Origin of the sequence: Ornithinibacter aureus, from assembly GCF_009858245.1 — a bacterium.
Taxonomy (GTDB): domain Bacteria; phylum Actinomycetota; class Actinomycetes; order Actinomycetales; family Dermatophilaceae; genus Fodinibacter; species Fodinibacter aureus.
In genome coordinates this window covers 1,886,066-2,795,515 of record NZ_VMSB01000001.1, presented here as the reverse complement: position 1 = coordinate 2,795,515, position 909,450 = coordinate 1,886,066, and the positions used below count along the sequence as shown (strand labels likewise).

Genomic DNA, 909,450 nt, shown 5'->3' with positions numbered 1-909,450 from the left:
GGGTCGCGATGGAGCGCCGGTGGAGCCAGCCGAGCACGCCGAGCGCCACGATGGCCAACGTCTTGAGCAAGACAAGAGCACCGTAAGCCGTGAACAGCGCGCCCAGCGAACCGAGCCGGATCCATGCCTGCTGCGCCCCGGTGACCGTGACGAGCGCGAAGCACCAGACCGCGACGGTGGAGTAGCGCGAGACGGTCACGCCGAGGTCATCGCCGAGGGTGGGCCGCATCGCGACGAGCGCGATGAGCCCGCCCACCCAGACCACAACCCCGATCAGGTGCAGACCGAGCGCGTTGACCGCGTCCTCGTGGCTCGCGGACCCGGCGGCGTGCCCCGTGAGCGCGAGAATGACGACACCGACCAGGGTGAGCACGGCGAGCCACGCCATCGGGGCGCGCCGCGTCGCGACCGTCGCCGATAGGGCCACGATGACTGCGACGAGCGCGCTGATCAGCAGCACCCGTGTCGTCTCAAGTGTCCAGGCGAACGACACCAGCTGGGGCAGGAGGTCAGGGGTCAACAGTGAAGTGCCTGCGAGGGAGGCGAACGTCAGTACGACCTCGAGCAGGGCGGCGACCGCCCAGAGGGAGGCGGCCCGAGCGGCATACCGCGTGGCCGTGACCCGACGGTTCGTGCGCACACGCTCGGGCACCAAGAAGGCGGCGAGCCCGAGGAGCCCGACCGTGGCACTCGCAGCCAGGGTGCTCACGGTCGACACGAGAGGGAGCCCCCAACGCACCAGCGGGCCCGGGTCAGCCAGGGCGAGGGCAGCTACCGCTCCTGTCAGCGCCGCGGCGAGCGCGGCCGCCACGAGACCTGCTGCCACTGCGATCCCCAGGGGCCGCCCGAGCGACCGGGTCTCGGGGGTGGCCATGCCGACCAGCGTAGTTCGCGTGCCTGTGAAGGTGCCCTCGGGGGCACCTTGCTCGATGGCGTGGATGTGGGCACCAGAGCATTCGTCTCACCAGCTGCCGTGAGCGCGACACGGCGGGTAGTGCCGAACCCTTGGATGGGGTTCGCAGAGAGGACGATCGGAGAACAGTCGGGCTTGCCACATGTCCCCGGCTGCGCCAGCAATTGGCTGTGCGAACGCGTAGTCCCTCAGGCGGCGGAGGGTCTCGCAGCCGGTCGGAAAAGGCGAAGTCGGGACGAGGGAGGTCGCCAAGGTCCTAAGGAATCACTGATTTTCTCGGCTGGCCGGGGCGTCTTCGGCCTTGGTGGGTGGGGTCCCGGGAGAATGGGGTGTGGATATCGATCAGCCCAGTTTCACCGACATTGAGTACGGCAACCGGCGGCGTGTGTCGCGTCGGGAGAAGTTCTTGGAAGCGATGGACGCCACGATCCCGTGGGCGTCGTGGGTGGGGGTGATCGAGCCGTTCTACTACGCGGATCGTGCGGGTAAGCGGGGCCGTAAGGCCAAGCCGGTGGAGACGATGCTGCGGATGTACCTGCTGCAGGTGTGGTTCTCCCTGTCCGATGAGGGCGTGGAGGACGCGGTGTACGACTCGTACGCGATGCGCCGGTTCATGGGGTTGGACTTCGCGGTCGAGCAGGTCCCGGACGCCACGACGCTGCTGCACTTCCGGCACTTGTTGGAGGAGCACCACCTCGGGGAGAAGCTGTTGGCGGCGCAGAACGAGGTGTTCGCGCAGCAGGGCTGGATCATGCGGGGCGGGTCCATCATCGACGCCACGATCATCGCGGCGCCGTCATCAACGAAGAACGCCACCGGCACCCGCGACCCGGCGATGCACCAGACGAAGAAGGGCAACCAGTGGCACTTCGGGATGAAGGCCCACATCGGCGCTGATGCCGGGACCGGGTACGTCCACACGGTGACCGCGACCGCGGCGAACGTGCATGACCTGGACGAGGCGGTGCACCTGGTGCGCGCCGATGACGAGGTTGTGTACGCCGACGCCGGGTACCAAGGAGCTGCGAAGCGGCCCGAGATCGCCGAGAACGAAGACCTGTCACAAATCACGTGGCAAGTCGCCCCACGTAAAGGGGTGCTCAAGACGATGCCCGAGCATGACCGCGCCGTGGCATCACGCCAGGCGTCGGTGCGGGCCAAGGTCGAACACCCGTTCCTCATCGTCAAGCGTGACTTCGCCTTCACCAAGACCCGCTACCGCGGGATCGCGAAGAACCTCAACCACCTCAACGTGTTGTTCGCCTCCGCGAACTGGTTGATGCGCGCCAGGGCCGCCGCCCTCATGGGGTGACGGCCAGGCTTCAGCCTGCCCGCAACCGCTAGAAACACCCCGAGACCCGGGGGTCAAGAGCCCAACCCACCGGGCGAAACGAGCCCCCGGGGAGTGCCCCCGACCCCGCCGGGCCCCCGCACCAACCAACTGCCCCCTTGATCAGCGCTTCCCTAAACGTCGGAGGCGCGGAAACGAGCATCGCGTGAGGCACCAAGGGGCTCTGGGGGATCAGCCCGGCCTCCACGCCTGGGCTCAGTTGACGGTTACGTGGACGTGGTCCATGTGGTTCTGGGTGGGTGAACCACGGTCCTCCATCATCCTCCAGGAACGCCCGGGCGCCCAATAGCGCTGCCGCCAGATGAGGTACTTGACGTCGTACGTCCCGATATTGGCCTGGACGAAAGCGGCGACCGCGTCACCTTGGCTGCGTGAGGAGATCATCAGGTCCAGTGCCTGACCGGTGCCGTGTTCGCCCGCCCCTGCCCGGAACCCGCCGATGCTGCCGAGCCCGAATCGCTGTTGGACCGCAGTGCACAAGCGGGCCGCGTTGGACCGCACGCCCAAGCCACCGCACTTGGCGGACACGCCGCCGGACCCGGAGCTCGCACGGCTGCTCGAGGCGGTCGACTGGCCCGAGGGTGCTGTGTTTACGGGGTCGGGCTTGGGCTTGGGCTTGGGCTTCGGGATGGCTTTGACCCCGGAGACCCCGACCGGGTTGGGTGCGGCTGGGGCAGCGCCGGTAGGCGCAACTACTGCCGGGGTGACGGCCACTCGAGCCAGCGACCGTGAAGCACTGCCTGCATCGTCGCGTGTGCCGACGGTTACGACGGCAGCCGCCTGCGGCAGTTCCAGGCTGGAGTTGCTCGGCGCCACGGTGAATGCGGTCGCACCCGCCACGACACCAGCAACGGCGACTCCCTTCGCCGCCCAGACCGCGCTGGCTCGGGCGGCCCCGTCTGGCAGTCGACGAACAGGGCCTTGGGCACGGCGTCGACCGGGCGCGCGGTGGCGAGACATGTAGGTGGGGTGCCTTCCGGGGCGGAAACAAGAAGCCCCAACGTACGTCATGACCGCCAACAAAGTCACATTCTGGTAACGACGCGCCATCGCCGCATCCTCGCGTGCGGCCGCAGCGAGCCGCCCGGAACAGGGTTTGGACTCCCCTGACAACGCTGATGGTCGGCGGCTGAGGACTCTCCCAGCGAAGTGAGTTGAAACGCGAAGCTGCCGTCGCCCCTTTCATTGGCCATGTACGCTATCATCGCTTTATGTCGATGCTAGATGGGACGTCCTCGAGTCGGTTAACCAACCCGCTGGACGCGGCGGCGTTGTTCCACGGGTTCAGCGATCCCTCACGGGTGTCGATCCTTCGGCATCTGGCGTTGGGTGAGCATCGCGTGGTGGACCTGACCGCTCACCTGGGTTTGGCGCAGAGCACCGTCTCTGCGCATCTGCGGTGCCTGAGTGACTGCGGGCTGGTCTCCGGGCGCGCCCAGGGACGGGCGACGGTGTACTCGCTGCAGCATGCGCAGGTGCTCGAGGATCTCTGGGAGGTGGCCGAACGGCTCCTGGAGCGCACCGGTCATGCACCGGCGTTCTGTCCCAGCAGCGGCAAGGCCGCAGCGGCGGACGCGTCATGAGCGTGCCGGCCCCCGGGACCACTGATCCGGCTGGCGTGTCTGCCGCGGAGGTGGAGGCGCTGACGCGGCGGGCGTTGCGGCTGTCCCAGTTCACGGTGGCGTACAACGTGGCTGAGGGTGTGGTCGCGGTCGCCGCGGGGCTGATGGCGGGGCTGGTGTCCTTGGTCGGGTTCGGGTTGGACTCGGGGATCGAGTCGGCGACGGCGGTCCTGGTGGCGTTGCGCCTGTCCGCTCGGCTGCGCCTTGGGAAGGCCGATGAGGCCAAGGAGCGGCGCACCCTGCGGGCTGTCGCGGTGACGTTCTTCGCCCTGGCCGGTTACGTGACGGTCGAGGGAATCCGGTCGTTGGCCGCCGGTGACCCACCGGAGCACTCGACGGTGGGGCTGGTGCTGCTCGTGCTCTCCGTGGTCATCATGCCCGTGCTGGCCCGGGCCAAGCGCCGCGTGGGCGGCGCCCTGGGCGGGGACCGGCTCATACTGGCCGACGCCGCCCAGACCAGGATCTGCGTGCTGCTCAGCGTCTCCACCTTGGTCGCCCTCGGCCTGTACGCACTGACCGGCGCAGCCTGGCTGGACCCGGTGGCCGGGTTCGTCATCGCGGTCTTCGCCGTGCGTGAGGGCCGCGAGGCGTGGGAAGGCGAGCTGGTGGAGGAAGACGATGACGACCACTGACCCTGAGACTGCACTGGCGTGGTGGGCCCTGGCCCTGTTCGCGGTCTACCTCACGCTGGGGTTCGTGCTCCGCTCGGTGCTGCATTACCGGGCCACCGGCGACACCGGGTTCCGGGGCATCTCCGGGCCGGTGGGCTCACCCCGGTGGTGGGCCGGTGTGCTGTTCGTCCTCGCCCTGCTGACCGGGGTCCTCGGGCCCGTCGCGGCACTGGCCGGCATGGAGCCGATCGGGGTGTTCAACGACCCGGACGTGCAGGCCGCGGCCGCGGTGGCCGCGGTCGTCGGGATCGTTCTCACGGTGCTCGCTCAGCTGGGGATGGGCTCCGCCTGGCGGATCGGGGTCCGTGAGGGCGAACGCACGGCGCTGGTGACGGTGGGGTGGTTCGCGGTGGTGCGCAACCCGATCTTCAGCGCCATGGCTCTCACGGGGGCGGGGCTGGCCTTCATGGTGCCCAACCTGGTCTCCATCGCGGGGCTGGCTCTACTGCTGATTGCCCTGCAGCTTCAGGTCCGGATTGTCGAGGAACCGTACCTGCGCGCCCAGCACGGTCCGGCGTACACCAGCTATGAGCAGTCCGTCGGACGGTTCGTCCCGTTTCTGGGACGTCGCCGGCGCACCCGGGCCTGAGTGTCCACCGCCCGTCCACGGTGACCGGCGCCCGGGGGACCCCGCTCCCGGGTTTTACCCTGGTCTCCCTGTGGGGCTGGTCAGGACATGTTCACCTGCCGGCGATGTTCGCGATCGGTGTGGGTGGTCCCGTCTGCTTGACGTTGAAGTTGCCCTTGCCGCGCTGACCGTTGACCGCTTGGGTGCTCTGGGCGAGGGAGATCGTGGCGTGAGCGGCGGCGTCACTCATCTGATCGAGCGCCACCGGGCTCAGGTTGTCGATGTCATCGCAGGAGAGGTGGTAGCAGGGGTCGTACTGTTCGCCAGCCTGGCCGCCATAGACGGCCGCCTCTTCTGCCGTCTTGATGCCCTCGGCACCGGTGAACAGTCCCCCGGCCGGGATGCCGGCGTCGATGAACGGCCCGTAGTCCGACCGTCCGTCGAAGGCGGTGGGTTCGGTGGCCAGACCCTGGCTGGCGAAGTAGTCCAGGAACAACGTCTCGATGGCGTCTGACCCTGCCGGCGCGCCGCCGGGCGGCGGGGTGGAGTCGGACAGGTCGCCGTCGTAGACGAAGCGCACGAAGTTGGACGACCCGACCATGTCGAAGTTCAACATGGCGGCGATATGCGACCTCTCCTCGGGCGACAGGCCTGCCACGTAAGCCTCAGCCCCGAGGAGGCCGGACTCCTCGGCGCCGAACCAGATGAAGCGGACCTTGTTGCGGGGGTTCACCTTCGCCATCTGCTCGGCGATCTCCAGGGTCGTCGCCGACCCTGACCCGTTGTCGTTGAGTCCCGGCCCGACACCCACCGAGTCCAGGTGGGCACCGACCACGATCACGTTGTCGGGGTCGCCGCTGGTGCTCTCGGCAATGACGTTGCTGGTGGTGTACGTGCCGGGAGCCCAGTCGATCTTGAACCGGGCGGTCTGACCGGTGTCCCCGCTGAGCACCCCGTTCGCCAGCTCCGTCCCGGTCTCCACCGTGGCGGCGAACGTCGGGATGTTGATGCCGTCGAAGTTGAACCACAACGGCTCCGTGCGGCCCGGCTGCCCTTCGTTGATGAACACCATCGCTGCGGCACCAGAGGCGTCAGCCCGCAGGAACTTCTCGGCGAAGGGGCAGGTACCGCGCTGCACGATGATGATCGCCCCCGGGGGCATCCCGGTGTAGTCCGCGTCCTGGCAGCCGCTGGTGCTGGTGTTCGCTGGCCCCACCGCAGGCAGGGCCAGGTCGATGGCCCACACCGGGGCGGTGACGTCGATGCTGTACGGCGTGGACTTGAACATCGAGCCGAAGTCACCGCCAAGGCTCGCCCCGGCGATCCCGCCAACGAACTCGGTGCCACCCTCAATGCTCAGCACCGGCGCCTCGAAGTCAGCCAGGAAGTCCAATGTGTACTCGAAGTCCTGCACCTCGACGTCGAACCCGGCCGCCGCGGCCCGCTCTGCGACGTAGTCCGCGGATCCGTCGTACCCCGGTGCCCCGGACAGCCGGTTCCCGGCTGCAGCATCAGAGATCGCCTGGAAGGCCTGCTCGTGCTCGAGGATCCCCGCCACGGTCACGGCCGCACGGAGCTTTGCCGAGTTGTTGTTGTTCGGATTCGCCGCCGCTGGGACGGCCCCCACGAGCAGGACGGCGCACACCAGGAATGCGCCACCGACCGGCATTGACCGCTTCATCTTCCGCCTCCGACATCCATGGCGAGCCACGAAGAAAGTCGGTCCCCAGCATCGCCCTCCACCCACGGAGCGTCAAGGGCTCGACCGCAGCGCCTCCGACGAGTGTGTGACCGAGCTCGAGCTTGGCTTGACCCTGTGCGTCAGGCTGTGGTGAGACACAACGACTGAGTTCCTTCCCTTGCACGGGGTGAGAAGCGAGTAGCAACCGATGACGATGACTTTGGCTGATGGGGCCGTTGATGATGGGGTCATGGGACCTCGAGCTGACCGGCCCAAGCGGCGGGTGTTCACGGCGGAGTACAAGGCGCGGATCCTGGCCGAGTACGACGCTGCCGAGCATGGGGCGCGGGGTGCGGTCCTGCGACGGGAGGGGTTGTACTCCTCGCACATCGTGGAGTGGCGCCGAGCTGCTGAGGCTGGTGCGCGGGCGGGGCTGGGCCCGGTCGGGCGGGACCGGCGGGACGCGGAGATTGCGGCGCTGACGGCCCGGGCGGAGCGGGCCGAGGCCGAGCTGGCTAGGACCCGGGCGGCGCTGGACCTGGTGGGAAAAGCACACGCGCTCTTGGAGACTCTCTCCGAGAGCGCGGAGCCGACCAAGCGGTCGCCGCGGTGATCACCCCGCTCGTGGACGAGCTCGCCGTGCACACCGGCGTGAAAGCCGCGTGCGCGCTGCTGGGACGGGCACGAGGCAGCCACTACCGCGCCAAAGCCCCTCGCCCAGTTCGGGACCGGGCGCAGCGGCCGGCCCCACCCAACGCGCTCACTGACGCCGAACGGCGTGAGGTGCTGTCGGTGTTGACCAGCGACCGGTTCATCGACAAGTCCGTGGCCCAGACCTGGGCGACGCTGCTGGACGAGGGCACCTACCTGTGCTCGCGCTCCACGATGCACCGGATCCTGCGCACGAACGACGCCGCGGGTGAGCGCCGCGCCCAGGCCACCCACCCGCCCCGGGTCAAACCCGAGCTCGTAGCGACCCGGCCCGGGCAGGTGTGGTCCTGGGACATCACCAAGCTCCGAGGACCCGAGCGTGGGGTGTACTACCACCTGTACGTCGTGATCGACATCTTCTCCCGCTACGTCGTCGCGTGGACCGTCGCCGCCTACGAGGACTCGGTCCTCGCCGAGAGCATGCTCGAGGAGGCGATGGGTGTGCATGGGATCCCCGACGTGGTCCACGCGGACCGGGGTACCTCGATGACCTCCAAACCCGTGGCACAGCTGCTCGTCGACCTGAGCGTGACCCGTTCGCACTCCCGCCCGCACGTGTCCAACGACAACCCCTACAGCGAGGCCGCGTTCAAGACGTTGAAGTGCGCCCCGGTCTTCCCTGGCGAGTTCGGGTCCCTGGCCGACGCCAGAGCCTTCTGCGAGACGTTCTTCGGCTACTACAACCACGAGCACCGCCACGCCGGGATCGGGCTGCACACTCCGGCCTCGGTCCACTACGGCACCGCGAGAGAGGTCCGCGCCCAGCGACAGGTCACCCTCGACGCCGCGTACGCGACCCACCCCGACCGCTTCGGCCGCCGCCGGCCGGCACCACCGAAACTGCCCACCGCCGCGTGGATCAACCAGCCCTCACAGGAGGCCCTCATACAAAGCGCCTGACCGCAGATGTCTCAAACAGCTTGACACCTTCCGTGACGCGCCTGAACAACACTTGTCGAATGGTCACTCTGGCCGACGCGCAGGCACGGGACCTGAGGGATCTCGCACCACTGAACCTCAAGGAGAGGCATGATGTCCTTCCTTCGCGGAACTGGTCAGTTGCGGTGGGCACGGAAGGAGGATCATGACCCTGGCGGTGACGGTGCTGTACTTCGAGGGTTGCCCGAGCTGGCGGACCGTGCTCGATCGGTTGCCGCCGGCGGCGGCCCTCGTCGGTGTCCGGATCACGGTGAGCACCCAGCTGGTCCAGACGCCCGAGGATGCCGACCGGTTGGGGTTCACCGGGTCGCCCACCATCCTCATCGGCGGGCACGACCCGTTTGCTGAGCGAGGCATGGTCCCGGCGATGGCGTGCCGGGTGTACGCGACACCGCAGGGTCTGGCCGGATCGCCCACGGTCGACCAGCTCGCCGAGGCCCTCAGGTCGAGCGTCAACTAACGCGCCGTCCGGCTCTCTGGCCACGGACGCCCATGTGGGCGACCATTGTGTTGTCATGGACACCGCACAGGGAGCCTCGGCCCAGACCCAACCGTCCTGCTGGTGCTGTGGCAACGCCTTCGACGACACGGACCTGACCCGCTTGGGCGCCCACCCAGAGGTCGGCCTGTGCGCTGGCTGCGCCCGGTGGCTCAACCGGCGGGCGCGCTCCACGGCCGACCAAGGACGTCGCTCCCCGGCTGTGGTGCTGCGCCGCGGCATCGGCGCCGCCCGGGAAAGGGTGATGACCGTTGGCGCTCACGCCTGGCCGCTTGTCGGGCCGCTGCTGACGCGTCTGGACAGGCACCTTCCCTGACGGGTCGACAACGCATCGGTCGCGCCGCGCTCAGCAGTCGCAGCCGGAGTCGGTGCACGTGTCCTGGATGCTGCCTGCTGGCCGAACCCCGGGGCGCAGCAGTCCTCTCCCCGCCAGCTCTCGAGTCCCTCGCGGACCGCGACCGCGGCGATGACCAACGCGGCGACCGAGTCGAGCCACCACCAGCCCAGGATGGCGTTGGCAAGCAACCCCAGCAGGAGCACGGCGGACAGGTAGGTGCACAGCAGGGTCTGGGTGGAGTCCGCGACGACCGAGCCCGACCCCAGCTGGCGTCCGGTGCGGCGCTGCGCCCAGGACAGCAAGGGCATCACGGCCAACGAGGTCGCAGCCAGCGCGATCCCGAGCGGGGCGGTGTCTGGTCGCTGGCCGGTGGCCAGCGCCGTCAACGAGTCGGCCGGGACGTACGCGGCCAGGGCGAAGAACGACACCGCGATCAGGCGTCGTGCGGTGTGCTCGCGCGACTCGGGCACCTGGTGACGGAACTGCCAGAGGATGACCAGCCCGGAGGCGACCTCCACGGTGGAGTCCAGGCCGAAGCCGACGAGCGCGGCCGAGTCCGCCGCCCTGCCCCAGCTGATCGCCAGGACGGCCTCGATGACGTTGTAGGCCACCGAGGCCCCGGCCAGGAGCTGGGCTCGAACCGCCAGCTGAGCTCGGCGGGCCGCGACGGTCGGCGGTGACACTTCTTGCCGTGCGGGCCCGGTCACCAGTTCACGCCCAAGCACTGACGGTCGCGGGTGGTTTCCACCTGAAGCGTCGCGTGGGCGATCGCGAACTGGTCGTGCAGGACGGCCCGCGCCGCGGCCAGAACCTGTTCGGGGTCGCCGGCCTCAGTGACCAGGTGTGCGGTGGCGACGTCCATGCCCGAGGTCAGGGTCCACACGTGCAGGTCGTGGACCCCGGAGACGCCGTCCACGTTCTCCAGGGCGGCCAGCATCTCGGTGGGTTCGATTCCGGCCGGGGCGTGCTGGCCGAGCACGGCCAGGACCTCTCGGCCGAGCATGACCGCGCGCACCAGGACGAACACGGCGATGGCCAGGGCGATCACCGTGTCCCATACCGCTGAACCGGTCGCGGACACCAGCAGGGCCGCGGCGATGACACCCACCGAGCCCAAAGTGTCGGCGATGACCTCGAGGTAGGCGCCCTTGACGTTCAGGCTCTCCCCGGCGCCGCCGCGGAGCAGGAAGATACAGATGACGTTGATGACCAGTCCGATGGTGCCGACGACCAGCATCGTGCCGGAGGCAACCTCTGCCTCGGTGCCGATGCGGCTGACCGCCTCGACGCCGATGTAGACCGCTACGCCGATCATCAACAGCACAGCCAGCCCGGAGGCGAAGACCTCCGCCCGGTAGGAGCCGAAGGTGCGGCGCCCGGTGCTGTCTGGGCGGGTTGCGATCCGGGTCGCGACCAACGCCGCTCCCAGCGTCACCACGTCGGCGGCCATGTGCCCGGCATCGGAGAGCAGCGCCAGCGACTGCGAGAGCACTCCCGCGACCAGCTCCACCCCGAAGAATCCCCCGACCAGGGCGAACGCGACCGCCAAGCGCCACCGGTGCCGGCCACCGGCGTGCCCGCCGCCGTGTCCGTGTCCGCCGCTCACGTGGGACCCACCCCGGAATGGTCAACGACTGCGCCCGCACCTGCGCCTGCACCCGAGTCGTGCACGGTGTGCTCGCGGGTCACGTCCAGCAGCATCCGCACGTGCGCGTCGGACAGACGGTAGTAGACGTTGCGTCCCTCACGACGGCCGGTGACCACGGACGCGGCCCGCAACAATCGCAGCGCCTGACTGACCGTGGTCTCCGTCGTCCCGGTCGCCGCGGCCAGGTCGCACACGCACAGCTCCCCGGCCTCCAGCAGGGCGTAGAGCAGCTTGGCCCGGGTCGGGTCGCCGAGCAGCTTGAACACCGCGGCTACGGCCACGATCTCCTCGGGCCGCGGCGCGTTCTCGGCCACCAGTCGCACTTTTTCCGGATGCACGCACTCCACAGCGCACCCGTCGAGCCCCAGAACCGTCGCCATCGTTGTCCTTCATCTGAACAGGTGATCAGGTGTTACTGTGGTCCCTCGCGACCGGCCTGTCAACTGGGCTGAGTCACCGAAGGCTCCAGGTGGCCATCACGGCACCCTGGAGCGCCTCGTCACCATAAGGGGAGTCCGTTCGTGGCCAAGCGCAACACCATCCTGTCCGTGCTACTGGTCCTAGCGCTGGGCGTGCTCGCCACGGTCATCGTGCTCGCGGCTCGCCCCACAACCTCGGACGCGCAGGCCGGGGATGACGTGACCACCTCCGGCGTCGTCGTGCGCGAAGACAGCCACCGCCTGTCCACCGCGCCCCCGGGGGCCCCGGTGTTCGTGGAGTTCCTGGACTTCGAGTGCGAGTCCTGCCGCGCGGCGTTCCCGAGCATCGAGAAGCTGCGCGCCGAGTACGAGGGCCAGGTCAGCTTCGTCATCCGCTACTTCCCCATCGACAGCCACGCCAACGCGATGAACGCCGCCAAAGCCGTGGAGGCCGCGGCCGCCCAAGGCAAGCTCGAGCAGATGTACACGATGATGTACGAAACCCAACCCCAGTGGGGAGAGCAGCAGGATTCTCGCGCCGGCCTGTTCCGCGAATTCGCCTCAACCCTCGGACTGGATCTGGCCGCCTACGACGCCGCCGTGGCCGACCCCGCCACCGAGGCCCGCATCGAGAAGGACCGCCAGGACGGGCTGGCGCTGGGCGTGCAGGGCACCCCCACGTTCTTCCTCGACGGCACCAAGATCAACCCCTCCAGCGAGGAAGAGCTGCGGGCCGCATTGGACGCCGCCATCGCCCAGTGAGCCCCACCGCCATCCCGACGCCTCGCGCCACCGCCGACGCCCCCTCACCCGGGCGCGAACCAGGGGCTGCCAGTGAGGGGAGGTGGATCGCCATCGCAATGATCGTCGTCGGCACCGCTGGCGCGTTGGCGTCCGCCGCCCTGATCATCGAGAAAGTCGCGGTACTTGCCGACCCCACCCACGTCCCTGCCTGCAGCATCAACCCCGTGATCAGCTGCGGGTCGGTGATGATGTCCTGGCAGGCCGAACTCCTCGGGTTCCCCAACCCCGTCCTCGGCCTGGCCGGCTTTCCCGTCGTCGCCGCCTCCGGCGCGGCCCTCCTCGCCGGTGGCCACCTGCGACGCTGGTACTGGATCGCCCTGCTCGCCGGATCCCTGGCCGGTGTGGGCCTCGTGCACTGGCTCATCTTCCAGAGCCTGTACCGCATCGGCGCCCTCTGCCCCTACTGCATGGTCGTGTGGGTGTGCGCCGTGACCACGCTCGTGGCGGTCTCCGCCCTGCTCGCCACCCGCGGCATCCTGCCCGCATTCATCGCCCGGTACGCACCCACGATCCTCATCGCCTGGCTGGCCGTCGTCGCCACTTTGGCCACCATCCGATTCCGCGACTACTGGGCAACACTGCTCTTCTAGCCTCCTCGGCCACCTGCTGCCCGGCAGTCCCGCTTCTTGTGTGTGCCGTGCCTAGCGGCGGATCGCCTCACGCTGCGCGAGGGGAGTACATGATGACGGCAACCCCCACCAGGCAGATGAGAGCTCCGGTGATGTCCCACCGATCGGGGCGGAACCCGTCCGCGATGACTCCCCACAGCAGAGACCCGGCGACGAACACCCCGCCGTATGCAGCGAGGATCCGGCCGAAGTGAGCGTCCGGTTGCAGCGTGGCCACGAAACCGTACGCTCCCAGGGCGATGACCCCCGCACCCACCCACACCCAGCCGCGGTGCTCACGCACTCCCTGCCAGATCAGCCAGGCCCCACCAATCTCGGCAATGGCGGCCAACACGAACAGAAAGAGGGATCGCGCCACAGTCATGCGGTCATGGTGCCAGCGTGGACAAGGGTGGCGTCTCACCCCGAACGCCAGAACGGAACCCCACGCTAGGCGAGTGCCCAATAGGGGGCCATGTTGGTCAACGCGTCCAACTGGGCTAAGGAGCACAGCACTGTGCGATGAGACGCATGCTCATCGACACCACGCCCAGGGCCACACGGCGGCACGTCCGGGAGACCACCCGCACGTAGACGACCAAGGATCGTGCATCTCAACCGCGGTCGCCCTGTGCGTCGCTCGAGGGTTTGGTCGGAGTGCTGTTGATGAGGTGTTCGAAGGTGGTGGCGGCGCCGCTCGCTTGGTCGTCCAAGACGTGCGCGTACACGCGCAAGGTGATGGCGGGGTCGGCGTGCCCGAGCCGTGCGGCGACGACATGGACCGGGACGCCGGCCTTGAGGAGGAGGGTGGCGTGCAGGTGGCGCAGGTCGTGCAACCGGATCACCGGCAGCGGTGGGGTGCCGGCCTCGACGGCGGCGGTGTTGTGCTGGCGCTGCAGCTTGGCCATCAACGCGGTCGGGGTGTCGGGGAACAGCGGTTCGCCGAGCTCACGGCGAAAGACGTGGTCCCCGCCCACCCACAACGCACCGGCCAGGGCCCGTTCGGCCTCCTGACGTTGGCGGTGCTCGGCCAGGACCGCGGCGGTGCCGGCGTCGATGCTGACGGTGCGTTCGCGCCCGCCCTTGGTGCTACCCTCCACCCGGACCCCGCCGATGACCGACACGGTCCCGCGCAGCCGTACGAATGCGCCCTGGCCGTGTTCGTCACCGAGGTGGACATCGGCCCAGCGCAGGTTCATCAGCTCCCCACGCCGGGCGCCGGTGTACGCGGCAAGCCGGAAGTAGCCGTGCAGCCGGTGCCCCATCGTCGTGGCCAGGAAGGAGGCCAGGTCGTCAGCGGTCCACATGACCACCGCAACAGCCTGCTCCTTACGAGGTCGCTTGGCCCGCTCCGCCGGGTTGGTCGTGAGGATCTGGTCGTTGCGCACGGCGTCGGCGAACGCCTTGCGCAGCACTGCGTGCACGTACTCCACCGACCGCGCCGACAGCGGCTTGCCGCCCCGCCCGCCGGACTCCATGAGCTGCCGGTACAGCGTGCTCAGATCGGCCGGGCGCAGCGCCTGCAACCGGATCCGCCCGATCCGGGGCGCCACGTAGGTGTTGATGATGTGTTCGTAGCCGGCGCGGGTGCGGGGCTTGACTTCGAGGGCGTGCGCCATGAGCCACCGGTCCAGGTACTCCCCCACAGTCACCGTGCTGCGGTCGACGAACTCCCCCCGGCCGGCAGCGATCCTCGCCTCGTCCCGGGCACGCTTGGCCGCGGCCTCGGTGGGGAACCCGCCCACCCAGCGGGGCTTGCTCACCCCGGCGCTGTCGGTCACCCGGATCACGTACGACCAGCTGTTCCCGCGCCGGATCACCCCGTTCCGCAGCTTCGGCGCCGCACCACCCTGGCGGGCGCTGCTCATCGGGCACCCGCCAGCCGAGCAGCCGGCACGAGTTCGAGGGAGTCGACGTAGGTCGCGAGGTCCTCACCGCGGACCCAGCGTGAGCCGCCGATCCGCACCGAGGGCAGCGCCCCGCAGCGGACCAGCTCGTAGACCTTGCTGCGGCCCACACTCAACGCCGCCGCGACGTCGGTCAGCGTGTACAGCATCTTGTCCTCCATGGTCTTCCCCTTCCCTCGTAGAGCCCGCCACGCCGTGATCGGGTGCGGGCCGACTGACATCCGAAAGCGTCCAAGGGGGCTCTTGTGGACACCGCGCCTTCCGTGGTTTCGTAACCACCGCACGGATCCGGGCCCGGGCGCGATGACCGCCCAGACCCACGGTCTTGCTAACGCTTTGCTAACCGCACACCGAACAGACCCAGCTTCATCCGCACGATTCGAGGAGGCCGTGAGCACGAAACGTGCTCCCAAAAACGTTCTGGGACAGCCCGTCTCGAACTGAAAATCGGAAGGTCGGCGGTTCGACCCCGCCCCTGGCCACCAGCAGCGCCGCAGCCCCCCGAGCCGCAGGTCACCACCGGTGAACCTGCGGTTTCGTCGTTTCCTGGGGCTGGTCACATGCGGGGGCTGGTCACATGCGCGGGGTGCTCATCAGGATGGCAGGCCCAGCTCACCGCGCCAGGTCGCGAGGCGGCCGGCCCGGCTGATCGCCCGAAGCCGCCGCTCGACCCCGGGCCGCTCGGAGTCGGTGACCGCCAGCAGCAGGTGGTCACCGCGACGCAGCATCGTCGACGGTTTCGGTGCGAAGAGGATGCCGTCACGCAGGATCAGCGCGACGGTCGCGTCCCCGGGCAACCTCAGTTCGGAGATCTCGACCCCGTGCAGCCGCGACCCCTTGGGGATGTCGCAGGTGAGCATGCTCGCTCCGATGTCCTCGAACGGTGCGTGTTCGATCTCCAGCTCGGCGGTGATCTCCGGCTCCGTGACGGCCAGCCGCGACGCCGCCCAGGGCAGGGTCGGCCCCTGGATGACGGTGAAGACGACGACGAGCAGGAAGGTGACGTCGAAGATCTGCTGTGCGTTCGGCACCCCGGCGGTGATGGGGAAGGTGGCGAGCACGATGGGAACCGCACCGCGCAACCCTGCCCACGAGGTGAACGCCTGCTCGCGCCACGGCATCCGAAACGGGATGGAACACAGCGCGACCGACAGGGGGCGCGCCACGAGGGTCAGGGCGACCCCGACGACGATCGCGGGCACCAACGCGTCGGCCAGCCGGCTCGGCGAGGCGAGCAGCCCCAGCACGACGAACAGGCCGATCTGCGAGAGCCAGGCCAGCCCCTCGGCGAACCCCAGGGTGGCCGCCCGGTGCGGCAGGTCGGCGTTGCCGAGCAGCAGGCCTGCGAGGTAGACCGCCACGAACGGGCTCCCACCGACGACCCCGGCGACGCCGAAGCCGAGCATGGCGAACGTCATCGTGGCCAGCGGGTACAGGCCGGTGGCCGGCAGGGCGACCCGCGACAGCACGAACCGCCCGGCGAACGCCACGACCACCCCGGCGACGACCCCCAGCCCCATCTGCTGGACGAACCCGAACAGGGCCGACCACCCGTCGAGGTCCTCCCAGGCCGAGGAGACGACGAGGGTGACGAGGATGATGACGGGTGGGTCGTTGAGCCCCGACTCGGCCTCGAGCAGGGCCCGCGTGCGGCGGTTCAGCGGCAGCCGACGCATGACGGCGAACACCGCGGCCGCGTCGGTGGAGGACACGACGGCCCCGAGCAGCAGCGCGGTGCGCACGTCGACGTCGAGCAGCAGCCACGCAGCCGTCGATGTCACGGCCACGCTGATCGCGACCCCGACGGTCGCGAGGACCCCTGCGTGCAGGGCCACCGGGCGGATGACGTGCAACCGGGTCGTCAGACCCCCTTCGGCGAGGATGACGGCCAGCGCCACGGTGCACACCGTCTGCGCCACGGCGGCGTCGTCGAACCGCAGACCCAGACCCGCTTCACCGATGGCCAGCCCGATGCCCAGGTAGAGCAGCAGGCTCGGCAGGCCGGCGCCCGTGGACACGCGAACCGCCGCCACCCCCAGCAGCAGCACGGCCGAGACGACGAGGACGACGACCTCGAGACGGTCAGGCGACATGTCCCAGGGCACGGCCGACGGCATCCATGGACCAAGCCTGACACGGCGCCATCACGGGCACCATGGCGGCAGGACCCCATTTCCGGCGCCGAGGCGGCACGCCTCACAGCATCCCTCGACGCACCCAGCGGTAGCCGCGGGGTTGCTCCGACGACTGTCAAGGGGTGGCGAGGAACCCGTGGGCCTGGGCGCTCGTGTCGTCCAGGTGGTCGCCGACCTTGTCCAGGGCGGCCCCGACTGCGCCAGCCTTGCGCCGTTCACGACCGCTGTCAATGAGACTCGGCCGCAGCAGGGTGCTTCACGTCGTCGAGCCGGTGGCGGGCCACGAACCGGAAGCGGTCCCCACGAAACAGCGACCTGGTCCACTCGACCGGCTGGCCCTGCGCATCCCAGGCCGTGCGGTGCACGAGCAGGAGCGGCAGACCGGTGTCGACGCCGAGGAGGTCGGCGACCACCGGGTCGGCGAGCGTGGTCTCGACACTGTCCTCGACGGCATCCACGACGCGGCCGTAGGCCTCGGCGAGCGTGCGGTAGAGCGACCCCTTGGCGGCCAGGTGCTCGGCCAGGCCGGGGAAGACTCCCGGCAGGTGGGCCACCTCGTGGGCGATGACCTCGTCACCGCGGGTGCGCAGCCGTTCGACCCGCTGGACGGGCTGGCCCGGTTCGACCCGCAGCGGCCCGACCATGGCGTCGGTGGCCTCCTCGACGGTGACCGACAGGATGCGGCTGCCCGGGCTCCAACCCTCGGCGGCGAGGTCCTGGCTGAACGACGTGGCCTGGCGCACCTGCATGAGCTTGGGTTGGGAGACGAAGGTGCCGCGCCCCTGCGTGCGTTCGAGGCGTCCCTCGATGACGAGCTCGGCGATGGCCTGGCGCACGGTGGTGCGGGAGGTGTCGAACTGCTCGGCGAACTCACGCTCGGTCGGGACGGCCGCTCCCGTGGGCAGGTCGGCGATCAACGCGAGGATCTCGCGCTTGACGCGGTAGTACTTCGGGACCTTCATCGCACCTCTTGACGCCGACCGGCAGACACCCCTGCGAGGGTGGTCTACACCAATCTACGTCATGACGTGGTCAGCGCACACGTCCCCCGGGTCGCGAGGCAGCGTCAGGGGCGGCGACCGGCCTTCCCGCGAGGGGCGGTGGGGCCGGTCAGCAGAACTGCGCCTCGATGACCTCGATCTCGGTGTCGGTGAGCTCGAGGTGCACCGCCTGCGCCGAGTCGGTGATCGACTCGGGTCGGCTCGCACCCGGGATAGGAATGACGTGCTCGCCGAGCGACAGCTCCCACGCCAGCACGACCTGCTGCGGGCTCACGCCGCGCGCGAGACCGATCTCGTGGAAGGCGGGGTAGGTCTGACCCACCTGCTTGCTGGCGGCGCCGGTGCCGCCGAGCGGGCTCCACGGCAGGAAGGCGATGCCGCGCTCCCCGCAGAACTCGAGCTCGTCGCGGCTGGACCGGAAGCGCGGGGAGAACTCGTTCTGGACACTGGCCAGGAATCCCTCGCCGAGCACCTCGATCGCGACCTCGATCTCCTCGACGTTGGCGTTGGAGATGCCGACGGCGCGGACCTTGCCTTCGTCCTGGAGGGCCTTGAACGTCTCGACGACCTCGCCGTAGAGCCGCCAACGGTCTGGTCGGTGCCACTGGTAGAGGTCGATGACGTCGCGATCCAGAGCCCGCAGCGACGCCTCGACCGCGCTGCGGATGTACTCCGGCGACCCGTCGCGACCCCAGGACTCCCCCGGGCCGCGGGTGATCCCGCCCTTGGTGCCGACGATGATGTCGCTCGTGTCGCCGTAGGACGCCAGCGCCTTCGCGACCAAGCGCTCGTTGTGACCCATCTGGTCCCACGCGGGGGCGTAGATGTCGGCGGTGTCGATCAACGTCACCCCGGCGTCGAGGGCGGCGTGCACGGTGGCGATCGCCCGCTCCTGCGCCGGCTGGTCGTTGGCGCCCATCGACATCGGCATGGCACCGAGGCCGATGGCGGAGACGGTGAACGGTCCGAGTCTGCGGGTCTTCATGACGTCCACCCTAGGTCGGCTCGAGGAGTCAAGACGTGCCCGGGATCCCGCGATCTCCTCTGCATGTCTCGACTCCTCGACCCCTCGGCCCTGTCACCCCGCGAGAAAAGTTCAGCACCCTCTCTTGACGACTCGATTGGTCTATGCCAATCTGAACTTGGTCTAAACCAATCCACGCCATTCGGAGGGCGCGATGAGCACGGTCGTCGACACCAACCCGCCGCTGGAGAAGCCAGCGGAGAAGCAGGGGCTGCGCATCCCCGGCTTCGCACAGCTCCAGCGGCTCGGCAAGAGCCTGATGCTTCCCATCGCCCTGCTGCCCGCGGCCGGCATCCTGCTGCGTCTGGGCCAGGAAGACCTGCTCGGTCAGTACGACTGGCCGGTGCTCGGCCCGTTCTTCGACGCCATGAGCGCTGCGGGTGGCGCGATCTTCGCCAACCTCCCCCTGCTCTTCGCCGTCGGTGTGGCCATCGGCTTCGCCCGCAAGGCCGACGGCTCGACCGCCCTGTCGGCCGTCGCCGGCTACCTCGTCATCTCCGAGGTCTTCAAGGCGATGTCCCCGGTGGTGCTCGAGGGTGAGACCACCCCCGGCGGCGACCAGGCGATGATCAACTACAGCGTCTTCGCCGGCATCCTCGTCGGCCTCGTGACCGCCTACCTGTTCGACCGGTTCCACACGATCCAGCTGCCGCCCTACCTTGGCTTCTTCGGCGGCCGCCGCTTCGTGCCGATCGTCGTGTCGTTCGCGTCGCTGTTCATGGGCTTCGCCCTCAGCTACTTCTATCCGATCTTCACCGCGGGCCTGACCGGTCTCGCCGAGTTCATCGCCGGGGCTGGCGCGTTCGGCGCCTTCGTCTACGGCTTCGTCAACCGCATGCTCATCCCCCTCGGCCTGCACCACATCGTCAACACCTACATCTGGTTCCTCTACGGCGACTACACCGTCGGCACCGAGGTCTACACCGGTGAGCTCACCCGCTTCGCCCAGGGCGACCCCGAGGCCGGCCGCCTCACCTCCGGCTTCTACCCGATCCTCATGTTCGGCCTGCCGGCCGCCGCGCTGGCGATGATCCACGCCGCGAACAAGAACCAGAAGAAGGTCGCCATCGGCATCCTGTCGGCCGCGGGCCTGACCGCCTTCCTCACCGGCATCACCGAGCCGCTCGAGTTCGCCTTCATGTTCGTCGCGTTCCCGCTGTACGTCCTGCACGCGGTGCTCACCGGCCTGTCCCTGGCCATCGCCTACCTGCTCGACATCCACCTCGGCTTCTCGTTCTCCGCCGGCCTGATCGACCTGCTGCTCTACGGCACGGCACCCGCAGCCAAGAACATCCCGCTGCTCATCGTCATGGGCCTGGTCTTCTTCGTCATCTACTACGTGGTCTTCCGCTTCGCGATCACCAAGTGGAACCTCATGACCCCCGGCCGCGACCCCAAGGGCGCCACCGACGACGACCTCGAGGCCGCCGCTGCCGCGTCCACCGGCACCGGCACCGGAGCGGGCACCGACCGCGCCCAGCAGCTCATCACCGCCTTCGGTGGGGCCGACAACCTCAAGAACGTCGACGCCTGCATCACCCGCCTGCGCATCGAGGTCGGCGACAAGTCCCTCGTCGACCAGGGCGCCCTGAAGGCCCTCGGCGCCGCCGGCGTCATCGAGGTCGGCAACAACGTCCAGGCCATCTTCGGCACCCAGGCCGACGGCCTCAAGGAGGAGATCCGGGCGGCCCTCGCCGGTGGCTCCGTCGCGGCATCCACCGCAACCCCCGCCACGGCATCCGCCTCACCCACGGCCCCGACGGCACCCGCCGCGGCCGCTGCGGTCACCGCCCCCGGAGCCCGCGTCGCCGTGCTCTCGCCGATCGCCGGCACCGTGGTCGACCTCGCGGACGTTCCCGACGCCACCTTCGCCAAGGGTCTGGTCGGCCCCGGCCTGGCCATCGACCCGCCCCGCGAGGTCGTCGACGCCGTGGCGCCCATCGCGGGCACCATCGTCAAGCTGTGGCCGCACGCCTACGCCATCCAGTCGCCCGAGGGCGTCGGGGTGCTCGTGCACCTGGGCATCGACACCGTGCAGCTCGACGGCGCAGGTTTCGACCTGCTCGCCGCCCAGGGCGACACGGTCGAGCTCGGCCAGCCGATCCTGCGCTACGACGTGGCCGCGGTCGAGGCCGCCGGCCGCAACCCGGTCGTGCCCGTGATCGTCCTCGAGCGCAAGGCCCACGACGTCACCCTGCGGGGCCTCGAGGCCGGCGACCAGGTCCGCGACCTCGAGCTGCTCCTCACGGCATCCGCCACCAAGACCAAGGTCGGTGGCTGACATGGAGGTCGTCATCCTCGACGACGCACGCGACCTCGCGTCGGTCGCCGCGGACGCCATCACGGCCCTGCTCGCCAGGAAGCCGGATGCCGTGCTCGGACTTGCCACCGGATCGTCACCGCTCGCCGTCTACGACGAGCTGACGGCGCGCCACGGGCGCGGCGAGGTGAGCTTCGCGCAGGCCCGCGCCTTCACGCTCGACGAGTACGTCGGCCTCCCGGCCGGGCACCCCGAGCGCTACCGCACGGTGATCGACCGCGACTTCGTCACCCGGGTCGACTTCGCCCCGGATGCCGTCCGGGGCCCGGACGGGCTCGCCGACGACATCCCGGCGTCGTGCGCCGCGTACGAGCAGGCCATCGCGGATGCCGGTGGGGTCGACCTGCAGATCTTGGGCATCGGCTCGGTCGGGCACATCGCCTTCAACGAGCCGGGGTCCTCGTTCGCCTCCCGGACGCGGATCAAGACGTTGACCCGCCAGACCCGGCTGGACAACGCGCGCTTCTTCGACGGCGACGTCGACCAGGTGCCGACCCACTGCCTCACCCAGGGGCTCGGCACGATCATGGCGGCCCGGCACGTCGTGCTGCTGGCGACCGGTGCGTCGAAGGCCGAGGCGGTGCACCAGCTCGTCGAGGGTCCGGTCAGTGCCCTGTGGCCGGCGACGATCCTCCAGCACCACCCGCACGCGACCGTGCTGCTCGACCCGGCGGCTGCCGGTCGGCTGCAGCTCGCGGGCTACTACCGCGAGACCTTCGCGGGCAAACCCACCTGGCAAGGAATCTGACCGATGCTCCTCACCGCTGCCACCGTGCTCACCGGGGAGCACTCCCACTCCCCCGGCTGGGTCGAGGTCGACCACGGCGTCATCTCGGCTGTCGGATCCGGCGTCCCTCCGCGACCGGCCGATGCCGACCTGGGTGATGTCGTGCTCACCCCCGGCTTCGTCGACATGCACGTGCACGGTGGCGGCGGTGGGGCCTACTTCGAGGCGACCGACGAGGCGATCACGGCATCCGTGACGCTGCACCGCAGCTTCGGGACCACGTCGACGATCGCGTCCCTCGTCTCCGACCACCACGACGTGCTCATCGCTCAGGTGCGCGCGCTTGCCGACCACGTCGAGTCGGGTGAGCTGCTCGGCATCCACCTCGAAGGCCCGTGGCTGTCACCGCACCGCTGCGGAGCCCACGAACCGAGCGCCCTGCGCGACCCCGACCCGGCCGAGGTGGCGGCACTGCTCGAGGCCGGACGGGGCACGATCCGGATGGTCACCCTGGCGCCCGAACTGCCCGGCGCGACCGAGGCCATCCGCCGCATCGTGGACGGTGGGGCGGTGGCCGCCATCGGGCACACCGAGGCGACCTACGAGCAGGCCCGGGCCGCGATCGATGCGGGGGCCACGGTCGCCACCCACCTGTTCAACGCGATGCGCCCCGTGCACCACCGCGAACCCGGCCCGGTCGTCGCGGCCCTCGAGGACCCCCGGGTCACGGTTGAGCTCGTGACCGACGGGGTGCACCTGCACCCTGCACTGCACCGCCTGGTCACCGCCGACGTCGGCCCCGACCGGGTGGCCCTGGTGACCGACGCCATGGCCGCCGCCGGCGTGCAGGACGGTTCCTACCGTCTGGGGTCCCTGGCCGTCGACGTCGTCGACCAGGTGGCGCGCGTGGCTGGCACGGACACGATCGCCGGCAGCACCGCGACCATGCAGCGCCTCGTGGCGCAGACGGTCAACCACGGCGGGCCGGACCGTGCCGAGGCGCTGCGCACCACCATCCGCCAGGTCACGCTGAACCCGTTGCGCGCCCTCGGCCTGCCGGCGCCGGGCCTGTCCCCCGGCGCACGGGCCGACCTCGTCGTGCTCTCCCCTGATCTGGAGGTCGTGAAGGTGATGCACGCCGGCTCGTGGGTCGCCCAGCCGGGGTGAGCTCACCGGCGTCGCGGCGATGCCCACACCACACCGGGCACGGGTCAGAGCAGGCCCCGCACGGTGTCGATGGTGTCGGCGTCGGCGGCGGTCTTGTCGTCGCGGTAGCGCAGCACCCTCGCGAACCGCAGCGCCACGCCGCCCGGGTAGCGGCTGGAGCGTTGCACCCCGTCGATGGCGATCTCGACGACCTGCTCCGGCTTCACCGGAACCACCCACCCGTCGGTGCCGTCGACGGCGAGCTCGGTGAAGCGCTTGGTCTGCCACGCCAGCACCTCGTCGGTCATGCCCTTGAACGTCTTGCCCACCATCGTGAACCCACCGGTCGCCGGGTCGCGTGCCCCGAGGTGGATGTTCGACAGGCTGCCCACCCGCCGCCCTGACCCCCACTCGACCGCGAGCACCACGAGGTCGAGCGTGTGCACCGGCTTGACCTTGATCCACCCGCTGCCGCGTCGCCCGGCGGCATACGGGCTGTCGGCGTCCTTGACGACGACACCTTCGTGCCCGGCGGCCACGAGGTCGGCGAAGAACTGCTCCGCGGCGGCGCGGTCGTCGGTCAGCAGCCGTGGGACCAGCAGGTGCGGCGCGAGGTCGAGCAGCACCTCGTGACGCACCCGGGCGCTCTCGTCGAGCAGGTCGCGACCACCCACGTGGAGGACGTCGAAGAGGAACGTCGTGAGCGGCATCCGCGCCTGCAGACCGGCGAGGTCTGCCGAACTGGCCGTTCGCGCCCCGGTGACCTGGAAGGGCTCGGGCCTGCCGTCGCCCCGCAGCACGATGGCCTCGCCATCGACGACGAGGTCGCCACCCGGCAGCGCCGCGACGGCCTCGACGACCTCCGGCACGCGGTCGGTGATCTCGTCGAGGCTGCGCGTGTAGACGCTCACCTCGCCGCCGCGGCGGTGCACCTGGACCCGGATGCCGTCGAGCTTGCCGTCGACGATCAGGCCGCCACCGCCCATGCTCTCGGCCGCTTCGCCGGTGGTCTTGGCGGATGCCGCGAGCATCGGTCGCACGGGACGCCCGACGACGAGCGCGACCTCCTCCAGGGCACGGTGCCCTCCGGTCGCCGCGAGGGTCGCGACCTCGGCGGCGGTGCCGGCGAGCATGGCGGCGCGGCGGACCGTGGCGGCCGGGATGGCGTAGGCGGTGGAGATGGCGGCGAGCACCACCCCGTCGAGCGCTCCCTGACGCAGGTTGCCGGTCATCAGGTCGCGCAGGAACTGCTGCTCGGCGCTGGTGGCGCGGCTCATCAGGGTGCGCAGTTCACTGCGGCGGGATGCCGTGGAGCCGGTTCCGTGGGCGCTCGCCAGGCGCTCGAACGCGGCATCGACCTCGAGCACCGTGAGCGTCGGGGTCTGCGCCGCCTCGGGGAGGTCACGCAGGGACCGGAACCCCACGCCGAGGCGGCGCTGGGGCAGCACGCCCGACAGGTGCGACACGACCGTCCCCACCTCCTCCGGCGTGCACCGGGTCAGCAGGTCGGCCAGGGCCTGGGTCTTGGCCGTGCGCGAGTGCGTGGCGGCCACCGCTCGGGAGGCCTCCACGACGTCAGCGAGCATGACCTCGGGGCGCGACTCGTCCATCCGGCCATCCTGCCTCGCACCACCGACACCGGGCGGAGTCAGTGCTCGGCGCGTTCGACCAGCCAGTCGATGGGCGTGCACGTGCCGTTGTTGGACTTCTCGGCCGAACACGCGGTCACCCCGACGACCACCGGCATCCGCGCCTCGATCGTGAAGCGGTCGCCCGGGTGGGTGGGCGGGGGATCGATGTGCAGCTCACCGCGGGCGTCGGTCCACACGTCCATGAAGACGTTGAGCGTCGACCCGATCGTGTCCGGGTCGACGCCGAAGGGTGTCAGGGCTCCGCACAGGTTGGCGAAGCACGACGGGTGGGGGGCACCCCCGAACTCCGGGTAGAGCAGGTCGAACGTGGCCTGGCTGCACGGGGTGAGGGTCAGGTCGTGCACGCCCACGGTGTCGTCGACGACGTCGGCCATGACCCGGCTGCGGTTGGACCACAGCTGCGACCCGGTCGAGACGTAGATCGAGTTCCCGAAGTCGGTCGTGCGGCCGGCTGAGAACACCTCGGCAGGGTCACCGGCTGCCACGAGGTAGAGGTCGCTGACCTGCTCACCCAGGGGGTCGAGCACGGTGAGCCGATCGCCCGGCTCGAGCTCGACGGCGACGCCGGTCTGCGGGGCGATCCGTGACCAGCCCGGCGCAGAGCCGGAAGCGGTTCCGGCGTAGGTCGGGGCAGCCGCATTGCGCGGGAAGCGGGTACGTGCCGGGTTCACTGCGGCGTCTCCGTTGCATCGTCTTCAACCGTTGCGTGGAAGGGCGCCGACCACCGGTCAGGAACGGCGCGCCCTGCGTACTGGCGAGCCTCGGACTCCTCGCCGTGGTCGCGCACCATGGGGTTGAGGGACCCCTGGAGGTTGGTGTCGCGGCGTCGAATGGTGTCGCGCATCCGGTCGAATCGACCGTCGGCTCTCAGCCGCTCGAACTGCTCGTGGAGGTTGAACACCAGGGTCGGCAAGGGGGTGCGACGCGCGACGCGTGAGCTGTTGGGATGCAGCCCGACCACGAAGAACGCCGTGCCGGACAGGCTGAACGCGAAGTGCGGGCTGTCGGGGTCGGCGGCGACACCGTCAGCCCACGGCTCGTCGTCCTGGTCGTGCAGGTGTTGAAGCGCACCCCAGAGCAGGTCCTCGAACTCGCGCTCGTCCTTCGGAACTGGTTCACGGAAGCAGGCGACGAACGACACGAGGTCTCCCTCGACGTCGACCTCGTCGACGTAGCGGGCGAGGGCCGCAGCCAGGAGGTCGAGGCTGCCTCCGCCGCTGGTGTCGGAGAGGTCGTCGAGGACGACGAGGGTCGCAGCATCGCGCCGGAACACCGACCGAGCGCCGAGGCAGGGGTACTCGGGGTGGGCCACCATCTCCTCGACAGCCTCGATGATGTCGCGTGCTGGGCCGTCGCCAAGGTCTTCGGCGCGCTCCTCGAGCAGGTCCCTGAGGCGCTCGCTCATCGGACGGCGGCAGAACGGGCGGGCACGGCGACTCCTTAGTGTGGGACCTTCACCGTGACACAGGCCAGACGGGCGTCGGGCTTTAGCACCCGACGGATTGATGAGCGCAAGGTCACGCGGCGGTGTCGCACAGGTCGGGCGGGCGGGTGATGTGGGTGCGCCCTGAGGGGGTGGTCCACGTGCAGACCCCCTCTGGTGTCATCGTCACACCCCAGCCGGCGTGGTGCTTGAAGCCGTGGTGCGCGGGGCAGAGCGCCTGCAGATTCGCCTCCTCGGTCTGCCCTGCCGGAAAGGCCACGACGTGGTCGAGGTGGCACCGCCGGGCCTGGACCGAGCACCCCGGGAAGCGGCAGTGCCCGTCGCGCGCTCGCACCTTCGCCGCGAGAGCGGCATGCGGACGATAGGTGCGCCGCTGCGGGAGCCCCCCATCCGCCGACCCCGGGGTGCCGTCGATGATCCGCACCCCCGTGTCGGGATCGTTGAGCAAGGCGGCCACCCGGTCGGGCAGCAGTGCACCCACTCCCGGCGTCTGGACCAGCCCCGGGACGAACCACACCGGCGCACCGGTCAGGTCGGTGACCCGCGGCGGCGGACCGGGATCCGCCGGTGACGGTGGTGGCGGGCGGTGCGACAGGAAGGGGTTGGCCTCCGTCTCGAGCCAGGCCCCCACGGATCGGCCGTGGGCGCGCTCCAGCGCCCCCGCGTCGAGGGTGTGGCGCGTGACCGAGCCCAACACCAGGTCGATCACGACCGCGTCAGCACCCTGAACACGCCCGTCACCACCCTGCGGACGCCCGTCGCCAGCCAGTGGATGCTCGTCACCGCACTGCGGACGCATCGCAGCCTCAGCAGCAGCACGCTCTGCGACCCGGTCGACGAACGACGGCGGCACGGCGCTCGCGACCGGGACCACGAGCTCGACGATCGTCTGCACGGTGGCGTTGCCCAGCACCAGATCAGCCAACGCATCAACCTGGGCCTGCTCCACCGTTCGTCTGACCCCTCGCGCAGCAGCCTTCATCGACGGCGCACCCACACCATCAGCAGCCAGGTACTCCTGGGCCAGGGCGTCGATCGCCGCGAACATGCGCCGAGACACCTCGTCAGGCAGATCCGCCGTCCACCGCATCACGCCCGGCACCTGCGACGCACCCACCCGCAGACACCAACGCCTCGGCGCCCTGGCCTGGCCTCGTGCGACCGACTCGGCGTCAGCCCGCGCCGCCGCCGACCGCGCCCGCTCGACCAGACGCGGCTTCGGCAAGGCCGCCACGTCGCCGGCGAACAACCGCGCCTCGAACTCCACCAGGTGCTTGGCGTCGACATCAGCGGCAGCCGCCACCACGGCATCCACCCGCCACGGCTCCAGGTCGCCCGCCAACGCCAGCCCCAGCGTCGTGGGCAGCTCCATCAACCAGCGCGCCCGGTTCAACCGCGTGCGCATCGTGCGGGGGCTGATCCGCAGCTCAGGAGCCAACATCGACGCCGCGACCTGCTCGGGCTCCGGCAGCGCGATCGCGCCGCGATCCCCGCGCCACACCCCACCAGCGGCCTCGACCTCCGCACGCTGCGCGTCGCGCGCGCTCATCAGGTCGGCCGCGTGATGCTCCTGCGCGTCGAGCACGTGATCAGCGAACCGGTCGACAGCCACCGCCTGCATTGCGGCCGCCCAGGACGACACCCGCTGGGTGGCCAGGACCACCGCCTCGGCGGCGTCAACGCCCAGCCCGGACACGGCATCCGCACTCATCGTGGACAGCCAGACCGCAAGCTCACCCGGCGGCGACTGCCGCACCTGAGTGACGCTCGGGAACCGGTCGATGTCCATGCACTGACACTACGGACGACCACCGACAGGCCGTCTGACCTGCGCAAACACCGATCAGGCGCCGGTGAACTCCGCGGGACGCTTGGCGAGGAAGGCGGCGACCCCCTCGCGGTAGTCGGCGGTGTGGCTGAGCGCGGCCTGCCCGACCTCCTCGCGCGCCAGGGCGCCTTCGACGTCGACGGATGCCGCGTTGACCGCCATCTTCACCTCCGCCAACGCGGTGGTCGCCCCCACCGAGAGGGCCGCCAGCAGCTCGTCACAACGCGCCGAGAACGACTCGGCGGGAACGCATTCCGCGACCAGACCCCACTCGGCGGCCGTGGCCGCGGGCAGCTTCTCGCCCGTCATGGCCAGCCGCATCGCCCGCGCCCGTCCGATCGACGCAGCCACGAGGGCCGTCGCCCCACCGTCGGGCATGAGCCCGATCCGGGTGAAGGCCAGGACGAAAGATGCCGCGTCACTTGCCACGACGTAGTCGCACGCGAGCGCCATCGGCACCCCGATACCCGCGGCCACCCCGCCCACGAGGGCCACGACCGGCGTGCGCGAGCCGAGCACCGCGCGAACCAGTTCGGCGCCGGCATCCAACACGCCCATGTTCGCCCCGTCGGCCGACAGCGGGGCCCCCGAACAGAACCCCCGGCCGGCGCCGGTGAGGGCGATGACGCGCACCGCAGGGTCGGCATCGAAGGCGCGCACGGCATCCGATACCGCCGCGCACATCTGTGGGTCGACGGCGTTGAGGCGCTCGGGAGCGTTGAGGGTGATCCGGCCGATGGCGCCGGTGGTCTCGACGAGGACGGTGCTGACGCTCTGCGAAGGGCTCATCCCGCCATCCAACCCCACGGGGTCAGGCCTGCACCACGGCCCCGGACGTGATGAGCGCCTCCACCTCGTCGGCAGCGAAGCCGTGGGCGAGAAGGTAGGAGCGGGTGTCCGCACCCGGCACGGGCTCGAAGCCAGGTGCTCGCAGCGGCGTGTCCGAGAGCCGCGGGCCGGGTCGCGGCACGGGGTGGCCGTTCACGTCGGCGACGAAGGAGCCACGACCGACGGCGTGCGGGTGCGTCGGGGCCTCGCGCAGGGACAGCACCGGAGCGACGCAGGCGTCGGTGCCCTCGAAGTGCTCCGCCCACTCGTCGCGCGAGCGCGTGAGGAAGGCCGCGGCGAAGGCTGCCCGCTGGGCCTCCCAGGTGTCCGGGTCGTACTGCTCGCCGGGCAGGTCGATGCCGAGCCCCGTCACGAGCTCGGCCCAGAACTCGGGCTCGAGCGCGCCGACCGCGACGAACTTCCCGTCAGCGCACTCGTACACGGCGTAGAAGGGAGCCCCACCGTCGAGGAGGTTGGCCTCACGCTGGTCGCGCCAGGCACCTGCCCCGAGGAGTCCGTGGACCATGGTCAGCAGGTGCGCAGCGCCGTCGACCATGGCGGCGTCGACGACCTGGCCGCGACCGGTCGTGCCGCGGGCGATCAGGGCGGCGAGCACCCCGACGACGAGGTACATCGAACCGCCGGCGAAGTCGCCGATGACGGGCACGGGGGTGACCGGGCGAGCCGCCGGGCCGAGCGCGTGCAGCGTGCCCGACACCGCGGCATACGTGATGTCGTGCCCCGCGCGCTGCGCCCATGGCCCGGTCTGCCCCCAGCCGGTCATCCGCGCGTGGACCAGCCGCGGGTTGCGGGCCAGGCACTCGTCGGGCCCGAGTCCCAGCCGCTCCGCCACCCCGGGCCGGAAGCCCTCGACGAGCACGTCGGCCCCGTCGACGAGCCGTTTGACGACGTCGCTGCCGGCCGAGGACTTGAGGTCCACCGCGATGCTCGGCCGGGACCGCCGCAGCCCCGCGGCCAGGGCGAGGGGGTTGCGCTCACCCGGGCGGTCGATCCGCACGACGTCGGCGCCCAGTTCGGCCAGCATGAGACCCGCGAACGGGGTCGGGCCTATGCCTCCGAGCTCGATGACCCGGATGCCGTCCAGCGGCCCCGTCACGCGGGCACGCCGCGCACGTTGACGGCGGCGGGTCGATCGCCGCGGATCGACGCGACCATGTCGACGACCCGGCGGGTGGCCCGCACGTCGTGGGCCCGGAACACCGTCGCGCCGAGCCAGGCGGCCACCGCGGTGGCGGCCAGGGTGCCCTCGAGCCGGTCATCAGCCGGCAGGTCGAGCGTCTCGCCGACGAAGTCCTTGCGCGAGAGCGCCTGCAGCACGGGGAAACCGAGCGCCACGACGGCCTCGGTGTGCCGCAGCAGCGTCAGCGAGTGCGCGGTCGTCTTGCCGAAGTCGAGCGTGGGGTCGACGAGCACGCGCTCGGCGGGCACCCCGGCATCCACCGCCCGCGCGGCGCCGTCGCGCAGCGTCCGCAGGGCATCGGCGACGACACCGAGCGGCTCGGGCGGGTAGGTGACCGCGACGGGGTCGGTGCGCGGCGGCAGCCCGCCGGTGTGCGACACGACGTAGCCGGCACCGATCTGGGCTGCGACGTGCACGAGGTCGCGGTCGTGGCCCGCCCAGGTGTCGTTGACGAGGTCGATGCCGGCCTCCTGCGCCGCCTCCCGTGCGACCTCGGCGCGCCAGGTGTCGAGGCTGAGGACGAGGTCCGGATGCCGGTCGCGCGCCTTCGCGAGGAACGGCACCACCCGCTCGACCTCCTCGCGGGGGGTCACCACCGGCCCTTCCTGCCCGGCCCGGACGCCGCCGACGTCGACGATGTCGGCTCCCCGGGCCACGGCCTCGTCGAGGGCGTCCAGCGCCGAGTCGAGATCGGCGTGCCGGCTGCCCGACCAGAAGGAGTCGGGAGTGCGGTTGACGATGGCCATCACGGCCGGGTGACCCGCGTCGAAGGTGCGGCCGCGCAGCCGCAGCACAGCCGGTGCAGCCGGCACCCGTGCGGGGACGTGCCCACTCACCGCGATGTCGTCGCTCACCGGGCTGCCGGCACCAGTTCGCGCACCCCGGGCAGCACCTGCTCGGCGAAGGTGGACAGGAACCGCTCCTGGTCGTGCCCGGGCCCGTGGACGACGAGGTGGTTGAAGCCGAGGTCGGTGTACATCCGCAGCGCCTCGACGACGTCCTCGGGGCGGGAGGCGACGACCCAGCGCCTGGCGACCTGCTCGATGGGCAGCTCGTCGGCCGCGCGCTCCATCTCGGCGGGGCTGTGGATCGAGTGCTTCTGCTCGGCACTGAGTGACAGCGGGGCCCAGAACCGCGTGTTCGCGAGGGCCTGCTCGGGGTCGGGGTCCCAGCTGACCTTGATCTCGATCATCCGGTCGATGTCACCGAGGTCGCGCCCGGCCTTGCCCAGGCCCTCGTCCACGGCCGGCACGAGCTGGTCGGCGTAGAGCTCGCGCCCCTTGCCCGAGGTGCAGATGAACCCCTGCGCGACCCGCCCCGCGTACCGGGCGACCATCGGCCCCCCGGCGGCGACGTACACCGGAACGGGAGCGTCCGGGCGGTCGTAGATCGCGGCATCCACGGTTCGGTAGTAGTCGCCCTCGAACGTGACGCTGTCCTTCGTCCACAGCTCACGCATGAGCCGCACCGACTCGCGCAGGCGACCGAAGCGCTCCTTGAACTCGGGCCACTGCCCGTCGGCGACCGACCCGACCGCCACCTCGTTGAGGGCCTCCCCCGTGCCCACCCCGAGCATGACCCGCCCGGGCGCCAAGCACGCCATCGTCGCGAAGGTCTGCGCCAGCACCGCCGGGTTGTAGCGGAAGGTCGGGGTGAGCACCGAGGTCCCCACGAGGACGCGCTCGGTGCGCGCGAGGACCCACGGCATCCATGCCAGGGAGTTCGGCGCGTGGCCGCCCTCGAGGCGCCACGGCTGGAAGTGGTCGGAGATCGTCACCGAGTCCAGGCCGAGCTCCTCGGCGCGCACGGCATACCCCGCCAGCTCGCGCGGGGCGAACTGCTCCGCTGACGCCTTGTACCCGACCCGCAGACCGCGTGGCTCGCTCATGGGGCCATCCTGCACCAGCCCCCCGACCCCACCGAAAGGTTCACCAGCGATAGCGTGGGTGACGCACCGACCCGAGCACGAGGAGTGCCCATGGCCACCGAACTCATCACCCTCGCCGGGCACGAGCAGGTCGTGTTCTGCACCGACCCCGACACCGGCCTGCGAGCGATCATCGCCCTGCACGACACCGCCCTGGGGCCGGGGCTCGGCGGCACCCGCTTCCACCCCTACGCCTCGATGGACCAGGCCCTCGCCGACGTGCTGCGCCTGTCGCGCGCGATGACGAGCAAGAACGCCGTCGCCGGGCTCGACCACGGCGGTGGCAAGGGCGTCATCCTCGGTGATCCGAACCGCGACAAGACCCCCGAGCTGCTGCGCGCCTACGGGCGGTTCGTGGAGTCCCTCGGCGGTCGCTACGTCACGGCCTGCGACGTGGGCACGTACGTGGCCGACATGGACGTCGTCGGTGAGTCGACCCGGTGGGCCACGGGGCGTTCGCCGGAGCGCGGTGGCGCCGGTGACTCCTCCGTGCTCACCGCCTACGGCGTCTTCCAGGGGATGCGGGCGGCAGCGCAGCACGTCTGGGGTGAGCCGACGCTCGCCGGGCGCCGGGTCGGCATCGCCGGGGTCGGCAAGGTCGGGCGGCGCCTCACCGACCAGCTGCTCGAGGACGGTGCACAGGTCGTCGTCACCGACGTGAACCCGGATGCCGTCCGCGACCTCGTCGCGCGGCACCCCAGCGTTTGCGCCCTGAACGACGTCGACGACCTGGTGCGCGAGGAGCTCGACGTCTACAGCCCCAACGCCCTCGGCGGCGCGCTCGACGAGGTGACCGTCGACCTTCTGAGGGCACGGATCGTCTGCGGAGGCGCCAACAACCAGCTGGTCAGCGAGGGGCACGGGGGCACGGCGGAGCGCCTGCGGGAGCGCGGCATCACCTACGCCCCCGACTTCCTCGTCAATGCGGGTGGCGTGATCCAGGTCAGCGACGAGCTGCACGGCTTCGACATGGAGCGGGCCCGCCGGCGCACGGCCACGATCTTCGACCACACCCTCGAGGTGCTGCGCAGCGCGGATGCCGAGGACGTCACCCCCGCGGTCGCCGCCGATCGCCTCGCCGAGCGCCGGATCGCCGCCGGGGGCCCGCGCCCCTGGCTGCCGGCGGGGGAACATCGCGACACCTGAGGCCGTTGTTCGGGACGACGTCGCCGGACCTGCTCCACTCATGTACCGTTGGCGCCACGACATACACACCATTCCCGGGACCGCTCCGCGACATGGGATGACCCCGAACGTCGGGGCCGTCCCATGTGTGGTGCCGCCCCGGCATACGCACGAGGGGGTCACGCCATGGGGCGCGGCCGAGCCAAAGCCAAGCAGACGAAGGTCGCTCGCGAGCTGAAGTACTTCAGCCCCGACACCGACCTCTCCGCGCTTGAGCGCGAACTTCACGGTGTTTCCCAGACGGGCGGCGGTCGCACCTCGACCGACGACCGCGAGGAGGACGACGACGACTACGGGTCGTGGTCTCCGGGCCGGCGTTGACGCCACCCTGACCGCGCCACCTCGTGCGGCCCGCACCCTGCGTGCGGGCCGTCGTTGACCCCTACCTCAGCCGGGTGTCGGGGTCGCTGATCGGCGTGCCCGCGGGCCTATGCTCGCCCCATGACTGACACCACCGTCGCCGCCACGCAGCGGCTGGGGATCGAGACCACGGGCATCGAGATCATCGACGAGTCCGAGCGAACGGCCCAGCCCAAAGACCTGTTCTGGCCGTGGTTCGCGGCCAACGTGTCGGTCTTCGGCATCTCCTACGCGGCGTTCGTGCTCGGGTTCGGCATCTCGTTCTGGCAGGCCACCCTGGTCACGGTGCTCGGCATCGTCACCTCGTTCGTGCTGTGCGGCATCGTCGCGATCGCCGGCAAGCGCGGTTCGGCCCCGACGATGATCCTGTCTCGCGCCGCCTTCGGGGTGACCGGGCAGAAGGTGCCGGGCGTCATCTCGTGGCTGGTGTCGATCGGCTGGGAGACCTTCCTGGCGATCATGGCCGTGCTCGCCACCGCGACCGTGTTCGAGCAGCTCGGTTGGGGCGGTGGCACGGGGACGAAGGTCGTGGCAGCCGTCGTCGTCGCGGCCATCATCGTGCTCGCGTCGGTCGCCGGCTACCACATCATCATGCGGATGCAGTCGGTGCTCACCTGGGTCACCGGCGCCGTGACGATCCTCTTCGTCATCATCGCCGCCCGCGAGATCGACTGGTCAGCCGTCGCCGCGCTGCCGTCCGGCCCGACGCAGTCGGTCATCGGCGCGTTCGTCATGCTCATGACGGGCTTCGGCCTGGGCTGGATCAACATCTCAGCGGACTGGTCGCGCTACCAGCACCGGTCGGCCTCCGGTGGCGCCATCGTCTTCTGGAACACCCTCGGCGGTGCCTTGGCTCCCGTCCTGCTCGTGACCTTCGGGCTGATGCTCTCGGCGTCCAACGAGGAGGTGCTGGCCGGCATCCCGAGCGACCCGATCGGCACCCTCGCGACGATCCTGCCGACGTGGTTCCTCGTTCCGTTCCTCGTCGCGGTGATCATGTCGCTGATCTCCGGCGCCGTCCTCGGCATCTACTCCTCGGGGCTGACGCTGCTCTCGCTCGGGGTGCGCATCCCGCGGCCGGCCGCGGCCCTGGTCGACGGCATCATCCTCACCCTGGGCACGTTCTTCGTCGTCTTCGTGGCGCAGGACTTCCTCGGGCCGTTCCAGAGCTTCCTCATCACCCTCGGGGTGCCGCTCGCGTCGTGGGCAGGGATCATGATCGCCGACATCGCCCTGCGCAAGCGCGACTACGACGACGACGCCCTGTTCGACGTGCGCGGTCGCTACGGCTCGTGGGACTGGGTCTCGATCGCGACGATGGGGGTCGCGTCGGTGATCGGCTGGGGCCTGGTCGTCAACAACTTCGCCCAGGATGCCGCGTGGAACAACTGGCAGGGCTACCTCCTGGAGCCGCTTCGCCTCGGCACGTACGTCGACGACCCGGCCGGTGGGTACTGGGAAGGTGCCTGGCCGTACGCCAACCTCGGGGTGCTGCTCGCCCTGGTCCTGTCGTTCGCGGTGACCTACGTGGCGCGCCGGGCAAAGGTGGAGCAGCAGGAAGCTCTCGTCGATGGCTGACGCGCACGCCCCGAGGGGCTCGGACGGCGCGGGCGGCGACTGGCTCGTCATCGTCGACCCCCAGGTCATCTTCGCCGACCCGCAGAACTCACCGTGGGGGTCGGCGATGTGGGCTGGGACGGTCGATCACATCGCGAGGCTCGCCGCGGCATCCACCCCGTCGCGCACCATCATCACGCGCTTCGTGGCCGACCCGTCGCTCGGCGGCTCGTGGAGGCCGTACTACGAGGAGTGGCCGTTCGCGCTCGTGCCGGGTGACGACCCGCTGTACGCCGTCGTGCCGGAACTGGCCGACGTTGCCGGCCACGTGGTCACGGCGGGCACGTTCGGCAAATGGCCGGTGCTGCGCGACCTCGTCGGCGAGGGCGCCCGGCTGACCCTGACGGGGGTGTCGACCGACTGCTGCGTGCTCTCGACTGCGTTGCCTGCGGCGGATGCCGGGGCCACGGTTCACATCGCGGCCGCCGGGTGCGCGGGGTCGAGCGAGGAGAACCACCAGCGTGCGCTGGACGCCATGTCGCTCTACGGGCCGCAGATCACCATCATCGACTAAGCACGACCAGGGCGGTTCCGGCCACGACGCCCAGGGCGGCTGCCAGCACGCCGGCAATGCGGGCCCCCAGCCACGTCGCCCGGACGGCAACGGCCGCCGCTGCGAAGCCCAGGCACCAGGCGACGAGCAGGCCGGGCAACACGGTTGCAGTGAACTCCGACACCTGTTGGGCGAACGTCCCGGGTGTTCCCCTGTGGGTGAGCACACCGAAGGGAGATCGTCCAGAGCCCACTCGGGCCACGACGAGCGTGAGCACGGTGGCGGTGGCGACCGCCAGGGCACCGCGGGCCCAGCCCATGACGATGTCCGCCCGACCGGCATCCGCGATCTGACGGCGGCTGGTGGGCGCGGTGGGGCGCGCGGCCTCGGACTGCGGGTGCACAGCTGCGGATGTGGGGTGCCAAGCGGCGGATGTCGCGGGGCCAGCGGCGGACATCGGTCGACTCACCGCGGAGGTCGAGGGCGCGGCGGGGTTCCGATCGGCTGTGGGCACACCATGACCCTGACCCCGTCAGGCCCGGGCTGTCATGAGCCCGGGTACTCACCCACCCCAACTTCGTGTGTGGGGGTGGCTGCAGTGCAAGAAGTCGCGGGTCAGGCGGAGGTGGGGTGGGAGCCGACGACCTGGACCGAGCCGCCGTCGACACCCTTGGCGCCGCTGACGACCTCGATGCCGTCCTCGATGGGGGCGGTGGCGGCCTCGTGCACCTCGCCCATCGCCCAGGTCCGGATGCCGCGTGCTTCGAGGAGAGCTGTGGCGGCGTCGACCGAGTCGGCCGGGACCATGGCCACGAAGCCGACCCCCTGGTTGAGGGTGCGCTCGAGGTCGGCCTGCGGCACCGAGCCGAGCCGGCCGACGGTGGAGAAGATCGCCGGCGGGGTCCAGGTGGCGCGGTCGACCCGGGCGTGCAGGTGGTCGGGCAGGACGCGCGCGAGGTTGGCCCCGAGCCCGCCCCCGGTGACGTGCGAGAGGGCGTGCACGTCGACGCCGTCCGCCCGGATGAGGGCCAGCAGGTCGGCGGAGTAGACGCGGGTCGGCTCGAGGAGCTCTTCGCCGAGGGTGCGCCCGAACTCATCGACGTGCCGGTCCAGGGCCCAGCCCGCGTGGGCGATGACCCGGCGCACGAGGGAGTAGCCGTTGGAGTGCAGGCCGCTGCTGGCCAGGCCGAGGACAACGTCACCGGGGGCGACCCGCTGCGGGCCGAGGACGTCGGCGTGCTCGACGACACCGGTGGCGGCACCCGCCACGTCGTACTCGTCGACGCCGAGCAGTCCGGGGTGCTCAGCGGTCTCGCCGCCGACCAGGGCGACGCCGGCCTGCTCGCACGCGCGGGCGATGCCCGACACGATGGCCGCGATGCGCTCGGGCACGACCTTGCCGCAGGCGATGTAGTCGGTCATGAACAGCGGCTCGGCCCCGCACACGACGATGTCGTCGACGACCATGCCGACGAGGTCGAAACCGATGGTGTCGTGCCGGTCCAGCGCCTGCGCGATGGCGACCTTGGTGCCGACGCCGTCGGTGCTCGTGGCGAGCACGGGGCGGGCCATCCGGGCGATCGCGCTGGCGTCGAACATGCCGGCGAATCCCCCGAGGCCCCCGAGCACCTCGGGGCGGGTGGCCCGGCGCACACTGGCCTTCATCAGCTCGACGGCCTTGTCACCGGCCTCGACGTCGACGCCAGCCCCGGCGTACGTGATGGAGGTCTGCTCACGGGGGTCGCTCACGACGTGAAGCCTACTGGCGGCGGGCACTCTCAGCGGGACGGGTGGTCTGCCACCACGCGCATGCACTACGATGCGCTACGTCGCACTGCGCTGCACTGCACGACGCCACCGGTGGGAGATCGTCATGGGCACGAGCACGTCATTCCGTCTCAGCGACAGCGCCCGCAACGCATTGGCCGAGTACGCCGCGCGCAGCGGTGCCTCCGTCACCTCAGCGCTCGAACAGCTCATCCTGGAAGCCACCCGTGCGGCGGAGTACCCGGGGATCGTCTACCGGGGCCCCACGGGCAGCCGTCGAGCAGCCATCGCGGGCGGGCCGGATGTCTGGGAGGTGGTGGCCCGCGTACAGGAGGTCTCGGGGCCGCTGCGCGCCCGAGTCGAGCAGGTGCACGCCGAAAGCGGTCTGGCACCCTCGCTCATCGAGCTCGCGATCGAGTTCGCCGCTGCCCACACCGACGAGGTCACCGATCTCATCGCCCGCCACGAGGCAGCGATCGCCCGATCCCAGGACCTCGTGGCGGCCCGAGACGCGCTGCACGCGTGATCACGGTCCTGATCGACGAGATGCTCCCGGCCAAGGCTGCGGCCCTCGCCCGCGAGGAGCACGGACTACAGACCTACCACGTCAGCGAACTCGGACTCGCCCACACCGACGACGCGGCGATCGCGCAGTTCGCGCGAGTTCGATCGTGGGCCGTGCTGACCGAGAACGTCGCCGACTTCGCCGGTGAGCGCGGGTTCGTCCTCGTCTTCACCCTTCGCCGCACCCTGCCCCCGGGTGGCGCCATGGCCGCAGGGCTCGCTGATCGCCTTGCCCGCTGGGTCGCTGCCAACCCGGAGCCGTTCCCCGGACAGCACTGGCTTCGCTGACGCCACGACCCTCATTTCGCATCGCGGGGTGCTACCTTGTGACGCATGGAACCCGGCGACAGCGTCATCTTGACGCACCTGCGTCGCGGCGCTCTCGAGCACGTCATCCTCGCGATGCTCGACGGCGAAGCGCTCTACGGGCTCGACATCGCCCGTCGGCTCGGCGCCGATGACGTGCTGCTCTCCGGCGAGGGGACGCTGTACCCCCTGCTGGCCCGCCTCCGGAAGCAGGGCCTGGTCGAGACGACGTGGGCGGAGTCGACCGCGGGTCCACCTCGCCGCTACTACTCGCTGACCGACGACGGCCACACCGCTCTCGCCGCGTTCCGCCGGACCTGGACGACGTTTCGCGACGCCGTCGACGCCGCACTCGAAGGGGGACACCCATGAGCAGCACCCACCCGCAGGTCGAGGCCTACCTCGACGACCTCGCGCGCATGCTGGCCGACATCGACCCTGGTGAGCGCGACGACATCCTCGCGTCCGTTCGAGAGCACCTCGACGCCGAGATCGCTGCTGGCCATGGGTCGGATGCCGTGGTGAACGCGACGCTGTTGCGTCTCGGCCCGCCGGAGCAGGTCGCAGCCGCGGCCCGCACCAACGCCAACTCCACCACCAGTTCCACCACCCCGGGGCTCATTCGCGTGGCGAGCCTGGCCACCGCGCTGGCGACGCTGCCAGGGCTCCTGCTCGTGCTCTGGGTCAAGGTCACCGGTCTGCGGCAGGCGGGCGTCACCCCTCTCGAACCCGGCTGGCCCGAGGAGGTGAGCCTCTTCGCCCTCAACGGAGTCGAAGCGCTCTACCTCATGCTTCTCTGCGCGCCCGTCTGGCTGGTCGGGCTGGGGTGCGCCGTCGCCAGCGAAGGCCTCCAGCGCCGCACCCGCCAGCGCCTCATCTGGGCAGGGCCGACCGGCTTCTTCGCTGGGCTGGTGACGCTGCAACCGGAGGGCCCGTCCATCGTCGGAGCCTTTGCCCTGCTGGTGCTGGTCGTTGCCGTCGCCGCAGTCGGCCTCGCCTGTCGAGCCGCGTGGCGCGAAGCCGAGAACCCCGTGGCCCTCGAGCCCTGAGAAAGGCTCAGAGTGCCTTGATGATGTCCTCGACGCGGTCCTTGGCGTCGCCGAAGAGCATCTGCGAGTTCTCCTTGAAGAAGAGCGGGTTCTGCACGCCGGCGTAGCCCGTGGCCATGGAGCGCTTAAACACGATGACGTTCGCCGCCTCCCACACCCGCACGACCGGCATCCCCGCGATGGGCGAGGAGGGGTCTTCGGATGCCGCGGGGTTGACGGTGTCGTTGGCCCCGATGACGAGGACGACGTCGACGTCGGCGAGGTCGTCGTTGACCTCGTCCATCTCGAGGACGATGTCGTAGGGCACCTTGGCCTCGGCGAGCAGGACGTTCATGTGTCCGGGCAGGCGACCGGCGACCGGGTGGATCGCGAACTTCACGTCGATGCCGCGCTCACGCAGCTTGCGGGTGAGGTCGGCGACCGGGTACTGCGCCTGGGCGACGGCCATGCCGTACCCGGGGGTGATGACCACCGACCGGGCGTTGGCGAGCATCTCGGCAGCGCCCTGGGCGGTGATCTCGCGGTGCTCGCCGTAGTCGACGTCAGCGGCCACGGTGCCACCCTCGACGCCGAACCCGCCGGCGATGACGGAGATGAACGACCGGTTCATCGCCTTGCACATGATGTAGGACAGGTACGCACCCGAGGAACCGACCAGTGCACCGGTGATGATGAGCAGGTCGTTGCCGAGCAGGAACCCGGCCGCGGCCGCCGCCCAGCCGGAGTAGCTGTTGAGCATCGACACGACCACGGGCATGTCACCGCCACCGATGGAGGCGACGAGGTGCCAGCCCAGGGCTAGCGCGACCACCGTGATCAGGGCGAGGACGAGACCGCGCGCAAGGCCCGCGTCGTGCGGCATCAGCACGTAGACGAGGGTCAGGACGGCGAACGCCCCGATGGCGCCGAGGTTGAGCCAGTTGCGCCCGGGAAGCATGAGCGGGGCCGACTTGATGCGCGCCGACAGCTTGAGGAACGCGACGATCGAGCCGGTGAACGTCACTGCACCGATGAACACCCCGACCGCGACCTCGACGTCGTGGATCACGGGGTACGGCGTCTTCTCGACCGAGGAGTTCCAGCCCACGAGCACGGCCGCGAGACCGACGAAACTGTGCAGCATCGCGATGAGCTCGGGCATGCCGGTCATCTCGACCTTCTTGGCCCGGTCCAGCCCGATCGCGCCCCCGATGCCCATCGCCGCGAGGATCAGCGCCAGGCCCAACCAGCCGCTGCCGACGGAGGACAGCTCCAGGCCACCGGCGGAGACGGACGTCCCCGCGGTCGCGGCCAGGATCGTCGCCCCGAGGGCGATGCTCATGCCGATGATGCCGAACCGGTTGCCCGACCGAGCGGTCTCGTGCCGGGACAACCCGGCCAGCGCGAGGATGAAGGCCAACCCCGCCACGATGTAGGCCCCCTGCACGAGGGTCACGGGCACGCTCATCGAGCAGGCTCCTCACGCGTGAACATCTGGAGCATTCGGGCCGTCACCCGGAACCCACCGAAGACGTTGATGCTCGCCACGAGGATGCCGATGAACGCGAGCACGGTGACGAGCCAGGTGTCGTGACCGACCTGGAGGATCGCACCGACGACGATGATGCCGCTGATCGCGTTCGTCACCGACATCAGCGGGGTGTGCAGGGCGTGGTGGACGTTGCCGATGACGTAGAACCCGATGACCACCGAGAGCATGAACACCATGAAGTGGCCGAGGAACGGCTGCGGGGAGGCGGCGGCGACCAGTAGGAACAGCGCGGCCCCGACCCCCATCAGGCCCAGACGGCGGTTCGCGCTCATCGGCTCCTTGACCGGCTTGGCCGGGGCGGCCGAGGCGGGCACGAGGTCGGTCGCGGCCGGGGCCGCCGAGACCTGAACCGGCGGCGGGGGCCACAACACCTCACCCTCACGCACCACCGTCATGCCGCGCTGCACGACGTCGTCGAGGTCGAGGGTCAGCTCACCGTCCTTGTCGGGGGTGAGCAGCTTGAGCAGGTTCACCAGGTTCGTGCCGAACAGCTGCGAGGCCTGCGTGGGAAGGCGCCCCGGCAGGTCGGTGTAGCCGAGGATGGTCACCCCATTGGCGGTGACGACCTTCTCGTCGGCGACCGATCCGGCGACGTTGCCGCCGTTGGAGGAGGCCATGTCGATGATGACCGAGCCCGGCTTCATCGACGCCACCATGGCCTCGGTCAGCAGCCGTGGTGCCGGGCGACCCGGGATCAGGGCCGTGGTGATGACGATGTCGACGTCAGCGGCCTGCTCGGCGTAGAGCGCTGCCGCCTTGGCGTCGAAGTCGGCGCTGGTCTCCTTGGCGTACCCGTCGGCGGACGGGCCGGTCTCCTCGACATCGATGCGCAGGAACTCGGCGCCCATCGACTCGACCTGCTCCCCCACCTCGGGCCGGGCGTCGAACGCCCGCACGATCGCCCCGAGGGAGTTCGCCGTGCCGATCGCTGCCAAACCCGCCACGCCGGCCCCGACGACGAGGACCTTTGCCGGCGGCACCTTGCCCGCCGCCGTGACCTGGCCGGTGAAGAACGACCCGAACTCGTGCGCCGCCTCGACCACCGCACGGTACCCGCCGATGTTCGCCATCGACGACAACACGTCGAGCGACTGCGCCCGCGAGATGCGCGGCACGGCATCCATCGCGAGCGCGGTCACCCCGCGCGCGGCGAGCGCGTCGACGAGGTCGGGGTTCAACGCGGGGGCGAGCAGCGAGACGACCACCTGACCCGGGCGCAACCGGGCGATCTCGGCATCCGAGGGGGCGTTGATCTTCAGCAGGACGTCGGCGTTCCAGACGGCGTCGTCGATGACGTCCGCACCCGCGCGCGCGTAGGCGGAATCGTCGAAGCTCGACGCCGCACCGGCCCCGGTCTCGACGAACACCGCGTACCCGAGCGCGATGATCTGCTCAACGGTCTTCGGTGTCGCGGCCACGCGCGTCTCACCGGGACGGGTCTCACGGGGCACTCCGATGCGCACGACATTCCTCTCGGCCTACGGGATCTGTCTCGAACCTATCGGGTGGCCGCGCGCTGGTTGCGAGGTGGCCAGAAGACGGGCGTCAGCCGTCCGCGGGGTGGGCGTCAGCCGTCCGCGGGGCGGAAGCCTGACCGCTCGGCGGCGGCGGCGTCGTAGAACCAGACGTCGGGGTCGGCCGAGTCGTAGCCCGGGACACCCGGCTCGCGGAAGGTCATCGTGTCGCGGTAGGCCTGCACCGGGTGGTCCAGCGGCTGGGCGCCGTCCTCGATGGGGGCGGCGGACCCGACCCCGTAGCCGCCGTCGCGCAGCTCGAGGAAACCGGAGATGCGGCGACCGGCCGGCTCCGGCTCGGGCTCCGGCTCGGGCTGCTCCTCGACGACGGGCTCGGACTCCGGCTCGACGACGGGCTCCGGCTCGGGCTGCTCCTCGACGACGGGCTCGGACTCCGGCTCGACGACGGGCTCCGGCTCGGGCTGCTGCTCGACGACGGGCTCGACCTCGTGCGGGCCGCCCCACTCGTTGGCCGGGATGGCGATGTCCTCGGTGAGCGGGTCCGCCGCGGTGACCTCATCGCGGTACTCGGCTGCTGTGGCGATCCGCTCGGCCTCGGGGTCGCTCCGCGGGACGGGAACCGGCCAGGCAGCCTCGGCATCGTCGGCCGAGTCGTCTTCGGTGCTGCCCTGCTCGACGGCCGGCTCGGCCTGAGCCGCCTCGGCAGCCTCACGGGCCTCACGGCGCTCTGCGCGGGTCATCGCCGCGTCCTCGACCACGACCACTACTGCTCCGCCATCCTCCAGAGCCACCGCGTCCGCAGCTGTCTCCGCGTCGTCCACGGTGTCAGGGACGTCCAGGGTGTCAGGGCCATCGGCATCGGCCGGTTCGGCCGGCTGCTCAGACGCCTCGGCCGAACCGGCGGCCGCTGAAGCACCAGCAACAGCAGCCGGAGCCGCCGCAGCACGAACTGGTTCCGTCCGGTCACCTGCATCCAGCCACTCGGCCTGCGAGCCCACGTGCTGGGAGTGTGAGTGCTGCCCACCCTCTGGCTTGGCGTTGCCCCGGCGCACCACGACGGCGATGACAGCAGCCACCACCAGGACGAGCAGAAGCAGGAGGATCAGTTCAGGGAGCTGCATGGAAATCCTGTCGTTGACGCTGCCCGGAGGGCGATCTCGCGGCACAACCTACTCTGCGGCAGTGCCCGCCGGGCCGAGTCGGTGCGGCTCGATCCCGTCGATCGAGCGCACCGAAAACCTAGGCGTTCACGTCAGGAGTTGCCATTCGGTCCGCGGGGCGTGGGCCGGGACAGCCGGTCGAGCACCCCCACCAACAGCGCTTCGCGCAGAGCTGGCGGGCAGGCATCGAGCAGCGCGTTCACGCCCGCCATCCGGGTGGGCAACGCCAACGACCCGTCAGCGCCCGCGAGCCCGGCCGCCGCGAGGACCCGGGCGAACCCAGCCTCGTCCAGGGACGCAGGGTCCAGGCCCCCGACCACCGCAGCGACACCCGGGTCCACGCGAACCGGGCCGGCCGCGCGGGCCGCCGCGACGGCATCCGAGAGATCGTCGACCAACTCGTCGACCGCGGGCGCGGTCGCTGCCGAGAGGGTGAGGTGAAGGGTCGGCGGCAGGTCACCGAACGACAGCTGCGGCTGCACGTACCACCCCCGCTCGAGCATCTCGTCGGCGACGGTGAAGGCATCGCACGAGTCGTCGGTCGCGAGCGCCAGCAGGGTCGAGTCAGGGGTGACGAGCACCCGCAGACCCGGGATGCCGTCCGCGGCCGTCGCGATCGCGAGCGTCGCCTCGCGCGCCCGCCGGGCGAGCTCGGCGTAGCCGTCGAGCCCGATGCGGCGGGTCACGGCCCACGCCGCCGCCAGCGGGCCACCAGAGCGGGTCGACTGCATCGTCGCGTTGAGCATCGTGTAGCCGGGCCAGGTCGCCGAGGCGAACAGGTGGGTGCTGCGCAGCGCCGCGGTGCGGTGCAGCAGCACCGAGACCCCCTTGGGGGTGTAGGCGTACTTGTGCAGGTCGACGCTGACGCTCGTGACGCCCTCGACCGCGAAGGTCCACGGCGTCGCCACGTCAAGGTGCGGCAGCACCCACCCGCCGATGCAGGCGTCGACGTGACAGCGGATGCCGCGGGCCGCCGCCAGCGCCGCGATCTCGGGCACGGGGTCGATGACGCCGTGCGCATAGGACGGGGCCGAGGCGACGACGAGCACGGTGGAGTCGTCGACGGCCGCCGCCATGGCGGCCGGGTCGGCCCGCAGGGTGACCGGGTCGACGTCGACGAGCACGGCCCGCACCCCGAGGTAGGCCGCGGCCTTGTGGAACGCCGCGTGCGCCGAGGTGGGCAGCACCATGCTCGGGGACGGATGGTCGCTGCCCTTGCGGGCGGCCAGCACGGCGAGCAGGATCGACTCGGTGCCGCCGGAGGTGACCGAGCCGGCGAACCCGTCGGGGGCGTCGAGCAGGTCACCGGCGAGGGCGACGAGGTCGTTCTCCATGATCAGCAGCGACGGGAACGCGGTCGGGTCGAGCCCGTTCGAGCCGGCGAACATGGCCAGGGCCTCGAGGCCGACCGCATCGGCGTCGGCCAGGCCCGAGTCGTAGACGTAGGCCAGGGTGCGGCCCCCGTGAGCGGGCAGATCGAGGCCTTGGAGCATCCGCAGGGTGGCGAGCACCTCGTCCGTCGGCATCGCGGTCATCGGGCCACCTCCACGTCGAGTCGGTACCTGCGCAGGAACACCAAGGAGACCGCGACGAGCACGGCCGGCACCACGGTGAACCCGAGAGCAATCGCGAGCTGCGCCGAATCCGGCTGGCGCGCACCGGCATCCGTCGACGACACGTAGCCGCCGATGGTGAGCACGGCGGCATACAGGAACGGGCCGATCGCGAGGCCCAGCGTCTCCCCGGCCGTCCAGACGCCGGTGTACGTCCCGGCGCGGTCCTCCCCCGTCGCCGCCGTGTCCGCCGCTGCGACGTCGGGCAGCATGGCGAGCGGGAACATCTGGCACGCGGCGTACCCGATGCCGACGACGGCCACGCTGAGCGCCGCCGCGGCCAACCCCACGCGCACCGTGGCCAGCGTCGCCGCGGCCCCGACGAGCAGCAGCACCGAGCCCCACAGGTACCCCGTGCGCTTGCCGCGGGCCTCACCGACCCGCTGCCACAGCGGCGTCACGAGCAGGGCCGGCGCGACGAAGCACAGGAACAGCACCGTCGAGGCCGCTCCCCCACCGAGCAGCACCCGCGCGACGTAGTCGACCCCCGCCAGCATGGCCCCCGTCGCGAGCGCCTGGAGAACGAAGACGAGCAGCAGGGTGCGAAACGGCGGGGATGCCGCGACGACCCGCAGCTGGTCGGCCACACTCCCGCCCGCCGTCGCCGCACGGGACATCGGGGTGTCCCGGGTGCCGCGCCAGACCCCGAGGGTGCCGAGCAGGATCAACGCGCCGACGAACAGCCCCACCCCGCGATAGCCCCACTGCGGCCCGAGCGCGTCACGGATCATCGGCGACAACCCGCCGCTGACGAGGATGGCCAGGGCGAGGATGGCCACCCGCCACGTCATCAGGCGGGTGCGCTCGTCGTAGTCGTCGGTCATCTCGGCCGGCATCGCCACGTACGGAACCTGGAAGAAGGCGTAGGCGCTGGCGCAGACGATGAAGGTCACGACCACCCAGGTCGCGGCCAACCCGCTCGGTGAGGTCGGCCCGTTGAACAGCAGCACGAACGCCACCGCCAGAGCCGTGCCGGACCAGATGAGGAACGGCCGCCGACGACCTCCCGGGTGCGTGGACCGGTCGCTGATCCGGCCGGCGACCGGGTTGAGGACGACGTCCCAGGCCTTGGGCAGGAAGACGATGAGCCCGGCCAGGCCAGCGGCGATCCCCAGCCGATCGGTGAGATAGGGCAGCAGGAGCAGGCCGGGCACCGTGCCGAACGACCCCGTCGCGACCGAGCCCAGCCCGTAGCCGCGGCGCGCCGTCGAGGTGAGCGTCGCTGCCATGCTCGGACCCTAGTGGCGATGATGGCTCCCATGGGTGCGCGCCAGACGTTTCGTGGGCAGATCGCCGGGGTAGGGTCGACGTCCGGCACCCGCGTCGTCGTGGGGTGGTGGCAGGACAGCCCGTTCGGCACCTTCGCCGACGCGATGGTCGAGCGGGCCGACGGCCACCGGATGCTGCTGGCACCCTCCGAGCAGGTCGCCGAGTTGGTGTCGACGACCTACACCTTCGACGAGGTGAGGGTCGAGCCGGTCGTCGTCACTGACGAGGTCCGACCTGGACACTGGGAGTTCACGAGCCCGTCGCTGGCCCTCACCCTCGAGGTCGGTGCTCGGATGCCGCTGGGTCACCTGCTGCGTCTCGTGCCGGCTGCCGTGTCGGCCAGCCCGGCGTTCGCCACCGCTGTCGACCCCGTCGCCAGGGCGGCCCTGCGGGGAGTGCGCACCCGCGGGCAGGCCCGAGCGGGCAGGCGCGAGTACTACGGGGCGCGCGACATGCACGCGGTGACGTCGATGCGGGGGGTGCTCGACGGCATCCCCCTCGGCGACCTGCGGCCCGTGGACCCGCCGTGTCGCTTCGGGTTCTCCTCGACCCCGCGCTCGCCGTCGGTGACCGACGTGGTGACGACGATCGTCGACGCCTGAGGAGCGGCCGGGTCAGCGGGTCTTGATGACCTGCGTGTCGGCGAACTTGTCGTGCCAGCCGCGGAACAACGGGCGGTCGCTGTTGATCGTCACCGCGATGTAGATGACGGCTGCCAGCTGCGCCAGCGACCCGAGGAACCCGAGGATGGGGATGATGGTGAGGAAGCCCAGGGCGATGTAGACGTTGCGCTTGAGCGCCTGCTCCATCGTCGGGTTCTGCCCAGCGAGGTTCTGCACCTTCAGGCCCACGACCATCTTGCCGACGGTCTGGCCGCGCGACGACTCGAGGAAGGCGTAGTACGCCAGCGTGACCGCGGTGGACAGCAGGGCAGCCATGGCCGTGCGGGCATAGCCACTGTTGAGGCCGAACGCCACGAAGGTGGCTACGACGAGGTTGATGAAGAACATCACCACGACGTCGACGAGCTTGGCGAGGAAGCGAGGGACGAGGTCTGCCGGTTGCCCGGCGCCTGCGTCCGAGGTGGGCAGCGGTGCAGGGCCCGGCGCGGGCGGGGGTGCCGGGTAGGCACCGGCCGCGCTCGACGGGTAGGGAGCCGGCGGGGGTGGCGGGTACGACCCGGCAGGCGGCGGGGGTGGGGGCGGTGGCGACCACGCCGGGGGCGCCGGAGGTGGATCCACCGGAGGGGGCGGCGGAGCGCTCGCGGAGTACGACTCGAACGACGGGTCGGACCCGAAGGTGGGATCGGAACCGGACGGGCCAGAGCCGCCGAGCCCCGGTCGAGGGGTCGAGACATGCCGGGTCCCCTCGAGCATCCCGGGCATGTCTTGACTCCTCGATCTGGCTCCGGGGCAGATCGAGGCCAGCACGTCGCCCACTGGGCCTCAGCCGATGGTCAGGGTGGCGGGGTCGAGATCCATGGCGCGGGCGAAGCGGTGGAGCAGCGTGCACCTGCGAGCAGGTCGGAAGACGTCCTCGGCGAAGATCTCGATGACGGTGTAGTCCTCGTCCTCGGCGAGGCCGATGCGGAAGCTGTCGGCGCTGCGGCGCTTCCTGTCCGCGTGATCAGCCCCCTGGTACTCACCGATGACACGGTGCTGGTGCCAGACGAGGTCTCCTTCGAGCAGCCACCCACCGTGGGCATCGAAGACGTCCGAGTTCAGCTGCGGCTCGGGAAAGCCCGCGCGGTGGAACATCAGCCGAGATCTGGTCTCCATCGGCGAGCGCGAGCCCACGCGCACCAGCGCTCCGGCCTCCAGGAGTCGGGCCTTTCCTCGCGGACGGACCCGTGCGTCGAGGGCAGCACGCAGCGCGGCAACACCTCCCGGCTCGAGGCGGTCGGCGATGACGTCACCGACGATGACGAGGTCGTCAACACCCATGTCACCCGGTGCCAGTTCGGCCAGGTCGCACCACGTGTCGGCGAGCCCGACCACTCGCAGGGCACCGAGATCGACGACCTCACGACGTTCCAGCCCACGATGGCCGCGGCACCCTTGGCGGCGAATCCGCGGGTGCGCAGAAGGCCTCGAGATATCCAGGATCTCTGCAGCCTCGAGACCCTGCGGCAACGGCAGCCCGTGCAGCTGGGCCGCGGTCACATGCGAGAAGGCGACGTCGGACGGCATCCCCACCGCGAAGGCGGCCGCCCGCTCGGTCAGCGAGGTCGGCGCCGACCCTGCTCGCACGCCGTACGTCGGTGAGTGCAGCCGGGTGGTGCGCAGGTCGGGCAGGCGCAGCCCGGCCGCCCGCCCCTGCGCGACCGTGAAGGGGCGGGATGCCAGGTCCAGTGGCAGCGCGACATCCCCCATGGGCCCACGATGCCCGGGACCGGCCCGGCCCCCTCGGACTTATCCACAGGCTCCGGCCGTCGCCCGGATCGAGGAGTCGAGACATGCCGGCGCCGCTCGAGGATCCCGGGCGTGTCTCGACCTCTCGATACGACAGGCAGCGTGCGGGCATTCAGAGGCTGGACAGCCAGGAGGCAGGGCAGTCAGGCGCGGGGGGTGATCCGCAGGAGCTGGTCGTCGTCGCCGTTGGTCGTCGTGACGTACAGGGCACCGTCGGGCCCGAGGCGGGCCGCCCGCATCCGCCCGAACGGCCCGTCGGTCTCCTGCGGCACCGCGACCTGTTCGACCGACCCGTCATCGGCCAGGGTCAGCACCAGCAGCTTCGACCCCTTGAGTGCGGTGATGACGAGCGCCCCGTCCAGCGCACCCCACTGGTCTCCCTCGAGGAAGGCCGCGCCGCAGATGGCCTGGGTCCGCTCGCCCGACTGCCACACGGCGGGGACGGCATCCGGGTAGAGCTCGAGGTCGGTCATCGGCACGCTCTCGTCGTACTCGTCGACCATGCCCTTGCGCGAGGGGTCCCAGCCGTAGTTGCCGCCGGCCGTGATCAGGTTGACCTCGTCGTTGTTGCTCGGGCCGTGCTCAGCCGTGTAGATCGCACCTGTGCCCGGCTGCACCGCCACCCCCTGGATGTTGCGGTGCCCGTAGCTGTAGACGTACCGCTCGCGCTCGCCCTCCAGGCTGAAGAACGGGTTGCCGCTCAACGGAAAGCCGGTTTCCAGGTCGAGCCGCAGCACCTTGCCCCCGAGACTGGTGCGGCTCTGCGGCACGTCGGCCTGCGCCACGTCGCCGGTACCGACGAACAGCTCGTCCTCCCCGGAGTCGTTCACCGCGCCCGGGGCGATCGTCGGTCGGCACCCCGAGTGCCTCCCCGTCGAGATCGGCAGGCCGGTCAGCAGGTCGCGCCACTTCTGCGCCGAGGTGCCGTCGGCCGACAGCTTCCACGTGACGAGTCGGACGTCCTTCGGCTGGCCGTTCTCCTGGTGGGTCTGGCAGGTGGTGAACAGGCGCGAGGTCGCGAAGTCGGGGTGCACGACCATACCCATCAGGCCACCCTCCCCCGACACGAAGAGGTCGTCGAGGTCGGCCTCGACCGTCGTCCGCGTCGCACCCTCGCGCAGCCCCGAGACGATCGAGATGCGGCCCGGCCGCTCGGTGACCAGCGCGCGACCGTCCGGCAGGAACCCGATGTCCCACCCGTGCTCGAACCCCTTCGCGACCACCTCGACATCCAACGCGGGCACCTCGGCGCTGCGCGGGGCCGGGCTCGCCGTCGCCCCACCGCTCGGGGAAACACCGTCGGATGCCGTCCGCGTCGGCGTCACGGGCACCTCGCCGACACCGTCGTCACCGGAGCACCCGGCAAGCGTCACGGAGGCGAGCAGCACTGCCGCAGCCAGGGGTGCGATCGATCGGGGGCTCATGCCCCAGTCTCACCCACGAGGTTGCTTCACGCGAGATCGGCGACGGCCCGCTGATACCCGGCCGCGAGCACGGTGAGGTCCGCGCGATACCCGGCGATGCGGCATCCACGGCCGTTGGGTTTGAGAAGGATGCCTTCGGCGGCCCAGCGCTCGCGCACCTCGTCCATGAGCTGCACCGGCAGGTCGCCCGACGCGTTGGTCACGCGCCACCACGTGACGTTCGAGCCGTAGGTCGCCATGATCGTGCCGACCTGGCGAGGGCCGATGCCGACGAGCGCGGCGAGGTCGCCGTACGACACGACCCGCCCGCGGGGCACGAGCTCGACGGCCCGCAGCACCCGCTCCACGACGACGTCGTCCATGCCGCGAGTCTGCCCGACGGCGGGGCACCCAGCTCAACGCAGCACTTCGGAGCGCACGCACCAATTACTGCGTGCGATCCGAGCTTGTGCGTCCGCCGCGCCCGCGCGCACGCTCAGCGACCGATGTCGGCGCCGATCTCCCACGGCGCGATCGGCGAGTTCTCGAGCACCCAGGCCTCGACGTCCTGCATCAGGCCGGTCGCGATGAGCACCCCCATGACGACGAAGAGCACACCGAGCCCACGGCGGAACAGCGAGTGCGGGTCAGCCGCCCAGCGCAGCCGCCGCACCAGGCGCTGGCCGGCGAGGGCGATGGCGAACAGCACGCTGACCAGCCCGATGACGTAGGCCGTGAGCAGCGCCAGCCCGCGGGCCGGTTCGGCGGGCAGCACGGTGACGACGACATACGCGAAGAGCGGGCTGCACGAGGTGAACACCGGCCCGAGCGCCGCCCCGGTGAGCACCGCCCCGAGGGTGCCCCCGCGTTGGTTGGCTGCCGACAGGCCCCGGGCGCTGCGGCTGCTGAGCCCCGTGGCCACCGACACCCGGTCCCACAGCTCGGGGATGACCGCGACGACGCCGAGGGCGATCAACAATCCGCCGCTGATCCACCGCCACACCGACGGCGGCACGTCGATGAGCGCGGTCGTGGCCTTCAGCGCCAGGGTGAAGACGAAGACCGACGCCCCGAGCGAGCCCGTCACGAGCAGTGCCCGACGCACCGCGGCCCCGTCGGACGCACCGGACACCGAGCCGCCCACGATGACGGGTAGCAGCGACAGGGCGCAGGGGGCCAGGGTGGTCAGCGCCCCGGCGAGCAGGGCACCCGTGAGGGCGAGCAGCACGTCAGACCGTCTTGGCCTTGATGTCCGCGCCCGAGATCGTGCCCGTCCACTTCGCGAGCTCGTCGCCGTCCTCGTTCACCTGGACGAACGTGTGCTGCTGGGTGATGCCGTAGGTCTTGCGCAGGTCGGTCTCGGAGTCGAAGTCGATCTTGACGACCGTGAGGCCGGCGGGGATGCCGTCCTCCTCGATGGCCTTCTCGGTCGCCCGGCAGGTCGGGCACCACGAGGCGTGGAAGAAGTAGACGACCTTCGTGCCGGCGCGCTGCGCCATCTGGCTCTGGTACTCGGCCTTGGTCAGGTAGGCGCCGGCCGCCATGGTCTCGCCGGTGGCCGACGGGCTCGTCGACGGCGACGCGGAGGCCGACGGCGTGCTGCTCGCCGGGGCGGATGCCGTGGCGCTCGGCGCGCTCGGCGCGCTGGACGCCGCCGGTGCCGCGGTGTCCTGCGTCGCGGAGCCGCAGGCCGTCAGGAGCAGGGCGCTCACGGCGCCGGTGGCGATCAGGGTCAGGGACGGTCGGCGACGCATGGGTGGCTCCCGGGTGTCGGTGGTGGAGGTGGTGAGGACACCAGTGGACGTCATGGCAGCACGCCCGCGCCATCGCAGCCTGCCCGACGTCATGAGCGGGTAAGACGGTGCGCCGGAAGGGAGAGGGTGACGGTGCATCCGGTGCCGTCACCGCGGTTGGTGGCCACGGCATCCCCGCCGTGGGATCGGGCCACCTCGCGCGCGATGGTCAGGCCCAGACCCATCCCCCGGTCGTGCCGGGACTCGTCGCCGCGCCACCCCGGCTCGAAGACCCGCTCGAGGTCGCCCGTCGCGATGCCGCCGCAGCCGTCGGACACGTCCACGAGCACCTGCCCGCCCCGGACCTGCGTCGTCACGATGACCCGGCCCCCTGCAGGGGTGTGCTGGAGGGCGTTGCGCAGCACGTTGGTCACGGCCCGGGTCACCGCCCGCGGGTCGACCTCCACGGTGACCCCGGCCAGGTCACCCGCGATGACGTCCACGTCGGCGGCGGCGGCCAACGGCGCGACGGTCGCCACGGCATCCGAGACGAGGTCGTCGAGCGCACACCGCCCCGCCCGCGAGGTCGGCTGCGGCCCGTGCAGCCGCGACAGCTCGGCGATGTCGTCGACCATGACGTCGAGCCGGTCGACCTCGTGGACGATGCGGGCGTGCGCGGCCGGCGGGTCGGCGACGGCGCCGTCCGCCAGCGACTCCGCGAGCGCCCGGATGCCGGCGAGCGGGGTGCGCAGGTCGTGCGAGAGCCAGCGCACCGTCTCGCGGCGCGACTGCTCGACCTCGAGGGCGCTCTCGCGCTCGGCGCGCTCGCGGGCCGCCTCGCGCTCCAGGCGAAGCACCCGCCGAGCCAGGACGAGCCCCACGACGACCGCCATCGGCGCGCCGGCGAGGAGCACGAACACGAGCGTGCGGTAGTCGTCCTCGCCGATGAGCATCGAGCGGCTGGCGACGGCCACCCCGGCCGCCACCGCCGCCACGAGCACGACCGGGGCGCCGAACGCCGCGCCCGAGGGCCGCTCGCGCGCCACCCGGGACAGGCCGAGCGCCCCGGCCGCGCCGACCACACTCGTCACCGTCGCCGAGAGGATGACGGCATGTGCCTCAGGACCCACCGGTCACTCCCCGCTCGGCGCCAGTGTCGTCGGCGAGACGGCGGAGAGGTCGGTGGGCGAAGTGAGCTCGATGGTGGCGTGGACCGGTCGGCTCCTCGTCGGTGCGGTCCTCGTGCTGCTCGGCATCTTCAGCCTGCCGCTCACGGCGCTGGTGTTCGACGGGGAGGGCGCCACGAGGCTTCGGGGCGCGCTGGTCGGCGTGCTCGCCGCCCTCGTGGGCGCGGTGATCGGGCTGGTCATGTACTTCATCCTGCTGAGCGGCTTCGACTCCATGTGACCCCGCCTCACCCGGCGGCCGGGTCTGCCGGGTCTGCCGGGTCGGTGCGGTCCCAGCGGTAACCGCGGCCGAATACGGTGACGAGGCGCAGGGGCGCGCTCGGGTCGACCTCGACCTTCTCGCGCAGGCGCCGGACGTGCACCGTGACCGTCGACGCGTCGCCGACCTCCCAGCCCCAGACCTCGCGCAGCAGTTCGTCGCGCCCCCAGACGGTGCCGGGGTGCTGCAGGAGCCAGGCGAGGAGGTCGAGCTCACGCGAGGTGAGTGCCACCGGGGCACCACCACGGGTCACCGACCGGGCACCGAGGTCGACGACGAGGTCCCCGTCGCGCAGGACGTCGTACACCCCTTCGGATGCCGGCGCGCTCGCCCGCCGCAGCACCGAGCGGATTCGCAGCTCGACCTCGCGCAGGCTGAACGGCTTGGTCACGTAGTCGTCGGCCCCGTGCTGGAGCCCTTGCACCCGCTCGTGCTCCTGACCGCGCGCGGTCACCATGACGACGGGCAGGTCACGGCGGATCGAGCGCAGGCGGCGGCACACCTCGAACCCGCCGAGGCCCGGCAGCATCAGGTCGAGCAGCACGAGGTCTGCCGGTGACTCCACGTAGCGCTCGATGGCAGCGTCCCCGGCCGCCACGGCATCCACGGTGTACCCCGAGCGGGTCAGGTAGGCCGCGACGGCCTCGCGAACCGTCGCGTCGTCCTCGACGAGCAGGATGCGCACCACGTTCGCAAGGGTAGGTGGCGACGTGATGCGTGCCACGGCATCCGATAAATCGGTAAGACCCCCGCAACCCGGGCTGACAGGATGGCGTCATGCGGCGGATCATCCAGAGCAAGAAGCTCCAGCACGTGCGGTACGACGTCCGGGGGCCGATCCTCGTGGAGGCCCAGCGGCTCGAGGCCGAGGGGCACGAGATCCTCAAGCTCAACATCGGCAACACGGCCCCGTTCGGGTTCAGGGCGCCGGAGTCGATGGTCGCCGACATCGTGCACAACCTGCCCGACAGCCAGGGCTACTCGGACTCGCGAGGCATCTACTCGGCCCGCACCGCCGTCGCGCAGTACTACCAGTCGCGCGGGCTGACCGAGACCGGCGTCGATGACGTCTTCATCGGCAACGGTGTCTCCGAACTGATCTCGATGGTGCTGCAGGCGTTCGTCGACGACGGGAACGAGATCCTCGTCCCGGCGCCGGACTACCCGCTGTGGACCGGCGCGGTCTCGCTGTCGGGTGGCACCCCCGTGCACTACCGCTGCGACGAGAGCAACGGCTGGAACCCCGACCTCGAGGACATCGAGTCCAAGATCACCGCGAACACCCACGCGATCGTCATCATCAACCCCAACAACCCCACCGGCGCCGTCTACTCGCCCGAGACGGTGCGGGCCCTGGTCGACATCGCCCGCCGCCACGACCTCGTCGTCATGGCCGACGAGATCTACGAGAAGATCATCTTCGACGACGCGGTGCACCACCACGCGGCGACCTTCGCCGAGGACGACGTACTCTGCCTGACCTTCAGCGGGCTGTCCAAGGCCTACCGCGTGTGCGGCTACCGGGCCGGCTGGGTCATGGTGTCGGGGCCCAAGCACCTGGCCTCGGACTTCCTCGAGGGGCTGACCCTGCTGGCGAACATGCGGATGTGCGCGAACGTGCCGGCGCAGCACGCGATCCAGACGGCGCTCGGTGGCTACCAGTCGATCACCGAGCTCGTCGTGCCCGGCGGCCGGTTCTACGAGCAGAGCAAGCTCGCCGCGCGCCTGCTCAACGAGATCCCGGGCGTCTCGTGCGTCGAACCGATGGGTGCTCTCTACTGCTTCCCCCGGCTCGACCCCGAGGTCTACCCGATCGAGAGCGACGAGTCGTTCGTCATCGACCTGCTGCGCGCCAAGAAGATCCTCGTGACGCACGGCACCGGCTTCAACTGGTTCGAGCCCGACCACTTCCGGCTCGTCACGTTGCCCGACGTCGACGTGCTGACCGAGGCCATCGGGCGCATCGCCGACTACCTCGAGACCATCAGGGCCTGACGCTGATGCCGGGAGCGGGCTCGAGGGTGTCCTTCGGGGTGCTCGGCGCCATCGCGCTCGGCGGGGTCATCGGCTCGCTCGGCCGGTACGCCGTGGGCGTGGCCCTGCCGCACGGGGTGGGCGGGTTCCCGTGGGCGACCCTGGTCGTCAACGTCACCGGCGCCTTCGCCATGGGGCTGCTCGTCGCCTACCTCGTCGACCGGCCGGGCGTGCACCGGCTGGCGCGGCCGTTCGTCGGCGTCGGGGTGCTCGGCGGCTGGACGACGTTCTCGGCCCTGGCCATGGATGCCGTGGCGCTCGGTGCCGCTGACCGGGCCCAGCTCGCGCTGGGTTACGTCGCGGCGACCTTCCTCGTCGGGACCCTGGCCGTGGCCGCGGGGTCGGCTGTGGGGCAACGTGTCTGGCCGGGCCCATGACGGTCGTCGACGCCCTGCTCGTGGCCGTGGGTGCGGCGCTCGGGGCCCCTGCGCGCTACCTGACCAACCACTGGGTGCGCGAGCGCCTCGGCGGCACCGCAGTCGCCGGCACGCTGCTCGTCAACGTCGTGGGGTCGTTCGTGCTCGGGCTGCTCGTCGGGACGGGGGCCGACGGTGCGCCGATGGCCCTCGTGGGGATCGGCTTCTGCGGGGCGCTCACGACGTTCTCGACCCTGGCCCTCGAGGTCTGGGACGCGATGGAGGACGACCGGCGGCACCACGCCGTCGTGAACGTGGCGTTGTCACTGGCGCTCGGGTTGGGCGCCGCCTGGCTCGGCTGGGCCCTCACCTCAGCCTGACCTCTGCTCGACCTCTGCTCGACCTCAGCCCGAGATCGAGGAGCCATGACATGCACGGGATCCTGCTGGGGTCGCGGCGTGTCCTGGCTCCTCGACCGCCGTATGCTCGGTGGATGCGCCGCCGCACCCCTCAAGCCGTCCCTGACGTCTTCGAGACCTTCGCCCACCGGGTGGACGACTCGGCGGAGGGCCCGCTCGAGGCTCCCGCCGCCGCAGCCGTGGCGCGCTCGGCCGGCATCGGGCTCGCCCTCATGGTGCTGACGTCGGTCGCCTTCGTCTCCGGGGCTTGGCTCGCGTCCCGCGCACGGCCGGACCTGGTGTTCTCGAACCTGGCGTGGGAGGGCCTGGCCATCGCCGCGTGGTCGCTGCTCTGGGGTGCCCTCGCCGCCGCCATCGTGCTCGCCGCCGGCGTCGTCGCGGTCGGGCTGCCGTGGGTGCGGCGTCAGCGCGGGGCGCGCTCGGCCGCGGGCTCGACACCGACCTCGACCCCGTAGGCCCACCCCGGACGCAGCGAGAGGGTGTCGCCGCTCCAGAACCGGCCCGGGTCGTACCAGTTCATCGGCACGTCGTCGTCGAGGATGCCCATCTCCTCCAGCGTCACGCCGACGACCTCGGCGCAGTAGACGGCCTCGGGGCGCACCGACTTCTCCTCGGCAGCCCGCTTGGACAGGTACGCGTCGCGGCCCTTGAGCCAGCGCCAGGCCATCCCCACGGTCGTGGGAAACGAGACCCCGTTGAGGCGGGCGATGGTGCGCAGCACGGCATCCTCCTGCTCACGCCCGACCTCGGGGGTCAGCTGGCGCACCCAGGCGCCCTGCCCGTACTTCACCTGCCACGTCGTCACCGCCTCGCGTAGGTCGTGAAGCTGCACCCCCCGGTGGTGGTCGCCGGTCCAGTGGTCACGCAGCGACCGGCCGAGCTCGGCGTGCCACATGAGCGGGGGCAGGTCGTCGAGCACCACGGCCATCCCGACGTGGTTGACCGGGGCGTTGCTCGCGGTCTGGATGACCCGGTCGGCGACCGACCCCCCGCGAAAGAGCCACAGGTCGCCCGTGCGGGTGGCCTCGATGGCCTCGTCGAACGGGACGGTGGTCCTGCGGGCGCGCATCGGCATGCAGTCATTGTGCGCGACTGCCAAAGCGGTATCAGCCGTGTCGATCGCATCCATCGGTCATGGGGAACACCGCGCCGCGACTTCAACCGAGTACCTGCTCTGTGCCCGGTACTTCTGTCCATCCGCCTGATAGTCGATGCTGACGCTGGCGAAGCGCGCCTCAGCCACGGTCAACTCCAGCCGGAGCACCAGGTTCGTGTCCCCGTCGCTGGACGCCACCGAAGAGCCTTCCGCCTTCGCCAGCGGAGGCCACGAACTGGCCTCCGCTGGCGGCCAGCCAGGGGCCAGGCCCACAAGTGTCTGGCCCGCGATCGGCACCACGTACGACTCACGCAAGTCAACGCCCTCGGCACCTTCCAACGCGACGCGGGTCATGCGAACGCGTGCACCGGCCTCCACGGACAGGACCTCGTTTCCGAACGTGTACTCACCAGCCCCCGCACTTCGCTCCAGGCAAATGGACCCTTCCCCTTCTCCGAATGACAGCGGGCCGTCCTGTGCCCGCACCCCCTCGTCACAACCTGAGGCCAGGAGCAGGGTTGTGGCGAGCAGCGAGCCAAGGGCGGGTGATCTCAAAGCTTCGCGACGAGGCGACTGGGCGTCCCGCCGGGGTACCCGGTGACGCCACAGAGCCGACGGGTGGCCGTGAACTTGTAGGTGACGGCGGCGTCCGTCTGGTATCCGGTCCTCGATGACAGGTCCAACCCGATCGCGGCCGAGATGTCGACGCCGGCCGTGTTCTGATATGCCGTCGTCCTGTTCTTGGTCACCGTGGTGCCGTTGACGTAGGACGTGCAGTAGTTCGCGGTCGGCACGGTCGAAGGAGTCCAAACACTCGAGCCACCGATGTACGAACGAGGGCGCGCGATGTACTTCATTGATCCGGTACACCCGACGAGGTACTTTCCGTACTCGAAGTTCGTGTAGTAGTGCCGTCGACCCGTGGAACTTGGGAAGTTGATGGTGTCGGAGGTTGAAACCGACGCAGTTCCGCTCGCCTTGAAACTTCCGTACTTGCCAGTCACAGAGACTCCAACTCCAAGCGCACTGTCCGCGCCGCGCACATAGACCAAGTCACCTGTGACGCCGGACGTCGTCGAGTAGGTTCCCCCCACCCACACGGTCCGCGACCCGAGGCTGCCCTTGTAGATGGATCCGCAGGCGGGGGTCTGGAGTGCGAAAGCGCTGGCAGCCGCCTGCGTCGGCGATTGCCCCATGTCAACGAAGTCCGCCAGCAGATCAGCGTCGGTGCCCTTCGGTGCACTCTGAGTGATGACCGTGAGGTCCGGCGTTGCTTCCGCCATGGTCAGAGGCGCGCCTTCGACGCCGCTGTCCGTACTGAGCGACGTCGACGTCGCGGCCGAGCGTCCGTCGGCAGTGACGCTGACAATCTCGAGATTGACATTGCCGAAGGCGTCCGTGAACATCTCCAGGTCTTCTGGCGCGAGGTTCAGGGTGTACGACCCCGCGGCCGAGGTGAGGACCGAGCCGACCGGAAATAGCTGCAACCCACCCCCCTCGGGCGTTGCGGCCACGGCTGCGTTGCTTGGCCACGCGTAAGCAATCACTCTGGCCTGCACCGGAACGCCTGAGCCTGATTGAACGGTGCCTGACGCCACTGTGACGTCCTCCCCCGTCGATGCCGTGACCGGCGTCGCCACCAGGAGAGCCGTGGCGATTGTCAATGCACCTACCGAAAACGACGAAACGAACCTGACACGATTCATCTTCGGAAACCCCCGTGACAAGTGGAAGAACGCCGAGCCCGTCCTAGTTCAGAAGAACTGTTTCGGCGATCCATCCGTGGGACGGCGGCCAGGTGGCCGACGTGCGAGAAACAATGCATCCATCCCAGATGGCTCGCAAACGGAAGCGCAATTTCACTGTGGCGAAGGCCGGCTCGGCTGACACCACACAAACGAGTACCCAAAGGCGCATCGGCCCGGAAACAGTGTGCCCACCGTCGACGGTTGGCGGTGTCCCTGTGATGACCTATTGGTCGATGGAGGGACGGTCGGAGCCCGCGGTGCCGCACCCTTCCCCCCGAGGTGCGCGACGGCCTACGGTGAGGGGGTGCGCACTCGGCGCAGGAAGCAAGGACTCGCGGTGCAGGCCGTGGCCGGCACCCACACGGTGCTGCTCGGGTTCAGCCTCGACGACCCGGCCGGCTGCTTGGGGTTCGCGATCCACCGCACCGACCACACCGAGGGTGAGGCCCGCTGGCTGCGGGGCATGAAGACCTTCGGCAGCGTCGTGCCCGACCCGCCGCCCGGGTCGGACTGGCCGACGAACGCGCACCCGGTGCAGGGCTTCCAGTGGGGCGACTACTCCGCCAAGCCCGGCCACCACTACACGTATGCCGTGTCCGCCCTCGGGGGGCCGCCAGCCACTCCCGTTCCCACCGCGACGGTGTCGCTCACCGTGCGCACCGAGGTCGAGGACGACGGCGAGCACGGGGTCTGGTTCAACCGCGGGGTGGCAGGCTCGCAGGCCTTCGCGCGGCAGTTCGCGGGCTGGGTACCGACGTCGACACCGGACGAGACCCACCCGGCGATGGCCTGGCTCTCCCGTGGGCTCGGGGAGGCGCTGCTCGCGTTCTGCGCGGAGGCCCTGGACGACGAGTGGTCGATCCACGGCGCGCTCTACGAGCTGACGTGGGGACGCGCCCTGCAGGCCTTCGGTGCCGCGCGCGACCGCGGGGCCGACGTGCACCTCGTCGTGCACGGCAGGGACCGGGATGCCGGTGCCGCCAACAACGACCGCACCGCCGAGATGGCCCGTGCGGCGGTCGTCGCCAACGGCGTCGAGGACCTCGTGACCTGGCGCACCGCGCCGATCAAGAGTGCCCTGCACCACCACAAGTTCCTCGTCCTGTCGCGGCGCGGCATCCCCGAGGCGGTGTGGACCGGGTCGACCAACCTCACCCTCGGGGCGATCTACGGACACTCCAACGTCGGCCACGTCGTGCGTGACCGCGCGGTCGCCGCGCGGTTCGAGGCCGAGTGGGAGCGGCTGCGCGACGGCCTCCCCATCGCCGACCTGCGCGCCGTCCACACCGCGGACCCCGCTCCCGAACGCACGGTCCCCGTCGGCGGCGGGGTCAGCAGCGTCTTCTCCCCGTTGACCGGCACCTCGCTGCTCGACTGGTACGCCGAGCTGTTCGACGCGGCGACGAGCTCGGCGCACGTCACCGGGGCGTTCGGCCTGCACCAGGTCTTCCGTGACCGCCTCGCGGTCGACCGGTCACCGGTGACCCGCACGGTGCTCCTGGAGAAGGTGCCGCCCCCGACCGCCGCCATCCCGCGCACCGACGACCACGTGCGGATCTCGACCGGGAGCCATCTCATGGGCGACCCGCTCCAGCAGTGGGCCACGGAACGACTCACCGGCTTCAACACCCACGTGCGCTACATCCACACGAAGATCATCCTCATCGACCCCCTCGGCCCCGACCCGACGATCCTCACCGGCTCCGCGAACTACTCGAACGCCTCGACGTCGACCAACGAGGAGCACACCCTGATCATCCGGGCGGGACGCACGAGGTCGTCCTCGCGACGGGCCGTGAGGCGGGTCGCCGACATCTACCTCACCGAGTACCACCGCCTGTTCATGCACTTCGCCTTCCGCGCGATGGCGCAGGACCGTGAGGTCAACACCGGTGTCTCACAATGGAGTCGGCACCTCGACGAGACCGGCACATGGGCTGACCGTTACTACGTCGACGACTCCTGGCGGGCGGCTCAGCGGCGGCTGTTCTCCGGGTCCTGACACCCTCGCGGACCGTCGCTAGGGTTGAGCCCATGCGCCCCTCGAACCGCGTGTGGAAGATCGCCGGCATCGCCGGGCTCGTCGGCGTCGTCGCGACCGGGGCCCTGGTCGCCCGCAACGAACGCGAACGACGCGCCTACACCCCCGACGAGGTGCGCGACCGGCTCCAACAGCGGCTCGACGAGGCCGAGCGGGCTGCCGAAGGCGAGCGGGCTGGCGAAGGCGAGCGGGCTGGCGAAGCCGGACGCTGAGAGTCCATCAGGCGTGAGCGACGAGGGCCTCGAGCCGCTCGTAACCCTCGGCCATGCCGTGCTCCATGCCCGACTCGACCATCGCGTCGCGCCCTTCGACGGTGCGCCCGATGCTGCGGCCCCGCAGTCGAGTGCGACCGTCGCCGAGGTCCTCGAACCACATGAACTCCAGGGCGACCTCGTCGGGGGCACCGTCGAACTCGAAGGTCTGGAGGGCGAACTCGTTCTCGCGGATGCTGTGGAAGACCCCGCGGAAGCCGAACGTGCCGTAGTCGCTCGTGTGCGTGTAGGAGTAGCCGCCGCCGGTGGTGAAGTCCCACTGGGCGATCTCCATCTGCATGCCGTTCGGGCCGAGCCACAGCTTGACCTTCTCGGGGTCGCGGTGGGCCTCGAAGACCGCCGCCACGGGGGCGTCGAACTCGCGGGTGAAGTCGATCCACGGCACGCCGGCCGGGATGTCGAGGTGCAGGCCGTTGCTCATGAGGGCTCCTTGGGGGTGCGGGGTGCGGCCGGCCGGGTGGTGTCGGCGGTCGCGAGGAGGGCGTCGAGGCGGCGGAACTGCTGCTCGTGGATCAGGCGGTAGCCGTCGATCCAGGCCGTCAGGGCTTCGAGCGCCTCGGGGTTCAGGTGCACCGGGCGGCGCTGGGCCTGCCGGGTGCGGGTGACCAGGCCCGCGTGCTCGAGGACCTGGATGTGCTTCGAGACCGCCTGGAGGCTGATCTCGAAGGGCTCGGCGATCTCGTTCACCGTGGCCGGTCCACGGCTCAGGTGCGCGATGATCGCCCGCCGGACGGGGTCGGCGAGGGCCGCGAAACCCAGGTCGACGGCGGTGCTCGTGTCCGGCATCCCATTATTCAACCAAGCAATTGATCAACTGTCAAGTTGATTACGCTGACTCATTGCGCAGCACCCACCTGGAGGTGCCCGGAAAGTGCCTCCTGAGGTGGCTGCGACGCAATCAGTCGGGGTTGCCGGATGCCGTGGCGCAGGTCGCGCGCAAAACTCGAGTCCCGGCATCCCGACGTCGCGGGCGGGACTCGAGTCCCGGCATCCCCTCTCTCGTCCCCGACTTCGTGCGACTTGGGTGCGGTTCCTGAGCCCGGATGGCCCGAAAACCGTGGGCAAGTCGCACGAAGTCCGATCACCATCAGGCGACTCATTGCGCAGCACCCACCTGGAGATGCCCGGAAAGTGCCTCCTGAGGTGGCTGCGACGCAATCAGTCGGGGTGGTTGGCTACGGCTTGACGACGGTGAGGAGCACGGCGCAGTCCTCGAGGGCGGTCAGGGCGTGCCGGCGCCCCGGGATGATGGTGTGGTCCCCCGCCGATCCCTCCCAGCTGTCCGGCTCGGAGTCGAGCCGCACGCGACCCCGCAGCACCTGCAGGGTCGCCTCGCCGGGGCTCTCGTGCTCGGCCAGCCCGTGCTCGGCCAGGATCGCGATGACGGTCTCGCGCAGCACCCGGTCGTGACCACCGTGGATGGTGCGCGCCGCCCGCCCGCTGCTGCCCTCTCGAGCCGAGTGGAGCAGCTCGTCGGCGAGGTCGGTGAGGGAGATGCTGTCCATGAGTGTCCTTCGGTGGGGTCGAGCCGGATGGATCAGGGCCAGGAAGGTCGGGAGATCGCGGTCGGGAGGTCGCGGTGCCGGATCAGGCGCGCGACGTGGCAGGGAAGGTCGAGCGCAGCGCCTCACTGAGCGCGGCCGGGTCGACCACCTCACCGCGGGCGGCCCGGGCGCCCACCGCGAGCCCGAGGATGTAGGACCCGACGGGTGCCATGGGCCGCGCGAAACCGTGCGCGATGTCCTTGGTGAGGGCGTGGATGCCGGGCACGTCGACGGCATCCGGGTCGACGTCGAGCGCGGTGCAGGCGTCGACGATCCAGGCGTGCCACTGCTGCTCGGCGGCGGCGAGGTCGGTCATCCGGTCCTCCGAAGATCGGCGAGGGCGAGCTGTTCAGTCACTTCTTGGTGAGCTCGGACTTCTCCCACCCTCGCTTGGGTGCGCGGTTGCCCGAGCCGCGACCCGGCCGCTGGTCCTTGGAGCGGTAGACCAGGTAGGGCCGGGTGAGGTACCCAAGCGGCGCCGAGAAGACGTGGACCAGCCGGGTGAACGGCCACATCGCGAACAGGATGAACGCGAGCAGGGCGTGCAGCTGGAAGCCCAGTGGTGCCGCTGCCATGAGCTCGGGCTGCGGCTGGAACGCGAAGATGCTGCGGAACCACACCGAGACGCCCTCGCGGTAGTTGTACTCACCGCCGAACTGCAGGAGGCTGCCGGCCACCGTGTTCCACATGCCCAGGGCCATGACGGTGCCGAGCACGGCGTACATGGCCTTGTCGTTGGTGGTCGTGGCGCTGAACACGGGGCCGGTGGTGCGCCGCCGGTAGACCAGGATCGCCAGACCGGCCAGGGCCGCGATCCCCGCGGGGATGCCACCGGCCAGCGCGATGACGTGGTACGCGTGCGGGCTCAGCCCCAACGCGTTGGTCCACACCTGCGGGATGATCAGGCCGATCACGTGGCCCATGACGACGCCGAGCATGCCGAAGTGGAACAGCGGGCTGCCGATGCGCAGCAGCTTGTCCTCGTAGAGCTGGCTGGAGCGCGTGGTCCAGCCGAACTTGTCGTAGCGGTAGCGCCAGAAGTGCCCGACGACGAACACGGCCAGGCACACGTACGGGACGATCACCCACAAGAACGTGGTCATCGGGGGGCTCCTACCGGGATGGTCGTGCCGAGCATCGCTGTGGTGTCGGCGGGTTCGGGTCGGGGGTTGAGTCGGGGGTCGATGGCGTACGGCTCGAGCCCGACCTCCTCCTGGGGTGGGCCCTGCTCGACGAGCCGCAACAGGGCCTCGGTGTCGCTGCCCTCCAGCGGCGGCAGCGTCGAGCGCAGCGCCTCGAGCACGGGCAGCCAGCGCGAGTCGCGCTGGGCCAACCCGGCCCGCAGCACCTCCACCCCCACCCGGTGGCGGGTCAGCAGGTGCCACGCGGTGGCCCAGTCCTGCATCGCGCCGAACTCGAGCACGACGCACAGGTGGTCGGGCAGCTCGACCTCGCTGTCGAACTCCAGACCGGCCCGGCGGTAGGCCTGCTTGAACTCCACGAGGGCCACCCCGCGCCGTCGCGTGTCACCCGAGGTGAAGTACGTCAGGTGCAGCGAGCACTTGCGGGTGACGTCGAACGTGTCGACGTACTCGCGCTGCAGGGCGCCGAGCCGCGCGGAGGTGAGGTGGTCGAGGAACTCGAGCAACGGCATCCGCTGGGCGTCGGGCAAGCCCTCGACCACGCCGCGCAGCATCGGCACCCGCCCCAGCAGCACGTCGTCGGGGTAGTCGAGCAGCAGCGAGACCACCTGCCAGGTGTCGACGAGGTCCTTCTCCCGGATGCCGGGGCGTGCGTCGCGGTGCCGCCGCCACTTCATCGGTCGGCCCGTTCACCCGAACCGGAGCCGCCACCCGGGAAGATGCCGTCCGGCATCCCCCGCCCGTCCCAGTTGAGCAGGTTGACCCGCCCGCGCAGCGGGTTGTCGGCCGGCAGGGCGTCGACGCTGTCGGCGTCCAGGGCCTCGCGTCGCACCCGCAGGTTCTCGGCCGCGACGGGAGTCGGTGCACCACCGGAGCCCTCGCCGAAGATCTCCTGCCCGCCGCCGTACTGCGACACCGCGCAGTCGGTCGCGATCTCCTCGAGCGAGTGCGCCTGCTCGGCGTGCGCGGTCGGGATGACGTAGCGCTCCTCGTACCGTGCCAGGGCGAGCAGGCGGAACATCTCGTACATGTCCTCGCCCTCCATCCCGACCGCGGCGGGGATCTCGTCGCGGGGGTCGCGCCCGAGGTTGATGTCGCGCATGTACGACCGCATCGCCGCGAGCTTCTTGAGCACGGTGTTGACGGGGGCGACGTCACCGGCGGTGAACAGGTTCGCCAAGTACTCCACGGGGATGCGCAGGGTGTCGATGGCCCCGAAGAGGTTGTCGACGTCCTCGGCGTCGTAGCCGGTGTCCTTGATGACGTCGACGACCGGCGACAGCGGCGGGATGTACCAGACCATCGGCATCGTGCGGTACTCCGGGTGCAGCGGCAGCGCGACCTTGTAGTCCATGATCAGCTTCTTCACCGGGCTGCGGCGGGCTGCTTCGATCCAGTCACCGGGGATGCCGGCCGCCTCGGCCTCGCGCCGGACCTCCGGGTCCTCGGGGTCCAGGAACACGCCCAGCTGAGACTCGTAGAGGTCGGTGTCGTCCTCGGTGGTGGCCGCCTCGAGCACCTTGTCGGCGTCGTAGAGGACGAGCCCGATGTAGCGCAGCCGGCCCACGCAGGTCTCGGAGCACACGGTGGGGATGCCGACCTCGATGCGCGGGTAGCAGAAGGTGCACTTCTCGGCCTTGCCGGTCTTGTGGTTGAAGTAGACCTTCTTGTACGGGCAGCCGGTGATGCACATCCGCCAGCCGCGGCAGCGGTCCTGGTCGACCAGGACGATGCCGTCCTCCTCGCGCTTGTAGATCGCGCCGCTGGGGCACGACGCCGCGCACGAGGGGTTGAGGCAGTGTTCGCAGATGCGCGGCAGGTAGAACATGAAGGTCTGTTCGAACTCGAACTTCACCTTGTCCTCGATGCCCTTGAGCATGACGTCCTTGGCCGCGTGCTCGCGCGAGCCGCCGAGGTCGTCGTCCCAGTTGGCGCTCCACGACACGTTGACCGGCTTGCCCGAGATGAGCGAGTACGGCCGGGCGACGGGGAAGTTCTTCTGCGCGGGGGCGTTGAGCAGCGTCTCGTAGTCGTAGGTCCACGGCTCGTAGTAGTCGCTGATCGAGGGCATCTTGGGGTTGCTGAAGATCGTCAGCAGCTTCTTGAGCCGACCGCCGGCCCGCAGCTGGAGGCGGCCGTTCTTCATCACCCAGCCGCCGCGCCACTCCTCCTGGTCCTCGTAGCCGCGCGGGTAGCCCAGGCCGGGCCGGGTCTCGACGTTGTTGAACCACACGTACTCGGTGCCGGCCCGGTTGGTCCACGCCTGCTTGCACGTGACCGAACAGGTGTGACACCCGATGCACTTGTCGAGGTTCATGACCATCGCCATCTGGGCCATGACGCGCATGTCAGTACTCCACGTTCTGGTTGGCGCGGCGACGGATCATCGTCACTTCGTCGCGGTTGTTTCCGGTGGGCCCGATGTAGTTGAAGAAGTAGGCGAACTGGGCGTAGCCGCCGATCATGTGGCTCGGTTTCATCATGATCCGGGTGAGGGAGTTGTGGATGCCGCCGCGCCTTCCGTTGGTCTCGGTGAGGGGGACGTCGATGAGCCGGTCCTGGGCGTGGTGCATGTAGACGGTGCCCTCCGGCATCCGGTGAGAGACGATCGCGCGGGCCGCGACGACACCGTTGCGGTTGACCGCCTCGATCCAGTCGTTGTCGGCGACCCCGATCTTCTCGGCGTCAACGTCGGAGAGCCAGATCGTCTGCCCGCCGCGCGAGAGGCTGAGCATGAACAGGTTGTCCTGGTACTCGCTGTGGATCGACCACTTGTTGTGCGGGGTCAGGTAGCGCACCGAGACACCGAGGGCGTTCTGCTCGCCGAGCGCGGCCTCACCGAAGAGCTCGGTCATGTTCAGCGGCGGCCGGTACACCGGCAACGCCTCCCCCATGCCGAGGATCCAGTCGTGGTCGAGGTAGAACTGCTGGCGCCCGGTGAGGGTGTGGAACGGCTTCTTGCGTTCGATGTTGATCGTGAACGGGGAGTACCGGCGGCCGCCGCTCTCCGAGCCGGACCACTCCGGGGAGGTGATGACCGGCACCGGGGCGACCTGGGTGTCGGCGAAGGTGATCTGCTTGCCCTCGTGCTCGGCCGCGAGGTCGTGCAGCTGGGTGCCGGTGCGCTTCTCCACGTTCTTGAACCCGTGGGTGGCGAGGTGACCGTTCGTCGTGCCCGACAGGTGCAGGATCGCGTCGGCCATGTGGATGTCGGTGTCGAGGCGGGGCTGGCCGTTGCCGGCGCCGCCGTGGGCGACCCCGTTGCGGTGGCGCAGGATGTCGACCTCGCGCTTGACGTCGTAGGGCACACCCTTGGTGAGCATGCCGACCTTCTCCATGAGCGGGCCGATCGACGTCATCTTGTCGTAGATGGCCGTGTAGTCACGCTCGGCGACGGCGAGCACCGGCAGGGTCTTGCCCGGCACGGGTTCGCACTCGCCGAGGCGCCAGTCCTTGACGACACCGTGCACCGTGGCCATCGCCTCGGGGGTGTCGTGCCACAGCGGCTTGGCGATGACGTCGCGCCGGGTGCCCAGGTGGTCGACGGCGAGCTCGGAGAACTTCTTCGCGACGTCCTTCCACGCCTCCCAGTCGGTCTTGGACTGCCACGGCGGGGAGATCGCCGGGTTGAAGGAGTGCACGAAGGGGTGCATGTCGGTGGTGTTCAGGTCGTGCTTCTCGTACCAGGTGGCTGCCGGCAGGACGACGTCGGAGAACAGCGTCGAGCTCGTCATCCGGAAGTCGATGGTCATGAGCAGGTCGAGCTTGCCCTCGGGCACGTGCTCGGGCCACTCGATCCCGGTGGGGCGCTTGTCCGGCGGGGCCTGCTCGGCGGTGACGGCGTTGTCGGTGCCGAGCAGGTGCTTGAGGAAGTACTCGTTGCCCTTGGCGCTGGACCCCAGCAGGTTGGCCCGCCACAGGCTGAGGATGCGGGGGTGGTTCTCCTCCGCCTCCGGGTCCTCGACGGCGAACTTCAGGGCACCGGACTTCAGCTGGTCGACGACGTAGTCCGCGGGAGCCAGCCCCGCGGCATCCGCCTCGTCCGCCAGCGCGAGGCTGCTGCGGTTGAAGGTCGGGTAGCTCGGGGTCCAGCCCAGGCGCACCGACTGGGCGAGCAGGTCCATGACGCCCTTGCCCGCGAAGACGCCGGTGCCGGCATCCACGTCGTCGGCGGTGAAGGTGTCGTAGCGATACTGGCTGGTGTTGACGTACCAGTACGCCGTCTGGTTCATGTGCCGCGGCGGGCGCTGCCAGTCCAGCGCGAACGCCATGTGCTGGAAGCCCATGATCGGGCGGATCTTCTCCTGGCCGACGTAGTGCGCCCAGCCACCACCGTTGCGCCCCTAGCACCCCGTGATCGTCGTGAGCACGAGCATCGCCCGGTAGATCTGGTCGGAGTGGAACCAGTGGTTGGTGCCGGCCCCCATGAGGATCATCCCGCGACCGCCGGTGTCGATGGCGTTCTGCGCCCACTCACGCGCCAGCCGCACGACCTGCTCGGCGGGCACGTTGGTGATCTCCTCCTGCCACGCCGGCGTCGCCGGGGTGGAGGGGTCCTCGTAGTCGGCCGGCCAGGTGCCCGGCATCCCGGGGCGGGCCACGCCGTACTGGGCGAGCATGAGGTCGAGCACGGTGGTCACCAGGCGCCCACCGATGCGGCGCACCGGCACCCCGCGCATCACGTGCGCGACCTTGCCGTCGTACGCGTCGAACCTCGGCATCACGACCCGGGCCGTCTCGGATGCCGTGCCACCGGCGTCGAGGCCGTGCAGCGTCAGGACGGGGTCGATGTCCTCGAGGTCGAGGTTCCACTTGCCCCAGCCCTCGTCTCCGTAGCGGAAGCCGATGGAGCCGTTCGGGATGGCCACGTCACCGGTGCGCGCATCGAGCACGGCCGGCTTCCACATCGCGTTCTCGGAGGCGGCCTGCGCGATGTCGAGGTCACCGGCGACGAGGTACTTGCCGGGCCGGTAGGCCGGCCCGTCGGCGCCCTCGGCAGTGTCGGCGACGTCCCCGGCATCCTCGAGGGCGACGAGGAAGGGCAGGTCGGTGTACTGCTGGTTGTACTGCGTGAAGAAGTCGACCTGGCTGTCGACGAAGAACTCCTTGAGGATGACGTGCCCCATCGCCATCGCGAGCGCGCCGTCGGTGCCCGGGGCCGCGGCGACCCACTCGTCGGCGAACTTGACGTTCTCGGCGTAGTCGGGCGAGACGGCGACGACCTTCTGGCCGCGGTAGCGCGCCTCGGTCATCCAGTGCGCGTCGGGGGTGCGGGTCATCGGGACGTTCGAGCCCCACATGATGAGGTAGCCGGCATCCCACCAGTCGCCGGACTCGGGGACGTCGGTCTGGTCGCCGAACATCTGCGGCGACGCGTTCGGCAGGTCGGCGTACCAGTCGTAGAACGAGAGCATCGGGGCGCCGACGAGCTCGAGGAAGCGGGCGCCCGAGGCGTAGGAGACCGGCGACATCGCGGGGATCGGCGAGAAGCCGGCGATGCGGTCCGGGCCCCAGCGCTTGACGGTGTAGACGTGCGCGGCGGCGATGATCTCGACGACCTCGTCCCAGCTCGAACGCACCAGGCCGCCCTTGCCGCGGGCGGACTTGTAGCGCCGGGCCTTGTCGGGGTCCTGGACGATGGACGCCCAGGCGAGCACGGGGTCGCCCCCCAGGGCCGCCTTGGCCTCACGGAACATCTCGAGCAGCACCCCGCGCACGTAGGGGTAGCGCACCCGCGTCGGGGAGTAGGTGTACCAGCTGAAGGCCGCCCCGCGGGGGCAGCCGCGTGGCTCGTACTCGGGCCGGTCGGCACCGGTGGAGGGGTAGTCGGTCTGCTGCGCCTCCCAGGTGATGATCCCGTCCTTGACGTAGACCTTCCACGAGCAGGAGCCGGTGCAGTTCACCCCGTGGGTGCTGCGCACGACCTTGTCGTGGCTCCAGCGGTCGCGGTAGAACGCGTCGCCGGAGCGGCCACCCTCGGTGTGGATGGACCGCTTGTCGTCGGACACCTGCGAGCGGGTGAAGAACCGGCGGGTGCCGACGAGGGCAGTGGTCAGCGGCCCGTCGAGGGCGGGGCTGGTGGTCATGCGGTCTCCTTGGTTGCCGTGGCGGAGGTCTTGTCACGGAAGGGGGTTCGGGTGCTCACGTGCGCGACACACGTGGTGGGGCCGACGAAGGGTTCGAGGCCGATCTCGGTGTCCGGCTCGCCGAACTGCTCCATCGAGCCGGTGATCAGGCCGCGGTGGATGCCGCACACCACGGCGGGGTTGTCGACGGCCAGGGCCAGGAACGGGCAGTCCTTGAGGACGAGGCGGGCGGTGCGCCCGCCGTCGGAGGTCGACATCTCCGGGGTGTAGCCCCACTCGTGCAGGACGTCGAGCATCCGGCCGACCTTGCTCAGCCACTGACCCGGCGTGCTCGCGGGCCTGGCTGCCGGGTCGGCCTGGACGTGCTCGAGTGCCCACCGGCGGCCGGTCTCCAGCGGCGTCGGGGCGACACCGCCGCTGCTGTCGGCGAGCACCCCCGCGAGCAGGCCGCTGAGCAGGCGCAGCGCGTCGGCCTCCCCCGCGACGTCGACCTCGGCGAGCGAGCCCTGGACCGGCGCGTAGAGCTTGCGCGGGCGGCCCGCACTGCCGCTGCGGTGGAAGCTGGCCTCGACGAGACCGGCGGCGACCAGCTGGTCGAGGTGGAAGCGCACCGTCGTCACGTGGAGCCCGACGTGCTCCGCAAGGTCTGCCGCAGTCAGGCCCACGGGGTCGGTCGGGTCGTGGCGAGTCGCCGTGGCGTGGGACAGGGCGTCGAGGAGGCGTCGGCGCACGGGCGAGGCGAGCACGGCGGCGGGGCCGAGGTCGTCTGTCGGGGCGCTCAACGCGGGTCGCTCCTCAGTTTGGAGGACAGGATTTCTCCTATCGAACCACACTCGAGTGGCGGGCGTGAAGTCACCAGATCCCGTTGACAGAAGGGCACTTTTCGGTGTACGACGATCCGTCGTAGACATAAGGGTGACCTCACTGGCAGGCTGGTCAGCGGCGGCTGTACCGTCCCATTCGAGATATTTAGATGACTACTCTCATCCAAATGGAGGCCACGGTCATGACCCTGACCACGGAGCCGGACACGGCACCTGCCCATCCCGAGGTGTCGAGCGGCGCCAAGCGCGTCCTCACGATGTCGACGATCGCCTTCACGCTGATGTTCGCGGTGTGGCTGATGTTCGGCATCCTCGGCGTGCCGATCCAGAAGGAGCTGGGGCTGAGCGACCCCGAGCTCGCGTGGATCTCCGCCGTCGCCGTGCTCAACGGGTCACTGTGGCGCCTGCCTGCCGGCATGCTCACCGACCGGGTCGGCGGCCGGGTGGTGACCATCTCCATGCTCCTGCTCACGGCCATCCCGTGCTTCTTCCTCACCCAGGTCTCGGGCTACGGCGCCCTGCTCGTGCTGGCCTTCCTCGTCGGCTTCGCGGGCAACCTGTTCAGCGTCGGCATCGCGTGGAACGCCGCCTGGTGGCCCAAGAAGCGGCAGGGCTTCGCCCTCGGCGTCTTCGGCGCCGGCAACGTCGGCGCCTCGGTGACCAAGCTGCTCGTCGTGCTGCTGCCGACGATCATCGCGAGCACCGCCGGCGCGATGTACCTCGGCATCTTCCCCGGTGGCTGGCGGATCTTCCCCGCGTTCTACACCGTCGCGCTGGTCGTGGTCGCCATCCTGACGTTCCTCATCGTCCCCCGGCACGACAAGATGAACGGCGCAGGCAAGCCGCTGGGCGAGATGCTCGCCCCGCTCAAGCACGTGCGCGTGTGGCGCTTCAGCCTCTACTACGCGGCAGTCTTCGGGGCCTACGTCGCGCTGTCGGCCTGGCTGCCGAAGTACTACGTCGACAACTTCGGTGTCGAGCTCCAGGTCGCCGCTTTGCTCACCGCGACGTTCATCTTCCCGGCATCCCTGCTGCGCCCGGTCGGTGGCTGGTTCTCCGACAAGTACGGTGCCCGCCGCGTCATGTACTGGACCTTCGGGGTGATGCTGGCGACGACCGGCATTCTCATGATGCCCAACGGCCACCTCGTCATCGACCAGGCCGACGGCACCCAGAGCGAGCACCTGGCCTATGCCATCGGCATCGTCCCGTTCGCCCTGCTGGTCTTCCTCCTCGGCTGCGCCATGGGCGTCGGCAAGGCCGCCGTCTACAAGCACATCCCCGAGTACTTCCCCGACAACGTCGGCTCCGTCGGCGGCCTCGTCGGGATGTTCGGCGGGCTCGGCGGATTCTTCCTGCCGCCGCTGTTCGCCTACACCAAGGTCTGGTCAGGCTTCCCGAGCTCGACGTTCTTCGTCCTGTTCCTGCTGACCGCCGCCTGCTTCATCTGGATGCACTGGACGGTCGTCCACATGCTGCACCGCGAGTCGCCCGACCTCGCCCGCCACCTCGAGACCCCGGTCGCCACCGCGACCGTCCGCTAAGGAGACATCGATGAGCACCGCCCCCGCACCGGCCCGCAAGGGTGAGTGGCTGGAGTCCTGGGACCCGGAGAACGAGCAGACCTGGGACAAGTCCCTGGCCTGGCGCACCCTGTGGGTCACGACCTTCTGCCTGACCCTGGCCTTCGTCGCCTGGTTCCTGCCGAGCGCGATCATCCCCAAGCTCAACGCCCTCGGCTACGAGTTCACCAAGAGCCAGCTGTACTGGATGGCCGCGATGCCGGGTCTGGCCGCGGGGCTGTTCCGGCTCGTGTGGATGGTGCTGCCCCCCATCATGGGCACCCGCAAGATGGTGTCGCTGACCAGCCTGCTGCTCATCGCCTCGACGTTGGGCTGGGGCGTGCGCGTGCAGACCCCCGAGGCCCCCTACTGGGAGCTCATGGTGCTCGCCTTCCTCGCCGGCATCGGCGGTGGGGCGTTCTCCGGCTTCATGCCGAGCACCTCGTACTTCTTCCCCAAGCGGATGCAGGGCACGGCGCTGGGGTTGCAGGCCGGGCTCGGCAACTTCGGCGTCTCGTTCGTGCAGCTGCTCACCCCGTACTTCATCGCCATGGGCGCCCTCGCGATCTTCGGCGGCAGCCAGCAGATGACCATTCCCGGCAAGGAGCCGGCGACCGTCTGGTACCAGAACGCCGCCTTCGTGTGGATCCCGCTCATGGTCGTCGGGGCCGTCCTCGCGTGGACGATGCTGAAGTCGGTGCCCGTCAAGGCGAACATCCGCCAGCAGTTCGACATCTTCGGCAACCAGGACACCTGGTGGATGACGTTGCTCTACATCATGACCTTCGGCACCTTCTCCGGACTGGCCGCCCAGTTCGGTCTGCTCATGACCAACCTCTACGGCAGCGGCAACACCGACATCGTCCAGGGCAGTGGCGCGAGCGCCACGGTGCTCGTCGCCGGCTACGCCGTGCCGGATGCCGTGAAGTACGTCTTCCTCGGCCCGCTCATCGGGGCGGCCGCCCGAGTCGCCTTCTCCCCGCTGACCGACCGCATGGGCGGTGCGATCTGGACCCTCATCTCGGGGATCGGCCTCATCGGCTCGATCGCCTGGACGATCCCGGCCCTGACCCCGGATACCTCCTCGGCGGCCGCCCTCGAGGCCGGCTTCGACCAGTTCCTCTACGGCATGCTCGCGATCTTCCTGTTCAGCGGCATCGGCAACGCCTCGACGTTCAAGCAGATGCCGATGATCTTCGAGCGCCGCCAGGCCGGTGGCGTCATCGGCTGGACGGCCGCCATCGCCGCGTTCGGGCCGTTCTTCTTCGGAGTCGGCGTGACGAGCCTCGGGCCGGTCGCGTTCTACTCGATCGGTATCGCGTGGGCCGTCATGTGCGTCGCCATCACGTGGTGGCGCTACGCCCGCCCGGGCGCCCCGAAGCCCGGCTGATCGACTGCTCGATCCCGCTCGTCACTCACCCCCGAGGGCCGCAAGGTCCTCGGGGGTGTCGACGTCTCGGGACGTGACGCCAGTGATCCGCACCTCGAGGTGTGGGAGGGCCAGCAGGGTCTTCGCGGGGATGCCGTGCGCGGGCTCGGGCACGAGGTCACGGGCCGCGGTGGTGCGGTAGACGGCGAGCAGCGGGTTGGCGTGCCCCTCGTCGTCGACGGCCACCGCCGCTGCGGTGTCCGGGCCAGCCGCCGCGAGCGCGTCGGCCAGCTGGCGAAGGCCCGACACGGCATACGGCATGTCGCCAGCCACCACGGCGGTCAGGTCGGTGGTGACCAGGGCGAGCCCGGCGGCGATGCCGGCGAGCGGGCCGCCGCCGGGTGGGTCCTCACGAGTCCAGGTCAGGGGGCGCGGGGTGGGGCGCTGCTCCCCTACGGCGATGACCTCCCACTCCGGCGGAAGGGACGCGAGGAGGTGGTCGAGCACGGTGGTCCCGGCGAGCGGGGCGGCGAGCTTGTCGGAGCCGAACCGGCGGGACTCACCGCCGGCGAGCACCACAACGGTCACTGGGGTCACGTCAGCGTGGCCCGGCGACGTAGGAGGTGCCGCGGCGCTCGACGAGCCTCTCCCGCACCGCGTGCTCGAGCGCCTCGTCCATGCGGGCCTCGATGCCTTGGGTGAGCCGCTTGAAGCCGAACATCGCGAGCACGTCGCGGTGCAGTTCACCCCGCTCCGCGCCACCCGAATCGCTGCAGGCCGCTCGCATCGCGTTGGCGATCTCGCGCAACGGCACGTGATCGACCGGTCGGGTTCCCTCGGGGTCGACGCGGAAGCCGTCCCAGGACGCCGGGTCGACGGCGAGGTCCCACAGGATCGCTGGCTCCCCACCCTTGCGGTGACCGCGGGGGACGACGCCCAGGATCGAGTCCGCACGCTTGGCGTTCACCCGCGCCAGGTCGAAGGCAGCGGCGACGAGCTTGACGAGCCGATCGCGGTGGATCGGGCCCTCGGTGGCGATGGCGTCGGCGACGGCCAGCCCGACCCGATTGCGGGCCGCGGCCGACCGGTCGAGCTGGTCGAGGATGTCGCGTGACCCCAGGAGTCCGACGACCCACGGCCTGAACGCCTGACCACCGCGTAGTCCGTCGGCACCAACAGGGCCGGCCAGCGACGCCTGCAGCGAGTTGCCGAGGACACCGCTCCACACATCGCCGTCGGGTTCCGCAGCCGCCGCGACCGCAGTAGCCGTCGCGGTCGGCGCGGCCGTCGCGGTCGCCACCGGTTGGCTCGGGAGGTGCAGCCCACTCGAGGTGCCCCCGTTGACACCCACGGTCACCGGGGTGCCGGCCAAGGCGCGATCGAGCGACTGCGAGAAGCCGTCCAGCACCCCCTCGCGATCAGCGAGCCACGCGGGCAGCCAGATGCGGGCCACGTGCGGCCACTTGAGCATGCCGCCGAGCACCTCGACGGGCAGGGTGTCGCGGTCGCCGATCGTCGCCCGACTGCTCCACTCCGGCCCGTCGAGCAGCACGGCCGCCACAGGGCGGGCGGGCTCGGTGGCCAGAGCCACGGTCAGGTCGACCCGGAAGTCCGACAGGCCCACATCGGTCTCGACCACGAACCCGCGCTCCCTCAGCGACGCCGCGATGTCCTCGCGATGCAGGTCGTGCTCACGTCGGCGCAGCCGGGCGGACTCCAGCGCGCGGGCGCCGACATCGGCCATCTCGAGGTAGGCCCGCAGGTGCTTCACACCCACGTTCTTCGTCTCCTCGACGCGCAGTTGCGACGGTTCGAACGAGGTGTACAGCACCACCTGGCGCCGGGCACGGGTGATCGCGACGTTGAGTCGGCGCTCACCGCCCTCCAGGGAGAGCGGGCCGAAGTTCAGCGGCAGAACACCGTTGGCGTTGACGCTGAACGCGGTGGAGAAGAGGATGACGTCGCGCTCGTCGCCCTGCACGTTCTCGAGGTTCTTGATGAACAGGCCCTCCTCCTGGGAGGAGTCGAGCGCCTCGATGATCCGGGTGTCACCACCGTCGCGGATGAGCGCCTCGATGAACGCCCGCTGCTGCTGGTTGAAGGTGACGACACCGATGGACGGCACGGCCTCGGGCGAGGCCTCGAAGCGCCGACGGATCTCCTCGACGATGGCCTCCGCCTCCTTGCGGTTGGTGCGCAGCGTCTTGCCCTTGCCGGAGCGCTCGAACACACCTCCCACCCGGACCAGGCTCAACCCGCGATCGCTGTGCCCCCCACCGACGCCGAGACCCGGCGCCGGGAACGAGGACAGCCGACCCTCGTAGTAGTGCAGGTTGCTGAAGGCGATGAGCGACTCGTCCTGGCTGCGGTAGTGCCAGGACAGCCACTGCTGGGGGACCGCGGCGCTCAGGCACTCGCTGAGGATGCTCTCGGCATCGGTGAGTGACTCGGATGCCGTGGCGTCGCTGTCGACGTCGTCGCTGACGCTCGCTTCCCCGAAGGAGGACGGCGGCATCTGCTTGCTGTCCCCGACGACCACGACCGACGAGGCCCGACCCATCGCGCCGATGGCGTCGGCGACCCGGATCTGCGACGCCTCGTCGAAGACGACGATGTCGAACATTCTCGACTCGGCCGGGAAGAACCGCGCCAACGAGTCCGGGCTGACGAGGACGCACGGCATCAGCTGGGTGATGAGGTCGCCGTACTGCGTCATGAGCTCGCGCATCGGGAGCGCCCGACGGGTCTTGTTCACCTCGCGGCGCAGCCCGCCGATGCGGCCCGACTCGCTCATGGCGTTGAAGTCGCGTTGGGCGATCACCTCGCGCGGCAGTGCCTGCTGGAGCAGGCCGCGCACCTGCCGCCCACTGTCGACGTACTGACGCAGGCTGCGCTCGTGGCTGCGGACGTCGAAGGCGTCGAGGTTCTGGCTCACGAGCCGCTCGGCCCGGGACGCCGCAGCGAGCCCCTTCTCGAACGCCTGCGGCGCATCGTCGGCCTCGATGCTGCCGTCGAGCAGCGCAGCCGCTGCCCCGGGCATGCGGGCCCGGTCGAGCGCCGCGACGGTGCGACGCAGGTCCAGCCACCGGCGCAACGAGATGAGGTCGTCGTCATGGCTGGACCGAAGGGCCGCGGTGCCGACCCATCGATCGACCAGGCCCTGCCCACCCAGCCACTGGCGCACGTCGTCGTCCGTGGCTCGGGTGAGCGCGAAGACCTGCTTGAGTGCGGCCGCGAGCGCGGCAACGGCATCGATGGTGCCGGCCTCGGGCGTGAACCCCGACTCCAGGAGGCGTCGCAGCTCGCTCTGGAACGTGCCCCCCGAATCCTGGGGCGCCACGGCTGCGCCGGCCCACTCGAGCCAGTCGAGTTGCTGGGCCACGACGCCGGCGCCCTCCGGGGTCAGCGGGTTCCAGTTCGGCGGAACCCGCACCCCCGGAACGGCCGTCGTGCGGGCCGCGAGGAACTGCACGGCACCCTGCAACTGGACCAGGGCCCCGAGCAGCCCGACGAGTTCCTTGGGCTGCACGACCGCCCCGGGGCGCAGCCCGGGCTGGAGTTCAGCGAGCACGGCCCGCAGCCGCTTCTTGCGTCCGAACCAGCTCGAGGCCGCCGCGGCCTGGGCACGCGCGTAGATGTCGGGCAGCGCGAGCTCGAGTGCCGCGGGGGTCGCCCGGTCGAGCCCGGGGTGGGAGGCCGCCACGAAGGCGTGCACCTCCTGGCGCACCGCCACGCTGTCGGCACGCCACGACTGGCTGCGCGTGCGGTCGAGGGTGTCGAGGGTGATGTTCGGTGCCCGCAGCAGGGCGGCCAGCGACTCCAGTTCCGAGGCGCGGGTGGCCGTTCGAAGCACCCCGGCCAGCGCTGACACCGCCACCAGCCGATCGACAGCCCGGTCGACCTCGACAGCGGCCTGGCGCACCGCCGCGAACGGCGCAGCATCCAGCTCGTCGACACGCACGAAGGCCCAGGGGTTGTTCGGCCCCGGCCGAGCGGGGCCAGCAACGTCAGGCAGGGTGCGAAGCATCGCCCGCAGGCTCTCGCGCTCGGTCGTGGCCTCGTGGGTGAGCAGGGTCCGCGGCACCTCGAAGGAGTACTCCGTGTCGGCCCGGTGCAGCAGGTCGGTCGTCGCCCCGTAGAGCGAGTGCCCGGCCCCGTTCGCCTCGTGGACCCGACGGGCGTAGCGGGACAGCCGCCCGGCGCTGGAGTCGTGCTGCTCGATCGCCACCTTGAGCGCCTGCGGGTCGGCGAAGGGGGTGGCATCCATGGCCTTGCGGATCTGTTCGCGCACCACAGCGGGTTTGCTGCCCTTGTCGTGCAGGTCGAGGGAGTAGGGCCCCATGCCCACGCTGTCGAGGCGGCGCTTGACGACGTCGAGGGCGGCCCGCTTCTCGGCGACGAAGAGCACGCGCTTGCCCTCGGCCATGGCGCGGGCGAGCAGGTTGGTGATCGTCTGCGACTTGCCGGTACCGGGCGGGCCCTCGAGCACGAAGGTGCGTCCGGACACAGCGTCGGCGACGGCCCGCAGCTGGGAGCCATCGGCCGGCATCGGGCACAGGGCCGCGAGTGCGTCGAGGTCGGGGCTGCCCGTCGCGTCGTGAGAGTCGGCGAACGGTGCGGTCGGGGTGTGGACGAGGTGCGAGACGAGCGCGTTGTCGCAGAAGGTCTCCCAGTGCTCGTCGAGGTCCTTCCACAGCCGGAACTTGGCGAACTGCAGGATCGCGATGTCCGCGGTGTCCTCCACGTGGTACCGCAGGCCACGCTCCTGGACCGCCACCCGCACGGCGGTGAACGCGGCGGCGAGATCGATGCCGGCGTCGTCGGCGACCGGGTTCTCGAGGCCGGGGATCGACATGCCGTGCAGCTGCTTGAGCTTCTCGAGCAGACAGTAGTTCGGGGTGCTCTGCCCGGTCTCGTCGATCTCGAGCCGGTAGGTCGACTGCCGCGCACCGGTCACCAGCCGCACCGGCACGAGGATGAGCGGCGACCTCAGCGGCTCCGCACGGCCCTCGACCGACCAGACGAGGGTGCCCAGCGCAAGGTACAGGTTGTTGGCGCCCGTCTCGTCGACGATGGTCTTGGCCTTGTAGGCCAGCGAGCGCATCCTGCTCAGGTAGGCCGCGCTCGTCACGTCGGTGTAGACGGCCTGCTTGGCGGTGACCAACCCCGCTCGTGCTTCTGCGGGCAGCTCGCGCCCGTAGCGGATGCCGCGGGCGCGCATGACGTCGTCGAGCTGGTCGGAGGGCAGGAGGTGGATGGCCTTGCCCGCATGCAGCAGGTCCTCGACGTGACCGAGCGACTCCCCAGGCGCCGCGAGGTTGATGCCGGTGGACTCCCGGTAGTTGAGCAGCCGGTTTCGCAGCGTCAGGTCGAGCAGCGAGTTCTTCCACGTCGTCACGCGGGCGGGCACGGAGTCCTGGTGCGCTCCACGGGTTGCCGCCCTCCCGCCGGTGACGACGAGCACCGGCGTGCTGTGCTCGGCGGGGCTGTACTCGATGATCTGCGGGGTGCCGTCGGCGGCGCGACCCTGTGCCGGCAGCGGGTAGACCTTCCCGAGGCGGGCTTGCCGCACGTCGACGACGCCCTCGATCACGGACAGGTCGGCGAGGTGCCGCTGGCGGGGGATGCTGGTTGCGTGGTCGAAGTCGACCGGGTCGGTGCGCTTGGTCAGCGCCGTCGTCTCGACCAGACCCATGTGGCCCAGGTCGAGGTGGTTCACGACCTCGCTGGCATCGGTGACGACGATCGACCCGAGTGCGCGCTCGTCGCGCCACCACCCGAGGAACGCGTGGCCCTCGATGACCCAGAGCAGCGGGCGAATGCCTGCCTGTTCCAGGCAGGCTGCCATGACCACCGTGAGGTCCAGACAGGTGCCGACCCGCTCCCCGATGACCTCGCGGGGGGTGCGCACCTTCTGGCCGGCGTCCTCCACCCGACCGTGCCAGCTGGCCGGCGGGTTGGCGTAGGCGATGCCCAAGCCCTGGAGGGCCTCGTACACGGCTCGCACGATGTCGTCGACCCGCTCGGCATCGGCTTGGTAGCCCTCGATGGACGGGCTGCCGGTGCGGGCCTCGAGGATGCCGCTCGCGGTCCGCAGCACCTGCGCCACCTCGGGGCTGTTCGGCATGACGTGCGCCGACAGCATCTCCAGGCCGAGGCCGACGGGCAGGGCCGACCAGTGCTGGGCTGCGTGGACGATGACGTCGACCTCCGCACTGCCGACGGGCCAGTCGTCCTCGTCGAGGATCTCGACCTTCAGGCGCCCCGGCCGGTGTGCCTCGACCGTGGCCATCGCGGCCGGATCGAGCGCAAGGGTGAGGTCGCGCAGCACCAAGGCGGCCTCGACCGGGAGGTCGAGCAGTTCGGTGAATGGCTTGCTCAGCCGCCCCTGCGAGTCACGCAGTTCGGCGCGCAGCGTCGCGCCACGCAGTTCGTCGCCGCGGTTCACCACCCGCACGGCGTTGATGACCTGGATGCCGTTGTGCGCCATCGCGTACGTCACGACTGGGATGGCCTCGATCTCGATGGCCACGGTGCCAGCATCCACTGCAGTTGTCTCCTCGTTCAACGAACCGTCGCCGCGACCCTACGGCCCCGCGGTGACACAGGGCGGCGCAGGGTGCAGACCGGGATCTCATCGCGAGAGTCAATTCGGGGGTCCCGGCCATCCCGGGCCGAGGGTGCGACACAATGCCCGAGTCGGCGGGGACGCATCCCCGGGATTCTCGGGTCGTGAGGGAGTGTGCGTGGGATCGTCAGGGGGTGATCGCTGGGTCGAGGTGTCGCCGTCCCAGTTCACCCACGAGACCGAGGGCCTGGCCCTCGTGCGAGCCCTGCTCCCCGATGAGTCGCCGTTTCGGGCCTGGTCGAACTTCGAGTTCCGCGACTCACGCGGCAAGTGGCACGAGGTCGACCTCCTCGTGCTCGGCCGTGGCCGGCTGCACCTCGTCGAGCTGAAGTACTACTCCGGCACGCTGCGCGGCGATGACCACACGTGGCTGCGCGACGGGCGCCGGGCCGAGACCTCACCGCTCAAGCTCGCCCGCCGCAAGGCCCAGTACCTCGCCACGAAGCTGACCGACGCCCTCTACGACTGGGCCAAGGAGAAGCAGGTCACCTTCCAGGACGCGCGCCTCATCGTGCCGTTCGTCCAGGAGTCGGTGTTCCTGCACCACCCCGGCATGCGGTGTGAGCTGTCCGCGAGCAGTGCCCTCGGCCTGTACGGCATCGACGGCGCGAGCGCGACGAGCCACCTCCCCGGCATCTCCGACCTGCTGCTCGAGCAGCCCCACAAGAGCGCGATCGGCCCGAACCAGGAGGCGATCCTGTGCGAGCTGATGGCCAGGATCGGCCTGGTCCAGCGTCGTGAGCGCACCGCGGGCTCGTGGACCATCACCGAGCAGGCCCTCGCCGACGGTCCCGGCTGGCAGGAGTGGCTGGCCCACCACAGCGTCGCGCAGCGGGAGCCGGCCCGGATCCGGTTCCAGGTGACGCCCGCCGGCGCCCCCGCCTCCGAGGAGCAGCGCGTCCGCCGGGTCGCCGAGCACGAGTTCCGGGTGATGTCCCGCCTTCAGCACGACGGCATACTGCGCCCGAAGGATCTCGTGCAGTCCGAGCTCGGCGTCGGTCTGGCTTACGACTACGACGAGTCGTGGCAGCGGCTCGACCTGTGGGTCGCCGAACAGACCCATGGGATGCCGCTCGCGACGCAGTTGTCGATCGTCCGGCAGGTTGGTGAGGCCCTGCAGTACGCGCACGCGAACAAGGTCGTTCACCGAGCACTCACGCCGCGCTCGGTGTGGGTGCGCCCTGTGCCGGGAACTCGCGGCGACGTCAAGGTGCGGGTCGGCGGGTGGGAGGGTGCCGGCATCCTGAACCCGGCCGACCTGACCCGCACCGCGGTCCCCGGGGTCACCGCACTGCACGATGCGGACGGGCAGGCCGGAACCGACCCGGAGGAAGGCGCCTTCGGCGCCCCTGAAGGCCAGTGGAGCCCCACCGCGGACCGCGCCCGCATCGACGTCTTCGGCCTGGGCGCTCTCGCCTTTTACGTGCTCTCCGCCACCGCACCTGCGAGCGGCCGCGGCGAGCTCACCCAGCGTCTGCACACCCAGGACGGTCTCGACCTCGCCGTCGAACTGCCGCAGGTCTCGACCGAGCTGCGCGACCTCGTGCTGCGCGCCACCCGGCCGGCACCAACGAAGCGCACCGGCGACGTCAGCACGTTCCTGGCCCTGCTCGATGCCGCCGAGCGGGCCGCGAACCGGCCCGAGGAGAGCTCCGCCGACCCCCTCGAGGCCACGCCCGGCGCCCTCCTCGGTGCCCGGTTCGAACTCGTCCGCCGGCTCGGCCAGGGGTCGACCGCCGTCGGCCTCCTCGTCGACGACAAGGAGGTGCCCGGGGCCCCCAGCCGGGTGCTCAAGGTCGCCCTGCACGACGACGCGGGCAGACGCCTGGCCGACGAGGCCGAGGTGCTGCGCGCCCTCGACAGCCCGCGGATCGCCCGGCTCGTCGAGGGCCCCATCACGGTCAACGGCCGCCAGGCGCTCCTGCTCGAGAGCGCCGGGGAGCAGACCCTCACCCACGAGCTCCAGGGCCGCACCCGGCTCTCCCTGGACCTCCTCGAGCGGTACGGCACCGACCTGTTGGATGCCGTGGTGACCCTGGACCGCGCGGGCGTGGACCACCGCGACATCAAACCGTCGAACCTCGGGGTCCGCGAGGGGCGAGGCGATCGCACCAAGCACCTCGTGCTCTTCGACTTCTCCCTGACCCGCGCCGCCGCCTCCGCCACCAGCGCCGGCACCCCGCCCTACCTCGACCCCTTCCTCGTCGGCACGCGCAACGCCTTCGACTCCGCCGCCGAGCGCTATGCCGCGGCGGTCGTCCTCTTCGAGATGGCGACCGGGCGGGCGCCGCTGTACGGCGACGACCCGGATGCCGCCCCGGCGACGATCAGCGACGGCCCTCGGGTCACGGCTGACCTCTTCGACCCCACCCTGGCCGCCAGCCTGGTGGCGTTCTTCACCACGGCCCTGGCCCGCGACACCAGCGACCGCCACCACACGGCAGAGGCGATGCGGCAGGCCTGGCGCGAGATCTTCGCCGCCGAGGCGACGACCGAGCCCGACGAGACGGCCGACGCGCGGGCCGCCGCCGCCACCCTGAGCACCCCGCTCGCCGAGAGCGGCCTCACCGCGCGCGCCCTGTCGGCTCTGGAGCCCGAGCGCATCACGACCGTCGGTGAGTTGCTCGCGACCGACCCGGTGCGCATCGCCCGCCTCAAGGGCGTTGCCGACGCCACCCGCAAGCAGATCAACCGACGCATCAAGGAGTGGCGCCAGCGGCTCGGCGACGTGTCTGCCCCGACGCTCGCGGCCGACCGCGCGGCCGCAGCGGACACGTTGGCCGCAGCGGCCGAGACCCTGCTCGCCCCCCTGGCCGGCGAGCGCACGCGCAGCCGCGCCGCCATGGTCCGGCTCGTCCTCGGCATCGGCACCGACCTCGACGCGTTCGCGACCCAGGCCCAGCTGGCCGCTCACCTCCCCGACCCGGTGAACGCGGCCCGCGCGGGCCAGGTGCTGACCGAGCTGCAACAGGCCTGGGCCGCCGACCCGGCCGCGCTCGCCCTCCTCACCCGCCTCGTCGAGCACATGAACGCCACCCTCACGCAGGCGGGTTCCGTGCTCACGCCGGCCGAGGCGACGGCCCGCGTGGCCGCCCTGTTCACCCCGAGCGCGGAGGAGGCCGCCGCGACCGGGCAGGACCTGCGGGTCGCGGCCGGGCTGGTCCGCCTCACCCTCGAACGGATCCGCGAGCTGCGCCGGGCCGACGAGGGCGCCGCTCCACCGCTCGTCATCCGTCGCCGTCAGGGTCGGGTGACCCTCATCGGGCGCGACCAGTCGCTCCTCGACGTCGCCGAGTGGGTCGCCACCAAGGCCGACGAGCTGGTCGCCCGGGCCGGTGACCCCACCACCGCGGTCGTCCCAGCACGACGCGCGGCCGACGAGCTGTCGATGGTGTTCCAGGCGGTGCCCCTCCCCGACGGCCCGCCTGCACCGCTGGCCGAGCCGAGCCGTCTCCTCGAGCTCGCCGGCGCCGTGAGCCCGACGACGGCGACCGCGGCCAACGGCGACCTGCACCACCGCGACCTCGGCGTCGCCACGGCGCTCCGGCTCACCTTCGGCGACGTCTCGAGCCTCCAGGCCCTGTCACCGAAGGAGGTCCGCGACCGGGTGCGGGTGCGCTTCCCCGCCCTCGCCCCGCTCCCCCAGCGTCCGCGTCTCGACGAGCTGGTCCGCGAGGCCGGTCTGCAGTTGCAGTTCGACGACCGGGCGCAGGGGTACCGACCGCTGACCCGCACGGGTGACACGACCGGCCTGGCGTCCCGGCAGCCAACGACGCACGCGACGCCCCTGACCGGTGCCGGGACCAGCGAGGTGACCCGCCGCGTGGAGGAGTCGCTGCGCACCCGCGCGTTCCTCGCGCTCGGTGTGCCGGCCGACCGCCTCGACAAGTTCCAGCGCGGGGTCACCCGGGCCCACGGCGGGCAGGTCGTCGACGTCACAAGCGCCCTGCTCGACGAGTTGCGCGCCCAGGCCGCGCGGCACGGGGTGCCGTGGGAGGCGGTGCGGGCCGCCGACGCGGCCTCCGCGACGAGCCGCGAACGACTGGGTCTCGGCGAACTCGTCAACCGCTCGTGGGCGGCGGTTCGCGCCGTGGTCGACGAGGCCGTGGATGCCGGGGGGCCGGGCCCCGTCGTGCTCACCGAGGCCGGCCCGCTCGCGCGCTACGGCAACCTGGCGTTGCTCGCCCGCTGGTCCGACCTCGGCACCCACCGGGCCCGGGCGGTGTGGCTCGTCGTGCCGCAACTCGCGGCCAACCACGGCCCGGTGATCGACGGCCAACCGGTGCCGCTCGCGACGCCCACCCAGTTCATCACCCTCGACTCCGCGTGGGTCGACGCCCTCGCGTCGGCCGCACCAGCCACCGTGCAGCAGTAGGAACGAAGGAGCCCCCGCGGTGCCCGTGTCACCAGATCTCACATCCGATCTGAAGAAGGTCGTCCTCACCCTCGAGGACGACCTGCGCAGCCGCGTCGAGTCGCGGCCGCACGTGCTCACGCAGTGGCAGGAGCAGCACCGCGAGGCCGTCAAGCGCGACCGCACCGCGATGTCGTGGCAGGAGTGGCGCGACGACCGGGTGACCCAGGCGGCGGTCGCCTGGGTGCTGACGACCGTGTTCGTCCGGTTCTGCGAGGACAACGCCCTGCTCGCGCCGGTGTGGCTCGCCGGCCCGCCCGCCCGCCAGCAGGAGGCCCTCGACGCCGAACTCGCCTACTTCCGCGAACACCCGGAGCACACGGCCCGGGAGTGGATCGGTGAGGCCATCGCCCACCTGCGCACCGTCGAGGCGACGAGGGACCTCGTCGAGAGCCACTCGCCGCTGTGGCTGGTCAGCCCGTCGGGGCAGGCCGCGAAGGCCCTCGTCGACTTCTGGCGGGCCAAGACCGATGACGGCCACCTGGTGCGCGACTTCACCGACCCGAGCCTGTCGACGCGCTTCCTCGGCGACCTCTACCAGGACCTCTCCGACTACGCGAAGAAGACCTTCGCGCTGCTCCAGACCCCGGAGTTCGTCGAGGAGTTCATCCTCGACCAGACACTGGAGCCAGCCCTCGCCGAACGCCCGCTCGAGGGGTTCACCCTCATCGACCCGACGTGCGGGTCGGGGCACTTCCTGCTCGGCGCGTTCACCCGGCTCGTCGACCGGTGGGCGACGGCGGCACCGGGGTTGAACTCGTGGAAGCGGGTGCAGAAGGCGCTCGACGCGATCCACGGGGTCGACCTCAACCCGTTCGCGGTCGCCATCGCGCGGTTCCGGCTCATCGTCGCCGCGCTCCAGGCGTGCGAGCTGACCTCCTTGGAGGCGGCGCCCGGCTTCACCCTCAACCTCGCCGCAGGCGACTCACTGCTGCACGGCAGCCACCAGCTCGCCATGCAGTTCGAGGGCTTCGACGCCGACTCGCAGATCAGCGGGTTCGCCTACGCCACGGAGGACCTCGACGCGCTGCGCCGGATCCTGGCGCCGGGCCGCTACGACGTCGTCGTCGGCAACCCGCCGTACATCACCGTCAAGGACAAGACCCTCAACGCCGCGTATCGCGAGCTGTACCCGACCTGCAAGGGCACGTATGCGCTGACGGTGCCCTTCATGGAGCGGTTCTTCGGCCTGGCGAAGCGGCGCGAGGGTGACCGGCCGGCCGGTTGGACCGGGCAGATCACGTCGAACTCCTTCATGAAGCGCGAGTTCGGCTCCAGGCTCATCGAGGAGTTCCTCGCCAAGCAGGACCTGCGCCTCGTCGTCGACACCTCGGGGGCGTACATCCCCGGGCACGGCACCCCGACGGTCATCATCGCCGGCCGCCCGCAGGCGCCGGTCGGGCCGACGGTCCGCGCCGTTCTCGGGGTGCGCGGCGAGCCGGGCCAACCGAAGGACCCGGCCAAGGGGCTCGTGTGGACCGAGATCGTCGACAACGTCGCGAGGAACGAGTTCGACGGCACCTACGTCAACGTGACAGACCTCCCCCGCGAAGCCCTGACCACCCACCCGTGGAGCCTCACCGGCGGCGGCGCGTCGTCGGTACTTGCAGCTATCGATGGGGCCCCGCGGCAGTTGTCATCGGTGATTCAGCCTCCTATCGGCGGGTCCATTCGCGCGGGCGCCGACGAAGCGTTCATGCGCCCGGTCGGATGGCGGCCTCGGTCGCAGTCACTTGCGCAACAGCTTCGGCCGCTCGTCCTCGGCGACATCGTTCGCGACTGGTCCCTCGCGGTCGACGAGCAGATCTACTTTCCCTACGTCTACGGCCAAGGAGACCCGTTCGTGGGCGCGCTCGAGCAGGAACTATGGCCGTGGCGCGCACTCCTCGCAGATCGTTCAACCTTTCAGGGCAAGATGGCCGACGCAGGGCTCCAGTGGTGGGAGTACATGCAGTTCACCAAGGCGCCTTACCGCACGCCGTTGTCGATTGCGTTTGCGTTCGTGGCGACGCACAACCACTTCGTGCTCGACCGGGGCGGGAAGGTCTTCAAGCAGTCGGCGCCGGTCATCAAGCTGCCGACGGAGGCGACCGAGGACGACCACCTCGCGCTGCTCGGCATCCTCAACTCCTCGACGGCCTGCTTCTGGCTCAAGCAGAACAGCCATAACAAGGGCAACGGCGGGATCGGCGGGGGCATCGGCGACGAGGACTGGGAGCCTCGATACGAGTTCACCGGCACGACCTTGCAGGACTTCCCCCTCACCTCGACCCTGCCGCTTGCTCGCGGGCGCCGCATGGACAGCCTCGCTCAGGACCTTGCAGCGGTTTCGCCGAGCGCTGTCGCCGGGGCGGGAGTGCCGACCGCTGCGGCGCTCGCGACTGCACACGATGAGCACACCTCGCTGCGCGGACGGATGATCGCCGAGCAGGAGGAACTCGACTGGGAGGTCTACCGCCTCTACGGGCTCATCGACGACGACCTCACCTACCAGGGTGAGGTGCCCGAGGTGGCCCTCGGCGAGCGGGCCTTCGAGATCGTGCTGGCCCGCAGGGTCGCCGCCGGTGACGAGGAGACGGCCTGGTTCACCCGCCACGGGTCGACGCCGGTCACGCAGATCCCCGAGCGCTGGCCCGCCGACTACCGCGACCTGGTCCAGCGGCGGCTCGACCTCATCGCATCCGACAAGTCCATCCGGCTGCTCGAGACGCCCGAGCACAAGCGACGCTGGGCTGGGGAATCATGGGAGAAGCAGGTCGACACGGCGCTGCGCTCGTGGCTGCTCGACCGGCTCGAGCAGCGGCACTACTGGTTCGACCAGAACGGCCGGCCGACCCCGACCTCGATCGGCCGGCTCGCCGACATCGTCACCCGCGACGCAGACCTCACCGCCGTGCTGGAACTCTGGTCGGGGCGGCGCGACCAGTCGATCGCTGCCTCGCTCACCGCGCTGCTCACCGACGAGGCCGTGCCCTTCCTCGCGGCGCACCGGCTCAAGGACACCGGGCTGCGCAAGCGCGAGGCGTGGGAGCAGACGTGGCGCCTCCAGCGCAAGGAGGACGCCGGCATCCTGCGTGACGACGAGCGACCGATCCCGGTGCCGCCGAAGTACTCGAGCGCCGACTTCCGCAAGGCGTCGTGGTGGCAGGCCCGCGGCAAGCTCGACGTGCCGAAGGAGCGGTTCGTGCTCTACCCCGGCGCCGGCCGCGAGACCGACCCGACCCTCGTGCTCGGCTGGGCCGGGTGGGACCACGCGCAGCAGTTCCTCGCCCTCGCCACCCTCATCGCCGAGCGCGAGGCGGAGGGCTGGGACGACGAGCGCCTCGTGCCGCTCGTCGCCGGGCTCGCCGAACTGATGCCGTGGGTGCGCCAGTGGCACGACGAGGTCGACCCCACCTACGGCGTCAACATGGCTGACTTCTGCGAGGAGCAGGTGCGCGACCGGGCCGCCCAGGTCGGCAAGACTGTCGACCAGTTGCGGGCCTGGCGCCCCGCCGAACCCACCCGCGGCCGCCGACCCCGAGGAGCCTGACCCATGCCCAACAATGCCGTCACCTTGCTCGGCGCCCTCAAAGAGCGCCTGCTCGTCGTTCCCAACTACCAGCGCCCCTACGCCTGGGAGCAGCGCCAGCTCGACGACCTCTGGCAGGACCTCGACCTGATGGCCGACAACGCAAAGCACTACACCGGCACCCTGGTCTTGAAGGACCACCCCGGTACCGAACACGTCACAGATGCCGGCGACACCCTCGGCCAGTGCGAGGTCGTCGATGGCCAGCAGCGACTGACCACCTGCCTCCTGCTCATCGACCGCCTTCACCGCAAGCTTGCATCGATCCCAACCGACGAGGCCGAGCTGCGGTCGCAGAACCTGATCCGCACGTACGGTCCCATTCTCATCAATGGCCAACACCGGGCCCGACTCCAGCTCGGGACGGAACTCAATGAACACTGGCTCAAGAACATCCTGCTCGACCGTCAACAGCCCTTGAAGCCGATGCGCACCGACGGCGAGCGACGACTGGATGAGGCAGCCGCCTACTTCGACGGTCGCCTCCACGAACTGTGCGACGGTCAGGACGACGACGAGTCGGTTCGTAGGCTCCAACGATTGCAGACTCGCGTCACCAGCGGCCTCCGGTTTCTCGTGTACGAGGTCGACGCGGAATCGGACGCAGGCGAGATCTTCGAGACGCTCAACGACCGCGGTCGGGGCCTCACCGAGCTCGAGAAGATCAAGAACTACCTGTTGTTCCTGGCCCACTCCTTACCGAAGGAACGCCGCGGTGCCTTCACCTCGGACATCAACATGGCCTGGAAGCGTGTCTACGAGTACATCGCCGGGCAACACGCCAATGAGGACCTCCTGCTCCGCGCTCACTGGCTTGCGACGGCCGACCCGGTATCACGCAACTGGGCGGGTGCTGCCTCGGTCAAGAAGAAGTTCTCCCGCGAGCGATTCGTCCCGGGATGGAACCGGCTCTCAGGCGCTGTGCCGGCGTCCTCCGACGAGGCGGAGCAGGTACACGCAGAGCTCGTCTCCTTGGTGGCCGAGTACTTGGACACACTGCAGAGTTGCGCGCTTTTCACGAACGAGTTCATCAACCCCGCCGCGAGCTTCGACTCGTTCGGCCCGTCGGCCGAGCTCGCCAAGGCGAGTTCGGCCCGGCTCCGGCGCACCGGCATCACGGCGGTCTTCCGTCCGCTGATCTTCGCCCTCCGCCTGACGCAGCCCACGAACGGGGACGCCTATAACCGGCTGGTCAACGCCTGCGAGCGCTACGCCGCTCGGGTCTTCATCATTGGGCAGCGGCGCAGCAATACTGGTCAGGCCCGGCTCTACCGGCTGGCGTACGAGCTCTACACAGGCACGTTGACGATCGAGGAGGTCCTCGCCGAGCTCGACGACCTCACGTGGACCCATGGCAACGATGACGTCGTGAGGAGCGGCCTGAACCCGAAAGCCAACTGGTACGGGCGTGCCGGCCACAAGTACCTCCTCTACGAGTATGAGCTGAGCAAGGCGGCCCGGCCGGACGACGTCAAGGACTTCGCGACCTACTCCGCGGGCGCACGAAGCCCCAGGACGACAGAGCACATCCTCCCCAAGCATCCACGCTGGGATCGCCATGAGTGGACAGCCTTCACCCGCGAACAGCACGCAGAACTGCTCCACGGGTTGGGCAACCTCGTGCTGACGGACGACAACTCGGCATACCAGAACTACGACTTCCTGACGAAGAAGGGACAGACCGGTCAGGCTTCGCCCTGCTACAGCGTGTCCGCTCTCGCCTCCGAAAGGGAGATCGCCCTCTTCGACGACTGGACCCCCGAGTCCATCGAGAAGCGGAGGCAGAGCCTTCTTGAATGGGCGCTAATCCGCTGGCCGGTCACGCCACGAACGCTCGCGGTCACGGACGACGATCAAGTCGATGCGACTGAGCCCGAGTCCGATGAACTCGAGGACGCCAGCCCGGCCGCAGCGAACCTAACGCACGAGGAAACGGCGGCATCATCGTGACGCTACTGCTCAAGGACGTCATCCGGATTCCGGAGCACACCGGGGCCGAGGACTATGTGCTGCGCCTCACCGACTCGGTCGGGCACGGCGCGGCATCCACGACCATCGACAGCTACGTCGTGACCCCCGCGATCGCCGAGGCCTTCGACTCCGCCCTTGGCCTCGTCGGTGAGGCGGTGACGTCCGGCGTCAGCCGAGGGGCGTTCCTCGCCGGGTCGTTCGGCTCCGGCAAGTCGCACTTCATGGCCGTGCTGCACGCGCTGCTCACCCACGAGCCGGCGGCCCGCGCCCAACGGGACCTCCAGTCGGTCATCGCCCGGCACGACCCGCAGATCGAGGGGCGGCGCTTCCTGCCGCTCGCGTTCCACTTCCTCGACGCGAAGTCCTTCGACCAGGCCGTCTTCGACGGGTACATCCGGCAGGTGCGCGACCTGCACCCGGAGGCACCGCTGCCGGCCCTGCACAAGTCGGATGCCCTGTTCGCCGACGCCGACAACCTGCGCGAGCGGCTCGGTGACGAGGCCTTCTTCGGCGGGCTCAACCAGGGCACCACCGGTGTCGCCGCGGCCGGTGGTGGGGATGCCGGGGGCGACGTGTGGGGCAGCGTGCTCGGCGCCGGGTCGTGGACCCCCGACACGTATGCGGCCGCGAAGGCCGCGGAGCCGTCGTCGGGTGAGCGGCTCACGCTCACCACCGCGCTCGTCGACACCTACTTCAAGGCGTTCACCCAGCAGGCCGAGTACGTCGACCTCGACACCGGCCTCGACGCCATCGCGACCCACGCCCAGCGGCTCGGCTACGACGCGGTCGTGCTCTTCCTCGACGAGTTGATCCTGTGGATGACCTCGCTCGTGCACGACCGCACCCGTTTCGCCCGTGAGGCGCAGAAGCTGACCAAGCTCGTCGAAGGGTCGCTCGGGGCCCGGGACGTGCCACTCGTGTCGTTCGTCGCCCGGCAGATCGACCTGCGCCGGTGGTTCGCCGACGCTGGTGCCAGCGGCGCCGAGCAGGACATCCTCGACCGGGCGTTCAAGCACCAGGAGGGGCGCTTCCACACGATCACCCTCGGTGACGACAACCTGCCCTTCGTCGCGAGCAAGCGCCTCCTGCAACCCAAGGACGCCGCCGCGGCCCGCACCATCGCCGACGCCTTCGAGCGGATCGACCGGGCGCCGCGCGTCTGGGACGTGCTGCTCGACGGCATCAACATCGACGACCACCACCGCGGCGCCGACGAGGCCGCGTTCCGGATGACCTACCCCTTCTCGCCGGCCCTGGTCTCCACGCTGCGGGCCCTCGCAGCCGTCATGCAGCGCGAGCGCACCGCGCTCAAGGTCATGCAGCAGATGCTCGTCGACCAGCGCGACACCCTCACCGTCGAGCAGGTCATCCCGGTCGGTGACTCCTTCGACTACATCGTGCGCGGCACGAAGGTGCTCGACACCCAGGCGGCAGCACTGTTCCGCTCGGCGAACCGGCTCTACACCGAGAAGCTCTCCCCCCTCATCCGGGCGAAGTACGACGTCACCGCGGCCCAGCTGGAGGACCACCCGGCATCCGTGCCCGCCGCGTACACCGCCGACGACCGCCTCGCCAAGACGCTGCTGCTCTCCGCCGTCGCCCCCAACGTGCCGGCGCTGAAGTCGCTCACCGGCGCCCGGCTCGCATCGCTCAACCACGGCTCGATCGTGTCGCCGCTGCCCGGCAACGAGGCCGGCGTCGTGCTCGCCAAGGTGCGCGACTGGGCCCGTGACGTGCCGGAGATCCACGTCGAGGGCACGGCGACCAACCCGACGATCCGGGTCCAGCTCTCCGACGTCGACTACGAGTCGATCGTCGACCGCGCCAAGGGCGAGGACAACGAGGGCCGCCGCCGCGAGCTCATCAAGACCCTCGTCGCCGAGAGCCTCGGGGTCGAGCTCGGCCAGCAGGACATCCAGGGCGCCCACCAGCACGAGATCGTCTGGCGCGGCTCGAAGCGCATCGTCGACATCCTCTTCGGCAACGTCCGCGACAGTGCCTGGCTCTCCGACGACCACTTCCGTGCAAACCCCGGCACGTGGCGGGTCATCATCGACCACCCCTTCGACGAGCAGGGCCACTCCACCGCCGAGGACCTGCAGCGACTCAACGCCATGCTGGCCCGCGACTTCCACTCCCGCACGGTCGTCTGGCTCCCCTACTTCCTCTCCCCGGAGAAGACCCAGGAACTGCAGCGGCTGGTCACCCTCAACTGGCTCCTCGAGGGCTCGGGCGACCGGTGGCAGAGCCACGCCGACCACCTCAGCGAGACCGACCGCGCCCTGGCCCGCAACATCCTCGAGTCGCACCGCAGCACCCTGCGCCGCAGCCTCGAGGACGCCATCCAGCAGGCCTACGGCGCGGCGAGCGTGCGCCCCGGCACCCTGCTCGACGACCCGGGCCACGACCAGGTGCTCGTCTCGCTCGACCGCGAGTTCGTGCCGCAGCGGCCGGTCGGCGCCACCCTCGGGGACGCCTTCCGGCACCTCGTGGAGCAGGCCTTCGACGCGACCTACCCCGGCCACCCCCAGTTCGAGCCGGGCGACAGCGAGATCCGCCTGCAGATGCTGCGCACGGTAGCCGCCCACGTCCACCGGGCGGTGGCCGAGCGCGACAAGCGCGTCGAGTACCAAGGTGACCACCTCGCCGTACGACGCGTCGCCGGGCCACTCGGCGTCGGCACCGCCGCCGAGATGCACTACATCCTCGGCGACGACCGGTTCACCCCGTGGAGCCAGGAGATCGAGCGGGCCCTGGGGCGGCGCCTCAAGGAGTCGGGTGTCGACGGTGACGCACCGATCACCGTCGGGGAGATGCGTGACTGGATCGACGCGGTCACCCCCGCCAAGGGCCTGCTCACCCCGGTCAGCGACCTCGTCATCATCACCTGGGCCGCGCTGCGCCAGCGGGCGTGGTTCCACCACGGCGTGGCCCTGCCCACACCGCCCGAGCCCGGCGCGCTCCAGCCGACGATGGAACTGCGCTCCCAGGCGATGCCGGACCTTCCCGACTGGACGGCGGCCACCCGCGCAGCGGCCGAGCTGTTCGGGATCTCGGCGTCGACGTACCTCACGCCCCCCGCGGTCGCCGACTTCGTCGGACAGGTCACGGCGCGTGCCGTGTCGCTGACGGCCACCCAGCCGCCGTTGGTCAGCGCGATCGAGGCTGCCTACACCCGGGCCGCCGTGACCGCCGACGGGGACGAGCACCGGCTGGCGACGGCCCGTCTGACCGCCGAGCTCGTGGCGCAGCTCCGACACCTCGACGGAGTCACCCTCGTCGAGCGGCTCGCGCAGGCCGGCTTCGGCACCGGCGCTGCCGCCGCTGGGAAGTCGATGGCCTCCGCCGACTCGGTCACCGCTGCCCTCGGGTCGTTCGAGTGGGACCGGCTGGCCCCGCTGCGCCAGGCGATGGCCAGCGAGGGTCCGCGTGCCGCGTCGGCCGCGGCGATCATCGCCCGCATGCAGGACGCACTCGTCGCCGACGAGATCGTCACTGCCGTCGGGCCGGCACTCAGGCGCGCCGACCGGGAGATCTTCGAGTGGCTCGCCGGGGACCCATCACCGACCCCGCCCCCACCACCGCCCCCACCGCCGCCCGGCGGCAGCGCAGGCTCGGCCCGACGCACGGTCGGGTCGAGCGACGACGAGCTGCTGCGACAGGTGCGCGAGTTCCTCCAGTCGCACGCCGACCGCGACGTCGACGTGACCTGGCAGGTGCGTGAATGAGCGTCCCCACGCTCCTGACCGCCGCGACCACTCCGATGCTGCTCGCCATGGTCGACGCGGCGAGGCACCGCAACTACACCAGCGGCATCCTCGGCGTCCTCAGCCAACCCGCACAGAGCCGGGCGGAAGACGTCCACCACGACGGACAGCTCGTGCGCATCCGACCTGCCGAGTCGGCGCTCGCCGTGCGCGAGGCCCTGCTCGAGCACGTCGAGGGCGACTGGCTCGTCGTCGTGACCGACCGCGACGAGCGGGACCTCGGCGCCGGCATCCTCGCCCACCTCGTCGGCAGCCGGCTGTCGCGACCGGACGCCTGGGAGGCCCTGCGGCAGTCGTTCTCCGCGTCGGGGGTCGCCCCCGCACTGGCCTCCCGCCCCGGCAGCCGCGACCTCGCCACCGCGATCCTCGCGGCCCGCCCCGCGGAGGGGTGGCCGCCCGCGCCGGCGGGGGTGCTCACCCGGGCCCACGCCATGACGTGCGTCGCCCGCACCCACCTCGGCCTCGTCGGCGACGTCGTCGACGCCATCACGGTGCTCAGCTGGTCGGTGCTGCCCCAGGCCGCCGACGCGCTCGCCGACCTGCGGCAGACCTACGGCCCCACCCTCGCCGACGCCCTGGTCGACTGGGTCGCCGAGTCGACCGGCCCGGCGGCCACCCCGGTCCGCAAACTGCTCGAGGCCGGGGCCGTGGCCGACCTCGTGCCGGTGGGGCTCGCGCTGCATCTGATCACCTCCGACGGGCACGACCTCGACGAGAGCCAGGTCGCCAAGCTCGCCGCGGTGCGCCTGGAACAGTCCTTCGGCAAGCCGCTGCCGACACGCGACAGTCTCGCCGCACATGGCTCCGCCGCCGTCGCCGTGGTGGCCGATCTGGCTCGCACCGAGCGCAACGAAGCCCACGTCGCACGCGTGGTCTCCCGCGCCGACACGATCCTCACCTCGCTCGACGCCACCGCGCTCGCCGTGCACTCCGATGTGATGCCGAGCGGCTTCCGGCAACGCCTCGCACTGCTCGCCGCCGCCCTGCGCCGCGGGGTGTCCCTGCACGGCGCGGGCGACCCGATCGCCGAGGCCTCCCACGCCATCGAGACGGCGTGGACGCTGTGCGCCCGGCACCGGCTCGCCCGCCGAGACACGGCGCAGTGGCTGGCCTTCGACTCCGCCGTCAAGCTGTGGCGCTGGCTGACCACCCCCGAAATCCCCGGCAGCGCGGATCTCCCGGCGCGGGTGCGGGCCCACCTCGACCACGGGTCGTGGGCCGACATCGCCATCAACGACGTCGACACCGGCGTCGACGACCCCGACCTCAGCGAGTCGCTGCACGCCGTCTACGCCGCGGCGTTCGCCCGTCGCGACCGCGAGGAGCGCGCCTTCGCCGCCCGACTTGCGGCCCTGACCGCGGCGCAGCCGCGCGGGGCCGTGGTGCCACAAGACCCCGGGGTGGAGCCGATCTGGAACCTCGAGTCACTCCTGCCCTCCCTCGTCATCCCGATGGCGAAGCAGACACCGATCCTCCTCGTCGTCATGGACGGCATGAGCGTTGCGGCAGCGAACGAGGTGCTCGCCGACGTCACCGGAGAGCTCGGCTGGGTCGAGGCCGGGGCGACACCCGGCGCCACCCGCCGCGCCGGCGGCCTTGCCGTGCTGCCGTCGGTCACCGAGGTGAGCCGGGCGTCGCTGCTCTGCGGCTCACTCCAGCAGGGCGGGCAGGGCGTCGAACGCACCGGGTACCAGGCCCTGACCGCCCGGGGCAGCAGGCTCCGTGCAGAGCTGTTCCACAAGAAGGGCATCGACACCACCCGCCCCGGTGCCTTGGTCGCCGACGGCGTGGGGGCGGCCATCGACGACGCGTTGGGCATTCCCCTGGTCACGGTCGTGCTCAACACGATCGACGACGCGCTCGACCGCAGCGACCCGATCGGCACGGTGTGGACCGCGGATGCCGTCAAGCACCTCGCACCCCTGCTCACCCGGGCGCGGGCCGCCGGGCGGACGGTCGTCATGACGTCCGACCACGGCCACGTCGTGGAGCGCCGACGCGGCACCCAGCGTTTCGCACCCGACCTCACGAGCGGGCGCTCGCGGGGGATGTCATCACCGGCCGCCGACGACGAGGTCGCCGTCGAGGGACCGCGCGTGCTCACCAGCGATCACCGGGCGGTACTCGCCGTCAGCGAAGGGCTGCGCTACGGCCCGCTCAAGGCCGGCTACCACGGTGGCGCGAGCGCCCAGGAAGTCGTCGTGCCCGTGGTCGTGCTGCTCCCGGACGAGGCGACCAACGGGCTCCGACTGCCCGCCCTGCCACCCCAGGCACCGTTGTGGTGGTCGACGGCCGAGCCGGGATCCTCCGACCTGCCCACCATGCCCACCCTGTCGACCCCGCCGACCGGCATCCGCCCCACGGACGGTCGCCGGGGGAAACTACCCGACGGACCCACGTTGTTCGACGACCCCCAGCCGAGCGCCGCCGGGGCCGCACCCGTCGCCTCGCTCGGGTCGCAGGTCGTGGCGAGCGAGGTGTACGCCGCCCAGCGACAGGTGCTGTCCCGCCTGCCCATCCGCGACGACCAGGTCGCCGCACTGCTGGACGCCCTCGCCGCTGCCGCAGGCCAGCGCCTGCCGCGCACCGTCGTGGCCGCGACCCTGGCGGTGCCGGCGTTCCGCCTCGACGGTGCCCTGAGCCAGGTGCGCCAACTGCTCAACATCGAGGGCTACAACGTCGTCGGCGTCGACCTCGACGGGCAGACCGTCGTGCTCGACGTGCCGCTGCTGCGCGACCAGTTCGAGGTGCGGTGATGGCCGGCGCCGTCTCCAACCGGCGTCGGGAAGAGGTCATCGGCGCGCTCCGGCGGGGCACGGTGCCCGAGTCGGGCCTCGACCTGCTCGCCGTCGGGCTCGACCGCTTCTCCGTGGCCCTCGACGCGGAGCTCGCCACCGTCGCCGGCGGCGGCGCGATGTTCAAGGCCGTGCGCGGTGAGTACGGCGCCGGCAAGACCTTCTTCACGCGCCACCTGGCCGAGCGGGCCATGCGCCAGGGCTTCGCCACCGCGGAGGTGCAGGTCTCCGAGACCGAGACGCCCCTGCACCGCCTCGAGACCGTGTACCGCCGGATCACCGAGTCGCTGCGGACGTCGTCGATGCCACCCAGCGCCTTCCGGCCCGTGCTCGACTCCTGGCTGTTCACCCTCGAGTCGGATGCCATCGCGGCCGACCCGTCGCTGGAGCACGCCGACGAGGCGTCGGTGACCCAGGCCGTCAACGCCCTGCTCGAACGACGGCTCGCATCGGTCAGCTCCCGGACACCGGTGTTCGCCCAGGCCCTGCGCGGATACCGCACCGCTGTCGTCAGCGGTGACGTCGCGACGGCCGACGGACTCGCGGCCTGGATGGGCGGACAACCCCAGGTGGCAGCATCGGCGAAGCGTGCGGCCGGCATCCGCGGCGAACTCGACCACTTCGGGGCGATGGGCTTCCTCCAGGGGCTGCTCGCCGTGCTCCGCGATGCCGGGCACCCGGGGCTCGTGCTGGTGCTCGACGAGGTCGAGACGCTCCAGCGGGTGCGCGGCGACGTGCGGGACAAGGCGTTCAACGCGCTGCGCCAGCTCATCGACGAGATCGACTCAGGCCGTCTCCCGGGGCTCTACCTGCTCGTGACCGGGACACCGGCCTTCTACGAGGGGCCCTCCGGGGTCGCACGCCTGGCGCCGCTCGCGCAGCGACTCGCGACCGACTTCGCCACCGACGCGCGCTTCGACAACCCGCGGGCCGTGCAGGTGCGCCTGCCCGGCTTCGACCACGACGCTCTCGTCTCCCTCGGTGTGAAGGTCCGCGACCTCTACGCCGGCGGGAGCGCCGCGAGCGCCAGGGTGACCTCGACGGTCGATGACGCATACGTCGCTGACCTCGCCACCGCGGTCGCCGGACGGCTCGGTGGCCGGGTCGGGGTGGCACCCCGGGTCTTCCTCAAGAAGCTCGTAGCCGACGTGCTCGACCGGGTCGACCAGTTCGAGGACTTCGACCCGAGGGCGCACTACGCCCTCACCGTCGGTGTCGACGAGCTGACCACGGAGGAGCGGGTCGCCCGCGGCGGCTCAGGGCTCGACGGTATCGACCTCGACCTGTCGGACGATGACTGACCGCGACCGGGAGGCGCAGTCCTTCGACCTGCTGCACCCGGTCGTGCAGCACCACGTCGTCAACTCGCTCGGCTGGCCAGGGCTGCGGCCGCTGCAGACCGCGTCGATCGTCCCGGTGTTGCGCGGGGACGATGCGCTGCTCGTCGCCCCGACCGCCGGAGGCAAGACGGAGGCCGCGATGCTCCCACTGCTCACCCGCATGGCGAACGATGAGTGGCAGGGCGTGTCGGTGCTCTACGTGTGCCCGCTGAAGGCCCTGCTCAACAACCTGGAACCCCGGCTCGCGACGTATGCCGGCTGGCTTGGCCGTGAGGCCAGCGTGCGCCACGGCGACACCGCTGCCGGTGTGCGTCGCCGACAGGCCACGGCGCGGCCCTCAGTCCTGCTCACGACACCCGAGTCGCTCGAGGCGATGCTCGTCTCGACGCTGCTCGACGCACCGCACATGTTCGGTGATCTGCGTGCCGTCGTCGTCGACGAGGTGCACGCCTTCGCCGGCGACGACCGTGGCTGGCACCTGCTCGCGGTGCTCGAGCGGCTGGGCACGCTGGTCGGTCGCCCACTCCAGCGGATCGGCCTGTCCGCCACTGTCGGCAACCCGGATGCGCTGCTCGAGTGGCTCCAGGGCCGAGAACGCTCGCGACCGCGCACCGTGATCGCGCCACCGACTGCGTCGTCGACAGCACCCGAACTGGCTCTGGACCACGTCGGGAACGTGGGCAACGCCGCGAAGGTCGTCAACGGCATCCACCTCGGGGAGAAACGCCTCGTGTTCGCCGACTCCAGGAGGACCGTCGAGGGGCTCGCAGTTGCCCTGCGTGGGTTGGAAACGCAGACGTACGTCTCCCACTCCTCGTTGTCGGTGGACGAGCGGCGCCGGGCCGAGACGGCCTTCGCCGAGGCACGCGACTGCGTCATCGTCTCCACGTCGACCCTCGAGCTCGGGATCGACGTCGGTGACCTCGACCGCGTCGTGCAACTCGGCGCACCGAACACCGTCGCGTCGGTGCTGCAGCGGCTCGGGCGCACCGGGCGGCGCCCCGGGTCAACCCGCAACCTCACCTTCCTCGCCACCGAGGACGACGAACTGCTCCGCGCCGCGGGTTTGTTGCTGCTGCTGGACGAGGGCTTCGTCGAGCCGGTCGTGGCTCCCCCCGAGCCGCTGCACGTGGCCGCTCAACAACTGCTGGGGTCCGCTCTGCAGAAGGGTCGGATCTCGCTCGCCGAGGAGTCCTCCTGGATCTGCGGGCTCGGCTTGGCCGATGAGGTGCGCGTGGCGGAGATCTGCGAGTGGCTCGTGGAGACCGCCCACCTCGACACCGACCAGGGGCTGGCGTTCATCGGCCCCCGGGCGGAGGCTCGCTACGGACGGCGCAACTTCATGGACCTGCTCGCCGTCTTCACCGCGGCGCCCGAGGTCGTCGTGGTTCACGGCCGGCGGGAAGTCGGCAGCGTCGACCCGATGCTGCTCGTCGCTAAGGTCACCGGCCCGCGGGTCATCGCCCTCGCCGGCCGCCCGTGGCTGGTCACCCACATCGACTGGCGGCGGCGCCGGGCATACGTCGAGCCGAGCGACCGGACTGGTCGCTCACGGTGGACCGGCGAACCTCGCGCCTACTCGCTCGAGCTGTCGGATGCCGTGCGCCGGGTGCTGCTCGGAGCCACGCCCGTGGGTGCCGAGTTGACCACCCGGGCGATGAACCGGCTCGGGTCTCTTCGTGAGCAGTACCGACACCGGGTCGCGCCGGACGCCAGCGTGGTCACCGAGGACGACGGGCGAGTTCGCTGGTGGACCTTCGCGGGGGCAGGCGCGAACGCAGTGCTCACTGCTGCCCTCGACGCGGTGGCACCTGACCTGCTCGACCAGGGCACGTTCGGCAACCTGAACATCACGCTGCGATCCGATGCCACGGCGGTCGCGGTGGGGTCGGCGGTGCGCCGGGCCCGGGCGGAGTTCGGCTCGGACCTCGTGGGCGTGACGCCTCCGGTCAGCGAGCAGGCGCTCGCGAAGCTCAAGTTCGCCGAACTCCTGCCTCCGCACCTGGCGCTTGGCACGCTGTCCGCGCGGAGCACGGACCGCCGGGGTGCAGCGCTTGTCGCCGGCCGTCCCGTGGCCGGAGGCTGAGGAAGGCTGGGGTCAGCCTTGGGCCGGCCCGATGGCGTCGAGGTAGGCCGCGATCGCCTCGTCCCCCCACTGCTCCTCGAAGCCGCGCACGGCCTCGTCGGCGGCGGCGGCGAGGTCACCGCTGGTCTCCTCCCACGGCGTGCGGGTCCAGCCCTCGAGGTAGGCGGTGCTGTCGACCGCGCCGAGGCGCATGGCGGCCTCGTCGATCGCCTCCTGGAAGCGCGGCGGCAGCGGCACCTTGACCACGTCGTCTCCGTCGCGGGCGACCACGAGGGAGGGGAGGCCACACCACCAGGTCACCTGGATCTCAGCAATGGCGTGCATGCTGCCACGGATACGGTGGGGGGATGAAGGCCGTCGTGTACGACCGGTACGGTCCGCCGTCAGTGCTGCGCGTGGTTGACGTGCCCGTGCCGACACCGGGGGCCGGTCAGGTGCTCGTCGAGGTGGTGGCCACGTCGATGAATCTCTCCGACTGGGAGTGCCTCGTCGGCCGCCCGGCGTATGCCCGCATCGGTGGGCTGCGGCGCCCGGCGCGGCCGGTGCTCGGTTCGGACATCGCCGGGAGGGTGGCGGCGGTGGGCCCGGGGGTGACCCGGTTCAGCCCGGGTGACGAGGTCTACGGGGACAACCTCGGCCTCAAGGGCGGCTTCGCGCAGTTCGCGGTGGCACCCGAGTCGGTGCTCGCCCCCAAGCCCGCGTCACTGACCTTCGCCCAGGCGTCGACGCTGCCGCAGGCCGGTCCCATCGCGCTCCAGGGAACGGCCGGGGCTCGGCCGGGGTCGCGGGTGGCCGTCAACGGGGCGGGCGGTGGCTCGGGTTCGCTCGCCGTGCAGCTGGCCAAGGCCGCGGGAGCGCACGTCACAGCCGTCGACAACGCCGGGAAGCTCGACTTCCTGCGGTCGCTGGGTGCTGACGCGGTCGTCGACCATCGGGTGGAGGACGTCACCAGGCTCGGGTCTTTCGACCTCGTGCTCGACCTCGTCGCACACCGCTCGGTGCGTGACTACCGCCGCGCCCTCGCACCCGGCGGCGAGTACCTCGCGGTGGGCGGCTCGGTGTCCACGATGCTGCGCCTGCTGACGGCCGGAACCGTGCTGGGGCGGGCAAGTGGTCGGCGACTCGGCGTGCTAGCCGTCAAGCCCGGGCCGGAGCACTTCATCCCCCTCGAGGCCCGCTGCTCCTCCGGAGAGGTGCGCATCCACATCGACCGCGAGGTCCCATTCGACGAGGTCCCAGAGGCGCTGGCGTCCGTCGGCGAGGGCCGGGTGCTCGGCAAGGTCGTCGTGACGCCGTAGCTCAGGCGGGGAACACGCCGCTGGAGAGGTACCGGTCACCGCGGTCGCAGACCACGAAGACGATCGTCGCGTTCTCGATCTCCTGCGCCACCTGGAGTGCGGTCCAGCACGCGCCTGCCGCGGAGATGCCGCCGAAGATGCCCTCCTCGCGGGCCAGCTGGCGGGCCATCTCCTCGGCGTCCGCCTGGGAGACCTCCACGGTGCGGTCGACGGCCGAGGGGTCGAAGATCCTCGGCACGTATTCCGGTGGCCACGCGCGGATGCCCGGGATCTTGGACCCCTCGGCGGGCTGTGCCCCGACGATCTGCACCCCGGGGTTGCGCGACTTCAGGAACCGCGAGACCCCGGTGATCGTGCCAGTGGTCCCCATCGCGGACACGAAGTGGGTGATCCGCCCGTCGGTCTGGCTCCAGAGCTCCGGGCCCGTGCCGACCTCGTGGGCTCGCGGGTTGTCCGGGTTGCCGAACTGGTCCAGGACCCGGCCGCGCCCTTCGCGCTCCATGCGCGTCACGACGTCGCGGGCCTCTTCCATTCCCCCCGATGCAGGGGTGAGCACGAGCTCTGCTCCGTACGCCTTCATCGTCTGGATGCGCTCGATCGAGGCGTCCTCGGGCATCACGATGACCAGGGGGTACCCGCTGATCGCCGCCGCCATCGCCAGGCCGATCCCGGTGTTGCCGGAGGTGGCTTCCAGCAGGGTGTCGCCGGGCGAGATCTCCCCGCGCTCCTCGGCGCCCCTGATCATGCTGATCGCCGGCCGGTCCTTCACCGAGCCGGCCGGGTTGTTGCCTTCGAGCTTGGCAAGCAGCACGTTGCCGCGGCGTTCGTTCTCCGGCCCCGGAAGGCGCTGCAGACGCACCAGCGGGGTGCCACCGATGACGTCCTCCATCGTGGGGTACGGCCCAGAGTTGCTCACCCGCGGAAGTCTACGGCGGCTACGTTGAGGTCATGCCGCCACGTCGTTCCGCAGGCGAACCGCTCGCGCTCCCGGCGGTGTGGCGGATCGGGTGGGGCGTGACGACCGGGGCGGCCGACCCCGCCATCCTGTACCCGGCTGAAGCAGCCCTTGTCACCCGTGCCCTCCCGGAACGCGTGGCCGAGTTCGCCACGGGACGCGAGTGCGCACGAACCGCCCTGCGCGAGATCGGGGTCGTGACGTCTGACCACCCGATCCTGGCCGACCCCCACGGCGCCCCGCTGTGGCCGGCCGGGGTCATCGGCAGCATCACCCACACCGCGGGCTGGACCGGCGCCGTCGCGGCCCGACAGGGCACGGGCGTGAGGGGGCATCGCACCGGCCTCGCCTCGATCGGCCTGGACGCCGAGGTGATGGCGCCTTTGCCCGACGGGGTGCTCGACGTCGTCGCGACATCGCCCGAACGCGCTGAGCTGCACCTCCTCGACAAGAGCCACCCCGGCACCCCTTGGGACACCCTGCTCTTCGCCGCCAAGGAGGCCACCTACAAGGCGTGGTACCCGCTGACCGGGGTGGTGCTGCACCACGAGCAGGTGCGAGTCCAGCTCACCGCCGACGGCACCTTCCGCGCGGAGGCGAGTGACGGCATCCGGATGCCGTTGCGTGTGCAGGGGCGGTGGCGCGCCGGTCCCGACGTGGTGCTCACCCTTGCTGCGGTGGCAGCTCGGGAAGTTCCTCGCGACGCAGCCACGCGTCGAACAGCTCGCGGTGCGGCGAGCCGCTGACCGACTCGACGCACGCCTCGAAGTCGGCGGTCGTGACGACCTCGTAGCGGTGGGTGTCGACCCAGGTGCGCAGCACGTCGAAGAACATCTCGTCACCGAGGGTCAGGTGCAGGGCGTGCAGGGTCAGCGCCCCCCGCTTGTAGACCCGGTCGTCGAAGACGCGGTCGGCTCCGGGGTCGGTGAGCACGAGGTCCTGGGGCTTGCGGGCGAGCCCGTCGTGGTGGCGGGCGGCCTCCTGCCTGAGCGTCGTGCGCCCGGACGCCTGCGACCACAACCACTCGGCATAGCAGGCGAATCCCTCGTGCAGCCAGATGTCGGCCAGCGAGGCGGCGGTGACGGCGTTGCCGAACCACTGGTGCGACAGCTCGTGCGCGATGAGCCGCTGCGCCGACCAGTCCCGGCTGAGGTGGTTGGTGCCGAACGTCGACAGCGACTGCGACTCGAGGGGGATCTCCAGCGGGTCGTCGGTGACGACGGCGGTGTAGCGCTCGAACGGGTACGGGCCGAACAGCGAGGTGAACACCTCGAGCATGCGCGGCTGGTCGGCGAGCGCCTCACGCACCGACTGCATGCGCGCCGGCGGCCCGACGAGCCACGTCGGCACCGGAGCGCCCGTCTGGGGCTCGGCGTCGTAGCGGCCGATCTGGAGGGTCGCGAGGTACGGGGCCATGGGTTCGCGCTGCTCGTGCACCCACTCGGCGCGGCGCCCGACGCTCTTGTGACTGACGAGGATGCCGTTCGCGACGACCCGGTAGGCGGGGTCGGTCTCGACGCGGATGCGGTAGCGGGCCTTGTCGGCCATCCGGTCGTTGCAGGGGAACCAGGTCGGGGCGCCGTGCGGTTGGGCGGCGACGAGCACCCCGTCGGTGAGCTCCTCCCAGCCGGCCGGGCCGTCGGGGCCGGGCATCGTGCCGGGGTTGCCCCGGTAGGCGATGGTGAGCAGCAGCGGCTCACCGGCAGGCAGGGCATGGGTGAGGCGGATTCGCAACCGCGAGCCCCGGTGCGACCAGCGGGCCACCTTGGCGCCCTCGACGCGCAGGCTGCGCACCTCGAGGCGGTGCAGGTCGACGACGAGGTCGGTGAGGTCGACCACGGCCCGCACCGAGAGCTCGGCGCGGCCCTCGAGGTGGTTGCCGAGCGGCTTGTAGCGCAGGTCGAGGGCGTAGTGCTCGACCTGGTACCGGTCGTCGCCGTGACCGGGCAGGTAGGGGTCGGAGCCGGTCACTCGGGCTCAGCCCACGGGCCGACGGGGTTGCCGATCCACCGGGTCTTGTCGGGCACCGACTCCCCGCGCATGACGAGCGAGACCGGCCCGACGGTGGCGTGGCGCCCGATGCGAGCTGCCGGGAGGATGACGGAGTTGGGGCCCAGTGTGCCCCCGTCTGCGATCGTCACCCGGTCCATCGCGAGGATCCTGTCATGGAACAGGTGGGTCTGGACCACACACCCGCGCCCCACTGTCGCCCCGTCGCGCAGGTCGATGAGGTCGGCCTCGGGCAACCAATAGGTCTCGCACCACACGCCGCGGCCCACCCGAGCCCCCATGCTTCGCAACCAGACGTTGAGCACGGACGTGCCGACGGCGGCCCGGGCGAACCACGGGGCGGCCACGACCTCGACGAAGGTGTCGGCGAGCTCGTTGCGCCAGACGAACGAGCTCCACAGCGGGTGCTCCGACGGTCGAAGGCGCCCGACGAGCAGCCACTTGGCGACCGTCGTGACCCCGACGGCCACGGCGCCCGCGACGAGCAGCACCGGCCCCCCGAACACGATCGCCCACAACGCCCCGGCGTCGACCAGGGCGAGCAGGGCCGCGGCACTGAGCACGATGATGGCCATGTGCACCCACACCGCGACGATGCGGGCGAGTTCGACGAGGGCGCGAGCCACCCGCAGCCGCGTCGGCGGCGCATGGGTACGGGTGGTGTCGCCGCTCTCGGTGTCGCGGCGCAGCGGTCGGGGTGGGCTGCCGAGCCAGGAACTGCCGGCCTTGGCGGTCCCCCGTTGCGGCGCGGCCGACAACACGGCGACCAGGGCGTGCTTGGGCACCTTGCGGCCGGGCGCCGCCATGCCGGAGTTGCCGACGAACGCGCCCTTGCCGACGCGCACGGGCTCGACGCGCAGCCAGCCACCGCCGAGTTCGTAGCCACCGACGAGGGTGTCGTCCGCGAGGAAGGCCCCAGCGCGCACCGTGACGAACGTCGGCAGCATGAGCACGGTCGAGGCCTCGACGTCGGGGCCGATGTCGGCGCCGAGGGCCCGCAGCCACCACGGGGTCAGGCTCGAGGAGTAGAGCGGGAACAGCCAGGTGCGCGCCTCGTCAAGCACCCGCAGCACCGACCAGGCCTGCCACGCCCGCAGACCGTGCACGGGGTGGTGGCCCGGTTCGAGACCGATCGAGAGCAGCCGCACCGTGACGAGCACCAGCCCCACGAGCACGACGAGACCGACGACGGTGGCGACCGGCAGCCACAGCAGCGCCGCGGTCACCAGCCCGGCCAGGTCGGTGGCCGCGGAAAGCTCGGGCAGCGCGACGGTGACGCCGGCGAGCACGGCGAGCACCGGCATCAGCGACAGCACGATGGCCGACGCGGCGTAGGCGAGCACCCAGACGCGGCGGTTCGGCGGACGCTCCGGCGTCCACGGTCCACGGGCCGCTCCCGACGGGCCGGCGGGCGCACCCGACCACGCCTCGTCGGCGGGCACCGGCCCGAACACGGCCGACCCGGGCGCGACCTCCGCCCGGTCGCCGATGTCCGCCCCGGGGAGCAGGGTGCTGCGCGCCCCGACGCGGGCCTCCTCACCGACGGCCATCGCCCCGATGTACACGTGGCCGCCGTCGAGCCAGTGCCCTGCCAGGTCGACTTCGGGCTCGATGGAGCAGCCGGTGCTGAGCGTGAGCAGACCGGTGACCGGCGGGATGCTGTGGAGGTCGACGTGGCGACCCACCCGGCATCCGAGCAGTTTCGCGTAGACGCGAACGAGGGGCGCGGCCGACAGGTTCGTGGCCCCCAGTTCGTCAACCAGTCGCTCGGCGAGCCAGAGCCGCAGGTGCACCCGGCCACCGCGGGGGTAGCGACCGGGGCCGACCCCGCGCAGCACCAGGCGCGCAGCGGCGGCACCGAGAAGCACCCGCCCGAAGGGGTTGATGAGGAGCAGCCATCCGACGAGCACCCAGCCCCACGCGATGCTCGGCAGCCACGGCGCGTCGAGGACCCGGTGCACGACGAGCAGCCCGAGACCGATCCACGTCAGCCAGCGCAGCGCCCCGATCGACCGCACGACGACGGTGCCGAGCACCTGCGCGACCTGGGTGTCGCGCGGGACCGGCGAGACCGAGGCGTTGGTGCGGCCGGTCGGGGCCGCCATGGCATCGAGGGTCTGCGCGAGGTCGGCGAGGACGGGGTGCTCGTAGACGTCGGCGACGGTGACGTCCGGATGCCGTTCGCGCAGTTTGGAGACCAGCTGGGCTGCGCTGAGGCTCCCCCCACCGAGGTCGAAGAAGTCCTCGTCGGGGGCGGAGGGCGGCGAGCCGAGGATGGCGGCCCAGTGCCCGGCGATCCAGGCGGCCGTGCCGTCGAGCTCGAGGTCGGGGGTGCCGGATGCCGTGGCACCGGTTCCGCGGGACGCGCCGGGTGGCGGCCACGGCAGGGCGTCGCGGTCGATCTTCCCCGAGGTGCGGGTGGGCAGGGTGTCGACGACGGCGATGCGCGGGACGAGGGCGGCCGGCATCGACGCGCGCAGCTGCTCGGCCGCGGCCTTGGGGTCGAAGCCCGCGTCGGCGGTGACGTAGCCGACGAGCAGCCGGTTGCCCGCCTCGGTGCGCTTGACCGCAGCGGCGGCTCCGCTGACCCCGGGGAGGCCGAGCAGGGCGCTGTCGACCTCACCGAGCTCGATCCGTCGACCACCGACCTTGACCTGGTCGTCGGCACGCCCCTGGAAGACCAGACCCACGCCGTCGAAGCGGACGACGTCGCCGCTGCGGTAGGCGCGCTCCCAGCCCAGGCCCGGCATCGGGGCGTACACCGCGGCATCCTTCTCGGGGTCGAGGTAGCGGGCCAGGCCCACCCCGCCGATGATCAGCTCGCCCGGCTCGCCGTCGGGCACGCGCTGGCCCTGCGCGTCGACGACGGCGAGGTCCCAGCCGTCGAGCGGGAGGCCGATGCGCACGGGGGGCTGGCCGTCGAGCTGGGCACCGCAGGCGACGACGGTGGCCTCGGTGGGTCCGTAGGTGTTCCAGACCTCGCGGGTGTCGGTGGCCAGGCGCGCGCCGATCTCGGGAGGGCACGCCTCGCCGCCGAGGATGAGCAGTCGGACGTCGGCGAGGGCGTCGGCCGGCCAGAGGGCGACGAGGGTGGGCACGGTCGAGACGATGGTGATGTCGTTGGCGACCAGCCAGGGCCCGAGGTCCATGCCCGAGCGCACGAGGGAGCGCGGTGCCGGCACGAGGCAGGCGCCGTACCGCCAGGCGAGCCACATCTCCTCGCAGCTGGCGTCGAACGCGACGGACAGACCTGCCATGACCCGGTCGCCCGGGCCGATCGGGCGCTGCTGGAGGAACATCCGCGACTCGGCGTCGACGAAGGCGGCGGCGTTGCGGTGGCTGACGGCGACGCCCTTGGGCAGGCCGGTCGAGCCCGAGGTGAAGATGACCCAGGCGTCGTCGGTGAGCTCGGGGTCCTCCTCCGCAGCCTCGTCGGGGTCTGCGTCGGGCCGCGCGGCCGGGCCGGATCGGATGACGAGGTCGGTGCCGACGATCGCGGCGACCCCGGCCTCGCCGAAGACGACTCTCGCCCGCTCGTCTGGGTCGTCGTGGTCGACCGGCACGTACGCCGCACCGGCAAGCAGGATGCCGGTGATCGCGACGTAGAGGTCGGTGGTCCCCGACGGGATGCGCACCCCGACCCGGTCGCCACGCCGGACACCGTCGCTGCGCAGCGCCGTCGCGAGCTCCTGGGCGGCGTCGAGCAGTTCGTCGTAGGTCAGGACCTCGCGGCCGTTGTCGATGGCCGGGGAGTCGGGATGTGCATCGGCGGTGGCGCGCAGGATGTCGACGAGGGTGCGCGGCTCCGGAGCGAGGTGGGCACGCAGCAGCGGGTCGGTCACGTCGAGGTCACGCTGCGAGGGTTCGCCTGACGGCGTCGAAGGCTCCACGTGCCCAGTCTGGCGTGACGAGGTGAACGCCGCGTGACGACTGCGTTCGCCGCGCCGTGCGAGATCCGATCCGGCCGCCGACGAGCACCCACTGGGGCGCGGGGGTGCCAGCCTGGCGCTTCACGACTCCGGTGGCGCGAGCCCCCGCGAGCCCGACGGCGAGGAAGGAGAACGTCACCATGGACACTGCGAAGGACGCCAGGCCGGGTGCCAGGTACTGCACGACCCGCACGCCACCGCGTTCGTCGACGACCTCGTTGCCGACGCGGGCGGACAGCAGCACGAGGAAGAGCAGTGGCAGCCCGATGCTGAGGACCAGGGTGATCGGGGTGCGCGACAACGCGGCGCGCGGTTGTGAGTGATCACTCCCCTCCGGCCGTGCCGCATGATGGCGACAGCGACGTGCTCCCCATCAGCAGCACGAAGGAGGCCGGAATGGACGATCGGGCCGGCGTCCAGGGCACGCTCCGCACCCGCTGGGCGGGCAGTGCCGTGCGGGCCGGGTCCGGGTTCCTGGTGGCAGTGGCGGCCCTCGGGGCCGTGGTCGCCTACGTCGTGCGCCGGCAGCCCCAGCGGGCGTTGGGTGTGCTCGGCGTTAGGGGTCCGGTCCTGTTCGGTGCGCGGTCGCCGGCGCGGCAGGTGGCGATCACCATCGATGACGGCCCCACGCCCGGGCTGACCACTGCGCTGCTCGGGGTGCTGCGGGCTCACCGGGCCCGGGCCACGTTCTTCCTGCTCGGCTCAGGCGTCGAGGCGCACCCTGACCTGGCTCGAGCTGTTGTCACAGGCGGTCACGAGATCGGCAACCACGGATGGTCGGACCGACCTGCCGGGCTGCTGTCGCGGGCTGCCCTCGCCGAGGACCTCAGCCGGACGGCGACGACGATCGAGACCGCGACCGGCATCCGAGCGCGGTTCATGCGACCAGGATCGGGCTGGTTGCGTCCGGGGCAGCTGCGCGACGTGCTGGCAGGTGGGGCCGAGGTCGCCCTGGGGTCGATCGCGGTGCTGGACCTCGAGGTGCGAGACGTCGAGCGCGAACTGGCATTCGTGCTGAGGCGGGTGCGGCCGGGGTCGGTCATCGTGCTGCACGAGGGGCGCCCGGAGCGGGCTGGCGTGGTGCCGCTGCTGGACCGCCTGCTCGGCGAACTGGGCCAGCAAGGGTACGAGTGCGTGACGCTGTCCGTCCTGGTCGATGGCGCAGCGCCGCCTGCAGTCACGCAGAACCGTCCACCACCACCGAGAACCGTCCCGACCACCTAGAGCGTGTCTGCTAATGATCTGGGGCCGGGCCCGGCATCGTTGCGCTCATGCTTCGTGATGGCGTGATCAGTGACGAGTTGTGGGATGTCCTGGAGTCGGTCATGCCGCAGGATGACGGGCGTCGTGGCCGCCCGTGGAATGACCACCGCCGCGAGTGAGGCAGTGGGAGGCCAGCCAGCGCAGAGACGCTATCCTCCCGATCATGACGCGATGGCCCAACCCATGACGCGATGGCCCAACCCATGACGCGGCGGCGACGCCCCTCGACCCAGGACCTCTTGGAGACGGGTAAGCGCCTTCGTCAGCAGACTCCTCGGTCCTCACTGGCCACCTTGTCCACAGGACTTCGTGACCCTCTAGGCATCGTGGCCGAACAGAACGCCGGCCGCCTCCAGGAGCTCATCCCGTTGCGGGCGGAGCGCATGTCGCAGAGCGCCTTCGCGTTCTATCGTGGCACCGCCGCGTTGATGGCGGCTGACCTTGCGGACTGTCCGACCACGGACGTGCAGGTTGCTTCCTGCGGCGACGCACACGTCGCGAACTTCGGGTTCTACGCCTCCCCTCAGCGGACGCTGGTGTTCGACCTCAACGACTTCGACGAGGCGGCCAGCGCCCCCTGGGAGTGGGATCTGAAGCGGCTCGTGACCAGCGTGGTGGTCGGTGGCCGTGACAATGATCGAGAGCCGGACGTTATCGAGCGGGCGGCACGGCGTACGGTCCTGGCCTACCGCAAGGCTCTCCTGAGCAGCCTCGAGCACTCACCCCTGGAGCGCTACTACACGCACATCGATGCTGAGGGTGGGGCGGGACTTCTCGACAGGAAGTCGCGCCGTGCCTTGCTCAACGCGGTCAGGGACGCCAGGAAACGTACAGGCGATCGCGCCCTTCGCAGGCTCACCACGTCCGGTCCGGACGGAACGTTGCGCTTCAACGAGCGCCCCCCGACCATGGGTCCGCTCGATCCGGCACAGGCGGCGTTGGCGCACCGGCACATCGAGGCCTACGAGCGCAGTGCCGCCCCCGACGTCAGGGCCGTGCTCAGCCACTACACCGAGGTGGACACCGCCCGACGCGTGGTCGGAGTGGGCAGCGTGGGGACCCGATGTGCCCTGATCCTCTTCCAGGACGGCGACGGCAACGGTCTGATCATGCAGTCCAAGGAGGCTGGTCGCAGCGTGCTCGAGCAGTACGGTCGAGTCATGCAGCCCGATGTGCTGTCCGAGCTGGTTGCCGAGCACGGGCAGGGTGCCCGGGTGGTCTCATTCCAGCGGATCCTGCAGGCGGTCTCGGACCCCTTCCTCGGATATCTGCGAACGGACGACTTCGATCTCTACGTCCGCCAGTTCCACGACATGAAGGGCGGCATCGAGGTCGGCGTCCTCGACGACGGACCGTTCAGCACGTACGCCGAGGCGTGTGGTGTGGCGCTGGCCCGCGCACACAGCCAGTCGCCGCGGGCGGCGATCGTCGCGGGCTACCTCGGCTCCGGTCGCGCCGCGACCGATGCGATCCTGGAGTGGTCGATGGCGTATGCCGACCTCTCCGAGCAGGACTATCGAGCCTTCCTCGCCCAGGCCCGGTGATGCCTCACCCGGCGTCCAGGACAATGAGCTCCTGGCAGAGGCTCGGGCTGTCGGTGCCCGGGTGTTGGCTTGCTCTGCTCATGGCGGCGTTGTCCTTCCTGCCGTCGCTGATCCCGCGGCCCGCCCTCTATCAGGGGGCCATCACCGGGGTGAATGCCGCGATCGGCTACGGGTTGGGGGTTATCGCGGCCCTGCTCTGGCGTGAGGTGGCCGACCGGGAGCCTCGCTCACCGTCGACCGCCTCGGCTCGAGCGCTCGCCGTGATCGCGCCGCTGCTGCTCGTGGCGTCGGTTGTTGTCGGCGTCGTGTGGCAGCGCGAGGCGGCAGCGTTGGTCGGGCTCTCGCCCGAGGCGCCCTTCGCGGCCATCCTCGTCCTCCCGGTAGCAGTGCTGGTGTTCCTGCTCGTGCTGGGCATCTCACGGCTGGTGCGCAGGGCCACGCGAGCACTCATCGGCTGGCTTCGACGGCTCATGGGGCCGCGCGCGGCGCGAGTCGTCGGCGTGACCGCGGTCCTGCTCACGGTCGCCCTCGTCTTCAACGGTGTCGTCTTCGAGCGTGTCACCACCGCGGTCAATGCGGCCTTCTCTCTCACGAACAACGGCACACCTGAAGGCCTTTCGGCGCCCGTGAGTGCACTTCGGTCCGGTAGCACGAGCTCGCTCATCACGTGGGACTCGCTGGGGTTCCAGGGGAGGGCATTCGTCGGGCAGGGACCGGACGCAGCGCGTATTGCGGAGGTGTCCGAGCGAGCCGGTGAGGATCCCACGCAGACACTCGACCCGATCCGCGCATACGCGGGACTCGACTCCGCCCCGGACGTCGAGGCCCGAGCGACGCTGGCGGTGCAGGATCTGGAGCGCGCTGGGGGCTTCGAGCGGGCCCACCTGCTCATCGTCACCACGACGGGCACCGGATGGGTGGAGCCCACCTCTGTGACTGCCTTCGAGCACCTCACCCACGGCGACAGCGCGACCGTGTCCATGCAGTACTCTTTCCTGCCGTCACCGCTGTCGTTCCTCGCCGACCGGGAGAACGCCCGCAACGCCGGCCGTGCGCTGTTCGACGCGGTGTACGAGCGCTGGAGCCAGCTGCCAGCCGGTGAGCGGCCACGGCTCTACGCGTTCGGGGAGAGCCTGGGGTCCTACGGTGCCGAGGCGGCCTTCAGTGGGGAGTTCGACATGGCGAATCGCCTGAGCGGAGCGGTGTTCACGGGGCCGCCGGGCTTTAACCATCTCTTCGGAGCGTTCGTGGAAGGTCGAGACGACGGCACACCCCAGATCGAGCCTTCATTCCGCGACGGCCGGACGGTTCGCTTCACCCTCGACCCGCGGCGGCCGGCCGGCCCTGCGGACCGGCCGTGGGACGGGGCTCGTGTTCTCTACATGGTCCACCCCTCTGACGCCATCACCTGGTGGAACACCGACGTGATCCTGAGTCGTCCGGACTGGCTCGAGGAGCCCCGCGGAGCCGATGTCCTCGACCAGACCCGCTGGGTCCCGTTCGTGACCTTCTGGCAGCTCAGCGCCGATCTCGGCCTGGCGATGGAGCCAGGCCCCGGCTACGGGCACAACTTCGCAGGTGAGCATGTGGACGCGTGGGCTCAGGTGCTGGGCCTGCAGGACTGGAGCACCGGACGCTCCGATGCGATCCGCGAGGCCGTGCTCACCCAGTCCCGTGATCCTTTCGGTGCCCCCTAGCTCGCAGGAGCCACGCATGCAGTCAACCACCCCAGGAGACGGCTCAATGCGTTCAGGGCTCAGTTCGCTCGTCCGCTCGGCCGAGGGTGTCTACGGCCTGATCCTCGTCGCCGGAATGATCGTTGTCAGTCGCAACCTGACGGGCACCTCCGCGCAGGCACTCCTCTCGGTCGTCGTCACACTGGTCATCTTCTTCGCAGCCCATGTCTATGCAGCCACGGTGTCCTGGATGGCAGAGGGTGAGGATGGCAGCGTGCCCGAGGCGTTGCGGCGGGGAATTCACGAGTCTGCCGGCCTGCTCGTGGTCGGCGCCATTCCCGTGGCGGTCCTGGCTCTCGGAGTCGTCGGTATCCTCCGGAACTCCGACGCTGTCTGGCTGGCGTTGGTCACCGACCTGGTGCTGCTCGGCCTGTTGGGCTGGTTCATCGCGTCGACGCGGACCACGCACCTCTGGGCCCGACTCGGCACCGTCGCGCTCACCGTGACGTTCGGCGCAGTGCTTATCGCGTTCAAGGCGCTGATCCACCACTGAGTTGCTTGACCAAGCACCGAGCCGATCGGCTGGCCGCCGAGCCTCACTCTGCCGCAGGGCCGTTCAGGGGGTTGAGGCAGTGCGCCCACCCACGCGCTTCTTGAGGAGCACGAGGGGCAGGAGCCAGGCTCCGAGGGCAGTGACGATCCACACCACCAAAGTGGCGCTGATCCAGCTCGAGACTCCGCTGATGCGCAAACCCTCAGGGAACCAGGTTGCGATCAGCAGGGCCACGAAGGTCGACACCAGTCCGATCCCGCCCAGCATCGCCGGGGCATACTTGCGCGCCACGTTGAAGATGAAGGGCGCGAGGATGCTCTGCGCCAAAGCGAAGACGGCGACGGCGATGAGGAACCCAGAGACGGACAGGCGCACTCCGGGGACGACCGCGGCCGCAACCAGCAGGCCGAGGGCCGCTGTTCCCAGGAAGATCACCGCGCGAATCAGCATCCGAGTCATGGTGGCACCAATCTCGATTCGCGCGTAGGACGCTCGCGCCTCACCTGTGTCTGGGGCCAAGAGTACCGGCGGCAGAGCGGGCGCGAAGCGCTATGCGGTGAACATCGCACACATGGGTCCACCGTCTGCCGATAGCGTCCGGTCATGAACGCTCTCCTGGGGACCGTGGAGATGACCATTCTGGTCCTCATCGTGGCGATTCTCGCGGGCCCGCTCCTGGGCGCCCGCTTGAGGGTGCCCGGTCTGCTCGCCCTCATCTTCCTCGGCATGATCTTCGGCCCGTTCGGCCTGGGTTGGCTCGGTCGGGTCGATCTCGTCTTCGACCTGGGCTCGATCGGGATCCTGTACCTGATGTTCCTGGCCGGACTGGGCTTCAATGTCAAGGCCTTCAACGACAACAGGACCAGTGCCCTGGGCTTCGGGCTGCTGTCCTTCGTCTTCCCATTCGGACTCAGCATGATCGCCGGTCTTTCGTACTTCGAGACCGGGATCCTGGCCGCGGCGCTGTTGGGGTCGATGTGGGCCTCGAACACCCTGGTCGCCTACCCGGACGTTCGTGCTGCCGGGCTGGAGAACACGCGGGCTGTGCGCGACGCCATGTCCGGAGGGGTGGTGGCCGACGTCCTGGCCCTGCTCATCCTGGCTGTGGCCAGCACGTATGCCGTGGTCGAGATCGCCGAGCCGGATGCGCTCGACACGGGTGCGGCGCCCACGCTTCCGCTGTACCTCAGCATCCCGCTGCTCGTCGCCTTCACTCTGTGGCTCCTGCCGAGGATCGGGGAGTGGTTCTTCGTCCGCGTCGGCCGCTCCCGGGTCCAGCGACTTCTCTTCGCCCTGGCAGGAATGGCCGCTGGTGCGACGTTGGCCGTGCTCGGAGGAATCGCCGGAATCATCGGCGCCTTCCTGGCCGGCCTCGGGCTGAACCGCCTGGTACCCAAGAACAGCGAGCTGATGGACCGCATCGACTTCGTCGGAACCAGCGTGTTCATCCCGGCGTTCCTGGTCTCCATCGGACTGCGGATCGACCCAGTGGCCCTCGTCGACTGGCGGACGATCCTGATGGGAGTGGTCTTCCTTGGCCTTGTCCTGGTCGGCAAGGGGCTGGCGGTCCTCGTGGCGGCGATGTTCTTCGGCTACTCCTCCGCCGAGCGAGGCCTGATCGGATCGCTCAGCATCGGCCAGGCCGCCTCGACCCTCGCGGTGGGTCAGATCGGACTCGAGCTGGGGCTGTTCGAGCAGCGGGTGGTCAACGCCTCCATTCTCACGATCGTGCTCGCGGCGCTGCTCACCAGCTTCGGCACCCAGTTCTACATCAGGCGGATGCCGCCTCCGGCTCCCAGCACCGGCGCCATCGGCGAGCGGGTCCTGGTCGATGTCCGCGCAGCCAGCTCGGCCTTGGCGCCGATGGTGCACTTCGCCGGACGGATCGCGCGCGGCGACGATGGGGTGCAGGTCCCGTTCGCCGTCTCGCCCCGCGCAGACAAGGCGGCCGCTCGGCAGCTCCTCGCCGACGCGGGGGCAGCCGCCGAGGCCGCAGGGCATGACAGTGAAGGCGTGCTGCGGCTCTCCGACTCCTTCCCCGACGGGGTGCTGGAACTGGCCGAGGAGGAGGACGCCACACTGCTGGTGCTCGAGTGGGACGGCCCGAGACCGAGCACCGACTTCCTCTTCGGCAGCGACCTGGACACCGTCGGGGCAGGATCCCCTGCGCCGACCGTGGGAGTCCATCTGAACTCACCGTGGGACCGGGTGATCGTCGTCCCCGGCACCGGCTACATCGCGTGGCACAGCGAGGACGTCCAGCTCACTTTGGACATCGCATGCCGCGTGGCCCCCAGGCGCCAATCCGGGCTGCTCGTGATCGCCAGTGACGAGGCAAAGGTCAAGGAGCACCTCGACCCGCACATCGAATTCCAGTTCGTCGCCGCAGACCGCCCTGGCGATTCCCTCCTCGAGCTGCTACAGCCCACCGACCTCGTCGTGGCCCCCGCATACCTGCTCCCTCAGATGCCCTTCGCGCGCCGCCTGCGCCTGGCCGGGCGCCTTGCCGACCAGAACCTCGCGATCGTCGCCGGCCCGGGTCGACTGACCGTCGCAGCCGGCACCATGCCTCACGCGATGGAGCGGATCCTCGGCCAGCACGCCTGACGGCGCGAGCACTGAGGAGCCACTCCCGCTCACGCCGCTGGTAAGGCACGCCGCACGTCCAGGTCCCCAAATGTGCGGACCGCGTCACGTTTGACGCGAGTAACACAGACTCGCTCGAACCCGACATCACATCGGTCGGGCTGACAGGATTTGACCGGCGGCCCCTTGACGCTGAGCATACCGCGGGCGGGCTTTGCTCCTACGTGCTCAAACCGGCTCTGACGCGAGACTCACGTGAATCTTCGCGCCAGGGGCCACATTCGGTGGTGTCCGAGGGGGGACTTGAACCTGATGGATTCGTGCTCAGGACAACGGCTTTCGCCGTTCCGAGCACGAAATCGCGCTCCGTTCGTCCCCGTTACTCCCTAAGAAACCGGGGGCGTGCCCCCTGGGGGTGCACCGATCTTCAGTTGGTAGACCTCAACCCTACTCGTCTGGCTGAAGGCAGCCGAGGCCTCCTTGCTAAGTGCTGCTCAACGATATCTCAGCCGCAATCGTCGATCTCTCGACGAACCCCACGACGGCTGTCCACAGGCAGGGGTGGACCTGCTGCGTTGTCGAAGAACTTGCCCCGGGACCTGCAGGGCCCTTCACAATCCGCCCTGTCATTTGGACCCCAACCCTCGGGACGAGATCGGGGCCCCGTCCCCTACATCACACCTCGGCTCCCTCTGAAGAACCTCGGGTTGTTGAGGAGGTTCCCCATCGGGCGCCGGAAGGCTCGGAACCGTTGCCGGGCGTGTCCGATGACCTCTTGATGACCTTAGAATGTCACGCCGGTTTGAAGAGTGCGGCGTGCGCATCGCCAGCCGCATCTGCGACCTCGACCGTGCGTCCGCGGCCAGGCAGCACCTTCGCGGGGACGCTTCGGCCATTGCGCGTGCACACGTCGCATTGGAGAAAGCTCCGCCGATGAGCGGCCAGTCAGCGTCAACGAAGCACAGCGCGCTGGTGACAGGCAGATCGCCGACGACATTTCGATCGAGCTCAGGACGGATCGGATTGAGCGGAGGCATTGCATGAGCCTGGACCGCTCGAAGCTGGTCGGCGTCAAGCCCGCCCACGTCTGGGACGTTTCGCAGACCGACGGTTCACCCATCCCCGAGCCGCCGGCCCCGCGGCTGCTGCGCGGGCAGGCACCAGCAGGATTGTGGGATGGGCTCGCGGACCAGATCACCGCTCGCGGCCTCGAGCTGCGTCTGGTCTCGAGCGCGGCCTCGATTGGCGGAGCCAACGGCCTGACCGACTACCTGACGCGGGAGGTCTCGGTGCGTATGGACATCGATGACGCTGCTCAGGTCAAGACGCTCGCTCACGAGCTGGGCCATGTCATGCTTCACGGCCCTGGGAACGCCGATGCTGCCATGCACCGCGGCATCGCCGAGGTCGAAGCGGAGTCGGTCGCGCTGATGGTGGGTGCCGCTCACGGTTTGGCGACCGATGACTACACGATCCCGTATGTCGCATCGTGGGCATCCAGCGTCCCTGGCAGGACAGCGGTGCAGGTCGTGCAGTCCACCGCCGAGCGGGTCCGCGGCGCCGCGGTGACGATCTTGGACAAGCTCGATACGGTGCAGGTCGGTGACGGCAGCCCGCCGGGCCTCGACCGCGAGGGGATCCGCCGCGAGGGCCTTGCCTCCGGGCCCGGCGCAGTCCCGGGACAGGCGCTTGCGCAGCGGCAGGTTGAGACGGTCGGGCTATGAGCATGCTCAACGCTGCCGCGCCGTATCGGCGAGGGGACCGGCAGCTGGCGCGGGCACCGGTGGTGTTGCCGCTGGTCGACGTCGTCGTCGACGAGCGGGGCTACCTGACGGTGAGCCTGGATCGTGAGCCGTACTCCGCCGACGGCGTGTTGATTCGCGATGACCTCCAACGGGTGCTCGATGACATCGCTTCCGACCTCGGCACGGCAGTGCGGGTCGAGGTCCGTGAGGCGGACGGCTCGACCTTCACCGACATCGTCACCCCACGAACGCAGTCGGTGCCCGATGCTGCTCTGGGCGCGCGACCCGCTCTGGCCTCAGCGTTTGGGATCTGCGCTGAGGGCTTCACCGCCGGTGAGCCCGTCGAGGTGTGTCTGGTCGTCGCCCGCCAGATCGCCGATGAGGACGGCACCACGCACCTTCGGCTGCCCCCGGCATTGCTTGACGCCCACCCGCAGGTGGTCCTGCTCGGACGGGCCTCGGGTGTGGTCGCACTCGCGCTCAGCGAGAGTGCGCAGTGAACCCACGCGGGCAAGGAGTCGATGACCAGCTGGTCAACCTCGGGATCCTCCTCATCGCTGCACTGGGCGCCATCGCCGCTCTCCTGCGGCTCGCGGGCACGCTCGCCGCGTGGCTGGCCGGAGCCGCCACCCCGCGTGGTGGGTGGGCTTCAGGGCTGGGCGTGCTCACCCACCCCGCCGACCCAGGCGCCGCGCTCGGCGCCGACGGGATGACTCCATGGGTCTACTGGCTTGTCCTGGCAGTCATGGTGGCCGTCACCGCCGCCGCAGCCACGTCGGCGTGGCGAGGCATCGCCTCGATCAAGCACACCAGCACCAGCGACCCGCACCGCCGTGCCGGAGTGGCCACCGCACGGGACGTGCGAACTGCTGCATCGCGCAAGGCACTGCTCTCACGCGGACGCACCCTGCGCCCATCGCTGCGCAAGGCCCGACCATCCGATATCGGCTACCTCATCGGGAGAGCCTGCGGGCAGCAGGTGTGGGCCTCGGTCGAGGACTCGATCCTGCTGCTCGGCCCGCCACGTTCCGGCAAGGGCCTGCACGTGGTCATCAACGCCATCCTCGACGCGCCCGGCGTCGTCATCACCACCGCGACCCGTCCGGACAACATCGCCGCCACTCTCAGCGCCCGCAGCAAACACGGCCCGGTCGCGGTCTTCGACCCGCAACAGCTCGCAGAAGGCCTGCCCGCCGGCCTTCGCTGGTCACCCGTGCGCGGCTGCCAGGATCCGCTGACCGCGATGATCCGCGCCACCGGCCTGGCGTCGGCCACCGGCCTGTCCACCGGCGGAGTCGAATCCGGCGGGTTCTGGGAAGGCAAGACCCGCACCGCCCTCCAAGCACTGCTCCACGCAGCAGCCCTCGACGACCGCTCCCCGCGCGAGCTGTTCAGCTGGACCCTCTCCCCCTCCGCCGCAGCCGATGCGGTCTCGATCCTGGCCAGCCACCCCCGGGCGGCACCCGGCTGGGCCGACTCCCTCGAATCCACGATCCACGCCGACCCCCGCACCCGCGACTCGATCTGGATGGGCGTCTCCCTGGCGCTGTCCTGTCTGGCCGACCCCCGCGTCCTGGACGCCGTCTCGCCCAAACCCGGCGAGCAGTTCGACCCCACCAGCTTCCTGACCAGCAACGGAACCCTCTACCTCCTCGCAACCGGAGCAGGCGCCGGCGCGTCCTGGTCGCTCGTGGCGGCATTCATCGAAGACCTTGTCGAGACCGCCCGCCACCTCGCCGCCGCCTCCCCCGGGGCGCGACTCGACCCGCCCCTGCTCCTGGCCCTCGACGAGATCGGCAACCTCTCCCCCCTTCCGTCACTGCCCGTCCTCATGGCCGAAGGAGGAGGCACCGGAATCACCACCATGCCGGTGCTCCAATCCCTCTCCCAGGCGCGCGACAAGTGGGGCGACCACGCAGCCGGCGCCATCTGGGACGCCAGCATCGTCAAGGTCATCCTCGGCGGCACCTCATCAGCGCGTGACCTCCAAGATCTCGCCGCCCTCATCGGCGAACGCGACGAACGCACCGACACCATCTCCATCGGAGAGCACGGCTACCGGTCCCTGCAGCGTTCCATCCGTCGCGTGTCCGTCATGCCCCCCGAGGCGATCCGCACCCTTCCCTTCGGAACCGCCCTGGTCCTCTTGCGCAGCGCCCCACCACTGGTCACCACGCTTCGCCCCTGGACCGACCGCGACGCCGCCGAGCAACTGCACCACGAACGCGCGCAGGTCGAGGGCACACTGCGTCGCCGGTGACCACCGGAACACCTGACTCGTGAGAGCGGTCGCCACCCCGGGCACCGCCCGAGGTCAGGAGTCAGCGATGACCATTCCCACCCAGTTGAGCTTGCAGGGGTTCATCGCCGCCGAGCCGCAACTGTCTTTCGGGGAGAGCGGCCACGCCCGGTTCTACTGCCGAGTCGGTATCGAGCAGCACCGCAAAGAGGCCGACGGCTCGTTCACCAAAATCGAGCCGGTCTTCTGCGACCTGGTCCTCTTCGACCGGTCGGCCGAGCGGGCGTACTGCAGGTTCAAGCCCGGCGACCAGATCCTCGCCTCGGGCTACATCCACGAATACGAGCAGGAGCTCCAAGGCGGCGCCAGCCGACTACGGGAGCAGTTCGTCGCCCGCCGCATCGGGCATGACTGCCTCCGCACCCGATACGTCGTAGACCGCGGCCAAGCCATGCCGCCAGAGCGGCGTGTCCGCGAGGCTGCGGTGGCCAACCAGCCTTCCCCCGCCGTCGGCACCTGATCGGCGTCAGCAATGAGCACACGAGTTGAGCCGGCCCAGGAAGGCCTGGACATCGAAGACCTCGAGTTTGCGCAGGGCGGGTTCGACGGGCCCGGTTCCGGGTTTGGGGTCGCCGACGTCAATGACGGCCAGGTCCTGCGTCCGATCAACTGGAACCTGCTCACCGCGGAGGAGGCTCTGCTGGAGTGGGCCGACCTGGACGCCTGGGTCCAGTGGCTTCGCCGTACCTTCGGGCTCCCGCCGAGTGTGGTGCCCCCGCTGTGGCACCGCCACGACGAGCTGGTCTGGGAACTCTCCGCCCTGCATACCCACTGGCTCAACGCCTACGACCCCGACGGCACACCATCAGGACCGATCGGCTGGCTTCGCGACTTCGCCGACGCCCGTCACCGACTCCGCGAGTGGGTCTCCAGCGCCGGCTGTCGTCTCGACCGTGACCGCCCCACCCGGCAGACCGCCTGGCCCGGGGAGGCACCACCCGAGGCCAGCGGTGAGGTCGAGATCCTCGACCGCCAGGCCGACTTCGTGCGGTTCGTCACCGAGGACGTCGCCGCCCGACGCCGCACCGAGGAGTAGGCCCCGAGTCCTGACAGTCCACCTGGTCGCTTCATCTGACCCGGTTGTCCACATCCGTACCGACTCACGTCACGTGAACCGACCCGCCTCTCCCACGGTGGAAGACACCCCTGGCAACCACGGAGGTTCTCATGCTGCTCGCCCACGCGCTCACCGTCGGGCAGGCCCGCTCCCGCCTGGCCGCTTTGGCCGATCGCGCCGTCACGATCGAGGCCTCGAGCGGCTACGAGGGTGTCCTGCTCCGCCTGGACGCCATCCACGGCGAGGACATCCCAGCCATCCACACGGTCGAGACGCATGACCGCGACGAGCTGTTCGCCCTTGCTCAGGGCGCGATCGAGGACCTGACCGGTCATGGCCTGGACCCCCTGACCGTCGAGCTGGTCCTGGACCTGCTGCACGCAGCCAGGGGCCTCGACGAGCCCGATGAGCACTGATGTACGGCCAGAACGCCGGCGTGCTGCGCGAGAGCCTGCGCGAGCTGCTGACCTTCCACCGCATCCAGCACCGCATCGGCGGAGCGGGACCTCGGCACGTGCCGGCGACCACCACAGCTGAGGAGCGCGAGCTGATTGGCGCACAGATCGCCCGTTACCGCCACAGCGTGCTCACCTGGTGCCACCAGGGCCTCTACGCAGCGAACCCGCACATCGACCACCAGACGCTGACCCGACGCACTCGCGGGCCGGTCGACGAGCTGCGCCACCGACTGGGTATCGCGCTCGGCAGTGATCACGCAGGACTACCCACGCTCGAGGAACTGACCACCACCCATCCATTCCTGCTGGTCGAGCTGTGGCGGCACGCCGCCCGCGCCTGCGCTCTCGGTGAGCACGACTTCACCGCGGGGGCCGGCTACGGCAGGCTCTCCAAAGCACAGGCACTGACCCTCGTCCACGACATCGCGGAGGTCACCGAAGCCCTGCTCGCTCTGGACCGCCGCTACGACAGCGTCCCCGGCTGGCAGCACCTCACGAACCCGACCCGACTGGCCCCGCGCGGCGCAGGCCTGCGCGAGCTACTCCCGCTACAGCGACCCCTCCTACTCCATCGACCACCTTGGCTGGGCCCCGCCCGTCCAGCTCGCCGACGAGCCAGCGCTGCCCGGTCTCGCCGGTGTGCTGCAGGCCCAGCACAACCTCCGGATCCACCTGCGCAGCATCCCCAACGCCCACAGCCTGCGCGTGGTCCTCGACTCCCAACGCCGCCTGTCGCATGAACCAGCCAGGCGGCTCACCTTCTCCGACCCTGCAGGCGCTGCCCGCTGGGCGCAGCGGGGCCTGACCTACGCAAGGCTCGTCCAGCAGACTCGCGACATCGGCGGCAACGTCGGGACCGGGGGTCTGGCCGCAGGCCAGGGCTCGATCGCCGCGAGCCGGATCCAGAAACTCCCCCACGACGCACTCACCGACCCCACTCACACCCGGCAGTTCGAACGGATCAGCGCCGACATCGACGAACGCGTCGCTCACGCGCTGCGCTACGGCATCACTCAGCGTCTCTACTTCCAGCGAGCCAACGTCCTCGGACTCCAGAACCGCGACGGGACCCTGGAACACGTCATCCGTAAGAGGTTCATCCCGATGACCGGCCCGCTCAAAGCCACACTCATCGACCTCGCCAGCAACCTGTTGCGACCTCAACCGCCCCGAGACCTCCCACGCCCGGGCGCCGCCGAGAGCCGGATCGACTTCCAGGCCGCCCTGCACCACCGCCGCGGCGACACCCGACCATCGCAGATGCTGTAACCAGTCCGTGCTTGCGGTCAGGCAAGCCGATGAGTCTTCTCCGCCCCCACCACCTCGACGCGCAGCGTCCCACCGAGCTTTCAGGTTCGGCTCCCTCGAGGGGGCCGAGCCGCCGGCGTTGCGCCGTGGGCGCGGATGATGGCCTGCGCGATCGCCATAGAGGCTCGATTAGGGGCCGATCCTCCACAGTCTGCACGGTAAGGGCTGCACACCTTCACTCACGAGGGCAAACCTGTCGTCGAGACCACGAAGGAGCACACGATGAGTACCACCGTCGACACCAGCCACCAGAACATGATCCTGACCATCGACGAGGCGGCGGCCTACCTGGCGATCCCGAAGGCGACGCTGTACACCTGGCGGACCCGCCGGGGTGGGGTTCGGACCTCGCGCCGTGAAGATGGGCGGTTGCCTGCGTTACCGGCGCGCGGACCTCGACGCCTGGATCGTCGAGCACCTCGAGCCAGCAGAAAGCGAGTAGCGCATGGCCAGGCCGCCACTCCCCCTCGGCACCTGGGGGACCATCACCACTGAGAAGATCCGCGACGGCAGCTATCGAGCACTGACCCGGTTCCGTGACACCGACGGTAACACTCGTCGGGTCACCGCGACGGGTCCGAGCAAGGCGGCTGCAGAAAGAGCGCTCCGAGACGTGCTAGAGCGTGTCTGCTAATGATCTGGGGCCGGGCCCGGCATCGTTGCGCTCATGCTTCGTGATGGCGTGATCAGTGACGAGTTGTGGGATGTCCTGGAGTCGGTCATGCCGCAGGATGACGGGCGTCGTGGCCGCCCGTGGAACGACCACCGCACGACGTTGGAGGGGATCATCTGGCGGTTCCGCACCGGGTCGCCGTGGCGTGACCTGCCAGAGCCGTTCGGGCCGTATCAGTCTGTCTGGCAACGGCATCGGCTGTGGTCCACCGACGGCACGTACGGGCGGATGCTCGCGGCGGTGCGCGAGCAGGCGGAGCTGGACAGCGACGAGTTGGAGACGATCCTGTCGATCGACTCCACGATCGTGCGGGCCCACCAGCACGCGGCCGGCGCCCGTCGGGACTCCGTCGTCGGCGGCCCTGCAGGCGACACGGGGGGCAGGATCGAATTACACGAATTCTCGGGTGGTGCCCGGGGAGCCGCCTGACCATGCGTTGGGTCGCTCCCGCGGTGGGCTGAGCACGAAGATCCATGCCCTGGCGGATCAGACTTGCACGCCGGTGATCGCGTTGCTGACCGGCGGCCAGGCCGGGGACAACCCGATGCTGTCCACCCTGCTGGTGGCCTTGGCCGAGAGCGGGCACGAGCAGGACTTCCGGCTCCTGGCTGACAAGGCGTATTCGCACCCGAGCACCCGAACGTTCCTGCGGGGCAGGCGGATCAAGCACACCATCCCGGAGAAGAGCGACCAGATCGCCCGCCGCAAAGCCAAGGGCTCCAAAGGCGGCCGACAGCCCGGGTTCGACAGCGACCTCTACAAGCAGCGCAACACCATCGAACGCTCCTTCAGCCGGTCAAGCAGTGGCGCGGACTGGCCACCCGCTACGACAAGTACGCCGTCACCTACCTCGGCGGCTTCCTCCTCGGAACGGTGATCCTGACCCACCGAGCCCGACCATTAACAGACACGCTCTAGAACGGTGGTTCGCCCCAGTCGGTGGGTGGTGCGCTCACGGGGGGCGTGGCGGATTGGAGCAGGAGTTCGCGGTGAGTGGCCGGTCCTCTGTCCTGGGTTCGGGGCGCCGGTGGGGGTGGTGGCCAGATGGTGTGGTCGGCGTGGGTGATGCGTTTCTTGCCCGTGGGTGAGACCCATTCGACGGTGCCGTCCGGGGTGAGGGTGTAGCGCCACCGGCCGCGTTGCTTGAGGCGGTGGTGCCGCCGGCAGAGCCCGCCGAGGTTGGCCGGGGACGTTTCCCCCTGCGGCCACGGCTTCACGTGGTCGAGGTCGCACGCTCGGGCGGGCCGGTCGCAGCCCCACATCCGGCAGGTGCCGTCCCTGGTGGTCACGAAGTGGGTGATGCCCGTGGTCGGGCGGTACGCTCCCGTCACCGCATCCAGGACGGTCCCGGTGCGCGCGTCGAGCAGGGCACGGGCGACGTCCAACGGGACGGTCTGCAGCAGGGCCTCGATCGTGTCGACGTCGATGACCCCGATCCCGGGCATCTCGCACCCGCTGAACACCGTCGAGATCCGGAACGCCTCGCCCAACCCTTGACCACCCACCGCGGGAGGGAACTCGCCGCCCGACGCGGCATCCGGCGCGGTGGTCTGGGGTGTCGTGTCGGTGATGACGGGGATGCCGAGGGTGACGTTCGCGGTCACGTTCACGTTGCGCAGCATCAGGTCAGCGAACGCGTCCGCCCGGGCCTGGTCCAGCGTGAGCGACTCATCCTTGTCCGCGTACTGCCCACCCACGGTGGTGATCGCCGACCACGCCGCCGCCGACGTCGCCGCCGGCAGCAGCGCCGTCCACCACGTCGCCCCGTCCGGGCCCGGGCGCACCTCCACGAACCGGTCGCGAGCGGTGCGACGGGTCACCGCCGCCAGCTGCTCGCTCGCGACACGGGTGGCGACCCGCCGCGTGAACGCGCCCACCCGGCCCGGGTCGAGATCGGCGAGCTTGCCAGCCATGATCGCGTCGACCTTGGCGCACGCAGCCTTGTCCAACCCCTCGCACACGGTGACGACCTTCTGCACCGTCGCCGTGCACACCTCACCGGCCAAGACCTTGCCCAGCAGCAGCGGGAACCGCTCGCTCAGGGCCGCCCCCAGCGCCACCCGACGGCCCGCGACCCACTGCCCCACCCCCGTGGCCAGCGACACCTCCGTGCCCGCCATCGCGTCGATGAACCCCACCTCGTGGTGCACCTCCACCGGCCCACGCTCGGTGAGCCGGGTCTCGTGGCACGCCGCATGCGCCGCCGCGACCAGCTGGGCACCCTCGCCGCAGTTCAGCACCCCTTGGAGCTCACCGGTGACCTCGAACAACTCCTCCGAGGTCATGCCCTGGGCCTGCTGCGCGAGCAGTTCCCCCACCTGCTGGGCATCGGCGCGTAGTGCGGCGATGCGCTCTCGGAGCTGGGTGCTGGACATACCAGAAGTGTACTCGATCAGACGTTCGACACCAAGCCGAACCGTGTACGAAAACCGCTGTGACACAGCCACTTTCACACAATGTTTTGACCCTGTTCAGGTACCTTCCCGGCCTCTCCCGGAGCCCCTCACCGGCCCGCGCGACGACGTCGAGAGACCCGCCAGAACCGACGCTGCAGGGCGAGCGACTGCCCCCACCTCGGCACCCCCGCTGAGCTCGACACCAGAAGGTTCATGATCGCCGGGGAAATGAAACCTCGGCGAAGGTGAACCTTGTGGCATCGGGCGGGAACGTTGATGAGGCTTTCCTGAATGGCAAAGCGACCCCGGCAGGGACAGACTGGATCCGTGACTGTCACCGAGAACACCGCCGTCCGAACCGCTGCGCAGAACGCCGGCATCAACCTGCGGCTCGCCCAGCTCGGCCTCCCTCTCCCGCAGGGGTTCGAGGACACCGAGGCCGCGCGCCTGGCAGCACCGATCCTGGCCCGCCAGCGCGAGCTCAGTCGGCGGCTGGCCGACCGCCTGTGCGCCGCTGACGGCCGCATCCAGGCCTTCCTCGACGACTACCTCGCCGACACCGGCGAGCAGCCCCAGCTGCCGCGGCGAACCCTCGTGCTGGACGAGCCGGGCCTGGCCCGCGAGCTGTCCCTGCCCTTCGACGGCGACACCTTCACCTCACCCCTGCTGAGCAGCTACCGGCTCGTCAACGGGGTGCTGCACAACCCGGCCAACGACCGCCGCACCACGGCCGGGGTCTTCCACATCGCCGAGGGTGGCCTGCCGATCCCGGACGACAAGATCGCCGTGCCGAAGGCCGTCTTCGCGAAGCTGCTCGGCCTTGCCTTCCAGCCGCCCGAGGTCGACATGGTGCTGCCCTACTCGGCGAACCAGCCGAACCCGGCCGCCTGCTTCGTCTCGCTGCACCTGCGCCCGCTCGTCGCCCCCGAGGTGCCGGGGTCGGTGCGCGAGAAGCGGATGGAGACGCGCTTCATCGTGCCCGGCGGCACCGTCGCGAACCTCGACTTCGTCGAGGGCATCTTCGGCAACGGCGGCGACCCCTACCTCCCGGAGAACGACGCCTCGCTGGCGCCCGAGACGTGGACCGGCCACACCGGCTGCGTCATCCTCGCCCCGCACCTCATCCGCGTCACGAAGAAGGAACTGGGCCTGCCCCATATCGACGACGCCACCGAGCGCCAGCAGCGTGACGGCATGTGCTGGAGCGACGACAGCGAGCTCTACAACGGCGGCAAGGCCTTCAAGATCTGCGCCCGTGACGAGCGAGGCGTCATCGTCACCGTCATCGCCGACACCTACTTCGGGTACTGCAAGAAGGAGGTCAAGACGCAGATCTCCTACTCCGCCAACCTGTTCGGCAACGCCGAGGAGGAGCACTCCGGCGGTGCGCTGGTCTTTGCGAGCTACAACCTCGGTCAGGAGTACTCCGGCAAGTACTCCGGCGTCGCGGATGCCGCTGGCACCACCGATGCCGTGAGCGTCGCCGACGTCGTCGCCCGCGACCCCCAGCGCTTCACCCTCCAGCCGCAGGGCCACGCCGTCGACGGCGAGCAGCCGCACATCGTCATCGTCCCCGCCGAGGCGCGCTTCTCGATGAAGGACATGAGCATCACGTGGGGCGACACGAACGGCATCCCCCTGCGTGCCGACACCGTGTACCTCAGCCCCAGCGGCTACCGGGTCACCGTCGCGCAGCAACCCCACGACCCCAGCACGTGGACCCTCGTCGGCACCGCGGCGACCGCCACGTCGTGCCACAAGCCGGCCACGGTCTCCGGCGGCGGCAAGTCCGAGATCTCCAAGGCCATCACCGACGCGTTCATCGTCGGCTCGGTGTTCGTCGCCGACGTCGACGCCGATCTGGATGCCGTCGCGGCCATCCTCGATCGCGACCTCGCCGACCGCTTCCTCGACCCGGCCCAGCGGGGCACCGACCACCGGCCGATCCTGTCCCCGGAGCGCTCGATCGGGTCGGTCATCAAGCTGCTGACGCCGTCACCCTCGACGTACACCGACGAGTACAACGCCGGGCTGCGCACGATCCCGCCGTACGTCAAGGAGCTCGTCTACGTCGTCAAGCGCTCGTACCAGCCGCACTGGGGCCAGGACTGGCGCAGCCACTTCAGCGTCGCCGAGATCGACGGGCGCACCGGCAACTCGCTGCACCTGGACGGCACGAAGATCACCCTCAACATGCTGCGGGTGGGCTTCGACACCGACGGCCGGTGGCGCCTGTTCAGCCTGCGTCACGACTTCGCGCCCGCGGTGAAGGTGCAGACCCAGGACGACATCACGGCATCCACCGTCGTTCCCGGTGACCAGCTGGGCCTGGACCCGAATCGCTCCTACAAGCTCGTCGAGAACTGCGAGAACCTGCTCTTCCAGCGGCCCGACGACGCCATCCACCGCGGCTACGACTCGGTGGCCGAGCGGGACATCGCGACCCCCGGCACGTTCCTGTCCAACTTCGCCCCGCTCACCCACGCGGATGCCGTGGCGATGCGTGACGACGCCGTCAGCTTCACGGCGTTCACCGAGCCGATGGCCACCCTGATCCGCGAGTTCGCCGACACCCCCGAGGGGGTCGGGCCCGACTTCGTCGTCAGCTCGGCGAACCCGCGCATCGTCGACGGGAAGCCGTCGAAGAACCCGCGCTACCTGCAGCAGCGCCCCGACCTCACCAACGCCAAGGCCACCGCGGTGGCCCAGCTCAGCGAGCGCCTGGCGGCAGGGATGCCGGCGAGCGCCCCGCTCCCCCGGCCCGTGGACGTCGTCGCGGCCGGTCGGCGCAACAACCCGCCCGAGGGCGGCGTCCCCGCCCTGTGCTCGTACGGCCCGCTGCACTACATGGAGGTGCCCGAGCTCTTCATGGAGTTCATCGCGTCGATGACGGGCAAGTCGCCGTCGACGACCGGCGCCGGCTCCGAGGGCGCCCTGACCAAGGGGCCGTTCAACGCGCTGCCGACGATCATCGACCTCAACGCCAACCTGCTCAGCTACGTGCTGACCGGGCACGACGGCTGGCTGTCCGCGGCCGGGTTCGTCGGGCCGCACGTGCGCGTCGACCACGATGTCTCGCTCCTGGTTCCGGAGCTGTTCACCCGGATGACCCCGCAGGAGCGCGATGCGCGCAACCTCATCGCCGAGGGCGCCCTGGAGAAGGTCGAGGACGTCGAGCACGACGGCCAGCGCGTGCCCGCGAGCCGCCTGGGCTACCGGATGACCGAGACGATGGCGACGAAGTACTTCGGCCGCATCTTCCTGCACCCCGAGGTCGTGTTCACCCCCGAGATGCTGCGCCCCGAGCTGCAGGACCCGGCCGTGTTCGCGGAGTCCGTGACGACCATCGCGATGACCCACGAGCGGGTGGCGCGGGCCTTTGTCAAGGACGGCACCATCGACCTCGCGATCCCGCCGCTGCGGGCGCTGCTCGAGATCATGGCCGACGGCGTCACCGCATCGGGGCTCACCCTGGACTCGCCCGAGTTCCGGGAGATGTTCACCCGGGAGTCTGTGCTGGCCTCCGACTGGTACGCCGAGCGCCTGGACGCCAAGCAGGATGCCGCCCGGTCTCGCGCCGACGCGGGTCTCGCCGCGATCGAGAAGTTCGTCTCGACCCCGGGCAACGAGGAGCCGACGCAACGACTCGGGATGCCGGGGCGCGTGGACGCCGCGCGCGCGGAGTCCCAGCGCCTCGCCGGACCGGAGTTCCGGGAGATGCTCGTCGGGACCACGGGGAGCACGCCGCTGTAGGTCGCCTACGCGGTGGGCCCACCTCGCGCAGCCAGGCCGCGACGGTCTCGGGCTGGGCGTCGTTGACCCAGCCTCCGACGCCGCTCTCGGACCCGGCGAGGTACTTCAGCTTGCCGCACCATGACGGGCACCAGGCTCCGAGAGTAAGGGTGCCGGCGACTACGAGCCAGCGATCGCCAACGTCGCCGTGACTGGGCCGTCCATCTCGGCGATCCGCTCGGCGGCGTCGCCCTCCATCCGACCCAGGACGACGATGCCCGTGAAGTACGACTGGTCGCCGTAGTAGAGCACGACGTGGCTGCCCGGAGCGTAGTACCCGAGGTCGCCCACGTCCGGGTCGGCCCCGGCGGGCTGGGCCTCCAGGGACAGCGGCGACGGGAGCGGCCCGGTCTTCTCCACGCCGCCGTGGTCGACCATCTCCACGGTCACCGGCAGCTGGGCCACGAGGTCACGGCTGGCTGCGCTGTCGGCGAGCGTGGCCGTGAATAGCTGGCCGCTGATCCTGATCTCGATCTTCATGACATCCTTCTGGGTTGGTGCAGAGGTTGCAGTGGTGGGGGGCGCGGTGGTGGCGGTGGCAGCAGTGCTGGGGGACACGGCATCCGGCGTCGTCGTTCCTGGAGACGCACACGCGGTGAGCGCGAGCGCGACCAGGCCGAACAGGGCGGCCGCGCTCCTGAGGGGCCCGGGGGTCATGGGCGCAGCAGCGCCTTGATAGCGCGTCGCTCGTCCATCGCGCGGTAGCCCTGCGCGGCCTCCTCGAGCGGCAGCCGGAGGTCGAAGACCTTGCCGGGGTCGATGGTGCGCGTCCAGATGAGGTCGATCAGCTCGGGCAGGAAGCGCCGCACGGGTGCGGGGCCACCGTGCAGGTGCACGCCGGAGAAGAAGAGCTCGTCGCCGGGGATCATCACGTCGTGGGAGACGCCGACGTAACCGACGTGACCTCCGGGGCGGGTGGAGCGGATGGCCTGCATCATCGCCTCCTGGGTGCCGACCGCCTCGATGACGCTGTGGGCGCCGAGACCGCCGGTGAGCTCCTTGACCCGGGCCACGCCGGCGTCGCCGCGCTCGGTGACGACGTCGGTGGCGCCGAAGTCCCGGGCCAGGGACTGCCGGTCGGCGTGGCGGCTCATGATGACGATGCGCTCGGCCCCGAGGTGCCTCGCTGCGAGCACGCCGAGCAGGCCGACGGCCCCGTCACCGACGACGGCCACGGTCTTGCCGGGGCCGGCCTGCGCCGCGACGGCGGCGAACCATCCGGTGCCGAGCACGTCGGACGCCGCGAGCAGCGACGGGACCAGGTCGGGATCGGGGATGCCGGGGGTCGCCACGAGCGTGCCGTCCGCCAACGGGACGCGAGCGAGCTGGGACTGCGTGCCGATGGCGCCCATCAGCTCGGCGTGCACGCACCGCGACTGGTAGCCGGCGCGGCAGATCTCGCAGGTGTTGTCGGAGGCGAAGAAGGACCCGACGACGAAGTCACCGACCTTGACCTCGAGCACCGCGTCGCCGACCTGCTCGACGACGCCGACGTACTCGTGGCCCATGGGCATGGGCTCGGTGACGGCGTCCGCCCCCCGGTAGGGCCACAGGTCCGACCCGCAGACGCAGGTCGCCGCCACGCGGATCACCGCGTCGGTGGGCTCGATGATCGTGGGGTCGGGCCTGTCCTCGACGCGGACGTCGCGGGTGCCGTGCAATCTGACTGCTCGCATGGGGGGTTCCTCTCGGTGGAGTTGGTCGGACGGGGTGGGTCGGAGGTCTTGGGACGGACGGGTCGCCGCCATGAGCGCAGCCACGGACAGCGCGGTCAGGACGAGGACCATGGCGGCCATCGGCACGGCAGTGGCCTCGCCACCGAGGCCCACGATGGGCGCGACGACGCCGGCGGCGCACCACTGGAAGAAGCCGAGCACCGCCGAGCCGGTGCCGGGGTGGTCGGGCACCGATTGCGAGGCGAGCGCACCGGCGTTGGGGCCGATGAGGCCCTGGGCGCTCATGAGGACGAAGAAGCCGACGACGGTCACGGGCAGCGGCATGCCCCAGGCCACGGCACCCACGAGGAGGAGGGCACCGGCGAACCCCGTGCCGATCAGGCCGGTCGCGATGACGGTGCGGGTGGGCACGCGACCCGCCAGCCGTGCCGCGACCAGCGTGGCGATCGTCAGCCCGACGGCGTTCGCCGCGAAGATCACCGAGTACTGCACAGGCGAGAGCCCGTTCATGCGCTGCAGCACGAAGGCCGTGGAGGCCACGTAGGCGAATGTCACGCCCATGGACAGCGCCATGACGACGAGGTGGCCGACGAACGCGCGGTTGCCGGTGACGTGACGGGCCGCCCCGGCCACGGCGGCCAGGCCCCCGCGGTGCCGCTTCCCGGCGGGCAGCGACTCGGGGATCCAGACAGCGACCGCGACGACCATGAAGGCGACCAGGCCGGCAACGACCCAGAAGGAGACTCGCCAGTCGGTCAACTGCAGGAGGGCCGCACCCACGAGGGGCCCGACGATGGGCGTGACCCCTCCGACACCGGCGATGACGTTCAGGTTGCGGACCAGGCGAGGTCCCTCAGCGAGGTCGACGACGACGGCCCGGGCCGTGACCATGGCCCAGCCACCGGCGAGCCCCTGGACGAAGCGGGCCACCATCATGAGCTGGATCGACGGGCTCAGGGCGCAGGCCACCGACGCGACGGCCAGCACGGCGAGCGAGACGACGATTGGCCGGCGACGCCCCCGAGCGTCGGAGACCGGGCCGCCGACGAGCTGCCCCAGCGCCATCCCGACGAAGAACGTCGTGAGGGTCAGCTGCAGCTGGGTGGCTCCGGCTGCGAGGTCCTCGCCCACCCGGGGGAAGGCCGGCACGTACATGTCGGTGGCCAGCGGGGCGATCACGCTCATGAGGACGACCGTCGCGAGGAGGGCACGGCTGATCCCGGCCGCGGATGCCGGGAGCGGGCTCCCCGATCCCGCGCCGGGTCGTTCGTGGTCGACGGTGGCGATGGACATCGGCTCGCTCTCGGGTGTCGGGGGGTCTCGGGTGCCGGGTACGGCGTTCACACCATGGGACCTCACCGGCGAGGGGCGAGGAAGTCACCGTGGAGAGGTGTACCGACAGGGCATCCCACAGCGCGGTGCGGCCCCCTACGGTGGGAGGTGTGAACAACCGTGAGGAGGTCCGCGAGTTCCTCGTCTCGAGGCGCGCGAAGGTCACGCCGCAGCAGTCCGGCATCCCAGACCACGGGAACCGTCGCGTGCCGGGGCTGCGCCGCACCGAGGTGGCCGCGCTGGCCCAGGCCAGCGTCGAGTACTACGCCAAGGTCGAGCGCGCGCACCTGTTCCACCTGGCCCACGCGGCCGACGGCACCAGCGCGGGCATGCGACCCGCCGGCGCCCGACCCGGAAGTGGACTCCGAGGCCGGCCCTCCAGTGGGTCCTGGACGGCATCGCCTCACCCGCGATCATCCGCAACGGACGGATGGACCTGCTCGCGACCAACCACCTCGGGCGGGCGATGCACGCGTCCCTGTACGAGAGCCAACCGGCAAGCCCCCCGAACTTCGCCCGGTTCACCTTCCTCGACCTCGACGCCTCGCGCGGTTTCTACCCCGCCTGAGACCTCGCCGCCGACACGTGCGTCGCGATCCTGCGCGCCGAGGCCGGTCGCGACCCGCACGACAAGGACCTTCACGACCTCGTCGGCGAGCTGTCCACCCGCAGCACCGACTTCCGCCGCCTCTGGGGAACGCACGACGTCCGCTACCACGGCGCCGGCACGAAGCACTTCCACGACCACGTCGTCGGCGACCTCGAGCTCGCCTACGAGAGCATGGACATGGTGTCCGACCCCGGCCTGACCCTCACGATCTACGCGGCGGAGCCGGCATCCGCCACGGCCCACGCACTGGACCTCCTGGCCTCATGGACCTCTGCCGTCGTGGCCGGCGACGCCGACGCCCACGCCGACGGCATGAGCTGACCTCACACCGGCGTTCACCCCGTGAGGAGACCAAGGTCGACAGGCAGGTGGCCGCCAGGACACCGCGAGCCGAGTTCGCCGCTGGGCCCCTGACCTCACCGGTCGAGTCCGGCCCGGGCGAGCCAAGCGAACTGGTGGATGCAGATGACGACATGCGCGCCTCCCTCTCGGTGAGCCCGGCGCCGAGAGGACCATGCGGCGTTTCCGGTTGCGGGGACGGGCATCGTCACTCAGGATGGGTGTCGTGGCCTCAGGGGGGTCGCCACCACCGGGGTGGCGATGCGGTCCGTGACCCAAGGAGAGACATGCGCCGTCGACAGTTCACGTCCGTGGCAGGGCTGGCGGTGATCGGGGCGCTGGTCGCCGGCACGCTGTCCTCAGCCCCGGCGATCGCCCGCACGTCCACCACCACGACGGTGGTGTCGACGGCTGCGACGGCGGCATCCACCGCAGCCGCGGAGGCACGCCTCGTCGATCGGGTGCCCACTCCGCGCCCCACGTGGTTCAACTGCGACCCCTTGAGCGAGGGGGCGAAGTGCGCCATGGTGCCACTCCCCCTGGACTACGACAAGCCGACCGGCGCCAAGACCGAGGTCGCCGTGCTCCGGCTTCCGGCGCGCGACCCCTCCCGCCGCATCGGGTCGCTGTTCCTCAACCCCGGCGGGCCGGGTGGTTCGGGGGTCGAGATCGCCGCGATGGCGCCGTACTTCCTCAGTGACGCCCTCCTCGACCGGTTCGACATCATCGGCTTCGACCCTCGCGGCACCAACTTCAGCGACTCGGTGCGCTGCTGGCCGAACCTGGGCGCCCAGGTTGACGCGATCGAGCCTCTGTTCACCGTGCCCTTCCCCTTCGAGCGGGCCGAGGTGCAGGCATACACCCGCGCGTCGGAGGCATTCGGACGAGCCTGCTCCACGACCGGCACGCCACTGTCTGCATCGATGTCAACCGCCGAGGTCGCGCGCGACATGGATGTCCTGCGCCGCATGACGGGCGACACCAAGCTCACCTACCTCGGCTTCTCGTACGGCTCCTACCTCGGCACGGTCTACGCCAACCTCTTCCCGGCACGGGTGCGCTCGGTCGCGATCGACGGGGTGATCGACCCGGTGGCGTGGGCCGGCACCGCAGCAACGGCATCCGTTCCCCAGACGCAGCGCATCCGCTCCGGGGAGGGTGCCGCCAAGGCGCTCGCCGAGATCCTCAAGCGGTGCACCAAGGCCGGTCCGGAGTACTGCCAGTTCGCCTCCTTCGGCGACCCGGCGACGGTGTACGCCGAGATCAGGGCGTCACTCCAGGCCGAACCGCTCCAGATCATCGACCCGGAGACCGGCGAGAGCTTCGGCGAGCTGACGTACGCCGTGCTGACGGCCTTCCTGCTGAGTGACATGTACTCGCCCGAGGCCGGGTGGATCGTCGACATGGACCTGACATGGGTGTACACCCTGATGCACGGCGAGGCAGAGCCAGGCACCCCGGAGGCAGCCCGCCAAGTGGCCGCCGCTCGAGCACTCGGGGCGAAGGTCACGGCCCAGCGAAGCGCCGGCGCGGATGCCGCTCGCGACCTTCGCGACCGCGGTCGCGCCGTCGGGTGGGCCTTCCCCTACGACAACTCGCCCGAAGCCTTCCAGTCGGTGCTGTGCACCGACGGCCGCAACCCGTCGCGGGCGAGCAACTGGTCGGGCTACGCCGCCTCCACGGACCGCACCGCCCCCGACTTCGGGCGGATGTGGACCTGGGCCTCGGCACCGTGCGCGTCCTCGACGTGGACCGCGCGCGACGAGGACGCCTTCCGTGGGCCGTTCACCGCCAAGACCGCCAACCCCGTACTCGTCGTCGGCAACTACTGGGACCCGGCCACGAACTACGACGGTGCGGTCGCCACCTCGAAGCTGCTGCCGAACAGCCGACTGCTGCGCAGCGACAACTGGGGTCACACGGCCTACGGCACGTCGGCCTGCGCCACCACCACCATCGACCGCTACCTGCTGACCTCGCGCATCCCGCCGCGCAACAAGACGTGCCACGGTGACGTGCAGCCGTTCACCGAGCCCTTGGGCACCGAGGACATGCGACGTGCGACCCCCAGCCGACAGCTTCCGCCGGTGGTGCCGCCCATTCCGGGAGCAGTTCCGCGCACCTGACCCGCAGCACCCGCGGCGGCACCATCACTTCACCGACAGCGTGATCCCGGTGGTGTCGTCGCCCAAGGGTCAGCGTGTCCCCGTCGGCCTTGAGCGCCGGGCCCGAGGTGAGGTAGTCGGCCAGCCACGTGTCCTGCGCCATCAGCGCCTCGTCGCAGGCCATCATCGTGGAGGCCAGCGGTTCCGCGACCTGAAGCGGGTGCTGTGCTCGGGTGCCGCAGGCTCGGCCATCGAGACCACCGTGTCGTCGGGGCGCGCAGCCGCGACGGCGGCCAGCTGCTCGTCGTAGGCGACGAACACCGGGTCGGCCGGGACGCTCACGCGCACGAGGTCCTGGTGGACCGCGGGCTCGATCTGGAAGCGCAAGAGGTACACGAGGCCGGTGACGGCGAGCACGAGCACGGTCGGGATGACGATGAACGAGGCGTAGAAGTGCCACCGCCAGAAGGCGCGGAACAGGCCACTGCCGGTCTTGGCGGGCGCAATCACGGACTGGGGCGGGTCCTTGAGCAGGGACATGAAGGCTCTCCAGGTGGTCGGGCAGCACGGTGGTGCCTCCCGGGCGGTGCAGGGACGAAGGGCGTGGATCCGCCCCCGATCCGGGCGCGGCTCAGACCAGGTGGAGCGGTGGTGCCCGCCCACCGAGGGGCGCGACGACGCGTCCCCGGAGCACCGGCATCCACGTCGTCACCGTTCGCGGGGGAATGCCGTGGGTGACCGGCACGGACAGGCTCGCGAGGGCGACCAACCTGCGGGCCGCGGCGCGCACGACGTCGGCGCCGACCGTGAGGAGCAGGCTCGCGACCACGGTCGCGACGGCGTGCGCGAGGAGCATCGTGCCCGTGACCGACAGGGTCGACGAGCCCTCGGTGGGCACGAGGGGCAGCGGGGCCGCCACCTCGTGGAGGTGCAGGCGCACCGCCGAGCCGGCCGTTCGAGGGGCCATGCCCGTCAGCGCGAGGTGCGCGATGACCTGGCCGAGGGAGGTCGCGACCAGCATGCGCGGCACGCTCGACCGGCGGCGCACGCACAGGCACACGACGGGGCCGACGAGCAGGGTGAGGACCACTGCGGGGATGAGTTGCACTGGCTCGCCGCCGCCCATCTCGTGCGCCCAGCCACCGAACCCGACGACGACCAGGGTCGCGACGAGGGCGCGCAGCATCCGCACCTACTCGCCCGTCGAGGCCGACACCGCCGTCGTCACGACGCAGAACCTAGTGTCGCGGCAGGTTCCGTGGGGCGTTTCGCGCAGTCCGCATCCTGCCCCACCTCTGACAGAGTGGAATGGCCCTGCCCTACCGGCCTTGCACCGCCATCACAGGAGACGACATGCCCCTGGAGTCCCTCCCGATCCTCGACCTGTCGACCCTCGACGACGGGCCGGATGCCGCTGAAGAGTTTCGGGCCGCGCTGCTGGCCGCGACCCACGACGTCGGCTTCTTCTACCTCACCGGGCACGGGCTGACCGATGACGACATCGCCACGGCGTTCGCCACCGCCGAGAAGTTCTTCGCCCTCCCCCTGGAGCACAAGGTGCGCCTGGAGATGGTCAACAGCCCGCACTTTCGCGGCTACAACCGCACCGGTGGCGAGTTGACCCAAGGGCGTGTCGACTGGCGCGAGCAGATCGACATCGCGGCCGAGCGCGATGCCGTGACTGATCCCGCGGCCCCCGCCTACATGCGGCTCGAGGGCCCGAACCAGTGGCCCGGCGGGCTCCCGGAACTGCGCGAGACGTTCACCGTGTGGGAACAGCGCTGCGCCGCCATCGGCTCACGCCTCCTGCGGGAGTGGGCCCTCGCCCTCGGGAGCCCGGCCGACGTCTTCGCCGCCGCCTTCGCCGACCGTCCCTCCACCCTCATCAAGCTCGTGCGCTACCCCGGCCGTCGCGACGACGACCGGGCCACGCAGGGCGTCGGCGCCCACAAGGACCCAGGCGTCCTCACCCTGCTGATGATCGAGCCCGGGAAGGGCGGCCTCCAGGTCGAGCACGACGGCGGCTGGATCGACGCCCCCGCGATGCCCGGAGCCTTCGTCGTGAACATCGGCGAGCTCATGGAGTTCGCCACCTCCGGATACCTCAAGGCAACGACCCACCGCGTGGTCTCCCCCGAACCCGGCGACGTCCGGCTCTCCATCCCGTTCTTCCTCAACCCGGCCCTGGACTCAGAGATGCCGGTCATCGACCTGCCGCCGGCGCTCGCTGCGGACGCGCGCGGGGTGACGCAGGACCCGGACAACGTCATCTCCGGCACCTTCGGCGAGAACATGCTCAAGGCACGCCTGCGGGCCCACCCCGACGTCGCCGCCCGGCATCATGCCGACCTCGTCGGCCGCCCGGCATCCGGCGACGCCTGACCCCGTCGGCGATGCGCCAACCCGGGCACGAGTAAGCCCCCGACAGCGTTTCCGCTGGCCGGGGGCCCGTCGTCTGTCTTAACACAGAGCGCGCCCGAAGGGATTCGAACCCCAAACCTCCTGATCCGTAGGCACGCGAGGGGCCCGAATCGGCGCGAATCGGGACGCCTTGTTCCGACACCAAGGACGACGTTTGCGCAGTTCAAGTGCCTTGTAACGGCTCAGGTCGGCATCCGGCGCATCGTTACGGTATCGACACCAAAACCGAATTTTGGGGCCAATTCTGGGGCCCACGGTGGCGGCCCCGGCGGCGTGACGCAGGGCTAAAGAGGACCGGTCTATGGCCGCCCTGACGGCCTCGACCATCACGGGCAAGTCGCGGTCGACAGTGCTCCGCACGATCGCCGGCTCGACCAGGAGGTATCCGTGGGCGATGCGGTTACGCATCCCCCACATCTGGCTCCACACATCCCCGAACAGCGCCTCGCGATCAGCGGCGCTGAGCCCGGACAGCGCCTCGATCCCCGCCGAGAGCCGCATGCAGATCGCGTCGATCGTCTTCTGGTCCGACAGGTCGCCCGATCCGTAGTCGGACACGACCTCGAAGTGCGCCATCGCCTCCTGAAGCACCTGCGTCGGCTCCCGGCGTCTCACAACGGCACCGCCTCGACCAGAGCACTGTCACGCAGAGCAGGACGGAGGGAGCTCTCAGGAACCAAGTCGACCGGCACCCCGACCGCGGCTGAGACCTCGTCCTCGAGCCGGCCCAGCTCCATCAGGCTGAGCGGCCGCCCCATGACGAACAGCAGGTCGACGTCCGACCCCTCGTCGTCCTCACCGCGCGCCACCGAACCGAACACCCGCACATCCCTGCCCCCGGCCTCCGCGACTGTCCGCAGGACCTCGGCGCGCGACGCACGCAGCCTCCGCGCCAAGGGCGTCGTGCCGTGGAACCGCAGCAACCGAGACACCTCCGGCTGGCTCCGCCCGATCTCGGCAGCAATCTGAGCCTGTGTCATCCCAGCCGCGGCCGCCTCGCGCACCGCCCGAACCAGTTCGTTCCTGGCATGGCGAGTCGCGGCATCGCTCGTGCGAGCAACCTCCGCCAACCTTGCATCCATCACCATACGATAGCAAGTGCTATGAGCGCCGGGGCAAGTGGCGACGTCGGGGCGTCACGTTTCACTCACATGCCGATGGTCGGGCGGTTGTGAATTGGCGCTTGTAGCGCCATAATGGCGCCATGCCGAGTGTTCAGATCAAGGATGTGCCCGAGAGCACCCATGCGGTGTTGCGCCAACGGGCCGCAGCCGCGCACCAGTCGTTGCAGGAGTACCTGCGTTCCCGGCTGATCGCTGAGGCCAGCCAGCCGACTTTGGAGGAGGTCCTCGACCGGGCCGGCGGGCGCTCCGGCGGATCTGTCCCGCTCGCAGACGCGGTCAAGGCTGTGCAGGGGGATCGTGCTCGTCGTTGACGCCAGCGTCCTTGCGGTCGCGTTGGCCGATGACGGCCCGGACGGGGATGCCGCTCGCACCCGGCTGCGGGGTGAGACGTTGGCCGCCCCGGAACTGGTCGACCTTGAGGTCGCCTCTGTACTGCGTCGACAGAACCGTGCCGGGATGCTCGACAACCGCCGGGCGGATCTGGCCATGACAGACCTCGGGGCGCTGCCCATGCACCGCGCCTCGCATCTGGCGCTGCTACCACGCTGTTGGGAGCTGCGGGACAACGTGACCACCTACGACGCCGCCTACGTCGCCCTGGCTGAGGCGCTGGATGCGACGTTGCTCACTGGCGACCGGCGCCTTGCCCATGCGGCCGGCCCCACCTGCACCATCGAACTGCTCAGAACGCCCCGCCGCGGGCGTTGAGCACCGCCCTGATATGCCGCGATGTCGGCGTTTCCTAACGTCGGAATAGGCGACTCCACCGTCGACGGGCTTTGCGGTCGGTCGCCGGCGCCGCGATGGCCTCAGCGGCGTCGCTCTTGGCCACCGCATCCTGTCCGAGGACGATGCCTTGGCGTGAGTTCGCGCGCACGGGGGCCTCGATACCCCCGTGCCTACCGAGCTTGACGGCCTGCACGTTCTTCCACAGGTCGGAGCCGAATCCACCGTTGCCCATTGAGGCACTTCCCTTCGTTGGCTCAGTATTGCGCCGCCGCTCAGGCTCCGCTCGGTCATGCCGCGGATCGGGCGTTCAGATCTGGAACTGCTGATTTTCGGCGGCGAGAGGCCGTACCGTCCTCCCCATGACGAGCGCGGTAGAGGCAGGGCCTGCGGCTACCTCGCCGCAGCGCCCAACGTTTATCAAGAAGCACCCAGTGGTCACTGCGGCCATTCTGGCCAGCCTTGCGGTTACTGCCCTCCTCCTGAGTTGGTTCTTCGCCGCCGTCCCGCTCACTGGTGTGGAGCCAGACGGCAACTTCATCGACTGCGGACCTGCCCTGATTGGGCGACCCTCGCCGTTGCCCCACCCAACGTGCGCCGATGCCTACGGAGGGGTGGTGATTCCACGCCTCTTCTTTGGCCTGGCTGCCGCGGCGAGCCTGGTCGGCTCCGTCTGGCTTCTCGCACGCACCTACGCACACTCCCGGACCTCCGATTAGCGCACGCTCATGCCGCCTTGCGGTAACTCATCAGCTGCATGCGAATGATTGGAATTCGCGGACCGACCCCGTGGTGTACAAGTCCTGGTCGGCCTTCTCGTCGTAGCCGGACAGGTACAGGACCTGGCCGGGCGTCATCTCGCGCAGGCGTGTCCCACTGACCGTCACCGACCCCGTCGAACTGCTGTTGTCGTGGGTCCACCCGTACAGCGTGTATTCGCGGTCCGCCTGCAGTTCGGCGAGATCAAGAGCGGCCGTCCAGCCAGCGTGGGGCCCGTTCAGCGACCATGCGGCGAACGACGTGATCGGTGAGTTGGCAGTCCAGGTGCCGGCGTCGACGCTGCGGTCCTCGGCTGAGGTCGCGGTCGTGTCTTCGTAGTAGAGGGTGGCTCCATCGATGTGCTCGTCGCAGACCGCCAGGTAGCCGACTGGACGCCCTTCCTGGTCGACCCCGATCCCAGCCGACCCCACCACCGGGACGGTGCACCCCGACAGCGCGCCGATGGCGCACAGGGTCACAAGCAGCCGGGTCACGACCGAAAATCTAGGGCGGCGGGTCGTGCACTCGGCCGGGCTGCGGCGATCGTTGCGGAAACGTACTCAACTGCCGCGATGTTCGGAGGGCTAGGGCGGACACCCTCGCGGCTCAGGCGAAGCCCACGGGTTCACGCTGGAAGTCCCACGTGAGTTCTGGGGCGTCGTCCTCCGCCCAGTAGTTGACGACGGCGTAGCGCGGTTCGTTGCCCGGCACCTCGAAGGACTCCGTCAAGGTGGCCCCGGTGTCAGACTCCGCGGTGAGGATGTGCCTTCCCGGCAGGAGGCCCAGAGGGAAGCGGATCCAGTTGTGCTGCCCTTCCACGTGGAACTCACCGTCGACGACCGTGACGCCATCCACGGTGAGCTTCAGACGGACATCGCCGTCCTCGAACGACTGGTTGCTCACGTAAAGGAGCAGGTCTGCATCTGCGTCGCCAACAAGCCGCACCGTCGAACCGGATGCTGTCATTTGAGGGTGTGGCGTTGGGTTTTCGTCACTGCTGCAGGCTGTCACCGCGACTGCAGCGAGAGCCAAGCCGAGGGCAAACGAAACGGGCGAACGCATGGACATAAGTATCCGACGACCGCGGCGGCGACGTCGCTCCTTCGAGGAGTGCCCAGAATCCGCACGCTCATGCCGCGGATCGGGCGTTCAGATCTGGAACTGCTGATTTTCGGCGGCGAGAGGCCGTACCGTCCTCCCCATGACGAGCGCGGTAGAGGCAGGGCCTGCGGCTACCTCGCCGCAGCGCCCAACGTTCATCAAGAAGCACCCAGTGGTCACTGCGGCCATTCTGGCCAGCCTTGCGGTTACTGCCCTCCTCCTGAGTTGGTTCTTCGCCGCCGTCCCGCTCACTGGTGTGGAGCCAGACGGCAACTTCATCGACTGCGGACCTGCCCTGATTGGGCGACCCTCGCCGTTGCCCCACCCAACGTGCGCCGATGCCTACGGAGGGGTGGTGATTCCAAGCCTCTTCTTTGGCCTGGCTGCCGCGGCGAGCCTGGTCGGCTCCGTCTGGCTTCTCGCACGCACCTACGCACACTCCCGGACCTCCGACTAGCGCACGCTCATGCCGCGTTGTTCGGGACTGCTGCACGGATAGGTGACAGGTTGGGTCACGCGGCCTGGGTGGGCTGTGGGTGCGGTGTGGTGTCCATGACCCCCAAAGGCCCCGAACGGGCGCCCCGTGGCCACATCCGACCCAAATTGTTGTCCTCACGACCCCAGTGTCAGCCCACCCGACCCGAGCACCCGGGCGCGAATTTTGGGGCCCATTTTAGGGCCCACGGCATCCGCGGAGACCGTCCGGATGCCGGGCACGAGTAAGCCCCCGGCAGCGTTTCCGCTGGTCGGGGGCCCGTCGTCTGTCTCAACACAGAGCGCGCCCGAAGGGATTCGAACCCCTAACCTTCTGATCCGTAGTCAGATGCTCTATCCGTTGAGCTACGGGCGCAGCGTCACGTCGGAACGCAACGAGAGAGAACACTACCGGAGCGTCCCGCACACCGAGAAATTGAGGGGCAACGACGGCGACGGGCGGGCGGATGCCGTGCCACGGCATCCGCCCCCGCCTGGCACTCCCAGCGCCCGAACGACGGCGTTGACCTGCTCTTTCAGTGCCCTTGCAAGAGTTTTCAGTGGCCTCCATCGCTTGTGAGGAGCCTCATAAGGTGCAAGCGCTTCCGCGGTGGTTACCTGCAAGTACCCCGGCCTACGGTGGAGGAACAGGCTCCCAGCGGCGGGCGCCGAGCCACCGCGTCAGGCGGGCTCGCGGGTTCGCGCAGCGGGGTGGCCACCAGTGAGCAGGACCGGCGGAAGGACCACCATGACCACGCAGGCAGAGCACACGACAGGGACCAGTCACGCAGGCCTCCAAGCCTGGGTCGACGAGGTCGCTGCGCTCACGACCCCGGACTCGATCCACTGGGTCGACGGATCCGACGGGGAGTGGGACGCCCTGACGACCCTGCTCGTGGAGTCCGGCACCTTCACCCGACTGAACCCCGACAAGAAGCCCAACAGCTTCCACGCGGCATCCGACCCGTCCGACGTGGCGCGCGTCGAGGACCGCACCTTCATCTGCTCCGAGGACGAGCGTGACGCGGGCTTCACGAACAACTGGAAGTCCCCCGCCGACATGAAGTCGATCATGACCGACCTCTACCAGGGGTGCATGACCGGTCGCACGATGTACGTGATCCCGTTCGTCATGGGTCACATCGAGGCCGACGTGCCGATGTTCGGCGTCGAGATCACCGACTCCGCCTACGTCGTCGTGTCGATGAAGATCATGGCCCGCATCGGCGCCAACGTGCTCGCGGCCATCGAGGCCAACCCCGACGCCTCTGTGGTCAAGGGCCTGCACTCGGTCGGCTTCCCGCTCACCGAGGGCGTCAGCGACGTCGCGTGGCCGTGCAGCGACACCAAGTACATCGCGCACTTCCCCGAGACCCGCGAGATCTGGTCCTACGGCTCGGGCTACGGCGGAAACGCCCTGCTCGGCAAGAAGTGCTACGCCCTGCGCATCGCCTCGGCCATGGCCCGCGACGACGGCTGGATGGCCGAGCACATGCTCATCCTCAAGCTCGTCTCCCCCACCGGCTCCAAGCACTACATCGCCGGTGCCTTCCCGAGCGCGTGCGGCAAGACCAACCTCGCCATGATCGACCCCACCCTCGAGGGCTGGACCGCCGAGATGGTCGGCGACGACATCGCCTGGATGCGCTTCGGCCCCGACGGCCGGCTCTACGCCGTCAACCCCGAGTTCGGCCTGTTCGGCGTCGCACCCGGCACCGGCGAGCACACCAACCCCAACGCGATGCGCACCGTGGAGAAGGGCAACTCGATCTTCACCAACGTCGCCCTCACCGACGACGGCGACGTGTGGTGGGAGGACATGACCCCCGAGAAGCCAGCGCACCTCACCGACTGGAAGGGCAACGACTGGACCCCCGAGTCCGGCGTTCCCTCCAGCCACCCGAACAGCCGATTCTGCACCCCCGCGAAGCAGTGCCCGATGATGGCCGACGAGTACGACGAGCCCAACGGTGTGCCGATCGACGCCATCCTGTTCGGTGGCCGCCGCAAGACGACCGTGCCGCTGGTCTACGAATCGCGTGACTGGGCCCACGGCGTGTTCATCGGCGCGACGCTGTCGTCCGAGACCACCGCTGCCGCGACCGGCGCCGTCGGCGTCGTGCGCCGCGACCCGATGGCCATGCTGCCCTTCATCGGCTACAACGCCGGCGACTACGTCAACCACTGGCTCGAGATCGGCAAGCAGGCCGACGAGTCGAAGCTGCCGAAGATCTACCAGGTCAACTGGTTCCGCCGCGACGACGAGGACGGCTCCTTCCTGTGGCCCGGCTTCGGCGACAACGCCCGCGTGCTCAAGTGGATCGTCGAGCGCCTCGACGGTTCCGCGGAGGCCGTCGAGACCCCGGTCGGCCTCGTGCCCACCCCCGGCTCGATCGACACCACGGGCCTGGACATGAGCGAGGAGCAGGTCGCCAAGGCCCTCGCCGTCAACGTCGAGGAGTGGCGCGAGAAGGAGCTTCCGCTCATCGAGGAGTGGTTCGCCAAGTTCGGCGACACCCTCCCCACCCAGCTCGCTGACGAGCTGGCCACGCTCAAGGCGCGCCTCGAGAGCGCCTGACAGACGGTCCCCGCCGGACCACGAAGGGCCCCGCCGACTGGTGTCGGTGGGGCCCTTTGGGTGTGCGGGGCGGTTCCGGATGCCGTGTGGCCGCCACCGCGCTCGTCGAGAGTAGGCGAATCGCCGTGCAGTGCTCTGCTCTGACGGCGATTCGCCTACTCTCGACCGCCGACCTAGTCGTTCAGGTGGGCTGGCTGGCGGTACTCAGGTGGTCTGGCTCGTACCGTTGGCGTCGCCCGGGTCGGTCGAGGTGCCGCCACCTGGAAGCTGGCCCTCATCCTGACCTTGGCCGCCCCCGGGGAGCTGCCCCTGTCCCTCGCTGCCGTCGGGAACGTCCCCCTGCATGCCTCGCGGCCCGTGGCCGAGCCCGCCTCGGCCCTCACCGCGGCCCTCGAACCCGGCGCCACCACCTTCGCTGATCTGGCTGCCCCGATCGTCGTGGCCGGCCACCGTTGCGGCCGTCGCCCCGACGACACCGCCGAGCAGCAGCCCTGCGGCGAGCGCGCCACCAGCCAGGGCAAGACGCCCCGTCCACCACGCACCCTTGCCCTTGGTCTTGGCCGGAGCCGCAGCCGCAGCCGCGGGGGTGACAGCGGCGGCCCAGGCCGGCGTATGCACCGCGGGAGGTGCGGCGGGCACCTCGGCCGCGGACGGCATCCGCGTGGTGTCGACGCTCTCGAAGCGCTCGGTGTCGTCCGAGGCCTGCGGGATCAGCTCGGTCCGGTCGGGCAGCTCGGACTGGCCGGTGTTCTCGGGCTGGTCGGTGTGGTCTTCGGGTCGCTTGGCCATGGTGGCGCCTTTCGGTGGAGGTGGTGACTACCTGCCTCGACTGTGACGACGGCGCCTGTGCAGCACCTGTGCCCCCGCCATCGGTGCGCTGGCAAGCATCCAGGGGCCGAACACCACCCGGTGCGACACACAGGAAGCACACAGCAAAACCATGGACCCACCTCAGCGCCCACGACCAGACTGTGGCCCATGACGACCCGCCCCGTGAGTGCCCCCGCCCTGCTCCGCCCTGACGGCTCGCCCGTGCGGGTGCTCGTGGTGGACGACGAGCCCAACCTCACCGAGCTGCTCTCGATGGCACTGCGGTACGAGGGCTGGGAGGTGCGCACCGCGGCCAGCGGGCTCGCGGCGGTTCGCGCGGCCAAGGAGTTCGGCCCCGACGCCGTCGTGCTCGACATGATGCTGCCCGACTTCGACGGCCTCGAGGTGCTGCGTCGCATGCGCGGGGACGACCCCAACGTGCCCGTGCTGTTCCTCACCGCGAAGGATGCCGTGGAAGACCGGGTCGCCGGCCTCACCGCCGGCGGCGATGACTACGTGACCAAGCCGTTCAGCCTCGAGGAGGTCGTCGCGAGGTTGCGCGCCCTCATGCGGCGCACCACCGTCGCCACCGACGAGGGCAGCTCGCTGCTCGTCGTCGGGGACCTCACCATGGACGAGGACAGCCACGAGGTCACCCGCGCAGGTGACGAGATCCACCTCACCGCAACGGAGTTCGAGCTGCTGCGCTACCTCATGCGCAACCCCAAGCGGGTGCTTTCGAAGGCGCAGATCCTCGACCGGGTGTGGAACTACGACTTCGGCGGCCAGGCCAACGTCGTCGAGCTCTACATCTCCTACCTGCGCAAGAAGATCGACGCCGGGCGCGACCCGATGATCCACACGATGCGCGGCGTGGGCTACGTGCTCAAGCCCGCCGACTGATCCGGCAGGCTGATCGGATGCCGTCCCCTCCCTCGCGCTGGACGCTGCGGTCCAAGCTGCTCGCCTCGATGCTGGCGCTGTTCTCCGTCATCATGCTCGCGACCGGCGCGCTCACCCTGCTCGAGACCCAGCGCTACCTCGAGCGGGGCCTGGTCTCCGACCTGTCGACCGTCCTCTCCCGTGTCGACGTCGACCGCGACCGCGACGGCCGCACCCTCCCCCCACGGGGGCGCGGCGACAGGCCGGGGGCCCCCGGCGGCGGGGACGTGCTGGTGCTGGGACTGAAGGCCGACGGCACGGTCGCGACGACGGCATCCGGGGTGGCCATCAATGCCGTGGTGAACGAGGACCGCGAGGACGACGTGCTCGACGCCAGGCAGGTGCGCCGCATCGCGCGGGCGGACGTCGGCACGCAGCCGCGCCGGGTCGAGATCGGCGGGGACGTCGGCACGTACCTGCTCAAGGCCGACACCCTGCCCGGCGGGAGCCGCCTCATCGTCGGGGTGTCGACGCACCCGGTCGACGAGCTGTTGGCCAAGCTGCTCGCCCTCGTGGCGGGCGGGACGATGCTCGGGCTCGTCGCCGTGGGCGTCGGCGGCACCGTGCTGATCCGGCGCAGCCTGGCTCCGCTCGACCGGGTGGCCGCCACCGCGCGCCGGGTCTCCGACCTGAAGCTCGACTCGGGCCAGGTGGCCCTCGCCGAGCGGGTGCCCGCCGACGACGCCGACCCGAACACCGAGGTCGGCCAGGTCGGCCTGGCACTGAACACCATGCTCGACAACGTCGAGTCGGCCCTGCACGCCCGCCAGGAGAGCGAGACCCAGGTGCGGCAGTTCGTCGCCGACGCGAGCCACGAGCTGCGCACGCCGCTGGCCTCCATCCGTGGCTACGCCGAGCTGACCCGCCGCGAGAGCGAGCCGGTGCCGCCGACCGTCACCCACGCCATCGGGCGGGTGGAGTCGGAGGCGCTGCGGATGCAGGTGCTCGTCGAGGACCTGCTGCTACTCGCCCGCCTGGATGCCGGGCGGCCGCTCGAGCGCGAACCCGTCGACCTGTCGCTGCTCGCCGTCAACGCGGTCAGTGACGCGCACGCCGCCTCCCCCGACCACGTGTGGGAACTCGACCTGCCGGAGGAACCGGTCGAGGTGCCCGGTGACCAGGCCCGGCTGCACCAGATCCTCGCCAACCTGCTCGCCAACGCCCGCACCCACACCCCGGCGGGGACTCGCGTGATCACACGGGTGCGCCCCGAGGGTTCGCTCGTGCGGATCTCGGTGAACGACGACGGCCCCGGCGTGCCTGACGCGGTGCAGGCCACCGTGTTCGAGCGCTTCACCCGCGGCGACGACGCCCGTACTCGCAACGGTGGCTCGACCGGTCTGGGCCTCAGCATCGTCGCAGCCGTCGGCCAGGCCCACGGTGGGCGCGTCGAGATGTCGAGCCGGCCGGGCGACACGACGTTCTCGGTGCTGCTCCCCGCAGAGTGAGCGGCGACAAGACCGCGACTTCTTGCACCCCAGCCACCTCAGGGCGTGGCTGGAGTGCAAGAAGTCGCGCTGTCAGGTCAGGTCAGGCGCAGCGAGTACGCGATGAGGTCGACGTCCTCGCGTGGCGACCAGTCACGCTCAGGGCAGCGCACGAATCCGAGCCGCTCGTAGAGCCGGTGCGCGGCGCGCATCGTCGTCGACGAGCACAGCACCACCGCATCGAACCCCCGCTCGACCGCCAGGTCGAGCATGCGGCGCGTCAGCGCCTCGCCGATGCCACGACCCGCGGATGCCGGGTCGACTGCCAGCGTGCGGATCTCCGCCTCACCGGGGCGCGCGACCTCGGCCATCGGCGACCCCGGTTCGACGAAGGTCACCGTGCCGACGACACCCCGCTCGTCGAGCGCCACCCACAGTTGGGCACCCCGGGCGCGCGCGACGGCATCCGAGAGAAACGACAGGTACGGGGAGCCCGGGTCGATGACGCCCCCGGAGACGTAGGCGTCGACGGTGAGGCGCCCCACGGCATCCAACTCATCGGCGTGGGCGGGGCGAATCGTCAGGGGCACGATGCCATCTTGGCAAACCGGGGTCCGCGAGGCGCACTCAGAGCTCGAGGACGACGAAGCTGCCCTCGGCATCCTCGAAGAAGACGACCCCGGTCCACGGGTAGGTGTCGATCTCGGCCGTGCAGACGATCGCCGTCGAGGCGCGCACGGATGCCGTGTCCGGGCACGTGAGCCCGTCGACCTCGTCGTAGTAGTCGAGCAGGACGTTGCCCAGGGCTGCCTCGAGACGGTCGCCGCTGAGGGCCGAACCCTCGGGCAACGCGACGACCTCGCCCCGCAGCGACTCGAAGAACGCACTGTCGTCGAGGTACGGGTCGGAGCTCACTGCGCCGATGATCACGGCCACGAACGCGGTCAGCAGGGCCAGGCCTGCGGCGACGGCGGCGCCGATCGCCCAGCCGAGTGCGGTGCGGGCCTTGCGGAGGGCGGCCTGCCCCTCCGGCTCACCGATGGGCTGTGGCTGGGCCCACCCGCTGTACGCGGCCGAGGGCTGGTTCCACGCCGGAGCACCGTACGGATGGCTGCTGGGGACGGTCGGAGCGGGGGTCGGCTGAGGGGTGGTCGGGGTGGGAGGGGTCGGCGGGACCAAGGGGGGTCCGTCGGGGCTGCTCACGGCATCATCATCTCCTCGCCCGCAACGACGACCGCCACGAGGGCGATGATGCGCGTCGAGTCCCGCTGAGGAGCGGGTGGCGGCGCCTGCTGGGGGACGGCAGTCGCGGTCTGCTGCAGCGCAGGGGGCGCTGTCGGTCCTGCTGGATCCCCCGTGTGGCTCATGGCTGGAGTCTGGCAGCAACCACGGCTGACGGCAGGCCCAAACGAGACAAGGACGGGGTCGCTTTGCCCGCCGGGTGCCCGGACAGTTACCCTGTGCGACGTTGGAGGCGTCGCCTAGTCCGGTCTATGGCGCCGCACTGCTAATGCGGTTTGGGTCTCAAGCCCATCGAGGGTTCAAATCCCTCCGCCTCCGCCACAACGACAACGCCCCGCGAGAGCGGGGCGTTGTCGTTGTGGCGGAGTGCAGAGGGATGCTGGGAGCGGGCGTGGTCGGGTGAGGGACGAACCCGCCCACCCCGCGACTCCCTCCGCCTCCGCGGCTCCCTCCGCCTCCGCGGCTCAGGGCACGCAGCAGTTCGGATCGCACGCCGTAATTGCTGCGTGCGATCTGAACTTCCGCGTCGGTTCGGTCGGTGGGGCGTAGTTGACTGGGGGCATGAAGTCACGCATCGCCCTGCTCGTCGCCGCCCTCCTCGTGCTCGTCGCGGGGGCGGGCGGAGTGTGGTGGTGGCGCCAGCAGGGGTCCGAGCAGGATGCCGCGGCGAAGGCGGCGCTCGCGGCCTTCGCCGCTGCGTGGGTCGCCAAGGACGTCAGCACCGTCCCGTTCGCGGACACCGCGCTGCGTGACACCTTCCCCGACGTGGTCAAGGACCTCGGCGAGGCCCCGGTCGAGGTGACCGTCGGCGACAGCGCGCGTGACGGCGACACGGCATCCGCCGACCTCGCGGTGCGGTGGACCCTGCCGGGCGAGGTGGCCTGGTCGTACAGCGTGCCCACCACGGTGACGCGCTCGGGTGAGACGTGGCAGGTGGCCACGCCGAGCGCCGGCACCCCGTGGCACCCCGACCTGCCACCCGGCGAGACCTTCTCGATGGAGCGCACCACCGGCGAGCGCGGCGACCTCGTCGACCGGGCCGGCGACCCGCTCATGCCGCTCGGCACGGTGCACAACGTGGCGATCGACCCGGTGAACGCCACCCCCGAGGCGGTGGCCGCTCTCGAGCCGATCGTCGACGCGGATGCCGGGTCGCTCACCGACGCGCTCGCCAAGGCGACCGCGTCGGGCTCCAAGGCCCCGATCCCGGTCATCAGCTACCGCGACGCCGACTGGGAGCCGCGGGCGGCGAAGATCACGGCCCTGGCACCGAGCGTCATCGCCCCGACGTCGCAGCAGCCGCTCGCCGTCACCCGAACCTTCGGCCAACCGCTCCTCGGCACCGTCGGCGAGGTCACGGCCGAGGTGGTCGACAAGAGCGATGGCCGTTACGTCGCCGGTGACCGTGCGGGGCTGAGTGGCCTTCAGGCGCAGTACGACCAGCAGCTGGCCGGCGCCGTGGGCCTGCGGGTCGAGACGAGCGGTGGCGTCGTGCTCTTCGAGCAGGCCGCCACGGACGGCACCGATGTCGTCACGACCCTCGACCCCGGCATCCAGGGCGCCGCAGAGGAGGCCCTGGCCGCGGCCGAGTTGAAGGTCCCCGGGGCGATCGTCGCGGTGCACGTCCCGACCGGGGAGGTGCTCGCGGCGGCCAACAGCCCGAGCAGCGGCTTCGACCGCGCACTGACCGGTCGCTACCCGCCGGGCTCGACGTTCAAGGTGGCGACGACCTACGCGTACCTCACGAACGGCATTATCACCCCCACGTCACCGGTGCCCTGCCCCAAGACCACCACCGTCGACGGGCTGGAGTTCGGCAACTTCGGGGGCAGCTCCCTGCCCGGCAGCCCACCGTTCTCCAAGAGCTTCTCGGAGTCCTGCAACACCGCCTTCGTGAGCCTGGCGGACTCGCTGGAGGCCGATGACCTCACCACGGCCGCGAAGACGCTGGGGATCGGGGCGGGGTGGGCCGACACCGTGGGCGTGACCGGCGCCTTCGACGGCAGCGTGCCGGCGACCACCGGCGGCACCGACGCCGCAGCGGCATCCATCGGTCAGGGCCGGGTCGAGGTCTCGCCGCTGGCGCTGGCCGTCATGTCCGGCAGCATCGGGCGTGGCACCTTCCTCGCCCCGGTCCTCGTCAAGGGGCCGGAGGCGACCACGCCGCGACCGAGCCCCATCGACGGGAAGGCTGTCGCCGACCTGCGCGCGATGATGTTGTCGGTCGTCGCGGGCGGGTCGGGCGCGGAGGCCAGTGGAGCACCGGGCGGCCAGCTGCGGGGCAAGACGGGCACCGCCGAGTACGGCACCGACCCGGACGCCCCGCCACGGGTGTGGTTCACCGGCTACCAGGGGGACGTCGCCTTCGCCGTGCTGGTCGAGGAGGGCAGGAGCGGTGGTCTCGTGGCCGCCCCGATCGCCAAGGACTTCCTGACCCGCGTCGCCGCCCTGTAGTCGACAGCGAAAGGCCCCGTCCGGATGCCGGGCGGGGCCTTTCGTGAAGACTCGGGGGTTTCCGGGTCAGATGGGGCGGACCTGGTCCGCCTGCGGACCCTTGGGGCCCTGCGTGACCTCGAACTCGACCCGCTGGGCCTCGTCGAGGCTGCGGTAACCCTGCGTGTCGATCGCGGAGTAGTGGACGAAGACGTCGGGGCCGCCGCCGTCCTGGGCGATGAATCCAAAGCCCTTCTCAGCGTTGAACCACTTCACGGTGCCCTGTGCCATATCTGGGGTGACTCTTTCTGTGTGTAGCACTCGGCCGGCGCACGTCGCACCGACCGTGGATGCGAACTCCAGTTCCCCTTGAGGCACGCGGTAATTCGACTGCCAGGAAGTGCTGATGCTGCAACCGACGCTGAAACTAGCACCAACCAAGGTTACTCGCGCGTCTCGAAATCCGGCGATCATCCAGCGGACGCCGACGGCTTCGGAGCGCCCCACGGGCCGCACTTCGGTTTCGGCGCCATGGCAGCGAGAGGGGCAGCGAAACCGTCAGCGGCCAGGAGCGGAGGGCGTGGGATTCGAACCCACGATGACGTTGCCGCCATAGCGGTTTTCAAGACCGCCGCACTAGGCCACTATGCGAGCCCTCCTGGACTGCAGAGCCATTGTGCAGCACTCGACCCCGGAGCGGCCCTCGGGGCACCAAAGGCCAAGAAGAGCACACCGATCGGTGCGTTGTGGACAGGATCCGGCCCCGAGGGCCCGCCAGGACACCGAACCACACCGAACGGTGCGGTGGCGGCGGGCGCCGCTCCCCGGCATCCGGACCCCTGTTGGCAGGTAGGGTCTGAGGCCGACGACAAGGAGTCCCCATGGCGAAGCTCACCTTCATCGCGGGCCTGGCCGCCGGGTACGTCCTCGGCACCCGCGCCGGCCGGCAGCGGTACGAACAGATTGCCCGCACGTCCGGCAAGGTGTGGCACTCCCGGCCGGTCCAGAAGCAGGTCGCGAACGCCAAGGAGGCCGCGCGCACCAAGGCGGCCCCGGCGGTGGCCGACATCGTCGCGGATGCCGCGCGCGCGACCGGTCAGCGGCTGCGCGCCAGCCGTACCGTGACGGCCGAGACGATCACTTCCAGCCCCAGTACCCCACCGCCCACTGCTGGCGGGACCATGCCTCCGGTGGCGAACGGCAGCCCGACGGCTGCGCCCCGGCCCACCCCGGACCCGTGGGCGGCTGCGTCGCGCACCGACGGCGCCGCCTGAGCCCCTCCACCCAGGCGATCCCTGTCGGCGCGCGACGCGCCTGACGTCGCCCTCCGGGGTACCCGACCCTGCGCCGGCAGCCGGTGGAGGGCTGGCGGCCCGCGCAGCGCGGGCCCCGGAGGGGTCCGTCATCGGGGAAGGAGCGCGCTGGCAACCCGCTGATACCGGATGACCGGAAGAACTTTCCGAGGGCGGGTGTATCAGCACGGGCCGTTCGGCCTCCTGTGCAGTGACGACCATCCTCACTACGCTGGAGCGAGCGCGTTCGCGCCTCGAACCGGCCCCTTCAGGAGCACCGCATGAGCGAGACCACCCCTGACGAGAACGCTCGCCGCGGCGAGGCGGCGAGTGAGCCGAACCCTCCGTTCTTCGCGGTGCCCGCGACTGCGCTCCGACGCTTCGGCGCGACCATCCTCGACCCTGTCACGGCCGACCGTCTGGGCGACGAGCCGGCCCCGCGTCCGGTCGCATACATCCCGAACCGCCTCCTGGTCCCGGGACTGACCCAGGACCAGCTCGAGGCGCCCCTCCAGATGCTGGGCCGCCTGGGGGACGAGATGCAGTTCACCGTCACGGTCGTGGAGAGCAGCCTTCTCGGGCTCGCCAACGAGCTCGAGTACGCCGACGTCCTCGGGAACGTGACCCACTCGGTTGCGCAGATCACTCCCGTACCGGGCCGCGTCGGCCCCCCGCTGGATGCGTGGTCGGTGCTGCAGCAAGCCCGCGTCACGTACGGCCGTGATGAGGTCGCCAGCTGGGGTCTCAACCACGTGCTCATGGCCACGGGGTACATGGGCGGCGTCGCATGGCGGTCGGCTACATGGGCGGCGTCGGCTACATGGGCGGCGTCGGCTACATGGGCGGCGTCGGCTACATGGGCGGCGTCGGCTACATGGGCGGCGTCGGCTACATGGGCGGCGTCGGGGTCCCCGGCACGGCATCCGGACGCGGGCCGGTCACCCTCGCCATGCCCTCACCTCCGAGAACCGGCGGAAGGTCGCCCGTCGTCGCGATCCTCGACACCGGTCTCGGCGAGCACCCCTGGTTCGAGGACCCTGCGTTTGCCGATCGCGACCCGCGACTCAGGGGCACCCAGATCGGGTTGCGTTTCCCGGCCGACGCGAACCCCGAGGGCACGGGGGTCAGCATCGACCTCGTCAACCAAGCCCTGGACCCGCTGGCTGGCCACGGGACCTTCATCGCCGGGATCGTGCGCCAACACTGCCCCGACGCCCGCATCGTCGCGGTGCCCGTGATGTACGGAGACGGCGCCGCGGACGAGGCCGACGTCATCACCGCCCTCAACGCGCTGGCGCTCTGGCACTGGGCAGCACGGGACGGCAAGGTCAAGGGCGATCCTGTCGACGTCGTCAACCTGTCGCTCGGCTACTACCACGAGTCCGCAAACCCGGTCCGCGACGAAGCCGCCCTCTTCAGCATCCTCGACCAGCTCTCGACGGATGGCGTCGCCGTCATCGCCGCAGCGGGCAACGGCGGCACGTCGGAGTGCTTCTGGCCGGCTGCGCTGGCTGGCCGGCCCAGCACGGGAGGCGTTCCCATCACGAGCGTCGGCGCACGCAACCCCACCGGCGACACCGTGGCCCTGTTCTCCAACACCGGTCCCTGGGTAACCACGTACCAGAAGGGGGTGGCCGTCGTGAGCACGATGCCGGTGACCCTCGAGGGCTCCCAGCGCAGCGAGGTGGCTGTGCCGCACGGTACGTACCGTGCGCGGGCGACCCCTGACCCGGACTGCTACGCCACCGGCTTCGGACTCTGGAGCGGCACCTCGTTCTCGTGCCCGCGCTTCGTGGGGAAGGTCGCCGCTGCGCTCTCCGGCAGCCAGGCAGCACTGAACCCCATGGACCGGGTTGCCCAGGTCTCCGAGGCCGTGAAGGTAGCGCTCGGAGACCCGTCGTGAGACAGGCAGGGGCGGATGCCGGCAGCCTGGCCATGCGCGCGGCCAACGCCTTCCGCACCTTCCGGGACGGTAACCCGTCCGGGATGTCCACCCTCGTGGACGAGGTGACACCCCTGCTGTGGCACGTCGCCCGCCAGCAAGGGCTCGCGCACCAGGCTGCGGAGGACGTCGTCCAGAACACCTGGCTCAAGCTCGTGGAGCATTCCCCCTCGATCGCCGACCCTCAGTCGGTCCTCAAGTGGCTCATCACGACCACGAAGCGCGACGCTTGGTCCGCTGTCGCCCGCGGGCACCGCGACGAGCCCTCCGCCTACGCTGACGTGCGAGATCAGGAGAGCGACGCGACGGCACCGTCGCCCGAGGAGGCGATCCTCACCGACGCGGACGTCCGACTGGTGTGGCAGCACTTCTCGACCCTTCCCGAGCGGTGCAGGGCGTTGCTACGGGTCATCGCCTTCGCGGAGAAACCCGACTACGCCAGCGTCGCCCAAGCACTCGGGATGCCGGTGGGAAGTATCGGACCGACTCGTGGTCGCTGCCTTGCCAAGCTCCGTCAAGCCCTCGTCACCGACCCACGTTGGGAGATGCCGTCATGAACGCCACCCCGGACCCCGAGTCCACCCTTGCCCGCGGCACCCTCGACGGCGTCGACACGCACGTGCTCGACCAGGTCCGTCACCTGCACGAGGTCCTGGACCCGCCTCCCGTCGACCTCGTCGACCGGATCAAGTTCGCGATGAGCGTCGCAGCCCTCGAGGCGGAAGTGGCCGAGATCGTCTCGAGCGCGACCTTGCAGACAGTGCGGAGCACCGAGTACGACCGGGCCGACACCGTGACGTTCGCCAGCGATGGCCTCAGTGTCATGGTCAGCATCGAGCACGGTGCGAGCACCACGCTGGTCGACCTCGTCGGGTGGGTGACCGAGCCTGAGGTCGAGGTTGAGCTGCGTGAGCGCGGACGAACTCGGACGACCGAGGTCGACGCAGATGGCCGGTTCACCTTCGCCGCCGTCGAGCGAGGCCTGGTGAACTTCGTCGTGCGCCGTCACTCGGACTCGGCAGCCCCACCGATCATCACCCCCGCCATCGAGCTGTAGGAGGTCTCATCGAGGAGGACCCCATACGACGAGCCGCAGTCCTCTTGGCCGAGGCTCGTCACGCCAACGAGGTCGGCAGGTTCGAGGAGGCCGCGACCGCACTCGATGACGCACTCGAGCAGTTGGCGGAGTCCGGGCACCCCGATGCCCCCAGAACGAGCACGCGCATCCGCATCACGCGTTCGTGGTCCGAGCTCGAGCTCCACGGCCTGGGCTCGGCTCTGGCCATGCTCCGACGCGCTCGTGCGGACGCCGACCGGCTCGACGACCCGATCCTCACCGCCCTGACCTACATCCAAGAGGGCACGCTGCACGGTCGGGCCGGGGACTGGTCGTCGTGCCTCGCAGCCTTGACAATGGTGGGGACACGCGAGGAGAGCCTCGACTCTGCCCAGCAGTGGGCGCTGCACCTCAACCTCGGGCAGGCCTACCTCGGGGTCGGGCGGACAACCGAGGGCGCGAGGGAGTTCGAGCGAGCCCGAGACATCGCGGTCGCGCACGAGCTGGTCGACCAGGAGTTCAAGGCACGGCACAACCACGCCGTCGCGGCGTTTCTCGACGGCGACATCGCCCGCGCCCTCGTCCTGATGCGCCAAGCCGACGCCATGGATGCCGCGGTCTCACGTGACCGGGCCCGGTTGGACCAGGCCGAGGTGCTCCTCGAGGCAGGGCTGGTCGATGGCGCCCGCACCGCCCTGGCCGAGGCCCTCACCGCAGCCCGCATCGAGGGTCACCGGCTCGAAGAGGGCGAGATCAGCCTGCGGCTGGCCCGGTGCGACCTGCTCGCCGGCGACCTCGACGGCGCTCGACGCCACGTCCGCCAGGCGACCGCGGCCTACCGCACCCGCCAGGCGGTCGAGCTGGTGCGCGAGGCCGAGCTCGTGCGGGCCACCGTGGACGTCGCCGACGGGCGCGACCTCCCCGCGGTGGTCGCCGAGATGGCCCGCCGCACCGACCAGACCAGCGCCACCACCACGACCGACAGGGCCGCCGTGCGGCTCGAGGCCGAGGCCCGCCTCCTGCTCGGCGACCTCGACGGGGCAGAAGCCCGACTGGCCGGTCTCGGTCGCTCACACCGTGAGTCGCTGCCCTCCCGACTGCACGAGACGCTGGTGCGCGCCCGACTTGATGTCGCCCGCGGGCGGCACGTCGAGGCCGAGCGCCGGATCACCACCGGCAACCGGCTGCTCGCGGCGCACCAGTTCCAGTCATCGAGCCTCGAGGTTCGCGCCGCCCTGGCCCTGCACGGTCGCCGCCTGGCGCTCTTCGACGTCGAGCGCTCGATCACCGACGGCGACGCGGACGGCATCCTCACCAGTGTCGAGCGATGGCGGGCGATCTCGCACCGGATCAACCCAGTCACGACATCCACCGACCCCGAGCTCACGACCCTGACCCGAGAGCTGCGACGCCTGCGACGGCTGGTGTCCGAGCACGAGGGTCAACCCCCTGCCGACCTCGCGAGCCAGGTGGCCCACCTCGAGGAGGAGGTGTCACAACGCGAGTGGAGCCTGACCGTCGCCGGAGCGTCCGTGACGACGGTGCCCCCGGTCGACTCCGACGAGGCCCGCGGCGCAGCAGCCGACCGGGGCGCCACCATCGTCGAGTTCTTCGAGCACTCGGGCGCCCTGTGGACCATCGTCCTCGAGGACGGACGGCTCGACGTGACCCGGATGACCTCCGTCGACACCGTGCGCAAGCAGGTCACCCGACTGCGCCGCGACCTGCGGGCGCGGGCGATGGTGACCCCCGACTCCCCCATGGGTGCCGTGCTCGCGCGCGCCACGGCATCCTCACTGGCGGCGGTCGACACCACCCTCAACCCGAGCGGGAGGGCGAGCGCCCGGGTCGTCATCATCCCCTCGCGCAGCCTCGCGGCGGTGCCGTGGAGCCTGCTGCCCAGCCTGACCGGCCGACCGGTGACCGTGGCCCCCTCGCTGACCCGCTGGGTTCGGGGCGCCACCCGCGGGGGTTCGGCAGCCGCACCACCGGCACACCGCGCGCCGGTGGCGGCCCTGTACGGACCGGGGCTCGCGCGCACCGGCCCTGAGATCGACGCCGTGCGGGCCGCCTGGTCCGTCAGAGCGAACGGGCCGACGGGGGCGACGGGGGCGACGGGGGCGATCGACGTTGCGACGAGCGATGACGTCATCCGCGCCCTTGACGGCGCCCGGGTGGTGCACCTGGCCGCCCACGGCACCCACGAGGCCCAGAGCCCGCTGTTCTCCAGCGTGCAGATGGCCGACGGACCGGTGTTCGCCCACGAGTTCCCCCGACCGGTGGCCGCGGAGCACGTCGCGCTCTCGGCGTGCGACGTCGGGCAGTTCTCCACCCGCACGGGCGATGAACCCCTGGGCCTGGCCACCGCGTTGCTGTCGCTGGGCGCCACGAGTGTGCTCGCGGCGGTGGCGCCGGTCGCCGACCACGTCGCCGCCGACGCCATGGTCGCCTACCACCGGGTGCTCGCCACCGGCGAGGATGCCGCGACCGCGTGGGCGGGCGCCGTGTCCGCCCATCCCGGCGCCGGGGTCTTCTGCCTCTACGGCTCGGACTGGCGAGCGGTCAGATGAACAGGGCCGGCTCGGCGAACAACGCCTCGTAGGGGTCCTCGCCGGGGCTCCCCGGCATCCTGACCTGGGCCGGGATGCCGGTCGCGACCGCACCGGCGGGCACGGACTTCACGACGACCGAGTTGGCGCCGATCTGCACGTCGTCACCGATCTCGATGTCGCCGAGCACGCGGGCCCCGGCCCCGATCGTGACCCGGTCCCCCACGGTCGGATGCCGTTTGGTCCCGCGCGCGAGCGAGCGGCCGCCCAGCGTGACCCCGTGGTAGAGCATGACGTCGTCGCCGACGACCGCGGTCGCGCCGATGACGACGCCCATGCCGTGGTCGATGAAGAAGCGGCGGCCGATCTGCGCCCCCGGGTGGATCTCGACCCCGGTGAGGGCGCGGGCGATCGTCGACAGGATGCGGGCCGCGGGGCGGGCCGCGGGGTTGAGCCACAGGCGGTGAGCCGCCCGGTGGATCCAGATGGCGTGCAGCCCGGGCGAGTTCACGGCGAGGTCGGCGCGCGACTGGGCTGCGGGGTCACGCAGCATCGCGGCGTCGAGGTCTTCCGAGATCATCGCCCGGGCGGCACGGATCCAGCTCATGTCAGTCGACGAGCCCGTCGAACAGAATGGTCGAGAGGTAGCGCTCGCCGAAGCTCGGGATGATCACGACGATCGTCTTGCCGGCGTTCTCGGGGCGCGCGGCGACCTGGGCGGCGGCGGCCAACGCGGCACCGGAGGACAGGCCGACGAGCAGCCCCTCCTCGGTGGCGGCGCGTCGGGCCCACTGCACGGCCGTGGCGGCGTTGACGTCGATGACCTCGTCGTAGACGGCGGTGTCGAGGATCTCGGGCACGAAGTTCGCGCCGATGCCCTGGATCTTGTGCGGGCCCGGAGCGCCGCCGTTGAGGATCGGCGACTCCTCGGGCTCGACGGCGACGATCTGCACGCTGGGCTTGCGCTCCTTGAGCACCTGGCCGACGCCGGTGATGGTGCCGCCCGTGCCGATGCCGGCGATGACGATGTCGACCGCGCCGTCGGTGTCGTTCCAGATCTCCTCGGCCGTGGTGCGGCGGTGGATCTCGGGGTTCGCGGCGTTGGCGAACTGGCGGGCGAGCACGGCACCCTCGCGCTCGGCGACGATCTCCTCGGCCTTGGCGACCGCACCCTTCATGCCCAGCGCGGGGTCGGTGAGCACCAGCTCGGCGCCGAACGCGCGCAGCAGGGCGCGACGCTCCTTGCTCATCGACTCGGGCATCGTCAGCACGACGTTGTAGCCGCGGGCTGCCCCGACCATGGCGAGCGCGATCCCGGTGTTGCCCGAGGTGCCCTCGACGATCGTGCCGCCGGCCATGAGTTCACCGCTGGCCTCGGCGGCATCGATGATGGCCACGCCGATGCGGTCCTTGACCGAGGCACCCGGGTTCTGGAACTCGAGCTTCGCGGCGACGGTCACACCCTCCGCGGCATCGATGATCCGGTTGATCCGAACGAGCGGGGTGTTGCCGACGGCCTGGGTGACGTCATCGAGGATGGGCATGCGAGGTCTCCAATGCGAACGGGGTGTGACGACTGCAACCTCCGGGCTGCTTATGCGTATTCCAACAGAGCGTTATTCGCTGGCACAACGCGGTCTCGTCAACCGCCCGGCGAGCGGTGGCGTCGGCCCTGGCCACACGGCTGCTGGCTGAACTTCTCCGTCATCCCTGTGACGGCGGAGAAGTTTCGGCGTGGCGGAGATATATCCCCGTCCGGACCAAACAACCCCGCCATCACTGTGATGGCGGGGTTGTTTCGTCAGGCCCCATGAGCCCGACACCCAACGACCCCCGTGGCCACCCGTCCCCCACGCGATCGGCCGCACTGAGGTATCGGCGCGGTTTCCCCTCACCCAGGTCGCTGACCTGCCCGACCTGCACCACGTCGACGACCCGGCCCAGCAAGGTGGTGAGCGCGCCGGCGATGGCCACGGCATCCCCACCCGCGACGCGGGCCACGACCGAACCGTCGGTGGCCTGCTCCACGCTCCAGCCGAGCGCCCCGTGTGCCTGCAACTGCTGGGTGAGGTCGACGCAGGGCACGACCTGCCCGCGGCCGTCGACGAACCTGGTGTGCTCGCGTCCTTCGAGGTCGGCGATCCCCACCCCGCCGTCAGGCAGGCGGACGAGCCGGCCGAAGTCTCCGCACCGGTACCGCACCAGCGGCAGCAGCGGGTTCTCACCAGCAGTCACGACGATCTCGCCGACCTCGCCGTCGGGCACCGGGTCGCCGTCGGGGTCGAGCACCTCGACGAGCACTCGGCGGTCGAGCACCCGGAACGGTCCGTCGTCGAGGCGCACGGCGATCTGCCGGGTCTCGTGCAGCCCGTAGACGTCGAAGACCGGGCAGGCGAAGGCCTCCTCGAGCTCGGCGCGCAGGCCCGCCGAGAGGGCCATCGCTCCCGAGAAGATCGCGAGCGGGCGCACCGCGTCAGCCAGCGTCAACAGTTCGGCCAGGCTGGTCGGGTTGCCGGTGATGACCTGCGGGTCCGCGTCGCGCAGGAACGCCTCCCGGTTGCCCTGCGCGCGCCAGGCAGCCAGGTGCAAGTTCACCCGGGCCATCGCCCGCTGCTCGAACCCGCTGATGACCGACACGTAGGTGAACGCCTGCCGCTGGTGCACGAGCTGGGTGAGAGCCAGCCGTTCACCGTCGGGCTCCCACGTTATCCCCTGCTCCCGCACCAGCTGGACGAGGAGGTGGAACCCGCGCGCGACCTCCTCGACGTCGTCGGGGATGACGAGGGCAGCACCGGTGGATCCCGAGCTCGAGCCGTGCACCATCCGCCCGAAGTCGGCGTCGAGCGGCACGAACGACGCGAGGTCGTCGACGAGGTGGCCACGCCCCACGGGAGGAAAGTCGCGCAACTCCGCCAGCCCCGGCATCCCCCGGTAGTACACCAGCCGCCGCGCGACCTCGAGGTGCTCCTCCAGCCACCCCTGCGTCGGCAGTGGCGACGCGACCCGGGTGATCATGTCGGCGGTCAGTCGGTCGCCGGTGGCGTGGGTCCAGGTGGGGCCGGCCGGATGCCGTCGCCACCGTTCCAGCCGGGCCGCACCGTCCGTGGTGAGCGTGGGCCAGCGCTGCGCGTCGCTGAGGACGGCCACCCGGCCCGGCACGTACTCGTCGAGGGCGAGGGGGTCCGGGACGTCCGGGTCGAACCCAGCGGGCTCACTCACCTCCGACTCACTCACGACCGACTCACTCACTGCTGTACCTCGCGGCCGCCTCCTGGGCGCGCGCCTCGGCGAGGCGGCGCGCCAGGTCTGCGCGATGCCGTTGCACGGCGAAGGCGTCGGCGAGCGCGGCGTCGCGGCTCAGGGAGTCGCGGGCGTCGAAGAGGGAACGCGCCGTCGCGGCATCCTCCCCGGCGGGCAGGAACCCGGACCACAGGAGGTAGGTGCGGGTGGCCTCCTCCCGGCGCTCGTCATCGGCCAGCCAGTCCTGCGGGTCCACGACGGGTGCGAGGCGCAGTGCGAGCGCGTCGACCCCTCGCGGGTGGGCCCAGCGCGCCGACGGGGTGAACGGGCCGATGAGGTCTTCGCTGGCCCGCAGCCACAACCCGATCGCCGCCCCCGTGCGCACCCGCGGGTCGTCGACGAACGGGATGGCCGCGAGGGGCGAGCCGACGACGTCACCGGCGAGGGCACTGATCGAGACGGCGTCGTCGAGGAAGGGGCGGGGCACGGTGGCGAGGCGGGCGGCGACCTCGGCCAGCGGGGGGCCCGGGCGGGCGGCGGCCCAGGCCTCGTCCTCCGAGGTCGCCACGGCGAGCCAGGCCGCGAGCAGGGCAGCGCTGTCAGCCATGGAGCACCTTCGCGAGCCAGGAGCAGATCTCGGGAGCCTGGTCCATGGTGTCGAGGTAGAGCACGTCGTATCCGGCCTCGGCCGCGAGCGCGTCGACGCTGCGCCGGTGGTCGAGCAGGACCAGCGTGGCGGTGGTCAGCTTGGCGCGGGTGTCCTTCGCGACGTGGGCGAACTGCCCGTTGCCGACGCCGAACATCGAGACGAGACCATCGTCGGAGAGGACGACGAGGTGACGCACCATGTCGTCACGGGCACGTGGCAGCGGCCGGTAGCGCGCGTCGAGCAGGTCGAGGGGGAAGCTCGTGCCTCCAGCGAAGAACCACGCGAGGTCGTTGACGATGCCCACGTGGTCGCGACTGAAGTCACTGCCGGCGACCTGCCCGGGTCCTGAGAAGCTCGTGACCCGCACCCGGCCGCCGCCGCGCAGCACCGACAGGGCGAGGATCGTCCCGGCGAGCACCGCCGGTGAGCCATGGCTGGGGTGGGGCATCGAGCCGGAGGAGTCGATGTACAGGTCAAGCTCGAGGCCGGCCTCGTCGAGGAGGGTCGGGTCGTCGTCGAGGTAGGTGAGTCGACGCGTCGTGACCCCCGGGATCACGACACTGCCGGCCTGCAGGGTCTGCGGCCAGTCCAGGTCGGCGAGGTCGTCCCCGACCTCCCAGGCGTCGATCGGGCCGGGAAGCTCGGCCGTCGGCTGTGCTGGCCGCGGCCGGGTGAACGGCCGCACCCACGGCGCCGCCTGGGCGCGGTAAGCGGCGGCGAGGACGGCGGCGGCGTCCGAGGTCGCGTAGATCTCCAGGGTGCGTGCCACCCCGAACCCCTGACCCCCGTCAGGTGCCTCGTCGTCGCCTCCCCGCTGGTGGTGGTCGCCCTGCCGCTGAGCTTCGTCGACGTCGTCGAAGCCCTCCGTGTCACGCGTGGGGACCGGGCCTGACATCCGTCGATCAGCCAGCACCCGACCCACTTCTTCGCCGGTGGCGGGTGCGCCGTCGGCGTTGCACGGGAATGCGGGGGAGGCGCCGTCCACGACGCCGGCGCCGGTGCCGGTTCTCGTGAGTCCCTCCTCGACGAGGTAGGGCGCCGCAAGCACCCCAAATCGCAGCGCTCCCCCGACCGGATCAGCGGCAAAGGTGCGCACCAGTCGAGCGGCGAGTCGGGCGTCGGCCTCGGGGTGGGTCGTCACGAACCGAAGCAGGTCGAGTTGGGCTTGAGCCGTGGCGGCGCGTGCGGCCCGCAGCGCCTTCTCCTGCTCGCGATACCGCTGGGGGATGTCGTCCAGGTCGGGACCGTCCGTGATCGGCGCGGCCCGCAGCGCAGTGTCCGCAGCCGGCGGCTGCCGTGCGGCGAGCGTGCCGGCGGGCAACCCCCACGTGAGCTCGTGGCACCGCACATAGACCCACCACAAGCGATTCGTGGTCTTCAGACCTGAGCGGTAGAACAGGCGCGCGAACCGGACGATGCCGGGCTCCCCACCCGGCCCCCCGGCGGCATCCCGCACCCGCTGCAGGTTGGCGACGCGGGCGTTGACGAGCAGGTCGCTCCACAGGTTAGACAGCAGCGCGAGGTCCTGCTCGCGCAGTGAGGGAGCACCCGCGGCGAGGAGGGCCCGCGCGAGCTGGTGGCGGATCTTCAGCGCGTCGATGCGGGTGCTGGGGGCGAGCACGTGGTGCCCGATCTCGTGGGCGAACACGCTCTCGAGCTCGGCGCTGCCCCCGAACTGCTCGACCATGACCGGGTCGACCGTGATCTCCGGTGGGAAGGTGAACCAGGCAGGCGCACCGTGCGCGAGCCCGGCACCAGGGGCGAGCCGGGCGTCGTGCAGGTGCACTCCCCACAGGTCCAGGGCCGACTCCCACGCCTCACGCGCCGCGCCGGTGAGGGGCACCTCGTGTCGCGCCGGAGCGGTGGCGTTCACGCGGCATCCCGAACGAGCACCCACGCGAGGTAGGAGGTCGGTTGGCAGACGATCGAAACGCTGTGATCGGATGCCGGGTCGGGGGCGTCGTCGAGGCGCGTGAGTCGCGATCCCCACACGTCGGCGTCCAGCCGCCACCAGGTGTCGCCGGCGAGGATGCCGAAGGCACCGGGTTCGCTCAGCGCGAAGCCCCGGGTCGGCGGTGCCACCCAGGCTCCCCCGAGGCCGGCGAACCCGCCGACGGAGCAGACGTAGCCGCGGTTGGCGGCACGCCCCGGCCACCAGAACCGGTCGGTGCGTTGGCGTTCGAGGAAGCTCGCCAGGTCGTCCACGGCCGGGCCCAGAGCCGCTGAGACCACCCGGCGGGAGGTGACGTCCTCGGCCGGAAGCGCCTCGATGCGGGCCAGCGCATCGTCTCGCAACGCCATGGCCCCGGCTCGCCACGCCGCCACCGCCACCACGGTGACGGCCATCTCCCGCGCCATCGCGAGGTCCGCGTGGTAGCCGGCAGCGAATGCCAGGGCGAACCGCGTGGGGTCCCCGTGGGCACGCTCGACGTTGCGGGTGGCCAGGGACAGGTCCAAGCCCAGGACGTCGAGCGCCGTCGCGGACCTGATGCTTCGGGGGATGGCTTCGTTGGCGAGGTGCCCCGGCATCGCCGTGGTGCGCGTCGTGGCGGCGGCTGCGCTCACGACCGCTGCGCCCAGCGCGCGTAGGCGGTGTACCGCTGGTGGAGGTACTTCAGGGTGGTGAGGTCGTCGAAGTCGCGGCCGTAGAGCTTCTTGGTGCGTGACACCGCCCGGATCCGCGACTCGATCTCGGTGATCCGCCGCGAGACCTCGACGGCCGAGACGCCGTCCAACCCGGCATCCAACTGCGCCAGAAGGTCGCGGACCGGGTCCTGCTTTCCGCGGCCGAGTGCCTCGAACTGGCGGCACGACTCGGTGAACAGGTCGCTGAGCCAGCTCATGACGTCGGTGGCCAGTTCGCGCTCGGCCCCGATGTCGAAGCGGGGGTGGGTGGGGTTGGGCAGCAGCTTCCCGCGCAGGACGAACGGGAGGATCGCGGCGACGTCGTCGACCCCCACCTCGTCGGCACGGCGGAACCACGCGATCGCCTTCGCGTAGACGACGAGGGTCTGCAGCGCCCGCACCGACAACCCGTTGATCGTCTGAGCGCCGAGGTCGGTCGCGAGGTCGGCGCCGGTGTTCGCGTCGATGACCTCGCCAACCCGCCCGCCGGCCGTCGTCACGGTGTCCTTGGTGCGGTACTCGAAGCGGCGGCCACCGTGCTGCACGAACTCGAAGTGGCTGAGGAAGAACTCGAGCCTGCGGCGGATCGGCGCCGGGACGGGAACGGCACGGATCTGCGCCCGCATCGCAACCTGCTCCTCGCGGGTGAACACCAGGTCGCCGGGCACGTGCTCCTCGGGCTTCTCCCCGGCCTCGACGCGGGTGATGAGCTCGTCGAGGAAGCGGCTGTTGAAGCTCGCTGCCTGCACGGTGACGTCCATGCGGTCGCGCAGCGCCTGGATGACGGGGAAGGTGCCACCGCCCGCATCGTCGTTGGCGGTGAAGAACCAGCTCTCGACACCCTTGTCGGGGTTGGTCGCGTGCACCTGGTCGTGGCTCTCGACGTAGCCCTCGGCAACCATGGTCAGCAGGGCCGACTGGGTCTTGGTGGGAATCCGGTTGTACTCGTCGATGATCTTGACCGGCCGCGTCAGCCAGCCCTTCCACGCGATGGTGATCTCGCTCAGGCTGGCTGCGTTGATGAGGTCACGCGGCAGCGGGATGCCGACGAGGTCACTGATCGTCAGCTGCGGCTGCCCCTGGCGCACCCCGCGGCGCACCTCGTCGGACGACGACCCGGCGAGCACCCCCATGAGCACCGCCACAGTCGTCTTGCCGCGGCCCGGGCCGCCGATGAGCAGGCACTTGCCGCCCACGGCGAAGGTGAGCAGGGGCAACAGGACGTTGGACGAGTACGAGGCCTCGGTGGGCAGGGTCAGGGTCGCACCGGCATCCCCGAGGGGAAAGGACACCGGCAGACGCGTGGAGAACTCGATGTCGTAGTACGGCGAGATCACCGCCCGGTTGACGATCCAGTAGTACGACTGCCGCAGCTTCTCGTCCAAGGACCTGTCGGCCGGCTGGTCGTGGTCGCGGAAGAGGTCCTCTGCCGTCCACTGGTCGACACCCCCGGAGACGGCCGGCGTCGTGGGTGAGGTGGAGATCTTGAGCCAGCGGTTCGCCATCAACGCAGCCTAGTGGTGGGGATGGGCGTCGCTGCTCTGGGCGGCGTGGCGGGCAAGCGCCACCTGCTCGTCGTGCGGACGCCCTTCGAGGGGCGCGGCGAAGGTGAACCGGCGTGCCATCGCGGCGCGGATGGCGGGGACGGATGCCGTGAGGCGCTCGGTCACGCTCCCCCGCACCTCGAGCCACGGCACGACCTGGGCGGCGAGGACGTCACGGAAGCGCTGCTGCATGTCATGGCGGATGGCTTCACCGTCGCGCAGGCCGTCCTGGACGAACGGGATCTCGTCGCCGGTCAGCACGTAGAGGTCGGGGGTGTGCGCCGCCGCCCGGGCCATCAGCCGGGGTGCTGGGGAGCCGACATAGCGCTCGTGCCACAGGGCCGTGGCGAGCACGTCCGTGTCGCAGACGAGGAGCGGTGTCGGCACCCGGCGCAGGGCGCGCTCCTCGAGGGCGACCTGCCGATCGGTGATGAGGTCGAACTCGTCGCTGCGCCACGGGGCCGTGAGGCCACCCTCTCGGGCCACCGACCACTCGCGCCCGTACTCAGGCACCCACAGCGTGCCGAGGTGGTCGGCGAGCGCCACCGCCAGGGTGGTCGACCCGGTGGACTCGGCGCCGAGCACGACGACCCGGGCCGCGAGCGAGGCCCGCACCGACGGCGCCAACTCGCTCCAGTGGCCGGCGAGGTCAGCGCGGATCGCCGTGCCCGACACTGGGTTCCGCACCCGGCCGGCGTCGACCTGCACCCACTCGGCGCCAAGACGGCGGGCGAGTTCCTCGCCGTACGGGTCGCAGGTGAACACGGCATCCACGGGCTCGTCGAGCAACCCGGCGATGACGGCGACGTGGGCGTCCCACGCGCTGTCGGACTCGAAGTCGACCGGGGCGTCATCCAGCTCGGCGACGACGTGCACGCTCGGGTGCTCCTCGCGGACCCACTCGGCCCGGGTCTGCACCGCGATGGACTCGACCGAGGCCCCGAGCACCTCGACCGTCACTCGCTCGCACTGGCGCTGGGCCTCGCGGATGAGGTGGGAGTGGCCACTGTGCAGCGGGTAGAACTTGCCGATGACGAGTCCGTGGCGGTGCCGGTGGCGCTGCCGCTGCCGCGTCATGCGGGCACGGGGCTCACGGCCGCGGCGGGGGCGACACCCTGGGACTGCTCGACGCGGCGCCAGGCCCGCCACCCGTGGACGCAGAGCCCGACGAACAGGGCGTAGAGCGCGGCGATGACCCAGAGCCCGGTGGCGATGGACAGGGCGACGAAGGCGATGTCGACGGCGATCCACACGAACCAGGTCTCGAGCCACTTCCGGTTGAGCATGTACTGGGCGACCATGCTGCCCGCCGTCGTCGCGGCATCCGCGAGCGCGACCTGCGAGTCGGTGAACGAGGTGAGCACCCACACGAGCACCGCAGTGAGTGCCAGCCCCGCGGCGATGAGCCCCGGCACGGCACGGTGTGGGGTGCGCGCGATGTAGCCGCTGTCGTGCTCGACCCCACGCGTCCAGCGCAGCCAGCCGTGCACCCCCAGCACGAGGTAGAGCACCTGGAGGGCGGCCGCCGCGTAGAGCCCGGCCGGTAGGAAGACGACGAGGAACACGATGTTGTTGGCGATCCCCACGGGGTAGTTCCAGATGTTGCGCCGCGTCGCGAGCAGCACGCACACCGCGCCGGTCCCGAACCCGACGATCTGCATCCACTGCTCGAGCATCCAGTCGATCACCGTTGCACCCTACGAAACACGGCCCGGACGCGGAGGGTGAGCTCACGGCATCCGATGGGTTGACGCCTGTCACAGCTCAGGTGAGCGAGCGCTTACCGCGGCTAGGCTGCGCCCATGTCTGCCGTCCTTGCCTCCACGCCGGTGCACGTCCTGGCCAGCGGCATCGTGCCCACGCCCGACGAGCGCTTCGGTGGCTTCAGCGCCATCCAGGGCGTCGCGCTCGCCCTGTGCTTCGTCATCCCGCTCATCGGGTGGGCGCTGCTGTTCCGCCAGCTCGGCCGGTTCGTCGCGCTGTACCGCCTCGGCCAGCCGGATGCCGGGCGCACGGGTTCGCCGGGCGCGCGCACCTGGACGTTGGCGAAGGAGTTCCTCGGCCACACCCGGATGTCCCGGCTGAAGGTCGTCGCGGTGGCGCACTGGTTCACCGCGCTGGCGTTCCTCATCCTGTTCACCACGCTCGTCAACGCGTTCTTCCAGCTCGTGCAGCCCGACTACCGGCTGCCGATCATCGGGCACTTCCCGCCCTTCGAGTGGCTCGTCGAGGTGTTCGCGTGGGCGGGGCTCATCGGCATCGTCGTGCTCATCGCCATCCGGCAGAGGAACCACCCGCGCTCGGCCGCCGGCGAGGGCGGGCGGCGCTCGCGCTTCTTCGGCTCGAACTTCTGGCAGGCGTACTACGTCGAGGCGACGATCTTCTTCGTCACGATCTGCATCCTGCTGCTGCGCGGGCTGGAGTCTGCGATGGTGGCGCGCCTGGAGCCGGAGACCTCGCTGGCGCTGCACTTCCCCCTCACCGGGTGGATGGCAGGGCTGTTCTCCGGGGTGTCACTGCCCGGGCTGGCCACGTGGGTCTACGTCGTCGCGACCATCAAGATCCTCATCTCGTTCGCGTGGATGATCACGATCTCCCTCCAGCCGACGATGGGTGTCGCCTGGCACCGCTTCCTCGCGTTCCCGAACATCTGGTTCAAGCGCGAGGCCTCGGGGCGCACGGCCCTGGGTGCCGCCAAGCCGCTCACCATCGGCGGCAAGCCCTTCGACATGGAGGCCATGGAGGAGCTCGAGGAGGGCGACACCCTCGGCGTCGGCAAGGTCGAGGACTTCACCTGGAAGGGCCTGCTCGACTTCTCCACCTGCACCGAGTGTGGCCGCTGCCAGTCGCAGTGTCCCGCGTGGAACACCGACAAGCCGCTGTCGCCGAAGCTGCTCATGATGACCCTGCGCGACCACGCAGACGCCAAGGCCCCGTTCCTCAAGGCCCTGGCAGCGAACGACGGCGACGAGGCGAAGGCGCTGGCCACGGTGGGTGGCGGGGCGGCAGCGGCGGGGGCCACGGCATCCGAGGGGTCGGTCATCGACTGGTCGGCGATGGCGCTCGTCGGGGAGACCGGGTACTCGGCCGACTCGCCGCTGTCGGCGTACAACCCCCACGGCCCCGACGCCGTGATCGACCAGGACGTGCTGTGGTCGTGCACCACGTGTGGCGCGTGCGTCGAGCAGTGCCCGGTCGACATCGAGCACGTCGACCACATCATCGACATGCGCCGGTACGCCACGCTCATCGAGTCGGCGTTCCCGAGCGAGCTCGGAGGGCTGTTCAAGAACCTCGAGGGCAAGGGCAACCCGTGGGGCATGGGTGCGCGGGCCCGGCTGGACTGGGCCAAGGACCTGCCTTTCCCGGTGAAGGTGCTGGGCCAGGACGTGGAGTCGGCGTCGGAGGTGGAGTGGCTGTTCTGGGTGGGGTGCGCGGGGGCGTACGAGGACCGCGCGAAGAAGACGACGCGTGCGGTGGCGGAGCTGCTCGACACCGCCGGGGTGACCTTCGCGGTGCTCGGCGACGGCGAGACGTGCACCGGTGACTCGGCGCGGCGGGCCGGCAACGAGCTGCTCTTCCAGACGTTGGCGGCGCAGAACGTCGAGACGTTCGGGGAGTTCGGCGTCACCAAGGTCGTCGTGACGTGCGCGCACTGCTTCAACACGATCAAGAACGAGTACCCGCAGATCGGCGGGAACTACGAGGTCGTGCACCACACCCAGCTGCTCAACCGCCTGGTGCGCGACAAGAAGCTCGTGCCGGTGGCGCGGCCGGCGGACGTTCCGGGGATGTCGACGGCGAAGAACCCCGCGTCGACCGCCGAGACGGTGACCTACCACGACCCGTGCTACCTCGGCCGGCACAACGACGTCTACGCCCCGCCGCGCGAGCTGATCGGTGCACTGCCCGGCGTCGAGCTGCGCGAGATGGAGCGCACCAAGGAGAAGTCGTTCTGCTGCGGCGCCGGCGGTGCCCGCATGTGGATGGAGGAGAAGCTCGGCACGCGGATCAACACCAACCGCACCGAGGAGGCCATCGGCACCGGCGCTGAGCGGATCGCCATCGGCTGCCCGTTCTGCCGGGTGATGATCTCTGACGGCCTGACGGCTGCTCAGGCCGGCGGCGTTGCCGAGTCGGTCGAGGTCGTCGACGTCGCGCAGATGCTGCTGGCTGCTGTTCGCCGTGGGACTGCGGATGGGGATGGCGTTGGTGCTGGCGCTGGCCCTGCGGATGGCGGCTCGTCGTCGGGTGAGGCTGACGGTGGCCGGATGCCGGCCGCGCCGGCTCCCGAGGTCACCGCACCTGCCGCTGCGGCCACCGCCGCTGCCGCGGGTGCCGCTGGCGCCTCCGCGGGTGCTGCCGTCGTGGGTGCAGCCGCCGCGTCCACCCGTACCGAGATCGACCAAAAGGTCACTCCAGGTACAGCCACCACCAACGCCGAAGCCGACCCCTGGGACACCCCAGCCACGTCTAGTCCAGATGCTTCACAGGGTGAGCCAGCCGAGCCGGACCCGTGGGACCAACCAGCGGCAGCAGCACCCGCGGCAGGCGAGAGCGAGCCGGACCCCTGGGACGAATCTGCCGCCCCGGCATCCCCCACGGCACCCGCAGCGGCCGCTGCAACTGAACCCGACCCGTGGGACGAACTTGCCGCGCCGGCATCCGCCGCAGCCGCGACCGAGCCAGACCCCTGGGACGAGCCCGCCGCACCGGCATCCCCCACGGCACCCGCAGCAGCCGCTGCAACCGAGCCAGACCCGTGGGACGAGCCCACCACGCCGGCACCTGCCGCACAGGTGGCAGCCGCGAGCGAGCCCGACCCCTGGGACGAGCCCGCCGCACCGGCATCCCCCACGGCACCCGCAGCAGCCGCTGCAACCGAGCCAGACCCGTGGGACGAGCCCGCCGCACCGGCATCCCCCACGGCACCCTGAACCGCCCCGGTGAGTCGGGAGACTCAGTGGTTTGAGAGCTCCAGTTCCTGCTGGGCTCGTGTTTGAGCGTAGTAGGCGATCTCGAGGTCGGCCGGTGGGATGTCACCGCAGTACTCGTAGAGCCGGCGATGGTTGAACCAGTCGACCCACTCGGCGGTCGCGATCTCGACGGTGTCCAGGGTGCGCCATGGCCCGCGTGGTTTGATCAGCTCGGTCTTGTACAGCCCGTTGATCGACTCGGCCAGAGCGTTGTCGTAGGACGAGCCGACGGAGCCGACCGAGGCGGCGATGTTCGCCTCGGCGAGGCGTTCGGTGTACCGGATCGCGGTGTACTGCGACCCTCGATCCGTGTGCGCCACAACCGATTCCAGCGAACGACCCTCACGTTCGCGCGTCCAGACGGCCTGTTCGAGGGCGTCCAGGACCAGCTGGGTGGACATGCTCGAGCCGCACCGCCAGCCGATGATCCGTCGGGCGTAGGCGTCGATGACGAACGCGACATACACCCACCCGCTCCACGTCGAGACGTAGGTGATGTCGGCGACCCAGAGCCGGTCTGGAGCCAGCGGGGCGAAGTCGCGCCGGACCAGGTCACGCGCCCGCGGGCCGGCTGGGTCAGCGATCGTGGTGCGCTTGACCTTGCCCCGGACCGCGCCGGTAAGGCCGTCCTCGCGCATCAGCCGCTCGACCGTGCACCGTGCCACCGCAATACCCTCGCGGTTGAGCTGGAGCCACACCTTGCGCGCCCCGTACACGCCGTAGTTGCCGGCGTGGACGCGGCGGATCTCGCTGAGCAGCACCGCATCCCGATGCTCCCGCGCGGTGGCTGGCCGGTTCACGTGTGCGTAGTACGTCGACGGGGCGATCGGCAGCCCGTGCTCGGTCAGCACGGTGCAGATCGGCTCGACACCCCAACGCAGGCCACCGTTGTCGCGCTCCTCACGGCGGTCGGCGTGCTCGCGGATGAACTCCACGATCAACGGGAGGGCCGGTCGAGCTCGGCTCCGAAGAAAGCCGCCGCAGCCTTCAGGATCGAGTTTGCCCGCCGCAGCTCGGCGTTCTCTCGTTTCAACCGTTTGACCTCGGCCGACTCCTCGCTGGTGACGCCAGGACGGGCGCCTTGGTCGACCTGGGCCTGGCGCACCCACTTGCGGACGGTCTCTGCGGTGCTCACCCCCAGCAGCTGGGCGACCTTGCCCATCGCCTCCCAGTCCGTGGCGTGATCCTGGCGGATCTCCTCGAACATGCGCACCGCCCGCGACTTCAGCTCAGGCGGGTACCTCTTCGACGTGTTCCCAGACATGACTCCAACCTTCCCAAGGTTTGGAGTCTCCCGACATGCCGGGGCGGTTCACCCGCAGCAGCCGCTGCAACCGAGCCAGACCCGTGGGACGAGCCCACCACGCCGGCACCTGCCGCACAGGTGGCAGCCGCGAGCGAGCCCGACCCCTGGGACGAGCCCGCCGCACCGGCATCCCCCACGGCACCCGCAGCAGCCGCTGCAACCGAGCCAGACCCGTGGGACGAGCCCACCACGCCGGCACCTGCCGCACAGGTGGCAGCCGCGAGCGAGCCCGACCCCTGGGACGAACCCGAACCATCCGCAACGGATGCTTCACCCGGTGAGCCAGCTGCGGTGGCACCCGCTGCAACCGAGCCAGACCCGTGGGACGAACCCGCCGGGCCGGCACCTGCCGCAGCCGTCGCCGCTGCGACCGAGCCGAACCCCTGGGACGAGCCTGTGTCGGACAAGGATGACCAATCGGTCGAATCTGTCTCGGCAAGTGCAGCAGCCGAGGACTCGAAGCCCGCGGCAGGGTTCACCGGGGATGCAGCGCTGCTCGACGAGCCCGATCCCTGGGACTGACCGGCCGCACATCCGAAACAACCCCGCCGTCGCAGTGATGGCGGGGTTGTTTCGTTGTGGCGGAGAAATACCTCCGCCACGTGAGCACCTTCTCCGTCATCACTGGGACGACGGAGAAAGTGTGCCAACGAGCCGAGTTCGTTTCGCCGGGGCAGCGGCCAAGAAGCGGCGGGCCAACCCCTCAGCACAACGCAGCAGTTCAAGGGCCACGCAGCAGTTCGGGGGGCACGCTGTTATTGCTGCGTGCCCCCCGAACTTCTGCGTTGGGGCTGGGCGTCTGCGTTGCTGACTTCTGCGTTGGGGCTGGGCGTCTACGTTGCTGGATGTCTGCGTTGCAGCCGAGCCTCTGCGTCCGCGCCTGGCGGCTGAAGGTCAGCCCAGACCGTTGGTGGTGAGGAACTCCTCGGCCACGGTCTTGGGGTCGGCCTTGTCGATGTCGGTCTTCTTGAGCATCTCGGCGATCGACTCGGTGGTGAGCTTGGCCGAGACGGCGTTGAGCGCGTCCTTGACCTCGTCGGCCCGGTCGGCCCGCACGAGCGGCACGATGTTCTGCGACCCGAAGAGGCGCTTGGTGTCCTCCAGGGCCACCAACCCGTTGGCCGCGATGGCCGGGTCGGTGGAGAAGATGTTCGCCGCCCCGACCTGCCCGTTCTTCAGCGCCTGCACGATGCCCTGCCCGGTCAGCGGACGGAACGACCCGAACACCACGCCGTAGGTCGACTCCAGCCCGGGGATCCCCTGCGGGCGCTCCTTGAACTCCGGCGGTGCCGCCAGCGCGAGGTCCCCGGCGACGGCCTTGAGGTCCTCGATGGTCTTGAGGTTCTTCGACGACGCCGTCTCCGCCGTGACGACGATCGAGTCGTTGTCCTCCGCGGCCGACTTGTCGAGCACGGTGAGCGTGTCCGGCAGCACCTTCTGCACGTGCGCGAACACCTCGTCGGCGTCGGTGCCCGTGAAGGTCTTGTCGTAGTAGAGCGCGAGCGCCCCGGTGTACTCCGGGAACACCTGCACCGAGTTGTCCTCGAGCGCGCGCAGGTAGATCTCGCGCGAGCCGATGTTGAGCTTGGTCGAGGCGTCGACGCCCTTGGCGCGCAGCGCCCCGGCGTAGATCTCGGCGAGCAGGGTCGACTCGGAGAAGTTCGCCCCACCGACGACGATCGGCTCGCCACCGGCACCGCCGGTCGCTGCCGCGGTGGTCTCGGCGGTCAGCGGGTCACTGCCACTTCCGCAGGCGGTCAGACCCAGGATCGAGGCTGCCACGAGGGCAATCGCTGAGGTCGTGCGCTTCATGGGTGGTTCCCTTCGTCGTGGCAAACAGGTCGGATGCCGTGGCGCGTCTAGTCAGATCGGCGCGCGGGTCTCCCCGCGAACCTTTCGCCCTCAACCATCTGGTCAGAGGAATCCTTCCCCGCGGCACTGACATCTTGGCCCGCGCCGTCGAGACCACCCCGACCGCCTCCGCTACCACGGCCACCCCCACGTCCCGGGCGCGTGCCAGCCGTCAGCCCCGGCGACACGACGCGACGCTGCACCAGGGCCAACACCCCGTCGAGCACCACGGCCAGCACCGCGACGAGCAGGGCCCCACCGGCGGCCCGGGGGTAGTCGCCCAGGGCGATGCCGTCGATGAGGTAGCGCCCCAACCCGCCGAGCCCGACCAGGGCAGCGATCGTCGCGGTCGCGACCACCTGCAACACCGCCGAGCGGATTCCGGACAACAGCAACGGCATCCCATTCGGCACTTCGACCGAGCGCACGACCTGCCAGCCGGTCATGCCGACGCCGCGAGCGGCATCCCGAACGGCCGGCGACACGGCCTCGATGCCGGCGTAGGTGCCCGCGAGGATCGGCGGGATCGCGAGGATGACGAGCACGACGATGCTCGGCACGAGAAACGCCAGCTCCCCCGAGATCCGCGGCCCGAGCAGCAGCGACACGGCGAACAGCAACCCCAGCGTCGGCACCGCCCGCACCGAGTTCGTCAGCGACACCAGCCACCGGGCACGACCGGTGTGCCCGACCCACAGACCCAACGGGATGGCCACGAGTGAGGCCAGCACCACCGTGAGCAGCGTGTACCCCAGGTGCTCGAGCAACCGCGCCGGGATGCCGTCCTCCCCCGACCACGAGGCCGGGTCGGTCAACCACGAGATGAGCGAGGGGATCACGGCCGACCCCCTTGGGCCCGCACCCAGGGCGTGAGCGCGCGCGTGCCGGCCTGGATGACGAGGTCGAGCAGCAGCGCCAGCAGCACGCACGCGAGGATGCCGGTGAGCAGCTCACCCCAGATGACCCGGTTGTAGCCGTCGACGAGCAGGTCACCGAGCTGCGAGACCCCCACGACCGACGCGACGCTGACGATGCTGACGTTCGACACGGCAGCCACCCGCAGCCCGGCGGCGATCACCGGCACGGCCAGCGGCAGCTCGACGCCGAACAGCCGGCGCAGGCCGCGGTAGCCCATGGCCGTCGCCGCCTGCTCGACGTGGTCGGGCACCGCCCGAAGCCCGTCGGCGACCGTGCGCACGAGCAGGGCCACCGTGTAGATCGTCATGGCGACGAGCACGTTGACCGGGTCGAGGATCTTCGTCCCGAGCAGCAGCGGCATCATGACGAACAGCGCCAGCGACGGGATCGTGTAGAGCAGCCCGGTGCCGGTGATGATCACCGGGTACGCGCCCGCCCACCGTTTGGCCGCCCACCCGAGCGGCAGCGCGAGCACGAGCCCGATGACCAGCGGCACCCCGGCGAGGTACAGGTGCGAGACCGCGAGGTCGAGCACCGTGCGCCAGTTGTCGCCGAGCCAGGTCACGACAGGCCCTCGTCGCGCTCGGGTCGGTCGGTCTCCTCGATGGCGGTCAGCACCTCGTGGGCGAGCACGGTGCCGCACAGCTCTCCGGCGTCGTCGACGATGACGCCGCGACGGCTCGGTGAGGACAGGGCGGCATCCAGGGCAGCCCGCAGCGACCCCTGCGCCGGCGCCACCGTGCCGCCGCGGTGCAGGTCGGCCTCGGTGACCGCCCGCGCCCCGACCTGGGCCGGTTCGACCCAGCCGACCGGGCGACGGGAGCCGTCGACGACGAGCAACCACGCGGAATCCGATCGTGACGGCACCTCACCGAGGAGCACGGTCGGCTCGGCGCGCAACGGCAGTCGCGGCACCTGCTGGAACTGCAGGGCACGGTACCCGCGGTCGCGCCCCACGAAGTCGGCGACGAAGTCGTCGGCCGGGTGGGCGAGCAGGTACGCGGGCTCAGCGACCTGCGCGAGCCTGCCGCCGACGCGCAGCACGGCCACTTGGTCCCCGAGCTTGATGGCCTCGTCGATGTCGTGCGTCACGAGCAGGATGGTCTTGCCGAGCTCGGACTGAAGCCGCAGGAACTCGTCCTGCAGCTGGTCGCGCACGACGGGGTCGACCGCGGAGAACGGCTCGTCCATGAGCATGACCGGCGGGTCGGCGGCAAGGGCCCGGGCCACCCCCACCCGCTGCTGCTGCCCGCCCGAGAGCTGGGCCGGATAGCGCGCCCCCAGTTCAGGCGCCAGACCCACCCGTTCGAGCAGCTCGGCCGACACGTCGCGGGTGCGCTTCTTGTCCCACCCCAGGAGCCGGGGCACGGTGCCGATGTTGTCGAGCACGGTGCGGTGCGGGAACAGGCCCGCGTGCTGGATGACGTAGCCGATGCCGCGGCGCAGCTCGGCGGCGTTCATGCGCCCGGTGTCCTGGCCGTCGAGGCTGATGGTGCCGCTCGTGGGCTCGATCATCCGGTTGACCATGCGCAGGCTCGTGGTCTTTCCGCACCCCGAGGGCCCGACGAGCACGGTGATCTTGCCGGTGGGCGCGGTGAGGGTGAGGTCGTCGACCGCGATGGTGCCGTCAGGGAACTGCTTGGTCACGGCGTCGAACCGGATCATCGTTCGCTCCCCACGGGTGGTGTCGGCTTCGCTCGCAAACCTAGTCGAGCACACCGACAGGAGGGCGGCAACGACGCAGGGGCACGGCATCCGTCGAACGTCCGTGATACCCATACGGCGTGCCCGACACCTCACCCATCTCCACCACGCCGCCCGCCGACGGCGATCTCCTCGCGCGCGACTCCCGCCGCGGGCAGCTGGTGCTGTCGGGGCTGATCCTCGGCTCGGCGGTGGCCATCCTCGACGGCTCGGTCGTCAACGTCGCGCTGCGCTCGATCGGCAGTGACCTCGGCGCCTCGCTGGCCCAGCTGCAGTGGGTGGTCAACGGGTACCTCCTGGCGCTGGCGTCGCTCGTGCTCGTCGGGGGTGCGCTCGGCGACCGGTTGGGTCGGCGGCGGGTCTACCTCGTCGGTGTCTGGTGGTTCATGCTCGCGTCGGTGGCGTGTGCGGTGGCGCAGAGCCCGGGCCAGCTCATCGGGCTGCGGATGCTCCAGGGGGTGGGGGCGGCGCTTCTCACACCCGGGGCCCTCGCCCTGATCCAGAGCGCCTTCCGCGCCCAGGACCGGGCAGCGGCGATCGGCACCTGGGCCGGGGTGTCCGGGGTGGCGGCGGCCGTGGGCCCGCTCCTCGGCGGCTGGCTGGTCGACCACGCGAGCTGGCGGTGGATCTTCGCCATCAACGTCCCCTTGTGCCTCGCGGCGATCGCGTTGGTGCGCCGCGCGCCGGAGAGTCGGGATGCCGCTGCCACCGGATGCTTCGACGTCCCCGGTGCGGTGCTCACCGTCGTGGCGCTGGGCGCTGCGACCTTCGCTCTGACCGCCACGACGGAGGCGTCGAGCACCGTGCTGGTGGTGGCCTGGGCCGTGGCGGCCCTGGCCGTGGTGGCGTGGATCGCGGTCGAGAGGCGCACGGCATCCCCGCTCGTTCCCCCGAGCCTGTTCAGCTCGCGGGTGTTCTCGGCGGCGAACGCGATGACGGTGCTCGTCTACGGGGCGCTCGGCGGGGTGTCGCTGTTCACGGTGCTGCAGCTGCGGGCGGCCGGGTGGGGGGCGCTCGAGGCAGGGCTGTCGGGCCTGCCGATCACCATCGCGCTGCTGCTGTTCTCGAGTCGGGCGGCGGCGCTGTCGGCGCGCATCGGGCCCCGGATCCCGATGACGATCGGGCCGCTGCTGTGCGCCGTCGGGGCGCTGCTGCTGCTGCTCGTCGCGGGTGGGGCCACGTGGCTTCGGGTGCTGCCTGGCATGGTCGTGTTCTCGCTGGGGCTCGCGCTGCTCGTGTCGCCCCTGACGGCGGCGGTGCTGGCAGCTGCGCCGGGGCGGTATGCCGGGGCGGCCAGCGGAGTGAACAACGCTGTCGCTCGGGCGGGGTCGCTGCTGGCGGTGGCGGCACTGCCCGCACTGGTCGGGCTGAGCGGCGACGACTACCTCGACCTCGACGCGATGACGTCCGGGTTCCGCGGGGCGATGTTGTGGTGCGCTGGCTTGTTGGCGCTCGGCGGGGTCGTCAGCTGGTTCGGCCTGGCGCGGCAAGAGCCTCGCTGACGAACTGTGCGACGGTGTCGTGCCAACGGCCGGCGTGGCGCAGCATCGCGTGGTCACCGCCGTCGACGACGTCGTGGCGCACGTTGACACCCGCGGCGTCGTAGCGCAGGGCGAGGGTCGCGGTGCGGGCCGGGTCGGTGATGCGGTCACGGCTGCCGTGCATGAGCAGGGCGGGGATGCCGGGGCGCGGCTCGCGCGCGTCGCTCGCGATCCAGGGGGCGAGCGCGGCGATGCCGACGACGTCGGGCTCGTCCGCAAGTCGCAGCACGACCCGGCCGCCCATCGAGTGCCCGACGAGGGCGATGGGGATGCCGGGGTGCACCTCGCGGATGCGCGTCAGGGCCCAACGGGCGTCGCGCAGGGGGTCCTCGGCGGGGCCGTTCCAGCCGCGGACTCGGTTCTTCAGGCGGAGCACGGCGACGTCGCCTCGGGTTCGGCTGCGGATGGCCCCGGCGAAGGGCGCCATCCGCAGCACCGCGAGGCGACGCCAGGTGACGGTGTCGGTTCCTGCTTCGGCGCCGCCGTGGACGACGAGGGCGAGCGCTCGAGGGTGCGGCGGGACGTGCCCGCGCAGCTCTGCCCCATCGCCGCCCTCGGGTGAGAGGAGCCTGCGCGTGCTCGCGCCGCTCGGGGTGGTCACACCTCGGCGCGGTGGAAGCTCGCGAAGCTGCGGCTGGCCGTGGGGCCTCGCTGGCCCTGGTAGTGCGAGCCGTAGGTGGCTGAGCCGTAGGGGTGCTCGGCCGGGGAGGAGAGCCGGAAGAAGGCGAGCTGGCCGATCTTCATGCCCGGCCAGAGCATGATCGGCAGGGTCGCGACGTTGCTCAGCTCGAGGGTGACGTGGCCGGTGAAGCCGGGGTCGACGAAGCCGGCAGTGGCGTGGGTGAGCAGGCCGAGGCGACCCAGGCTGGACTTGCCCTCGACGCGGGCCGCGAGGTCGTCGGGGAGGGTGACGGCCTCGAGGGTGCTGCCGAGGACGAATTCTCCGGGGTGCAGCACGAACCCGTCGGAGGGGTCGACCTCGACGAGGCGCGTGAGGTCGGGCTGGTCCTGCGAGGGGTCGATGACCGGGTACTTGTGGTTGTCGAACAGCCGGAAGTACTTGTCCAGGCGCACGTCGATGCTGCTGGGCTGGATCATCGCGGGATCCCACGGGTCGAGGACAACCCGCCCGTTGTCGATCTCGGCCCTGATGTCGCGGTCGGAGAGCAGCACGAGGGGAAGGCTACCCTCGATGCACCCGCCAGCCCCCGCAGAACTTTCCCGCCCGATGCCACTACCTTCAGGTTCGCACCGCTTATTAAGTGGTGTCGACCTGAACCTTCCGGTGCGAACCTCGGATGCCGTCGCCGGTCGGATGCCGTGACGAGCGCCGCACCGCAGTTGGGTTAGACTTCCGACGCCGCTTCGGGCCCCGTCCGGGCGGCGTGCCGATGTAGCTCAATGGTAGAGCGCCAGCTTCCCAAGCTGGACACGCGGGTTCGATTCCCGTCATCGGCTCCACTGCAAAACCGCAGGTCACATGCGGTTTTCGCTTGCACTGGCTGCCTACGAACGGGCAGCCCAAGACACTAACGTGCCAATGCGTGCCAAATGCGCGGGTCAGATCGCACCCACGCAGGAGGCCCCGTGTCTCGCAGGATCAAGCACGAGCGCCCGTTCGGCAGCATCCGCCCGCTCGCCTCAGGCCGGTTTCAGGTCCGTTACACCGTTGATGGCGTTGAATACACCGGCCCGCACACGTTCGACACGAAGCGGAGGGCTGAGGGCTGGCTCGGTATCAAGCTCGCCGAGTTGCAGCAGGATAGCTGGCACGACCCCACGGTGCGGCTCCTCACCGTGAGCGACTATGCGCTTCACTGGCTCGAAGAGCACCAGGGCCTGAGGCCGCGAACGAGGGCCCTTTACGAATCACAGATCACCCGGTTCATCGTTGATCCGCCGATCCGCGCTGGCGAGACCACGGCTTGCCCGGATCTGGGCGACATGCTCCTCCGCGATGTTCGTCCGAAGCACGTTGGCGACTGGTACCGCTGGGTGCGAGACCTGTCGCAAACGGCTGCTGAGGCACGGCTCCACCCTCAGGAGGGTTCGCTCCGGGTCAAGCCCGATGGGGTGGTGTACGAGGGTGATCCCTCGTTGGGGGTGGTTCAGGTGGTGAGCTGGCCGATGAGGGCGGGCTCGGTGACCTCCTCTCGTGAGTTTGCTGCGGTGAGGGCCTCGCGGGTGCGGGTGAGGGCGTCGAGGCTGAAGTAGCGGCGCTGCTCGGCCCATTCGTCGTGCTGTTCGGCCAGGACGGCGCCGACGAGGCGGATGATGGCGTCGCGGTTGGGGAAGATCCCCACGACGTCGGTGCGCCTGCGGATCTCGCGATTCAGGCGCTCGTTGGGGTTGTTGCTCCAGATCTGTCGCCAGATCTCCTTGGGGAACGCGGTGAACGCGAGGATGTCGGCGCGGGCGCCCTCGAGGTGCTCGGCCACCTGTGGGAGCTTGTCGTGCAGCCCGTCCAGGACCCGGTCGAACTGGGCGTGTACGGCCTCGGTGTTGGGCTGGTCGTACACCGAGTGCAGCAGCGCCTTGACCCACCCCCACTGGGACTTGGGGGTGATCGCCATGAGGTTCGCGGCGTAGTGGGTGCGGCACCGCTGCCACGACGCGGCGGGCAGGGTCGCCCCGATCGCGTCGATCAGGCCGGCGTGGGCGTCGGAGGTGACCAGCGCGACCCCGGACAGGCCCCGCGCGACGAGGTCACGGAAGAACCCCAACCAGCCGGCACCGGATTCGGCTGTGGCGCAGTTGATCCCGAGGACCTCACGGTACCCGTCGGCGTTGACGCCGGTGGCGACCATGACCGCAACCTTGACGACCCGACCGCCCTCGCGGACCTTGATCGTGAGCGCGTCCGCGGCCACGAACAGGTACGGGCCCTCGGTCAGCGGGCGGGTGCGGAACGCCGCGACCTGCTCGTCGAGGTCCTTGGCCATCTCGCTGACGGTGGACTTGCTCAGCCCGGTGATGCCCAGGGTCCGCACCAGCTTGTCCATCCTCCGGGTGGACACCCCGAGCAGGTAGCAGGTCGCCACGACGGTGACCAGCGCCTCCTCCGCCCGCCGGCGCCGCGTGAGCAGCCAGTCCGGGAAGAAGGACCCCTCACGCAGCTTGGGGATGGCCACGTCGATCGTGCCGGCGCGGGTGTCCAGGTCCCGGTGCCGGTACCCGTTACGGCGGTTGGTCCGGTCCTGGCTGCGGGTGCCGTACTCAGCCCCGCACACGGAGTCGGCCTGCGCTGACAGCAGCGCGTTGATGAACGTGGTGAGCATGTCGCGCATCAAGTCAGGGCTGGCCTGAGCGAGCTCGTCCTGCAGGAAACGGGCAGGGTCGATACTGGGTGCAGCGGTCATCGTGGTGCTCCAATTCGAGTCGGTTGTGAGAGATCACTCGAAGGATCACGCGGTGACCGCGCCTACCTCAGCAGGACACGCTCACCGTCGTCGTCGTACACCACTCTGCCGGACTCAACTCCGTTCACTGGTGGAGAACGACCTGCTCGAGGCCATCGTCCAACTACCTGGCGGCCTTGCCGAGAACACCGAGATACCCCTGTCCCTCCTGATTCTCAGATCGGACAAGCCTGCGCGACTGCGGGGAAAGGCTCACGTCGTTGATCTCCGCCCCTACATGACGACACAAGCGCGAGGAGCGCGCCGTCGCGTGAACCCGGAAGGCCTAACGACCCTCTGGTCCGCGCTTCAAACCGGGCGCCCCGGACCGAGCAACCGGCTAGTGGACGTAGGCGCGTTTGGGCGGCGCATGGTCCGCGTCTCCCGTCCTGGGCGGGACGACATTGCTTGGCCAGCGGAGGTGGCTGAGGCCGACAGCGATCGGGACGTGCGCCGACGCTACGGCTCGATCCCCGTGGAATGGATCGCGGAAGGCGACAGCACTATCAGCTTTGATGTTGCGCCTCACTTTCCTGAGCCAAGGGACGCGAGTCGCCGAGACATCCCGTCGACTACTCGTCTCTCGGCGTTGCTTGCTGCCCCGCCCGCTCTGCAGTCCATGACGGACGGGGCTGTGGCTGACGGGGAGGACAGCCTCTACGTGCCGACTGGTGCGGGTGCTGCTGCAACGACGCCACCAACCGTAAGTGGAAGGGTCCTCCACTTCAGGGTCGCCCCTGAAAGCATTCACCCCGAGTACTTGGCGGGCTGGCTCAACAGCGACGACGGTAGGTCCTCTCTCGCATCAGCTCTAGACCGGGCAGGAAGCGGAAGCATCATCAGAGCCGTGCGCTCGGACCCTCGGTCTCTTTGGAGGCTCGCAGATGAACTCGTGGTGCCGGTTCGCCCGTTGCCTGCTCAGCGTGACTTCGCAAATGCGCTCTTGGCGCTCCGTCGCGTCGAAAACCTAGTCCAAGAGGCACGGGCAGACCTTTGGACGGGGGAACAGCAAGCGGACCTCGTGGCAGGCCCCTTCGACTCCCTCCTCGACCAGTCACTGGAGCGCTGGACTGCGAGCCTCCCCTACCCTTTCGCCACGGCCCTGTGGACGCTGACAAGCCGCAACGGTGTTGACGCCCGACACCGGCAGATTTTCCACACGTGGGAGTCGTACGCGGCGTTCATGGCCACCGTCCTTCTCTCGGCACTTCGCCAAGATGGGGATCTGGCAGACGTAGAGGCGCCAGTCCTGCGCCGGGCGTTGGTCGGCGCAGGACTTTCGCTTGAGCGACCAACCTTCGGAACATGGAATGCAGTGATCCAGCGGCTCGCGTCGCGGTTTCGCTCGATGTTGGAAGGTGAGGCGGAGGAACGAATCCGCGTCTGCAACCTGTTCGGCGGGCCGCGCGCCGGGGTCCTCGCGGCTGTGCTGAACCCAAACTGCGTACAGCTCCTTGCTGAGGTCAACAGCAGGCGCAACCTGTGGCTGGGCCATTCAGGGGCTACAAGTGAAGCCGCCCTGCAGACCCAAATCGACTACCTCACGAATGCGCTTGAAGAGCTCCGGGCACTCGTCGGGGAAGCGTGGACTCGGATGCCACTTGTACGCGCAGGCAGGGCAAGCCGGCGGCGAGGTGAGCTCACGCAAGAGGTGGAAGTTGTCATGGGCACAAATGTGCCGTTTAGACCGGGCTCGATACGCGTAGGGGAGATCATGGAGGAGGGAGAGCTTTACATCGCCACCGACGGGTGCACACGGCCACTGCCCCTGAGCCACCTCATCGTCCTTCGCTCTTCGCCCTCTAGCGAACGGCACGCGTGCTACTTCTTCAACCGCGCGGAGGGGGACAGCGTGCGCCTGGTTAGCTATCAGATGACTATCTCCGGCGAGATCTACGAACCGAGGGCGGAGTACGACGCCGACCTGGCTTGGCTGTTGACACCCTAGAAGACACCGCCGAACGTCTACCGGCACCCGGGGATCCGTGCGTGTCAGCCGCCCGTCGCTGGCCTGCGCCCCGTGGCTCGGCGCCCGCAAGTCAACGTCTCAGAGACTCACGATCCCCTGACGCACGAAACCAGATGCAAAGCCGACGCCCCCGACCGCGATCGACACGGAGATGACCACCACCAGGATCAGGACCGCGACAGCTCCGAGAAGGACGAGAAGTTGGAGTACCTTGGCCCAGCTACCCAGCGCCGGCGCCACCAACAGCCGGAACTCCCGCGCCAGAGAGGCTGCGTGATCGCCTTCGCGCCTCACGACTTGCTCACCGCCTTCACCTTGCGCGCACGCATACGGCGTGCTCTCGCGGCGTCCTTCCTTGCCGACTCCCGCGCCGCCGTGGAGAAGTCGCCCGTCAGCCAGTACCACCGCTCCACCGAGTAGCCATCCTCGGCGTAGTCAGCTCGCTTGTAGGTGTCGCGGGTTTCAGCCAGACCCACAGCGACCAGTTCTTGGAATCCCTTCTTCGCCGTCGACTCACTGAAGCCGTACCACGAGGCAGCTTCTCCGTAGGTCATGTGAACCTCCTCGTCCTTGCCCGTCTCCTTGAGCAGGATGAGCAGCACGGCCACCCCTGCCAGGCTCAGGCGGTCGAACCAGAGGTCGGCCCAGAAGGCGCCAGGCAGGACGAGGTAGTGATTCGCAGTCGTCTTCCCGTCCGGACGGTCATACACGCCGCGACGGCTCTCGTTACGAGGCGTGATGCGGCTCCGTCGGCGCTCGCGATTCCGCTTCACGAGCTTGAGCTCCACGAGAGCCGTCCACGTCTCGGAGAGGCTCGAGCGCGACCACGTCATGTTGGGCTTGCTGGAGACCGTGAGCGCCCTCAGCCACACAGCGGCAGGCCATGCAGGCCGGGCTCCATCGTCCCAGGCGGTAAGCACGAGGAGATAGAGGATGAGTTCGCGATGCTTCCTCTCGCGGACAAGCTTCCCGAGGGTGGACGCACGGTTCCTCCCCGAGTACTTCTGCACGAGGATGTGGCGGACCGGCGTGTAGCCGCTCCCCGTGGCCTTGACGATTGAGTCACGGGTGCTCTCGGGCGTCGCCTTGACAGCGTCCGGGTCCAAGGCTTCCTCGGACTCGAGGTCCGTGCTGATGTCGCTGGTCATGGGTGAAACGGTACGCCGAAAGTGCCCCTGGTCAATCGCCACGAATACGCCGCCGGATGTCTCTGCAGAGCTGGTGAGTTCTGGTTTCGCACCCCGTATCAGCGATACCTCGGTGCGATCCCAGTGCGAGGCGATGCGACCCCGTGCGAATCCGCATAGATGGTGAGATCTGGCGCCCGGCGCGCCAAGTTCGCGAACTCACCCATCGGCAACTGATTTCGCTGCGGCACGCAGCCAACGCCCCGCGCCGGCGGCCTCAGCAGCCGCAGTGTGGCTGCATGGCTCGGGCAACCGGACCGAGGGAGGAAGGACGAGCCTTGCGGGCAGTTGCATGGCCGCCCCCTCGAGGAGCTAGCTGAGTCGGCTGTGAACGTGACGGAATCAGGACGCCCGACAACCACCTACTCGACCTCCGCCCAGACATACTTCACCCCCCCGACAGAGTCGTTCGTCCCCAGCCGGCAGGTCCCTGAGGGCGTGCCAAGACGTGCCAGATGTGGGCCACCACCCACCCCCTTCAGCGGCTACCCTCGAGCCACTGGCTGAGCACGAAATGTGCTCGGTACAACCCTCTGAAAACCCACATCGTCTGATTCCCAAGCTGGACACGCGGGTTCGATTCCCGTCATCGGCTCTGAACGACATCCGGCCGCGCACCACGGGGCACCTCGCCAGGAATGCCTACCGGCCGCAAGGAATCCCTTCACCGGCGCAAGGACTCCCCCACAGGTACCTGCCCCTCGGCTCTCAGGAACAGGCACACCGCAGCGCCTCAACGAACGGGTCGCCGCTCGGCGAAAGAATGCCGCCCCATCACGACGGGAAGTCGCGCCCGGCATCCAGCCGCAGCCGCAACAGGACGTCCAGCGCCACCGAGTCGCCGTCCCGCCCACCGGCACCGACCTGCATCGGGGCGGCACTCGGTTCGACGTGGATGCCGGACAGCCGGCCGCGCAGGCTCGGCGCCGCGACGAGGACGTACCAGCGACCATCCACCCCCACGGCGTTGCGGCGGTCGCGTCGCACGTACCAGCCTTCGACATCGGTGCGCAGAGTGCCCTTGCCGCTGTAGGGCATCGCCCGCAGCCGGGTGGGCTCGATGCCCGCGGCCCGCATCGCCTCGGCGAAGGCCGCCACCATCGGTGCCGTGGCGTGTGCCTCGGCCTGCGCGGCCCGCTCGGCAGCGAGACGGTGGTACTCGGCGTTCTCGCGCGCCTGCTGGCGGCGGGCGGCTCTGGCGTCTGACGGCTCGATGTCCGGGCTCACCCGCCGATCATCCCAGTCACGTGAGCCCTCAGCCCGGAACGACCCAGCCCAGGGCGGTGACGAACCCGATCACCGCGAACACCACGAACAGCACGGCCAGCACCCACGCGACGAACCACGAGGCGTCGAACTTCCCCTCCTCCTCATCCTCGGCATCAGGAGCGGGAAGAGTCGTCAGCTCGGTGCTCGGCGCAGCCGCAGGCTCCCCGGCCGGGCCGGCGGGGCGAGGACCAACGACGTCGGATGCCGTCCGCGGCGCCTCCGCGTCGACGTCACCTCCCGCTGCGCGGGCCCGCTCGCGCAGCGCCTCGATCCGGCGCGGCATCGGCTCGACCCGAACCGACGCGGGGAGCGAGTGCCACATGAGCGTGAAGTCGTCACGGGACTGCGCCCGCCACGCCGCCACCGCGGCATCCACCTCATCACCCTTGGCGCCGGCGGCGAACCAGATGGCACCGGCCCGCGGCAGGTCCCCCATGGAGGTGTAGACCTCACCGAGCATCGTCAGCACCGCGAGGTCCCGATCGGCCTCGACGTGAGCGGCGAGCAGGTCGCGGGCCCGCCAGACGGCGCCGGCGTCGACGGCGGCGCGCGCCTGTGCGAGCACCTGCGCGGACGTGCCCTCGGCTGCCTCGGTCCCCTCGCTCTGCATGCTCGCCAGACTAGGCGGTGACCGCCTCCCGGGAGTGCAGGCCGTGCTTGGCCACGGCGGAAGGCGAAGGGCTGCGACGGGACGGCGACGAAACTCACCCGGAGGGCGGTGGGCGCGGAGGTGACGCACGCCACTTCCCCCGTGTCACGGCATCCCCCTTGCTTTAGTTACCGGTCGGTAGCACACTGGTAAGCAAGCGCTCACCTGCACCAGCCGCACCCCCGGAGGACACCGTCATGGGCCACTACAAGAGCAATCTGCGAGACATCGAGTTCAACCTCTTCGAGGTGCTCGGCCGCGGCGACGTCCTGGGCACCGGCCCGTACGAGGAGGTGGACGTCGACACCGCGCGCGAGATGCTCAAGGAGGTCGCGCGGCTGGCGCAGAACGAGCTCGCCGAGTCCTTCGAGGACTCCGACCGCCACCCGCCCGTCTACGACCCGACGACGCAGGCCGTGACGATGCCCGAGTCGTTCGCGAAGTCGTTCAACGCCTACCGCGACAGCGGCTTCTGGAGCATTGACCTCAACGCCGAGCTCGGCGGCACCGTCGTCCCACCGAGCGTGCGCTGGGGCGTCAACGAGATGCTGCTCGGCTCGAACCCGGCCGTGGCGATGTTCGCCGCGTCGTACGGCTTCGCCAAGCTGCTCCACGCCCTGGGCAACGACGAGCAGAAGAAGCTCGCCCAGTGGATCGCCGACAAGGGCTGGCACTGCACGATGGTGCTCACCGAGCCGGATGCCGGGTCGGACGTCGGCGCCGGCCGCACCAAGGCGATCGACAACGGCGACGGCACCTGGACCATCTCCGGCGTCAAGCGCTTCATCACCAGCGCCGAGTCCGACATGGTCGACAACGTCATCCACTTCGTGCTCGCCCGCCCCGAGGGCGCCGGCCCCGGCACCAAGGGCCTGTCGCTGTTCGTGCTGAGCAAGTACGAGGTCGACCTCGAGACCGGTGAGCTCGGCGAGCGCAACGGCGTCTACGTCACCAACGTCGAGAAGAAGATGGGCCTGAAGGTCTCCACGACCTGCGAGCTGACCTTCGGCGGCGAGCGCCCGGCCGTGGGCACCCTGCTCGGCGACGTCCACGACGGCATCGCGCAGATGTTCCACGTCATCGAGAACGCCCGGATGATGGTCGGCACCAAGGCCATCGCGACGCTGTCGACCGGCTACCTCAACGCCCTCGACTACGCCAAGCAGCGCGTGCAGGGCGCCGACCTCACGCAGGCCTCGGACAAGACCGCGCCGCGCGTGACGATCACCCACCACCCCGACGTCCGCCGCTCGCTCATGACCCAGAAGGCGTACGCCGAGGGCCTGCGCGCACTGGTGCTCTTCACCGCCAGCCAGCAGGACATCGTCGACCAGGCCCGCCTGACCACCGGCTCCGAGGAGTTTGAGCGTGGCTCGGCCGCCGACATCGCCAGCCGGGTCAACGACCTGCTCCTGCCGATCGTCAAGGGCCTGGGTTCCGAGCGTGCCTGGGTGCTGCTCGGCACCGAGTCGCTGCAGACCTTCGGCGGGTCCGGGTTCCTCCAGGACTACCCGATCGAGCAGTACGTGCGCGACGCGAAGATCGACACGTTGTATGAAGGGACCACGGCCATCCAGGGCCTGGACTTCTTCTTCCGCAAGATCGTGCGCGACAAGGGCCAGGCGCTGACCTTCCTGTCCGCGCAGATGCAGGAGTTCGCCAAGGACCTCGGCGCCCACGACGGCCGCCTCGACCGCGACCGCGAGCTGCTCGGCCAGGGCCTGGAGGACGTGCAGGGCATCCTCGGGTTCATGGTCGGCGAACTGATGAAGTCCGACCCCCGCAACGGCGGCGAGATCACGAACATCTACTCGGTCGGCCAGAACACCTCACGGCTGCTGCTGAGCGCCGGCGACCTCGTCGTCGGCTGGCTGCTGCTGCGTCAGGCCGCGGTGGCCCTGGACGCCCTGGCCGCCGGCGCGTCGGGCAAGGACAAGGACTTCTACGAGGGCAAGGTCGCGGCGGCGCAGTTCTACGCCCGGCAGGTGCTCCCCCGCCTGAGCGCCGAGCGGTCGATGGCCGAGGCCACCGACTCGATGCTCATGGACGTTCCCGAGTCCGCCTTCTGAGCACCTGAACCCGGGGCGGGCGCACAGCCCCTTTGCGTGTGCCCGCCCCGCACCAAGAGAACCGAACGGCCCACCCCGCGTGCGGGGTGGGCCGTTCGACGGTGCGGTTTCACGGCATCCGGGATGCCGTGCGGGCGCTCAGCGGGGGTCGACGTCGGTGCGGTCGATGCGGGTGCCGGTGGCGGGGTCGACGTGCGACTCCCGGGTGGCGGAGTAGCCGGTCGCGGTACGGCGGGTCGCGAGGAAGGAGAGCAGGATCGCCACGGCGCCCGCGGCCATGAGGATGTAGCCGAGGGTGTCGTCACTGACCCCCGGGATGTCGATGTTCAGGGCGAAGGCGAGGATGGCGCCGAGGACGAACAGGACGATGCCGAGTCCGATGTACATGAGTGCTCCTGGGTGTGGGAGAGGTGCCGGGTTCGGCAGGACCCGTCAACGCTACCCGCGGGTAGTGGTTGAACGGTGTTCTCGATGCATGCCGATCGAGCGGGCGAGAACGAGCGGGTGCCACCCGGGAGATCAGTCGGCACGCACGACGTCGGATGCCGCGCTGACGGCGCACGACGGCGCGCGGGCGTTCGGATGCCGCGCAGCACGTCGATGTCCATGGTCACTGCGGGCCAGCCCGGCGTCGGTCAGATGAACGAGCCAGGGTTGAGGATGCCGTGCGGGTCGAGCGCCGCCTTGACGCGCCGGTTGAGCGCCATGACGTCCGGGCCGAGCTGCGCCTCGAGCGAGCCGGCCTTGAGGCGCCCCACCCCGTGCTCGCCGGTGATGGTGCCGCCGAGGGCGATGGCCGCGGCCATGATGTCGTCGAAGGCGAGGCGCGCGCGGCGCTCGGCATCCGCGTCCCCGGCAGGGTAGACGATGGCCGGGTGCGTGTTGCCGTCCCCGGCGTGCGCCACCATCGGGATCTCGAGGTCGTGCCGGATGGCGATCTCGGCCACGGCCGCGAGCAGGGCCGGCAGCTGCGGCACGGGAACGCCGACGTCCTCGGGCAGGACGTGCCCGCGCGCCTCGATCGCCGTGAAGTGCAACCGCCTGGCCCGCACGAACAGCTCGCCCTCGGCCGGGTCGTCCGTCGCGAAGACCTCGCTGGCCCCGGCGCCCTCGCAGGCGGCGACCGCGGCCGCGACCTCGTCGGACCGGGCCGCGCTGGGAGCGTCGGACTGGATGAGAAGGAGCGCCCCTGCATCCCGATTCAGGCCCATCGGCGTGTGGTCCTCGACGGCGTTGATGGAGCTGTGGTCCATGAGCTCGACCATGGAGGCGCGCACGGTTCGGCCCAGGGCGATCACCGCGTCGGCTGCGGCGGCGACGCCGGGGAAGGTGGCGACGACGGTCGCCGGCGGCTGTTGGGCCGGCACCAGGCGCAGCACGGCCCGGGTCACGACGCCGAGCGTGCCCTCGGAGCCGACGAAGAGCTTGAGCAGCGACAACCCGGCGACGTCCTTGACGCGCTTGCCGCCGAGGGTGACCAGCGTGCCGTCGGCGAGCACGACGTCGAGTCCGAGCACGTAGTCGGTGGTGACGCCGTACTTCACGCAGCACAGCCCGCCCGCGTTGGTGGCGATGTTGCCGCCGATCGAGCACATCTCGAACGAGCTCGGGTCGGGCGGGTACCAGAGGCCGTGCTCGGCGGCGGCACGCTTGACCTCGACGTTCAGGGCACCTGGCTCGACGACGGCGACCCTGCTGGCGGCGTCGATCTCGACCGCACGCATCCGCTCGGTGGACAGCACGATGCCGCCGTCCACCGCCAGCGCTCCGCCGGAGAGGCCCGACCCGGCGCCTCGGGGGACGACCGGGATGCCGTGACTCGTCGCCCAGCGCATCGTCGCCACGACGTGGTCGGCGTTCTCGGCGCGCACGACGGCTGCGGGGTGGCCGGCGCGGGCGTCGTGCGTCCAGTCGAAGCGGTACTTCTCGACGGCATCCGCGGTGGCGACGACGACCCCGCTTGGCAGGGCGGCGACCAACTCGGCAACTGCGGGAGCGAGGGAATCGGGCGAGGCGTCCACGGGCCAACCCTCGCAGACTCGGTCTCGGATCCTGTGAAGGCGGGCAAGGGGGTGCTGCCCGAGGTTGTTGCAGCGGGCAAGGAATCCCTTGCGGCGGGCAACAACCAGCCGAACCCCTTGCGCGCGGCAAGAGCTCCCTTGCGGCGGGCAAGGAATCCCTTGCGGCAGGCAACAATCTGCCGGACCGCTTGCGCGCGACACGGGATTCCTTGCGCGCAGCAACGACCCCCACAGGTACCCCCCATTCCCCGCCCGGGGCTTCCGACCTCACACGCACAAGAGCCGGCACGGCTCTTGTGCGTGTGAGGTTCGGTCAGAGGCGGCGGGGAGGTCCGGTCAGAGCCGGCGGTCGCCAAGCACCGGGAATGCCTCGCGGTACTCCGTCGTCGCAGCGAGGTCGACGTCCACCGAGAGCACGCACTCCACCGCGGGCCGGCCGTCACCGCCCGACCCGCGCCCGCCACCGACGGCCTCGGCGAGCACCGCACCGGTGGCCGACACGACCTGGCTGTGCCCGCCCATCTCGTACCCGCCGTGCGACCCCGCCGTGTTGCACTGCACGACCACGGCCTGGTTCTCCACGGCCCGCGCCCGCCCGAGCAGCGTCCAGTGCGCCACGCGGGCCGCAGGCCAGGCAGCCGGGATGACGAACAGCTCGGCGCCCGCGGCCACCTGCCGTCGGTAGAGCTCGGGGAAGCGCAGGTCGTAACACGTCGACAGCCCCGCGGTCACCGAACCGCCGTCACGCAGAGGGATGCCGGTCACGACGACGTCCTCACCGGCCTCCATGAGCTTGGGCTCGCCGGAACCGAACCCGAACCGGTGGATCTTGCGGTAGGTCGCGAGCACCTCGCCATCAGCACCGAACAGCAGCGAGGTGTTCGCCAGGTCATTGCCGTCCACCCCGGCCTGGGGCAGCCGCTCGACGAACGAGCCGGCATGCAGCACGACCTCCGCCGCCCGCGCGGCATCCGCCATCGCCCGGGCCCACGGGCCGTCGAGCCGCTGGGCGTCGTCGTCCCAGCGCGAGTAGTCGAATCCCGTCGCACCCCACAGCTCGGGCAGCACGACGAGGTCGTGCCCAGCCTGGGCCGCGACGAGCCCGGCAACCCGGTCGACCCGCTCCTCGAAGGACTCCTCGTCGCCGTAGGCGAGCTGAATGACTGCGATCCGCATCCACCCATCCTGCCCGACACCGGGCACGGCCTGCGCAGGCTCAGCGCTCGGTCTCCTCACGCAGCTGCGCCAGGTGCTCGTTGTACGCCCGCAACTGCGCGTCGCCGTCACGGTCGGCCTGCCGGTCCAGGCGCCGCGCCTGCGCCTCGTCGCGCCGGAACCACTGCACGGCCACGATCACCGCGAGCACCAAGGTCGGGGCCTCCCCGACCCCCCAGGCGATCTCACCGGCGCGCTGCTGGTCGGCCAGGGGATCCGGCCCCCACGGCAGGTTGAGCTGGGTGAAGAAGTCAGGGGCCAGCAGGGTGTCGCTGCCGGTCAGCGCCACCCCGAAGAAGGCGTGGAAGGAGATCGTCGCGAAGAGGATGACGAGCAGCATGAGCGGGTTCCAGCGCGGCACCCCGGGGTCGATGCCGATGAGCACCCAGGTGAACAGGTACCCGGTGAGCAGGAAGTGGGCGATCATCAGCAGGTGCCCGGTGTGGGTGGTCAGCGAGAGCTCGAACAGCCCGGTCCAGTAGAAGGCGGCCAGGCTGAAGAAGAAGAAGCACGCCGCGACCACCGGGTTCGCCAGCACCTTCATCGCCCGGGAGTGCACCACCTGGAGCAGCACCTCACGCGGCCCCCACGTCTTGTCGGGGCGAGCCTTGAGGGTGCGCAACGCGAGGGTCACCGGTGCACCGGGCACGAGCAGCAGCGGCACGATCATCGCCACGGCCATGTGCATCACCATGTGCACGCTGAACAGCACCCGCCCCCAGATGCCGGGCGCTCCACACGTGGCCCACACGAACAGTGCCCACCCGAGCACCCAGCACACCGTGCGCAGCACCGGCCACGCGTCCCCGCGCCGCCGCAACCGTACGACCCCCGCCAGGTACAGCCCGACGGCCAGGGCCGCGACGGCGAGGAACAGCCAGTCGATCCGCCACGCGGTGAACCAGTCACCCGACGCCATCGGCCCCGGGTCCGGGTACCCGGTCAGCTCGAGGATGCGGCTCGGAGCGGGCGGGGCGTCGGGCACCGGCGGGATGCTGCGTGCGAGCACCGAGGCCAGCCCGGTCGCGGCGCCCATGACGGCGATCTCGACGACGGCGAGCCGGGCGAACGCGCTGCCGTCACTGGGGTTGGCCGTCAGCCGGGTCGCGATCGTGCGCCGGTGCAGCCAGCCCAGCACGCCGAGCGCGATGATCGCCACGGTCTTCATCGCGACGACCGCGCCGTAGGAGGTGGTGATGGCGTCGAACGACCCGAGCCGGATCCACGCCTGCTGGAGGCCGGTCACGGTCACCGCGGCGAAACACCATGCAGCGACCGTCGAGTAGCGCGTCACGGTCGGGCCGAGGTCCGACCCGAGACCGCGGCGCATGACGATGAGGCCGATCAACCCCCCGGTCCACACCACGACGCCGAGGAGGTGGATCGCCAATGCGTTCACGGCATCCTCGTGGCTCGCCGATCCGGCGGCGTGACCCGTCAGCGCGAGGATGACGACGGCGAACAGGGTGAACACCGCGAGCCAGGCCATCGGAGCACGGCGGGTGGCCAGCCGGGCACACGCCGCGACGACCACGGCCACGAGCGCGCTGATGAGCAGCACCCGGGTGGTCTCGAGGGTCCAGACGAACGAGACGAGCTGGTCGAGCAGCTCGGGGCTGGTCAGCGGCGTGCCGGCGAGGTCGGCGAACGCGAGCACGACCTCGAGCAGGGCGGCGATCGCCCAGATCGTGGCCGCGCCGGCGGCGTACCGGGTGGCGGTGACCCGGCGGCTGGTGCGCGACCGTTCGGGCATGAGGAAGGCCGCCAGGCCGAGCAGCCCGACGGTGGCACTGGCCGCGAGGGTGCTGATCGTCGAGACCACCGGCACCCCCCAGCGCACGAGCGGGCCGGGGTCGCCGAGGTCGAGCGGCGCCACGGCGCCGGTGATCAGCGCGGCCACGACCACGGCGACCAGACCGGCTGCGACGGCGAGCCCGAGAGCCCCGTACGGCCCGGCCGGGCCGTGCCGAGCCGCCGACGAGCGGGTGCCGATCGCGGTGTCCTCTCGGGTGGGCATGGGCACCAGCGTAGGTACTGTGGCCGGATGACCCTGCACCCCCCGGCGCCCAGCGACCTCGGCGAGCTCGTCGACGCCTACGCGCACACCGTTCGGGCAGTGATCGACCTCGGTCGAACGACGCGCCCCGGCGACGAGTCACTGCCCACCGACTGCCCCGGCTGGAGCGTGCTCGACCAGTTCGCCCACATCGCGAGCGCCGAGGCGATGGTGGCCGGCGAGCCCCAGCCCGACGTCGACGTCAGCGGCCACGCCCACGTGCGGCACGCCTTCGGCGAGCGCATCGAGCGCTATCTCGAGTCACGCCGCGGGCGCAGCCTCGAGGAGGTGCTCGACGAGCTCGAGGAGCGACGTGACGAGCGCCTGGCGCTCTACCGGTCGGGCACCGCCTGGGCGCAGACCCCCGTGGCCGGCCCGTTCGGCCCCACGACGCTCGGGGCGCTGCTCGGCATCCGCGTCTTCGACATCTGGATGCACGAGCAGGACATCCGCGAGGCGCTCGGCCGGCCCGGAGGGTTGGACTCCGGCGCAGCCGCGCACGCCGTGGCCCAGCTGTTCGCGGCGCTGCCCCGGATCGTCGCGAAGACCGCGGCCATCGAGCCGGGGAACGCCGTCGTGCTCGACCTCACCGGCCCGACGACCGGGCGCGCCGGGGCTCGCGTCGAGGAGCATGACGGCCGCGCCGTCGGTGTCCCCCTGTTCACCGGCGGCGCCGAGGACCACGGGGATGCCGTGGCGACGTCGCTGACGATGTCGACCCAGGTCGCGACCCGCCTCGCCGGCGGCCGGCGCAGGCCTCAGGATGCGCATGTCGTGGTCCACGGTGACGACACCGTCGCGCGGCGCGTCCTGGCCGCCCTGACGATCACCCCGTGACGGGCTGAGGAGGGCGGCACCGTGGCGACGTTCACGACCTCGAACCGCTCGGTGGCCGACGTCACCGCTCAGGTGCACGAGGTGTGGGAGGTGCTCACCGACCCCGACCTGCTCGCACAGCTCACCCCGTTCCTGCACTCGGTCACCGAGCACGGCGAGCACTGGGTGTGGCAGCTGACCAAGGTGCCCGTGCTCGGCAAGAGCTTTTCCTTCACCTTCCGCGAGCTCATGGTCTTCGACGAGCCGCACCGCATCGACTTCACCCACGACCCCGCCCCGGGCGCCGCCGAGACCGCGGGCGTCGTCGGCTACTACGCACTGACCCCACACCCCAGGGGCACCCACCTCGAGACGTCGATGACCATCACCGTCGACCTGCCCTTCCCCGGGCTCCTGCGTCCGGGAGTGACCGCTGCCATGCGCGGAGTCATCGCGATCATGGGGCAGCGCTTCGGTCACAACCTGCTCGCCCACCTCGGCGCGACGAACGCCTGACCCCGCCCCCCGGCATCCGGTGGTGCCGCGAATTCCGTCGTCCCAGTGGTGACGGAGAAAGTTCGCCGAGCCGGGAATGAGGCGCGTCGCCATATAGTTGCTTGACTCATGCAACTATCCACGGAGGGTGATCGGATGCCGTTCACGTCACCGCGGTCCTCGCCCACGGCCATCCTGGGCGATGACCTCATCACGGTGGTGAAGCTGCTGCACCTCGTGCGCCAGCACGCACCACGACAGCACCCGCAGGTCGACCCGATGGCCTACCCGATGCTGTTCCACCTCGTCGCTGCACCCAAGCGCGTGTCAGCCCTCGCCGAGGCGCTGCACTCGGACGTCTCGACCGTGAGCCGCCAGGTGCGCACCCTGGTCGACCTCGGCTTCATCGACCGTGGGCCCGACCCGGACGACCGCCGCGCCCAGGCCCTCACCCTCACCGACGAGGGCCGTGCCCTGCTCCTCGCCATCCGCGACGACCGCGACCGCTGGATGCAGGGCCTGCTCGCCGACTGGGACCCCGACGACGTCGCCCAGTTCTCGACCCACCTGCGCCACTTCGCCAGGGACCTCGAAACCTCCCTGACCACCCTCACCTCAAGGACCACGTCATGAGCACCTCCTCCCCCGCCGCCGACCCGGCGTCCGGAACAGCGTCCGGCACGGCATCCGATGCGGCGTCCGCCACGGCGGCCGATGCCCCGGCCGGGCCGCTGAGCCACCGGCAGATCGTCACCATCCTCATCGGCCTGATGATGGGCATGTTCCTCGCCGCGCTCGACCAGACCATCGTCGCCACGGCCATCCGGACCATCGCCGACGACCTCCAGGGCCTGAACCACCAGGCCTGGGCGACCACCGCCTACCTCATCACCTCGACGATCGTCACGCCGCTCTACGGCAAGCTCGGCGACATCTACGGCCGCAAGAAGCTGTTCATCATCGCCATCTCGCTGTTCATCCTCGGGTCCGTGCTGTGCACGTTCGCCACCTCGATGGGCTCGCTCGCGTTCTACCGCGCGGTGCAGGGTCTGGGCGCCGGCGGCCTGTTCTCGCTGGCGCTGGCGATCATCGGCGACATCGTTCCCCCGCGCGAGCGCGCCAAGTACCAGGGCTACTTCCTCGCCGTGTTCGGCACCGCATCCGTGCTCGGCCCGGTCATCGGCGGGTTCTTCGCCGGCCAGAGCAGCATCCTGGGCATCGACGGCTGGCGCTGGGTCTTCCTCGTCAACGTGCCGATCGGCTTCGCGGCCCTCGCCGTCGTGACCAAGACGCTGCACCTGCGCCACACCCGCCTGGATCACCGCATCGACTGGGCCGGGGCCGCGCTGCTCTCGCTCTCGCTCGTGCCGCTGCTGCTGGTCGCCGAGCAGGGCCGCGAGTGGGGCTGGGGCTCCACGAACGCGATCATCTGCTACGTCATCGGTGTCGTCGCCGCCATCGGCTTCTTCTGGCAGGAGCACCGCATGGGCGAGGAGGCGATCCTGCCGCTCGCGATGTTCCGCAACAAGACCGTCGGGGTGGCCTCGATCGCCTCGGTGCTCATCGGTGTCGCGATGTTCGGCGGCCTGGCCGCCCTGCCGCTCTACCTGCAGATCGTCAAGGGTGCGACGCCCACCGAGGCCGGGCTGCTGCTGCTGCCGATGACCCTCGGCATCATGATCGGCTCGATCCTGAGCGGCCAGATCATCTCCCGCACCGGCCGCTACCGGCTCTTCCCCATCGTCGGTTCGGCCCTGCTCACGATCTCGCTGTTCATCTTCCACTACGTCGCCTACGACACCCCGCTGTGGCAGACGATGATCGTCATGACCATGTTCGGCGTGGGGCTGGGCTTCAACTTCCAGCCGCTCACCCTGGCCGTGCAGAATGCCGTGCCGCCGCAGCAGATCGGGGTCGCCACCTCGACGGCCACGTTCACCCGCCAGATCGGTGGCACGCTCGGCACCGCCGTGTTCCTGTCGATCCTGTTCTCGACGGCGTCGGAGAAGATCACGACCGCGCTGGCCGCGGCCGTACCGACGCAGGAGTTCCAGGCCGCCCTGGCCGACCCGACCAATGCCGCGGTCGCCGAGCAGTTCGCTGCCGCCCAGTCCGGGGGCGGTGCGGCCACCGGTGTGCTGGAGGACAGCTCGTTCCTCACCGGCCTCGACGAGCGCCTGGCCAAGCCGTTCCTCATCGGGTTCTCCGAGGCGATGGACCTGGTCTTCCTCACCGGGTCGGCCGTCATGGTGCTCGGCTTCCTCGTCATGCTGATGCTGCCCAACGTCGAGCTGCGCAAGAGCTCGGGCTACAGCGAGCGCGCCATCGCCGAGTGACCCACCCACCCCCCGGGTCGAGAGTAGGCAACTCGCCGTCTGCACGTGGGTGCAGACGGCGAGTTGCCTACTCTCGACTGGCAGTGGCCGGTGGGTCAGGGGCCGAGCGGGCCGAGCGGGCCGAGCGGGCCGAGCGGGCCGAGCGGGCCGAGCGGGCCGAGCGGGCCGAGCAGGGTCACCGGAGCAGAGCAGGAATGCCGGTGAGGTCCGGCAACGTCGCGTGCGCCCCGGCCTCGCGCAGCACCTGGTCGGAGAAGCTCGTCGTCACCCCGACGACCGTGCCGACCCCGGCCGCGACGGCGGCGACCACCCCCTGAGGCGCGTCCTCACACGCGAGGGCGCAGCCGGCATCCACCCCCAGTCGTTCGCAGGCGAGCGCATACCCCGACGGGTCCGGCTTGCCCACGCTCACGTCGTCGCGGGTGACGACGACGTCGAACCGGTCGATGCCCCCGAGCGCGGCCAGCGCCTTGTCGGCCCACCGGCCCCCGGCTGACGTGACGAGCGCCAGCGGGATGCCGGCCGCGAGCGCCCGCTCGATGCTCGCCACCGCGCCCGGCACGGCATCCGGCAGGCGGTCGCGGGGCACCATGGCGACGATCTCGTGGAACATCTGCGTCGGGTCCCCGCCGCTCCACGGCCCCTCGACGGTGCGGAAGACGTCGTCGGCCCGCCGCCCGGTGAACAGCGAGGCCACCTCACGGTCGAACGCCCAGCCGCGGTGGGCGAACCACCGCTCGAACCCGGCCCGGTGGATCGGCTCGGAGTCCACGAGGGTGCCGTCGAGGTCGAGCAGGAGGGCGTGCGGGCGGCCGGCGGTGGGCTGCTGGCCCGCCGCTGGGTCGCCGCTGCTCACATCAGGTCCTCGATGTCCTCGGCGAGGTTGTCGGCCTCGGGCCCGACGACGACCTGGACGACCGACCCTGCCCGGATGACGCCGTGGGCACCGGCTGCCTTGAGCGCGGCCTCGTCGACGACCGACGGGTCGTGGACCTCGGTGCGCAGGCGGGTGATGCACGGCTCGATCTCGATGATGTTGTCCGCGCCGCCGAGGGCGATCAGGATCTGCTGGGCCTTGCTGCTCATGCCGGGAGGGTCCTTTCGGGCATTCGTCGCGCCGGTGTGATGGAGTCAGCCTCTCACCGACTTGCCTTTGAGGAGGCTCCACCGCCATGACCACGGCTGACGTCGCCGCTGCCGGCCCGGACAAGAAGCGCCTCAACCTGGCGCCGCTGCAGAAGTTCGGCCGCAGCCTCATGTTGCCGATCGCGGCCCTTCCGGTCGCCGCCCTCATGCTGCGCCTGGGCCAACCCGACCTGCTCGGGCGCGACGGCCTGGGCTGGGAGAAGGTCGCCGCCGTCGTCGGTGCCGGCGGCGGGGCCCTGTTCGCGAACCTGCCCCTGCTGTTCGCCGTCGGCGTGGCCATCGGCGTCGCGAAGAAGGCCGACGGGTCGACGGCGCTGGCGGCGGTCGTCGGTTACCTCGTCTTCAAGGGCGTCGGGGATGCCGTATCCCCCTTCATCCTCCCGGCCCCCAAACCGGGTGAGGACCAGGAACTGGTCAACTACGGCGTGCTCGGCGGCATCCTGTGCGGGCTCATCGCCGCCGTGCTGTGGCAGCGCTACTACCGGATATCGCTGCCGCCCTACCTGGCCTTCTTCGGTGGTCGGCGGTTCGTGCCGATCGTCACCGGCTTCGCGACCCTCGTGCTCGCGGTGCTGCTCGCGATCATCTACCCGGCGTTCGACACCGTGCTGACCGGCCTCGGTGAGTGGGTCGCCGCGAACTCGATCATCGGCGGCTTCATCTACGGCACCGCCAACCGCCTCCTCATCCCGCTCGGCCTGCACCACATCCTCAACTCGGTGCCGTGGTTCGTGCTCGGCGAGTACACGCCCGCCGGTGGCGACACCGTGCAGGGCGACATCGCGCGCTTCCTCAAGGGCGACCCGACCGCTGGGGCGTTCATGAGCGGGTTCTTCCCCATCATGATGTTCGCCCTGCCCGCTGCCGCCCTCGCGATCTACCAGGAGGCCAAGCCCAAGGCGAAGAAGGCCGTCGGTGGGCTGATGGCGTCGGTGGCGCTCACGGCGTTCCTCACCGGGGTGACCGAACCCATCGAGTTCGCCTTCATGTTCGTCGCCTGGCCGCTGTACGTCGTGCACGCCGTGCTCACCGGCACGTCGATGGCGCTGGCGAACGCCCTTGAGGTGCGCAGCGGGTTCGGCTTCAGCGCAGGGCTGTTCGACTTCCTGCTGAACTGGAACATCGCCACGAGACCGGCCCTGCTCGTCGTCATGGGGCTGGGGTACGCGGTGGTCTACTACGTGCTGTTCCGGTTCGTCATCCGCCGGTGGAACCTGCGCACGCCCGGGCGTGAGGAGGACGCCGACGACGCGGCGAGCTGACCGGCATCCGACCTCCTCCTCCGACCCTCACACCCGACCCCCGACCCGACTTCGTGCGACTTGCGTGCGACCCCGGCGCGATTCAGCCCAGAGATCCGCACCGACGTCGCACGAAGTCGGGGAAGAGGCGGGGGTCAGTGGTACTCGGCCGCGGCGAGCTCGGCCCGCTCGAGGTGCCGGTAGCGAACCCCGATGATCGCGAAGGCGCACGCCCCCGCGGCGATCGGCACGGCATACGCCGCCTGTGCGCTCCAGGCCTCGATGGCCCAGCCCGCGATGGCCGACCCGAGGGAGATCCCGATGAGGATGCCGGTGATCGCCACCGCCATGCCCTCGGTCACCAGCGCCTTGGGCACCAGTCGCTGAGCGAGGGACAGGCTGGTGATGAGCAGGGGGGCGGTGGCCGAGCCGGCGATGAACATGACCACCGCGAGGGGCCAGAGCCCGTCGACGAACAGGGCCGGCACCTCGAGCAGGAACATCCCGCCCGCGGCGAGCAGCAGGCGGTGGGTCATCGTCGAGCGGAAGACCCCGGCGCCGAAGACCAGACCGGCGATCGTCGACCCCAGCGCGAAGGCCCCGAGCACGATGCTCGAGAACGTCTTGGTGCCCGCCTCGTCGGCGAAGGCAACGGCGATGACCTCGTTGCCGCCGAAGATCATCCCGGTCATCACCAGGGCCGTGGCGACGAGCAGCAGGCCGGGGCGGCGCACCGCGAGCCCACCGGGGCGGTCGGCGTGCGGCACGATCGGCGGCTCGGTGGCCCGCGCCGCAAGGAAGATGAGCATGCCCGCGGTGAAGAGGATCTCGGCCAGGATGAGGCCGGCCTCGGGGAACCACAGGGTCGACACGAGCACGGCCACCACCGGGCCCAGCACGAAGGACGCCTCGTCAGCCACCTGCTCGAAGGACATCGCCGTGTGCAGCTGGTCTGGGTCGTCGCGGAAGATGTGGGCCCAGCGCGCCCGCGACATCGGCCCCGGCTCGGGCAGCACGGCGCTCAGGCCGTAGAACACGAAGAGTGTCCACACGGGGGCGTCGGACCAGGAGAAGTAGGCCGTGAGGGCTCCGGCGCACGACGACAGGAGGATGAACGGCAGGGCCACGCGACGCTGGCCGTGCTTGTCGATGAGCCGCCCGATGACCGGCCCGGCGACCGCGAGGACGGCCACCCCCACGGCCGACACCGCGCCGGCCACCCCGAAGGAGCCCCGGCGTTCGCTGACCATGACGATGACGGCCACACCGAACATCGACCCCCCGGTGCGCGAGAGCGCGGTGCCGGCGATGAAGCGCAGGGCTCCGGGCACACGGAAGAGCGGGGCGTAGGCGGACAACACGACGAAACTCCGATGGCCAGCAAGGGCAGGTGAAAAGCAGGGCATTGAACACAGGGGCAAAGGACCATCCTGCGGCCCGAGGCCCTCGCCGAGCAAACGAGATCCCCGACATGCCATGTACCCCAATCGACCAATAGGTCACTCGGGGTACACCCTGGACGGCCCTGCCCGTCCCCAGATCGACCTATTGGTCACTTGGGGTACACCTCTGGGGCCGTCGCGCGTCAGCGGAAGGCCGACTCCCCCGTGAGCGCCTGCCCGATGACGAGCGTGTGCATCTCGACCGTGCCCTCGTACGTCAGCACCGACTCGAGGTTGTTGGCGTGCCGCAGCACCGGGTACTCCCCGCTCACCCCGTTGGCGCCGAGGATCGTGCGGGCCGTGCGACAGATCTCGATGGCCTTGGTGATGTTGTTGTACTTGCCGACCGAGACCTGCTCGGGGCGCAGGCCCACGGTGTCCTTGCGCCGCCCGAGGTGCAGCGCGAGCAGCTGGCCGAGCTGCAGCTCGGTGGCCATGTTCGCGAGCTTGGCCTGGGTGAGCTGGAACCCGGCGATCGGCCGCCCGAACTGGATCCGCTCCATCGAGTACCGCCGCGCAGCATCCAGCGATGACCGCGCTGCGCCGAGCGCTCCCCAGACGATGCCGTAGCGTGCCTCCGACAGGCACGCGAGCGGGCCCTTCAACCCCGTGACGTCGGGGAACACGGCATCTGCGGGGAGGCGCAGGTTCTCGAAGGTGAGCTCCGAGGTCACCGAGGCCCGCAGCGACATCTTGTGGGTGATCTTGTGCGCCGCGAATCCCGGTGTGTCGGTGGGCACCACGAAGCCGCGGATGCCGCCGTGCTCCTCGCCCGCGTTCGCCCACACCACGGCGACGTCGGCGATCGAGCCGTTGGTGATCCACATCTTCGAGCCGTTCAGCACCCAGTCGTCGCCATCCTTGCGGGCGCGGGTGCGCATCGAGGCCGGGTCGGAGCCGTGGTCGGGCTCGGTCAGGCCGAAGCAGCCGATCGCCTCACCGGGAGCCATCCGCGGCAGCCACTGCTGCTTGTGCTCCTCGGTGCCAAAACGCCAGATCGCGAACATCGCGAGGCTGCCCTGCACCGACACCAGGGACCGGATGCCGGAGTCGCTCGCCTCGAGCTCCAGGCAGGCCAGGCCGTAGTCGACGGCCGACATGCCCGCGCAGCCGTACCCCTCGAGGTGCATGCCGAGCAGCCCGACCTTGCCGAACTCCAGCGCGAGGTCGCGGGCCGGCAGGTCGCCGTCCTCGTACCACTGCATGACGTGCGGGTCGACGACGTCGGCGCACACCTGGCGGGTGGCCGCCCGGATCGCCTTCTCCTCGTCGCTCAGCTGGCTGTCGAGGTCGATGAGGTCGAGCGGGTCGGAGGGGCGCTTCGGCATCGACGATGAGGCACTCATACCCCCCATCATGGCCCCCACCCACTTCGTGCGCTCCAGCCACCCGGATCCGGGTGGCTGAAGCGCAAGAAGTCGGTCAGGGGCGGGCGGAGGCGGCGCCGAGCAGGGCGGCCAACCCGAGCGCACTGCGCGGGTCGTACGCGGCACGCCACAACCCGCCGTGCGCCGCGGCATACGCCTCGTCCTGCCACGGGTGCTCCTGGCGGGGCGAGCCGACGGTGAGGTCGTGCACGAGCAGAGCCGCCATGAGGGTGTTGGCCGTGCCCGGCTCGAAGACCTCGACCCCGAAGCGGTGCGACCCGGCATACGCGGCAGCCAGCGCCCGGTTCTTCACGACCGAGCGGGTGCGGGTGGGCGGGGCGATCTTGAACGAGACCGTGGCCCCCCGCGCCCGGGCCGACGTGGCCCGCCAGCGCTGGATCCGCTTGGCGAGCAGGTAGTTCGGGCCCTGCTGGAGCACCACGGAGTCGTTGATGCCGGGGTCCTCACCGGGTTGGTAGTTGCGGCGCAGCAGCCGCCCGCCCGACAGGGTGCGCAGCGGGCCGCGCAGCACCTTGGAGGTGCGGCGCTGCGCGTAAGACCGGGCCGAGGCATCGACGGCCTCCCCCGGCACGGCGAACACGTCGGTCGGGGTCGCGAGGAACGACAGGGCGGTGTCCGGCCGGGCCAGGCGCACGATCCGGGTCATGGCGTCGACCGCGGTGCTCACCCGCACGTTCGTCGCCCCGTCGGCGTAGACGTAGTTGCCGACGACGAGCTGCCCGGGCAGCCCGCAGACCCAGCCGGTCGCGGTCGGCAGACCCCCGATGAGATCGACCCCGGCCCGTTCGGCCAGCGGGGACGTGCCCGGGGAGGCCGGCACGAGCAGCCGGCCGGCGCTGGATGCCGTGTCGTCGAGGACGCGGGTCCACAGGTCCGGGCGGGGCAGGTCGACCGCGGCGACGGTGGCACCCCAGCGCAGCAGCGAGCGCAGCGGCCCCATCTCGGCCGCCGCCCCGAGCACGACGACGGTGCGCCCCTCGAGCCGCAGCCAGTCGGGGTTGTCGAGCACCAACCCGACGGCCTCGCGCAGGCTCGGCTCGACGACCCCGTCGTCCACCCACGTGTCCAGCCGGCGGCGCAGGTCGTCCCCGGCGAGCCGGGTGCCCCGGTAGGGCACCGTCAGGGCGGTGTCGGGCTCACCACCGCCACCGTGGCTCTGCGTCACGAGGTTGTCGGCGGGGCTGCCGACGACCCCGCCCAGCGCGGCATCCAGGGCGCACTCCGTGCCGTCCGGGTCACGCCACCGCATCCGGTCGTGCACCGAGGCCAGGCCGGCATCCGCGATGGTCACGGCATCCTGCGGGCTGGTCAGGCCCGCCTCCACCAGGCGCCGGAAGTGGGTGAGGTAGCCGCTGCGCCAGTTCGTCTCGCGCTGGGCGGCGGCCGCTCCGACGGGGTCGACGGGGCGCAGCGCGTCGGCCACGATGCCGCGACCTGTCGCGCTGGTCGAGCGGCGGCCGTCGACCTCGGGGAAGACCGCACCGGTGGGGTCGTTCATGTCACTCCTGACGACGTTCGGGCAACGCTGGCCACTCTGCCACGTGCGCGAGGACCAGGGCGGCGAGCGCCGCCGTCAGAGCCCGCGGCCGAGGGTCAGGCCGAGCAGGGCCAGCACCACGCCCACCACGAGCATGCCCACCGCGTTGGCAGCAGCCCGACCCCAGGCCTCCTGGTGCAGGAGTCGAACGGTGTCGACCATCGCCGTGCTGAACGTCGTGAAGCCCCCGAGCACGCCGCCCCCGAGGACGAACAGCCACGTGCCGTCGACCAGCCCCGCCTCGAACGACCCGACGAGCAGGCCGAGCAGGAACGATCCGAGGGCGTTGACGAGGAAGATGCCTGACGGAAAGCCCGGTGTGGCACGCCGCATGACCAGCCCGTCGCCGAGGTAGCGCAGGCAGGCGCCGATGCCCCCGCCGAGGCAGCCGAGGAGGAACACGGGGACGCTCATGCCCGACCTCCCCGCGCCGGGTCGGCACGCCGGTCGGCACGCCGGTCGGCACTCAGCCGCCCGACACGAAAGCCGATCCCCGCGGCGAGGACGCCGAGGACGACGCTCGCCACGGCATACGTCATCGCCAGACCCAGGCGGGAGCCGGCCAGCAGCACGGTGTCCGTCGCCAGGGCGCTGTAGGTGGTGAAACCGCCGAGGATGCCGGTGCCCACGAACAGCCACACCTCACGTCGCCGGGGCGTCTCCGGTTCCACGGCGGCGAGGTGGGCGAGGAGGGCACCGAGCAGGGCGGCGCCGACGATGTTGACGAGGAACACCGACCACGGGATGCCGCCCTCGGCAGGCAGGAGGAGGTGCAGTCCCTCCCGACCGGCGGTTCCGATGGCGCCGCCGAGCAGCACCAGGCCCAGCGGCCGAGCCTCGACCAGCCGATTCGCCTCCACGGGGCACACCCTAGTGAGGGCGCCCCCCGTGGTGGAGGCGACGGAGGCGACGGAGGCGGCGGGCGTTCAGCCCCAGACCAGGGCCCGCCCCGGGTCGGCGAGCAGGGCGGCGACGTCCGCGAGGTAGCGACTGCCGAGCTCGCCGTCGGCGAGCCGGTGGTCGAAGCTCAGCGCCAGCGTGGTCACCCAGCGCGGCTCGATGCTCTCGCTGCCGTCGGCCGCGGTGACGACCCACGGCCGCCGCGAGATCGTGCCGAACGCGAGGATCGCCGACTCACCCGGGTTGAGGATCGGCGTCCCGGCGTCGATGCCGAACACCCCGACATTGGTGATCGTGATCGTCCCGCCGCTCATGTCGGCGGGCTGGGTGCGCCCCTCGCGGGCGGTGGCCGTGAGGGTTCCGATCGCGTCGGCGAGCTCACGCATCGTCATCGCGTCGGCATCCTTGATGTTCGGCACGAGGAGCCCGCGGGGGGTCGCCGCGGCGATGCCGAGGTTGACGTAGTGCTTGAGCACGATCTCCTGGGCGGCCTCGTCCCAGCTGGCGTTGATGCCGGGGTTGCGGCGCACCGCGACACACATCGCCTTGGCGAGCACGAGCAGCGGTGTGACCTTGACGTCGCGGAACTCGCGGTCGGCCTTGAGCCGCTCGACGAGGTCCATCGTCGCGCTGACGTCGACGGTGACCCACTCGGTGACGTGGGGCGCGGTGAAGGCCGACGCGACCATGGCCTGCGCCGTCATCTTGCGCACGCCCTTGACGGGGATCCGCTCCTCCCGGTCGCCGGATGCCGTGGGGCGGCCCGAGCGGGACGCGGCGGGTACGGCATCCGAGATCTCCTGTGCGGATGCCGCGGTACCCGTCGCGCGCGCGGCCGCCGCCTCGACGTCGGCGCGGGTGACGATGCCACCCTCGCCGGTCGGGGTGATGGCGGCGAGGTCGAGCCCGAGGTCCTTGGCGAGCTTGCGCACCGGCGGCTTGGCCAGGGTGCGGGTGCGCTCCCCGGACAGCGGCTGTACCTGTGGTGACCTATTGGTCGAGTCGGGGACCGTCGGTGCTCCCCCGCCGGTGCGCGGGCGGCGCTTGGCCTCGGTCTGCTTGACCCCGTAGCCGACGAGCACCGCGGTGCGTCCCGTCGAGGTCGTGCCACCGATGAGGCCCTCGGCGATCTCCTCGCCCGAGCCACCAGCCGGGGCACCCGCGTCGGATGCCGGGGCACCAGCGGGCGGTGCGGCGGCAGCGGGAGCCGGCGCGGCGGCATCCGAGCGCAGTTCACCGGACAAACCCCCACTGCCCTGGGGAACGCTTGTCGGGGGAACTGAGGGTCTATCGGGTGACCCGATAACGCTGGGGTCGTCGATGGTGATGATGACCGAACCGACGTCGACGGTGTCGCCCTCGGCGGCGTGCAGGGCCGCGACGGTGCCGGCGAAGGGCACCGGAAGCTCGACGAGCGACTTGGCCGTCTCGACCTCGACGACGATGTCGTTGACCTTGACCGTGTCACCGACGGCCACGTGCCACGTGACGAGGTCGGCCTCGGTCAGACCCTCACCCGGGTCGGGGAGCTTGAACTCACGAAGAGCCATCTGCGAGAACCCCTTTCAGTACGCGAGGGAGCGGTCGACGGCGTCGAGCACGCGGTCGAGGTCGGGGAGGAACTCTTCCTCGATGCGGCTGGGCGGGTAGGGCACGTTGTAGCCGCCGACGCGCAGGACCGGGGCCTCGAGGTGGTGGAAGGCCCGCTCGGTGATGAGCGCCGAGATCTCCGACCCCATGCCGAGGAACGTCGATGCCTCGTGGACGACGACGACCCGGCCGGTCTTGCGGGCCGAGGCCAGGATCGTGCCCTCGTCGAGCGGCGAGAGCGAGCGCAGGTCGATGACCTCGAGGTTGCGCCCCTCTTCGGCCGCGGCCTCGGCGGCCTGGAGGCACGTCTTGACCATGGGGCCGTAGGCCAGCAGCGTGACGTCGGTGCCCTCGCGCAGCACGCGCGCCGAGCCGAGCGACCCGGAGGGCCCGTCGCCGACCTCACCCTTGTCCCAGTAGCGGCGCTTGGGTTCGTAGAACACGACGGGGTCGTCGGTCTCGATGGCCTGCTGGATCATCCAGTGGGCGTCGTGCGGGTTGGAGACGGCGACGACGCGCAGCCCCGCCGTGTGGGCGAAGTAGGCCTCGTTGGACTCGCTGTGGTGCTCGACCGCGCCGATGCCGCCGCCGAACGGGATGCGGATGACGAGCGGCATCTTCACGAAGCCGAGGGAGCGCGCGTGCAGCTTCGCGACCTGGCTGACGATGTGGTCGAAGGCCGGGTAGACGAACCCGTCGAACTGGATCTCGATGACGGGGCGGTAGCCGCGCAGGGCCATGCCGATGGCCGTGCCGAGGATGCCGGCCTCGGCCAGCGGGGTGTCGATGACCCGGTCCTCGCCGAAGTCCTTCTGCAGGCCCTCGGTGACGCGGAAGACCCCGCCGAGCTTGCCGATGTCCTCACCCATGAGCACGACCTTGGGGTCGCGCTCCATGGCGGCCCGCAGACCGCTCGTGATGCCCTTGGCGATGGTCGTGGGCTTGGTGGCTGCGGTGCTCATGCCTGCGCCTCCACGAAGGAAGCCTGGTAGGCGGCGAACTCGGCGCGCTCGCGCTCCATGACGGGGTGCGGTGTGGCGTAGACGTGGTCGAACATGTCGGTTCCGGGGGGCTCGGGCATCGACAGGCACCGTTCTCGCACCGAGGTGCCGAGGGCGTCGGACTCGGCGTCGGTGGCGTCGAAGAACGCGGCGTCGGCGCGGCCGGTGGTGAGCAGCCACCGCTTGAAGCGCTCGATCGGGTCACGGTGCTTCCACACCTCGACCTCGGCGCTGACGCGGTACTTCGTCGGGTCGTCGGAGGTGGTGTGGGCGCCCATCCGGTAGGTGTAGGCCTCGATGAACGTCGGACCCTGGCCGGTGCGCGCGGCATCCAGCGCCGCCTTGGTCACGGCATACACGGCGAGGACGTCGTTGCCGTCGACCCGGATGCCGGGGAAACCGAACCCGCGCGCCCGGTGCCAGAGCGGCGCCCGGGTCTGCTTCTCGTTCGGCTCGGAGATGGCCCACTGGTTGTTCTGGCAGAAGAAGACGACCGGGCTGTTGTTGACGCCGGCGAAGACGAGGGCCTCGGACACGTCGCCCTGGCTGGTGGCCCCGTCGCCGAAGTAGGCGATGACGGCGGCGTCGCGCTCGTCGTCGCCGGTGCCGACGGCGCCGTCACGCTGGATCCCCATGGCGTAGCCGGTGGCGTGCAGGGTCTGCGCGCCGATGATGATCGTGTAGAGGTGGAAGTTCTTCTCGTTGGGGTCCCACCCGCCGTGGTTCACCCCGCGGAACATGCCGAGCAGGTTCACCGGGTCGACGCCGCGGCACCACGCGACGCCGTGCTCGCGGTAGGTCGGGAAGGCGTAGTCCTGGGGGCGCAGCGCGCGGCCGGAGCCGACCTGGGCGGCCTCCTGCCCGAGCAGGCTCGCCCACAGGCCCAGCTCGCCCTGCCGCTGGAGCGCGGTGGCCTCGGCGTCGAAGCGCCGGATCAGCACGAGGTCGCGGTAGAACCCACGCAGCTCCTCGTCGCTCAGGGCGTCGACGACGGCGTCGTGCTCGGGGTGCGAGACCCGTTCCCCTTCGGGATTGAGCAGCTGCACCATCTCGGGGCCACCGTCCTGCACGAGGCGGACGGGGTTCTCGGGGGCGGTCGCGCGGCTGACGTGGTGGTCCACGCCGAACGCGGTCTCGAGGGGGGCGACGACGTTGTCGCTCACAGGGCACTCCTTGTCCGGGCGCCCGTGGTGACGGATGCCGCGTCGAGCCGACCGTAGGCGTCGCCGGGTGCGCGTCGTCGCGGTCGACAGGGGTTGGGCGACCGCGATGCTGGGTGTGGCTGCGGTCACTGCCGATGTCGGGACCACCGTACCGGTGGGACGTGGCCGCAGAGAACCACATGAGGTGTGGACGGCCTGCGGAGGGCAACCGCCCACGCAGCACACGGGAATTCTGAGAGGCGGGGGTCGAGGGGTGCCGGTGGGAATCGTTGCCCGCCGCAAGGAATCCCTTCACTGGGGCAATGACTCGTCGGCACACCCTCTTGGGGTGCCGCAGCACCGCCACCGCCGCGCCGACTGAGCCCTGCGCGATCAGGCCCTCAAAGGCGGCGAGCGCTCAGGCGCGGCGGGCAGCCAGGAAGGACCCGGCCACCTCGATGAGCCGGTCGTTGGCCTCACGCTCGGCGATCGTGGCGCGGGCCCCGTCGGTGCCGTACGGGCGCACCGTCAGCCCGGCATCCTGACAGGCCGCGGCGAAGGCCGCCGTGTCCTCACCCAGCCCGAACCACACGAAGTTCGCCTGCGAGTCCGAGAGCTCCCACCCCTGCTCGGCCAGCGCCGCCAGCACCCGTTCGCGTTCGGCCACGAGCTCCTTGACCCGCACCTTGAGTTCGTCGGATGCCGTGAGCGACGCCACCGCGGCGACCTGTGCCAACGAGTTCACCCCGAACGGGATCGCGGCCTGCCGCAGCGCCAGCGCCACCGGCTCGTGGGCCACGGCGTAGCCGACCCGCAGCCCGGCGAGGCCATAGGCCTTGGAGAAGGTGCGCAGGACGACGACGTTGGGCCGCGAGCGGTGGACGGCGACGGCATCCGGGGCATCGGGCGCGGTGACGAACTCGAGGTACGCCTCGTCGATCACCACGACGACGTCCCGCGGCACCCGCTCGAGGAACAGCTCGAGCTCGGCGTCGGTGACGGTGGTGCCGGTCGGGTTGTTCGGCGTGCAGACGAGCACGAGGCGGGTGCGCTCGGTGATCGCGTCGGCCATCGCCTCGAGGTCGTGCCGGTCGCCGGGGCCCAGCGGCACCTGCACCGGCACCGCCCCGGCCAAGGTCACCAGGATGGGGTACGCCTCGAAGGAGCGCCACGCGAAGACGACCTCGTCGCCGGCGTCGCAGGTCGCCGCGATGAGCTGACCGAGGACACCGACCGAACCCGGGCCGAAGGCCAGCCGATCGGGGGGAACGTCGAGGCGGGCCGCGAGCGTCGCGGTCAGCTCGGTGACGCCCATGTCGGGGTAGCGGTTCATCTCGCCCGCGGCAGCCTGCACGGCGTCGAGCACCGAGGGCAGCGGCGGGAACGGGTTCTCGTTGCTGCTGATCTTGTAGGCGGTGACTCCCGGCGGGGCGGAGGCGGGCTTGCCCGGGGTGTAGGCCGGCAGCTTGGCCAGGGCGGATCGCAGGGTCACGACGTCCTCACTCATGACAGCCACTGTAGGCCGGGTCGCCCGGCGACCACCCGCAGCGGCGAGTTGACGCCGAATCCGGCCCACACGGCATCCGGCCTGTCAGACTGCCAGCGTGAAGAACTTCCTCATTCGGGTCGGTGTCAACGGTGTCGCCCTGTGGGTTGCCGCGCTGGTCCTGCCGGGCATCAACCTCGCGGAAGGTGACGTCGGCTGGGGCCGCAAGCTCTGGACGATCTTCTTCGTGGCCGTGATCTTCGGCGTCGTCAACGCCATCATCAAGCCGATCGCCCAGTTGCTATCGCTGCCGTTCATCGTGCTGACGCTCGGGTTGTTCATCTTCATCGTCAACGCGTTCATGCTGCAGCTCACCGAGTGGGTCAGCGGGTGGCTCGACCTGTCGTTCAGCATCGACCAGTTCTTCTGGGACGCGATCTTCGGCGCCATCGTCATCACGCTCGTGTCGTGGGTGCTGAACGTCGTCCTGCCGGAGAACGACTGAACCCCCGATAGGTTGGACGCCATGCGCGTCCTCGTCTCCGGCGGTGCCGGCTACATCGGGTCCCACACGGTCGTCCAGCTCGTCGCGGCGGGCCACGACGTCGTCGTCGTCGACTCCTTCGCCAACGCCAAACCCGCGGTGGTCGGCCGCCTCGAGGCGCTGACCGGGCAACCGCTCGAGGTGCACTCGTTCGACCTCACCGACCACGACAAGACCGAGCACCTGTTCGCGAACGACCGGATCGACGCAGTCATCCACTTCGCGGGGTTCAAGGCGGTCGGCGAGAGCGTGGCCAAGCCGCTGGAGTACTACGAGAACAACCTCGGTAGCACCTTCTCGCTCGTGCGCGCCATGCGCCGGCACGGGGTGACCAAGCTGGTGTTCTCGTCGTCGGCCACGGTCTACGGCGCCGACGCCCCCGTGCCGATGGCAGAGGACCTGCCGACCTCGGCGACCAACCCCTACGGCTGGACCAAGGTCATGCAGGAGCAGATCCTGCGCGACGTCGCGTTCTCCGATCCGACGTGGCGGATCGCCCTGCTGCGCTACTTCAACCCCGTCGGGGCACACGCGTCGGGGACCATCGGCGAGGACCCCTCCGACATCCCGAACAACCTCATGCCCTACCTGGCCCAGGTGGCCGTCGGGCGCCGCGAGAAGCTGTCGGTCTTCGGCGGCGACTACCCGACCCCCGACGGCACGGGGGTGCGCGACTACATCCACGTCGAGGACCTCGCCGCGGGGCACATCGCCGCGCTCACCAGGTTGGATGCCGTGGACGACGCCGTCTCGACGTGGAACCTCGGCACCGGCCACGGGACGTCGGTGCTCGAGCTGGTCGCGGCCTTCTCGCGGGCGTGCGGTCACGACCTGCCGTACGAGATCGTTGACCGCCGGCCCGGTGACGTGGCCGCGTCGTACGCCGATGCCACCCGCGCGCAGGCCGAGCTCGGCTGGCGCGCCACCCGCACCGTGGACGACATGTGCGTCGACACCTGGCGCTGGCAGTCGCAGAACCCGCACGGCTACCCCGACGCCTGAAGCCTGACGCCTGACGCCTGACGCCTGACGCCAGCCCGGCCCGGCTGGGTGGCGACTGCCGCTGCCCGACCCGGCTGGGTGGCGACGGCGGTCGCGAGACCCGGCGGGACGGCATCCGACCGGCACTTCACCCGACAACCCCTCACCTCACCCGAGAAGCGTTGTCCCTCAAAGTGGGGCTTTATCGGGTAACCCGATAAAGCGTTCGGGTGAGGGTACCTTCGTGGGCAGGTTCACACCCCTCGAAGGTTGAACGGATGTGACGGCCCTCTCCTACACGGAGTAGTTTTTGACCTACTACGTCTTGTCGTTTGACTTGCAGGAGCCCTCATGGATGCCGTCGACGTCGCCAGGTGGCAGTTCGCCATCACGACCGTGTACCACTTCTTGTTCGTGCCGATCACGATCGGCATGTCGCTCATCGTGGCGATCTTCCACACGCAGTGGCTGCGCACGCGCAACCCCGAGTACCTGCGACTGACCAAGTTCTACGGCAAGCTCTTCATCATCAACTTCGCCCTCGGGCTGGTCACCGGCATCGTGCAGGAGTTCCAGTTCGGGATGAACTGGTCGGACTACTCCCGCTTCGTCGGTGACATCTTCGGCGCCCCGCTGGCGTTCGAGGCGCTGCTGGCCTTCTTCCTGGAGTCGACCTTCATCGGCATCTGGGTGTTCGGCTGGGGCCGCATCCCCGAGAAGTTGCACGCCGCGTGCATGTGGCTCGTGCACATCGGCACCGTGCTGTCGGCCTACTTCATCCTCGCGGCGAACTCGTTCATGCAGAACCCGGTCGGCTACCGGTTCAACCCGGAGACGGGTCGCGCCGAGATGGCCGACTTCATGGCCGTGCTCACCAACAAGGTTCAGCTCGTCACCTTCCCGCACGTGATCTTCTCGGCCTACATGGTCGGCGGCGCCGTCGTCATGGGCGTGGGCCTGTGGCTGATGCGCAAGCACGCCACCACCGACGACGAGCCGATGTACCGCAAGGCCACCCGCTTCGGCGCGATCTTCGCCCTCGTCGCCTCCCTCGGCGTCATCGTCACCGGTGACATCCAGGGCAAGATCATGACCGAGGTCCAGCCCATGAAGATGGCCGCGGCCGAAGGGCTCTACGAGACCACCACGAACGCCCCGTTCTCGGTGCTGTCCATCGGTTCGCTCGACGGCAGCGAGGCCACTCGGATCATCGAGATCCCGGGCCTGCTCTCCTTCCTCGGCACCGGCACCTGGGACGGCGAGGTCGAGGGCATCAACGAGCTGCGCGTCAGCGAGCGCGCGATGGCCGAGAAGGTCGCCGAGCAGTACGGCCCCGAGGTGGCCGCCCTGGTGCTCGTCGACGACTACACCCCGATGATCCCGCTCGCCTACTGGTCGTTCCGCTTCATGATGGGCCTGGGCTTCGCCACGATGGCCGCCGCCGCCGCGACCCTGTGGGCGATGCGCAAGAACCGGGTCCCCCACGGCTCGGTCTGGACGTGGGTCGCGATCCTCACCCCGCTCGCGCCCGTGTTCGCCAACAGCTGGGGCTGGATCTTCACCGAGGCCGGCCGTCAGCCCTGGATCGTCTACGGCCTGATGACCACCTCGACCGGGGTCTCCCCGTCGGTCAGCGCCACCGAGGTCTGGGTCTCGATGATCGCCTACACCCTCGTGTACGCCGTGCTCGCCGTCATCGAGATCAAGCTCTTCCTCACCTACGTCCGCCGCGGCGCCGACCCCTTCGAGGACCCGGCCGACCACGCGGATGCGGACGAGGACGCCCCGCTCCAGTTCGCCTACTGATCGACGTCAGGACTGAAACGCCATGGACTACGCACTCATCTGGTTCGGACTCATCGGTCTGCTGTGGGCCGGCTACCTCGTGCTCGAGGGCTTCGACTTCGGAGTCGGCGCCCTGCTGCCGGTGCTCGGCAAGGGCACCAGCGACGCGGACTCCGAGAAGCGCCGCCGCGTCATGCTCAACACCATCGGCCCCCACTGGGACGGCAACGAGGTCTGGCTGCTCACCGCCGGTGGCGCCACCTTCGCGGCCTTCCCCGAGTGGTACGCGACGATGTTCTCGGCGTTCTACCTGCCGCTGCTCATCCTGCTCGTCGCCCTCATCGTGCGGAACATGGGCTTTGAGTACCGCGGCAAGCGCGACGACGACACCTGGCGCGCGCGCTGGGACATGGCGATCATCGGCGGCTCCATCGTGGCGCCCCTGCTCGTCGGGGTCGCCCTGACCAACGTCGTGCGCGGCGTGCCGCTCGACGCCGACAGCGAGTTCGTCGGCAACCTGTTCACCCTGCTCAACCCCATGAGCCTGCTCGGTGGCCTCGTCGTGCTTGGCCTCAGCCTCACCCACGGCGCGTTCTTCCTGGCCCTGAAGACCACGGGCGACATCCGCCGTGACGCCCGGACCCTGGGCACCACGCTCGGGCTGGTCACCGCCGGCCTCGCGGTCGTGCTGCTGCTCTGGCTGGGTCTGACCCAGGGCACGCTCTGGTCGTGGATCACCACCGCCATCGTCGCGGTCTCGCTGCTCGCCGCGATCTACGCCAACGTCAAGGAGCGCGAGGGCTGGGCCTTCATCGGCACCGCCGTCACCTTCGCCAGCGCCGTCGCGACGTACTTCCTGACGCTCTACCCGAACGTCATGCCGACGACCCTGGCCGACGGCACGTCGCTCACCCTCGAGAACGCGTCGAGCAGCGAGATGACGCTGAAGATCATGACCGTGGCCGCCCTGGTCTTCACGCCGATCGTGCTGCTCTACACGGCGTGGACGTACTGGACGTTCCGCAAGCGCCTCGGCACCCAGCACATGCCGGCACCGGTCTCGGTCAAGTAACGCGACCCCACGGCATCCCATGAGGCCCTTCGACCCACGACTGCTCCGGGCGGCACCAGCAGCGCGCCGCCCGGTGGCGGTTCTGGCCGTCGTGGGGGTGCTCCAGGGGATCGCGACGATCGGGCTGGCGGTGGCGCTCACCGCGCTCGTCGTCGCGGTCGTCGAGGGGATGCCGTTGCGTGCGCCGGCGCTCTGGCTGGCGGGTTTGTTCGTGGTGCGGGCCGGGCTGTCCTGGGTCTCGGAGAAGGTGGCGGCCTGGGCCGGGGTGGAGGTCACCGCACAGCTGCGCGAGGCCCTGCTCGCCCGCTGGCTGGCCTCGCCGGCGGAGCGCCGCCCCGACCCCGACCGGGCCGTGACCCTGGCCGCACAGGGCGCCGCGAGCGTCGAGCCGTATGCCGCGCGCTTCCTGCCCGCGCTCGTGGCCGGAGCGGTGGTTCCCGCGATGGCCCTCGCCACCTTGGTGTGGGTCGACTGGATCAGCGCGCTCATCGTCGTGCTGACCCTGCCCCTGCTGCCGTTCTTCGCGGCGCTCATCGGCAAGACCACCCAGGCCGACACCGAGAAGCGCTGGGCGGCCCTGTCGTCACTGTCCGGGCACTTCCTCGACGTCGTGCGCGGCCTGCCGACCCTGGTCACCTACGGCCGGGCGCAGCGCCAGGTCGAGGTCATCGGCGAGGTCAGCCAGCAGCACCGGCGCGCCACGATGGCCACCCTGAAGCTGGCGTTCATGTCGTCGGCGGCGCTGGAACTGCTCGCCTCGATCTCGGTGGCGATCGTCGCGGTCAGCGTCGGCATCCGCCTCACCCACGGGTCGATGACCTTGCAGGCGGGGCTGCTCGCGATCCTGCTCGCCCCCGAGGCGTACTGGCCGGTGCGCCGCGTCGGTGCCGAGTTCCACGCCGCGGCCGACGGCGCCGAGGCGATCGACGGCATCCTCGCCGAGCTCGCCCCCGCCACCGCATCGCCCGAGGCGCCGCGCCCGGGCGACGAGCTGGGCGTGGTGCTCGACGGCATCCACTACACCTACCCCGGCGCCGAGGAGGCCGTGCTCGCCGGGGTCACGCTGGATGCCGGGCCGGGCCTGACCGCCATCACCGGACCTTCGGGGGTCGGCAAGTCCACCCTCCTCGAGCTCGCGGCCGGGCTGCGCACGCCCACGGCCGGTACCGTGCGCGCCGGCCGCGCCCACCTCGTCACGCAGCGACCCTTCCTGCCGGCCGGTACCCTGCGCGAGGCCCTCACGCTGGGCAACGACGCCGACGACCAGGCCCTGTGGGACGCCCTGCGCCTCGTCGGCCTCGAAGGGTTCGTCGCCGGCCTGCCGCTCGCGCTCGCGACGCCGCTCGGCGACGACGGGTTCGGCCTGTCCGCGGGTCAGCGGGCTCGCATCGCCCTGGCCCGGGCCACCCTGTCCACCGCGCCCGTGCTGCTCGTCGACGAACCCACGGCGCACCTCGACGAGGCGGCCGCCACCCTCGTGCACGACGTGCTGGCCGGCCTCGGCGAGCGGCGCACCGTCATCGCCGTGACGCACCGGCCCGAGCTCGTCGCCCGGGCCGACCGGCACGTCGTCCTGACCCGCGACGGTGCGGAGGTTCTGGCATGAGCCTTCGACCGACACGGGCCACGATCATCGGCGGGCTGCTGGGAGGTGCCGCGACGGCATCCGGAATCGCCCTGACGGCGACCTCGGGCTGGCTGATCGTGCGGGCCAGCGAGCAACCGGTGATCCTCACCCTGCTGACCGCCATCGTCGGGGTGCGGGCCTTCGGCATTGCCCGGCCAATGTTCCGGTACGTCGAACGGCTCGTATCGCACGACGCGGCGCTCGACGACCTCGCCCGAGAGCGCACCCGCGTCTACCAGGCGCTGGTGCCGTTGACGCCTGCCCGGCTCGGTCGCCGATCTCGCTCGCGCGTGCTCGCGGGGGTGGTCGACGACCTCACCGACGTCGTCGACGCGCAGGTGCGGGTGAGCGTGCCGGTGCTGTCGAGCATCGTTGCCGGGCTGGTGGCGACCCTGCTCGTGGCGTGGTTCTCCCCCGCCGTCGGGCTGGTGCTGGCCGGGCTCCTGGTGGCTGTGGCCGCAACGTGCTGGCTCGCCTGGCTGCTCGAATCCCGTTCTCGTGATGAGCTGCTCGAGGCCCGGGCCGAGGTGCTGCGGGTCAGCGACCTCGTCGCCCGGCAGGCCGGCGAGCTTCAGGCGATCGGGGCGCAGGACACGGCATCCGGCTGGTTGCGCGACGCCCACGACGCGCTGCGGCGGGCGACTCGGCAGCAGAGTCGGGGTCGGGCGTTGGTGGCGGCGACGCTGCTCGTGGCCACTGCCGTGGCGACGGTGGCCGCCGCGTTCCTCGCCGACCCGGCGGTGACCGGGGCGCCGGTTGCGGCGCTGCTCGTCGTCGTGCCGGTGGCCGTCGGGGACGCGTTGGCGCCCCTGGTGGACAGCATGCGGGCGCTGGCCCGGGCCCAGGGCAGCGCCGCCCGCCTCGAGGCCCTGCTCGACCAGGAGCTCGCGGTCAGCGACCCGGTCTCGGTCGGACCCGTCGAGGTCAGCGGCACACACGTCGAGCTCGACGGGGTCGCCGCCTCGTGGACCGGCACCGGCGACCAGCTCGCCCCCACCGACCTCGCCCTCGAACCGGGCCAGCGCGTCGCGGTCGTCGGGCCCAACGGCAGTGGCAAGAGCACCCTGCTCGCCGTGCTCGCCCGTCACCTCGACCCCAGTCGGGGGCGGCACACCGTCGACGGCGTCGACGTGCGTGACCTGCCCCTGGACGAGGTTCGGCGGCACGTCGCCGTCGTCGATGACGAGCCCCACGTCTTCGCCTCCTCCGTGGCAGCCAACCTGCGCCTCGCGGCACCCGAGGCGAGCCACGACGGCATCCGCACCGCTCTCGACCGCGCGGGGCTGGGCGCTTGGGTCGACGCCCTGCCCGAGGGCCTGGAGACCCGGCTCGGCACCGGCGGCCGAGGTGTGTCCGGCGGCGAGCGCACCCGGCTCGGGGTCGCGCGGGCCCTCCTGGCCGACCGGCCCCTCGTGCTGCTCGACGAGCCGACCGCCCACCTCGACCACGCGACCGCCACCGCGGTGCTCGACGACGTCCTCGACGCCACCGATGACCGCGCCGTGGTGCTCGTCAGCCACCGCCCGGAGTCTGCCGAACGTTTTCACCGGGTGCTCGACCTCGGCGTAGCCTCGAAGTTGGCTCAACCCTGAAGGAGTAGTCATGCCTCACTCGACCTCGGCACCCCGCCTCGGTGACCTCGAGCGTGTCGTCATGGAGCACCTCTGGGAGGCGGCCAGCAGTGGGGGCGCGGACTTCGAGGGCGCCACCGTGCGCCAGGTCCACGACCGCTTCGAGGGTGAGCGCGAGATCGCCTACACGACCGTGATGACCGTGCTCGACCGGCTCTCCAAGAAGTCGCTCGTCACCCGGGAGCGGGACGGCCGCGCCTGGCGCTACCTGCCCGCCGACACGCGTGAGGCCCTGACCGCGCAGACGATGCGGCGCACGATGACCGACATGGATCTCACCGACCGGCGAGCGGCCCTGCTGCACTTCCTCGACGGCGCGACGACCGACGAGATCGCCGACCTCAAGGCGGCTCTGGCCGAGATCGAAGGGCGAGCGGCGGATGCCGCGTCGCCGCCGACCGCTCGACGTCGCGGGCTGCGTCGCCCCTGACCCGGGGCCCCGGCCCCCGGCCCCCGGCCCCCGGCCCCCGGCGAACTTTATCGCCCGATGCCTGACGCTTCAGGTGAGCACCACGTCGAAACTGGTGCCAACATGAAGGTTCTGGTGCTGTGCAGGGGGACGTGAGCGTGACCGTGCCCCCTTGCTGCCACCATGGTCGGCGTGATCCCGCTCGCCCTCGCGACCCTGGCCTTGCTGCTGGCCTGGGTCGCGCCTGGCCTCATGGCCCGCCAGAGGCAGTTCCGGCGCGCGCCGCGAGCGTCGCTGGTGGCGTGGCAGGCTGTGACGCTCGGCGGAGTGGTGGCCGCCGTGGCGGTCCCCCTGTCTGCCCTGCCCCTGGTGCTGGACCCCGACGAGCCGATGGGGCGGCCCTGGGTCCTCGTCCCCGCGGTGCTGGCCAGCACGGCGATTCTCGCTCGCCTGCTCTACGCCGGGCACGACGTCGGCACCGAGCTGCGCCGGGTGCGGCAGGACCACCGCCAGCTCGTCGACATCATCGCCGGGCACGACGGTGAGCACACGCAGTTGCGGATCCTCGAGCACCCCACCCCGACGGCCTACTGCATCCCCGGGCGTCACTCACGGGTGGTGCTGTCGCAGGGGGTGCTCGACTCGCTGCCCCCCGCCGAGCTGTCGGCCGTGCTCGCGCACGAGCAGGCCCACCTGCGAGGCCGACACGACCTGCTGCTGGAGTTCTTCACGGTCGTGCACCACGCGGTTCCGTCGCGCCTGCGGTCGGCGGCGGCCCTGGCCGAGGTCCGGCTGCTCGTCGAGGCCCTGGCCGACCGGGCCGCCGTGCGGCGCAGCGGTGAGGTGGCGACGGCCCGGGCCCTGATGGCGCTGGCGGGAAGTCGCACCCCGGCGGGCGACACCGGCGCAACCCTGGGTGTCGGCACCACCGCGCCGGTGCGGCTGCGGCTGCTGGCCGACGGGCCGCCGCACCCGGCACTGCCCGCGGTGGCGTACCTGTATGCCGCAGGGTCGGCGACCCTTCCGGTGGCCCTGCTCGTGGCGGCCTGGCTCTAACTCGCACTTGTTGCAGGTCAGCGGGTCAGGCCCAGCTGGGTGGGGGCGGCGGAGGCGTCGCCCCTTGAGGGGTGACGTCCGGGGCAGCAGGAGCCTGAGTTGGGGGCGGTGGTGCAGCGCTGGGAGGTGCGGGTGGCGGCGGAGGCGGGCTCCCGGCATCCGACGGCGGTGGTGAAGCAGGAGCAGACCCGGCTGCTGCCGCAGCAGCCGCAGCAGCGCCGGGCGGAGGAGGAGGCCCACCGTAGGACCCCGGCGGGGGCGGCGGCGCGGCCGACAGGGTCAACGAGCCGAGCTGGCCGGACGACTCGAGGCCGCGCAGCGCGGCCAGCACCCGGTCACGGTCCTGCGCCGACGACGGCCGACCCGTCGCCTCGAGGTAGGTCAGCACCCCGAGATCTCGCAGGGCCCGGTCGCCAGCAGCCGACGCGGCACCTCCCCCGCCGAACCCTCCAGTGCCGGGTACACCACCGGGGGTGCTGATGCCGGCCTTCTTCATCTCTGCGTCGGCCTTCGCGGCCAGGTCGTTGGCCGCAGCCTTGGCTCGCTCGAAGAAACTCATGGGGGACCTCCCTGACGTGGACCTGAATCCTGATCCGAACACTAGGACCGCGGCCGGGTTCACGCATAGCGTGGGGGGTGATCTCGAGCGAGGGGCCGGGACACGACACGGAAGGTGGCAGCAGCGATGACGATTCACGGGTCCTTGTTCAACGAGTTCAAGGAGAAGCAGACCCAGGACCCCTTCGCGCTGCAGAACAAGAAGCTGCTGCGCATCGACATGCGCTACGGCGAGGTCTGGGCCCGCACCGGCTCGATGGTCGCCTACCAGGGGGACGTGCGCTTCGTGAACAAGGGCTCGGGCGGGATCGGCAAGATGCTCAAGGCCGCTGCGACGGGCGAGGGCGTGAAGATGATGCAGTGCTCGGGCAGCGGCGAGCTGTTCGTCGCCGACGAGGCCTCAGAGATCCAGATCATGTACCTCGAGAACGACGCCCTGTCGGTCAACGGGGCCAACGTGCTGGCCTTCTCCAACTCCATCCAGTGGGACATCCACCGCATCCAGGCCCGCGGCGCCACGATGACCGGCGGGCTGTACAACGTGTCCCTGCGCGGCACCGGGTACGTCGCGGTGACGACCAAGGGCGACCCGATCGCCCTCGACGTCGCGTCGTCGCCGACGTTCGCCGACGCGCAGGCCGTCGTGCTCTGGACGTCCGGGGTGTCGATGGACATCCGCGTCGACACCGGCGGCCTCGGGTCGATGATCCGCGGCGGCACCGGCGAGTTGCTCCAGATGGCTTTCGGCGGGCAGGGGTACGTGCTCGTGCAGCCCAGTGAGTCGGTGCCCCAGGGCGGCCACCAGAGCGGGGGCCAGACACCCGGCGGGATGCTCGGCCAGTTCATGCAGTGAGGTGCGCTCGTCGGTGCGCATACGGCATACGCAACAATCGGTGCCATGACCGCACAGGTGACCGGGACCGACATCCTCGACGTGGCACGCGAGCAGGTGCTCGAACGGGGCGTGCCGCTCACCCAGGAGCAGATCGAGCAGGTGCTGCGCACCGGTGACGACCAGCTCCAGGCCCTGCTGGCGCTGGCCCACGAGGTGCGCCTGAAATACCAGGGCCCGTCGGTCGAGGTCGAGGGCATCGTGTCGCTGAAGACCGGTGGCTGCCCGGAGGACTGCCACTTCTGCTCGCAGTCGGGGCAGTTCACCAGCCCGGTGCGGTCGGTCTGGCTCAACATCCCCGAGCTCGTGCGCGCCGCCAAGGCCACCGCGGCCACCGGCGCCAGCGAGTTCTGCATCGTCGCCGCCGTGCGCGGGCCCGACGACAAGCTCATGGAGCAGATGCGCGAGGGGGTGGCCGCCATCCGCGCCGCCGTCGACATCAACGTCGCCGCATCGCTCGGGATGCTGTCGCGCGAGCAGGTCGCCGACCTCGTCGACATGGGCGTGCACCGCTACAACCACAACCTCGAGGCCGGCCGTTCGTACTTCCCCCAGGTGGTGACGACGCACTCGTTCGATGAACGCTGGGACACCTGCCTCATGGTCAAGGAGTCCGGCATGGAGCTGTGCTGCGGCGGGCTCGTCGGCATGGGCGAGACCCTCGAGCAGCGGGCCGAGCTCGCCGCGCAGCTCAGCGAGCTCGAGCCGCACGAGGTGCCGCTGAACTTCCTCAACCCGCGGCCGGGCACGCCCTTCGGCGACCTCGAACCGATGGAGACCGGCGACGCCCTGCGCACCATCGCCGCGTTCCGACTCGCCCTGCCGCGCACGATCCTGCGCTACGCCGGCGGCCGCGAGCTGACCCTGGGCGACCTCGGCACCCGTGAGGGGCTGCTCGGCGGCATCAACGCCGTCATCGTCGGCAACTACCTCACCACCCTCGGCCGCGACCCGCGCGAGGACCTCGCGCTGCTCGACGAGCTCGAGATGCCGATCAAGGCCCTCAACGACACGTTCTGATCCTCGGGTCGGGCGTGGGGTGGTCTTCGTGACGAACGGGTCGGATGCCGTGGGGCCGGTGTCGCGCGCTGCTCACCCGGGTGCGTGGTGCGGTCAGTGCGGTGAGCCGACGGCCGACGGCATCCACGAGCGGTGTGACCGGCGGGCCGAGCTCGAGCCGCCGCGGTTCTGCGCGCACTGCCGGCGCCGGATGAAGGTGCAGGTGACGCCGGGCGCGTGGACGGCGACGTGCGTGCAGCACGGCACCGTCGAGCAGCCCACCTGGTCGGCCTGACCTCAGGCGCGGCTGCACGGAATAGGCGTAGATAGTTGTTGGTTCAATCACCCATGAGCCTTCACGTCCTCGTTCTCGTCGGCAGCCTGCGCGCCGGCTCCACCAACGCCCAGCTCGCCGATGCCGCCATCGCGCACCTGCCGGCCGGGGTCGACGGCACGGTCTTCGCCCGACTGGCCGAGCTCCCGCACTACAGCGAGGACCTCGACCACGACGACTCCCTCCCCGAGGTCGCCCGCGACCTGCGCGAGGTCGTCGCCGACGCGGATGCCGTGCTCCTGGTCTCGCCCGAGTACAACGGCTCGCTGCCCGGCGTGCTCAAGAACGCCGTCGACTGGGTCTCCCGCCCGCGCGGTGCTGCCGCGATCGCCGGCAAGCCCGCCGCCGTCATCGGCGCCAGCGGCTCTCCGCGCGGCGCCCAGTGGGCCCGCGACGACGGCGTCAAGGTGCTCAAGGTCGCTGGCGCAGCCCCGCTCGAGGACACCGTCGGGGTGGGCTCGGCGTTCCAGGCGTTCCACGACGGCCGCCTCCTCGACTCCGAGCTCGACGGCGCCCTGCGCACCCTCGTCACGGACCTCGTGGATGCCGCGCAGCGCACCTCGGATTCGGACCGCCCCGCCGCCTGAGCTCTGTCCCTGGCGTCCGGCACCTTGGCCGCTCCAGCCGCAGGGGTGCCGGACGTGGGCGACGAGGCCCGACGTGGCAGCGGCACAATGGGCGGCGATGACTGCCTCCCCCGCCCTGCCCCCGCACGGCCCTGACCCGGGCTCCGTCGAGGAGCTGCTGGCGTTCGACCGCGACCACGTCTGGCACCCGTACTCCTCCGCGCTGACCCCGCAGGATCCGTACCTCGTGGAGTCCGCGAACGGCATCCGGCTGCGGTTGCGCGACCGCGCAGGTGAGCCGCGCGAGGTCATCGACGCGATGTCGTCGTGGTGGTGCGCGATCCACGGGTACGCCGTGCCCGAGCTCGACGCCGCAGCGCACGCCCAGCTCGGTGCCATGTCGCACGTGATGTTCGGGGGGCTCACCCACGAGCCGGCGATCGGGCTGGCGAGGCGCCTCGTCGACCTCGCCCCGGAAGGTCTGGAGCACGTGTTCCTCGCCGACTCGGGGTCGGTGTCGGTCGAGGTCGCGATGAAGATGGCGCTGCAGTGGCACCTGGCCGCCGGTCGGCGACGCACCCGGTTCTTCACGGTCCGCGGCGGCTACCACGGCGACACGTTCTCGCCGATGTCGGTCACCGACCCCGTGGGAGGCATGCACAGCCTGTTCCGCGGGGTGCTGCCCGAGCACGTCTTCGCACCTCGCCCGCCCGGCGGCATCGATCGGATGCCGGACGACCCCGAGTTCCTCGCGTGGGAGCGCGAGACGCGCGCACTGTTCGGTGAGCACGCGGCATCCGTGGCGGCGGTGATCGTCGAACCCGTGCTGCAGGGGGCGGGCGGGATGCACGTCTACAGCCCGCACGCCCTCGCGGTGCTGCACGACCTGGCGCGAGAGCACGGGGCGCTGGTCATCCACGACGAGATCGCGACCGGGTTCCACCGGACCGGGCCGCTGTGGGCCGGGGCCGGCCGGCGCCGGAGTGACCTATTGGTCGATTCGGCACCGGACATCCTCTGCGTCGGCAAGGCACTGACCGGCGGCTACCTGTCTCTCGCCGCAGTGCTGTGCACCTCCGCCGTCGCCCGGGGCGTCAGCGCCGGTGAGGCCGGTGGGCTCATGCACGGCCCGACCTTCATGGGCAACCCGCTGGCCTGCGCCATCGCCTCGGCCAACCTCGACCTGCTGGCCTCGCGTGACACGGCCGGAGAAGTGACCCGGATCGAGGGTGGGCTGACAGCGGGACTGGAGCGAGCCGCATCCCTGACGAGCGTCGCGGACGTGCGCGTGCTGGGAGCCGTCGGTGTCATCCAGCTGCGCGAACCCGTGCGCGCCGCCGAGGTGACGGCGGCCGCCCTCGACCGCGGGGTGTGGGTGCGGCCGTTCCGCGACCTCGTCTACACGATGCCGCCCTACGTGACCGCGGACGACGAACTCGCCACCCTCACGGCCGGGCTCGTCGATGCCGTCGAGGACGTCCACGGCTGAGCCACGCCACCCCTCGACGCCACGGGGTCAGCGCCTCAGCCGGCCGCGCTGAACAGCGCCCGGCACGTCCCAGTCAGGGCGAGGCCAGGGCGCGCAGCCGCCCACCGCGTCCTCGCCGTGCGTCGATCGGGCTCTGAGGGTCAGCCGCCAGAGGCCTTCGACCTGACGACCTCAACGGCCTCGTCGGCCGGGATGCCGAGCACCCGCGCGCGGTCGAGGTAGGCCTCGGCCGCCTCCTCGAGCGCTCGCTGCGGGGTCGCGGCCCTGGGAGGGGTCGGCGCGACCCGGGTGCCGCCACCTCGGCGCGACAGGACGTACCCACCGTGCTCGAGCTCGCGGTACGTGCGGGCCACGGTGCCCGGGGCAAGGCCGAGGTCGGCCGCCAGCTGACGCACCGGCGGCATCCGGTCCCCTGTCATCAGCACGCCCGAACCGATGAGATCGGCGAGTTGTCGGCGCAGCTGCTCGTAGGGCGGGGTCGGGTCGAGCACGTCGACCGTGACGGTGGACAGGCTCATCGAACCGGCGCACCCACCGGCGCGGCATCCCCCGACAGGGGTCGGGGCAGGTCGTCGACGCGGATCGACGGAGTGAGTGCGAGCCAGGCGAGCATGCTGAGGGCACCCCCCGTGGCAAGCGGGGCGATGACCCACGCGGCCCAGACGACGACGGATTCCCCGACGCCGAGCGGGCACGTGCCACCGGACAGTGCCGAGGCGATGAAGAGGGCCACCGGGCCCAGCGTTCCGAGCACCGTCACCGTGGCGGCGGTGAGCACGTTGCCCACCGACCAACGGCGCAACATGGTGTCAAGGTCGTGGCTGTCGACGCCCGGCCTCGGCCGGGAGACGATGACGCGTAGCGCTACGGCGACGAGCGCAGCCAGCACGAGAAGAGCGGCAGCGAGTGGGACCGTGTAGAACGACCCGGGCCACGGGCCACGCCCCGAACCCATGAGCACGGGGCCCAGGTCAGGGTCGAGTACGGTGCAGGTCTGGGTGAAGCTTCGGCCTTGTCGGCCCATGTCGTCGGCCGACCCCCACGCGGCACCGATCCCGAGGGCCGCGACGAGCAGGAGCGAGGCCACGGCAAGCACCCCAGCCAGCGCCTTGGGAAGGACCGCCTTCACGGTGCGGGTCTCGACCGTGGCAGTGCGGCGGATGCCGACCGCGGGCCGGGCCGTTAGCTCGCCGGCGATGGTCCCGATGAGGACCCCCGCACCCAGGGCCGCTGGAGCGAGCGCCGAGACGCGGCCCAAGGCGTCCAGCCGCTGGCCGGCTTCCAGCAACGCCAGTGCCGCCACAGCGCCGATGAGGAGCCCGACCATCCGCCACCGCCGGGTGTGCCGGGCGATCTCGACCACGTCACCGTGTTCGGTGGGTGCCACCGTGACCACGACACGGTTGCGCAGAGCGACCAGGAGGCCGATCGCAACACACGGCAGGGCGATGACTATTGCTCGCATGACCACTCCTTGTATCGATTACTTGCTACAAATGGCAGCATCGCGGTCGTGAGCACCTTGTGTCAAGCCCTTGACACAAGCAGTCTTTGCCGGTCCCGCCGCCCGTTCCCAACGCCCTACAGGCACGGGCGTGCGAGGATCGGGCAGGTGAACAGCCCTCTCGACTGGATCCGCGCCGCGGCCGCCTCCCGTGACGCCGCGGGCCTGACCCGACGCCTGGTGACGACGAAGACCGGCGACGGCCTCGACCTCGCGGGCAACGACTACCTCGGGTTGCGCACCCACCCGGCGGTCATCGCGGGGGCCGTCGCCGCGGCCGAGACCTACGGCGGCGGGGCGGGTGCGTCACGCCTGGTCAGCGGCACCCTGCCCATCCACGACGAGCTCGAGGCGGCCCTGACCGCGCTCACCGGCGCCCCCTCAGCCCTGGTGCTGTCCACCGGCTACGCGGCGAACCTCGCGGCCCTGACCACCCTCGCCGATGCCGGCACGCTCATCGTCAGCGACGAGCACACCCACGCGAGCCTCATCGACGGCTGCCGCCTGTCGCGCGCCGCAGTCACGGTCTCGCGCCACAACGACCTCGACCACGTCGCCGACCTGCTCTCGCGCCGGGACGCCCCGCGCGCCGTCGTCGTCGCCGAGTCGATCTACTCGGTGCTCGGCGACGCCGCCCCCGTCGAGGACCTCATCGCCCTCACGGACGAGGTCGGGGCCCTCCTGATCATCGACGAGGCGCACGCGCTGGGGGTCGTCGGGCCCCGCGGTGGCGGGCTCGTCGCGGCGGCCGGCCAGGCCGGGGCCGAGCACGTCGTCGTCACCGGGACCCTGTCGAAGGCCTTCGGATCCCAGGGCGGAGCTGTGCTGTCCTCCCCGGACATCCGCGAGCACCTGGTCAACACGGCGCGACCGTTCATCTACGACACCGGCCTCGCCCCGGCAGCGGCCGGCGCAGCACTGGCCGCCCTGGGCGTGCTCGCCGACCACCCCGAGCTCCTCGACCGCCTCGGCGCCACCGCCGCCCGCCTCGCCGAGGCCTGCGGGGTCCCGACGCCGGCAGGCGCCGTCATGTCGGTGCGGATGCCGGGCCCTCACGAAGCGGTGGATGCCGTCGAGCTGGCGCGCGCGCACGGCATCCGGATCGGGTGCTTCCGGCCCCCGTCGACCCCCGACGGCTCCTCGCGGCTGCGGCTCACCGCGCATGCCGACCTCGATGACGCGGACCTCGAACGGGCCTGCGCCGTGCTCGAGACCCTGGTGCCCGACCATGGCTGACCCGCGCTCGCTGACCTCGGTGGTCTTCGTCACCGGCACCGGAACCGAGGTCGGCAAGACCGTCGCGACGGCCGCGCTGGCCGCCGTCGTGCACGAGCGCGGCAGCAGCGTCGCCGTGGTCAAGCCTGCGCAGACCGGTCTGGAGCCGGGTGAGCCCGGGGACGTCGACGAGGTGCGCCGCCTCGCCGGCGACGACATCGCGGCGCACGAGCTCGTGCGGCTGCGCGACCCGCTCTCACCCGAGGCCGCCGCGCGCCGGGCCGGGGTGACCCTTCCCCCGGTGGCCGTCCACGCCAAGCGGATCGGCGAGATCGCGGCCGAGTCGGAGGTCGTGTTCGTCGAGGGTGCCGGGGGTCTGCTCGTGCGGCTCGACAGCCGCGGCGGCACCCTGGCCGACCTCGCAGCAGGGCTGCGCTACAAGGGAATCGGCGCCGGGGTGGTGCTCGTGGCCAGTGCCGGGCTCGGCACGCTCAACACGGCCGCGCTGACCGCCGAGGCGCTGGCGGCGCGCTCGCTGCCCCTGCTGGGGGTCGTCATCGGCTCGTGGCCGACCGAGCCCGGGCTGGCCGAGGAGAGCAACCTGATCGACCTTCCGCGCGTCACCGGGGCGCCGCTGTGGGGGGCGATCCCGGAAGGTGCCGGGGCCCTCACGGGTGAGCAGTTCCGCGCCGGTGTGCCCGACTGGTTCGACCTCCACTGACCACCCTCTCTCTCCTCCGCGACTCAGTTCTCGACTTCGTGCGACTTCGGTGCGGCACAACGCCGTTTGGGCCCGCTGAACCGCACGCACGTCGCACGAAGTCGGTTGAGAGGATGGGACCATGAGCGAAGCATCCGAGCCGTATCGCGTGTGTGTCGTGTGCTGGGGCAACATCTGCCGTTCCCCCATGGGGGAGTTCCTCCTGCGCGAGGCCTTCGCGGATGCCGGGTTGGCCGACCGCGTCGTCGTCGACTCCGCGGGGACCTCGGCCGAGGAGCTCGGCAACGGGATGCACCCGCGCACCGCCGCCGTCATGCGCCGCAACGGCCACCCCGACACCGGCTGGAGCAGCCACCGCGCCCGCCGCTTCGACACCTCGTGGTTCGACCGCTACGACCTCGTGCTGCCCGTCGACCACATCCACGTCGACCGCCTCGAGCACCTGGCCCGCGGAGCCAGCACCGGCAGCGGCTCACCGCGTGCCACCGTGCGCCTGTTCCGCTCCTTCGACCCGGATGCCGTCGCGTCGGGTGACGTGGGCATGGAGGACCCCTGGTACGGCACCGACCCGGCGTACGACCAGACCTACGCCGAGATCACGGCCGCCATCCCGGGCATCGTCGAGCACGTGCGCGCCGCTCTGGGAGACTGAGCGCATGAGCAGCCTCGCCGCCTCGACCTCGCTCGCCGACGCCCAGCCCCCGATCGCGCTCGGCGCGCTCGACGGGCGCTACCGCGGGGCGGTGGCCCCCCTCGTCGACCACCTCAGTGAGCCGGCCCTGAACCGGGCCCGCGTGCACGTCGAGGTCGAGTGGCTGATCCACCTCACCGAGCGTGAGGTGGTTCCCGGCGTGCGGCGACTCACGGCGTCCGAGATCGAGAGCCTGCGGGAGATGGTGCGCTCGTTCGGCGCGGCGGAGATCGACGAGATGGCCGCCACCGAGCGGGTGACGCAGCACGACGTGAAGGCCGTCGAGTACTTCGTGAAGAAGCGGCTCACGCAGATCGCGCCCGACGACGCCGACCGCGGCCTGGCCGAGCTCATCCACTTCGCGTGCACGAGCGAGGACGTCAACAACCTGTCGTACGCCGTGATGGTCAAGGGGGCCGTGACCGAGGTCTGGCTGCCGCGGGCGACCGCCCTCGTCGAGGCGATCGCGACGATGGCCTCCGACCTGCGCGACGTGCCGCTGCTCGCCCACACCCACGGGCAGCCCGCGACGCCGACGACCATGGGCAAGGAACTCGCCGTGCTCGCGTGGCGCCTCCAGCGCCAGCTCGCCCGCATCGAGGACGCCGAGTTCCTCGGCAAGCTCAACGGCGCCACGGGCACCTACGGGGCGCACGTCGCGGCGGTGCCGGGCGCCGACTGGCAGTCGGTGAGCCGCGAGTTCGTCGAGCACCTCGGGCTCACGTGGAACCCGCTCACGACGCAGATCGAGAGCCACGACTGGCAGAGCGAGCTCTACGCCGACATCGCCCGGTTCAACCGCGTGCTGCACAACCTGTGCACCGACGTGTGGACCTACATCTCGATGGGCTACTTCGCCCAGGTACGCGGCCAGGGCACGGTCGGCTCGTCGACGATGCCGCACAAGGTCAACCCGATTCGCTTCGAGAATGCCGAGGCCAACCTCGAGGTGAGCAACGCCCTCTTCGACGTGCTCGGCGCGACCCTCGTGCAGAGCCGCCTCCAGCGCGATCTCACCGACTCCTCGATGCAGCGCAACATCGGCACCGCCTTCGGGCACAGTCTGCTCGCCATCGACAACGCCACTCGTGGGCTCGCGGGGTTGGATGCCGTTCCCGCCGCCATGGCCGCCGACCTCGACGCGAACTGGGAGGTTCTCGGCGAGCCGATCCAGTCGGCGATGCGGGCCCTCGGGGCGCAGGGAGTGCCGGGGATGGAGGAGCCGTACGAGCGGCTCAAGGAGCTGACCCGCGGGCGGCGCATCGGGCAGGCCGAACTCGTCGAGTTCGTGCGTGGGCTGGGGCTGCCCGCCGAGGTCGAGGAGCGCCTCGCGGCGATGACGCCGGCGACCTACGTGGGGCTGGCACCCGAGCTCGTCGACCACCTGCGGTGAGTCAGGGCGTGGGTCCCGGGGCGCGCCCCGGGCCGCACGGCCCTCAGGTGCAGACGCCCCTGGGTCGCCGAGGCCACCGACGACCCCGCGGCCGGGCTCCTCGGGTCGGTCGCGCTCAAGGAGGTGACCCCCACCCACCTGGAGCTGAAGACCACGCGTGTCACGGCATCCCGCCGGGGTCGTGGGTTGGGTCGGTGCTCGCTCGACCACGCCCTGAACGAGGCGCGCGCGGCCGGAGCGCTGGCTGCGCGACCGTGCCCCGGCGGTCAGCCGTGACCAACCGTGGTGGCCAAGATCCGCGACGGGTGCTCACGGCCGTGGAGTCCGTGGCTCCGGGGGCGTCCGGTGACGGAACGTCTCGTCTTACCCCTCCGACTCTCAGGAATACCCCCTAGGGGTATCATGTTGGGGTGGACATGACGGAGCACCCCACCACCGTCGCCCCCGGCTACGCGGGGCACAAGGACGACCATCTCAAGAGGCTGCGCCGCATCGAGGGGCAGGTGCGCGGGATCGCGCGGATGGTGGAGTCCGACGCGTACTGCATCGACGTCCTGACCCAGGTGAGCGCCGTGACGCGAGCCCTCCAGGCGGTCAGCCTCGGACTGCTCGAGGAGCACATCGAGCACTGCGTCGTCGACGCCGCTCGTGAGTCCGACGAGGCCGCCGCCGTCAAGGTCGCCGAGGCCACCGCCGCGATCGCCCGGCTGGTGAGGAGCTGACATGACCCAGACCACCGACCGCCCGCAGCACGACCACGACGAGGTGCGCGAGGTCGACCTCGCCATCACCGGCATGACCTGCGCGTCGTGCTCGGCCCGCATCGAGAAGAAGCTCGGCAAGCTCGACGGCGTGGAAGCCGTGGTGAACCTCGCGACCGAGAAGGCCACCGTGCGCTATGCCGGGGCGGTCACCGTCGAGGACCTGTTGCGCACCGTGCGCGCCACCGGCTACGGCGCCGAGGTCGTGCGCGGCGGACCGCAGCCGGAAGCCGCCGGGTCGACCCGTACCCCGAGTGACCTATTGGTCGGTACAGGTACGCCCGGCGGCGGATCGGCCCGTACCCCGAGTGACCTATTGGTCGATTCGGGGACGCACGAGATCCACCTCGACCACGCCGTCGCCGCTGAGGACGCCCTCAAGCGGCGGGCCCTCGTCGCGGCGGTGCTCACGGTTCCGGTGGTCATCCTGGCGATGGTCCCCGGCATCCACCTCGACTCCAGCCCGTGGGTGCAGCTCGCCCTCGCGACCCCCGTGGTGCTCTGGGCCGGCTGGCCCTTCCACCGCGCCGCCGCCCTCAACGCGCGCCACGGCGCCTCGACGATGGACACCCTCGTGTCGATCGGCGTGCTCACCGCGTACCTCTGGTCGGCGGTCGTCGTGCTCACCGGGCGCGCCAGCAGCATGTCGGGCATGTCCGACATGGGCTCGGCGAACGGCGTGGATGCCGCTGGCACCACCCACCTGTGGTTCGAGACCGCCACCGTGGTCACCACCTTCCTGCTCATCGGACGCTGGATGGAGGCCCGCGCCACGGACCGCACCCGCGACGCGCTGCGGGGCCTGATGTCGCTCGGCGCCAAGGACGTCGCCGTCGAGCGGGTCGACCCCACCACCAGGGCCACCACGGAGGTTCGGATCCCTGTCGACCAGCTCGGCGTGGGCGACCGCTTCGTCGTTCGACCGGGCGAGAAGGTCGCGACCGACGGCCGGGTCGTCGAGGGCTCCAGTGCCGTCGACGCCTCCCTCGTCACCGGCGAGTCACTGCCGGTCGACGTCGCCACGGGCGACGACCTCGTCGGCGGCAGCATCAACACCACCGGTCGGCTCGTCGTCGAGGCCACCCGGGTCGGGGCCGACACGACCCTGGCCGGCATCGCCCGGCTCGTGGAGCGGGCGCAGACGACCAAGGCGCCCATCCAACGCCTGGCCGACCGGGTCTCGGCGATCTTCGTGCCGATCGTGCTCGTGCTGGCCGCGCTGACGTTCCTCGGGTGGTGGATCGGCACCGGGGACCCCGCACGCGCCCTCGAGATCGCGATCGCCGTGCTCGTCATCGCCTGCCCCTGCGCCCTGGGGTTGGCCACGCCGACCGCGCTCCTCGTCGGCACCGGGCGGGGCGCCCGCCTCGGCATCCTCATCAAGGGCGCCGACGTCCTCGAGGACACGCGCCGCATCGACACCGTCGTGCTCGACAAGACCGGCACGGTCACCAGCGGCGAGATGACCCTCGTCGACGTCGCCACCGCCGGGCGCCTGCCCAAGGACCAGGCCCTGCGAGCCGCAGCCGCCGTCGAGACGGGCAGCGAGCACCCCGTGGCCCGAGCCATCGTGGCCGCGGCGACGAGCCGGGCGATCGAGGCGCCCCGAGCCACCGACTTCGCGTCGCTCCCCGGCGCCGGCGCGCGGGCGGCCATCAAGGGCACCGAGGTCACCGTCGGACGCGCCGACCTCTTCGACGACGTGCCGCAGGAACTCGCACGTCCCACCGTCGACGGCACGACGGTCTGGGTCGGCTGGGGCGGGCGTGCCCACGCATCGCTCACGGTGGCCGACACGGTGCGCCGCAGCTCGCAGCGGGCCGTGCGCGATCTCGCCGAACTCGGGCTGCCGGCGTACCTGTTGACCGGTGACCACGACCAGGCCGCGCTGACCGTGGCCCGTGACGTCGGCATCCCGGTCGGGCGGGTCATCGCCGACGTCCGCCCCGAGGACAAGCACGCGATGATCGCCGACCTGCAGAAGCGGGGCAAGGTCGTCGCGATGGTCGGCGACGGGGTCAACGATGCCGCGGCGCTGGCCCAGGCCGACCTCGGGATCGCCATGGGAACGGGCACCGACGTCGCCGCGGACTCGGCCGACATCGTGCTGCTGCGCTCCGAGCTGCCCGCCGTCGTCGACGCGATCGAGCTGTCCCGGGCGACGTTGCGCACGATCAAGCAGAACCTCGGGTGGGCCTTCGGCTACAACATCGCGGCGATCCCGCTGGCAATGGCCGGGCTGCTCAACCCGATGATCGCCGGGGCCGCGATGGCGGCATCCAGCGTGCTCGTCGTGAGCAACAGCCTGCGCCTGCGCCGCTGGTCACGCGAGGGCTGAGCGTCAGATGGTGACGTCGCCGTTCGGGGTGTCGAACGTGACGGCCATGAGGCCGGGCGTGCCGTGCGGGGAGACGAACTTGAAGTCGATGACCGTCGACGTCGAGTCGGCGGGCAGGCCGAGCCACTCGCGCACCCGGTCGGGGTCGCCGGCGATCTGGAGCGACTCGATGGTCACCTCGGTGGCGGCGTCACCCGAGGGGTGCGGCACCCCCTGCGCCCACTCGATGAAGTAGGGCAGCTGTGGGTCGGACTGCAGGCCCTTGATGCCCAGCTGGCGCCAGCGCAGCTCGACCCCGTCGGGGCGGTGGCGGTTGCCGTCGACGGCCTCGCGGCCGAGGCGGGACTCCTGCTCGGTGATGTCGTCGACCTGCACGACCCAGCCGAGCCAGCCACCGCCGGCCTCGGAACGCGCACGCACGGCCTGACCGAAGGGGGCCTTGTCGCTGGCCGGGTGGTCGAGCACCTCGACGACCTCGACGTACCGCTCGTGGGCGAGCGGAAGGATGATGTTGCGTGTCCCGAAGCGCGGGTGGACCCCCCCGTCGACCGGGGTCACCCCGATCTGCTCCGCGAGACGCTGCGCCGTGGCCTTGAGGCCGTCGCGCTCGGCGGCATAGACGACGTGGTCAACTCGCATGCCGTTCATCGTCGCACACGCAAAGGGGTGCTCTTGACACAGGCCGGGCTCACGCCGACGCCGTGACAGGAGCGTGACCATCCGGCGGTCACACCGACCACGCCCGCCTCAGGAGGAACGCTGGCGCACCGCTTCGTAGATGACGACGGCAGCCGCCGTGGCCGCGTTGAGGGAGTTGACCCGCCCCACCATGGGGATGCGCACCCGCGCGTCCGCGGCCGTCAGCGCCGCGACGGTCAGGCCCTGCTTCTCGGTGCCGACCGCGATCGCGACGCCGCCGCGGTAGTCGACATCGGTGTGCGTGGTGTCGGTGTCGGGGGTGGTCGCGACGAGTCGGATGCCGTGGCGCCGCAACCACGCCACGACCTCCTCGGTGGTCGCAGAGGCCACGGGGACGGAGAAGACCGTGCCCTTGCTGGCCCGCACGACGTTGGGGTTGCCCCAGTCGGTGACGGGGTCGGCGGCGACGACGGCGGCGACGCCGGCGGCATCCGCGGTGCGCAGCACGGCCCCGAGGTTCCCCGGCTTCTCCAGGCCCTCGCACACGAGCACGAGCGGGTCGGGCGGCAGGTCGAGGTCACCGAGCGCCACCCCGGCCACGGGGACGACGGCGAGGAACCCGTCCGGTCCCTCGCGGTAGGCGACCTTCTCGAACGCGCCCCGGCTGAGCCGGATCGTCGACGCCCCGAGGTCCCGGGCCCGCTGCACGATCTCACCCTGGGCGGCAGGGTCGAGCATGAGCTCGGGGCAGTGCAGCACGGTCCGGGGCGCCACACCGGCGTCGAGCGCCAGGGTCAGCTCCTCGTACCCGTCGACGACGGTCAGACCCTCGTCCTCGCGCACCCGGCGGCGGCGCAGAGCCAGCACGGCCTTGAGTCGGGGGTTGGACGCTGAGGTCACGTGCAGCTCGGCCATGGCGGCCCCAGCATCCCACGAGGATGCCGCGTGGCGAGCAGTTCGTCTGTCTCTCGGAGGTCGTTGGGGCACCTGATCGGGGTAGACATGGCCGGTGAATGACACCCTGACTGCCCCTGCGCCACCGACGAGGGCACAACGGCTGGTGCGCGCACTGACGTACGCCCTTCCCGCCGCAGCCGTGCTCTTCGGGGTGGGGCTGCTCGTGCGCAGCGAGTGGGACCCGCTCATCCGGCTCGACGACGCCCTCATCGAGCGTGCCACCGCGTACACGCGCCCGCGCGAGGGGTTGACCGACTTCCTCGTGCGCTGGCAGGAGCTGACCCAGCCGTTCAAGCTCTACCTGGCCGGCACCGCCCTGTGCCTGTGGGCCTGGCTGGCCAAGGGCCTGCGCACCCGGGCCGCGTGGGCCTTCATCACGATGATGCTCGCGTGGATGGTGGGGCTCGGCGCCAAGTACCTGTTCCAGCGGGCTCGCCCGGTGCTCGAGGACCCGGTGTCGACCAGCCCCGGCTACTCCTTCCCCTCCGGCCACGCCCTGAACTCGGCCGCATGGGCGACGATCGTCGTGCTCCTCCTCTGGCCGCTGCTCCGGTCGAGGGCGTCACGAGTCGTCGCCGTCGCGGCGGCGGTCGCGATGGTGACGGTCACGGCATCCGACCGCGTCCTGCTCGGGGTGCACTTCCCCTCCGACGTGACCGTCGGCGTCATCACCGGGGTCGGCCTGGTGCTGGCCTCCTACGCTGGCTACCGACGACAGGAGGGTCAGTGATGGGGTTCCTCACTCGGTGGGACGACGACCAGAGCCGGCCGACGGTCAAGGCCGCGCTGCGTGACCTCGGGGTGCGGGCCGTGCTTCCAGCGACCGCCCTGCTCGCGGTCATCATCGGGTTCGGCTACCTGCTCAAGGGCCCGCTGTTCGAGCTCTCGGAGGACGAGAAGCAGATCAACCGCGAGTTCCAGGACGCACGCGACGGGCTCTGGAATTCGATCACCCACCTGATGTCCTCGATCGGCAACACCGAGTACGTCATCGGCGTGTGCCTCATCGTCGTCGGCCTGGTCTGGTGGCGCACGAAGCAGTGGTGGTACGCCGTGGTGCCCGGCATCGCGATCAGCCTCCAGGCCACCGTGTTCGTCATCGCCACCCACGTCGTCGGCCGCGCCCGGCCGACCGTGGAGCGACTCGACCCGACTCCTCCGACGTCGAGCTTCCCGAGCGGGCACGTCGGTGCCTCGACGGCGCTGTACGTGGCCCTGGGACTGATGGCGACGCGGATCGACAACCCGCTCGTGCGCCGGCTGGCGGTCACGTGGTGCGTCCTCGCCCCGGCGTTCGTCGCGTACGCGCGGCTCTACCGGGGCGCGCACCACGTGACCGACATCGTGTTCGGCATCATCAACGGGGTGGTGTGCGCGGTGTTGGCCTGGCTCTACCTCCGGCGCAGGGCCGCGGTCACAACCGACCGATGACGTAGACGATGCCGGAGGCGCGCGGCAGGCCCTTGGAACGCAGGAGTTCAGATCGCTCGCGGCAATTACTGCGTGCGATCTGAGCTCCTGCGTTTCGCTCAGAGGCGGGCGTACCGGGCGCGGGCGAAGGAGTAGACGCCGTACGACGCGATGCCCGCGGCCACCATCGTCAGCAGGTACGGCCCGAAGGCGAGGTCGCGGATCGTCGTCAGGGCCCCGTCGAGCCCGGCCGCCTCCTCGGAGTCGGCGTGCCAGGCCGCGAGCAGGAACAGCAGTCCGACGACGAAGAGCGCACACCCCTTGGCGACGTACCCGAGTCGTCCGGCCGTCACGGCCCAGTCGCCGGGGTGTTCCTGGAGGTCCTCGAGGAACTTCTTGGACCACCCCTTGTAGACGTGGTACCCGGCGACCCCGAGCACGACGAGACCCACGAGACCCACGATGTAGCGGCCACCCGGCATCCCCATGACCTGAGCGGTGACGTCGTCGGTCTTCGCCTCGTCGGAGTTCGACGCACCGCGCGCGATCGCGAAGGAGGACCAGGCGAAGCTCGTGTACATCACGGCCTTGGCGGCCGACTTGATGCGGTCGCTCGTCTCGCCGCCCACGATCGCTGCGGCCGCCAGCGCCACGGCGAGCATGAGGAAGCCGAGGACCGCGAAGCCGAGCATCAGCGGGCCACCACCGCTGCTCGCGACGGCCTTCAGGGCTCCGGAGGTGTCGGCGTCCCCCGAGCCGCCACCGATGCCCCACGCGAGCTTGAGGGCGATCCAGCCGATGATGAAGTGGATGACGCCGGACATCGCGTACCCGATGCGCGCGCCCTTCTCGACGACGGGGTGGTCGCCGGCCCTGCGGGCGGCGCTGCTGACGTCGGTGCTGTCCATTGCTTCACTTTTCCACCACCGCGGATGCCGTGGCGCGCTACGTGCGCGCGAGTTCGGCTCGCGCTCGTGGCGGCGCCAGAGCAGTGAGGTCAGAGCAGTGAGGTCAGCACGTCGACGAGACCGTCGTCGTCGACGTCCCCGGTCACCTCGTCGGCGGCCGCCTTGACCTCGTCCGGGGCGTTGCCCATGGCCACGCCGCGGGCCGCCCAGCGCAGCATCTCGACGTCGTTGCGCTGGTCGCCGACCGCGACGGTGTGCTGCGGCTCGATGGCCAGCCAGCGCCGGATGACCTCGAGCGCGGCCCCCTTGGAGACCCCCTCCGGGGTGATGTCGAGCCACGCGCTCCAGCCGACGGCGTACTCGACCCCGTGCAGGCCGATGCGTGCGGTGCGCTCGATGAACTCCTCGCTGGTCGCACTGGGGTCGCGCAGCGTCACGCGGGTGACCGGGGTCGACATCAGCTCGTCGAAGGACACGACCTCGGGGATGCCGTCCAGCTCACCGTCCGGGAACGGCGCGCTCACCTTGAAGCCCACGCCGAGCTCCTCGACCGCGACCAGCGCCGAGGGGAAGTGTTCGCGCAGCGCGGTCAGGGCCGGCGCCGGGTCGAAGGTGACCGACTCGACGATCTCGTACCCGGCATCCGACGTCGGGTCCAACCGCAGGGTGATCGCGCCGTTGGCGCACACCGCATACCCGGTGGTCAGGCCGAGTCGGTCGAGGATCGGCAGGGTGCCGATGATCCCCCGCCCGGTGGCGATGGTGACGTGGTGGCCGGCATCCGCGACGGCGGTCACGGCATCGCGGACCGCGGGCGACAGGGCCCCCTCGTGGTTCACGGTGGTGCCGTCGATGTCGAGGGCGATCAGGTGTGGAGTGCTCATCGCGCGCCACGCTACCGGGGGCAGGTGAACGCTCGGGGTCAGCTCTGGGCAGGGGGGTCCTCCCGGCCGTAGGGTGACGTGGCATGGAGACCTTGGTGCTGACGGTCATCAGTGACGACCGACCCGGGCTGGTGGCGACGCTGTCGGCCAGCCTCGCCGCTCGGGGCGCCACGTGGCAGCGCAGCCAGTTGTCGCAGCTGGCAGGCAAGTTCGCCGGCATCGTCGAGGTCGTCGTCCCGGCGGTCGGTGTCGACGGGCTCGTGGCCGACCTCGAGGGGTTGGCGGGTCAGGGCATCACCGTCTCGACCACGCGCACGAGTGCGGCGGCCGAGGCGCCGACTCACCACCTCACCCTCGACCTGGTCGGGGCCGATCGTCCCGGCATCGTCGCCGAGGTGTCGGCACTGCTCTCGGCGCGGGGGATCGGCATCGTCGAACTCGAGACCTTCGTCAGCGAGGCACCGATGGCCGGCGGCATGCTCTTCGAGGCCCACGCCGTGCTGGCCGCGCCGGCCGGAGCGGACGAGGGTGAGCTGCGGGCGGCGATGGAGTCGCTCGCCGACGAGCTCATGGTCGACGTGGCCCTCGCCGAGGACGCCTGAGCGCTCAGATCAGTTCGACGCGGTCGGCCTGCGGGCCCCGGTCGCTCTGACGCACCTGGAAGCGGACCCGATCGCCCTGGTACAGGTGGTCGGAGCCGCGGATGACCGACACGTGCACGAACAGGTCGTCACCTCCGGCGTCGGGAGCGATGAAACCGAACCCGCGGTCAGGGTCGTAGCGCACGATGACACCCTCGCCACCGCGCGTGGGGGTGCTCGAGGGACGTCGCTGATCCGACCTTCCACGTGCTGGCGGCCTGGTGGAGCCAGCGCCCCGACGCGGTGCGCCGCCGGCCAGACGGACGTCGCGAGCCTGCGGGCCCTTCTCGCTGTCGACGAGGTCGAACGTCACCCGGTCGCCTTCCTCCAGCTCGAAGAGCCCGGTGCCGAGGTCCCTCACGTGCGCAAAGACGTCCTGGCCGCCGCCATCAGGCGTGATGAACCCGAAGCCCTTGTCCGTGTCGTACCAGGTCACGGTGCCGTCAGCGCCGTCCGACTGCTCTGCCCGACCTGACGCCCCGGCGGGCTGGGAGGCGTGGGCTGCCTGCGCCCCCAGGGGCAGCAGTGGATCGGCTTGCAGCCCCTTCTCCCCCTCGACGACGAGGAACGCCACGCGCTGGCCCTCCGTCACGACGCCGCCACCGACGATGGCCGATGCGTGGACGAACACCTGGCCCTCTTCGCCGTCGGGCGTGACGAACCCGTAGCCCTTGGTCGGTTCGTACCAGGCGACCGTGCCGAGCACGCCCAGCGGCGCATCGGCGGCGTGGTCGGCCGTGACCCGGACGCGGCGTGCCTGCGGACCGCGGTCACCCTCACCGACCTCGAACTCGACGACCTGCCCCTCGCGCAGCACGCGCACCCCGTCGCTGCTGACGATCTCGGTGGCGTGGACGTACAGGTCGTCGGTGTCCTCACCCAGCGCGATGAAGCCGAAGCCCCGGTCGGCATCGAACCAGCGAACGGTTCCCTCGGTCACGGCTGACTCCTCGTCGAAGCTACGGTCGGTGTGCTGGATCATTGTCGCCGACGAGCCGCAGGCAGGGAACCACGCGCGAGGCGTGAGGCGTCGCGCGCGGGCGCGAGGCGTGATGCCGGAGCCTGGGCGGGCGAGGCCGCCGGGGGGTATGGCCAGCAACCCTTGCGCCAGACAAGGAACCCCTTGCGGGGGACAACCTTCCCGCGGGGGCACCGCCAGCAACCCTTGCACCAGGCAAGGAATCCCTTGCGGGGCACAACGTCCCTGGACAGCACCCCCCACACCCCTTCGACCCACCGGCAGGAGCGCTCGCACCGCCACCCAGGGCGAGCACTGCTCACCTGCTGTCAGGAGCGAGCCGTGCTGGGGTCACCGTCAGGGGCGAGCAGCGCTCGGCTCACCGTCAGGGGCGCGGCTTGCCCAGGGTCCAGTACCCGCACGAGTAGATGCTGCCCCGGTCGACCCCGGCCTCGCGCAGCACGCGCCGCGCCCCGGCAGCCAGAGCCGCCTCACCGCAGGCCCACGCGTACCGCACCGGCCCTCCCCCGGCAGCAAGAGCACCAGCCAGCCCCGGCACCACGGCACTCCCCGGGCGCCCGGAACGCACGTACACCCGCGCATCCCCCAGCTCGTACGCCCGCAGCACGGACACGTCGGCCACCTCGACGTGCACCTCCACGCCCTGGTCGGCTGCGTCACCGGGCCCGCCCCACGACTCGAGGATCGCCGCCACCGACGGCACCGCGCTCTCGTCGGCGACGAGCACCTGGCGGCCGGTCACCTCCAGCCCGCGGTAGAGGGCACCGCTGGCGCGCAACCCCACGGGGTCGCCCGGCCGAACCCGGCAGGTCCACGCCGACCCGGGCCCCGTGTCCCCGTGGGTCATGATGTCGATGTCGATCCGCCCACGCAGCGGGTCGTGCTCGCGGATCGTGTACCAGCGCAGCGCCGGCCGGTCCACAGCCGCGATCGCGGCGACCGAAGCACGCATGTCGACGGCATCCGGGTCGGGCATGACGAGCGGCCGACCAGCCGCGGGCATCACCAACCCCACGTACTCGTCGGGCCCACACGTCACGAAGTCGCGCAACCCCGGTGCCTCACACGTTACCCGGCGCATCCCGCCGCCGAGGTCGGCCACCTCGACGACCGTGGCCACGAACTGCGGCACGTCCTCGCGCACGAGAGGCGTGGCGGCATCCGACGTGCGCGCAAGCCGTCGGGTGGCCATCGACAGGACCTTGGCACCGGCACTCATGACGCTCTCCTTCGGGGGATGACCACGGGGGTTCCGGACTCGGGGTCGACGATGACGCTCGCGGTGACCCCGAAGACCTCGGCGATCACCTCAGGCGTCACCACCTGCGCGGGCGACCCCTCAGCAACGATCCGGCCGTCACGCATCGCGACGAGGTGGTCGGCGTAGCGGGCAGCCATCGCGAGGTCGTGCAGCACCATGACGACCGTCGTGCCGGACTCGTCGCGCAGCGAACGCACGAGGTCGAGCACGTCGAGCTGGTGCGCGATGTCGAGGAAGGACGTCGGCTCGTCGAGCAGCAGCACCGGCGTGTCCTGGGCCAGCACCATCGCCAGCCACACCCGCTGCCGCTGACCGCCCGACAGGCTGTCGACCGGCACCGACGCCAGCTCGACGAGGTCGGTGCGGATCAGCGCCGACGCGACGGCCTCCTCATCGGCACGGCCCCAGCTGCGGAACAGGCCGTGGTGCGGATGCCGCCCGCGCTCGACGAGCTCGAGCACGCTGACCCCCTCGGGAACGATCGGCTGCTGCGGCAGCAACCCCAGACGCCGGGCCACCTCACGCGTCGGCATCGACGTGATCGCCTCTCCGTCGAGCAGCACCGACCCGCCGCGTGGCTTCAGCAGCCGGCCGAGCCCGCGCAGCAACGTCGACTTGCCGCACCCGTTGGGCCCGACGACGACGGTGACCTGACCCGTCGGCACCTCGAGGGTGACCCCGTCGACGACGATCCGCTCGTCGTAAGCCAAGCTCACGGCATCCGCGATCAGTCGAGGCGCGGCCTCCTGCGATCGCTCAACCTCCTGCGAACGTGGGTGAAAACCGTCGGCTGGACGACGATCTTCACCCACGTTCCAGCGAGGGGTGGCAGTCTCTGACACGGTCATCGGCCCTCCGGGGACGTGGTTCGGGAGCGGAGCATCCAGAGCAGGACGGGGGCGCCGAGCAGGCCGGTGACGACCCCGACCGGCAGGGCGGTGCCGGGGATGGCACATGCCGCGGCGTAGTCGGCCGCCACGACGACGACGGCTCCGACAAGAGCGCCGATGCCGATGGCGGGCCGCCCGGGCACCAGTCGGCGGGCGATCGGGCCGGCGAGGAACCCGACGAATGCGATCGGCCCGACGACCGCCGTCGCGGAGGCGACGAGCGCGACCACGATCAGCGTCACCCCCACGCGCAGTGGCCCGACGCGCACGCCGAGACCGGCGGCGAGGTCGTCCCCCAGCCTGAGCACGGGCAGCGCAGACCCGAGCACGAGCAGCAACGGGATGAGCACGGCGTCCAGGACCAGAAGCCGGGCGATCTCGGCCCAGGTGACCGAGTTGAGGCTGCCGCTCAGCCAGATCAGCGCGTCCTGCGCCTGGTAGATGCTCGCGCGCACGAGCACCCAGTGCACGACAGCCGACAGCCCGGCCGCGAGCGCCACCCCGACGAGCACCATCCGGCCGGTCGCCCCGCCACGACCTCCGGCCTGGCTGAGGATGAGCGCTGCCGCCCCGAACGCACCGGCCAGCGCCGCGAGCGTGACCGGCGTGCCGCGCACCCCGAACGTCACGACCGCGATGACGGCCCCGGCGCTGGCCCCGAGGGTGATGCCGAGGACGTCAGGGCTCGCGAGCGGGTTGCGCAGCAGCACCTGGAACGCCGACCCGGCCGCCCCGAAGGCCGCCCCCGCGAGCACGGCCATGACCGCCCGCGGCAGCGTCGACTCCATGAGCACGAACGACGCCCCGGGGATCTGCTCGCCGCCGATGATCGCGATCGCGTCGACGAACGAGACCCGGTAGTCGCCGAGCAGCGCCCGCACGAGCACGAGGGTGACGAGCAGCAGGAGCAGCGCACCGACGACGAGCACGCGGCGGCGGCGAGGGCCCCGCCGGGCGGCGGCGAGGTGGCGGGCAACGTCGCCGGATGCCGTGGTGCCGGATGCCACTGCGTCGGATGCCGTGGTGCCGGATGCCGTGAACGTCGCCATCACAGCCCCTTCACCCGGCGGACGACCGCCACGAGGACGGGCGCCCCGAGCACCGCGCAGACGATGCCGGCCTGCACCTCACCCGGCTGCGCGATGAGGCGCCCGACGACGTCGGCGAGCACGACGAACACCGGGCCGAGGAGGAGCGACACGAGCAGCACCCGCCGGTGGTCCACCCCGACGACGGCGCGCACGAGGTGCGGCACGACGAGCCCGACGAACGCGATGGGCCCGGCCAGCGCCGTGGCGCAGGCCGCGAGCAGCACGGCACCGGCGGCGGCCAGCCCGCGGTGGAGCAGGACGTTCTGCCCGAGCCCGCGGGCCAGGTCGTCACCGAGGGCGACCGCGTTGAGCGTCGGACCGGCCGTGAGGGTCAGCACCAGGCCGACGACGAGGAAGGGGGCGATGTCGATCACCTGGGTGGCGTCACGACCGGCGACCGAGCCCACCTGCCAGAACCGGAAGCTGTCCAGGGCCCCCCGGTCGGTGACGATCACGGCACCGATGAGGCTCTGGGCCAGGGCCATGACCGCGGCCCCGGCGAGGGCCATCGACACCGGGGCACTCGCGCGGGGCGCCATGAGGGTGAGTGACTGCACGAGCACGGCGACGGCGATCGAGCCGACGAGCGCGGCGACGACGTAGCCGGTCACGCTCGACAGCCCGAGGAAGCGGATGCCGATGACCACGGCCAGGGCAGCCCCGGCGTTCAGCCCGAGGATGCCGGGTTCGGCGATGGGGTTGCGCGTCAACCCTTGGAGCACCACCCCGCTCAGGGCGATGGCTGCCCCGACCACGAGCCCGATGACCGTGCGGTCGACGCGGGAGGCGACGATCGCCGCGCTCTCCTGGCTCACCGGCATCCCCCGCAGTGCGTCGAGCACGTCGCCCGCGGGGATGGACTGGACCCCGACGAGCACCGACGTCAACGAGGTGAGCGCGATCAGGGCCAGCCCGGCCGCGGCGACGACGGCTAGCGGGAGGCGGCCCCCCGCCCGGGAGTGCTCACCACCGTGCCTCGAGTGCGGAAGTGGTTGCCGGGGCGACCGCTTCCGCACTCGAGGCTGGGCGAGGGTGGAGGTCACGAGGTGGGCGTGCCGCTCAGCGCCGTGGCGATCTTGGGCAGGAAGTCGTCGACGGCCGTGCGCACCGACAGCGGGCTCGGCAGCGACATGGACAGGGCGATCGCGTTGTCGGCGCTGGCGACGTACTGCTTCTTGCGCAGCGCCGGGATCTGCGAGAGCAGGGCGTTGCCTATGATGTCGTCGGCCTGCGTGCCCTCGGCGGCGTAGAAGACGACGAGGTCGGCGTCGAGGGTCGAGGCCTTCTCGGCCGACAGGTTCACCGAGAACGCCGTCGGGTCGGTCTTGCTCAGCTCGGCGACCGTCGGGGAGTCGACGAGGCCGAACTCACGCAGCATCTGCGGTCGCAGGTCGGCGGTCGTGTAGAGGCCGATCGTCGACAGGTCGGTCGGGCTGAACCACGCCCAGGCCGCACTCTTGCCCTTGATCTGCGGGTTGGCGGCCACGGCATCCGCGATGGTCTTGGTCGTGGCGGCCTCGAGCGCGGCGGCCTGGGTGGGCTGGCCGAGCGCCTGCCCGATGGCCTCGAGTTGGTCCTGCCAGGGCGTGCCCCACGGCGCGACCGTGTAGGGCACGACGGGGGAGATCTTGCTCAGCTTGTCGTAGTCCTCCTTGGAGACCCCCGAGGACAGACCGAGGATGAGGTCGGGCTTGGTCGCCGCGATGTCGTCGAAGGGGATGCCGGCGGAGTCGTCGTAGCGGGCGATGTCGCCGTCCTTGACGCCGAGTTCGGTGGCCTTGGCGTCGAACCAGTCGGTGGAGCCCTTGGCGTTGCCACCCCAGGTGATCTTGGGGGCCCCGACGGGCACGACCCCGAGCGCAGCGACGACGTCGGCGTCGGCCCAGCCGATGGTGGCGACTCGGGTGGGGGCCTGCTCGATCGTCGTCGACCCGTGGGCGTGGGTGATCGTCACGGGGTAGGCCGAGGCGTCGACGGCGGTGCCGCTGGTGCCCGAGGACGCGGGGGCGGTCTCGCTGGGCCCGGTGGAGCACCCGGCAAGGGCGATGAGGGCCAGCGCCGGGGCGGCGGCGAGCAGGTGACGGCGGGACGGCATTCGGGTGACCTCCGGGGCAGCGGGCGTACCAAGGTAAGGCAACCCTTGGTTAGGTAATCCTCACCTTAGTCACACGTCGCTGCGTCCGGCAACTTGGCGCCCCCAGCAGCCAACCCCAAGCGGCGGGCTGCTACTCGGGAGCGGACCAGGCCTGCCGCATCGACAGCCGCCCCTGGGTCTGCAACAGCGAGCGCCGGTACAGCCGCTCGGCCAGCAGCACCACCGCGCCCGCAGCCACCGCGAGGATGCCCAGCGCCACGAGCGGCTCCCACCACTGCGCCGACCCCTCGAGCACCCGCTGCGGCATGAGGATCGCCGACGCCGGCGGCACGTAGGACACCACCGTCTGGGCCGGGCCGTCGAGCAGGAGTGAGCCGAAGAAGATCGCGACGAGCAGCATCGTCACCGGGGTGGAGGTCGACTGCACGTCCTCGGTGCGGCTGGCCAGCGCCCCCGCGACGGCCCACAGGCAGGAGATGAGCAGGAAGCCCAGCAGGAAGAAGACGAGGAACCAGCCGAGCGCGCCACTGATCGAGGGCAGGAACGACGCGTACTGCGTGAACCGCAGACCGATGAGCCCGATGGCTGCGTACAGCGCCATCTGGCCGACGGCGAGGGCCGTGTTGCCGGCGACCTTCCCGGCGAGCAGGTGCCGCACGGGGATCTTCGTCGCGATGATCTCGACGACGCGCGACTGCTTCTCCTCGACGACGCTGTTCGCGAGGGTCATGCCGAAGATGAGCGAGGCCATGTAGAACAGCACCGCCAACGCAAAGGCCATGCCCTGGGCGAACCCGCGTTGGTCGGCGTCACCGACGAGGACGTCGGACGCCAGCGTCGTGCCCGCCGTCAGGGCCGCCACCGACGTGCCTGCGCGGTCGGCGTTCTGGGTGAGCACGGCGTCGCGCACCACCGTCGCGGCCACCGCCTCGAGCCCGCTCGGCACCTCGTCCCTGGCCACGAGCAGCCACGACCCGTCGCGTTCGGTGAGCCAGGCGTCGGCATCGTCCGCACGCACCGCAGCCTCGGCGGCCGCGTCGTCCGCCGCGGGGACGACGGTGACCCGGATGCCGTCGTCGAGCGTGGGCGCCTGGCTCACCACGGCATCCGCCATCGTCTGTGCGCTGGAGGTGACGACGAGGTCGTAGGTCTTCGTCCGCTCGGCCAGCACGGCCTGGAGCCCGGCGAAGCCGATGATCAGCGCCAGCGTCAGCAGGGTGCCGACCAGGAAGGAGCGGTCGACGAGCTTGGTCGCGACCTCGCGGCGGGCCACGAGCAGCCACGGCTGGCCGACGTCCTGGGGGGTGCTCATGCCGTCACCTCTCGGTAGATCTCGGACAGGGGCGGGACCACCCGGGCGAACTCCAGCACCGGGCCCCGGTCGACGGCGGCCCGCAGCACGGCCTGCTCGGCGCCCGGGTCGATCAGCTCGAGCAGCGCCCGCCCACCGTCGACGTCATGGACGTGGATGCCGCGCTGGTCACGCACCCACCCGAGGTCACCCTCCGTGACGAGTCGGTAGCGGGTGGGCCCACCGGCGCGCAGCGTCTCCACGGTGCCCTGGGCGACGACCCGGCCGCGGGCGAGCACGATGAGGCTGTCGCACAGCCGCTCCACGAGGTCGAGCTGGTGGCTGCTGAACAACACGGGCACGCCGGATGCCGCGCGGTCACGCAGGATGTCGGCCATCGCGTCGACGGCGGCCGGGTCGAGACCGGAGAACGGCTCGTCGAGGATCAGCGCGGTGGGGCCGTGCATGAGGGCCGCGATGATCTGCACCCGCTGCTGGTTGCCCAGGCTGAGTGCCTCGACTCGCTCACCGGCCCGGTCACCGAGCGAGAACAGCTCGAGGTGCTCGGTGACGGCGCTCTTGGCCGCCGCCGACGACATCCCCGAGAGCTGGCCGAGGTAGGCGAGCTGGTCGGCGACCTTCTGCTTGGGGTAGAGCCCGCGCTCCTCGGGCATGTAGCCGAAGCGCTGGCGGTCGGCCGCGGTCATCGGCCGGTCCCCCCACAGCACCTCCCCGGCATCCGGTCGCAGCACCCCCATGACCATGCGCATCGTGGTCGTCTTGCCGGCGCCGTTGCCACCGACGAACCCGGTCAGGCCACCGGGGCGCACGACGAGGTCGACGCCGTCCACGGCCCGCACGTCGCCGAAGGTGCGGGTCAGCCCTCGTGTCTCGATCTGTGCCATGCCTCGACGCTAGGCGGCCGGCCGCGGGAGAGGATCAACCCGCGGGGTGAGGTCTGCGGGCGAGGGATCGGGTCAGCCCTCCGCCGGGAGGACGAGACCCGCCTCGTAGGCCACGACGACCGCCTGCACCCGGTCGCGCACGTGCAGCTTGGCCAGGCAGCTCGACACGTGGGTCTTCACGGTGGCCTCGCCGAGGACGAGGTGGGCGGCGATCTCGCTGTTGGACAGCCCCCGCGCGGCCAGCACGAGCACCTCGCGCTCGCGGTCGGTGAGGCGGCTGAGCCCGTCGAGCCGCGCATCGACCGCGGCGCCGCGCAGGCCGGGGGCGCTCTCGGATGCCGTCGCGTTGGATGCCGTCGCGCCGGGGTGCGTCGTCGGCGCACCGGCGCCCATGGCCCCCGATCCGTCCGCGGGTGCTGCGCCGGCCCGGCCAGTTCGGGCCATCCGCTCGATGACCCGACGGGTGACCTCGGGTGCGAGCAGGGCGTACCCGTGACCGACGGCTCGCACGGCCTCGACGAGCTGGTCGGGTTCGGCGTTCTTCAGCAGGAAGCCGCTCGCGCCAGCGGAGAGGGCGTCGAAGACGTAGTCGTCGCGGTCGAACGTCGTGAGGATGAGCACCTTGGCGAGGTCCTCGGCGACCAGGGCCCGGGTGGCCTCGATGCCGTCCATGACCGGCATCTGCACGTCCATGAGCACGACGTCGGGGCGCAGCGCCCGGGCTTGGGCGAGCGCGACCCGGCCGTTCTCGGCCTCGCCGACGACATCGAGGTCGTCCTCGACGGACAGGATCATCGCGAAGCCCGAGCGCACCAGGTGCTGGTCGTCGACGATGAGCACGCGCAGCGGTGGGTGCAGATCAGACACTGTTCTCCCCCAGTGGAATCCGGACCCGCACACGGTAGCCGCCGGTCGGCCGCGGGCCGATCTCCGCTTCACCGCGTTGGCTCGCGGCACGCTCACGCACCCCGAGGTGACCGAGCCCGGAACCCGACGACCGGCCCCTCGGCCGGCCGTCGTCGAGCACCTCGACCTCGGCGTGCGGGCGCGGGCCGTCCTCCTCGACCCGCACCACCACGGTGGCGTGGCGGGCGGTGGAGTGGCGGGTGACGTTGGCCAGGGCCTCCTGCACGACCCGGTAGAGCGCCAACCCGGTCGACGACGGCAGCCGGTCGGCCGCGCCGGGGCTGGACTCGACGACGTCGTAGGAGGTGGCGAGGCCCACGGTTCGCCGCTGCGCCACGAGGGTGGGCAGGTCGGCGATCCCGGGCTCCGGCATCCGGCTCGTCGCGGGGTCCGGCTCGGCGTCCTCGGGGTCGCGCAGGGTCCCGAGGAGGCTGCGCATCTGGGTGACCCCGTCACGCGACGAGGTCTCGATGGCCGCGAGAGCCGTCGCAGCGGCATCCGGGTCACGCGTGAGCACGCGTCGCGCCGCGGCCGCCTGGATGCCGATGACCGAGATGTGGTGCCCGACGACGTCGTGCAGCTCACGGGCGATGCGCAGGCGTTCGTCGGTCACGGCGCGCCGTTGCAGGGTCTCGCTCTGGGTGGCGATGGTCGCGGATGCCGTTTCGAGCTGGGCGCGTTGTCGGGCCGATCGCCAGTCGAGCTGACCCCCGATGACGGCGCCCCCGAAGTAGATGACGTTGATGAGGACGGTCAGGGCGACCGTCGCGGTCACCGGGCCGACGAGCCCGCTGCGCTCGACGCCGCGGGTGTCGTCGATGATCTCCTGCACGCCGCTGCCGAGGAGGAACTGCCAGGCGATCCACACGAACATGCCGACGATGATCGAGCCGACCACGCCGAGCATGAGCCGTCGGTCGCGCGACCAGGCCACCGCCGCGAAGAACGCGATGAAGTAGACGACCTGGAGGGTGAACTGGCTCATCACCGGGGCCATCGTCACGCCGACGACGAACATGTGCACGGCGGCGACCACGGCGATCGACAACGGCCAGCGGCGGCGCCAGGTGAGCAGGGCCGAGGCTGACACGGTGGCGAGCACCTGCAGCCACACCGGCTGGTCGACCGTCTCGAGCAGGCCCATGCTGCGCAGGAGTTCGAGGGAGACCAGGCCGAGCGCTGCGGTGGCCAGCGCGAGGACGACGTCGCCACGACTGACCTGCGGGCGTGGGCGCTGCCAGGGGTCGTCGACGCCGAAGAACTCACCGACGCGCGATGGCAGCGACAGGCGAGCGGACGGCATCCGGCCCGGGCGGTCCAGCGCTGTCGGCGAGGAGTGGTCACCGGACATGCGAGCCAGCCTAGGCAGGACCGGGTGCCCGGCGCCTCCCCCGCGAGGCTGACCTCGCCAGCCGAGGACATCCCACCCGACCGGCACCACCCGACCACCCCAGCCGTACCCACATCGACCAATAGGTCACTCGGGGTACACCGTGGCACCGCCGTCGCGCGCTGACTGACTGAGCGGGCAGTCCGGGAGCCCCTGGGGGGGTGTGTCCAGGGGTCGTTGCCCAGCGCAAGGGACTCCTTGACCCGCGCAACCAGTCCTGACAGCACCTACGGGGTCGGGCTCACAGGAACAGATCCCCGCGAGGGCAACGTGGTCAGGGCGCAGTGCTCACCAACCAGCTGCGCAGCTCATCACCCAGCAGGCGTGAGCACGTCGAGGCCGACGAGTGGGCGCAGCGCCTCGGGCACGATGACCGAGCCGTCGGGCTGCTGGTGGTTCTCGAGGATCGCCACGATCCAGCGCGTCGTCGCCAGCGTGCCGTTGAGCGTGGCCGCGACCTCGTTGCCGCCCTCACCCTTGACCCGGGTGTTCAGGCGCCGGGCCTGGAAGGTCGTGCAGTTCGACGTCGACGTCAGCTCGCGGTAGCGCCCCTGGGTCGGCACCCACGCCTCGCAGTCGAACTTGCGCGCCGCCGGCCCGCCGAGGTCACCCGCCGCGGTGTCGATGACGCGGTAGGGCACCTCGATCGCGGCGAGCATCTCCTTCTCGAAGGTGAGCAGGCGCTGGTGCTCGGTCACGGCATCCTCGGGACGGCAGTAGACGAACATCTCGATCTTGTTGAACTGGTGCACGCGGATGATGCCGCGGGTGTCCTTGCCGTAGGAGCCGGCCTCGCGCCGGTAACACGTCGACTGGCCGGCGTAGCGCAAGGGCCCGGCCGACAGGTCGAGCACCTCGTCGGCGTGGTACCCCGCGAGAGCAACCTCGGAGGTGCCGGTCAGGTAGAGGTCATCGGCCTCGAGGCGGTAGACCTCGTCGGCGTGGTGGTCGAGGAACCCGGCGCCGGCCATGACGTCGCTCTTGACCAGGGTGGGGGTGATCATCGGCACGAAGCCCGCCGCGATGGCCCGCTGCATGGCCAACCCGAGCAGGCCCATCTCGAGGCGGGCACCAGCCCCCTTGAGGAAGTAGAACCGGGCCCCGGCGACCTTGGCCCCGCGCCCCATGTCGATGGCGTCCAGACCCTCGGCGAGCGCGAGGTGGTCACGCGGCTCGAAGCCCTCGGCGGCGAAGTCCCGGGGGGTGCCGACGGTCTCGAGCACGACGTAGTCGTCCTCGCCGCCGCTCGGCACGTCCGGCTCGACGACGTTGCCGATGGTGCGCAGGAGGGTGTCGAGCTCGACCTGGGCGGCGTCGGCATCGGCCTGCAGCGCCTTGACCTGCGCCGCGATCTCCTTGGTGCGGGCGAGCAGGGCCTGCTTCTCCTCGCCCTGGGCACGGGCGACGTCCTTGCCCATCGTCTTCTGCTCGGCGCGCAACTGCTCGAACGCGGTCAGCGAGCTCCGCCGGCGCTCGTCAGCCGCGCGGATGGCGTCGACGACACCCTCGTCCTCACCCCGGGAGCGCTGGCTGGCACGGACGGCGTCGGGGTTGTCGCGCAGCAGCTTGATGTCGATCACCCGGCGAGTTTATCGGCGCGCCGGGACGCGTGCGGATCAGGTGGTCGGGCGGCCGGTGAGCAGCAGCCCGCCACCGAGGGTGAGCATCATCAGCCCACCGGCGCCGCCGACCCGCTCCATCCGCGTGGGGGATGACGCGAACCAGTCCCGGGCCCGGCTCGCGACCAGTGCCACGGCGCCGTCCATGAGCAGTGCCAGCACGGCGAACACCGCGCCCAGGGCAACGAGCTGGGGCAGCACGGCCGAGGTCTGCACGACGAACTGCGGCAGCAGCGCCGCGAAGAACACGATGGTCTTCGGGTTGGTGACCCCCACGACGTACCCGGCCCGCACCGCGTGCAGGCTCGGCGCCGTGACCGGCACCCCGGCCTCGAACGCGCTGGCCAGGGCCCGCCGGTTGCGAATGGCCTGCACCCCGAGCCAGATCAGGTAGCCGGCACCCACGACCTTCAGCGCCGTGTAGGCCACCGTGCTCGCGGCGATGAGCGGCCCGAGGCCGATGGCGAGCGCGCAGATCTGGGTCAGGATGCCCAGCACGTTGCCCACCACCGTGAGCAGCGCCTCGCGCCGCCCGGCGGACAGGGCCCGGCCGATGGTGAACAGCACGCTCGGGCCGGGCATCGCGATGATGATGACCGACGCGACGGCGAACGCGGCGAGGGTGGAGGTGGACGGCATCCGATCAGTGTGGGGGAACCGCGCGACCCGGCGCACCCCTGTTTCGTCCTCGCGAACCCTCGCGACCCCTCGCGCCCCCCAGCCCTCACCCCAGGGCGGATGCCGTGGGCTCACCTCGCGCGGCGTCGAGCCGTCGCATGACCGGAGTCGCGAGCACCCCGTGCAGCACCACCGAGAGCACCACCGTGAAGCCGACCGTCGACCAGAGCCAACGCTCCTCGGGGAAGGAGACCGCCCCGGCCGCATAGGCGACATAGTACAGCGACCCGACCCCACGGACCCCGAAGAACGCGACGACGAGCCGCTCGCGGTGGTCCAGCCCGGCATCCCCGACCTGGGTGCGGTGGCCGAGGAACGCCAGGTATCCCGCGGCGGGCCGGATGACGAGCACCAGCGACACCCCGATGAGCACCCCGCGCCAGTCGAGGTGGGCCAGCAGGCCGTTGGTCAACGCGAACCCGAGGCCGAGCAGCACCACCAGGGTCAGCAGCGTCTCGAGCCGGTCGATGACGTCGTGCATGTGGCGCTGGTAGTCGTGGTCGCGCTCGGCCGCACGCACCGTGAGCGCACAGGCGAACACCGCGAGGAAGCCGTAGCCTCCGGCCACCTCGCTGGCGCCGTAGGCGAGCAGCAGGGCCGCCAGCGCGAGCAGCGGCTCACCGACCTCGGCCAGGCGCAGCGAGCGGGCCGGTGCCCGGAACGCGATCCGCGCCAGCACCCACCCGACGGCCACCCCCACGAGCACCCCGACGACGATCTTGCCGACGAGCTCCCACGCGAGCCACCCCGCCCACCACTGCGACACCGACCCGACCGACGCGAGGAAGATCGCGGCGTACACGAACGGGAAGGCCAGCCCGTCGTTCAGCCCGGCCTCGCTCGTCAGGGCGAAGCGCACCTCGTCGTCCTCGTCGATCTCGTCGACGGCGCCCTCGAGGGTCGGCCCCTCGACCTGGACGTCCGAGGCGAGCACCGGGTCGGTCGGCGCCAGGGCCGCCCCGAGCAGCACCGCCGCGGGTGCCGCGACCCCGAGCGGCCCCCACGCGAGCAGCGCCACCCCCGCGATCGTCAGCGGCATCGCGATGCCGAGCAGGCGCCAGGCCGGTGACCACGACCGCCAGGACTCGCGGCTGCGCCACCGCAACGGCCGGTCCAGGGCCAGCCCCACCCCCATCAGCGCGACGAGCACCGTGAGCTCGGTGACGTGCTCGATGACCGGGCGAGCCGCGACCGGATCGAGCACCACGGCATCCCACGCGGGAAGGAGGCCGATCAGCATGCCCGTCGCGACGAGCACGATCGGCGCCGACAGCGCCCACCTGTGCACCACGCGCGGGAGGACCGCGGCGAGCAGCAGCGAGCCGCCGAGCAGCAGGTAGACCAGCTCAGGGCTCACTCGAGGTCGACTCCGACGTCCCACAGGTGGTGCACGAGGTCGTGCAGCCCGTACTGCCCGAGCGTGGCGACGGTGAACAACGAGCCGTTCGAGCGGATGCCGGTGCGCTCCCAGTCCTCACCCGTCACCCTCGCGTAGACACCCGCCAACCCGGTCGCGGCGTCGGACAGCTCGCGGGCCACGACGACGGGGTCCTGCTCGCCGTAGCGGTCGGCGACGGCGGTCTCGTCCTGGTCCCAGTTGTCGAAGGTTGGCGCGTCCTGCTCGAGCATGAGGCGGGCCCGCTGCTCGAACAGGCGGCACACGTCGCGCACGTGACAGGCGTACTCCAGCGGCGACCAGGTGGCCGGATCGGGCCGAGCCGTCGCATCGCCGCGGGTCAGCACCTGCTCCCACGGCGCGGTGGATGCCGTGACGTGGCGCGCGATGTCGGCCGGCGCGACGTCGGTGGCCAGGAAGCCGCAGTCAGGGCACCGCTCGCGCAGCGTCCACGTCCAGTCCTTGTCATCCGGGGTGATGGCGGGGTCGACCAGCGGCTCGGATGCTGCGTCGGGCGAGGAGAACGTCATGATCCGCAGACTACGGCCGACCTGATCCACCCGGATCGTGCGGTACCTTCCACTCTGTGTCAGACGCGTGGTGGACCTGGGTGGGCATCGCCGTCGCAGTCGTCTTCGTCGGGGTGGGGGCCTGGCTCCTCCTGGCGTCACGCCGCGATGCGCGAGCCGCGGCCAGCCGCCCTGCCCGAGACAGCTTCCGCCGTGAGGAGGAGGCTCCTGCCCCGCCGAAGAAGCGCCTGGCGGTGGTGCTGAACCCCACGAAGCTCGACGGGGACGGGGCTGCGGAGAAGGCCACCATCGCGGGGGTGTGTGCCGACCAGGGGTGGGCCGAACCGCTGTTCCTGCCCACCTCCGAGCACGACGTGGGCTTCGGGCAGACCCGTCAGGCCCTGGCGGAGAAGGTCGACGTCGTCTGCGCCTTCGGTGGCGACGGGACGGTGCGCGCGGTCGCCCAGGAGATGATCGGCACCCGTGTGCCGGTGGGCCTGTTCGCCGGAGGCACCGGAAACCTGCTGGCCCGCAACCTCGAGCTGCCGACCGACGACCTCGCCCGCGCCGTGACCGTCGCACTGACCGGTCGCAACCGCCACATAGACGCCGGCTGGCTGACCCTGGACCCGGACGAGTCCCACCTCGACGAGCACGTCGGCGAGGGGTCGTCGACGGGGCCGGACCGCCACGCGTTCCTCGTCATGGCCGGACTGGGGCTGGACGCCGCGATCATGGAGGACACCTCCGAGAAGCTCAAGGCCAAGATCGGCTGGACCGCCTACGTGCCGGCCGGGCTGAAGAACCTCCTCGCCGAGCGGTTCAAGGCCCGCGTGAGCATCGACGGCGCACCGCCCATCACCGTTCGGGCCCGCACCGTGCTCGTCGGCAACTGCGGCAAGCTCACCGGTGGCATCAACCTCATGCCCGACGCCGAGCCCGACGACGGCACGCTCGACGTCGTCGTCATCGCCCCTCGGGGCCTGGCCGCGTGGGTGTCGGTCGCCGCGCGGGTGCTGGCCAAGAGCGGGCGCTCGACCCAGACCCTGGACCGCTACCGCTGCCGGGAGATCGAGGTGCACGTCGACCGCGACCAGATGGTCGAGCTCGACGGCGACATCATCGGCGAGGCCCGGCACATCCAGATCGAGGTGCAGCCGCGAGCGCTCATCGTGCGCACCGAGAACGGCCGCAGCAGCACCGCCGCCTGAGCGCGAAGCCCGCGCACGGCATCCCGTCCGCCGCGAAGCCCGCGCACGGCATCCCGCCGGCCGCGCGCCCGAGCCGCCCCGGCGGCATCCGACGCGGCAGTTCGGATCGCACGCAGCAGTTCGGATCGCACGCAGCAATTTCCGCCCGAGGTCAGAACTTCTGCGTCGTGCCTGAAGTGCTGCGTTGCCCACGTACCCCTACCGGTAATGCGCCACGAGGAGCATCATGGAGGTGCGGAGCCTGGCTCCCGCAGGCTCCCAGCAGGGAGAACGGCCATGCCACACCTCAGCCACCTCAGCCACCACGAACCACCGCCCTCGACCCCTCAGCCGACACCCCACCGTCGGGGCCTCCCGACACGCCACCGGGCCCGATCACGCGTCACCGCCCTCATCTCGGCGCTCGCCGTGACGGTGGCCGCCGCAGCAGTGACGGCCGACCAGGCTGTCGCCGACCCGGCCACCCCGGTGACCTACCCCGCCGCGTCGTCGGCCACCCGCACGCAGGGCCGGTTCTTCGACACCTGCACCGCTCCGTCGCTGGCGGCCCTGGCCGCCTGGCGGGGCACGTCGCCCTACACCGGGGTGAACATCTACATCGGCGGCCGCAACCGTGGATGTGCCCAGCCCAACCTCACGGCATCCTGGGTGCGCAGCGCCGCAGCAGCGGGATGGTCCCTCGTCCCGACGTACTTCGGCGACCAGCCGTTCTGCGTCTACGGCAGCAAGCCCTACCGGTACACGGCCACGGGTGCGGCAGCCCGCGGCGACGCCGACGGCACCGACGCCGTGGCGAAGGCCAAGGCCCTGGGGCTCCTCCCCGGTAGCGCCATTTACGCCGACGTCGAGCACTACGACCGCAGCAACGCCTCGTGCGTCGCCGCCGTGCGAACCTACGTCTCCCAGTGGACGCGCACCCTGCACCGCAACGGCTACCTCGCCGGCGTCTACGTGCACCAGGACTCCGGGCTGCGCGATCTCGCGGGAAGCTACCTGTCCACCACCCTCGCCCGGCCGGATGCCGTGTGGATGACGCGGTGGGACGGCGTCGCCTCCGTGACCGGCTGGCCCACGGCGAGGGACACGCTGTGGGCCGAGTGGCAGCGCGCCAAGCAGTACCGGGGCGACCACGTCGAGACCTGGGGTGGTGTGTCGATGAACGTCGACAGCGACGTCATCAAGGGTCCCGTCGCCACGGTCGCGAAGGCGTACCGGGTCACGAGCAGCACGCCCCTGAACGTGCGCAGCGCACCCACCACCTCGGCGTCGATCATCGGCCGGCTGCCCGCAGGCAGCACGGTCTCGGTGGTCTGTCAGGCCAGGGGTCAGCGCGTCGGGTCGACCTCGGTGTGGGACCGCACCACCACCGGCGGCTACGTCTCCGACCGGTACGTCTCGACGCCGTCGTCCACCACCTACAGTGCGGCCCTGCCCAGGTGCGCCTCACCCGGGCAGATCACCATCGGAACGCCGGTGAACACCCGCTCGGGGCCGGGCACCGGCTACACGAACCTCAACCGGCCGCTGCAGGGTGGCGCGCTGGCCTACGTCGCCTGTCAGAAGTCCGGATCGCTCGTGGGCACGACGCGCGTCTGGAACCAGCTCGTCGACGGCCGCTGGGTGAGCGACTACTACGTGTCGAACCGGTCGAACACGACGTACAGCGCGCCGGTGCCTCGCTGCCCCTGACCCGGGTCAGAACTTGCGCTCGCGCCAGGCCCGCTCGAAGGGCAGCCGCCACGTGTACGGCGAGATGAGCTGGTGGATCTGGTTCGGTCCCCACGTGCCCTGCGAGTAGGGCCGCACGGTCGGGGGGTTGTCGAGCAGCGGCTGGGAGATCTCCCAGAGACGTTCGATGCCGGATGCCGAGGTGAACAGGGTCCGGTCGCCGCGCACGGCGTCGTAGATGAGCCGCTCGTAGGCCTCGAGCACTGCGCCCGCCCACGACGTCTCCTGCATGGAGAACTGCATCGAGAGCTTGTCGAGCCGAAAGCCCGGGCCCGGCCGCTTGCCGTAGAACGACAGCGACATGCGCGACTTGTCGGCGAGGTCGAAGGTCAGGTGGTCCGGCCCGTTGTCGCCGACGCCCGACCCCGGCGGGAACATCGACTGCGGAGGCTCGCGGAAGGCGATGGAGATGATCCGCGCCCCCTCGGCCATCCGCTTGCCGGTGCGCAGGTAGAAGGGCACGCCGGCCCAGCGCCAGTTGTCGACGAAGCACTTCAGCGCGACGAAGGTCTCGGTCTCGGAGTCGGGTTTCACCCCGGGCTCATCGTGGTAGCCGGTGTACTGCCCGCGCACGACGTCGCTCGGCTGGATCGGCTGCATCGAGCGGAAGACCTTGTTCTTCTCCCGGCTGATGGCACTCGGCTCGAGCGAGGTCGGCGGCTCCATCGCGGTGAACGCGAGGATCTGGAACAGGTGCGTCACGACCATGTCGCGGTAGGCGCCGGTCGCCTCGTAGAAGTCGCCGCGCTGCGTCAGCCCAAGGGTCTCGGGAACGTCGATCTCGATGTGGGAGATGCTGTTTCGGTGCCAGATCGGCTCGAACAGACCGTTGGCGAACCGGAAGGCGAGGATGTTCTGCGCGGCCTCCTTGCCCAGGAAGTGGTCGATGCGGAAGATCTGCTCCTCATCGAACACCTCGTGCAGCTGGGCGTTGAGGGAGACCGCTGACGCGTAGTCGGTGCCGAACGGCTTCTCCATGACCACCCGGCTGCGCACCGCGAGGTCGGCCGTGGCGATGGTGCGCACGGCGGCCAGGGCGGCCCTGGGCGGCACCGAGAGGTAGTGCAGTCGCTGGTTCACCTCGCCCGGCAGGAGCGCCTCGGCCCGCGCCACCGCCTCGCGCAGGGCGTCCGGCCCGGCCGAGATCGACACGTAGTCCAACCGCTGGGCGAACTCGCGCCAGTCGGCGTCGCTGACGTCGCGGGTGCTGTGCTCGCGGATGGCGATCAGTGCCAGGTCCCGGAAGGCGTCGGCGTTCATCTCGTCGAGGCTGGTGCCGACGACGCGCAGGTCGTCGACGAGCCCGGACTGGAAGAGGTGCAGCAGCCCCGGGATGAGCTTGCGCTTGGCGAGGTCCCCCGTGGCACCGAAGAGCACGACGGTCGTGGGTGCGGTCATGAGGCCAGACTGTCGCCCCGAGGCCGCGTACCGCTACCCCCGGTCGTGCATCGGATGCCGGCCACCCGGCATCCGCGCGCGTCCCGCCCCCCCCAGCCGTCCCCAAATCGACCAATAGGTCACTCCGGGTACGCGGGTCAGCTGCTCGGGGTGGCGAGCCGGATCTCCTCCTCGGTGGGCACGCGGTGCTCGCGCGCCTCCGGGGGCAGGCAGTCGACGATCGCGGCCATGATGCGCTTGGTGTCCGCCGCGGGTGAGCGGTACTTCAGCTCGACCGGCTCGCCGACGCGCACGCGGACCTTCGGCGGGTTGGTGACGTTGAGGACGTTCGGCACGGCCGCAGACCGGGGCCACACGTGCTCACTTCCCCAGATGCCGATCGGGATGACCGGTGCTCGCGTGATGGCGGCCAGGCGCGCAGCACCCGTCTTGCCCTTGAGCACGGGGTCGTAGAACTTCTCGCCGCGCGGGATCGTCCCCTGCGGCATGAGCGCGACCAGCTCACCACCCTCGAGGGCGACCGCGGCGTTCTCGAACGAGTCCTGCCCGCTGGTGCCGCGGTCGACGGCGATGCCTCCCAGGGCCGTGGCGATGGCGCCGACGCCGGGCACCTCGAAGATCTCCTTCTTGCCGAGCCCGCGAGCGGTGCGGCCCGAGGCCCGCAGCACCTGGATCATCGTCTGGAGGTCGAAGTACGACCGGTGGTTGGCGACGAGGATCGCCGGGCCGGTGCGGGGGATGTTCTCGACACCGGCGATGTCGAAGCGCGCGTACGGCGTGAGCAGCGGCGGGCTCGCCAGGAAGAGCAGCCGCTGCAACTCGATGCCCAGCACCGGCACCTTGAACACCCCCGGCGAGACGTCGAAGTGCACGATCGGCCACCCGCGCGCCACGGCGTACAGGGTCAGTCGCGGGTCGGGGTTGACCGCGTTGGGTGACCCCACGGCCGAGAGCAGGGGAAGGTCGTAGATCGAGTCGGAGTAGGCGAAGCTCTCGGCGAGGTCGATGCCCTCACGCTCGGCCCACTCGCGCACCGCCGCGATCTTGCCCCGAGACCAGACGAAGTTGCCGGTGATGGAGCCGTCGAACTTGCCCTCGTCGTCGATCGTGTAGCGCGTGGCGATGACGTGGTCGAAGCCCAGCCGATCGGCCAAGGGCTTGATGAGGTGGTACGGCGTGGTGGTCGCGAGCACCACGGGCCGACCGGCGGCCTGGTGCTGCTCGATGAGCGCCAGGGCGAAGGGGTGCACCACCTCGGCGATCGCCTCGGCAGCCGCGACGGCCGCCTCGTCGAACGTGGCCATCTCACGCCCCTTGGCCACCAAGGTCGCCTGCCGGGCCAGGAAGATCGACGGCAGCGTCTCGCCGATGAGGTCGAACATGCCGTACAGCAGCTTCTCGCCGGGCAGCTTGCGGGTGACGACGCCGAGGTCGTACATCGCTCTCGACAGCAACGGCCCGGTGCCACCCTGGAGCAGCGTGCGGTCAAGGTCGAAGATCGCGGCGCCGCTCATGGGGTGAGGCTACCGGGCGGACGCCAGCGTGAGGTGACATGCGCCCGGACTGGCGAACGGCACGAGCCGCACACCCTCCCCCGACCCGCCGTACCCGGCATCCGCACCGCTCACCAGCCCGGCATGGACCTGGCACACCACCTCGGGATGCCGTCTCGCCGCATCGAGCAGCGGACAGGTGCGCAGCTCGACCTCGCGGCCGATGTCGCGGCCGCCCTCGCGGCCGATGTCGCGATCGGGCGTCGGGCGCACGACGGGTGAGAAGCCGAGACGGTGCAGCAGCTCGACCACCCGCTCTCGGGCCGGCCCTGCCGGGCCCCCACCAGCGGCCGCGACGTCTCGCGCCGCGAGGCTCGCACCCCACGCCCGGCCCACGGCCCTGGACTCCTCCGAGGTGTCCACGCCGAGCGCGGCCAGCCGGTCGGCGAAGGCGCCCGCGAGCGCGAGGTACTCCTCCGCCGCGGGGTCACCCTCGACGACGCCGGATGCCGTGCGCCGCCCCTGCGGCGTCACGACGTACCGCGTCGCCGGCCGGCCGCGTCCGCCCGCGTCCGCGGTGTCGGGGACCTGGACCAGCCCCGCGGCGAGCAGGGCCCGCAGGTGGTGGCGGGTGGTGTTGGGGTGGCCGCCGAGCGCCTGCGCCAGCTCGCCCACCGTGCACGCGCGATCGGCCCCGGCGAGCTCTCGCAGCACCCGCAGACGCGACGGATCAAGCGGCGGCGGGGTCGGCTCACCGGCATCCCCGAGCACCCGACTTGGAGAAGGACCCATCGGCGGAGTATTTTTCACAATGTCATTGTAGATAATCAGACACCGGAGGACCAGATGGAACACACCACCCTTCCCCTCGCCGGCGGCGGTCAGCACACGTGCGGCTGCAACGAGAGCGACCACGGCATCCCTGAGCTCGACGTGCGGGCCGTCCCGCACGCCATCCGGCACGCCACGGTGTTCGGTGCGCTCTCCGCGATCCCGAGCGGCGGCTCCCTCGACCTCGTCGCCCCGCACGACCCCAAGCCGCTGCTGGCCCAGATCGCCGACCGCGAGGCCGGAGCGGTCACCGTTCGCTACCTCGACGAGGGTCCCGACGCCTGGCGCCTGCGGCTCACCCGCGCCTGAGCGGCAGGTCGTCGCCGTGTGCTCGTACTGCGGGTGCGAGAGCATCGACGTCATCGGCCGCTTCATGGCCGAGCACGTCGACATCATCAACGCCTGCGGGGTGCTGCGCCGGGCCTGCGAGCACGGCGACAACGCCGCCGTCGTCGCGGCTGCCGACGCCCTGGCCGGGCTGCTCCACCCGCACACGGGTGCCGAGGAGGCCGGCCTCTTCGCGGTGCTCGCCGAGGACGAGGAGTTCACCGAGCACGTGGGCTCCCTGTGCGCCGAGCACACCGCACTGGATGCCGCGCTGGCGGCGGTGCGCGGTGGCGACCACGCGTCCTTCCCCGCCTTCGAGCTGGCCCTGCGCCACCACATCGACCGCGAGGAGAACGGCCTCTTCCCCGCAGCGGCCATCGCCTTCGCGGGCATGGAGTGGGAGCGGGTGACCGCGCTGACCCCGGCCGCCCCCAGCCGACCATGACGACGCCGCACCGGGCCTGGCTGCTGCTGCCGGCCGGGGCAAGCCTCCTCGTCGGGCTCGATGCCGGGCTGCTGCGGATGGGGGTCCCCGCGCCGCTCGACGCAGCGGCGCTGCCCGACGTGCACGGGCCGCTCATGGTGCTCGGCTTCCTCGGCACGCTCATCGCCCTCGAGCGGGCCGTCGCCCTGCGCGCGGCCTGGGGGTACGCCGCACCGGTGCTGCTCGGCCTCGGCGGGGTGGCGCTCGTCGCGCCGGTGCCGCCCCTCCTGGGCCGGATGCTGCTCCTCGACGGGACGGTGGCCCTCGTCGCGGTCCTCGTCGCGCTGTGGCGACGGCGTCGCGACGACGAGGTGCTCGTCCAGGTGCTCGCCGCTTGCCTCGCCGTGCTCGCGGCGCTGGCCTGGGTGCGGGTCGAGGCCTCCGTCGTCGTGCCGCTGCTCGCGGGGTTCGTCGTGCTGACGATCGCCGCCGAACGGGTCGAGCTCGCCCGGTTCCACCTCCCCCGCACCGCAGGGACGACCCTGCTCTGGCTCGCGACCGGGCTCGCCCTCGCGGCGACGTGGGCGCTCGTCGCACCGGGCCCGGGGAGCCGCGCCTTCGGGGTGGCCCTGCTCGCCCTCGTGGCGTGGCTCGCCCCCCGCGACGTCGCCCGCCGCACCGTGCGCTCCACCGGCCTGCCCCGCTTCAGCGCGGTGGCGATGCTCGCCGGATACGGGTGGCTCACCGTGGCCGGAGTCGCCTGGGCCGTCACCGGGGTGCCGACGACCCGCGCGGCCCACGACCTCCTCGTGCACACGGTCTTCCTCGGCTTCGCCATGAGCATGGTCCTCGCGCACGCGCCGGTCATCCTCCCCTCCGTCCTGCGCCGCCCGCTGCCGTACCGACGGGTGCTCTGGGCCCCCCTCGTCGTCCTGCACGCCGGGCTCGCGGTCCGCGTCTGCGGCGACCTCGTCGGCCAGACCCGCCTCGCCCAGGCCGGTGGCGTGCTCACCACCGTCGCCCTGCTCCTGCTCCCCCTCACCGCCGCGGCCTCGGTCGCACTCACCGTCCGCCACCCCCGGAGCGTCCCCGCGTGACCACCCTCGAGCCCCCCGGCACCACGACCGCAGCAGCCCGACCCACCCGCCAGGGCCGCACCGGGCCACCCGGCGCCTCCCGAGGTCGGTGGGCGCTGCGCGACCGGCCGGGCGTGGTCTGGCTCGGCCTCGCCGTCCTCGTCGCCCTCGTCCACCCGTTCGTGCCGGCCGCGAGCTGGCTGATGGTGCACCTCGTGCTCCTCGGTGCCCTCACCCACTCGGCCATGGTGTGGAGCACCCACTTCGCCCAGGCCCTCCTGAAGACCCCGACGTCCCTCGACGAACGGGCTCGGCAGAACGCGCGGATCGGCCTGCTCGTCGCCGGTCAGGCGGCGGTGCTCGTCGGTGTGCCGACCTCGCTGTGGCCGCTGACCGTCGCCGGGGCGGTGGCGGTGTCGAGCGCGGTGGGCTGGCACGGCATCCAGCTGTGGCGGCGACTGCGGCACGCGCTGCCGGGGCGGTTCCGCATCACCGTGCGCTACTACCTGGCGGCCGCCGCCTGCGTGCCCGTCGGCGCGACCCTCGGGGCGTGGCTCGCCCGCGGCCTGGACGACACCACCCACGGGCGCGTGCTCGTCGCGCACTCGATGGTCATGGTGCTGGGCTGGATCGGGCTGACGGTGACCGGCACCCTCGTCACGCTGTGGCCGACGATGCTGCGCACCCGGATCGACGAGCGCGCCGAGCGCCTCGCGCGGCAGGCGCTGCCGGTGCTCGTCACGGCGGTCGCCGTCACCGGGTCCGGGGCGGCGCTGGGCTCGCGCGTCGCAACGTTGGTCGGGCTCGCCCTCTACGCCGCCGGGCTTGGCTGGTGGGGCCGGGCGCTGCTCGCACCGGCACGTCAGGCCCCGCCCCGCTTCTTCGCGACGTGGTCGGTGACCGCCGCCCTCGCCTGGGGTGCGGTGGCGCTCGGGCTCGTCGGGTGGCGGGTCGCCACCGCCGACTCGTGGGCCGAGGTGGCCGACGGGTACGGCGTCGTCGCGGCCGTCGTCGCCGCGGGCTTCGGGGCCCAGCTCCTCGCCGGCGCGCTGAGCCACCTCGTGCCGACGGTGCTCGGCGGCGGGCCGTCGGTCGTGCGGGCGGCATCGGCCGAGCTCAACCGGGGCGCCGTCTGGCGGGTGACCGTCGTCAACCTCGGCCTGCTCGTCTGCCTCCTGCCCGTCCCCAGCGCGGTCCGGGTCGCCACCTCGACCCTCGTCCTCGTGGCGCTGGCCGCGTTCGTCCCCCTCCTGCTGCGCGCCGTGAAGGCGGCCGTCGCGGCCCGCCGGGCCCTCGTCGCCACCGTCGCCGAGCACCCGGTGCGCCCCGAACGGGTCGGGCCCGAGCCGCGGGTGTGGTCACCGGGGCAGCTCGTCGCCGGGGTCGCCACCATCGCCCTCGCGCTGACCCTCGGCGTCGCCGTCGACCCGGCCGCTGCTGGCCTCGGCCCCGCGTCGGATGCCGGTGGCCCGGGTTCGGTCGCCGCGGCCGGCCTGACCGGGGCCGGGTCGGTCACCCCCACCGGTGAGACCACCCGGGTGCGCGTCGAGGCCCGGGACATGGCCTTCTCCCCGGCCTCGATCACCGTGCCCGCCGGCAACCGCCTCGTCATCGACCTCGTCAACGTCGACGAAGGGTCGCCCCACGACCTGTCCTTCGGCGGCGACCTGCGCACCGAGCGCGTGATGCCCGGCCGCTCGACCACCCTCGACGTCGGGGTCGTCGGAGCCAGCGGTCAGGCGTGGTGCACCATCGTCGGCCACCGCCGGATGGGCATGGTCCTCGACGTCGTCGTCGAGGGCTCCGCCGCCGGGGCGAGCAGCCCCGGGGCGAGCAGCGCCGATGGTGCGGTCGCCGCGGAGTCCGACGACGGCATCCGACTCGGCCAGGAACCGGATGCCGCGTTCCGCGCCGTCGATGCCGCGCTACCGCCTCTCGACGGCTCAACCGTTCGCAAGGTCACGCTCACGGTGGAGGAGGTCGAGCTCGAGGTCGCGCCCGGCATCCGGCAGAAGCGGTGGACCTTCAACGGGGGCGTGCCGGGGCCGACCCTGCACGGCCGGGTGGGTGACACCTTCGTCGTGACCCTGGTCAACAAGGGGTCGATGGGGCACTCGGTCGACTTCCACGCGGGCGAGCGGGCACCGGACGAGGTCATGCGCACCATTCCACCCGGGGGTTCGCTCACCTACCGGTTCACGGCGCAGCGGGCCGGCATCTGGATGTACCACTGCTCGACGATGCCGATGAGCGCCCACATCGCGGCGGGCATGCACGGAGCGGTCGTCATCGAGCCCGACGGGCTGCCCGCCGTCGACCGCAGCTACGTCCTCGTGCAGTCCGAGGTGCACGTCGACGGCGACGGGTCCACGGCGATCACGGAGGTCGACGCCGACTCGGCAGCCGCCGACACCCCCGACGCCGTCGTCTTCAACGGCGTGGCCAACCAGTACGACGCGGCACCCCTGACGGCGCGCGTCGGGGAGCGGGTGCGCCTGTGGGTGCTCGCCGCGGGCCCGAACCGCGGGTCGGCCTTCCACGTCGTCGGCGGCCAGTTCGACACGGTCTGGAGCGAGGGCGCGTACCTGCTGCGCCGTGGCGGCGGGAGCAAGGGCAGCGAGGGCGCGGACGGTGGCAGCCAGGTGCTCGGCCTGGCCCCCGCCCAGGGCGGCTTCGTGGAGTGGTCCCCCACCGAGCCCGGCTCGTACCCCTTCGTCACGCACTCCATGGCGGACGCGGAGCGGGGGGCGCACGGCATCCTCGACGTGACCCGGTGAGGTGAGCAGCCAACGTCCGGCAGGTTGGTTGCCCGGACCACCAACCTGCCGGACACAAGCCGTAGGTTGGGGGCATGCCTCGCGACGAGCTCACCGCGTACGTCCTCGGCGGCGGCGGGGTGCTCGGCTCCAGCGAGGTGGGCATGGTGCGCGCGCTGGCCGAGCACGGCATCCGCCCCGACGTGGTCCTGGGCACGAGCATCGGCGCCATGAACGGGGCGTTCATCGCCGCCGACCCCGGGGTCGAGGGGGCCGAGCGGCTCGCTGCCGTCTGGGAGGCCGTGGTCCGCGAGGGGGTCTTCCTCGACAACCCGATGCGCCAGGCCGCCCGGGTCGCGAAGTACCGCACCCACCTGCTGTCCAACGCACCGCTGCGGCACGTCATCGAGCGCTACCTGCCGGTCAGCCGGTTCGAGGAGCTCGAGGTCGCCTTCCAGTGCGTCGCCGCCTGCATCGAGGACTCCAGCGGCCGCTGGTTCGCCGACGGTGACCTCACCGACGCCGTCGTCGCCTCGTGCTCGGTGCCCGGGCTCTTCCCGCCCGTGAAGATCGACGACCGGCACTACCTCGACGGCGGGCTCGTGCACTCCATCCCCATCGGGCGGGCGCTGGCCCTGGGCGCCACCCGCATCTTCGTGCTCCAGGTCGGGCGGGTCGAGCAGCCGCTGAAGGTGCCGACCAAGCCGTGGGAGGTCGCGACCGTCGCCTTCGAGATCGGCCGCCGCCACCGGTTCGTGCACGAGATGGAGTCGGTGCCCGACGACGTCGAGCTGCACGTGCTGCCGAGCGGCGCCGCCAGCAGCCCGAACGTGTCCATCGGGTTGGCGCGCATCGCGAAGATGAAGGAACGCATGGATGCCGCGCACGCGGCATCCGATGCCTACCTCACCGACCTCGAATCTCCCTGACCACCTCGCGGCGCAGCACCTTGCCCATCGCGTTGACGGGCAGCTCGTCGAGCACGACGTAGCGCCGCGGCACCTTGTAGGCGGTCAGGGACTCGCGGGCGTGGTCGTGGATCGTCGTTGAGTCCAGCTGGGCACCCGGGTCGAGCACGACGGCCGCGACGACCTCCTCGCTGCCGCTCTCGGGGTGCATCACCCCGACGACGGCGGCGTCACGCACCCCCGGGTGCAGGCGCAGCACCGCCTCGACCTCGGAGGGGTAGACGTTGAAGCCACCGGTGATGATGACCTCCTTGATCCGGTCCACGAGTGTGATGAATCCCTTCTCGTCCATCGTCACGACGTCGCCGGTGAGGAACCACCCGTCGTGGAACGAGGCAGCCGTCTCCTGCGGCATCCCGCGGTAGCCGTCGAACACCTGCGGCCCCTTGACGAGCAGCTCGCCCCGCTCACCGAGCGGCACCTCGCGGTCGAGGTCGTCGGGGTCGGCGATGCGCACCTGGACGTTCGGGAACGGCACGCCGATCGACCCCGGCCGCCGATCGGTCGTCATCGGGTTGCCGACGACGACGGGGGAGGTCTCGGTGAGCCCGTAGCCCTCGACGAGCAACCCTCCGGTCGCCGCCTCCCAGCGCTGGACGAGCGGGGCCGGCAGCGGCATCGCACCCGACAACCCGTAGCGGATGCCGCGGATGCTCACCCCGCGCCGCTGCGCCTCGTCGACGATGCGCTCGTACAGCGGCGGCACCGCTGGCACGAAGGTCGGCACCGCCCGTTCGATGGCGTCCATCAGCAGGCCCACCTCGGGCTTGGGCAGGAGGACGAGGGTCGCGGCGAGGTCGATGCCGAGCAGCATCCCCACGGTGACGCCGTACGCGTGGAAGAGCGGCAGGGCGAGCAGGAAGGGCGGGGGTGCGAGGCCGCCAACGGGGGCGCCGTGAGCAGCCCGGCCCACCGCAGGGCGCTGGGCGCCGGGGTCGTCAGGGCCGCCCGCGACGCGCGGGCCTTCGCGACCGGGAGCCGCAGGGCCAACCGCTTGGCCAGCGGCAGCTCGGCCGTGAGGTCGACGGCGACGACGTGCTCGAGCGCGCAGTCACCGCGCAGCTCCTCGACGACGGGGACGATCTTGTCCCAGACGATCGCCACCCTCGCGCCGTGGTCGATGAACGGCAGCCGCAGCTCACCGGCCGTGTAGAGCGGGTTGTGCTCGACGACGGTCGCCCCGAGCCACAGCACGGCGCAGAAGGCGATGACGTTCTGCGGGCAGTTCGGCATGAGGAGGGCGACGCTGTCACCCGGGCCGACGCCGAGCCGGCGCAGCCCCTCCGCGACGCGCAGGACCTGGTCGGCCATCGCGGCGTACGTGGTCTTGCGGCCGAGGAACTCCAGCGCCACGCGCTGCGGGTGCGTGGCGGCCGTGCGCTCGAACCGGTCGACCAGGGTGGTGTCACCGGGCTCGAGGTGCAACGGCACCCCTGGTCCGTACGCCGCAGCCCAGTAGGGCTCGGGGGTGCTCATGGCCGGTCGTCCTCACCGCCCGCGGTGTCGGGATCCCGCGGACGGCCCTCAACCTACTCGGGGAGGGGCAACGGCGGTGACCCTTCGACGGCATCCGGTGGGCATCCGGTGGGCATACGCTGACCGCCATGGGCGCCCGCAGCATTCCCCCTCCCCCGCTGGCCGTGCGACGCGTGCTGCACGTGGTGTGGCCGTTCGTCGGGGTGCTCGTCACCGGGCTGATGGTGCCCGTCATCGTCGCTGGTGCCTTCATGGTGCTCGTCGACCGGCGGGCCCGACTCTTTCGGGCCTCGTGCCTGGCCGTCGTGCTCATGTGGGTCGACATCCGGATGCTGCTGGGGTGCTGGGCGCTGTACGCCAAGAGCCCCGACCAGTCGTCGCCGACGTGGCGCGAGGACCACGAGAAGCTGTTCTCGACCGCGCTCGACTCGCTCATGTACTACGCGCGCCGCTGGGTCGGGCTCGAGGTGGTGCTCGAGGACCGGATGCACTTCGGCTCCGACGACGAGCCGCTGCTGGCCCTGGCCCGGCACGCCGGCCCCGCTGACTCGCTGGCCATCGCGTGGCTGCTGTCGCGCACCGCCGGGCGGTTGCCACGCATCGTGCTGGCCGAGGCGCTGCGGTGGGACCCGGGCATCGACACGATCCTGTCGCGGCTGCAGTCGTTCTTCATGCCCGCGCAGGCCCGCCCCGGTGAGGACCGTTCAGCCGGGCTCGCGGAGATGGCCTCGACGATGCAGGACAACGACGTCTTCGTCATCTTCCCCGAGGGGCAGAACTGGACTCCGACGCGTCGGACCGGCCTGATCAAGCGGCTGCGTGAGCGGGGCGACACGGCTCTGGCCCGCCGCGCCGAGGAGCTGCAGTACGTGCTGCCCCCGCGCACCAAGGGCGCCTGGGCGGCGCGGTCGGCCCGGCCGGCGGCGGACGTCATGGTGCTCGCCCACGTCGGGCTCGACCAGCTCGCCAGCCCGCGGATGATGTGGGACGCCCTGCCCTTCCACGACCGCCCCTTCGTCGTGCGGACCTGGACCTACGCCGCCGACACGGTGCCCACCGAGCCGGTCGCCTTCGAGCAGTGGCTCGGCGATCGGTGGGACGAGGTCGACAAGTGGGTCACCGAGCACGGCGGCACGGTGCGGGCGTAGCGCCGCCTCAACCGCGTGACGTCCGGCAGTTTGGTGGCTCTGACCACCGTTCTGCCGGACGCAGGCAAAGGAATCGACTCAGGGACGACCAGTGCGCAACCCCGTCAGCCACGCCCGGGCCGCCGAGAAGTCCTCGTCGGCCGTGAGCGGGGCGATCGTGGCCCGCTGCCGGTCCGCGCGCGGGTAGGACCCGAGGAAGCGCACCTCCGAGCAGATCCGCTTCAGCCCCATGAGCGCCTCCCCCACCCGTTCGTCGAGCACGTGGCCCTCGAGGTCGATGGAGAAGCAGTACGAGCCCATCGACTCCTTCGTCGGGCGCGACTCCAACCGGGTCATGTTGATCCCGCGAGCGGCGAACTGCTCGAGCAGCGCGAGCAACCCGCCGGCGTGGTCGTCGCGCTGGAAGAGCACCACCGTGGTCTTGTCGGCCCCGGTGCGCTCGGGCACGACGCCGGGCCGGGCCACGAGCACGAACCGGGTGACGGCGGCCTGCATGTCGCCGATCCCCTCGGCGAGCACGTCGAGCCCGTGGAGCCGGGCCGCGGCGGGGGCACACACGGCCGCCTCGAACGGCTGCGGCCCCTGTTCCAAGGCCTCCGCAGCAGAGGCGGTCGACAGCGTCGGCACGTACACGGCATCCGGGAGGTTCTCCCCGATCCAGCCGCGCACCTGCGCCCACGCGTGGGAGTGGGTGCCGACGGCCCGCACGGCATCGCGCGTGGTGCCCGGCGCGGCGGCCAGCACGAAGGTGACGGGCACGAGCACCTCGCCGACGACGACGAGCGGGTCGCCGCTGGCCAGGGCGTCGAGCGTGGCGGAGACCCCGCCCTCGACGGAGTTCTCGATCGGCACCATGGCGGCGTCGATGGCGCCGGAGCGCAGGGCGGTCAGCGCGGCATCCACCGACCCGAACGTGACGCGCTCACCCTGCGCGGACGGGCCCCACGCGTCCAGGGCCATCGACGTGAACGTGCCCTCGGGGCCGAGGAAGCCGTAGCGCGTGGTGGGGGTCAGCGAGGTCGAGGCGGTCACACGCGACAGGCTAGGCCGTGGCGAATCCGGGCGCCCGCGCATTCCACGCCCGCACCGCCACACCCCCGTCTCCCGACTTCGTGCGACTTGCGTGCGGGATCCCCCCGGATTTCGCCCGATCTGCGCACCGACGTCGCACGAAGTGCGGGGTGGCGGGATGCCGTGGACCACGTCGGCAGGTGCCGCGCCACGTGCCTACAGTGGATGCCGTGCCTCTCGACCTCGCGACCGTCGCCATCGTCTTCGGGACGATCTTCGTGGTCGAACTCCCCGACAAGACGTTCATCGCCACGCTCGTGATGGCCACCCGGTTCCGGCCGCTGCTCGTGTGGATCGGGGTCTGCCTCGCGTTCTTCGTGCAGACCGCGATCGCCGTGACCGCCGGCGGATTGCTCGCCCAGCTGCCCCGCACCCTCGTCGAGGTCGTCGCCGCGACGCTGTTCCTCATCGGCGGCATCCTGCTGCTGCGCGGGGCCGGCGATGCCGACGAGGAGGAGGCCGAGACCGAGGAGGAGTTCGGCGCCAAGGCCGCCAAGCAGGTCGTGGGCTGGCGGGTGGTGAGCCTGTGCTTCACCATCCTGTTCCTCGCCGAGTGGGGTGACCTGTCGCAGATCCTCACGGCGTCGCTGGTCGTGCGCTACGACGACCCGATCTCGGTGTTCGTCGGGGCCTTCCTCGCGCTGGCTGCCGTGTCGGGGCTGGCTGCCGGGCTCGGGCGCACGCTGCTCACCCGGATGAAGCTGTCGACCATCCGGCGCATCGGTGGCACGGTGTGCCTGCTGCTGGCCGGCTACTCCGCGCTGGAGATCGCCGGGGTCCTCTGACCGTTCGGCTCAGCGGGCTCGGCTGGGTCAGCCGCCTCGTCGCGGGTCACCCACCAGAGCAGCGCCAGTGCCGCGAGCCCTCCGGCGACGTCGGCGTTCTGCAGCAACCGCCCGGGCAGCTCGGGCCAGGTCGGCTGGTTCAGCCACGAGATGCCCCACCACGGCAGCCGACACAGGAAGAACGCCGTCACCCCGAGCCCGGCCCACAGCCGCCGCCGGTCTCGCAGCGGATCGGCCCCGAGCAGGGCGAAGATGACGACGACGATCCAGTGGAAGTGGTGGATCCAGGCCACCGGGGACAGCAGGCAGGCCATCAACCCCACCGCGGCGACCTCACCGATCGAGTCACCCTGCAGGTACAGGCGTCGAGCCAGAACGAAACCCAACCACCCCACGGCGGCGACGAGCACCAACCAGATCACCGTCCCCGGCATCCCCTCGGGTCCGATGCGCAACAGCAGCCCGCGCAGCGACTGGTTGGACGTGCCCATGTTCGGCCCCAACCGAGCGGGGTCCTGGAGCGCTCCACCCCAGAAGGCGAACGAGGCGTGCGGCATGAGCACCCACATCCCGATGGTCACCGCGACCGCCGTGCCGACGGCCGTCGCGGCCTCACGCCAGCGGCGGGTCACCAGGAAGTGCACCACGAACACCCCGGGCGTCAGCTTGATCGCCATCGCCAACCCGACGAGCACCCCGCGGGGCACGTGCCGGAGCACCCCCGGGCGGGGCGAGCGCAGGTCCATGAGGCACGCGAGCACGATGAACGCGTTCACCTGGCCGAAGCGGATGCCGTCGCTCACGGGGTGCAGCCACAGCATCGGCGCGGTGAGGGCGGCCAGCGCGAGCGGCATCCAGCCGTCCGCCCGGTGGATCAGGCGGTAGCCCGCGTACCAGACGATGGCCGTCGTCGCGAGCACCTGCAAGGCGGTCCACAACCACCCGGCCGCGGCAAAGGGCATGAGCGCCAACGGGATCGAGAGCAGCGCCGCGAACGGCGGATAGGTGAACGGCAGCAGCTGCGGGCTCTCGGTGAGCGCCGAGTAGATCGGCCGGCCGGTGAGGATGGACACGCCGGCCTCGCGGTAGACCTCGACGTCGACCTGCCACTGGTCCATCGGCCAGAAGACGAGGTAGCGCAGCACCACCGGGAGCGAGGCCAGGGCGATGAGCACCGCGGCGAGGAGCCACCGGTGCCACGGGACGACGCCGGCTGCTCGGGTGCTCACCGGCCCATTCTGCCGGTCGCGGGGGCCGTCGAGGTCCTCAGCCGTCCAGCGCCCGGCGTTCAGCGACTTCACGGGAGGCGCCCGTAGGGTGTCCCCGTGTTGCGCAGAGCCGTTGCCGTCGTCGTCGCCCTGGTGGCTCTCACCGCGGGTGTCCTCGTCGGCGCCGTGCCGTGGGCCTCGGCGTCGGCCTCGGCGGCCACCGCGGCGGCTCCCTCGGCGACGGCCCCAGCGGCGGCCAGCCCAGCGGCATCCACCCACACGGCATCCTTGGACGATCCCGCCGGCGCGGTCGTCCTCGTCGGCACGGGCGGCATCAGCTGGTCCGACGTCGACGAGAAGACCACCCCGAACCTGTGGGTCCTGCTGCGCGACGGCGCCTCCGCGGCGCTGGTGGCCCGGTCGGTCAACTCCAACACCTGCCCCGTCGACGGCTGGCTCGGCATCTCCTCGGGCAGCCGGGCGGCCGCCGAGCGCACCGGCGATGCCGACAACCCGGCCAACCGCCCGTGCCCGCCGCCGCCCACCGTGAGCCCCGAGGGCGCCGTCAGCACGTGGTCGGACTACGTCTCTGCGGCAGCTGACCGGCGCTTCGTCGCCGACCTGGGTCTGCTCGGCGACACCGCTGCCGCGGGCGGGCGTTGCGTGCGCGCGGTCGACCCCCTCGCCGCGGTAGGTGGTGCGACCGCTGCGGGCACCGTCGAGCAGTACTCGACGTGGTCGCCCGACACCCTGCTCGAGGACCTCAACGCCTGCCCGGTGACCCTCGTCGACGTCGGCTCGGTGCGTGACCCCGACGACGTCGCGCCCGGCGAGGTCGCCCCCGGCAGCCGCGCCGACCAGATCGCCGCCATCGACGCCCGCATCGGCGAGGTCATCGCCGCCGGCCCCAACGGTGCCGAGTACATCGTCGCCTCCCTCTCGGATGCCGGGACGAGCGAGCGTCTTCGGCTGGTCATCGCGCGTGGTCCGCACTTCGGGCCCGGGGTGCTCGTGTCTGGGTCGACGAAGCAGCAGGGGCTGGCCCAGATCCCCGACATCACGGCCACCGTGCTGGCCTCGGTGGGGCTCCCCGTGCCGGATGCCGTCAACGGCGCCCCGATGACAGTCAAGTCCGCGCCCGACAACTCCCAACAGCGGGCCCAGCAGCGGCTGACGACCCTGCGGGACTACGACGAGGCGAGCCACGACGTGCACAGCCTCGTCGAGCCGTTCTTCACCGTCTTCGCGTACGGCCAGCTCGTCATCTACCTCATCGTCCTGCTCGTGTGGAAGGGACGGCTCGGCACCGAGGCGAGCCGGGTGACGGTGCTCTCGCGGGTGCGGGTGCTCGCCGTCGCGGCCGCGAGCGTGCCCGTCTCGACCTTCCTCGCCAACCTCGTGCCGTGGTGGCGCTTCCCGATCGAGATGGTGGCCGTCGTGGCCGTGGTCGGGGTGTTCGTCGCGCTCATCGCCACGGCGGCACTGCGCGGGCCGTGGCGCGTGTTCGCTCTGGGCCCGATGGCGTTCGTGTCGGCGGTGACCATGCTCGTGCTCGCGGTCGACATCATGACGGGGGCGAGGCTGCAGCTGTCGTCCCTCATGGGGCTCCAGCCCGTGGTCGGTGGGCGGTTCTACGGCATGGGCAACACGACGTTCGCCCTCTTCGCGACGGCCACCATCCTGTTGTGCACGGCCGTGTCGTCGTGGCTGGTGCTCCAGAACCGGCGCAGGGCCGCTGCCATCGCCGTGGCCGCCATCGGCGGGGTCGCGACCGTCATCAACGCCATGCCGTTCTGGGGGGCCGACGGCGGCGGGCCGCCTGCCCTCATCCCCGGCATCATCTACCTCGTGTTCGCCGTGCTCGGGATCGCGATGACGTGGAAGCGCGTCCTGCTCATCGGCGGCTCGGTGGTTGCGCTGTTCTTCCTCATCGGCGTCGCCGACTGGCTGCGCCCGGCCGCGTCACGCAGTCACCTGGGGCGGTTCATCCAGTCGATCGTCGACGGCAACGCCCTGGACGTCGTCATCCGCAAGGGCGAGCAGAACCTCGGCATCCTGCTCGGCAACGCCCCCTTGACCCTGCTCGTGCCGGCCGCGCTGATCTTCGTCATCTACGTCCTCGCCCGGCCGACGTCGTGGGGGTCGCGCGCGATGCAGCGCTCCTACGACCAGGCGCCGACGCTGCGGGCCGGGATGATCGCCCTGCTCATCACCCTGACGATCGGCTTCCTCATCAACGACTCGGGAGTGGCGATCCCCGCGGTCGGCGCCACCCTGGCGGTGCCGCTCATCCTCTCGGCATCGGTCACGTACCTGCTCGACGAGGCCCGCGCCGCAGCGCAGACCCGTTCCGCACGCAAGCGCCGATGACGAGCGCCCAGAGCGCCAGAGCGACCCACGGCACCACCCCTGCACGGACCCCGAGCGTGAGCTCCTCGACCTCGGGGGTCATCCCCAGCACCCGGCCCGGGACGTAGGCGATCGAGAGGGCGGTCAGCCGAACCAGGGCAACGAGGTCGACCAGTCCGGGAAGCAGCGCCGGCAGCGCGGCCCACACGAGCAGGTCGTACCAGGGCAGCGAGTAGGGCGCGGCCAGCGAGAAGGCCAACGACAGGCACGCGGTGACCCAGAGCGCGACCGGTGCCACGGCATCCGGGCCGGGGGCAAGGCCCTTCGCGCGGGAAGGTTCACCATCGCCGGGGAACATTTCCGGTGCGAACATGAACCTTGCGGCATCGGGCGAAAAAGTTCGGGGGCGGCTCAGGCGCAGCAGGCACCACGCCAGCACCACGGCCAGCACGGCCGCCCCGAGGCTGATCGCCACCCGGGTCTGCTCGTTCCCCCAGACCTCCCGGCCCCACTCGAGCAGCGGCCGCCACGGGGTCGCCAGCGACACGGCCTGGCGCGAGCGCATCAGCTGGTCGTAGACGTGCGGCCCGGCCCAGGCGTGGAGAACCCCGGCCACGAGGACGAACCCACCGCCGAGGGCCACGAACCGGCGCAGCAACTCGCCCCAGCGCAGCCCCACCAGCCACCAGGCCGCGACGATCCCGGCCCCCACGACGGCATACGTGAACTTCGTCGAGCCGGCCAGCGCCACGACAACCCCGCCGAGACCGGCGCCGACCACCCCCGGACGCGCGACCACCACCGCCACGGCGAGCACCGCGAGGGCAGCGGCGATGAGGTCGATGTGCGCCCCGAGCACGCCGACCCCGAACACCAGCGGATTCAGCGTCCACAGCACGTCGACCCGGCCGTGCGCGCAGGGGTCGAGCACGCGGCGCAGCACCCACCGCACCGCGAGCCACGCCCCGACGATCAGCACCTGCCACACCCAGACCCCCTGGCGCAGCGAGTCGCCCCCGAGCAGTGCCGCGAGCCCGTGCAGCAGCGTCCCGAACGGGCCGTAGACGCTGGGCTCGGTGGTCCACGGGTCCTCGACGCGGCTGGTCACCGGGTCGGTGCCGCCGGCCCAGTCGACCGGTGACTCCACCCAGGGGTTGCCGCCGCCGACGAGGATCCGCCCGTACGCCAGGTAGTTGAGGTGGTCCCCCGACCCGAACGGCGCCGTGAGCAGCGCCAACCCACCCAACCCGACGGGCAGGGCCCACGTGCGCAGCGCCCCGACCCCGGCGCGCAGGCCGAGCAGCACCGCGAGAGCACCGACGAGGTATGCCGTCCACAGCACTGCCGTGACCGCGCCCGGCCCCGGCGTGATCGGCACCAGGGCGCCCGGGCCCCACCCGCGCGGGGCGAGGTCAGGGGTGGCCGCGTTGGGGCCCGTGGTGCCGACGAGCAGGAGCAGGGCGACGGCCAGACCGACGCAGAGCCGGTGGGCGCGGGTCAGCCCCGGTGCCACGGTCGCCAGCCGCGGGCGACCAGGGCGAGCCACACGTCGCGGTACTGGCCGGCCCGGTGCAGCTGCCCGCGCCAGTCCGAGCCGCTGACCCGGTGCTGGAGCTCGCAGGGCACCTCGAGCACGGTGAGACCGGCGCGCAGGACGTCGACCGTGAGCGCGGTCTCGACACCCCAGCCGCGGGCGAGCGGGGTCGCGGCGTCGAAGGCGCGCGGCCCGACGCAGCGCATCCCCGACAGCGGCTGGACCGCGGTGAACCCGGTGAGGTGCTGGATGCCGCCGCGCGCCAGGTTGACGACGAGCCCTCGCCCGCCGCCGGCGGTGATCTGTGCAGGCAGGGTGGCGATCGTCATGTCGGCACTGCCGTCGAGGACGGCCTGCGTGAGCACGCCGAGGTTGGCCGCGGTCTCCTGGAGGTCGCCGTCGACGAACAGCAGGGCACTGCGGACGGGGGCAACGGCATCCGCCTGCCCGTCGGCTCTCTCCAGCTCCCGCACGCGGGCGGCGCCGGTCTCCAGCGCTGCGGCCTTGCCGCGGTTGCGGTCGTGGCGCACGACGTCGGCACCGGCCTCACGGGCCACGCGGGACGTGTCGTCGGTGCTGCCGTCGTCGACGACCACGACCCGCCCCACCTGCGGCAGCGCCGCCACGGCCCGCACCGTGGCCGCGATGCGGTCCGCCTCGTCCTTGCAGGGGATGACCGCGGAGACCTGCGCGGCGAGCGCGCCCATCAGCGCAGGGTCACCTGACGGCTGAGCAGGCCGGAACGGGCGCGGCGCTCGTCGGCGCTGAGCGACTCGGTCGAGGCCAGGGCCGCGGCGTAGCGGGTGGACCAGGCGGTGAGCTCGTCCTCGTAGTCGGCGGCGCCGAGTTCGGGGTCGAGGTCCCACACGGGCACGAGGAGGCCGCAGGCGCGGAAGGCCCCGAGGAGGCGGGTGTCGCCGCCGAGGGTGTCGTCGCCGCTGGCGTGCAGGCGGGCGAGGGCGTCGGTCGCGGCGTCCTCGTCGTCGGGGAGCACGAGGCGGATGTGGGCCCGGTCGCCGATGCGCACCCAGTAGGCCGACGGCAGCGCCGCCATCTTCGTCGTGGGCACCACGGTCTCGTTGGCCCGCTCGAGGGACGCCGCGGCATCCCCTTCGAGCTCCTGGCCCTCGACCCAGAAGTCGAAGCCCTCGTGGACGGTGACCTCGAAGGTGGTGTCGTCGGTGAGCAGGTCCTGCAGGCGCGGGCTGTCGGCGGTGGCCGGGGCGGTCGTCACGACGGGGTTGCCCGGCTCGGCGGCCAGCGCGGCCAGCACCTGCCCGGCGAGGTCGCGGGAGGCGTCGCCGCTGGCGTTGCCCGACTGGGTGCCGACGAACACGGTGCCGTCGGCACGGTGCAGGCCGGGCCAGGCCATCGGCAGCACGGTCGCGACGGTCACCTCGGTGGGCGCCCCGTCCGGCACGTGCTCGGGGCGCAGGCTCACCGTCGCCGTGGCCGCCGGGAGGATCTCGCGCATCGCGACCCAGTCGGTCTCACCGGCCAGGCCCTCGAAGGGGCGGCGCTCGAAGGGCACCGGCCCGGGACGGGAGCGCGCCGTGCCACGCTCGGTTCCACGCTGACGTCGAGATGCCTTGCCCATGCGCGTCACCCTAACGGGCCGGAGCGCCTTCAGTTCGCGCGGCGGCGGCTGGGCCCACCGAGGGTGGCCCACACGACGGTGCCGGTGCGGTCCTCGGTGACGCCCCACTCGTGGGCGATCGACCGCACGATGCGCAGCCCCCGCCCCGACGAGAGCCACACGGTGCGCGGCGCCGGGTGCGGCACGGTGTCACCGCCGGCGTCGGTCACCTCGACCTCGACGACCTCGCCGCGGATCTTCCAGCGCACCCGGATCGTGCCGTCCGACAGGGGCCGGGCGTGCCGCAGCGCGTTCGTCACCAGCTCGGACGCCACCAGCTCGGCCTCGTCGACGAGCTCGTCGGGCATCTCGCGGGCCTGGAGGTCGGCGACGATCTCGCGCCGGATGCGGCCGACCGACGACGGGTCGTGCGGCGGGCGGACGGTGCAGATGATGCTGTCCGCCCCGGGGCCGGAGGACTCGACGACGACCAGCCCGCTCTCGCCGGTGCGCCGGGAGCCGACCTCTGCGGAGTCGTCGTCATCAGCGGAGGAGTGCGACGCGTGCGACGAGTTCGGCGGCGGAGGAGTCATCGAACCAACCTAACCCGATGCAGCGACCCGATCGAGCACGTGTGCAGGCCGGTTCGTGATGATGACGTCGACCCCGAGGTCCAGGCACCGGGTGATGTCCTCGTCGGTGTCGACGGTCCACACGTAGACCTGGTGACCACGGCGTTGGAACGCGCGCACGGCTCGCGGGGTGCGCAGCATCCGCACGTCCAGCCCCACGGCCCCGATGCCGCTGGGCAGGATGCCGTCCCACGTCAGCCGTGGACGCGTCGCGTCGACGAGGTAGACGAGCGGCAGCCTCGGCGCCAGCCGGTGAGCGCGCTGAAGAGCGGTGTGCGAGAACGACATCATCCGCACGTGCGGGCGCCCCGGCAGGTCGCCACCAGCCAGGTCGAAGGCGCGCAGCACCTGCACGAGTGCCTTCTCGACGTCCCCGCCGTGACGCGTGGGGTGCTTGGTCTCGATGAGGGTGACGACCTCCTGGCCGGTGTCGACGAGGGTGTCGAGCAGGCGCCGCAGGGTGAGCAGGTGGCCGCGCTCGGGGTCGGCCTCGGGCAGCTCGGTGTCCCCGGGGCGGTGCGCGGTCTTCCACGAGGCCCAGTCGAGCTCCTCGAGGCGGGCCAGTTCCAGGGCCGACACCACTCCGCGCCCGTTGGAGGTGCGCTCGACCCGGCGGTCGTGCACACACACCAGGTGCTGGTCGGCCGTCAGCCGCACGTCGCACTCGACCCCGTCGGCGCCGTGGGAGAACGCCTTGCGGTAGGCCGCCAGGGTGTGTTCGGGCTCCTCGTCGCTCGCCCCTCGGTGCGCGATGACCAGCGGGCCACCCCGCCGCGGTTCGGGCTTGCTCAGCCCCTCGGACACGACCTCCACGGGGCCACGGTTGCACATCCCGCGCGCGAACGTGGCCGCTCTCGGCATCCGACCCGCCGCGCTCACACATCCGGGCGGCCTACCGTTGCACCATCGTGAGCCTTCCTCCCTTCCAGCACCTCGTCGACGAGCACTGGCGCGACGTCGCCCGGCTCGCGCACGGCCTCGCGCCCGGGCACGGCGACGACGTCGCCCAGCAGGCCTGGGCGCAGGCGCTGGCCGCCTATCCGCGGCTGACCCATGCGCGCAACCTGCGGTCGTGGCTGCTCACCATCACGCACCGCTGCGCGATGGACCACCACCGCTCCGCCCGCCGCACCACCCCCCACGAGGACCTGTCCCTGCTCGACGAGGCCCCGACCCACCCCGCACCCGAGGTGCCGGACGGCGACCTGTGGGCCAGGGTCGCGGCGTTGCCGCAACGGCAGCGGGATGCCGTCGTGCTGCGTTTCGTCGGCGACCTCGACCACCGGGCCGTCGCGGCGGCGCTCGGCACCTCGCCGGGGATGAGCCGCCGCCTCGTCAGCGACGCCATCGCCACCCTCCGCCTCGACCTCCGGGACCAACCATGACCAACCCCTTCGCCGCCTTCGACCCACCGCTCGCCGGCCCGCCCGTGCTCGAGCCCACCGACGTCTCCTACGTGCTCGAGGACACCGCCGTCGGTCGACTGCTCATCGCCGTGCGCTCGAGTGGCGCGGTGGTGACGTGCGCGTACTCCCCGGACACAGCATCCGAGGATCGGTGGTTGACGCGCATCGCCGGCTCGGTGAGCCCGCGGGTGCTGCGTCACCCCTCCCCGACGGATGCCGTTCGCCGGGCTCTCGCGGCGTACCTCACCGGGAGCGCCCGGTCGGTCGACGTGCCGACCGACCTCGCGCTCGCGACGCCCTTCCAGCGCGAGGTGCTGACCGGGCTCGTGGCGCGGATCGGCTACGGCCAGCGCACGACGTACGGCGCGCTGGCGTCAGCCGTGGAGCACCCCGGTGCGGCGCGCGCGGTGGGGACGGCGCTCGGCGGCAACCCGCTGTGCATCGTGCTGCCCTGCCACCGGGTGCTGCCGGCGTCCGGCGGGGTCGGTGGTTACGCCGGGGGCGCCGCCGCCAAGGAGCACCTGCTCACCCTCGAGGCCGCTCACACCTCTCCCCGCGCCTGAACGTCAGCGGGTCATGCCGTGCCGGGCCAGCGGGTGCAGCAGCTCGCGCTCCTCGTAGGCCAGGTGCGAGAGCAGGGTGTCGGTCAGCAGGTCGACGACGTGCCGCAGCCGGTCCAGGGCCCCCGGCTCGTCGGCGACCAACGCCACGAGCGCCCGGTCGACGTCGTCGAGCACGTCGTGGATGACCTCGTGCTCCTCCTCGAGCCGGTCGATGACTGGGCGGGCGTCGGGGTCCTGCGCGCGCAGGTGCGGGAAGATCGCCGCGTCCTCGAGCGAGTGGTGGCCGGTGACGATGCGGCAGTACGACTCGCAGTACGCCCCGAGCGTCCAGTTGTTCTGGCGCATCGTCATCGCGTTGACCGCCGACCGGGCCGCCCCGACCTGTAGCTGCCCCCGCACGACCTGGTCGACGACGTCGCGCACCTGGGCGAGCTCGGCCCGCAGGTGGTTGTGCACGTCGATGAGGTGCTGCGGCACGGCGAGCTGGGCCGGGCCGTACTGCGCCTGCTCCTGCGCGTCGGGGCGGCGCGGGTAGGTGGGTCGGCTCGCCTCGTCCCACGGCAGGATGCCGGTGAGTCGCCTGCCGTCGTCGGGTGTCGGCGTGACGACGGGCCGGTTTTCAAACCCCCCGGCTGGTGCCCCGGAGCCGGCCCCGGGCGCACCCGCGGACGGCTCGACATTCGATGCCGAGGTCTCCACCCGCGAGGGTGAGGCCGCCTCGGGAACGGGCGCCACGGCATCCGAGGGCTGCGTGGCCCGCCGGGCACGTTCCGCCGCGACGAGGTCGCGCACGGCGGGCGCCACCTCCTCACCGAAGCGGCGCACGTCGTCAGGATCGTCCGTCGCGAGGATGTACGTCGCCAGGCCCTCCTCGAGGGTGAGCTCGGCGAGCTGCTCGGCCCACGTGTGAGGGGGGCCCTGGAGGAATCCGGACCCTGAGCCGAAGGTGCCCGAGATGTTGTAGAGCCGGCGCACGGCCTCGGGGGCCCGACCCGCAGCCAGGGCGGCCTCGTCGATGCGGGCGTTCATGGGGGCGAGGGTGTCGGGCGCCGCGTACCCCTGGCTGGGCAGCCAGCCGTCGGCGAGGCGCCCGGTGAGGCGCAGCATCCGCGGCTTGTAGGCCCCCACCCAGATGCCCATCGGGTGCGCCGGGGCGGGGCCCGAGTGCAGGCCGCGGGCTCGATGGTGCTCACCGTCGACCCGCACGCTGCCCTCCCCCGCCCAGAGCGCCCGGGCGATGGCGATCGCCTCCTCGAGGGCGGTCACGGCCTCGCCGGGGGTCAGCCGGGTGCCGCCCGCCGCCTCGATGGCATCCCAGAAGGCGCCCGTTCCCAGCCCCAGCTCGACCCGCCCCCCGGTGAGCAGGTCGAGCGAGGCGGCCGATCGAGCCAGCACCACGGGGTTGCGCAGCGGCAGGTTCGCGACGTTGAGGGCGACCCGCACCGTCGACGTGCGAGCGGCGATGACCGAGAGCAGGGTCCACGCGTCGAGGTGGCGGGCCTGGTACGGGTGGTCCTGCACGCTGACGAGGTCGAGTCCGCTGACCTCCGCCACGTGCGCCAGCTCGAGCGCGTGGTGCGGGCGGGCGGCATCCGGGGTGGGGAAGATGCCGAACTCGAGGTCGTGCCCGTAGTCGCTCACGCCGAGGATTCTGACGGGTCCGTCACGCCGGCGAGGCCGTCGGGTCGGCCGAGTCCGTCGGGTCGGTCGAGTCCGTCGGGTCGGTCGAGTCGGACGGGAGCCGGCCGCTGCCGGCGTACCCTCCGAGCAGCTCGGCCATCGCGAGGTGCGGTCGGGCGTCAGCAGCCCGGCCGAGGCGCTGGAGGGTGCGGCCGAGCACGAGGTTCGCGTAGGCATCGTCGGGGTGGTCGACGAGCACGGCGCGAAGCACCGTCTCGGCGCGGCCGAGCTGTGCGGAGTGGAAGTAGGCCCGGCCCAGCAGCACCCGCAGCTCGGTGGTGCCGTGGATGGGGGGCTCGAGGGCGCTCTCGTCCACGAGGGCACGCAGCGAGTCGGCGGCGGCCTGGTACTCGCCGTGCTCGAACAGGCCGCGGGCCTGCGCATAGCGCTCTGCCATCGACATGGGGGTGTTCACGGGCTGCTCAACGCCTCGCCGCCGGTGGCCATTCCGGGGCCGCACGAGTCGGGCGACGCAGCAGTTCGATCGCCACGCAGCACTTCGCCGCGCGGCCGGCAATTGCCGGGCAGCAACCGAACTTCCGCGTTTCTGCCATATCGACGACGGCCCCGCGGGAGAGGATCGGAGGGTCATGGCCACGAACGACCCCTCCCCGACCCCGCCGGCCTCCGGAGCCCCCGGCAGCCACGGGGTGCCCGGCAGCCACGGAGCGCCCGGCAGCCACGGCGAACCGGGCACTCGCAGCACCCCCGGGGTGCGACAGCGCGTGACCGGAGCAGGGCGCACGGTCGGGCGCGGGGGCCGGGCCGGCATCCGCGCCGTGGGCACCACAGGCCGAGCCGCTGGCCGTCGCTTCCGCACCTTCGCCAGCGCCGACGGCGCCGCAGACACCGGCCTCGCACGGCTGACCGAGCTGCACGCCGTCAACGTCGCCGCGGATGCCGCGCTCACCGTCTCCCTGGCCGGCACCGTGTTCGCGTTGCCCACCGACGAGGCCCGCAGCCGGGTCGCCCTGTTCCTCGTGCTGACGATGGCCCCGTTCGTGCTGCTGGCCCCCCTCATCGGGCCGCTGCTCGACAGGTTCCGGCACGGGCGCCGCTGGGCGCTCGGCACGACACTGGCCACCCGGGCCTTCCTGGCGTGGGTGCTGGCCTCGGCCGTGGTCGAGGACAGCGCGTGGCTCTTCCCGGCGGCCCTGGGCTGCCTCGTGGCGAGTCGTTCGTATGCCGTGGCACGCGCCGCCGCCGTCCCGCGGCTGCTGCCCGACGGCATCACCCTCGTCACCGCCAATGCCCGCCTCAACATCGCGGGGCTGGTCGGCATGGCGCTGGGCGGGGGGCTCGCAGGCGCCCTGTCGCGCATCGGGCCCGACTGGTCACTGCGCCTCGCCTTCGCCGTCTACGTCGCGGCGACCGTGCTCGCCATCCGGTTGCCCGCGCGGGTCGACTCGACCACGGGCGAGGTCGACGTCGACGGCATCCCCGTCGCAAGGGCCCCTCTGCCGACCCTCGAGAGCGGCCCACGACGCCTGCGCGCGTTGCCACCGCTGGTGCGCTACACGCTGTGGGTCACCTGCGGAGCCCGTGTGCTGTCAGGGTTCCTCACCCTCTTCCTCGCCTTCCTCATGCGCGAGCACCCGATCCCGGGATGGTCCGGGCCGCTCGTCCTGGCACTCGTCGCGGGCGCGGCGGGGGCCGGCAACGCGCTGGGCTCGGTCATCGGCAACCGCAAGCGGACACCACCACCCGAGCGGATGGCGACGGCGATCGCCCTCCTCGCCCTGAGCGCCGTCATCGCCACCTCGATCCTGTACTCGGTGTGGGCGCTCGTGCTGCTGGGCCTCGCGACAGGGCTGTTCGGTCAGCTCGCAAAGCTCTGCCTCGACGCCCTGATCCAGCGGGAGATCGCCGATGACGTGCGAGCGCGGGTGTTCTCCTGGTCCGAGACGATCCTCCAGGGGTTCTGGGTGCTCGGCGGAGCCGTCGGCATCGCCATTCCCCTGCGGCCGGGGCTCGGCTTCGGCCTCGTGGCCGCGGTGGTGCTGCTGCTGGGAGCGGTGGCGGTCCGGTCCCGTCGCATCGGCTCGGATCGCTGAGGGCCTCACTTCCCCTCTGGCCTTACATACCCCCTAGGGTATCTTCTAGGCTATCTTCGACACCACTCCTCTACCCCTTGTGAGGTCCTTCGTGTGCAGCCCTGCCACCTGTCACTCCTGCGGCAAGACGACCTGGTCCGGGTGCGGCATGCACGCCGACATGGTCATGGCCAGCGTCCCCGCTGAGGCCCGCTGCTCGTGCCACGAGGAGCCCGCTCCTGCCCAGCCCGCAGGCAACGCCTTCGGCCGCCCCTGACACCGAGGCCCACCCGCCGCTGACCCTCATCACTCTGGGCAGTCGGCCCCTACGCCTAGGCTGACCGGGTGATGAGCACGCGGGCGGCCAGGCTGCGCCTGCTCGGTCTCGTCCTCAGCGTCGCCATCGCCAGCGCTCTCGTCTGGGTCGTCATCGGCGGCGACCTCGACACGGTCCAGTCCACCGTCGAGTCCACGGGCGCGTGGGGGCCCGTGGCCTACGTCGCGCTGCACGTGCTGCTCACCCTCGTGCCCGTCTCGAAGAACCTCCTGGCAGGGGTGGCCGGCGCCCTGTTCGGCCTCGCCGGCGGCATCGCCCTGTCCTGGGTCGGCGCCATGGTCAGTGCCGTCGTCACCTTTGCGATCGCCCGCCGGCTGGGGCGTGCGGCCGTGGCGTCCATGACCGGCCCCCGCATCGACCGGGTCGAGGAGATCATGCGCCAGCAGGGCCTGCTCGCGGTCATCATCGCCCGCGTCACCCCGGTCATCCCCTTCACCGTGGTCAACTACGGCGCGGGTGTCACCGCCGTGAGCACCCGGGACTTCGTGCTGGGGACGGCCATCGGCATAGTCCCGGGCACCGTCGGGTATGCCGCCCTCGGCGCCTCGGCGGGCCGCGACGCAACGACCTTCGTGATCGCCGGGATCGTGGCCGTGGTGCTCTTCGCGGGCTCACTCCTCCTGGGGTGGCGGGCCGCCCGGCACCAGCAGCGCGGCGTTCAGTGAGCGGATGCCGCGTGGTCGCCCTCGCTTGAGCGCATCTTCTTGACCTGGGTCACGATCAGGACGACGAGCGCTCCGACGACGAGACCGATGGCCGCCGAGGCCAGCGTGTTGACCAGCCAGCCCGGGAAGCCACCACCCACGGCCTCCTCGGCGTGGTGGACGAGGTCGTAGAGCCAGTGCCAGCCGAGGTCGTGCACCCCGACGAGCAGGATGTGGCCACCGACCCACAGCATGGCGACGATGCCGACCGTCGACAGGCCCGCGAGCAGCTTGGGCATGAACGCGACGAGACCGCGGCCGACGCGCTGCGAGGCCCCTGACTCACGACGCGCCAGGTGCAACCCGATGTCGTCCATCTTCACGATCAGGCCCACGACCCCGTAGACGAGGACGGTGATGCCGACCGCGACCACCGCGAGGATCACCGCTCGGGAGACGAACGCCTCGTCGGCCACCTCGTTGAGGGCGATGACCATGATCTCGGCGGACAGGATGAAGTCGGTGCGCACCGCCCCGCTGATGACGGTCTTCTCGTGGTCGGGGTCATCGGCCGCGACGGTCTCGACCGCGTGCTCGTGACCGGCGACCAACTCCCAGATCTTCTCGGCCCCCTCGTAGGCCAGGTAGGTGCCGCCGACCATGAGGATCGGGGTGAGGGACCACGGCAGGAACTGGCTGAGCAGCAGGATCGCCGGGAGGATGATGAGCAGCTTGTTGCGCAGGGAGCCCATGGCGATCTTGCGGATGATCGGCAGTTCCCGCTCGGGCTTCAGGCCGTCGACGTAACGCGGGGTGACGGCGGTGTCGTCGATGACGACCCCCGCCGCCTTCGCGCTGGCGCGCCCTGCGGCAGCACCGACGTCGTCGACCGAGGCGGCCGCCAGCTTCGCGAGCGCCGCGATGTCGTCGAGGAGGGCGACGAGTCCACCAGCCACTGGTTCTTCCTTCGGGTCATGGGTCGGTCGCGCTGCGGGTGAGCGCGCGACCGTTTCGGTGCTCACGGTAACGCGATGTGCCCGGATCTCGGTTGCACGCACGCATCCCGGTCCCTGACAGTGAGCCCGTGCAGCGCCATGGGATCAGCCACCTCGCCCACGCCCACCACCCCGTCATGGCTCCCCTGTCGGACGCGTCCGTGGCCCGGCTGCTCGATCGGCTGCTCCCGGCCAAGGGCCGACTGCTCGACCTCGGCTGCGGTCAGGGTGAGTGGATCCGCCGGGCGCTGAGCGTGCGGGACGGCGTCACCGCCGTCGGCGTCGACCTCCACGTGGGGTCGGGTGTCGGCGACCTCGCCCCGACGCAAGCCGCTCGCGCCACCGTGGTCGAGGCCGATGCCGCGACCTGGACAGGTGGTCTGTTCGATGCCGTGCTCGCGCAGTGGGCGCTGGAGCCCGGGCGTGACCCGGCCGACCCGGGACCAGGCCCGACAGGCCTCCCGGGCGCACCGCGAGGCGTGGCTGACGGGGTACCGGGGTGTCCTGGGCTTCGCCACCCTGGTGCTCGTCGACAACCCGGCATCCCATTGATGCTCCGAGGCGGCGTGTGCGCGAGGGCCGTCACGCGGTAGCGTCCGGCGCATGCGCCTGGCCCTCCGCATCGTCGCGGCTCTCCTCGTCCTCGTCATCGCCGCTGCCGTGGGCGGGTACTTCTACGCCCGCCCCCTGCTCGAGACGGGAACGGGGTACGCGGCGCACAACTCCTGCGCCGTGACACTCGTCGCCGGCCGTGACGACCCCGAGACCGACCTGCCCGACAACCCCCTGGTGCCCTTCCTCACCGGGTACGTCAACGAGGCAGGCCGCTCGAGCACGTCGCAGATCCTGTTCACGCTGTCCACGCAGAAGGCCTGGTACACCCGGGGCTACGGCTGCACGGTGGGGGCCGACCGGCCCGAGGACCTCGGAGAGCCCACGAAGGTCCTCTCCGACACCAACCCCCTCTCCACGGCGGAGTCCCCGGAACCCAACGCTGCGGTCGACGCCGCCATCGCTCGAGCCTTCGGTGACGAGCTCGGCACCGTGCGGGCCGCCGAGCTCGGAACCCGCGGCATCATCGTGCTCAAGGGTGGGCAGCTCGTCGGAGAGCGGTACGCCGAGGGCTTCACCCGTGAGACCCCGCAACTCGGCTGGTCGATGACCAAGAGCGTCGCGAACATGCTCGTGGGGCGGATGGTGCACCAGGGACGGATCGCGATCACCGACGACTCGTTGCTGCCCGAGTGGACCGACGAGCGCAAGGGCATCACCGTCGACCAGCTGATGCGGGCAACGAGCGGGCTGTCCTGGGACGAGACCTACTCGCTCGGCACCCCGATCACCCAGATGCTCTACTCCGAGCCCGACATGGCCCGTTTTGCTGCGAGCCAGCCGCTGGCCCACCAGCCCGGCACCTACCAGCAGTACAGCAGCGGCGGCACGAACATCCTGTGCTCCGTGCTCACCGACCTGGCCGACGCCCCGGACGCCGACCTGCCACGCCAGCAGCTCTTCGCTCCGCTGGGCCTCACCTCCGCGACGCTCGAGGTCGACATGACCGGGACCCCGGTGTGCAGCTCGTACCTGTGGGCCACGCCGCGCGACTGGGCCGCCATCGGGCAGTTCGCCCTGCAGGACGGCGTGTGGGCCGGTGAGCGGCTGCTTCCCGAGGGCTGGATGAAGGCCTCCACCACGGTCACCGAGGTGCGTCAGACCGAGGAGCAGGGCTACGCCGCCGGGTGGTGGGCCAACAAGAAGGCCAACGGCACTCTCGTCGACCCCCAGCTGCCCGAGGACACCTACTGGGCGAGCGGCCACGACGGCCAGAAGCTGTACGTCGTTCCGTCGGCCGATCTCGTCGTCGTGCGTCTCGGGTTCACCCCCGAGCTCGAGGCCGACCAGCTGCGCACCGACGAGCTCGTCGCCGAGCTCGTCGCCATGAAGCCTGCCGAGGGCTGACCCCAGCTTTCCCTCCCCATGAGGCAAACCCGAGGTTCGCATGTTGGCATCCCTTGCGAACCTCGGGTTTGCCAGGTGAAGTCCGCGGGCCGCTCAGAGCGAGGCGGTGACCGTCACCGTCCTGGCCTCGGCCACGTCACCGAAGAGCGGGACGCACGAGACGTCCACGACGGCACCCGGCTCACCGCCCGGGGTGGTGCAGACCGTCTCGACCGTTTCACCGCCCGCAGCGGGGAAGCGCATCGTGAACAGCACGGGGAAGCCGTTTGCGTCGCCGAGGGTGGCCTTCATGCCGGTGATGTTGACGATGGGGATGCCGGAGCCCTGCGGCACCAGCGTCCACCCGCCGTCGATCGTGGCGCGCGGCAGCTCGAAGCCGTCACCAACGGTGAGCTCGATGTTCTGCTCGATGTCCGTCGGCAACCCGCTCGGCAGGTCGGTCGGCAGGCCACTCGGGAGATCCGTCGGGAGATCCGTCGGGAACCCGCTCGGCAGGCTCGTGGGAAAACCGGACGGGAAGGTCTCGTTGACGCTGTCGGCCACGCGGGGGGCGAAGAACGCGATGGCTGCGATGACGATGGCGATCAGGCCGAGAAGGACGACGCCGGCTATGAGGCAGCCCTTGGCCAGGCCGCTGCTGCCGCTCTTGACCGGCGGCGGGTAGCCGGCGGAACCCGGTGCGCCGTACCCGGTCTGGGGCTGGCCCGGCGCGTACCCCTGCTGGGGGTAGCCCTGCTGCGGGTAGCCCTGCTGCGGGTACCCGACCGACGCCTGACCGGCGGGCGGGTACGCACCCGGTGCCGCGGCATCCTGACGCGGGAGCGCCTGCGTGCCCGCCACGTCGAAGACCTGCGTGTGGTCGCTGTCCGAGACGCTGTCGCTGTCGGAGAGGGCGTCACCCACGGCGTCCGACGAGCTCGCCCACGACGGCGCGGGTGGGGGCGCGGTCGGGTCGATCGGGGCCGGTGAGCGGAACTGGTCGGTCCACTGGGTGCCGTCCCAGAATCGTTCCTGTCCGTCCGGCTGGAGGTGCCAACCCGCTGGTGCCGACATGGTGCTTCTCCTGGTTCGTGCGGGTGGTCAGCCCACCTTAGCCGGGCTCACTCGCAGACGAGGGAGCCGGCACGCACAGGACCGGCCAGTCGCTCAGGTGGAGCAGCTTGTGGGAGCGGTGCCGGGGGTCGATGTGGGCCAGGCGTTGGGGCAGGGCGTGGCGCCGAGCCATCGACAGGGCCGTTCGGGATGCCGGGATGATCGTGGTCTGCGTGGAGGCGATGGCTGAGGTCGCGACCGACAGCAGCAGCACCCAGTCCCAGCCGCCGAGCACCTCGGTGGCGAGGTCGGCGAAGAGGAGCTCCTCGGAGTCGGCGTTGTCGGTGAGCCACTGGGTGCCGGCGTACGACACCACCGCGAAGGCGACGGAGATGTAGGTGAGGAGCAGGACCACCGTCGACCACACGCCACCTGCGCCAGGATGAGGATGTTCTGGAGCCTCGCCGAGATGTCGGTGCCGAGGATGCACAGCCACGTCATGAGGACGATCAGGCCAATGGCGAGCGGCATCCGGAGGGCCGCGATCGCGCCGATGACGGCCGCGAGCGAGTAGGCCGGGGACGTCGCAGCCAGGCCGATGACCATGGCGTCGAGGAACCCGATCGAGCCGGCCTTGAGTCCGGGGTCGGCGTCGGGCACCTGCGTGGGGGCGGACATGGCGTGCTCCCTTCACCCCTGTCAATCGGTCGGGAGAACTCTCGAGAGCCGGTCGCGCACGTCCGGTCCCCAGCCGGGGGGCTGGGTCAGCGCCGCCCACGAGTCGAGGTTGTCCTGCGCGGAGTACATGTGACCGAACCCGGCCGGCACCTCCGTGCCCGCCGGCATGTCGAGCAGCACCTGCCACATCGTGACGAGCGGGAACCACTCCATGGTGGGCGCGACGTCCGGCCCGCGCTGGCCCTCCTTGAGCCAGTCGGGTTCGCGGAACGTGAGGTTCGGCGAGTAGAACACCGTGGGGTCGGACGCGTACTGGAGGTAGACGACCCGGGTGGGGCCCCACCGCGCCCCGCCACGCTCCAGCCCGCCCTCGGCATTGCCGAAGCGCACGGTGCGGCCCTCCTCGGAGATCGGCAGGGATGCCGGGGAGCCGGGGTCGCGCTCGGCCTCCAGTCGGGCGTGCAGCGGGTTGACGAACGGCGGACCGACCATGAGGGCGCCGTTCACGGGCGCGTTGACGATGCTGATCGACGTCAGCACGCTCTCGACCCCGAGCGACCCGAGCGACAGGCCGTAGAGGTAGAGGTCGGGGCGGTCGTTGGACGGCAGCGTCGACCAGTGCTGGTGCACGGTCTCGAAGACGACCCGCGAGGTGGTCGCGACGGCATCCTGGTCGGCGAGAATCGAGATCCAGCTCGGCAGGTAGGAGTACTGCACCCCGGCGATGGCGGTGTCGCCGTTCCACAGGTACTCGAGCGGGTCGGTTCCGCGGTGGTCGAGGTAGCCCATCCCGGTGGTCGTGGCGATGACGAGGATCTCGCGGTCGAAGGCCCCGGTGCGCTTGAGCTCCTCGAGCACGAGGTCTGCGCGACCCTGGACCGTGTCGGCACTCTGGAGGCCGGCGAACACCCGGATGGGTTCCTTCGCGCCGGGACCGTTGACGGCTTCGAGCTCGGCGACGTCGGGGCCGCCGCGCACGAAGAAGCGGCCGTACTGGCCGAGGTCCTCCCACGGTGACATCGACTCCGGCGAGCCGGATCGCTCAGGCGCCGTCGGGCGGTTCGAGCTGTTGGTGCCGGTGGTGTCCTGGGGTGCGAAGAAGGCGTTGGCACCGGCGAAGAAGCCGTTGACGATGACTCCGGTCCACAGCCCCCAGAGCAGGAAGAGCACCGCCGCCACGCCGAGCACGATGGACAGCCGGCGCGACAGCCGGCGCCCCAGCCACGAGGCCACCGTGCGGGACAGCACGATCAGGCTGCGGGCGAGCAGGACGAGCAGCGTGAACACCAGGAGCGTCACCACGATGACGACGGGCCAGATCGTCGGTGACGTCGACTCCATCCCCATGATCCTGCGGATGTCGTTCTGCCACCCGACGAACTTCCAGCCGCTCACCAGCACGAGGACCAGGCCGATACCGATGACCAGCCCCAGCGCGACGGATCGTGCTCGGCCCCTGAGGCCGGGGATCTGCAGGTAGCGCCAGAGGGCGTGGGTCGCCGCACCCAGCCCGTACCCCACGGCCACGGTGACACCCGACGCCACGCCCTGGAGCCACGGCGCGCGCGGCAGCAGTGACGGCACGAGGGATGCCGCGAACGCCCACGGCACGACCATGAGCCCGACTCCTGAGAGCACCCGCTCGAAGACGCGATCGGCGTCCCCGATGGCCGGCAGGAACGGGCTGCGGCCCACGCGACGGGCGGCCTTGTCGACGATCGCGGGGATCACCGTGCCAGCGTAGGGCCGCGACCGTCGCCGGGCCGACCCTTGCACTCAGCCCGGCGTCCGCGGCACCGCAAGGGGGGGGACCGTGTGGACGGCCGGGTTGCCTGGGCGCGTGCTGGCGAGTGCTGGGGCACGGTGAAAGCCCCGTCGGAGGTGTCGATGCGCCACAGTGGGGCACCTCGACACATGTCGTCGTCCCGACTACGCAGCACTGGTCCGCCCGACCCACTGAGGGCGTCGGGCGGACCAGGTGCGGCGCCTGGCCGGGGCGTCAGGCCGGGGCGTCGGCGAAGCGCAGGTAGGGCTTGACCTCGTCGACGTTGGCGAAGCGCTCACGCGCGTCGTCGGTGGCGATGGTCGGCGCCACGATGACGCGGTCGCCGGGAACCCACTCGGCCGGGGTGGAGATCGGCGCCCGGTCGGTGGCCTGGAGGGCGTCGAGCGCACGCAGGATCTCGGTGAAGTTGCGACCCACCGACTTCGGGTAGGTGATCGTCAGGCGCACCGTGTTGCTCGGGTCGATGAGGAAGACCGAGCGCACGGTCGAGGTGTCACCCTCGCCCGGGTGGATCATGTCGTAGGCCTGCGAGACGGAGCGGTCCTCGTCGGCGATGATCGGGAAGTCGACGTCGACCCCGGCGACCTCGGCGATGTCCGGGGCCCAGCGCAGGTGGTCCTCGACGGAGTCGACGGACACCGCGATCGGCTTGGCGTTGCGGGCGGCGAACTCACCGGACAGGGCAGCGGTGCGGCCGAGCTCGGTGGTGCAGACCGGGGTGAAGTCCGCCGGGTGGCTGAACAGCACGGCCCAGGTGCCCTCCTTCCAGTCGTGGAAGGACAGCACCCCCTGCGTCGTGTCGGCGGTGAAGTCAGGGGCGATGTCGCCGAGACGGATGCTCATGGGATAACTCCTCGTTTGCAGAACGGTTATCCCATGTTATTCGTGATTGAGGGATGCCGTCCCACGGCGACCGCATCGTGGGCACCCCCGCTGCCCCCCGGCATCCTCGCGACTTCTTGCACTCCAGCCACCTGATTCGGGTGGCTGGAGTGCAATCAGTCGCGTATCAGGGTGGGCGACGCGGCGCTCCTCTGGGGTGAACGGCCACGAAAGACCACGAACGACCACCCACTCAGGAGCACACCATGTCCTTCACCGATCCCATCCGCCACAACCCGCGCATCCCCCTCGACCCCCGCTTCCCGAGGGTCCCCACCGACCTCGACCCGCAGGGCCCCGTCAAGGGCCGGCGGGGCAACCGCTGCGGGACCATGGAGGAGCACCGCCAGCTCGTGCGGCTGGACCCCGAGTACCGCTGGCGCCGCGACCAGATCGAGAAGGACGTCCAGCAGTGGATCGACGCCTTCGGTGAGGAGGGGTCGCGCACCGGCATCATCCGCATCCCCGTCGTCGTGCACGTCATCTGGCACACCGCCGCCGAGAACATCAGTGACGCCCAGATCCACTCGCAGATCGACGTGCTCAACGCCGACTTCCGGCGGCTGAACGCGGATGCCGGGAGCGTCCCCTCCGCGTTCGCCGGGGTCGCCGCCGACGCCAGGATCGAGTTCGCCCTCGCCGTGCGCGGCCCGGGGTGCGCGGTCACGACCGGCATCACCCGCACCGAGACCTCGGTCACCGGGTGGACCCGCAACCAGACGGGGATGCTGTCCGCCGCCGGAGGGGGCCACGACCCGTGGGACGTCACGAAGTACCTCAACGTCTGGGTGTGCAACTACACCGACGGGCTGCTCGGCAAGGGCAGCTTCCCCGGCATGCCGAACCAGGGGGTGCGCTGCCACTACCGGGCGTTCGGCTCGACGGGCACCCTCAGCGCGCCCTACGACCTCGGCCGCACGATGGTCCACGAGGTGGGGCACTACCTGAACCTCAACCACATCTGGGGCGACGACGGCAGCCTGTGCAGCGGCACCGACAACGTCGACGACACCCCGAACCAGGCCGACGAGCACTACGGCACGCCGACGTTCCCGCAGGTGTCGTGCAGCAACGGCCCGGACGGGGACATGTTCATGAACTACATGGACTACACCGACGACGCCGGCATGTTCATGTTCACCGCGGGGCAGAGCGCGCGCATGGACGCCACGCTGCACACGGCCCGCACCGGGCTGCTCGCCTCTGACGGGCTGGTGCCGAGCAGCGGTGCCGTCAACGACCTGTGGGCCAAGGACACCTCCGACGACGACGGCGCCGAGCCGAACCCGTCGGGACAGCCGATGTGGGTGAGCGACGACATCTGGGTGCGCAACGACAACAACGGCATCGCGAACCAGGACCACCAGAACCCCGAGCACGGCTCGGGCACCACGTCGGTCTACGTGCGGGTGCGCAACCGCGGGTGCTCCGGCTCGTCGTCGGGCACGGTCCGTCTCTACTGGGCCAAGGCCTCGACGGGTCTGGCCTGGCCGGCGCCGTGGGACGGCAGCGTCACGTCGCCGGCGCTGATGGGCGACGAGATCGGGTCGGCGGCCGTGTCGGTCTCCGCGGGTGACGACGAGATCCTCGCGTTCCCGTGGTCCCCGCCGGACCCGGCCGACTACGCCTCGTTCGGTGCCGACCGCGGGCACTTCTGCCTGCTGGCCCGCATCGAGACCGGTCCGGCCCCGGACTTCGGGATGAGCTCACCCGAGACGGGCAACCTCTACGCGAACGTGCAGCAGAACAACAACATCGTCTGGAAGAACATCACCGTCGTCGACGAGGACACCGACGGGCGTGTCAGTGCCGCCATCGTCGCCAACTACGGGCGCGAGGCCACGAAGGTGCACGTGGTGTTCCGGGCCCCGCGGCGCGAGCGGTCGATGCTCGACTGGGGTGAGGTCTGGCTCGAGCCGACCGACGAGCTGCGCGAGCTGTGGAAGGCCAGCGGCGGTGAGTCCCAGGGGCTGGAGGAGATCGGCGACGGCCGCTTCCGCATCGTCGGGCGCAAGGCGTCGCTCGGCCCGATCGCCCTCGAGCCGGGCCAGCTGGGCGCCCTCGGGCTGCGGTTCGTGCCGACTCGCAAGGAGCGTCTCGGCGCCGGGATCGTCGCGCTCGACGTGTGGCAGATGGAGGCCGACCGAGGTGAGCCCGTCGGTGGGCAGCGCTTCGTCGTCAAGCTGCGGGCTGACCGGCGCGGGATCGTCCTCGACCAGCCCAAGGTGCGCCACGACGGCATCGGCTGGATCCGCCCGCGGTCTGCGAACCGCCTGGGCAGTCTGGTGGGGCGTGTCCTCGGAGGTGGCGGCGGCATCCGCGGCACCACCCACGGCGCGAGGGTCAACAGCAGGGGTGCGAGCAACAGCAGCGGCTCCGACTGCGACACCTGCCACTGACCCACCCTCCCCGACTTCGTGCGACTTCCGTGCGGTTTCTGGCCCGAATCAGGGCGAAAACCGCACCAAAGTCGCACGAAGTCGGGGTGGAGGGCGGACAGAGGGAGGGGTGGGCGGCCGGAGCGCAGCTGACCGTACGATCGCGGGGTGAGTGCCGACCTCGTCGTGAAGAACCTCGCGGGGGGCCACGGCCACCGCACCCTGTTCGAGGGCCTGGGTTTCACCGTCGCCCCGGGTGACGTCGTCGGGGTCGTCGGCGCCAACGGAGCGGGCAAGACCACCCTGCTGCGCATCCTCGCCGGCGACCTGGCTCCGCTCGAGGGGTCGGTGTCGACCGCACCGACCGACGCCTTCGTCGGGTGGTTGCCCCAGGAACACGAGCGGATGCCGGGGGAGACGGTGGGCGCGTACGTCGCCCGCCGCACGGGCGCGGCCGCCGCCACGGCATCCATGGAAGCGGCTGCCGCCGCCCTCGGCGCGGCCGAGGCGACCCGGGCCGACGAGGACGCCTTCGCCAAGGCGCTCGACCACTGGCAGGCCTGCGGCGCCGCCGACCTCGACGAGCGCCTCCCGCCGCTGCTGGCCGACCTGGGGCTGACCGTGGGGGCCGACGCCCTGATGACCTCGCTGTCCGGGGGGCAGGCGGCGCGGGCGGCCCTGGCCGCACTCCTGCTCAGCCGGTTCGACGTCGTGCTGCTCGACGAGCCGACCAACGACCTCGACCTCGCGGGGCTCGAGCGGCTGGAGAACTTCGTCCGGGGCCTGCGGTCGGGAGTCGTGCTCGTGTCGCACGACCGCGAGTTCCTGTCACGGGTGGTCACCCGCGTCGTCGAGCTCGACCTCGCGCAGCACCAGGTGGCGGTGTACGACGGTGGCTACGACGCGTTCCTCGCCGAACGGGCAGTCGCCCGGCGGCACGCGCGCGAGGCCTACGAGGAGTTCGCCGACAAGAAGGCCGACCTCGTGGCCCGCGCCCGCACCCAGCGCGAGTGGAGCTCGCAGGGGGTGCGCAACGCCATCAGGAAGGCGCCCGACAACGACAAGATCCGGCGCAAGGCGTCGGTCGAGTCCTCGGAGAAGCAGGCGCAGAAGGTGCGCCAGATGGAGTCGCGCATCGCCCGGCTCGACGAGGTCGAGGAGCCCCGCAAGGAGTGGGCGCTGCAGTTCACCATCGGCAGCGCACCCCGGTCGAGCTCGGTCGTCGCGACCCTGTCCGACGCGTCGGTGACGCTGGGCACGTTCACGTTCGGCCCGGCATCCGTGCAGGTCAGCGCCGGTGACCGGATCGGCGTCACGGGGCCGAACGGCGCCGGCAAGACCACCCTGCTGCGCCTGCTCCTCGGCCATCTCACGCCGGATGCCGGCCGCGCGAGCCTGGGTGCGTCGGTGGCGGTCGGGGAGATCGACCAGTCCAGAACGGGTCTGGCAGAGGACCTTGCGCTCGGGGATGCCTTCGAGGCGGCCCTGCCGCAGATGACCCCGGCCGACGTGCGCACGCTGCTGGCGAAGTTCGGGCTCAAGTCCGACCAGGTGACGAGCCTCGTGAGGGCGCTCTCTCCCGGTGAACGCACCCGGGCGGCGATGGCGCTGCTGCAGGCTCGCGGGGTGAACCTGCTCGTGCTCGACGAGCCGACCAACCACCTCGACCTGCCCGCGATCGAACAGCTGGAGCAGGCGCTCGACAGCTATGACGGGTCGCTGCTCCTGGTCTCCCACGACCGGCGGATGCTCGACACCGTGCGCCTCGATCAGCGCTGGCACGTCGAGGACGGCCAGGTCACGGTCAGACAGACCGGCTGAGCCGCGCCCGGGCGTGGCCGGCACCTGAGTCGCAGCGCCGTCGTCGTCCTCTCGCGACCGGGTGCGCGCCTGTGTAGGGTCCGAAAGCGTGGGAATCCTCGTGATGATCGTGCTGCTCCTTGCCCTGACGGGCGCATCCCTGGCGACCTGGTTCGCCACCCGACCAGAGGCGGGTGCGAACGAAACGGGTTCGGGTGCAGCGGCATCCGACGAGGGCGCCGACGAGCAAGCGGACGGCGAGGACCCGGCATCCGAGGGCGACGAGGGTGCCGACGACGAGCGGCGGTCCCGATCGCGTGGCCGACCGAGCGTGGACGTGGACGGGCGCCGTGTCCTGCACCGCTTGGCCGGGTTCGCCGCGGTGGGGTTCGCCGTGGTGACCGTGGCCTACACGGCCGCGATGTCGTTCACTGTCGTCCCCGTGCAGCAGGTCGGCATCCCCGTCACGTTCGGGACCCCCGGCAGCCCGATGAACAACGGCATCCACCCCAAGTTGCCCTGGACGACCGTCACCCTCATGGACGGCACGGTCCAGATCGACGACAACCTCGGGGACCGGCGCACCGAGATCCGGCTGGGGAACCAGTCGATCGCGTACGTGCAGAACAACGTGCGCTGGCGGATCCGGCCCGAGGCGGCCGACCGACTGTTCCGGGACCACCAGACCTTCGAGCGGATCGGCACCGCGCTCGAGGAGCCCGAGCTCGCTGCCGCCCTCAACGCCGCGCTGCAGGACTACAACCCGCTGGGCACCGTCACCGGCTCGGAGAAGACCCGCGACGAGATCGCGACCGAGGTGCGTGCGCGCCTGAACGACAAGCTGGGTGACCGGCTGCTCATCGAGTCGGTGACCATCCCGGTCATCAACTTCGACCAGGAGACCCAGGACCGGATCAACCGGTACCAGACCGAGATCGGCAACACCCGCATCGCCGAGCAGCGCAAGCTGACCGCGACGGCCGAGGCCGCGGCGAACTCGATCCTCGCGAAGTCGGTCTCCGACCAGCCCAACGTCCTGGTGTCGCGCTGCCTCGACACGCTCAACGAGATGGTCAGCCGGGGCCAGGCGATTCCGGTCGGCTTCTCGTGCTGGCCGGGCGGATCGAACGCCGGCGGCGTGATCGTCGACAACACCACCGGGACTACCGCCAAGTAATCGGCAACGACGCCCCGTACCTGAAGCCGCAGGACGCGCTCAAGCCCCTCACCGACACCGACAACGTGGGCCTGAGCTACAGCGACTCGATGCTGCGGCCTGGCTGAAGGACACCTCCCCCGCGAAGGTGAGCGAGGCGGCATCCATCATGGCGGGGATGCCGGGTGTCTCGGCCGTGTGGACCCGTGCCGGCGACCGCTACACCCGGGTCTCCCCCGTGCGGTACGACCGGATGACCAACCCCGGGGAGAAGGCATGGTTCGTCCAGCACGCGCAGGAGCTCGTCGACACCGAGGCCGCGGCCTACGGGCCCGAGGTCATCGCCACCCTGGTCGACGACACGACGTACTCGGTGGCCGGTGACCACGGCGGGATCCAGCGTCGCAGCCAGCAGATCCCGATCGTCTTCGCCGGGGCCGACCTGTCACGCACCGACCTGCAGGCGCCGGTGCGCTCGGTCGACGTCATGCCGATGCTGCTCAAGCACATGGGCATCGCGGTCGACCCGGGGCTGGACGGCGTCGGCTACACCCTCCCGACCCGCCCGTCCCGGGGCCGCTGAGGGCGTCAGGCAACGGCGGTCAGTGTGTGCACGAGTTGCTCACCGAGGAGCCCGACACCCGCGAGGATCATCGCGACCCCGGCGACCAGGGCGACGCCGCGTTGCAGGTGCGGCCGCTGGGCCAGGGTGCGCTGCACCGGGTGGGGCTCAGCCCGTCGCCGTGCCTGCGGCGGGTGCGGCGCCTCGAGGAGCGCGGCGTCATCCTCGGGTACTCAGCACGCATCGACCCCGCGGCGGTGGGGCGGCAGTTCGTCGTGAACGTCGACTTCGAGCTGGCCGGACAGGGCAAGGGGTTGCTCCAGGAGTTCGAGCAGGCCCTGGCCTCGTACGACGAGGTCGTGCAGTGCCGGCGCATGTTAGGGCGCCCCGACTACCAGGCCCTCGTCGCCGTGGCCGACCTCGAGACCTACGAGAGGTTCATGACCGAGGAGCTCATGGCGCTGCCGAACCTCGGGCGGCTCGAGTCGCGGTTCGTCATGAAGACGGTGAAGTCGGACCTCACCGTCTGAACCCGGATGCCGGTGCTTCCCGGGCGGACCGCGTGGTCAGGCGTTCTCACGCAGGTAGCGCCCGAAGTGGGGCACGGTGAACGCGATCCGCCCGCGCTCCCCCGAGTAGATCAGCCCCTTCTTCAGCAATGCGTCACGCGCCGGCGACAACGACTGCGGTTTGCGCCCGAGGTGCGCCGCGACGTCGGCCGTGGGCACGGCATCCGAATCGTCGCCAAGTTCGACCGCGACATCAGCCATCGCGCGCAGGTACTCGCGCTCCCCCGGCGTCGCCCGCTCGAAGCGCGAGCCGAAGAACCCGACGGCCAGCTCGGCCTCGGCCTCGGGAGCCGCCACGGCGACATCGGCCGCCGTCATCGGGGATGCCGTGGCCCGGTCCCAGACCGCCTTGCCATAGGCCTGGATGAAGTAGGGGTAGCCGCCGGTGGCGTCGTACATCGCGTCGAGGGCCTCGGGGGTGAAGGCCGCACCCTCGTCCTCGGCGGGGAGCGTGAGGGCGGCGTCCGCGGCATCCCGATCGAGGCGGTCGATGCGCGAGTAGCGAAAGAGCCTCTCCGAGTACGACTTCGACGCCGACAACACGGCGGGCAGGTGCGGCAGACCGGCGCCGACGACGATGACCGGCAGCCGCGACTGCGACAGCTCGTGGCAGGCCGCACACAGAGCGGAGACGTCGTCGGGCATGAGGTCCTGCATCTCGTCGATGAAGATCGCGATGCCGCGGCCGGTGTCGGAGGCCATGCCACCGAGGTCGCTCAGCAGCTCGACGAGGTCGATCTCGATGTCGCCGGAGTCGGCCCGCCCGGTGACCGCGGGCACGGTGATGCCCGGGTTCCAGCGGTCACGCAGCTTCGCGGCCCCGCGGGTGGCGCCCCCACGGGTGGTGCCCCCGCTGGCGGGCTCGCGCTGGGAAAACGCCTTGACCACCCCGAGTGCGTGGTCCCCCGCCCCACCGGCCGGGCCGAGCTCGCGCACGGCCTGGTGCACGGCCGAGGCGAGCGGCCGGCGCAGCGACTGGTCGGGCCGCGCCTCGAGCTTGCCGGTGCCCCAGCCTGCGCGCACCGCGGCCGAGCGCAGGGCGTTGAGCAGCACGGTCTTGCCGACGCCCCGCAGCCCGGTGAGCACGATCGAGCGCTCGGGCCGCCCGCGGGCCACCCGTTCGAGCACGATGTCGAACGCGTCGAGCTGCTCGTCACGACCGGCGAGCTCGGGCGGTCGCTGACCTGCACCGGGGGCGTACGGGTTCCTGATCGGGTCCACGATCGGAGGGTATACGGCTCTCTAGTGTTGACGGCATACATCGGGATAGAGCGATATCGCGTGTCGCACCGGGTGCTGGGCAGGCAGCGCCAGGTCACGACCCGCTGGGATGATCCGGGCCACTCCGAGGCCGCTGCGAGGCCGGGCGCAGTAGCGTGACGGACGTGTTCGAGGCTGCGTTCTGGGGTCTCGTCGGTGGTGCCTCGCTCATCATCGGCGCGCTGCTCGGGCTCGTCCTCAACGTCACGCACCGCACGATCGGGCTCGTCATGGGCTTCGGTGCCGGGGTGCTCATCAGTGCCGCCGCCTTCGAGCTCACCATGGAGGCTTACGAGGCGGCAGGTGGCCCGGCCGCGGCAGCTGGACTCATCGCCGGCTCGGCCACCTTCTTCGCGGGTGACTGGCTCATCGACCGCGGGGGCGGCCACCGCCGCAAGAGCCCCGTGCACGGCGGGATGCCACACCCGCGCGGCCTGGACACCCCTGCGGCAGCCACGGCCGGTGCCGCGACGGCGACCACGGGGGGAGCCGCTTTGGTGCTGGGAGCCCTGCTCGACGGCATCCCGGAGTCCGCGGCCATCGGCATCAGCCTGCTCGGTGGGGCCGGGGTGAGCACGGCCATGGTCGTCGCGGTCTTCCTCTCCAACATCCCCGAGTCGATGTCCGCGTCGACGGGGCTGCGCGCCTCGGGCCGGTCCACCACCTGGATCCTCGCCCTGTGGGCCGGGGTGACCGCGGCATCGACGATCTCGGCGGTGCTCGGCTACGCCCTGCTCGGCGACGCGCCGCACGCGACCATGGGATTCATCCAGACCTTCGCCGCCGGGGCGATCCTCACGATGGTCGCCGACACCATGGTTCCTGAGGCCGTCGAGCACGCTGGCCGGCTCGTCGGCATCGTCACCGTGCTCGGGTTCGCCGTGTCGTTCTTCCTCAGCGCCGCCTGAACCCGGTCAGCGCCGACCCTGTCTAGCGCCCAGGACATACAGCCCGATACGGCGACATCGACAGTCCGGGCGGCGAGCCGAGCGGCTACTTGAGGAACTTGCTCGTGCGCCGATCGGCCAGCGGCTTGCCACCGGTCTGGCACGTCGCGCAGTACTGCAGCGACGAGTCGGCGAACGACACCTCGCGCACCACGTCACCGCACTCGGGGCAGACCTCACCGGTGCGCCCGTGCACCCGCATCCCCGCACGCTTGGCGTCCTTGAGCTCCTTGGCAGGCTTGCCGGATGCCGTGGCCACCGCTGCGGCCAACGTCCCCCGAAGTGCCCGGTACAACCTCTCGACCTCGTCCGGCGACAGGTTGACCGCGAGGGCGAACGGCGACAGCTTCGCCACGTGCAGCACCTCGTCGGAGTAGGCGTTGCCGACGCCAGCGATGATCGACTGGTCGCGCAGCATCCCCTTGATCTGCATGCGGTGCGACGCCGCGATCTGCGAGAAGACCTCGAGCGTGAAGTCGTCACCGAGCGGGTCGGGGCCCAGCGAGACGATGCGCGGCACCGCGCTGACGTCCCCGACGATGTAGGCCGCAAGCGACTTCTTCGTGCCCGCCTCGGTGAGGTCGAAGCCAGAGCCGTCGTCGAAGCGCACCCGCAGCGCGATCGGTGACTTCCCCGGGCGCAGCACCGTCGCCGGGATGGCATCGGACCAGCGCAGCCAGCCAGCCCGGGCCAGGTGGAACACCAGGTGCGTACCGCCGCAGTCGAGGTCGAGGAACTTGCCGTGTCGGGCGACCCCGTCCACGGGCGCACCGACGAGCGCCTGGGGTGGTGGGCTGAACGTCTTCAGCACCGAGATCGACCCGAGCTCGACCCCGGTGACGACCAGGCCCTCGGTGCGAACACGCAGGAAGTCGACGAGGGCCTGCACCTCGGGAAGCTCGGGCATAGCGGGAACCTACCCCCGGCTGACGCCGGGCGCACTCGGCCCGTCAGCCGGATCACTCGCCCAGATGGCCCGCACCTGCGGGGCCAACCCGTAGCCGTCGGGCGCCCGCACCACCGGCACGTCGAGCTCCTCGGTGGGCGCCGGCACGAGGTCGTCGTTGGCGACGGGGATGACGTGGCTGAGTACCTGCTCGCCCGGCGACAGCTCGCGGATGGCGATGCCCCGCACGTGCCCGGGTTTGCGCGACGTGAACTCGGTGTAGATCTTCGGGTCGTGCTGCCCGTCGTCGCCGATGAGCAGCCACTTCACGTGCGGCAGCTCGCGGGCCAACCGGTGCAGCTGGGCGTGCTTGTGCTCCTGCCCGGACCGGAACCAGCCGGTGTTCGTCGGGCCCCAGTCGGTGAGCAGCATCGGCCCCTTCGGGTAACCGTTGCGGCGCAGGAACCGGGTCAGCCAGGGCGAGGTGTTCCACGCGCCCGTCGACAGGTAGATGACCGGCGCTTCCGGGTGCTCGGCGAGCAGCTCGCGGTACATCGTTGCCATGCCCGGCACCGCCTTGCGGGCCCCCTCGGACCGCAGGAACGTGTTCCACGCCGCGATCATCGGCCGCGGCAGCGACGTCGAGAGCACCGTGTCGTCGATGTCGGACACGATCCCGTGCGTCACGTCGTTGCCGATCACGAGCACCGGCACGTCGATGGTCTGCGCGTTCGGCGACCCGACGAAGATGCGGTGCCATCCCGGGGTCAGGCCGTGGCCGCGCACGGTGAGGTCGATGAACCCGCCGCGGTCCGTGCGGGCCGTGGTGATCCGCTCGTTGATCCGGATCGTCACGACCTCGTCGATCGCCGGTGTCGTCAAGAACGCCCGCCACCCGCGCGTCTCGAGCTCGACCGCCCGCAGCCGCGCCGCGTGCGTCGGCTCCTCGGGGTCGTCCTGCTCACCGCGGGTCATGATCACCCGGGCGAACACCCGCAGCTGCGACTCGCTGCCGTACCCGGTGAGCGGCACGATCCGCGTGCTCCACCCCCGTGACCGGAGCATGGCGGACTTGCGCTCGTTGTAGGCGTCCTCGAGCACTGCTGCGGCGTGTGGTCGCGGCATGCCGAAAGCCTAGAGGACGCTCTCGGATGCCGGCGGCATCCGGCCCACCGCGCGCGGTCGCGGGTCAACGGCATCCGACGATCCTCCGACGAGCGCCTCCCGGGCCGACGCCGCGGTGAGCCTTCGATGCACGAGGACGCCGACGGCGAACGCCGGGGAGGACAGCGCCGGCCCGAGCATGCCCGCCAGGGCCGCACCGATGATCGTGGAGCCGAGCACGACTCCGGCGAGGAAGAGCAGCACCGCGAGCGCCCCGCCCCACGTGGGCACATCCCGGTCGGCCAGCCACTGCACGACGGGGACGAACAGCGCACCGAGCACCGCGGCGATGATGAGCGGAACGACAAAACCGGACACGTGCGCGCGCACCCACACCCCGGCAGCGAGCCTGCCGGGCACCCCGAGGATCAGCCAGGACCGGGTGCCCCATCGGCGCAGGTGGGCGAGACGACGTCGTCCACGGGGTGCCTCTCGATGGGTGGTCAGGAGCAGGCACAGGGGATCGCTGCGCAGCGTGGGCACCCGGTGGCGTAGCGCTGAACGGCAGCGGTCAGGTCGACGTCCATCTGGTTCGCGAGCGAGGCCACCCAGGCCAGCACATCGGCGAACTCGTGCTCGCGCTGGGCCTGCGTGCCCTTGCGCACGGCTTGGGCGAGCTCGCCGACCTCCTCGGCGAGCCAGGCCACCGTGCTCGGAACCCCGCGCTCGCGGTCGCGCTCGCCGTAGGTGCGCTCGATGACGTCCTGGAGGGTGGCGAGGTCCATGCGCCCGAACCTACCCGCCCCACCGCCCCGACTTCGTGCGACTTCGGTGCGCCCCAGGGCCTGATTCCGGCGAATTTCGCACGGAAGTCGCACGAAGTCGGGTCAGTTCAGGGAGGGGCCGATGGGCATCGGCGGGGTCGGCACGGCACCGAAGCGACCGACGATCGCCCGCTCCCGCCGCAGCAGGGCCAGCACGGTGCGCAGCCGAGTCGCCGGGTCGCCGCCGTCGAGCACCCGCTGCCGGTCGCTCGGGTCGAGAACCATCGCCTCGACGAGGCGGTACGCCAACTGCCCGGCCGGCGCCTCGATGTCGACGGCCTCGGCGCCGAGGTCACGCAGGTATGCCGCGTGCTCGCCTCTCGCTCGCTCCGCCAGGTCGGCGACCACCGGGTCATCGCCGTGCCCCGGCTGCCCGGGAAGCGGCTCACCGAGGAAGGTGACGTGACCCGTCGTCCAGGACGTCCCGGCATCCGGATCAAGCGAGTCCAACCGGTAGCGCCGCACGCCGGTGGCGACGAGGTGGACCACCGTGCCGATCGGGCTCTCCGCGAGGGCCATGGCGTCGACGCGTGCCTCGCAGCCGATCTCGTAGAGGTCGGCGACGGCATCCGCCCCGACCTCACGCCCTGACCGGATGAGCGTGACGCCGAAGCACCGCTCGCCGTCGGGCAGCTCGGCGAGCGCATGGGCGAGGTCGAGGTAGCGCGGCTCGAACAGCTGCAGGGGTAGTCGGGCGCCGGGCAGCAGCACCGTTCCGAGCGGGAAGAGCGGCAAGGTCGCCATGCCCCACTGTAGGCACCTCACCCTCACCCTCGACAGTTCCCGGCAGGTGGCTGGAGTGCAAGAAGTCGCGAACGGGGGCGATTGGGTGGTTGACGCCGCCGCGCGATAGGCTGAACATTGCTGGCCCGCCTTCTGCCTCGGGCCGCAATCTTTGATGTCGATGCCTTCGCGTCGGGGCCGCAAGCCCTCGACTCGGCGCCGCGGCCCAGAGCCCCGCCCGGCAGAACATCCCGTGTCGCTGACACCGTTGATGGTCAATGCCGACCGAAGCGCTGCGCGACCGCCCTGAACTCAAAGGAATCACCTTGTCCAGCACCACTTTCGGCGCGCTCGGCGTGCCCGCCCCCCTCGTCGAGATCCTCGCCCAGCGCGAGATCACCGTCCCCACCCCCATCCAGGCCGCGACCCTGCCCGACTCCCTCGCGGGTCGCGACGTCCTCGGCCGTGGCCGCACCGGCTCGGGCAAGACGATGGCGTTCGTCTTGCCCCTGCTGACCCGTCTGTCGCGCAGCACGACGCAGCGCCAGTCGCGTCGCCCGCGCGCCCTCATCCTCGCGCCGACCCGTGAGCTCGCGACCCAGATCGAGGACGCCCTCACCCCGCTCGCAGCCCCCCTCGGCCTGACCTCGCGCACCGTCTTCGGTGGCGTCGGCCAGAACCCGCAGGTCACGGCGCTGCGCAAGGGTGTCGACATCGTCGTCGCCTGCCCCGGCCGCCTCGAGGACCTCATCGGCCAGGGTCACGTCTCCCTGGATGCCGTCGAGGTCACGATCATCGACGAGGCCGACCACATGGCCGACCTCGGCTTCCTGCCCGCCGTGCGCCGCCTGCTCGACGCCACCCCCGCGCGCGGGCAACGGATGCTGTTCTCCGCCACCTTGGATGCCGGGATCGGCGTCATCGCGAAGCGTTACCTTTCGAACCCGGTCACCCACGAGGCCGACTCCGCGCAGTCGCCGGTGTCGACCATGGCCCACCACGTGCTGCACGTGACGCCCGAGGGTCACGGCCAGGTGCTGCTCGACCTCGTCGCCGCCCCCGGCCGCACCGTGGTGTTCACCCGTACCAAGCACCGCGCCAAGAAGCTGGCCCGCCAGCTCAACGGCCAGGGTGTCCCCGCGGTCGAGCTGCACGGCAACCTCAGCCAGAACGCGCGCACCCGCACCATGGAGGCTTTCCACTCCGGCGCGGCCCGCACCCTGGTCGCCACCGACATCGCGGCGCGCGGCATCCACGTCGACGACGTCGCCCTCGTCATCCACGCCGACCCGCCGGTCGAGCACAAGGCCTACACGCACCGCTCGGGCCGTACCGCCCGCGCCGGTGCCTCCGGCACGGTCGTCACGCTGATGACCGACGACCAGGTGCGCGACGTGCGCGACCTCACCCGCAAGGCCGGGGTCAAGGCGACGACGACCCGGGTGCACGCCACCCACCCGCTGCTCCAGGAGCTCGCCCCCGGCGACCGCTCGTTCGAGGGTGGCTTCGCTGCCCCCGTGGCGCAGGCGTCGCCGCGTCAGGGATCCGGCCAGCGCCGCTCCGGCTCCGGCTCGGGTCAGGGCTCGCGCCCGGCCTCGGGTCAGGGTCAGCGTCGTGGTGGCCCGGGCTCCGGTGGGTCCGGCGCCAACGGTGGCGGTGGCCACCGCGGCGGTGCGCGTCCGGCATCCGGCGGTGCGCGCCCCACGTCAAGCGGCCGCCCGGCATCCGCCGGTCCCCGCACCGGTTCGGCCCGCCCGGCCCGTTCGGCAGCCTCGTTCAGCGAAGGCGCCCGCCGCACCCGCTGACCGGTGCAGATGTGACCAATAGGTCAGATCTGCACGGTAGGCCTCGGCGCGCGACGGGACAGATGTGACCAATAGGTCAGATCTGCACCGTCGCACGTGAGGCACAGGGTCAGCGGTTACGGTCTGGCGCCATGGACTGGTTCAGCGAGGTGTGGGCGCGCGTGCTGCCCGAGAGCGAGGTGGCGCTGTCCGGTGCCCCCGTCGTCGCCGTGCTCGTCGCAGCGCTGGTGGCGGTGGCGTTCGAGCCGCTCTGGCGCATCGTGCGGCTCGTCGTAACCCTCGTGCACGAACTCGGGCACGCCGGGGTCGGGGTGCTCGCCGGGCGCAGGTTCACCGGGTTCGTCCTGCGCGGCGACATGTCGGGACACGCCGTCACGGTCGGCCCGGCGCGCGGCCCCGGCCGGGTGCTCACCACCTGGGCCGGCTACCCGGCGCCGGCCATCATCGGCGCGGCTGCGATCGTCCTGGCCGTGCGCGGCTGGTCGGCCCCGGTGCTCACGGTGGTCCTCGCGGTGCTCGTCGCCGCCGCCCTGCGCGCGCGATCCGTGCTGACCGCCGTCGTCGTCGCGGTCGCCGTCACCGGTGGCGGCGCCCTGTGGTGGGCCGGCTCCCCGCAGGTTCAGGCGCAGGTGCTCATCGCTGTCGGGGTGGTGCTCATCGTCGGGGCGTGGCGCCACCTCGGGGCCGTCGTCACCGCCCCGGATGCCGGCGCCAGCGACCCCGCCGTGCTCGCTCGCCTCACGCGCGTCCCCCGCACCCTGTGGAACGTGACGTTCGTCATCGTGCTGGCCGGATCCACCTGGGTGGCCGGTTCAGCAGTGCTCGCCGCCTCGGGCGTGTTCACCTGACTGACGAGGGGGGTCAAGGGCGCGATCTGTCGCGCCCTTGACCCCCCCCGCCACCAGAGCGGATGCCGTGCCCCCCAAGGCGTGCCCACGGCATCCGCTGTGGTCGACGGCCTACGACGAGTAGCGGATCTCGACGCGCCGGTTCTGCTGACGCCCCGCGGGGTTGTCGCGCCCGTCCGCGTGCTTGTTGTCCGCGATCGGGTCGCTCGACCCCTTGCCCGAGCTCGTGATGCGGCCCTTGTCGATGCCGGCCGTGACGAGGAAGTCGGTGACGGCCTGCGCCCGCTTCTCGGACAGCGGCTGGTTGACCGCGTCACCACCAAGGCTGTCGGTGTGCCCGATGACCTCGACCTTTGACGACCCCTCGGCGAGGATCGCGGCCACCGTGTTCAGGCTGTCCTTGGCGGTGGGTCGCAATGACGCCGAGCCGAAGTCGAAGAGGAAGCGGTCCTCGAGCTGCACGACCTTCTGGCCGCCGTCCTGCTCGGCCTTCAGGCCCTCCTCGAGTGCCTCGGTGGTGGCTTCCTTGGGCTTGGTCGAGAAGATCGTCACCGAGGTCAGCGGCGTCTCCCAGGCCGTGAAGACCTCAACGGAGGTGAGTGGTGGCGTGAAACCCTCCGGCACGGGCGCGTCGTCGGCGGCCATCGCCGCTGGGGCCGCAAGCATCAGTGCGACGGCGGCGGATGCCGTGGCCCCGGACAGACGGCGCATCACTTCGACCCCACGGGGATGTCGAACGTCATCTGGGACCAGAGCTCCTTGTTCCGGGGGTTGATCGCCGTGAAGTCGAGCGTCAGGGTTCGCGCCTGAGGGCCGACGCGGCCCGCATGCACCAACACGGCGTTGACGCCTTCCCCGCCCTGCAGGACCAGCTGCTTTCCGCTCGCCTGTCCCTGGAACAGGTACTTGAGTCCCTGGTCGTCAAAGAGCTGTGGCCCGGAGAAGTCGCTCGGGAACCAGGCATTGACTTCGCCCGCGCCATCATTGATCAGAGTGACCTCCGTCTCGACGTAGTAGTCGTTGATCACCACTTTGTGCACGGTCAGGGTGACGGCGGCGCGCTCCGTGCTACTGGTCTTCGTCTCGTTGACCTCGATGGTCTGCGCCTTCGCCGGTTCGACGGCCTCGGCCGAGCCGCTGGCCGACCCCGTAGAGCCCTCGGAGCCCTCGGTGGACTGGCTGCTCTGCTGCCCGCCCTCGCTTGCGTCAAAGGTCGCCTTGTCGTCCGACGAGCAGGCGGTGAGCGCCAGGGTCGCCGCCACGGCGAGCGCCGCGACCAGGCTGATGGTCTTCTTCATGGTGTCCCCTTGCTGGTGGTCTTGAGTGGTATCGCAATGACTGATGGTGGCGACGCGTGGCCGGTTGGCCTGACATCGCCTACTTCTCGTAGCGGACCTCGACGCGTCGGTTCTTCTCCCGGCCCTCGGGGTTGTCCTCCCCGCCCTTGGTGTTCGGCTCGACCGGCTTGGTCATCCCGAAGCCCTGCACGTCGAGCTTCAGGCCGGGTTGGGTCGTGGCGATGACCGCAGCCACGGCCTTGGCACGCTGTTCGGAGAGGGTCTGGTTGGCCTTGGCGGTGCCCTTGCCGTCGGTGTGCCCGTAGACCTTGACGGTGGCACCGTTCGGGATGGGCTTGACGAGCGCGGCGATCCACTCCGCCGCGCCATCCGCGAGGGTGGCCTTGCCGAAGGCGAACAACAGTCCGAGGTCAGCGAGATCACCGTTTCCGCACCGTCGGTACTCTCGAGTTCCAGGGGACTGACATTGGCTTCGAGCCCTTTGACGTTGGCGTCAAGCTTCACGACGCTGCTGTCGAGACGCGAGATGCTGGCCACCCACGCACCGGGCTTGAGGGCGTCGATCGTGGCCGACCGGTTCGGGTCGTCGGAAGGCAGGTGCGAAACGCCGCCACCGAGCGGCACCGCCAGAGCGACGACCAGGGCCGCCCCCGCTGCCCCGATCACTGGATGGCCACCTTGGAGGCGGCCGGGGCCCCGTCGACGAGGTTGACCGTCACCGAGGTGACGTCATCGGCCGGGGCAGCGAAGGCGGCATAGGCGTAGAACGTCTGCCCGGGCAGGAACCGCCCCCCATAGGAATCGGTCATGGCTCGACCGGAGCCGAGGCCGAGCGGGTGGTGCCGCGCGAGGTTCGCCGTGTCGACGAGGTACGGCTTCCACTGCGTCCCACCAAGGTAGTTGGAGATGCTCCCCGCCGTGTCGGACGCCGTGTCGGAGATGACCTTGAAGGAGAAGGTCCCGGTCAGCGTCTTGCCGTCCCGCTTCAGGGAGTACAGGGCCACCTCCATGGTGGGATCGGGGTCGCCCTCGACGACGGCCGGCACGACGGCGGTGGCCAGTGGCTTACCGAGGTCCTTGGGGTTGATCTCGGCAGCGGCGGCCGACTGCGTGCTCGCGTCAGCGTTCTCGTCATTGGAGGACTGGCCCTGCTGCGCCGAGGTGGACTGCCCCTGCGACGCGCCGTCGTCGAACGCGGCCTTGTCGCCGCCGGTGCAGGCGCTGAGCGCCAGGGTCGCTGCCACGGCGAGAACCGCTATGCGGTGGGTGTGCTTGGTCATGAGATCTCCCTCAAGGTGGTGTCTGCTTGTCATGAGTACGTCGCGCCAGCGCGGCGGAAAGTTACGTCGCGCCGGAAGTTTCTCCGCTTCAGGATTCGACGACGTTCAGCTGGTGCTCGACGTGCAGCGCCTGGCCGGTGTCATCGGTGGCCTGGACGCTGATCAGGGCCTCCCCTGGGCCACTCGGCGTCAGCGTCACCGACTGCTGGTTCGCGACGAACTCCCCGGTGGGAAGCACCCACACCCACGCACTCACCCCGGTGCGTTCCAGGGTGAACGTCGCGCTTTCGCCGGGTCTGGTGCTGGTCGGCCCGTCGATCGAAATGAACGATTCGTCACGGCTGGAAGGCGATTCGCCATCTCCGCGGAGCGCCCAACCGACGGCGAGGCCGGCGAGTGCGACACCGGCCGCGCCCAGCCCGAGGGTGCGCCGCCCCACCCCAGCCGAGGGCGCCGGCACGGGCACCGGCTCACCGTCGAGCGCTGCCGACGAGCTCGACATCACCGGCGCGACCCGCTCGGGTGCGGCAGGAGCGCCGACGGGTGCCACGGCATCCTCGATCTCGGCGAGCCAGGAACGCACGTCCGGATGCCGGTCGGCCGGGTTGGTGGCCAGGCTGCGTTCCAGCACGGGAGCCACCAGAGTCGCGACGTCACTGTCGGTGCAGAGCCACCTGACCACGGCGGACAGCGCCCAGAGGTCGGCGCGGGTGTCGATGACGGCTGGGCCGCTCTCCATCTCTGGCGGGCGGAACCCGGCGGTGCCACCGGCGACCGTGAGCCCGGAGTTGAGGGCAAGGTCCTTGCACAGCCCGAGGTCGGCGAGCAGGACGCGCTCGTCGTCCTCGACCAGCGCGCGGCCGGTCGTGTCTGCACGCGAGCGCGCAGCCGGGTGGCCGTCGGTGGTCAACAGCACGTTCGAGGGGCTGAGGTCGCGGTGCACGAGCTGCGCGGCATGCACCGCGTCGAGCGCATCGACGAGCGAGCGCACGAGGTGCAGCAGGTCTGCGGCAGTGACCTGCCAGCCCGCCCCACGCAGGCTGGCCACCCGGGCAGCCAGCGTGCCGCGGTCCGCGTGCTCCAGCACGAGGTAAGGCTGTTGGCGGTCGCTTTCACCGATGTCGTGCACGGTGACGACGTTGGGGCTGCGCACCCGGCGCAGGCTGCGGCCCTCGGCGATGAAGCGCTCGCGCACCTCGGGGTTGAGGCTGTGGTTCTCGGCGAGCACCTTGATGACGACGTCGGCCTCGAGGCGGTCGTCGGTCGCGAGGTACGCGGTGGCGAACGAGCCGACCCCGATGACCTCCCCGAGGCGGTACCGCCCGAGGTACCGATCGGCGCCGCGCGTCATGTCGCTCACGTGAGATCAACCCCCGGCTCGCGCAGGGAGGCGGCGAGCAGGGCCCGACCGCGGGAGATCTGGCCCTTGACCGTGCCGAGCGGCAGGTCGAGACGGTCGGCGACGTCGGCGTAGGCCAGGCCCTCGAGGTCACGCAGCGTCACCGGCGTGCGATACGGCTCGGGCAGGGCGGCCAGGGCGTCGCGCACCGTGGCCCGGGTGGCGAGCAGCGAGCTCATCCGCTCGCCCGGACCGGTGTCACTGTCGGGCAGGGGGGCCGTGGCCCGCTGCCGGCGCAGGTGGTCGACAATCCGCCGGCGCACGATGCTGTGCACCCAGGTGCTGACCTTGGCGTCGCCGCGAAAGCTCTCGAGCGAGGCCGCGATCGAGATGAGCGAGTCTTGGCAGACATCGTCGATCGCCGACTCGTCGAGCAGGGCGCCGCGGGCGAACCGGCGCACCATCCCCGACTCGTCGAGCTCGACGAGCAGCACCTCGGCGGCGACGACGGAGCCGGCGGCCGCACGCGTCGCGAGCAGGTGCCACAGGTCGTCGCGGATGCCGGCGTCGACCTCACTGGCTGCGCGGCGGGCACCGGTGGGGTCGCCGGCATCGACCGCTGACGCCACTTCAGCCAGCAGTTCCGCTGTCCCCGAGACCGTCCCCACCGTGTCAGCCTGCCACAACCGGGCTACGGTGGGGCCATGGCATACCAGTACAAGGTCGTCGAGGTCCGCGAGAAGATGATCGGCGGCAAGGTCTCCGGTGACCGGGTCGAGAAGGTGCTCAACGAGTGGGCGGCGCAGGGGTGGCAACTGAAGGCCATCACGGCAGCCGACGTCAAGGGGCGCGTCGGCCCGGGCGGCGTCGAAGGCCTGCTCATCACCTTCGAACGCCAGGTCTGACACCCGCCGAGCGTGCACGAAGTGACCTATTGGTCACATCGTGCACACCGGACCACCCTCGGCGGGAAGGTCAGCGTCGCCTTCGCCAGGCTGCCCAGGCGCCGGTTGACCACAGGGCCGCCGCCACGAGCACCGGCTGAAACGCCAGCCGAGCCAGCCGCGCGGCATCCGAATCAAGGCCGAAGGCCGCTGTCCCGGTGACGTACTGGCTGATGTTGCCCGGGAAGATCGCGACGAAGAACGCGGCGACCACCCAGCCCACGACCGGGCGCAGCCGCGCCGGGGCGAGCACCAGCGCACCTGCGAGGACCAGCTCGATCACCCCGCTGACGGCGATCACGGCCTCGGGCCACGGCATCCACGGCGGTACCTGAGCGCGAAAGGCCTCCGCCGACGCGAAGTGCCCCACCCCCGCCGTCGCGAGGAGCACGGCAAGCGCCCAGCGCACGAGCGTGCGCGCCAGGCCAGAGCCCGGCGGGCCACCGGCGGGTCGGCCGGACGAACCCGGCGACCCCCGCGGCGTCGTTGCCGCAGGGGTCGCCGGGGTGTTCATGGGCAGATCCGTCAGCGCCGCACGACGAGGGTGGCGGTGATGGTCTGACCGGTGTGGGGCACGGTGATCGTCACCGTGTAGCTACCCGGTGCCAGGCCCGCGGTCGACAGGTTGTACTGCCACTTGCCGTCGACGTAGGTGAGCGTGCCGCTCGCCACGACGGTGCTGCCCTGGCTCACCGTGAGCGTCGGGTCGAGGTCGGTGGGCTCGGACCCGTCGCAGTCGGCGAGCTCGACCTTCACCGGCACCGTCGAGCCCTGCTTGGCCGTGACGCTGCCCTTCTTGAACGGGGCGAGCACGCCGGTCGTCGTGAACTCGACGGCGACGTCGGCGGTCGTCGTCGTGACGTGGCCGTGGCTGTCGGTGACGGTGACCGTCGCCGTGTAGCGCCCGGCTGCGGCGTAGGTGTGGGTGCGGGTGAGCGAGTCGGATGCCGTGTTCACCGTCTCCGTCGTGCCGTCACCCCAGGCGATCTTCACCTCGTGGGTGTCGGCGGCATCCCGGTCGGCGATGTCGACCGTGAGGCTGGCGCTGCCCGCACCGCAGCTCACCGACGTGTCGTCGAAGGCTGCCTGGACGGTGGCCGGGGAGTTCGGCGTGAGGCCGACGATGACCGGGTCGTGGTCGGAGACGCGGAACATGTCCGGGGCGTAGAGCACGTCCTGGAGGTTGGCCGTCTTGAAGTCGGTGTTGTAGTCCAGCACCGACGGCTCGTCGGCGTTGATGTGGAACTCCGCGACGCCGGCGACCTGGTCCTTGCCGAACAGGTCGGCCGAGCCCAGCGCGTGGTCGAGGTAGCCCCACTGGCCGTCGAAGACGTAGGAGTAGGCGTCCTCACCGAGGAAGCTGCTCACCAGGTTGGTGTAGCCGGCGTTCTTCAGGACCGTGATCGGGTCCTCCATGGCGTAGGAGTTGAGGTCACCGAGGATGAGCACGTCCTTCTCGCCCGTGCCGGTCGGGTCGCTGTCCAGCCAGGTCGCGAGAGCCTGCGCCGAGACCGTGCGGGAGGCGTTGCAGTTGCCCTGGCCGTCCAGGGCATCCGGCACCGTGCAGGCCGAGCCCTTGGACTTCAGGTGGTTGACGTCCGCGACGAACGAGCCACCGGTCGCGTTGACCCGGAAGGCCTGCGCGAGCGAGGGCCGGCTGCGGGGGGCCGTGTCGCCGCCACCGACGAACTCGGTGGTGTTGAGGACCGCCGTCTGGCCGATGGGCGTGACGGTTGCCGGCTTGTAGAGCATGCCGACCTTGATCGCGTCGGTGCCCAGCGCGTTGGTCTGGCCGGTGTTGCTGTCGGCGTCGATGTAGGCGTAGGTGTCGTCGCCGGTCTCGGCGTTGATCCGGTCGACGAGGTGCCTCAGCGAGCTGTCGCTGCCGTAGCCGTCGTTCTCGATCTCGTTGACGCCGAGGACGTCGGCGTCGACCGCGAGGATCGCTGCGACCGTCTTGGCCCACTGCCGGTCGAACTCCTCCTGCGTGTCGGCGCCGCGGCAGTCGGTGCTGTTGCCGCCCACGCCGAGGGTGCAGTTGTCGACGTTGTCCGGCAGTCCGTCGAAGGTGTTGAAGTAGTTGAGCAGGTTCATCGCGGCGGCCCGCACGTCACCGCCGACCTCCTCGGGTGCCTCGGGGCGGGGGTTGGCCGCCTGGAAGTCGAACGAAGCGTTGAGTGCGCCGACCGGGCGCAGGCGGTACGCGTTGCCGCTCGCGGCGTTGCCGGCCCACGTGTAGGTCATGACGCCGACGGCCTCGGTGAGGACGTCTCCACCGCGCAGCGTGTTCTCGGCGGACAGGGGGTCACCGCCGCGGCCGAAGAGGATCGGGTCGGGGTTCTGGGCCTGGGAGCCGTCATCGACGATGAGGCGGTTGAGGTTGTTGCTCTCCTGGAGGGCAAGGGCGTCGGCACCCGGGGCGACGACGTTGGTGGGCTGCTGGAGGCGGCCACCGCTGGAGACGACGACCTGGCCGAATCGACCGAGCTGGAAGTGCTCGGTGACGTACAGCGGCTGGGTCGTCTCGACGTGCATGCCTTCGTACTTCTCGAAGTCGGTGAGGCTGAGCATCGGCAGGGTCACCGGGGTCGGGTCGACCGAGCCCGTGCCGCAGTCGGCTATGCCCGCCGCGTTCGTGGAGATCTGGCTCTGACCCTGGTTCTCACCGGCCGTGCCGGTCACGGTGACGATGTCCCCAACCTCGACGAGGTCCTGGTTGCCGCCGTTGAAGATGAAGATGCCGTCCGAGGTGGCGGGGTCGCCGTCGCCGGCATCCTGGAGGTAGAAGCCACGCAGTGCCGGCGAAGCCCCTTCGTAGTCGCCCACGACGACACCCCGGACGGTCTGGGGACCGGTGAGCGCCACGGTGGCACCCGTTCCCTGGATCGCGGGGATCGGGGTGACCGCGGACGCGCAGGCCGAGGACAGCACGACGGTGAAGGTGGAGGAGAAGTCCGTGACCATGGCCTCCGGAGGGTCGTTCGCATCGAGGTCGGAGACTCCGGCGGCCAGCACGGTCAGGGTGCAGGTCTCGCCGTAGGTCAGGCGGGGGGTGGGGTCGACGGTGAACGTCGTGGGCCCACCGCTGACGGTCACGGGCACGTCGCCGGTGACGCTGCACACCAGGGTGACCGCGCCGTCGAGGGCCACACCCTCGCTGAAGGTCACGGTCGGGCTGACCCGGGCGGAGCCGGATCCGGCGTTTGCCGGCGTGACGGCCGTGACGGCCGGGGCCTGCTCGACGGGCGGGGTGTCGCTGCAGTTGGCGACGTGCGCACCGAGACCGTCGAAGGTGTCCACGGCGAAGCCGACCCACTTGATCGACGGGTCGAACGAGTTGCTGCCGTCGTTGTCCCCGACGCAGACGGTGTCCTTGCGGCGCAGGGTGTTGTCGGCGGTGCTCGTCAGACCGGTGCCCCACTCGGTGCTGGGGCGAGTGCCGATCTGCCCGAAGGCGTCGACGACGGTGCCGTTGACGCCGCCCTTGCGCAGCACGACCGCGTCGTCGCCATTCCAGTTGGCCACCGTGTTGGTGATCAGGTCGGTCACGGCGAGAATCGTCGGGTTGGCCCCCCCGTTGGCCGCGACGAAGACGTCCCCATCGGCGATGGCGCCGGTCAGGTTCGCCGACGCGGTCGCCGTCGCCGAGCCGTTGCTGTACAGCTCGAGCCGGTAGCCACCGGCACCGAGGTCGACCGGCGCGCCCGTGCCGTTGTAGATCTCGATGGCCTTGTTGACTCCTGTCCCCTCGACGTACTCCGAGATGAGCAGGTCCCCGGCCGCGGCCTGGGCGGCCACAGGGGCCAGCGCCACGGGCGTCACCACGGCGAGGGCGCCCACGGCGACCTTCGCGACGAGCCGGGCAAGGGTGGAACGGGCCATTCGTCCTCCAACGGTCCTGCGGGGGGCGCTCGCGTCTCGCGACACCTCGATCCCGCGGTGAGACTCGGTGAACGTAGCACCGCCTCGGGCCCGTGGCCACCGAAGCAACCGCCCTATCGACAAAAGGCCACCTTCCCGCCCGATGCCGGAACCTTCAGGTCGACAGAAGTTCATTTCCCCAGCGGACCTGCACCTTCCCCAGCGAACCCCTGGCGGCCGCCACGGCGTCCGCAGGGTGGACGGGGCTGCCGGACCAGTTGATGATTCGGGGATGGACGCGAACCCCGGTGATCGCAAGACCCACCCCTCGGACGCCGACGTCACGGCATTCCTGGATGCCGTGCCCGACTCGCGCCGCCGAGCCGACGCCCTCGACGCCCTGGATCTCATCCGCGAGGTGACCGGTGCCGAGCCGCGGATGTGGGGGCCGACGATGGTCGGCTTCGGCCGCCAGCCGTACCGCACGGCCGACGGCAAGGAGCACGAGTGGTTCGCCGTCGGGCTCTCCCCCCGCAAGGCCGCGCTGACCCTGTACGGGCTGACCTTCTATGACAGCAACACCGACCTGCTCGACCGCCTCGGGCCGCACACCACCGGCAAGGGCTGCGTCTACGTCAAGAAGTTCGAGGCCCTCGACCGTGAGGTGCTGACCGACCTCGTCCGCCGCGCCTGGGAGACCAACCACCAGCCCGACTGAGGGAGACTGGGGCGCGATGACCCTCACCGACCGGCTGAACCGCGCCCGCACGACGTCGGATGCCGTGGCCCCCTCCGCGGCCACCGGCGCCACCGCGCCCAGCGGCTCCACCGCGCGCGGGGGGTCCAGCGGGTCCTCCGCGTCGGATGCCGCCTTCGACGTCTTCATCGAGTGGGCCGGCGACCAGGGCCTGACCCTGTACCCCGCGCAGGAGGAGGCGGTGCTGGCCCTGGCCGGCGGAGCCCACGTCGTGCTCGCGACCCCAACCGGCTCGGGCAAGTCGCTCGTGGCCGTGGCCGCGCACGCACAGGCCCTCGCGCAGGGGCAGCGCAGCTGGTACACCGCGCCGATCAAGGCCCTGGTCAGCGAGAAGTTCTTCGCCCTCGTGGCGATCTTCGGGGCCGAGCAGGTCGGCATGCTCACCGGCGATGCCGCCGTCAACCCCGGGGCCCCGATCATCTGCGCCACGGCCGAGGTCCTGGCCAACCACGCCCTGCGCGACCGGGAACTGGCCGACATCGGCCTCGTCGTCATGGACGAGTTCCACTTCTACACCGAGCCCGACCGCGGCTGGGCGTGGCAGGTGCCGCTGCTGCTCCTGCCCGACACCCAGTTCCTCCTCATGTCGGCGACGCTGGGTGACACCCGCCCGTTCGAGGAGGACCTCACCCGCCGCACCGGCCGCGAGACCATCGCCGTCACCGGGGTCGAGCGCCCCGTGCCGCTGGAGTTCGAGTGGGTGCTCACACCCGTCCACGAGACCCTCGAGCTGCTGCTGCGCGACGACCGCGGCCCGGTCTACGTCGTGTCGTTCACCCAGGCGTCAGCGGTCGAGCAGGCGCAGGCGCTGATGAGCGTCGACATCGTCTCCTCGGCCCGCAAGGCCGCCATCAAGGAGGCCGTCGGCGGGTTCCGGTTCGGCAAGGGGTTCGGCCAGGCGCTGCGCCGGCTCGTGCTGCACGGCATCGGCGTCCACCACGCGGGGATGCTGCCCAAGTACCGCCGCCTCGTCGAGACCCTGGCCCAGCGAGGGTTGCTGGCCGTCATCTGCGGCACGGACACCCTCGGCGTCGGGATCAACGTGCCGATCCGCACGGTGCTGCTCACCTCGCTCACCAAGTACGACGGGCGCAAGCAGCGCGTGCTGCGGGCCCGCGAGTTCCACCAGATCGCGGGCCGGGCGGGGCGGGCCGGGTTCGACACTGTCGGCTACGTCGTCGTGCAGGCCCCCGAACACGTCGTGCTCAACGCCAAGGCGCTCGCCAAGGCAGGCGACGACGCGAAGAAGCGCCGCAAGGTCGTGCACAAGAAGGCGCCGGAAGGCACGCTCACCCACACCGAGTCCACCTACGAGCGCCTCGTCATGGCACCGCCGGAGCCGTTGGTCTCCAAGATGCGGGTCAACCACGCGATGGTGCTCAACGTGCTCGACCAGTGGGAGGGCCAGCAGGCCGCGCTGCACACCCTGCTCCTGGACAACCACGAGGAGCCCGCCCGCCGCGACGCCCTCGTCGAGCGCGCGGTGCAGGTGCTGACCTCGCTCCTGCGCGCCGGGGTGGTCGAGCCCGACGACGGCTCGTCCCTCGAGGACTGGCTCCCTGCCGAGGTCGAGGCAACGACGTCGGATGCCGTTGCGCCGCAGCCGCTCTCGCCTCACCCCACGCCGGGGGAAGGTGACAGCGCGCGAGGTGCCGACGGCATCCCAACTGGTGCGGACGGCATCCCGGACGAGGGCGAAGCGCAGCCCGACCTGGCGAGTGACCTCGGCCCGATCGGCGAACTGCTCGCCGCCGCCGGCCACCTCGCCCCCACCCCTTATGCCCCTTCGACCCCTGCTGACGAGACGCCGCAGGAGCCCACCGAGGAGCGGCCGCCGGCGGGGAAGGTCGAGCAGTTCATCCGCGGCGAGGGGCGGAGCTACGACGAAGGGCCCTTCCAGGTCGCGCTCGACCTGCACGACGGCTTCGCGCTCAACCAGCCGCTGTCGGCGTTCGCCCTGGCCACCCTCGAGATGTTCGACCCCGATGCCCCCGGCTACGCGCTCGACGTCGTGAGCGTCATCGAGGCCACGCTCGACGACCCGCGCCCGGTCCTCATGGCGCAGCGGTTCGAGGCCCGTGGCGAGGCGGTCGGCGCGATGAAGGCCGAGGGCATGGAGTACGAGGAGCGGATGGACGCCCTCGACGACGTCACCTGGCCGCGCCCGCTCGCCGAGGAGCTCGAGGGGGCGCTGCGCGTCTACCGGCAGCGGCACCCGTGGGTCGACCCGCGCGACCTGTCGCCGAAGTCGGTCGTGCGCGAGATGCACGAGCGGGCGATGACCTTCGGCGAGTTCATCGCGCACCACAAGCTCTTCCGGGCCGAGGGGGTCGTGCTGCGCTACCTCACCGACGCGTACCGGGCGCTGCGCTCGACCGTGCCGACGTCGGCGCGCACCGAGGAGCTCGACGACATCGTCGAGTGGCTCGGCGAGGTCGTGCGGCACACCGACTCCAGCCTGCTCGACGAGTGGGAGGCCCTGGCCAACCCCGGCGATGACCCGCTCACCGAGGTGCGCACCCCCACCGAGGGCCGCGCACTGTCGGCGAACCCTCGGGCACTGCGAGTCATGGTGCGGCAGAGCATGTTCCGCCGGGTCGAGCTGCTGGCGCTGCGCCGGTATGCCGCCCTGGCCGCCCTCGGTGGGCAGCTCGGCGAGGACGACTGGTCGGCTGCGCACGAGGCCTACCTCGACGACTACGACGACTTCGGCACCGGCCCGCAGGCTCGGGGGCCGGCCCTGCTGCGGATCGACGACTCGGATGCGCAGGTGTGGGTGGTGGAGCAGATCCTCGACGACCCCGAGGGCGACCACGACTGGCGGATCACTGCCGAGCTCGACGTGGCGGCCACCGACGAGGCAGGCGAACTCGTGCTGACCGTCACCGGCCTGGGCCCCACCTGAGGGTCGAGCTCACCGGGTTCCAGCACTGACATGCCGAACGCGCGACATACCGCGCCCCCTGCATGTCACGACTCTGCTGACGCGCAGGCCGGGCCCCAGATGCCCAGCCTGCCCTGGCGCGCAGCCGCTTGGGCCGACCGGTGCTCGGCCCGACCGGCGTACGGCCGATCGTACGTGTACTCGCGGCCGAACCCACCCGCGATGAGCACCTGCGCCATGCTGCGACCGTCGGCCATCGTCAGGTGCCGCAGCACCCTGCCGTATCGGTCGCGGTCATCCTGCGTCGGGTCGGCCGACAACAGCACGGTCCTGCCCTGCACCAGCGCCCGCGCCTCGCGGGCAGCCTCGACGGCGAAGCACTCCTCGGAGCCGATCTCGGGGGTGTCGAGGCCGATGACCCGCACCCTCTCGGTGCCCTCACCCACCCGCACGACGATGGTGTCGCCGTCGGGCACCGAGACCACCTTCACGGGGTCACCCGGCGCGACGGAAGCGGTCGGAGCAGGCCCGTCCGGCACCAGTCCACCTGTGCCGGTGGAGAGTCGGCCGAGCAACCCGACAAGGATCGCGACCACCCCGAACAGCATCAGCCCCACGGCGACGAGCGCCACCAGCACCTTGACCCACCTCACGACCGTCGAGGCAGCCACGGGGCACAACTCCTTCAGTCAGGGGCGGTGCCTCGAGGCTAACCGGGCAGCCTCGACATCATGACGAGATCGGCAGGCCTCGCTACCGTGGATGCCGTGACGACGATGCGCGAAGGCACCCTGCACGACTTCCCCGGGGTCTACCGCGTCTGCCGCCTCACCGGCCACGCCGGTCGCGACGCCACCTCCCGCCACGCCGACCCCGACCTCCTCGGACACCTCTGGGCCGGGCCCTACCTCGCCTTTCCCGAGGCCGTCACCCGGGTCATCCACGACGACCAGGGCGTCGCCGGCTACTGCCTCGCCGTCCCCGACACCGCGGCGTTCGAGCACTGGCTCGACACCGTCTGGCTGCCGCCGCTGCGTGAGCGCCTGCCGCTGGGCAGCGGCGCCACCGAGGCCGACCGGGCCCTCGTCGAGCGGATCCACGAGACCCCCCGGTCGGATGCCGCCCTGCTGGCGGAGCACCCGGCCCACCTTCACGTCGACCTCCTTCCCCGGCTCAAGGGCCAGGGGTGGGGTCGCCGGATCATGGACGAGGTCGTCGGCGAGCTGTCTCGCGAAGGAGTGCCCGGCATCCACCTCGGCGTCGACCCCGGCAACACCGCAGCGCCCGGGTTCTACCAGCGGCTGGGGTTCCGGCCCGTGACCGGCCCGCCCGGGGCGCGATGGTACGGCATCCTCCTGGCGTAGCCGCCGGGGTCAGGGAGTGGTGGTCTCGACCTGCTGGGCGAGGTACTGCGGCAGCCCGATGCGTGCGATGGCCTCGATCTGACCCTCGAACCAGTCGGCGTGCTTCTCCTCGTCGAGCACCATCGTCTCGAACAGGGATGCCGTGCCGTGGTCGCCGAGGTCGTGGCACTCCTGCGCGGCGGCGTTGAACTGCGCGACGGCGGCGTACTCGCTCTCGAGGGCGAGGCGCAGCATCTCCTCGGCGTTCTCGCCGACGCGCAGGGCGTTCAGACGCTGGATGTTCGGGTGACCCTCGAAGAACAGGATGCGGGTGATGAGGGAGTCGGCGTCGCGCATCTCGTCGATCGACAGGTCGTAGAAGACCTTGCCGAGCTTGGGGAAGCCCCAGCTGTCGAGCATGCGCGCGTGCAGGAAGTAGGTGTTGACGACGCTCAGCTCGAAGGTCAGCGCATCGTTGAGGTGGTCGACGATCTTGGGGTCAACTGGCTGCATGCTGCGCCTCCACACTCTCGGGAACCTGGCTCGAGACATGCTCGCACACGAGGCGCCGCACCGAGAACACACACGAGCCGCAGTCACTGCCCGCCCCGGTCGAGCGGCAGACCTGCCCGAGGGTGCGGGCGCCGGCGTCGACGGCCGCCGCGATGGCCGCGTCATTGACGACGTGGCAGTGGCAGACGATCACGGCGTCTCCTGTCGCGGGCCGGGCGCACGAGGCACCAGGGGATGAAGGTGAGGCTTACCTCACCATATTGTTCCGGACGGGCTCAAGTCGGTGCATCCGCCATTCCGCACACCGGAACGCCCGGGGCCGCAGCCCGACCAAGGTTCGACATCCCCACCCCCAGGCCACTCACGATGGTGGCCACCGACCCGCCGTGCACGACACTGGACGGATGCGAGTTGCCGGCACCCACGTCCTGCTCACCGGAGCCACCGGTGACATCGGGCGGCGCCTCGCCACCCACCTCTCGGATGCCGCGGCGCGCCTCACGCTCGTCGCCCGCAGCACCCAGCCCCTCGAGGCCCTCGCCGCCGACCTGGGCGCCCACGCCGTGTCCGCCGACCTCACCGACCGCGACACCCTGCGCTCCCTGATCCGCGACGTGGAGCAGGCCCACGGCCCGGTCGACGTTCTCGTCAACAACGCCGGCACCGAGACCGTCGGCCACCTCACCGACCTCACCGCCGACGACCTCGAGCACCTGCTCGCCCTCAACCTGCTCGCCCCCGTCGAGCTCTGCCGCCAGGTGCTGCCGGGCATGACCGCGCGCGGTCGCGGCCACCTCGTCAACATCTCCTCGCTGGCCGGGGTCGCCACCTTCCCGGGCCTGGCCACCTACGGCGCGACCAAGGCCGGGCTGACGCACTTCACGTCCGGCCTGCGCGCCGACCTGCGCGGCGGCCCGATCGGCACCCTCGCGGTCGAGATCGGGCCGGTCTCCTCACAGATGATGAGCCGCATCGCGAGCCACCCACCCACGGCAGCGGCGTTCGACCGGGTGCTCGGCCTGCGCGCCCTGACCATGTTGGACCCGGATGCCGTGGCACGCGCCGTCGTCGCCGCCGTCGAGGACGACCAGGCCACGCTTCGGATGCCGCGCCGCGCGGCCCCGCTCGCAACCCTCGCCCACGCGCCCCGCAGCGTCGTGCGGTTGGCCCTGACCGGCATCCGATGACCGGCCACCACAGCGCACCCCGGGTGCCGGTGCGCCGCAAGATCGCCGTGGCGACCTGGCGCCCGTCCCGCGACGGACGCATCTACGCGCGCACGGAGGTCGACGTCACGCCCGCCCTGGCCTACATCGAGCGGGTGCGGGAGGAGACCGGCGAACGGATCACGATCACGCACGTCGTCGGGGCGGCTCTCGGGCGGGCCCTGCGCGCGGTGCCCGAGGTGCGGGCGCGGGTGGTCTTCGGGCGGCTGCGTCCACTGGAGAGGTGTGACATCGGGTTCGCCGTCGACATCGGCCGCGGGTCCGACCTCGCGCCGATCAAGGTGCACGACGTCGATCGCCTCAGCCCCGTGGAGATCGCCCAGGCGCTGGATGCCGGGGCCGGCAAGCTGCGCCGCGGTGACCACACCTCGTACAAGCGCACGTCGAGCCTGGTGAAGATCGCCCCCGCGTGGGCGCTGCGCCCGGTGATGGCGGCGGCCGGTGTCGTGGCCGGTGGCTTCGGGAAGGGATTCGTCGGCCAGCCCGGCTTCCCGCTCGGCACGGCGTTCGTCTCCAACGTCGGCACCCTCGGGCTCGACGAGGCCTTCCTCGCACCGCTGCCGCTGGCCCGCACGCCGATCTACCTCGCGGTGGGCACGGTGCAGCAGCGGGCGGTCGTCGTCGACGGGGAGGTCGTCGCCCGGCCGGTGCTCGTGCTCGTCGCGACGGCCGACCACCGGATCGTCGACGGGGCCCACGCCGGTCAGGTCACGACGATCGTGCGCGACCTGCTGACCCGCCCGGAGCGGCTCGACCACCCACTGTCCTGACGTGCTGCGTCAGGCCACGGGGCGGCGGGCGCTCGGGTAGGGGGTCAGCAACTGGTCGACCGGGGCGAAGTCGTCGGTCAGGACCGGCGAGTCCCCGATCCAGGTGTCCAGCTCATCGCCCTGGACGACCTCCCACGCGAGCCCTTGGGCGGCGAACCCGGACCGCAGGGCCTCGAGGTCGAGCGGCTCGTCGGAGGCGATGGCGACCACGTTGCCACCGGACCCGACCTCGCGACCCAGCGTCGCGGCATCCGCGGCCACCGCGACGTGCTCGAAGACCGTTCGCATCGTGGCGAGCTCGGCCCGGGCGAAGGACAGCGGCGCGAAGTCGATGAGGTTGGCGGCGTAGATGCCGCCGGGCCGCACGACGCGCCGGACGTCGGTGAGGGCCTCGCGGGTCGTCAGGTGCCAGGGCACGCTGATGCCGCCGAACGCGTCGCCGACCACGAGGTCGCGGCTGTCGGTGTCGAGGCTGCGCAGCCCGAGCCGCGCGTCCTCGATGCGCACGTCCAACGCCGGGCCGGTGACCAGCCCGAGGTCGCGCTCGTCGATCTCCAGCACACCGCGGTCGATCTCGGAGACCACGCTGACCGTGCCGGGCCGCACCCGCTCGAGGTAGCGAGGAAAGGTCAGCCCGCCGCCTCCGAGGTGATAGGCGTCCAGCGGCTCACCGGCCGGGAACGCCGTGTCCGCGACACCCGCGAGCGCCTGCACGTACTGGAACTCGAGGTGCGTCGGGTCGTCGAGGTCGACGTAGGAGTGGCGCAGGCTGTCGAGCACGAGCACCCGACCGCTCTCGCGCGCCGGGTCCACCTGCACCTGCGCGCAGTGGTAGACGGTCTCGGCCTCGCACCGGCCGGGCCCGTAGGCCGCGCCGAGCGCCCCCGGCACCAGCAGCACGAGCGGCACGACGGCAGCCCGGGCACCCCGAACAGCCACCTCGACGGCGGCCGCCGCCAGCACGAGCAGCACCCCGGTGGCGACGAGCACCGAGCTGACCGGCAGTGCCGCGAGGAAGACGAACCCGGTGAGCACCGTCCCGGCGATGGCGCCAACCGTGCCGATGCCCGACAGCCGGCCGACGACGCTGCCGGTCTCGGCAAGGTCGGTGAGCACGAGCTTGGTCACCATCGGGGACACGGCCGAGAGCAGGGCCCCCGGCACGAGGATCGCGACGATCGCCATGAGCAGCGCCGCTCCCGACCCTGCGGTCTCACCGGCAGCCCGCACGACGAACGGGGTCGCGGCCACCGCCACCCCGGAGATCGCCAACAGTGGGCCGAGGGCACGACGCGGCGGCATGATGTCGGCGGCCCGGCCCCCGGCCCACGACCCCGTGGCGATCGCGGCCAGGGCGATGCCGATGACGATGGTGCTGGTCTCGAGGGTCAGGCCGAGGTAGGGGGCGAGCAGTCGCAGCGCCGCGAGCTCGACGACGAGCACGGCTGCACTCGACCCGAACACCAAGGCAGCCGCCGTCATCGGCCCCAGCCCACGCACGGATTCCGGGGATGTGCCTGGGGCCTTCGTCATGGCGACCAGTCTGCACGCAGCGCCGCAGCGACGTCGGTCTGGCTGAAGTCGTTGCCGACGTAGAGCAGGGGTCGACCCTCCGTCGTGGACAAGGCGTAGGAGAAGCAGTCGCCGTAGTTGAGGCGAGCAGGTGAACCCGACCCGCGACCGAAACGCTGGTAGGCCAGTCGCGCCACCGCGGCCTGGCGGGTGGTGACGGGAACGATCTCGATCCCCAGCTCCTCGATCACCCGGTCGAGGCGCTCCCCGTGCCGCGGGGAGCGGGCGTCCGCGACGATTCCCGCCTCGACCCAGCTGGCCGCCGACATCAGTGCCCCCGGCGAGGCGGCAGCCAGGGCTTCGAGCACCCGCGTCGAGCCGCTCTCACCCTCGAGGATCGAGATCAACGCGGACGAGTCGACGATCATCGGGGCAGCCCGGTCACCTCGTCGTACAGGTCCTCGGCGCGCAGGTGACCCCGCCCAGGATCGGCCTGCCACTGCGCCGCGATGGCCAGGACGCGGTCGACCACCGGCGCGGTGCGGGCCTGGTCGGGGTCGACGTCGTACTCGCGCAGCAGCCTCACCAGGGCCTCCTCGATCGCGCCGGTCTGGGTGCGCCCCGTCACGCGCGCCGCCTCGCGAGCCAGACGGTGCACGCGCTCGTTCTTGATGTTCAGCCCCATGGGTAGAGTCTACCTTCTTCATGGGGTAGACGGTAGAGACGAGGACTGACAGTCGTGCCCCTTGACCGGGCGCGAGCCGGTCAGGAGCCGTGGCTACGCTCATCTCGTGACCGGGATGCCGCAGCGCACGCGCGATGCCCGGATGCTGCGCGCCCTCGTCGCCACCCTCGTCGTCATCGGCCTGGGCCACACCGCGCACAGCCTCGGCGGCGCCACCGGCCCGCAACCCCTCGCGGTGCTCATCCTCGCCGCCCTCGTCGGCCCGCTCGTGTGGGCCCTGGTGCGGCGCGGCGCCTCCGCCACCCGCCTCGGCGTGGCCATGGGCGCCGGGCAGGTGCTCACCCACGTCACGCTCGTGATGATGGCTCCGGGCCGCGGCACGAGCATGGCCCCGCACGTCCACGGGGCGTCGGGTCTCCCGACCTCGGATGCCGTGGCCGCCGCAGGGGCGACCGTCACCTCGATGGGCGCGGCTGGCACCTCCCTGCTCGCCAGCCTGCACGTCACGCCAGGCATGCTCGCGGCCCACGCGATCGCGACCGTGGTCGCCGCCGTACTCCTCTCCCGCGGGGAGGATGCCGTACGCGCCGTCGTGCGCGCGCTGCTCCCCCAGCCGCTGAGCCTGCGGTTCGCCCACGGCATCCTGCGCCTTGCCGTCGAGGCCGGCGCCTTGACCACCCCGACCAGCCGGGCGCTGCGCCCCCTCGGCGGCCGGGGCCCGCCCCTGCCCGTCACCTGAGCCGGCTCCGCGACGGGGTCGGCCACGCGCTGACCCCTTCCCCGCGGGTGTGATCCCGCACGCCAGTTCCAGGAGACCTCATGTCCAGCACGACCCGTTCGATCAGCCGCGCCCTCACCCTCGGTGCAGCCGCCACCCTCGTCCTCACCCTGACCGCCTGCGGACAGGACCCGTCCACCCCAACCGGTGCCACGGCATCCACCTCGTCGTCGACGACGCCGGAGACCACCGAAGGCGCCGCCGCCGTGGTGCTCGAGGACGGCTGGGTCAAGGCGAGCGACGACGCCATGGCCGGCACGGAGCCGATGACCGCCGCGTTCGGAACCCTGCGCAACACCACCGACCACGAGGTCACCATCACAGGCGGCAGCAGCCCGGCGGCCGGCATGGTGGAGCTGCACGAGACGGTGAAGAACGACACCGGCGCGATGCAGATGCAGCCCAAGGCCGGCGGCATCGTCATCCCCGCCGGAGGCACGCACGTGCTCGAGCCCGGCGCCGACCACGTCATGCTCATGATGCTGACCGGCCCCCTCGAGACCGGCACCACCACCACCCTGACGCTCACCACGAGCGACGGGGACATCACCCTCGAGGTGCCGGTGCGGGCCTTCACCGGCGCGCAGGAGTCGTACGCACCGAGCCCCACCCACTCATGAGCACACCCGACCAGGGCCGAGCGGCGCAGTCCGGCCGCCGTTCGGTCCTGCTCTCGGGGCTCGCCGGGGCCGGTCTCGCGGCCACGGCAGCCATCGCGACGGCGGCATCCGGGGGCCCGGCGAGCGCCGTCCCGGCGGTTCCACCGGGCACGCGGGCGACGGGGCCGGATGCCGTGGCGCGCCCCTTCCGCGGGCCACACCAGGCCGGCATCCTCGAGGCTCCTGCGGCGTACGCGACGTTCGTCGCCCTCGATCTCGTGGACGGGGCGGACTCCGACGTGGTGCGGCGGCTGCTCACCGTGTGGACCGACGACATCGAGCGGCTCATGGCGGGCCGCGGCACCCTGACCGACCAGGAGCCCGAACTCGCCTCGGTCACGGCCGAGCTGACCGTGACGGTCGGGGTCGGGCGGCGCGTGGTGGAGATCGTCGGGGCGCCTGTGCCGGCCTGGTTGGCACCGCTGCCCGCCTTCTCGATCGACCGCCTGCACCCTCGGTGGAGTGGCGGCGACCTGCTGCTCCAGATCTGCGCGACCAGCCCGACGACGGTGGCCCACGCCCAGCGCCGCCTCCTCTCAGGGGCGGGCGGGCTGGCGTCGGTGCGGTGGGTGCAGCGCGGCTTCCGGGAACCGCACGAGGGGCCGGGGGTGCCGATGCGCAACCTGTTCGGGCAAGTCGACGGCACGGTTCAGCCCGACGTGGCTGGGCTCGACGCCGACCTGCTGTGGAGCGCGGATGCCGGGCCGGCCTGGTTGCGCGGCGGCAGCTCGGTCGTCGTCCGGCGGATCGAGATGGACCTCGACGGCTGGGACCGGGTCGACCGGCTCTCGCGGGAGAACGCGATCGGGCGCAGGCTGGCGACGGGGGCACCCGTGACCGGGGGCGGGCTCCACACGGCGCCCGACCTCGAGGCCGTCGACGGGCTCGGCTTCCACGTCATCGACGACGCGGCGCACATCCGCCGGGCGCACGCCAGCGCCCCGCACGAGCGGTTCCTTCGTCGGCCCTACTCGTACGACGATGCGCCGGATGCCGGGTCGACGAGTTCGTCGGGGCTGGTGTTCGTCACGTACCAGGCCGACCCCGTGCGCCAGTTCGTACCGGTGCAGGCCCGCCTCGCCGAGCTCGACCTGCTCAACCTGTGGACCACCCCGGTCGGGTCAGCCGTGTTCGCGGTGCTGCCCGGGGCTCGCGAGGGTGAGGTGCTGGGTCAGGCCCTGTTCACGTGACACACGCCGTCAGGGCCCCGCGTGAACCAACCCCAAGGTGGTTCGTGCCTCTCCCCGCTGGCGGTGCTGCACGAAATCGGTGTCATGACCCCGGTTTCGTGCACCCCGCCGAGGCCGCAAAAGAGTGAGACCCCGACAACAAGCCTGTCGGGGTCTCACTCAGTGGTGGGTGGTTCCCGAAAGGCGTTGACTCCTTCGACGTCCCTGCCGGGAGGGCTTCTGGCACCCGATCTCTCCTCCCTGTGGCACAACCTGCCGCGACGACCGTGCGCCCGCGGCTTGAGCTCGTTCTCCGCCGCGAGCCGAGATGCGCAGATCCCACATTGGTCGCTACGCAGATGGAGGGTCACTCCGACGAGTAGGGCTCTCGGTCCTAGGCGCCGAGTCCGGCCGTTGTAAGGTCTGTGTTCGGACTTGAGTCCGGGGGGATACCCCACGGCGCGCCGCACTATAGGCTCGACGGCCCGCTGTTGGGTCGGGACATAGGGCAACGGACATCATTGCCGTGTTGGCTCAGGAAGCAGCCAGGAGGATGAGCCCTGTGAATGCGTCGGTCACCAAGCAGCACGTGGTGTCCCGCGTCGTTCTGGCACAGTTCGCAGTCGACCGACACCTAGAGGTTGAGGACTCCCGCAGACCCGGACGGTGGCGTCTCCGCTCCCCTGCAGCGGTCGGATATGTCAGCGACTTCGTCGAACATGACAGTGGGCAGGTCGAGGCCCTTTGGCAAACCGTGGAGACACGCCTGCCCCAAGCCATCTCCGTTGCGCTCCAAGGTGTGGCTCCGGAGCCGGGTTCGCCCGAGGAGTCGACCTTGCGTGACTGCATCGCCCTGCACTGGGCCCGCAGCAAGGCCGTGAAGACCGCGGCCCACCAATCGTGGCTGAGGGTGCAGGCCAGGCATCGCGACGAGTTCCGGAGTCGAGGTGATCACGTTCTCGCGGGGCTGTTCGAGAGGCGGACAGGCCGCACGGCCACACCTGCGGAACTCGACGCCCTCAATGCGGAACTGCATACGGGCCCCGAAGAGGTGCTCGACGGGCGCCACTTCGCTGCCCGCGTCCCGGAGTTTTACGGGTTCGCACGCAGCCACCTCGCTCGCAGTCATGTTCAGGTGCTGCTCTGTGGTGACGGAGTGGAGGACCTGGTTATGTCCGACGCCCCCGTTCTGACGCCTTCCGGCCGCAGGAAGGGGCTAAACCCCTCGCAGGGCGTTGCCTTGGGGGACGCCACCGCGGCGGGTATGCCCTTGGGACCCCGCTTGTTCGTATCGATGCACGACGTCGCCGAGGTTCGTGAGCTGACGGCCGCCGGGGCAACTCTGCTGAACTCGCTTCAGGAGCAGGTTCGTGTCGTGCAGATGTTCCGACGGCCAGCCCCGTAGGCGACCTGTTGAACTTGAACGGCCACCCGGCCGTTTTGGAGTCCGTTCATCAGCGGCATGGCCGGATGTCTGGTAGCAATACCTGTGCAGACTTAGGCCGCACAGTCCGCAAACCCGAGGAGACATTTCGTGAGCGCCGAACGGCGACAGACCAAGTTGCCGCATCTGCGCGAGGTGGCGCTCAACGCGTTCAGCCTGTACCGCGTCAAGCCGACGGTGACGATCGACATCGACCGGGACGTGTTCTGTCTGGCTGGGGCCAATGGCCTTGGCAAGTCGAGCTTCATCGCCGCTCTGAACTACGGCCTCACGGGTGGGGTGGCGCCGCCAAACGTGCGAGTCGAGCAACTCTCGCGATACCAGCGCGATGCGTCAGCCTACGGAACCAAGTACTTCACTGGCAGGATCGCCGAACTGGATCGGCCGAGCGCAAGCGTTGCTCTCCGATTCAGGGTCGGCGAATTCGAGTACTACGTGCGACGGCGCTTCTTCGCTGCTCACGAGCTCGAGGAGTTCTCCGTGTCTGACGGCGAGGGCCGAACGGTCGTGGCGCACGAACCTCACATGGACGCCGAGGAACGACACCGTCTGTACGAAGTTCGACTGGTCCAGGACACCGGCCTGCAGACGTTCGCGCAGTTCGTCTTTCTCCAACACTTTGTGTTCTCGTTCGACGAGCACCGACACCTCCTCTTCTGGGACACCCGTGCGACCGAGTTGGTTCTGTACCTTGCGCTTGGACTCGATCCCAGTTTGGCGAAGCAAGTCGACGAGCTCCGAAAAGCCGCCGCCGCCGCTGGGTCGCAGGCGCGCAACGCTCAGTACCAAGCAACCTTGGCGCGCAACGAGCTAGAGCGCGTGACCGGTCAGTTGCGCCGGAAGTCCGGGGTCGATGAGAGCGTCATGGATCGCTACCGCAACTTGCAATCCGATCGTGAGCGGATCACGGTCGAGCGCAATGCGCTGCGCACCGAACTGGCCGATTCCCGACTGGAGTTCGCTGAGGCAAGCGCAACGCGGATGCGGAAACGCCTTGAGTACGACGAAGCTTTCATGCGGCGTCTTGGCCGCACCAGTGCTGGCCCTCAGCTCCACGCGATCATCGGACAAAGTCTCTCGGACCACCAGTGCCGTATCTGCGGCACCCAGCACTCGACGGGTCCGGTCGCGATCAAAGCAGCAGTCGCGCTCAACAAGTGCCCCCTTTGCACAGCTGACTTGGTCCACGACCCTTCGGACGCCGAGGAGGCGCAGGAGCGCCTTGTTGCTCTCGATCAGGAACTTGCAGCCGTCTCGCGCCGATCGACGGGCCTCGCGAAGACGATCGAGCGGCTCGACGGAGAGGTCCGAGAGAAGCAACGGGAACTGGCTTCGATCATCAACGAAGTCTCCGAGATGCAGGCGCATCACGAACTGCCATCGGAGGAAGAGCCCGCCGACGCCGATGAAGGGCTCCTGCGCGATCGGATCTCGCAACTGGAGGGCTCGATTGACGTCTTGCTCGGACGGAAGGAAGAACACCTGCGACTTCGAGCCGAGGCGCTCGCATCCTATGAGCCAATTCAGGCACAGTTGAAGTCCGCGTGGAACGAGGCGGAGGTGGAGTTCGTTCCGCGGTTCCGTCGCCTCGCGGAGGAGTTCATGGGCCTGCCCTTGCAGGTCACACTTGACGCAGGCTCTGGGATCTCAGGGATGGCTCACCTTGCTCTTTCGGTGAGCGGCACCCATCGACGACGGTCTGAGCAACTCTCAGAAAGTCAGCGCTTCTTCCTCGACATCGCGCTTCGCATGAGCCTCGCCCAGCACATGACCAGCGGAAGTGGCCCCGCGTGCCTTCTGATCGACACTCCCGAGGGAGCACTCGACATCGCCTACGAGGCGAAGGCAGGCGACATGTTTGCTTCATTCACTGCCGACGGGGACCAAGTCATAATGACTGCCAATGTCAACACCTCCCAATTGCTCACGCGCATGGCCGAACGATCCGGTCGAGCCAAGATGCAATTCGTTCGGATGACCGAGTGGACCACGTTAACTGACGTCCAGGTCGAAGAAGAACATCTCTTCGAGAAGGCCTACGGGGCCATCGAGGAGGCGCTTGACAACGGCGGTTCCGAACCCTTGGCGGCGCTCAATGACTGATGAATTGACGCTCGGAGATCTAGAGCTCGACGATGCGGAGACGTTCAATGAGGAGAGCGGCTCTGACTTCGTAGACGACGGCTTAGAGGACACCGCGTGGGAAGCCCTGCAAGACTGGCAACCGGCAGCCACCTTCGATGTTCTCTATCTTGTGGCTGTTCTGGAACCCCAGGGCTCGCCTAGCCGGCTCGAACTTCAGACGTTTGCGTACCTGGGGTGCCTTATGTCCGTCTACAAAGGCGAGCCTGCCTCCGAGTGGGGCTACGCGTTCAGTGCTGTGCCTCCGACGCTTCCGTTCAGCCCCGCCATCGAGGCCGCCCTTTCAGATCTCGTGGCGTCGGCTCGCTTGCTCCGCACCCGATCCGAGGACGCTGATGAAGGCACCAACTGCTACAGGTTGACTGCACAAGGGAGGGGCGACCTCGCGTTCCTGTCGGGACTGGAAGCATTCGCGCCACGTGTCGACTTCCTTCGCGCCGCCGGCAAGACGGCGCTTTTCACTTCTCCTCCGGCCGTCGTGAACTCGCTCGCCTACGAGCCTCAACTTGCACAGGCACTCCGGTTGGACAATCCACGCCTGCTTCTCACTCAAGTATCCAGCGAGCCTCTGTATCGCGAGTTCTCCGCACTCGTGCAGGTTCTAGGCTCCGAGCACGAGGAACTGATCGTTCCTGCCTCTCTGTACGTCAGATACCTCCAGCAGAGGGCTCAGGACGGCGTGTCTCGGGCGCTTGACGAGGCGGACGAACAGTGACGGAGGAGGGCGCTGATGAGCTCGTGGCAGCCTTCGCCAGGTTGCATGAGAACCAGTACGAGGTGGCGGTTCATCAACGTTTCGGCGTAGCGGGCGTTGACGCGCTGATTCGCCTATTAGCCTCCACGCGCGAGTTGCTGAAGCACGTCCCGTTCGAGATGTTTACTGACGGGCTGCGCGTGCTCGCGCCCATAGATCCCGAGCTCATGATCGACGCTGACGGCGGCTCGGTCCTTCATCGACTCGACGAGTTCGGCGGGAAGGCAATGAGCAAGCTCACTGTCGTCATCGTGGGGACGACCACGCATAAGGCATGGGACGACGACGCATTGGACGTGGTGTGCGACGGCCCATACCTCACCTATCGCTACGTACACGGTCAAGTGGAAGAGATCGTGGTTGACGGCACACCTTGGCCAGTGAACGACAGTCCTTGGGCTTGTGGGATGGCCACGCCGACCTTCGCGACTCTGGAGGAGGCACTCGCCCACTATGTCCGCCAGAACCGAGTGCCTGAGCAGTGTGGACATCTTCAGACCATGTGGCGCGATGGATCGCGGTTGGGGCTCGTCGAAAAGCCCGAGAAGCTGATGCGCCGGTCGTTGCTCCAGGCGCTCAACTACGCGCTGGGCGGCGACGCCACTGTCCGCCCGGAACTCAACCAAAGTGAATCAAGGCCGGTCGACATCGAGGTCACATGGTGGGGTGTCAAGCGTTCTGCACTTATCGAGATCAAGTGGCTGGGCGACTCAGGTCCGCTGAACGCTTCAGCGTTCAGCACGTCCTACACCCAAGCGCGCGCCGTCTCCGGCCTGAAACAGCTCGCCGAGTACCTGGACCTACGGGATTCGACCAGCTCTGACGTTCCTGTGATGGGTTACCTGTTCGTCTTCGACGCGCGGCGTCGGAACCTGTCAGCCACACAGGCGAGCATCACAGCCGAAGACGGGCTTTACTACGCATTGAGAGACCCGGAGTACCCGACCAACATTCTCGGACGCGCCGATATGGGCCAGCCGTTCCGTTGCTTTCTCGCGCCGTCATGCGCCTAGAACGGCTTGCGCAGCACAACGACACTCTCACGAACGAACCTGCTGGCCGTCCTCCTTCGCGGCAGATCACGGGCAACTAGCACGACTTCGACCTCAAACCCAGCCAACTCCGCTAGCCGACCCAGCATGACGTCAGATGCGATCATGACCGGGTCCTCAGCGGTGCCGTGCACGCTGTTGCCCACGACGTACACGCAATAGCCCCCCTTCCGGAGACTCTTGAAGGCGGCGTCGAAAGTCGTAAGCATGTCGTCGGCGTAGCCGCATATCATCCGCTCCAGCGGCTTTGCGTAGCGAGACGTTGCTGGGATGGCCTTGACTACCGGACCGAGAACGCTTGCGACTTCCGCCGCTCGGTCACCCTCCAAGTACGCCACCTCACGCCGGAACTTGACACTTGGATGGCTCCGCAGCGTCGCTTGCCTTTGTTCTCTGAATTCGTCGGCATCGGTCACGAAGGACAACGCCCACAGCTCGGTCTTGTAGACCTCTGTGTAGTCGATGTTGTTCGGGTACGGCGGGCTGAACACGACGAGGTCAGCAGAGCTTGGACCGACGAGCTGCCACTCCGGGGTCGCCGCCGAGCCTTGAACGATTTCGACATCGCCTCCGGTGACCGCACCGAAAGTTGAAACGTCATGCGAGATGCGCCCGACCGCACGCTCGAAGACTTGCATAGGCGCGAGCGGCTCGCGAGCTTCATATCGCAATGCTCGGCCGTCGCGGCGAAGACGGCTGGCGGGCTCGACGGTCATCGCGAGTGCCAACCTCGCCCAGTCACGGTTCGTTTCGTCTAGACCCATGACGTCGATGGCGCGACGAAGCTTGACCAGCTGTTCAAGATGCGTTGGGGGAAAGTACCGCTCATTTCGGAAAGTCGACAGGCTAGGAAAATCCGAGGTTGAAACCGCCAATCCGCCCGCCACCTTGACCAGCGACAGCAACGTGTTGACGTCGGCCTCGGTGTCCGAGAGCGCTGACCTCACTTTGACTGAGCTGACGAACTGCAAGAAGGGATTGACCTCAAGCCCGTAACCCCGCAACGAGCTCAGGTGGCCGTCGCGGAGCAACTCCACCGACGAAAGCATCGTGGTCCCGACACCCGAGAACGGGTCGACAATGGTTAATCCACCGTCAGGCGACTTTGCCTCGGGCAAGAGCTGGAGCAGCTGGGGAAGCAAATCTCGACTGAAGGCTTCTTTTAAGTGGAACCAACGATGCACCGGCCCATCAGAGTTGCCTGTCGGAACCACCAGCGGACCAAACTCGGGGCTCCGTCGAACGCTCCATTTCGCCGATTGTGTGACCCAGTGTTGACCTACTTCAGTGGTCTCATCCGGCTCGTCTAGGTCCGCGACCGGGGGGACGAGCGGCACTGTAATGCGGCGGGCTGCACTGTCTGTCGGCGATAGGGGCGAGGGGTCATCCGGCCTTCCAAGCCACCGCTTCGCTTTGCTGCGCCGCGTCACGCCGAGCTTCTCACAGCTGTCTCCATTCGATCCTGAGTGAACGACAGACTCTCACGACCACTCGGAGGCCGGGGCACCGCCAGCAGGGTTGACGCCTGAAATGGCAACGCCTGCGAGGTCAACGCCAGGCTAGCGCTCCTGACTCCGGTCAAGGAGGTGCCACGTTTCCGTGTTGACCCACCCAGAACTGGCTGGCGCTGCTTTGGAACCGGGCACTTCATCATGTGGCGTGCCGTGCTGACCTACCAGTCCTTGGTCTCTACGTTGAGAAGCAGCCACACGCTTCGCGTGGGGGCAGCCACTTGTGCGCAACACCGCATCGCGACGCCACGACGAGCAACGCTTCGAGGATCCCGTTGGTGCACAGCCTCAGAGTGGCACTTGATACCGACGGACGTGTCGGCTCTGGCGTCTGTGGCGCGTCGGCGACCGGTCCCAACTGGGCAGCAGGTTGCTGCCCAATTGGGCTGATGGCGCGTGGCGCGCCGACGTGCAGCGAGTTCCAGAAGGCCCGACTGCTACGGGGTAGCCTTGCCCTATCAGTCGGCCTCCCAGCCGAACCCCGATGAGATCAGCGTCTTACCAACGCCCCGAAGCGACTTGGCAGATGTGATCGATTCGGACGAGGTGAGGCAGATGGGCACGGAAGACGACAGCAGGGTGCAGATTCCCCCTGCTCGCTCGGGCCGGCCACCCTCAACACCTCGTCGGCTGCCGCCGAACGCGCTGGTGCGCGTTGAAGTGCGTACGCCGGCCGTGGTCGCCGCCCAGGTATTCGCCTTGGCCGCGGCGAACGGTCGCCCCGTGAGCGCTATCGCCTCCGACCTCCTGGCTGCCGCTCTCGCCGAGCGAGAGGAGGCCATTTGACCTGACCCCTGTCGGCGGAAGACGCCGAACATGCCAAAGGCCGGGACTGCCATCCCGACCGATTCGCCTTCACAGCGGGCAACACCGCTGCTCCAAACAACGCATCCCATGTGGAGGGCTTCGTCAGGCCATCTTCCGATTCCAGAACCACCCGAGTCAAGCACGATACGACCAACGTGTCCCCGTCCGCCGCCGAGCGGGCCGTTCGGCGCTACGTGCCCCACCTGCTGCGAGCGGATCAGTGGGAGCCGATCGCCGAGTTCACCGTCGTCCTCGCGTTGCAGCTGAACCCCGCCAATCCCAAACGAGCGATCGAGTCGATGCGCACCATCTCGCAGTCATCCACTGGTCGCGGACGCAGGGACTCCCTCTTGATGTGGAGCTGATCTTCGACCCCGATACAGTCGAGGGCTACATCGCCGGGGGGTGCCATCACCTCGCTCAGTCATCCCGGGCGACCCGACGCTCCTACCTGCGCCAGTACGGACGTGAACTCACGACCAGGGCGCCATGGCCGCCCGCCGTCAAGCCATTGAGGCTTGAACTACGCCGTCGTTCCTTACACCGACCAGGAAGTCGCCAGACTGCTCGAGGTCGCCGCATCACAACGGACCCGGGTGCAGCGACGGCATCTGCAATCCCTCCTCGCGTTGGGCCTCGGCGCCGGACTCTTCCCCAAGGAGTCGTGGACGGTCACCACCGACGACCTTCTCGACAAGCACGGCCTGCTCTGCCTCAACGTTCTCGGTGACCGGGCTCGCGTCGTGCCGATCCTCCCGCCCTACGACGACACTCTCAGAACGATCCAATCTGAGGATCCCGGCTCGACGTTGCTCGGCTACGTCGCGCCCGCATGGGACCGCTCCCGGCTGAGCAACCTTCTCGGCAAGGACGAGTTTCCACCGGGCACACCCGTGATCAAGCTGCACCGTTTACGAGCCACCTGGCTCCTGCACCACATGCGCAACCACGTGCCCCTCAACGAACTCTCCAAGGTCGCCGGCCTCAGCACCACGAAGACCATCGGGCACCTGATGCCCTACCTGCCTGACATCCCCGAGGCTGACGTGTTCGCCCAGATGACGAGGCGATGAGCCGGCGAACCAAGAACCGCACGCGGTCGGGCCCGGCGCCGAGCCGGGTGCTGATCGCCAATGAGCTGACCCGGGCACAGCAAATCGCCCGTGCCGTCGGCTGCGCCGACAACACCACGATGCGCACCCTGCTCGATCACGCCACACCACGACTCGGCCGTCCCCGCATGATCCCGCTCCGCTCGATCGCGATCCTGCTCGCATTGCACGCGATCCGCACCGGCGCCTCGATGATCGTCTCCCAGATCGTCCGCACCGCCGCCGACTTGTCGCCGAGCGAGCGACTCACCATCGGCATCCCCGCTGGGGTGGCAGTCACCGACAAGCGCATCCGCAGCGGCGTGTCAGCCCTTATCAGCCGCTCCTCCGTCGGCGTGCACCTCCCACACGACCATCCAGAAGCCGACCCCGCGACCGGCGAGGTCATCGAGTGCGGCCCAGCTGCAGCCACATAGACGCAGACCTTGACGAGATCCTCACCGACATTCTGCTGGCGAGCCTGCCGGACGGCTACAGGGCGAAACTGCCGACCGCTATCGCCATCGACGGCACCGACATCGAGTCGCACTACCGGAGAAGGCAGCCCGGACCCGCGACCCCAGCAGACCAAAAGTGGGACTGCATCGACACCGAGGCCTCGTTGGGCAAGCGGACTCCGACCGATCGGCGCCGCACCGAGTTCTACGTCGGCAACGAGGCGCACATCGCAACCATGCTGCCGTCGGGCGCGGACCAAGAGCTGCCCCTGCTAGCCACCGGCCTGGCGGTACGCCCCGGCGTCCGGGACCGCAACGCCGCGGCCATGGCCATCATCCGTCGCCTCGGCAACCTCACAGAGGTCCTCGCCGACCGCGCTTACACCACCGCCAAGCCCGAACGCTGGGCCCGACCGCTGCGCAGCCTGGGCATCAGCAACACCAAGAACCTCCACGAGACCCAACGCGGTGTCCGCCCCGGCCCCGTCCCCGGGACGATCTGGCTCGACGGCTGCCTCTACAGCGCCGCGATCCCCACTGACCTTCGCGAACTCCGACCACCGCGGCCCGGCGACTCCGCCACCGTCAAGGATCGACTTCGCGACGAGTTCGACCGCCGCCACAAGTACGAATTCGTCGCCCACAACGCACCCGATCCGGTGACCGGCGCCCAACGGTTCAAAGGGCCGGCCCTCGCGGGACGCGTCCGCTGCCGCAACATCCCCAAAAGCATGCGCGGCGACCCAGCCCGTCGAGCCCTGACGGCGTGCCAAAGGGAACGCCCTGTGGGTGTGGCGCCACAGTAACTGTTCCCGCCACCACTCATGAGCGCGACCGCCAAGCACTGCCGTGGCAGAGCACCGCCTGGGCCAAGGTTTGGAACCGGCGAAGTCGAATCGAAGGCCTCAACGGCCTCGCCCGCTACCAGGACGTCAACCTCAACCGCGGCTACATCCGCTGCCGCGGACGCGCTGCCACCGGTCTCTTGACCGCCTTTGCCCTACTCGGCATGAACATCCGCCGGCTGTACCGGTGGCACACCACCCGCGGACTCGACGACCCTTAGCGGCTCGCACTGAACGAGGAGCCGGATACCCGGCCGCTGGACCACTACTACCGAACCGACCGCAGATCTCGAAGCCCCGTCACTCGTCAGTAGCTCGACCAGCCCGGTTCTACGACCCGTTTGTGCAACAAGCTGCTGCACTATCGCCCAAGGCCGGTCCCGCGGCCCTCGACCGCGCCCAGGGGAGCCTCGACTGACGCCACCGGCACCGACTTGTCCAGGTTGGCCGCGGCTCGGCAGCCGACAGCGTCCATTTCACCCGCACCACGGCCACGAACGACGAAGTCCCCGGCCAGAAACCTCTGACCGGGGACTTTCGGGAAGAGATGCCTCCGAGATTCGGAAACATCCCAGTGGTGCGCAAGGGGGGATTTGAACCCCCACGCCCTTTCGGACACTGGCACCTGAAGCCAGCGCGTCTGCCGTTCCGCCACTTGCGCGTGGTGCTCATGCGAGCAGACACAGTGTGCCCGATGAAGGGCCGATGCTCCAAAGCGGCCCCACCGATCACGGCCGGCGGCGGTTGCCCCGAGCTCTCAGCCGCACCCCGGGCAGCCCCGGCGCCGGGATCCGCGACACCTCACCGACATACCCCTGCACCGACCCGAAGCGGCCCATCGATGCCCCCGACACCCCAGACGCCTCCCACTCCTCGCGGGCCGTCACGACCTCCTCGTGCGAGCGCCCGATGAAGTTCCACCACATGACGACCTCCTCGGCGAACGGCTCACCCCCCAGCACGAGCACCCGCGCGCCGTCCGAACCGGCCTGAAGCGCAACGGAACCCGGATGCCGTGGCGCGCCACCGGCATCCGCACCCACGGCCTCGACCACCCCGAGCTCGCCACGCGCCAGGCCCTGCCCGGCGAACACCACCGAGCCACGGTCGACGAGCACCCCCAGCTCGAACCCAACAGGCACCGGCACGTCCACGACGGCACCGGGCTCCAGCACGACCTCCGCCCCGACCAGCGGCGTCGCCACCGCAACCGGCGACGACGACCCGAACAGCGACCCCACGAACACCGACACCACGACCCCGGGCGCCACCGCCACCACATCGGGCACGTGGTGCTCGAAGCGTGGCTCGCACCCCGCCGACTCCGCCGGCAGCACCAGCCACAGCTGCACCCCGTGCAGCACCGACGTCGCCGCCGTCGACACCTCCGAGTGCGAGATGCCGCGCCCGGCCGTCATGAGGTTGACCTCCCCCGGGCGGACGGTCGCGACCGTCCCGAGGGAGTCGCGGTGCTCGACCTCGCCGGTGAACAGCCACGACACCGTCGCCAGACCACAGTGCGGGTGTGGCGCGACGTCCATGCCCCCGGTGACCTCGACGTCATCGGGCCCGTAGTGGTCGACGAAGCACCAGGCGCCGACGAACGAGCGCTCCCTGGCGGGCAGCGTGCGCCGCACCGTCATCGACCGCAGCCCCCCGAGGGGCACCTCGCGGGGCACGATCACCTGCACGCCGTCGTTCATCCGTCCACGGTACGGGGCCGCACTGTCGGAGAACTCCCAGCCGTGACGGATAGGCTGACAAATCGACCGTCCCCCCACACCGCGCAGGAGGTGCTCCATGGGTCTGTTCGACCGACTCGAGGCCGGCATCGAGCGCGCCGTCCAGGGCACGTTCGCCAAGCACCTGCGCTCGGCCGTGCACCCTGTCGAGATCGCCAGCACGATCCGCCGCGCCATGGACGACCGCGCCGTCAGCAGCTCCGGCCGGGCCATCGTGCCGAACGTCTTCACGGTCGAGCTCTCCCCCGGCGACTACGACCGGCTGCACCCCGACCTGGCCGACGTCGAGATGGACCTCGTCGCCGCCGCCGAGGAGCACTGCGACGGTCAGCGCTACCAGCCCGCCGGCCCCTTCGACATCATCTTCGAGGAGCACGACGACCTCGAGACCGGGGTCTTCCGCATCCGCCCGTCCAAGGCGTCGCGCCCCCGGGCGACCGGCACCACCGGCTCCGAGCGTGCGGTGCACCGGCCCAGCACGCCGGATGCCGCTGGCCCACCCCCTGCGCACGTCGCGCCTCGCGCCGCGCTCCCGCCCCCGGCCGCTCGGCCTGCACCCGCCCCACCGGCACCCGCACCGCCGGCCGCTCGCGCCCCCCGGGCCCCCGTCGCCCGCGACCCCGAACCCGAGCGGGCAGCGCCAGCCGCGGCCACCCGGCATCCGGCACCGCCGGTCGCCGCGGCCCCGCGGCGGGTCAACCCGGCCGACCGCCCCTGGCTCGACGTCGACGGCGAGCGCTACCCGCTCATGGGGGCCATCACGATCCTCGGCCGCGACGACATCGCCGACATCATCCTCGACGACCCGGGCATCTCCCGCCGGCACAGCGAGCTTCGCGTCACGACCGACGGCCCCCGCTTCGTGACCACGATCCGCGACCTCGGCTCGACGAACGGCACCTTCGTCAACGGCGAGCGCATCACGAGCGAGCACCTCGAGGACGGCGACCGCATCACCGTGGGCCGCACCTCGATCACGTTCCGTGGCGGGCGGAGGTGACGTCGGCGTGCTGAGCGAGCTGACCATCACCCTCATGCGGCTCGGGCTCCTCGTGCTGCTGTGGTTCTTCGTGTTCGCCATCGTCGGCGTCCTGCGCGGTGACCTGTACGGCACCCGCGTCGGCCGGCGCTCCGCCGGCAAGGCCAGGGCCGCGAAGGCCGCCAAGCCGGCCAAGCCCGCACCCGTCGCAGTGGCTGCCGGCCCCGCGGCCGGGGGCGCGGTGGCCACGGCCCCGGCTCAGGCCCCCGCTCGAGGCGGTCGGTTCGGCCGTCGTGGCGGCGGCAAGGGCCCGACCAGGCTCACGGTGACGGCCGGGCAGCTCGCCGGCACGACCCTGCCGCTGCGCCCGGCCGGCACCCTCATCGGTCGCAGCCCCGAGTGCGCCCTCGTGCTCGACGACGACTACGTCTCGGGCCGCCATGCCCGCATCTTCCAGGCCGACGACGGCACGTGGATGGTCGAGGACCTGCGCTCCACCAACGGCACGTTCCTCGGTGCGAACCGCCTGACCGAGCCGCGCGAGGTCGCCGTCGGCAGCGTACTGCGGATCGGCCAGACCGTCGTCGAACTGCAGAGGTGACGGATGCCGTTCGCCTTCCACTACGCCGCCCGCTCGGACGTCGGCATGGTCCGGTCCAACAACGAGGACTCCGCCTACGCCGGGCCGCACCTGCTCGCCCTCGCCGACGGCATGGGCGGCCACGCGGGCGGTGACGTCGCGAGCTCGACGGTGATCGCCGGGCTGGTCTCCCTCGACGACGAGGCCCTCAGCGGGCGCGACCTCAGTGAGGCCCTGCTGGCCCGCATCCTGTCCGCGAACGCCGACATCGGCAACGAGGTGCGCTCCGAGCCGCGCCTGGACGGCATGGGCACCACCCTCATCGCGATGCTGCGCTCGGGCGACAAGATCGTCCTGGCCCACATCGGCGACTCACGAGCCTTCATGGTGCGCGACGGGGTCGTCACCCAGATCACCAAGGACCACTCCTTCGTGCAGACCCTCGTCGACGAGGGGCGGATCACCCCCGAGGAGGCCCAGACCCACCCGCAGCGCTCGCTCGTGACCCGGGTGCTGACCGGGTCCGTCGACGACGAGCCCGACCTCGTCGTGCGTCAGGGCCGCATCGGCGACCGCTACCTGCTGGCCTCCGACGGCCTCACCGACTACGTCGCCCGCGACACCATCCACGAGGTGCTGACGGCGCCCGGGAGCCCGGCTGACTGCGCCGACCGGCTCGTGGCCCTCGCCCTGCGCGCCGGCGCCCCGGACAACGTCACGGTGATCGTCAGCGACATCGTCGACGGCACCACCGACTCGGCGCCCCCGACCCAGCCGCAGGTCGTCGGCGCGGCAGCGGTGCGCGAGAAGGGCACCCGGCCGATGCCGACGACACCCGCCGCGAAGGCGGCGGCGCTGACCCAGGAGGCGACGCGAGCGGCATCCGGCAGCGGCGCCGAGGCCGACGCCGGAGGTGACGGGGTCACCCTCGCCGAGGAGGGTCCACGCTCGCGCGGGGGCACCGTCCTGCGGCTGCTGGCCCTGGTGGTCGTCTCGGCGGTCGTGCTCGCGGGCGGCTCGTATGCCGCGTACGCCTGGTCCCAGCAGCAGTACCACCTCAGCGGGAGCGACGGCGTCGTCACGGTCTACCAAGGGGTGAACCAGACGCTGGGGCCGATCTCGCTGTCGCGCCCGCTGTACACGACGACCATCGCCGTCGACGACCTCCCTCCCTCGTACCAGAGCAGCCTCGAGCAGGGCATCGACGTCGATGACCGCGCCGCCGCCGACGCCCGGGTCGAGGAGCTGCGCCTGCAGGCCACCGCCTGCCGGTGGGCGCGCCTGAACGGCGAGGAGTGCCGCACGGTGCCGTCGACGTGGACCCCACCGAGCCCCACGCCGAGCCCGACCCCGAGCGGCACCCCGAGCGGCGCGACCCCCACCCCGACACCGTCGCCCACGACCACCTCGCCGGGGCCCTCGCCCACCGGCAGCCCGGTGACCGCATGAGTGTCGTCTCGTCGTACACCCCGAGGCGAGGACGCAACGTCGAGCTCGTGCTCCTCATCGGCGCCGTCGCGATCGTGCTGCTCGCCTACGTCAACGTCGGGCTGGCGACGTCGGAGACGATCCCGCCTGGCACGATGGCGCTCGCCGGGGGCTACCTCGCGATGGCCGTCGGGTTCCACCTCGTGCTGCGCTGGCGGGCGTCCTACGCCGACCCGCTCATGCTGCCGATCATCACCCTGCTCAACGGGCTCGGGTTGGTGATGATCCACCGCATCGACCTCGCCAACGGCACGTCGATCTCCGACGGGGTGGCCCTGCGCCAGCTCATGTGGACGGGTGTCGCCGTCGTCATCGCCGCCGCCGTGCTCGTCGTGCTGCGCGACCACCGGGTGCTGCGCCGCTACACCTACCTCGCGGGCGTGGTCGGTTTCGTCCTGCTCCTGCTGCCGCTCATGCCCGTCATCGGCACGTCGATCTACGGCGCCCGGATCTGGATCCGCATCGGCTCGATGTCCTTCCAGCCCGGCGAGATCGCCAAGATCGCTCTGGCCGTCTTCTTCGCCGGCTACCTCGTGCAGACCCGGGACGCCCTCTCGGTCGCCGGGCGCAAGGTGCTCGGGCTGACCCTGCCGCGCGCCCGCGACCTCGGGCCGATCCTCATCGCCTGGCTCGCCAGTCTCGCCGTCCTGGTGTTCGAGCGCGACCTCGGTTCCTCGCTGTTGTTCTTCGGCCTGTTCGTCGCGATGCTCTACGTCGCGACCGAACGGGTGTCCTGGATCGCCATCGGCCTCACCCTGTTCGCCGCCGGCGCGTACGTGGCATACCTGATCTTCGGGCACGTCCAGACCCGCGTGCTGCTGTGGCTCGACACCTTCAGCCCCGAGGCCCTTCAGGCCTCGGACCAGCTGGCCAAGGGGCTCATGGGCATGGCCGCCGGAGGGATGTTCGGCACGGGTCTGGGTCGGGGGCGGCCCGACCTGACGTACTTCGCCGAGTCCGACTTCATCATCCCGAGCTTCGGTGAGGAGATCGGGCTCGTCGGGTTGTTCGCCCTGCTCATGCTCTACGTGCTGCTCGTGCAGCGCGGGTTGCGCACCTCGCTCGGCACCCGCGACGGCTTCGGCAAGCTGCTCGCCGCCGGCCTGTCGTTCTCGCTCGCACTCCAGTGCTTCGTCGTCGTCGGCGGGGTGACCCGCGTCATCCCCCTCACCGGCCTGACCATGCCGTTCCTGTCCTCGGGCGGGTCCTCGCTGCTGGCCAACTGGACCCTCGTCGCCATCCTGCTGCGCATCTCCGACCACGCCCGCCGCCCCATGCCGGAGGTCAACTTGGCCCACGAGGTCGGCCAGGCCCACACCGAGGTGGTGAGGATGCCGTGAACGCGCCCGTGCGTCGCCTCTCGATCGTCGTCGCGATCCTCTTCGCGTCGCTGCTCGTGTCGACGACCCTCATCCAGTACGTCTTCGCCGCCGACCTGAACGCCCGGCCCGACAACCGGCGAACGCTGTTGTCGACGTATGCCCGCGAGCGCGGCTCGATCCTCGTCGGCCAGACGTCCGTGGCGAGCTCGGTGCCCGTCGACGACCAGTTCAAGTTCCAGCGCGAGTACTCCAACGGCGAGCTCTACGCCCACGTCACCGGCTCCTACTCCTTCTACGGTGCCTCCGGTGGGCTCGAGCAGGCCGAGAACGCCTACCTCTCCGGGTCGAGCGACAAGCTGTTCTACCGACGGGTCTCCGACCTGTTCACCGGCCGCCGCCCGCAGGGCGCAACCCTGGAGACCACGCTCGACCCCGCGGTCCAGCGCGCGGCAGTGAAGGCGATGACCGGCATCCGAGGTGCTGCCGTCGCCCTCGACCCGAAGACGGGCGCGATCCTCGCGATGGTGAGCCAGCCGACGTTCGACCCCAACGACCTGGCCGGGCACGACCTGACCGCGCTCGACGAGAACTACGACAAGCTCAACACCGACCCGCAGCGCCCGCTGGTCAACCGCACCATCAACGGTGACCTCTACCCGCCCGGGTCGATCTTCAAGGTGATCACCGCCGCGGCAGCCCTGTCCTCGGGTGAGTACACCGAGGACAGCGTGCTGCCCGGGCCCGCCGTGCTCAACCTGCCCGGCACCACGGCGAGCCTGCCGAACATGTTCGACGGGGCCTGCGGCGCCAACGACAAGGTGTCCTTCACCCGGGCGATGGCGATCTCGTGCAACACCGCCTTCGCCGCGGTCGGCATGGACATCGGCGCCGACGCCCTGCGGGCCCAGGCCGAGAAGTTCGGCTTCGGCGATTCGCTGAGCGTGCCCATGCGGGTCACCCCGAGCACGATCCCCGCCGAGCTGAACATGCCCCAGCTCGCGCAGTCCTCGATCGGCCAGTTCGACGTGCGGGTCACCCCGCTGCAGATGGCCATGGTCGCGGCCGGGGTCGCCAACGACGGCACGGTCATGAAGCCCTACCTCGTGCAGTCGGTTATCGGGTCCGACCTGTCCGTCATCGACACCACCGATCCGCAGGAGCTGTCGCAGGCGGTGACCCCCGATGTTGCGGCACAGTTGACCCGGATGATGGAGGCCGTCGTCAGCGACGGTTCGGGGACGCGGGCGCAGATCGACGGGGTGGCGGTCGCGGGCAAGTCGGGGACGGCGCAGCACGGTGAGGGCCGCAAGCCCCACGCCTGGTTCATCTCCTTCGCCCCGGCGGACGACCCGCAGATCGCGGTCGCCGTCATCGCGGAGGACGGGGGTGTCACCGGCAGCGAGATCGGTGGCGGCCGCGTGGCCGCACCGATCGCCCGCCAGATGATGGAAGCACGGCTGAAGTGATGGAATCGATGAGGAGCGCACGGCATGGCTGAGGTCCCCAAGTTGCTCGGCGGCCGCTACGAGGTGGACACCCTGCTCGGACGTGGCGGGATGGCCGAGGTCCACCTCGGCTACGACACCCGCCTCGGTCGCCAGGTCGCCGTCAAGATGCTGCGCAACGAGCTCGCGCGCGACCACACGTTCCTCACCCGCTTCCGCCGCGAGGCCCAGTCGGCTGCCGGGCTCAACCACGCGTCCATCGTCGCCGTCTACGACCACGGCGAGGACACCGTCACCGAGAGCGGCGGGGCCGAGGTGCGGGTGCCCTACATCATCATGGAGTTCGTCGACGGCAAGACGCTGCGCGAGGTCATCAACGAGCGGGGCACGCTCGAGCCGACCGAGGCGATGCGGATCACCGAGGGCGTCCTCGACGCCCTCGCGTACAGCCACCGCAACGGCATCGTGCACCGTGACATCAAGCCGGCCAACGTCATGATCGGGGCGGACGGCACCATCAAGGTGATGGACTTCGGCATCGCCCGGGCCCTCGCCGACGCCAACGCCACGATGACGCAGACCCAGTCGGTCGTCGGCACGGCCCAGTACCTCTCGCCCGAGCAGGCCCAGGGACAGGCCGTCGACGAGCGATCGGACCTGTACTCGGCGGGGTGCATGCTCTTCGAGCTGCTGACCGGCCGGGCGCCCTTCCTCGGCGACAGCATGGTGTCGATCGCCTACCAGCACGTCGGTGAGCAGCCGCTGCCCCCGTCGCGCTTCGCCCCCGCCATCCCCGAAGACCTCGACGCGGTCGTCATGCACGCGTTGGCCAAGCCCCGCGACGCCCGCTACCAGAGTGCCGGCGAGTTCCGCAGCGACCTCCAGGCGGTACGGCTCGGCCGCCCGATCAGTGCCGCGGCCCGAGCCACGGCGGTGGCCCTGGCCAGCGGTGCCGGTGCGGCGGCCCTCACCGCTGACGCCACCGAGGCGCTGCCGGCCATCACGTCCGAGCAGACCCAGGTGCTGTCGCCCGGGGCCGTGCCGGCGGAGGTCCCGGTCGGCACGAACACCGAGACCTTCCCGGCCCTGGCCGACGACACGCAGGACAAGCGGAAGAAGAGCGGCTGGGTGGTGTTGGCGATCTTCGCGGTCGCAGCGCTGGCGGCGCTCGCGTTCGGCCTCTCGTCGTACTTCGGCGAGGAGGAGGTGCCGCAGGTGACGGTGCCGACCGTCGTCGACAAGCCGGAGCAGACGGCCATCGCCGAGCTGGCGCGAGCCGGGCTCGAGGTTGACGTCATCCGCCAGGCCAGTGACACGGTGCCGGCTGACGTCGTGATCAGCCAGACGCCCCAGGGTGGGACCGAGGTCGATCGCGGCAGCCCCGTGCGCCTCGTCGTGTCCTCCGGCCCGACCGCGATCACCGTGCCCGACCTCGCCGGCAAGACCGCTGACGAGGCCCGACAGCTGCTCGGCGACCTCGGCCTGACCCTCGGCACCGTCACCGACGTGGACGACCCTAAGACCCCGCAGGGGCAGATCATCGACTCCAACCCGGCAGTCGGCGCCTCGGTGAGCCCCGGGTCGTCGATCAGCGTGCGGGTCGGAACCGGTCAGGTCGTCGTCCCCAACGTCGTCGGCAAACCGTTGAGCGAGGCCCAGCAGCTGCTCTCGAACGTCGGCCTGTCTCCCGAGACGTCGTTCCGCGTCAGCTCGGAGGTTCCGGAGAACCGGGTGCTCGAGCAGGATCCGCCGAGCGGCAAGATCGAGATCGGCGGCACGGTTCGGATCGTCGTGTCGCAGAAGGCGGCTCCCACACCGACGCCCACCCCGACCCCCACGCCGGAGCCGACCACGGAGCCCACACCTGAGCCGTCGCCGAGCGACTCCCCGCCCGACGACCCGGTGCCCTCTCCCTCCCCCTGACCCTCCCGTACCCCCAGCGACCACTAGGTCACCACAGGTACAGCCAACGCCAGACCTCCCGTACCCCCAGCGACCAATAGGTCACCACAGGTACAGCCAACGCCAGACCTCCCGTACCCCCAGTGACCTATTGGTCACTTCAGGTACGCAGGGGGATGCCGGGAGGTTGGGTTCGGCGGTCGGATGCCGGTCAGCCGGCGGCGACCATCCGCGCCACACCCGCGGCGTCGTGCACCAGCGGGCTGAGCCCGACGGAGCGGTCGACGGCATCCGGCATCCCGCACATCGCCAACCAGTTCGCGAACATCCGGTGGCCGCCGTGGGTGAGCACCGACTCGGGGTGGAACTGCACCCCGTGCAGCGGCAGGCTCGCGTGACGCACGGCCATGATGATCCCCGACTCGGTGCGCCCGTTGGCGATCAGCGAGTCGGGCATCGTCGCGGGGGCGATGGTCAGGGAGTGGTAGCGCGTCGCGGTGAAGGGGTCCGACACTCCGGCCAGCACCCCGGTGCCGTCGTGGTGCACCTGCGAGGTCTTGCCGTGCAGCAGTTCCGGCGCGCGCCCCACCGTCGCCCCGAGCACGACCCCGAGCGCCTGGTGGCCCAGGCAGACGCCGAGCATCGGCTGGGACCGCTCGGCGCAGGCCTCGATCATCGCCATCGAGACTCCGGCCTCCTCGGGCGTTCCGGGGCCCGGCGAGACGAGCACCCCGTCGAAGTCGGCGCCGTCGGCCGGGCTGATCGCGTCGTTGCGCACGACCTCGCAGTCGGCGCCGAGCTGCTCGAGGTAGCCGACGATCGTGAAGACGAAGCTGTCGTAGTTGTCGACGACGAGGATCCGGGTCATGGGTCCATGGTGCACCGTCAGGCGCCGGTCACGGGCCGACCGTCGACTCCGTGAACGGCAACAGGGTGCTCACCCACGGGAAGAGCCACGTGAAGCAGGCCGCCACGACGAGCTCGGCCAGCACCAGGCAGAGCACGGCGCGCACCCAGGTGCGGCCGGGCAACGAACGCCAGAGGACGGCATCCATGGGTCAGCCCAGCCCTTCTGGCAGTCGAGAGGAGGCGACACGCAGGGCGAACGACTGATCCGTGCGCATGTTGCCTCCACTCGACTCGGCAGCCGATGCCGTCGTCAGGCGAGCCGGGTCCCACTCGGCCCGCGGCACCGGCATCCGAGGGGACGGGGGCGATCACCTCGACGTCGCTGGGGTACACGATCTCGCGCGAGCGCCAGCACGCCGCGCCCGGTGCCCTCGATGATCGGCCGGGCGTAGTCGTCGCCGAAGCGCGGGATCCGCAGGACGGCGAAGGCACCATCGTCGTTCAGTGCATCGGGGATGCCGTTCGCGGGCACCGGTGCGGAGGTCGCCTCCGCGCCCTGCCGGGCGAACGTGGCCTCGAGGCTGTCGACGACCTGGGTCTGCGCCCGGTTGGAGACCACATCGGTCCACCACAGTTGCCAGGCCGCGAACAGCAGCACGAGCACCCCGAGCGTGACGAGGAATTCACCGGCCCAGCGGCGACACGGCGCACGATCACGCGGTGGGGACCTGGGCGTGCTCCGGGACGATGGAGCCCACGAAGGCCGGGAAGGTCTGCTCGCCGACCAGGGCCGAGTCGTAGCCCAGACCCACGGCGACCGACCACTGCCGCAGGTTCTCGACCTGGGGGTCCTCGTCGAGGGCGTCGCGCATGGCGCCGGTGTCGCCGATCGCGGTGATGACGTAGGGCGGGGAGTAGACCCGGCCCTGGAGGATCAGGGTGTTGCCGACGCAGCGCACCGCGCTCGAGGAGATCACCCGCTGGTCCTGGAGCATCATCGCCTCGGCACCGCCGGCCCACAGGGCGTTGACGACGGCCTGGACGTCCTGCTGGTGGATGACGTAGTCGTCGGGGTCGGCCCCGTCGGGCAGTTCACCGCCGGGCAGCTTGGCGTCATTGAGGGTGACGCGCAACGCGGGGCCGACGACCTCGGTGCGCCCCGCGCCGACCGCGAGCTGGTTCGCCTTGTCCTCGAGGTCTCGGGTCTCGAGGTCACCCGGGGCCAGGGCCGCGGTCGCCTCGTCGACCTTGGCCTGGAGCTCGTTGAGCCGGGAGGCGTACTCCTCGTTGGTGCGGTTCTGGGCGCGGATCAGGTCGGCCAGCTCACCCTGCTCGGGGCGCAGAGCGCCGCTCTCGGAGGCCCGCACGCTGGAGGCGAAGAGGGCGCCCGCCACGAGGGCAGCCACCGGCACCAGCCAGGGCCACGGAGAGGGTCGGTCGACCCGCCCGCCGTGTGTACCGGGCATGCTGTCAACCTCCTCTCGGGAACACCCTCTACGCTAGGCCACTACATCAACGCCACGAGGAGACAGTTCGTGCCCGAGTCCAAGGGTCGCTCCAAGCCCGCCTACACGCCACCCCGTTCCGCGAAGAAGGATCCGGGGCCCAACGCGCGCTGGTTCGTGCCCGTCATGCTCGGGCTCATGCTGGCGGGGCTCATCTGGGTCGTCACGTACTACATCTCCGGGGTCAACGAGTACCCCGTGCCGCAGCTCGGCCGGTGGAACCTCGGTGTCGGCTTCGGCCTGATGATGTCCGGCTTCCTCATGACCACGCGCTGGCGCTGACCACCACATCTCTGTTGTCCCCAGATCGACCTATTGGTCGATCTGGGGACAACCTGTGTCTGGGGACGCCTGCTCAGGCCCGGGTCGGCGCCATCCGCCCGAGCCATCGAGCCTTGGCCAGAGTTATCCACAGGCCCTGTCCACACTGGGGACGAATGACATCCGTGTAATCCACAGCCCCGGGCAGCCGCGGCGAGCCTGCTCCCAGGTCAGGCGGTGGCGTACTTGGCCAGCGACAGCACGACGAGCAGCACGGACAACCCGCCGAGCGCCACCCAGTGCACCCGTCGGTCGACGGGCTTGAGCGGCCCGCGGTTGCGCCCGAGGTAGGCGATCGCCGCTGCGGCCGCGGCCCCGGTGAGCGCCCCACCGAGGTGGGCCTGCCAGGCGATGTTCGGCAGCACGAACCCGATGACCGCGTTGATGCCGATGATGACGTACATGCCCGCAGCCGAGCGCCCCAGACGACGCTGGAGCACCAGGAACGCACCGAACAGGCCGAACACCGCGCCCGAGGCCCCGACCGCAGGGGTCCACCACATGCCCGGGCCGAACGCCACGGCTTCCTCGTAGCTCTGCGGCGCCGCCAGCAACAGGTAGAAGACCGACCCACCGAACGCGCTCAGCAGGTAGATGGCGATGAACCGGGCCCGGCCGAGCATCGGCTCGAGGTAGGTGCCCATGATCCACAGCGCGTACATGTTGAACGCGATGTGCATGATCGAGCCGTGGGCGAACGCCGACGTGATGAAGCGCCACGGCTCGGACTGTCCGAGCACCGGCGAGAACCAGATCTGCCGCTCGAACCCGGGCACCGCGGACTGCGCCAGGAACACGGCGACGCAGATCCCGATGAGCGTCATCGTCACGACGGGGCGGCCGTCGGTCACGGCCCCGCCGAAGACGGTGCGCACCTGGCGCACCGTCTTCGCACCCTCGGCCACGCAGTCGACGCACTGGATGCCGACGGCAGCGGGCCGCTGGCACTCGGGGCAGGTCGGCCGCATGCACCGCTGGCAGCGCACGTACGACTCCCGATCGGGGTGGCGAGGGCACACCGGAACCGGTGCCACGGCATCCGGGGATGCCGGTTGCTCAGCCACGTCGGGACTCCCGCCTCGCGCGCTCGGTCACGACCAGCGTCAGTCGTTCAGCTCGACGCGCTCGATGACGACGTCCTCGAGGGGCTTGTCCTGGGCCCCGGTGCGGACGCCGGCGATCTTGTCGACGACCTCGCGGCTCGGGCCGTCGGCGACCTCACCGAAGATGGTGTGCTTGCCGTTGAGCCAGGTCGTCGGGGCGACGGTGATGAAGAACTGCGAGCCGTTCGTGCCCTTGCCCATGCGCTTGCCGGCGTTGGCCATGGCGAGGATGTAGGGGCGGTCGAACTGCTTGTCGGGGTGGATCTCGTCGTCGAAGTTGTAGCCCGGACCGCCCATGCCGCGGCCCAGCGGGCAGCCACCCTGGATCATGAAGCCGGGGATGATGCGGTGGAAGATCAGGCCGTCGAAGTACGGGGTCGGGTTGCTGCGACCCGCGTCGTCCTTGTACTCCTTCTCGCCGGTCGCGAGACCGGTGAAGTTGGCGACGGTCTTGGGCGCCTCGTTCGGGAAGAGCTCGACGACGATGGGGCCATAATTCGTGTGCAGGGTTGCCTTCATGCCGTCGATCCTCTCACGACGTCCTGACGGTGCCTGCTCGCCCGTCGCCCGACGACGCGGGCCATCGGCCGACAGATCAGGCTGCACCCACCATCGCGTCGAGGTGGGGCCACAGGGCAAGATGGAGGGCAAGACAACGTCCACACGAGGAGGACACGTGTTCCGTTCCGACAGCAAGGCCGACCAGGCCAAGGATGCCGTCACCACCGGGGTTGCAAACGTCACCGACAGCGCTCACGACGCCGCCGAGCGCGCAGCCGAGCTGAAGGTCAAGGCCGCCGAGGCAGCCGAGGCCGCTGCTGCGACCGCCGCTGCCGCCAAGGTGAAGGCTGCCGAGGCCGCTGAGTACGCCCAGGGCGCCGCGGAGACGGCCAAGGAGAAGGCGCACCACGCCGCCGAGAACCTGGCCCCCAAGGTCGAGTCCGCGCGTGAGGTGTTCGTCGAGGACGTCCTGCCCAAGGTCGTCAGCGCCATCGCCGCGGTCGCCGCTGGTGCCGCCGCCGCGAAGGACACCGCCACCGAGACCGCAGAGCGCGCGCCCGACGCCTTCGCCGTGCTCAAGGGTGACGCCGTCGCCAAGCAGGGTGGTGGCAAGGGCAAGTGGCTGCTGCTGCTCGGGGCCATCGCTGCCGGTGCCGCGATCATGGCCTACCGCAAGAGCAACGAGCGCCCCGACCCGTGGGCGACCGCGGGCACGTACACCCCGCCCAAGAGCACGTCGGAGAAGGTCAGCGACCTGGCCGACAAGGCCAAGGACAAGGCTGCTGCCGCGTCGGATGCCGTGTCCGGCGCCGTCTCGGACGCCAAGGACAAGGCGGCTGACGCCAAGGACGCCGTGGCCGAGAAGGTCGCGGACGTCAAGGACGCGGCTGGCGACGCGGCGCACGACGCGAAGGACGCGGCATCCGACGCCGTGGACACCGCTGGCGACGCGGTCTCGGATGCCGGTGACACGGCATCCGATGCGATCGACGACGCGAAGGACGCGGCTTCGGACGCAGCCGACGCGGTCGGTGACGCGGCGCACGACACCAAGGACGCGGCATCCGACGCCGTTGACGAGGCCAAGCGCGAGAGCTGACCGCTGGCTGGGGGCCAGGAGCGCGATCGATCGCGCGATCGACCCCCCACCCCCGCAGCACACGACGACGCCGGCCGCTCCTCACGGGGCGGCCGGCGTCGTCGTGTCCGTCCGCAGAGCGGGCATCCGACAGCCGCCGCGCCCAGGCCGGCGGATAGGCTCTCGCTCGGCAAGGCGACACGGGGGCCAGAGCAAGGGGGCAGGGTGAACGACGCGATGCGGGTGCGCGACATCCCCGCGGTCCTCATCGCGGCCGCGCGCATCCTGGGCCGCTTCTGGGCGCCGTTCATCGTCATCGCCTGCCTCGGGCTGGCCCTGCGCAGCGGCGCCCTGTGGGTGGCCGTCGAGGTGAGCGACCACAACGCGTTCGTCGCCCAGCTCATCCTCACGATCGCGCCGCTGGGGTTCCTCCTGGCCATGATCGCCATGCTCTACCTGACCCGCGCGTCCCTGCCCAACGTCGCCGCGCTCAGCCACCACAAGGCCCGCCAGGCCACCACGGAGAAGCGCGAGATGCGCCTCGTCGACGTCGCCGTGAGTGTGCTCGTGCCGTTCCTCGCGGTCTACGTCTCCTACGGGCTGCTCCAGCAGGACCTCTACCGCTTCACCAACGAGGCGGCCTTCGACGAGTTCAACCAGTTCAGCCTCGACGGCTCCACCGAGTACGACTACGCCGGCCGGCTCGCGATCTACGACTGGCAGGTCGTCGTCGCCATCGTCGCCATCGCGTGGGTGCTGCGGTTTGCGCTCGGCAGGCTCGAGCGGGTGACCCAGTTCCTCGCGCTGGCCTTCGTCGGTGCGCTCGTCGAGGTCTACTACACCTCGCAGGTGGCGCAGAAGGTCAGTGACCTGCGAGCGGCATCCATCGAGTGGGTCCAGCAGCGACAGGCCTCGCAGGTCGTGGTCGAGCAGTACGACCGGGTCGTCGACGAGCTCGGGCCGTTGGCGAACCCGGTCGATTCCGCGACGGGCTGGCTGTTCGGGCTGATCGGCGCGGTGGATGCCGTCGTCATCGTTCCGCTCGCGTGGCTCACGGTGGGGGCCGTCGTCCTCGGGCACCGGCTCAGCCCGCCACCGAAGCCGACCCGTGAGCCGAACCCGACCCTGCAGAAGATCCCCGCCCCGGTGCGTCGCTTCGGGGGCGGGCTGGTGGCGGACGTCCGCGAGCGCTGGTCGGCGTTCTGGAACGGCCTGCGGATGATGGCCGCGGCTGGCCTGATGCCCATGCTGACGTTCTGCCTGGCGTTCCTGCTCGTCATCCGCATCCCGTGGGCCCTGGGTGAGGTGCTGCGCCTCGCGATCGGGCCGGTCAACACCGACACCTGGCTGGCCTTCGCGCCGATGGAGGCCGCGCTCGGGCTGGCGGTGACGATGGTGCTGGCCGCATCGCTGCTGGCGGCGGCGATCGACTGGCTGCTCGGCCCCTCGCTCGACCCGACTCCCGAGCCTGATGAGCCGTCCGCCGACCCCACTGCCGAACCCACCGGCGAACCCACCGCCGACCCCGCTGCTGGCGGCCCGACGGGGATCAGCGTTCCGGCGTCAGCCTGACGTAGTCGGGGTGCTCGAACGACACCCGCACCTCGACGATCTCGGCATTGCGGGGCACGACGACCTGTGGGGAGGTGGCCCAGCGAGTGGGCCGTGGCTGCGTGTCGTCCGGGGTGGCGCCGCGCACGTCGGTGTCGAGGACGGCCACGCTCGGGCCCGGAGTCTCCTCGGGCACGCACGCGGACGACTCGTTCGCCACCTGGCTGGTGCTGCCACCGTTGTCGAATCGGCGCCCCCGGTCATCGATGAGCGAGATGGTGCAACTCGTGAGGGCCTGGTCGGGTTCGGCCTCGAACTCGAGGTTGACGGTGCGGGCGACCATGCCGTCGGGCAGGGCGAACTCCTCACCGCGACTGTTGACGAACGTCGACGACTCCTGACCCCACCCGGCCAGGCGGACGGCATACGAGCGGGTCGTGTCGCCGAACACGTCCGTGTAGTCCTCGCTCGCGCGAGCCCACTGCCCGGCATCCGCGCTCGCGAGGACCCGGTGCTGGCCGTTGTGGAACCAGAAGGTGCCGACCCGGTAGCCCGACGCGGCGAGCATGAGCGCGATCGCGAAGGGGATGGCGAGGATCCACCAGCGGCTGGGGCGGGCGCCGATCATGGCGTGGCCTGCTCTGCCGAGGCGGGTGGCACGACGCCGGTCGGGCTCAGGTCGACGGGCTCGGTCTGGGACCACACGGCATCGATGTCGGCGGGGTCGATGGCGAGGTCGATGTCGGCGAGGCCGTCGCGGCGTTGACCCGACCCGTCGACCGCGTAGTCACCGCGGGAGACGAGGAAGTGCGGGTCGTCGAGCGCGGCCTCGGGCACGTCGAAGCAGAAGCTGCCGTACCAGGGCACGCCGGTGGCGAGGGTGGCGTTAATCGCGCAGTCCGTACCCCGGCTGGAGTGGGCGTAGCGGGTGCCGTCGGGCGCGACGAGGTCGAACCCGAGCATCAGGGTGGGTTCGCGGGTCGCGACCAGTTCGGTGTCGACGACGAGCCAGCGCCCGCCGGCCTTCGCGGTCGGGTTTCCGGTGATCGTGGGGGTGACGCGGATGCCGGTGACGGTCACCTCGGCGTACTCCAGGGCCGCGGTCTGGCCGAGGCCCGCCGTGACGGTGAAGGGCTCGACGGCGGAGGCCTGAAGGGGTACGTGGTCGGTGATCAGCCGGCCCAGACCCATGGCGGCGATGACGAACGCGGCCGTGGCGGCGGTGGAGGCGGCGCGGCTCACTGGCCGCTCACGACCGTCGCTCCAGGGGAACTGAGCCCTGCCACTGGATCTCGTCGAGGCCGACCCAGGCGTTGGGGTTGAGGGTGCCACGGTCCTCCTCGCGGAAGACGACCTGGTTGGCGCGCACGGTGGCGGTCTCGCCCTGCCAGGGCCCGTCGGTGACGAAGGCGATGGCCAGCCGATAGGAGACGCCAGGGTTGAACACGCTCATGCGCGTGGCGTCGTCGACGACGTAGAGACTCGGCCGCTCGGTGGTCTTCACCCCGCCACCGGTGACGCGCAGGTTGTTCGTCAGGGTGACCGCGTACTCGGGGCGATCCCCGGTGAGCGTGACGACGGCATCCACCACGACGACCCGCTGGGTGGGTTCCGGGGTGATGGCCGGGGCGAGGTCGGGCAGTTCCACGACCTTGTCGATGGCCACCTCGAAGGGGCCGACCGTCATCGGCTGTCCCAGCCGGAGCTGCTGCGGGGGCGGCTCGGGGGCTGCGGCCAGGCCGCCGAACGGGGCCGAGGCCAGCAGCACCCCGGCCGCCGCAGCACCCGCCTTCTGCTTGGCCGGACGCGCGGCAGCGAAGGTGCGGGCGCGCGACAGCACGGCGCGCACGGACGGCCGATCCCCCATGATCGCGATTCTAGAGGGCGCGTTCGCCGGCGGGCGCCCCGAGCCCTGGCAAGCTGTGGGGATGTCGAGCCCGCTGCCACCGAACCAGGAGTACGTGCGGCGCGAGATCATCGCTGCAGCATTGGCCACGCGAGCCGAATCAACGGGCGGCTACCTCCGATGGAGCGAGCTCGCAGAGTTTCCGCTACCCGATGGCACCATGGAACGCTTGGTCGACCCGGGCAGAGGCGGCATCTGGAACCCACGGGGTTACGCGGCAACGCTGACAATCGTCACGTCCCCCGACGGCCCGTACCCAGATCGAGAGATCGACGGGGGTTCGGGAGTTCACCCTCACCGTTGACGAGGTGCTTCGTAGCGTCCCGGTGGGACAGAGCCTCAGCCCTGTCGAGAAGGCCTACGCGGCACGCATCGTGCAGCAAAGAGTTCACCAACCCGCGTTTCGGGCGCAGGTGATGCTCGCATACGGCGGACAGTGCACTGTCTGCTCACTCAAGCATCCCGAGCTGCTGGACGCCGCTCACTTCATCGAGGACGGCAAGCCCGGCGTCGACCCTGTCGTCACCAATGGCCTCAGCCTGTGCAAGATCCACCACGCCGCGTATGACCGGCGGCTGCTGGGCATCAGCCCCGACTACGTCGTACACATCAACAAGGATCTGCTGGACGAGGTGGGTGGGCCGATGCTGAGGCACGGCCTACAAGAGATGCACGGCAGAGCACTCGTGACCCCTGCTCGTGACGCTGCACAAGTCGGAGTCGGACCACTCGCCGACAACGATCTACCAGGACTACGCGATCAGCCAGGACCTGTTCCACTGGGAGTCACAGTCGGGGACGACGGTGGCCTCGCCGACGGGGCAGCGGTACCTGCGCCACCGCGAGACCGGGAGCCACGTGCTGCTGTTCTCGCGGACCCAGAAGGTGTCGGCGTTCGGAACTGGGACGCCGTACCTGTTCCTCGGGGAGGCCGACTACGTCGAGCACCGCGGGGAGCGGCCGATCGCGATCACGTGGCGGTTGCGCGTGCCGATGCCCGCCGCCGACTTCGCCACTGCCAGCTTCGTCCAGTAGTCCCGTGCAGTGGCCCCTGGCACTGACGCGCTCTCTTGGATGGGCCCGTGCTTCACCGCGATCCAGGGTCGTTCATTGCGGCCACGGGGTGCCGTGCCCTCTCCGTTAGTCTGGGATCGTGCTGGCCTTGGACGTTGACAGGGAGCGCTTGCGGATGGTGTGCGAGCGCTACGGTGTCGCGGCCTTGGAGGTCTTCGGCTCCGTCGCTCGAGGAGAGAGCCGGATCGACAGTGATGTCGACCTGCTGTTCGTCCTGAAGCCGGGTACTCGATTAGGTTTTCGACTGTTCGACCTCGAGGACGAGCTGTCTGCCCTCTTCGGCCGCAGGGTCGACCTCGTCGCGCGCCAATCCATCAACAAGTACCTTCGCGAGCAGATCCTCGCCGACGCACAGCCCTTCTATGCAGCGTGAACTCCTGCTGCTGCGTGAGATGCGCGATGCGGCGACGGCGATCCGGGAATTGGTGGATGGTCGAAGCAGCGAGCAGGTCGGTGCCGACGGCATCCGGCGTTCAGCGTTGTTGTGGCACTTCACCGTGCTCGGCGAGGCTGCCAGCCAGGTCCCGTCGGGGACGAAGGATGCGAACCCGAAGATCGCGTGGCGTGCTGCCACCCGGCTGCGCAACCGCATCGTCCACGGCTACTGGGACATCGACGTGGAGACGCTGGTCGCGACGGCAGTCGACGACCTCCCTGACATGATCACCCAGCTCGAGAGCGCAATCGCCTCGCTGCAGGAACCTGAAGGTACCGACCCGGCCCTCTGAGACGGCCAGCGATTCCGGCTGGATCGTGCAACGAATTGGTGTGGCCCGCGGGGCGCCGTGACGCCTCGGCTTTCAGTTTGACGCAACGCGGCGCAACACGGGGTTGATTAGCCTCGCCCCGAGCCAATCGAACTGATCAACCAGCCGTGGGCTCGTCGGGCCGGCACGCCCGGTTGCCCTCGCACACCGGGCGGCGCGCTTGTAGCCGACCTTGCTGAGGCACTGGCACCCGAAGAGGCCCTCGCCGTGAGACGCAAGGCCTCTCACCTCCGGGCTGCGGTGGAACTCGACCCCTAATCCCCTGCTTGCAAAATCCCCGAATGAGCTCCGCGAGAGGGTGATTGAGCACAAGCGGAGCCGTTGTGGGGTACACGATCACGCCGTTTTCACACCTCACTGCAGTACTTCTCTGGAGTACGAATCTGGGGTCCAGCCGGGGTAGGTCGAGGCCGCGAGGAGGTCACGTTGGTCCGGCGCGTTCTCGTCCGGCGTAGCCCAGACCACCAGGGGACGCGCGCAACACCTCCTCATCGCAACGAACGACCACGCCCACAAGCGTCGGCCGAAGGCCACGGGCGCAGCCGTCCCCAACCCGTAGCGGTTCGTGCGGTCCGCGAGAGCGCCGACGAGACCCGTCACTTCGCCCACTTTGGGCGCCTCACCCACCAGCCACAGTGGCGAGTCGGGCCCCAAAGACCTGCTGGTCCGACGTGCATGGGCCCCACGACTGGTCGTTCCGGCGGGATGGCTGCCTTCATTTCGTCGCGCATTGTGCGCGCACATGGCGTGTCTTGACACCCTCTGGGCGCGATTGTGGTTCACTTCTCGCATGTTCAATGCACCCAAGGCCGCTGCGACTGCCCTTGACGAGGCCCTCGAGCTTGTCGACAACGCCGGACTCGCCGCTCGCCTCAACGCCCTCGTCACAGATGTATGGCAGGTCAACTTGGCGCGGTACGAGCCTGACGAACTCGGGGATGACCTACAAACCCTCGGGGGCACGTGTGCAAAGAACATCGCGAACCGGGTCGCGCGCCTCGTTCGAGGCAGCAGCGACTACGAAGCCGAACCCTGGGACCTGCCGGGGCTCAGCGTCGCACGGCCCAACGGGGCGCTTCGGCTGGACTTCGCTGGGCGGTGCTTCTACATCATGAAGTCTCCGACGGCGCATGGTCGGAGCCCGAGGTGGGACGCGTTGCCCCAATGGACCACGTCCAGTGAAGTTCGTGAAGAGGCCGCCCGGGCCAACACGATGGCTCTTGCCGGACACCGCACCGCGGCCCCCGGGCAGGATCCGCTTCTCTATTTGCCATTCTCATACGGACCTCCACAGGTCCGGCACTTCGTATTTGTCTGGGCAGCTGAGATCGACTCACCCGCGACCTGCGGGTGGCTTGGCGTGCCGTCGCTGGGCGACCAGCCCTTCGCGGCAGTCCGTCAACTCTGGGTGGATCCCGAGGGCGCCGTGGCGACCGGAATCCGCCGGACTGCCCCGACAGGCCCGAACTTCAACGAGCGCTCCAGCGGCCTCCCGGCCCTGCGCCTGAAGCCGCGGCCGGGCCGCGAGGGCGAAGCATGACCCAGCTGCGCGGTGGAGTCGCCCGCACCTCCGACTTCGACGGCACGCGTCTAACCGTCGCTCGCCGTCTGCGTGCCATGTCCAAAGCAGACCTGGCGCGTGCCGTCGATGTCACTCCCACAGCAGTGGCTCAGTACGAGAAGGGAACTCGCCCCGCCCAGGCCGTGCTCGCTCAGATTTGCCTTGTTCTGGGGATGCCGCGTGAGTTCTTCGGCGCGGGCGCGCCCTTGGCACTCCTGCCCGCTTCAGCTGCTCACTTTCGTTCATTGAGGTCCACCTCATCGAAGGCTCGCGAGCAGGTGTTGGCCTACGGCGAATTATCCCTACGGCTGGTTGACCTACTCGGCGAGTACGTCGAACTTCCCGTTGTGAATCTGCCCGACCTAGAGCTGCCGCGAGACCTATCGATCCCCGTGATCGAGGAAGCGGCTATGCAAGTGAGGAGTCTGTGGGGGGTGCCCACGGGGCCGTTGCCGTCAGTTGTCCAATTGCTCGAGGCCCACGGGGTCATCGTCCTTCGGTTGCCCGAGAAGGCAGATCGGCGTGTTGACGCCCTCTCGACGTGGGCCGGGGACCGGCCCTTAGTCTTCCTCAACCCGGGCAAGGGAGATAGGGCGCGCAGTAGGTTCGACGCCGCCCACGAGCTAGGGCATTTGCTGCTGCATCCAGACACCGAGCCTGGGTCGAAGGTTGTGGAGCAGCAGGCGAATGCCTTCGCCGCTGAGTTGCTGATGCCTCGCGATGAAATCGTGGACCAGCTGCCACAGCGAATTGACTGGCCAACGTTCCACGAACTGAAACGTTACTGGGGCGTGAGCTTGCGCGCGCTCGTATACCGGGCTCACCGGCTCGGGCGCCTATCGAATGCGTCCTACCGAAGGGCGAACCAGCAGCTCGCCCAATGGGGCGTGCCCGAGCCGGGATCGTTGGGCCCGTCGGAGTCGCCCCAACTCCTCGGTCGTGCCAAGGTGCTCCTCGTGGACAACGGTATCGACTTCGACGCCGTACTTGCACAGGGCCGTCTGAGCGTGGAAATGACGCACGAGGTCATCACCGCGGGGACGCAAGACCGCCTACGGGTGGACGTGGGTTGAGTGGGTAGGACTGCTTTTGTTGTCGCTCGCTGGCTGCGCCGCTGATGATGCCGCGGCGCATAAGCCTCGATCCACCGACGTCCTGGGTGGGGTGAGCTGATTTCGCTTTGGGCCGCGGCTCCGGCTTGAGGGCGTGGCTGTTGTCCTGACCTGGCTGTCAGGGTGTTCCACGTCGGTTGTTCGGTCGGGCCGGGGCGGCTGGGTGGTCAGGGATTGACCGGTTCTGGTGGGCCGCAGTTCTGGGTGAACAGGCGGGTCCACGCTTCCTGCCAGGGCCAGGCGGTCGGTAGGTGCAGGGTGACCCGTCGGGCCGAGGACGCCACCCGGGCGGGGACGGTGATCAGCTTGCGGCGGATGGTGGCGGTGGTGGCTCTGGCGAGGTCGGCGCTGGCGATGGTGGCTGCGGTGCGGGTGAGGTTGAACGCGATGACGGCCAGCACGAGCCAGGCGGCGTTGGCGGTGAACTTGCCTGAGGGCAGGTGCGCCAGGGCGGAGTTCTTGAGGTCGGCGTGGACCTGCTCGATGATCGCGTGTCCGCGGTGGGTCTTATCCGCGGCGACGGTGTCCAGGTCGGTGGGGTCGGTGGTGGTGAAGAAGGCGTGGAAGCGCCAGGTGTCGAACAGGGTGCCCTGCCCGGTTGCCTTCTTCTTGTCAGCGTTGACGTCGGGGATGCGGCGCACCACCAGGCGCCCGGGAACCTGATCGGCCGCCTTCTTGGAGGAGAACGCGGTGAAGGGCACCTCGGCGACCTCAGCCCGCGACACCCAGGTGCCGCTGACCTCGTCGAAGACGGCGTCGGTGTACTCGATCGGGGTCCACGCGTGTTCGCTGATGGTGGTGATCGCGGCCTTGACCTTGGGGTCCAGGCGTACGGTGACCGACACCTGCGCCCCGGCGCGAACCGCGGCACCGACGGTGGGCGCCCCGTAGAACGCCGAGTCCGCCCGCAGCAACGGCTTGCCCTGACCGGGGTGCAACGTGCGCACGGTCTTGAGCGCGTCAGCGACCAACCGTTTGGCTCCGCGCGGGGACCCGCACGACCCTTTCCGCAGCCGCTGCGCCACGACCACCGGTGCCGACCCAGTGGTGGTGACCGTGGCCAGCAACGCGTTCAGCCCGCGGACCCCGGAGTAGCCGAACCCGGCACCCTGTTTGGCGTGGCCGTGCACCTGAATGATCGTGTCGTCGATATCGACCAACACCCGGCCACCGGTGCCGTCGCCGACGACCTGCGCGGCTCGCTCGCCTTGAGCTGCCAGGCGTGTGAGGAACCTCGAGGCGAGCGCGTCGAGCTGGCGGACGTGACCGAACGTGAACGAGCGCAGGAACGACCCCAACGTCGACGGCGCGTACGCCCGGGCGAAGACCCGGCCCATCCCACCGTGCCGCAGCAGCGCCATGTCGTCGATGCTGTCGGCGCCAGCGACCATCCCCGCGACCAGCGAGGCGACCTTCAACCCGGCGTTGGCGCCCTTGTCACCCCGCCCGACTCGTGCCACCGGGGTGTGTCACTGAGCGCGGAGGTCGAGTGCGTCGAGGATCGTTTCTGCCGTTGGGGTGAGCGGGTCGTGGGCGAGGTGTTCATGGCCGGCGATGCGGACGGTGACGTGTTGCAGCGGCCGCAGGGTGTTGACGATCTTCTTGATGCTCATCCCCGTGGTGTCCTGCAGGTAGCGGGCGACGGCCAGCGCGGCGAACACGATGGTGAGGTGGGCCTCGATCGCGTCGCGGGTGTGGTGGAAGATCGGGCGGGCGCGTAGGTCGCTCTTGCTCATCCGGAACGACGCTTCGACGTGCCACAGCTCGTGGTAGCTGGCGATGACTTCACCGGCGGGCATCAGCGTCGCGGGGATGTTCGTGACGTAACCCTTGAGCCCGACCACGCGACGCGCTCTGGCCAGTGAGGTCTCGTCCAGGCTGCGTGAGCCGTTCTTGACGGTCACGAACCGCGGGGTGCGGGCGGCCTTCTCCCCGGCGATCACGGCTTTGGCGCGGTTCTCCTGCAGGGTCAGGGTCTTGGCGTCCCTGGCGGCGCGTTTGGCCGAGTACGACCACACCGCCCGCCACGAGCGTTCGTGCACGGCCGGGTCCCACACCGGCTCGGCCCGTTTCTGCTCGTCGTTGACACCGCGGGCGGTGGTGGTGGCCACCCGTGGGGTGATCGTGTCGATGACCTGACCGTCGGTGAACGCGTCCCCGTGCCAGCGAAAGTGCGAGGCCAGGTCAGCCGGGGCCTTGGTGGCCCGGGAGCCGACGATGAACCGCAGCCCCGCCTCGTGCAGGTCCTTGAGGTTGCCCGCGGACAGCATCCCCGCATCAGCGACCACGACCATGGCCTCGATGCTGTGCCGCTCCTGGAACTGGCGGATGATCGGGAGCATCGTGGTCGTCTCAGCCTTGTTGCCCTCCCAGCAGCCGATCTCCAACGGGAACCCGACCCGGTCCACCAGCAGCCCGACAATGATCTGCGGGTCCACGCGGCGTTCCTTGGAGTAGCCGACCTTGCGCAGCTCGTCCTCGTGTTCGGCCTCGAAGTACAACGTGGTCACGTCGTACAGGCACAGCGAGACGGTCCCGCTGGTGGAGGCGTGGGCGAAGCACGCGGACGCGACCGTGTCGCGGTAGCCGCGCTCCTGGGCGCGGGCCAGGGAGCGGAACATCGTGCGCAGCGACCCGTGCACCACCCCGAGCTCGTCGAGCACCCGCAGCGAGTCGGCCTTGCTCGTGGGCTCCACGATACGGGCGAGCACCAGCTGCTTGAACGCCTCGTCGCCCACCACGTCGAACCCCAGCCGCGCGTACACGCTCGACAGGACCTGCCAGAGCACCACGGACCGCTTGCCCGTGATCACTCCGGGCCGCTGCGGCAGGCCTTCCTGCTCCAGGCCCACCCCGTCCAGGTCGAACGCTTCCTGCCCGGGCCGCAGTCGTCGACGGGCCTCAGCCATCAGCACCGCCAACTCGCCCTCGCTGCGGGCCGTGCCCACGTGCTCAAGGACGACATCCCGGCCGGCACGACGCTCCGCGATTTGAACCTTGGTGCTCCCAGTGCGACCCGGGGACTTCCGCACGAACACCACGAGCCCGACACTACCGACCCCGGGGTGTGTCATCCCGACCACGACCGAGGCCCTGACCAGCACCTTTGCCGCTAGCGTCGCGCCCTATCCGTCAAGTGGCACGAGTCGGGTTCAACCCGGCGTTGGCGCCCTTGTCACCCCGCACGCTCAGATGCTCATCCGCAAGGCGTCGCAGCCCCGCCCGATCAGCCAGGGCCAAGACCGGAACCAACCCGGCGGCCGACACAAGATTCGGGTCGTCGAAGACCGCCGAGGTCGCTGGGAGGGTGTGAGAGAGTTTCACCTACGAGATGCCCCTTGCGTGTGTGACGAACTGAAGCGTGAAGAACTCCAATTCTGTTGCCACACAGGGGCATTCTCATGTCCCGACACGCCTCCTCAGCCCACTACCACCCTGCCCATCGGTGGATCGAGGCTTAATCACTGGCCTAAGAAACATCGCTCACGCTCGCCACCTTGCCAGACTGGAACTCCTCGCGGCGAGATGAGATGTGAGGTCCGTCTTCAGACCAGCCCTCAATCTCATGCGTGATAGTGGTGTCTGCTGGCTCACGGGGAGCCAGCTTCCTGGCGAGCAAGTCTGCGTACCGTCTATCGTGTGTGGTGATGAGAAGTTGGCGCTCTCGACGTAGCCGACGACAAAGATCCGCAAAACCAAGGACCGCGAGGACATCCATAGCCTGAAGCGGGTCGTCTAACACCATGAAGCCCAACGACGCAGACGGCGCATTCAACGCCAACCCCAAGAAGTATGACAACGCGACGGTATTCAATTGCCCTTCGCTGTAGACGAGAAGGGGGTTGGCCGAGATCCCGCGGATAGGATCCACGACTTCCGGCACGATCTGGTTACGGTTGTAGTAGATGTCCTGCCGAGCACGAAGTTCAGAGAACGTCGGGTGGGGCGAGAGACGGTCAAATACTTCGGAGAAGCTCGGCTCGAGCTGGCGTAGCCAGTTCGACACGATTCGCTCCTCCGCCCTCTGTGCGGCCTTCTCGAGGTTCTGGATGGAATCTTCTCGAGCAGTAACGCGTTCGAGCGCTGCCCGCGCCCGATTCTCCTCGCTTACCGCTGCGGCCGCGGCGGCCTGGTGGCGCGACTCCTCAACTTCTGACTGCGCTGAGGCCTCTGCGTGCAGCCTCCTGAGAGCGGAGCGCAGCTCCTCTAAGCGGTGGGCGAGCGGACGAAATGATTTCGGCTCGGGCATCCCCGCTTGAAGCTTGACGTGCTTGGAAGATTCCAGAGCGGCTTCCAGTTCGCTCGCAACTCTGGCAAGGTGCGCTGCGGCTTGGCCCCGTCGAGCTTCTGCGGTCTGGGCGTCGATGAGGCGCTGCTTGATGGTGGAAACCGAATTGCGGGCCTCCGTGGCGGCAATCATCCGAGCGGCGTTCTGTTGCAGGTCTTGCTCGAGCTTCACTCGGACGACACCCTCATCTATTTCTTGGCCACAGACCGGGCAGCGCTCTCCCAAGAGTTGAAGCGCCGCCTCAGCAAGACGTTGGGTATCCGAGGTCAGTCGACCGAGCTCCTTTGCCTGCGCCTCCACGGCGCCCAGTTCAACCTCCAGCCTAGCTGATTCAGACTTAACCGCAGCGGCCGCGCGGACACTGGCGTCGTGCGCATCTGCTGCAACGGTGAACAGCTCGATCAGAGACGAAATCTCTTGTCCCACTGCGATCACGCCCTGCAGATCTTCGATCCCTGTGGCATCGATCTCTATGTCAGCGCGTATTGCCAAGGCCATGGCTCGAATGCGTTCTTGAAGGGCGAGCTTTGAGGAACCAGCGCTCGCGCTTCGGAAGCCGTCGAGCGCTTGGCGTGCGGCGATTCTGCTGCGGATGGAGCTGGCATGAACCGCGTCGGTCTGGCGGCGTTCTTGAGCCAGTTTCTTTGATGCCGTCCGGCAAGCCTCCCGAAAGCGAGTCACGTCAGCGAGTCCGATGACGGATGACATGCGGGCATGGAGGGCTGCGCCGCCCGTATCGAGCACCGAGCGCACCGCGTCTTGTCGCAAAATACCCCAAGTGGTCACGGCCGTCCGGAGGGATTCGGCGGTGTCCTCGCCAAACGCGTTCGTTAGTCCGGCATCCCCGTCGAAGGACTGGCCATTGAGCTCGGCAGTAAGCGTGCTGTCGCGGGCACTGCCCACCCGCTCGAACCGCCATGTGCCAGAATCGTCTCGAACGGTTAATGCGACGCGGCTGGGCCCATCCGCGTATCGGTTCTGGATTGGATCGTGTGTGGGGCGCAAACCCTTCGCGCGCTCGGTGATGTGAGGAAGCGCACCCGTAAGGACCCAGAGGATCCCGTCCGTGAGAGATGTCTTCCCGGAGCCATTGTCTCCTCTCACCAAGATGATGTCGGCATCCAGGTCCACTGACTGAGGTGAACTGAAGCCGCGAAAAGCCTCGAGCTCAAGATTTACTAGTCGAGGGCTCAAGGAATACTCACCTCTCCAGTAGCGGAGAACTGTCTCAGGACATGGTCTACAAGATCCGCCTGGATGCCCTCCGTCACGAGTTCCTCTCTCACGAGATCTAGAGGTTCCGTCACAGTGAGCGTGGCTGCCGGTCGTAAAGGCAGGAAGGGCCGAAGCGCCCTGTCCAGGACGCTGAGCTCTCGGGTCAAGTTCACCCTGACGTACTTCCGTGCGAATTTAGTGTCGGACTCAATGCGATCCGCGAGCTCAGTCTGAACACTCTGCAGGACCGGAGTGCGGACATGGACCATCACGTAGAGGTCCCATCGGATTGCCGAGCGCTCACTTGTCAGGGCCAAGCGAGTCAATTCCGCTTGAAGGTCGGACACGAGCTCAACCAGCTTCTCCCAAGATTCAGTGTCGACAATGGCGACGGCTGCGTAGGGGTTCTCGGCGATGAGCACGCGAGAAAACCGACCAAGTGGGCGGATCTGACAGCTATAAGCAGCCCGCGCGAGCACCTGCTGAAGGTCCTCCAACTCCGCGAGAACCATGGCGTTTGTCATCCGGCTAGCCTTCCTTGAACCGCGTCCTCGGCCGATACGAAGCGTACGAGGGAGCGAACGTCTGCCCCGATGTCATTGTCAACATCATCAGCCCCGGCGATATCGGCGACCGCATCGCAAGCCGGGAAGCTTCCCACCGCGCCGATCACGACATATGAGATGGTGCGAGCGTCCTCATACGCGCCGTCGTCCCAGCGGCGGTCCGCGCGGTCCAACGCCACCGGCATGATCTCCGTTAGGTGCCCTCCAGGACGGGAGATGATCTCGAGATACTGCGAGGGCGTGCGAAGACAGAACCGTCGACCTCGCCCCACTGCCTCGACGGTTCCGTCGATACCAACTAGGAGCGCAATGGCCATAAGGGCGCTTTGACCTGCGAGGTCCGTGATGAACGGTCGACCCGCTTGGGTGTCGACCACCCCGTCCCGCCACCAGGCCAAGATCAGGTGTGCTGGGATTGGCTGCAGCACAGTTCGTAGCGAGTCGACCCCGGTAGCCATCGGGGTGGCCCATGCGTCGAGGTCTGCCAAGTTGTGGGCTCGGGCTGCGACGTGGGCGAGACAGTCCAACATGATGGCGCGAAGGAGGTCATCGAAGAACTCATCGGACGACGCGGCGACGTGAGAGCCGTCTGTGCGACGTCCGAGCACCGTCTCCCATGACGGTGGTAGAGCTGGCGCCACTATCCGCAGGGCGCCGGCGTAACCGGACCACTCCTCTAGCGTCTTCTGAATGGGATCGGATACGTAGTCGCCGACAGTCGCTAGACCTGCGAAGACGATCGTTCCAGACGTAAGAGCTGACTGGACCTTGGCGACCGCCCAGGTCTGGGGTTCGTCGACCTCTTCTCTCGTGATCTTCAGACTCTGAGGTGCTCTCGCACAACCGTGAACCTTGAAGAGCGGAACCTCACTCTTGAGGCTCTGAGCTTGGAGGACGGACGTGATTCCCGCGACTGTCATGCCAATCTGGGTCCCCGCCCGCTCAACAGCACAATCCCAGTTGACCGAGATGACCTTTGCCAAACCCTCGCGCATGAGCAAGGCGATGGCTCGATGACCGTAGTTGGGCTCCAGTCCAGCGAAGTCAAAGGCAGTCGATGCTAAAGACCGAAACCTGGACAGAGCCTCGACGCCAAGCGATGCGACCTTGCTGGCCAACTCCTCGAGGGTGTCGTCCTCCAAGTCCTCCCGGCGGCAATTGAGCAAACCAGCCGCCTCATGTCGCAGACGGTTCGCAACCTCGGGCCCCATCGGCCCATTGCTGGGAGAAGCTCTACTCACTCCCGCGCCGAGGTACAGCACCAGCCGCCCAGCCTTGGCCTGATCGACGAGCCCAGCCACCCCCGATACGGTCGAGTCGCTCAATGACCGAGGAGTGTAGGCACCATTGGGCATGCAGCGAGACTAGTCGTACGCGACCCTCTGGGCAGGCGGACGCTTGGCACATCGCAGTCCTACACGAAATAGGTCGGGTGGGCGCGGCCCTCCCCGTTCCGCGATTTCCAACGGTTGCGGTACAAATCTGGGGTACGGACACGAAAGAGGCCCCTCCCGACGAGCGGCAAGGGCCTCTGACCTGCGGTGGAGCCAAGGGGACTCGAACCCCTAACCCCCTGCTTGCAAAGCAGGTGCGCTACCAATTGCGCCATGGCCCCTCAAACACCAACCCGCCCCACAACCGGAGGCGGACGGCATCCGAAGTGTTAGTTCGCCGGGGTGTCCGTGGCCTCGGCCCAGAGCTTGTTCTCGGCCTGCTTGGCCTTCATCTGCTTCTGGATCGCCAGCGCACCGACCGCAGTCGCCACGATGAGAAGGAGCTTCTTCACGGGTTCACCACCTTGAACTGGAGATCGGGTGGTGGGCCTAACAGGACTTGAACCTGTGGCCTCTTCCTTATCAGGGAAGCGCTCTAACCGTCTGAGCTATAGGCCCGTGCACCGCGATCGGTTGCGCACCTCATGCAAGGTGGCGCGGTGCACGAGGCTACCTCACCACCACCCCCGCACTCAAAACGGGCGCCCGCGACGAGACTCCCGACGAGACACTGGCCGGGCGAGCGACCCTCAGTCGTCGGTGAGCGTCAGCTGCAGACCACCGACGAGCGCGCTGGAGACGTTGTAGAGGAACGCCGCCAGGGTCGCGATTGCCGTGATGACGATGACGTCGATGACCGCGATGACGATCGACAGCGACAGCACCCGCCCGAGGCCGACGAAGTCGAGGATGTCGAAGCGCTGGTTGCGGTCCTGCACGATCTCGCCGACGACCCCGTTGACCTGGTCGAAGACGCCCATGCCGGCCAGGATCGTCCACAGCACGAACACCATGACGACCATCGCGATCCCGAGCGCCACCGACAGCAGGAACGACACCTTCATCGCCGACCACGGGTCGACACGCGACACCGTGAGGCGCACGCGACGTGCGGATGCCGGTCGCGGAGCGGGCGTGGTCGTCACCGTCGAGATGTTAGCGGACGCCCCCGTGACGGCCTCGTTATTGCTCACTCACTGCCTCCTGTTGAGTCCCCGTCCGAGTCCGAATCCGAGTCCGTGCTCGACGGTACGGCATCCTCGTCGACCTCGCGCTCGGGGTTGCGGGCCACGGCGACGATCGAGTCACCCCGGCCGGCCTTGGCGAACTGCACGCCCATGGTGTTGCGGCCGGTGAGGCGCACCTCGTCGACCCGCGAACGGACGATGTTGCCCTTCTCGAAGATCACGAGCACCTCGTCGTCCTCCTCGACGGTGAGGGCCCCGACGAGGTCGCCGCCCTTGTCGCTGAGCTTGGCGACGGCCACCCCGAGGATGGCGCGGCCCTTGACGTTCCACTCCGAGGCCTTCGAGCGCTTGGCCAGGCCCGACTCGAACACGACGAACACATCGGGGTCGGTGCCGGCCTCGACGACCGACATCGACAGCAACGAGTCGTCGCCGCGGAACTTCATGCCGGTGACGCCGGAGGTGGCGCGGCCCATCGGGCGCAGCGTGGCGTCGTCGGCGTGGAAGCGCACCGACTGGCCCTTGCGGGAGACGAGCAGCAGGTCGTCGGTGGCCTCGGCCAGGCCGGCCCCGACCAGCTCGTCACCATCACGCAGGTTGACCGCAATCAACCCACCGCTGCGCGGGCTGTCGTACTCACCGAGGCGGGTCTTCTTGACCAGCCCGCTCTTCGTGGCCAGCACGAGGTAGGCCCCGCTGGAGTAGTCGCGCACCGCCAGCACCTGGGCGATCTTCTCCCCGGGCTGGAAGGCCATGACGTTGGCGACGTGCTGACCCTTGCTGTCACGACCGGCATCCGGCAGTTCGTACGCCTTGGCGCGGTAGACGCGGCCGAGGTTGGTGAAGAACAGCAGCCAGTGGTGCGAGGTCGTCGTGAAGAAGTGGTCGACCATGTCCTCGCCGCGCAGCGACGCCCCGCGAACACCCTTGCCGCCGCGCCGCTGCGAGCGGTACGCGTCGACCCGGGTGCGCTTGGCGTAGCCACCGCGGGTGATCGTCACGACGACGTCCTCCTCGGGGATCAGGTCCTCCATCGACATGTCCCCGTCGAACGGCAGCACCTGGGTGCGCCGGTCGTCCCCGAAGCGCCGCACGATCTCGGCGAGCTCCTCGGAGATGATGTCGCGCTGGCGACCGGGCTTGGCGAGGATGTCGGTGTAGTCGAGGATCATCGCCTCGAGCTCGTCGTGGTCGTCGATGATCTTCTGGCGCTCCAGCGCCGCGAGGCGGCGAAGCTGCATGTCCAGGATCGCCTGGGCCTGGATCTCATCGATGGTGAGCAGCTCCATGAGACCGGTGCGGGCGGCATCCACCGTCGGCGAGCGCCGGATCAGCGCGATGACCTCGTCGAGCGCGTCGAGCGCCTTCAGCAGCCCGCGCAGGATGTGGATGCGCTCCTCGGCCTTGCGCAGCCGGTAGGCCGTGCGGCGCTGGATGACGTCGATCTGGTGCTCGACCCAGTGCCGGATGAACGCGTCGATCGGCAGCGTGCGCGGCACCCCGTCGACGAGCGCCAGCATGTTCGCGCCGAAGTTCGTCTGCAGCTGGGTGTGCTTGTAGAGGTTGTTCAGCACGACCTTGGCGACGGCGTCGCGCTTGAGCACGATGACCAGGCGCTGACCGGTGCGGCCCGAGGTCTCGTCGCGGATGTCGGCGATCCCGGACAGGCGCCCGTCCTTGACGTGCTCGGCGATCTTCTGCGCGAGGCTGTCGGGGTTGACCTGGTAGGGCAGCTCGGTGATGACCAGGCACTGCCGGCCCTGGATCTCCTCGACCTGCACGACCGCGCGCATGATGATCGAACCGCGGCCCGTGCGGTAGGCGTCCTCGATGCCCCGGGTGCCCATGATGAGAGCGCCGGTGGGGAAGTCGGGGCCCTTGATCTCGGTCATGACCGCGGCGAGGGTCTCCTCGCGGGTGGCGTCGGGGTGGGCGAGCACCCACTCGGCGGCAGCGGCGACCTCGCGCAGGTTGTGCGGCGGGATGTTCGTCGCCATGCCGACGGCGATGCCGGAGCTTCCGTTGACGAGCAGGTTCGGGAAGCGGCTGGGCAGCACGACCGGCTCGAGGGTCTTGCCGTCGTAGTTGGGGCGGAACTCGACGGTGTCCTCGTCGATGTCGCGCACCATCTCCATGGCCAGCGGAGCCATGCGGCACTCGGTGTACCGCGGGGCGGCGGCCGGGTCGTCACCGGGGGAGCCGAAGTTGCCCTGGCCCTGCACCAGCGGGTAGCGCATGCTCCAGTCCTGCACGAGGCGTACGAGGGCGTCGTAGATCGAGGCGTCACCGTGCGGGTGGTACTGCCCCATGACCTCGCCGACGACGCGGCTGCACTTGTTGAAGCCGCGGTCGGGACGGTAGCCACCGTCGTACATCGCGTAGACGACACGGCGGTGCACGGGCTTGAGGCCATCACGCACGTCGGGTAGCGCGCGGCTGACGATGACGCTCATGGCGTACTCGATGTAGCTGCGCTGCATCTCGGTGTTGAGGTCGATCGGCTCCGTGCGGTCGGAGTCGATCGGGGGCTGCTCAGTCATCGTGTTCCTTCGTGCTGGTGGTGCTTCGCACCGGAAGGTTCATGTTCGCCGGGGTTACGTTCCGGGGCGACGGTGAACCTTTCGGCATCGGGCGGGAAAGTTCAGGGGTTCAGATGTCGAGGAAGCGGACGTCGCGCGCGTTGCGCTGGATGAACCCGCGGCGGGACTCGACGTCCTCACCCATGAGGATCGAGAAGATCTCGTCGGCCGCCGCGGCGTCGTCGAGGGTGACCTGGAGCAGCACCCGCTCGGCCGGGTCCATCGTGGTCTCCCACAGCTCCTGGTAGTCCATCTCACCCAGACCCTTGTACCGCTGGATCGGGTTGTCCTTGGGCAGGCGCCAGCCCTTGCTCTGACCGTCGGCGATCATCGCGTCGCGCTCGCGGTCGGTGAACGCGAACTGGTGCGGGGCGTTGCTCCACTTCAGGCGGAACAGCGGCGGCTGCGCGAGGTAGACGTAGCCGGCCTCGATGAGCGGCTTCATGAACCGGAACAGCAGGGTCAGCAGCAGCGTGCGGATGTGCATGCCGTCGACGTCGGCATCGGCCATCAGCACGATCTTGTGGTACCTGGCCTTCTCGATGTCGAAGTCCTCACCGATGCCGGTGCCGAACGCCGAGATCAGGGCCTGGACCTCCTGGTTGCCCAGGGCCTTGTCGAGCCGGGCCCGCTCGACGTTGAGGATCTTGCCGCGGATCGGCAGGATCGCCTGGTTGTGCGGGTTGCGCCCGCGCACTGCCGACCCACCGGCCGAGTCACCCTCGACGATGAACACCTCGGAGACGGCCGGGTCCTTGGCCTGGCAGTCGCGCAGCTTTCCCGGCAGACCACCGCTCTCCAGCACCCGCTTGCGGGTGGCCTCGCGCGCCTTGCGCGCAGCCAGGCGTGCGGCCGAGGCCTGGATCGCCTTGCGGACGATCTCGCGGCCCTCGTTCGGGTGGCTGTCCAGCCAGGCCCCGAACTCGTCGGTCATGGCCCGCTGCACGAAGCCCTTGACCTCGGAGTTGCCGAGCTTGGTCTTGGTCTGCCCCTCGAACTGCGGCTCGCCGAGCTTGACCGAGATGACCGCGGTCAGCCCCTCGCGCACGTCGTCACCGGTGAGGTTGTCGTCCTTGTCCTTGAGCTGGTTCTGCTTGCGCGCGAAGTCGTTGACGAGCTTGGTCATCGCCGCGCGGAAGCCCTCCTCGTGGGTGCCGCCCTCGTGCGTGTTGATCGTGTTCGCGTAGGTGTGCACCGACTCGGAGTACGAGGTGGTCCACTGCATGGCGAGCTCGAGCGAGAGGCTGCGCTCGACGTCCTCGACCTCGATCGAGATGACGTCGTCGTGCACCTTCTCGGTCTTCTTCGACGACACGAGGTGGTTGACGTAGTCGACCAGGCCGTTCTCGTAGCGGTAGGACACCGAGCGTGCGGTGGTCTGCTTGACCTCCCCACCCGCCGCGGCATCCTCGTCGTCCTGCACGAGCGCGATGTCGGCGTCGACGCCGTCGAGGTCGGGCTCACCGTCGGCGGATGCCGTGGCCACCACGCGCTCGTCGACCAGATTGATCGTCAGGCCCTTGTTGAGGAAGGCCATCTGCTGGAAGCGGGCGCGGATCGTCTCGTAGTCGTAGGTGACCGTCTCGAAGATCTCGGGGTTGGCCCAGTAGGTGATGGTGGTGCCGGTGCGGTCGGTCTGCTCCATCATCTCCAGCGGCGCGACGGGCACACCGTGGTCGAACGACATCCGGAACGCGTGCCCCTTCTGGCGCACGCACACGTCGAGGCGGGTCGACAGCGCGTTGACGACGGAGGAGCCCACACCGTGCAGACCACCGGAGACCTTGTACCCGCCGCCGCCGAACTTGCCGCCGGCGTGCAGCTGGGTGAGCACGAGCTCGACGGCGCTGACGCCCTCGGTCGGGTGCATGTCGGTGGGGATGCCGCGCCCGTTGTCCTTGACGCGCACGGCGCCGTTCTCCATGAGCGTGACGTCGATGGTGTCGGCGTACCCGGCCAGGGCCTCATCGACCGCGTTGTCGACGATCTCCCACACGAGGTGGTGCAGGCCGCGCTCGCCGGTGGAGCCGATGTACATGCCGGGGCGCTTGCGCACCGCCTCCAGGCCCTCGAGCACGGTGATCGAGCCGGCGTCGTATGACTCGCCGTTCGAGGTCGGGGCCTCGCTCTGCTCCGTCACCTCAGTCGGATCGGTCGGCTCGGTGCCCTCAGGGGTGCTCTCTGACTGCTGGTCCGCCACGGGTCTCCATTCATCGGCTGGCCCCGTCGGAGACGCCCGGCGGGACACATGGCGCGCGCCCAAGGGCGTCAGACGCCTTGGGCGCGAAATCAGCCTCCAGTCTACCGCCCGAGAGCGACACAGGATGCCTCAGAGAGGCCCGTGGAGGCACTTTTCCCGCGAAAAGGGGGGCTGTCTCGACCCCCGACACGCAACCGGACCCCCTGAGGCCGCTGAACCGCCTTCATCGGATGCCGTCCGCGCCCCTTTCGCGGGCGCCGTCACCGGCGCGGCTGTAGGGTTCTCGGCATGAGGGGATCACTGCGCGTTCTGGTGTCCGGGTCGGCTGCTGCTCTGGTGGGGCTGGGGGCGCTGACCGGTTGTTCTGGTGGCGACACCCCGGCACAGGAGTCGGGGACGACGACCAGCTCGACGTCGCCGGCGGGGGAGGCGACGGCATCCGCATCGCCGTCGGCCGCCGGGGCGGTCGAGCTTCCCGCCGACTCACGCTGGGTGACCGCGACCGAGTCCGGGTTGCGCTTCGCCGTCCCTGACGACTGGACATCGATCGATGCCGAGAAGGTGCTCGCGGGTGAGAGCAACCCCACCGTCGACCAGATGCTCAAGGCGATGGGCGTCACGCAGGAGCAGTTCGCCCAGGGCCTGAAGGGCATGGACCTCATGGTGATCGGCCCGGTGGACGGCAACTTCGCCCCGAACGTCAACGTCCTGCCGAACGTGCTGTCCGAGTTGCCGCCCGCGGCCAAGCTGGCCTCCGAGCTCAGCTCGGTCGGCGCGACGCCCGGCACCCCGAGCGACGAGACCACCCCCCTCGGGCCGGCCATCCTCGTGCCGTACTCGCTGACGAACGGCCAGTTGGACATCAAGGGGCGCTCGATCGTGGTCGGTGGTCCCAACGGCTTCGTCACCATCTCCGTGTCGCACGTCGACGAGACGGCCGCGGATGCCGTGGCGGACACCCTGCTCTCCACGCTCAGCGCCGCCTGAGCAATGGTGGGCTTGCGCTCCACCTGAGCAGGGAACGCTCGCTGCGGCCCTTGAGATGCCCCGAGGTGCCAGTGCCCGAAGGCCTCGGTCAGCGGTCGGGGAGGTAGACCTGCACGGAGCCGACGGGGTCGAACCCGGCGCTCAGCAGCGCCCGCAGGCTCGGCACGTTCGCGGGTGACACGCACGCCACGACCGGCTCGTCGAACGGCACCAGGCCCCTGGCGGCAGCGGCCAGCACCGTGCCCAGGCCCTGACCGCGGCGGTTCGGCCCCACCTGAAGACTCATTTCCGCGAGGCCGCCGAGCCCGACCCCGAGGGTCAGCACCGACTCGTCGTCACCCTCGAAGCCGTACACCCGCACGTCGCTGCGGATCGGCACCGCGTGGCGCACCCGCGGGTGGTCGATGAGGTCCGGGCGCGGCACGACGCGCGGGTCCGGCGACCCGGTGCCCGAGGCGAGCAGCACGGCATCCAACACGTCGACCCACCCGGTCGGGCCTGCGAGGCGGGTCATCACGCGCGGGTCGTGCGCCTGGCCGAAGCCGTCGACCCCGAGGGCCTCGAGGTCGGCGTCGCTGACGTCGTCGGGCGCGGTGATCATGGCGCGCCCGGTCACCGCGACGACGGCGTGCGCCCGCGGGTGCCACGGCGCGACGCGCTGCCACGACCCGTCGACGTCGTCGCGTGGGCCGCGCCAGGCATGCACGAGCAGGTCGGCGACCGGATGCCGGGGCGCACCGTTCGTGCTCAGCGCGGGCTCCCGGCAGTGTCGGGGGTGGCAGCACGGGCGGCGCGGGCGGTGACGGCGGCCTCGAGGTGTTTGCGCACGGCATCCGGGATCGGAACCGGGCGACGCGTCTCGCGGTCGACGTAGACCTGCGCCCACAGGCCGTGCGCGGCGATCTCGTCGACCCCGGGGGAGAAGACCCCGAACTCGAAGACGACGCTGGTGGTGCCGATCCGCTTGGCGCGCACCCCGACGTCGAGCGTGGTCGGGAAGGCGACCTCGCGGTAGTAGCGGCAGCTCGTCTCGGCGACGACCCCGAGGGTGGGCGCGACCATCTCGTCGATGCCGGTCTCCTCCTGCATCCACCCGTTGAGGACGCTGTCGAACAGCTCGAGGTAGACCGCATTGTTGAGGTGGCCGAACATGTCGTTGTCCGACCAGCGGGTGGGCACGGGGCGCACGGCGTCGAAGTCGGTGCGGCGCAGGGTGCGCGGGTCGGGCTCGCTCATGGCGCCGATCGTATGCCGGGTGGTCGGGGTGGTCAGTCGGCCGCGTCAGTCGCTGGCGTCAGTCGGCGGCCAGGGTGCGCTCGAGCAGGGTGCGCACCTCGTCGGTGAGGTGCGGCTCGGGCAGCTCGACGTCGATCGGCGGGGCGTCGCACCGCACGCCGTAGCAGAAGCTGTCGGGCATCCGGGAGCCGCCGGAGGCCCGGCCCGCGAGCGCCGGCAGGTGGTCATCGGCCAGGAGGGACCGCCAGGCCTTGGCATCAGCCTGCGGCAGCTCACCGAGGGTGACCGTGCGCTCCACGGTGCGACCCGCGAATCCTCCGGTGCGACGGACGTTGACCTGCGTGCCCGAGGTCGGCTTCTTCGGCGCGGGCTCCGCCGGGCTGGACGGTGTGGCGGGGGAGCCCTGGCCGCCCCCGGACGGTGAGGGGTCCGCGTCAGGCTGGGCGACGGCATCCGCGAGACCGACCGCGACCCAGCCCGCGCGCACGGCGGCGACCACCTCGGACCCAGCCCCGTGGCGGGCTGTGGCGGCCTTGACCGTGAGCGCGGCGAAGGTCTCGAAGTCGCAGTCGGCGCTGATGTCGCCGGTGATGGTGTCGAACCAGACCTGTCCGGCGGCCTCCCAGGCGTTGCCGCCGAGCGTGGTCGCGACGACGTGGAAAGCCTTGTTCGGGATGCCGGAGTTGATGTGGACGCCGCCGTTGTCGTCCTGGGTGTCGACGTAGTCGCGCATGTGGCCCGGCTGCGGGTCGCGTCCCAGGCGCGGGTCGTCGTAGGCGGTGCCGGGGGCGGCCATCGAGCGGATCGCGACACCCTTGACGTCGGGGCCGAGCAGGTCGGCGCCGATGAGCCAGTCGGCCTGGTCGGTGCTCTGACCGAGCAGGCGCTGCTTGACGAGCACCCCGAAGACGTCGGAGACCGACTCGTTGAGGGCACCGGACTGGTCCTGGTAGTTCAGGCCCGAGGTGAACTGGGTGACGCCGTGCGCGAGCTCGTGGCCGATGACGTCGAGGCTGCGGGTGAAGGGCAGGAAGACCACGCCGTCACCGTCGCCGAAGACCATCTGGGTGCCGTCCCAGAAGGCGTTGTCGTAGTCGCGGCTGAAGTGCACCGTGGCGATGAGGGGCAGGCCGCGGCCGTCGAGGGAGTTGCGGCCGTAGGTGTCCTGCCAGAGGTCCCAGGTGGCGCCGAGCCCGTCGTAGGCCTCACGGACCTCACGGTCACCGGTGTCGGCGTCGCCCTCGCTGCGCACGAGGGTGCCGGGAAGGGTGGTGCCCCGCTCGGCGTCGTGGATGGCTCGCTGCGGCGCGTCGGCGGTGCCGCGCGCCGGGCGCGGCGGTCGCTTCTTGCGCCTGGGTGCGGCGCTCGAGGGGCGCAGCTCGATGCCGCGGGCCTCGCGCAGCTCGGCATCGACGTCGAGCGTGGCCTGGGCGTGCGCGGCGACGTGCGGGTCGTCCGAGGAGGCCAGCGCCTCGAGGAGGTACGGCGGCACGATCGTGCACACCGGCGGGTGCGGCGGCTGCGGCGGTGCCGACGCCTGGGCGGGCGCGGAGAACGGGCGGTCGGTCGGAGGCGATGCCTGGGGAGGTACGGACAGCGGCGGGTGGGACGGCGACGGGTGCTGAGCGGACGGCATACGGCCAGCCTGCCCCGACCCACCGACAGCCGCGACCCGAAGGAGCGTCCCGACATCGTCCAATAGGTCACTCCAGGTACGCCGGCCCGGTCGGGGCGCGTACCTCCGGTGACCTATTGGTCGATCTGGGTACGGGCCGTGCCTCCGGGGCGTACCCCGACTGACCTATTGGTCGATGTGGGTACGGGCTGGGTCAGCCGCGGTCGATCTGCATCACGACGGCCTTGGGCTCGGTGAAGAACTCCCGCGAGAAGTTGCCACCCTCGCGCCCGACACCCGAGTCGCCGACGCCTCCGAACGGCGTGCGCAGGTCGCGGATGAAGAAGCAGTTCACCCACACCGTGCCGGCCCGCAGCTTCGAGGCCACCCGGTGCGCCCGCGACAGGTTCTCGGTGAAGAGCATCGCGTTGAGCCCGTACCGGGTGTCGTTGGCGAGGTGCACGACCTCCTCCTCGGTGTCGAAGGAGTTGACGACGCACACCGGGCCGAAGATCTCCTCGCAGTAGGGAGCGGCATCCAGGGCGAGTCCGTCGATGATCGTCGGGCGCACCACCCAGGTGCCGTCCTCGGCGACCCCGCCGGTGCGGATCGTGCCACCGAGCTCACGGGCCGACTCCACGTACGAGGCGACCTTGTCGAAGTGCCGCTTGCTCGCCAGCGACGAGAACGTCGTCGCCGGGTCGAACGGGTCGCCGATGGTCAGTGCCTCGGCCGCCGTGACGAACCGCTCCATGAACGACTCGTACAGCGAGGAGTGCACGAACAGCCGCGACCCCGCGAGGCAGATCTGCCCGGCGTTGCGGAAGATCGCCTCGACCGCCCAGTGGATGGCGTTGTCGATGTCGGCGTCCTCGAAGACGATGTTCGCGCCCTTGCCGCCCAGCTCGAGCGACACCGGCGCCAGGTGCGTCGCCGCCGACGCCATGACGTACCTGCCCGTCGTCGAGGACCCGGTGAAGGTCACCCGGTCGACCCGGTCGTCACCGGTGAGCGTCGCCCCGGCGGGTGCCCCGAAGCCGTTGACGACGTTGAGCACGCCGGGCGGGAAGCCGGCCTCGACGGCCAGGCGCCCGAGCAGCGTCACCGACGCCGGCGTGTCCTCCGACGGCTTGATGATGCAGGTATTGCCCCACGCGATCGCCGGCGCGATCTTCCACGACGCCATCATCAGCGGGAAGTTCCACGGGCTGATCGCCGCGACGACCCCGGCCGGGCCGAACTCGCTGTACGTGTGGTGGCCCGAGTCCATCGGGTAGACCTCGCCGACGGCGTCGCGCTGGTGGTCGGCGAAGAACCGGAAGTTCCACACCGAGCGCGCCACGTCGTGCTTGGCCTGCTCGAACGGCTTGGCCATGTTCGTGGAGTCCATCCGCGCGAGGTCGTCGGCGCGCTCCTCCATGAGGTCTGCCAGCCGGTGGATGGCCTTGGCCCGCTCGGCCCGGCCCATCCGCGGCCACGGACCCTCGTCGAAGGCGCGCCGCGCACTCTCGATGGCACGCTCGGCATCCTTCTCCGACGCCTCGGCCGCCTGGGCCCACACCTCCCGCGTCCACGGGTTCCAGACGTCGAAGCGCTTGCCGTCGATCGACTCGACCTCCTCGTTGTCGATGATGTGGCCGAAGAACTGGAGCTCGCTCATGGGTTCACCTTCTGCGGTGGGGGTGTGTTGGGTGGGAACAGCGGTGCGGATGCCGGGGGCCGGCTCAGGTGCCCGCGCGCGGGTCGGGTGCCCCGCGGCGTTCGGCGATGGTGACGTCACCGGCACCCCAGTGCGTCGGAGGTACCTCGCGGATGACGACCCGGATGCTGTCGACCGGGGCGTCGACCGCCTCTGCGGCGGCGTGGGTGAGGGCGGAGATGAGGGTGCGGATCTGCACCGGCGTGCGACCTTCGGCCAGGGTCACCTCGATGAGCGGCATGGCGATCAGCCTTCCCCGCCGTTGAGGAACACCGAACCGAGGTTGGTGAAGTGCAGGGCGGTGCTCGACCCGGGAGGTGCGAACACGGCATCCGTCATGCCGCCGGTGAGGACGATCCAGCCCGCCTCGATGGCGTGGCCGCGACGGGCGAGGTCGTTCGCGGCGAGCGCGAGCGCCTCCCCGGGGTGGCCCTGCACGGCGGCGCCGGTCGCCGAGTCGACGACGACACCGTCGACCTCGACGAGCACCGCCTCGAGGGCGAGGTCGACCTCGCTCGGGGGGAGGCCGATCGGGCCGGTGACGAAGGCACCGGAGGAGGCGTTGTCGGCGGCGACGTCACCGGCGGTGAAGCGGAAGTTGCTGTAGCGGCTGTCGATGACCTCGGCGCCGCCCCACACCGACTCAACCGCGCTCATCGCCTGGGCACACGTGATGCCCGGGCCCTCGAGGCGCTCGCCCATGACGAAGACGATCTCGGGCTCGATGCGCGGGTGGATGAGCTTTCCCTGGGGCACCGGGTCGCCGACCGGCAGCACCATCGCGTCGGTCAGCCACGCGACGAACGGGAAGTGCACACCCATCCGCTGCTGCTTGGCCCGGCTCGTCAGGCCCAGCTTGACGCCGATGAGCTTCTCGCCGCGCTCGAGGCGCTTGGCGAGGTTGAGGTCCTGGATCGCATAGCCGGTGTCGAGGTCGAGCCCCGGCCACTCGTCGGTGAACGGCTCGCGCTCGCGGCGCTCGTCCTCGCAGCGCAGGAGCTCGGCGGCGACGGACTCGACGTCCCACCCACCTTCCGGGGCCGCGCCCACGCCGGATGCCGTGCTGGCCACGTCGGATGCCGTGTGGTCACCCATCAGCGCACCCCCATCCCGGCGAGGTCCCCGAGCTCGACGAGCTGGTTCTTCTCCTCGGCGAGCTGGAGCGCGATGTCGATGATCATGTCCTCCTGGCCGCCGACGTAGCCGTACTCGCCGACCTTCTGGAGGATCTCGTGGGCGGGCACCTCGTAGCGGGCGGCGGCCCGCTCGGCGTGCAGCAGGAACGAGGAGTACACCCCGGCGTAGCCCTGGGTGATCGAGGCGCGGTCCATCCACGGCAGGCGGGGAATGAACGGCTTGACGACGTCGTCCGCGGCCGAGAGCACCTCACCGAGGTCGACCCCGGTGCGGATGCCCATCCGCTCGAAGGTCGCGGCGAGCACCTCGGTGGGGCTGTTGCCGGCCCCGGCGCCGAGGGCGCACAGCGCACCGTCGATCTGCTTGGCACCAGCCAGGTAGGCGAGCACCGAGTTGGCGATGCCCAGGCTGAGGTTCTGGTGGCCGTGGAAACCGACCTGCGCCTGCGGGCCGATCTCGTCGATGACGGCCTGGATGCGCTCCTGGGCGTCGGTGAGGACGAGAGCACCCGCGGAGTCGACGACGTAGACGCACTGGGCCCCGGCATCCACCATGATCCGGGCCTGCTCGGCGAGCTTCGCGGGCGAGGCCTTGTGGCTGAGCATGAGGAAGCCGACGGTCTCCATGCCGAGCGCGCGGGCCGCGGCGAAGTGCTGGAGCGAGACGTCGGCCTCGGTGCAGTGGGTCGCGATGCGGGCGACCGAGGCACCGGCGGCGTGCGCCTTCTTCAGCTCGTGCACGGTGCCGAGGCCGGGCAGCATGAGGATGGCGATCTTGGCCTGGGTGGCCTCCTCGACGGCGGCGGCGATGAGCTTCATCTCGTCGACCTTGGAGAAGCCGTAGTTGAAGCTCGAGCCGCCGAGGCCGTCGCCGTGGCTGACCTCGATCACCTCGACACCGGCCTTGTCGAGGGCGTGCACGACACCGCGCACCTGCTCCTCGGTGAACTGGTGCTGCATGGCGTGCGAACCGTCGCGCAGCGTGGAGTCGGTGATCCGCAGGTCGCGCAGCCCGCCCCCGGTGGGGGTGTGGGTGAGGACGTCGGTCTCGGTGACCTCGGTCGTGACGACGGGGGCGTCCTCGGGGCGGATGGTCATGTCACCCATGTCAGGCTCCTGCCTTCTGGGCGCCGGCGCCTGCGCCGACGAGGGGGTCGGTGGGGCCGGGCAGCTCGCCGAGGTCGCTCGACGACTTCCAGGTCGAGGCGACACCGAGGCGGTGGGCGACCATGATGTCGCCGACCCGCGCGGCGGCCGCGGTGATGATGTCGAGGTTGCCGGCGTAGTCGGGCAGGTAGTCGCCGCGGCCCTTGACCTCGATCGGCACGAACACCCGGGCCATGCCCTGCCAGAGGTCGCGGGCGTGGTCGAACTGGGGGTCTGCGCGCAGGGCGTAGCCGGGAACGTAGTCCTGCACCTGGGCGACCATCGCGTGGATCGACTCGAGGATGGCGTCCAGGAGCGGGCCCGGCTCGCCGGCCTCGGCGGGGATGGCGCAGAAGACCGAGTTGCGCATCATCAGCGGCGGCTCGACGGGGTTGAGGATGATGATCGCCTTGCCGCGGTCGGCGCCGCCGACGACCTCGAGGGCCGCCGAGGTGGTCTCGGTGAACTCGTCGATGTTGGCTCGGGTGCCCGGGCCGGCGGACTTGCTCGAGATGCTCGCGACGATCTCGGCGTAGGGGACTGGCACGACCGAGGAGACGGCCTTGACCATCGGGGTCGTGGCCTGCCCGCCGCAGGTGATCATGTTGACGTTCATCGCGTCGACGTTGAAGTCGAGGTTGACCGGGGGGCACAGGTACGGGCCGACGGCTGCGGGGGTCAGGTCGACGGCGAGGATGCCGGCCTCGGCGTAGCGCGGGGCGTTCGCCTCGTGCGCCTTGGCGGAGGTGCACTCGAAGACGATGTCGGGAAGCTCGTCCTGGGCGAGCAGCCAGTCGACGCCCTCGTGGCTGGCCTCGAGGCCGAGCGACGTCGCGCGACGCAGACCGTCGGATGCCGGGTCGACCCCGATCATCCAGCGCGGGTCGAGCACGTCGCTGCGGCGCATGAGCTTGAACATCAGGTCGGTGCCGATGTTGCCGGGCCCGACGATGGCGGCGGTGCCCTTGGTCCTCGCAGGGGTGGACATGGTGCTCCTTCGGCGATCGGGGTGGTTCAGACGAACCGGGCGGTGACGCTGCCGAGCCCGGCGAACGTCGCGGTGAAGGTGTCGCCGACAGCGACGGGGGCCATGGCGCACACGGCCCCGGGAAGGACGACGTGGCCCGCCTCGAGGGTGATGCCGCGGGCGCCGACGGTGTTGGCGAGCCAGACCAGGGAGTTCAGCGGCGAGCCGAGCACGGCCCCGCCCGCCCCGGTGCCGACGACCTGGCCGTTGCGGTGGAAGGTCGCCCCCGCAAGGCGAAGGTCCACGGCATCCACGGCGGTGGGGGTGGAGCCGAGCACGACGGCACCCGAGCTCGCGTTGTCGGCGATGGTGTCGAGCAGTCCGATCGTCCAGTCGCGGATGCGGCTGTCGACGATCTCGAGGGCCGGCAGGACGAAGTCGACGGCGCGCAGGGCCTCGTGGGCCGTGACGCCGGGGCCCTTGAGCGGCTTCTTGAGCACGAAGGCGATCTCGGGCTCGACCCGCGGCTGGAGGAAGGTGCCCACCGGGATCGGCATGTGCTCGAGGTGGAAGAAGTCGTCGAGCAGGTGGCCGTAGTCGGGCTCGGTGACCCCGAGCAGCCGCTGCATCGCTGCGCTCGTCAGGCCGACCTTGTGACCCTGCACGGTGCGCCCGGCGGCCAGGCGCTGCTCGATCTGGAGCAGCTGGATGGCGTAGGAGTCCTCGAGGGTCATACCCTCGTAGGTCGAGGTGAGCGGCTCGAGCGGCTCCCGGGACTCGTAGGCCGCGAGCAGCCGACCGGCCACCAGCGTGCGGGTCTCGTGGTCCACGGGGTTCCTCTCGGGTGGGGCCTGGCAGTCGATGGCGACGCTCTGCTGCTGACGGTGATGACGCTACGGATGCCGCGAGCGCCGCGCCCCCGACGTTCCGCTCCCGGGAACGCGCACGGCATCCGGGCCCCTGGAGTCGAGGGGTCGAGACATGCCGGGCTCGCGCCCGGATCCCGGGCATGTCTTGACTCCTCGACTGGGCTGCAGCGCGGCCAGCCGGCGGATCAGGCCGGTCCAGCTGTTCAGGCGGTGTGCGCGCGGGCGATGCGACGGCTCGCGGCGACGAGCACGGGGACGAAGCGGTCGACCTTCGGCTCGATGGCCTCGGTCGGGCCGAACACGGAGATCGACGCGATGGCCTCGCGGTGCACGATGACGGGCACCGCCACCGAGGACGCCCCGTCGAAGGACTCGCTGTGTGACACCGCGTAGCCGACCTTGCGCACCGACTCCAGGCAGCGGTCCCAGTCGGCCTCGGTGCGCACCGTGCGGCTGACCCGAGGGGGGAACCCGGCGCGGCGACGCGCGGCATCCGCCCCGGTGTTCCAGGCGGCGATCGCCTTGCCGCTGCTCGTCGTGTGGGCGGGCAGCCGGCGCCCGAAGTGCCCGAGGATGCGCACCCCGTCGCTGTTCTCGATGCGCTCGACGAAGACGATGTCCGGGCCGTCGGGCACCGAGAGGTTCACGGTGAGCCCCGTCGCAGCCGCGACCTGGCGCAGGATCGGCAGGGCCGCGTGGCGCAACTGGTTGCGGGCCAGGGCCAGCTCGCCGAGCTCGTAGATGTGGATGCCGAGGCGGTACTGACCCGAGTGGGTGTCCTGCTCGACGAACCCGCGGCTGGCCAGGGTCTGCAGCAGCCGGTGCGCCGTCGACTTCGCGACCCCGAGGCGGCGGGCGATGTCGGAGACCCCCAGCTCGCCGTCGGTCGCGAAGCACTCGAGCACGTCGAGGGCGCTGCCCACGGACTTCAGCGCGGAGCCGTGGGCGTCGACGGCCTGGGAACGCTTGGGGGTCGTGGCGCACCACGCCTGGTCCTGAGCAACGATCGACATGCCTTGGGCTCCTTTGCCGAGTGGGCCGATGCGATGACACTGCGGCCCGGCGCATGGTTCGATCAACGAATGCGTTCCACTGAGCGGAACGAGCCCCCGGTGTCGTTGCTCGCACGCGCCGCCGCGATCGTCGGGGCGTTCGACGACCGTGACCCCGTGCTGTCCCTCGCCGAGCTGTCGCGGCGCACCGGGCTGCCCAAGTCGAGCGTGCACCGGATCGTCGCCGAACTCGTGGCCCTGCGGGTGCTCGAGCGCCAGGACGCCGGCCCGTCCGGGGAGGGCTACCGGCTCGGGATGTGGCTGTTCGAACGTGGCGAGCTCGTGCCGACGCACCGCACGCTGTCCGAGGCGGCCCTGCCGATCATGGAGGACCTTCGCGAGGTGACCCGCCAGCGCATCCACCTCGCGGTGCTCGAGGGAGTCGACGTCGTCTACGTCGAGATCCTGGGGTCGAGCGGTGCCGACGTGGCCTCACGCACGGGCGGTCGCTTCCCCGCGCACGCGACCGGGGTGGGGAAGGCGATCCTCGCGTACAGCCCGGCCGCGACCGTGCGGGCCCGCATCGATGCCGGGCTGCCGCGGCTGACCCCGCGCACGATCACCACCCCCGGGGGCTTGACCCGGGAGCTGCGCAAGATCCGCTCGGTGGGCATGGCCATGGACCTCGAGGAGTCGCACGTCGGGGTGTCGTGCGTGGCCGCCCCCGTGTTCGGCGCCGACCGCAGGGTCCGCGCCGGTCTGTCGGTGACCGGCCCGACGAAGGCCGTCGACCCGGGAACCCTCGGACCGGCGGTGCGCACCGCGGCGTTCACCCTGAGCCGCGTCCTGCGCGAGTCCGGCCTCTGACGGCATCCGGATGCCGTGACCTCGCCGTGGGTGCGGACGTGGTCGCCAGAGCGACCACGTCCGCACTCTCGGCCAGGATCTCAGCGCTTGATGAGGGGGGAGCGGACGGCGCCCGACTCCTTGTCGCCCTCGTTGAAGAAGTCCTCGCGGTGGATGTCGCGCGGGAAGAGCCGCTTGGACATCAACGTCTTCAGCGCGGCCTCGACCATCGGCGGAGGGCCGCACAGGTACCCCGAGGACCCCGACAACGTCGGGTGGTCGGCAGCGATGACGTCGGTCACCATGCCGAAGCCGTATGCCGTGGCGTCACTTCCGCAGTCGGCCTGCGTCTCCTCGGACAGGCACGGTCGGTAGGTGAACCGATCGGGGTGCTGCGCCGCCAGTGCCTGGAAGTACTCCACGTCGTAGAGCCACTCCCTGCTCCGACCGCCCTGGTAGAGGGTGAGGTGACCGGCATACGCGTCGTTCTCCAGCGCATGCCGGATCATCGACTTCAGGGGCGCCAGGCCCGTGCCGCCCCCGACGAGGATGGCCGGGCGGTCGTCATCGATCTTGAGCACGAAGCGACCGTAGGGCCCCGAGACGCTCACGGCATCCCCGACCGACAGGCCACCGAACACCCAGCCGTCGGTGCCCCGGCCTCCGGGCACGTTGCGCACGTGGAACTCCAGCCGTCGGGTCTCGGTGGGCGGTGAGGCGATCGACCAGGTGCGGTCCACGACCGGGAGCCCGTCCCGAGCCGGCACCGAGAACTTCAGGTACTGCCCGGCGTTGAACGCGATGTCGCGGTCGAGCTCGACGACGAGGCGCCGGGTCTGCAGCGCGATCTCCTCGAGGGCCACGACGGTGCCGGTGAAGTCCTGCACCGGGTGCACGGGCACGCTCTCGTCGACGTCGATGTCGGCCTCGATCACCACGTCGGAGCGCGGGCAGGCCACGCACGGCAGCAGCTTGCCCTCGTCGCGCTCGTAGTCCATGAGCGCGAACGAGCTCGCCGCACCGTGGTCGACCTCGCCGTCGACGACATCGGCCTTGCACGTCGCGCAGGTGCCGTGGGTGCACGAGTGCGGCAACCAGACCCCGGCGCGCAGGCAGGCGTCGAGGATCGACTGGTCCTCCCGGCACTGCACCTCGCGGCCGAGCGGCTCGACGGTGATCGTGTGGGTCTGGGTCATGGCTGCTCACTCACTCGATTGCTCCTGACTCGATGACGTCGTCGGATCTGCCGACAGCTGTCTCCGACTTCGTGCGACCTACCTGCGGTTCTTGGCCATCTCGGGCCGGAGGCCGTGGTCACATCGCACGAAGTCGGAGAACCAGTGCGCGACGCGGGTCAGGCGACGACGCGCATCCCGATGACGTCCTTGTGCTCGACGCCGATCTCCTCGAGGGTCTGGTCATCGCGCGGCGTGAACTGCTCGCCGTGCAGGGTCCACACCCGCTGCGCCGCCGGATCGAAGTCCGGGTCCTCCTCGGCGTAGGGCACGACGAGCCCGTTCCAGAAGTCACCCCAGGTCATCGCCTTGGGGGCCCGGAAGCACGCCGCGGCGCAGAACCACATGTTGCCCTGGAACCACAGGTGCACGAGCTGGTCGTCGCCGTACAGCTCCTGGCGGGAGCGGGACGGGAAGTCGTACGTGCCGATGCTCTTGACGGCCATGGTGATCAGCCCTCCGATCCGATGTTGGAGTGGTCCGCGGCGTCGTGCCACTTCTGCCAGTTCCTGTCGTCGACCGAGCCCTTGTACTCGCCGCCGTCGCCGTCCTGGATGCCGTACCAGGTCAGCACGTCGGGCACCGTCGGCCCGCCGCAGTTGCCCTGGTAGATCTGGTGCACCGGCAGCCACGCCTGCACGTACTTCTCGGGCTCGCGCTCGAAGATCCACTGGCACCCGTCGGAGCAGGTCTGGAACTTCTCGCCGTTGTAGACCGACTCGCGCTGGCACAGCGTCGTCGGGTCGCCGGGCTCGGTGAAGAGCATCGGCACCTGGCAGACCTGGCACAGCTGGGGCAGACCGCGCGCGAAGTGCCGCCCGCCGGCCTCGATGTTCTTGGCCTCCTTGTCCCACAGCGGCTTGTAGAGCTGGTCGAACGTCTCGGTGTAGTTCTCCGAGAGCCACTTCTGCGCGCCCGCGTCGGGCACGGTCGTCGTGAAGGCCGCCGCGTGCGAGAACTGGTAGAGGGTCCAGTACACCTGGTGGGAGAGGATCTCCTTCTCGGCGATGGCGTCGTCCACGTGCATGGGCGGGCGGATGCCGTAGAACGCCAGGTCCTGGAACAGGCCACCGAGCATCTGCTCCTCGAAGTAGAGCTCGAAGGCCTCCTTCCAGCTCATGACCTTGCGCGGCAGCATGTAGTCGAGCATCTGGGCGACCAGGGCGGTGACCCGGTAGCCGCGCCAGAACCACTTGTCGATCCACGCCTGGACGATCGGCACGTTGGCCTCGTCCTGCTCGAGCAGGAACTTGATCGCCTCGAGGCCCAAGGTCATGTGCCGCGACTCGTCGGACTGCGCCGAGAAGCCGAAGGTCATCGTCGGCAGGTCGCCGTTGAACGAGGCACCCGACATGAAGGGTACGAACAGCAGGTTGGTCAGCAGGTACTCGAAGGAGAAGCCGATGGCGATGAGGAACTCGAACGGCCCGGCCGACAGGGCGTCGTCGAAGAACGACTTCGGCACCGACAGGTACCAGACCCGGTCGTACTGCTCGAGGTAGTTGTGGAAACCGCCGTAGTACTTGTTGTAGTTGCTGAGCGTGTGGATCTCGGTCTGCGTGTGCCGCATCTCGTCGATCGACTGGCACAGGGCTGCGAACCGCGGGCCGGGACCGTCGAGGTGACGCGCGAGGTAGGCGAAGTTGCGGTGGGCCGCGTACTCCAGCGGCGTCACACCCTGGATGAAGAGCTTCATCGCGTTGAGGTAGGAGGCCTCGGTCAGGGAGAGGTGACCCTGGCTCTGGGCGAACCCGTCGAGCACGGCATACAGGCGCTTGTCCTTCTCGGCCTGGTACTTGGTGTACGAGTCGACGGTGAGGCGGAACGGGTCCTCCCACTTGCTCCAGTCGTGGATCTTGATGCCCTCGAACTCGGTGTGGGGAAAGACGTCCGAACGCTCGACGTAGGAGGGCTCCCAGTCGAGGTCTCGGGTCAGCGCCTCATAGCGCTGCTTCATCGTCAGCCTGCGCGGGGCCTTGGGGGCGATCGTCATGTCAGCCAGCCTTTCTCAGTGGTCCCAGGCGATGACGATCTCGTCGTCATCCCATTCCTTGATGTGCCCGAAGTAGCTCACGATGGCGAGCTGGAACTCGTGGGTCTCCCACTCGCGGCCGAGGCGTTCCTCGACCGACTCGCGGGTGACGACGAGGCGACCGGGTGCGGTGATCCGCACGAGCCCCGGCATGTGCTGAACCGTGCAGCCGTCGTTCGTGGCCTCGATGGCCTCGACGACCGAGCGGTTGGCCTCGCTCTCCTGGATGTCCACACCGACGGTGCGGGTGGAGGCGGTGGTGCTCATCGTGTCCTCCTTCCGGGGTCAGGCGGTCAGCGCCGCGACCGTGTCACGGACGGTGGTGGCGGTGGCCTCGACGTGGGCGGCAGCACCGGCACCGACGAGCTCGTCGGCACGGGCGGCGAGCGGGGCGATGGCTGCACGTGCGGCTGCGAGCGCCTCGGTCGTGGTGGCCACGAGGAGCGCCTTGTTCGCAGCACCCGTCTCGGGGTCGGCCACCCATGCCTTGTACAGGGCGTCGACCCACTTGCGCTGGTCGGTGAACCACGACGCCTGGTGCTGGGCGAACAGGCTGTACGACCCGGCGCCGGCGTCGATGGCGGCATCGTCGAGGTGACCGAAGAACAGCCCGTAGACGAGCCGGTCGAGGACGTCGAGGCGGATGAGGGCCTTGCCCCAGTCCTTCTCGAGGAAGAGCTCCTCCATGCAGCGGCGCAGCCCCTGCAGCGGGGCGTCCTCGACCCATCGGGTCTTGGCCTCACCGAGCAGTGCGGCGGTGCCCCCGTCGAGGGCGATCCCGATCCGGCTGACGGCCTGGGCGTTGCCGATCCGGTCGAAAGCCGCATAGGCGGCGCACTGGGTGATGGTCGTGCCGAAGCCGAAGCGCGCGATGTCGCACGAGACCATCTGGGCGCCCGACTCGTAGTGACGCAGCGGCACGAGGAGCTCACCCATGAGCGCGGACCAGGCGTCCGGCATCCGGGAGAGGAGGTCGCGCTTGTCGAGGTAGTCGAGCGTGGAGGCCACCGCATCCGCCATCGCCGCCCGGGAGGTGACGTACGGGGCGTAGTAGTACTGGCGCGGGTCCGTGAACGAGTACGGGTCGGTGAGCCGGAACGCGCTGAACGCCTCGTCGTAGATGTCGTGGGCGGGGTCCCACAGCGGCCGGTAGTGAAAGTTCTCCTTCGGCTGGATGCCGATGGAGCCCTCCTCGTAGCGGGATGCCGGGCGGTCGCCGTAGCGCTCGACGAGGTGGGTGAACGTCTTTCGTGGCGGCTCGATGACCTGGGTTCGGAGCTCGTACTGCACGGTGCCTCCTCGGGGCGGGTCCTGCGGATCGGTGTGACGAGGTGGTCGAAGGTGGTCGGCTGCCGCGAGTGGGGCGGTCGCCGGTGGGCTTCCCGGGCCGGTGGCTGGTGCGGCGGGTCAGCGAACGTGGGGGTGGGTGACGCCCGACTCCACGAGCAGGCGCACGATGAGGTCGGGCAGGGCGTCGGGCCCGTCGAGCTCGTGGGGCAGCTCGGACTCGAAGCCGTCGCCGACAAGACGCCCGTATGCCGCGCCGTCCTCGAACGTCGTCGACACGCGGGCCGCTCGCCCGGCATGGGTCACGCTGAAGGCCAGCTCGTGCGGGAGGGTCTCGTCGACGAGCTGGAGCCGGTCGTCGGCCTGGCCGAGGATGGCGTTGGCCTCGCTGACGAGCTGCTCGGCGAGCGAGCGGATGGCGACCTGGCGGTCGGCTCCGGTGCCGGTGGCGATCCGCTGGCTGATCCGGGTCTCGGGCATCGGGGCGAGCTCGTCGAGCTCGGGAAGCTGGTCCTGCGGGGTGCCGACGATCTCGGCGACCCGGAGCATGAACGGGGTCATGGGGTGTCCTCTCCGTGCGTGAGTGCGGCGGCGACGGCATCCGCGCCAGCCGTGGCGACCTGCTTGTCCTGCTCGGCCGAGCCGCCGGAAGCGCCGACCGCCCCGACGAGCGCACCGTCGACGAGCACGGGGACCCCGCCGCCGAAGGCGGCGACCCGGCCACGCTGGGCGATGCCCTCGCGCACGGCATCCTCGGAGGAGATCGCCTCGTAGAACTCGTCGGTGGGGATGCCGTTGAAGCCGGCCACGGTCCACGCCTTGTCCTGCGCGATGGCGCCGGAGATGGCGAAGGCGCCGTCCATCCGTGCGAAGGCGAGCAAGCCGCCGGTGCTGTCGGACACCGCGATGTTGAAGGCCCCGCCGATCTCGCCGGCCCGCACCAGGGCCGCGTCGAGCGCGACCCGGGCCCCGGCATACGTGAGGTCGTGGTGGGTGCGGACCAACATCGGTGCTCTCCTTCGGCGCGAACGATCTTGGGTGTGCGGGCGAGGGCGTGCGGGCAGGGGCGATCGCGGTGACGGCGGCCGGTTCGTGGGCCGCCGTCACCGTGACGACGGGGTCGATCAGGTCAGGACAGAGGTGAATGCGTCGTTGAGCTCGCGGGCGTGGTAGAACACGCCCTTGCCCAGCGCGTCGGGGGTCCAGACGTGCATCGGGCGGTCCGGGTAGGCCAGGTAGCCGCCGGAGAACACCTCGTTGCGGTTTCCCGAGGGGTCGAAGAAGTAGACGGTCTGGCCGCGGGTGATGCCGTGCCGGGTCGGGCCGATGTCGATCGGCACGTCGTCCATGGAGAACAGGTCCGCGGCGCGGCCGACCTCGGTCCAGTCGGCGAGGCGGAAGGCGAAGTGGTGCAGCTTGCCCTGCGGGCCGGCGAGCACGGCGAGCTGGTGGATCTGGATGGAGTTCGTCATCCAGGTCGCGATGATGTCGGCGTCGTCGTCGAGGCTGGTCTGCACCCGCTCGGTGGCGTAGAAGCCGAAGACGTCGCTGAGGAAACGGTCCATCATCCCGGGGTCCTCGGCCGTGATGAGCGAGTGGTCCAGCGCCGGGACCCCGACACCGACGAGGTGGCGGGGGAAGGCGTCAGGGTTGTGCGTGCCGACCTCGGTGCCGATGAGGGTGGCCTCGTGGTAGATCTCGAAGACGTGGTCGGAGGGGGTGGTGAACCGGATGCCGTCCCCGATCTCGGGGTTCTCGCCCTTGCTCATCCGCTCGACGGTGACGCCGAAGGTCTGGGCCTTCTTCTCGATCTCGTCGATGTCGGAGGAGTACTGCACCTTCCAGCCGTACTTGACCAGGCCGACGCCGCCCTCCTCGAGGACGACCGAGTGGTGGTCCCACTCGTCCCAGGCCTTGTAGTAGACCTTGTTGCCCTCGGAGAGAGTTTCGTACAGGCCCATCGTGTTGGCGTAGTGGTCCTTGGCCTCGGCCAGGTCGGTGACGCGGACGTGGGCGTAGCCCAACCTCATGACTGCCATTACTGCTCCTTGGGGGTGGTGCCGGCCATCAGGCGCGCGGCTGCGTTGGCCTCGGCGCGCTGCCGGGCCTTGTCGTTGATCATGTGCAGGAAGGTGTTGACGAGACGGACGTTCTCGCCCCGCAGCTCGATCGTGATGTCGGTGTCGGGCACGGCCCGGCACGTCAGGCAGGTGCCGTCGAGGTGTTCGTCCTCGGTGAGCACCGTGTCGGCGACGGGGTGGTCGTAGCGGAACTGACCCGAGCGGCAGTCGACCTTGCAGATCGCGCAGCCGCCGCGACGGCATCCCACCGTGTACGCGAAACCCGCCTTGTACAGACCGCTGAGCACGGTCTCTCCGGGCTCGAGGTAGATGACCTCGCCCGTGGGGTGGATCGTCACGGTCGGCACTGCCGCTCCCTTGCGCTCAGTGGTGGCGACGCCATGTCGCTCACATTGAGAGTCGCGGGGTGCGGGGGGTGGAACCACCCACGTTCCGTGGAGAGGAACGTCAGCACCCCGCCCGTGCGCGCGGTCACCGCCCGGCCGTCCCCGCAATCACCGACCCGCCGTCCGCTCAGTCACCGCCCGGCCCGTACCCAGATCGACCAATAGGTCACTGCAGGTACATGGCGCCTCAGCGGCGCAGCGCGGCGGCCATTCGCTGCTGGGCGACCTCCGAGTGGAAGAGCAGCCCGGAGAGTCGTGCCAACTCGTCACCGCGGCTGTCGAACTGCGCCAGCAGGTCGTGGGTGAGCAGGCGTTTGGCCTCGACGAGACCCTGCCGGGCACCCGCGCGCAGGTGATCGAGCACTCCGGCGACGACGGCATCCATCTCGTCTGCGGTGGCGACGTGCGTGACCAGGCCCTGGTCGCGGGCTTCGGTGGCGCTCACGGGGCGACCGGTGAGGAACCAGTCGGATGCCGCGCGCGGGCTGAGGCTGGCGCGCAACGGGATGGAGATGACGGCGGCCGCAAGGCCCAGTCGCACCTCGGTGAGCGCGACCGCGACCGAGTCGGCGCACACGACGATGTCGCTGGACGCCACGAGCCCGAGGCCGCCGGCGCGCACGGGTCCATCGAGCCGGGTGACGACCGGCACCGGCGCGGAAACGATGGCCCGTTGGAGGGCGATGATGCCGCGCGCGGACTCGACCATGTCGACGGTCGCCGCCTCCTTGAGGTCCGCGCCGGCGCAGAACACCGGGTGCGAACTGCGCAGCAGGATGCCGTGCAGCGACTCGTCGGCGCCGGCCTCGGTGAGGTGGTTGGTCAGCTCGGCGATGAGGCGTCGCGACAGCGCGTTGCGGTTGGCCGGGGAGTCGAGGGTGATGACGGCGATGCGGTCGTCGTCGTCCCGGTGCACCAGTGCGTCGCTCACGCCCCGACCCTAGCCCCGACTTCTTGCACTCCAGCCACCTCACCACCCGCGACTTCTTGCACTCCAGCCACCGCCACACCCCCGACTGCTCACGGCTGCCTGCGACGTATTGCAGCCCAGCCACCTACCTCCCCGACTTCGTGCGACTTCGGTGCGTCAGAACGCCCGATTCGCGACCGAACCGCACGCACGCCGCACGAAGTCGGGAGGAGTCAGCGGCCGTCGGCGAGCCGCGCCAGGTGGGCGCGCACCACGGCATCGACCTGCTCGGTCGGGAAGGGCTGCTTGTAGAGCAGCTTCAGCGTGCTGGCACCGGAGCTGTGGTCAGCCAACGCCGCCGCGGCCTGGGGGTCGAGGTCGCGCTCCTCGGACAGCGGATAGATCGCCAGGTGCGCCTTCCAGGGAGCGGCGTGCAGCAGACGCTTGCCGTCGAGCAGGAAGACCGGCATCGAGTACGAGATCCCCTCCTGCCCCCGCATCCCCGACTTCGTGCGACGTGCGTGCGGTTTCGGGCGCGAATCAGGCGATTCAGCGCACCGAACTCGCACGAAGTCGGGTGGGACGGGTGGCACGAGTGCAAGACGTCGCCGGCAGTGCTGGGAAGGCAGGGGCGTACAGGTGGCTGGAGTGCAAGACGTCGCCGGCAGTCGCGGCAGCGCTGGCAGTCTGGGGTTTGTCAGCCGTAGGTGTCACGCGGGCCCCGGCCGTCGTTGGCCCGGCGCTGCCCGCGAGACCACGACGGTGCCCCCGGCCCCAGCACCCGGAGCTCACTGACCGTGCCCTCACCGACGTCCTCGGCCAGGCGCGCCAGCAGGCTCGAGGAGAGCAGCCGCAGCTGGGTGGCCCACGCCGTGGAGTCGGCCCGCACCGTGAGCACACCGTCCTCGAACACCACCGGGGCGCAGTGCAGCGCGATCTCGGGCCCGACGATCTGCGGCCACCGCCCGATCACCGCCCCGACGGCCACGTCAACGGCCCACCCCCGCTCGACGACGAACTGGTCGAGCTGCTCGCCGAGCAGCTTCGGGTCGCGACCGGTGCTCGTGCGCTCCCCGACCGGCACGTCCTTGACCCGTCGGCGCGGGCGCAGACCAGGCCGCAACCCCTTGGCCTTGGCGGCCGCCCGCGCCCTGGCGAGCGCCGCAGCCGCCGCCTCCCCGGCATCCCCACATGTCCCGTGCTCGGGATCATCCAGGCTCGGAGGGGACTCTGCCAGGGAATCCCCTTCTTCACCCGACAAGCGTTGTCCCTCGATGTGCGGAGGTATCGGGTCACCCGATAAAGGGTCGAATGAGGGGTCAGGCACGTTCACTCACCGACCCCAGCGTCACCGAGAACGTGCGCCCCACCAGGTCGGTCGGCACGTCGGCGGGCACCGCGGCGGTGATGATCACCTGCTCGCAGTCCGCCACCATCGCGGCCAACCGCTCGCGCCGCCCGGTGTCGAGCTCGGCGAACACGTCGTCGAGCACCAGCACGGGGTCGTCCCCGATGTCGGTGCGCAGCAGCTGGTACGCCGCGAGCTTCAGCCCGAGCGCGAACGACCAGCTCTCGCCGTGGCTGGCGTACCCCTTGGCCGGCAGCTCGCCGAGCCCCAGGATGACGTCGTCGCGCTGCGGCCCGACCAGGCAGACCCCCCGCTCGATCTCCTGCGCCCGCACCTCGGCCAGCGTCGCGAGGATCTCGCTCTCGAGCTCGTCGACCTCGGGCACCTCCCCGGCCGCGATCCGCTCGGCCGTCGCGGCGCGCAGCGACGACTTGTACGTCAGCGTCGCGTTCGCCGGCCCGGCACTGACCTCGTCGTAGGCCGCGGCGAGGAACGGGCCGAGGTCACGCAGCAGCCGCAGCCGTGCGTACAGCAGGTGCGACCCGGCGCCGGCCAGCTGTGAGTCCCAGACGTCGAGCGTGTGCAGCGCCGAATCTCGTTGGGCCGCAGCCTCACTGCCCAGATCGGATGCCGTGCGCGCACCTCGGCGACCGCCTCGCCGCAGCACGGGGGCGGCGGACTTCAGCAGGGCTCCGCGTTGGCGCAGGATCTTGTCGTAGTCCGAGCGCACCCCGGCCCACCGGGGCTGGCGGGCCACGAGCAGGTCATCGAGGAAGCGCCGGCGCTCACCGGGATCACCCTTGACCAGGGCGAGGTCCTCGGGGGCGAACAGCACGGTCCGCAGGGTGCCGAGCACGTCCCGCGGGCGGGTCAGGGGTGAGCGGTTCAGCCTGGCCCGGTTGGCGCGACCGGGGTTGATCTCGAGCTCGATCATGCTCTCGCGCCCGTCGCGCACGACCGCACCGCGGATGACTGCCTGGCTCGCGCCGAAGCGCACGAGCGGGGCGTCGGTGGCGACCCGGTGGCTCGACAACGAGGCCAGGTACCCCAGGGCCTCGACGAGGTTGGTCTTGCCCTGCCCGTTCAGGCCCACCAGCGTGGTCACCCCGGGTTCGAGCGGGAGCTCGGCCGAGGTGTAGCTGCGGAAGTCGACGACGCTCAGGTGCCGGACATGCACCCGGGATCAGCTCTTCGTGGCGGCACGCTTTCGCGTGGATCCCGCACCGGACGACGGGCCGGCCGCGGCGGCCTCGCGACCCTTGGCAGCGGCCGCCTCCGCGGTGCGCGGGGCCTTCTCCTTGGCCGCTGCCTTCTTCGTGACCGCGGCGGCACCGGCCGGCTCCGGCGTGCCGGCCCGCAGGGCCTCACCCTCGGCGGTGGTCATCACCTGGTGCCCACCGAACTCCCCGCGCAGGGCGGCGACGGCCTGCATCGTCGGGGAGACCTGCTGGCGGGAGGCGAACCGGGCGAACAGCGACGCGGAGATCACCGGCATCGGCACACCGAGGTTGATCGCCTCCTCGACGGTCCAGCGTCCCTCGCCGGAGTCGGTGGTGTAGTCCGAGACGTCGGCCAGGCCCGGGTTCTCCTCGAGCGCCTTGACCATGAGGTCGAGCAGCCAGGAGCGCACGACGGTGCCGCGGCTCCACGCCTTGAACGCCCCCGGCACGTTCTCGACGATGTCCTTCTTCTCGAGCAGCTCGTAGCCCTCGGCATAGGCGTGCATCAGGCCGTACTCGATGCCGTTGTGCACCATCTTCGTGTAGTGCCCGGCACCCACCTTGCCGGCGTGCACGAACCCCTCGTCGCGCGGGCCCTCGGGGCGCAGCGCGTCGAAGATCGGCATCGCCTTCTTCACGTTGGCGGCGGTCCCCCCGACCATCAGGCCGTACCCGTTGTCCAGGCCCCAGATGCCACCGGAGACACCACAGTCGAGGTAGCCGATGCCCTTGGCCTTGAGCAGCTTCTCGTTCTCGAAGTCCTCGGTGTACTTGCTGTTGCCTCCGTCGATGACGAGGTCACCCTTGTCGAGGATGTCGGCGAGCTTGGCGACGGTGTCGCGGGTCGGGGCACCGTGCGGCACCATCACCCAGACCACCCGCGGAGCGTCGAGCCTGCGCACCATGTCCGCGAGGGACGACGCATCGGACACCGCCTTGTTGCGGTCGTACCCCACGACCTCGTGGCCTGCGCGGCGGATCCGCTCGCGCATGTTGCCACCCATCTTGCCCAGACCGACCAGACCCAGCTGCATGTCGTGACTCCTCGTGGTGATGGTGGTGACGGTGGTGACGCGTGTCCTGCGGGGTGCCGCGACCTCAGCTGGCGAACCGCACCGGCATGAGCACGTAGCGGTAGGAGGTGTCGGCCTCGCCGTCCTCCTCGGCCTGCCCGGTGAGCACGGCCGGACGTGAGGCCTGGGTGAACGAGATGCGGCTGAACGGGGTGCCGACCGCACCGAGCCCGTCGAGCAGGTAGGTGGGGTTGAAGGCGATCTCGATCTCGGGCCCGGTCAGGGTGGCCTCGACGGCCTCGGACGCCTGGGCGTCGTCGCCGGTGCCGGCCTCGATCGCGACCTGTCCCTCGCTGAAGCGCAGTCGCACGGGGGTGTTGCGCTCGGCGACGAGCGCCACGCGCTTGACGGCCTCGACGAGGTCGCTGGTGCGCACGACCGACTCGGTCTCCGAGCTGGACGGGAAGATCGACGCAACCTTCGGGTACTCACCGTCGAGGAGTCGCGTGGTGGTGTGCCGCTGGCCGGCCTCGAACCCGACGAGGCCGTCGCCACCCGCCGCGGTGCCGAGGGCGACGTCGACCGAACCGCTGGCCCCGAGCGAGCGCGAGATGTCGGACAACGTGCGCGCCGGGATGAGCACGACGTGGCTGGCGTCGGTCGCCGTCGGGTTCCAGTGCAGTTCACGCATGGCGAGGCGGTAGCGGTCGGTGGCGAGCAGCGTCATGGTGTCGCCCTCGACCTCGACCCGCACGCCGGTCAGGATCGGCAGGGTGTCGCCACGGTCGGCGGCCACGGATACCTGGGCCACGGCCTGGGTGAACAGGTGCCCGTCGATGGACCCGCTCGGCTGGGGCGCCGACGGCAGCGTCGGGTAGTCGTCGGCCGGCATCATCAGCAGGCTGAACCGCGACGAGCCGCACGTGACCTGGACCTTTGCGCCCTCGGTGACGACGTCGATCGGCCGGTCCGGCAGGTTGCGCGAGATGTCGGCGAGCAACCGCCCGAGCACCAGGACCGTGCCCGGCTCGGAGACCTCGGCCGCGACGGTGATGCGGGCCGAGACCTCGTAGTCGAACGCGGAGAGGGTCAGCGTGCCGTCGTCCTCGGCGTGCAGCAGGATGCCGGCCAGCACCGGCACCGGGGGACGTGCGGGAAGACCGCGGGCCACCCAGGTGACCGCTTCGGCCAGGACGTCACGCTCGACGCGAAACTTCACGGCATACCACCTCGTCCGGCGCGTCGGGCGCGCCCTTGCTCGTGCACAGATGTGACCCGCCCCGGTGAGCGGTCGCGCGGATGCGCGCGGTGCCGATCCGGACGGGGAAACCGAGACTAGACCACACACGGGGGCTTCGCCCCCGTGAACCCCCAAAAGGGACCTGCACACGGGGGCTTCGCCCCCGTGAACCCCCAAAAGGGACCTGCACACGGGGGCTTCGCCCCCGTGAACCCCCAAAAGGGACCTGCACACGGGGGCTTCGCCCCCGTGAACCCCCAAAAGGGACCTGCACATAGGGGCTTCGCCCCCGTGAAGCCCTGAAATTCCCGCTGGCCGGGCACGTGGTGCCGGATGCCGTTCGGGTCGTTGTCGGGGCCGAGATGAGTTCCAGATGTCTCATCGTTGTCATAGGTCCTGTGGATCCTGTGGACGGGCATCCATCAGCGCAGGTCACCTCGGCGATCCGGGGTGTGGACCAGTCGTGGACGAGGAGTGGACGACGACAGGTCGCCCTGTTGACACCCACGACTCGTTCACAGGGCGTCCACGTCGACGTCGCACGTCGTCCACGTCGAGAGGGCGACGTGTCCACCGGCATCCGACGTTGTCCACAGCCTTTGTGGACAACCCGGCATCCCTCGACAGGAACGCGACAGCACGGGCGGTGCAGGGGAGGGGTTTTCCACAGGTTTGAGCACAGCGGTGGACGAAATCGGGCCAGCGCGAGCACGTCCGGCCCGCAGCGGTCATCCACGAGCGGTGTGGACATCCTGTGGACAACTCCGGTGAATGGAGTCAGTTCGACTGCTGCTTGATCCGGTTGGTCAGCTCGGTGACCTGGTTGTAGATCGCCCGGCGCTCGGCCATCAGCTGGCGGATCTTCTTGTCGGCGTGCATCACGGTGGTGTGGTCGCGCCCGCCGAACTGCTGCCCGATCTTCGGCAACGACATGTCGGTGAGCTCGCGGCACAGGTACATGGCGATCTGGCGGGCGGTGACGAGCACCCGTGAGCGGGACTGGCCCTGCAGGTCGTCCAGGGTCAGCCCGAAGTAGGCCGCCGTCTGGGCCATGATCGTCGCGGGAGTGACCTGGCGCGAGGCGTCGTCGGGCATGAGGTCGCGCAGCACGATCTCGGCCAGGCTCATGTCGACCGGCTGGCGGTTGAGGTTGGCGAAGGCCGTGACCCGGATCAGGGCGCCCTCGAGCTCGCGGATGTTGGTCGAGATGCGCGAGGCGATGAACTCCAGCACGTCGTCGGGCACCGACAGCCGCTCCTGGATGGCCTTCTTGCGCAGAATCGCGATCCGCGTCTCGAGGTCGGGGGGCTGGACGTCGGTGAGCAGCCCCATCTCGAACCGGCTGCGCATCCGCGCCTCGAAACCGCTCAGCAGCTTCGGCGGCACGTCACTGGTGATGACGACCTGCTTGTTGGCGTTGTGCAGCGTGTTGAAGGTGTGGAAGAACTCCTCCTGCGTCTGCACCTTGCCCTGGAGGAACTGGATGTCGTCGATGAGCAGGACGTCGACGTCGCGGTAGCGACGCTGGAAGTTCGCGGCCTTGTCGTCGCGGATGCTGTTGATGAAGTCGTTGGTGAACTCCTCGGAGTTCACGTAGCGCACCTTGACGTGCGGGAACAGGTTGCGGGCGTAGTGCCCGATCGCGTGGAGCAGGTGGGTCTTGCCCAGCCCGGACTCGCCGTAGATGAACAGCGGGTTGTACGCCTTGGCCGGTGCCTCGGCGACGGCGACGGCAGCCGCGTGCGCGAACCGGTTGCTCGCCCCGATGACGAAGGTGTCGAAGGTGTACTTGGGGTTCAGCCGGGTCAGCTCGACCAGTTCGGGCACCTGGGTGCTGGGGCGTGGACGTCGCGCGCCAGGGACCTCGACGAGATCGGGGATGCCGGTGGCGTTCGGCCCGGGGGCCGCGTCGGCGGCGCCGTGGTCGCCGATGAATCCGTGCCCGTCGACCCCGTCGCCCTCGTCCTCCCCGATGTCGAGGTCGACGATCTGCTGGCGCCGGCCCGCGGCGCGCCGGTCGTGCCCGTCGTCGATGACCTCGGGAGCGTCGGTGGCGGAGGACGCGTCATGCTCGTCGGCGGTCGTCGGGGCGTCGGCCAGGGAGGGGTCGACCGTCACCGCCAGGCGCACGTCGCGGCCGAGCTGCTGGCCCAGGGTCGCGGCGACCCGGTCTCGCAGCCGGGTCTCGATGATCTCCTTGGTGAAGTCGTTCGGGACGGCGATGAGGACGGTGTCATCGATCAGTCCGACGAGCTTGGCGAGGGAGAGGAAGGCGCGCTGCTGGACGGGGATGCCGTCGGAGTCAAGGACCTCGAGGGTGGTGCGCCACAGGTGCACCATCGTCGCGTCCGCCACTTGCTCCCACAATCCTTCCGATGACCGGGCCGATGCCGGTCAGGTTTCCCGAGGTTCCCCGAGGTCGTCCACATGGTTATCCACAGTCTGTGGGTATGCAAGGGGCGACATTCACGGCGTGTCGTGCCGCAGCGCGCGCCCCCCACCGTGAGATCCTAAGGTCTTTTCCGGCGTGAGGTGTGCGCATCCGCCGGTTTGACCCCCGCGGGCGCTCTCGCGTACCGTGGTCAGGCCTGTTGTTCGGCTGCTTTCGCATGCCCGTGACGTCGCGACCATACCGGTCGCAGCCTCACTCCCGGCCTCGTCCCGGGCTTCCGATTGCAGCCGAGCGCCAGCGCATCCCGACCACCCGGGCACTTTGCGGCCCACCCCGTAGATGAGAGACCAACGTGAGCAAGCGGACCTTCCAGCCGAACAACCGCCGTCGGGCCAAGACCCACGGCTTCCGTCTGCGGATGCGCACGCGCGCCGGCCGCGCGATCCTCGCCGCCCGTCGTCGCAAGGGCCGCTCCGAGCTCTCCGCCTGAGGTCGGCGGTGCTGCCGGCGCCGAACAGACTGCGCGAGCGGTCTGACTTCACGTCGGCGGTGCGCTCCTTCGGAGGGTGCCGGGCCGGGTCCAGGCTTCTCGTGGTCCACGCCACCTCGACCGGCGCGCGTGCGGGTCTCCCGCCGCGCGTCGGTTTCGTCGTGTCCAAGGCCGTCGGCGGGGCCGTCGTGCGCAACCGCACGAAGCGACGCCTGCGTGCCCTGGTCGCGCAGCGACTCGACGGCATCCCCGCCAGCGTCGACGTCGTGGTTCGCGCCAATCCCCTTGCGGGACAGGCGTCCTCGCGGGAACTGGAGCAGGCTCTCGACCCGTTGCTCCGGCGAGTGGTCAAGGGATTGGGAGGCGTGGCGTGAGCATCGGTCGGGTGCTCGCGAGCCCACTCATCGGGCTGATTCGGCTCTACCAGAACGTCATCTCACCGATGCGGCCGCCGACCTGCCGCTACTACCCGTCCTGCTCGGCCTACGCCGTGACCTCGCTGCAGACCTACGGGGTGCTGCGCGGTTCGGCCATGGCCACCCGCCGGCTGCTGCGCTGCCACCCGTGGTCCCCGGGCGGCGTCGACCACGTCCCACTGGCTGACCCGGTCACCGGTCGGCCCATCCCTGGCACCACCGGCCCTCGCGACATCGGCAGCCACAGTGCCGCCGGCATGCGCACCTGCGATGCCGAGGCGACGGCGAACGCCGCGCCACGGCATCCGTCTCACCCCCACTAGACCCGTCACGCACGTGACACCACCTCGCCGGCCTGTGCCGGCACAGCCGTAAGGACAGCATGGGCGACTTCTTCTCCACGATCATGGCCCCGATCGAGTGGCTCGTGGCGTGGATCATGTACGGGTTCCACACCGCGCTGACGGCGATCGGGATGCCGTCCGGCTCAGGCTGGACGTGGGCGCTGTCGATCGTCGGGCTCGTGCTCGTCATGCGTGCCGCGATGATCCCGCTGTTCGTCAAGCAGATCATGGCGTCGCGCAAGATGCAGATGATCCAGCCCGAGCTGCAGAAGATCCAGAAGAAGTACAAGGGCAAGACCGATCCTGATTCACGCCAGGCGATGACCCAGGAGACGATGGCGCTGTACAAGAAGGAGGGGACCAACCCCTTCAGCTCGTGCCTGCCGATCCTCGTGCAGTCTCCCTTCTTCTTCGGCCTGTTCTCCGTGCTGAACGGTGTCGACGAGATCGCGAGCGGGGAGCGCGCCACGGTCGGCCCGATCGACCAGCCCGTCGCGGCAGAGTTCGAGAAGGCGTCGATCTTCGGTGCGCAGCTGTCCGACACCTTCCTCGGGTCGGACTCGATCAACGTCAAGATCGTCACCGCCGTGCTCATCGTCCTCATGTCGGCGACGACGTTCCTCACCCAGCGTCAGCTGATGACGAAGAACATGCCGGCCTCGGCTCTGGACAACCCGTTCGCCAAGCAGCAGAAGCTGCTCCTGTACATCCTCCCGATCGTCTTCGCCGTGTCGGGTGTCAACTTCCCGATCGGTGTCCTCATCTACTGGTTCACCACCAACGTGTGGTCGATGTGCCAGCAGTTCTACGTCATCCGGCGGATGCCGGCCCCCGGCTCGGCCGCGGAGGCCTCGTACCACGCGCGCCTGGCCAAGAAGGGCAAGCCCATCCCCGGGGCGGCTGCTGCTGCGGCGGCAGCCACAGCTGCCGCAGAGGCCGAGGCCGTCGCCGAGGAGGGCGCCAAGAAGTCGGGTCAGCGCCAGCAGCCGACCGGCAAGAAGCGCAAGAAGGCCAAGGGTGCGGGCGGGAACGCACCGGCCGGTGGGAAGCCGTCGGGCGCCACCACCGCCAAGGACACCCCGCCGAGCGACTCCGCCAAGCCCTCCACCAGCTGATTCACCCCTGACCCCAGGAGAGACCCATGAGCGACAACCTCACGCAGGACCCGGTCCTGAACGACGCCGAGCACGCCGAGCACGTCGAGCAGACCGACGTCGAGGCCACGACCGAGCACGACGCTTCGGCGCCCGACGTGGTCGAGGCCACCACCGATGCTGACGTGGAGGCGGACACCGACCCGACGGCATCCGACGACGACGGCGACACCGACGGTGACGACGCGCGGCCGGCGCCCACCACCCGCCAGGGCCAGCTCGAGCGCGAGGGCGAGGTGGCTGCGGACTTCCTCGAGACGCTGCTGGACATCTGCGACCTCGACGGTGACCTCGAGGTCGACATCGACGGTGACCGGGCGGCCGTGTCCATCGTCGACTCCGAGGACGGTCGGGTGCCGCGGCGCCTCGTGGGCCAGAACGGGCAGGTGCTCGATGCGCTCCAGGAGCTCACGCGCCTCGCCGTGCAGTCGGCCACCGGTGAGCGCAGCCGCCTGATGCTCGACGTCGGGGGTCACCGGGCGGAGCGGCGCGCCAGCCTCGTGACGTTGGCCAAGGAGGCCATCGATGAGGTTCGCACCAGTGGCGAGCGCAAGCCGCTCACGCCGATGACGGCCTTCGAGCGCAAGGTGGTTCACGACGAGGTCCTTGCCGCCGGCCTGGTGTCGGAGTCCGAGGGCGCCGAGCCGCGCCGCTACGTCGTGATCCTCCCCGCCTGAGACGACGTTTCACGTGAAACATGACGCTGGGGATGACGCCCCGATCGCGTCCGCGCCAGCCGCACCCTCGGGTGCGGCTGGCGTGTTCGGTGACCGGATGCCGCTCGCCGAGCAGTTCGCGGGGATCCTCGCCGACACCGGAGTCAGTCACGGGCTGATCGGGCCGCGCGAGGTGCCGCGGCTCTGGGAGCGGCACCTGCTGAACTGCGCCGTCATCGCCGACGCGTTTCCCCGTGAGGCCCGGCTCATCGACGTCGGATCGGGCGCCGGTCTGCCGGGGGTGGTGCTGGCGATCGTGCGGCCCGACCTCGAGGTGCACCTCGTGGAGCCGATGCTGCGTCGCACCCAGTGGCTCGACGTAGTCGTGGCCGACCTCGGGCTTAACTCGGTGACGGTGCACCGTGGGCGCGCCGAGGAGTTCGCCGGCGTGTTGGCGGCGCCGTTCGTGACGGCGCGGGCGGTTGCCCGGCTGGACAAGCTGGCCCGTTGGTGTGTTCCACTGCTCGAGCCACAGGGTGTGCTCGTGGCGATGAAGGGGCGCTCTGCTGCCACCGAGCTCGACGAGGACCGCAAGGGCCTGGAGCGCCTGGGTCTCACCGACGCCGTGGTCACCGAGCACTCGTCGGTGCTGCTCGAGGAGCCGGTGCTCACCGTCGATCTGCGCTTTGCTCCCAGGGCGGCCCGCGCCAAGGCTGCGCGCACAGAGCGTGGGCGCGCCTCGAGGCAGGCACGAACTGCCCGCCAGGCTCGCTCGTAGGCGGAGCCCAGCCGGGTCTGGGTGCTCCGGTTGCCACTGCTCGGGTCGAGGCGGTGTCGCCCGTGACACCCGCGACTGCGGTTCAGGCGGTTGTCCTTGGCGATTAGGCCGTCCGGCGATCAGACGCGCTGCCGATGTTTCACGTGAAACATGCTGGCCGTGGGCGCTCACCGTGTTCGCTTTGGCGTGTTGATGCGGTGTGAGGTTGGATGGCGTGGTTGACCACTCCATGGACGAAGGTTTTGCGTTGAGCACACGGATCGACAGCCCGGAACACCGGACTGCGGCGCCCGGACTCGGGTTTCCCCGGCTGACGGGGACGCCGACGTCCCCCCTTGGCTGGCCCGGCCCGGACACCGTTTCACGTGAAACGCCGGCTTCGCCTGAGCAGCCCGCCGCCGTCGAGGCCAAGAACTCTCACGCAGTCACGGACCGGGTAGCGGCCAGCGACGGCCATGATGTGTCACCTGAAGCGGCGGAACAGTCAGTGGACGGCGAACTTGACGTTGCCACGGATGCCGGGGGAACCCCCGAGGATGCCGACGAGGCGGATGTTTCACGTGAAACGCAGCCCCGGTCCGACAACCTCGACACCGAGGCGGTGAAGAGAGCCACGGACGAGCCTGAGCATGTTTCACGTGAAACATCGACGCCGGCGCCCGCGGCAACGCCGTCGTCAGGCCTACCTCCCGAGGAGGAAGAGGCGCGCGAACAGATCGCCGCAGTGCTGCCCAGCGCCGACGCGCAGACGCCACTGGCAAGTGCCGTGGCCCACGATGCCCGCAAGCGGATCACCTTGAGCGGCCGGACCGTCCCCCGCCCCGCACGCACCCGGGTCCTGACAGTCGCCAACCAGAAGGGCGGCGTCGGCAAGACCACCACCACGGTGAACGTCGCCGCCGCGCTGTCCCAGGCCGGCAGCACCGTTCTCGTGATCGACCTCGACCCCCAGGGCAACGCCAGCACCGCCCTGGGAATCCCACACCACGCCGAGGTGCCGAGTGTCTACGACGTCCTCGTCGAGGGTCGCCCGATCAGCGAGGTCGTGCAGGAGTGCGCCGACCTGCCGGGTCTGGTCTGCGTCCCCGCAACCATCGATCTCGCCGGTGCGGAGATCGAGCTGGTGTCCCTCGTGGCGCGCGAGACCAGGCTGCAACGCGCGGTGGCGAGCTATGTCGAGGAGCGAGCCGCCGCCGCCGACCCCGTCGACTACGTGCTCATCGACTGTCCTCCGAGCCTGGGCCTGCTCACGGTCAACGCCTTCGTCGCCGCCAGAGAGGTGTTCATCCCCATCCAGTGCGAGTACTACGCCCTGGAAGGGCTCTCGCAGCTGCTGAAGAACATCGAACTGATCCGCAACCACCTGAACCCGAGCCTGCACGTCTCGACGATCCTGCTCACGATGTACGACGGGCGCACCCGCCTGGCCGCTCAGGTGGCCGACGAAGTCCGCGAGCACTTCCCGCAGCAGACCCTGCGCGCCGTGGTCCCGCGATCCGTGCGCATCTCCGAGGCTCCCAGCCACGGGCAGACCGTCATGACGTACGACCCGAACAGCAGCGGCGCCCTGTCCTATCTCGAAGCAGCGATCGAGCTGGCCGAACGCGCGGCCGCCACCCCGAACACCACTGAGGAGTCAGCATGAGCGAGAAGCGTCGAGCCCTCGGGCGTGGACTGGGGGCGCTGATCCCGTCCGGTCCGGCCACCGACCGTCCGATCGACGTCTTCTTCCGTGACCAGGCGCCCGTCACGCCGCACTCCGTCACACCCGTGGACCACTCGGGATCGGGCGGGCCCGACGCCGAACCCCACCCGGGCGACCTTCCGGCCGCCGACGGCACGGCGGCCACCGACGCGGGCGCACCGGCATCCGAGACTGAGGCACCGGCATCCGACGACGCATCCGCAGTGGTCGACACCGACACCGGTCTGCGCCCGGTTCCCGGGGCGGAGTTCGCCGAGATCCCGCTCGATCAGATCCGCCCGAACCCGCGCCAGCCGCGCACGGTCTTCGACGAGGCCGAGCTGGCCGAGCTCGTGCACTCGATCCGCGAGATCGGCGTCCTTCAGCCGGTCGTCGTCCGACGGATCCCGACCGAGGCCCAGGACGGCGAGGCCCGCTTCGAGCTCATCATGGGTGAGCGCCGCTGGCGTGCCTCGCGCGAGGCCGGCAAGGACGTCGTCCCGGCGATCATCAAGGTCACCGAGGAGGACGACCTCCTGCGAGACGCCCTCCTGGAGAACCTCCACCGCAGCCAGCTCAACGCGCTCGAGGAGGCCGCGGCCTACCAGCAGCTGCTCGACGACTTCGGCTGCACGCAGGAGGAGCTGGCTCGCCGGATCGGCCGCTCGAGGCCGCAGATCTCCAACACCCTGCGCCTGCTCAAGCTCCCCCCGCTCGTACAGCGTCGCGTGGCGGCCGGGGTGCTCAGCGCTGGCCATGCGCGGGCACTGCTCGGCATGTCGGACTCCGCTGCCATGGAGCGGATGGCGCAGCGCATCGTGGCGGAGGGCTTCTCGGTGCGCACCGTCGAGGAGCTCGTCACCCTGGGTGACGACGACACGGCGCCGGTTGCCCGCAGGGCCCCTCGCGCCGGCGCCCGCAGGCCCCAGCTCGACGACCTCGCCGCCGACCTCTCCGACCGACTCGAGACCCGGGTGCGCATCGCGCTCGGCCAACGCAAGGGCCGCCTCACGGTGGAGTTCGCCTCGGTCGACGACCTCAACCGCATCCTCGACGCCATGCACCTGCGCGACCCGCGGGACTGAACCTCACCACCCGGTTTATCGGGTCACCCGATAAACCACCACTGCGGCCGACAAAGGTTGTGCCGCAAAGAAGGGACTAGTCGGCGATACTCGTCGCAGCCGGCGGCTGTCACCACGATGTCCCAAGACACAGAGGCGCGGATGCCGTTGTGCACCAACGGAATCCGCGCCTCTTGGCGTGTGGGGGAGCCTCAGCCGAGGAAGGGCTCCAGCTCACGCAGCAGCTTCGGCTTGGGCATGGCGCCGATGATCGTCTTGACGATCTCACCGCCGACGTAGACGTGCATTGTGGGGATGCTCGTGATGCCGAGCTGCCCCGTGATGGCCGGGTTCTCGTCGGTGTTCAGCTTCACGATCGAGACCTCGTCGTGGTCGCGGGCGATCTCGTCGAGGATGGGCGCGACAGCGCGGCACGGGCCGCACCAAGGGGCCCAGAAGTCGACGAGGACCGGACGGTCCTGGTTGATGACGTCAGCCTCGAAGGTGGCGTCGGAGGTGGCGGAGACGGCTCCCATGGGGAGCTCCTTTCGTCTGGGGCGGGTGGTGGCGGGTGGTGGTGCTGGATGACGGGTGAACAGGGACTGGTGGTCGATGAGGAGGCCGATCATGCCGCAGGCCTCCGACACGGCCGATCAGTTCAGTGCGCGAGGAACCGTTCGGCGTCCAGCGCGGCGGCGCAGCCGGAGCCCGCGGCCGTGATGGCCTGCCGGTAGGTGTGGTCGACGAGGTCGCCGCAGGCAAAGACGCCGGGGATGTTGGTGCGGGTGGTGCGGCCCTCGACGAGGACGTACCCCTCGGCATCCAGCTCGACGACACCCTTGACGAGCTCGTTGCGCGGGTCGTGGCCGATGGCGACGAACAGCCCGGTGACGGGCAGCTCGCGTGTTTCGCCAGTTACGGTGTCGCGCAACGTGATTCCCGTCAGCTTCTCGTCACCGTGGATGGCGTCGACGGCGCTGTTCCACGCGAACGAGATCTTCTCGTTGGAGTGGGCCCGCTCCGCCATGATCTTCGAGGCGCGCAGCTCGTCGCGACGGTGCACGATCGTCACCGAGCGGGCGAACTTGGTGAGGAAGGTGGCCTCCTCGACCGCCGAGTCACCGCCACCGACGACGGCGATGTCCTGGTCGCGGAAGAAGAACCCGTCGCAGGTGGCACACCAGGACACGCCGCGCCCGGAGAGGCGCTTCTCGTCGGGCAGCCCGAGCTCGCGGTAGGCAGACCCCATGGCGAGGATGACCGCGCGGGCCCGGTACTCGCTGCCCTCGGAGTCGGTGACCACCTTGATGTCGTCCTCGAGCCGCACGGACTCCACGTCATCGGTGATGATCTCGGTGCCGAACCGCTCGGCCTGCGCCCGCATGTTCTCCATCAGGTCCGGACCCATGATGCCGTCGCGGAACCCGGGGAAGTTCTCCACCTCGGTGGTGTTCATCAGGGCACCACCGGCGGTGACCGCGCCCTCGAACATCAGGGGCTCGAGGTTGGCCCGTGCTGCGTAGACGGCAGCCGTCCAGCCAGCGGGGCCGGAGCCGATGATGATGACGTTGCGGACGTCCGAGGTCACAGGACACATCCCCTTGTGGTGGTGGCGGTCGACAACCGCTAGATGCGGTGCCTGTTGGTGAACCGATCCTAGGCCCGGGGTGTTCCCGTCACCGACTCGCCCCGCGGGTCAGGGCAGGGCGATGGGGCCGGCGATGAGCATGGGAGACCCCGTCGTGCACGACCGGGACACCGCGTAGGCCGTTCGCGTGCCGTCCGCGGTCGCGATGAGGACGGCCGCCGGGGCACCGTCGACATTGCTCACGTCGACGAGGATGCCGGCCTCGGGCGAGATCCCCAGTGCGTCGGCACACGTGCGCGCACCGATCTCGGTGGCGATCGGCCCGATCCCCGGCGACTCGGCCGTCAGCGGTGTCACGGTGGAGTAGCTGGCTGACAGCAGAGCCGCAGCCGCAGCCCCCAGGGCATCGGAGGCGTGATCGACTCCGCTCATGACGACGGTGACGCCGTCGACACGCGCAGCGGCGGACAGGTCGCCGGCACCGGCACCCTGCTCGGTCCCGAGCTCCTTGCCCGCCGCGTCGGTGCCGGCGGCTGGAGCAGCCCCGGCCTCGGAGTCGGCCGAACTCGACTCGCTGAGGGCCGCGATGGGGCCGGTCAGGCTCGACGGCCAGGCGCCGAGGACAGCGCCGCCCAGACCGATGGCCGTGACCACCGCGGCAGCCACCCCGAAGTGCCGAAGCATCGGGCGGCGAGGTCGCAGCGGGACGACGCTCCCGGCATCCGCCGCGGCGAGGGGCGCGTGCACGACGCGAGCCGCCTGCGACGAGAGCGAGCCCTGCGCAGCCCGCGACTCCTCGGCCAGGGCAGCGGTGATGCGGGCGACGAGGTCCTCGGGCATGGGGCCCGGATCGGGGAGGGACGCCAGGAGCTCGCGCATCCCCGTCGGGTCGTGCTCGACGGGGGTGGGGTCATCGTGCAGGTGCGTCACGAGTTCCTCCGGGTGGGTCCCTGCTGGGCGGTAGGTCGGATGTGGGCATGGCGGACGCAGGGGTCGAGCCGGGAGTGGGACGTCACGGTGCCCCCTGCGGTTCCGTCTCGGAGCCAAGGTTTTTGAACGGTGAACCATCTGGCCGGCCGATGAGCTCGGCGAGGGCCTCTCGGCCGCGGAAGCATCGCGATTTCACCGTTCCCTCGGCCACGCCCAGGACCACGGCCGCCTCGGTGACCGAGAGCCCTTGCATGTCGATGAGCACCAGGGCCAGGCGCTGCCCCTCGGGCAGCTTCGCCAGGGCTGCGTGGACGATGTGTCGGGCCTCCGCCGCCGAGTGGTGGTCACGCGGATCGGGCAGGTCGAGCTCGCCGAGGTCTCCTGCGCGACGCACGGCCGCCTTCTCGCGGCGCAGGCGATCCAGACAGGCGTTGACGACGATGCGGTGCAGCCAGGTGGTGACCGCGGCCTCGCCCCGGTAGGCGTCGGCGCGGCGGAAGGCCGAGATGAAGGCCTCCTGGACGGCATCTGCCGCCAGCTCGCGGTTGGAGGTGGTGCGGATCGCCACGGCGTACATGCGGTCACGGTGGCGCCGGAAGAGCTCGCCGAAGGCCACGCCCCCGTCACCGCGCACGTGGCGCGCCATGAGGTCGCGGTCGCTCAGCTCGCCGACGTCGGCAGCGTCCACGAGCACGGGATCACCGACGAGCGCCCGGTCACCGACGGCATCGCCCTCGCTCGAGAGGGCACTGCCGGGGCGTTGGTCGGGAGACATGACGATGCATCCGGCCTCAGCCGGTGACGATGACCTCGTTGAGCCACGCGCGGCGCTTGCCCTCGTCATCGGTGGACAACTGGGTGAACCACACCACGATGTACTGGCCGCTGACGTCGGCGGGGACCTCGAACGTGACGCGGCCCTGCGCCATCTCCTTCTCACCGATCTTCGTCGCGCCCTCGCGTCGGTTCTCGGGCCCGACGTAGACCTCGACCGAGGTCTGCGTCGGGATGACGAGCTCGACGGTCTGGGGCTTCTTGTTGGGGCCGAGGTCCACGACGACACCCAGACCCTTCTTCAGCCCGCCGAAGTCCTCGGTGCGGTAGTTCTCGGAGTACCAGCCCGTCGTGAGGTCGCCGTCGTAGACCTTCGGGATGAGCTTGTTGTTCTCCTCGTCGTTGCCCTCGGGGTCGTAGGCCTCGACCTGGAGGATGGCCAGCGGCTCGGGAGGGCCCGCGGACTCGGCGGGGGCCGATCCGCTCGCCGACGGGCTCGGGGATGCCGTGGAGGCGCTCGGGAACGGGGCCGCGGCGTCGCCGCCGAAGATCTCGCGCGTGCTCGACCCGATCCGGGACATGCCCCAGACGCCGATGACGAGCGCCAGGACGAGGAAGCTCGCGACGATGCCGAGTGCCAGCTTGGACTCGTCCTTGGACAGCGGCTCTGCGGGCACCAGCGGTGCGGGGGCCTCGAGCCCGTCGGCACTGGTGCGCGGCGCCGTGTCAGGGCTCAGTTCGGCCACCTTGTCGACGGCCCGCTTGGCCATGTCACCGACGCGCCCACCGACGGTTCCGAGCGCGCCAGCCACCGCGGCACCGGCCCCGGCGACGGCCGCCCCGGCGGCAGCGGCGGAGCCGGATGCCGTGCGGCGCGGTGCGCTGCCCTCGATCGCAGCGTCGTCGGTGCCGCCCTCGTCGTCGGCGGCTGCCCGAGCGGACAGCTCGTCGCCGCGGACCTCGGCCCCGGCAGCGGCCATCACGGGCAGGGCCATCGTGTGGTCGAGGGACGTCTCGGCCTCGGCGGGCGCGCCGACGTCCTCGGCATCCACAGGTGACTCGGCGTCCGCGGGCGCCTCGGGGTCCACAGGTGCCTCGGGGTCGAGGGCCGGCATGACCTCGGTGACCTGTTCGGGCTCGGTGACCGGCTCAGCGACCGCGGTCTCGTCCGCAGACAGCGCGGCCGGCGCGGCCGCCACGCGGGCCACCGGTCGGCCCACGACCTGCCGCGACGGCCACGGAGCGACCTGTCGTGCGTAGTCGCCGGGGTTGGTGGGGCCCTGGTCGTCGTTGAGCGTCAGCCGACAGAGGGCATCGAGGTCGCGCGGCACGCCGGCAGCGATCTCCGATGGTGCGGCGACGCCACCGGGCACCTGCGGTGCCGCGGCCAGGCCCGAGCTTCCGGCACCGAGCGGCCAGAGGCCGGTGAGCCCGGCGTACGCGAGGGCGACGACACCGACCGCGTCGCGCCGACCGGCATCCTCGGCATCCGTGCTCTCCTCACCGATGCGCACGGCGGCGGTCTCCAGACCACGCAGGCGGATGTCGCCGTCGGGGGTGCGCAGGACGTCCTCGGGCTTGAGGTCGAGGTGGTGCATGCCGCGGTGGCGGGCGGACTCCAGTGCAGCCGCGACCTCACCGGTGATGCGGCGCACCTCGTCACCGGGCACCCCACCCTCGTCGACCAGCTGGGTGAGGTCGCGGGCGTCGTCGAGGTCCTCCTCCACGACGTAGGCGACCTCGTCGTCGTGCCCGACGTCGAGGATCCGCACGAACACCGGGTGGCTGAGCGACCCCGCGCGACGAGCGGCATCCAGCAGGGCAGCGGTGCGGTGGTCGTCGATGCCGATGCACAGCACCGAGACCCGCCGCCCGAGGGTCGTGTCATCGGCTGACCACCGCTCGGTGTCGTGACGCTCCTCCAGCCGTTGGTGAACGGTGTAGCGACCGCCCAGGACGGTGCCGGGTCCAACACCCCTCACCGCTGCTCCTCTCGCTCGTGACCGCGCCGTGCTTCACACCTCACGCCGGATCTGCCGACGGGTGACCTCCTGCCATCCTAGGCACGCAGGGGTCAGCGACGTCGGAGCCGCCGTGTGACGGGCTGCAGTGCCGTCGAGATCTCGCGCACACCGAACAGGCTGGCCACCCCCCACGTGACCCCGAGCTGGATGGCGCCGGCCGCCCCCAGCACGAGCCCGCCGGCCAGCAGCCCGGCCGCACCGCGCGTCTCGCCGAGGTCGGGGAAGAGCAGCCCGATCGCCAGCAACAGCCCCACCGCGGTCACGATCGCGGGGATCAGCAGCAGGACGTACGTGCGCGCCGTGGCCCGCAGACCGAGGTTGCCGATCATCCGCCGCAGCACCCAGAAGCCCACCGCGGCGGACACGACGAACGCCAGCACCTGGCCGGCCCCGAGCACCATGGCGGTCCTTGCAGGATCGACCTGGAGGGCCACCACGGCGCCGACCGTGGCGACGCCGGTCGTGACGCACTGGAGGCGGTATGACATCCACGTCATCTCGTGGGCGTAGAAGACGCGGTCGTTGAGGTAGGTCCAGCTCATCGGGATCGCCATCCACGCGATGACCGACAGGACGACCGCGATGGCCCGGGTCTGGTCGAGGCTGTTGCTGAAGAAGAACGTGGAGGTGATGTACGGGGCCAGCACCGCGAGGAAGACGCAGCCCGGCACGATGATCACGGCGGGCAGGCGCAGCCCCTGGTCGTGGTAGCGGCGCACCTGGCGGGTGTCGTCACGGCTGGCTGCCTCGGACAGGCTCGTGTAGAGCGCCGTGACGAGCGAGACCGTGACCAGACCATGCGGCAGCATGACGATGAGGAAGGCGTTCTGGTACGCCGCCAGACCCGAGACGCTCTCACCGATCACCTTGCCCCGTTCGGTGGCCCCGGTGAGCACCCGCGAGGTCACGACGTACCCGAGCTGGCTGACGACGAGGGACCCGAAGGTCCACTTCGCGACCTGGCTCACCTCGCCCAGCCCGTGACCCCGCACCCCCCACACGGGTCGGTACCGGAAGCCGATCCGGCGCAACGGGATGACCAGGGCCAGGGCCTGGATGGCGATCGACAGCGTTGCCGTTCCGGCGAGGATGCCGATCATCGCCGGGGTCCAGTCGGCCGGAGACGCCCCCGACGGGTAGCCGGCCTGCATGAACCACACGAGACCGGCCACGGCCACGACGTTGGCCAGCGCCGGGGCCCACATGAAGCCGGCGAAGCGCCCATTGGCGTTGAGCACCTGCCCGAGGATGGTGAACAGGCCGTAGAAGAAGAGCTGCGGCAGGCAGATGACGGCGAAGATCGTCGTCAGGCGCAGGGCGGCGGGGTCGTCGAACTTCGCGTACACCCGCACGAGGAGGGGAGCGGCGAGCATCAGCGCCGCCGTCGCCACGGCGAGCACCGCCAGGGTCAGCGTGATGATCCGGTTGACGAACTCGTCGCCGTCGGGGCGCATCTTGGCCCGAACGATCTGGGGCACGAGGATCGCGTTGAGCGCGCCCCCCGCGAGGAGCAGGTAGAACTGGTTGGGCAGCGTGTTGGCGACGTTGAACCCGTCAGCGGCATACCCGGTGGCGCCGACGACGCCGGTGAGCAGCGCTGCCCGCACGAGCCCGACGGCCCGGCTCACCAGCGACCCGGACGCCATGATCGCGCCGGCGCGGCCCAAGCTCTGCCGGGGGGCGCCCTGACCGGCGCCGGACGGCTCGTCAGCAGGCTGGGGCGGCTCAGTGGTCATGGGCGCAGGGTCTCCGGGCGGGGGTGCGGCTCAGCAGGATGCCGCGTCGCCGGACAGTCGCTGCCAGGCGAGTCGGGCGATCCGCCGCTCGTTCGGGAAGGTCAGGTGGCGGTGGGCGTCGCGCAGGGGCAGCCAGGCGACGTCGATCGCCTCGTGGTCGGGGTCGTTCTCGATGGTCAGGTGGCCGCCGGTCGCCTCGAGCAGGTAGTGGTGCACGTACTTGTGGATCCGGCGCTCGCCAGCGGCGAACCAGTAGTCGATGGTGCCGAGCTCGATGAGCACCTTGCCCTCGATGCCCGTCTCCTCGGCCACCTCGCGGGCCGCCGTCTGGGGCAGGGTCTCGTCACCCTCGATGTGCCCCTTCGGCAGGCACCACTCGATGCGGCCCGCGCGGTTGCGTCGGGCGATGACGGCGATCCTGGCCTCGCCCTCGTGGACGTCGACGACGACACCCCCCGCGCTGCGCTCCTCGACCGCCGGGAGCCGACGAGCGGACATCCCCGGGTGGTCGGCGGCGGCGTGGCTCATCCGGTCACTGTAGCCAGTGGGGTCACCCGGGGCGGGGTACCCCGTCCCCATCGGCGCGGGCCGCATACCCTTGGTGCTCGTGTCCACCCGTCAGCCCTCTGCCGCGCTCCTTCGCCGAGCGGTGGCGCACCTCGCGCCGTCCATCACGGCGTTGACCGACCTCGGCGCCCGGTTCGCGGATGCCGGTCACGACCTCGCGCTCGTCGGCGGGCCCGTGCGCGACGCCCTCCTCGGACGTGCGGTGAGTGACGTCGACTTCACGACCTCGGCACGACCTGACGAGACCGAGGCGCTGCTCGCCGCGTGGGGCACCGCGACCTGGGACATGGGGCGCGAGTTCGGCACCATCGGCGCTCGCCGCGGCGACATGGTCGTCGAGGTGACCACCTACCGGGCCGACGCCTACGACGGTCAGACCCGCAAGCCGATCGTCGCGTTCGGCGACTCCCTCGAGGACGACCTCGTCCGGCGTGACTTCACCGTCAACGCCATGGCGCTGCGGCTGCCCGACCTCACCTTCGTCGACCCGCACGGCGGGCTCGCCGACCTCGAGGACCAGGTGCTGCGCACGCCCTCCGCCCCCGAGGTGTCCTTCGGTGACGACCCGCTGCGGATGATGCGCGCCGCACGCTTCGTCGCCCAGCTCGCGTTCGTGCCCACCCCCGAGGTGTTCGCCGCGATGCGGGAGCTCGCGGCATCCATCGAGATCGTCTCCGCCGAGCGGGTGCGCGACGAGCTCGTGAAGCTGATCATGGCACCGCACCCGCGCGCCGGCCTCGAGCTGCTCACCGAGAGCGGGCTCGCCGCGCTGGTGCTGCCCGAGCTGCCCGCGCTGCGCCTCGAGGTCGACGAGCACCACCGGCACAAGGACGTCTACGACCACTCGATGATCGTGCTCGAGCAGGCGATCGACCTCGAGGGCCCGGCCGACGGCCCGCCGGAGTCGGTGCCCGGCCCCGACCTCGTGCTGCGCCTCGCGGCCCTGCTCCACGACATCGGCAAGCCGGCCACCCGGCGCTTCGAGAGCGGCGGTGGGGTGTCCTTCCACCACCACGAGGTCGTCGGGGCCAAGCTCGCGGCCAAGAGGATGCGGGCGCTGCGCTTCGACAAGGAGACCACCAAGGCGGTGGCCCGCCTCGTCGAGCTGCACCTGCGCTTCCACGGGTACGGCGACGGTCAGTGGACCGACTCGGCCGTTCGTCGCTACGTCACGGATGCCGGGCCGCTCCTGCCGCGGCTGCACCGGCTCACGCGCGCCGACTGCACGACGCGCAACGTGCGCAAGGCCCGCCGCCTGGCCGCCACGTACGACGACCTCGAGTCGCGCATCGAGCGACTCCTGGAGCTCGAGGAGCTCAAGGCCGTGCGCCCCGAGCTCGACGGCAACGAGATCGCGGCCGTGCTCGGCATCCCCCCCGGGCCGGTGCTCGGGCGGGCCTACAAGCACCTGCTCTCGGTGCGTCTCGACGAGGGCGTCATCGGGCCCGACGCCGCGGCGCAGCGGTTGCGTGCCTGGTGGGCCGAGCAGCCCGAGGCCGCCGGGGACTGAGCCACTTCTTGGGCCCAGATCAGGGCCCACGGACCCATCGCGGATGCCGGGGTGCGACGTAGCGTCGCAGGCGTCAGTGAGGTCTCGGTGGGGGGAAACGATGCAGTCAGCGCAGTCGCGACGTCGGCGCGAGCGGGGGGCGGTCGGGCTCGAGTACGGCGCCGCCATCGCCGTCGCCGCCCTCGTGGTGGGCCTCATCGCCTTCTCCGTCTCCTCCGCCGGGGCGGACGTGCGCGGTCACGTCTGTCGGGCCGTGGCGAACGTGTTCCAGGTCGAGGCGTCGTGCGGCGGCGGTGACGGCGGCGAGAGCGCCGAGGAGCCCCCGGAGGAGGAGACGTTCGAGCCGGAGAAGTGCATGCTGCACGAGACCGGTGACGAGTACAGCAGCGTCATCAAGATCGGCTTCATCGAGATCGGGGAGAACGCCGGCTTCGTCGTCACCGAGTACAGCGACGGCACCGTGACGATGATGGCGACCAACGGGGCGGAGATCGGGGCCACCGGCGGGTTCGGGGCCGACGCGGCCTGGGGCCAGCTCGAAGCCGGGGCCAAGGTCGACTTCGGCGCGAACGTCGAGTTCGACTACGGCAGCACGTGGCACTTCGAGGACATGGCGCAGGCCGAGAGCTTCCGGGAACAGCTCGACGACTACCTCTACGACCAGTGGGCCATGACCCACCCCGTCTGCGGCATGGGCGTGTGCATGCCGCGGCCCACGACGGGAGCCCAGCCGCCCCCGGTTCCGACCACGAAGTTCTCCGGGGTCGCGCTGAACGTCGACGTCAACGCGGCGTTGGGCATCAGCCGGACCACCGGCACCGCCCCGCTGACCCAGGCCAGCCTGACCGAGCAGGGCATCGCGAGCACGTTGTCGGGCAGCGCGCAGTGGACGACCACCACCGACACCGGCGGCACCCCTGACGACCCCAGCGACGACACCCGCACGTACGTCACCGACCTCTCGCTGAACTCCGAGGTGACCGGCCAGGTGGCGCTGGCAACGGGTGGGTTCGGGTCGATGGTGGGGATGTCCTACTCGGTCAAGAAGGACAGCGAGGGCAACATCATCGAGATCCAGATCGTCTCGACGAGTGAGGTCACCGGCGGCCCCGGCGGCACCGTCGACGGCGGGGTCACCCAGGGCCAGGGCCAGAACCAGACCGGAGGCGGGGGCTCGGTGAGCGGCGGCACCACGGAAGGCGACGTCGTCGTCACCGAGACCACCCTGGCGATCGACCCCGACGACGCTGCCAGCCAGCAGACGGTGCGGGACTGGATGGGCGGCAACGGTGACTTCCAGTGGCCGGGTCTGATCTCCCTGAACATGGTCGACCCGTCGACCGCGGACCCTGACAACGCCTTCGCCATGCTCCTGCACAACAACGCGACGAGCAGCACGATCGCCTACGACAAGGTCACCGACGTCGCCGGGTTCGCCCTCAACGTCAAGTTCGGCCTGGCGTTCGGTGTCGACTTCTCCGCCGAGAACTCCGAGACCACGGCATCCGAGGCCACGTACCTGGGAGCGCCTCGCCCCGACGGGACCCGGCCGATCCTCGACTACACCGAGTGCGTGTCATGATCGGCAGCCCACGATCCACCCCATCCGCGATGAAAGGTCCCACCGTGCCCGTCCTGCGACGAACCGCGCTGCGACGAACCGCGCTGGCCGTGACCCTGGCGCTCACCGTGACCGCGGGCGCCGCATGCTCCGGTGGCAGCGAGTCGTCCTCCGGTGACGCCCCGGACGGCTGGACGACGGTCACCGACGAGCGCATCACCGTCCAGCACCCCAGCGACTGGGCCTCCGAACCGCCGTCGGGCGAGCCGTGGACCCACCGCTTCGTCGGCGACGGCATGGAGATGCAGGTCGCCGGGTCGTTCAGTGACGACGAGACGGCATCCTTCGCCCTGTCCAAGCTCGACCTGCCCGCCATGGTCGAGCTGGACGGGTACGACGGTGGGGGAGCCACCGCGATCGAGGTCGAGGGTGCCGACAGCGCGCTGCGCAGCGACTTCACCTACGAGGTCGACGGCACCCCGATGAAGGGGGTGTGGCTCATCGCCGGCCAGTGGCCCAACCCGGGGACGGCCGTCGTCACCATCACCGGCGAACGGCTCGACGACGCGGTCATCGAGCACGTCGTCGACACGATGACCTTCAACCGGCGCACCTCGTGACCCGACCACCAGCCATCTCGGCTGCGGTGGTCGCCGTGGTGGTCGCCGTCGCCGTGCAGGCGACCCTCCTCGTGTTCGCGCAGGTGTCCGTGGCGGTGGCTGCCGCCGTCGCCGGGCTGGTCCTGGGGTGGCTCGACCGGCCGGATGCCGTGCGCGACATCGCGCTCCCGGCCGCGGTCATCGGGCTGGTGGCCACCGTCGCGGCCATGGCCGTCATGGCCGCGCGCGGGACCGCCGTCCTCGAGGGGCGGTTCCTCGTGGCGTGGGTCGTGACCGCCGTCATCGGGACGGTCATCGCGGCCGGTGTCTCGTGGGGTGTCGGCCGGGTCACGGCGCTCGCACGGTGACGGTCGACGGCATCCGGCGAAGGGTGTGGAGGTGACCGGCACCGAGGCGTTCGCGATCACCGCGACGCTCGCCACGGCATCCGCGGTCGTGGGGTGGTTGATCGCGCGATGGTTGCGCACGCACGCCCACCGGTACGCCGACGAGGTCGGCCTCGAGTGTCGGACCCACGCCTGGGTGCCCGTGGTGAGCGCGCTCGTGCTGCCGCTGCTCGCCCTCGGGGGGTGGCGCACGCACGGGTGGTCGCTGGCGCTCGTGACGTGGACGATCGGGGCGGTGCTGCTGACGATGGCGGCGATCGACATCGACGTGCGGCGGCTGCCAGACCGGTTCACCAAGCCCCTGGTGCCGGCAACCATGCTCGGGACGGGGCTGGTCGCCCTGGTCACCGGTTCGGGGGGTGACTGGGTGCGGGGGGTGCTCGGTGGCCTGGTGCTCGGCGTCGTCTACCTGGTGCTCGCGCTGCTCGGTCGGGGGACCGGGTTGGGGCTCGGCGACGTCAAGCTCGCCCCCAGCCTGGGGGTGCTGCTCGCCTTCCAGAGCTGGGCTGCCGTGGTGCTCGCCTCGGTGCTGGCGTTCGTGTCGGCGGGGGTCCTCGGGCTGGTCCTGATCGCCCTGCGCCGTGCCGATCGGCGCTCGACGCTGGCCTTCGGGCCACACATGATCGGAGCCGCGATGCTCGTGCTGGCCGCGCCGGGCCTGGGGTGGGTGCTGGGGCTCAGCTCGTCGGGGTGAAGGTCGACAGCACCTCGGCGAACCCGAGCTTCGCGAAGTCGTCCTCGGGGGCGATCGCGAGGGCATTGAGGATCAGCCCGGAGTTCACCTGGACCATGAGCTGCCAGTTCGTGACGCCGCCTGCCACCCCCTGCGTGGGCTGGTTCCACTGCAGCAGGATGGCGCGCTGGGCGCCGGGCCACTCCAGCTCGGAGCGGGTGACCTTGATGGCGGGGTCGACCTCCAGCGTGATCTCGAGGGTCTTGGACTGCTCGATGGCATCGGCGCGGGGCTTGGCGTCGGTGACGACCGCGACGAGCGGCGGCTGGGAGCCCGCTGCCGGGGCGATCCACCGGTACGTCGTCGTGCCCTCGGCGCCCGGGGCGGTCTGCTCCTCGAACTTGGCCGGCACCTGGATGCTCCAGCCGTCGCCGGACACCGTGCGCGCATCGATCTGGGCCTTGGCGCTGTGGGCGAAGACCGGGCTGGGGGTCTCCGACGGGCGGATCGACTCCAGTCGCGGCGGGAGGTCAGCGTCGCTGGCGGACCCGCTGCAGCCCGTGAGCAGGGCCCCCAGAGCACCGACGGCGATCAGGGTGAGCGCAGTGGCACGGGGCTTGCGGCGGGCGGGGCGGCTGGAACCAAGCATGCGTCGGAGTCTAGGAGCGCGGGCGCTGACGACCGCATCGCTGCTTCGTGGACCTTCACATTTGGGACCACGGGCCCAAGACCCGTCGCGGTTCGCCGTGAAACCCTGTACTCGGTCCTCGACCCGCAACTGTCACCCGACCCGGGTGGGGCAGGGCGGTGTGGAGGGATGGCACCTGAGGGGACGACGATGACAACGCTTGACCGCGCGCGGGAACGAGGCGCGACCTCGCTCGAGTACGCGGGCTTCGTGGCGGTGGCGGCCCTCGTCGTGGCTGCCGTCTTCCTCGGCGTGGCGGGCGGTTCGATGCCGTTGGCACGCGGGGTCACTGCTGCGATCTGCAAGGTGTTCACCCTCGGTCAGGGCTCCTGCGAGGTGGCCGACACGGCGAGAGACCGGATGCCGGTCGAGCCGTGCGTCGTGAGCGCCGACGGCCGGGAGAGTTCGGTGAAGGCGGGGGTTGCCATCACCGGTGGGGCCGGTGAGAACTGGTACGTCGAGTCGCTGTCCGACGGCACCTACCGGGTGACCCGGGGGACGTCCGGCTCGGTGGGCGTCGAAGGTGGGGCCGGCTTCAGCCTCACGGGCGTGTGGGCAGACGAGACCTTCGGGCTGGAGGCCGGGGCGTGGGCCAGTGCCGACGCTGCCTTCAACGGCGGCGAGGTCTACCTGGTGCCCACGCGCGACGCCGTCGACGACCTGGTGGCGGCCCATGCGTCCGACGTGGCCAAGGACCTCGTCGTGGGGAACGAGTCGGTGCCGATCCTGTGGTGGGAGGCACCGAACCCGGTGCGGTGGGCGGCCGACGGGCTCACCGACCTCGCGGGGGTCCCGAGCCTTCCGACCCCGAGCGAGACGTACTACGAGGGCGGCGTCTCGGCCGAGGCCAGCGCGTCCGCCACGTTCATCGCCGCCAACGCGCAGGGCGAGGTCGGGGTGCAGGGCCTTCTCGGCTTCCGCAAGGGTGCCGACGGGACGAGCACCACGTACTACGCAGCCACCTTCGACGGCAGCGTCAGTGCAGGGGTGCGCGGGGGTGACGGGAAGGGCGACATCGTGCACGCCACGGCGGGTGCCTCCGGAGAGCTCGATGGGGTCATCGAGATCGAGCGCGACAAGGACGGTGCGGTGACCGCCGTCGTCGTCAAGTACGCCGCCACCGGCACCGCCTACGCCGGTGAGGATCCCAGCGACGACGGGAAGCGGTGGGAGTACACGGCCGAGCTGCCGGTCACCACCGCGGCCGACCGCCAGGTGGCCTCCGCGTTCCTCGGAGCCATGAACATGGAGTCGGTCCCCGGGTTGCCGCCCTACATCCCCAACCCGACCGCCGGCCCGCCCAACCTCAACGACCCCACCCGCATCGTGGACGCCGTGACGGTGGTCCCGGCAACGCTCGACTTCGCCGACGCGATCGCCGACCGCGGCTACCAGTCCCGCCAGACCTTCACCGCGAACCAGGACAAGTACGGCGGCAACTTCGACGCCGCCTGGATCGCCAAGGTCGGGGTCGGCGCCGAGGTCACCATCTCGTCCCTGGTGTCGGATCGGGCGGAGTACTTCAACGGTGACTCCTGGGTCGAGTGGGAAGGCTGTGCGGCGTGACCCGAGCCCTGCGAGCAACCGGTGCGGACTACACCCGGTTGTTCGCCATGATCCGCTGGCCCGCGCTCGTCGGGGCGTTGATCCTGCTCGCGCTGGCGGTCGGCATCGTCGTGCAGGGCCCCACCGAGCAGCGGGTCGTCGGGCCCGTCCCCGCGGGCAGCACCATCACCTCCAGCCTCCCCGGTTCGGTGGCCTTCGACGTCTTCGTCAGCACGGATGCCGCGGCGGACGTCGTGTGCCGGGACGGCACCGGGAAGCAGGTGAGCACGCTGCAGTTCCCCATCCCGGACGACCGGGTCATCGACGGTGCGCCATGGTTCGGGACCGGGGCCCGGGTCGAGCTGCGTGACGGGGAGTCGACCGCCTGCGCGGCAACGGGGGCCGAGGTCGGTGACGTGCTGCTCGTGCACCGCACCGGGCTCGTGCGCGTTCTCCAGGCTGCACTCTTCGGGGTCGTCGGACTGGTCGGCCTCGGCGTCTGGGGGGTCGGGACGCGGGCCGCCCGACGACTGCGGACGGTGACGTCGTGACCGTGCAGCGGGCGGCGGCCGGCGTCGGCGCGTTCCTCGTCCTGGTGATCGGGACCAGCGTGTGCGTGGTCGCTGCGGGTGCCCTGGCCGGTGTGACGGGCAGTGCGCCGTTCGGGGTCGTCCTGAAGTCGGTGCTCGTGCTCGTGCTGCTCGTGAGCACCCTGGGGTCATTCATCCGATGGGGGCACGGCGGGTCACCGGCGCTCTGGCTGGGCATCGCCCTGCTCGCCTACGTCGCCACTCCCTCCAGCTGGGCCGCCAGCACCCTGTTCACCCGTGCCCTCGGGGCGCCGTCGACGCTTGCGTGGGTGGCCGACGCGGTGGTGTGGCTGCTCCTCGCGTGGCACACCACCCGTCGCGTGCTCCCCGAGGCGAGTCGCGACGACGGCCTGCACCGCCTGCGCTGAGCCGGCTCAGTTCCCGACGTAGATGTGCTTGAAGCCACTGCCCCGGCACGTGATCGACGTCTGCGGCTCGAGGTCCTCGACCTGGGCGAGCGCGTAGAGCCTGGTGTCACCGAGGCGGCGCTCGCCCTGCTGGGGCTCGGCCAGCCGAGGTGATCCGGGGCCGCTCACGGTGCACACGCTCGGGTCCGGCTCGCCCCCCGGCCGTGGGTCGGATCCGTCCGGCGACGACACCCAGATCGTCGCCGTCCCGGGCGACTCCACCACGGTGAGCGTCTGCCCGGCGATGGTGTCGGCCAGCAGCTCGACGCCGTCGTCGGGGCTGCTGCCACAGGCGGTCACCGCCAGCACCACCAACGCCGCGCTCCACCAGGCCCCCCGAATGCGTGTCATGCGGCCATCATGGCAAGGATGGTGCCGCGCAGCGCCGCGAGGGGCGGGGTGATCAGGATCCGAAGCGCCGGATGCCGCGCCCTCTCGGGTGGAGCAGGCCGGCGATGCCCAGCGCTGCGATTCCCCCGACGACGAAGGCCAGTGGCACGGCTCGCACGCCCACGTCGGTCGGCATGGCCACCACGGCGGTGGTGTCGCCCGTCGCGGGGTCGCACCGCAGCTGGTCGCCCTCGGCAGTGGTCCCCACGGCGACCACCGGGACGTACGGCTCGCCCTCCAGCACGCGGCTGCCGACGGCATCGAAATCGGGCCTGACCTGCAAGGACACCTCTGTTGCGTCGCGCAGGAGCACACACCCCCAGCTCGCGGGATCGGCCGGGTCCTCGTCCTCCCCCTGGGCGAACACGGTGGACCCGGGGTCGAACAGCGGCGAGGGGGTGAGGCTCGCGGGGACGCCGGGCGAGAGCCGGACCACGTCGGTGCGGGGCTGGCTCCAGGCGAGCGCTCCGACCGCGATGCTCACGACGGCGATCGTGGCGAGCAGCACGCTGCCGAGCACCCCGAGCAGGTGCGTCCGGTCAGCATTTGTGCGCTTTCGTTGGGTCAATTTCACTGTTCGCACTTTCGGGCGGGGGGCTCGCGGCGTGTAGCGTACATCGCAGTGGAGCCGGGTCGAACTGGCCGCGAATGATCGCGGCGACCGGCGGGGAGATGATCGCCGAGGCAGGCGGGGAGGTTCTCGCATGGAATCGAACGTCGCATTCATCGTCGTTGAAACCTCAATCAATCACGGTGGAGTGACGCCGTGGATCGCCGACGACCCCCGCGTCGCGGTGGCGTCGGAGGCAGCCTTCGCGGACATCCCGGGCTGGGTCTCTTCGCTCGGGGCCGATCACGTGGTCATCACCTCCCGGCCCACGTCCGGGTCGGTGGCCCGGCTTGCCGCGACCACCCTCGCCGGCGCCCGACCCGAGGTCGCCGTCGCCCACCGGGTCGTGCCGACGACCTCCGTCGCCCTGGCAGCCAGCGGCCTCAACGCGCTCGAGTCCGGCTCGGATGCCGTCGCGGTCCTCGGCGCGTTCGACCACCTGACCACGGCGTCGGCATCCGGCACCTGGCTGCGCTCGGTCACCAGGCTGGTCGACCCGAAGCCCTCACTGGGCATGCACGTGCGCTCGCTGTTCGGTCGAGGCTTCGTCGCGATGACCACACCCGCCCCGTCGGTGGGACGCACCCTCGAGACCCCGCCCGTCGGGCACCCGCTGCTCGTCGGGGCGGATGCCGCGTCGGCCGAGTTCGCGGCCGTGGTCGCGCTGGCCGGCGCCCACGTCGTCCAGTCCGTCCCGGTGCTCGCCGACGTCAAGCGCGCCCACGGTTCGGCGGGTGCGGAGTTCGTCGCCCTGGCCCCCGTCGTGCGAGTGGCCGAGGGCACGGCCACCTGCCCGGTCTGTGCCAGCCGGCAGAACGCCGTCACCTGTCCCTATTGCCACGTCCACTGTCGCATCACGGAGCCTGCATGAATCCCCGTCAACGGCGAGGCCTGGTCTTCATGGCCATCTCGATCCTCGTCGCCCTCGCCACGTTCTTCGTCGTCACCGGGTACGTGGCGAACGTCAACAGCCAGGTCGGCTCGCGCGTCACCGTCTACCGCGCGACGCAGCCGATCGAGCCGTACACGGCGCTGAGCACCGACAACCTCGAGCCGGTCGAGGTTCCCGAGCGGTGGGTGTCCAAGTCCTCGGTCCTGCGGATGGACGACCTCCTCGGCCGCCGCGTGGGCTTCCGGCTCAACGCCGGGTCGACCGTGTCGTCGGACATGCTCATCCCGAGCTCGAGCCTGACCCAGGACGAGCGCGAGGTCGCGGTCAACGTCGACTCCGTGACGGGCGTCGCCGGTCGGGTCCGTCCCGGTGACCGGGTCGACCTGTACGCCGTGTTCGCCGACGTTCCCGGGTTGCCGAAGTCGGTCAAGGTCCTGGCGCGCGACATCCGGGTCGTCTCCATCGCCGGCGAGCAGCAGGTCACCCAGGCCGGGGAGGGCGGCATCGAGGAGCAGTCGGTCATCCCCGTGACGCTCGCCGTCGTGCCCAAGGTCGCGATGAGCCTGACCTACGCCGCGAACTTCGCCGCCGAGGTCCGACTGGTCGCCCTGCCCAACGACGTCGGCACCGACCGCCGCGGTGAGGTCGACGCCTTCGACGCCTCCGAACTCGGTGGGACCGCCGTTCCCGAAGGAGAAGAGCGATGAGCCAGGTCATCATCGGGATGGCGGACGAGAACCTCGTCGCCGACCTCATGTCCCTCCTCGAGGAGATGGACGGCTTCACCGTGCGCGCGGTCGCGAAGTCCCCGACCGAGCTCGTCGACCTCGCCTCGCGGCTCGAACCCGACGTGGTCTTCGTCCACGAGACCCTGGGCATCGAGCCGGTCTCGCAGACGATCCGTGACCTCGCGAACCGGCGTCCGTCCACGGCCGTCATCCAGGTGTCGCAGATGCGCACCCCCACGCTGGTCATCAAGGCCATGGAGGACGGCGCCCGCGGGGTGGTCGCCTACCCGTTCGCCTACGAGGACGTCTCCACCCGCGTCATCGCCGCGGCCGAGTGGAGCGAACACATGAAGGCCGTGCTCGCCGGAGCCGCGGTCACCAACACCACCCGCGGTGAGGTCGTGGCCGTGGTGGGCGCCAAGGGAGGGGTCGGCACGACCACCGTCGCCGCCCACCTGGCGTTCGACCACCTGCGCGACCACCCGCAGGACAAGGTCTGCCTCGTCGACGTGGACATCGAGAAGGGCGACGTCGGTGCCATTTTCGAGGTGCGCCAGTCGGTGTCCATTGCCGACGTCGCCAAGGTCTCCGGTGACCTCTCCCCCCACGCCGTCCACGACGCCGTCATCCGGCACGAGTCCGGCCTGCACCTGCTTCTGGCACCGCTCGACGTGCGCGAAGGCGAGTTCGTCAGCCCCGAGGCGATCCGAGCCATCGTCTCGCTGCTGCGCCGCGAGTTCGACCTCGTGGTCCTCGACGGTGGGGGCCACGTCTCGCCCGCCCAGGCCGCGGTCGTCGAACTGGCCGGGGAGTGCCTCGTCGTCACCACACCGGACGTGCTCTCCGTGCGGGCAATGCGTCGCCGGATGATCGCCTGGTCGGCCCTCGGCGTCCGGGAGGAGCCGGGGTTCAAGGTGCTCGTCAACAAGGTCGACCGCGCCAGCCTCTTCCCGGCGAACGCCGTCACCAAGTTGACGACGGCCCATGTCGTCGAGACCCAGATCCCCTACTCGCCGAGGGTCCTCGAGGCATCGATCAACGACCGTGACCCGCGCGCCGTCACCGAGGTCGCCTGGTGGAGCCTGATCAGCAGCCTGCGGGTCGAGCTCGGTCTCGCGAAGGCGCCCGTCACGGCATCCAAGGGTCGCTCCAAGCGCGGCACGAACGCGCAGGCGACCACGGCGACGCCCAAGGGTCGGCAGAAGGGAGAGCGCGCGGGACGGGGCAAGGCCGTGGCGCAGCCCGACGAGGGCGCCGCTGCCACGGCTGAACCAGGCCCTGCCCCCGAGCCGGTCGCCGCAGGCCGGTCCAGGGAGTCGGGTGCCGTGGGCCTGGAGACGGTCGGCATCCTGCCCGCTGCCGTGCTGCTGTGCCTCATCGGGTGGCAGACGGCCGTGACGGGCTTCTCCTTCATCTACGCGGGGCACGCCTCGTCGGTGGCCTCCCGTGAGTACGCGGTCACCGCCGACGCCGGCGATGCCGAGCGGGCAGCCCGGGCCGCGGTGCCGAGCAGCCTGCGAGGTGGGCTGTCCGTCGCGGCGTCCGGGGACCGCGTGTCGGTGACCGTTCCCGTGGTCAAGGGCTTCCCCGCGGGGTTGCCGACCTCCCTCACGAGCACGCGCACGGTGGTGAGGGAGCAATGAGTCGCCGAGGTCGCGGTGTGCGCGACGAACGCGGCGCAGCCGCCCTCGAGGTGGCCGGCGTGGCCCCGCTCGTGATCCTGGGCGCCCTGGTGGCACTGCAGTTCGGGGTGGCCGGGTGGACCATCGTGTCGACCCACGAGGCGGCGCGCGACGGGGCCCGCGCCTACTCCCTGGGTGGCGACCCGCGCGCCGCTGCCGAAGGCGCCCTACCGGGGATCATGCAGGTCGCCGGGGACGGGGGGACGCTGAGTGCCGACGGCTACACCTACTCAGTGACCGTCAAGGTTCCGACCGTCGTCAAGATCGACATCGGGTCGGTGACCCGGAGCGTCACGATGCCGGTGATCAAGTGAACGACTACAGCTCCTTCACCGGTGGGGCCGTCACGGCGGCGACCAAGGAGGACGACAGCCTGGTCGTCACCTTCCGGCGGATGCTCCTCGAGGAGGTCGACCTCCACGAGCTGAGCAAGATCGACGCCAACCAGCGACGGGCCAGGCTCGAGCGCGTCATCGCCCACCTCGTCTCCCGCGAGGGCGTCATCCTGTCGGCGAGCGAGCGCAACCAGCTGGTGCGCCGAGTGGTCGACGAGGCGGTCGGTCTGGGTGTGCTCGAGCCGATCCTCAACGACCCCACCGTCAGCGAGATCATGATCAACGGGCACGACACCATCTACGTCGAGCGGGCTGGCAAGCTCGAGCGCTGGCCGGCCCCGTTCAGCAGCGACGAGCAGCTGATGCAGACCATCGACCGCATCGTCTCGACGGTCAACCGTCGAGTCGACGAGTCCAGCCCGATGGTCGACGCGCGGCTTCCCGCGGACAGCCGGATGCCGCGCGGCGCGCGAGTCAACGTCGTGCTCCCCCCACTCAGCCTCAACGGGCCCACCGTCACCATCCGGCTCTTCCCCCATGCGCTGAGCCTGACCCAGCTCATCGAACGCGAGTCGATCGACCGACGCACGGCGTTGCTGCTCAAGGCCTGCGTCGAGGGGCGGCTCAACGTCGTGGTGTCCGGTGGCACGGGGTCGGGCAAGACGACGCTGCTCAACGCGCTGTCGTCCTTCATCAGCCCCGACGAGCGGATCGTCACCATCGAGGACGCCGCCGAGCTCAGCCTGAACCAGCCACACACCATCCGCCTCGAGACCCGACCCGCCAACGTCGAGGGTCGCGGCCAGGTGTCGATCCGTGACCTCGTGCGCAACAGCCTGCGCATGCGGCCCGACCGCATCATCGTCGGCGAGTGCCGCGGCGGCGAGGCGCTCGACATGCTCCAGGCGATGAACACCGGTCACGAGGGGTCCCTCACGACGGTGCACGCCAACAACCCGGACGACGCCCTCTCCCGACTGGAGACGCTGGCCTCGATGAGCGACGTGGAGGTGCCCTTCCACGCCCTGCGCGACCAGGTGAACTCGGCCATCGACATCATCGTCCAGCTCAACCGGCTCGCCGACGGGTCACGCCGAGTCGTCGACGTGTCGTGGGTGCGCAGCCGTCGCCAGGAGGAGTTCGACCTCGTGCCCCTCATGCAGTACGCCATCGACCGCACCGATCCGGCCAAGCCGCAGGGTCGCTTCGACGTGTACGACCTGCCTGCGCCGCTGCGACAGCGTCTCACCGAGGGTGGGGCCGATCTGTCGCTGGTCGAGGTGGCCTGATGGTCGTCCTCGCCATCATCGTCGGGTCCCTCACGGCCTCGATGACGTTCGTCCTGGCGTTGCGCCAGTTTCTCGGACTGGTCGCCAGTCGCCGTCGGGCCGTCGGTGCCGCTGAGTTCGCCCGCGGCGAGCGGGAGTTCTCCCTGGTGCGCGAGCTGGACGAGCGGCTGCAACGCACGCGCCTCGGACGGTGGTTGGTCCGCGAGCTCGACCTCGCGGGCCTGAACCACCGCCCGATCCACGTGCTCGGGGTGGGGGTGGCTGCCGGGGCCGTCGGAACGTGGGTGTTGTGGCGGTTCGTCTCCACCGTGTTCGCCGTCCTCGGCATCGCCCTCGCTGCCGTTCTCGTCCGGCGCTACCTGAGCAGGGCGAAGGCTCGGCGCCGTGAGAAGTTCATCGCTCAGCTGCCCGAGCTCGCCCGAGTCCTGGCCAACGCGAGCCACGCCGGGCTCTCCCTGGCGACGGCGCTGGGGATCGCCGGCACCGAGCTGCCGGAGCCGGCGAGCAGCGAGCTCACCCGGGTCGCGACCCGGTTGAAGTTCGGGGCGCCACTGGCCACCGCCATCGAGGAGCTCAACGACCGGGTCGGTTCCCGCGAGACCAACGTGCTCATGTCCACCCTCATCGTGGCCTCCCGCAGCGGTGGCTCGCTCGTGACCGCGTTGCGAGACATCGCCGAGACCCTCGACCAGCGCAAGGAGACCCGACGTGAGGTGACGACGACGTTGTCGCAGTCCGTCGCGTCGTCGAACCTCGTCATCGTCATGGGCTTCGCGATGCTCTTCATGCTCAACAGCATCAAGCCGGGCACGGTCGACCGCATGACGCGCGAGCCCATCGGCCAGGTGGCGTTGGTCGTCGGCGGTTCGCTGTTCGCGGGTGGCTACCTGCTCATCCGGCGGATGACGAGGATCGAGCCATGACGCTCCTCGCCAGCGTCGTCCCGGGGCTCGTGGCCACCCTCGCCGTGGTGCTGCTCCTGCGGGGCTACCACCTCCTGCGCACGGACCCGGACGTCGGGCTGGACGCCGACGAGGTGCTCTACCTCAACAAGTCGGCACGCGACCGGGCAGGCAGCCAGAGCGCCCTCATGGCCCTGGCGTACCGGGTGGTGCCTCGGGTGCGCAGGGCGCTACCCCGGTCGGCCATCCGCTGGCTGCAGCAGCAGGTCGACATGGCGGGCCGGCCCAGTGGCCTGGACGTCGATGCCGTGCTGGCGAAGTTCGCCATGTGGGGGATGGTGCTGGCGCCCATCTTCCTCTTCGGCGTGACGACCGGGAACCTGCTGTACATCGTTCTCCCGGTGGTGATCGTCGGGGTGCTGCCCATGGCCCAGCTGTCCGGCCTGGCCCGCAAACGCCGAGAGGCGATCGACCGCGACCTCCCCGACTTCCTCGACGTGCTGGCCGTCACGGTCAGCGCCGGCCTGGGCTTCCGGTCGGCCCTGGCCACGGTGTCGCGCCGCTTCGGTGGCGCGATCTCCGAGGAGATCAACACCGTCCTGCACCAGATCACCAACGGGGCGAGCGTGCGGTCGGCGTTCACCGCGATGCGTGACCGCACGCGCTCCGATGCCGTCAACGAGTTCGTGACCGCGTACCTCCAGGCGGAAGAGCTCGGCGCACCCCTCGCGGACACCCTGAACCAGATCGCCGCGGACATGCGGCGGGCCACCGCCCAGCGGATGAGGCAACAGGCCGCCAAGATCGAGCCCCGCATCAGCCTCGTGATGACCATGGTGCTCATCCCCGGCGCCTTGGTCATCCTCGTCGGCGGCATGGTGCTGGCCATGGGGGCCGACCAGATCGGAGGCATCCTCGGTGGATAGGCCGGGGCACGCCGGGGTGGCCATGCCGCTGCGACAGCTCACCCAGGTGACGCTGCTCGCGCGGCTCGTCGGGCTGGCCACGGGCCTCCTGGTACTCAGCGGGACGCGGGTGTCGCTCGCGACGTCCATCGGCTTCCTCGTCGTGGGATTCACGAGCTTCTACGGGCTGATGAACACCTCCGTGCTCGACCTCGCCCGCAGGCACCCGCTCATCGCCATGGCCGATGCGCTGCTCCTTGCAGGCATCGTCGCGGTGAACGGGATCGACAGCCCCCTGCTGCTGGCAGCCCTCACCACGGCGCTGCTCCTCGGGCTGTGGCTCGAACCCGTCAGCGGCGCGATCGTGATGATCAGCCTCGTGTCCTGCTACGTCGGTGCGGCCCTGCTTGGTGCCGACGGTTCGGCCCCGGCCTTCACCTCCTGGGTGACGATCCCCTTCGTCTACGTCACGCTGTGGTTGCTCGGCCTGACGATGCGCCGTTCCGTGGAGTCCGAGGCGCGCGCCCAGCTGACGCTGCGGGATGCCGTGACCACCGCGGCCGCCACCGAGGAACGCACCAAGGTCGCCCGCGAGCTCCACGACAACCTCGCGAAGTCGCTGCAGGGCATCGCCATGACCGCGACGGCGCTTCCCCTGCAACTCGAACGGCATCCGGAAAGGGCCGCCGAGTCGGCCCTCTCCATCAGGGAGATGGCAGCGACGGCGGTCCACCAGGTGCGTGGCGTCATGGTCGACCTGCGCGCCAAGACCTCGGAGGGCACCTTGTCCGAGGCGGCGTCCCAGGTGGTCCTGGGCTGGGCGGCGCGCACAGGGCGGAACCCGCAGCTGCTGATCGACGACGTCGACGCGGCCGAGGAGGCGACGCGCTACGAGCTGCTGTCGGTGCTGGGGGAGTCCCTGGACAACGTGCACCGCCACGCTGGTCCCTGCGAGGTGACGGTCGAGCTCCACGAGGACCAGGGCTTCCTCTCGCTGACGGTCCGCGACACCGGATCGGGCTTCGAGCCCGCCACCCTCAGCGCCGCCCAGGCGGCCGGACACCATGGAGTTGACGGGATGCAGGAACGGATGGCGCGCGTGGGGGGCTGGTGCACGGTCACCGGGCAGCCGGGGCGCGGAACGCTCGTGGAGTGCCGGGTGCCGGTGCTGCACCGGGTGGAGCGATGACGGTCACCGTCGGTGTCGTCGACGACAGCGACATCATGCGCAAGGGCCTGCTCGCCCTGCTCGGCACCGATCCCGGGCTCGAGGTCGTCGGGCAGGCAGGCGACGGGGACGAGGCCCTGGCTCTGGTGCGTGCGTCCCGCCCGGACGTGCTCCTGCTCGACGTGCGGATGCCGCGTCGTGACGGCCTGTCCATCGTCAGCGAGATCGCGAGGCAGACCAGGGTGCTCATGCTGACGTTCACGGATGACGACGCCAGCATCCACCGGGCGATGTCCGACGGCGCGGCCGGCTACCTGGTCCACGGGACGTTCGACGCCGAGTCGCTCGCGCACATGGTGCGGGCGACCGCGAGTGGTGCGGCTCCCGTCTCCGACGTCGCGATGCGAGCGATCCAGCGCGGCCCCGTCGCCGTGGTGCCCGAGCCCGCAGGGGATCTCGGCCTGAGCGCCCGCCAGGTCGAGGTGATGGACCTCATCGCGCAGGGCCGGTCCAACTCCGACATCGCGAAGCACCTGTTCCTCGCGGAGAAGACGGTGAAGAACCACATCAACCAGATCTTCGCCGCGCTGGGAGTCAGCACCAGGGCCGAGGCCATCGTCCGGTGGCTCGGTCGATGACCTGCCTGCGGGTGGGCCGTCGCCCGGGCCCCCGACCGGGTCTGCGGAGGGGTCGCGACGTGGGCCCGCAGTTGGGCCCGCAGTTGGGTCCGTGGGCCCTGTGGCCGACGCCGTGAGGTTCATAACGTTGGTCATGTCAGCACGAAGGGCACCAAGGCCCGATCCGCACCACCGATGAGGGGACACCCAATGACTGCCAAGCTCAGCGCAAAGTTCACCACCGCCCTGACCACGCTCCGTGACCGCAAGGAGGCCGGTGCGACCGGTCTCGAGTACGCCGGCATGATCGCCGTCGCCGCTCTGGTCGTCGCCCTGATCTGGGGCGCCATCGACGGCGCCGGTGTCGACACCAGCGTCGGCACGGCGATCACCGACCTGTTCTCCCCGGGCGGCTGATCGTCCTAATCATCCAGCGTGGGTGGGGGGTGGACGTCGTCCACCCCCCACTCACGCATCGTCCGTGGCACAGGGGGAGATCATGAGGGATCCGATGACGGGTCGGCGTGTCGAGGAGCCGAGCGAGAGCGGGCAGGCAGCCATGTGGCTGGTGCTCACCATGGCCATCCTGTTCCTCGCGCTGGGGGTGACGGCCTACTCGCGCCTGGTCTCCGCGACCGATGAGGTGTCCGGGCTGCAGACCGCTGCTGATGCCGCGGCGCTCGCGGGTGCCCAGGCGATCGCCCGGGACGCTCCACAGGCGATCAAGGATGCCGTGCGGGACGGCGGCGGCATCCCCTGCGGCCTCGGCCGCGGCGAGGCTCAGAGCTTTGCCGCCCGCAACGGCGCGACCGTCACGTCGTACTGCTACTACCCCGTGCAGGACCGCATCGAGGTGACGGTGCGCAGCCAGGCAGTGCTGGAGTCCGGTCGCAGGGAGGACACCTCGGCGGTTGCCGAGCTCGACCTCCGGCTGGGGCCCTGCGTCCTCCCGGATGCGCCAGAGCCGCCCGAGCCCGAGCCGACTCCCACGCCGACCCCGTCGTCGACGGCGACCCCCACTCCGACGCCCACTCCGACACCGGACGACGTGGTGAAGAAGGGCCGGTGCGGCGAGGTGGAGTTCGACGTCACCTTCCCGGGCAGCGGTGGGCCACCCAGCTTCGGTTGGGGGCAGCTGAAGATCGAGGCCGACCCTCGCCTCACCGACTAGGGGCCATCGACGTCGACCGAATCGGCGCAGGGAGGCGACGTCGCCTCCCTGCGCCGATTCCGTGTCTGTCGGGTCAGCGGGTGACCGGGACGCTGATCGGCTTGTCGAAGCCGGCCTGGCGAACCTCGACGGTGGTGACCGTGTCGGGCAGCGCCGGGTAGTAGATGGTGCGCGGCTGCGCGTCCCCGCGGGCGTAGGCGGCATCAGTGCACAGGCAGTAGGTCTCGCCGCGGCTGTGGGTGAAGGTGAACGGCTCGTAGACCTTCTTCCCGGCGACGTCGACGAGGGTGGGCTGGTTCTCCCAGGACTTCTCACCCTGGTCACCGAGTGGCGCCGCCTGCGCGCCGGAGAACCAAAAGGTAAGCAGGGTTCCCCCGGCGGTCGCCCTCACCTCGGCGACGTTCAGGGTGGCAGGCTGCTTGCCGACAGTGCCCTTGGCGCTGCCCTGCACCGCAGGCAGGGTCGCCGCGAGCACCTTCGCGCTCTGGTCACTGGGAACGAAGGCCGGCGCGGACGAGGCCGTCGCCGACGAACTGCCGGAGCCGCTGGGCGAGGGCTCGGGGGTGTCGTCGGTGCAGGCTGCGAGGGCTGCGATCGCGGCGACGGCGATCGAGGCCAGAGCCACCCGCGAGCGAACCCTCGTGGCTGCGGTAGCGGTGTTCATCACTGCCCCTCCGTGTAGGTGATGCTGACGCGGCGGTTCTTCGCCTTGCCCGCAGCTGTCGCGTTCGAGGCGATCGGCTGGGTCTCGCCCTTCCCGACTGCCGTGATCGAGTACCCGGAGCCCAACTCCTTCGTCAGTGCCGCGGCCACCGCCTTGGCCCGCCGTTCGGAAAGCGCCTGGTTGTAGTCCTCGGAGTCGTCGGAGTCGGCGTGGCCGGTGACGGTCAGGGCCGTGCCGGCCTCACTGGCCTTGATCTGCGCCGCGGCCTTGGCCACCGTGGCGACACCCTTGGCGGTCAGCGTCGCGGAATTCTTCGCGAACAACACGTCGGAGGCCAGGGACACCTCACCCTGCGAGGTCGTCACGGCCCTCTCGAGGTCGGAGACGCGCCCCACGAGGGAGTAGGACTCCGGGTCCTGGGGGGTGGACGTGCCGACGAGGTTCATGTCCACCTCGGGCCAACCCATGCCGACGATGACGGGTTCCTGCTCGCTGGCCACGGGCAGGAGCAGGCCCTCCTCGACGGTGACGTCCGGGACCACCTGTTCAGCGACGGTCACGTCGACTGTCGTGACGCCCTCGGGGAGCGGCGCGAGGGCCGTCCACATGACGGAGGCCTGACCGGGCTTGACCTTGAGCAGGGACGACACGGGTGAGCACGCACACGGTGCGAACTTCTCGGTGGTGACAAGGGGGCGGTAGACCTGCGCGCCGGTGACGTCGGTGAGAGCGGCGTCGCCCATCGTCGGCCCGACATTGCCTGCGTAGAACGAGGACGTCGCGGGGCCGAGGAACGACAACTCGTTGTCCACCGGGCTGTCGACGGGGACACCCAGGGACCAGTACAGGATGGTGGCCCCCTCCACCCGGCGGACGCCGTGGACCGTCACGACGGCGGGAGGTCCGGACTGCACCGTCCCCATGGTGAAGGCCTGGCCGAGGATCGGGACCTCGTCGGCGGCGGATGTCCCCGCGGCACTCGACCCGGCGGGCATCCCCACGAGGAGCACGGCCCCCACCGCAGTGGCGGCCCCGATCGAGCGCAGGCTTGAGCGAATGGTCGTCACGACGTGGTTCCCCCCAGATGGTTTCGGCAACACTCTCGGTGGCTGCGCCGGTCACCGCGTGACGGGTACCGAGATCGGCTTGTCGAAGCCTGCCTGACGGACCTCGACGGTGGTGACCGTGTCGGGCAGCTGTGGGAAGAAGATCGTGCGCGGTTGCGGCACTCCACCGATGTACGCCGCGTCCGTGCACAGGCAGCGGGTGTCCCCCTGCTCATCCACGAACGTGACGGGCTCGTAGACCTTCTGCTCGGCGACGTCGACCAGCACGGGTTGGGCCTCCCAGGAGAGGTCTCCGGCGTTGACCAACATCTTCTCCGTCCCGGTGTGCCAGAACGTCAGGACGCTGCCGCCCTTCGTGGCGACGACAGTGGCCACGTTGAGGGTGGCCGGCGCGCCGGCCACGTCTCCGGTCGAGCTGCCAGCCACCGGGGGCAGCTGCGCACCGAGCACGAGAGCACTCTGGTCGCGCAGCGGCGTCGAGGTCGTCGTGGACGCACTCGATGACGCGGATCCGGTCGGACTCACCGAGGGCTCGGGGTCGTCCCCCGTGCAGGACGACAGCGCCACGACGGACACGACACCGAGGATCGCCAGGGTGAGGCGGGGACGACGGGGGGGCTGGGCCACGGTCACTGTCCTTCGGTGTAGGTGATGCTGACTCGGCGGTTCTTGGCCTTGCCCGCAGTGGTCTTGTTCGACGCGATCGGTTCGGTCTCGCCCTTGCCGACGGCCGTGATGGTGTATCCACCGCCGAGGGCCTCGGCGAGCGCCGCCGCGACGGCCTTCGCCCGCTTCTCCGACAATGACTGGTTGTAGGAGTTCGAGCCGTCGGAGTCCGCGTGACCCGTCACGGTCAGGGCCTTGCCGGTCTCGGTTGCCTTGATCTGCGCGGCGGCATCGGCGACCGTCTTCGTGCCCTTGGCCGTCAGGGTCGCGGAGTTCTTGGCGAACAGCACGTCCGCAGCCAAGGCGACCTCGCCGGTGGAGGTCGTGACGCTCTGCTCGATGTTGGACACGCGCTGGGTGAGCTCGAAGGCCGCGGGCTGCGACGTGCGCGCCGTGGCCAATAGCTCGGGGTCGGGCTCGGGCCACCCCATGCCGAGGACGAACGGCGCCTCCTGGTTCTCCGCCAAGGGCAGCAGGGGGCCGTCTCCCACGGGGACGTTCGGGATGACCTGCTCCGCGATGGTCACGTCGACCGTCGCGACGCCCGCAGGCAGTGGAGCCACGGCGGACCAGATGACCTGAGCCTGCCTCGGAGTGAGATCAGTCATCGTGGTGGACGGGCCGCACACGCAGGTCCTGAACTTGCCGGTCGGTTCCATCGGGCGGTAGGTGAGACCAGCGGTCCCGTCGGTCAGTGTCACGTCCGACTGGTTGACACCCGTTCGCTTCGACCTGAACAACAGCGTGGACGGGCCGAAGTAGGACGCGGCGAACTTCGCCTGCGAACCGTCGGGGATGCCGAGTGACCAGTAGACGATCGTGGCGTTGTCGACCCGTTGGACCCCGTGCACCGTCACCACCGCAGGAGGTCCGGCGGTGACCGTCCCCATCGTGAGTGCCTGGCCGAGAATCGGGATCTCGTCGGCGGCTGCGGCCGTGCCGGATGAGGCGGGTGATCCCGCGACGAGCAGGGCAGCCACGGCGGTGGCGGCCCCGATCGAGCGCAGGGTGGAGCGAACGGTCGTCACGGTGTGGTTCCTCCCCGGGTGGCTCCGGCAGCACTCTCGGTGGCCGGGCCTGGATGATCGTCCCGCCCAGCCTAAGCCACGTGGTCGCCGAACCTCAGGTCCGGTGCAGAGGGGTTGCGAGAGGCCGGAGGGATTCCCACAGCCTGACCGCAGATTCGTCCGCCGGGTCAGGGAGTGACCCTCCGCCATAGGATCCGGCTCATGACCGCGCAGGAGCACCCTTCGCCGCATCCGCGGGCCGGGCTCGTCACGTGGGGGTTGGTGCTCGTGCTCATCGCGCTGCCCGTCGTGTGGCTCGACGTGTACCTCCTGGCCACCGACGACGCCAGCGCGCAGTACCTCGTCGGTCGCTACTCGCTCCTGCTCGGCCTGGCCGCGGCCGTGATGCTCGTCATCGAGCGGCTCCGGCGACTGACTGCATGGGCGGCCCTGTCCGCAACCGCGCTCGCCTGGCTCGGGGTCGTCCTCGGCAGGGTGCTGGACACGGGCGCCTCGGCCTACCCGTGGGTGATCGCGGGCGCCGCCGTCGTCGCCGCCGTGACAGCCGGGATGCCGGGTCCGCACCGGGGCGCCTCCGTGCGCACCGCCGTGCTGCTCGCCGTCACGACCGGTATCGGCCTCCTCGGCCTGGCCTGACGACCGGGCACCTGGGCCCAGCCACGACGGGCCCGCAGCTGGGCCCGGGGACCCTGCCCGACGGCATCCGCGATCCCTAGCGTCGGGACATGCCAGGTGAGCGGCCCCGCGATGCGGCAGTGCGCAGCCGTGGTGTGCCACGAGGGGGGCACACCACGGAGCGGGGTTCCGCCGGGCTCGAGTACGGCGGGATCATCGCGGCTGCTGCGCTCGTCGTCGCCGCGGTGCTGTTCGGCATCGTCCAGGGTGACCTGGCCAGGCACACGACGAACGCCGTGTGCCGGATCTTCCTCGGCGAAGGGTGTGAGGACACCGCGCAGAGCGTGCAGACGGCGCTCGAGAAGGCGCTGAGCGGTGACTACGTGGCCCTCGGCGACAGCTTCGCCTCGGGAGAGGGCGCGGGGGATTACCACGACGGTACGAACTACGACAACCGTGACGACTGGGACCCGGGCAACTGGGGCGATGACTCGCACAACCGGTGCCGGCGCTCGACCTCCTCCTACGCCGAGCAGACCTACGCCTCGCCCGAGTTCGACTTCGCGGGTGGCTTCACGGCGGTCTACTGCTCGGGCGCGACCCAGACCGACCTCGACAACCCCAACGGCAGCAACGACGGCGAGGGCCCACAGCTCGACGCCCTCACCGAGGACACCTCGCTCGTCACGATGTCGATCGGTGGGAACGACCTCGGCTTCGGTGCCGTGCTCCAGGACTGCGTGCTTAACGGCGGGAGTGGTGTCCCGTTCACGGACGGTTGCCAGGCCAAGTGGGACGAGAAGCTCGACCAGCGCCTGGAGGACCTGAAGCCCGAGCTCGTCGCGCTCTACACCCGGATGCGCGAGAAGGCGCCCAACGCCCGGATCGTCATCATGGGATACCCCCGACTGTTCAACGACCCGCCCAGTCAGGAACTCAACAACATGCTCTTCAGTGAGGACCAGGTGTGGATGAATGGCAAGGCTGACCAGCTCAACGCCATGCTCCGCGAGGCCTGTCGTGAGGCCGGGGTGGAGTTCATCGACCCCACCCAGGCCTTCCTCGGCCACGGGGTCGGTGCGCCCGACGGCGAGCAGTGGATCAACGACCTCGACTGGGGAGGGCCGGGCCTGGCCGTCACCGATCCTGGCTCCTTCCACCCCAACGCCCAGGGGCACGCGGCCATGGCCGCCTTGCTCGCCGAACAGTTGCGCAACCCGAGGTACCCGTGATGGCCGGCCGGCACACCGTATGGTCTCGTGGAGTGGAGACTCGAGGGACACGGTTGGTGCTCGCCGCTCTCGCGGTCGCGGGGGTGCTGCTGATGACGGCCTGTGGTGACGACGTCGTGAGCACGCCGCAGTCGTCGGTGACGGGCGCACCCGGGTCCGGAACGGCATCCGCCACCCCCGGCACCCGGGGGAGTGATGCCGACCTCGAGGCTCGCGCCAAGGCCCACTTCATCCCGCTCGCCGCCCTCGGCGAGGGCTGGCGCGAGAGCCAACCGCCACCGGCCGGCTTCGGTCTCACGGTGTGCGGCGTCGACATCGAGCCCGAGCAGCCCGCGGGGTCGGCCCGCCAACGCTTCGCCCGGAGCGGGGTCGGGCCGTTCGTCGCGCAGTACGTGCAGGCCCACCGCCAGGGTCTCGCCGCCGAGGTCGTCACGGCGCTGCAGGCGGCGCTGCCGACGTGCACGTCGTTCGAGACCCGCGGGGAGTCGCCGACCAGCCCGGTCACGCGCTTCACCATCGAGAAGGTCGCCTTCGCCGACGTGCCGGACGACGCCGTGGTGTGGCGGATGACGTCCCAGGGGGAGCGACCCGTCACGCAGGACGTCGCGCTCGTGGCCGACGGGGAGTTCCTCATCGGGGTGGTCTCGTACCGGGCCGGCGACGCCCCCGATCCCGCAACCATCACGACGGCTGTGGCTGCCGTTCCCACGAGGGGCTGACATGGCACCCGATCACCCGGCACCCGAACACCTGCCCCCGCACCGCGTGGCACGCGACCGGATGGCGACCTGGAAGATCGTCGCAATCACCCTCGGGGCCGTCATCGGCGCGCTGGGGCTGTTCGGTGCCGGGTTCGTCGCCGGGGTGGCCACGAGTTCCGTGGCGCAGTCGTCGGGGACGCTGCCCGGGGGCTCCGGCGGCGGGGGGACCGGCGGCGGGGGCGCTGACCCGGCACCGACCGGGGGTGACCCGGGAGGGGGCGGGGCGGCATCCGAGTTCGACGACTGCCTTGTCGGGACCTGGCGCACCACCGACTACGAGCAGAGGACCACCGGCCCGGATGGTGAATCGGTGCTGACCGGTCTGAACCGCACCTTCACCTTCGACGAGAGCGGGCGGCACGTCGTCACCTACGACGAGGTCGAGGCCACGCTCACCACCCCGGGCGGCACCAGCGCCCTGGTGTTCGACGGCACGGTCGTCTACCGGGTGGCCCTGTCGGGGTCACGGATGTCGTTCACCCTCGAGTCGGCGAAGGGGTCGATGACGGTTCGACCCGAGCAGGGCAAGGAGGAGGTGCGCGACCTCCAACCGGGCACCGGGGCCGTGACCTACACCTGTGAGGGCGACACCTACACCGAGGAGGACGGCAAGGGCTTCCGGGAGATGGCCACGCGGGTCAGCTGAAGCCATCGGCACCCGACCGTGGTCCCCGTGACCTGTTTGTGACATAGGAGGGTCGCCGCTACCCTGATGAGAACGCCTCCACACGGATCGCGCCCCCGAGGTCGGTTACGCCGAGTCCTGCCACCGACCTCAGGCCCCTTCGCACCACCGCTTGGCAGGAGCGGGGGACCCACTTGTGGGCCCGCCCTCGATCGCTGAGGACGAGCCCTTGGGGTGAAGCCGGATCTCGACCGTGAGTCGGGGACGGCCGGGAGACCTCAGCCCGAACCCGACAGCTCACCTCGTAGGCGCGAGAGGCAATCCATGACTCTTCAGACCGTTCCCGGGCGCCACCGATCCGCCCAGTCGTTCAGCGTGTTCTCCGAGCTGACCAGTGTCCTCGGCCAGGCCGGCCTGTCCGGCGCCCGGGTCGCCGCGACCGTCGGCGTTGCCGGAGGCCTCATGGCCGCCGGCTCCGCGATCCCTGCGAACGCCGCCCCGGCGAAGGCCTCGGCCGTCACGGCGGCCGCACCCGCCGCCGCTCCTGCGGTAGCACCGGCCGCGGTGCCCGCCGCGACCAAGGCCTACCTGACGGTCACCCTGCGCAAGGGCAACTCGAACTACGGGCAGAACAAGACCCTCCAGCGGCGTCTGAACGCTCTGGGCGCCAAGCTCGCGGTCGACGGGCGCTTCGGCCCCAAGACGCTCGCGGCGGTCACGAAGTACCAGCGCTCCAAGGGGCTGGTGGTCGACGGGATCGTCGGTCCCAAGACCCGCAAGGCCCTCAAGCTCGCCAAGGCCGGTTCGGCGCCGGCCGCGGCCTCGCGTTCGACCTCGCGCACCGGCATCAACCTGGCCCGGGCCGCCATGTGGGACCGGATCGCCAAGTGCGAGTCCGGCGGCCGGTGGAGCATCAACACCGGCAACGGCTACTACGGCGGTCTGCAGTTCGACTACCGCACCTGGCTGAGCGTCAACGGTGACGACTTCGCGCCGCGGGCCGACAAGGCCTCGCGCGCCGAGCAGATCACCGTCGCGAACCGGCTGTACGCCAAGCGCGGCCTCCAGCCGTGGGGTTGCCGCCACGCCGCCTGACGCCTCGGCCTGACGGCGTCTCGCACAACGCAGAAGATCGGGTGCCACGCAGCAATTACTGCGTGGCACCCGATCTTCTGCGTTGTGCCTGCCCTGGCCGGCTACGTCGTGCAGCCGGCCAGGGGCTCAGCGGTGAGGGCTCAGCGCTCCTCGGTACCCGCGATGAAGGCCTCGAGCTTGGCGCGACCGACGTCGTCGGGACGCTGCTCCGGCGGGGACTTCATGAGGTAGGACGAGGCCGAGAGCAGGGCGCCACCGACGCCGCGGTCCTTGGCGATCTTCGCCGCGCGGATGGCGTCGATGATGATGCCGGCCGAGTTCGGGGAGTCCCAGACCTCGAGCTTGTACTCGAGGTTCAGCGGGGCGTCACCGAAGGCGCGACCCTCGAGGCGGACGTACGCCCACTTGCGGTCATCGAGCCACGCGACGTAGTCCGACGGGCCGATGTGCACGTTCTTGTCGTGGACCTTGCCGGCGAGGGAGCCCTCGAGGTTCGAGGTCACGGCCTGGGTCTTGGAGACCTTCTTGGACTCGAGGCGCTCGCGCTCGAGCATGTTCTTGAAGTCCATGTTCCCACCGACGTTGAGCTGGTAGGTGCGGTCCAGGGCGACGCCGCGGTCCTCGAACAGCTTGGCCATGACGCGGTGCGTGATGGTCGCGCCGACCTGGCTCTTGATGTCGTCACCGATGACCGGGACGCCGGCCTCCTCGAACTTCGCGGCCCACTCGGGGTCGGACGCGATGAACACGGGCAGGGCGTTGACGAAGGCGACACCGGCGTCGATCGCGCACTGGGCGTAGAACTTGTCGGCATTCTCCGACCCCACGGGGAGGTAGGAGACGAGGACGTCGACCTTCGCGTCGCGCAGGGCGGCGACGACGTCGACCGGCTCGGCGGCCGACTCGTCGATGGTCTCGCGGTAGTACTTGCCGAGGCCGTCGAGGGTGACGCCACGCTGGACGGTGACGCCGCTGGTGGGCACGTCCGCGATCTTGATGGTGTTGTTCTCGGAGGCGTTGATGGCCTCGGCGAGGTCCTTTCCGACCTTCTTGTCGTCGACGTCGAACGCGGCGACGAACTCCACGTCGCGCACGTGGTAGTCACCGAAGGTGACGTGCATCAGACCGGGGACGGTCTGGGTCGGGTCGGCGTCACGGTAGTAGTGCACGCCCTGAACGAGCGAGGACGCACAGTTACCGACGCCGACGATGGCGACGCGGATGGAACCCATGTACTTCTCCTGGGGTTGTGATCGGGTTGGTTGTGGTGAAGCGGATGCCGGTGCGCCCGGGATGGCGCGGGCGGCACCTACGGCTGGGGGCCGGGATCTGTGGGGTGGCGCCGTTCGGCGTCGATGAGCTCGCTGAGCCAGCGGACCTCGCGCTCGGTGGTCTCCTCGCCGTGGCGCTGGAGGGCCGTCGTGTAGGCGTCGAGGCGCTCGCGGCTGCGGGCGGCGGCATCGCGGACCCGCTCGAGGTCCTCCTCGACCCGGGAGCGACGTCCCTCGAGGATGCGCAGCCGGACGTCACGCTCGGTCCGCCCGAAGAAGGCGAAGCGGACGTCGAAGCCGTCGTCCTCGTAGGCGGAGGCGTCGGTGCGTGCGACCAGGGCCGAGAAGTGCTCCTTGCCGGCTGCCGTCAGCTCGTACACGACCCGGGGGCGACGGCCGGTGGGGCCGGCGGGGTCGGTCGTCTCGGCGATGAGCCCGTGGTCGAGCAGGTCGCGCAGCGCGGGGTACAGCGTGCCGTAGGACAGCGCCCGGAAAGGGCCGAGCGCGGTGTTCAGCCGCCGGCGCAGGTCGTAGCCGTGCGTGGGCCCTTCGTGGAGGAGGCCGAGGACGGCGAACTCCAGCAGCTGGGCGCGGCGGCTCTTCACGGCAGACCTCCTTCGGGTGGAACGGACCAGACATACGGGGCGTTTGTCAGGAGCAAGGTAGCATAGATATATCGGTGCGATACATCGAGGCAGTGCATCGAGGCGCTGGCCCCCCGCCGGCCGTTCAGGGTTCTCCAAGGAATCCGGTCATACTGGCCATGGGGCCGAGGGTCTTCCACCCCCCGGTGCGCCGCCGTCCGATCTGCTTGAAACCCGCCGTTCCCCACCCCGGAAAGCCGCATGAGTCAACGCCAGCCCAGTCCCTCCGCGACCTCGTCGAGCGGTCGCCGCTCGACGGCATCCGCCGGCCGCTCCCGCGGTCGCACCTGGTTGCGTCGCGGCCTGTGGACCGTGCTCGCCCTCGCGATCCTCGGCGTCACCGCCGTGGGGATCGCCTACGCGCGCACCGACATCCCCGAGCCGAACGAGATCGCCACGGCCCAGACGTCCATCGTCTACTACGCCGACGGCAAGACCGAGATGGGGCGCCTGTCCGACAGCGAGGGCAACCGCGTGTCGGTGCCGCTGTCCCAGATCCCCGATCACATGCAGAAGGCGATCCTCGCGGGTGAGGACCAGTCGTTCTACCAGAACAACGGCATCTCCCCGACGGGCATCGCCCGCGCCGTGTGGGTCGCCGTCAAGGGCGGCGCCGCGACGCAGGGTGGCTCCACGATCACCCAGCAGTACGTGAAGAACTACTTCCTCACCTCCGACCGCACCCTGGACCGCAAGGCCCGCGAGATCCTCCTGGCCGTCAAGATCGACCGCCAGCAGACCAAGGACGAGATCCTCGAGAACTACCTCAACACCATCTACTACGGTCGGGGCGCCTACGGCATCCAGACCGCGGCGGCGGCGTACTTCAACAAGGACGTGTCCAAGCTGACCGTGGCCGAGAGCGCCTTCCTCGCGTCCGCGATCCGTGGCCCCTCCCTCTACGACCCGGCTCTGGGTGAGCAGCAGGCGGCCAACGCCAAGGAGCGCTCGGGCTACATCCTCGACGCCATGGTCGAGAACGGTTGGCTCTCCGCGAGCGAGCGTGCCGAGGCGACCTTCCCGGACACCTTCGTCGACTACAAGCCCCGCACGCTGCGCGGCACGTCCGGCTACCTGGTGGAGATGGTCAAGAAGGAGCTCATCGCCACGCACAAGCTGAACGAGACCGACATCGACCGGGGCGGGTTGCGGGTGGTGTCCACCATCGAGCGGCCCAAGCAGGTCGACATGGAGAAGGCCATCAAGGAGGAGCGCCCCTCCGAGAAGGACATCGGCATCGGCATGGCCTCGATCACGCCCGGGGACGGGGCGATCGTCGCGCTGTACGGCGGCGCCGACTACGCCAAGCGCCCGCAGAACGCCGCCACCCAGGACAAGATGCAGGCCGGGTCGACGTTCAAGGTCTTCACCCTCATCGCCGCCCTGGAGTCCGGTGACTTCAGTCTGCGCTCCTCGTTGAACGGCGCCAGCCCCCGCTACTTCAAGGAGTTCGCAGACCCCGGCGCCGACACCGAGGCCGGGCGCCGCGGGCGCGTGAAGAACTTCGGGGGCGAGTCCTTCGGTCGGATGGACCTTCGGCGCGCGACCGGCCAGTCGGTCAACACCATCTACGCCGAGCTGAACATCGAGGTCGGCGGGAAGAACTCGATGAAGGCCGCGTCGGATGCCGGCGTGCGCAGCACGCTGCAGCCGAACGTCGGCAACGTGCTCGGCACCGACTACGTCACCGTGCTCGACATGGCCACTGCCTACGCGACCATCGCGGCCGAGGGGGTGCGGGCCAACCCCTACATCGTCAAGGAGATCCGCTTCCTCGACGAAGGCATCGAGCCGATCCCGGTGAAGCCGGTCACCAAGAGGGTCTTCGACGAGGACCTCATGTCCGACGTCATCGACGCGATGACCTACCCGGTCGAGGGCGGCAGCGCCCGCTACGTCGGCCAGAACCTCGGCCGACCGGCCGCCGGCAAGACCGGCACCTCGGAGAGCTTCCGCTCGGCCTGGTTCGACGGCTTCACGCCGCAACTGGCGACGGCCGTCGGCCTGTACCGCAGTGGCCCCGACGGCGAAGAGCTGAAGATGGAGAACCTCCCCGACTCGGGGGACATCACCGGCGGCTCGTACCCGACCCGCATCTGGACGGCCTACATGAAGGCTGCCCTGGACGGCACGAAGGTCGAGCGGTTCCCCGAGCCGGCCAACATCAACAAGAACGCCAAGTACCGGCCGAGCCAGACCTCGAAGCCTTCCGGCCCGACGTCCCAGGCTCCGAGCACCACTGCGCCGCCGAGCACCACCCCACCGCCGACGACCGCTCCGCCGGAGCCCACGCCGACACCCACGCCCGAGCCCACGCCGTCGGAGCCGGAGCCGACGCCGGAGCCCACGGAGAGCACCCCCGGCAACGGGAACGGCAAGGGGAACCCCGGGGGTGGGGGCAAGCCGGCGCCCTCCGCCTCGCCGGGCGGCTGAGTCGCGCGAGTTGGGGGATGCCGCTGCGCCCGGTATCCTGAGCAGGTTGCCCTCTGAGCGGCCTGTGGAAAACTCCGCGGTCCTGTCGGCAGCAATGCATACCCTCCTGTCACGGAAACTCCGTGACCGCCACAGACCAAAGGAGGCGGGTTAACGCATGCGTCAGTACGAACTCATGGTCATCCTCGACCCAGAGCTCGATGACCGGACCGTCCAGCCCTCGCTGGAGCGGTTCCTCAAGGTCGTGACCACCGATGGTGGTTCCGTCGACAACGTCGACATCTGGGGTCGTCGTCGCTTGGCCTACGAGATCAAGAAGAAGGCCGAGGGCATCTACGCCGTCGTCAACTTCACCTCCGAGCCGGCCACGGCCAAGGAGCTGGACCGTCAGCTCGGCCTCAACGAGTCGGTCATGCGGACCAAGCTCATGCGCCCCGGCGCCTGAGTGACGTCCCAGCACTCTCACACCGTCGGTCTCCACCGCGAAGGAAGTCCCTGACCCATGGCAGGCGAAACCACCATCACCATCGTCGGCAACCTCACCGCCGACCCCGAACTCCGTTTCACCCCCTCGGGGGCTGCGGTCGCGAACTTCACCGTGGCATCCACGCCGCGCACGTTCGACCGCCAGTCCAACGAGTGGAAGGACGGGGAGACCCTCTTCATGCGCTGCTCGGTGTGGCGTGACGCGGCCGAGAACATCGCCGAGTCGCTCCACCGCGGCACCCGCGTGATCGTGACGGGGCGGCTGAAGTCGCGCTCGTACGAGACCAAGGAGGGCGAGAAGCGCACCGTCGTCGAGCTCGACGTCGACGAGGTCGGCCCTTCGCTGCGCTACGCGTCGGCGAAGGTCACCAAGGCCGAGCGCGGCGGTTCCGGTGGTGGCTTCGGCGGCCAGGGTGGCTTCCAGCAGCAGGACCCGTGGGCCACTGGTGGCTCCGCTCCGGCACCTCAGGGTGGCCAGGGCTGGGGTGGCCAGCAGGCTCCGCAGCAGCCGCAGGGTGGCCAGCAGGCCCCCCAGCAGCCGCAGGGTGGCCAGCAGGGTGGCTGGGGCCAGGCTCCCAGCTACGACGAGCCCCCGTTCTGATCCGCGTCAGGACAAGGACACCGACACCTGGGGCCGCGTCACCGCGGTGACACCGCGGCCCCCTTCACAGCACGACACCATCCCTGGGAGACCAGGGCTCATCCGCCGGGACCCCCGGCAGAAGGAGAGCACCACGATGGCCAAGCCCGCCATTCGCAAGCCCAAGAAGAAGGCCAACCCGCTCAAGGCGGCGAAGGTCGAGAACATCGACTACAAGGACGCCGCGCTGCTGCGCAAGTTCATCTCCGACCGCGGCAAGATCCGCGCTCGTCGGGTGACCGGTGTCTCCGTCCAGGAGCAGCGCCTCATCGCCAACGCCGTCAAGAACGCGCGCGAGATGGCCTTGCTGCCGTACTCGAGCTCGTCCCGCTGACCGGTCGAGAAGGAGCCAACACCATGAAGGTCATTCTCACCCACGAGGTCTCCGGCCTCGGTGCCGCCGGTGACGTCGTCGACGTCAAGGACGGCTACGCCCGCAACTTCCTGTTCCGTCGCGGCCTGGCCACGGCCTGGACCAAGGGCGGGCAGAAGCAGGTCGACGCCATCGCCCAGGGTCGCGCCACCCGCGCGATCAAATCGCTCGAGGAGGCCCAGTCGATCAAGGGCAACCTCGAGTCGAAGTCGGTGACCGTCCCGGCGCACGCCGGGCAGGGTGGTCGCCTCTTCGGCGCCGTCTCCACCGCGGACATCGCTGCTGCCGTCAAGGCTGCTGGTGGCCCGGAGCTGGACAAGCGCACGATCGAGGTCCCGACCCCGATCAAGACCACCGGGACGCACGCGGCCACGGTCCGCCTGCATCCCGAGGTGCGCGCGACCATCGAGCTCGAGGTCGTCGCCGGCTGATCCAGCCCATCGTCGCGCACGTCGCGGCCCCGCACGAAGCCCCGGACCTCTGGCCCGGGGCTTCGTCGTGTCCGCAGTCCGTCGTGTCCGGGCACGGGGTGTCGGGGGTGACTCCTACGGTGGAGTGCATGTCCGGCACCGCATCCCGTCGCTCCGCTCGCTCCGCCGCTGCCTACCGTTGTTCGGAGTGCGGCTGGCAGGCGGTGAAGTGGGTCGGTCGGTGCGGCGAGTGCCAGGCCTGGGGGAGTGTCACCGAGGTGGGGGCGGCCACGGCGCGCACGACGGCCGCCTCGGCGGTCGACCGCCCGGCCATCCCGATCGGCGAGGTCGACGTGCGGCGGGCCGTCGCTCGACCGACCGGTGTCCCTGAGTTCGACCGCGTCCTCGGTGGAGGCATCGTGCCCGGTGCCGTCGTCCTCGTCGCCGGCGAGCCGGGCATCGGAAAGTCCACGCTGCTCCTCGACGTCGCCGCTCGGGCGGCCCGCTCGGGTGACCACGGCGACCGCAAAGTCCTCTACGTCAGCGGTGAGGAGTCCTCGGCCCAGGTGCGAACTCGCGCGGAGCGGATCGAGGCCATGGCCCGATCCCTCTACCTGGCGAGCGAGACCGACCTCGCCACCGTGCTCGGCCAGATCGACGCCCTGAAGCCCGAGCTCGTCATCGTCGACTCCGTCCAGACGATCAGCAGCGCGGAGGTGGAGGGGTCCGCCGGCAACGTCTCGCAGGTTCGTGAGGTTGCCGCGTCGCTGATCCAGGTCGCGAAGGCGCGCGGCATCGCCGTCCTTCTCGTCGGGCACGTCACCAAGGACGGCTCCATCGCCGGGCCACGGGTGCTCGAGCACCTCGTCGACGTCGTCGTGCAGTTCGATGGCGATCGCCACAGCAGGCTGCGGCTCGTGCGTGCCGTGAAGAACCGCTTCGGCCCGACCGACGAGGTCGGCTGCTTCGATCTGTCCGACGTCGGCATCGTCGGGTTGACCGACCCGAGTGCCCTCTTCCTGTCCGGCCGAACCGCTGCGGTCGCGGGAACCTGCGTGACCGTGACCCTGGAAGGGCGACGGCCACTCGTCACCGAGGTGCAGGCGCTGGTCACCGCGTCGACCCTGTCCACCCCGCGGCGCGCGACCAGTGGCCTGGACACGGCCCGGGTCAACATGATCCTGGCCGTCCTCGACAAACGAGCGGCCGCGCCCATCGGCGGTAGCGACGCCTACCTGTCGACCGTGGGCGGGGTCCGCCTCACCGAGCCCGCGGCCGATCTGGCCATCACGCTCGCCCTGGCGGGCGCCATCACCGACAGACCGCTGCCGCACGGCACCATCGCCTTCGGTGAGGTCGGGTTGGCCGGCGAGATCCGGCCCGTGACCGGAGCGCACCGCCGCCTGGCCGAGGCGGCCCGTCTGGGCTTCACTCGGGCGGTCGTCCCCCCGGGGGTGGCGGGCGCCGGTCCAGTTCCTCCCGGACTGCACATCGTCGAATCTGCAACGGTCAGCGAGGCGGTCGGCCGCGGCCTCTACGACGGCGTCACCCGCTGACTGCGTGGCACGCACGACCGCCACGCGGTCCTGAGCGGTCCGCCGCTGGTGATCCGGCGCGGCAGGAGGCCCGTGCCGGATAGGATGCGCCCAGTGGCCGCAGACAGCGACGGCCTGGGGACACGGATCCGGAGGAATCGCAGTGCCGACGCAACTGCCCGACGAGGAGTTGCTGCGCGCCACCCTCGCGGCGGTGGCCCCCGGCACCGAGTTGCGTGACGGCCTCGAGCGCATCCTGCGTGGTCGCACGGGTGCCCTCATCGTCCTCGGCAACGACAAGGTCGTCGAGTCCCTCGCCACCGGTGGCTTCCCGCTCGACATCGAGTTCTCGGCGACGCGGCTGCGCGAGCTGGCCAAGATGGACGGTGGCATCGTCTGCGACCGCGACGTGACGCGGATCGTGCGAGCGGCGACCCAGCTCGTGCCCGATCCCAGCATCGAGACCAGCGAGTCCGGCACCCGGCACCGCACCGCCGAGCGCGTGGCGAAGCAGACCGGCTTCCCGGTCGTCTCCGTCAGCCAGTCGATGCGCATCATCGCGCTGTACGTCGCCGGTCGTCGGGTCGTCCTCGAGGACTCCAGCGCCATCCTGTCGCGCGCCAACCAGGCCCTGCAGACCCTCGAGCGCTACAAGTCCCGCCTCGACGAGGTCACGGGCACGCTCTCGGCCCTCGAGATCGAGGACCTCGTCACCGTGCGCGACGTCGCCAACGTGCTCCAGCGCCTGGAGATGGTGCGCCGCATCAAGGACGAGATCGCCGAGTACGTCGTCCAGCTCGGCACCGACGGGCGCCTGCTCAGCCTCCAGCTCGAGGAGTTGACCGGGGGCCTGTCCGACGACCTCGGGCTCGTCATCCGTGACTACCTCCCCGAGACACGCGCCAGCCTGACCCTCGACGACGCGATAGCCAACCTCGAGGCCATCGACTCCACCGAACTGCTCGACCCGTCGGCGGGCGCTCGCGCGATCGGGTTCACCATCGTCGGTGACTCCCTCGACTCCTCCGTCAGCCCCCTCGGGCACCGTCTGCTCTCGAAGATCCCGCGTCTGCCGGGTGCCATCGTCGACCGCTTGGTCGCGCACTTCGGCGGCCTCCAGAAGCTGCTGGCGGCCAACATCGACGACCTCATGGACGTCGATGGTGTCGGCGAGGGCCGGGCTCGCCTCGTGCGCGAGGGGCTCTCGCGCCTGGCCGAGTCGAGCATCCTCGAGCGCTACGTCTGAGCGCGTCTGCTCCGTCCCCAGTGCCTGCGTCACGTGCCCAGGTCGACCTGCGCGAGGTCGCCGACCTTCACGAGAACATCCTGCGCTGGTACTCGCGCCATGCCCGGGCGCTGCCGTGGCGTGACGCTGAGACCACCCCGTGGGGGGTCTTCGTCTCCGAGGTGATGGCGCAGCAGACGCCGGTCGCCCGCGTGGAACCCGTCTGGCTGAGCTGGATGCAGCGCTGGCCGACCCCGGCACACCTGGCAGCCGAGTCGCCGGGCGAGGTGGTGCGGGCCTGGGGCCGTCTCGGGTACCCGCGCCGGGCCCTGCGCCTGCGCGAGGCAGCCGTGGCGATCGTCGAGGTCCACGACGGGAGGGTGCCAGCCGACGAGGAGACGTTGCGGACCCTTCCCGGGGTCGGGGCGTACACGGCGGCAGCTGTCGCGGCCTTCGCCTTCGGCCGACGCACCACCGTCGTGGACACCAACGTGCGTCGGGTTCTCGCTCGCCTCGTCGAGGGGCGCGAGCAGGCAGCGCCCGCCCTCACCGCCGCGGAGTCGGCGCTCGCGGCATCCGTCGTGCCCGCTGACGCACCGACGTCGGCGACCTGGAACGTCGCGGTGATGGAACTCGGCGCGCTGGTCTGCAAGGCCCGCGCCCCCCAGTGTGAGCAGTGCCCGGTTCTCGAGCGCTGTGCCTGGGTGCAGTCCGGTCGCCCTGCTCACGAAGGCCCCGTCCGGCGCGGTCAGGCCTGGCACGGGACCGATCGGCAGGTGCGCGGTGCCGTGCTCCAGCTGTTGCGGGACGCCCCGCGCGCCCTCTCACGCACGGCGCTCGCGGACGCTGGACCGGATGCCGCGCAGCTCGATCGCTGCATCGCCTCCCTGATCGAGGACGGTCTCGTCGAGCCGGTGGCAGGCACGAGGTTCCGGTTGCCGCACTGATCCGGCAGCCGGTCGCCCTAGGCTGCTCCTCAGGCACATCGCGCGGGGTGGGGTGCACGGCACCACGAAGGAGGCGCGGTGGGGACGATGAGACATCGATCGAGGTTCGGCGGCCCGGGGATGCTGGTCCTGGCGGCTGCGTTGCTCGGCACTCCGGCACTGGCCGACGACGGGTTGGCGACGGGGGCGACCAGTCGCTACGTCCTCGACGACAAGGCCACCGTGGTGAAGGTCGACGTCACCCTCGAGCTGCGCAACACCACCCCCGACCGGGGCAACAGCTACTTCTTCTACAACTACTTCCAGGTTCCGGTCCCGGCCGGTGCGCAAAAGGTGCGGGCCACCTCGGGCGGGTCCACGCTCAAGGTCCGACTCAGCGACACCAAGGACCCGTCGACGGCGCTCGCCCGCATCTCCTTCCCGGACCTGCGCTACGGCCGCTCACGGACCATCCGGCTGACGTACACGGTCCCGGGTGAGAAGCCCCGCTCCGCCGACAGCACGCGGGTCGGACCCGGTTATGCCACGTTCACCGTCAACGGGTTCGGCGACCCGGGGCGAAACACCGTGCAGGTGGTGGCCCCTACCTCGATGACCTTCGACGCAACGAGTGACGACTTCAGCGCGTCCGAGAAGGGCGCCACGACGACCCACACCGTCAGGTCATCCGACGCCGACGGGTTCTGGGCGGTGGTGTCCCTGCGCGACCCGGCGAACAGCCAGAAGGCGACCGTGGACCTGCCCGGGACGTCGCTGGAGCTGCACGGCTACCGCGACGACGGCCGGTGGACCGAGTTCGTGGCGGAGCAGGTCACCGCCGGTCTGCCGGAGCTGGAACGGCTCATCGGGACGTCGTGGCCCGGTGGCCTCGAGCGGATCCGGGAGGACGCGTCGCCTGCCGTTCAGGGCTACGACGGCTGGTTCGACCCGGGTGACAACGAGATCGTCATCGGCGAGGACCTCGACGCCGACCTGATCTTCCACGAGCTGTCCCACGCGTGGGTGTCGAGCGAACGGTTCAGCGAGCGGTGGGTCTACGAGGGTCTGGCCCAGGTGCTCGCCGAACGCACCGTCAAGGCCACGGGAGGCAAGCTGGTCTCCCATCCGAAGGCGTCGAGGAAGGACCGTGACGCGGTGGCCCTCAACGAGTGGGGCGGGTCGCCGAGCGCCCCCATCGACGACGTCGACTCCTACGCCTACCCCGCGGCCTACGCCGCCACCAAGGCCCTAGTCGCCGACCTCGACGATGCCCAGCTGGCCGCGGTGGTGAGTGCCGGCATCCGGGGCGAGAGCGCCTATGACCCCGCCGGCACCAGGGACTCCGCCGGGGTCCTGACGTCGTGGGCCAGGTGGCTGGACATCCTGGAGACCCGCGGTGGCGTCAAGGATGCCGCCGCGGTCTTCCAGACCTGGGCCCTCACCGCCGACCAGCGGGCTCAGCTCGCCCCCCGGGCGACGGCACGAACTGCGTACGCCGCCGTCGACGCGGGGGACGGCGACTGGCTCCCACCGGAGGGTCTGCGGGACGCCATGACGCGGTGGGACTTCGATCGCGCCGCCGCGGTGACGGAGCAGGTGGCCGAGCTGGGCCCTGCGGTCGAGCAGGTGCAGGATGCCGCGGCGCAGGGCGACCTGCCCGTCCCCGAAGCGGTGCGCGAGACGTACGAGAAGGCCGAGGAGGACGAGCAGTACGCAGCCCTGGCCTCATCGCTGCCGGAGGCGGCCCGGGCGATCAGTGCGGTGGGGGCTGCCGTGGACGACGCAGCCACGGACCGCGACCCCGTGAGCGCGCTCGGGGCGAGCGTGCTGGGAGTTCAGGACAGTGCAGCCGAAGCGGTCGCGCTGCTCGAGGAGGGCAAGCTCGACGCGGCAGTGACCGCCGCCGAGACCGCCTCGGGACGTGCCGACCGGTCCCTGCTCGTCGGGCTCGCCGGGCCGCTGCTGGCCGCGCTCGGCCTCCTCGGTGCGGTGCTCGTGACCCGGCACGCGCTCCGCAGGCGGTCGAGCGCTGGAATCCCGGTGGACGGTGGGCCCCTGGACGCCACACTGGTCTCCATGAGTGCGACACCGGCATCCTCCCAAACCCAGCCCGCGAGCCTCTCGGGTCACCGCACCCCGCAGGAGCTGGAGGCCTTCCTGCCCGTGCTGCTCGCCGCCCCGCGTGATGTCGGCACCCTCGACCTCGTGGTGCGACGGCCGGCCGCGGGAGTGCGCGAGGTGCTCGACGAGGGCGAGCTCGACCTCGTCGTCGGTCTGGTCGGCGACACGTGGGCCGAGCGGGGCAGCAGTCGCAGTGCCGACGGCGGCCCGCACCCGGACATGCAGCTCAACGTCATGAGCTCCAGAATGGTGGGTTTCCTCGCGGGGGATCCCGACCGTCGGGCGCTCGCCGGGGATCAACTCTACCTCGACCTCGACCTGTCGCACGAGAACCTACCGGCCGGGTCGCGACTGACGATCGGGGACCCGGCGGAGCGCGGCGCCGTCATCGAGGTGACCGAGCAGCCGCACACGGGTTGTGCCAAGTTCATCGACCGCTTCGGCGCCGAGGCGATGCGGTTCGTCAACGGGTCGGTGGGTCGGCCATTACGCCTGCGTGGCCTCAACGCCCGGGTCGTCGTCCCCGGACGGGTGCGCCCCGGCGACGCGGTCACCGTGACCCGCCCGTAGGCACCGGAGCACGTCGAGTCGGAGAACAGCGAACGGCCCACCCTGTGCGGGGTGGGCCGTTCGTGTGCTGGTTCCCTCAGGCGAGGCTCACTTGCCGGGCTTGATGGGGTAGATCGGCTGGGTCTGGGCGTTGAACTCGCCCAGGCGAACCGAGTTGGCCTTGCGCAGCGTCGGGTCCTTGATCATCAGGACGTCGAGGCCCTTGGTGATGTCCGAGCTGTAGACGAAGCCGTTGTAGTAGTACGCGGACCAGGTGCCACCGAGCACGAGGCTGTCGGCGTTGATCGCTCCGCGCTCGAAGTAGTCGAGCTCCTTCGGGTTGGCGGAGTCGGTGAACTCCCACAGGGAGACACCGCCCTGGTACCAGGACTGGATCATGACGTCACGGCCGTTGACCGGGATGATCGATCCGTTGTGGGCGACGCAGTTCTCGGTGCTGCCCTGGTGACGGGGGATCTTGTAGTACGACTTGAACGTCAGGTCGCCGTTGGTCGCCAGGTCGTAGATGGCGTTGGCGCCACGCTTCGGGCCGATGGTGGCGTTGCAGGTGGCCGCGCCGCCGCCACCGAGCTCGTCGGTGAAGATGACCTTGGAACCGTCGCTGTTGAACGTCGCCGAGTGCCAGAACGCGAAGTTCGTGTCCCGCACCGTCTCGATGACCTTTGGCTGCTCCGGGTCGGAGATGTCCATGATGATGCCGTCACCCATGCACGCGCCCGCAGCGATCTTCTTGCTGGGGAAGGCGGTGATGTCGTGGCAGCCCGAGGTGCTGGTGTTGCCACCGTCCGGGAAGAGCACCGGCGTCGCGATGACGCTGGCCGCGGTCGGGTCGGCGTGCGGGACCTTGACGATGGAGATCAGGTCGTGGGGGCGCAGGCAGTCCGGGGCGCTGTTCGAGGGGCCGTAGCTCGAGACGTAGAGGTAGTCGGCGTCCTCACCCGGAACCACGGTGTGGGTGTGCGAGCCGCACTTGGTCTCGACGGACTTGATGTACTTCGGGTTGGTCTCGTCGGAGATGTCGAAGATCTTGATGCCCTCCCACGAGGACTTGACGTTCGCCGACTGGCCCGTGCTGTTGCAGCTGTCGTCGTTACGGGAGGAGTCGGTCGACAGGTAGACGAGGTCGTCACGGACGCTGATGTCGTTCTGGGAGCCGGGGCAGTTCACCTGGGCGACGACCTCGGGGGCGCCGGCCTCCGAGATGTCGTAGATGGCGAAGCCGTTGTAGTTGCCGACGAAGGCCCGTTCGCCCTGGAAGGCGAGGTCGGTGCCGAAGGCGCCGGGGAGGGCGAAGGTACCGGCGAGCGGGGTGTTGCTCATGTGCTTCATGTTCTTGCTGTACCCGACCTGGTCAACGGCCAGGCCGGTGCCGGAGACGTTGAGGCCGTCTCCCGCGGATGCGGCGCTCACACCGCCGAGCGCCATCATCAGGGCTCCCGCGGCTGCAACCGCAAGAAGTCGCGTTCGCTTCATGTCCACCTCGATCTACTGGGCCGGGTCGTCTCCGTGGTTGACGGATCCTCCCCGGTGTGGGGGCGTGGTGCGGGACACGATGGCGGAAGATCGGGCTCCGTGGGGGTTTTGGTGCACAGGAATCTTTTTCTATTTCTGCGCGCCCTCTCGGGTTACAGTGACGCGCGTGACGACCCCTGCCCGACTCGTTGGCACCGCACGAGCGCACACCCGACTCCTCGCCGCAGCGGCCACGGCATCCCTCGTCCTGTTCGTGGCAGCCTGCAGCGGTGACGAGCCGGCAGCCGTCGTGACGGCACCGGCTCCGACTGTTCCGGTGCTGCAGCCCGGGACCCCGGGGCAGCCGAACGCGACGATCACCGGGTCGGCTGCCGCACCGACGGCGACGGTGAGCATCCTGCCCACCGACGAGCGCTTCCTCAGCGAGATGATCGTCCACCACGCGCAGGCAATCGTCATGGTCGATGCCGTGAAGGGCTCCCTCGAGGATGCCGAGGTGGCGGCCATCGCCTCGCGCATCGGCGACGAGCAGCGCCCCGAGATCGACGCCATGGCCGGCTACCTCGAGTCCCACGGCGCGCAGGTGCCCCCGGAGGCGACCAACCCCAACCTCGCCGACCACGGCGCGCACTCGATGCCGGGCATGGCGACCGAGGCGGAGATCGCGCAGTTGGCCACGGCGACGGGCCGCGAGGCCGACCGGCTGTTCCTCACCTTGATGATCCGCCACCACCAGGGGGCGCTCGCCATGGTCGACGAGCACAGCGACAACTCCATGGCCGAACTCGTCGAGGAGACCGTCAACGAGATCTCGGTGACCCAGGGCAAGCAGATCACGCAGATGCAGGGCATGCTCGACCGCTTGACCTGAACCCCGGCGCGGTGACACCTGCGTCAGGGCCTGCGTGCTGCGGCTCGAGCGGTTCCTAGAGCTTGCGCAGCATCCGGGTGTTGCCCAGGGTGTTGGGCTTGACGCGCTCGAGGTCGAGGAACTCGGCCACACCCTCGTCGTAGCTGCGCAGCAGCTCGGCGTAGACCTCGGGGTCGACAGCCTGGCCCTCGATGACCTCGAAGCCGTGCCGCTGGAAGAACTCGGTCTCGAAGGTCAGGCAGAACAGCCGGCTCAGCCCCAGTTCCCGGGCTCGCTCGATGAGCCGCCGCAGCACCGCCGAACCGACGCCCGACCCGAGGGCGGACTCATCGACGACGAGGGTGCGGACCTCACCGAGGTCCTCCCACAACACGTGCAGTGCCCCGCAGCCCACCACCGCGCCGGCGATCTCGGCCACGACGAAGTCGGAGACCGACTCGTAGTAGGCGACGGCCTCCTTGTTGAGCAGCACCCGGCGCTCGGCCTGGGGGGCGACCAGGGCCCGGATGGCCCGCACGTCGCTCGTGCGGGCCGCGCGCACCATGGCACGTGCTGCGGGCGCGGCTGGCGGTTCGGGTGACAGGTCGTCGGACGGCACGAGGGGAGCGTAACCGTCACCACCGCGAGAGGGGTGCACTGACCGGGTCCGGACATGGCGGCGGCCCGCCACCGCAGGGGTGGAGGCGGGCCGCCTGTGCAAGGAGTCCCAGGAGGCCCTTGCACACCTCAATTCTGGATCAGGGTCGGGACGCGTTGGGTATGGGGATGTTCAAGTCTTGGTCAGAACTCGACATGCCATCCCCAGACCGGGTCAGCCCTCGATGGCCACCACGGTGTCCTGGATGTCGGGGTTCTTCGGGGCACCCTCGAACGTGAACACGGCATCCTTGCCTTCGCCGGTGGCGTCGACCGCGACGATCTCGCCGGCCTTGAGCTCGCCGAAGAGGATCTTCTCGGACAGCACGTCCTCGATCTCGCGCTGGATGGTGCGGCGCAGCGGCCGCGCACCGAGCACGGGGTCGTACCCCTTGGTCGCCAGGAGGTTCTTGGCGTCCGGGGTGAGGACCAGGCCCATGTCCTTGTCCTTGAGCCGCTTGTCGAGCTTGGCGATCTCGAGGTCGACGATCTGGACGATCTCGGGCTGGCTCAGCTGCGGGAAGACGATGGTGTCGTCGACGCGGTTGAGGAACTCGGGGCGGAAGTGCTGCTTGAGCTCGTCGATGACCTTGGCCTTCATCCGGTCGTAGTCCGAGCGGGTGTCGGGGCCGGCCGAGAAGCCGAGCGAACCCTTGGAGATGTCCCGGGTGCCGAGGTTGGTCGTCATGATGATGACGGTGTTCTTGAAGTCGACCATCCGACCCTGCGAGTCGGTGAGTCGGCCGTCCTCGAGCACCTGGAGCAGGCTGTTGAAGATCTCCGGGTGCGCCTTCTCGACCTCGTCGAAGAGCACGACGCTGAACGGCTTGCGGCGCACCTTCTCGGTGAGCTGGCCGCCCTCTTCGTAGCCGACGTAGCCGGGAGGCGAACCGAACAGGCGCGAGACCGTGTGCTTCTCGCTGTACTCGGACATGTCGAGCTGGATGAGGCTGTCCTCGTCGCCGAAGAGGAACTCGGCCAGGGTCTTCGCGAGCTCGGTCTTCCCGACGCCCGTCGGGCCGGCGAAGATGAACGAGCCACCGGGGCGGCGGGGGTCCTTCAGGCCGGCACGGGTGCGACGGATGGCCTGGGAGAGCGCCTTGATGGCGTCGTCCATGCCGACGACCCGCTTGTGCAGCTCGTCCTCCATGTGGAGCAGGCGGCTGGACTCCTCCTCGGTCAGCTTGAAGACCGGGATGCCGGTCGACGCAGCCAGGACCTCGGCGATGAGCTCTTCGTCGACCTCGGCGATGACGTCCATGTCGCCGGACTTCCACTCGGCCTCACGCTTGGCCTTGTCGGCGCGCAGGTTCTTCTCGTCGTCGCGCAGGCGCGCGGCCTTCTCGAAGTCCTGCCCGTCGATCGCCGACTCCTTCTCGCGCACGACCGCGGCGATGCGCTCGTCGAACTCGCGCAGGTCCGGCGGTGCGGTCATCCGGCGGATGCGCAACCGGGCCCCGGCCTCGTCGATGAGGTCGATGGCCTTGTCGGGAAGGAAGCGGTCGTTGATGTACCGGTCGGCCATGTTGGCGGCGGCCACGAGCGCGGCATCGGTGATGGAGACCCGGTGGTGGGCCTCGTAGCGGTCGCGCAGACCCTTGAGGATCTCGATCGTGTGGGGCAGCGTCGGCTCGGCGACCTGGATCGGCTGGAAACGTCGCTCCAGCGCCGCGTCCTTCTCGATGTGCTTGCGGTACTCGTCGAGCGTCGTGGCCCCGATGACCTGCAGCTCGCCGCGGGCGAGCATCGGCTTGAGGATGGACGCGGCGTCGATCGCGCCCTCGGCCGCGCCGGCACCGACGAGGGTGTGGATCTCGTCGATGAACAGCACGATGTCGCCGCGGGTGCGGATCTCCTTGAGCACCTTCTTCAGGCGCTCCTCGAAGTCACCGCGGTAGCGGCTGCCGGCGACCAGGGCGCCGAGGTCGAGGGTGTAGAGCTGCTTGTCCTTGAGGGTCTCTGGCACCTCACCGCGAACGATGTCCTGCGCGAGGCCCTCGACGACGGCCGTCTTGCCGACGCCGGGCTCACCGATGAGCACCGGGTTGTTCTTGGTGCGTCGCGATAGCACCTGCATGACCCGCTCGATCTCCTTCTCGCGCCCGATGACCGGGTCGAGCTTGCCCTCGCGGGCGGCGGAGGTGAGGTTGCGACCGAACTGGTCGAGCACGAGCGATCCGGCCGGGGTGCCCTCTGCGGGGCCGCCCTGGGTCGAGCCACCGCCACCGGAGGCTCCCTCCTTGCCGCCCTGGTAGCCCGAGATGAGCTGGATGACCTGCTGGCGCACGCGGGAGAGGTCAGCGCCGAGCTTGACGAGCACCTGTGCCGCCACGCCCTCGCCCTCACGGATGAGGCCGAGCAGGATGTGCTCGGTGCCGATGTAGTTGTGGCCGAGCTGAAGCGCCTCGCGCAGGCTCAGCTCGAGGACCTTCTTGGCGCGCGGGGTGAACGGGATGTGGCCCGTGGGCGCCTGCTGGCCCTGGCCGATGATCTCTTGCACCTGCTCGCGCACGGCCTCGAGCGAGATGCCGAGGCTCTCCAGGGCCTTGCTCGCGACGCCTTCGCCCTCGTGGATCAGCCCGAGCAGGATGTGCTCGGTGCCGATGTAGTTGTGGTTGAGGCCCCTGGCCTCTTCCTGGGCGAGCACGACGACGCGGCGGGCGCGGTCGGTGAACCGTTCGAACATGGTGCTTCTCCTGACGGTCGAGTCCCCTCGATGCTAGTCGCGCCGACTGGCTGTGGCCCGTCGGTGGCCGACGAACGGTCACCTCGGGTCGCGTCGAGGTCAGGGTGTCCAACGTGGACAGTGGGTCGGCGTGTTCCGCGTTCGCTCTCGGCATAGCGCCGCAGGGCACGTCGCCGGATGCCGTGGCGCACCACCCGCCGGACGTCGCCGCGCCGGACGTCGCCGCGCCGGACGCCCACTGTCCGGCGCACTACAGCTTCGCCAATGTCGTGGCGAGCAGGGTCGACGCCTCCTGCTCCGTCAGGCCCTTGAAGGCCTGGCCACCGGTGACGTCGGCCATCCGCTGCAGGGAGGCGAGGTCCGGCTCGGGGCCGTACCCCAGCGTGATGATCCGGACCGGGCGCATCGGGTCGTAGAGCTGGCGCAGCTGGGAGAGCACGGCGGCTTCGCTGATCGACTGCCCGGGGTCGTCGTTCACCCCGTCGGTGACGATGACGACGGCGTTGAGCCGCCCGTAGGCGTAGTCCTGCTGCGCCGACGCGTAGCTCGCGATGACGGCGCGGTGCAGGGGCGTGTCGCCTTGGAGAGAGGGGGTGAGCGTGCCGATGGCGGTGGTCAGGGCCTCACGGCGCGGCACGGAGCCGACCGTGGCATCGAGGCGACCGAGCGGCACCAGGGCCTGGATGTCGTCACCGGGTGAGTTCGTGGTGAAGGACCAGAGGCCCAGGTCGCTGTCCGGGGCGGCGGAGCCCACGAGGCGACGCAGCGAGTCCTGGGCCAACGTGGACTTCGCGATCGAGCCGCCGGGGATGGGGTGGCGCATCGACCCCGACCGGTCGACGACGACCAGCAGGCGGGAGCGGCGGCCCGCGAGGGCCCAGGAGTCCAGGGCGGCCGTCACCTGTGCCCCGTCGGGGCGCTCTCCGTCGACCAGGTCCCCCTCGGCGACCCCCAGCTCGGCGCCGAAGGAGTCGTCGAGCTCACCCTCGGGGGTGCGCAGGCCCGCCTCGGTCAGGGCCTGACGCGCGGCGTCCGTGTCGAGGGCGCGCACGAGCGCGGCGTAGGCGGTGGCTCGCGCGGTGTCGGGCCCTTCCTTCGTCGTGAGCAGGAGCATCGGGAAGTCGAGGGCCGGGCCGAGAGCCGGGTCGTAGGCGGCGACGACCGACCCCCGGACGCCTGCGGCGGTCTGGGCAGTCAGGACGTCGAGCTCGGTGGTCGGCATCGCGTCGTACGTCCCGTCCGCGACGAGCTGGGCGGGAGTGCGGCCTCCGGCCTGCGGAACGGTGAGGCGCTGGCTGACCTCGGCGACCGCCTCGGGTGTGCTCCGGCCATCCGTCTGCGCCAGCAGGGCGGCCAGGCCCGCGGCGCTCTCCTGCGGGTCCGGGCTGCCGCTGGCGATCCCAGGGCTCCCAGCGGCCAGCTCGGCCCAGCGGGGTTGCGTGTCCGGCCAGCCCAGCTCGGTTGCCGTGCTGCGGGCCAGGGCGATGACGACCGGGGTCGTGGCCACGGTCGTCGCGTCACCCGTCAGCCGGGTGGCGCCGACCGGCGTGGCCTTGGCCTTCTCGACCCACAGGCTCGAGTCGGGCACCCACACATCGGGCAGGGATCCGCCCAGGCCGGTGCCCTCCGCACGAGCGATCTCGGCCGCGGTCGTCGTCGAGGGCTGGCTCGTGACGGTGACGCTGACGCAGCCGTCGGCCCCGGGAGCCAGGCCTGCCGTCGCCGTCGTCAGAGCCCGGGCGATGGCGGGGTCCGCGACGACGCTGAGGGTCGCCGGGTCGCACGGGGCGCCCGCTGCCTGCGCAGCGCCGTCGTCCGACACCAGGCGCTGCACGGCATACCCGCCACCGACCGCGAGCACGAGGATGCCGGCCACGACAGCGGCCGCGCGCCCTCGCCTCGAGGTGCGCGCGCTGGCGTGCTGTCCTCGCCCGCCGGCCGTGCGCCGGGTCTCGGTCCGTCGCTGTCCGTCGGACCGGTGCCGTCCTCCACGTGGCTCGCTCATGACGTCATCGCCGGCTCGCCGCGACCATTGCCGCGAACTCGTCACGGACCCGGAGCTCGTCATCGGCCGCAAAGGTGGGCAGCTGGTAGCAGCGGTCGAGGATGGAGGAGTCCGGGAAGATGAGGGGGCTCGCCGCAAGGTCGGGGTCGAGCCGTTCCATGGCCTCCTGGGCTCCCTGCACGGGGCAGATGTAGTTGACCCAGGCCGCCACGGTGGCGGCGACCTCAGGCTGGTAGTAGTAGTCGGCGAGGGCGGTGACGGTCGCGGCCTGCAACGACCCTGCCGGCACGACGAGGTTGTCCGACCAGATCACGAGGCCCTCCTCCGGGGGCACGAACTTCAGGTACGGGTTGTCGGCCTGCGCCTGCAGGATGTCGCCGGACCAGCCCAGGGACGCGACGAGCGCCCCCGAGTCCAGGGCCTCGAGGTAGTCGTTGCCGTAGAAGCCCGCGATCTGCCCGCGCTCCGTCGCGTCACGCAACAAGGCCGTGGCCGCGCTGACGTCGTCCGGCGTCGCGGTGGCGAGGTCGTTGCCCTGGGAACGCAGCGTCAGCCCGATGCTGTCGTTGAAGTCCGTGAAGAAGCCGACCTTTCCCTTGAGGTCAGGCCTGGTGAACAGCTCCTCCACGCTGCCGATGGCCCGGCCGACGCGGCGGGCGTCGTACGTGATGCCGGTCAGGCCGGCCTGCCAGGGAAGGGAGAGCCGCTGCTGCGGGTCCCAGTCGGGCGCGGCCAGGGCGGGAATCAGGTTCTTGGCGTTCGGGACGGGACCGAAGGGCTGGAGCTGGCCGCTGCGGGCCAGTCGGGCCGTCATCCAGGTGGTGAGGGTGAGGATGTCCGCGCCCACGGGACGCTTGGCCGCCAGGTCGTCGGCGATGGTCGCGACGTACTCCTCGTTGTCCTCGATGACCTCCTCGTAGGTCACCGGGATCCCGGTCTCGGCGGTGAAGCGGTCGAGCGAGGGGCGCTGCGAGCCGCTGTCATCGACGTCGATGTACTCGGGCCAGGTGGCCCAAACCAGTCTGCGCTGGGCCGAGGGCAGCGGGGTCGGCGTGGGCAGTGCCGTGGGGGTCGCCGAGGGTGATGGATCACCGGAACCGCCGTCGGTGCACGCTGCGAGCAGCGCACCGCCCAGGCCGGTGAGCGCGGCACGTCGAGTGGGGCCGCCCAGCCGGGAAGCGTGCCCCGCCAGAGCGCCACCTGCCGCTGCATCCCGGTTCGGCACGCGGTCAGTGTGTCGCAGGGGGCCCGGCAGAGGCAAGGCCTGCCCTGGGCGCCGGCTTGCTGCCGCGCGTGCATCCCGGATTGCCGCAGGGCTGGACGTCAGCTGCGCGGCCCGGCGGTCATCGCTCAGCGGCGACGCTGGCAGAGACCGCACCAGAAGAGGTTGCGGCCGGCGACCACGCGCGTACGCACCTTCGACCCACAGGCGGGGCACGGCATCCCCGCGCGCCTGTAGACCGACGACGAGCGTTCGGTGAGGTGCGGCACCCCGCCGCGACCGAGCGCCGCCTCGACCTCGAGCACCTGCTCCTCGACGGTGACGATGCGGCCGGTCGCGACGCCGAGGGGCAGGAGGCGCTCGAGGTCGTCCCAGATGAGGCGCCAGGACGCTCGGCGCAGCAGGCGGCCCTCCGTGAACGGCGACAGGCGGTGCCGGAAGAGCACCTCCGAGCGGTACACGTTGCCGATGCCGGCAAGCACCGCCTGGTCCATGAGGAGCTCACCAATGGGGCGCGACGAGCGGCTGATCCGGGCCCAGGCGGCGTCCGGGTCGGAGTCGGGGCGCAGCGGATCCGGGCCCAAGCGAGCCAGCACGCCGTCAATCTTCTCGGGCGTGGCCACCTCGCACAGCGTCGGCCCGCGAAGGTCGGCGATGTGCTGGTCGGTGCGCAGCCGCAGCCGCACCTGACCGACCGCCGGCACCTCCGCGGTCCACTCGTGGCTGTCGACGGTGAACGAGCCGATGAGGCCCAGGTGCACGTGCAGCCAGCGGTCGTCGGCGAACTCGACGAACAGGTGCTTGCCGCGCGACGTCGCCCGCAGCAGGTCGTGACCGTTCAGCAGGGCCGCCCCCTCGGCGAACTTGCCCTGGGGGCTCGTCACCTCGGGGGTGGTGCCCGCGAAGGCCTCGTGCAGGTCGCGGGCGAGGGCGAACAGCGTGTGGCCCTCAGGCATGCGGCCTCAGTTCCCGGACGATGCGCAGGGCCCTGGGCCCGAAGCCGTGCAACGCCAGGAGGTCGCGGTCCGCGGTGGCGGCCACGGCATCCCACGTCGTCAACCCGGCGCTCGCCAGCGCGCGGCGGGCCGGCGCCCCGATGGCGTGCACCTCGTGGGGCGGCTCCGAGGGTTCCGGTGTCGAGGTCGGCTGGGGGTGCTCGCCGGTCACGGTCAGCTGGCCTTCTTCGGTGCGGCCTTCTTCGCCGCCGTCTTCCTGGCAGGAGCCTTCCCGGCTGCGGTCTTCTTGGCGGCCGCCGTCTCCTCGGCGGCCGCCGTCTTGGTGGCCTTCTTCTTCTCGGCCGGGGCCTTGGCCGGGGCCGGCTCGGGAGCCTCACCCCGCGCGGCCTTGGCCTTCTCGACCGAGCGCGCCAGCGCCGCCAGCAGGTCGACGACCTCGCCGCTCTCCTCCGGCTCGGCCGCGCTGACGCGCACCTCGCCGCCCTCGACCTTGGCGCGCACGAGTTCCTTGACGGCGATCGCGTAGTCGTCCTCGTAGTCGTCGGGGTCGTAGTCGCCCGCGAGCTGGTCGATGAGCATCTTGGCCATCGCCATCTCCTGCTCGGTGGCGTGCTGGTCGTCGGTCACCGTCGCGAAGTCGGCGGCGCGCACCTCGTCGGGCCAGAGCATCGTCTGCATGACGATGACGCCGTCACGCACCCGCAGCACCGCCATCGTCATCCGGGTGCGGATGGAGACGGTGCAGATGGCCATCCGCTTCTCGGACTCCAGGGCGTCGCGGAGCAGGACGTAGGGCTTGGTGGCGGCCTTGTCGGGCTCGAGGTAGTACGACTTGTCGAGCCACATCGGGTCGATCTGGTCGGCCGGGACGAACTTCGTCACCCCGATCTCCTTGGACGTGCGGCTCGGCAGGTCGGCGAAGTCCTCGTCGGTGAGCACGACCATGTCGCCGTCCTCGGTCTCGTAGCCCTTGGCGATGTCGTCGTACGACACCTCCTCGCCGTCGATCGAGCAGGTGCGCTTGTACTTGATCCGCCCGCCGTCCTCGCGGTGCACCTGACGGAACTGCACGTCGTGGTTCTCGGTCGCGGAGTACAGCCGCACCGGCACGTTGACCAGGCCGAAGGAGACCGCGCCCTTCCAGATCGCCCTCATGGTCGCCACCTCTCCCGGATGCCGTCCGCGGCGTCTCGCGGTCAGCGCAGACTCCCAGCGTATGCCCAGCCGTGAGTGCGGAAGTGGTCGCTGGGGCCGCCACTTCCGCACTCATCGCGGGCAGGATGGTGCCCGTGGTTACCCCGTCCTCTTCCCACGAGCCGTCCTCGGCGCGCGCGCCGCTGCGGCCGATGCTCGCGACGGCGGCCGACCGGGTGCCGACGGGTGCCGACTGGGTGCACGAGGTCAAGTGGGACGGGATGCGGGTGCTCGTCGACGTGCGCGGCGGCGAAGTGCGCGTGTGGTCGCGCAACGAGCGGGACGTCACGGCCTCCTACCCCGAGCTCGCCGGCCTCGGGGAGGCCTACGACGACATGCTCCTCGATGCCGAGGTCGTCGCCCTCGACGGCGGCCGGCCCAGCTTCCACGCCCTGACCGAGCGCATGCACGTCTCGGACCGTCGCAAGGCGGTGCGGCTGGCGGCCACCCGCCCGGTGACGCTCATGGTCTTCGACCTGCTGCGGCTGTTCGGGGCCGACCTCACCGACCAGCCGTGGTCGGCGCGGCGGGGACTGCTCGAACGGCTGGACCTCACCGGCCCCACCTGGCAGGTGCCCGCGGTGCACGACGACGGAGAGCACCTGCTGGCCGCCACGGCCGAGCAGGGCCTCGAGGGCATCGTCAGCAAGCGCCGATCGGCCACCTACGCCGCCGGGCGCCGCTCGTCCGACTGGCGCAAGAGCGCCCACAAGGTCACCCACTCGGTCGTCGTCGGTGGTTGGCGCCCGGAGGTCGGGTCGGCGGGACGGCTCGGGGCCGTCCTCGTGGGCCTGCCTGACGGTGCCGGTGGCTGGCGGTACGCCGGCCGGGTCGGCTCGGGTCTGGCCGGAACGGCCGGGCAGGCGCTCGCAATGCGCCTGCGCCCGCTGAGCCGCGACGACTCGCCCTTCGACGACGACGTGCCCTCGATCGACGCCGTCGGCACGACGTGGGTGCAGCCTCGGGTCGTCATCGAGGTGCGTGCGCTGGAACTGACGGGGCAACACCGACTGCGGCAACCGGCATACCTCGGGGTGCGCACCGACCTCGTGCCCGCCGACCTCGAGGAGGTCGAGGATGCCTGATTTCGTGCCCGAGGTCACTCGGGTCGAGGTGGCTGGTCGCCGGCTCCGCCTCACCAGCCTCGACAAGGTCATGTACCCCTCGACCGAGACGACCAAGGGGGAGGTGCTCAGCTACTACGCGCAGGTGGCGCCGTTGATGCTGCCGCACCTTGCGCGGCGCCCGGTGACGAGGGTGCGCTACCCGCACGGCGTTCAGGACCAGATGTTCTTCTTCGAGAAGAACCTGCCCTCGGGCGCGCCGAGCTGGCTGCCCCGGATGCCGGTCGACGACGTCGTCTACCCCCTGATCGGCGACCTCGCAGACCTCACGTACCTGGTCAATCTCAACTCGCTCGAGCTGCACGTGCCGCAGTGGACCCTCACCGACGAGGGTGAGCGCGGCAACCCCGACCGCCTCGTCATCGACCTCGATCCGGGCAAGCCTGCCGGGCTGCACGAGTGCGCCCAGGTGGCCCTGCTCGTGCGCGAGCGGCTGGCCGCGCTCGGGCTCGAGCTGTACCCGGTCACCTCGGGCAGCAAGGGGATGCAGCTCTACGCGGCCCTCGGGGGTGACCTCACGAGCGACCAGGTGCGCGACCTCGTCATGCATCTCGCGCAGGAGCTGACGAAGAAGCACCCTGACCTCATCCTGTGGAAGATGAACACGTCGCTGCGGCCCGGCAAGGTCTTCCTCGACTGGAGCCAGAACGTGGCGGCCAAGACCACCATCAGCCCCTACTCCTTGCGGGGGCGGGAACTGCCCTGCGTCGCGGCGCCGCGCACGTGGGACGAGGTCGAACGCGGTGCGGTCGAGGCGGGGTCGCTTCGGCAGCTGATGTTCGACGAGGTGCTCGAGCGGGTCGCCCGCGACGCAGACCTGCTCGCCGACCTCCCCTGACCCCTTGCGTCCGGCACCTTGGTCGTCCAGACCACCAACATGCCGGACGTCCCGTCGGGGCTGCTCCTTGCGTCCGGCAGGTTGGCTGCTCAGGGCACCAGGGTGCCGGACGTTGCGGAGGGGCGCAGGCGGGGGCACCCGGCGCACTCGACACAGCCCGGCAGGGCATAGAGCAGGCAGCACGAGGCCCGAGGCGTGGCGCCGGGGCGCAGCAACCCCGCGGCCGACGAGGCCTCGCGCCGGGCGGCGTTCCACATGTCGTCGACCATCATCGACCGGGTGTGTGGGCCGAGGCGCACGAGCGACTCGTATGCCGTCGCGAGCGGTTGCGCGACCGCGCGGTAGTCGCGCTCGGCCCGGGTGAGCCGCTCCTCGAGCGACCCCTCGTCGGCGACGAGGCCGGTCAGCCGCACCTCTCGCGGCACGGTGGCGGGATCGAGCGCGAAGGACAGGTGCGTCAGGTCGGCACGCCACGGGCCGCTCGCGGCGGCGTGGGCACCCGTGTGGGCCGGAACCTGCAGCAGCCACTGCAGGACGAACGCCGCAGCGACCTGCGGTGGCGCGTCGGTGGCATACCAGCGGCTCTGGAGCGAGCGCAGCGCGCGTTGCCACGCCACGGCATCCGTCATGAGGGTGTGGGCGAGCGGCGGTCCGCCCGCGGTGAACGTCAGCCACGCGTGGCGGCGTGACATGCGTGCAGCGGCACCCGTCGGGTCGACGGATGCCGCTGCGGTGCTCGGGTCGAGGCTCAGGCGTGCGCCTTGTCGTAGGCGGCCTGGATCTCGGCGGAGATGCGACCGCGGTCGTTGACAGTGTGGCCGTTGTCGCGGGCCCACGCCCGGATGGCGCCGACGTCCTTGCGGCCGGAGGTCTTGCCGGCGGTGGAGCGGCCGGTCGAACGACGGCCACCCGTGCGCTCGGCGTGGCCGATCCACACGGCGAGGTCGTCGCGCAGCTTTGCGGCGTTGTCCGAGGTGAGGTCGATCTCGTAGCTCACACCGTCGAGTGAGAACGAGACGGTCTCGTCAGCAGGGGAGCTCTTGTCGAGGTCGTCGACGAGGAGCACCTGGACCTTCTTAGCCATGGTTTTCCCTTCAGGTCGTTGCGGATATCATCCGCGGCACGTAGCAACATGCCGCGGTCAATTTAGCAGCACATTCTGAGAAGTGGGAATTGCCCTGTGGACAACATTCCTCGGGCAATTGAATGCGTCCAGTAATCAGGGGGCGTCGTCGCCCGACGTCGACGGGGTGTCGGGCGTCATTCCCGGGGCCTTCGGTGGGGGTACGGAATCCGAAGGTGACCGTGCACCGCTACGCCCCGCACGGTCCATTTCGGCTTCGAAGCGGTTCTGTGCGAGACGCTCCCGACGATCGCCCTCGAGCATGCTCTTGATCAGGAAGTAGAACATCGTGGCGACGACAATCGTCGGCACGATTCCGGCGACATAAGGCCAGATCGAGGACATGTCAGGCCTCCGGCTTGAGGTGCGGAAAGAGAATGGTCTCGCGAATGGTGGACCCGGTGAAGAGCATGATGAGGCGGTCGACGCCCAAGCCCAGACCCCCCATGGGTGGTGCTCCGTACTCGAGGGCTCGCAGGAAGTCCTCGTCGATCTGCATCGCCTCGGGGTCGCCCCCGGCGGCGAGCAGCGACTGGCTGGTGAGCACCTCGCGCTGGATGACGGGGTCGACGAGCTCGGAGAAGCCGGTGCCGCGCTCGACGCCGGCGATGATGAGGTCCCAGGCCTCGATCAGGCCTTCCTTCTCGCGGTGCGGGCGGGCCAGGGGCTGGGCGATCGCCGGGTAGTCGCACAGGAAGGTCGGCTGGAGCAGGCCGGGCTCGACGAGCTCGCCGAGCAGTTCGAGGAACACCTTGTCCTTGGCCAGCCCCGGGTCGACCTCCACCCCGTGGGTCGCCGCGTACCCGAGCAGGGTCTCCTTGGGGGTGTCGATCGTGACGGTCTCGCCGACGACCTCGCTGACGGCGTCATAGACGGGCAGCCAGCGCCACTCGCCGTCGAGGTCGATCTCCCCGGCAGGGGTCTGCACGACGCGCGACCCCAGGGCGTCGGCGACGCCGAGGTAGAGGTCGCGCATGAGGGCGCCGATCGAGGTCTGGTCACCCCACGCCTGGTACGCCTCGAGCATCGTGAACTCGGGCGAGTGGGTGGCGTCGACGCCTTCGTTGCGGAAGATGCGCCCCATCTCGTAGACCCGGTCGACCCCGCCGACCACGGCCTTCTTGAGGTTCAGCTCCAGGGCGATGCGCAGCACCATCTCCTGGTCGAAGGCGTTGAGGTGGGTGCGGAAGGGGCGCGCAGCGGCGCCGCCGTGGATCAGCTGGAGCACGGGGGTCTCGACCTCGACGTAGCCTTGGTCGTCGAGCACGCCGCGGATCGCCCGCAGGGCCGCAGCCTTGGTGCGCACCATGTCGCGGGCCTCCTGGCGCACGACGAGGTCGGCGTAGCGCTGGCGGACCCGGCTCTCCTCGGACAGCTCCTTGTGCAGCACCGGAAGCGGGCGAAGGGCCTTGCTCGCCATCTCCCAGTGGCTGGCCATCACCGACAGCTCGCCGCGCCGGGAGCTGATGACCCGACCCTCGACGAACACGTGGTCGCCGAGGTCGACGTGCGCCTTCCAGTCGGCCAGGGCCTCTTCGCCGACCTCGGCCAGGCTCAGCATGACCTGCAGGCGCGTGCCGACCCCCTCTTGGAGCGTCGCGAAGGCGAGCTTGCCGGTGTTGCGGATGAAGACCACGCGGCCGGCGACGCCGACGACGTCCTGGGTCTCCTCGCCCTGCTCGAGGTGGCCCCACTGCTCGCGGACCTCGGCCAGCGAGTGCGTGCGCGGCACGGCGACGGGGTGCGCGTGCCTGCCGGTGGCGAGCAGACGGTCGCGCTTGTCGCGGCGGACCCGCATCTGCTCGGGCAGGCCGATCTCGGGGAGGGCGGGGGTCGGGCTCTCGGTCACGATCCACAAGCCTACGGGCCGGGACGGGGTGTGGGTGGTGGGGGTTAGCGTGGCCGGATGCCGTCCGCTCGCCGCCCGTGGACCGAAGGCCTTCCAGCGCGCCGCCTCGAGCGAGCGCGCCATGCCGAGCTGCCGGCATCCGACGTCTGGCCCGTGACGATCCCCGCGGTGGCGCAGGTCCTGGCCCACGGCATCGACCTGGCCGCCTGCACGGTGCTCGTCGGGGAGAACGGCTCGGGCAAGTCGACACTCGTCGAGGCGCTCGCGATGGCGGCGGGCATGAACGCCGAGGGCGGCTCGACCGGGGCCACCCACCGCACCCACGCCAGCGAGTCGCCGCTGCACGAGTGGGTCACGGTTGTACGCGACCCGGGGGCGCCGCGGTGGGGCTACTTCGTGCGGGCCGAGACGATGCACGGGCTGTTCACCTGGCTCGACACCAACCCCGGACCGACCGACCCCGCCTTCCACACGCTCTCGCACGGTGAGTCGTTCGTGGCCCTGCTCGGCACGAGGCGGTTTCGGGGCGAGGGGTTGTTCGTGCTCGACGAGCCGGAGGCAGGGCTGTCGTTCCAGGCGCAGCTGCACCTCGTGGCCGAGCTCGCCGAGATGGCTCGTCGCCCGCGCACCCAGGTCGTGCTGGCCACCCACTCGCCGGTGCTGGCCGCCATCCCGGGCGCGAGCGTGCTGGAACTGGGGGAGCACGGCATCCGGTCGACGACGTGGGACGAGCTCGACGTCGTCACGCACCACCGCAGCTTCCTCGCCGAGCCGCGTCGGTACCTGCGGCACGTCATCGACGACCTCGACGACTGACAGGCCACAGCGAGGGCTGCCGGCCCGAGCTGCTGATCCCACCGCGACGACCGGCATCCTCCGGTGCATTCCGTCAGCGGGTGCGGCTCTGACACACTGAATTCACTCCACTGGCATGACAAGGACCGATACCCGTGAGCACGACCCCCACCCGCATCACCCACCTCATCGGCGGCACTTCCTGGCAGGGCAGCCCCGCGCGCACCAGCCCGGTGTTCAACCCCGCCACCGGCGAGCAGACCGGCGTGCTCGACCTCGCCTCCTGCGAGCTCGTGGGCGAGGTCGTCCGCTCCGCGAAGGCCGCATGGGAGTCGTCGTGGCAGCGGGCCTCGCTGACCCAGCGCACCCAGGTGCTCTTCCGCTTCCGCGAGCTGCTCAACGAGCGCAAGGCCGAGATCGCCGAGCTCATCACCGCCGAGCACGGCAAGGTCGTCTCCGACGCGATCGGTGAGGTCACCCGCGGGCTCGAGGTCGCCGAGTTCGCCTGCGGCATCCCGCACCTGCTCAAGGGCGGCTTCTCCGAGAACGTCTCGACCAAGGTGGACGTCTACTCGATCCGTCAGAGCCTGGGTGTCGTCGCCGTCATCAGCCCGTTCAACTTCCCGGCGATGGTGCCGCTGTGGTTCGTCCCCGTGGCGATCGCCTGCGGCAACGCGGTCGTCATCAAGCCGAGCGAGAAGGACCCGTCGGCGGTCAACGCGGTGGCGGCGCTGTGGAAGGAGGCCGGCCTGCCCGACGGCATCCTCAACGTCGTGCACGGTGACAAGGAGGCCGTCGACGCGCTCTTGACCCACCCTGACGTCAAGGCCATCTCGTTCGTCGGGTCCACCCCGATCGCGAAGTACGTCTACGAGACCGGCACGGCGCACGGCAAGCGTGTCCAGGCCCTCGGCGGGGCGAAGAACCACATGCTCGTGCTGCCCGACGCCGACCTCGACCTCGCGGCCGACGCCGCCGTCAACGCCGGCTTCGGCTCGGCCGGTGAGCGCTGCATGGCGATCTCGGCCCTGCTCGCTGTCGAGCCCATCGCCGACGACCTCGTCGCCAAGATCACCGACCGCATGGGCAAGCTCGTCACCGGTGACGGCACCCGCGGCTGCGACATGGGCCCGCTGGTCACGGCGCAGCACCGCGACAAGGTGACGTCCTACCTCGACGCCGGCACGCAGGCTGGGGCCACCCTGGTCGTCGACGGTCGCGACGGTGACGTCGACGCCGACGGTGAGGGCTACTTCCTCAAGCCGACCCTGTTCGACCACGTCACCACGGACATGTCGATCTACCAGGACGAGATCTTCGGCCCGGTGCTGTCCGTGGTGCGCGTTGCGAGCTACGACGAGGGGTTGAAACTCATCAACGACAACCCCTACGGCAACGGCACGGCGATCTTCACCAACGACGGTGGCGCCGCGCGGCGCTTCCAGAACGAGGTGGAGGTCGGCATGGTCGGGGTCAACGTGCCGATCCCCGTGCCGATGGCGTACTACTCCTTCGGTGGGTGGAAGAACTCGCTGTTCGGCGACAGCCACGCGCACGGCATGGAGGGGGTCAACTTCTTCACCCGCGGCAAGGTCGTGACCTCGCGCTGGCTCGACCCGAGCCACGGCGGCATCGAGCTCGGCTTCCCGCAGAACACCTGATCCCGACTTCGTGCACGGCACCCACCCGGCTCAGGGTGGCTGCCGTGCAGGAAGTGCCTGCTCAGGTGAGCAGCAGGGCTGCTGCCGCCAGGGCGGAGGCGAGCAGTACCGCGACGTCGAAGCCGCGCTGGCTGATCCGCCTGACCGTCGCGTAGCCGAGGAGCCCGCCGAGCAGGACGAACGGCGCGAGCGCGAGGGCGCGCACGGCATCCACGGGGTGCAACAACCCGAGCCCGATCGAGAACGGCACCTTCGTGAGGTTGACGATGAGGAAGAACCACGCGCTCGTGCCGACGAAGCGGCGCTTGTCGATGCCCGCGGCCGACAGGTACAGGGTCATCACCGGGCCGGCGGCGTTCGCGGTCATCGTCGTGAAGCCCATCGCCGAGCCCGCGGCGATCGCCGCTCCCGGATGCCGGTGCGTCGTCGGGGGTGTGTCGCGGGCGCGCCACTTCACCCACAGCTGCAGGCCGAGGAGCACGAGCAGGACGGCTCCGATCCAGCGGCGCAGGGTGTCGTCGCTGACCACCCGCAGGAAGAGGGTGCCGAGCAGCAGGCCGGGGATGACGGCGGGCAGCAGGCGGCGGATGAGGCCCCAGTCGGGGTCGCGGCGGTAGTGCCAGCAGGCGATGACGTCGCCGACGATCAGGATCATGAGGATCGCCGCGGTCGACTCCCGGGCCGGGAGCACGGTCGCGAAGATGGCGACGGCCACGACACCGAGCCCACCGAGGGCGGTCTTGGAGTACCCGATGATCGCCGCGGCGAGAGCCATGAGGGCCAGGGCGCCCGTGCTGGAGGCCAGTTCCACGCCGGTCAGGTGTCGCGGGGGTCGATGCGGCGAAGGCCCGGGATGCCGTCGAAGTCCGAGTCGGTGGTCACGATGGCGTCGAACCCCGCGCGGATGGCGGTCGCGGCGTGGACGGCATCTCGGCCACGAACGGTCGAGGTGGCCACGAGGGAGATCGCCGTCTGCAGGACGCCTTCGTCGAACCGATGCAGGACGACCATCTCCTGAACGTCGCGGGCCTCCGCGACCGCGGTCGCACGATCCACCATGCGCATGCGATGGAAGAGGACCTCCTGAACCCCCTCGACACTCATGTGCAACGTCGAGCCCGAGGCGGCCTGGGCCTCGAGGAAGGACCGGCACGCGTGCTGTGCCGTGCTGGGTTCGCCAGCGGCGAGCAGGATGATCGTGGCGTCAAGGAAGTGGTCAGCCACGCAAGATCGCATCCATGTGATCGATCTCGTCCTGCTCGTACTCGGCCTTCAGCTGTGCTGCGCTCGGTGTTGGCCCCAGACCGGCCTCCACCGGCGTCGCCGTGCGGTCGAGCCATCGCTTCAGGGCAGCGGCCCGCTTGGTCGCCTCATCGGGGTGCTGACGGTCGATGGCCTCACGGATCACCGCGTTGACGCTTCGGCCGCTTTCCTTGGCCACCTCCGCCAGGCGGGCATGCTGCTCCTGCGTGAGGAGCAGCTGAAGTCGGCGTTCCAGGGTGGACATGCACACACCATACACATGTGCACCGACAGGCAAACGGATGCCGTGGTGAGCCGACAGTGTCGGCTCACCACGGCATCCGGGAGTGGTGGGGTGGTGGACGGCCAGCCGATCAGAAGCGGCCGAGCGACTTCTTCTTCCAGGCCTTCTTCAGCGACAGGCGCACGATGTCGCGGCGGCGACGCCCCTCGACCTTGTTCGGCAGCGAGAGCTCGACGACCTTCCAGTACACCGATGCCGCCTGCTTGGGCAGCGAGCCGGTGACGTACGGCAGGTCGTGACGCTCCATGAGGTCGCGGATCTGCGGGGCGATCTCGGCGTAGCGGTTGCTCGGCATGTCCGGGAAGAGGTGGTGCTCGATCTGGTGGCTGAGGTTGCCACTCATCACGTGCATGGCCTTGGAGCCGCTGATGTTGCCCGAGCCGAGCATCTGCCGCAGGTACCACTCGCCGCGGGTCTCGCCCTCGATGGTGGTCTTCTCGAAGGTCGCGATGCCGGGCGGGAAGTGGCCGCAGATGATGACGGTGTTGGTCCACACGTTGCGCACGAGGTTGGCGACGACGTTGGCCGTCAGGGTGTGCCGGGCCGAACCGGTGAACGTCGCGGCGGCCAGGGCCGGGTGCACGACGTAGTCCTTGGTGGCCTGGCGCTTGATCTTCGCGACGACCTCGGCGGCGTCGGCACGGAACTTCGCCTTCTCCTCCTCGCTCATCCGCTTGCGCTTCGCGAGGTAGCCACCGAGCTCGAGGTCGTAGGCCGCGATGGAGTACTCGAAGAGCAGCGCGTTGCCGACGTGCCAGATGGGCTGGAAGAGGAAGAACGGGCTCCACCGCTGGTCCTCGTCCACGCGCAGGATGCCGTAGCCGAGGTCGTTGTCGCGGCCGAGCACGTTGGTGAAGGTGTGGTGGATCTCGTTGTGGCTGTGCTTCCACTGGGTGCTCGGGGAGGCGTTGTCCCACTCCCACGCGGTCGAGTGGATCTTCGGGTCACGCATCCAGTCCCACTGGCCGTGCATGACGTTGTGGCCGATCTCCATGTTCTCGAGGATCTTGGCCACCGACAGGCCGGCGGTGCCGATCCACCAGGCCGGGCGGAAGCCCTTGACCTTGACGCCGGAGAACAGCAGCACGGCGCGGCTGCCCATCTCGAGGTAGCGCTGGGTCTTGATGACCGTGCGGATGTAGGCGGCGTCGCGCTCGCCGCGGCTGTCCATGACCTCCTTGCGCAGGGCGTCGAGCTCGACGCCGATGCCCTCGATCTGCTCGGGGGTGAGGTGCGCGGCCGGGTTCGGGCGGCCGGACTTCTTCAGCGCGGGGCGCTGGGGGCGCGGGGTCAGGCTGGTCACCGACAGTCGCGGGTTGATGCCGTTCGGCTTCGTCGACGCGTGGGCGGGGATGGTCTGCGGCGCGGTGCGCTCGGGGGCGAGAGTCATGTGGCGGTGTCTTCCGGGTGGTCAGGAGGTCAGGGTCAGAGGTCGAGGTCGCAGGCGCCGGCGACGGCGTTCACGCAGGTCTGCACGGGCAGTTCGTCGCCGGGTTCGACGACGGTGATGTCACCGGTGCGCAGGTCGCGGATCGCGCCCTCGCGCATGGTGACGACGCAGCCGAAGCAGATGCCCATGCGGCATCCGCTCGGCATGAGGACGCCGGCGGCCTCGCCGGCGTCGAGGATGGGGGTGCCACCGTCGGCCTCGACGGTGCGGCCACTGGCGGAGAAGGTGACCGTGCCACCCTCGCCGGGCTCGATGATGCTCGGGCGGAACCGCTCGGTGTGCAGGGCCTGCGCCAGTCCCGCGGCGGCCCAGTGGGCCTCGGCGGCGTCGAGCAGGCCGGTCGGCCCGCACAGCCACGTCTCACGCTCGCGCCAGTCGGGCACGAGGGTGTCCAGGCGCGCGAGGTCGAGCACGCCGTGCTCGTCGTCGAGGTTCAGGGTCAGGGCGAGGCGGCCGCTGTCGGCAAAGCCGTGCAGCTCGTCGGCGAAGATCACGTCGGATGCCGTGGGCGCGCAGTGCACGTGGGCGGCGTCGGCGATCTCACCCAGGTGGTTGCGCAACATCCCCATCACCGGGGTGATGCCGCTGCCGGCGGTGAGGAAGAGCACCTTCTCGGGCGCCGGGGTCGGCAGGCAGAAGTCGCCGGTGGCCTGGTCGAGCATGACCAGGGTGCCGGGGCGGGCCCTGCGCACGAGGTGGTTGGAGACGACGCCGTCGGGGATCGCCTTGGTCGTGATGGCGATGCATCCCGCGGGGATACCGGCCGCGGGGCTGCCGTCGGCACGATGGGTCAGGCTGTAGGCGCGCCACTGGCGCACCCCGTCGATGTCGATGCCGATCCGGATGTACTGCCCGGGAACGTGCCCGAGCCAGCCGCGACCGGGGCGGATGACGATCGTCACGGCATCCGAGGTCTCGGGGCGGACGTCGATGATCCGGCCGCGCAGGTCGGCCCCGGCGCGCAGCGGGTCGACGAGGTCGAGGTAGTCGCCGGGCACGAGCGGGGTGGCCAGGGCCTCGACGACGCGGCGCGCGCTGCGGACCACGCCGCCGATCGGGCCGGGAGCGTGGGCACCGAGGCGGGCACGCGGCATCCCGGCCTCACGGGAGGGTCGGTCGACGGTGGGGGCACTCATTACGCCAGCGTAACCTACGGAAACGTAACTTACGAATCCGTAACCACCGCGGGTGCGAACCGTGCCTGCTGAAGGTAGTGCCCGATGACGGTTAAAGGTAGTGTAGCGGTGCTGCTAGAGGTAGTGTAGACGGTGTTGAGCAGCAGAGGAGCAGATATGTCGCCTGAGGTCTACTCTCGTCGATCACTGGATGACGAACTCGACGAACTCCTGCCCCTTGCCTCGGCCATCGCGCTCGAGGGACCCAAGGGTGTCGGGAAGACACGAACGGCGCTGCGGCGATCGGATGCCGCCTGGTTCCTTGACGACGAATCTCACCGCGCTCTGGTGTCTGCCGACCCCACGTTCGCCGCCGCCCCACCGGGGACCGTGCTCATCGATGAGTGGCAGCGACTGCCGTCCGTCTGGGACTCGGTGCGTCGACGCGTCGACGAGGGGGCACCGGCAGGCCGATTCCTGCTGTCGGGGAGCGCGACTCCCGTCGGCGGCACCGTCGTTCACAGCGGGGCGGGCCGCATCCTGTCGCTCCGGATGAGGCCGATGGCGCTGTACGAGCGCCCCGGCGCCTCACCGAGCATCCGACTGCGACATCTCCTGGATGGCCGCCAAGGCCCGATCGGCGGAACGACGAGCACCAGCCTCGTGGACTACTTCGAGGCCATCGAGTCCACGGGTCTGCCTGGCCTCATGAGCGAACCCCCACGGCTGCGCAGACCACTGCTGCGCAGCTACGTGGACCAGATCCTGCTCAAGGATCTGCCGGAGCAAGGGCTGGCCGTGCGACGGCCAGAGACCCTGCGACGGTGGCTTGCTGCGTACGCGGCCGCCTCGTCGACGACCGCCGCCTACTCGCGGATCCTCGACAGCGCAACGGCGGGCGACGGCAGCCACCCGGCGAAGACGACGACGATCGCCTACCGCGATCACCTCACGCAGCTCTTCCTGCTCGATCCTGTACCGGGGTGGTCACCGAGCCGCAGTCCGCTGCGACGCCTCCAGCAGGCGCCGAAACACCAGCTGGCGGATCCTGGTCTCGCGGCCGCCATCCTGGGACTCACCGCGCAGCGCTTGCTCAGCCCACAAGGGGCGCATGTGGCCGGACCGCTGTTCGAGGCACTGGCGACCTTGTCCGTCAGGGTGGCTGCTCAGAGCGCCGAAGCCAGGGTGGGTCATCTCCGTACGGGCAACGGCGACCGAGAGGTGGACCTCATCGTGGAGGGGGAGGCGGGTCAGGTGCTGGGAATCGAGGTCAAGATGTCGGCCAGCGTCGGCGATGCCGATGTCAGGCACCTCAGGTGGCTACGTGAGCAACTCGGCAGCGACGTCGTCGACCTCGTCGTCCTCACGACGGGCACGCACGCCTACCGGCGACCCGACGGCATCGCGGTGATTCCGCTGGCGCTCCTTGGGGCGTGACTCTCCGCCGGTCCCGACCCTTGCGACGAGAAGCCGCCCGACCCGCCGTTTCGTGGCGTGTCGGGCGGCTTCTCGCAGGAGTGCGGAAGGTCGGTCAGTGGTCTCCGGCCATCAGGCGACCGATCTCGGTGCGGTCGGCGCCGCGCGCGGGCAGTTCGGCCACGACCTTGCCACCGTGAACGACCGCGATCCGGTCGGACAGCGACAGGATCTCGTCGAGCTCGGCCGAGACGAGCAGCACCGCGGCGCCGGCATCGCGGGCGTCGACGATGCGCCGGTGGATGAACTCGATCGATCCGACGTCGACCCCACGGGTGGGCTGGGCCGCCATGAGCAGGCGCGGCTTGAACGCCATCTCGCGGGCGACGACGACCTTCTGCTTGTTGCCACCCGAGAGTGACCCGGCGCTCTGCTGCACCCCGGACGAGCGGATGTCGAACTCGGTGCGCACCGCCTCCGCGTGCTCGCGGATGGCGTCGAACTGGCGCACTCCGCTCTTGGAGTACGGCGCCTGGTCGAACTCGTTGAGCACGAGGTTGTCCGCGATGGAGTACGAGGCGACGAGGCCGTGCTTCTCACGGTCCTCGGGGATGTGCCCGACCCCGGCGTGGTGCGTCTGGTGCGGGTTGGCCTTCGTGAGGTCGAGGTCGCCCAGGGTCATCTGCCCCGACACGACCTTGCGCATCCCGGCCAGGGCCTCGACGAGCTCGCGCTGGCCGTTGCCCTCGACGCCGGCCACCCCGACGATCTCCCCGGCGCGCACCGACAGCGTGAACCCGTTGACGGCACCCAGTTCACGGTCGTCGAGGACGTGCAGGTCGGTGATCGTGAGGACGGTGTCGGTCGGCGTGGCGTCGGCCTTGTCGATCGACAGCACGACCTCGCGGCCCACCATCATCGTCGCGAGCCCACGGGCGTCGGTGTCCTTGGTGGCGACCTCACCGACGACCGCGCCCTGGCGCAGCACGTAGACGCGGTCGGCCACCGCCAGCACCTCACGCAGCTTGTGCGTGATGAACACGATGGAGGTGCCGGAGGCCGCGAGCTCCTTCATCACCCCGAGCAGCTCGTCGGTCTCCTGCGGCGTGAGTACCGCCGTCGGCTCGTCGAGGATCAGCAGGTCGACGCTGCGCGAGAGCGCCTTGAGGATCTCGACGCGCTGCTGGGTGCCGACGGGCAGGTCCTCGACCTCGGCGTCGGGGTCGACCGGCAGGCCGTGCTTGGCCGACAGACTGCGCACCATCTCGCGGGCGCTGTCGAGGTCGAGCACGGCTCCACCTCGTGTCGGCTCGTGTCCGAGGATCATGTTCTCGGCCACCGTCATGACTGGCACGAGCTGGAAGTGTTGGTGCACCATGCCGATGCCGCGGGCGATGGCGTCGCGCGGGTCCTTGATGGGGGTCGAGTCGCCCTTGACCGTGACCGTCCCCGAGTCGGGGGTGATGAGGCCGAAGATCTGGTTGACCAGGGTGGACTTTCCGGCCCCGTTCTCACCGAGCAGGGCGACGATCTCGCCGCGCCGCACGTGCATCGTGATGTCGCGGTTGGCCCGCACCGAGCCGAAGCTCTTGGTCAGCCCGGCGAGGTCGAGCAGCACCTCTCCGACGTTGCCCTCCCCGAAACCCGACTTCTCCGGCGGGAGCTCGAGGACGGCATCCGACGTGGCGATGGCCTCGAGGTGCTCGGGCGCGGTGTCGGCGGGGACCGGTGTGGGGGTGTTCTCGGGGGTGCTCATCACTGGTCTCCCTTGACGTACGGCTGTCCGACGGCTCCCGGCGCTCGAACCCGCCCGGCGGCGATGGCCAGGACGACGATCGTCACGACGAAGGGCAGGGTGCCCGTGAGCTGCGGCGGGATGTCGATGCTGCCGCCGGCCTGCAGCTGCGAGGCCACGGCGTTGATGAAGCCGAAGAAGATCGCCATCGCCAGCGCCCGCAGCGGACGCCACGCGCCCATGATCATGATCGCCAGGGCGAGGAACCCTCGGCCGGCGACCATGCCGCGCTCGAAGGACGACGAGGCATCCATCGACAGGTAGACCCCGGCGCAGCCGGCGAGGGTGCCCGCCAGCGTGACGTTGATCAGGCGCAGCCGCTCGACGTTGATGCCGGCCGTGTCGGCGGCCGACGGGTACTCGCCGACGGCGCGCGTGCGCAGACCCCAGCGGGTGTGGAACAGCGCGACGTGCACACCGATTGCGGCGAGGATGGCGAGCGTGGCGAAGATGCTCGTGCCGGAGAAGAAGACCTCACCGATGAGCGGGATCTTCGACAACGGCCAGATGTCGAACTTCGGCATGAGGCCGGGCAGCAACTGGCCCGGCTGGTAGTAGAACGAGGTGATGCCGGTGGCGATGATGTTGAGCACGACACCGGCGATGATCTGGTCCATCCGCCACTTCACGGTGGTCCACGCGAGGAACCCGCCGAGGATCAGGCCGCTGCCGATGCCGGCGAGCACGCCCACGAGCAGCGAGCCGCTGTAGGCGGCGGCGAAGAACCCGGCGAAGGCCGCGACGAGCATCTGCCCCTCGATGCCGATGTTGACGACACCGGAGCGTTCACCGATGACGCCGACGAGGGCGGCGAGGACGAGCGGGATGGCGTAGCCCCAGGCCGAGACGTACATGCTCGGGGCGATGTCGTTCTTCAGGTAGTAGAAGGCGTACGCCGCGACGATGACGGCGACGGACACGATCACGGTCGTGCGGTTCTTGGCGATCCAGGCACCCATGTCAGTTACCCCAGCTCGTCGAGGCGGCGGCGACCTTGTCGGCGCGGCTGCGGAAGATCCACTTGCCGAGCACCGGGATGGACACCATGAGCAGGATGATCGCGAGCAGCAGGTCGACGACCTCGGGGGCGATGCCCGTCGCGAACTGCAGGCCCGGGGCCCCGGTGCGCAGGATGCCGACGAGGAGCGCTGCCGGGATCGTCGCGAGCGGGTTGGCCCGGGCCAGCAGGGCGATGGTGATGCCGTCGAACCCGAGGGTGCCGCCGATGGCCGGCTCGAACCGGTGCAGGGTGCCGGCCGCCTCGAGGGCGCCGGCGAGGCCGGCGAGGCCACCACCGAAGACCATCGACAGGGCAATGATCCGGTTGATGTTGATGCCGGCGTAGCGGGCGGCGTGCTTGTTGGCGCCGACGGTGTTGAGCTTGAAGCCGAGCGTCGTGCGCGACAGCATCCACCAGCAGGCGATGGCCAGGGCCAGGGCGATGACGAACCCGATGGGGATGCCGGCGACGGCACCGACACGTGCCGCGTCGGGGATGAGCTCGGTCTGCGGGATGCCGCTGGTCTTGGAGCCCTCGGCCTGCAGGGGGCCGGTGACGAGCCACCAGGTCACGCCGGCCGCGATGTAGTTGAGCATGATCGTCGTGATGACCTCGTGCACCCCGCGGGTGGCCTTGAGGACACCGGCGATCCAGCCGATGAAGGCACCGGCCACCATGCCGGCGACCATGCCGCACAGGGCTCCGAGGAACCCGAGGCCACCAGCGGCGTAGGCGACCCAGGCGCCGAACATGGCGCCGAAGATGAGCTGGCCCTGGCCACCGATGTTGAACAGGCCCACGCGCAGCGGGATCACGACGGCGAGGCCGGTCAGCACGAGCGGCGCCGTCTTCTGCAGGGTCCGGGTCAGCCCGCCGTCGACGAGGAGGGCCTCACGGATGATCGTCTCGTAGGCGTACCAGGGGCTCACCCCCTGGTAGCGGATGAGGGCCGCACCGACGAGCAGTGCGATGGCGAGGGCGACGAGGATGACGACACCGCTCTGGTGCGTCAACAGGTACGCCAGGGGCTGGGCCGGCTTCTTGTCACCGGAGGTTCCCCCGCTCGAGGGCGGTGGGGCGGCGGCCTGGTCGGCCACAGTGGGTGTCTCGCTCATACGACTCCAATGTCGGTGGGTGCCCACAGTGTGGCGGGTCGCGGACTCTTGGCAAAGGGTGACGCGACGGGGAGGTCCACACGCGCCCGGGGGCGGGCACCCGTGCTGGGTGCCCGCCCCCGGTGACGAGGTGGTTGGGTCCCGGAACTAAGGCCGGGCCCGAGGTCACATCGGTCAGAGGGTGACGCCGGTCTGCAGGGTGCCGGCTTCCATCTGCTTGACGACCTCGTCGACCTTGGCCTTGACGTCAGCCGGGATGACCGACTCGAAGTCGTGGAAGGGGGCGAGGCCGGCCTTGCCGAGGGTCTGGTTCTCGGCGAAGTCGCCGTCCTTGGCCGTGACCAGGGTCTCGGTGACACCCTCGGTGATGAGCTTCATCGCCGAGGTGATGAGGCACGGCTGGGCCGCGGGGACGGTGTCCCACTGGTCGGTGTCGACACCGATGCAGAAGACCTCGGTGCCTGCACCCTTGGCCTTGGCGACCTCCTGGAGAGCGCCGTTACCGGTGTTGCCACCGGCGCCGAAGATGATGTCCGCACCCTGGGCGAGCTGCTTCTTGGCCTCGCCAGCGCCCCACACCGGGTCGTTGAAGGCGTTGTCGCCGGCGGGGTGGTACACGGTGGTGACGGTGACCGCGGGGTTCGCGGCCTTCGCGCCGGCCTCGAAGCCCTTGGCGAACTTCTGGACCGGGGGGATCTCGAGACCGAGGACCTGGCCGAGCTTGTTCGTCTTGGTCATCAGGCCCGCGAGGTAACCGGCGCCGTAACCGGCCTGGTCCTCGGGGAAGATGAGGCCGGTGACGTTCTTGCCGGGGACCGCGGCCGGGTCGTACCCCTGGTCGACACCGATGAAGCGGGTGCCGGGGTTGGCCTTGGCCGCCTCGAGCGTGGCGTCGGTCATGAGGAAGCCGACCGTGACGATGGCGTCGTACTTCTTGTTGGTGAACTGTGCCATGTTGGCGGCGTAGTCCTTGGCGTCCTGGGTCTCGATGTACTTGTAGAAGCCGTTGGTCTGCTTCTGGGCCTCGAGAGCTCCCTCGTGCGCGGACTGGTTGAACGACTTGTCGTCCACCTTGCCGGTGTCGGTGACCAGACCGATGCAGAACACGGCCTCGTCGGCGCAGTTGCTGTCGTCGGTGGGGGCGCCGGGGGCTGCGGAGCCGGCCGGAGCGGAGGACTCGGAGCTGCCGGTGCTGCCGCCACAGCCCGCGAGGGCGAGGGCGAGCGCGGCGGGAACCGCGACGAGGTAACGCGTGGACTTCATGAAGGTTCTCCTTGGAGATGGGGTCAGACACGTAAGGCTATGTCGTCGGGTGCCCGTCGGGGGCAGACCTTTGAGTGTCGTTGCCCTGTTGTTACCTCGCCAGAGTGTGTCGTTGACGACATGCGGGCGCCGCGGTTGGCAGGTCTCACCAACCCGGCGCTGCCGACCACCCGGCATCCACGGTGATGGTGGTGCCGGTGATGCCTGATGCGGCTGGTGAGGCGAGGAACGCCACGGTCGCCGCGACCTCGGATGCCGTGACGGGGCGTCCCAGCGCGCTGGCTCGCGACCAGCGCTCGACCCCCTGTGGCCAGTCGTTCTCGAGGCCCTCGCGGTCGATGAGGCCGGGTGCGACCCCGACGACCCGGATGCCGCTGCTCCCGACCTCGTGGGCGGCTGCGGCGGTGAGGTGGTCCAGGGCCGCCTTCGCGACGGAGTACGGGGTGTGCCCGGGCGCAGGGCGTCGGCCCTCGATCGAGCTGATGACGACGACGACACCGCCGGGGTGCAGACGGGCGGCGGCCCGGTGAAGCAGGCCGGTCGTGGGGCGAAGCCCACCGCGGTGGTAGGTGTCCCAGGCCGCGGTGTCGAGGTCACCCCAGGCCACGACGTGCTGGGGGAAGGCGTTGAGCACGACGACCTCGGGGGCACCGAGCGCTGCCGCGCAGGCGTCGAGGAGGTCGTCACAGGCTCGGTCGAGCCCGGCCGGGTCGTCGACGGCGAGGTCGGCGTGCAGGACCGCGGACCGGCGACCCACCGCCTCGACGTCGGTGACAGCGGCGGCCGCGCCGACGGCATCCGACCGGTAGTGGACACCGATGTCGTGACCGGCGACGGCGAGCGCGACGGCGATGGCGCGCCCGAGCCCGCCGCTCGCGCCGGTGACCAGGGCCGTCATCGCAGCTGACCGATGGGGTGGGTGCGGGTCAGCGCGGTGATCTCGGCGGCGTGGTCGGGGAAGGCGTCGAGCAGGGCCGAGCGCTGGCCGAGCTCGAAGTGCTCGGGCTCGAACGCGGGGGCGCACCAGCAGGAGAACAGGGTCCACTCACCGTGGGTGCGGGCTCCCATCCACGAGCCCTTGGTGACCAGGGCCTGGGGGGACTGCGGGCCGAGCGTCGTGGAGTCGCCGGTGCCGTCGGGGTTCAGGCGCACGAGGGTGGCGGGGGCGCCGGCCATCCACTGCCACCCCTCGTCGATGGTGAGGCGGTGCATGGCCGAGAACCCGTCGGGGCGGTCGGTGAGCAGGGCGATGATGCCGTTGAGGCCCTGGGTGCGGGGGCCGGGCGCGAACCAGGCCCCCTCCTGCGGGATGGGCTGCATGCCGAGGCGGGCGATGACCTCGTCGGCGCTCTCGCTGCTCATCGAGCCTGTGCCGCCTTCGTGGCGGCTGCCTCCGCGGCTGCCGCCCGGGCGACCTCCCCGCGGGCCCGGGCCCGCTCGAGAAGCTGCCCCGTGTCCAGGCGGGTGCTGCGACGATCGCGCACGACCGGCATCCCGTCGACGAGCACGTCGGTGACGTCCCCGCGGCCGGCGGCGAACACGAGGAGCGCCGCGACGTCATGCACCGGGGTGAGGTGCGGCGCCTCGAGGTCGACGAGAACGAGGTCGGCCCGCTTGCCCACCTCGACCGACCCGATGAGCTCCCCCATGCCGAGCGCGCGGGCCCCCTCGATGGTCGCCGCGCGCAGCACCTCGTGGGCGCTCGCGACGTTGGGCCGCTCACTGGTCAGCCGCGCGAGCAGGGCCGCCTGGCGCATGGCCTGCCACATGTCGAGGTCGTTCGAGCTCGAGCAGCCGTCGGTGCCCAACCCGACGCGCAGGCCGCTGTCCTGCAAGACCTGCCACGGCAGGGCGCCGCTGGCGAGCTTGAGGTTCGACCCGGGGCAGTGACCGACCGCGGCACCTCCGGCCGCCAGGGTCGTTCGGTCGCCCTCGCTGAGGTGCACGCCGTGTCCGATGACGAGCGGCAGGTCGGGCTCGACCCACCCGGCGCGCGCCAGCAGCTCGGTCGGGGTCGCGTCGTAGCGCTCGCGGATGCCGGCGTTCTCGGCGGCGGTCTCGCTCACGTGCGTCGTGAGGATGCCGTCGCGCTCACTGTTGGCGACGAGCTCGCGCAGCACGGTGACGACCTGCGCGAAACCCTCCGGCGAGCACGTGTAGGTGGCGTGCGGCATCGCCCCGACCGGCACCGAGGGGCCACCGATCTCGTCGAGCACGGCGGGCCAGGAGCGCAGGTTGTCCAGACGCTGCTCCCAGGTGAGGCCGTCCGGCCCCGGCCCGTCGAAGAACACCGGCCCGATGACGTGACGACTGCCCGCGGCGACGGCCCCGCGGTGGGTCGCCTCGTGGTGGAAGTACATGTCGAGCTGGGTCGTGCACCCGCCGCGCAGCGACTCCAGGGCGCCCAGGGTGGCGCCGAGCTCGACGGTGTCGGTGTCCATGACAGCGCCCTCGGCCGCCCACACCCGGGCCAGGAAGCCGTCGAGGTCGACGTCCTCGGCGAGACCACGCAGCAGCGTCATCGGCAGGTGGGTGTGCAGGTTGACCAGACCCGGCATCACGAGCTTGCCGCGCGCGTCGATGACCTCCGCCGAGGGGTCCTGCGAACCGTGCGCCGCTGCATCCGAGGTTTCGATCGCGGTGATGGTGCCGTCGTCGATGGTGATGGTGGTGTCGCGCAGGACGGTGTCGGTGGCGTCGACGGTGACGACGTAGCTGGCGTTCTCGATGATGAGACGGCTCATGCGTCGGGCTCCTCGGGGAAGGTGGCGCGGGTGTGGACGAGGTCGTCGAGGATCTCCAGCACCGTGGCCGACGAGGCGGCCAACACGGCGTTGATCTCGTCCATGGTGATCGGCTCGTCCGCGTCGCCGACGCCCGACGCGGGGTTCACGACGAGGCTGATCGCGGCATACCGGAGCCCGGCCTCGAGGGCGAGGGTCGCCTCGGGCACACCCGTCATGCCGGCGACGTCGGCCCCGGCGAGCGCGGCCAGGCGGATCTCCGCGCGGGTCTCGAAGCGCGGGCCCTCGAAGCACGCGTAGACCCCGCCGTCGCGGATCGAGTGCCCGGAGGTGGCTGCGGCGTCGAGGATCTCGCGGCGGATGGCGGGGTGGTACGGCGTCATGACGTCGGTGTGCACGACGCCCTCGGGGGTGGAGCCGTCGAAGAAGGTCACCGGCCGCTGCTTGGTGAAGTCGACGAAGTCGTCGAGGCAGAGCAGATCGCCCGGTTGAAGGGTCGGGTCGATCGACCCGGTGACGTTGACGGCGACGACGTCGCGCACCCCGAGGTCGGCCAGCGCCCGGATGTTCGCTCGGTAGTTGACCAGGTGCGGCGGCACCGAATGGCCGGCGCCGTGGCGCGTCAGGAAGACGACGGGGATGCCGTGCCACTCACCCTTGGTGACCCGCGCCTGGCCCCAGGCGGTGTCGAGCGTGTGGTGGGTCGGGTTCTCCAGGGCGTCCAGGTCGTAGAAGCCGGTGCCGGCGATGATGGCCAGGGGCGATCGCGTCATGCGCGCACGCTACCCCCGGCCGTGAGCCCAGCGGGGGACACGGAGGCGCCGCGGGCGCGGACGTGAGAGGACGGCATCCGGCGCCGGTGAGAGGATGCCGCGCATGGGTGGACGAGTGGCGATCGCCGCGACCGGGCCGGTGTCGCTGGCCGCGGGGCGCGAGGTGGCGCTGGCCGGGGGCAACGCCGTCGACGTCGCGGTGGCCGCGGCCATGGCGGCGATGAGCACCGAGCCGGGCATCGTCTCGCTGGCCGGGGGCGCGTTCATCTCGGCGTGGCCCGCCGGCGGCGACCCGGTCGTCATCGACGGCAACGTCCAGATGCCCGGGCGAGGACTGCCCGTCGACCGGTTCGGCGGTGGGGTCGAGGAGGTCAGCTTCGGTTACGGCGGTGGCGTGACGCTGTTCGGCGGCCACGGCTCGGTGGCCACGCCCGGGTCGGTCACGGCCTGCGAACTCGCCGTCGAGGAACTCGGGACCGTGCCCTGGGCCGACGTCGTGGCCCCGGCAGCCCGGGCCTGCCGGGAGGGTTACCCCGTCGGTTCGGCCGCGACCCGCTACCTCACCTTCTCCGCGCACCCGCTCTTCGGCCGCGACCCCGAGGCGCTCGCGATCGTCACCCGCTCGGATGGCTCACCACTGGAGCCGGGTGACGTCTGCACAAACCACCTGCTCGCCGAGGTCCTCGACCTGGTCGGCCGGGACGGCGCCTCGGTGCTGTCGACCGGTGAGGTCGGCCGGGCCATGGTCGCCGACATGGAGGCTCACGGCGGCCTGGTGACCCACCGCGACTTCGCCGAGTACACGCCGCTCGTGCGTCCACCGGTGCGTCGCGCGGTCGGCGAGTGGGACCTCGCCGTCAACCCTCCGCCGTCGGTCGGGGGGCCGATGCTGGCGGTCATGCTCGGCGAGATCGGGCGCCGCGGTGACTGGCACTGGCCCGACATCATCGAGATCCAGCGGGCGGTGCTGTCCTACCGCCGCTCGGTGCACGACGTCTCGCCTGACCTCGACGCGGCGGGGCACGAACTGCTGCTGTCCGTCGACCGGCACGGGTTGGCCGGCCTGCCCACGAGTGCCAGCACGGCGAACGTCTCGGCGGTCGACTCCGACGGCACCGCCTGCACGATCACCGTGTCCAGCGGCTACGGCGCGGGGATCACCGTCCCCGGCACGGGGATGCTCCTCAACAACGCCCTCGGCGAGCCCGAGCTCAACCGGCTCGGACTGCACAAGGTGGCGCCCGGCATCCGACTCGCCTCCAACATGGCCCCGACGACAGGACGTACTCGCGACGGCCGGGTGCTCGCGATCGGTTCACCCGGCGCCGACCGGATTACGACCGCGCTCATGCAGGTGCTGGGGCAGGGGTGCCTGCACGGCGCGGACCTGGCCCACGCGATCGAGGCGCCGCGGCTGCACGTCAGCTTCGACGCCGACGGCACCCCCGTGGTCGACCACGAGAGCGACGACGCCATTGCGGATGCCGTGCGCGGGCTGGGATTGCGCGGCACCGACCACGGTCGTCACCAGATGTTCTTCGGCGGGGTCGGTGCGGCGTTCCGCCATGCCGACGGGGTGGTGGAGGCTGCCGGGGATCCGCGCCGCGAGGCCGCGGTCGAGGTCGTGTCCCGCGCCTGACCGGACCGGGCCTCCATCCCGACCCCCGAACTCAGCCCCTCCCTCCTCCGACTTCGTGCGACTTCGGTGCGGCTACGGGGCCGGATCGGGCCTCTCGGCGCACACAAGTCGCACGAAGTCGGGGGTGGGGGATGGTCAGTGGCGGGTGGCGCCGAGGACCATCCAGTGGTCGGTACGCACCCGCAGCCACATCAGAGCAGCGCGCACGGCCATGAACGCGGTGAACGCCACCCACAGCCAGGTCACCGCCGCCATGTCGCCCGCGCTGCTGCCGTCGACGACCCGGCCGCCGACCGCGTGGGCGGCGGCGACGATCGGCAGGTAGGCGAGCAGGGTCGCGAGCATGGCCTTGGCCAGCCACACCCCGTCACCGGCACCGATGAGCACGCCGTCGATGACGAACACGAGCCCGGAGAGGGGTTGCCCGATGGCCACGACGAGGAGGCCGGCGGCGATGGCGGCCTGCACCTCGGCATCCGGAGTGAACAGCGGGGCGAGGAAGGGTCGGGTGAGCAGGAGCAGGGCGCCGAGGACCACACCGCCGAGCACGCCCCAGCGCAGCATGAGCGCGGTCGCCTCGCGGGCTTTGTCGCGGTCGCCGGCGCCGAGGGACTTGCCGGTGATGGCCTGCGCCGCGATGGCGAGGGCGTCGAGGGCGAAGGCGAAGAAGGTCCAGATCGTCGCGGTCACCTGGTAGGCCGCGAGGGGCACGTCTCCCATGCTCGCGGCCACCCACGTGGTGACGAGCAGCACGCCCCGCAGCGCCAACGTGCGCACGAGCAGGGGGATGCCGCCGCGCGCCGCGATGAGGACGCGGCCCGGGTGGGCCCGCAGCGGCACGCAGTCGCGCCGTGCGTAGCGGACGAGCACCGTGACCAGTCCGATGGCCATCGCGGTCTGGGCGATGACCGTGCCCCAGGCGGACCCGGCGATGCCCCAGCCCAGGCCGTGCACGAACCACAGGTTGAGCACGATGTTCAGGCCGAAGCCTGCGACGGCGGCGATGAGTGGGGTCTTGGTGTCCTGGAGGCCGCGCAGCACGCCGGTCGTCGCCAGGACGACGAGCATCGCGGGGATGCCGAGGGCGGAGATGCGCAGGTAGATCACCGCCTGCTCGAGGGCGCCCTCGGAGGCACCGAAGACCCGGCACAGCGGCTCGGCGGCTGCTGCAACGGCTGCGGCGGTGACCGCTCCCAGGGCGATGGCGAGCCACGTGCCGTCGATGCCCCCGGCGATGGCCCCGGGCCGATCGCCGGCGCCGAGCTGGCGGGCGACGACGGCGGTGGTGCCGTAGGCGAGGAAGACGAAGACGTTGGCGGCGGTCAGCAGGATGGCGCTGGCGACGCCGAGACCGGCCAGCGGCTCGACGCCGAGGCGCCCGACGATGGCGGCGTCGGTGAGGAGGAACAGCGGCTCGGCGACCAGGGCGAGGAAGGCCGGGATGGCCAGGCGCAGCACCTCGAGGTGCTGCCCGGACTCGTTCCTGCCGCTGCTGCGTGAGCGGTCACTGCCCGGGCCGCCGCCGCTGCCCGGGCCCCTGCCGCTGGGTGAGCGGTCGCCGCCGTGGCTGCTGCTGCCCGCCGGACCTCCGCCGGGGTTGGTCGCGCCCTCGCCGATCATGTCTCCCACGATCGGCACTGTTCCACGAGGTGCCGACCTGCGCCCGGTCGGCTCAGCGGTCGGGCCGGCGTACCGGACGTGACCTATTGGTCGAATCCGGTACAGGCCAAGTGCTCTCACGGGCGTGGCTGCCGGCTGGGACCGGCTCGATGGCTGGGCCGAACTCCCGATGTGCGCTCCTACTCTCGTTGGGCGCTGCTGCAACAACGCACATCCGGAGTAAGGATCTGCGACGGGAGTTGGGCCCCGCCATCGAGCGCGGCCCGGCCATCCAGCCCGGCCCGGCCATCGAGCCCGGGCCAGGCCACCTGCCGGTGCCTGTGGAAAACTCCGACACCCGTCGGGCCGGCCCTGCCATCGTGGAGGCATGCTCGGCCAGCCAGCCCCGGAGCCGTTCGACCCCCAGGTCCTGCGGCTCTACTCGGTGCTGCGCCGGCAGGGCATCGACCCGAAGCGGCATCAGGGCTGGGCCCGGGTGAGGCGCGGCGTCTGGGTGAAGGCCGGCACGTGGGCGGGGCTGACCCCGGAACAACGCCATGCCGCCCGCGCCCACGCCCTGACCCTCGTCTGCGACCCCGACCGTTCCTGGACCTTCACGCACGAGACCGCGGCAGCAGTCTGGGGGCTGCCGCGCATCGAGCCCTGGCCGGATGCCGTGCGCACCCTTGTCGTCGGAACCCGCCGGCGTGGGTCGCCCGGCGTCCGACCCACGCCCGGACTCGACGTGGTCGCGGAGGTGGTGCACGGCATCCGGGTCACTCCGGTAGGGCGAACGGTGGTCGACCTCGCACGCAGTGGCTCGCTGCCCACGGCCGTGGCTGCGGCCGACCATGCGCTGCGGCACGGGTTGTGCACCCGCGACGACCTGGCACGAGAGGCGGATGCCGTGCCGCGTCGCCGGCGTGGTCGACCGCAGGCCGCTCTCGTCGTGGACCTCGCTGACGGTGACTCGATGTCGGCAGGGGAGAGCCTGTCGCGGGTGCAGATGTTCCGGCTCGGGGTGCCTCGGCCGCGGCTGCAGGTCAGGCACGAGGACGCGCAGGGGCTCATCGGCATCGTCGACTTCGACTGGGACGGCGCGGTGGGGGAGTTCGACGGCAAGGTGAAGTACCGGGCGTCGGACGGTGACAGCGCGGCCCAGGTCTCCGAGGTGCTGTGGCGCGAGAAGAAGCGCGAGGACCGGCTGCGGGCTCGAGGCCGGGTGGCCCGTTGGACCTGGGAGATCGCTCTGGATCAGGAGCGGCTCGGGGCCGTGCTTGCGGCGCAGGGGGTCCTCCCCGACCCACGGGCCTCGTGGTTCGACCTCGGGCAGCGGCGAGTTGGCTGACCCCGGGCTGCCGGGCCGGGGCGCTGGCTGACTCTTCGCTGGCCGTCGAGCCCGGGGCCGCGCCACGCTGCGAGCTTCCAGGGCTCTGGCTGAGGTCGAGCCGGATGGCGGGGCCGAACTCCCGATGTGCGCTCTTACTCCCGAGTGGCGCTGCTGCAAGGGCGCACATCTGGAGTAAGGATCTGCGACGGGAGTTAGGCCCCGCCGTCGAGCTGAGGTCGGCGTACCGGAGGTGACCTATTGGTCGAATCCTGCACACGGAGGGTGGCCGGAGCAGGGCCGGGGCAGGCCCGGTGGCGGACCCAACGGTCAGAGGTGCTTCAGGGCCTCGCGCCTGCTCAGCCCTGACAGGCGTGACGCCCGGCTGTCGACGTACTCCCGCACCCAGTCGGCATCGACCCGAGCGTGCTGGCGCAGCGCCCACCCGACGGCCTTGCGGATGAAGAAGTCCTTGCCGTGCAGTGACCCCTCGAGGTTCGCGTCGAGCACGTCGGCGAGCAGGTCGACGTCGGTGGCAGCACGGTGTTTGAGCTGCGCCAGGATGGCCGTGCGCCGCACCCAGAGGTGAGGATCGACGGCATCCGCCCTGACCAGAGGCGTGACGACATCCCTGTGCGAGAGCAGGATCGGCCCGATGAAGTCCGCTGCGACCGGATCGACGATGTCCCACCAGCACGTCGACGTCACGACGTGGCGGTACAGAGCCAGCGTGTCCGGGTCCTGCCACGGGCGGGCCACGCGGTGACCGGCGACCGCCAGCGCCGCGTACCACTCCTCGCGGTGGGTGGCGTGGTCGACGAGGTCGCGAACGGCATCCGACCACTCCTCGCGCGTGTGCGGCACGAGGGCGCGATCACCGAGCAGTGGCCGCAGCAGCACGGTCAGTTCGGGTTTGCCGAGGCCGCGAAAGGGCATCGGCGACTTCATGTAGGCCCGTTGGGCGACGGCCCGCTCGGGGTCGCCGACCGCAGGATCAGCCAGCGCGTCGCGGACCGCCGTCACCAGGGTGCGTGGGGCCGAGCCGGATGCCGGGTGGTCGCCCGCCGCTGCGGAGCCGGGTGCCGAGGTGGTCGTCATGACGCCCATCTCAGCACCCCAACCGAGGACCTGCCCTCACGCGAGGCCGAGGTGGGCCGCTTCCTCCCAGAGCTCTTCGCGCACCTGGGGGTGGGCGGCGTCGCGGATGATGTGCTGGCACTGGGCCTGCTGGTCGTAACCCCACAGCTCGGCGACCCCGTGCTCGGTGACGATCGCGCTCTGCTGGAAGCTCGTCACCGGCTCGTCGACGAGCGGCACGACGGTCGACACATCGGCCTTGGGGTGCCACGAGCGCAGCGCGATGAACGACTGCCCGCCGGCCGAGTGCAGCGCCCCGACGATGAAGTCGGTCTGGCCGCCGAAGCCGGAGTAGATGCGCGCGTTGATGCGCGACGCGTTGGCCTGGCCGAACAGGTCGACCTCCAGCGCCGTGTTGACCGAGGTCATCTTGCGCTGCTGGGCGATCAGGCCCGGGTCGTTGGTGTGCTCGGTGCGCATCATCCGCACCCGGTGGTTGCCGTCGAGCCAGTCGTAGAGCTCGCGCGACCCGAAGAGGAACGAGGCGGTGAGCGGGTGGTGCGGCTCGAGGGCGCCGACCCGGTCGAGGGCGAGTACTCCGTCGGAGAACATCTCGGTCCAGATCCGCAGCCCCCGTCGGCCGGTGAGCGCGTTGAGCGTGGCGTCGGGGACGCCGCCGATGCCCATCTGCAGGGTGGAGCCGTCGCTGACCCGGCTGGCGACGCGCTCGCCGATGGCGCGGCTGTCGTCGTCGGGGGTCGCGGGGTCGTGCGCGGGCAACGGCTCGGAGACCTCGATGGCGACGTCGACCCATTCCACCGGGATGAGCGCGTCGCCGTAGGTGTACGGCATCTGGTCGTTGATGACGGCGACGACGCGACCGGAACGCATCCGGCATCCCTCGATGGCCGCGGGCAGGATGTTGACCTCGATGCCCAGGCTGAGCTGGCCGTCGCGGGGCGGGGCGCAGTGGATGATGACGACGTCCGCGGGGATGCGTCGCTGGAGCAGCACGGGCACGAGCGAGAGCCGGCTGGGCACGTACGACAGGTTGGAGTGGCGGCGCATGCCGGCGCCGACGAAGCACGTCTCGGCGCTCACGCCCTCGCGGTCCGGGATGCCGGGCGGCGCGTTCAGCGCGTGGATCGTGTACTCGTCCTTGTTCGCGTCGAGGATGCGCACGGCCGGCCACGGCACGGCGACGTTCCCGGATACCACCACCCGCGGCTTGCCCTGCAGGGAAGCGAACAGTCGGCCCAGTTCATCGACGCTGATGACCCTCATGGGTCTCATCTTGGCCCTGTTGCTCCGGCATGTCAGGTGAGGTTTGGCAGGCCTTGGCCGGGTGGTTCGGGCTGGTGTGCGCTGAGGTTTGGTTGGCGGATGCCGTGGCTGCCGTCGCGCCGTCGTCCTACCGTTGTGGCATGTGCCGAAACATCCGACCGTTGAACAACTTCGAGCCCCCGGCCACGACCGACGAGGTGCGTGCGGCGGCGCTGCAGTACGTGCGCAAGGTCAGTGGGACGACCAAGCCCTCGCAGGCGAACCAGGAGGCCTTCGACCGGGCCGTCGAGGAGATCGCGCACATCACGGCGCACCTGCTCGAGGACCTCGTGACGACGGCGCCGCCCAAGGACCGTGAGGTCGAGGCCGCCAAGGCGCGGGCCCGGGCGGCGGGGCGGTACGGCCGCACCGGCTGATTCGTCAGGGGGACGTCAGGGGGTGACGAGGCGTGACCTGGCGGTGGCGACGGTGACGGTGACGGGGGTGCCGTTGATGGTCACGGTGCCGGGGATGTCGACCCATTCGCCGCCGCCGATGCGGAACTGGCCGGTGTAGGTGACGTCGGCTCGCACGTCGTAGGTGCCTGCCCTGGGTAGGTCGTGACGACGTCGCCCTTCGGGTAGGGCCCGCCGAGGGATGCCGTCGGGCCGAGGGTGCGTCTGTCGCCCAGGTGGTAGGTGATCGAGTTCAGGCCGGGGCGGATGTCGACGGGGACGCCGACGAGGGTGACGGTGTCGACTTCTCCGGGTTGGAAGCCTGCGTCGGGGAAGCGGGCCTCGAAGTAGGTGGGGAGGGTGACCAGGGTGACGTCGCCCTCGGGTTGGATGTTGACCGTCGCCTTGGTGAAGTCGGTGTCGTGGAACGCGGCGGCGATGTCGGCCATCGTCGGGCCCGACGGGCCGTCGGCGAGGTCGGGGAAGCAGGTGACGACTCGCTGCACCCAAGGAGATGGGGGAGTGGTGATCTCGCGGCGCCAGATGCGGGTGGCCGGGCCGTCGCCCGCATCGATGTCTTGGTTCTGGCAGACGACGTAGGCGCGAAGGCAGACGTCCTCGGGGTTGCCGGAGTCGGGGTCTCCGGTCTGGCAGTAGGAGGAGCTGCGGTACTCGTACTGAGCGCCGGACTTCTCGCCGGCGCGCATGGTCTGCTCGACCTGATCTCGGGACGCCCCGACCGTCGCTCCGTCCCCGCTGTTCATGTTGCTGTCGAAGACCGGAGTGTTGGGTTGCTCGGCGGTGGCCATGCTTCTGTGCGCGGCAAAGGCGGGACTCGTCTGGAGCGCCACACACGCCACAAGGAGTGCGGTGGCGATCAGGCGCCTGCCAGACCAACGATGATCCACTGGTCCCCCTTCCACGTGATACCGACTCGGTAGTCGTCTTTCGCTTCAGGAATGGTTCCGGCGGCCTTGCCCGACAGGAGACGAATCTCGGTCTCGGCCTGTCGCAGCGTCATCGTGACGATGAACACCCCGGTTGCCTGCTCCCCGACCCAGGTCAGCTTGCTGGGTGTGTACGGCGGTGCAACGGCTCGTGACTTGCTGGCCACAAATTGCTTTGCCTTGCTCTGGCTGTCGGCGCAGGAGATGCATTCGGGGTCGCTGAGGGCGGGGATGAGGTCGTCGCGGGGGGTGGTGTAGCTCTCGTTGACCTGGTCGATGAAGAACTTGACGAACGCGATGCCGCCCTTCTCGTCCTGGGTGCGTGCAGCGGCGGGGATGTCCGGGCCCGTCTGCGTCGGGGTGGGGGTGGTCGTCGGGGACGGTGCAGCGCTCGTGGCGGGAGGGGCGGTGGTGGGCGGCGCAGGCTCGGGCTGCGAGCACCCGGCCACGACCAGGGCGAGGGCGGCCACGGTGGCCGCGAACGGCATCCGACGTCGGCGCGCGTGTGACCTGCGAACGCGAGGTGCGACGGATGCCGTCGGCGTGCTGGTCGTGCGATTCATGGATCCCCCGGTGGTGTCGACTCGACGTGCTGGCCACCAAGGCCACGGATGTTCCGCGATACCGCATCTCGACTATCCACAGGGGTGGTTTCGCATCGATTTCTACCCGCTGGTAAGGGTGGTGTGACCCCCACGGCGTGACCGGCGCCATGTGGATGAGACACGCCCGAAAGTTTCTCCACTCCACATGGCGTGGACGACGTTTGTGCAGGTCAGAAGCCTGTGTATCGATTCTGCACCGCGACATCCACAGGGTTGTCCACCGAGTGTGCACATCGATGCTCGGCGTTTTGCACACCTTGTCCACAGGTTGTGCACATGGGTGGTGTCGGGTACCTCGTGGCAGCGCTTACCGTGGCTCGTCGGTGGAGTGTCGGTGGCTTCTGATGGGCTGTTCACGCGGCTTTGGGCCGGTGCGAGAGCCGCTCGAACCGATGATCGTCAGGGCTAGTTCGGAAGAGGTGTGCAGTGTCCATTGCGGAGTTGAATGCGGCGTACGGCGCCCCGTCCGACGGGCCGCCCGACGACCGACTCCCCCCGCAGGACCTCAACGCCGAGCAGTCGGTGCTCGGCTCGATGTTGCTCAACAAGGACGCGATCGCCGACTGCCTCGAGGCCGTGAAGTCGCACGACTTCTACCGCCCGGCACACGAGCTGATCTTCGACGCCGTCCTCGACCTCTTCGGTCGCGGGGAGCCTGCCGATGCGATCACCGTCGCTGATGAGCTGGGCAAGCGCGGTGACCTGACCAGGGTCGGGGGGCAGGCGTACCTGCACCAGTTGATCCAGTCGGTGCCGACGGCGGCCAACGCCGGGTACTACGCCGAGATCGTGCACGAGCGGGCGGTGCTGCGGCGGCTCGTCGAGGCCGGCACCCGCATCGTGCAGATGGGCTACGGCCAGGGCGAGGGTGACATCGACGAGATCGTCAACCGCGCCCAGGCCGAGGTGTACTCGGTGGCTGAGAAGCGCGGCGGCGAGGACTACCACGCGCTCGGTGAGCTGCTCAACGAGACGATGGAGGAGATCGAGGCGGCTGCGGGGCGCACCGACGAGTTCATCGGCGTGCCGACCGGGTTCCTCGAGCTTGACGAGTTGACCAACGGGCTGCACGCGGGGCAGATGATCGTCATCGCAGCTCGCCCGGCCGTCGGCAAGGCCTTGGCTCTCGACACTCCGCTGCCGACCTCCGATGGGTGGACCACCATGGGCGAGGTGCGGGTGGGAGACAGGCTGCTCGATGCGGCGGGGCGACCCACCCGGGTTGTTGCTGCGACCGAGGTCATGACCGGCCGTCCGTGCTTCGAGGTGGAGTTCTCCGACGGCACCGTGATCGTTGCGGATGCCGAGCACCAGTGGGCTGTTGAAGGCGGGCAGGTGGTCACGACCCAGCACATGGTTGACCTCGGGCTTCGTCCGAAGGTGCTGCATGACGTGCGGTACGTCCAGGACATCAGGGCAATTGACTCGGTGCCCGTGCGCTGCGTCGAGGTCGACAACGATGAGCAACTGTACCTCGCCAGTCGCGCCATGATCCCTACCCACAACTCGACCCTCGGGATCGACATCGCCCGCGCAGCGGCCATCAAGCACAACATGGCGACCGCGGTGTTCTCGCTCGAAATGAGCCGCACCGAGATCACCATGCGCATCCTGTCGGCCGAGGCGACGATCCAGCTCCAGGACCTGCGCAAGGGCCTGAAGAGCCAGGACCAGTGGAACAAGCTGGCGCGGATCATGGGCAAGATCTCCGACAGCCCGCTGTTCATCGACGACAGCCCCAACATGTCGCTCATGGAGATCCGGGCCAAGTGCCGCCGGCTCAAGCAGCAGCACAACCTCAAGATGGTCATCATCGACTACCTCCAGCTGATGAGCTCGGGCAAGAAGGTCGAGTCGCGCCAGCAGGAGGTCGCCGAGTTCTCGCGCGCGCTCAAGCTGCTCGCCAAGGAGCTCGAGGTTCCGGTCATCGCGATCAGCCAGCTGAACCGTGGGCCTGAGCAGCGCACTGACAAGCGGCCGCAGATGTCCGACCTTCGCGAGTCTGGATGCTTGCCAGGCGGTACACGGATCCTGCGCGCGGACACCGGCGCCGAGACGACGATCGGCGAGTTGTGCGCGAGTGGTGAGCGCGACATCACGGTGTGGGCGCTCGATGACGGGCTGCGGTACACCAAGCGCACCATGACCCACGCCTTCTCGACCGGGATGGCGCCGGTCCTGCGGCTCACCCTCGCCTCGGGCAAGACGGTGCGGGCCACCGAGAATCACCCCTTTCTCACGTATGCCGGGTGGGAGCCTTTGGCGGCGCTGCGCACCGGCGACCGGGTCGCGGTCCCGAGGCACGTGCCCTCGCCGTTGCAGGTGACGGACTGGGACGACAGCCGAGTGATCCTGCTCGCTCACCTCATCGGCGACGGCTCATTCATCGAGCTGCATGTCGCGACGCCTGGCGTCGCGAACGAGGTAGCTCACTGGCTCGATGGGTTCGGCCAGGCGGATGCGGGTCGCGCGACTGGGGTCGTCGGGGTCCCCGATGAGGTGTTCAGCCTCCCCAAGCGCCAGATCGCGCTCTTCGTCCGTCACCTGTGGTCTGCTGCTGGCGCGGTTTCGGTCGATGCGGACGGTTCGGGTGGGCGCATCACCTACCCCGTGGGCTCGCGGAGAGTCGCCGATGGCGTCAGTCGTCTCCTTCTTCGGTTCGGAATCCAGACGAACGTCACTGCTGAACGCGCGAAGGACAGCACCGCGCGGCTCCTCCTCGAGATCGCCGGGCCCGACAGTCAGCGCCGCTTCCTCCAGGAGGTCGGTCTTGGTGGAGGCCACGAGGAGCGGGCGGATGCCTTGCTGCAGATCGTCCGCTCCCTGACCCGCGCCGACGGCACCGCGGTCCCGCCGGACCTGTGGGACGACCTCCGCGAGTCGATGTCCGGAAGCGGCCTGACGAGTCGTCACCTCGAGTCTGGTCTCGGGATGCCGGGGGGCGCGTTCCAGCACTACGTCTCGGAGCCTTCGCGGAGTCGTCTGGCCGTGGTCGCCGACGTCCTTGAAGAGGCGGATCTGGAGATGGCCGCTACCAACGACGTGTTCTGGGACGAGGTCGTGTCGGTCGAGGTCGACGGCGTTGAGGAGGTCTTCGATGCGACCGTGCTCGACTGCCACAACTTCATCGCGGATGGCATCGCCGTGCACAACTCGATCGAGCAGGACGCGGACATGGTGATCTTGCTGCACCGTGACCGCTCCGACCCCGAGCGCGACGGCGAGGCCGACGTGATTGTGGCCAAGCACCGAAACGGCCCGACCAAGGACATTGTCTTGGCGTTCCAGGGGCACTACAGCCGGTTCAACAACATGGCGCGCGACGGCGGCTTCTAGATGTCGAGATGCAGCCAAGATTGAACTCTTGCCCGATGAACTTTAAGTTCCCGTCGCAGGGTGCGGGTCGCCATCGCTCGTGTTGACCGGGAGTGTTGGCCCCCGTGCACGCCGGTCGACTGCATAGCCGTTGGGAACGTTGCGTTGTCCGTCCGCTCGCGGGTCTATCAAGCGTTGAACCGGGGGACAGCGACTGACGGTGTGCCGGGGTATGCCCTGGGCGCAGTCCTTGGCCGTGGGTGCGTAAGGATGGTCTCATGGTCGCGATCCAGACCCTCGATGAGATTCAGGCCATCCTGGCGCGCCTCGAAGGCGAAGAGATCGCCGTGCTGCAGGTGCTGGGGATCAACTCGCTGAAGTCGTTCTCGCCCATGCCAGAGGCTCTGGCGGGCGACACCATCGAGTCCTCGGCGGTGTCAGACCGGCACTTCACTGTGACCACGACTGGGCACGAAATGGCGATCGATCTCCAAAGAACTGGCAAGATGGTGTGGCTGCCGAACGCCGAGCCGTACGTGATGGCCGTGGGGTCTGCTCCCCCGACCGTGCGCCTCGTGCTCGCCAACGGGGAGGGCCTCGACCTCACCGAACCGGCCAAAACCAAACGGATCACGGTGACGATCTCGGCCCGGGCATAGTCCGCAAATTGGGCGCGCAGAAGGTGACAGCCGCCCCTTCAGCGAGCTACCCTGAACCAACCGAGTTGCCCAGAGGAGGGGTGATGAGTCAACAAGCACCCGACCTTCTAGTCTCCTCCAATTTCATCCGGGCTGTGCGCGAGTCGGGCTACCTCAGCATCTCGACTGCGCTGGCTGAACTGGTCGACAACTCCATTCAGGCGTCGGCTACCGAAGTGGCTATCTCGATCAGTCGGGACTCGGCCGATGCCCTTCCCGAGATCGTGGTGGAGGACGACGGCGAAGGCATGACCAAGGCGGAGTTGGAACTCTGCCTGCGTTTCGGAGGGTCCTCCCGATTCGATGCCCGCCAGTCATTCGGTCGGTTCGGCATGGGGCTTCCGGCCGCCAGCCTGAGCCAATGCCGTCGCGTCGAGGTCACCGCATGGCGCGACGGAGGTTACGAGCGCACTGTCGCCCTCGATGTCGACGCTGTCGTAGCCGGAAGTACCCCGACGCTCCTTGCCCGCCGGGGAGAGCGCAGTTCGACCCCATCGGGCTGCCGCGTCCGCTGGATGCACTGCGATCGCATCGAGTATCGCCGCCTGGCTTGGCTCGAGCGGTCGTTGCACCGTGATTTGGGGCGCATGTACCGGCGCTTCCTCGTCTCGGGCTTGCGCATGACGATCAACGGGACGCCGGTGGACGCGGTGGACCCCACGCTGTTGACCACGCGGGTCGAGGGCACATCTGCACGCCTCGCCTTCGACGAACTCCGCTACGAGTTGGAGACTGCGTGCAGCGGCACGGCCGTCGTGACGGTCCGCTTCGCGATGCTCCCCGTGCAGGCGTGGCACCACCTCGACAACGTCACCAAGCGTCGCGTCGGCATTGTCGGCGGTGGCGGTGTCTCGATCCTGCGCGCTGGACGGGAGATCGCCAGCGGTTGGTATCTCATGGGCGGTAAGCGCAAGGAGAACTACGACGACTGGTGGCGCTGCGAGATCGAGTTCGATCCGAGGCTCGATGAGCACTTCGGCATCACGATCAACAAGCAAGGGATCCGGCCCTCGGCGATGCTTCGCGAGGCGATCGAGCCGGAATTGGAATCCATCGCCCGGATGCTCAATGCCCGCGTTCGTCAGGCCTTCGAGGATGTGAAGTTCCAGGCCGCCGCCGAGGCATCGTGTCGCATCGCCACGGCAGCCGATCCCGACCTACCCGTCATTCCGTCACCCGGACGCAGTGGTGCGATCCAGTATCGGCTGGGGTCGGATGCGCTCCCAATGCAGGCAATGTTCCAGTCGGCACTGTCGGACCGCACCCTCGACTTGACAATGAATGCTGACCACCCAGCTTTCGCGGCGCTGTACCAGCCGCTGCAGGCTATTGAGGGCGAGGCGGCAGCCGAACTGCGCACGTCCCTCGAACTATTCCTCTTGTCCTTCGCGCGCAGCGCGGTGCAGTTTGAGCAGGCGGGGCAGCCGCTGGATGACCTCGTGCATGCTTGGAGCAGCACATACGGACGGATGCTGCAGAAGTCATGACCGACGTCGACACCAAGTACGTTCCCCTCACGCTTCCGACCGGAGCGACCAGCGCTGAGCGGCGGGGTTTCACCAGGCTGTGCGCCCTGCTGGCTAGCGCATCGTTCGGCCCAGAGGTACCGCTCGACCACTCGTTCTGGTTCACGGCAGCTGACCTGACGGACCTCTACAACAAGCCGACGCTGGCTGCTGCCGCCCACACGGTTATCGATCTTGTCGACCAGGGGTGGACAGTCCAGGTCGACAAGTACGGCCCGCTGTTGAGTCCGCCCGACACCCACGCCGACCGGGACACCGAGAAGGCCCGCATTCGACGGCAGGAGCACCTGCGCCGGGACGCCCAGTTGCGGCAGCCGAGCGTCCGGCGCTTCGTGCAGAGCATGGAGCGCAGTCATCAGCACGGCGGCAAGCTGGTGTCGGTCTTCAACCTGATGCGTGACGGCCGTGAGCTTGCCGACGCCCTCGCAGCGCACCCTGAGGCGACGGACACCATCCGGCCCTACGTGCAGGTGGTTGATAGCGCCAGCACCTGTGAGCTGACCGGCTTCAAGCTGCACGACATCTGGCGCTATTTCCGCCACACCTGGTCCAACGCATACTTGACGGTGCCAGGCCGATCCATGCCCATCCTGATCCGCGACGCCGCGACCCCGTATCACGCGGTGATCGGGTTGGCGGCCATCTCCAGCGCGGTCGTCCAGATCGCCGAGCGCGACAACTGGATGGGCTGGGACACCAAGCATTTCGTGACTGCGATCGAAGCGCAGCCGACGGCCGAGATCGCGGCGTGGCTGGTGAGCCGCATCCAGACACAGCGCGATGAGATCCACGTCGACGACCTGCTTCGCGACGAGGTGCTGCAGCCCGGTGACTTGAAATCGCCCACGCCGGAAGTAATCGCGCGCCTCAAGGCGGATGCCGAGCGGCACCGCGCCAAGCACCATCGGGCCGGAGTGATCCGCGAGGTCCGGAAGATCGAGACGAACGCCTGGGTGGAGCGTGCTGAGACTCACCTGTTCCGGTCGAAGCGGTCGGCGCTCCTCGCCGAGACGCTTGAGATCCAGTCATTGGTAGGCGGTTACCTGGGCTCGAAGCCGACCGTCGATGGGTTGCGAACGGCCCTCGCCGATCCCAAGGCCAAGACTCAGATCGGACGCCTCGCACGGCGCGCCCGCGGTGAGCGCGTTGGCACTGTCATCGCAGACCTGACCGTTTGCGGTGCCGTCGCGCCGTACAACGCTCTGGCGGCAGGAAAACTGGTCGGCGCCCTGGCGGTGTCACCCACCGTGCTCGCCGCGTACAGAGCCAAGTACGCCCGTCCGAGCGAGATCGCCTCGGCCATGGCCGGTCGTCCGATCACGCGCGAAGCTCGGTTGTCGTTCGTCGGCACTACGTCGCTGTATGGCACCGGCTCGAGCCAGTACAACCGTCTGTTCTGGCCCGCTTCTGCAATGGGTGGGCCGGAGAACGCGCGGATGGGCTTCTACGAGCTTGGTCGATCACGGTCGTTCGGGACGTCGCACTTCTCCGATGCCACCGTCGATGCGCTCGTCCGGCTGTGCGAGCACGGCGGCGGATTGGTACGCGTCAACAGTCTGTTCGGCGAAGGCGTTAGTCCGCGCCTTCGCAAGGTGCGGCTCGGGCTGGCTACTCTTGGCTGGCCGACGAACGAACTCCTGAAGCACGGCCGGGAGCGCATCTTGTATGGCGTGCCGTTGGTCGAGAACGTCCGTGATTATTCGCTTGGGCTCGATCAGGAACCCGCCTACCTGCTTGATCCGACCCCTGCGGATAGCGGTGAGGCCGTCGCAGCCTGGTGGTTTGAGCGATGGGCTCATCGACGGGCGGCAAGGGAGCATGTCCAAGACTCCATGCGCGGGAATAGTCTTGTGCGACCGATAAGGCATGGCGCCCGGGTGCCGATGCCGCCGGAGGACGACCTGCTTCCTAACGGAACCGTTGCCGCGGGAACCGCCCTCGCTCAGTAGTCGCTTTCTCCGGTCACCAGGAAGACCTCCGAGGTCTGCGCCAGCACGGCAACCGCTACTTCGCTGTCCGGGTCCTCGTCGCGCCGCAAGCCGAGGAGTCGCAGGCGTTGGCCGGGTTCGAAGGCGTGGTGAGCCGAGGTTGTGCGTAACAGCAACGGGCCCTTCCGGGGGCCGAGGTCGTGCAGCCACCAGCTCTTGATGCCGTTGCGCTCGACGACTGTGCCTTCGAAGTCGAACCAACTCCCACGCTTCAAGCTGGCCGGTTCGGGTGTGGTCGGCCAGTAGGCGGTGCACAGAGGACGGACGGCGCAGAAGGCGCAGTGGTCCCCGGGCCGCGCAGCTGGCTCGTCCGATTGAACGAGTTCGTCGGCAGTTGTGACGCGGGCACTGAGTTGTTGGGCGAGGGTCTGTACCTGCGCGGCGTCGGGGGCCTCGATCGTGACCTCGCGGCTCGGGTAGGACGCGGTCAGCGTTCCGAGAGGCGTTCGGCTGCTATTCGAGACGTTGTCTTGGTCCCACAGCACGGCATAAAAGCGCAGTTGATCGAAGTGGCTCTCGTCTTCGGCGCCGGTCTTGTAGTCGGTGATGTCGACTTGCACCGGCCTGACTGTCAGCAGGTCGATGCGCCCCCACGCTCGAAGCTCGTCGGCCTGCAGCGTTGCCTCGGGATGCGAGCCGACGCCGCGCGCGTAGCGCGGGCTGGCGCCTCTGGAGTTAGGGCCCGATCCAGCGCTCTGCCTTGGAACCAGGGTCATGCGATGCAGGTAGTGCTGCACCTCCTCGCGCGCCTCAGGAATTCGATGCTCGAGTTGATCCTGCAGGCGTTCCCTTCCACCCCCGGCTAGACGCGGGTTGTCGTCCAGCCGGGCGAGTCGCTTGGCCAGCATCGCCTTCGCGACCTCGGAGTAGCCACCGAGTTCCCTCAGCACCGAGATCGCTTCTGGCCCGCTCGCTGACGTGCAGCCCTGAGCCGCCAGGGCTCGCACAATCGCCTCCAGCGAGTCATGCACGACGTCGCCGAACAACGCCGCAGGGCTCGGCACCTCGGGATAGCCAGTGCGGTCCCACAGATCGGTGTACGTAGCGCGGCTCAGCACGTAGCGACGCGGGCACGTCTCTACGGCCTTGAGCGATGAGTAACTCCAGAGGGCCGGGACGTCCGGCAACACGGCTACCGATCCGCGGATACCCGGATCGAAAGTTCGCGGGTCGCTCACGAGAGCCGCCGGATCACGTCACTCGTGGCAAATGGCAAGTTGCGGCTGATAATCAGGTCGTCGACCAGCTTGACCGGAACGCCGTACTCCTTGGCTTCGTGAAGCTCGCGGGTCGGTGCGAGGTCGAGCGTCAGCGGACCGTGTACTCCGATGATCAGTTGCTGGTTGCCCTTCGTGGCCAAGATCGGCGCGGGTACAGCCCCGATTCCCGGCACGTCCACCGTGACGCCCCTCTCCAGGACGACGTCGTCCAAGGCCCTGCTCTCCATGTCCGTGAACAGCTTGTTTGCCGACTGGTCGAGGCGGGCTTGGTCGAGGGTCGGCACCTTGGCATCGAGCAGGTAGCGCAGAAGGCTAGCCCCCACCTTCCGGTCGAGTAGCCCGTGCTCGAAGCGGTTCCGGAAGCTCCGCAGGCACTGGTAGCAGGATTCGTCGCAGTCAGCCGGGCAGTGCTCCAACCGGTCCAGTGCCGAGCGGAAGACCGCCTCGCCGAAGTCGAAGACCCGGCGCGTGAAGCCAGCGCCGCCTGCCAAGGTGTCGTAGAGGTAGATCTCCGACTCGAGACCCCGATGTCCGAGAGGCGTCAGAGCTGGTCGGTACTCCGCCTGCAACTCCGTAGCCTCGACACCCAGCTTCTGCGTCGCCGCGATGGTCAACGCCTCCGCGATCGTGCGCAGCGCCACGTCGGTCGCTAGGCGTCCGGGGAGCAGCCGCACCGGCTCGTCAACTCGGAACCGGAGGAGGAGCACGTCGGACTTGAAGTCGGTGCCAAGCACCAGCCCACGCGTTGGGATCGTGCTCGTGCACGCACGCTCACGGTCGGGATACGGCTTGACGTGCTCCCCGGCGAGTGCGCCGCTGGCCGCGGACATCGGCTCGATCACGCCGCAGTAGACGCAGTAGCGGTAACCCTCCGATCCGGGTCCGGTGTTTGTCACGAGCAGCGTGTGTCGGTCGTAGGACTGGGAGATGCGGTGCTTGACGAGAGACCATTCGCCCTCCTGCTCCGGCCCCTCCGCGACCAGTTTGGCTCGGGTGGCATAGCTCTTGGCGGGCACGTCGTCGGGGCTGGTGCCGGGATCGGTATAGGCCCGGTGCGCGAATCCAGGCGGGCGCATCCAGTTCATGGCTGGGTTCATCTGCGATCCGCACGCGCGACACTCGCGCTCCTCCCGGACCTCCGCCTGGTCACCCGGGACGTGCATCGCGTAGTGGCAAACCGGGCATTCGAAGTACAGCCAGCGCTCGTTCCAGGCCCGGGTGCGGTCCCGCTGCATCGGCGAATAGATCGCTCCCGATGTCCACTCGCGGTTGTCGATCCAGACGACCTTGCCAGGCGCGTACTGGCTGAGCGCCACGTTGAGGCCCTGGCTCGGCTCGTAGCGGAACTCGGTGCGGAAGGCTTCCGAGCGACCCTCATCGAAGACGTGAAAGGTGACGACGTCCGTCGGGAAGGCATAGCGAGGCAGGACGCCCTCGTAGAGCAATCGATCGAGCAGGTTCGTTTCAGCCCGGACCTCGGCAGGTAGTTCCGCCCCATCCTCGGCTGGACCGTCGCCCTCGACTTCCGACTCCTGCGGGGGCGCGTCGCCGGCCTCAGGAGCCGGGAGTTCACCGCTGCTCTCCACGCGGAGCGCCTTGTCCAGCGCTGCCAGCGTGTCGACAACCAAATTGTCCAAGATGGCTGCGCGCCGCGTCCCGAGTTCGGCCGGGAGCCAACTGTCGACTTCGGCGGTCAGCACCGCCTCGTTCTCGCCCATCCACGCCGCGAAGTCTGTGCGGTTGAGAGGCGAAACGGAGCCGACAAAGCCAGGGACCGTGCCAAGCACCTCGAACAGTTGCGGCTGGTCCTCGGGGTCGATCTGAGGCAGCCGATCCTGGTGGTACCGCTGCAGCAGGTAGGCCGAAACGTGTCGACGCGCGATCTCGTCGTTGTCCATGGTGAGTGCCGGGTCATCCACGTCGCCGCGGATCATGGCCGCGGGTTCGCGGAAGTACTGGTCGTCGTGAGTGTCGGCGCTGCCGAAGGCAATCACCGTGGCAACGGCATTTCCGCGACGTCCAGCACGTCCAGCTCGCTGCTGGTAGTTGGCGCGTGACGGCGGCATGTTGCGAAGCGCGACTCCGGACAGGCTGCCGATGTCAATACCGACCTCCATCGTGGTCGTGCACGACAGGACGTCGATGGCTGGCTGCTCGCGGTCCGCCTGGTTGGGCAGTGTCACGTTGACGTCCTGGAACAGCAACTCGTACTGCTCCGCTCGGGAGAACACCTCATCCGACTGTGCGGAGTTCAGTTGTGCCGTGTGCTCCCGAGCGATGATGCTCATGGGCATCACGTCGGACTCCATTGCCCGAACCGTGCTGGCGCGGTAGTAGCCCTTTCGTGCCTTGAACACGTCGTCGGTGTTGGGGTCGAGCACTCGCACCTGATCGGTGCGACAGTTGACGCACCGAGCCACGCCGGGGAACGGCCGCTGCGTGTAGCGGCAGTGTTCGCAGTAGCCCCAGTCGCCGCCCGTATCGAGGGCGACATTGCGGGCTAGCAGACGGTGCCTTCCGTCCTTCGACTCGCAGAGTTCGCGCAGCAGGATGGGCAGCCAGTCATCGGCGAACTGCTTGCGGCTGGGCGCGTCCGGGAGCCACTTGGCGAGATTGCCGAACTTGCCGGAGTGCGGCAGGACGCCGCGGGGGACATTCCACCACTCACCTTCCTGCATGGCGCTGAACCAGATGCCCTTGGTCGTCCAGAAGCCGAGCCACATCCGCACCAGCGCGAGCTTCTCGTCATCGGTAGTGGCCACACCGGGAATGGGTGGCAGGTCCGCGAGCAACTTGGTGGTCTTAGCGCCCGTTTCCTTGATCGATGCCAACCCGAGTGACGCCAGCCCGTAGTAGCGGTCGGTCAGGGTGGCGTACATCCCCTTGAGCAGCGCGAGCGGCGGCTCGTCCTGCAACATGACCAGGCCGATGAGCTGGCTCAGATCGTCACTCGTGAACGCCCCGCCCTCGACGGCGGTCGTGACTGCTCGCATGACGTCCATCGACTCAGCGCCGCGCAGTTCGGGCCGCAGACGCACCTTCAGGATCGCTGCGCCGACCATGGTCGCGAGAAACATGTTCTGCAGGCTGAGTTGGTTGCGGATCAGGTTCTTGGAAGACAACTCCGCCCAACCTCGGATGATCAGGGGACGGATGACGTCGCGCATCGAGTAGGTCTGAAGATTCGGCGCCAAGCGGGCCGCGACCTGCCGCGAATCAGAGAACGCCAGCACCTTGCGTCCGCGAAGCGGCGCGAAGTCGGAGTAGGCCTTGCTCGGAGGCTGGACCTCAATCTGCCGGGTCACCAAAGCCTGGAACGGCTGGTCGCCCTTCGTCTGGTGATCCTGCACCGACGAACGACCGAACCCGGCGTGACGCCCGCAGACACCGCAGGGACGGAACTCGCCGTTGGCCTGAACGTCCTCAGGCTCGTCGTCCTCATTCTCTGAGTGCACGGTCTCACCGGCTCGGTTGTGGGGGATGTAGACCAATCGGTGGCGGTCACCAAGGCGCTCGGCATCCAGCGCGCCGGTAACCAGGTCTATATCGGCACGCTGCACCAACTCGGTTGGCTCCTCCAGGAGGAGATCCAGCGGCTGCAGCTCTTTCACCGCCCCAGCTGCGGCTTGAAACGCCCCGCCCTGCTCATGCCAGAGGAAGCTCGGCTCGGCCGCGTCGTCCGTGTAAGCCCGGACGTACGAGGTACCGCAGTGGCGACACGTGTAGTACTCGAACACCCTGGCGCCGCACCCGCAGGTCGCGCGCGGCTGCGAGTAGAGCTTGCCGATCGGCCCGCCACGGAGTGACTCCTCGAGTTCCGAACAGTCCGTGTCGATACATGCCCAAAGACCGGGCAGGCCACGGAAGAACCCATGTACGCGGCATGGCAACAGGCCGGCCTCATCGGGCTTCTCTCGGGCCGCGCTGCCGAGTGCCACCAGCGTTGTGACAGCCGCGTCAGCCACTGACGAATCGACGCCCGGAAACAATGTCGGGCCGAGTTCGCTGACGGGCTGTGCCTTGTCCATGGTTTCGTTTACGAGCTGGTTCATGGGGCCGTACTCATGCAGCGCGTCGTAGAGGAGCGCTGAGACTGAGCGGTCGTCTGGCGTGACGCCGCGGGCCACCAAGAATTCGGACACAGCGATGGTCTTCGCCGGGTCCTCGTTGGCGTCGTAGTAGTCCCGGAGTGGCACGGCGCTGAGCAGTGTCGCGTCCGCCGCGGTGCCGGTGCTGGCGGAATCCCGGTACTTACGCTTGCCCTCAATCGTGCGGAAGTCGGCGACTTCCTTGCCGCTCAACTGCGCTGCAAACCTGCGGGCATACTCGGCGTCGCTGAAGCTTGCGCTGGTCGTGATGACTTGCAGCCGGTCCGGGCTGACTCCGAGTCGCGTCCGCAGGCGGCGCAGCAGCAGCGCCACCTCAGCACCCGCTGATCCTCGGTAGAGGTGCGCCTCGTCAACGATGAGGAGGAAGCGCTCCTCTGGGTTATCCGCGAGCCACTGGCGGGTGTGGTCGAAGACCGGCCTCTCAAGCGGCCGCATCAGCATGTACTCCAGCATCGAGTAGTTGGTGATCAGCACGTCCGGCGGTGCAGCGAGCACTTCGTGTCGAGTCAGCAACTCGGGGTCGTTTGGCAGCGTCACGCCGCGCTGGAAGTTGCCGCTTGGGTCCTTCCAGCGCATGTTAGGAGCGCCCCACCAGGCACGGATGTTGGGCTTGGCGGGCCACTTCCCGCGAGCGACGAGCTTGCTCCGCAGTTCCTTGGCTTCGGCGTGGTACTGGGCACTGGGGTTCTCGGCTCGGTCGTGGATGTCGACGTAGAAGTCTGCGATCGGGTGGAGGCGTCGGGTGTCGCGTTCGCGAGTACGGATGCCCGGATAGAGGGTTCGGCTTGTGTAGCGCGCGAAGCGAGCCGGCCGTCCTGCCCAGGCGTCGAACTGCGCCGTCACCCGTGGGTCGCCGAGGAGCAGGCGCAGGCGCCCCAACTGGTCGTTGACCAGGGCGTTCATGGGATAGAGGATCATCGCCCGAACAGCCGGCGTTCGGAACGACTCCGGGTGGCGGGCTGCTTCCTTTGCCAGCTTGGCAAGCATGGGGAGCAGGAACGACTCGGTTTTACCGGAACCCGTACCGGTCGTGATCGCCAGGCTGGATCCGTCGCGGGAGGCGTATTCGAGTGCCTCCGCCTGATGGGTATACGGCGGGTCGAACAACAGCGAGTTCAGCCCGCCGATCCTTTGCGTCAAGGCGCCGAAGAGCGTCTGTACCGACAAGTCGAGTTCGAGGTCTGCAAACTTCCGGTCGGTGCGGTAGCGCGGGGTGCTCTCGATGAAGGGCTCCCGGTAGATGACGCCCTCAGTCTCTAGCAGCCGGCGGCGCTGCTCGATGACCTGGGGATGGCCGACGTGGTACGTGGCCTCGATGTAGTCACGCAGCGAGGCTCGGATGTCATCTACCGTCTCGGCGATGGTCGGTGCGTCGACTGCCGTCATTTCGTCTCCTTGGGGACCGGCTCCATCCAGAGCAGTTCGGTAAGCAGTTGGGTCAGGTCGGGCATTGCGGCATCCGGCACACGGAAAGCGAACAGAGCGCCCGGGGTCCCGGCCAAAGGCATGCCGACGAGTTGAAGGTACCGCTCGGCGAATCCTGGGATCGGCGAGAAGAACTTGACGACACGTGAGCCGCCACCGGCGAAAGGCTCGGCGGAGTAGCGTTGCGGGAAGCCTCGTTCTGAGTCGATGGCCAACTGGAGTCGCCACGCCTCGTCGCGGGCTGGCAAAACTGGGTCGTCGACGGGGAGTTGAAAAATGCGGGTCGCGGCCCCGTCTTCGATCCGCACGACACTCCATAAATCGGCGCCGTAGGCCTGCGGTCGCCGCGCGACGAAGTCGCCGCTGTCGCTCGGGCGGGGCTCGCGCCAGCGACCTCGGTAGTAGCGAACGGGTGTGGTCGGATCGAGGATCTGAAGCCCCTCGATCTCACCGCCTCGACCAGCCACGTCGAGCCGCTCAGAGATTCGGCGTACGAGGCGGCTCGCGGGCTCGACTGCCGGACTAGCCACCCATCGCTGCCGATCGAGTCGCTGCAAGCCAGCGGCCCTGAACGTTTCGGTCGCTTGGGCTGCGTCGAGTTCAATCAGGCGAGCGTGACCTTCTCGGATGATCTGGGCTGCGAGATCTGCGCTGACGAGCCAAGCGCCAAACGGTCGAACGCCCAGCAACATGTAGGTTCCAGGTGCCCTCTCGACGTACGAGGGCGGTCCCAAGTAGACGAGACGGACCATGCGTCCCTGCAACTCCTCGCGTAGCTCGAGCAGGTCGCCAGATGCAATAAGAAGGTCGAGCAAGTCGGCCACCGCGTCCCGCGCGAGATCGCCGTCAGTCAGCGGGCGCAAAGCGGCGAGCACCGCGTCGATGAGGCGGCTCGGACTGGTTGGGCACATGAAGGACGCCGCACGACGCAAGGACGCGGCGAGTCCCTCGAGCGTGCTCAGGCCCACGAGTTCAGGGTCCATGCCAAGCGTTCGCACACTCAGCGCGGCGGCCTCGTCCGGTGACAGGCTGGAGATCGTCATTAGAAGCCTCGCTGTGCTTCGTCGGGGTCGGCGTAGGCGCGGGACCCGATCACGGCGTAGCGCGCCGCTCGCAGCAGCACAGGGGACTGCTTGATGCGGTCCAGCATGGCGTTCCGATCCGGCCCGGACCATGGCTGGGTGATGTAACCGAGGCGGCCCGCCATAGTGAGCAAGAACCGGGGTGCTGACGCGTTGTCGATGCCAGACTCCCGAAGAGTGGGGGTGATGACCTCGGCGAAGCCGGGGAGGATCTTCTCAGGCACGGACCAGTCGTAGAGGTTGTGGCTAATGCGTTTCCCCAGCGCAAGATGCGCAGGGGACGTGCCGATGACCCGCTCCATCTCGTCGAGGTGATCCAGCACCCACTCGGCGTCGGCGGTGGCGAGCTTGCGCTCGATGGCGGCCCAGTGCGAGCCGGTGAGCAGCATCGATACCGCGCGTGTTATAGCGCTCAGTGCCATCTGTTGCTGACTGACGGCAAAAGGATCGGCTGGCAAGTCGGCACTCATCCAGAGCCAGTGGGCGTCCGCGAGGCGCATGATGCCCGCTGTCGATCGGTCGCCGAACGGCACATGCGGACTAACTGACCCGAGCGCGAACACCTCATTGGGCTGCGTTGGTGCCAGGGCTGCGGTCGTGATGCCGCCCGCAGTTGCACGGAGTAGTCCGCCGCGGACCGGGAGCGCGATGTCCACGCCTTGTCGGTGACGGACCGCCGCGAGCGGCTGCTCGACGTCGAAGAATTCGACCGTCGTCTGATCGCCATCTGTCTGGTCATGTAGCCGTGCGACGTAACTGCCGTCGTGTTCCCTGCGGAAGCGCCAGCACAGTGGCTGAAACTCCCGCTCACAGCTGAGCGACGCCACGCCGATGCCGTCACGCTGGACCGTCACCGTGCACCAGTGCGCGTCGTCGTAGTGCGCCTTGAAGGCGTTCTCCAGTCGTATCCCCCGAGCGAGGGATGCCCACTCGTCTTCTTCGATGGGCAGCGTCACTTTGCGACGGGTTGCGCCCAGTTCGAGACGGTCTTCGTCGAGCAGTGTGACGATCATCTCGGCGTTCGTCTCTGGAGGACCGTGCACCGTGACGGTGGCGCGCTCGTCCCAGAGTTCGCTCAGGGTGGGTCGAGCAGGAGACGCCAGCAGGCGAATGCCTTCGCCAACCGTGGCGTTCTCCGGGCGGACCTGAGGATCGCGGATCGTGATGACCAAGTCACCCCGGGTTAGTACCCCGTTGTCTGCGCCGATGAGCGTCGCAGCGACGGTGTGTGAGCCGACGTCAAGGGACGCGAGCGACAGGATCAGATCGGCCTGGCCGTCGGGCCACGGCACGAAGTGCGGGTCGCCGTCGATCGTGACGAGACAGCGCTCCGGCGCGACCTCCGCGCGAATACCGATGATTGCCGGTTCGCCGGCCAGCGACTCGACGGCACCCTCGCCGTCCCACGCGCTCGCAACGAGTCCGACTGGCCGAATGGCCACGGTGGCCAGCGATGAGAGGCCCTGCGCAACGAGCGCCTGCGCATCTTGGTCGGGGAGTGGATCCGGCACGTTCAGGCGCCAGGCCTTGGCGCCGTCCACGGCCAGAATGGTCGGGGTGCACCAGGGCACGCTGGGAGGTTCCCGGTCGGCCATGCCAATCAGGATGTAGCGGACGCCGGGGCGTAAGAAACGGCCCTTCACCTCGATCGCGTGACCAGATGTCTGTTGCCGGAACAGCCACCACGGCCCACCCGACATAACTGCCTGGTCGGCGATGAGGGAATTGACGGCTTCGGTGCCGCGCTCCAACTGGACGAAGGGCTTCATGATGTCTGGCCAGGTCTCGAAGCGCACTTCTTGCCCGCCGTACACGAGGCCACCCGTGGGAACTGGACGGCCTCCACCGTTGACCCGGGCCCGCTTGGTCCGCAGTTCGTCGTAGACGTGCGGCAGTCGCTCGCTGAGCGGGGTCATGTCCGGCAACTCGGCATAGGCGTACCACGCGCCATCGAGACGGCGTAAGAACAGCCGCGGATCGGTGGCGCGTGGCAGGCGCGCCGTGCTTGCGGGGCTATGGTTCCCCGCTGACGGGGAGCGCGAGAAGCCAGCGGCGCGTACGCGGTTGGCAGCCCGCTGGGCAGAGGTCAGCCATTGCCGCGCCTGGCGCTCATGCGACAGGCCCGCAATTAGACGGGCCAAGGTGGACCTCACGAGGTACGGCGAACCGCTGTCAGCGCCGGAGAGCAGCGCTGCTGCCACCTGGCCCAGAAGTTGCGGGTTCTGGCAGAAGTTGCGGAATCGGGAGCTATACCAGCCCGAACGTGCGGCCAGGCGGATGCCTAGCTCGTCGGGGTCGTTCAGCAGCGCAGTGGTCAGCCCAGTGCGGAAGTTGTAGAGCAACTCGGCCAACTGACGTTGGAGATCCACTGGCAGCACGGCGTGGGTGATCGGCCACGCGATGATCGTGAACTGGTTCGCCCACGCGCCGGTCGGGCGAGCGCCGCCGAACTGGTCATGGAAGCGAACAAACCAAGCGCGGATGGTGGAGCGCTCCTGACTGGTCCAACGAGGCGTCAGTGAAGAAAACGTCGTCCAGTACTCGTCACCGACGTATCCATACCCCATCTCGGCCGCGTAGACGACGAACGGCAACCATGTCCGGTGGTAGCGCGTGATGTGGTTGTTCTTGATCGCCTCACGCACGGCGAGCTTGAGGAGTTCGAGGTCATCCTTCGACAGGTCATGCTCCAGGGCGAAGACTGGCGAGACGCGATCAAGGGCGGCCCGGGCATCCCTAAGGTCACTGAACTGCACGCTGAGAAGCTCATGGAAGTGCTGCAGCAACTCCGCAGTGTCACTCGAGGCGACGTTGGACATCCATACTCACCCCCGTGCCGGGGGACCCCAAGAGGCGAGGTCGAAGAGCTCCAAGTCGGAAATGCCTGATGCTGCATTCGAGGGCGAATTCCCACGATCACGATGGGAGGAGCGCAGTGGGCGCTGTCCGCAGTCGCACCTGTCCATAGCGATCGCTCCTCATTCTCCAAGCGCGTCAGTCCCTCCACGCTACTTGGGGGTACCGACATCGAGGGCTTGCGGCGCCGACTGGCCGCCACGGCGGTAGCGGCTTTCCGCTTACCGGGCCGCTCGCACTTGGTTCTTGGTGGGTTCGTACGGGTAACGCAGAAGAGCCCATGTCAGCTGACGGTGGGCCGACTCGACCGCTCGCTGTTGTCTGTACGTTCCCGTGGACCCAGCTAGTGCGCTCTCGACAGTTTCCAGGTCCAGGAGAAGTTCGGCTCGCTCATACTCGTAGGCGCTGCGGCACGACGATGAGCAGAAGAGCCTGGGTCTCCCACGCTCTTCGGCCCAGTGGATGAGCGCCCCTGAAGAGCACGTCGGGTTCAGGCATCGAAAGCCCGAGGGGAGTGCCACTGCTGTGGGTAGCGCCGCGGCTACCGCAGGGACATCAGCATCCGGCGGTACGGCTGTATTGATCCGCTTTTTAGGCACGGGCGTCGATGGCTCTCGATCGCGGAGATGGTCAGTCTCCTTCACGGAGTGGTGAGCTCCGCTTGTTCGGGTGAGGCTGGTTAGACCTCGGAGGCTTGCTTGCGGGGCCATCGTACCGCGAGGTTGCATACTCATGCATAGAGCCTAGGGGCAGGCGTGATGAATGCACAATATAGAGAACAGACGGATTGACCTGCGCCAACGTCTTGACTTGCGCGGTCGGTGAGCGGGCGGCCTTGACACTCGGTGAAAGCGGTCTGAGCGGACATCCGCAGCGAGAAGAAGCTGCCATCCTCACACCGGCACATCAGGCAACTATTTTGTGCGCGTGAGCCTTGTGCCGGGGCTCAGCCGCGTCTATCGTGGACACCGAGACCAAGCCATACCGAAAGGCGAAGCCGCACCCGCGGGAACGGGTACGGCTTCGGGCGACGGTCCCAAGATAACTGGACAGAAACGAAGGGTGCCGTCGTGCCCAAGTCTATTCGCGCTGCCCGAAGGCAGCCACCCCCTGTGGTGCTGACCGACGATCCCGTCGACTGGTGGTTCGACGTCGGCGAAGGCACTCAAGCCTGGAACGGTGAGCATCCTCCAGACCCGCACTCGCTCGTGCGCGTCAGAGCGCCGAAATCGACGGCCAAGTCGCGACACGTTCCGGTGTACGCCTACTCGACTACCACTGGTGGCCACATCAGGCTCGAATCGGGACTGGAGCATGACCTCCTTCGCGAACTTGACCGGCGCCCAGACGTCACGTGGCTGGTATCGCAGCCGATGCGTCTGCGGCTCCCGGCAAAGCGGGCACGTCGCCGGCTCGAGCACACTCCAGACCTGCTGAGCGTGGATAGCCACGGGATCGTCACGATCTGGGACGTTCGGGCCATACGCCGCCAAGACGACGACTTCAAGATCAAAGCCGACCTGACCGGTCGAGCTTGTCACGACCTGGGCTGGCGATACGAGGTCTTTGCCGGGCTGACCCGTGTGCGAAAAGGCAATCTCATGTGGCTGCACGGTTTCCGGCGCGAGCCCGCCGCCTACGCCACACGCTTGGCGACGATCGTTGGTGACACCCGGCTCACGTCGATCGGCGGAGTCCTCGCCACTGATGACGAGGGCGGGCACCTCACGGCGTCCATGTGGCATGCCATCTGGCGGGGCGACCTCCTCTGCGACCTCGACAAGCACCTGAGTCGGCAAACGCCGCTATCAATACCCCCAACGGCGGCTTCGGCGTGAGCCACGAAGTCTTCATCGCCAAAGGCATGAGGCTGCTCATGCCGAACGGGCCGGTTCTCGTTCTCGGTATCGAGCGCTACGGCATACGCGTCAAGACGGTCGTTGGGGAGGAAGAAGAGGTCCGCTGGGACCAACTCGAGGCACGCGGAACCGACGAAACAGGAGTCCAAGGTGTCCACCTCGCGCTTGAGCCATGGTGGAGCGGCCTCCCCACGGCCGTCCGCCTCGAAGCTCTTGCACGGCTCGAAGTGGTCTTGGAGATCCTCACCGGCTACCGCGACGGACTGCCCGACTTCGCCAGACCAGGCGAACCCTTCCACCCTTTCGGCGATGGATACGGCGTCAGCCTGACCGTCCGTATCCGTCGGATGGCGCGACAACTGTCCGTGGAGCGAGGCACCGACCGAATCATCATGCGACGGGTCCAAGCCGGCGAACTCATCTCGGAGTCAGTGTCGGAGAGCACGGTGCGCCTCTGGGTCAAGGCATGGCAGCGCGAGGGCCTCCGAGGTCTTGTCGACGGCCGCAAGACCAAGGGGGTCCAGGGCTTCGACGCCCTCGACCCGAGGTTCCTCCGCGTCGCCGATGAGATCTTCTCTCGCTACGACGGGGACGTCAGCCTCGACAACCAGAAGGAAGTCGAGCGGCAGATCCGCGTGCAGTTGAAGCTCCAAGGCATCACGGACGTGCACCTGCCGCAAAGGCTGCTGCAGGAGTACCTCTCGGCGCGGATGAGGGCCATCGGGAACACCACTCGACAGAACCGAGGCAAGGAACTCCGAAAGAGCTCCGGCAGACGCAGCTACCCCGCGATCCACCCAGGGCATCTCGCCGTTGACGTCACCAGGTGGGACGGCTTCGTCATCGACCCACTCACAGGACGCGTCTACTCGGTCGAGGTCATCACCGTCATCTCCGTGCCCACCCGCGTCATCGTCGCGCTCCGCGTCGTGCCGCGCAGCGCGACCTCGTTTGAGGCCAGCCTCAGCCTCTACGACGCGATGCGCCCGATGTCGATGCTGGTCACGGGAGATGACGAAGTGACGATCGACAGCTTCCGCTGGTGCGGCCTGCCGGTCAGCTTGGACTTCGACGGGCGGCCGCTCTACGCGCACCGACCGCCGAAACCCAACACGGGCCGCGCCATTCGGGGTGAGCACATCAAGCCTGCGGTGTGCATGATGTCGCTCCGCGCCGACAACGGAGGCATCTTTTTGTCCGCGGACCTCCGTGCGCTCCTCACCGACTTCGGCACCGACCTGCTCCCCTCGCGGGGGAGTCGTCCAATTGACAACTCGCATGTTGAGCGCTGGCACGAGAGCCTCCAACGTGCATGTCAGCAGATTCCCGGCTTCAAGGGCCGAAGGGTCACCGAACGCGGCCGCACGGTCATGATCGCCGACAAGCCGCTGCTCACCGCTCAGGAACTCGAGGAGCACCTCCACCGGTTCATCGCCCTCGACTACCACCGATCCCCGCACGACGGCATACGTCTGCCCGGCATGGAGGCAGGTCACTTCACGCCCCTTGAACGATTCGACATGCTGCTGCCCGCCGTCGGCAACATCGTCGTCCCGCAACGGCCCGACCTCATCTACCAGTTCCTGCCCAAGCGCTGGCTCAAGATCGGCCATGCGGGCGTCGAGTATCGCGGCCTGACCTACGACGGAGAGATCCTCGACGAACTTCGCCAGCTCAGGCCGGGCACCTTCCGGGCCGGTGACGACCGGATGCCGTTCCTCTACGATCACCGGCAACGGCAACACCTGTGGATCAGGCACCCATTCACCGACCGCGTCCAGCAACTGGAGTGGCGCGAATCCCACCTTGTCCATGCGCCCCTGACCGATGTCGTCATCGATGAGGCGCGCCGGCTCCTGCGCGAGCGTGGCGGCAACAACGTCCTGTCCAAGCGCAAAGTCATGCTCGAACTCATCGACGAGCTGACCCAGCTCACGGCGGCCTCTGACATGGACGAGTGGCGCGCCAAACTCACGGCCGCCCGCCTACGTCACGAGAAGGCCCTCGTGGACCATGCCGAGGCTGCTGCAGCCACACGGGCGCTTGAGGAGTCACGCCACGGCGTTCTCCGCTTCCCCTCACCTCGCTTGTCGAACGCCCATTCAGACCATCATCCGGAGGCGGCCGAGCCGGCTCAGGAGACCGGCGAAGAGTCCTGGCCCAACTACCGAGAGATGGTGTGACGTGGACGCGCACGACTGGCATCGACAGGCAACCACTCCGGCTCCCACATGGCCCGACCCGGTCTCCAGCACCGACTTCGTCGGACTGTCCGGAGAGGGCAGAGAGGACTACCTCTGTCGTCTTAGGGTGGCGATGAACGCGACGATCGTCGTCTCCAAGCCCATGGAGGCGGTCGCCGCTCACCTCGACGACATTGTCACGACGAACCGGCTCCGACCGCCGGGAGCGATGCCCATGATCGCGGTCACCGCACCGTTCTCGGCGGGTAAGTCCACGCTGCTCAAGCACTGGGGGTTCGGCGTGTACCGCGGCGTACTGGGTGGCAAGGCGAAAGAGGAGCGTCCCACCTGGTCGCCACAGCCCGGCGTGATTGCGGACTGGGTGCCGGTCGTCTACGTGACACTCATGGCGTCGAGCTCGATCAAAGAGATCAATGCGCTGATCTTGCTTTACCTCGGCTATCCACCCGAAGGCCTTGCCCGGACAACGACCACCCGGGTGCTCCACGCGCTGCGAATGCACGGGGTTCAGGTCGTGATCTTGGACGACGCTCACATGCTTCGCACTACGAGCGCTCAGGGCCGAGCAGTGCTGGACTACATCAAGTTCCTCAACACCGAACTCGGCGAGGTCAACAAGGGCACGGTCATCCTGGTCGGCGCTCACTTGGAGAGCACCGCCATCCTTGACGACCCGCAGATCAGGGCCCGGCTGACGACGATGACCATCGACGCCTTCCAGATCACCACGATCGAGAAGAAGGCGGCCTGGCAAGACCTTCTCGCGATGGTCGGCAACCGACCGCTCCAGCATCTGCCCAACGCGGCGCCCGACCTCTTCGTCGCCAAGTTGGCCCAGCACATCTGGCGGCGCACGCAAGGTTTCGTCGGCGAGGCCACGAGACTCGTCGCCCGCTCCGTCCTGGACGCCGTCCACGACCGGCGCAGCGTCATTACCCACGACGACCTCGACTCGGTCGACCTCAGCGATCGCTCGCTCGACGGACAGATCGACGCAGCCACCGCGTCACGGAAGACACGGCGATGACAGCGCTGCTTCCCGTGCGGCCCACGCCCCAGCCCGGCGAGCCACTCACTGCGTATGCCGGGCGCCTCGCCGAGGCCAACGGCGTGACTCGCCGTCGGGTCCTCCCAGCACACCGGCACGACGTCGGAGTTCCCGAAGATGAACTGGGCACTGTCGCTGCCCTCGCCGGCCTCGACGCCGGTGCAGCGGCGCGTCTGACGATGGATCGCTATCCGCCGACGGTTCGCGGTCGGGGTCCCACGCACCGGGGCGGGTGGCGTCTGCACTTCAGCGTCGAGTGGGTGTGTTCGCGCTGCACGGCCCTGACCGGTCGCCGCGAGTTGCTCTGGCAGACCGCCCTCTCCCCGGTATGCCGCGCCTGCCAGGTCCTGCTCGTCCCGGCTCGCCGTCGCGCCGTGCTCCCGCAGGAGGCGTCTGATCGACTGCTGGACCTGGTCGGCGAGCTCACGTCGCTGGCTGAGGCGTCGGTCAACCATCAGTCGGCCCGTCTCCGGCTCGGGTCGTTCCGTCGGGTGTGCGCCGTCGTGGCTCAGACCATCGACGACCAGTGGCCTGAGCGCCCCGATGGCCTGCCCGATTTCGACGTTGCCGCCGCCCGTCGGTGGGGCGTGTTCCCCAGCCCAGATCCCGGCACGGTCGCCGTCATCGTCTCTGCCGCCGCACCCGCGCTGCGGTCCGGCCACCTCCGTGACCAACTCCTACGCGAAGGTGCGCAACGCCGTCGCCGCGGGCAAACGCTCACCGTCCCGCCGCAGCACGTCCCCAACGCCCGCAAGTACCTCCCGCGCCGACCGCCTGCAACACCAACAACGGCGCCGATCCTGGCCGGGTACAACCGCGAGGATGCCCGCCGACTGCAGTGGCTCATCACTCAGCTGACCCACCAGGTGAGGCGGCACGGCATACACCCCGACCACGTCCCCGCGCTGCTGCCCGCACCTGGTGAGGACAGCCTGCCCGACCCGGCACTGTGGCGCGTCCGCTGGCACTGCGCGATCGCGCTGCACATGCTGCTCACCCACGTCCACGACGGCCCTACGTCCTCAGCCCGCGCCTGTCACGCCTTCGGTGAAACCGACACCGACACCAGCCTCCTGCTCGACGGCATACGCCTCGGCCGCGGCATCCACGACCTCGACGCCGCCCGCCTCACCGACGCCGTCGACGTCCTCGTCACCGGCGGCTTGGTCGACTACCAGCGTCGACGCGACACCCTCCGACCCATCATCTCTCTGCCGCGGCTACCCCTCGCCACCGACCGGCTACCCGACATCGACGGCCACCCCGGACGCGAACTCGCGTTGGCATGGATCTGGACGCGATTCACGCACGGGCCGGCGTTCACCAGCCCGCGACCGTTCATCGCCGACCGACACGTGCGCGCCTTCGACGCCGCGATCGACCCCGAGACCCGCCTCGTCCTCGCCGAAGCCGGGCAGCAGCTGCTCGCCGACGCCGACGTCATCACCATCCCCACCACCCAGGCCACCTGGGCCGCCATCACGAGGAGATACGGATGACACCGCTCGACCATCCCGCCCTGGAGAACCTGCACCAGCGCACCACCGCGATGCTCACGGCGATCGACGACACCCCACTCGAGAGCATCGACCACGTCCACTACCAGCACTACTGCGAAGAGCTCCGGCTCCTGATCGAGGAATGGCTCACCGCCACCAGCACCGCACCCCCGGACCTGCCGGACCAGACCTGGGCTATCACCCGCCACGGGGGCGTGGTGGGCGTGTGCACGACCGCCACCGCCGCTGCCCTGACCGCAGGGATCCCCGACCTGGCGTTCACGCCGATCAGCCTTTGCCCGTCGGCGATCGACGACCTGCGCGCCCTCTGGCTCACCGAGCCGCCCTCCGCTCTCACCTCACCGGTTCAGTGATACGCGGGATCAGCCGCGAGGTCCTCGCCCGCGACGCCGCCTGGTCCCTGGCCGACGGCGCCTGCAAAGACCTCACGCTCGAGTGGGCGCAGTGGGAGGACAGGTATGCCGCCGCCCTCACCCGGGCGGCTCGCCTCGCGACCTTGGCCGAGCCGGCCGCGGTCTGCTCCGACTGCCCGATCACCGCGGAGTGCGCCGACCTCGCCGGACTCTCGGGCTACACCGGCATCGCCGCCGGCGAGGGCTACCGCAACGGCCGACCCGACCACTCTCGTGCCCGGGCGCCCCGAGAACGGAGGACGGCATGAGCGCCTGGCAGCTGTACCCCAACCACGTCTGGCTCGCCGACGGCGGGCACACTCTCGTCCTGCTGGTGATGGAACTCCCTGATCGTCGCGTCCTCGGCGCCACGGTCGTCGAGACACCTAGGGATGCGGCCGCGTTGATGGCGCGCCTCGTGGACTCTCACGGCTGCCCGGAGACGCTGCGTTCGGTCTGGGACACGATGTTCGAGGACCTCAACACCGCAGCACGTGAGGCCGTCCGGCAGGCCGGCTGCGCCAAGCCTGCCGGCCAACTCGAGTCTGACGACTTCATCTGGGCGCTCGAAACCGGCAACGCCGCCACCCAAGCGATCCATCGCGGAAACCCCGGCACCGTCAACGATGCTGCCACCGCTCTTGCGATGTGGCTCCACGCCCCCGCTCGCACGTCAGCTGCCAGGGACGCCGACCCGCGCTCGAGTAGCCTGACCGTTGACGCCCACCCTTGCGAGGGACCGGGAAGTGACCCCCAGGATCTCCTGCCGGACGGCAGGGCCTGGGGGTCGCGCACACCACCCCCAGACGAGCCATGACCGCGGCCCTGCCGGTGTCCGTGACACCCCGCCCGGGTGAGTCGATCGAGTCGTGGCTCGAGCACCTGGCCGACGCCAACGGCCTGTCCACCGCACAGCTGCTCACCACCGCAGGTCGCCGAGCTGGGGGCACGCGCTACCTGACCCTCGCGCCGGCCCCGGAGACGATCGCCCGGCTCGCTGCTCTCGCCCGCGTCGACGAGCAGGACGTGTATGCCGCCACCCTCGCCGCGTTCGACGGCACCGCCCTCGACCTCACCGGCCTCGACCCGGACGACCGGCACTCTTACCGGCAGGTCGCCGCGCGTGGCTGGGCACCGGCCCACGGCACCCAGATCTGCCCGACATGCCTCGCCAAAGATGGGGTCTGGCAGTCTGTGTGGAGGCTCCTCATCGTCACCACCTGCGCTAGACACCAAGTTCTGCTCATCGCTCGGTGCCCCTCGTGTCGACGACCCTTCCGCGACCAGCGCCACTCCCACCTCCGCCGCGTCGGCGCTGCCACCGTGTGCGGCAACCCCCTCGGCGCCGGCCCCACGAAACAGTGCCAGCACGACCTCACCACCATCCCCACGACGCCAGCCACCGAGGACATCCTCGCCCTGCAGCGCCGCGTCAACGCAGCCCTCGCCGGACAGCACGTGACCGTCCTCGGACAGGTCACAAAGCCCGCGGCATACCTGAGCGACCTGCGTCACCTCACCACGCTCCTGCTCCATCTGGGTGTCCAACCTGGCGCCGAACACCTCGCCCATTGGGCGAGCGAACTCACCGACGAAGCCGTCGCCCGCAGGGGCGATCGCGGACCGCGCTGGGGACTGCGCCCACCCGAACAGCCCGAACTTCGCGCGGCAGCGTTGGCGACGGCGGACGGCATACTCGCCGCCCCCGACGTCGACGCAGCTGCTGCCCGCCTGACTCCGTGGACCGAGCTCACCCCGACCACTAACGACGGCCCGCTCGGTTGGCTCGCCGACCGTACCGTCATGACCCCAACGCTGACCCGGCTCGTCATGGCCGCCCGCGCCCCGCACCGGCGCTTGTCCCACCACCTCGACACTGACCTTGGAGGGCGCATGCCGATCAACCTCAACCTCGTCCCGCAGGTCATCCCGCACGCCCAGTACCTCGAGCACCTCGACGGCGCGAGCAGCTCCAGCAAGGACACTGTGCGGCTGTTCGCGTCCCTGTCGCTGGCGCGGCTGCACCCGGACGTGACCTCGTGGGCCCAAGCCGCCGAGGCCCTCAACATGCCCGGCCCGATGGGAGTGCGCTGCGCCCGTGCCTGCTCGGCCACCATGCTCGTCAGCGCGGAGGAGTGGAGGAGCCGGATCTGGCGGGCCGGGGAAGAGACCGAACGCCGGGACTACAGGGCAACCGAGGCCAAAGTCACCCGCCGGCTCCACTCCTGGCGCTGGTTCGAGGAATGGCGACGCCACTGGCGCCCGTCAACCCGCGACAGCAGCCACCCCTACGCCATCACGTGGCAATGGGTCCACCTCGCCCACGCCCACCTCGACCTGTCGCCCGCCTGGCGAACCCAGAAGCCCACCGCCAAGAGCCGAGCCCTCTACCGCCAGTTCGCCGAGTCTCTCGACGAGCGCCAACAGTTCGAGCTCGCCTACGCCCTCCACAGGGGGGATGAACGCGCGACCTTGCCGACTCGGGCCGCCATGGCAGGGCGTCCGGCGCGGACATCGCCACTTCCCAGAAGATTCGCGAGTAGTAGGGTTAACTGTCTCTATGGCCCTGCGTGACCACACGCGCACCACCCGTTACGGGCACCACAACCGTCTACTCGCTGTCGGGTTGGCGGTTTATCACATTGAAAGAGGGGAAGCTCGATGACTGTAATGCCGCAGACGGCCCGACCCGGCGAGATGTCGGCCCGCTCCAAAGCGGTCGTGCGCAAGGTGGGGACCACCACCGTCTACGTCACGAAGTCCCGCGCTGTCCCCGTGCGCTTGGGGGGCGGCAAATCTCTGAGGGGTCAGGACCTGCTCCTCGGCAGCACAGGCATGATCACCCGGGTAACCCCAAGTGATGAGTCGACGGTGGTGAAGGTGCGCGTTAAGCCAGCCAAAAGGGCAAAGAGTAGGGCGAAGTCCACGAAGTCGTGAACCCAAATGACAGGTGCATCGCGCCCGCGGCGCTAATAACCGGGCACGCGCTGTCCTACACAGACCAGCCATACTTTCAGAATCTCATCGACACGCTTCGCAAACCGCAGCGCCCGTTGGTCTTGGTAGCCGGGGCGGGTGTGTCAATGGCGGCAGGGCTTCCCTCATGGCTCGAACTTGTTGAGGGCGTTGAGAACAAGTTGGTTCCGGACAAGATCTTGTCCGCATTTCGTGCTCTGAATTCAAGCGATCTTGAGCGGCGCAGTGACCTGGTCTTGTTCCTAAGCGGCGATCAGCAGTCGAACAAGAACAACGTAAAGCACATTCGCGAGGCCCTTTACAGGGACAATTCTGAGCCGGAGCCGAGCGCCGTTGCCGAGGCAATCGCCCAACTTGCTTCTGTTTACCAGCGTCGAATTTCGGTAATTACGACGAACTTCGACGAGGTCCTCGAGTCGGCTATGGGCCAAGCCTTTGAGAGCGTCTCCAGTTTCTCGTTTGAGAACTGGGAGACGTGGACCAATCTCGCTGACGACGATCACCGCGCGTCGGTCATGCATCTGCACGGGCTGATTTATGCCGAGGATCGAACCTCTCTCGGCCCCTTGGTGCTGAGCGAGAGCGACTTTCGCCTGCACGGCCCAGAAATACAGAACCGCCTCGCCGAGCTCCTCCGGGGCAGCGATGTTCTCTTGGTGGGCGCCAGTCTTGCGGATCGCAACATCACGACGCCTCTAGCGCTGTCGAAGAACAACGGAGCCAGCCGGTTTGCGGTGCTCACGCCAACGCTGCATCGGGATGACCTCACCACGCAGATTTGCGCGGAGGTCGCAGTATGGCAGGCAGACTCCATGAGGAAGGCTCTCGGTGTGAAGCCGATTCTGCTGAAGTGTCACTCGCAGGTCGCTCAGATCGTCACCGAATGCGCCCTAGCTTCGCACGAGCCCAAGATGTATCGACGCACAGGGGCGGGGGTTCGAAAGTCCAAGAGCTTGCACTACGGGACCCGCTTCAACTTGGCGTTGGGAGACGCATACTCCGCGTTAGGAGCGTCGCCAAGGGACGGTTCCATGCGAGAAGTGACTGGCGTCGTTCTAAGCAATCGGCTCCAGGAACTGACTTTTAGGCGAAATGGTCCCGATGCCCGCCTAAAGGAACTCCGGAAGCGGTACAAGGGTCGCTGTGCGGATGACGAGAATATCGGAATATTCGTGTGGTTGCGGGATTTGCCTCAGCGCACGGACTCAACTTTCGGCCTACGTCTTCTTGTTAGTTCGGCGTATGCGCATTGGAGGTCCTGGTCGGCGTTTCGAGTTGAGCCCATCTACTCGGGTTCGCGGAACGCTGCCGTTCAGGCGGCATATGGCGGCCGGACGGTATTTCTCGACGTTCCGCGCGAGCGCCATTCTGGATCATGGCAGGGTGCTTGGGCGCAGCCCCTGCTAGTGGGATACACCTCCACCGGAACTGAGGCAGCGGGACTCCCACTAGATCAGTTGCACCTGGGCGCCGTTTCAGTGAACACAGATCGGCGGGTAACAAGTCAGAACCCGGTCGATGACGCACCAGACCTCTCAGTCCTCATGATGCTCACTCAGGAGGAGCTTGCTTGGTTTAGGGAGAGCGTCGACGAAACCATGGTTTCCCTGTTCGACTAATCACACCAGAATCCCGGGAGTGGTGCCACGGACCCAACGTGAGGTAACTCCGGGATATTGCTCACGCGCCTCTGCCTCTGCGCGCACCCGCTTGTGCAACCCGGCTCTTCGAACTTGACCGGGCACGGGTGCCCTGCGTGGTGACGCGGTAGGGCCCGTGACCTCGGTGATCATGGCTGTTGTCAAGGCAGTTCATGGTCACGAAGGTGAGGTCACGGGCTTGGTTCAGCGTACGCAATTTCAGGCGGTCCAGAACGACACGAGCGGGCAGGACGCGACGCTGCTCCTCGGGCTCGAGGGGTTGGCGGTGGTCACGGTCGAGCTCGACGACGACGGTGCTCGGGTGGTGCACGTGGTCACTGATGACGAGGCGGCGGCGGGCTGCCCGTCGTGTGGAGTGTTGTCGACTTCGGTGAAGGGTCACGCGGTGACCAGGCCGCGGGACGTTCCCTACGGGCAAGCCCTGCTGCATCTGGTGTGGCACAAGCGGCGGTGGCGCTGCCGGGAGGCGGCGTGCCCTCGAGGGTCGTTTACCGAGTCGCTGCCCGCGGTCCCGCCCAGGGCCAGGGTGACGACCCGGCTGCGCACGGAGTGCGGGGCCGGGATCGCGACGCGGTTCTCCTGCGTGAGCGCTGGCGCGGGCTACTACGGGGTGTCCTGGCCGGTGGCGCACGCCGCGTTCATCGCGCACGTCGACCCCGTCCTGGCGCAGCCGCTGCCGCCGGTGCAGGTCCTGGGGATCGACGAGACCCGCCGCGGCAAGGTCAAGTGGGCCCAGGACCCCGACACCGGGCGGTGGTTCGTGCTCGCGGACCGGTGGCACACCGGGATCGCCGACGCCGCAGGCACCGGCGGCCTGCTCGCTCACATCGACGGCCGCACCGCAGCCAAGGTCGCCGAATGGATTGCGGAGCAGCCGGATTCGTGGCGGGCCGGGATCACCCACGTCACGATCGACCTGTCCGCGTCCTACCTGCGCGCGGTCAGCGACGCCCTCCCGCACGCGGTCGTCGTCACCGACCGGTTCCACCTGGTGCGGCTCGCCAACGACATGCTCACCGAGGTCCGTCAGCACGCAACCCGTGATGTGCGTGGCCGCCGCGGCCGCAAGCGTGACCCGGAATGGGCCGGGCGCCGCAAGCTCCTCATCGGCCACGAACGCCTGGACCCCACCGCGTTCGCGAAGCTATGGAACGCCCTGATCGACGCCGGCGACCCCGGCATCGAGATCCTGCACGCGTCCACCGTCAAGGAGAACCTGCGCCACCTCCTGGCGCTGTCCGCGACCTTCCCCGAACGCTCCCTCATCCGCGACCGGCTCTGGGCGTTGTACGAGCAGGCCGCCACCTCGACCTCGCCCGAGGTCCACCGCTTCGCGGCGACCATCGAGGCGTGGTGGCCAGCCATCGAGGCCGCGATCATCACCGACTACTCCAACGCCCGATCCGAGGGGTACAACCGCCTCGCGAAACACCAAGGCCGCAACGCGTTCGGCTACCGCAACGTGCACAATCACCGCCGCGCCATACGCTGGGCCTGCACTCGTCAACACCGGCGAGCCTCAGCTGCGACCAGCGAGGTGCCCGGTCAAGTTCGATGAGCCTGCAACCCCGATGGGTGCCCTCGCCGGACGGGAGGTTCTTGGATCAGGTCCGGCCGAACCCCGCGGATCTTGCACTAACTCACCCTCAGCAGGGAACTGTACAAAGCGGGTCGCGTGCGATCACGCAATCTAGGCTGCATTTCGACAAGTGTCCTCCTCCGTCTGATGTTGTCGAGATGCAGCCAATCTTGCTGTCGAGATGCACTCAATCTTGTAAGAACGGACGTTGATTCTAAGAATTAGCCGACGTTATGCACCTCGGCCGTGTCTGCACTGGGCGTTATGTAACGGCCCTGCGAGGGCGCGCTGCCGATGGCTGACTGAGGTTGGCGTACGACGGCTGTCGAGATGCAGCGAAGATTGCAAAAACGACGGACTATTGCAGCAATATCGCGGAACGCTGCGGAGCCGTTTCCCAAACGCGACGTTATGGCGGCGCTACGGGGCGCGGCTCAAAGATGCTCTGTTCTCTTCGCGAACTCTGAGGCCACTGACTCACGAGGCCAGCTGTCGAGCAGGACCGCTCAGTGCTGATCGTTGGAGCCAAGGAGCCGCTGTCCGACGGCTCTGATCGTTTCGGCCAGGGCGGGCGGTCCGATGTCGGTCAGGTCGGTATCGAAGGTGATGAACAGGCCAGCGACTCCTGCCCAGGACCACCCGCCGATGGTGAGGCGGCAGTGTGACGGGTCGATGGGTGTGACGACGGATCCGCCTGGTGCCCAGCGGGCCACCACGTCGGCGGGCAGGTTCAGGGTGGCGCTGCCGACGCATTGCCATTGCCCGGGGGTGTCTCCGCGGTCTGGGTTTTGCACGACGAGTCGGTTGAGGTCGTCGGCGGTGAGGGGGTGCGGGGTGAAGGACGCTCCTGCGCTTGTCTTCGGGCGGATTCGGTCGACGCGGTAGGTGGACCATGTCTGGTGTTGCCGGTCTCTGGTGATGAGGTACCAGCGGCCGGCCCACACGACCAAGTGGTGGGGCTCGACCTCTCGGGGTGGTTGGAAGCCAGGGTCGCCCGGCGCTGGGACGTCGCCTTGTGGGGTGGCGTAATCGAACCTCAGAGTGTGGCCGGTGCGTATCGCTGCACCCACGATTTGAAGGGTTGCGACGTCGATGGGTGGGGCGGAGAACTCCCAGTAGTTGCGCAGGCTGGTGACCTCGAACGCATCGCTGGCCGCGCGTAGGCGCGCGGGCATGACCTGACGCAGGGTGGTCAGGGCTCTGGCGACGGCGTCGTCGATGCCTGTGACGGTGGCTGGGGCGGTCTGCAGGGCGAGGGCGATGGCGATGGCTTGGTCGTCATCGAGGACCAGTGGCGGCAGCTTGCCGCCGGCGCCGAGGCGGTACCCGCCTCGTGAGCCCTTGATCGCGTGGACCGGGTATCCGAGGTCACGCAGGGTCTCCACGTCGCGACGCAAAGTGCGGACCGAGACGTTCAGGCGCTGAGCGAGCTCGGCGCCGGGCCATTCGACGCGGGCGCTGAGCAGCGAGAGCAGCCGCAGGATCCGCTCCGAGGTGTCCGCCATGTTCCAAAGATTCTCACGAATAGCGGACACTCGGTGTCCTCTATCGCCGTCAGGGTGGGTCCATGACTTCCTCGACACCCGCCCCAGCGGCACCCCACACCGCTCCCGAACCGCAGGTCGCCGGTCGTGCCGCGTCTCTGGCATTGCTCGTTGTGCTGTTCGCGTCCTTCATGGATCTGCTCGACGTCACGATCGTCACGGTCGCGGCCCCGGACATCGCGGCCAACCTGAGCGCATCGGAGGCGGAGCTGCAGTGGATGCTCGCCGCATACGTCCTAGCGCTCGGCTCTGGTCTGGTGACCGGTGGCCGGGTCGGCGACGCCTATGGGCGACGCCGGGTCTTCCTGGTCTCGTTGGCCGGCTTTGCCCTCGCCTCGGCGGCCTGCGCCTTGGCGCCTTCGGCCGGGACGCTCATCGCGCTGCGGGCGTTGCAGGGCCTGGCGGGCGGGTTCATGGTGCCGCAGGTCTTCGGGATCATCCGCTCCTCATTCGCCCCGGCCGCGATGGCCAAGGCCTTCGGCGCGTATGGCGCGGTCCAAGGCCTGGCGTCGGTGGCTGGGCCGCTGTTGGGCGGGGCCCTCGTCAACGCCGACCTGTGGGGCCTGGGATGGCGCACGATCTTCTGGATCAACGTCCCGGTCGCTGTGCTCGCGTTGGCGCTCGGGGTGCGGTTCCTGCCTGAGTCCCATGCTCCGGGCCGCACCCGTCTGGACGTGGTCGGTGCACTGCTGGCCGCGGTCGGCGTATTCCTTGTGCTGCTGCCGCTCGTGCAGGGTCGGGACTGGGGATGGCCCGGTTGGGGATGGGGCCTGCTGGTCCTCGGCCTGGTCGTGCTCGCCGGTTTCCTCGCCTACGAGCAGCGGCTGGCCCGAGCCGGTGGCCAACCCGTCCTCGATCCTTCCCTGCTGTCGATCCGACCATTCAGCGCCGGCCTGGCGGCTGCGGTGTTCTTCTTCGGCGGTCTCGCATCGTTCTTCCTCGTGCTGTCGATCTACTTGCAACTCGGGACCGGGCGCACGGCGTGGGAGACCGGGCTGGTGATCCTGCCGTACGCGCTCGGCTCGATCATCACCTCCGGCGCCGGGGTGGCCTTGGCCGCCAAAGCCGGCCGCGCTCTCCTGATCACCGGCTCGCTGACCCTGGCCGCCTCGCAAGGGCTGCTGTGGTGGCTGGTCCGCGACGGCGCCACGCCCGGCTACTGGGCCCTGGCCGGCGTGATGTTCCTCGGCGGTCTCGGACTGGGCCTTGGCGCACCGATCCTGGTCAACGTCGTCCTCGCCGGTGTCCCCGGCCGACAGGCCGGCGCCGCCGGCGGGGCGCTGTCCACCGTCAACCAGATCGGTGGCGCGATCGGGATTGCGATCTTGGCCACCGTCTTCTTCAACGCACTCCCGGCCACCGCATCGGCAGGCGCGCCCGGCACCCAAGCCCACGTCTTCGGCCAAGCCTTGGCGCACGTGATGCCCTGGCAGGTCGCCACCTACCTCTTGGCCGCCTTCGCGATGCTTGCGCTGCCCAAGGCCGCCGCAGCACACCAAGGCTGACCCGATGAAACCGCCACCGAAAGCAACCTCCACTATGACCAGCGACGTGATCCGGGTGCGCGGTGCCCGCACCCACAACCTGCGCAACATCGACGTCGACATCCCCAAGAAGCAGCTGTCCGTCGTCACCGGCGTCTCAGGGTCCGGCAAGTCTTCCTTGGCCTTTGACACCATCGCCGCCGAATCCCAACGGCTCCTCGCCGCGACCTACCCGGCATTCGTGCAGAACCTGATGCCGCACCTGCCCCGCCCGAACGTTGACACCCTTGAGGGCCTGTCCGCCTCGATCGTCGTCGACCAATCACCACTGGGTGCCAACCCCCGCTCCACGGTCGGCACCGCCACCGACGCCTGGTCCCTCCTACGACAGCTGTACGCCAGCCACGGCACCCCACCCGTCCCGGGACCCCACGCCTTGTCGTTCAACACCCCTGCCGGTATGTGCCTGGCGTGCGAGGGGACCGGGCGGGCAGCGACTCTGAACATCGACGCGGTCCTGGACCGCGCACTGTCCCTGAATGAGGGCGCGATCAAGTTCCCGAACTTCGCCGTCGGGTCCCTGTTTTGGAAGGTGTATGCCCGCAGCGGCGCTTTCGACAACGACAAGCCCGTGCGCGACTACAGCAGCGAAGAGCTCGAGCACCTGCTCACCGGGACCGGACCCAACGTCGAGACCGGCACCTACCCCATGGCCTACGAAGGTGTCTTGACCAAGATCACCCGCCTGTACCTGTCCAAAGACCTCGCCGCCCTCAAACCCCGCCTGCGCGAGGCCGTCGAACGCGCCGCGACCACCGGCCCGTGCCCCGACTGCTCCGGCAGCCGCCTGAACGCGCCGGCCCGGGCATGCACCATCGCCAACACCCCCATCACCACCTGCCACGCCATGCCCGCCACCGACCTGCAGGACTGGCTCGCACGGCTCGACCTACCCACGGCCACCCCCCTGATCACCCAACTGCGGTCACTACTGTGCAACCTGACCGAGGTCGGCCTGGGGTACCTCGCCCTGGACAGGCCCACCTCCACCCTCTCCGGCGGCGAAGGCCAACGCATCCGCACCGTGCTACACCTCGACTCCGCCCTGACCGACCTCACCTACGTCTTCGACGAACCCGCCGCCGGCCTCCACGCCCACGACACCACACGCGTCGTCACCCTCCTGAAGGCGCTGCGCGACAAGGGCAACACCGTCCTGGTCGTCGAACACCACCCCGACGTCATCACCGCCGCCGACCACGTCATCGACCTCGGACCCGGCGCCGGCACGCACGGCGGCACCATCACCTACCAAGGCCCTTCGGCACGTCTGGCCGGCACCGACACCCCTACCGGCCGAGCACTCAAGACCGGGCCGGCCCTCAACCGCGAACCACGCACCCCCACCGGCGTCCTGCCCATCCGGGACGCGACGACCAACAACCTCGACCACCTCACCCTCGATATCCCCACCGGCGTCCTCACCTGCATCACCGGGGTCGCCGGCGCCGGAAAGACCTCGCTGCTGGCACACATCCCCCACCAGGACGGAACAGTGGTCCTGGACCAGCATGCGATCCGGGGATCTCGTCGCTCCACCCCCGCGACCTACACCGGCGCCATGGACTGGATCCGCGAGGCCTTCGCCAAAGCCGGAAGCCGCCCCGGCCACCCGCTCAAACCGGCCCTGTTCAGCGCCAACAGTGCCGGAGCCTGCGCCGACTGCTCCGGGCTGGGCGTCACCTACCTCGACGCCCCCACCAGCGACCCCGTCCCGGTCACCTGCGCCACCTGCAACGGTGACCGCTACACCGCCGAGGTCCTCACCCACACCCTCGACGGCCTGACCATCGCCGACGTCCTCACGATGCCCGTGGACGAGGCCGCCACCCGATATGTCGAGACCCCCGCCGGGCCCGCCTTCAGTACGCTCGTCGACGTCGGCCTGGGATACCTCAGTCTTGGGCAGCCGCTGTCCACCCTCTCCGGTGGCGAACGACAGCGCCTGCGTCTGGCCAGCCACATCATCCGGCCCGCGGGCATCTACATCCTTGACGAACCCACCACCGGGCTGCACATGAACGACGTCGACATCCTCACCCGGCTCTTCCACCGCCTCGTCGACCAAGGTGCCACCGTCATCGTTGCCGATCACCACCTGCACCTGATCGCCACCGCCGACCACATCATCGACCTCGGACCCGACGCCGGCCCCCACGGCGGGAGCCTGCGCTACCAAGGCCCACCGAGCGGGCTCCCGGCCAGCCACACCCACACCGGCCGCGCCCTGACAAACCGCCTCACCACATGACCTCCGAATCGACACCCCACCAGCAGCACGACACCCCGAGGAGTAGTCCCGTGCCCGACCGATCCGGCTCACAGATCGACCACCTCAACATCGCCATCCCCGACCTCACCCGCGCCCGCGCCTTCTACGACCCGCTCCTGGCCTCGATCGGCATCCAGCCCGTCCTGGACATTCCCGCCACCGCCACCGACGCGGCAATGACCGGATACGGCTGGCCCGACACCAAACCCTTCTTCTGGCTCATCAATAGCGGCGCTGTCGGCACCAACATGCACCTGGCGTTCACTGTCGACACCCGAGAGCTCGTACACGCCTTCTACGACACTGCCGCAGGCCTCGACGCCCAACTACTCCACCCGCCCGCTACTCACCTCGAGTACCACGAGCACTACTACGGCGCATTCGTCCTCGACCCGCACGGCATCAACATCGAAGCGGTCTGCCACCACGATCAGGCTCCCTGAAACTGCCGCCGACGCTCAATCCCACCGGTCACACAGCCGGGCGTCACCTGACATTTGCAAGCCGCGGTGGATCTTGCACGACCCCAGCGACCAAGACGAGTTCTGCGAGGTACGCCGCCCGAGTACGTGCCGTCTTCGCTGCATCTCGACAGATGCACTCAAAACTGTAAGAAGTGCCGCTGATTCCATGAATTAGCCGACATTATGCACCTCGGGCGTGTCCACCAGCTGGTGTTATAGCCCTCTGGCGGAAGCAACCAGGCATCGAGACGCAACCTCGACTCGCCTAGATGTACTGACCGGGGACGTTAGTCGACGCTTGCGGCGCTGGTAGAACTCGCGTCAGGGTCGCGGCATCGCCGGTGACATCCACGCCATGCGCGATAGCGGCGGGCAGAGGCATTGCGCCTTGCAGGAGGGCAACCAGTACCGGCCCGGGGCCTGCAACACGCGCCAGGGGGCTGACATCGCGCTGGCAAGGGTTCACCGCGATGGTCCCGGCGGCGGTGAGGTCGAAGCCGTCGTCGAAGGTGCCGAACCGGATCACGATCGGTGGCTCGTCCGGTCTGTGATCCGCGAGGAGGAAGCGTGCCGGTTGGCTGAGCCAGTGCATCTGGAAGATCGCATCACTCGGCGCCTCTGGAACCGTCGGTGCACCCCACTTCAGAAGCTCGCGCAGCACTCCGTCCAGGGCCCGGCCACGCTCGGTAAGTCGATACGTTGGCGTGCCCGGGATTCCTGGGGCGGGCTCGCGGGCGACGACACCGTTGGTCTCGAGGTCCCGCAGGCGCTGGGTGAGCAGGTTCGTCGCGATGCCAGGCAGGCCGCGCTGGACTTCGCCAAAGCGCAATGCTCCCCCGATCAGCAGCTCACGCACGATCAGGAGAGTCCACCGGTCACCGACGACATCTAAGGCGCGAGCGATCGAACAAAGCTGTCCGTAGGACTTCACCTGAACCCCCTTGACTTTATCAAGTGCCTGCTTGAAAGTATCAAGCACCATTCTCACACCAAGGAGAGCCATGCCCGCCACCCTGTCTTCTGCCGCACCTCAGACACTCAAGGACTACTACCGGATCCTCGAGTCCGGCATCGACAGTTACCAGGACGGGGCTGACCTACGGCCTCTGCTGGATGACCACCTCGACTTCACGGGCTCCCTCGCTGGTCACCTCCCCGACGCCACCGATGGCTTCCTGGGCGGGGTTGCCGGGTTCATCGCGACGGTCAAGCAGATCGAGATCATCCACGACGTGCACGGCACTAACAGCTCCGCCGTGCTCTACACGGCGACCATGCCCGGCGGTCCCATGACCTTCGCGGAGTTCTTCACCTTCGACGGCGGACGCATCGCGTCCTTGAACCTTCACTACAGCGGCCCCGAGTACATCGAGAAGGGTGGACGATGACAGCACAGAAGGACCTGGTCGAGCGAGTTCGTGACGCGCTAAGAGCTCGCAACCCTCGTGAGGTGTCGATGTTCGGGGGAGTGTCGTTCATGGTCGAGGACCGGATGGTCGTCGCCGCTCGTCGGGAAGGGACGCTCCTGCTACGCATCGACCCCACTGACGCGGAAGACCTGCTCACCCGTCCTGGTGCTCACCCTGCGCTCATGGGCGCAGACCGCCCCATGGGCGACGGCTGGATCAGCGTTGAGCAGGCCGCACTCCAGGGACCTGGGCTCGAGTCCTGGCTCGAGCCAGCACTCACCTTCCATGCAGCGCAAGGCGCCGAGTAGAGACGTCTACTGCAACTCCATCATCCGGTGGCCGGTCGCAAACGCGGCCGGCCACCGATCTATCTCAGGAGGCACTTTGAGTCATCGCAATGCCGCGCTAACCCCACGTCATCGTCTACGAGAGTTGAGTCCGGCAGAGTGGTGTACGACGACGACGGTGAGCGTGTCCTGCTGAGGTAGGCGCGGTCACCGCGTGATCCTTCGAGTGATCTCTCACAACCGACTCGAATTGGAGCACCACGATGACCGCTGCACCCAGTATCGACCCTGCCCGTTTCCTGCAGGACGAGCTCGCTCAGGCCAGCCCTGACTTGATGCGCGACATGCTCACCACGTTCATCAACGCGCTGCTGTCAGCGCAGGCCGACTCCGTGTGCGGGGCTGAGTACGGCACCCGCAGCCAGGACCGGACCAACCGCCGTAACGGGTACCGGCACCGGGACCTGGACACCCGCGCCGGCACGATCGACGTGGCCATCCCCAAGCTGCGTGAGGGGTCCTTCTTCCCGGACTGGCTGCTCACGCGGCGCCGGCGGGCGGAGGAGGCGCTGGTCACCGTCGTGGCGACCTGCTACCTGCTCGGGGTGTCCACCCGGAGGATGGACAAGCTGGTGCGGACCCTGGGCATCACCGGGCTGAGCAAGTCCACCGTCAGCGAGATGGCCAAGGACCTCGACGAGCAGGTCGCGGCGTTCCGCACCCGCCCGCTGACCGAGGGCCCGTACCTGTTCGTGGCCGCGGACGCGCTCACGATCAAGGTCCGCGAGGGCGGTCGGGTCGTCAAGGTGGCGGTCATGGTCGCCACCGGCGTCAACGCCGACGGGTACCGCGAAGTCCTCGGGATCACCTGCGCCACAGCCGAATCCGGTGCCGGCTGGTTGGGGTTCTTCCGTGACCTCGTCGCGCGGGGCCTGTCCGGGGTCGCCATGGTCACCTCCGACGCCCACGCCGGCCTGATCGACGCGATCGGGGCGACCCTGCCCGCCGCGTCGTGGCAGCGGTGCCGCACCCACTACGCCGCGAACCTCATGGCGATCACCCCCAAGTCCCAGTGGGGGTGGGTCAAGGCGCTGCTGCACTCGGTGTACGACCAGCCCAACACCGAGGCCGTACACGCCCAGTTCGACCGGGTCCTGGACGGGCTGCACGACAAGCTCCCACAGGTGGCCGAGCACCTCGAGGGCGCCCGCGCCGACATCCTCGCGTTCACCGCGTTCCCCAAGGAGATCTGGCGACAGATCTGGAGCAACAACCCCAACGAGCGCCTGAATCGCGAGATCCGCAGGCGCACCGACGTCGTGGGGATCTTCCCCAACCGCGACGCCATCATCCGCCTCGTCGGCGCCGTCCTGGCCGAACAGCACGACGAATGGGCCGAGCAGCGCCGCTACTTCAGCCTCGACGCCCTCACCCGCACCCGCGAGGCCCTCACCGCAGCAAACTCACGAGAGGAGGTCACCGAGCCCGCCCTCATCGGCCAGCTCACCACCTGAACCACCCCCAACGAGGGATCACCCTCGTACACCACCCCATCGGGCTTGACCGGCTATGGAGGTCTCGTTCAACACCGAGTGGGGGTTGTTTCGACACCGCTCGGTTCGTGAGCTGCGCCGGTGTTGGTGAGTTTCGGCATCACTCCTGAAGTGGGCAGGCACGGATGGACGTTTAGTTCGGGTCGGGCTTAGCCGTGGCTCGGTAGCGGTCGGCGACTGCGTCTGCCCGAGCGTGCAGTGAAGCGCGCAGTTCGGGCGGGGCGAGCGCTTCAGCGTTGGTGCAGAGCTGCCACAGCGCCCACTCTGCGTGCCAGAGATCTTGGAAGGTGACTTCGAGGCGTAGCCAGCCGTCCGGTTCGGCCTCCTCGCCGCGTACGGCTTCTGCCATGACGAGGAGGTCGTCCCGGCGCGCCGGGCTCACACGTACCTGGACGGAGATGTGGCCCTCGGACAGGAATTCGGCGCACCGTTGTGCCCAGATGTGTTCGAGGTTGACCTGATCTGGTCGCTGGGCTGGTTCGACAAGCTCTTCGGCGGCGTGGATTCGCGATATTCGCATGGTCCGGTCGGTGCCGGACTCGGTGGCTAGTAAGTAGCCCTTGTCTCGCACGGTGACCAGGCCGATCGGGTCCACTGTGTGCCATTGGGGTGGCTGGCCGCGCGAGGCGTAGTGGATCCGCAGTTTGCGTCCGGCGAGGACCGCGCGTCGCACCACCATCAACGCGGCATCGGGCAGCTCTTCCTGGCTCAGGCGACGGGAAAGTAGGTCGGTCTCGGGGTTGACGAGGAACCGTTGTGCCGCGTTGGTCGCGGCGACCTGGTGGCCTTCGGGGAGGGCGTCAACGATCTTCCGCATTGCTGAGGCGAGAGCCGTCCCGAGTCCGAAGATCTGCTCGCCTGGCCTTGAGCCAGCGGTGAGCAGCGCGAGTGCTTCGTCGTTGTTGAGGCCCGTGAGCTCGGTCCGGAACCCAGGTAGGAGTGCGTACCCACCGTGCCGGCCACGTTCGGCATAGACGGGGACGCCGGCCGCGGAAAGCGCTTCGATGTCGCGCAGGACGGTGCGCGGGGAGACCTCGAGCTCTTTGGCCAGGGCATCCGCGGTCAACTGGCCGCGCTGACGCAGCAGCAGGACCAAGGACACCAGCCGGTCAGCTCGCACGACGAAGACGTTATCTGAATACCTGACACAAGGTGTCGTGATTCAGCGTCAGGGTGGTCACGCGCCGCCGAACCGCGGCGACGCCCGAATGCGGGCAACCCCGATGGAATCTGATTGGAGCTGATGTGGCAATCGAACGAGTGGCCGTCAACCCGGTGACGTGGTCTGTGGAGATGGGGTTCAACCAGGGCGAGGTGATCACCGGCCACACCCGGACGTTGTACTGCTCTGGGCAGACCGCGATGGGAGCCGACGGAACTCCTCAGCATGAGGGAGACATGGCAGCACAGGTTGCGTTGAGCCTGGACAACCTGGAGGCGGTGCTGGCCGCGGCCGACATGTCACTGGCCAACCTCGTGCGGCTCAACGTGTACACCACCGACGTCGACCTGCTCTTCCAGCACTACGGAGTGCTGGCGTCGCGGCTGGGAGCAGCCCAGGTAGCGCCGACCACCACCATGCTCGGCGTGACACGGCTGGCGATCCCCGGCCAGATGATCGAGCTGGAAGGCACCGCGGTCGCCTGAGCGACCCCTGCTGCCCGCTCCGGTCACCGTCGGCGCGGGCAGCCAGGCAGGGAGGGGTGATCGCTGATGCACCAGCTGAGGACGATCGGGGTCTACGGCTTCGATGCCTCGTCGTTTCTGGACAGCCTGAACAAGGGCGGGGTCACCATGCTGCTCGATGTGCGACAGCGTCGCGGCGTGCGAGGCACCCAGTACGCCTGGGCCAACTCGCAGCGATTGCAGGCCTCGCTTGCCGCCGCCGGGATCGGGTACTGGCATCACCGCGACCTGGCCCCCACCACCGAGCTGCGTCAGCTTCAGTATGCCGAGGACGCCCGCCAGGGTGTCGGCAAACGCACCCGCCGTGAGCTCGCCCCCGCGTACGTTGACCGCTACACCGCTGAGGTCCTCGCCCACGCCGACCTCGAGCCGATCGTGTCAGCGCTGCCGAGCGTCGGAGCAGCGGCCTTGTTCTGCGTCGAGCGCGATCCCGAGGCCTGTCACCGTTCCTTGATTGCCCAGCGATTGGCCGAGCAGCAAGGCGTGACGGTCGGGCATCTGCGTCCGCGGTGAGAAGCACTTGGCAGGGGTTGGGCGTTGGTGCGGGTAGTTCTCGCGTTGCGCTGTACGCAGCGATCCGCCGCGATGCCCGTGCCGGGATGTCGAACCGCGCTCTGCAACGCAAGCACCGGGTCGGATACCGCACCGTCACGGCCGCACTGAACTCCGCCTGGCCGGAACCACGAAAGGCACCGCCGAAGCGCGGCTCCCGCCTGGACCCGTACCGGGCCATCATCGACGGCTGGCTCCGTGGCGATCTGGATGCCCCGAGGAAGCAGCGGCACACCGCGAAGCGGATCTTCGACCGCCTCCTGGACGAACATCACGCCATCGAGGTGTCGTACTGGATGGTGCGCGAGTACGTCGCCATCCGGCGCCGCGAGATCCGGATCGAAGCGGGTCGGGAACCCCCCAACACGTTCATCCCTCAAGAACACCTGCCGGGGCGGGAGGCCGAGGTCGACTTCGGTGAGGTTGCGATCCGGCTGCGCGGCGAACTGGTCACCTGCACGTTGTTCAGTCTGTGACTCTCCTACTCCGGCAAGGCCGTGCACCGGATCAGTGCATCGGCCGGGCAGGAAGCCTTCTTCGAGGGCCACGCGCACGCCTTCCGGATCCTCGGCGGGGTGCCGACCGGGAAGATCCGCTACGACAACCTCAAGGCCGCCGTCGCCAGCGTGATCGGGTTCTCTCGTCAGCGGGTCGAGGCCGACCGGTGGACCGCGTTCCGCTCTCACTACGGCATCGAGGCCTTCTACTGCCAACCCGGCATCCAAGGCGCGCACGAGAAGGGGGGCGTCGAGGGGCAGATCGGCTGGTTCTGCCGCAACCACCTCGTCCCCATCCCCGAAGTCGACTCCCTCGACGAGCTCAACGCCATGGTCGACGTCTGGGACGAAGCCGACGACGATCGGCGGATCGGATCCCGCGCCCGCACCGTCGGGGAACACTTCGCCACCGAGCAACCACTCCTCGCGCCACTGCCCACCGAAGCGTTCGAGACCGGCCGCTGGTTCACCCCACGAGTGGACCGGTACGCCCAGGTCATGGTCCGGATGAACAAGTACTCCGTCCCCGCGCGCATGGTCGGCCGTCAAGCCCGAGTGCTGCTCAACGCGAGCGACCTGATCGTGTTCGATGGCAAGACCGAGATCGCCCCACGAACGGCTCATGACCAAGGGCTCGACCCGGGTCGACCTGGACCACTACCTCGAGGTCCTCCTCCGCAAACCGGGCGCGCTGCCCGGTGCGACAGCGCTGGAGCAAGCCAGGTCATCAGGACGGTTCACTCCCGTCCACGACGCATGGTGGGCCGCTGCCTGCAAGGCCCACGGTGACGCCAACGGCACCCGTGCCCTGATCGAGGTCCTGATGCTCCACCGGCACCTTCCACACGAACACGTCGTCGCCGGACTCGCGACAGCACTGCGTGCAGGCGCGCTCACCGCGGACGCGGTCGCGTTGGAAGCGCGCAAGCAAGACGACACAGGAAATGGCACGGCCGACGACACGACCGCGGACCACCCGACCACCCTGACGGGAGACGACGGGGCACACGGAGAGGGCGAGACCCCTGCCGTGCGATCGCTGGCCGATCGTCGACTTCGCGCCCGCACCCCGGCCGACACTCGGCCACTGCCGAGTGTGGACAAGTACGACCAGCTGCTGCCCAGCCGCCGTGACATCCCGAACGAAGGAGCCGCACCGTGACCACTAAGCGCCGTGGAATGACTGAGGAAGCAGCCAACGCCGCGATCGACCAGGCCTGCCGGATGTTGAGGATGCCCACCATCCGCAACTCCTTCACCGACTACGCCGACCGTGCCGGGCATGAGCAGATGTCCTACAGAGGCTTCCTCGCCGAGGTGCTGCTCGCCGAATGCGACGACCGAGCCCGACGCCGGTCCGAGCGCCGGATCAAGGCCGCCAAGTTCCCCCGCGAGAAGTCCCTGCGGGCCTTCGACTTCGACGCCAACCCCAACATCGACCCCGCCGTGATCCACATCCTCGCCAAGTGCGAATGGGTCCAGAAGGGCCAGCCGCTGTGCCTGATCGGGGATTCCGGAACCGGCAAGTCCCATCTGCTGATCGCGCTCGGCACCGAGGCCGCCATGGCGGGCTACCGCGTCAAGTACACCTTGGCCACCCAGCTCGCCAACGAGCTCGTCGAGGCCGCCGACGAGATGACTCTGGCGAAGACCATCGCCCGCTACGGCCGCGTCGACCTGCTGTGCATCGACGAACTCGGCTACATGCAACTCGATCGCCGCGGCGCGGAACTCCTGTTCCAAGTCCTCACCGAGCGCGAAGAGAAGGCATCGGTTGCGATCGCGTCCAACGAATCCTTCGGCGGCTGGACCAAGACCTTCACCGACCCCTCGGCTCTGCGCCGCCATCGTCGACCGGCTCACCTTCGGCGGCACCATCCTCGAGACCGGCACCGACTCGTACCGCATGGCCCAAGCCACCAAGCAACGGACGAGTTGACGGCCTGGCAGCGATGTCGAACGAGACCAACTTCGTTGGCGCGAACCCCGCCCGGGTGGTGTCAGAACTCACCTACAAGCGGTGTTGGAGGAAACCCCCAAAGCCACTTCGTGCAAGATCCGTTGCTCACCGTCCTGCAGTTTTGCCTACGTCTCGACACGACGACGTCACAGTGTCGAGATGCACTCAATCTTGTAAGAACGACGGTCAATTCCAAGAACACCTGACGTTATACATCCCGGGCGCGTGGGATCTAACTGCAGAGCGATGACACTTACGTTCTCGCAGATGGACCAGCGCCGGCGGGGGCGCCACCGGTTGAGTCTCAGGCCGCTCCTGACGCTTCGTTCTTGTGGTGGATTCCCAGTTTGGGTGGCAGCCACCACTTGAGGGCTCGGCCCCAGGTGGTCGTGCGACACCAGCACTCGGGGTCGCAGCCGCATTGCCTGTTGCCTGGATTGTGGATCCGCTGGAGCACGGTACGTGCCATCTGGCCAGCGTAGTGCTCGGCGCCGCGGGCCGGTTCTGTCGAGCGTGCGCAGTGGTGTCCTCACCTGCTTCGCCGAAGTCGGTTCGCCGAGTGGGTGATTATCGTCCGCGCGGTCGTGGGTCTGTCCTGGCGGTGGGCGGTACCCATCACAGGTATCGGCAGATGTCGTCGGGACTGCATCCCGCGGGGTCGGGATCGGCCGCGTGTTCCTGCAGAGCGGTGATGGTGTCGCGGAGGGCGGTGAGCTTGCTGATCTGCTCGTCGATCTCGTCCAGGCGGGTCTGAAGGAGTCCCTGCACGTGCGTGCAGGGTGGTTGGCCCCGGTCTCGGAGGTCGAGGATCTGCCGGATCTGCGCCAGGGTCAGGCCGGCGGCCTGGCCGCGGTGGATGAACCGGATCCGGGACACGGTCTCGCGGGGGTAGTCGCGGTAGCCGGAGCTGGTGCGGGCCGCGAGCGCGAGCAGCCCTTGGGCCTCGTAGAACCGCAGCGCCTTGGTAGTCGTGCCGGTGGCATCGGCCAGGTGCCCGATTCTCATCCCTGCCTCCTCCTCGAGGGTTCGGACTTGACCTTCACCTGTACTGGAAGGTCCAGTATCGCTGCATCAGCGAATCAGCGACGAGCTGGGGTGGAGGAGTCATCGTGGCGACAACTGTGGATCTGGTCATCATCGGATCGGGCGGGGCGGCGTTCGCCGCCGCGATCCGCGCGGTGGAACTGGGCCAGAGGGTGGCGATGGTCGAGCGCGGCACCGTCGGCGGGACCTGCGTCAACACCGGGTGCGTCCCCTCCAAGGCCCTCCTGGCTGCCGCCGAGGCGCGACACGTCGCTGAGGACGCCGACCATCGCTTTCCGGGGATCACGACGAACGCGGGCCCGGTGGACATGCCCGCCGTCATCGCAGGCAAGGACGGGCTCGTCACCCAACTGCGCACCGAGCGGTACCTCGACGTCGCCGACGCGCACGGCTGGAGGACGATGACCGGCGAGGCCCGGTTCGACGGCACCGCCGAAGACCCGTTCCTGCGCGTCACCACCCCGGAGGGGACGGTTGAGAGCGTCCACGCCAAGCACTACCTGGTCGCCACCGGCAGCCACCCCTGGGTGCCGCCGATCGACGGGCTGGCCGACACGGACCATCTGACATCGACCACGGTCATGGACCTCGGCGTCGTTCCTGCCTCGCTGCTCGTCCTCGGCGGCGGGTACGTCGCCCTGGAACAGGCCCAGCTGCTCGCCCGGCTCGGTTCGCAGGTGACCATGCTGGTCCGGTCCCGACTGGCCTCGCACGAGGAGCCCGAGGTCGCCAGCACCATGGGCCAGGTCCTCACGGACGAGGGCATCCGCCTCGTCGACGGCGCCCACGTCACCCGGGTCGTGCGCGACCCCGGCACCGGCAAGGTGGTCGCCACCGCTACCGTCGCCGGCGAGCAACGGGTCTTCGAGGCTGAGCACCTGCTCCTGGCCGTCGGCCGTCGCCCCACCACCGCCCGCCTCAACCTGCCACAGGTCGGGGTCAGCACCGGCCACCTGGGGCACGTCGTCGTCACTGATGAGCTCACCTCGACCAACCCGAGGGTGTGGGCGGCGGGCGACGTGACCGGCCACCCGGCGTTCGTCTACGTCGCCGCCCGACACGGCACGCTGGCGGTCGAGAACGCCTTTACCGGTGCTCACCGCTCGGTCGACTACTCCCACCTGCCCAGGGTTACCTTCACCAGCCCCTCGATCGGCGCCGTCGGACTGACCGAGCAGCAGGCCCTGACCGCCGGCATTAGATGCGACTGCCGCGTAGTCCCCCTGCACCTTCTCTCCCGGGCACAGGTGAACCGCGACACCCGCGGCTTCATCAAGATGGTGATCGACGCCGACACCAGCACGATCATCGGCATCACCGCCGTGGCGAAGGACGCAGGCGAGCTGGCAGCCGCGGGAGTCCACGTCCTGGGCAAGACCCTCGACGAGGTCATCGACTCCTGGGCGCCCTACCTGACCATCACCGAAGGCATCCGCATCGCAGCCAAGGCCTTCACCACCGACATCTCAACCCTCTCCTGCTGCGCATAACAACAGGCAGGCCCTAGACATCCGGAGTTGCCGCCAGGCGCTACTTTGCACAGCTCCTGTCGAGAGACCCTGATCGCGCAAGGTTGACCCCGGCCCCCGTGCAATCTTCACTGCATCTCGACACTAGATTGTCGAGATTGTCGAGATGCACTCAATCTTGTAAGAACTGCGGCTGATTCTAAGAATCACTCGACGTTATGCACCTCGGGCGTGTCGCACATCCGAGATTATGGGAGGCGGGTGAGTCCCCGGGCGTGTAAGTAGCCGACGCGGGATTTGCCGCTGCTCATCGTGGCATCGCCACCGTCGAACGGTCCTAACCTCACAACGGGCACCCCGTCTACAACGTCCCGGTCCGCAAGAACTAGTCGCGGTGGCGGGAAGCCGCCCTCGACGTTCGCTATGTTCTCCCTGTGCCTCAACACTTCGTGCCGGTGTTGCACTTGGTTTCTGAGTCGCCGGACCGATACCAGACGGGCGGCTTCGCAATTCTTCCGCGTAGGTGGGACGTCGGAATCACGGACTGGGCTTGGCTAGCGGTGAGTCAGCATCACACGCTGGAGGTTGAGTACCAGCTGGCGGACGTCCTCATCCAACACTGCAATCTGGAACTCGTCGTTGAAGCTCCGGACTTGCGCAGCGCGCGTGGCCAGTTCGAGTGGCTCTACGCATCTCTGATGATCGTGGGTGTCGCGCCGTTCTTCGCACCGTTCGTCTCGACCCACTCGATCAACGACTTCTCGAATATCTCGGCCGGTACCGCCACAGATGACGATCGGCGTCACCAGTATCACACATTGCGGGCTGGGCGCGAATCCGTCACCTTCGGCTTCAACCCCTTCCACTTCGGCTCCCTAGACTCTCCCGTGGATGCCGAGCAACGTCTCACTGTCGCTAGCTTGACCGATGCGGCGAGTGCGCAAGAATGATGGGAGCATGCATGCCGAGGAGATCATCGTGGGCGAAACCGCCGGTTCGGCGCGCATCCTTGAGATTTTCTCGGAACGCGGCCCCCTGCCACGACATTTGGAGGCCGCTGCTGAATCGCTATGCGCCGGGTGCGCAGATCACCTATTCGGTGAATACAGGCCAAATTCCTGGCGCGGGCTGCAGAGTATTCTGGACGGCTTGAAATGACCGACTTCTTCGCCCGCATCGAAAAGGAACTGGACGGGCTGGCCGGTGCCAGCCTGTCCCGCTTGCCCAAGCGCAAATACGATATGGCCGCCGTCAGGGCGAACTGGCTGGCGGTGCTGGAAGATTACCCCGAGTCCAACTTCCACTTTCCGCGCTTTCCCGATGAATGTGTCGAGGTGGCCTGGCAGGGCGGCCGCTATCTGGCCTTTGGCACCTCGGGCGAGGGCGTTCTGGGCGAGGCCGCCGATGACACGATCTGGCTGCTGAACCCGGTGGAGGAAGTCTTCGACGAGGAAAGCATCTTCGTGAACAGCAACTCGGGTGCCTTTGTCCGCTGTTATTGCCTGTTCATGGCGGCGGTGTTCACCGCCAAGGGCTATCCGGGCGATCTGAAACAGCACATGCCGGCGATCACCGACCCGCTGCGCGATCAGTTGACCGATGCCGACCCGCCGGCGATGGCCGAGCCCGCCTTCTGGTCGCAACTGCACTATATGCTGGACGACCTACTCTTTCCGCTGGCGGTGCCGATCCTGGATTACCTCAAAACCGGGCGTATGGGTTGATCCTTTGCCGGCCGATCACCCACGCCCGAAAACCCTCACCCCAGCCCGCCACCAAGAACACACACCGCGGATTCCTCACGAAACAGCGTCGGTGGATTCAGGCTCAGTCTGCTCCTGCTACAGCCTGCTCGATGGCAGCGACGTCGATCCGCTGCATCGTCATCATCGCGGCGAACGCGCGCTGCCGCACACCCTCGTCGTCCGACGCGAGCGCCTCGGTGAGGACCCTCGGCGTGATCTGCCAGGACAGGCCCCAGCGGTCCTTGCACCAGCCGCAGGCGCTCTCCTGCCCGCCGTTGCCCACGATCGCGTCCCAGTATCGGTCCGTCTCGGCCTGGTCGTCGGTCGCGACCTGGAAGGAGAACGCCTCCGAGTGGGTGAACTCGTCGCCGCCGTTGAGCCCCATGCACGGGATGCCAAGGACGGTGAAGTCCACCGTGAGGACGTCACCCGCTGTGCCGCCCGGGAAGTCGGTCGGTGCGGTGTGGACCGCGTCAACGCGCGAGTCGGGGAAGACCGACGCGTAAAAGGTCGCCGCCTCCTCAGCGTCCCCGGTCTCGTCTTCTCGATCACCATGGTCATCCTCCAGCTCGCGAGCAGCCAGTTCACCCCGCGCCAGCTCTGCCAGTTCCTCCAGTCCCGGGTCGTCCCAGGAGGGGAGGGGGAGGAGGCGAGGGGAGGTCAGCGGCCGCGGCGCAGGGCGCGCTTGATGACGAGGGCGGCGACACCGGCCAGAGCCCCGAGGGTGAGGGCCTTCGGTGCCTCGCCGGAGTCTTCGTCGGCGGACTCCTTCGAGCCGTGGGCCTTCCCGTGCTCCTTCCGCGTCCCATCGGACCGCCGCCCGTCGTGGCGGGTGCGGTCAGGTTCCTCATGCCGGGACCGATCGTGGCCGCCCTTGCCCTCGGGCGGCGCGCCGGTGGCGCCGTCCTCGATCGCCTGCATGCGCAGCTCGCGCCCCTCGGCGACGCGCTTCTCGAGCTTCTCCTCGGCCCTCTCCGACTGGCGGGTGTCCCGCGGTGGCAGCTGGAGGGTGCGCTCGGCCTTGATGCCGGCCTGCAGCTGCCGGGAGCGCTCGAGTTCGGCGTCCAGCTCAGCGCCGAAGAGCAGGGCCAGGTTGGTGAGCCACAGCCACAGCAGGGTGATGACGACGGTCGCCAAGGACCCATAGGTCTTGTTGTAGTTCCCGAAGCGGGACACATAGAACGCGAACGCGATCGACGCGATGACCCAGACGACGATGGCCACCGCCGCACCGATGCTCATCCACCGGAACTTCGGCTGCTTGACGTTGGGCGTCGCGTAGTAGAGCAGCGCGACCATGAGGACGACGATGCCCAGGATGACGGGCAGCTTGACCCAGTTCCAGATCGTTACCGACTGCGAGCCCAGACCGATCGTCCCGCCGATCGCCTCGGCCACCGGCCCGCTGATGACCAGGCCGAGGAGCGCGAGCGCCGCCCCGACGACGAGCACGGTCGTCACGAGGAGCATCATCGGGCGCAGCTTCCACACCGGTCGGCCTTCGTCGACTTCGTAGATCGTGTTCATCGCCCGCCCGAACCCGCCGACATAGGCGGAAGCCGACCACAGCGCGGTGAGGATTCCGATGACGAGCGTGATGCCGGCGCGATCCGCGTTGACCATCTCGGTCACCGGGCCCTCGAGGGTGTCCGCGGCGTCGGGCTGCCCGAGCTGTCGCACGATGTCGAGCATCGCCTTGACCGTTTCGTCGCCCTGCCCGAAGACCCCCACAAGCGAGACGAGGGCGAGCAGCGCCGGGAAGATCGATAGCACCGAGTAGTACGTGAGCATCGCGGCCAGGTCGGTGCACTTGTCCGCGGAGAACTCCGCCCACGTGTTCTTCAGGGTCATCTTCCACGCGGGCTTGCTGATCTCCGAGAGCTGGTCGGGCTTGCGCGGGTCCTCCGGGTGTGGCGCGGTCTGCTCCTTCTCCGCGGCCTTGCCCACTTCTGTCATGTCCACTCCCGTTTCGCTCGTGACGATGACTAAACCTTAGGTCGGCCGCTGCGCCGATGGTGGCCTGCGGATCCCTGGATGTGGTCACCACGACTCCTCGCGGCCACTGCGGGCGGTGACGGTGGTCGCGGGCGAGATCCACCGCATACGCTGCCGAGGAGATCTGGGACGTGGTCGTCGTCGGTGGCGGGGCGGCGGGGCTCAACGCTGCCCTCGTCCTCGCCCAGGCACGGCGTTCTGTCCTCGTTATCGAGACCGGGGAGAACCGCAACCGGTCCGCCCAGCACCTCCACGGGTACCTCGCCAGTGACGGCCTCGACCCGGCAGTCCTCCTGGCTCGCGGTCGCGAGGAGGTCGCTTGGGTCTCGCAGCGTGATCTCGTCCTCGGGCTGAGGGTCGGGTTGGGGCGTGGGTGCGCGCCCGACCTGGCTGTCGGGGTGCTCCCGGGCGGGTTCCTCGGGGTGGCGCCGGTGTCGGCGGAGGTGGTCAGGGCGAGGCGGTGGCGGGCGGGCTTGGCGACGCGGTCGAACAGCTGGGTCCTGGGTTGCTGCCAGGGCCCAGTGCTGGGGCAGGTGCAGCGTGATCCGGCGGGCCGAGGTCGCGACCCGGGCCGGAACGTGGATCAGTTTGCGGCGCACGGTGGCGGTGGTCGCCCTGACCAGCTCGGGTGCTGCGGTGAGGGCGGCGGCGGCGCGGGTGAGGTTGAACGCGATGACCGCGAGGACGAGCCAGGCACTGTTCGCGGCAAACCGCCCGGACGGCAGGTGAGCCAGCGCTGAGGCCTTGAGGTCGGCGTGGACCTGCTCGATGATCGCGTGGCCGCGGTGGGTGCTGTCCGCCGCGACGGCGTCCAGCTGATCGGCGGGCACGGTGGTGAAGAACGCGTGGAAGCGCCACAGGTCGAACAGGGTGCCCTGCCCGGCGGCCTGCTTCCTGGACGCGTGCACGTCGGGGATCCGGCGCACGACCAGGCGGCCGGTGACCCGCTCGGCCTTGCTCCTGCTGGTGAACGCGGTGTAGGGCACCTCGGCGACCTCCGCCTTGGACACCCAGGTGCCAGTGGCCTCGTCGAAGATCGCGTTCGGGTACTTGATCGTGGTCCACGCGTCGTCGCTGATGGAGGCGATCGCGGCCTTGACGGCTGGGTCCAGGCGCACGGTGACGGACACGGCCGCGCCGCCGGTGATCGCGGCGTGGACGGCGTCGCGGCCGTAGTAGGCCGAGTCCATCCGCACCAACACCGGCCGAGCATCACCCAGGAGGCGGTGGGCCTGTTCACCGCGTCACCGACCAGCCGTGCAGGAGCGCGCGGAGCGTGACCACCCGGGCACATCTGAGATCGTCCGTAGGGCGCTGGACAACTACCTCGCGAGCTGATCACCCGACCCGGTGTCAGTCGTCGGCCGAACCTAGAACCGCTCCGACTGGTCCGGCCAGCGAACGAGTCGAACCTCGCGCACCTCACGCGCCGGTGACGACGTCTGCTTCGCGGAGACCCATCCCGTCAACCGCGCTGTCCGTGGCGTCCGATGCAGCGCCCCACCTGGTCACCACGTCATCCCGCCGCCATGTCCTCCACGAGGCGTTGGACATCCATGAGCACGGCCTCGATCTGGCCAAGCGTGAGGGTTGGATCCAGAGTCAGTCTCGCGCCGAACACGCACGAGCCGTGGGTGCGTGCTGTGGCGTTGCCGTACCCCTTGCCGAGCCAGCGTGGCGCACCACCCGCCACCATCGCGGCCCAGTTCGTGTGATCACCACGGTGCCTCGGGTGGGCGCTGGTCAGTTGCCACGGCCGGTCATCGATGACCGCGCCCGCGTCGTTGACGATTCGGCCGCGGAAGGCCTCGTGCAGGCGCCCCGGTCGAAGGTGGACGAGTCCTCCACGTCGAACTGCGCCAGGCCGACCTACACCACCGGTCGCAGTCGGTCGCGATAGTGGTGCGCTGGGTCAGGCTTCCACGAGATCGCGGGCAGGCCTTCCTGAAACTCTGCAACGACCCGATGGCCGTTGCTCAGGGGTGCCGATCTCATGACGGCGACCAGGCGCCGCCGCCCGACGGGCACGCACACGCGGTTCATGGCGGCAGATGTTTTCGGTGAGCTCCGGGCACGGCGAGCGCGCGAGCGTGCTGCGTTTGAGGCACTGCGCGAGGTGGGCGACCACGACTGAACGGGCATATGTCCGGAGCCGCTCACGCAGTCTCGGGCGGGCGACGTCACCAGACAGCAGAGGATCGTCCGATTGGGATACCGCTACGTGGGCGACCGGCCCGGCGGTGTCGCCGCCATCCCGTAGGGTCGCCCCGGTTGCCAGCGAGAGGAGCGCGCCGATGGACTTCGAGACCGTTGCGTACCTGCGCGCCAACTCCCGCGCGTGGCGCCTGTTGCGCGCCGACACCGCACCGCTGGCGATCCACGTCCTCGGCACGATCTTCATCGTTGACAACGTGCGCAGCATCGCCGAGTCCGACCTGATCGCGCGCGTCGACGACCTGCTGTACGCCGTCAACGCCCAGACCGCCGGCAACTCCCCACGAACCGCACCGGATGCCGTCGGGTCGCCCGACGCTGATCCCTCGCCACCCGCTCGCCCCACCTACCCCCGCTCGGCCCGCGACTACGTCGATGCCTGGGCATCCCCCGAGCAGGGCTGGTTGCGCAAGTTCTATCCCGAGGGCCACGACGAGGCCCACTACGACGCCACGGTCGACGTCGAGCGGGCCTATGGGTTCGTCGCCGGGCTGCGGGCCCGCTCCTTCGTCGGCACCGAGTCCCGGCTCAGCACGATCGTCGAGCTGCTGCGCGAGATGGTCAGTGGAGCCGACCCCGACCCGGGTGCCCGACTCGCCGAGCTGCGCCGACGCCGCGACGCGATCGACGCCGAGATCGCCAAGGTGGCCGGCGGCGAGTCCCCGCCGCTGGATGCCGTCGCCCTGCTCGACCGCTACCAGCACTTCAGCAGCACCGCCCGCGAGCTGCTCTCCGACTTCCGCTCCGTGGAGGAGAACTTCCGCACCCTTGACCGCGGCATCCGCGCCGACATCGCCGCGTGGGAGGGTGGCAAGGGTGAGCTGCTCGACCAGATCGTCGGCGAACGCCACGCCATCGCCGACTCCGATCAGGGTCGCAGCTTCCAGGCCTTCCACGACTTTCTCCTGTCGCGTGCCCGCCGTGACGAGCTCACCGGCCTCCTCCAGCAGCTCGTGGACCTCGATGCCATCGACGTCGACCGCAGTCTGGGCCGCATCCACTTCGACTGGCTCGACGCCGCCGAGCGCACCCAGCAGACGGTCCGGCTGCTCTCCGAGCAGCTGCGCCGCTTCCTCGACGACAAGGTCTGGCTCGAGAACCGTCGGGTCGTCGAGCTGCTGCGGTCCATCGAGCGTTCTGCCCTGGCCGTGCGGGACGCCTCGATGGGCGACCTGGTCACCGAGCTCGATGCCACCTCGCCGTCCGTCGCGCTGCCGATGGAGCGACCCCTGTACACCCCGCCGCTGTTCACCGGCGTCGAGTCACGCCTGGACGCGGTCGACGCCGATGACGCCGTCGACCTCCAGTCGCTGTTCGAGCAGGTGTACGTCGACTCCGCACGGTTGGCCTCGACGGTGCGCACCGCCCTCAGCTCCACGGACCAGGCATCGCTGCTGACCGTGCTGCGTGACCACCCGGCGACTCACGGCGTTGCCGAGCTCGTGGGCTACCTCGGTCTCGTCGAGGACGACTTCGAGCTCGTCATCGACACCGACGTCGAGGATGCCGTCCTCGTCAGCGAGCCGTCCGGCTCGGCGTCGTCCGGGGGTGGCGAGAGACTGGTCCGGATGCCGCGTGTCCTGTTCGTGCGCCGCGACGCGACTCGTGGTGGGATGCTCGCGTGAGCACGGCATCCCCTGACCTGCGCAGCAGCGGGCTGCCCCCACTCACGGCGGCGGCGGTCGCCCTCATGCGCGGCGTCGTCGACCGCGATCACGCGGAGCGGATCTGGCTTGACGTCGTGCGGTTGCAGAACCCGTTGCGCGACCACGTCGCCGTGCTCGGCCTCGACCTGGTCATCGACGAGGCGGAGGGGTACGCGTACCTGCGCTCCAAGCCCGAGGACCCGGACAACCCGCTTCCCCGTCTTGTGCCGCGACACCGACTGTCCTTCCCCGTGAGCCTGATGCTCGCCGTGCTGCGCAAGGCGCTGGCCGAGTTCGATGCCGGCGCCGGCGAGGGCCGGCTCGTGGTGTCCCGCGACCGGCTCGTCGACGAGCTGCGCACGTTCCGGCCCGCGAGCACCAACGAGACCAAGCTCGTCGACGAGGTGGACCGTTCCATCCGCAAAGTCGTCGAGCTGGGCTTCCTGCGACAGCTGCCGGGCCCGATGGGCGCCTACGAGGTGCGCCGCATCCTCAAGGCGTTTGTCGACGCCCAGTGGCTCGGTGAGTTCGACGCCCGACTGGCCGAGTACGCCGCGCTCGCGGCCGACACCGGGGGAGGCCCCGGGGGAGGCACCGGGGGCACCGACACCTCCGGTGCGGGCACGGGCAGTGGCAGCGGGGGCGAGTCATGACCGACGCCCTGTTCTCCGCCCTCGAGGTCGACCTCGGCACCGGGGTCCGGCCAGGCTACCGCCTGCACCGCCTCGAGCTCTTGAATTGGGGCACCTTCGACGGTCGGTGCGAGGTGCTCCAGCTGTCCGGTGACAACACCCTGGTCACGGGCGACATCGGCTCCGGTAAGTCCACCCTCGTCGACGCGGTGACCACGCTCCTGCTCCCGGCCAACCGGATCAGCTACAACAAGGCAGCCGGGGCAGAGACCCGCGAACGCTCACTGCGCACCTACGTCCTTGGCCACTACAAGTCCGAGCGGGTCGAATCAACCGGTGCCTCGCGGGCGGTCGGGTTGCGCGACCAGAGCAGTTACTCCGTGATCCTCGGGGTGTTCCGCAACGAGGGGTACGAGCAGGACGTCACCCTCGCCCAGGTCTTCTGGATGCCGGGCACAAGTGAGAGCCAACCTCGCCGGTTCTTCGTCACCGCCGAGGACGACCTGTCGATCGTGGCCGACTTCACCGAGTTCGGCACCGACCCGGCAGACCTCAAGCGACGGTTGCGCACCCGCGGGGCGTCGGTGCACGACCACTACCCCGACTACGGCACGCGGCTGCGGCGGCTGCTCGGCATCCGGTCCGAGCAGGCGCTCGAGCTCTTCCACCAGACCATCTCGATGAAGTCGGTCGGCAACCTCACCGACTTCGTTCGTCATCACATGCTCGAGCCAGCCGTCGCCGGCACACGCATCGCCGCCCTCGTCCAGCACTTCGAGGACCTGACCCGGGCGCACGATGCCGTGCGCAAGGCTCGCGACCAGCTCGAGCAGCTCGAGCCCATCGTGGTTGCCTGCGACGACTTCGACGCGCGGGGGCAGGCCATCACCGAGGCGCGCCACGCCCTGGACGCCCTACCCGTGTGGGCAGCCGAGCACCGGCTGCGCCTGCTCGGTGAGGAGCAGGTGCGCCTCGAGCAGGGCCGTCGCGACCTCGACGACGCGCTGGTCCGGGCTCAGCGGCGGCAGGACGAGCTGAGCGACGAACACGCTGGACTGGTGCGGGCCCGTGAGGGGATCGCGGGTGGGCGGCTTGGTGCCATCGAGGTCGAGTCGGCCGCCGCTGCCGTCCGTCGCGACGAGTGTCGGTCCCGAGCCGACCAGCTGAACCATCACCTGAGCGTCCTCGACATTCCGCCGGTCGACGACGAGGGGTCGTTCGAGCACGCGCAGGCGGCTGCGCGTGCTCGCGGCGACGTGCTGGTCGCCCAACGTGAGTCCGGCCACCAGCGGCGGACGGACGCGAGCATCGCCGTTCGAGATGCCGAACGCGAGAGCTCCACGCTTCAGGCGGAGATCGCTTCGCTGCGGGGTCGCGCCAGCAACATCGACTCCGCCAGCCTGAAGGTGCGGGATCGCCTCGCGAGTGCGCTCGGTGTTGATGTCGCCAGCTTGCCGTTCGTGGGCGAACTCGTTCAGGTCCGAGCTGATCAGGGGCAGTGGCGTGGGGCAGCCGAGCGCGTCCTTCGAGGGTTCGCCCTGTCGGTTCTCGTCCCCAGTGAGCTGTATGCCGCTGCGTCCCGATGGGTTGACGAGCATCACCTCGGTGCCAGGTTCGTCTACTACCGCGCGAGCGACGTCGTGAACCGGCGACCGTCCGTGGCCGTGGAGGACAACACCTTGGCGCAGGTGCTTGAGATCCGGGAGGGACCGCACGCCGCCTGGCTCACCGCTGAACTGCGATCGCGGGCCGACCACGCACGGGTGCACCACGTCGACGAGTTGCGTGAGCACCGCAAGGCGGTGACCCTCCTCGGGCAGGTAAAGACGGACCGCCGTCACGAGAAGGACGACCGGTTCGCGCTCGAGGACCGCACGCGGTGGGTCCTCGGCTGGTCCAACGCCGACAAGGTCGACGCCCTCATCGAACGCGGTGCCACCGTGCAGGCCCAGTTGACCGCCGCCCGTGACGCCTTGGACGCGGCCAAGGTCGACACCGATCGACACGATGCCGAGGCCGCCAGCGTCGCACAGGTCCTGGCCGTATCAAGCTGGTCGCTCGTCGACTGGCGCTCCGCCGCCCAGCGCATCGACGAGCTCGCGCGCGAGCGCGACGTGCTCCAGCGCGGCAACGCCGAGGTCGAGGCGCTGCACGCTCGGCTCGCCGAGGTCGAGCGTGCGCGCGCCGCTCAGGGCGCCGTGGTCACCGACCTCACCGAGAAGGTTGGCGCCCTCAAGGGTGAGCACCGCAGGAACGCCGATCAGCAACGGTTCGCCGAGGCAGACCTCGATGCAGTGGCGACCGACCAGCTCGCCGGCCTGCGAACGGCATACGAACTGCTTGAGAGTCGACATGACGCTCCGGCGACCCTGGAGGCCTGCTCACTGGCCGAACGCGATCTCCAACGTGAGTTCTCTGCGTCCATCCAGTCCCACCAGGAGAAGCAGTCAGCGGCGCGTGAGCGGGCCGCCAAACGCATTGCCGCGTTCCGTCAGGCCTGGCCCAGCGACACCACCGAACTCGGCGCCGACGTGCTCGCGGCCGCCGAGTACCGCGCGCTGCGCGACCGGATCACCGGTGATGACCTGCCCCGCTTCGAGGCCGAGTTCAAGCGGCAGCTCAACACGAACACGATCAACGACATCGCCGGCTTCCAGGCCTGGCTCGACCAGTCGGCGCAGACGATCCGCTCGCGCATCGATACCATCAACGAGTCGCTCTCCGCGATCGACTACAGCCCCGGCACCCGCATCCGACTGCTCACCGAACCGAGCACCAACCACGAGGTGCGGGCCTTCCGTGACGATCTGCGGGCCTGCACCGATGATGCGCTGAGCACCGACGACCAGTACTCCGAAGAGCGCTTTCGCCGGGTCCAGGCGATCATCGGGCGATTTCGCGGACGCGAGGGGTTCACCGAGGCAGACAAGCGCTGGACCGACCTGGTCACAGACGTGCGCAACTGGTTCGTGTTCGCGGCCTCCGAACGTGAGGCCGACAGCCAGGTGGAGCGCGAGCACTACACCGACTCCGACGGCAAGTCCGGTGGGCAGAAGGAGAAGCTCGCCTACACGATCCTCGCGGCGTCGTTGGCCTACCAGTTCGGGCTGGAGTGGGGTGTGCCCAAGTCCCGGGACTTCCGGTTCGCCGTCATCGACGAGGCCTTCGGCCGTGGCTCGGACGCCTCCACCCGCTATGCCCTGGACCTGTTCGCCAAGCTGGGCCTGCAACTGCTCGTGGTGACGCCTCTGCAGAAGGTCCATGTCATCGAGCCCTACGTCAGCGCCGTCGGGTTCGTCGAGAACCGCACGGGGCAGCGGTCCCGCCTCCAGACGCTGACCATCGAGGAGTACCACGCCGAGCGCGCCGAGCACGGGCGTGCGGGTCGCCCCTCGTGAGCGCGTGGACGACGTCGGCGGATGTTCGCGCTCGTGCCCAAAAGCGCTGGGATGCCGGTGAGTTGCTCAGTGCACACGCGACCGGGGCACCGGCTCCCGTGCTTGACCTACCGGTGCGCGGGCCGACCCCGCGAGAGGTGTCGGCGCAGCTGTCGCAGGTGCGGTCGTGGCGCGACGCGCTCGTGGCCGGCAGTCGCGGCGGCACTTGCTACGACCTGACCGAACGGTCCATCGGGGGTCGGGTCATCGGGTCCGCGAGCCTGCCCGACCGGGTGAAGGTCACGGCATACGACCAGTGGTGGCGGCTGCTCGGCGTGACGGAGCAGGTGCGCGCGTTCGACGCACTGCTGGCGCGCACCCGGGAAGCCCACCCCGCGCTGGTCGACTGGGTGGCCCGGTCTCCCTTGCGGGCGTTGGCAGTGTCGACCGACTGGGAACACCTGCTCGCGGCGCATGCCTGGCTCGTCGAGTCTGCAGGGCAGGGTCGCCACCTGCGTGAGGTGACCGCACCCGGCGTGGACACGAAGTTCATCGAGGGGCACGCGCGCGTGCTGGGCGAGTGGCTGGACGCGACGGTGGCGTTTGACCCACGCCATTCGGCGGCGCGGCGTTTCGCCCGGAGGTACGGCTTCGCCGAAGCTCCTCAGTTGCTGCGGCTACGAGTTGATGCCGGTCTGGGCGTGCTGCCTCCTGGAGTTAGTGAGGTGGGACTCCGGGTGGCGGAGGCAGGAGCGCTTGCCGTGGCGCCCTCTCAGGTGCTCATCGTCGAGAACCTCACGACCTACCTCGCGGTGCCCGTTCCTGAGGGAGGTGTGGTCGTCTGGGGGCAGGGCTTTGATGCCGGCCGCCTCGGTCGGATGCCGTGGCTCGGCGTTGCGCTCCGCGTGCGCTACTGGGGTGACCTGGACACCCACGGTTTCGCGATCCTCGACCTCGTGCGCTCGCAGGTGCCGCAGGTGACGTCGGTGTTGATGGACCTCGACACCCTGCTGCACCACCGCACACGCTGGGTGCCGGAGCCCAAGCAGACCCGCGCCGACCTGGTGCACCTCACTGGGGGTGAGCGGGCGTTGTACGAAGACCTCGTCGAGGATGTCCACGGCCCCTCCGTGCGTCTCGAGCAGGAGCGGATCGACTGGGCCTGGGTGCTCGAGCGGCTGTGACCGAAACCTCCCATCACCCCTTCAACCCGCTCCTGGCCAGGGGATCCCTCCAAGCAAAGCGCGGCGACAGCGGTCTGGGGGGCAACGGCATCCGAACTCAGCGAGCGCGGCGGTGTCTCTGTGGAGGCCGACGGTCTCGCGAGCGTGGTCGATGTGCGGTCGTCGTGCATCCACGCAATCCTTTGGCGCATGCCCTCAGCATCAAGCCGACCAGCGACGAGGACGCCCGCATCGCGTACGAGCGGTTCCTCCAGGGTGCGCCGCTGCCGGGTCGTGAGCACGGCTGAACCGCTCCGACAAGAGCGGCCGCAGGAGCCCGGTGGGAGGATCGGCGCCATGAACCTCACTGAGCCGGTGATCCTTGACGGTGGCCTGTCCAACGCCCTCGAGGCCCGAGGCGTCGACCTGTCCTCCGACCTCTGGACGGCTCGTCTGCTGCTCGATGACCCAGACCAGATCGCCGCCGTCCACCGCGACTACTACCTCGCCGGTGCCGACGTCGTCACGACGGCGAGCTACCAGGCCAGCGTCCCGACCCTGATGGCGGCCGGGCTCACCGAGCGCGAGGCCGAGCGGGCCCTCACCTCGAGCGTCACCCTGGCCACGCAGGTGCGCGACGAGATCGCCGCCGAAACCACCCGTGTCAGGCCGCCCCTCGTCGCCGCCTCCGTCGGCCCGTACGGCGCCGCGCTCGCCGACGGCTCCGAGTACCGCGGCCGCTACGGCGTCAGCGCGGCCACCCTGCGTGACTTCCACGCGCCACGACTCGAACTCCTCGCCGCAGCAGCCCCGGACCTCCTCGCCGTCGAGACCATCCCTGACGCCGACGAGGCGGAGGTGCTCGTCCCCCTCCTCGACGACCTCGGCCTGCCGACCTGGTTCTCCTACTCCGTCGCCGGCACCGCCACCCGCGCGGGCCAGCCGCTCAGCGAGGCCTACGCGGTCCTGGCCGACAGCACGAGCATCATCGCCGCCGGCATCAACTGCTCCGCACCGAACGACGTGATGGATGCCGTTCGCCTCGCGACCCAGGCCACCGCGCGCCCGTCCGTGGCCTACCCGAACCTCGGTGAGACCTGGGACAGTGCGACCCACACATGGAGCGGGGACGCCGCGTTCGACACCGACCTCGCCGCCGACTGGGTCGCCGCCGGCGCCCGCCTCGTCGGTGGGTGCTGCCGCGTCGGAACCGACCAGATCACCCGGCTGGCGAAGCGTCTCGCTCCAGCCAGCGCCCCAGGCTCAACGCCACCTCAGTGACGCCCAGTCTGCTTGCGGGCACACCGCGGACCACCGGGGCCGGTTCGGGCTCCTCCGTCGGCGGTGTCGGCCTGGTCGTCGTGCTCGGCATGGTGGTGCTGCTCGCCGGCGTCGGCATCATGATCTGGCAGCGGATGACCATGCCGGGCTTCTTCCTCGGCGAGACCCTGCGCCGCGGCGTCTCCGACGCAGTGAGGATGCCGCGGTCACCCTTCCCGAGTAGCCGTCACCTGCCGCAGCGGGCAGGCCCGACCCTAATGACCGGGGCTCGGGTCAGCCTGTTCGGCCGGTGCCGTTCGCGGCCCGCCCGTGCCGAGGCGCCACGCTCAGCGACACCGTGACGGTGTCCCCGAGGTCGATCTGCTCCCGGGTGCGCACGGCCTGCTTCACGGGGAGCACGTAGCCGCCCTCGCGGGGGAGCAGCGAGGTCTCCCACTGGGTGTCGCCCACCTGTACCTGCACGGGGATCGCGCCCCAGCCGTACGTCGTCTCGGCGGCCTCCGCGGCGATCTCCTCGCAGGCCGCCAGCGGAAGCCGGAGCCAGTGGTGGGGCGCCGGGCCTCGCCACTCGAACAGCTCGGCGCTGAAGGTCAGGTCCACCCTGGTCAGGCTAGCGACAGCCGTGGCCGGTGTGCCGGATGTGACCACTCGGTCGAATCCCGCACAGGCAGCCGTGGCCGGTGTGCTGGATGTGACCACTCGTTCGAATCCTGGAGGGGCCAGGTGCTCATCGCGGGCGGAAGCCGGCCCGGGACCCTTCGATGGCTGGGCCGAACTCCCGATGTGTGCTCCTACTCCCGTTGGGCGCTGCTGCAAGAGCGCACATCCGGAGTAAGGATCTGCGACGGGAGTTAGGCCCCGCCATCGAGTGAGGCATCCGCTCGTGCTCTGCTCGCTCGACGTCTGGGTCTTCCTCGATTCAGCCATACGACTCTCAAGGCGCTGTCGCTGACCGCCTGCCAGCGGGTGACGGTGACCAAACGGCATCCGATACGGGGCGGCATGACGACCCGCCAGGGGGTCTGCCCACCGCGTCGCCTGCTGCACCTACCCTGAAGGTCAGGTCCACGCTGGTCAGGCTGGCGATGAGCGGGCACGATGGGCCGATGGCCAAGTACCTGATCTCCTTCCCCAGCGCGACGATGGTCCTCGCCCCCGAGGACTTCGAGGCGGTTGTCGAGTCCTCCCACGCGGCGATGCGTGAGGCCAAGGACGCCGGGGTGTACGTCTTCGGTGGTGGCATCGACGAGAGCGTCCCGCCGGTGCTCGTCCATGCTGACGGCACGATCACCCACGAGACGTCGCACCTCGACGGTGGCTTCCTCGTGATCGAGGTGCCCTTCCGCGAGGAGGCCGAGCGCTGGGCCGCTCGGGTCGCGCAGGGGTGCCGCACCCCGCAGGAGCTGCGGGTGTTCGGCTTCGACCCGGAGTCCTGAGGGGGCACCGCACCGGAGGGGTGCCGTACCGGATGCGACCACGTGGTCGAATCCTGCAGGAGACAGGTGCTCATCGCGGGCGCGAGTGCTCAGTCCGGGGGGAGGGGTTTGCGCCAGTGCAGGCCCGTCACGGCGATCCGCGCAGACGTCTTCTCCGGCCAGTCCACGCTCAGCCCTTGGTCGCGCAGGGCCCGCACGACGAGGCGGCCGACGGCCAGGCTCGAGGCCCGGGCCACCGCGGTGCCTGCCTCCTCGTCGCTGCGCTCGTCCGCGATCTCGGTGTGCCCACAGTTCGGGCAGCACGTGAAGTTCATCCTCGCGAGGATGCCGTCCGCGGCCAGGAGGTCGAACGCCGCCTGCACGCGGGTGTAGTCGCCGGGCTCGGTCCAGCCGGCCTGCTCGGCCAGGCGGGCGGCCCACTGCTCGTCGACGGCCTGCTGGGCCAGGGCGTGCGCGACCTCGTCAGGGATCCGGCAAGCGGTGTGGGCGACGGGGCTCACCACCTCGGGCGCTGCCGGACCGACCGTGCAACCGTGGACGATGCCTGAGCCCACCTGAGGAATCTCAGGGTTCAGTCAGGGTCACTCTCAGGACTGTCCCCCATGACCTCGGCGCCGTCGAACCGGCAGGCTCGTCCCCATGATCACCGTCAGCTCACTCACCAAGACGTACGCCGGTTTCACCGCCGTCAACGACGTCTCGTTCACCGCGCAGACCGGCCGCGTCACCGGCTTCCTCGGCCCCAACGGCGCCGGCAAGTCGACGACCATGCGCATCATGGTCGGCCTCACCCCGGCCTCGACCGGCACGGCCCTGATCGACGGCCGCCGCTTCGTCGACCTGCCGAACCCGGGCGCCGAGGTGGGGGTCCTCCTCGACGCGTCCGCCCAGCACGCCGGGCGCACCGGCCGCGAGATCCTCACCATCGCCCAGCGCACCATGGGGCTGCCCAAGGGCCGGGTGCGCGAGTTGCTCGACCTCGTCAGCCTCACCGACACCGAGGCCGACCGCCGGGTGCGCAACTACTCCCTCGGCATGCGCCAGCGCCTCGGACTCGCGACCGCGCTCCTCGGCGACCCGCACGTGCTCATCCTCGACGAGCCGGCCAACGGCCTGGATCCTGCCGGCATCCGGTGGATGCGTGACCTGCTGCGCGCCTACGCCGACCAGGGCGGAACCGTGCTGCTGTCCTCGCACCTGCTGCACGAGATCGAGGTCATCGCCGACGATCTCGTCGTCATCGGCAACGGTCGCATCGTCGCCCAGGGCACCAAGGCCGAACTGTTGGCCTCGGCCGGCACGGTGGCACGAAGCTCGGATGCCGTCGCCCTCGCCTCCGCGGTCGAGCGGGGCGGTCACACCGTGTCCGTCCACACGGACGGCAGCATCCACACCGACGCCACGACGGAACAGGTCGGTCAGGCAGCCCTGGCCGCCGGCGTCGCCCTCACCGAACTGCGTGGTGCCGACGGTGCCGGCCTCGAGGACATGTTCCTCGAGCTCACCGCAGACACCCAGCGCGAAGGAGCAGCAGCATGAGCACCACGACGATCGACCAGGGCGTGACGCCGGATGCCGTGGCCCCCGGTGGTGCCGTGCGCACCCCCCGCGCGCAGACGGCATCCGCACCGATTCCCCTGACCCGCCTCATCGGCGTGGAACTGCGCAAGATGTTCGACACGCGCTCGGGCTTCTGGCTGCTCGCGAGCATCGTCATCATGAGCGTCCTCGCCACGGCGGCCCTCATCATCTTCGCCCCGGACGACCAGCTGACCTTCGACAACTTCGCGGCTGCCATCGGGGCGCCGATGACGGTGATCCTGCCGATCATCGGCATCCTCGCGGTCACGAGCGAGTGGAGCCAGCGCAGCGGCCTCACGACCTTCACGCTCGTGCCGCACCGCGGCAAGGTTCTCGGCGCCAAGTTCATCGCGGCCCTCGTCGTCGGCCTCGTCGCGATGCTCATCGCGCTCGTGGTCGGCACCCTGGGCACTCTCGTCGGCAGTGCCATCACCGGGCTGGACCCGGTCTGGAACGTCTCGGTCGACGGCTTCCTGTCCTTCACCCTGGGCAGCGTGCTCGGCATGATGTTCGGGTTCACCCTCGGTGTGCTCATCCGCAACTCAGCCGGCGCGATCGTCGCGTACTTCGTCTACACGCTGGTGCTGCCCCCGCTCCTCGGTCTGCTCGCGATGAGCCAGGACTGGTTCGCCGACCTGCAGCCATGGGTGGACTACAACCTCGCGCAGATGGCGTTGTTCGAGGGTGGCCTCAGCAGCGAGCAGTGGCAGCAGCTGGCGGTGTCCGGGACGATCTGGTTCCTCATCCCGCTGGTGGTCGGCCTCGTCATCGTCCGTCGAGCCGAGGTGAAGTAGCCAGCAGGGCTCGCCGTGAGTGCGGAAGTGGTTGCCAGGGCAGCCACTTCCGCACTCACGGCGAGGTCGTGAGGTTGGCGCGGCGGGCCTCGAGGGCCTCGCGCCGGTGGGCGTTGCCGTGGAGGGCGACGTAGGTGTCGCCGAACCGGGAGAGCAGGTCGTCGTCGAGTCGGCGCACCGCCCCGGGCGGGTACCTGTAGCCCATCGCCGCGGTGACGGCGGCGCTGTCGACGTCACGCAGGGTGGCACTCAGCTCGTCGAGGGAGGCGATGCCGAGCTCGAGGAGCAGCCCCGAGATCCACTCGTAGTGGTCGGTGCGGGACCAGCCGGCGCTGGAGTAGCGCCCCGCGAGGAAGGTTGCGAGCTCCTGGGCGCTGATGCGCGGGTCCAGCGCGTCGATCGCCCCGACGCTGCTGTCGCCCAGCCCGGCCTGAAGTCGGTCGCGGATGGCGCCGAACTCGCGGTCGGCGAGTTCGATCAGCCCTGCCGCCAGGGTGAAGCGACGATCGAGGTCGGGCACCTGCTCGGGCGGCACCGTCCCCTTGTAGCGGATGTCGTGCTCGAACTCCGCCCACGCGTGCTGGAGCACCGTCCGCAGCTGGATCGACGCGCAGGTCAACGGCTCGTATGCCGTCGGGTCGCCCGCCGCCGGCCCCACGGCATCCCCTGCGGCACGTGAGACGAGCAGATGTCGGCTCGCGTAGCCGAAGCGACCGGCGGCGGCGGTCTCCTCGCCGAGGTCGCGGTCGTCGAGCACGGTGAACTGCTCGGCGAGCAGCTCGGCCACGGCGTCGATGTCGCGCTGCACGTAGGTGATGACCCGAACGCCCACCTGGTCGGTGACCGCGACGAGCGGGTCGGCCCCGGGATCCGCAGCGAGGATGCCACGCGCCTTGGCCGTGAACGACGGCACCGACTTCGTGCGGCCGGTGACGGTGAGGTAGTTGATGCCCGCGTCGTCGATGATGCCCCTGACGAGCTCGACGAACTCCTCGGTGGCGGAGATGAGCTGCTCGCGCGAGGCCACGTAGTCCGCGACGGCACGGTCGAGGCGGCGCATGGACATGCGGCCTACTGTCCCACGTGATTCGCCGCCCCGCCTGCCTCGCTCCGCCCAGCCCGCCTGCCGTGGGGTCAGCGGCGGTGGACCCGCAGCAGCGTGCTCTTGCCGAACAGGCTCTCGACGAGGTCGACCGCGAGGGTCGAGGTCTGGCTGCGCACGTCGAGTGCCGGGTTGAGCTCGACGATGTCCAGGCTGCCCAGTCGCCCGGTGTCGGCGATCATCTCCATGCACAGGTGTGCCTCGCGGTAGGTCGGCCCACCGCGCACCGGGGTCCCGACGCCGGGGGCGATCGAGTCGTCGAGGAAGTCCAGGTCGAGGCTGACGTGCAGGTGGGTGTCCTCGTCCACCCCCTCGAGGGCCATTTCCATGGCGTGCCGCACCCCGATCTCGTCGAGGTAGCGCATGTCGAACACCTCGACCCGGTGCTCGTGCAGCAGGTGCTTCTCGCCGAGGTCCACGTCCCGCAGGCCGATCTCCTTGACGTGCTCGGGGTCGACGGCAGGCACCGCCCCGGAGAGCCCGACGAGCGCGTCGGGACCGGTGCCGGTGAGCACCGCGACCGGCATCCCGTGCATGTTCCCCGAGGGCGTGATCGACGAGGTGTTGTAGTCGGCGTGCGCGTCGAACCACAGCACCCGCAGCGTCCTGCCCGTGTCGCGGCAGTGTCGGGCCGCCGCCGAGATCGAGCCGATCGCGAGGCAGTGGTCGCCACCGAGCATGATCGGGAGCCGGCCGTCAGCCAGCTCGGCGGACACGGCATCGAACACGGCGTGGTTCCAGGCGGTGACCTCGGGCAGGTGGCGGTAGCCGTCCACCGGCGGGGCCATCGGGCTGTCGGGGCCGCCGACGTCTCCGCAGTCACGCACCTGCGCGCCGAACTTCTCCAGCGACGCCCGGAGCCCGGCGAGCCGCAACGCGGCGGGCCCCATGCGGCATCCGACGACGCTCGCGCCGACGTCGGTCGGCGCCCCGATCAGGCTGATCCGGTCCATGCGCTGCTCCGTTCCTTCTCGTTGCGTGGTGCGGGTGATGGTGGATGCCGGGGGTTCAGTCGACGTCGCGGCGCAGGAGGTCGTCCCACGTCTCGCGGCGCACGACGACCCGCCAGCTGCCGCCCGAGGCGAACACCACGGGCACCCGGCGGTTGCCGTTGTAGTTGTTGGCCATCGTGTGGCAGTAGGCCCCGGTCGCGGGGACGACGAGCAGGTCACCGACGGCCGGGTCGGCCAGCGGCACCCCGGCCACGAGGACGTCGCCGCTCTCGCAGTGCCGGCCGACGACCTGGCACTGCTCGTGCGCGCCGTCGAAGCGGCCGACGATGCCGGCCTCGAACCGCTGGTCGTACAGCGCCACCTCGAGGTTGTCGCCCATCCCGCCGTCGACGGCGACGAACGTGTGGGTGCCGCGCTTGACGGTGACCACCCGGTAGAGCGTGCAGGCGGCCTCGGCGACCATGCTGCGCCCGGGCTCGATGATGAGCTGAGCCTGCGCGGGCAGGTGGGCGCGCGCCGCACCGACGAGGGCGTCGAGGTAGTCCGGGATGCCGGCCGGCTGGTCGCTCCACGTGTAGCGCGCCCCCAGCCCTCCGCCGAGGTCGTAGACGGGGAACTCCCCGAGCCCGGCGATGCCGGCCACCGCCTCGACGGCCTGCGCGAACGGCTCGGTCTCCATGATCTGCGACCCGACGTGCAGGTGCAGGCCCCGCATCCGCAGCACCGGTGAGGCCTCGATGCGGGCGATGAGCGGCACGGCCTGGGCCGGCGCGAGCCCGAACTTGCTGCCGTCGTGGCCGGTCAACACGCTGGCGTGGGTGTCAGCGGTGACCCCCGGGATCACCCGCACGAGCACGTCCATCGACTGCCCGCGGGGGATGGCCGCCTCGAGCCGGTCGACGTCGTCGGCGTTGTCGACCACGACGAGCCCGAGCCGGTGCTCGACGGCGAGGGCGATCTCGTCGTCGAGCTTGGCGTTGCCGTGCAGCACCAGGGACGCCGGGTCGGCGCCGGCCTTGAGGGCCGTGACGATCTCGCCGCCACCGGCGACGTCGAGACCCAGCCCTTCCTGCACCATGACGCGCTGGACGGCGGTGCACGGAAAGGACTTCGACGCGAACACCACCCTGCTGTTCGGCCACCGACTGGCGAGGCCGTCGGCGTAGGCCCTGGCCCGAGCGCGCAGGGCGTCCTCGGCGACGATGATCGCCGGGGTGCCGACGTCAGCGGCGATGTCGTCCAGGCGTGCGCCACCCACCCGGGCGGCACCGTCGGCATCCACGGTGGTCCCGGGTGGGAGCAGGTGGATCAGGTCGGGTTCGGCACCAACAGCGGTCGGGGTCATCGGCATCACACCTTTTCGTCGTCGCGGGGGTGGCCCCAGCGTGGCAGGCGTGCTGCGCGGGCGCACCCTCAGCCGATGAGGTGCTCCAGCGCGAGCTGCTGGAGGGCGACGAAACCGAAGTCGCGTTCCGCGGCGGCATCCGGGTCGAAGCCGTCGTCGGTGGCGAGGAAGTCGGCGATGCTCTCACCCTCGGCCAAGGTCGGCTGGGCGAGGTCGGGGACCCCGGCGTAGCCCAGCGCGTCCTGCACGCGCGGGTCGGCCCGGAAGGCGCGGGCCTTGTCGGCGAGCATGAGGTACGTCGCCATGCACGCCCGGGCGGACTCCCAGACGCCGTCCATGTACTCGGTGCGCGAGGGCTTGTAGTCGAAGTGTCGGGGGCCGGTGTAGCGCGGGCCGTCGGGGTGGTTGGGGAAGCCGTTCTCGAGCAGGTCGACGGTGAAGAAGGCCGACACGAGGTCGCCGTGACCGAAGACGAGGTCCTGGTCGTACTTCAGCCCCCGCTGCCCGTTGAGGTCGATGTGGAAGAGCTTGTCGCTCCACAGGGCCTGCCCGATGCCGTGGGTGTAGTTCAGCCCTGCCATCTGCTCGTGGCCGGTCTCGGGGTTGAGGCCGACGATGTCGCCGTGCTCGAGCTCGGCGATGAGGGCGAGCGCGTGACCGGCGGTCGGCAGGAAGATGTCACCGCGGGGCTCGTTGGGCTTGGGCTCCAGGGCGATGCGCAGGTCGTAGCCCTGGGCCTTGATGTGGGCGGCGACGGTGTCCAGCCCCTCCTTGTAGCGGTCCATCGCGCTGTGGACGTCCTTGGAGCCGTCGTACTCGCTGCCCTCGCGACCGCCCCACATGACGAAGGTGGTCGCGCCGAACTCGGCGGCGAGGTCGACGGCGGAGAGGATCTTGCGCAGCCCGAACCGGCGCACGCCGCGGTCGTTGGAGGTGAGCCCACCGTCCTTGAACACCGGGTGGCTGAAGGTGTTCGTCGTGACCATCTCGATGACGAGCCCGGCCGCGTCGGTCGCCTCCTTGAACCGCGTGAGGATGCCGCGCTTGGTCGCCTCGTCGGCGCCGAACGGGAAGACGTCGTTGTCGTGGAAGGAGACCCCCCACGCGCCGAGCTCGGCGAGGTTGTCGCTGTACTCCCACGGGTCGAGGGCGGGTCGGCTGGCGGAACCGAAGGGGTCGACCCCGACCCATCCGACGGTCCACAGGCCGAACGAGAACTTGTCCTGCGGGATGGGCTGGCGGGTCATGACGGGTTCCTCCCATTGTTTGTTGTGTGATGAAACATATTAGGAGAGGTGAAGTAGGGTCAAGTGGTGTCGTTGACCGATCCGCGCCGCGCCGCCGAGACGACCTCGGGGGCCCGACAGTCATCGCTGCGGGCGAGCAACCTGTCGCTGGTCGCCCGCACGGTCTGTGCCTCCCCGGAGCCGATCTCGCGAGCGTCGGTCGCCAAGCGAACCTCGATGACCCGCTCCACGGCATCCCGCCTCGCCGACGACCTCGTCGCAGCCGGGCTGCTCGACGAGCTCGAGCGGGCGGGGACCACCGGCCCCGGCCGCCCGGCAACCCCGCTCGTGGCCGGCAGCGGCGTCGCCGCACTCGGCCTCCAGGTCAATGCCGGGTTCCTCGCTGCGCGGGTGGTCAGCCTGCGCGGCGACGTCATCGGTGAGCACATCGAGGTCGACGACCTCGTCGGGTCACCCCCGGTGCCGACGCTGGAGCGCCTCGCGGCGATCGCCCGCGACGTGCTCGACGGGATGCCGTCCGGCGTGCGTCTGGTGGGTGGCGGCCTCGCCCTGCCGGGGGTGGTGTCCGCCGACACCGGCACCCTCCTGCTCGCCCCCAACCTCGGGTGGGCCGACCTGCGACCCGTCGAGCACCTCCCCGGCGACCTACTCCCCGAGGGAGCCGGGGTGCTGCGCGTCGGGAACGAGGCCGACCTCGCGGCCCGCACCGTCGCCGAGCAGACCCCCGGGCGGCCGGGACCCGTGCGCGACTTCGTCTACCTCTCCGGCGAGATCGGGGTCGGTGGCGCCGTGGTGCTCGGGGGGGAGGTCATGACCGGCCAGCACGGCTGGGCCGGCGAGATCGGGCACGTGACGGTCGACCCCGACGGGCCCGCATGCCCGTGCGGCTCGACCGGCTGCCTCGAGCGGTACGCCGGCAGGCACGCGATCCTCGATGCCGCCGGGATGGACCGCGACAGCACCGCCGCCGACCTCGTCAGCGCCGTGGCGTCGGGGGATGCCGGCGCGGCGAAGGCACTGGACCGGGCGGCGCGCGCGCTCGGGATCGCGGTCGCCGGCGTGCTCAACGTCCTCGACATCCCCGCGGTCGTGCTCGGTGGGCACCTCGGCCAGATCGCCGACCTGCTGCGCCCAGAGCTCGAACGGCAGCTGAGGACTCGGGTGCTGTCTGCGCGGTGGGCCGAGCCGACGATCGTCCCCGCCCCGGTCGACCCCGCGCCGGGGGCGACCGGTGCCGCCATGCACGAGCTCTCGTCGGTGATCGGCACCCCCGTGCCCTGGCTGACCACGACATCGGCGTCGTGAACGAGCAGTTCTGGTCCGTACCTCGTCGCGCCGAGCAACCACCACGCGCCTCGTGCGGCCCCGCAGGCTCGTGACCTCGGCATCGACGCCATCGCCGCCGCGTGTGCCGGTGTCGGTGGGCCGAACCTGTGAGAGGTGTAGGGGGTGCTGTGAGGGGTTCTTGCGGTGGTGAAGGGATTCCTTGCGCGGCGCAAGGGGTGCTGGAGTAGGTACCTACCCCCGGCGCTCAGGTCGGCGGAGCGGTCGCCCGCTTCTTCGTGCCGAGCGACTCCCTGTGCGAGTTCGTCGCCGTGCTGCGGGCCCGACCCAGCGCGGTCATTGCTGCTGCTCACGGCGGCGGCTCCTCGGGTGCAATGGTCCGGTGCGTCGACCTGATCTGACCGCCCTGGCCATCCCGGCCTTCGTCGGTGCGATGGCCGCCGAGGTCCTGTGGCAGCGCCGCAACCCGGCGCCGGCCGGCACCCCGCGCGCCGGCGACTACGAGGTGGCCGACACCATCGCGAGCCTGACGATGGGGGTCGGCAGCCTCATTGCTCCCTTCGTCGCGAAGAAGCTGCTCGACCCCGTCACGCCCGGCATCGGGCGCGGTGCCAAGGTGCTCATGGGAGTGGCCGTCACGCCATCCGCGGTGACGACCGTCGCGGACGTCGTGCGGCGGCGTCGCGCCGAGGGTGAGCTGCCCCCCGCGGGCACCCTCCCGACCACACCGTCGACATCACCGACCGGGCCGTCGTCGAGGCCCTGCCCGACGCCGTCATCGCCGCCCACGGCCGGGTCGACGGCCTGCTCAACGTCGCCGGCATCATCCAGCCCTTCGTCCGCCGACCTGGAGTACGGCCAGATCGAGAAGGTCATGGGCGTGAACTTCTGGGGTGTGGTCCACACGACCAAGGCGTTCCTGCCGCACCTGAGTCCCGCCCGCAGGCCGCCGTCGTCAACGTCTCGAGCATGGGTGCCCTGGCACCGGTCCCGGGCCAGTCGGTCTACGGCGCGAGCAAGGCGGCCGTCATGCTGCTCACCGAGGCGCTGTACACCGAGCTCAAGGGCAGCCCGGTGGCGGTGTCGGTCGTCTTCTCCGGTGGGGTGGCCACCCACATCGCGGAGAACTCTGGTGCGGCCATCCCTGGTTGAAGCGCGGATGCCGCGGCGTCGGCGGGCAGCCTGACCACGGCATCCGACGCGGCACGCCAGATCATCGACAAGGGGGTCGTCGCCGGCAGTTTCCGGGTCGTCATCGGCAAGGACGCGCGCATGCTCGACTCGATATCGCGGCTGTCACCGCGCCGGGCCACCGACCTCATCGCGAAGAAGATGGCCGCGCTGCTCAGCTGAACTGCGTGGCCCCGGCGCGCTGGCCGAGCCAGCGGCGCAGGGCGACGTCGACCCCCCAGTAGATCGCCATGACGACGAGGCCGAACGCCAGGATGACGGCCATGGTCGCCGCAACCGGGCCGACGCCGTAGACGGAGATGTTGACGAAGTCGTAGGGGTAGGCGTCGATCACGCTGCCGCGCAGCAGGATCCATGCGACCCACACGATGGGGACGATCAGTGCCGGGAGCAGCGTGCGCCGGTTGATCCAGCCCCGCGGGCCGAACACCACCCAGACGATGACGGTCACCGCCGGGGTGATCTGGTGCAGGACCGGGTCGGTGAGGCGGGACCAGCCGACGACCTCGGTGCTCGGCGCGAGCAGCACCGCGTAGACGATGGCGGTGATGGTGATCATCAGGATGCTGTCCAGGCGCAGCACCCTCAGCAGCGGCGTCGCCCGCAGCGGTTGCCGGGCGAGCAGCGTCATCGTCACGGCGACGACGACGTTGGACCAGATGGTGAAGTAGCTCGCGGTGTCACCGAGTCGCGAGACGACCCCGGCGAGCCCGTCGGGGTGCTCGCCGTAGAGACCGGGCTCGACCTCCTGGAAGGTGTAGGCACCGACCCCGGAGAGGATGACGGTGAGCACGACGCCGAGCCAGGCGATGGCGGCATTCGCCGCGAAGGCCCTGCGCGCCGCACCGGAGATCGGCCACGGCGACTCCTGCGGTGACCCGGACGGGGTGTGGGCCGAGGAGGTCGTCGTCATGGTCGGTCAGCCTACGAGGGCAGGCAGGTCAGGCGTGAGCGGTCTTGGAGGCGACGTAGTCGGCGAGGCGAGCGTCCGCGGCATCCCCGAAGAGAATGCCAGCGACCTCGGCGAGCCCGGGGGAGCCGAGGATGTCGCGGTCGCGCACGACGAGGTCGATCTTGCTGCGGCGACGCATGAAGTCGTCGAGGGTCACGACCATCTCGTGCTCGGCCGCCGTGTGGAGCTCGGCGCGCAGGTAGTCGGCGGAGCCCATGACGTCCTCACCCATCGTCGGGTCGGCACGGATCATCTCGAGCAGGTCGAAGGCACGGCGGCCGTAGCGGCGCCAGAGCCGGTCGGTGAGCGGCTCGGTGTCGGGCTTGGTACGCAGCGAGTCCAGGCGCATGAGCCGCGCCTGCCGGTAGAACTCCTTGCGGGTCGCGGCGGCCGGTTCGCCGTACCAGTTGCGCAGGTCCTTCTCGAGGGGGATGCCGAGGCTCTCGACGTGCTCGGCGACCTCCTCACCGACGTTGAGGCAGTCGGTGAGCTTGCCGCCGAAGATGGTCACGACGCCGCGGGCGTCGTCGCGCTCGATCTCGTGCTTGCGCGACAGTGACGTCCAGTCGACGTTGGTCTGGTCGCTGCCGCCGCGACGAACCACGAGCGGGCGCACGCCGGAGCGCTCGGCGATGATGTCGTCGTGGGTCAGCGGCTCGGGGAGGTCGAGGCGCGCGTTGATCTGGGCGAGGAGGAAGTCGCGGTCCTCGTCGGTGACCTGGGTGTGGGGGTCGTCGACGCGGGTGTCGGTCGTGCCGATCACCGAACGCCGGCCCATGGGGATGATGTAGAAGAGCCGCTGGGTGTCGTCGAAGAACGCGAGCACCCGGTTGTGCCGCGTGGTCGTGAGGCGGGGGACGATGAGGTGGATGCCCTTGGAGTACACGATGCGGTGATCCGTCGTGAGCCCCCAGGCCGTGTTGAGCTCGTCGACGAACGGGCCGGCCGCGTTGACGACGACCCGCGCGGTCGTCGTGAACTCCTCGCCCGAGTCGGTGTCGCGCAACTGGCAGACCCAGCGGTCGCCCTCGCGCCGGGCGCTCACCAGCTCGACGTAGTTGGCGACGGCCGCGCCTGCCTCGATGGCCGAGCGGACGAAGGAGAAGACGAACCGGGAGTCGTTGTCGACGAGGTAGCAGTCCTGGTACTGCACGGCGCCGCGGGCGCTGGTGGTGTCGATGACCGGCTCGACGGCCTCGAGCTTCTCGGCGCTGTAGAGCTTCGGCGGCTTCGTGCCGAACTGGCCGATGCCCCAGTAGGCGGTTGCGCCGAGGGCGGCGAACCACGGCTTGAAGGGGGCCGTGTTGCCCAGGGTGGCCAGGAAGGAGATCTCCTTGACGTTGTCCGGGTAGGCCTTCATCAGCCGGTTGCGCGACTTGCACAACCCGAACACCAGGGGCAGCTCGTAGTTCTCGAGGTACTTGAAGCCACCCCACACGAGGTTGCTCGACTCCTGGCTGGTGAATCCGCCGAAGTCGGCCCGGTCGATCAGGGCCACCGTGGCGCCGCGACCGGCCAGGGCCGCCGCGGATACCGCCCCGTTGATGCCGGCACCGACGACGAGGACGTCGACGTGGCCGTTCTTCATCCTGCTGATGGCGGTGCGGCGCAGTGACATGGGCCAAGTTTCCCAGATGGCGCCGGCTGCTCGGACCGCTCCGTCCAACCTGCCCGGCGCCGTGCCGCCGGGCAGGGCGGCTCAGAACGTGTAGTGAACGCCCGTCAGCTCTTCGCTGCGCTCCCAGAGCACGGCCGCCAGCTCCGGGTCCTGCGCCCACTGGCTCTGCTTCGCCGTGCCGACCGCACCACGGGTCTCGCCGATGCCGGTCGGGCCGGAGTACGAACCCGGTTCGGCGACGGTCGCGGCATACAGGACCGCCTCGGCCCCCCGCTCAGGCGAGGGGAACGCCAGCTTGACGGCCCAGCTTCCGACGGTGCCGATGACAGGGATCGAGCCCATCCCGTCCCGGCTGCCGAACAGGTTCGTCCCCGAGACGCCCGGGTGCGCCGCCGTCGACGTCAGGGACGAGCCGGATGCCGTCGCCCGCCGCTGGAGCTCGAGGGCGAACAGCAGGTTGGCCAGCTTCGAGCGGCCGTAGGACGTCTGCGGGTCATAGCCGGATGCCGGGTTGCCCTCGGCAACCGCACCGTCACCCCGGCGTTGTTGACGAGCAGGTCGAGCGGCCCCTCGAGACGAGCGGCGAACTCCCGCACCGATTCCTGCGACGCCAGGTCGAGGCGCTCCACGCTGACCCGGCCTGCGGCGCCGGTGGCCCGAATGCGCTCAGCGGCGGCCTCACCGGCATCCGTGCTGCGCACGGCGAGCACGACGTCGGCGCCGTGCCGGGCCAGCTCACGGGCCTCGACCAGACCGATGCCGGAGTTCGCACCGGTCACGACGGCGCGACGGCCGGTGAGGTCGGGCATCTGGTCAGGGGTCCAACGCATGGGGTTTCCTCGGTTCAGCTCACGAGCGGGCCTTCAGTATGCGTCCGCCTGTCGAGCGGCGAACGGGCCCACGTCGGTGGCAGGGTGTCGACATGAAGTTGCGGTGATGTCTCCGTGCATCGGACCCTGCACGTCGTGCTCGTGGCCGACTGACCCTCGAGGGGCAGCACCCGGCTCGGGTCAGGAGCCCTCGACGAGCCCGTCGGCCCCGGCGGCGCCCTCACGCTCGGCGAGGGTGCGCAGGATGCAGAACTCGTTGCCCTCCGGGTCGGCGAGCACCACCCAGCCGGTGCCGGGGCCGTACTGCCCGCGGTGGTCGGCGACCTCGACGGCGCCGTGCGAGAGCAGGCGGGCGAGCTCGTCGTCGCGGGAGCCCTCGACCGGTTCGAGGTCCAGGTGCAGCCGGTTCTTCACGGTCTTGTCCTCGGGCACCTCGATGAACAGCAGGCGGTGCGCGCCGTCCGGGCTGACGATCATGCACTCCTCGTGGCCGGGAAGGTTCGGGTCACCCTCGACGTCGACGTAGTCGAGGACCCCCTTCCACCACTGGGAGAGCGCGAAGGCGTCGCGGCAGTCGACGGTCGTGTGGGCAACCCGTGCGGTCATGGGCACCACTGTGCCACTGCGGCGTCGAGCGGGCGTGGACCGGGCCTACCCAGATCGACCAATAGGTCACTCTGGGGTCGGTGGTGTGTGTGGTGTCGCGTACCCCGAGTGACCTATTGGTCGATGTCGGGACCGTGGGTGAGGCCTTCAGACGTGGATGGCGGCGCGGATGCCGTCCGAGAACACCTCGGGCGGGTCCGGCAACCTGCGCGCGTCGCCGGTGGCCCGCCGGTGCGCGCTCCACGCCACGGCGCACGCGTCCAGCACGTCGTCGGGGGCGTACCCGGAGCCCTTGAGCACCGACGGTCTCGCGATGCCGGATGCCGCGAGCGTCGCCAACCGCTGTGCCCGGCCCTCCTCGGAGCGCTTGGGCGGCAGCGGCGCCCTGGCCATCGCGGCGAACGACACCTCGGGGTGCACCTCGATGACCTCGATGGTCGGTCGGATGCGCAGCCACGCGTCGACCTCGAGGATCTTCGCCTTCAGCCCGAAGGCCTGGGCCCCGACGCCCTGACCGCTGAGGCGACGGTTCACGGCATCCGCCTCGACGCGCGTGTCGGCGAGGTAGGCCGACCTGGTGAGCGTGGTGAAGACCGTGCTCGCCCGTCCGGTCAGTTCCGTGCGGGCCAGGGCGTCGGCCTGGCGAGGCGTGCTGTCGGGGAGCCCGATGGGGATGTCGATGCCCACGACGAGGATGTCGACGTCAGCTCGCACCATCTCCACGAGCTGACCGATGGTCTCCCCCAGGATGACCCTGGGTCGGGGCGCGCCGGGCACGAGGAGGGCACCGACCCAGCCGAACGGGCAGGCGTCCACCCCGAGGACCGGCACGGTGACCTCGATCGGGTCGGGGCCGACTGGGGTGGCGACCGGCGTGGAGGCCGACGTCGCGGCAGCCGCGGCCGCCGTGGCTGCCGCGTCCGGGTTCGCGCGCAGGACCTCGAGTGCCCCGAGCACGAGGTCGAGGCTGGGCTCGAACTCGTTGCCGAACGCGTAACCCGGCTGGATGGCGCGCTCCTGCGCGTAGCGGGTGAAGTGCGGGAAGGCGGCCTGCACCTCGGGCCCGATGAGGGTGGCCCCGATCTCGGCGAGTTCGTCGACGGTGGTGAACGGCAGGCTCACCTCCTGCGCCATGAAGCCGTAGAGATGGGAGTCGAGCAGGGCGGAGGCCGTGCCGGCGGCCTCGAGCGAGAACCCCCCGGCAGCAAGGCAGCCCAGGACGGCGTCGTGGTGGCGGATGCTCTCCTGCCCCGGGTTGCGCGGCGAATCCATCATCCCGACCGCCCACCGGTGACGCAGCAGGACCGTGCGGCCCGAGACCGAGCGGGCGCGCAGCTCGGCTCGCCAGTCGCCGCCGATCACCGGCAGGTGCATCTCGGCGAACACGACGTCGAGCATGGCGTCGAGGAGCGCCTCCTTGCCCGCGACGTGGTGGTACAGCGACATGGCCTCGACGCCGAGGCGACCGGCCAGGGCACGCATCGAGAGGGCGGCCAGGCCCTTCTCGTCCGCGAGGGCGACAGCCTGCGCGATGACGCGCTCACGGCTGAGCGCGCTGCGGGTGCGCGGATTCTCGGGATGGGCGGACGGCAACCGATCTCCTGGTCGAGGGGTGTACCTGCGGTGACCTATTGGTCGATGTGGGGACGGTCGGGCGGTGAGGCGCTGGGTCGAGGGTGTGGACAGGTGAGCAACTTGCGCCATCTTACGGCGTAAGGCTACCGTGTCCCGCACCCCCTCAGACTTACGGCGTAAGGAATGTCATGCGAGCCATCGTGCAGGACCAGTACGGCACCAGCGACCAGCTGGCCCTCACCGAGGTGCCCGACCCGACCCCCGGCCCCGGCGAGGTGCTCATCCGGGTCGCGGCGGCCGGCGTCGACCGCGGCACGTGGCACGTCATGACCGGCCTGCCCCTGCTGGCTCGGCTCGGCCTGGGTCTGCGCCGCCCGAAGGACAGGATCCCCGGGCGCGACGTGGCCGGCACGATCATCGCGCTGGGCGACGGCGTCACCGAGCACGCCATCGGGGATGCCGTGTACGGCACCGCCCGCGGGTCGTTCGCCGAGCTCGCGGTGCTGCCGCTCACCCGCCTCGCACCCTGCCCGTCGTCCATCACCGTGGAGGAGGCCGCGGCCGTCCCCGTCTCGGGTCTCACCGCCCTCCAGGCGCTGCGCAAGGCCGGCGTCGGCCGCGGTGATCGGGTGCTCGTCGTCGGCGCCTCGGGAGGGGTGGGCACGTTCGCCGTCCAGCTCGCCGTCGACCTCGGCGCCACCGTCACCGGTGTCAGCGGGCCGGCCAAGGCCGAGCTCGTGCGCTCGCTCGGCGCCGCACGGGTCATCGACCACACCACCACCTCGCTGCGCGACCTCGAAGAGCAGTTCGACGCGATCCTCGACATCGGCGGGCACCGGTCGGTCGCCGAGTTGCGCAGCCTGCTCACCGAGCGGGGAACGCTCGTGATCGTCGGCAGCGAGGGTGGCGGACGCTGGCTCGGCGGGCTCGAGCGGTCCGTCGGTGCGGCGCTGCTCTCACCGTTCGTCAGGCAGAACCTCGTCATGTTCGTCTCGTCGGAGAACGCCGCAGACCTGCTCGCCCTGAACGACGTCATCGATCGGGGGGCCCTGCGCCCCGTCGTCGAACGGGCCTTCCCCCTGGAGCAGGCGGCGGCTGCCGTGGACCATGTCGCTGCGGGCGCCACGCGCGGAAAGATCATCGTCCTGGGGGCCGCCTCATAGCATCCGCCCGCGCGGTTTCGGGCAGGCCCCGGCATGGCCGATCCACGTTCCATCCCACCTTCCGCACGGCGAACTGCTCGTGCCCTGACTGTCGGAGTCGTGGGGGTGGTGGGCCTGGCGCTCGCGGCCCCGGCGAGTTCGCAGCCGGCGCGCACCATCGCCCAGGACCCCCTGACCATCGAGCGCACGGCGGATGAAGCCAGTGCCGTCGTCGAGATCTCGGTCAGCGGCACCGCCCAGCTCGACGACCTCGTCGCCACCGGCGTCGACCTCGACCACCACGTCGAGCGCAAGGAGGACCGCATCGTCGTGCACGCGGTCGTCACCCCGAGCGAGCAGGCCGCGCTGAAGGCCAAGGGCTTCGCGGTCGGCACCACCCGGTTCGACGAGTCCGACTCCGAGGCGCGGGTCGCCGAGCGTGACGCGACGAGGGCGGAGGCAGTCGCCGCCAACGAGGCGTTCGCCGCAGCCGCCTACGAGGAGGGGTCGACCGCCCCCGACGTAGGGGTTCATCACCAGCGACCTGACGCCGACCGAGCTCTACGACCGCATCAAGGCGTTGTCGGCCCAGTACCCCGGCATCTCCGAGATCGTCGAGCTGCCGCACAAGACCAACGGTTACCGGCGCAATGCACAGGCCCTGTTCGGAAGTGCCACCGCGAACCGCGTCGGCATCGACTCCAAGGCGTGGGGTCACGAGGGCGGCAACTCCATCGCCGTCACCTTCGCCAACCCGGGCACGGCCGACAGCCCGCTATCGGTGACCGTGGCCGGCAACGACATCACGGTGAGCCTGGCCACTGACTCGGCCGGTGCCCTGACGAGCACCGCCGCCCAGGTGGCGGCTGCGATCGACGCGAGCCCGGCGTCGAGCGCCATCGTCGACGCCTACATCTACCGGGGCAGCCCGGCACCGGTGTGGTCGCCGCGCAGGCGCGCACGATGCTGTCCGACAACCTGGCGGCACCGGCATCCGTCTCCCGCGACCCGCACCCGGTCTACGCCATCCGCATCGGCAAGGGCTGTGACGGGTCCAAGACCGGTGTCCTGGCGTACGCCCAGGAGCACGCCCGCGAGTGGGTGCCGCCGCTGGTCACGATCGAGACGGCCGAGCGGTTGCTGCGCAACTACGCGACGCACGGCCCGACCAAGCAACTGGTGAACAACCTCGACATCTGGATCGTGCCGTCGGTCCCCCGATGGTGGCCATTCGTTCTACGACTTCGCCAGCCAGCGCAAGAACATGACGCGCCACTGTGAGTCCACGGGCAACCGACCTACTCGTCACCGATGTACGACTCGGCCAGCATCCGTGAGGGTGGCGAACTGCTCCAAGTCCCCGCCGGCACCACGATGAGCTGGTCCTCGGTGGACTCCGCCGGAAACGTCGACCGCAACCGCGTGCCGAACGGCGAGGGCAAGAACCTCGGCAAGGGCGTCGTCGCCCTCATGTCGTTCAGCTGCTGCTGGGCAGGCCCTCCTGGAGGTAGGCGAGCGCCTGGGTGGCGCTCCACCCCTGCGGATGCCGTGCGATCAGGTCGCGCGGACCGTCGAGGTCCTCGCCCAGGGTCATGATCCGGTCCTCGACGTACCCGTCCTTGCGGTGCTGCGCCATGCCGATCGTCGCGACGAGGCCGTTGCACAGGCACTTTCGCCCGACGGTGTCCTCGACCGACCCGCCCTTCTTGACGAACATGTGCACCGGCTCTGCGGCGCAGCGGTAGCCGATGCTGCCGTCCTCGCGCTGGTAGGCCTGGCGCAGGTACGACAGGTCGCACAGCCGCGGACGCGCGTCGTAGACCTCCTGCTGGCTGACGGTGCCGTCGACGGAGATCACCTTGAAGGGGAACCCGGTCGGGCTGGCCCGCGGGTCGTTGCGCACGACCAGCTCACCCTCTCGCAGCCGCCCCAGCAGCAGGGCCCGGGCCTCGTCGGTCAGCCCCGAGTCCGACGACAGGGCGAAGACGGTGCCGACCTGCACGCCCTGGGCCCCGGCGGCCACCGCGGCGGCCACCCGCTCGGACGTGCCGTAGGCACCGGCCATCCAGAACGGCAGGCCGATCGCGGCCATCTTGGTGAGGTCGGCCTCGTCGCGAGCCCCGTAGATGGGCGCGCCGTGCTCGTCGAGCTGCATCTTCCCGCGCGGCGGTGCGGAGTGGCCGCCCGCCGGTGGGCGCTCGACGATGAAGCCGTCGGGGCGGATCTCGGGGTCGCGGTGCAGGTACGACGCCAGCTGGTCCAGCGAGATGATCGCGAGGAAGTTCGGGCGGGTGAGCGGGGGCAGGTCGTCGCCGAGCAGCGCGACGGGGTCGGCCTCGACGTAGTGGTGCTCGGTGCCGCCCGAGACGTCGACGGGGATGCGGCCGACCTGCCCCGCGGCGAGTGCCCGGATGAGCTGGGGGATCTCGCGGGGGATGCCCGCGCCCATGAGGACGTAGTCGACGCCGGCGAGCATGGCCCCGAGGATGGCCGTCGGGTTGGCCATCTGGATCTTCTCGAGGCAGTTCGTGCCGACGACGCCGTCGTGACCCTCCTTCGCGAGCCACACCTCGGCGAAGTTGCCGACGAGCGCCAGCTCCTGGGCGGCGACCGAGGTGTCGATCGTCAGCTTCGGCAGCGGCTTGTACGAGGCATCCTCCGCACGGCCGCCCTCGATGAAGTACTTGTCGAGCACCCGCTGCGCCATCGCCGGGCTGGGGAAGTGCTCGAGGGCTCGCCGGTAGTGCCCACCCGGGTCGCCGTCCTGGAGGCGGCGGGCGATCACGGCATCCATCGCCGTCCCCGAGATGACCCCGAGCTGACCGGCGCGCGAGACGGCCCGTGCCAGCCGCCACCCCGAGACCGCGACCCCCATCCCGCCCTGGATGATCGCCGGGTGGCGTCGCTGCGGACCTGTCGCGACGGCCGCGTCGGCAATCGGCAGCTCGGTGGTGTCGGTCAGGGTCGAGACCATGGGTGGCTCACCTTCGGTCGTTCCGGGTCTGCGTCGTCGCAGGTTTCGTGTCCGTAACCTACGGTAGCGTAAGTTGGCGCGAAGGGCGCAGCCGAACGTGGTCACCGGGGCGCAGCTGGGCGGCACGGTCGATCGCGGATGCCGTGAGCACCGCGACCACGGGATAGCCGCCGGTCGCGGGGTGGTCGGCGATGAAGAGCACCGGCGTCCCGCCGGCGGGGATCTGCACCGCGCCACGCACCAGCCCTTCGCTGGGCAGCTCGACGTCGCGGTGAGTGGCAGCACGTTCGACGCGGGACCCGCGCAGGCGCAGCCCGATCCGGTCACTGTCGCCGTCGACGTGCCACGTCGTGCCGAGCAGGCCACCGAGCGAGGACCCCCACCCGCCGACCCACGCCGACCGTGGCCCGGGCAGCACCTCGAGCTCGGCCACCCCGCCGGTGCCCGAAGCCCACGGCAGCGCATGGCTCGGGTGGGCGGCGTGGTCGACGTGGGGGAAGGTGGTTCCCGCCGGGCCCACGGGCAGCACGTCACCGACGCGCACCGGAGGCGGGCCGACACCGGACAACGTGTCCGTCGAGCGCGAGCCGAGCACCGGAGCGACGTCGATGCCACCACGCACCGTGAGGTAGGTGCGCACGCCCACGGACGGCATCCCCAGGCTGAGCACCGCACCGTCGGCGAGGTCGACGACGCTGGCGTGACCGATCGGGCGGTCGTCGACGCGGGCCGGGGCCGAGGCGCCGGTCACCGCGACGGTGAGGCGGCCACGGGCCCGCACGCGCAGGCCGCCGAGCAGCACCTCGAGGGACGCGAGGTGTTCGTCGTTGCCGACGAGGCGGGCGCCCAGTCGGTGGGCCGAGCGATCGGCGGCACCGGAGTGACCGACCCCGACGCTGGCGTGGCCGGGTCGGCCCTGGTCCTCGATGAGCACGAGCGGGCCCGTGGCGAGCACCTCGAGTGCAGGGCTCGGGGGTGACGGCCCCACGGGTGCCGGCCTCATCGGGGGGCCTCGATGTCGACGAAGCGCACCCGGCTGCCGGGGGTGAGCACGGCCGGGGGGTTGCGATCGGGGTCCCAGAGAACAGCATCCGTCGTACCGATGAGCTGCCACCCGCCCGGGGATGCCCGTGGGTAGACACCGGTGAACTCCCCGGCCAGGGCGACCGACCCGGCGGGAACCTGGGTGCGCGGGGACTCGCGGCGGGGCACCTGCAGGCGCGGATCGCCGCCGACGAGGTAGCCGAACCCCGGGACGAAGCCACCGAAGGCCACCCGCCACAGGGTGCTCGTGTGGGCGCGCACGACCTCGGCGGGGGTGAGGCCGGTCAAGGCCGCGACCTGCTCGAGGTCCGCGCCGTCGTAGCGCACGAGGATCTCGACCCCACCATCTCCGACTTCGTGCGACTTCGGTGCGCTGGTGGGCCCCTTTTCCGGGGTGGAGCCGCACGCAACTCGCACAAAGTCGGGATGCCGGGGGGTGGGCAGGGCGCGGATGGCGGCGGCGAGGGCCGCGAGGTCGGTACCGGGGCGGGTGACGAGCAGGACGGTCCGGGCTGCGGGCACGACATCGGTGACCGACGCCCAGGACGCGGCACCACCGTCAACGGCGGCTCGGAGCGCGGCGTCCAGGGCCAGCACCTCGTCGAGGCCGGCGACCTCGAGCAGCAGGGCGTCCGGCCCGGCCGGCAGGATCGTCGGCCCGGTGCTCATGGCGCGGCGTCGACGAAGGGGCCGATCTCCACCCCGGCCCCTTCGAGAGCCGAGCGCACGGCGCGGGCCAGCGCGACGGCATCCGGGGTGTCGCCGTGGGTGCAGACCGACCGAGCATCCACGGCGACGACCTCGCCCTCGACGGAGACGACGGTGCCCTCGACGGCGAGGCGGACGACCCGCTCGGCGACGGCCTCCGGGTCGGTGTGCAGGCCCTCGGGGTGCGAACGCGGCACCAGGTGGCCGGTCGAGGCGTACCCGCGATCGGCGAAGGCCTCGCCCACGACGGCCAGCCCCTCGGCCTCGGCGATGCGCAGCAGCACCGATCCCGGCAACCCGAGAAGGGGGAGGGTGCGGTCGTAGGCGGCCACGGCATCCACGATCGCGCGTGCCTGGGGTTCGTCGACGGCGGCGGTGGTGTACAGGGCGCCGTGGGGCTTGACGTAGGCGACGCGGGTGCCCGCCACCCGGCACATCGCCTCGAGCGCACCGAGCTGGTAGAGCACGTCGGCCGTGAGGTCGTGGGGGTCCATGTCCATGCGGCGGCGCCCGAAGCCGGCGAGGTCGCGGTAGGAGACCTGGGCCCCGATGACCACCCCGCGCTCGGCAGCCATGGCCACGGTGCGGCGGATCGTCGTCGCGTCGCCTGCGTGGAAGCCGCACGCGATGTTGGCACTGGTCACGACGTCGAGCATCGCCTCGTCGTCACCGACCACCCAGGTGCCGAAGGATTCCCCGAGGTCGGCGTTGAGGTCGAGACGCACGGTCATGCCCGAAGGGTAGTGCGGCATCCCCGGCCCTGCCCCCGCCACAACTTTCTCGCCCGGTGCCAGGACCTTCACCTTCGCACCAGCAATGACGTGGTGTGATCCTGAACCTTCTGGCATCGGGCGAGAAAGTTCCGGCCGCGAGGGTGGCCGCCGGGCGAGAAAGTTCCGGCCGCGAGGGTGGCGCGCCGGGCGAGAGAGTTCTGGCCGCGAGGCTGGCCGCTGGACATGACACGACCGCCGCCCGGTTGCCCGGACGACGGTCGTGTGAGGTGCCCCGAGGGGCAACAGGTGGAACGTCAGCCGATGACGGTGATGTTCGCGGCCTGGGGGCCCTTCGCGCCCTGCTGGGTCTCGTACTCGACCTTGGCGTTCTCGTCGAGCGAGCGGTAGCCGCTGCTGTTGATCGCCGAGTAGTGGGCGAAGACGTCGGCGGAGCCGTCGTCGGGGGCGATGAAGCCGAAGCCCTTGTCGGCGTTGAACCACTTCACGGTGCCAGTAGCCATAGGAAGGCCTACTTTCTGAGAGAGGAGCACCACCCGCTTGTCGGGGGACTCCGCGTTGGTGATGCCTGTAGTACCTCTGCTCAGAAAGTGCTCTGTCCCGGCGGGACGTTCTGCCACTACTTCACAACGGAAAGCTCAACAACTGGTGACAACCCTACCGGCTACCGGCGGGTTCACCACAACCACGTGCCGGTCTCGTCGCCCCGCCCTTCGTAGGCTGGCCCGATGACGACCACCAGAGGCGACGCCCAGACCACCCCCACCGGCCGGGCGGCGCAACGGGTGGGCAGGGTGAAGGCGGCCATCGACTCGGCATCCGGTCTGCGTCGAGGCATGAACCTGTGGCCACCGTTCCTGTTCACCGGGATTCACATCGACGAGATCTCCGAGGACTTCCGTCTCGTGCGGGTGCGGCTGCGACGCACCCGCCTGACGACCAACTACGTGGGCACCGCGTTCGGTGGCTCGCTGTTCGCCATGACCGATCCGTTCTGGATGATCATGATGCTGCGCAACCTCGGCCCGGGCTACGTCGTGTGGGACAAGGCGGGGGAGATCGAGTTCGCCGCTCCCGGGCGGTCGGCGGTGACCGCCGAGTTCCGCCTCGACCCGCAGGAGGTCGCGCAGGTGAAGGCCGCGGCGGATGCCGGGGAGAAGGTGCTGCGCTGGTTCGCCGTCGACGTCGTGGGCACCGACGGGGCGGTGGTGGCCCGGGTGCGCAAGCAGTTGTACGTGCGCCGCGCCCCCGAGCACGCGCGCGCCTAGGGTGGTCGACATGGACACACCGGATGCCGCTCGCCCGCCTCTGCGTGCCGCTGACCACCCGCTCGCGAAGGCCAAGTTCGTGCAGCTGACGACCTTCCGTCGAACTGGCGAGGGGGTGCCGACACCGGTCTGGTTCGCGCCGTCGGTGGACGACCCCACCCTGTTCGCCGTCATCTCGGTCGACAACACCGGCAAGACCAAGCGGCTGGCCCACACCAAGCGGGTCGAGCTACGGGCGTGCGACATGCGCGGACGGGTCGCCGAGGGCACCCCCACCTACGCGGGCACCGCCAGGGTCGTGCGTAACTCGGCCGGGATCGGCCACGTGCGGCGCTCGGTCGTCGCCAAGTACGGCTTCCCGGCGCGCCTGTCCGACCTCACCGACAAGGTCGGCACCCTCGTGGGCCTGCGCCGGGCCGCGCGCGCCGGCATCCTCGTCGCCGTCGAGCCCACCCCGATCAGCCGGGGGTGACCAACCGGCCGAGCGCGATCCGGGCCACCGGCGCGTAGCCGACCGCGACCGGCCACGGGGCGCGGGTCACGAGCCAGGCGGTGCTGCCGCCCGGGTGGCAGCTGCCCGGCTCGGACGCGTCGACCCCGTGATCGAAGCTCAGCCGCAGGGGGCCGGTGCGCACGCTCCACGTCCATCGGCGCGCGTCGTGGTCGACGGAATCCACGCGGAACACGGCGACCAACCCGCCCACCCCGGTGACCCGGCCGGTCGTGCCCGGCCGCACCACGGCATCCGGATAGTCCACCTCGCGCAGGTGCGGCGCCCAGATCGGCCACCACGCGGGCTGGGTGTAGCGCTCCCACACGGCCTCGGGGGCCAGGTCGCCGGTCGCCGAGAGCCGCAGGCTGCCCGACGCCATGGCGGTGAGTGCGCTGAGATCCACCACTCCAGTGTCCCCCGAGTGACCTATTGGTCGATGTGGGGACGCGGGATGGTGCGGCGGGCGTACCCCAAGTGACCTATTGGTCGATGTCGGGACGCGGGGTTGGACAGGTCGGGATGCCGCTCGCGGGGGAATCTGGTCGCCGCACCCCCGCGCGGGTTAGCGTTGTGGGGTGAGCCTGCTGGGTACCGACCGGTCCTTCCGCGAGGAGGTGCGTCACCGCGTGCCGGTGCGCTACCTCCCCCAGACGACGCCCGACCACCTGCGCGGTACCTGGCGTGATGCCAAGCCGGCGAAGATCGACGAGTCGCTCGCCGCGGCGATGCGCCGCCCCACCCACGGCTGGCTCATCGCCGCCGCGTCGAGTGACGTGCCGGCCGACCGCACGCTGATGCGCACCATCGCCGGCCGCGAGGTCGTGCTGTGGCGCGACACCGACGGCTCGGTGCTCGCGGGGCCGGGTGCCTGCCCGCACCTCGGCGCCCGCCTCGAGGACTGCGACGTCGTCAGCGGCACCGTGCTCTGCAAGTGGCACGGGATGCCGCTCGGCCGCACGACCCGCCCGGCGTGGGCGACGTACGCCTCCTACGACGACGGGGTGCTCGTGTGGGTGCGCCTCGGCCAGGTCGAGCCGGGCGTGCAGCCCACGGACACACCGGTGCTCGCGACCCGCCCTCCGCTCGACGACTCCATCGCCTCGGTCATCTCGTTGGCGGTCACCTGCGAACCGCGCGACATCATCGCCAACCGCCTCGACCCGTGGCACGGCGCCTGGCTGCACCCCTACGCCTTCAGCGACCTCTCCGTCGACGAGGGCGAGTCGACCCCGGACAAGCTCGTGCTCGACGTCGCCTACCGCCTCGGCCGCACCTTCGCGGTGCCGGTGCGGGCGGAGTTCACCTGCCCCGACTCGCACACGATCATCATGACGATCACCGACGGCGAGGGCGTCGGCAGCGTCGTCGAGACCCACGCCACGCCGCTGACCGCCCCCGGGGTGCACCCGGCGCGCACGGTCATGACCGAGGCGGTCGTCGCGACGTCCGAGCGGTTCGGCTTCCGGGTCGCCCGCGGGCTCGCGAGCCTGGTCAAGGTGGGCATGCGGGCCTCCGCGACCCAGCTCTGGGCCGATGACCTCGTGTACGCAGCCCGCCTCTACGAGCTGCGTCGCGCCGCCGCCGACCGCTGACCCGGACTGCCGGCCCCGCGGCCGCCAGCCGAACGCAGAAGTTCGGATCGCACGCAGCAATTACCGGACGGCATCCGAACTACTGCGTCGTCGTCGAACTACTGTGCGGCATCCGAACTGCTGCGTGCGCCCGACCCGGTGGCCGCGCGGAAGCGACGGATGCCGCGCCGCGCCACCCGCGGCACCGCACCCAGGCGTGAACCCATCGGCACCGACCAGACGCCGTGACCGGGCACTCCCCACCCGGTGAGGAGCAGGTCCGCGGCCATCCACCCGGTCGTGGCGGCCCGCTCCATCAGGGCCACGGGCAGGTCGCAGCGCACTGCGTCGCCGGCGAGCACGATCGAGGAGTCGGGGGTGCGGACCCCGGGCCGGGAGCGCCACGGCTCGAGCCCGACGAGCACGCAGTCACGCTCGACCACCCACTCGTCGTGCAGCACGGTCATCGTGGCCGTCTCGGGGTAGACCCGGTGCAGCTCGTGCAGCATCGAGTCGCGCAGCTCGCTCTCGATGGTCCCCTCGGGCAGCGCGTAGGCGTGCAGCTCGACGACCGAGCCGCCGTGCTCGGCGCTCCACCGGGTGGCGTGGCCCTCGAAGCGCTCGAGCACCGAGATGTTGTCGAGGGGTCCGTAGCCGCTCGTGCCGAGGAACGGCGCCCGCTCGGGAGCCACGAGGCCGGAGAACCACAGCCGCCAGACGGCGAACGCCGGAGCAGACCGGATGCCGGCCACCGACTCGCGCCACGCGGCGCCGGCCGGGGTGTCGCCCCCCAACCCGGGGGAGGAGTCGACGACCCGACGCAGGCCGACCGGGTCCAGGGCGAGGACGACGGCATCCGCCTGCTCCCAGTGGGAGTCCCCGCCACCGTCGGCAACGGTGTGCAGCACGGACACCCCGTCGGCGGTGTCGGTCACCGACTCGACCGACCGCCCCATGTGCACGGCGACCCCGAGGGAGTGCAGGTGGGCGCCGAGCGGGCCCCACAGCGTGCTGTCGTAGTCGTCGGCCGGTACGTCGAAGAGCAGCCCCTCGGCGGAGCCGACGAAGTACATGTGGAACATCGCGACGAGCTCGGCCCCGGAGAACTCGCGCGGGTCGGCGAAGAAGCTGCGGGCGAAGACCTCGAGGGCGAGGTGGCGGGCGGCCTCGGGGAACTGCAACCGATCGAGCACGTCGGCGGCGCTGACCCCGTCGAGCGCGGTGTACGTCGCGGGGAAGTCCACGTCGAGCAGGCCGAGGGCGGCCTCGACGTCGACCCCGGCCAACCCGCGCAGGTCGAAGCTCGGGCTGCGGGCGACGAAGGCAGCCAGGTTCCACGGCGGCGTGCGCGGGATCTTCGCGAACGAGTCCTGGCCACCGCCGTCACGCACCAGCGGGTAGTCGTCCAGTGGGCGCAGCCGCGACAACGTGGGGTCGGTGCGGCGCAGTACGGCGCGCAGGTTGTAGTACTGCCGGAAGAAGGCGTGGAACCCCCGGCTCATCCAGGCGTCACTGCCGGGCCCGTCCACCGGCCACGCGCGCACCCGGCCGCCGAGGCGCTCCTCGCGCTCGAGCACGGTGACCCGCACCCCGCGCTCCGCGAGCGCCAGCGCAGAGGTCAACCCCGCGATGCCGCCACCGACGACGACGACGTGGCGCGCGGAGGCGGGCACGGCATCCACGGGGGGTGTCGGGGCCGGCGGCGGGTGGAACACGGCTCGCGCGTCCCGGCCCGGCCGCCACGTCGGGGTGCGGCGTACCGGGCTCACAGGGGCGCCGATCCGCCCACGGTGTGGATGACGTCGCGTTGCCAGCCGCGGTAGGTGCGGTGCCGCACGTCGACCAGGCCGGCGCCGAGGAGCCGCTCGCAGATCCGGGCGACCGAGTCGAAGTCCCGCACGCTCGTGTAGAGGTAGCGGTGCAGCGGCACGTCGGAGCGCTTGACCACGGCCAGCGGGATGATGACGCCGTGGCAGATGGTCGCCCAGATGGCCCTGGCGCGGGTGCTGCCCTGCACGGAGTAGTCGTGGATGACGACGCCGCCGCCCGGGCGCAGCACGCGGGCCATCTCGCGCACGAGGCGCTCGCGGTCGGGCACGTTGCGCAGCAGGTAGCAGGCGAGGATGCCGTCGACCGTGTCGTCCGGGAGCGCCTCGAGGTAGGTCACGGCGTCCGACACGACGAGCTCGACCCCGGCGGGCCACGACTTGGCGCGGGCCTGCGCCACCATCCCCTCGGACATGTCGACACCGGTGACGCTCAGCCGGTCGGCGGCGCCCCCGCGGGTGCGCCACTGCTTGAGCAGGGCCTGAGTCGAGGCACCGGAACCGCACCCGAGGTCGAGCACCGTCAGGGCCGAGCCGTCCGGGGCCGGCAGCCGGTCGAGCAGCTCGCCGGCGGCTCCGAGCAGCTGGTCGTGGTAGCCGGGGGACAGGGCCACCATGGCGTCGTACGTGGGGGCGGCCCGGTCGAAGGCGTCGGCGAGGACCCAGCCCTGCGTGCTCGGTGAGGACGTGCTCACACGGTCTCCTTCATGGTGTCCTCGACGACGGTGTCGGCGTCGCGGGGGGTGAACGGTCGCGGCGCTCAGGACGCCGGGGTCAGGGCATCGGCGCCCGGGCCGAGGGTAGCCGCCGGGGGCAGGGCGGCGCGTGACCCGGCGGGCCAGGAGCGGGGGTCCGGGCCGAGGGCGGCCAGCAACGGAACCTGCTCGGTGGCCCACGGCGAGACGGTGCGCACTCCCGCGAGCACCTCGTCTCGGAACTGCTCCCAGGGCACCCACTGCACGTCGTCGACCTCGTCGGGGTCGGGGGCGGTGGAGTCGCTGGTCGCCCACCCGACGAAGACCGGGCACACCTCGTTCTCGACGATGCCGTTCATCTGCGCCCGGTAGCGGAACTCGGGCAGCACGAGGCGCAGGTCGCCGACCTCGACGCCCAGCTCGCTGCGGGCCCGCCGCCGCACCGCCTGCGCGAGGTCCTCGCCGGGGGTCGGGTGGCCGCACACGGTGTTGGTGACGACGCCGGGGAAGCTCGGCTTGCTGGCCGCCCGCGTCGTGACGAGAAGCCGGCCCGCGGGGTCCAGGACGTAGCAGGAGAACGCCAGGTGCAGCGGGGTGTCGTCGTGGTGGATCGCTGACTTGCGGCCCTGACCGATGGGGGCACCGCCCTCGTCGACGAGCACCACGGGGTCGTCGGACACCCAGGCCCCGCCGAGGGGGTCGACGGCGGCCCGGTCGCGGGCCACGAGCCGCATCGGGTCGCGCGAGGTCACCATGCGCGCCGCCAGTGCGGCCTTGCGTGCGGTGGGCACCCGTGCGCGAGAGGTGAACACGTCGTAGTCGGCGGCCTCGATGCCCTCGAGGATGCGGGCGTAGAGCACCCGTGCCGTCGCGACGCAGCGTCGTGAGGCCCCGGGAAGGATGGGGATGCCGGCGTCGGCCTCCCGGTAGAGGCGGCGGTTGCGCTCGATCTGGAAGGCCATCAGCTCACGCCACTGCGGGGTGACGACCCGGGCGTGGGGGTCGGCGCCGAACCGGCGCAGGTCCTCCTGGGGGATGTAGACCCGCCCGCGGTCGAGGTCCTCGCCGACGTCCCTCAGGAAGTTCGTCAGCTGGAAGGCGAGGCCGAGCGCGCGAGCCGGCACGACGGCATCCGCCCGGGGGTTGAGCACCGGGAGCATCATCTCGCCGATGACGGCGGCACTGCCGTCCATGTAGGCGAGCAGGTCGGCCCAGGTCTCGTAGGTGCGCTGGGTCAGATCGCTGCGCATGGCCCCGAAGAAGCGGGTGAAGCACTCGTCGGCGATGCCGCACTCGCGCACCGACGTGGCGACGGCGGCCATGACGGGGTCGGTGGACGTGCCGTCGGCCAGGGCCTGCCAGAACGAGGCCTCGAAGGCGTCGAGCTCGGCGGCGGTCTCGGGCCCGGGCTCGGGGCCGGCGAGGTCGACGATGTCGTCGGCGAGGCGGGCCAGCGTGTAGACGGCGTGCACGTGGCGGCGCGACGCGGCCGGAAGGAGGCGGGCGCCCCAGTAGTACGTCGTCCCGTGCTCACGAGTGATCTCGGCGCAGCGGGCGTAGCCGGCGGCCAGCACCTCGGGCGAGGTGCGCGGGGTGGGGGCGGTCACCGCGCCACCGTACGCGGTGACGTGGCAACCGGGCGCGCGCCCCCTGCGTACTGCTGCACCCGCTGCGCGGCGAGCTTGCCGCTGACGAGCACCATGGGGATGCCGACGCCCGGCTGGGTGCCGGAGCCGGCGAACACCAGGCCGGGCACCCGTCGGTCGACGTTCGACGGGCGGAAGGGGCCGGACTGGCGGAAGGTGTGGGCGAGGGCGAACGGGGTGCCGAGGTGCATGCCCTGGGCGCGCCAGTCATCAGGGGTGATGAAGGCCTCCTCGCGGATGTCGGTCGGGTAGCCGCCCGCCTCGAGGAACCGGAAGAGCCGCTCACGCATCGGCCCGGACTCACGGCGCCAGTCCAGCCCGGCGCCGGTGTGTGGCACCGGTTCGAGCACGTACATGGCGGTGGAGCCGGCCGGGGCGGCGCTCGGGTCGGTCACCGAGGGCACGGTGACCAGGCGCGAGGGGTCGGGCATGAGCTCGCCGCGGTCGATGATCGCCTCGAAGGCGCCGTCCCAGTCGGTGCCGAAGTGGATGTTGTGGTGGCGCAGGTGCGGGCCGGGTGTGCCCGAGGCCCCGACGTGCCACACGACGGCGGAGGGGGAGTAGCTGCCGGTCCTGATCGTGCGCGGTGCCCGGATGCCGGGGAGCAGGCGGTCGTAGACCACCGGGAGGTCGACGGTCGCGACCACGGCGTCGGCCGCGAGGCGCTCACCGCCGGTGGTGGCGACCCCGGCGACTGCTCCGTCGCCGCGGCGCAGGATCTCGCTGACCTCGACGTCGAGGTGGATCGAGACCCCCGCGTCGGTGAGGGCCTGGGCCATCGCCCGGGGCACGGCGTGCATGCCACCCTCGGGGTAGAACACGCCGCGCACGGTGTCCATGTAGGTGATGACGGCGAGCACTGCGCGGGCCTTGGCGGGCGAGATGCCGGCGTACAGGGCCTGGAAGCTGAAGATGCGGGTGAGCCGGTCGTCGGTGAAGAACCGGTCGACGGACGGGCCGAGGGCACCGAGGCCGCCGAGCCGCAGCAGCTTGAGTGCCGTCGCCGGGGAGCGCACGAGGTCGAGCGGTGAGGTGTAGTTGTGGTCGACGAACGTGTCGAACTCGGTGTCGTAGAGCTGCTCCAGCCACGCCAGGAAACGATCGAAGCCCGCGGCGTCGGCCGGGCCGACCTTGGTGCGGATCTCCTCGCGCAGGTCATCCATGTCGGCGCGGATGTGCAGCTCGCTGCCGTCGGGGTAGACCGCGCGGTAGGCGGGGTCGAGGTGACGCATGGTGATGAGTGAGTCGGGGTCGCCGCCGACGGCCCGGATCGGGTCGTGGAGCAGCTCGGGCATGGTCATGACGACCGGCCCGGGGTCGAGGCGGAAGTCGCCGAGGCGCAGCAGGCCAGCGCGGCCACCGACGACGTCCTCGCGCTCGAGCACGGTGACGTCGTGCCCAGCGGCGGTCAGGTGACAGGCGGCGGCCAGCCCGGAGAGGCCCGCGCCGACGACGAGGACCTTCACGAGGACCGCCAGGCGATGGCGTCGGCGAGGCCGCGCAGCGCGGCATCCGCCCGGGGTTCGACGGCGAGGTCGTCGAGGCGGGCGTGGGCGCGTCGGCTGAGGTCGGCGACGGCCTGCTCGGCCCGCTCGCGCACCCCGGCGGCGACCATCGCCTGCTGGAGGGCGTCGACCCCGGCGTCGTCGAGGGTGCCGGCGTCGCAGGCGTCCAGCAGGGGTCGGTCGCTGGGGGGAAGGAGCTCGGCAGCCCAGATGAGCAGCTCGGTGGGCTTGCCCGAGCGCAGGTCGTCACCGGCCGGCTTGCCCGTCAGGGTCGGGTCGCCCCAGACGCCGAGGACGTCGTCGCGCACGGCGAAGGCGTCGCCGACGAGGTCACCCCAGGCGATGAGCCCGCGCACCGTCTGCTCGTCGGCCCCACCGACGAGGGCGCCGAGCTGGAGGGGGCGGGTGATCGTGTAGCGCCCGCTCTTGAACCGGGCGATCCGCCGCGAGGTCGCGTGGTCGCGGCGGCGGCCCGCGGTGTGGGTGACGTCGAGCAGCTGGCCCTCGACGAGCTCGACCGCCATGAGCCGCCACGCGGCCCGCACGGTGGCGGCGGTGGGGGCGACGAGCAGGGTGGCCTCGCTCAGTGCCAGGTCGGAGACGAGGGTGGCCACGCTGTCGCCGAAGAGGGCGTCGTCGCCGAGGCCCTGCTCGGCACGGTGGCGCTGCGCCGCGACGACGTGCAGCGTGGGGCGACCGCGCCGCGAGTCGGAGCGGTCCATGACGTCGTCCTGGATCAGCGCGAACAGGTGGAGAAGTTCGAGGGCCGAAGCGATCCGCACGAGGTCGTCGTGGCTGCCGGGTGCCGCGCCGCCGACCACCCAGCCCCAGTGGGCCAGGGTCGGGCGCAGGCGCTTGCCGTGGTTGCGCGAGCGCTCGGCGAGCTCGCCGACCAGGTCGACCCCGAGCGGGCCGGCTGTCGGGGTCGCCTCGTCGGGGGCGTTGTCGGCCGCGGCTTGGTCGAGCGCGCTCGCGAGCTCGAGGAAGGTCGTCTCGAGCAGGGAGTCAGCCCGCGTGAGGGTGGACTCGATGGTGGCCGTGGTGTCCGGCGCGTCGAGCTTGAGCGCGGTCGTCTCGGCACTCATCGACGTGTGCCTCCTGCCTCGCTGGTCTGGTCGGACGGGAAATGTCCCGGGGCGGCTGACCGCCGTGCGCAAAGCCTAGACAACGGGCCCCGAGCGGCCACAACCTTAGACAAAGTATGGTCAAGCGAGACGGGGTCCGGGTGGGCTCAGCCTAGGGTTGCGGCCGTGGATGCGGAAGTCGTGGTCGTGGGTGCCGGGCTGGCCGGGTTGAGGTGTGCGCACGTGCTCGCGCAGGCCGGTCGGGCCGTGGTCATGGTGGAGGCGGCGGATGCCGTGGGTGGGCGCCAGCGCACCGACGATGTCGACGGCTTCCTCCTCGACCGCGGGTTCCAGGTGCTCAACCCCGCCTATCCGGCCGTGCAGCGCTGGGTCGACGTCGACGCCCTCGACCTGCGCCCCTTCGGCGCAGGGCTGCGGGTGCGGCGTGAGGGCGGCGTCGCCGAACTGATGCACCCGTTGCGTGCGCCCGGTGGTCTGGCCGCCACGCTGCGCAGCGGCCTGCTCTCCCCGCGCACCGTCGCCGCGCTGGCTCGCTGGGCCGGTCCCGCCGTGGTGGCACCCCGCCGGGTCATCGCCGGTGCCGCTGCTGCCGATCGCTCGCTCGGTGACGGGCTCGATCGGGCAGGGGTGCGTGGCCCGCTGCGCACCGAGGTGATCGAGCCCTTCCTCGCCGGGGTGCTCGCGGAGGACCGGGGCGAGACCTCCGAGGCGTTCGCGCGCCTGTTGGTGCGCATGTTCGCGCTGGGGGTGCCCGGGGTGCCCGCGAACGGCATCCGGGCCCTTCCGGAACAGCTCGCCGGGCGAGCGCGCGCAGCGGGGGTGGACGTTCGCCTCGGCGAACCCGTCACCTCCCTCGGGGCGGATGCCGGGCGCACGGTGCTCACGCTCGCCGGCGGTTGCCGGGTCAGTGCCCGCGCCGCCGTTGTCGCCGTCGGGCCGGATGCCGTGGCAGGGCTGCTGCCGATGCCCGCCCCGACGACCAAGGGGTTGCAGACCTGGTGGTTCGACGCCCCGCAGGCGCCGACGGCATCCACCCTGCTCATGGTCGACGGTCGTCGGCGGGGGCCCGTGGTCAACGCCGCGGTGATGAGCAACGCCGCACCGTCGTACGCGCCGCCCGGACGACACCTCGTCCAGGTGACCTGCCTGCTGGCCAAGGACGGCACCGGCGGCACCGAGGCGGACGTGCGGCGACAGGCCGGGGAGATGTTCGGGGTGTCCGCGGCTGACTGGGGCCTGCTGCGCCGCGACGACATCCCGCACGCGCTGCCGGCCCAGCCCGCGCCGCTGCGCACGGTCAGCCGGGCGCGGGTCGCGCCGGGGGTCTACGTCGCGGGCGACCACCGGGACACCGCCTCCATCCAGGGGGCTCTGGTCTCCGGTGACCGGGTCGCCCGCACGGTGCTCGCCGACCTCGAGGGCACGTGAGCGCACCCCGTGCGGCTGCCCGGCGCGCCGTGCGGGTCATCTACCCGCACCAGCTCTTCGAGGCCCACCTCGACGCCCCCTCCGGAACGCGGTTCGTCCTCGTCGAGGACGACCTGCTCTTTCGCCTCCAGCCGTTCCACGCACAAAAGCTCGTGCTGCACCGGGCGTCATCCCGTCACTTCGTGGAGCGGTTGCGCGACGCGGGTTTCGACGTCGACGTCCTGGAGACGGATGCCGGGCGGCCCTCGGGCGAGCGGCTCGCCGCCCACCTCGCCGGACTGCGACCTGACGCCCTGACGGTGGTCGACCCGGTGGACGACTGGATGCTGCGCGACCTTCGGCGAGCCGTGGCCGATGCCGGGGTGGGTTTCGGGCCGCACGACGTGCTCGAGTCGCCGAACTTCCTCACCACGAGGCCCGAGCTCGTCGACTGGTTCGGCGGCCGGCGGGCACGGATGCAGACCTTCTACCAGTGGCAGCGCCGCCGGCTCGACGTGCTGGTCGAGGACGGTCAGCCCGTCGGTGGGCGCTGGTCCTTCGACACCGAGAACCGCAAGAAGCTGCCCCGCGGCCACGTGGTGCCCAGCTGGACCGGTGCCGAGCGCACGGCCGAGGTCGACGAGGCGATCTCGTGGGTGCAGGGGGAGTTCCCCACGGCGCCCGGCCGGGCGGCATCCCTCGCCTGGCCGGTGACCCACGAGCAGGCCCGGGCGGCCCTGCGGGAGTTCGTCGACGAACGGTTGGCGCAGTTCGGCCCGTACGAGGACGCCGTGTCCACGCAGCACCCGGTGCTGTTCCACGCCGCGATCACCCCGGCGCTGAACTGCGGCCTGCTCGACCCGCGCGAGGTGCTCGACGCGGTGCTCGGGGGCGCGGCCGAGCAGGGGGTCGAGCTGGCCTCGCTCGAGGGCTTCGTGCGCCAGCTCATCGGGTGGCGCGAGTACATGCGGGGCACCTACCACCTGTTCGGGCGGCGGATGAGGGTCGCGAACCACCTGGGCCACACGCGCTCGTTGGCGCCCGGCTGGTGGGACGGCAGCACCGGTCTCGACCCCGTCGACCACGCGATCGAGGGCGTGCTCGAGCGCGGCTGGGCGCACCACATCGAGCGGCTCATGGTGCTCGGCAACGCGATGTGCCTGCTGCGCACCGACCCGGTCGAGGTCTACGAGTGGTTCATGGCGATGTTCGTCGACGCCTACGACTGGGTCATGGTGCCCAACGTCCACGCGATGTCGCAGTTCGCGGCCGGGGCGGCGGTCACGACCAAGCCGTACGTGTCGGGCAGCGCCTACCTGCGGCGGATGACCGACCACGGCCCCGGCCCGTGGCGCGAGGACTGGGACGCCCTGTACTGGACCTTCGTCGAGGACCACCGCGAGGTCTTCGAGGGCAACCCGCGCTCGCGGATGGTCACGCGCACGTGGGACGGCATGGATGCCGGTCGGCGCAGCGAGCTGACCGCTCGAGGTCGCGCCGTCATCGACCGACTCTGAGGTGTGTCAGGGGGCTGGTTCCGCGGCCCGCAGTCCCCGACACTGGGTGACATGAAGCGTCCACCGTCACGCACCCTGGGCCTGGTTCCGGCCACGGCGGCGATGGTCGCAGTCAGTGCCCTCGTCCTCGTCGCGGACATCGTCTCCCCTGCCGGTTCTGCGGGAACCTCGTCCTGGGTGCTCGCCTGCGCGCTCGTGACCGCATCCGTCATCCTCACCGCCCACCGAGGGCTCGACCCGGGCTGGGTCGCCTGGCGCCGGTCCACGCTGGGCCTGTTCTGCGTCACGCTCGGCTACCCGGCCGCCTGGGCCGCGTTGGGCCTGGCCGCCTCGAGCGACCCCGCCAGCTCGACCACGCGGGCGCTGGCCGCACTAGCCCCCGTCGCCCACGTGCCGGTGCTGGCGTCGCTGTCCCTGCTGCCGCTGCTCGCCGTCCGCTACATCGGGCAGGGGTCGTCACCCCGGCTCATGGCCGGGGTGCTCACCCTCGCCGTCGGGGATGCCGTCATGCTCGCCCTGCTCGCCCCTCCGATGACGCCGGTCGGCCTGGCGCCGCTCATCGACTCCGGCCCGGCGGTCGCGATCGGCCGCGGGGTCAACGGCGTCTTCCTCGCCTCCACCCTCGTCGGGCCGGTGGTCGCGACCCGTGCAGCGCGGGCCGCCACGGGTGAGGCCCGTCGCAGGCTGACCCTGGTCGCCATCGCGGCACTCACCGGTCCGGTGCTCGTGCTCGGGTGCGGAGTGCTCGGGGGCCTGGCCGCCGGTGCGCCGGACTCGCCGGCCCCCGTCGCGGTGCTGCTGTGCGGGATGAACGCCGCGCTCGCCGTGATCGTGGCGGGGACGTCTCGCGCCCTGCGCACTCCGCTGGCCCTGGGTCGTCAGGTGGTCTCACGCCTCGCCGTGGGGCTCGTCGCACTGCTGGCCGGACTCGTGGCCGTCACCGTCGTGCTCCTGGTCGACTCCGGTGGCGCGCTCGGTGGCGTCGTCGCGGCCGGCCTGGCAGTCGCCGTGATGCTGCTCATCCGCCCCCTCGAGACCTGGGTGACCCGCAGGCTGGTGGGTCCGGTGCTCGAGCACCCCGACGGGGCGCCGGCGACGGGTGACGCGATGACGTCGACCGGCTCTGCGGAGCCCACCAGGGCGCTGCCGGCCGTGCCCCGCGAGCCCGCGCCCCCCGGGCCCGCGCATGAGCCTGGGCAGTCGGCCTGCGCGCACGTCGGAGGCGACCCTCGGCTGGCCGTCCTGACGCCCCGTGAGCGGGAGGTCCTCGGCCTGCTGGCCCAGGGACTGTCCAACTCGGGGATCGCGGCGCGCCTCGTGCTCTCAGAGCGCACGGTGGACGCGCACCTGCGCTCGGTCTTCACCAAGCTCGCCCTCCCGGACTCGACGCACGCCAACCGGCGCGTGCACGCCGTGCTGGCCTGGAACGGGATCCGGGAGGAGTCCCTCGAGGCCGGGTGAGCCTCGACGCCGCCGTCGAGTTAGGCGCTTTCGCCGATGCCGTGGCCCGCCCGCCTCCCTAGCGTCGAAGACCTTCCCCCAAGCGTCCGGAGGTCCTCGCCGATGTCCCGCCCCATCCTGTTGCTCATCGCCCTGGTCTGGCTGCCCTTCCTCATGCTGCCGGGCTTCGCCGCCTTCGGCGACACGAGCTATCCGCACATCGCCTTCCACGTCCTGGCCATCCCCATGCTCGTCTGGGCGCTCGTGGTCGCTCGCCGACTGCTCGCCGAGACAGGCTCCGGCGCTCGCCGCTGGATGCTTCGAGCGCTGCTGCTGTTCCTCCCGCTGGCGGTCATCGGTCACGTCGCAGAGCTGGCGACGGCGATCGCACGCTTCGCCCAGGACGGCTTCGTCAACCGCAACACCGCTGACGTGTGGGTCTCGGGCCCGCACGTCCACGCCGCCAACGTCACCATCCCGTCGATGATGCTCTCGATGGTCACGGTCCTGGTACTGGCCGTCACGAACGCGGTTCAGAGCCGGTCGCGGAAGGAATCGGACACCCCCGTCGGCACCCGGCTGTAGCGTCGCGCGGGAGCGAGCAGCACACCGCGCCCGCCCCCCACCACGGCCGAAGGAGCCCGTCATGGCGATTGCCCTGAACCCCTACCTCAACTTCCCCGGAACCACGCGCGAGGCGATGACCTTCTACCAGTCCGTGCTCGGCGGAGAGCTGCAGATCTCCACCTTCGGTGAGTTCGGCGCCGAAGGGCCCGAGGCGAACGGGGTCATGCACTCGCACCTCGAGACCGAGGCCGGCATGACCTTCATGGCCTCCGACATGCCCCCGGGCCAGGAGGACGCTCACGTCGTCGGTACCAACATGTCGATGTCGATCAGTGGCGACGACTCCGAGGCCATGCGCCGCTACTGGGACGGGCTCGCCGAAGGCGGCACCGTGCAGATGCCCCTCGAGCGCCAGATGTGGGGTGACGACTTCGGCATGCTCGTCGACAAGTTCGGCGTCGCGTGGATGGTCAACATCGCCGGGGAGCAGCAGGCCTGATCAGCTCCGCGCGGCCGGGGGGCTCGGCCTTGGTCAGTCGAGCCCAGCCACGGCGGCCTCGAGCTCCTCGAGTGCCTCACCGGTGCGCACGGCCAAGCGCTGGAGGTGCGGCAGGGCCTCCCGGTCGCCGATGAAGCCGAGGTCGAGCGTGCCCGCGTACGAGTGCGCGGTGATGTTCAGCGCCATCGAGTGTCCCGGGATCGACACGGGGTAGGTCGCCTCGAGTCGCGCACCGCGCAGGTAGAGGTGCTCCTTCGGGCCGGGAACGTTCGAGATGCAGACGTTGAGGGTGTGGGGCGCCGGGCCGGGCAGGCCGCTCATGGCCTTGGCGACCTGGAGACCGGCGGGGGCGAGCAGCAGCGCGCTGTAGGCCATCACGGCATCCGCACTCATGCCCCGCATCCGTGCCTTGGCCGCCCGTGACGATGCCGTGATGGCGCTCAGCCGCTCGAGGGGGTCCTCGATGTCGGTGGCCAGCGAGACCAGGGTTGCGCCGACGGCATTGCCACCGCCCTCGCTCTCGGGCGGCCGGACGTTGACGGGGATGAACGCGATGAGCGGACGCTCCGGCAGGGCGTCGAGATCGTCGAGCCAGCGGCGCAGCCCACCGGCACAGATCGCCATGAGCACGTCGTTGAGGGTGGCCTTGCGGGCCTTGGCGACGGCTCGCAGCCGGCCGAGGTCGTACTCCTGGGTGGCGAAGCGCCGCGAGCGGCCGGTGCGGGAGTTGAGGATCGAGTCGGGTGCCTGGTAGCTCGTCACGGCCTTGGTCGGGGTGCGGCCCCGCCCGACCTGCGTCTCCACGAGCGCCTTCAGCACCGATGGCGTGGTGCCGACCGAGGATGCCAACGTGCGCAGGATGGAGGTGACGTCTCCCACCGGGTCGGCCTCGCGGCGGGCGCCCTCGGGTCGCGGTGGCTTGCGGGTGCTGAAGAAGAAGGGGTGCTCGAGGTCGTCAGGGGTGGTGGCCAGCCCGCGCTGGAGGATGCGCATGCCGGTGAAGCCGTCGACGAGCGAGTGGTGGATCTTGGTGTAGATCGCGAACCGGTTGCCTGACAGTCCCTCGATGACGTGCATCTCCCACGGAGGGCGTCGGAAGTCGAGCTGGTTGGAGTGCAGCCGCGACACCAGCACACCGAGTTCGCGCTCGCCGCCGGGGCTCGGCAGGGCCGAGTGCCGCACGTGGTAGTCGATGTCGAACTCGGAGTCCTCGACCCAGCGGTGCAGGGGTTGGCGCATCAGGGTGCGGGTCTGCAGGCGGTAGAACCAGGGCGACTCGATGGGGGCGGCCCGCAGGTCGTTCACGAGCTGGCGCAGGAACGTGGTGCGCCGCACGCCCTCGGGGTAGGTGAAGTGCAGCAGCGATGCGACGTGCATCAGGGTCTCGGGGGTCTCTCCCATGAGGAAGATCGCGTCGAGCGGGGTGGCCCACCGAGAGCGTCCCACGACGTCAGACCGCCCGGCCGCGCACGGCCAGCGCGTGACCGGTGTACGGCAGCCATGCCCCTTCGGGTTGGGCCAGTCGGTCGCAGATGACCCGCAGCGTGTGCATCTCGTGACCGTAGCCGAGATGGCTGGCCGTGACCTCGACGTTCTCCGTGAGTGGCGCTGGATCGGACAGGCAGCACTCCCACGCGACGATGCCGTCGTTGCGTGAGTAGATGCACGTCGTCGGCACGCGCAGGGGCGCGGCGCGGGTGGCCAGGGCCTCGTCGGTGAACATCTTCTCGAGGTTGTGGCGGTTCATCAGCCGGTAGACGCGCCATGCGCGGGTGGATGCCGGGTGGCCGCGGAACGGGCTGCCGAGCGTGATCACCGAGCGGGTGTAGTCCGGCAGGGCCCGCGCCATCTCGCGGGCGTAGATGCCCCCGGCGCTCCAGCCGATGAGGCTGACCCGGCGCTGGTAGCGGTCGTGGATCTCGAGGAGGAGGTCTTCGAGCTCCTCGGCGAGCTCCGGGCTGGCACCGAGGTTGCGGCCGTGCCGCCAGTCGTGGACCTGGTACCCGAGTCGCCGCAGGTGGCTGCGCAGGAAGGCCGTGGACTCGGGCCCGGCGAGGAAGCCGGGCAGCACGATGATGGGGTGCCCGTCCCCGCGGGGCCACTCGTGCAGGTCCCTCGTGCGCACCGCCGCACTCGCCAGCTCGAGGGCCGTGCGCCACTCGCGCCTTGCCTGCCAGGCGCTCGGCATCGGGGCACCCTCGGCGCTCGGGACGGCCGCGGCCCCAGGGGCCACCTCGAGGTCCGCGTCGGCGCCGGGGACATCGGGGCGTTCGTGCTGCTGGGTCACGGCGACACTCCAATCAGTGCGGGCGTCGCGTCAGCCAGAGCCGGGTTCGCGACGCTGCGAGGTGGCAGAACCGCAGTGTGACAGATGGGGCGGTTGTGCGCTCGGGGTTGTGAGTCGGCAACTGCCCGGCTCAGGGTGCACCCTGAGTCACCCCTGAGACGGCGGTCCGCGGGAACACCGGCCGCGCGCCCGGTGGTTGGAGCAGGTGGACCGTGGTGTTCGACGCCCGGCCGATCCCGCACGAAAGGGGACCCCATGACCACCACCGACCAACTGCGCACCGTGTTGCGCGACCTCGAGGCCAAGGCCAAGGAGATGGAGCTCGACAAGAAGCTCACGACCTTCGCCGACCAGGCCGACCAGTTCCTGCGCGTGGCTGCGACCCGCGCCGGTGACTACGCCGCCGAGAACCGCGAGCGCGTCGAGGCCACCCTCGACAAGGCCGGTGCCAAGGTCGACGAGAAGACCGAGGGCAAGTACGCCGACTCCTTCGCCAAGGTTCGTGCCGGCATCCTCACCGGGGTCGACTGGGTCGCCGAGCAGCGTGAGGGCACCGGCATGCCGAGCACCTCAGGGACCTCGAGCACCTCAGGGACCCCGAGCAGCGCCAGCACGACTGATGGTCCAAGCACCACGGATGCCGCGGCCACCGCGGACGGCGACGTCACCAGCGATGGTGGGCCGGCGGCATCCGAGAACTCCCCTGCCGCCGTGTGGAGCGACGTCACCGACGCTGCACCGCAGGACGGTGCGGTCCAGGACAGCGTGCCGCACGACGGCGGGATCCACGACGACGTGGTGCGCGACAACAGCACCTCGCAGGGCCCGACCGACCCCCGCTGAGCACAGCTCCACCGACCTGTTGCGCGCCAGCCACCCGACCCGGGTGGCTGGCGCGCAGTACGTCCCGGGCAGGGGGTGCGGCTCCCGAGGCATACCGTGTGGTGATGACGGCGACCCGCACCGAGCGCGACACCATGGGGCCCGTCGAGGTGCCCGCCGACCGCTACTGGGGCGCGCAGACCCAACGAAGCCTGGAGCACTTCGACATCGGGCGCGACACCTTCGTGTGGGGACGGCCGGTGGTGCGGGGGCTGGGGCTGCTCAAGAAGTGCGCTGCGCTGGCCAACGCCGAGCTGGGCCTGCTCGGCGCAGACGTGGCCGAGGCCGTGGTGCAGGCCGCCGACGAGGTGGCTCGCGGAGATCTCGACGAGCACTTCCCCCTCGTCGTGTTCCAGACCGGGTCGGGCACCCAGAGCAACATGAACGCCAACGAGGTGATCGCGAACCGGGGCATCGAGATCCTCGGTGGCGAGCTGGGGTCGAAGGTGCCGGTGCACCCGAACGACGACGTCAACCGCAGCCAGTCGAGCAACGACACCTTTCCCACAGCGGTGCACGTCGCCGTGGTGCTCGAGCTGGTCGAACGGCTGCACCCGGCGGTCGACGACCTGTGCGCAGCCCTCGACGCCAAGGCCGACGAGCTGGGTGACATCGTCAAGGTGGGGCGCACCCACCTCCAGGACGCCACGCCGGTGACCCTGCGCCAGGAGATCGGTGCCTGGGCGGCGCAGGTGCGCGATGCGCAGGCGGACGTGGCGTATGCCGGGGAGCGGGTTCGCGCTCTCGCCATCGGTGGCACCGCGGTGGGCACCGGGCTGAATGCCCCGGCGGAGTTCGGCCCGCTCGTCGCCCAGCACCTTCGCGAGGTGACCGGGCAGCCCTTCCACCAGGCCGAGAACCTGTTCGTTCAGCTCGCGTCGCACGACGGCCTGGTCGCCGTGTCGTCATCGCTGCGCACGCTCGCGGGGGCGCTGATGAAGCTCGCGAACGACGTGCGGTGGTTGGCGTCCGGGCCGCGCACCGGCATCGGCGAGCTCGTGATCCCCGAGAACGAGCCGGGTTCGTCGATCATGCCGGGCAAGGTCAACCCGACCCAGTCCGAGGCGATGACGATGGTGGTCACGCGGGTCTTCGGCAACGACGCAACCGTGGGATTCGCCGGTACCCAGGGCAACTTCCAGCTCAACGTCTTCACGCCGGTCATGGCGCACGCGGTGCTGGAGTCGATCCGCCTGCTGTCCGATGCGTGCCGGTCGTTCACCGAGCACTGCGTCGCGGGCCTGTCCGCCGATCGCGGGCGGATCGTGGCCCACCTCGAGGCCGACCTCATGCTCGTCACGGCACTCGCGCCACACGTCGGCTACGACACCGCGGCAGCCATCGCCAAGCAGGCGCACCGTGACGGTTCGACGCTGCGGGATGCCGCGTTGGCGTCGGGTGCGGTCACTGCCGAGGACTACGACCGCTGGGTCGACCCGCAGGCCATGACCCGGCCCGGATAGTGGTTGTGTGTGAAGACGGTCCACATGCCGCCGGTTTTCACACAACCCGTGGCTGCGATCGGGTCAGTGGGTCGGATGCCGGTAGGCCGAGATGCTGCTGCTGTCGGGTGCGAACCCCACGCCGCGGTACACCCGGCCTGCCGCGTTGGTCTCCTCGGTGACGATCACCCACTGGGTGCATCCCCGTCCGGCCGCCCACTGCGCTGCGACCCCGAGCAGGTGGGTCGCCAGCCCTCGGCCGCGGTGCGCCGAGTCCGTGCCGACGTCCTGGTAGCGGGCTGTGCGGACGCAGAGCACGATGCCGAGGTCGGCCACGAGGGTTCCATCGCCGTCGAAGGCGCCGAACCACTGCGCGTGCCCCCGCTCGACCAGAGCTCGTCGGGACTCGGTGCGACGCTGCGCGAACCGCGCGAACCCTTCAGCGTCGTGTTCCCGGGTCCGGGTGTTCTCGGCGACGGCGCGCGCCACGCTTGCCTCCCAGTCGGGCTCGGCGAGAGGGCGCACCGAGTAGCCCTCGGGACAGGGGGTCTGCCGGGGCAGGGCTGTGGTGGTGAGGACGTCGTCACGCTCAAGGTCCAGGCCGTGCGACGTCCAGGCGTCCACGGCATCCGGCATGCGCGTGAGCCCGATCGCCACCCAGCCGGCCGCGGGGAAGGCGCTGGTGAACGCCGCCACCCAGCGGTCGGCATCGTCCACGGCATCCGGGTCGGTGACGAAGACGCAGTTGCCCCAGTGGAAGCCGGGGTTGTGGGGAGAGCGGACGACGAGGTGGTCGGCGTGCTGCTCGAACACCGACCCGCTGAGCTCGAGGATGGCCAGGTCGGTGGCCCACCCCGGGGGGAAGCTGCTCATGGTGCGACGGTAGCCGAGGTCTGCGGCCGGTGGCGGAGGCGAAGCCCAACCCTGCGACGACGCCCAGCTCTGCGACGACGCCCAGCTCTGCGACGAACGTGGGTGAAAATCGTCGTCCAGCCGACGGTTTTCACCCACATTCCGGGGGTCCCGAGGAGCAGGGGGGGGCCGGAGGAGGAGGGGTGCTCGCGGCCCGGTCGTCAGGCGCTGCGGCCGGTGGCCGAAGCGAAGCCCAACCAGGTGTGGCGGTTTCCCGCCCAGCACCAGCCCACCTTCGGTGCCCCCTTGCGCTCCTTGCCGTCGCGCCCCGTGCCGCCACTGATCCACAGGGCCGGGGTGCGGGTGTCCAGGCCCTTCGGCGTGCGCTTGCGGGTGCCGATCGTCATGAAGCAGCTGCTCGGCTCGAGGCGCTCGGGCTCCTGGAGGAGCCAGCTGATCCCCTCGTTCAGCGTCAGCGGGGTGCGGTCGCGCGCGGTGAGCTCGGGCAGGGCCTCGTTCGGGCTCCAGTTTCGCAGGTCGTCTCCCCGGTCGATGTCGTGCACCAGGTAGAGCGGGGCGTCTGGGACCTGCAAGCCGTCGATGTCGCTGAACTGCTCGAGGTCGGTCAGGTCCTCGACGACGAAGCCCTCCTTGCCCGCGCGGCTGAGCAGGGGCGCGAGTACTCGTGGGGTCGCAAGCGAGGGGTGGATGGCGAGCGTGGCGTTCGGCTGACGGGGCAGGGCGTCGGCGTGCTCGGCCAGGGTCGCCGCGCTGACACCGGTGAGGTCCGCCAAGCCGAGGTCGAGTAGCCGTCGCAACTGGTGGGCCGCCATCGGGGTGCTCTCGCTGGTGGGCTCGGGCGAGGTGGATGCCGTGGGGCGTGTTGCCGTCGCCGTCACCTCGGTGGGCCGGTGCGTGGATGCTGTCATGCCGCTCCTTTGTCGTACGTTGTACGGTTGCCCGTACGATACGCCAACGCCACCCAGTGTGAGGATGTTCCCGTGCCCTCTGCATCCTCCCGCGCGACCGACCCCGGTCGACTCATCGACCTCATGTGGAACCCCTCGACCGCCGTCGGGCGCAGCGGTGCGACCGTTGCCGGGATCGTCGACGCAGCACTGGCCATCGCCGACTCCGACGGCCTCGAGGCCGTAACGATGCGAGCGGTCGCCGACCGGGTCGGAATCGGCGCCATGACGCTGTACGGCTACGTCCCCGGCAAGGCCGAGCTCGTCGAGCTCATGGTGGATGCCGTGGTGGGCCGGACCTACGAGGGGCACCAGGCGCCGGGCGAGATCACCCCATGGTCGGATGCCGTGCGCTACGTCGCGCAACGCTCGTGGGACCACCTGCTCGAGCACCCGTGGCTCGTCGAGGCACCGCAGGGCCGCCCGATCCTCGGCCCCGGCGTATGCCGCACCTACGAGGCCGAGCTGCGGCCGCTGGACGGCATCGGCCTCACCGACCTGGAGATGGACCTCACCGTCTCCGCCGTGCGGGCCGCGGTGACGAACGCGGTGCAGTGGCAGAACGGGCTCGTCGCGGCCCGCAGCCGGACCAACCTCGCCGACGACCAGTGGTGGGCGCTGCACGGCCCGCGCCTGGCCGGTGCCATGGCGGGGGAGGAGCTTCCCGTGTCGAGCAGGGTGGGACAGAGCATTGCCAACGCCGGCGACCCCGAGGCGACGTGGCGCTTCACGGTCGAGGCATTGATCGAGTCACTGAGCACACGACTCACTCCCGTCGGCGAGTAGTGCCAGCCCTCAGCGGGCGAGAAGTTCGCGCAGGTCGTCCGCTGTCAGCGAGGCCGACAGGGCGCCACCCTCGTCGACGACCCGCGCGAACAGGTCGCGCTTGCGCTCCTGGAGGGCCACGACCTTCTCCTCGATCGTGTCGCGCGAGACCATCCGGTAGACGTTGACCGGCCGGGTCTGGCCGATGCGGTGGGTGCGGTCGATCGCCTGTGCCTCGGCGGCCGGGTTCCACCAGGGGTCGAGCACGAAGACGTAGTCGGCCTCGGTGAGCGTCAGCCCGAACCCGCCGGCCTTCAGGGAGATGAGGAAAACCGGCGCCGTGCCCTCGCGGAACGCAGCGATCCGCTCGGCCCGATTGCGGGTCGAGCCGTCGAGGTACTCGTAGGCGATGCCCTCGGCCTCCAACCGGGCCTTGACGATCGACAGGAACCCGGTGAACTGCGAGAACACCAGCGCGCGGTGGCCCTCCTGCGAGAGCTCGGTGAGCTGCTCGACCAGGGCGTCGACCTTCGCCGAGGCGGCCAGACCGGCATACGACTCGTCGACGAGGGAGGGATCGAGGGACATCTGCCGCAGCACCGTGAGGGCCCGCAGGATGGCGATGCGGTTGCCGTTGAGGTCATCGATCAGCCCGAGGAGGCGCTGCCGCTCGCGCTGGAGGTGCCGGTCGTAGACGGCCCGGTGCCGCGGGTGCAGGTCGACGGTGAGCACCTGCTCCATCTTCGGTGGCAGCTCGGTGGCGACGGCCTCCTTGGTGCGGCGCAGCATCAGCGGTCGGATGCGCCGGCGCAGGGCCGCGAGGCGCTCGGCATCCCCGGCGTTCTCGATCGGCTTGGCCCACTGGTCCTTGAACAGGGCCGGGCGCGGGTGCAGCCCCGGGGCCACGATGGACAGCAGCGACCACAGGTCCATCAGGGAGTTCTCCAGGGGCGTTCCGGTGATGGCGAACTTGGCCCGGGCGCTCAGCCGGCGCACCGCCTGGTAGGTCTTGGCCTGGTGGTTCTTGACGAACTGCGCCTCGTCGAGCACCACCGCCGCCCAGGGCCGCGAACGGAACACCTCCTCGTCGATGCGGGCCACGGCATACGACGTGATGACGACGTGGGCACCGTCGACCGTGTCGTCCAGGCCCTGCTTGGCCTTGGCCCGGGTGCGGTCGACGACCACCGTGCGCAGACCCGGTGCGAACCGGGTGGCCTCGTTCTGCCACGTCGACAGCACCGAGGTGGGGGCCACGACGAGCACCGGGTCGTCGAGCTCACCGCGTTCGTGGGCACGCAGCACCATGGCGAGCATCTGCACGGTCTTGCCCAGGCCCATGTCGTCGGCGAGCACTCCGCCCAGGCCGGTGTCCCAGAGCAGCGAGAGCCACCGGAACCCCTCCACCTGATAGGGCCGCAGCGTGGCGTCGAGCCCGTCCGGGACCTCTGCCGGTTCGACGCTGTCGAGGTCGAGCAGGGCGCCGACGGCCTGCGACCACCGGGTGCTCTGCTGCTCGACGACACCGAGCGCCGCGAACTCCTCCCACAACCCGGCGTGCACGACCGACAGCCGCAGCGGGTCGGTGGGCTTGTCCTGCAGCGAGCGGGCCTCCTCGACCAGCAGGCGCAACGTCTCGAGCTCGGGACGGTCGAGCGAGAACCACGTGCCACTGTCGAGGATGAGGTGCTCGTGCCCGCGGGCCAGGGCCTCGATGAGCGGTGCCAGTGGGACCTCCTCGCCCGCCACGGTCACCGAGATGCCGAGGTCGAACCAGTCGGTCGACCCTGCGTCGCCCGTGTCCGACGTGGACACCTGGATCAACGGGGCGTCGACGGCCTCGCTGTACTGCGCGGCCTCGCCGACGATCGTCACCTCGAGGTCAGGCACCTCCTCCAGCGCCGGGAGGAGCTCGGCGAAGGCCACGGTCGAGAACCCGTGCAGCCGGACCTGCGGGATCAGCCGCTTCGCCCGGGCCACCACGTGCCAGAGCGGGGTGAAGGCCGCGACGGCGTCGACCCTCAGCAATGCCTCGACCAGGGCGCGCTCGGCGCTGCGATCGCGCATCGGATCTGGCTTGTCGGAGTCCAGCGGAACGAGGACCCCGCCGTCGACGGAGCCGTAGCGCAGCCCCCACTCCAGCAGCGCGCGGTGGCCGGGCTCGAAGGTGACCTGCAGCGCCAGCCGCGGCGCGACGGCATCCGGGATCTCGAGGTCGGGCGAGAGGCTCTTGACCCGGGCCAGGCGCCGCAGCGCCGGCAGGTGCGTCACCGTGAAGCGGGCCCAGTCGGCGTCGGGGACATCGATGACGCCGAGGTCGAGGAGTCGCTGCCGGGCGCTGTCGAGGGGTTCGGCGAGGCCGCCGAGGACGAGGGTGTCGTCGTCGCGCAACCAGAAGCCGGTCGCCGGCTGACCGACGAGGTGGGCGCCCCCGTCGGCCGTCGGCAGGTCGAGCCGAGGGTGCAGGGCAGCCCCGTCGTCGGTGCGGGTCACCTCGACGACGAGCTCGGCCGGAGCCGCCGCGAAGGCGACGTGGCCCTTCTCGGCCGAGTCGGTGAGCAGCCTGACCCCGGCCCGGTCGGCAGCCCGCAGCAGCGAGACCCACCCGGGGCCGAGGTGGTCGAGCAGGATCGCGTCGGGCATGCGCCCGTACCCGAAGGCCCGAACCGAGCGGCGGTGGGCGTCGGCGATGGCGGTGAGCGCGTCACGGTGCTCGTCGGCGAAGAACGCCCGGCCGTAGCCGTAGTAGCCGCCGGCGAACGACTCCCACGAGACCCCGCTGCGGATCCAGCTGCCCCGGGCCCCCGGCACCACCGGCCGCAGCCGCAGCTGATCGCGCCCGGCTACACCGCGCTGCGAGGGCGGCAACGGCTCGACGAGGATGCCCAGCGGCGTGTGCTCGGGCCCGGTGTCGCCGGGCTCGAGGATGCCGCCGAGCGCGCGCTCCCATGGTGGCGCGGGGGCGACCGGCTCGGCCTCCTCGGGGGCGCCGACGTGGGCAAACGTCTCGCGGACCTCGACCGCGACGGCCACGCAGTGCTTGCAGTCGCCGCTCATGGGGCACGTGCAGCTGCTGGCCCAGCGGCGCAGCTGGTGCGGCCCCGCCTCCGGGCCGGTGAGTGGCGTCAGGGTGATGGTCGTCGTGTAGACGGCCCCGCGGGTGCCCCCGACCCACCCGGTGGCCTGCATCCCGTCGTCGCTCAGCTCGACGTCGACGACCGCGCCCTGGTGGGCGTACGCCAGACCGCGCGCCACCGTGACGGTGCCGCAGAGCGCGTCGAGGTCGCGGTTGGTGAGGTCGGCGATGCGAGCGACCCGCAGGACTCGAGCCACCGGCCACCTCCCACACGATTCATCCCGGGCGACTGGTTCCCGGTTGTTGACCGCCCCACCGTATGTGCTCCGGCCGACACCCGAGGACCGTCATCCACAGGCAGCGGGGCGTCTCCTTGAGCGCACCTGCCGGGATCGGGCCACGAACCCTGTCGAGAGTAGACGAATCGCCGCATGAGAGCCGAAGCAGGCGGCGATTCGTCTACTCTCGACGGCCGGGGAGCACGGAGCCCGCGCGCGCGGCCAACGCCGCGTTCCGTTCGCGGATGACGTCGTCACACGCGTCGAGGAAGCGGCTCATGCTCGCTCCGGGGGTCGTGTCGCCGAAGTAGCGCTGCACGAGATCGGCGTGGCTGCGGTCGCGGCCCGCAACGACGGCGTCCACGATCAAGGCCGCCCGGCCGGCATCCGTCGCCGTGAACAGTTCGAGCTCGTGCACGAGGCCGGTTTCCGGCAACTGCGCCCGGGGCTCGGCCGGCCTGGTGACGAGCAGGGGCTTGCCCGTGGCCAGCCAGTCGAAGGCGACCGCCGAGATGTCGGTGATGCAGACGTCGGCCGCGCCGATCTGCCAGCCGAACGGTCCGTGCGTGTTCGCCAGGTGCCCCGCGGTCGGATCCGCCCGGTTGGCGTTCTCGATGATCTTGAGGATCTTCTCGTGCGCCCGCCGGTACTCGGGGACGGTGAGTCCGAGACGCGGGTGCGGTCGGTAGATGACCCGGTGCCGACCCGACTTCACCAGGGAACGCATGAGGGGGACACCGTGGGCAGCGGCCGATGAGTACCGCATGCTCGGCACGTCACCCTCGGTGGTCGGCGCGTAGAGGACCACCGTTCGTTCGTCGTCGCGAAGGTAGGTCGGGATCGGGTGGTGCACGTCGACCTGCGGCCGGCCGACCTCGATGAGGTGGGACTCGTCGAAGGCGATCAGCTTGCGGGCGATGCGGTCACGGGCCGCCTGGCCGGCGATGAAGACGTGGTCATAGGCCTTGAGCTGGTTGCTCGACATGTAGTCCTTGTCGGACTCGCCGTGGCAGATGAACACGTGCGCGGGCGTGGAGAACCGCATCGTGGGGAAGTTCTGCTGGTTCTGGTTGACGTAGAAGATCACCCGGACCCGCTGACGGTCGAGGAACCGTTCGACGGACTCGATGTCCTCGCAGTGCACGACCGGGATCGGGCAGTCCCGCAGCAGGCGTGCCGTCGACCCCCACTTTCGGGTCACGACGACGACCTTGTGCCGGCGCGCGAGCTCGCGCAGCGGCTCGTACCACTGCTCGATCTGGTAGATGTTCGCGACGCGGTCGGGGAAGTACACGACGGCTTCGATGGTGCCGTCGCCGATGACCGGCACGGTGTTCTGGAGTCTCTGTGCGATGCGGCGGCCACGCCAGGAGGCCTGGGCCTGCTCGCCCAGCCGACGAATGCGGTCGACGTCCTTCGAGAAACCCATCAGGCGGTGAACCGGTCGGCCACCTCGAGGGCCCGGTCGAGGATGTCGAGCCCTTCGTTCATCTCCTCCGCGGTGGTGGTGCACGGCGGCACGACGTGGGTGCGGTTGAAGTGCACGAACGGCCACAGCCCCTCGGCCTTGCACGCCGCGGCGAACTCGTTCATCGGGCCAGCGGCCGCACCGGAGGCGTTGAACGGCACGAGCGGCTCACGGGTGTCAGGGTTGCGGACGAGCTCGAGCCCCCAGAAGAAGCCCAACCCGCGCACCTCGCCGACGCTGGGGTGCTTGGCGGCGATCTCGGCCAGGCGGGGCGCCAGCACGGTGTCGCTGACCTTGCGGACGTTCTCGAGGATGCCCTCCTCCTCGAAGATCCGGATCGAGGCCACCGCCGAGGCACACGCCAGCGGGTGGCCCGAGTAGGTCAGCCCGCCCGGGAAGGCCCGCTGCTCGAACGTCGCCGCGATCGCCGCCGAGATGACGACCCCGCCGAGCGGCACGTAGCCCGAGTTCACACCCTTGGCGAAGCAGATGAGGTCGGGGGTGACCCCCCAGTGGTCGACGGCGAACCATTCGCCGCAGCGCCCGAACCCGGACATGACCTCGTCGGCGATCCACACGATGCCGTGCTCGTCGCAGATCTCGCGGACCCCGGCGAGGTAGCCGTCCGGCGGAACGAGGATGCCGTTGGTCCCGACGATGGTCTCGAGCATGATCGCGGCGATCGTCGACGGACCCTCGACCATGATGACGTCGCGCAGGTGCTGCAGGGCGCGCTCGCACTCCTGCGCCTCGTCGGCGGCGTGGAACTGCGAGCGGTAGGGGTAGGGGCCCCAGAAGTGGACGATCCCCGGCATCCCCGGTTCGTTCGCCCAGCGGCGGGGGTCACCCGTCGCGGTGATCGACCCCGAGGTGGCGCCGTGGTAGCTGCGGTAGGTCGTGAGCACCTTGTGGCGGCCGGTGCGCAGGCGGGCCATGCGCATGGCGTTCTCGGTGGCCTCGGCGCCGCCGTTGGTGAAGAACACCTTGTCGAGGTCGCCGGGGGCGCGCTCGGCGATCAGGCGCGCCGCCTCGGAGCGGGACTCGTCGGCGAAGCTCGGGGCGATGGTGCACTGGCGGGCCGCGGCCTCCTGGATCGCCGCGACGAGCTTGGGGTGCTGGTAGCCGATGTTGACGTTCACCAGCTGGCTGGAGAAGTCGAGGTACTTCTTGCCGTCGTAGTCCCAGAAGTGGCTGCCGGAGGCCCCCGCGATGGGCAGGGGGGCGATGAGCGCCTGCGCCGACCACGAGTGGAAGACGTGGGCGCGGTCGTCACGGGCCACGGCGGCGCCGCGCTCGGTGTCGGCGTGGATGTCGGGGGTGGTGAACTCGGTCATCGGGGCCTCTTCGGCGTCAGGAGGGCAGGGTGAAGATCGTGCGGTGCCAGGGCTTGTGGGCCACGGCGGTGACGTCGTGCATGACGTGCTTGACGTTGGTGTACTCGTCGAAGGAGTAGGCCGACATGTCCTTGCCGAACCCACTGTGCCGGTACCCGCCGTGCGGCATCTCGCTGATGATCGGGATGTGGTCGTTGATCCACACGCAGCCGGCCTTGATCTCGCGGGTGGCCCGGGCGGTGCGGTAGGTGTCGCGCGACCACGCCGACGCGGCCAGCCCGAACGGGGTGTCGTTGGCGAGGGCGATCGCCTCGTCGTCGTCGTCGAACGCCACGACGGCCAGCACCGGGCCGAAGACCTCGTCGCGCCAGATCTCGCTGTCGAGCGGCACGTCGGTGAGCAGGGTCGGCTCGTAGTAGCAGCCGCGGGCGAGGTCGCCGTCGGGGGTGCGGCCGCCGGTGACGACGGTGGCGTAGCCGCGGGCGCGCTCGACCATGCCGGCGACCTTGGTCTGGTGGGCGGCCGAGCTGAGCGGGCCGAGGTCGGTCGCCTCGTCGGCGGTCGGGCCCATCCGCACCGCGGCCATGAGGTCGGCGACACCCCGCACGAACTCGTCGTGCAGGGAGCGGTGGACGATGGCGCGCGTGGCGGCGGTGCAGTCCTGACCGGTGTTGATCAGGGATGCCGCGACGGCACCGTGGACGGCCGCCTCGAGGTCGGCGTCGTCGAACACCACGAACGGGGCCTTGCCACCGAGCTCGAGGTGCACGCGCTTGCCGGTGGCGGCCGCGGTGGCCATGACCTGGCGACCGACGGCCGTCGACCCGGTGAACGAGGTCATGTCGACGTCGGGGTGGCCGACCAGGTGGGCGCCCGCGACCGGGCCGCTGCCGGTGACGACATTGACGACGCCCGGGGGTGCGCCGGCCTCGGTGAACGCCTCGGCGAACGGCAGGCTGGTCAGCGGGGTGATCTCGGCGGGCTTGAGCACGATGGTGTTGCCGGCCGCGATCGCGGGCAGGATCTTCCAGGCGGCCATCTGCAGCGGGTAGTTCCACGGGGCGATCGACCCGACGACGCCGATCGGCTCGCGGCGGATCGAGCTCGTGTGGTCACCGGAGTACTCGGCGCTGGCCATGCCGTCGAGGCGACGGGCGGCGGCACCGAAGAACGTGGTGTTGTCGACCGTGCCGGGCACGTCGAACTCGCGGGCGAGGCGGATCGGCTTGCCTGCCTGGCGGCTCTCGAGCTGCGCGAGCTCCTCGGCACGCTCGTCGAGCAGCTGGGCGGCCTTGAGGAGCACGGTCGAGCGCTCGGCGGGCGTGGCCCGGCTCCACTGCTCGAAGGCGTCGGATGCCGCGGCCACGGCCGCGTCGACGTCGTCGTGTCCCGCGAGGGTCACCGTCTCGAGCGTCTCGTTCGTGCTCGGGTCGAGGACGTCGAAGGTCTCGCCGCTGGAGGCCTCACGCCGTTGGCCGCCGATGTACTGGTGCATGACGCGAGCATACGCATCGGGGTGGACATCGGAAAAGTGAACCGAGATGCGCGCGAAGCGACGGAATCCGTCGCAAGGCGGGCAACGGCATCCGATCTCGGTTGTGCGGTCAGTGCTGGTACGTGCCGTGGATGATCGCCCGACCGAGGGTCTTGAAGGCGAGGTTGAACGACACGACGGCCGGGCTCGCGTCGGCGTCCACCCCGAGCGTCGGGGCGTTCACCGCGTGGACGACGAAGAAGTAGCGGTGCACCTGGTCACCCTCCGGCGGGGCGGCGCCCATGAAGCCGTGCCCGCCGCCGTCGTGGCGCACGTGGAAGGCACCTGCCGGGAGGTCGCCCGAGGCCGTACCCGTGGCGAGCTCGGTGACGTCGGCGGGGACGTCGACGAGCACCCAGTGCCAGAAGCCTGACGGGGTCGGGGCATCGGGGTCGAAGCACGTGATGACGTAGCTCTGCGTGCCCTCGGGGGCGCCGCTCCACGACAGCTGCGGGGAGGTGTTGCCGAGGTGGGCGACCTGGTCGTCCTTCAGGGGAGCGCCGTCGGTGACGTCGATGCTGGTCACCGTGAAGCCGGCGACCCGGGGGAGCAGGTCGTAGGGGTTCGGGGCGACGGGGCGGTCAAGGCTCATCGGGAGCTCCTGTGTCGGCGCTGGTGCGTGCGGCGGGGGCTGTACCCCGACGGTAGCCCTCGATCGGCGCAGCGTGCGGGCTGGGTGGCGGGGCCTTGCTCCGGATGTGCGTCCTTGCTCCCGATGTGCGCTGCTGCAAGGACGCACATCCGCAGTAAGGATCTGCGACTGGAGGAAGGCCCAGCCATCCGGGGCAGCGCATGCGAACGGGGCGCCGACCACCGAAGTGGACGACGCCCCGTGGGCAGTACTGTGGGTCGGCGTCAGCCGTTCACCGCACGCTTGAGCTGTGCGGCAGCCTTGAAGCCGACCGAGGTCGAGGCGGCGATGGCGATCTCCTCGCCCGTCTGCGGGTTGCGACCGGTGCGAGCAGCGCGCTCACGGGTCTCGAACGCGCCGAAGCCGGCGAGACGAACGTCCTCGCCCTTGGCCAGGCTCGCGGCGATGGCGTCGAGCGCCGCGCCGATGACGGCCTCGGCGGTGGCCGCGGAGACGTCGGTGCTCGCGGCGACGGCCTGGGCGATGTCCTTCTTGGTCATGTCACTCCTTGTTGCGATCTTCACTGCTCACGGTGGTGGGCACTGCGGCGCTGTCGAGGGCTTGGTCTGGCCAGGTGCTCCCCCATGCAGCGTCCCGGGCAGCACGGTAGGCCATCGGAGACCTTTTCGTGATGATCTCCCGCCCTACGGACCCGTCGGCGTGGCACACCTCGAGCTGCACGAGCCCCTTTCGAGTCACCGGATGCCGCAGGACCCGACCCGGGGAGGACGTGCCCCGCAGGGCCGGGTCGCGGGTGGCGACGACGTAGGAGAACTTCTCGTCCTCGTGGCCCAGCCGACCGCCCTTGAGCCGGCGGTGCAGCGCCGAGCGGTCGAGCCGCACCGCGAAGTGGCACCAGTCGTCGGCGCGGTCGGCGCGGTCGGCGATCGGGCAGGGCCCGTCCTGCGGGCAGGGGGCGAGCACGTGCCATCCGGCCCGGGTGAGGCGTGACCGGGCTGCGAGCACGGCGGCGTACCCGCGCGGCGTCCCGGGTTCGATGATCAGGAGCGTGGGGGATGCCGTTGCGGCGGCATCGGTAACCGCCTCCTGGAGCGGGTCGGCCAGTTCACCGAGCAGGTAGCTGACGATGGCCAGACCTGCCTGTGGCAGAACGGTGTCGGAGCGCAGGTGGGTGCGCTGCCAGGTGGCTGCGGCCACGGCTGGCGGTCCGTGGCGGGCGATCCGCCGACCCGTTGCCAGGGCATCTGTTGACCCGTCGGCGACTGTTGCGGTGGTGAGGTCCGGGAACGCCTGCGCTACGGCCCAGGTCGCCGCCCCGGTGCCCCCGCCGATGTCGACGACAGAGCCGACGCGCAGGCCGGGCACCAGGTCGGTGGTGTGGCGCACGGCGCGCGTCACCGCGGCCTCGCCCCCGGTGAGCTCGTCGCACTGCTCGGCCCGTCGGGGTGCGGCAAGACGAGGGCCTTGCGCTGCCTGGCCGGCCTCGAGGACGCCGACACCGGAACGATCACCGTCGACGGGCGCGACATCACCTCCGTGCCGACGAACAAGCGCGGCCTCGGGATGGTCTTCCAGGCCTATTCCTTGTTCCCCCACATGACGGCGCGTCAGAACGTTGAGTTCGGGCTGTCGCTGCGCAAGCAGGCTCCGCCGGCCCGGCGGGCCCGAGCCGAGGCGATGCTCGACCTCGTCGGGCTGTCGACCCAGTTGGACAAGTACGCACACCAGATGTCCGGGGGTCAGCAACAGCGGGTCGCCCTCGCCCGGGCGCTCGCGATCGAGCCGAAGGTTCTCCTGCTCGACGAACCGCTGTCCGCCCTGGACGCCAAGGTCCGCGTGCAACTGCGCGACGAGATCCGGCGCATCCAGACCGAGGTCGGCACGACGACCCTCTTCGTCACGCACGACCAGGAGGAGGCGCTCGCCGTCGCCGACCGGGTCGGGGTCATGCGCAGCGGCACGCTCCAGCAGATCGCCGCGCCCGAGGAACTCTACTCCCGGCCGGTCAACGACTTCGTCGCGGACTTCGTCGGCGTGACCAATCGAATGCCGGGAGTCGTCGCCGGAGGGTCCGCCACCGTCCTCGACGTGCCGGTCCCTCTCCTGCCCGGCTCGGCGGACTCGGGTGACGCAACGGTCCTCGTCCGACCCGAGCACCTCGGGGTCGTGGAGGGCGAGCCCAATGCCACCGTCGTGTCCGCCAGCTTCCTCGGGGCACACGGCAAGCTCGTGGTGACTCCGGATGCGGCATCCGAATCGACGGTCGTCGTCCAGTTGCCTGCCGCGTCGGTGACGTCGTACGCCGCGGGTCAGCGTGTCCTGATCCGCCCCACCGGCGCGGCCGGGCTGGCCGTGGCCGCCGCCTGACCCTCATCTCCGCCGCACTGCCTCCACGGGACCGCGGACAGTAGGCTCGGGGGTGACCGAGAGCAGCGCTGCCCTGGACCTGTCCGACCCCGCGACCGACCCCTTCGAGGTCGCCCGCACGGCTGCGGCGGTCGTCGCCGAGCGGACGGGGGTGGAGCGGCATGACGTGGCGCTCGTCCTCGGCTCCGGCTGGGGGCAGACCGGCGATCTCATCGGCGAGACGATCCCGACGATCGACAACACCGACGTGCCCGGCTTCGGCAAGGCGGCCGTCGCGGGTCATGTCCGCCAGATGCGTTCGGTCGCGATCAGCGACACCGGCCGGCGCGCGCTCGTCTATGGGACGCGTACGCACTTCTACGAGGACAAGGGCGTCCGCTCGGTCGTCCACGGTGTCCGCACCGCGGCGGCTGCCGGCTGCACGACGATCGTCATCACCAACGGCTGCGGGGGTCTCCGCGAGGAGTGGGCGCCCGGCACGCCGGTCCTCATCCGAGACCACATCAACCTCACGGCGCACTCCCCCATCGAGGGAGCGAACTTCGTCCACCTCACCGACGTGTACACGCCGCGGCTCCGCGAGGTCGCCAAGGGCATCGATCCCGAGCTCGACGAAGGCGTCTACGTCCAGTTCCGCGGGCCGCACTACGAGACGCCTGCCGAGGTGCAGATGGCGCGCGCCATCGGCGGTGACCTCGTCGGCATGTCGACCTCGCTCGAGGCGATCGCTGCCCGCCAGTCCGGGATGGACGTCCTCGGCATCTCCCTGGTGACCAACGCGGCGGCCGGCATCAGCAAGACGCCGCTGTCGCACCAGGAGGTCATCGAGGCCGGGCAGGCCGCAGCCGAGCGTTGTGGCCGCCGCCTCGCCGCCGTCGTCGCCGCCATCTGAGGAGGAATGCCGTGAGCTCACCTGACGCCGACCTGCTCGCCCGCGCGCGGGACTGGGCCGCCGATGACCCGGATCCACAGACGCGCGCTGAGGTAGACGACCTTGTCGCACACGCGGATTCGGGCGACGCTGCAGCCGTGGAGGACCTCGCCGATCGCTTCTCCGGGATGCTCGAGTTCGGCACGGCCGGCCTGCGGGGCGCCCTGGGAGGGGGCCCGAACCGGATGAACCGCTCGGTCGTCATCCGCGCCGCGGCGGGACTCATCGCCCACCTCAAGAGCACGATCGCCGAGCCGACCGTCGTCATCGGCTTCGACGCCCGCTTCAACTCCGACGTCTTCGCCCGCGACACCGCGGCCGTCGTGACGGCCGCCGGTGGCCATGCCATGGTCCTGCCCCGGCCACTGCCGACGCCGGTCCTGGCCTATTGCATTCGGCACCTCGGCGCGGACGCCGGCGTCATGGTGACCGCGAGCCACAACCCGCCCCAGGACAACGGCTACAAGGTCTATGTCGGACCCTCGCAGATCGTGCCGCCGGTCGACGCCCAGATCGCGAAGATCGTTGCGACCCCTGACATTCGGCTCGCCGACGACGGTTGGGTGACCCTCGACGAGGAGCCTCTCGAGTCCTATCTCGACCAGGTCGCGCAGGTCGTCCGGGACGACGCGCCGCGTGAACTCACGGTCGTCCACACCGCGCTGCACGGAGTCGGCTCCGAGACGGTCGCCCGCGCCTTCGTGGCGGCCGGATTCGCAGCTCCCATCCCCGTCGAGAGCCAGGCCCAGCCGGACCCGACCTTCCCGACCGTGTCCTTCCCCAATCCCGAGGAGCCGGGCGCGATGGACGCGGCCCTCGAACTCGCCGAGCAGACCGGCCCGGACGTCGTCATCGCCAACGACCCCGACGCCGACCGGTGCGCCGTCGCGATCCCCGGCCCCGGCGGCTGGCGAATGCTGCGTGGCGACGAGGTCGGCGCGCTCCTCGGCTCCCACGTGCTGGCGCGCGGCGTCGCCGAGGGCGGCGTCTTCGCCAACTCGATCGTGTCCTCCCGCCTGCTCGCCGCCATCGCCGCGAGCGGCGACGTCCCCCATGAGGAGACGCTCACCGGCTTCAAGTGGATCAGCCGTGTCCCCGGCCTCGCCTACGGCTACGAGGAGGCGCTCGGCTACTGCGTCGACCCCGACGAGGTCGCGGACAAGGACGGGGTGAGCGCCGCCCTGCTCGTCGCCGAACTCGCTACTGCCCTCAAGACCGATTGGAAGGGCCTGGCGGACCGGCTCGACGACCTCGCCCGCGAGCACGTCGTCCACGCGACCGACTCCTTCTCGGTGCGCGTGGCCGACCTGGCCCTCATCGACATGGTCATGGAGCGCCTGCGCTCGGCTCCGCCGCAGGTCGTCGCCGGTGTCGCCGTCGACCGCCTCGACGACCTCGCTCGGGGCGACGGGGGACTCCCGCCGACCGAGGGCCTGCGCTGGTACCTCGCCGACGCCTCCCGGATCATCGTCCGCCCGAGCGGCACAGAGCCCAAGCTCAAGGTCTACCTCGAGGTCATCGAGCCGGTCATGGACGAGGACCTGCGCGCGGCCCGCGAGCGCGCCACCGACCGGCTCGCCGGCATTCGCGCGGCCTTCGAGGACCTGACCCAGGTCTAGGCAAGCGGGTTGACCCACCGGACCTCGGGGAAGCGCGCGAAGTCCGAGTCCGCGGAGACGAGTTCGACGCCGTACTCGATCGCCAATGCGGCCAGTTGAGCATCGGGCACGAGATTGCCGGTGACATGACGCCGGGTCGCAAGCTGGCGGTAGAGGACCGCGGTCCGCTCCGTCGCCGGCGGGACCCACGTGGGTTCGGCAGCGAGCCAATCGACCGGCTCACCGGAACTCGCGCCACCTTAAGACGAACTCACGCTGAGCTGAAGTACCTGGCGAGGACTTGAACATCCCAACCAAGTGACAGCCGAGCATGTCCAGGACGAGGGCGGCATCCCACTCCGGCGTGCCTCATGTCAAGGTGCCCGCCCAACGCCCAATACGTACCGAACGGCCCCGAACTCGAACGAGTACTCCAAGACGCCAAAACACCTACGGACACCTCTTCACCTACACGCCCATCCCGGAGAAGGCCCAAGGGTGAAGGTGGGCGCCGTCGACGGCCTCGACCGGCTGACCAGCATTCGTGCCGCCTTCGAGGACCTGAGCCGGATCTGAATGCTCGCAATCGCGGTGTCGCTCCGCCCGCCTGGGCACATTCGACTGGCAGAGTGACCGCGAGGGTCCCGCGCAGGGCAGGCCCCACGACACAGGGAGCACACATGCAGAACCGTTTCACCGTAATCGCCGGTGCGTTGACCATCCTCACCGCCGTCCTCGGCGTGCTGACCGGGATCGGCACGATCGGGAGCGTCTGGCCCGTCGCGATCGCCGGCGTCCTGTCCGGACTCTGGTGGGCCTTCGGCCGGAAGATCCTGCCCGAGGAGTTCGCGGCCGATCGCGCGGCCAAGGCCGAGCGGACTGCCCAGCGCGCAGCCGAGCGCGGCTGACGACAACCGCAGACCACTCAGGGCACCGGCGCTGCTGGAGCCCTGAGTCGTCCCCGCTCTCCGGATGTGCAGAGCGGTTGGGTCTGCGCTCCAAGAGGGTGGCGCATCGGCGCCCACGTCCTAGACTCGCCGAGTGCCTCCCACGACCGACACCGCCGTCGACGCGACGGCCCGCGCCCGGGATTTCCTCGGAGTGCAGTGCCTGACCAATCACGCCCTGACCACGTGGCTCCACGGCCTCCCCGGAGTCGACCAGGTCGGCTGCGAGGGCCGGGCTGCCGCACTCGGCACGCGGAGCATCAAGGCCGACTCCAAGCGCTGGGCCATCGACACCGCGATCTCGATGATCGACCTCACGACCCTCGAGGGCGCCGACACCCACGGCAAGGTCCGCGGCCTCGCGACCCGCGCACTCACGCCCGACCCCGCCGACCTCACGACCCCACGCCCCGCAGCGGTCTGTGTCTACGGGGACATGGTCGCCACCGCCAAGGAGGTCCTCGGGGACTCCGGCGTCAAGGTGGCAGCCGTCGCGACGGCATTCCCCAGCGGGCGCGCATCGATGGCGGTCAAGCTCGCCGACACCCGCGACGCGGTCGCGGCCGGCGCCGACGAGATCGACATGGTCATCGACCGGGCGCCTTCCTCTCCGGCGACTACCTCACCGTCTTCCACCAGATCGCGGACGTCAAGGCGGCCTGCGGCGAGGCCCGACTCAAGGTCATCATGGAGACCGGCGAGCTCGTGACCTATGACAACGTCCGCCGCGCCAGCTGGCTGTCGATGCTGGCCGGTGGCGACTTCATCAAGACGAGCACCGGCAAGATCTCCCCCGCCGCGACGCTGCCCGTCACGCTCATCATGCTCGAGGCGGTCCGTGGCGGGCGATCCGCCGACCCGTTGCCAGGGCATCTGTTGACCCGTCGGCGACTGTTGCGGTGGTGAGGTCCGGGAACGCCTGCGCCACGGCCCAGGTCGCCGCCCCGGTGCCCCCGCCGATGTCGACGACAGAGCCGACGCGCAGGCCGGGCACCAGGTCGGTGGTGTGGCGCACGGCGCGCGTCACCGCGGCGTGCGTGGCCGGCATCCGGTACGCCGCGTAGGCGGCGGCCGTGGTCGGGTCGTGCAGGACCTGGGCCGTCGGCGGGGTGCCGCTGCGGTAGGCCTCGATGAGGGATGCCGTGGCGCGCCGCAGGGCGTCGGCCGGAAGCCCGTCGAGCACGGCCTCGAGGGCCGGGGCGAGGCTGGGGGTGAAGGGGCTCGGCACGCGCACATTGTGCCGCCAGCGGGATGATCGCGAGGAGTTGCGGCGTTCTGGCTGAGTACACGGTGTCGCGGAATATACCCGTAGGGGTATGCTGTTGACGTCGCTGGACCCCAGCCGACCATCACTTCAGGAGTGTTCACCATGGCCACCGTCGAGCTCACCGCCGACACCTTCGAGAAGACCATCACGACGAGCGACATCGTGCTCGTCGACTGGTGGGCGGCGTGGTGCGGCCCGTGCCGCCAGTTCGCGCCGACCTACGAGAGGTCGAGCGAGAAGCACGGCGACGTCGTCTTCGGCAAGGTCGACACCGAGGCCGAGCAGGCCCTCGCCGGCGCCGCGCAGATCACCTCGATCCCCACGATCATGGCCTTCCGCGAGGGTGTCCTCGTCTACCGTCAGGCCGGGGCGCTGCCGCCGGCCGGCCTCGAGCAGGTCATCGACGGCATCAAGGCCCTGGACATGGACGACGTCCGTGCCCAGATGCAGGCCCAGGCCCAGCAGGCCCAGGCCTGACCCAGCAATCCGACCCCGTTCGATCTGAGAGAAAAGGCCCCGGCATGGAGCTCAACCCCGACGAGATGCAGGCGATCGTCAAGCGCCTCAAGCGCGCCCAGGGCCAGATCGGCGGCATCCTCAAGATGATCGACGACGGCCGCGAGTGCCAGGACATCGTCACCCAGCTGGCGGCGGTCTCCAAGGCCGTGGACCGGGCCGGGTTCGCCGTCATCGCGCTCGGCCTGCGCCAGTGCATCAGCGACCCCGACTCCCACGAGATGGACGTCGACTCCATGGAGAAGCTCTTCCTCTCGCTGGCGTGATCCTCGGGGATCGGTGGGGGCGCTGACCGCCCGTACCCCGAGTGACCTATTAGTCGATCTCGGTACGCCGGGTCAGGCGGGCGTCACGTGTGCGCGGATGCCGGCGTTCCAGGTGCGGTAGCCGCCGTCGAGGTTGCGCACGTCTCTTCCGTGCTGGGTCAGGATCCGCGCTGCCGTGTGCCCGCGCACCCCGACCGCGCAGTGCACGATGACCGGGCCGTCGGGGATCTCGCCGAGGCGATCCCGAAGCTCGTTCACCGGGATGTGCACCGACCCCTCGATCGAGCGCCCACCCGAGCGCTCCGAGGCCTCGCGCACGTCCACGATCACGGCCCCCGCGGCCACGGCATCCGCCACCTCGTGCCACTGGATCGACCGGCTCGTGCCGGTGCGCAGGTTCTGCGCGATGTGCCCGAGCATGTTGACCGGGTCCTTCGCCGACGAGAACGCCGGCGCGTAGGCGAGTTCGAGATCGGCCAGGGCGCTCGCCGGCAGCCGCCCCGCCATGGCGGTCGCGATGACGTCGATGCGCTTGTCGACGCCTGACTCACCGACCCCCTGGGCACCGATGATCTCGTCGGTGTGCGGGTCCACGAGCAACTTCAGCGCGATCGTGTCGGCGCCCGGGTAGTACGTCGCGTGGGATGCCGGGTGCGTGTGGATGGCGCGCACGTCCCGTCCCGCGGCTCGCAGCCGCTTCTCCGACCACCCGGTCGACGCGATCTGGAGCCCGAGGACGCCGACGATCGCGGTCCCGAGCACGGGTCGGTTGCGCGCTGCCTGACCTGCGATGACGTCAGCGGCTCGACGGCCCTGGAGGTTCGCGGTGTTGGCGAGGGGGATGAGCGCTGCGGTGCCGTCGACGGCATCCGTCTTCTCGACCGCGTCACCGACGGCGAGGATGGCGGGGTCGCTCGTGCGCAACTGGTCGTCGACGAGGATGCCGCCGCGCTCGCCGATCGCGAGCCCGGCCTGCTCGGCGAGCGTGGTCTCCGGACGCACACCGATGGCGGCGACGACGAGGTCGGCAGAGAGGGTGTCGCCGGTGGTGAGGGTGACGTCGTGCGGGCCGATCGCCGCGACCGCCGAACCGAGGCGCAGGTCGATGCCGTGGGCGCGCATCCGGTCGTGGACCGGCGTCGCCATCTCGGGGTCGATGGGTGCCATGACCTGGTCGGTCGCCTCGACGACGGCCACGTTCAGGCCCAGGTGCACGAGGTTCTCGGCGACCTCGACGCCGATGAAGCCGCCTCCGACGACCACGGCGTCACGTGCGGTGGCCGCGGCCGCCACGAGGGCGTCGGTGTCCTCGACGTCGCGCAGCGACAGGGCGCGCTCGATGCCGGGAATCGGGGGTCGAATCGCGCGGGCGCCGGTGGAGAGGAGGAGGTGGTCGTAGGGCAGCTCGAGGTCGGCGCCCGTGTCGAGGTTGCGGACGGTGACGACGTGGCGGGCCCGGTCGATCGACAGCACCTCGTGGTGCACCCGGACGTCGAGGGCGAAGCGGTCGTGCAGCGTCTGCGGGGTCTGCAGCAACAGGTCGCTGCGCTTCTCGATGACGCCGCCCACGTGGTACGGAAGGCCGCAGTTGGCGTAGGACACGTGGCCGCTGCGCTCCAGGACGGTGATCTCAGCGTTCTCGGACAGGCGGCGCAGGCGGGTCGCCGCGCTCATGCCGCCGGCGACACCCCCGATGACGATGACTCTCATGATGCCGAACAATACCCCGTGGGGTATAGTTGTCCGACATCACCCCCCCACCTCGAGGAGAACCCGGCATGTGCCGAGCAGTGACCTGCCGCAAGTGCGGCAAGACGACCTGGGCCGGCTGCGGCCAGCACGTCGACAGCGTGATGCGCGGTGTTCCGTCCAGCGACCGCTGCAAGGGCCACGAGGGCGAGCCGAGCACCGGCTTCTTCGCCAAGCTCTTCGGCCGCTGACCCGAGGCTCTGCGGACTCATTGCGCACCAGCCACCGTCACCGGTGACCGCGAGGTCCCGGTGACGGTGGCTGATGTGCAAGAAGTCGGTGTTTCAGGACGAGCCGGGGGTGGCCGAGCCCATCACGAACCAGCTCGCCGGTGACGTGACCGCGTCGAGGTAGCCCTCGTGCGCGGTGTCGACCTCGAACCCGGCGCCGCGCACCAGTCCGAGGATGTCGCGATCGACGTGGCAGCCCCCGGCCACCCGGCCCCACACCGGCTGGATCGCGCGCTGCACCCGCGCCATTCGCGGGCTCGCTGCCAGCGCATGTTCCACGAAGCGGAATGACCCCCCGGGCCGCAGCACCCGGCGCACCTCGGCCAGCGCCCCGTCGAGGTCCGGGATCGTGCACAGCGACCACGTCGACACGACCGTGTCGACGCTCTCGGGCGCCAGGGGCAGGGAGGCGGCGTCCTGCGAGACCCGCTCGACCGGCATCCGGGATGCCGTGAGTCGATCCGCGGCCATCTCCCACGCGAGGTCCGACGGGTCGACGGCCAGCACGCGGGTCACGGAGTCCGGGTAGAACGGCAGGGTGCGCCCCGAGCCGAAGCCCAGTTCGAGCACCACCCCGCAGGCATGACCGCAGACCTGCTCGCGCCACGGCCCGGCGAGCCGGTCGTCGAGCGACCGGTCGACCAGTCGCGGGACGACCCGGTCCGTCCACCACTGCCGCGGTCCTGTCATCGCGCCATTGTGTCGCCGACTCCCCGACCTTTCCTGCGAGTGCCCGCCCGAATCGCTGTTGTGCGGCGTGTCGGGCGGCTCCACGCAGGAAAGGTCGGGAAGGCGTGGGGGGTCAGCGGGTGGGGTCGATGAGCACGATGCCGCGCGACGGCGTCGAGCCCATCGCCACGAGTGCGGAGCCTGCGTCCTCGAGTCCGAGCGGCTCACCCGGCGCGATCATCGCGCGCAGGTCCAGGCGCCGGCTCGCGATGTCGTCGAGCAGGGCGGGGTAGTCGGCCGCCGCCATGCCGTGGCTGCCGAGCACGTCGAGCTCCCAGCCGATGACCCGCTCCATCGGGATGTCGGCGCGACCCGCTGCGGGGGGCAGCAGGCCGACCTGGACGTGCCGCCCCCGACGGGCCAGGGACAGGATGCCGGTGCGGCACGCCTCGGGGGACCCGAGCGCGTCGATGCTCACGTCGGCGCCCCCGCCCGACCAGTGCGCCACGGCCGCGACCACCTTGTCGGGGCCGATCGAGGCGTCGACGACCTCGTCGGCACCCTGGTCCAGCGCCCGGTCGAGCGATGCGGCGGAGACGTCGACCGCGCAGACCCGCGCACCCCGGCTGCGGGCCACGGCCACGGCGGCCAGGCCGACCCCGCCGGCACCGATGACGACGACGCTCTCGCCGCCCAGCACGTTCGCGCGTGCGGCCACCGCCCGGTAGGCCGTGGCGACGCGGCACCCGAGGCCCGCCGCCATGGCCGGGTCGAGACCCTCGGGCAGCGCGACGAGGTTGGTCGCGGCGGCGTGCACGACGACGAGCTCGGCGAACGAGCCGGGGTCGGTGAACCCGGGCTGGCGCTGGTTCGGGCAGACCTGGCCGGCGCCCGCGTCGCACACGGCGCACGCACCGCAGGCGAAGACGAAGGGGGCGGTGACGGCGCGACCCAGCCACCCGGCATCCACCCCCTCGCCGACGGCCTCGACGACTCCGGCGAACTCGTGGCCCGGGGTGTGGGGAAAGGTCGCGATGTCGCTGTCGTGGCCCATCCAGCCGTGCCAGTCGCTGCGGCACAGGCCGCTCGCGGTGACGCGCACGACGGCTCCGCCGGGCGGTGCGACCGGGTCGGGGAGGGTGGTCACCACGGGGGTGGCGCCGAACGCGGCGTAGGTCAGGGCTCGCATGCGCCAACCCTGCCATCTGGTCGGGGTTCGTCGGGAGGCCGCCCGCGCAGGGGTACTGCTGGAAGCCGTTGCGGCGGTGAAGGGATTCCTTCGCCGCCGCAACGACTTCTCCAGGGACTCCTGTCGACCGGAGTCAGGCCCTGTTGGCTCCTGGCCTCAGGATGCCGTGGCGTGTGCCCGCTCCCACGCGCCGTAGCCGCCGAGGATGTCGGAGACGTCGGCGAAGCCCTGGGCCCGCAGCAGGCTCGCGGCGACGCTGCTGCGCCACCCACCCGCGCAGTAGGTGACCACCGGGCGGCTCGGGTCGAGCTCGCCCGACCGGCGCGCCAGCTCGGCGAGGGGGATGTGGGTCGCCCCGGCCACCCCGCCGGCCTCGAGCTCGCCGGCGTTGCGGATGTCGACGACCTGCACCTCGTCGCGGGCGAACGCGGCATCGGCCTCGGCGACGGTGAGGCGGCTGGCCCGGGTCACGTCGTCCTGGTGGGCCAGGAAGTACGCCTCGGGGTCGGCGACGTAGCCGACGACGTGGTCGAAGCCGATACGGGCGAACCGGGTCGCGACCTCCTGCTCGACCCCCTCGGGGGCGATGACGACGACCTGCTGCTCCGGCGTGAACACCATGCCGACGGTCTCGGCCATCCGGCCGTCCGCGGGCACGTTGACCGAACCGCGCAGGTGGGCCGCGGCGAACTCCTGCACCTCACGGGCATCGTGGACGACCGCACCCGCTGCGAGGGCCGCCTCGACCTGCTCGGCCGTGAGGGCCGGCACCGCGGCGTCGAGGTCGCGCACGTCGCGCTCCTGCTTGTTCAGGGTCGCGTTGTAGATGAAGTAGGCCGGGGCGCTGGGCTGGCCCTCGGTGACCACCGCGACGAACTCCTCCTGCGACATCGGCTGGCACGCGTAGTTGAAGGCGCGCTGCTCGCCGATGGTCGACTGCGTCTCGGTGGACAGGTTCTTGCCGCACGCCGATCCGGCACCGTGGGCCGGGAAGACGCGCACGGCATCCGGCAGGCCCATGAGCTTGCGCTGGATGGAGTCGTAGAGCATGACGCCGAGCTCGTCGGCGGTCACCCCGACGGAGGCGAGCAGGTCGGGGCGGCCGACGTCGCCGATGAAGAGCGCGTCGCCGGTGAGGACGCCGTAGGCCACCTCGTCGTCGGCGTGCTCGTACACGAGGACGGAGATCGACTCGGGCGTGTGGCCGGGGGTGGCCATGATCTCGAGGGTCACGTCACCGAGCGAGATGCGCTCGCCGTCGGCGAGGTGGCGCACCGGGAAGTCGGCGACGGCGGCCTCGCCGTACCCGATCCACGCGCCCGTCTCGCGGGCGAGCTCGAGGTGGCCGGACACGAAGTCGGCGTGGAAGTGGGTGTTGAGGACGCCGACGATCGTCAGGCCCTGCGCGCGGGCGTCGTCGAGGTACTCCGCGACGTCACGGCGGGGGTCGACGACGACGGCCTGGCCGGTGGACTCGTCGGCCACGAGGTAGGAGGCCTGGGACAGGCAGTCGAGGTAGTACTGGGTGAAGATCACGCAATCCTCCAGGGATGGCTACGAGTGGAGTGTGGTCGATGTGCTCAACAGATACCCTAGGGGGTATATTTCCATGGAGCAACCCACCCGCTCCACCCAGCCCTCCTGGAGGCCGCCATGACCGCCCGCACCGCCCGCTCTGCCCGCACCGGCACCCTCGTCCTCGTGTCCGCCCTGGCGGCCGCGTCCCTCACCCTGGCGGGGTGCTCGAGCGGCTCCGGCTCCGACGCGTCGGTCACGGCCGGCCCGACCGCCGCCACCGCTCCGGCCAGTGGCGCCGAACTCGATGCGGCGGGCTTCGCGGCGGCGCTCAAGCTGCCCGGCACGACGATCATCGACGTGCGCACGCCGGCGGAGTTCGCCGAGGGTCACCTGCCGGGGGCCGTCAACATCGACATCGCGTCGCCCGACTTCTCCGCCCAGGTCTCGGCCCTGGACCCCAGTGCCCCGTATGCCGTGTACTGCCGCTCCGGCAACCGCTCGGCCAGCGCACTGTCCGAGATGGCTGCGGTCGGGATGACCGGCGCCTACCACCTCGGTGGTGGCATCGGTGCCTGGCAGGGCGCCGGCGGCGAGGTCGTCACCGGCTGACCGCGGCTCGGCCGGATGGCTGCGGGTCACGGTTGGGACACGACGGGCGGCAATCGCTGGACGACCCACCCCCGGCTGTGACCACAAGGGTGCGTGGTGGATGGGAGCGCTCCCATGGAGCACACGGATGCCGGCCCTCGGGTCGGCGCCGCCCGTCCCGAGCCGTCTGGCACCCGTGCCGGGGCCGTCCGGGAACCCGGCACCGGCATGGGAGCCAGACGGCCGCCCACCATCGAGGAGGTCGCCCGCCTCGCCGGCGTGGGGCGTGGCACAGCATCCCGGGTGGTCAACGGCTCACCCCAGGTCAGCGCTGCCACGAGGGATGCCGTCAACCGCGCCGTCGAGGCGCTGGGCTACGTGCCCAACCGGGCCGCGCGCTCGCTGGTCACCCGGCGCACCGACATCGTCGCCCTCGTCGTCTCCGAGAGCGGCGACCGCATCTTCGGGGAGCCCTACTTCGCGGCGGCCGTGCGGGGGATCGGCGAGCGGATCGCGCAGTCGCCCTACCAGCTCGTCCTCACGATGGCGGGCAGCCAGCGTGAACGCGGTCGGGTGGCCGACTACCTCACCGACCAGTACGTCGACGGGGTGCTCCTGCTGTCGCTGCACGGCCCCGAGGACCTGCCCACCATCGTCGAGTCGCGCGGGGTGCCGACGGTCTGCGGGGGCCGCGTGCCCGGCATCCAGCCCGCGTGCGTCGTCGATGTCGACAACCGCTCGGGGGGCTTCTCCGCCGTCGAGCACCTGCTCGCACGGGGGCGACGGCGGATCGCCGTGCTCACCGGGCCGCGGGACATGGCGTCGGGCCTGGACCGTCTCGAGGGCGCCCGCGATGCCCTGGCCGCCGCGGGCCTGCCAGCGGACACCCTCATCGTCGAACCGGGCGACTACAGCGAGGCCAGTGGCGAGGTCGCGATGCGCCAGGTGCTCCTCGCCGGACCCACCCCGGATGCCGTGTTCGCGGCTTCCGATCTCATGGCGATGGGTGCGCTTCGCGTCCTTCGTGGGGCGGGGCTCAGCGTGCCGGGGGACGTCGCCGTCGTCGGGTTCGACGACTCGCCGGTGTGCCGTCACACCGAGCCGGGGCTGACGAGCGTGCACCAGCCCGTCGAGGAGATGGGGCGCGTGATGGCCGACCTGTTGCTCGCCCGGCTGGCGGGGGAGTCGCCACCGGCCCAGACCGTGCTGCCGACCCGGCTCGTCGAGCGCGGCTCGACGTAACTGGGGCTGATGTGGGCGCCCAAAGTGACGGGTGATGACGACCGGGTGCCGGGCTACGCCTGTCGCTCCGGCGCCGCACCCCAAGTCGGTGACCTCGGAGTTGGACCTGCGCCAAGAGTCACGTTTTGGTAACGGGGCGGTTTCGGCGTGCGGGTGTGGCCGTGGGGCGCCATTGTTTCCCCTCGGGCCCTCGTCCTTGTCGGTTGGGTTGAGGGGTTGTTGTGGAGTCCTCGCGGGGTTATCACTGGTTCTTTGATGGTGCGTCGGCTCGATTGCTGGGGCGGGTGGTGGGGGTTGTTGCGGCGGCGGTGTTGGTGCCGACGATGGCGCAGGCGGCCCCGCCGCAGGTGGAGGTCGTCACTGCCGCGGTGAAGCCGAAGCCGGTGACCTCGGCCGCGGATGCGGTTTCGGCTGCAGCGTCGGCGCGGGCGCAGGGTGCCCGGGTGGAGGTTGAAGAACTGCGGGATGAGTTCTCGACGACGTGGGTGAACCCGGATGGGTCCTTCACGACGCAGGCGCACGCGGGGGTGCAGCGGTTCAAGGACGCCAAGGGTTCCTGGCGCAACGTCGACCTGAACCTGGTCGAACGATCAGACGGGACGGTCGGGGCGAAGTCACACCCGTTGGGTGTTTCCCTGGCGGGCAAGACCAAGGGCGCCGGGGGCGGGGCGAAGGGCACCGCCGGCACGGATCTGATGGTGGTGGACGAGAAGCCGGGGAAGGACAAGTCGCCCCGTCAGGTCGTGCTCGGTTGGCCGGGGAAGCTTCCGGCGCCGGTGTTGGACGGAACCCGGGCGACGTACAAGGACGCAGCCCCGGGTTTGGATGTGGTGGTGGAGTCGCGCCGGTCAGGGTTTGAGCAGCTCACCGTGATCCGCGACCAGGCCGCGCTGGACGCGCTGGTGGAGTCCGCTGGGGAGGGTGACGTGTCGTGGTCGTTGCCGGTGAAGACGAAGGGGTTGACGGCGCGGGCAGAGAAGGACGGCAGTGTGTCGTTCGTGGACGCCAAGGAGGTGGTGGTGTCGCGGTTCGCGGTGCCCGTGGCGTGGGACGGCAAGACGGATGAGAAGTCGGGGGAGAAGGTCAACATTTCCCCGGTCGGCGTGACGGTGGCGCAGAAGGGCAAGGGGCAGGCGGTGTTGACGCTCACCCCGGACCGGCAGTGGTTGACCGACCCGACCCGGCCCGGGTGTTCCCGATCACGATCGACCCGAACTACGCGACGGGTGCGAACACGTACCCGTTGTTCGACGCGTACGTGCAGCGGGGGAACACGTATGACGCGTCGGCTGAAACCCAGTTGAAGGTCGGGACCAGTGATGGTGGAGGACCGATCACGGCGCGCTCGTTCTTGAAGTTCGGGTTCACCAACTTCAAGAACCTGCAGATCAAGTCGGCGTCGTTGTCGCTGTACGAGACGCATTCGTACTCATGCACGGCGAAGCCGTTCTACGTGCACTCCACTGCGTCGATCGCGGACCCGACGGCGTTGCGGTGGTCGAACCAGCCGGGGGCGGGGACGCAGTACGGGTCGGCGACGGTGGCCAAGGGGTACTCGTCGTCGTGCGCGGATGATCGGGTGTCGGTGCCGATCACGGGCCTGGTGTCGTGGTGGGCGGATAACGCGTACACCACGGGGTGGTTGCGCCTGTCGGCGTCTGAGACCGACAACTATGGGTGGAAGAAGTTCGCGTCGTCGGAGACGAGCACGGACCCGTACATCACGTTCACGTACAACAGGAAGCCGAACGCGGCGTCGGCGCCGGTGATGAAGGCGCCGGAGTCGTATCAGTTCACGCCGGTGTCGGGTTCGACGTACTGGTTCACGTCGGCGTCGAAGCCGACGTTTACGTCGACGGCCAGCGACCCGGACCGTTGGGGTACTCGGTGACGGTGGAGGTGCATTCGTCAACGACGGCGAGTGCGGCGACGTTGGTGTCGTCGTGTGCGAGCCCACGGTCGAGCTCGCCGTACACGTACACCGCGTCGGAGACTCCCGCGTCGTGCGCGTTGGGCACGGCGTTGGCGAACAACACGTTGTATTACGCGCGTACCGCGGTGGTGGACGATCAGGGGTTGTGGAATGGGACGTGGTCGCCGTGGACGGCGTTCTACACGGCTTTCAACAACCCGCCCGCCCCTGTCATCTCGTGCCCGGCACCGTTCGCTACGGACGGGACGTGGCTGCCCAGCGCGCCGTCGTCGCCGACGGTGACGTGCACCATCACCGCTGCGGGTGTGGTGGGAGACTACGGCGCGGCGGGGTACCTCGATGTCAGTGTTGACGGTGCGCCGGTATCGCGGGTGAAGATCCCGGCCAGTACCGATCCGACCGTGGCGAAGACGACGGTAACGGTGAACGTGTCCGCTAAGGGTGCGCACGGCATCACCGCCACCGCGGTATCGCGGGCGCTCAAGACGTCCGCGCCCGTCACGTACGGCCTCGGGTGGGGTGACGCGGCGTCGTTGACGTCACCGGGCACCGGTGCGACCTCCTCCGGCAAGGTCGTCGTGGCGGCGGGTGGCCCACCCCGGGGTGGCGCCACCGCTGTCACGGCGCAGGTGCAGTGGCGTGTCGCCGGCACCACCGCCGGTGGGTGGACGAACGCGGGTAGCGCGGTGCCGGTGACGGCTCCCACGGCGTCGACGTTGGCGGCGTTCACCTCCACGTTCGACCTGCACTCGGCGGTGCGCGAGGAGGGGGCGACCGCGGATGTGCCCAAGCGCACCCCGGTGCGCCTGGATGTCCAGGTGTGTTTCACCTACGCGGGCACGGCGGTGACGCGGTGCACGTGGGAACCGTCACCCGTCACAGTCACCCGGTTGCCGCACGCGTTCGGTGACGGCTACCCGACCACGGATGCCGGGGGGGGTCAGGTCGCGCAGTACACCGGTGAGGTCGCGATCTCCGGCACGGACGTGTCCGTGCCGGGGTACACCGGCGACATCAGCATCTCCCGATCGCACACCTCCTTCGCCGGTGACGGCACTGTCGCGAACTGGCCGTCGGACTCAGTCACCGGTGTGTTCGGGCCGGTGTTCACCGCGAACCTCGACGGGTCCGATGCCGGACTGGCGGGGCTGACGGTGGTGGACAACACCGGTGTCGACGGCTCGGTCGCGTTCGTCGACGAGGAGGGTGAACCGTTGGTGTTCACCACCGGCTGCCGGGGGTATCAGATGGTCTGTGTAAGGGAGGGGGTTGCCGACCTGAAGGAGTTTGATTGTGAGCATGACCAAGGAAGCGAAGAAGGACGCTGTCGAGCCTGAGGCTCGCCGGTTGCGTCGGGAGTTGTTTACCGACGAGATGCTGGACCAGTTGATGGCTGCGACGGGTGAGCGTGGGCTGTCGCTGACCGGTGAGGGCGGGTTCTTGCCGGAGATGATCAAGGCCGTTCTCGAGCGGGGGATGGAGGCCGAGCTGACTGGCCACCTCGGGTACGACAAGGGCGACCCGGCCGGGAAGGGGTCGGGCAACTCGCGCAACGGGACCACCCCGAAGACGGTGTCCACCGAGGTTGGTGACATCGGTTTGGACCAGCCGCGGGACCGTAACTCCACGTTCGCCTCCGCGCTGGTGCCCAAGGGCGCCCGCCGCCTGGGCGGGCTCGAGGACATGATCATCAGCCTGTACGCCGGCGGGATGACGATCCGCGACATCCAGCACCACCTGGCGTCCACGCTGGGCACCGAGCTCTCGCACGAGACGATCGCCAACGTCACCGACGCGGTGCTCGAAGAGGTCAAGGCGTGGCAGGCCCGCCCGTTGGAGGCGTTCTACCCGGTGCTCTACCTCGACGCCCTCGTGGTCAAGATCCGCGACGGCGCGCACGTGACCAACCGGGCCGCGCACATCGCCGTCGGCGTCGACATGGACGGGGTCAAGCACGTCCTGGGCATCTGGGTCCAAGCCGCCGAGGGCGCGAAGTTCTGGGCGTCGGTGTGCGCCGAGCTGGCCAACCGCGGCGTCAAGGACGTGCTGATCGTGTGCTGCGACGGGCTGACCGGGCTCCCCGAGGCCATCGAGGGCACCTGGCGTGAAGCGATGGTCCAAACGTGTGTGGTGCACCTGATCCGGGCCTCGATGCGGTTCGTGTCCTACAGCGACCGCAAGGCCGTCGCCGCGATGCTGCGCCCGATCTACACCGCAGCCAACGAGGACGCCGCGCTCATGGCCCTGGCCACGTTCGCGGACTCCAAACTCGGTAAGAAGTACCCCGCCGCCGTCGCGTCGTGGGAGAACGCCTGGGACCGGTTCACCCCGTTCCTGGCGTTCGGGCCGGCCTTGCGGAAGGTCATCTACACCACGAACTCGATCGAGTCGTTGAACTACCAGCTGCGCAAGATCATCAAGAACCGCGGCCACTTCCCCAGCGACACCGCAGCGATCAAGCTGCTCTGGCTCGCGATCCGCACCATCGAGGACAAACGTGCCCGGCAACGCGCCAAGGAAGCCGGCCTGCCCAAGGGAACCCCGCGAAAGGCCCCCGGCAAACTCGTCGAAGGCTCCGTCATCCAAGGCTGGAAAGCAGCCCTCGGAGAGCTCGCCCTCGTCTACCCCGACCGCATCAACACCTACCTCTAACCCCATGTGACCCACCTCACTTACACAGACAACTTGACACCCTCACCCAGACGTTCACAATCAAACTCTGGACTCCCGAATGGATCGGTGACGACACGCCAGTGCCAACGCCCGTTCGGCGCGATCCCTGACGCGTTGGCCGCACACCGCTGCCGACGGCCGTCCGGCATCCGATCTGCGCTGCCACGATGACGGCATGGCCCTGGATGTCGAGCTGAGCGAGACGCGCGACTTTCTCGCGTGCCACGAGCCCTTCGATGCGCTCCCGCAGGGCGTGCTCGACCGGCTCCCGGGGCGGATGAGCGTGCAGTACTTCCGCCGCGGCACCCGCCTCATCGAGAAGGGGCGCGACAACCACCACCTGTACGTCCTGCGCTCGGGCGCCGCCGACGTCCACGACCCTCAAGGCACGCTCGTCGACCGCGGCGGTGAAGGGGCGTGCTTCGGCTCGATCACGCTCACCGAGGGCAACACTCGACGTTCGAGGTGACCGCCCTCGAGGACTGCCTCGCGCTCGTGCTGCCGGCCGAGGACTTCCACCGGCACCGTGCAGCTTTGGCTCTGTCTGTGCAGCCGGAGGCGCCTCAGGGCCCCATTGCTCCGATCGGCAGCACGCTGACGCCGTCGTCCCTCCGGTACGCGAAGCCCGTGGTGGTGATGACTCCCAGTGCGACGGGCGCACCGGCTTTGGCCTGGTCCACCTTCTCGGAGAATGACAGCAGTGACGCGGCGGCCTTGTCGGCGTCTTCGGGATTCATCTTCACCTCGAAGGCGCCCCACCGCCCGTCCGGCAGCGTGACCACGATGTCCACCTCGTTCTGGTTCTGGTCTCGCCAGTGGTGCACCTCGCCGCCAAGCCTCTGGGCGTACACGCGCATGTCGCGCACCGCGAGATTCTCGAAGAGGTACCCGGTCGCATTCAGATCCCTCAGCAACTGCTGGGGGCCCTGTCCAAGGGCCGCCACCGCCAATGATGGATCGATGAAGTAGCGCGTGGGCGAGGCCTGCAGCGGCGTCGCAGATCGCATGTGCGGTCCCCACGCCGACGAGTTCTCGATCAGTCGCAGTCGGTGGAGGGAATCGAGGTATCCGTCTACGGTGGCCCTCGCCACCGGCCCATCAGCCCCGCCGACATCCTTGGCCAGTGCGGTGACCCTTGCCGACGTCGCAACGTTCCGTGCGAGGGAGGTGAGCAGGCGGCGGATGTTCTGCGGATCTCGGCGACGCGTGCCTAGTTCCTGGATGTCCACGAGGACGATCTGGTTCAGGTAGTCCCGCAGCCAACGACCAGCCTCCGTTGCGGTGGCGTCCAGGAGGGCCGGCCAGCCACCGATGCAGATGCGGTCGATGATGTCGGGCAAGGAGGGGCCAGAATCGCGACCAGCAACGCGGCCCCCGTCCATCAGTGAGGCCAACGAGGCCGTACCCGATGAGTGGCCGGACTCCCAGAGCGACATGGGCCGCATCTGGACAACGGCGATCCGACCCGCGCCAGAATGCCGGTTGACGTCGTCGCGCGGTGTGGCGGAGCCCGTCATGATGAACAGCCCCTTCTCGGGTGATCGGTCGTCCACGGCTCGCCGCACGTGATCCCAGAGGGCCGGAGCACGCTGCCACTCGTCCAGCAACACCGGACCTGGACTGTCCAGCAGCACATCTGGGGCGTAGGTGGCAGTGTTGCGGGCCGCTTGGTCAACATCGAGCCGGTGCATCGTCGCGGCCACCTGAGTGGCAGTCGCGGTCTTACCGCATGCCTTGGGGCCTTCGATGAGCACTGCGCCGATGGACGTCAGCCGCTCCCGAAGCTCAAGGTCAACCACTCGCCTGCGGTAACCAGCCGTTTCCGTCATCGAGTGCACCCTTCTGCTTCCATTCTCCATCCCTCTAACTTTGCATAAATCGTAACCTAAATCTTGCATATTTCATAACTTTGACATGGCGGAACCCGCAATGTCAAAGTCGAGTCGTCTCGGCGGCCGTGGATCTGGGAGAGCCCTTCGTGGTGTCTGGGGACTGCTGGGCGGAGGTGACCGCACGCTGGTGTCGCAGGCCGCTCGGCGCGTTCCCCCGCGCGTTGGTCGCAGAGCGGAACCGGAGGGCGCCCGGCATCCGAGGTGCGCTGCCACGATGACGACATGGCCCTCGATGTCGAGCTGACCGAGACGCGCGACTTCCTCGCGCGTCACGAGCCCTTCGACGCTCTCCCGCAGAGCGTCCTCGACCGCCTCCCGGCACGGATGACGGTGCAGTACTTCCGCCGCGGCAGCCGCCTCATCGAGAAGGGCCGCGACAACCACCACCTGTACATCGTGCGCTCGGGCGCCGCCGACGTGCACGACCCGCAGGGCACCCTGGTCGACCGGGGCGGCGAGGGCGCCTGCTTCGGCTCGATCACCCTCACCCAAGGCAACCCGTCGACCTTCGACGTCACGGCCCGGGAGGACACTCTCGCGCTCGTCCTGCCCGCTGACGACTTCCACCGCCTGTGCGCCGACCAGCCCGAGTTCGACGCCTTCTTCGACGCCCAGCGCGCGAGCCGGATGAGCGGCGCGGTCGCCTCGGTGCAGCTGTCGAGCACCGGCGGGGCCATCCTCAAGACCACCGTGCGTGACCTCATCGCGCGCGAGGCGATCGGCGTCGATGCCCGCGTCAGCGTCCGCGACGCGGCGCGCCTGATGTCCACCGAGCGGGTGTCCGCCCTGCTCGTGACCCGCGACGGGCGCCTGGCCGGCATCCTCACCGACCGTGACCTGCGCACCCGCGTGCTCGCCGTCGACGTCGACCCCGCCACCCCCGTCGCCGACGTCATGACCGCCGACCCCGTCACCGGCTCCGCCGACGCCCTCGCCTTCGAGGTGCTCCTGGAAATGGTCGGCCGGCACATCCACCACCTGCCGATCCTCGACGCCCACGACCAGCCCGTCGGGCTCGTCACGACGACCGACCTGCTGCGCCTCGAACAGTCCAACCCCGTGTACCTGGCGGGCGACATCGCCAAGCAGGCCGACGTCGCGGGGGTCGCCCGGGCCGCGAGCCGGCTGCCGCAGGTGGTGCTCTCGCTCGTCGAGCAGGACGCCTCGGCCGACGACATCGGCCGCGTGGTCACGGCGGTCGGGGATGCCGTGGAGCGTCGCCTTCTCGCCCTGGCCGAGGCCGAGCTCGGCCCGCCACCCGTGCCGTACTGCTGGGTGTCGCTCGGCTCGCGGGCACGCCTCGAGCAGGCGCTGGCCGCCGACCAGGACACGGCGATGATCATCGACGACGCCATGCTCCCCGAGCACGAGCCGTGGTTCGCGGCGCTGGCAGAGCGGGTGACCGCCGACCTCGCCGCCTGCGGCTACCCCCGGTGCACCGGCGACGTCATGGCCACCAACCCGCGCTGGCGCCAACCGCTTGCGTCATGGCGTCGGCAGTTCACGTCCTGGCTCACCGAACCGGTGCCCGACGCCATCCTCGGCGCGAGCATCTTCTTCGACATGCGCCCCGTGCACGGTGACGCGACGCTCGAGGCCAGGCTCCAGCGTCACGTGCTCACGGCATCCCCCGACGCGAAGGTCTTCCTGGCGCACCTCGCGAAGCAGGCCACCGCCAACGAGCCGCCCCTGGGGTTCTTCCGCGGGTTCGTGCTCGAGAAGGCGGGCAGCCACGAGAACACCCTCGACATCAAGCGCGGCGGCATCGGCGCGGTGGTCGAGCTGGCCCGGGTGCACGCCCTGTCACTCGGCAGTCCGGCGGTCAACACCCGGGCCCGGCTGGACGCGGCACACGCGGCCGGGGTCCTGGGCGACGACCGGGCCGCTGACCTGCGGGACGCGTTCGAGTTCATCTCGTACGTCCGCCTGCGTCACCAGGCCGCCCAGGTGCGGGCGGGGCTGCCGCCGGACAACCACGTCGCCCCCGATGACCTCTCGAGCTTCGACAAGCGCCACCTGCGCGAGGCGTTCGCCATCGTCCGGGCGGCGCAAACCGCTCTGGCACATCGGTACCCGACCCACTACATCTCGTGAGCCTCTTCCGGCGCACCCCCGACGAACGGCGCCAGCGGGCGCTGCGCTCGGCCGCGCCGGGGCCGCTTCGCGACTACCTCGGCGTGCCGTTCCCGGCGCCGTCGGTGCCGCTGGACGAGCTGCCGCTGCTCGCGGTCGACATCGAGACCACCGGTCTCGACCCACGCGTCGACCGCGTGCTGTCGATCGGGTGGGTGCCCGTCGACGGAGGGTCGGTGGTGCTCGGCGGCGCCGGGCGGGTCGTCGTGCGCGACCAGGTGGGCGTGGCCGGGGGAGCCGGGGTGGGGTCCAGTGCGACCATCCACGGCCTCACCGACGACGCCCTCGCGGGCGGGGAGGCGATGGCGGATGCCGTGGCGCGCCTTCTCGGCGCCCTCACCGGTCGGGTGCTGTTGGCACACTTCGCGCGGATCGAGACGACCTTCCTCTCGGGGGCGTGCGAGCGGCTCTGGGGCGCGCCGCTGCCCTGCGTCGTCGTCGACACCCTGGACCTCGAGCACCGGGTCGTCACGGGCCGGGGGCAGAGGGACCCCGAGCCGGGGGCGCTGCGGTTGTGGTCGGCGCGGGAGCGGCACGGGCTGCCCGTGTACCCCGCGCACGAGGCGCTGGTCGACGCCCTGGCCTGCGCCGAGCTCTACCTCGCGCAGCGCGCCGAGCTCCGGGCGGCTCGTCCGGAAACGACGCTGACCCTCCGCCAGGTCATGGCCTGAGGGTCAGGTGATGGTGCTGCGCAGGCTGGGGTGCAGCCGGTGCGCGGGGTGAGCTGCCGGGGGGCGGCTCAGAACATGCGAGGGCTGCGGCTCTGCGCGAGCAGGTAGAGCTCCTGGGACTCGCGAACGAGGTCGCGGTCGACGTGCTCGGTCCAGCCGCGGCCGTGGTGACGGCTCGTGCGGAGGGCGGAAGCGAGGGAGCGGGCCTTGTCGAGGGAGAAGAATGCGGCGTTCATGTCGTCCATGATGCATCGTTAAACCATTCAGCGCAACGCGACTTTACTTACCAGTAATGAAGTATCGCTTAAGATTGCTTCATGCTTGATCCCCACCGCCTCAGGGTCTTTCGTTCCGTCGTCGCGAGTGGCTCGGTCCAGGCCGCGGCCGACAACCTCGGGCTGACGTCGTCGGCGGTCAGCCAGCACGTCGCGGCGCTCCAGCGCGAGACCGGCCTGACCCTGTTCCACCGGGCCGGGCGCGGCATCGTGCCGACCGAGGCGGCGCTGGCCCTCGTCGAGCGCACCGATGAGGTGATGAGTCGGTGGGGCGAGCTCGACCAGGCCGTTGCCGACCTGCGCGAGGGACGCTCGGGTCGCCTCGCGATCGGCTACTTCGCCTCGGCGGGGGCGGCGTGGATGCCGGCGCTCGTCAAGCGGCTGACCCACGAGTACCCCGACCTCGTCCTCGAACTGGTGCTGACCGAGGCCGAGGCGCGGGGGTCGAGCACCGGGCGCGGCCCCGACATCGACCTCGTCATCGACCCTCCGGACACCCCGGTGCGATCGGGGTACCGGCGCATCGATCTGACGACGGACCCGTTCGTCGTCATCGTGCCCGCGGGCCACCCGCTCATCGGTCAGGGCCCGGTGTCGCTGTCGGACCTGCGCCGCGAGACCTGGGTGAGCAACGACTACCCGCGCTCGATCGGGCACCGCATGGTCGTGGCGCACTGCAACGCCGTGGGCTTCCGGCCCCGCTTCACCGTCCAGGCGCAGGACCACTACACCGCCATCCGGTTCGTCGAGGCCGGCATCGGGGTGTCGGTGCTGCCGGGGCTCGCGGCGCGAGACCTCCCGGCATCCGTGGTGCGCATTCCTCTGGCCCCGCCGGCACCGGTGCGGCACCTGGCGGCGCTCGTGCGTGATGACGGCACCCCCGACGAGGCGGCCGATCGGGCGGTGGCCCTGCTGACCGACCTCATCCACCACCCGAGATCCCACCTGCGCTGACCCCACACCCCGCTCAGGTGGTGGTGGGCACGGGGGTGGGGGGTGCGGGGGTGACGCTGCCCAGGGCGCCGGAGTCGAGGCGCTCGGCCAGGCGAACTCCCTCGACGTCGAGGTCGGGCAGGATCCGGTCGAGCCACCGCGGCAGGTACCAGGCCCGGTCGCCGAGCAGGTGCATGAGAGCCGGGGTGAGCGTCATCCGCACCAGCACGGCATCCAGCAGAACACCGACCGCCAACGCGAACCCGATGGGCCGCACCATCGCCAGGTGCGAGAACGCGAACCCGAGGAAGACCGAGGTCATGATGATCGCCGCGGCCGTCACGACCTTGGCGCCGTGAACGAAGCCGGTGCGCACCGCGGTGCGTGAGTCCTGGCCGTGGGAGCGGGCCTCGTGCATGCCGGAGACGAGGAACATCTGGTAGTCCATCGCCAGCCCGAACAGCACGCCGATGATGATGATCGGCATCACCGACAGCAGCGGCCCCGCCTGGTGCACACCGAACGCAGCACCGAGCCACCCCCACTGGTGAACCGCGACGGTGGCGCCGAAGGCCGCGGCGATCGACAGCAGGAAGCCTCCGGTGGCGATGAGCGGCACGACGAGCGAGCGGAAGACGAGCAGCAGGATGAGCACCGACAGCCCCACGACGACGGCGAGGTAGGCCGGCAGTGCCGCGGCGAGTCGCTCCGAGACCTCGATGTTCGCCACGGTCTGGCCGGTCAGGCCGAGCTTGATGTTCTCGCGCCGCTCGAGCTGGGATGCCGTGAACTCCACGCGGTGGAACGTCTCGGCGGTCGCGGGGTCCGCGGGCCCGGTGGTCGGCACGACCTGGAAGGCCAGGGTCGCCTGGTCGGGGCTGACCCCGAACGGCACGACGCTGCGCACGCCGTCGATGACCTTCAGGCGGGTGGCGATCATCGCCTGCACGTTGGCCAGCGACGCCTCGTCGGTCGGTCGCAGCTCCTCGGGCAGGGTGGTCACCGCGACGATCGGGCCGTTGATGCCGGGGCCGAACTGCTCTCCGACGGTGGTGTAGGCGGTGTGGGCCGTGGTGCCGGTGGGTTCGCGACCGCCATCGGGCAGGCCGAGCTGGATCGAGCCGACCGGGATGGCCAGCACCCCGAGCACCCCCACGACGGCGAGCACCGTGAGCCACGGGCGCAGCGTCACGAGACGCACGAACCAGCCGCCGTGCTCCTCGTCGGTTCCGTCGTCGGGCGTCGTGCGAGAGGTCGGGTCGCCGGGAGTGGCGAACCCGGCGGCGCGCCAGCCGCGCCTGGAGATGACCCGCGTGCCCATGAGTCGCAGCAGGGCCGGTGACACCGTCACCGCGACGAGCACGGTGACGGCCACGGTGAAGGCAGCGACGAGGCCCATCTCGGCGAGGATCGGCAGGCCGGACAGCACGAGGGCGGTCAGGGCGATGACGACGGTCAGCCCGGCGAAGACCACCGCACTGCCCGCCGTGCCGACGGCGCGCGAGATCGACTCGACGAGGTCCTGCCCGTGCAGCAGGGACGTGCGGTGCCGGGTGACGATGAACAGCGCGTAGTCGATGCCGACCGCGAGGCCGAGCATCAGGGCCAGGGCAGGGGTCATCTGGTTGAGCTCGGTCACCGCCGTGAAGGCGATGGCGCCGCCGAGGCCGACGCCGACGCCGAGCAGCGCGACGAGCAGCGGGAGGCCGGCGGCGACGAGGCTGCCGAGCACGGCCACGAGCACGAGGAGGGCGACGGTGAGGCCGATGATCTCGCCGGCTCCGACGAGGGCGGTGTCCTGGGTGATCTCGACGCTGTAGTCGGCGTTGACGCCGGCGGCAGCCAGGGCGGCCTTGGCCGAGTCGGGGATCATCGCCCGGTTCTCCACCGGAACGCTCTGCGCGTCGGTGTCGAACTGCACCTGCGCCACGGCATACCGCCCGTCCTGGCTGACCAGGCGGGTGCCGTCGGTGGCCCGGCTGATCGCGACGCCGTCCTCGTAGGCCGCGCGGCCGGCAGCCAGCTCGGCGATGCCCTTGTCGAGGTCGGCCCGCCCCTTCTCGAGCTCTGCACGGCCCTGGGCCAGCTGGGCGCGCAGCCCGGGAATGCTCGGGTCCTGCGGGTTGGTCTCCTCGAGCTGCTCCAGCACCGCCTCGCCGGCAGCCAGCTGCCCCTCACCCTCGGTGAGCTCGGCCTGCCCCTGCTCGATGCCCTTCTGGCCGGCGTCGAGCTGCTTCTTCGCGTCGGCGAGCTGGGCCTGGCCGGCATCGAGCTGGTCCTGCGCCTCGAACGGGTTGATGACCCGGCTGACGTTCGGCACCTGACCCCACGCCGCGAAGACGTCCTCGACGGCGGCCCGCTGGGCAGGGGTGAAGGCGGTGTCCGAGCTCAGCACGACCGTGCCGAACCCGCCGGCAGCTTCCGGGATCTCCTCGCCGAGCTGCTGGCGGACCTTCTCGAAGTTGGCGCCGGGGATGGTGAACCCGTTTCCCAGCGGCTGGCTGATCGTGGCCGCCAGGGCCCCGGCCCCCACGAGGACGACGAGCCAGAGGACGAGGACGCGCCGGGCGTGGGTGGCGCACCAGCGGCCGAGTCGGTACAGGGCGGTTGACATCAGTGGTCCTCGCGGGTGGGTGACACGGTGGTCGTGGTGGGTGACACAGCGGGCAGGGTGGCCGGGTCGAGCCCGGTGCGAAGGTGGGTGAGGGCTCGGGCCACCGCGGCGGACAACTCGCCCTCGGGGGCCTTGGCCCAGACACGGAAGGCGGCCTCGGCGGCGCCGAGCATCGTGGCGGCGTAGGTGGCCACGAGCAGGGCGTCGGTGCCCGGGGGCAGGCGGCGGCGCAGCCAGTCCTCGAGCCAGTCCAGCCAGGTGTGGGCCTCGACGAGGATCAGCCCGCGGGCGTGGGGCGACGACTCACCCGCGGCCGAGAGCACGCCGATCCGCTGGAGCAGCTCGACGTCACCGGGGTCGGTGATGACGGCCACGGCGCTGTCGAGCACGTCCTCGTCGGCGGGGCGGGCGTCGAGTCGCTCGCCGACGGAGTCGAAGAAGGCGGCGACGCTCGCCGTGAACACTGACTCGACCGAGGGGTAGTAGTTGAAGAACGTGCGGCGGGAGACCCCGGCACGGTCGGCCACGGCATCCGCCGTCACCGCGTCGAACCCGACGTCGCGCACGACGGCGTACGCCGCCTCGGCGAGGTCGCGCGCGGTGCGCTCGCGCTTGCTCGCCCGCAGGCCGGAGCCGTGAGGTGAGGTGGTGGTCGGGGAGGGCACGGGCTCACGGTAGGTGGAACATGCACGGGTGTGCAAAACGCTCGACACGGCCGGCTCGCGCTGCGACCGCACACACCACTGCGACCGGCTGCCGCGGCCGCGCGGCCCGTGAGAGCCTGAGCCCATGGCCGAGCAGCACACCCCCGCCACCTCGAGTGCCGCTCAGGAAGCCCTGGTGCGCCGCATCCGCGATTCCGTCATCGGCGAGGACCACGTGATGACGACCCCCTACGGGCGGCGACGCGTCACCTACGCCGACTACACGGCATCCGGGCGTGCCCTGACCTTCATCGAGGACTTCATCCGCGACGAGGTGCTGCCGGGCTACGCCAACACGCACACCGAGTCCAGCGGCACCGGGTTGCAGACGACTCGCCTTCGCGAGGACGCGCGGCGGATCATCGCGGATGCCGTTCACGGCGACGACGACACGGTGGTCGTCTTCGCGGGGTCGGGGTGCACGGGGGCCATCGACAAGCTCATCGGGGTGCTGGGGCTGCGCATCCCGTCGGCGCTGGAGGACCGTTGGCACCTGAGCGAGGCGATCCCGCGCGACCAGCGGCCGGTCGTGTTCATCGGCCCGTACGAGCACCACTCCAACGAGATCCCGTGGCGCGAGTCGATCGCCGACGTCGTCACCATCGCCGAGGACGCCGACGGCGGGGTGTGCCAGGACGACCTGCGCGCCCGGCTGCTCGAGTTCGCCGACCGGCCGCTGAAGATCGGGTCGTTCAGCGCGGCATCGAACGTCACCGGCATCGTCTCGCACACGCACGGGGTGTCGGCGCTGCTGCACGAGCACGGGGCCCTGGCCTTCTGGGACTTCGCGGCGGCCGCGCCCTACGTCGACATCGAGATGACCGCGCCGGTCGGTGGCGACCCGGCCGCCTACAAGGACGCGATCTTCCTGTCGCCGCACAAGTTCATCGGAGGGCCGTCGACCCCCGGGGTGCTCATCGCCCGGCGCGAGCTGTTCGACAACCGCGTGCCGGTCGTGCCCGGCGGCGGCACGGTCGCCTACGTCAACCCCGAGGACCACGCGTTCGTCACCGACGCCGCGCACCGCGAGGAAGGTGGCACCCCGGCGATCATCGAGTCGGTGCGGGCCGGGCTGGTGTTCCAGCTCAAGGAGGCGGTCGGGGTCGAGACGATCCGCGCCCACGAGGAGCGGCTGCTCTCGCGTGCCGTCGAGGCCTGGCGGGCCGAGCCGGCGATCGAGATCCTGGGCAACCTCGACGCGCCTCGGCTGTCGATCGTCTCGTTCGTCGTGCGGGCGCCGTCGGGCCACTGGCTGCACCACAACTTCGTCGTCGCCCTGCTCAACGACCTGTTCGGCGTGCAGGCCCGCGGTGGCTGCTCGTGCGCCGGCCCGTACGGGCACCGGCTGCTCGGCATCGACATCGAGCGCTCGCACGAGTTCGAGCGCGAGATCACCGGCGGCTGCGAGGGCATCAAGCCCGGCTGGGTGCGGGTGAACTTCAACTACTTCATCTCCGACACGGTCGCGGACTACGTCGTGGATGCCGTGCGACTCGTCGCGCGCGACGGCTGGCGGTTGCTGGGCGACTACGTCTTCGACCCGGAGACCGGGCGGTGGCGGCACCGCGACGGGGTCGTGGAGCCGCCGATCCGGCTGGGGGCGATCTCGTACGGTTCGGACGGGGAGATGGTGGTGCCGCACGCCGATGCCCGTGGTGGTGAGGAGCTGTTGGCGCAGCACCTGGCTGACGGGGCGGCGATCCTGGCGGCGGCGACCCCGCCCGACCTGGCGTCGCACGCGTCGGGGTTGTCCGACGACTTCGAGCACCTGCTGTGGTTCGACCTGCCGACGGGCGCGCTCGGTATATGAGCGGGGTTCCCGAGGGGTTGCCGGTCGGCGAGGTCGTGCCCGGCTGGCAGGGCCGTGACCGGCCTCCCGGCTCGGTGCTGCCGGGGCGCACGTGTGTGCTCGAGCCGCTGTCGATCGCTCACGTGGGCGACCTGGTCCAGGCCTGGGCGGGCACCGACGACGCGCACTGGACGTACCTGCCGATGCCGCGCCCGCAGACCCCGGATGCCGTGGCGCACCTCGTCGACTCCATGGTCGCCGACCCCACGACGGTGGCCTACTGCGTGCTCGTCGACGGGCTGGCTGCCGGGGTGCTGTCGTTGATGCGCATCGACCCAGCCAACGGGGTGGTGGAGATCGGGGCGGTCATCCTCGGCACGTCGCTCGTGCGGACCGTGGCGTCGACCGAGGCGCAGCGACTGCTCATGGGGCACGTGTTCGACGACCTCGGCTACCGCCGCCTGGAGTGGAAGTGCGATGCGCTCAACGCCCCGTCGCGGCGGGCCGCGCTGCGCCTGGGCTACACCTTCGAGGGAGTCTTCCGCCAGGCCCTCGTCGTCAAGGGGCGCAACCGGGACACGGCGTGGTTCTCGGTGATCGACGGCGAGTGGCCGGCGGTGCGCGAGCGGCTCGACGCGTGGCTGGACCCGGCGAACTTCGACGCGGCCGGGCGCCAGCGCAGCCGCCTCAGCGGCTGAGACACGCAGCACCCCCTCCCAACCCTCCCCGACTTCGTGCGACTTCCGTGCGCTTGCCGAGGGCAAAATCCGTGCTGAGCCGCGCCGAAGTCGCACGAAGTCGGGTGTTCAGGTGGTGAGGCGCCAGATCGTCGTCGAGCGCAACGGGGTGCCGGGGCGCAGCACGGTGTCGGGAAAGTGGGGGTGGTGCACGGCATCCGGGAACCCTTGGGTCTCCAGAGCGATGCCGGCCCGAGGGCCGTACGTCGCCCCCGACAGCCCCAGGATCGAGTGGTCGAAGTGTGCGCCGGTGTACACCTGCACCCCCGGCTGGTCGGTGAGCACCTCGAGCACTCGGCCGTTCGCCCCTCGCAGTCGAACCGCGCGGCGCAGTCCGGTCTCGTCGGTGCGTCCGTCGAGGACGAACGTGTGGTCAAGGCCCTTGCCGCGCCGCAGCTGCTCGTCATCCGACGCGAGAACGTCCCCGACCCGCCGCGGCTCGCGCAGGTCGAACGCGGTGCCCTCGACGGGTCGGATCTCGCCCGTCGGCAGGTTGGCCTCGTCGATCGGCAGCATCGCGGATGCCGTGACCTCGATGTCGTGGTCATCGACCGTGCCGCTGCCCTCGCCGTCGAGGTTGACGTACGCGTGGTTCGTGATGCTGAACGGGGTCGCCCGGTCCGTCGTCGCGGTGTAGTCGATGCGGACCTGCCCGGGGGAGACGGTGTACGTCACGCTGACGTCCACCGTGCCGGGGAAGCCGTTGTCGCCGTCCGGGCTGGTGAGGGTGAGGCGCACCCGGGTGTCGGTGCGCGCGGTGACGTGCCACGGCATCCGGTCGAAGCCGTTGAACCCGCCGTCGAGCGTCGTCGTGCCCTCGTTCGAAGGCAGGTGGAACGTCTCGCCGTCGACGGTGAAGGACCCGCCGGCCAGGCGGTTGGCGAGGCGGCCGATGGTCGCGCCGAGGTAGCCGCCGGCGAAGCGGTAGGTCTGCGGGTCGGCGTGGCCGAGGACGACGTCGACGGCGGTGGCCGGGTCGTGTCCGAGCCTCAGGCGGCGCACGGACGCCCCGGCCGCGAGCACCTCGAGCTCGATGCCGTCGGCGCGCAGCGTGATCGATTGCGGGGCGGCGGCGTGGGGTGGGTGGAGGACCCGGGTGGCGACGACGGCATCCGGGTTGAGGGGGCCGTAGACGTGCGGAAACTGCTCTCCGGTAGCCGGATTGGCGACGTCCCAGCGCAGGGGGGCGGTGAGCCGGGCGGGGTCGATGGTGAGCAGGACCAGTTCGCCGTCGTGGGCGGCGTAGTAGCGGCGGAGGACCCCGGCGACCTGCTGCTGCGCCGAGCAGTGGATGAAGCCTTCGTCCTCGAGGGTGCGCCCGAGGGTGCTCTGCCGGTACTCGCCGGTGTGTTGGGCTTGCTGCCAGTGCACGGCCTCGGCGAGGTGGTGGATCGGGTCGGGCTCGCTCACCGCTGGCCTCGGGGAGGGGGCGTGGGGGAGGTGCGGTGCGCGGTAGGCATACCCCCCATTGTGGTGGGCGCCGCTTGACCGTCAGGTCTGGCACCGGGTTCTGCGCAACCCTGATCGTTGGGGTGCCAGAGGCGCAGCCCAGTGCGCGCTTGGCACCCCAGCCCGTGCGCAGGCCTGCCAGTGGGGGTGCCAACGGCGCGACCGACCGCGCGTTTGGCACTCCTCGCCGCGTCAGCGAGAGTCGTCGACGGCCGGCCGCATATCGCGACCTCGGCACGTGGTATCCAGCCGGACCTCGCTCAGGCGTCTGACCTCAGCAGCCGTCTTGGCGGCCGAAGAGTGCTGGTCGGCATCCCGCTCACGACCGGCCTGTTCAACCACAGCGCGCCTGCACTTCGATGTGCTGCCTGCAAGACCGTGGTCATACAGCCGGAGCGCTGACCGTCGGCGCACGATCGGCGGCCTGACAGGAAGCTGTGCGGGCTCCTCGTGGCTCAGTGAGACTGATCTGAGCAGCTCGATCGTGCAGGTTCGCCCGGTACCGTGCCAGTCATGACCGCGCAGGCTTTCGTTCCCGACAACTTCGATCCGCCTGTTTCGCTCGTCAACAGCCGATTCCGCCTCGAGCCGCTGGGTCCGCAGCACAATCACGCTGACCACGCCGCCTGGATGTCGAGCATCGAGCACATTCGTTCCACACCCGGCTACCCCGACGGCAACTGGCCGCCACTCACAGGCATGACGCCAGAGGAGAACCTGGCCGACCTTCGCCGCCACGCCGACGACTTCACACGCAACGTCGGCTTCACCTTCACCGTCCTGGATCCTGTCGAGGACGACGTCATCGGCTGCGTCTACCTGTATCCCTCGGACTCTGAGGAGTGGGACGTCACGGTGCAGTCCTGGGTGCGGGCTGACAGGGCCACCCTGGACGGTCCGCTCGCTGACGCCGTGGCGCGATGGCTCACCACCGACTGGCCGTGGGAGCGAATCGACCGCTGCGGTCGCTGAGCAGCAGGCGCCGCAAGCCGGCCGGTGCGCGGATTGCCGAGGACGGCCTCGGACTAGGGTCGAGGGCATGCACGAGCACAAGCGGTTCGATGACGAGGCCGCCACCTGGGACGACGCCCCCGGCCACGAGGAGCGGCAGGTCGCCGTGGCGCAGGCCATCGCGCACGCGATCAGCCTGAACCCCGAGATGCGCGCGCTGGACGTCGGCGGCGGCACAGGTCGCCTGAGCATCCTGCTCTCCGACAGGGTGGGCTCCGTCGTCGTGACCGATCCCTCCGCGGGAATGGTGCAGGTCGCACAGGAGCGGATCGAGGCGGCCGGGCTCGGCGATCGACTTCGCGCTGTGCGGGCAGACCTCACGACCGACGCTCTCGATGGCACCTTCGACGTGGCCTGGAGCTCCATGGCGCTGCACCACGTGCAGGATCTCGATGCGCTGCTGCGGTCCTTGGCGGACCTCTTGGTGACGGGTGGACACCTCGCCATCGCGGACCTCGACGAGGATCCCGAGGGCGCCTTCCACGCCGAGAAGGTCGACTTCGACGGCCACCACGGATTCGACAGGCACCGACTCGCCGAGCAGTTGGCACTCGCAGGATTCGCCGACGTCGCCTTCGTCGATGCCACGACGATCCTCAAGGGCGAGCGTGAGTTCGGCGTGTTCCTGTGCACGGCGACCAAGGGCGCATGAGCCGGCGCAGCCGCAGCCGATGAGTTCCCACCGACCGGATGCCGTCGTCGTGGGTGGCGGCCCCGCTGCCGGTGCCGCGGCGCGCGCCCTCGCAGCCGCAGGTCGGCACGTCGTTCTCCTCACCGAGGAGGACCGCTCCCCGTACGACCGCACGGTGCTCTCCAAGGACGTGCTGCTGCACCCGGGTGCGACGGTGCCCGAGGTGTGGCCCGCAGGGGCTCCGTGGCGTGAGCGCATCGAGGTGCGCACCAGGACAAGAGTCGCCAGCCTGGACCCCGACGCGAGGCGGCTCGTCACGGCATCCGGTGAAGAGATCCCCTTCGAGTCGGTGATCCTCGCGACGGGGGCGCAGCCCCGGCGGCTCGCTCTCCCCGGGGCTGACGGAGCGGGTGTGCACTACCTGCGCGACACCACGGACGCGGTGGGGCTCGCCTCGGCGCTGGGCCACGCGAGCCGCCTGGTCATCGTCGGCGGGGGCGTCATCGGCCTCGAGGTGGCTGCTGCCGCCACGACCCGCGGGGTGGACGTCGTGGTCCTCGAGGCGGCGGACCGGGTGCTCGCGCGAGGCGTCCCCGCGGCGGTGGCCGGCTGGTTGTGCGACCTCCACGAGGCACGCGGTGTGGTCGTGCGCACGGGGGTGACACCGGATGCCGTGCTGCGCTCGCCGGACGGGGTGGTCACCGGTGTCCGGCTGGCCGACGGAACCGTCGTGCCGGCCGACGCGGTGGTGGCGGGCATCGGCATCGTCCCGCGGGACGAGCTGGCCCGGTCCGCGGGGCTGGCGGTCGACGACGGCATCCTCATCGACCCGTCCGGACGCACGTCGCATCCCCACGTGTTCGCCGCCGGTGACGCGGTGCGCACCCGGCACCCGGGTGAGGCACACGGCATCCGGCTCGAGTCGTTCACGGCGGCCGGGCGTCAGGGTGAGGTGGCTGCCCACACGGTGCTCGGCCAGGAGGATGCCTTCACCGACGTGCCGTGGTGGTGGTCCGACCAGTACGACGCGACGGTGCAGGCGATGGGTGTCGCCCCGGGCGGAGCGCGCGAGGAGGTGCTCGACGTGCCGGGCGGCCTGCTCGTGCTCTCCGTGGTCGACGACGTGCTCGTGGCGGCGTGCGGCGCCACCCACGGGCCGGCTGTCGCCCGCGTGGTGCGAGCAGCCGGGCCGGCGATCGCCGCCGGAGCCCGCCTCGACCTCGCGGCTGCTCGCGCCGCGGCGGGGAACCTCGCGGCGCTGACGTCCGTGCTGCGCGCTGCCGCCCGACCCCACTGACCAACGTCGCGCAGCGCCGCACCTGACAGGGTCAGCCGCGCCGAAGGGCGTCCTGAATCGCGGCGTACGTCGAGCTGTCGAACGCCACCATGCGGGCTTCGGCCACCTGCGTCTGCGCTGCTCGAAACACCTCCAGGGCCGCGTCGATCGCGTCGGTCTTCGGCCAGCCGTAGCTGCCGGCGCTGATCAGGGGGAACGCGACCGTGTGTGCACCGAGGTCGTCGGCCACCGCGAGCGCCCGGTGGTAGCAGGAGGTCAGCAGAGTGCGGTCGCGCTCGCCGCGGTTGTAGTTCGGACCGACCACGTGGATCACCCACCGAGCCGGCAGCAAGCCTGCTGTGGTCCATCCGGCGTCGCCCGTTGCGAGCCCGGCCGGAAACCGCCTGCGGCAGTCCTCCAGGACTGCTGGCCCACCGGCACGGTGGATGGCTCCATCCACCCCACCGCCACCTCGCATCGCGCGGTTGGCGGCGTTGACGATGGCGTCGACGTCCTGAGCGGTGATGTCGCCCTCGACGACCGTGATCTCCATGGCGCCAACGTATCGCCGACGCCGACGCCGACGCCGACCCCCGACGCGCAGCATCCCGCGATCAGCTGGGTGCGCAGAGGGGTCGGCGGGGGATGGGGCTGCCTGTGGGGGTCCTTGCTGCGCGTCAGGGATTCCTTGCAGGGAGCAAGGGTTCATGGAGGCACCCCCTCCAGGTCGGCGGCTGGCCCCGACCCGTGGGCTTCGTGCTGGCCACGTGGTACGTTGAACTCATGAGTGGGACGCACGCCATCGTGATGGGAGACCGCGGCCGGTTGGTCATTCCCGCGGAGGTGCGCTCAGCTGCCAACCTCGAGCCCGGGACGCCCCTGATCCTCGTCGAGTCGTCGTCTGGCCTGCTCCTGCTCACCCGCGCGCAGGCCAAGGCGATGATCAAGACACAACTCGCCGGCAGGGACGTCGTCGCCGAGCTGCTTGCCGAACGCCGGGCAGAGGCTCTCTCGGAATCTGCATGATCCACTCGCTCCTGGACGCATCGGCCGTGCTGGCCTTCCTCAACGACGAGCCGGGTGCCGACGTGGTGGAGGCGGCCCTGATTGCCGGGGCGGCCTGCTCGGCCGTCAACTACAGCGAGGTGGCGCAGAAGATCCGCCACGCCGATGTCGACTGGGTGCCAGTTGCCGGCCTGCTCTCCAGTTTCACCCTCGAGGTCGTGCCGATGACGCAGGAGGATGCCGTCGCCGCCGCCGACCTCTGGGCACCGGGAACGCCCCTGTCGCTGGCAGACCGGGTCTGCCTGGCGACCGCTGATCGGCTCGGGGTTCCCGTGCTCACCGCCGACATGGCGTGGGGTGACGCGGACGGCATCCGCCAGATCCGCTGACCATGGCGCTGGGTCGCCACCTCGGGTGGGTCCGTAGATTGACCCGTATGCCTCCCGCCACCTCCCGCGTCCGTCCCGCCGTCGTCGCTGACGTGCCCGTGATCCTTCGCCTCGTGCGCGAGCTCGCCGAGTACGAGAAGGCCCTGCACGAGGTCGACACGACCCTCGACCAGCTCAGCGAGGCGCTGTTCCCCGACGGCCGTGAGCCGGCAGCATTCGCCCACGTCGCAGAGGTCGACGGTGAGGTCGTGGGGTGCGCCATCTGGTTCCTGTCGTTCTCCACGTGGACCGGCACCCACGGCCTCTGGCTCGAGGACCTGTACGTCACACCGGCTCAGCGCGGCTCAGGCCTGGGGCAGCAGCTGCTGAGCACACTGGCCGACATCTGCGTCGAGCGCGGCTACCACCGGCTCGAGTGGTGGGTGCTCGACTGGAACACCCCGAGCATCGGGTTCTACGAGTCGATCGGCGCGGTCGCCCAAGATGAGTGGACCCGCTTCCGCCTCGATGGACCGGCGTTGGATGCCGTTGCCGGGCGGGAGCTGCGATGACCTCGTTGCGCGCTCGATTCGCGGCCTTCGTGCTGCGCGCCACCGGCTGGACCGCCGTGGGCGAGGTGCCGCGCACCGGCATCCTCGTCGGTGCCCCGCACACCTCCAACTGGGACTTCGTCATGATGCTGCTCATCATGTGGCGCGGCGGTGTCTCCCCCCGGGTGCTCATCAAGCAGGAGATCTTCCGCGGCCCCCTCGGGTGGCTGCTGCCCCGGCTCGGCGGCATCCCGCTCGACCGCTCCAACCCCGGCGCAGTCATCCGCCAGCTCGTGGCGCAGGCCCGCACCGGTGAGCCGTTCCTGCTGATCCTCGCCGCCGAGGGCACCCGCAGCAAGGGTGAGTACTGGAAGTCGGGGTTCTGGCGGATCGCCCGCTCGACCGGGCTGCCGATCTCGCTCGCGTTCGTCGACGGGCCGACCAAGACCTCAGGCTTCGGCCCGACCTTCAAGCCCACGAAGGATGTCGTCGCCGACATGGACCTCGTGCGCGAGTTCTACGCCGACAAGCGCGGCATCCACCCCGAGCGCCGCACCGAGCCCCGCCTGCGCGAGGAGCTCACCGCGGGTGAGGCCAGCTAGGCCTGCGGGACGTTCGCCTCGAGCTCGGCGAGCCACGGGCCCGACCCGGCGTCCGACGGCATCCGCCAGTCCCCGCGCGGGGACAGCGACCCGCCCGAGACGACCTTCGGCCCGTTCGGGATCGCCGATCGCTTGAACTGGTTGGCGAAGAAGCGCCAGTGGAAGGTCTTCATCCAGCGGCGGATGGTCGCGAGGTCGTATGCCGGCCGCGCGCCTTCCGGGTAACCTGACGGCCACAGCCCGCTCCCGGCATCCGACCACGCGTGCTCGGCGAGGAACGCGATCTTGCTCGGTCGGTACCCGCGGCGCAGGACATGGAACAGGGTGAAGTCCTGCAGGGCGTACGGGCCGACCGAGTCCTCGGTGGACTGGATGCGCTCGCCCTCCTTGGCCGGCACGAGCTCGGGGCTGATCTCCTGGTCGAGGATCTTCAGGAGCGTGCCGTTGACCGGGCCCTCGAACTGGCCCGACGACACCACCCAGCGGATGAGGTGCTGCATCAGCGTCTTCGGCACCCCGGTGTTGACCCCGTAGTGCGACATCTGGTCCCCGACGCCGTATGTGCACCAGCCGAGCGCGAGCTCGGACAGGTCGCCGGTGCCGAGCACGATGCCGCCGCGCTGGTTGGCGGCCCGGAACAGGTAGTCGGTGCGCAGCCCGGCCTGCACGTTCTCGAAGGTGACGTCGTACACCTCCTCTCCGCGGCCGAACGGGTGGCCGAGGTCCTTGAGCATCTGGGTGGCCGCGGGGCGGATGTCGAGCTCTTCCCACGTGATGCCGAGCGACTCCATGAGGTGGATGGCGTTGCTCTTGGTGCCGCCGCTCGTCGCGAAGCCCGGCATCGTGAAGCCGATGATGTGGGTGCGCGGCAGGTCGAGCCGGTCGCACGCCTTGGCCGCGACGATCAGCGCGTGGGTGGAGTCGAGCCCGCCCGAGACGCCGATGACGATTGTCGGCATTCGGGCCGGGTCGCCGCCGCCGATGGCGCGCATCCGCTGCTCGAGCCCGGAGACCTGGATGTTGTAGGCCTCGTAGCAGTCCTGGGCCAGGCGGTCCTCGTCGTCGGGCACGAAGGGGAAGCGGTCGACGGCGCGGCGCAACCCGAGGTCACCGCTCGGCGGACGCAGCGTGAACGGCACGACGCGGAACCCGCCCTGATCGGCCGCGTACGCCTCCGCGTTGTCGTGGAAGCTGCCCTGGCGGATCCGCTCCTGGCGCAGCCGGTCGAGGTCGACGTCGACGACGGTGCGGCGGGGGCCGTCCGGGAATCGGTCGGACTCGCCGAGCAGGTCACCCATCTCGTAGACCATCGTCATGCCGTCCCACGACAGGTCGGTCGTCGACTCGCCGTCGCTCGCGGCGGCGTAGAGGTAGGCCGCGAGGCACCGAGCGCTGGCCGAACGCGCGAGCAGGTGGCGGTCCTCGGCGCGCCCGACCGTGATGGGGGAGGCGGAGAGGTTGAGCAGCACGGTGGCCCCGGCCAGCGCGGCTTCGTGGCTCGGCGGCACCGGCACCCACATGTCCTCGCAGATCTCGACGTGCACGACCAGGTCGGGCTGGTCGTCGGCGGTGAAGACCAGGTCGGGGCCGAAGGGGATCTCGCCGTCGACGTCGGCACCGGGCCACTGGGGCCGCACGAGGAACTCGCCCTGGTGGCCGGCCCCGGAGGCGAAGTGCCGCTTCTCGTAGAACTCGCGGTAGTTCGGCAGGAACGACTTGGGGGAGACCCCGAGGACCTCGCCGCGGTGGATGACGATGCCGCAGTTGTAGAGCCGGTTGCCGTGCCGCAGCGGGGCCCCGACGACGACCAGCGGGAGCACCTTGGCGGTCGCCTCGGCGATGGTCACGACGGCCTCGTCCACGGCATCCAGCAGCACGTCCTGCATCAGGAGGTCGTCGATGGCGTACCCCGACAGGCTGAGCTCGGGGAACAGGGCCACGGCGACGCCCTCGTCGTGGCACGCCTTGACCTGCTGGATGATCCGCTCGGCGTTGGTCGCCGGGTCGGCCAGCGCCACGGGGACGGTGCACGAGGCGACGCGGGCGAATCCCTGGGCGTAGATGTTGCGGAAGTCCATGGTTGGCAGCCTATTGCGCGGGCGCGGGGGCAGTCGCGAGTCGAGGGGAGGCAACACGCAGGTGGCGGCTCTCCCTCGTCGGCGTGTTGCCTCCTCTCGACCGGCGAAGGTCGGATGCCGCGTCTCTGGGCAGCGGATCAGGGGGCGAGCAGGATCTTCCCGGTGGCCCGGCGCTCGTCGACTGCGGTGAGGGCCGCGACGACGTCATCGAGGTCGCGGACCTCGCCGATCACGGGGTCGATGGCTCCGGACTCGAGCAGCGGCAGCAGGTCGTCCCACTGGCGACGCAGGTAGCCGGGCCCGGGCCCCCCGCGACCGGTCCACCACGCACCCCACCCGACCCCGACGACCGAGAGGTTGCCGAGCAGCAGTCGGTTCACCTTGACCTCGGGAATCGACCCTGCCGTGAAGCCGATGACGAGCAGCCGTCCGCCCGGTGACAGCGAGCGCAGCGAGTCGGTGAAGCGGTCGCCGCCCACGGGGTCGACCACGAGGTCGACGCCACGTCGGCCCGTGAGGTCAGCGACGGCATCCCGAAAACCGTCTGCGAGAACGACATCATGGGCGCCGGCGGCACGAGCCACACCGGCTTTGTCGTCCGAGGAGACCACCGCGATCACGCGGGCACCCCACGCCGCGGCGAGCTGCACGGCCGCGGTGCCGATCCCGCCCGCGGCACCGTGCACGAGCACCGTCTCACCGGCGGCGAGCTGCCCCCGCTCGCGCAGCGCGAAGTGGCAGGTGAGGTAGTTCATCGGCAGCGCCGCACCGGCCTCGAAGGTCACCGAGTCGGGCAGCGGGAAGACCATGGCCGGGTCTGCGGCCACGACCGAGGCGAAGCCCCCGAGGAACGGGAAGGCGGCCACCCGATCGCCCTCGGCGAACCCACTGCCTGCCGGTGCCGACTGCACCCGGCCAGCCACCTCGGAGCCCGGCACGAACGGCAGGTCCGGCGTGATCTGGTACTGACCACGGGTGAGGAGCACGTCGGGGAAGCAGACCCCCGCGGCCGCGACCTCGATGACGACCTTCGAGGTGTCCGTGGGGTCCGGCAGGTCGAGCACCTCCACCGCGGCCGGTCCGTCGAGGCTGGTCACCATGGCTGCACGCATGCCGCCATCGTATGTGGGGGCCGTTCTCGGGAATGCCGCAGCGTTCGCGGGCGCTGCACGTCCAGTGCCCCAACCTCGTCACGCCACCCTGGCCACCATCGCGCTGATCCTCGGTGGCGTCGCCATCGGCACCACCGAGTTCGTGACGATGGGCCTGCTGCCCGAGATCGCCTCGGGCGTGGGGGTCGACATCCCCACCGCCGGGCACACGATCTCCGCGTACGCCGCAGGGGTGGTCATCGGTGCGCCGCTGCTCGCGGTGCTCGGCGCCACCTGGCCGCGCAAGGCGCTGCTCATCGGGCTGATGGTGGCCTTCACCATCGGCAACCTGCTCTCGGCCATCGCCCCTGACTACGGGCTGCTCGTCGGGGCCCGGCTGCTCGCGGGCCTGCCGCACGGTGCGTTCTTCGGGGTCGCCGCACTCGTCGCCGTCGACCTCGCCCAGCGCGGCCAGGCCGGTCGCGCCGTCGGGCGGGTCATGCTCGGCATCCCCATCGCGAACGTCCTCGGCGTGCCGGGCGCCACGTGGCTCGGCCAGGCCTACGGGTGGCGCACCGCGTACGTGTTGGTCGCGGTGATCGGCGTCGCGACCGTCGCTCTCATCGCGTATGCCGTGCCGCACCTTCCCGCCGACCCCACCCGCACCGTCCGCAGCGAACTGAGCGCCCTGACCAGCCTCCAGGTGTGGCTCACCCTCGGGGTCGGAGCGGTCGGCTTCGGCGGCATGTTCGCGATGTACTCCTACATCGCCCCGACGGTCACCGACGTGACGGGCCTGCCGGCATCCGCCGTGCCGCTCTTCCTGCTCGTCTTCGGCGTCTCGGGGTTCATCGGCAACATCGTCGCCGGTCGCATGGGGGACTGGTCGGTCATCCGCTCGATCGTCATCGGTCTGGTCGGGATGGGCGTGGCGCTGGGGGTGTTCGCGGCGGTGGCGTCGTATGCCGTGCCGGCCCTGGTCGTCCTCGCCCTCACCGCGGTGCTCGCGTCGGTCCTCGTCATCAACCTGCAGCTGCGCCTCATGCAGGTCGCGGGGTCGGCGCAGACCCTGGCCGCGGCCAGCAACCACGCGGCGCTGAACCTCGCGAACGCCCTCGGCGCCTGGCTCGGTGGGCTCGTCATCGCGGCCGGCTACGGCTACCGGGCGCCCTCGGTCGTCGGGGTGGGCCTGGCCGTGCTGGGCCTGGTCATCCTCGGCATCTCGCTGCTGATCCACCGGCGCGACCACCCCGGGCGGGTGTCGATCCGGCCCGGTGGCCCGGCCGGTCGTGACGCGTCCTCCTCGGTGGCGCAGGTCTCCTGAGGCAACCGGGGCGGCGCTGCTCGCTGATTTCCTGTGAGAGGGGAGTGAGGGGTGCTGTCAGAGGAACCTGCACCGAGCAAGGGATTCCTTGCGGGCGGAAAGGAAACCTGACAGCACCCCTAGGACCTCCCTCAGCCGCGAACGGAGGTCCGTGATCGGGATGTCCCCGATCAAGACCTTCGGCTGAGGTGACCCGGATCGTCACGACGACGCATGGTGATGCGACACACGCAACCGTCACGGCATCCGGTGGTGGTCCGTAGGGTGGCCGTATGCCGAGCACCCTCACGTGCCGGGTCGAGGGCGGCGTCGCCCAGGTCCGGCTCAACCGCCCCGACAAGCTCAACGCGCTGACGCTGGACACCCTCGAGGACCTCGTCGCCACCGCCCGCGAACTCAGCGCGAACCGCACCCTGCGGGGGGTGGTCATCGCCGGCGAGGGCGACTCGTTCTGCGCCGGGCTCGACTTCGCGACGGTGCTGAAGAACCCGCCGCGGGTTGCCCGATCCTTCGTGCCGAACCCGCTGCGTGGGACCAACCTGTTCCAGGAGGCCTGCTGGGCGTGGCGGCGGGTACCGGTCCCGGTCGTGGCGGCCGTGCACGGTCACTGCTACGGCGGCGGCCTCCAGATCGCCCTGGCCGCAGACCTGCGGATGACCACCGCCGACGCGCAGTGGTCCGTGCTGGAGGCCAAGTGGGGGTTGGTTCCGGACATGAGCGGCATCCAGGCGTTGTCCCAGCAGGTGCGCATGGACGTCGCCAAGCGACTCACGATGACCGGCGAGGTCGTGAGCGGTGAGCGTGCCGTCGACCTCGGCCTGGCCAGCGAGCTGCACGCCGACCCGGTCGCCGCGGCGACCGCGTTCGTCGAGCAGGTCGCGACCCGCAGCCCGGATGCCGTGGCCGCCACCAAGCGCCTCTTCGGCCGCACGTGGTCCTCCTCCGACCGCCGCACGTTCGCGCGCGAGCGGATCGAGCAGGCCAAGCTGCTCGCGACGAAGAACACGACCATCGCCCGCGAGGCCGCCATGAAGCGGGCCGTCCCGGCGTTCGACCCGCGCCGCCGATGACGTCGCCGGCTGCCCGCGAGGTCCGGCACATCACCTGCACCCTCTGCGAGGCGATGTGCGGCCTCGAGGTGCAGCTCGACGACTCCGACGCGATCGTCTCGATGCGCGGGCACGAGGAGGATCCGCTCTCGCGGGGGCACATCTGCCCCAAGGCCTTTGCGCTCCAGGACCTGCACGACGACCCTGACCGCCTGCGCGCTCCCGTGGTGCGCGCCGCCCAGGGGACGTGGAAGGAGGTGTCGTGGGACGAGGCGATCACCTACGCGGCCCAGCGGCTCAGCGCGGTGCAGGCCGAGCACGGTGACGACGCGTTGGCGGTCTACCTCGGCAACCCGAACGTCCACAGCCTCGGTGCCCTGACCCACCACCCCACGCTCGTGCGCCTGCTGCGCACGCGAAACCGGTTCTCGGCCACCTCCGTCGACCAGTTGCCGCACCACGTCGCGTCGTGGGCGCTGTACGGCCACCAGTACCTGTTGCCCGTTCCCGACATCGACCGCACGGCGCTGCTCGTGCTCGTCGGCCACAACCCGATGGCCTCGAACGGGTCGCTGTGGACCGTGCCCGACTTCCCTGCGCGCCGCCGTGAACTCGCCGCTCGCTCAGGGCGACTCGTCGTGCTCGACCCGCGCCGCACCGAGACCGCCAAGGTCGCCGACGAGCACCACTTCGTCCGCCCGGGCTCCGATGCCGCGGTGCTGCTCGCCATCGTGCGCGAACTGCTCGAGGACGACCTCGCCGCCCCGGCCGAGTACGTGCACGGCATGGAGCGGGTGCGCGACGCGGTGGCCGGGTTCACCCCGGAACTGGCCGAACGGGTGTCCGGCATGTCGGCGGATGCCGTGCGCCGCCTTGCGCGGGACCTCGCGGCCGCGCCGTCGGCTGCGGTCCACGGGCGGATGGGCGTGTCGACGCAGGCCCACGGGGTGGTGTGCCAGTGGGCGGTGCAGGCGATCAACATCCTCACGGGCAACCTCGACCGGCCCGGCGGGACGATGTTCACGACCCCCGCCGTCGACCTCATCGGGCGAGGAGTGCTCTCGCCGGGGGGTTTCGGCAGCAAGCGCACCCGCGTCCGTGGGCTGCCCGGGTTCGGCGGCGAGTTCCCGGTCTCGGCCATGGCCGAGGAGATGACCACCCCCGGTGAGGGCCAGGTGCGGGCCCTGCTGACCATCGCCGGCAACCCGGTGTCCTCGACGCCTGCTGGGCACCGGCTCGACGAGGCGCTCGCCGGGCTAGACGCCATGGTGGCGATCGACTTCTACGTCAACGAGACCACCCGCCACGCCGACGTCATCCTGCCGCCGACGAGCCCGCTCGAGCGCGACCACTACGACATCGTCTTCCACCTGCTCGCGGTGCGTGACACGGCCCGTTGGTCACCGGCCCTGTTCACTGCGCCGGCCGGGGCCAAGCACGACTGGGAGATCGCCCGCGACCTCGGCACCGCCCTGCTGCGGGAACGCGGTGGCGGGTTGAAGCAGCGCTGGTCGCGCGCCACCCTCGAGACCGAGGCGCGTCTGCGCCTGACCCCCCGGCGCCAGCTCGACGCGCTGCTGCGCTCCTCCGGGGCCCGGTTGTCGATCGCCAAGCTCGAGAAGACCGTGGCCGGGGCCGACCACGGCCCGCTCAAGCCGCGCCTGCCGGGCCGGCTCAGCACGGCCGACCGGCGCATCGACCTGCTGCCCGACCTCGTCGCCCAGGCGCTGCCCAGCCTGCTCACCACGCTCGTCACCGCTCCGGCGCCGGCCGAGGGTGAGCTGCTCCTGATCGGCCGTCGCCACCAGCGCGACAACAACTCCTGGCTGCACAACGCGACCCGGCTGACCCGCGGGAAACCCCGCCACGCACTCCTGGCGAACCCGGACGACCTGGCCGCGCGCGGCATCCGCAGCGGTGATTTTGTGACGGTGCGGTCAGCGGTTGGTGAGGTGCGCGTCGAGGTCGAGGCGTCTGCCGACCTCATGCCCGGGGTCGTGTCCCTGCCGCACGGCTACGGGCAGGCGCGGGACGGGGTGCGGCTGCGCAACGCCGTCGACGTGCCCGGGGTGTCGATGAACGACCTCACCGACCCGTCCGTCGTCGAGTCGGTGTCGGGCAACGCGGTGCTCAACGGCGTGCCTGTGACGGTCGAGCCGGCGGCGCGCACCTGACCGAGGCGGCACAGGCCGGGTCTGCCAACCGGCAAAGGCGCACACGTCGGCTGCTGCTGAGCAGGGCCGACCCCGGGAATCAGGACCGGGCCGGTTCTTTGCCGGTTGGCAGGTCCGCCGCGCTGGCGTTCGGCGGGGCTGCCGGGAGTGCGCAGGCGAGCTGGCCGCGCAGCCGTGCTCGCAGCGCCCACGCGAGCAGCCCGATCGCTGCCACCCCGAGGACCGGCTGGACCGGCGCGAACCACTGCAGCGCGCCGGTGTACCCCAGGACGATGAGCGCGAGCTTGTTGCACACCGGGCAGCCGACGGCGAAGAACGCGAGGAGGCCTCCTGCAGCCCCTCCGCGGTTGATCGACGCCTCGCCGCTCTCCTGTCCGCCGGGCTCGCGCACGTAGGTGGCGAAGAGCAGGCCACTCAGCACCGAGGTCACGGCGAGCACGGGCCAGGCCCACCACGTCGTCGGGATCTCGCGGCCGAAGACCGGCGACGGGATCATCGCCGTCGGCAGGGCGATGACCAGGGCGGTCACGACGGATGCCGTCGCAGCCACCGCCCAGCGTCGTGCGGTCCACAGGCGAAGGGCGTCGAGCATGCGGAGAATATACCCCACTGGGTATCTTTCGCGGTTGGCATCCAGGGAGGGCAGTCGAGGAGTCGAGACACGCCCGGGATCCGCGACGGAGCCCTGCATGTCTCGACCCCTCGACTGCGTCAGGCGGCGGGGGTGGGATCGGTCAGGCGGCGGGGGCCGGATCGGTCAGCAGCGTCAGGGCTCGGGTGCAGTGCTCGACCAGGGCCCGGCGCTGTTCCTCGCGCGCGGCCTCGGGCAGGGCCGACCACTGCAGGGCGCGGTCCTCGAGGTAGGCGACCCATCCGTGGGCGGCGGGCAGCGCGGCATCCGGCAGGTCGGCGGCAGCCACCACCAGCGCTGCGAGCTGTTCGCGTAGCCCGCCGACGCCGAACCCGGGGGCGATCGGGGCCTGGCCCAGCACGAGCGCCACGTAGGTCTCGCGCCGCCGCTCCACCTGGCGGAGGAAACGTTCGACGACCTGGCGCACTGCGGCCGGCCCGACGGCATCCTCATCGGGCGTGACGTTGCGCCCGACCCGCCGCCAGGCTGCCTCGACGACGGCCCGATGGAAGTCGGTCTTGCTCGGGAAGTAGTGGAAGAGCAGCCCGCGCGAGACGCCGGCCTCGGCCGCGACCTCGTCGAGCGAGAGGTCCTGCACGGGCTGCTCGACGAACTTGCGCAGGCCGATGCCGACGAGCTGGCGGCGGCGTTCCTGTGGGGACATGCGCACCCGTGACGGCGATCTCACGCTATTGAGCATTGCTCAACAACCCTCTAGGGTCAAGGACATGGACTTCGCCCCGTCCCCCCGCGCCGCCGACCTTGCCCAGCGCGTCCGCGCGTTCATCGACACCGAGATCGAACCCGTCGAGCCGGCGATGCTCGCCGACGTGGCCGCCCGTCGTGCCCGCGGTGAGGACGCCTGGCCACCCCCGGCAGCGCTCGCCGACCTCGCCGCCAAGGCCCGCGCCCAGGGCCTGTGGAACCTGTTCCTGCCGGCCGGGCACGGCGATGCCTTCGCGCAACGGTTCGGCACCGACGGCGGCACCGGCCTGTCCAACCTCGACTACGCGAGCGTCGCCGAGCAGATGGGCCGTTCGGCGCTGGCCCCCCTGGTGTTCAACTGCAACGCCCCCGACACCGGCAACATGGAGGTGCTGCTCAAGTACGGCACCCCCGAGCAGCAGGAGCAGTGGCTCCACCCGCTGCTCGACGGGCGCATCCGCAGCACCTTCCTCATGACCGAGCCCGGCGTCGCGAGCTCGGACGCCACGAACATGCAGGCCACCGCCACCCTCGACGGCGACGAGGTCGTGCTCGACGGCCGCAAGTGGTGGTCCACCGGCGCCGGTCACCCTGACTGCCGCATCGGCGTCTTCATGGGGCTGACCGACCCGAGCGCGCACCGCCACCGCCAGCACTCCATGGTGCTCGTCCCGCTCGATGCCCCCGGAGTCACGGTCGAGCGCATGCTCACCGCGCTCGGGCAGTACGACGAGCCTCTCGGTCACGGACAGGTGAACCTGGATGCCGTCCGGTTGCCCGCCAGCAACATCCTCGCCGGGCCGGGCCGCGCCTTCGAGATCGCCCAGGGCCGCCTCGGTCCGGGGCGCGTGCACCACTGCATGCGGCTCATCGGCCTCGCCGAGAAGTCGCTCGAGCTGGCCTGCGAGCGCTCGACCCAGCGCGTCGCCTTCGGCAAGCCGATCGCCAACCTCGGTGGCAACCGCGAACGGCTCGCCCGGGCCCGCATCGCCATCAACCAGGCCCGCCTGCACGTGCTGCACGCCGCCTGGAAGCTCGACACCGTCGGCATCGAGGGCGCCCAGTCGGAGGTGTCCGAGATCAAGGCGGCCGTGCCCCAGATGGCCTGTGACGTCATCGACCTGGCCATCCAGCTGCACGGCGGCGGCGGAATGAGCGAGGACTTCCCGCTCGCCGCGGCCTACGCCGGCGCGCGCAGCCTTCGCCTGGCCGACGGCCCCGACGAGGTGCACCTCGGCGTCGTGGCCCGTCACCTGCTGCGGCCCTACGCGACGGCCGGCGGCAGCCGATGAGCCGGCGCGTCCTCGTCACGGGTGGCGCCTCGGGGCTGGGCCTGGCCCTGACCGAGCTCATGCTCGACCGGGGAGACACCGTGCTCGTCGTCGACCTCGCCGAGGACCGGCCGGATGCCGTGCCCGAGGGTGCCGCCTACCGCCGGCTCGACGTGCGCTCGCAGCAGGACTGGGATGCCGCGATGGCGTGGGTGCGCGACACCTGGGGGGGCCTCGACCTGCTCGTCAACAACGCAGGCGTCGCGACCGGCGGGCGCATCGACGTCGAGTCGATGTCGGACTGGGAGCGCGTCGTCGACATCAACCTGCTCGGGGTGGCCCGCGGGTGCCACACCTTCACGCCGATGTTCAAGGCTCAGAAGTCGGGGCACATCGTCAACGTCGCCTCGCTCGCCGGGCTTGTGCACGGGCCGGGGATGTCGAGCTACAACGCGACCAAGGCGGGGGTCGTGGCCCTGAGCGAGACCTTGTCCTTCGAGCTCGCGCCGTGGTCGATCGACGTCTCGGTCGTCTGCCCGGCGTTCTTCCGCACCAACCTGCACCACTCCTTCTCCGGCAAGGACGCCGCGATGCAGGAGGCGGGGGTGCGGCTCATCACCCAGGCGAGCGTGGATGCCGCGCACATCGCCGCGATCGTGCTCAAGGGCGTCGACGCGCGCAAGCGGGTCATCCTCACCGACCGGCTCGGGCGGCAGGCGTACTACTCCAAGCGGTTCGTGCGCCCGCTCTACGACCGCATGCTCACCGCGCAGGCCAAGCGGTTGGCCCGGCGCGCCGGCGCCGATCCCGCGGAGCTCACCGGTGACTGAGGCACTCGCCGAGGTACGCGACGAGGACGCGTTCGACGTCGAGCGGGTCGCTGCCTGGCTGCGCGAGAACGCCTCGGATGCCGTCGACCGAGCCGAGCTCGCCGGGCTGCCGGAGGTTCGACAGTTCGTCGGCGGTGCGTCGAACCTCACCTACCTGCTGCGCTTCCCGGGTGGTCGCGACCTGATCCTGCGTCGCCCACCGTTCGGGACCAAGGCCAAGGGCGCGCACGACATGGGCCGCGAGCACGACCTCCAGGCGGCGCTGGCCGACGCGTTCCCGCTGGTGCCCGCGATGGTGGCGTCCTGCGCCGACGAGAGCATCATCGGCTCGCCGTTCTACGTCATGGAGCGGATCGAGGGCACCATCCTGCGGCGCGACATCCCGCCCGAGCTGGGGCTCGACGTCGACGGGGTGCGAGCCCTGTGTGAGAACGCGATCGACACGCTGGTGAGGTTGCACGACGTCGACGTCACGGCATCCGGGCTGGGGGTCCTCGACCGCGGTGACGGGTACGTGCGACGCCAGGTCGAGGGGTGGTCGGGGCGGTACCGGCGGGCCCGCACCCCCGACGTGCCCGACCTCGAGGCGACGATGGCGTGGCTCGATGCGCACCAGCCGGGGGACCGGCCGCACGTGGTGATCCACAACGACTTCCGGTTCGACAACCTCGTGCTCGACGCGGGTGACCCGACGCGCATCGTCGGGGTGCTCGACTGGGAGCTCGCGACCGTCGGCGACCCGCTCATGGATCTCGGCTCGGCGCTGGCCTACTGGGTGCAGGCCGACGACGAACCGGCGTTCCTCGCGGTGCGTCTGCAACCGACACACACGCCCGGCATGCTGACCCGCGCGGAGGTCGTGCAACGGTACTGCGCCGCTCGTGGGCTCGACGTGGCGCCGCAGGAGTGGCTGTTCTACGACGTGTTCGGCCTGTTCCGGCTCGCCGGCATCGCCCAGCAGATCTACTACCGCTACCACCACGGCCAGACGAGCAACTCGGCGTACGCCCGCTTCGGGGAGTTCGTGCGCATCCTCGACGCGCGGTGCAGCGCCCTGCTCGCCGGGCAGCCCTGACCCCATCCTGACCCACGCCACACCCCCGGCCCTGACCCGAAGGATCACGACATGTCCACCACCCTCATCACCGGCGCCAGTTCGGGCCTGGGCGCCGAGATGGCCCGCCAGCTCGCCGACCGCGGCTGGGACCTCGCGCTCGCGGCCCGCCGCATCGAGCGCCTCGAGGAGCTGCGCGACGAGATCGTCGCCAAGCACCCGGGGCGGCGCGTCGAGCTGCGGGCCCTCGACGTCACCGACGACGACCAGGTGTTCGAGGTGTTCCGGGCCTTCCGCGACGACTTCGGGACGATCGACCGTGTCGTCGTCAACGCGGGATTGGGCAAGGGCGCCCCGATCGGCACCGGGCGGTACGACGCGAACCGGCAGACCGCGATGACGAACTTCGTCGCCGCGCTGGCCCAGTGCGAGGCTGCGATGGAGATCTTCCGCGACCAGAAGCGGGGTCACCTCGTCATGATCTCGTCGGTGTCGGCCATGCGCGGCATGCGCAAGACGGTCACGACGTACGCGGCGACGAAGGCTGGCGTCGCCGCGCTCGCCGAGGGCCTGCGCAACGAGATGCTCGGTGAGCCCGACCTGGACATCCGCGTCTCGACGATCTACCCGGGCTACATCCGCTCGGAGATGAACGAGCGGGTCACGAAGACCCCGTTCATCGTCGACACCCGCACCGGGGTGGCCGCGATGGTCGATGCCATGGAGAAGGAGAAGGCCAACGCGCTGGTGCCGGCGTGGCCGTGGGTGCCGCTCGGCAAGGCGATGCGTCACCTGCCCCTGCCGCTGGTGCGGAAGATCATGTGACCGTGGGGCGCGTTCTCGTCACTGCCCAGGTCGTGGGGGATGCCGTGGCGCGCCTTCGCGAGGCCGGCCACGACGTCGTCTTCCGCGACGTCGACGCCCCGATGCCGCGGGGCGAGTTGCTGGCCGCGCTGCCGGGGGTCGATGCGCTGGTCTCGATGCTCGTGGACCGCGTGGATGCCGAGGTGTTGGATGCCGCGGGGCCGGGCCTTCGGGTCGTGGCGAACGTGGCCGTCGGGTACGACAACCTCGACGTCGCGGCCTGTCGCGAGCGGGCAGTGGTCGTCACGAACACGCCGGGGGTGCTGACGGATGCCACCGCCGACATCGCGATGTCCCTGATTCTCATGTCGACGCGTGGGCTGGGCGCTGCCGAGCGGCGGGTCCGGACCGGGACGCCGTGGCGCTGGAGCCTCACGGCTCACCTCGGGGTGGGCCTGCGTGGGAAGACCCTGGGCATCGTGGGCCCCGGGGCGATCGGGCTCGCGACGACTCGACGGGCGAAGGCGTTCGGCATGGAGGTGCTGCTGTCCGGGCGGTCGTCGCCGGACCCGGCCGTGGTGGGTGAGCTCGACGCGAGGGTGGTCGACCTCGACGCCCTGCTCACGGCATCCGACGTCGTGTCGCTGCACTGCCCGCTCACGCCGGCCACGCGGCACCTCATCGGGGAGCGTGAGCTGCGGCTGATGCGGCCGGGCGCGCACCTGGTGAACACGTCGAGGGGGCCGGTCGTGGACGAGGCTGCCCTGGTGGCGGCGCTGGCTGCCGGGGAGATCGCGGGGGCGGGGCTCGACGTGTTCGAGGACGAACCGAGGGTGCACCCCGGCCTGCTCGGGCGTGAGGACGTCGTGCTGCTGCCGCACGTCGGCTCGGCGACGGTGGAGACGCGCACCGCGATGGCCGACCTCGCCGTGGCGAACGTGCTCGCCGTGCTGGCGGGGGCGCCAGCGCTCACCCCGGTGGGTGGCTGAGCCAGTCGACGGCGATGCGTTCGGCGGTGAGGCGGAGCAGCGAGGCGGCACTGCGGATCGAACGACCGCGGTCGGGCTCGAGGTCTGACAGCGGGTAGGCCCGGCGGATGCCGATGGCGGCAAGGGACGTGCTGTCGAGGTCGAGGCAGCCGCACACCGCCACGGCCGGGATGCCGTGGCCGGCCGCACGCTGGGCAACACCCTTCACGGCCTTGCCGGTCAGGGTCTGTGCATCGAGCGACCCCTCGCCGGTGATGACCAGATCGGCGCACTTCGGACCCGTGCCGGGGCCGCCGGGATCCGGCACGGCAGCCATCGCCGCGTCGAGGCCGACGAGGTCGAGCACCAGGTCGATGCCCGAGCAGTGCTCGGCGCCGAGGACCGCGAGGAGCGCGAACCCGACGCCTCCCGCGGCGCCGGCCCCCGGCATCCGTCCCCCCATCGACCAATAGGTCACTGCAGGTACGCCGGCTGCCCGTACCTGCAGTGACCTATTGGTCGATGTCGGTACGTCGGGGTGTGACTCGACGACGTCGGCCCAGTGGGCGAGGGCCGCCTCGAGCAGCGTGACGTCGGATGCCGTGGCGCCCTTCTGCGGCGCGAACACCTCCGCGGCACCCGTCGGGCCGAGCAGCGGGCTGTCGACGTCGGCAGCCATGACCAGCCGGGTGCCGGCCAGGCGAGGGTCGAGCCCGCTGAGGTCGAGGTGGGCCAGCCGAGCCAGGGCGGCCCCGCCGTCGGGCAGATCGACCCCGTCGGCATCGAGCAGGCGGGCACCCAGGGCGGCGAGCATGCCCGCGCCGCCGTCAGTGCTGGCCGACCCGCCGACCCCGACGACGATCTCTGCGGCCCCGAGGTCCAAGGCTCCACGAATGGCCTCGCCGAGACCGCGGCTCGACGCGGTGAGGGGTGCCGGAACGGCATCCGGCAAGCGACCGAGGCCGCAGGCATCGGCCATCTCGACGAGTGCGGTCGTGCCTCGGACGACGAGCGTTGCGCTCACCGGCGCACCGGTCGGGCCGTGCACCGGCACGGGAACGGCGTGCCACCCAGTCGCCACGGCCGCAGCGACGGTCCCCTCTCCACCGTCGGCAACCGGCACGACGACGACCTCAGCGTGGGGCGCGACGTCGAGCAGACCCAGGCGGACGGCATCCCCGACCTCCAGCGACGTCAGGGAACCCTTGAACGAGTCGCTGGCGACGACCACTCGGGGGGCGCGCGCCGGTCGGCCCACGTCAGAGGTACCGGTGCATCACGTGCAGCCCGACGCGGCCGTGGGTGCGTGACTCGAACGCCTCGGGGACCGTTCCGATGACCTGGAACCCGAGGTCCTTCCACAGCGCCACGGCGGCGGTGTTCGTTTCGACGACGGCGTTGAACTGCATTGCGGCATAACCCTGTTCGCGGGCCCAGGCGAGCACCCACTCGGCGAGCTGCCGACCCACCCCGCGGCCTCGGGCAGCGGGCGAGACCATGAAGGATGCCGTCGCCACGTGGCTCCCGCGCGCCGGCCGGTTGGGCCCGGACTTCGCCGAGCCGAGCACGGCCCCCGTCTCGTCGACCGCGACGACGCACACCCCGGGCGGCCCTTCGACCCACAGGCCCCAGGCCTGCTCAGCTGTCAGGTCGAGCGGGTAGGCGTAGGTCTCACCAGCCTCGACGATGTCGCGGAAGACCGGGAAGAAGGCAGGCCAGTCATTGGCCTCGATCGCACGGATGACCACCGCGACAGGTCAGTCCTCGTGGGGCTTCATGTGCAGCCACGGGCGGGTCAGCCCGAACCTGCGCCCGGTGATCTCGTCGACCTCGATGACGATGGTGTTGAACTTCGCGGTGTTGACCCACGGGCGCAGAGGCAGCAGCTCGGTCTCGGCCTCCTCGTGGTGCTCGAGCTGGCGGGCGCGACCCCGGATGACGACGCTCGTGGCCTCGTCCTCGGTGAACTCGTCGATCTCGAAGGCGACGTCAGCGTTCATCGTCAGCCCGAGCAGCTTGCTGCCCTCGGCGGTGCGGAACACCAGTCGCCGGTCGGCGTCGACGGCGTAGTTGATCGGCACGAGGTGCACCTCGTCGGCCAGGTGGAAGGCCAGGCGGCCGAACTCTTGCGCGTGGAGCATCTCCCAGCAGTCGTCATCGGTGAGGGTGGTGACGGGCGACGGATCGGACATCGGGCCTCCTGCGCTGGGTTCGTGCATCAAATCTATCGGCCCGGGGGTGCAGCCGGCTCGTCGGGGAGACGGTTCTCACCCGAAGCGTGGTGACCCGTGGGTACGGTGCCCCATGAGCGCAGCGCAGGTCGTCGTCATCGGTGCCGGACCGGGCGGGCTGGCCGCGGCGGCCGCGCTCGGTGCTCGTGGGGTGCAGGCCCTCGTCGTCGACCGCGACAGCCAGGTCGGCAGCTCGTGGCGCCGCCACTACGAACGGTTGCACCTGCACACGCCGAGGCGCTGGTCGGGCCTGCCCGGCTACCCGATCCCACGCCGGTTCGGCCGCTGGGTGGCCCGTGCCGACGTCGTGAGGTACCTCGAGGAGTACGTCGAGCACCACGGCATCCTGCTGCGTCTCGGGACCGCGGTGACGCGCATCGAGCGCGCCAGCACGGCGGCATCCCACCGCAACGGTGCCACGGCCGGCGACTCCACGGCATCCGACTCCGTCACCAACGCTCGGTGGCTGGTCCACCTCGACGACGGCCCCCCGCTCGCCGCTGAGCACGTGATCGTCGCGACCGGCTACAACCACACCCCGGTCACCCCCGACTGGCCGGGGCTCGACGGCTTCACCGGCGACCTCGTGCTGGCCCGCGACTACCGCAACGGTCGCCCGTACGCCGGTCGTGACGTCCTCGTCGTCGGCACCGGAAACACGGGCACCGAGATCGCGACCGACCTCGCCGAGCACGGTGCCACCCGAGTCTGGTTGGCCGTGCGCACGCCGCCGCACATCATCCGCCGCGACATGTTGGGCTGGCCCGCGCAGGGCACCGGCATCCTCGTGCGTCGCCTGCCCCCCCGGCTCGTCGACCGGGTGGCTCACGGGCTGGCCGCCGTCCAGGAACCCGACCTCAGCGCCTACGGGATGCCGCGAGCCGACCCGGGCCTGTACTCGCGCGTGCTCGTGGGTCGGGTTCCGGTGCAGGACGTCGGGATCGTCGACGCCATCCGCACGCGACGCGTCGAACCCGTGGCCGCCGTCGAGAGCGTCGACGGCGCCGAGGTGGTGCTCACCGACGGCACGAGGCTTCGGCCGGATGCCGTGCTGGTCGCCGCCGGCTACCGCGCCGGACTCGAGCCGCTGGTCGGCGACCTCGGGGTGCTCGACGGGCGAGGGCTGCCCGTGGTGCACGGCGCCCACGAGCCGCCGGGTGCTCCGGGGCTGTGGTTCACCGGCTTCACGAACCCGATCTCGGGGATGCTGCGCGAGCTTCGCATCGACGCCGAGCGGATCGCCGCCGCCATCGCACGCTGACACCGTGCTCGCCCGCCGTGCGGCGGACCCATCAACCGGCAATGCCTCGATCAGCCGAGTGCGCGAGCACGGACCCCGTTCGCAGGCACGGCCGAATGTCGGCTTTGCCGGTTGGCAGGCCCGGCGCTGCGGAGGCAAGGGGCTGAGGGGGCGGAGGATGGGGGGTGTCTGCAGGGGTCGTTGCCCGCCGCAAGGAATTGCTTCACGCGCGCAATGGCTCGTGGACGCCCCCCTTGGGCCGGGCCACACCGGGCCCCGCCGAGCCCGCCGGGCCCCGCCGGCCGGCTTCAGCCGGGCAGGCGAACCGTGTCGAGCATGAACTTGTGCTCGCGCAGTCGCTCGACGAGTGGCATCCCGATCGCCGTCGCGGGGGTGAGCACCCCGGCGGCATCGGGCAGGGCGTTGCCGTCCTCGAGCAGGGCGAGCGCGGCCTGGCCCAGCATCACCGCGGTACCGCTGTATCCGGGGTCGTAGGGGGCGGCGACCGTCGTGCGGTACCGAGCCCCGTTGGTGGCCTCGCCGGTGACCTCCATGCGGAACCGCCCGGCCGCCTGGGCCTCCTCGCTCGGACCCTCGCCCGGCTTGGGCAGCACCCGGTCCAGCAGCGACCGGGTCGGCCCGAACGCCATCCCGGCGAGCCCAGCGCCCAGGGCCACCGACGTCATCCCCGCGGCAACGGCTCCGGCTGGCCCGCTGCCGTAGTCCGAGTACTCGACGTACCGGAACCCCTCGCCGTACCCGAGCAGCGACGCCGACCGGGCGACGATCCGCGTGTTGAAGGCCGCCATGACGAACGGGCCGGTGAAGTGGCCGTTATCGGCATCGCGCTTGACCGGTGACGCCTTCGCCAGCTTCGCGAGCATCGCCGCCGGCCCCGAGGCGCCGGACCCCGACGACCCGGATGCCGTGGCACCGGTTGCGCTCGCGACCGTGCGGTCCCTGCCGGGCCGGGGACCCTCGGCCAGGGCCCACGGGTCGCCGACGATGCGGCGCGTGGTGGGGTCTGCCTTGAGCTCGTCGACCTGCACCCGGGCCGAGTCGATGGTGCCGCCGCTGAAGCCGCCCTTCATGCTGCGCACAGCCAGGTGGGTGCGGCCGAGGTCGGCGCCGTCGGCCTTGGCCGCCTGAGCAGTGAGCATCACGCCCAAGTCGCTCGGGATCGAGTCGAAGCCGCACGCGTGCACGATGCGCGCCCCGGTGCGCTTCGCGGTCTCGTGGTTGGCGGCGATGCTGCGGTGCACGAACAGCACCTCGCCGGTGAGGTCGCAGTAGTGCGTGCCGGCCTCGGCGCACGCGGCAGCCAGGGGCGCGCCGTACTTCACGTACGGCCCGACGGTCGTGACGACGACGTGGGCGCGGCGCGCGAGATCGGCCACGGCATCCGGGTTCGTGGCGTCGACGACGAGCAGCGGCCATCCGGCGGCCTGCGACCCGAGCCCGCGCGCCAGGTCCTCGAGGCGTGACTGCGAGCGACCGGCCAGGGCGATCCGCACCCCGTCGGGGGCCTCGGCGGCGAGGTGGCGAGCGGTCAGGCGCCCCACGAAACCGGTCGCGCCGAACAGGACGATGTCGAACTCTCGTGCACTCGCGCTCATCCCCCCACCCTAAAGCGCCCGTGGGCCGCGGCATGCGGCACAGTGTCACCCATGCGCACGAACCCGCGGGTCCTGGCCGTCGTCCAGGCGGGTGGTCAGGGGTCCAGGCTCGACGTGCTAACGCGTGAGCGGGCCAAGCCGGCCCTGTCGTTCGCCGGGTCGTTCCAGCTGATCGACGTCGCCCTGACCAACTGCGCCCACAGCGGAATCTCCGACGTCTGGCTGTCGGTGCAGTACCAGGCCGGGTCGCTGCACCACCACCTCGCGTCCGGTCGGCCGTGGGACCTCGACCGCACCCGCGGGGGCCTGCGCTGGCTGATGCCGCAGCAGGGTGGGGGATCGGCGGCCCAGGACGGCTTCTCCAACGGCAACGGCGACGACCTGCACCGGTTCTCCGACGCGATCCGCGAGTTCGCCCCGGACGCCGTCGTCGTGATGAGCACCGACCAGGTGCTGGCACTCGACCTGCGCCCGGTCGTGGCCGCTCACTTGGAGCGCGGCTCGCACTGCACGGTCGTCACGACCGAGGTGTCGCTGACCCAGGCGGCCGACAAGGCCGTCATCACCATCGGTCGGGGCTCGCGCGTCGCGCGGCTGGACTACAAGCCGGAGCGCCCGAGCGGCACGACGATCGCGGCGGAGGTCTTCGTCTACGACCCGACCGTGCTGCTCGCCACCCTTGAGGACCTGCGCCGCGAGTTGTCGCACACCGATGACGGCAACACCGGTATCGGCGACTTCGGCGAGCACCTGCTGCCGCGCATGATCCGCGACGGTGTCGTGCACGCCTGGCCGCACGAGGGGTACTGGGCAGACCTGGGCGCCCCTGCCGCGTACCTGTCGGCCCACCGCGACCTGCTGGCCGGGCGCGTCGACGTGCTTGACCGCCCGGACTGGCCGCTGCTCACCCGGTGGCCCGAACTGCCCGCGTCACGGGTCGACACGGGTGCCGTGCTCGAGGACGTCGTGCTGAGCGCCGGGTGCCGCGTCAAGGGGACGGTGCGGCGCAGTGTCCTCGGGCCCGGCGTCGTGGTCGAGCCGGGAGCGGTGGTCGAGGATGCCGTGCTGCTGGCCGGTGTTCGCGTCTCGCGTGACGCTCGGGTCGTGACCGCGATCCTCGATGAGGGTGTGCGGGTCGAGGCCGGGGCGCGCGTGGGTCAGGCGACCCGGGCCACGCGGGCGCACGATGACCACATCGCCGTGGTGGGGCGCGACTCGGTCATCGGCCGAGGCGTCACGGTGCCTGCGGGTGCCCGGCTCGAGCCGGGCACCACCGCGTGACAGTCGCGAGGTCGATGGGCTGATTTCCGCGCCAGCGGGCCGAGGTCAAGCCCGTTTCGAGTCGACGGCCGCGTGTGCCGGCCTCGCTGGCCGAACCTGTGAGAGGTGTAGGGGGTGCTGTGAGGGGTTCTTGCGGTGGTGAAGGGATTCCTTGCGCGGCGCAAGGGGTGCTGGAGCTGGGAGGTGCTGTGAGGGAGTCGTTGCGGTGGTGAGGGGATTCCTTGCGCGGCGCAAGGGGTGCTGGAGCAGGTACCTACCCCCGGCTCTCAGGAAACACCCCAGACCGGCGCAGACCTTGAGCCGTCAGGGGTACGTAGCCGCCACCGTCGCCGCGTAGCGGCCACGCACCTCGGCGGCCCGCGCGCGCCCGGCCTCGTCGGGCTCGACCGTGACGTCGACGGCGACGTCCCAGACCGGAGGCGCCTCGCCCCCGGCCAGAGCCCACGCGGCCTGCCGCGCCGCACCGACCGCGACGTACTCACCCGCGCCCGGCACAGCCACGGGCACGCCGAACACGTCGGCGGCCACCTCCTGCACGGCGACCGACGCGGCCGCACCGCCGATGAGCAGCACCCGGTGCACGGGGCACCCGGCTGCGCGCACGGCATCCACCGCCGCCGCGAGCCCGAGGAGCATGCCCTCGACGACGGCCCGCGCGAGGTTCTCGGGCGTCGCGTTCGAGCGGGTCAGGCCGTGCAGCGACCCCGTGGCCGCCGGCAGGTTCGGCGTGCGCTCTCCGTCGAGGTAGGGAAGCAGCGTCAGCCCGCCAGCACCGGGCGCCGCAGCCAGCGCCAACCGGTCGAGCCCGGCGTGGTCGGTGTTCAGCATGGCGGCACCCGCCCCGAGCACACGGGCGGCGTTGAGCGTGCACACCAGGGGTAGGAACCCGCCCTCGGCGTCGGCGAACGACTGCAGCGAGCCGCTCGGGTCGGCGCTCGCGACGTCGGTGCGGGCGAACGCCGTGCCACTCGTGCCGAGCGAGACGACGACGTCGCCGGGTACCAACCCGAGCCCCAGCGCTGCGCCCATGTTGTCGCCCGTCCCCGCTGCCACGGCGAGGCCGGATGCCGTGTGGCCGACGACCTCGGACGGCCCCGCCACCCGCGGCACGGCGAGGTCGGCGCCGCGCGTGGCGAGGGCGAGCAGGTCCTCGCGGTACGACCGGGTGCCCGCCGACCAGTAGCCGGTGCCGGAGGCGTCCCCGGCATCCGTGGTCCACGGGCGGGACGTGGCGGATGCCGTGGGCGCACCGCCCGCGCCTCCCGCACCGCCCGCGCCTCCCGCACCGCCCGCGCCTCCCGCACCGCCCCCGCCCGCACCGAGGATGCGCCCGGTCAGCCAGTCGTGCGGCAGCACGCACGTGGCGGCCCGGGCCAGGTTCTCGGGCTCGTGGTCGGCCATCCAGCGCAGCTTGCTGACCGTCGTCGCAGCCACGGGCACGACCCCGGTCGCGTCGGCCCAGGCCTGCGCGCCGAGCTCGGCCACGAGGTCGTCCGCAGGCCCCGCCGAGCGGGTGTCGTTCCACAACAGCGCCGGCCGCACCACGGCATCCGACTCGTCCAACAGCACCATCCCGTGCTGCTGCCCGCCGACGGCGATCGCGCTGACGCCGTCGAGCAGGCCGCCACCGCTGGCCTCCTGCCACGCCGACCACCAGTGGCGCGGGTCGACCTCGGTGCCGTCGGGGTGGCTGGCGCGACCCGTGCGCACGACCTCACCGGTCACCGCGTCACACACCACCACCTTGCACGACTGGGTGGAGGAGTCGACTCCGGCGACGAGCGGGCGATCGGCCTGGTTGTCCGTGGGCACCCCGCGACGGTAGCGCGTCAGCGGGCCGCGAACTCCGCTGCCTGACGCGCCGAGTACACCCGGTCGGCGGCGTCGATGCTGGCCCGGCTCGACAGGTCGACCCCGGCCTTCTTCGCGGCCGCCTTCGCCGCGGGGGTGCTCAGGTCGGGTGCCAGCACGAGTGCCGGCTTGATGGCGCGATCGGATGCCGCGTAGCGCCTCTGCTGGTCGGCCAACCTCTTCGTGGAGCCCTTGGCCGTGGTGAGCAGGGTTGCCGTGGCGGTGACCGTCGAGCCGGTGAGATACGGGCTGACCGTGGGGGTGTAGCCGCTCGCCTGGCCGGTGCGGTTGGGGTGGTAGGACTCCTGGATCGGGTTGGACAGCCCGTTGATCCACTCCGAGCTCGAGCACACCGCGTGGCCGACGAACGGGGTCGTGGGGTTGGCGAAGGAGAAGCCGGCCGCGGTGGCCCGGGCCTTCGTCGTGGAGTTCACCAGGTCGGCCATGGCGTTCAGGCGGGTCATCTCGCTCGAGGAGAACCACGTGAGCAGGTTGCAGTCCACCCCGTTGAAGATGCGCGGGTACCCGACGACGGTCACCTTCGCCTGGGGCGCCCGGGCCTTGATGCCGGCATAAAGGGTGTTCAGCGCGCCGGGCAGGGTCTGGTTCACGTAGGTCTGGGCCTTGTCGATGGCTCCGTTGCAGTTGCTGAGCCACGCCGGCTGGGCACACGTGGTCAGCACGCTCGCGAAGCCGGCGTCGTTGCCGCCGATCGAGATGCTCACGTAGGCCGTGCTGGAGTTCAGGGCGGAGAGCTGGGTGTTCGTGACGTCGGCGATCTTCGCGCCCGAACAGGCCCGGAAGTTCAGGGCGTACCCCTTGGCCGAGGCGATGAGCGAGGGGTAGGCGTACACCGATCGCAGGCAGCTCGTGCCGTCCGAGATGTAGCTGCGGGTGCCCGTGCCCGAGGAGTAGCTGTCGCCGAGCGCGACGTAGGACGGAGCCGCGGCATGGGCTGGTGCGGCCGAGACCACGAGGGCCGCGGTGGCGGCGAGGGCTGCGGTGGACAGGGCACGTCGTCGGGCCATGGGGGTCTCCTCGAATCAGCAGGGTCCTGCGGCTCACCCAGAGTCCACCCTCGCGGCCCCTCGTGGTGCGAGATTCGCGAAACCGCCGCGTAGCATCGAACAGTGGCCCTGACCGATCTCTCTCGCTGTTCCGCCGCCTCGCGTCACCGTGGTGACCCGCTGGCGGGCAGTGCCCCCGTCGCGTCGCGCTGGCTGCTCATCGAGCACCAGGGCCCGTGGGCGAAGAAGCCGCTCACCACGCCCCCGCTCACGGCATCCCTCGCCGACGAGATCGAGCGGATCTGCGCCTCGTTCGGGGGCAAGGTCCTGCTCGTGCGCCGTCCTGGCCGCCGCCTGCCCGGTGAGGACCCGCACTCGTGGTTCGCGATCGACACCATCCGCCGCACCCGAGTCAGGGGAGCCTGGCGGACCGCCGACGACCTGCGCGAGGCGGCACATGCCCTGGGGATGCCGTTGTCCGGCAGCGACGAGGACGCCGACCCGATGGTGCTCGTGTGCACCCACGCCACCCGGGACGCCTGCTGCGCGGTGCGTGGTCGGCCGATCGCGGCCACTCTGGCCAAGGCCCTGCCCGAGGAGGTCTGGGAGTGCACCCACCTCGGTGGGCACCGGTTCGCCGGCACGCTCCTGTCGTTGCCCGACGGTGCCTGCTTCGGCCAGCTCGACCCCGTCAACGCGCTGGCCGCCGTGACCGCGCACCGTGCTGGGCGCACCGACGCTCGCTTCCTGCGGGGGACCACCCGATGGGACCCGCCGGTGCAGGCAGCCCTGGCCGCGGTGTTGGCCGAGCACGGCCCGGCCGACCTCGACGACCTCGTCCCGGGGGCAGCCGACACCGACGGTGACCACACCAAGGTCGAGGTCTACGGCCGCGGCTCGCTCCCGGCCCGGGTGATCGTCGACGTCGTGACGCAGGCCCTGCCCGACGCCCCGCTGAGTTGTGGGGACGTGCCCAAGGCCCACGTGGCCCACCGCGCGACCCTGCGCCCCTGAGTCAGGGTGAGGGGGCGGAGGCCGGCAGCACCGTGGCCGTCGTGAGCGCCTCGTCGCGCGAGCACACCCGCTCGGGGTCCACCTCGCGCCGGTCGATCCGCGACCCGTTGACGAGCTGCACCCCGTCGTAGCTCGGCCGTCCCTCGATGACGTTGCTGTACCGGTAGCGCGTCAGTGTCGCGAGGCGGCAGTTCGTGCCGAACGTCAGCACGTCGAAGGCCGACGGCTGCCCGACCAGTTCCTCCCCGGGCGCCTGCTCGACGAAGTGGGTGACCGGGCCACCGCCGGTGAAGGTGCCGACCTGCACACGGTTGCCCTCGAGGTCGGTGGAGTGCATGTGACCGTTGACGAGCACCCCGCCCTCAACCCCCTTCAGCGCCCACGGTTCGTGGCTCACGACCACGTCGGATGCCGTCCGCCCCCCGAACGCGGCGACGAACGCTTCGCGGGCGGGCACCTGCTTCGCGGGTGAGCCGGTGCCGGAGTCGCCGAACCAGCGGGGGTCGTTGAACCCCGAGATCGTGATGCCGCCGATGGTGGCCTCGGTGTACTCGCCGGGCGTCGGCTCGAGCAGCACGACGTTCGGCACCTGCGCGAGCCGGGCCAGCACGGCGGTGTCGGTCGCGCTCGTGGCGTCGTGGTTGCCCCGCACGAACAGGTAGGGCACGCCCAGGGACTCGATGCCGCTGAAGATGCCCGCCGCCTCACCCTCGGCAACGGTGCCGAAGTTGAGCAGGTCACCGGCGTCGATGACGACGTCGACCGACTCCTCCTGAACGATCGTGCGCATCAGCGGGTACTGGTTGCCGCCGTGGATGTCACTGACGAGCAGGGCGCGCAGCGCGGTGTCGGCCTCCAGCGGCGCTGCCGAGTACTTCTGCTGAAGCGCCGTCGACAGCGCGATGACGTTGCGCAGGTACGGGGCGACCTGGGTGGCCCTGGCCTCGACGTCGGACAGGATGCCCTGGTTGCGCTGCAGGGTGCCGAGGATGCCGGTCGAGGTGAAGGTCTCCTGGCGCTGCGGTTGGTAGGTCGCGTACAGCGAGGCCGCCGTCAGCGTGGTGGCCAGCACCCACCCCGTGCCGCACGCGACGACGAGGGTGAGGCGAGGGCGACGGCGGCGCAGCAGGGCATCCGCCCCCACCACCGCGCCGATCAGCACGAGCCCGCCGAGGGCGAAGCGCAGCAGGACGTCGACGGCCACCTCGCGGATGGCCTCGCTCAGCTCGGCCGGTCCGGGGCGCAGCGACGCGAGGCTGACGTTGGGGCGGGACAGCTCGTCGGCGATGCTCGCGTTCACCTGTGGCACGGAGCGGATGCCGGGGGCGACCCCGGAGAAGCCGAGTTCGAGGTCGCCGAACGCCGTGGTGGCGAGGATCTGGCCGAGGTGGGTCGGGTCGGGGTCCAGCGTGACCGTGGCCTGGTAGTTGCGGGTGTGGGCCGTCGCGGGTGCAACCGTCGTCGCGATGACGCCGGCCGCGATGCACGTCACGGTCACGGCGAGCAAGCCGAGGGCCTGACGGACCCGACGCGAGCCGATCCGGTGACCGGCCCACCACCAGACCCCGGTCGCCGTGACGAGCGGCCAGAGGACCGTCAGGGCGGCGACCACCCGTTCGTGGAGCCCGAAGGACGCGCTGCTCAGCCCCAGTGCGAGAGTCGCGACGGATGCCGTGAGCACCACGGCCGCCGTGCGCGCGACGCGGTGGGTGAGCACCCGCGCACCGCCCTGCCTGGCGGCGAACCACGGCCAGATGCCGAGCAGGACGACGGATGCCGTGGCGACCGCCGTGTGCGCGGCCGAGGACTCGGCGCGCGACGGCAACGGCACGGCGGCGACGAGCAGGGTCGCGACACCACCAGCGGCGAGGATCGCGCGCCCGGTGCGCTGGGCTGATCCGAGGGCCCAGGCCGTGACGACGTGGGCCAGCCCGGTCACGACGAGCGCGGCGGTCATGACCCAGCGGTGCGGGGTGGCCGAGGCGGCGAGGGCACTGATCGTCTCGGACCGGGCGTCGAAGCCGCCGGGTTGGAGGGCGGCAGCCCACGTCCAACCGCCGACGAGCGCCACGACGGCGACCGTCGCACTGAGCACGGCAGTGCGGGGCCGTCCCCTGCGTGCGGGCATGCCTCAACCCTAGGTCCGGCACCTAGGGTTGCCCTCATGCCCGATGCCTCAGCAGCGTTCGACGCCCCCTTCGAGGGCGTGCTCCTCGACCTCGACGGCACGCTCGTCGACTCGATCGCCGCCGTCGAACGCTCGTGGATCCGGTGGTGTGGCGAGTTCGGCGTCGACCCCATGCGGTTGCGCGGGATGCACGGGGTGACCGCCGCCAACGTCATCGAAGGGCTGCTTCCCCCCGAGCAGCGCGAGCAGGCGCACCTGCGCATCCGTGAGATCGAGGTGGCCGACGTCGACGACATCGTCGTACTGCCCGGTGCCGCCGAACTCCTTCGGGCACTCGCCGACGCATCCGTTCCCACGGCCATCGTCACGTCGGGCACGCGCGACCTCGCCGAGGCACGCATCGCGGCGACCGGGCTCGTCCACCCGCCGGTGGTCGTCACGGCATCCGACGTCGAGCGCGGGAAGCCCTGGCCCGACCCGTGGCTGCTCGGCGCCCGCCTGCTCGGCGTGGATCCGGGGGAGTGCGTCGTCATCGAGGACTCGATGGCCGGGTTGCGGGCGGCACGTGAGGCCGGATGCCGTGGCCTCGTTGCGGTGACGAGCACCACCGCGCCCGAGGAGCTTCGTGAACTGGCCGGGGTCGTCGTCCCCGACGTCGCACACCTGTCGACCGAGGTCGAGCAGGGGCGGCTGCGCGTGCACGTCTGACGTCGCCGCTAGGGTGCACCAATGGATGCCGACGCCGTTGTCGTGGGTGCCGGCCTCGCCGGCCTCGTCGCCACGTGTGAGCTCGCCGATGCGGGCCGCTCGGTGGTGCTGCTCGACCAGGAGAGCGAGGCCAACCTCGGGGGTCAGGCCTGGTGGAGCTTCGGCGGGTTGTTCCTCGTGGACAGCCCGGAACAGCGCCGCATGGGGATCTCGGACTCGCTCGAGCTCGCCTGGCAGGACTGGCAGGGCACCGCGGGCTGGGACCGCCTGACCAACCCCGACGGCAGCCCCGGTCCCGACCACTGGGGGCAGCAGTGGGGGCGGGCCTACGTCGAGTGGGCTGCCGGTGAGAAGCGGTCGTGGCTGCGCGAGCGCGGCATCTCGTTCTTCCCGGTCGTCGGCTGGGCCGAGCGGGGAGACGGCACGAGTGGCGGGCACGGCAACTCGGTGCCGCGCTTCCACATCCCGTGGGGCACCGGCACCGGGGTGGTCGCGCCGTTCGAGCAGCGGGTGCGTGACCACATCGCCGCCGGCCGGGTGATCTACCGGCCGCGGCACCGGGTCGACCAGCTGGTGCGCTCCAGTGGTGTGGTGACGGGGGTTCGGGGGTCGGTGCTGGCGCCCGATTCGTCGCCCCGTGGCGTCGCGAGCAACCGCGACGTCGAGGGCGAGTTCGAGTACGGCGGCCAGGCCGTCGTCGTGACCTCCGGCGGCATCGGCGGCAACCACGACCTGGTGCGGGCCAACTGGCCGCAGCGGCTGGGGGAGGCGCCGACCGACATGCTGACCGGTGTGCCCGCCTACGTCGACGGACGGATGCTCGCCATCACCGAGGCAGCCGGGGGTGCCGTGGTCAACCGCGACCGCATGTGGCACTACGTCGAGGGCGTGCGCAACTGGGACCCGGTCTGGCCGGGCCATGCCATCCGGATCCTCGCCGGGCCGAGCGCGATGTGGTTCGACGGTCGCGGTGACCGGCTGCCCGCCCCGTACTTCCCGGGGTTCGACACCCTGGGGACGCTGGATCACCTCCAGCACACCGGGGTCGAGCACTCGTGGTTCATCCTCAACCGGGCGCTCGCCGGCAAGGAGTTCGCGCTGTCGGGCTCGGAGCAGAACCTCGACCTGACCCAGCGCCGCTACCGCGACGTGCTGAAGCGGCCGATCACCGCGGTCCAGCCCTCGGTGCAGGCGTTCCTCGACCACGGTGAGGACTGGTTGACCGCCGACACCATCGGTGAGCTCGTCGCGAAGATGAACGAGCTGACCCCCCACGCACCGCTGGACCCGGCGCACATCGAGCGCCAGATCGTCGAGCGCGACCGGCAGGTCGACAACGCCTACACCAAGGACGCGCAGGTCGCCGCGATCCGGGTGGCGCGCGGTTACCGCGGTGACAAGCTGACGAAGCGGGCCTTCCCGCTGCACCGCATCCTCGACCCCAAGCGCGGGCCGCTCGTGGCCGTGCGCCTGCGGGTGCTCTCCCGCAAGACCCTCGGCGGGCTGCACACCGACCTGACCGGGCGGGTGCTCGACCCCTTGGGTGAGCCGGTGCCCGGTCTCTACGCCGCGGGTGAGGTCTCCGGGTTCGGCGGTGGTGGCGTGCACGGGTACCGCGCGCTCGAGGGGACCTTCGTCGGCGGCTGCCTGTTCAGCGGTCGGGCTGCGGGTCGCGCAGCAGCCGCCGCCACCGCCTGATCCATACCCAGATCGACCAATAGGTCAGTCCAGGTACGGCCTGATCCGGCGGGCGGTACCCAGTTCGACCAATAGGTCAGTCCAGGTACGGCCTGATCCGGCGGGCGGTACCCAGATCGACCAATAGGTCAGTCCAGGTACGGCAACGGATGCCGGTCGCTCGGGGGCTGGTCCCTCAGAGGTACTGGCCGGTGCCCTCGGCGTGACCCGGTGAGGCGGGGCCTCCCGGCGCCGGCTGGCCGTGCGGCATGGCGCCGGACGGCGGCCCCGCGGGGTGGGAGGTGCCCGGCGGCAGGGCCCGCATCTGCTGCAGCTGGGCCTGCGCGGCCATCTGCTGGGCGACGAGCGCCGTCTGGATGCCGTGGAACAACCCTTCCAGCCACCCCACCAGCTGGGCCTGGGCGATCCGCAGCTCGGCGTCGCTCGGGGCTTCCTCGCGGAACGGCAGGGCGATGCGCTCGAGCTCCTCGACGAGTTCGGGGGCCAGGCCGTCCTTGAGCTCGGCGATCGATCGGCTGTGGATCTCGGCGAGTCGGGCCCGGCCGCGTTCGTCGAGCGGGGCGCTGCGCACCTCCTCCAGGAGCTGCTTGATCATCGAACCGATGCGCATCACCTTGGCCGGCTGCTCCACGAGGTCTGCCGGGTTGCTGGGGCGCTCGCGGCGCCCCTCACGCTCGCCCTGGGGCTGCTCGTCGTGGTGGGCGACGCCCATGCCGTCGGGGGTGACGACGACGACTCGCTCACCGTCGCTCGTGACGGTTGCGGGGACGGCCCGGTCCTCGGTCGAGGAGTCCTGGTCGCCGGTGGTGGTGTCGTGCTCGCTCATGCGCCCATCCTGCCCCACGGCATTCGGCACCACCGGGTTGACATCGACAAACGATATGCATATCGTCTATCAGTGCTATCGAAAGTCGATACATGACACACGAGAGGGACTGCTCATGGACCAGAACTCGACACCCACGGCACCCACACCCACACCCAGGCCCCGTCGCGACTGGTTCGCCTTCGACCGCAGCGACCGCTGGGGCATGGGCATCCTGCTCGGGTTGGTCGTCGTCATCACCGTCGCCACCAGCATCGTGCTGCCCATCCTGCGCTGGGCTGACGGCGACGGCATCCCCCTGCCGTTCCTCAGCGGCGTCACCGTGCCCGAGCTCGATGCGGTCGGAACCTCCTACGGTGTCGCGGCCTACGACGTCACGTTGGCCGATCCCACGGTCGCGCAACGTCTGCTCGACCTCGCCCCCGGCCTGTTGATCGTCGGTCTCATGACCGCCGGCAGCCTGCTGATCGTGGCGGTGATGCGCACGATCGCCGCAGGTGACCCGTTCGTCGCCGCCAATGTCCGCCGCATGCGCCAACTCGCGGCGGTGCTGCTCGTCGGGCCGTTCTTCACCCTCTTCCTGTCGATGTCGGTGCACGGGGCACTGCTCAGTGACGTCGACCTCGGCGGCCTCGCCCTCTTGGCCGTCCTCGACATCCCCTGGGCGTACCTCGTCGCCGGCATGGTGGTCGCGCTGCTCGCGGAGGCGTTCAAGGCCGGCAGCCGGCTGCGCGACGACGTCGAGGGTCTCGTCTGATGCCGGTCGACGAGCCACACCGCGTCACCTGCCACCTCGACCGGCTCCTCGAGGAGCGCGGCATGACCCTCGCGGCCCTCGCGGATGCCGTGGGCGTCACCGTCGTCAACCTCTCGGTGCTCAAGAACAACCGGGCCAAGGCCGTCCGGTTCAGCACCATCACGGCGATCTGCGACGTGCTCGAGTGCCAGGTGGGGGACGTGCTGAGCGTCGAGCGCGAGGTGCGCTGACGGCATCCGATCACCGGGCGCGAAGGGTCAGACGCGGCGAAGGGCGGGCTGGGATGCTGTCGCGAGCGCCGCCGCTGTCACCGCGGCTCCCACGGTCACGGCGAACGCGCCGTGGTGGCCGTGCACGTCGGCGAGGCGTCCGGCGGTGGCCGAACCGAGGGCGTACCCGAGCCCGGTGGCGCCGGCGAGGAGGGTCATCGCCGCACCGACCCGCTCGACCGGGGCGGCGCGCTCGCCGAGCATGAAGACGCTGATCATGTAGGGGGCGACGACGAAACCGAGCACGAGGACGACGGCGAACAGCTGCGGAACGGTGTCGGTGAGGAGCAGCGGCAACGACAGCAGGGCCAGGCCCAGGGCGGCGACGAGCACGCGTGAGCCGTACCCGAAGCGGGCGGGCAGGGCCGCGACGGCGAGCCCGGCGATGACCGACCCGACCCCGAGGCAGGCGTGCACCAGACCTGCGAGGCCGCTCTGCCCGGCATCCGTGGTGAGCACCGTCGTGCCGGTCTGGATGGAGCCGAACACCACCCCGATGAGCAGTTGTGCCACGAGCAGGATCGCGAAGGTGCCGGTGACGAGACGGGCGGTGGTCACGGCATCCGGGCGGTGGGCGTGGGTGAGGCGGGCGGTGGGGTGCAACGCGAATGCGCAGCCGAAGACGAGCAGGATCGCGGCGGCGATGAGCAGGGCGATCTCGGGGCTGGCCACGACGACGATGAGGCCGAGCAGCGCCGGGCCGAGCACGAAGGAGGCCTCGTCAGCGGCGCCCTCGTAGGAGAAGGCGGCCTCCATCAGGCGCGGTTGGTGGTGCTGCTGGTTGCGGGTGATGGGGCGCCAGCGCACCCGTGCGAGTGGGCCGATCTGCGGCATCGCGGCGCCGGCGACGGCTGCGGTGAGGATGACGATCCACGGGGTGACCTGCGCGTGGGCGAGCACGACGAGGGCGATCAGCCCGAGCCCGCCGAGCACCGACTGGACGAACACGACGGGCCGTTGCCCGACCCGGTCGGCCAGGGCCCCGGCGATCGGGGCGCCGATGGCGTTGGTCACGGCCAGGGCGCCGGCGGCGGCGCCACCGGTGCCGTAGGAGCCGGTGGTTCCGGCGACGAGCAGCAGGGTGCCCATCTGGGCCATGGCCAAGGGGAGGCGGCCGATGAAGGCGATGGCGACGTAGAGCGGGCCGGCGAGGCTGAACAGCCGCCGGTAGGAGGCGAGGGGGGACATGCGCAGCTTCCTGGTCTGCGCCCGGGGAGGGCGAAACGAGTGTGCGCCGAACCCGCCTCCAAGGACGCACCAGGACCCTGTGCTCCGGCCATTCTACCGGCATCCCCGCCCGACCCCGGCGGCCAAGAATCTTCCCGCCCGATGCCACTAGCTTCACGTTCGCACCACATTGGATGCCTTGCGAAGGTGAACCTTCCGGCATCGGGCGAGAAAGTTCAGAGGGTCAGGTGGCGCGGCGGGTGACCTGCGGAGCCTTGCGGATGCCGGCCCACGCGATCGCGCCCGCCACCACCGGTACCAGCACGCCCACGATGAGCAGTGAGAACCACGGGATGACGAGGATCGCGCCGTCCGACGTCGAGGCGCCGGTCAGCGGGTCCCAGCCCTGGCTCGTCAGCAACCTGGCCATGGCACTGCCTGGTACGAGCCCGACGGCGACCCCCAGCAGGCACCCGACCGCTGCGAGCATGAACGCTTGGGCGGCCGCCATGGCCCGTCGGGTACCCCGGGTCGCCCCGAGCGCCGCCAGGGTCGCCTGGTCGCTCTGCTGCTCGGCCAGCGTGAGAGCGGTGGACGTGAGCGTGATGACGAGCACGAGCAGGGCGAACACGCCGAGCAGGATTGCGACGACGAGCCTGTCCTCCCGCTGGAACCCTTGCTCCACCGCGACCCAGGCGTCGTCGCCGAGGGCGAGGCTCAGCTGCTCGGCAGTCTCATCGCTGATCGGGGACCCGGAAGGATCCCGAACGGTGAGCGTTGTCGGCAGGGTCGGCCAGTCACGGGTCGTCGGCGTGTCGATGGCGAGTACCAAGGATGCGCCGAGCATCCGCGCTGCCGAGTCCTTCGTCTGCGGCATGGCGATGACCGGCACCCTGACGTCCTGGTCGACCTCGAGGTCCTGGACCGCGTCCACGACCTCGACGGCGGTGGGGTCGGCGAGCGTGGTGCCCCGCACGATCCGGACCGTGCCCGACGCGTCCACACCACGCGTGCCGCGCACCACGGCGGCGCCGTCCCGCACCGCCTGTGACTGCGCGGCGTCGAGACCCAGTCGCCTCGCGATCTCGTCGGCGGGCAGGAGGGTCAACGTCATCCCGTTGTAGCCGTTGGTACCCGCCACCTGGCAGGGGGAGCCCAAGTACGCCTCGTCGTCGTTGGGCGGGATCCACTGCAGGTCGTTCACGCTGCGTTCGGGCGTGCAGCCATCGGGCACGACGTTGGCGAAGAGCAACCGGTATGGCGCGGTCGGTTCCTCGTCGCGCAGCCAAGGGTCGCCGGTGTCGACCGCGAAGTTCTCCGAGACGACGAGTGAGGGTGCCGCTGCCCGAACCGCGGCGACGTCCAGCAGGCCGGTGGGTGCCTGCACCAGTGCCTCCCCCCTGATGGTCTGGGCGACGTACTCACGTTCACGTTGCACCGTGTCACTGGACAGGCCGGTGAGCCCAAAGGTCAGGCCCGAGACGGCCGCGAGAACGGCAGCAACTGAGGGGGCGCTTCGTGACCGGTGGCGTGCGAGGTCGCGTGCGGCGATCCGAAGCGACGTGGGGAGTGAGCCCCCGAGGCGGCCGACCCCAGCCAGGACCATGGGAACGAGGAAGAGTGCGCCGAGGATGAGGGCGACGGCTCCGGCGACCACGAAGACCTCCGGTGAGACCCCGAAGACATAGCGAACACCCCCGTCGGTCGAGATGAGCCCCGTCCCCCACAGGATCAGCGCACCGCCTGCTCCCGCGATGAGCAGGCCGGCGGCGAACACCCAACGGCTCGGGCGGGGAGAGACGCTCTGACCCCGCATCACCCCCACGATGTCGAGGCGACCCAGCCGTCGCGCCGGCGCAAGTGCCGCGATGAGTGTGCTGGCCACCGCGCACAGGGCGACGCCAGCCAGGAGGCCCCATCGGATGTCGAAGGGACCTGCGATGCCCTGGCCCCCGCGCATCGTCCACGCGATGATCCCCCGGGCGGCGGCGACCCCGAGCAGCACCCCGAGCACCGCCGATGCCGTGCCCAGCACCAGTGCCTGGGCCAGCACCGTGCGCCGAAGCACGGCGGTGCTCGCGCCGTTGCTGGCCGCCAGCGCCAGAGTGCGCCGCTGTCGCGCCGCGCTGACCGCGAAGGCCGGCCCGACGAGCAGGGCCGTCGTGATGAGCAGCATCGCCGCGCCGAGCGCGATGACGAGGTTCAGTTGCTGGTTGTCGGCGGCGGCTGACCCCCTGGCCTCTTCGGGGATCTCGGCAGTCGATGGTGGATCGCGCAGCACCGCGGCCGAGGTGACCTGGAAGCCGTACTGGTTGAGGGCCAGCACCTCCGACCAGGTGACCGGGTCGTCCCCGGTGACGATCCACGCGTGTCTGCCCGAGACCGAGGTCGTGCCGTTCCTGAGTGGCTCGGAGACGACGAGGCCGGGCGAGCCATACAGCTCGCGGATCGCGGCCACGCCGACAATGTCCAGGGTGTGCTGTGCGCCGGCGACGGTCACGGTGACAGTGCCGCTGTCGGGAAGGCCACGCGACAGCCAGTGCGCCGTCACGAGCGCCTGCCGGTCGCCCTCGGGCCATCGGCCGGACAGCAGCCGCAGTTTGTCACCCAGACCGGCTCGCCCGTCGAGGGCGGTTGCGTCGACGCTGACTCGGCGGTCGCCGATCGTCGTCCGCGCAAGAAACGTGGACGTCGGGACGACCGGAGCCCCCACGAGTTGCGAGACGGCATCCGCATTGGTGAAGGCGTCGCCGCTGGCGTCGAAGCCGGGGACAGGCTTCGCCTGCTCGGGCCCGCTGCCGTATCCCTGGGTGGTGGAGGCTTCCTGGGAGATCATCAGAGCATCAGGGCCCTCGAGGAGTGCCTGGCCCGACCCCATCATCGAGGGGATCACCTCGGCCCCCGAGACATCGGAGGTGGCGGCAACCGTGACCAGGGCCGACAGCAACAGGGTGGGAAGCACGACCATGACGACGACGAGCGCGCTGCGCCCCTTGTGCCGACGCACGTCTCGGCGTGCCATCCGCAGCGCGACCGCCCAGCTCGCGCGCCAGGCGGCGAACCGGCTCGGCTCACCACCTGCGTCGCGGGTGTGGCGACCGCCGTCGGCGCGCCCCCCGGTGGGGCCCCCAGGGCGTCCCTCCGGGCGGACCAGCGTGGTCATCGCGCAGCCTCGCCCGCGGCGAGGAGGTCCTCCGCCTGCTCGCGATGGCCGGTGCTGTCGACGACGACGCCGTCGCGCAGGAACACCACCCGGTCGGCCCAGGCGGCGTGTCGCGCCTCGTGGGTGACGAGCAGCCCGGCGACCCCCTCGTCGCAGCGCTCGCGCAGCACACGCAGCACCTCTTCGCCGGTGTGGCTGTCCAAGGCTCCGGTCGGTTCGTCGGCGAGCACGAAGCGGCGGCTTCCGACGAGCGCGCGGGCGATGGCGACGCGCTGCTGCTGGCCGCCGGACATCTGGTCGGGGAAGCGGTCGGAGAGCTCCATGAGGTTCATCAGGTCGAGGGTGCGGCGGGCCTGACGCCGGGCCTGGCTGGCGCGCGTGCCGTCGAGCTCGAGCGGCAGCGCGACGTTCTCGGCCGCGGTCAGGCTCGGGATGAGGTTGTAGTCCTGGAAGATGAAGCCCATCCGGCGACGCCGCAGCTTGGCGAGGTCGCGCGGTGCGAGGTCGGTCAGTCGGTCGCCGGCGATGGTGACGGTGCCGCTCGTCGGTCGGTCGAGGCCGCCCGCCATGTTGAGCAGCGTCGACTTGCCCGAACCGCTCGGCCCCATGACGGCGACGAGTTCGCCGAGGTGGATGTCGAGGCTGACCCCGGCGAGCGCGACGACCGCCATGTTCCGGTCGCCGTGGATGCGCGTGACGTCGGTGAGGACGACGTGTGGTGTGCTCATGACTGGTTTCCCGCGGTGTACGTGTGGTGGGTCGTGCTGGCGTGGTGGCGGGCGGTGGTGGATGCCGTGGTGTCGGATGCCGGGTCGGCGCCGCGTGGGTGGGTGGCCGGGGTCTGGTGGTCCGGAGTCCTGTGCGGATCGGCGTACGCAGGCCGAGGGCGCCGGCGGGCGATGACCGTCTCGACGTGGTCGAGCCATCGGGCCTCGCCCTCGGTCGCGAAGATGAGGTTCTCCAGGACGAGCAGCCACGCGATCGGGTCCTCCCCGATGGCCCCTCTCTCGCCACCGGCGCCGGCCCGGCCGGCGCGCACGGCCAGGCCCTCGGCAGCCCCCTCTGTGCTGCCGAGGGCCTCTCGCTTGAGGCGGGTGAGGTCTCGCAGGTGCTGCAGCGTGGCCGTTCGCTGGGCCTGGACAACCCGGGGCACGTCGACCCCGGGGGCGGTCACGACGAGGGCGAGCTTGATCGTCAGCTCGTCGCGAGGAGTGTTGGTGCGGTCCACCGGCGTGGTCCACCAGGCGTCGAGAACCTGCCGGCCCGCGGAGGTGAGCCGGTACGTGATGCGCCCCTCGGCATCCGGCTCGCTCGCCTGTTCCACGAGGCCGTCGCGCACGAGACGGTCGAGCGTGGTGTAGACCTGCCCGACGTTGAGTGGCCAGGTGCCGCCGGTGCGTGCCTCGAACTCGCTGCGCAGCTGGGCTCCGTACTTCTCCCCCTCGGCGAGGAGTGCCATGAGTCCAGATCTGACGGACATCGCCGCCCCCTCTCGTCGCCGAATACTCGGTATGTACCCCGCCGTGGGCTCATGTATACCGAGTATTCACGCCCCCCGCAACACGTCCACCCCTCCCGACTTCGTGCGACTTCGGTGCCCTTCAGCGCCGGATTCCCGGCCAGAGGCGCACGCAAGTCGCACGAAGTCGGGAAGGGGGGAGGTGGCTGGAGTGCAATCAGTCTCAGGGAGTGGGGCTCAGCGGGCGAGGAACTGCGCGGCGAGCGCCAGGGCCGCGGGCACCGTCTGCACGAACAGGATCTTGCGGCTCGCCGTCGCAGCCCCGTACAGCCCGGCGACGATGACACAGCCCAGGGTGAACACCGCGAACGCGAACCGGTGCTCGCTCGGCCCTACCATCGCCAGCAGCAGGCCCGCGACGAGGAATCCGTTGTACAGGCCCTGGTTGGCGGCGAGCACCTTCGTCTGAGAGGCGAGCTCGCGGCTCGTGCCGAAAGCAGCACGGCCGCGCGGGGTGTCCCACCAGAGCATCTCGAGCAGCACGATGTAGACGTGGATCAGGGCCACGAGGCCCGTCAGGACCAGGGCGACGGTGCTCATGCCCTGATGTCTACCCCATCCGCGCACCCACGCGCGCGAGCATCCTCATACCGACGTGCGCGCGACTGCGCGACAGAGGTCAGGGGGTCAGCAGGATCTTGCCGATGTGGGCGCTCGCCTCGAGCTCGCGGTGGGCGGCTGCGGCGTCGGCGAGCGGATGCCGTGACATCACCACCGGGCGCACCTCACCTGCCTCGATGAGCGGCCACACGTGCTCGCGCACGGCCGCGACGATCGTGGCCTTCTCGCCGAGGGGCCGGGCCCGCAGCGACGTCGCAATCACCGCGGCCCGCTTGCGCAGCAGCACGCCGAGGTCGAGCTCGGCGCGGGTGCCGCCCTGCATCCCGATGACCACGAGCCGGCCACCGGTGGCGAGCACCGCGACGTTGCGCGCGAGGTACTTGGCTCCCATGTTGTCGAGCACGACGTCCGCGCCCGCTCCGTCGGTGGCGGCCAGCACCCGCTCGACGAAGTCCTCCTCGCGGTAGTTGACGAGCACCTCGGCGCCGAGGTCGGCGCAGGCCGCCAGCTTCTCCGGCGACCCGGCCGTGACGGCCACGACGGCGCCGATCGCCCGACCGAGCTGGATGGCCATCGTCCCGATGCCGGAGGACCCACCGTGCACGAGCAGGGTCTCGCCGGGCTGGAGGTTGGCGGTGAGGAACACGTTGGACCACACGGTGCACGTGACCTCGGGAAGCGCCGCGGCCTCGATGAGCGAGACCCCGCTCGGCACCGGCAGCAGCTGACCAGCGGGCACGCGCACCAGTTCGGCGTACCCCCCGCCCGAGAGCAGCGCACACACCTCGTCGCCGACCGACCAGCCCTCGACCCCGTCGCCCAGGGCCTCGATCGTGCCGCTGACCTCGAGCCCGGGCACCTCGGATTCGCCGGGTGGCGGTGCGTAGTGGCCCTGCCGCTGCAGCACGTCGGCGCGGTTGACCCCGGCGGCGGCCACCTGCACCAGCACCTCGCCGGTGCCGGGCTCGGGGTCGGGCACCTCGCTGAGCACCAGGGCCTCGGGGCCGCCGAACTCGGGGATCGTGATCGCCTTCATGCCACCCACCGTAGGCCGCGACCCGCCTGGGACATATCTGACCTTTTGGTCACATCTGTCCCACGGTCAGCGGGTGACCCGGCCGAGCCGCCGCCCCAGCGACCCGGCCGCCTGCGTGACCGCGCGCACGAGCGCGGCGGTCGCCACGGCATCCACGTCGGCCTGCGGGTAGCTCACCGCCACCCCCGCCACCGGATAGTCGTTGTGGTCGAGCACGGCGACGGCGACCGAGCCGATGCCGGGTGTCACGAGGCCGTCCTCCACGGCGTGCCCCCGCTGCCGCACCGTCTGCAACTCGGCCCGCAGCCGCGTCGTGGATGCCGGCCCGCGACCGTCGCGCTGGACGAGCGCAGTGCGGTCGGGGAACAGGGCCCGCACCTGTGCCGGTGGCAGCGCCGCGAGCATCGCGAGGCCGGATGCCGTGAGCACGGCTGGTAGTCGCACCCCTACGTCGGTGACCAACAACGGTCTCCCGGTGGCGCGCTGCTCGATCACGTAGAGCACGTCGCGCCCATGCAGCACGGCGAGGTGGGCGTTGTGTCCGGTCTGGTCGACGAGATGGTCCATGACGCCACGGGCCAGTCGCTCCAGCGGGGCCTGACGTTGGTAGGCCGAGCCCAGTTCGTACGCCGCGAGCCCCAACCCGTAGCGACGGGCCTCGGGCAGGTGGCGCACGTACCCGCGGTCCACGAGCACCGTGAGCAGGTGGTAGACGGTCGAGCGGGGCAGCCCGAGGTCACGCGCGATGGCTGCTGCGGGCACCGGCTCGCCGCGCCGGGCGATGAGGCCGAGCACGTCGAGGGCCTGGCCGGCCGCGGGAGCATTCGCCATCGCGTCAGCCCGCGGTATCCAGGGTGCGCAGGATGCGCTCGAGGTCCGCGCGGTCGGTGGCGCTGAGGCGGGCGAAGTACGTGTCGGCGTCCGCGCGTCGGGCCTGCCCGATCTCCTGCATCAACTGCCGTCCGGATGCCGTGAGCACCAACACCGTCGCCCGCCGGTCGCCGGGGTCGGGTTCTCGGGCGAGGAGACCGCGAGACTCGAGGGCGTCGACGACATCGGTCACCGACCGGGGTGCGACCCGCAGGTGTGCGGCCAGCTCCCCGAGCCGGAGGCCTTCGTGGCGGCTGATGACCTTCAGGGCGCGAGCGTGGTGCGGGGCGATCTCCCACGGGGCCATGGCCTCGGCGCCGCGTCGGCGCAGGGTGCGCGCCACCCGCATGACGAGGTCACCGAGGTCGGGGGTCTCGGACGAGGTGGGCCGGGTCATGCCGGGAATGCTAGCGCGAGGTCGTGTGTTTGACTCATTGTGAGGTAACCTCACTAACTGCTTCGTTCGAGAGGAGGACGCCCATGACGGCGACCCTCACTGAAACCCGATCCCCGCACGCCGGCGCGTCCCACGGCCCCGGCGCCACGGCATCCACCCCCTTCTCCTCCAGCCCAATGGCACCCAGCCCCCTGACCGAGCGCGCTGAGCGAGGCGGCCGAGGCGGTGGCGGTGGTCGCGGCGGTGCCATGACCATCGACCCCCGCGACAGGGCCCAGCTCGCCGACGCCCCCGTGCCGATCTCCCGCGTCCTCGCACTCTTCCGCCCGCACCGCGGCCGGGTGGCCGTCGTCGTCGCGATCATCGTCGCGACGAGCATCGTGTCGCTCGCCCAGCCGTTCCTCGTGCGCGAGATCGTCGACGTCGCGCTGCCCCGGCAGGACGTGCGCCTGCTGCTGCTCGCCGTCGGCGGCATGGTCGCCGTCGCGGCGATCACCCAGCTGCTCGGCGTGCTCCAGACGTGGCTGTCGACCCAGGTCGGCCAGCGCGTCATGCACGAACTGCGAACACGCGTGTTCACCCACCTCCAGCGCCAGTCGCTGGGCTTCTTCACGCGCACCCGCGGCGGCGAGGTGCAGTCGCGGCTGACCAACGACGTCAACGGGATGCAGGGCGTCGTCACCTCGACAGCCACCTCGATCGCGGCCAACCTCACGACCGCCGTCGCCACGGCCATCGCGATGGTCGCGCTCTCGTGGCGCCTGGCCCTGCTGTCGCTGCTCGTCATCCCGCCGGCCCTCTGGCTCACGCGCAAGGTCGCCCTGATCCGACGAGCCGTGACCGCCCAGCAGCAACGCCACCTCGCCGACCTCAACCACCAGATCGACGAGGGGCTCTCGGTGAGCGGCGTGCGCCTGGCCAAGACGCTCGGCACCTCGACCCGCAACGCACAGCGCTTCGCGACGACCTCGCACGAGCTCGTCGACCTCGAGCTGCGCTCGCAGCTGGCCGGGCGCTGGCGGATGGCCACGATGCAGATCGTCTTTGCGGTCATCCCGGCGCTGGTCTACCTCGCGGCCGGCCTGCCGGCGACGTCGAGCGGCATGACGATCGGCACGCTCGTCGCGTTCACGACGCTTCAGGCCGGCATCTTCCGCCCGCTCATGGGGCTGCTCAACGTGGGTGCCCAGTGGGTGGCGTCGATGGCGCTGTTCTCGCGGGTCTTCGAGTACCTCGACCTGGTGCCCGACGTTCCGGCGCCGACGCACCCGGTGTCGCTCGACCCGGCATCCGTGCGTGGTTCGGTGGCCATCGAGGGAGTCACCCTGCGCTACCCCGGCGCCGACCGGGATGCCGTCGCCGGGCTCACGCTCGCGGTTCCGGCCGGGTCGACGCTGGCCCTCGTCGGGGCCACCGGATCGGGCAAGTCGACCGTCGCAGGCCTCCTTGCCCGCCTCCACGACCCGGATGCCGGCCGCGTCACGGTGGACGGTGTCGACGTGCGCGACCTCGACCCCGACGTGCTCGCATCGATCGTCGGTGTGGTCTCTCAGGAGAGCTACCTCGTGCACGCCCCGGTGCGTGACAACCTGCTGCTTGCCCGCCCCGAGGCGAGCGAGGGGGAGCTGTGGGCGGCGCTGGCCGCCGCCCAGGTCGCCGACCTCGTGGCGTCCCTGCCAGACGCACTCGACACCGTCGTGGGGGCGCGTGGGCACCGCTTCTCCGGGGGTGAGCAGCAGCGACTCGCTGTTGCCCGCACGATCCTGCGCGACCCCCCGGTGCTCGTGCTCGACGAGGCCACCTCGGCGCTCGACACCAGCACCGAGCGGGCCCTCCAGCGGGCGCTCGACGAGCTGGCCCGTGGACGCACCACCATCACGATCGCCCACCGCCTGTCGACCGTGCGCGACGCCGACCGGATCGCCGTGCTCGACGCCGGCCGCCTCGTGGAGTCGGGCACCCACGACGAGCTCGTCGCTTCCGGAGGGCAGTACGCGGCCCTCGTCGCCGCCGCTGAGCGTACCGAGATCGACCAATAGGTCACTCGGGGTACGGGCAGCCCGTACCCACATCGACCTATTGGTCACTCGGGGGACGTCCCGGACCGTCGGCGCCGGACCTGGGTCGACCTATCGGTCACTCGGGTTACAGGGCCGGGAGCCGGTGTCGAGTCTCGCCCCTGAGACGGTATGCCGTCCGCTCGCCTGTCGCGGACGGCATCCGTCGCGCTCCAATGGACGTCATGAGCAGCGCATCCTCCACCCCCGGCCTCGAGCCCGTCACCGTCGGTCTCGGCCCCCTCACCATCGACGAGGTCGTGCAGGTCGCCCGCCACGACGCCCCGATCGCCCTGGCCCCGGAGTCGCTCGCCGAGGTGCGCCGCACCCGCGAGGTCATCCGCGGGCTGGCCGACGACACCGAACCGCACTACGGAGTCTCCACCGGCTTCGGGGCGCTGGCCACCCGCCACATCCCCACCGAGATGCGCCGCCAGCTGCAGCGCTCCCTCGTCCGCTCCCACGCGGCCGGTTCCGGCCCCGAGGTCGAGCGAGAGGTCGTGCGCGCCCTGATGCTGTTGCGCATCTCGACGCTGGCGACCGGGCGCACCGGCATCCGCGAGGAGACCCTGACCACCTACGTCGCCATGCTCAACGCCGGCATCGCGCCGGTCGTGCACGAGTACGGCTCGCTCGGCTGCTCCGGCGACCTCGCGCCGCTGTCGCACTGCGCGCTCGCGCTCATGGGCGAGGGTGAGGTTCGCGACGCGAACGGCGATCGGATGCCGGCCGCGCAGGCCCTCGCGGACGCCGGCATCGCGCCGGTCGAGCTCCAGGAGAAGGAGGGCCTGGCCCTCATCAACGGCACCGACGGCATGCTCGGCATGCTCTGCCTGGCCATCCACGACCTGCGCGACCTGCTCGTCGTCGCCGATGTCGCGACGGCCATGTCGGTCGAGGGCCTGTTCGGCAGCGACGACGTCTTCGCCGCCGACCTGCACGCCCTGCGGCCCCAGCCGGGTCAGGCCGTGTCAGCCGAAAACATCCGAACCCTGATGGCGCACAGCGGTATTCGTGAGAGCCACCGCACCGAGGCCTGCACCCGCGTCCAGGACGCCTACTCGCTGCGCTGCGCCCCGATCGTCACCGGCTCCGCCCGCGACACGGTCGACCACGCCGCCCGCGTCGCCGGCTGGGAGCTCGCCTCGGCGGTCGACAACCCCGTCGTCACCCCGGACGGTCGCGTCGAGAGCAACGGCAACTTCCACGGCGCCCCGGTGGCCTACGTGCTCGACTTCCTCGCCATCGTCGCGGCCGACGTCGCCTCCATGTCCGAGCGCCGCACCGACCGGTTCCTCGACAAGGCACGCAACCACGGCCTGCCGCCGTTCCTCGCCGACGACCCCGGCGTCGACAGCGGCCACATGATCGCGCAGTACACCCAGGCCGCCATCGTCTCCGAGATGAAGCGCCTGGCCGCACCCGCCTCCGTCGACTCCATCCCGAGCTCGGCCATGCAGGAGGACCACGTCTCCATGGGCTGGTCCTCGGCTCGCAAGCTGCGCCGCAGCGTCGACGGCTTGTCGCGCGTGCTGGCGGTCGAGGTGCTCACCGCGGCGCGCGGCATCCAGCTGCGGGCGCCGCTGGAACCGGCGCCCGCGACGGCATCCGTCGTCGCCACGCTCACGGCGTCGGATGCCGGCCGCCCCGGTCCCGACCGCTGGTTGGCTCCCGAGATCGAGACGGCTGTGGGTCTGGTCGTCGACGGGAGCATCCGGCGCGCGGCCGAGGCCGTCACCGGCCCCTTGGCGTAGCGATCTCGCCTGGGGGGCGGGCCGACTAACCGGCAGTGGTGTCGATCGCGCGTCGCCTCGAGCGTGGCCGGTCGGGCCGACGGGCCCTTCTGCCGGTCGGTGGGTCCGCAGAGGGGGTCCCAGCCGGCAGGACGCCGCCGAATTGGGCTCAGGCCATCCCGAGACCGGCGCGGCCGGTCTCGTTGAGGTCTGCCGCGCTGAACCGGTTGGGCCACTCGCGCTCGTAGTGCTCCTCGGGGAAGTCGCTCGGGCTGGAGCCGGTGAGGAAGGCCTCGCGCACGTGCTCGCTGTAGACCTCGTTGCGGGGGCACCAGGGTGCGGCGGGGATGTACATGACGTTGCCCCAGCCCTGCTGGTCCTGCACCGGCGCGACGCTGTGGATCATGTCGGCGTGCCACCAGACCGAGTCGCCGGCGCGCACGTCGGGGATGCCGGCCATGGCGCGCAGCAGGAGGGAGTGCCACGTCTCGGTGGCGGGGAAGACCTGCCCGGTCGTGACCCCGCACATGTCGTCGTCGGCGACGTCATCGAGCAGCGGACGCAGCATGAGGTAGCCCATCGCCTCGGGGATCGGCACGGTGTGCAGCACCCCCTGGTCGTGGTCCATGTCGGACAGGGCCGTCCAGCCCTGGAAGGTGCGAAAGGCCGAGCACATGGTCGAGCCCGGGTACTGCGGGCCGGCGGTGCGGTGGGCGGCGTCCCACGGGTCGTACTGCTCGACCGTGCCGTCGAACAGGTGCCGGAAGGCCTGCTGGTAGGCAGTCGTCATCCACAGGTCGAGGGTGCCGGGGTCGAGGTGGGAGCCGAGGCCGGCCGAGTCGACCCCCGGCGGGCGGCGGCGGATGCGGTCGGGGTAGAGGGAGTCGCGCGCGGGGTCGAACCACTGGATGCCGTCGGACTCGCTGACCCACTGGGCATTGAGGAACGCCTGCACGGCGGCCATCCGCTCGCTCTGGCGGGCCTGCATCTGCGCCGGTGACCAGTAGATCGGGTAGATCTCGGGCTTGGAGCCGACCGTGCCGAAGAAGTCGTCACCGGGCCCGCGGTAGTTCTCGAAGAACTGGTTGCTCTCGACGTAGTCGACGATCCCGGCATCCCACGCCAGCGCCTGCTCCCGGGGGAAGTGGCCACGCACGACGAGGCAGCCACGGCGGTGCAGCGCCTCGAGCTGGTCCGGCGTCACGGTGCCCGACTCGATGTCTGCGTAGTCGATGACGGGCCACACGTTCTCGCCCGCAGCCAGTGCGGCCTCGATGGCCTCGACCTGTTCGGTGACGCGCGCCTCGATGACGGCGAAGACCTCCTGCACCGTGCGCCCGGAGGCCTCGATGCGTGCCCGCAGCGCAGCCTTGACCTCGCGGATGGCCTCACCCAGGTTCTCGGGCGTGCTCTCCCAGTGGGGCAGGGGAGGCAGCGGGCCCGCCGGCGTGGTCGCTGGGGTTGGCTCGGCGGGGCCGAGGTCGGTGCTCTGGGTCTGGACGGACATCCGCGTCAACTCCTATTGGTAGGACTCCTTACAAAAGAGGTTAACGGCGGTGCCTCGTTTTGGCAAGAGTCCTTACTAGAATGGTGGCGTGACCACGGTGATGCCGTCCCTCGACCTGCTCCGCTCGCTGTCGGATGAACACGTGCTCGGTGCGTTCATCGACCACCCGCGACTGACGAGAACGGAGCTCGCCGAGCTCACCGGCATCTCCAAGCCCACGGTCTCGGAGAGCGTGCGGCGCCTCGTCGCGGCGGGGCTCGTGCTCGACACCGGCGAGCGCACCACCGGTCGGGGTCGCTCGGGCTCCTACTTCGCGCTCTCCCCGGCACTTCCCGGCGCCCTCGTCGTCGACATCGCCCCGGATGCCGTGACGATCGAGAGCGTGGACGTCCGGGGCCGCGTCCACGCACGAACCCAGCGGGTGTTGACCTCACCGACGCGACCGGCGACGGTGCGACGCGCCCTGAAGGCGGCGGCATCCGAGGCCGTGTCGGAAACTGTGACCGGTGGCACGCCCACGCCGGCCCTGGCCGTCGTCAGCGCCGCCGACCCCGTCGACCGGGCGACCGGCCGCCTGGTCCACCTGCCGGACTCCCCGTTCCTGATCGGTGAGTTCGACCCGGTCGGCGAGTTGAGCGGTTTCGTGTCGGGCGAGGTCGTCGTCGACAACGACGTGAACTGGGCGGCTCGCGCTGAGGCCGGGGGTGGCGACTTCGCGTACCTGCACCTCGGGGCGGGTCTGGGCTGCGCGGTCGTCGCCGACGGTGTGGTGCTGCGGGGGCACGGGGGCCTCGCCGGCGAGATCGCGCACGTGATCACCCGTGACCGCAGAGGGCGGGCAGTGACGTTCACCGAGTTCTTCGCCTCCGTCGGCCTGCGCCAGCCCGACAGCGCGGCCATCAACGTCGCAGCCCTGGTTGAGCGGGTCACGGCGACCGGGCGGGGCGGTGCGGCCTTCCGCTCGGCCCTTGGCGAGGCCATCGCCGGCGCACTGACCGCGGTCATCGCCCTCGCAGACCCCGGCGAGGTCGTCGTCGGCGGGGAGTGGGGGAGCCATCCGAGGGTGCTGGAGGCTGCTCGATCTGCCGTCGCCGCGGCGCCGCGAACCGTGGCGTTGCGGGCGCCCACGTGTACTCGCGAGCCTGCCCTGGTCGGCGCGCGCACTCACGCGGTCGCCACGCTGCGGCGCGACCTCCTCGCGACGCTCAGGTAAGCCGACGGCATCCGACGTGTGTGAAGAACGGCCCAGGGGCGGCACCTTTCACAGACACGCCCAGCGTCTCAGATCCCAGACGCGATCGGGCTCGCGGCTCTTCTGTCGGGATGCCGTCGGCGGGACAGTGGTGAGCAGAAGCCAGCGACCACGACTCGAAGGAGACCCCCATGGACGGCGCCCGCCCCGTGCGCAGCCCCCGCGGCACCACCCTCACGGCCCGCCAGTGGTCGACCGAGGCCCCCCTGCGGATGCTCATGAACAACCTCGACCCCGAGAACGCCGAGCGCCCCGACGACCTCGTCGTCTACGGCGGCACCGGCCGGGCCGCGCGTGACTGGAGGTCCTTCGACGCGATGGTCCGCACCCTGACCACGCTCAAGGCCGACGAGACGATGCTCGTGCAGTCGGGCCGCCCGGTCGGCGTGATGCAGACCCACGAGTGGGCACCGCGCGTGCTCATCGCCAACTCCAACCTCGTCGGTGACTGGGCGACCTGGCCCGAGTTCCGCCGCCTCGAGCACCTCGGCCTCACGATGTACGGCCAGATGACCGCCGGGTCGTGGATCTACATCGGCACCCAGGGCATCGTCCAGGGCACCTACGAGACCTTCGCCGCGGTGGCCGAGAAGCGGTTCAACGGCACCCTGGCCGGCACGTTGACCCTCACCGGTGGCTGTGGCGGCATGGGTGGCGCCCAGCCGCTCGCCGTCACGATGAACGAGGGCGTCTGCCTCGTCGTCGACGTCGACCCCGCCCGCCTGCACCGCCGTGTCGACCACCGCTACCTCGACGAGGTCGCCCACGACCTCGACGACGCCGTCGAGAAGGTGCTGCGCGCCAAGGCCGAGCGTCGCGCCTGGTCCGTCGGCGTCGTCGGCAACGCCGCCGAGATCTTCCCCGAGCTGCTGCGCCGCGGGGTGCCGATCGACATCGTCACCGACCAGACCAGCGCCCACGACCCGCTGTCCTACCTGCCGGAGGGCGTGGCGCTGGAGGAGTGGGCCGAGCTGGCCGAGAAGAAGCCGGAGGAGTTCACCGATCGAGCCCGGGCCTCGATGGCCAAGCAGGTCAAGGCGATGGTCGAGTTCCAGGACGCCGGGGCCGAGGTCTTCGACTACGGCAACTCCATCCGCGACGAGGCCCGTCAGGGCGGGTACGAGCGGGCGTTCGAGTTCCCCGGCTTCGTGCCGGCCTACATCCGGCCGTTGTTCTGCGAGGGCAAGGGCCCGTTCCGGTGGGCAGCGCTCTCGGGTGACCCCAAGGACATCGCCGTCACCGACAAGGCCGTGCTCGACCTGTTCCCCGACAACGACCGCCTGCACACGTGGATCCGCGGCGCGCAGGAGCGCATCGCCTTCCAGGGCCTGCCGGCGCGGATCTGCTGGCTCGGTCAGGGCGAACGCGACAAGGCCGGGCTGGCGTTCAACGACCTCGTGCGCACCGGTGCCGTGCAGGCCCCGATCGTCATCGGCCGCGACCACCTCGACACCGGCTCGGTGGCCAGCCCCTACCGCGAGACCGAGTCGATGCTCGACGGGTCCGACGCGATCGCCGACTGGCCGCTGCTCAACGCGCTCGTCAACACGGCATCAGGCGCGTCGTGGGTGTCGATCCACCACGGTGGCGGTGTCGGCATCGGCCGCTCGCTGCACGCCGGCCAGGTCTCGCTCGCCGACGGCACCGACCTCGCCGCGCAGAAGCTCGAGCGCGTGCTGACCAACGACCCGGCCATGGGCGTCATCCGGCACGTCGACGCGGGGTACGACATCGCCGAGCGCACCGCCGCGGAGCAGGGCGTCCGCATCCCGATGCGCGAGTCCTGACCCGTCGGGTTCAGGCGGGCCCCACCCCTCACACCCGCCGACCACACCCCGACTTCGTGCGACTTCGGTGCGGTCCGAGCCCGAGAAGTGGCTCATTTCCGCACGCAAGTCGCACGAAGTCGGTTCTAGAGGGGGTCGGTGATGTCGGCGACGTCGGCACTCAGGGCGACCAGCGCGGCATCCGCCTCAACCGTCGCCGCGACACCGTGTGCCCCCGCCCCGAGCGACACCCTGCGCCCGGCCATGCTCACGTCGGCGATGACCGGCCAGGCCGTGGTCGACCCGAACGGCGTGATCGTGCCGCGCTCGTACCCCGTGACCTCGAGCGCCGTCGCGGCATCCGGCATCGACACCCGGTTCACCCCAAGGTGCGCCCGCAGCTTCGGCCACGAGATCTCCCGGTCACCGGGCACGAGCACGAACAGGAAGTCACCCTCGCCCCGACGCACGACGAGCGTCTTGACGATGTCGCGCGGCTGCACCCCGCGGGCCGCGGCCGCTTCCGCGAGCGAGCCGACGCGCCCGTGGCGGGTCACCGCGAAACCGATACCGGATGCCGTGAGCGCACCGACCGCTCGGCCCTCGCCTGACGTCGTCATCAGCCCAGAGTACGGCCCGACCCGACGACCGAGGAGGAGCAACTTGTCTGGCGTCCGAGACAAGTCCACCGCACTCGCGCCCCCGCGAAGGCGCCGGAGTTGGTCCAATGGACCCATGATCACGATGTCGAGCCCCGGGGGTGCGGTCGGCCCCCCGAGCCCGGCCGTGAGCGGCTTCCGACGCCTCTGGCAGGACCTGCACGACATCGGTCGCTCGGCCGACACCGGTGGCTACAACCGGTTCGCCTGGACGCGAGAGGACCACGACCTGCGCGAGTGGTTCACCGGCCAGTGCGAGCAGCGCGGTCTCGACGTGACCACCGACCGGATGGGCAACCAGTGGGCCTGGTGGGGTGACCCCGACGCAGCCGTCGCCGCGGGTGATCCCGGGGTGGTCATCGGGTCGCACCTGGACTCGGTGCCCGACGGCGGAGCGTTCGACGGCCCGCTCGGCGTCGTCGGTGCCCTCGCGGCGATCGACCACCTGCGCGCGATCGGCTTCACCCCGACCCGTCCCATCGGCGCGGTCAACTTCGTCGACGAGGAGGGCGCCCGCTTCGGGGTCGCCTGCGCGGGCTCGCGCGTCATCACCGGCGTCCTCGGGGGAGACCGGGCCCGGGGCCTGACCGACCGCGACGGCACCTCCATGGCCGAGGCGATGCGAGCTGCCGGGCGCGACCCTGCGCACGTCGGCCGCGACGACGAGACCCTCGCCCGCATCGGCACCTTCGTCGAACTGCACGTCGAGCAGGGCCGGGCCCTGGTCGACCTCGGCCATGCCGTCGGTGTCGGCAGCGACATCTGGCCCCACGGCCGGTGGCGCGTCGACCTCCCCGGCGAGGCCAACCACGCCGGAACCACCCGCCTCGAGGACCGCGAGGACGCCATGCTCGGCCTCGCCGCCATGATCATCGCCGCCCGCCGAGCCGCCACCGACCACGGCTGCGTCGCCACCGTCGGGAAGGTCAACATCGTCCCGGGTGGCGTCAACGCGATCGCCAGCGGCGCCACGGGCTGGCTCGATGCGCGCGGCGCCGATGCGGATGCCGTGCGGCGGGTCGTCGCGGACGTCGGGGCCGTCGTCGCCGACTTCGACGGGCTCGTGACCCAGGAGTCCTGGACCCCGACGACGATGTTCGACCCGGCTCTCGCGCAGCAGATGGCGGCGCGGCTGGGTGGAGTCCCGGTGATCGGGACGGGTGCGGGCCACGACGCCGGAATCCTCGCGAACGACGGCATCCGCACGGCGATGTTGTTCGTGCGCAACCCGACCGGGGTGTCGCACTCGCCCGACGAGTGGGCCTCGGCCGACGACTGCGTCGCCGGGGTGCTGGCACTCGCCGACGTCGTCAGCGACCTCGCAGGGGCGGATGCCGCGCGCGGTGGCGAGCGCGATGAGCAGGCTGAAGGGCCCGCCGCGTGAACACGTACTGGTGCGAACACGCCGCGCTGCCCGACGGCATCCGACGCTCGGTGCGCATCGAGGTGGCCGAGGGCAGGATCACTGCCGTCACCCCCGGTGAGGCCGCCCGACCGGGCGACGTCGCGCTGCGTGGCGTCGTCCTGCCCGGCCTCGCGAACGGCCACAGCCACGCCTTCCACCGGGCCCTGCGCGGACGCACCCACGACGACGGCGGCAACTTCTGGACGTGGCGCACGGCGATGTACGCCGTGACCCACCGCCTCGACCCGCAGACCTACCAGGCGCTGGCGACGGCGGTCTTCGCCGAGATGGTCCTCGCGGGGTTCACCGTCGTCGGGGAGTTCCACTACCTCCACCACGCCGCCGGTGGTCGCCGGTACGAGGACCCGAACGCCATGGGCGTGGCGCTCCTCGACGCGGCGCGCGCGGCCGGCATCCGGATCACGCTCCTCGACACGGTCTACCTCGAGGGTGGGCTCACCGCTGACGGACACCTGCCCCTGGACGAGGTGCAGCAGCGCTTCAGCGACGGCAGCGTCGCTGACTGGGCGCACCGTGTCGACCTGCTCGCCGACGACGCGACCAGCCGGATCGGCACCGCCGTGCACTCGGTGCGTGCGGTCCCCGCCCACGACCTGGCGGCGGTCGGCGAGTTCGCCGCGCGCGGGGGGCGGCCGCTGCACGTGCACCTGTCGGAGCAGCCGGGCGAGAACGCGGCCTGCCAGGGTTTCCACGGGTGCTCTCCGACCGAGCTGCTCGCCCGCGAGGGGCTGCTGACCCCGGCGACGACGGCCGTGCACGCCACGCACCTCAGCGACCGCGACATCGAGCTGCTCGCCGACACCCGCACGACCGCGTGCTTCTGCCCGACCACCGAGCGCGACCTCGCCGACGGCATCGGCCCGCCCCGGCGCCTGCACGATGCCGGGGCGCCGCTCTCGATCGGGTCGGACCAGCACGCGGTGATCGACCCCTTCGAGGAGATCCGCGGGGTCGAGATGCACGAGCGCCTCGACAGCCTCGAGCGTGGTCGCTTCAGTCCGCTCGAGCTCCTGCGCATCGGCACGGTCAACGGCTACCGCTCGCTCGGGTGGGACGACGGCGGGGTGCTGGCTGCGGGGGCGCTGGCCGACCTCGTGGGTGTGCGGCTCGACAGCCCGCGCACCGCCGGGTGCAGCGCGGCGCAGGTGGTGTATGCCGCGACCTCGGCGGATGTGACCGACGTCGTCGTCGGCGGGCAGCACGTCGTCGCCGGTGGTCAGCACCGCCTCGGAGACGTCGGCTCGTTGCTGCACGATGCGATCGCGGCGGTGCGGCGATGAGCGCGACCGGGGCCAACGGCATCCCCGCCACCCCCGGCCAGTCGAGAGTAGGCAACACGCCGTCTGGGCAGACCAGCACACGGCGATTCGCCTACTCTCGACCGGCGGGTTCGGGGAGTGGTGCGGCATCCGACGCCGTGCTCGTCACCGGGATCGGTGAACTCGTCACCTGCGCCGGCGCCGACGGCACGATCGCCGTGGATGCCGCCGCGTCGGTGGCGCAGCGACTCGGTCTCCTTCGGGATGCCGCGGTGGTGGTCGTCGACGGAGTCGTCGAGTGGGTGGGGCGCGCCATTGACGCGCCCGCGGCCGACCGGAGGATCGACGTCGACGGTCGAGCGGTCGTCCCGGGGTTCGTCGACAGCCACAGTCACCTCGTCTACGCGGGGGACCGGGTGGGGGAGTTCTCCGCGCGCATGGCGGGCACGCCCTACGACGGGGGTGGCATCGGGGTGTCCGTCAGTGCCACCCGAGCCGCCAGCGACGACGAGCTGCGGGCCCTGCTGCAAGCTCGCGTCGCCGAGATGCGGGCGCTCGGCACGACGACGGTCGAGATCAAGAGCGGCTACGGCCTCAGCGTCGCCGACGAGGAGCGCTCGCTGCGCCTGGCCGCGGAGTTCACCGACGAGGTGACCTTCCTCGGTGCGCACGTCGTGCCGCCCGAGGCCCGAGCTGACCGGGCCGCCTACGTCGACCTCGTCTGCGGGGCGATGCTGCAGGCCTGCGCCCCCCACGCCCGGTGGATCGACGTCTTCTGCGAGCCGGCCTCACCGCACGCCTTCACCGAGGTGGAGGCACGACGCGTCCTCGTCGCCGGGCGGGATGCCGGGTTGGAGCTTCGCGTGCACGGCAACCAGCTCGCGGCCGGGCCCGGGGTGCAGCTGGCCGTCGAGTTCGGTGCTGCGAGCGTGGACCACTGCACCTTCCTCTCGCCCGCGGACGTCGAGGCTCTGGTCGGTGCAGCCGGCACGACCGTGGCGACCCTGCTGCCCGGGGTGGAGTTCTCGACCCGGTCGCCCTACCCCGACGCTCGCGGGCTGCTCGACGCCGGGGTCGACGTGGCGCTGGCGACGGACTGCAACCCGGGAACCTGCAACACGGCATCCATGCCGTTCGTCATCGCGCTCGCGGTCCGCGAGATGCGGATGACCTCGGCCGAGGCGCTCGTCGCGGCGACGGTCGGCGGGGCTCGCGCGCTGCGGCGCGGCGACATCGGCCGGATCGCCGTCGGGGGGCGGGCCGACCTGGCAGTGCTCGAGGCGCCGTCGTATGAACACCTGGCCTACCGGCCGGGGATGCCGCTCGCCCGAGCCCTCGACCTCTGAACCCGGAGGTGCCGGCGTTCGTCATCCGGCCCGAGGTCAGCTGGGCCTGAGGTCAGCTGGGCCTGAGGTCAGACCTGCTCCTCGCGGATGGCCTGGGGCAGGTGCCCGGCCGAGTTCGCGTAGAACTGGGCCGCCTTGCGGGTGGTGAGGGTCTTCGCGGCGCCGACGGCCAGCCCGGTGAGCGCGGCATAGAGGACTGCCTTGCTGATCGGCGCCTCAGGGCTCTTGGGGTTGACGTCGTCCTGCACGGCCCGTGACCAGATGAGGTCGACGACCTTGGTCGCGAGCAACCCTGCGAGCACGGCTCCCCCTGTGCCCATGATCTTCCAGGCGAGTGGCCCCATGCTGGTCGGTCCTTACGTCGGCGGTGTGGTGTGGTCGCCGTTCGGCGAACCGCCGCCACTGTAACCGCAAGGGGCTACAGTGGGGGTGTTCAACGACAGGGGAGCGCGCCAGCGCTGAGAGTGCGGTTAGCCGCAGACCCTCGAACCTGATCCGGTTAGCACCGGTGTAGGGAGTCGGGAAATCTCAGGTGGTCCTCCAGCACACCGCAGCAGGCTCGCGGGGTGCTGGTGGCCACTTCCCCGAGGTACACACACCACACCTCGGGAGATGTTTCACATGGCCACACAGATCGAACCCACCACGCAGGAGCCGCGGTCCACGACCGGTCGCTCCCTCACCGCGACCCGCCCGCTCATGGGCTGGCGCACCGTCGACATCCTCACGATCGCCTTCCTCGGCGCGGCCCTGGGCGTCGCGTTCTGGGGCTGGGGCGTGTTCTACAACGGGCCGGTCACCGCCCTGAAGATCGGCTACGCACCACTCATGGGTCTGTTCGTGGGCCCGTGGTTCCTCGCCGGCGTCGTGGGCGGCCTCGTCGTCCGCCGCCCCGGTGCCGCCCTGTTCTGCGAGGTGGTGGCCGCCCTGGTCTCCATGCTGCCGGGCACCGAGTGGGGCGCCACGGTGCTCATCTCCGGCGTCCTGCAGGGGCTCGGGGCCGAACTGGTCTTCGCGATCTTCGGCTACAAGGCGTTCAGCGTCGCAGTCGCTGCCTTGGCCGGTGCGCTGTCGGCTCCGCTGCAGTGGGGTTTCGAGGTCATGAGCCTGCCTGCGGGCGGTGGCGGCTGGTACGCCGAGTGGGTGCTGCGGGACAAGGTCGTGTACCTCGGCGCGATGATGCTGTCGGGCGCGGTCATCGCCGGCGTCCTCGGCTCGCTGCTCGTGCGAGCCCTCGCCCGTGCCGGAGCGCTCTCGGCCTTCCCGCCGGGGCAGGAGCACCGGGAGTCCCACGCTGTCTGACTCGGCGGCGGGCCGCGCCGACCCCGTGCAGGCGGCCCGCGGCCGGGTGGAGGTCACCGACCTCAGCTGGCGACCGTTCGGCCGTCGCGACCCCGTGCTGCGCGACATCACGCTGACGCTCGAGCCCGGCGAGCGGGTGCTGCTCGTCGGGCCGTCCGGATCGGGGAAGTCGACGCTGTTGCGAGCGATCGCAGGCCTTCTCGAGACCGCGGATGCCGGTGACCTCGCCGGCTCCGTGGCCGTCGACGGTGCGGCGCCCGGGTCACGGCCCGGCGCCGTCGGGTTGGTGCTCCAGGAGCCGGGTGCGGGTGTCGTCGCCGCGTCGGTGGGGCGCGACGTGGCCTTCGGGCCGGAGAACGTGGGGATGCCGCGCGACGGAATCCGCTCGGTGGTCACCGACGCGCTCGCCGCCGTCGGGCTGGGCGACCTCGCGCTCGACACCCCGACATCGGCGCTGTCCGGGGGACAGACCCAGCGGCTCGCCCTGGCCGGGACGCTCGCGCTCGACCCGGCGGTGATCCTGCTCGACGAGCCCACGGCCATGCTCGATCCGGAGTCGGCCCAGGAGGTGCGCGACGCCGTGGCGGCTCTGACGTCCCGCCCGGGAGCCCCGACCTTGGTCGTCGTCGAGCACGTCCTCGGGCCGTGGGTCGACCTCGTCGAGCGGCTCGTGGTGCTCTCTGATGACGGTCGGGTCGTCGCGGACGGACCGGTACGCGACGCCCTGGCGACTCAGCGCGACCACCTGCTGTCCATGGGTGTCTGGGTGCCCGGTGAAGGGCCTCCGGAGCCGGTCGCGGTCGACCCGGCGCTGGTCGCTGCGCAGCCCGGGCGAGGGGGTCTGCCACCGCTGGCGGCCTCGCCACTCGCCGTCGACCGCACCACGAGGCTCGTCGACGGCAGTCGCCGAACGCGCCGGGCCGCTGAGCTGACCGAGCAGGTCCGCGCCGTCCCCGGCACCCTCACCGCCCTCGTCGGGCCGAGCGGCTCGGGCAAGTCCACCGTGCTGCACACCCTCGCCGGCTTCCTCACCCCCACCCCGTCGGATGCCGTCCGCCTCACCTCGTCGGATCCGCTCACGCAGGCGTATTCGGATGCCGCCGGCCCGGCTGATCTGGATGCCGCCGGTCTGGCACGGGCTCTCGCCTGGGTCCCGCAGTGGTCGAGCTCGACGATCGTTGCCAGCACCGTGCTCGACGAGGTGCTCGTGACCTCCCTGGCCCTGAACCCGGACGACTCGAAGGGCGCCGAGGGGCGGCAGGCTGACGTCGACCGGGGCCGTGCTCTGCTGGCCGCGCTCGGCCTGGGGCACCTCGAGCGGGCCGACCCCCGACACCTCTCCGGCGGTGAGCAACGCCGGCTCGCCGTCGCGGCGGCCCTGCACCACGGCCCCCCGGTCCTGCTGGCCGACGAGCCGACGGTCGGCCAGGACCGCCGCACCTGGGCTGCCCTCGTGGGCCTCGTCGCGGCCTACCGCGCAGCAGGCGGGGCGGTGATCACCGCCACCCACGACTCCCACGTGATCGCCCGCGCCACCCAGGTCCAGCACCTGCGGGCGCCCGACCCGGCACCCGAGGTGCCCGCAAACGGCATCCCCCTCGTGGCGCGCTGTGGGCCGCTCGCCCTGCTCGGTGGGGCGCTGCTCGCGGTCCCCGCGGGGGTGTTGTCGCCGCACTGGTCGGTCAGCCTCGTCGTGCTCGCTGCCCAGCTCGTGCTGGCGGTGGTCGGTCTGTGGGCCCCCGGCCCCGGCGCGCTGACGCGGATACGGGGCACCGCGCTGCGGATGCTGCCCGGGCTCGTGGCAGCCCTGTCCGTCGGCTGGTCGACCTGGTTCCTCGCCGGGCGCGACCTCGACCCGGCGCTGACCGTCGCGATGAGGGTGCTGATCATCGTGCTGCCGTCGGCGGTGCTCATCCCGTGGATCGACCCCGACCGACTCGGTGACCACCTGGCCCAGCGGCTGCGCCTGCCGGATCGCCCTGTCGTCGCCACGGCCGCAGCCCTGCAGCGGGTGCACTCGTTCGGGGAGATCTGGCGGGAGCTCTCGCGTGCGCGGCGGGTGCGCGGGCTCGCAGTGTCGTGGCGGGCGCCGCGAACGGTGGCGGCCCACCTCGGGGCACTGACGATGGGCCTGCTCGTGCGCACCCTGCGCGCCGCGGCCGAACTCGCCGTCGCCATGGATGCCCGGGGCTTCGCCACCGCACAGTCCCGCTCGTGGTGGCTGCCAGCGCCGTGGCAGTGGCGCGACACCGTGCTCGTCACGCTCAGCGCCATCCCCCTCGCCCTCGCACTCCTCGTCCCGATGTGGGCCTCGGCACTCCGCTGATGGCGGCCACCAACCCGCCGAGAATGTGTCGGCCGGCATCCACCCGTGGGAGGGTCGGCGTCCGTCTTCTTGGGTGACCCGCGAGGACCGGGCACGACGAGAGGGGTGGGCATGGGGGACAGGTGCACCCCCGTGTGGCAGCGGAACGAGCCGCTCACGGCATCCGGAGGCCTCAATCGACCCACCGACGGCGCTGCCGTCGTGGAGTTCTCGGACCGTCTGGACTTCGGCTGTGTGTCGCTGGCCGGCAACGAGCTGACCGGAGTGGCGGACCCCCGCCCGGCAGGTGTGGTGCGCGAGCAGGTGTGGTCGGTGGTGCTGCCGGTCGCAGGTGCGCTGGTCGTCGTCGCCCTGGTGTGGAGCGCCGTGGCCCTGCGCCGCAGCCGCCGCCGGGGCGAGCGCTTCCTGCCGTGGATCCTCACCTACCCCTTCTGACCTCGCCCGCCGGACGGTGGCTGCCGTGCAAGAAGTCCGACTGATTGCGAGCCAGCCACCGGCTGACCGGTGGCCACAGCGCAAGACGTGCGGATGGCCGGTCTGACGGGCGCGGAAGGCATACTGGTCGATCGTGTCTGCCACCCCCGTGACCCCTGCCGCCGAGGACGTGCGGATCCCGCGGGAGATCTGGGTGCTCATCGCGTCGGCGTTCGTCATCGCGCTGGGCTTCGGGCTGATCCTGCCGGTGCTGCCGCAGTTCGCGCAGAGCTTCGGGGTCGGGGCGACGGCGAGCTCGATCGTCGTCAGCGCATTCGCGTTCTTCCGGCTCGTGTTCGCCCCGGCTGGTGGGCGGCTCATCGCCCGGATGGGGGAGCGCCCGATCTACCTGCTCGGGCTGGTCATCGTCGCCATCTCCACCGGGGCCACCGCCTTCGCCCAGAACTACTGGCAGCTGCTGGTCTTCCGCGGCGTCGGTGGCATCGGGTCGGTGATGTTCACGGTGTCCGCGGTGGCGCTCATGGTTCGGTTGGCGCCCCCGACGATCCGGGCGCGGGTCTCGTCGGCCTACGCCTCGGCGTTCCTCTTCGGCGGCATCCTCGGGCCCGTGGTCGGTGGCCTGCTCGGCAACCTCGGGCTGCGGGTGCCGTTCATCGTCTACGCCGTGGCGCTGCTCCTCGCCGCCACCGTCGTCGGGGTCTTCCTGCGGGAGGCGTCGCTGCGCCCGGCCGACGGCGCTCCGGTGCTGCCGGTCATGACGGTGCGTGACGCCTGGCGTGACTCGGCCTACCGGGCCTCGATCGGTTCGGCATTCGCCAACGGGGGGGCCAACTTCGGGGTACGCAACGCGATCCTGCCGCTGTTCGCCGCCGTGGTCATCGGCAAGGAGCCGTGGGTGGCGGGCACGGCGCTGGCGGTTTTCGCCGCGGGCAACGCCGTGGGTCTGACCGTGGCCGGGCGGATGTCGGACCGGCTCGGCCGCCGCCCGTTCATCATCGGCGGGCTCCTCATCAGCGGGGTCGCGACGGCCGTGACCGGGTTCGCCACTGATCTGCCGATGCTGGTCGTTTTCTCGGTCGTCGCGGGCGTCGGGGCGGGTGCGCTCAACCCTGCGCAGCAGGCGGGCCTGGCCGACATCGTCGGGCGCGAGCGCAACGGTGGCCCGGCGCTCGCGGCGTTCCAGATGTCGGCCGACACCGGGGCGATCATCGGCCCGATCCTCGCCGGGGCGCTCATCGACTTCGGCAGCTACCCGTTGGCCTTCGGGACGACCGGGCTCATCACGCTGCTCGCCGTCATCCCCTGGCTGCGCGCCCGCGAGACCCATGTGGTCGCACGTGCCCCGCAGGACGCTCCCCGCTCCTAGCCCCCGGCGAGGGCGTCCTGCACCGAGGTCTCGGGCTCGCCGAGCACGGGGTCGCGCCCGGTCATGACGTCGATCACGGCCTTGACCGCGGCCAGCTTCTCGCGGCGTTCCCCGGACTCCCACACCCCGGCATACCGCTTCGCGGTCCAGTCGCCGACCCCGTCGGCATCCAGCCCTACCGCCCGACACGTCGTCACCGCCCGAGGCAGGTGGTAGCCCTGGGACACGACCAGCAGCCGGTCGACCCCGAAGATGCGCTTGGCCCGCACGCAGGAGTCGTAGGTGTCACGTCCCGCGAAGTCGAGCACGACGTCGGATGCCGGGACGCCGCGTTCCACAAGCCAGTCACGCATCGCTGTGGGTTCGTCGTAGTTCACCACCCGGTTGTCACCAGAAACGAGCAGCACCCTGACCTGTTCGGACGCGTGCAGTTGGCGGGCGACCTCGAGCCGGCCCGCGAGGAACGGGGACGGCGTGCCGTCGGGGTTCAGCCCGGCCCCGAGCACCAGCGCCACCGGGGCCTCGGGGGCGCTGCCGACGGTGTGGACGTGCCCGCGGGAGGCGGCGCTGACCCACACCCAGGGGCCCAGCACGATCGCGAGCGCCACGATGACCAGAGCCGCCAGCACCGCGAACAGGCGGCGCCGGCGAGGGCGTGGGTGCGGCTGCGCCGTCGTCGGGGGGCTTGTCGTCACCGCGGAAGGCTAACCGCGCAGGTCTGGGCCCGGGCATAGGGTGCGCATCATGCCCGCCACCCCTGACGCCGCCGCCGCGGGTGACCTCACCGCGGCTGAGCAGCGCGTGCTCGAAGCCCTCGACGAGACCGAGCTGATCGCCACTCTCGTCGAGCTGGTCCGGACCCCGAGCGTGACCGGCACCGACGCCGAGGCCGACCTCCAGCACACCGTCGCCCGCTGGTTCGAGGAGGCCGGGCTGGAGGTCGACCTGTGGGCCCTCGACCTCGACGACCTGCGCGCCGACCCCGAGTTCCCCGGCACCGAGGCCCCTCGGCTCGAGGGGCACGGCCTCGTCGGCACGGCATCCGGGGAGGGCGAACCCGGGCTGGTGCTCCAGGGGCACGTCGACGTCGTCCCCGTCGGCGACGTCGCGAACTGGCACGGGGGCGATCCGTTCTCGGCGCGCATCGAGGGCGGGGTGCTGCACGGTCGTGGCGCCTGCGACATGAAGGCCGGGATGGCCGTGAACCTCGCCGTCGCCCGTGCCCTGCACCGTTCGGGGGTTCGCAGCGAGCGGCGGCTGGCCCTGCACAGCGTCGTCAGCGAGGAGGACGGCGGCCTGGGTGCGTTCGCCACCCTGCGCCGGGGCCACCGCGGGGAGGTCGCCGTCATCACCGAACCGACGAGTGGGCGGCTCGTCACCGCCAACGCCGGGGCGCTGACCTTCCGCATCGAGGTCACCGGGCGCGCAGCCCACGGCAGCACCCGCCGCGAGGGGGTCTCGGCGTTCGAGGTGTTCTGGCCGCTGCACCAGGCGCTGGTCGCCCTCGAGGAGCGCCGCAACGCCGACCGCCACGCGCTGTTCGGCGACAACCCGCTGCCGTACGGCATCTCGATCGGCACGATCCGGGCCGGCGACTGGGCCAGCTCGGTGCCCGACCTGCTCGTCGCCGAGGGGCGCATGGGGGTGCGCCTCGGCGAGGACCCGGCACTCGCACGCCGCGCGCTCGACGAGGCCATCGCGGATGCCGCGGCGGCCGACGCGTGGCTACGTCACCACGAGCCCCGGGTCACCTGGCCCGGCGGCCAGTTCGCCTCCGGTCAGCTCGAGCAGGACCACCCGCTCACCGACGAGGTGGCCGGCGCGGTCGAGGTGGTGACCGGCATCCGGCCTGCCGAGGCGGCGGCCCCCTACGGCTCGGACCTGCGCCTGTACACCGGCATCGGCGGCATCCCGACCCTGCACTACGGGCCGGGTGACGTGCGGCTCGCGCACGCCCCGCGCGAGAGCGTGCCGGTGGCCGAGGTCATCGAGGTGGCCAGGGCCCTGGCGCTGGTGACAGCCCGACGCCTCGGCGCCCACTGAGCCGACCCGGGTCTCAGCCGGGGGCGTCCAGCACGTGGTCGGGCTCGAGAGGGTGCAGGCCTGCGAGGTGCTCGGCCACGACGACGGCGGTGTCGCCGCGCCGCAGCCGAAAGTCCGAGGGCGGGTTGGCCAGCGTGTGGCCGTCGTGCGTCACCGCGAGCAGGGTTGCCCCGTGGTCGCGCCGCATCCGCGCCGACAGCCCGTCGATGTCGAGGTCGACGTACGCCTCCGGCAATTCCACCCCGTACAGCTCCGACCCCTCGCCCCCCGACACGATGTCCGTCACCAGTGCGGCCAGCCCCGGGTACAGGGCAGTGCGGGCCAGCAGCCGTGACGCCAGCCGCGACGTCACGAGGATCTCGTCGGCGTTGGCCCGCCGCACGTGCTCGGCGTGCTTCCGGTTGTTCACCTCGACGACGGTGCGCACCCCCGGCGCGATCGACTCGATCGCCAACACGGTGAGGATCGAGCGCATGTCGGCCTCGTTGGACCCCTCGGACGGGCAGATGATCGCGCACGCGGCGTCGGGGATGCCGGCGCGCTCGAGGTCCTCGGTGGACGTCGTGTCGCCGCGCACGAAGTAGATGTCCGCTGGCGCGGGGCTGCGCTCGCTCTCGTGCAGCACGACGATGCGCGCGTCGAACTCGTCGCCGCGCAGCTCGTCGATGAGGTCTCGCGCGGTGGCGTTCCACCCGCAGACGACGATGTGGTCCGAGTAGCCGGCGGCGCCCATGCCCTGGCCCTCCTTCAGCAGGTAGTCGATGACGAAGCCGACGATCGCGGCGGTGAGGGTCGCCACGATCGCGACGCCGAAGAAGGCCAGGAGCCAGCCGATGACGTAGCCGCCGGGGCTGTGGACGTACGACGAGTCACCCGACCCGATGACCGTCGTCACCGCCCAGTACGACGAGTCGACCAGACCTTGGAACGAACGCTTCTCGGGCTCCAGAACGGTCACCAGGAAGCCGGCGACGACGACGATCACCACGAGCGCGATGGCCAGCGTGCGGAAGAAGTGGAAGTCCAGCCCTGCCCGAATCCGGTTGGCGTGGAAGGACACCCGGCGAACGGCGGGCAACTCCTGGACCCCTCGCAGCGGCGCGGTCAGCACACGCACCAGCGTGGTGCGCACGCGGGTCATCGGGTCCGACCCTGCAGCAGGCCCATCCCCTCAGTGTGGTGGCCCTCGGCGAACGACGACAAGGCCCTCGGGGTGGTCCGAACGGCCATGAATCGGCACAATGCCGAGATGGCCCGCCTCCGCTACTCCGCGATCACCTCCGCCGACGGGTACGTCAACGACGAGAACGGGTCCTTCGACTGGGCCGTGCCCTCCGACGACCTGCACGCTGTCGTCAACGCCCAGCAGCGCGAGATCGGCACCCTGTTGCTCGGCCGCCGCATGTACGAGGTGATGCGCTACTGGGAGACCGCCCCCGGCGACGTCCCGGGCCCCGGCGGTGAGTTCGCGCGCATCTGGCGCGACAGCGACAAGGTCGTCTACTCGCGCACCATGGACGGCTTCTTCGGCGCTCGCACCACCCTCGAGACCGAGTTCGACCCGGCCGCCGTCGGTGCGCTCAAGGCGTCGAGCGTGCGTGACCTCGGGATCGGGGGCCCGACCCTGGCTGCCGAGGCGTTCGCGGCCGGCCTGGTCGACGACATCCACCTGTTCGCCCACCCCGTGATCGTGGGGGGCGGAACGCGCGCCCTGCCCGACGGCATCCTCATGCGTCTCGAGCTCGTCTCGACCGAGCGCATCGGGGACGTCGTGCACACCCACCACCGCGTGCTGCGCTGACGGCGGCCACGCACAGCCTGCACAGAAGTGGTGCCATCGCCCCACGTTCGTGCAGCCACCGGTCAGCCGGTTGCGATGTCGACGACCAGTCGCGTGGGGCCTGCCAGCGCGCTGACCTTGAAGGGGCGTTCGCGGTCGCGGACCCCGATGAAGCTCTGGCCGTAGCCCTCGAAGCCGCCGAAGATGGCGTTGGCCTCGGCGATCACCGTGCCGGTGAGGGCGGATGCCGTCGGGTCGGCCGGGCGGGCCACGCCATCGTCGGGGATGCCGACACTCGTGATGAGCACCTCGAGGAACGCGTCACCCGTGACGGCGACGACGTCCCCGCTGCCGTCGGCGATCGGCGTGTCGACGTAGCGCACCCGGTAGGTGGGTGTCCCGGCGCCCGGGAACTCCCACACGACCCGGTCGTAGCCCGAGTGGCGCCCGACGCGCACGATGCCGACCCCGCCGAGGTCACCGCCGAGGTCGGGGAAGCGTGGCGACATGACGTCGGTGAGGGCGAACCCGGCTGGCACTGCCGGGGTGGGGATGGCCGTGGCTGCCGGTGACGACGTGCTCGGCCCGGGGGTCGCGCTCGCCGTCGGTGATGCCGTCGGCGCGGCGCTCGAGGTGGCCACGGACGGTGACGGGCTGGGCCCCGGGTCCGGGTCATCGCTGCACGCGGCCACGCCACCCCCGACCGTCACGACGACGAGAGCAACAGTGGCACGTCGGGCGGACCTGGTCATGGCGACCTCCTGATTCGACGGTACTCCGAGCGCCATACTCACGCCATGGTTTCGGATCTGCGCGCCCTGGTTCTCCCGGCTCACCAGCGCCGGACACCCTGCTGAAGGCTCTGGAGGGCTCGGTCACGGGGACGTTTCCCGTCGTCGTCGACACGACGTACGGCGAGGAGATCCCGATCGGCACGATCAACGCCCGCTGAACTTCTCGCTCCCGACACGTATCCGAGCGTCACCGCGGGGCTCCTCTCCCTCAGAACCCCCGGAGGAGGAGCACATGTCGGTCATCGACGAAGTAGTCGCCCGAACCGTCACCGCCGCGCCGCGCGCCGAGCCGGACGTGCGGCCCAGCCGTGAACCGGCCACAGCGCGCACCCCGCGCCTCGAGCTCAGCGTCGGCACCGCCGTGTCGCGCTACCTCGACCTCGCCTCGGCGTTGCACGGCACCGCCATCCACTACGCCGTGAAGGCGAACCCGCACCCGGTGCTGCTGCGCGCGCTCGCGCAGGCCGGGTGCCACTTCGACGTGGCCAGCCCCGCGGAGGTGCGGGCCGCGCTCGCCGCGGGAGCCCCGGCATCCCATCTCGTGCACTCCAACCCCGTCGCCCGTCGCGACCACCTGCGCGAGGCCCACGACCTCGGGGTTCGGCTGTTCGTGCTCGACTCCCCGGGTGAGGTCGCCAAGCTGGCGGATGCCGCGCCCGGCGCCTGCGTCCTCGTGCGGATCGTCACGTCCGGGTCCGGGTCGGACTGGCCGTTGTCGCGCAAGTACGGCTGCTCCGTCGAGGATGCCGTGGCGTTGCTCCTCGATGCCGCTCGCCTCGGGCTCGATCCGGCCGGCGTCTCGTTCCACGTCGGGTCCCAGCAACGGGACCCGCAGGCATGGGGGCCGCCGATCCGCTCGGCGGCTCGGGTGTTCGGGGCGGTGCGGGCGCACGGCATCCGGCCGTGGGTGCTCGACCTCGGCGGCGGGTTCCCCGCCGAGCTGGAGGGTGGGGAGGTGCCGTCGGTGAGCCAGTTCGGGGCGGCCATCGAGGCCCACCTGGCCGACGCCTTCGGCGAGGACCGCCCGCGCACGCTCGTCGAGCCCGGGCGGGGGATCGTCGGGGATGCCGGCACCGTCGTGACCAGCGTCGTCGGCGTCGTCGACCGCGGCGGGGTGCGCTGGGTGTTCGTCGACGCCGGGGTGTTCACCGGACTCGTCGAGACGTTGGACGAGGCGATCCGCTACCGGCTCGAGGTGCCGGGGGTGGGTGGGACGAGCGGGCCGTGCGTGCTCGCCGGCCCGACCTGCGACAGCGCCGATGTGCTCTACGAGACGACACCGGTGTCGCTGCCGCTGAGCCTCGCCGAGGGTGACGAGCTGCGCATCCACGCCGCCGGGGCCTACTCGACCTGCTATTCCACGGTCGGCTTCAACGGGTTCGCCCCCCTGCCGACGGTCGTCACCAGCTGACCGGCGCTGACCGGTACTGGTCAGGGGCTGACCGGGCCCGTCCGGCGCTGGCTACAGTGACAGTCATGGCGACCACCGACCTCGCGACCTCCCTGGGCTACAGCGACCTGCTCGGGAGCATCCCGGTGACGCCGTCCTCGACGACGTCCCGGGTGGTCGTGAACAACTCGGCCCTGCGGGTCGTGGTGTTCGCGTTCGACGAGGGGGAGTTGCTCACCGAGCACGCCTCGCCGCGGGCGGTCGTCGTGCAGCTGCTCGACGGCGCGATCCGGTTCACCGTCGGTGACACCGAGCACCACATGGTGCCCGGCGACGTCATCTACCTCGCCCCCGGTGAGCGGCACGCCCTGGTCGCCGACGCACCGAGCCACCTCAGCCTCGTCATGGTCGACGTGGCCGCGACTGCCGCCTCCGGGGCCTCGCCGACCGCCTGACCTCGCTGTACCGCGACCTGCACCGCCACCCCGAGCTGTCGTCGCAGGAGCACCGGACCGCGGACATCGTGGCGGCCTGGATGCGCGCCGACATGGACGCCCTGCCGGTCGCCGAGGAGACCGGCCTGCCGTACGCGAGCACGGTCGACGGCGTCATGCGCGCCTGCGGTGACGACGTGCACGTCACCTGCCTGCTCGGTGCCGCCACGACGCTGGATGCCGTGCGCGACAGCTGGCGCGGAACGGTCGCGGGCCGGCCTTCGCGGCGACCGACTCGCTCAAGGTCAGCCCTGGACGTGATCGGCCGCGTGGTGCGGGCCGAGTCCGATGCGTCGGCGGCCCGCAGGTTCGCCCCTGGGCGCTGGGCCTGCTCACCGCGTCAAGCATCGTGCGCGGCGGGTAGCTCGTCGCCCTGTTTCTCCTCGGCAGCGGCCGGCAGGCGCCAGTCGAGGAGTCGAGACACGCCGACGCGGCAGCGTGATCCCGGGCGTTTGTCGCCCCCTCGACTCCGGCTGCGGGGCCCGGAGTCGAGGCCGGGAACAATCCAGCCCTGACCAAGGTTGAGTCAAGTGAACGCAAGTTTGGAGCGCTCAGTTTGCTCACGGCATCCGAGCGGTCTACCTTGAGTCCCAAGCACTCAACCCCAGCATCACACAAGGAGCACCCATGGCACGTGCAGTCGGAATCGACCTCGGCACCACGAACAGCGCCGTCGCCGTCCTCGAGGGTGGCGAGCCCACCATCATCGCGAACGCCGAGGGCGGTCGCACCACCCCGTCGGTCGTCGCCTTCTCCAAGGGCGGTGAGGTGCTCGTCGGCGAGATCGCCAAGCGCCAGGCCGTCACCAACGCCGACCGCACCCTGCGCTCGGTCAAGCGCCACATGGGCACCGACTGGCGCTCCGACGACATCGACGGCAAGAAGTACAACGCCCAGGAGATCAGCGCCCGCATCCTCCAGAAGCTCAAGCGCGACGCCGAGGCCTACCTCGGTGAGGCCGTGACGGATGCCGTCATCACCGTCCCCGCGTACTTCGACGACCACGAGCGCCAGGCCACGAAGGAGGCCGGCGAGATCGCGGGCCTGAACGTCCTGCGCATCGTCAACGAGCCCACTGCGGCCGCGCTCGCCTACGGCCTGGACAAGGGCAAGGAGGACGAGCTCATCCTCGTCTTCGACCTCGGTGGTGGCACCTTCGACGTCTCCCTCCTCGAGGTCGGCAAGGACCCCGACGACGGCTTCGCGACCATCCAGGTCAAGGCGACCTCGGGTGACAACAAGCTCGGTGGTGACGACTGGGACGAGCGCGTCGTGAGCCACCTGCTCACCACGGTCAAGAACTCCTCCGGCGTCGACCTCGCCAAGGACAAGATCGCCATGCAGCGTCTGCGCGACGCCGCCGAGCAGGCCAAGAAGGAACTGTCCTCGGCCTCGAGCACGAACATCTCGCTGCAGTACCTCTCCATGTCCGAGAACGGCCCGATCCACCTCGACGAGACCCTCACCCGGGCGCAGTTCGAGCAGATGACCAAGGACCTGCTCGACCGCACCAAGCAGCCGTTCCAGAACGTCATCAAGGACGCCGGGATCTCCCTGTCCGACATCGACCACGTCGTGCTCGTCGGTGGGTCCACCCGCATGCCCGCCGTCAGCACCCTCGTCAAGGAGCTCACGGGCGGCAAGGAGCCGAACAAGGGCGTCAACCCCGACGAGGTCGTCGCCCTGGGCGCGTCCCTGCAGGCCGGTGTCCTCAAGGGTGAGCGCAAGGACGTCCTGCTCATCGACGTCACGCCGCTTTCGCTCGGCATCGAGACCAAGGGTGGCCTGTTCACCAAGCTCATCGAGCGCAACACGGCCATCCCGACCAAGCGCAGCGAGGTCTTCTCCACGGCCGAGGACAACCAGCCCTCGGTGCTCATCCAGGTCTTCCAGGGTGAGCGTGAGATCGCGCAGCAGAACAAGCCGCTCGGCACCTTCGAGCTCTCCGGCATTGCCCCGGCCCCCCGAGGCGTCCCGCAGATCGAGGTCACCTTCGACATCGACGCCAACGGCATCGTGCACGTGACCGCCAAGGACCGCGGCACCGGCAAGGAGCAGAAGATCACCATCTCGGGCGGCAGTGCGCTGTCCAAGGAGGAGATCGAGCGCATGGTCAAGGACGCCGAGGCCCACGCCGAGGAGGACAAGCAGCGCCGCGAGGAGACCGAGACCCGCAACATGGGCGAGTCGCTCGTGTTCTCGACCGAGAAGTTCCTCGCCGAGTCCGGCGACAAGGTCTCCGACGAGCTGCGTGCCCCGGTCGACGAGGCCCTGGCCGCCCTCAAGGAGGCCATCAAGCCGGAGACGGCGGCGTCCAAGGACGACATCCAGGCCAAGATCGACGACCTGAACACCAAGTCCCAGGCCATGGGTGCGGCGATGTACGCGGCCGCGGCCGAGCAGGGCGAGTCCGGCGACGTGCCGGGTGCCGAGGCCACTGACGGTGGCCAGCCGGCATCCGACGCGGGTGACGACGACGTCGTCGACGCCGAGGTCGTCGAGGACGACGCGCCCGAGGACAAGAAGTGACCGAGCCCCACGGCCCGGAGCAGACCGACAGCAGCCCGCTCAGCGGTGAGGTCGTCGACGACAGCGTCAACACCGAGTGGGTCAACGACGGCGACGAGGTGGCCCCGGCAGCAGCCGGGGCCGCCCCCGCCGCGGCCGACGAGGGCGAGGCGGCTGCCACGGCATCCGCCGAGGGTGTGGATGCCGTGGGCACCCACCCGGATTCGATCCTCGCTGCCGAGCGGCTCGGCGACCTGCAGCGGCTCCAGGCCGAGTACGTCAACTACAAGCGCCGGGTCGACCGCGACCGGGCGCTGATGCAGGAGCGCGCGGTGCGTGACGTCCTCGAGTCGGTGCTGCCGGTGCTCGACGACATCCAGGCCGCGCGGGACCACGGCGACCTCGTCGACGGACCGTTCGCGGCCATCGCCGACAAGCTCGAGGCGACGCTCGGCAAGTACGGTCTCGAGCGCTACGGGGCGAAGGGCGAGGCCTTCGACCCCATGCAGCACGAGGCCCTGATGCACGCGCCGTGGCCCGAGGGCGACGACGACCTGCCGACCGACGCGCAGTCCACGACGGTCGTCACCGTGCTGCAACCGGGCTACCGTGCGGGGGAGCAGGTCCTGCGCCCCGCCCGGGTCGCGGTCGCAGACCCCGCCTGATCCACGGACGAGGCACCGAGAGGAGGCGCCCATGGCCAGCCAGGACTGGTTCGAGAAGGACTTCTACGCGATCCTCGGCGTCCCCAAGGATGCCGACGAGGCCGCGATCAAGAAGGCGTACCGCAAGCTCGCGCGGCAGCACCACCCCGACCGCAATGCCGGGGACGCTGCCGCCGAGCGGCGGTTCAAGGACATCGGTGAGGCCCACTCCGTGCTCTCCGACAAGAAGCAGCGCGAGGAGTACGACGCGGTGCGCCAGATGGCGCAGGGCGGTGCCCGCTTCCGCGCCGGCGGCCCCGGTGGGGCCGGCGGCTTCGAGGACGTTTTCTCGGCCTTCGGTGGCGGAGGGGGTGGCCAGCGGGTGCGCTTCTCCACGGGCGGCCCGGGCGGCGCCGGTGGTGCGGGGGCCCAGCCCGACCTCGACGACCTCCTCGCGCAGATGTTCGGCAGTGGCGCCGGGGCGGGCGCCGGTGCGCGTGGAGCCCGCGGCGGCGACCCGTTCTCCGGGTTCGGAGCCCCCCGTGGACCTCGCCCGGGCGCTGACGTCCAGGCCCGCACGACCCTGAGCTTCCGCGATGCCGTTCAGGGCGCCACGGTGACCCTGTCGACCCCCGAGGGTCGCCGGATCACGACCAAGATTCCTGCGGGGGTCAAGGACGGGCAGAAGATCCGGCTGCGTGGCAAGGGAGCCGACGGTGACCCCGGGGCACCCAAGGGCGACCTCATCCTCACGGTGACCGTCGAACCGCATCCGGTCTTCGGGCGCGACGGTGACAACCTCACCCTCGACCTGCCGGTGACCTTCTCCGAGGCCGCACTCGGGGCCACCGTCGCCGTGCCCACCCTCGATGGCACCCCGGTACGGGTCAAGGTGGCACCGGGGACCCCGAGCGGCCGGGTGCTGCGCGTCAAGGGACGTGGGGTCACCGGGCGAGGCGGCACCGGCGACCTGCTCGCCAAGGTGACCGTCATCGTGCCCCAGCGACTCACCGACGCCGCCCGCAAGGCGGTCGAGGTGCTGCGGGAGCAGGAGGCCGACGTCGACCCGCGCGCCGCCCTGTTCGAGCAGGCGAGCGGCTGAAGGAGGACGCCATGACGTCGTTCCAGTACGCCGCCTTCAGCCCCGACGACGAGACCCCGGTCTTCGTCATCTCCGTCGCGGCCGAGCTTGCCGGCATGCACGCCCAGACCCTGCGTCAGTACGACCGACTGGGCCTGGTCACCCCGTCGCGCACCCGAGGGGGCGGTCGCCGCTATTCCCAGCGCGACGTCGCCCTGCTGCGCGAGGTGCAGCGACTCTCGCAGGACGAAGGGGTGTCGCTGTCGGGGATCGCCCGCATCCTCGAGCTCGAGAACGAGGTGGCCGCCCTGCGCTCGCGGGTGGCCGAGCTGAGCGCCGAGCTGGATGCCGTCCGGGCCGCATCCGGTCGCGTCACCCGGGTCTTCTCGGTCGCCCCGAGCGGCGACGTCTACGCCGCGCGCCTCGGCGAGCGGCCACGGCACGGGCGCTCGCAGGCTCTCGTCGTGTGGAACCCGACCCGATCCTCCTGAGGTCCTGACCCCCGGGGTTCAGGCCGCGGTGGTGCGCTGCCGGGCCGTCGCGGCCACGGTGACGGCCGCCGCAACGAGCGCGGCGACGCCGACCAGCGCGGAGCGCGGCTCGTCGGTGAAGCGCCCGACGGCGATCCACCCCAGGCCCCAGACGATGGCGGCCGCGACCGCCCACCGGCCGCCGAGCCGGCGCGCGAGGACCACCGCGACGAGGGCGGCCACCGCGAGCACCGCGGCAGCAAGCACCTCGGCGACCAGGCCACCGGGGTCGACCCCGCTCGCCACGAACGCGGCCGTGACGTTGGCGCAGGCCGCCACGGCAACCCAGCCGAGGTAGAGCCCGAAGGTGCCGTCCACGATGACCGTCTCGGCATGGCCGTACGACGGGTTCGCCTGCAGCCGGGCCACGAGCAGGCCGAGGGTGACGACGAGCCCGGCCATGACGAGAACGCTCACCCAGATCCAGCCCTGCTGGGTGACGAGCAGCCAGAGGGCGTTGAGCACCATGGATGCCGCCGCGAGCCACCCGATCGCCCGGTGCCGACGGTCGGTCGCCTGGTCGGGCAGCCACTGCCACACGGTGTAGGCGGCCAGGCCGAGGTAGATGGGGGTCCAGATCGAGAAGGCGGGGCCGGCGGGGGCGATGAGCGTGGCGTCCGCGGCCAGTGCGCCCCCGGACGACTCCTCGACCCGGGTGCCGATGACACCGACGCCGACGAGCGTCCCGATGACGCAGAAGACCTCGGCGAGGGTGACGGCGACCTGCCGGGTTCGGTCCGAGCGGGTGGGGTCGGTCCGGGGGGAGGCAGTCGGGGTCGAGGCGGCCATGCCGTCATTGCACCACGGGCCCGGAGGGACACGGGTCCCACGAGCAGCGGCATTCAGGGCAGTTTCAGGTTGGGGCGATATCGTCGATGCGTTGCGCACGTCGTGCCTCGGCTGTTGTGCGTCTTCACGAGACGAGAAGGTCGATAGGGCATGTCCGACGAAGAGCCGTTGAGCTCTCCAGGGCGGCCGGGAGGCTCCCGGCCGCCGGTGAGTCGTGCCGAATTGCGCTACCCGCCGCAGACCTACTACCGCAGCGTCGCCCTCGGCACGGTGTTTCCCGGCCTGGGCCTGCTGCGCACCCGGTGGCGCGCTCTCGGAGCCGGCCTTATCGCCGTGACGATCGCCGTGCTCGGCTTCGCCCTCGTGCGCCTCTGGCGCGGAGGGGTCCTGCGTTCGGTGCTCGACGCCAGTGTCCGCCCCGAGGTGCTCCAGTGGGTCGGCCTCGGCGTGCTCGTCGGCGCGGTGCTCTGGGTCGGGTCGATCGTCCTCACGGCGGAACAGACTTGGCCGCGCCGGCAGACGGCCGGTCGTTGGGCGCGAGTGGCCTTCGCGGCGGTGGCGTGCCTCATCATCGCGGCACCGGCCTCGCTCGCCGTGCAGTTCCTCGAGATCCAGACCTCCGTCATCAACGAGTCCTTCGGCGGCGTGACCGACGACAACAACAACGGCCTCACCGGTGGCACCAAGCAGGATCCCTGGGCGGGGACCGAGCGCGTCAACACGCTGCTCATCGGGTCGGATGCCGGTAAGGACCGCGTCGGGGTGCGCACCGACTCGCTCATGGTGGTCAGCACGAACACCAAGACCGGTGACACGCTGCTCATCGGCATCCCGCGCAACCTCGAGTTCGTTCCCATCCCCGACGACAACCCGCTGTCGACGGTCTGGCCGGACGGCTACAACTGTGGCGACGAGTGCCTGATGAACGGCATCTGGACCCTGGCCGAGGACCGTCGGGACCTCTTCCCCGGGGTCGAGAGCCCCGGCCGGCAGTCGACGATCGACGTCGTAGGAGCCATCACCGGCCTGGAGATCGACCACTCCGTCGTCGTCAACCTGCGGGGGTTCACCGCCTTGGTGGACGCCATGGGTGGTGTCGAGATCAACGTCCAGGAGCGGGTGTGCACCGACTGCTCCAGCCGACCCGGTGGCGGCATCAAGTGGACCGACGGGGTGGAGCGGTGGATCGAGCCCGGCGTCCAGCGCCTCGACGGCCACGACGCCCTGTGGTACTCGCGCTCGCGCGCCGGCAAGGACGACTTCAGCCGGATGCGCCGTCAGCGCTGCATGGCCGGCGCCCTCATCGACCAGGCGGACCCGGTCTCACTCCTGCGCAACTACCCCCAGCTGGCCGCGGTCGTGAAGAACAACATCGACTTCGACATCCCGCAGCAGGACCTGCCGGCGTGGGTCGACCTCATCCTGCGCGTGCAGGATGGCGGGTCCATCCGCTCGCTGCCGTTCACCAACAAGGTCGTCAGTCCCGGCAACCCTGACTACGCCGAGATCCGCCGGCTCGTGGAGAAGTCGCTCGACCCGCCCGCGAAGTCCACGGCATCCCCCAAGCCGTCGGCCACGTCGAGCTCCACCTCGACCACGGGCACCGAGCCGTCACCGTCCCCGTCGCCGACCGAGTCCCCCGACGACTCGGAAGCCAACGAGCTCGCGGCGACCTGCTGAACGGCATCCACCTCCCGTGAGCGACGGCGGCCGACCTCTCCACGTCGTGGTCATGGGGGTGTCGGGCTGCGGCAAGAGCACCGTCGCTGCGAGGGCTGCCGCCGCCCTCGGGTGGTCGTTCGCCGAGGGGGACGACGCGCACCCGCCGGTGAACGTGGCCGCCATGCGGTCGGGGCGCGCCCTCACCGACGACGATCGCTGGCCGTGGCTGAACGACCTGGCGGCGTGGATCGCCGGGCACGACGCGGCCGGCCGGTCGAGCGTCCTGGCGTGCTCGGCCCTGCGCCGGCCCTACCGTGACGTGCTGCGTTCGGGGGGCGGCCGGGTGCTGTTCGTGCACCTCGACGGCCCGCCCGAGGTGATCAGGTCGCGGCTGGCCGAACGCAGGGGCCACTTCATGCCCGCATCGCTCCTCGCCTCCCAGTTGGCGGCCCTCGAGCCGCTCGCGCCGGACGAGAACGGTCTCGCCCTGGACCTGCGGGACCCTCCGGGCGCGCTCCTCGAGCGGCTGCTAGCCCACGTGAGCGACCAGGCTTGAGTGGAATAGACTCAACTTTGGCACGGTTATCCCTGATGTAGATCTGCCCTGATTGCTGCAAGGAGACCCCATGGAACTGAAACCCACCGCGAAGGTGGCCGAGGCGCTGGCCATCGCCCAGCGCACGGCCCAGACCGCGGGTCACGCCGAGATCACCCCGGCACACCTCGTGCTCGCCCTGGTCGAGCAGGAGGGCACGACCACCCCGGCGCTGCTGGAGGCGGCCGGAGGTTCGGTCGACGCCGCTGCGGCGTCGGCCCGTTCGACGTTGTCGGGGATGCCGCGCAGCACCGGAGCGACCGTTGCCTCGCCGGCGTTGGGTCAGGCAGCGCTCGGTGTGCTCCAGCAGGCGTCGACGCTGATGACCGCGCGGGGGGACACCTACCTCTCCACCGACCTGCTCGTGCTGGCCCTGGTCGAGAAGGGCGCGCTGCGCGGCGACGCCAAGGCCCTCGAGGCCCGGATCGACGAGCTGCGCGGGGGTTCCCGGGTGGCCACCGAGAACCCGGAGGAGACCGGCGAGGCGCTGGCGAAGTACGGCACCGACCTCACCGAAGCCGCCCGTGAGGGCCGGCTCGACCCGGTCATCGGTCGTGATGACGAGATCCGTCGCGTCGTCCAGGTGCTCAGCCGCCGCACGAAGAACAACCCCGTGCTCATCGGCGAACCGGGTGTCGGCAAGACCGCCGTCGTCGAGGGCCTGGCCCAGCGGATCGTCGACGGCGACGTGCCCGAATCACTGCGGGGCAAGCGCCTCATCGCCCTGGACCTCGGGGCCATGGTCGCCGGGGCCAAGTACCGCGGCGAGTTCGAGGAGAGGCTCAAGGCCGTGCTCGAGGAGATCAAGGACTCCGCCGGGCAGGTCGTGACCTTCATCGACGAGCTGCACACCGTCGTCGGCGCCGGGGCGACCGGCGAGTCCGCGATGGACGCGAGCAACATGCTCAAGCCCATGCTCGCCCGTGGTGAGCTGCGCCTCGTCGGGGCGACGACCCTGGACGAGTTCCGCGAGCACATCGAGAAGGACCCTGCGCTGGAGCGCCGCTTCCAGCAGGTCTTCGTCGGCGAGCCGAGCGTCGAGGACACCATCGCCATCCTGCGCGGCCTCAAGGAGCGCTACGAGGCGCACCACAAGGTCGAGATCGAGGACAGTGCCCTGGTTGCCGCGGCCTCGCTCAGCGACCGGTACATCACCGGCCGCCAGCTGCCCGACAAGGCCATCGACCTCGTCGACGAGGCAGCCTCGCGCCTGCGGATGGAGATCGACTCCAGCCCCGTCGAGATCGACGTGCTGCGACGCGCCGTGGACCGGCTGCGCATGGAGGAGCTGCACCTGGCCAAGGAGACCGACGACGCGTCGCGCGAGCGGCTCGACCGCCTGCGCGCCGACCTCGCCGACAAGACCGAGGAGCTCGCGTCGCTCACGGCCCGTTGGGAGTCCGAGAAGTCCGGCCTCAACCGGGTCGGTGACGTCAAGGCCCGCCTCGACGACCTGCGCACCCAGGCCGAGCGGCTCCAGCGTGACGGTGACTACGAGGGAGCCTCGCGGGTTCTCTACGGGGAGATCCCTGCGCTCGAACGTGAGCTCGAGGCGGCCCAACAGGCCGAGTCGGCCACGGCATCCGCTGACCTGATGGTCAAGGAACGGGTGGGGGCCGACGACATCGCCGAGGTCATCTCGGCATGGACCGGCATCCCCGCGGGGCGCCTGCTCCAGGGCGAGACCGAGAAGCTGCTCGCCATGGAGTCGATCATCGGATCCCGGCTCATCGGGCAGGCCGAGGCGGTGCGCGCCGTCTCGGATGCCGTGCGGCGCTCGCGGGCCGGCGTCGCCGACCCTGATCGGCCGACGGGCAGCTTCCTGTTCCTCGGGCCGACCGGTGTCGGCAAGACAGAGCTGGCCAAGTCGCTCGCCGACTTCCTGTTCGACGACGAGCGCGCGATGGTGCGCATCGACATGTCGGAGTACAGCGAACGGCACGCGGTGGCGCGACTCATCGGTGCCCCTCCCGGCTACGTCGGGTACGAGGAGGGTGGTCAGCTCACCGAGGCCGTGCGACGTCGGCCCTACTCGGTCGTGCTGCTCGACGAGGTCGAGAAGGCCCACCCCGAGACCTTCGACATCCTGCTCCAGGTGCTCGACGACGGGCGACTCACCGACGGTCAGGGGCGCACGGTCGACTTCCGCAACGTCATCCTCGTGATGACCTCGAACCTCGGCTCGCAGTTCCTCGTCGACCCGCTGCTCGAGCCCGGCGCCAAGCGGGAGGCCGTGATGGCGGCGGTTCGGCAGGCCTTCAAGCCCGAGTTCCTCAACCGGCTCGACGAGGTCGTGCTCTTCGACCCGCTCTCGCGGGACGAGCTCGCCGACATCGTGCACCTTCAGGTACGGGCCCTCGGGACCCGGCTGCGTGACCGCCGGATCACCCTCGAGGTCACCGACGAGGCGACGGCCTGGCTCGCCGAGCAGGGCTTCGACCCGGCCTACGGTGCCCGGCCCCTGCGCCGGCTCGTTCAGCGCGAGATCGGTGACCGGCTCGCGACGGCGCTGCTCGCCGGGAGCGTGCGCGACGGTGACACCGTGACCGTCGACCGTGGCGAGGACGGCCTGACCCTGCGCTGAGCGCGACTCACCGGGCTCTGTCACAAGCCCCACATATTGCGAACCACCCACCTGGCACGGGCTCTGGACGGGCCTGACCGGGTGGGTGGTTCGCAAGAGGTCGGGCGTGGTCGCGGGATACTGTTGCGGCCATGCGCCGACTTCCCACCCTGATCGCCGCTGCCGGTCTCGTCGCCGTGCTGGCCGGGTGCTCGGGAGAGGCCGAAGCCCCGCAGGTGCCGCCCACCGAGCAGCTGGCAGCAGCCAAGACCGCCTTCGACGCGGCGAAGACCGTGAGCCTCACCCTGACCAGCCGGGACGTCCCGCCCCGAGAGAACGGCGTCACCGCCGCCAAGGGGGTGGGGGTCATCGACGCCACCGAGCCGAAGTTCCAGGGCACCATCACCGGCACGGTCGAGGGCATCGCGGCGACCATCGACGCGATCGCCATCGGCGACACGGCCTACCTCAAGCTGTTCACCCCGCAGTACGAGGAGACCGACCTCACCTCGTTGAACGCCCCCAACCCGGCGCAGTTCTTCAACCCGGCCACCGGCATCTCCAGCCTGCTGCCGAAGACCGGCGACGCCAAGGATGCCGGCCAGACCCGCTCGGGCCAGGACGTGCTCGACCGCATCGACGGCACCCTGGACGGCGCGCTCGTCGAGGACCTGCTCCACCTCGGCGACGGCACGGGCACCTTCGCCGTCAGCTACGGCCTGACCGAGAGCAACGAGCTGCGCACCGCCACGCTCAAGGGGCCGTTCTTCCCCGGGGTCGAGGCCACCTACCTGCTGACCATGACGGACTATGGCGCCCCAGCGACGATCACCCGCCCCTAGGGCACTGCTCACGACGGCTGCCATCGCCGTCGCCCTGGCCGCCGCCGACACCTACGTCGTCGTCCTCGCCCTCACCGACATGATGCGTGGTGTCGGGGTCGGCATCGACTCGCTCCAGCGGGCCACGCCGATCGTCTCCGGCTTCCTGCTCGGCTACGTCGCGGTGCTTCCCCTCGTCGGTCGGCTGGCCGACCTCGTCGACCGCCAGCGGGTGCTGCTCGCCTGCCTGGGGGTGTTCGTCATCGGGTCGGTGGTCACCGCCCTGGCGGTCGAGCTGCCCGTGCTCGTGGCCGGCCGGGTGGTCCAGGGCGTCGGCGGGGGAGGGCTCGTGCCGGCCACCCTGGCCATCGTCGCCCAGCTCTGGCCGCCGGACCGGCGCGGGGTGCCTCTCGGTGTCGTCGGGGCGGTGCAGGAACTCGGGTCCGTGCTCGGCCCGGTGCTCGGGGCCCTCGTCCTCGTCATCGCTGACTGGCGGGCCATCTTCTGGCTGAACGCGGTGCTGGGTCTGCTGCTCGCCGGTGCGGTGCTGTGGGTCGGAGGCGGAGCGCTGCCGAGGCCGCGCCCACGCGTCGTACTGCTCGCAGGGCTGGCCGCGACCGTCGGCATCCTCGCGCTCGCGGCCCCCGAGTCCCTCGCGACGAGCGTGCGCTGGGGTGTGCCGTTCGTTCCCTTCAGCGACTCGACGTCCCGGCTCGCCACCCCGATCGGGCTCGTCGCGGGGGTGCTGCTCCTGGCGGCCCTGCTGGTCGGCTCCCGTGGTGCGTGGGCCCTGCTGCGCCGGGCGGACCTGCTCGGGGCACTCCTCATCGGAGGAGCGCTCGGCTGCATCGTGCTGACCTTCGCCGCAGCCGAGCCGGAGACCGAGGTCGTCGGTCCGCTGGGCTACGCATTGCTCCCCGTGGCGGTCCTGTTGTCGATCGCGTATGCCGTGCACCAACGCCGCTCGTCCTCGCCCCTGGTGCCCCGTGGTCTGGTGCGTGGTCGCCTCGTGTGGGCCCTGATCGTGTCGGTGCTCGTCGGGGTTGCCTTGGTGGCCGTCATCGTCGACGTCCCGCTGCTCGCCCGCCTCGTGCACACCACCGACCAGACCGAGGCGGCGCTGGTGCTCGTCCGCTTCCTCATCGCGGTCCCCGTCGGGGCGCTGGCCGGAGGCTGGGCGCTGCGCCTGCTGGCCAACGGTGTGGTGGCAGCAGCCGGCCTCGCCCTCGCTGCCGTCGGCCTCGCCGTGATGACGACGTGGGGTCGCGGGTCGCTCGAGCAGGGCCCGTCGACCGTGGTGCTCGCTGCAGTGGGCCTCGGGATCGGGTTGGCCCTGGCCCCGGTGAACGACGCGGCACTCGCGGGAGCCACCCACGACGCCCACGGCACGGCATCCGCGCTCGTCGTCGTGGCCCGGATGGTCGGCATGGTCGTCGGGATCGCGCTGCTGACAGCCGTCGGCCTCCACCAGTACTACATGGCGGTTGCCGCCCTGCCCGACCCGACCGACACCGACGCGCTCAAGGATGCCGCGGTGCTCCAGGTGGCGTGGGCGTTCCGCGGGGCTGCGGTGGCCGCCGCTCTCGGGGCGCTCGCCTCCCTGGCGCTGGGGCTGCGCCGCCGTGCAGGTGGGGAGCGGTCGGCGATCCTGGGGCTGTGACGTCGTCGCTGTGGGCAGGCGAATCAGGTCGAGTGAGTTGCCCTCAGGGGTTGATCATCGAACTGGTGTTCGTATAAGATGAGTCATGGACATCGGGGGATGTGGTCTGAGGGAGCGGCGCAGCGCGATTGAGACCGCGCGTGAGGCGTTGCGTGGGCTCGGTGCGGTCCTGCACGAGGCTCAGGGGTCGGAGCTGGCCGAGTTGATGGGCGTTGTCGACGACGTTGCTGCGCAGGCGGGGGCGGCGCGGGTCGCGATCACGGTGGAGGCGATGGGCCGTGGTGAGATCGAGGCCGCGGGAGTGAACGTGCACACCTGGGTGCGTGACCACGCGCCGTCGCTGCGGCAGGGCGGTGCGTTCCAGGTGGCCAGGGTGGCGTGCGCGGTGTCTCCGACCCCGTCCCGGTGGTGCCCGCAGGGACAGGTCGTCGATCCGGGGTCGCCGTTGGGCATCGTGTGGGCGGAGGTGCAGGACGGCACGGTGTCACCGGCGTTGGCGTGTGCAGCGTTGCGTGAGGTTGAGCGGTTGGCGCCGATCGTGCGCGATGAGGTGTTGCCGACGGTGACGGCGTCGATGCTGGAGCTGGGGGTGGCGTGGGGGCCGACGCAGCTGCGCAAGCTGCGGCCGCGGCTGATCGCGGAGTTCGGGCGGGCGGGGAAGTTCGATGATCTGCAGGCCCGGTTGGCGTCGGCGGCGCGGTTGTCGATGCCAGTGGTGGAGTCCGGTGATCTCACCGAGTACCAACTGGTCATGACGCCGGAGCAGGCGGCGGCACTCGAGGCCGCGATCGGGCCGTTGTCCGCGCCGGCGCCCAATGACGAGACGGGGGAGCGAGACCTTCGCCCGGCGGGGCAGCGGCGGGTCGAGGCACTGGCGTTGGTGTGCCAGCGGTCGTCCGCCGCAGACGCGGACCAGCGCGGTGGTGTCGACGGGGCTGCTGGGTCGGGTGCGGCGCTGCACGTGAGCATGACGGTGACAGACCTTCAGGCGGGCACCGGGTTTGGTGAGGTGCTGGCCTCGACCGCGACGGGGGCCATGCTCTCCCCGTCGGTGGTGCGGCGTCTGGCGTGCTCGGCGGCGGTCGTGCCGCAGGTGCTGGGGTCAGCCGGGGAGCCGTTGGACGAGGGGCGGGTGGAGCGGTTGTTCACCAGGGCGCAGCGGCGGGTCCTGATGGGTCGAGATCGGGGGTGCACCTACCCGGGGTGTGGGGCTCCGGCGGCGTGGACGCAGGCGCATCATGTCGTGCACTGGCTCGATGGTGGCGCGACCGACCTGGACAATGCTGCGCTGCTGTGCCAGCGGCATCACACGGTGGTGCATGACCGGCGGTACGTCGCGCAAGTGCGGGCGACCCCGGATGAGCTGGGGCGGTTCGTCGTCTGGGACCGCACCGTGGGGTCGTACGACCAGTACCTGGAGGCGGTGCGGGCGGAGCGAGCGGTGGCTGATCCGCGCCCGCTGACACCGCAGCGGCTGGCTGAGCTGCTCGCCGCGATCCGAGCCGATGATCCTGACGAGCAGCACTGGGCCAGGCTCGAGCTCGACCTCGAACGTGACGAACACGAGCAGTGGCGGCAGTCGCAGGACTGGGCTGACCTGCTCGAGAGCATGCCCCCGCGAGGGGCCGAGCAGGCTCAGGCGTCGAGCTGCACGACGACCGGCGCGTGATCGCTGGCGCCGGTGCCCTTGCGCTCCTCGCGGTCGATGACGGCACCGGCCACCCGCGCAGCGAGTGACGGCGAGCCGAGCACGAAGTCGATGCGCATGCCGCGGCGCTTCTGGAAGGCCAGGCGCTGGTAGTCCCAGTACGTGTAGACGCCCGGCCCCGGGGTGTGCGGGCGCACGACGTCGACGAATCCGGCATCCAGGAAGGCGTGGAACGCCGCGCGCTCACCGGGCGAGACGTGGCTCTTGTCGGCGTAGTACTCCATCGACCACACGTCGTCGTCGGTCGGGGCGATGTTCCAGTCGCCGCACAGCGCCACCGGGGTGCCGTCGGCCGCCCAACCCGTGGCCTGGTCGCGCAACCGGTCGAGCCACGACAGCTTGTAGGCCATGTGCGGGTCCTCGAGGGCGCGACCATTGGGCACGTAGAGCGACCACATCCGGATGCCGCCACACGTCGCCCCGATCGCGCGGGCTTCCGCGGTGGCTGGCTCCCCCCAGCCGGGCGCGCCGTCGAAGCCGACCTGCACGTCGTCGAGGCCGACCCGTGAGGCGATGGCGACCCCGTTCCACTGGCTCACCCCGTGGTGGGCGACCTGGTACCCGAGCGCCCGGAACCGGTCGTACGGGAACTGCTCGTCCTTGGCCTTGCTCTCCTGGATGGCCAGGACGTCGACCTGCGAACGGGCCAACCAGGCCTCGACGCGGTCGATGCGGGAGCGGATCGAGTTGACGTTCCAGGTGGCGATGCGCACGCCGTCACCCTACGCAACGTCGGGGCGCACCCGCCCGGCCGGCTACGCGAGGATGCGGGCCTTCTGCGTCTCGAACTCGGCGTCCGTCCGCACACCCGAGGCCGCAGCTGTCCGAGCCGCTCCAGCTGCTGGAGCATCTCTTCCGTCCCCGAGGCTTGGGCCAGGGCCGGCGGGGCAGGGCGGCGAAGCCAGCGGCATCCGCACGGCCGTCGGGGAACTCGACGGCGACGTACGAGACGGGTCCGAGGTGGTCCGTGATGTCGAGGGGGCTGGCGTCGTGGGAAGTCGCAGCCGCACTGTCGCACCGGGGTCAGGATTTCTGTACCCCGTTCGGGTGACGGCTCGCGCCCTGCTCGTGGCCACGGCATACAGTCGCGACCATGACCACGGCACTCGTCACCGGTGCGTCGGCCGGGATCGGCCACGCCTTCGCCCAGCGACTCGCCCGCGAGGGCCACGACCTCGTCGTCGTCGCGCGTGACCGCGCCCGGCTCGAGCGTCTCGCCGCGGATCTGCGGGCAGCGCACGGCGTCGACGTGGAGGTGCTCGTCGCCGACCTGTCCGACCGCCACGCGACGGATGCCGTGTGCGCGCGTCTCGCGGACGCCGACCGTCCCGTCGACCTCCTCGTCAACAACGCGGGCTTCGGCCTGGCCGGATCCTTCCTCGACAACGACGTGGCCCAGGAGGAGGCCGGGCTCGACGTCATGGTCCGGGCCGTCATGCTGACCTGCCACGCGGCGGGTCGGGCGATGCGGGCGCGCGGCCACGGCGCCATCGTCAACGTGTCGTCGGTGGCGTCGTTCATCGCGCACGGCACCTACTCGGCCGAGAAGGCCTTCGTCACGGTCTTCTCGGAGGGGCTCGCGAGCGAACTGGCCGGCACCGGGGTGACGGTGACCGCGCTGTGCCCCGGCTTCACTCGCACCGAGTTCCACCAGCGGGCCCGGATGAAGTTCTCGGCGCTGCCCGAGTTCCTCTGGCTCGACGCCGACGACCTCGTGCAGCAGGCGCTGACCGACGTCGCTGCCGGCAAGGTGATCTCCGTGCCGGGGGCGCAGTGGAAGGTCCTCGCGACCACCGTGCGGGCCCTGCCCCGTCCGCTGGTGCGTGGCGCCGGGGTGCGTGCCCTGCACCGCTTCCGCCGGGACTGATGCGACCGGGTCGGTGCCCTACGGTTGACCCGTGACCGACATCGCCGCTGACCGTGCCCGCCTCCTGCAGATCGTCCGCGACAAGGCGATCGTCCACGGCCGGGTGACCCTGTCCTCGGGCCGTGAGGCCGACTACTACGTCGACCTGCGCCGCATCACCCTCGACGGGGAGGCCAGCCCGCTCGTCGGCCGGGTCATGCTCGACCTCACGGCTGACCTGGAGTTCGACGCGGTCGGCGGCCTGACCCTGGGCGCCGACCCGGTCGCCACCGCGATGCTGCACGCCCGGGCCGCGCAGGGTGGCCGCCTCGACGCGTTCGTCGTGCGCAAGGCCGGCAAGGCCCACGGGCTCCAGCAGCGCATCGAGGGCCCGTCGATCGCGGGCCGCCGGGTGCTCATCGTCGAGGACACCTCGACCACCGGGTCGTCGCCTCTGGATGCCGCGCAGGCGGCCCGGGATGCCGGAGCCACCGTCGTCGCGGTCGCCACCATCGCCGACCGGGCGACCGGCGCGGCGGAGAAGTTCGCGGATGCCGGGCTGGAGTACCGGCACGTCTTCGGCCTCGAGGACCTCGGCCTCGCCTAGGAGACTGCTGAACAAGGCGGTGTGCGAGTGACGGTTTCCTCGTGAGGACGGGCAGGTCACCTCAAGGCGGTCTGTGCCGCAATGGAAAGTCAGCGCTCAAGGCGCGACAACGAGTTCGTCCTGCCCGTCGTATCGACCTTGCGCCCGGTGCGTGGGGCCTGTCAAGGGCCGTGGCCCCCTTCTTCAGGTCAGCGCCCAGGCCCCGTCCTGGTGGGTCAGCCCGAGCGCGAGAAGGCGGCGCAGGTTGAGCGCGGCGGAGCGGTGATGCAGCCAGGCGTTGTTCTTGACCACGCCGCGGTAGGGCACGCGCCGGTTGCCGCGGGTAAGCCACGCGATGGAGCGTTCGACCATCGGCCGATGCTGGCGGTACACGGCTTGGAAGTCGGGATGCTCAGCGCGTGCCCGGTGCTCGCGTTGGAGCTGATGGTGCTCGCCGAGGCTGACTTTGCGGCCGGTTGCGGCGGTGGTGCATCTGGCATGTAGCGGGCAGCTACTGCAGGCAGCACCAAAGGTGGCGGTGCCTTTAGTGCTGACCCGCCGGGTGATCCCGGCCGGGCAGGTCAACGTGGCGGCCGCGCTGTCGTGGGTGAAGTCGTCCAAGGTGAAACCATCCTCGACCGCGGGCCGCGACGGCCAGGGTTTGACGACCGGCTCCCAATTGCGCCCGGCGAGGGTGGCGAGCATCGGCCCCGAGGCGTAGGCGGAGTCACCCAGGACCTGCACGTCGGTGGCGTCGGCCAGGGTGGGGTCGGTGGTGACCAGGTCGGCGCCGACCGCGGCGTCGGAGTTTTGACTCCCGTTGGTCTTGGTCAGTGCGACCTTGGTCATCAGCCCGGTGTCGGGCTCGATGACGACGTGGGCCTTGAACCCGTCCTGGCGACGCTGCCGCGTCTTGTGCGCGTGCCGGGCGTCGGGGTCCACCGTGGAGATCACCCGGTCCGGTGCGGTCTTGCGGGCGATCCGCCACCGCCCGTCGGTGCCGTCGGAGCCTTGCGCGGGTTCCACGTCCTGCCCGGCGACCAGCGCCAGCAGCGCGATGGCCTCGGCTGGCTTCCCGCCCGCCGCCTCGATGGCGTCGGTGTCGAGCGCGCCCAGCAACGCCGCGGCGTCGTTGACCAGGGCAGTGACCAGGTCCTCACGCGCGTCGTGGTCGTCCCACGCGATCCGCGGCTTGCCCGTGGCCGTGTAGTCCTGGCCCGTGACCACGGCCAACCGGGTGCAGTGTGCGGACACCAGCGTCGGGGCACCGTCGACCTCACGGGTGACCCGGCGGATCGACGCGATCAGCTGGGTGACCGTGTCCTGACGGGCGACCGCGTCGTCGAGCACGGTGGAGTCCAACGCTCGCCGCGTCTTGCCGGCCAGGACTCCTGTGGCGGTGATGACCTCACGCACCACCTCGAAGATCCGCTGCGGACGCTCACTGGCCGCGAGCTGCTTACGCCAGTACGTCAACGTCGAGGGGTGGAACCCGGACGCGTCGACCGCGTACCCGCACGCCGCTTTCCACCGCAGGTCGAACGTGAGCGCGTCAACCGCCTCACGGTCGGAGTACCCGTGCAGCGACTGCAACACCAACACCGACGCGATGACCTCGGGCGGGATCGAGGGGCGGCCCCGCCCCGAGGGGAACAAGTCCGTGAACAGCTCCGGCGGGAACAACGCATCGCGGTGCTCAGCCAAGAACGCGAACACGCTCCCAGCCGGCAACAGATGCCCCGCCAACGACTCCACATCCAGCAGATCACGCTGCCGGTCAGCCTCACCCTGCATGACCCCAACGATCCCAGCCCAAGGTCAACCCGGCCCCCCGCCACGCGGATTCTTCAGCAGTCTCCTAGAGCCACCTATAGCACTCCAGCCACCCGGATCCGGGTGGCTGGAGTGCAATGCGTCAGCGGGTGTGCTCAGTGCCGGTCGGCGAACTCCTTGATCTCGCCGGAGGCCAGGCGTGCCCGGTAGCTGGCGAACTCACGTCGGATGACGTTGCGCAACAGGTAGAGACCGATGAGGTTGGGGATGCTCATCATGAAGATCATCGAGTCCGAGAAGTCGATGACCGAGCCGAGGCTGGCGACAGAACCCAGGACGGTGAAGCCGAGGAAGATGACCTTGAAGACGTTCTCCGCCAGGGGGTTGTCGCCGAACAGGTACCCGGTGGCCTTCATGCCGTAGTACGACCAGCTGATCATGGTCGAGAAGGCGAAGAGCACCACGGCGACGGCGAGGACCTTCGGGAACCACGGCAGGACGGAGGCGAAGGCGTTCGAGGTCAGGGCCACACCGCCGAGTTCGGACGCTGCGGGGTCGAGGTAGGCCTTGGTGATGATGATCGTCAACGCCGTCATCGTGCAGATGACGATGGTGTCGATGAACGGCTCGAGCAACGCCACGAAGCCCTCGGTGGCGGGCTCCTTGGTGCGTACCGCGGAGTGGGCGACCGAGGCCGAACCCAGACCGGCCTCGTTGGAGAACGCCGCCCGCTGGAAGCCGACGATCAGGGCGCCGATGATGCCGCCCGCTGCGCCCTCGCCGGTGAAGGCGCCGTCGAGTATCGAGCCGAACGCCGCCGGGATCTCCCCGAAGCTGCCGACGAGGACGATGAGGCACGCACCGAGGTAGAGCACTGCCATGAACGGCACGATCTTCTCGGTGACCTTCGCGATGCTCTTGATGCCGCCGATGATCACCGCGCCGACGGCGGCGGCGAACAGCAGGCCCATGATCCACGTGTTGCGGCCGAGGAAGCTCTCCTCGCCCCCGACCTGGCTGACGATCTGGGCGGTGGCCTGGTTGGACTGGAACATGTTGCCGCCACCGACCGCGCCACCGATCATGCAGACGGCGAAGAACGCGGCCAACCCCTTGCCCAGGCCCGGCTTGCCGAGGTCCTTCACGGCATCCCGGAGGTAGTACATCGGGCCACCGGAGACGGTTCCGTCGGCGTGCTCCTGGCGGTACTTGACCCCGAGCATGCACTCGGCGGCCTTCAGGCTCATGCCGAGGAAGCCCGCGACGATCATCCAGAACGTCGCGCCGGGACCGCCGATGGCGATGGCGATGGCGACACCGGCGATGTTGCCGAGACCGACGGTGCCCGACACCGCGGTGGCGAGGGCCTGGAAGTGCGACACCTCACCGGCGTCGTTGGGGTCGGAGTACTTGCCGCGCACGAGGTCGATCGCGTGCTTGAAGCCGCGAACGTTGATGAAGCCGAGCCAGATCGTGAAGAAGATCGCGGCCGTGATCAGCCAGATGACGACGATGCGGATCGTGTACTCGCCATTGGCGGACGGGCCGTAGAAGACCAGGCCGGTGATCCACCCCGACACCTTGTCGAACAGCGTGGCGTCCGGTGCGAACTCGGGGACCGGGCTCGGGAAGGTGATCGGCTTCGGTGAGAGCGCGAAGATGACGACGTAGAAGGCGGCGACGACTGCGCCGATGATGCCGAGGGTCTTGGTGGCCGACCCCATCTGCGGGGTCTCGCTGTCACGCATGGTGTTCTCTCCCATCAGGGCACCACCGTCACGGGAACGCTGGCGTGCTGAGCCAGGCGGTTGGCCACGCTGCCGAAGACGGCGTCGCGCAGCCCCGAGTCGCCGGTGCGGCCGACGATGATGTGCACGGCGCCGGACTCCGCGCTGATGTCGAGCAACGTCTCGGACGCCTTGCCGTGACGGACGATCTCCTCGTGGGGCACCCCGCCCCGCTCGCAGATCTCGACCATGGGCGCGATGACCTGTTCGGTCGCCGCCTCGAGTTCACGCTGCCGTTCACGGTGTCGGTGTTCGTTCTCGCTGGCGGTCTGGAAGGAGAACGGTGTCCAGGGGATCACGTGGACGAGGACGATCTTCCAGTGGTTCTTCTGGGCGCGATCAACGGCGAACTCCACCGCGCGGGTGGAGGCCTCACTGTTGTCGACGCCGACGACGATGGTGTCCATGGGAGGTCCTGTCTGTCGGTGCGGACTGGTCAGGTCCAAGGCAGGCTAACGCAGTGTGACCGCGGACACACCTGCTGGCATCTACGCTTGAGGCAGTTACCCGTCTCCTCGAGGAGTCCCATGACAGCCGCCCTTGTCATCGTCATCGCCATCGTGGTGCTGCTCATCGCCGTCGTCGGCTGGGCCATCGCGACCTACAACGGCCTCATCAAGCTGCGCAACCTGGTGCAGGAGGCCTGGCGCCAGATCGACGTCGAGCTCACCCGCCGGCACGACCTCATCGGCAACCTCGTCGAGACGGTCAAGGGCTACGCAGCCCACGAGCGCGGCACGCTCGAGGATGTCATCAAGGCCCGAGCTGGCGCCATGGCGCCCGGCCAGTCCCCGGCGCAGCAGGCCGAGAGCGAGAACATGCTGAGCCAAGCCCTCGGACGGCTGCTCGCCATCGCCGAGGCCTACCCCGACCTGAAGGCCAACCAGAACTTCATGGCGCTGCAGGCCGAGCTCACCTCGACCGAGGACCGGATCGCCTCGGCCCGCCGCTACTACAACGCCACGGTCCGCGACCTCAACACCCAGGTCGAGACGGTGCCGAGCAACATCATCGCCGGCGTGTTCACCATCTCCCGGGCCGAGTACTTCGAGGCCGTCGGGGAACAGCGCGAGGCCCCCAAGGTCGACTTCGGGCAGCGTGAGGCCGTCATCCCGCCGCCGAGCGGGTATGCCGGTGGCTCCGGCAACGGCCCCCAGGACACGCCCCCCGCACCCCAGGCCTGACTCCGCGGGTCCCGGGTCCACCGGGTGGTGGACCCGGCATCCACTGCATGGGTGTTCCAGCCCACGCTCCCGGGCGGGCAGTCTGGGCTCATGGACGACGCAATCACGATCAGGGGCCTGCGCAAGGCCTATGGCGGGCGGGCCGCCGTCGACGGGCTCGACCTCGACATCCGCACGGGGGAGGTGTTCGCGCTCCTCGGACCCAACGGGGCCGGGAAGACGACCACCGTCGAGATCGCCGAAGGATTTCGCAGCCGTGACGCCGGCGAGGTCCGCGTGCTCGGCACGGACCCCGAGGGAGCGGGGCGTTCCTGGCGCAACCAGATCGGCATCGTCACGCAGACCTCGGCGGGCCTGGACCTGTTGACCCCCCGCGAGGCACTCGCGAGCACGGCGAAGGTCTACTCCGACCCCCGCGACGTCGACGAGGTGATCGCCGCCGTCGGGCTCGCCGACAAGGCCGACACCCGCATCGTGGGGCTGAGCGGTGGCCAGCGACGCCGCCTCGACGTCGGCCTGGGGATCGTCGGTGGGCCCGAGCTGATCTTCCTCGACGAGCCGACCACCGGGTTCGACCCGCAGGCCCGGCGCGACTTCTGGACCCTCATCCGCGCGTTGGCCGACCAGGGCACGACGATCCTGCTCACGACCCACTACCTGGACGAGGCCGAAGAGCTCGCGGACCGGGTCGGCGTCATCGCCGCCGGTCGCCTCCTCGCCCTCGACACCCCTGCGGCGCTGGGCGGGCGGGGCACGTCGGAGGCCACGGTCAGCTGGGAGGAGGACGGCATCCGACGAAGCCTGCGAACCGCGACGCCGACCGCGCAGGTGAGCCGGCTCGCAGCCCGGATGCCGGGTGGCGAGGTCCCCGGCCTCACCGTCACCAGACCGTCGCTCGAGGACACCTACCTCACCCTCATCGCCCCCCACATCACCGACGACACCACGCAGGTGGCGTCGTGAACGCGCTCGCCCTCGGGCTGGACCGCACCATCCTCGAGCTGAAGATGTACTCGCGCGAGAAGGAGTCGGTGTTCTTCTCCTTCCTGTTCCCGATCCTGCTGCTGAGCCTGTTCTCGGTCATCTTCTCGGCCCAGTTCGAGGAAGGGGCGGGCCAGGGCGGGATGACCGCGGGCCTGTTCTTCATGCCGGGCATGCTCTCGGCCGGTGTGCTCCTCACGAGCTTCCAGACGATGGCCCTGTCGATCGCCACCGAACGTGACGACGGCACGCTCAAGCGGCTGCGCGCCACCCCCATGCCGTCGGTGGCGTACTTCCTGGGCAAGGTCGGACTCGTCGGCGTGACCTCCGTGCTGCAGACGGTGTTGCTCCTCGTCGTGGCGACGCTGTTCTTCGACGTCGACCTGCCGACCGACCCCGAGCGCTGGGCCGTCTTCGTGCTCGTCTTCGGGCTCGGCGTCTTCAGCGGCACGGTGCTCGGCATCGCGTACTCCTCGCTGGCGACGTCCCGCTCGATCGGGGCCGTCGTCATCGGGCCGATGCTCGTGCTCCAGTTCATCTCGGGCGTCTACATCGCCTTCGACGACGTGCCCACGTGGTTGCAGCAGGTCGCCGCCATCTTCCCGCTCAAGTGGATCGCCCAGGGTATGCGCTCGGTGTTCTTCCCGGCCGAGATGGCGGCCGGCGAGATGGCCGGGTCGTGGGAGACCGGCAAGACGGCCCTCGTCCTCCTGGCGTGGGGCATCGCGGGCCTGATCCTGTGCGTCACGACGTTCCGCTGGTTCAAGCGCGGAACGACGTGAGCGCGGGCCGGGGATGATGGTGGCCGTGAGCACCACCGAGCGGACGTCGCGCGAGGAGTTCGGCGCGATGTGGCGCCGCCAGCAGCCCTTCTGGCACGCCGCCATGGCAGTGGTCTGGGGTGCCGCGGTCGTCGTCACGCTGCTCGACGACCCCGGGCCGTGGGGGCGCGGCCCGTCGCTGGCGCTGCTCGGGCTCATGGGTGTCTCCTACGTCGCGCTCGGTCGGCGTGCGATGGCCCACGAGGACGTCCGGTTGGCGGTCGGCTACCACCTCGTCGCGTGGGGTACGTTGCTCGCGATCCAGATCATCGACCCCGACACGCAGTCCTGGCTGATGTTCTTCGTGCTGTACTCGCAGCTCTGGGCGATGCTGCCCGTACGTTGGGCCGTCGTCACCACGTTCATCGTCGTCACGGCGTTCGGGTTCGTGCGGTGGGCACAGTCCGACTTCACGACCGGCGACCTGGACATGATCATCATCTCGGCTGTGATCTCGGCCGTTCTGTCGCTGTCATTGGGGTTGTTCATCACCCGCATCGTCACCGAGGCCGAGACCCGGGCGCAGACCATCGACGAGCTGCGCGCCGCGCAGGCAGAGCTCGCTGCGTCCGAACGCGACCGCGGCGTGCACGAGGAGCGCGAGCGGCTCTCCCGCGAGATCCACGACACCCTCGCGCAGGGCTTCACCTCGGTCGTGGCGCTCTCCCGCGCGGCTGACGCGGCACTGGCCCGAGGCGACGTCGATGCGGCGCGCGACCGGTTGGCGCTCATCGAGCGCACTGCATCCGACAACCTCGACGAGGCCCGGCTGATCGTCGCGGAGCTCACGCCCGGCCACCTCCAGTCGCGCACCCTGGGAGAGGCGCTGCATCGTCTCGGGGCGGCCGTGAGCAGCGAGAACGGGCTGCGGGCCGATGTGAGAGTGACGGGGGAGCCCGTGCCGCTCGGGGGCACCGCCGAGGTGGTCATCCTGCGCACCGCCCAGGAGGCACTGTCCAACGTGCGGCGTCATGCGGGCGCCGGGCACGCTGAGCTGATCCTGACCTACGAGCACCCCGAGCAGGTCGTGCTCGAGGTGCGCGACGACGGCCGGGGCTTCGACCCGGCCGCTGCGCGATCCGGCTTCGGACTCGACGGGGTGCAGGCCCGGGCGGCCGAGGTCGGAGGGTCGGTGCGGCTGCGCAGCGAACCGGGCGCGGGCACCACCCTGCGGCTCGAGGTACCGCGGTGATCCGCCTGCTGGTCGTCGACGACCACCCCGTCGTGCGGGCCGGCATGGTCGCCGTGCTCAGCGAGGAGGCCGACTTCGAGGTGGTGGGCGAGGCCGCGAACGGCGCCGAGGCACTGGCACTGGTACCCCGAATGATGCCCGACGTCGTCCTCATGGACCTGCGGATGCCGGTCATGGACGGTGCCGACGCCACCTCACGGATCGTCGCGCAGTCTGACGCACCCCAGGTGCTCGTGCTCACGACCTACGACACCGACGCCGACATCGTGCGCGCGGTCGAGGCAGGCGCTCGTGGCTACCTGCTCAAGGACGCGCCCACCGCGGTGCTCGCCGACGCGATCCGCCGGGCTGCGCGGGGGGAAACCGTGCTCGCCCCGCCGGTGGCGGCCCGCCTGGCCGATCGGCTGCGGGCGCCCTCCCGGCCCGAGCTCACCGCGCGAGAGCTCGACGTGCTGCGCCTGGTGGCCATCGGGCTGTCGAACGGCGACATCGGCCGGGAGCTGTTCATCGGTGAGGCGACCGTGAAGACCCACCTCATCCGGGTGTTCGCCAAGCTGGAGGTGACCGACCGGACGGCTGCCGTCACGGCCGCCTACGCGCAGGGCCTGATCGACCTGCCCCGCCCATGACCCCCTACAGGGTGCCGTCGCGCACGTCGTCGACGACCTCGTCGATCTCCTCGATGACGGTCTTGGTCGCCGAGCGGTGCTTGAGGAACTCGAACACCATGGGCAGCACCGAGATGGCCACGATGAGCAGCACGGCCGCCTCGAGGTTGTCGTGCACGAAGTCGATGCCGCCGAGGAAGTACCCGAGCAGGGTGATGCCGGTCGCCCAGAGCACCGCGCCGACGGCGCTCCAGACGAAGAAGTGCCGGCGGTCCATCCGGCTGACGCCGGCGACCACGGTGATGAACGTGCGCACGATGGGCACGAACCGGCCGATGACCAGCGCCTTGGCGCCGTACTTCTCGAAGAAGTCGTGGGTCTGGTCGAAGTACTTCTTCTTGATGAACCGCCCGTCGCGCTCGTACAGCGGCGCGCCGATGGCCCGACCGATCTCGTAGCCGGTGACGTTGCCCGCGAAGGCGGCGACGCTGAGGATGGTGCAGGCCACGACGATGTTGAGGTCGATGTCACCGCGGGCGATGAACAGGCCGACCGCGAACAGCAGCGAGTCTCCGGGCAGGATCGGGAAGAGCAGCCCGCACTCGATGAAGACGATGGCCACGCTCACCCAGAAGAACTGCTCTCCGAAGCGGTCGAGGAGCCACTGGGGGTCCATCCAGTCAGGTCCGAGGGAAGGCATCACACCCTCAAGGGTAGGTCGTCCGGCGGGGCGGGGCGCCCGCACCTCGGGCGGGCGCACCCTGACATCAGGGCCACGACTACATTGAGCACCGATCCGGGCCGATCGGGACGGCCCGCACCGACAGTGAAGGAACCACCATGCCGACCACCCGTGCCGCCCGCGCCACCCGCCTGTTCGGGGCCGCCCTCACCGGGTCCGCCCTCCTCGCGCTGGCCGCCTGTGGCAGCCCCACCGACGAACCCGCAGCCTCCGCCTCGGGCGACGCCACGGCATCCGCCGCCGCGACCTGCACCCCCGAGACGATGAAGACGCTGACGGCCGGCACCCTGACGATCGGCACCGACAAGCCGGCCTACCAGCCGTGGTTCGTCGACGACGACCCCAGCAACGGCAAGGGCTACGAGTCGGCCGTGGCCTACGCGATCGCCGACGAGCTCGGGTTCGCCAAGGACAAGGTGACCTGGGTCGTCGCGCCGTTCAACACGGTCGTCGCGCCGGGCAAGAAGGCGTTCGACTTCGACGTCAACCAGGTGTCGATCAGCGACGAGCGCAAGCAGGCCGTCGACTTCTCCAGCGGCTACTACGACGTGCGCCAGGCCGTCATCACCTACAAGGGCAGCCCGATCGACGGCAAGACGACCGTGGCGGACCTCAAGGGTGCCAAGCTCGGTGCCCAGGTCGGCACCACCTCGTACGACGCTGCCAAGGACCAGGTGCAGCCGACGGCCGACGTCGCGGTCTTCGACACCAACGACCTCGCCGTGCAGGCGCTGAAGAACAAGCAGATCGACGGCATCGTCGCCGACCTGCCGACCGCGTTCTACATGACGGCCGCGCAGCTCGACGACGGCGCCATCGTCGGGCAGCTGCCGCTGCAGGGTGAGCCCGAGCAGTTCGGTGCGGTGCTCGACAAGGGCAGCCCGCTCACGGCGTGCGTCACCCAGGCGGTCGACGCCCTGCGCGAGAACGGCACGCTCGACACCCTCGTCACCACCTGGCTGTCCACCCAGGGCGCACCCGAGCTGGAGTAACAGCCGATCGTGCAGGACTCTCCGCAGCAGCCGGGGTCCACGGGGCCCACGGGGTCGACGGTGACATCCGTCGACGACCCGTGGGTCCCCTCTGCGCTGGAGCAGGAGCGCGCGGCCTACCGCTCGGCCCGCACCCGCCGCTCGGCGCTCGTCGCGACGGCCTCGACGCTCGCCATGCTGGGCGCCGTCGTCGCACTCGTCGGGAGCTCGCCCGGGTGGCCGCGCGTGAAGGAGACCTTCTTCTCCTGGGGCAAGGCGGTCGACTCCTTCCCGGCCGTGCTCGACGGGCTCTGGCTGAACATCCGCGTGATGCTCGTGTGCGCGGTGCTCATCGCGATCCTCGGGCTCACCCTGGCCGTCATGCGCACCGTGCGGGGCCCGGTGGCGTTCCCGCTGCGGCTGTTCGCCACGGCCTACGTCGACCTGTTCCGCGGGCTGCCGCTGCTGCTCGTGCTCTTCCTCCTCGGCTTCGGGGCCCCCGCGCTGCAGTTGTCGGGGGTGCCGAACTCCGCGCTGTTCTGGGGTGGGTGCGCGCTCGTGCTGTCGTACTCGGCCTACGTGGCCGAGGTGTTCCGCGCCGGCATCGAGTCGGTGCACCCCTCGCAGCGGGCGGCGGCGCGCTCGCTCGGGCTGAGTTACGGGCAGACCCTGCGGCACGTCGTGCTCCCGCAGGCGGTTCGCCGGGTGGTGCCCGCCCTGATGAACGACCTCGTCTCGTTGCAGAAGGACTCCGGCCTCATCGCCGTGCTCGGGGTCATCGACGCCATCCGCGCGGCGCAGATCGAGACGGCGAGCGACTTCAACTACACCCCGTACGTCGTCGCCGGCGCGCTCTTCGTGTGCCTGACGATCCCCATGGCGCGCTTCACCGACTGGGTGGCCCGGAGGCAGGGCTTCCACGGCGCGGGGGGTCACCTGTGAGCACCGACGTGAGGATGCCGTCATGAGCCTGCTCGCCCTCGAGGGCATCCGGAAGTCGTTCGGGAAGAACGTCGTGCTGCACGACATCGACCTCCGCGTCCAACGCGGCCAGTGCGTCGTGCTCATCGGCGCCAGCGGCTCGGGCAAGTCGACCCTGCTGCGGTGCGTGAACCTCCTCGAGGTCGTCGACGACGGCCGGATCACGCTCGACGGGGACGACATCACCGACCCGCGCATCGATGCGGATGCCGTGCGCGCCCGGATGGGCGTGGTCTTCCAGGCCTACAACCTCTTCCCCCACCTGTCGGTGATCGACAACATCACCCTGGCCCCGATCCGGGTGCACGGGGTGTCGCGGGCAGAGGCCGAGGACAAGGCCCTGGCGATGCTCGACCGGGTGGGGCTGCGCGACCGGGCGGGTGCGCGCCCCGACGACCTGTCGGGCGGGCAGCAGCAGCGGGTGGCCATCGCCCGCGCGCTCGTCAACGACCCGACCCTCATGCTCCTCGACGAGGTGACGTCGGCGCTGGACCCCGAACTCGTCGGGGAGGTGCTCGACCTGCTGCGCTCGCTCACGCAGGAGGGCATGACGATGATCCTCAACACCCACGAGATGGGTTTCGCCCGGCAGGTCGCGGACACCGTGTGCTTCCTCGACGGCGGGGTCATCCACGAGCAGGGGCCGCCCGAGCAGGTTCTCGGCGACCCGCGCCAGGAGCGCACGCGGCAGTTCCTGTCGCGCGTCCACGCGTGAGCGCGCACGATGACGGCGTGTTCTCGTACCACCTCGCCCTGCTTCCGGTGACCTCGGCCGTCGGCGCCCTGCTGCGCGCGCCGACCCCCGCGACGACGCCGGGGCTGCGCCACCTCGAGGTGCTCGCGGGGATGGATCTCGGCTCGCCCGTGCTGTCCCGCCGCCGCATGCAGGTCCGTCGCGTCGCCGTCTTCGCCCGCTGGGACGACGAGGCGGCCCTCGAGGCGTTCCTGCGCGATCACCCGCTCGGTCGCAGGCTGGATGCCGGGTGGCACGTTCGCCTGGAGTTCCTGCGCCGCTGGGGTCAGGTCGCTGCCTTCGCGGACCTGCCCGAGATCGCCGGACGATCCGATCCGCAGGAGCCGGTCGTCGCCGTGACCCTGGCCCGGATGCGCCTGCCCGAGCTCGTGCGCTTCGTGCACTGGGGCAGGCCCGTCGAGCGGCTCGTGCGCGACCACCCGGCCACCACGTTGGCGCTCGCCGCGGTGCGCCCACCACGAACGGTGTCGACGTTCTCGTTCTGGCGCACCACCCGCGAGATGACCGACATGGTGTTCGGCCGCAGCCACGTTCCCGGTGCGCAGCGGCACACCACCGCGATGGTCGAACGCGACCGGCGTGACTTCCACCACGAGTTCACGACGTTGCGCTTCCGGGCGATCTCGGAGCACGGCTCCTGGGACGGCCGTACCGGGTACGTGCCGACATGAGCACGCACGACGAGCGCGCGGAGCCCGCCGAGCCCGCCGACGTGGGGGTGGGGCCGTGGCAGGGGCCGTGGCCCGACGGGGACCACTTCGACCCCGACCTGTTGCGCGAGGGCGACCGCCGCAACGTCGCGGACCAGTACCGTTACTGGACGATGGAGGCCGTCGTGGCCGACCTCGACATCCGCCGCCACCCGTTCCACGTCGCCATCGAGAACTGGAGCCACGACTTCAACATCGGCTCGGTGGTGCGCACGGCGAACGCGTTCAACGCTGCTGCCTTCCACATCGTCGGCAAGCGCCGCTGGAACCGGCGCGGGGCGATGGTGACCGACCGGTACCAGCACGAGCACCACCACCGCGACGTCGACGACCTCGTGCGGTGGGCGAGGGGCGCGGGGACGCAGGCCGACGGCATCCCCCTCATCGGCATCGACAACCTCCCGGGCTCGGTGGCGCTGGAGACCTACGACCTGCCCCGCGAGTGCGTGCTCGTGTTCGGTCAGGAGGGGCCGGGGCTGAGCGAGCCGATGCGGGCGGCCTGCACCGCGGTGCTGCACATCGAGCAGTTCGGCTCGACCCGGTCGATCAACGCCGGGGCAGCCGCGGCGATCGCGATGCACGCGTGGGTGCGCCGGCACGTCTTCGACCAGCCCACCGGAGCCGGGTCGACCAGCGCCTCGACGCCCCGGGGGCCCGCACTCGAGTGAGCAGGACATGCCGCTGCGTCCTCGCGCCGGACGGCGTGTTGCGCTCACTCGACACCAGTGCCTGCGGAATAGGGATGCGCCCGGCACCGCTGGAGACGGGGTGAGCCCTGCCGCCCCGCCCGTCCTGTCCGTCCTCGACCTCGTGCCCGTGCGCTCCGACCAGAGCAGCGGTGACGCCATCGCGGCGACACTCGCTCTGGCCCGGGTCGCCGACGAGCACGGCTACCGGCGCTACTGGTTGGCCGAGCACCACAACATGCCTGCGGTCGCGGCGACCAACCCGCCCCTGCTCGCGGCCATGGTCGCCGGCGCGACCGGGCGGATCCGGGTCGGCTCCGGTGGGGTCATGCTGCCCAACCACGCGCCACTCGTCGTCGCCGAGCAGTTCGCCCTGCTCGAGGCAGCCTTCCCGGGGCGGGTCGACCTCGGCATCGGCCGGGCCCCAGGCACCGACCCGGTGACGTCCTGGGCGCTGCGCCACGGCGCGGGCGGGGTGGACGCGGATGCCGTCGACCGGTTCCCCGACCACGTCGACCACGTCATCGCGATGATGTCGCCCGACGGCGCCGCCCTTCGGCTGGCGACCGGTGACCACGTGCTGAGGGCCACCCCCCGGGCCACCTCCGTCCCGACGATCTGGCTGCTCGGCTCCTCCGACTACTCGGCCCGCCTCGCTGCGTCCCGTGGCCTGCCCTACGTCTTCGCCCACCATTTCTCCGGGCGCGGAACGGCCGAGGCGCTGGCGCTGTACCGGGGGCACTACGAACCGTCGGCCGACCACCCCGAGCCCCGTACCTTCCTCACCGTCAACGCCGTCGTCGCGGCGACGACCGAGGAGGCGCGCCGCCTCGCCCTGCCGAACATCCGCTCCATGGTCGCCCTGCGCACCGGCCAGCCCCTGCGGGCGTCCCAGCTCGTCGAGGCCGCCGAGGCCGACGTCCCCGCGCCCGGGCACCAGCCGCTGATCGACGACATGCTGCACCGCTGGGTCATCGGCTCACCGGGGGAGGCCGCGGCCAGGATCACCGCGCTGGCGGCCGAGCACGGGGTGGACGAGGTCATGGTCAGCCCTGTGGCCGGGGCGTTCGCGGGTACGCCCGCGGACCGGGCACCGGCCCGCGAGGAGACGTTGCGCCTGCTCGCGGGTGCGCTGTGACCGGCAGGCGCAGGAGGGCCACCGCCCCCACCACCAGCACGGGCCACCACCAGTGCACGCCGTCCGCGCCGACGATGCCCTTGGCGGCCATGAAGCCGAGCCCCCCGCAGGCGAGCACGGTGACGAGCACCGGCAGCCACACCGGCGGAGCGGGTGAGTCGTCGCGCCGCGGGGTCTCGAACCGGCCGAGCACGGCGATGAACACCAAGGTCACGAGCCCGAGCACGGCCCACCACAGCGGCCGGGTCGCCCACCACGTCCCGGTCATCGGGGTGACGCCGAGCCCTGGCCCGCCGAGCAGCAGCGAGAGCCCGATGACGAGCACCATCGCCGTGAGGTGCCACAGGTAGAGCGTCATGATGCGGGTGTTGAGCAGCACGGTCGCCGACCAGGCGCGCGGCTGCTGCAACCACCGCGCCAGCACCGGTTCGAGGGACAGCACCAGCCCGGCCTGGAGCAGGCCGAGGAACCCCAGCGTCACCCGGGTCGGGTAGGAGTTGTTCACGGCTGCCCCGTCGAGCCCGATCATCGACACGGGGTAGGGGCCGGCCCACACCAGCCCCACGACGCCGACGAGCCCGACGGCGGCCAGGCCCAGCCGCCGACCCGTGCCGGCCAACCGGCCGTCGAGCCAGGCGTACCCGAGCTGGTGCACCGTCGCCCACACGACGACGTAGTTGGCGAAGCCGATGGCCAGCGTGTCGGTGCCGATGCTCACGAGGTCGACCAGGCACCCCACCACCAGCCCGCCGACGATGCTGGCCCACCCGAACCGCTCCCACAGCCAGAGCGTGGCGGGGGCGACCGCGCAGACGACGACGTACGCGGCGAGGAACCACGTTGGCACCAGGGCCACCTGGGATGCCGTGCGCAGGGTCGCGGCCGGCACCCCTGCCGCGTGGGCCACGACCACGGCGAGCAGCCAAACCGGCAGGAGTGGGACCACCGGTGTGAGGAGCCGCTGTAGTCGCGCCCGCAACCACCCGGCATACGACAGGTGCTTCGCCCGAGCCGAGCGCCACGACAAGCCGTTGGCGTAGCCGCCGACGAGGAAGAACACCGGCATGACCTGGAACACCCAGGTGAGGGGGTGGGTCCACGGGGCGAGCTCGAGGAGGTGGCCGATCTCGAGCTCACCGTCGCGGACGACGACGGCCGCCATTAGCCAGTGGCCGAGCACCACGACGACGATGGCCGCGGCCCGGAGGAGGTCGACCACCCGGTTGCGGGTGGTGGGGGTGGCGGCGGCGAGATCACGCACGGTGGACAGGTCCATGCCTCACACCCTGACGCGTCCGGTGGTGGCCGCGCGTGAGTACGCAGACCCAACGCCGACGCGCGGTGCGGCCGAAACCGTGGTGCGCGGACGGCATCCGATGGCGTGCAATGGGCCCATGACACCCGACGACCTGCTCGCACGGTTCCATTCCCAAGTGCGCCTGGCCGACCGGGACGCCGCGCCGGGCTTCGTCGTCGAGCGCGACGGCCCGGTGCACCGCACGTACCCTCCCGAGCCGGCGGCCCTCGGTGCCATGGTCGAGTGCCCCGAGGGCCTCGGTGACGACCCCGACGCCTGGATCGCCCGGCAGGTGGAGTTCTTCGCAGGTCGCGGCCAACGACTGGAGTGGAAGACCTACGGCTACGACGAACCGGCCGACCTCCCGGCCCGGCTCGAGAGGGTCGGGTTCGTGCCCGAGGACCCCGAGGTCGTGCTCCTCGGGCAGTGCGCCGACCTCGTGCACGACGTCGAGCTGCCCTTCGGGGTTCGGCTGCACGAACCGGCCACCGACGAGGACTGGGCGCGGGTTCGCACCCTGCTCACGCAGGTGTGGGGCGAGCACGGGGTGGACATCGCGGACAGCCTGCGCGAGGAGCAGCAGGCCCGTCCCGACCTCATGGCCACGAAGGTCGTCGAGGAGGTCGCCACGGGGGCCGTGGTCTCGTACGCGGTGCTGCGGATGACCGAGGGCACGCAGTTCTGTGGCCTGTGGGGTGGCTCGACCCTGCCGTCGTGGCGACGTCGCGGGCTGTACCGCGCCCTGGTCAGCCACCGCGCGTCGATGGCCCTCGAGCGTGGCTACACCCTGGCCCGGGTCGACACCTCACCCGACTCACGCCCGATCCTGCTCAGGCTCGGTCTGCGCCCGGTCGCCGACACCCGCCCCTACGTGCTCTCGGACTCGTAGGGCCCGGCCGGTGTGCCGGACGCCGCCCTACCGCCGGGTACGGACGTCCCTGTGTGGGGCGACGGCATCCGTGGAAGGATCGGTCTCGTACCGGCCCCGTCACAACCCCCTGAGGAGATCGCCGTGCCCATCGCAACGCCCGAGATCTACGCCGACATGCTCGACCGCGCCAAGGCTGGCTCGTTCGCGTACCCGGCCATCAACATCACGTCGAGCCAGACGGTGACCGCGGCGATCCGTGGCTTCGCCGAGGCCGGCTCCGACGGCATCATCCAGGTCTCCACGGGCGGCGCCGAGTACGCCTCCGGGTCGACGATCAAGAACATGGTGGCCGGTTCGCTCGCCCTCGCGGCGTACGCCGAGGAGGTCGCCAAGCACTACCCGGTGAACATCGCCCTGCACACCGACCACTGCCCCAAGGACAAGCTCGACGGCTTCGTGCGCCCGCTCATCGCGGCCTCCACCGAGCGCGTCAAGGCCGGCGGTCTGCCGATCTTCCAGAGCCACATGTGGGACGGCTCGGCCGTGCCGCTCGAGGAGAACCTCCAGATCGCCCAGGAGCTGCTCGCCCTCACGGCGGCCGCCAACATCATCCTCGAGGTCGAGATCGGCGTCGTCGGTGGCGAGGAGGACGGTGTCGCCAACGAGATCAACGACCAGCTCTACACGACCACCGAGGACGCCCTGAAGACCGTCGAGGCCCTCGGGCTCGGTGAGAAGGGTCGCTACATGGCGGCGCTGACCTTCGGCAACGTGCACGGCGTCTACAAGCCGGGCAACGTCAAGCTGCGCCCCGAGATCCTCAAGGAGTGCCAGGACGCCATCATCGCCGCCCACGGCAGCGCGGCCGGCTCCAAGCCCCTCGACCTCGTCTTCCACGGCGGGTCCGGCTCGCTGCCCGAGGAGATCGCCGCCGCGGTCGACTATGGCGTCGTGAAGATGAATGTCGACACCGACACGCAGTACGCCTTCACCCGTCCCGTCGCGAACTGGATGTTCAAGAACTACGACGGCGTCCTGAAGATCGACGGCGAGGTCGGCAACAAGAAGCAGTACGACCCCCGCGCCTGGGGCAAGGAGGCCGAGGCCGGCATGGCTGCTCGCGTCGTCGAGGCCTGCCAGAACCTGCGCTCGGCGGGCACCCACCAGGCCTGACCCTCTGGCCCTGACCACCAGTCGAGAGTAGACAACACGCCGTCCCGGGTACGCCCGAGACGGCGTGTTGTCTACTCTCGACCGCAGCCCCACCTACCGAAGGATGCCCCCACCCATGAGTTCCGACCTGCTGGGAATCCCGCCGACGCACCTGCCTGACGACCCGGCATCCGCCGCCCTGGACATGGGGGTGGCACCCGACCAGGTGGCTGCGGCCAACCCGACGTCGTCGCTGGCGTGGGCGGTGCTCGCCGAGGACGCGTTCGCCGACGGCCACGTCATCGAGTCGTACGCCTACGCCCGCACCGGCTACCACCGCGGCCTCGACGCGCTGCGCCGCTCGGGCTGGCGCGGTCAGGGCCCGGTGCCGTGGGAGCACGAGCCGAACCGCGGCTTCCTGCGGGCCCTCGCGGCCCTGTCGCGGGCGGCCGGGGCCATCGGCGAGGAGGAGGAGCGCCACCGGTGCTCCGAGTTCCTGCGCGCCTCGAGTGCCACGGGCGCCCGAGAGCTGGGGCTCTGACCCCTTGGCCCCCGACGCGTCGGCGAGCGACGGGGGGCTGCTCCTCGTCCTGGAGGAGCAGCTGCGGCGCGAGCACGAGCGCATCGAGGCGCGCCGGGCCGACCTCGCGACCACCCGAGACCTGCTCTCGCGGGTCACGAGTCGTGCGCTCGGTGCCCGCGCCCGAGCCGTCGAGGTCATCGACGACGCCCATGCCCCCTCGGTCGTCAGCGCCCTGCTCGCCGACACGACGGGACTGCTGCGCAACTACGTGCTGACCGTCGCCGAGGGACCGGCGCTCGACGCGGTCACGATGCAGGCCAACGTCGACCGCATCCGGCGGGGGTCGCCGCAGCGGGCCCTGTACCCGGCGGCGGTGCTGGATGCCGTGGACGGGGGACGCTGGATGGCGCAGTGGGCGCAGGTCGGGGAGGAGCAGCGCGTGCTGCCCACGACCGAGACCGAGTTCGCCGTGTTCGGCTCGACCGCGGTCGTGGCGCTCGCGGCATGGGACGACCCGTCGCGGGGGTACGCGATCATCCGCGACCCGCTCGTCATCCGGCTCTACAGCGCCTACTTCGACCTGGCGTGGGCCTCGGCGGTGCCGGTCGCCGCGCTGTCGGGAGCTGCGGGTGTGGGGGGCGCCGGGGGTGCCGGTGGTGCCGGTGGCGCCGGGGACGCGCCGCTCGTCGAGCTTCTCGAGCTGGGCCTGAAGGACGAGGCGATCGCGCGCCACCTCGGGGTGAGCCTGCGCACCGTTCGCCGGCACATCGCCGCGCTCATGGAGGTCAACGGGGTGGACACCCGCTTCCAGCTCGGTGCGGCCCTGGCTCGGCAGCAGCGGGGAGTCTCGCGGTAGGGTGCGGTGAACGAGGCCCCGGAGCGTAGGCGCGAGGGGCCTTCCGCGCGTCGAGGGCATCTGGCTCCGGCGCACGTCCGGAAGGAGTCGGCATGCCGGCGATCGTGCTGGTCGGAGCCCAGTGGGGCGATGAGGGCAAGGGCAAGGCGACCGACCTGATGGGCGGTGACGTCGACTACGTCGTGAAGTTCAACGGTGGCAACAACGCCGGCCACACCGTCGTCATCGAGGGGCCGGACGGCACGCGGGAGAAGTACGCGCTCCACCTGCTGCCCAGCGGCATCCTCACTCCGACGGTGACGCCCGTCATCGGCAACGGCGTCGTCGTCGACCTCGAGGTGCTCTTCCAGGAACTCGACGGGCTCGAGGCCCGCGGTGTCGACACCTCGCGCCTGGTCATCTCGGCCAACGCGCACGTCATCGCGCCGTACAACCGCACCCTCGACAAGGTGACCGAACGCTTCCTCGGCGCCCGCCGGATCGGCACGACCGGCCGGGGCATCGGCCCGACCTACGCCGACAAGATGAACCGCATCGGCATCCGCGTCCAGGACATCTTCGACGAGGGGATCCTGCGCCAGAAGGTCGAGGCGGCGCTGGCGTTCAAGAACCAGGTGCTCGCCAAGATCTACAACACCCGCTCGGTCGAGGCCGACCGGGTCGTCGAGGAGCTGCTCGGCTACCGCGAGCGGCTCTGGCCCATGGTGTGCGACACCTCCCTGGTGCTGGAGAAGGCGCTGGACGCCGGGGCGAACGTGTTGCTGGAGGCCGGCCAGGCGACCCTGCTCGACGTCGACCACGGCACGTACCCGTTCGTCACGTCGTCGTCCGCCACCTCAGGTGGGGCGTGCACCGGGTCCGGCATCCCGCCGACCCGGGTGTCGCGGGTGATCGCGATCCTCAAGGCGTACACGACCCGCGTCGGTGAGGGCCCGTTCCCGACCGAGCTCTTCGACGACGACGGCGAGACGCTGCGCAAGGTCGGCGCCGAGTACGGCACGACGACCGGCCGCCCCCGCCGCTGCGGCTGGCTCGACGTCGTCATCGGGCGCTACGCCAACCGGATCAACGGCGTCACCGACTTCGTCATCACCAAGCTCGACGTGCTCACCGGTTTCGACAAGGTGCCGATCTGTGTCGCCTACGAGGTCGACGGGGTCCGGCACGACGAGATGCCGGTCAACCAGAGCGACTTCCACCACGCCAAGCCCGTCTACGAGGTGCTCGACGGCTGGTGGGAGGACATCTCGGGGTGCCGCACCTTCGAGGAGCTTCCCGCCAACGCGCAGGCCTACGTGCTGCGGGTCGAGGAGCTCATCGGGGCTCGCGTCTCGGCGATCGGCGTCGGCCCGGGCCGTCACGAGATCATCCAGCGCCACGCCCTCCTGGACTGACTGTGAGGATCGACAGCGCAGCCTGATCGTGCTGGGCTGTGGTCGACTGCTTCGGGTGTGACTCTTGGCCTGACTGGCTTTGTGCCTTTGACCGGACTTGTCCGCTCGGGGTGGTCGGCCCCGGCCCGGTCGGAGTTTGACTGGCCTGATCAGGAGCTTGACCGCCGGCGTTCGCAGCGTCGGCGTGTCCCGTCACAGTCCTGCCGTGACTCCTCCCGGACCGGACCCTTCGTCCGCTCCAGAGCATCGGGAGGAACGCAATGAACAGTTTGTCCGAGATCGTCGAGGTCGTCATCGGCGTCGACACCCACGTCGAGACCCACACCGCCGCGGTCGTCGACGCCAGAACTGGTGCGGTGCTCGATGAGCTGACCGTGCACACCACCCCGCAGGGTTACCAGGACCTGGTCGACCTCGCTGACGCGCACAGCGCGTTGCGGGTATGGGCCATCGAGGGCACCGGTGGTCACGGCGCCGGCCTGGTCCGACACCTGGGCCGCGCCGAGGAAGTGGTCGTCGAGCTGGACCGGCCCGAACGCACCAAGCGGCGCCACGGTGCCAAGTCCGACCTGTTGGACGCGGTCCGCGCCGCCCGCGAGGCGCTGGCCCGCCCGAAGCTGGGTACCCCGCGCGCTGGTGGGGACCGTCAGGCACTGTCGGTGCTGCTGGCCGCCCGCCGCTCCGCCGTGGACGCCTCCACTGTGGCGCAACGGCAGCTGTTCTCGTTGGTCATCGCCGCCCCCGAGCACCTGCGTACCAAGCTGCGCGGGCGCAAGCTGCCCGAGATGGTGCGGGTCGCCGCTCGGCTGCGCATCCAGAGCAACTGGGACCGCGAGTCCGCCGCGACCGCGACCACGCTGCGGACCCTGGCCCGACGCACCCAGGCCCTGACCATCGAGGCCGCCGACCTGGAGAAGCAGATCCTGGCCATCGTCCGCTCCTGGCGCCCGGACTTGCTCGACCAGCCCGGTATCGGCCCGATCGTCGCCGCGACAGTGCTGTGCGCGTGGTCCCACCCTGGGCGGATCCACACCGAGGCCGGATTCGCGATGCTCGCCGGCGTCGCCCCGATCCCCGCCAACAGCGGTCAGGTCACCACCCGGTACCGGCTCAACCGCCACGGTGACCGCCAGCTCAACCGGGCGCTGCACACCATCGTGCTGGTCCGCCAGCGCTACCACGAACCCACCAAGGCCTACACCGACCGGCGCACCACACAGGGCAAGACCCCACGCGAGATCCGCCGCTGCCTCAAGCGCTACATCGCCCGCGACCTCTACCGAATCCTCGAACATCACCCATCAACGGCTTGACAACCCATAGGAGCGTCCCCGCCGGACGGCCCTCCTTGGGTTTATCGGGTGACCCGATAAACCGCGACTTCACTGGACAAGGGTTGTCGGGTGGAGTGGGGCGTTATCGGGTGACCCGATAAACCGCGGATGCTGGGTGGGCCGGATGCCGTTGGGCAGGGTGCGCGTCCCCCTCACCGCGCTGTCAGGCGGGGCGCAGGACGTGCATCCGGTGGGCCGCGCGTGTCAGCACGACGTAGAGCACGCGCACCCCGCCGGGTGACTCGGCGGTGATGCCGTCGGGGTCGACCACGACCGTGGCGTCCCACTCCAGGCCCTTGGTCGACAGCGGGTCGATGACCTGCACCCGCCCGCCGCCACTGCCGTCGAGAGCAGCGACCTGCTCGACCCAGCGGCCCGCGGCGATGACCGCGATCGAGCCGTCGACCTCCGCGAGTAGCTGCTCCACGGCATCCGCTGCCGCCTGCGCCATCGAGCCGTCTGCTCCGTCGACCAGCCGGTCGACGGGGTCGACGTCGGTCTCGCGCACCGCATCCGGGATGTCGGCGTCGGGCACGAGGGGGAGGATGACGTCGCGGGCGTAGTCGAAGATCTCGCGGGCGTTGCGGTAGTTGGTGTCCATGTGGAAGGCCTGGCGCACCTGCCCGGAGAAGGCCTCGTCGCGGGCCCGACCGGCCTCGGCGAGGTCGCCCCACGACGCCTGCGCGGCATCCCCGACGACGGTCCACGAGGCCGAGCGCCCACGGCGGGCGAGCATCCGCCACTGCATGGGGGAGAGGTCCTGGGCCTCGTCGACGAGCACGTGCGCGTACCAGGACGACCGCTCGATGCGGCCCATCATGAGGCGGGCGCGGGCGTCGGCCGGCGTGACGATGCCGACCTGCGAGTTCGTCGTCACCCGGCGGTCGATCCCGGCGCGCACGTCCTGCACGCCGTAGGCCGCGAGGTTGTCGAGCTCCTCGATGTCGTAGAAGCCGACGTCCTCGCGCTCGACGACCTGCACCGCGGCCAGGCGGGCCACGAGGTCGTCGACGAGGGCCGCATCGGCCACCGACCAGGAGCCGTGGGCCAAGGCGTCCCGGTACGACGCGGCCAGGGCGGCAGCCTCCTCGTGCTCGAGCACCCCGCGGCTGACCTCGTAGGCGTACTCGGTGTCGGCGAGGCCGAGCAGGAGCTCGCGCGGGTCGAGCGGACGCCACCACGCGGCGACGAAGTCGTCGACGTCGCGCGATCCCTCGAACGCCTCGAGGAAGGCATCGCGCTCACCGACCCGCACCGAGCGCCAGGCGGCCTCCGCGAGGGCCATGCGTGCGGCATCCGCCGCGAGGTTGTGCTGGTGGCCGCGCAGCACGTCGGAGCGGACCCGGCGCAGGACGGGCTCGTCGAGGCGGACGGCATGCCCGGCGATGAAGGCACGCAACGTCGTGGGCGCCCCGGCGGGCGTTCGGGAGGCGAGGCGTGCGAGCAGGCGGCGGATGCGCAGCGAGCCCTTAATGGCGGCGACCTCGGGGCTGTCGAGGCGGGTGGCGGTCATGCCGTCGACGACGTCGCCGAGGGCCCGCAGTGCCACCGACTCCTCACCCAGGCTCGGCAGGACGCGCTCGATGTAGGCGGTGTAGGCGGCCGACGGGCCCACGACGAGGATGCCGCCGCTCTCGAACCGGCGCCGCTCGGAGTAGAGCAGGTAGGCGGCGCGGTGCAGCGCCACGACGGTCTTGCCGGTGCCGGGGCCGCCGGTGATCTCGGTGACGCCGCGCGAGGGGGCCCGGATCGCCTCGTCCTGGTGGCGCTGGATGGTCGCGACGATGTCGCGCATCTGGCGGCCGCGGGTGCGCGTGAGGGCCGCCATCAGCGCGCCGTCACCGAGGACGACGAGGTCGTCGGGGGCGGCGGGCACCATGAGGTCGTCCTCCGCGCCGACCACCGTGGCGCCGGAGCAGCGCAGCACGCGCCGGCGCACGACGCCCATCGGGTCGACGGGGGTGGCGCGGTAGAAGGCGGATGCCGCGGGGGCGCGCCAGTCGACGACGAGCGGTTCGTAGTCGTCGTCGCGAACCCCGAGTCGGCCGATGTAGCGCACCTCGCGCTCGGCGGCGGTGGACTGCTCGGTGCCGAGGTCGAGCCGGCCGAACACCAGGCCCTCGTACTGCTTGTCGATCATCGAGCGCCGGCGGGCGGCGGCGTAGACCAGCGCGTCGCGCTCGAACAACCCGGTCATCTCCTCGTCGCGCACGTCACCGGTGCGCGAGGTGCGACCGCGGGCCAGGCCGTCGGCCTCGACGTCGGCCGCGCGCCGACTGGCCTTCTCGAGCTCGGCGTAGACCCGGTCGACGTGGGCCTGCTCGAGGGCGAGCTCGGCGGCGACGTCGGGAACGGCCGCGGCGGCCGCGGCGTCGTTGGTCGTGGCCACGTCGGCGGCTGCGGCCGCGTCGGGGACGTCGGACGTGGTCTCGGACGTGCTGTCGGGCGCCGTGGGTCGGGCGGTCACGAGGTGAGCTCTCCTGGCTGGGCTGCTGGTACTGCTGGTGCACGTGGCGCGAGCCACGGAACTCACCAGTCTAGCCGCGCGGACCGGGCAGGGCCTGCGAGCGGTCGTACCTCTAGATTGGGCGCGTGAAGGTTCTCGTCGTCGGGTCCGGGGCCCGCGAACACGCCATCGTCCGCTCCCTGCGCCTCGACCCGTCGGTCGACGAGGTCGTCGCAGCCCCGGGCAACCCCGGCATCGCCGACCTCGCGCGCTGTGTCGCCCTGCCGGGTGAGGTCACCGACGCCGACGCCGTGGTGTCCCTGGCTGTCGAGACCGGGGTCGATCTCGTCGTCATCGGGCCGGAGGCGCCCCTGGTCGCGGGCGTGGCGGATGCCGTTCGCGCCGCCGGCATCGCGTGCTTCGGGCCGTCGGCGCGGGCGGCCATGCTCGAGGGGAGCAAGGCCTTCGCCAAGGCGGTCATGTCGTCGGCGGAGGTTCCGACCGGTCTGGCGCACGTGTGCACGACCATGGAGGAGGTCGCTGACGCCCTCGACGCCCTCGGGGCCCCGCACGTCGTCAAGGACGACGGGCTGGCCGCCGGCAAGGGGGTCGTCGTCACCGAGGACCGGGCGCAGGCGCTGGACCACGCCCGTGAGTGCCTGGACAAGCCCGACGGCGCGGTGGTCATCGAGGAGTACCTCTCCGGGCCCGAGGTCTCGCTGTTCTGCCTGTGCGACGGGGTGAGCGTGGTTCCGCTCAGCCCTGCGCAGGACTTCAAGCGCGTCGGTGACGGGGATGCCGGGCCCAACACCGGCGGGATGGGCGCGTACAGCCCACTCGGGTGGGCCCCTGACGGGCTCGTCGACGACGTCGTGCGCCGCGTGGCCCAGCCGGTCATCGACGAGATGGCGCTCCGGGGAACCCCGTTCGTCGGGGTGCTCTTCATCGGGTTGGCCCTGACCCCGCGCGGGCCGCGGGTCATCGAGTTCAACGCACGGTTCGGCGACCCCGAGACCCAGGTCGTGCTGACCCGGCTGCTGACCCCGCTCGGAGGGCTGCTGCTCGCTGCGGCAACGGGCCGCCTCGAGGAGGTGCCGCCGCTTCGGTGGTCGCCTGAGCACGCGGTCACCGTGGTCGTGGCTGCGCAGAGCTACCCGGGGGCGCCGCGCACCGGTGACCTGATCACCGGGTTGCCGGAGGGTGCTGCGGACGATGACGACGACGATGACGGTGACGACGAGGCGCACGGTGGGCGGACGGCATACGTGCTGCATGCCGGCACGGCCCGCGACGCCGATGGTCGGCTCATCTCCGCCGGTGGGAGGGTGTTGTCGGTCGTCGCCACCGGTGACACCTTGGCCGTGGCACGCGAGCGGGCCTATGCCGCCGTCGCAGGCATCGACCTGCTGGGCTCGCACCACCGCACCGACATCGCCCTGCTCGCCGAGCGCGGCGAGATCACCATCTGACTCGAGCCGTACCTGACTGACCAATAGGTCACTGTGGGTACGGGCGGTGCGGGCCGGGGCTGTACCTGGAGTGACCTATTGGTCGATCTGGGTACGGGCGGTGCGGGCCGGGGCGTACCTGGAGTGACCTATTGGTCGATCTGGGTACGGGTGGTGTCAGTTCAGGCGGCGGGTGCCCTCCGGCAGCGCGCCACCGTTGACGGCATCCGCCGTGAAGTCCTGTAGCGCAGTCAGGGCGACGTTCTGGCTCCACGGGCCGAACGACACCCGCGCCACCCCGAGCCGTTCGAGGGTGGCGAGCGGCGGAGTCCCGGGCACGGCGATGAGGGTGACCTTGCGCTCGCCGAGGCCCGCCACCAGGGCGGCGACGGTGGCCTCGTCGAGCAGGCCGGGCACGAAGACGGTCGAGGCGCCAGCGTCCAGGTAGGCCCGGCCGCGCTCGACGGCGTCGGCCAGCACGGACTCCGGGCTGCGGCCGCCGGGGCGGAGGAAGGCATCCGTGCGCGCGTTGAGGACGAACGGGATGCCGGCCCGCTCACCCGCCGCGACGGCCTGCGCAACGGCGCGAACGGCATCCGGAAGGGGCTTGAGCTGGTCCTCGAGGTTGGCCCCGACGATGCCGACGTCGATGGCGCGGGCGATCGTGCCGCCCGGGTCGCCGTAGCCGGCTTCGAGGTCGGCGGTCACCGGCAGGTCGACGGCGGCGGCGATGCCGCCGACGGCCTCGATCATCAGGTCGCGGGGGATCTGCTCGCCGTCGGGGTAGCCGTACGCGGCGGCGATCGAGTGGCTGGCCGTCGCGAGGGCGCGGGTTCCGGGCACGCCGGCGACGGTGCGGGCGCTGATGACGTCCCAGGTGTTGACGAGGACGAGGAGGTCGGGTTCGGCGTGCAGTCGCTGCAGCTCGGTGGCCCGCTCGAGGATGCTCATTGGTGGACCTTACCCGGAAGGGCGGCGGTGCGGGGTGCGGCGATCGTGGCGACGAGGGCGAGGGTGGCGCCGACGGCCATGAGCGCGGCGAAGGTCGCTCCGTCGGTGCTGGCGCCGCGGATGGCGACGACGGCGCCCACGAGCGCTGTCTGGGCCGCGACCCCCGTCGACACGGCGAGGCCCTGCGCCGCGCTCACGCGGCCGTGCTCGGATGCCGGGGCGAGCGAGAGCAGCTGGGTCGAGACCGTGGGGGAGAGGATGCCCATGCCCAGGGCTGCCACGGCCCCGTGGGTCTGGACGAGCATGAGCGGTATGACGCCGCCGACCGCGGTGAAGGCTGCGGCGATGAGCAGGCGGATCGCGATGACGGCCGGCACCCCGCGGTGCAGGCGGGCCGTGCCTGGCGGCAGGTCCCGGGCTGCCCCGACGATGACGAGCAGGCTCCGGTGCCGATGACGGCGATTCCGGCCGGGCGGGTGGCTGGTTGCGAGAGCAGCGGTGCGGCGAACGTGGTCACGGCCAGGCCGGCTGCGAGGAGGAGGGCGGCCACCGGGATCGGTGCTCGCGGCGTCGGCAGGGCGGGTTTCTGACCCGGGCCCTCGCTTTCGTCCGGCGCGCCCGGCGACGTGGTCGGTGGGGCAGACGCCGTGCCGGACGTCCTGGCGAGGGCGGGACGCATCAGCGCGTAGGCGAGCGGGGCGACGAGCAGCGGGCCGAGGAAGACCACCCGCCAGCCGGCGAGCGCGTCAAGCCCACCGGCGAGGCTGGGGCCGAGCAGCGAGGGCAGGATCCACGCGACGGCGAACGTCGCGAACACCTTGGCGCGCAGGTGTTCGGGCGGCGCCTGGGCCACGAGCACCATGAGCGAGGTGTCGATGAGCGCCTCGGCCGCGCCGGACACCGCCCGCCCTGCGACGAAGACCGCCATCGTCGGCGCGAGGGCGCTCACGGCCTGAGCGAGGACGAACAGGCCCAGGCCCCAGTGCAGGACGGGGCGCGGGCCGACCCGGTCGGTCCAGGTGCCAGACCACGCCATGGCCACGGTGAAGGTGACGAGCGGTGCTCCGGTCGATGCGCCGAACAGTGCCCACCCGTCGAGCTCGCGCACCACCGTCGGCAGGATCGTCATCACGGCGCGGTTCTCGAAGGCGGCCAGGGTGACGAGCGCGATGATGCCGATGACCACGGGCAGGTGCTCGCGGTCGAGCAGCCGCACCGGGGAGTCGGCGGAGGCCTCGGAGGTGAGGCGTGGGGAGGTGGGGGGCGCTGGGACGCGCGTGGACGGCATCCGGCAAGCCTTGAACCTCAAGCGCACTTGAGGTCAAGTCGGGCTACAGTGGTGGCACACGTTGCTCACCCGGCGGATCGAGGCGATGACGACCGTGCGCGACGGCCTGGCCTCGTGCATCGGCTGCGGGTGCCTGTCGCTGCGTTCGTGCCCGGTCTACAACCACGACGACGAACTGGCCGGCGACGGTTCGGGCGCGCAGCGCTGGCCGGATGCCGCCCGCGGCGAGGGTGCTTGACACCACAACGTTCACCTTCGCCCCACAACGGTTGTGGTGCGAAGGTGAAGGTCCTGGCACCGGGCGAGAACGTTCCGCGGGGTGGCTGGAAGAATCAGCGCCATGCCCGACGAGACCGTGCCCCTGACCCTGCCCGGCTACGCCCACGTGTACTCCGGCAAGGTGCGCGACCTCTACGCACCGGTCGACCCGGCATCCGGCCAGCCACGTGGTGACCAGCTGCTGCTCGTCGCGTCCGACCGCATCTCGGCGTTCGACTTCATCCTCGACAGCCCCATCCCCGACAAGGGCGAGGTGCTGACCCGGCTGTCGCTGTGGTGGTTCAGCCAGCTCGAGGACCTCGTGGCGAACCACGTCATCTCCACGGACGTCCCGGATGCCGTGCGCGGCCGGGCCGTGCTCGTCGAGCGTCTTGAGATGCTCCCCGTCGAGTGCGTCGCCCGTGCCTACCTCACCGGCGGAGGGCTGGGGGAGTACACCGCGACCGGTGCCGTGAGCGGCATCGCCCTGCCGGCGGGGCTGGTCGACGGTGATCGGCTGCCCGGGCCGATCTTCACGCCGTCGACCAAGGCGCCCATGGGTGAGCACGACGAGCCGATCCCGTTCTCAGCCGTCGAGGCCGAGATCGGCTCCGACCTCGCGGCCCGGGTGCGCGACCTCACCGTGGCAATCCTCAAGCGTGGCAACGAGGTCGCCGCAGCGCGTGGCATCCTGCTCGCCGACACCAAGGTCGAGTTCGGCCTGCGTGGTGACGAGGTCGTGCTCGCCGACGAGGTGCTCACCCCCGACTCGTCGCGGTTCTGGCCGGCCGACCAGTGGGAGCCCGGCCACCCGCAGCCCAGCTTCGACAAGCAGTTCGTGCGCGAGTGGCTGACGTCCCCGGCATCCGGGTGGTCGAAGAGCTCGGGTGAGGCGCCTCCTGCGCTGCCCGAGGACGTCGTCGCGCAGACCCGTGCGAAGTACGTCGAGGCCTTCGAGCGGCTCACCGGCGAGACCTTCTGAGCAGGCAGGTGGAGCCGGTCAGGCCCCGGCGAGCCAGTCGCTGAAGGTGCGGGGGTCGGCCGGGACGGCGCCCCGGGGGAGCAGCCCTTCGCGCAGCCCGGCCATCGGGACCGGGAGCCGGACCACGCGCACCCCCGGATGCCGGGTGCGCGCCACCGCGCGAGCCATCACCACCGCGTCGTGCCGCTCCGGGCCGGCGAGCTGGCGCACCTCTGGCCGAGGGCTGGGAGGTGAGCCGGACGGGGGACCGGACTCGACGGCATCCACGACGAAGGCTGCCGCCGCGGCGGGGTGCACGGGTTGCAGGCGCATGCCCGGCACGATGGCGACCAGCCCCACCCTGAGCTGCGACAGGAAGGTCTCGGCGAGGCTGAACCACGCCGTCGTGCGGGCGAGGGTCACTGGCACCGACCCTGCGGCGTACGTCTCCTCCTGGGCGGCCTTGCCGGCGTAGTACCCGGTGGCGCGGCGCACGTCGGGGTCGGTGACGTTGACGACCGACAAGCAGACGATGTGGGGCACTCCTGCCCTGGCGGCAGCCGTCGCGACGTTCGTGGCCGCCCCCTCGAAGAAGGTGACCGCCGTCCGCTTCGACATCGTCACCACGTTGAGGCAGTCGACGACGGTGTCCGCCCCTGCCAGCGCGGCGTCGAGACCGACGCCGGTGCTCACGTCGACCCCCGTGGCCCGCGAGGCCACGACGACGTCATGGCTGCGGTCGCGCAGGAGCCCGGAGACCGCGGCGCCCATCGCGCCCGTGCCGCCCAGCACCACGACTCGACTCACCATGGCTCCTCCAGGTCGCGTCACGTTCGCGGGCCAGCCTTCCACGGCCGCGGCGGTCGAGGTGATGCCGCTCGCGGATCCGTGCACCTGGGACTCGATTCCGCAGGGCGTGCTGCCGGGTCGAGGTGATACCGCTCGCGGATCCGTGCACCTGGGGCTCGACTCACGTCGCCCCCTCGATCTCGCGCTGGACCATGGCGGTCCACTGCACCATGGCCACATCAGCAGCGGCGCGGTTCCCGGTGACGGCCACCTCGAAGAGCAGGCCGCGCGCCATGGCCAGTGACTGCAGCGCCAGGGTTCCCGCCCGCTCCGGTGGCACCCCGAGGTCGAGGTAGGACTGGCGGATCGCGTCGGTCCAGCCGGTGCGCAGCCACGTGCGCAGCCCGGCCGCGTGCGGCACGCCCCGCATCGCGTGCGTCGACAGCTCGAAGAACAGCGGCGCGAACACCTCGGCACGGTCGGCCACCCGGGTCCAGAACGCCGCACCGGCCTCGAACGGGTCGTCGTGGGTGGCCGCGAGGTCGAGGAGCGCGGCGTGCTCACCGGCCTCGACCGCCTCGACGACGGCGCCGAGCAGGCCTTCGCGGGAGCCGAAGTGGTAGATGAGCATCCGGTGGCTCGTACCGATGCCGGTCGCGAGCGTGCGCAGGCTGGTATCGCCGACACCGTGCTGCGCGAACCACTCCACGACCTTCCCGAGCAGCTCCTCGCGCGGGCCGGCAGGGGTCTCAGGCACCGGCGTCCGCCATGGCCGTGGCGTCGAGCGCCTCGGCCTCCCGGGTGACGTAGTCGGTGCTCATGCGGCCCAGTGCCAGGCGCAGCAGCGGCGCCAGCAGCCCCGACCACTCGATGCCGAGCTCGATCGTGGTGCGGCCGTCCGCTGCGGGTCTCAGGGTGTGGGTGCCCACTGAGCGGATGCCGGGGCTGGTCGACTCCCAGGTGAAGGAACGGCCCTCCTCGCGCCCGGTGATCGTCCAGACGGCGGTGGGCAGGCCGGGCTGCTTCACGGTGTAGGACGCGCCCACCTCGTCCGGGCGGTCGGGCTCGCGCGGGGTGACGGCATCCACCGTCGGTAGCCAGTCCGCCCAGTGGCGGACGTCGGACATGACCGCCCACAGCCGGTCGGCGGGGGCGCTGCTCTCTCGGGTCACACTGATCATGTACCAGATGGTACACGAGTCGGACCCCCGCCAGCAGAGGGCCGCGGGACCGTCGGCCGGGCGCCGCGCGAGCGGGGCCGCCGACCCGGGTAACCTTGGGCGCGGCATCCGCCCCGCGCCCACCATCGGGAGAGACTTAACCCATGGCTTCGTCGCACGACCTCGTGCTGACCACCGTCCCGGGCGGCGACGCCCTCTCCCCGTTCCGCACCGCGGCGCTGCTGACGCGCCTTCAGCGCGTCGCGCCGAGTCTCACCGGGTTGAGCGCCCGGCACGTGCACTGGGTCGCGAGCGAGGAGCCCCTCGACGACGCAACCCGCGCCACCGTTGACCGGCTGCTCACCTACGGACCCTCGGATGCCGGTGACGTCGCGGGTGCCCACCTCGCCACCGTCGTCGTCGCCCCGCGCCTGGGCACGCTGTCGCCGTGGGCGAGCAAGGCCACCGACATCGCCCACAACTGCGGCGTCGACATCCGCCGGGTGGAGCGCGTCACCGAGTACGTCATCGCCGCTGACGAGCCGCTCACCGAGGAGGAGTGGGCCGCCGCCGCCGACCTCCTTCACGACCGGATGACCGAAGCCGCGCTGCCGACCCGGGCCGACGCAGCCGCCCTGTTCGACGAGCGCGAGGCCGAGCCGATGGAGCGCGTCGACGTGCTCGGTCGCGGCCGCGAGGCGATCGTCGAGGCCGACACGGCCTACGGCCTGGCCCTGTCCGACGACGAGGTCGACTACCTCGTCGACGCGTTCACCGGCCTCGGGCGCAACCCCAGCGACGTCGAGCTGATGATGTTCGCGCAGGCCAACTCCGAGCACTGCCGCCACAAGATCTTCAACGCCGACTTCGTCGTCGACGGCGAGGTGATGCCGCGCTCGCTGTTCGGGATGATCCGGCACACCGAGGCCGTCGCCGGTGAGGGCACGGTCGTCGCCTACAAGGACAACGCCTCGGTCATGGTCGGCGGCCGCCGCGTGCGCTGGATGCCGGAGGTCGCCGACGGGCCGAGCCGCTACGCCGGGCGCGAGGGCGAGGTGCACGTGCTCATGAAGGTCGAGACGCACAACCACCCGACCGCCATCTCCCCCTTCCCGGGTGCGGCCACGGGTGCCGGCGGTGAGATCCGCGACGAGGGCGCCACCGGCCGGGGATCGGCGCCGAAGGCCGGGCTCACCGGGTTCGCCGTGTCCAACCTGCACCTGCCCGGGCTCGAGGAGCCTTGGGAGAGTGAGCAGTACGGCGCCCCGGCGCACATCGCCAGCCCGCTGGAGATCATGCTCGACGGCCCGATCGGGGCGGCTGCGTTCAACAACGAGTTCGGCCGGCCCGGGCTGGGCGGGTTCTTCCGGGTCTACGAGCAGACCGTCGACGGGGTGCGCCGCGGCTTCCACAAGCCGATCATGAGCGCCGGCGGCCTCGGCACGATCAGTGCCGACATGACCGAGAAGATCGTCTTCCCCGCGGGCACGTTGCTCGTGCAGATCGGCGGGCCCGGCATGCGCATCGGCATGGGCGGCGGGGCCGCGTCGTCGATGGCGGCCGGGGCCAACGCGGCCGAGCTCGACTTCGACTCCGTGCAGCGCGGCAACCCCGAGATCGAGCGCCGCGCCCAGGAGGTCATCAACCACTGCTGGGGCCTCGGCGAGGACAACCCGGTGCTGGCGATCCACGACGTCGGCGCCGGGGGCCTGTCCAACGCCTTCCCCGAGCTCGTCGACGGGGCCGGGCTGGGGGCCCGCTTCGACCTGTCGGCCGTGCCGCTCGAGGAGACCGGTCTCGCCCCCAAGGAGGCCTGGTGCAACGAGTCGCAGGAGCGCTACGTGCTGGCGCTCGCGCCCGATTCGCTGCCGTTGTTCGTCTCGTTGTGTGAGCGAGAGCGCTGCCCGTACGCCGTCGTCGGGGTCGCCCGCGACGACGGCCGCCTCGTGCTCGCCGACGGCCCGGACGACCTCGCCGACGAGGACCGCGCCATCGACATGCCGATGGAGGTGCTGCTCGGCAAGCCACCGAAGATGGTGCGCGACGTGACCCGCGTGGCGCGCGACCCGGGCACCCTGGACCTCACCGGGCTGGATCTGGTGGACGCCGCGTATGCCGTGCTGCGGCATCCGAGCGTGGCGTCGAAGCGGTTCCTCGTGACGATCGCCGACCGCACGGTCGGCGGGTTGACCCACCGCGACCAGATGGTCGGGCCGTGGCAGGTGCCCGTCGCCGACGTCGCCGTGACCCTGGCCGACCACGTCGGCCTCGCGGGTGAGGCGATGTCCACGGGCGAGCGGATGCCGGTGGCCTCGGTCGACGCTCCCGCGTCGGGTCGGATGGCGGTCGGGGAGGCGCTGACCAACCTGCTCGCGGCGCCGCTGGCGTCGTTGACCGGGGTCAAGCTGTCGTGCAACTGGATGGCCGCGTGCGGTGAGGACGGCGAGGACGCAGCGCTGTTCGACACCGTGGAGGCGGTCGCGATGCAACTGCTTCCCGAGCTCGGGGTGTCGGTGCCGGTCGGCAAGGACTCGCTGTCGATGCGCACCCGGTGGACGGATGCCGCCACGGGGGAGGCGCGCCAGGTCACCTCGCCGGTGTCGCTCGTCGTGACGGCGTTCGTGTCGCTGCCCGATGTGCGCGGCACCTGGACCCCGCAGCTGCGCTCCGGAGACGTGCTCGTGCTCGTCGACCTCGGTGCTGGTCGCGACCGGCTGGGCGGGTCGATCCTGGGGCAGGTGCAGGGTGAGTTCGGTGGCCCGGTTCCGGACCTCGACGACCCGCAGCGGCTGCTCTCTCTCGTGGCGGCGCTGGCCGACCTGCGGTCCCGCTCGGTCGACGTGGCGTACCACGACCGGTCCGACGGTGGCCTGTGGGCTGCGGTGTGCGAGATGGCTTTTGCCGGTGCCGTGGGGGTCGAGATCGACGTGCCGTCGGTGGCTGCGCTGTTCGCCGAAGAGCTCGGTGCCGTGCTCGGGGTGCCCGCCACCCGCACCGCCGAGGTGCTCCAGGTGTTCGCCAGCCACGGCCTCGGTGACGTGGTCACGGTGGTGGGCGGGACGGCATCCGATCGGGTCGTTCGCGTGTCGGTGGCCGGTGAGGCGGCGATCCAGGAGCCGGTGCGTGACCTCGCACAGGCCTGGGACGAGGTGTCGTGGCGCATCGCGACGCTGCGCGACAACCCGGAGTGCGCCGCGCAGGAGCACGAGGCGTTCGGGGCCGACGGCGACCCCGGGCTCGTCGTCTCCCCGACCTTCGACCCCACCGACGACGTGGCGGCCCCCTATGTGAACGTCGGGGTGCGGCCGAAGGTGGCGATCCTGCGCGAGCAGGGCGTCAACAGCCACGTGGAGACGGCGTTCGCGTTCGACCGGGCCGGGTTCGACACCTACGACGTGCACATGACCGACCTCCAGGCGGGGCGGTTCGACCTCGCCGACGTCGTCGGGTTGGTGGCGTGCGGCGGGTTCTCCTACGGCGACACCCTCGGGGCCGGTGAGGGGTGGGCGCGCTCGGTGCTGTTCAACGAGGCGTTGACCCAGGGCTTCCACGACTTCTTCCACCGGAGTGACACCTTCGGGCTCGGCATCTGCAACGGCTGCCAGATGTTCGCGGCGCTGGCGGACCTGATCCCGGGCGCCGACGCGTGGCCGCGGTTCACCCGCAACGCCTCCGAGCAGTACGAGGCGCGGCTGTCGATGGTCGAGGTCGTGGAGTCGCCGTCGATCTTCACCGCGGGCATGGCGGGCAGCCGGCTGCCGATCGCCGTCGCCCACGGTGAGGGTTTCGCCGACTTCTCCTCGCGCGGTGATACGGATGCCGTGGCACGCGTCGCGCGGTTCGTCGACTCGCACGGTGCGGTGGCTTCGCGGTACCCGGCCAACCCCAACGGGTCGCCCGACGGCTTGACCGCGGTGACGACGCCCGACGGCCGGTTCACCGCGATGATGCCGCACCCGGAGCGGGTTGCCCGCAACGCGCAGCTGTCGTGGACCTCGCAGCCGGTCGAGGCCGAGAGCCCGTGGCTGCGGATGTTCCGCAACGCGCGAGTGTGGGTGGACTGATGCCGTCACTGCTCACTGGCGAGCAGGTGCTCAATGCCCTGTTCAGCCAGACCCAGTTTCGGGTTGGCTACGACGAGCGTGAGGTCGACGACCTGCTTGACCGGGCGGTGTCCGCGCTGCGTCACCACGAGGCCGGCCGGCCTGTCGCGGACGCCCTGCTGGTGTCATCCGAGGTCGCCGCGGTGAGGTTCACCCAGACGAAGTGGCGCCGCGGGTACGACCAGACGGAGGTCGACGCCTTCCTCGAGAACCTGGTGTGGTCGCTGCAACAGCACGAGTCCGGTGGCGTCGAGGGCTGACGCGCTCGCGTGGCCCTTCGGCGGGCTCTGGCATGCCGCACTTCGGATCGCTCGCAGCAACTACTGCGTGCGATCTGAAGTTCTGCGTTCACAAGAACCACACACGGGCTCGGGTGCGACGGCTGCGCAGCACGAGGTGCCTCAGCGGCGGCGCCAGGCTCCTCGGGCGGGCGGAGGGGGTGACGGTGCCGTGTCGCCGGTGGCCTCGCTGAACGGGGTCGCCCCGGGGCGCCGGCGGAGGATCTCGTCCCAGCCCATCACGCCGGTCGGCAACGAGGCGGATGCCGTGGCTCGCCGCAGCGTGTAGAGGTCGAGCGGGTGCGCGGTGGCGACGAGGACGAGGTTGCCGAAGCGCTTGCCCTTCAGCACCTCGTGCAGCCCGAGGAAGGCGACGTGCCCGAGAGCTTCACGAGCACCGGCCGCGACCCGAGCCGCGTACGCCATCCCTGGCTCGTCGGCGACATTGGCGAGCACCAGCCCACCCGGGGCCAGCACCCGGCTGAGCTCACCGAACCACTCGACCGTGCCCAGCTCGGGCGGCACCTGACCTGCGGCGTAGGCGTCGAGCACGATGACGTCCGCGCTGGCGTCGCGCAGCGCAGCGACCCCGGTCAGGCCGTCGACGGGCCGCACCCTGATCCGGTGCCCGCGCGGGAGCGGAAGCTCACGACGCACGGCGTCGGTCAGCACGGCATCCGGTTCGAGGACGATCTGCGGCGAACCATCCCGGGCATGGTTCAGCCAGCGAGCCAGGGTGAGGCCGGCCCCGCCGATGTGCGTGACGCGCAACGGGCCGTCACCGGCCAACGCGTCGATGGCGAGGGCGAAGTGCTGCACGTACTCGAAGTCCAGCCGGGTGGGGTCATCGACATCGACCGCCGACTGCGGCTGCCCGTCGAGCACCACCGTGACCAGCGACCCGTCGCGTTCGAACTCCGCCGTGCCCATCCCCGAAGGCTACGGCGCCGCAGCGGGGTGCCAGGCGCGGCCGGCGACGACGTCAGGGCATGGCGAGTCGTCCGGCGAGCAGGAGGTAGGTGGCGCCGACCACGCCACTGAACCACCGCCGAGTGCCGGGCCGCGACCTGACGACACCTCGCGCGGCGTGCGTCACCCGCGCGTAACCGACGAACACCACGAACGTGATGGCCATGAATATCACGCCGAGCAGCAGGGGGCTTGTCGCGGGTGAGGTCGGCGAGCGTCCTGCGAACTGGGGAAGGAACGCCAGGAAGAAGACGGTGAGCTTGGGATTGAGCAGGTTCATGGTGATCGCTCGTCGCAGGACACCGGATGCCGTGAGCGTCGGCTCCGTCGCGGGCGGCGCAGCCCCCGCGCAGTCCGGGACCTCCGGGAGAGGGCGGTAGCCCCGCAGTGCCTGGATCGCGAGGAACGCAAGGTAGGTGACACCGGCCCAGCGCAGGACCTCGAAGGCGGCGCCGCCGGATCGAAGGACGGTGGCCAAGCCGGTGCTCGCAACGATCAGGTGGGGGGCGACACCGAGCGTGCATCCGACGGCCGCGAACCACCCGAGGCGCCAGCCCTGCGACGCGGTGGTGGCGATGGTGAACGTCGCACCTGGGCCTGGGGAGGCCACGACGATGACTGACGCCACGAGGAACTCGAGCATCAGTGGACCCGGGCCACGCCATCGGGTGCCGCAGTCCTGTGAGCCGCAGTCACGTGGGCCGCAGAAACGTGGGCCGCAGAAACGTGGGCCGCGGCCTCGCCGAGGCCCTTGTCGGTCGAGGACGTCCGCAGGGCAAGGATGGCCAGCGTCGCGAGCACGAGGCTGGTGCCGCTGGCCACCGTTCGCGTGATGTTCCAGCGCTGCCAGCGGCCCGAGTAGTCGGCCCAGATGAGTGCAGCGGCCTCCCGGGACTCCGGAACCGCCATCGCGCCCAGGGTTTCGTTCATCGGCACGTTGATCGCCATGGTCAACAGCAGCCCGCCGAGCGTGTAAATGCCCGCCGCGGCGAGGAACAACGCGGCCGATGCCCGATGGCGGTACCGGTGCGCGACACTCGCGGCGACGCACAAGGCGACCGGGGTGAGGAAGAACGCCGGGAAGAAGACGGCGTTGCGCACGGAGGCGTTCATGGCCTGCATCGCCGCGATCGCCACGCGCGGGTCGGCGTCGTCCAGGCCCCACATGGTCGAGCAGACCCAGGCGTAGAAGAAGCCGAAGATCGCGCCGGTCAGCACGAGGGCGACGAGCGAGGTCAGGACGAGGAGAGGGGGTCGACGCACGGGACACTCCTTAAGCGAACGGTTGGGTACGGAAAAGACTATCCGTACGTTCAGGTACATTTGTCAAGTGAGCACGTCATCCGCCCCCCGCCGTGGCCGTCTGCCGCGAGAGCTTCGCGAGCGTCGTCGTGCGGAGGTGATCGTGGCGGCCCGAGACGAACTCGTCGAGCGTGGCGCCGCCGGACTGACGATGGAGGGTGTGGCTCGCCGCGCGGGCGCCTCGAAGGAGACTCTGTACGCCTGGTTCGGCACCCGCGATGACCTCATCGGCGCCGTGATCGAGGCGAGTGCCGACGACTCCGCGCAGCGCGTCGAGGCAGCCCTCGCGACCGATGCCTCAACCCTTGACGATGCGCACGACACGCTCGCCGCCTACGCCGAGTCGCTCCTGCGGCTGCTGACCAGTGAGCCGTCGGTGTCGCTCAACAGGGCGGCGATGACGTCCGCTGCCTTGTCCGACCGGCTGCTCCAGTCGGGTCGGCAGCGCATCGGACCGGTCGTCGAGCGGTACCTGGCGCACCTCGACAAACACCGCATCCTGCGTGTCCCCGACCCCGGCGAGGCCTACCGAACCTTCTTCGGGCTCGTCGTGCGTGACACCCAGATCCGTGTCCTCCTCGGCGATCGCCCGCCCGTGGCCGACGAGATCCGCGACCACGCCGAGCGGGCCGTCGACACCTTCGTCGCCCTGCACGTCAGTCCTCGCGGGTAGCGTCGGCACCATGCCTCCCCGCCGCCGTACCGACCCCGCCGCGGGTGAGTCAGCACTCACCGGGTGGCTCTCCGATCCGGATGCCGTCGACCGCGCCACGCTCGCCACCGCCGTGCGCTTCACCCTCGAAGAGCTCGGCGCGCGCGCCCCGGGCCGCAGCGTCGAGGTGCGCGTGCCGCCGTTCGGCGCCGTCCAGTGCATCGAAGGCCCCACCCACACCCGTGGCACCCCACCGAACGTCGTGGAGACGGATGCCGTCACCTGGCTCGCGCTCGCGACCGGCGCTCGGCAGTGGGCCGAGGCCGTGGCGGCCGGCGACCTGCGGGTCAGCGGCGTCCGCGCAGACCTCGCAGGTCTGGTGCCGCTCACCGGTATCGGCGACCAGAAGCAGGTGGCGCGATGACCGCGGCGGCGAGCCACGGCATCCGCGGTCGTGACGCGACCGGCATCCGGCACGGCATCACGATCCTGCCCGAGCTGCCGTGGCGCGAGTCGGCCCCGATGTGGCGCGCGGCCGAGGAGATGGGGTTCGACCACGCCTGGACCTACGACCACCTCGTGTGGGGCGGGCTGCCCGATGCCTCGTGGTTCGCGGCGGTGCCGACGCTGGCGGCGGCGGCCGGGGTGACCTCGAGCATCGGGCTCGGGACGTTCGTGTCGTCGCCGAACTACCGGCATCCGTACACCTTCGCCCGCGACGTGCTGACCCTCGACGACGTGTCCGGCGGGCGGTTCCTGTGTGGGCTCGGCACCGGGGGAGACCTCGACGCGCGCATCCTCGGTGAGGAGCGCACGCTCAAGCAGCGGGTCGACCGGTTCCACGAGTTCGTGCCGCTGCTCGACCGGCTGCTGCGCGAGGACCGCGTCGATCACGAGGGGGCCTGGTACTCGGCGCGCGGGGCCCGCACCCTGCCCGGCCCGGTGCGCCACCGGGTGCCGTTGCTCGTCGCGGCGAACGGTCCGCGCTCGATCCGGCTCGCGGCGACGCTCGGCGACGGCTGGATCACCTACGGCGGTCGCGGCGACACCCTCGATGAGTGGTTCGCCCACGTCGGCGAGCTGGCCACGCGCTTCTCGGATGCCGCGGATGCCGCGGGGCGCGGCCCGCTCGATCGCCTCCTCTCGCTCGACTCCTCACCCCGGTTCTCGCTGGAGTCGGTCGAGTTGTACGCCGAGATGGCCGGGCGGGCCGCGGCGCTCGGGTTCACCGACGTCGTCACCCACTGGCCGCGGGCGGAGGGGCCGTATGCCGGGGACGTCAGCGTGCTCGAAGCCGTCGCGGCGCAGGTGGTCGGCGACGAAGGAGAGCGCCCGTGCGCCGGGTGAGGCTTCCCGGGTTCGGCCCGGCAGCACCCGACCCTGAGCTGCGGGCGAGGGTGGCTGCCGCGGAGGAGGCTGCCGACGCGGCTGCGGCGCAGGAGGAGTCGATCGACCGCAAGGTGGACGCCTACGTCAGGGTGATGAAGGGTCACGGCCTGACCGTGAAGGACCCCGCAGCGCTCCGGCGGCGGCTGCAGGCCGGTGGGGGCGCTCATCGCGCGGGAGGACTTCGATGAGCATGCCTGACAGCCTCGGGCCGCTGCCGCAGCGGATCGACTACCACCTGAGCGCCGAGGACTACGTCGCGTTCAATCTCCACGCGGCGCGCACCATGCCGGAGTACGAGAGGCAGATCGCGCAGGCTCGGCTGTGGGGCGCGGTGCTCATGGCTGGTCTCGCGGTGGTCTTCGGGTTGGTCCTGTTCGATGCCGGCGTCGTGGCCACCGGGGTGCTCGCCGTGCTCGGCGCCGGCGGGTGGTGGCTGTTCTCGCCGTGGTCGCTTCGCCGCAGCATCCGCCGCAGTGTCGAGCGCATCGGTCGCACATCGGGGCTCGGCGTCGTCGGCCCCGCGACGTTGCTCGTTGACGAGGTCGGCATGCGCGAGTACTGTGGCGCAGTGACGCACAGCGTGCCGTGGTCCGCGATCGTTCGTGTCGAGGAGACGGCCGAACACGGCTTCATCTTCGTCGCCCCGATGGCAGCGCTCGTGGTCCCCAAACGAGCCGCGGGGGCTGGTGCCGTGCTGGCCCTGGCCAGAGAGCGAGCCGGGAATGGGTGACCGGGCGACGGCGAACCTGGCATCGCGCGACCTCGCAGCGACCTCGGCGTTCTACACGCGGCTGGGCTTCGTCGAGCAGTTCCGCGACGAGGGGTGGATGATCCTCGCCCGCGGACCGGTGGTGCTCGAGTTCTTCCCGTTCCCCGACCTCGACCGTGCGACGAGTTCGTTCGGGTGCTGCCTGCGCCTCGACGACGTCGACTCGTTCGTCCAGGTGTGTGTGGATGCCGGGGTGCCGGTGGGCGATCGCGGCTGGCCGCGGGTGCATCTGCCCCAGCTCGAGGCGTCGGGGCTGCGCATCGGGGCCCTGCTCGACCCCGATGCCAACCTGCTCCGCCTCATCGCAAACCCCTGATGTGAACCCACAAGTATTCGTTGTGGGTTGGCGCGGTGATTGCGCCTCCAAGCGCGCGGCGATGGTCCTGAACGGGGGCTGGTGCGGTGAGGGATGGCGGCGTGTCCAGAGCCCCAGCGACGCCCTTCAGGGTGGTGTTTCGTGCCCGGTTCGAGTTGCGAAACGAACTGGTGTTCGAGTATGATGAGTCATGGACATGCAGCCGTTGAGCCTGGTGGAGCGTCGCTCCCGGGTCGAGGCTGCCCGTGAGGCACTGACGGGGATCACGCAGGTGCTGTACCAGTGCTCGGGGCCCGAGCTGGCTGAGGTGCTGGGTGTGGTCGATGCCGTGGTGGCCCAGGGGGTTGCGGCGCGGGTCGCGATCACCGCGGAGGCGTTGGGTCGTGGTGAGGTCGAGGCGGCCGGGGTGAACGCGACGGCGTGGGTGCGTGATCACGCGCCGTCGCTGCGGCAGGGCGGCGCCGCGGATGTCGCGACGATCGCGGGGCTGCTGGCCCCGGCGCACGCGCGGTGGGGTGGCGACGCCGGTGGGCTGGAAGCGGACTCACCCGAGGGGATCGTCGCGGATGCCGTGGTGAGCGCGGTGGTGTCGCCGGGTTTGGGGTGTGCGGCGGTGCGGGAGATGACCCGCCTGGGCCCGTTCCTGCTCGATGAGGTCAAGCCGACGGTGGTGCGCTCCATGCTCGAGCTGGGCGCGGCGTGGGGTTCTGGGATGCTGCGCCGGCTGCGGCCCAGGCTGCTCGCGCAGTTGTCGAGATGCAGCGGAAACTGCACGATCTCGTGCGGTGTGCGTTGCACAACGTGGTTCTGCGACGCGTCCTGGACTTAGGTCGCCGCCGTGTGGTCGGGGTTCGTGGTCCCGCCGCGGATGGCGAACAATCCAATGGTTGCGCCGATGATCAGGGGGCCCCACGCGGCTTGGCCGATGAGCAGTGCGCAGATGAGGACGGCGGCGGCGGGCTTCTTCAGGCCGACGGTCGTGGCTGCGGCGAGGCCGGCGATCTCGGCGGTGGCAAGGTCCAGGTTGGGGATGGCGGCGGTGGCGAGGGCGCCGGCTGCTGCTCCGGCGAAGAGCAGCGGGAAGAACTCACCGCCGCGCCAGCCGCTGCTGAGGGTGATGGCGGTGGCGGCGACCTTGACGAGGGCTGCGGTCGCGAGCATGAGCCACGCGGAGTCGGCAACGAGGTCGTGGACCTTGTGGAGTTGATCATGGCCGGAGAAGAGAGCGACTGGGAAGGCGGCGGCAAGGGCCGCGAGGGCGGCTGACCCGATGAGGGTCTGACGAGTCGCGGAGCCAACCCGAGTCAGCAGCGCTGTCGTCCATGCGTGGAGCCGGGTGTAGAGCAGCCCGAGTGCCGCGCCGGCCAGTGCGGGAACGATGGCGGCGAGGAGTTGGCCGTTGCTGTGCGTGTAGGTGGGGATGCCGAGGTCGGTGTGGTCGGTGCCGAAGGCGCGGTGAACGACGAGGAAGGTGAGGAAGCCGGCCCCCGCGGCGAGAAGCGTGAGGAGTTTGCCGGGCGCGAGGGTGTCGTCGTCGTAGGCGGCGGCACCGGGTGGTGATCCGTAGAGGCCGGCCAAGGCGGCCGCTGACCCGCTTTGCCCGATGAGTCGGGCTTCTTGCTCGGAGTGCGTGATGCGGACACCGACGAGGGCAGACAGTTCGGCGATCACCGCGATCAGGCCGGCCTCGGGGCCGATCGCACCGCCGAAGCCGTAGGCGATGATCGCACTGAGGGCGAGGGCGGCGGTGCGTTCGCGGCGGAGGCGGCGGGGGTCGGCGGCGGCGGTGAGTTGATCGTCGAGGCTGCCGTCGTCAGTGTGAGGACGGAGAAGGGCGATGAGTCCGCCGCCGGCGAGGACGATCAGGGGGATGTACCAGCGGGCAATGTCGTCGGGCCAGATCACGTGTTGCGCGGCGTTCATCGCGGTGTAGACCAGTGCGGCCGCTCCGCCCGCCAGGGCGCCCCAGAGGAGCGCGATGGCCGGTGGACGCATACCAGTGCCCCACTCTGCTGTGCGGTTAGGGCTCATCGGTGTCTCGCAGACGGAGGCGACGGGTAATGGTCGAGATCAAGGTCGTGACGAAAACGAATTGGAACAGGACCGCCACCATGACCAACACCCGCGAGAGCTGACCCACGGGGTGAATGTCGCCGTAGCCGATGGTGGCCATCGTGACGACGGCGAAGTAGAGCGCATCGGTGCGCGTCTCAAGCCCGACGAACTGGCCGGGGACAGTGGCTGCGGCATAGAACGCCAAGGCCAAGGTCGCCACGGCCGCGACGAGGATGAGGATCAACCGGTCGATCGGGTCGTTTCCGCGGCGCACGTGACGGACGATCACGACCGCGAGCCCGACCAAAGCGAGTGTGGTGAGCACGAAGCGAAGGCCGAACTCGCGGTCCGCCCGGACCGGGACGAGATAGAAGGTCGTGATGATGCCCAGCCCCTCAAGGAGCGCCTTGAGCCAGCGACCGCGCAGAACCCTTCTCAACGGGGCCGGGCCCAGCTCACGCGGCGTCGGCAGCGGAGGCCTTCTTCAGATGGGAGCGCAACGCGATGCCCGCCCCGATGGTGAGCAGACCCCAGACGAAGGCGAGAGCGCCGAGCCAGAAGGCAACGGTCAGGGCGGCAGCGCCCGGGTTCGCGATGAAGAGGACCCCGGCCAGGATCCACAGGATGCCACCGATGATGAGCATCCAGCGCGGGCTGCTCAGTGCTTCGGCGAAAGCGCTGATGAGCTCGGTGACACCACGAACCACGAGCCAGATTCCCATCGCCCACGCGAGAGCGACGCCGCTGGAGAGCGGCTGGAAGATGGCGTAGAGACCAGCGACGACACCGATGACGCCGGTGAAGATCAGGAGCAGCTTCGCCGAAGAGCCCTCACGGCTGAAGGCCATGACCAAAGCTGTGATGCCGTCGACCAAGGCATAGGCACCCCAGATGATCACCAGGCTCACGAAGGTGCCGATCGGCCAGATCGAGGCCACGATCCCGAACAGCACAGCCAAGACGCCAGTGGCGATCAAGGTTGTTGAGGAACGTCGGGACGCAGCGATCATGGCTTCTCCAGTGCGCATTCGTTGACCAGGTCCGGGGCACTCCCCGCGCCTTGAGCCTACTCATCTCAGGCCAAACCGCGCAGCCTGGTCATACTGGGGTCGTGTTGACGTCGGAGTCCACCATGGCTGCCATGTCCTCGTCGTTGTTCTGGATGGTGGCGGCGGTTTTCGCAGCGCCGCTACTCGCGCGACTGCTGCGCGGGCACGCACCCGAAGTGGTCGTTCTCCTGCTGCTCGGTGTGCTGATTGGCCCGCACGCCCTCGGGTTGGCCTCCACTACCGGGATCGAGATGATCAAGCAACTCGGCATGGGTCTGCTGTTCCTGCTGGCCGGCATGGAGATCGACCTGAAGTCGCTCGCTGGTCGTCAGGGACGCTGGGCCTGGACGACCTGGACGGTCGGTTTCGTCGTCGCCGTCGCTGCCACCTCAGCGTTCGTTCCCGATGCCGCCCTCACGCAGTCCGTCGCGCTCGGGCTCGCGATCTCATCCACCGCCCTGGGCACTCTGCTGCCGATCCTCAAGGACCGCGGCCTCCTGCCCAGCGCCTTGGGACGCAGTGTTCTCACCCACGGCGCCGTCGGAGAAATCGGCCCGGTCGTCGTAATGGCTCTGCTGTTGACCAGTCATTCACCCCTGCAGGCCGGTCTGTTAATGGCGTTCTTCGTCGTGGTGACGATCGCAGCCATCGTCGTACCTACGAGGCTGCTCCACCGCGCAGGCCTCTACCGCGTGGGCGACTCCGACCTGTCGCCGTGGTCCCTGCGCACCCTGCTGCGCGGCGTGATGCTCCTCCTCACGGGTCTGATGGCGTTGGCAGCAATCCTCGAGTTCGACGTCGTCCTGGGCGCTTTCGCCGCCGGTGTCGCACTGTCCCGGATCGGCGGCCGCCACGCCCACGCGATGATGCGCTCGCTGGAGCAGGTCGGGTTCGGGTTCTTCATCCCGATGTTCTTCGTCGCCTCCGGAATGGCGATCGAGATCGCGGCCCTGGCCGAGCACCCATGGGTCTTCCTCGGGCTTGCGCTGCTGATCGGCGTCGCCCGAGGCCTGCCGGTCTTCCTCACTGAACAGTGGGCAGACACAGGCTCCGGCCTGAACACGACGAGGGAGCGCCTCCAACTCGGTTTGTATGCCGCCACCGGCCTGCCCATCATCGTCGCCGTGACCGAAGTCGCGCTGTCATCCGATCTGATGAAACCAGCGACCGCGTCGCTACTCGTCGGCGCGGGCGCGCTGACCGTCCTCGCCTTCCCCTTCGCAGCTCAAATCCTCGATCGCTCCACACCCGCGCCCCTGCCCCGCTGACAGCGCGCCACCGGACACCGAGGCATTCGCTCGCGGGGTGGCCTCACCGCACCAAAGATGGGGGACGGCGTGGCCAGCGAACAGCGGAGTACCCCCACGACCGCCCCGAACGCAGACCTCCGCACGTGATGAGCAGCGGCGAACTTATGTGGAGTCGGGGTCCGAGGCCGCCGATCAGAATTGGGATGAACTAGTAGAGCGCCTCGTCCGCGCTCCGCACTCTCTCGACCCGGATGACTCCCGAATCAGCGAACTCGACGCCTTCATCGCCCACCTCGCTCACCTGAGCTCGACCATGGCGGCGGGGGCCAGACTCGCAGTCGAATCGCTACTGCTGGGCGACGAACGATCGTAGCGAGACCGTGGGAGACCAAGCCGCCGAACGACAAGCGTGCTCGGATCCGACGCGGCCAACGCGTGGACAGGACCTGATGGATAGAGACACATAACGTGATGTGCAGTCTGACGACCCTGTCATAACACCGCGTTTATGTTTCATACAAACCGCGTTTGTGAAATCTTCGCTGCATCTCGACAGCAGTACGGCGCGCCGGGGGTGTTCGATGACCTGCAGGAACGCTTGGCGTCGGCGGCGCGGCTGTCCGCACCGTTCGTGGAGTCCGGGGACCTCACCGAGTACCAGCTGTGGATGACGCCGGAGCAGGCGGCAGCGTTGGAGGCGGCGATCGGCCCGCTCAGCGCCCCCGCCCCCAACGACGTGACCGGGGAACGTGACCTGCGCCCGCTCGGGCAGCGGCGGGTCGAGGCACTGACGCAGGTGTGTCAGCGCTCCAGCGCCCTCGATGGTGACCAGCACGGCGGCGCGGACGGTGCCGCCGGGTCCGCGCACGCGGTCCACGTCATCATGACGCTTGCGGACCTGCAGGCACGCACCGGGTGTGGGGAGGTCGTGGGGTCCACCGGGACCGGGACCATCCTGTCGCCGCAGGTGCTGCGCCGCCTGTCCTGCGAAGCCGACCTGATCCCCCACGTGCTGGGCAGCGCGGGGGAAGACCTCGACCTGGGCCGGGTGGTTCGCCTGTTCACCCGGGCGCAACGACGCCGGTTGCTGCGCCGCGACCGCGGGTGCACCTACCCCGGGTGCACCGCCCCCGCCGCCTGGGCCAAAGCGCACCACGTCGTGCACTGGGCTGATGGTGGGCTCAGCGACATCGACAACGCTGCCCTGCTGTGCCAACGCCACCACACGGTGGTCCACCAGCGCCGGTTCATCGCGCAGGTGAACCCCACCCCCGACGAGCACGGCCGGTACGTCATCTGGGACCTCACCCACGGCAGCTACGACCGACACCTCGAGCACAGACGCGCCGAACGGGCCATCAACGACCCACCACCACTGACCCCCGAGCGGCTCCGAACACTCATCGCCGCGATCCACGACGACGACCCCGACGAACAACGCTGGGCCCGCTACGAACTCCACGAGTCATACCCCGACGACCCATGGCCCGACGACCTCGACGTCGAGCCGTGGTGGGGACCAGACAGCGCCAGCGATGACGCCCCCACCAGCGGAGCACTGCCGGTCTGAGCGGGGCGTCACGCGAGGGCGAGAACGACCAGCGGGTCGGTCGTCGGCGCCGTCGAACCACCCGCGGGCTCCACGGTCATGCCCACGGCGGCAGCCGCGCTGGGGTCGCCCTCCAGGACCATCGACCCGCGACGGTCCGCATCGGGCGTCAGCAGCCCGGCCGAACGAGCCACTCCGTCGGACCCGACGAACCACAGCTGGTAGGTCTTGCCCTCCGGAGCCGGCGGCAACCCGGCCACCGTGATCGCCGCTCGGCCGAGCTGGCGGCTGTAGGCGATCTCGGCGTTCAGCTCCCCCTTGCTGCTGCTGACCCGCACGGCGTCGGCTGCGGCAACCACCTGGTCCACGGGCGACAGGGTGCCGGAGTCGTCCGACCACGGGCTCCACACGAGACCACCGACAGCGATCACGGCAGCCGCTGCCGCACCGGCCAGCCACGTCGAGGCCCGTGAGCGACGGCGAAGCGGCACGACGACGGCATCCGAAGCCTCTGCAGCGACGGGACCTGATGCAACGGAGAAGACGGCATCCGGGACAGGAGCAGCGGCGTCTTCGGGGAGCGGCGGCAGCGGACGGACCTGCGAGATACCCGAGAGCACCGAGGCCCGCAGCGACGGCGGCGGAGTGGCCTGCGCGAGCGCGGCCAGGGAGTGCCCGGCGGCGGTCAGCTCGGCGACCTCGGCGCGGCAGTCGGCGCACCCGAGCAGGTGCGACTCGAAGGCTGCGCGCTCGGCGTCATCGAGGGCGTCGACGGCGTAGGCGCCGGAAAGGTGGTGCAGATCGGCGTTCATGCCGGGACTCCCATCGTGTCTCGCAGGCGGATCAGGCCATCGCGTATTCGGGTCTTCGCCGTGCCGAGCGGCAGGCCGAGCAAGGTCGCGACCTCGGTGTGCGTGTAGCCGCCGAGGTAGGCGAGCTCGACCGCGGAGCGCTGCGCATCGGTGAGGGTGGCGAGGGCCCGGCGCACGCGCTGGGCCTCCAGTGACGCCTGGGCCGCTTCAGCGGTGGCGTCGAAGTCGATGTCCTGATTCGTCGCCGCGTGGGTGTCGTCGCGTCGGCGCGCGGCCTCGGACGAACGCACCCGGTCGACGGCGGTGCGGTGCGCGATGGTCATCATCCACGACAGGGCGCTGCCGCGGCTGGGGTCGAACCGGGTGCTGGTGCGCCAGATGTCGAGGTAGACCTCCTGGGTGACCTCCTCCGACATCGCGTGGTCGCGCACGATCCGCAGCACGAGGCCGAAGAGCCGACGCGACGTCGCGTCGTACAGCTCGGCGAAGGCTGCCTCGTCACCGCGGGCGCAGCGGCGCAGCAGGTCGGCGAGCTCCTGGCCGGATGCCGTGGCGCCGGATGCCGTGGCGCCGGATGCCGTGGCGTCCGGGTGCGGGAGAGCCTCCTCCCCGGGCACGGAGGTACCCGGGGAGGAGGCTGTCATGTCACCCATCATGGACTGTCGAGGTCGGTCCGACGTCAGTTGGCTGCGGGGAGCAGCACGCCGTCGATGATGTAGACGGTCGCGTTGGCGGTCTGCACGTTGCCGCAGACGACCTTGGCATCGCCGACGGAGAAGTCCTCGCCGGACCCCTCGACGGTGATCTTCGTGCCGGCCAGGGTCTCGTGCTCACCGGCGACCTGGTCGGGGGCGAGGCGGCCCGCGACGACGTGGTTGGTGAGCACCGTGGTGAGCAGGCCCTTCGGGTCGGCCATGGCCTTGTCGAGGGTGGCCTTGTCCATGGCCGCGAACGCGTCGTTGGTCGGCGCGAAGACGGTGATGTCCGGGGTGGTGTTGAGGGTGTCACCGAGGCCGGCCTCGGTCACCGCGGTCACCAGGGTCGACAGGACGGGGTTGTTGCTCGCGGCCGTGGCGACCGGGTCCTTGGCCATGCGGCTGAACGAGCCCGCACCGTCGGCGGGGACGGCCGCGCAGCCGGGGCCGAAGGGGGCGCCGGCCATGTCGGTGCTCATCGACTCCGAGGGGGAGGCCGAGGGGGCCGGAGCGGACGACGAGCTCATGGTGTCGGTGGAACCGGCATCCATCTCGCTGTCCGAGCCGCAGGCGGCGATCGACAGGGGGAGGGCCAGGGCCAGGGCTGCAACGGTCAGTCGGGTGGAACGCATGGGAGGTGCTCCTTCTCGCAGGTGTGTGTCGTGGTGCGTACACCAGTGGTTCGGAGCAGCTCGTGAACCGGATTGCCCGGACCAGGAAAACGTCCGGCACCTTGGCGGCTGGAGCCACCAAGGTGCCGGACGTTGTGGGACGGGCAGAGGGTGTCAGTCGATGGTGACGACGATGGTGTGCCAGCCCCGGGCACCCTCGGGGAACGGCGTCGTGCGGCCCTCGGGCTGCAGCTCACCGGTCAGGTCGGTTGCGCGCACGCTGAGGGAGTGGCGACCCGGGGCGGCATCCCACGCCAGATACCACTGGCGCCAGTAGTCGATGCCGGCATCCGGCCCGAGCGTGGCGACCTGCCACGGCCCGTCGTCGACCCGCACCTCGACCTGGGCGATCCCGCGCTGCTGCGCCCACGCCACCCCACCGATCATGACCTGCCCGGCATCGCGCCGGTCCAGCCCGCGAGGGGTGTCGATGCGTGACTGGGTGAGGATGGGGGCGTCGGTGGCCCAGTCGCGCTCGGTCCAGTAGGCGCGCTTCGCGGCGTAGGTCGTCGCCTCCATGCGGGTCAGCCACTTGGTGGCACCGACGAACCCGTAGAGCCCCGGGGTGACCAGGCGCGCCGGGAAGCCGTGGCGGTTGGGCAGCGGCTCGCCGTTCATGCCGACCGCGACGAGGGCCTCGCGGTCGTCGGTCAGGGCCTGCACGGGGGTCGAGATCGTCATGCCCTCGGTGGAGTGGCTGAGGATCTGGTCGGCCCCCGGCCGCACACCAGCCCGCTCGAGCAGGTCCTTGGTGCGCACGCCGAGCCACCGGGCGGCGCCGATGTACGGGCCGCCGACCTCGTTGGACACGCAGGTCAAGGTGATGTCGCGCTCGACCATCGGCATGGCGAGGAGTTCGTCGTAGGTGATCGTGAACGGCCGCTCCACGTCACCGTCGATGGTCAGTGACCAGCCGTCGGTGGAGACCCGGGGGATGACCAGGGCGGTGTCGATCCGGTAGAACTGCGCGTTCGGGGTGCGAAAGGCCGAGATGCCGCGAACGGTCGACTCCAGCCCACCCGGCAGCGTCGGCAGGGCCTCGGCGGCCGCCGGCAGGGTGACGCCTGACGGCGAGGCGCCGCGCGACAGGGCCTTGCCCAGGGTGCTGCCGGTGGCGGCGACCGCTCCCAGCCCGGCCGCGGCGAACAGCACGCGCCGACGATCGCTGCGGCCGTCGCCGGATGCCGTGGCGCCGGCATCCGCGCCCGCCGCCGGGTCGCGATCACGCGCCCCCCACTGGTCGAGCAGCCCGAGGAACCAGCCTGCGGCGAGCACGCCGAACAGCGCCGTGGCGAACCCGGGAATCAGGTCCACCGCGGTGCTCGTGGGGCGCAACAGGGCAGCCCCGACGGACGTGAAGGCCAGGGTGCCGAGCAGGGCCAGGCCCAGGGTGCGCCGGGTTCGGGCGACCAGCCCGATGCCACCGGCGAGCAGCAACGCACCGATCGCGACCGATCCGATGAGGATGGGCTTGTCGGCGGTGCCGAACTGCGCGACCGCCCATTCCTTGACCGGGGTCGGCGTGGCGTCGATGACGGTGGACCCCACCGCGAGCACGGGTGAGGACTCGGGGGACACGAGTCCGGCGACGAGGTGCCCCACCCCGGCGGCGGCGGCCGCGGCCAGGGCCGTGCCCTCGGCGTACCAGAGGCGCCGGGGACGCCCGTCGGGTCGGGTCTGTCGCTGCGGCATCCCAGAGTTCGTCATGTCCAGTGGTTCGGAGCCGAAGGGGCTCTCGGATGCGTGCACCACCCCAGTGTGCGTGTGGGTGGTTCGTCGAGGGGTGCCCGGCCTCACGTACCGTAAGGACCGTGACACCTGCACGCCGCCCGCGCTTCCTGCCCATCATTATCACCGGGGCCGTCATCGGGTTCCTCGTGGGGGCCTCGCTGGCCGTCTTCGGCTGGTTCGAGGACCGCGACACGATGCTGGAGTCGAACTATGCCCCGTCGGCCGGCATCGGCTACCTGGGCTTCATGGGCGCCCTGGTGTTCGGTCTGCTCGCTGCCGTGCTCGCCGTGCTGCTCGATCGGCGCAGCGAACGCTCCTGATCGTTCGTCGGTGGGGCTGCGTCGGCAGGGTGTGGGAGGATCGGGCACGTGCCACGCGGAGACGGACGCCTCAGCCACGACCTGATTCCCGGTGAGAAGGGCCCGCAGGATGCCTGCGGGGTCTTCGGGGTGTGGGCCCCCGGTGAGGACGTCGCCAAGCTGACCTACTACGGCCTCTACGCCCTCCAGCACCGTGGGCAGGAGTCGGCCGGCATCGCGACGTCCGACGGTCAGCGCCTGCTGGTCTACAAGGACATGGGCCTGGTCTCGCAGGTGTTCGACGAGCGCTCGCTGGCGTCGCTGCGCGGCCACCTCGCGGTGGGCCACTGCCGGTACTCCACCACCGGTGGCTCGACGTGGGAGAACGCGCAGCCCACCCTCGGCGGCCACGCCGGTGGCACCGTGGCGCTGGCCCACAACGGCAACCTCACGAACTCCGCCGAGCTGCGCGACCTCGTCGAGGGCCGCCTCGAGGGCGACGCCCACCGGGGCGAGCTGGCCCGGGGCAACACCACCGACACCGCGCTCGTCACGGCACTCCTGGCCGACCACCCCGACCGCACCCTCGAAGCCTCGGCCCTCGACGTGCTGCCCCGACTGCGCGGCGCGTTCTGCTTCGTCTTCATGGACGAACACACGTTGTATGCCGCTCGCGACCCCCACGGCATCCGCCCCCTGGTCATCGGTCGCCTCGAACGCGGCTGGGTCGTCGCCTCGGAGACGGCCGCCCTCGACATCGTCGGTGCGTCCTACGTGCGCGAGGTCGAGCCCGGCGAGATGGTCACCATCGACGAGGACGGGCTGCGCTCGCAGCGCTTCGCCGAGGCGACCCCGAAGGGCTGCGTGTTCGAGTACGTCTATCTCGCACGTCCCGACACGACGATCAACGGGCGGGTCGTGCACGAGGCCCGCGTCGAGATGGGTCGCGCGCTGGCCCGGGAGCACCCGGTCGAGGCCGATCTGGTCATGCCGACCCCTGAGTCGGGCACGCCGGCCGCGATCGGGTACGCGCAGGAGTCCGGGATCCCCTACGGGCAGGGGCTGGTGAAGAACTCCTACGTGGGGCGCACCTTCATCGCGCCGTCGCAGACCATCCGCCAACTCGGCATCCGGCTCAAGCTCAACCCGCTCAAGGACGTCATCAAGGGCAAGCGGCTCGTCGTCGTCGACGACTCGATCGTGCGCGGGAACACCCAGCGCGCCCTCGTGCGGATGCTGCGCGAAGCCGGGGCGGCCGAGGTGCACGTGCGCATCTCCTCGCCACCCGTGCGCTGGCCCTGCTTCTACGGCATCGACTTCGCGACCCGGGCCGAGCTGATCGCCACCGGGCTCGGTGTGGCCGAGGTGTGCAACTCGATCGGCGCCGACTCGCTGGGCTACATCTCCGAGGAGGGGATGATCGCCGCAACCAACCAGTCGCCCGATCGGCTCTGCACGGCGTGCTTCACCGGGTCGTACCCGGTGCCCCTGCCCGAGGAGGGTCTCGGCAAGGGGGTGCTCGAACTGGACCTGGCGGTGTCCCCCGGGACGAACGGCGAGCGGATGACGGGCGAACGGCATCCCCACCGGCACGTGCCCGTGCTGGACGTCGAGGGCGTGTCGACCTCGGCCGCCGGTGGCGCCGCGGATGCCGTGCTGCGCCCCTGACCGGCACGCGGGTCTGCGCCCCTGACCGGCACGTTTTCGGGCGCGGCGCTTCCTGTGAGCGGGGACATGGGGGGTCTCTGTGGGACCCTCTTGCGCGGCGCAAGGGATTCCTTGACCGGAGCAAGGATTGCTGGAGGGGTACCCACCGGTCGGCCCTCTCCGAGTTGAACCGAGCCGAGTGAGCCAGTGATGGTGCCGGACCTCAGCTCGCAGACCACTCGGCCGGCGGGTAGAGCGGGATCTCTCGCGCCTGGCTGCCCCGGTCGTCGTCGCGGTCGTGGTTGCCGCGAGTATCACGACCGCGGATGCCGTGACGCGGGTCGGCGTCCTCGTCACCAGCAGCGCGGTGGTCGCCCTGTGACGCTCCAGGCTGCACGTCGTCGGCCTCGAGCGCCCACGGAGCCCAGACAGCCCCACCCCTTGAGGCCCTCGCGACCCCGCTCGTTCCACCCGCCGAGCCCTGCGATCCGGCCGCGCCGACGACCGGGATCTCACCGGTGTCGCGAAGCCGCCTCGACGGAGCGCCCAGGTTGGAGCTGCGGTACCAGGACTCCTGGGGGTTTCGCTGGATCGGGTCGGCGGTCGGGTCCGAGCGCACGCTCGCCGGGGCGTGCACCACCGAGGGCCCGCTCCCGCCGGCCAGGGGGCCGCCGTCGGGGCCGTGCCCGCCGCCCGGACCGTCCCAGCCGCCACCACCACGGGGCCCTCCCGAGCCGCCGCCGCCTCCGGGCGACCCTTGTCCGCCCTCCTCCTGCGCCTCGGCCTCAGCGACGGTGGTGCCGAACAGCTCGGAGCAGATCGCCTGGTAGTGGACCTGCGCGTTCGGCACGTAGGCGACGACGGAGAGGGCCTGCCCCTGGCCGGCCGACTCCATGACGAACGTGCCGTAGCCGACGATCCGGCCGAGCAGTGACTGGTCGAAGGTCATGTCCGTGACCTTCGTGAGCGGCATCATCGCGACCTTGCGGCGGATGAAGCCGTAGAAGAGCAGAAAGCGCTTGTCCGTGGCGACGAACCACTCGCGGCGCCAGTTCAGCCACGTCCAGGCCAGCCACGCCATCGCACCCCACCACAGGAGCAGGCTGAGGTTGTGCAGCAGCATCGGCCCGCCCTCGCTGGTCGGCACCTTGACGTCGACGACGAACGCGAGCACGGTGGCCGCAACGGCTGCGCCGATCTCGCGGGACAGCGACAACCAGTGGTGGCGGACCGCGACGATCGCGCGCTCGCCGGGAACGAGGGAGCGGTCGAGGTCGCGGTCGAGCCGCGGCCGCCGCGCCACGTCAGCCTCGAAGCAGTGCGTCGAAGAACCTCGCGATGTTCTTCACGCCGTTGGTGATGATGTCCCACACCGAGTTGAAGATGTCGGCGGCGCTGTTGGGCGAGGTGAGGATGGCGTAGAGCAGGAAGATGACAAGGAGCCACATCACGATCTTCTTGACCGGGGGCATGTCACGTCCTTGTCTCCATAGGGGGGCGTGCCGAGCGCACGCCGCAGACGCCATCGTGTCAGATGTGACGGATGTGACGACTGAGGCGTGCTGTCCGGCGTGTCGATCGTCGACGGCATCCGATCTCGTGGTGGTGGCGTCGCGTCGTGGTGGCGCTACTGGGCCAGGCCGTACAGGCGGTCACCTGCGTCGCCGAGCCCCGGCACGATGTAGCCGTTCTCGTTGAGGCGCTCGTCGATCGCCCCGGTGACCAGGGTGATCGGAGGCGCGACGTCGGCCAGGGCGGCCTGGAGGTGCGCGATGCCCTCGGGTGCGCTCAGCAGCGTGACCGCGGTGATGTCGTTCGCGCCGCGGTCGACAAGAAACTTGATGGCGTCGGCCATCGAGCCACCGGTCGCGAGCATCGGGTCGAGCACGTAGACCTGACGGCCCGACAGGTCGTCCGGGAGGCGGTTGGCGTAGGTGATCGCCTCGAGGGTCTCCTCGTCGCGCTGCATGCCGAGGAAGCCGACCTCGGCGCTGGGCAGCAGGCGCACCATGCCCTCGAGCATCCCGAGGCCCGCGCGCAGGATCGGCACGATGAGCGGCTTGGGGTTGCTCAGCTTGATGCCGGTCGTCGGGCCCACCGGCGTCTCTATCTCGAAGGGTTCGATGCGCACCTCACGCGTCGCCTCGTAGGCGAGGAGCGTCATCAGTTCCTCAGCCAGGCGGCGGAAGGTGGGGGAGTCGGTCCGCTTGTCCCGGAGGTAGGTCAGCTTGTGGGCGATGAGCCGGTGGTCCGGGTTGATGACGCGCATGGGTGAAACTTAGCGCGTGACCCCACCACCCCACCCCTCGGATGCCGGGTGGATGCGTCATGCGCTGACCCTCGCCGAGCGTGCGGCGCAGGCGGGTGACGTGCCCGTCGGTGCCGTCGTCGTGTCGGGTTCGGGTGAGCTGCTCGGGGAGGGCTGGAACCAGCGCGAACGCGACGGCGACCCGAGCGCCCATGCCGAGGTCGTCGCGATCCGGGCCGCGGCCGCGCGGTTGGGCTCCTGGCGCCTGGCTGGCTGCACCCTCGTGGTGACCATGGAGCCGTGCCCGATGTGTGCGGGGGCCGCCATGCTGGCCCGCGTCGATCGGGTGGTGCTTGGCGCGTGGGATCCCAAGCTCGGGGCCTGCGGGTCGGTGTGGGACGTGCTGCGCGACCGCCGGGCCACGCACCGTGCCGAGGTGGTCGGCGGTGTGCTCGAACAGGAGTGTGGCGACGTCGTGCGGCGCTTCTTCGACGGGCACCGGCCACCGCGCTGACCCTGCGCGCTGAGTCTCCGCGCAGACCAGCCGTCGCGGGTGGATGAATCTGAAATCAGTGTGTTCGTCCCAGCGATTCGGCCGAGGTGCGCGGGTAGCGTTCCCCGCCGCAGGTCCCGATCCGGGCCCTGGTACCACCACGAAAGGCAACACCCTCATGGGCATCATCGGCTGGATCATCATCGGCGGTCTCGCCGGCTGGGTCGCGAGCAAGATCATGAACACCGACGGACAGCAGGGCATCATCCTCAACATCGTCGTCGGCATCGTCGGCGGCCTGCTCGGCGGTTGGCTGCTCGGCGTGCTCGGCATGGACATGGCCGGCGCGGGCATCATCGCGAGCTTCCTCACCGCCCTGCTCGGTGCCGTCATCCTGCTCTTCGTCGTCAAGGCCGTCACCAAGCGAGCCTGAAGACAGGACACGATTTAGAGGCGGGCACTCGCCTCGGGTAACCTTCCCGGCGGTGGCGTGTCCGAGCGGCCTAAGGAGCACGCCTCGAAAGCGTGTGTGGGTGCAAGCCCACCGTGGGTTCAAATCCCACCGCCACCGCCAACGCATGACCCCGGGAGCTCTGCGACCGGGGTTTTTGCGTTGGCGGGTGGCGAGGGATGCCGTGACCCGCACGCGCGCGCCCGGAAACGACCCCCCGATCGAGCCATCGTGGCCTCGTGGCGCCGACCCCTAGCGTGGGTGAACTGTCAACAATCGGGCCTTCGGGTCCTCGTCACCCCGGAGCGCCAACCCATGAAGATCCTGCACGTGATCGCCACTCCGCGCGGCGAGCACTCCCAGACCCTCCCCTTCTCGCGTGCATTCCTGGGCCACCTGGCCAAGGTCCGACCCGACCTGACCGTCCAGGAGCTCGACCTGTCCACCACGACGCTCCCGACGATCGACGACACGATCGCGAGCACGAAGTACCGGCTGATGCAGGGGCTCCCGGTCGACCGTGATGCTGCACGGACGTGGCCGTTCGTGGAGGCCCTCATCGAGGACTTCGTCTCGGCCGACCTGTGCCTGATCACGACCCCGATGTGGAACTTCGGCCTCCCCCACCAGCTCAAGCACTGGATCGACTGCATCATCCAGCCGGGCTACACGTTCTCCTTCGAGGGTGGCTACCCCTCCCCGCTCGTCCAGGGCACGTCGATGGTGTGCATCACCTCGCGGGGGTCGGACTACTCTCCCTCGGGCCCGATGGGGGCCTACGACTTCCAGGAGCCCTACCTGCGCGCCATCTTCGGCTTCATCGGGGTGACCGACGCCGAGTTCGTGCACGCCCAACCGCTGGACCACCCGGTGCTGCGCGAGCAGGCCCACGCTGACGCGATGGCCGCGGTCGAGAAGCTGGCCGCGGCGCCACGCTGGGCCGGCTGAGCTCGAGGCCGGGGCCTCAGCCGGCGGCCGCAGCGGCGAGCTGGTGCTCGACCTGCTCGACCGACAGCACGTGCTGCACGACCATGGTCGCCGCTCCGATGACACCCGCGTGGCCGGCCGTGCGAGACGCGACGATCTGCAGGTCGCCCGTCGCGAGCGGCAGGGACCGTCCGTAGACGACCTCTCGGATGCCGGCGAGCAGGCTCTCGGCGGACTGCGCGAGTCGTCCTCCGACGACGATCACGGACGGGTTGAGCAGGCTGACGCAGGTCGCGAGGACGTGCCCGATCTCGCGGCCGGCGTCACGGATGGCCGTGGCCGCCGCAAGGTCGCCGGCCTTGGCCAGTCGGATGAGATCGCTGCTGTCCTGGAGGTCGACCCCGCGTTCACGCAGGGCCCGCACGATCGCCGGGCCGCTCGCGACGGCCTCGAGGCACCCGAGGTTGCCGCAGGTGCAGCGGGTGTCCCCGCCGTGCAACGCGGCGACGTGTCCGAGGTCGCCCGCCGTGCCCTGGGCTCCCCGGTGGAGGCGGCCCCCACTGATGATGCCGGCGCCGATGCCGGTCGCCACCTTGACGAAGAGCATCTGCTCGATGTGGGGGTACATCGTCGCGTGCTCGCCCAGAGCCATGATGTTGACGTCGTTGTCGACGAGAACGGGCCCGCCCAGGGCCGCCATCACGTGGCCCGGCACGTCGTAGTTGTCCCAGCCGGGCATGATCGGCGGCAGCACCGGTCGCCCGGTGGAGTGCTCGACGGGGCCCGGCAGCCCGATCCCGACCCCGGCGAGCTCGGCCCGGGTGCGCCCGGCGCTCTTGAGCAGTGATCGCGACGTCTTGGCCACCTGGTCGAGCACGGACTGGCACAGCGCAATACGTCCTGGTGTCAGAGCGCTGACGGGTGGCTGGAGTGCAATAAGTCGTGGGTTCAGCGCCAGAAGGGCTCGATCGCGGCCAGCCGTTCGCAGGCCGCGACACCGGCCTCCACCAGGGCTGCCTCGTCGACCTCAGGAGCCCGGGCTCCCACCGACCGCAGCAAGGTGTCGGCGATGTGGTGGTCGTTGACGGCCCCCAGCGCCGACTGCACGTCCTCGACGTACCAGGCGTAGGCCAGTGGCCCGGTGAGCACCTCGCCGCTGCTCGTCACCACGCGAAGCCCGCCCCCGGCATCCGAGCCCTGAGGGTAGAGGGAGGCGAAGAACTCGCACCCGTACCGCAGCTTCTTGGCCTCGATGCGCACCCGGTGGCGGTCGGCCGGAGACATCTCGGCGATGTGGTCGTGCTGCCCGGCGACACGGCGCCAGCGCTTGTCGAGGGCGCTCGCGGCCAGCTCACCCACGGGCGGGTCGTCACCCAGGAGCCACGGCACACCGAGCAGGGCGCGGTCGATGTGCGCGCTGGCCCTGCGCCAGCGTGGCCGTCCGAGGATGTGCAGCACCTCGTCGTACGCGGACTCACGGGCCTGCCAGAGTGCCGCGACCTCGCGCTCGTGGCGGCCGTCGAGGACCTCCCCGGCGAGCAGCACGTCGAGGTCACGGGCGTGGCCGAACGGCAGGGCGAGTTCCCGGATGGCGTGCGCAGCCTCCACCACGGGCGACTGCTTCCCCAGGACGGGCCGGAACAGCGACACCGCGCACCTCAGCCGGCGGATGCCGACCCGGGTCTGGTGCAGGTGCGGCATCGCCCGCGAGTGCACCAGTCGGGCCTCGTTGGTGCGCCAGTGCTCCGTGCACTCGGTGGCCACGGCCGCGAAGGCCGTCCGCGCGCTCATCTGCGCCGAGAGCGAGATCGGCCGCGCCTTGCGGGGGAGCGCGTCGGTGCCGAGGTCGACGAGGGCGCTCATCGTCGCGGGGTCATCGCCGTCGTCATTGCAGGGCGTGGGGGTGCACGGGGTCACGACGCCGACGGTGCGGGGCAGGTGGGCAGGCCGGATGCCGTGGCGGCGGGGGCGAGCCCCGTGTACTTCGCCCCGAGCGCGACGTCGACGGTGGCGCCCTTTCGCTTGTCGGCGAACAGCACCGTGCCCTTGGGCAACGTCGACTGGAGGAGCTTCGCCTGGGCCACGCCGGCGGGGCCGTGGCGGACCTCGGCGACGGCGGGTGCCTTGCGCTCGGTCGGGTCGTTGGCGACCTTGCCGATGACGAACCCCCGCTCGGTGAGCGACTTGGACACGGATGCCGCAAGTCCCTGACGCGAGGACGCGTTGTAGACGTTGACCGTGGTGTCCTCGGCCCGAACCGCCTTGGGGTCGAACGGGGCGCACGTGGCAGCAGGCGGCCGGGCCGCGGCCGCCTCGGTCTCGGCCTGGTAGTACGACCACGCGTACCAGAACGCGAAGAAGAGGCCGAGCAGCACGACACCGATGGTGATCAGGGACCGGCGGCGCTGGCGCTCGTGGGGGTCCACGGCATCCGACGTCTCGCTCATCACACCTCCATCACAAGGAGAGCACCCGGGCGTGCAGGGTCGGTCGCTGGTGCAGCGCGGCGCGCAGCGCGCGGTGGAGGCCGTCCTCGAGGTAGAGCGTGCCCTGCCACTCCACGACGTGGGCGAAGAGGTCGCCGTAGAAGGTGGAGTCCTCCGAGAGGAGCATCTGCAGGTCGAGCTCGCGCTTGGTCGTGACGAGCTCGTCGAGGCGCACGAGACGCGGAGGCACCCCCGACCACTGGCGCGTCGTGTACCCGTGGTCCGGGTAGGGGCGATTGTCGCCGACTGCCTTGAAGATCACGGGGTCACTGTATGCCGCGTCGTGCCGCACCGCCCGGTGGAAGTGCCGGACGCGCACTAGATTGGCGCCGTGAGCGAGAACGTGAAGACCAGCCAGCTCGACGAGATCCGCGCGGGATACGGCTTCGAGGGCCCGACCCTGGAGTTCGGTGCCGCCGTCATCGACGGGACCGCCCACCCCGACGCGAAGGTGCGGATCCCGCTGTCGGCGATGAACCGCCACGGCCTGGTCGCCGGCGCCACCGGAACCGGCAAGACCAAGACCCTCCAGCTCATGGCAGAGCAGCTCGTCGAGCAGGGAGTGCCCGTCTTCCTGGCCGACATCAAGGGCGACCTGTCGGGGATGGCGACCCCGGGTGAACCGGGGGAGCGGATCACCTCACGGTCGGCCGACATCGGCATGGACTGGCAGCCGACCTCGTACCCCGTGGAGTTCTACGCGCTCGGCGGGCAGGGCACCGGCATCCCCGTGCGGGCCAGCGTCTCGACGTTCGGGCCGACCCTGCTCTCGAAGGTCATGGGCCTGAACGCCACCCAGGAGTCCAGCCTCGGCCTGGTCTTCCACTACGCCGACACCAAGGGGCTGTGGCTCGACACCATCCCCGACCTGAGGGCCGTCGTGCAGTTCCTGACCAGCCCCGAGGGCAAGGCCGACCTCAAGGAGCTCGGTGGCCTGTCGTCGGTCACGGCCGGGGTGATCCTGCGTGAGCTGGTGAACTTCTCCGCCCAGGGCGCCGACGTGTTCTTCGGCCTCCCCGAGTTCGACACCGCCGACCTGCTGCGCACCGCACCCGACGGCCGTGGCCTGATCTCGATGCTCGAGCTGCCCGGGGTGCAGAACCGTCCGCAGCTCTTCTCGACCTTCCTGATGTGGCTGCTCGCCGATCTGTTCCACGACCTGCCCGAGGTCGGGGACCTCGACAAGCCGAAGCTCGTCTTCTTCTTCGACGAGGCGCATCTGCTGTTCAACGGGGCGAGCAAGCCGTTTCTCGACGCGATTCAGCAGACCGTGCGGCTCATCCGGTCCAAGGGGATCGGCGTGTTCTTCGTGACCCAGTCGCCCAAGGACGTGCCGAGTGACGTGCTGGCCCAGCTCGGCAGCCGCGTGCAGCACGCCCTGCGCGCGTTCACCCCGGACGACGCGAAGGCGCTCAAGGCTGCGGTGCGCACCTACCCGAACACCGCCTACGACCTCGAGGAGCTGCTGACCTCGCTCGGCACCGGTGAGGCCGTGGTGACGGTGTTGTCCGACAAGGGGGTGCCGACCCCGGTCGCCTGGACCCGCATGCGCGCCCCCGAGTCGCTCATGGCCCCGTCGCCGCCGGCGCTGCTCACCGAGGCGGTCGCCGTGTCGCCGCTGGCCGCCAAGTACTCGACCTACCTCGAGCGCGAGTCGGCCTCCGAGATGCTCGGCAAGGCCGAGATCGCCCGCACCGAGGCCGAGAAGCTCGCTGCGCAGGAAGCCGAGAATGCCAAGGTCCGGGCCGCGGCCGCTGCTGCCGCCGAGAAGGAGCGACTGGCGGCCGAGAAGGCTGCTGCGCGCGAGGCCGCCAAGGAGGCCGCTGCTGCGGAGAAGGCCCGGGCCGCCGAGGAGCGCCGCAAGGCCGCTGAGCCGGGCATGGTCGACATGGTCGTGAAGTCGAGTGCGTTCAAGTCGATGCTGCGTTCGGCGGGCACGGTCATCGGCCGCGAGATCACCCGGTCGGTGTTCGGGACCAGCCGCCGCCGCTGACTCCGTCAGGGCCGGTCTCGGGTCACAGGGTCAGGATCGCCTTGGCGTACGCGCACTCGAGGTCGACATCGGTGACGGTGCGCACGTAGCCCGGCGCGACGGCATACGTCAGCTCCCACTCACCCTCAAGCCGTCGCACCACCTCGAGGCGGTCACCGAGCAGCTCGCGCAGCTGGTCCTCGCGGGGCAGCCACAGCGCCTGGTCGAGCGTCACCGAGTCCAGCGCCCACTCGGTCGTGCCGTTGAAGCCGAGCAGTGACTGGTCGCGGTAGGTCTGCACCTCGACGGTGAGGTCGCTGATCCAGAACACCTCACCGGTGAGCAGCTCGGCATCGATGACGAACCGGTCGCCGGCAGCGGGCTCCCACAGGACACCGGCGCCGATGAGGGCACGCGCGAGCTCGACGGTGATCATGGCGACATTCTGGACCACGTTCGGATGCCGGCCCGCGAGCGGATGCCGGCCACCCGGCATCCGCTCGCAACCTCCTCAGCCGAGCAACCAGACCACGAGCATGATCAGCGGCACCGCCCCGGTCGTCGTCACGAGGATGGTGTCGCGCGCCAAGGTGCTCGACCGGTCGTAGCGGGTGGCGTGCACGAAGATGTTCTGCGCCGTGGGCAGGCTCGCGCACACGACGACGGCGAGCAGGGCGTGACCCGACAGACCGAGCGCGTGGTGCGCCACGGCATACGCGACCAGAGGCTGGACGACGAGCTTGAGCCCGCTCGTCAGCGCCAGCTCGCCAGGGGGCACGTCTCCGCCGAACCCGGGGCCCAGACGTAGCGAGATGCCGTAGGCGAGCAGCATGCCGGGCACGGCCATGGCCCCGATCAGCTCGACCGGGTCGGCGACGAGCGGGGGCAGGCGCCATCCCGTGATCGACAGGAGGAGCCCCACGAGGGTGCCGATCGTCAGGGGGTTCGTGAACGGCCGCAGCAACACCTCGGAGACCGACGGTCGGGTGCCGCGCACGTCGGCGTCGAGGACCGCCAGGGCCAGGGGCTGGAGCACGAGAAGCTGCAGCAGCAGGGTCGGCGCGACCAGTGCTGCGTCTCCGAGAACGTAGGCAGCCACGGGGAGGCCGAGGTTACCGGCGTTGACGTAGGAGCTCGAGAGCGCGCCGATGACTCGTTCACCGGCCGATCGACGCCAACGCCACCGCGCGATCAGCACGTAGGTCGCCGCGGGTATGACGACCGCGACCACCGTCGCGGCCAGCCCGCGCGACAGCACGTCGCTGACATCGGCGTCGGCCACGGTCGTGACGAGCAGCGCGGGAGATGCCACGAAGAATGCGACTCGACTGAGCACCTGTTGCGCGCCGAGGTCGACGACCCCGAGGTGGGCGACCAGCGCGCCGACGCCGATGACCGCGACGATCGTCGCGAACCCCAGGATGACGCTCTCCACGGGGCCATCGTCGCCCTGATGGTGCGCAGCCCGCCCGAGGGTCCGCTCACCGAACCGCTGTCGGCGGAACGCAGAAGTTCGGATGCCGCGCGCTACTTCCCAGCATGCACAAGTTCGGATGGCACGCAGCAATTACCGGTCGCAGGCCGAACTACTGCGTCGACCCCCGCGCCGGAGGCCCCACCACGCCGTCAGGCCACCCGTTCAGGCGGGGCGCAGCACCGGGCCGAGGGCGTCGAGCACCGACGCGTCCTCGATCGTGCCGGGCACCGTGGGCACCTTGCCGTCGGCCAGCTCCCGCATCGTCTTGCGCAGGATCTTGCCCGAGCGCGTCTTCGGCAGCCCGGCGACGATGTCGACCTGCCTCAGGCTCGCGACCGCGCCGACCTCGTCACGCACCCGCTGCACGAGCTCCTTGCAGATGCGCACACCCTCGTCGCCAGTGCCGTCGATGCCACCCTTGAGCACGACGAGCCCACGCGGGACCTGGCCCTTGAAGTCGTCGGCCACTCCGATGACCGCACACTCGGCGACCGCGGGGTGACCGGCCAGCGCGGCCTCGATCGAGCCGGTCGACAGCCGGTGGCCGGCGACGTTGAGCACGTCGTCGGTACGTCCCATGACGTAGAGGTAGCCGTCGTCGTCGATCATCCCGCCGTCACCGGTGAGGTAGTACCCCTCGTACACCGAGAGGTAGCCGGCGACGTAGCGCTCGTCGTCCTCCCACAGGGTGGGCAGGGTGCCGGGCGGAAGCGGCAGCTTGATGGCGATGGCGCCCTCGTGGCCGGGCGGCACCGGCTGGCCGGCGTCGTCGAGCACCTGCACGTCGTAGCCGGGCACGCGCACCGACGGAGAGCCCGCCTTGATCGGCATCGGCTCCAGGCCGCGCAGGTTCGCCGCGATCGGCCAGCCGGTCTCGGTCTGCCACCAGTTGTCGACGATCGGCACGCCGAGCACCTGGCTGGCCCACTCATAGGTGTCGGGGTCCAGGCGTTCGCCCGCGAGGAACACGGTCTGCAGGCTCGACAGGTCGTGACCGGCCATGAGGGACCCGGTCGGGTCCTCGCGCTTGATGGCCCGGTAGGCGGTCGGCGCGGTGAACATCGCCTTCACCCCGTGCTGGGCGATGACCCGCCAGAAGGCGCTCGCGTCGGGGGTGCCGACGGGCTTGCCCTCGTAGAGCACGGTCGTCGCGCCCGTGAGCAGCGGCGCGTACACGATGTAGGAGTGGCCGACGACCCAGCCGACGTCGGATGCCGTGAACCACACGTCCCCGGGCTCGATGCCGTAGACGTTGGCCATCGACCACCGCAGCGCCACGGCGTGGCCGCCGTTGTCGCGCACGATGCCCTTGGGTCGCCCGGTCGTGCCCGAGGTGTAGAGGACGTAGAGCGGGTCAGTCGCCTCGACCTCGACGCAGCCGACCGGCTCGGCGTCGGTGACGAGCTCGTCCCAGTCCAGTTCCTCCCAGTCGGTGTCGCGCTCGCCGACGGACGCGGCGGCCTGCTCGCGCTGCAGGACGATGACCGACTCGGGCGTGTGGCTGCTGCGGTCGAGCGCGGCATCGAGCATCGGCTTGTACTCCACGACCCGGCTGGGTTCGATGCCGCAGGATGCCGCGACGATCACCTTGGGCTTCGCGTCCTCGATGCGCGCCGCGAGCTCGGCCGGGGCGAACCCGCCGAAGACGACCGAGTGGATCGCACCGAGCCGGGCGCACGCGAGCATCGCGACGACGGCCTCGGGCACCATCGGCATGTAGATGACGACCCGGTCGCCCTTGGTGACGCCGAGCGAGTCCAGCGCGCCGGCGAACGTCGCGACCCGGGTGAGCAGCTCGGCGTAGCTGATCGTCTCGACCGTCGAGGTGACCGGGCTGTCGTAGATCAGCGCGGCCTGCTCGCCGCGGCCGTCGCGCACGTGCCGGTCGAGGGCGTTGAAGCAGGTGTTGAGGGATCCGCCGCGAAACCACCGGTAGAACGGCGGGTTGGTGTCGTCGAGCACCGTCGTGGGCTCGGTGATCCACTCGATGGCCCTGGAGGCGTCGCCCCAGAACGTCGTCGGGTCGGAGATCGACTGCTCGTATGCCGCTGCGTAGGCGCCGTTGCTCATGGAACCTCATCGTGCTGAGGGTGAGCGTTCGGCGCCACCGGTGCGGTAGGAACCGTCCGTGGGCGGGCGGTTCGCGCGACGAGCGGAATGCCAGACTGCCCGGATGGAGATTCCCCAGTACTGGGCCACGGCATCGGGCTTCAGCCCGCACCTCGGGGCCGAGGGCGGAGAGCTCGTCGTGTGGGGCTGGTCGCAGACCTCGGAGTTCGACGCCCAGGGGGTGGCGCGCTCGCGCTTGGCGGAGGCGCTGGAGCGGGTGGCCGTGGAGGGCGGTCTGCCGGACGGGCGCGGCTACTACCCCCGGATGCCGTTGCGTGAGCCGATCCTCGAGGAGGTCGCCTCGTCGTCGGGTCACCGGCTGGGGGTGGTCACCCGCAACCGGATGGGGTGCGAGGTGCTGTGCTCGGACGTGCTGTTCATCGCCGACGTCGACGTGCCAGAGCTGGGAGGTGAGGGGGATGCCGGTGGGGGTGACACGGCATCCGACGGCGTTGGAGGCGCGTCGGTGGGCGGTGGATTCTTGACCCGGCTGTGGCGGGTGGTCTCCGGGGGCCCGGAACCCACGCCGATGACCACGTCGCCGCAGGACCCCCGACCCCAGGACCCCCGACCTCAGGACCGGCCGGCGTCGGAGGTGGTGCGCGCAGCCGACCTGCCCGCCCCGACGGACCAGGAGAGCGTCGAACGCCGGGCGTGCGAGCCGGTGTGGGCGTTCGCGCAGCGGCATCCCGAGCTGGGGGTGCGGGTGTACCGGACGGCCGCGGGGCTGAGGGTCATCGTCACGGGGGCGCAGGCACCGCCGATGTCGCCGCGGGCGCGGGACCTGCTGACGGAGTTGTCGTCGGACCCGCTGTACGTGGAGCTCTGTGCCACGCACGACAGCTACCGGGCGCGGCTGACGCCGAAGCCGTTCCGGGTGGACTGGGGCGCACCGTCCTGGCGGTGGCCCTTCGCCGACGAGCGGGCGCGACAGGGTCATGAGGAGTGGCTGGCGCAGTACCGCCAGAAGTGCGACGGCTACGCCGTGTGCCGGCTGGTCAGCGCGTCAGGGGCGATACCCACCGTCGACGAGCAGCGCCTGATCGCCCTGCACGACGCCCGGTGCCGAGTCGGTTCAGGGCTGCCGCTCGCCTGACGTGCCACGAAACGCACAGAGGAGCCCCGGTCGCAGGCGACCGGGGCTCCTCGGCTGGCGGAGGATGGGGGATTTGAACCCCCGAGGGTTTTATCCCAACACGATTTCCAATCGTGCGCACTAGGCCACTATGCGAATCCTCCGCGGGCGAGGTTACTAGAGGGAACGCTCGCCCCGAAATCGCGGCGGTGCGATGATGGCGCGATGAGCACCGGGGGAGCATCAGGAGGCGGCCAGCGCATGGTCGCCACACGCGACGATCGACCGTCGGTGACGCAGAGCGCGCCTTGGCTCGCCGGCATCCGACTCACCCTCGCGCAGGCTCCACTCAGGCAGGTGCTCGGTGTCGTTGCCGTGCTGGCCTGGGCCATCTGGCTGACCGCGACGTGGGTCACCCAACCGCGCGTCGTGCCGCCCGGCCAGGTCGAGTCGGACCTGGCCACGGGGGAGGTCATGGGCTTCGCGGTGGTCACTCTCGTCGACAAACCCAGTGGCTGGTTCGTCTCGACGAACAGCCCCGAGGTCAGCCCTGGCCCGGAGCAGGGTCGTGACGCCCTGCGTGAGCCGGACGCCGACGAGTGGTCCACGGGCAACGGCAGGCCCACGATCGCCTACTGGGTGGACGCGCCCGTGGCGGCCCTGCGGGTCGTCGACCCCAACATCGCCTCGCCGTTGGCGCTCGAGGCCATCGCCGATCGCCTCGACACGAACGGCATCGAGGACCGCACCACGTCGGTGACCTTCACGACGTTCTCCGGCGGCGTCGGCAAGGCCGGCTCGGCACTGAGCCTCGGTGCGCTGCTTGTCGTCATCATGGGCCCGAGGCCGAGCCGCGGGAACCGTTGGTTCTGGTTCTGGATGCTCGGACTGCCGTTCGGCCTGGGGCTGCTCGCCCTTGCCGTGCTCGAAATCCTCCGGCCACGGCCGCCGGACGCACCGCTCGACGAGGTGGCTGCCCGTGACGGGCCCCCGCGGTCGACGGGATCGATGTCCCACCGCAGGTACGGCGGCTGGGCCGGGTTCTGGCTCTCGATCGGCGCCTCGATGCTCATCGGCGCGGTTGCCCCCGCGCTGGCGACCGCCCAGCCGCTGGTCTTCATGCTCCCCTGAGCCGCGGCCGTCACGGGCGGTGCAGTGGCGCCGCGAACGTTCAGGCGCCGCTGCCCGGCACCGGCGGCGGGCCGATGAGCAGGAGCACGAGCGTCGCGGCCCCCACGGCGAGCGCCCCGACGAGGGCGGCGGCAACCGGCCGGGCGAGAGCGGCTGCGACGGCACGCTCGGGCACCGATGCCGCTTCGTCGCCGCCGGCCCGCAGTCGCCAGCGGCTCGGCGCGAGCTGGAGGCGCTCGACCCGCCGCTCGGCGTACAGCGTCGCGAACGGCGGGATGCCGCAGGCGAGCACGAGCACGACCTCGCGAAGCGGCCAGCGCTGGTCGACCCACAGCACGACCGTCACGAGCACGAACGCGAGGAACACCACGCCGTGCACCAACCCGAACACGCTGACGCCGAGATCGGTCGTGCGGGTGACGTACTTCAGCGCCATGCCAATGAGCAGCAGCGTCCAGGTCACCACCTCGGCGCGAGCGAGCCAGGTGAACAGCGTTCGGGGGGTCATGTCGTCCTTCTCGTCAGGCGATTTAGTCGGATGCCGTGAGGGCGCTTAGGATTGCCAGCGGCACCCCGCGTGGTGGTACCCCGCCGAACTCCCCCAGGGCAGGAATGCAGCAAGGGCAGGTGGGCTCTTCCAGGTACGCGGGGTGTCCTTATGCCCGGGCGGGGTCGGCCACCGGTGCCTCGGCGGCCTCGGTGCCGTCGGCCGCCTCACCCCGGTCGCTGCCGCACACACCGCCACAGCACCCGCCACCGCAGCCGCCCGCCTCGGCGACCGGTTCGGGCTCGGTGCCCTGCAGGTCCCAGACCTGACGGATGGAGCTGAGCAGCACCTCGACGGGCTGGGCGCCGGTCACGCCGTACTTCTGGTCGAGGACGAAGGTCGGCACCGAGGTGATGCCGATCTGCGAGGCGAGGGCGAGGTCGGTGCGCACGTCGATGCCGTGCTCGTCGCTCGCGAGGAGGGCGCGGACGGCATCCGCCTCGAGGCCAGCCTCGACAGCGAGGCGCACGAGGGTGTCCTGGTCGCCGATGGCCTCGCCCTCGGAGTACCAGGCCGTCATGAGGCGCTGCGTGAGCGGCTCCTCGAGGCCGAGGGTGCGGGCGAAGTGGATGAGGCGGTGGGCGTCGTAGGAGTTGCCGCCGCGCAGCGTCTCCCACTGGAAGTCAAGGCCGACGGATGCCGCGTCACGCGCCATCTGCTCGTGCTGGGCGACCATCTGCTCGCGCGGGACGCCGTACTTCGTCGCGATCCGGTCGATCACCGGGGCGTCGTCGACCGGCTCGGCGGTGCGGTCGAGCTGGAAGCTGTGCCAGACCACCCCCACCTCGTCGCGGTGCTCGAACTGCTCGAGGGCAAGCTCGAGGTGCCGCCTGCCGAGGTGGCAGAACGGGCAGAGGATGTCGGACCAGACGTCGATGCGCACGTTTGTCAGCGTACGTCGGGTCGAGGCCGAGAACCCAACCAGCACCCACACGGGGCGGCGTCCACAGGTGACGGCACGGCCTACGGGATGTCCGGCATCGCGGCTAGGGTTCGACAGGTGAGCACTGCGTTGTACCGCCGCTACCGCCCCGAGACGTTCGCCGACGTCATCGGGCAGGAGCACGTGACCGAACCGCTCATGCAGGCGCTGCGCACCGGCCGCGTCAACCACGCCTACCTGTTCTCCGGGCCCCGCGGGTGCGGCAAGACGACGAGTGCCCGCATCCTCGCCCGGTGCCTGAACTGTGGACAGGGCCCGACCGCCACCCCGTGCGGCACCTGTGACTCCTGTGTGGCGCTGGCCCGGGGCGGGTCGGGAACGGTCGACGTCATCGAGATCGACGCCGCCTCGCACGGTGGGGTCGACGACGCCCGCGACCTGCGCGAACGTGCCTCGTACGGCCCGGCGCAGAGCCGCTTCAAGATCTACATCATCGACGAGGCGCACATGGTGACCCCGCAGGGGTTCAACGCGCTGCTGAAGATCGTCGAGGAGCCGCCCGAGCACGTGAAGTTCGTGTTCGCGACGACCGAGCCCGAGAAGGTCATCGGCACGATCCGTTCGCGCACCCACCACTACCCGTTCCGGCTCGTTCCGCCAGCCCGCCTGCACAGCTACATGGAGGAGCTGTGCGTGCGCGAGGGCGTGGCGGTGGCGCCGGGGGTGCTGTCGTTCGTCGTGCGGGCCGGTGGGGGGTCGGTGCGTGACTCGCTGTCCGTGCTCGACCAGTTGATGGCCGGGTCGGGTGAGGCCGGGCTGACGTACGAGTCGGCTGCCGCGCTGCTCGGCTTCACCGACGGTGAGCTGCTCGACGGGGCGATCGACGCGTTCGCGGCAGGGGATGCCGGGTCGGTGTTCCGCACGATCGACCGGGTCGTGGAGACGGGCTTGGACCCCCGGCGATTCGTCGAGGACGTCCTGGAACGACTGCGTGACCTCATCGTCGTGGCGGCGGTCGGTGAGGGGGCTGGGCAGGTGCTGCGGCACATCCCGCAGGACCAGCTCGAGCGGATGATGGCGCAGTCGGCTGCCTTCGGATCGGGGGCGCTGTCGCGCGCGGCAGATGTCGTCAATGCCGGCCTCACCGAGATGACCGGGGCGACGGCGCCGCGGTTGCAGCTCGAGCTCATCGCGGCCCGCGTGCTGCTGCCGGGGGCGGCGGGGGAGGCGGGGTATGCCGCTCGCCTCGACCGGCTCGAGCGTCGCCTCGACGTGGGTGGGGTGCCGACCGGTGCGGTTGCCTACGCCGCACCTGTGCCTGCGCCCGCCCCGGTGGCCGCACCTGCTCCTGCGCCTGCGCCCGCACCGGCGCCTGAGCCGGTGACCGCGCCAGTTGCGGCGCCAGTGGCCGAGCCCGCGCCAGTCCCGGCGGCTCCAGCGCAGCACGCTGCCCCCGCGAGGCCAGCCGGCGCCGGCGGCATCGATACCGACGCGATCCGGCGGTCCTGGCCCGACGTGCTCGAGTGGTTGAGCCGCCACAAGCGGGTGACCTGGACGTTCGTGGCGCAGAACGCGCAGGTCCTCGACTACGACGGGCAAAGGGTGCTGCTCGGCATCTCCACGGTCGGGCTCGTCGAGACCTTCCGCCGCGGGGCCCACGCCGACTACGTACGGCAGGCCCTCATCGACGTCCTCGGCGTCGATGCGCGGATCGACGGGCAGGCCTCCGACGCGGTCAAGCCGTCCGAGGGCGATCCGGTGGAACCTGCCCCGGCGCGTGCTGACGGCAGCGCTGGCGGCTCGCCCCAGCAGGAGTCCCGACCCGCACCGGCACCGGCACCGGCACCGCCGCTCGACAGCGCGCCCGGCTCCCCGGCATCCGGCCCGCAGGTCAACGCGCCAGCGCCAGCGCCATCCGCCACCCCGCAGGCCCCCGTGTCGCCCACGCGGGAGCCGGCCAGCTGGTCGGACGCGCCGCCGCCGGTGGAGTCGGCACCGTCGTGGGCCAGCCCGTTCGAGCGGGCCAAGGCCGTGGTCGCCGAAGAGGTCGAGCAGCCCCCCGTCGAGCACGTCGTCGACGACACCGCGATCAGCGACGACGACGAGTCGATCGATGACCTCGCCGACGTCGGGGTGCCCGTCGTCGAGCGCATCCTCGGTGGCACGGTCATCTCGGAGCAACCCCGATGAGCTCGCGCTCCTACGCCGTCAGCCACGGCGTCGTCGCGCCGCTCAGCAAGCTGCTCTGGCGTCCGACCATCACCGGCACCGAGAACGTCCCACTCCACGGTGGGGTGCTGCTCGCGAGCAACCACCTGTCCTTCATCGACTCCTTCGCCATCCCGATCGCGGCGCCGCGGCCGGTGAGCTTCCTCGCGAAGTCCGACTACTTCACCGGCACCGGGGTCAGCGGGTCAATCAGGCGGGCGTTCTTCGAGGGCACCAACGCCATTCCCGTCAACCGGCACTCCTCTCGCGCCGCCCAGGAGTCCCTCGACGCAGCGCTGATCGTGCTGCGCGAGGGCCGCGCGTTCGGCATCTACCCCGAGGGCACCCGCTCGCGCGACGGACGGCTCTACAAGGGGCGCACCGGGGTCGCGTGGCTTGCGCTGACCGCCGGCGTACCCATCGTGCCGATCGGGCTCATCGGCACCGACAAGGTGCAGCCCATCGGCGGGCGATTCCCCCGGTTGGCCAAGGTGCACGTGTCGTTCGGACGCCCGATCAGCCCGCAGGACTATGCGGGGATGCCGTCGGGCAAGGCCCGTCGGATGCTCACCGACGAGGTCATGGACGCCATCGCAGCGCTGTCCGGCCAGGAGCGGGTCGACGCCTACAACGAGTTGCCGCCGGGCTCCGGTGCCGCGGTCGGCATCTGAACCACACCCATCCCAGATAGAGGAGACGCCGTGACCACCGATGACACCAGCAACACCGCCCCCAGCACGCAGACGTTCCGGGCCACGGGCCTGACCTGTGGCCACTGCGCCCACGCGGTCACCGACGAGCTGAGCGCCCTCGACGGCGTCGACGGCGTCGAGGTCGAGGTCGTCAGCGGCGGGGAGTCCGTCGTGCGGGTCGCGGCCCAGCGCCCACTGACCACCGATGAGGTCGTGGCGGCTTTGGCCGAGGCAGGCGACTACACCCTCGTCGGCGCCTGACCGAGTCACCCGGACCTGCTGCGCGGCGTCGGGAGACAGGGTCGCCGCGAGGTCGTAGGCTCATCACGTGTACGAAGGCGCGGTCCAGGACCTCATCGACGAACTCGGCAGGCTGCCGGGTGTCGGCCCCAAGAGCGCGCAGCGAATCGCGTTCCACCTCTTGCAGTCCGACGCGGCCGACGTCGAGCGGCTGGCCCACGCCCTGACCGAGGTCAAGGCCAAGGTGCGCTTCTGCCAGACGTGCTTCAACATCGCCGAGGCGCAGCAGTGCCGGATCTGTCTGGATCCGCGCCGTGACGTGCACTCGATCTGTGTGGTCGAGGAGCCCAAGGACGTCGTGGCGGTCGAGCGCACCCGTGAGTTCCGCGGCCGCTACCACGTGCTCGGTGGCGCGATCAGCCCCATCGACGGCATCGGCCCCAACGACTTGCGGGTCCGTGAGCTGATGACTCGGCTCGGCGACGGCACGGTCACCGAGGTCATCATCGCGACGGACCCCAACCTCGAGGGTGAGGCGACGGCCAGCTACCTGTCGCGCATGCTCAAGGACTTCGGGTTGCGGGTGACGCGACTGGCCTCCGGACTGCCCGTCGGCGGTGACCTCGAGTATGCCGACGAGGTCACCCTCGGGCGTGCCTTCGAAGGACGCAGGCTCATCGATGTCTGAGTTCTCGGTCGCGTCCCCCTCCGCCTCCGACGACTGGGGCCAGATCGCTGCGGAGTCGGCCGCCGACGCGCAGATGTACCTCGTGACCGTGCGCGAGATCGCCGCCGGAAACTCCCCGGACGCCACCTTGCCGATGGCGCTGCTCGCCCTGTCGCAGGTGCTCGTCATGGGGGCCAGGCTGGGTGCCGTGGAGGACGTCGTCCCGGCCGAGCGCTTCGAACCCGATGCCGGGCCGGACGCCGAGTTCGACCCGTTGCGCGCCGGCCTGGCCAACGTGTTCGAGGGCCTGGACGAGTACGGCGACGTCGTCGACCCGGTGCTCGACCCCGAACCCGTCGTCGGTTACCTCAGCAACGACCTCGTCGACATCGCCTCAGCGCTCAGCCACGGCCTGAGCCACCACGAGGCCGGGCGCACCCTCGAGGCCCTGTGGTGGTGGCAGTTCAGCTACCTGTCGCACTGGGGAGAGCGGGCCGCCGCCGCCCTGCGCGTGGTCCAGACCCTGCTCGCGCACGTGCGCCTGGACGCCGATCCGGATGCGGTGTCCGAGGCCGAGTTCGACGCCCTCCACCCCTGACCGAACCTGCGGCAGGAGTCGGGGGTGGGCGGATGCCGTTCGTTCGGCATCTGGGCACCGTGTCCGCTCCGTGGACGGCCGGTTAGAGTGTCAGAGCCCACCGAAACACCGTCACGGGAGTAGCACGTTGCCCATCGTCGTCCAGAAGTACGGCGGATCGTCGCTCGCCGACGCCGAGAGCATCAAGCGGGTCGCGAGGCGGATCGCGGAGACGAAGAAGGCCGGGAACGACGTCGTCGTCGCGGTCTCGGCGATGGGGGACAGCACCGACGACCTGCTCGACCTCGCGCAGGAGGTCAGCCCCGTCCCGCCGCCGCGCGAGCTCGACATGCTGATGACCGCCGGTGAGCGCATCTCGATGGCCCTGGTCGCGATGGCGATCTCCGACCTGGGCTTCAGCGCCCGTTCGTTCACCGGCAGCCAGGCCGGCGTCATCACCGACGGCGTGCACGGCAAGGCCAAGATCATCGACGTCACCCCGGGGCGCATCACCGAGGCCCTGGCCAAGGGTCACATCGTCATCGTCGCCGGCTTCCAGGGCGTGAGCCAGGGCACCAAGGAGATCACCACCCTGGGCCGGGGCGGCACCGACACCACCGCCGTGGCGCTGGCCGCCGCGCTGCGCGCCGACGTGTGCGAGATCTACACCGACGTCGACGGCGTCTTCACCGCTGACCCGCGCATCGTGCCCAGCGCCCGCAAGCTGGATCGCATCTCCAACGAGGAGATGCTCGAACTCGCTGCCTCGGGGTCCAAGGTGCTGCACCTGCGCAGCGTCGAGTACGCCCGCCGTTTCGACATCCCCATCCACGTGCGGTCGTCGTTCTCCCACAAGGAGGGCACGATCGTCACCGACCACCCCGCACCCGAAGGACCTGAAGGAGACGCCGTGGAAGCCCCGATCATCGCCGGTGTGGCCCACGACCGCAGCGAGGCGAAGGTGACCGTCGTCGGCGTTCCCGACCGCACCGGCATGGCGGCCAAGATCTTCGAGGCGGTGACACTGGCCCAGATCAACATCGACATGATCGTCCAGAACGTCTCCGCCACCGCCACCGGCCTCACCGACATCTCCTTCACGCTGCCCAAGACCGACGGCACCGCCGCGGTCGAGGCGCTGCAGCGGGTGCAGGCCGACGTCGGCTTCAGTGCCGTGCAGTTCGACGACCAGATCGGCAAGCTCTCGCTCGTCGGTGCCGGCATGCGCTCGAACCCGGGTGTGTCCGCGACGTTCTTCAAGGCACTCGCCGACGCCGGGGTCAACATCGAGATGATCTCCACCTCCGAGATCCGCATCTCTGTCATCACCCGCGGTGACCTCCTCGATGACGCCGTTCGCGCCGTGCACACGGCCTTCGGGCTGGACTCCAGCGAGGGCGAGGCCGTCGTCTACGGGGGCACCGGCCGCTGACGTGGGCACCAACCAGGCACGGTCCACGGGGTGGCAGCCGACCCTTGCGGTGGTCGGTGCCACCGGTGCCGTGGGTCGCGTCGTCCTCGACGTGCTGCCCACGCGGCACTCCCACTGGGCGCAGGTGCGTCTGGCCGCAGGCGCCGAGGACGTCGGCACGGTGCTCCGGGTCGCCGGCCAGGAGGCCGTCGTCGAGGCGTTGACCCCGCAGTTCTTCGACGGCGTCGACGTCGCGATCTTCGACATCCCACCGGGGATCGCCCGCGAGTGGGTCGAGCTCGCCGCGGCCCGAGGGGTCGTGGCCATCGACAACAGCACCGTCTTCCGCACCGAGGACGACGTGCCCCTCGTCGTCCCCGAGGTCAACCCGCAACGGGTCGCCGACCGGCCCCGCGGCATCATCGCCAACCCGGGCGCGACGGTCATGACGATGATCGACGCCCTCGCCGTGCTCCACGCAGCCTGGGAGCTCACGGAACTGGTCATCACGACCCTCCAGGCGGCATCCGGTCTAGGCCGGGCGGGCATCAGCCGGTTGCACGACGAGCTCGACGTGGTCCACGGCGACCGTGAGCTCGGGACCCGCCCGGGCGACGTGCGCCGCCTCGTCGAGCACGAGCTGGGTGAGTCGGTCTTCCCCGCGCCGCTGGTGCTCAACGTCATCCCGTTCGTCGGTCACCACGTCGGCGACGGTTGGACGAGCGAGGAGGTCAAGGTGCGCGACGAGACCCGCAAGATCCTCGGCATCCCCGACCTTCCCATCACGACCACGTGCATCCGGGTGCCGGTGGTGTCGTCGCACTCGGTCATCGTCCACGCCACGTTCGCGCGCAAGGTCCGGGTCGCCGATGCTCGGCAGGCCCTCGTCGAGGCCCCCACCATCGTCGTCCTCGACGACCCCGACGAGCCCGAGTTCCCCACTCCGAACGACGTCGTCGGGGCCGACCCGCGCTTCGCCGGGCGCATCCGTCAGGCGCCGGACGCGCCGATGACCCTCGACCTGTTCATCAGCGGCGACAACCTGCGCAAGGGGGCGGCCCTGAACATGGTCCAGACCGCCGAGCTCGTCGCACGCGATCTCACCGAAACCACCACAATGGATGCCGTGGCGCCAGCGTCGTCGTCGCGCACCATCGAGCACCCCAGACCACCAGCACCGGACACCAGGAGCACCCCATGACCGTTCGCACCGTCGCCATGCTCACCGCCGGAGGGCTTGCACCGTGCCTGTCCTCCGCCGTCGGCGGGCTCATCGAGCGCTACAGCGAGGTCGCCCCGGACGTGCGGATCATCGCCTACCTCGGTGGGTATGCCGGCCTGCTGCGCGGCGAGTGGGTCGAGGTGACGCCGGAGGTCCGGGAGAACGCCCACCTGCTCCACCTGCGCGGCGGGTCGCCGATCGGCAACTCCCGCGTCAAGCTGACCAACGTCGCCGACTGCGTCAAGCGCGGGCTGGTGCAGGAGGGTCAGGACCCGCTGCACGTCGCGGCCGAGCAGCTCACCAAGGATGGCGTCGACGTGCTGCACACCATCGGTGGCGACGACACGAACACGACCGCGGCCGACCTCGCGGCCTACCTGCACGACAACGACTACGAGCTGACCGTCGTGGGGCTGCCCAAGACGATCGACAACGACGTCGTGCCGATCCGCCAGTCGCTGGGGGCGTGGACGGCCGCCGAGCAGGGCTCGATCTATGCGCAGAACATCATCGCCGAGCACTCCTCGAACCCCCGGATGCTCATCGTGCACGAGGTCATGGGCCGCAACTGTGGCTGGCTGACCGCCGAGACCGCCCGCCGCTACCACGCATGGGTGGCCGAGCAGCAGTTCGTCGAGGGCTTCGGCAACGACCCGCGCTGCTGGGACGTACACGCCGTGTTCGTGCCCGAGGAGCACATCGACATCGCGGCCGAGGCCGAGCGTCTCAAGGCGATCATGGACGAGATCGGCTGCGTCAACATCTTCCTCTCCGAGGGCGCCGGCGTGGCCGAGGTCGTCGAGGAGCTCAAGGCAGCCGGCCAGGAGGTGCCGGTCGACCCGTTCGGTCACGTGCAGCTCGACAAGGTCAACCCCGGCGCATGGTTCGCCAAGCAGTTCGGCGAGAAGCTCCAGGCCGAGAAGACCATGGTCCAGAAGTCCGGCTACTTCAGCCGCTCGGCCGCGGCCAACGACGAAGACCTCGCCCTCATCGCGCAGTGCACCTCGCTCGCCGTCGACTCGGCGCTGGCCGGGGTGTCGGGTGTCGTCGGGCACGACGAGGAGCAGGGCGACACGCTGCGGGCCATCGAGTTCCCCCGGATCCAGGGCCACAAGAAGTTCGACGTCACCGTGCCGTGGTTCCGCGAGCTGAAGGATTCGCTCGGTCAGGCCTGAGCGAGGCGGCTGATCGTGGGCCAGTACGTCGGGGTTGACGCCTGGTGGGTCGCGGTCGCCATCTACGCCGTGCTCCTGGTCGGTCAGCGCCTCTGGCGTGCCCGGACCTGGGTACCGCCCGAATGGCCGGAGGCCGACTACGGCTGGAAGGTCACCCACCTGTTCTGGGTGCCCTTCCACGTGCTGGACGTCGTCTTCGGGGTGCCGTTGATCTTCGCCATCGTCATCGCGTACTTCGCCATCTGAGGGAGGGTTCGCGGGGCAGGATGAGGCCGTGATCCCCGATCTCTTCCTCACCCCCGACGAGCGGGAGAACCCCGACACCCGCATCGACGAGGGCAAGCCGCCGGGCGTGGCGTGGACCGAGGGCAACCACGTGCGGGCGATCGTGCACGGGGATTCCTACCTGGCGGAGCTGCACGAACGGATCAGCGCGCTCGGCGACGGTGACCTGCTCTACTTCGTCGACTGGCGCGGCGACCCCGATCAGCTGCTCACCGACGACCCCGGCTCCAGCGTCTCCGCGACGTTCGCCGCGGCCGCCCGACGCGGGGTCGACGTGAGAGGGCTGCTCTGGCGTTCGCACTGGCACCGGTTCGGCTTCCACTCCCAGAAGTCGCGACTGCTCGGCATCGAGATCGACGAGGCCGGCGGGCAGTGCCTGCGCGACATGCGCGTGCGCACCGGAGGCTCGCACCACCAGAAGTTCGTCCTGCTGCGGCACCGCGACGACGCCGGCCGCGACATCGTCTACCTCGGCGGGATCGACCTCTGTCACGGCCGGCGTGACTCCATCGCCCACGAGGGCGACCCCCAGCCGATCGCCATGCCTCAGGTGTTCGGTGCGCGGCCTCCGTGGCACGACGTGCAGGTGGCCATCCAGGGCCCGGCCGTCGCCGACGTCGAGACCACGTTCCGTGAGCGGTGGGAGGACTCCACCCCGCTGACGCTCAACCCGGGGCGGCTCGCCTCGAGCCTGCTCCAGGGTGAGGACCTCCAGCCACGTCCACTGCCCCCGCAGAACCCGCCACCACCCGCGGTGGGCGCGACGGCATCCGAAGCCGTTCAGATCGTGCGCACCTACCCGTCGATCCTGCCCAAGGGCTACGACTTCGCCCCGCGTGGCGAGCGCAGCATCGCGCATGCCAACACCAAGGCGGTCGCGCACGCACGCCACCTGATCTACCTCGAGGACCAGTACCTGTGGTCGCAGGAGGTCGGCCGGCACTTCGGTGAGGCCCTGCGCGCGAACCCGGAGCTGCGGCTCATCGCGGTGATCCCCGTGGTGCCGGACGTCGACGGTGCCGTGTCCCTGCCGCCGCAGCTCTACGGGCGCAAGCTCGCCATGGACCTGCTGCTCGAGGCCGGCGGTGAGCGCGTCGCGGTGTACGGGCTGACGAGCGAAGCCGGCTACCCGATCTACGTGCACGCCAAGGTGTGCGTCATCGACGACGTGTGGTCCAGCGTCGGCTCCGACAACTTCAACCGCAGGTCGTGGTCCAGCGACTCCGAGATCGCGTGCACCGTGCAGGACACCCGCGTGCGCGGGCTCGACGAGCCGGCGCCGAGGGACAGCTTCGCCCGGCGGCTGCGGCGCGAGCTCGTGGGGGAGCACACCGGTCTGCACCCCGACGACGTGCCCGATGACCCCGACGAGCTGTGGGACCTCATGGCGCAGCGGGCCGACGCCCTCGACGCGTGGTACGCGGCCGGCGAGGGCCCTCGAGGTCGTCGGCACCTGCCCCGACCCAAGGCGCCGATGAAGGGCACCTCGGTGCGGTGGCGTCGGCGCTCGGGGGCGCCGTCCGGCGCTGACGGCGTCGAGCGACCACCCGGCCGCCTGCGCCGGCTCTCCCCGCCGGAGCTGAGCAGGGCCCAGATGCTGTGGGCGCCCCGGCTCTACGACGCGTTCGACCCCGACGGGACGATCCTTCGCGACGACGCCATCTGAGCCGCTGGGCGGCATACCATCGCGACATGACCGATCGGGCTCGTCCCTGCCGGGGCGCGGGTGCTCGGCATCCTCGCCTCGCCCTTCCCCGTCATCGCGGTGATCCTGCTCCTGCTGACCCCGCGCTCGTGACTGCCCGACTTCGCAGCTGCCCGACCCCTCTGCGAACGTGGGTGAAGATCGTCGTCCAGCCGACGATTTTCACCCACGTTCTGGGCAGGGGCACGTGGACGGCGTTCCGGGGGCGGTGCCCGAGACGCGTGATGGCGGCCACCCGACACTGTCGAGCAACCGCCATCATCTGGTCGGGGTGACAGGATTTGAACCTGCGGCCTCGTCGTCCCGAACGACGCGCGCTACCAAGCTGCGCCACACCCCGTGGCTGTTAGCCGCACCCGGGGGTGCAGCGACACCCGAGGATAGCCGACCCGGTGCGGCGCACAGAAATCGGCCTCAGCCGTCGCGGGCCAACAAGGTCAGCAGGGTTGCCTCGGGGCGACAGGCGAAGCGCACCGGAGCGTAGGGGGAGGTTCCCAGCCCCGCCGAGACGTGGAGCCATGCGGCATCCGCGGGCGCGTCCGACGACGGCGCGGCGCCGCCCCGACGACCGGCTGTCCCCGCGCCCGGCCACCACCTCGAGACGCCCTTGGCGCGCGTGGTGTCGAGGTCACAGTTCGTCACCAGGGCCCCCCAGAGCGGGACGGCCAGCTGCCCACCGTGGGTGTGCCCGGCAAGCACGACGGAGGCCCCGTCGCCGACCATGGCGTCGAGCACCCGCTGGTAGGGAGCGTGCACCAGACCCATCGTCAGGGACACGTCGCTGGATGCCGGGCCAGCCACCTTCGCGTACCGGTCGTAGCCGATGTGCGGATCGTTCACCCCGACGAGCTCGACGTCGTGGTCACCCATCCGCACGATCGTGCGGGCATTGTTCAGGTCGGCCCACCCGCTGTTGCCCAGCCCGTCGCGCAGCGCCTTGACGGGCAGCGTCGAGCGTCGTGCCGGGGCCTCTGCGTGGCGGCTGGTGAGGTAGCGGGCGGGGTTCTTCGGCGTCGGGGCGAAGTAGTCGTTCGAGCCCAGGACGAACGCACCCGGCCGCTCGAGGAGCGGCTCCATCGCACGCAGGAGTGGAGGCACCGCGTCCAGGTGCGCGAGGTTGTCTCCCGAGTTCACGACGAAGTCGGGCTCGAGGTCGGCCAGAGAACGGACCCAGTCGATCTTCTTGCGCTGGCCGGGGGTCAGGTGCAGGTCGGAGACCTGCAGGATGCGCACCGGAGCGCTCCCGGGTGGCAGGGCGGGGACGGCGAAGCGGCGCAGGGTGAACCAGGTGCGCTCCACGAATGCGGCGTACGCGATCCCGGCGAGACCGGCGCCGGCGAGGCCGCCAGCGGTGCGCAGCGCGGTGCGGGCCAGGTCGTTCATCACTCCATCCTCGCAAAACCGGTGGCGTCCCACCCAATCGCCGGTGGGAGACTGGAGTCATGACCGACGACACGCTCAAGGCTCGCCTCCAGCACGACCTGCACGATGCGATGCGCGCACGCGACACCGTGCGCTCGGGCACGCTGCGGATGACGCTGACCGCGATCACCAACGCCGAGGTGGCTGGTGACGAGGCGCGCGAGCTCAGCGACGACGAGGTGCTCAAGGTGGTCGCCAAGGAGGCCAAGAAGCGCAAGGAGGCCGCCGCCGCCTTCACCGGCGCGGGCCGCCCAGAGCTCGCGGCGACCGAGGAGGCCGAGCTGCTCGTGCTCGAGGGCTACCTGCCCGCCCAGCTCGACGACGAGGCCCTTCGCGAGATCGTGGACCGGGCGGTCGCCGCCACCGGCGCCATCGGGATGTCGCAGCTCGGCCTGGTGATGAAGGCGGCCCAGGGCGAGGTCGCCGGCCGGGCCGATGGCGGCCGGGTGGCCGCCGTAGTCAAGCAGGTGCTCTCCGGGGCGTAGGGCGACAGGCGGGGACATGGCAACGGGGCCCGGGCCGCCAGGAGGCGGTTCGGGCCCGCGTCATTGCGCTAGGTCTTCGACGGTTTGGGTTTCGGCGCTGGTTTGGCGGGTGTATTCGCCGGCTCCGGCGTCTTCTTGGGGGCTGGTTCCGCCGTCTTCCTGGGTGCCGGCGGTGGCGGCGTGTAGCCGTTGGACAGCCACAGGCCGACGCGACCGCCGGGCAGGGCCGAGCCCGAGGGGTCGGTGAACGCGACGGTCCCGGCGGGCAGGCTGCTGTTGGTGCGGCCAGCCACGAAACCGCTGAAGCCGGCCTCCTTCAGGCGTGCCATCGCGCTGTCCGGGCCCCGGCCGATGACGTTCGGCAACCGCACGTAGTTGCCCTTGCGGATGTCGGCCGAGGGATTCTTGAAGTCCTTGACCGGCATGCCCTTGTGGGCGCTCTTCATGATCTTGGACCAGATGGGTGCGGACACGGTGGAGCCGTACACCCGGCTGGGGCAGCCGTAGTCGCCGAAGCACTTGCCGCGCAAGGTGTAGAGCTTGCCGTTCTTGTTCGCCGGCTTGAGGTTGCCGACCAACACCACCGTCGAGATCTGCGGGGTGTACCCGGCGAACCAGACCTGGTTGAACCGCTCTGTCGTTCCGGTCTTCCCGGCTGCCGGCCGGGCGCTGCTGCTCCACATTGACCCGAGGTTGCCCTTGACCACGCTCTGCAACAAGTCGTTGACGCCAGCGGCGACGTCGGCCGAGATGACCTGCTTGCACTTGGCCGCGGGGATCTTCAGGCTCTTGCGGTCGGGAGTGCTGATGGCGGTGACGGGCTGGGGCTCGCAGTACTTGCCGTTCGCGGCCAGGGTCGCGTAGGCACTGGCCACGCTCATCGGGGTCGACTCCCCGGCACCGAGGGCGATGCCCGAGATGGTGTCCGAGATGGGTTTGCCGTCGGCGCGGTGCAGGCCCATCTTCATCATGGTGTCGCGCACCGAGCATGCACCGAGGCGCACGTTGAGGGCGGCGAAGAACGGGTTGACCGACTTGACCGCTCCCTCGCGCAGTGACATCGGGCCTGCGCCCATCGAGAAGTCGTTCTTGACCGGCCATGGCTCGTTGGTCGAGCACTCGTCGACCATGTTCCTCGGCTCGAACACGGCGGGCTTGGTCGGGCTGGACGCGGGGATGTTGATCGTGGCGTTGAGCGGCATCCCCCGCTCGAGCGCCTCGACCAGGGCGAACGTCTTCGCGGTGGAGCCGATCTGGTAGCCGTTGGGGCCGCCGCCGTACTCCTGGTCGACGTTGAGGTTGGTCTGGTACTTCGCGAAGTCCGTGGCCTGAACCATCGCGAGCACCTTGCCCGTGCCCGGCTCGATCATGGTCACGGCGCCGCCGAGGTTCTGCTTGTTGCCGGGCTTGACGGCCTTGGCGAGCTCCTTCTTGGCGCTCGCCTGCATGGCCGGGTTGAGCGTGGTGCGAATGACCAGCCCACCTTGGTTGATGGTCTTCAGGCGCTCGGCCGGGGTCTTGCCCAGCACGGCCATCTGGGGTGACTTCTGCAGCCACTCCATGACGTAGGCGCAGAAGTAGGGCTCGGGGGAGCGGTGGCAGACACCCTTGGCCGGCTTGCGCTTGACGACCTTCGCAACCTCCTGCTTCTTGGCGGCAGCGACGTCCTTGGCTGACGCCAGCCCGAGGGCCTGCATGCGGTCCAGGACCAGGTTGCGGCGCGACTGGGCGGCCTTGGGGTTCAGCACCGGGTTGAACGCCGTGGGCTGTTGCACGATACCGGCGAGCAGGGCCGCCTGACCGAGGTTGAGCTTGGCGGCCGAAACCCCGAAGTAGTTCTGGGCGGCAGCCTCGACGCCGTAGGCCTGGTCGCCGTAGTACACGAGGTTGAGGTAGCCCTCGAGGATCTGCTCCTTGGTGAAGTTCTCCTCGACGTTCAGGGCGTACTCGAGCTCCTGGAGCTTGCGGGAGTAGGACTTCTCGACCGCAGCGGCGGCGGCATCCTTGTCCCCGTTGCTCAGCGCGCGGTACTGGAGCGAGATCTTGACGTACTGCTGCGTGAGGGTCGACGCCCCCTGGGTGTCGCCGCCCTGGAGGTTGGAGACCACGGCCCGGCTGAAGCCGCGCACGTCGAGGCCGTTGTGCTCGTAGAAGCGCGAGTCCTCGATGGCCAGCTGCGCGTTCTGCATGTTCTTCGAGATCTTCGCCAGCGGCACGATGATGCGGTTCTCGTCGTACGGGTTGGCGATCACCTTGCCGTCGGCGTTGAGGATGCGCGACTGTTGCGCCAGCGGTGAGACGGTGAACTCGCTCGGCAGGTCGTTGAAGACCCCGACGCCCCCCTTGGCCATCTGGCCGGTGGCACCGACCGCAGGGATCGCCAGCCCAGCCATCAGCAACCCGGCAATCGTGCTGAGCACGACGAAACCGAGAAGCAATCTGAGCACAGCGGATACATTGTGGGCGCGACCGTCCATACCATCAGGGTAACCCGTGGATGCCGTCGGCCCTCCTCAGCGCGTGTCGCGCCGGTTCGGTGGGGGTGGGCTCGCGTTGAGCGCTGAAACGTGAGCGTGCAATTCGATGGTCACAAATCAACCGTTCGGCCATTGCTCGCGACGATTCGGACGATGCCGTGATGTCATCGACCGCCCTAGCCTGACGATGCGCGGTCGGTACTCATCACCGCGCTGTTCGAGCCGCTTGAGGCTCTTGCTGAACAGGGGTAGACATGAGCGCCGCACCGGAGCTCGCACCAGCACTGGGGGACTGGGTTGCCGACTGGGCCGGTCTGGGCCACTGCGCGGACGAGGACCCTGACGCCTTGTTCGTGCAGGGAAAGGCCCAGCGCGCCGCGAAGGTCATGTGCAAGGGCTGCCCGGTGATGGCCGAGTGCCTCGCCGACGCGCTCGACAACCGCACGGAGTTCGGTGTCTGGGGTGGGATGACCGAGCGTGAGCGCCGGGCCCTGCTGCGGCGTCGCCCCGACGTCCAGTCGTGGAGCGGGCTCCTCGCCCAGGTCAAGGGCGCAGCGGTCCAGGGCGCCATCGCCTGACCCGCCCATTCTGAAGACCCGCCCTTCACGAGGGGTGGCCTGCGTGTCAGGTGGCTGCCAGCGCGGCACCGACCGTGCGCAACCCCTCGAGGTCGTGGATGTCGGTCGCGCTCGCCGGAACGGTCGAGACCGGCACCCCGGGGTGGCCGGCGACGAACCGGCGCACGTGCCCCTCGTGACGCTCGGCGATCGAGGACAGGTCGGCGTGCAGGCGCAGCAGCGCTGGAGCGAGCTCGCTGCCCCCGGCATCCTCGAGCTGCTCGGCAGCCGCGGTCGCCCGGCCCCCGCTCAGTGACGGCGCGGCCAGCGCCTGCATGCGGTTGACGACGACGCCCGCCAGCGGCATCCCCTCGCTCTCGAGCCGCTCGACGAAGTAGGCGGCCTCCCGCAGGGCGTCACGTTCTGGAGCGGCCACGACGACGAACGCCGTCGTGGGTTCCTTGAGCAGGGCGTAGGTGAGGTCGGCCCGTTCGCGGAACCCGCCGAACATCGTGTCGAGGGCGGCGACGAAGGTCTGCACGTCGGCCAGGAACGCGCCTCCGAGCACCTTGGAGATCGCCGCGGCCGCGATGGTCGCGCTGACGCTGAAGACCTTGAGGTAGGCCCGCCCGCCGGCTCGGGCCGGCGCCGTGAGCAGCCGGATGAACCGGCCGTCGAGGAAGGAGCCGAGCCGCTTGGGGGCGTCGAGGAAGTCCAGGGCCGAGCGGGACGGCGGGGTGTCGACGATGACGAGGTCCCAGGTGCCCTCGCGGTCGGCCTGGGCTCGCAGCTGGCTGAGCTTCTCCATCGCCATGTACTCCTGCGTGCCCGCGAACGAGCTGGAGACGGCCTGGTAGAAGGGGTTGGCCAGGATCTGCGCGGCCTTGTCCGGGGTGGAGTGCGCCTCGACGACCTCGTCGAAGGTGCGCTTCATGTCGAGCATCATCGCGTCGAGGCTGCCCCCGGCGCCCTCGCCCACCCCGTCGACCGGACGTGGGACGTTGTCGAGCTCGGTCAGGCCGAGGGACTGGGCGAGCCGTCGGGCCGGGTCGATGGTCAGCACGACGACGCGGCGTCCGGACTCGGCCGCGCGCACCCCCAGCGCCGCGGCGGTGGTCGTCTTGCCGACCCCTCCCGAGCCGCAACACACGATGATCCCCGTGTCGGGGTCGGCCAGCAGTGCGTCGACGTCGAGCCGGGCGGGTGCGGGGCGGCGGGCCATCAGCGCACCCCCTGCGCGGTCAGGGCGTCGGCGAGCACGGTGATGCCGCCGTCCTCGACGCCGGTCGGCAGCGCCGGCAGGCGGAGCGTCGGCAGGCCCTGGGCCTCGACCTCGGCAGCCAGGTCGCGCTCGAGCGCCACCCGCTCGGCGTGGTCGTGCGCTTGGCTGAGCAGCCCCGTGACGGTGGCCTTCGACGCCTTGACCCCGACGGAGACGAGGTCGGACCGCACCTGCTCGGCGACCCGGTCAGGCTCGGCGGCGGCGACCTCGAGCAGGGCCTCGTCGACGATGGGCTCGCGCACCAGGTTCACGATGACCGTCCCCACACCGAAGCCAGCAGCGGACAGCTCGGCAACGGCATCCACACTCTCCTGCACCGGCATCTCCTCGAGCAGGGTCACGATGTGCACGACGCTCTCGCGGTGGCGCAGCATGCGGGTGATCGACTCGGCCTGTGAGTGGATCGGGCCGATCCGGGCGAGGTCGGCCACTTGGGCGGTGACGTCCAGGAAGCGGGTGATGCGGCCGGTGGGCGGGGCGTCGAGGACGACGGCATCCCACACCTTCGCGCCCTGGCCGCGGCGGTTGCCCGTCGTGCGCCCGACCGCCTCGTAGACCTTCCCCGTGAGCAGCACGTCGCGCACCCCGGGGGCGATCGTCGTCGCGAAGTCGACGACGCCCATCTTCTCCAGGGCCCCGCCGGCGCGGCCGAGCTTGTAGAACATCTGGAGGTACTCCATGAGCGCGGCCTTGGCGTCGACCGACAGCCCCCACAGCTCGCCGCCACCGGCATGGGTGACCAGGCGCACCTCGTCGGTGCCGAGCGGGGGCACGTCGAAGGTCTGGCTGATGCCCTGACGCCCCTCGACCTCGACGAGCAGCACCCGCTTGCCCTGGCTGGCCAGCGACAGGGCCAGGCTGGCGGCGACGGTGGTCTTGCCGACGCCTCCCTTGCCGGTCACGATGTGCAGGCGCACCCCGTCTAAGGCACGTGCGAGAGAGGGAGTGGACACGCCCACCAGCCTAGGCGGGCCCTCACGGCATCCTCGAATCCTTGGTCAGGGCCGTCAGTGGGTGGCGAGGGTGAGCTCCTCGATCTCGGCGAGGACCAGCAGGTATGCCGGCGCCTGCGGGTCGATGACGGCGAAGTGGTCTGCGCCGAGGGCGACGGCGCTGTGGATCGGATCGTCCGGTGTGCGCGTGGCCAGGTAGGACTCGATGACGGATGCCGGGACGTCGTCGTCGCGCTCGCCGCTCACGATCACCGTGGGTCGGGTCAGTCGCTGGCGGGCGGGGTCGGCGTCGGCCCAGGCCTGCGGGGCGTCGTCGGGGCAGGCGCCGATGAGGTTGCGGGCCGCGTGGTCGCTCAGGCCGAGCCGGTCGACCTCACCCAGGTCGGCGGCCGGCGCCAGGGCGACGGCTCCGGTCAGCCAGGGGGCGCGGTCTGCCGAGGCCACCCACAGGGCCAGGTGCCCGCCCGCGGAGTGCCCCACGGCGACGATCCTCTCAGGCAGGGCCGAGTCGGCGTGGACCGCGGTGAGCTGGGCGAGGACCGAGGTGCCGGTCCCCGGCCAGCCGCCCCCCGGCATCCCCGCTCGCGCGTACTCGAGGTTCGCGACGTGGAACCCGTCGTCGGCCAGCGCCCGGGCCAGGGGAGCGAGGTGGTGCCGGTCGTAGCGCTCGCGCCAGAAGCCGCCGTGGATCAGGGCGACCGTCACCCCGCGGGCCCGGTGCGGGTCTGGCTCCCAGACGTCGTAGACGTCGCTTCGGTGGGGGCCGGTGATCTCGGTGCGGTCGGCGGGGCGCTCTGCTGGACGCTCGCTCATCTGCGTCACGCTAGCCCAGCGCCGGCCCGGCGCTAGGGTTGCGGACATGACGACCTACGAGTACGCGACCGTGCCGCTCGTCGTGCACGCCACCAAGCAGATCCTCGACCAGTGGGGTGCCGACGGCTGGGACCTCGTCCAGGTTCTCGTCATGCCCGAGGGCAACCTCGTGGCCTACCTCAAGCGCCCGAAGGCCTGACATGGGTGCCGTCGAGGCCCGTCTGGCCGAGCTCGGGCTCGAGCTGCCGGAGATCGTGCCGCCCCTGGCCGCCTACGTTCCCGCCGTGCTCGACGGGTCGCGGGTGTACGTCTCGGGGCAGGTGCCGATGGTCGGCGGCGTCCTGGCCGAGACCGGCGCCGTCGGCGAGGGTGAGGGGTTCGTCTCGCCCGAGCGCGCCAAGGAGCTCGCGGCCGTGTGCGCGCTGAACGCGCTGGCTGCCGTGAAGTCGGTCGTGGGTGACCTCGACCGGGTCGAGCGCGTGGTCAAGGTCGTCGGCTTCGTGGCCTCCGACCCGTCGTTCACCGGGCAGCCCGGCGTCATCAACGGCGCCAGCGAGCTGTTCGGCGACGTCTTCGGGGATGCCGGTCGGCACGCCCGCTCGGCGGTCGGCGTCGTGGCCCTGCCGCTCGGGGCGCCCGTCGAGGTCGAGGTCATCGTCCACGTCCGCGACTGACCTCGGTTCTCGGAGTGGGTCGGTGACGTCGGGTCGGGTGGTCGAGCACCCGGTGTCACGCGACCCCGGGTTGGCGGCGCGGGCGCAGGCATGGCTGGCGGCTGCGGAGCGCTCGATCGCGGTTCCGCGATTGGCGGCCACCGTGATGCTCGTGCGCGACGGCGCCGTCGGGCCCGAGGTCTACGTGCAGCGCCGGGTGGCGTCGATGGCGTTCGCCCCCTCGACGGTCGTCTTCCCCGGCGGTGGGGTCGACGCGGTGGACCACGCGTTGGACCCCGCGACCCCCGGGCTGGCCGACCTGGCCGCCGTCATGGGGGTGACGGCGGACGTCGCGGCACCCTTCGCGGCGGCCGCGGTGCGCGAGGTGGAGGAGGAGTGCGGGGTCGTGCTCACCGTGCCCGACCTGAGGGGTCGGGCCCACTGGGTGACGCCTGAGTTCGAGCCGCGCCGGTACGACACGTGGATCCTCGCTGCCGGCATGCCGAATGCCCAGCAGGCGCGGGGAACGACGACCGAGTCCGACCACAGCGCGTGGGTCCGGCCCGGTGACCTGCTGGCCCGGCACCGAGCCGGGCAGGTGCGGATGCTGCCACCGACCGTGATCTCGCTCGAGGAGCTCGCGGACTTCTCGGATGCCGCGGCGTTCCTCGCGCACCGACCTCGCGTCGCGCGCGTGGTGCCCGAACTCGTGGCGGGGGCGGACGGCATCCCCGTGCTGCGCACCGTCCTGCCCTAGCCGCACCCTGATGCCCTGGTTCAGGCGCACGGCGGGGCATACTGCGGTGGCATGAGCGCGACCCCGCCGCCGTCGGTCACCGCACCCTGGGCGGGCGGCCAGATCACGCCGCGCGCCCACTGCGTGCTCGCCCCCAACCCCGGCCCCATGACCTTGGACGGCACGAACACCTGGGTGCTGCTCGAACCCGGAGCCACCGACGCCGTGGTGGTCGACCCCGGGCCGCTCGACGAGGCGCACCTGGCGACCGTGCTCGCCGTCGTCGCGGATGCCGGGGCGCGGGTCGCGCTGACCGTCCTCACCCACGGGCACGCCGATCACGCCGAGGCCGCGCCGCGGTTCGCCGAGCTCACCGGGGCCCCCGTGCGTGCGGTCGGTCGGGGCCACGACGACCTTGCCGACGGCGACGTCGTGCGCACCGGTGGCCTCGACCTGCGGATCGTGGCGACCCCGGGGCACACCTGCGACTCGATCTCGCTCGCCCTGCCCGCCGACCACGCCCTGCTCACCGGTGACACGGTGCTCGGTCGCGGAACCACCGTGGTGGCCCACCCCGACGGCGAGCTCGCTGCCTACCTCGACTCCCTCGACCGACTCCACGCCCTCACCGGTGACGCAGGCGCGACCGCGATCCTGCCCGGCCACGGACCCCTCGTCCCGGATGCCGGGGCGATGGTCGCGTACTACCGCACCCATCGTGCCGAGCGGCTGGAACAGGTGCGCCAAGCGCTCGCCGACGGCGCGGCATCCGAGATCGATGTCGTCGAGGGCGTGCTGCAGCGGGTCTACGCGGACGTGCCGAGCACGGTGTGGCCGGCTGCGCGGATGTCGATCCGGGCGCAGCTGGAGTACCTCGACCGGGAGCGGTGAGGGCGAGCGTCAGCGGGCGCGGCGCTTCAACCGCTCGACGTCGGTCAGCAGCACGGCGCGCGCCTCGAGGCGCAACCAGCCCCGCGACGCAAAGTCGGCCAGCGCCTTGTTCACCGTCTCGCGGGAGGCGCCGACGAGCTGCGCGAGCTCTTCCTGGGTGAGGTCGTGGGCGACGAGCAGGCCCTCCTCGACGGGGCGACCGAAGCGCTCGGCGAGGTCGAGCAGCGCCTTGGCGACACGGCCGGGCACGTCGGTGAACACCAGGTCGGCGAGCACGTCGTTGGTGCGGCGCAAGCGGCGCGCGAGGGCGGAGAGCAGGGTCGGGGCCACCCCTGGGTGCGTGCCCAGGAAGTCCTTGAGCTGGTCGTGGCCCATCGACACGACCTGCGTCTCGGCGACCGCCGTTGCCGTGGCGGTGCGCGGCCCGGGGTCGAACAGCGACAGCTCGCCGAACATCTCGCCGGGGCCGAGGATGGCGAGCAGGTTCTCGCGGCCGTCGCTGCTGGAGCGCCCGAGCTTGATCTTGCCCTCGCCGATGACGTAGAGCCGGTCGCCCTGATCGCCCTCGTGGAAGAGCACGTCACCACGTTCGAGCAGGGCTGGGCTCATGTTGGCGATCAGTGACTCGGCCGCTTCCTCATCGAGGGCGGCGAACAGCGGGGCTCTGCGCACGACGTCGTGATCCACGGGCCACAGTGTGCCAGAGTCGCCCCGCGGCCCTCGCTCTCATCACCAACGTGGGTGAAAATCGTCGTCCAGCCGACGATCTTCACCCACGTTCGGGAGAGGTCGGGGGCGGGTGGATGCCGGTTGCCCACCTCGGCGATGTCAGGGTCACGTCGTAGGCTGCGCGGGTGTCCGTGACCCCCTCCGCCGCCGTTCGGCGCCTGCGCGTCGGCGAGGAGTCGCCGGTGGCGCTGACCCGGCGGGCGCGGCGCACCTACCGGGCGCTGCTCGAGCGCTATCCGTATGCCCACTGCGAGCTCGACTTCGAGACCCCGCTGCATCTGCTCGTCGCGACCGTGCTCTCCGCCCAGACCACCGACGTCATGGTGAACTCTGTGACTCCCACCCTGTTCTCCCGGTGGCCGACGGCGCAGGCGCTCGCGGGCGCCGACCGGGAGGAGATGGAGGCGGTGTTGCGGCCGACAGGGTTCTTCCGGGCCAAGACCAACTCCGTCATCACGCTGAGCGCGGCGATCGTCGAGCGCTTCGACGGTGAGGTCCCGTCCCGCCTCGAGGACCTTGTGACCCTGCCCGGCGTGGGGCGCAAGACGGCCAACGTCGTGCTGGGCAATGCCTTCGGCGTGCCCGGTCTGACCGTCGACACCCACTTCGGCCGCCTGGTCCGCCGCTTCCAGTGGACCGAGCACACCGACCCGATCAAGGTCGAGGCAGCGATCGCCGAGCTGTTCCCGCGCAAGGACTGGACGATGCTCAGCCACGTCCTGATCTTCCACGGACGCCGCACCTGCCACGCCCGCAAGCCCGCGTGCGGAGCCTGCCCGGTCGCCCAGTGGTGCCCGTCCTACGGCGAGGGGGAGACCGACCCGGTGAAGGCCCGGGCGCTGCTCTCCTACGAGCTCGCCCCGGGTGCGGCGCTGCCCGACCCACCGCCTGGTCCGCTGCCCGGTGACGCGCTGCCCGGTGACGCGACCGACGGCATCCCGGTTCAGTCGTGAGCGCTCCCACCCCCGCTTGGCTCACGGCCCTGGCCTCCCGGCACGACGTCGCCGAGCACGACTGGTTCGCGTCCTACACACCGCCGGAGGGTGTCGAGCGCCGGTCCGCGGTGCTGATGCTCTTCGGGCCCGACCCCAGCGGGGGTGAGGACGTCGTCCTCACCGAGCGGGCCCACACATTGCGTGCCCACCCCGGCCAGGTGTCCTTCCCCGGGGGCGGCATCGACCCCGACGACGACGGGTCCGTCGGGGCGGCCCTGCGCGAGGCCGAGGAAGAGGTCGGGCTCGACCCGTCGGGGGTCCACGTGCTCGCAACCTTTCCCGAGGTGTACCTCTCGCCGAGCCAGCACGCGGTGACCCCGGTGCTGGGCTGGTGGCCCAGGCCGGTCCCCGTCGGGGTGGTCGATCGAGGGGAGGTCGAGCGGGTGCTGCGGGTGCCGGTGCCGAGGCTGCTCGACCCCACGAACCGGTTCACCGCGGTGTTCGGCCCGTATCGAGGCCCCGCGTTCGAGGTCGACGACCTGTTCGTGTGGGGGTTCACCGCGATGCTGCTGAGCAGCCTGTTCGACCTCGCCGGCATCGCCGTGCCCTGGGACGACACGGTCGAGCGCCCGCTTCCCGACCGGGTCATGTCGCCGTGGATGAAACAGCTCGACGAGGGCCCGACCCGGTGAGTGGTTCTGCCGGGCTCGACCTCCTGCTCGTGATGCTGCTTCTCGCCTATGCGTGGAGCGGCTGGCGTCAGGGCTTCGTCTCGGCACTGCTCGGCCTCGCCGGTCTGGTCGGCGGCGCTTTCGTCGCCGTACGGGTGGCTCCGGGGGTGATCGAGGATCACCTCGGGCACTCCGTGGGCACCTCGTCGGGGCTGGCGTTCCTCGTGCTGTCGGTGCTCGTCTGCGCTGCCCTGGGCCAGGTCCTCATGCTCCAGATCGGCCGGCGGCTGCGTGAGTCGATCGACGTGCCGGTGGCCCGGGCGCTCGACTCCGCCCTCGGCTCGATCGCCGTGCTCGTGGCAGCGGCCCTCGTCATGTGGGTGGTGGCCAGCGCGGTGCGGGCCGGCGGCCCCAGCATCGCGCGCGACCTCGTCGAAGGATCCACGGTGGCCCGGGCGCTGGACACGCTGGTTCCGTCCTCGGCCGACGGCCTCGTCGAGGACGTGACCGAAGCGCTGGACCGGCAGGGCTTCCCCCGGGTCTTCGACGGGGCCGGGCCCGAGCCCATCTCCTCTGTGGAGGCGCCCGACCCGACCGTCGCGGACGACCCGAACGTCCGGCGCGCGCTCCGCTCGGTGATCCACGTGCGGGCGGAGTCGCAGACCTGTGATCGGGGGCAGGTGGGCAGCGGCTGGGTGGTGTCCCCGGGTCGGGTCGCCACCAACGCGCACGTCGTGGCCGGAGCCGAGCGGGTTCGTGTCAGGGTCGGCGACCGGGGCCGTGAGCGCTCAGCACGCGTCGTGGCATTCGACCCGCGGCGCGACGTGGCGGTCCTTGCCGTCGAGGGTCTCAGGGCGCCGGCCCTGCAGGTGGGGGCGCCCCTCGAGGCGGGCGCGGCCGCTGTCGTCGCCGGCTTCCCCGGGGACGACGGGTTGTGGGTCGATGGTGCCCGGGTCCGCGACGTCATCACGGCCCGTGGTGCCGACATCTACTCGACGTCGAGCGTGGTTCGTGAGGTCTACTCGCTGCGCGCCCAGGTGCGCCGGGGTGCGTCCGGTGGGCCGCTCCTCGACCCGACGGGGGCGGTCGTCGGCATGATCTTCGCGACGTCGCTCGACGACCCCGACACCGGGTATGCCCTGACCCTCGACGAGATCAGCGGCGTGCTGGCGCAAGGCGGGCCGAATGCCGTGCCGGTCTCCACCGGGCGGTGTGCTGCCGGCTGAGCGACGCCGACGCTCAGGCGGCGTCGGTGGTCTTCTTCAGGGCGGCGATCGTCTGCTGCGCCTGGTCGATGGCCCGGTCGGGTGCGGGCTTGGCCGTCTCGAGCGACTTCTTGCCGAGCATGCCGAGGATCGCGGCGAGCACGAGCACGACCACGGCGACGATGAGGTAGCCCGCCCAGATCGGCAGCGCCTCGGCCAGGCCCCAGGCCGCGCCGTGGAGCAGGAACACCAGGCCCATGAGGCCGAAGAACGCTGCCGCGGCGAGCAGGCCGGCACCCTTGCCGACATCCTTGGCGCCACTGGTCACCTCGGCCTTGGCCAGCGCGATCTCGCTGCGGACCAAGCCCTGGAGGTCATGCGTGGCATCGGCCACGAGTTGACCGATGGTGCGCTCGCTGCCCGGTGTGCCTGCCATGAATCCTCCGCCGTGGTCCCGCTGTGTCGAAAGCCGTCTCCCCGACCCTACTCGGGACCTCGCCGTCGGGTGCTGGGACGGTCGCGCGGGCCACCGCGTGAGCACCCCGTTCGGGACGCGGCTGGGGTCAGGTGTCGTCGCGCTGGTAGACGTCGGGGATGCCGTCGGCGTCGCCGTCGTGGCTCTCGAGCTCGGCGATCTGCTTGTAGTGCGTGTTGCGCAGCCGCAACACGATCGAGGCGAGGATCGCGGCGAGCAGGGAACCCGTCAGCACGGCCAGCTTGACGTGGTCATTGCGCTCGGAGCCCTCCCCGAAGGCGAGGTCGCCGACGAGCAGGGAGACGGTGAAGCCGACCCCGGTGAGCAGTGCGAGGCCGAAGACGTCGCGCCACCCCAGCCCTTCGTCGAGCTCGGCCCGGGTGAAGCGCGCCAGCAGCCACGTCGTGCCGAAGACCCCGAAGAGCTTGCCGAGCACGAGGGCACACACGATGGCGATGGCCACCTCGTCGGCGGCCGCTGCGGCGAACCCGCCCCCGATCACGGTCACTCCGGAGGCGAAGAAGGCGAACACGGGCACGGCGAAGCCGGCCGAGAGCGGGCGGATGCGGTGCTCGAAGCGGTGGGCGACGTCGGTGTCACGCTCGAGCGTGCTGATCCGCGGGACCGAGGCCCGGGCCTTGACCGGCACGACCAACCCGAGCAGGACACCGGCGACGGTGGCGTGCACCCCCGAGGCGTGGACGAGCGCCCACGTGGCGAATGCCAACGGGATGAGCAGCCACCAGAAGGTGATCCGTCGCTGCACGAGCATCGCGAATGCAGCTAGCGGCAGCGCCGCCCAGAGCAGGGCCGTGACCTCGAGGTCGGCGGTGTAGAAGATCGCGATGATCGTGATGGCGATGAGGTCGTCGACGACCGCGAGGGTGAGCAAGAACGAGCGCAGGGCCGAGGGCAGGTAGGACCCGATCACGGCGAGGACGGCCAGCGCGAAGGCGATGTCGGTGGCGGTCGGGATGGCCCAGCCCCGCAGTGCCTGGCTGTCTCCACCGAGGGCCAGCACGATGCCGACGAAGACGAGGGCCGGCATGATCACGCCGCCGACAGCCGCGGTGACCGGCACCGCGGCCTTGGCCACCGTGCGCAGTTCGCCGACGAGGAACTCGCGCTTGAGCTCGAGCCCGGCGACGAAGAAGAAGATCGCGAGCAGCCCGTCGGCGGCCCAGTGACCAAGGCTCAGCCGCAGGTCGCCCCACTCGGGGCCGACGTAGGTGCCCCGCAGGGTCTCGTAGGCTTCACGCCACGGGCTGTTGGCGAAGATGAGAGCCGCGACGGCGGCGACGAGGAGCAGGGCCCCACCGATGGTCTCGGTCCGAAGTGCCTCGGCGACGTACTGGCTTTCCGCCCAGGCCGGACGCCGAAGGATCGTGCCGTTCTTGCGGGGTGGAGTCGAGTCGGTCATGGCTGCTCCTCGTGGTCGGTCGTCCTCGGGGTCGCTTCAACGGTGCCGACCAGACTTCCCGGCGCTCCGCGGGCAGTCTAGCCAGCCGAGCCGGTGCCCGGCTCGGTGGGTGCTGCTGCGACCAGGGCGCCGTACAGGGCCGCGACGTCGGCCGCCAGGGTGTCGTCAGCAGTCACGGCGCCCTGCGTCGAGAGCGTCTCCTCGAAGACCAGGGCAGCCCCGTCGACGACGACCATGCCCACCCGGTCCAGCGTCTGGCGCAGCGCGGACCGGGCGTACTGCGCCCCGCCCCAGCCGTAGCCGACGCACGCGACCGGCTTTCCCTGCCACTCCGCGTACAGGTAGTCGATCGCGTTCTTCAGTGCTGCGTTGTAGCCTCGGTTGTACTCCGGCATGACGAACACGACGGCGTCGACACCGTCGACGAGGGCGGCCCAGCGCTTGGTGTGCTCGTGCGCGTAGTGGCCGCTCGACGGCATCTCGGGCTCGTCGAGCAGGGGCAGGGCGAGGTCACGCAGGTCGATGGGTTCGACCTCGACACCGTCGGGCGCCTGGGTGGCCACCCACTGGGCCACGTGGTGGCCGATCCGGGTCGGGCGGGTGCTGGAGGTGACGATGCCGATGCGGGTCATCCCGGCATCCTCACACGCGCGAGCTGTCAAGGGCCCATGCACAACGTCCGGCAGGTTGGTGCCTGCGGCAACCAACCTGCCGGACGTCAGCGGGGTACGGGGGGCGCGAGGTCAGCTCGACGAGCCGCCGCCCGGCATCCCCTTGGCGATGAGGCTCATCACCGAGGAGTCGGCCAGCGTCGTCGCGTCGCCGATGTCGCGACCCTCGGCGACGTCCTTGAGCAGGCGGCGCATGATCTTGCCGGAGCGGGTCTTGGGCAGCTCGGGCACGATCATGATCGAGCGCGGCTTGGCGATCGGGCCGATCTCGTGGGCCACGTGGTTGCGCAGCGCCTGCACCGTGGCGTCGCCCTCGTCGGTGGCGTCGCCGCGCAGGATGACGAAGGCGCACACGGCCTGGCCGGTGGTCTCGTCCGACGCCCCGACGACCGCGGCCTCGGCCACCGCCGGGTGCGACACCAGCGCCGACTCGATCTCGGCCGTCGACAGGCGGTGGCCGGAGACGTTCATGACGTCGTCGACCCGGCCGAGCAGCCAGATGTTGCCCTTCTCGTCATACTTCGCGCCGTCGCCGGCGAAGTAGTACTTCGGGCCGAAGCGGGTCCAGTAGGTGTCCTTGTACCGCTCGGGGTCGCCCCAGATGCCGCGCAGCATCGCCGGCCACGGCTTGGTGAGCACGAGGTACCCGACCTTCTCGGCCTCGGTGAACGGCATCCCCTCGTCGTCGAGGATCTCGGCGGAGATGCCGGGGATCGGGCGCTGGGCCGACCCGGGCTCGAGCGTCGTGACACCGGGCAGCGGGCTGATCATGATGCCGCCGGTCTCGGTCTGCCACCAGGTGTCGACGATGGGGGCGGTGTTGCCGCCGATGTGCTTGCGGTACCAGAGCCAGGCCTCGGGGTTGATCGGCTCGCCGACGCTGCCGAGCACGCGAACGGAGGACAGGTCGAACTTGGCGGGGATGTCGTCGCCCCACTTCATGAACGTGCGGATCGCCGTGGGGGCGGTGTAGAGGATCGAGACCTTGTACTTCTCGATGAGCTCCCACCAGCGGCCCTGGTGCGGGGTGTCGGGGGTGCCCTCGTACATGACCTGGGTGGCGCCGTTGGCGAGTGGCCCGTAGACGATGTACGAGTGGCCGGTGACCCAGCCGACGTCGGCGGTGCACCAGTAGACGTCGGTCTCGGGGTGCAGGTCGTGGACGACGGAGTTGGTGTAGGCCGCTTGCGTGAGGTAGCCACCGCTGGTGTGGAAGATGCCCTTGGGCTTTCCGGTCGTGCCACTCGTGTAGAGGATGAACAGTGGGTGCTCGCTGTCGTGCGGCTGGGCCTCGTGGGTGTCGGCCTGGCGGTCGACGACGTCGTGCCACCAGACGTCGCGGCCCTCGTGCCAGTCGACGTCGGTCTCGGTGCGGCGCACGACGAGGACCTTCTGCACCGGGTTGGGGTACTGAAGCGCCTCGTCGACGGCGGGCTTGAGGGGGGAGGGCTTACCGCGCCGGAACTGCCCGTCGGTGGTCACGACGACCTTGCACTGGGCGTCGTCGATGCGGGTGTGCAGGGCCTCGGCGGAGAACCCGCCGAAGATGACCGAGTGCGGGGCGCCGAGCCGGGCGCAGGCCAGCATCGTGAAGACGGTCTCGGGGATCATCGGCATGTAGATGGCCACGGTGTCGCCGGTGCCCACGCCGAGCTCGGTCAGGGCGTTGGCGGTCTTGCACACCTCGCGCTGGAGGTCGGCGTAGGTGATCGTGCGGGTGTCGCCGCCCTCGCCCTCGAAGTGGATCGCGACCCGGTCGCCGTTGCCGGCCTCGACGTGGCGGTCGACGCAGTTGTACGCGACGTTGAGCTGGCCGCCGACGAACCACTTGGCGAACGGGGCGTCGTCCCAGTCCAGGGTGCGCTCGAAGTCGGTCGCCCAGGTGATGCGCTCGCGGGCCTGCTGGGCCCAGAAGCCCTCGTGATCGGCTGCAGCGGCGTCGTACATCTCGGCGGTGCCGTTGGCCTGGGCCGCGAAGGCCGGGGCGGGGGCAAGGTCGAGCTCGTGGGCGTGGCTGGACAGGCTGTCGTCGGTCACGGCGGTGATCCTCCTCGTTGAGTGACTGGCCCTAGCCAACCCCAGCGGTGGGCTGGGAGCAACCAGCCCGTCCGAGGATGCCGTCGGGCGGGCCGCGGCTGCGCCGAGCGGGGTGCCCCGACCGCCCGTCGCGCACCCTGAGCAGCGCGACTTCTTGCACTCCAGCCACCTGCTGTCAGGTGGCTGGAGTGCAAGAACTGCGAGTTGGTAGGCAGGTTGACCAGTGTTTTCGGATGCCGGGTGGCGCGATGGTGCGCGCATTGACCACCGCGTCGGGCAACGGTTCCATCCGCGCGGCATCCGTGGAACCGTGACGAGAACGGCCCGATCGGCCGTCCACGATGCGCAAGGAGGCGATGACCGTGTTCGAAGAGGGCCAGCTCTACTCAGCCGTCACGACCGACGCCGACGGTCAGGTGCAGGTGCACCTGGGCGAGGACCACCCCGGCTTCACCGACCCGGTGTACCGCGCCCGGCGGGCCGACATCGCCTCGGCCTCTCTGGCGCACCGGCCCGGGCAGCCGGTGCCGACGATCGACTACACCGACGAGGAGCACGGCGTCTGGGCACTGGTGTCCGCCGAGCTCGCGGCGAAGCACGCGCGGTACGCCCACCCCGAGTACCTCGAGGCCAAGGCCGCCCTCGCCCTGCCGACCGACCGCGTGCCCCAGCTCCACGAGGTGACCCAGGCGCTCATGCCGCTCACCGGCTGGTGCTACACCGCGGCGCCGGGCCTGGTTCCCCTTCGCGAGTTCTACGCCGACCTCGGGCGCCGCACCTTCAACTCCACGCAGTACCTGCGCCACCCGAGCGAGCCGCTGTACACGCCGGAGCCCGACATCATCCACGAGGTCATCGGCCACGCGAACCAGCTCGCGAGCCCGCGCTTCGCGGCGATCGCGCAGGCCGCGGGAGAGGCCAGTGAGCGCCTGGAGACCGAGGACGCCCTGCAGTTCGTCGCCGACGTCTTCTGGTTCACCATCGAGTTCGGGGTGATGAACGACGGCGGGGTCACCAAGGCCTACGGTGCCGGCATCCTCTCCAGCTACGGCGAGCTCGACGAGTTCTCGCACATGGACATCCGCCCTCTCGACATCCCGACGATGGGCACCCTCAACTACGACATCACGGCCTACCAGCCCGTGCTGTTCGAGGCGCAGAGCCTGGACCAGCTCGAGGGTGTCGTCGGCACGTTCTTCGAGAGCGTCGACGACGACCTGGCGGCCCGGATGCGCGCCGAGGCGCACGCCCACGCCTGACCCGGCCCGACCCGAGAACCGGTGCCACGGCATCCGGCCAGATCCCACGGCGCCGCCCCCGCCCTGGGGCTTTATCGGGTGACCCGATAAAGCCCCACTCTCCCGGACAAGGCTTGTCCAGGAGAGTAGGGCTTTGCCGGGTGAAGAAGGGCGGATGCCGTGGCACGGCATCCGCCCTTGACTCACTTCTCATTGGGCTCAGGTGAGCCTCAGTGGTTGACCGCCTCCGCGACACCGTGACCGGTGAGGCTGCGGACCTCCATCTCGGCGTACTTCTGGGCGTCGTGCTCCTTGGAGAGCACGGACCCGAGCCAGCCGAGGAAGAAGGCCAGCGGGATCGAGACCAGGCCCGGGTTGTCGAGCGGGAACCAGTGGAAGTCGATGTTCGCGTTGGTGATCATCGACGGTGACAGGCCGGTCTTGGGGTCGGCCGGCTTGCCGGAGACCACCGGGCTGAAGATGATCAGACCGATCGAGGCGATGAGCCCGCCGTAGATCGACCACAGGGCGCCCTTGGTCGTGAAGCCCTTCCAGAACAGCGAGTACAGGATCGTCGGCAGGTTCGCCGAGGCCGCGACCGCGAAGGCCAGGGCCACGAGGAACGCGATGTTCTGGCTCTTGGCGAGCATCCCACCGCCGATGGCGACCAGGCCGATGACGACGGCCGCGAGGCGAGCGACCTTGAACTCGGTGTCGCCGCTCGTCTGGCCCTTCTTGAAGCCCTCCTTGTAGAGGTCGTGGGCAAACGAGGCGGATGCCGCGATGGTCAACCCCGCGACCACCGCCAGGATCGTCGCGAACGCGATACCGGAGATGATGCCGAGCAGCCAGCTGCCACCGAGCTCGTAGGCCAGCAGCGGGGCGGCGGCGTTGGCCTTGCCGGGAGCGGCGTTGATGGCGTCGGGGCCGACGAGGGCGGCGGCGCCGAAGCCGATGACCAGGGTGAGCAGGTAGAAGCCGCCGATGAGCCAGATCGCCCACTCGACCGAGCGACGGGCCTCCTTGGCGGTGGGGACGGTGTAGAAGCGCTGGAGCACGTGCGGCAGACCGGCGGTGCCGAGCACCAGAGCCATCGAGAGCGAGATGAAGTCGATCTTGGTGACGGTGTCCTTGCCGTACTTCAGGCCGTAGGTCGTCAGCTTGTCGGCGCTGGCGGCGGTCTTCTCCACGGTGGACGCTGCGGTCGTGTCGACGGCGCCCTGGAACAGCGCGGTCAGGGAGAAGCCGAACTTGGCCAGGGTCCACACGGTGATGACGGCCGCACCGGCGATGAGGAGCACCGCCTTGATGATCTGCACCCAGGTGGTGCCCTTCATGCCGCCGATGAGGACGTAGGCGAGCATGACGACACCCACGATGGCGATGACGATGTTCTGCGCGGCCTCACCCGTGACACCGAGCAGCAGCGACACGAGGCCACCGGCACCGGCCATCTGGGCGAGCAGGTAGAACAGCGACACGCACATGACCGACACCGAGGTGGCGATGCGCACGGGGCGCTGCTTGAGGCGGTAGGACAGGACGTCGGCCATGGTGAAGCGGCCGATGTTGCGCATGAGCTCGGCGACGAGCAGCAGGGCGACGAGCCAGGCGACGAGGAAGCCGATGGAGTAGAGGAACCCGTCCAGGCCCGAGAGGGCGATGGCGCCGGCGATGCCGAGGAAGGATGCTGCCGAGAGGTAGTCACCGGCGATGGCGATGCCGTTCTGGCGACCGGAGAAGGCACCGGCCGAGGTGTAGTACTGCTCGGCCGTCTTCTTGCCGCCGGCCACCTTGATGACGATGCCGAGGGTGAAGACGACGAAGGCGAGGAAGATCCCGATGTTGAGGGCTGGGCTGCCGGCGGTGGTGGCCTCGACTGCAGGGAGGAGGAGCGCGCTCACGACTGGTCTCCCTTCGGGGCGGACATGGCATCCATCCGGGCGCCGAGGGACTCAGCGGCGGGGTCGAACGTCCGGCCGGCCCAGCGCGCGTAGATGAACGTGATGGCGAACGTCGTGACGAACTGCAGCAGGCCGAACACCAGGCCCACGGTGACCAGGCCGCTGATCGGCTTGTTCATGAAGCCGGGGGCGAAGATCGACAGCAGCACGTACAGGAAGTACCAGGCGAGGAAGAACGCGGTCATCGGGAAGACGAAGCCGCGGAACTTCCTGCGAAGGTCCTGGAACTCATCGGTCTCTTGCAGCGCGACGTAGGGGTCGTCGGCGCCTGGGCGAGCTTCGACGCTCACGGCCACCTCCTGGGTCTGCCCGGGCAACGTTGCTCGGGATCGGGTCCCAGAGTGGGCGTGGCCGGATGCCGTTGTGCACCCCCCGTTGCGACCCGCGCGGCGGGCGGGTGACTGGCTTCGGTGTGCGGCGGGGCGCTGCGCGGCGAACGGCGCGCGTCGAGCGACGAACGGTGTCCCCGGCATCCCTGTCGGTGCACGGGTGGAGCGGCATGATGGCGCCATGCGCGCACTGCGGAAGGTCACTGCCGGCCCCGGTCTCGAACTCGTCGAGATCCCCGAGCCCGACTGTGGCGACAAGGACGTCAAGATCAGGGTGCTGCGGGCCGGCCTGTGCGGCACCGACCTGCACCTCGAGCAGTGGGACGAGTGGGCGGCGGCCACGGTGCGCGCCCCGATGACGCTCGGGCACGAGTTCTTCGGCGAGGTCGTGGAGGTGGGGGCCGACGTCGACCACGTGGCCGTCGGCGACCGGGTCTCGGGGGAGGGGCACCTGGTCTGCGGCACCTGCCGCAACTGCCGGGCCGGGCGCCGGCACCTGTGCATCAACACCGTGGGCGTCGGCGTGAACCGTGACGGCGCCTTTGCCGACTTCGTCGTCATCCCGGCGACGAACGCCTGGGTGCAGCCGACCGACCTCGACCCCGACCTCGGGGCGCTGTTCGACCCGCTCGGCAATGCCACGCACACGGCGCTGCAGTGGCCGGTCGTCGGCGAGGACGTCGTCATCACCGGGGCCGGGCCGATCGGTGTCATGGCGACGGCGGTCGTGCGGCACGCGGGGGCGCGCCGGATCGTCGTCACGGACATGTCGGCCGGACGCCTGGCGCTCGCCTCGGCGGCCGGGGCCGACCTCGTCGTCGACGTGTCCGCCGGCCAGAGCCTGCGCGATGCCCAGCGCGACCTGGGGATGGCAGAGGGGTTCGACATCGCTCTGGAGATGTCCGGGTCGCCGGCTGCCGTCGAGGACCTGCTGGCGAACATGAACCACGGCGGCCGGGTCGCGATGCTCGGCCTGCCCAAGGACCGCTACGCCATCGACTGGGGACGGGTCATCACCCACATGATCACGCTGCGCGGCATCTACGGGCGCGAGATGTTCGAGACCTGGTACCTCATGGGCTCGATGCTCGCGACCTCGCCCGAGCTGCGCACGGCCGTGTCGTCGGTGGTGACGGGTCGGTACGCAGCGGCCGACTGGCAGGCCGCCTTCGACGAGACCCGCTCGGGGGTCGGCGGCAAGGTCGTGCTCGACTGGAGCTGACGGTGACGTGTGCGCGGATGCCGGTGCGCGGATGCCGGGACGCGGCATCCGCGACCGCGCACGGCATACGCTGCACGACAGAGGCGGCGCAGCCCAGCGCTGCCGCTGACGACCACGCTGGAGGCGACGTGTACGGCACCGTCAAGGACGAGCTCGCGGCCACCCTCAAGGAGATCGAGGATGCCGGCCTGTACAAGCGCGAGCGTGAGCTCACGACACCGCAGGCCGCCCACGTCGGCACGGCAGGCGGCTCGTCGCTGAACTTCTGCGCCAACAACTACCTGGGGTTCGCCGACCACCCCGACGTCGTGGCTGCCAGCCGAAACGCCCTGGACGAGTGGGGGTTCGGCATGGCCTCGGTGCGTTTCATCTGCGGCACGCAGACCCAGCACACGCTGCTCGAGCAGCGGTTGTCGCAGTTCCTCGGCATGGAGGCGACCATCCTGTTCGGCTCGTGCTTCGACGCCAACGGCGGGGTGTTCGAGGTGCTCTTCGGCGCGCAGGACGCGATCGTGTCCGACGAGCTCAACCACGCGTCGATCATCGACGGCATCCGGCTCAGCAAGGCCGCCCGGTTCCGGTACAGGAACGCCGACATGGCTGACCTGCGGGCCCAACTCGAGGCGGCCCGGGCCGGCGGCGCACGGCGCGTGTGCGTCGTCACCGACGGGGTCTTCTCGATGGACGGGTCGTACGCCCCGCTCGACCAGATCTGCGACCTGGCCGACGAGTACGAGGCGATGGTGCTCGTCGACGACTCGCACGCGGTCGGCTTCGTCGGGGAGGGTGGCCGGGGCACGCCCGAGCTGTTCGGCGTCATGGACCGCGTCGACATCATCACCGGCACCCTCGGCAAGGCCCTCGGGGGCGCCTCGGGCGGGTACGTCACCAGCCACCAGGAGGTCGTCGACCTGCTGCGTCAGCGCGCCCGGCCGTACCTGTTCTCGAACTCGGTGGCCCCCGCGGTGGTGGCCGGTTCACTGGCAGCCCTCGACCTCGTGTCGGGCTCGAGCGACGCCCGAGAGACCTTGCAGGCCAACTCGGCCCTCTTCCGCGACCTCATGACGGATGCTGGGTTCGAGCTGTTGCCCGGATCCCACCCGATCACCCCGGTCATGTTCCCGGGTGAGGACGGGGCTCGGCAGGCTGCCGAGGTGGCCGACCACATGCTCGCGGCCGGGGTCTACGTCGTCGCGTTCAGCTTCCCCGTGGTGCCGCGCGGCAAGGCGCGCATCCGGGTGCAGCTGTCGGCGGCCCACTCGGAGGCGGACGTCTGGGAGTGCGTCGACGCGTTCGTGGCCGCGCGAGCGGCGGTGGGCTGACGGCATCCGCCCGTCGAAAGTAGACGAATCGCCGTCTGAGCGTCCGCCCTTGCGGCGATTCGCCTCCTCTCGACTGCTGGGGGGGGTGCTCGGAGTTTTCAGTCGCGGGTGCGCATCCTCAGGGCGACGCGTTCAGGGGTGTGCAGCCGCACCATCGTGCGGGTCGTGCCGGGCGGGATGCGGTCCGGGGTCGCGAGCGAGACGGCGATCGAGGTCGCGAGGGCCAGGGGGGTCGCCCACATCGCGGGGTTGGCGAGCAGCGCCTCGGGCCAGCCGCCGAGCGGTGGAGCGAACACCGTGATGAGGATCGAGCCACCCGCGCTGATCCCTCCGACGAGGAGCCCGGCCATCGCGCCCCACGTCGACAGCCGGCGCCACCACACCCCGAGCATGAGCAGCGGGGCGAACGTCGCCGCGGCGACGGCGAAGGCGAGCCCCACCGTCGTCGCGAGCCCCAGCGGTTGGGACACGCGGCTCACGAGGTAGGGCAGCACCACGGCCAGCACCGCGGCGACCCGAAAACCGCGCACTCCCGGCACGTCACCGCCGGCGAAGCGGGCGAGTCGAGGGCGCAGCAGCTCCTGGTCGAGCACGCCGGTCACCGACATCGCCAGGCCGGATGCCGTGGACAGGAACGCGGCGAACGCGCCTCCCGCGAGCATCGCCGTGAGCAGCTGCCCGGGCAGCCCGTCGACCATGGTCTCGGGCAGTTGCAGCACGATCGTGTCCGAGCCCATGCCGTCGGGCAGGGTCGGGTAGGCGATCCGGCCCAACGCCCCGTAGACGGGCGGGATGACGTAGAACGCACCGAGCAGCGCCAGCACCGTGACGGTGGTGCGGCGGGCGCCGTTGCCGTCGGGGTTGGTGTAGTACCGGACGAGGACGTGGGGCAGGCCCATGGTCCCGAGGCACAGGGCGAGAACGGTGGATGCCGTGCGGTACCACGGGTGGTCGTCGGGCCCGGTGGGGCGCAGCGGCAGGTGCCACGACGGGTCGACCTGGGGGGCAGGTGAACCCGATCGGAACCACAGCGCCAGCAGGACGAACGCCGGCACCGCCAGCGCGGTCAGCTTGATCCAGTACTGGACCGCCTGCACGAAGGTGATCGAGCGCATCCCACCTGCGCCGACGGCCAGGGCGATCACGACCATGACGATGAAGCCGCCGACCCAGGGCGGGGCGCCGGTCACGAGGGTGAGGGTCAGGCTCGCCCCCTGGAACTGCGGCACGAGGTAGAGCCAGCCGATCGCGATGACCAGCGTCGACGACACGAGGCGGATCGAGCGCGAACCCAGCCGGGCCTCGGCGAAGTCGGGCAGCGTGTACGCCCCGGACCGGCGCATCGGGGCCGCGACGACGACGAGGAGGACGAGGTAGCCCAGTGTGTAGCCGACGGGCAGCCACAGCATGTCGACCCCTCGGTCGTAGACCAGGCCGGCCACGCCGAGGAAGCTGGCGGCCGACAGGTACTCCCCGCCGATGGCCGAGGCGTTCAGCCGTGGCGAGACCGTGCGGCCGGCGACGTAGAAGTCGCTCGTGCGACGTGACATCCGCAGCCCGAGGCCGCCGACGATGAGCGTGGTGAGGCACACGAGCGCGACGGCGGCCAAGGAGAGGGGGTTGTTCACGACGACTCGACGACCTCGGCGAAGTCGGCCTCGATCCGCTCGGCCTGGCGGGTGTACCAGCGCGCGAGGAACCACGCGCACGGGTAGACGAGCACCCCGAGGGCCAGCCAGGGAAAGGGCACCCAGAGCACGGTGAGGGTGCGGGTCGCCGGGACCAGGGTGAGCACCACGGGGAGGGCGGCGAGCCCGCCGATGGTCAGGCCGAGCACCGCGAGTGACAGCCTCAGCTGGGCCCGCATCAACCCCGCGAGGTAGACGTCGCCGAGGCCGGTCTGCTCGTCGAGGTCACGGGTGACCGGGCGGGCGTGCATCGGGGCGGCGCTGCGCCGCGAGCTCGTCACCCGCACGCGTTGCGGTGGCTCCCCGCCGGTCACGCTCACGCTCAGCCCCCGGACGGGCGCCGGTCGCCGATCGGCCGCCGCAGCAGCGTGTCACGCAGTTCCTTGGTGTGGCGGCGGCTCACCTGCAACTCGATGGCGCCCACGACGACCGAGCACCGGCCGTGGTCCATGCGCACCTCGCTCACGTGGGGGAGGGCGACGAGGGTGCTGCGGTGGATGCGCACGAACCCGTGCTCGGCCCAACGCTCCTCGAGCACGCTGAGCGGCACGCGCACGAGGTGCGACCCGGTCTCGGTGTGCAGCCGCGCGTAGTCGCCGTGGGCCTGGGCGTAGCGGATCTGGTTGCGGGTGATGAACCGGGTGACCCCGCCCAGCTCGACCGGGATCGTCTCGTCCTCCGGCGGGGGCGGGGGCGCCGCGGGCTGGTTCGGGCCGGGTCGCCCGCCCGGGCCCGGTGCCGCGCCCGTCGGTGCGGCGGCCGCGGCAGCCGTGGCAGCGAGTTCGTTGCGGGTTCGCACGACCCGGCGAACCGCCTCGGAGAGTCGTTCGGTGCGCACCGGCTTCATGACGTAGTCGGTGGCGGCGAGGGCGAACGCGTCGACGGCGTGCTGGTCGTGGGCGGTGACGAAGACGATCTGCGGGCGCACGGCGAACCGCGAGATCACCCGGGCCAGGGCCATCCCGTCGAGCCCCGGCATCGAGATGTCGCTGAACACGACGTCGACGTCGCGCCCGTCGAGCACCTGGAGCGCCTCGGTGCCGCTGGATGCCGTGATGACCTCCGCGATGCGCTCGTCGCGCTCGAGGAGGTACCCGAGGTCGGACAGCGCGGGGAGCTCGTCGTCGACGACGAGCGCGATGAGCCCGGCCTCGTTGGTGGACATGGGCGCAGCCTATTGCCCTCGTCTAGCCGTCCGCGTGGATGCCGGGTGCGAACTTCGGCACACGGAAGCTCACCTTCGTGCCCGCTCCCGGGGCGGTCTCGACGACGAGCCCGAACTCGTCACCGTAGACCTGGCGCAGGCGGGCGTCGACGTTGCCGAGGCCGACCGAGTCGGTGGCGTGGGCCCCGTCGAGGATGGAGCGGATGCGCTGGGGGTCGGCGCCGATGCCGTCGTCCTCGATGGAGATCTCGGCGTCGGGGCCGCGATCGGCCGCGGTGATGGTCAGCCGGCCGACCCCCTCCTTGCCGGCGAGCCCGTGCCGCACGGCGTTCTCGACCAGGGGCTGCACGGCGAGGTAGGGCACCGTCACGGGCAGCACCTCGGGTGCGATGAGCAGCGAGGTCTGGAGCCGGTCGCCGAAGCGGGCCTGTTCGAGGATGAGGTAGCGCTCGACGTTGCGCAGCTCCTCGGCCAGCGTCGTGAACGCGCCCCCCGCTCGCAGCGAGTAGCGGGTGAAGTCGGCGAAGTCGATGAGCAGCTCGCGGGCGCGGTCGGGGTCGGTGCGCACGAACGACGCGATCGCCGCGAGGCTGTTGTAGATGAAGTGCGGGCTGATCTGTGCGCGCAGGGCCCTCAGCTCGGCCTCCATGACCCGGGTGCGCGTGCGCGCGAGCTCGGCGAGGGCGAGCTGGCTGGAGACCCAGGCGGCGACCTCCTCCGTGGCCTTCGCGAGCCCCGGTGACGGTTGCTCGGTCCAGGCGCTGAGCGTCCCGACGACGAGGTCGTCCATGACCAGCGGGGCCGTGACGGCGGCCCGGATCGGGCAGGTGTCGTCGTCGCAGGTGATCCGGGTCGAGCCGTGCACGACCGTGCGGCCGGTGGCCCGGGTCTCGTCGCCGAGGTCGAAGGCCACCGCGCGGTGGTGCTCGCCGACGCCCGTCCACGACAACACCCCACCGGTGTCGGACAGGGAGACGGCGTGCGCGCCCAGGATGGAGAGCAGGTGCCGGCCGGCGCGCTCGGCGGCATCCGGGGTGAGGCCGTCCGCGAGGTGCTGGGAGGCCAGGGATGCCGTGTGGAGGGTGGCGTACGTGGCGCGGTCCACTTCGGAGAGGAACCCACGTCGCCGGCTGCGCCGCAGCAGCAGCCAGGAGATCCACAACAGGATCAGGGTGCCGGCGACGAGCACCGCCGTCGGCCAGTGGATGCTCCCTGTCATGCGCTCACCATAGGGTCGAGCGCAGCCGACGGGACAGGTGGTCGCGGCGGCCCGAGGACGAGGGAGGCGCAGCGATGCCGGAGTTCGACGAGGCGACAGCCGTCACGTGGGATGCCGTGGTGCCCGCGGTCGCGGGCGCGACCGGTGTGGCCCACGGGCACCTCGACGAGGGGTGGGTCATCGGGCACGCCGTCAACGGTGGCGTGCTCATGGCGACGGCGACGTCCGCGGCATCCGAGGTCCTGTCTGCCGTGGGGCACCCGGACGTGCTCACGTGGGGCGCGCACTTCCTCTCGGCGGCCAGGCCGGGCCCGCTCCAGGTGGACGTCGAGGTGCTGCGGGTGGGTCGCGGTGCGTCGTCGGCGACCGTGCGCCTGCGCCAGCCGGACGGCGACGGGCTCGTCGAGCGGGTCCGGGTCACCGGCACCTTCGGCAGCCTCGACCGGGCCGAGCCGGTGCACCGCGCTCCGGCCCCGCCGTCGATGCCCGACCCGGACGCCTGCGTGCCGGCGCGCCGCGACTCGTCGCCGGTCGCCACGGCCATCGTCATGCTCGACCGCCTCGACGTGCGGGTGGACCCCGCCACCATCGGGTTCGCGGTCGGCAAGCCCAGTCAGCGCGGGGTCATCCTCGCCTGGTTGCGGATGGCCGACGGCCGCGAGCCGACTGCCGCGCTGCTGCCCTACGTCGTCGACGCCTTCATGCCGGTCTCCTTCGACCTCGGGGTGCCGGGTTGGGCGCCGACCATGGAGCTCACGGGACAGGTGCTCGGCCGACCCGCGCCGGGGTGGTTGCTCGCCGAGCTCACGACGGACACCGTGGTGGGTGACCTGCTCATCGAGGATGCCGCCGTGTGGGACTCCGCGGGCCGCCTCGTGGCGCGTTCGCGCCAGCTCGCGGGCGTGCGGGTGCCCGCGAACTAGTCTGCACGGGTGCCTTCGAAGAGCCCGATCGTCGCCGCAGTCTCCCGACTGGCCGAGCTGCCCGGCATCCCCGAGCAGGTCGAGGCCGCTCGTGAGGCCTGTACCCGCCTGCGGTGGCACCAGGCCCTGCGCAAGCGGATCCCCGAGGCCGCAGCCGAGTCCCGCGTGCGAGGTGCCCACGCCAGCGGCGAGCTCGAGGGCGCGAGCGTGCCGGTCGACGTCCTGCGCGACGTGGTCCGGGGGGCGGCCACCTGGTCGGCCGATCCCGACCCGGTCGAACTGACGATGCGGGGGGTGCTCGCGGCGACCGCGGAGACCGAACACGTGGCGGGCATCGTGCTCACAGCACCACTGCAAGCATTGGCCCGGCTGCACACCGCCGCAGCGGCGGGGCTGGTGGCCGATCGTGCCCTCGGGCGGCCGCGCCTGCCCGGTGAGGAGTCCCTCGAGCTGACCGATCTCGGGGCGGCCCCGGCGGCCAATGAGGTTGCGGCTCGGCTTCGTGACGTCGCGGACGTGCTGGTGGCGGTGCCGACGCTCCCCGTGGTCGTGGCGGCGGCGGTAGTGCACGCCGAGCTCGCGACCGTGCGGCCGTTCGTGCGCGGGAACGCGGTCGTGGCGCGGGCGTTGGACCGGGCCGTCGTGCGAGCCGGTGGGCTCGACCCGACGGGCGTGGCCGTCACCGAGAGTGGTCATGCGGCAGGCGGGGGAGCGGCCTACCTCGGGGCGCTCGCCGCCTACGGCCGTGGGGATGCCGTCGGCGTGGGACTGTGGATCTCGCACTGCTGCGAGGCGGTGCGCGCGGCCGCAGCCCAGGGCGAGTCGGTCGCCGATGCGGTGCTCGCGGGGCGTCTGGGCCCTGACACATGAGGTTTTCGCCACCAAGGACGTGTCGATCAGGGTCCTGCTCATGGCAGCTGCCGTCGTCGCGACCACGCAACGCGTCGACCCGGCGTGCGATTGGGTCGTAGATCGTTAAACGGTCTGGGCAGAACCTACGGATTTAGTTGAACTGTGGATGCGTTGAGAACATTTTCAATTGTTTCGACCAAGGGCTTGCGTCGGAGTCCGGTCGTAGAGCACGATATGACTACTCGCTCCCCTTCGGGGTTGAGCGAACGGCGGACCGGCTTCTCCCCCCCGGAGCTCGGCTCGCCGACGGCCCCGGTTGTCCCCCCGACCGGGGCCGTCCCATGTCCGGAAACAGTTCGTCCGCCACAGGTTGAACCAAGGGTGCATCAGGGGCTGTTGTCCACAGCAGGCCGATGGCGAGGTGGTTGTCCACAGGACGGCCGCCGCGCCTCGCGTGATCACCCGATCCCGGCGAGGGTCGGTGCATGTCACCACAGTCCGTTATCGCCGTCGTCGGGGCCTCGGGAGGCCTGGGCGCCAGCACCCTCGCGCTCGCCGTTGCCCGGCGTCTTGCCGCGACGGGCCCCGACGCCGTCGTCGCGGACCTCGACCTGACGAGGGGAGGCCTGGAGGTCACAGCGGGGGTCGAGCACCTGCCCGGGCAGCGGTGGAACGACCTGTGTGAGGTGCGTGGGCGCCTGCCACCGGGTGCGCTTGCTGCCCGGTTGCCGACCGAGGACGGCGTGCACGTGTTGTCCGCCCGGGGTGGCGCCGGCCCCGATATCTCGGAAAGGGCGGTCCAGGACGTCCTCGGCTCCTTGGCCGAGGGCCCCGCCCGGCTCGTCGTCGACCTGCCGCTGGGGAGCCTCGTGCTGCCCGCGGTGCTCGGTCACCATCCACTGGTGCTCGTGCTGAGCGGGCTGCGCACCCGCGCCCTGGCCGACGCTTATGCAGCGGTCGCTCACCTGCTGGACCACGCTGAACAGGTCCGCGCACCCGTGGACCTGCGCCTGATCACCCGCGGCCCGCGAAGCGCCGCTCGCATCGTCGACGAGGTCGTGGCGCACCTCGGCATCGCCCACCTGCACCACCTGCGCGACGACCCTCACGTTCCGCGCGACGCCGAGCGAGGACTGTTCCCGGGGATCGCCCGTGACGAGGTGCGACGGTGCGCTGATGCGGTGGTCGCGGTGGTCGACGACGCCGCGAAGGCGTCATGACCGGCATCCCAAGGCCGTTCGACGGGGCCGTCGAGCACTCCATCCGGGCGGGGCTCCCGCCGACCACCGCGCGGGTCGCCCAGATCGCCGCGGGTCACGAGGGAACGCTCGGTACCGACGGTGCGGCGTCCGCCCGTGAACACCTGCTCGACCGACTCGTCGGCCTGGGGCCGCTCGCAGCGGTCGTGGCCGATCCCGGAGTGACCGACGTCCTCGTCAACGGGGACGGGGTGGTCTGGGTCGATCGGGGGTCGGGCGTGCAGCGCACGGCGCGAACGGTGGAACCCCAGGACCTGCGCCCGCTCGCCGTGCGGCTCGCCGGCCTCGCCGGTCGGCGCCTCGATGACGCCCAACCGTGGGTGGACGGTGTGCTGCCCGGGGGCGTGCGGCTCCACGCGATCCTCCCGCCGCTGGCGGAGGGGGGCCCGCACCTCAGTCTCCGGCTGGCCAGACACCACCCCGAGGGTGTCGACGCGCTGGTGCGGCTGGGCGCGGTGAGTCACGACCTCGCGGTGGTCCTGCGCCAGCTCGTGACCGACAGGGTCTCGTTCGTCGTGACCGGCGGCACCGGCGCCGGCAAGACCACGGTCCTGGCTGGGCTGCTCGCGGAGGTCGACCCGTCCCAGCGGATCGTCGTGGTCGAGGACGTCCGCGAGCTCGACCCCAGCCATCCGCACGTCGTGAGGTTGCAGGGGCGAGGCGCGAACGTCGAGGGAGTCGGGGAGGTCTCGCTCGTCGACCTGCTGCGACAAGCCCTGCGGATGCGTCCCGACCGCCTCGTCGTCGGCGAGGTGCGCGGTGCCGAGGTGCGTGAACTGCTCGCCGCCCTCAACACCGGCCACGACGGGGGGATGAGCACGCTGCACGCCAACGGCCCGCAGGAGGTCCCCGCGAGGTTCGAGGCGCTCGGTTCGCTGGCCGGGCTGCCACGCCACGCCGTGCACGCCCAACTTCGCCAGGCGCTCCAGGCGGTGGTGCACGTGGAGCGTCGCGACGGTGTGCGGCGCGTGGTCGTGATCGGCGTGGTGGTGCCAGACCCGTCCGACCCCGGTTGTGTCCGGGTGGTCGACGCGGTCGTCGATCGGGGCGGAGGGCTGCGAGCGGGTCCAGGTCGCGACCGGCTGCTGAGTCTGCTGCCCTTGGTCGCGACACGGTGCGGCTGGGCTCGACCGTGCTGACCGCGGCGGTGTTGGCCGCACTTGCGGTCTGTGCCTGGCCGGCTCGAGGCAGTCGAGGGTCGGCGGATGCCGCGGGGCGGTTCGAGCCGGTCGGTTCGTCGGCCTCCGGCGGCTCCTGGTGGCGGTGGCACGCCCGGGTGAGCGACCGGGTGCTGCGCAGGCATCGCCCACCCTGGGTCGCCGATCTCGCCGAGGTGACGGCGGTTGGTCTTGCGGCCGGGCTCGATCTGCCGTCCGCTGTGTCGGTCGCAGCCCGCTCGCCCGGCATCGAGGCGGCGGCTCCGTGGCTGGGGCCGCGCATCGTGGCGTCCGCCTCATCCGGTGGTGCCGTCCTCGTCCTCGAGCCCGAGCCGGATGCCCTGTCCTCGCAGGACCGTCACGATCTTCGTGTCCTCGAGGCGGCCTGGCGACTCACCGAGGAGGCAGGTGCCGCGTCATCCGTGGTCACCGCCGCCGCGGCCGAGTCCATCCGGGCGCGGCGTGCTGCAGGTGATCGGGCAGGCGTCGTCGCCGCGGGCCCGCGGGCCTCGATGTGGCTGCTCTCGGCGCTACCCGTCGCAGGGCCACTCGCCGCCCTGCTCGTCGGGCTCACCCCCGGGCGGCTCTACGGAACCGGACCGGCGCAGGCGGCAGCGGCCGTCGGTCTGCTGCTCACCGCGCTCGGTTGGTCCTGGTCGCGAGGCCTGCTTCGGCGGGCACTGCGGGCAGGCCGCACAGACGGGAGCGTGGGGTGACGGGCTGGCTCTGCGTGGGGCCGGAAGCGGGTGGGGGCGTCATGGTGGCCATGGCGATGTCGCTCGCGGCGGTGTCGGTTCTCGTCTGGCCGTCGGGAGGCAGGTGGGCCCCGCGCGCAGGAGGCAGGCCAGGCGAGCAGGTGCCGAGCGGGGAAGGTGGTGCCCGGGACCAGTCGGCCACGGTGGAGGAGGCTGCGGCAGCGCTGGCCCTCGTCGCGGCAGCCCTGCGCAGCGGCATGGGGTCCCTGGAGGCGCTCGAGGCCGTCGCTCGGCTCTGCCCCGATGCTGCTGGTCGTGAGCTGGCGATCGTCGCGGCGGCGCACCGGTGGGGAGAGGCCAGTGACGTCGCGTGGGCGCGGGTGGGCCCGGGGTGGCAGACGGCGGCGGTGTCGTGGCACGCCGCCCAGAGCGCGGGCGCCGCTCCGGCCGGGTTGCTGGCGGCTGCCGCCCGGCGGATGCACGACGAAGAGGCCCGTCGCGTCGAGGCCGCTGTGCAGCGAGCCGGCGTGCTGCTCGTCCTGCCCCTCGGGGCCTGCTTCCTCCCGGGATTCGTCGCGACGACGGTGGTGCCCGTCGTGCTGTTGTTGCTCGGCGGGCTCAGCGCCGCCAGTCCCTAGAGAACGGCCCCAGAAGGCCGTCGTGTCGGGGGTGGCTGTCCACAGGCGGGCACGGACGTGCGGGTCGTCCACAGGTTCGTCGGTGCCCTCAGCGCGTGCGAGCCGAGTCGCGAAGAGTGCTCACCAGGGGCGCGAGACACGCGCTCGTGGATGCAGAGGAGGTCGCGATGGCGACACAACTGGTACGCAGGATCAGCCGACTGGCGCGACGGGTCAGTGACCTGGGCGAGGCGGGCATGACGACGGCCGAGTATGCCGTCGGCACGGTGGCCGCTGTGGCCTTCGCCGGGTTGCTCCTGGCTGTGGTGCGGTCAGGGCCGGTCAAGAGCGCCCTGTCCGACATCATCGTCGGGGCGCTCGGCAGCGGGGCCTGACCGTGCGGCGTCGGCATGAGCGCGGGATGGCGACCGCCGAGTTGGCGGTGGCGATCCCGAGCCTGCTCGCCGTCCTGGTTGTGGCGTTGTCTGCCGTCGACCTGGGCCTGTCGCAGGTGCGCTGCGTCGACGCCGCCCGGCTCGGGGCGCGTCTGGTGGCCAGGGCCGAGCCCGAGCCAGTGGTGGTCAGAGAGGCTCTGCGTGCGGCTCCCGACGGGGCGAGCGTTGCGGTGAGCCGCAGCGGTGGGTTTGGCACCGTGACGGTCACCGCGCCCGGGCCCGCCGTGGTGATGGCGATCGGCGTGGTCGGTCCTCCTCGTGCGACCGCCGTCGCGTCGCTGGAGGTGACCCGGTGAAGTTCCCGCCGGTGCCGCGCCGAGAGCGGGGGAGCGCCACCGTCCTCGCCGTCGCGGCCATCGCCGTGGTGCTGTCCATGGCCGCAGCAGCGCTGGTCGTGACCGCCACCGTGCGTGATGTCCACGTGGCCCGAGGAGCCGCCGACCTGGCAGCCCTCGCCGCCGCCGGCCCGCTCGCCGTCGGTGCCGAGCCCGACTGCGGAGCGGCCCGACGGGTCGCAGCAGCCAACTCGGCGACGCTGTCGTCATGCAGTCCTGACGGTGCGGGCACGGTCGTGGTGTCCGTGACGCTCACCCGGTCAACGGCCCCGGGCTGGTTCACCGGCCCCGGCGTCGTCTCTGCCCGCTCGCGGGCAGGTGTCGAACCGTTGCCGTGAGCGGGCTCCCCTGCGGGGAGCCCGGGTGTTCAGGCCCCCGGCGTGGGTGGGCTGCTCTGGTCGCGAGGTGCCACGGCCTGCTGACGCAACGCCGCGGTCTCGGCCTCGTGCTGGCGCCGCTCCTCGGCGAGCTGCTTGTCGCGTGCCTCGACCTCGGCCTTCATCCGCTCGGCGTCGGCTTCGCGTGCTGCCTGGGCGGCCTTGGCGTCCTCGGTGGCCTGGGCACGCAGCCGCTTCTGGCGCCGCAGACCTGCGCGCAGCACCGCCCAGCCGAGCCAGAAGGTCGAGATCACGACCATGCCGGTGATGAGGAAGGCCAGCGGGGGAAGGCTGAGGGTGCCGAAGGGAAGGTCCACCGCGACCGGGGCATCGATCGACGCCGTTCCCGTCACGAGAAGGACGCCGGCGAGGACCGCGAGCAGGACGAGGACAACCCCGAGAAGCACCATGGCGGCGACTGTACCCACCTCAGGGCGCGGAGACGCCGGGAGCAGCAGGCTCAAGCGCGAGGTCCAGAACAGCGACGGCACCGGCCTTGTCGAGGGGTTCGTTGCCGTTGCCGCACTTCGGCGACTGCACGCACGCCGGGCACCCCGTGGTGCACCCGCAGTGGAGCACCGCGTCGCGGGTCGCGGCCACCCACTCCCCGAAGTCCGAGAACCCGCGTTCGGCGAACCCCGCCCCGCCCGGGTAGCCGTCGAACACCATGATGGTCGGCATCCCGGTGTCCGGGTGCAGTGCCGTCGAGACACCGCCGACGTCCCACCTGTCCGAGGTGGCGACCAGCGGCAGCATCCCGATGGCGGCGTGTTCGGCCGCGTGCAGCGCCCCGGGGACCACCGCCTCCCCGACACCCGCTGCCGCGAGCCCTTCATCGGTCACGGTCCACCACACCGCCTTGGTGGTCAGCGATCGTTCCGGCAGGTCGAGCGGGTGGGTGCCGAGCACCTCGCCCGACGGCAGTCGACGCATGAACCCGGTGACCTGGGTCGTCACCCGCACGCTGCCGAAACACACCTGGACGTGGGCACGCTGGACGGACCGGTCGGTGGAGAGGATGTCGAAGCGGCTCACCGACTGTGCGTGCGTGGACCACCCGGGGTCGCCGCGCACCACCTGGGCGGCCCGGGCCTCCAGGTCGAGCTCGGTCACCACCCATGCCTCGCCCTGGTGCACGTGCACGGCTCCCGTGTGCACCTGCCCGTGGGCCGACGCCTCGTCGACCGTGCCGAGCACCCTGCCGGTGCGAGCCTCGACGATCGCGACGACGTCGGTGACCCCCCGCAGCGAGATGTGATCGGCGGGGCGCTCCTCCCGCGCCCAGAACCAGCCGGTCGGGCGGCGACGAAGGATGCCGCGGGCCACCAGGGCCTCGACGAGGCGGCGGGCGTGCGGCCCGAACATCGCCAGGTCGCCCTCGGTGAGCGGGAGCTCGGCCGCCGCGGCCGCCAGGTGAGGCGCCAGCACGTGCGGGTTGTCGGGGTCGAGCACGGTCGCCTCGACCGGGGAGCCGAACACGGCGTCGGGATGCCGGACGAGGAAGGTGTCGAGCGGGTCGTCGGCCGCGACGAACACGGCCAAGGAGTCCTCGCCGGAGCGACCCGCACGCCCCGCCTGCTGCCACAGGCTCGCGCGGCGTCCCGGCCACCCCGCCAGCACGACGGCATCCAGACCGCTGATGTCGATGCCGAGCTCGAGCGCGTTCGTGGCAGCCAGGCCACGCACCGACCCGTCGCGCAGCTTCGCCTCGAGGGCTCGACGCTCGACCGGGAGGTAGCCGCCGCGGTACGCCGACACCCCGGCAGCCAGCGCCGGGTCGTCCTGCTCGATGCGGCGTCGCGCGCTGCTCGCGAGCGACTCCGCCCCGGCCCGGCTGCGCGCGAACGCGACCACCTGCACCCCGCGCAGGACCAGCTCGGCCACGATCTGCGCGGCCTCCGTCGTCGCCGACCGGCGCTGCTCGTCCTCGATCGACGGCTCCCACAACGCGAAGGTGAGGGCGCCGCGAGGCGAGCCGTCCTGCGTGACGGCCGCGACCGGCATCCCCACGAGGCGCGACGCGTGGGTCGCGGGGTCGCTCACCGTCGCGGACGCGAGCACGAACGTCGGGTACGCGCCGTAGCGAGCCGCGACCCGGCGCAGCCGGCGGATCACCGACGCCACGTGGGAGCCGAACACCCCGCGGTAGACGTGGCACTCGTCGATGACGACGTGACGCAGCGACCGCAGGAACCGCGACCAACGCTCGTGGCCCGGCAGGAGGGAGTGGTGGAGCAGGTCGGGGTTGGTGAGCACGACGTTGGCGTGGTCGCGGGTCCACCGCCGCTCATCGGGCGGGGTGTCGCCGTCATAGGTCGCGGCCCGAACCCCGGGCACCGCGAGGGCGTCGATGCGCGCGAGCTGGTCGGCCGCGAGCGCCTTGGTGGGCGCGAGGTAGATGGCGGTCGCGCCTTGACCTCCGGCGGCGGCGGCGCCCTCGCTCGCGGCTCCGAGCACCGGGACGAGGTAGCCCAGGCTCTTTCCGGATGCCGTGCCTGTCGCCAGGACGACGTGCTCACCAGCGGCGGCGAGGTCGATGGCGGCCCGTTGGTGGGTCCACGGTGCCTCGATCCCCGCCCCGAGCAGCGCCGAGAGCACCGCGGGGGCAACCGTGTCCGGCCACGTCGACACCTGCGCGTCCCTCGCCGGCAGCCGCTCGACGTGCAGCAGCCGCTCGCTGCGGGCCCCCGCGGCAAGTGCGGCGAGGTGGTTCTCAGCGGCGGACATGCCGGTTACGGTAGGCGGTGCCTCCGACCCCCATCAGCAGCCCTGCCGCGTGAAACGTCCGTGGACAGCGGCAACGACCGAAAGTGGTGCCTCCTCGTGGACCTCTCCGTGAGCACCTCCCAGCAGGACGGTGTCGCTGTCGTCACCGTGAGCGGTGAGGTCGACGTCTACACCGCGGCCAAGCTGCGTGCAGCCCTCGACGAGGAGATCGCCGCCGGCCGCAACCGGCTCGTCGTCGACCTCGACGCCGTCACCTTCCTGGACTCCACCGGCCTCGGCGTGCTCATCGGGCGCCTGAAGGTCGTGCGCAACCACTCGGGCTGGCTGCGGGTCGTCTGCACCCAGGACCGGGTGCTGCGGGTCTTCCGGATCACCGGGTTGGACACCGTGATCGGCATCCACGACACGCGCGAGGACGCGCTCTCCTCCTGAGGGTGACCTGAGTCACTCCGGCGTCGGGGTCTGCCGACGGCGTGTCGGCCGGTAAGGTGCGCCCGAGCGTCCTGCCGTCGGCGTGACTCGCCCCGGGACGCACAACCCGTCAAGGAGGATGGAATGGCACCGCTTGCGCTCGCTTCGGCTGAGTCAGGCTCGGCCCTGGAACTCGCCGGGACGAACCTCACGCTCGTCGTCACCGTCGCGGCCATCGCGGTCGTGGCGCTCGTCATGGGGTTCGTCTTCAGGAACCAGGTACTGAGCGCCGACCCCGGCACCGAGAAGATGCAGGAGATCGGCGCTGCCGTCGAGGAGGGCGCGCAGGCATTCCTCGCACGACAGTTCAAGACCCTCAGCGTCTTCGTCGTTCTGGTCTTCGGGTTGCTCCTGCTGCTCCCGGCCGACGATGCCGCCGTGCGGTGGGGCCGCTCCGGCTTCTTCGTCCTCGGCGCGCTGTTCTCCGCGGCGATCGGGTACCTGGGCATGAGCCTGGCCGTCAAGGCCAACGTGCGCGTCGCGTCGGCCGCCCGCGGCGAGAACGGCCGCGACGCCGGCATGAAGATCGCCTTCCGCACCGGTGGCGTCGTCGGCATGGCGACGGTCGGGCTGGGCCTGCTCGGCGCAGCCATCGTCGTCATCCTCTACGAAGGTGACGCACCCAAGGTCCTCGAGGGCTTCGGCTTCGGTGCCGCGCTGCTCGCGATGTTCATGCGCGTCGGCGGCGGCATCTTCACCAAGGCCGCGGACGTCGGCGCCGACCTCGTCGGCAAGATCGAGGCCGGCATCCCCGAGGACGACCCGCGCAACGCCGCCACGATCGCCGACAACGTCGGTGACAACGTCGGTGACTGCGCCGGCATGGCAGCTGACCTCTTCGAGTCCTACGCGGTCATGCTCGTCGCCGCGCTCATCCTCGGCTCGGTCGCGTTCGGCGAGTACGGCCTGGTGTTCCCGCTGATCGTCCCGGCCATCGGCGCGGTCACCGCGCTCCTCGGCGTGTTCATCACCAAGGCCCGTCCCGGTGAGAACGCCCTCAGCGCCATCAACCGCGGCTTCTACATCTCCGCCGCCATCTCGGCCGTGCTGTCCGCCATCGCGGCCTACGTCTACCTGCCCGCGACCTTCGGCGAGCTCGGCTCCTCCAACGAGGAGATCAACGCGCTCGAGGGCGACCCGCGCCTGACCGCGGTCCTCGCCGTGCTCATCGGCATCGTGCTCGCCGCCGTCATCCTCTGGCTGACCGGCCACTACACCGGCACCGACAAGCGCCCGACCCTCGACGTCGCCCGCACCACCCTGACCGGCCCCGCCACGGTGGTGCTCTCCGGCATCGGTGTGGGTCTGGAGTCGGCGGTGTTCACCGCCGGCATCATCGCCGGTGCGGTCTACCTCGCGTTCCTGCTCGGTGCCGGCTCGACGGCCCTGGCGCTGTTCCTCATCGCGCTCGCCGGCTGTGGCCTGCTGACCACCGTCGGCGTCATCGTGGCGATGGACACCTTCGGCCCCGTCTCCGACAACGCCCAGGGCATCGCCGAGATGTCGGGTGACGTCGACGAGGAGGGGGCGCAGATCCTCACCGAGCTCGACGCCGTCGGCAACACCACGAAGGCCATCACCAAGGGCATCGCGATCGCCACGGCCGTCCTCGCGGCCACGGCGCTGTTCGGCTCCTACACCGACGCCTGGCAGAGCACGGTCCGTTCGCTCGACGTCTCGGGGGTCACCGAGGCCGAGGGCCAGGACTTCCTCAACAGCGCCTACGGTCTGGTCACCGACCCCAACACGCTCGTCGGGGTCATCCTCGGTGCGGCCGTCGTCTTCCTCTTCTCCGGTCTGGCCATCAACGCCGTGACCCGGGCAGCCGGCGCCATCGTGTTCGAGGTGCGCCGCCAGTTCCGCGAGCACCCGGGCATCATGAACTACACCGAGAAGCCCGAGTACGGCCGCGTCGTCGACATCTGCACCCGTGACTCGCTGCGCGAGCTCGCGACGCCGGGTCTGCTCGCCGCCCTGATGCCGGTCGCTGTGGGCTTCGGCCTCGGTGTCGGCGCCCTGGCCGGGTTCCTTGCCGGTGCCATCGGTGCCGGTGCGCTCATGGCCGTCTTCCTGGCCAACTCCGGTGGCTCGTGGGACAACGCCAAGAAAATCGTCGAGGACGGCGCACACGGCGGCAAGGGCTCCGAGGCCCACGCGGCCGCGGTCATCGGCGACACCGTCGGCGACCCGTTCAAGGACACCGCCGGACCGGCCATCAACCCCCTGCTCAAGGTGATGAACCTCGTCTCCGTGCTCATTGCACCCGCCATCGTCACCCTGTCCATCGGCAACGACGCCTCCTCGCCGTTGCGCTACGGCATCGCGGCGGTGGCCCTGACGATCGTCGTCGCCGCCGTCGCCTACTCCAAAAGCAAGGACCTGGCCATCGGCGGGGACGCCGACCCCGACGCCGCGATAGCCACGGCGCACCACCCCGAGCAGATCCACTGACGGCACGACCGCTGCGAGAACCCGGGTCCATCTTCCCGGGTTCTCGCACCGGTCGCCGTTGAGGGGGTTCCTTTCGGCTCAGGAGCGTCCCCGGTGCGGTGTCGTGGGCGGCGCGAGGAGGACCTGTGAGCGTTTCGGCAGCAGCGGACGAGTCGGCAGGGACCAAGGGCTTCCTGGGGTGAATCGAGCGGGTGCGGCAACAAGGTGCCGCACCCGGCGATGATCTTCCTCGGGCTCATCGCCATCCTCATCGTCCTGTCCGCGGTCATGGCCGCGATGGGCATCAGCGTGACTACCGAGGTCGTCGAGCCGGTCGAGACCAGCGTCAGCGAGACCTACGACGACGCGGGTTCCAGGGATCCCTCGATCGAGCGGAAAGCGGCCGATCCGAGTACGAGGTCGTCACCGAGACCATCGAGGTCCGGAGCCTGCTGTCCGCGGACGGCATCCGGCAGATCTTCACGACCGTCGTCCAGAACTTCAACGACTTCGGGGTCGTCGCCGTGATCCTCGTCGCGATGATCGGCGTGGGGGTCGCGGAGGAGGCCGAGCGCATCGCGGCCCTCATCCGCAAGATGGTTCAGGTGGCGCCGGCCAGCGCCATCACCTTCATCATCGTGCTCCTCGGTGGCGTCTCGAGCGTGGCCTCCGACGCCGGCTACCTGGTGCTCATCCCGCTCGGGGCGGCGGCCTTCGTCAGTCTCGGTCGCCACCCGCTCGCCGGGATCGCCGCCGCGTACGCCGGGGTGAGCGCCTCGTTCTCTCGGTGGGGTCGCGCCCGGGGCCCCCGAGCTCAACGTCACGCACAACCTGTTCTTCGCCATCGGCTCGGCGCTCTTCACCGCGATCGTCATGACGGTGCTCACCGAGAAGTACGTCGAGCCCAGACGGCGGGCATGGGCACGGTCGTCTCGATGATGCTGCCGTACACCGTGGTCCTGCTCGTGACGTGGACGCTGTTCTTCGTCATCTGGTACCCCACGGGGATCCCGTGGGGCCTCGGCGCTCCGGTCGAGCTGCCGGGCGGATAGGAGCGCGCCAGGCCCGGCGGACGACCGGGCCCCACGGCATCCGATGACGTCGTGGGGCCGCACCGCATACGCTCGTCCACGATGACCACCAACCCGCCCCGCGTCGACCCCGCGCTCATCAGCGCGCTCCGGGCCGACCTGCGCACCTCCCGGTTCACCGTCGCCGGTGTGCTCGACCTGCTCGGCCCGATGGCCGCCGCCGCCCTGGACCGTGAGCAGGCGCTCCCGGTGCAGCGGGTGACAGCTGCCACCGACGCGCCGTGCGGCACGCTCATCCGCCTGTTCACCCTCGGTGACCCGGTGGATGCCGCCGAGGCCGAACGTGCGTTGCCCACCCTCGGAGTCGAGGGGGCGGTCGCGCTCGGCCTGCTCGCTCCGGAGGGTGATGGGGTCGTCGCGTTGTGCGACCTGCGGCCCTACGCCGGCGACGACGTCGACTGGTGGGTCGCCTCCGACCTCGACGAGCTGGCGACGCGTCGACCCGTGCGCCAGAACCACGTCCTCGGCATCGGTGGGGCGTCGACGACCCTCGCCTCCTGGACCCCGCGCCCCCGGGTGGCGCGGGCGCTCGACCTCGGGACGGGCTGTGGGGTGCAGGCGCTGCACCTCGCCCAGCACGCCGACGAGGTCGTCGTCACGGACCTCTCGGAGCGGGCGCTGGCCTTTGCGCGGTTCAACGCCGCCCTCGACGGGGCCGGGTGGCACGTGCGGTCGGGGTCCATGCTCGAGCCGGTCGAGGGCGAGCGGTTCGGCCTCGTCGTGAGCAACCCCCCGTTCGTCATCACCCCGCGCTCGGGTGAGGTGCCGTTGTACGAGTACCGCGACGGCGGCGCCGCCGGGGATGCCGTGGTGCGCGACCTCGTCATGGGGGTCGGTGCGCACCTCGAGCCCGGAGGCATCGCCCACTTCCTGGGCAACTGGGAGGTCCCGCGTGGAACGACGTGGACCGAGCGGGTCGGTGGCTGGATCGAGGGCACCGGCCTGGACGCCTGGGTCGTGCAGCGGGAGGTGCAGGACCCGGCGGAGTACGCCGAGACGTGGGCCCGGGACGGGGGGCACCACCCCGGCACCGCAGACTTCAACACGATGTACGCCGCGTGGCTCGACGACTTCGAGTCCCGCGACGTCGAGGCGATCGGGTTCGGGGTGGTGACGTTGCACCGGCCTGAGGTCGAGCGGGCTCCCTTCGTCGACCTCATGGACGTGTCGTGGCCCGTGGAGTCACCGATGGGCCCGACCGTGTTGGCCGGCATCGAGGCACGCTGCTGGCTCGCCGAGCACGACGACGAGGCGGTGCTGGACACTGCCTGGGCCTGCGCCCCCGACGTCCACGAGGAACGGCACAGCCTCCCGGGCGCGGAGCACCCGAGCGTCATCGTCCTGCGCCAGGGCGGGGGGCTGCGTCGCCACCTGACGCTGACGACCGTGACCGCGGCCTACGCCTCGGTGTGCGACGGCGACCTGAGCGCGCGGGCTGCTTCGGCAGCGATCTCGGGGCTGTTGGACCTCGATTCGGATGCCGTGCGCGACGAGATCGTGGCGTTCGTGCGGGACGCGGCCAAGGACGGCCTCCTGCGCTGACCAGCATCCGGGCCTGAGGGTGCGTCGATGGCTGGGCCGAACTCCCGATGTGCGCTCCAACTCTCGTTGGGCGCTGCTGCAACAGCGCACATCGGGAGTATGGATCTGCGAGTGGAGTTGGGCCCCGCCATCGAGCGGCGCCGCATCAGGCCGCGAGTCTCCGAGTTCGAGGTCTTGGTCGGTTGAGGGGCGAACATGAGGACGCCCTCATGTATGCCTCACGACCACCTCATCAACGTCCTCGAGGCTGGTGCAACAGCAGGCGGCACCCCGTCGCCCCCAGTACCAGGAGGACTTGAGATGAAGACCCTGCCCCGCAAGACGTGGATGATCAGTGGCGCGCTCGGCGCCATCGCCCTCACCGGTGCGGTTGCGGCCGGTGGCGCATCGGCGGACACCCCCACCCCGTCCCCGAGCGCCACCAGCCTCATCGAGTCGGTGCCCGTGCCCACCGACACGACGATCGTGCTGGAGCCCGAGGCCCGCAGCGCGGCGACGAGCGAGCCCGCGGCCACGACGAGCGCACCGGCCGCGACCACGCAGGCACCCGCCACCAAGGGAAGCACGACGGAGGTGACCCCGGCGGCCTCGGCGAACACGCCCAACACGCCGAACTCGCCCGTGAGCCCGGCCAGCCCGAAGTCGGCGAACACCCCCAACACGCCGAACTCGCCCGTGAGCCCGGCCAGCCCGAAGTCGGCGAACACGCCCAACACGCCCAACACCCCGGCATCCCCGGTCTCCGCGCCGAGCGCGTGACCCGCAGCTGATGACCGGCACGGCATCCGACCTCCCGGGGCTCCCGGCGACCACGTCGCCGCCAGAGCCCCGGGAGGCCGACGAGCTCGAGCTGCTCACCGGCCCGGGCGCGAGGGAACCGCTCTCGCTTGCCGTCGCGACGGTTCAGGCCGAGCTGGCGGACCACGAGGTGCACTCCGTCCAGCACCGTCCGGGCGACGGCGTCACCGTCGGCTACCGGGTGTGGCTGCGCACCACCTCGGGTGACCTGATCGAGGACTACGTGCTCCTCAGCTCCACCGCCGGACGTGACGTGCCCGATGACGCGGCTCACGTGGTGAGCATGCACGGGCCGTCGGGGCGACTGCTCGGGTGGCGGCATCCGCACGACCCTGCCCTGCCGGGGCTGGAGGCCGGGTGCGACCCCGTCGCCCTGGAGCAGGTCGTGCCGGGGGTCGGACCCGTGACGAGCATCGAGCTGCTGGGGTACCGACCCCTGCGGCGGGCCGTGGTCCGTGCGGTGCGTGACGGGCGGACGACGTACGTCAAGGTGCTGCGCCCCGCCGCGGGGCGGGGCGGCGCGCCGGATGTCCTTCACAGGTTGGCGGTTCTCGGCGATGCGGGTCTACCCGTGCCCGCGGTGCTCGCGGCCCGCAGCGACGGGATCGTCGTCCTGGAGGAGGTCGCCGGCACCCCGCTCGTCGAAGCCATCGGCCAGGACGACGCGCGCGGCCTCGAGCTCGACCGCCTCGTCGCACTGCTCGACGCCCTGCCCGCGTCCGTTCTCGACCTGCCTCGGCGCCCGGCGTGGTCGGACCGGGCATCGGACTATGCGGATGCCGTGGCCGCCGCCGGAATCCACGCCGACCGTGCGCTCGCCGTCGGTCGCGAGGTCGTGGAACGGTCGCGGACGGTTGACCTCGGGCCGGTCGTCGCGACCCACGGTGACTTCCACGAGGGACAGCTGACGGTCACCCTGATGGGAGAGGGCTGGCGACCGAGCGGCCTGCTCGACGTCGACACCGTGGGGCCCGGCCACCGGGTCGACGACCTGGCCTGTCTCGTCGCCCACGCGATCGCGCTCGGCCCTGCCGGTGAGGCGGTGGCGCGGCGCTGGGAGGAGGCGGCTCGGGGCGTCGTCGACCCGCAAGCGCTGGCCGTGCGCACGGCAGGGGTGCTCCTGTCGCTCGCCGCAGGTGCGGTGCATGAGGCACACCTGGCGATGTCGACGGCTGACCTGCTCGATGCCGCCGAGGCGCGTCTCGGGAAAACCGTTTGTGAGTGAGTGCTCACTCACATAGAGTGTCCGGGTGCCACCCCGTGCCCCAGCCCTCAGCCCTGAAGAGCGCCGAGCCGCCCTCGTCGACGTGACCCTGCCGCTCCTGCGCGAGCACGGCCCGTCGGTGACGACCCGTCAGGTCGCCGAGGCCGCCGGCATCGCCGAGGGCACCGTCTTCCGCGCGTTCGGCAGCAAGGACGAACTCGTCCAGGCCTGTGTCGCCGCGGTCTTCGACTCCGCCCCGGCCGTCGCCGAGCTGCGCACCATCGACCCGTCGCTGACCCTCGACGAGCGGCTCACCTCGGGGGTCGCCATCCTGCTGCGGCACGTCGAAAGCATCGTGGGCCTCATCTCGGTGCTCCACCACGCCGGTTCGCCGGCCGGTGGCCCGGTTGCCCATGACGCGAAGCGACACCAGCGACCGTCGGACCCCGAGGTCGACGCCGCCTTCCTCGACCTCATCGGTGACGATGCCGCGGCCCTGCGCAAACCGGCATCCGACGTCGTCGCCCTGCTCCAGCTCCTCACGCTCTCGAGCGTGCACCCGCTCATGTCGACCGGCCGCCTCGACGCGGCCGACATCGTCGACGTCGTCCTCGACGGCACCCGGAAGAAGGCCTGATGCTCTACCGACTCGTGCGCACGCACCTCACCCCGTACGCGGCCTCCCTGCTGGTGCTGCTCGCCCTCCAGTTCGTTGCGACGATCGCGTCGTTGTACCTGCCCAGCCTCAACGGCCGGATCATCGACGAGGGCGTCGCGGTCGGCGACACCGGCTTCATCATGCGCGCGGGCGCGATCATGCTCGTGGTCTCCCTCGTGCAGATCGCGGCCACGATCGCGGCGACCCGCATCGGTGCCCAGTCCGCGGCATCCCTGGGCCGTGACATCCGCGCCCGAGTCTTCCGCACCGTCGGCGCCTTCTCCGCGCAGGAGCTCTCCCGCTTCGGCGCGCCCACCCTCATCAGCCGCAGCACCAACGACGTGACCCAGGTGCAGACCGTCGTCTACATGATGCTGGCGATGATGGTGTCCGCGCCGATCATGATGGTCGGCGGCGTCGTCATGGCCATTCGTGAGGATGCCGGGTTGTCCTGGCTCGTCGCCGTCGCCGTCCCAGCGTTGGCCATCGCCATCGGGCTCGTCATCCGGCAGATGATCCCCCACTTCCGGGCCATGCAGACGGCCGTGGACTCGGTGAACCGGATCCTGCGCGAGCAGATCACCGGCATCCGGGTCGTGCGGGCGTTCGTGCGTGAGGACGTCGAGCGCGAGCGGTTCGCCGAGGCCAACACCACCTACACCGGCACGGCGCTGGCCGTCGGCAAGCTGATGGCCCTGGCCTTCCCGATCGTCATGGTCATCTTCAACGCCTCCACCGTCGCGGTGCTGTGGTTCGGGGCCCAGCGCATCGACACCGGGGACATGCAGATCGGCGCGCTGACCGCGTTCATGGCCTACCTCATCCAGATCCTCATGTCGGTGATGATGGCGACCTTCATGGCGATGATGATCCCGCGGGCCACGGTGTCGGCCGGGCGCATCCAGGAGGTGCTCGACACCCAGACCTCGGTGCACGCGCCCGCCCACCCGGTCGCCATCCCCACGGGGCCGGTGCGGGTCGAGCTGCGCGACGTCACCTTCGCCTACCCGGGCGCCGAGGCCCCCGTGCTGCGCGAGGTCTCGCTCGTCGCGGAGCCGGGCACCACGACGGCGGTCGTCGGGTCGACGGGGTCGGGCAAGACGACGCTGCTCGGGGTCATTCCGCGGCTGCACGACGTCACCTCGGGGCAGGTGCTGGTCGGGGGGGTCGACGTGCGCGACGCCGACCCCGAGCACCTGTGGTCGCACATCGGGCTGGTGCCGCAGCGGCCGTACCTGTTCACCGGGACCGTCGCCTCGAACCTGCGCTACGGCGACCCGGACGCGACCGACGACGAGCTGTGGGAGGCCCTGCGGGTCGCCCAGGCCGAGGACTTCGTGCGGGAGATGCCCGACGGGCTCGAGTCCCCGATCTCGCAGGGCGGCACCAACGTCAGCGGCGGCCAGCGGCAGCGGCTCGCGATCGCCCGAGCCCTGGTGAGCAAGGCCGACATCTACCTGTTCGACGACGCCTTCTCGGCCCTGGACGTCGCCACCGATGCCCGGTTGCGCGCCGCGCTGCGCCCGGTCACCCGCGACGCCGCGGTGATCGTCGTCGCACAGCGGGTGTCCACGATCCTGCACGCCGACCGCATCGTCGTCCTCGACGAGGGGCGGGTCGTCGGCAGCGGCTCTCACGAGGAACTGCTCGAGACCTGCCCGACCTACCTCGAGATCGTGCAGTCCCAGCAAGCGATCGAGGAGGCGGCATGAGCGAGGTGCGCAACGAGGAGGAGAAGGCGGCCGCGCAGCGCCGCGGCCCGGCATCCGCCCATCGTGGTGGCCCGCCGCACGCGGCGATCGGGATGCCGACCGAGAAGTCGCAGAACTTCCTCCCGTCAGCCAAGCGGGTCCTCGCGCTCATGGCGCCCGAGCGGCTCATCGTGTGGGCGGTCGTGGTGCTGGCGCTCGGCAGCGTCGCCCTCAACGCGATCGGCCCGAAGATCCTCGGCTCGGCGACCGACCTGATCTTCGCCGGGGTGTTCAGCCGCCAGATCCCGGCGGGCGTCACCCAGGAACAGGCGGTGCAGGGGCTGCGGGACCGCGGCGAGACGCAGATCGCCGACATGCTCGCCGCGATGCAGAACATCGTGCCGGGGTCGGGCATCGACTTCGGCGCGCTCGGCCGCATCCTGCTCATCGTGCTCGTGATCTACGTGGTGGCCGCGCTGCTCCAGTGGCTCCAGGGGCGGCTGCTCACCGGGGCGGTGAACCGCACGATCTTCGCGCTGCGCCGCAACGTCGAGGACAAGCTGAACCGGTTGCCGCTGCCCTACGTCGACGGGCAGCCGCGCGGCGAGCTGCTCAGCCGGGTCACCAACGACATCGACAACGTCGCGCAGAGCCTTCAGCAGACCCTGAGCCAGCTGCTCACCTCGCTGCTGACGGTCATCGCCATGGTCGGCATGATGATCTGGATCTCGCCGCTGCTCGCCCTCATCGCCCTGGTGACGATCCCGGTGACGATGGTCGTCACGGCGATGATCGGCAAGCGCAGCCAGAAGCACTTCGTGCAGCAGTGGAAGAGCACCGGCGAGGTCAACGCCGTCGTCGAGGAGACCTTCACCGGGCACGAGCTCGTCAAGGTCTTCGGCCGCCAGGCCGAGGCCGACCGCGACTTCGCCGTTCGCAACGACGCCCTGCACCACGCGAGCTTTCGCGCCCAGTTCATCAGCGGCATCATCATGCCGACGATGATGTTCATCGGGAACCTCAACTACGTCGCGATCGCGGTCGTCGGTGGGCTGCGGGTCGCGTCGGGCTCGATGAGCCTGGGTGACGTGCAGGCGTTCATCCAGTACTCCCGCCAGTTCACCCAGCCGCTGACGCAGGTGGCGTCGATGGCCAACCTCATGCAGAGCGGCGTCGCCTCTGCGGAGCGGGTGTTCGCGGTGTTGGATGCCGTGGAGCAGGAGCCGGATGCCGTCACCCCGGCACGCATCAGCGACCCTCGCGGGCGGGTCGCGTTCGAGGACGTGTCGTTCTCCTACCGGGAGGACACCCCGCTCATCGAGAACCTCGACCTCGTCGTCGAGCCCGGCCAGACGGTGGCGATCGTCGGCCCGACCGGGGCCGGCAAGACGACGCTGGTCAACCTCGTGCTGCGCTTCTACGAGCTGAACGGTGGCCGGATCACCCTCGACGGGGTCGACATCACCGAACTGACCCGGCACGACCTGCGCTCACGCATCGGCATGGTGCTCCAGGACACCTGGCTGTTCTCCGGCACGATCCGCGAGAACATCGCCTACGGGCGGCCGGGGGCGAGCGACGCAGAGGTGCTCGAGGCGGCGCGCGCGACCTACGTCGACCGGTTCGTGCACATGCTGCCCGACGGCTACGACACCGTGCTCAACGCCGAGGCCGACAACATCAGCGCCGGTGAACGACAGCTCATCACCATCGCCCGAGCCTTCCTCGCGGCGCCGTCGCTGCTCATCCTTGACGAGGCGACGTCGTCGGTGGACACCCGCACCGAGCTGCTCGTGCAGCACGCGATGTCGGCGCTGCGCTCGGATCGCACGAGCTTCGTCATCGCGCACCGACTCTCGACGATCAGGGATGCCGACCTCATCCTCGTCATGGAGTCCGGCCGGATCGTCGAGCGGGGGTCACACGCCGAACTGCTCGCGGCTGGTGGTGCCTTCGCCGCCTTGTACGCAGCCCAGTTCGCCGGCGCGGCGACGGATCTCGACGAGGAGAGCGGCGTCCCCGCCGTTGTCTGAGGCCGCTGGGGGCGGGGTCGGGAGCGACTGACCGCCCGGTCGCCTGGGCGGCCGGGCGGTTCAGGGCCATGACGCGATGCCATCGGGCAGGATCGGGGCCATGAGCGCGCTGACGGCAGGCATGACGACGGTCGGTGACCTCCCGCTGTACCGGGCGGTTCCGTCGGGGGAGGGCCCGTGGCCTGCGTTGGTCCTCGTGCACGAGGTGTTCGGTCTCGACGACGAGATGCGTCGGCACGCCGATCGACTCGCGGCCATGGGCTACCTCGTCCTCGCGCCGGACCTGCTGGCTCGCGGCCGGCGGGTGGTCTGCCTGGCCCAGACCTTCCGGGCGCTGCGTCGCGGCCGCGGCCGCACCTTCGATGACATCGAGGCGGTGAGGGATGCCGCGCTGGCCGACCCGCGCTGCAGCGGCGCCGTCGGTGTCATCGGGTTCTGCCTGGGCGGCGGCTTCGCGCTGGTGCTGGCCGGTCGCCCGGGCTGGGATGCCGCCGTCGTCAACTACGGGGCGCTGCCGCCGGACCTGTCGACCCTCGACGACGCCTGCCCCGTGGTGGCGAGCTACGGCGGGCGCGACCTGTACCTGCGTGGAGCGGCGTCGACCCTCGAGGAGGCTCTGGCCGAACGAGGCGTGCCGCACGACGTTCGCGAGTACCCGTCGGCGGGACATGCCTTCCTCAACGAGCAGGCCGACGTGCCGTGGTTCGCGACCCCCATCTCACGGTGGGTGATGCGGGTCGGGCCCGACGCGGCATCCGCCGACGATGCGTGGCGGCGCATCGGCGACTTCCTGAACCGCCACCTCGGGTGAGGGTCAGGCGAACTGCCAGGAGCGCTTGCTCAGGCCGTACCAGAAGCCGTCGATGACGCTCGCGGCATCCACCCCACCCGACGCAGACGCCGCACCCAGGGCGACGTACAGCGGGGCCCAGTGCTCCGTGCGCGGGTGCGCCTCCCGAGCAGCGGGTGCCTTGGCGAGGAAGTCGAGCACGGCATCCACATCGCCCCGCCCGACGGCCTCGGCAGCCCAGTGGTCGAACTCGGCCGACGGCGTCGGCGGTGCGGCATCCGAGGGCGCCGAGGGGTTGAACCACGCGAGGTTGTGCGTGGTGAAGCCCGACCCGACGATGAGCACCCCTTCGTCGCGCAGCGGGGCCAGGCGCTCCCCGAGGGCGAAGAGCCGCTGCGGGTCCAGGGTCGGCATCGACAGCTGGAGCACGGGGACGTCGGCCTCGGGGAACATCTCCTTCAGCGGCACGTAGGCGCCGTGGTCGAGGCCACGCGTGGGGTCCTGGTGCAGGCTCTCGCCGGCGCCGGAGAGCAACCCGGCCACCGACTGCGCCAGCTCGGGCGCCCCCGGGGCGTCGTAGGTGACCTCGTAGTAGCGCTGCGGGAAGCCCCAGAAGTCGTAGAGCAGCGGCACGTCACCCGAGGTCGCCGAGACCGCGATGGGAGCCATCTCCCAGTGCGCCGAGACGATGAGCACCGAGCTCGGCCGTGGCAGGTCGCTCGACCACGCGGCGAGCTCGCCCGTCCACGTCGAGTCGTCGGCCAGCGGCGGCGCGCCGTGGCTGAGGTAGAGCACCGGCTGGCGCTCGGACGTCTGCGTGGTTGCTGCTGACATGGGTGACTCCTCGGGGCTGATAGTTCAACCTACAACCATATTGCCCGATGCGGTATTCCGGGCCACATGCTGACACGCAGAGGGCTCGACATGTCGCGTGCCCCTGCATGTGACGAGCGAGACGGATGCCGTCCGCTCACCGGCGTGCGCCCCTCGACCCTCAGCCGGGCGGATGCCGTCGGCGTCAGTTCTCGTCGTCGCCCAGGTCCGCGTCGTGCACCAGGATCGCCACCTGGGTGCGGTTCTCCAGCCCGAGCTTGGTCAGGATGCGCCCGACGTGGGCCTTGACCGTCGCCACGCTGAGGTACAGCGTGCTCCCGATCTCCTGGTTGCTCAGCCCTCGGCCGAGCGCGCCGGCCACCTCGAGTTCACGCTCGGTCAGCACCTCGAGAGCAGCACGGGCAGCGACCCGGCGGCGGTCAGCGGAACTCGGCCCAGCGGCATCCCGCGCGGCCACCTCGGCGATGAGGGCTGACGTCGCGTGCGGCGACAGGATCGGCAGCCCGGCAGCCACCGCGTGCACGGCCTCGACGAGCCGGGCCGGCGGGGTGTCCTTGAGCAGGAACCCGTGGGCCCCCACCCGCAGCGCCGCCAGCACCATCTCGTCGGCATCGAAGGTCGTCAGCACGAGCACCTTCGGTGGCTCACGCAGTGCCAGCAGGTCGCCGGTGGCGGCCAGGCCGTCGCGGCGTGGCATCCGGATGTCCATGAGCACGACGTCGGGGGCGACCTCGCGAACGAGCGCCACGGCATCCGCCCCGTCACCAGCCTCGCCGACGACCGACAGCGTCGGATCGCCCCCGAGGATCATCGCCAGCCCGGCCCGCACCAGCGGGTCGTCGTCGATGATGGCGACCCGCACCGGGGCCGCGGATGCCCCGTTCACGCCGCCCACGGTAGCGACGCGCGCACGACGAAGCGGCCACCGGTCTCGCCATGGTCCAGCGACCCGCCGAGCAGCGCAACGCGCTCATCCAGCCCGAGCAGCCCCAGCCCGCGCAGCCGCTCGGGGGTCGCGGCGCCGACCGGCAGCGGGTTGCTCACGACGACGTCGACGCCTTCGCCCGGGCCGCCCTCGATGCTCACCGTCACCGAGCACGCAGGGGCGTGCTTGCGGGCGTTGGTCAGGCACTCCTGGACGATCCGGTAGAGGGTGCGCCCCGTCGTCGGGGGCGGAGCCTGCGTCAGCTGGTTGTCGAGCAGCACCCGCATGCCTGCGACTTCCGCCTCGGCGACCAGCGCCGGCAGGTCCTCCGTCCCCGGCTGGGGTGGTTCGGGCATGCCGTCGGCAGCGTCGTCGCTGCGCAGCACCCCGAGCACGGTGCGCAGGTCGGACATCGCGAGCTGCGCGTTGTCCTCGATCGTGCGGGCGACGGCGATCTGCTGCTCCCGCGGCAGGTCATCGCGGTAGGTCAGCGCGCCGGCGTGCATCGACACCAGTGAGATGCGGTGGGCCAGGACGTCGTGCATCTCGCGGGCGATGCGGGTGCGCTCCTCGGCGCGGGCTGCGGCGACGCGGGCCTGCTGCTCGCGCTCGTTGGTCTCGGCGCGCTCGCGCAGGGTGTGCCGGCCCTCGCGGTCGGCGCCGACCGCGTAGCCGATCGCGACGACGACGGCGATGACGACGGCGCCGCCCAGGACGCCGGACAGGACGCCAACCCACCACGACTCTCGCTCGATGCTGGGGTACAGCGTCTCCATCGACACGGTCGCCGCGATGGTCAGGGCAACCACGGGGGCCAGTTCACGGGGGCGTCGCCGCGTCGCCAAGGACGCCAGGGCCAGGGTCGCCGGGCCGAGCGCCAACAAGGAGACCGCCGAGAAGGCAGCGGTGAGCGCGGCCACCACGAAGGGCCAGCGGCGACGCTGGAGGACGAGGACGAAGGCCGCGAGCCCCAGCACGGGATCTGCCAGCAGGATCCAGAACGCCTCGGCCCCGCTCGGTTCGTAGTCGGCCTCCGCCAACGGACCGACGGTGACGAGGAACGCGACCAGGCTCACGAGCGCGGCGAGTCCCAGGCGCCAGGCGTACTCCCACCAGCGCAGCGGTGGGGGTGGCGTCATGCCGTCAGTATCCATGCCCCGACGCTACGAGCGCGCCGACCTCGTGCGCGTCGGCTAAAGGTCGCCCCGGCAGCGCCGAGACATAGACCAAGGTCGGGGGTGGATGCCGTCCGCTGGCCGATGTGCGCCCCGCACCCTCGCTTGCAGGCTGGTTCCCATGATCAGAGTCGAGAATCTCACCAAGCGCTACGGCAGCGTCACCGCTGTCGACGGCGCCACCTTCACCGTGCGGCCCGGGACGGTCACCGGCTTCCTCGGCCCCAACGGCGCCGGCAAGTCAACGGTCATGCGGATGCTGACCGGGCTGACCCCACCCACCAGCGGACACGCCACCGTGCTGGGCCGCGCCTACCGCGACCTGCCCAACGCCGGCGCCCACGTCGGCGTCATGCTCGACGCCTCGGCGCAGCACCCCGGCCGCACCGGTCGCGAGGCGCTGACCCTGGCCTCGATCGCCATCGGCGTCCCGCGCACCCGCGTCGACGAGGTGCTGCGCCTCGTCGGGCTCACCGACGACGAGGCCGGGCGCCGCGTGCGCACCTACTCCCTCGGCATGCGCCAGCGACTCGGGTTGGCCGGGGCCTTCCTCGGGGAACCACGGGTGCTCGTGCTCGACGAGCCGGCCAACGGCCTGGACCCCCAGGGCATCCACTGGATGCGCGGCCTCCTGCGCGACTTCGCCGACCGTGGCGGAGCGGTGCTGCTCTCCTCGCACCTGCTCGCCGAGGTGCAGGCCGTCGCCGACGACATCGTCGTCATCGGGCGCGGCCGGATCGTCGCGCAGGGACCGGTGGCCGAGCTGGTCGACGGCCTCGGCGCCATCGCCCGCTCGCTGGACGATGCCGCACTCGTCGCCGCGCTGGAAGCCGCCGGTCACGCCGCGGCGGCCACGGCATCCGGCGTCGTCGTCGAGGCCGAACCGGTCGACGTCGCCCGCATCGCCCTCGCCGCGGGGATCGTCGTCACCGACCTTCGCCCGCACGGGGCCCAGGGCCTCGAAGACCTCTTCCTCAGACTCACCGCCGACGACGCCCGGGAGGTGGCGGCATGACCACCACGATGACCCCCGCTTCCGCACCCACCACACCGGATGCCGTTCACGCACCTCTCGAGGGGAGCCCCGGCATCCCCTTCCGTCGGCTCCTCGAGGTGGAGCGACGCAAGATCGTCGACACCCGCTCGGGAGCGTGGCTGCTGGGGATCACTGCCCTGCTGACGGCGCTCACCCTGGCGGTCATGCTCATCTGGGGGGAGTCCGACGGCCTCGGGTTCATGGGGCTGCTCAGCGTGGTGACCATGCCGCTCAGCCTGCTCCTGCCGATTCTCGGCATCCTCACGGCCACGACCGAGTGGAGCCAGCGGACGGCGCTCGTGACCTTCACCCTGGAGCCGCGACGCGGGCGGGTCGTCGTGGCCAAGCTGCTGGCCGTCGTGGGCCTCTCCCTGACGGTCCTCGTCCTGACGATCCTCGCGAGTGCGCTGTTCTACCTCGCGTCGACCACCGTGCGCGACGGCCCTGCCGACTGGTCGTCCGAGCCCGCGGTCGTCGCAAAGCTCTTGCTCCTGCTGACGATCTACCTCGTCCAAGGGCTTGCGTTCGGTCTGCTCTTCCTCAACACCCCGGCAGCGATCGTCACCTCCTTGCTGCTGCCGATGGTGTTCACCGTGGTGACGACGATCGTCGGCTCCCTCGAGCGGGTCACCGCCTGGGTCGACCTGCTCGTCGCCAGTGAACCGCTGATGGCGGGCTCGATGGGCGGCGCGGAGTGGGCGCACCTGGGCACGGCCTCCCTGCTGTGGCTGGGGCTGCCGTTCGCGGTCGGCACGTGGCGGGTGCTCACCAAGGAGATCGCCTGACCCCGCGCAGGAGGGGCCGTGTGTGCGTCTCCCGGGGCGGGGCGCTACGGTCAGGGCGTTCCCACGTCGGAGCAGCGACGAATCCGCTGCACGTGGGGAAACGGAAACGGAACAGGTGAACCCCTTGGCAGGACGCAAGCTCGTCATCGTCGAGTCCCCGGCAAAGGCCCGCACGATCGCGGGGTACCTCGGCCCCGACTGGGACGTCGAGGCCTCGGTCGGCCACATCCGCGACATCCCGACCCCCAGCGAGATGCCCGCCGAGATGAAGAAGGGCCCGTTCGGCCGCTTCGGCGTCAACATCGACGCCGACTTCGAGCCCTTCTACGTCGTCGACGCCGACAAGAGGAAGAAGGTCCGCGAACTGAAGGCGCTGCTCAAGGGCGCCGACGAGCTCTACCTGGCCACTGATGAGGACCGCGAGGGCGAGGCCATCGCGTGGCACCTGCTCGAGACGCTCCAGCCCACCGTTCCGGTCAAGCGCATGGTCTTCCACGAGATCACCAAGGAGGCCATCCAGCGCGCCGCCAACTCCACCCGCGACGTCGACACCCACCTCGTCGACGCCCAGGAGACACGCCGCATCCTCGACCGCCTCTACGGCTACGAGGTCAGCCCCGTCCTGTGGCGCAAGGTCAAGGCCGGTTTGTCCGCCGGCCGCGTGCAGTCGGTCGCGACCCGCCTCGTGGTCGAGCGTGAGCGCGAGCGTATGGCCTTCCGCTCCGCGAGCTACTGGGACGTCGAGGCCGACGTCACCCCCGACACCGAGGCCAACCTGTTCACCGCACGCCTCACCGGTGTCGACGGCAACCGGGTCGCCACCGGGCGCGACTTCGCCGACGACGGCACCCTGGCCAACGCCAAGGCCGTCCAGGTCGACGAGGCCACGGCCCGCGGCATCGCCGACGCGCTGCCGGCATCCGAGGTCGTCGTCACCGAGGTCTCCGAGAAGCCGTACACGCGCCGCCCGAGCGCCCCGTTCACGACGAGCACCCTCCAGCAGGAGGCCTCGCGCAAGCTGCGTCTGAACAGCCGCAATGCCATGCGCGTTGCCCAGCGGTTGTACGAGAACGGCTACATCACGTACATGCGAACCGACAGCACCTCGCTCTCGGATGCCGCGTTGTCGGCGGCGCGCCAGCAGGCCCGTGAGCTCTACGGCGCCGAGTACGTGCCGGACTCGCCGCGTCGCTACGAGAAGAAGGTCAAGAACGCCCAGGAGGCCCACGAAGCCATCCGCCCCGCGGGTGACAGGTTCCGCACCCCGGCCCAGGTCAGGGGTGAGCTGCGCGGCGAGGAGTTCGCCCTCTACGAGCTGATCTGGAAGCGCACGGTCGCGTCGCAGATGGCCGACGCGCGCGGCTCCACGGCATCCCTGCGGTTGGGGGCGACCCTGCCCGACGGCGCGCCGGTAGCGTCCGTCGAGCTGTCGGCATCCGGCACCGTCATCACCTTCCGGGGCTTCCTCGCCGCCTACGAGGAGGGTCGTGACGAGAAGCAGGCTCCCAAGCGCAAGGAGGAGGCGCAGGAGGAGCGCCGCCTGCCCCGGCTCGGCGAAGGTGCCGCGCTGCGCACGGTGCGGGCCGAGGCGCTGGGTCACGAGACCTCGCCCCCGCCGCGCTACACCGAGGCCACCCTCGTCAAGGCCATGGAGGAGCGCGGCATCGGCCGCCCCTCGACCTACGCCTCGACGATCGGCACCATCCAGGACCGCGGGTACGTGTCCAACCGCGGGTCGGCGCTCATCCCGAGCTGGCTCGCGTTCGCGGTGACCCGGCTCATGGAGGAGCACTTCCCCCGGCTGGTCGACTACGGCTTCACCGCCTCCATGGAGGAGGACCTCGACGCCATCGCCCGCGGCGACGCCCGCCGGGCCGAGTGGTTGCGCCGGTTCTACTTCGGCGACGAGGCGAAGTCCTCGCAGGGTCTGCGGGACCTCGTCGAGGACCTCGGCGACATCGACGCCCGGGCCATCTCCACCATCGACATTGGCGACGGGATCGTCGTGCGGGTCGGCCGCTACGGCCCGTACGTCGAGGAGGTCGTGCCCGCCGGAGTGGATCCCAAGACCGGCGAGGTCACCGACGCCGCGGCGCTCGGGGAGGACGGCGCTCCGGTGGCGCCCCGCCGGGCCACGATCGGTGACGACATCGCCCCCGACGAGCTGACGCCCGCCATGGCGCGCGAGCTGCTCGCCACCGCGGCCGACGACGGCCGGGTGCTCGGCCAGGACCCGGCCACGGGGCGCGACATCGTCGCGAAGGCGGGGCGCTACGGCCCCTACGTGACCGAGGTGCTGCCGGAGGTGAACGAGGCGCCGGCTCCGGGGGCGACCAAGGGGCGCGGCAAGGCGGTCAAGCCCAAGCCGCGCACGGCATCCCTGTTCAAGGACATGGACCTCGCGACGATCGACCTCGACACCGCCCTGAAGCTGCTTTCGCTGCCGCGCGTCGTCGGCGCCGACCCCGAGTCGGGCGAGGAGATCACCGCGCAGAACGGGCGTTACGGGCCGTACCTGAAGAAGGGCACCGACTCCCGCTCGCTCGAGACCGAGCAGCAGCTGTTCGACATCACCCTCGAGCAGGCGCTCGCGATCTACGCGCAGCCCAAGCAGCGCGGTCGGGCCGCGGCGAAGCCGCCGCTGGCCGAGCTCGGCAACGACCCCGTGTCGGGGCGGCCGGTCGTCGTCAAGGACGGGCGGTTCGGCCCGTACGTCACCGACGGCGAGACGAACGCGACCCTGCGCAAGGACGACGACCCCGAGCGGATCTCGCCCGAGCGCGGGTACGAGCTGCTCGCCGACAAGCGGGCCCGCGGGCCGGTCAAGCGCACCGCGAAGAAGGCACCGGCGAAGAAGGCCACGACCCGCAAGGCCGCGGCGAAGAAGACCGCGGTCAAGAAGACTGCGACCAAGACCGCGACGAAGTCGGCGGCGACGCGAAAGTCGACCGCCACGAAGGAGTGACGCGCGGTGGCTCGTGTCCTCGTCGCGACGGTCCCCGTACCGGCCCACACCCGTAATGCCCTGCCCATCGTGGCGCGGCTCGTCGAGCGTGGGCACGAGGTGGTGTGGTTCGCCAGCCGACACTTCCATGACGACATCGAGGCAGTCGGCGCGACACCGGTGCCCTACGGGCTCACCCGGGACTTCGACGGGGAACGGCTCCTCGCGGAGTTTCCCCAGCTCGCCGGGTTGCGCGGGCCCCGGGCCATCGGTCGGGCCTATGCGGACGTGTTCGTCGGTGGGGCCCGCCACCGCGTCGCTGACCTGTCCGCCCTGCTGGCCGAGCAGCCGGTCGACGTGATCCTCTGCGACGGGCTCTCCTACGGGGTGAGCCTGCTGGCCGAGGTGCACGGGGTGCCGTACGCGACCATCGGGGACGGGCCGATCGCGCACGCCCACGGGCCGACCCCGGCATTCGGGCCGGGGTTGCAGCCCATGTCCGGCCCGCTGTCCGCTCCGCTGTCCCGGCTGCGGAACCACGCCGTGCGCACGGCCACCCGACGGTGGATCCTCGCGCAGGCACAGGCCGACCACGACGAGGTACGTGCCGACCTGGGGCTGGCACCTGATGACCGCAGCGTTCTCGAGGTGTCGATGTCCCCACTGCTGCACCTGCAGGGGTGCACGCCGTCGTTCGAGTACCCGACCCCGACCATGCCGGCATCCGTTCGCTGGATCGGTGCGCTGCGACCGGACCCGCCGGCGAACTGGTCGCCCCCGGCGTGGTGGGACGAGCTCCTGGCGTCGAGCCGCCCGGTGGTCCACGTGACCCAGGGCAGCATCCGGCCCGACATGCGGGAGCTGATCGTGCCGGCGCTGCGGGCCCTGGCCGACGAGGATGTGCTCGTCGTCGTCACCACGGGCCGTGTCCCCGAACCCGAACTGGTCGCCGACCTCGGGATGCCGTTGCCTGAGAACGCCCGGGTGTGTGAGTTCATCCCCTACGACCTGCTCCTTCCGCACGTCGACGTCTGCGTGGCGAACGGCGGTTACACCGGGGTCACGACGGCGCTGCACCACGGGGTGCCCCTGGTCCAGGTCGGGTCGAGCGAGGAGAAGGCCGAGATCGGTGCCCGGATCCGGTGGAGCGGAGTCGGGGTGCGGATGCGCGCGGCGAGCCCGTCGCCGCGTCGGCTGCGTGCGGCCGTGCGGCGCGTGCTCCACGATCCGGCGTACCGAGCCGCCGCGCAGCGAATCGGGGCCGAGATGCGCAGCCACGACGCGGGGCGCGAGGGTGCCGACCTCGTGGAGCGACTCTGCGCCCCGGCGACGGCGCGTGGCGCCCTTGCCCCCGAGGGTTACTCGACAGTAGGTTCTGGGGACAGCCCGGGCCGTCCATGACCGGGGCACGACCCCGGAGTTGTCATGCCGCTGAACCCCGAGACCATCGCATCGCTGTCGCCCGCCGGCCTGTTCGCCCTCATCACGAGCATGTCCGACGCCGACATCCGCTCCGACCTCGGCGGTGAGCACCGCCAGGAGATCCTCGAGGCGGTCTTCGCCCACTTCCCCGCGCAGTTCCGCCCCGACAAGGCCGGCGACCGCTCGGCACGCATCGACTTCCGGATCACGGGGGGCCCGGGGGACAGCAGCGACACCTACGCGGTCGTCGTCGAGAACGGCACCTGCCGCATCGAGCCGGGCGCGAGCGAGGCCCCCGACCTCTCGCTCATGCTCGGCCCGGTCGAGTTCCTCAAGCTCATCACCGGCTCCGGCAACCCGGCGATGATGTTCATGATGGGCAAGATCAAGGCCCGTGGGGACATCGGCCTGGCCACCGCCCTGGCGAACTGGTTCGAGTCCCCGAAGGGCTGACGCCCCGCCGAACTTTCTCGCCCGGTGCCAGAAGCTTCACCATGACACCACTTCATCAGTGGTGCGAACCTGAATCTTGTGGTGCGAACCCGAGGCGCGAGGTGCGACGCCGCGCCCCGGCATCCGGCATCCGGCATCCGGCATCCGGCATCCGGCATCCGGCTTGACCCTCACGCGACGTGAGGCGTCACGGTGGTGACATGACCGCAACGAGCCAGCACACTGCATCCGTGGAACTCACGGTGGGACAGGTGGCGCAGACCTTCGGCGTCACGGTGCGCACCCTGCACCACTACGACGCGCAGGGTCTCGTCGTGCCGAGTGCGCGCACCCACGCCGGGTACCGCCTCTACACGGATGCCGACCTGTCCCGGCTCGCGACCGTCGTCACCTACCGCCGACTCGGCCTGCCGCTCACCGAGGTGCGCGACCTGCTCGACGGGCAGGGGACGGCATCCGAGCACCTGCGACGCCAGCGCGAGGCGGTCCTGACCCGGCTGGGCGAGCTCACCGAGCTCGTCACGGCCATCGACGCAGCACTGGAGGCAGAGATGAACGACCGACCCGCCACGACCGAGGAGCTCAAGGGCCTGTTCGGCGACGGATTCTCCGACGAGTACCAGGCCGAGGCCGAGGAGCGCTGGGGCGACACCGACGCGTGGAAGCAGTCCGCTGCTCGCACCAAGCGCTACACCCCGGCCGACTGGGAGCAGGTCAAGGTCGAGGTGGATGCCGTCAACGCGGCGTTCGTGGCCGCCCTCACCTCGGGTGCCGCCCCCGATTCGGACGAGGCGATGGCTGCCGCCGAGACGCACCGCGTGCACATCGCGCAGCGGTTCTACGACCTCGACCACGCGTTCCACCGGAACCTGGCCGACATGTACGTCGCCGACCCGAGGTTCACGAAGACCTACGAGGACCTCGCGCCCGGGCTTGCGCAGTACGTGCACGACGCCATCCACGCGAACGCCGACCGGCACGACGCGCTCTGACCCCCCACAGCCCTGGTCGAGAGTATGCGAATCGCCGCTGGGAGCACTCCACTGACGGCGATTCGCATACTCTCGACTGGTGGGGGCGCCGGATGGGGTGCCGGTGGGGGCAGGCAAGGGCGGATGCCGTGGGACGCCAGTGTCGTGGCGCTGGCCTAGGCTCGCCTGCGTGACAGGACACGACGGGTTGTTCATCGCCTTCGAGGGCGGTGACGGCGCGGGCAAGTCGACCCAGGTGCGGCTGCTCGCGCAGGCCCTGCGTGCCCGAGGGTGCACGGTCACGGTCACCCGCCAACCCGGCGGCACCGAACTGGGCGCGGCGATCCGTGACCTCGTCCTGCACGGCGACCACGTCTCACCCCGGGCCGAGGCGCTGCTCTTCGCCGCGGACAAGGCCCACCACGTCGACCAGCTGGTCCGCCCTGCCCTGGAACGCGGCGAGGTCGTGCTCACCGACCGCTACACGGACTCCTCCGTCGCCTACCAGGGGGCCGGGCGCGACCTCGGGGCTGCCGAGGTGCACGACCTGCAGATGTGGGCGGTGCACGGCCTCGTGCCCGACCTCACGGTCATCGTCGACATCACCGCTGCCGAGGGCCGGCGCCGCCGGGGCGGAACCCACGATCGGCTCGAGTCCGAGGCCGACGCCTTCCACGAGGCCATTCGCCACCACTTCCTCACCATGGCGGCCGAGCACCCGGACCGCTACCTCGTCGTCGACGGCACGCAGCCGCCCGAGCACCTGCACGAGCAGGTGATCGCCCGACTCGAGGTGATGGGCCTCGTGGCCGCGGACCCCGGTGCCGCGCCGTGAGCGTCTGGCGTGACGTCATCGGTCAGGAGGTGGCCGTCGCGACGCTCGAGCACGCGGTGAGCATTCCCGCGGCGATGACCCACGCCTGGCTGTTCACCGGCCCACCCGGGTCGGGTCGCTCGGTGGCGGCTCGCGCCTTCGCGGCCGCCCTGCTCTGCCCGGACGGTGGCTGCGGCACGTGCCGCGAGTGCCGCACGGCGCTGGAGGCCACCCACGCCGACGTCGACGTGATCGCGACCGAGGGGTTGACGATCAAGGTCGAGCAGGCGCGCGACCTCGTCCAGCTCGCCGCCAGGAGCCCGTCGGTGGGGCGCTACCGGGTGATCATCGTCGAGGATGCCGACCGCCTCACCGAGCGTGCGGCCGACGCACTGCTCAAGGCCCTCGAGGAGCCCACGCCCAGGACGGTGTGGATGCTGTGCGCTCCCTCCGTCGAGGACGTCATCATCACGATCCGTTCACGCTCGCGGCACGTGCGACTGCGCACCCCGTCGGTCGAGGCCGTCGCCGATCTGCTCACCCGGCGTGACGGCATCGACCCGCCGATGGCGCTGTATGCCGCGCGGGCCGCCCAGTCGCACGTCGGTCTGGCGCGCAGGCTCGCCCGTGACGAGCACGCGCGCATCCGTCGTCACGACGTCGTCGCGCTCGCCGCGAAGATCTCGAGCGTCGGGGATGCCGTGGGGGCAGCCGGTGACCTCGTCACCATCGCGACGGAGGAGTCGGCCGCGGCCTCCAGCGAACGGGACGCCGCAGAGCGGGCCCGGCTGATGGAGGTGCTCGGGGCCGATCCGTCGGCGCGCACCCAGCCGCCGCACATCCGCTCGCAGCTGTCGTCGCTGGAGAAGGAGCAGAAGACCCGGGCGACTCGCTTCACCCGCGACGTCATCGACCGGTCGCTGGTCGACCTGCTGTCGGTGTACCGCGACGCGCTCGTGCTGCGCACCGGCGCCGGGACGCCGCTCATCAACGAGGACAGTCGCCAGGTGGTGCAGCGCGTCAGCGAGGTCTTCGAGGCCGAGGCACTGTTGCGCGCCATGGACGCGATCGGCACCGCCCGAGAGCGCATCGGCGCCAACGTCAACCCGCTCCTGGCCCTCGAGGCGATGGCGCTGCAGCTGCGGCTGCCCCGCTGAGGCGACCCGCGCGGCATCCGACCCGCTTCCAGCCGGACTCGGTGGGGGCACCCGATGTGCAGCCGCGACCGGATCGTGACCTGCTCGATTCCGCCCCGCGCAGCGTGCTCGCTTATCGTGCGAGCCATGAGACGCCGACGCTTTGCTGCCCTTGCCGGTGTCGCGGTCGCCGCCCTGATGGCGTCCGCGTGCACGCTCCCCGGGATCGGCGGCTCCGGCGACGAGCGCACCTCGGTGGCGCCGCAGACCCCACCTCCGGGTGCCGAAGGGCTGGCCTCCTTCTACTCCCAGCAGCTTGCGTGGAGTGACTGCGAGGGGGCGCAGTGCGCCACGCTGACGGTTCCGCTCGACTACGCGCAGCCGGACGGCGACACCATCGAGGTGTCGGTCATCAAGGTCCCGGCAGCGCGTGACTCGAAGCGGATCGGCTCGCTCGTCGTCAACCCGGGTGGCCCCGGTGGGTCCGGGGTGGACTATGCGCGGGCGGCTGACTTCATCGTCGGCAAGGGAGTGCGCGACGCCTACGACGTCGTCGGCTTCGACCCGCGCGGGGTCGGCCGGTCGGCTCCGATCGACTGCCTCACCGACGCCGACCTCGACACCTTCCTCGGGTCGGACCCCACGCCGGACGACGCGGCCGAGGAACAGTCGTTCGCCAGGAACGCCGAGGGCCTGGGTCAGAGCTGCGCCACCACTGCCGGGCCGCTGCTGGGGCACGTGTCCACGCAGGACGCCGCCCGCGACATGGACATCCTGCGAGCGGCGCTCGGCGAGGAGAAGCTCACCTACCTCGGCAAGTCCTACGGCACCTACCTCGGCACCATCTACGCCGATCTCTTTCCGGCGCAGGTCGGCCGGATGGTGCTGGACGGCGTCGTCGCGCCGGATCTCACGGCTGAGGAGATCAACCTGGGTCAGGCCAAGGGCTTCGAACGAGCCACCCGCGAGTGGGCGGCGTACTGCGTCGAGGAGGGCGACTGCCCGCTCGGCGACTCCGTCGACGAGGTCATGGAGGGTCTGCGCGCCTTCCTGCGCGCGGTGGACGTCAACCCCCTGCCACGCACCGGTGACAACGCCGTGCCCCAGCTGACCGAGGGCTGGGCCTCGCTGGGCATCGCCGCCGCCATGTACGACCAGGGGCAGTGGCGAACCCTCGTGGACGCCATGTCCGAGGCGCTCAAGGGTGACGGCACCTCGCTCATGCAGCTCGCCAACCAGTACGCGGACCGCAACCCGGGCGGCCAGTACGCCGGCAACATCATGGAGGTCATCTACGCGGTCAACTGCCTCGACAAGCCCGAGACCAACGACGTGGCCGAGCGCGCCCGTCTTGCCGAGGAGTCGGTGGCGCAGGCGCCCACGTGGGGGCCGTTCCTCATGTGGAGCTCGCTGCCGTGCGGCCTCTGGCCGATCGAGCCCACCGGTGGGCCGAAGACCGTTGCGGCACAGGGGGCGGCGCCCATCGTCGTCATCGGCACGACCCGCGACCCCGCCACGCCGTACGAGTGGTCGGTGCGGCTGCGCGACCAGCTGGCCGACGCCTCGCTCATCACCTTCGACGGTGACGGGCACACGGCCTACACGCGCTCGAACGACTGTGTCGACAAGGCGGTCGATGCCTACTACCTCAAGGGCACCGTGCCCAAGGACGGCTTGTCCTGCTGACGAGGCGGGATGCCGTCCGGCTGGTTGGTCCTCCCTCGCGCCCTGAGCAGGGGCGGGATTCGCGCCGATCGCGGTCGACTCGTATACTCGTGCGGCGTGCCTGAGCCAGCTCGGACACCTGCCGCCTTAGCTCAGTCGGCCAGAGCGATTCACTCGTAATGAATAGGTCATCGGTTCGATTCCGATAGGCGGCTCCACCGTTGTACCGAAAGCCCTCCCGGCACCTGTCGAGGGGGCCTTCGGCGTTCTGCGGGGGCGCGTCGGTGCCCAGCAAGGGCCCACAGGACCATCAGCTCCAAGAGTTGGTGGCGGGCCGAGCATGAAGGATCCTTCATGTGACCCTCACGCTGGGCTCACCCGGACGAGGCACGATGGACCCATGCGCACGACCCGAGGAGCCGCCAGGCGAGCAGCATCGCTCGCCCTCGTTGCCGCCGTGGCGCTCGGGGTCAGCGCCTGCGGTGCCGACCCCGAGCCGGAGGTCGTCGGTGCCCCGATCGTGCTGTCCAGCTCGCCAGCGAACCCCGGCGGCACGGCATCCGACACCCCCACACCGACCACACCGGCGACCCCGACGCCGCCGAGCCCTTCGTCAACCGTGGCGCCGGGCGGTGCCGCCCCGGTCGTGGCGGTCGTGCGAGATGCCGCTGCCGAGGTGGACGTCGACGACCAGCGCGGTGACGGCAGCACCGTTGCCGTCCAGCAGGTGCGCCTGCCCACCACCGACGGGCACGTCGTCGTCATCGACCCCCGAAGCCGCGCGGTGCTCGGCAGCGCCTCGGTGACGGCGGGCACGACGCGCACCGCCACGGTCCGGCTGACCACGCCGGTGCAGGCCAGCGGCGAGCTGGTCGCCCTCCTGTACGCCGATGACGGCGACGGCCGGTTCGACCCGACGACCGACGCGGGTGTCGTCGATGACGACGGCGAGGCCGTCGACGAAGACTTCGAGTACACCGTTGGCTGAGTTAGCCGCGCGGTCCTGGCGCCCTCGCGACTCGGCCCGGGCCCGGCTGCTGCTCGTCCAGCTGGCGCTGGTCGCGCTGGCCCTGCTCGTCAGCCTGGTCATCACCCGGCAGTACCTCTTGGCGCGTGTCGACGACCGCATCGACGCCGCCCTGACGCAGGAGGTCGACGAGTTCCGGGCGCTGGCCCAGACCGGAATCGACCCCGTGACCCGGTCGCCGTTCGATGACCCCCGACGGCTCATCCAGCTGCACCTCCAGCGCAGCATCCCCCAGGCGAACGAGACCCTCATCGGGTTGGTCGACGGGGTGCCGGTCAGCCGCGTCGCGCAGGAGCCGCCAGCTCGTCTGGACCTCGATCCGGATGCCGTGGCCGCCTTCGCGGCCGCACAGGACACCCGCCTCGGTCAGGTCCGGACCGAGCGCGGGGTGGTCACCTACCGCGTCGTCCCGGTGCTCGTCGAGGGCTCGACCACTCGAGGGGCGCTGGTGGTGGGCGTGTTCCGCGACCTCGAACGACGCGAGGTCGACGTCGTCACGTACGTGCTCCTCGGTGCGGGGGCCGTCGGGCTCCTCATCGCCAGTGCCCTCGCGTGGGTGGCCGCGGGTCGGGTGCTGCGACCCGTGGACGACGTGCGTCGCGCAGCCGAGGAGATCGGCGCCTCCGACCTCTCGCGGCGCCTCGAGGTGCGCGGGACCGACGAGGTCGCCCAGCTCGCGGGCACCTTCAACGGCATGCTCGACCGGCTCGAGCACGCCTTCGCCGACCAGCGGCAGTTCCTCGACGACGCGAGCCACGAGCTGCGCACGCCGATCACCATCGTGCGGGGCAACCTCGAGACGCTGAGCGAGGTGCCAGCCGAGCGCGCGGCATCCATGGCCGTGGTCCTCGACGAGCTCGACCGGATGGGACGCCTCGTCGAGGACCTGCTCACCCTCGCGCGCTCGGACGGCCCGGACTTCGTCGTCCTCGGGTCGGTCGAGCTGAGCGAGCTCACCCTCGGCGTGCTGACCCGTGCGCGCTCGCTGGCCGAGCGCGACTGGCAGCTCGACGAGGTCGGTGCCGGGTTCTTCAGTGCCGACGAGCAGCGCGTTCTCCAGGCCATGCTCCAGCTCGCCGAGAACGCCGTGGCGCACACCGGGCCCGGCGACCTCATCCGGATCGGCAGCGCCATCAGCGAGGACTCGGTCGACCTCTGGGTGCACGACAGCGGCCCGGGCATCGCCCCCGAGCAGCGGGCCCGGGTGCTCGAACGCTTCGTGCGGGCCGGCACGTCACGCGCCGACGGCGCGGGGCTGGGCCTGGCGATCGTCGCGGGCATCGCCCGGGCACATCACGGTGAGGTCGTCATCGACGACACGGATGCCGGGGCGCGGGTTCGCCTGCACCTGCCGGTGAGAGGGTGATCCGGTGGCACGCATCCTGATCGTCGAGGACGAGACCCGCATCTCCGACTTCCTCGACCGCGGCCTGCGCGCTGCCGGGCACACGACCTCGGTCGCTGCCGACGGCGCCACGGGCCTGCATCTGGCGCTGGCCGGCGACATCGACCTCGTCGTGCTGGACCTCGGTCTGCCGGACCGTGACGGGCTCGAGGTGCTGGCCGACCTGCGGGGCAGTGGCAGTGACGTCCCCGTCATCGTGCTGACAGCCCGGGGAGGGGTGCGTGACACCGTCGCCGGCCTCACCACCGGTGCCACCGACTACGTCGTGAAGCCGTTCCACTTCGCCGAGCTCGAGGCCAGGGTGGCGCTGCGCCTCGCCGAGTCCCGACGGGCGGGCGCTGGCACCACGCGCGCCGACGACACGCGGCTCACCGCTGGCGACGTCGAGCTCGACCTGCTCGAGCGGCGGCTGACCGTCGCGGGCGTGGACCACGACCTGACCGAGCGCGAGTTCCAGCTGCTCGAGACCCTCCTGCGCCACGCCGGCCAGGTGCTCTCGCGAGAGCAGCTCCTCGACCTCGTGTGGGGCTTCGACTTCGCCCCGGGGTCCAACGTCGTCGACGTCTACGTCGCCCAGCTGCGCTCCAAGGTCGGTCGCGACCGGATCGAGACGGTGCGGGGCGCGGGCTACCGCTTCCGACGCTGACCGCACCCCACGGCATCCGCCCGCTGTGCCCGGTGTCGAAGGCTGAACGGGTCGCAGGGCGAGCCGGATTAGCGTGGTGCCATGTCAGAGCGAGGCAATCGCCGCCACCCGCACCCGCACCCGGTCGCTGCGGGGCAGGAATCCGTGTGGGACTACCCGCGGCCGCCCCGGGTCGAGGCCAGCGCCGAGCACGTGCAGGTCTGGTTCGGCGGGGTCCTCATCGCCGACACCACCACGTCGCTGCGCGTGCTCGAGACGAGCCACCCGCCGACCTACTACCTGCCCGAGGGAGCGTTCGTGGCGGGGGCGCTGCGTCACACGGCCGGCTCGACCTGGTGCGAGTTCAAGGGCGTCGCCTCGTACTTCGACGTCGTCGGTGGGGACGCCGCGGGCGCGGGTGGGGATGCCGTCGCGCCGCGCGCCGCGTGGGCCTACCCCCACCCCAGCCCCGGCTTCGCGGCGCTCGTCGGCCACGTGGCCCTCATGCCGGGCGCGATGGATCGCTGCCTCGTCGACGGCGAGGTCGTGAAACCCCAGGCCGGCGGGTTCTACGGAGGGTGGATCACCTCGCGGGTGGTCGGCCCCTTCAAGGGAGAGCCCGGCACCCGAGGGTGGTAGCCCGAGCCGCGCGGGTGGTCCACGGCCGGCCCCGTCCACCGGGGCCTGTGCTCAGTCGTTGTCGCTGAGCGGGTTCTCCTTGGTGGCCAGGCCGCTGCGAGCGCGCTCGGACGCTGCCGAGATCTCCTCGGGGGTGCGCTGCGAGGAGCCGCCGTCCCAGACGAGGTCGTCGTGCTCCGGCATGCGCCAGCGGGCCGTGGAGATGCCGGCATCCTTGGCGCGGGCGATGGCTTCACGGATGCAGTTCTCGGCCTCCTCGCGGCCCGCCCAGTGGGCGCCCTCGACCGACTTGCCGGGCTCGAGGTCCTTGTAGGTCTCGAAGAAGTGCTGGATCTCGAGGCGGTCGAACTCGCTGACGTCCTCGATCTCCCGGATGTGGTACTTGCGCGGGTCGCCCGCCGGGATGCACAGGATCTTGTCGTCACCGCCGGCCTCGTCACGCATGTGGAACATGCCGATCGGGCGGGCGCGCACGAGGCAGCCGGGGAAGGTCGGCTCGTCGAGCAGCACCAGGGCATCGAGCGGGTCGCCGTCCTCACCGAGGGAGTCCTCGATGTAGCCGTAGTCCGAGGGGTAGGCCATCGCGGTGAACAGCATCCGGTCCAGGCGGATGCGCCCGGACTCGTGGTCGACCTCGTACTTGTTGCGCTGCCCCTTGGGGATCTCGATGGTGACGTCGAACTCCACGACGGGCTCTCCTTGCGTGAGGGTGCTGGGGGTGACAGGCGGTTGACCTAGGCTCTTTGCACAGTGTGGCCCATTGGCGGGGTCGAGGGCGAAGGGAGTGGCCGTGAGACGAGTCATGCTCGCCTCCCTCGCCGTCCTCGTCGCGACCACGGGCTACGTCGCGGCCGACGTCATGGACGTCGCACCCGGCATCCTCACCCTCGATCGTCCGGTGGCGATCCCCACGCCGACGGTGTCCGGCACCCCGGCGCCGGTGCTGCTCCCGGTCCCGGCAGCCACGGTTGACCCGATGCTCACCGACGAGGGCGCCACGGCGCCGCTGCCCACGGCGAAGGGCCTGGCCGACGCTGTCGGTGGTGCCTCGGACGACCCGGCCCTCGACGGCGGTGTCGGCATCAGCGTGCGCGACGCCATCACCGGGGACGAGCTCTACGCGCTCGACGCCGACCAGCCGCGGGTGCCCGCCTCGACGGCCAAGCTGCTCGCGGCGCTGGCCGTCGCCGACACGCTCGACCTGCGCGAGGCGATGACGACGCGCGTGGTCGCGACCCCGGGGTCGAGCGACCTCGTGCTCGTCGCCGGCGGCGACACCCTCCTCGCGCCGGGCAAGGGCACGCCGGATGCCGTGGCCGGGCGCGCCGGTCTGGCTGACCTCGCGTCCCAGGTCGCCGCGGCGCTCAAGCCCACCGGTACGACGGAGGTCACCCTGCGCCTCGACCTCAGCTGGGCGCCCGGGCCGCGCTACCCGCCGGCGTGGAACCCCGATGACGTGCGCGACGGCTTCACCCAGGCCGTCGTCATGACCGGGCTCGCGACACAGCTGCCCGCTGCGGGGCGCCCGTCACCGATCCGCCCCGAGACGGAGGTGGCGAAGGCCTTCGTCGCAGCGCTCAAGGCCAAGGGGGTGAGCGCCACCCTGGCGCCCGACAAGACCTGGGGCGACCCGGCATCCGAGGATGCCGTCGAGCTGGGCAGCGTGCGCTCGGCCACCTACGGCGAGGTGCTCGACCTCGCGCTGGACCGCAGCGAGAACGCCCTCACCGAGAACCTCGTGCGCCAGGCCGCCGCCACGGCGGGTCTGCGAACGACCAGGGGCGGTGACAACGCCGCGTTCATCGTCGAACGGCTGACGGCGCACGGCATCCCGACCGAGGGGCTCGTGCTCAAGGACGCCAGCGGGCTCAGCCCCGGTCAGGCAGCGAGCGCGGCCACGCTGTCGGGCGTGCTCCAGCTGGTCGCGACCGACAACCCTGACCAGGTTCCGGGCTTGCGCGACGTCATCGCCGGGCTGCCGGTCAGCGGCGTGTCCGGCACGATGCGCGGGCGCTTCTCCTCCGACGCCACGCAGGACGTCGTGGGGGTGCCGCGTGCCAAGACGGGCACCCTGAAGGCGGGATCGTCGCTCGCCGGGACGACGGTCACCGCAGACGGCCGCCCGCTGACGTTCGTCGTGCTCGTCGACGAGTTCCCGAAGGACTTCGGGGGAACGCTGCGTGCTCGGGCCGCGTTGGACCGCATCGTGGCCGCCCTGACCAGGTGCGGCTGCCGCTGACGCGGCACAACGGAGAGGCTGGGCCCACGTGGGATACGTCGACTGGGAGTTCGCGAAGACAACCGGGCGGAAACTGGTGGCCGCCGGGCCCTCGGTCACCCGTGAGGAAGCCATCGCCGAGGTCGAGGCCATCCGGGCCGCCGCCGCTGCGGCGCGTGAGCCGGTCGCCGAGACCGCCCGGCTGCGCACCCCCGACGACGCGCCGGACGCCCTCGTCGTCGACCGCGCCACGTGGATCGCCGTCAACGCCGACTCGATGAGCGCCATGCTCGACCCGACCTTCGAGGAGATCATCGCCAAGCGGGGCGACGGTGCAGCGGCCACGCCCAACGCGACCGTCGCCGCGGTCGGGGCCAAGGTCACCGGCGCGGAAGCCGGGGCCCTGCTCGCGTTCATGGCGAGCAAGGTGCTGGGGCAGTACGACCTCGCGCCCGGGGGCACGCCCGCCCTCATGCTCGTCGCCCCGAACATCATCGACGTCGCCACGACCCTCGGGGTCGACCGTGCGGACTTCCGCGCCTGGGTGTGCATGCACGAGGAGACCCACCGGGTGCAGTTCACCGCCAACCCCTGGCTGCGCGAGCACCTCATCACGCAGGCCCGGGAGCTGGCCGTCGACCTCGCACCCGACTCCGAGCGGCTCGGTGAGCTGACGGAGCTGCTGACCCAGCGCCTGCCCGAGGTCTTCCGCGAGGGCAGCACCGGGCTCGCGGGGCTGTTCACCACACCCGAGCAGCGCGAGAAGATGGCCGACCTCACCGCCGTCATGTCCCTGCTCGAGGGGCACGCCGACGTGGTCATGGACGACGTGGGCCCGGCGCACATCCCGACCGTCGCGCACATCCGGGCGAAGTTCAGCGAGAAGCGCAAGGGTGCCGGAGCCCCGGACCGGATGCTGCGCCGCCTGCTCGGTCTCGAGGCCAAGCTGCGCCAGTACCGCGACGGGGCGGTGTTCGTGCGCGGGGTGCAGGCGTCTGTCGGGGTCGAGGGGTTCAACGCGATCTGGGCCTCGCCGCAGACGCTGCCGCTCGCCCGTGAGATCCAGGACCCGCAGGCCTGGGTCCGTCGCGTCCACGGCTGACCTTCCGCGACCTATTGCGATCCAGCCACCGTCGCGCGGTCAGAAACCTCCCGAAAAGGGTGGCTGGATCGCAATATGTCGCTGAGGTGGTGTGGAGGATGGGGTGGTGACTCGAGCGTGGGGCAAGCCGGATGCCGCGACGGCCGCCGTTCGCGTCGCCGTCCGCCGCGTCCTCGCCGAGCTTGCGCCACCACCGGCACCGCAGTCCCCGGCTCGAGCCCCGCAGGCCGACAACGTGGTCGCGGCGGATGGGCTGACACGAGGTGACCACGACGCGGATGCCGCGGCGCCTCCTCTCGTGCTCGTTGCCTGCAGCGGTGGCGCGGACTCCCTGGCCTTGGCTGCGGCGACGGCGTTCGAGGCGCCGCCGGCCGGGGTGCGCGCGGGGGCGGTGGTGGTCGACCACGGCCTGCAACCTGACTCGGCGCACGTCGCGGACCGCGCGGCGCAGACCCTGCACGCCCTGGGCCTGGACCCGGTCGAGGTGATCCGCGTCGAGGTCACCACCGACGGTGACGGGGTCGAGGCCGCCGCCCGGACAGCCCGCTACCGCGCCCTGGAGGAGGCCACGCACAGCCACGGCGCCACCCTCGTGCTGCTCGGGCACACCCTGGACGACCAGGCCGAGCAGGTGCTGCTGGGCCTGGTTCGTGGATCCGGTGCCCGATCCCTGGCCGGGATGCCGTCCGCGCGAGGTCGTTTCCGCCGTCCCCTGCTGAGCATCACCCGTGACCAGTGCCGGGCCTCGGCCGCGGCGCAGGGCCTGACCTGGTGGGACGACCCGATGAACGAGGACCCCACCTTCGCACGCGTGCGGGCTCGGCGGGCGGTGGCCGATCTCGAACGCGACCTCGGGCCGGGGGTCGCCGCGGCACTGGCGCGAACGGCATCCCACCTTCGCACTGATGCCGACCACCTCGATGCCGCAGCCGACGCCGCCGTGAGCGCGCTGGGTGGGGGGCCGTGGCCCGTCGAGGCGCTGCACGGCATCCCGGCCGCCGTGCGCTCGAGGGTGTGGAGGCGCCTGCTGACGGCCGCGGGCGCCCCAGCAAGCCAGGTCTCGACCCGTCACGTCGAGGCCTGTGATGCCCTGCTGACGGCGTGGCGCGGCCAGGGTCCGATCCACGCGCCGGGGGCTCTTCTGGTGAGGCGATCCGGCAGTCGGGTGTCCATCGCCCCCTCGGCTCTGGTTGAGTAGGTCAACGACGTCACCCGCCCCACCACACCAGGAGCTGCAGTGGACGCTGCCCACATGGGAGCCGATCTCGAGAAGGTCCTCATCACCGAGGAGGAGATCCACGCCAAGCTCGACGAACTGGCCGCGATGATCGCGCGCGAGTACGACGGCAAGGACCTGCTGCTCGTCGGGGTGCTCAAGGGAGCGGTCATGGTGATGGCAGACCTCATGCGTGCCCTGCCCATGACGGCACCGGTGGACTGGATGGCGGTGTCCTCCTACGGGTCCGGCACCAAGAGCAGCGGGGTGGTGCGCATCCTCAAGGACCTCGACACCGACATCACCGGTCGCCACGTGCTGATCGTCGAGGACATCATCGACTCCGGTCTGACGCTGTCGTGGATCAAGGCCAACCTCGAGTCGCGCAACCCGGCCTCGGTCGAGATCTGCACCCTGCTGCGCAAGCCGGAGGCCGCCAAGGTCGACGTCGACGTCAAGTGGGTCGGGTTCGACATCCCCAACGAGTTCGTCGTCGGCTACGGACTGGACTTCGCCGACGCCTACCGGGGGTTGCGCTGCGTCGGGACCCTCGCCCCGCACGTCTACAGCTGACCGCGCGCCGTACCGGAATCGACCAATAGGTCACCGCAGGTACGCCCCCGCCGTACCGGAATCGACCAACAGGTCACCGCAGGTACGCCCGCGCCTCCATGTCGGATGCCGTTGCTCGCCGCGGTCGGAACACGGGGGGAACGGGGCGCGTTGCTAGCGTGTACCCGTTCCTGCCCGGCCTGAGCGCTGGGCGGCCGAAAGACCCACGAGCAGGAGGACCGGAGCGCGAGCTCCGCACCCACATGGACTTCAAGCGCATCTTCAAGGCCCCGTTGTTCTGGGTGCTGGCCGTCGTCGTGGTGATGCTGACGGTGTTCTCCTTGGACGGTGACGGCGGCTACACGACCATCACCACGGCGCAGGCCGAGAAGCTCATCGCCGACAAGAAGGTCGACAAGGCCCAGATGACGACGGAGAACGTCCTCACCCTGGACCTGCGCGACGGCCAGACCTTCAGCGACGAGGCGAACAACATCAGCGGGGCCACCAAGGTGCGCGCCGAGTTCGTCGACGCCCGCGCCGAGCAGCTCGTGGACGCCCTGCGCACCAACCTGCCGAACGGGTACAACGACAAGGTCGAGAGCACCAGCGCGTTCTGGACGATCTTCATCAGCTTCTTCCCCGTGCTGCTCCTCGTCGGTCTGTTCTGGTTCCTCATGAGCCAGGCGCAGGGCGGTGGCTCGCGGGTCATGCAGTTCGGCAAGTCCAAGGCCAAGCTCGCGACCAAGGACACCCCCAAGGTCACCTTCGCCGACGTCGCGGGTGCCGACGAGGCCGTCGAGGAGCTGCACGAGATCAAGGAGTTCCTCTCCGAGCCGGCCAAGTTCCTCGCCGTCGGCGCCAAGATCCCCAAGGGCGTGCTTCTCTACGGTCCTCCCGGAACGGGCAAGACCCTGCTGGCCCGCGCGGTGGCCGGTGAGGCCGGGGTGCCGTTCTACTCGATCTCCGGGTCCGACTTCGTCGAGATGTTCGTCGGTGTCGGTGCCTCCCGTGTTCGTGACCTGTTCGAGCAGGCCAAGGCCAACGCCCCGGCGATCGTGTTCGTCGACGAGATCGATGCCGTGGGCCGCCACCGTGGCGCGGGCCTCGGTGGTGGGCACGACGAGCGCGAGCAGACCCTGAACCAGCTCCTCGTCGAGATGGACGGGTTCGACGTGAAGACCAACGTCATCCTCATCGCCGCGACCAACCGCCCCGACATCCTCGACCCGGCCCTGCTGCGTCCGGGCCGTTTCGACCGGCAGATCGCCGTCGAGGCCCCCGACATGATCGGTCGCCACCGTATCCTCGAGGTCCACTCACAGGGCAAGCCGATGGCCTCCGGCGTCGACCTGCTCGCCGTCGCCCGCCGCACGCCCGGCTTCACCGGTGCCGACCTGGCCAACGTGCTCAACGAGGCCGCGCTGCTCACGGCCCGTGGTGACAAGAAGCTCATCGACGACGAGGTGCTCGACGAGGCCATCGACCGCGTCATCGCCGGACCGCAGAAGCGCACCCGCATCATGTCGGCCAAGGAGCGCAAGATCACGGCCTACCACGAGGGTGGCCACGCGCTGGTGGCGGCGGCGATGAACCACACCTCGCCGGTCACCAAGGTGACGATCCTGCCTCGCGGGCGTGCTCTCGGCTACACGATGGTGATGCCGACCGACGACAAGTACTCCACCACCCGCAACGAGATCCTCGACCAGCTCGCCTACGCCCTCGGTGGCCGTGTCGCGGAGGAGATCATCTTCCACGACCCGACGACCGGCGCCGCGAACGACATCGAGAAGGCCACGGGCATGGCCCGCAAGATGGTCACCGAGTACGGCATGAGCGAGCGGGTCGGTGCGATCAAGCTGGGCCAGAGCCAGGGCGAGGTGTTCCTCGGCCGCGACATGGGCCACCAGCGTGACTACTCCGAGCAGGTCGCCGCGGTCGTCGACGAGGAGGTCCGCAGGCTCGTCGACGACGCGCACGACGAGGCCTGGCATGCCGTCAACGACAACCGCGACATCCTCGACCGCCTCGTGCTCGACCTGCTCGAGAAGGAGACGCTCAACGCGGCCGAGCTCGCCGAGATCTTCAAGGACGTGCGCAAGCGCCCGGTGCGCGAGCTGTGGCTCTCCAGCGAGCACCGCACGCTCTCGGACCGTCCGCCGGTGCTGACCCCGGCCGAGCAGGCTGCCCTCAACGGTCGCAGCAACGGCTCCGGTGCCCCCGCGGGTGCCTCGGTGAACCCCGGCAACCCGAGCACCGAGGCCGACATCGACGCGGCGGCCCGCGCCGGCGCCCCGACGCAGGTCGAGGACACCCCGCCGACCCAGATCATCCAGGTCCCGGACGGTGGACGTGTCGACGGCTGAGGTCGGCGCTGGCGACACCGGCGACGACAACGGCGACGACAACCGCGTCGGCCCGCGCGGGGTTGACCTCGCCCGGGCCGAGGCCGCGGTGCGCGAGCTGCTGTTCGCCATCGGCGAGGACCCCGACCGTGAGGGCCTGCGCGAGACCCCGGGCCGGGTGGCCCGCGCCGCCCGCGAGCTCTACGCCGGCCTCGACCAGGACCCGGCCGACGTGTTGTCGACGACCTTCTCGATCGACCACGAAGAGCTCATCATCGTGCGCGACATCCCGATGTACTCCACGTGTGAGCACCACCTGCTGCCCTTCCACGGCGTCGCGCACATCGGCTACATCCCGGCCGAGGATGGCAAGGTCACCGGGCTGAGCAAGCTCGGCCGCCTCGTCGAGGTCTTCGCCCGCCGCCCGCAGGTGCAGGAGCAGATCACCACCCAGGTGGCCGACGCCCTCGTCACCCACCTCGGCGCCCAGGGGGTCATCGTGGTCATCGAGGCCGAGCACCTGTGCATGTCGATGCGTGGTGTGCAAAAGCCCGGGTCGCGCACCATCACCTCCGCCGTGCGCGGCCAGCTGCGCGACCCGGCCACCCGCGCCGAGGCGATGTCGTTGCTGCTCGGCGGCAAGCGCTGACGTGGTGACCCGCTCGTGACGCCATCGGCGTCGACGCTGCCCGAGGCTCGCGGCGGCCGCCCCCTCGTCATGGGCGTGGTCAACGTGACCCCCGATTCGTTCAGTGACGGCGGGGCCTGGTTCACGCCGCAGGATGCCGTGGCGCACGGTCGCGACCTCCTCGCCGCCGGTGCAGACCTCCTCGACGTGGGCGGTGAGTCGACCCGGCCGGGGGCCGAGCGGCCGAGCGCGGCGGAGGAGCTGCGCCGGGTGCTGCCTGTCATCGAGGCGTTGCGGGACGTCGCCGCGGTGTCGGTCGACACGATGCGGGCCGAGGTTGCCGCGGCGGCGCTGGATGCCGGTGCGGTCGTCGTCAACGACGTCAGCGGTGGCCTGGCCGACCCCGAGATGGGTGCGCTGGTCGCCGAGCGCGGCGTGCCGTTCATCGCGATGCACTGGCGGGCGCACAGCACCGTCATGCAGTCGTTCGCCGTCTACGACGACGTCGTGGCCGACGTCTCGCGCGAGCTGATGGCACGCGTCGAGGCGCTGACCGCTGCCGGAGTCGCCGCCGAGAACATCGTCCTCGACCCGGGCTTCGGCTTCGCGAAGAAGGCCGAGCACAACTGGGAGCTGCTGCGCCGCCTCGACGAGGTCATGGCGCTCGGGCACCGACTGCTCGTCGGCACGTCCCGCAAGACCTTCCTCGGGCACGTCGGGCGCACCTCGGATGCCGTCCGGCCCCCTCTCGATCGCGACGTCGCCACGGCGGTCACGACGGCGCACGTGGCCCGGCTCGGCGTGTGGGCGGTGCGGGTGCACGACGTCGTCAGCACCGTCGACACCCTCGACGTCGTCGACGCGCTGCGAGGCACCCATGAGTGACCGCATCGTCCTCAGCGGGGTGCGGGGCCGGGGGTTCCACGGGGTCTTCGAGCACGAGCGCCGCGAGGGGCAGGAGTTCGTCGTCGACGTGGCGCTGTCCGTCGACCTTGCCGCGGCCGGGGCCAGTGACGACCTCGTCGACACCGTCAACTACGGCGAGATCGGCGCCGCGGCGCTGGCTCGCATCGAGGGTGAGCCCTTCGACCTCATCGAGCGACTGGCCGAGGTCATCGCCGCAGATGCGTTGTCGCACAGCGCCGTCGACGAGGTCACGGTGACGGTGCACAAGCCGCAGGCGCCGGTGGGCGTGCCGTTCGGCGACGTGACGGTGTCGGTGACGCGGCAACGGCATCCGGTGCCTGTCGTCATCGCGCTGGGAGCCAACCTCGTGCGCGGCGAGGACTCGCCCGCTGACACCCTGGCCGCAGCGGTTGCCGAACTCGAGTTCGACGTGGGGCTGACCGGCATCCGGGTGTCGCCGACCTACGACACCACACCGGTCGGTGGGCCGCCCGGCCAGCCCGACTACGCCAACGCGGTGCTCGTGGGGCGCACGACGCTCTCGCCGGCGTCGTTGCTGCGGGCGCTGCACGCCGTGGAAGCGGGCTTCGATCGCACCCGCGAGGTGCGGTGGGGGGCACGCACCCTCGACCTCGACCTCGTGCAGTACGGCGACCCGGCATCCGGCACCGATGTCGTGAGCGAGCGAGCGCACCTGACCCTCCCGCACCCCCGGGCCCACGAGCGGGCATTCGTGCTCGTGCCGTGGCTGGCGGTCGACCAGGCCGCGGTGCTGCGCCGAGGTGGTGACGTGGTGGCGGTGGCCGATCTCGTCGGCACCGTCGACACCCATGGGGTGCGCCTGACTGAGGACGAGTCGTGAAGGCGCACAAGGAGATCCGGCTGCAGACCCTGGCGCTCGTCGCCGCGGTGACGGGCGTGATCGGTGTGCTGGTGTTCTCGCTGCTGACGCGCGGCGGCTCCCTGGTGCCCCGGCCGTCGCTGCTCGCCGGGGTGCTGCTCGTCGCCATGGGCGGGATCGTGCTGTGGCTGGCCCGGCCGGTGAAGCGCTACCTCGAGGGTGAGGCCAAGGGCACGCTCGACCCGCTGCGCGCGGCGCGCGTCGTCGTGCTGGCGCAGGCGGCCGCGCTGACCGGGGCGGCCGCAGCCGGCTGGTACCTCAGCCAGATCGTCGTCGTCGCGACCGACCTGTCACTGGTGGCCAACCGAGGTCGGCTGCTGCCGCTGTCGGCGCTGGTGGTGGCTGCGCTGGCCCTGGCGGCCGCTGGCGTGGTCGCCCAACGCTGGTGCCGCATCGACCCGCCGGATGCCGGCGACGCAGACTCCCCGCCCGCGGCACCCTCCGCGTCGTAGGGCCGCGTCTGCCACCCTTCTTGGCGCGAACTCTGTTCCTTGCGGGGTGGGAGCCGAGAGGATGGGGCATGGGAAAGAATGAGAAGAAGCAGGCTCCTGCCGAGCAGGAGCCTGACGAGGACCTGACCGTCAACCCGCCCGAGGCCGCACCTGGCCCGCCTGAACAAGAACCCCCGTTGCGGCCGGATGGCTACGGGAGCGGTGTCTGAGGTTGCGAGCCGGTGCCAACCCCGTTCCGCGGGAAGGCCGCAGGGCATCCGGCAGGCCTACTTGTCGACGTCCCCGACGACGAAGAACATCGACCCGAGCACGGCGACCATGTCTGCGACCAGGCACCCGGGCAGCACCTGCGAGAGCACCTGCACGTTGTTGAACGATGCCGAGCGCAGCTTCAGCCGCCACGGGGTCTTCTCCCCGCGCGAGACCAGGTAGTAGCCGTTGAACCCCAGCGGGTTCTCGGTCGCGGTGTACCGCTCACCCTCGGGCACCTTGAGCACCTTGGGCAGCCGCTGGTTGACCGGCCCGGCCGGCAGCGAGTGCAGCCTGTCGATGCATGCCTGCGCGAGGTCCAGGCTCACGTGAACCTGCTCGAGCAGCACCTCCAGGCGGGCCAGGCAGTCACCGGCCGTACGCGTCACGACCCGCCCGGGGCCGTCGGGTGCGAACAGCTCGCCGTACGCCAGGTACGGGGCATCGCGGCGCAGGTCGACGTCGAGCCCACTGGCGCGGGCGATCGGCCCCGAGACGCCGTAGGCGGTGCACGTTCCCACGTCGAGCACCCCCACGCCCCGCGTTCGGGCCTCGAGGATCTCGTTCGACACGATCAGCGACTCCAGATCCGGTAGCCGACGACGAACGGCGGCCACGGCATCCGACACCCGCCCGAGCCACCCGGCGGGCACGTCCTCCTTGAGGCCGCCGACCCGGTTGAACATGTAGTGCATGCGCCCGCCGGACGCCTCCTCCATGACCGCCTGGAGCTCTTCGCGCTCGCGGAAGGCGTAGAAGACCGGGGTGATCGCGCCGAGTTCGAGCGGGTAGGAGCCGAGGAACATCAGGTGTGAGAGAACGCGATTGAGCTCGGCGAGCAGGGTGCGCAGCCAGACGGCGCGCTCGGGCACCTCCATGCCGAGCATCGCCTCGACGCCGAGCACGACGCCGAGCTCGCTGCTGAACGCGCTGAGCCAGTCGTGCCGGTTCGCGAGCACGGTGATCTGCCGGTAGTCGCGCACCTCGAACAGCTTCTCGGCGCCGCGGTGCATGTAGCCGATGATCGGCTCGGCCGAGACGATGCGCTCGCCGTCGAGCACCACGCGCAGGCGCAGCACGCCGTGGGTGGCCGGGTGCTGGGGGCCGATGTTGAGCACCATGTCGGCGGTGGCGAGGGCACCGGCTCCCATCCCGACCTCGAGGGCGCGAGTCGGGGCGGGGATGCCGGTCGCGGGCGAGGTCTGCGAGGTCACCTTCGTCAGTCTGCCGTACCGGCGCGAGTGCCTGCTGGATCGCAGCGGCGCAGCACCCAGTGGAAGGCGCCGAGGCCGTTCGGGGCGGTCAGGACCGCGGCGGCGCTTGATCGGGCAAGGGCTGCGACGTAGCCGGCCGGGTCGGTGCGGGCCGACTCGTGCTCGGGCAGGGCGGCTTTGACCCCGAGCGCGCGCAGGGCGTCGCGTTGAGTGCGCAGCTCGTCGTGGTCGAGCGAGTCGACGGCGACGTGGGCGGTGAGGTCGCACGACCCGTCGGGTACCGGCGCCACGAACGCGCCCGCCCGGTAGGCCGCGAGGGTTCCATGTGTGGGCCGGTCAGCCCGCAGGTGGCCGTAGTCGACGGCCAGCACCGCCCCGCGGCGGACCCGCGAGACCAGGTCGCTCCACGCGGCATCCCGGGTCGACCCGACCTCGACCCGTGCCCCAACCGGCAGGTCGTCCACCGGCCAGTGCTGCGCGCACCACGCGATCTCCTGGTCCGTCGGCACCTCGCCGGGCTCCTCCTCACCCGTCGTCGGGTCGGCGACCACGACCGCCAACTGCCCCGGCGCCACCACCTCGGCCACGGTGCACGGCACGACGTCGAGCCACTCGTGCGCCACGACGAGCACGTCGGTCAGGCCGTCGAGCCCGGGTGGCAGCGAACCGCCGCCCGGCGACCGAAGCCACGCCACGGCATCCGGGATGCCGTTGGGCCGGCTCACGACGTCGACCCCGGTGAGAGCCAGGTCGGGTCGGGCTTCGTGCAGGTGCGTCAGCAGTTCGCCACGGCCACAGCCGATGTCGACGACGTGCGTGGCACCCTCACGGTCGGCGAGGTGGGCGATGGCCCCGGCGAACACGACGCCCAGAGCGCCGTGGGTCGACGTCGTGAAGTGACCCGCTGGCCCCTCGCCGCGACGGTAGAACCCGGCCTCGCCGTAGAGCGCGTCGTGCCACGCCTGCCGCCACGCAACCTTCACGCCAGCACGGTACGCGGTAGCGTGCTCGATCGTGGACGGCATCGAGCACCCCGCCCGCCTCACCGTCGGTGTCGTCGGTGCGGGCCGGGTCGGCTCCGTGTTGGGCGCAGCCCTCGCCAGGGCGGGCCACCGGGTCACCGGCACGTACGCCGTCTCCGACGCCAGCCGGGCCCGGGCCGCCGACCTGCTGCCCGGCGTGCCCCTCAAGGACGTCGCGAGCGTCGTCGAGGGCGCCGAGCTCATCCTGCTCGCCGTGCCCGACGACGCCCTCGCACACCTCGTCGTCGGCCTCGCCGCGACCAACGCCTGGCAGGCCGGCCAGATCGTCGTGCACACGAGTGGCCGCCATGGAGTCGCCGTCCTCGAGCCGGCCCGCGAGCAGCACGTCCTCCCGCTGGCCCTGCACCCGGCGATGACGTTCACCGGCACCGCCATGGACCTCGACCGGCTCACCGACTGCGCCTTCGGCGTCACCGCCGCCGACGAGCTGCGTCCCATGGCCGAAGCCCTCGTCCTCGAGATGGGCGGCGACCCCGTCTGGATCCTGGAGGAGGACCGCACGGCCTACCACCTGGCCCTGGCCCACGGCGCGAACCACCTCGTCACCCTCACGAGCGAGGCCATGGAGATCCTGGCCCGCGCCGGGGTCCCCGAACCGCGACGAGTCCTCGGCCCCCTCATGCGTGCGGCCCTCGACAACGCCCTGCGCCTGGGGGATGCCGCCCTGACCGGGCCCGTCGCCCGGGGGGACGTCGGTACGGTGGAGGACCACCTGCGTGAGCTCGACCGGCTCTCGCCCGAGATCCGGAGGACGTACGTGGCGATGGCGCGAGCAACAGCGCTGCGTGCGCTCGACAGCGGACGGTTGCGCCCGGCATCCGCCGAACCACTCCTCGAAACCCTCGCCGACAGGACCCAGCCGTGAGTGACCAGCAGAGCGCAGCCCCCGTCGTCGCCCACACCCGCGAGGAGTTCAAGGCCGCACGCGAGGCGTTGTCGAGCCGTGACGTCGCCGTCGTCATGACGATGGGCGCCCTGCACGACGGTCACGCCCGCCTCATCCAGGCCGCCCGCCAACGCCATGACCACGTCGTCGTGACGATCTTCCTCAACCCCCTTCAGTTCGGCCCGAAGGAAGACCTCTCGCGCTACCCGCGCACCTTCGACGCCGACATGGAGATCTGCCGCGCGGCCGGGGTCGACGTCGTCTTCGCCCCGACCCCCGACGTCGTCTACCCCGATGGCGACCCCGGCGTGCGCGTCGCCGCCGGCCCGCTCGGCGAAGTGCTCGAAGGGGCATCGCGCCCCGGTCACTTCGACGGCGTGCTCACCGTCGTCGGCAAGCTCCTGCACATCACCGCGGCCCGCAGCGCCTACTTCGGCCAGAAGGACGCCCAGCAGCTGCTCCTCATCCGTCGCATGGTGCGTGACCTCGACTTCCCCGTCGACGTCGTCTCGGTGCCGACCGTCCGCGAAGCCGACGGCCTCGCGATGAGCAGCCGCAACATGTACCTCACCGAGTCCGACCGGGAGGTCGCGCTCTGCCTGAGCGGCGCCCTGCGCGCGGGTGCCGACGCGGCCGCCTTCGGCCCCTCCGCCATCCGTCGCGCCGCCCGCGAGGTGCTCGTCGAGGAGCCGCTGGCCCTCGTCTCCTACCTCGTGCTCGTGCACCCGCACACGCTCGCCGACGTGCCCGAGTGGTACCGGGGCGAGGCCCTGCTCGCCGTCGCCGCCCGCGTCGGAACCACCCGCCTCATCGACAACACCCCCGTGCTCGTCGGGCCGGGCGGGGGCGCACTCGACGTCTTCTCCGACGTCCCGCACGCCCGCGCGGACGTCTGAAAGGCATTCCGGATGCCGTCCGCCCCCCTCACGCTGCCCCGTCGCCTCACCGCCCCCGCACCGGGGTGGACCGCGTCCGCCGACGTCATCGTGGTCGGCTCCGGCATCGCCGGCCTGACGTGCGCCCTGCGGCTGCGCGAGCAGGTCGACCGGGTGCTGCTCGTGACCAAGACGGTGCTCTCCGCGGGCTCCACCCAGTGGGCCCAAGGGGGGATCGCCGCCGTGCTCGACCCCGACGACACCGCGCAGGAGCACCTCGACGACACGTTGGTCGCCGGGGTCGGCCTGTGCGACGTCGAGGCGGTTCGGGCCCTGGTCACCGAGGGCCCCGAACGGGTGCACGAACTCGTCGCCCTGGGGGCCGAGTTCGACCGTGACGCCGGCGGTGAGATCAAGCTGACCCGCGAGGGTGGCCACCACCGCGACCGCATCGCCCACGCCGGGGGCGACGCCACCGGTGCCGAGATCTCCCGGGCGCTCATCGCCGCCCTGCACCGGGTGCTCGACGACCCGGGCATCGAGGTCATCGAGCACGCCCTCGTCGTGGACCTGCTCACCGCCGCCGACGGCGCCGTGTGTGGGGTGACGCTGCACGTCATCGGCGAGGGCCAGGTCGACGGGGTCGGCGCGGCCGCGGGCCGGGCCGTCGTGCTCGCCACCGGAGGCCTCGGGCAGATCTACGCCTCGACGACCAACCCCCCGGTCGCGACCGGCGACGGGATGGCCGCCGCCCTGCGCGCCGGGGCCCGGGTGACCGACCTCGAGTTCGTCCAGTTCCACCCCACGGTGCTGTTCCTCGGCGAGGGGTCGACGGGGCAGCAGCCGCTCATCTCCGAGGCCGTGCGCGGGGAAGGCGCGTTCCTCGTCGACGGTGACGGGGCCCGGATCATGGCCGGACGGCATCCCCTCGAGGACCTCGCGCCGCGTGACGTGGTCGCGCGCGCCATCCTCGACGTCATGCGCGACCAGGGGGTCGACCACGTCTGGCTCGACGCGCGACACCTCGGCGGTTCGTTCCTGGAGCAGCGGTTCCCCTCGATCGTCGCCCGCTGCCGTGAGCTCGGGTTCGACCCCGCCGTCGACCTGCTGCCCGTGGCGCCGGCGCAGCACTATGCCTCGGGTGGCGTCGAGACCGACCTGCTCGGGCGCACGTCGCTCGACGGGCTCTACGCCTGCGGCGAGTGCTCGTGCACCGGAGTGCACGGCGCCAACCGGCTCGCCTCCAACTCCCTGCTCGAGGGCCTGGTCTTCGCCCACCGCATCGCCGACGACATCGCGGCCCGGTTCAGCTCCGGCGACCTGCCGCAGCGTGAGGTCGGCTCGACACCCGGTGAGGATGCCGTGCTCGACGCCTCGCGGCGCATCGAGGTGCAGCGCGCCATGACGCTGGGCTCGGGGCCGGTGCGCTCGGGTCAGTCGACCGCGGGTGCCCAAGCCGCACTCGCGGCACTCGCGGCACAGCCGACCACGGAGGCCGAACCGGGGCCGCTCACCTGGGAGACGACCAACCTGCTGCATCTCGGACAGGTGCTCTCGCGCGTCGCGCACCTGCGCGAGGAGACCCGCGGCGGGCACGTGCGCTCTGACTTCCCCGAGCGCGACGACGCCCGCTGGCTGACCCACCTCACCGCGACGCGCCGGGCCGACGGTCAGGTCGTCATCACCGAACGCCCCGCAGGAGACCCCCGATGAGCGAGCACGTGTTCCCCCTCGACGACGCCCGCCTGCTCGTCGAGCGGGCGCTGGACGAAGACCTCGGCGACGGCACCGACGTCACCACCGTCGCGACCATCCCGGAGGAGCAGGAGTCGGTCTCGCACCTCGTCGCCCGTGCTGACGGCGTCGTCGCTGGGCTGCCCGTCGTCTCGCTCGTCGTCGAGGCGGTCGACGCCCGCCTGGGTACCGGGGTCGTCTGGGTCGACCTGCACGTCACCGACGGGGATGCCGTGGTGCGCGGTGACCACCTCGCCACCCTCCGCGGGTCGACCCGCACGACGCTGATCTCCGAACGTACGATCCTCAACGTGCTCTCGCGCACGTCCGGGGTGGCCACGCACACCCGTCGGTGGGCGGATGCCTTGGCCGGGTCGGGCGCGATGGTGCTCGACACGCGCAAGACGACCCCCGGCATCCGGGCGCTGGAGAAGTACGCCGTGCGCTGTGGCGGCGGCACGAACAAGCGCATGGGGCTCTACGACGTCGCGATGATCAAGGACAACCACAAGCTCGCCGCCGGTGGGCTGACGGCCGCGTACGACAGCATTCGGGCTGCGTTTCCCCACGTCGACATCCAGGTCGAGGTGACGACGACGGCTGAGGCGCTGGAGGCCGTTGCTGCCGGGGCGCGGTTCCTGCTGTGCGACAACATGTCGACCGACCTGCTGCGCACGACCGTGGATGCCGTGCGCGCCACGGGCGAGTACGTCGAGGTCGAGGCCACGGGCGGGCTGACCCTGGAGGTGGCTGCGGCGTACGCGGCGACCGGGGTGGACTACCTGTCGGTGGGGGCGCTGACGCACTCCTCGCCGATCCTGGACATCGCCCTGGACCTCGATCCCGACCCCGACCCGAGCTAGCCCCCAAGCCGACTTATTGCACTGCAGCCACCCGCGGACGGGTGGCTGCAGTGCAATAAGTCGGGTGGGGGAGGAGGGGCGGTCAGGCGTCGACGATGACCGGGATGACGAGGGGGCTGCGCCGGTGGGTGCGGTGCGCCCAGTTCGACACGGCCCGGCGCACGAGGTCCTCGATCTGCTCGAGGTCCTCGATGTTGTCGTTGGCTGCCTTGGTCAGGGCGTTCTGGATGGCCGGGGTCGCACCCGAGAAGTCGACCAGGTCCGGCGGGAAGCCGTGCGCCAGGTAGTCCGGGTCCTCGGTGAGCTTGCCGGTGTCGGGGTCGGCGATGCAGACGACCGTGACGACCCCCTCCTCGGCGAGGGTGCGCCGCACGTGCAGCGTCTCCTCGGTGGCGCCGCCGACGGTCATCGAGTCGACGTAGACCAGGCCCGCGGGCACCGTGCCGGTGATCTTCGCGCGGCCGTCGACGAGGTCGATGACGCTGCCGTCCTGGGCGATGAGGACGCGGTCCTTCTCGGCCCCGGTGCGGATGGCGATCTCGGCGTTGGCCTGCAGGTGACGCCACTCGCCGTGCACGGGCAGCACGTTGGTGGGCTTGAGGATGTTGTAGCAGTACGCGAGCTCGCCGGCACTGGCGTGCCCGGAAACGTGCACCTTGGCGTTGCCCTTGTGCACGACGTTGGCACCCCAGCGGGTCAGCTCGTTGATGACCCGGTAGATGGCGTTCTCGTTGCCCGGGATGAGCGAGGAGGCCATGAGCACGGTGTCATTCGCGGCGATGCTCACGGGGTGGTCGCGGTTGGCCATGCGGGCGAGCGCGGCCATCGGCTCACCCTGCGAGCCGGTGGCGACGATGCACTGCTGGTCGGGGCGCAGCCGGTCCAGGGCCTTGAGGTCCTTGACGACGAGCCCGTCGGGGATGTTCAGGTAGCCCAGCTCGCGGGCGATGCCCATGTTGCGCACCATCGAGCGGCCGACGAACGCGACCTTGCGGCCGTGGCTGTGGGCGGTGTCGAGCACCTGCTGGATGCGGTGCACGTGGCTCGCGAAGCTCGAGACGATGACCCGGCCCTTGGTGTTGCGGAACGCGGTGTCGATGGCCGGGGCCAGCTCGCCCTCGGAGATCATGAAGCCGGGGACCTCGGCGTTGGTGGAGTCGACGAGGAACAGGTCGACACCCTCCTCGCCGAGGCGGGCGAAGGCGCGCAGGTCGGTGACCCGGCCGTCGAGCGGGAACTGGTCCATCTTGAAGTCGCCGGTGTGCAGCACCAGGCCGGCAGCGGTGCGGATGGCCACCGCGAGGCCGTCGGGGATGGAGTGGTTGACCGCGATGAACTCGAGGTCGAACGGCCCCATCGGCCGGCGGTCACCCTCGGCGACGACGACCGAGCGGGGGGTGATCTTGTGCTCGGTGAGCTTGGCCTCGAGCAGCGCCAGGGTCAGGCGGGAGCCGACGACGGGGATGTCCGGGCGCTCGCGCAGCAGGTAGGGCACGCCGCCGATGTGGTCCTCGTGACCGTGCGTGAGGACGATGGCGTCGACCTTGTCGAGCCGGTCCCTGATCCAGGTGAAGTCGGGGAGGATGACGTCGACCCCGGGCTGGTTCTCGTCGGGGAAGAGAACGCCGCAGTCGACGATGAGCAGGCGACCCTGGTGCTCGAAGACGGTCATGTTGCGGCCGATCTCACCCAGGCCGCCCAGGGGGACGACGCGCAGGCCGTTCGGCGGCAGCTGGGGCAGCGACCCGCTGCTCTTGCGCCGCGGTGAGCGGCGGCTCATCGGGTGGCCTGCGCTGCGGGGGAGATGGAGATCGTGGGGTGGTGACGCGTCACGGGGGGCCTTCCGGCTGGGGGATCGATGGCTGCGCACCACAGTGCGCGGGGTGGAACAGGTCTGGGTGGGCGGCTCGCGCCCGACAAGGCGAGTCTGCCACCGCAAGGCGCCGCGACCGGCATCCGGCAGCTCGCCGGCGCACAGGTCGAGTGAGCGCAACACGCTGCTCGCGGTTTTCCCGCACGGCATGTTGCGCTCACTCGACTCGTGGTGGCCGCCGGTCGGTGGCCCGGTCGGGTGCGGGTCGTCTCAGAAGCGCTTCCAGCGCAGGGCCACGGCGTAGTCGACGGTCAGTGTGTCGTGGGTGGCCAGCACGGCGTCCGCCACCGCCGGCGGGAGCTCGATGCGGGCGACGGCGTCGAGGTCCTCGCGGGTGTCGAAGGTCCACTCGATCGTGAGGTGGTCGGTGGTGAACCCCTGCCGGTCCCAGAACCGCTGCACCCCGGCCGGGTCGTAGGCCGGGTACGCACGGCTGAACCACGCGCCGAACGTCGACCGGGTGACGTCGTTGTCCACGATGAACGCCGTCCCGCCCGGGCGCAGTACCTTGGCGAGTTCGCTGAGGCCCGGCTCGCAGCCCGCGCCGAAGAAGTAGGCCCAGCGCGCGTGGGCGACGTCAACGCTGCTGTCTCGCAACGGCATCCGCTCGGCGTCACCAGCGATGACGGATGCCGTTGGCCCACCGTCCGCTGCGGAGGCGAGTCGGGCGCGCGCCCGCTCCACGAGCGGCATGTGCGGCTCGAGCCCGACGACCTGGGCTCCGCGGGCGGCGAAACGGGGGAGGTGGAAGCCGGCTCCGCAACCGACATCGAGCAGCACTGAACCATCCAGGGGATGGATCGCGTCGAGAGCCAGGTCGATGAGCCCTGCTCGGTCGGACGCGAGGTTCTCGACTTCGTAGACGTCGGGGGAGTCCCAGATGTTGGGGCTGCGGATCACGACGTCGGGGACGTCTTGCCCGAGGCCTTGGCAGCAGGCTTGCCCGAGGTCTTGGCAGAGCCCTTCGCCACCGGTGCCGCAGAGGCAGGCGCTGCTTGCACGACCTTGGCTGCCTTGACGGACTTGGTCGCCTTGGTGCTCGCACTGGCCTTCGAGGGCGCACTGGCCTTCGTGGTTGACGTCGCTCTGGTGGCCGAGCCGACCTTCGTGGTCGAGGCGGCCTTGGCCGTTCGGGCGGCAGCCGTCGTCGGCCTGCGCCGGGGCACCCTGGTGCGGCGCCCACCCACCGTGCCGGCCTCGACCGTGGCCGGGTGCACGAGCAGCGGGATCAGCTGCCGAGCCCCCGCCGAACGGGCCCGCTTGGCCGTGTCGAGGTGGGCCTCGCAGCGCAGCACCAGGGCGGCGTAGGCGGCCTCACCCATGAGGGCCGTGAGCTCGGCCCGGTTGCTGCGGTACACGGGCTCGGCGCCGACGTGGGCCTCGGTGTTCGACGAGCAGTACCAGTCGAGGTCGTGGCCCCCCGGCCCCCACCCGCGGCGGTCGTACTCGGCGATCGTCACCTCGAGGTAGGAGGTGTCGTCGGGGCGCTCGACGGTGCGGTACGACCGGCGGATCGGCAGCTGCCAGCAGACATCGGGCTTTGCCTCGTGCGGCGGTCGGCCGGTGAGCACCGCGTGCTGGTGCAGCGCGCAGCCGGCGCCGGCGGGAAAGCCGGGGCGGTTGAGCATGATGCAGGCGCCGTCGACCACCTTGGTCTTGCGGGCGGCATGCGACGTGCCCGACCCGACGGACCCCTCAGTCCCCTCAGCCGCCTCTGCCACCTCCGGCGCGGCCTCGAGCTCGGTCCAGGCCGAGGGGCGCGACGGGTCCTTGTCGCCCCGCTTGCCGCGGCCGGGGTGGTACTGCCACTCGTCCTCGCCGAGCTCGGCGACGACGGCACGCACCCGCTGGAAGTCCTCGTCGTCGGTGAAGTGCGCGCCCAGCGTGCAGCACCCGTCGTCGGGGCGATCGGCGTAGATGCCCTTGCAGCCCGAGCCGAAGATGCACGTCCAGCTCGACGTCAGCCAGGTGAGATCGACCCGGAAGCGCTGCTCGGGGTTCGCGGGATCGGGCAGCTCGGCCCAGGTGCGGGCGATGTCCAGCGGCGTCTCGGGCACGCGACCACCCTATGGGCCACCCGCCGCCCCGTCCCCATGAGCCGCCCACCCTGCTGGCTGTGGCCGGCCCCACCGTGCCGCCCTATGGGCCGGCTCCCGAGCAGCGACTACGTTTGGCGCATGCGCCTCGGGGTCATCGACGTCGGATCGAACACGGTCCACCTGCTCGTGGTCGACGCGCACCCCGGAGCCCAGCCCCTGCCGGCGACGAAGCACAAGATCGACCTGCGCCTGTCCGAGCAGGTCACCGACGACGGGCTCATCGGCAAGGAGGGCAGCGACCGGTTGGCCACGTTTGTGCAGGAGTGCCTCGAGGTCGCCGAGCACCAGGGCGTCGAGAACCTCAGCGGCTTCGTCACCAGCGCGATACGGGAGGCGCCCAACGGTCACGAGGTGCTGCTCGAGGTCAAGGAGCGCACGGGCGTCGTGCTCGACGTGCTCAGCGGGGCCGACGAGGCCCGCCTGACGTTCCTCGCCGCGCGCCGCTGGTTCGGCTGGTCGGCCGGCACCCTGCTCGTGGCCGACATCGGCGGCGGCTCGCTCGAGCTCGCGATGGGCATGGACGAGGACCCCGACGTCGCGGTGTCGCTGCCACTCGGCGCTGGCCGGGTGACGCGGGACCTGCTGCCCGGCGACCCGCCCAGTGCGGATGCCGTGCGTGAGGCGCGGCGGCTGGTGCGCGCCTCGATCGCTGCCGAGCTGCGTCCGCTCGCCAAGGCCGGTGCCCCCGACCACGCCGTCGGCACGTCGAAGACGATGCGCTCGCTGGCGCGGATCTGCGGTGCCGCTCCCAGCAGCGAGGGGATGTATGCCTCCCGGGTGCTGCCGCGCGCGCTGCTCACCGAGAAGCTGCCCGAGATCGCCGCCATGACGGCTGCCGAGCGCGCCGACCTACCGGGCGTCTCGGCATCCCGCGCACACCAGCTGCTCGCCGGTGCCATCGTCGCCGAGGCCACCATGGACCTGCTCGGCCTCGACGAGCTCGAGATCTGCCCGTGGGCGCTGCGTGAGGGCATCATCCTGCGCCACCTGGACAGGCTGAGCTGAGCCGTGGCGACCCGCGGCCGTGGCGCGCGCACCGGGACCCATCTCGTGGGAGTACCGGCGCCCCTGATCGGGCTGTCCACGTCGTCGGTCTACCCCGAGGGGTGCGCCGCCGCCTTCGAGCTGGCCGCCCGGCTCGGCTACGACGGCGTCGAGATCATGGTCTGGACCGATCCGCTGACCCGCGAGGCCGGTGCGCTGCGAGCGCTCGCCGAGCTGCACGGCATCCGGATCCTGTCGATCCACGCCCCGACGCTGCTCGTGACGCAACGGGTCTGGGGCAACGACCCCTGGGTGAAGATCGACCGGTCCATCGAGCTGGCCGCCGAGGTCGGTGCCGACACGGTGGTGCTGCACCCGCCGTTCCGGTGGCAGCGGGAGTACGCGGCGGGGTTCATCGACGGGGTGGCGCTGCGCGAGCACGACACCGGCATGCGGCTCGCGGTCGAGAACATGTACCCGTGGCGGGGGCCGCGCTCGCGCGAGGTCGAGGCGTACCTGCCGCACTGGGACCCGGTGCCGCAGCCGTACGACCACGTGACCCTCGACCTCTCGCACACGGCGACGGCGGGCTCGGATGCCGTGGGGATGGTTCACGATCTCGGCCCCCGGTTGGCGCACCTGCACCTCGCCGACGGGGTGGGCTCGCCGCGCGACGAGCACCTGGTGCCCGGGCGGGGGACGCAGCCCTGCGGTGAGGTGCTGGAGCTGTTGGTGGACTCGGGGTTCGGCGGCCACGTCGTCGTCGAGGTGGGCACGCGGCGGGCCTCTGCGGCCCAGCGCGAGCTCGACCTCGCCGAGTCGTTGGCGTTCGCGCGCCTCCATCTCGCCACCTGACCGTCCGCGAGGTGGATCGCACCCGCTTGTCCTGACGGCCGGGGAGGTGCAGAATTCATCAAGTGATGAATAACACGGACGGTGATGCGATCGTCGTCGAGCACCTGCGCGTGGTCCGGGGGTCGCGCGAGGTCGTTCCCGACCTCGACCTGAGAGTGCCCCGCGGGCAGGTCGTCGGGCTGCTCGGGCCGAGCGGTGGCGGCAAGTCCACGCTGATGCGGGCCGTCGTCGGGGTGCAGGTGGTGGCCGGTGGTCGCGTCGTCGTGCTCGGTGATGATGCCGGGTCTCCCGCGCTGCGCCACCGCGTCGGCTACGTGACGCAGTCGCCCAGCGTCTACGGCGACCTGTCGGTGCGCGAGAACGTCGACTACTTCCGGGCCGTCCTGGGCGCCCCCGCGGATGCCGTGGACCGCGCCATCGCGGCCGTCGACCTCACCAGTCACGCAACCGCCCCCGTCGACAACCTCAGCGGGGGCCAGCAGGCCCGGACGAGCCTGGCCTGCACCCTCGTCGGCGACCCCGAGGTGCTCGTGCTCGACGAGCCGACGGTCGGGCTCGACCCGGTGCTGCGGCGCGAGCTGTGGGCGATCTTCCATCGGTTGGCCGACGAGGGTCGCACCCTCTTCGTGTCGAGCCACGTCATGGACGAGGCGGTGCGCTGTGACCGCCTGGTGCTGCTGCGCGAGGGCCGGGTGCTCAGCGACAGCACGTTGCCCGAGTTGCTCGAACGCACGGGGGCGCCCGACGCCGAGGCGGCCTTCCTCGCCCTCATCGACGCGGCGGATGCCGTCCAAGCGGCCCACGCGGCCGGCGCAGCCGACGCGACCCAGCCCGAGGACGCGGCGTGAACGCCCACATCACGCTCGCGACGGCATCCCGAATACTGCGCCAGCTGCGCCGCGACCACCGCACGCTGGCTCTCATGCTCGTCGTCCCGTGCGTGCTGCTCGGGCTGCTCGCGTGGATGTACGTCGACGCGCCCGGGGAGGTCTTCAACCGGATCGGGCCGGCGCTGCTCGGGGTCTTCCCGTTCGTCGTCATGTTCGTCGTCACGAGCATCGCCACCCTGCGCGAACGCACCTCCGGCACCCTTGAACGGCTGCTCACCACGCCCCTGGCCAAGGGTGACCTCATGCTCGGGTACGCGATTGCCTTCGGGGCCGTCGCCGTCGTCCAGGCGCTGGTGGCCACGGGGTTCGCGGTCTGGGTGTGCGGGCTGGACATCGCGGGGCCGATCTGGCTGCTCGTCGTCATCGCGCTGCTCAACGCCCTGCTCGGCACGGCGCTGGGCCTGCTCGCGAGCGGGTTCGCGCGCACCGAGTTCCAGGCCGTGCAGTTCATGCCGGCCTTCGTGCTGCCCCAGTTCCTGCTGTGCGGGCTGCTGCTGCCGCGTGACCAGCTGCCCTCGGTGCTCGGATGGATCTCCGACGTGTTGCCGCTGTCCTACGCCGTCGACGCGATGAAGGACGTCACGGTGCTGGCCGATCCGCTCGCCGACGTGCTGCCGAGCCTGGCCGTCGTGACCGGCTGGATCGCCCTGGCCCTGGTGCTGGGGAGCCTGACGCTGCGCCGCCGCACCCCCTGACCCATCCCCCAGGGTGGGCTCGGCGGCGCTAGCCTGACGTCGTGGACCCCAGCGACCTGCTCCGCGGAGCGATGCTCCAGATATCCGAGTCCGATCTCGTGCGCAAGGCGGTGGTGACGGCTCCGGTCAGTCGCGCGGTCGTCGCCCGCTACGTCGCGGGCGAGAGCGTGCCGGATGCCGTGAGCGTCGCCGGTGAGCTGCGCACCACGAACCGGCTGGCGACCATCGACTACCTCGGCGAGGACACCACCGACGCCGTGCAGGCGGCCACCACCCGCGACACCTACGTGCACCTGCTCGACCTGCTCGCCGAAGCCGACCTCACGGCATACGGGGCCGCCGAGGTCAGCGTGAAGCTCAGCGCCATCGGGCAGGCGCTGCCGGCCGACGGCGACGCCATCGCCCTGGAGAACGCCCGGGCGATCTGCGAGGCCGCGCAGGCCGCGGGCACGACGGTCACCCTCGACATGGAGGACCACACGACGACCGACCGCACCCTTGCCACGCTGCACGCGCTGCGCGAGGACTTCCCGTGGGTCGGTGCGGTCCTGCAGTCCTACCTGCACCGCACCGAGGCCGACTGCCGCGACCTGGCGACGGCGGGCAGCCGCGTGCGGCTGTGCAAGGGGGCGTACAAGGAGCCGGCATCCGTGGCCTTCCAGGACGGGGACGACGTCGACCTGTCCTACGTGCGATGCCTCAAGGTGCTCATGGCCGGTGACGGCTACCCGATGGTCGCGAGCCACGACCCGCGCCTCATCGACATCGCGGCGGCGCTCGCCGGGCACCACGGTCGCGCCCCCGACAGCTACGAGTTCCAGATGCTGCTCGGCATCCGGATGAACGAACAGAAGCGGATCGCCGACCGCGGGCACCAGATGCGGGTCTACGTGCCGTTCGGCGAGGACTGGTACGGCTACCTCGTGCGCCGCATGGCCGAGCGCCCGGCGAACGTCCAGTTCTTCCTGCGCTCGCTCGCCACCAACGGCTGACCCGGCCCGACATCGACCAATAGGTCACCCAGGGTACGGAGCGGCTTGTCCCCCGAGTGACCTATTGGTCGGTGTGGGTGCAGCCGGTGATCGGATGCCGGGGCGCGCCCGCGCGCGCCACGTCGCCACGTCGCCACCCGGCATCCGCGCCCGGCGGTGACCCGGCATACTCACCTGCCATGGGAACGGTTGCGATCTTCGGTGCAGGTGTCATGGGCGAGACCCTGCTGTCCGGCCTGCTGCGCTCAGGTCACCCGGTTGACGGGCTGGTCATCACCGAGCGCCGGGCCGACCGGGCGGCCGAGCTCACCGAGAAGTACGGCGTGCGCGTGCTCGACAACGCCGAGGCGGCAGCCCTGGCCGACACCCTGCTGCTCGTCGTCAAGCCGCAGGACATGGGGGCGCTGCTGGCCGAGATCCACGACGAGGTCGCCGAGGACAACCTCGTCGTGAGCCTGGCCGCCGGCATCACGACGACGTTCCTGGAGTCGCGCCTGCCCGCGGGCCGCGCCGTCGTCAGGGTCATGCCGAACACCCCGGCCCTGGTCGACCAGGGCATGGCGGCGGTCAGCGCCGGGTCGCACTGCAGCCCCGCGCAGCTTCAGCAGGCCCAGACCCTGCTGGCCGCCACCGGCAAGGTGGTCGACGTCCCCGAGAAGCTCCAGGACGCGGTGACCGCGATCTCCGGCAGCGGCCCCGCCTACATCTTCTACGTCGTCGAGGCGATGATCGAGGCCGGTGTCGTGCTGGGCATGCCGCGCACCACCGCCACCGAACTGGTCGTGCAGACCCTGTTCGGTGCGGCGACGATGATCAAGGAGACCGGCCAGCACCCCACCGTGCTGCGCGAGCAGGTCACCTCGCCCGGTGGAACCACCGCGGCCGCCCTGCGCACGCTCGACGACCACAAGGTGCGCGCAGCCTTCATCACGGCCATGGAGGCCGCTGCCCGGCGGTCGGCCGAGCTCGCGGGGGACTGAGCGTCCGTGGGCGCATCCACCCCGCCCACCCAACCCACCTCGGGTGGTGAGGTCGGCTCGCCGACGGATGGGGACGGCATCCGCATCGACCAGGTGACGGCTGCGCTGCTGCCGACCTACCGCGACGTGCGCATCGCGGCGCTCATCGACAGCCCGCGGGCGTTCTGGAGCACCTACGAGCAAGCAAGGGCCCGCACCGACGACGACTGGGCGGCCTTCCTCGAGACCGCCCCCCGAACCTGGCTGGCCTTCGACGGTGCCCGCCCCGTGGGAACCGTCGGCCTGTGGCGCGGCGAGGGCCAACCGGACGACGAGATCACCCTGATCGGCATGTGGGTCGCGAGTGTTGTGCGAGGGACGGACGTCGCTGAGCGGCTCGTGCGAACAGCCCTTCAGGCGGCCTCGGATGCCGGGGTGCGCCGCGTCGTCCTCGACGTCGCCCACGAGAACGCCAGAGCGTGGGCCTTCTACTCCCGCATCGGTTTTCGGCCCACCGGGGAGGTCAACTCGATGCCCTGGGACCCCGCCGTGACCGAGGAGCAGATGGTGCTCGACCTGACGGCGCGATCCTGAGAGTTCACCTGCCCGAGTTGCTGCCCGCGTGGGGGGCCGTGGGAGAGTGGCGGGCATGAGTGAGATCACCGTGCGCCCGCTGGGGGCCGACGACTGGGAGCGATACCGCTCCGTGCGCCTCACCGCGCTCCAGGAGTCGCCCGACGCCTTCGTCGCTTCCCACGAGGCTGAATCCGCCGAACCGGAGGAGTTCTGGCGCGCCCGCATGGAGCGCTCGACCCGCCTGCTCGCGGAGGTCGACGGCGAGCCCGTGGGCATCGCCAGCGTCGGATCCGCCGACGACGACCAGCCCGAGACGGCTCAGCTGTTCGGTCTCTGGGTGGCGCCCGAGGCGCGGGGTACGGGCGTGGCCACGGCCCTCGTGCGCGCCGGGGCGCGGACTGCCGCCGAGAAGGGCAAGCGCCAGCTGCACTACTGGGTCGGCACCGACAACGGCCGCGCCGTGGCCTTCGCCAGCGGTTTCGGGTTCCGCCCGACCGCCGAGCGCCGGCCGATGCGGGTCGTGTCGTCCGATGACGGTGAGGAAGAGCTGGCGATGACCCTGCCGCTCTCCGGCGACCGCGGCGGCATCGCTCAGTTCTGAGCGGTCAGGGGCGGGCGGCCAGGCGTTCGATGAGTGTCGTCGGCCCGCTGACGATCAGCACGTCGTGGGCCGAGACCTTCGTCGACGGCACGGCGTAGGTGAAGTCCCGGCCGGGTGCCTTGACGCCGACTACGGTCACCCCGTACTTGCTGCGGATGGCGCTCTGCTCGAGCGTGAAGCCGACCGTCTCGCTCGGGGGGCGCATCTTGACGATGGCGAACCCGTCGTCGAACTCGATGTAGTCCTGCATCCGCCCGCCCATGAGGTGGGCCACCCTGCGGCCGGTGTCGGCCTCGGGGCGCACGATGTGGTGCACCCCGATCCGGTCGAGGATCCGGGCGTGCTCGGGCGACAGGGCCTTGCCCCAGATGTCGGCCACCCCGACGTCGACGAGGTTGGCCGCCGCCAGCACCGACGCCTCGACCGAGGAACCGATCGCCACGACGGCGATGGGGAACCGACCGGCCTTGGCGTCGCGGATGACGGCGACGTCGCTCGCGTCGCCGTGGATCACGTGGCTGATCCGACCGAGGAACTTCTCGGCGAGGAAGCCGTCCTTCTCGATGGCGGTGACCTTGTGGCCCAGGCGGCGCAGCTCGAGGGCCGCCGCTGCGCCGAACCGGCCCAGGCCGATGACGAGGACGTCGTTCTCGGTGCCGGTGCCTCGAGCCATCGGTGGTGCCCTCCTATACAAGTGGAACGTGAGGGGTCCCAGCCTGCCACGGGACTTCTGTGGGAGTAGGTTGCCACCATGGCCCATCGCACGAGCGTCGTCTGGGATGACGCGTTCACGGCGTACAACTTCGGCCCCTCGCACCCCATGGGCCCGGTGCGCCTCGACCTCACGACCCGGCTCGCGCGGGCCCTCGGGGTGCTCGACCACGTCGAGCTGCTCAGCCCGGCGGCCGCCACCGACGAGGTTCTGGCCACGGTTCACGACCGCCACTACATCGCCGCTGTCCGGGCGGCCTCGGCCGACCCGATGGCTGCTGACGTCCACCGAGGGCTCGGCACCGAGGACGACCCCGCCTTCCCCGGGATGCACGAGGCCTCGGCCCGCATCGCCCAGGGCACCCTCGACCTCTGCCGTCAGGTGCTGACCGGCGAGACCGACCACGGGGTCAACTTCTGCGGCGGCATGCACCACGCGATGCGCACCCACGCGTCCGGGTTCTGCATCTACAACGACATCGCCGTCGGCATCCAGTGGCTGCTCGACAACGGGGCGCAGCGCGTCGCCTACGTCGACATCGACGTCCACCACGGCGACGGCGTCGAGAAGATCTTCTGGAACGACCCGCGGGTGCTGACCATCTCGGTGCACGAGAACGGCCAGCACCTCTTCCCGGGAACCGGGTGGCCCTCGGACATCGGCGGCCCGTCGGCCCGGGGGAGTGCCGCAAACGTCGCGCTGCCGCCCGGCACGGGGGATGCCGCGTGGTTGCGATCCATCGAGTCCGTCGTCCCGCCGCTCGTGCGGGCCTTCGACCCCGACGTGCTCGTCACCCAGCACGGGTGCGACACCCACATGCACGACCCGCTGGCGCACCTGAGCATCACCATGGACGCCCAGCGCCGCGCCCACGAGACGCTGCACGACCTCGCCCACGAGGTGGCCGACGGGCGCTGGGTGTCCCTCGGCGGTGGCGGCTACGAGCTCGTCGACGTCGTCCCACGGTCGTGGACCCACCTGACCGCGATCGCGGCCCACGTCCCCGTGCCCGCCCAGACCCGCGTGCCGCAGGAGTGGCTCGACCACGTCGAGGCGACCATGGCTCGCTCGGCACCCACCCGGATGGGTGACCTGCCCGCGGAGAGCCTGCCCATCTGGGTGCAGCCGTGGAGCATGGGCCACAACCCGGAGAGCCCGATCGACCGGGCCATCCTCGCGACCCGCCAGGCCGTGTTCAGCCACCACGGGCTGGACCCCTGGTTCGACTGACCCCGCGTCGCGCTTGGTTCGTCAGACCGTCTGTCGAGAGGAGGCAACACGCGGATGCCGGGCACCTCGCCTCGGCGTGTTGCCTCCTCTCGACGGGATGGCTGCGGCGCCAGCCCCAATGTGAAGCGAGTGGGGGATGCCGCTGGGAGCGGACTCACGGCATCCGCCACGGCGTGTCGACTGGACATTGGTGCCCAACTTCCTCGTTCCACTTCCCCAGTGGTCACACCTGCCCCTATGGTTGCGCTTGCACACCACAGGGAGACTGCCGGGGCGTCCTGGCGCTGTGGTCGTGCAGAAGAATGAGGTCACGATGTCGACGGAGCGTCAGCTCGCGGAGGTGCGGTTCCTCACCGTCGCCGAGGTCGCCGCAATCATGCGGGTGTCCAAGATGACGGTGTACCGCATGGTCCACGCCGGTGAGTTGCCGGCCATCCGCGTCGGGCGGTCCTTCCGTGTCCCCGAGGACGAGGTGCACGCGTACCTGCGCACCTCGTTCGTCGACACGGCGTGACCGACCCGACGAACCACACCCCGAAGGGGCGGCCCACACGTCGGGCCGCCCCTTCGGCTGTCCGTGGCCGTCCCTGTCCGAACCTGTTCGCGCAGCGGCCCAATCCGCGCTGGCGAACACCCGCCGTGGCCACGGTTTGGGCCGCGTGACCGCCTGCCGGTAGGGTGGGCAGCCGCATCAGACGCTTAACGACGAGGACATCGCAATGGGTTCAGTCATCAAGAAGCGGCGCAAGCGGATGGCGAAGAAGAAGCACCGCAAGCTGCTTCGCAAGACGCGCCACCAGCGCCGCAACAAGAAGTGACCTGAGAGTCACCTCTGCACTTCAAAGGTCCCCGCACCCCGGGGGCCTTTGTCGTGCCCGGACGGACCTGCCCTGTCGGTGCGCCGACGGGTCGATTAGGGTCGGGGCTGTCGAAATCAGGTGAAGGAGCAGGGCATGGCCTCAGTGGTGCTCGTGACCGGGGTCTCCCGCTACCTCGGAGGACTCCTCGCGCGTCGCCTCAGCGCTGACCCGAGCGTGGACCGGGTGGTCGGCGTCGACGTCATCCCGCCCGCGCACGACATCAGCGGCGTCGAGTTCGTGCGCGCCGACATCCGCAACCCGATGATCGCCCGGGTCATCGAGTCGG

Annotated in this window: 848 protein-coding genes, 11 tRNA genes, 1 other RNA gene, 18 pseudogenes and 2 riboswitches (2 of these 880 only partly in view); of the genes and pseudogenes, 459 read left to right on the top strand and 419 right to left on the bottom strand. The window is 70.7% G+C overall.

Annotated features, from left to right (window positions below):
* On the bottom strand, window positions 1-874 hold the start of the coding sequence (locus C8E84_RS13265; RefSeq protein WP_159902848.1) for a bifunctional copper resistance protein CopD/cytochrome c oxidase assembly protein. It extends 1,115 nt beyond the left edge of the window; only the first 874 of its 1,989 coding nucleotides appear in the window; its start codon is at window positions 872-874; its stop codon lies off the left edge, out of view.
* Window positions 875-1,250: 376 nt separating this feature from the next.
* On the opposite strand from C8E84_RS13265, the gene C8E84_RS13260 reads away from it, so the two are divergent.
* The gene (locus tag C8E84_RS13260; RefSeq protein WP_159904451.1) at window positions 1,251-2,225 is read left to right on the top strand and encodes an IS5 family transposase; all 975 of its coding nucleotides are present in this window, start codon (window positions 1,251-1,253) and stop codon (window positions 2,223-2,225) included.
* Between the two features lie 234 nt (window positions 2,226-2,459).
* On the opposite strand, the gene C8E84_RS18640 is transcribed toward C8E84_RS13260, so the two are convergent.
* Window positions 2,460-3,224 (bottom strand): VldE C-terminal domain-containing protein, encoded by a 765-nt coding sequence (locus C8E84_RS18640; RefSeq protein WP_484549348.1) that lies wholly within the window; start codon window positions 3,222-3,224, stop codon window positions 2,460-2,462.
* 251 nt (window positions 3,225-3,475) lie between these two features.
* Between C8E84_RS18640 and C8E84_RS13250 the strand changes: the two genes are divergently transcribed.
* From C8E84_RS13250 to C8E84_RS13240, 3 genes are read left to right on the top strand one after another with little or no spacing between them, the layout of a single operon-like run.
* Window positions 3,476-3,847, top strand: a complete 372-nt coding sequence (locus C8E84_RS13250) for a metalloregulator ArsR/SmtB family transcription factor (RefSeq protein WP_159904883.1) — start codon at window positions 3,476-3,478, stop codon at window positions 3,845-3,847.
* A gap of 35 nt (window positions 3,848-3,882) precedes the next feature.
* The gene (locus C8E84_RS13245) at window positions 3,883-4,518 is read left to right on the top strand and encodes a cation efflux transmembrane domain-containing protein (RefSeq protein WP_246196934.1); all 636 of its coding nucleotides are present in this window, start codon (window positions 3,883-3,885) and stop codon (window positions 4,516-4,518) included.
* Window positions 4,505-5,146 carry a methyltransferase family protein gene (locus C8E84_RS13240; RefSeq protein ID WP_159902843.1) on the top strand — a complete coding sequence of 214 codons (642 nt, stop codon included), beginning with the start codon at window positions 4,505-4,507 and terminating at the stop codon, window positions 5,144-5,146. The genes C8E84_RS13245 and C8E84_RS13240 overlap by 14 nt, the downstream gene beginning before the upstream one ends.
* Before the next feature lie 91 nt (window positions 5,147-5,237).
* On the opposite strand, the gene C8E84_RS13235 is transcribed toward C8E84_RS13240, so the two are convergent.
* A complete protein-coding gene (locus tag C8E84_RS13235) occupies window positions 5,238-6,794 on the bottom strand; it encodes a M28 family metallopeptidase (protein ID WP_159902841.1) in 1,557 nt (518 codons plus the stop codon).
* A 226-nt stretch (window positions 6,795-7,020) separates the two neighbouring features.
* On the opposite strand from C8E84_RS13235, the gene C8E84_RS13225 reads away from it, so the two are divergent.
* Both C8E84_RS13225 and C8E84_RS13220 read left to right on the top strand, forming a co-directional pair.
* Window positions 7,021-8,417, top strand: a protein-coding gene (locus C8E84_RS13225) for an IS3 family transposase (protein ID WP_425495968.1) whose coding sequence is annotated in 2 segments (ribosomal slippage) — window positions 7,021-7,366 and window positions 7,366-8,417 — 1,398 coding nt in all. Because the reading frame shifts where the segments join, the coding sequence is not laid out codon by codon here.
* A gap of 184 nt (window positions 8,418-8,601) precedes the next feature.
* Window positions 8,602-8,916, top strand: coding sequence for a thioredoxin family protein (locus C8E84_RS13220; protein ID WP_343041679.1), 315 nt, complete (start codon window positions 8,602-8,604; stop codon window positions 8,914-8,916).
* Between the two features lie 297 nt (window positions 8,917-9,213).
* Here the strand turns inward: C8E84_RS13220 and C8E84_RS13215 are convergent, their stop codons facing one another.
* Genes C8E84_RS13215 through C8E84_RS13205 form a run of 3 tightly spaced genes read right to left on the bottom strand, consistent with a single transcriptional unit; the run spans window position 9,214 to window position 11,320 of the window.
* Window positions 9,214-9,999, bottom strand: coding sequence for a cation efflux transmembrane domain-containing protein (locus C8E84_RS13215; protein ID WP_246196933.1), 786 nt, complete (start codon window positions 9,997-9,999; stop codon window positions 9,214-9,216).
* On the bottom strand, window positions 9,996-10,898 hold the full coding sequence (locus C8E84_RS13210) for a cation diffusion facilitator family transporter (RefSeq protein ID WP_159902835.1): 903 nt from the start codon (window positions 10,896-10,898) through the stop codon (window positions 9,996-9,998). The genes C8E84_RS13215 and C8E84_RS13210 overlap by 4 nt, the downstream gene beginning before the upstream one ends.
* On the bottom strand, window positions 10,895-11,320 hold the full coding sequence (locus C8E84_RS13205; protein WP_159902833.1) for an ArsR/SmtB family transcription factor: 426 nt from the start codon (window positions 11,318-11,320) through the stop codon (window positions 10,895-10,897). The genes C8E84_RS13210 and C8E84_RS13205 overlap by 4 nt, the downstream gene beginning before the upstream one ends.
* Before the next feature lie 141 nt (window positions 11,321-11,461).
* Between C8E84_RS13205 and C8E84_RS13200 the strand changes: the two genes are divergently transcribed.
* On the top strand, window positions 11,462-12,121 hold the full coding sequence (locus C8E84_RS13200; protein WP_246196932.1) for a DsbA family protein: 660 nt from the start codon (window positions 11,462-11,464) through the stop codon (window positions 12,119-12,121).
* Window positions 12,118-12,753 carry a vitamin K epoxide reductase family protein gene (locus tag C8E84_RS13195; protein WP_246196931.1) on the top strand — a complete coding sequence of 212 codons (636 nt, stop codon included), beginning with the start codon at window positions 12,118-12,120 and terminating at the stop codon, window positions 12,751-12,753. The genes C8E84_RS13200 and C8E84_RS13195 overlap by 4 nt, the downstream gene beginning before the upstream one ends.
* A 67-nt stretch (window positions 12,754-12,820) precedes the next feature.
* Here C8E84_RS13195 and C8E84_RS13190 read toward each other — a convergent pair whose 3' ends face one another.
* From C8E84_RS13190 to C8E84_RS13165, 6 genes are all read right to left on the bottom strand, one after another.
* Window positions 12,821-13,156 carry a YnfA family protein gene (locus C8E84_RS13190; protein ID WP_159902831.1) on the bottom strand — a complete coding sequence of 112 codons (336 nt, stop codon included), beginning with the start codon at window positions 13,154-13,156 and terminating at the stop codon, window positions 12,821-12,823.
* 229 nt (window positions 13,157-13,385) lie between these two features.
* Window positions 13,386-14,639: a tyrosine-type recombinase/integrase gene (locus tag C8E84_RS13185; RefSeq protein ID WP_211675557.1), complete on the bottom strand. Its 1,254-nt coding sequence runs from the start codon at window positions 14,637-14,639 to the stop codon at window positions 13,386-13,388.
* A complete protein-coding gene (locus C8E84_RS13180; protein ID WP_159902829.1) occupies window positions 14,636-14,839 on the bottom strand; it encodes a helix-turn-helix domain-containing protein in 204 nt (67 codons plus the stop codon). Before C8E84_RS13180 ends, C8E84_RS13185 begins: the two co-directional genes overlap by 4 nt.
* A 432-nt stretch (window positions 14,840-15,271) precedes the next feature.
* Complete coding sequence (locus C8E84_RS13175; RefSeq protein WP_159902827.1) at window positions 15,272-16,771, bottom strand: potassium/proton antiporter; 1,500 nt, start codon at window positions 16,769-16,771, stop codon at window positions 15,272-15,274.
* A gap of 269 nt (window positions 16,772-17,040) precedes the next feature.
* Window positions 17,041-17,775, bottom strand: coding sequence for a GntR family transcriptional regulator (locus tag C8E84_RS13170; protein ID WP_159902825.1), 735 nt, complete (start codon window positions 17,773-17,775; stop codon window positions 17,041-17,043).
* Window positions 17,776-17,923: 148 nt separating this feature from the next.
* Window positions 17,924-18,799, bottom strand: a complete 876-nt coding sequence (locus C8E84_RS13165) for an aldo/keto reductase (RefSeq protein ID WP_159902823.1) — start codon at window positions 18,797-18,799, stop codon at window positions 17,924-17,926.
* Between the two features lie 193 nt (window positions 18,800-18,992).
* On the opposite strand from C8E84_RS13165, the gene C8E84_RS13160 reads away from it, so the two are divergent.
* From C8E84_RS13160 to nagA, 3 genes are read left to right on the top strand one after another with little or no spacing between them, the layout of a single operon-like run.
* Window positions 18,993-21,119, top strand: coding sequence for a glucose PTS transporter subunit IIA (locus tag C8E84_RS13160; RefSeq protein ID WP_159902821.1), 2,127 nt, complete (start codon window positions 18,993-18,995; stop codon window positions 21,117-21,119).
* Window position 21,120: 1 nt separating this feature from the next.
* A complete protein-coding gene (gene nagB / locus C8E84_RS13155; protein ID WP_159904871.1) occupies window positions 21,121-21,906 on the top strand; it encodes a glucosamine-6-phosphate deaminase in 786 nt (261 codons plus the stop codon).
* A 3-nt stretch (window positions 21,907-21,909) separates the two neighbouring features.
* On the top strand, window positions 21,910-23,052 hold the full coding sequence (nagA, locus tag C8E84_RS13150) for an N-acetylglucosamine-6-phosphate deacetylase (protein WP_159902819.1): 1,143 nt from the start codon (window positions 21,910-21,912) through the stop codon (window positions 23,050-23,052).
* 44 nt (window positions 23,053-23,096) lie between these two features.
* Here the strand turns inward: nagA and C8E84_RS13145 are convergent, their stop codons facing one another.
* From C8E84_RS13145 to fgd, 8 genes are all read right to left on the bottom strand, one after another.
* On the bottom strand, window positions 23,097-24,641 hold the full coding sequence (locus C8E84_RS13145) for an ATP-dependent DNA ligase (RefSeq protein ID WP_159902817.1): 1,545 nt from the start codon (window positions 24,639-24,641) through the stop codon (window positions 23,097-23,099).
* Window positions 24,642-24,679: 38 nt separating this feature from the next.
* Window positions 24,680-25,354, bottom strand: coding sequence for a DUF1989 domain-containing protein (locus C8E84_RS13140; protein WP_159902815.1), 675 nt, complete (start codon window positions 25,352-25,354; stop codon window positions 24,680-24,682).
* On the bottom strand, window positions 25,351-26,088 hold the full coding sequence (gene gntA / locus C8E84_RS13135; protein ID WP_159902813.1) for a guanitoxin biosynthesis heme-dependent pre-guanitoxin N-hydroxylase GntA: 738 nt from the start codon (window positions 26,086-26,088) through the stop codon (window positions 25,351-25,353). Before gntA ends, C8E84_RS13140 begins: the two co-directional genes overlap by 4 nt.
* A 112-nt stretch (window positions 26,089-26,200) precedes the next feature.
* On the bottom strand, window positions 26,201-27,916 hold the full coding sequence (locus C8E84_RS13130; protein ID WP_159902811.1) for an HNH endonuclease signature motif containing protein: 1,716 nt from the start codon (window positions 27,914-27,916) through the stop codon (window positions 26,201-26,203).
* Window positions 27,917-27,970: 54 nt separating this feature from the next.
* Window positions 27,971-28,744 carry an enoyl-CoA hydratase-related protein gene (locus tag C8E84_RS13125; protein WP_159902809.1) on the bottom strand — a complete coding sequence of 258 codons (774 nt, stop codon included), beginning with the start codon at window positions 28,742-28,744 and terminating at the stop codon, window positions 27,971-27,973.
* Between the two features lie 22 nt (window positions 28,745-28,766).
* Window positions 28,767-29,900: a CaiB/BaiF CoA transferase family protein gene (locus tag C8E84_RS13120; RefSeq protein WP_159902807.1), complete on the bottom strand. Its 1,134-nt coding sequence runs from the start codon at window positions 29,898-29,900 to the stop codon at window positions 28,767-28,769.
* Window positions 29,897-30,838, bottom strand: a complete 942-nt coding sequence (gene folP, locus C8E84_RS13115) for a dihydropteroate synthase (RefSeq protein ID WP_246196930.1) — start codon at window positions 30,836-30,838, stop codon at window positions 29,897-29,899. Before folP (C8E84_RS13115) ends, C8E84_RS13120 begins: the two co-directional genes overlap by 4 nt.
* Window positions 30,835-31,872 carry a glucose-6-phosphate dehydrogenase (coenzyme-F420) gene (gene fgd / locus C8E84_RS13110; protein ID WP_159902805.1) on the bottom strand — a complete coding sequence of 346 codons (1,038 nt, stop codon included), beginning with the start codon at window positions 31,870-31,872 and terminating at the stop codon, window positions 30,835-30,837. The genes folP (C8E84_RS13115) and fgd overlap by 4 nt, the downstream gene beginning before the upstream one ends.
* 90 nt (window positions 31,873-31,962) lie before the next feature.
* Between fgd and C8E84_RS13105 the strand changes: the two genes are divergently transcribed.
* From C8E84_RS13105 to C8E84_RS13090, 4 genes are all read left to right on the top strand, one after another.
* Window positions 31,963-33,057, top strand: coding sequence for a Glu/Leu/Phe/Val family dehydrogenase (locus tag C8E84_RS13105; RefSeq protein WP_159902803.1), 1,095 nt, complete (start codon window positions 31,963-31,965; stop codon window positions 33,055-33,057).
* A gap of 165 nt (window positions 33,058-33,222) precedes the next feature.
* Window positions 33,223-33,417, top strand: coding sequence for a DUF3073 domain-containing protein (locus C8E84_RS13100; RefSeq protein WP_159902801.1), 195 nt, complete (start codon window positions 33,223-33,225; stop codon window positions 33,415-33,417).
* 120 nt (window positions 33,418-33,537) lie between these two features.
* A complete protein-coding gene (locus C8E84_RS13095) occupies window positions 33,538-35,034 on the top strand; it encodes a purine-cytosine permease family protein (protein ID WP_159902799.1) in 1,497 nt (498 codons plus the stop codon).
* Window positions 35,027-35,587, top strand: coding sequence for a cysteine hydrolase family protein (locus tag C8E84_RS13090; RefSeq protein WP_159902797.1), 561 nt, complete (start codon window positions 35,027-35,029; stop codon window positions 35,585-35,587). The genes C8E84_RS13095 and C8E84_RS13090 overlap by 8 nt, the downstream gene beginning before the upstream one ends.
* On the opposite strand, the gene C8E84_RS13085 is transcribed toward C8E84_RS13090, so the two are convergent.
* Window positions 35,577-35,969, bottom strand: coding sequence for a hypothetical protein (locus C8E84_RS13085; RefSeq protein ID WP_159902795.1), 393 nt, complete (start codon window positions 35,967-35,969; stop codon window positions 35,577-35,579). The genes C8E84_RS13090 and C8E84_RS13085 overlap by 11 nt on opposite strands.
* Before the next feature lie 212 nt (window positions 35,970-36,181).
* Window positions 36,182-37,315, bottom strand: a complete 1,134-nt coding sequence (gene purM / locus C8E84_RS13080) for a phosphoribosylformylglycinamidine cyclo-ligase (RefSeq protein ID WP_159902793.1) — start codon at window positions 37,313-37,315, stop codon at window positions 36,182-36,184.
* Between the two features lie 70 nt (window positions 37,316-37,385).
* On the opposite strand from purM, the gene C8E84_RS13075 reads away from it, so the two are divergent.
* From C8E84_RS13075 to C8E84_RS13060, 4 genes are read left to right on the top strand one after another with little or no spacing between them, the layout of a single operon-like run.
* Window positions 37,386-37,859: a hypothetical protein gene (locus C8E84_RS13075; RefSeq protein ID WP_159902791.1), complete on the top strand. Its 474-nt coding sequence runs from the start codon at window positions 37,386-37,388 to the stop codon at window positions 37,857-37,859.
* Complete coding sequence (locus tag C8E84_RS13070; RefSeq protein WP_159902789.1) at window positions 37,856-38,185, top strand: DUF5615 family PIN-like protein; 330 nt, start codon at window positions 37,856-37,858, stop codon at window positions 38,183-38,185. The genes C8E84_RS13075 and C8E84_RS13070 overlap by 4 nt, the downstream gene beginning before the upstream one ends.
* 45 nt (window positions 38,186-38,230) lie before the next feature.
* Window positions 38,231-38,575 carry a PadR family transcriptional regulator gene (locus C8E84_RS13065; RefSeq protein WP_159902787.1) on the top strand — a complete coding sequence of 115 codons (345 nt, stop codon included), beginning with the start codon at window positions 38,231-38,233 and terminating at the stop codon, window positions 38,573-38,575.
* Window positions 38,572-39,252 (top strand): HAAS signaling domain-containing protein, encoded by a 681-nt coding sequence (locus C8E84_RS13060; protein ID WP_159902785.1) that lies wholly within the window; start codon window positions 38,572-38,574, stop codon window positions 39,250-39,252. The genes C8E84_RS13065 and C8E84_RS13060 overlap by 4 nt, the downstream gene beginning before the upstream one ends.
* 7 nt (window positions 39,253-39,259) lie before the next feature.
* On the opposite strand, the gene pntB is transcribed toward C8E84_RS13060, so the two are convergent.
* From pntB to C8E84_RS13035, 5 genes are all read right to left on the bottom strand, one after another.
* On the bottom strand, window positions 39,260-40,699 hold the full coding sequence (pntB, locus tag C8E84_RS13055; RefSeq protein ID WP_159902783.1) for a Re/Si-specific NAD(P)(+) transhydrogenase subunit beta: 1,440 nt from the start codon (window positions 40,697-40,699) through the stop codon (window positions 39,260-39,262).
* Window positions 40,696-42,246 (bottom strand): Re/Si-specific NAD(P)(+) transhydrogenase subunit alpha, encoded by a 1,551-nt coding sequence (locus C8E84_RS13050; RefSeq protein WP_159902781.1) that lies wholly within the window; start codon window positions 42,244-42,246, stop codon window positions 40,696-40,698. Before C8E84_RS13050 ends, pntB begins: the two co-directional genes overlap by 4 nt.
* Window positions 42,247-42,350: 104 nt before the next feature.
* The gene (locus C8E84_RS17870) at window positions 42,351-43,379 is read right to left on the bottom strand and encodes a sunset domain-containing protein (protein WP_211675555.1); all 1,029 of its coding nucleotides are present in this window, start codon (window positions 43,377-43,379) and stop codon (window positions 42,351-42,353) included.
* A 131-nt stretch (window positions 43,380-43,510) separates the two neighbouring features.
* Entirely contained in the window at window positions 43,511-44,953 is a 1,443-nt protein-coding gene (locus tag C8E84_RS13040; protein ID WP_246196929.1) for a pyridoxal phosphate-dependent decarboxylase family protein, read from the bottom strand.
* Window positions 44,950-46,260 (bottom strand): MFS transporter, encoded by a 1,311-nt coding sequence (locus C8E84_RS13035; RefSeq protein WP_159902779.1) that lies wholly within the window; start codon window positions 46,258-46,260, stop codon window positions 44,950-44,952. The genes C8E84_RS13040 and C8E84_RS13035 overlap by 4 nt, the downstream gene beginning before the upstream one ends.
* A 30-nt stretch (window positions 46,261-46,290) precedes the next feature.
* On the opposite strand from C8E84_RS13035, the gene C8E84_RS13030 reads away from it, so the two are divergent.
* On the top strand, window positions 46,291-46,902 hold the full coding sequence (locus tag C8E84_RS13030) for a hypothetical protein (RefSeq protein ID WP_159902777.1): 612 nt from the start codon (window positions 46,291-46,293) through the stop codon (window positions 46,900-46,902).
* A 12-nt stretch (window positions 46,903-46,914) separates the two neighbouring features.
* On the opposite strand, the gene C8E84_RS13025 is transcribed toward C8E84_RS13030, so the two are convergent.
* From C8E84_RS13025 to C8E84_RS12995, 7 genes are all read right to left on the bottom strand, one after another.
* Window positions 46,915-47,685, bottom strand: coding sequence for an RDD family protein (locus tag C8E84_RS13025; RefSeq protein ID WP_159902775.1), 771 nt, complete (start codon window positions 47,683-47,685; stop codon window positions 46,915-46,917).
* A gap of 60 nt (window positions 47,686-47,745) precedes the next feature.
* Window positions 47,746-48,672, bottom strand: coding sequence for a hypothetical protein (locus C8E84_RS13020; protein ID WP_159902773.1), 927 nt, complete (start codon window positions 48,670-48,672; stop codon window positions 47,746-47,748).
* Window positions 48,673-48,854: 182 nt separating this feature from the next.
* Window positions 48,855-50,135: a PQQ-dependent sugar dehydrogenase gene (locus C8E84_RS13015; protein WP_159902771.1), complete on the bottom strand. Its 1,281-nt coding sequence runs from the start codon at window positions 50,133-50,135 to the stop codon at window positions 48,855-48,857.
* Between the two features lie 26 nt (window positions 50,136-50,161).
* Window positions 50,162-50,497 carry an MGMT family protein gene (locus tag C8E84_RS13010; RefSeq protein ID WP_159902769.1) on the bottom strand — a complete coding sequence of 112 codons (336 nt, stop codon included), beginning with the start codon at window positions 50,495-50,497 and terminating at the stop codon, window positions 50,162-50,164.
* Between the two features lie 113 nt (window positions 50,498-50,610).
* Complete coding sequence (locus tag C8E84_RS13005; RefSeq protein ID WP_246196928.1) at window positions 50,611-51,342, bottom strand: cytochrome c biogenesis CcdA family protein; 732 nt, start codon at window positions 51,340-51,342, stop codon at window positions 50,611-50,613.
* Between the two features lies 1 nt (window position 51,343).
* Window positions 51,344-51,922, bottom strand: a complete 579-nt coding sequence (locus C8E84_RS13000) for a thioredoxin family protein (RefSeq protein ID WP_159902767.1) — start codon at window positions 51,920-51,922, stop codon at window positions 51,344-51,346.
* Window positions 51,923-51,957: 35 nt separating this feature from the next.
* Window positions 51,958-52,977: a sensor histidine kinase gene (locus C8E84_RS12995; protein WP_159902765.1), complete on the bottom strand. Its 1,020-nt coding sequence runs from the start codon at window positions 52,975-52,977 to the stop codon at window positions 51,958-51,960.
* A 52-nt stretch (window positions 52,978-53,029) separates the two neighbouring features.
* Here C8E84_RS12995 and C8E84_RS12990 point away from each other — a divergent pair, with 52 nt between their 5' ends.
* Window positions 53,030-53,254, top strand: coding sequence for a hypothetical protein (locus C8E84_RS12990; RefSeq protein ID WP_159902763.1), 225 nt, complete (start codon window positions 53,030-53,032; stop codon window positions 53,252-53,254).
* A gap of 7 nt (window positions 53,255-53,261) precedes the next feature.
* On the opposite strand, the gene C8E84_RS12985 is transcribed toward C8E84_RS12990, so the two are convergent.
* Window positions 53,262-53,981 (bottom strand): response regulator transcription factor, encoded by a 720-nt coding sequence (locus tag C8E84_RS12985; RefSeq protein ID WP_159902761.1) that lies wholly within the window; start codon window positions 53,979-53,981, stop codon window positions 53,262-53,264.
* A gap of 89 nt (window positions 53,982-54,070) precedes the next feature.
* Between C8E84_RS12985 and C8E84_RS12980 the strand changes: the two genes are divergently transcribed.
* The 4 genes from C8E84_RS12980 to C8E84_RS12965 are packed head-to-tail and all read left to right on the top strand — an operon-like array spanning window position 54,071 to window position 56,557.
* Window positions 54,071-55,288, top strand: a complete 1,218-nt coding sequence (locus tag C8E84_RS12980) for a pyridoxal phosphate-dependent aminotransferase (protein ID WP_159902759.1) — start codon at window positions 54,071-54,073, stop codon at window positions 55,286-55,288.
* 5 nt (window positions 55,289-55,293) lie between these two features.
* On the top strand, window positions 55,294-55,704 hold the full coding sequence (locus C8E84_RS12975; protein ID WP_159902757.1) for a fluoride efflux transporter FluC: 411 nt from the start codon (window positions 55,294-55,296) through the stop codon (window positions 55,702-55,704).
* Entirely contained in the window at window positions 55,701-56,063 is a 363-nt protein-coding gene (locus C8E84_RS12970; protein ID WP_159902755.1) for a fluoride efflux transporter FluC, read from the top strand. Before C8E84_RS12975 ends, C8E84_RS12970 begins: the two co-directional genes overlap by 4 nt.
* 50 nt (window positions 56,064-56,113) lie before the next feature.
* A complete protein-coding gene (locus tag C8E84_RS12965) occupies window positions 56,114-56,557 on the top strand; it encodes a hypothetical protein (RefSeq protein WP_159902753.1) in 444 nt (147 codons plus the stop codon).
* On the opposite strand, the gene C8E84_RS12960 is transcribed toward C8E84_RS12965, so the two are convergent.
* The 3 genes from C8E84_RS12960 to C8E84_RS12950 all read right to left on the bottom strand — a co-directional run bounded on the left by C8E84_RS12960 (window position 56,506) and on the right by C8E84_RS12950 (window position 58,712).
* Window positions 56,506-57,177, bottom strand: coding sequence for a hypothetical protein (locus C8E84_RS12960; protein WP_159902751.1), 672 nt, complete (start codon window positions 57,175-57,177; stop codon window positions 56,506-56,508). The genes C8E84_RS12965 and C8E84_RS12960 overlap by 52 nt on opposite strands.
* 57 nt (window positions 57,178-57,234) lie before the next feature.
* A complete protein-coding gene (locus C8E84_RS12955) occupies window positions 57,235-57,552 on the bottom strand; it encodes a hypothetical protein (RefSeq protein ID WP_159902749.1) in 318 nt (105 codons plus the stop codon).
* Window positions 57,553-57,749: 197 nt separating this feature from the next.
* Window positions 57,750-58,712 (bottom strand): hypothetical protein, encoded by a 963-nt coding sequence (locus tag C8E84_RS12950; RefSeq protein ID WP_159902747.1) that lies wholly within the window; start codon window positions 58,710-58,712, stop codon window positions 57,750-57,752.
* Between the two features lie 538 nt (window positions 58,713-59,250).
* On the opposite strand from C8E84_RS12950, the gene C8E84_RS12945 reads away from it, so the two are divergent.
* Complete coding sequence (locus tag C8E84_RS12945; RefSeq protein WP_159902745.1) at window positions 59,251-60,948, top strand: phospholipase D-like domain-containing protein; 1,698 nt, start codon at window positions 59,251-59,253, stop codon at window positions 60,946-60,948.
* A gap of 32 nt (window positions 60,949-60,980) precedes the next feature.
* A complete protein-coding gene (locus C8E84_RS12940; RefSeq protein ID WP_159902743.1) occupies window positions 60,981-61,199 on the top strand; it encodes a hypothetical protein in 219 nt (72 codons plus the stop codon).
* A gap of 7 nt (window positions 61,200-61,206) precedes the next feature.
* Here C8E84_RS12940 and C8E84_RS12935 read toward each other — a convergent pair whose 3' ends face one another.
* From C8E84_RS12935 to C8E84_RS12895, 9 genes and pseudogenes are all read right to left on the bottom strand, one after another.
* Window positions 61,207-61,680: an SRPBCC family protein gene (locus C8E84_RS12935; protein WP_159902741.1), complete on the bottom strand. Its 474-nt coding sequence runs from the start codon at window positions 61,678-61,680 to the stop codon at window positions 61,207-61,209.
* Entirely contained in the window at window positions 61,677-62,045 is a 369-nt protein-coding gene (locus C8E84_RS12930; protein ID WP_159902739.1) for an ArsR/SmtB family transcription factor, read from the bottom strand. The genes C8E84_RS12935 and C8E84_RS12930 overlap by 4 nt, the downstream gene beginning before the upstream one ends.
* Window positions 62,046-62,434: 389 nt before the next feature.
* Complete coding sequence (locus tag C8E84_RS12925; protein WP_159902737.1) at window positions 62,435-62,764, bottom strand: cupin domain-containing protein; 330 nt, start codon at window positions 62,762-62,764, stop codon at window positions 62,435-62,437.
* A gap of 82 nt (window positions 62,765-62,846) precedes the next feature.
* Window positions 62,847-63,119 (bottom strand): DUF6457 domain-containing protein, encoded by a 273-nt coding sequence (locus C8E84_RS12920; protein WP_211675553.1) that lies wholly within the window; start codon window positions 63,117-63,119, stop codon window positions 62,847-62,849.
* Between the two features lie 37 nt (window positions 63,120-63,156).
* On the bottom strand, window positions 63,157-63,906 hold the full coding sequence (gene narI, locus C8E84_RS12915; protein ID WP_159902735.1) for a respiratory nitrate reductase subunit gamma: 750 nt from the start codon (window positions 63,904-63,906) through the stop codon (window positions 63,157-63,159).
* Entirely contained in the window at window positions 63,903-64,622 is a 720-nt protein-coding gene (gene narJ, locus C8E84_RS12910; protein WP_159902733.1) for a nitrate reductase molybdenum cofactor assembly chaperone, read from the bottom strand. The genes narI and narJ overlap by 4 nt, the downstream gene beginning before the upstream one ends.
* Window positions 64,619-66,292: a nitrate reductase subunit beta gene (narH, locus tag C8E84_RS12905; protein ID WP_159902731.1), complete on the bottom strand. Its 1,674-nt coding sequence runs from the start codon at window positions 66,290-66,292 to the stop codon at window positions 64,619-64,621. Before narH ends, narJ begins: the two co-directional genes overlap by 4 nt.
* 1 nt (window position 66,293) lies before the next feature.
* Window positions 66,294-70,031: pseudogene (locus tag C8E84_RS12900) on the bottom strand (nitrate reductase subunit alpha).
* The gene (locus tag C8E84_RS12895; RefSeq protein WP_246196927.1) at window positions 70,028-70,813 is read right to left on the bottom strand and encodes a helix-turn-helix transcriptional regulator; all 786 of its coding nucleotides are present in this window, start codon (window positions 70,811-70,813) and stop codon (window positions 70,028-70,030) included. The pseudogene C8E84_RS12900 and the gene C8E84_RS12895 overlap by 4 nt, the downstream one beginning before the upstream one ends.
* Before the next feature lie 209 nt (window positions 70,814-71,022).
* Between C8E84_RS12895 and C8E84_RS12890 the strand changes: the two genes are divergently transcribed.
* On the top strand, window positions 71,023-72,399 hold the full coding sequence (locus C8E84_RS12890; RefSeq protein WP_159902727.1) for an MFS transporter: 1,377 nt from the start codon (window positions 71,023-71,025) through the stop codon (window positions 72,397-72,399).
* A 10-nt stretch (window positions 72,400-72,409) separates the two neighbouring features.
* On the top strand, window positions 72,410-73,807 hold the full coding sequence (locus tag C8E84_RS12885; RefSeq protein WP_159902725.1) for an MFS transporter: 1,398 nt from the start codon (window positions 72,410-72,412) through the stop codon (window positions 73,805-73,807).
* 21 nt (window positions 73,808-73,828) lie between these two features.
* Here the strand turns inward: C8E84_RS12885 and mobA are convergent, their stop codons facing one another.
* Both mobA and C8E84_RS12875 read right to left on the bottom strand, forming a co-directional pair.
* Window positions 73,829-74,383: a molybdenum cofactor guanylyltransferase gene (gene mobA, locus C8E84_RS12880; protein ID WP_159902723.1), complete on the bottom strand. Its 555-nt coding sequence runs from the start codon at window positions 74,381-74,383 to the stop codon at window positions 73,829-73,831.
* Window position 74,384: 1 nt separating this feature from the next.
* On the bottom strand, window positions 74,385-80,333 hold the full coding sequence (locus tag C8E84_RS12875; protein ID WP_211675550.1) for a DUF3320 domain-containing protein: 5,949 nt from the start codon (window positions 80,331-80,333) through the stop codon (window positions 74,385-74,387).
* Window positions 80,334-80,532: 199 nt separating this feature from the next.
* Between C8E84_RS12875 and pglW the strand changes: the two genes are divergently transcribed.
* The 7 genes from pglW to C8E84_RS12840 are packed head-to-tail and all read left to right on the top strand — an operon-like array spanning window position 80,533 to window position 100,358.
* Window positions 80,533-84,789 carry a BREX system serine/threonine kinase PglW gene (gene pglW / locus C8E84_RS12870; RefSeq protein ID WP_159902721.1) on the top strand — a complete coding sequence of 1,419 codons (4,257 nt, stop codon included), beginning with the start codon at window positions 80,533-80,535 and terminating at the stop codon, window positions 84,787-84,789.
* A gap of 25 nt (window positions 84,790-84,814) precedes the next feature.
* The gene (pglX, locus tag C8E84_RS12865) at window positions 84,815-88,360 is read left to right on the top strand and encodes a BREX-2 system adenine-specific DNA-methyltransferase PglX (protein ID WP_211675548.1); all 3,546 of its coding nucleotides are present in this window, start codon (window positions 84,815-84,817) and stop codon (window positions 88,358-88,360) included.
* Window positions 88,361-88,363: 3 nt separating this feature from the next.
* Entirely contained in the window at window positions 88,364-90,349 is a 1,986-nt protein-coding gene (locus C8E84_RS12860; RefSeq protein WP_159902717.1) for a DUF262 domain-containing protein, read from the top strand.
* On the top strand, window positions 90,346-94,098 hold the full coding sequence (locus tag C8E84_RS12855; RefSeq protein ID WP_159902715.1) for a BREX-2 system ATPase PglY family protein: 3,753 nt from the start codon (window positions 90,346-90,348) through the stop codon (window positions 94,096-94,098). The genes C8E84_RS12860 and C8E84_RS12855 overlap by 4 nt, the downstream gene beginning before the upstream one ends.
* Window positions 94,095-96,893 carry a BREX-2 system phosphatase PglZ gene (pglZ, locus tag C8E84_RS12850; protein WP_159902713.1) on the top strand — a complete coding sequence of 933 codons (2,799 nt, stop codon included), beginning with the start codon at window positions 94,095-94,097 and terminating at the stop codon, window positions 96,891-96,893. The genes C8E84_RS12855 and pglZ overlap by 4 nt, the downstream gene beginning before the upstream one ends.
* Entirely contained in the window at window positions 96,893-98,233 is a 1,341-nt protein-coding gene (gene brxD, locus C8E84_RS12845) for a BREX system ATP-binding protein BrxD (RefSeq protein ID WP_159902711.1), read from the top strand. The genes pglZ and brxD overlap by 1 nt, the downstream gene beginning before the upstream one ends.
* Window positions 98,226-100,358 carry a DEAD/DEAH box helicase gene (locus C8E84_RS12840; protein ID WP_159902709.1) on the top strand — a complete coding sequence of 711 codons (2,133 nt, stop codon included), beginning with the start codon at window positions 98,226-98,228 and terminating at the stop codon, window positions 100,356-100,358. The genes brxD and C8E84_RS12840 overlap by 8 nt, the downstream gene beginning before the upstream one ends.
* 12 nt (window positions 100,359-100,370) lie before the next feature.
* Here C8E84_RS12840 and C8E84_RS12835 read toward each other — a convergent pair whose 3' ends face one another.
* The gene (locus tag C8E84_RS12835; protein WP_211675546.1) at window positions 100,371-100,682 is read right to left on the bottom strand and encodes a virulence factor; all 312 of its coding nucleotides are present in this window, start codon (window positions 100,680-100,682) and stop codon (window positions 100,371-100,373) included.
* 23 nt (window positions 100,683-100,705) lie between these two features.
* Here C8E84_RS12835 and C8E84_RS12830 point away from each other — a divergent pair, with 23 nt between their 5' ends.
* On the top strand, window positions 100,706-101,656 hold the full coding sequence (locus C8E84_RS12830) for an NAD(P)-dependent alcohol dehydrogenase (RefSeq protein ID WP_159902707.1): 951 nt from the start codon (window positions 100,706-100,708) through the stop codon (window positions 101,654-101,656).
* Window position 101,657: 1 nt separating this feature from the next.
* Here the strand turns inward: C8E84_RS12830 and cysM are convergent, their stop codons facing one another.
* Window positions 101,658-102,572: a cysteine synthase CysM gene (gene cysM, locus C8E84_RS12825; protein WP_211675543.1), complete on the bottom strand. Its 915-nt coding sequence runs from the start codon at window positions 102,570-102,572 to the stop codon at window positions 101,658-101,660.
* A 32-nt stretch (window positions 102,573-102,604) separates the two neighbouring features.
* On the opposite strand from cysM, the gene C8E84_RS12820 reads away from it, so the two are divergent.
* Entirely contained in the window at window positions 102,605-103,357 is a 753-nt protein-coding gene (locus tag C8E84_RS12820) for a 4'-phosphopantetheinyl transferase family protein (RefSeq protein WP_159902705.1), read from the top strand.
* Here the strand turns inward: C8E84_RS12820 and C8E84_RS12815 are convergent.
* The 3 genes from C8E84_RS12815 to C8E84_RS12805 are packed head-to-tail and all read right to left on the bottom strand — an operon-like array spanning window position 103,275 to window position 108,851.
* On the bottom strand, window positions 103,275-104,582 hold the full coding sequence (locus C8E84_RS12815; RefSeq protein WP_159902703.1) for a M1 family metallopeptidase: 1,308 nt from the start codon (window positions 104,580-104,582) through the stop codon (window positions 103,275-103,277). The two genes, C8E84_RS12820 and C8E84_RS12815, sit on opposite strands and share 83 nt — an antisense overlap.
* Window positions 104,579-108,511, bottom strand: coding sequence for a Pls/PosA family non-ribosomal peptide synthetase (locus C8E84_RS12810; protein WP_425495955.1), 3,933 nt, complete (start codon window positions 108,509-108,511; stop codon window positions 104,579-104,581). The genes C8E84_RS12815 and C8E84_RS12810 overlap by 4 nt, the downstream gene beginning before the upstream one ends.
* The gene (locus tag C8E84_RS12805) at window positions 108,471-108,851 is read right to left on the bottom strand and encodes a hypothetical protein (protein ID WP_159902701.1); all 381 of its coding nucleotides are present in this window, start codon (window positions 108,849-108,851) and stop codon (window positions 108,471-108,473) included. Before C8E84_RS12805 ends, C8E84_RS12810 begins: the two co-directional genes overlap by 41 nt.
* A 38-nt stretch (window positions 108,852-108,889) precedes the next feature.
* On the opposite strand from C8E84_RS12805, the gene C8E84_RS12800 reads away from it, so the two are divergent.
* The 4 genes from C8E84_RS12800 (at window position 108,890) to C8E84_RS12785 (ending at window position 113,586) form a co-directional block, all read left to right on the top strand.
* Window positions 108,890-109,774: a polysaccharide deacetylase family protein gene (locus C8E84_RS12800; RefSeq protein WP_159902699.1), complete on the top strand. Its 885-nt coding sequence runs from the start codon at window positions 108,890-108,892 to the stop codon at window positions 109,772-109,774.
* Window positions 109,775-110,139: 365 nt separating this feature from the next.
* Window positions 110,140-111,357, top strand: coding sequence for a DUF2252 domain-containing protein (locus C8E84_RS12795; RefSeq protein WP_246196926.1), 1,218 nt, complete (start codon window positions 110,140-110,142; stop codon window positions 111,355-111,357).
* Between the two features lie 80 nt (window positions 111,358-111,437).
* Window positions 111,438-113,054, top strand: coding sequence for an alpha/beta hydrolase (locus C8E84_RS12790; RefSeq protein WP_211675541.1), 1,617 nt, complete (start codon window positions 111,438-111,440; stop codon window positions 113,052-113,054).
* A 46-nt stretch (window positions 113,055-113,100) separates the two neighbouring features.
* Window positions 113,101-113,586, top strand: coding sequence for a hypothetical protein (locus C8E84_RS12785; protein ID WP_159902695.1), 486 nt, complete (start codon window positions 113,101-113,103; stop codon window positions 113,584-113,586).
* 63 nt (window positions 113,587-113,649) lie between these two features.
* Here the strand turns inward: C8E84_RS12785 and C8E84_RS12780 are convergent, their stop codons facing one another.
* Window positions 113,650-114,036 carry a phage holin family protein gene (locus C8E84_RS12780; RefSeq protein WP_246196925.1) on the bottom strand — a complete coding sequence of 129 codons (387 nt, stop codon included), beginning with the start codon at window positions 114,034-114,036 and terminating at the stop codon, window positions 113,650-113,652.
* Window positions 114,037-114,189: 153 nt separating this feature from the next.
* Between C8E84_RS12780 and C8E84_RS12775 the strand changes: the two genes are divergently transcribed.
* From C8E84_RS12775 to C8E84_RS12735, 9 genes and pseudogenes are all read left to right on the top strand, one after another.
* Entirely contained in the window at window positions 114,190-116,193 is a 2,004-nt protein-coding gene (locus C8E84_RS12775) for a cation:proton antiporter (RefSeq protein WP_159902691.1), read from the top strand.
* Window positions 116,194-117,212: 1,019 nt separating this feature from the next.
* Entirely contained in the window at window positions 117,213-117,896 is a 684-nt protein-coding gene (locus C8E84_RS18170; RefSeq protein ID WP_343041667.1) for an ImmA/IrrE family metallo-endopeptidase, read from the top strand.
* On the top strand, window positions 117,893-118,417 hold the full coding sequence (locus C8E84_RS12765; protein ID WP_159902689.1) for a hypothetical protein: 525 nt from the start codon (window positions 117,893-117,895) through the stop codon (window positions 118,415-118,417). The genes C8E84_RS18170 and C8E84_RS12765 overlap by 4 nt, the downstream gene beginning before the upstream one ends.
* The gene (locus C8E84_RS12760) at window positions 118,414-120,177 is read left to right on the top strand and encodes a type IV secretory system conjugative DNA transfer family protein (protein WP_159902687.1); all 1,764 of its coding nucleotides are present in this window, start codon (window positions 118,414-118,416) and stop codon (window positions 120,175-120,177) included. Before C8E84_RS12765 ends, C8E84_RS12760 begins: the two co-directional genes overlap by 4 nt.
* Window positions 120,178-120,244: 67 nt before the next feature.
* On the top strand, window positions 120,245-120,676 hold the full coding sequence (locus C8E84_RS12755) for a single-stranded DNA-binding protein (RefSeq protein ID WP_159902685.1): 432 nt from the start codon (window positions 120,245-120,247) through the stop codon (window positions 120,674-120,676).
* A gap of 12 nt (window positions 120,677-120,688) precedes the next feature.
* The gene (locus C8E84_RS12750; RefSeq protein WP_159902683.1) at window positions 120,689-121,252 is read left to right on the top strand and encodes a hypothetical protein; all 564 of its coding nucleotides are present in this window, start codon (window positions 120,689-120,691) and stop codon (window positions 121,250-121,252) included.
* A 131-nt stretch (window positions 121,253-121,383) separates the two neighbouring features.
* Entirely contained in the window at window positions 121,384-121,689 is a 306-nt protein-coding gene (locus C8E84_RS12745; protein ID WP_159902681.1) for a hypothetical protein, read from the top strand.
* A 681-nt stretch (window positions 121,690-122,370) separates the two neighbouring features.
* Window positions 122,371-123,000 (top strand): hypothetical protein, encoded by a 630-nt coding sequence (locus tag C8E84_RS12740; protein ID WP_159902679.1) that lies wholly within the window; start codon window positions 122,371-122,373, stop codon window positions 122,998-123,000.
* 706 nt (window positions 123,001-123,706) lie between these two features.
* Window positions 123,707-124,630 (top strand): annotated as a pseudogene (locus tag C8E84_RS12735) (IS5 family transposase).
* Here C8E84_RS12735 and C8E84_RS12730 read toward each other — a convergent pair.
* Complete coding sequence (locus C8E84_RS12730) at window positions 124,627-126,087, bottom strand: HNH endonuclease signature motif containing protein (RefSeq protein WP_159902677.1); 1,461 nt, start codon at window positions 126,085-126,087, stop codon at window positions 124,627-124,629. The pseudogene C8E84_RS12735 and the gene C8E84_RS12730 sit on opposite strands and share 4 nt — an antisense overlap.
* 348 nt (window positions 126,088-126,435) lie before the next feature.
* Here C8E84_RS12730 and C8E84_RS12725 point away from each other — a divergent pair, with 348 nt between their 5' ends.
* The gene (locus C8E84_RS12725) at window positions 126,436-129,861 is read left to right on the top strand and encodes a PPi-type phosphoenolpyruvate carboxykinase family protein (RefSeq protein ID WP_159902675.1); all 3,426 of its coding nucleotides are present in this window, start codon (window positions 126,436-126,438) and stop codon (window positions 129,859-129,861) included.
* A 159-nt stretch (window positions 129,862-130,020) separates the two neighbouring features.
* Here C8E84_RS12725 and C8E84_RS12720 read toward each other — a convergent pair whose 3' ends face one another.
* The 3 genes and pseudogenes from C8E84_RS12720 to C8E84_RS18160 all read right to left on the bottom strand — a co-directional run.
* Window positions 130,021-130,557: a cyclophilin-like fold protein gene (locus C8E84_RS12720; protein WP_159902673.1), complete on the bottom strand. Its 537-nt coding sequence runs from the start codon at window positions 130,555-130,557 to the stop codon at window positions 130,021-130,023.
* Complete coding sequence (locus C8E84_RS18165; protein WP_159904849.1) at window positions 130,554-131,576, bottom strand: zinc-dependent alcohol dehydrogenase family protein; 1,023 nt, start codon at window positions 131,574-131,576, stop codon at window positions 130,554-130,556. The genes C8E84_RS12720 and C8E84_RS18165 overlap by 4 nt, the downstream gene beginning before the upstream one ends.
* A gap of 21 nt (window positions 131,577-131,597) precedes the next feature.
* Window positions 131,598-132,869: pseudogene (locus tag C8E84_RS18160) on the bottom strand (multidrug effflux MFS transporter); the annotation flags it as partial.
* 149 nt (window positions 132,870-133,018) lie between these two features.
* Between C8E84_RS18160 and C8E84_RS12705 the strand changes: the two are divergent.
* Window positions 133,019-133,839: pseudogene (locus C8E84_RS12705) on the top strand (MmyB family transcriptional regulator).
* Window positions 133,840-134,144: 305 nt separating this feature from the next.
* Window positions 134,145-135,983, top strand: a complete 1,839-nt coding sequence (locus tag C8E84_RS12700) for an alpha/beta hydrolase (RefSeq protein ID WP_159902671.1) — start codon at window positions 134,145-134,147, stop codon at window positions 135,981-135,983.
* Here the strand turns inward: C8E84_RS12700 and C8E84_RS18555 are convergent.
* The 3 genes from C8E84_RS18555 to C8E84_RS12685 form a co-directional block, all read right to left on the bottom strand.
* Entirely contained in the window at window positions 135,883-136,125 is a 243-nt protein-coding gene (locus C8E84_RS18555) for a hypothetical protein (RefSeq protein ID WP_425495954.1), read from the bottom strand. The genes C8E84_RS12700 and C8E84_RS18555 overlap by 101 nt on opposite strands.
* Window positions 136,126-136,145: 20 nt before the next feature.
* Entirely contained in the window at window positions 136,146-136,502 is a 357-nt protein-coding gene (locus tag C8E84_RS12690; RefSeq protein ID WP_159902658.1) for a PepSY domain-containing protein, read from the bottom strand.
* 91 nt (window positions 136,503-136,593) lie between these two features.
* A complete protein-coding gene (locus C8E84_RS12685; RefSeq protein WP_159902656.1) occupies window positions 136,594-137,148 on the bottom strand; it encodes a hypothetical protein in 555 nt (184 codons plus the stop codon).
* A gap of 167 nt (window positions 137,149-137,315) precedes the next feature.
* Between C8E84_RS12685 and C8E84_RS12680 the strand changes: the two genes are divergently transcribed.
* Window positions 137,316-138,344 (top strand): isopenicillin N synthase family dioxygenase, encoded by a 1,029-nt coding sequence (locus C8E84_RS12680; RefSeq protein WP_159902654.1) that lies wholly within the window; start codon window positions 137,316-137,318, stop codon window positions 138,342-138,344.
* A 78-nt stretch (window positions 138,345-138,422) separates the two neighbouring features.
* On the opposite strand, the gene C8E84_RS12675 is transcribed toward C8E84_RS12680, so the two are convergent.
* Together C8E84_RS12675 and C8E84_RS12670 are read right to left on the bottom strand one after the other, a co-directional pair.
* Window positions 138,423-138,959, bottom strand: a complete 537-nt coding sequence (locus C8E84_RS12675; protein WP_159902652.1) for a HepT-like ribonuclease domain-containing protein — start codon at window positions 138,957-138,959, stop codon at window positions 138,423-138,425.
* A 35-nt stretch (window positions 138,960-138,994) separates the two neighbouring features.
* Window positions 138,995-139,363, bottom strand: coding sequence for a nucleotidyltransferase family protein (locus tag C8E84_RS12670; RefSeq protein WP_211675534.1), 369 nt, complete (start codon window positions 139,361-139,363; stop codon window positions 138,995-138,997).
* A 224-nt stretch (window positions 139,364-139,587) separates the two neighbouring features.
* Between C8E84_RS12670 and C8E84_RS12665 the strand changes: the two genes are divergently transcribed.
* Entirely contained in the window at window positions 139,588-139,818 is a 231-nt protein-coding gene (locus C8E84_RS12665; protein WP_159902648.1) for a FitA-like ribbon-helix-helix domain-containing protein, read from the top strand.
* Window positions 139,805-140,215, top strand: coding sequence for a type II toxin-antitoxin system VapC family toxin (locus C8E84_RS12660; protein WP_159902646.1), 411 nt, complete (start codon window positions 139,805-139,807; stop codon window positions 140,213-140,215). The genes C8E84_RS12665 and C8E84_RS12660 overlap by 14 nt, the downstream gene beginning before the upstream one ends.
* Window positions 140,216-140,249: 34 nt before the next feature.
* On the opposite strand, the gene C8E84_RS12655 is transcribed toward C8E84_RS12660, so the two are convergent.
* The 4 genes from C8E84_RS12655 to C8E84_RS12640 form a co-directional block, all read right to left on the bottom strand.
* Window positions 140,250-140,468 (bottom strand): hypothetical protein, encoded by a 219-nt coding sequence (locus C8E84_RS12655; RefSeq protein WP_159901185.1) that lies wholly within the window; start codon window positions 140,466-140,468, stop codon window positions 140,250-140,252.
* Between the two features lie 514 nt (window positions 140,469-140,982).
* Entirely contained in the window at window positions 140,983-141,486 is a 504-nt protein-coding gene (locus C8E84_RS12650; RefSeq protein ID WP_159902644.1) for a hypothetical protein, read from the bottom strand.
* Window positions 141,487-141,598: 112 nt separating this feature from the next.
* Entirely contained in the window at window positions 141,599-141,895 is a 297-nt protein-coding gene (locus C8E84_RS12645) for a hypothetical protein (protein ID WP_159902642.1), read from the bottom strand.
* 975 nt (window positions 141,896-142,870) lie between these two features.
* A tRNA-Arg gene (locus C8E84_RS12640) sits at window positions 142,871-142,943 on the bottom strand.
* Window positions 142,944-143,315: 372 nt separating this feature from the next.
* Between C8E84_RS12640 and C8E84_RS12635 the strand changes: the two genes are divergently transcribed.
* Window positions 143,316-145,145 (top strand): phosphoenolpyruvate carboxykinase (GTP), encoded by a 1,830-nt coding sequence (locus tag C8E84_RS12635; RefSeq protein ID WP_159902640.1) that lies wholly within the window; start codon window positions 143,316-143,318, stop codon window positions 145,143-145,145.
* A 204-nt stretch (window positions 145,146-145,349) separates the two neighbouring features.
* Here C8E84_RS12635 and C8E84_RS12630 read toward each other — a convergent pair whose 3' ends face one another.
* On the bottom strand, window positions 145,350-145,934 hold the full coding sequence (locus C8E84_RS12630) for a hypothetical protein (RefSeq protein ID WP_159902638.1): 585 nt from the start codon (window positions 145,932-145,934) through the stop codon (window positions 145,350-145,352).
* A gap of 189 nt (window positions 145,935-146,123) precedes the next feature.
* Here C8E84_RS12630 and C8E84_RS12625 point away from each other — a divergent pair, with 189 nt between their 5' ends.
* Both C8E84_RS12625 and C8E84_RS12620 read left to right on the top strand, forming a co-directional pair.
* On the top strand, window positions 146,124-146,858 hold the full coding sequence (locus C8E84_RS12625) for a response regulator transcription factor (RefSeq protein ID WP_159902636.1): 735 nt from the start codon (window positions 146,124-146,126) through the stop codon (window positions 146,856-146,858).
* Window positions 146,859-146,875: 17 nt separating this feature from the next.
* Complete coding sequence (locus C8E84_RS12620; protein WP_159902634.1) at window positions 146,876-148,345, top strand: sensor histidine kinase; 1,470 nt, start codon at window positions 146,876-146,878, stop codon at window positions 148,343-148,345.
* Window positions 148,346-148,422: 77 nt separating this feature from the next.
* Here the strand turns inward: C8E84_RS12620 and C8E84_RS12615 are convergent, their stop codons facing one another.
* Genes C8E84_RS12615 through C8E84_RS12605 form a run of 3 tightly spaced genes read right to left on the bottom strand, consistent with a single transcriptional unit; the run spans window position 148,423 to window position 149,691 of the window.
* Window positions 148,423-148,914: a GNAT family N-acetyltransferase gene (locus C8E84_RS12615; protein WP_246196924.1), complete on the bottom strand. Its 492-nt coding sequence runs from the start codon at window positions 148,912-148,914 to the stop codon at window positions 148,423-148,425.
* Window positions 148,915-148,951: 37 nt separating this feature from the next.
* Window positions 148,952-149,527 carry a hypothetical protein gene (locus tag C8E84_RS12610; protein ID WP_159902632.1) on the bottom strand — a complete coding sequence of 192 codons (576 nt, stop codon included), beginning with the start codon at window positions 149,525-149,527 and terminating at the stop codon, window positions 148,952-148,954.
* A complete protein-coding gene (locus C8E84_RS12605) occupies window positions 149,524-149,691 on the bottom strand; it encodes a hypothetical protein (RefSeq protein WP_159902630.1) in 168 nt (55 codons plus the stop codon). The genes C8E84_RS12610 and C8E84_RS12605 overlap by 4 nt, the downstream gene beginning before the upstream one ends.
* A 103-nt stretch (window positions 149,692-149,794) precedes the next feature.
* Here C8E84_RS12605 and C8E84_RS12600 point away from each other — a divergent pair.
* Window positions 149,795-149,887: transfer RNA gene (locus C8E84_RS12600), tRNA-Ser, on the top strand.
* A gap of 240 nt (window positions 149,888-150,127) precedes the next feature.
* Window positions 150,128-152,020, top strand: coding sequence for a penicillin-binding transpeptidase domain-containing protein (locus C8E84_RS12595; protein ID WP_159902628.1), 1,893 nt, complete (start codon window positions 150,128-150,130; stop codon window positions 152,018-152,020).
* A 66-nt stretch (window positions 152,021-152,086) separates the two neighbouring features.
* Here C8E84_RS12595 and C8E84_RS12590 read toward each other — a convergent pair whose 3' ends face one another.
* Both C8E84_RS12590 and C8E84_RS12585 read right to left on the bottom strand, forming a co-directional pair.
* Complete coding sequence (locus tag C8E84_RS12590) at window positions 152,087-152,290, bottom strand: cold-shock protein (protein ID WP_048553073.1); 204 nt, start codon at window positions 152,288-152,290, stop codon at window positions 152,087-152,089.
* 281 nt (window positions 152,291-152,571) lie between these two features.
* A tRNA-Ser gene (locus tag C8E84_RS12585) sits at window positions 152,572-152,658 on the bottom strand.
* A gap of 222 nt (window positions 152,659-152,880) precedes the next feature.
* On the opposite strand from C8E84_RS12585, the gene C8E84_RS17860 reads away from it, so the two are divergent.
* The 5 genes from C8E84_RS17860 to C8E84_RS12560 all read left to right on the top strand — a co-directional run bounded on the left by C8E84_RS17860 (window position 152,881) and on the right by C8E84_RS12560 (window position 158,860).
* Complete coding sequence (locus tag C8E84_RS17860) at window positions 152,881-153,273, top strand: protoporphyrinogen oxidase (RefSeq protein ID WP_211675530.1); 393 nt, start codon at window positions 152,881-152,883, stop codon at window positions 153,271-153,273.
* 805 nt (window positions 153,274-154,078) lie between these two features.
* Window positions 154,079-155,194: a S8 family serine peptidase gene (locus tag C8E84_RS12575; protein WP_159902626.1), complete on the top strand. Its 1,116-nt coding sequence runs from the start codon at window positions 154,079-154,081 to the stop codon at window positions 155,192-155,194.
* Window positions 155,191-155,790: an RNA polymerase sigma factor gene (locus tag C8E84_RS12570; RefSeq protein WP_246196923.1), complete on the top strand. Its 600-nt coding sequence runs from the start codon at window positions 155,191-155,193 to the stop codon at window positions 155,788-155,790. The genes C8E84_RS12575 and C8E84_RS12570 overlap by 4 nt, the downstream gene beginning before the upstream one ends.
* Window positions 155,787-156,290: a carboxypeptidase regulatory-like domain-containing protein gene (locus tag C8E84_RS12565; protein WP_159902624.1), complete on the top strand. Its 504-nt coding sequence runs from the start codon at window positions 155,787-155,789 to the stop codon at window positions 156,288-156,290. The genes C8E84_RS12570 and C8E84_RS12565 overlap by 4 nt, the downstream gene beginning before the upstream one ends.
* A gap of 44 nt (window positions 156,291-156,334) precedes the next feature.
* A complete protein-coding gene (locus C8E84_RS12560) occupies window positions 156,335-158,860 on the top strand; it encodes a CHAT domain-containing protein (protein ID WP_159902622.1) in 2,526 nt (841 codons plus the stop codon).
* Here the strand turns inward: C8E84_RS12560 and cysE are convergent.
* The 9 genes from cysE to pnuC all read right to left on the bottom strand — a co-directional run bounded on the left by cysE (window position 158,853) and on the right by pnuC (window position 168,585).
* Window positions 158,853-159,446: a serine O-acetyltransferase gene (cysE, locus tag C8E84_RS12555; RefSeq protein WP_159902620.1), complete on the bottom strand. Its 594-nt coding sequence runs from the start codon at window positions 159,444-159,446 to the stop codon at window positions 158,853-158,855. The genes C8E84_RS12560 and cysE overlap by 8 nt on opposite strands.
* A 1-nt stretch (window position 159,447) precedes the next feature.
* Window positions 159,448-160,383: a cysteine synthase A gene (gene cysK / locus C8E84_RS12550; protein ID WP_159902618.1), complete on the bottom strand. Its 936-nt coding sequence runs from the start codon at window positions 160,381-160,383 to the stop codon at window positions 159,448-159,450.
* A 232-nt stretch (window positions 160,384-160,615) separates the two neighbouring features.
* On the bottom strand, window positions 160,616-162,058 hold the full coding sequence (locus tag C8E84_RS12545; RefSeq protein ID WP_159902616.1) for an AMP-binding protein: 1,443 nt from the start codon (window positions 162,056-162,058) through the stop codon (window positions 160,616-160,618).
* Window positions 162,059-162,080: 22 nt separating this feature from the next.
* Window positions 162,081-162,686, bottom strand: a complete 606-nt coding sequence (locus tag C8E84_RS12540) for a phosphohydrolase (protein WP_159902614.1) — start codon at window positions 162,684-162,686, stop codon at window positions 162,081-162,083.
* The gene (locus tag C8E84_RS12535; RefSeq protein ID WP_159902612.1) at window positions 162,679-164,601 is read right to left on the bottom strand and encodes a vWA domain-containing protein; all 1,923 of its coding nucleotides are present in this window, start codon (window positions 164,599-164,601) and stop codon (window positions 162,679-162,681) included. Before C8E84_RS12535 ends, C8E84_RS12540 begins: the two co-directional genes overlap by 8 nt.
* On the bottom strand, window positions 164,598-165,293 hold the full coding sequence (locus C8E84_RS12530) for a potassium transporter Kef (protein ID WP_246196922.1): 696 nt from the start codon (window positions 165,291-165,293) through the stop codon (window positions 164,598-164,600). Before C8E84_RS12530 ends, C8E84_RS12535 begins: the two co-directional genes overlap by 4 nt.
* Window positions 165,290-166,858, bottom strand: coding sequence for an AAA family ATPase (locus C8E84_RS12525; protein ID WP_159902610.1), 1,569 nt, complete (start codon window positions 166,856-166,858; stop codon window positions 165,290-165,292). The genes C8E84_RS12530 and C8E84_RS12525 overlap by 4 nt, the downstream gene beginning before the upstream one ends.
* 9 nt (window positions 166,859-166,867) lie before the next feature.
* Complete coding sequence (locus tag C8E84_RS12520) at window positions 166,868-167,974, bottom strand: AAA family ATPase (RefSeq protein ID WP_159902608.1); 1,107 nt, start codon at window positions 167,972-167,974, stop codon at window positions 166,868-166,870.
* Window positions 167,971-168,585, bottom strand: coding sequence for a nicotinamide riboside transporter PnuC (gene pnuC, locus C8E84_RS12515; protein ID WP_159902606.1), 615 nt, complete (start codon window positions 168,583-168,585; stop codon window positions 167,971-167,973). The genes C8E84_RS12520 and pnuC overlap by 4 nt, the downstream gene beginning before the upstream one ends.
* A gap of 114 nt (window positions 168,586-168,699) precedes the next feature.
* Here pnuC and C8E84_RS12510 point away from each other — a divergent pair, with 114 nt between their 5' ends.
* On the top strand, window positions 168,700-171,834 hold the full coding sequence (locus C8E84_RS12510; RefSeq protein ID WP_159902604.1) for a (Fe-S)-binding protein: 3,135 nt from the start codon (window positions 168,700-168,702) through the stop codon (window positions 171,832-171,834).
* A 23-nt stretch (window positions 171,835-171,857) separates the two neighbouring features.
* Here C8E84_RS12510 and C8E84_RS12505 read toward each other — a convergent pair.
* Window positions 171,858-173,137, bottom strand: a protein-coding gene (locus C8E84_RS12505; protein ID WP_159901087.1) for an IS3 family transposase whose coding sequence is annotated in 2 segments (ribosomal slippage) — window positions 171,858-172,849 and window positions 172,849-173,137 — 1,281 coding nt in all. Because the reading frame shifts where the segments join, the coding sequence is not laid out codon by codon here.
* 120 nt (window positions 173,138-173,257) lie between these two features.
* Between C8E84_RS12505 and C8E84_RS12500 the strand changes: the two genes are divergently transcribed.
* Entirely contained in the window at window positions 173,258-173,701 is a 444-nt protein-coding gene (locus tag C8E84_RS12500) for a hypothetical protein (RefSeq protein WP_159902602.1), read from the top strand.
* Window positions 173,702-174,073: 372 nt separating this feature from the next.
* On the opposite strand, the gene C8E84_RS12495 is transcribed toward C8E84_RS12500, so the two are convergent.
* From C8E84_RS12495 to C8E84_RS12480, 4 genes are read right to left on the bottom strand one after another with little or no spacing between them, the layout of a single operon-like run.
* A complete protein-coding gene (locus C8E84_RS12495; RefSeq protein ID WP_159902600.1) occupies window positions 174,074-174,991 on the bottom strand; it encodes an ABC transporter substrate-binding protein in 918 nt (305 codons plus the stop codon).
* 47 nt (window positions 174,992-175,038) lie between these two features.
* A complete protein-coding gene (locus C8E84_RS12490) occupies window positions 175,039-175,869 on the bottom strand; it encodes an ABC transporter permease (RefSeq protein WP_159902598.1) in 831 nt (276 codons plus the stop codon).
* Window positions 175,866-176,513: an ABC transporter permease gene (locus C8E84_RS12485; RefSeq protein ID WP_159902596.1), complete on the bottom strand. Its 648-nt coding sequence runs from the start codon at window positions 176,511-176,513 to the stop codon at window positions 175,866-175,868. The genes C8E84_RS12490 and C8E84_RS12485 overlap by 4 nt, the downstream gene beginning before the upstream one ends.
* Window positions 176,510-177,613 (bottom strand): ABC transporter ATP-binding protein, encoded by a 1,104-nt coding sequence (locus C8E84_RS12480; protein WP_159902594.1) that lies wholly within the window; start codon window positions 177,611-177,613, stop codon window positions 176,510-176,512. The genes C8E84_RS12485 and C8E84_RS12480 overlap by 4 nt, the downstream gene beginning before the upstream one ends.
* A 119-nt stretch (window positions 177,614-177,732) precedes the next feature.
* Here C8E84_RS12480 and C8E84_RS12475 point away from each other — a divergent pair, with 119 nt between their 5' ends.
* The gene (locus C8E84_RS12475; protein ID WP_246196921.1) at window positions 177,733-179,154 is read left to right on the top strand and encodes an MFS transporter; all 1,422 of its coding nucleotides are present in this window, start codon (window positions 177,733-177,735) and stop codon (window positions 179,152-179,154) included.
* Here C8E84_RS12475 and C8E84_RS12470 read toward each other — a convergent pair.
* Both C8E84_RS12470 and dcd read right to left on the bottom strand, forming a co-directional pair.
* The gene (locus tag C8E84_RS12470; RefSeq protein ID WP_211675527.1) at window positions 179,117-179,794 is read right to left on the bottom strand and encodes an alpha/beta hydrolase; all 678 of its coding nucleotides are present in this window, start codon (window positions 179,792-179,794) and stop codon (window positions 179,117-179,119) included. The two genes, C8E84_RS12475 and C8E84_RS12470, sit on opposite strands and share 38 nt — an antisense overlap.
* Window positions 179,791-180,366 carry a dCTP deaminase gene (gene dcd, locus C8E84_RS12465; protein WP_159902592.1) on the bottom strand — a complete coding sequence of 192 codons (576 nt, stop codon included), beginning with the start codon at window positions 180,364-180,366 and terminating at the stop codon, window positions 179,791-179,793. Before dcd ends, C8E84_RS12470 begins: the two co-directional genes overlap by 4 nt.
* A 214-nt stretch (window positions 180,367-180,580) precedes the next feature.
* Here dcd and C8E84_RS12460 point away from each other — a divergent pair.
* Both C8E84_RS12460 and C8E84_RS12455 read left to right on the top strand, forming a co-directional pair.
* A tRNA-Gly gene (locus tag C8E84_RS12460) sits at window positions 180,581-180,654 on the top strand.
* Window positions 180,655-180,780: 126 nt separating this feature from the next.
* Window positions 180,781-181,407 carry an N-terminal phage integrase SAM-like domain-containing protein gene (locus C8E84_RS12455; RefSeq protein WP_159902590.1) on the top strand — a complete coding sequence of 209 codons (627 nt, stop codon included), beginning with the start codon at window positions 180,781-180,783 and terminating at the stop codon, window positions 181,405-181,407.
* Here C8E84_RS12455 and C8E84_RS12450 read toward each other — a convergent pair.
* Entirely contained in the window at window positions 181,302-182,552 is a 1,251-nt protein-coding gene (locus tag C8E84_RS12450) for an IS256 family transposase (protein ID WP_159902588.1), read from the bottom strand. The genes C8E84_RS12455 and C8E84_RS12450 overlap by 106 nt on opposite strands.
* 1 nt (window position 182,553) lies before the next feature.
* Here C8E84_RS12450 and C8E84_RS18550 point away from each other — a divergent pair.
* Together C8E84_RS18550 and C8E84_RS12445 are read left to right on the top strand one after the other, a co-directional pair.
* Window positions 182,554-182,862 (top strand): annotated as a pseudogene (locus C8E84_RS18550) (N-6 DNA methylase); the annotation flags it as partial.
* 150 nt (window positions 182,863-183,012) lie between these two features.
* Entirely contained in the window at window positions 183,013-184,539 is a 1,527-nt protein-coding gene (locus C8E84_RS12445; RefSeq protein ID WP_246196920.1) for a restriction endonuclease subunit S domain-containing protein, read from the top strand.
* A gap of 99 nt (window positions 184,540-184,638) precedes the next feature.
* On the opposite strand, the gene C8E84_RS12440 is transcribed toward C8E84_RS12445, so the two are convergent.
* The 4 genes from C8E84_RS12440 to C8E84_RS12425 all read right to left on the bottom strand — a co-directional run bounded on the left by C8E84_RS12440 (window position 184,639) and on the right by C8E84_RS12425 (window position 187,626).
* Window positions 184,639-184,854, bottom strand: coding sequence for a hypothetical protein (locus tag C8E84_RS12440; protein ID WP_159902584.1), 216 nt, complete (start codon window positions 184,852-184,854; stop codon window positions 184,639-184,641).
* Window positions 184,851-185,708 (bottom strand): ArsR family transcriptional regulator, encoded by an 858-nt coding sequence (locus C8E84_RS12435; protein WP_159902582.1) that lies wholly within the window; start codon window positions 185,706-185,708, stop codon window positions 184,851-184,853. Before C8E84_RS12435 ends, C8E84_RS12440 begins: the two co-directional genes overlap by 4 nt.
* 813 nt (window positions 185,709-186,521) lie before the next feature.
* Entirely contained in the window at window positions 186,522-186,974 is a 453-nt protein-coding gene (locus C8E84_RS12430; RefSeq protein WP_159902580.1) for a hypothetical protein, read from the bottom strand.
* A gap of 28 nt (window positions 186,975-187,002) precedes the next feature.
* Window positions 187,003-187,626, bottom strand: a complete 624-nt coding sequence (locus C8E84_RS12425; protein ID WP_159902578.1) for a DUF6584 family protein — start codon at window positions 187,624-187,626, stop codon at window positions 187,003-187,005.
* Window positions 187,627-187,862: 236 nt separating this feature from the next.
* Between C8E84_RS12425 and C8E84_RS12420 the strand changes: the two genes are divergently transcribed.
* The gene (locus tag C8E84_RS12420) at window positions 187,863-189,734 is read left to right on the top strand and encodes an acyl-CoA dehydrogenase (protein WP_159902576.1); all 1,872 of its coding nucleotides are present in this window, start codon (window positions 187,863-187,865) and stop codon (window positions 189,732-189,734) included.
* A 138-nt stretch (window positions 189,735-189,872) separates the two neighbouring features.
* Here the strand turns inward: C8E84_RS12420 and C8E84_RS12415 are convergent, their stop codons facing one another.
* From C8E84_RS12415 to C8E84_RS12400, 4 genes are all read right to left on the bottom strand, one after another.
* Window positions 189,873-190,121, bottom strand: a complete 249-nt coding sequence (locus C8E84_RS12415; protein ID WP_159902574.1) for a DUF6458 family protein — start codon at window positions 190,119-190,121, stop codon at window positions 189,873-189,875.
* A gap of 248 nt (window positions 190,122-190,369) precedes the next feature.
* Window positions 190,370-191,755 (bottom strand): FAD-binding oxidoreductase, encoded by a 1,386-nt coding sequence (locus C8E84_RS12410; RefSeq protein WP_159902572.1) that lies wholly within the window; start codon window positions 191,753-191,755, stop codon window positions 190,370-190,372.
* Window positions 191,756-192,091: 336 nt separating this feature from the next.
* Window positions 192,092-192,931 (bottom strand): nitrilase-related carbon-nitrogen hydrolase, encoded by an 840-nt coding sequence (locus tag C8E84_RS12405; protein WP_159902570.1) that lies wholly within the window; start codon window positions 192,929-192,931, stop codon window positions 192,092-192,094.
* Between the two features lie 40 nt (window positions 192,932-192,971).
* Complete coding sequence (locus C8E84_RS12400) at window positions 192,972-194,987, bottom strand: bifunctional copper resistance protein CopD/cytochrome c oxidase assembly protein (protein WP_159902568.1); 2,016 nt, start codon at window positions 194,985-194,987, stop codon at window positions 192,972-192,974.
* A 27-nt stretch (window positions 194,988-195,014) separates the two neighbouring features.
* Here C8E84_RS12400 and C8E84_RS12395 point away from each other — a divergent pair, with 27 nt between their 5' ends.
* From C8E84_RS12395 to C8E84_RS12380, 4 genes are all read left to right on the top strand, one after another.
* On the top strand, window positions 195,015-195,863 hold the full coding sequence (locus C8E84_RS12395; RefSeq protein WP_159902566.1) for a maleylpyruvate isomerase family mycothiol-dependent enzyme: 849 nt from the start codon (window positions 195,015-195,017) through the stop codon (window positions 195,861-195,863).
* A 21-nt stretch (window positions 195,864-195,884) separates the two neighbouring features.
* The gene (locus C8E84_RS12390) at window positions 195,885-196,358 is read left to right on the top strand and encodes an SRPBCC family protein (protein ID WP_159902564.1); all 474 of its coding nucleotides are present in this window, start codon (window positions 195,885-195,887) and stop codon (window positions 196,356-196,358) included.
* A gap of 135 nt (window positions 196,359-196,493) precedes the next feature.
* A complete protein-coding gene (locus C8E84_RS12385; protein WP_159902562.1) occupies window positions 196,494-196,970 on the top strand; it encodes a MarR family winged helix-turn-helix transcriptional regulator in 477 nt (158 codons plus the stop codon).
* Complete coding sequence (locus tag C8E84_RS12380) at window positions 196,967-198,673, top strand: MDR family MFS transporter (RefSeq protein WP_159902560.1); 1,707 nt, start codon at window positions 196,967-196,969, stop codon at window positions 198,671-198,673. Before C8E84_RS12385 ends, C8E84_RS12380 begins: the two co-directional genes overlap by 4 nt.
* A gap of 175 nt (window positions 198,674-198,848) precedes the next feature.
* Here C8E84_RS12380 and C8E84_RS12375 read toward each other — a convergent pair whose 3' ends face one another.
* Together C8E84_RS12375 and C8E84_RS12370 are read right to left on the bottom strand one after the other, a co-directional pair.
* Window positions 198,849-199,529 (bottom strand): HAD family hydrolase, encoded by a 681-nt coding sequence (locus C8E84_RS12375; protein WP_159902558.1) that lies wholly within the window; start codon window positions 199,527-199,529, stop codon window positions 198,849-198,851.
* The gene (locus tag C8E84_RS12370; RefSeq protein WP_159902556.1) at window positions 199,526-199,759 is read right to left on the bottom strand and encodes a PTS sugar transporter subunit IIB; all 234 of its coding nucleotides are present in this window, start codon (window positions 199,757-199,759) and stop codon (window positions 199,526-199,528) included. Before C8E84_RS12370 ends, C8E84_RS12375 begins: the two co-directional genes overlap by 4 nt.
* An 86-nt stretch (window positions 199,760-199,845) precedes the next feature.
* Between C8E84_RS12370 and C8E84_RS12365 the strand changes: the two genes are divergently transcribed.
* Complete coding sequence (locus C8E84_RS12365) at window positions 199,846-201,081, top strand: PTS transporter subunit EIIC (protein WP_159902554.1); 1,236 nt, start codon at window positions 199,846-199,848, stop codon at window positions 201,079-201,081.
* A gap of 134 nt (window positions 201,082-201,215) precedes the next feature.
* Here the strand turns inward: C8E84_RS12365 and C8E84_RS12360 are convergent, their stop codons facing one another.
* The 9 genes from C8E84_RS12360 to hisC form a co-directional block, all read right to left on the bottom strand.
* Window positions 201,216-202,421, bottom strand: a complete 1,206-nt coding sequence (locus tag C8E84_RS12360) for an MFS transporter (protein ID WP_159902552.1) — start codon at window positions 202,419-202,421, stop codon at window positions 201,216-201,218.
* 224 nt (window positions 202,422-202,645) lie between these two features.
* Complete coding sequence (locus C8E84_RS12355; RefSeq protein WP_159902550.1) at window positions 202,646-203,848, bottom strand: acyl-CoA dehydrogenase family protein; 1,203 nt, start codon at window positions 203,846-203,848, stop codon at window positions 202,646-202,648.
* 76 nt (window positions 203,849-203,924) lie between these two features.
* Window positions 203,925-205,388, bottom strand: coding sequence for a Rossmann-fold NAD(P)-binding domain-containing protein (locus C8E84_RS12350; RefSeq protein ID WP_159902548.1), 1,464 nt, complete (start codon window positions 205,386-205,388; stop codon window positions 203,925-203,927).
* Between the two features lie 75 nt (window positions 205,389-205,463).
* Complete coding sequence (locus C8E84_RS12345) at window positions 205,464-205,841, bottom strand: fluoride efflux transporter FluC (protein ID WP_159902546.1); 378 nt, start codon at window positions 205,839-205,841, stop codon at window positions 205,464-205,466.
* Window positions 205,838-206,287 carry a fluoride efflux transporter FluC gene (locus C8E84_RS12340; RefSeq protein ID WP_211675525.1) on the bottom strand — a complete coding sequence of 150 codons (450 nt, stop codon included), beginning with the start codon at window positions 206,285-206,287 and terminating at the stop codon, window positions 205,838-205,840. Before C8E84_RS12340 ends, C8E84_RS12345 begins: the two co-directional genes overlap by 4 nt.
* A 66-nt stretch (window positions 206,288-206,353) precedes the next feature.
* Window positions 206,354-207,877 (bottom strand): dihydrolipoamide acetyltransferase family protein, encoded by a 1,524-nt coding sequence (locus C8E84_RS12335; protein ID WP_159902544.1) that lies wholly within the window; start codon window positions 207,875-207,877, stop codon window positions 206,354-206,356.
* A 15-nt stretch (window positions 207,878-207,892) separates the two neighbouring features.
* Window positions 207,893-208,879 carry an alpha-ketoacid dehydrogenase subunit beta gene (locus C8E84_RS12330; RefSeq protein WP_159902542.1) on the bottom strand — a complete coding sequence of 329 codons (987 nt, stop codon included), beginning with the start codon at window positions 208,877-208,879 and terminating at the stop codon, window positions 207,893-207,895.
* Window positions 208,876-210,081, bottom strand: coding sequence for a pyruvate dehydrogenase (acetyl-transferring) E1 component subunit alpha (pdhA, locus tag C8E84_RS12325; protein ID WP_246196919.1), 1,206 nt, complete (start codon window positions 210,079-210,081; stop codon window positions 208,876-208,878). Before pdhA ends, C8E84_RS12330 begins: the two co-directional genes overlap by 4 nt.
* A gap of 397 nt (window positions 210,082-210,478) precedes the next feature.
* Window positions 210,479-211,567 carry a histidinol-phosphate transaminase gene (hisC, locus tag C8E84_RS12320; protein ID WP_159902540.1) on the bottom strand — a complete coding sequence of 363 codons (1,089 nt, stop codon included), beginning with the start codon at window positions 211,565-211,567 and terminating at the stop codon, window positions 210,479-210,481.
* A gap of 97 nt (window positions 211,568-211,664) precedes the next feature.
* On the opposite strand from hisC, the gene C8E84_RS12315 reads away from it, so the two are divergent.
* The 8 genes from C8E84_RS12315 to C8E84_RS12280 all read left to right on the top strand — a co-directional run bounded on the left by C8E84_RS12315 (window position 211,665) and on the right by C8E84_RS12280 (window position 220,651).
* Complete coding sequence (locus tag C8E84_RS12315) at window positions 211,665-212,051, top strand: phage holin family protein (protein WP_159902538.1); 387 nt, start codon at window positions 211,665-211,667, stop codon at window positions 212,049-212,051.
* Between the two features lie 21 nt (window positions 212,052-212,072).
* On the top strand, window positions 212,073-213,092 hold the full coding sequence (galE, locus tag C8E84_RS12310; protein WP_159902536.1) for a UDP-glucose 4-epimerase GalE: 1,020 nt from the start codon (window positions 212,073-212,075) through the stop codon (window positions 213,090-213,092).
* A 330-nt stretch (window positions 213,093-213,422) separates the two neighbouring features.
* A complete protein-coding gene (locus C8E84_RS12305) occupies window positions 213,423-214,877 on the top strand; it encodes a cytochrome ubiquinol oxidase subunit I (protein WP_159902534.1) in 1,455 nt (484 codons plus the stop codon).
* A 22-nt stretch (window positions 214,878-214,899) separates the two neighbouring features.
* On the top strand, window positions 214,900-215,928 hold the full coding sequence (cydB, locus tag C8E84_RS12300; protein ID WP_159902532.1) for a cytochrome d ubiquinol oxidase subunit II: 1,029 nt from the start codon (window positions 214,900-214,902) through the stop codon (window positions 215,926-215,928).
* A gap of 19 nt (window positions 215,929-215,947) precedes the next feature.
* Window positions 215,948-217,534, top strand: coding sequence for a thiol reductant ABC exporter subunit CydD (cydD, locus tag C8E84_RS12295; protein WP_159902530.1), 1,587 nt, complete (start codon window positions 215,948-215,950; stop codon window positions 217,532-217,534).
* Window positions 217,531-219,147 (top strand): thiol reductant ABC exporter subunit CydC, encoded by a 1,617-nt coding sequence (cydC, locus tag C8E84_RS12290; RefSeq protein WP_159902528.1) that lies wholly within the window; start codon window positions 217,531-217,533, stop codon window positions 219,145-219,147. The genes cydD and cydC overlap by 4 nt, the downstream gene beginning before the upstream one ends.
* A gap of 10 nt (window positions 219,148-219,157) precedes the next feature.
* The gene (locus tag C8E84_RS12285) at window positions 219,158-219,616 is read left to right on the top strand and encodes a BlaI/MecI/CopY family transcriptional regulator (protein ID WP_159902526.1); all 459 of its coding nucleotides are present in this window, start codon (window positions 219,158-219,160) and stop codon (window positions 219,614-219,616) included.
* Window positions 219,617-219,787: 171 nt separating this feature from the next.
* Entirely contained in the window at window positions 219,788-220,651 is an 864-nt protein-coding gene (locus C8E84_RS12280; RefSeq protein ID WP_159902524.1) for a M56 family metallopeptidase, read from the top strand.
* 25 nt (window positions 220,652-220,676) lie between these two features.
* Here the strand turns inward: C8E84_RS12280 and C8E84_RS12275 are convergent, their stop codons facing one another.
* A complete protein-coding gene (locus C8E84_RS12275; protein ID WP_159902522.1) occupies window positions 220,677-221,210 on the bottom strand; it encodes a hypothetical protein in 534 nt (177 codons plus the stop codon).
* Window positions 221,211-221,336: 126 nt separating this feature from the next.
* Here C8E84_RS12275 and C8E84_RS12270 point away from each other — a divergent pair, with 126 nt between their 5' ends.
* From C8E84_RS12270 to C8E84_RS12250, 5 genes are all read left to right on the top strand, one after another.
* Complete coding sequence (locus C8E84_RS12270) at window positions 221,337-222,062, top strand: AIM24 family protein (RefSeq protein WP_159902520.1); 726 nt, start codon at window positions 221,337-221,339, stop codon at window positions 222,060-222,062.
* A 45-nt stretch (window positions 222,063-222,107) separates the two neighbouring features.
* Window positions 222,108-223,121 carry a biotin synthase BioB gene (bioB, locus tag C8E84_RS12265; RefSeq protein WP_159902518.1) on the top strand — a complete coding sequence of 338 codons (1,014 nt, stop codon included), beginning with the start codon at window positions 222,108-222,110 and terminating at the stop codon, window positions 223,119-223,121.
* 28 nt (window positions 223,122-223,149) lie between these two features.
* The gene (gene bsaP, locus C8E84_RS12260) at window positions 223,150-223,395 is read left to right on the top strand and encodes a biotin synthase auxiliary protein BsaP (RefSeq protein ID WP_211675522.1); all 246 of its coding nucleotides are present in this window, start codon (window positions 223,150-223,152) and stop codon (window positions 223,393-223,395) included.
* Between the two features lie 53 nt (window positions 223,396-223,448).
* The gene (locus tag C8E84_RS12255) at window positions 223,449-224,021 is read left to right on the top strand and encodes an NADPH-dependent FMN reductase (protein ID WP_159902516.1); all 573 of its coding nucleotides are present in this window, start codon (window positions 223,449-223,451) and stop codon (window positions 224,019-224,021) included.
* A gap of 97 nt (window positions 224,022-224,118) precedes the next feature.
* Window positions 224,119-225,489, top strand: coding sequence for an adenosylmethionine--8-amino-7-oxononanoate transaminase (locus tag C8E84_RS12250; RefSeq protein WP_159902514.1), 1,371 nt, complete (start codon window positions 224,119-224,121; stop codon window positions 225,487-225,489).
* Window positions 225,490-225,629: 140 nt separating this feature from the next.
* Here the strand turns inward: C8E84_RS12250 and C8E84_RS12245 are convergent, their stop codons facing one another.
* Window positions 225,630-226,007, bottom strand: a complete 378-nt coding sequence (locus C8E84_RS12245; RefSeq protein ID WP_159902512.1) for a GntR family transcriptional regulator — start codon at window positions 226,005-226,007, stop codon at window positions 225,630-225,632.
* Complete coding sequence (locus C8E84_RS12240) at window positions 226,004-226,954, bottom strand: hypothetical protein (RefSeq protein ID WP_159902510.1); 951 nt, start codon at window positions 226,952-226,954, stop codon at window positions 226,004-226,006. The genes C8E84_RS12245 and C8E84_RS12240 overlap by 4 nt, the downstream gene beginning before the upstream one ends.
* Window positions 226,955-227,101: 147 nt before the next feature.
* Between C8E84_RS12240 and C8E84_RS12235 the strand changes: the two genes are divergently transcribed.
* The 7 genes and pseudogenes from C8E84_RS12235 (at window position 227,102) to C8E84_RS12210 (ending at window position 234,112) form a co-directional block, all read left to right on the top strand.
* A complete protein-coding gene (locus tag C8E84_RS12235) occupies window positions 227,102-228,229 on the top strand; it encodes an 8-amino-7-oxononanoate synthase (RefSeq protein WP_159902508.1) in 1,128 nt (375 codons plus the stop codon).
* Complete coding sequence (bioD, locus tag C8E84_RS12230) at window positions 228,222-228,929, top strand: dethiobiotin synthase (protein WP_159902506.1); 708 nt, start codon at window positions 228,222-228,224, stop codon at window positions 228,927-228,929. Before C8E84_RS12235 ends, bioD begins: the two co-directional genes overlap by 8 nt.
* Before the next feature lie 121 nt (window positions 228,930-229,050).
* Window positions 229,051-229,581 carry a low molecular weight protein-tyrosine-phosphatase gene (locus tag C8E84_RS12225; RefSeq protein WP_159902504.1) on the top strand — a complete coding sequence of 177 codons (531 nt, stop codon included), beginning with the start codon at window positions 229,051-229,053 and terminating at the stop codon, window positions 229,579-229,581.
* A gap of 4 nt (window positions 229,582-229,585) precedes the next feature.
* Window positions 229,586-231,013: an adenylosuccinate lyase gene (gene purB / locus C8E84_RS12220; protein WP_159902502.1), complete on the top strand. Its 1,428-nt coding sequence runs from the start codon at window positions 229,586-229,588 to the stop codon at window positions 231,011-231,013.
* A gap of 66 nt (window positions 231,014-231,079) precedes the next feature.
* A pseudogene (locus C8E84_RS18545) lies at window positions 231,080-231,289 on the top strand (hypothetical protein); the annotation flags it as partial.
* 140 nt (window positions 231,290-231,429) lie between these two features.
* Complete coding sequence (locus tag C8E84_RS12215; protein ID WP_159904831.1) at window positions 231,430-231,735, top strand: metal-sensitive transcriptional regulator; 306 nt, start codon at window positions 231,430-231,432, stop codon at window positions 231,733-231,735.
* Between the two features lies 1 nt (window position 231,736).
* Window positions 231,737-234,112 (top strand): heavy metal translocating P-type ATPase, encoded by a 2,376-nt coding sequence (locus tag C8E84_RS12210; protein ID WP_159902500.1) that lies wholly within the window; start codon window positions 231,737-231,739, stop codon window positions 234,110-234,112.
* A gap of 3 nt (window positions 234,113-234,115) precedes the next feature.
* On the opposite strand, the gene C8E84_RS12205 is transcribed toward C8E84_RS12210, so the two are convergent.
* The gene (locus tag C8E84_RS12205; RefSeq protein ID WP_159902498.1) at window positions 234,116-234,751 is read right to left on the bottom strand and encodes a VOC family protein; all 636 of its coding nucleotides are present in this window, start codon (window positions 234,749-234,751) and stop codon (window positions 234,116-234,118) included.
* A 108-nt stretch (window positions 234,752-234,859) separates the two neighbouring features.
* Window positions 234,860-235,666: a TrmH family RNA methyltransferase gene (locus tag C8E84_RS12200; protein WP_159902496.1), complete on the bottom strand. Its 807-nt coding sequence runs from the start codon at window positions 235,664-235,666 to the stop codon at window positions 234,860-234,862.
* Window positions 235,667-235,760: 94 nt separating this feature from the next.
* Between C8E84_RS12200 and C8E84_RS12195 the strand changes: the two genes are divergently transcribed.
* Both C8E84_RS12195 and C8E84_RS12190 read left to right on the top strand, forming a co-directional pair.
* Window positions 235,761-236,438: a phosphatase PAP2 family protein gene (locus tag C8E84_RS12195; RefSeq protein ID WP_159902494.1), complete on the top strand. Its 678-nt coding sequence runs from the start codon at window positions 235,761-235,763 to the stop codon at window positions 236,436-236,438.
* The gene (locus C8E84_RS12190; protein WP_159902492.1) at window positions 236,438-237,139 is read left to right on the top strand and encodes a phosphatase PAP2 family protein; all 702 of its coding nucleotides are present in this window, start codon (window positions 236,438-236,440) and stop codon (window positions 237,137-237,139) included. The genes C8E84_RS12195 and C8E84_RS12190 overlap by 1 nt, the downstream gene beginning before the upstream one ends.
* A gap of 98 nt (window positions 237,140-237,237) precedes the next feature.
* On the opposite strand, the gene C8E84_RS12185 is transcribed toward C8E84_RS12190, so the two are convergent.
* Together C8E84_RS12185 and C8E84_RS12180 are read right to left on the bottom strand one after the other, a co-directional pair.
* Window positions 237,238-238,026: a DUF1206 domain-containing protein gene (locus tag C8E84_RS12185; RefSeq protein WP_159902490.1), complete on the bottom strand. Its 789-nt coding sequence runs from the start codon at window positions 238,024-238,026 to the stop codon at window positions 237,238-237,240.
* 89 nt (window positions 238,027-238,115) lie between these two features.
* Window positions 238,116-238,910: an HAD family hydrolase gene (locus tag C8E84_RS12180; protein ID WP_159902488.1), complete on the bottom strand. Its 795-nt coding sequence runs from the start codon at window positions 238,908-238,910 to the stop codon at window positions 238,116-238,118.
* 83 nt (window positions 238,911-238,993) lie between these two features.
* Between C8E84_RS12180 and C8E84_RS12175 the strand changes: the two genes are divergently transcribed.
* Window positions 238,994-239,512: a glycine cleavage system transcriptional repressor gene (locus tag C8E84_RS12175; protein ID WP_159902486.1), complete on the top strand. Its 519-nt coding sequence runs from the start codon at window positions 238,994-238,996 to the stop codon at window positions 239,510-239,512.
* Window positions 239,513-239,516: 4 nt separating this feature from the next.
* Here C8E84_RS12175 and C8E84_RS18400 read toward each other — a convergent pair whose 3' ends face one another.
* The 14 genes from C8E84_RS18400 to C8E84_RS12105 form a co-directional block, all read right to left on the bottom strand.
* Complete coding sequence (locus C8E84_RS18400) at window positions 239,517-240,491, bottom strand: cold-shock protein (protein ID WP_159902484.1); 975 nt, start codon at window positions 240,489-240,491, stop codon at window positions 239,517-239,519.
* Between the two features lie 403 nt (window positions 240,492-240,894).
* Entirely contained in the window at window positions 240,895-241,749 is an 855-nt protein-coding gene (locus C8E84_RS12165) for a siderophore-interacting protein (RefSeq protein WP_159902482.1), read from the bottom strand.
* Window positions 241,746-242,507, bottom strand: coding sequence for an ABC transporter ATP-binding protein (locus C8E84_RS12160; RefSeq protein ID WP_343041652.1), 762 nt, complete (start codon window positions 242,505-242,507; stop codon window positions 241,746-241,748). Before C8E84_RS12160 ends, C8E84_RS12165 begins: the two co-directional genes overlap by 4 nt.
* A gap of 128 nt (window positions 242,508-242,635) precedes the next feature.
* A complete protein-coding gene (locus tag C8E84_RS12155; RefSeq protein ID WP_159902478.1) occupies window positions 242,636-243,730 on the bottom strand; it encodes a FecCD family ABC transporter permease in 1,095 nt (364 codons plus the stop codon).
* Window positions 243,730-244,815 (bottom strand): FecCD family ABC transporter permease, encoded by a 1,086-nt coding sequence (locus C8E84_RS12150; RefSeq protein WP_246196918.1) that lies wholly within the window; start codon window positions 244,813-244,815, stop codon window positions 243,730-243,732. Before C8E84_RS12150 ends, C8E84_RS12155 begins: the two co-directional genes overlap by 1 nt.
* The gene (locus C8E84_RS12145) at window positions 244,812-245,867 is read right to left on the bottom strand and encodes an ABC transporter substrate-binding protein (protein WP_159902476.1); all 1,056 of its coding nucleotides are present in this window, start codon (window positions 245,865-245,867) and stop codon (window positions 244,812-244,814) included. The genes C8E84_RS12150 and C8E84_RS12145 overlap by 4 nt, the downstream gene beginning before the upstream one ends.
* A gap of 130 nt (window positions 245,868-245,997) precedes the next feature.
* A complete protein-coding gene (locus tag C8E84_RS12140; RefSeq protein WP_159902474.1) occupies window positions 245,998-247,179 on the bottom strand; it encodes an ABC transporter permease in 1,182 nt (393 codons plus the stop codon).
* Complete coding sequence (locus tag C8E84_RS12135) at window positions 247,176-248,063, bottom strand: ABC transporter ATP-binding protein (protein ID WP_159902472.1); 888 nt, start codon at window positions 248,061-248,063, stop codon at window positions 247,176-247,178. The genes C8E84_RS12140 and C8E84_RS12135 overlap by 4 nt, the downstream gene beginning before the upstream one ends.
* Before the next feature lie 72 nt (window positions 248,064-248,135).
* Window positions 248,136-248,921 (bottom strand): response regulator transcription factor, encoded by a 786-nt coding sequence (locus C8E84_RS12130; protein WP_170296313.1) that lies wholly within the window; start codon window positions 248,919-248,921, stop codon window positions 248,136-248,138.
* 1 nt (window position 248,922) lies between these two features.
* A complete protein-coding gene (locus C8E84_RS12125; RefSeq protein WP_246196917.1) occupies window positions 248,923-250,320 on the bottom strand; it encodes a histidine kinase in 1,398 nt (465 codons plus the stop codon).
* A gap of 350 nt (window positions 250,321-250,670) precedes the next feature.
* Window positions 250,671-251,939: a serine--tRNA ligase gene (gene serS / locus C8E84_RS12120; RefSeq protein WP_159902470.1), complete on the bottom strand. Its 1,269-nt coding sequence runs from the start codon at window positions 251,937-251,939 to the stop codon at window positions 250,671-250,673.
* Between the two features lie 36 nt (window positions 251,940-251,975).
* Window positions 251,976-252,617, bottom strand: a complete 642-nt coding sequence (locus tag C8E84_RS12115) for a LysE family translocator (protein ID WP_159902468.1) — start codon at window positions 252,615-252,617, stop codon at window positions 251,976-251,978.
* Between the two features lie 85 nt (window positions 252,618-252,702).
* Window positions 252,703-254,013: a cation:proton antiporter gene (locus C8E84_RS12110; protein WP_159902466.1), complete on the bottom strand. Its 1,311-nt coding sequence runs from the start codon at window positions 254,011-254,013 to the stop codon at window positions 252,703-252,705.
* The gene (locus C8E84_RS12105) at window positions 254,010-254,582 is read right to left on the bottom strand and encodes a DinB family protein (protein ID WP_159902464.1); all 573 of its coding nucleotides are present in this window, start codon (window positions 254,580-254,582) and stop codon (window positions 254,010-254,012) included. Before C8E84_RS12105 ends, C8E84_RS12110 begins: the two co-directional genes overlap by 4 nt.
* 56 nt (window positions 254,583-254,638) lie before the next feature.
* Here C8E84_RS12105 and C8E84_RS12100 point away from each other — a divergent pair, with 56 nt between their 5' ends.
* On the top strand, window positions 254,639-255,772 hold the full coding sequence (locus C8E84_RS12100; protein ID WP_159902462.1) for a diacylglycerol/lipid kinase family protein: 1,134 nt from the start codon (window positions 254,639-254,641) through the stop codon (window positions 255,770-255,772).
* A gap of 276 nt (window positions 255,773-256,048) precedes the next feature.
* Window positions 256,049-257,461: a glycoside hydrolase domain-containing protein gene (locus C8E84_RS12095; protein WP_159902460.1), complete on the top strand. Its 1,413-nt coding sequence runs from the start codon at window positions 256,049-256,051 to the stop codon at window positions 257,459-257,461.
* A 6-nt stretch (window positions 257,462-257,467) separates the two neighbouring features.
* Here C8E84_RS12095 and zwf read toward each other — a convergent pair whose 3' ends face one another.
* The 3 genes from zwf to C8E84_RS12080 form a co-directional block, all read right to left on the bottom strand.
* Window positions 257,468-258,898, bottom strand: coding sequence for a glucose-6-phosphate dehydrogenase (zwf, locus tag C8E84_RS12090; RefSeq protein ID WP_159902459.1), 1,431 nt, complete (start codon window positions 258,896-258,898; stop codon window positions 257,468-257,470).
* 137 nt (window positions 258,899-259,035) lie between these two features.
* Window positions 259,036-260,412, bottom strand: a complete 1,377-nt coding sequence (locus tag C8E84_RS12085; protein ID WP_159902457.1) for an HAD-IB family hydrolase — start codon at window positions 260,410-260,412, stop codon at window positions 259,036-259,038.
* Window positions 260,413-260,421: 9 nt separating this feature from the next.
* The gene (locus C8E84_RS12080; RefSeq protein WP_159902455.1) at window positions 260,422-261,183 is read right to left on the bottom strand and encodes a helix-turn-helix transcriptional regulator; all 762 of its coding nucleotides are present in this window, start codon (window positions 261,181-261,183) and stop codon (window positions 260,422-260,424) included.
* Between the two features lie 54 nt (window positions 261,184-261,237).
* On the opposite strand from C8E84_RS12080, the gene C8E84_RS12075 reads away from it, so the two are divergent.
* From C8E84_RS12075 to C8E84_RS12055, 5 genes are all read left to right on the top strand, one after another.
* Complete coding sequence (locus tag C8E84_RS12075) at window positions 261,238-261,531, top strand: DUF2249 domain-containing protein (protein ID WP_159902453.1); 294 nt, start codon at window positions 261,238-261,240, stop codon at window positions 261,529-261,531.
* A gap of 16 nt (window positions 261,532-261,547) precedes the next feature.
* Window positions 261,548-261,994, top strand: a complete 447-nt coding sequence (locus C8E84_RS12070; RefSeq protein WP_159902451.1) for a hemerythrin domain-containing protein — start codon at window positions 261,548-261,550, stop codon at window positions 261,992-261,994.
* Window positions 261,991-263,070, top strand: coding sequence for a hypothetical protein (locus C8E84_RS12065; protein WP_159902449.1), 1,080 nt, complete (start codon window positions 261,991-261,993; stop codon window positions 263,068-263,070). Before C8E84_RS12070 ends, C8E84_RS12065 begins: the two co-directional genes overlap by 4 nt.
* On the top strand, window positions 263,067-265,826 hold the full coding sequence (locus C8E84_RS12060) for a multicopper oxidase domain-containing protein (RefSeq protein ID WP_159902447.1): 2,760 nt from the start codon (window positions 263,067-263,069) through the stop codon (window positions 265,824-265,826). Before C8E84_RS12065 ends, C8E84_RS12060 begins: the two co-directional genes overlap by 4 nt.
* Window positions 265,827-265,900: 74 nt before the next feature.
* A complete protein-coding gene (locus tag C8E84_RS12055; protein WP_159902445.1) occupies window positions 265,901-266,734 on the top strand; it encodes a patatin-like phospholipase family protein in 834 nt (277 codons plus the stop codon).
* Here the strand turns inward: C8E84_RS12055 and C8E84_RS18440 are convergent.
* Window positions 266,712-267,587, bottom strand: coding sequence for an AMP-binding protein (locus tag C8E84_RS18440; protein WP_343041817.1), 876 nt, complete (start codon window positions 267,585-267,587; stop codon window positions 266,712-266,714). The two genes, C8E84_RS12055 and C8E84_RS18440, sit on opposite strands and share 23 nt — an antisense overlap.
* Window positions 267,521-268,249 carry an AMP-binding protein gene (locus C8E84_RS18435; RefSeq protein ID WP_343041649.1) on the bottom strand — a complete coding sequence of 243 codons (729 nt, stop codon included), beginning with the start codon at window positions 268,247-268,249 and terminating at the stop codon, window positions 267,521-267,523. The genes C8E84_RS18440 and C8E84_RS18435 overlap by 67 nt, the downstream gene beginning before the upstream one ends.
* Window positions 268,250-268,377: 128 nt before the next feature.
* On the opposite strand from C8E84_RS18435, the gene C8E84_RS12045 reads away from it, so the two are divergent.
* Window positions 268,378-269,397 carry a 1-acyl-sn-glycerol-3-phosphate acyltransferase gene (locus C8E84_RS12045; protein WP_159902443.1) on the top strand — a complete coding sequence of 340 codons (1,020 nt, stop codon included), beginning with the start codon at window positions 268,378-268,380 and terminating at the stop codon, window positions 269,395-269,397.
* A 78-nt stretch (window positions 269,398-269,475) separates the two neighbouring features.
* On the opposite strand, the gene pheA is transcribed toward C8E84_RS12045, so the two are convergent.
* A complete protein-coding gene (pheA, locus tag C8E84_RS12040) occupies window positions 269,476-270,429 on the bottom strand; it encodes a prephenate dehydratase (RefSeq protein ID WP_281348940.1) in 954 nt (317 codons plus the stop codon).
* Between the two features lie 209 nt (window positions 270,430-270,638).
* On the opposite strand from pheA, the gene C8E84_RS12035 reads away from it, so the two are divergent.
* On the top strand, window positions 270,639-271,253 hold the full coding sequence (locus C8E84_RS12035) for a TMEM165/GDT1 family protein (protein WP_246196916.1): 615 nt from the start codon (window positions 270,639-270,641) through the stop codon (window positions 271,251-271,253).
* On the opposite strand, the gene C8E84_RS12030 is transcribed toward C8E84_RS12035, so the two are convergent.
* Window positions 271,220-272,482, bottom strand: a complete 1,263-nt coding sequence (locus tag C8E84_RS12030) for a glycosyltransferase 87 family protein (RefSeq protein WP_246196915.1) — start codon at window positions 272,480-272,482, stop codon at window positions 271,220-271,222. The two genes, C8E84_RS12035 and C8E84_RS12030, sit on opposite strands and share 34 nt — an antisense overlap.
* 96 nt (window positions 272,483-272,578) lie before the next feature.
* Between C8E84_RS12030 and C8E84_RS12025 the strand changes: the two genes are divergently transcribed.
* Window positions 272,579-274,831 carry a hypothetical protein gene (locus C8E84_RS12025; protein WP_159902439.1) on the top strand — a complete coding sequence of 751 codons (2,253 nt, stop codon included), beginning with the start codon at window positions 272,579-272,581 and terminating at the stop codon, window positions 274,829-274,831.
* Here C8E84_RS12025 and C8E84_RS12020 read toward each other — a convergent pair.
* The 5 genes from C8E84_RS12020 to C8E84_RS12000 are packed head-to-tail and all read right to left on the bottom strand — an operon-like array spanning window position 274,767 to window position 279,365.
* Window positions 274,767-276,323 carry an MptA/MptB family glycosyltransferase gene (locus C8E84_RS12020; protein ID WP_159902437.1) on the bottom strand — a complete coding sequence of 519 codons (1,557 nt, stop codon included), beginning with the start codon at window positions 276,321-276,323 and terminating at the stop codon, window positions 274,767-274,769. The two genes, C8E84_RS12025 and C8E84_RS12020, sit on opposite strands and share 65 nt — an antisense overlap.
* On the bottom strand, window positions 276,308-277,051 hold the full coding sequence (locus tag C8E84_RS12015) for a glycosyltransferase family 2 protein (protein WP_159902435.1): 744 nt from the start codon (window positions 277,049-277,051) through the stop codon (window positions 276,308-276,310). The genes C8E84_RS12020 and C8E84_RS12015 overlap by 16 nt, the downstream gene beginning before the upstream one ends.
* A complete protein-coding gene (locus C8E84_RS12010; protein WP_159902433.1) occupies window positions 277,051-277,941 on the bottom strand; it encodes a DUF5926 family protein in 891 nt (296 codons plus the stop codon). The genes C8E84_RS12015 and C8E84_RS12010 overlap by 1 nt, the downstream gene beginning before the upstream one ends.
* Window positions 277,942-277,970: 29 nt before the next feature.
* Complete coding sequence (locus tag C8E84_RS12005; protein WP_159902431.1) at window positions 277,971-278,513, bottom strand: ATP-binding protein; 543 nt, start codon at window positions 278,511-278,513, stop codon at window positions 277,971-277,973.
* A gap of 9 nt (window positions 278,514-278,522) precedes the next feature.
* Window positions 278,523-279,365, bottom strand: a complete 843-nt coding sequence (locus tag C8E84_RS12000) for a glycerophosphodiester phosphodiesterase (protein ID WP_211675520.1) — start codon at window positions 279,363-279,365, stop codon at window positions 278,523-278,525.
* 95 nt (window positions 279,366-279,460) lie between these two features.
* Here C8E84_RS12000 and C8E84_RS11995 point away from each other — a divergent pair, with 95 nt between their 5' ends.
* Window positions 279,461-279,937: an RNA polymerase sigma factor gene (locus C8E84_RS11995; protein ID WP_159902429.1), complete on the top strand. Its 477-nt coding sequence runs from the start codon at window positions 279,461-279,463 to the stop codon at window positions 279,935-279,937.
* Window positions 279,934-280,521, top strand: a complete 588-nt coding sequence (locus C8E84_RS11990; protein WP_159902427.1) for a methylated-DNA--[protein]-cysteine S-methyltransferase — start codon at window positions 279,934-279,936, stop codon at window positions 280,519-280,521. Before C8E84_RS11995 ends, C8E84_RS11990 begins: the two co-directional genes overlap by 4 nt.
* A gap of 3 nt (window positions 280,522-280,524) precedes the next feature.
* On the opposite strand, the gene C8E84_RS11985 is transcribed toward C8E84_RS11990, so the two are convergent.
* Window positions 280,525-282,162, bottom strand: a complete 1,638-nt coding sequence (locus C8E84_RS11985; RefSeq protein ID WP_159902425.1) for an LLM class flavin-dependent oxidoreductase — start codon at window positions 282,160-282,162, stop codon at window positions 280,525-280,527.
* A 22-nt stretch (window positions 282,163-282,184) separates the two neighbouring features.
* A complete protein-coding gene (locus tag C8E84_RS11980) occupies window positions 282,185-282,616 on the bottom strand; it encodes a tetratricopeptide repeat protein (protein ID WP_246196914.1) in 432 nt (143 codons plus the stop codon).
* Between the two features lie 175 nt (window positions 282,617-282,791).
* Between C8E84_RS11980 and C8E84_RS11975 the strand changes: the two genes are divergently transcribed.
* Both C8E84_RS11975 and C8E84_RS11970 read left to right on the top strand, forming a co-directional pair.
* Window positions 282,792-284,255, top strand: a complete 1,464-nt coding sequence (locus tag C8E84_RS11975; protein ID WP_159902423.1) for an MFS transporter — start codon at window positions 282,792-282,794, stop codon at window positions 284,253-284,255.
* 327 nt (window positions 284,256-284,582) lie between these two features.
* Window positions 284,583-285,236, top strand: coding sequence for a TVP38/TMEM64 family protein (locus C8E84_RS11970; protein WP_246197076.1), 654 nt, complete (start codon window positions 284,583-284,585; stop codon window positions 285,234-285,236).
* On the opposite strand, the gene C8E84_RS11965 is transcribed toward C8E84_RS11970, so the two are convergent.
* Entirely contained in the window at window positions 285,230-286,171 is a 942-nt protein-coding gene (locus C8E84_RS11965) for a DUF808 domain-containing protein (protein ID WP_159902419.1), read from the bottom strand. The two genes, C8E84_RS11970 and C8E84_RS11965, sit on opposite strands and share 7 nt — an antisense overlap.
* Before the next feature lie 128 nt (window positions 286,172-286,299).
* Here C8E84_RS11965 and C8E84_RS11960 point away from each other — a divergent pair, with 128 nt between their 5' ends.
* The gene (locus C8E84_RS11960) at window positions 286,300-286,803 is read left to right on the top strand and encodes an SAM-dependent methyltransferase (RefSeq protein WP_246196913.1); all 504 of its coding nucleotides are present in this window, start codon (window positions 286,300-286,302) and stop codon (window positions 286,801-286,803) included.
* 10 nt (window positions 286,804-286,813) lie between these two features.
* Window positions 286,814-288,169, top strand: coding sequence for a serine hydrolase domain-containing protein (locus C8E84_RS11955; RefSeq protein ID WP_159902417.1), 1,356 nt, complete (start codon window positions 286,814-286,816; stop codon window positions 288,167-288,169).
* 93 nt (window positions 288,170-288,262) lie between these two features.
* Here the strand turns inward: C8E84_RS11955 and C8E84_RS11950 are convergent, their stop codons facing one another.
* The 4 genes from C8E84_RS11950 to C8E84_RS11935 form a co-directional block, all read right to left on the bottom strand.
* Window positions 288,263-289,222, bottom strand: a complete 960-nt coding sequence (locus tag C8E84_RS11950; RefSeq protein ID WP_159902415.1) for a DUF2510 domain-containing protein — start codon at window positions 289,220-289,222, stop codon at window positions 288,263-288,265.
* 37 nt (window positions 289,223-289,259) lie between these two features.
* A complete protein-coding gene (locus C8E84_RS17855; RefSeq protein ID WP_211675518.1) occupies window positions 289,260-289,628 on the bottom strand; it encodes an APC family permease in 369 nt (122 codons plus the stop codon).
* Window positions 289,629-289,900: 272 nt separating this feature from the next.
* Window positions 289,901-291,610: an alpha/beta hydrolase gene (locus tag C8E84_RS11940; RefSeq protein WP_159902413.1), complete on the bottom strand. Its 1,710-nt coding sequence runs from the start codon at window positions 291,608-291,610 to the stop codon at window positions 289,901-289,903.
* A gap of 268 nt (window positions 291,611-291,878) precedes the next feature.
* Window positions 291,879-292,508 carry a peroxiredoxin gene (locus C8E84_RS11935; RefSeq protein WP_159902411.1) on the bottom strand — a complete coding sequence of 210 codons (630 nt, stop codon included), beginning with the start codon at window positions 292,506-292,508 and terminating at the stop codon, window positions 291,879-291,881.
* Between the two features lie 245 nt (window positions 292,509-292,753).
* Between C8E84_RS11935 and C8E84_RS11930 the strand changes: the two genes are divergently transcribed.
* From C8E84_RS11930 to C8E84_RS11910, 5 genes are all read left to right on the top strand, one after another.
* The gene (locus C8E84_RS11930; protein ID WP_159902409.1) at window positions 292,754-294,946 is read left to right on the top strand and encodes a zinc metalloprotease; all 2,193 of its coding nucleotides are present in this window, start codon (window positions 292,754-292,756) and stop codon (window positions 294,944-294,946) included.
* A 147-nt stretch (window positions 294,947-295,093) separates the two neighbouring features.
* On the top strand, window positions 295,094-296,746 hold the full coding sequence (locus C8E84_RS11925; RefSeq protein WP_159902407.1) for an ABC-F family ATP-binding cassette domain-containing protein: 1,653 nt from the start codon (window positions 295,094-295,096) through the stop codon (window positions 296,744-296,746).
* Between the two features lie 88 nt (window positions 296,747-296,834).
* Entirely contained in the window at window positions 296,835-297,902 is a 1,068-nt protein-coding gene (locus C8E84_RS11920; protein WP_159902405.1) for an SPFH domain-containing protein, read from the top strand.
* A 127-nt stretch (window positions 297,903-298,029) separates the two neighbouring features.
* Window positions 298,030-298,464 carry a hypothetical protein gene (locus C8E84_RS11915; RefSeq protein WP_159902403.1) on the top strand — a complete coding sequence of 145 codons (435 nt, stop codon included), beginning with the start codon at window positions 298,030-298,032 and terminating at the stop codon, window positions 298,462-298,464.
* A 26-nt stretch (window positions 298,465-298,490) separates the two neighbouring features.
* On the top strand, window positions 298,491-298,973 hold the full coding sequence (locus C8E84_RS11910) for an Lrp/AsnC family transcriptional regulator (protein WP_211675516.1): 483 nt from the start codon (window positions 298,491-298,493) through the stop codon (window positions 298,971-298,973).
* Window positions 298,974-299,009: 36 nt separating this feature from the next.
* On the opposite strand, the gene C8E84_RS11905 is transcribed toward C8E84_RS11910, so the two are convergent.
* A complete protein-coding gene (locus C8E84_RS11905) occupies window positions 299,010-300,233 on the bottom strand; it encodes an ATP-binding protein (RefSeq protein ID WP_159902401.1) in 1,224 nt (407 codons plus the stop codon).
* Between the two features lie 164 nt (window positions 300,234-300,397).
* On the opposite strand from C8E84_RS11905, the gene C8E84_RS11900 reads away from it, so the two are divergent.
* Window positions 300,398-301,180: a ZIP family metal transporter gene (locus C8E84_RS11900; RefSeq protein WP_159902399.1), complete on the top strand. Its 783-nt coding sequence runs from the start codon at window positions 300,398-300,400 to the stop codon at window positions 301,178-301,180.
* 85 nt (window positions 301,181-301,265) lie between these two features.
* Here the strand turns inward: C8E84_RS11900 and C8E84_RS11895 are convergent, their stop codons facing one another.
* The 5 genes from C8E84_RS11895 to C8E84_RS11875 all read right to left on the bottom strand — a co-directional run bounded on the left by C8E84_RS11895 (window position 301,266) and on the right by C8E84_RS11875 (window position 304,777).
* Window positions 301,266-302,126, bottom strand: a complete 861-nt coding sequence (locus C8E84_RS11895; RefSeq protein ID WP_159902397.1) for an Fpg/Nei family DNA glycosylase — start codon at window positions 302,124-302,126, stop codon at window positions 301,266-301,268.
* 9 nt (window positions 302,127-302,135) lie between these two features.
* Window positions 302,136-303,230 carry an App1 family protein phosphatidate phosphatase gene (locus C8E84_RS11890; protein ID WP_159902395.1) on the bottom strand — a complete coding sequence of 365 codons (1,095 nt, stop codon included), beginning with the start codon at window positions 303,228-303,230 and terminating at the stop codon, window positions 302,136-302,138.
* A 9-nt stretch (window positions 303,231-303,239) separates the two neighbouring features.
* A complete protein-coding gene (locus tag C8E84_RS11885; protein ID WP_159902393.1) occupies window positions 303,240-303,752 on the bottom strand; it encodes an AI-2E family transporter in 513 nt (170 codons plus the stop codon).
* Entirely contained in the window at window positions 303,713-303,994 is a 282-nt protein-coding gene (locus tag C8E84_RS11880; RefSeq protein ID WP_159902391.1) for a MazG nucleotide pyrophosphohydrolase domain-containing protein, read from the bottom strand. The genes C8E84_RS11885 and C8E84_RS11880 overlap by 40 nt, the downstream gene beginning before the upstream one ends.
* Before the next feature lie 102 nt (window positions 303,995-304,096).
* The gene (locus C8E84_RS11875; RefSeq protein WP_159902389.1) at window positions 304,097-304,777 is read right to left on the bottom strand and encodes an LON peptidase substrate-binding domain-containing protein; all 681 of its coding nucleotides are present in this window, start codon (window positions 304,775-304,777) and stop codon (window positions 304,097-304,099) included.
* 257 nt (window positions 304,778-305,034) lie between these two features.
* On the opposite strand from C8E84_RS11875, the gene C8E84_RS11870 reads away from it, so the two are divergent.
* Together C8E84_RS11870 and C8E84_RS11865 are read left to right on the top strand one after the other, a co-directional pair.
* Window positions 305,035-306,561: a DEAD/DEAH box helicase gene (locus C8E84_RS11870; protein ID WP_159902387.1), complete on the top strand. Its 1,527-nt coding sequence runs from the start codon at window positions 305,035-305,037 to the stop codon at window positions 306,559-306,561.
* A gap of 131 nt (window positions 306,562-306,692) precedes the next feature.
* Window positions 306,693-307,409, top strand: coding sequence for a M50 family metallopeptidase (locus C8E84_RS11865; protein WP_159902385.1), 717 nt, complete (start codon window positions 306,693-306,695; stop codon window positions 307,407-307,409).
* A gap of 111 nt (window positions 307,410-307,520) precedes the next feature.
* Here C8E84_RS11865 and C8E84_RS11860 read toward each other — a convergent pair whose 3' ends face one another.
* The 6 genes from C8E84_RS11860 to C8E84_RS11835 all read right to left on the bottom strand — a co-directional run bounded on the left by C8E84_RS11860 (window position 307,521) and on the right by C8E84_RS11835 (window position 312,012).
* On the bottom strand, window positions 307,521-308,120 hold the full coding sequence (locus tag C8E84_RS11860) for an OmpA family protein (RefSeq protein WP_159902383.1): 600 nt from the start codon (window positions 308,118-308,120) through the stop codon (window positions 307,521-307,523).
* A complete protein-coding gene (locus tag C8E84_RS11855) occupies window positions 308,120-308,707 on the bottom strand; it encodes a hypothetical protein (protein ID WP_159902381.1) in 588 nt (195 codons plus the stop codon). Before C8E84_RS11855 ends, C8E84_RS11860 begins: the two co-directional genes overlap by 1 nt.
* A 79-nt stretch (window positions 308,708-308,786) precedes the next feature.
* Window positions 308,787-309,107: an OmpA family protein gene (locus tag C8E84_RS11850; protein ID WP_159902379.1), complete on the bottom strand. Its 321-nt coding sequence runs from the start codon at window positions 309,105-309,107 to the stop codon at window positions 308,787-308,789.
* Between the two features lie 262 nt (window positions 309,108-309,369).
* A complete protein-coding gene (locus tag C8E84_RS11845) occupies window positions 309,370-309,987 on the bottom strand; it encodes a hypothetical protein (RefSeq protein WP_246196911.1) in 618 nt (205 codons plus the stop codon).
* Between the two features lie 88 nt (window positions 309,988-310,075).
* Window positions 310,076-311,338, bottom strand: a complete 1,263-nt coding sequence (locus C8E84_RS11840; protein ID WP_159904805.1) for a serine/threonine-protein kinase — start codon at window positions 311,336-311,338, stop codon at window positions 310,076-310,078.
* Window positions 311,339-311,343: 5 nt separating this feature from the next.
* Window positions 311,344-312,012 (bottom strand): RNA polymerase sigma factor, encoded by a 669-nt coding sequence (locus C8E84_RS11835; RefSeq protein WP_159902377.1) that lies wholly within the window; start codon window positions 312,010-312,012, stop codon window positions 311,344-311,346.
* Between the two features lie 18 nt (window positions 312,013-312,030).
* Here C8E84_RS11835 and C8E84_RS11830 point away from each other — a divergent pair, with 18 nt between their 5' ends.
* A complete protein-coding gene (locus C8E84_RS11830) occupies window positions 312,031-312,231 on the top strand; it encodes a DUF4177 domain-containing protein (protein WP_159902375.1) in 201 nt (66 codons plus the stop codon).
* 70 nt (window positions 312,232-312,301) lie between these two features.
* On the opposite strand, the gene C8E84_RS11825 is transcribed toward C8E84_RS11830, so the two are convergent.
* On the bottom strand, window positions 312,302-312,784 hold the full coding sequence (locus C8E84_RS11825; RefSeq protein WP_246196910.1) for a DoxX family protein: 483 nt from the start codon (window positions 312,782-312,784) through the stop codon (window positions 312,302-312,304).
* An 11-nt stretch (window positions 312,785-312,795) separates the two neighbouring features.
* The gene (locus C8E84_RS11820) at window positions 312,796-316,152 is read right to left on the bottom strand and encodes an ExeM/NucH family extracellular endonuclease (protein ID WP_159902373.1); all 3,357 of its coding nucleotides are present in this window, start codon (window positions 316,150-316,152) and stop codon (window positions 312,796-312,798) included.
* 271 nt (window positions 316,153-316,423) lie between these two features.
* Here C8E84_RS11820 and C8E84_RS11815 point away from each other — a divergent pair, with 271 nt between their 5' ends.
* The gene (locus C8E84_RS11815) at window positions 316,424-316,849 is read left to right on the top strand and encodes a DUF1801 domain-containing protein (protein ID WP_159902371.1); all 426 of its coding nucleotides are present in this window, start codon (window positions 316,424-316,426) and stop codon (window positions 316,847-316,849) included.
* Between the two features lie 16 nt (window positions 316,850-316,865).
* Window positions 316,866-319,793, top strand: coding sequence for a DEAD/DEAH box helicase (locus tag C8E84_RS17685; RefSeq protein WP_170296284.1), 2,928 nt, complete (start codon window positions 316,866-316,868; stop codon window positions 319,791-319,793).
* Window positions 319,794-319,858: 65 nt separating this feature from the next.
* Here the strand turns inward: C8E84_RS17685 and C8E84_RS11805 are convergent, their stop codons facing one another.
* Window positions 319,859-320,443 carry a thermonuclease family protein gene (locus C8E84_RS11805; protein WP_159902369.1) on the bottom strand — a complete coding sequence of 195 codons (585 nt, stop codon included), beginning with the start codon at window positions 320,441-320,443 and terminating at the stop codon, window positions 319,859-319,861.
* A 60-nt stretch (window positions 320,444-320,503) separates the two neighbouring features.
* Here C8E84_RS11805 and C8E84_RS11800 point away from each other — a divergent pair, with 60 nt between their 5' ends.
* The gene (locus C8E84_RS11800; protein WP_246196909.1) at window positions 320,504-321,136 is read left to right on the top strand and encodes a GNAT family N-acetyltransferase; all 633 of its coding nucleotides are present in this window, start codon (window positions 320,504-320,506) and stop codon (window positions 321,134-321,136) included.
* Window positions 321,137-321,145: 9 nt separating this feature from the next.
* Here C8E84_RS11800 and bfr read toward each other — a convergent pair whose 3' ends face one another.
* Together bfr and C8E84_RS11790 are read right to left on the bottom strand one after the other, a co-directional pair.
* Window positions 321,146-321,628 carry a bacterioferritin gene (bfr, locus tag C8E84_RS11795; RefSeq protein WP_159902367.1) on the bottom strand — a complete coding sequence of 161 codons (483 nt, stop codon included), beginning with the start codon at window positions 321,626-321,628 and terminating at the stop codon, window positions 321,146-321,148.
* The gene (locus C8E84_RS11790) at window positions 321,615-321,821 is read right to left on the bottom strand and encodes a (2Fe-2S)-binding protein (RefSeq protein ID WP_159902365.1); all 207 of its coding nucleotides are present in this window, start codon (window positions 321,819-321,821) and stop codon (window positions 321,615-321,617) included. The genes bfr and C8E84_RS11790 overlap by 14 nt, the downstream gene beginning before the upstream one ends.
* Window positions 321,822-322,032: 211 nt before the next feature.
* Between C8E84_RS11790 and C8E84_RS11785 the strand changes: the two genes are divergently transcribed.
* Both C8E84_RS11785 and C8E84_RS11780 read left to right on the top strand, forming a co-directional pair.
* Window positions 322,033-322,815, top strand: a complete 783-nt coding sequence (locus C8E84_RS11785; RefSeq protein ID WP_159902363.1) for an SDR family NAD(P)-dependent oxidoreductase — start codon at window positions 322,033-322,035, stop codon at window positions 322,813-322,815.
* Complete coding sequence (locus C8E84_RS11780; protein WP_159902361.1) at window positions 322,812-323,624, top strand: 2-oxo acid dehydrogenase subunit E2; 813 nt, start codon at window positions 322,812-322,814, stop codon at window positions 323,622-323,624. The genes C8E84_RS11785 and C8E84_RS11780 overlap by 4 nt, the downstream gene beginning before the upstream one ends.
* A 9-nt stretch (window positions 323,625-323,633) precedes the next feature.
* Here the strand turns inward: C8E84_RS11780 and C8E84_RS11775 are convergent, their stop codons facing one another.
* Genes C8E84_RS11775 through C8E84_RS11765 form a run of 3 tightly spaced genes read right to left on the bottom strand, consistent with a single transcriptional unit; the run spans window position 323,634 to window position 325,821 of the window.
* Window positions 323,634-325,157, bottom strand: coding sequence for a fused MFS/spermidine synthase (locus tag C8E84_RS11775; protein WP_159902359.1), 1,524 nt, complete (start codon window positions 325,155-325,157; stop codon window positions 323,634-323,636).
* On the bottom strand, window positions 325,154-325,564 hold the full coding sequence (locus tag C8E84_RS11770) for a type II toxin-antitoxin system VapC family toxin (protein WP_159902357.1): 411 nt from the start codon (window positions 325,562-325,564) through the stop codon (window positions 325,154-325,156). Before C8E84_RS11770 ends, C8E84_RS11775 begins: the two co-directional genes overlap by 4 nt.
* Entirely contained in the window at window positions 325,561-325,821 is a 261-nt protein-coding gene (locus C8E84_RS11765) for a type II toxin-antitoxin system VapB family antitoxin (RefSeq protein ID WP_159902355.1), read from the bottom strand. The genes C8E84_RS11770 and C8E84_RS11765 overlap by 4 nt, the downstream gene beginning before the upstream one ends.
* 106 nt (window positions 325,822-325,927) lie before the next feature.
* Between C8E84_RS11765 and C8E84_RS11760 the strand changes: the two genes are divergently transcribed.
* The 7 genes from C8E84_RS11760 to C8E84_RS11730 all read left to right on the top strand — a co-directional run bounded on the left by C8E84_RS11760 (window position 325,928) and on the right by C8E84_RS11730 (window position 333,780).
* A complete protein-coding gene (locus C8E84_RS11760) occupies window positions 325,928-326,560 on the top strand; it encodes a hypothetical protein (RefSeq protein ID WP_159902353.1) in 633 nt (210 codons plus the stop codon).
* A gap of 80 nt (window positions 326,561-326,640) precedes the next feature.
* A complete protein-coding gene (locus C8E84_RS11755; protein WP_159902351.1) occupies window positions 326,641-327,219 on the top strand; it encodes a copper chaperone PCu(A)C in 579 nt (192 codons plus the stop codon).
* A complete protein-coding gene (locus C8E84_RS11750) occupies window positions 327,216-328,448 on the top strand; it encodes a Dyp-type peroxidase (protein WP_159902349.1) in 1,233 nt (410 codons plus the stop codon). Before C8E84_RS11755 ends, C8E84_RS11750 begins: the two co-directional genes overlap by 4 nt.
* A gap of 541 nt (window positions 328,449-328,989) precedes the next feature.
* Window positions 328,990-329,832, top strand: a complete 843-nt coding sequence (locus tag C8E84_RS11745; protein WP_159902347.1) for a DUF4238 domain-containing protein — start codon at window positions 328,990-328,992, stop codon at window positions 329,830-329,832.
* Window positions 329,833-329,961: 129 nt separating this feature from the next.
* Window positions 329,962-331,974 (top strand): ATP-binding protein, encoded by a 2,013-nt coding sequence (locus C8E84_RS11740; RefSeq protein WP_159902345.1) that lies wholly within the window; start codon window positions 329,962-329,964, stop codon window positions 331,972-331,974.
* Entirely contained in the window at window positions 331,967-332,728 is a 762-nt protein-coding gene (locus C8E84_RS11735; RefSeq protein ID WP_159902343.1) for a hypothetical protein, read from the top strand. Before C8E84_RS11740 ends, C8E84_RS11735 begins: the two co-directional genes overlap by 8 nt.
* A 23-nt stretch (window positions 332,729-332,751) precedes the next feature.
* The gene (locus C8E84_RS11730; protein WP_159902341.1) at window positions 332,752-333,780 is read left to right on the top strand and encodes a hypothetical protein; all 1,029 of its coding nucleotides are present in this window, start codon (window positions 332,752-332,754) and stop codon (window positions 333,778-333,780) included.
* Here C8E84_RS11730 and C8E84_RS11725 read toward each other — a convergent pair.
* Window positions 333,777-334,856: a hypothetical protein gene (locus tag C8E84_RS11725; RefSeq protein WP_159902339.1), complete on the bottom strand. Its 1,080-nt coding sequence runs from the start codon at window positions 334,854-334,856 to the stop codon at window positions 333,777-333,779. The two genes, C8E84_RS11730 and C8E84_RS11725, sit on opposite strands and share 4 nt — an antisense overlap.
* Window positions 334,857-336,292: 1,436 nt before the next feature.
* Between C8E84_RS11725 and C8E84_RS11720 the strand changes: the two genes are divergently transcribed.
* From C8E84_RS11720 to C8E84_RS11705, 4 genes are all read left to right on the top strand, one after another.
* Window positions 336,293-336,502: a hypothetical protein gene (locus C8E84_RS11720; protein ID WP_159902337.1), complete on the top strand. Its 210-nt coding sequence runs from the start codon at window positions 336,293-336,295 to the stop codon at window positions 336,500-336,502.
* A 153-nt stretch (window positions 336,503-336,655) separates the two neighbouring features.
* Window positions 336,656-337,210 (top strand): hypothetical protein, encoded by a 555-nt coding sequence (locus tag C8E84_RS11715; RefSeq protein WP_159902335.1) that lies wholly within the window; start codon window positions 336,656-336,658, stop codon window positions 337,208-337,210.
* Window positions 337,207-337,665 (top strand): hypothetical protein, encoded by a 459-nt coding sequence (locus tag C8E84_RS11710; RefSeq protein ID WP_159902333.1) that lies wholly within the window; start codon window positions 337,207-337,209, stop codon window positions 337,663-337,665. The genes C8E84_RS11715 and C8E84_RS11710 overlap by 4 nt, the downstream gene beginning before the upstream one ends.
* Window positions 337,641-338,492, top strand: coding sequence for a hypothetical protein (locus tag C8E84_RS11705; protein ID WP_159902331.1), 852 nt, complete (start codon window positions 337,641-337,643; stop codon window positions 338,490-338,492). The genes C8E84_RS11710 and C8E84_RS11705 overlap by 25 nt, the downstream gene beginning before the upstream one ends.
* 614 nt (window positions 338,493-339,106) lie before the next feature.
* On the opposite strand, the gene C8E84_RS11700 is transcribed toward C8E84_RS11705, so the two are convergent.
* Window positions 339,107-339,192 (bottom strand) — tRNA-Leu (locus C8E84_RS11700).
* Window positions 339,193-339,259: 67 nt separating this feature from the next.
* A complete protein-coding gene (locus C8E84_RS11695; protein ID WP_159902329.1) occupies window positions 339,260-340,234 on the bottom strand; it encodes a pirin family protein in 975 nt (324 codons plus the stop codon).
* 97 nt (window positions 340,235-340,331) lie between these two features.
* On the opposite strand from C8E84_RS11695, the gene C8E84_RS11690 reads away from it, so the two are divergent.
* The 6 genes from C8E84_RS11690 to pknB are packed head-to-tail and all read left to right on the top strand — an operon-like array spanning window position 340,332 to window position 348,010.
* A complete protein-coding gene (locus C8E84_RS11690) occupies window positions 340,332-341,273 on the top strand; it encodes an FHA domain-containing protein (protein WP_159902327.1) in 942 nt (313 codons plus the stop codon).
* 7 nt (window positions 341,274-341,280) lie between these two features.
* On the top strand, window positions 341,281-341,853 hold the full coding sequence (locus tag C8E84_RS11685; protein WP_343041641.1) for an FHA domain-containing protein FhaB/FipA: 573 nt from the start codon (window positions 341,281-341,283) through the stop codon (window positions 341,851-341,853).
* Window positions 341,854-341,856: 3 nt separating this feature from the next.
* Entirely contained in the window at window positions 341,857-343,281 is a 1,425-nt protein-coding gene (locus tag C8E84_RS11680; RefSeq protein ID WP_159902325.1) for a PP2C family protein-serine/threonine phosphatase, read from the top strand.
* On the top strand, window positions 343,278-344,660 hold the full coding sequence (locus C8E84_RS11675; RefSeq protein ID WP_159904797.1) for an FtsW/RodA/SpoVE family cell cycle protein: 1,383 nt from the start codon (window positions 343,278-343,280) through the stop codon (window positions 344,658-344,660). Before C8E84_RS11680 ends, C8E84_RS11675 begins: the two co-directional genes overlap by 4 nt.
* Entirely contained in the window at window positions 344,657-346,108 is a 1,452-nt protein-coding gene (locus tag C8E84_RS11670; protein WP_159902323.1) for a peptidoglycan D,D-transpeptidase FtsI family protein, read from the top strand. The genes C8E84_RS11675 and C8E84_RS11670 overlap by 4 nt, the downstream gene beginning before the upstream one ends.
* A 24-nt stretch (window positions 346,109-346,132) precedes the next feature.
* Window positions 346,133-348,010: a Stk1 family PASTA domain-containing Ser/Thr kinase gene (gene pknB / locus C8E84_RS11665; protein ID WP_159902321.1), complete on the top strand. Its 1,878-nt coding sequence runs from the start codon at window positions 346,133-346,135 to the stop codon at window positions 348,008-348,010.
* A 190-nt stretch (window positions 348,011-348,200) separates the two neighbouring features.
* Here the strand turns inward: pknB and C8E84_RS11660 are convergent, their stop codons facing one another.
* The 4 genes from C8E84_RS11660 to C8E84_RS11650 all read right to left on the bottom strand — a co-directional run bounded on the left by C8E84_RS11660 (window position 348,201) and on the right by C8E84_RS11650 (window position 350,304).
* Entirely contained in the window at window positions 348,201-348,857 is a 657-nt protein-coding gene (locus C8E84_RS11660) for an aminodeoxychorismate/anthranilate synthase component II (RefSeq protein ID WP_159902319.1), read from the bottom strand.
* Between the two features lie 28 nt (window positions 348,858-348,885).
* Window positions 348,886-349,044, bottom strand: a complete 159-nt coding sequence (locus C8E84_RS17680) for a hypothetical protein (protein ID WP_170296283.1) — start codon at window positions 349,042-349,044, stop codon at window positions 348,886-348,888.
* Between the two features lie 104 nt (window positions 349,045-349,148).
* Window positions 349,149-349,496 carry a class E sortase gene (locus tag C8E84_RS11655; RefSeq protein WP_159902317.1) on the bottom strand — a complete coding sequence of 116 codons (348 nt, stop codon included), beginning with the start codon at window positions 349,494-349,496 and terminating at the stop codon, window positions 349,149-349,151.
* A gap of 55 nt (window positions 349,497-349,551) precedes the next feature.
* The gene (locus tag C8E84_RS11650) at window positions 349,552-350,304 is read right to left on the bottom strand and encodes a DUF881 domain-containing protein (RefSeq protein ID WP_159902315.1); all 753 of its coding nucleotides are present in this window, start codon (window positions 350,302-350,304) and stop codon (window positions 349,552-349,554) included.
* Window positions 350,305-350,373: 69 nt separating this feature from the next.
* Here C8E84_RS11650 and C8E84_RS11645 point away from each other — a divergent pair, with 69 nt between their 5' ends.
* Window positions 350,374-350,625, top strand: coding sequence for a cell division protein CrgA (locus tag C8E84_RS11645; RefSeq protein WP_159902313.1), 252 nt, complete (start codon window positions 350,374-350,376; stop codon window positions 350,623-350,625).
* 209 nt (window positions 350,626-350,834) lie between these two features.
* On the opposite strand, the gene C8E84_RS11640 is transcribed toward C8E84_RS11645, so the two are convergent.
* Both C8E84_RS11640 and C8E84_RS11635 read right to left on the bottom strand, forming a co-directional pair.
* Complete coding sequence (locus tag C8E84_RS11640) at window positions 350,835-351,728, bottom strand: rhomboid family intramembrane serine protease (protein WP_246196908.1); 894 nt, start codon at window positions 351,726-351,728, stop codon at window positions 350,835-350,837.
* Window positions 351,729-351,767: 39 nt separating this feature from the next.
* On the bottom strand, window positions 351,768-352,286 hold the full coding sequence (locus tag C8E84_RS11635) for a peptidylprolyl isomerase (RefSeq protein WP_159902311.1): 519 nt from the start codon (window positions 352,284-352,286) through the stop codon (window positions 351,768-351,770).
* A 157-nt stretch (window positions 352,287-352,443) separates the two neighbouring features.
* On the opposite strand from C8E84_RS11635, the gene C8E84_RS11630 reads away from it, so the two are divergent.
* Entirely contained in the window at window positions 352,444-353,367 is a 924-nt protein-coding gene (locus C8E84_RS11630) for a hypothetical protein (RefSeq protein WP_159902309.1), read from the top strand.
* A 204-nt stretch (window positions 353,368-353,571) separates the two neighbouring features.
* Window positions 353,572-354,918, top strand: a complete 1,347-nt coding sequence (locus C8E84_RS11625) for a PT domain-containing protein (protein ID WP_159902307.1) — start codon at window positions 353,572-353,574, stop codon at window positions 354,916-354,918.
* On the opposite strand, the gene C8E84_RS11620 is transcribed toward C8E84_RS11625, so the two are convergent.
* The 3 genes from C8E84_RS11620 to C8E84_RS11610 are packed head-to-tail and all read right to left on the bottom strand — an operon-like array spanning window position 354,896 to window position 356,875.
* Window positions 354,896-355,525: a hypothetical protein gene (locus tag C8E84_RS11620; protein ID WP_159902305.1), complete on the bottom strand. Its 630-nt coding sequence runs from the start codon at window positions 355,523-355,525 to the stop codon at window positions 354,896-354,898. The genes C8E84_RS11625 and C8E84_RS11620 overlap by 23 nt on opposite strands.
* Window positions 355,522-356,139, bottom strand: a complete 618-nt coding sequence (locus tag C8E84_RS11615; protein WP_159902303.1) for a DUF4352 domain-containing protein — start codon at window positions 356,137-356,139, stop codon at window positions 355,522-355,524. The genes C8E84_RS11620 and C8E84_RS11615 overlap by 4 nt, the downstream gene beginning before the upstream one ends.
* A 7-nt stretch (window positions 356,140-356,146) precedes the next feature.
* Window positions 356,147-356,875 carry a hypothetical protein gene (locus tag C8E84_RS11610; protein WP_159902301.1) on the bottom strand — a complete coding sequence of 243 codons (729 nt, stop codon included), beginning with the start codon at window positions 356,873-356,875 and terminating at the stop codon, window positions 356,147-356,149.
* Window positions 356,876-357,219: 344 nt separating this feature from the next.
* Here C8E84_RS11610 and C8E84_RS18540 point away from each other — a divergent pair.
* The 6 genes and pseudogenes from C8E84_RS18540 to C8E84_RS11580 form a co-directional block, all read left to right on the top strand.
* Window positions 357,220-357,330, top strand: a pseudogene (locus C8E84_RS18540) (hypothetical protein); the annotation flags it as partial.
* Between the two features lie 172 nt (window positions 357,331-357,502).
* Window positions 357,503-357,838, top strand: coding sequence for a DUF3427 domain-containing protein (locus C8E84_RS11600; RefSeq protein ID WP_246196907.1), 336 nt, complete (start codon window positions 357,503-357,505; stop codon window positions 357,836-357,838).
* Window positions 357,839-357,956: 118 nt separating this feature from the next.
* Window positions 357,957-358,250 (top strand): nucleotidyltransferase family protein, encoded by a 294-nt coding sequence (locus tag C8E84_RS11595; protein ID WP_211675513.1) that lies wholly within the window; start codon window positions 357,957-357,959, stop codon window positions 358,248-358,250.
* Window positions 358,240-358,605 (top strand): HepT-like ribonuclease domain-containing protein, encoded by a 366-nt coding sequence (locus C8E84_RS11590; RefSeq protein WP_159902297.1) that lies wholly within the window; start codon window positions 358,240-358,242, stop codon window positions 358,603-358,605. The genes C8E84_RS11595 and C8E84_RS11590 overlap by 11 nt, the downstream gene beginning before the upstream one ends.
* 829 nt (window positions 358,606-359,434) lie before the next feature.
* Complete coding sequence (locus C8E84_RS11585; protein ID WP_159902295.1) at window positions 359,435-360,184, top strand: hypothetical protein; 750 nt, start codon at window positions 359,435-359,437, stop codon at window positions 360,182-360,184.
* On the top strand, window positions 360,181-361,278 hold the full coding sequence (locus C8E84_RS11580) for an XRE family transcriptional regulator (RefSeq protein WP_159902293.1): 1,098 nt from the start codon (window positions 360,181-360,183) through the stop codon (window positions 361,276-361,278). Before C8E84_RS11585 ends, C8E84_RS11580 begins: the two co-directional genes overlap by 4 nt.
* Before the next feature lie 206 nt (window positions 361,279-361,484).
* Here C8E84_RS11580 and C8E84_RS11575 read toward each other — a convergent pair.
* From C8E84_RS11575 to gyrB, 12 genes and pseudogenes are all read right to left on the bottom strand, one after another.
* Window positions 361,485-362,756 (bottom strand): annotated as a pseudogene (locus C8E84_RS11575) (IS1380 family transposase); the annotation flags it as partial.
* 30 nt (window positions 362,757-362,786) lie between these two features.
* The gene (locus C8E84_RS11570; RefSeq protein WP_159902291.1) at window positions 362,787-364,358 is read right to left on the bottom strand and encodes an IS1634 family transposase; all 1,572 of its coding nucleotides are present in this window, start codon (window positions 364,356-364,358) and stop codon (window positions 362,787-362,789) included.
* A 115-nt stretch (window positions 364,359-364,473) separates the two neighbouring features.
* Window positions 364,474-364,641 (bottom strand): annotated as a pseudogene (locus tag C8E84_RS18140) (IS1380 family transposase); the annotation flags it as partial.
* Window positions 364,642-364,786: 145 nt separating this feature from the next.
* On the bottom strand, window positions 364,787-366,799 hold the full coding sequence (locus tag C8E84_RS11565; RefSeq protein ID WP_159902289.1) for an AAA family ATPase: 2,013 nt from the start codon (window positions 366,797-366,799) through the stop codon (window positions 364,787-364,789).
* Window positions 366,796-367,344, bottom strand: coding sequence for an ABC-three component system middle component 1 (locus tag C8E84_RS11560; RefSeq protein WP_159902287.1), 549 nt, complete (start codon window positions 367,342-367,344; stop codon window positions 366,796-366,798). The genes C8E84_RS11565 and C8E84_RS11560 overlap by 4 nt, the downstream gene beginning before the upstream one ends.
* Window positions 367,341-368,711: an SIR2 family protein gene (locus C8E84_RS11555; RefSeq protein ID WP_159902285.1), complete on the bottom strand. Its 1,371-nt coding sequence runs from the start codon at window positions 368,709-368,711 to the stop codon at window positions 367,341-367,343. The genes C8E84_RS11560 and C8E84_RS11555 overlap by 4 nt, the downstream gene beginning before the upstream one ends.
* A 217-nt stretch (window positions 368,712-368,928) precedes the next feature.
* A tRNA-Ala gene (locus C8E84_RS11550) sits at window positions 368,929-369,001 on the bottom strand.
* 48 nt (window positions 369,002-369,049) lie between these two features.
* The gene (locus tag C8E84_RS17850; RefSeq protein ID WP_211675511.1) at window positions 369,050-369,172 is read right to left on the bottom strand and encodes a DLW-39 family protein; all 123 of its coding nucleotides are present in this window, start codon (window positions 369,170-369,172) and stop codon (window positions 369,050-369,052) included.
* 29 nt (window positions 369,173-369,201) lie between these two features.
* Window positions 369,202-369,278: transfer RNA gene (locus C8E84_RS11545), tRNA-Ile, on the bottom strand.
* Window positions 369,279-369,409: 131 nt separating this feature from the next.
* Entirely contained in the window at window positions 369,410-369,853 is a 444-nt protein-coding gene (locus C8E84_RS11540; RefSeq protein WP_159902283.1) for a DUF3566 domain-containing protein, read from the bottom strand.
* Entirely contained in the window at window positions 369,850-372,387 is a 2,538-nt protein-coding gene (gyrA, locus tag C8E84_RS11535) for a DNA gyrase subunit A (RefSeq protein WP_159902281.1), read from the bottom strand. The genes C8E84_RS11540 and gyrA overlap by 4 nt, the downstream gene beginning before the upstream one ends.
* 109 nt (window positions 372,388-372,496) lie before the next feature.
* On the bottom strand, window positions 372,497-374,566 hold the full coding sequence (gene gyrB / locus C8E84_RS11530; RefSeq protein WP_211675509.1) for a DNA topoisomerase (ATP-hydrolyzing) subunit B: 2,070 nt from the start codon (window positions 374,564-374,566) through the stop codon (window positions 372,497-372,499).
* A 348-nt stretch (window positions 374,567-374,914) separates the two neighbouring features.
* Between gyrB and C8E84_RS11525 the strand changes: the two genes are divergently transcribed.
* Window positions 374,915-375,613: a hypothetical protein gene (locus tag C8E84_RS11525; protein WP_159902277.1), complete on the top strand. Its 699-nt coding sequence runs from the start codon at window positions 374,915-374,917 to the stop codon at window positions 375,611-375,613.
* An 88-nt stretch (window positions 375,614-375,701) separates the two neighbouring features.
* Here C8E84_RS11525 and C8E84_RS11520 read toward each other — a convergent pair whose 3' ends face one another.
* The 10 genes from C8E84_RS11520 to C8E84_RS11475 form a co-directional block, all read right to left on the bottom strand.
* Window positions 375,702-376,319, bottom strand: coding sequence for a GNAT family N-acetyltransferase (locus C8E84_RS11520; protein WP_159902276.1), 618 nt, complete (start codon window positions 376,317-376,319; stop codon window positions 375,702-375,704).
* Between the two features lie 41 nt (window positions 376,320-376,360).
* Window positions 376,361-376,849, bottom strand: coding sequence for an acyl-CoA thioesterase (locus tag C8E84_RS11515; RefSeq protein ID WP_159902275.1), 489 nt, complete (start codon window positions 376,847-376,849; stop codon window positions 376,361-376,363).
* A gap of 58 nt (window positions 376,850-376,907) precedes the next feature.
* Complete coding sequence (locus C8E84_RS11510) at window positions 376,908-378,485, bottom strand: protealysin inhibitor emfourin (protein ID WP_159902274.1); 1,578 nt, start codon at window positions 378,483-378,485, stop codon at window positions 376,908-376,910.
* Between the two features lie 193 nt (window positions 378,486-378,678).
* Window positions 378,679-380,124: an aldehyde dehydrogenase gene (locus C8E84_RS11505; protein WP_159902273.1), complete on the bottom strand. Its 1,446-nt coding sequence runs from the start codon at window positions 380,122-380,124 to the stop codon at window positions 378,679-378,681.
* A gap of 64 nt (window positions 380,125-380,188) precedes the next feature.
* On the bottom strand, window positions 380,189-380,404 hold the full coding sequence (locus tag C8E84_RS11500) for a tautomerase family protein (protein ID WP_159902272.1): 216 nt from the start codon (window positions 380,402-380,404) through the stop codon (window positions 380,189-380,191).
* Between the two features lie 5 nt (window positions 380,405-380,409).
* Window positions 380,410-381,258, bottom strand: a complete 849-nt coding sequence (locus C8E84_RS11495) for a 2-keto-4-pentenoate hydratase (protein ID WP_211675507.1) — start codon at window positions 381,256-381,258, stop codon at window positions 380,410-380,412.
* Entirely contained in the window at window positions 381,258-382,406 is a 1,149-nt protein-coding gene (gene dmpG / locus C8E84_RS11490) for a 4-hydroxy-2-oxovalerate aldolase (protein ID WP_159902270.1), read from the bottom strand. The genes C8E84_RS11495 and dmpG overlap by 1 nt, the downstream gene beginning before the upstream one ends.
* A 1-nt stretch (window position 382,407) precedes the next feature.
* Window positions 382,408-383,433 carry an acetaldehyde dehydrogenase (acetylating) gene (locus C8E84_RS11485; RefSeq protein ID WP_159902268.1) on the bottom strand — a complete coding sequence of 342 codons (1,026 nt, stop codon included), beginning with the start codon at window positions 383,431-383,433 and terminating at the stop codon, window positions 382,408-382,410.
* 26 nt (window positions 383,434-383,459) lie between these two features.
* The gene (locus C8E84_RS11480; RefSeq protein WP_246196904.1) at window positions 383,460-384,242 is read right to left on the bottom strand and encodes a 2-keto-4-pentenoate hydratase; all 783 of its coding nucleotides are present in this window, start codon (window positions 384,240-384,242) and stop codon (window positions 383,460-383,462) included.
* A gap of 242 nt (window positions 384,243-384,484) precedes the next feature.
* On the bottom strand, window positions 384,485-385,294 hold the full coding sequence (locus tag C8E84_RS11475) for an IclR family transcriptional regulator (protein WP_159902267.1): 810 nt from the start codon (window positions 385,292-385,294) through the stop codon (window positions 384,485-384,487).
* Between the two features lie 99 nt (window positions 385,295-385,393).
* Here C8E84_RS11475 and C8E84_RS11470 point away from each other — a divergent pair, with 99 nt between their 5' ends.
* Window positions 385,394-386,140 (top strand): IclR family transcriptional regulator, encoded by a 747-nt coding sequence (locus C8E84_RS11470; protein WP_211675505.1) that lies wholly within the window; start codon window positions 385,394-385,396, stop codon window positions 386,138-386,140.
* A gap of 80 nt (window positions 386,141-386,220) precedes the next feature.
* Here the strand turns inward: C8E84_RS11470 and C8E84_RS11465 are convergent, their stop codons facing one another.
* The 16 genes from C8E84_RS11465 to dnaA all read right to left on the bottom strand — a co-directional run bounded on the left by C8E84_RS11465 (window position 386,221) and on the right by dnaA (window position 401,211).
* Complete coding sequence (locus C8E84_RS11465) at window positions 386,221-387,315, bottom strand: NADH:ubiquinone reductase (Na(+)-transporting) subunit F (protein ID WP_159902263.1); 1,095 nt, start codon at window positions 387,313-387,315, stop codon at window positions 386,221-386,223.
* A 158-nt stretch (window positions 387,316-387,473) separates the two neighbouring features.
* Complete coding sequence (locus tag C8E84_RS11460; RefSeq protein WP_159902261.1) at window positions 387,474-387,800, bottom strand: phenol hydroxylase subunit P4; 327 nt, start codon at window positions 387,798-387,800, stop codon at window positions 387,474-387,476.
* Between the two features lie 5 nt (window positions 387,801-387,805).
* Window positions 387,806-389,347 (bottom strand): YHS domain-containing protein, encoded by a 1,542-nt coding sequence (locus C8E84_RS11455; RefSeq protein WP_159902259.1) that lies wholly within the window; start codon window positions 389,345-389,347, stop codon window positions 387,806-387,808.
* A 15-nt stretch (window positions 389,348-389,362) separates the two neighbouring features.
* Window positions 389,363-389,653, bottom strand: a complete 291-nt coding sequence (locus C8E84_RS11450) for an MmoB/DmpM family protein (RefSeq protein ID WP_159902257.1) — start codon at window positions 389,651-389,653, stop codon at window positions 389,363-389,365.
* A gap of 18 nt (window positions 389,654-389,671) precedes the next feature.
* Entirely contained in the window at window positions 389,672-390,676 is a 1,005-nt protein-coding gene (locus C8E84_RS11445) for a ferritin family protein (protein ID WP_159902255.1), read from the bottom strand.
* 117 nt (window positions 390,677-390,793) lie between these two features.
* Entirely contained in the window at window positions 390,794-391,234 is a 441-nt protein-coding gene (locus C8E84_RS11440) for a hypothetical protein (RefSeq protein ID WP_159902253.1), read from the bottom strand.
* On the bottom strand, window positions 391,231-391,680 hold the full coding sequence (locus C8E84_RS11435) for a GlcG/HbpS family heme-binding protein (protein WP_159902251.1): 450 nt from the start codon (window positions 391,678-391,680) through the stop codon (window positions 391,231-391,233). Before C8E84_RS11435 ends, C8E84_RS11440 begins: the two co-directional genes overlap by 4 nt.
* 117 nt (window positions 391,681-391,797) lie before the next feature.
* Window positions 391,798-392,712 (bottom strand): catechol 2,3-dioxygenase, encoded by a 915-nt coding sequence (locus C8E84_RS11430; protein WP_159902249.1) that lies wholly within the window; start codon window positions 392,710-392,712, stop codon window positions 391,798-391,800.
* Window positions 392,712-393,101: a 2Fe-2S iron-sulfur cluster-binding protein gene (locus tag C8E84_RS11425; protein ID WP_159902247.1), complete on the bottom strand. Its 390-nt coding sequence runs from the start codon at window positions 393,099-393,101 to the stop codon at window positions 392,712-392,714. Before C8E84_RS11425 ends, C8E84_RS11430 begins: the two co-directional genes overlap by 1 nt.
* A gap of 226 nt (window positions 393,102-393,327) precedes the next feature.
* Window positions 393,328-394,071 (bottom strand): enoyl-CoA hydratase-related protein, encoded by a 744-nt coding sequence (locus tag C8E84_RS11420; RefSeq protein ID WP_159902245.1) that lies wholly within the window; start codon window positions 394,069-394,071, stop codon window positions 393,328-393,330.
* A 212-nt stretch (window positions 394,072-394,283) separates the two neighbouring features.
* On the bottom strand, window positions 394,284-394,550 hold the full coding sequence (locus C8E84_RS11415; protein ID WP_159902243.1) for a DUF1801 domain-containing protein: 267 nt from the start codon (window positions 394,548-394,550) through the stop codon (window positions 394,284-394,286).
* Between the two features lie 197 nt (window positions 394,551-394,747).
* Window positions 394,748-395,287, bottom strand: a complete 540-nt coding sequence (locus C8E84_RS11410; RefSeq protein WP_425495967.1) for a DciA family protein — start codon at window positions 395,285-395,287, stop codon at window positions 394,748-394,750.
* Window positions 395,288-395,369: 82 nt separating this feature from the next.
* Window positions 395,370-396,575, bottom strand: coding sequence for a DNA replication/repair protein RecF (gene recF, locus C8E84_RS11405; RefSeq protein WP_159902239.1), 1,206 nt, complete (start codon window positions 396,573-396,575; stop codon window positions 395,370-395,372).
* A 6-nt stretch (window positions 396,576-396,581) separates the two neighbouring features.
* Window positions 396,582-397,652, bottom strand: a complete 1,071-nt coding sequence (gene gnd, locus C8E84_RS11400) for a phosphogluconate dehydrogenase (NAD(+)-dependent, decarboxylating) (protein ID WP_159902237.1) — start codon at window positions 397,650-397,652, stop codon at window positions 396,582-396,584.
* Window positions 397,653-397,716: 64 nt separating this feature from the next.
* Window positions 397,717-398,850: a DNA polymerase III subunit beta gene (gene dnaN, locus C8E84_RS11395; protein ID WP_159902235.1), complete on the bottom strand. Its 1,134-nt coding sequence runs from the start codon at window positions 398,848-398,850 to the stop codon at window positions 397,717-397,719.
* A 798-nt stretch (window positions 398,851-399,648) separates the two neighbouring features.
* Window positions 399,649-401,211: a chromosomal replication initiator protein DnaA gene (gene dnaA / locus C8E84_RS11390; RefSeq protein WP_159904785.1), complete on the bottom strand. Its 1,563-nt coding sequence runs from the start codon at window positions 401,209-401,211 to the stop codon at window positions 399,649-399,651.
* A 404-nt stretch (window positions 401,212-401,615) separates the two neighbouring features.
* Between dnaA and rpmH the strand changes: the two genes are divergently transcribed.
* From rpmH to C8E84_RS11350, 8 genes are all read left to right on the top strand, one after another.
* Entirely contained in the window at window positions 401,616-401,753 is a 138-nt protein-coding gene (gene rpmH, locus C8E84_RS11385; protein WP_013885212.1) for a 50S ribosomal protein L34, read from the top strand.
* Between the two features lie 8 nt (window positions 401,754-401,761).
* On the top strand, window positions 401,762-402,127 hold the full coding sequence (rnpA, locus tag C8E84_RS11380; RefSeq protein ID WP_159902233.1) for a ribonuclease P protein component: 366 nt from the start codon (window positions 401,762-401,764) through the stop codon (window positions 402,125-402,127).
* Window positions 402,124-402,492: a membrane protein insertion efficiency factor YidD gene (gene yidD, locus C8E84_RS11375; protein WP_159902231.1), complete on the top strand. Its 369-nt coding sequence runs from the start codon at window positions 402,124-402,126 to the stop codon at window positions 402,490-402,492. The genes rnpA and yidD overlap by 4 nt, the downstream gene beginning before the upstream one ends.
* A gap of 59 nt (window positions 402,493-402,551) precedes the next feature.
* Entirely contained in the window at window positions 402,552-403,628 is a 1,077-nt protein-coding gene (gene yidC / locus C8E84_RS11370; protein WP_159902229.1) for a membrane protein insertase YidC, read from the top strand.
* 26 nt (window positions 403,629-403,654) lie between these two features.
* Window positions 403,655-404,344 carry a Jag family protein gene (locus C8E84_RS11365; protein ID WP_159902227.1) on the top strand — a complete coding sequence of 230 codons (690 nt, stop codon included), beginning with the start codon at window positions 403,655-403,657 and terminating at the stop codon, window positions 404,342-404,344.
* 13 nt (window positions 404,345-404,357) lie between these two features.
* Window positions 404,358-405,101: a 16S rRNA (guanine(527)-N(7))-methyltransferase RsmG gene (rsmG, locus tag C8E84_RS11360; RefSeq protein ID WP_246196903.1), complete on the top strand. Its 744-nt coding sequence runs from the start codon at window positions 404,358-404,360 to the stop codon at window positions 405,099-405,101.
* 487 nt (window positions 405,102-405,588) lie between these two features.
* A complete protein-coding gene (locus C8E84_RS11355; RefSeq protein ID WP_425495953.1) occupies window positions 405,589-406,746 on the top strand; it encodes a ParA family protein in 1,158 nt (385 codons plus the stop codon).
* Window positions 406,743-407,870: a ParB/RepB/Spo0J family partition protein gene (locus tag C8E84_RS11350; RefSeq protein WP_159902225.1), complete on the top strand. Its 1,128-nt coding sequence runs from the start codon at window positions 406,743-406,745 to the stop codon at window positions 407,868-407,870. The genes C8E84_RS11355 and C8E84_RS11350 overlap by 4 nt, the downstream gene beginning before the upstream one ends.
* 191 nt (window positions 407,871-408,061) lie before the next feature.
* Here C8E84_RS11350 and trxA (C8E84_RS11345) read toward each other — a convergent pair whose 3' ends face one another.
* From trxA (C8E84_RS11345) to C8E84_RS11315, 7 genes are all read right to left on the bottom strand, one after another.
* Window positions 408,062-408,385, bottom strand: coding sequence for a thioredoxin (trxA, locus tag C8E84_RS11345; RefSeq protein ID WP_159902223.1), 324 nt, complete (start codon window positions 408,383-408,385; stop codon window positions 408,062-408,064).
* A 122-nt stretch (window positions 408,386-408,507) separates the two neighbouring features.
* On the bottom strand, window positions 408,508-409,446 hold the full coding sequence (gene trxB, locus C8E84_RS11340; RefSeq protein ID WP_159902221.1) for a thioredoxin-disulfide reductase: 939 nt from the start codon (window positions 409,444-409,446) through the stop codon (window positions 408,508-408,510).
* A 99-nt stretch (window positions 409,447-409,545) separates the two neighbouring features.
* Entirely contained in the window at window positions 409,546-410,367 is an 822-nt protein-coding gene (locus C8E84_RS11335) for a hypothetical protein (protein ID WP_159902219.1), read from the bottom strand.
* Window positions 410,368-410,449: 82 nt separating this feature from the next.
* Window positions 410,450-411,013, bottom strand: coding sequence for an RNA polymerase sigma factor SigM (gene sigM / locus C8E84_RS11330; protein WP_246197074.1), 564 nt, complete (start codon window positions 411,011-411,013; stop codon window positions 410,450-410,452).
* A gap of 145 nt (window positions 411,014-411,158) precedes the next feature.
* Window positions 411,159-413,123: a protein kinase family protein gene (locus tag C8E84_RS11325; protein ID WP_159902217.1), complete on the bottom strand. Its 1,965-nt coding sequence runs from the start codon at window positions 413,121-413,123 to the stop codon at window positions 411,159-411,161.
* Window positions 413,124-413,215: 92 nt separating this feature from the next.
* The gene (gene murJ / locus C8E84_RS11320) at window positions 413,216-414,901 is read right to left on the bottom strand and encodes a murein biosynthesis integral membrane protein MurJ (protein WP_159902215.1); all 1,686 of its coding nucleotides are present in this window, start codon (window positions 414,899-414,901) and stop codon (window positions 413,216-413,218) included.
* A gap of 30 nt (window positions 414,902-414,931) precedes the next feature.
* The gene (locus C8E84_RS11315; protein ID WP_159902213.1) at window positions 414,932-415,429 is read right to left on the bottom strand and encodes an NUDIX hydrolase; all 498 of its coding nucleotides are present in this window, start codon (window positions 415,427-415,429) and stop codon (window positions 414,932-414,934) included.
* A gap of 79 nt (window positions 415,430-415,508) precedes the next feature.
* On the opposite strand from C8E84_RS11315, the gene C8E84_RS11310 reads away from it, so the two are divergent.
* The 5 genes from C8E84_RS11310 to C8E84_RS11290 all read left to right on the top strand — a co-directional run bounded on the left by C8E84_RS11310 (window position 415,509) and on the right by C8E84_RS11290 (window position 420,239).
* The gene (locus tag C8E84_RS11310; RefSeq protein WP_343041633.1) at window positions 415,509-416,978 is read left to right on the top strand and encodes a CCA tRNA nucleotidyltransferase; all 1,470 of its coding nucleotides are present in this window, start codon (window positions 415,509-415,511) and stop codon (window positions 416,976-416,978) included.
* A 100-nt stretch (window positions 416,979-417,078) separates the two neighbouring features.
* The gene (locus C8E84_RS11305; protein WP_159902211.1) at window positions 417,079-418,560 is read left to right on the top strand and encodes a hypothetical protein; all 1,482 of its coding nucleotides are present in this window, start codon (window positions 417,079-417,081) and stop codon (window positions 418,558-418,560) included.
* A gap of 29 nt (window positions 418,561-418,589) precedes the next feature.
* Window positions 418,590-419,159, top strand: a complete 570-nt coding sequence (locus C8E84_RS11300; RefSeq protein WP_159902209.1) for a hypothetical protein — start codon at window positions 418,590-418,592, stop codon at window positions 419,157-419,159.
* The gene (locus C8E84_RS11295; RefSeq protein ID WP_159902207.1) at window positions 419,156-419,506 is read left to right on the top strand and encodes a hypothetical protein; all 351 of its coding nucleotides are present in this window, start codon (window positions 419,156-419,158) and stop codon (window positions 419,504-419,506) included. Before C8E84_RS11300 ends, C8E84_RS11295 begins: the two co-directional genes overlap by 4 nt.
* 31 nt (window positions 419,507-419,537) lie before the next feature.
* A complete protein-coding gene (locus tag C8E84_RS11290; RefSeq protein WP_159902205.1) occupies window positions 419,538-420,239 on the top strand; it encodes a prepilin peptidase in 702 nt (233 codons plus the stop codon).
* Here C8E84_RS11290 and C8E84_RS11285 read toward each other — a convergent pair.
* On the bottom strand, window positions 420,223-420,867 hold the full coding sequence (locus tag C8E84_RS11285) for a hypothetical protein (RefSeq protein WP_159902203.1): 645 nt from the start codon (window positions 420,865-420,867) through the stop codon (window positions 420,223-420,225). The two genes, C8E84_RS11290 and C8E84_RS11285, sit on opposite strands and share 17 nt — an antisense overlap.
* Before the next feature lie 189 nt (window positions 420,868-421,056).
* On the opposite strand from C8E84_RS11285, the gene C8E84_RS11280 reads away from it, so the two are divergent.
* From C8E84_RS11280 to C8E84_RS11270, 3 genes are read left to right on the top strand one after another with little or no spacing between them, the layout of a single operon-like run.
* Window positions 421,057-422,472, top strand: a complete 1,416-nt coding sequence (locus C8E84_RS11280) for a hypothetical protein (protein WP_159902201.1) — start codon at window positions 421,057-421,059, stop codon at window positions 422,470-422,472.
* On the top strand, window positions 422,469-423,002 hold the full coding sequence (locus tag C8E84_RS11275) for a hypothetical protein (RefSeq protein WP_159902199.1): 534 nt from the start codon (window positions 422,469-422,471) through the stop codon (window positions 423,000-423,002). Before C8E84_RS11280 ends, C8E84_RS11275 begins: the two co-directional genes overlap by 4 nt.
* Window positions 422,999-423,409 carry a hypothetical protein gene (locus tag C8E84_RS11270; protein WP_159902197.1) on the top strand — a complete coding sequence of 137 codons (411 nt, stop codon included), beginning with the start codon at window positions 422,999-423,001 and terminating at the stop codon, window positions 423,407-423,409. Before C8E84_RS11275 ends, C8E84_RS11270 begins: the two co-directional genes overlap by 4 nt.
* A gap of 6 nt (window positions 423,410-423,415) precedes the next feature.
* Here the strand turns inward: C8E84_RS11270 and C8E84_RS11265 are convergent, their stop codons facing one another.
* Together C8E84_RS11265 and C8E84_RS11260 are read right to left on the bottom strand one after the other, a co-directional pair.
* On the bottom strand, window positions 423,416-423,799 hold the full coding sequence (locus C8E84_RS11265; RefSeq protein ID WP_159902195.1) for a hypothetical protein: 384 nt from the start codon (window positions 423,797-423,799) through the stop codon (window positions 423,416-423,418).
* A 52-nt stretch (window positions 423,800-423,851) separates the two neighbouring features.
* Window positions 423,852-424,406 carry a hypothetical protein gene (locus C8E84_RS11260; protein ID WP_159902193.1) on the bottom strand — a complete coding sequence of 185 codons (555 nt, stop codon included), beginning with the start codon at window positions 424,404-424,406 and terminating at the stop codon, window positions 423,852-423,854.
* Window positions 424,407-424,542: 136 nt separating this feature from the next.
* On the opposite strand from C8E84_RS11260, the gene C8E84_RS11255 reads away from it, so the two are divergent.
* The 11 genes from C8E84_RS11255 (at window position 424,543) to C8E84_RS11205 (ending at window position 434,137) form a co-directional block, all read left to right on the top strand.
* Window positions 424,543-425,319 carry a hypothetical protein gene (locus C8E84_RS11255; protein ID WP_159902191.1) on the top strand — a complete coding sequence of 259 codons (777 nt, stop codon included), beginning with the start codon at window positions 424,543-424,545 and terminating at the stop codon, window positions 425,317-425,319.
* 29 nt (window positions 425,320-425,348) lie between these two features.
* Window positions 425,349-426,047: a Flp pilus assembly protein CpaB gene (gene cpaB, locus C8E84_RS11250; protein ID WP_246196902.1), complete on the top strand. Its 699-nt coding sequence runs from the start codon at window positions 425,349-425,351 to the stop codon at window positions 426,045-426,047.
* The gene (locus tag C8E84_RS11245; protein WP_159902187.1) at window positions 426,044-427,711 is read left to right on the top strand and encodes a CpaE/TadZ family protein; all 1,668 of its coding nucleotides are present in this window, start codon (window positions 426,044-426,046) and stop codon (window positions 427,709-427,711) included. Before cpaB ends, C8E84_RS11245 begins: the two co-directional genes overlap by 4 nt.
* Before the next feature lie 17 nt (window positions 427,712-427,728).
* On the top strand, window positions 427,729-428,064 hold the full coding sequence (locus C8E84_RS11240) for a TadE/TadG family type IV pilus assembly protein (RefSeq protein ID WP_159902185.1): 336 nt from the start codon (window positions 427,729-427,731) through the stop codon (window positions 428,062-428,064).
* Window positions 428,061-429,374: a TadA family conjugal transfer-associated ATPase gene (locus tag C8E84_RS11235; protein ID WP_246196901.1), complete on the top strand. Its 1,314-nt coding sequence runs from the start codon at window positions 428,061-428,063 to the stop codon at window positions 429,372-429,374. The genes C8E84_RS11240 and C8E84_RS11235 overlap by 4 nt, the downstream gene beginning before the upstream one ends.
* A complete protein-coding gene (locus C8E84_RS11230; RefSeq protein WP_159902183.1) occupies window positions 429,374-430,297 on the top strand; it encodes a type II secretion system F family protein in 924 nt (307 codons plus the stop codon). The genes C8E84_RS11235 and C8E84_RS11230 overlap by 1 nt, the downstream gene beginning before the upstream one ends.
* Window positions 430,294-431,202 carry a type II secretion system F family protein gene (locus C8E84_RS11225; RefSeq protein ID WP_159902181.1) on the top strand — a complete coding sequence of 303 codons (909 nt, stop codon included), beginning with the start codon at window positions 430,294-430,296 and terminating at the stop codon, window positions 431,200-431,202. Before C8E84_RS11230 ends, C8E84_RS11225 begins: the two co-directional genes overlap by 4 nt.
* Window positions 431,195-432,370: a sensor histidine kinase gene (locus C8E84_RS11220; protein ID WP_159902179.1), complete on the top strand. Its 1,176-nt coding sequence runs from the start codon at window positions 431,195-431,197 to the stop codon at window positions 432,368-432,370. Before C8E84_RS11225 ends, C8E84_RS11220 begins: the two co-directional genes overlap by 8 nt.
* On the top strand, window positions 432,367-432,987 hold the full coding sequence (locus C8E84_RS11215) for a response regulator transcription factor (RefSeq protein ID WP_159902177.1): 621 nt from the start codon (window positions 432,367-432,369) through the stop codon (window positions 432,985-432,987). Before C8E84_RS11220 ends, C8E84_RS11215 begins: the two co-directional genes overlap by 4 nt.
* Window positions 432,988-433,176: 189 nt before the next feature.
* Window positions 433,177-433,383, top strand: coding sequence for a hypothetical protein (locus C8E84_RS11210; protein ID WP_159902175.1), 207 nt, complete (start codon window positions 433,177-433,179; stop codon window positions 433,381-433,383).
* Window positions 433,384-433,477: 94 nt separating this feature from the next.
* On the top strand, window positions 433,478-434,137 hold the full coding sequence (locus tag C8E84_RS11205; RefSeq protein ID WP_159902173.1) for a hypothetical protein: 660 nt from the start codon (window positions 433,478-433,480) through the stop codon (window positions 434,135-434,137).
* Window positions 434,138-434,210: 73 nt separating this feature from the next.
* Here the strand turns inward: C8E84_RS11205 and C8E84_RS11200 are convergent, their stop codons facing one another.
* The 4 genes from C8E84_RS11200 to C8E84_RS11185 are packed head-to-tail and all read right to left on the bottom strand — an operon-like array spanning window position 434,211 to window position 437,562.
* A complete protein-coding gene (locus C8E84_RS11200) occupies window positions 434,211-434,801 on the bottom strand; it encodes a hypothetical protein (RefSeq protein ID WP_159902171.1) in 591 nt (196 codons plus the stop codon).
* Window positions 434,801-435,868, bottom strand: coding sequence for an OmpA family protein (locus C8E84_RS11195; protein WP_159902169.1), 1,068 nt, complete (start codon window positions 435,866-435,868; stop codon window positions 434,801-434,803). Before C8E84_RS11195 ends, C8E84_RS11200 begins: the two co-directional genes overlap by 1 nt.
* Before the next feature lie 51 nt (window positions 435,869-435,919).
* On the bottom strand, window positions 435,920-436,495 hold the full coding sequence (locus C8E84_RS11190) for a hypothetical protein (protein WP_159902167.1): 576 nt from the start codon (window positions 436,493-436,495) through the stop codon (window positions 435,920-435,922).
* A gap of 2 nt (window positions 436,496-436,497) precedes the next feature.
* A complete protein-coding gene (locus tag C8E84_RS11185; RefSeq protein ID WP_159902165.1) occupies window positions 436,498-437,562 on the bottom strand; it encodes an OmpA family protein in 1,065 nt (354 codons plus the stop codon).
* A 201-nt stretch (window positions 437,563-437,763) separates the two neighbouring features.
* Here C8E84_RS11185 and C8E84_RS11180 point away from each other — a divergent pair, with 201 nt between their 5' ends.
* The 5 genes from C8E84_RS11180 (at window position 437,764) to C8E84_RS18395 (ending at window position 441,890) form a co-directional block, all read left to right on the top strand.
* Window positions 437,764-438,198 (top strand): hypothetical protein, encoded by a 435-nt coding sequence (locus C8E84_RS11180; RefSeq protein ID WP_159902163.1) that lies wholly within the window; start codon window positions 437,764-437,766, stop codon window positions 438,196-438,198.
* An 89-nt stretch (window positions 438,199-438,287) separates the two neighbouring features.
* On the top strand, window positions 438,288-439,409 hold the full coding sequence (locus C8E84_RS11175) for an SGNH/GDSL hydrolase family protein (protein ID WP_159902161.1): 1,122 nt from the start codon (window positions 438,288-438,290) through the stop codon (window positions 439,407-439,409).
* A 56-nt stretch (window positions 439,410-439,465) separates the two neighbouring features.
* Window positions 439,466-440,128 carry a hypothetical protein gene (locus C8E84_RS11170; protein WP_159902159.1) on the top strand — a complete coding sequence of 221 codons (663 nt, stop codon included), beginning with the start codon at window positions 439,466-439,468 and terminating at the stop codon, window positions 440,126-440,128.
* A gap of 1 nt (window position 440,129) precedes the next feature.
* Complete coding sequence (locus C8E84_RS11165; RefSeq protein ID WP_159902157.1) at window positions 440,130-440,816, top strand: hypothetical protein; 687 nt, start codon at window positions 440,130-440,132, stop codon at window positions 440,814-440,816.
* Window positions 440,817-440,954: 138 nt separating this feature from the next.
* A riboswitch (cyclic di-AMP (ydaO/yuaA leader) is annotated at window positions 440,955-441,117 on the top strand.
* Window positions 441,118-441,119: 2 nt separating this feature from the next.
* Window positions 441,120-441,890 (top strand): transglycosylase family protein, encoded by a 771-nt coding sequence (locus C8E84_RS18395; RefSeq protein ID WP_159902155.1) that lies wholly within the window; start codon window positions 441,120-441,122, stop codon window positions 441,888-441,890.
* Between the two features lie 140 nt (window positions 441,891-442,030).
* On the opposite strand, the gene C8E84_RS11155 is transcribed toward C8E84_RS18395, so the two are convergent.
* Together C8E84_RS11155 and C8E84_RS11150 are read right to left on the bottom strand one after the other, a co-directional pair.
* On the bottom strand, window positions 442,031-443,122 hold the full coding sequence (locus tag C8E84_RS11155; RefSeq protein WP_159902153.1) for an inositol-3-phosphate synthase: 1,092 nt from the start codon (window positions 443,120-443,122) through the stop codon (window positions 442,031-442,033).
* A gap of 77 nt (window positions 443,123-443,199) precedes the next feature.
* A complete protein-coding gene (locus tag C8E84_RS11150) occupies window positions 443,200-443,766 on the bottom strand; it encodes a PadR family transcriptional regulator (RefSeq protein WP_159902151.1) in 567 nt (188 codons plus the stop codon).
* Between the two features lie 240 nt (window positions 443,767-444,006).
* Between C8E84_RS11150 and C8E84_RS11145 the strand changes: the two genes are divergently transcribed.
* The 9 genes from C8E84_RS11145 to C8E84_RS17845 all read left to right on the top strand — a co-directional run bounded on the left by C8E84_RS11145 (window position 444,007) and on the right by C8E84_RS17845 (window position 454,524).
* Complete coding sequence (locus C8E84_RS11145; RefSeq protein ID WP_159902149.1) at window positions 444,007-446,238, top strand: transglycosylase domain-containing protein; 2,232 nt, start codon at window positions 444,007-444,009, stop codon at window positions 446,236-446,238.
* 157 nt (window positions 446,239-446,395) lie between these two features.
* Window positions 446,396-446,683 (top strand): 30S ribosomal protein S6, encoded by a 288-nt coding sequence (gene rpsF, locus C8E84_RS11140; RefSeq protein WP_159902147.1) that lies wholly within the window; start codon window positions 446,396-446,398, stop codon window positions 446,681-446,683.
* Between the two features lie 57 nt (window positions 446,684-446,740).
* Entirely contained in the window at window positions 446,741-447,325 is a 585-nt protein-coding gene (locus C8E84_RS11135) for a single-stranded DNA-binding protein (protein ID WP_159902145.1), read from the top strand.
* A 136-nt stretch (window positions 447,326-447,461) separates the two neighbouring features.
* Window positions 447,462-447,698: a 30S ribosomal protein S18 gene (gene rpsR / locus C8E84_RS11130; RefSeq protein ID WP_159902143.1), complete on the top strand. Its 237-nt coding sequence runs from the start codon at window positions 447,462-447,464 to the stop codon at window positions 447,696-447,698.
* A 23-nt stretch (window positions 447,699-447,721) separates the two neighbouring features.
* On the top strand, window positions 447,722-448,168 hold the full coding sequence (gene rplI / locus C8E84_RS11125) for a 50S ribosomal protein L9 (RefSeq protein ID WP_159902141.1): 447 nt from the start codon (window positions 447,722-447,724) through the stop codon (window positions 448,166-448,168).
* A 128-nt stretch (window positions 448,169-448,296) separates the two neighbouring features.
* Window positions 448,297-449,703, top strand: a complete 1,407-nt coding sequence (gene radA / locus C8E84_RS11120; protein WP_159902139.1) for a DNA repair protein RadA — start codon at window positions 448,297-448,299, stop codon at window positions 449,701-449,703.
* 142 nt (window positions 449,704-449,845) lie between these two features.
* The gene (gene disA, locus C8E84_RS11115) at window positions 449,846-450,928 is read left to right on the top strand and encodes a DNA integrity scanning diadenylate cyclase DisA (protein WP_159902137.1); all 1,083 of its coding nucleotides are present in this window, start codon (window positions 449,846-449,848) and stop codon (window positions 450,926-450,928) included.
* A gap of 20 nt (window positions 450,929-450,948) precedes the next feature.
* Window positions 450,949-451,854, top strand: coding sequence for an HhH-GPD family protein (locus C8E84_RS11110; RefSeq protein ID WP_159902135.1), 906 nt, complete (start codon window positions 450,949-450,951; stop codon window positions 451,852-451,854).
* Between the two features lie 87 nt (window positions 451,855-451,941).
* A complete protein-coding gene (locus C8E84_RS17845) occupies window positions 451,942-454,524 on the top strand; it encodes an MOSC domain-containing protein (protein WP_211675501.1) in 2,583 nt (860 codons plus the stop codon).
* An 87-nt stretch (window positions 454,525-454,611) separates the two neighbouring features.
* Here C8E84_RS17845 and C8E84_RS11100 read toward each other — a convergent pair whose 3' ends face one another.
* Entirely contained in the window at window positions 454,612-455,997 is a 1,386-nt protein-coding gene (locus C8E84_RS11100; protein ID WP_159902133.1) for an LVIVD repeat-containing protein, read from the bottom strand.
* Between the two features lie 166 nt (window positions 455,998-456,163).
* Here C8E84_RS11100 and C8E84_RS11095 point away from each other — a divergent pair, with 166 nt between their 5' ends.
* On the top strand, window positions 456,164-456,868 hold the full coding sequence (locus tag C8E84_RS11095; RefSeq protein ID WP_159902131.1) for a DUF305 domain-containing protein: 705 nt from the start codon (window positions 456,164-456,166) through the stop codon (window positions 456,866-456,868).
* A 55-nt stretch (window positions 456,869-456,923) separates the two neighbouring features.
* Here C8E84_RS11095 and C8E84_RS11090 read toward each other — a convergent pair whose 3' ends face one another.
* The 7 genes from C8E84_RS11090 to ku form a co-directional block, all read right to left on the bottom strand.
* Window positions 456,924-457,412, bottom strand: a complete 489-nt coding sequence (locus C8E84_RS11090) for an amino-acid N-acetyltransferase (protein ID WP_159904774.1) — start codon at window positions 457,410-457,412, stop codon at window positions 456,924-456,926.
* Between the two features lie 267 nt (window positions 457,413-457,679).
* On the bottom strand, window positions 457,680-460,190 hold the full coding sequence (locus tag C8E84_RS11085) for an ATP-dependent Clp protease ATP-binding subunit (protein WP_159902129.1): 2,511 nt from the start codon (window positions 460,188-460,190) through the stop codon (window positions 457,680-457,682).
* A gap of 250 nt (window positions 460,191-460,440) precedes the next feature.
* Window positions 460,441-462,195 carry a substrate-binding domain-containing protein gene (locus tag C8E84_RS11080; protein WP_159902127.1) on the bottom strand — a complete coding sequence of 585 codons (1,755 nt, stop codon included), beginning with the start codon at window positions 462,193-462,195 and terminating at the stop codon, window positions 460,441-460,443.
* 4 nt (window positions 462,196-462,199) lie between these two features.
* Entirely contained in the window at window positions 462,200-463,420 is a 1,221-nt protein-coding gene (locus C8E84_RS11075) for an ABC transporter substrate-binding protein (RefSeq protein ID WP_159902125.1), read from the bottom strand.
* Between the two features lie 125 nt (window positions 463,421-463,545).
* Window positions 463,546-464,373 (bottom strand): Fpg/Nei family DNA glycosylase, encoded by an 828-nt coding sequence (locus C8E84_RS11070; protein ID WP_159902123.1) that lies wholly within the window; start codon window positions 464,371-464,373, stop codon window positions 463,546-463,548.
* A complete protein-coding gene (locus C8E84_RS11065; RefSeq protein ID WP_159902121.1) occupies window positions 464,366-464,584 on the bottom strand; it encodes a helix-hairpin-helix domain-containing protein in 219 nt (72 codons plus the stop codon). The genes C8E84_RS11070 and C8E84_RS11065 overlap by 8 nt, the downstream gene beginning before the upstream one ends.
* Window positions 464,585-464,586: 2 nt before the next feature.
* Window positions 464,587-465,528 carry a non-homologous end joining protein Ku gene (gene ku / locus C8E84_RS11060; RefSeq protein WP_159902119.1) on the bottom strand — a complete coding sequence of 314 codons (942 nt, stop codon included), beginning with the start codon at window positions 465,526-465,528 and terminating at the stop codon, window positions 464,587-464,589.
* A gap of 134 nt (window positions 465,529-465,662) precedes the next feature.
* Between ku and ligD (C8E84_RS11055) the strand changes: the two genes are divergently transcribed.
* Entirely contained in the window at window positions 465,663-466,652 is a 990-nt protein-coding gene (ligD, locus tag C8E84_RS11055; RefSeq protein WP_484549347.1) for a non-homologous end-joining DNA ligase, read from the top strand.
* Entirely contained in the window at window positions 466,645-467,529 is an 885-nt protein-coding gene (ligD, locus tag C8E84_RS11050; RefSeq protein ID WP_159902117.1) for a non-homologous end-joining DNA ligase, read from the top strand. Before ligD (C8E84_RS11055) ends, ligD (C8E84_RS11050) begins: the two co-directional genes overlap by 8 nt.
* A gap of 89 nt (window positions 467,530-467,618) precedes the next feature.
* Here ligD (C8E84_RS11050) and C8E84_RS11045 read toward each other — a convergent pair whose 3' ends face one another.
* The 4 genes from C8E84_RS11045 to lysS all read right to left on the bottom strand — a co-directional run bounded on the left by C8E84_RS11045 (window position 467,619) and on the right by lysS (window position 470,450).
* On the bottom strand, window positions 467,619-468,221 hold the full coding sequence (locus C8E84_RS11045) for a (2Fe-2S)-binding protein (protein WP_159902115.1): 603 nt from the start codon (window positions 468,219-468,221) through the stop codon (window positions 467,619-467,621).
* A 56-nt stretch (window positions 468,222-468,277) separates the two neighbouring features.
* A complete protein-coding gene (locus C8E84_RS11040; RefSeq protein ID WP_159902113.1) occupies window positions 468,278-468,613 on the bottom strand; it encodes a histone-like nucleoid-structuring protein Lsr2 in 336 nt (111 codons plus the stop codon).
* A gap of 135 nt (window positions 468,614-468,748) precedes the next feature.
* A complete protein-coding gene (locus C8E84_RS17840) occupies window positions 468,749-468,997 on the bottom strand; it encodes a hypothetical protein (RefSeq protein ID WP_211675499.1) in 249 nt (82 codons plus the stop codon).
* 1 nt (window position 468,998) lies between these two features.
* A complete protein-coding gene (gene lysS / locus C8E84_RS11030) occupies window positions 468,999-470,450 on the bottom strand; it encodes a lysine--tRNA ligase (RefSeq protein ID WP_159904770.1) in 1,452 nt (483 codons plus the stop codon).
* Window positions 470,451-470,558: 108 nt separating this feature from the next.
* Here lysS and C8E84_RS11025 point away from each other — a divergent pair, with 108 nt between their 5' ends.
* Both C8E84_RS11025 and C8E84_RS11020 read left to right on the top strand, forming a co-directional pair.
* Window positions 470,559-471,317 (top strand): AAA family ATPase, encoded by a 759-nt coding sequence (locus C8E84_RS11025; protein ID WP_159902111.1) that lies wholly within the window; start codon window positions 470,559-470,561, stop codon window positions 471,315-471,317.
* Window positions 471,318-471,451: 134 nt separating this feature from the next.
* Window positions 471,452-472,957, top strand: a complete 1,506-nt coding sequence (locus C8E84_RS11020; protein WP_159902109.1) for a CoA-acylating methylmalonate-semialdehyde dehydrogenase — start codon at window positions 471,452-471,454, stop codon at window positions 472,955-472,957.
* A 61-nt stretch (window positions 472,958-473,018) separates the two neighbouring features.
* Here the strand turns inward: C8E84_RS11020 and C8E84_RS11015 are convergent, their stop codons facing one another.
* From C8E84_RS11015 to C8E84_RS10995, 5 genes are all read right to left on the bottom strand, one after another.
* Entirely contained in the window at window positions 473,019-473,768 is a 750-nt protein-coding gene (locus C8E84_RS11015) for a sulfite exporter TauE/SafE family protein (RefSeq protein WP_246196900.1), read from the bottom strand.
* A gap of 5 nt (window positions 473,769-473,773) precedes the next feature.
* Window positions 473,774-474,181: a type II toxin-antitoxin system VapC family toxin gene (locus C8E84_RS11010; RefSeq protein WP_159902107.1), complete on the bottom strand. Its 408-nt coding sequence runs from the start codon at window positions 474,179-474,181 to the stop codon at window positions 473,774-473,776.
* On the bottom strand, window positions 474,174-474,464 hold the full coding sequence (locus C8E84_RS17835) for a ribbon-helix-helix protein, CopG family (RefSeq protein ID WP_211675497.1): 291 nt from the start codon (window positions 474,462-474,464) through the stop codon (window positions 474,174-474,176). The genes C8E84_RS11010 and C8E84_RS17835 overlap by 8 nt, the downstream gene beginning before the upstream one ends.
* 109 nt (window positions 474,465-474,573) lie before the next feature.
* Window positions 474,574-475,893, bottom strand: coding sequence for a fatty acid desaturase family protein (locus C8E84_RS11000; RefSeq protein ID WP_159902105.1), 1,320 nt, complete (start codon window positions 475,891-475,893; stop codon window positions 474,574-474,576).
* A 35-nt stretch (window positions 475,894-475,928) separates the two neighbouring features.
* Entirely contained in the window at window positions 475,929-477,089 is a 1,161-nt protein-coding gene (locus tag C8E84_RS10995) for a ferredoxin reductase (RefSeq protein ID WP_246196899.1), read from the bottom strand.
* Window positions 477,090-477,245: 156 nt separating this feature from the next.
* Here C8E84_RS10995 and C8E84_RS10990 point away from each other — a divergent pair, with 156 nt between their 5' ends.
* Window positions 477,246-478,505, top strand: a complete 1,260-nt coding sequence (locus C8E84_RS10990; RefSeq protein WP_159902103.1) for an ATP-binding protein — start codon at window positions 477,246-477,248, stop codon at window positions 478,503-478,505.
* 94 nt (window positions 478,506-478,599) lie between these two features.
* On the opposite strand, the gene C8E84_RS10985 is transcribed toward C8E84_RS10990, so the two are convergent.
* The 8 genes from C8E84_RS10985 to C8E84_RS10950 form a co-directional block, all read right to left on the bottom strand.
* Window positions 478,600-480,240: an ABC transporter ATP-binding protein gene (locus C8E84_RS10985; protein ID WP_159902101.1), complete on the bottom strand. Its 1,641-nt coding sequence runs from the start codon at window positions 480,238-480,240 to the stop codon at window positions 478,600-478,602.
* The gene (locus C8E84_RS10980) at window positions 480,240-481,238 is read right to left on the bottom strand and encodes an ABC transporter permease (protein ID WP_159902099.1); all 999 of its coding nucleotides are present in this window, start codon (window positions 481,236-481,238) and stop codon (window positions 480,240-480,242) included. The genes C8E84_RS10985 and C8E84_RS10980 overlap by 1 nt, the downstream gene beginning before the upstream one ends.
* A 1-nt stretch (window position 481,239) precedes the next feature.
* Window positions 481,240-482,394: an ABC transporter permease gene (locus C8E84_RS10975; protein WP_159902097.1), complete on the bottom strand. Its 1,155-nt coding sequence runs from the start codon at window positions 482,392-482,394 to the stop codon at window positions 481,240-481,242.
* A gap of 174 nt (window positions 482,395-482,568) precedes the next feature.
* Entirely contained in the window at window positions 482,569-483,657 is a 1,089-nt protein-coding gene (locus C8E84_RS10970) for a BMP family ABC transporter substrate-binding protein (RefSeq protein WP_159902095.1), read from the bottom strand.
* 145 nt (window positions 483,658-483,802) lie between these two features.
* Window positions 483,803-484,555, bottom strand: a complete 753-nt coding sequence (locus C8E84_RS10965; RefSeq protein WP_159902093.1) for an SDR family NAD(P)-dependent oxidoreductase — start codon at window positions 484,553-484,555, stop codon at window positions 483,803-483,805.
* The gene (locus C8E84_RS10960; RefSeq protein ID WP_159902091.1) at window positions 484,552-485,019 is read right to left on the bottom strand and encodes a cupin domain-containing protein; all 468 of its coding nucleotides are present in this window, start codon (window positions 485,017-485,019) and stop codon (window positions 484,552-484,554) included. The genes C8E84_RS10965 and C8E84_RS10960 overlap by 4 nt, the downstream gene beginning before the upstream one ends.
* Window positions 485,016-486,401 carry an amidohydrolase family protein gene (locus C8E84_RS10955; RefSeq protein ID WP_159902089.1) on the bottom strand — a complete coding sequence of 462 codons (1,386 nt, stop codon included), beginning with the start codon at window positions 486,399-486,401 and terminating at the stop codon, window positions 485,016-485,018. The genes C8E84_RS10960 and C8E84_RS10955 overlap by 4 nt, the downstream gene beginning before the upstream one ends.
* Window positions 486,398-487,174 (bottom strand): S-methyl-5'-thioinosine phosphorylase, encoded by a 777-nt coding sequence (locus C8E84_RS10950; RefSeq protein WP_159902087.1) that lies wholly within the window; start codon window positions 487,172-487,174, stop codon window positions 486,398-486,400. Before C8E84_RS10950 ends, C8E84_RS10955 begins: the two co-directional genes overlap by 4 nt.
* Before the next feature lie 103 nt (window positions 487,175-487,277).
* On the opposite strand from C8E84_RS10950, the gene C8E84_RS10945 reads away from it, so the two are divergent.
* Window positions 487,278-488,813 (top strand): gamma-glutamyltransferase, encoded by a 1,536-nt coding sequence (locus tag C8E84_RS10945; RefSeq protein ID WP_246196898.1) that lies wholly within the window; start codon window positions 487,278-487,280, stop codon window positions 488,811-488,813.
* A 135-nt stretch (window positions 488,814-488,948) separates the two neighbouring features.
* On the opposite strand, the gene C8E84_RS10940 is transcribed toward C8E84_RS10945, so the two are convergent.
* Window positions 488,949-490,442 carry an MATE family efflux transporter gene (locus C8E84_RS10940; RefSeq protein ID WP_246196897.1) on the bottom strand — a complete coding sequence of 498 codons (1,494 nt, stop codon included), beginning with the start codon at window positions 490,440-490,442 and terminating at the stop codon, window positions 488,949-488,951.
* Window positions 490,443-490,800: 358 nt separating this feature from the next.
* Between C8E84_RS10940 and C8E84_RS10935 the strand changes: the two genes are divergently transcribed.
* Complete coding sequence (locus tag C8E84_RS10935; RefSeq protein WP_159902083.1) at window positions 490,801-491,760, top strand: hypothetical protein; 960 nt, start codon at window positions 490,801-490,803, stop codon at window positions 491,758-491,760.
* 309 nt (window positions 491,761-492,069) lie between these two features.
* On the opposite strand, the gene C8E84_RS10930 is transcribed toward C8E84_RS10935, so the two are convergent.
* Together C8E84_RS10930 and C8E84_RS10925 are read right to left on the bottom strand one after the other, a co-directional pair.
* Window positions 492,070-492,837 (bottom strand): DNA alkylation repair protein, encoded by a 768-nt coding sequence (locus C8E84_RS10930; RefSeq protein WP_159902081.1) that lies wholly within the window; start codon window positions 492,835-492,837, stop codon window positions 492,070-492,072.
* 36 nt (window positions 492,838-492,873) lie between these two features.
* A complete protein-coding gene (locus C8E84_RS10925; protein ID WP_159902079.1) occupies window positions 492,874-494,100 on the bottom strand; it encodes an acetyl-CoA hydrolase/transferase family protein in 1,227 nt (408 codons plus the stop codon).
* Between the two features lie 140 nt (window positions 494,101-494,240).
* Between C8E84_RS10925 and C8E84_RS10920 the strand changes: the two genes are divergently transcribed.
* The gene (locus tag C8E84_RS10920; protein WP_159902077.1) at window positions 494,241-494,516 is read left to right on the top strand and encodes a DUF2277 domain-containing protein; all 276 of its coding nucleotides are present in this window, start codon (window positions 494,241-494,243) and stop codon (window positions 494,514-494,516) included.
* A gap of 80 nt (window positions 494,517-494,596) precedes the next feature.
* Here C8E84_RS10920 and C8E84_RS10915 read toward each other — a convergent pair whose 3' ends face one another.
* Together C8E84_RS10915 and C8E84_RS10910 are read right to left on the bottom strand one after the other, a co-directional pair.
* Window positions 494,597-495,343 (bottom strand): hypothetical protein, encoded by a 747-nt coding sequence (locus tag C8E84_RS10915; RefSeq protein WP_159902075.1) that lies wholly within the window; start codon window positions 495,341-495,343, stop codon window positions 494,597-494,599.
* 68 nt (window positions 495,344-495,411) lie between these two features.
* A complete protein-coding gene (locus tag C8E84_RS10910) occupies window positions 495,412-496,044 on the bottom strand; it encodes a DUF6318 family protein (protein ID WP_159902073.1) in 633 nt (210 codons plus the stop codon).
* 468 nt (window positions 496,045-496,512) lie between these two features.
* Here C8E84_RS10910 and dnaB point away from each other — a divergent pair, with 468 nt between their 5' ends.
* The 4 genes from dnaB to C8E84_RS10890 all read left to right on the top strand — a co-directional run bounded on the left by dnaB (window position 496,513) and on the right by C8E84_RS10890 (window position 503,574).
* The gene (gene dnaB, locus C8E84_RS10905; protein ID WP_211675495.1) at window positions 496,513-499,422 is read left to right on the top strand and encodes a replicative DNA helicase; all 2,910 of its coding nucleotides are present in this window, start codon (window positions 496,513-496,515) and stop codon (window positions 499,420-499,422) included.
* Window positions 499,423-499,679: 257 nt separating this feature from the next.
* Window positions 499,680-500,060: a hypothetical protein gene (locus C8E84_RS10900; protein ID WP_159902071.1), complete on the top strand. Its 381-nt coding sequence runs from the start codon at window positions 499,680-499,682 to the stop codon at window positions 500,058-500,060.
* Window positions 500,061-500,143: 83 nt separating this feature from the next.
* On the top strand, window positions 500,144-501,586 hold the full coding sequence (locus C8E84_RS10895; protein ID WP_159902069.1) for an ATP-binding protein: 1,443 nt from the start codon (window positions 500,144-500,146) through the stop codon (window positions 501,584-501,586).
* Window positions 501,583-503,574 carry a Druantia anti-phage system protein DruA gene (locus C8E84_RS10890; RefSeq protein ID WP_159902067.1) on the top strand — a complete coding sequence of 664 codons (1,992 nt, stop codon included), beginning with the start codon at window positions 501,583-501,585 and terminating at the stop codon, window positions 503,572-503,574. Before C8E84_RS10895 ends, C8E84_RS10890 begins: the two co-directional genes overlap by 4 nt.
* Here C8E84_RS10890 and C8E84_RS10885 read toward each other — a convergent pair.
* From C8E84_RS10885 to C8E84_RS10870, 4 genes are read right to left on the bottom strand one after another with little or no spacing between them, the layout of a single operon-like run.
* Window positions 503,568-504,791 carry a PD-(D/E)XK nuclease family protein gene (locus tag C8E84_RS10885; RefSeq protein ID WP_159902065.1) on the bottom strand — a complete coding sequence of 408 codons (1,224 nt, stop codon included), beginning with the start codon at window positions 504,789-504,791 and terminating at the stop codon, window positions 503,568-503,570. The genes C8E84_RS10890 and C8E84_RS10885 overlap by 7 nt on opposite strands.
* Window positions 504,788-510,328, bottom strand: a complete 5,541-nt coding sequence (locus C8E84_RS10880) for a DEAD/DEAH box helicase (protein ID WP_159902063.1) — start codon at window positions 510,326-510,328, stop codon at window positions 504,788-504,790. The genes C8E84_RS10885 and C8E84_RS10880 overlap by 4 nt, the downstream gene beginning before the upstream one ends.
* Window positions 510,325-511,410 (bottom strand): hypothetical protein, encoded by a 1,086-nt coding sequence (locus tag C8E84_RS10875; RefSeq protein WP_159902061.1) that lies wholly within the window; start codon window positions 511,408-511,410, stop codon window positions 510,325-510,327. The genes C8E84_RS10880 and C8E84_RS10875 overlap by 4 nt, the downstream gene beginning before the upstream one ends.
* Window positions 511,410-514,268: a hypothetical protein gene (locus C8E84_RS10870; RefSeq protein WP_159902059.1), complete on the bottom strand. Its 2,859-nt coding sequence runs from the start codon at window positions 514,266-514,268 to the stop codon at window positions 511,410-511,412. Before C8E84_RS10870 ends, C8E84_RS10875 begins: the two co-directional genes overlap by 1 nt.
* Before the next feature lie 1,149 nt (window positions 514,269-515,417).
* Between C8E84_RS10870 and C8E84_RS10865 the strand changes: the two genes are divergently transcribed.
* The 10 genes from C8E84_RS10865 to C8E84_RS10820 all read left to right on the top strand — a co-directional run bounded on the left by C8E84_RS10865 (window position 515,418) and on the right by C8E84_RS10820 (window position 527,523).
* A complete protein-coding gene (locus C8E84_RS10865) occupies window positions 515,418-516,143 on the top strand; it encodes a TnsA-like heteromeric transposase endonuclease subunit (protein ID WP_159902057.1) in 726 nt (241 codons plus the stop codon).
* Window positions 516,140-518,347 (top strand): helix-turn-helix domain-containing protein, encoded by a 2,208-nt coding sequence (locus C8E84_RS10860; protein ID WP_159902055.1) that lies wholly within the window; start codon window positions 516,140-516,142, stop codon window positions 518,345-518,347. The genes C8E84_RS10865 and C8E84_RS10860 overlap by 4 nt, the downstream gene beginning before the upstream one ends.
* Window positions 518,348-518,480: 133 nt before the next feature.
* On the top strand, window positions 518,481-519,395 hold the full coding sequence (locus C8E84_RS10855) for a TniB family NTP-binding protein (protein ID WP_159902053.1): 915 nt from the start codon (window positions 518,481-518,483) through the stop codon (window positions 519,393-519,395).
* Window positions 519,392-520,915 carry a TniQ family protein gene (locus C8E84_RS10850; protein ID WP_159902051.1) on the top strand — a complete coding sequence of 508 codons (1,524 nt, stop codon included), beginning with the start codon at window positions 519,392-519,394 and terminating at the stop codon, window positions 520,913-520,915. Before C8E84_RS10855 ends, C8E84_RS10850 begins: the two co-directional genes overlap by 4 nt.
* Window positions 520,912-521,289: a hypothetical protein gene (locus C8E84_RS10845; protein ID WP_159902049.1), complete on the top strand. Its 378-nt coding sequence runs from the start codon at window positions 520,912-520,914 to the stop codon at window positions 521,287-521,289. Before C8E84_RS10850 ends, C8E84_RS10845 begins: the two co-directional genes overlap by 4 nt.
* Complete coding sequence (locus tag C8E84_RS10840; RefSeq protein WP_159902047.1) at window positions 521,286-521,597, top strand: hypothetical protein; 312 nt, start codon at window positions 521,286-521,288, stop codon at window positions 521,595-521,597. Before C8E84_RS10845 ends, C8E84_RS10840 begins: the two co-directional genes overlap by 4 nt.
* Window positions 521,594-522,145, top strand: coding sequence for a hypothetical protein (locus C8E84_RS10835; RefSeq protein WP_159902045.1), 552 nt, complete (start codon window positions 521,594-521,596; stop codon window positions 522,143-522,145). Before C8E84_RS10840 ends, C8E84_RS10835 begins: the two co-directional genes overlap by 4 nt.
* Complete coding sequence (locus C8E84_RS10830) at window positions 522,142-523,902, top strand: TniQ family protein (RefSeq protein WP_159902043.1); 1,761 nt, start codon at window positions 522,142-522,144, stop codon at window positions 523,900-523,902. Before C8E84_RS10835 ends, C8E84_RS10830 begins: the two co-directional genes overlap by 4 nt.
* 359 nt (window positions 523,903-524,261) lie before the next feature.
* Window positions 524,262-525,923, top strand: coding sequence for an SIR2 family protein (locus C8E84_RS10825; protein ID WP_159902041.1), 1,662 nt, complete (start codon window positions 524,262-524,264; stop codon window positions 525,921-525,923).
* 220 nt (window positions 525,924-526,143) lie between these two features.
* Entirely contained in the window at window positions 526,144-527,523 is a 1,380-nt protein-coding gene (locus C8E84_RS10820) for an ISL3 family transposase (protein WP_246196896.1), read from the top strand.
* A 527-nt stretch (window positions 527,524-528,050) separates the two neighbouring features.
* On the opposite strand, the gene C8E84_RS10815 is transcribed toward C8E84_RS10820, so the two are convergent.
* Entirely contained in the window at window positions 528,051-529,049 is a 999-nt protein-coding gene (locus C8E84_RS10815; protein ID WP_159902037.1) for a helix-turn-helix transcriptional regulator, read from the bottom strand.
* 62 nt (window positions 529,050-529,111) lie between these two features.
* Between C8E84_RS10815 and C8E84_RS10810 the strand changes: the two genes are divergently transcribed.
* The 3 genes from C8E84_RS10810 to C8E84_RS10800 are packed head-to-tail and all read left to right on the top strand — an operon-like array spanning window position 529,112 to window position 533,347.
* Complete coding sequence (locus C8E84_RS10810) at window positions 529,112-530,593, top strand: MFS transporter (protein WP_159902035.1); 1,482 nt, start codon at window positions 529,112-529,114, stop codon at window positions 530,591-530,593.
* 34 nt (window positions 530,594-530,627) lie between these two features.
* The gene (locus C8E84_RS10805) at window positions 530,628-532,883 is read left to right on the top strand and encodes an ATP-binding cassette domain-containing protein (protein WP_246196895.1); all 2,256 of its coding nucleotides are present in this window, start codon (window positions 530,628-530,630) and stop codon (window positions 532,881-532,883) included.
* A gap of 50 nt (window positions 532,884-532,933) precedes the next feature.
* On the top strand, window positions 532,934-533,347 hold the full coding sequence (locus tag C8E84_RS10800) for a VOC family protein (RefSeq protein ID WP_211675493.1): 414 nt from the start codon (window positions 532,934-532,936) through the stop codon (window positions 533,345-533,347).
* A 286-nt stretch (window positions 533,348-533,633) separates the two neighbouring features.
* On the opposite strand, the gene C8E84_RS10795 is transcribed toward C8E84_RS10800, so the two are convergent.
* Window positions 533,634-534,371, bottom strand: coding sequence for a winged helix-turn-helix transcriptional regulator (locus tag C8E84_RS10795; protein ID WP_246196894.1), 738 nt, complete (start codon window positions 534,369-534,371; stop codon window positions 533,634-533,636).
* Between C8E84_RS10795 and C8E84_RS10790 the strand changes: the two genes are divergently transcribed.
* The 3 genes from C8E84_RS10790 (at window position 534,370) to C8E84_RS10780 (ending at window position 536,578) form a co-directional block, all read left to right on the top strand.
* On the top strand, window positions 534,370-534,756 hold the full coding sequence (locus C8E84_RS10790) for a nuclear transport factor 2-like protein (protein WP_005177618.1): 387 nt from the start codon (window positions 534,370-534,372) through the stop codon (window positions 534,754-534,756). The genes C8E84_RS10795 and C8E84_RS10790 overlap by 2 nt on opposite strands.
* Window positions 534,753-535,085: a TfoX/Sxy family protein gene (locus C8E84_RS10785; RefSeq protein ID WP_005177612.1), complete on the top strand. Its 333-nt coding sequence runs from the start codon at window positions 534,753-534,755 to the stop codon at window positions 535,083-535,085. The genes C8E84_RS10790 and C8E84_RS10785 overlap by 4 nt, the downstream gene beginning before the upstream one ends.
* 242 nt (window positions 535,086-535,327) lie before the next feature.
* A complete protein-coding gene (locus C8E84_RS10780) occupies window positions 535,328-536,578 on the top strand; it encodes an IS256 family transposase (RefSeq protein WP_159902029.1) in 1,251 nt (416 codons plus the stop codon).
* 172 nt (window positions 536,579-536,750) lie between these two features.
* Here C8E84_RS10780 and C8E84_RS10775 read toward each other — a convergent pair whose 3' ends face one another.
* Complete coding sequence (locus C8E84_RS10775) at window positions 536,751-537,719, bottom strand: helix-turn-helix transcriptional regulator (protein WP_246197070.1); 969 nt, start codon at window positions 537,717-537,719, stop codon at window positions 536,751-536,753.
* Between the two features lie 149 nt (window positions 537,720-537,868).
* Here C8E84_RS10775 and C8E84_RS10770 point away from each other — a divergent pair, with 149 nt between their 5' ends.
* The 4 genes and pseudogenes from C8E84_RS10770 to istB all read left to right on the top strand — a co-directional run bounded on the left by C8E84_RS10770 (window position 537,869) and on the right by istB (window position 541,291).
* Window positions 537,869-538,264, top strand: a complete 396-nt coding sequence (locus C8E84_RS10770; protein WP_094363985.1) for a RidA family protein — start codon at window positions 537,869-537,871, stop codon at window positions 538,262-538,264.
* Between the two features lie 66 nt (window positions 538,265-538,330).
* Window positions 538,331-538,816: a DUF488 domain-containing protein gene (locus tag C8E84_RS10765; protein WP_159902025.1), complete on the top strand. Its 486-nt coding sequence runs from the start codon at window positions 538,331-538,333 to the stop codon at window positions 538,814-538,816.
* An 86-nt stretch (window positions 538,817-538,902) separates the two neighbouring features.
* A pseudogene (gene istA, locus C8E84_RS10760) lies at window positions 538,903-540,514 on the top strand (IS21 family transposase).
* A gap of 17 nt (window positions 540,515-540,531) precedes the next feature.
* A pseudogene (gene istB / locus C8E84_RS10755) lies at window positions 540,532-541,291 on the top strand (IS21-like element helper ATPase IstB).
* A 636-nt stretch (window positions 541,292-541,927) separates the two neighbouring features.
* On the opposite strand, the gene C8E84_RS10750 reads toward istB, so the two are convergent.
* Entirely contained in the window at window positions 541,928-542,317 is a 390-nt protein-coding gene (locus C8E84_RS10750; protein ID WP_159902023.1) for a heavy metal-responsive transcriptional regulator, read from the bottom strand.
* Between the two features lie 104 nt (window positions 542,318-542,421).
* Between C8E84_RS10750 and merA the strand changes: the two genes are divergently transcribed.
* The 4 genes from merA (at window position 542,422) to C8E84_RS18125 (ending at window position 545,549) form a co-directional block, all read left to right on the top strand.
* On the top strand, window positions 542,422-543,846 hold the full coding sequence (gene merA, locus C8E84_RS10745; protein ID WP_159902021.1) for a mercury(II) reductase: 1,425 nt from the start codon (window positions 542,422-542,424) through the stop codon (window positions 543,844-543,846).
* Window positions 543,847-544,259: 413 nt separating this feature from the next.
* Window positions 544,260-544,775 (top strand): hypothetical protein, encoded by a 516-nt coding sequence (locus C8E84_RS10740; RefSeq protein WP_159902019.1) that lies wholly within the window; start codon window positions 544,260-544,262, stop codon window positions 544,773-544,775.
* Between the two features lie 7 nt (window positions 544,776-544,782).
* Window positions 544,783-544,983 carry a hypothetical protein gene (locus tag C8E84_RS10735; protein WP_159902017.1) on the top strand — a complete coding sequence of 67 codons (201 nt, stop codon included), beginning with the start codon at window positions 544,783-544,785 and terminating at the stop codon, window positions 544,981-544,983.
* Entirely contained in the window at window positions 544,980-545,549 is a 570-nt protein-coding gene (locus C8E84_RS18125) for an SUKH-4 family immunity protein (protein WP_159902015.1), read from the top strand. The genes C8E84_RS10735 and C8E84_RS18125 overlap by 4 nt, the downstream gene beginning before the upstream one ends.
* Before the next feature lie 103 nt (window positions 545,550-545,652).
* On the opposite strand, the gene C8E84_RS18120 is transcribed toward C8E84_RS18125, so the two are convergent.
* Together C8E84_RS18120 and C8E84_RS10715 are read right to left on the bottom strand one after the other, a co-directional pair.
* Complete coding sequence (locus tag C8E84_RS18120) at window positions 545,653-546,138, bottom strand: VOC family protein (protein WP_159904756.1); 486 nt, start codon at window positions 546,136-546,138, stop codon at window positions 545,653-545,655.
* 92 nt (window positions 546,139-546,230) lie between these two features.
* Window positions 546,231-547,526: a YihY/virulence factor BrkB family protein gene (locus tag C8E84_RS10715; RefSeq protein WP_211675490.1), complete on the bottom strand. Its 1,296-nt coding sequence runs from the start codon at window positions 547,524-547,526 to the stop codon at window positions 546,231-546,233.
* Between the two features lie 170 nt (window positions 547,527-547,696).
* Here C8E84_RS10715 and C8E84_RS10710 point away from each other — a divergent pair.
* Window positions 547,697-547,840 (top strand): annotated as a pseudogene (locus C8E84_RS10710) (FAD-dependent oxidoreductase); the annotation flags it as partial.
* Window positions 547,841-548,046: 206 nt separating this feature from the next.
* Here the strand turns inward: C8E84_RS10710 and C8E84_RS18115 are convergent.
* Window positions 548,047-548,800, bottom strand: a pseudogene (locus tag C8E84_RS18115) (IS1380 family transposase); the annotation flags it as partial.
* Window positions 548,801-549,859: 1,059 nt separating this feature from the next.
* Between C8E84_RS18115 and C8E84_RS10700 the strand changes: the two are divergent.
* The 5 genes from C8E84_RS10700 to mmuM all read left to right on the top strand — a co-directional run bounded on the left by C8E84_RS10700 (window position 549,860) and on the right by mmuM (window position 557,878).
* A complete protein-coding gene (locus C8E84_RS10700; protein WP_159902013.1) occupies window positions 549,860-551,404 on the top strand; it encodes a DUF3375 domain-containing protein in 1,545 nt (514 codons plus the stop codon).
* A complete protein-coding gene (locus C8E84_RS10695) occupies window positions 551,401-552,078 on the top strand; it encodes a DUF4194 domain-containing protein (RefSeq protein WP_246196893.1) in 678 nt (225 codons plus the stop codon). The genes C8E84_RS10700 and C8E84_RS10695 overlap by 4 nt, the downstream gene beginning before the upstream one ends.
* The gene (locus C8E84_RS10690; protein ID WP_159902011.1) at window positions 552,075-555,455 is read left to right on the top strand and encodes an ATP-binding protein; all 3,381 of its coding nucleotides are present in this window, start codon (window positions 552,075-552,077) and stop codon (window positions 555,453-555,455) included. Before C8E84_RS10695 ends, C8E84_RS10690 begins: the two co-directional genes overlap by 4 nt.
* Entirely contained in the window at window positions 555,452-556,618 is a 1,167-nt protein-coding gene (locus tag C8E84_RS10685) for a Wadjet anti-phage system protein JetD domain-containing protein (RefSeq protein WP_159902009.1), read from the top strand. Before C8E84_RS10690 ends, C8E84_RS10685 begins: the two co-directional genes overlap by 4 nt.
* Before the next feature lie 336 nt (window positions 556,619-556,954).
* A complete protein-coding gene (mmuM, locus tag C8E84_RS10680; protein ID WP_159902007.1) occupies window positions 556,955-557,878 on the top strand; it encodes a homocysteine S-methyltransferase in 924 nt (307 codons plus the stop codon).
* 273 nt (window positions 557,879-558,151) lie between these two features.
* Here mmuM and C8E84_RS10675 read toward each other — a convergent pair whose 3' ends face one another.
* On the bottom strand, window positions 558,152-558,478 hold the full coding sequence (locus tag C8E84_RS10675) for a DUF1905 domain-containing protein (RefSeq protein ID WP_159902005.1): 327 nt from the start codon (window positions 558,476-558,478) through the stop codon (window positions 558,152-558,154).
* A gap of 506 nt (window positions 558,479-558,984) precedes the next feature.
* On the opposite strand from C8E84_RS10675, the gene C8E84_RS10670 reads away from it, so the two are divergent.
* Entirely contained in the window at window positions 558,985-559,314 is a 330-nt protein-coding gene (locus C8E84_RS10670) for a YciI family protein (RefSeq protein ID WP_159902003.1), read from the top strand.
* A gap of 89 nt (window positions 559,315-559,403) precedes the next feature.
* Here the strand turns inward: C8E84_RS10670 and C8E84_RS10665 are convergent, their stop codons facing one another.
* Entirely contained in the window at window positions 559,404-559,814 is a 411-nt protein-coding gene (locus tag C8E84_RS10665) for a DUF6891 domain-containing protein (protein ID WP_159902001.1), read from the bottom strand.
* 139 nt (window positions 559,815-559,953) lie between these two features.
* Here C8E84_RS10665 and C8E84_RS10660 point away from each other — a divergent pair, with 139 nt between their 5' ends.
* Window positions 559,954-560,853: an ABC transporter ATP-binding protein gene (locus C8E84_RS10660; protein ID WP_159901999.1), complete on the top strand. Its 900-nt coding sequence runs from the start codon at window positions 559,954-559,956 to the stop codon at window positions 560,851-560,853.
* Window positions 560,850-561,689 (top strand): ABC transporter permease subunit, encoded by an 840-nt coding sequence (locus C8E84_RS10655; protein WP_159901997.1) that lies wholly within the window; start codon window positions 560,850-560,852, stop codon window positions 561,687-561,689. The genes C8E84_RS10660 and C8E84_RS10655 overlap by 4 nt, the downstream gene beginning before the upstream one ends.
* Before the next feature lie 55 nt (window positions 561,690-561,744).
* Here the strand turns inward: C8E84_RS10655 and C8E84_RS10650 are convergent, their stop codons facing one another.
* The 4 genes from C8E84_RS10650 to xylA form a co-directional block, all read right to left on the bottom strand.
* Window positions 561,745-562,755, bottom strand: a complete 1,011-nt coding sequence (locus C8E84_RS10650; protein WP_159901995.1) for a GTP pyrophosphokinase — start codon at window positions 562,753-562,755, stop codon at window positions 561,745-561,747.
* Window positions 562,756-562,823: 68 nt separating this feature from the next.
* Window positions 562,824-563,744 (bottom strand): arginase, encoded by a 921-nt coding sequence (rocF, locus tag C8E84_RS10645; protein ID WP_159901993.1) that lies wholly within the window; start codon window positions 563,742-563,744, stop codon window positions 562,824-562,826.
* 55 nt (window positions 563,745-563,799) lie between these two features.
* Window positions 563,800-565,089: a diaminopimelate decarboxylase gene (gene lysA / locus C8E84_RS10640; protein WP_159901991.1), complete on the bottom strand. Its 1,290-nt coding sequence runs from the start codon at window positions 565,087-565,089 to the stop codon at window positions 563,800-563,802.
* Window positions 565,090-565,157: 68 nt separating this feature from the next.
* Window positions 565,158-566,336 (bottom strand): xylose isomerase, encoded by a 1,179-nt coding sequence (xylA, locus tag C8E84_RS10635; protein ID WP_159901989.1) that lies wholly within the window; start codon window positions 566,334-566,336, stop codon window positions 565,158-565,160.
* A 66-nt stretch (window positions 566,337-566,402) separates the two neighbouring features.
* Between xylA and C8E84_RS10630 the strand changes: the two genes are divergently transcribed.
* Window positions 566,403-567,641, top strand: coding sequence for an ROK family protein (locus C8E84_RS10630; protein WP_246196892.1), 1,239 nt, complete (start codon window positions 566,403-566,405; stop codon window positions 567,639-567,641).
* A 477-nt stretch (window positions 567,642-568,118) separates the two neighbouring features.
* Here the strand turns inward: C8E84_RS10630 and C8E84_RS18110 are convergent, their stop codons facing one another.
* On the bottom strand, window positions 568,119-568,496 hold the full coding sequence (locus C8E84_RS18110; protein ID WP_246196891.1) for a hypothetical protein: 378 nt from the start codon (window positions 568,494-568,496) through the stop codon (window positions 568,119-568,121).
* On the opposite strand from C8E84_RS18110, the gene C8E84_RS18105 reads away from it, so the two are divergent.
* The gene (locus C8E84_RS18105) at window positions 568,383-568,772 is read left to right on the top strand and encodes an SDR family NAD(P)-dependent oxidoreductase (protein WP_343041816.1); all 390 of its coding nucleotides are present in this window, start codon (window positions 568,383-568,385) and stop codon (window positions 568,770-568,772) included. The two genes, C8E84_RS18110 and C8E84_RS18105, sit on opposite strands and share 114 nt — an antisense overlap.
* Before the next feature lie 193 nt (window positions 568,773-568,965).
* On the opposite strand, the gene C8E84_RS10620 is transcribed toward C8E84_RS18105, so the two are convergent.
* The 6 genes from C8E84_RS10620 to C8E84_RS10600 all read right to left on the bottom strand — a co-directional run bounded on the left by C8E84_RS10620 (window position 568,966) and on the right by C8E84_RS10600 (window position 574,410).
* Window positions 568,966-569,724, bottom strand: coding sequence for a Pr6Pr family membrane protein (locus C8E84_RS10620; RefSeq protein WP_159901987.1), 759 nt, complete (start codon window positions 569,722-569,724; stop codon window positions 568,966-568,968).
* A gap of 28 nt (window positions 569,725-569,752) precedes the next feature.
* Complete coding sequence (locus C8E84_RS10615) at window positions 569,753-571,381, bottom strand: glycerol-3-phosphate dehydrogenase/oxidase (protein WP_159901985.1); 1,629 nt, start codon at window positions 571,379-571,381, stop codon at window positions 569,753-569,755.
* Window positions 571,382-571,462: 81 nt separating this feature from the next.
* On the bottom strand, window positions 571,463-571,723 hold the full coding sequence (locus C8E84_RS17830) for an SDR family NAD(P)-dependent oxidoreductase (RefSeq protein ID WP_211675488.1): 261 nt from the start codon (window positions 571,721-571,723) through the stop codon (window positions 571,463-571,465).
* Window positions 571,724-571,782: 59 nt separating this feature from the next.
* Complete coding sequence (locus C8E84_RS17825) at window positions 571,783-572,211, bottom strand: SDR family NAD(P)-dependent oxidoreductase (protein ID WP_211675485.1); 429 nt, start codon at window positions 572,209-572,211, stop codon at window positions 571,783-571,785.
* 180 nt (window positions 572,212-572,391) lie between these two features.
* Window positions 572,392-572,817, bottom strand: coding sequence for a VOC family protein (locus C8E84_RS10605; RefSeq protein ID WP_159901983.1), 426 nt, complete (start codon window positions 572,815-572,817; stop codon window positions 572,392-572,394).
* Between the two features lie 147 nt (window positions 572,818-572,964).
* Window positions 572,965-574,410, bottom strand: coding sequence for a DUF429 domain-containing protein (locus C8E84_RS10600; protein WP_246196890.1), 1,446 nt, complete (start codon window positions 574,408-574,410; stop codon window positions 572,965-572,967).
* A gap of 170 nt (window positions 574,411-574,580) precedes the next feature.
* On the opposite strand from C8E84_RS10600, the gene C8E84_RS10595 reads away from it, so the two are divergent.
* A complete protein-coding gene (locus C8E84_RS10595; RefSeq protein ID WP_159901979.1) occupies window positions 574,581-575,555 on the top strand; it encodes an NAD(P)-dependent alcohol dehydrogenase in 975 nt (324 codons plus the stop codon).
* Here C8E84_RS10595 and C8E84_RS10590 read toward each other — a convergent pair.
* Together C8E84_RS10590 and C8E84_RS10585 are read right to left on the bottom strand one after the other, a co-directional pair.
* Window positions 575,550-575,834, bottom strand: coding sequence for a hypothetical protein (locus C8E84_RS10590; RefSeq protein ID WP_159901977.1), 285 nt, complete (start codon window positions 575,832-575,834; stop codon window positions 575,550-575,552). The genes C8E84_RS10595 and C8E84_RS10590 overlap by 6 nt on opposite strands.
* Before the next feature lie 414 nt (window positions 575,835-576,248).
* On the bottom strand, window positions 576,249-576,434 hold the full coding sequence (locus C8E84_RS10585; RefSeq protein WP_159901975.1) for a hypothetical protein: 186 nt from the start codon (window positions 576,432-576,434) through the stop codon (window positions 576,249-576,251).
* Window positions 576,435-576,497: 63 nt separating this feature from the next.
* On the opposite strand from C8E84_RS10585, the gene C8E84_RS10580 reads away from it, so the two are divergent.
* Window positions 576,498-576,815, top strand: a complete 318-nt coding sequence (locus tag C8E84_RS10580) for a M14 family zinc carboxypeptidase (protein ID WP_159901973.1) — start codon at window positions 576,498-576,500, stop codon at window positions 576,813-576,815.
* A gap of 196 nt (window positions 576,816-577,011) precedes the next feature.
* On the opposite strand, the gene C8E84_RS10575 is transcribed toward C8E84_RS10580, so the two are convergent.
* The 5 genes from C8E84_RS10575 to C8E84_RS10555 form a co-directional block, all read right to left on the bottom strand.
* Window positions 577,012-578,508 (bottom strand): nitronate monooxygenase, encoded by a 1,497-nt coding sequence (locus C8E84_RS10575; protein WP_159901971.1) that lies wholly within the window; start codon window positions 578,506-578,508, stop codon window positions 577,012-577,014.
* Window positions 578,509-578,566: 58 nt separating this feature from the next.
* Complete coding sequence (locus C8E84_RS10570) at window positions 578,567-579,511, bottom strand: 5-oxoprolinase subunit C family protein (protein WP_159901969.1); 945 nt, start codon at window positions 579,509-579,511, stop codon at window positions 578,567-578,569.
* On the bottom strand, window positions 579,508-580,221 hold the full coding sequence (locus C8E84_RS10565; protein ID WP_159901967.1) for a 5-oxoprolinase subunit B family protein: 714 nt from the start codon (window positions 580,219-580,221) through the stop codon (window positions 579,508-579,510). The genes C8E84_RS10570 and C8E84_RS10565 overlap by 4 nt, the downstream gene beginning before the upstream one ends.
* On the bottom strand, window positions 580,218-580,991 hold the full coding sequence (locus C8E84_RS10560; RefSeq protein ID WP_159901965.1) for a LamB/YcsF family protein: 774 nt from the start codon (window positions 580,989-580,991) through the stop codon (window positions 580,218-580,220). Before C8E84_RS10560 ends, C8E84_RS10565 begins: the two co-directional genes overlap by 4 nt.
* Before the next feature lie 296 nt (window positions 580,992-581,287).
* On the bottom strand, window positions 581,288-581,494 hold the full coding sequence (locus tag C8E84_RS10555; RefSeq protein WP_159901963.1) for a cold-shock protein: 207 nt from the start codon (window positions 581,492-581,494) through the stop codon (window positions 581,288-581,290).
* A gap of 225 nt (window positions 581,495-581,719) precedes the next feature.
* On the opposite strand from C8E84_RS10555, the gene C8E84_RS10550 reads away from it, so the two are divergent.
* Both C8E84_RS10550 and C8E84_RS10545 read left to right on the top strand, forming a co-directional pair.
* A complete protein-coding gene (locus C8E84_RS10550) occupies window positions 581,720-582,259 on the top strand; it encodes a DUF4442 domain-containing protein (RefSeq protein ID WP_159901961.1) in 540 nt (179 codons plus the stop codon).
* Between the two features lie 10 nt (window positions 582,260-582,269).
* Window positions 582,270-582,731 carry a PPOX class F420-dependent oxidoreductase gene (locus C8E84_RS10545; RefSeq protein ID WP_159901959.1) on the top strand — a complete coding sequence of 154 codons (462 nt, stop codon included), beginning with the start codon at window positions 582,270-582,272 and terminating at the stop codon, window positions 582,729-582,731.
* Here the strand turns inward: C8E84_RS10545 and C8E84_RS10540 are convergent.
* Window positions 582,718-583,155, bottom strand: coding sequence for an SRPBCC family protein (locus C8E84_RS10540; protein WP_211675483.1), 438 nt, complete (start codon window positions 583,153-583,155; stop codon window positions 582,718-582,720). The two genes, C8E84_RS10545 and C8E84_RS10540, sit on opposite strands and share 14 nt — an antisense overlap.
* Before the next feature lie 172 nt (window positions 583,156-583,327).
* On the opposite strand from C8E84_RS10540, the gene C8E84_RS10535 reads away from it, so the two are divergent.
* Window positions 583,328-584,344, top strand: a complete 1,017-nt coding sequence (locus tag C8E84_RS10535; protein ID WP_211675481.1) for a DUF5914 domain-containing protein — start codon at window positions 583,328-583,330, stop codon at window positions 584,342-584,344.
* Between the two features lie 98 nt (window positions 584,345-584,442).
* On the opposite strand, the gene C8E84_RS10530 is transcribed toward C8E84_RS10535, so the two are convergent.
* The 5 genes from C8E84_RS10530 to C8E84_RS10505 all read right to left on the bottom strand — a co-directional run bounded on the left by C8E84_RS10530 (window position 584,443) and on the right by C8E84_RS10505 (window position 591,080).
* On the bottom strand, window positions 584,443-586,038 hold the full coding sequence (locus C8E84_RS10530) for an FAD-dependent oxidoreductase (RefSeq protein WP_246196889.1): 1,596 nt from the start codon (window positions 586,036-586,038) through the stop codon (window positions 584,443-584,445).
* 50 nt (window positions 586,039-586,088) lie between these two features.
* The gene (locus tag C8E84_RS10525; protein ID WP_159901955.1) at window positions 586,089-586,844 is read right to left on the bottom strand and encodes a class I SAM-dependent methyltransferase; all 756 of its coding nucleotides are present in this window, start codon (window positions 586,842-586,844) and stop codon (window positions 586,089-586,091) included.
* Between the two features lie 65 nt (window positions 586,845-586,909).
* Window positions 586,910-588,451, bottom strand: a complete 1,542-nt coding sequence (gene idi / locus C8E84_RS18100) for an isopentenyl-diphosphate Delta-isomerase (RefSeq protein WP_246196888.1) — start codon at window positions 588,449-588,451, stop codon at window positions 586,910-586,912.
* Window positions 588,448-589,956: a phytoene desaturase family protein gene (gene crtI, locus C8E84_RS10510; RefSeq protein ID WP_246196887.1), complete on the bottom strand. Its 1,509-nt coding sequence runs from the start codon at window positions 589,954-589,956 to the stop codon at window positions 588,448-588,450. The genes idi and crtI overlap by 4 nt, the downstream gene beginning before the upstream one ends.
* Window positions 589,953-591,080: a polyprenyl synthetase family protein gene (locus tag C8E84_RS10505; protein WP_159901953.1), complete on the bottom strand. Its 1,128-nt coding sequence runs from the start codon at window positions 591,078-591,080 to the stop codon at window positions 589,953-589,955. Before C8E84_RS10505 ends, crtI begins: the two co-directional genes overlap by 4 nt.
* A 165-nt stretch (window positions 591,081-591,245) precedes the next feature.
* On the opposite strand from C8E84_RS10505, the gene C8E84_RS10500 reads away from it, so the two are divergent.
* The 5 genes from C8E84_RS10500 (at window position 591,246) to C8E84_RS10480 (ending at window position 596,510) form a co-directional block, all read left to right on the top strand.
* A complete protein-coding gene (locus tag C8E84_RS10500; protein WP_159901951.1) occupies window positions 591,246-592,508 on the top strand; it encodes an FAD-dependent oxidoreductase in 1,263 nt (420 codons plus the stop codon).
* Window positions 592,505-594,004, top strand: a complete 1,500-nt coding sequence (locus tag C8E84_RS10495) for a cryptochrome/photolyase family protein (RefSeq protein WP_211675479.1) — start codon at window positions 592,505-592,507, stop codon at window positions 594,002-594,004. The genes C8E84_RS10500 and C8E84_RS10495 overlap by 4 nt, the downstream gene beginning before the upstream one ends.
* A gap of 51 nt (window positions 594,005-594,055) precedes the next feature.
* Window positions 594,056-595,465: a helix-turn-helix domain-containing protein gene (locus C8E84_RS18095; protein WP_246196886.1), complete on the top strand. Its 1,410-nt coding sequence runs from the start codon at window positions 594,056-594,058 to the stop codon at window positions 595,463-595,465.
* Window positions 595,466-595,567: 102 nt separating this feature from the next.
* On the top strand, window positions 595,568-596,029 hold the full coding sequence (locus C8E84_RS10485; protein WP_159901949.1) for a hypothetical protein: 462 nt from the start codon (window positions 595,568-595,570) through the stop codon (window positions 596,027-596,029).
* Between the two features lie 61 nt (window positions 596,030-596,090).
* Complete coding sequence (locus C8E84_RS10480; RefSeq protein ID WP_159901947.1) at window positions 596,091-596,510, top strand: VOC family protein; 420 nt, start codon at window positions 596,091-596,093, stop codon at window positions 596,508-596,510.
* A gap of 33 nt (window positions 596,511-596,543) precedes the next feature.
* Here C8E84_RS10480 and C8E84_RS10475 read toward each other — a convergent pair whose 3' ends face one another.
* Both C8E84_RS10475 and C8E84_RS10470 read right to left on the bottom strand, forming a co-directional pair.
* Window positions 596,544-597,956: a WS/DGAT/MGAT family O-acyltransferase gene (locus C8E84_RS10475; RefSeq protein WP_211675477.1), complete on the bottom strand. Its 1,413-nt coding sequence runs from the start codon at window positions 597,954-597,956 to the stop codon at window positions 596,544-596,546.
* 4 nt (window positions 597,957-597,960) lie between these two features.
* Entirely contained in the window at window positions 597,961-598,797 is an 837-nt protein-coding gene (locus tag C8E84_RS10470; RefSeq protein WP_159901945.1) for an esterase/lipase family protein, read from the bottom strand.
* A gap of 255 nt (window positions 598,798-599,052) precedes the next feature.
* Here C8E84_RS10470 and C8E84_RS10465 point away from each other — a divergent pair, with 255 nt between their 5' ends.
* Window positions 599,053-599,640 (top strand): antitoxin, encoded by a 588-nt coding sequence (locus C8E84_RS10465; RefSeq protein ID WP_211675475.1) that lies wholly within the window; start codon window positions 599,053-599,055, stop codon window positions 599,638-599,640.
* A gap of 104 nt (window positions 599,641-599,744) precedes the next feature.
* A complete protein-coding gene (gene fumC / locus C8E84_RS10460; RefSeq protein ID WP_159901943.1) occupies window positions 599,745-601,142 on the top strand; it encodes a class II fumarate hydratase in 1,398 nt (465 codons plus the stop codon).
* Window positions 601,143-601,205: 63 nt separating this feature from the next.
* On the opposite strand, the gene C8E84_RS10455 is transcribed toward fumC, so the two are convergent.
* The gene (locus C8E84_RS10455; protein ID WP_159901941.1) at window positions 601,206-601,994 is read right to left on the bottom strand and encodes a GNAT family N-acetyltransferase; all 789 of its coding nucleotides are present in this window, start codon (window positions 601,992-601,994) and stop codon (window positions 601,206-601,208) included.
* 200 nt (window positions 601,995-602,194) lie between these two features.
* Window positions 602,195-602,902 (bottom strand): DUF5701 family protein, encoded by a 708-nt coding sequence (locus C8E84_RS10450; RefSeq protein WP_246196885.1) that lies wholly within the window; start codon window positions 602,900-602,902, stop codon window positions 602,195-602,197.
* A gap of 72 nt (window positions 602,903-602,974) precedes the next feature.
* Between C8E84_RS10450 and C8E84_RS10445 the strand changes: the two genes are divergently transcribed.
* Window positions 602,975-603,727 (top strand): TetR/AcrR family transcriptional regulator, encoded by a 753-nt coding sequence (locus C8E84_RS10445; RefSeq protein WP_159901939.1) that lies wholly within the window; start codon window positions 602,975-602,977, stop codon window positions 603,725-603,727.
* A gap of 9 nt (window positions 603,728-603,736) precedes the next feature.
* On the opposite strand, the gene C8E84_RS10440 is transcribed toward C8E84_RS10445, so the two are convergent.
* The 7 genes from C8E84_RS10440 to C8E84_RS10410 form a co-directional block, all read right to left on the bottom strand.
* Entirely contained in the window at window positions 603,737-607,039 is a 3,303-nt protein-coding gene (locus tag C8E84_RS10440; RefSeq protein WP_246196884.1) for a DEAD/DEAH box helicase, read from the bottom strand.
* 202 nt (window positions 607,040-607,241) lie between these two features.
* On the bottom strand, window positions 607,242-608,489 hold the full coding sequence (locus C8E84_RS10435; protein WP_159901937.1) for a CDP-glycerol glycerophosphotransferase family protein: 1,248 nt from the start codon (window positions 608,487-608,489) through the stop codon (window positions 607,242-607,244).
* Window positions 608,489-609,862, bottom strand: coding sequence for an aspartate aminotransferase family protein (locus C8E84_RS10430; protein WP_159901935.1), 1,374 nt, complete (start codon window positions 609,860-609,862; stop codon window positions 608,489-608,491). The genes C8E84_RS10435 and C8E84_RS10430 overlap by 1 nt, the downstream gene beginning before the upstream one ends.
* 16 nt (window positions 609,863-609,878) lie before the next feature.
* Window positions 609,879-611,357 carry a gamma-aminobutyraldehyde dehydrogenase gene (locus tag C8E84_RS10425; RefSeq protein ID WP_159901933.1) on the bottom strand — a complete coding sequence of 493 codons (1,479 nt, stop codon included), beginning with the start codon at window positions 611,355-611,357 and terminating at the stop codon, window positions 609,879-609,881.
* 109 nt (window positions 611,358-611,466) lie between these two features.
* Window positions 611,467-611,988 carry a YbhB/YbcL family Raf kinase inhibitor-like protein gene (locus C8E84_RS10420; protein WP_159901931.1) on the bottom strand — a complete coding sequence of 174 codons (522 nt, stop codon included), beginning with the start codon at window positions 611,986-611,988 and terminating at the stop codon, window positions 611,467-611,469.
* A gap of 263 nt (window positions 611,989-612,251) precedes the next feature.
* On the bottom strand, window positions 612,252-612,527 hold the full coding sequence (locus tag C8E84_RS10415) for an HU family DNA-binding protein (RefSeq protein WP_159901929.1): 276 nt from the start codon (window positions 612,525-612,527) through the stop codon (window positions 612,252-612,254).
* Window position 612,528: 1 nt separating this feature from the next.
* Window positions 612,529-613,374 carry a small ribosomal subunit Rsm22 family protein gene (locus C8E84_RS10410; protein WP_159901927.1) on the bottom strand — a complete coding sequence of 282 codons (846 nt, stop codon included), beginning with the start codon at window positions 613,372-613,374 and terminating at the stop codon, window positions 612,529-612,531.
* Between C8E84_RS10410 and C8E84_RS10405 the strand changes: the two genes are divergently transcribed.
* Genes C8E84_RS10405 through C8E84_RS10395 form a run of 3 tightly spaced genes read left to right on the top strand, consistent with a single transcriptional unit; the run spans window position 613,366 to window position 616,905 of the window.
* Window positions 613,366-614,355 (top strand): ABC transporter ATP-binding protein, encoded by a 990-nt coding sequence (locus tag C8E84_RS10405; protein ID WP_246196883.1) that lies wholly within the window; start codon window positions 613,366-613,368, stop codon window positions 614,353-614,355. The two genes, C8E84_RS10410 and C8E84_RS10405, sit on opposite strands and share 9 nt — an antisense overlap.
* 52 nt (window positions 614,356-614,407) lie before the next feature.
* Complete coding sequence (locus C8E84_RS10400) at window positions 614,408-615,247, top strand: purine-nucleoside phosphorylase (RefSeq protein ID WP_159901925.1); 840 nt, start codon at window positions 614,408-614,410, stop codon at window positions 615,245-615,247.
* 11 nt (window positions 615,248-615,258) lie between these two features.
* On the top strand, window positions 615,259-616,905 hold the full coding sequence (locus C8E84_RS10395; protein ID WP_159901923.1) for a phospho-sugar mutase: 1,647 nt from the start codon (window positions 615,259-615,261) through the stop codon (window positions 616,903-616,905).
* Here C8E84_RS10395 and C8E84_RS10390 read toward each other — a convergent pair.
* Window positions 616,902-617,072 (bottom strand): annotated as a pseudogene (locus tag C8E84_RS10390) (PIN domain-containing protein); the annotation flags it as partial. The gene C8E84_RS10395 and the pseudogene C8E84_RS10390 sit on opposite strands and share 4 nt — an antisense overlap.
* 492 nt (window positions 617,073-617,564) lie before the next feature.
* Between C8E84_RS10390 and C8E84_RS10385 the strand changes: the two are divergent.
* Both C8E84_RS10385 and deoC read left to right on the top strand, forming a co-directional pair.
* The gene (locus C8E84_RS10385; RefSeq protein WP_159901921.1) at window positions 617,565-617,792 is read left to right on the top strand and encodes a hypothetical protein; all 228 of its coding nucleotides are present in this window, start codon (window positions 617,565-617,567) and stop codon (window positions 617,790-617,792) included.
* Between the two features lie 193 nt (window positions 617,793-617,985).
* Window positions 617,986-618,671, top strand: a pseudogene (deoC, locus tag C8E84_RS10380) (deoxyribose-phosphate aldolase); the annotation flags it as partial.
* Here the strand turns inward: deoC and C8E84_RS18090 are convergent.
* Window positions 618,652-618,879, bottom strand: a complete 228-nt coding sequence (locus C8E84_RS18090) for a small ribosomal subunit Rsm22 family protein (protein ID WP_246197068.1) — start codon at window positions 618,877-618,879, stop codon at window positions 618,652-618,654. The pseudogene deoC and the gene C8E84_RS18090 overlap by 20 nt on opposite strands.
* A gap of 321 nt (window positions 618,880-619,200) precedes the next feature.
* Between C8E84_RS18090 and trxA (C8E84_RS10370) the strand changes: the two genes are divergently transcribed.
* Both trxA (C8E84_RS10370) and C8E84_RS10365 read left to right on the top strand, forming a co-directional pair.
* Window positions 619,201-619,575 (top strand): thioredoxin, encoded by a 375-nt coding sequence (trxA, locus tag C8E84_RS10370; protein ID WP_159901917.1) that lies wholly within the window; start codon window positions 619,201-619,203, stop codon window positions 619,573-619,575.
* A 44-nt stretch (window positions 619,576-619,619) separates the two neighbouring features.
* A complete protein-coding gene (locus tag C8E84_RS10365) occupies window positions 619,620-619,880 on the top strand; it encodes a metal-sensitive transcriptional regulator (RefSeq protein ID WP_159901915.1) in 261 nt (86 codons plus the stop codon).
* A 72-nt stretch (window positions 619,881-619,952) separates the two neighbouring features.
* Here C8E84_RS10365 and C8E84_RS10360 read toward each other — a convergent pair whose 3' ends face one another.
* Window positions 619,953-621,590, bottom strand: coding sequence for an FAD-dependent oxidoreductase (locus C8E84_RS10360; protein ID WP_159901902.1), 1,638 nt, complete (start codon window positions 621,588-621,590; stop codon window positions 619,953-619,955).
* A 68-nt stretch (window positions 621,591-621,658) separates the two neighbouring features.
* On the opposite strand from C8E84_RS10360, the gene C8E84_RS10355 reads away from it, so the two are divergent.
* Window positions 621,659-621,820, top strand: coding sequence for a hypothetical protein (locus C8E84_RS10355; RefSeq protein ID WP_159901900.1), 162 nt, complete (start codon window positions 621,659-621,661; stop codon window positions 621,818-621,820).
* 93 nt (window positions 621,821-621,913) lie between these two features.
* Here C8E84_RS10355 and C8E84_RS10350 read toward each other — a convergent pair whose 3' ends face one another.
* From C8E84_RS10350 to C8E84_RS10340, 3 genes are all read right to left on the bottom strand, one after another.
* Window positions 621,914-622,549 carry a class I SAM-dependent methyltransferase gene (locus C8E84_RS10350; RefSeq protein ID WP_159901898.1) on the bottom strand — a complete coding sequence of 212 codons (636 nt, stop codon included), beginning with the start codon at window positions 622,547-622,549 and terminating at the stop codon, window positions 621,914-621,916.
* Between the two features lie 112 nt (window positions 622,550-622,661).
* Complete coding sequence (locus C8E84_RS10345; RefSeq protein ID WP_159901896.1) at window positions 622,662-623,717, bottom strand: zinc-binding dehydrogenase; 1,056 nt, start codon at window positions 623,715-623,717, stop codon at window positions 622,662-622,664.
* 156 nt (window positions 623,718-623,873) lie between these two features.
* The gene (locus C8E84_RS10340; protein WP_159901894.1) at window positions 623,874-625,253 is read right to left on the bottom strand and encodes an MBL fold metallo-hydrolase; all 1,380 of its coding nucleotides are present in this window, start codon (window positions 625,251-625,253) and stop codon (window positions 623,874-623,876) included.
* Window positions 625,254-625,370: 117 nt separating this feature from the next.
* Between C8E84_RS10340 and C8E84_RS10335 the strand changes: the two genes are divergently transcribed.
* The 4 genes from C8E84_RS10335 (at window position 625,371) to C8E84_RS10320 (ending at window position 628,956) form a co-directional block, all read left to right on the top strand.
* Complete coding sequence (locus C8E84_RS10335; protein ID WP_159901892.1) at window positions 625,371-625,844, top strand: rhodanese-like domain-containing protein; 474 nt, start codon at window positions 625,371-625,373, stop codon at window positions 625,842-625,844.
* 96 nt (window positions 625,845-625,940) lie between these two features.
* Window positions 625,941-627,065 carry a LacI family DNA-binding transcriptional regulator gene (locus C8E84_RS10330; protein WP_246196882.1) on the top strand — a complete coding sequence of 375 codons (1,125 nt, stop codon included), beginning with the start codon at window positions 625,941-625,943 and terminating at the stop codon, window positions 627,063-627,065.
* 221 nt (window positions 627,066-627,286) lie between these two features.
* On the top strand, window positions 627,287-628,369 hold the full coding sequence (locus tag C8E84_RS10325; protein WP_159901890.1) for a hypothetical protein: 1,083 nt from the start codon (window positions 627,287-627,289) through the stop codon (window positions 628,367-628,369).
* The gene (locus C8E84_RS10320) at window positions 628,366-628,956 is read left to right on the top strand and encodes a DNRLRE domain-containing protein (protein ID WP_246196881.1); all 591 of its coding nucleotides are present in this window, start codon (window positions 628,366-628,368) and stop codon (window positions 628,954-628,956) included. Before C8E84_RS10325 ends, C8E84_RS10320 begins: the two co-directional genes overlap by 4 nt.
* Here C8E84_RS10320 and C8E84_RS10315 read toward each other — a convergent pair.
* Window positions 628,913-629,101, bottom strand: a complete 189-nt coding sequence (locus C8E84_RS10315; RefSeq protein WP_159901886.1) for a hypothetical protein — start codon at window positions 629,099-629,101, stop codon at window positions 628,913-628,915. The two genes, C8E84_RS10320 and C8E84_RS10315, sit on opposite strands and share 44 nt — an antisense overlap.
* Window positions 629,102-629,420: 319 nt before the next feature.
* Here C8E84_RS10315 and C8E84_RS10310 point away from each other — a divergent pair, with 319 nt between their 5' ends.
* The 3 genes from C8E84_RS10310 (at window position 629,421) to C8E84_RS10300 (ending at window position 632,140) form a co-directional block, all read left to right on the top strand.
* Window positions 629,421-630,335 (top strand): hypothetical protein, encoded by a 915-nt coding sequence (locus C8E84_RS10310; RefSeq protein WP_159901885.1) that lies wholly within the window; start codon window positions 629,421-629,423, stop codon window positions 630,333-630,335.
* 37 nt (window positions 630,336-630,372) lie between these two features.
* Window positions 630,373-631,650: an IS256 family transposase gene (locus tag C8E84_RS10305; RefSeq protein WP_246197067.1), complete on the top strand. Its 1,278-nt coding sequence runs from the start codon at window positions 630,373-630,375 to the stop codon at window positions 631,648-631,650.
* A gap of 196 nt (window positions 631,651-631,846) precedes the next feature.
* Complete coding sequence (locus C8E84_RS10300) at window positions 631,847-632,140, top strand: cyclic nucleotide-binding domain-containing protein (protein ID WP_159901881.1); 294 nt, start codon at window positions 631,847-631,849, stop codon at window positions 632,138-632,140.
* A gap of 94 nt (window positions 632,141-632,234) precedes the next feature.
* Here C8E84_RS10300 and C8E84_RS10295 read toward each other — a convergent pair whose 3' ends face one another.
* Entirely contained in the window at window positions 632,235-633,500 is a 1,266-nt protein-coding gene (locus tag C8E84_RS10295; RefSeq protein WP_159901879.1) for an ATP-binding protein, read from the bottom strand.
* Window positions 633,501-633,785: 285 nt separating this feature from the next.
* On the opposite strand from C8E84_RS10295, the gene C8E84_RS10290 reads away from it, so the two are divergent.
* Both C8E84_RS10290 and C8E84_RS10285 read left to right on the top strand, forming a co-directional pair.
* Window positions 633,786-635,657, top strand: coding sequence for a DUF294 nucleotidyltransferase-like domain-containing protein (locus tag C8E84_RS10290; RefSeq protein WP_159901877.1), 1,872 nt, complete (start codon window positions 633,786-633,788; stop codon window positions 635,655-635,657).
* The gene (locus C8E84_RS10285; protein ID WP_159901866.1) at window positions 635,654-636,367 is read left to right on the top strand and encodes an exonuclease domain-containing protein; all 714 of its coding nucleotides are present in this window, start codon (window positions 635,654-635,656) and stop codon (window positions 636,365-636,367) included. The genes C8E84_RS10290 and C8E84_RS10285 overlap by 4 nt, the downstream gene beginning before the upstream one ends.
* 68 nt (window positions 636,368-636,435) lie before the next feature.
* On the opposite strand, the gene C8E84_RS10280 is transcribed toward C8E84_RS10285, so the two are convergent.
* On the bottom strand, window positions 636,436-636,603 hold the full coding sequence (locus C8E84_RS10280) for a hypothetical protein (protein ID WP_159901864.1): 168 nt from the start codon (window positions 636,601-636,603) through the stop codon (window positions 636,436-636,438).
* An 81-nt stretch (window positions 636,604-636,684) separates the two neighbouring features.
* Between C8E84_RS10280 and C8E84_RS10275 the strand changes: the two genes are divergently transcribed.
* Window positions 636,685-637,596, top strand: coding sequence for a LysR family transcriptional regulator (locus C8E84_RS10275; protein ID WP_159901862.1), 912 nt, complete (start codon window positions 636,685-636,687; stop codon window positions 637,594-637,596).
* 13 nt (window positions 637,597-637,609) lie between these two features.
* Here the strand turns inward: C8E84_RS10275 and C8E84_RS10270 are convergent, their stop codons facing one another.
* Window positions 637,610-640,189 (bottom strand): MMPL family transporter, encoded by a 2,580-nt coding sequence (locus C8E84_RS10270; protein WP_159901860.1) that lies wholly within the window; start codon window positions 640,187-640,189, stop codon window positions 637,610-637,612.
* Entirely contained in the window at window positions 640,189-640,854 is a 666-nt protein-coding gene (locus tag C8E84_RS10265) for a TetR family transcriptional regulator (protein WP_159901858.1), read from the bottom strand. The genes C8E84_RS10270 and C8E84_RS10265 overlap by 1 nt, the downstream gene beginning before the upstream one ends.
* A gap of 124 nt (window positions 640,855-640,978) precedes the next feature.
* On the opposite strand from C8E84_RS10265, the gene C8E84_RS10260 reads away from it, so the two are divergent.
* Entirely contained in the window at window positions 640,979-642,703 is a 1,725-nt protein-coding gene (locus C8E84_RS10260; RefSeq protein ID WP_159901856.1) for an aminotransferase class V-fold PLP-dependent enzyme, read from the top strand.
* Complete coding sequence (locus tag C8E84_RS10255) at window positions 642,700-643,380, top strand: GNAT family N-acetyltransferase (RefSeq protein WP_159901854.1); 681 nt, start codon at window positions 642,700-642,702, stop codon at window positions 643,378-643,380. The genes C8E84_RS10260 and C8E84_RS10255 overlap by 4 nt, the downstream gene beginning before the upstream one ends.
* Before the next feature lie 108 nt (window positions 643,381-643,488).
* Here the strand turns inward: C8E84_RS10255 and C8E84_RS10250 are convergent, their stop codons facing one another.
* Window positions 643,489-644,829 (bottom strand): galactose-1-epimerase, encoded by a 1,341-nt coding sequence (locus C8E84_RS10250; protein ID WP_159901852.1) that lies wholly within the window; start codon window positions 644,827-644,829, stop codon window positions 643,489-643,491.
* Window positions 644,830-645,381: 552 nt separating this feature from the next.
* On the opposite strand from C8E84_RS10250, the gene C8E84_RS10245 reads away from it, so the two are divergent.
* From C8E84_RS10245 to C8E84_RS10235, 3 genes are all read left to right on the top strand, one after another.
* Window positions 645,382-645,840 (top strand): GNAT family N-acetyltransferase, encoded by a 459-nt coding sequence (locus tag C8E84_RS10245; RefSeq protein WP_159901850.1) that lies wholly within the window; start codon window positions 645,382-645,384, stop codon window positions 645,838-645,840.
* A gap of 67 nt (window positions 645,841-645,907) precedes the next feature.
* On the top strand, window positions 645,908-646,531 hold the full coding sequence (locus C8E84_RS10240) for a class I SAM-dependent methyltransferase (protein WP_159901848.1): 624 nt from the start codon (window positions 645,908-645,910) through the stop codon (window positions 646,529-646,531).
* Between the two features lie 19 nt (window positions 646,532-646,550).
* Window positions 646,551-647,807, top strand: a complete 1,257-nt coding sequence (locus C8E84_RS10235; RefSeq protein ID WP_159901846.1) for an NAD(P)/FAD-dependent oxidoreductase — start codon at window positions 646,551-646,553, stop codon at window positions 647,805-647,807.
* Between the two features lie 31 nt (window positions 647,808-647,838).
* Here C8E84_RS10235 and C8E84_RS10230 read toward each other — a convergent pair whose 3' ends face one another.
* The gene (locus C8E84_RS10230) at window positions 647,839-648,339 is read right to left on the bottom strand and encodes an O-acetyl-ADP-ribose deacetylase (RefSeq protein ID WP_159901844.1); all 501 of its coding nucleotides are present in this window, start codon (window positions 648,337-648,339) and stop codon (window positions 647,839-647,841) included.
* 230 nt (window positions 648,340-648,569) lie between these two features.
* On the opposite strand from C8E84_RS10230, the gene C8E84_RS10225 reads away from it, so the two are divergent.
* The 4 genes from C8E84_RS10225 to C8E84_RS10210 are packed head-to-tail and all read left to right on the top strand — an operon-like array spanning window position 648,570 to window position 650,312.
* Window positions 648,570-648,812 (top strand): AbrB/MazE/SpoVT family DNA-binding domain-containing protein, encoded by a 243-nt coding sequence (locus C8E84_RS10225; protein ID WP_159901842.1) that lies wholly within the window; start codon window positions 648,570-648,572, stop codon window positions 648,810-648,812.
* Window positions 648,809-649,180 (top strand): type II toxin-antitoxin system VapC family toxin, encoded by a 372-nt coding sequence (locus tag C8E84_RS10220; RefSeq protein ID WP_159901840.1) that lies wholly within the window; start codon window positions 648,809-648,811, stop codon window positions 649,178-649,180. Before C8E84_RS10225 ends, C8E84_RS10220 begins: the two co-directional genes overlap by 4 nt.
* Window positions 649,181-649,227: 47 nt before the next feature.
* Window positions 649,228-649,731, top strand: coding sequence for a GNAT family N-acetyltransferase (locus tag C8E84_RS10215; protein ID WP_159901838.1), 504 nt, complete (start codon window positions 649,228-649,230; stop codon window positions 649,729-649,731).
* Complete coding sequence (locus C8E84_RS10210) at window positions 649,728-650,312, top strand: 1-acyl-sn-glycerol-3-phosphate acyltransferase (RefSeq protein WP_170296280.1); 585 nt, start codon at window positions 649,728-649,730, stop codon at window positions 650,310-650,312. Before C8E84_RS10215 ends, C8E84_RS10210 begins: the two co-directional genes overlap by 4 nt.
* On the opposite strand, the gene C8E84_RS10205 is transcribed toward C8E84_RS10210, so the two are convergent.
* On the bottom strand, window positions 650,309-652,390 hold the full coding sequence (locus tag C8E84_RS10205; protein ID WP_159901836.1) for an NAD(+) synthase: 2,082 nt from the start codon (window positions 652,388-652,390) through the stop codon (window positions 650,309-650,311). The genes C8E84_RS10210 and C8E84_RS10205 overlap by 4 nt on opposite strands.
* 137 nt (window positions 652,391-652,527) lie before the next feature.
* The gene (locus C8E84_RS10200; RefSeq protein ID WP_159901834.1) at window positions 652,528-653,502 is read right to left on the bottom strand and encodes an NADPH:quinone oxidoreductase family protein; all 975 of its coding nucleotides are present in this window, start codon (window positions 653,500-653,502) and stop codon (window positions 652,528-652,530) included.
* Here C8E84_RS10200 and C8E84_RS10195 point away from each other — a divergent pair.
* The 3 genes from C8E84_RS10195 to C8E84_RS10185 all read left to right on the top strand — a co-directional run bounded on the left by C8E84_RS10195 (window position 653,501) and on the right by C8E84_RS10185 (window position 658,028).
* On the top strand, window positions 653,501-654,805 hold the full coding sequence (locus tag C8E84_RS10195) for an MFS transporter (RefSeq protein WP_159901832.1): 1,305 nt from the start codon (window positions 653,501-653,503) through the stop codon (window positions 654,803-654,805). The two genes, C8E84_RS10200 and C8E84_RS10195, sit on opposite strands and share 2 nt — an antisense overlap.
* A gap of 272 nt (window positions 654,806-655,077) precedes the next feature.
* Complete coding sequence (locus C8E84_RS10190) at window positions 655,078-655,875, top strand: crotonase/enoyl-CoA hydratase family protein (RefSeq protein WP_159901830.1); 798 nt, start codon at window positions 655,078-655,080, stop codon at window positions 655,873-655,875.
* Window positions 655,872-658,028 carry a molybdopterin-dependent oxidoreductase gene (locus C8E84_RS10185; RefSeq protein WP_159901828.1) on the top strand — a complete coding sequence of 719 codons (2,157 nt, stop codon included), beginning with the start codon at window positions 655,872-655,874 and terminating at the stop codon, window positions 658,026-658,028. Before C8E84_RS10190 ends, C8E84_RS10185 begins: the two co-directional genes overlap by 4 nt.
* Before the next feature lie 79 nt (window positions 658,029-658,107).
* Here C8E84_RS10185 and C8E84_RS10180 read toward each other — a convergent pair whose 3' ends face one another.
* The gene (locus C8E84_RS10180) at window positions 658,108-658,620 is read right to left on the bottom strand and encodes a hypothetical protein (protein ID WP_159901826.1); all 513 of its coding nucleotides are present in this window, start codon (window positions 658,618-658,620) and stop codon (window positions 658,108-658,110) included.
* 142 nt (window positions 658,621-658,762) lie between these two features.
* On the bottom strand, window positions 658,763-659,323 hold the full coding sequence (locus C8E84_RS10175) for a TetR/AcrR family transcriptional regulator (protein ID WP_159901824.1): 561 nt from the start codon (window positions 659,321-659,323) through the stop codon (window positions 658,763-658,765).
* Window positions 659,324-659,387: 64 nt separating this feature from the next.
* Between C8E84_RS10175 and C8E84_RS10170 the strand changes: the two genes are divergently transcribed.
* From C8E84_RS10170 to C8E84_RS10150, 5 genes are read left to right on the top strand one after another with little or no spacing between them, the layout of a single operon-like run.
* Entirely contained in the window at window positions 659,388-660,656 is a 1,269-nt protein-coding gene (locus C8E84_RS10170; RefSeq protein WP_159901822.1) for an acyl-CoA dehydrogenase family protein, read from the top strand.
* Window positions 660,653-661,465, top strand: a complete 813-nt coding sequence (locus C8E84_RS10165; protein ID WP_159901820.1) for an SDR family NAD(P)-dependent oxidoreductase — start codon at window positions 660,653-660,655, stop codon at window positions 661,463-661,465. The genes C8E84_RS10170 and C8E84_RS10165 overlap by 4 nt, the downstream gene beginning before the upstream one ends.
* Window positions 661,458-662,540 carry a phosphotransferase family protein gene (locus tag C8E84_RS10160; RefSeq protein ID WP_159901818.1) on the top strand — a complete coding sequence of 361 codons (1,083 nt, stop codon included), beginning with the start codon at window positions 661,458-661,460 and terminating at the stop codon, window positions 662,538-662,540. Before C8E84_RS10165 ends, C8E84_RS10160 begins: the two co-directional genes overlap by 8 nt.
* Window positions 662,541-662,591: 51 nt before the next feature.
* Window positions 662,592-663,344: an SDR family oxidoreductase gene (locus C8E84_RS10155; protein ID WP_159901816.1), complete on the top strand. Its 753-nt coding sequence runs from the start codon at window positions 662,592-662,594 to the stop codon at window positions 663,342-663,344.
* 2 nt (window positions 663,345-663,346) lie between these two features.
* Entirely contained in the window at window positions 663,347-664,312 is a 966-nt protein-coding gene (locus C8E84_RS10150) for a 2-hydroxyacid dehydrogenase (RefSeq protein ID WP_159901814.1), read from the top strand.
* Here the strand turns inward: C8E84_RS10150 and C8E84_RS10145 are convergent.
* From C8E84_RS10145 to C8E84_RS10135, 3 genes are read right to left on the bottom strand one after another with little or no spacing between them, the layout of a single operon-like run.
* The gene (locus C8E84_RS10145) at window positions 664,293-665,549 is read right to left on the bottom strand and encodes a glycerate kinase (protein ID WP_211675472.1); all 1,257 of its coding nucleotides are present in this window, start codon (window positions 665,547-665,549) and stop codon (window positions 664,293-664,295) included. The genes C8E84_RS10150 and C8E84_RS10145 overlap by 20 nt on opposite strands.
* Before the next feature lies 1 nt (window position 665,550).
* Window positions 665,551-666,039, bottom strand: coding sequence for a GNAT family N-acetyltransferase (locus C8E84_RS10140; RefSeq protein WP_159901812.1), 489 nt, complete (start codon window positions 666,037-666,039; stop codon window positions 665,551-665,553).
* 9 nt (window positions 666,040-666,048) lie between these two features.
* A complete protein-coding gene (locus tag C8E84_RS10135; protein ID WP_159901810.1) occupies window positions 666,049-666,483 on the bottom strand; it encodes a pyridoxamine 5'-phosphate oxidase family protein in 435 nt (144 codons plus the stop codon).
* A 112-nt stretch (window positions 666,484-666,595) separates the two neighbouring features.
* Here C8E84_RS10135 and C8E84_RS10130 point away from each other — a divergent pair, with 112 nt between their 5' ends.
* On the top strand, window positions 666,596-667,783 hold the full coding sequence (locus C8E84_RS10130) for a flavin-containing monooxygenase (RefSeq protein WP_159901808.1): 1,188 nt from the start codon (window positions 666,596-666,598) through the stop codon (window positions 667,781-667,783).
* A 287-nt stretch (window positions 667,784-668,070) separates the two neighbouring features.
* On the opposite strand, the gene C8E84_RS10125 is transcribed toward C8E84_RS10130, so the two are convergent.
* On the bottom strand, window positions 668,071-669,378 hold the full coding sequence (locus C8E84_RS10125) for a saccharopine dehydrogenase family protein (protein WP_159901806.1): 1,308 nt from the start codon (window positions 669,376-669,378) through the stop codon (window positions 668,071-668,073).
* A gap of 51 nt (window positions 669,379-669,429) precedes the next feature.
* On the opposite strand from C8E84_RS10125, the gene C8E84_RS10120 reads away from it, so the two are divergent.
* On the top strand, window positions 669,430-670,659 hold the full coding sequence (locus C8E84_RS10120) for a glucose-1-phosphate adenylyltransferase family protein (RefSeq protein ID WP_159901804.1): 1,230 nt from the start codon (window positions 669,430-669,432) through the stop codon (window positions 670,657-670,659).
* Window positions 670,660-670,962: 303 nt separating this feature from the next.
* Here C8E84_RS10120 and C8E84_RS10115 read toward each other — a convergent pair whose 3' ends face one another.
* Window positions 670,963-672,471 (bottom strand): FGGY family carbohydrate kinase, encoded by a 1,509-nt coding sequence (locus C8E84_RS10115; RefSeq protein ID WP_159901802.1) that lies wholly within the window; start codon window positions 672,469-672,471, stop codon window positions 670,963-670,965.
* A gap of 17 nt (window positions 672,472-672,488) precedes the next feature.
* Window positions 672,489-673,538 carry an SGNH/GDSL hydrolase family protein gene (locus tag C8E84_RS10110; protein WP_159901800.1) on the bottom strand — a complete coding sequence of 350 codons (1,050 nt, stop codon included), beginning with the start codon at window positions 673,536-673,538 and terminating at the stop codon, window positions 672,489-672,491.
* Window positions 673,539-673,640: 102 nt separating this feature from the next.
* Between C8E84_RS10110 and C8E84_RS10105 the strand changes: the two genes are divergently transcribed.
* On the top strand, window positions 673,641-674,531 hold the full coding sequence (locus C8E84_RS10105; protein ID WP_159901798.1) for a ferredoxin family protein: 891 nt from the start codon (window positions 673,641-673,643) through the stop codon (window positions 674,529-674,531).
* Between the two features lies 1 nt (window position 674,532).
* On the opposite strand, the gene C8E84_RS10100 is transcribed toward C8E84_RS10105, so the two are convergent.
* Window positions 674,533-676,659: a DUF998 domain-containing protein gene (locus C8E84_RS10100; protein ID WP_159901796.1), complete on the bottom strand. Its 2,127-nt coding sequence runs from the start codon at window positions 676,657-676,659 to the stop codon at window positions 674,533-674,535.
* A gap of 36 nt (window positions 676,660-676,695) precedes the next feature.
* Between C8E84_RS10100 and C8E84_RS10095 the strand changes: the two genes are divergently transcribed.
* Together C8E84_RS10095 and C8E84_RS10090 are read left to right on the top strand one after the other, a co-directional pair.
* Window positions 676,696-677,367, top strand: coding sequence for an HAD-IA family hydrolase (locus tag C8E84_RS10095; protein WP_159901794.1), 672 nt, complete (start codon window positions 676,696-676,698; stop codon window positions 677,365-677,367).
* 21 nt (window positions 677,368-677,388) lie between these two features.
* Window positions 677,389-679,065, top strand: a complete 1,677-nt coding sequence (locus C8E84_RS10090) for an FAD-binding dehydrogenase (protein WP_159901792.1) — start codon at window positions 677,389-677,391, stop codon at window positions 679,063-679,065.
* A gap of 175 nt (window positions 679,066-679,240) precedes the next feature.
* On the opposite strand, the gene C8E84_RS10085 is transcribed toward C8E84_RS10090, so the two are convergent.
* Complete coding sequence (locus tag C8E84_RS10085) at window positions 679,241-679,891, bottom strand: bacterial proteasome activator family protein (protein WP_281348936.1); 651 nt, start codon at window positions 679,889-679,891, stop codon at window positions 679,241-679,243.
* Between the two features lie 115 nt (window positions 679,892-680,006).
* Between C8E84_RS10085 and C8E84_RS10080 the strand changes: the two genes are divergently transcribed.
* Both C8E84_RS10080 and C8E84_RS10075 read left to right on the top strand, forming a co-directional pair.
* On the top strand, window positions 680,007-680,648 hold the full coding sequence (locus C8E84_RS10080; RefSeq protein WP_159901790.1) for a DUF2975 domain-containing protein: 642 nt from the start codon (window positions 680,007-680,009) through the stop codon (window positions 680,646-680,648).
* Complete coding sequence (locus C8E84_RS10075) at window positions 680,648-680,878, top strand: helix-turn-helix domain-containing protein (RefSeq protein WP_159901788.1); 231 nt, start codon at window positions 680,648-680,650, stop codon at window positions 680,876-680,878. Before C8E84_RS10080 ends, C8E84_RS10075 begins: the two co-directional genes overlap by 1 nt.
* A gap of 27 nt (window positions 680,879-680,905) precedes the next feature.
* Here the strand turns inward: C8E84_RS10075 and C8E84_RS10070 are convergent, their stop codons facing one another.
* The 8 genes from C8E84_RS10070 to C8E84_RS10035 all read right to left on the bottom strand — a co-directional run bounded on the left by C8E84_RS10070 (window position 680,906) and on the right by C8E84_RS10035 (window position 689,630).
* A complete protein-coding gene (locus C8E84_RS10070; RefSeq protein WP_159901786.1) occupies window positions 680,906-682,105 on the bottom strand; it encodes an MFS transporter in 1,200 nt (399 codons plus the stop codon).
* 223 nt (window positions 682,106-682,328) lie between these two features.
* Complete coding sequence (locus C8E84_RS10065; RefSeq protein WP_159901784.1) at window positions 682,329-685,247, bottom strand: FtsX-like permease family protein; 2,919 nt, start codon at window positions 685,245-685,247, stop codon at window positions 682,329-682,331.
* A complete protein-coding gene (locus tag C8E84_RS10060; protein ID WP_159901782.1) occupies window positions 685,244-685,975 on the bottom strand; it encodes an ABC transporter ATP-binding protein in 732 nt (243 codons plus the stop codon). Before C8E84_RS10060 ends, C8E84_RS10065 begins: the two co-directional genes overlap by 4 nt.
* Window positions 685,972-686,727: a PadR family transcriptional regulator gene (locus C8E84_RS10055; RefSeq protein WP_159901780.1), complete on the bottom strand. Its 756-nt coding sequence runs from the start codon at window positions 686,725-686,727 to the stop codon at window positions 685,972-685,974. Before C8E84_RS10055 ends, C8E84_RS10060 begins: the two co-directional genes overlap by 4 nt.
* 216 nt (window positions 686,728-686,943) lie before the next feature.
* Window positions 686,944-687,306: a DUF1304 domain-containing protein gene (locus C8E84_RS10050; RefSeq protein ID WP_159901778.1), complete on the bottom strand. Its 363-nt coding sequence runs from the start codon at window positions 687,304-687,306 to the stop codon at window positions 686,944-686,946.
* A gap of 79 nt (window positions 687,307-687,385) precedes the next feature.
* Window positions 687,386-688,363: an NAD(P)H-quinone oxidoreductase gene (locus tag C8E84_RS10045; RefSeq protein WP_159901776.1), complete on the bottom strand. Its 978-nt coding sequence runs from the start codon at window positions 688,361-688,363 to the stop codon at window positions 687,386-687,388.
* A gap of 66 nt (window positions 688,364-688,429) precedes the next feature.
* The gene (locus C8E84_RS10040; protein WP_159901774.1) at window positions 688,430-689,194 is read right to left on the bottom strand and encodes an IclR family transcriptional regulator; all 765 of its coding nucleotides are present in this window, start codon (window positions 689,192-689,194) and stop codon (window positions 688,430-688,432) included.
* A gap of 4 nt (window positions 689,195-689,198) precedes the next feature.
* Window positions 689,199-689,630 carry a MarR family winged helix-turn-helix transcriptional regulator gene (locus C8E84_RS10035; RefSeq protein WP_159901772.1) on the bottom strand — a complete coding sequence of 144 codons (432 nt, stop codon included), beginning with the start codon at window positions 689,628-689,630 and terminating at the stop codon, window positions 689,199-689,201.
* A gap of 176 nt (window positions 689,631-689,806) precedes the next feature.
* Here C8E84_RS10035 and C8E84_RS10030 point away from each other — a divergent pair, with 176 nt between their 5' ends.
* A complete protein-coding gene (locus C8E84_RS10030) occupies window positions 689,807-691,669 on the top strand; it encodes an ABC transporter ATP-binding protein (protein ID WP_159904720.1) in 1,863 nt (620 codons plus the stop codon).
* 203 nt (window positions 691,670-691,872) lie between these two features.
* Entirely contained in the window at window positions 691,873-693,441 is a 1,569-nt protein-coding gene (hutH, locus tag C8E84_RS10025) for a histidine ammonia-lyase (protein ID WP_246196880.1), read from the top strand.
* A 148-nt stretch (window positions 693,442-693,589) separates the two neighbouring features.
* Here the strand turns inward: hutH and C8E84_RS10020 are convergent, their stop codons facing one another.
* On the bottom strand, window positions 693,590-694,927 hold the full coding sequence (locus C8E84_RS10020; RefSeq protein ID WP_159901768.1) for a DUF1479 domain-containing protein: 1,338 nt from the start codon (window positions 694,925-694,927) through the stop codon (window positions 693,590-693,592).
* Between the two features lie 88 nt (window positions 694,928-695,015).
* Between C8E84_RS10020 and C8E84_RS10015 the strand changes: the two genes are divergently transcribed.
* Both C8E84_RS10015 and hutU read left to right on the top strand, forming a co-directional pair.
* Window positions 695,016-696,140, top strand: a complete 1,125-nt coding sequence (locus tag C8E84_RS10015) for an ROK family transcriptional regulator (protein WP_159901766.1) — start codon at window positions 695,016-695,018, stop codon at window positions 696,138-696,140.
* A 170-nt stretch (window positions 696,141-696,310) separates the two neighbouring features.
* Window positions 696,311-697,966, top strand: coding sequence for a urocanate hydratase (gene hutU, locus C8E84_RS10010; RefSeq protein WP_159901764.1), 1,656 nt, complete (start codon window positions 696,311-696,313; stop codon window positions 697,964-697,966).
* 125 nt (window positions 697,967-698,091) lie between these two features.
* Here the strand turns inward: hutU and C8E84_RS10005 are convergent, their stop codons facing one another.
* Complete coding sequence (locus tag C8E84_RS10005) at window positions 698,092-698,565, bottom strand: aminoacyl-tRNA deacylase (protein WP_159901762.1); 474 nt, start codon at window positions 698,563-698,565, stop codon at window positions 698,092-698,094.
* A gap of 124 nt (window positions 698,566-698,689) precedes the next feature.
* On the opposite strand from C8E84_RS10005, the gene C8E84_RS10000 reads away from it, so the two are divergent.
* The 3 genes from C8E84_RS10000 to hutI are packed head-to-tail and all read left to right on the top strand — an operon-like array spanning window position 698,690 to window position 702,635.
* Complete coding sequence (locus tag C8E84_RS10000) at window positions 698,690-699,988, top strand: allantoate amidohydrolase (protein ID WP_211675745.1); 1,299 nt, start codon at window positions 698,690-698,692, stop codon at window positions 699,986-699,988.
* On the top strand, window positions 699,985-701,310 hold the full coding sequence (locus C8E84_RS09995) for a formimidoylglutamate deiminase (RefSeq protein ID WP_159901758.1): 1,326 nt from the start codon (window positions 699,985-699,987) through the stop codon (window positions 701,308-701,310). The genes C8E84_RS10000 and C8E84_RS09995 overlap by 4 nt, the downstream gene beginning before the upstream one ends.
* A complete protein-coding gene (hutI, locus tag C8E84_RS09990; RefSeq protein WP_159901756.1) occupies window positions 701,307-702,635 on the top strand; it encodes an imidazolonepropionase in 1,329 nt (442 codons plus the stop codon). The genes C8E84_RS09995 and hutI overlap by 4 nt, the downstream gene beginning before the upstream one ends.
* 68 nt (window positions 702,636-702,703) lie before the next feature.
* Here the strand turns inward: hutI and C8E84_RS09985 are convergent, their stop codons facing one another.
* Entirely contained in the window at window positions 702,704-702,979 is a 276-nt protein-coding gene (locus C8E84_RS09985) for a DUF4235 domain-containing protein (protein ID WP_159901754.1), read from the bottom strand.
* Window positions 702,980-703,066: 87 nt separating this feature from the next.
* Window positions 703,067-703,169, top strand: a riboswitch (TPP riboswitch).
* 87 nt (window positions 703,170-703,256) lie between these two features.
* Here C8E84_RS09985 and C8E84_RS09980 point away from each other — a divergent pair.
* From C8E84_RS09980 to C8E84_RS09965, 4 genes are all read left to right on the top strand, one after another.
* Entirely contained in the window at window positions 703,257-703,937 is a 681-nt protein-coding gene (locus C8E84_RS09980) for an ECF transporter S component (RefSeq protein ID WP_159901752.1), read from the top strand.
* A gap of 46 nt (window positions 703,938-703,983) precedes the next feature.
* Window positions 703,984-706,263 carry an ATP-binding cassette domain-containing protein gene (locus C8E84_RS09975; protein ID WP_246196879.1) on the top strand — a complete coding sequence of 760 codons (2,280 nt, stop codon included), beginning with the start codon at window positions 703,984-703,986 and terminating at the stop codon, window positions 706,261-706,263.
* A gap of 132 nt (window positions 706,264-706,395) precedes the next feature.
* The gene (locus C8E84_RS09970) at window positions 706,396-706,698 is read left to right on the top strand and encodes a hypothetical protein (protein WP_159901740.1); all 303 of its coding nucleotides are present in this window, start codon (window positions 706,396-706,398) and stop codon (window positions 706,696-706,698) included.
* Window positions 706,699-706,831: 133 nt separating this feature from the next.
* A complete protein-coding gene (locus C8E84_RS09965) occupies window positions 706,832-708,064 on the top strand; it encodes an MFS transporter (protein ID WP_170296279.1) in 1,233 nt (410 codons plus the stop codon).
* On the opposite strand, the gene C8E84_RS09960 is transcribed toward C8E84_RS09965, so the two are convergent.
* Window positions 708,061-708,759 (bottom strand): SanA/YdcF family protein, encoded by a 699-nt coding sequence (locus tag C8E84_RS09960; protein ID WP_159901738.1) that lies wholly within the window; start codon window positions 708,757-708,759, stop codon window positions 708,061-708,063. The two genes, C8E84_RS09965 and C8E84_RS09960, sit on opposite strands and share 4 nt — an antisense overlap.
* A 49-nt stretch (window positions 708,760-708,808) precedes the next feature.
* On the opposite strand from C8E84_RS09960, the gene C8E84_RS09955 reads away from it, so the two are divergent.
* Complete coding sequence (locus C8E84_RS09955; RefSeq protein ID WP_159901736.1) at window positions 708,809-710,107, top strand: ArgE/DapE family deacylase; 1,299 nt, start codon at window positions 708,809-708,811, stop codon at window positions 710,105-710,107.
* A 13-nt stretch (window positions 710,108-710,120) separates the two neighbouring features.
* Here the strand turns inward: C8E84_RS09955 and C8E84_RS09950 are convergent, their stop codons facing one another.
* Complete coding sequence (locus C8E84_RS09950; protein ID WP_159901734.1) at window positions 710,121-711,248, bottom strand: potassium channel family protein; 1,128 nt, start codon at window positions 711,246-711,248, stop codon at window positions 710,121-710,123.
* Window positions 711,249-711,356: 108 nt separating this feature from the next.
* On the opposite strand from C8E84_RS09950, the gene C8E84_RS09945 reads away from it, so the two are divergent.
* Window positions 711,357-711,908, top strand: coding sequence for a dihydrofolate reductase family protein (locus C8E84_RS09945; RefSeq protein WP_159901732.1), 552 nt, complete (start codon window positions 711,357-711,359; stop codon window positions 711,906-711,908).
* A 62-nt stretch (window positions 711,909-711,970) separates the two neighbouring features.
* On the opposite strand, the gene C8E84_RS17820 is transcribed toward C8E84_RS09945, so the two are convergent.
* Window positions 711,971-712,396, bottom strand: coding sequence for an AMIN-like domain-containing (lipo)protein (locus C8E84_RS17820; protein ID WP_211675470.1), 426 nt, complete (start codon window positions 712,394-712,396; stop codon window positions 711,971-711,973).
* On the opposite strand from C8E84_RS17820, the gene C8E84_RS17815 reads away from it, so the two are divergent.
* From C8E84_RS17815 to C8E84_RS09905, 8 genes and pseudogenes are all read left to right on the top strand, one after another.
* Window positions 712,395-712,652, top strand: a complete 258-nt coding sequence (locus C8E84_RS17815) for a hypothetical protein (protein WP_211675469.1) — start codon at window positions 712,395-712,397, stop codon at window positions 712,650-712,652. The two genes, C8E84_RS17820 and C8E84_RS17815, sit on opposite strands and share 2 nt — an antisense overlap.
* A gap of 261 nt (window positions 712,653-712,913) precedes the next feature.
* Entirely contained in the window at window positions 712,914-714,092 is a 1,179-nt protein-coding gene (locus C8E84_RS09935) for a type III PLP-dependent enzyme (RefSeq protein WP_159901728.1), read from the top strand.
* 65 nt (window positions 714,093-714,157) lie between these two features.
* Window positions 714,158-714,526, top strand: coding sequence for a cupin domain-containing protein (locus C8E84_RS09930; protein WP_159901726.1), 369 nt, complete (start codon window positions 714,158-714,160; stop codon window positions 714,524-714,526).
* Between the two features lie 35 nt (window positions 714,527-714,561).
* Window positions 714,562-714,774 (top strand): annotated as a pseudogene (locus C8E84_RS18085) (M20/M25/M40 family metallo-hydrolase); the annotation flags it as partial.
* A gap of 418 nt (window positions 714,775-715,192) precedes the next feature.
* Window positions 715,193-717,094 carry a molecular chaperone DnaK gene (dnaK, locus tag C8E84_RS09920; RefSeq protein WP_159901722.1) on the top strand — a complete coding sequence of 634 codons (1,902 nt, stop codon included), beginning with the start codon at window positions 715,193-715,195 and terminating at the stop codon, window positions 717,092-717,094.
* Entirely contained in the window at window positions 717,091-717,738 is a 648-nt protein-coding gene (grpE, locus tag C8E84_RS09915) for a nucleotide exchange factor GrpE (protein ID WP_211675467.1), read from the top strand. Before dnaK ends, grpE begins: the two co-directional genes overlap by 4 nt.
* A 31-nt stretch (window positions 717,739-717,769) precedes the next feature.
* Entirely contained in the window at window positions 717,770-718,819 is a 1,050-nt protein-coding gene (locus C8E84_RS09910) for a DnaJ C-terminal domain-containing protein (protein ID WP_159901720.1), read from the top strand.
* Between the two features lie 11 nt (window positions 718,820-718,830).
* On the top strand, window positions 718,831-719,289 hold the full coding sequence (locus C8E84_RS09905) for a heat shock protein transcriptional repressor HspR (RefSeq protein ID WP_159901718.1): 459 nt from the start codon (window positions 718,831-718,833) through the stop codon (window positions 719,287-719,289).
* An 18-nt stretch (window positions 719,290-719,307) separates the two neighbouring features.
* Here C8E84_RS09905 and C8E84_RS09900 read toward each other — a convergent pair whose 3' ends face one another.
* Window positions 719,308-720,117, bottom strand: coding sequence for a TspO/MBR family protein (locus tag C8E84_RS09900; protein ID WP_159901716.1), 810 nt, complete (start codon window positions 720,115-720,117; stop codon window positions 719,308-719,310).
* 207 nt (window positions 720,118-720,324) lie between these two features.
* On the opposite strand from C8E84_RS09900, the gene C8E84_RS09895 reads away from it, so the two are divergent.
* From C8E84_RS09895 to C8E84_RS09870, 6 genes are all read left to right on the top strand, one after another.
* Window positions 720,325-721,797 (top strand): LCP family protein, encoded by a 1,473-nt coding sequence (locus C8E84_RS09895; RefSeq protein WP_159901714.1) that lies wholly within the window; start codon window positions 720,325-720,327, stop codon window positions 721,795-721,797.
* Window positions 721,798-721,813: 16 nt separating this feature from the next.
* On the top strand, window positions 721,814-722,335 hold the full coding sequence (locus tag C8E84_RS09890; RefSeq protein ID WP_246196878.1) for a gluconokinase: 522 nt from the start codon (window positions 721,814-721,816) through the stop codon (window positions 722,333-722,335).
* Window positions 722,336-722,405: 70 nt separating this feature from the next.
* The gene (gene clpB / locus C8E84_RS09885) at window positions 722,406-724,958 is read left to right on the top strand and encodes an ATP-dependent chaperone ClpB (protein WP_159901712.1); all 2,553 of its coding nucleotides are present in this window, start codon (window positions 722,406-722,408) and stop codon (window positions 724,956-724,958) included.
* 131 nt (window positions 724,959-725,089) lie between these two features.
* Entirely contained in the window at window positions 725,090-725,779 is a 690-nt protein-coding gene (locus tag C8E84_RS09880) for an LppX_LprAFG lipoprotein (RefSeq protein ID WP_159901710.1), read from the top strand.
* Window positions 725,748-727,418, top strand: coding sequence for an MFS transporter (locus tag C8E84_RS09875; RefSeq protein ID WP_159901700.1), 1,671 nt, complete (start codon window positions 725,748-725,750; stop codon window positions 727,416-727,418). Before C8E84_RS09880 ends, C8E84_RS09875 begins: the two co-directional genes overlap by 32 nt.
* Window positions 727,419-727,503: 85 nt before the next feature.
* On the top strand, window positions 727,504-729,087 hold the full coding sequence (locus tag C8E84_RS09870) for an HNH endonuclease signature motif containing protein (protein WP_159901698.1): 1,584 nt from the start codon (window positions 727,504-727,506) through the stop codon (window positions 729,085-729,087).
* Here C8E84_RS09870 and C8E84_RS09865 read toward each other — a convergent pair.
* Window positions 729,054-729,839, bottom strand: coding sequence for an exodeoxyribonuclease III (locus tag C8E84_RS09865; protein WP_159901696.1), 786 nt, complete (start codon window positions 729,837-729,839; stop codon window positions 729,054-729,056). The two genes, C8E84_RS09870 and C8E84_RS09865, sit on opposite strands and share 34 nt — an antisense overlap.
* A 380-nt stretch (window positions 729,840-730,219) precedes the next feature.
* On the opposite strand from C8E84_RS09865, the gene C8E84_RS09860 reads away from it, so the two are divergent.
* Window positions 730,220-730,993: an SDR family NAD(P)-dependent oxidoreductase gene (locus tag C8E84_RS09860; RefSeq protein WP_159901694.1), complete on the top strand. Its 774-nt coding sequence runs from the start codon at window positions 730,220-730,222 to the stop codon at window positions 730,991-730,993.
* A 31-nt stretch (window positions 730,994-731,024) separates the two neighbouring features.
* Window positions 731,025-731,579, top strand: coding sequence for an orotate phosphoribosyltransferase (pyrE, locus tag C8E84_RS09855; protein ID WP_159901692.1), 555 nt, complete (start codon window positions 731,025-731,027; stop codon window positions 731,577-731,579).
* Window positions 731,580-731,762: 183 nt separating this feature from the next.
* Here pyrE and C8E84_RS09850 read toward each other — a convergent pair whose 3' ends face one another.
* The 3 genes from C8E84_RS09850 to C8E84_RS09840 all read right to left on the bottom strand — a co-directional run bounded on the left by C8E84_RS09850 (window position 731,763) and on the right by C8E84_RS09840 (window position 735,525).
* Window positions 731,763-733,352 carry an IS1182 family transposase gene (locus C8E84_RS09850; RefSeq protein ID WP_159901690.1) on the bottom strand — a complete coding sequence of 530 codons (1,590 nt, stop codon included), beginning with the start codon at window positions 733,350-733,352 and terminating at the stop codon, window positions 731,763-731,765.
* Between the two features lie 134 nt (window positions 733,353-733,486).
* Window positions 733,487-735,094, bottom strand: coding sequence for an alanine/glycine:cation symporter family protein (locus C8E84_RS09845; protein ID WP_246196877.1), 1,608 nt, complete (start codon window positions 735,092-735,094; stop codon window positions 733,487-733,489).
* Window positions 735,094-735,525: a universal stress protein gene (locus C8E84_RS09840; protein WP_159901688.1), complete on the bottom strand. Its 432-nt coding sequence runs from the start codon at window positions 735,523-735,525 to the stop codon at window positions 735,094-735,096. Before C8E84_RS09840 ends, C8E84_RS09845 begins: the two co-directional genes overlap by 1 nt.
* Window positions 735,526-735,645: 120 nt before the next feature.
* On the opposite strand from C8E84_RS09840, the gene C8E84_RS09835 reads away from it, so the two are divergent.
* The 5 genes from C8E84_RS09835 (at window position 735,646) to C8E84_RS09815 (ending at window position 739,925) form a co-directional block, all read left to right on the top strand.
* Window positions 735,646-736,302 (top strand): LemA family protein, encoded by a 657-nt coding sequence (locus C8E84_RS09835; RefSeq protein ID WP_159901686.1) that lies wholly within the window; start codon window positions 735,646-735,648, stop codon window positions 736,300-736,302.
* A 90-nt stretch (window positions 736,303-736,392) separates the two neighbouring features.
* Window positions 736,393-737,265 carry an ABC transporter ATP-binding protein gene (locus C8E84_RS09830; RefSeq protein WP_159901684.1) on the top strand — a complete coding sequence of 291 codons (873 nt, stop codon included), beginning with the start codon at window positions 736,393-736,395 and terminating at the stop codon, window positions 737,263-737,265.
* Complete coding sequence (locus C8E84_RS09825) at window positions 737,262-738,065, top strand: ABC transporter permease (RefSeq protein WP_211675466.1); 804 nt, start codon at window positions 737,262-737,264, stop codon at window positions 738,063-738,065. Before C8E84_RS09830 ends, C8E84_RS09825 begins: the two co-directional genes overlap by 4 nt.
* Window positions 738,066-738,090: 25 nt before the next feature.
* A complete protein-coding gene (locus C8E84_RS09820; RefSeq protein ID WP_159901682.1) occupies window positions 738,091-739,296 on the top strand; it encodes a sensor histidine kinase in 1,206 nt (401 codons plus the stop codon).
* A complete protein-coding gene (locus C8E84_RS09815) occupies window positions 739,293-739,925 on the top strand; it encodes a response regulator (RefSeq protein ID WP_159901680.1) in 633 nt (210 codons plus the stop codon). The genes C8E84_RS09820 and C8E84_RS09815 overlap by 4 nt, the downstream gene beginning before the upstream one ends.
* Window positions 739,926-739,929: 4 nt before the next feature.
* On the opposite strand, the gene C8E84_RS09810 is transcribed toward C8E84_RS09815, so the two are convergent.
* Window positions 739,930-740,604 (bottom strand): DedA family protein, encoded by a 675-nt coding sequence (locus C8E84_RS09810; protein WP_159901678.1) that lies wholly within the window; start codon window positions 740,602-740,604, stop codon window positions 739,930-739,932.
* A gap of 140 nt (window positions 740,605-740,744) precedes the next feature.
* On the opposite strand from C8E84_RS09810, the gene C8E84_RS09805 reads away from it, so the two are divergent.
* From C8E84_RS09805 to C8E84_RS09780, 6 genes are all read left to right on the top strand, one after another.
* Complete coding sequence (locus C8E84_RS09805; protein WP_159901676.1) at window positions 740,745-741,638, top strand: ABC transporter substrate-binding protein; 894 nt, start codon at window positions 740,745-740,747, stop codon at window positions 741,636-741,638.
* 60 nt (window positions 741,639-741,698) lie between these two features.
* On the top strand, window positions 741,699-742,559 hold the full coding sequence (locus C8E84_RS09800) for an amino acid ABC transporter permease (RefSeq protein ID WP_211675465.1): 861 nt from the start codon (window positions 741,699-741,701) through the stop codon (window positions 742,557-742,559).
* A gap of 22 nt (window positions 742,560-742,581) precedes the next feature.
* Complete coding sequence (locus C8E84_RS09795) at window positions 742,582-743,313, top strand: amino acid ABC transporter ATP-binding protein (RefSeq protein ID WP_159901672.1); 732 nt, start codon at window positions 742,582-742,584, stop codon at window positions 743,311-743,313.
* A gap of 17 nt (window positions 743,314-743,330) precedes the next feature.
* Window positions 743,331-744,023: a hypothetical protein gene (locus C8E84_RS09790; protein WP_159901670.1), complete on the top strand. Its 693-nt coding sequence runs from the start codon at window positions 743,331-743,333 to the stop codon at window positions 744,021-744,023.
* Window positions 744,020-744,730, top strand: a complete 711-nt coding sequence (locus C8E84_RS09785) for a TrmH family RNA methyltransferase (RefSeq protein ID WP_159901668.1) — start codon at window positions 744,020-744,022, stop codon at window positions 744,728-744,730. The genes C8E84_RS09790 and C8E84_RS09785 overlap by 4 nt, the downstream gene beginning before the upstream one ends.
* Before the next feature lie 100 nt (window positions 744,731-744,830).
* Window positions 744,831-745,886, top strand: a complete 1,056-nt coding sequence (locus tag C8E84_RS09780) for an LLM class flavin-dependent oxidoreductase (RefSeq protein WP_246196876.1) — start codon at window positions 744,831-744,833, stop codon at window positions 745,884-745,886.
* On the opposite strand, the gene C8E84_RS09775 is transcribed toward C8E84_RS09780, so the two are convergent.
* Complete coding sequence (locus C8E84_RS09775; RefSeq protein ID WP_159901664.1) at window positions 745,795-747,162, bottom strand: acyltransferase family protein; 1,368 nt, start codon at window positions 747,160-747,162, stop codon at window positions 745,795-745,797. The genes C8E84_RS09780 and C8E84_RS09775 overlap by 92 nt on opposite strands.
* Before the next feature lie 118 nt (window positions 747,163-747,280).
* Here C8E84_RS09775 and C8E84_RS09770 point away from each other — a divergent pair, with 118 nt between their 5' ends.
* From C8E84_RS09770 to C8E84_RS09745, 6 genes are all read left to right on the top strand, one after another.
* Complete coding sequence (locus tag C8E84_RS09770; RefSeq protein WP_159901662.1) at window positions 747,281-748,072, top strand: GNAT family N-acetyltransferase; 792 nt, start codon at window positions 747,281-747,283, stop codon at window positions 748,070-748,072.
* A gap of 123 nt (window positions 748,073-748,195) precedes the next feature.
* Window positions 748,196-749,227, top strand: coding sequence for a class II fructose-bisphosphate aldolase (fbaA, locus tag C8E84_RS09765; protein ID WP_159901660.1), 1,032 nt, complete (start codon window positions 748,196-748,198; stop codon window positions 749,225-749,227).
* Window positions 749,228-749,342: 115 nt separating this feature from the next.
* Window positions 749,343-749,747 (top strand): DUF3151 domain-containing protein, encoded by a 405-nt coding sequence (locus C8E84_RS09760; protein WP_159901658.1) that lies wholly within the window; start codon window positions 749,343-749,345, stop codon window positions 749,745-749,747.
* Between the two features lie 4 nt (window positions 749,748-749,751).
* Entirely contained in the window at window positions 749,752-750,585 is an 834-nt protein-coding gene (locus C8E84_RS17810; RefSeq protein WP_211675463.1) for a DUF6879 family protein, read from the top strand.
* Window positions 750,586-750,677: 92 nt separating this feature from the next.
* Window positions 750,678-751,979 carry an adenylosuccinate synthase gene (locus C8E84_RS09750; protein WP_159901656.1) on the top strand — a complete coding sequence of 434 codons (1,302 nt, stop codon included), beginning with the start codon at window positions 750,678-750,680 and terminating at the stop codon, window positions 751,977-751,979.
* 260 nt (window positions 751,980-752,239) lie between these two features.
* Window positions 752,240-753,292: an IS110 family RNA-guided transposase gene (locus tag C8E84_RS09745; protein ID WP_159901255.1), complete on the top strand. Its 1,053-nt coding sequence runs from the start codon at window positions 752,240-752,242 to the stop codon at window positions 753,290-753,292.
* A gap of 184 nt (window positions 753,293-753,476) precedes the next feature.
* Here the strand turns inward: C8E84_RS09745 and C8E84_RS09740 are convergent, their stop codons facing one another.
* Window positions 753,477-755,702, bottom strand: a complete 2,226-nt coding sequence (locus tag C8E84_RS09740; RefSeq protein ID WP_159904708.1) for a HelD family protein — start codon at window positions 755,700-755,702, stop codon at window positions 753,477-753,479.
* A gap of 203 nt (window positions 755,703-755,905) precedes the next feature.
* Here C8E84_RS09740 and purD point away from each other — a divergent pair, with 203 nt between their 5' ends.
* Complete coding sequence (gene purD / locus C8E84_RS09735) at window positions 755,906-757,228, top strand: phosphoribosylamine--glycine ligase (protein ID WP_159901654.1); 1,323 nt, start codon at window positions 755,906-755,908, stop codon at window positions 757,226-757,228.
* A gap of 156 nt (window positions 757,229-757,384) precedes the next feature.
* On the opposite strand, the gene C8E84_RS09730 is transcribed toward purD, so the two are convergent.
* From C8E84_RS09730 to C8E84_RS09720, 3 genes are read right to left on the bottom strand one after another with little or no spacing between them, the layout of a single operon-like run.
* On the bottom strand, window positions 757,385-758,158 hold the full coding sequence (locus C8E84_RS09730) for an isocitrate lyase/PEP mutase family protein (protein ID WP_159901652.1): 774 nt from the start codon (window positions 758,156-758,158) through the stop codon (window positions 757,385-757,387).
* Window positions 758,155-758,355 carry a hypothetical protein gene (locus tag C8E84_RS09725; RefSeq protein ID WP_159901650.1) on the bottom strand — a complete coding sequence of 67 codons (201 nt, stop codon included), beginning with the start codon at window positions 758,353-758,355 and terminating at the stop codon, window positions 758,155-758,157. Before C8E84_RS09725 ends, C8E84_RS09730 begins: the two co-directional genes overlap by 4 nt.
* The gene (locus C8E84_RS09720; protein WP_159901648.1) at window positions 758,352-759,446 is read right to left on the bottom strand and encodes an MFS transporter; all 1,095 of its coding nucleotides are present in this window, start codon (window positions 759,444-759,446) and stop codon (window positions 758,352-758,354) included. The genes C8E84_RS09725 and C8E84_RS09720 overlap by 4 nt, the downstream gene beginning before the upstream one ends.
* Before the next feature lie 85 nt (window positions 759,447-759,531).
* On the opposite strand from C8E84_RS09720, the gene C8E84_RS09715 reads away from it, so the two are divergent.
* Together C8E84_RS09715 and C8E84_RS09710 are read left to right on the top strand one after the other, a co-directional pair.
* Window positions 759,532-759,684 (top strand): MerR family transcriptional regulator, encoded by a 153-nt coding sequence (locus tag C8E84_RS09715; RefSeq protein WP_211675462.1) that lies wholly within the window; start codon window positions 759,532-759,534, stop codon window positions 759,682-759,684.
* 102 nt (window positions 759,685-759,786) lie between these two features.
* Window positions 759,787-760,686, top strand: coding sequence for a phosphoribosylaminoimidazolesuccinocarboxamide synthase (locus tag C8E84_RS09710; RefSeq protein WP_159901646.1), 900 nt, complete (start codon window positions 759,787-759,789; stop codon window positions 760,684-760,686).
* An 18-nt stretch (window positions 760,687-760,704) separates the two neighbouring features.
* On the opposite strand, the gene C8E84_RS09705 is transcribed toward C8E84_RS09710, so the two are convergent.
* The 3 genes from C8E84_RS09705 to C8E84_RS09695 all read right to left on the bottom strand — a co-directional run bounded on the left by C8E84_RS09705 (window position 760,705) and on the right by C8E84_RS09695 (window position 762,635).
* On the bottom strand, window positions 760,705-761,472 hold the full coding sequence (locus tag C8E84_RS09705) for an SDR family oxidoreductase (RefSeq protein ID WP_159901644.1): 768 nt from the start codon (window positions 761,470-761,472) through the stop codon (window positions 760,705-760,707).
* Window positions 761,473-761,635: 163 nt separating this feature from the next.
* The gene (locus tag C8E84_RS09700) at window positions 761,636-762,211 is read right to left on the bottom strand and encodes a TetR/AcrR family transcriptional regulator (protein WP_159901642.1); all 576 of its coding nucleotides are present in this window, start codon (window positions 762,209-762,211) and stop codon (window positions 761,636-761,638) included.
* Complete coding sequence (locus C8E84_RS09695) at window positions 762,204-762,635, bottom strand: SRPBCC family protein (protein WP_159901640.1); 432 nt, start codon at window positions 762,633-762,635, stop codon at window positions 762,204-762,206. The genes C8E84_RS09700 and C8E84_RS09695 overlap by 8 nt, the downstream gene beginning before the upstream one ends.
* A 143-nt stretch (window positions 762,636-762,778) precedes the next feature.
* Here C8E84_RS09695 and purL point away from each other — a divergent pair, with 143 nt between their 5' ends.
* Window positions 762,779-766,678 carry a phosphoribosylformylglycinamidine synthase gene (gene purL / locus C8E84_RS09690; RefSeq protein ID WP_159901638.1) on the top strand — a complete coding sequence of 1,300 codons (3,900 nt, stop codon included), beginning with the start codon at window positions 762,779-762,781 and terminating at the stop codon, window positions 766,676-766,678.
* Window positions 766,678-766,977, top strand: coding sequence for a DivIVA domain-containing protein (locus C8E84_RS09685; RefSeq protein WP_159904706.1), 300 nt, complete (start codon window positions 766,678-766,680; stop codon window positions 766,975-766,977). The genes purL and C8E84_RS09685 overlap by 1 nt, the downstream gene beginning before the upstream one ends.
* A 141-nt stretch (window positions 766,978-767,118) precedes the next feature.
* On the opposite strand, the gene C8E84_RS09680 is transcribed toward C8E84_RS09685, so the two are convergent.
* From C8E84_RS09680 to C8E84_RS09670, 3 genes are read right to left on the bottom strand one after another with little or no spacing between them, the layout of a single operon-like run.
* The gene (locus tag C8E84_RS09680) at window positions 767,119-767,925 is read right to left on the bottom strand and encodes a spermidine synthase (protein ID WP_159901636.1); all 807 of its coding nucleotides are present in this window, start codon (window positions 767,923-767,925) and stop codon (window positions 767,119-767,121) included.
* Window positions 767,926-767,977: 52 nt separating this feature from the next.
* A complete protein-coding gene (locus C8E84_RS09675; protein WP_159901634.1) occupies window positions 767,978-768,607 on the bottom strand; it encodes a LysE family translocator in 630 nt (209 codons plus the stop codon).
* Window positions 768,607-769,227 (bottom strand): anthrone oxygenase family protein, encoded by a 621-nt coding sequence (locus C8E84_RS09670; RefSeq protein ID WP_246196875.1) that lies wholly within the window; start codon window positions 769,225-769,227, stop codon window positions 768,607-768,609. The genes C8E84_RS09675 and C8E84_RS09670 overlap by 1 nt, the downstream gene beginning before the upstream one ends.
* Window positions 769,228-769,294: 67 nt before the next feature.
* Between C8E84_RS09670 and C8E84_RS09665 the strand changes: the two genes are divergently transcribed.
* The 7 genes from C8E84_RS09665 (at window position 769,295) to C8E84_RS09635 (ending at window position 773,221) form a co-directional block, all read left to right on the top strand.
* The gene (locus C8E84_RS09665; protein WP_211675461.1) at window positions 769,295-769,939 is read left to right on the top strand and encodes a TetR/AcrR family transcriptional regulator; all 645 of its coding nucleotides are present in this window, start codon (window positions 769,295-769,297) and stop codon (window positions 769,937-769,939) included.
* 10 nt (window positions 769,940-769,949) lie between these two features.
* Window positions 769,950-770,342 (top strand): sterol carrier family protein, encoded by a 393-nt coding sequence (locus tag C8E84_RS09660; protein WP_159901630.1) that lies wholly within the window; start codon window positions 769,950-769,952, stop codon window positions 770,340-770,342.
* Complete coding sequence (locus C8E84_RS09655; RefSeq protein ID WP_246196874.1) at window positions 770,339-771,265, top strand: LLM class flavin-dependent oxidoreductase; 927 nt, start codon at window positions 770,339-770,341, stop codon at window positions 771,263-771,265. The genes C8E84_RS09660 and C8E84_RS09655 overlap by 4 nt, the downstream gene beginning before the upstream one ends.
* A complete protein-coding gene (locus C8E84_RS09650; RefSeq protein ID WP_159901628.1) occupies window positions 771,253-771,495 on the top strand; it encodes a hypothetical protein in 243 nt (80 codons plus the stop codon). Before C8E84_RS09655 ends, C8E84_RS09650 begins: the two co-directional genes overlap by 13 nt.
* Window positions 771,496-771,497: 2 nt before the next feature.
* Window positions 771,498-772,037, top strand: a complete 540-nt coding sequence (locus tag C8E84_RS09645; protein ID WP_159901626.1) for a YcxB family protein — start codon at window positions 771,498-771,500, stop codon at window positions 772,035-772,037.
* Entirely contained in the window at window positions 772,030-772,392 is a 363-nt protein-coding gene (locus tag C8E84_RS09640; protein ID WP_159901624.1) for a bleomycin resistance protein, read from the top strand. Before C8E84_RS09645 ends, C8E84_RS09640 begins: the two co-directional genes overlap by 8 nt.
* A gap of 190 nt (window positions 772,393-772,582) precedes the next feature.
* On the top strand, window positions 772,583-773,221 hold the full coding sequence (locus C8E84_RS09635; protein WP_159901622.1) for a hypothetical protein: 639 nt from the start codon (window positions 772,583-772,585) through the stop codon (window positions 773,219-773,221).
* Here C8E84_RS09635 and C8E84_RS09630 read toward each other — a convergent pair.
* The 3 genes from C8E84_RS09630 to C8E84_RS09620 are packed head-to-tail and all read right to left on the bottom strand — an operon-like array spanning window position 773,218 to window position 775,457.
* Window positions 773,218-774,387, bottom strand: coding sequence for a chloride channel protein (locus C8E84_RS09630; RefSeq protein WP_159901619.1), 1,170 nt, complete (start codon window positions 774,385-774,387; stop codon window positions 773,218-773,220). The genes C8E84_RS09635 and C8E84_RS09630 overlap by 4 nt on opposite strands.
* A gap of 25 nt (window positions 774,388-774,412) precedes the next feature.
* Window positions 774,413-774,886, bottom strand: a complete 474-nt coding sequence (locus tag C8E84_RS09625; RefSeq protein WP_159901617.1) for a potassium channel family protein — start codon at window positions 774,884-774,886, stop codon at window positions 774,413-774,415.
* Between the two features lie 16 nt (window positions 774,887-774,902).
* Window positions 774,903-775,457: an HdeD family acid-resistance protein gene (locus C8E84_RS09620; RefSeq protein WP_159901615.1), complete on the bottom strand. Its 555-nt coding sequence runs from the start codon at window positions 775,455-775,457 to the stop codon at window positions 774,903-774,905.
* Here C8E84_RS09620 and C8E84_RS09615 point away from each other — a divergent pair.
* Both C8E84_RS09615 and C8E84_RS09610 read left to right on the top strand, forming a co-directional pair.
* The gene (locus C8E84_RS09615; protein ID WP_159901613.1) at window positions 775,427-776,764 is read left to right on the top strand and encodes a cation:proton antiporter; all 1,338 of its coding nucleotides are present in this window, start codon (window positions 775,427-775,429) and stop codon (window positions 776,762-776,764) included. The genes C8E84_RS09620 and C8E84_RS09615 overlap by 31 nt on opposite strands.
* Before the next feature lie 556 nt (window positions 776,765-777,320).
* Window positions 777,321-778,316: an HNH endonuclease signature motif containing protein gene (locus C8E84_RS09610; RefSeq protein WP_246196872.1), complete on the top strand. Its 996-nt coding sequence runs from the start codon at window positions 777,321-777,323 to the stop codon at window positions 778,314-778,316.
* Window positions 778,317-778,324: 8 nt separating this feature from the next.
* Here C8E84_RS09610 and C8E84_RS17805 read toward each other — a convergent pair whose 3' ends face one another.
* From C8E84_RS17805 to C8E84_RS09590, 4 genes are all read right to left on the bottom strand, one after another.
* Window positions 778,325-779,107 carry an anti-sigma factor gene (locus C8E84_RS17805; protein WP_159904700.1) on the bottom strand — a complete coding sequence of 261 codons (783 nt, stop codon included), beginning with the start codon at window positions 779,105-779,107 and terminating at the stop codon, window positions 778,325-778,327.
* The gene (sigK, locus tag C8E84_RS09600) at window positions 779,104-779,751 is read right to left on the bottom strand and encodes an ECF RNA polymerase sigma factor SigK (RefSeq protein WP_159901609.1); all 648 of its coding nucleotides are present in this window, start codon (window positions 779,749-779,751) and stop codon (window positions 779,104-779,106) included. The genes C8E84_RS17805 and sigK overlap by 4 nt, the downstream gene beginning before the upstream one ends.
* Before the next feature lie 35 nt (window positions 779,752-779,786).
* Complete coding sequence (locus C8E84_RS09595) at window positions 779,787-780,434, bottom strand: fasciclin domain-containing protein (protein ID WP_159901607.1); 648 nt, start codon at window positions 780,432-780,434, stop codon at window positions 779,787-779,789.
* Between the two features lie 153 nt (window positions 780,435-780,587).
* Window positions 780,588-782,222 (bottom strand): molybdopterin-dependent oxidoreductase, encoded by a 1,635-nt coding sequence (locus tag C8E84_RS09590; protein WP_246196871.1) that lies wholly within the window; start codon window positions 782,220-782,222, stop codon window positions 780,588-780,590.
* 62 nt (window positions 782,223-782,284) lie between these two features.
* Between C8E84_RS09590 and C8E84_RS09585 the strand changes: the two genes are divergently transcribed.
* Together C8E84_RS09585 and purF are read left to right on the top strand one after the other, a co-directional pair.
* Window positions 782,285-782,524: a hypothetical protein gene (locus C8E84_RS09585; protein ID WP_159901605.1), complete on the top strand. Its 240-nt coding sequence runs from the start codon at window positions 782,285-782,287 to the stop codon at window positions 782,522-782,524.
* Window positions 782,525-782,572: 48 nt separating this feature from the next.
* Window positions 782,573-784,171: an amidophosphoribosyltransferase gene (purF, locus tag C8E84_RS09580; protein WP_159901603.1), complete on the top strand. Its 1,599-nt coding sequence runs from the start codon at window positions 782,573-782,575 to the stop codon at window positions 784,169-784,171.
* 202 nt (window positions 784,172-784,373) lie between these two features.
* Here purF and C8E84_RS09575 read toward each other — a convergent pair whose 3' ends face one another.
* The 3 genes from C8E84_RS09575 to upp form a co-directional block, all read right to left on the bottom strand.
* Window positions 784,374-785,453, bottom strand: coding sequence for a PH domain-containing protein (locus C8E84_RS09575; RefSeq protein ID WP_159901601.1), 1,080 nt, complete (start codon window positions 785,451-785,453; stop codon window positions 784,374-784,376).
* 1 nt (window position 785,454) lies between these two features.
* Window positions 785,455-785,622, bottom strand: coding sequence for a hypothetical protein (locus C8E84_RS17665; protein ID WP_170296278.1), 168 nt, complete (start codon window positions 785,620-785,622; stop codon window positions 785,455-785,457).
* Between the two features lie 155 nt (window positions 785,623-785,777).
* Window positions 785,778-786,419, bottom strand: a complete 642-nt coding sequence (gene upp / locus C8E84_RS09570; protein ID WP_159901591.1) for a uracil phosphoribosyltransferase — start codon at window positions 786,417-786,419, stop codon at window positions 785,778-785,780.
* A gap of 16 nt (window positions 786,420-786,435) precedes the next feature.
* On the opposite strand from upp, the gene tadA reads away from it, so the two are divergent.
* From tadA to C8E84_RS09550, 4 genes are all read left to right on the top strand, one after another.
* A complete protein-coding gene (gene tadA, locus C8E84_RS09565) occupies window positions 786,436-786,912 on the top strand; it encodes a tRNA adenosine(34) deaminase TadA (RefSeq protein WP_281348934.1) in 477 nt (158 codons plus the stop codon).
* A 157-nt stretch (window positions 786,913-787,069) separates the two neighbouring features.
* Window positions 787,070-787,324: a GlsB/YeaQ/YmgE family stress response membrane protein gene (locus tag C8E84_RS09560; RefSeq protein WP_159901589.1), complete on the top strand. Its 255-nt coding sequence runs from the start codon at window positions 787,070-787,072 to the stop codon at window positions 787,322-787,324.
* Window positions 787,325-787,375: 51 nt separating this feature from the next.
* Window positions 787,376-787,465 (top strand) — tRNA-Ser (locus tag C8E84_RS09555).
* A gap of 192 nt (window positions 787,466-787,657) precedes the next feature.
* Window positions 787,658-788,290: an FMN-dependent NADH-azoreductase gene (locus tag C8E84_RS09550; RefSeq protein ID WP_159901587.1), complete on the top strand. Its 633-nt coding sequence runs from the start codon at window positions 787,658-787,660 to the stop codon at window positions 788,288-788,290.
* 16 nt (window positions 788,291-788,306) lie between these two features.
* Here C8E84_RS09550 and C8E84_RS09545 read toward each other — a convergent pair whose 3' ends face one another.
* The 4 genes from C8E84_RS09545 to C8E84_RS09530 form a co-directional block, all read right to left on the bottom strand.
* Window positions 788,307-789,146 (bottom strand): ROK family protein, encoded by an 840-nt coding sequence (locus C8E84_RS09545; RefSeq protein ID WP_425495952.1) that lies wholly within the window; start codon window positions 789,144-789,146, stop codon window positions 788,307-788,309.
* A 71-nt stretch (window positions 789,147-789,217) separates the two neighbouring features.
* A complete protein-coding gene (locus tag C8E84_RS09540) occupies window positions 789,218-790,132 on the bottom strand; it encodes a CHAD domain-containing protein (protein ID WP_159901585.1) in 915 nt (304 codons plus the stop codon).
* A gap of 50 nt (window positions 790,133-790,182) precedes the next feature.
* Window positions 790,183-790,716: a LytR C-terminal domain-containing protein gene (locus C8E84_RS09535; protein ID WP_159901583.1), complete on the bottom strand. Its 534-nt coding sequence runs from the start codon at window positions 790,714-790,716 to the stop codon at window positions 790,183-790,185.
* 10 nt (window positions 790,717-790,726) lie between these two features.
* Complete coding sequence (locus C8E84_RS09530) at window positions 790,727-791,017, bottom strand: type II toxin-antitoxin system VapB family antitoxin (protein WP_159901581.1); 291 nt, start codon at window positions 791,015-791,017, stop codon at window positions 790,727-790,729.
* A 69-nt stretch (window positions 791,018-791,086) separates the two neighbouring features.
* Between C8E84_RS09530 and C8E84_RS09525 the strand changes: the two genes are divergently transcribed.
* Window positions 791,087-792,748, top strand: a complete 1,662-nt coding sequence (locus C8E84_RS09525) for a helicase HerA-like domain-containing protein (protein WP_159901579.1) — start codon at window positions 791,087-791,089, stop codon at window positions 792,746-792,748.
* Between the two features lie 22 nt (window positions 792,749-792,770).
* Here the strand turns inward: C8E84_RS09525 and C8E84_RS09520 are convergent, their stop codons facing one another.
* The 3 genes from C8E84_RS09520 to C8E84_RS09510 all read right to left on the bottom strand — a co-directional run bounded on the left by C8E84_RS09520 (window position 792,771) and on the right by C8E84_RS09510 (window position 796,274).
* Window positions 792,771-793,163 carry a hypothetical protein gene (locus C8E84_RS09520; RefSeq protein ID WP_159901577.1) on the bottom strand — a complete coding sequence of 131 codons (393 nt, stop codon included), beginning with the start codon at window positions 793,161-793,163 and terminating at the stop codon, window positions 792,771-792,773.
* A 75-nt stretch (window positions 793,164-793,238) separates the two neighbouring features.
* Window positions 793,239-794,162: an AEC family transporter gene (locus C8E84_RS09515; RefSeq protein WP_159901575.1), complete on the bottom strand. Its 924-nt coding sequence runs from the start codon at window positions 794,160-794,162 to the stop codon at window positions 793,239-793,241.
* Window positions 794,163-794,366: 204 nt separating this feature from the next.
* Window positions 794,367-796,274, bottom strand: a complete 1,908-nt coding sequence (locus C8E84_RS09510; protein WP_159901573.1) for an AMP-binding protein — start codon at window positions 796,272-796,274, stop codon at window positions 794,367-794,369.
* A 103-nt stretch (window positions 796,275-796,377) separates the two neighbouring features.
* Between C8E84_RS09510 and C8E84_RS09505 the strand changes: the two genes are divergently transcribed.
* On the top strand, window positions 796,378-797,409 hold the full coding sequence (locus C8E84_RS09505) for a hypothetical protein (RefSeq protein WP_159901571.1): 1,032 nt from the start codon (window positions 796,378-796,380) through the stop codon (window positions 797,407-797,409).
* A 55-nt stretch (window positions 797,410-797,464) separates the two neighbouring features.
* Here the strand turns inward: C8E84_RS09505 and C8E84_RS09500 are convergent.
* A tRNA-Ser gene (locus C8E84_RS09500) sits at window positions 797,465-797,552 on the bottom strand.
* Window positions 797,553-797,613: 61 nt separating this feature from the next.
* Here C8E84_RS09500 and C8E84_RS09495 point away from each other — a divergent pair.
* Entirely contained in the window at window positions 797,614-798,519 is a 906-nt protein-coding gene (locus C8E84_RS09495; RefSeq protein ID WP_159901570.1) for a hypothetical protein, read from the top strand.
* Between the two features lie 40 nt (window positions 798,520-798,559).
* Here the strand turns inward: C8E84_RS09495 and C8E84_RS09490 are convergent, their stop codons facing one another.
* On the bottom strand, window positions 798,560-799,027 hold the full coding sequence (locus C8E84_RS09490; RefSeq protein WP_159901568.1) for a DUF3817 domain-containing protein: 468 nt from the start codon (window positions 799,025-799,027) through the stop codon (window positions 798,560-798,562).
* Window positions 799,028-799,083: 56 nt separating this feature from the next.
* Between C8E84_RS09490 and ffs the strand changes: the two genes are divergently transcribed.
* Window positions 799,084-799,180: signal recognition particle sRNA small type (ffs, locus tag C8E84_RS09485), an RNA gene on the top strand.
* On the opposite strand, the gene C8E84_RS09480 is transcribed toward ffs, so the two are convergent.
* Window positions 799,176-799,949, bottom strand: coding sequence for a DsbA family oxidoreductase (locus tag C8E84_RS09480; RefSeq protein WP_159901566.1), 774 nt, complete (start codon window positions 799,947-799,949; stop codon window positions 799,176-799,178). The genes ffs and C8E84_RS09480 overlap by 5 nt on opposite strands.
* Before the next feature lie 117 nt (window positions 799,950-800,066).
* Here C8E84_RS09480 and C8E84_RS09475 point away from each other — a divergent pair, with 117 nt between their 5' ends.
* The 10 genes from C8E84_RS09475 (at window position 800,067) to C8E84_RS09430 (ending at window position 810,092) form a co-directional block, all read left to right on the top strand.
* On the top strand, window positions 800,067-802,139 hold the full coding sequence (locus C8E84_RS09475) for a DNA polymerase III subunit gamma and tau (RefSeq protein WP_159901564.1): 2,073 nt from the start codon (window positions 800,067-800,069) through the stop codon (window positions 802,137-802,139).
* Window positions 802,136-802,828, top strand: coding sequence for a lysophospholipid acyltransferase family protein (locus C8E84_RS09470; RefSeq protein ID WP_159901562.1), 693 nt, complete (start codon window positions 802,136-802,138; stop codon window positions 802,826-802,828). The genes C8E84_RS09475 and C8E84_RS09470 overlap by 4 nt, the downstream gene beginning before the upstream one ends.
* Before the next feature lie 30 nt (window positions 802,829-802,858).
* On the top strand, window positions 802,859-803,110 hold the full coding sequence (locus C8E84_RS09465; protein ID WP_159901560.1) for a cation transporter: 252 nt from the start codon (window positions 802,859-802,861) through the stop codon (window positions 803,108-803,110).
* Between the two features lie 67 nt (window positions 803,111-803,177).
* Entirely contained in the window at window positions 803,178-803,777 is a 600-nt protein-coding gene (gene recR / locus C8E84_RS09460; protein ID WP_159901558.1) for a recombination mediator RecR, read from the top strand.
* Window positions 803,770-804,354: a DUF5063 domain-containing protein gene (locus C8E84_RS09455; protein WP_159901556.1), complete on the top strand. Its 585-nt coding sequence runs from the start codon at window positions 803,770-803,772 to the stop codon at window positions 804,352-804,354. The genes recR and C8E84_RS09455 overlap by 8 nt, the downstream gene beginning before the upstream one ends.
* Before the next feature lie 127 nt (window positions 804,355-804,481).
* Window positions 804,482-805,765, top strand: coding sequence for an aspartate kinase (locus tag C8E84_RS09450; protein WP_159901554.1), 1,284 nt, complete (start codon window positions 804,482-804,484; stop codon window positions 805,763-805,765).
* A gap of 1 nt (window position 805,766) precedes the next feature.
* The gene (locus tag C8E84_RS09445) at window positions 805,767-806,945 is read left to right on the top strand and encodes an aspartate-semialdehyde dehydrogenase (RefSeq protein ID WP_246196870.1); all 1,179 of its coding nucleotides are present in this window, start codon (window positions 805,767-805,769) and stop codon (window positions 806,943-806,945) included.
* On the top strand, window positions 806,942-808,141 hold the full coding sequence (locus C8E84_RS09440; protein WP_159901552.1) for a pyrophosphate--fructose-6-phosphate 1-phosphotransferase: 1,200 nt from the start codon (window positions 806,942-806,944) through the stop codon (window positions 808,139-808,141). Before C8E84_RS09445 ends, C8E84_RS09440 begins: the two co-directional genes overlap by 4 nt.
* A gap of 15 nt (window positions 808,142-808,156) precedes the next feature.
* Window positions 808,157-808,387, top strand: coding sequence for a hypothetical protein (locus C8E84_RS09435; RefSeq protein WP_159901550.1), 231 nt, complete (start codon window positions 808,157-808,159; stop codon window positions 808,385-808,387).
* A gap of 28 nt (window positions 808,388-808,415) precedes the next feature.
* Complete coding sequence (locus C8E84_RS09430) at window positions 808,416-810,092, top strand: phospholipase D family protein (RefSeq protein ID WP_159901548.1); 1,677 nt, start codon at window positions 808,416-808,418, stop codon at window positions 810,090-810,092.
* A 302-nt stretch (window positions 810,093-810,394) separates the two neighbouring features.
* Here the strand turns inward: C8E84_RS09430 and C8E84_RS09425 are convergent.
* Together C8E84_RS09425 and C8E84_RS09420 are read right to left on the bottom strand one after the other, a co-directional pair.
* Window positions 810,395-810,471: transfer RNA gene (locus C8E84_RS09425), tRNA-Pro, on the bottom strand.
* A 74-nt stretch (window positions 810,472-810,545) separates the two neighbouring features.
* Entirely contained in the window at window positions 810,546-811,514 is a 969-nt protein-coding gene (locus C8E84_RS09420) for a metallophosphoesterase (protein ID WP_159901546.1), read from the bottom strand.
* 59 nt (window positions 811,515-811,573) lie between these two features.
* On the opposite strand from C8E84_RS09420, the gene C8E84_RS09415 reads away from it, so the two are divergent.
* Entirely contained in the window at window positions 811,574-812,038 is a 465-nt protein-coding gene (locus tag C8E84_RS09415; RefSeq protein WP_159901544.1) for a GatB/YqeY domain-containing protein, read from the top strand.
* A gap of 68 nt (window positions 812,039-812,106) precedes the next feature.
* Here the strand turns inward: C8E84_RS09415 and C8E84_RS09410 are convergent, their stop codons facing one another.
* Window positions 812,107-814,458, bottom strand: coding sequence for a transglycosylase domain-containing protein (locus tag C8E84_RS09410; protein WP_246196869.1), 2,352 nt, complete (start codon window positions 814,456-814,458; stop codon window positions 812,107-812,109).
* A gap of 311 nt (window positions 814,459-814,769) precedes the next feature.
* Here C8E84_RS09410 and C8E84_RS09405 point away from each other — a divergent pair, with 311 nt between their 5' ends.
* Window positions 814,770-815,093, top strand: coding sequence for a WhiB family transcriptional regulator (locus C8E84_RS09405; RefSeq protein ID WP_159901540.1), 324 nt, complete (start codon window positions 814,770-814,772; stop codon window positions 815,091-815,093).
* A gap of 46 nt (window positions 815,094-815,139) precedes the next feature.
* Here the strand turns inward: C8E84_RS09405 and bagB are convergent, their stop codons facing one another.
* The 3 genes from bagB to C8E84_RS09390 are packed head-to-tail and all read right to left on the bottom strand — an operon-like array spanning window position 815,140 to window position 818,120.
* A complete protein-coding gene (gene bagB / locus C8E84_RS09400) occupies window positions 815,140-816,294 on the bottom strand; it encodes an ArsA family ATPase (protein WP_159901538.1) in 1,155 nt (384 codons plus the stop codon).
* Window positions 816,294-817,307, bottom strand: a complete 1,014-nt coding sequence (bagA, locus tag C8E84_RS09395; RefSeq protein WP_159901536.1) for an ATPase BagA — start codon at window positions 817,305-817,307, stop codon at window positions 816,294-816,296. The genes bagB and bagA overlap by 1 nt, the downstream gene beginning before the upstream one ends.
* 54 nt (window positions 817,308-817,361) lie before the next feature.
* Window positions 817,362-818,120 carry an alpha/beta hydrolase gene (locus C8E84_RS09390; RefSeq protein WP_159901534.1) on the bottom strand — a complete coding sequence of 253 codons (759 nt, stop codon included), beginning with the start codon at window positions 818,118-818,120 and terminating at the stop codon, window positions 817,362-817,364.
* Window positions 818,121-818,166: 46 nt separating this feature from the next.
* Here C8E84_RS09390 and C8E84_RS17660 point away from each other — a divergent pair, with 46 nt between their 5' ends.
* The 4 genes from C8E84_RS17660 to C8E84_RS09375 are packed head-to-tail and all read left to right on the top strand — an operon-like array spanning window position 818,167 to window position 820,400.
* Window positions 818,167-818,319 (top strand): DUF4177 domain-containing protein, encoded by a 153-nt coding sequence (locus C8E84_RS17660; protein WP_170296277.1) that lies wholly within the window; start codon window positions 818,167-818,169, stop codon window positions 818,317-818,319.
* Window position 818,320: 1 nt separating this feature from the next.
* On the top strand, window positions 818,321-818,794 hold the full coding sequence (locus C8E84_RS09385) for a RidA family protein (RefSeq protein ID WP_159901532.1): 474 nt from the start codon (window positions 818,321-818,323) through the stop codon (window positions 818,792-818,794).
* Window positions 818,795-818,816: 22 nt separating this feature from the next.
* Window positions 818,817-819,530 carry an NUDIX hydrolase gene (locus tag C8E84_RS09380; protein ID WP_211675459.1) on the top strand — a complete coding sequence of 238 codons (714 nt, stop codon included), beginning with the start codon at window positions 818,817-818,819 and terminating at the stop codon, window positions 819,528-819,530.
* 51 nt (window positions 819,531-819,581) lie between these two features.
* Entirely contained in the window at window positions 819,582-820,400 is an 819-nt protein-coding gene (locus C8E84_RS09375) for an MBL fold metallo-hydrolase (RefSeq protein WP_159901528.1), read from the top strand.
* A 9-nt stretch (window positions 820,401-820,409) separates the two neighbouring features.
* Here the strand turns inward: C8E84_RS09375 and C8E84_RS09370 are convergent, their stop codons facing one another.
* Window positions 820,410-821,087, bottom strand: a complete 678-nt coding sequence (locus C8E84_RS09370) for a Crp/Fnr family transcriptional regulator (RefSeq protein WP_159901526.1) — start codon at window positions 821,085-821,087, stop codon at window positions 820,410-820,412.
* Window positions 821,088-821,254: 167 nt separating this feature from the next.
* On the opposite strand from C8E84_RS09370, the gene nth reads away from it, so the two are divergent.
* The 3 genes from nth to C8E84_RS09355 are packed head-to-tail and all read left to right on the top strand — an operon-like array spanning window position 821,255 to window position 823,961.
* A complete protein-coding gene (nth, locus tag C8E84_RS09365) occupies window positions 821,255-822,082 on the top strand; it encodes an endonuclease III (protein WP_246196868.1) in 828 nt (275 codons plus the stop codon).
* A complete protein-coding gene (locus C8E84_RS09360) occupies window positions 822,079-822,756 on the top strand; it encodes an NUDIX hydrolase (protein WP_246196867.1) in 678 nt (225 codons plus the stop codon). Before nth ends, C8E84_RS09360 begins: the two co-directional genes overlap by 4 nt.
* Window positions 822,753-823,961: a MarP family serine protease gene (locus C8E84_RS09355; protein ID WP_159901524.1), complete on the top strand. Its 1,209-nt coding sequence runs from the start codon at window positions 822,753-822,755 to the stop codon at window positions 823,959-823,961. The genes C8E84_RS09360 and C8E84_RS09355 overlap by 4 nt, the downstream gene beginning before the upstream one ends.
* A gap of 13 nt (window positions 823,962-823,974) precedes the next feature.
* Here C8E84_RS09355 and C8E84_RS09350 read toward each other — a convergent pair whose 3' ends face one another.
* The 4 genes from C8E84_RS09350 to acs all read right to left on the bottom strand — a co-directional run bounded on the left by C8E84_RS09350 (window position 823,975) and on the right by acs (window position 828,543).
* Entirely contained in the window at window positions 823,975-824,376 is a 402-nt protein-coding gene (locus C8E84_RS09350; protein ID WP_159901522.1) for a phage holin family protein, read from the bottom strand.
* A 127-nt stretch (window positions 824,377-824,503) separates the two neighbouring features.
* On the bottom strand, window positions 824,504-825,835 hold the full coding sequence (nhaA, locus tag C8E84_RS09345; protein ID WP_159901520.1) for a Na+/H+ antiporter NhaA: 1,332 nt from the start codon (window positions 825,833-825,835) through the stop codon (window positions 824,504-824,506).
* A gap of 77 nt (window positions 825,836-825,912) precedes the next feature.
* Window positions 825,913-826,467, bottom strand: a complete 555-nt coding sequence (locus C8E84_RS09340) for an NADPH-dependent FMN reductase (RefSeq protein ID WP_159901518.1) — start codon at window positions 826,465-826,467, stop codon at window positions 825,913-825,915.
* Between the two features lie 111 nt (window positions 826,468-826,578).
* A complete protein-coding gene (gene acs, locus C8E84_RS09335; RefSeq protein ID WP_159901516.1) occupies window positions 826,579-828,543 on the bottom strand; it encodes an acetate--CoA ligase in 1,965 nt (654 codons plus the stop codon).
* Window positions 828,544-828,899: 356 nt separating this feature from the next.
* On the opposite strand from acs, the gene C8E84_RS09330 reads away from it, so the two are divergent.
* Window positions 828,900-829,802 (top strand): phenylalanine 4-monooxygenase, encoded by a 903-nt coding sequence (locus tag C8E84_RS09330; protein ID WP_246196866.1) that lies wholly within the window; start codon window positions 828,900-828,902, stop codon window positions 829,800-829,802.
* Window positions 829,803-830,011: 209 nt separating this feature from the next.
* On the opposite strand, the gene C8E84_RS09325 is transcribed toward C8E84_RS09330, so the two are convergent.
* Window positions 830,012-831,685: a solute symporter family protein gene (locus C8E84_RS09325; protein ID WP_159901514.1), complete on the bottom strand. Its 1,674-nt coding sequence runs from the start codon at window positions 831,683-831,685 to the stop codon at window positions 830,012-830,014.
* Complete coding sequence (locus C8E84_RS09320) at window positions 831,682-832,035, bottom strand: DUF485 domain-containing protein (protein ID WP_246196865.1); 354 nt, start codon at window positions 832,033-832,035, stop codon at window positions 831,682-831,684. Before C8E84_RS09320 ends, C8E84_RS09325 begins: the two co-directional genes overlap by 4 nt.
* Before the next feature lie 220 nt (window positions 832,036-832,255).
* Between C8E84_RS09320 and tdh the strand changes: the two genes are divergently transcribed.
* Window positions 832,256-833,296, top strand: a complete 1,041-nt coding sequence (gene tdh / locus C8E84_RS09315; protein WP_159901510.1) for an L-threonine 3-dehydrogenase — start codon at window positions 832,256-832,258, stop codon at window positions 833,294-833,296.
* 128 nt (window positions 833,297-833,424) lie between these two features.
* A complete protein-coding gene (locus C8E84_RS09310; protein WP_159904677.1) occupies window positions 833,425-834,618 on the top strand; it encodes a glycine C-acetyltransferase in 1,194 nt (397 codons plus the stop codon).
* Window positions 834,619-834,716: 98 nt separating this feature from the next.
* Here the strand turns inward: C8E84_RS09310 and C8E84_RS09305 are convergent, their stop codons facing one another.
* Genes C8E84_RS09305 through C8E84_RS09290 form a run of 4 tightly spaced genes read right to left on the bottom strand, consistent with a single transcriptional unit; the run spans window position 834,717 to window position 838,690 of the window.
* Window positions 834,717-836,246 (bottom strand): sodium/solute symporter, encoded by a 1,530-nt coding sequence (locus tag C8E84_RS09305; protein WP_246196864.1) that lies wholly within the window; start codon window positions 836,244-836,246, stop codon window positions 834,717-834,719.
* Entirely contained in the window at window positions 836,243-836,626 is a 384-nt protein-coding gene (locus tag C8E84_RS09300) for a hypothetical protein (RefSeq protein WP_246196863.1), read from the bottom strand. Before C8E84_RS09300 ends, C8E84_RS09305 begins: the two co-directional genes overlap by 4 nt.
* Window positions 836,627-836,628: 2 nt before the next feature.
* Window positions 836,629-837,471: a LytR/AlgR family response regulator transcription factor gene (locus C8E84_RS09295; protein ID WP_159901508.1), complete on the bottom strand. Its 843-nt coding sequence runs from the start codon at window positions 837,469-837,471 to the stop codon at window positions 836,629-836,631.
* 22 nt (window positions 837,472-837,493) lie between these two features.
* On the bottom strand, window positions 837,494-838,690 hold the full coding sequence (locus C8E84_RS09290) for a sensor histidine kinase (RefSeq protein ID WP_211675458.1): 1,197 nt from the start codon (window positions 838,688-838,690) through the stop codon (window positions 837,494-837,496).
* A gap of 74 nt (window positions 838,691-838,764) precedes the next feature.
* Here C8E84_RS09290 and C8E84_RS09285 point away from each other — a divergent pair, with 74 nt between their 5' ends.
* From C8E84_RS09285 to C8E84_RS09245, 9 genes are all read left to right on the top strand, one after another.
* A complete protein-coding gene (locus tag C8E84_RS09285) occupies window positions 838,765-839,613 on the top strand; it encodes a thioesterase family protein (protein WP_159901506.1) in 849 nt (282 codons plus the stop codon).
* A 9-nt stretch (window positions 839,614-839,622) separates the two neighbouring features.
* A complete protein-coding gene (locus C8E84_RS09280; RefSeq protein WP_159901504.1) occupies window positions 839,623-840,483 on the top strand; it encodes a hypothetical protein in 861 nt (286 codons plus the stop codon).
* A gap of 467 nt (window positions 840,484-840,950) precedes the next feature.
* Complete coding sequence (locus C8E84_RS09275) at window positions 840,951-841,685, top strand: CpaE-like family protein (protein ID WP_159901502.1); 735 nt, start codon at window positions 840,951-840,953, stop codon at window positions 841,683-841,685.
* A complete protein-coding gene (locus C8E84_RS09270) occupies window positions 841,682-842,863 on the top strand; it encodes a TadA family conjugal transfer-associated ATPase (RefSeq protein ID WP_159901500.1) in 1,182 nt (393 codons plus the stop codon). The genes C8E84_RS09275 and C8E84_RS09270 overlap by 4 nt, the downstream gene beginning before the upstream one ends.
* Entirely contained in the window at window positions 842,857-843,597 is a 741-nt protein-coding gene (locus C8E84_RS09265; RefSeq protein WP_159901498.1) for a hypothetical protein, read from the top strand. Before C8E84_RS09270 ends, C8E84_RS09265 begins: the two co-directional genes overlap by 7 nt.
* A 140-nt stretch (window positions 843,598-843,737) precedes the next feature.
* Window positions 843,738-844,214: a type II secretion system F family protein gene (locus C8E84_RS09260; RefSeq protein WP_159901496.1), complete on the top strand. Its 477-nt coding sequence runs from the start codon at window positions 843,738-843,740 to the stop codon at window positions 844,212-844,214.
* A 167-nt stretch (window positions 844,215-844,381) separates the two neighbouring features.
* On the top strand, window positions 844,382-844,588 hold the full coding sequence (locus tag C8E84_RS09255) for a DUF4244 domain-containing protein (protein WP_159901494.1): 207 nt from the start codon (window positions 844,382-844,384) through the stop codon (window positions 844,586-844,588).
* Window positions 844,589-844,614: 26 nt separating this feature from the next.
* Window positions 844,615-844,944 (top strand): TadE family type IV pilus minor pilin, encoded by a 330-nt coding sequence (locus tag C8E84_RS09250; RefSeq protein WP_159901492.1) that lies wholly within the window; start codon window positions 844,615-844,617, stop codon window positions 844,942-844,944.
* The gene (locus tag C8E84_RS09245; RefSeq protein ID WP_159901490.1) at window positions 844,941-845,321 is read left to right on the top strand and encodes an Rv3654c family TadE-like protein; all 381 of its coding nucleotides are present in this window, start codon (window positions 844,941-844,943) and stop codon (window positions 845,319-845,321) included. The genes C8E84_RS09250 and C8E84_RS09245 overlap by 4 nt, the downstream gene beginning before the upstream one ends.
* 29 nt (window positions 845,322-845,350) lie before the next feature.
* Here C8E84_RS09245 and C8E84_RS09240 read toward each other — a convergent pair whose 3' ends face one another.
* A complete protein-coding gene (locus C8E84_RS09240) occupies window positions 845,351-845,770 on the bottom strand; it encodes a hypothetical protein (RefSeq protein ID WP_159901488.1) in 420 nt (139 codons plus the stop codon).
* Window positions 845,771-845,789: 19 nt separating this feature from the next.
* The gene (locus C8E84_RS09235; protein WP_159901486.1) at window positions 845,790-848,087 is read right to left on the bottom strand and encodes a DEAD/DEAH box helicase; all 2,298 of its coding nucleotides are present in this window, start codon (window positions 848,085-848,087) and stop codon (window positions 845,790-845,792) included.
* Between the two features lie 108 nt (window positions 848,088-848,195).
* Here C8E84_RS09235 and C8E84_RS09230 point away from each other — a divergent pair, with 108 nt between their 5' ends.
* The 12 genes and pseudogenes from C8E84_RS09230 (at window position 848,196) to C8E84_RS09185 (ending at window position 860,816) form a co-directional block, all read left to right on the top strand.
* Window positions 848,196-848,519 (top strand): STAS domain-containing protein, encoded by a 324-nt coding sequence (locus tag C8E84_RS09230; protein ID WP_281348931.1) that lies wholly within the window; start codon window positions 848,196-848,198, stop codon window positions 848,517-848,519.
* A gap of 123 nt (window positions 848,520-848,642) precedes the next feature.
* Entirely contained in the window at window positions 848,643-851,009 is a 2,367-nt protein-coding gene (locus C8E84_RS09225; protein WP_159901482.1) for a sodium-translocating pyrophosphatase, read from the top strand.
* A gap of 219 nt (window positions 851,010-851,228) precedes the next feature.
* A complete protein-coding gene (locus C8E84_RS18390; RefSeq protein WP_170296275.1) occupies window positions 851,229-851,516 on the top strand; it encodes a hypothetical protein in 288 nt (95 codons plus the stop codon).
* Window positions 851,423-851,713: pseudogene (locus tag C8E84_RS18385) on the top strand (AbgT family transporter); the annotation flags it as partial. The gene C8E84_RS18390 and the pseudogene C8E84_RS18385, both read left to right, overlap by 94 nt.
* Window positions 851,714-851,905: 192 nt before the next feature.
* Entirely contained in the window at window positions 851,906-852,040 is a 135-nt protein-coding gene (locus C8E84_RS18075; RefSeq protein WP_246197063.1) for an AbgT family transporter, read from the top strand.
* Window positions 852,041-852,121: 81 nt separating this feature from the next.
* Window positions 852,122-853,621: a DUF7059 domain-containing protein gene (locus C8E84_RS09215; RefSeq protein ID WP_159901478.1), complete on the top strand. Its 1,500-nt coding sequence runs from the start codon at window positions 852,122-852,124 to the stop codon at window positions 853,619-853,621.
* Window positions 853,622-853,921: 300 nt separating this feature from the next.
* The gene (locus C8E84_RS09210) at window positions 853,922-854,380 is read left to right on the top strand and encodes a hypothetical protein (protein ID WP_159901476.1); all 459 of its coding nucleotides are present in this window, start codon (window positions 853,922-853,924) and stop codon (window positions 854,378-854,380) included.
* 10 nt (window positions 854,381-854,390) lie between these two features.
* On the top strand, window positions 854,391-855,644 hold the full coding sequence (locus C8E84_RS09205; protein WP_159901474.1) for an aminoglycoside phosphotransferase family protein: 1,254 nt from the start codon (window positions 854,391-854,393) through the stop codon (window positions 855,642-855,644).
* Window positions 855,645-855,669: 25 nt separating this feature from the next.
* The gene (locus C8E84_RS09200; protein ID WP_159901472.1) at window positions 855,670-856,260 is read left to right on the top strand and encodes a TetR/AcrR family transcriptional regulator; all 591 of its coding nucleotides are present in this window, start codon (window positions 855,670-855,672) and stop codon (window positions 856,258-856,260) included.
* On the top strand, window positions 856,260-857,993 hold the full coding sequence (locus C8E84_RS09195) for an ABC transporter ATP-binding protein (protein ID WP_159901470.1): 1,734 nt from the start codon (window positions 856,260-856,262) through the stop codon (window positions 857,991-857,993). The genes C8E84_RS09200 and C8E84_RS09195 overlap by 1 nt, the downstream gene beginning before the upstream one ends.
* Window positions 857,990-860,005, top strand: coding sequence for an ABC transporter ATP-binding protein (locus C8E84_RS09190; RefSeq protein WP_159901468.1), 2,016 nt, complete (start codon window positions 857,990-857,992; stop codon window positions 860,003-860,005). The genes C8E84_RS09195 and C8E84_RS09190 overlap by 4 nt, the downstream gene beginning before the upstream one ends.
* Window positions 860,006-860,105: 100 nt before the next feature.
* The gene (locus tag C8E84_RS09185; protein ID WP_159901466.1) at window positions 860,106-860,816 is read left to right on the top strand and encodes a dienelactone hydrolase family protein; all 711 of its coding nucleotides are present in this window, start codon (window positions 860,106-860,108) and stop codon (window positions 860,814-860,816) included.
* Window positions 860,817-860,819: 3 nt separating this feature from the next.
* On the opposite strand, the gene C8E84_RS09180 is transcribed toward C8E84_RS09185, so the two are convergent.
* From C8E84_RS09180 to C8E84_RS09170, 3 genes are all read right to left on the bottom strand, one after another.
* Window positions 860,820-861,629, bottom strand: a complete 810-nt coding sequence (locus C8E84_RS09180; protein WP_159901464.1) for a dioxygenase family protein — start codon at window positions 861,627-861,629, stop codon at window positions 860,820-860,822.
* Between the two features lie 184 nt (window positions 861,630-861,813).
* Window positions 861,814-862,515, bottom strand: coding sequence for a response regulator (locus C8E84_RS09175; RefSeq protein ID WP_281348930.1), 702 nt, complete (start codon window positions 862,513-862,515; stop codon window positions 861,814-861,816).
* Entirely contained in the window at window positions 862,512-863,708 is a 1,197-nt protein-coding gene (locus tag C8E84_RS09170) for a sensor histidine kinase (RefSeq protein ID WP_159901462.1), read from the bottom strand. The genes C8E84_RS09175 and C8E84_RS09170 overlap by 4 nt, the downstream gene beginning before the upstream one ends.
* Window positions 863,709-863,850: 142 nt before the next feature.
* On the opposite strand from C8E84_RS09170, the gene C8E84_RS09165 reads away from it, so the two are divergent.
* The 15 genes from C8E84_RS09165 (at window position 863,851) to C8E84_RS09100 (ending at window position 878,651) form a co-directional block, all read left to right on the top strand.
* Window positions 863,851-864,744: an ABC transporter ATP-binding protein gene (locus tag C8E84_RS09165; protein ID WP_211675456.1), complete on the top strand. Its 894-nt coding sequence runs from the start codon at window positions 863,851-863,853 to the stop codon at window positions 864,742-864,744.
* On the top strand, window positions 864,741-865,550 hold the full coding sequence (locus C8E84_RS09160; RefSeq protein ID WP_159901460.1) for an ABC transporter permease: 810 nt from the start codon (window positions 864,741-864,743) through the stop codon (window positions 865,548-865,550). The genes C8E84_RS09165 and C8E84_RS09160 overlap by 4 nt, the downstream gene beginning before the upstream one ends.
* Before the next feature lie 115 nt (window positions 865,551-865,665).
* The gene (topA, locus tag C8E84_RS09155) at window positions 865,666-868,515 is read left to right on the top strand and encodes a type I DNA topoisomerase (protein ID WP_159901458.1); all 2,850 of its coding nucleotides are present in this window, start codon (window positions 865,666-865,668) and stop codon (window positions 868,513-868,515) included.
* A gap of 6 nt (window positions 868,516-868,521) precedes the next feature.
* The gene (locus tag C8E84_RS09150) at window positions 868,522-869,895 is read left to right on the top strand and encodes a glycosyltransferase (RefSeq protein WP_159901456.1); all 1,374 of its coding nucleotides are present in this window, start codon (window positions 868,522-868,524) and stop codon (window positions 869,893-869,895) included.
* 24 nt (window positions 869,896-869,919) lie between these two features.
* The gene (locus tag C8E84_RS09145) at window positions 869,920-870,369 is read left to right on the top strand and encodes an SCP2 sterol-binding domain-containing protein (protein WP_159901454.1); all 450 of its coding nucleotides are present in this window, start codon (window positions 869,920-869,922) and stop codon (window positions 870,367-870,369) included.
* Between the two features lie 41 nt (window positions 870,370-870,410).
* Window positions 870,411-870,536, top strand: coding sequence for a hypothetical protein (locus C8E84_RS18380; protein ID WP_281348929.1), 126 nt, complete (start codon window positions 870,411-870,413; stop codon window positions 870,534-870,536).
* 33 nt (window positions 870,537-870,569) lie between these two features.
* On the top strand, window positions 870,570-871,361 hold the full coding sequence (locus C8E84_RS09140) for a MerR family transcriptional regulator (RefSeq protein WP_159901452.1): 792 nt from the start codon (window positions 870,570-870,572) through the stop codon (window positions 871,359-871,361).
* Window positions 871,362-871,530: 169 nt separating this feature from the next.
* Window positions 871,531-872,175: a dTMP kinase gene (gene tmk, locus C8E84_RS09135; RefSeq protein ID WP_159901450.1), complete on the top strand. Its 645-nt coding sequence runs from the start codon at window positions 871,531-871,533 to the stop codon at window positions 872,173-872,175.
* Window positions 872,172-873,311, top strand: a complete 1,140-nt coding sequence (locus tag C8E84_RS09130; protein ID WP_159901448.1) for a DNA polymerase III subunit delta' — start codon at window positions 872,172-872,174, stop codon at window positions 873,309-873,311. Before tmk ends, C8E84_RS09130 begins: the two co-directional genes overlap by 4 nt.
* Window positions 873,312-873,437: 126 nt before the next feature.
* Complete coding sequence (locus C8E84_RS09125) at window positions 873,438-874,976, top strand: alpha/beta hydrolase (protein ID WP_159901446.1); 1,539 nt, start codon at window positions 873,438-873,440, stop codon at window positions 874,974-874,976.
* A 120-nt stretch (window positions 874,977-875,096) separates the two neighbouring features.
* Window positions 875,097-875,173: transfer RNA gene (locus C8E84_RS09120), tRNA-Thr, on the top strand.
* Between the two features lie 182 nt (window positions 875,174-875,355).
* Window positions 875,356-875,943, top strand: coding sequence for a DUF7282 domain-containing protein (locus tag C8E84_RS09115; protein WP_159901444.1), 588 nt, complete (start codon window positions 875,356-875,358; stop codon window positions 875,941-875,943).
* Entirely contained in the window at window positions 875,936-877,348 is a 1,413-nt protein-coding gene (locus C8E84_RS09110) for a sensor histidine kinase (RefSeq protein ID WP_159901442.1), read from the top strand. Before C8E84_RS09115 ends, C8E84_RS09110 begins: the two co-directional genes overlap by 8 nt.
* 4 nt (window positions 877,349-877,352) lie before the next feature.
* Entirely contained in the window at window positions 877,353-878,033 is a 681-nt protein-coding gene (locus C8E84_RS09105; protein ID WP_159901440.1) for a response regulator transcription factor, read from the top strand.
* A gap of 81 nt (window positions 878,034-878,114) precedes the next feature.
* Window positions 878,115-878,651, top strand: coding sequence for a DUF427 domain-containing protein (locus tag C8E84_RS09100; protein ID WP_159901438.1), 537 nt, complete (start codon window positions 878,115-878,117; stop codon window positions 878,649-878,651).
* A 51-nt stretch (window positions 878,652-878,702) separates the two neighbouring features.
* Here the strand turns inward: C8E84_RS09100 and C8E84_RS09095 are convergent, their stop codons facing one another.
* Complete coding sequence (locus tag C8E84_RS09095) at window positions 878,703-879,338, bottom strand: inorganic diphosphatase (RefSeq protein WP_159901436.1); 636 nt, start codon at window positions 879,336-879,338, stop codon at window positions 878,703-878,705.
* A 103-nt stretch (window positions 879,339-879,441) separates the two neighbouring features.
* Between C8E84_RS09095 and C8E84_RS09090 the strand changes: the two genes are divergently transcribed.
* The 10 genes from C8E84_RS09090 to C8E84_RS09045 all read left to right on the top strand — a co-directional run bounded on the left by C8E84_RS09090 (window position 879,442) and on the right by C8E84_RS09045 (window position 889,183).
* On the top strand, window positions 879,442-880,890 hold the full coding sequence (locus tag C8E84_RS09090; RefSeq protein WP_159901434.1) for a D-alanyl-D-alanine carboxypeptidase: 1,449 nt from the start codon (window positions 879,442-879,444) through the stop codon (window positions 880,888-880,890).
* 28 nt (window positions 880,891-880,918) lie between these two features.
* Entirely contained in the window at window positions 880,919-881,971 is a 1,053-nt protein-coding gene (locus C8E84_RS09085) for a zinc-dependent metalloprotease (protein ID WP_159901432.1), read from the top strand.
* A 106-nt stretch (window positions 881,972-882,077) separates the two neighbouring features.
* Window positions 882,078-883,169 carry a tRNA lysidine(34) synthetase TilS gene (gene tilS, locus C8E84_RS09080; protein ID WP_159901430.1) on the top strand — a complete coding sequence of 364 codons (1,092 nt, stop codon included), beginning with the start codon at window positions 882,078-882,080 and terminating at the stop codon, window positions 883,167-883,169.
* Between the two features lie 39 nt (window positions 883,170-883,208).
* Entirely contained in the window at window positions 883,209-883,760 is a 552-nt protein-coding gene (hpt, locus tag C8E84_RS09075; protein ID WP_170296274.1) for a hypoxanthine phosphoribosyltransferase, read from the top strand.
* A 242-nt stretch (window positions 883,761-884,002) separates the two neighbouring features.
* A complete protein-coding gene (ftsH, locus tag C8E84_RS09070) occupies window positions 884,003-886,108 on the top strand; it encodes an ATP-dependent zinc metalloprotease FtsH (protein ID WP_159901426.1) in 2,106 nt (701 codons plus the stop codon).
* A complete protein-coding gene (gene folE, locus C8E84_RS09065) occupies window positions 886,095-886,736 on the top strand; it encodes a GTP cyclohydrolase I FolE (protein ID WP_159901424.1) in 642 nt (213 codons plus the stop codon). The genes ftsH and folE overlap by 14 nt, the downstream gene beginning before the upstream one ends.
* Before the next feature lie 15 nt (window positions 886,737-886,751).
* Window positions 886,752-887,600, top strand: coding sequence for a dihydropteroate synthase (gene folP / locus C8E84_RS09060; protein ID WP_425495951.1), 849 nt, complete (start codon window positions 886,752-886,754; stop codon window positions 887,598-887,600).
* Entirely contained in the window at window positions 887,593-888,483 is an 891-nt protein-coding gene (folK, locus tag C8E84_RS09055; RefSeq protein WP_159901422.1) for a 2-amino-4-hydroxy-6-hydroxymethyldihydropteridine diphosphokinase, read from the top strand. Before folP (C8E84_RS09060) ends, folK begins: the two co-directional genes overlap by 8 nt.
* Window positions 888,480-888,974, top strand: a complete 495-nt coding sequence (locus tag C8E84_RS09050) for a DUF3180 domain-containing protein (RefSeq protein ID WP_159901420.1) — start codon at window positions 888,480-888,482, stop codon at window positions 888,972-888,974. Before folK ends, C8E84_RS09050 begins: the two co-directional genes overlap by 4 nt.
* 68 nt (window positions 888,975-889,042) lie before the next feature.
* Window positions 889,043-889,183 carry a hypothetical protein gene (locus C8E84_RS09045; protein ID WP_159901418.1) on the top strand — a complete coding sequence of 47 codons (141 nt, stop codon included), beginning with the start codon at window positions 889,043-889,045 and terminating at the stop codon, window positions 889,181-889,183.
* Between the two features lie 57 nt (window positions 889,184-889,240).
* Here the strand turns inward: C8E84_RS09045 and C8E84_RS09040 are convergent, their stop codons facing one another.
* Together C8E84_RS09040 and C8E84_RS09035 are read right to left on the bottom strand one after the other, a co-directional pair.
* Window positions 889,241-890,374 carry an NADH-quinone oxidoreductase subunit D gene (locus C8E84_RS09040; RefSeq protein ID WP_159904665.1) on the bottom strand — a complete coding sequence of 378 codons (1,134 nt, stop codon included), beginning with the start codon at window positions 890,372-890,374 and terminating at the stop codon, window positions 889,241-889,243.
* Between the two features lie 68 nt (window positions 890,375-890,442).
* Window positions 890,443-891,420, bottom strand: coding sequence for an SAM-dependent methyltransferase (locus C8E84_RS09035; RefSeq protein ID WP_246196862.1), 978 nt, complete (start codon window positions 891,418-891,420; stop codon window positions 890,443-890,445).
* A 40-nt stretch (window positions 891,421-891,460) separates the two neighbouring features.
* Between C8E84_RS09035 and C8E84_RS09030 the strand changes: the two genes are divergently transcribed.
* The 4 genes from C8E84_RS09030 to nadC are packed head-to-tail and all read left to right on the top strand — an operon-like array spanning window position 891,461 to window position 895,838.
* Window positions 891,461-892,345, top strand: coding sequence for a Rossmann-like and DUF2520 domain-containing protein (locus C8E84_RS09030; RefSeq protein ID WP_159904663.1), 885 nt, complete (start codon window positions 891,461-891,463; stop codon window positions 892,343-892,345).
* Window positions 892,342-893,262, top strand: a complete 921-nt coding sequence (gene panC / locus C8E84_RS09025; protein WP_211675455.1) for a pantoate--beta-alanine ligase — start codon at window positions 892,342-892,344, stop codon at window positions 893,260-893,262. Before C8E84_RS09030 ends, panC begins: the two co-directional genes overlap by 4 nt.
* Before the next feature lie 12 nt (window positions 893,263-893,274).
* Window positions 893,275-894,954: an L-aspartate oxidase gene (locus tag C8E84_RS09020; RefSeq protein WP_159901414.1), complete on the top strand. Its 1,680-nt coding sequence runs from the start codon at window positions 893,275-893,277 to the stop codon at window positions 894,952-894,954.
* On the top strand, window positions 894,951-895,838 hold the full coding sequence (gene nadC / locus C8E84_RS09015; RefSeq protein ID WP_159901412.1) for a carboxylating nicotinate-nucleotide diphosphorylase: 888 nt from the start codon (window positions 894,951-894,953) through the stop codon (window positions 895,836-895,838). Before C8E84_RS09020 ends, nadC begins: the two co-directional genes overlap by 4 nt.
* A gap of 82 nt (window positions 895,839-895,920) precedes the next feature.
* Here nadC and C8E84_RS09010 read toward each other — a convergent pair whose 3' ends face one another.
* From C8E84_RS09010 to C8E84_RS09000, 3 genes and pseudogenes are all read right to left on the bottom strand, one after another.
* Window positions 895,921-897,618 (bottom strand): ribonuclease J, encoded by a 1,698-nt coding sequence (locus C8E84_RS09010; protein ID WP_159901410.1) that lies wholly within the window; start codon window positions 897,616-897,618, stop codon window positions 895,921-895,923.
* A gap of 303 nt (window positions 897,619-897,921) precedes the next feature.
* Window positions 897,922-898,611 (bottom strand): class I SAM-dependent methyltransferase, encoded by a 690-nt coding sequence (locus C8E84_RS09005; protein ID WP_159901408.1) that lies wholly within the window; start codon window positions 898,609-898,611, stop codon window positions 897,922-897,924.
* Between the two features lie 293 nt (window positions 898,612-898,904).
* Window positions 898,905-899,768: pseudogene (locus C8E84_RS09000) on the bottom strand (DUF3109 family protein); the annotation flags it as partial.
* A gap of 120 nt (window positions 899,769-899,888) precedes the next feature.
* On the opposite strand from C8E84_RS09000, the gene C8E84_RS08995 reads away from it, so the two are divergent.
* The 8 genes from C8E84_RS08995 to C8E84_RS08960 all read left to right on the top strand — a co-directional run bounded on the left by C8E84_RS08995 (window position 899,889) and on the right by C8E84_RS08960 (window position 906,362).
* A complete protein-coding gene (locus C8E84_RS08995) occupies window positions 899,889-900,815 on the top strand; it encodes a Ppx/GppA family phosphatase (protein ID WP_159901406.1) in 927 nt (308 codons plus the stop codon).
* A gap of 45 nt (window positions 900,816-900,860) precedes the next feature.
* Window positions 900,861-901,649, top strand: a complete 789-nt coding sequence (locus tag C8E84_RS08990) for a sugar phosphate isomerase/epimerase family protein (protein WP_211675734.1) — start codon at window positions 900,861-900,863, stop codon at window positions 901,647-901,649.
* 65 nt (window positions 901,650-901,714) lie between these two features.
* Entirely contained in the window at window positions 901,715-902,497 is a 783-nt protein-coding gene (locus C8E84_RS08985) for an ABC transporter ATP-binding protein (protein ID WP_159901402.1), read from the top strand.
* The gene (locus C8E84_RS08980; RefSeq protein ID WP_159901400.1) at window positions 902,494-903,234 is read left to right on the top strand and encodes an ABC transporter permease; all 741 of its coding nucleotides are present in this window, start codon (window positions 902,494-902,496) and stop codon (window positions 903,232-903,234) included. Before C8E84_RS08985 ends, C8E84_RS08980 begins: the two co-directional genes overlap by 4 nt.
* A 41-nt stretch (window positions 903,235-903,275) precedes the next feature.
* Window positions 903,276-904,226 (top strand): proline dehydrogenase family protein, encoded by a 951-nt coding sequence (locus C8E84_RS08975; protein WP_246196861.1) that lies wholly within the window; start codon window positions 903,276-903,278, stop codon window positions 904,224-904,226.
* Between the two features lie 179 nt (window positions 904,227-904,405).
* Window positions 904,406-905,206 carry a pyrroline-5-carboxylate reductase gene (gene proC, locus C8E84_RS08970; protein WP_159901398.1) on the top strand — a complete coding sequence of 267 codons (801 nt, stop codon included), beginning with the start codon at window positions 904,406-904,408 and terminating at the stop codon, window positions 905,204-905,206.
* Window positions 905,207-905,212: 6 nt separating this feature from the next.
* Window positions 905,213-905,779: a GNAT family N-acetyltransferase gene (locus C8E84_RS08965; protein ID WP_159901396.1), complete on the top strand. Its 567-nt coding sequence runs from the start codon at window positions 905,213-905,215 to the stop codon at window positions 905,777-905,779.
* A 55-nt stretch (window positions 905,780-905,834) separates the two neighbouring features.
* Window positions 905,835-906,362: a GNAT family N-acetyltransferase gene (locus C8E84_RS08960; RefSeq protein WP_159901394.1), complete on the top strand. Its 528-nt coding sequence runs from the start codon at window positions 905,835-905,837 to the stop codon at window positions 906,360-906,362.
* 4 nt (window positions 906,363-906,366) lie between these two features.
* Here the strand turns inward: C8E84_RS08960 and C8E84_RS08955 are convergent, their stop codons facing one another.
* Complete coding sequence (locus C8E84_RS08955) at window positions 906,367-907,035, bottom strand: potassium channel family protein (protein ID WP_159901392.1); 669 nt, start codon at window positions 907,033-907,035, stop codon at window positions 906,367-906,369.
* A 78-nt stretch (window positions 907,036-907,113) separates the two neighbouring features.
* On the opposite strand from C8E84_RS08955, the gene C8E84_RS08950 reads away from it, so the two are divergent.
* The 4 genes from C8E84_RS08950 to C8E84_RS08935 form a co-directional block, all read left to right on the top strand.
* The gene (locus tag C8E84_RS08950) at window positions 907,114-908,304 is read left to right on the top strand and encodes an acetoin utilization protein AcuC (RefSeq protein ID WP_159901390.1); all 1,191 of its coding nucleotides are present in this window, start codon (window positions 907,114-907,116) and stop codon (window positions 908,302-908,304) included.
* 313 nt (window positions 908,305-908,617) lie between these two features.
* Window positions 908,618-908,818, top strand: coding sequence for a helix-turn-helix domain-containing protein (locus C8E84_RS08945; RefSeq protein WP_159901388.1), 201 nt, complete (start codon window positions 908,618-908,620; stop codon window positions 908,816-908,818).
* A 205-nt stretch (window positions 908,819-909,023) separates the two neighbouring features.
* Complete coding sequence (locus tag C8E84_RS08940) at window positions 909,024-909,122, top strand: 30S ribosomal protein bS22 (protein ID WP_003792170.1); 99 nt, start codon at window positions 909,024-909,026, stop codon at window positions 909,120-909,122.
* Window positions 909,123-909,257: 135 nt separating this feature from the next.
* Window positions 909,258-909,450 carry the beginning of an SDR family oxidoreductase gene (locus C8E84_RS08935; protein WP_159901386.1) on the top strand. 857 nt of this gene lie beyond the right edge of the window, so 193 of the gene's 1,050 nt are visible here — the first part of the coding sequence; its start codon is at window positions 909,258-909,260; its stop codon lies off the right edge, out of view.

Excerpts from the sequence above, each read along its gene's own strand:
- C8E84_RS10185 (WP_159901828.1), top strand. The coding sequence starts at position 655,872 with ATGACGTCGCCGGCTGCCCGCGAGGTCCGGCACATCACCTGCACCCTC.
- C8E84_RS11675 (WP_159904797.1), top strand. The coding sequence starts at position 343,278 with ATGAGTGTCGTCTCGTCGTACACCCCGAGGCGAGGACGCAACGTCGAG.
- C8E84_RS12240 (WP_159902510.1), bottom strand. The coding sequence starts at position 226,954 with ATGCGAGCAATAGTCATCGCCCTGCCGTGTGTTGCGATCGGCCTCCTG.
- C8E84_RS11845 (WP_246196911.1), bottom strand. The coding sequence starts at position 309,987 with ATGACCAAGCACACCCACCGCATAGCGGTTCTCGCCGTGGCAGCGACC.
- C8E84_RS11735 (WP_159902343.1), top strand. The coding sequence starts at position 331,967 with ATGACTGATGAATTGACGCTCGGAGATCTAGAGCTCGACGATGCGGAG.
- sigM (WP_246197074.1), bottom strand. The coding sequence starts at position 411,013 with ATGGCGCGCCACGTGCGCGGTGACGGGGGCGTGGCCTTCGGCGAGCTC.
- C8E84_RS17830 (WP_211675488.1), bottom strand. The coding sequence starts at position 571,723 with ATGGGCTCGATCCCTGTCATCGGCACCGTCGGAAGCTGGGCCGTCAAG.
- C8E84_RS10620 (WP_159901987.1), bottom strand. The coding sequence starts at position 569,724 with ATGACGACGACCTCCTCGGCCCACACCCCGTCCGGGTCACCGCAGGAG.
- C8E84_RS12780 (WP_246196925.1), bottom strand. The coding sequence starts at position 114,036 with ATGCTGATTCGCGCGGTGATCTTCCTGGGAACAGCGGCCCTCGGCCTG.
- C8E84_RS09860 (WP_159901694.1), top strand. The coding sequence starts at position 730,220 with ATGACCACGGCACTCGTCACCGGTGCGTCGGCCGGGATCGGCCACGCC.
- C8E84_RS11660 (WP_159902319.1), bottom strand. The coding sequence starts at position 348,857 with ATGACCCGGATCCTCGTCGTCGACAACTACGACAGCTTCGTCTTCACG.
- C8E84_RS11210 (WP_159902175.1), top strand. The coding sequence starts at position 433,177 with ATGACTGCCAAGCTCAGCGCAAAGTTCACCACCGCCCTGACCACGCTC.
- C8E84_RS10955 (WP_159902089.1), bottom strand. The coding sequence starts at position 486,401 with ATGAGCCGTCTCATCATCGAGAACGCCAGCTACGTCGTCACCGTCGAC.
- C8E84_RS10935 (WP_159902083.1), top strand. The coding sequence starts at position 490,801 with ATGCTCGGCCAGCCAGCCCCGGAGCCGTTCGACCCCCAGGTCCTGCGG.
- C8E84_RS09255 (WP_159901494.1), top strand. The coding sequence starts at position 844,382 with ATGGCGACACAACTGGTACGCAGGATCAGCCGACTGGCGCGACGGGTC.
- C8E84_RS10075 (WP_159901788.1), top strand. The coding sequence starts at position 680,648 with ATGCCGGTCGACGAGCCACACCGCGTCACCTGCCACCTCGACCGGCTC.
- C8E84_RS11435 (WP_159902251.1), bottom strand. The coding sequence starts at position 391,680 with ATGTTGGTCCGCACCCACCACGACCTCACGTATGCCGGGGCCCGGGTC.
- C8E84_RS10485 (WP_159901949.1), top strand. The coding sequence starts at position 595,568 with ATGTCCCGCCCCATCCTGTTGCTCATCGCCCTGGTCTGGCTGCCCTTC.
- C8E84_RS12840 (WP_159902709.1), top strand. The coding sequence starts at position 98,226 with ATGACTGACCGCGACCGGGAGGCGCAGTCCTTCGACCTGCTGCACCCG.
- rplI (WP_159902141.1), top strand. The coding sequence starts at position 447,722 with ATGAAGGTCATTCTCACCCACGAGGTCTCCGGCCTCGGTGCCGCCGGT.
- trxA (WP_159901917.1), top strand. The coding sequence starts at position 619,201 with ATGGCCACCGTCGAGCTCACCGCCGACACCTTCGAGAAGACCATCACG.
- mmuM (WP_159902007.1), top strand. The coding sequence starts at position 556,955 with ATGAACCTCACTGAGCCGGTGATCCTTGACGGTGGCCTGTCCAACGCC.
- C8E84_RS11975 (WP_159902423.1), top strand. The coding sequence starts at position 282,792 with ATGGCCACGAACGACCCCTCCCCGACCCCGCCGGCCTCCGGAGCCCCC.
- C8E84_RS10870 (WP_159902059.1), bottom strand. The coding sequence starts at position 514,268 with ATGTCCAACGTCGCCTCGAGTGACACTGCGGAGTTGCTGCAGCACTTC.
- C8E84_RS10020 (WP_159901768.1), bottom strand. The coding sequence starts at position 694,927 with ATGTCCGTCCAGACCCAGAGCACCGACCTCGGCCCCGCCGAGCCAACC.
- C8E84_RS12700 (WP_159902671.1), top strand. The coding sequence starts at position 134,145 with ATGCGCCGTCGACAGTTCACGTCCGTGGCAGGGCTGGCGGTGATCGGG.
- C8E84_RS09295 (WP_159901508.1), bottom strand. The coding sequence starts at position 837,471 with ATGTCCACCAACGAGGCCGGGCTCATCGCGCTCGTCGTCGACGACGAG.
- C8E84_RS13185 (WP_211675557.1), bottom strand. The coding sequence starts at position 14,639 with ATGAGCAGCGCCCGCCAGGGTGGTGCGGCGCCGAAGCTGCGGAACGGG.
- C8E84_RS10830 (WP_159902043.1), top strand. The coding sequence starts at position 522,142 with ATGACCGCGGCCCTGCCGGTGTCCGTGACACCCCGCCCGGGTGAGTCG.
- C8E84_RS11475 (WP_159902267.1), bottom strand. The coding sequence starts at position 385,294 with ATGTCGATCGTTGCTCAGGACCAGGCGTGGTGCGCCACGACCCCCAAG.
- C8E84_RS10580 (WP_159901973.1), top strand. The coding sequence starts at position 576,498 with ATGCTGTCCGACAACCTGGCGGCACCGGCATCCGTCTCCCGCGACCCG.
- C8E84_RS09235 (WP_159901486.1), bottom strand. The coding sequence starts at position 848,087 with ATGTCCGCCGCTGAGAACCACCTCGCCGCACTTGCCGCGGGGGCCCGC.
- C8E84_RS09655 (WP_246196874.1), top strand. The coding sequence starts at position 770,339 with ATGACCGCGGCGGCGAGCCACGGCATCCGCGGTCGTGACGCGACCGGC.
- C8E84_RS11825 (WP_246196910.1), bottom strand. The coding sequence starts at position 312,784 with ATGAACACCCCGGCGACCCCTGCGGCAACGACGCCGCGGGGGTCGCCG.
- C8E84_RS09785 (WP_159901668.1), top strand. The coding sequence starts at position 744,020 with ATGAGCACGCACGACGAGCGCGCGGAGCCCGCCGAGCCCGCCGACGTG.
- C8E84_RS10255 (WP_159901854.1), top strand. The coding sequence starts at position 642,700 with ATGAGCGGGGTTCCCGAGGGGTTGCCGGTCGGCGAGGTCGTGCCCGGC.
- C8E84_RS09715 (WP_211675462.1), top strand. The coding sequence starts at position 759,532 with ATGACGACCGTGCGCGACGGCCTGGCCTCGTGCATCGGCTGCGGGTGC.
- C8E84_RS13175 (WP_159902827.1), bottom strand. The coding sequence starts at position 16,771 with ATGTCGCCTGACCGTCTCGAGGTCGTCGTCCTCGTCGTCTCGGCCGTG.
- C8E84_RS13000 (WP_159902767.1), bottom strand. The coding sequence starts at position 51,922 with ATGACGTCCACTGGTGTCCTCACCACCTCCACCACCGACACCCGGGAG.
- C8E84_RS11180 (WP_159902163.1), top strand. The coding sequence starts at position 437,764 with ATGACCGCGCAGGAGCACCCTTCGCCGCATCCGCGGGCCGGGCTCGTC.
- C8E84_RS11930 (WP_159902409.1), top strand. The coding sequence starts at position 292,754 with ATGTCCTTCACCGATCCCATCCGCCACAACCCGCGCATCCCCCTCGAC.
- C8E84_RS13090 (WP_159902797.1), top strand. The coding sequence starts at position 35,027 with ATGGCTGACGCGCACGCCCCGAGGGGCTCGGACGGCGCGGGCGGCGAC.
- C8E84_RS09145 (WP_159901454.1), top strand. The coding sequence starts at position 869,920 with ATGCCGCTGAACCCCGAGACCATCGCATCGCTGTCGCCCGCCGGCCTG.
- C8E84_RS10130 (WP_159901808.1), top strand. The coding sequence starts at position 666,596 with ATGAGCGCAGCGCAGGTCGTCGTCATCGGTGCCGGACCGGGCGGGCTG.
- C8E84_RS09720 (WP_159901648.1), bottom strand. The coding sequence starts at position 759,446 with ATGCCGTCCACGCGCGTCCCAGCGCCCCCCACCTCCCCACGCCTCACC.
- C8E84_RS11650 (WP_159902315.1), bottom strand. The coding sequence starts at position 350,304 with ATGCCCGGTACACACGGCGGGCGGGTCGACCGACCCTCTCCGTGGCCC.
- C8E84_RS12355 (WP_159902550.1), bottom strand. The coding sequence starts at position 203,848 with ATGAGTGCCTCATCGTCGATGCCGAAGCGCCCCTCCGACCCGCTCGAC.
- C8E84_RS17665 (WP_170296278.1), bottom strand. The coding sequence starts at position 785,622 with ATGCCCCCGGTCAAGAAGATCGTGATGTGGCTCCTTGTCATCTTCCTG.
- pknB (WP_159902321.1), top strand. The coding sequence starts at position 346,133 with ATGGCTGAGGTCCCCAAGTTGCTCGGCGGCCGCTACGAGGTGGACACC.
- C8E84_RS13125 (WP_159902809.1), bottom strand. The coding sequence starts at position 28,744 with ATGAGCCCTTCGCAGAGCGTCAGCACCGTCCTCGTCGAGACCACCGGC.
- C8E84_RS11620 (WP_159902305.1), bottom strand. The coding sequence starts at position 355,525 with ATGATCGGCGCCCGCCCCAGCCGCTGGTGGATCCTCGCCATCCCCTTC.
- C8E84_RS10735 (WP_159902017.1), top strand. The coding sequence starts at position 544,783 with ATGCATGCCGAGGAGATCATCGTGGGCGAAACCGCCGGTTCGGCGCGC.
- C8E84_RS10350 (WP_159901898.1), bottom strand. The coding sequence starts at position 622,549 with ATGACAGGACCGCGGCAGTGGTGGACGGACCGGGTCGTCCCGCGACTG.
- gnd (WP_159902237.1), bottom strand. The coding sequence starts at position 397,652 with ATGCAGCTGGGTCTGGTCGGTCTGGGCAAGATGGGTGGCAACATGCGC.
- C8E84_RS09240 (WP_159901488.1), bottom strand. The coding sequence starts at position 845,770 with ATGGTGCTTCTCGGGGTTGTCCTCGTCCTGCTCGCGGTCCTCGCCGGC.
- C8E84_RS10080 (WP_159901790.1), top strand. The coding sequence starts at position 680,007 with ATGGACCAGAACTCGACACCCACGGCACCCACACCCACACCCAGGCCC.
- C8E84_RS17870 (WP_211675555.1), bottom strand. The coding sequence starts at position 43,379 with ATGCAGCTCCCTGAACTGATCCTCCTGCTTCTGCTCGTCCTGGTGGTG.
- C8E84_RS12365 (WP_159902554.1), top strand. The coding sequence starts at position 199,846 with ATGACCACGGCTGACGTCGCCGCTGCCGGCCCGGACAAGAAGCGCCTC.
- C8E84_RS11485 (WP_159902268.1), bottom strand. The coding sequence starts at position 383,433 with ATGTCCACCCCTGCGAGGACCAAGGGCACCGCCGCCATCGTCGGGCCC.
- trxB (WP_159902221.1), bottom strand. The coding sequence starts at position 409,446 with ATGTGTCCTGTGACCTCGGACGTCCGCAACGTCATCATCATCGGCTCC.
- C8E84_RS13205 (WP_159902833.1), bottom strand. The coding sequence starts at position 11,320 with ATGGCGACGGTTCTGGGGCTCGACGGGTGCGCTGTGGAGTGCGTGCAT.
- C8E84_RS11580 (WP_159902293.1), top strand. The coding sequence starts at position 360,181 with ATGACCCAGCTGCGCGGTGGAGTCGCCCGCACCTCCGACTTCGACGGC.
- C8E84_RS09115 (WP_159901444.1), top strand. The coding sequence starts at position 875,356 with ATGCGCACGACCCGAGGAGCCGCCAGGCGAGCAGCATCGCTCGCCCTC.
- C8E84_RS17845 (WP_211675501.1), top strand. The coding sequence starts at position 451,942 with ATGAGACATCGATCGAGGTTCGGCGGCCCGGGGATGCTGGTCCTGGCG.
- C8E84_RS17860 (WP_211675530.1), top strand. The coding sequence starts at position 152,881 with ATGGCGAAGCTCACCTTCATCGCGGGCCTGGCCGCCGGGTACGTCCTC.
- C8E84_RS18165 (WP_159904849.1), bottom strand. The coding sequence starts at position 131,576 with ATGCGAGCAGTCAGATTGCACGGCACCCGCGACGTCCGCGTCGAGGAC.
- C8E84_RS10125 (WP_159901806.1), bottom strand. The coding sequence starts at position 669,378 with ATGAGCGCGAGTGCACGAGAGTTCGACATCGTCCTGTTCGGCGCGACC.
- C8E84_RS12720 (WP_159902673.1), bottom strand. The coding sequence starts at position 130,557 with ATGACCCCCGGGCCCCTCAGGAGCGCGGCCGCCCTGTTCGGCCTGGTC.
- C8E84_RS12145 (WP_159902476.1), bottom strand. The coding sequence starts at position 245,867 with ATGCCGTCCCGCCGTCACCTGCTCGCCGCCGCCCCGGCGCTGGCCCTC.
- C8E84_RS12155 (WP_159902478.1), bottom strand. The coding sequence starts at position 243,730 with ATGGCGACGTTCACGGCATCCGGCACCACGGCATCCGACGCAGTGGCA.
- C8E84_RS10030 (WP_159904720.1), top strand. The coding sequence starts at position 689,807 with ATGGCACCCAGCCCCCTGACCGAGCGCGCTGAGCGAGGCGGCCGAGGC.
- cydC (WP_159902528.1), top strand. The coding sequence starts at position 217,531 with ATGAGCCTTCGACCGACACGGGCCACGATCATCGGCGGGCTGCTGGGA.
- C8E84_RS10545 (WP_159901959.1), top strand. The coding sequence starts at position 582,270 with ATGGACACACCGGATGCCGCTCGCCCGCCTCTGCGTGCCGCTGACCAC.
- C8E84_RS09550 (WP_159901587.1), top strand. The coding sequence starts at position 787,658 with ATGAAGATCCTGCACGTGATCGCCACTCCGCGCGGCGAGCACTCCCAG.
- C8E84_RS11155 (WP_159902153.1), bottom strand. The coding sequence starts at position 443,122 with ATGGGTTCCATCCGCGTCGCCATCGTCGGCGTCGGTAACTGTGCGTCC.
- galE (WP_159902536.1), top strand. The coding sequence starts at position 212,073 with ATGCGCGTCCTCGTCTCCGGCGGTGCCGGCTACATCGGGTCCCACACG.
- C8E84_RS09040 (WP_159904665.1), bottom strand. The coding sequence starts at position 890,374 with ATGGGAGCCGGTGCCCTCGCCACCGCCGACATGGTGCTCAACATCGGC.
- C8E84_RS10880 (WP_159902063.1), bottom strand. The coding sequence starts at position 510,328 with ATGACGGCAGTCGACGCACCGACCATCGCCGAGACGGTAGATGACATC.
- C8E84_RS12395 (WP_159902566.1), top strand. The coding sequence starts at position 195,015 with ATGACCCTGCACCCCCCGGCGCCCAGCGACCTCGGCGAGCTCGTCGAC.
- cydD (WP_159902530.1), top strand. The coding sequence starts at position 215,948 with ATGAGGCCCTTCGACCCACGACTGCTCCGGGCGGCACCAGCAGCGCGC.
- C8E84_RS12975 (WP_159902757.1), top strand. The coding sequence starts at position 55,294 with ATGCCGGGAGCGGGCTCGAGGGTGTCCTTCGGGGTGCTCGGCGCCATC.
- C8E84_RS10240 (WP_159901848.1), top strand. The coding sequence starts at position 645,908 with ATGCACGAGCACAAGCGGTTCGATGACGAGGCCGCCACCTGGGACGAC.
- C8E84_RS10035 (WP_159901772.1), bottom strand. The coding sequence starts at position 689,630 with ATGACCCGGCCCACCTCGTCCGAGACCCCCGACCTCGGTGACCTCGTC.
- C8E84_RS10715 (WP_211675490.1), bottom strand. The coding sequence starts at position 547,526 with ATGACAGAAGTGGGCAAGGCCGCGGAGAAGGAGCAGACCGCGCCACAC.
- trxA (WP_159902223.1), bottom strand. The coding sequence starts at position 408,385 with ATGGGAGCCGTCTCCGCCACCTCCGACGCCACCTTCGAGGCTGACGTC.
- C8E84_RS12730 (WP_159902677.1), bottom strand. The coding sequence starts at position 126,087 with ATGTCCAGCACCCAGCTCCGAGAGCGCATCGCCGCACTACGCGCCGAT.
- C8E84_RS09510 (WP_159901573.1), bottom strand. The coding sequence starts at position 796,274 with ATGAGCAACGGCGCCTACGCAGCGGCATACGAGCAGTCGATCTCCGAC.
- C8E84_RS12115 (WP_159902468.1), bottom strand. The coding sequence starts at position 252,617 with ATGCCGTCCACCTCCACCCTCGCCGCGTTCGCCGTCGCGTCGGTCATC.
- C8E84_RS09845 (WP_246196877.1), bottom strand. The coding sequence starts at position 735,094 with ATGGGAGAGAACACCATGCGTGACAGCGAGACCCCGCAGATGGGGTCG.
- C8E84_RS11970 (WP_246197076.1), top strand. The coding sequence starts at position 284,583 with ATGAGCACGCGGGCGGCCAGGCTGCGCCTGCTCGGTCTCGTCCTCAGC.
- C8E84_RS12380 (WP_159902560.1), top strand. The coding sequence starts at position 196,967 with ATGAGCACCTCCTCCCCCGCCGCCGACCCGGCGTCCGGAACAGCGTCC.
- C8E84_RS11090 (WP_159904774.1), bottom strand. The coding sequence starts at position 457,412 with ATGGTGCGCGCGGCCCGCACGAGCGACGTGCGGGCCATCCGGGCCCTG.
- C8E84_RS11870 (WP_159902387.1), top strand. The coding sequence starts at position 305,035 with ATGCCGACCGAAGCGCTGCGCGACCGCCCTGAACTCAAAGGAATCACC.
- C8E84_RS10480 (WP_159901947.1), top strand. The coding sequence starts at position 596,091 with ATGGCGATTGCCCTGAACCCCTACCTCAACTTCCCCGGAACCACGCGC.
- C8E84_RS09935 (WP_159901728.1), top strand. The coding sequence starts at position 712,914 with ATGTCGGTCATCGACGAAGTAGTCGCCCGAACCGTCACCGCCGCGCCG.
- C8E84_RS10110 (WP_159901800.1), bottom strand. The coding sequence starts at position 673,538 with ATGGCCCGACGACGTGCCCTGTCCACCGCAGCCCTCGCCGCCACCGCG.
- C8E84_RS18075 (WP_246197063.1), top strand. The coding sequence starts at position 851,906 with ATGGGCACGGTCGTCTCGATGATGCTGCCGTACACCGTGGTCCTGCTC.
- C8E84_RS12200 (WP_159902496.1), bottom strand. The coding sequence starts at position 235,666 with ATGGCCGAGCTGCACGTGACCTCAGCGTCCAACCCCCGACTCAAGGCC.
- C8E84_RS11780 (WP_159902361.1), top strand. The coding sequence starts at position 322,812 with ATGACCGGCCACCACAGCGCACCCCGGGTGCCGGTGCGCCGCAAGATC.
- C8E84_RS12520 (WP_159902608.1), bottom strand. The coding sequence starts at position 167,974 with ATGACGCGGCAGCGGCAGCGCCACCGGCACCGCCACGGACTCGTCATC.
- C8E84_RS09250 (WP_159901492.1), top strand. The coding sequence starts at position 844,615 with ATGGCGACCGCCGAGTTGGCGGTGGCGATCCCGAGCCTGCTCGCCGTC.
- bioD (WP_159902506.1), top strand. The coding sequence starts at position 228,222 with ATGGCTGACCCGCGCTCGCTGACCTCGGTGGTCTTCGTCACCGGCACC.
- C8E84_RS11175 (WP_159902161.1), top strand. The coding sequence starts at position 438,288 with ATGCCAGGTGAGCGGCCCCGCGATGCGGCAGTGCGCAGCCGTGGTGTG.
- C8E84_RS09415 (WP_159901544.1), top strand. The coding sequence starts at position 811,574 with ATGACCGACGACACGCTCAAGGCTCGCCTCCAGCACGACCTGCACGAT.
- C8E84_RS10335 (WP_159901892.1), top strand. The coding sequence starts at position 625,371 with ATGACCGCCCGCACCGCCCGCTCTGCCCGCACCGGCACCCTCGTCCTC.
- C8E84_RS12450 (WP_159902588.1), bottom strand. The coding sequence starts at position 182,552 with ATGACCGCTGCACCCAGTATCGACCCTGCCCGTTTCCTGCAGGACGAG.
- C8E84_RS10670 (WP_159902003.1), top strand. The coding sequence starts at position 558,985 with ATGGCCAAGTACCTGATCTCCTTCCCCAGCGCGACGATGGTCCTCGCC.
- C8E84_RS09520 (WP_159901577.1), bottom strand. The coding sequence starts at position 793,163 with ATGATCACCGTCGAGCTCGCGCGTGCCCTCATCGGCGCCGGTGTCCTG.
- C8E84_RS10585 (WP_159901975.1), bottom strand. The coding sequence starts at position 576,434 with ATGGCGCTCGACGCCGGGCTCGCGTCGATCGCAGCCGCCACCTGGGCG.
- C8E84_RS10170 (WP_159901822.1), top strand. The coding sequence starts at position 659,388 with ATGGACTTCGCCCCGTCCCCCCGCGCCGCCGACCTTGCCCAGCGCGTC.
- C8E84_RS09840 (WP_159901688.1), bottom strand. The coding sequence starts at position 735,525 with ATGGACACCATCGTCGTCGGCGTCGACAACAGTGAGGCCTCCACCCGC.
- C8E84_RS10205 (WP_159901836.1), bottom strand. The coding sequence starts at position 652,390 with ATGGACTTCCGCAACATCTACGCCCAGGGATTCGCCCGCGTCGCCTCG.
- rpsF (WP_159902147.1), top strand. The coding sequence starts at position 446,396 with ATGCGTCAGTACGAACTCATGGTCATCCTCGACCCAGAGCTCGATGAC.
- pglZ (WP_159902713.1), top strand. The coding sequence starts at position 94,095 with ATGAGCGTCCCCACGCTCCTGACCGCCGCGACCACTCCGATGCTGCTC.
- C8E84_RS12135 (WP_159902472.1), bottom strand. The coding sequence starts at position 248,063 with ATGGCACAGATCGAGACACGAGGGCTGACCCGCACCTTCGGCGACGTG.
- C8E84_RS12925 (WP_159902737.1), bottom strand. The coding sequence starts at position 62,764 with ATGGACAGCATCTCCCTCACCGACCTCGCCGACGAGCTGCTCCACTCG.
- C8E84_RS10085 (WP_281348936.1), bottom strand. The coding sequence starts at position 679,891 with ATGAGCGAGCACGACACCACCACCGGCGACCAGGACTCCTCGACCGAG.
- C8E84_RS17680 (WP_170296283.1), bottom strand. The coding sequence starts at position 349,044 with ATGGATGCCGTCCTCTGGCGTTCGTTGCCCGGCCGCACCTGGGTGCGC.
- C8E84_RS10300 (WP_159901881.1), top strand. The coding sequence starts at position 631,847 with ATGGCCCTGGATGTCGAGCTGAGCGAGACGCGCGACTTTCTCGCGTGC.
- C8E84_RS11770 (WP_159902357.1), bottom strand. The coding sequence starts at position 325,564 with ATGATCGTCGACTCGTCCGCGTTGATCTCGATCCTCGAGGGTGAGAGC.
- C8E84_RS12620 (WP_159902634.1), top strand. The coding sequence starts at position 146,876 with ATGCCGTCCCCTCCCTCGCGCTGGACGCTGCGGTCCAAGCTGCTCGCC.
- C8E84_RS10750 (WP_159902023.1), bottom strand. The coding sequence starts at position 542,317 with ATGAGAATCGGGCACCTGGCCGATGCCACCGGCACGACTACCAAGGCG.
- narJ (WP_159902733.1), bottom strand. The coding sequence starts at position 64,622 with ATGAAGTGGCGGCGGCACCGCGACGCACGCCCCGGCATCCGGGAGAAG.
- C8E84_RS10575 (WP_159901971.1), bottom strand. The coding sequence starts at position 578,508 with ATGGTCTCGACCCTGACCGACACCACCGAGCTGCCGATTGCCGACGCG.
- C8E84_RS09905 (WP_159901718.1), top strand. The coding sequence starts at position 718,831 with ATGACGTCGTTCCAGTACGCCGCCTTCAGCCCCGACGACGAGACCCCG.
- C8E84_RS08995 (WP_159901406.1), top strand. The coding sequence starts at position 899,889 with ATGCGCCTCGGGGTCATCGACGTCGGATCGAACACGGTCCACCTGCTC.
- C8E84_RS10925 (WP_159902079.1), bottom strand. The coding sequence starts at position 494,100 with ATGAGGGTCATCAGCGTCGATGAACTGGGCCGACTGTTCGCTTCCCTG.
- C8E84_RS09695 (WP_159901640.1), bottom strand. The coding sequence starts at position 762,635 with ATGATCAGTGTGACCCGAGAGAGCAGCGCCCCCGCCGACCGGCTGTGG.
- C8E84_RS09810 (WP_159901678.1), bottom strand. The coding sequence starts at position 740,604 with ATGCCTTCCCTCGGACCTGACTGGATGGACCCCCAGTGGCTCCTCGAC.
- clpB (WP_159901712.1), top strand. The coding sequence starts at position 722,406 with ATGGAACTGAAACCCACCGCGAAGGTGGCCGAGGCGCTGGCCATCGCC.
- C8E84_RS12940 (WP_159902743.1), top strand. The coding sequence starts at position 60,981 with ATGCGCCCCTCGAACCGCGTGTGGAAGATCGCCGGCATCGCCGGGCTC.
- C8E84_RS10000 (WP_211675745.1), top strand. The coding sequence starts at position 698,690 with ATGTCGAGCCCCGGGGGTGCGGTCGGCCCCCCGAGCCCGGCCGTGAGC.
- C8E84_RS09805 (WP_159901676.1), top strand. The coding sequence starts at position 740,745 with ATGCCGACCACCCGTGCCGCCCGCGCCACCCGCCTGTTCGGGGCCGCC.
- C8E84_RS10790 (WP_005177618.1), top strand. The coding sequence starts at position 534,370 with ATGCCCGCCACCCTGTCTTCTGCCGCACCTCAGACACTCAAGGACTAC.
- dmpG (WP_159902270.1), bottom strand. The coding sequence starts at position 382,406 with ATGGGTGACATGACCATCCGCCCCGAGGACGCCCCCGTCGTCACGACC.
- C8E84_RS09635 (WP_159901622.1), top strand. The coding sequence starts at position 772,583 with ATGGACATGCAGCCGTTGAGCCTGGTGGAGCGTCGCTCCCGGGTCGAG.
- C8E84_RS11750 (WP_159902349.1), top strand. The coding sequence starts at position 327,216 with ATGAGCACACCCGACCAGGGCCGAGCGGCGCAGTCCGGCCGCCGTTCG.
- C8E84_RS12745 (WP_159902681.1), top strand. The coding sequence starts at position 121,384 with ATGCTGCTCGCCCACGCGCTCACCGTCGGGCAGGCCCGCTCCCGCCTG.
- C8E84_RS10875 (WP_159902061.1), bottom strand. The coding sequence starts at position 511,410 with ATGACGATCTCCAGCCTGTCACCGGACGAGGCCGCCGCGCTGAGTGTG.
- C8E84_RS12830 (WP_159902707.1), top strand. The coding sequence starts at position 100,706 with ATGAAGGCCGTCGTGTACGACCGGTACGGTCCGCCGTCAGTGCTGCGC.
- C8E84_RS12255 (WP_159902516.1), top strand. The coding sequence starts at position 223,449 with ATGAGCCTTCACGTCCTCGTTCTCGTCGGCAGCCTGCGCGCCGGCTCC.
- C8E84_RS11860 (WP_159902383.1), bottom strand. The coding sequence starts at position 308,120 with ATGCGCCGTCTGTCCGGGGCCACGGCATCCGCCGCCGTCGCACTGATG.
- C8E84_RS12175 (WP_159902486.1), top strand. The coding sequence starts at position 238,994 with ATGGAGACCTTGGTGCTGACGGTCATCAGTGACGACCGACCCGGGCTG.
- C8E84_RS17685 (WP_170296284.1), top strand. The coding sequence starts at position 316,866 with ATGACCCTCACCGACCGGCTGAACCGCGCCCGCACGACGTCGGATGCC.
- C8E84_RS10290 (WP_159901877.1), top strand. The coding sequence starts at position 633,786 with ATGGCCCTCGATGTCGAGCTGACCGAGACGCGCGACTTCCTCGCGCGT.
- C8E84_RS12820 (WP_159902705.1), top strand. The coding sequence starts at position 102,605 with ATGCCGCCACGTCGTTCCGCAGGCGAACCGCTCGCGCTCCCGGCGGTG.
- C8E84_RS12350 (WP_159902548.1), bottom strand. The coding sequence starts at position 205,388 with ATGAACGACCCCACCGGTGCGGTCTTCCCCGAGGTCGACGGCCGCCGC.
- C8E84_RS09375 (WP_159901528.1), top strand. The coding sequence starts at position 819,582 with ATGAGCGCGACCCCGCCGCCGTCGGTCACCGCACCCTGGGCGGGCGGC.
- gyrA (WP_159902281.1), bottom strand. The coding sequence starts at position 372,387 with ATGACTGAGCAGCCCCCGATCGACTCCGACCGCACGGAGCCGATCGAC.
- C8E84_RS18380 (WP_281348929.1), top strand. The coding sequence starts at position 870,411 with ATGACACCACTTCATCAGTGGTGCGAACCTGAATCTTGTGGTGCGAAC.
- C8E84_RS10345 (WP_159901896.1), bottom strand. The coding sequence starts at position 623,717 with ATGCGAGCCCTGACCTACGCCGCGTTCGGCGCCACCCCCGTGGTGACC.
- C8E84_RS12605 (WP_159902630.1), bottom strand. The coding sequence starts at position 149,691 with ATGAGCCACACGGGGGATCCAGCAGGACCGACAGCGCCCCCTGCGCTG.
- C8E84_RS09985 (WP_159901754.1), bottom strand. The coding sequence starts at position 702,979 with ATGGGGCCACTCGCCTGGAAGATCATGGGCACAGGGGGAGCCGTGCTC.
- C8E84_RS10900 (WP_159902071.1), top strand. The coding sequence starts at position 499,680 with ATGGTCGCGATCCAGACCCTCGATGAGATTCAGGCCATCCTGGCGCGC.
- dnaK (WP_159901722.1), top strand. The coding sequence starts at position 715,193 with ATGGCACGTGCAGTCGGAATCGACCTCGGCACCACGAACAGCGCCGTC.
- C8E84_RS17825 (WP_211675485.1), bottom strand. The coding sequence starts at position 572,211 with ATGCGTTGGACCCCTGACCAGATGCCCGACCTCACCGGCCGTCGCGCC.
- C8E84_RS13025 (WP_159902775.1), bottom strand. The coding sequence starts at position 47,685 with ATGCCCGGGATGCTCGAGGGGACCCGGCATGTCTCGACCCCTCGACCG.
- C8E84_RS09830 (WP_159901684.1), top strand. The coding sequence starts at position 736,393 with ATGGACGACGCAATCACGATCAGGGGCCTGCGCAAGGCCTATGGCGGG.
- C8E84_RS18440 (WP_343041817.1), bottom strand. The coding sequence starts at position 267,587 with ATGCTGCTCGGCATCGACCTCGCCGCGACCCTCGTCCTCCTGCCCAAG.
- C8E84_RS09495 (WP_159901570.1), top strand. The coding sequence starts at position 797,614 with ATGAGCACCGGGGGAGCATCAGGAGGCGGCCAGCGCATGGTCGCCACA.
- murJ (WP_159902215.1), bottom strand. The coding sequence starts at position 414,901 with ATGACCACTGAGCCGCCCCAGCCTGCTGACGAGCCGTCCGGCGCCGGT.
- hutU (WP_159901764.1), top strand. The coding sequence starts at position 696,311 with ATGGACGGCGCCCGCCCCGTGCGCAGCCCCCGCGGCACCACCCTCACG.
- C8E84_RS09630 (WP_159901619.1), bottom strand. The coding sequence starts at position 774,387 with ATGCGTCCACCGGCCATCGCGCTCCTCTGGGGCGCCCTGGCGGGCGGA.
- bfr (WP_159902367.1), bottom strand. The coding sequence starts at position 321,628 with ATGCAGCCAGTTGACCCCAAGATCGTCGACCACCTCAACGATGCGCTG.
- C8E84_RS09640 (WP_159901624.1), top strand. The coding sequence starts at position 772,030 with ATGGGTGACCGGGCGACGGCGAACCTGGCATCGCGCGACCTCGCAGCG.
- C8E84_RS11990 (WP_159902427.1), top strand. The coding sequence starts at position 279,934 with ATGACCAACCCCTTCGCCGCCTTCGACCCACCGCTCGCCGGCCCGCCC.
- C8E84_RS11415 (WP_159902243.1), bottom strand. The coding sequence starts at position 394,550 with ATGCGGGGGCAGGAGGGGATCTCGTACTCGATGCCGGTCTTCCTGCTC.
- C8E84_RS12075 (WP_159902453.1), top strand. The coding sequence starts at position 261,238 with ATGGAACACACCACCCTTCCCCTCGCCGGCGGCGGTCAGCACACGTGC.
- C8E84_RS12420 (WP_159902576.1), top strand. The coding sequence starts at position 187,863 with ATGGGCCACTACAAGAGCAATCTGCGAGACATCGAGTTCAACCTCTTC.
- C8E84_RS12215 (WP_159904831.1), top strand. The coding sequence starts at position 231,430 with ATGACGGAGCACCCCACCACCGTCGCCCCCGGCTACGCGGGGCACAAG.
- C8E84_RS10700 (WP_159902013.1), top strand. The coding sequence starts at position 549,860 with ATGGACTTCGAGACCGTTGCGTACCTGCGCGCCAACTCCCGCGCGTGG.
- C8E84_RS11950 (WP_159902415.1), bottom strand. The coding sequence starts at position 289,222 with ATGTCGGCACCAGCGGGTTGGCACCTCCAGCCGGACGGACAGGAACGA.
- C8E84_RS10235 (WP_159901846.1), top strand. The coding sequence starts at position 646,551 with ATGAGTTCCCACCGACCGGATGCCGTCGTCGTGGGTGGCGGCCCCGCT.
- C8E84_RS10195 (WP_159901832.1), top strand. The coding sequence starts at position 653,501 with ATGCCGCCATCGTATGTGGGGGCCGTTCTCGGGAATGCCGCAGCGTTC.
- C8E84_RS09440 (WP_159901552.1), top strand. The coding sequence starts at position 806,942 with ATGACCGTTCGCACCGTCGCCATGCTCACCGCCGGAGGGCTTGCACCG.
- C8E84_RS12635 (WP_159902640.1), top strand. The coding sequence starts at position 143,316 with ATGACCACGCAGGCAGAGCACACGACAGGGACCAGTCACGCAGGCCTC.
- C8E84_RS12005 (WP_159902431.1), bottom strand. The coding sequence starts at position 278,513 with ATGACTCCTCCGCCGCCGAACTCGTCGCACGCGTCGCACTCCTCCGCT.
- C8E84_RS12680 (WP_159902654.1), top strand. The coding sequence starts at position 137,316 with ATGCCCCTGGAGTCCCTCCCGATCCTCGACCTGTCGACCCTCGACGAC.
- C8E84_RS08945 (WP_159901388.1), top strand. The coding sequence starts at position 908,618 with ATGTCGACGGAGCGTCAGCTCGCGGAGGTGCGGTTCCTCACCGTCGCC.
- C8E84_RS09210 (WP_159901476.1), top strand. The coding sequence starts at position 853,922 with ATGAAGACCCTGCCCCGCAAGACGTGGATGATCAGTGGCGCGCTCGGC.
- C8E84_RS10980 (WP_159902099.1), bottom strand. The coding sequence starts at position 481,238 with ATGGGTGCCTGGATCGCCAAGAACCGCACGACCGTGATCGTGTCCGTC.
- C8E84_RS12080 (WP_159902455.1), bottom strand. The coding sequence starts at position 261,183 with ATGGGTCCTTCTCCAAGTCGGGTGCTCGGGGATGCCGGTGAGCCGACC.
- C8E84_RS12965 (WP_159902753.1), top strand. The coding sequence starts at position 56,114 with ATGCACGGGATCCTGCTGGGGTCGCGGCGTGTCCTGGCTCCTCGACCG.
- C8E84_RS10660 (WP_159901999.1), top strand. The coding sequence starts at position 559,954 with ATGATCACCGTCAGCTCACTCACCAAGACGTACGCCGGTTTCACCGCC.
- C8E84_RS11755 (WP_159902351.1), top strand. The coding sequence starts at position 326,641 with ATGTCCAGCACGACCCGTTCGATCAGCCGCGCCCTCACCCTCGGTGCA.
- C8E84_RS12190 (WP_159902492.1), top strand. The coding sequence starts at position 236,438 with ATGGGGTTCCTCACTCGGTGGGACGACGACCAGAGCCGGCCGACGGTC.
- C8E84_RS10605 (WP_159901983.1), bottom strand. The coding sequence starts at position 572,817 with ATGACCGCACGGGTTGCCCACACGACCGTCGACTGCCGCGACGCCTTC.
- C8E84_RS09595 (WP_159901607.1), bottom strand. The coding sequence starts at position 780,434 with ATGCGTTCCACCCGACTGACCGTTGCAGCCCTGGCCCTGGCCCTCCCC.
- C8E84_RS12495 (WP_159902600.1), bottom strand. The coding sequence starts at position 174,991 with ATGAAGCGCACGACCTCAGCGATTGCCCTCGTGGCAGCCTCGATCCTG.
- C8E84_RS10930 (WP_159902081.1), bottom strand. The coding sequence starts at position 492,837 with ATGACGACCACCTCGGCACCCGGCTCCGCAGCGGCGGGCGACCACCCG.
- C8E84_RS11350 (WP_159902225.1), top strand. The coding sequence starts at position 406,743 with ATGAGCGAGAAGCGTCGAGCCCTCGGGCGTGGACTGGGGGCGCTGATC.
- C8E84_RS11245 (WP_159902187.1), top strand. The coding sequence starts at position 426,044 with ATGAGCCAGGTCATCATCGGGATGGCGGACGAGAACCTCGTCGCCGAC.
- C8E84_RS09020 (WP_159901414.1), top strand. The coding sequence starts at position 893,275 with ATGCCGTCCGCCCCCCTCACGCTGCCCCGTCGCCTCACCGCCCCCGCA.
- C8E84_RS12625 (WP_159902636.1), top strand. The coding sequence starts at position 146,124 with ATGACGACCCGCCCCGTGAGTGCCCCCGCCCTGCTCCGCCCTGACGGC.
- C8E84_RS10295 (WP_159901879.1), bottom strand. The coding sequence starts at position 633,500 with ATGACGGAAACGGCTGGTTACCGCAGGCGAGTGGTTGACCTTGAGCTT.
- C8E84_RS12930 (WP_159902739.1), bottom strand. The coding sequence starts at position 62,045 with ATGCCGGACACGAGCACCGCCGTCGACCTGGGTTTCGCGGCCCTCGCC.
- C8E84_RS11815 (WP_159902371.1), top strand. The coding sequence starts at position 316,424 with ATGGACGCGAACCCCGGTGATCGCAAGACCCACCCCTCGGACGCCGAC.
- C8E84_RS09170 (WP_159901462.1), bottom strand. The coding sequence starts at position 863,708 with ATGGATACTGACGGCATGACGCCACCCCCACCGCTGCGCTGGTGGGAG.
- C8E84_RS13030 (WP_159902777.1), top strand. The coding sequence starts at position 46,291 with ATGGGTGCGCGCCAGACGTTTCGTGGGCAGATCGCCGGGGTAGGGTCG.
- gntA (WP_159902813.1), bottom strand. The coding sequence starts at position 26,088 with ATGAGCGAGCGCCTCAGGGACCTGCTCGAGGAGCGCGCCGAAGACCTT.
- C8E84_RS09680 (WP_159901636.1), bottom strand. The coding sequence starts at position 767,925 with ATGGGCACGGCGGAGTTCGAACGCGACGGGTCGCTGGTCACGGTGGTG.
- C8E84_RS12305 (WP_159902534.1), top strand. The coding sequence starts at position 213,423 with ATGGATGCCGTCGACGTCGCCAGGTGGCAGTTCGCCATCACGACCGTG.
- C8E84_RS09490 (WP_159901568.1), bottom strand. The coding sequence starts at position 799,027 with ATGACCCCCCGAACGCTGTTCACCTGGCTCGCTCGCGCCGAGGTGGTG.
- C8E84_RS11785 (WP_159902363.1), top strand. The coding sequence starts at position 322,033 with ATGCGAGTTGCCGGCACCCACGTCCTGCTCACCGGAGCCACCGGTGAC.
- C8E84_RS10985 (WP_159902101.1), bottom strand. The coding sequence starts at position 480,240 with ATGAGCACCCCCGAGAACACCCCCACACCGGTCCCCGCCGACACCGCG.
- C8E84_RS10365 (WP_159901915.1), top strand. The coding sequence starts at position 619,620 with ATGGAGCTCAACCCCGACGAGATGCAGGCGATCGTCAAGCGCCTCAAG.
- hisC (WP_159902540.1), bottom strand. The coding sequence starts at position 211,567 with ATGAGTGAGGACGTCGTGACCCTGCGATCCGCCCTGGCCAAGCTGCCG.
- C8E84_RS18170 (WP_343041667.1), top strand. The coding sequence starts at position 117,213 with ATGAGCCTGGACCGCTCGAAGCTGGTCGGCGTCAAGCCCGCCCACGTC.
- C8E84_RS13165 (WP_159902823.1), bottom strand. The coding sequence starts at position 18,799 with ATGAAGACCCGCAGACTCGGACCGTTCACCGTCTCCGCCATCGGCCTC.
- C8E84_RS09290 (WP_211675458.1), bottom strand. The coding sequence starts at position 838,690 with ATGACAGGGAGCATCCACTGGCCGACGGCGGTGCTCGTCGCCGGCACC.
- C8E84_RS10425 (WP_159901933.1), bottom strand. The coding sequence starts at position 611,357 with ATGCACCAGTACATCGGCGGCCAACGGCGTGAGGCCTCCAGCGGCGAG.
- C8E84_RS10615 (WP_159901985.1), bottom strand. The coding sequence starts at position 571,381 with ATGTCACTGCGCCGCACCGCCATCAGCAGGATGAAGAACGGCCACGTC.
- bioB (WP_159902518.1), top strand. The coding sequence starts at position 222,108 with ATGACCGCACAGGTGACCGGGACCGACATCCTCGACGTGGCACGCGAG.
- C8E84_RS10360 (WP_159901902.1), bottom strand. The coding sequence starts at position 621,590 with ATGAGAGTCATCGTCATCGGGGGTGTCGCCGGCGGCATGAGCGCGGCG.
- C8E84_RS11830 (WP_159902375.1), top strand. The coding sequence starts at position 312,031 with ATGGCATACCAGTACAAGGTCGTCGAGGTCCGCGAGAAGATGATCGGC.
- C8E84_RS09730 (WP_159901652.1), bottom strand. The coding sequence starts at position 758,158 with ATGAGCATCCTCGAGCGGGCCACCGAGCTGCAGCGACTGCACGCCGAA.
- C8E84_RS12670 (WP_211675534.1), bottom strand. The coding sequence starts at position 139,363 with ATGACACAGGCTCAGATTGCTGCCGAGATCGGGCGGAGCCAGCCGGAG.
- C8E84_RS10655 (WP_159901997.1), top strand. The coding sequence starts at position 560,850 with ATGAGCACCACGACGATCGACCAGGGCGTGACGCCGGATGCCGTGGCC.
- C8E84_RS10005 (WP_159901762.1), bottom strand. The coding sequence starts at position 698,565 with ATGACGACGTCAGGCGAGGGCCGAGCGGTCGGTGCGCTCACGGCATCC.
- C8E84_RS12335 (WP_159902544.1), bottom strand. The coding sequence starts at position 207,877 with ATGGCTCTTCGTGAGTTCAAGCTCCCCGACCCGGGTGAGGGTCTGACC.
- C8E84_RS09645 (WP_159901626.1), top strand. The coding sequence starts at position 771,498 with ATGCCTGACAGCCTCGGGCCGCTGCCGCAGCGGATCGACTACCACCTG.
- C8E84_RS11085 (WP_159902129.1), bottom strand. The coding sequence starts at position 460,190 with ATGTTCGAACGGTTCACCGACCGCGCCCGCCGCGTCGTCGTGCTCGCC.
- C8E84_RS11525 (WP_159902277.1), top strand. The coding sequence starts at position 374,915 with ATGAGGGGATCACTGCGCGTTCTGGTGTCCGGGTCGGCTGCTGCTCTG.
- C8E84_RS09180 (WP_159901464.1), bottom strand. The coding sequence starts at position 861,629 with ATGTCAGCAGCAACCACGCAGACGTCCGAGCGCCAGCCGGTGCTCTAC.
- C8E84_RS08950 (WP_159901390.1), top strand. The coding sequence starts at position 907,114 with ATGGCCCATCGCACGAGCGTCGTCTGGGATGACGCGTTCACGGCGTAC.
- C8E84_RS12755 (WP_159902685.1), top strand. The coding sequence starts at position 120,245 with ATGACCATTCCCACCCAGTTGAGCTTGCAGGGGTTCATCGCCGCCGAG.
- C8E84_RS10455 (WP_159901941.1), bottom strand. The coding sequence starts at position 601,994 with ATGAGCAGCTTCCCCCCGGGGTGGGCCACCGACCTGGCCATCCTCGAG.
- C8E84_RS12400 (WP_159902568.1), bottom strand. The coding sequence starts at position 194,987 with ATGCCCACCCGAGAGGACACCGCGATCGGCACCCGCTCGTCGGCGGCT.
- C8E84_RS10555 (WP_159901963.1), bottom strand. The coding sequence starts at position 581,494 with ATGGCTACTGGCACCGTGAAGTGGTTCAACGCCGACAAGGGCTTCGGC.
- narI (WP_159902735.1), bottom strand. The coding sequence starts at position 63,906 with ATGACCACGTTCTTGTGGGTGATCGTCCCGTACGTGTGCCTGGCCGTG.
- C8E84_RS12920 (WP_211675553.1), bottom strand. The coding sequence starts at position 63,119 with ATGACCGACCTCGCCGCCGCCGAGCAGCAGTGGCACGCCTGGATCGTC.
- C8E84_RS10855 (WP_159902053.1), top strand. The coding sequence starts at position 518,481 with ATGAACGCGACGATCGTCGTCTCCAAGCCCATGGAGGCGGTCGCCGCT.
- C8E84_RS09910 (WP_159901720.1), top strand. The coding sequence starts at position 717,770 with ATGGCCAGCCAGGACTGGTTCGAGAAGGACTTCTACGCGATCCTCGGC.
- C8E84_RS12245 (WP_159902512.1), bottom strand. The coding sequence starts at position 226,007 with ATGAGCCTGTCCACCGTCACGGTCGACGTGCTCGACCCGACCCCGCCC.
- C8E84_RS10990 (WP_159902103.1), top strand. The coding sequence starts at position 477,246 with ATGTCGCCTGAGGTCTACTCTCGTCGATCACTGGATGACGAACTCGAC.
- C8E84_RS11590 (WP_159902297.1), top strand. The coding sequence starts at position 358,240 with ATGCAGCGTGAACTCCTGCTGCTGCGTGAGATGCGCGATGCGGCGACG.
- C8E84_RS10785 (WP_005177612.1), top strand. The coding sequence starts at position 534,753 with ATGACAGCACAGAAGGACCTGGTCGAGCGAGTTCGTGACGCGCTAAGA.
- C8E84_RS09950 (WP_159901734.1), bottom strand. The coding sequence starts at position 711,248 with ATGACCCGCGTGCGCACCACGCTGGTGCGTGTGCTGACCGCGCCGCTG.
- cysK (WP_159902618.1), bottom strand. The coding sequence starts at position 160,383 with ATGCCCATCCTCGATGACGTCACCCAGGCCGTCGGCAACACCCCGCTC.
- C8E84_RS11305 (WP_159902211.1), top strand. The coding sequence starts at position 417,079 with ATGCAGTCAGCGCAGTCGCGACGTCGGCGCGAGCGGGGGGCGGTCGGG.
- C8E84_RS10155 (WP_159901816.1), top strand. The coding sequence starts at position 662,592 with ATGTCCACCACCCTCATCACCGGCGCCAGTTCGGGCCTGGGCGCCGAG.
- C8E84_RS11800 (WP_246196909.1), top strand. The coding sequence starts at position 320,504 with ATGACGAGATCGGCAGGCCTCGCTACCGTGGATGCCGTGACGACGATG.
- C8E84_RS09125 (WP_159901446.1), top strand. The coding sequence starts at position 873,438 with ATGAGACGCCGACGCTTTGCTGCCCTTGCCGGTGTCGCGGTCGCCGCC.
- ku (WP_159902119.1), bottom strand. The coding sequence starts at position 465,528 with ATGAGGGCGATCTGGAAGGGCGCGGTCTCCTTCGGCCTGGTCAACGTG.
- ligD (WP_159902117.1), top strand. The coding sequence starts at position 466,645 with ATGCCTGATTTCGTGCCCGAGGTCACTCGGGTCGAGGTGGCTGGTCGC.
- C8E84_RS17835 (WP_211675497.1), bottom strand. The coding sequence starts at position 474,464 with ATGTCCACCCTGGAACGCCGACTTCAGCTGCTCCTCACGCAGGAGCAG.
- C8E84_RS10165 (WP_159901820.1), top strand. The coding sequence starts at position 660,653 with ATGAGCCGGCGCGTCCTCGTCACGGGTGGCGCCTCGGGGCTGGGCCTG.
- C8E84_RS11135 (WP_159902145.1), top strand. The coding sequence starts at position 446,741 with ATGGCAGGCGAAACCACCATCACCATCGTCGGCAACCTCACCGCCGAC.
- C8E84_RS09270 (WP_159901500.1), top strand. The coding sequence starts at position 841,682 with ATGACCGGCATCCCAAGGCCGTTCGACGGGGCCGTCGAGCACTCCATC.
- C8E84_RS12595 (WP_159902628.1), top strand. The coding sequence starts at position 150,128 with ATGAAGTCACGCATCGCCCTGCTCGTCGCCGCCCTCCTCGTGCTCGTC.
- C8E84_RS09160 (WP_159901460.1), top strand. The coding sequence starts at position 864,741 with ATGACCACCACGATGACCCCCGCTTCCGCACCCACCACACCGGATGCC.
- C8E84_RS12435 (WP_159902582.1), bottom strand. The coding sequence starts at position 185,708 with ATGACCAGCGACATCAGCACGGACCTCGAGTCCGAGGAAGCCTTGGAC.
- C8E84_RS13220 (WP_343041679.1), top strand. The coding sequence starts at position 8,602 with ATGACCCTGGCGGTGACGGTGCTGTACTTCGAGGGTTGCCCGAGCTGG.
- C8E84_RS13075 (WP_159902791.1), top strand. The coding sequence starts at position 37,386 with ATGCGCTACGTCGCACTGCGCTGCACTGCACGACGCCACCGGTGGGAG.
- C8E84_RS09880 (WP_159901710.1), top strand. The coding sequence starts at position 725,090 with ATGCGCCGACTTCCCACCCTGATCGCCGCTGCCGGTCTCGTCGCCGTG.
- C8E84_RS12960 (WP_159902751.1), bottom strand. The coding sequence starts at position 57,177 with ATGCCGATGCGCGCCCGCAGGACCACCGTCCCGTTCGACGAGGCCATC.
- C8E84_RS11855 (WP_159902381.1), bottom strand. The coding sequence starts at position 308,707 with ATGAAGAAGACCATCAGCCTGGTCGCGGCGCTCGCCGTGGCGGCGACC.
- C8E84_RS09010 (WP_159901410.1), bottom strand. The coding sequence starts at position 897,618 with ATGAGCCGCCGCTCACCGCGGCGCAAGAGCAGCGGGTCGCTGCCCCAG.
- C8E84_RS09875 (WP_159901700.1), top strand. The coding sequence starts at position 725,748 with ATGGCGCCCCAGCGACGATCACCCGCCCCTAGGGCACTGCTCACGACG.
- C8E84_RS12125 (WP_246196917.1), bottom strand. The coding sequence starts at position 250,320 with ATGTCCGGTGACCACTCCTCGCCGACAGCGCTGGACCGCCCGGGCCGG.
- C8E84_RS12055 (WP_159902445.1), top strand. The coding sequence starts at position 265,901 with ATGCCTCGCGACGAGCTCACCGCGTACGTCCTCGGCGGCGGCGGGGTG.
- C8E84_RS09775 (WP_159901664.1), bottom strand. The coding sequence starts at position 747,162 with ATGGACCTGTCCACCGTGCGTGATCTCGCCGCCGCCACCCCCACCACC.
- C8E84_RS10060 (WP_159901782.1), bottom strand. The coding sequence starts at position 685,975 with ATGAGCACACCACACGTCGTCCTCACCGACGTCACGCGCATCCACGGC.
- C8E84_RS09620 (WP_159901615.1), bottom strand. The coding sequence starts at position 775,457 with ATGATCGCTGCGTCCCGACGTTCCTCAACAACCTTGATCGCCACTGGC.
- C8E84_RS12685 (WP_159902656.1), bottom strand. The coding sequence starts at position 137,148 with ATGCTGCGCGCCCTCGTCGCGACCCTGGTCGTCGTCGGGTTCGGTGGC.
- narH (WP_159902731.1), bottom strand. The coding sequence starts at position 66,292 with ATGCGCGTCATGGCCCAGATGGCGATGGTCATGAACCTCGACAAGTGC.
- C8E84_RS11880 (WP_159902391.1), bottom strand. The coding sequence starts at position 303,994 with ATGGACCTCGCCACCCTCCAGGACGTCATCGAGCGCACCTACGGCGAG.
- C8E84_RS10065 (WP_159901784.1), bottom strand. The coding sequence starts at position 685,247 with ATGACCACGCTGGTCCGCCCGGAGGGACGCCCTGGGGGCCCCACCGGG.
- C8E84_RS10270 (WP_159901860.1), bottom strand. The coding sequence starts at position 640,189 with ATGTCAACCGCCCTGTACCGACTCGGCCGCTGGTGCGCCACCCACGCC.
- C8E84_RS13095 (WP_159902799.1), top strand. The coding sequence starts at position 33,538 with ATGACTGACACCACCGTCGCCGCCACGCAGCGGCTGGGGATCGAGACC.
- C8E84_RS12370 (WP_159902556.1), bottom strand. The coding sequence starts at position 199,759 with ATGAGCAGCAAGGCCCAGCAGATCCTGATCGCCCTCGGCGGCGCGGAC.
- C8E84_RS11510 (WP_159902274.1), bottom strand. The coding sequence starts at position 378,485 with ATGCCGTCCGCTCAGCACCCGTCGCCGTCCCACCCGCCGCTGTCCGTA.
- C8E84_RS10415 (WP_159901929.1), bottom strand. The coding sequence starts at position 612,527 with ATGACCAAGAAGGACATCGCCCAGGCCGTCGCCGCGAGCACCGACGTC.
- hutI (WP_159901756.1), top strand. The coding sequence starts at position 701,307 with ATGAGCGCGACCGGGGCCAACGGCATCCCCGCCACCCCCGGCCAGTCG.
- C8E84_RS11895 (WP_159902397.1), bottom strand. The coding sequence starts at position 302,126 with ATGCCCGAGCTTCCCGAGGTGCAGGCCCTCGTCGACTTCCTGCGTGTT.
- C8E84_RS09675 (WP_159901634.1), bottom strand. The coding sequence starts at position 768,607 with ATGCTCGAGTTCCTCGTGGCGTCAGTCATCGTCGTGGCCTCCCCAGGC.
- ftsH (WP_159901426.1), top strand. The coding sequence starts at position 884,003 with ATGGACTTCAAGCGCATCTTCAAGGCCCCGTTGTTCTGGGTGCTGGCC.
- C8E84_RS18090 (WP_246197068.1), bottom strand. The coding sequence starts at position 618,879 with ATGCCGGCCACGCACGCCGCGGTGACGCGCGCCGTGCGCCACACCACC.
- brxD (WP_159902711.1), top strand. The coding sequence starts at position 96,893 with ATGGCCGGCGCCGTCTCCAACCGGCGTCGGGAAGAGGTCATCGGCGCG.
- C8E84_RS17815 (WP_211675469.1), top strand. The coding sequence starts at position 712,395 with ATGACGTCGGTGAGGGCGAACCCGGCTGGCACTGCCGGGGTGGGGATG.
- C8E84_RS18095 (WP_246196886.1), top strand. The coding sequence starts at position 594,056 with ATGAAGCGTCCACCGTCACGCACCCTGGGCCTGGTTCCGGCCACGGCG.
- C8E84_RS09540 (WP_159901585.1), bottom strand. The coding sequence starts at position 790,132 with ATGAGCGCCCTCGTCGACCTCGGCACCGACGCGCTCCCCCGCAAGGCG.
- C8E84_RS11820 (WP_159902373.1), bottom strand. The coding sequence starts at position 316,152 with ATGGCCCGTTCCACCCTTGCCCGGCTCGTCGCGAAGGTCGCCGTGGGC.
- C8E84_RS10090 (WP_159901792.1), top strand. The coding sequence starts at position 677,389 with ATGGATGCCGACGCCGTTGTCGTGGGTGCCGGCCTCGCCGGCCTCGTC.
- C8E84_RS13100 (WP_159902801.1), top strand. The coding sequence starts at position 33,223 with ATGGGGCGCGGCCGAGCCAAAGCCAAGCAGACGAAGGTCGCTCGCGAG.
- lysS (WP_159904770.1), bottom strand. The coding sequence starts at position 470,450 with ATGCGGGTCCGCCGCGACAAGCGCGACCGTCTGCTCGCCACCGGCAGG.
- C8E84_RS13065 (WP_159902787.1), top strand. The coding sequence starts at position 38,231 with ATGGAACCCGGCGACAGCGTCATCTTGACGCACCTGCGTCGCGGCGCT.
- C8E84_RS17805 (WP_159904700.1), bottom strand. The coding sequence starts at position 779,107 with ATGAACGCCGATCTGCACCACCTTTCCGGCGCCTACGCCGTCGACGCC.
- C8E84_RS17840 (WP_211675499.1), bottom strand. The coding sequence starts at position 468,997 with ATGTCCTCGATCTGGCCTTATGTCGCCGGAATCGTGCCGACGATTGTC.
- C8E84_RS11225 (WP_159902181.1), top strand. The coding sequence starts at position 430,294 with ATGACGCTCCTCGCCAGCGTCGTCCCGGGGCTCGTGGCCACCCTCGCC.
- C8E84_RS10780 (WP_159902029.1), top strand. The coding sequence starts at position 535,328 with ATGACCGCTGCACCCAGTATCGACCCTGCCCGTTTCCTGCAGGACGAG.
- sigK (WP_159901609.1), bottom strand. The coding sequence starts at position 779,751 with ATGACAGCCTCCTCCCCGGGTACCTCCGTGCCCGGGGAGGAGGCTCTC.
- C8E84_RS09215 (WP_159901478.1), top strand. The coding sequence starts at position 852,122 with ATGACCACCAACCCGCCCCGCGTCGACCCCGCGCTCATCAGCGCGCTC.
- C8E84_RS11025 (WP_159902111.1), top strand. The coding sequence starts at position 470,559 with ATGCCGTCCGCTCGCCGCCCGTGGACCGAAGGCCTTCCAGCGCGCCGC.
- C8E84_RS18435 (WP_343041649.1), bottom strand. The coding sequence starts at position 268,249 with ATGAGCACCCCCGAGCCCTACTGGGCTGCGGCGTACGGACCAGGGGTG.
- C8E84_RS11215 (WP_159902177.1), top strand. The coding sequence starts at position 432,367 with ATGACGGTCACCGTCGGTGTCGTCGACGACAGCGACATCATGCGCAAG.
- C8E84_RS09185 (WP_159901466.1), top strand. The coding sequence starts at position 860,106 with ATGAGCGCGCTGACGGCAGGCATGACGACGGTCGGTGACCTCCCGCTG.
- C8E84_RS10355 (WP_159901900.1), top strand. The coding sequence starts at position 621,659 with ATGTGCCGAGCAGTGACCTGCCGCAAGTGCGGCAAGACGACCTGGGCC.
- C8E84_RS12540 (WP_159902614.1), bottom strand. The coding sequence starts at position 162,686 with ATGGCTGACAGCGCTGCCCTGCTCGCGGCCTGGCTCGCCGTGGCGACC.
- C8E84_RS10570 (WP_159901969.1), bottom strand. The coding sequence starts at position 579,511 with ATGAGGCCGGCACCCGTGGGGCCGTCACCCCCGAGCCCTGCACTCGAG.
- C8E84_RS12205 (WP_159902498.1), bottom strand. The coding sequence starts at position 234,751 with ATGCGAGTTGACCACGTCGTCTATGCCGCCGAGCGCGACGGCCTCAAG.
- C8E84_RS12010 (WP_159902433.1), bottom strand. The coding sequence starts at position 277,941 with ATGGGCAAGGCATCTCGACGTCAGCGTGGAACCGAGCGTGGCACGGCG.
- C8E84_RS09470 (WP_159901562.1), top strand. The coding sequence starts at position 802,136 with ATGAGCTCGCGCTCCTACGCCGTCAGCCACGGCGTCGTCGCGCCGCTC.
- nagA (WP_159902819.1), top strand. The coding sequence starts at position 21,910 with ATGCTCCTCACCGCTGCCACCGTGCTCACCGGGGAGCACTCCCACTCC.
- C8E84_RS10385 (WP_159901921.1), top strand. The coding sequence starts at position 617,565 with ATGCAGAACCGTTTCACCGTAATCGCCGGTGCGTTGACCATCCTCACC.
- C8E84_RS13250 (WP_159904883.1), top strand. The coding sequence starts at position 3,476 with ATGTCGATGCTAGATGGGACGTCCTCGAGTCGGTTAACCAACCCGCTG.
- C8E84_RS13235 (WP_159902841.1), bottom strand. The coding sequence starts at position 6,794 with ATGCCGGTCGGTGGCGCATTCCTGGTGTGCGCCGTCCTGCTCGTGGGG.
- C8E84_RS12250 (WP_159902514.1), top strand. The coding sequence starts at position 224,119 with ATGACTGCCTCCCCCGCCCTGCCCCCGCACGGCCCTGACCCGGGCTCC.
- fgd (WP_159902805.1), bottom strand. The coding sequence starts at position 31,872 with ATGAGCGAGCCACGCGGTCTGCGGGTCGGGTACAAGGCGTCAGCGGAG.
- C8E84_RS11495 (WP_211675507.1), bottom strand. The coding sequence starts at position 381,258 with ATGGGTGACCACACGGCATCCGACGTGGCCAGCACGGCATCCGGCGTG.
- C8E84_RS11165 (WP_159902157.1), top strand. The coding sequence starts at position 440,130 with ATGGCACCCGATCACCCGGCACCCGAACACCTGCCCCCGCACCGCGTG.
- dnaA (WP_159904785.1), bottom strand. The coding sequence starts at position 401,211 with ATGGTGCACCTGTGGCGCACCACCCTCGAGGTCCTTGACTCCGACGGC.
- C8E84_RS09165 (WP_211675456.1), top strand. The coding sequence starts at position 863,851 with ATGATCAGAGTCGAGAATCTCACCAAGCGCTACGGCAGCGTCACCGCT.
- C8E84_RS12690 (WP_159902658.1), bottom strand. The coding sequence starts at position 136,502 with ATGTCCCTGCTCAAGGACCCGCCCCAGTCCGTGATTGCGCCCGCCAAG.
- lysA (WP_159901991.1), bottom strand. The coding sequence starts at position 565,089 with ATGACCCCGACCGCTGTTGGTGCCGAACCCGACCTGATCCACCTGCTC.
- C8E84_RS10465 (WP_211675475.1), top strand. The coding sequence starts at position 599,053 with ATGACCACCACCGACCAACTGCGCACCGTGTTGCGCGACCTCGAGGCC.
- C8E84_RS10920 (WP_159902077.1), top strand. The coding sequence starts at position 494,241 with ATGTGCCGAAACATCCGACCGTTGAACAACTTCGAGCCCCCGGCCACG.
- C8E84_RS12775 (WP_159902691.1), top strand. The coding sequence starts at position 114,190 with ATGAACGCTCTCCTGGGGACCGTGGAGATGACCATTCTGGTCCTCATC.
- C8E84_RS11265 (WP_159902195.1), bottom strand. The coding sequence starts at position 423,799 with ATGACACGCATTCGGGGGGCCTGGTGGAGCGCGGCGTTGGTGGTGCTG.
- cpaB (WP_246196902.1), top strand. The coding sequence starts at position 425,349 with ATGGCCATCTCGATCCTCGTCGCCCTCGCCACGTTCTTCGTCGTCACC.
- C8E84_RS10810 (WP_159902035.1), top strand. The coding sequence starts at position 529,112 with ATGACTTCCTCGACACCCGCCCCAGCGGCACCCCACACCGCTCCCGAA.
- C8E84_RS11515 (WP_159902275.1), bottom strand. The coding sequence starts at position 376,849 with ATGAGCGAGCCCGACCCGCGCACCCTGCGCCGCACCGACTTCGACGCC.
- C8E84_RS12575 (WP_159902626.1), top strand. The coding sequence starts at position 154,079 with ATGGCGGTCGGCTACATGGGCGGCGTCGGCTACATGGGCGGCGTCGGC.
- C8E84_RS09405 (WP_159901540.1), top strand. The coding sequence starts at position 814,770 with ATGAGCGCCGCACCGGAGCTCGCACCAGCACTGGGGGACTGGGTTGCC.
- C8E84_RS11145 (WP_159902149.1), top strand. The coding sequence starts at position 444,007 with ATGAGTCAACGCCAGCCCAGTCCCTCCGCGACCTCGTCGAGCGGTCGC.
- C8E84_RS10260 (WP_159901856.1), top strand. The coding sequence starts at position 640,979 with ATGGCCGAGCAGCACACCCCCGCCACCTCGAGTGCCGCTCAGGAAGCC.
- C8E84_RS10055 (WP_159901780.1), bottom strand. The coding sequence starts at position 686,727 with ATGTCCGTCAGATCTGGACTCATGGCACTCCTCGCCGAGGGGGAGAAG.
- C8E84_RS11695 (WP_159902329.1), bottom strand. The coding sequence starts at position 340,234 with ATGAACGACGGCGTGCAGGTGATCGTGCCCCGCGAGGTGCCCCTCGGG.
- C8E84_RS11775 (WP_159902359.1), bottom strand. The coding sequence starts at position 325,157 with ATGACGAAGGCCCCAGGCACATCCCCGGAATCCGTGCGTGGGCTGGGG.
- C8E84_RS11935 (WP_159902411.1), bottom strand. The coding sequence starts at position 292,508 with ATGAGCATCCGTCTCGGCGACATCGCCCCTGACTTCACCGCCGACACG.
- C8E84_RS11100 (WP_159902133.1), bottom strand. The coding sequence starts at position 455,997 with ATGAAGCGAACGCGACTTCTTGCGGTTGCAGCCGCGGGAGCCCTGATG.
- C8E84_RS10275 (WP_159901862.1), top strand. The coding sequence starts at position 636,685 with ATGCTTGATCCCCACCGCCTCAGGGTCTTTCGTTCCGTCGTCGCGAGT.
- C8E84_RS11315 (WP_159902213.1), bottom strand. The coding sequence starts at position 415,429 with ATGAGCCACGCCGCCGCCGACCACCCGGGGATGTCCGCTCGTCGGCTC.
- folK (WP_159901422.1), top strand. The coding sequence starts at position 887,593 with ATGAGTGACCGCATCGTCCTCAGCGGGGTGCGGGGCCGGGGGTTCCAC.
- C8E84_RS12970 (WP_159902755.1), top strand. The coding sequence starts at position 55,701 with ATGACGGTCGTCGACGCCCTGCTCGTGGCCGTGGGTGCGGCGCTCGGG.
- C8E84_RS09900 (WP_159901716.1), bottom strand. The coding sequence starts at position 720,117 with ATGGCCGCCTCGACCCCGACTGCCTCCCCCCGGACCGACCCCACCCGC.
- C8E84_RS10225 (WP_159901842.1), top strand. The coding sequence starts at position 648,570 with ATGAGTGGGACGCACGCCATCGTGATGGGAGACCGCGGCCGGTTGGTC.
- C8E84_RS10915 (WP_159902075.1), bottom strand. The coding sequence starts at position 495,343 with ATGGCCACCGCCGAGCAACCCAACACTCCGGTCTTCGACAGCAACATG.
- C8E84_RS11080 (WP_159902127.1), bottom strand. The coding sequence starts at position 462,195 with ATGAGCGAGCCACGTGGAGGACGGCACCGGTCCGACGGACAGCGACGG.
- C8E84_RS09750 (WP_159901656.1), top strand. The coding sequence starts at position 750,678 with ATGCCGGCGATCGTGCTGGTCGGAGCCCAGTGGGGCGATGAGGGCAAG.
- C8E84_RS09275 (WP_159901502.1), top strand. The coding sequence starts at position 840,951 with ATGTCACCACAGTCCGTTATCGCCGTCGTCGGGGCCTCGGGAGGCCTG.
- C8E84_RS09330 (WP_246196866.1), top strand. The coding sequence starts at position 828,900 with ATGACCGTGTTCGAAGAGGGCCAGCTCTACTCAGCCGTCACGACCGAC.
- C8E84_RS10765 (WP_159902025.1), top strand. The coding sequence starts at position 538,331 with ATGCACCAGCTGAGGACGATCGGGGTCTACGGCTTCGATGCCTCGTCG.
- C8E84_RS13145 (WP_159902817.1), bottom strand. The coding sequence starts at position 24,641 with ATGGACGAGTCGCGCCCCGAGGTCATGCTCGCTGACGTCGTGGAGGCC.
- tdh (WP_159901510.1), top strand. The coding sequence starts at position 832,256 with ATGCGCGCACTGCGGAAGGTCACTGCCGGCCCCGGTCTCGAACTCGTC.
- C8E84_RS13015 (WP_159902771.1), bottom strand. The coding sequence starts at position 50,135 with ATGAGCCCCCGATCGATCGCACCCCTGGCTGCGGCAGTGCTGCTCGCC.
- C8E84_RS12185 (WP_159902490.1), bottom strand. The coding sequence starts at position 238,026 with ATGGACAGCACCGACGTCAGCAGCGCCGCCCGCAGGGCCGGCGACCAC.
- C8E84_RS10220 (WP_159901840.1), top strand. The coding sequence starts at position 648,809 with ATGATCCACTCGCTCCTGGACGCATCGGCCGTGCTGGCCTTCCTCAAC.
- C8E84_RS13060 (WP_159902785.1), top strand. The coding sequence starts at position 38,572 with ATGAGCAGCACCCACCCGCAGGTCGAGGCCTACCTCGACGACCTCGCG.
- C8E84_RS10835 (WP_159902045.1), top strand. The coding sequence starts at position 521,594 with ATGAGCGCCTGGCAGCTGTACCCCAACCACGTCTGGCTCGCCGACGGC.
- C8E84_RS09140 (WP_159901452.1), top strand. The coding sequence starts at position 870,570 with ATGACCGCAACGAGCCAGCACACTGCATCCGTGGAACTCACGGTGGGA.
- purL (WP_159901638.1), top strand. The coding sequence starts at position 762,779 with ATGGCTTCGTCGCACGACCTCGTGCTGACCACCGTCCCGGGCGGCGAC.
- C8E84_RS08985 (WP_159901402.1), top strand. The coding sequence starts at position 901,715 with ATGAATAACACGGACGGTGATGCGATCGTCGTCGAGCACCTGCGCGTG.
- C8E84_RS11040 (WP_159902113.1), bottom strand. The coding sequence starts at position 468,613 with ATGGCTAAGAAGGTCCAGGTGCTCCTCGTCGACGACCTCGACAAGAGC.
- C8E84_RS12015 (WP_159902435.1), bottom strand. The coding sequence starts at position 277,051 with ATGGGCGCGCTCGCCGCGCAGGTCTCCGCGGTCATCCCCTGCAAGGAC.
- C8E84_RS18555 (WP_425495954.1), bottom strand. The coding sequence starts at position 136,125 with ATGGCGCAGGACACGTGGCTGGCCGACTACCTCACCTCGGGCCCGGCG.
- C8E84_RS18110 (WP_246196891.1), bottom strand. The coding sequence starts at position 568,496 with ATGACCTTCTCGATCTGGCCGTACTCCAGGTCGGCGGACGAAGGGCTG.
- C8E84_RS12275 (WP_159902522.1), bottom strand. The coding sequence starts at position 221,210 with ATGAGTTTCTTCGAGCGAGCCAAGGCTGCGGCCAACGACCTGGCCGCG.
- C8E84_RS10420 (WP_159901931.1), bottom strand. The coding sequence starts at position 611,988 with ATGAGCCTTGACCGCCCCGTCGCCCCGAACCCCTACGACCTGCTCCCC.
- C8E84_RS11460 (WP_159902261.1), bottom strand. The coding sequence starts at position 387,800 with ATGGCCGTCAAGAGCATCGGCACGTACGACTTCCCGTCCCGCTCCCGC.
- C8E84_RS11710 (WP_159902333.1), top strand. The coding sequence starts at position 337,207 with ATGAGCCGGCGAACCAAGAACCGCACGCGGTCGGGCCCGGCGCCGAGC.
- C8E84_RS09835 (WP_159901686.1), top strand. The coding sequence starts at position 735,646 with ATGACAGCCGCCCTTGTCATCGTCATCGCCATCGTGGTGCTGCTCATC.
- C8E84_RS11365 (WP_159902227.1), top strand. The coding sequence starts at position 403,655 with ATGAGCGACAACCTCACGCAGGACCCGGTCCTGAACGACGCCGAGCAC.
- C8E84_RS09285 (WP_159901506.1), top strand. The coding sequence starts at position 838,765 with ATGCCGGAGTTCGACGAGGCGACAGCCGTCACGTGGGATGCCGTGGTG.
- C8E84_RS09100 (WP_159901438.1), top strand. The coding sequence starts at position 878,115 with ATGTCAGAGCGAGGCAATCGCCGCCACCCGCACCCGCACCCGGTCGCT.
- C8E84_RS12980 (WP_159902759.1), top strand. The coding sequence starts at position 54,071 with ATGCGGCGGATCATCCAGAGCAAGAAGCTCCAGCACGTGCGGTACGAC.
- xylA (WP_159901989.1), bottom strand. The coding sequence starts at position 566,336 with ATGACCCGCCAGCCCATCCCGCAGGACAAGTTCTCGTTCGGCCTGTGG.
- C8E84_RS11300 (WP_159902209.1), top strand. The coding sequence starts at position 418,590 with ATGAAAGGTCCCACCGTGCCCGTCCTGCGACGAACCGCGCTGCGACGA.
- C8E84_RS18640 (WP_484549348.1), bottom strand. The coding sequence starts at position 3,224 with ATGTCTCGCCACCGCGCGCCCGGTCGACGCCGTGCCCAAGGCCCTGTT.
- upp (WP_159901591.1), bottom strand. The coding sequence starts at position 786,419 with ATGCGCGTCATCAACCCGGACCACCGGCTCATCGCCCACAAGCTGACC.
- C8E84_RS11955 (WP_159902417.1), top strand. The coding sequence starts at position 286,814 with ATGCGCCTGGCCCTCCGCATCGTCGCGGCTCTCCTCGTCCTCGTCATC.
- C8E84_RS08955 (WP_159901392.1), bottom strand. The coding sequence starts at position 907,035 with ATGGCTCGAGGCACCGGCACCGAGAACGACGTCCTCGTCATCGGCCTG.
- rocF (WP_159901993.1), bottom strand. The coding sequence starts at position 563,744 with ATGGACCGGATCAGCCTGATCGGGGCGCCGACCGACGTCGGCGCGAGC.
- C8E84_RS13170 (WP_159902825.1), bottom strand. The coding sequence starts at position 17,775 with ATGAAGGTCCCGAAGTACTACCGCGTCAAGCGCGAGATCCTCGCGTTG.
- nagB (WP_159904871.1), top strand. The coding sequence starts at position 21,121 with ATGGAGGTCGTCATCCTCGACGACGCACGCGACCTCGCGTCGGTCGCC.
- C8E84_RS09660 (WP_159901630.1), top strand. The coding sequence starts at position 769,950 with ATGCCTCCCCGCCGCCGTACCGACCCCGCCGCGGGTGAGTCAGCACTC.
- C8E84_RS11000 (WP_159902105.1), bottom strand. The coding sequence starts at position 475,893 with ATGACTCTCGCCCCCGAGCGCACCGCGCCGCAGACCATCCCCGCCCAC.
- C8E84_RS12765 (WP_159902689.1), top strand. The coding sequence starts at position 117,893 with ATGAGCATGCTCAACGCTGCCGCGCCGTATCGGCGAGGGGACCGGCAG.
- rpsR (WP_159902143.1), top strand. The coding sequence starts at position 447,462 with ATGGCCAAGCCCGCCATTCGCAAGCCCAAGAAGAAGGCCAACCCGCTC.
- C8E84_RS12085 (WP_159902457.1), bottom strand. The coding sequence starts at position 260,412 with ATGAGCGGCGCCGCGATCTTCGACCTTGACCGCACGCTGCTCCAGGGT.
- C8E84_RS09225 (WP_159901482.1), top strand. The coding sequence starts at position 848,643 with ATGGCACCGCTTGCGCTCGCTTCGGCTGAGTCAGGCTCGGCCCTGGAA.
- C8E84_RS09685 (WP_159904706.1), top strand. The coding sequence starts at position 766,678 with ATGCCGTCACTGCTCACTGGCGAGCAGGTGCTCAATGCCCTGTTCAGC.
- cydB (WP_159902532.1), top strand. The coding sequence starts at position 214,900 with ATGGACTACGCACTCATCTGGTTCGGACTCATCGGTCTGCTGTGGGCC.
- C8E84_RS13130 (WP_159902811.1), bottom strand. The coding sequence starts at position 27,916 with ATGGACATCGACCGGTTCCCGAGCGTCACTCAGGTGCGGCAGTCGCCG.
- C8E84_RS09385 (WP_159901532.1), top strand. The coding sequence starts at position 818,321 with ATGGGTGCCGTCGAGGCCCGTCTGGCCGAGCTCGGGCTCGAGCTGCCG.
- C8E84_RS10690 (WP_159902011.1), top strand. The coding sequence starts at position 552,075 with ATGACCGACGCCCTGTTCTCCGCCCTCGAGGTCGACCTCGGCACCGGG.
- C8E84_RS10995 (WP_246196899.1), bottom strand. The coding sequence starts at position 477,089 with ATGAGTGCCCCCACCGTCGACCGACCCTCCCGTGAGGCCGGGATGCCG.
- C8E84_RS09955 (WP_159901736.1), top strand. The coding sequence starts at position 708,809 with ATGCCCGCCACCCCTGACGCCGCCGCCGCGGGTGACCTCACCGCGGCT.
- C8E84_RS11045 (WP_159902115.1), bottom strand. The coding sequence starts at position 468,221 with ATGTCACGCCGCCACGCGTGGCTGACGTTCACCGCGGGCGGACCGCCG.
- C8E84_RS10970 (WP_159902095.1), bottom strand. The coding sequence starts at position 483,657 with ATGAAGTCCACGCGTTACCTCGTCGCGGTTCCCGCCGCGCTCGCCCTC.
- C8E84_RS11505 (WP_159902273.1), bottom strand. The coding sequence starts at position 380,124 with ATGAGCGAGCTCCAGTTCTTCGGCCACATCATCGACAACGAGGAGGTC.
- C8E84_RS09930 (WP_159901726.1), top strand. The coding sequence starts at position 714,158 with ATGGCGACCACCGACCTCGCGACCTCCCTGGGCTACAGCGACCTGCTC.
- C8E84_RS10815 (WP_159902037.1), bottom strand. The coding sequence starts at position 529,049 with ATGGCGGACACCTCGGAGCGGATCCTGCGGCTGCTCTCGCTGCTCAGC.
- nadC (WP_159901412.1), top strand. The coding sequence starts at position 894,951 with ATGAGCGAGCACGTGTTCCCCCTCGACGACGCCCGCCTGCTCGTCGAG.
- C8E84_RS13010 (WP_159902769.1), bottom strand. The coding sequence starts at position 50,497 with ATGGACGACGTCGTCGTGGAGCGGGTGCTGCGGGCCGTCGAGCTCGTG.
- C8E84_RS09455 (WP_159901556.1), top strand. The coding sequence starts at position 803,770 with ATGTCTGAGTTCTCGGTCGCGTCCCCCTCCGCCTCCGACGACTGGGGC.
- C8E84_RS12105 (WP_159902464.1), bottom strand. The coding sequence starts at position 254,582 with ATGACGTTCTCCTCGCCCGACGCAGCATCCGAGCCGCTGGTCGACCCC.
- C8E84_RS12425 (WP_159902578.1), bottom strand. The coding sequence starts at position 187,626 with ATGCAGAGCGAGGGGACCGAGGCAGCCGAGGGCACGTCCGCGCAGGTG.
- C8E84_RS12285 (WP_159902526.1), top strand. The coding sequence starts at position 219,158 with ATGCCTCACTCGACCTCGGCACCCCGCCTCGGTGACCTCGAGCGTGTC.
- C8E84_RS13240 (WP_159902843.1), top strand. The coding sequence starts at position 4,505 with ATGACGACCACTGACCCTGAGACTGCACTGGCGTGGTGGGCCCTGGCC.
- purB (WP_159902502.1), top strand. The coding sequence starts at position 229,586 with ATGAGCAGCCTCGCCGCCTCGACCTCGCTCGCCGACGCCCAGCCCCCG.
- C8E84_RS11865 (WP_159902385.1), top strand. The coding sequence starts at position 306,693 with ATGGACTGGTTCAGCGAGGTGTGGGCGCGCGTGCTGCCCGAGAGCGAG.
- C8E84_RS11070 (WP_159902123.1), bottom strand. The coding sequence starts at position 464,373 with ATGCCTGAGGGCCACACGCTGTTCGCCCTCGCCCGCGACCTGCACGAG.
- C8E84_RS09350 (WP_159901522.1), bottom strand. The coding sequence starts at position 824,376 with ATGGCAGGCACACCGGGCAGCGAGCGCACCATCGGTCAACTCGTGGCC.
- C8E84_RS12785 (WP_159902695.1), top strand. The coding sequence starts at position 113,101 with ATGCGTTCAGGGCTCAGTTCGCTCGTCCGCTCGGCCGAGGGTGTCTAC.
- C8E84_RS09710 (WP_159901646.1), top strand. The coding sequence starts at position 759,787 with ATGCCCGACGAGACCGTGCCCCTGACCCTGCCCGGCTACGCCCACGTG.
- hutH (WP_246196880.1), top strand. The coding sequence starts at position 691,873 with ATGAGCAGCGCATCCTCCACCCCCGGCCTCGAGCCCGTCACCGTCGGT.
- C8E84_RS18395 (WP_159902155.1), top strand. The coding sequence starts at position 441,120 with ATGACTCTTCAGACCGTTCCCGGGCGCCACCGATCCGCCCAGTCGTTC.
- C8E84_RS12330 (WP_159902542.1), bottom strand. The coding sequence starts at position 208,879 with ATGAGCACCGCAGCCACCAAGCCCACGACCATCGCCAAGGGCATCACG.
- C8E84_RS09980 (WP_159901752.1), top strand. The coding sequence starts at position 703,257 with ATGGCCACACAGATCGAACCCACCACGCAGGAGCCGCGGTCCACGACC.
- C8E84_RS11430 (WP_159902249.1), bottom strand. The coding sequence starts at position 392,712 with ATGGCAGTCATGAGGTTGGGCTACGCCCACGTCCGCGTCACCGACCTG.
- C8E84_RS10595 (WP_159901979.1), top strand. The coding sequence starts at position 574,581 with ATGCGAGCCATCGTGCAGGACCAGTACGGCACCAGCGACCAGCTGGCC.
- C8E84_RS10890 (WP_159902067.1), top strand. The coding sequence starts at position 501,583 with ATGACCGACGTCGACACCAAGTACGTTCCCCTCACGCTTCCGACCGGA.
- C8E84_RS12955 (WP_159902749.1), bottom strand. The coding sequence starts at position 57,552 with ATGACCCGCGTCGCGTTGGAAGGTGCCGAGGGCGTTGACTTGCGTGAG.
- C8E84_RS12935 (WP_159902741.1), bottom strand. The coding sequence starts at position 61,680 with ATGAGCAACGGCCTGCACCTCGACATCCCGGCCGGCGTGCCGTGGATC.
- nhaA (WP_159901520.1), bottom strand. The coding sequence starts at position 825,835 with ATGACCGACTCGACTCCACCCCGCAAGAACGGCACGATCCTTCGGCGT.
- C8E84_RS17820 (WP_211675470.1), bottom strand. The coding sequence starts at position 712,396 with ATGTCGCCACGCTTCCCCGACCTCGGCGGTGACCTCGGCGGGGTCGGC.
- C8E84_RS12835 (WP_211675546.1), bottom strand. The coding sequence starts at position 100,682 with ATGCACGCCATTGCTGAGATCCAGGTGACCTGGTGGTGTGGCCTCCCC.
- C8E84_RS11455 (WP_159902259.1), bottom strand. The coding sequence starts at position 389,347 with ATGACGATCGCCCCCAAGGCCCCGCGCAGGCTGACGATGAAGCAGCGC.
- C8E84_RS10435 (WP_159901937.1), bottom strand. The coding sequence starts at position 608,489 with ATGGGTTTCTCGAAGGACGTCGACCGCATTCGTCGGCTGGGCGAGCAG.
- C8E84_RS10910 (WP_159902073.1), bottom strand. The coding sequence starts at position 496,044 with ATGAATCGCACGACCAGCACGCCGACGGCATCCGTCGCACCTCGCGTT.
- yidC (WP_159902229.1), top strand. The coding sequence starts at position 402,552 with ATGGGCGACTTCTTCTCCACGATCATGGCCCCGATCGAGTGGCTCGTG.
- C8E84_RS11255 (WP_159902191.1), top strand. The coding sequence starts at position 424,543 with ATGGAATCGAACGTCGCATTCATCGTCGTTGAAACCTCAATCAATCAC.
- C8E84_RS11840 (WP_159904805.1), bottom strand. The coding sequence starts at position 311,338 with ATGACGCGCGGCGCCGATCGGTACCTCGGGCGGTACCGCCTCGGGGAG.
- C8E84_RS09390 (WP_159901534.1), bottom strand. The coding sequence starts at position 818,120 with ATGAGCGAGCGTCCAGCAGAGCGCCCCGCCGACCGCACCGAGATCACC.
- C8E84_RS09205 (WP_159901474.1), top strand. The coding sequence starts at position 854,391 with ATGACCGGCACGGCATCCGACCTCCCGGGGCTCCCGGCGACCACGTCG.
- C8E84_RS10450 (WP_246196885.1), bottom strand. The coding sequence starts at position 602,902 with ATGACAGCATCCACGCACCGGCCCACCGAGGTGACGGCGACGGCAACA.
- C8E84_RS10650 (WP_159901995.1), bottom strand. The coding sequence starts at position 562,755 with ATGTCCATGCGCCGCCTCGACCGTGCCGTCGCGGACTACGTGGCCTCG.
- C8E84_RS09190 (WP_159901468.1), top strand. The coding sequence starts at position 857,990 with ATGAGCGAGGTGCGCAACGAGGAGGAGAAGGCGGCCGCGCAGCGCCGC.
- C8E84_RS09045 (WP_159901418.1), top strand. The coding sequence starts at position 889,043 with ATGGGAAAGAATGAGAAGAAGCAGGCTCCTGCCGAGCAGGAGCCTGAC.
- C8E84_RS09850 (WP_159901690.1), bottom strand. The coding sequence starts at position 733,352 with ATGCAGGGTGAGGCTGACCGGCAGCGTGATCTGCTGGATGTGGAGTCG.
- C8E84_RS12890 (WP_159902727.1), top strand. The coding sequence starts at position 71,023 with ATGGAGGCCACGGTCATGACCCTGACCACGGAGCCGGACACGGCACCT.
- C8E84_RS10230 (WP_159901844.1), bottom strand. The coding sequence starts at position 648,339 with ATGGAGATCACGGTCGTCGAGGGCGACATCACCGCTCAGGACGTCGAC.
- C8E84_RS09195 (WP_159901470.1), top strand. The coding sequence starts at position 856,260 with ATGCTCTACCGACTCGTGCGCACGCACCTCACCCCGTACGCGGCCTCC.
- C8E84_RS10805 (WP_246196895.1), top strand. The coding sequence starts at position 530,628 with ATGACCAGCGACGTGATCCGGGTGCGCGGTGCCCGCACCCACAACCTG.
- C8E84_RS18390 (WP_170296275.1), top strand. The coding sequence starts at position 851,229 with ATGATCTTCCTCGGGCTCATCGCCATCCTCATCGTCCTGTCCGCGGTC.
- C8E84_RS12270 (WP_159902520.1), top strand. The coding sequence starts at position 221,337 with ATGACGATTCACGGGTCCTTGTTCAACGAGTTCAAGGAGAAGCAGACC.
- C8E84_RS09420 (WP_159901546.1), bottom strand. The coding sequence starts at position 811,514 with ATGAACGACCTGGCCCGCACCGCGCTGCGCACCGCTGGCGGCCTCGCC.
- C8E84_RS12525 (WP_159902610.1), bottom strand. The coding sequence starts at position 166,858 with ATGGCGAACCGCTGGCTCAAGATCTCCACCTCACCCACGACGCCGGCC.
- C8E84_RS11285 (WP_159902203.1), bottom strand. The coding sequence starts at position 420,867 with ATGCTTGGTTCCAGCCGCCCCGCCCGCCGCAAGCCCCGTGCCACTGCG.
- proC (WP_159901398.1), top strand. The coding sequence starts at position 904,406 with ATGGGAACGGTTGCGATCTTCGGTGCAGGTGTCATGGGCGAGACCCTG.
- C8E84_RS12510 (WP_159902604.1), top strand. The coding sequence starts at position 168,700 with ATGTCTGCCGTCCTTGCCTCCACGCCGGTGCACGTCCTGGCCAGCGGC.
- C8E84_RS11500 (WP_159902272.1), bottom strand. The coding sequence starts at position 380,404 with ATGCCGCTCATCGAGGTGACCCTGGCCGAAGGTCGCACGCCGGTGCAG.
- C8E84_RS13040 (WP_246196929.1), bottom strand. The coding sequence starts at position 44,953 with ATGACCGCGATGCCGACGGACGAGGTGCTCGCCACCCTGCGGATGCTC.
- C8E84_RS10050 (WP_159901778.1), bottom strand. The coding sequence starts at position 687,306 with ATGAGCACCGTCGCCCTGGTCCTGACGGGCCTCGTGGCCCTGATCCAC.
- C8E84_RS12750 (WP_159902683.1), top strand. The coding sequence starts at position 120,689 with ATGAGCACACGAGTTGAGCCGGCCCAGGAAGGCCTGGACATCGAAGAC.
- C8E84_RS12655 (WP_159901185.1), bottom strand. The coding sequence starts at position 140,468 with ATGGGCAACGGTGGATTCGGCTCCGACCTGTGGAAGAACGTGCAGGCC.
- C8E84_RS11890 (WP_159902395.1), bottom strand. The coding sequence starts at position 303,230 with ATGCCGCGACCACACGCCGCAGCAGTGCTCGAGGACGCCTACAACGAG.
- C8E84_RS10210 (WP_170296280.1), top strand. The coding sequence starts at position 649,728 with ATGACCTCGTTGCGCGCTCGATTCGCGGCCTTCGTGCTGCGCGCCACC.
- C8E84_RS11200 (WP_159902171.1), bottom strand. The coding sequence starts at position 434,801 with ATGAACACCGCTACCGCAGCCACGAGGGTTCGCTCGCGGGTGGCTCTG.
- C8E84_RS10215 (WP_159901838.1), top strand. The coding sequence starts at position 649,228 with ATGCCTCCCGCCACCTCCCGCGTCCGTCCCGCCGTCGTCGCTGACGTG.
- C8E84_RS12065 (WP_159902449.1), top strand. The coding sequence starts at position 261,991 with ATGACGACGCCGCACCGGGCCTGGCTGCTGCTGCCGGCCGGGGCAAGC.
- C8E84_RS11450 (WP_159902257.1), bottom strand. The coding sequence starts at position 389,653 with ATGAGCACCACCGCCTCCACCCGCACCGTCGGTGTGGACATCCAGGAG.
- C8E84_RS08960 (WP_159901394.1), top strand. The coding sequence starts at position 905,835 with ATGAGTGAGATCACCGTGCGCCCGCTGGGGGCCGACGACTGGGAGCGA.
- C8E84_RS10280 (WP_159901864.1), bottom strand. The coding sequence starts at position 636,603 with ATGAACGCCGCATTCTTCTCCCTCGACAAGGCCCGCTCCCTCGCTTCC.
- C8E84_RS12415 (WP_159902574.1), bottom strand. The coding sequence starts at position 190,121 with ATGTACATCGGACTCGGCATCGTCCTGTTCGTCCTCGGCGCCATCCTC.
- C8E84_RS11610 (WP_159902301.1), bottom strand. The coding sequence starts at position 356,875 with ATGATCTCGCGCCGCACGTACTCCTGGTTCGGTGGCAGCGGGCTCGAC.
- C8E84_RS10550 (WP_159901961.1), top strand. The coding sequence starts at position 581,720 with ATGACGACCACCAGAGGCGACGCCCAGACCACCCCCACCGGCCGGGCG.
- C8E84_RS09340 (WP_159901518.1), bottom strand. The coding sequence starts at position 826,467 with ATGACCCGCATCGGCATCGTCACCTCCAGCACCCGCCCGACCCGGATC.
- C8E84_RS09560 (WP_159901589.1), top strand. The coding sequence starts at position 787,070 with ATGGGCATCATCGGCTGGATCATCATCGGCGGTCTCGCCGGCTGGGTC.
- C8E84_RS09770 (WP_159901662.1), top strand. The coding sequence starts at position 747,281 with ATGACACCCGACGACCTGCTCGCACGGTTCCATTCCCAAGTGCGCCTG.
- C8E84_RS12345 (WP_159902546.1), bottom strand. The coding sequence starts at position 205,841 with ATGAGCGTCCCCGTGTTCCTCCTCGGCTGCCTCGGCGGGGGCATCGGC.
- C8E84_RS10430 (WP_159901935.1), bottom strand. The coding sequence starts at position 609,862 with ATGACCGAGTTCACCACCCCCGACATCCACGCCGACACCGAGCGCGGC.
- C8E84_RS12165 (WP_159902482.1), bottom strand. The coding sequence starts at position 241,749 with ATGAGTGCCGGTGCCAAGGTCCTGTCGATGGCCACCCGACGGCTTGCG.
- C8E84_RS13190 (WP_159902831.1), bottom strand. The coding sequence starts at position 13,156 with ATGACTGTGGCGCGATCCCTCTTTCTGTTCGTGTTGGCCGCCATTGCC.
- C8E84_RS10180 (WP_159901826.1), bottom strand. The coding sequence starts at position 658,620 with ATGCTCGACGCCCTTCGCCTGTGGACCGCACGACGCTGGGCGGTGGCT.
- C8E84_RS12565 (WP_159902624.1), top strand. The coding sequence starts at position 155,787 with ATGAACGCCACCCCGGACCCCGAGTCCACCCTTGCCCGCGGCACCCTC.
- C8E84_RS10120 (WP_159901804.1), top strand. The coding sequence starts at position 669,430 with ATGCGCACGAACCCGCGGGTCCTGGCCGTCGTCCAGGCGGGTGGTCAG.
- C8E84_RS10850 (WP_159902051.1), top strand. The coding sequence starts at position 519,392 with ATGACAGCGCTGCTTCCCGTGCGGCCCACGCCCCAGCCCGGCGAGCCA.
- C8E84_RS12385 (WP_159902562.1), top strand. The coding sequence starts at position 196,494 with ATGCCGTTCACGTCACCGCGGTCCTCGCCCACGGCCATCCTGGGCGAT.
- C8E84_RS12225 (WP_159902504.1), top strand. The coding sequence starts at position 229,051 with ATGAGCGAAGCATCCGAGCCGTATCGCGTGTGTGTCGTGTGCTGGGGC.
- C8E84_RS10045 (WP_159901776.1), bottom strand. The coding sequence starts at position 688,363 with ATGAAGGCGATCACGATCCCCGAGTTCGGCGGCCCCGAGGCCCTGGTG.
- C8E84_RS09870 (WP_159901698.1), top strand. The coding sequence starts at position 727,504 with ATGGACATCGGGGGATGTGGTCTGAGGGAGCGGCGCAGCGCGATTGAG.
- cysE (WP_159902620.1), bottom strand. The coding sequence starts at position 159,446 with ATGAGCTGGATCCGTGCCGCCCGGGCGATGATCTCGGAAGACCTCGAC.
- bagB (WP_159901538.1), bottom strand. The coding sequence starts at position 816,294 with ATGGCCCGCCGCCCCGCACCCGCCCGGCTCGACGTCGACGCACTGCTG.
- C8E84_RS10565 (WP_159901967.1), bottom strand. The coding sequence starts at position 580,221 with ATGAGCACCGGGCCGACGATCCTGCCGGCCGGGCCGGACGCCCTGCTG.
- C8E84_RS10960 (WP_159902091.1), bottom strand. The coding sequence starts at position 485,019 with ATGAGCAGCGAGAGCGCCGACGAGGTCATCGCCCGCCTCGGCATGCAG.
- C8E84_RS12180 (WP_159902488.1), bottom strand. The coding sequence starts at position 238,910 with ATGAGCACTCCACACCTGATCGCCCTCGACATCGACGGCACCACCGTG.
- C8E84_RS10135 (WP_159901810.1), bottom strand. The coding sequence starts at position 666,483 with ATGTCCGATCCGTCGCCCGTCACCACCCTCACCGATGACGACTGCTGG.
- C8E84_RS09505 (WP_159901571.1), top strand. The coding sequence starts at position 796,378 with ATGGAGATTCCCCAGTACTGGGCCACGGCATCGGGCTTCAGCCCGCAC.
- C8E84_RS11875 (WP_159902389.1), bottom strand. The coding sequence starts at position 304,777 with ATGGCGACCTTGCCGCTCTTCCCGCTCGGAACGGTGCTGCTGCCCGGC.
- C8E84_RS10505 (WP_159901953.1), bottom strand. The coding sequence starts at position 591,080 with ATGAGTGCCGAGACGACCGCGCTCAAGCTCGACGCGCCGGACACCACG.
- C8E84_RS12885 (WP_159902725.1), top strand. The coding sequence starts at position 72,410 with ATGAGCACCGCCCCCGCACCGGCCCGCAAGGGTGAGTGGCTGGAGTCC.
- C8E84_RS11280 (WP_159902201.1), top strand. The coding sequence starts at position 421,057 with ATGACAACGCTTGACCGCGCGCGGGAACGAGGCGCGACCTCGCTCGAG.
- C8E84_RS12480 (WP_159902594.1), bottom strand. The coding sequence starts at position 177,613 with ATGATCCGGTTCGACGCCGTGACCAAGCAGTTCCCTGACGGCACCATC.
- C8E84_RS11205 (WP_159902173.1), top strand. The coding sequence starts at position 433,478 with ATGACGGGTCGGCGTGTCGAGGAGCCGAGCGAGAGCGGGCAGGCAGCC.
- C8E84_RS12405 (WP_159902570.1), bottom strand. The coding sequence starts at position 192,931 with ATGCGGATCGCAGTCATTCAGCTCGCCTACGGCGACGAGGAGTCCTTC.
- C8E84_RS12590 (WP_048553073.1), bottom strand. The coding sequence starts at position 152,290 with ATGGCACAGGGCACCGTGAAGTGGTTCAACGCTGAGAAGGGCTTTGGA.
- C8E84_RS17660 (WP_170296277.1), top strand. The coding sequence starts at position 818,167 with ATGACGACCTACGAGTACGCGACCGTGCCGCTCGTCGTGCACGCCACC.
- C8E84_RS13160 (WP_159902821.1), top strand. The coding sequence starts at position 18,993 with ATGAGCACGGTCGTCGACACCAACCCGCCGCTGGAGAAGCCAGCGGAG.
- C8E84_RS12140 (WP_159902474.1), bottom strand. The coding sequence starts at position 247,179 with ATGAGCACCCCCCAGGACGTCGGCCAGCCGTGGCTGCTCGTGGCCCGC.
- C8E84_RS10965 (WP_159902093.1), bottom strand. The coding sequence starts at position 484,555 with ATGACGGCCCTGGTCACCGGCGCGAGCGGCGGGCTCGGGCGCGCCATC.
- C8E84_RS09760 (WP_159901658.1), top strand. The coding sequence starts at position 749,343 with ATGAGTTCCGACCTGCTGGGAATCCCGCCGACGCACCTGCCTGACGAC.
- C8E84_RS10190 (WP_159901830.1), top strand. The coding sequence starts at position 655,078 with ATGCCGAGCACCCTCACGTGCCGGGTCGAGGGCGGCGTCGCCCAGGTC.
- C8E84_RS12665 (WP_159902648.1), top strand. The coding sequence starts at position 139,588 with ATGCCGAGTGTTCAGATCAAGGATGTGCCCGAGAGCACCCATGCGGTG.
- C8E84_RS10095 (WP_159901794.1), top strand. The coding sequence starts at position 676,696 with ATGCCCGATGCCTCAGCAGCGTTCGACGCCCCCTTCGAGGGCGTGCTC.
- C8E84_RS10950 (WP_159902087.1), bottom strand. The coding sequence starts at position 487,174 with ATGACGCGATCGCCCCTGGCCATCATCGCCGGCACCGGCTTCTACGAC.
- fumC (WP_159901943.1), top strand. The coding sequence starts at position 599,745 with ATGACGGCGACCCGCACCGAGCGCGACACCATGGGGCCCGTCGAGGTG.
- C8E84_RS10200 (WP_159901834.1), bottom strand. The coding sequence starts at position 653,502 with ATGCGTGCAGCCATGGTGACCAGCCTCGACGGACCGGCCGCGGTGGAG.
- C8E84_RS09535 (WP_159901583.1), bottom strand. The coding sequence starts at position 790,716 with ATGAGCGAGACGTCGGATGCCGTGGACCCCCACGAGCGCCAGCGCCGC.
- C8E84_RS10945 (WP_246196898.1), top strand. The coding sequence starts at position 487,278 with ATGGGTGGACGAGTGGCGATCGCCGCGACCGGGCCGGTGTCGCTGGCC.
- C8E84_RS13180 (WP_159902829.1), bottom strand. The coding sequence starts at position 14,839 with ATGGAGGACAAGATGCTGTACACGCTGACCGACGTCGCGGCGGCGTTG.
- C8E84_RS13105 (WP_159902803.1), top strand. The coding sequence starts at position 31,963 with ATGGCCACCGAACTCATCACCCTCGCCGGGCACGAGCAGGTCGTGTTC.
- C8E84_RS09795 (WP_159901672.1), top strand. The coding sequence starts at position 742,582 with ATGAGCCTGCTCGCCCTCGAGGGCATCCGGAAGTCGTTCGGGAAGAAC.
- C8E84_RS10245 (WP_159901850.1), top strand. The coding sequence starts at position 645,382 with ATGACCGCGCAGGCTTTCGTTCCCGACAACTTCGATCCGCCTGTTTCG.
- C8E84_RS10040 (WP_159901774.1), bottom strand. The coding sequence starts at position 689,194 with ATGGCGAATGCTCCCGCGGCCGGCCAGGCCCTCGACGTGCTCGGCCTC.
- C8E84_RS11440 (WP_159902253.1), bottom strand. The coding sequence starts at position 391,234 with ATGACCCCGTTCATGCTCCGGGTCGCCGAGATCGTCGGCACCCCGCAG.
- C8E84_RS11560 (WP_159902287.1), bottom strand. The coding sequence starts at position 367,344 with ATGACAAACGCCATGGTTCTCGCGGAGTTGGAGGACCTTCAGCAGGTG.
- C8E84_RS10975 (WP_159902097.1), bottom strand. The coding sequence starts at position 482,394 with ATGAGCGAGACACCCACTGTGGCCGACCAGGCCGCCGCCCCACCGCCC.
- C8E84_RS12860 (WP_159902717.1), top strand. The coding sequence starts at position 88,364 with ATGCCCAACAATGCCGTCACCTTGCTCGGCGCCCTCAAAGAGCGCCTG.
- C8E84_RS10175 (WP_159901824.1), bottom strand. The coding sequence starts at position 659,323 with ATGTCCCCACAGGAACGCCGCCGCCAGCTCGTCGGCATCGGCCTGCGC.
- C8E84_RS11585 (WP_159902295.1), top strand. The coding sequence starts at position 359,435 with ATGTTCAATGCACCCAAGGCCGCTGCGACTGCCCTTGACGAGGCCCTC.
- C8E84_RS10795 (WP_246196894.1), bottom strand. The coding sequence starts at position 534,371 with ATGGCTCTCCTTGGTGTGAGAATGGTGCTTGATACTTTCAAGCAGGCA.
- radA (WP_159902139.1), top strand. The coding sequence starts at position 448,297 with ATGTCCGGCACCGCATCCCGTCGCTCCGCTCGCTCCGCCGCTGCCTAC.
- C8E84_RS13020 (WP_159902773.1), bottom strand. The coding sequence starts at position 48,672 with ATGGGGGATGTCGCGCTGCCACTGGACCTGGCATCCCGCCCCTTCACG.
- C8E84_RS12210 (WP_159902500.1), top strand. The coding sequence starts at position 231,737 with ATGACCCAGACCACCGACCGCCCGCAGCACGACCACGACGAGGTGCGC.
- C8E84_RS12095 (WP_159902460.1), top strand. The coding sequence starts at position 256,049 with ATGCCACACCTCAGCCACCTCAGCCACCACGAACCACCGCCCTCGACC.
- C8E84_RS11690 (WP_159902327.1), top strand. The coding sequence starts at position 340,332 with ATGGGTCTGTTCGACCGACTCGAGGCCGGCATCGAGCGCGCCGTCCAG.
- C8E84_RS09745 (WP_159901255.1), top strand. The coding sequence starts at position 752,240 with ATGAACAGTTTGTCCGAGATCGTCGAGGTCGTCATCGGCGTCGACACC.
- C8E84_RS11765 (WP_159902355.1), bottom strand. The coding sequence starts at position 325,821 with ATGGGGCTGAACATCAAGAACGAGCGCGTGCACCGTCTGGCTCGCGAG.
- C8E84_RS10305 (WP_246197067.1), top strand. The coding sequence starts at position 630,373 with ATGCTGGACCAGTTGATGGCTGCGACGGGTGAGCGTGGGCTGTCGCTG.
- C8E84_RS10845 (WP_159902049.1), top strand. The coding sequence starts at position 520,912 with ATGACACCGCTCGACCATCCCGCCCTGGAGAACCTGCACCAGCGCACC.
- C8E84_RS11680 (WP_159902325.1), top strand. The coding sequence starts at position 341,857 with ATGCCGTTCGCCTTCCACTACGCCGCCCGCTCGGACGTCGGCATGGTC.
- zwf (WP_159902459.1), bottom strand. The coding sequence starts at position 258,898 with ATGACCGCACCCACGACCGTCGTGCTCTTCGGTGCCACGGGGGACCTC.
- pntB (WP_159902783.1), bottom strand. The coding sequence starts at position 40,699 with ATGAGCGTGCCCGTGACCCTCGTGCAGGGGGCCTACATCGTGGCGGGG.
- C8E84_RS10100 (WP_159901796.1), bottom strand. The coding sequence starts at position 676,659 with ATGCCCGCACGCAGGGGACGGCCCCGCACTGCCGTGCTCAGTGCGACG.
- C8E84_RS10070 (WP_159901786.1), bottom strand. The coding sequence starts at position 682,105 with ATGTCCCCCCTCGCCTCCTACCGGCGGCTGTTCAGCCTCGCCGGCCCG.
- C8E84_RS12675 (WP_159902652.1), bottom strand. The coding sequence starts at position 138,959 with ATGGCGCACTTCGAGGTCGTGTCCGACTACGGATCGGGCGACCTGTCG.
- C8E84_RS12630 (WP_159902638.1), bottom strand. The coding sequence starts at position 145,934 with ATGGCCAAGCGACCCGAAGACCACACCGACCAGCCCGAGAACACCGGC.
- C8E84_RS09945 (WP_159901732.1), top strand. The coding sequence starts at position 711,357 with ATGGCCCGCCTCCGCTACTCCGCGATCACCTCCGCCGACGGGTACGTC.
- C8E84_RS12045 (WP_159902443.1), top strand. The coding sequence starts at position 268,378 with ATGGGCGCCCGCAGCATTCCCCCTCCCCCGCTGGCCGTGCGACGCGTG.
- C8E84_RS11465 (WP_159902263.1), bottom strand. The coding sequence starts at position 387,315 with ATGACCCAGACCCACACGATCACCGTCGAGCCGCTCGGCCGCGAGGTG.
- C8E84_RS12790 (WP_211675541.1), top strand. The coding sequence starts at position 111,438 with ATGGCGGCGTTGTCCTTCCTGCCGTCGCTGATCCCGCGGCCCGCCCTC.
- C8E84_RS11635 (WP_159902311.1), bottom strand. The coding sequence starts at position 352,286 with ATGAAGGCAACCCTGCACACGAATTATGGCCCCATCGTCGTCGAGCTC.
- C8E84_RS10560 (WP_159901965.1), bottom strand. The coding sequence starts at position 580,991 with ATGACCGTGCGTCTCGACCTCAACGCCGACCTCGGGGAATCCTTCGGC.
- C8E84_RS18125 (WP_159902015.1), top strand. The coding sequence starts at position 544,980 with ATGACCGACTTCTTCGCCCGCATCGAAAAGGAACTGGACGGGCTGGCC.
- C8E84_RS10895 (WP_159902069.1), top strand. The coding sequence starts at position 500,144 with ATGAGTCAACAAGCACCCGACCTTCTAGTCTCCTCCAATTTCATCCGG.
- C8E84_RS13035 (WP_159902779.1), bottom strand. The coding sequence starts at position 46,260 with ATGGCAGCGACGCTCACCTCGACGGCGCGCCGCGGCTACGGGCTGGGC.
- C8E84_RS08940 (WP_003792170.1), top strand. The coding sequence starts at position 909,024 with ATGGGTTCAGTCATCAAGAAGCGGCGCAAGCGGATGGCGAAGAAGAAG.
- C8E84_RS11230 (WP_159902183.1), top strand. The coding sequence starts at position 429,374 with ATGGTCGTCCTCGCCATCATCGTCGGGTCCCTCACGGCCTCGATGACG.